The following is a 922,746-nucleotide window of genomic DNA, read 5'->3' on the forward strand; positions in this document are numbered from 1 at the left end:
TCACAGTATTGTGGTGCGGTGGTCAACAACTCGTGTTCGGGTTGTGCTGCCATATATAAGGCTTGTTCAAAACTAGAGAGGGTCAAACCTAGAGAGCGACTTTTCCCTAACTCTGCTAAAACATCATCAAGCGCCCAGTGCTCCCGTTTCTCCCAAATTATATTGATATGTGAATACTTTAGGAATGTATCTAGAGTCCACTCCTCATCCAATGCAGGGTGATCATTACGTAAGAATACTCTTGGATGGTCATAGAATAGCACTTCAAAATCAATTGAATATGGGAGTAAGTCTAACGACTCTTTTGACCTAGGATGAGTTTCACGGCCAGTAAAGGCAATATCAGCTTCACCGTTAACCAGTGCCTCTATGGAGTCATAATCCCAATTGCTTGTTTTTACGGTGGCGTTTGGGTAATGCTGATGCATCTTTGTCAGTAGCTGGTTAAGAAAAGTTAGTAATAGCGGTGATTCAACCTGCAGATTAAAGTGGACTTTGTTAGGAACAGCTTTACTTCTTTTCTCTAATAATTGGCTACTCATTTGTAGCCATTCAGAAAGATCTTGCTCCATGCCTTCAACGAGAGGCGTAGGAAGTAAACCTGAGGGTGTTTTCACAAATAACGCATCGTCGAACCAATCTCTAAGCTTATTTAGTGATTTACTTACTGTAGAGGGGGTTACGTTGAGCTTTTTAGCCGTCTTTGAGACACTGCGTTCTTGTACTAATAGCTGCAACGTAAACAGTAAATTGAGATCAAGGCGAGAAAGGGATTTTTTCATGGTTAGGATCTGTTGTTTTTGCCCTCTCTAATAGTAATAGAACAACACTAATGATACTACCTACCATTAAAATTAAGGTAAGAATGTTCAATGCACTCACATTGAGAACTCCCATTAACCAAATGTAGATTGCAGAAAAAGTAACGTGACTTATGCAAAGTATTGAGCTTGCTACCCCTGCTCGTTGCCTATATGGTGCAAGAGCCTGACTCATAATGACACCAAAACCCATAGAGAATGCAACACATAAACATGCAAAAGAAGCGGTGAAGTAATCGATCTCAAGGTTTAATTGGTGAGAACACAATAACCCTATTGCAGAAACCAAAAACAGAATTTGCCCACCAAATATCAAGGTACTTTGATTTAAATAGTTCAAAGCAAGTGGCGTAGAAAATGAGGTAATCATACTTGCAAGTGCTGTATAAGCCATAATTGATGCATATGATCCACGGTCGAGTTCAAGCGTTCCCATGATCACCATTGGCGATACGTTCACATAGCTAAGAATGATGGTTACACCTAATGATGAGATTAATAGACGTTTTACAAAATAACTATTGGCAAAGCTTTCTGTAGTATTTGAACTTTCAGTTTTGGTACACGACTTATCTAGTGTTTCTCGTAGTATGAAAGTGGCTATAACAAAAACCAAAATACCAACCCCCGCCATAACAGTAAATAATGTACGCCAAGGAGAATAGATCATGATCATATGCCCAATAACAGGTGCGATAACTGGGATGACGCAGATTATACCATTGAGCATCGACAGCACTTTTGCTCTAATTTCGTCGTTGAGTACATCTCGCAAAATAGCAAACGCAACTACGTAGCAACCGCCTGCTCCAACCCCTTGAAAGAGCCTCGAAATTAAGAAAGTTATTATTTGATCAGTAGTGCCTGCAATCAATGAGGCGACGATAAATATGATACTACTAACGATGACAACAGGCTTTCGGCCCACTTGGTCGGCAATTTTTCCAGCAATAAACATAGTGGTTGCCATACCTGCTAAGTAAATAGAAAAAGCCATGTGAAATTGTGATTCAGTTGCATTGAAATCAGCAGCAATTTGGGGCAACCCAACAAGGTAAAGGTCGATAGCAGTTGGATAGAGCAGTACAAAACTGAAGCTGCATAGTAAAAATCGATTCATTAGAACCTCTAAACTTAAGAATATGGTACAAGTTTAAAGAAAATTGGTTAATTACGGTGAGTGAACAAGACGACAACGGGTATGTCGTGTATGGAAAACTGTAGTGGCGCTTTACTATTTGGGATACGTGAAGTTATTCGAACGGTCGAATGAATCCGAATCGGCTGACAAGGTTCTGCGCAAAAATGTGTCAGCAAGATAGTTGCTACATAAACTTCTCTTTAGACTTTTCGCTAAACGAAGAAACTATTTTACCTTAGTACTACAAACTGTTGGGATAAGGCACGATTTTTTATCAGCCGATATAATTGCAGAACACACACGCCTTGTTTCTATTTAAAGAGTAATTCAGGTCACCAATTGCCCACTCTACTTTGACTTTTTCTGTAAATAGATTAACTTTACTTCACGCACTTAAGAAACTATCTTATTGATAATAATCATTTTATTGATGATATATATGTTACTTATTGGATATGACAAATTGAAATAGTAAAATAGGATGAAGACTATATGAAATGGATTTTCATAAATGCATGCATCATTTTCGGTAATGTCGGTATGGGCTTTCATTATATCGTTACGCATGAATACGTCGATTTCCCACGTTTCAGACATATTGAAGCCAGCATTTATAGTCTGATTGTCTTTGTTCTCTTATTCATTGTGCTCGCCATCCAACATTGGCTTAGTCACCCAGATAAGAAGTGGATCCGTGCTGGGTGGAGAAGTCCATTTTCACTGAGAGCAGGTCTTCTGCAACCTCTATTCTTGTTTGGTTGGTCTTCTGTTTTATTGGGTGCTGCCACATCTACTGCAATCTGGTATTTTTACAGCGATTATCAGGCTCTTAACAGCTTAATAATTATGTTCACTGGGTGCATTACGTCGGCAGTAGCCGATCTTAGTAACAGAATATTCAAGTCTCGATTAGCATAATTATACCGACTGTCAAAAAACAGCACAAAAGCTTCAACTTATTAATACTCCACACAAATGGGTAACCACTAATGAATAGAATCTTAAGTCTGACCATTATTTTACTTGCTCTATTTTCTATAAACTCTCACGCTTCTGACAATTTTGGACACTATCGGGCGCTATTTAAAAACCATCAGTTTGCCCAACTGGAAGAGGAGCAAAAAAAGGTCAACGAACAGTTTATTAATAGTGATAAAACGTGGACAGAATTTTATTCTGCATTCTTTTGTCTTTACTACGATCGTGATTTTCAGGATAAATGGTTAGAAAAAGCGATCGACGATCTAGAAGCATCTAGCTCCGACTCTGCTTATCGTCTGCTTAACCTTGGCATCTATTATACTGAATTAGGTTACGAAATTCGTGGTTCTGGGTGGCGAAATACTGTGAGTGATTATGACATCAAGAAGATGTACGACAGCTTCGCTATCGCGGCACAATATCTGAATCAAGCTCTTGAGAAAGACGCCAGTTTACTTGCGGCCTACCAAAACCTGATATCGATTGCAAAAAATGAGTCAGGAAAAGAATCAGATGACTATATTGCGGCAACATTTCAGCAAGCCTTACAAGTTAAAGGGGACAATTTCGCCTTGGCTAAGACCGTACTCTACGCCAAACTCCCTAGATGGGGCGGTAGTTATGTTGAAATGGAAAACATGGTGGACATGTTAAAGCCTCATTTTTCTTCCAACATGACAGATTACAACAAACTCAATAGTTTTCTGATACATGACAAATTGGAAAAACATATAAAAAAGCAGAGATTTAAGCACGTACTGAGAGAACTGGAACCTTACCAGAATATCCATTCATTTGTCATTCAACAAGATCTTGCAAAAATCTATCGCGATACTGAAAAGTGGGAGAAGTGCTATCAACACGCAAAAATAGCAGCAGATGAAGCCCCATATTCGGATATTCAAGGCGTACTTGGCATATGCGCCAATAAACTAGAAAAATGGGAAGAATCTATACAAGCTTATATCAAGCATTTTGAATTAAATGGGCCAAACGCATGGACTCTGTTCTATCTAGCCGACGCCTATGAACACCTAGGATATTATGAGATTGCATACCCTTTGTATAAAGAGTCCATAATAATAAGAGCCGACTATAAACAGTATTCTTTAAGGCATATAAATAAGATTAAGGATGAGCATCCAGACAAAACCAATCTGAAGATAGCCGAAGCTTATAAAAAAATTGGTGTTGGTGGCTGATGACGACTCTGATAAATGCAACATCTGGCACTTCATTTATTGAGGTGTCTGTTGCTAACTTAGCAAACTCAATAACAGGTTTGTCTACAAGTAAGCTTGGATAGACTTATATTCATGTGCGAACAGATCAAGTGCTTTGTCAAATGAATCGGATCGTAAGCGAGGCAGCACACTTAAGGTTACGCACCCGCAACAAGCATAAATGTGATAATTCCAATAACAAGAGCCTTTGGTAGAAAGCTTTCAAATGACATAATAAGCACCTCAATTTAGGAATGTAAACGTCTGTTTTTTTTCTAAAACTTATCACTAATTTAGTGGGTTAATTCAAAGCACGATATCCCCTACCCAACATACAATTTCTCATTAGATCGTCGCGTTCATTCTGATTTGAATTTTCAGCAGATTTTTTAGAGCCTCTGCCCGATAACACCCCAACAGTCGTCCCAATAGCGGCACCTTTTTTCGCTGCACTGCTTCCTGAATTCCCGGAAATACTTCCCGCTAGCGCTCCTGCAGTTGCCCCTCGTAGACCTCGCTTAACCCCCTGCTCGGCGGCCCCAGCCGATTTATGCTGACCGACATTAACGAGTAAATCGGAGCATTGCTGCTGATCCAGATTGAATTGAACAGAATCGTACTGTAATTCATCAAACATCAAAGTATGCCCATTGGCATAGGTGGGTGCAATCGAGAATAGAACAACACCCGCTACTGCGAGAGCGTTGTTAAATAGATTTCGTTTTTTCATGTGTATCTCCAGTAATGGGGGGCTTGATTAGCTACTGGAAATTATGAAGTTAGATTTGATTTATGTTTAGAGAGCACTTCTCTTAATTCTTCTCGTATTTGCAGGTGTTGTTTATCCTTGAAATAGCGCCGATGGTACAGCATCCGAAATTTAATAGTATTAAGCTCAAGTGGAATGGGATGAATTCTCAACCCAAGTACAGGTGCGAGCTTTTCAGCAAAAGAACGTGTAGAGGCAGCAATCAAATCCGTCGTACTGGCAAGCATTAACATACTCGATATGGAACTCGTTTCTATCTTAACACTACGAGGTTGAATATCTTTGTCAGACAGAAACTCCACCGTATTCATGTCACCACGCTTAAATCTAAGCGCTATATGTTGCTCTTGGAAATATTCGTCGTGGCTAAGGGTTTCTCCAATTCGTGGATGTCCAATCCGAGTGAGACAGACCGCCTCATCTTCGAACAACGCCTCCTCTATTAATGAATGCTTTTTACTGGATATTACGTCTATCACTATATCCACTTTTTGAGAAATGAGAGCGTCAAACAACGCACTCTCTTCAAGTGGTGCTTCACTGAATCGCACCCCCTTAACATCGCTTACGAAGTGAATTAGGCTCTCAGTACAGTAAACATTGAGATCATCCGTTTGTTTCTCGATGTTCCCCATAATATTGAGCGGGTCCTCAATTTTATTCGCAAGCGATACCGCCGCACCAGTCGGAGCGATTCCTCGACCTTCACGAACAAAAAGTTTCTTACCTACAACCGTTTCTAAACGTTTGATTGCAGCACTAACGGCTGGTTGGGTTAAGTCTAATTGTTCAGACGCTGCAGTGATTGAACGCTGTCTATATACCGCAAAAAAGGTGGTGAGTAGATTAAGATCCAAAGCTTTAGCCTCTTATTTATAATAGTGGCGACGAAAGGTCTTATATTCAATTCGGATAAGACTGAGACATTATGCCACCTTAGTCGTTCAATTGTCGTCTTCCCTAGATTTTAATCTGCAACGAAAAGAACATTCATAAGCGAATAGTTAAGCGATTCAGAAAGAAAACAATCGCTAGGATTGGGCAATCCTAGCGATTGTGAAATTATGGGTATTTTCAACCGCAGATCAGCGTGTTAAAGAAAAAAGTAATTGTTCGATTTCTTCCCCCAATAGTGACTCTTTTTCATACAACTTATTTGCTACTGAGTCTAAAGAAGATCGATGTTCAGTTAGCCTCTTTTCTACTGAGTTTTCTGCTTTTATTATCCATTGCTGTACCGCGGTTTGGGCGTTTAACAGCAATTCACTCTCTTCGTATTTGGTGAGCATTCCAACGTTTACCGGGCCAATTGAAGGCTCGAGTCCGCCTTCGTATATAGCGTGCATCGCTAAATTCGTTGCCTTACTTATATCATTGGATGCGCCTGAACTGATTTCATCTGCTTTTGCAGAAAAAAGCTTTTCAGCGACTCTTCCCGCCAATAACACCTCTAACCGATTCATGATACGAGCGACCGAATAACCTTCATACTCCTCTTCTGCTCGAGTCGCGACAAAACCCAACGCCTGATCCCGCGGTTCAATCGTGACAAAGTCAATCTCTTGTTTAGGGAACAACAGCGATGAAACAAGAAGGTGCCCAGCTTCATGATAGGCTGTACGCTGTTTCTCACGCTCGCTTAATACAATATTCTCACTTGGCGATCCGTAGGACACTCGCACCATGGTTTTTTTGAGCGCTTCAACCGTCAATGGATTATTTTCACCCACCACTTGATAAATTGCTTCTCTAAATACTTGGTCGATTTGAGCGGAAGACATCCCTCTTGATGATGCAACCAAGTCATTTAAGTCTGCGGTGACAAACTCAACGTTATGCCTTGCCGAAAACTTAGTAAAGAACTGTTCTCGTGCATTGCGATTAGGTAAATCACAAAAAATAGTTTCGTCAAATCGTCCTGGGCGGACAATAGCACTGTCTAACAACTGTGGGTGGTTTGTTGCCGCCATCACAAATACCGCATCATCAACTGACACAAACCCATCCATTTCTGAAAGTAAAGCATTGACGGTTAGGTTGCGATCGCGGTCGGCGCCTTGTTCACTGTCAGAACGACGGGATGCAATGGCGTCAATCTCATCAATAAACACCATCGACGGAGCGTATTTTCTTGCCGTAGCAAACAACTTTTTAATATTTTGTGTCGTCCCACCAGAACTAGAAGATGACAACTCAGAAGCTGAAACCGCAAAAAATGGCAGTCCACTCTCCCCTGCCACGGCTTTCGCTAAAAGCGTCTTGCCCGTTCCGGGAGGCCCTGCAAACAGGAAACCACTTGGGATAGGCACACCAAAATGGCTCAGTTTTTCCGGTGTTTTAAGCCAACTAATGACGTCTATCAACCGTTTTTTTGCTCTCTCCAATCCAATGACGTCATCTAATTTGATCGTCGGTAGGCTCATCTTAAACAAGTCGTTTGCTCGCAAGTCATCCGTTTGTACTACCTGGTTCACTGATTGACGGTGAAATAAAACATTAAAGCCCTGCTCTGACGGGGTGACGGAACAGTGATAGCCCAATGCCTCCCTGCGTCTTGTCATATTGGATAAATCGTGTTCTATCGCCAAATAGTATTGTATTCGTTCTATCATTGAGGGAAATGAATGTTCAAATTTTGACAACTCAAGACTAAAATGTTCTCTCACATCATGAGACAGACTAACCGAGTCATCTTGTTCGTCTTCATTCACTATACGATAGGTAAAGATAGGAAGCTTACTGTGTTTATCTAACTCATCCGAAAGAAAATACAATAACGAACTGTGGCTATTTTCTATCGTATCAATATCAATAAGTAGCGCGTCTGGAAGGTGTTTTTCTATGGCGCTTTTTATCTTATCTTTATCACTGCAAAGAGAAACATCATTCTTCATACTGGTACAATTAAGCAGTTCAAAAACTCTCGAGTCATTATCTAACAGCAGTAGTTTGCTATGAGAATGTGGCTGTCCGTGTTCTTCATTGTCGACCTGAACTTCAAACACCATCTTGTCGTGAGGAAACTGTTCAAAAAATGGCGTCGCCTTATTCAGGATTTGCGACTGAACTTTTGCTGAAACGCCCTTTAACCCTCGAACCGAAATGTCCGGCGCCATTGTTTTTAGCAAGAATCCGGCAAAGTTATCAGGCCAGCCAAAGGTAAGTTGCGGGTCAGGCATTTCTTTTTGTTCTAGTTCACGGTCGGCCAAACGCAAAAGATGGTTAATCTTGAGTGATGAGAAAACAATGGGGTAACCCTTCGCTAATCGGTTAACAAATTCTGGTGACAATTGCGTTTTACTCGACGGATTTTTAGAGCTGCGCAAAATGTCAAAGATACTAATAGAACGATTCTGTGGGTTATTCGCTATAATATCTTGGCCAAGGTTGGTCGTAAATATAATGATACATTGGCTAAAATCCACCACTTCTTGACTGGTTTGATCTTTAGCGAGTCCACTGTCTAATATCGACAACAGCGACTGAATGACTGTGCTGTGCGCTTTCTCTATTTCATCAAACAACAGTATTTGTCTCGGTTGCGCCCTAACAACATGGGTCAACATACCTAAGCTAGCGTCTACATATTGAATCCCAGTTCCAAATAGCTTTAAGCCATCACGACTGTCTGCATAGTGCTCCATATTAAATACGTTGAATTCATAGCCGGTTTTTTCGTATTCGTTTAACTCGCTCAATAACTGAGAAGCCAGAAATGTTTTTCCGACGCCTGATGGGCCAACAAACGTATAAATAGTGCGCGGTCCCTGTTGGGAATCAATACTCGACGTCAAATATCCTTGGCATAAACTGTTTATCGCACTTTCCTGACCAATCACTTTCTTACTCAGCTTTCGTTTTATACCTTGGCTAGATAAGGATCTAAAAACCAGATTATTTTTTCTTCTGTTATTGAACTCTATATAGCTGACATCGTCATTGTTACTGAGCATTAATTGGTCAACAAATGCCCCTGTACCCATTTTGTTATCGGTAAAAGCGTTCGCGAAGCAGTGTTGGACATAAGAAGAGAGCTTCAGTTTTGAAACACATTTCTTCGCGACTTGATACCAAGTAGAAGAAGGATCGCCAAAACTGCGACTCTCTGAAAAACGAAACAGGTTTGAACGCAGTGCGTACACCTTCTCACTAAACATCAATTGATAGCTTTGGCATTGAAAGTTCGAAGCAAGTTTATCTAATATGGCAGTTTCATGAATAAGCGCAGCCAGTATCGTCGCTTCCGTCACCTTAAGTTCTAATGCCGCCTCTTTCTCCAAATCTTCAATTGTTTTATCCGAATGCTGAGATAGGTATTCGGCCGTGGCGATAACGGCAATTTCTTCAATGAAATTCTTTCCTATGTTATCCATCATTGGATAACTTTCTGCTAGTGCAAAAGGGAGAAGAGGTTTCGATTTATTCGACCTATGGTCATTCGTGTCATAGGTAATTGATTCGTAAGAAGTTGGCTGATTCGACATAGATTGCTCCAATGGTGATTCATCTAACGCAGTTTGATTATGAAGATCATTCAAATCGACATCAGACACATTGCTCACCTGTTTTTCAATGGTTAGAAAGTCAAAATCCGATTCAATATGTAACCTATGTTCTTGTTCATAGTTGACAAACTTCTCTCTAACTTGAGTACAAAACGTTGAGACATCATAGTTCAAGTTATTGTCATCAGATGATGCAATAAGGTTAAAATGATCAGATATCAGCGTTGTACCACCCGCCTCTTTAATCGCAGTAATAATTTTTTCTTCATCCAAAATATCGATATTTATCGCCTCAACGAAACACAATCCTTCCTTATTAACCACAAGGTCATAGTTCAACATTGTCGACAAAAGACGTGGATCGTTAATTAATTTGTCTATGGCAACGAGTACAATGGGTAAGAGAGATTTACTGCTCGCTAAAAAGGTCGTCTCGAGTGGATTACCATTCCAAAAAATATGATTTTGGTTAAAGAAAGCCTTCACGAGATTATATTTATTCATTAATGAGTCCTAGCGCTGGATGATTAAGGTTTTAACACGATGAAAGAGTGTAATCTGAATTGAATTTCAAGCGTAATGCGGTGTAGATAATTAGTTTATCCAGTAGCTCATTAGGCATCACCCCGTCACTGGACTTGATGGCTTTAACGTTCATCTTACTTGTTCTCACTTTATACAACTATACGGTATAAATCCCAACAATAACATGATGAAAAAATTACAAAAATTTATTTTAACCGTATATGGTTTTGATTGGGAAACTACCCTATAATTCGCGAATATAATAAAATACACAGAAAAGTGCATAGATGAAATTTCTTACAATTAGTTTATTGGTTGGCTTATTTTTCGCTCTCCTTGGTTTTAAGAAGAACAAACCTCGCTTACAAAATATCGGTGTAAATGTTGCGGCCTTGATTGTTATTTATGTTGTCGCCTCAATGGCAGGCCCAGCACGTTACACCATTGATCTAGAACAATCACCGGTAGTTATTGACAATAAATCCTATCTTGTCGCGTGGAAAATTAATCGTGTACTTCCATTTGAATGGCTGGCAGTGGCCAAGTATGTCGACCATGATACAAAAACGGGTGGTATTGATCAGTACAAGAGAATACCGGAAAAGCAACGAAGAGAATTAAAACAAAGCTACCAAGGTGAGGGACTATTCACTCAATATTTAATATTTATTTTGTTCACTGCTTGGATCATTGTTTATAGAAAAAAAATAAAACGACGCCCTGTAAGTATCCATCTATCAACCCCGACAACAACGCAAGGGAAAATGAATAAACAGGCCATCAATGATTGCACCAGTTTGGTCGTACTAAATGAATGGATTGATACAATACAGAAAAAACCATTTTATCGGTTTTATTATAAGAAAAGTCGATTAGCGCTGTGCCACACGAGAAAAATATCCCTTCAAAAAGAACTCTCACAGGCATTCTATGCCATTGCCAAAAGCATCCACATTCGAGCTAATACGTCTTCCGGTGGAACTTTCGATAACAACAGCGAAAAAGGTTACCTACCACTTTGGGTCGCAAAAATGTTACTTAAAGGTGAATATGAATTCGGTATCGATATCGAATTGAAGGCTGAAGGACCTCACCCTAAGTTAGAACACCTGACAACATACGGCCGAAATGTTAAAAAATCAAACTCCGAAGAAAAAACCCATACCCTTGTTTGGCAAGACGATAGACCAACGGAAAGTATCAAGAAGACGATTGAAAAGCCACTCATCGACAGTATTGAAAGTTCGCTAAACGCTATTTTACCTAGAGGTTTGGTCACATTTTCTAAGGACAGTACCACTCGAATAAAACTGTCTATTTCATCTGTCGATTATACGGATAATGCTGATAATATCGTGCAATTTGCCTTAGGGGAGAAATACTACCTTTTCGCAACCCCGTCTTATCAACTTTCTACCAACATTCTTGGTTCTGGATTTTTGTTAAGCTCGAAGTCAGTACCATTGCAGAATCCTCAAATTACTGATATTTCAAACAAGGCATTAACGTCAGAACCAAAAATAAAGATGCCAAAGCCAAAAGAAAACAAAATACCAAGCTTCTGCACCAACATAGTAAAAGTAAAAATAATCTCTTCTGTAATCGAAACCTTATTTATTCCTTTACCTAGTAGTGGAGTAAAAACCTCGATGGCCGCGGCACGCAAGATTGATGAGTTATATACAGAACTGGCAAACGACGTGCAGTCTGCGGTATTAGATGAACTCACAAGTGAAGCGATGGACATCGCTATACAGAACATGATAGAGAACGACCCGGTGATGTTTGTTTCATTACTAGACAGCGTAAGTAGCGAACTATTATCTCTGGGCATTGAGCAAGAGCTACTCAGTGAAATGGCAAGCTCCATTATGGCGGAAGTCGCCGCAATGGCAATTACAGGTTTAATAGAGGATTAACAGATGATCAGACTATTTACGTTATTATTAAGCTTGGTCATTTCAAGTAACGCGATGGCAAGTTCAGGAATCACTGGCACCGTTTATCGGTATCTTAAAGAAGAGCTTTTCGGAACGGTCACTCACGAATCTGTTGGTTTTTTCGGATCATTAGATAAATTTGTAAAGAAAAATGACGTCCGTTTTGCTGATGCAGATAACAGCGTTCCAATTAAATTTACCGACTTAGGACAATACGACTTAGGTTTATATTTCCCAAATAAAGGTCATGTTTATCTCAGCAATTATGACAATATCAAACTGCCAGCTAAGTACGTCGCGGTCACTTTCAAAGATAAAAAGGGTAAAAAAGCGCTCTATCGTTATGTGAACATCCCAAAGACTGATGAACCCGTTATCATTTCGGCTTTACCTACCGTCACGAATCAGCAAAAACTCAAAAAACAGTTCCCTTTAAAGGTCTTTACTTACCCTAGCAATGCCATCGTTAAAATAATGAATATCACGCCAAAATACAAAGAAGGAATGATACTCAGGGATGGCAAATATATCATTCAAGTAAGCAAAAAAGGGTATGCCACCTATCGTAAAAAACTAAACCTATCATGGAATGAACCTAATGTTCATGTTGCCTTAGCAAAAAAATCTTAAGTATTCACTTTAGGTACTAGAGCTATTTAGACAGGCGAGAAAAGGATTGGCATCAACCGATAACATAATGCTAATCCTTTTTATTCTTACTCAACTGAGGCTTCGAAGCGTTTTAAATTACCCATATTACTGGCTCGGTGCAATACACTTTAACTCCAATAGATATAGTCGGACATTAACCAATATTTAATACCTCTAGCTAAGCGATATAAGTTTACTTATAAACTAACTACATGACTTAATTCGTTTTGGCATTGGTGAAAAATAGCCCACTAAAACCATGACAACACCAACAAAAATAACAGCGAAAACCATTACGATGGTGTCTCTATTACTCAAATCTATAATAAGCATCTTAACCACAGTGAGCCCAAACATTAACGTACCAAGCCACCACAAACTCACTATCTTAAGTCGCGAACCGGCAGAGGTTGCCACCATGGCTAACATACTCCAAAGTATGGCTATTCCTGCTTGAAAAATACCAGATTGCCACAAAGAAGGAAGCGTATAACTGGTTGGCGTGTAGTCGCTTACTGCTCGAGCTAATGCACAATGCGCAAATATAACTCCCGTTACTGCGCACCATGTTGCGATCTGTACATTCACGCTGTACCGGTTCGGAATATATCTGTTTATCGCTATCTGCGTGTTTTTATTACGTAACCAGACGGCAACGATAATGACAGTTGCAATGGCAGTGAGTTCTATAGCATTCAAAATAGGCAGCCACATAACGTTGGCTATCCTTACATTAAATATAGGCAAACTGTACAGGATGAACGAGGCAATTATAGCAACCATGGGCAGCACAATAGCTTGTTGATATAACGGTAAATATTGTTTCAAAGGCCACTTGTTTTTAAGTTTAGGCACGTAACAAACCGAAATAAAGGCTGTAGAGAACCATGGTAATAATAGAACGCCTTCTTCAATGTTAAGATCGAATACTTGATATATGTAGATAAAACAGCATAGTGCCAATCCACAAAAGTGAATCGCGTGACTGCCATAAACAACGCGTTTTGCTGCGATTTTATGATGAATAAGATCAGTGATGGCAGCATATATGTCATATTTTATAAAGGCATAAAGTAGGGCAAAAACACCCACGACTACCCCACCTCGTTCCGCCCATTCCAGGTGAGTTTCAGGCGCAACGACAAAAGCCGCCAATAACGTAATCCAAAGGGGTGAAAGCCAAAACAACTGACTGATTGGTAACCAACGTGTCGCTCGGTACAAAAAGAAACAGATTGAAAGTGCAGCAAGAAGGTAGATAGCCAGAACCAGATCAGTGCTGACATGCCAAGTCGCGCGATTTGACGCGGTTATAACCAGTACACCTAACAACACGTTAAAGCACGCCATAGTGCAGAGTGAAAGCGTTTTCGAGTACATTGGAAAGGTCGTTTTATACAGTAATATCACTGAAACTATTATAGCTATTCCGCTAACAACAAGATGGTTTAATTGGGAGCTGTAAAAATAAAGGGCCATTATTAATGGTAATAGCAACGTACTCCAACAGAGCATTGGTCTAGAGAACCTGTGACTGCAAAATAAAAGTATGCCGACAAATAGAAGTTGAATAGACAATAGATAACTCGATTCTGTCGATATTACCCACCACCAACAGATACCAGTTACCAACACGACCGTCACCATTGAAATAATGGAAACCACCGTATTAGTCACTGTTAACCAACGTGTCTTATAGCTAAACTTCCAATCAGAGGCATAAAAAACCAGCACAAACGCAACTAACACAACTTGAATGACCCATGACCATATCGTCAAAGGTTGAAAAAGAATGCTTTCTTGCCACTGATACAATTGATACAAACTCGCCACCAAAAAGCCAAGCCCAACCAGCGCAAATTTGTCCCTATTCTGTTGGTTGCTTAACCAGAGAATAGTTGCCGCTTTTAACGCATATATAATAGCCGTCGAAGAAGCACTAACGAACACTGGAATTGCCATTGCCAAGAATAGCAACGCGAAACTTTTGTATACGCTAACGAGCTGATCATTTCTTTGATACTTAAATGTTATTACCGCCGCTGACGCATAACATAAGAATAGAAACAGTGATGAATAAGCCGTATACATCGCAATGGATTCTGTTGCTGTATAAAAGAGTGCGTATGAAGTAAGAGGAAGTGTGAACACTAAACTATTGGAGATAATCTGCTTATTACTTGAAAATTCTTCACCCGCATGAGAATGCGCCAGTAAAAAATACAATACAAAATAACTTGCTAAAAACGGCAGCGTTTCCAACATTAATATTGGCTGATATGAAAAAACCAACCATGCTTCAATTAGGACAAAAGTACATACAACGCCAGACTTCTCCAAAAAATACCATCTTTTCTTGTAGGCCAGAAATACAAGGCCAACATTCAATAGCAGATAATATCCAAGTAAAATAAGATGATTTCCAGCGGTACTCGTAGACAACAATACCGGAACAGCAAAACCTGCTACTGCTGCCACAACGGCCATAATTTGTGTATTTTGAAGCAAGGCAAGTAATGTAGTGATGACGACCAATACGGTAACTAATACAAACGTTAACTCAATAGACAAGAGAGAGAAATAGCGTCCCGCAGCTATCGATACAAGATACAGCAAAGCCATACCACCACCTTGCAAAATAACACCGAAATGGTTCGGTTTGTTCCGTAACCTCCAACCCAGACCAACACAACAGATACCCGCTATCGCTACAGCTAACAGTTTAAGTTCAAGCGGTACGCTAAACGCCTCATAAGTTAGTTTGATTAGAAATGACAGCCCAACAAATACAATCGATAGACCAACCAAAGCAATAGGGCTGATTTTATCAATAAATTGAGTAATTGGATCAGGCAGCGCTTGTTTTACCCGATAAAGCAGACGAGTAAATTTGGCTGTATAATTGCTGTTTCTTCGTGGAATTGACTCCGAGGCTAAGCTTATCGTTCCTTCCATCTCAGGTGCAGTAATTGCCTGAGCATCCGATATAACATAATTTTCTGCATTATTTTCTAGGTCACAAGAGGCTTCGTCTTCAACCTTGTAAGGTGTTGGTATTGGGATGTTATTATCGCCAGTTTGTTGCTTTTCGAATTCCATACGCAACAAGGTATGATCCGTTTTGAGCCTTTCCAATTGCTCACGTAGTTGTGTTGTCAATGTATTGGATGATTTTGCTTTGTTAAACGCCACGATAGATATGATAATGGGTAACAGAAAAATTAGAGCAGCACCAAAGAAAAAAGTCAATTCATCCATAAATCTACATTCTTAAAAATAATTATTTATTTCAGTAGGCTATCATAATGAATACACTAAAAGTAACCCTTGTCCTATTAAAGTTATCGGATTAATTGACGTTGTGAACCCATATCAAACCGGAGACTAATTATGCTTATGTAATCTTAGAAAACCATAAGCATTTAATCGTGCAAAGTGAGCATTTGCGCAGAGGTATAGTCGCTTTAAACTCGGTTTGCATCCCCACACAGGAGCGTGGGAATGAGGACAATAAAACGGGAGATTAGTTAACTTGGTTAGTCATTGCTTGAGGCTTATCCACTTCCGTCAATAACCCTTTAAGCAAGCTCACACTGCCCAACAACAGAATAATCGTAAACGGCAATGCGGCAATAATGGTGATTGATTGCAAAGCTTGAATAGATTGAGTACCACCAATCCACAACATAACCATTGCGATAGAACCAGAGATAACAGCCCAAACCACTTTCTGTTTGACTGGTACTTCTAATTTACCACCCGCCGTCATACCATCAATAACGATAGAGCCCGAGTCTAATGTTGTCACAAAGAAAACGATAATCAGTACTACCGCGATAACGGATAGAACATTTCCGAACGGGTAAGCATCTAACATATAGAATAAGCTTAGAGAGACATCCGTAATACCTTGATCAAGGCCTAACTGCCCCACCTTGTCGATCACCTGTTCAATAGCAACGCCGCCGAAGATAGACATCCAAGCCGTTGTTACCAATGTCGGGATAAGCATGACACAGAGAAGAAACTCGCGAACGGTGCGTCCTTTAGAGATACGTGCTACGAACATACCAAAGAAAGGGGCATACGCTACCCACCATGCCCAATAGAACACAGTCCAACCGTGCAGCCAAGTTGTGTCGTCGCGGCCAGAGGTTTGACTCAACGGAAGAATGTTTTTCACATAACCCGTCACAGCGGTAACCAACGAATCCAATACTGTGGTGAAATTCAATACAGCAATAAGACCAAGAAATACAAACGCAATAACCATATTCAGATTACTTAGAAACTTAACGCCTCCATCCATGCCTCGCATAACAGATACAATCGCTAAGCCCATAATCAATACAATAATGAACTGCTGAAGGTAGATGTTATTTTCTATCCCAAAAACATGACTGATACCGCTAGCCGCTTGCGTGCCCCCTAAACCAAGAGACGTCGCTAGGCCAAACAAGGTAACCAATACGGTTAATACGTCAATCACGTCACCCGTTTTCCCCCAAACTCGATCACCCAACAAGGGGTAAAAAACAGAGCGCATTGAGAGTGGTAACCCTTTATTGTAAACAAAGTAGGCAAGGCAAAGCGCGGTCATGCCATAGATAGCCCATGCATGTAAGCCCCAGTGGAAGACGGTTGCACCTAATGCCAATTCACGACCCGCTTCCGTGTAAGGTTCTGCATTAAGTGGAGTCCCAAACCAATTGGTGAAGAACGCCGTTGGCTCTGCAACACCCCAAAAAATGAGTCCGATACCCATACCTGCGGCGAATAGCATCGAAATCCAGGATGCTTTTGAATAATCCGGTGTAGCGTGTTCACCACCTAAGCGAATTTTACCTAGAGGTGAAAACGCTAAAATAATGGCAAAAATTAACAAGATGTTGGCCCCCCACATAAAGAGGAAGTCAAAATTTGAGAGCGCCGCACCCTTAATGGAATCGATAGCTGCTTTTGCATCTGCTGGAGGTAATGCGAGAAGGGTGACAATGAAAAGAATAGACAAGCCGACTGAGGCTACGAAAACTGTGTTATGGAAGTCCATTCCCCATTTACTGATGTTATCTTGACCAACTTGATAATCTGTAGAATCAATACTGTATTTTTTTGATTTAAAAATCATAAATTTTGATGTTCACATATCCGAATCAACGAATACAAGGAGCAACTCCATATCCATTTCTATTTGATTGACTAGCCGCATCATAAATACAAACATGATAAAAATCTCCTTTATAGGTGATTAATGGCTTTTGCTCAATCCCAAGCGGCGTATTGTAACACAAGATGGCGTAAATCTATCTGCGCGGCTGTTATCTAGTCACTGCTTGCAACTCACTTACTGGGACATTTTTGAACTATGAATGCCAACTGTCTCGGCACTAAAACGGGGTTGGACATTTGCAATTAACCAGGACAATTAACCAGAACACACACCTTCAGTGGGAAACACGACGAAACACCTCGTGAGTTTAGAGTGGGTTCTCGCCTATTTGGTATGTCGGTCGTTTCAGTGCTGATCACTATCTTTATAGTCAGCATGGCAGCCGCTGCGTTCCCAGCAGGAACTGACTTAGTAAAAGCCTTCTTTATTAATGTCTTTATGACCGCTGTTTTCTCTGGACTTGCTTACTGGTGGATCTCTCGATTTGAAAAGAAGCAGTTAAAAAAAGAGGATTTAACCGAACAGAAATCACCAATAACACAGCCTTAATACTGGTATTGGAAACCAACCTAGTCTAAAGAACCCTAGCTTTTGTTAGGGTTCTTGTTTATTCATGTCCCAACTTGCTGTCGGCAGACAATAAGTTTGATCTAAAAACATAGACATTCAACCACCACAAAGTGCTCGACAGTCACAATATTGGACCAATTCAAAAGCCAAAAAAGAAATTTATACTTACATGAAGAACACTATAGATTGGTCGATTTTTAGCTCGTTTTTGGACAAAAGCTTGCTAGAACAGATGAATATTCTTTAGCACTTAACTCTGTGTGTGAAGTAGCTTTACCCTAGGGTGTACGATTTTCTTTGAGAGCACTGTCCCATTTTTTTGTGATAATTGTGATTTAAAAAATAAGTCTGCCTTTTGCCAACTTTCACCATATTTCCCTGCATCGATAATGTTAAGCCATTCTTTAGAGGCACTTGAACCTGGCGAGGGGCTAGCCCAAACAACAGACGATATGATTAACGATAAGATTAATAATAGGTTTTTCATGATAATTCCTTTTATATTTGAATTGATTGTATTAACTAAACTTTAAAGTAAAAATAACGTCCATATTAAGGTTTTTTATAGTTTGCTGAAGTGCTTAACGAAGCAGAGCCGAAAAAACTGTTAGCAGTCTGCCTTAAATTCTTATTTGAGTATGAAAACTACTCTTCATTTAATCCGAGATCTATATACGCAATAATGTAGCCATACTCCTTGTCACTTAAGGCATTTATCTTATGTAACCCTTTTGCGTAATCAAAAGTCCAAGGTTTACCATTAGGTGTTAAAGGAATAGTTAAGTCTAAGTTGACGAGAGACTCATCGACAACTTTGTTACTTCTTTGCACCGCTTTTTTGGCACAATAACTCAAAATATACTCAACCGCATATTTATCCACCGATGGCTCCCAAGTATATTCTGTTTCGCATGCTGTTTTATGCTCACCTTCCGCAGTGATGTACTCAAGTTTTCCTTGAGTACTGCAAGAAGTTAAAACTAACATTAGTGATAATAAGATTAATAGTCTCAATTTAACTCCTTCCTTTTGATAAACATAACACCACAATAAGCGACTAAGTAATAGTTGGGTAACGCAGTGAACAAACTGTTTTTGGTCCCGCATAATTGGCTTAATAAACGGATTTTATTGATTTTCACGATGTCCGTAACTTAATGCTCGGGTAATTTCCCATTTATTATTTTTATTACGCCAAACCATTACAAAATCAGCTTTTCCTTCGCATGTTTTAGTTTTAGTTTTACAAAAAATGTGAGCGCCTTCAGTGATGGCACCAAACCCTTTAATTGGATAGGTTTTGAAGGAGCCAGCAACGAGTTCACGCGTGTAGTTACCGCATGCATATTTTTCAGTATTTGAGATCATACTTTCTCGATCCCAAGTAACACCACCATTGTCGTGATAAAACTCTACATCAGGAGAAAAATAACTCGCATGTTTTTCTAACTCTTCAGGTATCTGGCAGTTGTTGAAAGATTCAAAAAGTTCAGCATCAAGAACTTTCATTCTGTCTTCCAAAGAGACCTCTTTAGCCAATGATGACATCGATAAAAATATAAATAGAAACATACTTAATTTTTTCATATATCCTCGACTCCTACTATGTACGAATAAAGCCCATTAACAGGCGGATTTAGTTATCTAAAATTGTTAAAAAACAGAACAAAGGCAACTGATTTTTGTCCTAATAAAACAGATTGTTAGCTGATGCGCGCATCTAAATATCTAACAAAACTTTTTAAGTCCTTTAGCGGTATATTTTCACTTTTATTATCCGACGACTTATAACTAGCAACCGCTTTAGATAATGCTATATCTGCTTTTTGATTTAAACCTGATTTTTCATATAAAAAGCCCAAGCGAATATATGAAAGTGAAAGACTCGAGGGATTTATTTTCAGTAACAGGCCATTGGATTGAACTGTTTGTAATAACCTGACCAAAGACTCCATTGCAAAGACAGGTTACGACAAAAAGCATCGAAAAGTTTCAATCTTTGTTGTTCACCGACAATAATCCCAGAAAGACCACCAATGGCTCCCTTGCGTTGCGGAGCAACTTTTGTACATGGAAAGGCAGGGAGAAACCCTCAAGGAATTCGAAACAGAGATAGCAGCACGCGTCAAAGCGATACGACTCCTGATGTCTAACCTCCCCTTTCCTAACTCTGGTTCAGTGAAAAAGCTACTTAGGTTTGATGCTTATCTCGCATTTACCGTAAGGGCAAATGAAACCATGAGACGATTTTGTTGTAGTCGACTTTGGCTCAGTCGATATAAAAACGTCAGGATCATCACGCTCTCTCTTAACTATACCATCAGATTGTGCGTCACCTATTACATCGTTAGGATTGATGGGAGAGTGCGCCTTGCAGTAGTCTACAACACGCGACTCAAGCATCTTTAGATCGCGAATCAGGTGTCGAGAACTTGCAGAAGGTTGGTCACACAAAATAGATAATGCTAATTTCGAGTCTGCAATTATGCTCTCTAGTATGGTTACTAAATCTTGATCGTGCATGGTTACTCCTTCAAGGTTTTAAGCCTTCTGTACTCGGGAATTAAATAGCACCACCCCGTCTTAAGCTCCTCTTCAGAGGTAAAAGGGATCACGGTACTGGAAGCGATAGAATTATTCAATTGCGAGATATGACTCGCATAAAACAAGACAGCGTCCACATACTTTAGAGTCAGATCATTGATCCCCGTGCGGCTCACCAAATCCCAATCGAATTCATCACGGTCTTTTTGTGCATAAACACAATCTAACCAGTTGCCAAACATAATCACGTCAAATTCAAACGCCATGTCCACGTCTGTCACATTACTTTTCAAGCGACGGTGAAGAACTCGAAACTCCGCATAACGCTCAAAGATCACTGAAGATAGAGAACTAGCCCTATCTCGCTTTCTATGCGTCGTTGTTTGCCAAAACGTCAGTCCAACACCGACAAGCCCACCTATCAGTGCAGTGGAGATTCCAAACCAGATATCACTGGTGGAGGATGGCTCTTGCTGAGTTACTACTGGTTCCTGTACGGCAACATAACAGTGAGTGTTGCTGGCTTGAGTGGACTCTTGACCATCGCTAGTGAGTATCGTGTTCTCGTCTTCAACCATACAGTGTGCAATCCATTGTAAATCTAAAAGTATAGATTACGTTAGCGCACAAATGGTCCACCATAGAGAAGATAAGGAAATAAAAGCAGAACGAGACTGTCGAAATCGAGAAGTGGCAGTGATGGCCTGTTGTAAATGAAAAGGAAAAAACGCTCACGCCAACGATCTACGAGCGAAGCTAGGCGCATAAAAAAGGCCATGATAGCCCGATTGTCCGATTGTCCGATTGTCCGAGGACAACTAAGTTTCCAACTCTGACAATAAACTTTTCTCTGGCTGTATGTCACGGCCTATTTTTTTCTAGCACATTTTTGGACAAAACCTTGTTATAACTTTCTCAATGACTCCCCAAACTTTTCACGAATACCTGCATCTTCAATTGAGTATTGATAGGTAACATAAAATGCCGCAACAAACATAGCAAGAGCTGCCATAAATGAAAAACTTGCAACTAAAGTTAAGGCTGAAACGATAAAAGATAGAAGACTCCATATATGAAATCGTTGAACTCCAACATATTCAGAATCCAATGCAGAACCTTTACCCGCTAGTTTGTTATTGAACGCGATAAAGGCCATGACACTATTCAACCCCAGACTGACGGCAAAGGAAAACGTCGATAATTCAAGGAAAAACGATTTGGAGATATCGACATTTCCGCTCAAGATTGCCATAAAATATGCGAACGATGCCGCTGATAAAGCAGAGCTTAACCAAACATATCCTTCATATTTCTTCACAGTTGCTAATTCCTCCGAGAGTAAGAGCACCACGCTAAGGAGGCGGCAAACCACCCAACCAAAACCATTGTGCCGTAAACACTAAATTCAAAGCAAACCGAAACTGTCGAGCGTTGCGAATCTGCTTGAATTGATGGTTAACTGGCTGTCTCAAAGTGGATAAAGAACATTACAAGATCCACGTCATTCGCTTTTGACAATTTATAATCTTCGCCTACGATATTGGAAACAGCAGACTTCCAGAAACTGAGTGCCCCTGAGTTTTCCAAAAGAATTCGAATTTGCCACTTACCCGGAAAAGCTTTAACGACTTGCGCCAAAACAAGCTTACCTACGCCCTGACCTTTAAACTTGCGAAGCACAAAAAATTGGGCAATGTCGTACAGTGTTAAGTCACATGGGTAACGACGAATCAGAACAAACCCTGCGAGTTCGTTATTCACCATTATGAAATATGGAACATGGTCGTCTCGATCCCAATAAAGGTCGAATTTTGAAACATCGTAACCCCCGAACGTACCATCTTTAGCTGGATTCCATTTCATATACTCTGACATGTCGTATACGTAGTAACAGAACAAATTCTCAAGTACATGCCGCTCTTCTCGTTCTATTTTTACTAGCTGAACTTCCATTTTTCTCCTTGCCAGTTAACATTCTTAATAACAGGCAGGTTCGTTTTTCTGTTTGCCCGACTTTTCATCAACTTACCATAAATCACTAAAAAATAAAGCATATGTCGGAAGGCAATATAGTTTGATCGAAAATGTGGTTTTTTCATGCTAATTTAACCAATGTAAATGCTAAAGTTTGGTCATTTTTAGGTGCATCACGATTAGCCAATACTGGGGAAATGACAATAAAAATTGATCAATCTCTAGTACATTTTTGGACATAAACGAGCTTGGAACGACTGGAGAAATCTACCCTTCGGATAACTTATGGTATTTTAAAACACAAAACGGCACCGCTTGAGGAGGTACCGTCCGTGAACGAAAATGGACATTATTGTTCATCCACAACCTGTGGCATCAGATTTACTCTATGCAATATATTCGGGATAACATGCAACATTGGATTAACCCCCTGAAACGTTCCTTCCTGAAGTCGAGTACCTTGTTTAAGTATTGGTCAATTTTAGGCGGTTTGGTTTTCTGTACGAATTACGTAACGAGGCCCTTAGCGAACCTACATGATCTATACTTAAGGTTAGAATCACATTAACTCATTAGGCCTTTATCACTTATGCCCATATTGCTTCATAACCGTTATCCATTTTATACACTTTTATTGCTCTTTTGCTCATTGGCAACCAATGCACACGACCACATCACAATCTCTTCTATAAACTATCCGCCATTTGTTTCCGACAACCATACCCATGGGCTTGGTTATGGCCTTGGACGCGATATAGTGACAGAGTCTTTTACCTCAGTAGGGCATGAGGTTAAGTTCGACATTATTCCTATGTCCCGTAACACTTGGTCCATAAAAACGAATAGAAATCGTGCAACGCTTGGTGTGTCGCGTTGGTTTGACAATGAGAAGAACCGCCACTTGGTAGATTCTGTTGATATATTTGATATGCGTTTTGTCTTCTTTTATAAAAAACAGCGCTTCCCAAATGGTTTGACCTACGAGCAACTTAGTGAGCTGGAGTCCTATTATGTAGGCAACGTAAGAGGCAGTGTAACTACTGCCTTGGTTTCTGAGGCACAACTGAATGTGACCTATGTCAAAGAAGTCTTTCAGAATTTTCAGATGTTAGATGCTGGGCGGATTGATCTGGCTATCGCTGTAGACCTTGCTGGCTGGCAAATTTTACATGACTACTATCCTGAACGTATTCAAGAATTTGCTACTGTCGACAAAGAAATCTTAACCGAGCCTTTGTCCCTAATTTTTCGAAAAGAGGATTTGGAGATAAAAACTATTTTCATCAATGGGTTAAAAGAAGCAAAGAAGAGTGGAGCATTTCTTGCCTGTATTAAACGTTATAGCGAAACCTTTGGGGTAGATATTACTGAAAACATGTTATTGAGATATTACGCACTATTTGAGCAGCATGTTAACGAGGATGTTCCATAGCGATTTATCCTCTCAAGTAAGCTTACATGATTATGCAAACGTGAGTTTTGGCGATAAATGTTACAAAATGACAGTCTCTGGGAGTTCTCTTTCATTAATCCTTAACATCTATTCGTTCACGTAGTGCCGATAAATTCGGGAAGAAATTTATCGATCAAGAATCTCGCTGGCAAACTATGGGGCAGAAACGTGCTAGCGATAACCGCGCTGGCACATCTCTGGACATAAATCGTTTAGGTGTCTCTCAGCGCACTCAATACCTTAAGCGAAAACTCATCCCAACCCGGCGCAGTAAATGCAACACTCCTCACCTTTTTAACGGCTTCGATAGCCTCTATTGGAAGAAGTTTTTTGGTGCATATTAGATATGCAGCTAGAGCTAGACCAGTTCGATCTTTACCTGATTTACAGTGAACAACAACCACACCATTGCGTTTGTGCTGCTCTATGAAACTGAGTATTTGTGGGAGAGAATTCAAGCAAAGTTCTAGGTCACCATCACGAGCTGGCGCATTACTTGAAAGCGGAATGTTTTTGTAAGCAATGCCCAATGTTTCCAGAAGCGAAACATGCACCATTTCACCGTCATTCACAGATAGAATTGCAGCTACGTTATTATTGCGTAGCTCAGCAAGCTCCCACATGCTATTGTCAGGACCACACCTACCTGCTACTGATTTTTCAATAAAAAATATCTGCTGCAAAATTGTTCTCCATTAGACATCTTACGTTAATTAAACGAAAAATTGTCGTCTTTTATCCGTTATAATGCGGTCCATTTCACATTAGATCAACTAGTTACACCACATGCAAGGTAACTACACTGAAAAATGTCGACTAATAACGGGAATGCTAATTTGTCAACTCAATCGGATAAGTTTAAGTCGGGCAGACTCAGGTTAACAAGATATGAATGAGTAAAAGGTCTAGCTCACAATTAAGCATTTTCTTGCTAAACCCACTCACTGTAACTTAAGGTAAAGTCCCCTAATAGTTCTACTTATTGCGGTCTGCTGGATGATTTACACCATCGTAGGTTGGGATTCCTTCAATTTTCAAAGGGTTGATACCCTCAAGGCATGCGACATTAAATCCATATTGACTCGGATTTGAACGCCTTTGGTGGTGAGTATAAATGCCACATTCACTACAAAAGTAGTGCTTAGCTTCTTTAGTATTGAATTGATATAGCTTTAGTTTATCTTCACCCTTCAGAATCCTAATACCCGATAATGGTACCGAAGCTGCTATTGCTCCTCTTCTTCGGCATAAGGAACAATCACACCGCCGAATATCTTCTACACCATTTGGTAAATAGAGTTCAATCTCTACACTTCCACAATGACACTTGGCTTTATGTCTCTCTTGAACTGGGACACCATCGACTTCCTTCAATGTGATATTCACTAGAACTCCATTCTATTCCGCTTAATTTAAAACACTCTACAGACATGAGAAAAAGTCGGTCAAATATGATAGTAGCAAACTGTGAGGTAGACGGGTGTAAACAAACAATGGGGCAACAGCTTGTCGGTGGTTAATGGGAACCCTACTTAATAGGGTTCATTTCGACTAACAATCAGTGCCTTCTGAAAGTAACAATGCATCTTCTAATTCGACACCAAGGTAGCGTATCGTGTTATCTACCTTCGTATGTCCCAATAAAAGCTGTACCGCTCGAATATTCTTAGTTTTTGCATAGACCAGTGTCGCTTTGGTTCGTCTCATAGAATGAGTGCCATACAGGTTAGGATCCAACCCAAGATTTGACGCCCATTTTCTAACTAGATAGCGATAGTAGGAATAGCTTATAGCTTTGTGCTTACGTCTTTGGCTTGGAAAAAGAAAATCGCCGTTGCTTAGCGAAGCAATCAAAATCCATTTCATTAGGCTTTGTTGAGTTCTTGTCGTTATCTCAAATTGAACTTCAATATCTGTTTTGCGCTGGATATGCTTAACGCGGTTAAATATCCTATCTTGCGAAGATACATCACAAACTCTGAGAACGAGCAAATCACTTGCTCTAAGTTTGCTATCAATTGCTAAGTTGAGCAACGCAAGCTGCATCAAATTATTTTCAATCTCTAATCTGGTTCTGATCCGCCAAATCTCCTCAAGCCGAAAAGGCTTTTTGACGCCACTTCGTTTCGTTTTGTTGAAAACCACCATGATGACCTCCTTTTTGATTGGTCATCACGATTGTAGTTGGAAGGAAATGGACAATTATTTTCCAGTAACTTTCCTAAATTAGCAATTTGTGAATAACTTCAAGTATGGAATGTCATTTAGCGTGGTGTCCAGTATTGATGGTGCAGATCAAAATTGATCTGTTACAGGATCTGGGCGCTTAGGCTGAGGGGGCTGGGCTTTTTAGGCTTTGGATCTTCAGTTGTAAGTTCTTCGCCATCCGAATCCACTAAATGCAATTCCATTTGTTTCGGAATTACTGGAACTAGTTCTAATGATTTCTTTAGATCAGACATGAACTCAGGGGCTTCCTCAACCTCGGCACCGAATATGGCTTCGGTTTCCTGCATTGCTATATCAACGGTCATTTCACCTCGTTGAACTTTGACAAAGAGGCTTTCTAGCCGTGCTAGAGATTCCCCACGGTTTCGTATTTTAGGTTTAGCTAATTTAGGTCGAAGGGTGAGCTAACTCTTTCTCCGAAATACGCACCAACAGCCCGAACTTGAATATGTATCGTCTGAAGACCAGAAATAAATGAACCGTATTGACCAATACCAATATAGAGAACCCCAATCGCAACAAATATTAGTACCTATAAATTATAAAAAAGCCTGCTCTCGTAAACGAGAACAGGCTTTCAACGTAAACATCATGTTAGATACGCGCTAATATCTACGTCATCAATTTGCTCTGGCTGTAAGTACTCATCAGCAAAACGTTTATAAACCCCTGAACTTACAAACAATGCGAACAGATCAGAATCAATATGTTCATCTTTCGCCATAAAACTCATTATTTTGATCGACTCAGACAGTGTTTTTGCTTTTTTGTATGGGCGGTCTGAACTGGTGAGTGCTTCAAAAATATCGGCAATAGCCATCACTTTTGCCGTCATCAGCATCTCAGAGCCCATCAGCCCCATAGGATAGCCTTCACCATTCATCTTCTCATGGTGGCCTCCTGCAATTTTTGCCACATTTCGCATATGTTGTGGAAAAGGTAATGATTCCAAAATATGGATGGTTTGAACAATGTGATCGTTGATGATAAACCGTTCTTCTTCCGTTAATGTGCCGCGTTGAATGCCTAAGTTATATATTTCTCCCCTATTCGCTTGATACTGAGTCGGCTTCATTGTGAACCTATCATCAGGTATATGCTCTCCATCCCAATCAATAAGATGCTCGGATCGATCACTCAGTAATTTCTCTTCAGTTGGATATTCATCACTTACAGTGTGCTGTTTCATTTCTACTGATGAGATACCAAGTTGTTTACTCAAGGTTCTAGTCCAGGTTCGAGATGCAATTTCATTTAACCTATCCAGATCTGATTGTGTGACAAACTCTGTACCAATATTAAGTCGAGCTACAAATTCAAAATCTTGATTTAACTGGTCACATTTTTCTATTAGTTGCTCTCGCCATCCGGCTGGGTACGATTGCACCAAAGACGTCAACATCGTGATTTCTTCATCGCGTTTGATAACCTCGAAGCGCATTCTTACTTCGTGGATTCGGTTATAGATCGCTTCCAGTTTGGTAGCTTTGTCGACCACGTGTTCAGGAGTCGTGATTTTTCCGCAATCATGTAACCAACTCGCCATTTTCAATTCTTGCCACTCTTTCAAATTGAGCGAAAAGTGGTCAAATGGCGGTAATGTAGACTCCTGAGCCGCGCGAGTTAACAACTCTGTTAGTATTGGAACCCGTTGACAATGATTACCTGTATAAGGGGACTTTTTATCTAATGACCCAGCAATCACTTTAATAAATGAATCCAAAAGCGCTTGCTGGGCAGCCATCATAGAGTGCGTTTCAATTGTAACCGATGAAAAACCGAGTAACGAGTCTAAATAGTCAGCAAATCGTTCGTACTGAGCCTGCGCTTTGCCATCGTCATACAACACACCAAATGATCCAATCACAACTCCTTCACGGTCTTTTAACGGTATAGCGACAACCTGACTTGTTTGATTATCCTTCCAATCAATATCCAAATTTGGAAGTTCGTTAGCTTGAAATATATGGTGTTTCTTTTCAATGAATATCTGACGAATAAATTGGCCTGACTCAGCAACAGGCACCTTCGCGTCTAATGTTCGACTTATATCGCCTTCTGTTGCCCCTTCCCACCAAACGTATTTAGGTACTAAGCATTTGTTCTCTGTGTCCAATAAATAAAGAAAAACCCCATTGGCTTCTGCTGCGTTAATCGTATCGCGACAAACTAGCTCTAGCAGCGCCTCTAAGTTTTCTTCGTGTGCGATGTTATGTGTTAAAGAAATAAATCGGCTAATGGTGTTTTGAGTGGCGGCTTGAGCGTTATTGAGATCTTGAATCTCTTTTATGTAGCTTTGTGAGTCAATCGGAGTTGAAAAATTAAAACTCTCAATCTCTTTCGCTTTTTTCGTCGCCATTTTAATTGGTTTAGAAATAGAGCGAGAAGCTAAGTAAATAACAGGTAACATCAGAGCAAAAACCAATAGTGAGCCAAATAGTGTCTGCCGTTTAATTAGTCCTCCTTGATCAAACAACTCTGAGGCTTTTGCCGCCATTAGCAAATGAACATGATCACTGTTAAGCGGTTTTAGCGTAATAATTTCACCGAACCAACGCTCATTATCAAACTCGAATAGCCCTAACTTTCCATCGCGGCGATATTGATCAATAGCGAATGGAACTAAAGGGTTCTCAAATTTTTCTAAGTTCGATAACGACGCATGAGACGAAAGTTCAGAGCGAGAAGCATCGCTATAAGCAAAAACCGTCTTGGAATCGTCGTAAAGCACTCGTATCGACGATTTGTTGGTTAGCGTATCGGTTAACGAATCGCGTAAACCTGCAAGCAACACTTCCGCAGCAACAACCGCTCCGTTATTACTCGCTCGATAAATAGCGATACCCGCTTCATTGACGCCTCTAAGCAATTTTGGTTCTGAAATTAGGTTTTTATCTTGCACCGCATTTTGAAATGGGTGTTGTTTGTTAAATAACTCAGTTTTTGAAGCGCCAACGTGTTCGGTGAAAACTAACGACGAATTGAAGCCTTTAATACGAACAAAATTAGATCTTCGATGAGTGACGACAAAAATGGTCTCTTCTCGCAACCCCATACGTTTTCTCATCTCACTATCTTTCACCCGCATCACGAAAAAAACATCACCATCTGGATAATAAATAGAATACGAGGTGATATGCGTATATTCAGTAAGCAAATGAGCAATTTCTGGTAGCGAGTTTTCGCGGCTTTCGGCTGTTTGAGCTTCAACGATACTACCCTTTGAAAACGTTCCAACTGCGGTAAAAGCCGCACCATAATGCGCGCTCATTTGACTTCGTGTTTGAGCCGCGATCCTATGAAATACATTTCCATTGGCTTCAAAGATGACGTCCGTTAATCCTTTATTGGTTAACCAAATTTGAACGCCGGAGACCATAACAACGATCATAATAATCACAGTGGTAATATGAACATGAATAGGGAATGTCCTACGTGTATTCTTCATCTAATATCAAGGCCTATTTATTCTTAGAGATAAATTTAGAATAGTTGCAATTGATTGAGTCGGCAGCATTTCATCTTACTTTCGCTGTTTTTTCCTTAAAAGTTATTCAATTAGCTAGCGGAACCCCTAGTGTTGTACTTAAATTAAACCCATGCTGTTACATTATTTATGGGTTAAATGAATATGAAGAATAAAGGTAAAAATACAATTGATTCAGGTGTGCGTACCAAGAAACAACTTAACGTATCAACAGTGCAGCGACGAGGAAAAAACAAGAAAAAAAAAGTAAGATTATTCTCCACGCTCAATGTTAATGTGCCGATCCTACAACAATTGATATTAATTTTGCCATCACTCGCGCGAGCTTCTGAAAATGAAGTGCTCACTAGCACTAGTGAGCATTCAGTCGTTCCATCAATATCTGACGATACTGATGTCACAACACCCGCTAACACGTTAGATAATACAGCCAATGATACCGCTTCAGCTCAGCACGAGACTTCTCATCACGTCACCGAGCAAGTTAAGAGTGAAGCAACAGCGAAACCAGCCTCATCCACGGCTCACTCTTCGCATCACTTGGCAGAGCATTCTCACCCTCAAGTACACCATATTCCTGCAACGACTATTGCTTCACTAAACTCGGTCTCGGCACCTCACGACACGCAGTCACCACTAACTAATGCACCTCAGCCGCCAATTCACGCAGTAGACCCAATTGTATTCAAAACAGAAACGATACAAGGTATTTATGGCAGCCTCAAAGTGGATGCGAATGGCGGGTATACATTTACCCTTACCCCAAATTCGCCGGAATACATTCTGCTGCAAAACCATCAAACAGGAACCGATAGCTTTACGCTTCACCTTTCAAATGGTGCTAAGGTAATTGTTCAAGTACCCGTTGCAGGTAAGGAAGATACGCCGGCGATTTTTGGTGATTTGTCAGGCGCGGTCACCGAAGACAAACAGGTTAACTCTCAAGGCTTCCTGACCACCAACGGAAAAATAGATGTTCTCGATCCTGACCAAAATGAAAGTGGGCTTCAAGCTGAAACCCTTGTTGGAAAATTCGGTGTTTTTACCATTGATAAACAAGGTCACTGGCAGTACAACGTTAATAACTCACAATCTACAATTCAAGCACTTACTAACCCAGATCACGCGATAGAAAGCTTTACCGTCCATACCATCGATGGCACTCCACAAACACTGCAGATGGTAATATGTGGAACCGATGACAATGCAGTGATCACAGGGAAGGATTCTGGTTTAATCATTGAAGATGGTCACATTCAGGCAATGGGACAACTTAATGTAACCGATGCTGATTCAGGACAAAGCCATTTTCAAGCGGGTGATTTGGTTGGCTTGTTTGGCAATCTCCACCTTACCGAAGGAGGCTCTTGGAGCTACGATTTAGACAATAACAACCCGCAAGTGCAAGCCTTATCTAAAGGGAAAACCGCTACTGATACCATTACTGTGCACTCTGTAGATGGCACTCCTCATCAAATTGTCATTAACATCAATGGAGCAAATGACAAAGCAATGATCGGAGGTTCGTCATCTGGCATTGTTAAAGAAACCCTCCAGCAAAGCACCAGCGGCACACTGACTATTTCTGATATCGACACTAACGAAGCGCACTTCTCTAACACCGATATTCCTGGCGCGCTAGGAACTCTGCACCTAAACGACAATGGCACATGGACTTATTATTTAGATAACACTAACCCAACCGTTCAGGCGTTAGGCAACGGCTCAACAACAACCGATACAATAACGATTCACTCTGCTGATGGTACACCGCATCAAGTATCCATTACGATCAATGGAACAAACAATACTGCAACTATCACGGATACAGAAACTAGTAGTGTTGTAAGAGGTGTCACCGAAGACCGAGGCTACATAGACCCCCATTATCAACTGCATTATGACGGTCAGCTAAATATTCAAGACCCCGATGTGGGTGAAGCACAATTTGACTCAAATATTGGTCCACAAACCATTCAAGGTATTGGCTATGACACCAAATTAGGTGGGCACATATTGCTTATGCGAGATGGCCATTACACCTACACACTAGACAATCGTAATATCCAAAACCTTGCCGAGGGTGAAGTAAAACAAGACTCAGTTGTCATTCGATCTGTTGATGGAACAACACACACTATAGAACTATCAGTCCATGGCACAAACGATAAACCAACTATTGCTGCGCAATCGCACTCGGTTACCGAAGATGGGCAATTACTCCAAGGTCAAATGGTCGGCACAGATATCGATCATGGTGCCCAGTTAACTTATTCAGTAGCAAATTCTGTAGATGGATTGACCTTAAATAAAGACGGTAGCTACAGCTTTGATCCTTCGAATAGTACCTACCAACATCTGGCAGATAAACAAACTCAAACCCTTACGATTCCAGTCACAGTCACTGATGAGCACAACAGCAGCTCAACAGAAAACCTGACGATTACTATTACTGGTACTAGTGATGCCGCCATTATTGGTGGTGTGGATACGGGTTCTGTCATTGAAAAAACAGCGGGTGATAATATGTCACCCGATTTTGCTCACCCGGGGATAGCAACACTGGGAAATAGTGTTTTATATGCCGATGGTCAATTAACAGTGATTGACCCTGACACGGGGGAGCAAGGTTTTGCTGCTCATACTAATGCTTATAACTATCACGGTACTTACGGTGATTTAATTCTAAACACGGATGGCAGTTGGCATTACGTTGCTGACGCAGGCAGTGTCAGTCATATTGGTGGAAGACCAACAACCAGAGGGACGGCTATCGACCAACTTGGTGAAGGTGAAATATTAACTGACGCCATCACTGTCCACTCTATAGATGGCACTACGCACGATATTGTAATTACCATAAACGGTAGCAATGACCGTCCCTATTGCTCTTCAGAAGTACAACTAAATTCAGGGAAAGAAGACTTAACTCAGACCATCACAACCAGTGAACTGCTTTCGAATAGCGTAGATGTTGATGCAAACGATGCCGGTAAACTTTCTGTCGCTAACCTTCATGCCGATCATGGTTCAATACGGGATAATCACGACGGTACTTTCACTTTTACTCCCCACCATAATTACAACGGTAACATCCATTTTACCTATGATGTCGTCGATGCACATAGTGGCACCACTCATACTGGTGCAAATACAACGATTACTGGTACTCCAGATCAAGCAATTATTACTGAGGTGACAACAGGAAGCGTGACTGAAGATGGCACGCATGCCACTCACAACAACGGCATCACTACAGAGCTGGCAAATGGACAACTTCAAGTCATTGACCCCGACAGCGGTGAAAATAAATTCCAATACAGTCAGTTTGGTGAAACCTCTATTCACGATCCATTTGGTGGCATGTTGCGAATCGACAGCGCCGGAAATTGGGGTTATAGCGTTGACAACGCGGCTCTACAACACCTTGATCAAGGACAGACTGAAACGGTGGTGTATCGTGTTCATAGTTATGATGGGACTGCTTACGATCTGCATATTGATGTCATCGGAACCAACGACGTTCCAACGGTGAATAAAGTCGTTCTCAGCAACGGAACAGAAGATACACATTATCAAATGCAGGCAAGTCAATTTGGGTTCACCGATGTCGACACCGGAGACACGTTGCACTCGATTTCAATTACAGAGCTACCACCAGCGGCACAAGGTAAGTTTGTTCTTGACGGGCATGACATCTCATCAGGTCAGAGCATTGCCACCGCAGACATCAGTAAACTTCAATTCGTCCCCGCGCAAGATTTCAATGGTGATGTTCAGTTTAAGTACACCGTCAATGATGGTCATGTAGACTCACAGAAAGCGACGAATACTCTTCACATAGATGCCGTTAGCGACGCCGCAAAAATTACAGGGACAGATACTGGTGATGTGCATGAAGGACACACTTTTACGGCGCCAGACGGCAGTATGTCTGGTTCGAGGGTGAACGATCGATCGCCCGATCATCAGCATCACAATACTGGCAAATTATGGAATGATCAGATCCATACCAAGGGCCACCTTAATATCCACGATGCCGATAGTGGTGAAGCCCACGCCCAAAATGGTATTTACCACGGAAATTATGGTCAGGTGATATTGCAAGAAAACGGTGATTGGAGCTATTACGCTTCAATAGGCCAAGATTCAACGGGTAGAGCAATTGATAAACTCGGTCAGGGACAAAACCTAACCGATACAGTCACAATCAAGTCAGCGGACGGTACAACTCATAACATTGTTATCACAATTCATGGCAGTAATGACCGCCCGTATTGTTCATCAGAAGTACAACTTAACACCGGCACAGAAGATACCCGCCAAACCATCACTATCGCACAATTGCTGCAAAATACTGTCGATGTCGATAACAACGATGCTGGGCTACTTACTATAGAAAATTTGCATGCTGATCATGGTTCAATTGCAATTAATTCAGATGGTAGCTTTTCATTTACACCGGAGAAAAATTACAACGGTAATGTCCACTTTTCATATGATGTTAGGGATGCACATGGTGGAGTGACCCATACAGGAGCAATCACCTCACTAGGCGCGATCAACGATAACCCTGATAATGTTCCTATTGTTGATTCTGTAACAGAAGACACAGATACGCACCATACTATAAATTTACTTGCAGGTGCCACTGATGTTGATGGTGATGTCTTATCTATTAGTCAGATACAGGCTTCATTTGAAGGCAGTACTGGCAAGTTACCTCAAGGTGTCATAATAGCGAGCGATGGTCATTCGTTGATCATTGATAGCCATGCTCAAGTATTTCAGCACCTAGGAGATGGTGAGAAATCCGATGTCGTTGTCCATTACATGATTGATGATAATCATGGTGGGCAAACCCCTGCCATTGCCACCATAACCATGGTCGGCACAGACGATAAAGCCACGCTTGCTTCCAACGTTATTCAGATGACAGAAACACAAGCACTTAATAGCGCACAACACGGCTATGGTGGCAGATTACAATTAGTCGATCCAGATACTGGTGATAATACCCAGTTTGTATTTAGTGGACAATACATAGGGCAAGGGTATGCCCCTGGTGATCTAACTGTTTGGCCTGATGGTTCATACCAATTTAGATTACAAGGCGCATTAAACCGCCACGCTGATGACCTTGTTGCAAGTTTACATGCTGGCGAATCGAAAGAATTCCCTTATGAGATAAAAACGTCAGATGGGCAAACTCTGACGGTGATGGTTAAAGTAACCGGTGAAGATAGCAACGCGAGTATTCATGTATCGATGCCAAATTTATTGCCTGCTAATCAATCTGTTATTGAAGAACATTTTGTTCCAGCGAGCACCACGAACCTCTATGCTGGCGGGCGTTTACAAGTGATGGACCCTGACCATGATCAATCTTATCTACAAGCGGAAACCGTCAATACTGCACACCATGGACAGTTCAAAATCAGCGCTAATGGCAGATGGAACTACACCATTGATAACTCCATAGATGAAGTACAAAAACTCGGTGCCGGTGAATCATTTACCGAAACTCACACTGTTCATTCCTTAGATGGTACTGCCAGCCAACTGCTCACCGTAACCGTTCAGGGAACCAACGATGCACCAGTAGTTTCAGCGCAAGTTAAATTAGCACCAGGAATAGAAGATACCGATATTCAGCTAAACAAGTCCGATCTTCTTTCAAATGCTACAGACATCGATCACAACGACATAGGGCACTTAAACATAACCAACTTAGTCGCTGATCACGGCGTCATTGTTGATAACAAAGATGGGACATTTAACTTCCACCCCGATACTAACTATAACGGGCAGGTGCATTTTTCTTATGACGTCATCGATGGACATAGCGGTGTAGCACACACAGGCGCAAGTACCACATTAACAGCAGTCAATGATACCGCTGTATTTTCAGTAAACGATACCGGATCGGTAAAAGAGGATGTCCACGTTCAAGGTGACTCTCAACATACTGTGGCAGTATCGGGAGTACTAATTGTTTCCGACCCTGACTCAGGGGAAAGTGAATTCGTCGCCAACCGAAATGTACATGCGGTGAGTGACCAATTTGGCGGTGATTTGAGTATTGGCCGAGCCGGCGACTGGACTTACTCGGTTCCGAACAACAATTTAAATAGACTTGCTGAAGGCGAAAAACATCAAGTTACATATGAAGTGGTTTCTCGCGGAGGAGATAAACACCAAATAGTCATAACCGTCGTTGGTACTAATGATGACCCTATACTATCCGTTACCCAAACCACCCCGACAACGGGAACCCTCACTGACACCGATGTTGACGTTAAAGATACACATACTTTCTCTGTCGTCAGTTCAACAGGGCAATTTGGTTCGCTCTCTGTCGATCCGGATTCCGGTACCTATGTGTACACGGCAAACTCTTCGGTAGCAGGGATGACTTATAACTCAGCTACACACACGTATCACGGAACCGATGTATTTGAAGTAAAGGTGGCTGACAATCATGGTGGCGAATCATCGAAGTTCATTACTTTTGATACCAATGGTCATGTTTCCGTTGTCCCCGGACAACAACCAACGATTTCAACAACGGTGCCTGTTAATCCGCTGATTACTACAACTCAACCAAGCTTACCTACTGGAACAAACACGCCACCAAACAATGGAGTTACAGTAGATTTAGCAACACCGAATGATACAGGTAAATCAGATACGGATAACGTCACCAAAGAGACAACGCCAACAATAACGGGACACACTGACATTCCCTATTCACTGGTCACTATTTACGATGGTTCCACGCCAGTTGGACACGCAGTATCTGACACATCGGGTCAATACAGTGCAGTGGTCAGCAACTTAACGGATGGCGCTCATAATCTATCTGCCAAAGCATTGGCTCCTTCATCAGTGCAACCTGCAACATCGTCACTACTTTCTGTACATGTTGATACTGTGGTTGCGCCGCTTACCATTGGATTAACCCATGATACGGGAAGTGATAACTCCGATTTAATCACCAGTGATGGTGCACTAACTATTGGCGGACAAGAAGCAGGCGCAACGGTTGAGTATTCCACTGACAACGGGCATACATGGACATCGAGCTTTACGCCACAACAAGGTTCAAATACCGTTAGTATGAGACAAACTGACACAGCAGGAAATGTGTCGACCAATACTTCACTGACTTTCACCCTCGACAATACAATTACCGCGCCGACTGTCTCATTGCGCAACGACACTGGGCCACACTCCGTCAACACCCCAGACTTAATCACTAAAGACTCTCAGCTTTCAATTCAAACGGAGGCGGGCGCAAAAGTAGAGTATTCAAATGATGGCGGACACACTTGGACTGCCGTATTTAACCCAGTAGAAGGTGTAAACAACCTGCAGGTAAGACAAACGGATATCGCAGGCAATTTATCTCCAGCGACTTACTTTAGTTTTACCTTAGATACGAGCCCTGGCACGGTGACTGTGAATCCGATATCGCAAGATAATGCGCTAAATGCTGCTGAGAATAATCAACCGCTAGTGATAACAGGAACAACCTCCAACATCGCCCCTGGTGATGTCGTGTATGTTGTCGTTGGTAATAATCATTTTTATGACGCGACCGTAAAATCGGATGGTTCATGGTCACTGACCCTTAGTGCATCTGTCCACCAAAACATCATGGCGTCCGATCTCGACTACCCAATACAAGTAGGAACCGTAGATACTGCTGGCAATTCAACGCCTCGTATTTCAACTCATTTATTGGTCGATACACAGAACCCTCTTCCACATATAACCGTCGATTCAGTTACACAAGATAACGTGCTTAATGCCCTTGAATCGGGTCAAGGCATTCCGATAACAGGGACGGTGACTGGCGATTATCAGGTAGGAGATACAGTAAGCCTGAAAATAAACGGGGCGAATATTCTGTCTCTCACGGGCACTATTGACGTTAGCGGACACTTCTCAATTCCAGTTGATGGCAGAGTGTTGGAGCATGCTAATATTCATACTAGTTATGCAAGTGGTCAGGCTGCACCAATACACTCTATTGAAGCAACAATACAAACTACCGATGCGGTCGGAAATGTGGGGAGTGCAACCACAGGTTCACAAGTTTTCACCGTTGATACGCAAATACATGTCGCTATTCAGACCGATCCAATTACCGCTGATAATGTAATTAACGCTCAAGAATCCAATTCATCTGTTGATATCACAGGGGTTGTTTCTGGTGATTTTAATGTCGGTGACATTGTTACTTTGAACGTCAATGGGGCACAACATACTGGCGCTGTAGACTCACAAGGACACTATTCCATTGCCGTTCCTGGTAGCGAGTTAACTGCAGATGCTGACCAAAAAATTGAAGCGTCAATCGCGGTAACAGATAGCGCAGGTAACAGCGCTCACGCCACCACAGATGTTGTTTATCAAGTCGACACTCAGGTTAAACTCCCTACTATTACTTTTGAAAACGCAGGAGCTGACAACTTATACAGCAAAACTGAAATTGCTCACGGACACCCAAATACTATCACAGCAACAATTACGCCTCCTGGTGACGCAAAAATTGGCGAGCACCTTGTCGTTAATGGACAAGACCATGTATTAGATGCTCACAGCCTACAGCATGGGTTACAAATTGAAGTTCGTCCGGGTTCTCAAGTACAGGCGACCATGACTGACGAACACGGAAATACCGCAGGTAACCAAGGTTTTGCTGCAAGTGCCATACCTGAGCCAATCGTGGTCAAGCCGCCATCAGGAAGTCATCAAGTGTTTGCCACGCTTGGCATACCACCACAATTGCCGTCTTTAACACCAGTACCCACCACACAACACGGTTGGAGAATCCATCTACCGAATGGACAGTATGTGACCAGTCATCATGGGCAATATGGAACACTAACCATTGACCCTCAAACCGGTGATTTACATTATCAAGAACAAGCAAATGTTCACACAGGGCCACATGGCAGTGCTTCTGGCATTGGTCAACATGAAGACAAGTTCGAAGTTGCCTTACAAGGTTCGAATCAAGATGAAGTTGTCGCGCATGTCAACATTCAGATACTGAGTCACGGCCCGGGGAATAGCGGCAAACTAAATATTGGTACCGAGGTGGTTGATATGACAATCACTCCTATCGCACATGCTTCACACCCAGCTCCACCGCCACCACCTCCGGTACTACATGACGAGCCAGACATGGCTTCCCAAGCGGACTTGACTACCACCCAAAGTGATGACAGTTATCTGGATTTAACCCAGCATGCTCACCAAGAACCCGATCAAAAAACCAGCCACCATGGCGCTGCAGCTTATCTGGATGCTCTAGGTATTAAGCCCGATCCGACATCGACAACTGTTCACGATCAACCTGCGGACATGGACATCGTACTTGCACAAGTCGACCAACAAGATGCAACGACACATGACCAAGCGCACTTGGATATGTCAGATGCGCTTGAACACCATGATGCGAACGTCAACCATAACCAAGATGATGAGCATCACCACCACGATATCGATGGGTTACCGGAGATAGATCCTAACTCATAACTAAAAATATCAAGTACTTATTACCTAACGCTTAGTGCTTGCAACTTACCGCTTAAACTCTAATCAAAAACAACATACAAAACAGAGAATATAAAAACCAAAAAGGGAACACATGATGTGCTCCCTTTTATACTTTTCTACTTTCTTATTCGTTGACTATCCAGCTACTCTTTATAGGGATTACCTCTCACCAAACGCGACACTCACGTTCGTGTAAATCGGTTTCCATAGATACTGGAATACAGATTTCTCACCAGTGGTGATATCTACCTCGCCCGTCATACCTGGCAAGATAGAAAAGCTCTCCGGATTATCACGGAAATATGGGACATCCACCGAGACGACTACTTCATAATAGATTTCACCGCGTTCACTTTGACTTGTGGTTGGCGAAATACTCTCTACCGCTCCTTTTAATGCCCCAAAGCGGCTGTAATCAAACGCATCAATCTTGATTCGAGTCGGCTGCCCTACACTCACAAAACCAATATCTCTTGGCGACAAACGGGCTTTAAAGTCAGCTTTACCACCAACAGGGACGATCTCTACCACGGTCCCACCCGGCTGAATAACACCACCGTTTCGTGTGCTTGGCAGGCTTTGCACCAAACCTTGTAGCGGCGACACCAACATGGTGTTGGTCAATTTTGCTTGGCTTGAGCGTACTCTCGCGTTCAGGGCTGATAAGTCAGATACGGCTTTAGAACGATCATCGCTCACTTTAGCTTTCGCCTCCGCAAGAAGCTGTATGATTTTTTGATCATTACTGTCAGCTTGTCTAATCAATACCGACTTCTTACCACGAGCTTCTTCAATTTTTTGCTCGATACTTGCCAACTTCTGGCGCATTTCAAGCACCCGTAACCGTGAAATATTACCCGTTTTGTAGCCCTTTTCTAATATATTCAACTCTTGCTTAGTCGCATTCAACTCTTTCTCATAACTCGGCAAGGTCTTTTCTACGCTACGAAGCTGCTCTGCAATTTCCTCGCTCTCTTTCTCAAGCACCACTCGCTTTTGGAAATAGAGTGCTTTTTGCGCATTCAACTGCGCCTTTTGTTGGCTAACAATCTCTGGGTAATCTACTTCAAACTCCGCAAGGTTGGGCTCTCGTTGCTCAAGCAAAGCATTCATGCGTTCAACACTGGCTAGAAGCGTCACTTGTTGAGATTTGAGTTCTTCAAGAGCGGTACGTTGAAAGGTCGCATCAAACTCAACAAGAGGCTGACCTTTCTCAACCAATTGACCTTCTTTCACTAAGATTTGTTTTAACTTGCCACCGATTGCACTTTGTAATACTTGCTTCTCGCCTTCAGGAATCACAGCTCCTTTGGCTTTGGCAATTTCATCAACTTGAGTGACCATAGACCAAGTAGCAAAAGCAATAACACATAAGGCAACCGACCACGTCGCCAAAGTCAAAGTACGAGCCGTATTTTGCGATTCAACAAGTTCACCGTAGCGCTTGCCCTGTTCAATAGGTTGTTTAGCCATTAGCGACTCCTTGCTTAGACTGTGATTGTTCCTGAGAAGCAGCATGCTGTTGAGCTAACGGGTCTTGAATAGATGACTGCTGAACTTGAGTTTTTTCTTGGGGCTCCTGTGATTCTTGAGGCTTTTGTGGTTCTTGCGGCGGCTCTGGTTCTAAAGGCCCAGCATAAACGACTGCACCTTCATTTAGAACCACCACTTTATCGGCAAGTTTGATTAAATCCGGATCGTGTGAGGTGTAGACCACCGTTGCCTTTCCTTTTTTCGATAGCACAAACTCACCAAAGATACGCTTGGCGTTTGGATGTGAGTCTGGCACTGGATTATCCATTAAGAACATTGGGTAATCATAAACCAGAGCTTTTGCATCAATGAGGATCTGCGCAACGCTACCTGACAACATATCAAAAATGCTATCCGGTTGGATGCTACTAATGGAAGTATCTAACCCATTTGGTAGTGTGTTGAACCAGCGTTTCCCTCCAACCATATCAATTGCAGAAATCATTCTCTGTTCTTCGACTTTATGCCCGTCGTTTAGCCACTCTCGTATACTCAACGTCAATAAATCCGGATAAGCAGCTCGAATCAAACACCAGTGGCGGTAAAGTTGCGGGTCGTATTGAACAAGGTTAACGCCATCAAGCTCAACCATACCATTTTGAATAGGCTGTAAGCCTGACAACACTTCAATCAACGTAGACTTACCACTACCAGAAGGCCCGGTAATAGCAACAACCTCTCCCGCTTCGATCTCAAAGCTCACTCCGTTCAATGCCGGGCGACTTTGCTTGGGATAACGCAAAGTTACTTGCTCTAACTTCAAACTAGGCGCTACCGATGACAACGGGTGATGCTGATAGCTAAATTCTCGCTCAGAAGGTTGAGAAAGGATACGGTTCACCTGTAGTTTGGATTGATTAAAGCTATTAAAGCGCATCGCACTGTTCGCCAACATTTGAGCCGGACCTGTCACTTTGGATATCAACATCATGGACGCGATAAGACCACCGGGAGTCATAACTTGTTCGAAAATCAGCCCTATCCCTAATCCCATCACCGCTAAGGTTGAACCCACACCAATAAAATAATAAATGGAGGTGTATCGGCTCTGTAAAACCGACTGGTTAAACGTCACCGTTGACGCGAGGAGGTTAGCTTTTTTGAAACGTTGAATCCAATGTTGAGAAAAACCAGCACTGCGGATAAAGGCGAGTTTGGATGACAGCTCATTAGTCATGTTTTGACGATTAGTACCCGCGACTGTCGATTGCATTGAACGCTTGCTGCTTGAACGTATCGACCGTTTTGCCAATAAGTAATAAAGAATCAAAGATATGATGGGTACTAAAACTAACCAACCTCCTAAAATGCCAATCGCTAACACAAAAATAAGAATGAATGGCAGGTCAAAAAGAGCATTGCCTAGTGGACCAGATAACACACCCGAAATACGCTCTGACAACATCACCTGATTCTGTTGACTAGAAGATGCCGTTTGCTGATTTTGAGCGTAGCTATTTCGAAGCAAACGTTGCACTAAGGATTGGGATATCTCACGACTCACTCGGTTCGAAACTGAAGCAAACACTCGGCTGCGCAATGTTCTTAGCCAACCCATCATCACAAACAACAAAGACGCGCCAATGGCGATACCTTGCAACTCATGCGCCGCGTCACCGCCAATCACGTGGTCATAAATCGACATAGTGATAAATGGAACAGTTAATGCAAACAAGTTGGTGACAAAACTGACCAGCAGTAACTTAGGAATGATTGGGCGAAACGCATGTAACCTTTCGCCAACCCAATCAGGAGACCCCTTTTCTAATGGCGGACCTTCTACAACGATACAAAACTGGGGGGAATTCGTAATATCGTCAGTGGAGTCCGAAGCAATAAACTGTTTTGATTCAAAATGACCTAAGACCAACTCATTCTCACTCAGTACCAATAACAATAATTTGTGGTCACCGACTTCGTCTAAGTCGGCAACTAGGCGGTATGGCAGTGCTAACCTATCGAACAAGGCAAACATATCGTCAATCGATTCTATGCCATTTTCATCGACCCATTGATGTGCAAACAATTGGATATTTGCGTTCACTTCCAATTGCTTAAGAACAGAAAGGCTCTCGGTTTCTAAATGGTTCATCATCTCTTGTCGCCCGCTCGTATCTGGGCGGTTGCTCGTATTTGAACGGTTGTTAGCATCTAAACTATTCATACTACGGCCTCCTGATTACTTTCACTTTTGACCGTAATGGCTCGACTTTCCACTGTAATGATTCGGTTAGCTAACTCGCGAAGTTTCGAATAGTAACTGACCATCAGTATGGTTCGTCCTGCCGAGACTTCTTGCTCCAACACCTTAACTAGGTTCCCGAGGGCATCTAAATCTAACGAAGAGTCAGGCCTTTCTAGCATAATGACGGGCTTGTCACTTGCTAGCTGAGTCGCGATATTGAGCATTTTCACATTCCCCATACTCAATAAAGAAGCACTCGTATGGCCAATTTGAGTTTCTAACCCATCCGGTAAACGGGTAATTTCTTTGGTTAAACCAAGACGCTTTGCATAGTCATTGGCGCTTTGTGTCCTCTCGGGATCAAAGCCACACAAGTTGTCGAGTATAGTGCCCGACACCAATTGTCCTTTAACGCCACAATAGGCTGCAATGTTGGTTACGGATGCAATTGAAACGGATTCCCCGTTAATGAAGCACTCACCCGCAGTCAGATCATCAATACCTGCAATCGATGATAGTAGATGGCTGTTAATATGACGGTCTTCACTTTCCAGAAGAACCAGCTCGCCTTTATTCAACATCAAGTCCACTTGTCCTAGTGCACTGTACCTTTCAACCGTTGCTTGTTTAATCTCCAAAGTTTCAAAATCGGTAAGCGTTGCTTGAAGTTGATCAGGAGTGGTATGGGTAAAAGTCGATGGCTTGGAGACAGGATGTACAGTAACCGACTTGTCACTCAACTTTTCTATTGCTTGATTAGCACTGTGTATTGAATTGAGCTTAATTCGGACGCCAACCAGAGCACTTAACGGTGCAACGGCCCTACCCGATAAAATGGAACATGCCGCCAGTCCACCTGTGGTCAACTGGCCATCCAACACCCATAAACTGCCGGTAATCACGAGCAACACTGAAGTCGCTAAGGCAGCAAGCTGAATACATTCTTGTGCGAACGCATTCTGTTCTTCTTCTCTTGCTTTGGATTGAGAACGAACATTGTTGAGGAACTTAAACTGATTAAAGATTCGAGACTCGACGGCCTGTCGCTTGATTCCTTGAACTGTTTGGCTCAGCAAAATCAAAAACGCTTTTCGCTCCTGCTCATCTTGAGACGCTTCTTCACTTAGGCTTTTAACGCGAATAGAAGATAGCCAAACAATACCGAGTGTAATTAGCCAAACTACCAAAGGTATCGCTACCAGCTCACCGCCGATGTAAGCCACCAAACCTAAAAAGATCAATGCAAAAGGTAGATCAATAAAACCAGCGATAATACCACCTGAATACCAATCTTTGACTTTTGATACGGAGCCGAGCCCCTCTTCTACACCACCAATACCCAGATGGCGAATATGGTTTGATGAAGCGGTGGTTACCCTTTCAACCAAGGTTTGATACGTCGCTTTTTCTGTATTACTGGCAGCAGCAGAAAGAAGCCAAGTTCGTACAAACCTAATGAGTGCTTCCATTGCAACAGCCAGAGTCGCACCCGCTAAAAGTAGAGTCGCGGTTCCATAACTTTGGTTAGGTAAAATACGGTCATAGATTTGAAGTACCGTTAGAGGAACGGCGAGAGAGAGTAAATTGATGAGCAAAGAAGGCAGTAGAACTTGTCCTACTACCCCTTTGTTTTTTACTGAACTGACGGGCATACACAATCCTTATCCATACTTATAAAATAAGATTGGTACATAAACCTAAGTATTGCAAGGTAACGAACTGATTTCACGTATTTTTTAATCCTCCAGTAAATCAATATTCGGATTGTTGTCTGGATTTAATATTTAGCTAGAAAAAGGTACTGTCAACTTAACTAAATTGAGTCGTAGTATCCCAGTAGATGATCTCTTAACTACCTGTAATATCACTCCATGTGGCAAAGGCACCAATACTGCTACTTTTGTAAAACTCGACACTACACAAGTGCCTTTGTAAATTGAAGACGTTATACATTAAAGAGATAATACTGAGGAAGCGCTGTACGTGTGACCTACTTTAAAATCTGAATAGCCACCACATCACTAGACGCTAGTTAGCCTTCTTAATAGCTGGACAGTGTCCACGTGACAATGTCCATATTTTAAGAACTCGTAATACAAAAAATCTGACTTTACGATCACTTAGTTACACTCGGTTCTAAAAATAACGACAATGTCGTCCTAAGTAGAAATACTATGCGATTTCGCGAAACGGTACATCAAATTAGCAAACTTAATTTATATATTGGAAGGTTGGTTGACTTAAATCAGATATGAGTGTGTAACAAACTATGGGGCACAAATGAGTTAGCTTACAATTTCACATAACCACACTTCTGGACAAAATCCACCTCTTAAATGGTTTTCGAATATCAATGCATAAACAGCTACCCTTTCTCACTACAACCGTATTTCTACGTGCTGGAAAAACGGAATAAAGCGTAACGAAGCCCCAAGGGAGGCAGTTTTCTTATCTTTACAATTCTGTCAGCTCGTGACGTATTGGAGTTAATCAATTCAAGGTAATCCACAAAACATTGCCGTAAATGACCAATAATCGTTTACACAATTAGAATGTCAGTACTGTCATTAGCTTTGTTTAACCTAGGTATAAAGTAAGGAACAACTCTATTTAATAATAGACACCTTTAATTACTAAACCTCAGGTTAGAAAACCTATTGTTTGTAACACCACTTAATTTTGAACCACACAGCCATTAACTGGTGAGCCCAAAAAAAACAGACAAATCATGGGTCAAGTTTTGTGGTTCAGTCCCCTTGCTTGGCGTTACTAAAATTGTGTCATCTCCCGACACAGTGCCTAAGATTCCCATCTGAAATCGCAAAGAATCCACTAAACGAGCGACAAGCTCAGCCGCTGATGGTGTAGTTTTGATAATAATGAAAAAATGGTTGTAATCAATATCGTTAATCATTTCCTCGATATTGGTTTTCGTTGTTGGCATCTCTAATTCATGAGGAAGCTGATAAACCAGTTGGTTGTTGTCATTGACTATTCTGACTGCACCTAACTTAGTCAGAGTTCGTGATACCATCGACTGGTGAATTTTACCAAGCCCTGCTTTTTCCAAAATATCAACAAGCTGAGCCTGAGAACTAACCGCTTCTTGAAGAATCGCCTGCTTAATTGTTCTAGCAATAGCATCATGTTGAGTGTTTTTAGTCATGAAAATTCATCATTGGTATTGAAGTTGTATTATCATAACTATTAAATGCAAAACGATTCCGTGTTTCAGCACTCAGAAACAGCATATTACTAATAGAAATATGCTGTAACTAATTCCAATATCACATTCTGATATGAGTACCGGACGAACCGTTCATTATTTCGAGAGCTTTGTACAGATCACCAATGTGGCCAATACCTTTTGATCTTTCTGCAAACAGGCAACATGCATCAACCTTTGGCCCCATAGAGCCAGCTGCAAATTGATAACTGCGCATCGTCGCCACAGTTTCATCATATAACTTTTCTTGAGTTGGTTTACCCCAATCAATGCAAACATTTTCTCCCGCAGTCAAAATAAGAAGATCATCTGCATTCAACTCCTGTGCGATCAACGCTGCTGTCATGTCCTTATCAATAACGGCTTCAAAACCAGTGTAGTAACCTTTTTTATCTTTAATTACTGGTACACCACCGCCACCGCCACAGATAACCAAATGATCTTTTTCAAGTAAACTGCGTATAGCATCAATTTCAATAATATCTTTTGGCATAGGGGACGGAACAACACGACGCCATTTGTCACCGTCAGGCTTAATAACCCAATTGTTTGCTTCTGCTAATTGTGTCGCCTCTTCTTTTTCATAAACCGGACCAATAAACTTACTTGGCTCTTTAATGGCAGGATCATTCTTATCAACCTCAACCTGAGTAAGAATAGTTTCAATATTCATATCTGGAAGTTGTTGTTTTAGTTTCTGTTGTAACAAATAGCCTATCATTCCCTGTGTTTCAGCGCCCAAAACATCGAACGGGTATGGTGGGCAGCAGTCCTGATATGCAAGATTTTGTAGAGCCAACAACCCAACTTGTGGCCCATTTCCATGAACCAGCACCAGTCGGTATTTTTCGTGCAGTTTAGCAAGTGCAGTGGCTGTAACTTCTATACTATTCTTTTGATTTTCACAGCTCATAATTTCGCCTCTTTGAAGCAAGGCATTCCCACCAATAGCGACAACTAACGTTGGTTTAATCATTTTTATCTCCGGTTTATTGTATTTCCTGTATTGAATCTTATATTTAAATATAGAAACTAAAACGTGACGAACATCCTAAATTTATATTATTTTAAAAATATTAATATAAATTTAATATTTAACGCCTCTATATCTAGATTCAATAGATAACTATTCACTCTGCATTTAAATACAATATTAATAAAAATTTAAATTACACAATAAATACAAAATATCTTTATTATACAATTAGTTATAATGACAGTAATGTTTTTACTAATTATATTTTTATTTTTGTGAACGCATTCAAATATAAATTAAGTTATCGGGGTAACATACTCAACAAATGATAGAAAACAAAAATCACATGTACATTAATTAATAACCACCATTTTAAATAAAGTTTTTAATTAATTAATTTATAAGGGATACAAATGGCTTTTAATCTTCGCAATCGTAACTTTCTTAAGTTACTTGATCTATCTACTCGTGAAATCCAGCATCTTATTGACCTTTCTGCAGACCTTAAAAAGGCTAAGTATTCAGGTACAGAAAAGCCCCGTCTGCGAGGCAAAAATGTTGCACTAATTTTTGAAAAAAGCTCTACCCGTACTCGCTGCGCATTTGAAGTTGCCGCTTTCGATCAAGGTGCTCAGGTAAGCTATATCGGTCCATCAGGTTCTCAAATCGGTCACAAAGAATCAATGAAGGATACTGCACGAGTATTGGGTCGCATGTATGACGGTATTGAGTACCGTGGGTTTGGGCAGAACATTGTTGAAGAACTGGGAGCCTATGCAGGTGTACCCGTGTGGAACGGACTAACTACAGAGTTCCACCCTACTCAAATTCTGGCTGATTTCTTAACAATGTTAGAGCATGGTAGAGGTAAGAATTTACAGGAAATGACATTTGCCTACTTAGGTGACGCGAGAAACAACATGGGCAACTCACTTTTGGTCGGGGCGGCCAAGATGGGGATGGAAATTCGCATGGTTGCACCAAAAGAGTTCTGGCCAGATGAAAAGCTTGTAGAAGAGTGCCGTGCCATTGCCAAAAGCACCAATGCAAAAATTGTGATGACCGAAAATGTTCAGGAAGGTGTTCAAGGATGTGACTATCTGTATACCGATGTATGGGTCTCTATGGGGGAATCAAAAGAAGCATGGGATGAGCGTGTAAATATGATGACACCATATCAGGTCAATATGAATGTAATCGAAATGACTGGTAATCCACACGTAAAATTCATGCACTGTCTTCCCGCTTTCCATAACGATGAAACTATCGTTGGTGCAGAAGTGGCTGAAAAATATGGCATGAAAGGCCTAGAAGTCGATGAAGAAGTATTTGAGTCCGAATACTCGATTGTCTTCGACGAAGCGGAAAACCGTATGCACACAATTAAAGCAGTTATGGTAGCCACGTTAGGTGACTAATATTGTAATAGCCCGACAGCAAAAACTGTCGGGTGTTTTTTGGAGATCAAATTATGTCAAGCGTAGCCGTTCCTCGACCAAAATTTAGAGCTTTTCCTAGCGCTTTCACCATTTTATTTGTTATTACTCTGCTGGCTGTAGCGTGTACATGGCTCATCCCAGCGGGGGCTTATTCAAAACTTACCTATAGTTCAGAAACCGGTATGTTGTCGATAGCGACGCCTTCCGGTGAAGTCTCAGCTATTGCAGCTACTCAGGGTGAGCTAGATAAGCTAGGAGTAAACATAAAGGTAGAACAATTTACCGGCGGTATTATCCGCAAGCCTATTGCTGTTCCGGACACCTATGAGCGTGTAGCTCCTGTGCATAAGGGAATTGGAGATGTAACCAAAAGCATGGTTGAAGGTACCATAGAAGGTGCTGATGTGATTGTATTCATTCTGGTTCTTGGTGGCATGATCGGTGTTGTGAATGCAACGGGTGCATTTAATTCCGGTCTGATAGCACTTTCTAAGAAAACCAAAGGGCGTGAGTTCACATTGGTATTCTCAGTGTGTTTGGTAATGGCACTGGGTGGTACTACATGCGGTTTGGAAGAAGAAGCCGTTGCATTTTACCCCATTCTAGTCCCGATCTTCTTATCACTTGGGTATGACTCTATCGTCTGCGTAGGTGCAATATTTCTTGCTGGTTCAATGGGCACCACATTCTCTACTATCAATCCGTTCTCAGTAGTTATTGCGTCTAATGCTGCTGGTATTCCATTTACTGAAGGAATCGAGTTCAGAGTATTTGGTTTGATCGTAGGTTTTGCAGTCGTAGTTAGCTACATGTACTGGTATTGCAAAAAAGTAAAGGCTGATCCAAGTTTTTCATACACCTACGATGACCATGAAGAGTTCGAAGCTCGCTACATGAATGATGTTGATATGGACCATGAAATTCCATTTACATTGCGCCGTAAAGTCATTCTTACCATGTTTGCTTTAGCCTTCCCTCTAATGATTTGGGGTGTATCGGTGGGAGGATGGTGGTTTCCGACGATGGCAGCGTCCTTTCTAGCGATTACCATCGTTATTATGTTTATCTCTGGGCTATCAGAGAAAAAATTGATGGACTCGTTTACAAAAGGCGCATCAGAGCTAGTTGGCGTATCGCTAATCATTGGTCTTGCCCGAGGTGTAAACCTGGTTCTAGAGAACGGTATGATCTCCGATACTATCCTGTTCGCAGCCTCAGACTTAGTGTCTGGAATGGAAGGTGGCGTATTTATCGTGGTTCAAATGCTGGTTTTTGCCTTGCTTGGTTTTATCGTTCCATCATCCTCGGGTCTGGCTGTACTTTCTATGCCTATTATGGCACCGCTAGCTGATACCGTTGGTATCCCCCGCGAAATCGTTGTGTCCGCTTATAACTGGGGGCAGTATGCAATGCTATTCCTAACCCCAACAGGCTTGGTACTTGCGACATTGCAAATGCTAGGTATGTCTTACAACAAGTGGCTGAAATTTGTATGGCCGATGGTCTTATTCGTACTTGGCTTTGGCGCACTAATGTTGGTTATTCAAGTTGCAATGATCTAGGGAATGTCTCAAGTAAAGAGAAGCGGTAGCTTTTTATCAACGCCTTGTTTGATTTTAAATCACCCGCTCTCTTTTCCTTTACCAATTAGTATTCACTTCACATAACGTTCCAACTAAAACTTACACAAAAATTTATTCATATAGGAGATATACTGAAATGAGTGGCGATATCATAAAACTTTCAAGAAATACCGAAAATGCACCAATAGACTCATTTTCTACCCAGACTGTCGCATTTTCTCACTACAATAATATTTCGGCTCAACTGCCTGTCGATCTTAAGACCGGTGAAATTGTCGTAGGTGGTGTAGAAGAGCAGTCAAGGCAGTGTTTGACAAACATTAAAAATATTGTAGAAAGTGTCGGTCATGGCATGTATGACGTTATAAGAATCAATGTATACCTCAAGAATATCTCAGATATTGACGCGGTAGACGCCGTTTATACAACCTTCTTCCAAAACTACTTTCCTACTCGTACTACACTCGCTGTTGCAGCACTGCCAATGAAGGGGGCTTTAGTACAAATGGATGCCGTAATTTCAAACGGAGAAGGAACACACCCACAAGATCCTTGTGAACTTATCAAGTTGGTCAGAAATACAAAGAATGCACCAAGCAACTCTCTATCAACCCAGACGATCGCTTTTTCCCACTACAACCATATTTCGGGTCAATTACCGGTTGATCCTAAAAGCGGCGTTATCGTAACAGGTGGAGCAAAAGAGCAGACCGGCCAGTGCCTAAAGAATATTAAGTCAATTTTAGAAGCTATCGACGTTCCTTTTGATGATATTGTTAAAATCAATATTCATGTCAGAAATCTCACCGATATTGAGCTAGTGGACAAGGTGTATACCACATTCTTCCCGGACTCGGCTATCGCAAGAACGGTAGGTTATGTCCCTGCACGCTCAATCGTTATTGCGTCTGGTTTACCTATGAACGCTTTGGTACAAATTGATGCTACGGTATCTCATGGAGATGGCACCCCACCCCAAGAAGTAGAAGACAGACATGGACTCGCTATCAGACTCAATAACTCAGAAAATGCACCAATAAGCGCTCTATCCACGCAAACCGTCGCTTTTTCTCACTACAACAATATTTCGGCTCAACTCCCAGTAGATCCTGAAAGAGATGACATTGTATCTGTTGGTGTAAAAGAGCAGACAATGCAATGTCTGAACAATATCAAGTCGATTGTAGAAAGCGTTAACCACGTTATGGATGATATCGTTAAAATCAATATCCAACTTACCAATATTGAAGATCTAGATACGGTAAACGAAGCTTACATAACCTTCTTTAAAGGTGAGCTGCCTGCCAGAACTGTCATTGGTGTTTCAGCGAACCCTATGGATGCTCTGGTACAAATTGACGCCATTGTTTCAAACGCTGAGAGTACGCCTCCGCCAGCATGATAAAAACTAAACTCAACACTGACACGATGTAAGATTTGTGCAACTCATGCATGGACATTGTGGGTAAATCTAGGGTACTTCGTAACATTGCACTATTAGGTAATGTTACGAAGCGAAGTAGAATTAGTGATTTTTATGACGGCTAAAAGCTATCTGAGGTTCTGTGAACGCACCAGTGTCGCTTCTCGTTTATGTCATATTCTATCTAGTCTGTCATGCTGCCATCCCTACCAGTTATTTCTGTTTAGGACGGAAAGGCTTTATCACCTCTTCGTTGCATTTCAGGTAAGGACCTTCCATCAGGTCGATACAATAAGGTATCGCAGGGAATACCGCATCCAGACATTCACGAATAGATTTCGGTTTTCCAGGTAGGTTTACAATTAAAGTATCATTGCGAAGACCGGCGGTCTGGCGTGACAAAATAGCAGTTGGAACGAATTTCAGCGATTCAGCACGCATGAGTTCGCCAAAACCAGGCATCATACGATCGCATATGGCTTCTGTTGCTTCAGGAGTGACATCACGCTTTGCCGGCCCTGTGCCTCCCGTTGTAACAATCAGACTACAATTCTGTTTATCAGCCATGTTGATCAATGTGGCTTCAATAACACCCTGTTCATCTGGGATCACTTCGTAGATAGGTTCCCACTCAGAAATTAAATATTCATTCAGAGTTTCAATAATTGCCTTACCAGAAATGTCTTCATATACACCAGCGCTTGCTCGGTCACTGACCGTAACAATACCGATTTTAGCTTTTGTCATTTGTTATCCCTTTGGCCAAATTCTTGTTGAAGGCCAAGTGTAATGAATTAAGTAGAGAGGATAAACCTTGGAGAATAAAAATCCCTGCTCATTTCGTCATGATCAGGGACTCAACGTTCTTTACCTAACCTAACTATACCAATGGCGGGTTAAACGATCTTCTCAGTGCTAACAATAACACCGTCGGTATCTGCATACAGATAGTCGCCTGTTTTCACTTCAATGCCACCAAACGACAACGGGACATCTCTCTTGCCAGAGGTAACAGGAATAGATTTTCTTGAACAGGTGCCCAAAGCATAAAGAACAACCGGGATGTCTTTGATTTGAAACGTATCGCGAATATAACCATTTACGATGATGCCAGCGTAGTGATTGTTATGTGCAAACTTCATTAGGTTTTCACCAACAACAGCAAAATATTCTTGGTCTACATCAACAACGACAACCTTACCTGTGCCATCTTCATCTCTTAGAAGCGTGATCAGATCTGAATTGTTTTTGTTTAACTTAATGGTGATCACCTCACCCTGACATTTATCAGCACCACCAAAGTTTTGGTATCCAGCGCCCAAAACACGTGTCCTTTCTGGGTACTCATCACAGATATCTGCGGTAAAAAATTTCATAAATCATCCTTGTTTTTTATCAATTTTAGACTTGTAAGCTCGTTTCGCATTCTAGCATTCATATATAGCCAAGTAACCCCAATATACTGGCTCAGTAAAAAATTATTGGTACTTGGACACCCACTCTTTTTACATCTTTTTTTAGTGTGGTATGCTGCAAGCAACTGGATCAAAAAAGATGTCCAGACGCCTAATGAACATTGGTATAAATACGAGCGGAATTTCAATTCAGCCATCCAAACAGAAAGACAGACAATCCTAATACGGAAATCAGGAAAGGTTTTTTATGAAAGTAGTGACTGGAGTAGTTGGCAACGATATCCACGTTGTGGCCAACCGACTCATTGAACTATCCCTCGAAGCTAGAGGGTATCAAGTTTTTAATTTGGGTGTGAATACGCACCTAGAAGAATTCTTCGATGCGGTTGTGGAGACCGGCGCCGAAGTACTGCTCATCTCTTCACTTAATGGTGAAGCAGAAGGATGGAGTCGAGAAGTCAGAGCGCTGAAATCTCAATATAAAGGATTGGATGACGTCATCATGATGATTGGTGGCAACCTAACAGTGGGTGCTGGTGACGCAGATGAAATCGTTAAAAAATACAAAAAATATGGCTTTGACTTGGTTTGTCACCAAATCGACCTTAATACTGGCCTTGACCTTTTAGAACAGTTTATAGAAAAGAGAGGTCAAGCATGAGCCTGCTTCAAGAAGAACGTGAGATAATTCTCAGCAATGAGTACGTCGATACCTTTGATTTTGATGAAGTAAATGAATTCGTCACAAACGCTAGCAAAGAACTGTTTATCTCTCACCATTTTAAGAAGAAAGAGAAGATGCTCGTTCAGCCACGCGGTGGTTTCCCAACTTATAAAAAGCAGTTCGCTCTGAATGAGTTTTTCGTTAACGCTAACGTCGATGTGCTCCCTCTTACGATAGACTCAAATACTCGTCTTAACGATTATGGCACGGCGAAAAAAATGCTTCGCCTTAGTGAAGAAAATGACGTAGATATGCTTAACGGCTATCCGTTGGTGAACCACGGCTATCGCACCACGCGTAAAATGATCACGCATTTCAACAAACCGGTCAGTCTACGACACGGTACACCCGATGCGAGGCTACTTATCGAAACGGCCATTGCTTCAGGTATTTTTGAAATTGAAGGCGGTCCAATCACCTATCTGTTGCCCTATTCAAAGAACTTCCCATTAGACAAAGCGTTCATGTATTGGAAATATGTAGAACGTGTTTGCGCGAATTATTCTAAGCTTAATGAACCGATTAATCGCGAATCGTTTGGCCCATTAACGGCCACTTTGGTCCCACCTTCTATAACTATCGTTATCCAACTGTTGGAGATGCTGCTTTCATTGGAGGAAGGGGTTAAGTCTTTTTCTGTGTCGTTCGCGCAGCAAGGTTCAATGAATCAAGATATTGTTACTGGCGCGGTAATTAAGAAATTAGCCAAACATTACGCAGAAGCGATTGGCTGTGGCGATGCCAGTATTCATTTGGTTTATCACCAATGGATGGGGGCTTTCCCAACCAACAAAAGCTATGCAGAACAGTTAATTAACATGTCGACGGTTATTGCATCCATGGTCGGCGCGGACAAAATTATCACCAAAACACGTGAAGAAGCCGTTGGTATTCCAACGAAAGAAGCGAATGCAAAGACCGTTGCCGATACACAATATACACTCCGAATACTCAACGGGTTGCCTAATATCGTTGATGAGCAAGAAGAAGAGATATTAACAGCCGAAGTGATGGCAATTATGGATGCAGTGTTTAACGACCCTGCCGACACGCTGTGGCGGAAAGCCTTTAACTGCATCAAGTGCGGGATAATCGATGTGCCATTTTCTCCGCATATTATTAACCACAACAAGATGATAACTATTCGTGATGCCAACAAAAATATCCGAATCATCGACCGAGGTGGCGTACCAATCCCAGATCGCTGTTTTGAATATGAGCGCTCACAATGCGACCTCAATAAAGACACCACCAGCATCGTTAACGACATAATTCATGATATAGGCATTATGCAATGAGCCAGAACGTAGACAAACTATTTATCGATATCGGTAGTACCTACTTTAAGGTGTCCGATTCAAAACAGATTGAGCAGCATTTCCGAGACTTCAACAAAGATATTCTTGATGATTTGATGCACAAGTGCGGCTCACGAGTCAGCCAGTATGAGAAAGAAAATGTCCATATTTGCTCGTCCGCGAATGGCGGTTTAAGCACGTTAATTATCGGCGTCACAAACTCCTTCTCACTCAAATATGCTACGAATATTGCGTTTAACTCCGGCATCAACATCATTGATACCATTCTCTACCAAAACATCGCTGATTATTCGATTCCTAGTGACTTGGTAGACGTTGTGATTGTTGTGGGAGGTATTAACGCGAATGGCGGTATCTTTGGCGAGCCACTCTATCGCTATTTGGAGCAGCTAAACTATTCCAACATAGTCTTCGTAGGTAACGAACCGGACGCCCTAACGCTCTCGGAAAAAGTGGACAGTTTGGTCACCTTACCGAACATTGTCGACGATCGATTGCATATTGTTGAAGATAACCTTAAAGAGTATCTCACCAATCTTTATCAACTCGATATTGAAGGTAAAGAAGATATCAAGGGTCTATACCAGGTCACCTCTAATCAGATCTACTCGACACCCTATATCGTTAACCAAGCGTTACCTTATGTCGATGCGAGTTTTTCTGTTGTCGACCCATTTATCTTGCTTGATATCGGTGGCGCAACGACAGATATTCATTACTCCAAAGACCTCGTTATTGACGGCAACATCGTGACAGAAAACGAGTACGACCGTCTGGTCTTTAAAAAACTCGGGGTCTATAAATCTAAACAGTCTTTGATCTTCGCTGCACAAAACAATGAATTCGTTTATGAGTTGTTGATGCACCTAAAAGTCACTGAGAATATCTTTGAAGAGCAAAGTGAAAAAGCAACGAAGATTCTGATGCAGCTTTCCATCTTTTTGGTCTTGTGCAAAATTTCACACTATCGAAAAGCGTATATTAATCTCAAGTTATTGGCGATTAACTCTATTGTGATCACTGGGGGAATTACCAAAGTGCTCTCATCCGAAGAGATAGAAGACATCATCGCCTTTTTCTATAAAAAAATTATGACGTCCGACCATAAGCCCGTCACCATTCTAGACAGCAATTATGATATTTGGACTCTTGGTGCAAAAGGAAAATTAGAATGTCAATAAACTGTATTCGAAGCCTACTAGAAAGCGCCGTTGAGACGCATGCCGATAAAACCGCCATCGTCTTGGACGACAGTCAACTCACCTACGCTGAATTGTTCAAAAAGGTGAATCAAGTTGCGCTGTATTTAAAGGAACTTGGCCTCCCTAAAAATACCCGAATTGGTATCTATTCCAATAAACGCATCGAGCAGATGATTGCGGATCTCGCTGTACTTTCAACCGACTATATCTTGGTACCGATGAGTAAAATGCTTAAGCCTGAACAGGTTAAGTACATCATCAAAGATTGTGATATCAAGTGTATTATTACCGATAATATGAAGTTAGAAAGCATTGAAGAGATCGATTTTGACGGCCATGTTATCTCTTATGATACCGCCAATAAAGAGATCGCCTCTTTTGAAGAGATATACAAATACTACAACAAGCCCTATGAGTGCGATATAAGTGGCCACGATTCAGCGGTCATCACTTACTCCTTCGGTCTTTCCGGAACACCTAAAGGTATTGTTATCTCGCATCGTAATCTAATCGATTCCGCGAGAGTCGTTTCTCAGTATCTAAAACTTGAAACCGATGACGTTATCTCCGGAGTGTTGTTCTTCAATCTAGATTACGGCCTAAACCAACTATTTTGTACCCTAATTAAGAAAGCGACACTCGCTATGCACCGCTTTATTCTGCCGGAAGAGTTCTTCAACCATCTGATAGACGACAAAGTGACGGTGCTCCCCGTCATGCCCGTCTATATTTCCCAAATGTTTGATGAAGAATCAACTCGTATTCCAAGTGCAGAACTGTTTGATCGAGTGAAAACCATTACCTCTTCAGGCGGTAACGTCACCGCTAGAATGATAGACGACTGCAAGCGCACTTTCCGTAATGCCGACTTCTATTCGATGCACGGTCTCACCGAGGCGTTCCGATCCACTTATCTTGACCCCTCACAGGTACAGATTCGCCCTAATTCTATAGGTAAGCCGATACCCGACGTAGAGTTATATGTGATAAACGAAGATGGGAAAGAGTGCGCACCACGCGAAGTCGGTGAACTTATCCACCGTGGCGGTTATATCTATAAAGGTTACTGGAATGCACCAGAAGAGACGGCCGAACGCTTTAAGTCTGTCTCAATACTGAAGGATGTTATCAACCTAGAGGGCCAACTTGTCGATGAGACCGTTGTTGCCACAGGTGATTACGTCTATAAAGACGAAGAGGGTTATTTCTACTTCGTTTCTCGTAACGACGACATGATAAAAACTCGAGGTTACCGCGTCTCTCCTTTTGAAGTGGAGTCTGTCGTTGAGAAAAACATCCCCGCCATCGATCGTTGTGCCGTATTTGGATTAGAGAATGAGCTTATCGAAGAAGAGATTGTTTTGGTCTACTCTGCGCCAAGTCAGATAAGTGAAACAGAGATCCTGTTTGAACTAAACAAACACCTTGCCTCTTATATGATTCCTAACAAAGTGGTTTATAAGAAATTTATGCCGCTAATGCAAAACGATAAGAATCAAGTAAACAAAGAAGCATTGAAGCGGGATCTTTCTGCTGTTTAATAATACCAAACGAAGTAAGATTGTGACCAACATGATTGTCACTCCGCCGACCATCAAAAAAGTCATAAATAAAAAAGCCACCTGCAAACAGGTGGCTTTGAATAACCCGATAAGACCCCCTCTATACTCTAACCGGCATCAATCGTCATCAAAGCCTGTCTCTGCTCAGTTTTAAGTTTGCTCTTACTATCAAGAATAAAGACACGACCGGGGTCTATCTCATTTTCAATTAAGAATGTTTTAACCGCTCTTGCTCTCTCTTCCGCAAGGCTACCCAAATCGGTATTGCTGATCGTCTGAGCATTGAGCAATTGGTTATACATACCAATATGCAGTGTTGTCGTAATCTGTTCTGGAATAACCTCAACGCCTTCATTTGAATCGATTAAGACTTGTTCAACTTTCATTCGTTCTTCATTTACGTCTAGTTTCAGTTCTTGCACAAATAGTGCTTGCAGAGCATCGGGTAAAACACCCGTATTTGGTATTCGGCTTGCACTAAAATCTTCTGGTAATTCAGGTAAGCCGCTCGTCTTCAAAAGCTTGTTCTGTAGCCTCGTTTCTGCCAAAGCTCTGCTATCTTCTGCAAGCAATACTGCCCCTTCAACACTGATGCGTAGGTTAGGTCTCGCATTAAGGGCCTCAACAAGCTTTAATAATCGCTCTTGTCCCGGGGAATCTAACACTGAAATCCCTGCTTTATATTGAATCAGGTTGAGTTCTTCATCGCTGCCAACTAAATTGGCAAGCAAAGAAAATGGTGCAGTAATCGCCTTGGTCACTATGTTTACCAGCGCCTTTAGAATAACACCACCAAAGCTAAACTCAGGGCTCTCTACGTCACCATTGACGTCAAATCCAAGATCAATAACACCATCGCCATCCTGAAGTAATCCAATGGCTAGAGTAACTGGCAGGCTTGTCGCCAACGATGACTCACTCGGTTTACCTAGTATCAACTGGTCAACAACGACGTGATTAGTTCCCTTTAATCGATTATTTTCAAGGCGGTAGTTGATGTCGAGTGACAACTGCCCTTTATCGATATAATAGCCAGCGTATGTCCCAGAGTAAGGGTTAACCGAGGTTAACTCGACGCTATTCAAACTGAAATCCAGATCAAGATAGGGGGATTCAATAAGAGGGTTTATTTCTCCAACAAGCGAAACCGGCGCATATTTATCTATATTCCCTTTTATGTCGACTAACGCTTTGGTATCTGGTGTTGTAGAGATATTCTTTATAAAGCCTTCTAAGGATTCAATACCCGATGCGAAGTTAGGCGTAAGTGAATAATCTGCATAAAACGCGGATCCATTAACTATCTGTATCTTTCCAATATCCACCGATAGGTCAGAACCATTTGTTTTATTCGACGTGGCGGTTTTCTGTTTGTCTTCCTGCGTTGTGTTTAATGTCGGTTGTGGCGTCGCCGACTCAGTCTCTGTTGTTTCTGCGCCAGACTTAGAGACTGCACCAATATTTGTGCGTAAATCCTTGGCAACAATCACCTTGGCATAAGGCGTATTCAACAGAATAGTTTTTATCTTAAGGCTGTTATCCGCCTGATCAACTATCAACGAATCGATAGACATTTGCGTCCATTTTAATAACGGCTCTTTTTGCAAGACATCTTTAATCAACAGTTGGTCTATCGCTACTTGCCCCTTATATACCGCTTTTCCTCGGCTGTTAGCAGAAAACCCCCCTTTCGTACTGAAGGAACCTTGACTCAATATAATATTCAGATGTGGATCCAAATACGGTTGAAACTGAGCCAACTCCAGACCAGTTAATTGCACCTGACTGTCTAACTCCTGAGCTTTTATATCCAATTTCCCCTGACTACTAAAGGTTCCCCGTGTACGACTAGGTTGCTTATTAATCTCTGAGGCAATCCCAAAATCAAATGTATAATCGACTGGAGCGCTAAGATCACTACTTACCGGACCGACGCTAATGTTGAGTGGATGCACTCGCCAACGTACGCCACCACTTACCATTCCTTCTTTTAGGTTGATATCCGTCTGCTGCATATCAAATAAATTGAGTTGCACCAACCACTCTTTATCTTCCGCAACTGAACGCCGAGTCTCATCTGCACTCGATATCGACGTTTCTTTTTCCGTTGACGCTTCTTTGCCCGCTGAATCGTCCTTCACAATAGGCGGAGTATTTTTTACCTTAGCCGTGAAACGACGTTGTAAATCAAGTCCTTTATTACTCAGGTCACCGTCTATCCAAAGCCCCATTAACGAGAGCTTTTCTAGGTCAATACGTTGGGAAGTGGTATCAACTGATATGCCAGTAAGCTCTAGAGTGGGCAGTTTCAGTTTTGGTTGTTGCTTATAGTCGAAAATCACATCCGCTAAAGAAAATTGCCCCTGACTGGCAATAAATCCTAACTGTTCATTGTCTTGCTTAAGATGATAATTAGAAGCAAAACTCGTTTCACCGGAACTCAATTCGGCCTCAATAACATGGTCAGTAAACGGCCAAAGTGGTGCAAGTTGCAACTTGACTAAGCTGATATCACCGCTGAATTCCAAAGGTTGGAGTTGAAACTGGCCGTCTATTTGCAACTTGCTTTGATCTATCCCGGTCATCCCCAAACGATAGATATTGGCGATTGAATTGATCGACGGTGTTTGTGTGTTGGATTCTGTCACTGTAGGCGCGGTCAATGTAAATGCGGTCGTATCCAGCTCACTGAGGTGAAAATTGATGTTCTGATAGCCAAGTTCTACTCCTGTCTGTTCGTCTTCAAAATCAACCTGACCATTGCTCAAACTTATAGAGTGTGTTTTTGCGGCAAACAGTTTATCGGACGTCGGTTTGTGTTCTTGTTCGTCTACGGCCGTGTCCATATCAGAGCTTGAATCAATTGCTTGCTTAGTCGTCAGCTTTTGGACTATGTCACTAAAATTGAAGGTCATCTTTTCCTTCTCACCATTTAATCGAGCAAGAAAAATATAAGGGTTTTGAACCGTCAGGTATTCTAGGGTCGGCGTAAGACTAACGATACTTTGCCAAAAATTAAATTCAACCTTTAGCTGCTTAACACTTACAAAGGCACCCATTTCATCTCGTTTTGCAATGACCACGTCATTAATTTCTGCTCGTAGCAAAAATGGGTTAATTTTAACTTCTGAAATTTCGACCTCTCGTCCAAGAATTTCTGTCAACTGTTTAGGCGCTTGAGATTGTAAAACGGCAGGCACGACAAGACCTAGCAATCCAGCGTAAATGGCATAACTCACTAATACATAAGTACAAATTCTTATCAACTTCGGGGCAGATTTAAAACGATTGAAGGCACTAGCAAAGGTATTTTTCATACAGTAATCCATACTCTGAAATACAACGCATCTATAGAAAATGCATTAAAGGTAAGTCTAATATAACTCTATCCTATAGCGTACGGTTAAACCAGTGCGACCAACGTGATTTTGGTGTTGCAATCCAATTATTTTACCATTAATATCCGCATCGTCTTTGGGGAGTAACTTGCCAAAACGCCTTGCCGCGTTAATGGTTTGTCCGTCAACATAATTGATGCAAAATCATCATGGCGTTCAAGATTCGGTTGACATCGAATTTAGTGAGACCATAGACAATGAACACTATCCGAGGTGGGAGGTGTGCGTTGTCTTAGGTTTTATAATTCCCACCCTATCAGAGATTATTTTGAGTGTACTAGCCATATCTATCACCACCGTCGCACTTGCCGAGATCGGCGACAAAACCCAACTTCTGTCCTTGTTACTTGCAAGTCGATATCGAAAACCCATTCCTATTATTACGGCTATTTTCTTAGCGACTATTGCAAATCATGCTTTAGCTGCCTATTTAGGCGTTGTAGTAGCGGATTATATTAACCCTGAAATGCTCACATGGGTTCTCGCCGTTAGTTTCTTAGCGATGGCAGGATGGGTACTTATCCCTGATAAATTAGACGAAGACGAAAGCATATCGAACAAAGGGCCTTTCGTTGCCAGTTTTGTTGCCTTCTTTATAGCAGAAATAGGAGACAAAACTCAGATTGCAACATCTATCCTTGGTGCGCAGTATTCCGATGCCCTTACGTTAGTGGTGCTAGGGACGACTATCGGTATGTTGCTTGCAAATGTCCCCGTGGTTCTGATTGGTAAACTCTCTGCAGACAAACTGCCACTGGCACTGATTCGAAAAATCACAGCTGGGTTATTTATAATATTAGCTATTGGTGCTATCAGCCTTTAGCTCTTCATGTCGGATGCAGATATGAATGGGATCGAGTTATTTTTGCATAATTACATTCCACTCTTCTCGAATATAAAGGTGATCTATGTCACATTTGAATATAAATATGTGACCTATATTTAATTAGGGACTGATTCTCAGGAGGAGATATGCGATATCAAGTTAAAGAAGCATTCGATAAATTTATCGATATCACTAGCGTTAAACCTAATCATTTGCTTGTAACAAGTGCGATACCAAATGACATTAGGCTCGCTTACATTGATAGTGAACAAAGGGCATTCGAACTTAAGTATTCTGACGGGCATTTATATCTACTAGACGACATTGAACAACAATGGTTTCCTTTAGACAACGGTAGATATTAGTCAATTTCACCTTATAAAAGGCGTAAAGGTTTTTTCCTCTACGCCTTTTATTATTAAACGTTTAGGACTCGTTCCTCTCTTTTCTTATCCAGTAGAGCCCACTTTTCCCTGCTGCTTAAACCCGTTTAATCTTTTTAACAAACCAAGAATATAACTCATCAATTTATGCTAACTAAATTTAAATGAACAAATGTTCAAGTATTAATTGAACGACTGTTCATTTTATATTATAGTCTTTCACATCAACGTGGTAAGCATTACATACCTCACCACCATCACATCACTTTTGAATGGCTAATGACAAGGAATATAAACATGACCGAGTTTACTCTTCACACTGTAGAAACAGCACCTGAAGCAAGCAAAACATTACTAGAAGGTTCAATCAAAGCATTCGGTATGCTTCCTGGTTTGCATGCGGTAATGGCAGAATCACCGGAATTGTTGGAGGGTTATCAAACACTGCACAAATTGTTCTCTGACTCTTCATTCAATGCTGAAGAGCTCACGGTTGTCTGGCAAACGATTAACGTTGAACATGAATGCCACTATTGCGTACCAGCACACACTGGAATAGCAAATATGATGAAGGTCGACCCAGCGTTAACCGAAGCACTACGTAATAAAGGAAAAATGACAACGGCAAAACTGCAGGTTCTTCATGATACGACGCTATTAATGGTGCGCGATCGTGGCGTGATTTCAAATGCGGATATTGAAACCTTTTTTGCTGCTGGTTATGGTCAGCGCCAATTGCTTGAAATTGTGTTGGGGTTATCTCAGAAAATCATGAGTAACTACACCAACCATCTGGCAAATACGCCTGTAGATAAAGCGTTTGAAAAATTACTTTGGAAATAAATACGTAGATTTTATCTTCTATATATAAAAGTCCACTGCCTTCGACTTAATTACCAAGCCAGTACCCTTTCGCTGGCTATTTTTTTGTCAAAAATTACATTTATCATAAGACATGACACGAGAATTACGATGAAACAAATTAATCCCAGGATCCTTGTTCAACCGCTTTATTATGTAGCTCAACCGCTTTTAGCGATAGTACCTCTTCAATAAAGCGCTCTAAAATTGGCACAAATTCTTCTATATACTGCAAACACAATCTAAAAGTCGTCAGTAATGACCCGCTACTTTCAACTTGGCTATACCCTTGCGGGATCGGTAACATCATTTCTTTGTACAATGTGCCATAAATACTCACCGCAATCGTTGCTTCAAATGACTCTATCGCTTCGTCTAACATCAGTTCAGTTTGAGAATTAACACCCACGCGAATAGTCGATGGATTCCCCAAAATTTCTGTTGTGATAGAAAGTACATCGAATCGCTCACTAACAAAAATCGAAAAATTCACACCGGGTATCTCAGGTGAGCTAAATGTGGTTTGGTTGCCGGGACGTAAAGCCTGCAGAATTTTTCCGTATATTTTATCCATAGTATAAGTCATAAGAGGCGTGGATGCAGACGCCCATACCGACTATCGTTCCTCAAAAAGTGGTATATAAAACTAATTATTGATTATATTTTCAATATTCGCCAAGTTTAATCGTTAATAGAGTCACGTAATTCTCGGACATATCTCAATTTAGCGTATAACATACCAGAAATAGGTAACCAGTTGTTACACATATACATTATTCATATGGAAGTGGGTTACACACGCAATTTATAAATGATTAACAAGACGGATTTTCTCTCTTATCTGGTACCAATTGATAAGGAGGTGACATGAAAAACCGATTTCAGTTCTACTGATAGGAATAACCAGCGATGTCTTAATGCCAATTGTCTCTGCTGAACAAATGATTCGAAATGGTGCATTTAACGATGGTATTGACGGTTGGTGGACAACCGGAGGTAGCGTTTCAACGCAAGATAATCAAGCGTGTATGGACATTGAATTAAAAACATAACCGCACATCTCACGTTGTGCGGCTTTTTAAAGGTATTTACCCTAATAAGGCTTGTACTTCTCGCCTTGGTGATAACGGCGTGGCCTTCGCTTTTCCTAGACGAAATAACATCTGTACGGTTTCATGGTTTTGTACGTGATAGTGTTTTTTAAACTCCGCCTGCAGAGGCAGCATATCTTCATACTCCTGCAATATTTGGCTCATGGGATGCTGGGCAATACCTAATGCCGATGTTGTTAGATTAAGGCGGTTATATAGCCGTCCAATTTCTACTTGTGTCTTTCGGCTATTGTCTTGACTTGAAAGTAACGCAAAATGTTGGGTGCTATTCGCGACATTTTGCGTCAACTTCACCCCTTCTTTACCAAAACTAGAGGGGTCTTTTTCTGATTGAGCTCGGCTTAAAAAGAACGCTTCCGCGACCATACGCTTAACGCCAACGACACCATTTTGGGGCAAACCAAACCCATCTCGATGCTGAGCAAACTCTTCATCATCAAAACGAAACATAGCAATAGTTTCCATGTTCCTCGCTCGTTCTTTCTCTTCTATTTTCATCGCCTTAATGACAAAGTCAGCCATGTTTTTTGTCTCCGACGACTCGTCAACAATGCGTAGTAAAAACGGACTATCTTCAACTAATTTTTCAAGCCTCTCCCTATCCGGCTTTGGTACCTTATTGTCAGTGTAAGGCGTCTTATTCGACTGTCGACTAAGTAACTGGGTAAATAGTGGGTCTGTCTGAATATCCGGCTGTTTTATTAACTTGATTGAGGCCACAGGCAGCGCAACAAGGCTTTTATCGTCATACTCCCCTTCAGGAAAATACACCACATCCGCTTTAAAACCAAAATAGGTCGCTGCGATAACTAGGCTTTCGATAAAGGTACCCTGGCTTATATGAATTTGACGATGAACAGGGTCGGTTTCAGGCAGTAGGCGCTCTGAGTCAACAAAGAGCATGATTTCGTTTTGACCATGCAGCGTTACTTTCCATGGCTGCTTATTGTGCGCATTCGGACACAACATCGCATAACTTAAAAGTGTTTTTCTTATGTCATCATAGGTATGTACTGGCCTAAATGATTCAGATTTCGCACCATTTATTTGATCGAGCAAAAGAGGACTTGCTGCTAAAACAACAGCCCCTGTTCCCATCACTTTTATAAAATTTCTTCTGTTCATCACTTTCACTCCGTCCAATACACTGATAATATACATTCCACGGAATAATTATATGCATTCCATGGAATGTATATCAAGGTATTTTTACGTTATGACCAAAACTAAACAAGAGTTATATGCTAACCTATTTATATCATTAGGTATTATTCATCAACTTAATGATAACTGGATAGCTAAGGTATTAGCTCCACTAGGATTAAATCAATCTCAATTCAATTTGCTCAATCATTTCTCTCACCAACCGGAAAGATCACAAACGGTCAGTCAACTCGCTCAGGTGATGCAAATGAATCAACCAGGCATAACCAAAGTGATTAATAAGCTCGCCGAGTTTGGCTTAATTGACATCACAAAAGACGACCATGACGGCCGAAAAAAATGGGTGAGTATCAATAGCACGGGCTTGGAGAAAGTAAACAATGCTCGCGAGAGTTTTATTCCTAAATTGGACGCCTGTTTTCAAGATTGGGATGAAAAAGAGATGCAACAAATGTTAAGTAAAATTGACAAGTTGAAAACGTGGTTAGATGAACATAGAGAATGAAACCATCAATGGCAAAAAAACCGAAACCTAGCACATAGAGTATCACCTGATCTTGTCCCGCAATCTGTGTAATTGCCTATTATTCGCCTCATAATGAATACTCACTAAAAAAACAGCACCAAATATTAGCGCTGTTTTTTTTACTATACTATTAGAGTAGAGTAGAGTTAGATTATTTAATCATATTCTTATATTTTTCATAAAACTTTAATGATTCAACAATTTCTTTGTTGTTTTGTACTTTTGGATAAGTATGGTTTTTTTTAACCCATGAAGTTTCCCAGTCAGCCATACTATTATAAAAGGCATTGGCTCTAAACCCTTCTCTTCCATAAACCATATCTAACCCCTCGTCAGAATATTGTTCATTATTTTCAAGTTTATCACTTAAAAAATTAAAGAACATTTCCCAGCGAGGTGCATAATATAAACTGATTAAACCAGACCATTCTCGCCAAGCATAATCAAATATTTTCATTTCCTCATCTCCTCCCCAAAGCGTAAGCAATTGCAAAGCATTATATTCATATAAATCAGCCTCGGTTGAATTTTTTGCCCAAGATCGTGCCTTTGTAACCCATTGTTCTAAACTGTACTCCTTTCGAGTAGCAACTAGTTGATCGACATCTTCAAGCAATACTAAAAATGCTAAGCTGTTTCTCTCGAATGCAGACTTGTCTTTCGCTCTAAACGACTCAATAGTTCGTTTTTGATAATGCTGTGATAAATTCGACAATACTTGGCGGCCTATATCAACTACATCGAACCTATAACCATCCGACTCGCCAAGTAATTCGTTATCAGCAAGTAATAATTGCCATGCCAATAATAAATCGGCTTCCTCATAAGGAATTTCTAAGCCTTCATTAGGACCTGATTTCTTCACATCCAAAGCCGGTCTAGCTGCAATCATAGAACTTTTTTCGACACCGTCCGTACCTGCTTTGTATACCGTATTAAGCAATATTTTCCACGCTTTAGTAGCATTTACAGTCGATTTTCCATATCGACGTTTAGTATAGTCTTTCAACCAGTATTCGATCTCAATTGAATTGCCTTCAGTCAACATTTGCAGAGCCAAATCATAATAAACAGGATTTTGTCCAATACCTTCCATAAATAAACCAGAACCTACCGCATTTGGAGCGTCTTCTCGGATAGTCGTAAATTTATCTTGTGCAAGCAGTCTCAAATCACCATGTAAATTGATACGCCCACCAAAGTTATGCAATGAACCTACAATAAAAGGAAAACCCCAAAAGTTATCATTTTTGACACGATTTCGGCCATCTAAATCAAGAACAACCAAATCTTTTTTAGGAACCGCTGTTGCGATAGGCTCACGAATATCCCAAGCTTGCATTAACCAGACACTTTCCGGGTCATGTTGCTTGAATAATTGATGAATAGCAGCCCCGACATTACTTAGGTATTCGTCACCTTCTTTAGGAGGCTTTCCTTCATGGAAAGGATCAGCAGCAAATAAGTGATTGTCACCAAAAATATTTTTCTGTTGCGTTAAAAATATTTTGCCCATTTTTTGAAAAAGAGGATCAAGAGGGTCGAGCTGAGCGACTCCTTCAAAGCCAACCCAAGATTTTTGTTTAACAATTGCCGCCTCAGGAAATTTTTTTATCATTGCTCGTGGAACAAATCCTGAGAAACCTTGTTGAATAGGCATCATTCCTATGGCGCGTTGACGTTCAAGAATTTTCTGCCCCAGTAATTCATGACTGTCGATCCAACTTTTTGGTAAAGGTCCTGCATGTTTCTCTATATTCTGCATCCATTGCCATGCAAAAAAAGCCGGCCCAACTAAAAATTCTCTTGCTTCAGCATCATTAAAATTCATCTCTAACAACGTGTTGTACCAAACAGCTTCAATGCCTACTACAGATAACGGCATATTAATGCCATTCATCGCAAGAAAATCGATACAGCTTTGCCAATCCTGCCAATCCCACCACGGTGTAGAATAACTTAACGTTACATAATTGAAGAACACTCTATAATTCGCTTCTACAATTTTTGTAATTGGTCTCGAAACTTCCGGTAATTTTTGAGGTAAAGTAGTATTACTGCCATTCCAACTATAATGATAATTCACCTCGTTTTTGAGATAATGATGTAAAGCCATAGCAATGCTTACACCGCTATTACCTTGTAAAATAATTTTATTGTTTTTACCTTGTTTTACACTATAAATGTCCTTTGAGTTCTCTGTCTCAATAATTTTAGCTTCAAAAGTTTTTGCATGTATTTTACCAACAATACGTTCAATCAGATCGTTAGCCGCAACTAATTGCTCAGTTATTGGTACTTGTGAACGAATATTATACGAATTAAACTGCTGTTGCGGTTTCCCTTGCGCGTTAATAGGTGTGAGAATAACAGCAATTAAAACCGATATAACGTAAATAATCTGTTTCATCAGACTCTCCTGATTTGTTGTATATGGTTACGGATTAAATATTAATATTTAGAAATTATGCACTGAGCTTTAACCTTCCTGAATGGTCCAAAATTAATTAGTTTTATGCGGGGAACATTTTTATAGATACTCAACTTAAACACTCTATTTGTCTTTTCTATATACTTTGGTCCTTTGACAATTTATTCTTATTCCGTTTACTTTTACAAACCACCCATTAAGCATGGGTGAGGCCATGAATTTTTAACCAAACAGAACGATTGGATTGACGGTCTAAATTAGTTGTTATCATGCACTCTCTTTTTAGGACAATTAAGATGACAAACGCCTTTTCTAAACACCTCTGCTCTTTAGACGCTCCTAGACAATCAACTAAAATCAACTGTCCATTACCGTTTTTTTTAACGGTATTCGCTGTCATCACTGATGCTCAGGGTTGGGAAGGCATAGAGACTTTTGGTCGGGCTCATCTAGATTGGTAACAGAAAAAAGATCTATTTCAACAAAATCTAACTGTCCACAACACCATAGCGCGAGTGATCTCATCCTGCACCAAATACTGTCTCTTTTTATTAGGTTTAGTGATTTAATAAGTATTTTACTTAACAATCAAAAATGTAAGATTTTAGTGTATATATAACACCAATGTATAATGCATTTTATTTTTGTTAAATTAAATCAACATGCTCTTAATTTATTGTTTCTTTGCAATGTTTATTCAAATTAAAAATGCAAACAGTATGTAATACTAATTATGGTTTTCGTGTGCGTCTCATTCTTTGTTTGATATTAATTATTAATGTTAGTTATTGGTGTTAGTTATGTGTATATTTATCTTGTTGTATTATTCTATATTAAATTAATGTTTACGAGGTTTATTTTTACAACAAAAGTAATATAATCCAAAAAACACAGGCTCAAATCAAACATTGAGTTGATGCTCTGCAATGATGCCGTCGAGTAATGTTTACCTCGTTTCTAGCGTCACCGATATGCGCAAATCTATTGATGGCTTATCGCTGACTATAGCCGAAACATTGAATATGTATTCGCTCATTGAGCACTTACGTTGGAAGTGAGATTTAGCCCACTTTTCGATATCAAATAGATAGGCAATAGTTTCCGTCGTGGCAAGGGCAAGCTTGTTAGATTCTATATAAGCTAAATTTTGTGAGTCGATCTCGTGGGTATTGCCTAATTCAATAATGTCGAACTGATAATTAGGAATATTGAGATCGTATACTGGATAACGATAAACCACCATCGGCACCTTAGCCACCAGACCTTTAAGGAACTGATTACCCCACCCCTCATGCAAGCTTGGACAAGTAATAAGTGACCGACCCAATCGCTAATAAAGAGAAGTTAGGCACCTTTACTTTGCGCTTTATCTTTCAAAAGACGGCGATAACGCTCTTCTTCACACATACCCGAAAAGACGAATATTAGCCGACCCCGCTGGCAAAAAATTCTCCGTTATAACGTGTTTTTCCTTCCAAATGTGTCCGTTGATGTGATATTTGGTTTATCAAGTCAATCCCGAGTTCAATCCCTTTTCGAGCAACCACACGCGTCGCTTGCAACAACATCACGTCATTCGGGTGTATACCAAACCGGTTTCTCAAGTCTTGATTGTATTCATCAATTTTCCAATCACTGTGATGGCAATCAAACACATTGAGCACAGCCGTTGCGTCAATGCTTCTTCTTTGTTTAATCTGATCCTAAGCAATCCTATTGATTACGAAATGTTCAACCAAGCATAACCAAAGTGATTAATAAGCTCGCCGAGTTTACCTTAATTGACACCACAAAAGACGACCATGACGGCCGAAAAAAATGGGTGAATATCAATGGCAAAAAACCTAGCACATAAAGAATCACTTCACGATGCTAGGTTTTATATTGTCATTCTATTTGCCTTTAATAGGCTTGTAGTATTTTTACTATTTCAGACTCATCATTCGCAGCAATGATACGATCAATATCATCATCGTTTTGAAACAGGTTAGACAATGCCATAATCGTATGGATATGACTGTCAGAATCCATTGCCGCTAAAGTAATCGCAAGATAAACGTCGCCGTTATCACTCGACTCCAAATCTACGCCATTTTTAAACACAGTAACTTGTAAGGCCGCTTTATTTACCCCGTCCTCTGGGCGAGCATGAGGCATGGCTATCTTTGGTGCTAAAACATAATACGCACCAATCTCTTTGTGTTTAACTTTAATAGCGTCTAAGTAGCTCGCTTCAATATCCCCTCTTGCGAGTAATACTGAGCACGTCAACGTTAACGCAGAATCCACCGACAGGTTCTTTTCTGAAGTGACGACAATGCCGTCACGTCCAATTAAGTCGTATAGACTCATGAAACAATCCAACCAAGAATCAAACCAACTACACCAAAATCAAAATCAGCAAACGTTGTAGCTTCTAGCCCTAATCCACCAAGCACTGGTAGCAATAGCATTGGTAGGAATGAGATACATAGCCCTTGAGCAAAAGAACCCAAGATAGCGCCACGTAAACCACCGGTCGCATTACCATAAACACCTGAAGCACCACCAACGAAGAAGTGAGGAACGACACCTGCAACAATGATTGTCCAACCGAATAGACCTTGAATACCCATTGCAACAAGTCCTGCAGAAAACGAGCACAAAAAGCCAATTAATACAGCATTTGGTGCAACAGGGAATACCATAGGACAATCTAGTGCTGGTTTAGCACCCGGTACTAGGTTATCTGAAATACCTTTGAACGCCGGAACGATCTCGGCAATCAGCATTTTCACACCTTGAAGAACAATATATACACCACCAGCAAAAATCAGCGATTGCATCACAGTGAACACAACCCAGTTTTGTCCGCCAGATACCGTCGTGACAAAATCACCACCAGCAAAAATAGACGCCAACATGAAAAATACTGACATGGTTGTCGCTACAGCAACAGGCGTATCACGCAAGAACATAAGGCTCTTAGGCATTTGGATATCTTCTGTTGTTTTAGAAGTGTCACCAAATTTGCTGCCTACATACCCTGCCACAATGTATGAGAGAGTCGAGAAGTGCCCAATTGCAAGCTGGTCTGTACCCATCACTTTTTCAGTATATTTCTGACCAAGTGCAGGCATAATAACCATCAAAGAACCAACCAGAATAGAACCAACGGCGATTAAAGCCGCGCCTGTCATCCCAGAAGTTGATAAGATTACCGCTACCAACATTGACATAAACATAGTGTGGTGGCCGGTTAAGAAAATGTATTTTAATGGAGTAACACGGGCCAATATAATATTAACAACGAAAGCAAAAAACATTATTAAAGCCATCTCGTAGCCAAACGCTTCTTGCGCCAAGGCCACAATCGCTTCGTTATTTGGAATAACGCCACTTACACCAAAAGCTTCTGTAAATACAACTGAAAAGTTATTTAGTGCACCTACCAATGCACCGGCACCAAAACCGAGGATTAAGAATCCCATTACGGTTTTAATTGTTCCTTTCAATACGGTTGATACGTCGGACTTTTGAGCAACAAGACCAACAAATGCAATTAAACCAACCATAATTGCCGGCTCTTTTAATAAGCCAAGCATAAATTCAAAAAAGTTTGCCATGATATTTTCCTACAAAAATGTTTTTAATTGTTGTTCGATAGATTCTTTATCAAATATATTTTTTAAACTAATTATATTTTTCTTTCCTGCTTCTTCTAATTGGTTTGCAATATCAGATGCTGCAACCCAAATATCTGCTTTACTAGAGGCCGCTGAAGACAAGTCTTCATGATCTACTTCAGCTTCAACACCAAGTTTTTTTACCACCTCTTTTACAGCCATCTCCATCATCAGAGATGTTCCTAAACCGTTTCCACATACAACCAAGATTTTTTTCATATTATTTTTGTCTCTCATTGGATTAAATAGAATATATATATTTTTTGTAAGGCCTTGAACGAAGCATACAAGAATGGCCACAAATCAAACAGGATCCTCATCACAAAGTCACAATGACCTTGTGAAATGGATCACATAAATGAAGTGTGCACAACCAAAATAGCGGAGTTTATCGATTACATCAAAAAGCTCCTAGTTAAAAAATAGAAGGGAAATATAAGAAAAAATCAGGAAGAAGAGTTAATAAAGACAACGTTAGTATAACATTTTACCTATTTACACGTAGATATACCCATATGTTTAATTATTTACCATAATCAGACAGTATTTTCTTAAATAAGCGGTTTACGTCTTTGGCTTTCTTATTTCGCTTGGTTAACTGTTTTAATGAAGTGGGCTTGTCTAAATCAACATTTTCTAGGTCGGCCTCACCTGCTTTATCTATCATACTTTGCACGGCAGGTAGCAACATGCGAATTTCTTCACTATTTTCATTCGCAAGAACAACAATATTTTCAGATTCAACTTTAGTGATGACAAGCAACCCATGCTTAACTGATTCGACCTTAATTCCAACCATTATTGATTCCGGTGGTACTGATCTATCGGGTACATTACCTCGTCTTAATTTAGTTGCGCTGATTGCTCGAATGTTACCTGTATTTTCAAACGTCACAATGACAGTGTGGCAATTATAATATTCCACTACTGTCACATATCCATGTTTATTTGTTTTAAATCTGGCTCCATTTTGCATATCTAGCGGAGCGTCCATCTTCTTCACTATTTTTCTCTCTTGCATCTTTATGCTTATCTACATGAATAATGTTTGAACCAATTAATTTACACCCTTTCGCAATTTTGGTAAAACGATTATTCAATAAGTATAGGCTTATACACTTCGAATGATAGTGAAACTAGGGACAAATCGTCCAATTTTCAAACAAACACTTCCTCCAAAAGTGCCTTTAACGCGGGGTATGAAAAATTCTGCTCACCAATGTCATAGTTATTTTTCATCCGCTGGCTACGCATTTCACTATCAAATAGATAGGCAACAGTTTCCGTCGTGGCGAGGGCAAGCTTGTTAGATTCTATATAAGCTAAACCTTGTGAGTCGATCTCGTGGGTATTGCCTAAATCAATAATGTCGAACTGATAATTAGCAATATCGAGATCGTATACTGGATAGCGATAAACCACCATCGGCACCTTAGCCACCAGACCTTCAAGAAACTGATTACCCCACCCCTCAAGCAAGCTTGGATAAGTAATAATATCGGCATGGCAATATACATCCCACAACGAATACACTTTTTGCCCTTCTCTTTCATCGCGTGAATGACCGACCCAATCGCTAATAAAAAGAAGTTCTACGCCTTTACTCTGCGCTTTATCTTTCAAAAGACGGCGATAACGCTCTTCTTCACACATACCCGCAAAGACTAAGATTAGCCGGCTCTGCTGGCAAAAAGTCTCTCCGTTATAAAGCGTTTTACCTTCCAAATGTGCCCGTTGATGTGATATTTGACTTATCACGTCAATCGCGAGTTCAATCCCCTTTCGAGCAACCACACGCGTCGCTTGCAAGAACATCACGTCATTCGGGCGTATACCAAATCGGCTTCTCAGGTCTTGATTGTATTCGTCAATTTTCCAATCACTGTTATGGAAATCAAACACATTAGGCACAACCGTGGCGTCAATGTCTCTTCTTTGTTTAATCTCGTCTTGAGCGATCCTATTGATTACGCAATGCTCAACTAGTGGGTGCTTCGGAGGAAAGTGTGACGCCAGTAATTTACCGATCCCATCGGACGTCGGATTGGAGTATTTTACCCTTTCCCAATGAAAATCATGGTGATGACAAATAACCCTCGTCTGCGTCTGCTCAATCGCCTTCATCAAACCTATCGCCGCAGGGAGATGATAACCCAGCGACCAGATATTATTTGGAACGACAACATCGATATTTCGTGTTCGAATGACCTCAATGATATTTTCTGCAATAACCGTCGCCCGAGTTTCAATGGCTTCAAGCAAATCATTTTCTGACTTAAAATCGGTTCTTTCTACATAAGCGTTATGAATAATTTTGTCGTTAAATGGTTCAAGATAATGGAGTTCAGGAATCAAGTTCGCTTCACAACTGCCCGAACTGCCGGCCAAATAAGAGACATTATGCCCCATTACCTCAAGCGCCCATTTCCATTTATCCATTTCTAAAGAAACCCCATCGGTTTCTCCCACTCGAAAGTGTGCTAACAGTATGTTCATCGAATATCCAATCTATGCGTCGGTAAGTAGGTGGTGAACCAATAGTGATTTTAGTAAGGCAAGGTTAGAGTCTGCATACTCATCTGCCAATCGTTAACCTCAAGATTAGTGATACACTTCACAATCACCAAAACCGGTTCCGGTGAATTCTCGAAATGTGATTTGGCGCAATAAACCATCAAACGAACTTGTACTAGACTATTAATAGGCAAGCATGACTAGCTTTATAAAACCAATGAGATTCGTTCTCATTATTTTTTCTAAAAATACAAAACCGGTTTTGTAAGGGCAAATGTCTTATACGTCCATGACTTAAAACCCAAAAATATTGTGGTATATCAAAAATGACAGTAGAAAACATCGCACTAAAAAATACGACCAAAGATTTGCAACAGATTCTTGCGGGTGTCTATTCTCCAGAACAACTTTCGCATCTTATTCCACAGCTAATCAGCATCGCATCTGGAGTCAAAAATTCAGAAGATAAGAAACGTTGGGTAGACCAGAACGACATCATGCTCATTACCTACGGTGACTCAATGGTTAAAGCGGGAGAAGCCCCACTTAAAACGCTACACCGTTTTCTCAATAACCATGCTAAAGACCTACTTTCTTCCGTGCACCTTTTACCTTGTTTTCCCTACACCTCGGATGACGGATTTTCCGTCATTGACTATTGGAAAATTAATCCAGACCTTGGCGATTGGACCGACGTTAAAGCACTATCCAACGACTATGAGTTGATGTTTGATGGCGTTATTAATCATATTTCGCAATCAAGCGATTGGTTTCAGGGCTACCTAAAAGGCGAAGAGCAGTATCGTGAGTTTTTTGTCGAAGCAAACCCTGACAGAGATTATAGTTCGGTTACTCGACCAAGAGCATTACCTTTGTTAACGGCTTTCGAGACAACTCATGGCACAAAACATGTCTGGACGACCTTCAGTGAAGATCAAATAGACCTCAATTTCCGATGCCCACAGGTTTTCCAAAAAATCGTTGAGTTAATGCTATTTTATGTCGAGCAAGGTGCGTCCTTTATTCGCCTAGACGCCATTGGTTTTATGTGGAAAGAACTTGATACACCTTGTCTACATCAACCACAGGTTCATGCTCTCATTCAGGCAATGCGTGCCATACTTGGCGCTGTCGCTCCACATTTAAAGCTCATTACCGAAACAAACGTACCGCATAAGGACAATATCAGTTATTTTGGCAATGGTCAGAATGAGGCGCACCTAGTCTATCAATTTCCTCTACCACCGCTCACGCTGCATACTATCCAAACCGGTAAAAGTGACCAAATTGTTGATTGGATGGCAAGCTTAGAGCCATGCTCTGACACCACCACATTCTTTAACTTCCTTGCATCACATGATGGTATTGGCGTTCGTCCAGTAGAAGGCATTCTCAATAAAGAGCAAGTCCAAAGATTGCTTAGAGGCGTTGAAAGCAACGGTGGACGCGTCTCTTACAAAGATAACGGCGATGGGACACAGAGCCCTTATGAGTTAAACATCAATTACTTCGATGCCGTTCGTGATAGTAATGCAGACGATCAAACCAACCTGAATCGCTTTATGGCCGCACAATCGATACTGCTTTCCATGGCGGGGGTTCCAGGTATCTATATTCACAGCCTATTGGGGTCGCAAAATGACATCGACGGTCTAGAATCTCTAGGATATAACCGAGCAATTAATCGCGAGAAACTGGACGCGGATACGGTCGTAAGTGAAATAAATGATCCTAAGACTAGGCGTCATCAAGTATTGAAGCGCTTTGAAAGCTTATTAGCTTTGCGCAAGAATGAACCCTCATTTATGCCGAATGCATCGCAGCGAGTAGTCAAAACTGACTCCCGTTTAATGACATTCGTACGTAATGAACAAATCGCGGTTGTTATCAACATTAGTGATGAAACCGTTGAACTAGAAACCTCTATTTTACTCACTCATTTAAATAGGGATTTGATTTCCGACCAACGAGTAGAAACAACCATAACGCTTGCCCCCTACCAAGTGATGTGGCTAAGCAACAACAAATAGAATGTCGACGTTATAAATACGACTTTAATAACTTAAGAACATCAAAAAGGACAGACCGATGAAACTCAAAACTCTAACCCTCGGACTCGCAGCAGCTGGATTGGCTCTTCCGAGTTTAGCGAATGCAACTACTGTTGAGTATTGGACAACGCAAACTCAATCAGACCGGATTCAGACCATCGAAATTATGGCGGATGTATTTGAAGCATTAAACCCAGGTATCGATGTAAAAATTGTTGCGGTTGATGAAAACGACATGCCAAAGCAGATTGCCGCTGCGGCCGCGTCTAACACGCTACCTGACATGATTGAAGTCGGATCTAACTTGTCTTTAGCTTTTGCCGAAGAAGGCATTGTTGACACCACTGCAAATACAGATGTTATCAACAGCATTGGTAAATCACGCTTCTATGATGGCGCACTTACTCTTGTCGAAAATCCTGACATCAATGAGTATGTCGCCGTTCCTTACCGAGGCTGGGTTCAAGGTATTTGGTACCGTGCCGACTGGTTTAAAGACGCTGGCCTTGCACCACCAACCACGTGGGAAGCGATTGAAAAAGCAGCCAAGCATTTCTACAAGCCAACAGAAAATCAATACGGTATTCTTATTGGTACCAAAGCAGATAGCTATGCCGAACAGTGTTACACCCAGTTTGCCCTTTCAAATGACGCTGGGCAGTTTAATAAAGATGGCGAACTCGTCTTTAACTCCAAAGCCCAAGCTGAGGTGCTCGATTTCTACAAAACACTTTCTCAGTATAATCCTCCAGGGCCACAGACATGGCGTGCACGTGACTACTATTTACAAGGAAAGTTAGCGATGTTTTTCTATTCGTCCTACATCCTTGACGATATTGCCCTTGCAGAAGCAGCTGCTGGCTCACTAAGCTCTGAGAACTTTAGTGACCTTAAAGGCGCGGCTTTTGACCCTAAACTCGCAAAAAACACGCGTTTAGCTACAACCATTACCAAGTCATCGCCTTCGTCATTCGGTACTTTAGTTGGATTCACCGTGATGAAAAATGACAACAAAGCAGAGGTAGACGCGACAAAATTGTTCATTGAATACATGAACGAGAAAGATCAGGTTGTCGCCTATTCACACATGGCGGTTGGTGGTCATCTACCCATGCTTCGTGATATTGCGGAAACAGACGAGTTCTTGAACGATCCAAAAGGTATTTTTGCTCAATACGGAAAAGAGTCGATTAAAGAGATAGTCGCGGGTTTTGACAACATCAAAAACTTCTCTGTTGTTGACGGTAAAACGTTCCCTAAGTCTGGTGAAATCTTTGCAAAACAGATCATCCCTCGTATGATTTATAGCGCAACAATCGAAAATAAAGACACACAAGCGTCTTTAGATTGGGCTGAAAAGCAGATGCAAGAAGTGGTTGCGAAGTAATCACCGTCAAATAGAGTGTGGGGTACATTGTCGCCCCACATTTATTGCAAGAAAAACGTCTCAAGGGAAACTCATGACTCCATTAGAAAGAGCTGAAGCAAGGTTTGGTTGGAAGCTAGTTGCGCCAACTATTGTTATTCTTAGCTTACTCATTCTTTACCCTCTAGTGTATAACATCTACCTGAGCTTTTTTGATGTTCAGCTAAATGGTGACAAAGCATTTGTCGGGTTAGAAAACTACACAAAACTTCTCTCAAATCCGGATTATTATTCGGCTATCGGTACCACCGGTTTGTATCTATTTGGTACCGTCGTTGGTACTACACTTCTCGGTTTAGCGATGGCCTTATTGCTACGTGAACCATTTAAAGGCCGGGGACTTGTGAATGCTGCAATTATGCTTCCTTACGTCGCACCAGTCATCTCTGTCGTCTTTGGTTGGCAGTTTTTGTTCGACCCTATTTCCGGGGTTATTAACTACTTAATGGTTGATGTGTTTAGTCTTTGGAGTGAGCGTACTAACCTTATTGGTGACCCTGATTCAGCCTTGTGGGTTGTGGTGATCTTTGACATCTGGAAACACGCTCCCATCGCGTGCATGTTAATTTTGTCCAAACTAATTTCAATTTCACGTGATCAATATGAAGCCGCTTCTATTGATGGATACGGGCCTATTGGCCGCTTCTTCCACGTCACGTTACCAGAGCTGCATTTTGTTCTTGCTACCGTGGTATTACTGCGCCTCATTTGGAACCTTAATCGTTTCGAGGATGTATACCTGTTAGCACCCAATGTGCAGACATTACCAATATTTACGTACTACCAAGCATTCACAGGCGTTATTGACCAAGGATTAGCGGCGGCAACCTCCGTCATTCAACTTGGTGTCCTGTGCGTATTCATCTGGTTCTATATCAAAAAAATCATGAAGTGGTAAATAATCATGCTAGGAAAACGGTCATTAAAAGGACGTCTTGGATTCGTCTTAGCAGTGGGACTATTAGTAAGCTTTAGTTTACTTCCCTTTGCCCAAATCCTTTCTACTTCTCTCAAGCACCAGTTTGATTGGGGTAATCCATCGCTTATCCCTCAAGTTATCAACCTTGAGGCCTATAAAGAGTTGCTCGGGTTAACCGAAACGAAAGAGGTCAAAATACCTGCTGCGATTCAAAAAATACTCGATAATCCAAAGCTTCCTCAAGCAAAAAAAGAGGCGATTGCAGCCAAATACACCGCTAACGACAATCTGTTTCCATTTGGAAAGTACATGTTGAATAGCGTGATGTTCTCAGTAGGTGCGGCAACGATTTCTCTTATCTTTGCTGTCATGGGGGCATATTCCATCAGCCGGCTCCGATTCAAAGGCAAGGTGGTCATACAACGCTCTGTCCTATTCGTGTATATGGTCGGTGGCGTGTTATTGATGGTGCCACTGTATCAAATGGCCATGAATATAGGGTTAGCGTCGTCTATGTGGGGAAGTGTATTTAGTCTTTTCCTCATCTATATTGTTCAGACACTACCCGTCGGCATGTATATGCTTGGTAACTATTTCCGTGGTATTCCGGTTGCGCTCGAAGAAGCCGCAATGATGGATGGTTGTTCCAGAACGGAAGCCATTATCAAAGTAGTATTACCGCTCTCTTTACCTATGTTAGCAACGGTCTTTATTTACTGTTTCATCATCGGTTGGAACGAGTACTTATTTGCATCAGTATTCCTAAAGCAATACCCAGAGTTCCATACTCTACCACTTGCTCTGCAAGAACTATTTGTATCGAAAAATGCAATTTGGGATCGGATCATGGCAGCATCAATGCTGACTCTTGCACCAATTGTAGTTTGTTTCTTATTTGCATCTCGCTTTATGAAAGGCGGAAATACTGAAGGCGGCGTTAAGGGTTAATCATGGCTTCTATAAAACTTAAAAATATCGTTAAGAACTACGACGAAACGAAAGTAGTGAAAGGCATAGACTTAGAGATCGAAGATGGCGAATTTGTTGTCCTCGTCGGCCCTTCTGGCTGTGGCAAATCAACAACATTGCGAATGATTGCAGGTTTAGAGCAAGCCACTTCAGGCGAAATTATTATTGGCGACAAAATCGTCAACGATGTCGAACCGCAACACCGAAATATTGCGATGGTCTTTCAAAACTATGCTCTATACCCGCATAAGTCAGTGAAAGAGAATATCGTTTTTGCCCTTCGACGACTAAAGGTTGACGAAGCAGAGATTCAACGTCGCCTTGTCGAGGTCTCTGAAATGCTGCAACTTGACGAGTTATTAGATCGCAAGCCCGCCGATTTATCTGGCGGACAACGTCAACGTGTCGCGATGGGTAGAGCCATTATTCGTGAGGCTGATGTATTTCTGTTTGACGAACCGCTTTCAAACCTAGATGCAAAGCTTCGTGGACATATGCGTACAGAGATTGGCAAGATCCATAACAAATTTGGGCGTACGAGCGTTTATGTTACTCACGACCAAGTAGAAGCCATGACGCTGGCAGACAAAGTGGTGGTCCTTCATGACGGTCATATCGCTCAAGCTGGCACGCCGATGGAGATCTACCTCAATCCTGTGAATATATTTGTGGCCCAATTTATTGGCTCACCTTCCATGAATATTATGCAAGGTAAACTGTATAACGACGCCTTACATATTGGTGGCTATGACCTCCCACGTGAGAAACTATCGAGCGTTGCATACAAAGAAGATATTCCAGAACAAGGATTAGATGTAAAAGTAGGTATACGCCCAGACTTCTTTAATGACAAAAGCTTCTTTGGCGAAAGCGAAGAGAACTTCACGTTCAATCAAGTAACCATCGATCTCATTGAACCAATGGGTTTCGATAAAGAGGTTCTATTCACACTGGGTGACGGGCCGATAAAAGCGCGACTCGATCTGCGGTCAGAATTAGTGCGGGGCGAAAAAATGGACCTCATTGTCGACCTTTCCCGTGTGTTAGTTTTTGACAAAGATACCGAGCAACGTCTCTGATCTCTTTACTTACTTATAAGCTGGTTACTCACCTATAACCTATGCTCCCTCCCCCCTTTGCTAACAAAGGGGGTTTACAGGATTAACCCATGTCATTATTAACCGACATCTGTGAACGACTAAACACCACGAATACGTTTTCGATACATCACGCTAAAGACCTGTCAAGTCAGCTATGTCACGCTTGGTTTATCGCGCAATCTCCCCAGCATAAAGCGTTCATTCATGCTGCATCATTGATAGAGCAAAACAGCGGTCACCCGGTTATTCAGTTTGCTCAGCGATGTTTACCGATAGTCGAACAAGAATTAATCGGTATTTCTATATCCGATAGAACCCACCCTTTTTGGGCGATGTTCAGTCCAGAAGCGATCGATTGTGAAACAAAGCCCGCCGCCGTACGAAATAGAATTCAAACAGCACGCACTCTCAATGAGATTCAAAAACCGCACAACCTTTTCACCAATGTCGCCGAACAACTATTGGTCACAAGCAACATCTTGCTGACGATTCCTCTAGAAAATGATGATATTCAACATATCGATTTGGGTAAAGCATTCCATCAAACCGTTCAGCTAGCCCAACAAGAACAGCAGCAATATTGGTACGACCATCCAATACCTATCGGCATTCACGCCGACGAGAATGAGATCCTTTACGGCCTAAAACACTTGGATAGCGCATTATCGGTCGAAATCGAGCGCGGCAATATGACAGAAGAACAAAAACTAACGGTTGTGTTGTCTTGCTCCGTGACTCACCCTTCTTTAGCAAACATCGCCAAAGAATACGTAGAATACGAGATTCGAACGCACCTTAAATTGAAGCACATTCAGGTGGCATTATTTAGCGAGTGTGAATGCCAAAATGTATTGGCTACTGCCTTCCCATGCGCATCGACTGAACTAAAAGATGTCTTTGGCGTAAACGGAGCATACGGCCGACATTATACATTTCTGAAAGCCATTGCTCCCCTCTGGCAACGGACCATCAACCCACAACTTCACGCCACCTTTAAGATAGATTTGGACCAAGTATTTGACCAAGCAATGCTCATCGAGGAAACAGGCCTATCCGCATTTGAGCTTATGATTCAATCAAACTGGGGAGCCGATGGCGTAGACGCTGAAGGCAATTCAGTACACCTTGGCATGCTAGCGGGTGGATTAGTCAATGAGTCCGATGCTCACAAAGGCTTATTTACTGCGGATGTTAAGGCACCGGATGGCAGTGACTACGCTATTTTTGAACAGTTATTCTGTTCCCGCTGGCCACAAGCCATCTCAACAGAAGAAGAGATCCTGAGTAAGCGACATGATATTCAGCGTGTACATGTCACAGGGGGAACAAACGGTATTTCCATTAAAGCGCTTTACAAATACCGTCCTTTTACCCCAACATTTATTCATCGTGCTGAAGACCAAGCCTTCATCCTGTCGGTCTTAGCGAATCCGATTGACGGCCAATATTTGGCTTATAGCCATCGACCGGGTCTCATCATGCGACACGACAAGGATGCCTTTGCTGGAAGAGCAATGCAGGTCGCAGAAGCGGGAAAGGCGTTAGGCGATATTGAACGAATCTTGCTATTTAGCACCTACGCAAACTGTCATTCGATTGATTTGACGGCCATCAAAGAGAAGCTTTACCCGTTTACGGGTACGTTTGTTTCGCAAACACCAGTAACACTTGCCTTGATACGATTTATGCTTGAAGGCAGTGTTAAATGTTCAGATTATCTTGATAGTGGCGCATTACGGCTTACTCAGTGTTTAGATTATTGTGAAAATTCATTATCATCACAGGTTGAGGCTAACCTCAAGGGTTGGAACGAATACTACGACAGCTTATTGGAAACGCAGGTTTCCATTGAAGCACACAATGTATTGTCTAACTGTTTATTAAATCTAGGGTAACTTATGTCCATTAAGAAACTTGCTGAGCATCTAGGCATATCCAAATCAACGGTCTCTAGAGCGTTGAATGGATACTCAGATGTAAATTCAGACACTCGAGAAAAGGTATTACGAGCGGCTCAAGAGATTGGGTATAAAGCAAACCCTACAGCTAAACGGTTAGCCTCAGGTAAATCACGAAATGTCGGCATTATACTACCGGCAAGTTCTAGAATGTTTGTCTCTCCTGCTTTCTCTAAGGTATTAGCAGGCGCGGCTGCATTCTTAGCCAAGCATGAATACCAGTTAATCGTGACAACCATTTCGGAATGGCAAGACGAGCAACAGGTTTATCTGGATTTTATAACCAGTGGTCTGGTTGATGGATTATTCATTGTTCGTACTCGCAGCAATGACGACCGCATCGCGATGCTGCAAAAACGTCAGTTCCCTTACGTTTGCCACGGCTTTGATACCGGTTTTCCTACCGACAGTTTTGTGGACGTCGATAACCGACACGCCTTTTATGAGTTAACCAAGCGTCAAATAGCATTAGGCCACACACGTATAGCTTTCCTTGATGCGCCGATAGAATTGACGCTATCTAAAGCCCGTCAGCAGGGCTACTTACAAGCTATGCAGGAAGCCAAATTGCCAACCGATAATCGCTGGCTATTAAATGGCGACCTCAACGAAGGGGCGGCCATGAAAATGACCAAAGAGGTGATGTCATTAGCCAAACGTCCTACCTCAATTTTATGTGCAGACGACACAATGGCACTCGGCACAATCGCCGCCTGCGAAGAATTAGGTTATCGACCTGGCGAAGACGTCGCCATTGCTGGCTACGGCGATTACGAACACAGCCGTTATGCTAAACCATCAATTACGTCTCTAAAATACGAGACTCACGGTGTCGGTGAAGCAATGGCGAAACTCATGCTTAACAAACTAGAAAAACGAACATTCGAGGTTCAAAACTGGTATCAAGCTGAGATTGTCGCACGACAATCCGATGCCCAAGTAAATACAGAATACGTGGACATTAAGTAGCGCGAAATTAGTTATCGCCTCTGCACTTAAATATCCGCCAACGAATAATGGTTTCTTGCGAATGAAGAGTATTGAAAATGGAGAGTCTTCAAGATAAAGCACGCTAATGCTGTTCACTTAAAAGATCAAACGCCGTCGTCCTCACGAAAGTGAGGGTCTAAAACCACACAGATTCCGTTTACACGGGAATGACGATGGCTACTTTCTCTTAAATGATTGGCATTATCGCATCGCGCTCTCTCTTTTTTAACACACTAAAAGCATAGCGCTATGATGAGGCCCGACGTGATACAGGCAACACCAACGCCTCGGGTTAAGTACCATTTTTCCTTCAAAAAATAGATCCCCATCCCTAAACCAAAAACGATACTTATCTGGCGAAGCGCCACAACATAGCTAACGTTATCAGTCATCGTCATAGCAAAAAGTACCAAACCATAGGTTGAAGACATCATTATCCCAGCAACAGCACTGCGTTTTCTGATCGACCAAGCGGTCAGAAATTCCTGCTTATTGTTGGATAAAAGTAACCAGAGACATAACGACGCGCAGATCGCCCAATACTGGATCCCTAAATAGAACACCGCTGAATAATACGAAGGGGCCTGAATTGACACCAAAATATCGAGATGTAAGAGCGCCTCTTTGTCGATGATCGAGTAACCTGTCGTCCCTATCGCGGCAAATAACGCCCAAAATACGCCAAAGTTGAGATACGCCTTTAGTTTCAGCTCACCAAACTGAGACAGTGGCACAAACAGACAACCAGCGGTAATTAGAATGAAACCAAACCATTCATTGTAAGACAATGAATACCCCATCAGTACCGTTCCAAATCCCACCATCAAAACAGGCAACGCCCGCGCAATAGGATAAATAACACAGATATCCGCTTGTCTGTAAGCATTGGCGAGCCCGAGCAGATAAATCATTTGAAAAACACCGCTACTGATAAGCAATAACCAGAAATTATTCTCCAATGCGTCGATGCCAACGGTAACAACAAACCAGATTAAATAAGGCGTCAAAATAAGCGCAGCCGTCACACTTGAGGCTAAGAAAAATGCCATTCTGGAATGGCTATTAGACTTACCTAAAACGTTCCAACCCGCATGCATAATTGCAGACACAATAACGATGATACTTGGCCAGAAAGCCATAAAAAAATTCCATTTATTATTTACTACCAGACAACCTATCGTTCTATATGTGCAATAGACTCGATACAGATGGCATCATTGCGCCAATATTCAATATCACAATCGATGAGTTCATCTTGTTGATTATAGTTCTTCCGTTCCACTAACATAGCCGGAGAGCCCGCCCTGACTCTTAAAGCCTGTGCTATTTCATCCTGCACGGTTGTGGTGACGATACGGTACTGAACTTTATGATATTCAACACCAAAATGGTCGCGATAGATATCGGTCAGTGATTGCGATAAATCAAAATTGAGTAAGTTAGGGAATCGCTCTGGTCGAACGAAGTTTGTTACAAACACAACGGGTCGGTCTTCCAAATAGCGTACTCGGTCAATCCGGTATACATCTGAAAATGGATCCAACTTAAGCAACCTCGTCGCTTGCTTTGTCGCAAGAAGCGCTTCGGCCGAAACCAACTCTGTTTTCGGTAAACGATGTTGCGCTAAAGCCATATTATAAAAATTAAGCGTCTGCGTTGGGTCATAATAAAGGGGCTCTGGTGAGATGAACCAACCGCGTCGGTCTTCTCGATAGATTCGCCCTTCCGCTTCCAGCAGTGAAAGTGCCCCTCTCAGGGTAACTCGCGTTGTATTAAAAGACTCGGCAAGCTTCCGCTCAGAAGGCAATTTCTGGCGTGACGGTAGCAGCCCAGACTCAATTTGCTCAACGATAACGTTTTTAATTTTTATATATTGCACGTTCTACCCTTTGATTAACTCAATTCTAATCTAATGTCGGTGAATTTAATCTGGTATTAACCAGATAGATATTCTTATTAAGAATTTAGAACATATTGATTCCTAGAGCAAAATAAAACAATCGTTTTAGTAAAGAATTAGCCATTTAAATACACCTCATTTTTTCATATACGTTTATTTCATTGAGGTTAATGTTTTATGAATTTCCTTGTTAGCTATTTACGACGCCAAATTTAACTTGATAAAGTAATACTCAATTCTGGTGTAGTCCAATAAGAGAATAATATGAAAAATGAATATCTACTTCTAACCCCGGGGCCTTTATCTACTTCAGCAACCGTTCGTGAAGCCATGCTAAAAGATTGGTGTACTTGGGACGATGACTACAATAAAGGGATTGTAGAGGTGATTCGTCATAAGGTAGTGGCACTCGCCACCAAACATGAGGGATACACCAGTGTGTTAATGCAGGGCAGCGGCACCGCATCGGTAGAAGCGACAATTGGCAGCGCCATCGATACCCAAGGCAAACTGTTGATTGTCGACAATGGAGCATATGGTGCTCGTATCGTGCAAATCGCACAAACTCTCAACATTCCCTGCCACGTAATCTCCCCCGGAGAAACGTCTCAGCCGAGCTTGCAAGAGATGGAAGCAATACTAGAGACGGACGCCGCCATTACCCATGTAGTGGTTGTTCACTGTGAAACCACCACTGGCATGCTCAACCCCATTGCCGATATTGCGAATCTTGCAAAGCGCTTTGATAAACAAGTGATTGTTGACGCAATGTCGAGCTTTGGCGGGATCCCAATGGATATCGCGGAACTCGACATAGATTTTATGATCAGCTCGGCCAATAAATGCATACAAGGGGTTCCGGGGTTTGGTTTTGTTATTGCGAAGAGATCCTGTCTTGAACGGTGCAAAGGCCTTGCTCGTTCACTCACGTTAGACCTCTACGATCAGTGGCAGTGCATGGAGGAGAATAATGGAAAGTGGCGTTTTACCTCCCCCACACACACCGTTCGCGCTTTCTATCAGGCGCTGCTTGAACTAGAAAACGAAGGGGGCATTGACGTACGCTATCAACGTTACCGTACTAATCAGACAACATTGGTAGAGGGCATGCGTTCACTCGGTTTTAAAACCTTACTAGGTGATGAGCTACACTCCCCAATTATCACGTCCTTTTACTCCCCTATCGACCCCAACTACCAATTCCAGCATTTTTACGATCATCTCAAGAGCAAAGGCTTTGTCATCTATCCCGGAAAAGTCTCTAACGCCGACTGCTTTCGAATCGGCAATATAGGCGATGTTCATCCAGCAGATATTGAACGCCTACTTCAAGCAATCCGTTCGGTTATGGTCTGGAATGTCAGTTGATCACATGTATTCGATGTCTATTGACTATTAATAAACTCACTTTAAGGATCCACCATGAATAATCCATCTCCAATTCAGGCCGTTATATTTGATTGGGCAGGCACGATAGTCGACTTCGGTTCATTTGCACCAACCACGGTTTTTGTTGAAGCCTTCAAGCAAGGTTTCGATTTTGAAGTACACCTAAAAGAAGCACGTGAGCCTATGGGATTAGGCAAATGGGATCACATCCGCGCGGTTGGAAAGCTGCCTTCGGTCAATACTCGTTGGAATGAGAAATTTGGCCGTTCGATGACAGATGATGATATCGACATTATCTACGCTGCATTCATGCCGTTGCAAAAAGCCAAAGTAGCGGACCACGCCACCCCGATCCTTAATGCCATTGACGTGGTTGAGGGCTTAAAAGCAGCGGGTATAAAGATAGGTTCGTGTTCAGGTTATCCTAGACAGATTATGGATGTGTTGGTCCCTGCCGCCGCGGATTACGGCTATAAACCCGATTGTGTCGTCGCCACAGACGACCTGCCACATGGTGGTCGGCCGTCACCCTTCATGGCACTGCAAAACGTTATCGAGCTAGGCGCAACGAGCGTGGCGGCGTGCATTAAAGTTGATGACGCTATTCCTGGAATAGAAGAAGGCCATAATGCCGGCATGTGGACGGTGGGCTTACTGCTTTCCGGCAATGAAGCCGGGTTAACCTACGAGGAATATTTGGCGGCTGATGACAATACGTTAGACATCGTTCGTGAAAAAGCACGCGCTCGACTGCAAAAATCATCCCCTCATTACCTTATTGACACTATCTCTGATTTTCCTAAAGTGGTGGAAGCGATCACTATTCGCATACTCGCAGGAGAGCGCCCTTAATCACGTCTATTAAGCCCCCCCATTAACCCTAGGTCAATATATTACCATTCCAAACCACCTGTTCGCAGGTGGTTATGTCAGTTTTATGACCAACTATAAAGCCTAGTTATAGCGATAGCTTAAATAATATTATCGTCAATAAAATATCTTATAGCTGTAGCGAAAGCTTCACATTGTTTGCTTAGTATTTATTCATCAAATTAATAATGTGTACACCAAGTACATGTTCGGATGGTAATGATGTCGTTTATGCAAAGACCAATCGATTCAACAATGGATCAATCCACGCCTAAGGTTATCCTCGTGATTTTGGATGGATTAGCGTTCGATACCAGCCAAAGTTGTATGGGGTATCTTCAAGCTTTGGTTGAGTCAAATAAGGCAACCTTGTATCGCTTGCAGGCAGAGTTGCCTTCTAGCTCCAGACCTTTGTATGAGACGATTTTGACGGGTGCTACCCCCGTTGAAAGTGGTGTGATTAGCAATAACGTTGTTCGTCGTTCCAATCAAGAAAGCGTTTTTGGCCTCGCTCAATCGCAAGGACGGACAACGGCCGCCGCCGCCTATCATTGGATGAGCGAATTGTATAACCATGCACCTTATAACCCTGTACAAGACCGTCATACCCATGACGAAAAGCTACAGATCCAACACGGCTGTTTTTATCATGAAGACCATTATCCAGATAGCCATCTATTTCTTGATGCTGAATCTCTTCGCCGGGTTTATAACCCAGACTTTCTCTTAATCCACTCAATGAATATAGATGATGCTGGACACAAAGCTGGGTTTGACAGTACTCATTACCGAAACACAGCAAGAAAAGCCGACGTCACTCTCTCCAGTCATATCGCCCGCTGGATAAGCGAAGGTTATCAAATCCTTATCACTTCAGACCATGGCATGAATAACGACAAAAGCCATGGCGGCACCCTTAGTTGTGAACGCATGGTTCCTCTTTATGTTATTGGCGAGTCTTTTTCTCACAGTGAAAAATGTGAACCAAAGCAGACTGAAATCTGCGGCACGATATGCCAGTTGCTCGGTATTGAGCATCAGAAAAGCATGACCGCTTCGTTTATTAAATCAGAGGTAAAAGATGACATTGTCCGTTTTTGATTTAGATGAAACCTTGATAGCCGCCGATAGCGCTTCCCTGTTTTGTCAGTATCTTGTTGAACATCAATTAATCGATGCCAATTTTGTAGAAAAAGATGCGGCCTTTATGCGCCTCTACAACTCCGGACAGCTAGATATTAGTGACTATATTGCCTTCTTTGTTGATGCCTTAAGGCAATATTCAGTCGAAGACATTGAGGTGCTTTTGCCTACTTTTTTAACCGAACATATAAACCAAGTCATCTATCCAGAAGCCGTTGAATTGCTAAAGCAGCTAAAGGAACAAGGGCATACAGTAGTGATCGTCTCTGCAACCGCAGAATTCATCGTCTCTGCGATAGCCAAGTTGCTTGGTGTAGACCATGTATTGGCTATTCAGCTTGAGACCGACGTGGATAACAACGGGGACGATTTCTATAACGGAAAGATCAAAGGCACGCCATCCTTTCGCGATGGAAAAATCAGCCGCCTACAAGCGTGGGTGGCCAAACATAATGAAACAATGGATGGGGCGTATTTTTACTCCGATTCCATTAACGATGTTCCCCTGTTGCAGCTTATCGACAATCCGGTCGCCACTAACCCGGACACGCAGTTACAACAGATGGCAAATCAGCAAAACTGGAAAATAGTACGCTGGGAAAAACCGCAGTTACATAACGTAAATCACTCAAATCATACTCATTTTACACAACTGGAGACACACAATGTCTAGACTGATGTTCGCTGGTGCGTTGGCACTATTATCAAGCCAAGCCATGGCAGCATGTCCTAACGTTGCAGGCAAAGATGCAGGCGGTCAATACCCGCACCTATTTGAAAAAGCTGAGTTTGAAGCGCAGTACAATTGCAGCCTTTCTTTTAGAGAAAATCCCGATATCAACGCACTTAATCAACGTATTGCTGGTAACCCGACACTCGCGCCATTAAGTGAACGTTTACCGTCGGAGCCATTGGTTATCGCGCCTTATCTCAGCATCGGCAATTACGGTGGTGTGTTAGATGGTATCTCTAAGGCGACCGAATCTGGCACCTCAGATTTGCTTTCCATTCGCCACGTAAACTTGGTCCGTTTTAATGATGATCTTGAAACGATAGTGCCTAATGTCGCGAAGTCTTGGTTGTGGAATGATGACTTCACTCAATTAACCATCACCCTACGAAAAGGGCATAAATGGTCTGATGGCAAACCATTTACGGCAAACGATATTGCATTTTGGTACAACGATATCCTAATGAACAGTGAGATCATCGAGAAACCAAAAGAGCGTTTTCTTTCTGAAGGCAAAAAGATGAAAGTTGAAGCGCTTAACGATACCACTATCCGCTTCACGACAAACGCACCAAAGCCAGGATTACTAACGAACTTTGCGCTTGATTATGCTCAACCTTTTCAGCCACAGCATCTCCTGAGTAAATTCCATCCAGATTTTAATAAAGACGCCGACAAGCTAGCAAAATCACTTGGGTTCGACAGTGGTTACGACGTCATTAACTTCTATTACGGCCAATCAGATTGGAAAGATATTCCTACACCATTGTTGAAAGATGAAGCCGCATCCAAGCGACTCGCGGCCGCTGGGTACACCGGTATTGCGCCGACACTTGAGTCCCATTTAGTCGTGGAGGACACTCTCGAAGGCCGTCGTCTAGTGGCGAACCCTTACTTCTTCCAAGTTGATACTGCGGGTAATCAGTTGCCGTATATCAATGAGATAAAAGAGGTCTACATTGGTGATGAAAATATACAAACAACCAAGCTAATTGCAGGCGAAGTTGATTATAAATCTCAGTCGGTCAATCTTCCTGCTGCCCCTGTACTGCTTGAGAATCGCGATATGGGTAATTACAACGTCAGTCTGCGCCCAACAATGGGTGAAACGACTTTTGCCTTTAACCTGACCGATAAAGACTTAGAGAAACGAGCCGTTTTCAACGACGTTAAATTCCGTCAAGCGATGTCCGTTGCCATCAACCGTAACTACATCAATGAAATTGCTTACTTCAAACTCGGCAAACCGACGCAATACACGGCATTTGATGCCGATACTGCTAACTTCGTCACTGAAGAACTTAAAACCAAATGGACTGAGTTTGACCAGAAGCAAGCTCAAAAGCTGCTAGACAAAGCCGGCGTTAAAGACAAAGACGGTGACGGATTCCGTGATCTACCGTCCGGCAAGAAATTTGAATTAACCATTCAATACGCGACGCAAGGCGCGGCAACAGAAGTGGTAGAGATCGTCGCCGCTAACTGGGCGGATGTTGGTGTAAAAACCACCATCAAAGAGGTCACATCTGATGAATATCGTAACTCACAAACCGCGAACGACTTATCGGTTTTGGTATGGGTAATGGGACGACCTCTTGCCACTATTGCGAGCAACAACGAGAACTTATTGCCTCCTTACGACAACTTTTTCGGCCTGCGCACGGGCATGCTTTGGTCTCAATATAGAGAGACCAACGGCGCTGAAGGTGTGAAGCCACCGAAAACAGTAGACGAAATGCAGGTCATGGCGGATCGCTTTGTCACTCTGCCTTCTGGCTCTGAAGAGTCAAATAAGCTTGGCAAAAAGATAGCCGAAAAAGTGGTTTCCGACCTATTTATTATCGGCACGGTAAAGGCGGTAGCACCCATCTATCACAATCGAAAACTGGTTAATTTCTCGGTTCCTAAAACCTCTTCATATGATTACTACCGCGTATACCCATATCTACCAACGCAATGGTACTTGGATGAAGCAAGCAATTAAATCACGTCGTTAACAGTAAAACATAACGAGAAAATAAGCGCGTAGACATGGGCAAGGAAGCCCATGTCATTTTTGGTTTGTATTGTATTTAAAGGTGAGCAAAGTGATGAGTTTTCTTTCGCAAACGTGGCTGTTCTGGATACTGCTTGTGATAGGTGGTTTCCTATTTATTCGCGGACGCGGTAGTCAATATTTCAACTATGTATTCAACCGCTATGTCTTGGCTTTGATTACTTTGCTGATAGTAAGCGCAATTGTATTTTCGCTAATGGAAGCCCTGCCTGGTGACTGTGCAGAGAAGTATATTGCCTACAAAAACACTCAGGGTGAAACCATTACACAGGCAGATATCGACGCGGAACGATCGCGGATGGGATTGGACAAACCATTGCCTTTACGCTGGGGTAAATGGGTTACCGATTTAACATTGCGCGGGGACTTGGGTTTTAGCTGTGCTAAACGTCAGTCCGTTAACCTTGCTCTGGGCGACCGATTTTGGATGAGCCTTGGCTTTTGTCTTGCCGCACTTTTCCTCTCTTATTTAGTGGCGGTTCCCTTTGGTATTTTTTCAGCTTTCACCATCAATAAGTCGTGGACAGACAAAAATCCGCAACACCCAGTTCGACAACGAGTCATCAATACACTTGGGCTGTCATTGAAAAAACTGGTCGACTTGCAGCTTCGTATCATCAGCTATCTAGGGTTGGCGCTACCAAATTTTCTTTTAGCACTCACCATTATTCTTATCTATGTCTTCGCTGGTGAGCCGGCTCCAACTGGGCTCTATTCTGATGAATGGCAAGGGGTCGCATGGTTTACCGAAACGGGTTTTTCCTATGGAAAGCTGAGCGATTTCCTAAACCATATATGGTTGCCAATATTCGTTATTGGCTGGTCTGCCACTGCATTACAACTTCAAACCGTACGAGCGCTGGTAGTTGACGAATCAAACAAACTTTATGTCGATGCCGCACGCGCCAGAGGGGTTGATGGTATGGCGTTATGGGCAGGTTATCCGGTACGTCATTCAATCAGTCCCTTATTTAACAGCGTAGGATTTGACTTTCAACGGGTGTTTAATGACCTGCCAATTGTCGCCATTGTGATCGGCCTTACCGATGCTGCCGCTCTGTTAATTGAAGCTCTTTCAATGACCAATGATCAAGAACTCGCCGCCGCAATCCTATTTCTCGTAGCGCTAGTAGTGATCGCGATGAATTTTATTACCGATGTGGTTCTAGCCGCTGTCGACCCTAGGGTTAGACAAAGCGTACTGGGGAAATAACCGATGACTCGTATATTAACAAATCCATTTACAGCAATACTCCGTCGTAAGAAGAAAAAGACGCAAGCCGATGACGCCTATTACACCGCAGGACAAATGGCGTTGATAAAGGCCCGCTTTAAAAGTAAAACCAGTGGCGTTGTGGCAGCTTGGATCTTATTCTCACTCGTGATGCTTGGCTTTTTTGCCCCATTTTTTGCACCCAATGACCCGACGATTCGTGGCGCGAACATAGAGTATCGCCGAGGCGCCCCACAGGTTGTCTATTTCTGGGATGAAAATGGCTTCTCACTCAGGCCGTTTACCTACAGCTACCACAAAGAGAAAGCCACGCTTGATCTTTCTTCTTTGGGTGGTGATTTGGCCGCATTAGACGCACTCACCTCTGGCGACGCCCTTACCTCTTCAAGTCAAAATAAGTTTATTACCAACCCCAATCAGCGGCGTTATCTTCAGTTTTTTTTCAAAGGCTGGGAATATCAACTGATAGATTTCACCCTTCTAGGTCATGAGTTTAACCTTAAATGGGACAGGCACCTTTTCGGTGTGGAGGAAGGACAGGTTCACCTATTGGGGACAGATGAAGATGGAAAAGACGTGCTTAGCCGAACCCTTCACGCTATCTGGGTCACCATCAGTATTGCCATTGTCGCCCTTATCGTGAAACTGTTGGTGTCGCTGCTTGTTGGGGGTGTTAGTGGGTACTTTGGCGGCAAGGTGGATGCGGTGATGATGAGCATCACAGAGGCGGTTCGGGTCATCCCATCTATCCCTATTTACCTCGCCTGCGCCGTTGCCCTCTCCGAGCTAGAACTCGATGCCACTCAGCGTTATTTTGCTATCGCTGTCGTGATAGGCGCATTGGATTTTGCCACCTTAGGACGTCGCCTTAGAACCCATATTTTGACCGAACGCAATCAAGACTATGTGCTCGCCGCACAGCTTTGCGGTTCCAGCACCTGGCGTATTATATGGCGTCATTTGGTGCCAAGTTTTTCTAGCTACATTATCGTCGATACCCTGATCAATTTCCCGTATGTGATTTTGGCAGAAACCAGTTTAAGTTTTCTCGGTTTAGGTCTCACCGAACCCGTGAACAGCTTAGGGGTGTTACTACAGAAAGCGCAAGATCCAGACATACAACAAAACATGATGTGGCAGTTCTATCCTGTGGTGCTCTTTGTTGCATTAATCATGGCCTTTGTATTTGTTGGCGACGCACTTCGAGACTCTGCCGACCCATATTCTGAAAAATAATAGACAGTACAGATAACGGAGAAAATAACATGACTAATTTAATCAGTAGCAAAAAACGCCTACTTGAGATTCGCGACCTGACTGTCGATTTTCGAACCGATGAGGGTTTAGTAAGAGCCGTAGATCGAATCAACCTGAAAGTAGATCAAGGCGAAATAATGGGGCTGGTAGGCGAAAGTGGCTCTGGTAAATCAGTCAGTGCAAAAAGTATTATGCGCCTGATGCCAAGCAACGCCATTATCCAACAGCCAAGCCGTATTCAGCTAAACCATGAAGGCAAAGATACCAATGTATTGGCGCTTCAAGGGCGAGATTTGAGACTGGTGCGAGGCAACGCTGTCTCGATGATTTTCCAAGAACCTATGGCCAGCTTCGCCCCCGCCATTCGTATCAGCGACCAAATAATACAAACTATGCAAATCCATTTAGGCTACGACAAAGCACTCGCACGTAAAAAAGGAATAGAGCTTTTTGAACGCGTCGGCATTACCGACCCCGAGACACGTTTTGACCAATACGTATTTGAACTATCTGGCGGTATGCGTCAGCGCGCCATGATCGCGATGGCACTCTCAACGAAGCCAAAACTGCTCATCGCTGACGAACCCACGACCGCATTGGATGTCACTATTCAGGCACAGGTACTGGACCTGATGCTGGAACTTCGCGAACAATATGGCATGGCGATGTTGTTTATCACCCATGACCTCGGTGTTGTGTCCAAAATTGCCGATAATGTCACCGTGATGCGCAAAGGCGAGGTGGTCGAAGAAGGGGGGGCAGACGATGTTTTATTCTCCCCCAAACATGCCTATACAAAACGACTGCTTGATGCGCTGCCACACCTAAATGACCTGCCTCTGCCTCCAAAAACCAAACCAGATCCTTTGGTCAGCATTAAGGACCTATCCATCTCTTATACGATGTCAGGAAGTACCCGAAAAACCGAGCAGTTTGTTGCGGTCAAAAACATCTATCTCGATCTACCGCAAGGGCAGATAATTGGGTTGGTAGGCGAAAGTGGCTCAGGAAAAACATCCTTGGGCAAGGCGTTACTCGGTGCGTCCCCCATCAGCAGTGGCACGGTAAAATACCACAACACAGAGAAACCAATAGAGTTTGGTTCTACAAAAAAATATAAGCGCAGTCGGTTGGCAAAAGTGGCGCAGATAGTATTTCAGGACCCATACAGTTCTCTTAATCCCAGAATGACGGTACGAGACATCATTGCAGAACCACTCGAAGCCATGAAATTGACACGAAATAGAGAAGAAACGGACCAACGAGTGATAGAGATAGCCAAACTTTGTCATATCGATGTATCTCATCTACGCCGTTTTCCACACGCTTTTTCTGGTGGTCAAAGGCAACGCATCAGTATTGCACGGGCATTGGTATGCAAACCCAAGTTCATCGTTGCAGATGAGTCTGTCGCCGCTTTAGACGTCTCTATCCAAGCTGAAATTCTTAATTTGCTGAAAGAACTGCGAGAACAATTGGGAATTACTATCCTGTTTATTTCACATGATCTAAGTGTTATTGCCAACCTGTGTGACTGGGTTTGCGTAATGAAAAGTGGCGAGTTGGTAGAGCAAGGTACGGTGCGAGAAATATTCCTCGCCCCTCAGCGTGACTACACTCAGAAGCTGATCGCGTCGATACCACTCTTGGAACAGAGAAAAGACAAAAACCAATTGGAAGTGGTTAGATTGGGTAAAACTTCTGAGAAGACACCCTTAATGAGCCAATCCATTGCTATGAAGTGCGCAATCTAAGAGGTTTTGATGGGTTACTCTCTTTCCGAGATCCGGGCGTATAACGCCATCGTAAAATGCGGTAACTTTAGCCGTGCGGCTGAAAAACTTAACGTCAGCCAACCTGCCGTTACCGCCCAAATCCGAAAGCTAGAAAGTCGTTTTGAGTATCCTTTACTCGAACGATTTAGCAAAGGGGTGAGCCCCACAGAGTTGGGTAAGCGGCTTTATCACCTTTCTTGTCAATACGAAGACCTCGACAAGGCAATCGATGTATTAGCCAACCCGAACAAAGACTTCGGAAACGTGACGTTGAAGGTCGCCACAGCTTCTACGCTTGTTTTTATGCCGCTGATAGCGCAATTTCGCCAGCGTTTTCCTGATGTTACATTGAAGCTCATTTCTTCGCCGACCGCAGAGTGTTGTGATCTACTGCTCAAGCGAGAAGTTGACATCGCATTGTGTCCCATGCGTGACGATTTAAAAGGGGTATCCAAACTTCCTTTTCATACCCATTCACTTGTCGCTATTATTCCCCTCACCCATCCTCTTGCTCAGTGTTCAGAAGTCTCATTTGAACAACTCTCACGTGAGTCACTCATCTACTCACGTCCGTATACCTGTACTCAAAGTGTGGTTGACGACTATTTCAATCTCCTCAATTTACAACCCAATACGTCGATAGTGATGGATAATCGTCAGGAAATTTGTGAGGCAGTCGCTTACAACTTAGGGATAGGTTTTGTCTTGGAAAATGATATACACCCTGATCCGCGCTTTTGTATTAGGCCGATTAAAGAAGTAGACAATGTGGTAGAAGAACACGTCTCTTGGTTAAAAAACCGAAGCGTATTGCCCGGTATTAAAGACTTTGTTCAACAGGCATTGGAATTGCGATGTCACTCTGATGGTTCCTTGTCATTTTCACCCTAAAGGCAGTGCGATTACTAAGCGCCAAAGCAACCTTTATCGTTGACTAGGTTTTAAGGAATTCCTCTCTATCAGCTCAACAGGAATCATTAACTTTACGAGAGTATCGTCCTGCTCTTGTATCTGGTTAACGACGATTTTTACCGTTTCTCGGGCAAGGCGCTTATAATCTTGCTTAAATGAAGTGAGTTGGTAACTCATCCAATCGGCCTGTGGGATATTGTCAAAGCCGATGACTTGAAGTTCATTCGGAATCGATAGGTTCAACTCATATCTGGCTAAGTCCATCAATGAGATCGCAATAATATCGGTTGCACAAAATACAGCATCTGGCGCGTCTTGTTGAGTTAACATATGCCTGATTTTATTTTGCGCCAGATTGTAATCATAATTCGCCTCAACATAGACAGGTTCTATATCAAGTAGTTCTCGCGTCGCATCCGCAAAACCAGCTAAACGTTCAGCGTTGGTGGCTGTAGGAATTTCACCCGTTATATAGGCTGGCCTTTTTGCTCCGCGCTCAATAAACTCATTTGCTGCTTTATATCCGGCGGCATAGTTATCACTAATAGCATAACTACACTTCGTTCCTTCTTCCACTCGGGCAAATTGAACAATCGGTATATTGAAGTTCTGACATTCTTCATATATCGCGGTATTAAATTGAGCTGATGCGGCAATAACACCATCTACTTTGTACTGAAAAATATTTGGTATTGTACGGTGTTTCCTATCATCACGTTCCCATGGGATTAGCACGGCAGAATAACCGTTCCTTTGGAGTTCGGCACTGATCAGTTGCAATGTCTCCATATGGATTGGGTAATCTGTGTCTGGAAAAACTAAACCGATTAATTTGGATTCTCTCGTCGTCAAGCTTCGAGCAAAGGCGTTGGGGCGGTAATTCAACGATTTGGCTGCATCCAATACTTTTATCCGTGTTTTTTCAGACGTTGAACTGCCATCAATGAATACGCGAGACACGGTAGACTGAGAAACCCCTGCCAACTTTGCCACATCTTTGGACGTCACACTTATGTTCTTATCTGCCATTTAACAATTACCATCATAATTCCAGTACATGCTGATTGTAACAGAATTATCTACTACGTAGTCATTCGATTCGATTCTAAGTATCTTATATTTTTCACTGAGTTAGAGTTTCAATAGGTTATCTTTTGAAGTCAATTCACAGCACTGTAACTCATTAAAATTAAAAACGCCCTCAGCTATAAGGGCGTTTTTATACGTTATCAGAGCAAAATAGCTTAGATTTAAAGTTCGGGATTCATAATTTGTTGCGTACGCTCAAATACATCCACACCCTGTTGTTTTAGCCAATATGGTATATCGATTAATACCCAGTTTTCAGATAGTTTATCGTCTTTACGGTAATATACATCAACGACTTGCATGTCTGCACGGATCTCACCGCCAGGTAGACCAAGAAAACCGCCAACTGGAGTATTAGACAAATTAGGCCAGCCAAAGAAACAGGCGAAATTACCTTCAGCGAAACGACATACATGACCATTAAACTTCTTATCAGTCAGATTATTCCGAAATGGGAGTTGATGTTGTTGCTGGTAACGGGGAATAGTATAAGACGCGCCGATGCCACAAGGGCCATACCAGATCATATCTTTAGACCAGCTTTTCTCCAGTACTTCAGGAGGGCAACCCATTGCACCGCTATCATTTAAAGAACTGAGGTCGTCGACCATTTTATTGACTAGCGCTAAAGTTGTTACACCCTCTTCTTCAGCAGCATCATCAAACAATAATCCGTTATGGTCTCGAGGCCCAGGGTAAACAAAATGACGGCCAGTGGACGGAGGAAGTGGATAACAGCCAGCTTGATCCATCACACCAAGAAGGTCCATAAACATGCCTGTTTTCGTGATTTTACCATTCTCTACACAAGTAAATTCAGCGTAACGGATGTTCATCATTTTACCTGTTGGTCGAATTCCAAGCCATTCAGCATCGAAAAGCCCCATGAAATGACCCATGCTCATCACCCATTGCTCACCACTAATTTCATTGGTGCCACCAATGAAAATATCTTGTCGCCTTTGCATGCGATTCATCGATTTTAAGAATGGCCCCCAAAAAGTATCCGCGACTGCATCGGCTCCTTTTTGCTCGCGGAATGGATATACACCACGCCATAAGTAGTCGTCACTAACGTAGTTTTTTAGCACTGATGCAATAGACTCTGACGTGGCATTTTCTATCGCATCAAAATAGTTGCGGACGATGCGCTTGGTTTCTTGATATTTACTCATTGGGCAATCCTGTTATTGTCATTCTTTATATCGTTTACTGAGCGAACTCTTCTTCGCTCAGTAAACGAATAGCATTAAATAGGTTTAGTGATTAGTCGCTGGCTGGTTTAAATCTTTCTTTTTATAAAAGATGCCGCCTTTCAGTGTTTCTGGAAGTGAGAACCAAACTAATCCAGCAATAACCCATACGATTGGTGATCCCCACATAGCCGTCGTTAAATCGGTGCGATCTTTGATGAATACCAATACCATTGGCGCCCACATTCCGATAATACGACCACCATGGAATAGTGCTGCACCGAAACTTCGAAGATGAGCAGGGAATAATTCAGAGAAGTACCCGCCCCATACCGCACTTGAAGAAAGACCAAAGTTATAGATAAGACCCAGCAGTGCGAGAAGGTTCACGCTACCAACGAATACGTCACTCGGTGCAACGAAGAAGATTGCCGCCATGGCACCCGCTATAACAAAACCAAAAGCATTAACCTTTCGGCCATATTTGTCGGCAATAACACCCCAAACCCAAGCTCCGAACAGACTACCAAATGCAGATATAGAGAATATAATACCTATCGTTGCGCCATCAAACATGCGCACTTCTTTTAGGTAAGTCGTCACGAAACCACCGAAGAACTGATAGCCATAAAAGTTAAGGCCAGCAAGTAATAAACAAGATAAGGTTATCTTACGATGGGTGCTGTTAAACATCTCAGCCCAAGAACCTTTCTTCGCGGGTGCGTCTTCAGTGCCTTGTTGGTCTTCTTCACCATAGGCTATGACCTTCTTGTCTGATGGAAGTACAAATACCATCACCCCCACAGCCACAAGCGGCGGTATACCACCAATCCACATAATGCTTTCCCATGGCGCATCAATACTGGTAATAAATGCTGCATACGCACCCATTACCATCAATGCCAACGAAAACATACTTGATGCAAAAGCAGTCAGTTTTCCACGAACACTTGGCTCAAACAAGCCAATCATTGTCGATACCGCTACCGTGAAGTAACCCCCAAGTGAAATACCGATGATGAAACGCATTAACGCCCAAGTAGTGTAGTCAGTGAACATCATATTAATAATGGTTGCACCACCGTTTAGCGCTGTGATTGCGATAAGAGTGGGTTTTTTACCAATATTTGATGCTACCCAAGCACAGCTGAATGCACCAATTAGTGCGCCGACCGATTGCCACGTATAGAATTGCGCGGTATCAGCTAAAGTAATGCCATCATACGCTTCTACAATATAGGGCCGTACATAATCTACAATAACAAAATTGTAGCAGTAGAAAAAATAACCAACTAAAATAGCTAAGTAAGCGAGTATTCTTTGTAGCAATGGCACTTCGTTCATGTGTATTTTGGCGGTCATGAGCGACTTATCCTCTGTCTGAAGTTTAATAAATGTGTATCTCTTGAGTTCGATGAGCTGTCACCTCTCATCCAGTGGGTGAATATTACACACTTCTTGATGTCATAAACCGTGACATGTATCGACTTTAAAATGACTACGCACCCAAACTATTGATTTATGTGACCATGATCTACCTTTTTTAACAATCTCTTTAATTACCATCAAAATCGCAGAGTTTTATATGAAAAACGCTAGATGATGACTGGTAATTCATCGTAATTTCTATAATGATAGGAATAACAAGGAACATGATACTTAATATATTCGTAATGGTGATAGGTTAAATACAAAAATGGTTACGTACTCAAGCTTTGCGATTATGGCTCTTTATGCCATTTCAACACTAATGATCAGTTACTTAGTTAACCGACGTAGTGCAACCAAAGGCGATTTTTCCACAGGGAATCGTCAGTTTGGATGGTTTACAGCTGGCGTGTCCATATTGGCGACCTATATCAGTACGATGACTTTTCTTGGCCAACCAGGTTGGGTTTATACTAGCGGCATGCAAGCGTTCGCTATACATTTGAATTATCCCATCGTTATCTTTTTTGCCGTTGTGTTTTTTATTCCAGTTTTCTATAAATTGGGACTAACCTCGATCTACGAATACCTAGAGCATAGGTTCGGTATCATTGCGCGAACGATAAATTCACTTGTGTTTATCTTGGTGCAATGTATTTCTGCTGGTGTCATCTTATATGCTGTTTCATTAATTCTGGTTCAAATCCTCCCCATATCCGTACAAGAAGCCATCATCTATATCACGCTGTTTACTGCCGTTTATACGTATTCTGGCGGGATTTCTACTGTTATTTGGACCGACATGCTGCAATCTGCGGTCCTTTTAATTGGCTGCATATCCATTTTTGTTATTCTTCTGCTCAACTTACAAGACGGAACGACGGTACAACAAGTTTCCGCTATCACTGAGAAAGCCAATATTATTAACTTAGACTTTGATCTAGGTGTTGATACCAGCCTCTGGTCGGGTGTCGTTGCGGTCGCTTTTTTACACCTTAGTGTCTACGGCACCAACCAACTGATTATTCAAAGAACATTGGCAACCAAAGACGTAAAAAATGCACAGAAATCCATGCTTCTTTGTGGCTATGGCGCGTTTTTCATCTACCTATTTTTTAGCATAATCGGTGTGCTTCTATATCTTTACTATCAAGGAAAACCATTTGAGAACAGCAACAATATCATTTTGGATTTCGTGTTTAATCATACCAACCCAATTGTTATTGGATTAATCATGTCAGCGCTTGCCGCCGCCGCCATGTCGACGCTCGATTCAACCTATAATTCCATCGCGACTGTCGCAACCTTCGACATATATAAGCGTTTTGTACGAAAGAATGCGCACGTTGATCATTATGAAAAAACAGCAAGAATACTAGGCCTCGTCACTGCCGCCGTCGTCGTTATTCCTGCTCTCTTCGCTATATCGAATGAATCGGTACTCAAAACGATAGCTAGCCTTACTTCTGTGTTTGTTGGCATTCGTTTGGGATCATTTGTGTTGGGACTTGGTTTTGCTAAAGCAAACGAAAAAGGCGTTATCGTCGGTAGCGTTCTCAGTATTATTGCCATTGCGATTTGCCGAACAGGCGACATATCGTGGCCTTGGTATGCTCCAATTGGAACCGCAATCTTTCTGATTTCTGGGTTACTCACCAGTCGCTACTGGGGAACCAATACTCCAGAGCAAATGGCGTTTATTGAAACACAAAAAAGCCTATACCAGAAGCCAACGAAGAGTCAGTTTATGCTGCTAATCTTCGCGGCTATCACTATCAGTACTTGCTTTTACATCCCTGATTGGCTGTTAGCCGCGTTATCTTAAATAAGTGATTCTATGTTATCTATCTTCGACATCTATAAAATTGGCGTTGGCCCTTCTAGCTCTCATACTAATGGTCCAATGATCGCGGGCTATTCGTTTGGTTGTAAAATGAAGCCAAAACTCAACCGTATCCATCGAATTCAAGTAGACCTATACGGCTCACTATCATTGACAGGGAAAGGACACCATACCGACAGAGCCGTAATCCTTGGCCTTATGGGCAATAAACCAGATAGTATTGATATTGCAACGGCAAACGCGTTACTCAAGCAACACACACAGTCTAAAACGCTCTGTCTTTCGGGTACTCATCTTATATTATTTGATGTGGACACTGATATTGTCTTTCGTAGTGATAACCTCCCGCTACATGAAAATGCGTTAGCTATATCGGCCTTTGACACAAACGGAAAGCAGATAGACAACGAAGTATATTATTCGATTGGCGGCGGGTTTATTGCGACAGAAGATGAGCTTAATAATGACTCCTTGAGCCAAGGTAATTCCGTTGAGTTCCCTTTTCAATCAGCCGAACAGCTTCTTAAAAAAGCGGACGACGCAGGCTTGTGTTTAGGCGGTTTGGTTATGCGCAATGAACGCACCTTTCGTACCGAGAATGAAATCGATCAACTTACAGACAACATTTGGCGAGTGATGCTTCAGTGCGTAACAAAAGGACTCAATACCGAAGGCATTTTAGACGGCGGATTAAACGTTACACGCAGAGCACCTGCGCTGCTAAAAACATTGGAGTCCAATCATGCACTGACTAGTGACCCAATGGAAATGCTCGATTGGATAAACGTTTATGCTTTTGCCGCTAGCGAAGAGAATGCATCGGGTGGTCAGGTGGTAACCTCGCCAACCAATGGTGCTTCTGGTGTTATTCCATCGGTACTAATGTATTACGACCGATTTATTAACCCATTAAATACAAAACAGCTGCGAGACTTTTTTGCCGTGTCTGGTGCGATAGGCATACTCTATAAAATGAATGCATCAATATCAGGCGCAGAGGTAGGATGCCAAGGAGAGATCGGCGTTTCATCATCGATGGCCGCTGCAGGTTTAACCGCTTTGCGTGGCGGGAGCAATGAACAAATCTGTATCGCAGCAGAGATTGCCATGGAACACTCACTTGGTATGACATGTGACCCGATCGGTGGATTGGTTCAGGTGCCCTGTATTGAACGCAACGCTATGGGAGCGATAAAGGCAATCAACGCCTCAAGAATGGCACTCAAACGAACAAGTAAATGCTTAATATCATTAGATAAAGTGATTGATACCATGTATCGAACGGGCAAGGACATGAACAAGAAATATCGCGAGACGTCCCTCGGTGGATTGGCTGTCATTCATTTTGGCCCACCCTGTGAATAAGTAATACCATGTTTATTTTATGCGTATAACCAATATCTACTGTCGCGTTAAGCACCCGTTCTTTTTCTCTTTCCTGCTCAAAATGGGGCCGTCCTATTACGGATAGAAAGAGGAATCAAGTAATAGACACGGTTGTAATTACACCATTAATTCCAACCGATTACCTTCTGGATCCAATACGACGCTTACGTAGTAGCCGTTGGCCGTTCTGCAGGGGTCATCTAATAACTCATATCCGTCTGACACCAGTTTCTCTGTTAGGTCGTCGACCTGTTTTTCGGAGCCTAATGAAAAAGCCAAATGGGCCAACCCGATAAACTGCGTATACACATCTGATATTGGAAGTTCTACCGAGTCCATTGCCATTAGTTCAATGCGGATACCATCTGGAAGCGTCAGAAAATAAGAGGCAAACCCAACATTGTTGTCCTCGTATTTCTCATCGCACTTGGTGTCAAAAAAGTACTCATAAAAATACCGCATTTTTTCCAAATCAAGGCACCAAATGGCTACGTGATCAATCTTCATTTTCATTATCCTTCTCATCTTCCCATTGAAAAAGCGTCAACAGCGACGACATATATAAATGGGCTTCAAGTTCGATCCTATTTTTTACCCTGCTTTGTAAAGTGTTATGCTTATTTTCAGGCTGCGCATAATCAGAGGGCTTGGTATGATTTATTTTTACTACGTTCGTCATAACGGTGGTCTCTTAGGCGAACACAAATGATTAGACGCTTGTTTACTTAACGAGTTTTGACACATATGGAAGGTTCCTTTGTCTGTCTTTCCAAGGTAAGCCGTACCCAACCAATAGGTCATCATTCTGCATCTCATCGGCATAATATTGTTCTACCGGAATATTCACTCGACCGGGTTTGACAAACAGAGTCGCGATCAACAGTGACTTCAACTCAAACTGGTCATTGAGGTACTGCGCTAATCGCTTCATTGTTCCTCCGGACTCGATCGCGTCGTCGACAAGAATGACGTTTCTTCCTTTCAGTTCAATGTTTTGGTGGAACACGATCTCAGAATCGTTATTTCTATCCCCGGAGGTATGGGGACAAGAGATGTAGTCCATACGGATATCAAAGGTTAATTCTCTCACCAGATCTGCCGTAAAAAGTATTCCACCCGGAACAACGGTGATAACAACCGCGCATTGCCCCTCGAACTTTTTATTAAGCCTTTGTGCTACCTGAGTAACGCCGTTTTTAATCTGAATGGTATCTAGAACCATCTCGCCTACGTGTGCATTATTCATTGTTTATCCCTACCCTATTCTTATTTCATGTTTTGATTCGTGTACATCATTACTCTTCAATAAATGAGACATTAACAGCGTATAAATAGGAAGAGACACCAACAGATAAAGGGCGCCTTTTAATGACGTTTGATGAGCGATTAAACCAATAATTACGGGCCCGCATTACATACCTCCGTAAGCGAATGTCGCAACAAATGCGACCGCTGTACCCAATTTTTCGGGCTAGATTGACTTTCGATAGATTATATATTGCCTTATTCGGGTCATATAAATAAAATAGATTAATTCTATTTATATATCGAATTTTCCAATGCTTAGACATCTCGCTAACCATCTGCCCTATTTTTCTGCCGTCGCGAAGCACCTTAGTTTTTCCAATGCTGCGATTGAATTAGCCGTGTCTCAATCGTCTATAAGCTATCAGATCAAATGCTTAGAGGAAAAACTCGGATTTAAGCTCTTCATTCGAGGTCAGGGAAGCAAGGTGGAACTGACCTCTAAGGGTAATAAACTCTTTCAAGAATACGTTGTTCTAGAGCGCAATTTTAATCAAGTGGTCTCAGACACTAAGCTGAACAAAAATCGAACCAAGTTAGAGATGACGGCACCTGTAGATTTAGGTGTGAAGCTGCTTACGCCCACGCTTTCTCAACTTGAAATGGATAGACTGATCATCAACCTAGACCTTACCGACAACGTGGTAGACTTTAAGAAGAGTAGATTCGACTTCGCCATCAGAATTAATACTGACGAAAGCGGTTTGGAGTATTTACCTCTGATGGAATCGAAAAATCTATTGTTGTGTAGTAAGCGGTACGCATCAGAAAACCAACTTTCACAATTTGACCAAATCAACGAACACCACCGTTTGATAGTGAGAAATTCGGAAAAAAGTAACACCTGGGAAAAGCTCTTTCTTCAACACGATAGACGTTTTCATAAACATAAGAATATGCAGGTAATCAACAACAGTTTTGCCATCTATCAAGCGATCATTGCCGATACGGGTGTTGGCATTCTGCCAGAATATTTCGTTGACCAAACCAACTACCAAGACCTATACATATTCAAAGAGAACCTGAACGAAACGCCTTTCTATTTGGTCTACCAACCTTCGTATGTCGCCAAGAAGTGGGCTTTATTAATTAAGGAAAACATTATCAAGGCATTAGAGCGACAACAACACGTAGCTTAGATTGGATATGAAAAATCAGCGATTTAAAGTGACAAACTCATGCAGAAAGACGACCGTTAGCCTTTAAACCACACAAGCAAAAATGGCCACTATTGGATGATAGTGGCCATTTTTATTACTTCGGACTAGACCCGTATTGATTCGAGCCTTGAGTTCCTTCGGTGGCCGCGAAATATATCAGTACTAGCACACCAACAACCGGAATGAGCACCAACAATAACCACCAACCTGATTTATCCACATCATGTAGTCTTCTTACCCCTACAGCCAAGGAAGGGACAAATACGGCTAAACTATAAATTAGCCCTAGGAATACCGTACCTAGCACGCCATCTACCATTTGAAATGCGATGCTAATGAGTATATTGACTAAAAAAAACATCCAATATTCTTTGCGTCTCGCTCTTCCCTCAAAAACAGCATAATTTTTTAAGACCGACAGATACCAGTTCATTCTATTCTCCTAACCAACTTATAATTATTGAAGCGACGACTACCGTTGCAATCCTGTTCTATTTAATCTCTATAATCAATAGCACATCTCAAAAATTATACCAGCTAGTATTTCAATCAATTACAGCCAGTTGATAGGGTTACAAGGCTCAATTAATCACATTCCATAACGAAATGGTTTGCCAGCATCAAGCATCGATTTATGAACCGGCTGTAGAGCTTTAGCATACGCCGCAAGCAAACCGATGGTGTATTGGCTTCGTTCGGCTATGTGCTCATTTTTACAGTTAAGTTCCTTATCCAATAATGTTTCGATGTCACGAAAAATCAAATGGTCCGGAAGTAAGCAAACGTGATTGTTTTTGCTCGCGGTCATTCTCAGTTCACTGATCGGGTAGACCCCATTGACGCTTGCGGAAACACTGACTGCAAGTGCAGGTTTATGGGCCAGTTCATTGTCTGTGGTTAATAAGAGAAAGTTTTTCAATGCCGGTGTCGCCATGCCATGCCACTCTGGTGTGATGAAAACAAATGCGTCTGACGATTCAAGTTCCTTCGCCATTTCGCGCCACGGTGCCCATTCATCAGTGCCGCCCCACACACCTTCATTCCAAAATGGCAGGTTCTGTTCATGCAGATCAAACACCTTGATCTGGTCGAAATGAGATTGAGCAACGTTACTTAAATAGTTTGCCACGTTAAGACTTTGTGATTGAGCGCGTTGGCTCCCCGCAATGATGGTCAGTTTCATGATGATTCCTTTTGAGCGTTATTTATTGTCGTGGTTTGGTTGATCGTAATTGGTCTATTGATAGTAATAGGGTGATTGTTAGTAATAGGATGATTGTTAGTAATAGGATGATTGTTAGTAATAGGATGATTGATAGCGGCCCTTGGAGCCGCTAACCAAATTGAGATTAAAATGCCGACAGCACCGAGCAACTGTAACAATGTTAATGACTGGTCCAGAACAATGTAACCAAGAATGACCGCTGAAACGCTGCTTAAAAAGCCGAGAAAAGAGACCGTAATAGTGGGCAGCTTGTCTATTCCGTAAAACCATAACGAATAGGCCAGCATCGCCCCTATCACACTTAAATAGCCATAACCGAGTAGATTATTCAAACTAAGTTCGTTCGGTAACCCTTCCAACCAGATAGCCATAGGTAGCAACATCAGCCCACCGAACAGCAACTGCCATCCAGTGAAATTTAGTAGCGACATTCCGTAAGGCCTGCCCCAGCGTTTCGTCATCACCACGCCAGAGGCCATACTAACTGTGCCTAAAAGTCCCATCACTATTCCACTCGTGCTTAGCTCCGCTTGATTATTAAGAACCAATAGAGCGACACTAACGATGGCGACTAGGCTCGCTAAAGCTTGCTTAAGGCTTAATGTGTTATTAAGCAAAACATAACTCAATGCCATGACTAAGATTGGTTGGACAGACATCACTAAAGCCGCCATTCCGCCCGGCAGGTAAGTAGCCGCAAAGAATAAACAGTAAAAGAAAAAGCCGATATTAAGAAAACCAAGAACGATGAGTCGCCCCCACCATTGTCCTGTAGGTAACATTCGGGTTAGCAGCACTAACATCAAACCCGCGGGTAAGGCTCTTAATGTTGACGCGACAAGCGGACTGTTCTCAGGCAGCAACTCGGTAGTCACAATATAGGTACTTCCCCAAATGATGGGCGCAATAGCCGTAAGCGCCATCGTCCCTAACAATTGAATCCCTTTCATACTCTTTCCTCGTTAGATAATCTTTATAAAAAGTGTCTTTTGTAAAAGATACTTTTTATAAAGTAATGGATATTTTTCTTTTGATCAAGTATCTTTTTTAAAAGTTATTTTCTTAGGAGTTATTTATGCAGGATCAAGTTGACCATATTTTGCAACAATGGCGCGACGCTAAACCGGATTTAGATTGCTCTTCAATGGGGATTGTTGGCCGTTTACGTCGAGTAAATAGGCGTTGGAAGAAACAGTTGGACGACGTTTTCGAGCAGAAAAAAATGACGAGTATCGAATTTGATATTCTTGCGACGCTGCGTCGCAACCAGATACCACTGACCCCGACCGAGCTTTATCAAACATTGATGATATCGTCCGGAGCCATGAGCACCCGTATTGAAATACTGGTTCAACGTGGCTTGATAGAAAGAATAGCCAGTGAAAAAGATCGTCGAAGTTGCAAAGTAAAACTGACGGCTCAGGGCGTGACCGAACTTGATATCGCTTTGGAAGCGCATGTCGCTAATATGGAAGGGATGATTGATGTTCTTGATAGCGAGGAGCAAAAACAGCTCGCTGGATTATTAAAAAAAATATTACTGCCTAGTCAAGAAGACCAAGGATGACTTCAACTTTTATTGACCTAACTCTGTTACCAAACCTGTCCTTTTTAGGAGCATCACTATCATATTAGAATTAGTAACGGTTGTGACTACGGGCCTTTTAGCGGGTGGATTATTAACCGAAGCTCGCATACTGGTACCTTATTGGCGACAAATGCTGACAGAAGAATTTTTGAAACTTCACCATACAATGGCACCGAGCCTCTACCGCTACTTTGCGCCATTAACCGTGATGGGAACCGTTTTTCCTATCCTTGCATGTGTTTTTGTATCGACCCCAAACAGGTTCGTTGGATCTGCGTGGCTCATTAGTGCGGTAAGTGCATTATTATTATTAGGCTTTTATCTGTTCTTTTTCCGCAGTGCCAATAAAACATTCTCACAGACAACCGATGTAGCGGTTGCAAAACCTATACTAGAAAAATGGGCGTCTATGCATACCATTAGAACGTGGATTGCATTCGTCAGTTTTGTCTCTGCAACGGTTGCCATCATTATGGTTTAGGATTTTTAAGCTAATCAAAAAAACCTTCCTGTCGCGCTTAGCCACAGGAAGGTTTATTAGTACGCTATCTTGCTCAGTATCGATATCGCCAAAGACTTATTAAGAGTCAATGCCTAATGCTTCTTTAATTCCGGAGGCAATGGTAATGACATTGGCACCGTATATTATTTGGACACTTTTCGTCATCCGCACAACACCAATTGTAGTTTTTGGGTCGGCTTTTTGAAAACCGAACAGCTGATCATTAACCATTGTTCGTTGAGAACTGAACGTTGGGATGCGCGTTAGGTATTAAACAACGCATCCCCTTCAAGGCGTCAGTACTCACTCGTATTATCGATAGTCAGATTAAAGGCGAAATCGCCCTTCCTCCCTTTTAGGGTTAGTGCTTCTATTTACTGGTATTCACCTAACATTTAAACAAAGTGATTTTTAATAAAGCTTCTTGATGCAAAGACGAGCATACCCGTAGAAATGACAAATCCAATGGTTATCATGAACCCGATAGGCAGCCCTTGCGTGGCATTCTCTACACTTTGAAAAATCCAATGCGTAGGAAAGATACCGAAAAGATGCTTAAGTTTTTCAGGCACAAAAAAAGCACAAACAGGCAATAGAACCAACATATTGAAGGCTTTGATGTAAATCATTCCCTGCATTCGATTTTGAGCAATTGAATTAATCGACAACGCGTACACGGGTACTACTAACGCGGCAAGCAGAGATATTAATACGTTGTCAGTGAAATCAATGTCAAAGAAAGGCTGCACCATAAATAAGATCACATTCAAGAGCAGCGTAAATAGATAAGGAATAAGAAACCGAGACACAATATATTCAAACTTAGAGAGTGGTACGACACCATAAACCTTAGCCACATCATTCTCTTTTTCGTCTATCAAAACCATCGTGCTGATAAAGGAAAACGCCTGTGTATTCTCGATGACGGCAATAATTAAAAACAGGCTCAAATAGGTCACTAAGAAATCGTATTTTTCGACTAAAGCAGGTACCCCCCACACGATCAAAATAAATAGGAATACCGGTAACAACAACATCCCTCTCAAAGATTTATCCCGAAAAATAATTTTGAAGTCGGTGATTGAGAGTTTTAGTATTTTATTCATTGATACACCACCTTTTTACTGAACTGTTTAAATGCCAACCAATAAAACAACGGCACCATCACAAGAACCGAAATATAAGCGCCCCAATCGTTAATATCTGTCCCACTGATGGCGGTGTCTATTAAGTCCAAACTCCCTTGAATAGGAAATAGATATTTAATAAAACCCATATCGACAACACCCAAATATTGTAAGAGTGGGACATTAATGAAGGTTAGAAAAACAGGGATTGATAGCATTCCAAACTTGATAAATTCATTTGCGAATGTAAGCATAAAAATGCCTAACAAAGTAGAGAGTACGCATATCCCCATCGTGCCGATAATAAAGGGCAGCATATCAAAATCTACACCTTTTACGGTTATCGCTAAGCCCAAAGAACAGACAAGTCCGATCGTTGATATTGCGATAGTTTTGGACAAAAGGTAGGTATGCATATTTAAAGGTGTGATAAATATTGCCGGCAATATTTGATGCTTAATCTCTGTGTAGATCGCCAATGCCACAAAAAAATACCCAATGACAGCAGGATCATTTAACACCAAAAACACAAGCAACATGTCTACACTGCCCATCTCTTTTAAAAGGTACAAAAGCACACCATAGATAAGCGTCACCGCGACACTGATGCCAATAATACTGTTTTTTTGGAGCAGCAAAAATTGCCATTTTAATTGCACTATACATTTTTTCATATCAAAGCGACTTACCTGTTATACGAATGAAAACCTCTTCTAGCGTGGCTTCTTGCGTGTGAATTCGTTTGATTTCATCTTCCTTGATAAAGGCCGAAAATTCTTGATTTTCGCCCAAGTTCTTCAATGGAAACTCGACGGAATGACCATTGTATAATTCAACGATTACCGCTTCGCGTCCGTACTGCTTTTTAAGGTTTTTAGGCGTATCCGTTACCTGTAGTTTGCCATCAACAATAAAGGAAACACGGTCACAGATTTGGTCTGCGGTTTCCATACTGTGGGTCGTTACAAAGATGGTTTTCCCTTCCGCCTTTAACGCTAAAATATGCTGTTTTATCCTGTGTGCATTAACAGGATCAAGCCCAGAAGTTGGCTCATCAAAAAACAGTATGTCTGGGTTATGCTGTATGGCCCTTATAAAATTCAGGCGCATTTTCATCCCTTTAGAATAGGCTTCAACGGGCTGGTTAATTGCGTCTGCCATGTCCACCATTTCAAAAAGATCTTCTATACTTTTGGTTGGTTTCTTTTCATAAAAAGAAGAAAACAGGTTCAGGTTTTCTTTTCCTGTCAGTTTTAGATAATGGTTGGGTAATTCAAAACCAACACCTATTTTCTCAAAGTAGGTATTATCCCAATCGGACAGGTTTTTTCCGTCTACCTTTGCCATGCCTTTGTATTTTCGATAGGTTTTATACAACAGTTTTTGCGCGGTACTTTTGCCTGCGCCTGATGGGCCTAAAAACCCAAACACTTCGCCTTTCGCAATAGTAAAGCTCAACCCTTTCAACGTTGGGGTATCATTTTTTGGGTATTGAAATACCAAATCTTCTATCTGTATCATTCGTTTATTCTCAGTGTAGACTTATCAAATGATGGCTTTGTTAATCGGATATAATCATCCACCATTATCATCAACTCGTCTTTTTTACCTTTATACACAGGGGTATTTTCTTGGATGCTTTTCTTCGGGTTAATGACCTCTGCAAATATCATATTCTCTTGAATGCTGGTACCCATTTTATACAACATGAACGCCATGGTTTTAACCGGTATATCATCACGGAAAAGTCCCCGCTCTATTTCATGTTCAACCATCCCTTCAAAGGCGGATATGGTTTGTTTAACCATGTCTTCGTACAGGTCTTTAATTGACGGCGAATTAAGGTTGCTGATGAGATTAAACAGAAAATGACTTTGCAGAGGATTTTCATTATCGAATTGAACCCCATGCTCATATAGCGCGCGGAAATAATGCCAAAAGTCGGGGTAATCGGTTCGCGATATGGACCCTACATATTTTATTTTGGTGGCACCGCATTCTCCAATAAGATAAAGAAACAGATCCAGTTTTGTTTCAAAATATTGGTAAATACTGCCCTTCGCGATACCTAGCTGTTTTACCACAACGGTTAGAGAAGCTTCATCAAAAGGTTTGGTCGCAAACTCTCTTAAAAAGGCATCGGTTATTTGCTTTTTCTTGGCTTCATTTAGGTTCAAAAACGTCTTCTTTGGCACTAGATTATCCATTTGTGACTGCATAGTCATAAACTATCACGCAACAATATGACTGGCAAGTCATATTTTGTTGGTGAATGAATGTGGAACGGTAGAGACGGGTAGAAAATGAATGATACTTAAGAATTGGGTGTTGTCGTAAGGTTTGAGTATTTTCCGTTGTTCAAACTAATTCGTTGAGTAATCGTGTCGCTTTTTCCTGCTATAATCGAATTCTTAATATGTATCGTTAGGTATATGTACGTGAATTCTATTCTACAAAGTATCTTAAACTGGCATCAGCAACGACATCCAGAATACAGAGATACAAATGAAGCTAATAGTGAATCTATAATACATATCAAGACTCTCTGCTCTGATATTTTAGAGCCTATTGAAACCAAATTTGGAACTGTAAAGATTACATATGGTTATACCAGTCAACCATTACTAAAGTACATTAAGAAAAATAGCCCAGGGGATATGTCCCCCAACATTGATCAACATGCGGCAATGGCACTCAATAACAAAGGAAATAGAATCTGTAAGAGAGATGGCGCTTCATGCGATTTTTATGTTGTCGGCTACGAAAATAAAATGGATCAGATTGCTAAATACCTCGTAAAGCATTTGCCATATGACAGGCTCTATTTTTATGGAAAAGATCGGCCAGTACACATAAGCATTGGTCCCGAAAACGCTCAATACGCGTTAATCAGAACCGCACGTAGTGACGGGCTTCGCGTAAATCGAAAAAGCGCGATTGAAATGGCAGCGCATACACTATTCGATAATTTATAATCCGGTAATAACTTTATTTGTAGGCACGCAATGGACGCGAAAACTTTCTCTCAATTGGTTTCAAAAATCGCAACCGGTAAGCATCTACCAGACGCCATTTATCTACATAGAGATGCATTTTCTAGTTTGCCTATCGTCCTAGCAAAGTTTGTCCCTGCTGTAGCCAACGCTGTTAACCTAAAAAATGAGGATTGGAATCTGGTTAAGCTTTTCAAAAAAGATTTTCGCATCTCTCTTTTACACTACCCAGATTTCTATACAGACTCTTACCCTGCTTTAAAACAAAGCTTGAACGTTAACCTTACTAAACTTACACACAAAATCACAAGCTATGAGAGCACTGATAACCCCCCTATACTACACCGCAAAGAAACGATGATTTTATCCGATAATGACCACTACGAACATTTTATATCACTAACACAAGAGGGTGAAAACGCAGGTCTTTATCAAAATAGTCGATTGATTGGTTTTAAGCGTTCTTGGGAAAACCTTATTGCTCGTCACGGGTATGAACTTGTAGATGGCCGATTATTTCGAAGCTCTGCTGTTCAAACTAATGACGAGGAGACTGGTATTGATAGGCATAAAACCGCAATTGTTCGTCATGAACTTTCTGCTCCGATGAAAAGCCTAATTAAATATGGTTACTTAGAGGGTTCATATTCGATATTCGATTACGGGTGTGGTCGCGGTGACGACCTGAGAGAATTAGAAGCACATGGGCTCGATGCCATTGGATGGGATCCTAATTTTCAACCTGATAATGATAGAGTCAGATCTGATATTGTTAATCTCGGTTTTGTGCTTAACGTTATTGAAGACCAAGATGAAAGGCTCGAAGCGTTGTTGGGGGCTTTTGAATTAGCAGGAAAGCTTCTTGTTGTATCAGTTATGTTGGCAAACGAAAATCACATAGCGCAGTTTAGGGCTTATAAAGATGGCGTGATTACTTCTCGAAATACCTTCCAAAAATACTACGCTCAATCAGAGATTAAAACCTATATAGAAAGAACAATCCAAGAAGATGTCATTGCTGTAGCACCCGGTATTTTTTACATTTTTAAAGATAAAATTGAAGAGCAATTGTACCTACAGAATAAATATAAACGCCATCATAAATGGGAGCACCTCACCTCTCCCACTCCAATTGAATCAAAAGATAAAGCTAAGCTTATCATTACGCAAAACCAAACCCTATTTGACGATTTTTGGAGAACTTGCCTCAAGCTAGGTAGAATCCCAGCGAACGATGAGTTTGACCAGTCAGAAAAGGTTCGAGAGCTCATAGGCTCTCATAAAAAAACGTTCGGACTCTTACAAGAACTATTTGATAACAGTGAGTTTGAACAAGCAAAAAAATCACGCCAAGAAGATCTATTACTCTACTTAGCAATGGGATTATTCGAGAGGCGCAAGCCATACACTAGCCAATCAGATGCATTTAAAAGAGATATTAAAGCACTGTTTTCTGATTACAAAACAGCGATGAATTTAGCTGCCGAACTACTGTTTGCAATCTCAGATAACGCATTGGTTCAAGCTCAATGCGAAAAAGCACACAAAAGTTTACCTGCAAGTTTATTAAATACTGGTCATTCATTGTTATTACAAAAAAACTATATTGATGACCTTCCACTGCTGCTTCGCACGTATGTTGCCGCAGGTTTACAGATGTATGGCGATCTTGATGACAACATAGATTTAATAAAAATCCATACGACGTCAGGCAAACTGACACTTACTGTCTACGACGACTTTGAAAAATCTGTACCTTTCTTAGTTGAAAGGATAAAAATTAAAATGGCCGATCAAGACATTGATTTTTTTGATTACGTGGATGAAAAATACAGACCTCCTTTACTAAACAAGCACTTATATATGCCTGAGACTGGCATTAATTATAAGAAGCAATTGAGTTTTGATATGCGATTGTCGAAACTTTTAACATACAGTTTTAGTGAGGAAATACAGCAACCACATCAACTATTTTTTGACCAACTAGATATAAAGAAAAAGAAAATTCACAATTACCAGATTATTGGTAAATAACGCAACTATATCTCCTGCATTTATCATATTTCATATAGATTAATACCCACTATATAGGTAAAATGCCTGCTCAAATTTGGCATACCTGAACTAAGGTTTGTTAATAACGTAATTTTCTCATACAAAAATGAGAGCTTAGTTTGTCATTATTTGACGTACCAACCTTAATTAAGTCTCGTAAATAACAAACCATAAGGTGAAATATGACAAATCAAGACTCAGGATATTGTTACTCCTTTCCAGCAGTGAGAGGCATGCAAGCAGGTAGACCTTTCTATATTGCTACTTGTCCACTAAGAATTATCCCAAAAATATTTAGTTATAATGAGGATGATGTGCCACCAGAACTTCGCGCTCAGCGGACGCTGAACAAGACTCGAATTCCTGAAATGGTGAAGTACCTTTTAGATAACCCAAATGAGTACGTTTTTTCAGCTTTGACTGCTTCTGTTGGTATTGAGATCTCTTTTGACGGCCATAACGATGCCCCAAACTTAGGCACCTTGAAAATTCCGATGGATGCTCAAATCCTCATTAATGACGGACAACATCGCAGAAAAGCCATAGAAGAAGCATTAAGAGAAAACCCAGATCTAGGCCAAGATAATATTCCCGTTCTATTTTTTATTGATGAAGGTCTAACACGTAGTCAACAAATGTTTGCTGATCTAAATAAATACGCAGTAAAACCCAGTCCTTCGCTTAGTACTCGCTATGACCACCGAGACGAAAGCTCCGCGCTGGCTCGATATTTAGCGGATGAAATCAAACCATTTATTGGCCATACAGAAATGGAAAAATCGAGTATAAGTCCTAAATCGGCCAAACTTTTCACTCTCAGCAGCATTAAGCAGGCAACTCGTGCCTTATTGAGTAAAGGCCCAAAAGATGGGTTTAGTGAAGACGAAAGAAATCTTGCGGCCGAATATTGGCAAGAAGTGACCAAACACATAAAAGATTGGCAGATGGTCATAGACAAAGAAGTCTATCCTGCTCAATTAAGACAAGAATATATCCATGCTCATGGCGTTGGGCTCCATGCTCTAGGGCTACTGGGTAAACACCTATTATGCGAAGAGCCATCTGAATGGAAAAATAAGTTGGCTCTACTATCCAACATCGACTGGAGAAAAACCAATCCAGAATGGATAAAACGTAGTATGAATCACGGGAAGCTGAGTAAATCGACAATAAATATTCAGTTGACTACTAACGTATTAAAAATTGAACTTGGGTTACCTTTGACCCCGGATGAGATTGCGCTAGAGAAACAGTTATCATGATAAACAAATTAAAATTAGCGGTAGATCTTGACGAAGAATATCAAGATTTCATTAATCTAGAGACTTTTGCTAACAATAAATTAAGCCATTATATTGCCGATGTTCAACGAGTTTATCGTGCAGATAAAAGGCCTTGGGTTATAGGCTACAGCGGCGGTAAAGACTCCTCAGCAGTGATGTCTCTTATATATATGGCACTACTAGGTCTGGAATCCAAAGACCGTCACAAGCCTATCTTTGTTGTATCTTCTGACACGTTAGTCGAAACACCTGTCGTTGTGAATCACATCAACAATTCACTCGCGGCTATCGAAAAAGGCGCTAAACGAAATCAACTTCCTATCAGTTGCCATAAAGTTGTACCTGAAGCAGATCAAACATTTTGGTCTAGCTTATTAGGAAAGGGCTACCCTGCACCAACTCGCTCTTTTCGTTGGTGCACGGAACGGATGAAAATCAATCCGGTTAGTGACTTTATTAAAACTAAAGTATCTCAGTTTGATGAGGTTATTGTTGTATTGGGATCTCGAAGTGAAGAGAGTGCATCTCGTGCACAAGTCATCGCCAAACATAAAATAGATGGTTCTCGTTTAGCTCGGCACACTACACTTTCTAATGCGTTTATTTACACACCTATTGATACATGGGCAGTAAACGATGTATGGAAAATATTACGACTTTGTCATTTAGAAACAAAAGAAACACCCCGCGGCACAACAAATATTTGGAGTAACCGTTACGATCTTGAATGGGAAAACCCATGGGGTGGCAAAAACCTTATATTGTGGAATTTGTACAAAGATTCATCTGGCCAAGGCGAATGTCCCATGGTTATCGATGAAACTACGCCCTCCTGTGGTAATTCTCGTTTTGGATGCTGGACTTGTACCGTAGTAACAAAAGACCGTGCAATGGAAAGCTTAATCCAAAATGGTGAAGAATGGATGGCACCACTCCTGAAGTTTCGTAATGACTTAGCCATAACAACAGATCCTACGAATAAAGATGAGTACCGAAACTTCAAGCGCCGCACCGGAAAAGTAACCAATCAGGCTTCCTATAAAGGTGATAAGTTAAAAACTCTTAATGATATTAAAAATCATATCACCTTAGAGGAAGGGCAATCTTTAGAGATATCAAAAGATGAAACTCAGGTTAAGCTACTTAGCAATGGTGAATTAGTCGAGCACTACTCATTTCAACTAGTAAAAAGCACATCAGCTCACCCTAACCCCACAGAGTTAGCATGGCATTTAATTCGATTTATCCCTGGTCCATATTGGTTGAAGTATCGGAGACAATGGCTTCGTGAATTATTAGAACTCAATAAAAAATATAAGTCAGAAGGTCGTGAGATCGAACTGATTACTACTCCTGAATTACATGCCATTAGGCAAGAGTGGATTCACGATCCAAACGAGCCGGATTGGGACGATTCTCTTCCGACCATCTTTCGTGATGTATATGGATATGATTTAGATTGGGTATACGATGATAATGCTAGTTTTGGTAAAAACGATGCTCAATTAATTAATGAATTGAGTGAAAATTTTGATGTCGCTCCAGAGCTAATTATGAAGCTAATTGAACTTGAAATGTCAATGGAAGGCTTAAGCAGGCGTAACGGTATCAGTAACAAAATTGCATCGCTACTCAAGCAAGATTGGGGAAGCCTTGAGGAGATCAAGCAAAAGAATGCTGCACTTCAAAGCAAAGCAGAGTTTGATATTCACCAACATGAAATCGAACGATACAACCAACAATTGGCTGATATTGATAAACAGCTACTAAAAGAGTTTTAACTAAGCCATGCTGATTACTAAATTAACCTTAAACAATTTCAGAGTTTTTCGTGGTTTTCATGAAATTGATTTACGACCTGCACCAGCAAGACTGGCCAAGACGGGCCCGATTGAAGGCACTGAACGACCAATCATTCTATTTGGTGGGTTAAACGGTGCAGGAAAAACTTCGATTCTAACGGCGGTTCGCCTCGCACTATTTGGCCGCCAATCATTTGGGCAACCACTCTCTAACGCTGACTATATTAACGCCTTGGGTGAACTTATTCATAAGGGTGTTGGCCATGGTGGCGTACAAGATAATGCCTCAATTGCACTTGAATTCAAATACAGCCAAAACGGTGAAGAGAACACCTACAAAGTTGTACGAGTTTGGAAAAAAGATAAAAAAGATAGCCTAACTCTTGAAAAAGATGGCATTCAGATTCCAGAGCTTAGTTACGATCAATGCCAAGGTTTTTTAAACGAATTAATCCCAACAGGTATTGCCGACCTTTTCTTCTTCGATGGTGAGAAAATAGCTGACCTTGCTGAAGATGAATCCGGCAGTGTATTAAAAACTGCCGTACGTCGCCTACTTGGGTTAGATGTAATAGGTAAGCTGAAAAGCGATCTAAGTATATACCTCAAAAAACAAGGCTCTGTCACACTCACTCAATCTATTAGAGAAGAGATGGACTCCTTCGATGTTAAGCGCATTGAACACGAACGAAATGCAGAAGGATTGCGTGGAGAAGTTGATCGGGTAGTCGAAAATATACGTATCATCACAAGCGATATCCTAACTTTAGAGAATAAGCTGTCTCAAAATGGCGGAGCTTGGGCAAAAAGCAGAAAAACCGAAACACTGAAAGTTGATGAGCTTCTTAAAGAAAAGATAGAGCTTGAGAAGCAGATCCGAATGGAAATGGAAGCAAGTTTACCATTTGCACTTGCTCCTAAAACAATGTCTTTGTTACTGAGTAACATAGAACAAGAACAGAAGATTAAACAAAAGCAAAACTTTGGACAGGAATTAGACTCATTCCTGGAAATTCTAAAAGATAAGCTTGCATTTAACCTGAGTAGCTCCGCTCCTGCTGCAATGGATGCCATTACTGATAGCTTAACAGAACATTTAGGTGATTTTTCTGAACAAACGCGTCTATTTGATATTTCTGATCGTGAAGCCGCTACTGTGGAATACCAAATAAATCAGCAATCATCACACGCTTTTCATCGCTTTGACAAAACTAGAACACGCTTGGAACAGGTTGAAGAAGAAATTGACAACGCCTCTAATAACATTGCACGAGCGCCTGAAGAAGAACAAGTTCAAGAGCTATTTACTAATATACGTGACCTTGATAAAAAGAAAGAAAAACTGATTATCAAATATCACGACTTATTAGAAGAAGCCAAAAGAGAGTTGAGATTAGCTCTTGAGAAAACAAGACAAATTCAAAAATTACATGATAAAAATAAAGATCAGTCAAACAAAGATAGTGGCACGGCCAACGCTCAAAACTCCATGTTACTTCTTGAAAAATTTGGTGAGCAACTTACAAAAGCACGCGTTAAGCAACTTGAACGCGAATTTGTTGCGTCATATAAGAAACTAGCTCGTAAAAAAGACATTCAGCTTTCAGCATCGATAAACCCAACAACATTTGATGTTGAATTAATCGACGAGCATGGCATTAAGATCAACCGTAAATCTATGTCCGCAGGTGAAAAACAAATTTATGCTATTTCTATTCTTGAAGCATTAGGTAAAACATCTGGTCGAAAATTACCTATTATCATCGATACTCCATTGGGTAGATTGGATTCACACCATAGAGATAAGCTTGTAGAAAACTACTTCCCTACAGCAAGTCACCAAGTCGTTATTTTATCTACAGATACTGAAATCGATAAAAATTATACTAATTTGATTCAAGATGACATTGCACGTAAATATGAAATTCGTTTCGACGGCACAACCAAGTCATCGAAACTAGTAGAAGGTTACTTTTGGAAAGAGCTAACTAAGGAGTCTGTGTAATGTTACCGAACCGAATGAGTTTGTCGCGTACAACAGAGGAACAGCTGAAGAAACTAAAAGGCTACACGGGTATCACGCCAAATGTCTCTGCACGTATCGCCTTCTTCCGCTCTATTGAAAGTGATTTTAGGTATAGCGACCAGGATGCAAAACTTGATGGTTCATTAGTACTGGATAAGTTTACTTGGCTTGGTGAGACTAGCGATATAACTGAGCTAGTATTGAAAATGTACTATCCAGAATTTGATACTAAGCAATACCAACAAGCTTGGGCTGCCCATGTTGAGGATGGAATTGCCTCACTAAGGAATCATAAGTCCATAGAAGCGCTTGCTAAAAAGTTATAACCGAACAATGGCTTATCTTCCATTGTTTCAATTTCATTTGATGAAGCAATTTTTATCTAGATCTCAAAACCAAGGCTCAAGAAGCAGAAAAAAGTTAGAAGGTAGTTTAGTAATACCCAGTTGGTAGCCGAGTTCACCTTAAAGCTAACCGATCCAGTGCTATATAAAAAAGAGAAATAGCTCAGATATAAACTGACAGCCGCCGTATCAAAAATGGGCAGCTGTCAGATCAGGTCTGAGCAACTAAAGCTTACTATTTTATGAACTGACTTTTTCATCGCATTAACTTTGTATGAAAATTAGCTGATACAAATCCTTCAACTTAGGTTTTGTTATACGGCTCTTAGTTTGCATTTTCCCATTAACCCAAACTATCTCATTACATATAGCTCCATCAAGCATCAAGTCTTTACTACTCACTTCCTTTATTGAGCCTTCTAATTCTTTACGATTTTCATCCAAGCGCATTAATATCAAATCAGTATATATCTCCCAACCAAGTGGTCTATATAACAAGTGACCAGCAGTATCTTTTGATTTTCTATACTTAAGAACTGCGCTAACAGCGCTTATATCATCAAGAGTTTTTGTTAGCTCCGGTATAAATTTAAATGTTAATTCATAAAATGAATGAACGAAATTAGTAATATTTTTTTCTTGGGATACTTCAATTTTCTGTTGATCAATTTCTGAAATATTACAATTTAACTTGTACGCAATTATTTTTTGTACACAATCAAAAATATTAACCAGAGTCGTTATGCTGCTTGAGTCGTTCAAATTACCAGACTTAAATGAAACTTTCTCTTCATTAAAATAGTTACTTTTTTCAACTATTTCACGAGTAATACAGGCGGCAAGATCATCTTCGTCTAAAGCAATAATATCTTCTTTCTTAACAATTCTGGCCCTTTTATTCAATGTCGTGAATAACCTCCGAGTCCGTTTAATACCCTCATCACTTTTATGATGCGCGACAATAATTACAGGTAATTGCTCCTTGTTCAGGTCATCTGTTTTATCTAAAGCCTTTTTTATGCCGGATAAACGGTGTTGACCATCAATTGCAAACATAGTCAGGCCATCTTTAATGGACATAAAACCCAAACTTTCCTTGGTATAATTTGGGATATAAAAGTTTTCAGCCTCAACAGTATTTGGGGTTATATTTCCAATATCATGCCATTGAGGTTCACCACCATAAACCCCCAACACTAGAGAATTAAAGAATCGGTCCTTATTATTACAAAGGTATTCTGAGATTTCCGTGCCTCTTTCTTCTTCAAGTTTTCGCTGAATTAATTGTGTTAGTTTCTTACTATTATGTAGTTCATCAGCAAATTTAACTCTCTTCTTTATTTCAATCAATGGCATAAGACACGTATAAGTATCCCAACTACCAAAACATCCTCTGAGGCAAGGCATTAATAGCTTTTTGGATGTCATAAAATACCAACTCCTTTTAGTAGACCTTTAAGGTCAGTGTCAAAATCTGCAACATTAAATGGTGGGATAAATACTTTAGTTAATTGTTTTTCAACAATTCCTGTTGATATACCATCCGGAGTAATTGAATAGTGATATTTAAGGTGCCCACCAAATAGTTTCACCATAGCTCTTATTTTGTGACGATCCTTCAAGCCTGAATCGGTTACATAGTTCCGATATCTTTTTCTAATCGTATTATCGCTATCTAAATCCCCAGCCTTACCAATATAAAGAATATAAGAGTTATTAGGTAAGTTCATGCTGTTTTTAGCTGTTATTGAAAAAGCATATACCCCTTGCTCATCCGGCAATTCAAATAAACCAGAATCGTAGTCCACAGTGTTCCATTCCAAATCAGGTAGATCATCCACCTTCCCTAAAAATAAAGGACAAAGTACAAATGTTCGTTGAAATTTAGAGATATAGCCCAATACTCTTAACTTTTCATCTTCTCGTTCTATCTCTTCTAATATTTCACCACTTAATATATCTTCAGCCATATATTAAAACCGTTCTAATCTAAAATTTAGCATCTTCAATTCCATGAGATTTCTAGCTACAAATTTCATACTATTTAACCCCTACATTTAACAAAGATATTATTGAAACAATAACTTAACAAAGATATTTTTTATCTAGTAATGATATGAGTTCATCCTTAAAGCTAGTAGTGCCAAGAGCCTTCACTTCCCCAATCTCTTTAACTAAGTCTGAATCATCAATGTAACTTTCTAACTCAACAACAAGCTCTTCAAAACCATCAATATATTTTTTACTATTTAAATAAACCACATAAAAATATTTCAATTGATTTCCTTTAAAGTCTGAATCTTTGTAATAGTTTATGATGCTATAATAAGTTTCAATTAATATTGGAGCTTGTTTTATATCAAAGTTAGAAATAAATAATCTCTGATACTCTTTTTCAAAAATATTTTTGACACTATTCGTGGCTTTGTCTGGAGAACCATCCATTGCCTTTAATATTTTTCCGAATGTTTCCATATTAATTGTATGCGTATAGTCTTTTTCATCGCTTTTACCTGTATCACCGTTTTTTCTAGCATAAGCAATATTGTGCTCATCAAGATAACGTTCAATATCAATTTGTTCGGATGCTAATGATTTTAAGTCAACCGCTTTAATTGGGTTTTGGCTGTTTGTGAACTCTGCAATTTTGTGAGCTTCATTTAGCTCAGCATCCGGCATAAACATCCGTACTAAAACTTCACTATCATATAAATATTTCTCTAAATTTTCTTTATCTAATTTATTAAAATCATGAATAGTCCTCACGGTTTGACCACCGTTAACAATCTGAAAACCATTTATTTCTAGCTTTAAGCTTTTATTACCTGGTAAAGGTTTAGATTTAATATCTTCTGCAATTAATGTAATTCCATTGTTATACATGAAAAACTTCTTGGGGTCGTTTTTTAATGTATTAGCAATATTAGAGTTATATTTTGAATTTTTAACTAAACCCCTTACATTATCAAACAAAACACTAAAGTCCAAATAACTATCATTCAAAAACTCAGATTCTATCGGTGATAAGCTTTCTCGGTTTTCAGCGACATTACTAGTCATTCTCAATATATCACTGCACTTTAACCGTGCTATAAATGATTTTGCAGAAGCCCTTGCATCCTCGCTATAACACATAACAGCTTCGTTATCTAAAATAACCTTAGCATTGATTTTTTCAGGTCTAATTGACATAAATGTAGCAATGGAAGGCAGCCCAATTGGCTCAATTTTAATAGCATATAAATCTGTTAGGTTTTTTAATTCCTCGTTTAATTCTAAAACCTCTTTAGCTTCATTACTTACTTGATACAAAGTAACATTCCATTCTTCTTGAGGTCTTACAAACACATCACTAAGTTTATAAAGCTTTTCTCTCATTTTAATTGGATAATTATCAAATTCAGATTTATTGTCACTCAAAACTAAATTTAAAAACTTGGTCGAGGTGAAATTGTCATTTAAGCTTTGAGATCTATCGGCATTAAATTCTTTCCTAAACTTAAAATTAAATAGTTTTATTTCTTTTGTCTCTTCATTAATATAAACGGCATCCATACCATTATCATTTATATATTCATCAAAAACAAACCGATTAAACTCGGTATCAATAATGAAATCAGTAATTGTTTCAACGTCACTTTCACTGCATAAACTTTCTAATATGTAGATATAAAACCCTAATCTGCGCTTTTCTATTGCGGTTTCAGGTAGCTCAACACCAATATTATCTGCTAGCCTTTTGGCATATTTATCAACTTTTTTATTTAAAATAATAAAATCATGAACGTTTGCCATGTCATCCCTTAATTAATTTTTATTAATATACTAACTCTAAGAGTTATATTGTTTGTTTTTTATGCATGCTAAAGCACATAACTGAGCAGTTACATCTAAATGACCACGTTGATAAGCTGCTTCAGCATCACGTTTGGCTTTTTCGACCATTTGAATATACGCATGGTTTACGACTTAACATTTTTCTCTGCAACTACAGCATCATTCATCTTTAAGTAACTCCCAAAATGCTTTGTCTTTGATTTTAGTTATCTTCTTATCGCCATCCACATATAAGCTGTAATGCTTATCTAACTCACGAATCGACTTCATTAAATTTTCTTGTTCATGCTTATCATCTTTATTAAAAATCGATTTAATATCCTGATTTTTGATCTGCGATACACGATGTACAATCCAGCTAAGTACGTAAGAAGAGTAATCATTTTCACTGGTTTTAAAGTGGGTGATATCTTGTGTGGACAAAATCACCCCAACACCATATTCACGCCCTTCTTTTAAGATTTTGCGTAAACTTGGGAAATTCTGGGACATAAAGTTATCGGCTTCATCCACCAGCACTAATTTAGTCACCTGGCGGAAGTCCCCTTGTACTTCAGGCTTACCATTCTTCTGCATTTGTGAATAAAACAGATCTAAAGTTAGAGCGACTACCAAATTTTGAATACTTGAGTCATATCCAGCAAGCTCAATTACAGTCACACCTTCAATCAAGCCATACAAGCTTTTCACTTTACTAGCATCGGGCTCAAAAATTTCGAAAGACACTAAGCTATCAAGTGCTGCATATAAAGAGTCTTGTTCAACTTTGTCTTGACCCATATATACATCCCACACATCACTCAATGTAGGTGCAGGAATCGACCATGTATTTTTATCAGTACGATCTATCCCTTTAAGCTCATAAGCATCAAGAACTAGATTTTTTAAACGCATTTGTTGCTTTGGTCCTAACCCAAATGCTTGTGTCATAGTATTCGCAAATGCACTCGCGGTATGCACAGGAAGCTTTGCCTTATCTCCAAATAAACTTAACGGGTTGTAAGGCAAACAATCTAAATCAAATTTATCCGCATTGGTGGCATTAATAAACTTGTCATCCACATAATCTGACTTGTAATCAAAAATCAGAATACCGATTGGGCTGCCATCTACATTTTTATGTTGGTCACGATATAGCTGCGTAACAACTGCTTTCGTACACTGCGTTTTACCCGTGCCCATGGTGCCAATAATACCAGAGTTGGTATTCATGAATTTCGCTGTATTGGTTGGCTCCCAAAAAACCGCCTCATCATCACGTACGTTATGACCAACTAATACCTTTAAGTTATCATTAGGATTATATTTATCCAGTGAGTCTACAGCCTTTACTTTTGATTTAATTTCGTTCGTGTTATCGATTTTAACTGAAGCCTCTTCAGTGTTTATTTTAGTGCTGCCACTTACATTGCCGTTTTCTACTGGGCTACTTGTTACCGCTTTTTTACTAATGGTTTTAGCTAACAGGTACTGTTCAGGGATTTTGCTTAATGTATCAGAGCAAGCATCTGCCATTAATTCTGCTAATGGCGTGCTTACTAAATGATTTAAGTTAGCACTTGGCAACTGAATTTTAAGAATGTTTTGTACTTCTTCAAAACTTGCCTCAAAGAAGGTGTCATTATCTACCATTGCTACTAAAAACCCTTCTGGGTAGTCTTGCAGTTCAGCTATTTGATAATCGCCTTGTAACCACCACTCACGCTGTTTTAGTAGTGGGTTAAAGTAGTCTGGTTGATAAAGGTTATACAGCTTATATTTATCTACCTGCATAAGTATCTGGCGTATAAATAGACCTCGATACAAGTGCCCCGCTAAATCATCGCGCCCTAGAATATCCTGTGTTAAATAACGCTTTAACTCTTTAGCTTGCTCCACCCCTTTTTTATGGGTTTGTTTAAGGCCTGCTTTTACTTCGAGGGGTAATAGGTAAAGTTGATTGCCTTTAAAACCGACAAACAGCACATCATCTGAGATCGCACCCGATTTGTAACCGTGCACATTACGCGAGAAATCGCTATCGTTCATTTTCAAACCAATGTTACCCGCAACGCGCACCATCTCAGCGACTGACAAAGGCACCCAGGTAATATCGGATTTTGCTAATAAGCAGTTAATATATTTATAGGCCCCAATAATGCCTTTTTTCTCTTTTCGCTCGTTGCTGTTGGCGGTGATCATTTTCAGTAACCACTCACCATTAAAGGCATTAAACTCTTCAATAATGCCCCCTTCATCCTGTTCTAATACTTTTTTATACAAATCCGTTTCTTTGGTTACGGTAATCGCATCGTAGTTAGTTGAGTTAGTGTAGTTGTCTGAGTAATGGATCAGCACCATATCTTTAGCACTTTCAAAAAAGTCTAACGTAACCTTAGGGTCAATAATAGTGGTCCAAATAGAATTATCATAAGAGCGCTCAAGTAGTGTTTTAAAATCATCACTCACCGCTAATGCTAATGAGTTGGCGCGGCCATGTTGTACATTAGCTTTACGAGCAGGTTTAATCAGACCATTTAGGCGCCGAGCCATGCTTAGGTGCGCATTGTTATCAGTCGTAACATTCTTTAAACCAAAAGCAGTGAAATAACTTTCCTCTTTACTATCGGCAGCTTCACCCGCTAATAATCCATGGCAAACCACACCACTTATCTCTTCTAATACGTTTACATCTGTTGGTTCAACTTTATGGTGATTTCTAAAAAAACTCAGGTGTGCATACGCTTGTGGCTTTGTTTTACATTCATCGTTTCGGAACTTACTGTAAGTCAAACGCGTGCGTAGTAAATCGATAATAGCATCGGCTTGTTCACGGATTGCACCTTTATCTAAACTGTATAATGACTTCAACTCATCATAACTCGCCGTTTCTGCAAAACGGTCGAATTCACAGCGCGTTTCTTTATCATCATAAAGATTCACATGAATATGGCAGACTTTATCTTTTTGCGTTTTAACGTAGTCCACTAGCCCCATAAACAGTTCAACATTTTTATGATTATTAACAGAGTTAATAATCAGTGTAGCTTTGCTACCCGCGGTAAATAATGAGCTGAAGGCATCTTTAAACTCAGTCACTTTATCTTTCACTAATTTACGCACGTAGTTGTAGCTTGTTTCCTGATGAGGGACTAATTCTAACCACATGCAGTTATCTTTTTCTAATTTGGTAAAAGCAAACTCATGTTTAGGGTGATAAACAAAAGGTAATAATCCGCGTGCATTTAGGCGATCTAACGTCACATTAGGTAGTGTTTTAAAACTGCTGTTATCGTTACTGTTATCCATGACTATCGCCGTTGCAAGGCTGAGGTGATAAGCCAATACTAATGGGTGAAGTGGCGTTATATATTCACGGTATTCTTCATTTTCTTGGTATAGCGCATACCCGATATTAACTAATAACCTTTCAGATTTTGTTAGCATCACATCATAGCCAATAGCAGCAATCGCTTCGTTATAGGCTTCTACTAATTCCGAGACTATCTCTCTAAATTCGCCGCCCCAGCTCGATAAGCTTGGGAGCGTTTTATTGACTGTGCAGTATTCAAATAATTGCTGATATGCAAGGTAGATCTCTGGGAAATCAACTTCGATCGCTTTTAGCTCCACACTATTTTGTGGATCAACGTGATGGTTTAATAGCTGTTTATCTAAAAAATCCGCTTCACGTTGTAGTAGTGTCAAACGCCGACCTTTCGGGGCAACTTCTTTATAGTCTAACAACACCTTGTTTTTTTTGCGGTTAAAGCATGCATAATTGTTATCTTTAAACAGATGTACAAAATGCTCTGTATCTAACATAAGTGGTAAAGAGAGTGAATCGGATGCTACAGCCCCTTCTACGTTAAAAGTTAAGCAACCTCTTGGGCTTGCCACCTCAAAAATTATATCGTTTGACTCGTTGGCCAATGCTTCAAAATCGATCTCTTTGATATCTTGGTTATCAAACCGTTGCCCGGTTTGCTCTAGCTTAGCCTTATTACCCTGCTCGGCTATCACAAAACTGTTGTCTTCAGTTTGTAGGGTAATTCGTTTTTTACTTGGCTCAATTAAGAAGATATTTTCAAACGCTGGTAGGTAAAAGCTTTCAGCGGTTAATACCAACACACGAAACTTATAGCACTCTGCGGTTTTATCTCTTTTTAAAATCAAACTAAAATACGTAGGTTCACCCGTAAATGCACCAGTTACAGTTACTTTACTACGTTTGCCACCACTGTTATTGGGTTGTTGAATTTCGATACTTGGATCTTTCGTATGTTGTAGCTTGAGTTGATTTTTCTCAATCTTGCCGCCTAAGAAGGTTAAGGAGAGGTCAAAACTCTGTTGGGTTGGCTGTAAAGGCAAAATTATATGCAGCTCACGTTTGCCTGCTTTATTGTCTGATTTACTTTTTTTAGCAGGTTTTCCGATTTGTTGTAAATCAATCGACTCAAGCTCTAATACATTGCTGACATTACGCTTTTTTTCATCTAAACAATCGGCAAATGTTAGATTTGTTTTCCAGTTTTCTAATTTCTCATCAGAAAAATGCTTCGCAACAAACTTGTCACTAAAGTCATTCTCTGCAAACTTCTCTTCAAGCTCTGTTGAAAAGCGTTCAGTTACCGTATTGATACGATCAAATAACTTTTTGTTCTCTTCTAATCGATTGTTAATCTGCTCTGGTTTTCCGCTCCAATTCAGTATTTCAGGATCGTCTAATAAACCCAACTCATGGAACTGTAGATCACCATCTAAAATTGCTTTGTAAAGTTCTTCAAAGCCAAACATGGTAGCACCATCTTCCACGATTTGTGCAAAGCGGTGGTCTAACAAACACTCAGATACTTTACGGTCTTTTGCATGCGGGTCAATTAAGCTTTTTAAGGCATCTTTAATTTTTTCAGGATGCCAAACACTGCTAACTTGTGCGATATCTTCCGCTGAGTTAATTAATGTATCCAGCATACTGTTGTGAATAACCAACAATGCACAACCTTTAAAGTCCCCTTGTTGTCCGGCTACTTCATCACGAAGATGAGAAATAAAATTCTCTGAATAACCGCTGCCATTTTCATTGTGTAGTACAGGCAATAGCTTTGTATTACCACACTTTAATGCTCTAATCGTAGTGTTTTTAATAGTTATTTGGTCATCACTTTTTTCGATGAACGCATTGTATAAACGCAGACTATTTTTGTTATTCGGCGATTGGAACTGATAACGGTAGCCATGTTGTAGTTTTGTCTCATTTAACTTTAAAAACTGCTCAGTTAGAAAGATCTCAAATTGTTTTTCTGACATAGACTGCATCTCCACTATCACTCATACGTTCAACATTACCAATACGTTCAAAGAAGTTGATTAAGGCTTGTTGGCTCTGTTTATCGAAAAATACGCCTCTTGATTGAAAGGCTTTAATTAACTCGTGGAAACGAAGTTTGTCTTGCTCTCCAATGGCTAAGTTAGTTAACAACAATAGATAATCTTGGTTAAAGACTAATACTCGCCCTGCACGGCCACGTGATTGGGCGAAATGGCTACAGAATTCCGATTCTGTAGCTTTAACATAAAGCTTGTTTATCTCATGGCGGGTCTCTTTTATACCAAACTGCATTCTGCTCAAATTAAGTAGGTCTGCTAACACATCTTGTGGGTTTTCACTTTCAGTCAAATCTAAATTTAAATCTCGGCTCTCTTTAAATGCCAGAGTATAATTTTTAAGCAGAGTGGTTGAGCGAGGGGTTTGTTGCAAGTTTTCAGCTAATACCCATAATGGTTGAACGGTATTCACTGCATTATCAATTTTTTTGGATTGCAGACTTTCATTCATTGATAGGTAAGGGAAAATGTTCCATAACGCATTAGACAACTGCCTAAAGCCATAATCTTTTACTAAATAACGTTCATCACTGGCTTTTTCACTGTCTAATATGTAGTAACTTAATTGTGCTTCCGGTTCCCCTTTGTTCCACCCTTTCAGATTGAGCGCTAACTGCGCCGTATACAGGTGTGCGTAAAGGTGCAAAAACTCTTTGAAGATTGAAAGCAGATATTTAGGTCTTTTACCTAAAAAGCGGAGATCTTGTTGTATATGCTTAGCCATAAATGGCAGGTATGGTGCTTCGCTCGGTTTAGAAAAAATTAGCTCGTCACCTTTAATCTTCTTACTTGGCTGCATTAACTTCAATAATTCAGAGTACAACTGACCTTCTAAGAAGTTAAATTTGTTATTTGGCTTCTCATTAAAAAAGAAGTTCTGCAACAAATTGGAAAACATATTACCCAAGCTTGCATCCCTTGCACTGCCTTTTTGTTTTATGGTTTTAAACAGTAAAAACTCAGGTGATATTTTAAAAATCTGATCATTTTCAAAGTACATCTTTTCTAAAATTGGCCAGAAATCACTTTCATCTAATTTGTTTTTAAAACTGTGTTCACAACTTAACTTGAACTTTACTAGCGCAATGTCTGATTCAGTCGTTTCACCCTCTTTTATCGCTAGTTTTTCATCATCGGTCAGTTTTTCAAGATGTAGCTCTTTTCTAAATGATGTCTTAACGACGTAACCTAATACATTGTCCCAATTAAAAATATCTTTTCTGTCTTTTGTGTTAATTGGGAAATAGGTTGTTAAGGTATTATTTTTCACCTTATCTTTAGTTTGAGGCAAATCAGCTCTTAACATTAAACTCATAATCCACTCACCTCAAAGTCTTCATTATCTACATTGGTAACTTTATATTGCTGTTGCCCTTTGCCGACGATGTATAGAGTATCGGCGCTGTTTGCAATGTCAGCAATTTCATCGACTAATTCATCAAGTAATACAACGGTATTTTTATCATGTTTGTTGGGGCGATAACCAGAAACAATGCGCTGCATTAGGTTCAGCAAATTTATATTTACCATCAATGATAAGGTTTTATCACCAACACGGAAATTTGCCGTGAAGAAAGAGGTGTTGTTCTCTGTGCTATTTTTAATCGCTTTTACATCGGCTTTTAGCTCAAGTGATGAAGCTAAGAAATAACCATTATGTTCAGAGATAAAGAACTCCCCTTTTGCTAATTTAGGCGCATTACGATTGTTATATTTATGAATGGCTGTGATTGCTGTTTGACGATAAAAATGGCGTAATTTTTCTTTTTGCTCTGGTGAGTTATCGAAACTAGTATGCAAATGCCAAACTTCTGAATAATTGTCTATTAGGTGCTCATCAAAATCGCCAACAAACCATTTATGGTATTCATTGCCATATTCAGACTTTCTTAACAGATAGAATAACCGTATATATGATTCTGCACTTTGTCCCCGTCGTATACCAAAATCAGATAATGCCGTTTTGTAATCTTCAAAATCAGTATCAGGGAGCTGCAACGAATGAGATAAAATGAATTTGTCTATTTTTTGTGTGCGTTTAATCGATGGATCAAAATCTGAGATGATATTGGTTAACTCGTTATCACCTTTTTTGAATAAGTTATCAAACAAGTAACCAGGACCAGCAAGAAGGTGAAAAATGAAATCTAATAATGCTCGAGCCGTTAAGAATTGGTCTTTCATTAAACGCGCTTTAAACAATAAATCGATAATGACGTCTTGAACTTCTTCACGCTCTAATAATTGATAGTTAGCACATAGCTTTTTATCCTGACTTTGTTTTTGCATTTCTACATCGAAGTGTTGACGAATTAGATTTTCATCTTTTGCTGTAATTTTTTGTAGCAGATCTTTTACAAACTTAGAGGTGTGGCCATCAATCTCTAACGCGAATTTAGGGTAATCTTCAAAGTCTAAATAGATATGGTTGTCTGGTGTCGGCTGCTTCTCTAAAAAGGCTTTGATAGATGCTGTCACTTCTGTCACAGCGCCTTCTTGTGCATAATTGCCTAGCATACCAATATTGATACCCACAACTAACGGTTTCGCTGTACTTTCAAAGTCAGTAAACAACTCATCAAGTGTTTCAATAGCCGAATCACTCGGACGAAAACTATGCGTTGCATCAAGGTGAAAATCAGCTCTATTTCCATAGTCTTTATTATACTTTGTCAGTATCTCAGACTTCCCATCACCACTACTACCACACAAAAAAATAACCTTTTTATCGGTTGATGATAAGCCAGTTAATAGCTTTTTAAAATCCGATTCAATATCTGTTTCTACATAAAGGTATTTTTTTATCGCATCCAAATCAGCTGACAGTACAGTATCTCGCTCGGTAGATACTGCATACGGTGAAGATTTGGACATAACACTGAGCACAGTTCGAAAGTTTATCAAGTAGCTCGACTCCATAAAAAAGTACATACAATTGCAATTGCATGCATAATAATTAAAATATTAGCATTTGTTTAGGTAACATTGATTTGTTTGACAAAGAATTGATCGACTATGTATGTTTCGACTCACTGTTTTATCCGAACATTTCTTGACTCCACTGGCAAACCTTATCAAATCGTGAGTTAGGTTTATCACAGCTTAATCTCACTTTAAACCACTAGAATACTTACTGACTTGCGGATATTTTGATTTCATTGACCACTATTACGCATGCATAGTGGTGTCGTATCCTAACAAAGAAATAGTATCAGTATCACTTTCAGTGGTGACTGCATGCGCCTTGTGCTGTTACTAAACTGCTATCATATAGACATGAGCTCAAAAAAAAACAATCTAACCCGCAAAAAATTAATTAAATATAAAATAAAAATGACATTATGGGAAAATTAATTCATGTTAATCAGTTAGATGATCGGAAATTGTATTTTTATTTACTCATCGACAACAGAATTATAACAATCTGCCTGACAACATAATAGAGCTCTAACATAATAGAAAGCATTACGACTCTACCAAAGAGGTATGTTGTTTATTGATAGTAGCCTGTACCACTATCCAAAACTTCAAGCATAATTAGAAACCACTAAATGGATGCAAACTACTACAAGAACATGCACTTTATAAGAAGTAATTGAGCGATTCCATTAAGTTTATGTTTGCAATTAATCTTCCGTTCTTAGACCAACCTAACAAAACAACCATTGCACCTAACCCTATGTTTTTATACTCTGTTGCGGCACTGGCAAAATCCGGTGTCGGGTTTAGGACCCCGCCCTACACACTTACGACACATTGATTTTTAAAAATCATCATGTGTAGCCCAGCACACCTAGAATTATGGTGGGCTGAGCGGGGCAGCTTCGGCTGGCCGTTTCGTAAGTGGCGGTAGTCCTAACCCTGTTCAGTTCACCACCCATAAGCTTAGGACCTTTCGGTGGTGATTCGCTCTATCGCTTACGGAGGCTACTATGCCAAACGCAAATTCAACGCCAAACCTGAACAATACCAAACTCCCTCTACTCGCCCGCGACTATCTGTCGACGCTTTACGCCACCTGTACGGATAAAAATGAACTAGAGATGAAAACAGTGATTAACTATTTGAATGAGCTGATTACAGAAGATGAACTGCGGAGTGCCTCGCACCTCTAAATCACGTATTCGTTCCCACGCTAAAGCGTGGGAATAAGAGAGATATGAGTTTGATTGATACCGCCATGTGATCACACGTGTGATTACCGAACGACTAACAAGGTTTTGCCCCATTATGTTTTACGCTGGCTTTTCTGAGTCGTATCTAAATTGGCGTCTGGTATACTTTTCTTTATGAAAAAAACTCTAGCTATGTAGCCAAATCTATTAATCCACTACAATCCTCGCACTCCCATATGTCGTCGAATTTATTCTAAAAATTGGCTTGCCTTGTCGAGGGTTCAGTCTCGTTTTGTCGATAGAAGATTAAATAAGTTATTGTTAATCATAGGATTAGCGCTCGTCTTTCCAAGATAACGAGCATTGTTAAAAGTGATAACGCGCTCGCTCGTTTTTACGTAAAGACAGAATGCGAAATGTGATATATATACATTATATTTCAGTGATTTATGGTAGCTTGAATGAAAGTTAGGCAAGCAGAAAAACGAGCAGGCCTGTTGTTAAGAATGTTAGTTTTTTGGGGAGTTTAAAGTGAAACTTTTTATATTAGGTGCTGGTGCTTCCAAAGCATATGGGGACTCTAAAACAGGAATAAGAATGCCAATTGCTTGTGATTTTTTTGAAACATATGACAAGCTAGATATACCAAATAATTTATGGGTATTACAGGGGCAAATTCATTTATATATTATGAATAAGTACGGTATTGATCCATATACTTATCTTCGTAAAGGTATAGATATAGAAGACTTTCATTCATCTATTGAAGAAGATATACAAATTGAACTTGCTGCAGGAAACAAAAATGAATCCATGTTTCACCAAATGTCTTATAACGAGTTAATTTATTTATTTTCATTTGTGATTAATGAGATTCAAAATGGACCTATTTCAAAGCCTCATTTAAGACTAGCAGAATCAGTTTCTCAAAGTGATGTTATAGCAACATTTAACTGGGATACATTAATTGAACGAGCTCTAGAACACACATCAAGTTGGAACGTGAATCAAGGGTATAGCTTCAGCCCTAAATCTGTTTATAGGAACGGTTGGGACGACTCAGATACTAATCCAAACAATGAAATGGTTCAATTGTTAAAACTTCATGGTTCAACAAATTGGTTAACAATTCATCCAAATATGCTTGATGGTTTTACAACTCTAAATCGATTTGTGAAACCCGAAGACGTATATGTATATGAGTCAACAAAGGAGCCTTATCCATGCCACCGAGGGCGTTTTATGGAAGGTTATGGGCGTTTTTCTTATGGGTATTATCCTGTGAATTTAGACATGGTCGCATATGATCCAGATGGGCAAAAAATTGAATTTGTCAGCCAACCTAAACCACATTTCGAAAAAGGAAAAGCACCTCGAGATGGTGTGCCGACAATTCCATTGATTATTCCTCCAGTTAAACAAAAGAAATATGATCAATATGGAGAGTTGTTTGGTTCACTTTGGTCTAAAACATCAGAGGCAATTCAAAAGGCTGACGAGATAATTCTTATTGGCTATTCATTTCCTAAAACAGATATAAAGAGTACTCAGCTTTTTATACAGTCATTTATGAAAAGAGTTAACAAACCAAAAATTAAAATATTAGACCCTAATCCTGAAAAAATAGCAGAAAAGTTCATTTATGAATTTGGTTTTACCGAAGCTGAAGTTCAAGTCTATAAAGATTACTTTTCTGAAGACTTTGATATTGAAGCGTTAATCAAAAACTAACAAGTTGCTTAAATGGAATAAAAACAGTTGGTTATCGCTTCGCGATTTTAACCAATCATTTTTATCCGCTTAGCAAGGCGTTACTTTTCCATACTTCAGTTAATCAGTTATATCCTAATTTAGTAATATAACTGACTCACATTTGTCTAAAAATGAGCTTGAAGAGGTGAGCTGCAAACTCGTTTCTGTCCAGAGATGTGCCAGCGCGGTTATCGCTAGCACGTTTCTGCCCCATTTCTGCTTAGAGTAAATATACGACTGTACTTTTCGGACGTGCTTTTACCCTACAAAAAGTTTTCCGAATTCAGCTCACCCAGAGTTTATGCTTCATATCGCTGTCTAACTTCTTAGTTTAACTACTAAGCTTTTGATTAAAATTGAAATTACAAACAATAGATTGCATCATATGACTGTGAAGTACGGTCAAGAGCCGTATAAAAAGCTATGTGTAACCAGAGGGAACAGTATGGAAATACAGCTTGTAAGAAGTAGTGACCCCTTATTCGCAGAGTCTTTAACCAAGACTAATATGGCTGCTTACTATCAGGCTCGCGATATTATCTGGGATCACAACCAGTTCCTATGTAGTTGGGAAAAGCTGGATAACTATGAAGTTCACTTAGACAACACGCGTGTTGGTGTTCTTCGTTTTAGCTATAGTGGCGAGACTACCTTCCTGAGGGACTTTCAGCTTTTACCTGAGTTTCAAGGTAGAGGTGTTGGGTCTGAATCTCTTGAGTTAATTGTTAAACATGCGCTCAATTGTCAGTCTAATCAGCTAGTTCTACGCGTGTTTAGTGAAAACCCAGCAATCAAACTATATGAGTCCAAAGGCTTTGTTAGAATTTCTGAAGTAAAAGGGTTAGTTGAAATGGCGCTCCCTTTAAGTTCAAACACATAAGGATTAATATGATTGAGACCTTTCGGTGATGATTCGCTCAATCGCTTACGGAGGCACCTATGCCAAACGCAAATTCAACGCCAAACCTAAATAACACTACACTCCCCCTACTCGCCCGCGACTACCTTTCGACGCTTTACGCTACCTGCACGGATAAAAACGAATTAGAGATGAAAACGGTGATTAACTATTTGAATGAGCTGGTTACAGAAGATGAGCTTCGTGGTGCTTCGCGCCTTTAAGTCACGTGTGTATTCCCACGCGGGGGCGTGGGAAGGCAATCTAATTCCCTGTTAAGTTTAAAGGCTCATATCAAACTTATTGTTTGGTTTATCACCTTTAAGTATTTGGGGTGACATACTCTTGATTTCTGACGGCACGTAAGCCCAATAATCTGGGTAATCGAGCGTTCTTTCTTTAATATGCTTCGGAACAAAGCGGCTCATCTCCATGTTAATGTTTTTACGAACCTCGTTCTCTTGCAGTAACTTAACGACCTGAAGAGGTCTACACTTTCTTACCTATAGGGTAATTTATTGTAGACCACTCTCTACTGGTTTTCCTACGATAAACAACCACCCGTGACTAGACCTTGCAATGAAATGAAGGGGTACTGATCTTGAGTGAGAATGAGAGATTACCGTTAGCTTTTTATAGTGTCTGTTCGCGACGAATTTTCGTATCAAGTCGAAAGAGCATTTTTTGACATAAATAGTACATAGTTCATTCACTCACTCGCGGTATGATATTATTTACGCACAAGGAATGCTCAATAGATGGAGTTCTATATGTTTAAAAATCAATTAACGGTGTTACTTACCGCTTGCTTATGTGTTTTATCTTTTATTGCTCAATCCGCCAGTTTTGATACGGTTGTTTTAGGCAATAAAGGGGGAATACAAGATGGTAACTTAACGGCTTTTTTAATTAAAAGTGAACAAGATTCTAATTTTGTCATGCTTGATTCAGGAACGGTTGTTAATGGATTGATTGTTGCAGAGAAACAAGGCGCATTTGATCACGTTGCTTTGTCAGATAATTCACCTTATACCAAAGTGGGTTATATTTTAAATGAAAAGATTAAAGGTTATTTAATTAGTCATGCGCATTTAGATCATGTAGCAGGTTTGATTATCTCCTCACCAGATGACAGTAAAAAACCTATTTACGCATTAGAAAAAACCAATCAAGATCTGATGGATAATTATTTTAACTGGTCAGCATGGCCTAACTTTGCCAACAAAGGACGTGGTTTTAAGCTTAATAAATACAATTATGTTGACCTAAATCCTACTCAATGGAGCACAATTTCAAACACAACAATGCGTGTTATGGCATTGCCTCTTTCTCATTCTGGTGGTCAGTCTACCGTATTTATTTTAAAAAATAATAAAGATGATGTGTTTGCTTACTTCGGTGATACGGGTCCAGATGAAATCGAAAAAAGCTCGGCATTGCATAGTGCTTGGTCAACATTGGCACCTTTTATTGAGCAAGGTAAATTAAAAGGCATTGTCATTGAGGTTTCTTTCACTAATGAAACACCTGATAAACTTTTATTTGGCCATTTAACACCAAACTGGCTGATAAAAGAATTAACAGTATTAGAAGAGATGAATGGTACTGGTTCATTAGAAGGGTTAGATGTGGTTATAAGCCACATTAAATACAGCTTAAAAAATGTCGAAGACCCTAAAGTTATCATTCAAAAACAGTTAGCCGATAAAAACAAATTAGGTGTTAATTTTATCTTCCCTGAGCAAGGTGACTCATTGCAGTTTTAACATAAGCGGTTGCTTATATCTGTTAATGCCCTTCTTGCATTTACAGTCAGGCTAATTTTAGCGTTATACCTTGCACCTCTCAATCACGTATTTGTTCCCACACTAGAGCGTGGGAACGAGAAATAAGGTCGACATTTATCTTGTTTGTATAAACGCAGATTAGCTGGCTAAACCATAAATTGCATAGTCACTTCGGCCGTTTCAGTTACCGCCTTTGAATACTGCTCGTACTCATCCACCAGCTGGTTAATTAGAATATCTATCAGAAGTAACGCGCTCACTTTTGAGGCAAATGATCCGCCAGTTAACGGTCCTTCTGGACGAGCCGCAACTAATACCTCGTCTGAATTTGCTGAAAGTGGGCTGTGGCGAATGTTCGTTAAACTAACCACGGGAACCTGTTGGCTTTGCGCTTTCTTGGCGGTATAAACAACATCTTTAGTAGAACCTGAACTTGATATTACAAACCACATATCGCCTTGCTTAGACGTAACTGAGCGCATGGCAGCAATGTGTGTATCTTCAAATATTATTGAACATTTACCAATACGTGTTAAACGGTAAGAAAGGTAGTGACCTACCACACTAGAGGCTCCTACACCCACACAATAAATATTATTAGACTCATGGATTAATTTACAGATGCGCTGAACCTGCGTTCTATCAATTAAATCACTGGTATCCTGCAAGCTAGTCATCGCATTTTTAGTGGCAACATGAATCAAATCACTATTCTCACTACGTTTTGTCTTCTTTTGATGAGCTTGTGGCTGATTAATCTCAATCGCTAATGCCATTCGAAAATCAGAATACCCTTTAAACCCTAGATCTCTGCATAGGCGAATGACCGTCGCTTCACTCGTTGCCGTTTCTCTCGCAAGTACAGTAATCGTAAAATACTGAACACTATCAGAGTTTGACAAAATAAAGTTGGCAACATTCTTGAGCTTGGGACTGTAGTCGTCAATGTTATAACGCAGTCGAGTGAGCATGTTAGTTTGAATAGGCGTGTTCATGATGGATTTCATTCTATTTTCTTTCGCTACGAGTATAACTCAAGTCGCGACGAAAAAAACAAGAACCCAACTGACGTTGGGTTCAATTATTTATAAGTTGCTATAGATTATACTTTTCTATGATTTGATTCTTATAGGTTTCAGCTTGGGTGCCGTATATTATTTGAATGCCGTCACCAGAACGAATCACTCCTTTTGCATTCAATGATTTCCAAACATCATCATCCGTTACTAATGTGCTGTCTATTACTCTGACACGCAAGCGTGTAATACACGCATCTAACGTTGAGATATTCTCTACACCGCCTAGGTTTGTCACTATATCGTCGATTAAACCGGAGTCTTTACCATTATAATCTTTGCGAGTGTAAAGCTTGTTGTCCGAGTCATTACGACCTGGTGTTGAATAATTAAATTTACGGATCATAAAGCTAAACACATAATAATAAACCACAGCGTAAACTGGCCCTAAGATCAGTATCCATTGATACGATGTTTTCGCTGTACCTTGTAATAGGCCGAAGAACGTAAAGTCGATAATACCGCGAGAGAACGTTATACCAACCGCCACATCAAGCATATGCATTAGCATATATGCCACACCTTCAAGTACCGCATGAATGGCATAAAGTGCTGGTGCAACAAACAGAAAAGTAAACTCTAAAGGCTCTGTGATCCCCGTTAAGAATGAAGTAAGCGCGGCTGAAATCAAAATGCCTTTTACTTTCGCTTTGTTCTTATCATCCGCACAGCGGTACATAGCTAAAGCGGCGGCGGGCAGACCAAACATCATTGGCAAGAAGCCGCCGGTCATTGTGCGTGTCGCTTCTGAACTAAAATGAACAGTGGTTGGATCAGCGAGTTGAGCGAAGAAAATTTTCTGTCCCCCAGAGACGAATTCACCCGCGACTTCTTGAACACCGCCAAGCTCGGTATACCAAAATAATGGGTATATAGCATGGTGGAGTCCAAATACATTCAGCAATCTCATTAACGAACCATAGAAGAAAGTACCTATATATCCCATAGCAGAGAATGCTTCACCTGCGAATATAATAGATTTAAAAATGGGTGGCCAAATAAAAGGAAAAAAGAAGGCGAGAGGAATAAAGAGCAACATGGTCATCACTGGTACAAAACGGTTACCACTGAAGAAAGCTAAATAATCAGGCAGAGCGACATTCGAGAAACGATTGGTAATAAACGCAGACAATAAACCACATACGATACCACCAAATACACCCGTTTGAAGTGTGAAAATACCCAGTTCTTTAGTGTACAGTGATGTTAAACCAACCGCTCCGTCGGGGCTTGCGCCTGATGCAATAAGCGCATCAACGGTTGTTGTTTCAGGTGTAAGGCCTTGAAAGCCCAACAACGTACCGATGACGGTATGAAATAGAAGAAAACCTAATACCGCCGATAACGCGGCGGTTTCTTTATTTTTATTCGCCATACCTATTGCCACGCCAACAGCAAATAAAAGCGGTAAGTTTGCAAATACAAATAAACCCGATTTAAAACACAACACTAAGAACTGGTTGGTCACGGTTCCTGGGGCTAAGAAGGTTAGATTATACGTTTCGATGAGTGGTCCACTGGTAAAAGCACCACCAACACCGAGCAAAATCCCCGCGATGGGGAGAACGGCAATAGGCAGCATGAATGCCCTACCGATTTGTTGAAGTACTGAAAAAATGTTGTTCATACATCCTCCGTTAAATTATTGTTATAAAAGATATTTTATTTCTTTTGATGAGTAAAAATATTCATTGGCTCGTCTTGATACTAGACGCATGAAGATTTTCTTCAAATGAAATGGAGAAAATATGTGATCTATATTGAAAATTATTTTCATAGTGAATGAAACATATCTTCATAAATGTGACCAGTTCATCACCATTGGCGTACATAGCAATAACCATATTGAGATGCGAGCAATTTTGTTCTCTCTATTCAACAAGTACAAGGGACGGTATTAAACAACACAGAAATTACCGCTATGTTGACTAAGGCAGTTTAAAGCAAGGGTGTATTTAGCTTAAGAACAGACAAACTCTCAAGCTATTGATTTACTGGCTTATACGCACCTAATCTCTTACTATAACTCTGGTAGCATTATTGATTGCATATAAGGGATAAGATGACCATTAACTTCAACAGTAAAGTACGTTCTAAGCGCCTCTATCGCTCTAATGGCGACATCAATAAAGCTTCGTCTTTTCATCCTAACCAAGAAGAAATTGCCAGTTTATCCAGTTTTGAAAGCGACAGAGGAAGAATCATCAATTCGGCTGCCATTCGTCGCTTACAACAAAAAACGCAGGTATTCCCTTTAGAAAGAAATTCTGCCGTTCGAAGTCGCTTAACTCACTCAATGGAAGTTCAACAAGTGGGTCGATATATTGTCCAAGAGGTATTTAAGCAACTAGATAAACAGGAAAAAGAGCACTATCACTTAGATCAGTTGGAGCGACAATTTGAATCTATTGTTGAGATGGCTTGCCTCATGCACGATGTTGGTAACCCACCCTTTGGTCACTTTGGTGAACAGGCGATTAATTGTTGGTTTGAAAAACAGTTACATACCCTTATAGCCACCAATGCCGCTGAAGCTAAAATCGAACTACCTGAACCCCTTTATCGAGACCTATCAAACTTTGAAGGCAATGCCCAAGCAATTCGATTGGTCCACACCCTACTAGAGTTAAACCTGACCTTCTCACAGGTATCCGGCATTCTAAAATACACCCGTCGGGCAGACCAACTCAGCCCAAAAGAACTAAAAAAGAAAAATCCAGACTATAACGATGAATTGAGTTATTTGAAGAAAAAAGTCGGTTATTACGTGAGTGAAGACGACTACGTCTCTTGTTTACGCACCTGCTTGAGCATGGAAGAAGGCTGCCGCTCACCCTTTTCTTATATTATGGAAGCCGCCGATGATATCTCTTATGGTATTGCGGATATAGAAGATACCGTAGAGAAAAACATTATTGACCCATCCCACTTAGAAAGAATCTTAATTGAAGAGTATTCCAACCTATTGGCCAAGTATAAAAACGCAGCCACTAACGAAATGGAAGACATTGTAAAATTGGCTTCAGAAAGTGCACAGAAAGCAAATAACTGCGCAACAAGTCATTTCTTCATTACGCTCCGAGTGGAGATAAATAAACGAGTTCCGAATTACGCCGCGAACCAGTTTATTGAAAACATTGACGCTATCTATCACGGGCGCTTTAATCGAGCATTAATTGAAGATGAAAGCACCGAACACGCGTTAGTACAAACCCTCAAAAACATCGCAGTAAAATACGCCATCTGCGCACCAGAAGTAGACGCCCGCAAGTTACAAGGCTATCGAATTATTACCGGGCTTCTGGATATCTACAAACCGCTTATCGAGCTTGATAGCGATACTTTCACCCAGATTGTTGAAGGTGAAGAAGACACACCACTTTATGAAACGCGCTTATTCAATAAACTCCCTAGTAAACATTTGCGTGCTTACACGAATGCCTTGAAAGAAGAGGCCATTGCCAAATTACCCTATGAATATGCGCCCGATGTTTGGGAGTTTTATTTTCGGGTACGGTTGATTCAAGACTACATCAGTGGCATGACCGACCAATTTGCCTTTGACGAGTATCGAGCACTAATGGTGATAGATCCGAGTTAGTTTTTACTGCATGGTTTAAGATGTATTTGGTTGACTACGCGCTTGACGAGATCCTCGTTTCCACGAGGATGACGGCCTAATAGAGTTATATACGAAAGACACTGTTGAATGATTTATCCCCACCATTGAACCAGTAAGGTCTTTGCTTAGTCAGCAACGCCCATTTTTTCTGCGGTTATAACAATAGTGCCATCTGAACTACTATTTTGAGCGTGAATACGGTTTCTAACTTCATTTTCAAGCGCTGCTTGGGTATTCTCACCATTAGATAGCAGGGTTGTTTGTGCTGTCTTTTTCTTGTTAGCGTTCTGTCTCACTTCTTCTTCCAGTTGGCTTCTAGCGGCTGCCAATTCAGATCTATAATCGTTCCACTTCTGAGCCTTTATGCGTTCATCTTCATCGGCTTCTTTCTTAAGATCTGATACTGATGGCGTGTTATTTACCACTTCTTGTGCGTGTGCGAAGATTTTTTGCTTGTCATCCAAACTCAATCGGTCTGTTTTCGTGTAGTATTTTGTTAAGAATTTATACGATTTCTCGTTATTTTCGCATGCCGAATAAGCCAACGCTGAACTTCTTGAGTATTTATAACAACGTGTATCTCTATGGTTAGAGACCGTTTCAATATCGGATCCGTTATCCAAAATAGTCGTAAACATTTGGCTTTTTTCTGGGCTGCCGTCGTAATACATCATCGCCATCTCAAGCAGTCCGGGTGCGCTATCCCAACTAGGCACATATTGCACCTTTAAGGCGTCTATTGGAAACTTGCATTCGGTCGTGGAAGTTAAGTCTGCTTTACCATTAGACGTTACTTTATGGTCGGCGAGCAGCAAGGCCAAGGTTTTAGGATAATTATTAATATAGGCATTGGTAATTGGTGAAAGGTTTCCATACCCACAAACATCCGACGCTATTCGGTGCTGCTTCATAAGCCGAATAAACTTCACAGCGTCTTCATCATTAAGTCCAAACTTTATAGGCGCGTTGATTGTATATCTGACTTTATAATACTCATCGTCATAATAGACTTTATCCCTCACTATCATGTGCATACGATATTGGTCTTCCCACCTAGCCAATAACCATTCAGCCAATTCAATATCATTCGTATAAATACTGCACTCTAACAAGGTATTGCATGGGCCGTTCGAACTGAATCCATCGGATGGGTTCTGTTGTTCCAAATAGGCAATTTTTTGGTCTGTCGGCAAATGTTGGTTTGTGACAAGGTAATCCTGCATTCCACCTTGAGTTGCAACGCACCCAGATAACATCACCATCGACAGTAGGGCCAGTAATTTATACATATAGGGAGACCAAACTAAATTATTCTATGAATAAGTTTGCCCATTCGGATAAGCAAGGGCAATGACACCTATCAAATAATGGTCACTCTCTGATAATACACTCTGTTGTAGTGGTGCGGTGAATTACGTCACTTACATAAAGGTTAACTATCAATCTGCTTGCATTACGTAACATTAGAGATCGCAGTATTACTATGCAAAAATAATTCAAAGATTAATAGTTGCGTAAAGCCGTTAATTAGGGATACCCAGATTCGAGCTACATCAATGGAATGGATTGGATAACAGGCTTTTCCCCAACATGATTTTGCGAGGACCTTAGGCGGACAAATCTCGTTACCTGCTTTCGATGAGCTCACTAATACTTAGATGTTACCGAACCATGCACAATCACTTCAAAAGTAAGCAAGTTTTAACAACGGGTTATGAGCCTTAAGTATGCATGTTTATTCGCAGCCTAATTTCAGACACTCTACAAATTTCTTTACAAACACACTTTTCTCGTCGGTTAGGAATATGGCGCCTACAACACTTTTTGTTTTGAGATCGTCAACTGGGACAAATACTACATCATTACTTTGGTGACTGGATATCGACTCTCCAACTAATGTACAACCTAATCCAGCAGACACTAGGGCAATTGCGGTATTTATTTCTACGGCTTCATAAGCTATCTGGGGTTCCAGTCCATTTTCCCTGAACAATGACAGCAGCTGTCCACTGAATACGCTCAAAGGATCTTTTGGGTAAACGATGAATTCTTCTTTACACAATTCATTCAACCTCAGCGATTCTCTACTAGCAAATGGGTGGTTTACTGGAACCGCAGCAACGAATGGGTCCTGCATTATCTCTTGATAAATAAACCCATCAGGCACAACAGGGCTTCCTATAAATCTGGATATACCTACATGGAATTTGCCACTTCTAATACTGTCAGGTTGGTAGTCAGAAAGCTCTTCAACAAGGTCGAGCTGGACTTCAGGGTATTCTTTCCTGAATGCTCTTATCGCTGAAGGCATAAAGGAAAATAAGGCAGAGCGGACAAATCCCAGCCCCAACCAGCCATGCTGACCCGCTACGATTTTTTTTGTTTCTCGTTTTAGTTGATTTGTGTTGGCAAGAATATCCGTCGCACGAGGGTAGAAAAACTCGCCTAAATCAGTCAGTTCCATCGGGCGCGTGGTGCGGTCAAATAGCTGCCCGCCCAGTTCGGTTTCCAGTTGAGAGATTTGCATACTTATTGCTGTGGGTGCAACGTATAAGTTTTTTGCGGCTTGTGCAGCACTGCCTACTTTTACAATCTCACAAAAGTACTTTATCTGTTTTAGGTTCATTTAATCTTATCTTAAGTTCAAAAAACGATGTTTGTATTCATTTAAATATAACTTAATAATTAGTTCAGTTATATAGATAGGAGATAAATGATGAGTGACGGTGATATTTCGATATGTCATGACCCCCTTAAGAATAGCTTTAATGAGAAGATGGAGTGCTTAAAACAATTAGGCACTGCAACTATCTATGAAGCTCAGGGGGCTACAGGGGCATTAGATAGTAGTATCAAACCATTGCACGGAGATATGCGTTTTGCTGGTCCAGCATATACCGTTGATATGAGGCCTGCTGACAACTTGATGGTACATTACGCAATGTTACGGGCACATCAAGGAGACATTCTGGTACTTGATGCTAAAGGTTTTATAGAAGCTGGACCGTGGGGGGATGTACTGACATCTCAGGCGATGCGTATGGGGTTAAGTGGACTTTTAATCAATGGTGCCGTGAGGGACTCGACTGCAATTATTGATATGGGATTTCCTGTATTCTCCAAGGGCTTAAGCATTAAAAGCACTGGAAAGAACCAAGTAGGGAAGGTTGAAGTTCCAGTACATATTTCTGGTGTAGAAATAAACTCTGGAGACATTGTTGTAGGAGACCGTGACGGAGTGGTTGTAGTCAAAAGGCACCGATTGGACGAAGTCATTGAACTGAGTCTGAAACGCGAAGAAAAAGAAACCGAATTTATAAAACAAATAATAAACGGTGGAACCACGGCTAACCTATTGAACTTAGAAGATAAATTATCTTCTATTCAAACGGACAACGAATAAATACAACCCTTTAATCCAGATAACAAAAGAGTTTATTATGAACATCACATTAGATTTAGTACAAACAATCGGCCTTGCTGCCGTCATCCTGTTTGTTGGACAGCAGACAAAAGAACGAGTAAGTTTCCTGCAAAAGTACTTTATTCCAACCCCTGTTATTGGTGGTTTACTTTACGCGCTTCTAACGCTTTTAGGACACCAAACAAACACATTTTCTATACAGCTTGATCATGGTCTAACAAAATTTTTAATGGTTCTTTTCTTCACTTGTACAGGCTTCTTGGCGAGTGTAAAAGTGATTAAAAGCAGTGGTAAACAAGGTGCAGTTCTAGCCGTGTTATCTGTTGTACTATTAATTTTACAAGACACCGTGGGCGCGGGCCTCGCTCAAGCATTAGGTCTGCATCCTCTATTGGGTGTGGCAATAGGATCAGTATCAATGTCTGGTGGACTGGGTTCAGCAGCTGCATTTGGCCCGTCTTTTGAAGCGCTGGGTGTAGATTCAGCGACTGTTATTGGTATTGCGGCGGCAACATTTGGTCTTATCATGGGTAGCCTTATTGGTGGCCCAATCGCAAAAGCACTTGTAGAAAAACACGGTTTAACTGGCGGTTCTAGTGCTACGGTGACAACGGCTATTCAAGTAGACAGTAAGAAAACAAACGTTACCCCAATGACAAGCGTTATCATTATACTGGCTACGATGGCGTTTGGTGCGTATTTAGTTGCTGGCCTGAATAAAACTGGTATTACGTTCCCTTACTATGTTGGTGGTGTTTTCGCAGCAGCCATAGTGCGTAACGTTGCAGATGCAAGAGGATACGAAATTGCGATGCCTCACATTAATCTTATCGGCAACTCAGCACTTAATCTGTTCTTGGCTCTTTCTTTAATGGGCCTTCAGATATGGAAGTTGTTCGACTTGGCGGTTCCGATGATGATCATCTTGCTTGGTCAGCTTATTCTCATGGCGTGTTTTGCGTACTTTGTTATCTTCAAATTGATGGGGAAAGACTACGAAGCCGCAGTAATGTCAGCAGGACACTGTGGTGTTGGTCTAGGTCAAACACCAAACGCAATAGCAAACATGTCGGTAGTGATTGAGAAGTATGGTGCAGCACCTAATGCATGGGTCATGTTACCAGTGATAACTGTCATAGTGATTAATTTGGTTAACCCGCTGCTCATCACTTTCTGTATGAACTTGCTCTCATAAGGGTTTCATTTAACAATCCGCTTTCTTTTAGAAGGCGGATTGTTTATATGCAAACCAGAATTAGTCAACCTTATCTTATCAATAAACCTTCGTTCATATAGACAATCAGAAGCACTGGAAGGCCGCCTATTGCTGGCCCCCACCTCCTCATTTGAAATCTGTTATCCCGAAAGGAGAAACGAAGGTTTGATGCATAGAATAGCATTTTCACTACATTAGAAGACGTGACATCAACTAAGTACAGTGCTTACCTCTATTCCCCTTTCTTCTCCACAATCGGGTGCACCAAAATGTCCACCAAACTGGTGTTAATTAATTGGCGAGAGGTCGAAATAAAGTGACTCCAAAAATCGTGGTGATGACCGCAGATCAGCAAGTCAATGTCATGTTTTTCTATCACGTCAGGGAGTTTGTTACTTATATTGCCGGTTCCAACTAACGCCACCTTAATCGGCACTTCCGAACGGCTAATGAAACGTTCAAAGTAACGGTTGGTTTTTTCCGAAACGTTTGATTTACTCTCTGACAAATTCATGTCGAAAAATTCGGTGTAAATTTCCCCGTGGGTGCTATCAATATAAATCAATGAGACATCGGCGTTAAACTTTTTGGCGTAAACCGCCGCCTTGTCAATGAGTGAGTCACTTTCATCTGAAAGTTCTACTGCAACTAGAATGTGTTTATACATACGGCTACTTCCTCAACCTGTTGATACGAGATATCGTTATTACATCAAGTAGAGTACCACTACAGAACGTTTGATTTTGTTCGTGAATTCGCATTTTTCTGATGTTCGGTAAAACAAGATTTGACACCCAAAAACAATGTGAAGACTACGCCAGCAAATCCAACAACTCAGCGGTAATAAAGTCAAACACCACTCTCACTCGGCGGCTGGTATTGAGCTCACGGTGTGTCGTCAACCATATCGGAAAAACAAACGGCTCCAACTCGGTTGGTACTCGTTCTACCAACGGTTCCGAGTCACCGACATTCTCGGGCATGATGCCAATACCTAAGCCTTGTTTTACCAGCTCCCAGTGCGTAATGTAGTTTTCACTGATGATAGGGAAATTACCATGCGTAAGATGTAGGCCCCGGCTGTTAAGCTCTTTGATCAACATTCCGCTGCGGTCGAAACTGATGTAACTGGCCTTATTGAGATCATCTATACAGCGTGGGTTACCTATCTCATTAAGGTAAGCGGGTGTAGCGTAAAAACGAGCCGCCACTTCCTTTATCTTTCTTGCAATCAACTCAGGTTGTGTAGGACGAAAATTTCGAATGGCAATGTCTGCCTCTCGGCGCATTAGATCACTTGTTTTGTTGGTAGAGACAATCTCTATGCGAATCTGCGGATGTTGTTTGCGCAGCTTAGCAATGATCTTGGGCAGCCAAAATGCGGCGTGAACCTCACTGGCACTAATACAGATGGTCCCTTCAATGTTTTGTGAAATGCCACAGGCGGTCAACGATGCAAGGTTAGCCGCGTTTCCCATCGCTCGAATATGATCAAGAAGCTCTAGGCCCCCTGGGGTAAGAATAAGCCCCTGCCCGACACGTTCAAACAACACAATGCCCAGCTCCTGCTCTAGTGCGGTAACTTGGCGACCAAGTGTCGGTTGCGTCATCTTTAAAGCCCGTGCAGCAGCAGAAAAAGACCCCTCTTCTGCGGTAACTAAAAAGGCGCGAGCCCGATTCCAGTCAAAGTTAACTGATTGCCAATCCATACGTAAATGCATACCTGTTGTGCTTATATCGACATACCTATCCTACATGGCGAATGTTACGATCGCCATCTGAAATAACAAAGAACCTAGAGCAATCAGGAAGACGTAATGAAAACAGTATTAGTGTTAGGAGCCAGTGGCGCGACGGGTCGGTTAGTGGTTCAACAATTTCTTGAGAAGGGTATCAACGTGACGGCCATTGTTCGCGCCGAAAGCTCGCTGCCTGAATCGTTTAGCGAACAATCCCCTTTACAAGGGCATTTACAGGTCATAAAAGCCAACATCTCTGAGCTGCCAACCGAAGAGCTTGCGATCTATCTTAAGCCGTGCGACGCCGTTATCTCTTGTTTAGGCCATAACCTCACCGCCAAGGGGCTGTTTGGCCAACCAAGAAAACTCGTCACCGATGCCGTCGAAAAAATAACCCACACACTAGAATCGATGAGCCTTGAACAGGAAGTAAAGTTCATCCTTATGAATACAACAGGCAACAGCAATGACGATATCCCCGAGACCCCCCCGATTTCACAAAGAATGATTATTTCAGCACTGCGTTGGGCGCTGCCACCACACCTCGATAATGAAAAGGCGGCCGATTTTCTTCGCCTTCAAATAGGCCAACAGCATAAACATATTGAATGGGTTGTGGTTCGTCCAGACAGCCTGACAGACGACCCCTTTGTGAGCCAATACGAACTGCATCATTCACCGCTTAGGAATGTCATCTTTGACGCGGGTAAAACCAGTCGTATTAACGTCGCCAATTTCATGTTTAATCTGATCAGTGATGAGGTTCTATGGCACCAATGGAAGGGTAAAATGCCCGTTATTTATAATTGCGTATGACTCAGCATGCCCAAAGCCAACTCAACTCAACCATCACCGGACAAGAAAATGAGCTAAATGATACCCACGTAATCAATTATTGACGTTTCATTGCCTTGACACATACTTGACTAATCAACTACCATTCAATTATTAATCAACGACTACACAAGGTAATTATTATGTCTTTAATGCCACAATCCAATCTTTTAATCGAGCATTCGTTTATCAGTTCAGCGCTAAACAAAAAGGTGGACTCTTGCCTAAGCCCACATGGTATCAGCTTCACCGAGTACACCATTATGTACCACCTACACAGTGCTGAAGGGATGGCCATGAGCAGAATTCACTTGGCAAACAACATTGGTTTGACCGCGTCTGGCATCACTCGTTTATTGGCGCCAATGGAAAAGATTCACATTGTGGTAAAAGAGAGCAACCCAAGGGATGCACGACAAAGTTTGGTCCGCCTATCTGCGACTGGCGAACAGCTATTCCAAGACGCCTCCGTCGCGGTTGAACACACTGCTCAGTCTGCATTCTCTCTGTTTTCTAAGAAAGAGCTGCAACTGCTCAGCGAACTGAACAATAAAATAAAGTGAATATCGCTAAAACTCGTTCACTTTAAAACGGCGTTGGTAAGGTAAATCTATTATGAATAAAAGTAGCATGCATATTATATTTGGCCCTATTGGAGCCGGTAAAAGCACCTTCGCTCAACAGTTAGCGAAGCAACATAACGCCATGATTTTTTCCATAGACGAATGGTTTAAAACGCTTTATTTCGATGACATGAACGGCATGCCAGACCTTAGTTGGACATTTGAGCGCGTTGCAAGGTGTGAACATCAAATATGGTCGGTCGCTAAGCAGTCGATAGGTTTAGGACATAATGTAATTTTTGACCTAGGACTACTAAAAATAGCCGACCGAGAAAGAATCAACACCCTGTGCGAAGAGATGAATGTTGAAAAACATTTTTATTTCTTAACGACCGATCTCGCCACACGCCAATCTCGAGTGACAAAGCGAAATACAGAAACCGGTGGTACCTTCAGTTTCTCGGTATCTCCAAAAATGTTTGAGGTAGCAAACGGCATGTTTGAAGAACCAAATGATGCGGAGTTGATCTATACAAGGGTCGTTGATACCAACGTTCCAAGAACGTCACCATAATAAAGTCCGTATTATCTCATGCCGCACGCTGCTATAAAACGCAAGTAAAGTGATCGATTGCTTGAAATCACTCGTAGTGATATCTAGTGAATACGCGTCTTTGGGAAGTACTATGGTCAACAACATTGCAGTTATCGGTAGTTCAGGAGCCATTGGAAGTGCGCTCGTGCAGCAGTTATCTGGTTTGCACCCGAATGCAGTTATCCACGCTTTCTCTCGGCATCACTCAGCAGAACAGACGGATAATCTACGGTGTCATTCTATCGATTACGAAAGTGAAGGTTCCATTCAACAGGCCGCTCTGTTGGCATCAAAAGACGGTCCCCTTGATATGGTCATTGTTGCGACGGGCATTTTGCATGACGGCGAACTAAAACCGGAGAAGTGCCTTACGGACCTATCGGAACACAACTTCCAGCGCCTATTTCAAGTGAACACCATTCAGCCCGCACTTGCCGCCAAGTATTTCTTACCCAAACTGAATCGTAAACATCGCACGATTTTTGCGGTCCTTTCGGCGCGTGTTGGTAGCATCTCTGATAATCGCCTTGGTGGGTGGTATGCCTATCGGGCGTCTAAGGCCGCACTTAATATGCTTATCAAAAGCGCCTCAATAGAGATAGGTAGAAGCAACAAACAAGCGATCGTTGTTACCCTGCATCCCGGAACGGTAAATAGCCATTTGTCCGAACCATTTAGGCATAACATACCAGAGGACAAACTATTCACGCCTGCTTTCTCGGCCTCGTCATTGCTCAACGTCGTCGCAAACCTAGCCCCAACCGACAGCGGGAAATGCTTCGCGTGGGATGGCGAGGAAATTGAACCCTAGTCATCGTAGCAATCCACTTTTACCAGACTCAAGCATCATCGCCCACACCAATTACTTAAATAAGCGTTTCAGCAAGGTCGTAAAATCATGGTTGGCTTGATCTTCTTGAGCGTGCCTGAAATCACTAATCACCGGTTTGCCCGCCACATAAACATGGCGAATAAGGTTCTCGTTACACGCAAATATCCAGCGATTAATGATGTCTTCACTTTTACTGGCGGCGATAAAAGGATGTTGATGGTCAAGCACCATAAAGTCGGCCCGATGACCCACAGCCAATCCCAGTTTTACATTCGACGCCTGATTACCACCTTGTTGTGCTTGCTGAAAGAGAAAATCGCCAACATGATTTTGCTGCGGGTTATACAGCCTATTACGTTGCTGGTCTCGTAAACGTTGGCCATATTCTAATGTGCGTAATTCATCGGCTACCGATAAACTCACATGGCTATCTGAACCTATCCCCCAACGCCCTTTCTCGCGCATAAATTCAACCGCAGGAAATAATCCATCTCCTAGATTCGCTTCCGTCGTAGGGCATAGCCCCACAACCGCGCGATGCTGGGCAATCGACAACATCTCACCATTGCTTAGGTGTGTGGCGTGCACCAAACACCATCTTTCATCTAGGCCAATTTCGTTCGCTAACCACTGCACGGGGCGTTGACCGCTCCAGCCTAAACAGTCTTGTACTTCTTTTTGTTGCTCTGCAATGTGGATATGTATCGGCATGTTATCCGGTGTTTCTGCCAATACATCGTGGATTTGATCCTGTGTTATCGCTCGTAAAGAGTGAAAGCAAACACCAATTTGGTGTAGGTCATGGTCTGCCACTATCTTTTGGCAACCTTGATGAATAGACAGATATTGATCGGTCGTGTTGATAAATCGCGCCTGCCCTACACTGACCGATTGCCCACCAAAGCCTGAATGGCTGTAGAGTACTGGTAATAAGGTTAATCCTAACCCAGCGGTATTGGCCGATTGAATAAGCTGCTGCGCCATTTCTTCTTTTTGGCTATAAGGTTGGCCTGTGTGCTGATGATGCAGATAGTTAAACTCTGCCACCTGACTGTAGCCCGCCTTTAATAGGTCGATATACAGCTGGGTCGCGATAATACCAACATCATCCGGTGTCAGTTTTTGCACCATCTTATACATCAGGTCACGCCAGCTCCAAAAGCTGTCGTTTGGATTTAGACTCACCTCTGCCATTCCGGCCATCGCACGTTGAAAGGCGTGGGAATGAAGGTTCGCCATGGTGGGCAACGTGGGTCCGGTTAACCGAATCGCCTCATCGGCTTTCGTATCTTGGGTGATAGCCTGTATCACGCCATCAAGCACCTCAATACGAACGTTGTTTGCCCACCCTTCCGCTAGGAAAGCTTGCTCTGCAAAATATACTTGGCTTGTCATGAGGACCCTTTTGATTATCGTCTTGATGAAATTCAGTGTATCAGAATCAATCTTGTCTATACAAGTTGTGTAATTTGCTATACAAAACCTGTTATGCATCCAAAATAGTGGTTATAATTCCATTTAATCAAACGATAACCACCGCTATTCTTCAATACGCACAGGTCAAACAAGGCACAACTATGGTCGAAACCACCAGCAGCATGATGTACAGCCTATCGGAATCGATCGAGGATTCTCCAGCGCCTATCTATGCCAGAGTAAAGCAAGCCATCTGTGCGAAAATTGATAGCGGAGAGTGGAAAACCGATCAACGAGTACCATCAGAATCTGAGATGGTAAAGGCCTTGGGTGTTAGCCGCATGACGGTAAATCGAGCCTTGCGAGAACTGACTGGCGAAGGGATATTGGCACGTCAACAAGGCGTCGGAACCTTCGTTGCGAAGAATATTCCAAAGAAAAAAGCGCATTCTGGTCTGTTTGAAGTCCACAACATTGCCGAAGAAATCGCGGCACGAGGCCACCAACACAAAGCTGAATTAATAGAGCTGACGCAGTCTAAAGCTAGCATGGAAGAGGCGATGAACCTTGGAGTTCGGACCAACCACCCTATTTTTCGTGCTCGAATCTTGCACCTAGAAGACGAGTCACCGATTCAGATCGAAGAGCGTGTCGTCAACGCCATCCTCGCACCCGACTACGATAAGCAAGAATTTCAACATAACGCCACGTATGACTACCTAATGAAGGTGGCCCCCATGACTGAAGGCGAACACCTTGTAGAAGCGGTAATAGCGACACCCGAAGAGTGTCAGCTATTGCAGATAGACATAAGCGAACCCTGTTTGCAGATCAAACGTCGAACCTGGTCTAACGATCAACTGGTCACAACAGCCCGGCTTTTATCCCCCGGTTCTCGCTTTCAATTATTCGGTCATTTTGGGCAGTAAACTCGTTTAATAAACAGTCCTCTTCGTCAGTTCTGTCAGTTTTCGTCATCACTGCCAGTACCCGTCATTTCTATAACTCTTCGTCATTCCTGCCACCCTTCGTCATCCCTACCACCCTTCGTCATCCCTACCACCCTTCGTCATCCCTGCCACCCTTCGTCATTCCTGCCACCCTTCGTCATCCCTGCCACCCTTCGTCATCCCTACCACCCTTCGTCATCACTGCCACCCTTCGTCATCCCTGCCACCCTTCGTCATCCCTGCCACCCTTCGTCATTCCTGCCACCCTTCGTCATCCCTACCACCCTTCGTCATCCCTACCACCCTTCGTCATCACTGCCACCCTTCGTCATCCCTGCCACCCTTCGTCATCCCTACCACCCTTCGTCATCCCTACCACCCTTCGTCATCCCTGCCACCCTTCGTCATCCCTGCCACCCTTCGTCATTCCTGCCACCCTTCGTCATCCCTACCACCCTTCGTCATCCCTACCACCCTTCGTCATCCCTGCCACCCTTCGTCATCCCCATGAAAATGGGGATCTAGTATCACCAAGATTCCCATTTTCACGGGAATGACGAAGTATTTAGCATTAACCGAACAACATTAGGTTTTCACGGGTGTGACGAAAAGGCATTATTGGTGGACGATAGTGGCAATAAACAATGGTTTGTTTACGCCTAACGTTCACCCGCCTTGCTTTTTTTGATCAAAACTCGCTACCTTTGCCTAAAAAACTTGCACTCCTTGGGATTTACTTTTATTGTTTATAGTAACTTGTATATACATGTAGCATCATCTTGTCATTCCTAAATTGGACTTACTCATGATTGCAGCAAAAAAACGAAACAATAGATGTAATGGAGACGTGCTTGATGTTTGAATTGACAATAAATCCTGGAAAAATCACCTTGCCAGAGTTACGCGAGATTAGCCGTAATTCAATAAAATTATCGCTGGATCAAAACGCGATTGAAGGGATTCACGCCAGCACGCAGATCGTAAACGACGTGATTAAAGAGAACCGCACGGTTTACGGCATCAATACCGGTTTTGGCTTACTCGCGAATACTCGAATAGCGGAAGAAGATCTCGACACCTTGCAACGCAGCATTGTTTTATCTCATGCGGCGGGCATTGGTAAGTTAATGAACGATGCAACGGTCAAAATGGTGATGGTGCTTAAGGTAAATAGCTTGGCGCGCGGTTTTTCTGGTCTCCGTTTGTCAGTTATCGAGGCACTTATCACGCTGATTAACAAAGAAGTGTATCCTTGTATCCCACAAAAAGGATCGGTCGGTGCTTCTGGCGATTTAGCACCTTTAGCGCACATGAGCGCCGTATTACTGGGCGAAGGTCAGGCGCGCTATAAAGGTGAAATCATTTCAGGGCAAGCCGCCTTGGCTATTGCGGGTTTAGAACCCATAACATTAGCACCGAAAGAGGGTTTAGCACTGCTGAATGGCACCCAAGCCTCTACCGCGTTTGCTCTTGAAGGTCTGTTCCATGCTGAAGACCTTTTTGCATCCGCCGTCGTGTGTGGTTCATTGTCGGTTGAAGCGGCACTCGGTAGCCGCCGTCCTTTTGATGACCGTATCCATCAAGTCCGTGGGCACCAAACCCAGATTGATGTCGCCGAGGCCTATCGTCACCTACTCACAGAAAGCAGCGACTTAAGCGAATCACATGTCGATTGCGAAAAGGTTCAAGACCCCTACTCGCTGCGCTGTCAGCCACAGGTAATGGGCGCCTGCTTAGATCAGATACGTAATTCTGCAAAGACTCTCTTAGTTGAAGCCAACGCGGTATCAGATAATCCGTTGGTCTTTGCCGCAGAAGGTGACATCCTTTCCGGTGGTAACTTCCATGCCGAGCCTGTCGCGTTTGCGGCAGATAACCTCGCGCTTGCGATTGCTGAAATTGGCAGCTTATCCGAACGTCGCATGGCCTTACTCATCGATAGCAACCTTAGTAAATTACCGCCGTTCCTTGTCAATAATGGCGGTGTTAACTCTGGCTTTATGATTGCACAGGTTACTGCCGCCGCCTTGGCGAGTGAAAATAAAACCTTCGCGCATCCAGCCTCTGTGGATAGCCTACCAACCTCGGCAAACCAAGAAGATCATGTCTCTATGGCAACCTTCGCCGCACGCCGTTTGAAGGACATGTCCGAAAACACACGGGGTATTCTGGCGGTAGAGATACTCTCTGCGGTTCAAGGTTTGGATTTTCGTGCCCCGCTCAAATCAACAGAACGGCTTGAACAAGTGAGAGCGGAGCTTCGCGCTCGTGTGCCGTTTTATGACAAAGACCGTTATTTTGCTGCTGATATTGAAAAAGCCAATGACCTGCTGATACAAGCGGTCCACAACGACCTTATGCCTGCTGGTTTATTACCAAGTAGCTAATGCCCGAGGTGACTATGAACAACACGCTTACATTTGATTCAATCTGGCATGGGTTTCATGTCGCCACCATGGTTGATGGCCAATATCAGGTCATCGAAAACGCCGCCATGGGGGTAACAAACCAATGTATTAGCTGGATCGGAAAACAGGCAGAGCTGCCCGCCTATCAAGCCCAGTCCAAGCATGATCTTGGTGGCGGTTGGGTGACGCCGGGGCTCATCGATTGCCACACCCACTTGGTTTTTGGTGGCAACCGTGCCAATGAGTTTGAACAAAGGTTAAATGGCGTCAGCTACAAAACCCTGTCTGAAAACGGAGGCGGTATTGCTTCTTCAGTCCGATCAACCCGCGAAGAGAGCCATCAACAGTTGTTCGATTCTGCAAAACGCCGACTGCTCGCGCTGATGAAAGACGGCGTGACCACATTAGAGATTAAATCCGGCTATGGTTTGTCCCTAGAGCATGAAAGTAAGATGCTACAGGTTGCTCGGTCATTGGGCGCTGAACACGCCGTAGATATCAGAACCACCTGCTTAGCCGCCCATGCTCTGCCACCAGAATATATCGATCGCCCAGATGACTATATTGACTACCTGTGCGATGAACTATTACCAGAGATACACAAACTGGGGCTTGCCGACGCTATCGATGCGTTTTGTGAAGGGATAGGGTTTAGCCCGGCTCAGGTCGAGCGTTACTTTTCTACCGCGCAGGCGCTTGGCATGCCCGTTAAGCTTCACGCAGAGCAACTCTCTTCTCTCGGAGGCGCATCGTTAGCGGCTCGCTATCAAGCGCTTTCCGCCGACCATTTAGAATACATCACCGAGCAAGACGTGATCGCGATGGCAGAACATGGCACCGTCGCCGTGTTGCTACCCGGTGCTTTTTTCACGCTAAAAGAGACGCAAAGACCCCCTATCGACTTGCTGCGTCGATACCAAGTTCCCATTGCCATTGCTACGGATGCCAACCCCGGCACGTCACCCGTCCTATCACTGCGACTGATGATGAATATGGCCTGCACCCTTTTTGACCTAACCCCTGAAGAAGCATTGGCCGGAACCACCGTTCACGCGGCTAAAGCGCTTGGTTTATCCAGCACCCATGGCGAACTCGGGATAGGGAAAGTGGCCGATTTTATCTGTTGGGACGTTGAGAGCCCCGGCGAACTCAGTTATTGGCTTGGTGGCAATCTGGTTAAAACCCGCGTCAAATCCGGAGAGGCATGTCATGTCTAGAATCGAAAATCCTTATCACTTTGTTCAAGGCGACAGCCCTATTTTGGTGAGTATCCCTCATGCCGGCCTATTCCTGTTACCAGAGATGAGCAAGGTACTGAGTGAAGAAGCGAAACCGCTACCGGATACCGACTGGTACGTGACCGAACTGTATGATTTTTTGTCCGACCTCAATGTCAGTGTTATCAGCGCTAACTATTCGCGTTATGTGATCGATTTGAATCGTCCGGTCGATGACAAGCCTTTATACAGCAGTAAAACAACGGGACTTTTTCCAGAAATTTCATTCTCTGCTCAGCCCGTATTTATAGACGATAGTCAGCATAGCGAGTCGAGAAAAGAACAGATAAAAACCGAGGTATGGCAGCCCTATCATCAAAAAATCGCTTCTGAATTGGCCCGTATTAAGGCCAAGTTTGGTTATGCCATCTTATTTGATGCCCACAGTATCGCAGCAGAAGTGCCGATGTTGTTTGATGGCCGATTGCCCGACTTTAACTTTGGTACCAATGCTGGCGATGCCTGCTCAGACCATTTGTTAGCAAGCGTCAATAACGTCGTTGCGGCTAGCAGCTATAGCCATGTCTGCAATGGTCGCTTTAAGGGCGGGCATATCACCCGCTTTTTCGGCCAACCAGACAAGGATATTCACGCTATACAACTGGAGCTATCTCAAGCGACCTATCTACAAGATAGTATCGAAGGCTACCTGATGGATAGTGCAAAGAAGCAACAAATCAGCCCACTTTTAAAGCAGATGATTGCGACGTTATTAAAGGCAGGGGCACAATTGTATTCCCGAAAGAAAGAGAACAGAAACGAGGCTAATGATGAGTGAAATGAGTTTTCAGGCAATGGTTTTAGAGGGTATCCCTAAGATTCTTCCACCAAAAAAAGAGAGGGATGAAAGCCTAAGCCATCCCCCGAAAAGAAAAGACATTCTGACGAAAAGTGAGAAAAAACTGGCCGTCAAAAATGCGCTCAGATATTTTGAAGCTCAACATCATGCCGTACTCGCTGAAGAGTTTTACCAAGAGCTAGAAACCTTTGGCCGAATCTATATGTATCGATTTATGCCTTCTTACGTGATCTCCGCCAGATCGATTGATGAGTTTCCGCACCGATGTAAACAAGCGGCCGCGATTATGCTCATGCTGAGCAACAACCTTGATAACGCGATAGCACAACACCCGGAAGAGCTGATTACTTATGGTGGAAATGGGTCCGTGTTCTCAAACTGGATCCAGTATCGACTGACGATGAAATATCTCGCCGAGATGACCGACGAGCAAACATTGGTTTTATATTCTGGTCATCCTATGGGGCTGTTTCCTTCCCATAAAGACGCACCAAGAGTCGTGGTCACAAACGGCATGATGGTGCCGAACTATTCCAAACCCGATGACTGGGAAAAATTTAATGCTTTAGGGGTAACCCAATATGGGCAGATGACAGCCGGCTCGTTTATGTACATCGGTCCACAAGGTATCGTGCATGGCACGACGATTACCGTTTTGAACGCGGCCCGAATGATAAAAGACCGTGACCAATCCAAGCTTCCTATCTTTGTGACCTCTGGCTTAGGTGGAATGAGCGGCGCGCAACCAAAAGCGGCGGTTATCGCCAAAACCATAGGTATCGTGGCGGAAGTGAACCCGAAAGCAGCGTATAAAAGGTTGGAACAAGGTTGGGTTGACGAAGTGCATGAAGAGATGGACAAGATGATCGCTAGAGTGAAGCACGCGGTGGAAGAAAAAACACCGGTCTCTTTGGCCTATCTTGGTAATATCGTCGACCTTTGGGAGCGGTTCGTTATCGAAGATATTACCATCGATCTTGGCTCTGATCAGACATCGCTACATAACCCTTGGGCCGGTGGCTATTATCCAGTTGGGTATAGCTTTGAACAGTCCAATGAAATGATGGCGAGCAGGCCCGAGGAATTCAAGAAGGCCGTACAGGTTTCACTGAAAAGGCACGTCGATGCGATCAATAAGCTGACAGACAAAGGGATGTATTTCTTTGATTACGGTAACGCATTCCTACTTGAATCCGGCCGAGCAGGTGCCGATATCATGAACGAGAACGGAACCTTTAGGTATCCTTCATATGTTCAGGACATCATGGGCCCTCTCTGTTTTGACTATGGTTTTGGGCCTTTTAGATGGGTCTGTTCTTCTTCCGATCCAAAAGACCTCGATATAACGGACAAGATTGCCGGTGATGTGCTTGAAGCGATGTACAACGAAGCGCCCTCAGAGATCAAACAACAGATAGCCGATAACCTACTTTGGATCAGGGAGGCGAAACAGAACAAGCTCGTTGTTGGCTCACAGGCACGTATCTTATACGCAGATGCCGAAGGCCGAATGAAGATTGCAGAGGCGTTTAATGATGCCGTCAAGCAAGGGATAATCTCGGCTCCCGTCATTATTGGGCGCGATCATCACGATGTATCCGGTACTGATTCGCCTTATAGAGAAACGTCGAACATCTATGACGGCTCACAATTTACCGCGGACATGGCGATTCACAACGTGATTGGTGATTCATTCCGTGGCGCAACCTGGGTAAGTATCCACAACGGCGGCGGTGTTGGCTGGGGCGAAGTAACCAATGGTGGCTTTGGTATGATGCTTGACGGGTCAGCAGATTGCGACCGAAGAGTAAAGTCGATGCTCCACTGGGATGTAAATAACGGTATATCACGAAGAAGCTGGGCGAGAAACGATGGCGCTATTTTTGCGATTAAAAGAGCAATGGCCGCCGAGCCTAGGTTAACCGTAACGATCCCAACGGTTGCCGATGATTCCTTACTCGATAGCGTCATAAAATAAGGTTTCTTGGCCACTTGTGAAAACCCTTATCATTCCCGTCCTTCCGCTATTCCAGTGGGAACGGGAACTTGAGGGTTTTACCTTTTTAGGTAATCCCAAATCCCTCGTTATTTCCATGAAAATGGGAGTCTTGATGATATCAGCTACCCTCTTTTTGTTGGGGGGCATAGGTGTTGGTATTATTAAACGAAGGGTATGGAAAACTCGGTTTGGTCGCAAAGAGAATTGATTGAGCCTTAATTAAAGGCTATCAGCATTTTTTCAATAAACAGATATCCTATCCCTTGTAACAACTGAGTCTCACTAAGTTCACCAAATCGAATACTGGATTTCTGCTCTTTAACTGAAATGACGTTCCCTTCAAATGGATTATAGTGCGCCTGATCTTTAATAACACTTAACCAGTGATCTCCTAGCCTGCAGGCTTCACCATAAATAACGATATCATTGACACTCATCGTCACTAAGAAATTGTAAATACTGATACCCAATGTACTCGCGGCCTTGTTACAGAATCGACATACCAATGGGTCATTTTGCAAATATAGTTGGGCACATTGCTCAAATTCAAATTCATCGAGATAATACTGCTCATAGAAAAGTCGATTTTTAGTCTGCTTTCGAATGTCCGCTAACATCGCTTTTGTCGATGCCACCGTTTCGAGGCAACCGTATCGACCGCAGCCACACTTTTTTCCATCTTGGTCGATGATTGAGTGGCCTATCTGCCCGCTTCCGTATAGCACACCTCTAAATATCTGATCATCAATTAGAAATGAAGAACCGATACCGTAGTCGACATTAATAACGCAAAAGTCACGAGCATGATCAGGGTTTATCCATTTTTCAGCAAGTGCGAGCATCACACAGTCGTTATCCACGGTAACGTCTGTATCCAGTTGCTCTTCTAGGATGTATTTAAAATCAATGGGTGTATTCCATGGCGCTTGGGGCATAAACATAGAAGTGCCAGCATGGATATCAACTTGTCCATGCAAAGAGAGGGCAATCTTGAGTTTTCCTACATTCGCTTCTTTTACACAACGTCGATAAACGTCAATAACGGACTGGACTAATTCTTCTGGAACCGCTGGCGAAACATCCCTTTCACAACGGTCTAGGATAAGCTCCATTTTGCCATTCACAACCAACGCCGAAATGGTTGTGGGCGTTACATGTAGGCAAATAATTGGGCTCGATTTATGCGATATTTGATACACCCCACTCGAGTTGCCTCTTCCGGTATGTTTGGTTTGAACGTGTTCTACCCAACCCTTCTCCTCAAGAAAAAGAAGGATCTTGCTGATCGCAGGAATACTGAGCTCTAATAAATGAGATAGGCGAGACTTACTTAACTGTTTATATTGAAAAAGGAGTCTAATAATCAGCTTCGAATTGAAAATCCTGACCGACTGATTGTTCATGCCTTTGAGCATTATAGACTCCCTCTTAATATTGAATAAAGCTACCCTTTTTCCGCTAACCGCTGACGATACTGGTCTGCACCAACCGCAAGAAGTAGGATACCACCCCGGACTAGATACTGGTAAAAGGAATCGATATTAAGTAGGTTCAGAGCATTCTCTACCGTACCCATAATCAACACCCCGACAGCAACGCCAATAATACTCGCCTTACCACCATTTAATGATACGCCACCGAGCACACAGGCTGAAATGACACTGAGTTCGAAGCCTAACGATGCATTCGGTTGTCCACTGGTGATACGGGAAGCCAGTATGACCCCTGCAATAGCGCATATTGCACCCTGCAGAGCGAAATTGGTGATTCTCACTTTATCGACATCGACACCCGCCAGTTTTGCAGCGTCGGCATTACCACCAACCGCCAAAGCATTTCGTCCATAAGCTGTATTCTTAAGCAAGAAGCCAAACACGACAAAACAGAGAATGGTAATCACAATTGGGGTCGGCATCCCTAAGATAGTCGACTGTCCTAACATGAAGAAGTCCATGTTTACTACACCGACAGCATTACCTCCCGAAATAATATAGGCACCGCCTCGTACAATTTCCATCATAGCCAAGGTGGCAATAAGCGCATTTACGCGTACTTTAGTAACAAAAATTCCGTTCATAAGACCAATAAAAATACCGGCTATCAATGCCCCAATAATACCCAATACAAAGCTGTCTGTTGCATTGACAATTAATGCCGCAAGCACGCCGTAGAAAGCCACTTGAGATCCCACCGACAAATCAAAGTCTTTCGATGCGAGGCAGAACATCATCGTACAAGCTACCATTCCTATCTGTGATATTGAAAGGCCAAGCCCCACCATATTTCTTAGCGAAAAGAAATAAGGGACAAATATCGCTAACGAAATAAATAACAATATATAGACAACAATGATGTTGAAATTTTCACTGCTACGAATCAACGACCATGTTGTGGCACTTCTACTCATGGGTAGTTCTATTTCAGTGGTCTTATTAACATCTGTGGTGCTATTAACAGTCGTCATATTGTCATCTCCTGTTCTGGGAAAGCTTTAGAAAGAATGCTCTCTTCTTGATATTCTTCACGCGTAAATTGAGCCGATATTTGATTTTCCCGCATGACATACAAACGGTCGGTGATGCCCATTACTTCAGGTAGTTCACTCGAAATTACGATAATTGAGATCCCCTTATTCGCTAGCTCATACAAGACGTTATAGATTTGATTTTTGGCAGAAACGTCAATGCCCCGAGTGGGCTCATCCACAATAAGTACATTCATACGAGGTTCAGATAACCAACGAGCTAGAATTACTTTTTGTTGATTTCCCCCAGAAAGGAATTGGATCTCTTTTTCAAGGGAAGGGGTTTTAATATCTAGCCGATCGACGAAGTGTTTGGCTTGCTCCATCTCCTTGCCTAGATTTAATATCCCACCAAGCTTCCAGAAGTTACGACGGCTACTGATGGTAATATTTTCCCAAACCGATCGAAAAGTAATATTTCCTTCTTTTTTTCGGTCCTCCGAGCAATACAAAATACCATTTTCAATAGCCCGTTTAGGTGTCAACGTCGGAAGTGTTTTGTTATCTAAAGAGGCATCGATATGCTGACTGGATAACGCACCAATAATGGATTTCATCAACTCGGTTCGACCAGAACCAACCAGCCCGAAAAAACCAAGAATTTCACTGTTTCGTACTGAAAATTGAACGTTGTTAGGGAACAACTTACTTTGAATACTATTGAGAGAAAAGCAGGTCTCACCAAGGTCACGGGGAGAATAGGCATACATATCGCCAAGGTTTCGACCTATCATTTTTTCTATAATTGTCTGGCGGTCAATCTGGGTTAAATCATCATATGAAATAACATGTTGTCCATCTTTCATCACAGTACATGAGCTACAAAGGTCAAATATTTCCGCCATTCGGTGAGAAATATAAATCAGTATTTTTCCCTGTTCTTGTAGCTGACGAACCACTCTAAAAAGCACCTCTGTTTCTGCGGCTGAGAGGCTACTTGTTGGTTCATCTAAAGCAATGATATTGGCATTCAATATCATTGCTTTAGCAATCTCAACCATCTGTTGTTGACCCATTGAAAGCTTGCTGACTTTATCGGTCGGTAAGAAGCTCAGGCCAAGTTTCTTCAACTGAACGTCGGCAAGTTGGTTCATTTTTTTCCAGTCGATTTTTCCTTTATTTGTCGGGAGTCGACCTAAAAATATATTTTCTGCTACTGTCTGTTCAGGAACCAATTGGAGCTCTTGGTGAATAATCGCGATGCCATTTTTTATCGCTTCACTAGGTGATCGGAAATGAACCGGTTTACCGTTAACGACAACCTGACCGGAACTTGCTGGATGAATGCCGCCAAGCACTTTCATTAAGGTGCTTTTGCCTGCACCGTTAGCACCTATAAGACCGTGAATCTCTCCATGGCCAATAGAAAAGCTGATAGAGTCGAGTGCTTTAACGCCGGGGAAGTTTTTAGATACATCGCGAAATTCGAGTTGATTCTTCATTCGTATAATCCTTGGTGTGTTCGGGGTTACTCACCCCGAATTATCACAATTATAGACCTAACTCTTTACGCACTTCTTCGAAGTTATCTCGTGTAGCCAGATAACCAGAGGTATACACAAGCTTTTCAGGTTCAACACCATTGGCTACCCAGTTATACATATTGAGAGACGTTTGATATCCGTGAGCTTTAGCACTCAAAATAATTGTGCCGTGAAAACCCGTGGCAACCGGCTTACGAAATTCGTTGATCGCTTCTTCCGTACCATTGATACCCAGTCCAATAATATTGTCCGACGAAATACCATTACCCTCTAATGCCCGCACGCCACCAATAACCACTTGATCGTTCATTCCATACACTATCCATTTTTTAAACTCACCTTTTTGCGTAATAAGGCTGTTAGCTGAATTAAACGCTTGCTCGGTGTTATCCAATCGATGAGGGGCTTCAAAAATATTTGCAGCTGGATAGTTGTTTTCGTTCAATACGTCCGTTGCACCTTTCGTGCGCTCATAGGCCGTTGGTAGCTGTTTGTAAGTTAAGGCCATAACAGCAACCTCGTTTTTGTCCCAGCCACGTGAATCAATTTCAGCTAGTAGTGCATCACCCACTTCTCGTCCAATGCTATAAGCAGAAATCCCCATATGAACGACGTCTTCAATCGGATTGCCATTACCATCAATCAGGCGATCATCGACAGACATAAGTTTGAGACCGTTTCGTTTCGCGGCAGCCACAACAGCTGGACCTAGTTTTACGTTTGGTACGCAAACAATGACACCATCTGCTTGTTGTGTGCCAAGGTTATCCAACGCTGACATCAGTTTTTGCCCATCTTGCGCACCAATTTTAATCAGTTCAAAACCTTTTTCTTTTGCCGCTATTTCAGCAAACTTCCATTCATCTTGGAACCAGCCTGCTTCTGGTTGTTTTACAATAAAACCGATCTTCTTCTTCGCTTCTGCGGCGACACCCAAAGAAATAGAACAAAGGGATGTTGTAAGCAATACCGTTCCGATGTTTTTGTAGAGGTTTTTCATAATGTTCCCTATTTTGTTAGACCAATGCGTTGGAATATAAACGCGCCTTATCACGTTAAGGACTCAGCGTTTCGCATTTTGCTTTATGTTTGTAAAGTACCGTTATTATTTAAATTAATGGTAATGCACTACTCTGTATATATTCTGATGTTTAATCACGCTATTAAGTAATCTATGTTTAGTATTAATGGGGTGAATGTTTAAAAAACTTTGTTAACAGTGGTAAAAGTGAATCAATCAAGCTGGTCTTGCTATGCCCCGGCTCCAATTCAAGCAAGGCCGCTTTATCCGGTGTTGATTGCGTGATCCCAGTGTCCAATAACAAACTTTCTCCAAGTGAAGAGAGATATCGAATAAACCGACAATGAACTTGATGATTTTGAATGATATCCCTGTCAAATACATTCAGCTCGGGAAGTGAGACAGCGAAGAAATCCTCGTAAACATCTTGAGATAGATGATCGTTTGCCCAGTTTCTCATCACGGTTAAACGCTTCAGTGCGCGGTCTCGTTCTCCTAACTTAGCAAGAGCCAGTGCTTGGAAGAACAGGTAATCAGCGGGTTGGTCATTGTAATAGCGACTTTCCGTTAACTCACTAGAACCAAGCGTCGCCTTTTGCCAATACTGTTGTGCCTCTTCAGCATTACCACGTACTTCAGCTATGCAACCGAGCATGAAATAGATGTCGTTGTCGCTTTGCCCAACAAGACGTCCTTCGCTTAAATTGTCTGGATAGGTTAGAGATTTAACCAACTGCTGCTTTGCGTTGGCGTACTTTCCGTCCATAACGAATTGTTCCGTTAGGCGTAATAATGCATTGATATATTGTCCTGTGATTCGACCTTCACCACCTTCCCAGGGATGGAATACTTTGCTTTCTAGCACGTCTAGTGCTCTGGCTTGATTTCCAGAAATATTAAGCAGTGCTATCCACTCGGCACTTAAGTCATCCCGCTTTAGCACGATGTTCTGGTGCTTATTCAGCATGTCGAGTCTGTCTTCAGGTGAGCGCCCTATCAGCTTGCGTAAATGGTCTAGTTCAAAGAGCACTCTGGCATCTTGAGAATCAAGCTCCCACGCATAAGACATATGGCAGAGCGCACGTTCTAAGTCCTGTTTTTTGTTTGCATAGTAAACAGATAAATTACGGTGACATTCTTTAAAATCAGGCCTAATAGTTAACGCATTCTTCCAAAGTAGCACCGCTTTTTCGTAAGACTTTTTGGCATAATAGAAACACCCTAATTGATAATCAACAAAAGGATTTCCAGCTAATTTTGTCAGCGCATGCCACTCTATTTGTGTGTTAGGGAAGAGTACGTTTTGGCTAAACTCTTGTTCGGCTTTGGTCAATAAACTCTCGTCCATTTCGTCGTCTAATGCTGTTTTAATGAGCAATGAATTGGCGCCGTTGGCGTCTATTAGATCAATCGCTCTGATAGCACACTCCATTAAGCCAAGTGATTGATATAAGCCACTAACGTGGATGGCATTAGCTTGTCTTTTTTGGCACAGATTCGAGAATATTTGCTTCGATTCATCCGACTTTGTGATTCGATATCTCTCAAAAAACAAAGCATAGCCAAGTGGAAACTGTTGAATTGCCGTATCATTGAAGCGCCTAGCCTCATCGGTTTTATCCAATTTATCTAGAATCACTACCTTGATAAAAGCCGCATGATAACTGGTGCGATTAAGCTCTAGTGAGCGATTTATTTCTTCAAGTGCATCGGTGTATCTGTGCTGAATAAATGATAGGCGACTCGCCCCCATAAAACCGATATCACCACAGTTACCACTCCAAGTGGATTTATAGTAATCCTGATAGGCTAATTCGAGTTGCCCCAGTTTTTCGTGAACACAACCTCGAAGAAAACTGGCGCGACCACAAGCCGGATTTTTATTATATCGATGGGCTCGATCTAGCGCGTTATTTAATAGTACTAACGCATTATTGTAGTCACACCGCTCGTACTCCCTATTTGCCAACGCAAGGTTGCAGCGATAATCCAGTGGATCTCGGCGCAGAGCTTCTTGGTAATAATCGTCTGATTGACCACTAGCGTGATGATACTGTTCTAAATGTTGACCTATCAAATAAAGCTCTTCAATCGATGATACGTTTTGCGGTGCCAAAGGGGGTTGCGCGGGTTCAGGGATAGCTTCTTCAGCCGCATCAAGCTCTGTGTACGAAAGTACTTTTTGACCGTTTTGGGTGGTGACAACGATCGTTAACTTTTCATTGCTTGAGTATTCGATGGTTTCCAGATGTACCTGACAAGGTTCAAAAGAGAATGTCTCGTCAACGAGAATGGTATTGTTGGACTTAATGACGACTGAACAATTCTCTATTTTGGATATTGCATAGATACCCCATTCTATTTCTCTTTCTTCTCTATGTAGTTTCAACGCGAGATCTGTATTGGCTTGATGTACCGACCCTAATTGGCTGTATGGCAGGAAGTTCTGCACGAAGACTTTCTCTTCATTTGAGTCGATCCATGTAAAATCTGGTTGGTTATCGGTAAAGACACCTGTCATTAGTTCGATATACGGACCACAGGTATCTGTGAGGTTTTTGTCCCACGCTAACCCAAAATCACAGTTTCCCCATGTCCACTGTTTTTTTCCTGGAGAAATATGATGATTGGCGATGTGGAGTAGTCCTCCAGCCTCATTGTGGCTATAGGCTCCAACAAAATCGTAATCAGAACCCGCCGCCATATAAGACGTAGGGACAGGTAGGTTGTTATACCGAGAGATATCCGTCCCAGGGGAATAATCAACTTTGTAATACGTGCCTTTTGCTATCGGGAACTCGCTCACGTCTCTTTTTCCGTGGTCGTAAACCGCGGTTACGTCTGGTGGGAATATACTCTGATGATCCTCTCCACCTTTAACGGCAGGATTAGACCACCAAAGAAACTGGCGTGGTGTTGGATTTCCGTTATAGACCTTACCGGTTATCTCTATGAGCGCTTTGTTTGGGTAAAGTTTAAAGCCTGCACTGATTTGCAGACCATACATATGCTCGACTTCCCCTAGCCAAACCTCTGCACTACCATCATCGTGAGTTCGAATATTTACATCCACTGGCATATAGGTGGTTGGCCTGTGATGCTGAGGCCAATTAAACTCTATTCCTCCTGAAACCCAAGGCCCTATCAAGCCGACTAATGCAGGCTTAATAACATCGTTACAGTAAACAAAATCTCTGCCGCGAACCTTGTCGTAAGCCTTATGAATTCGACCCCCTAGTTCTGGCAGCAACATGACCTTGATATAGTCATTTTCTAGAAAAATTGCGTTGTATTCTTTGTTTATCAATTCATCATTGATTGAGTCAATCACCCCATATGGGTACACCGCACCTGAAGAGCCTTGATACACTCTTTTTTCCAAAAACAAGGGGTTGGTATCAACTGCACCAGTAGGATATGTCGGCAACATTACTGTTTCTGACCATACCCTCGCTTTATTTTCCATACATACACCTCAAAGCAGAATCTTTTTATTTTTAATCTGATGTAGGGAATTCTATTCTGTCGTTGGAGCAAGTAATTGCTAATACCTCACGCTGTTTATTAATCTTAGTTAAGTATAAATGCGCTAGAACTGAAAAAATCGATGTCACTAAAACTAAAGGGGCGCTTTGAATCAATTATGAAATTACACCATATTGATAAAAAAATGATTTAAAAAGATATTTATCAAGACAATGGAAGTAGGAAAGGAATTGAAGGTAAGACGAATTAGGTTGAGAAACGAATAGTAGTTAATCTAGGTGTTACTTTTTACTCTACATAGATCACGAGAACAGTGAACAAAAGCGTCGTCATCAACATACGCTTTTGAGAAATACGCTCCGAAAAAAGAACAAAACTAAGCCAGCGATGCGCGCTTCGTTCATTTAATACCAACAAACTACATTTGTTATTTCTCTCATCTTTGACCTTCTTTTACAGGCGAACCTATAATGCATCACCACCAGCGGCGTTCCATGTTTTGGTAAAACCATTTGCCCAAAACTTAACCGGGTAACGGCGATTGTCATATTCAACCTTCACAGGAATCTCAACCCATCTTCTTTTTTTGAATTCTGAAACGACAAAATCTAGCCCATTTTGAGTCATTGGTGTGATAGCGATAGTGTTTATGCTCCCCCCCTCTATACACATTTTACGGAACTTAACATTCTGATTATTAACGGAATAAACGGCACTGATTGGATCTGCATCAACATTACAACTCTCAGCCCATAAGAAAACCATGCTGAGCCCTGTTTTATCATTTCTAATTATCTTTGCCATAAAATTGGTCATTTGATTTGAGAGCTCTTCATAATAAAAATTGCTCTTAACCTTGATCTCTTTCGCGTGACGAGCAGACAGTACTATCCCTTGTTCCATTTGCTCATAACTAAATTTCGGAAATTCGCTAATACCCATCTGATACACCGAGTCTGCCATTTCACGCGTAAATTTGATCGTACTATCACCATTATCAATGTAGTTGTTTACGTTTTCTAACACCGCGGCCAACATATCCAATGTATATTCGTAACTCGCGATGTCTGAAGACGGGTAGTTATAAAATGTCGTCTCCGCTAGCGCGACAGATTTTAACGAGTGAGAGCGTTCAGAATGATGAATTGGTCGCAGAAAATTCTCATAAGTGACCGAATTTTTGGCAGAGATTGATTCGACTTTTTTCGTTTTGTCGGCAGCTTCAGAACAGGTGAGATCTTGTGGTTTTGAATTCACTGAGGTACAGGCTAACATTCCGATCAAACATATTGCTCGTTTCATCTTTTTCTCTCCATGAGAAGCTATGCCTAAGCTTCTATTTCGCTCATTAAGTGAATTAATTGTATGTTTGATCATCACTCCAAACTATGATTTAAAGTAATTCTGCGCATAGTAGCGAAAAGAAAACCGAAAGAGGTTCATGATGCAAGTTTCTGACATCCTATATGGGTTCTACTTCGACAATAGTGGCTTGACGAAGAGAATTAAAAATACTGCTGAACTAGATGCTTATAGGTCGCACTGGCTTCATTTTGATTACACGCTTCCTTCCACGACTCTATGGTTGAGAAATCACAGTAAACTTAACCCTACCGTCATTGATGCTCTATTAAATGAGGAGACTCGCCCTAGAGCAACGAGCCTCGATGGCGGGTTATTGATTTCATTAAGAGGGGTCAACTTAGCGGCTGGTAGTGATCCCGAAGATATGGTTTCTATCCGTTTGTGGGTCACAAATGACAAAGTAATCAGTACAAGATGTCGAAAACTACTTTCGACGCTAGATATTGCAAATGATTTCAACCAGGGAAATGGGCCAAGTTCACCATCTCGTTTTGTCATAGAGTTAACTGAAAAATTGATTTCAAGAATGAGTGACACAATCAACGACATTGAGGAAAAGATAGCCAATATTGAAGAAGCTATTCTCACGTCAACTAATTATAGTCTGCGTAATGAACTTTCGATTTTACGCCGACAGATCATCTCGTTAAGACGTTACTTGTCGCCACAAAAAGAAGCTATGATTCAGTTATTAAGTGACAAAATTACTCTATTTTCTAATGAAGATAAAATTCAACTACGTGAAACGTTAGATCACTTAGTTCGCTACATAGAAGATTTGGACTCGATTAAAGACCGCGCTACTGTTAGCCAAGAAGAGCTCAGTAATCGTCTCGCCGAACAGATGAACAATCGCATGTATGTTCTTTCGATTGTTGCCGCTATTTTCTTGCCTCTCGGTTTTCTTACTGGATTATTTGGGGTCAATGTAGGCGGAATTCCCGGCGCCGAAAGCAGCGATTCTTTTGCCATATTTAATTTGTTGCTTATTGGTGTCGTCATTATTCAGGTTTGGATATTCAAGAAAAAGAACTGGTTCTAGTCATCGTTACTGACAAGTCATTTATACGTATCATCACGTCCCCCACTTCATCAATTAACGCTTCATATAACAAAGTGGGGGTGACGAACAAGGTAATAGATTTCTTGTTCTATATCTTATTCACCCCTGAATATTTCACACCCGACAATTGCGCCATCTCTTTCTTCCAAGTCGCCAGATCGTTTTTGTTAAACTTGTTTAGCGCATCATGCCCACAAGCTCTAGACATCACCTGCATCAACTCGACCGAAGCTTCAAAGAAGTTCTTCAACTGCACCGACGCTTTGCTAACATTCAACCTTTGGCGTAGATCGGCCTTTTGAGTCGCAATGCCAGCAGGACAATTGTTGGTATTACACATCCGAGCCGCAACACAACCAATGGATTGCATAGCGCTATTGGATATCGCCACCCCGTCTGCCCCTAATGCCATTGCCTTCACAAAATCCATTGGAACACGGAGTCCGCCTGTGACTATCAAGGTCACTTCTCCACTCACACCTTGTTTATCTAGATAAGCTCTCGCACGTGCTAAAGCCGGAATGGTTGGCACGCTGATATGATCCCTAAACATCTCTGGTGCCGCGCCCGTACCTCCACCACGCCCATCAAGGATGAGATAATCTGCACTGGCATCTAGCGCAAATTGAATATCGCTTTCAATATGATTAGCGCTGAGTTTAAAGCCAATTGGAATACCACCAGTCACCTCACGAACTCTGTCCGCAAACCTTTTAAAATCTTCTGTGGTATGAAGATTCTTAAAGGTCGGCGGCGATATGGCAGCAGTCCCCGCTTCTATTCCCCTAACTTCGGCGATTTTCCCGATATTTTTATTGCCCGGTAAGTGACCACCTGTCCCTGTCTTCGCACCTTGACCGCCTTTAAAATGGAACGCCTGTACATTGACTAACTTAGATTCATCATAACCAAACCCAGCGCTTGCGAACTCATAAAAATAACGTGAGTTTGCGGCTTGTTCTTCCGGCAACATTCCTCCCTCTCCCGAGCATATTCCCGTTCCGGCCAACTCGGCTCCGGTCGCTAGTGAAACCTTTGCTTCTTCCGACAGAGCACCAAAGCTCATATCTGACACAAACAGCGGAATATTCAGTGTCAGTGGCTTTTTGGCGTTTGGACCGATAACCAATTGAGTGCTCACTGGAACGTCTTCTAGCAACGGTTTGGTCGCCATCTGTGCAACCATAATCTGTAGGTCATCCCAATGAGGGAGTTCATTCCTTGGTACACCCATCGACGTCATGGGACCGTGATGTCCCATTTTGGAGAGGCCTTCTCGTGCTAACTGATGGATAAATTCGACCGTCGGTTCTTCTTTGGTGGCCGCAGCAACCGGCATACTTCCCGCCGCCTGTATCTGAACACCGGGTCCTTCCTGCCCAACCTGTTCATTAGAGAACTGTTTATGAGACCCATCACAATAAGGCGGATTAGCGGTGTGTTTACAGCGACAAAGATAGGCTCCGCCACTCTCTTTCGCAATGAAGCTTTTAGGCTTAAAACCTGACCCTGCATGGGAACCATCACAATAAGGCTGATTCCCTGAGCGACCACAGGTGCAAAAATAGTACTCTTGATCTTTCGTCAATTCGACGTTGATAGGTTTGTTGTTTTCGACAATTGGGTTGCTCATATTCTATCCTTATAATTGTTATATCCGCCTTTCGTGGCTTATCTATAAGGTTAGTAGAATAAGAAACTCAATGTATGTTAATTAGCTGTATACAGTCACAAAGATCAGAGAATGATGAGCATATTTAGCGTGTATTCCTGACAACCTCAAATTATCCCCCTTCCCAACCCTTAACGAGATCTCAGTTCACTATACGATACTCGTATCACCCACGCGACGCTGGCCTCTTTCGCTGCCCATCAACCACACGGTTCACTAGAAAACACTATTGCGGCAGAGATGTTAGAGTCAGGTGTCGATGTAATGCTTTCAGGCGGCATACGCCATTGGCTGCCAAAAGAAGTGAATGACAAAGGAAAAGTCTATGACGATTTTGTCGAGATGGCTGACGGCGCTGTGAAAATAAAACCTAAACGTAAAGACAATAAAAACCTAATAACTGATGCACAGGAAGCCGGCTACCAAATCGCGTTGACCAAAGACCAGTTAGCCGCAACCACTAGCGATAGTAATTTACTTGGGCTGTTCGCCTACTCAGGTATGTATAACGGCATTCGCTATCCCGCGACGAAAGATAACCCTAAACGTACCCAACTAACGTTGACGATGGAATAACGGGGACACTCACCTTAAAGTTCAGGAGTCATAAAGTGTATGTCCCTTCAAAATATAAAGTGTATGTCCCTTCAAAATAATCTTATCATCTCAACTATCGACGTTCGTCACTTGATTATTTACTCATCGGACTGCCGTGCCTCCAATAAATAAGTACAACTAAATTGTCTTATAAACAAAACAGATTTTAGCGTATTGCTATTTGATCACCTACGCTTTACTGATTCACTTCGAGTGGGCAAGCTAATTATAGATAGATGGCAGGATGCCATTTCGAGAGTATATAGAGGTCACCTGATGAATATTCAACGCTGCCATTTCACAATAAAAAAACATCTTTTTTCAGGCTACGCGAAGTTAATGAAACCCATTACCCACCGTCTTTCTTTTCCAACACCAATCATTATCGCAAACCACTCTGCGGTGACGAATATGGTTGAGAAATTGCAATTAAAAGGCATTCAACGTCCAGTCGTGATTACCGATAAAGTGTTTCGTACGCTGCCTGCTTTTCAGATCATATTGGATGCTTTAAATGCGGCTTCAATTAATTACGCGATATTTGATGGTGTCGTTCCTGACCCTGATTTTGTTATCATTAGTAAAGGCATTAAAGCATGCAAGAGACACAACTTTGACGCCATAATTGCGATTGGCGGAGGGTCGTCTATCGATGCAGCTAAAGTCATTAATACCTGCGCATTGAATAACACTCTGCCAAGAAAAACGGTTGGCCTATTTAAAATTAGGCGTAAAGGCGCGTATTTTGTCGCCATACCTACAACCGCAGGAACGGGATCAGAAACCACGATTGTTTCTGTTATCACAGATGAAATTGATCATCAGAAGAAACAAATCATCAGTATGAAGATTGTTCCCGACCTTGCAGTGCTAGACCCCAGGTTGATGGTTGGCTTACCGCCTGCAATTACCGCGACAACGGGAATCGATGCGCTCACTCATGCAATGGAATCCTATTTAAGTCTGTTTTCAACACCGGAATTAGACAACATAAATCTAGACACGATTCGGGATATCTTTGCCTACCTACCTCAATGTTATGGAGAAGGAGCCACATCATTAGAGAGTCGTTTAAAGATGGCTCAAGCCTCTCATAATGCAGGCATAACGTTTACTCAAACTAGTGTTGGTTGGGTCCATGGTATTGCACATCAACTCGGTGCATTCTATAAGATGCCTCACGGGCTTGCCAACGCGTTAGTGCTTCCACATGTGTTGAAGTTTTATGTCCCCACTGCGACGAAAAGAATGGCCGAGATGGCCGAGGCAATTGCTATCACCGAGGGCTGTGACTTGGATAAGGCAAATAAGTTAGTGGACCGCGTTACGGCGCTTTGTGAAACGCTTAATATTAGAGTTGAACCCAATATGATTCAACAATCAGACATAAAAACAATGAGTGCGAATATTATAAAAGAGGTGTACATCAGTCCATATCCAGTGCCACGTTACTTTAGTTCACAATATGAGCTTGAAACCTTCATCTATACTATCTTTAAATAAAATAATACCTGAAACTTTCTCCTTTCAAAAAAGCGTGTAATGCGACACCTATATGGTCGTATTCAAAATGAATTTGGCGCCACCATATTGGCTATGTTGTACGGTTAATGTCCCATCTAGTTTTCTTGCTGCATTTTTGGCTATCGCCAACCCTAACCCCAAGCCGTCAGTTTTACAATTTCGGCTTTTATCCAAACGGGCAAAGGAAATAAATGCAGGGCTCTCCTGTAAACATGAGCCCTACATTGATATAAAATGAACAAAAGATCGAATACGAACCAAGTTTCGGCTATTCGATTAGCTACACCTTAAAGCTATTTAGTAAGACGTCTTGGTCGTTTACATTTTTTATTTGGGTTTTCATTGCCAAATTGGCATTACCCGCAGCCTCGGCAACTTGCTCAGACAAAGATTTTATATTTAAAGTATTCGCATTCACCTCTTCTGATACCAAACTTTGTTCTTCAGCTGCTGATGCAATCTGAGTATTCATATCACTGATAGTTAGAATGAGTGCCTGAATATCACCTAGGGCCGAATTTGCACCTGTCGCTTGTTTAACCGCTTGATCCGCTTCAAGTTGACTTTCATTCATTGCTTTAGAAACGGACTGAGCACCGCTTTGCAACTGTTCTATCATGCTCTTTATTTCAGTTGTCGATTTCTGTGTTTTTTGAGCCAAATTTCTAACTTCATCAGCTACCACAGCAAAACCTCGACCCGAATCTCCAGCACGCGCAGCTTCAATAGCGGCATTCAAAGCCAATAAGTTTGTTTGGTCTGCAATATCATTGATAACTTTTAGAATAGACTCAATGTTATTAGACGCAATGGTGAGTGCTTTTACTTCTTCAACGGCATACTCAATTTTACTCGACAGATTTTCAATGGTGTTTGCAGTATCACTCACCATATCTGACCCGTTACTGGTTGCTTGCTCTGCCTCTTTAACCGATGTCGCCGCTTGATTAGCATTGTTGGCGACTTCTGTAGAAGTGACCGACATTTCATGCATAGCGGTGGCGAGTTGCTCTAACTCTTTTAACTGCGTCCCCATTGCTTGTGCCGATTGTTTGGCACCTTCGGCTGTCATCTCTGTACCTTCTTTAATACTGGTACCGAGAGTCTTTGATTGTTTTAGTTGATCCTGAAGTTTACTAACAAAGGTATTAAAACTTTTCGCTAATAGAGAAAACTCTTCGTCGGTGTTGGTATCTAGACGTTGAGTTAGATCTCCGTGCCCTGTAGCAATACCGTGAATAGCATCATTAAAATTTGCCAGAGGGCGCAGTAAATAACGAATCCAGTAAGTCAAAGCAAAAATACTGAGTACCAGCGCGATGAAGCTAAATAAGATAGATTTATTTCGCAGACTATTGAGTGCAAAATAAGCCAGTTCTTCATCTACAACCGCGCCAACATACCAGTTTTCTCCGGGTATTGGCATAAACGTAACCTGAAGGTTTTTACCTGCCAGTTCTATTTCTTGTGCACCATCTCGAATATTAATATTCGGCAAGTATTCGGAAATATTGACGCCATTAAATTTGTTATTTGGATGAGCAATAGTGCTGCCCGACTCAGTCACAATAAAAATATAACCCGCATCAAATGTATTAAATTGATTCACCGCTTCCGATAGATTAGTCAACGAGACATCAAAAAACATGCTCCCTATATAGCGTCCTTTTTGATGCAGAGGGCTACCTATAGATACGTTTATTTCATTGGTTGAGTCATTCAAATAAGGTTGGGTTAAGATAATCTTCTGCGCCTGCTTGGACTGCTGGTACCATGGGCGAGTTCTAGGATCGAAATCGTCTCCGGCTTCCCAAGTGTCGACATTTTCGAGCATCTTTCCATTTGATTCGTACCCAACACCTGCGGCAAGAAAAGATGTCTTAACCTGTGCGCTTTCAACCACTTTCTGTGCATGCTGGTAATCTTCTGCAGAAAACTCAACAAATTCGCTCACCGCTTTTGCGACATTCTTCTGAGCCTGTAACTCAGAGAAGGTGTAATTTTTTACACTACTCAACATCTCTTTAATATTTCTATCGATCTGAGACCCAATATGGCTCTTAACTGTATATAACTGCTGTATCGTTAAAAACGAAACAGACACAAACAGCATTAAAGATGATGCCGCCACAATTTTGTAGTTAAACTTCATGATTCTAAATCCAATTTTAATTGATATGCAATAATGCGCAGTGAGTAGTATGTAATAAGCATATTAATTTGAATAGTGGCATATTTCTGCTACATATCTCACCGAATTATATAAATAATGGATATATCGATTTGTTTGGTTAACAAACGTACATATAACTGTGATGAATTGCATATCGCCGCGAGATGATTTTATTGATTAGGTTAAGTAATGGTGTTGAGGGTTGTTAATTTCGTTATAAAGCAAAATGGCCCGGTCAATGTTTTGAAGCTCTATTTCTTTAGCCCAATTTCATTCTAAAGCTATCTTTATAGTGTCGAGATAGATTCAAGCGCTTACCGTTTTTAAGTTTGATCTCTGCATCACCACTTGGTTGAGGCGTGATCGACTCTACTTCGTCTAGGTTGATTCCGTATGAACGATGTATTCTACAAAAACCTCTATCTGATATTTGTTCTATTAGGCCACCTAGCGTGGCACGAATAGGGTAGACCCGCTCTTTTATGTGCAAATTGACGTAGTTTCCGGATGACTCTAACCACTCAATATCATCAATCTTAACTATAAATTCCTTTCCAAGCTTTCGAATTAACAGTCTATCTATAGATTGCTGAACTGGTTCATCTTCACCTTCATCAACCAATTTGGCCTCGCCAATCATTCGACTGATCACGAAATTGAAACTGTAGCTATACAATACAAAAAACACGTAGAGCCACGCATCTTTCCGATATTCATAAAATAACTCCAAGGAGATATCACCAAATTGATAGTGTATTCCTTGAGTATAAAAGATGATTTTTCGTATCAGCACCATCAACGACACGTGGATCAACGAAAATAGAATTGACCCTATAAAGTGCCAAATTAGATTTTTTTTGTAAAACAGCCAAGTTAACGGAAATTTATTTAACAAGATGGCGATCAGTGGCAATGCCAACATGAAACCAACAGCACTGGAATACTCCGAAAGAAAAGGAGACCAAAACGGAAAAGATAGCTCACCACCACTCCGGAGCGCTTCCATGATAATCGACGTGGCATTGATGGTGTTATTGATGATTATGTAGAACGAAAAAAACAGAAATATGAATAATTGGGGACGCTTCTCTATTGTTTTTAAAAGCATCATTTCACACCTTTCTTTTTTGAAGTCGGCTCTTGATGATTTTTCATCCCATTATACCGCGTCTCGACCCTAACCATTGTCGTTTCAGCCTTCTTGGATGTTTCGTTGACCCAATTGAAGCTACTATTTGTCACAAGATATTAACACAAAGTTTGCAAGAATTTACGCGGTTAAGGAAATTATAATGTCGGATGGAATACATACCAGTACAACGAGTCAACGACTCTACTTTCTCGATTGGGTTCGGGTGTTAGCCTTTGCTTTTCTCATTTTTTATCATACAGCCATGATGTTTGTGGACTGGAGTTTTCATATTGAGAGTGGTTATAACAGCGTCTCGCTAAAATCTATTATGCTACTCACTTCAACCTGGCGTCTCGATATACTGTTTATCGTGTCCGGCGTCGCAATGAGTTATATGATCGCCAAGATGCCACTGAAATCGTTTACTTGGCAACGCGTCATTAAACTCTACCTTCCGTTGCTGTTCGCCGTCGCGGTGGTCGTTGCGCCACAATCTTATTATGAAGCAATCCAAAAAGGAGTGTTTGAAGGTTCATTCTGGCAGTTCTGGTCTACATTTTACTTTACGTTTACTTGGGATGAGCGAATGGAGGCCCCCTTTCCAACCTACAACCATATGTGGTACGTACTCTATCTATTTCACTACACCCTTGTCCTTCTCCCTCTGATGAAATTTATTAACAGTACTACGGGAAAGGCTTTTCTTGTGACAATTGAACGCTGGTTGTCGCAAAAGAGGCGTATTATTTATATTCCTCTAGTCATTTACTTATCCAACTATCTCTTATTTAACGATCACAAGATAACCCATGCATTTCATAACGACTGGTACGCTCATAGCCTCTTTCTTTTTGCAGTGATAATGGGACTCGTCTTTGTTCGAATGCCACTTATATGGCTATCTTTTGAAGAGAATAGATATCGGACCCTAGCCTTAGGATTAGCAAGCTATGGTGTACTACTGCTGATCTATAATCTCCCCGCCGAAGATTTCATCGTTGAAAAAGGTCTCGCTTGGGATCTGATACGATTAACTGTTAAGTGGTCATGGATCGCACTCATTATCGGTTTCGCAAGAAGGCACCTTAATTTCACTAACAGGGCTTTACGATATTGCAGTCAAGCTGTGTATCCATTTTTCATTCTGCATCAGACGATAATAATCGTGTTTGGCTATTATGTTATTGGCTGGAAGTTATCTGGAGTGACGACATTTCTGGTCATATCCTGTGGCACATTCATCATTTGTGGTTTGCTTTATGAACTTGTTATCAAGCAAACTGATCTTCTAAGGTTTCTTTTCGGAATGAAATCAAAGCAGATAACAGAAACATACACTGCAAAGCTATCATCTAAACCTTTCAATCCCTTTTAATCTACCGCTTGTCCCAGTGTCTAGCATTTTAAGGGGCAAATGAGTGCATGGCGGCAATCTCAGTCGATTTATCTTATTGCTGCTCAAATCTAGTTTTTTCTATGAATTCTGCTGGGTGAGATAAGGTATACTTTCGCTAGACTAAACGATGTTTAAGATACCATGAACACGGATTAATTTTTTGCCACTCTGCTTTAATAAGGAAAGTTATGCCTCACTTCGTTATAGATTGTTCTGAGCACATTCTGAATATTCAGCAAGAAGAACAGATCCTCAAAGAAATTCACACCGCTGCTGTTTCGACCGGTTTATTCAATGAAAACGAAATCAAAGTTCGTGTAAATCCGTTTAAAACTTACCTAGTCGGAAATAAAAAGGATGACTTCATCCACGTCTTTTCGAACATTATGGAAGGTCGTACAACAGAACAAAAAGCGTCACTTTCAAGAGTCATCGTTAAACAACTCGTCTTATTATTTCCTGACGTTTCGAATATTGCGGTTAACATTCGGGAGTTTGAAAAATCGACATACTGTAATAGGGATATGCTTGTTGACGCATCGTTTTGATGTAGTTTTGTCGCGTTACCTTGTATCTGAAACCGATCAACATTGCATAACAAATGGTCAATCAGTAGTATACGAACACAATATTTTACGATTACGCGCTCAATAGCATTGAACGCTATATTTCGGTTAAGCATAGAGTTGGCATTACAGTAATATGGAAGCATTACGTAAAGTATATCAGTACGCTGAACCTAACCTTACTTTAGTCGGGTTGCTCGGTGTCATTGGGTATCCTCTCTATTATCTAGTGTGGGGAACCCTTTTTCCTCAGCAGTACGAAACACTCCCTCTTCGTTTGTTCTGTTCACTCTTGTTTGTGGGCATTGTTTGCCGGAATCATCTTCAATCAAGCTTCCGTCAATATATGCACTTGTACTATCAAGTCGTCATTATTACTTCGCTGCCATTTTTCTTTTTCTATATGTTGTTAATGAATGATTGGTCCCTCGTTTGGGTGATGTCATTTATGTCTGCCATCTTTCTGCATATCTTGTTGGTCCACATTACTTGGCTGCTGTTTCTTCAAACCTTTGTGGGGTTGATATTCGCCACTCTATTTGCGTGGATAAATAAAGGCTACTCTCTGGAAGTAACCATCGATTGGATGCAGTTGTTACCCGTTTTCTTTTTTACCTATCTGTTCGGAAGCCTATGCTTCTATCGTTATCAGGCAGATTATGACTCAAAAGTCTCTATAGCTAAGTCTTTTGGGGCCGGAATTGCACATGAGATGCGAAATCCTCTTAGCAGCCTTTGCTTGTCTATAGATGTTATTCAATCCATATTGCCAAATGCCACTAAGGATAACAAAGAGACGTATCAGCTCAGTAGAAAAGAGATCCTCCGCTTACTTGAAGTCAGCAGTGACGCCATGACGATCATTCATTCAGGGAACGAAACTATCGATTTGCTACTAACATCTATCGACGAGAATCGAGTGTCTCGTTCGACATTTAAGAAGCACCCTGCTCAAGAGGTTGTTGAAAGCGCAATAGAAAGCTTTAGCTATAAGCGCGAGGTAGATAGAGCCGCAGTATCATTGAAGGTTCACAGTGAATTCGAGTTTTTTGGTAGTGACACGTTACTAAAATATGTTGTATATAATCTGCTAAAAAATGCTTTCCATCACCGCAACGACAGCGATTTTACCGTTCACCTTGCACTAAAATCAGAGCAAAAATTGAATACGATTATTGTCACGGACACAGGCTCAGGTATTACACAAAAAGTACTTGAAAACATGTTTAAGGATTTCTATACCACGGGTAAAGCAGGGAATTATGGCCTCGGTTTGCCTTTCTGTAAAAAAGTAATGCGCTCATTTGGTGGGGATATTCAATGCCAATCTGAGCTTGGTAAGTGGACTCAGTTTAGCATGACACTGCCACGAATAGAGTCAAATATCGTAAGAGATATTAAGAGTGAACTGACCAAACTTAAGTCGGTATTATTTATTAGCGAACAAGACCATTTGACATCGACAATGACCAGCGTTGGCCGCGTTATGGGTGTTGAACTCACAACCTTAAATATTGATACTACCTTAGAAAAGATGGAATACGAATTCGAATATGACCTCATCGTCGTTGATGTCGAGAGTGTCACGCTAGGTAATAACCAGCTAGATAAACTCGAGTCTCTCTATTCATTTTCTGAAGCTCAACTTGTTTATTTGTTCCAACAGCGTCCCATCCAACACCTTAGCAAAGCCAGTTTTACCTCTATCTGGATTGATACAGACTCTTGGTTATCGCACCCTAAAGAGACGATTGAGCGTTTACTATTTGACGCTACCTACGTCAATACGGTGACACAAAAATTGCCATCCAGAAACGAAGATAAACGTACAATCATGATTGTGGATGATAATGAGTCCTTACGAAAATTCACTTCAATACTGCTAGAAAAACAGGGGCTTAATGTCATTCAAAAAAACAATGGTTTGCAAGCCATTGAAGCGCTAGAAAAAGAGAATATCGATCTAATTCTTATGGATATTGAGATGCCAGTAATGGATGGGTTAGAGGCATCGCTTCGCATTCGTCAATCCAAAAAAGAGTTTGCCAATATCCCTATTATTGCTCATACAGGGGATAACTCTCCCAGTATGCTCAATAAGATCGATTCATCTTCGATGTCCGGATATATCGTAAAGCCTGCGGATAAAAATCAACTGCTTGATAAAATATCCGATTGGATTTAGTAAAGAGCTTAGCCAGTAACCAAGCTCTTTTCTTAATGTAGCGGCACTGATTTACTCATCGTGTCTTAGCGGTAACGTTACACAAACTCTAGGTTTGGATTTTTGTACGCTTCATGGCAAACCGTTAAAACATGGTCGACGTCTTTGACGGTCAAATCTGCATTGACCGAAAAGCGCATTATGCTTTTGTTCTTTCCCGTCGCGGGGCGACAAAAAATAGCCCCAAACACATCATTCTCTTCTAGGAAATCTCGTACGCGCTCCATGTTGCGTTCTCCGCCACACTCCAAAGATATAATCTGTGACTCGCTACGAATATTAAAACCTATCGCCTTTAATCCCGCTCTTAGCTCATTCGCACGACGGAACAATGTTTGTCTTTTCCCCTCTGCATGTCTAATTATCTCTAGTGTTTTTCTTAACCTCGCCACCTCTTGAGGCAACACCGTAGAGCTAAAAATAGCCGGGTATGAGATAAAAGGTAATGTCTGACTAAGTTTCTTGGGGCCCAAAATAGCGCCTGCGCGGTAAGCAAACGTCTTGGCCAAACTTACCGTAACAAAATCCACTTGGTCTTGAACTCCCAATGCATTTATCAGCCCTGAACCGTTCGGACCATGGGTACCCAACGAATGAGATTCGTCGACGACCAACGCGCAACCGAACTCGTTCGCTATTTCGTAGATAGCTTCAAGTGGTGCAATAGTTCCTATTGTGCTGTAGATCGAATCAACAACAATGACGCCGGCGCCATGTCTCTTAATCTGTTTACGCAGATGCCGGATATTATTGTGCATAAATGGATAAATTGCCCCGCCTGATATTCTCGCGCCTTCCCATAAGGACATGTGGGCAAAAAAATCGATGTAGATCGGCGTTCCCGGAGCACAAATAGTTTGTAACAGACCAAGGTTCGCAGCCCAACCAGATTGGGACAACAAACAGGTTTCCATGCCCACGTACTCTGCAAGCTCATTCTCGAACTCTGGCTTTGATTCTTCATCCTGCAGAAAAACGGCCGACATAACAACATTGTCATCTTGCTCAGATATCGCTCGTTTGTGGGCCGCTTGAATCTCCTTATTGTGAGACAGTGCCAAGTAATCATTACTTTGCATTATCACCGCGTCTGCGGTTGGACGTTTACCCAAAACCAAATGTTTTTGATTCTGATTTGATTCAATTATATCTTCAATATAAAAATCTAGGCGTTCCTCAATAAAGGCAGGAAGTGGTTTCGTTTTATTACTCATAATCAAGTCTCATTGTAATTTAGAAAAACGCCAGCGCTGACATCTATCTATATTCCAGACTTTGAAAAGATAGTCATTACTCAATTTGCATATTTATCGTTGGAGTAGCAAACTCCATATTTAAGGGTTGGGAAGGCAATTGATTTCAGTAGGATGAGCGAGCTCTACAAACGTGTAATTAAGGCATTATTTAGGGTCGTTCGGCTAGTTTGAAGCATTAAACGATGGACACTGAACTTACTATACGACGTTCTTAGATAAGGGTAAGAACACCTACAAAATATCTCTCAGTATCGGTTAACTATTGTCACTATTTTGTTTTCGAAAATCTGAAGGAGTAAGGCCTGTATATTTTTTAAACGTTAAGTTAAAGGTGCTCTTAGCGTTAAAACCGGACTGCATTGCAACGTCTAAAATGTTCTTCTTCGGGTGCTGAAGGAGTTCATTTTTAGCGTATTCAATCCGGAAACTGGCTAAATATTCATAGAAACTCATCCCACAGTATTGGTTAATTGACTGCGAAAGATATTGCGGTTGTATGCTTATTTTTTGGGCAGTTTTTTCTAGTGAAAGAGCGCTATCTAGAAAGTAGTTTTCTTTTTTCATGATCGCATTCAAATCACGAATTATTAGCTCTGCTTTGTTTTCAGTTAACGCAGAAGTACGATATTTTTTTTACGTTTTCGCATACTTCTCTTTCTTCTTTACCCCTAGGTTTTTGACAATATGCGGTTGTAAAGCCTAATAATATAAGCCAGATAACCAAATCGAGTATGGAAAAAATAACGCTGTGCAGAGGTGGCACGCTATATAGTATGGAGAAGACCGCATTATTATCAGAAGGTTCATAATAGAAAATGCTCATGGTTAAATCAGCTAGAATAATTAGCCATGTCATTGACATCGACAACCAGACGCCTTTGAACCAATGGTAAGTGTCTTCACTATAACCAACACCATACAAGGAACCTCGCATTAAGTTCCAAAGCATAGGAACGAAATACCGAGAACTGCTGATCAAGTAAGTCAGAAAGAAAAGCCCCAAAGATACGTCAATTGAGCTTGCTAACCATTTGTTACCCGCTAATACGTCTAGAGATAGACTGTTAAGTAACAACGGTATCATTAAGAACAAGCCAAAAACCAGTAGAGCACTCTTTTTCTTAGTGACTACATTTGCTGTTCTCAAATGCAGTGTAGAATCTGTGAATCCAGCCGTTAGTGGACCAAGTAATAAAACTATCGGAAGCGCGAGTATATTCAAAATCTCAGAAACAGGTGGGTCAATAACAATGCCCAAAAACATCGCCATTTTTACCACGGCAAAACCAGCAAAAAGTGCGATTAATTCATTCTTTGCTGTCAACCATTTGAGCGGATGCGCAACCACTAGCATGAAACAAATACTTAACAAAATCACTGAGAATCCAGTAATGAGTTCAATCATTGAGATCCAGTGCACGCCTTCATCCTTTAAAGTTTCTAATGTCACAATGACGAAAGAAAACATAATTAAAGTTAATACACTCTCTGTCAATTATATATTTTATTATTGCTTAGGTAGCACGACGTCTCCTTATACACGATATAGCCTTTTGTCACTGCCCAGTACTTTATCGAGCACTAGGCGGTGTGCTATTTCTCATCGACTAGCCGTCAAAAATGGTAGGTTGCAGAATGAATCAGGTTAAATTGACTGGATAAAGAAATAAACAGAAACCATTCCACTGCCAATGTTTATATCTCCATTAATTCCCATATCAATGCTCGTATCACGATCCTCTATACCACTTAAAATCGTCGCGTCTACCGAGTCAAACCCTACGCCACCAATAATACGATAGTTCAGTCCATTCAAATCTACATTGAAGTCATCGCCTCGATACCCCGCATCAAATAACAGAGCGATTGTCGATTTTTGGCCTTTATATATTGGTTAGACAATAGACACATTCATTACATTACGTTTAACCAATTTCATTCATCCTTCTCCTTTTTATTTTCGGCATAATATTGTCTCAATATCTTTATTGTGGAAATAACCTGATTAGCCGTCGCTATTAACATCATCAAAGCCAATATAATAAATAACACGACTGATAATAAATTTTCAAAATCTATACAGATGTCGCCATACAGTATTTTATTCAGGTTAATCTCGACAAACGTCTGCATGGTATACCCCTCAGCAATCAAGCACCTTCTAAACTGACGACAACATGGCAAGTCCAGTTGGATACGATGTGACCAGATCAGCTCAGCTCAGCTGTATGGGTAACCCGACAGCTATTCCTTTACCCTTTATTAATAAACCATGAATGCACATAAGGATGGGTTCTCTATGTGTTTCCATAGTTCGTTGAACAGTAACTTAAGCGAAGATAACGAACAGATCGTCCACTTTGGCGAATTCGGACAAATAAATCTAAAGAAATGAATGAATTTGGTATTATTATTAATAAATTAATTGATAAACACCGACTTACTTGAACACGTACAGAATGGTTATTTAGGACTCGTGGCGGTGTAACCCGCGCCATAGAATAGCAGTACAATCTTAATCACTGGGCGGGCAGCCACCGTATAAATACAACAAAGCCCTTATGAAGGGATAAAATATCTCCTCATAGGGCCGGCCACGTTTAGACGTTATTTAAGGTATATCTCGGCATCGACTTCTTACCCTTTACTCATATTAATCGATTACTCTTCACCTTCAGGATAATTCGTCAAAGTGCTTGCAACCAAGTCAGGGTACTCATCCATAAACATGATGAACTCTTCCTCTAAGTCCGTCGTTGCTGGTACTTTTCCAAGTGCTGCCAAAATAAAATGTTCTTGTTGTGGAAGTTTAGAGGGAATACGACCATGGACAAGTAATACCAAATACTTACCCGCATAGCGGATCAAATGTTCAGTGGTCGGTCTGTAATTATCACTCAGTTGTACGTCGAAACCACCGCGAGCTAATACTGCCATCCCTTCCTCGGAAACGATGCCGTCTACATTGATCATCAGTTCATTGAGCCGCGCTATCATTTGTTCGTTAACCAGAATATCGACATGACCGCTTTCAAACCCAAACGTCTGATTTGATTGCTTTTGTGCTTCTGGGCGCAGTTGGCTGGATAGCGGGACGACACCATCGCTGTTCTCACCTAGTTTGAGTCTGTCGGAATTTCTATAGGCATAAAAAAGCTGATGATCGACGAATTCAGGAAATGGCTTTCGATATAATGATTGAATAAAACGGCTATCGGGATTCAAATCACGCCATGCTGGTAGTACTAATTGTCCGTATTTTTCACCGTCAGCGGCGGCTGGATGCCCTCCCATAGGGCTGGCAATAGTAACGAATAGTTCTACTCTGTTTTCCTCATCCATCCCTGAATACTGGTTGATTGCCTCTCTAACAACCAAGCCACCCATGCTATGCGCGACGACAATCAGTGGCATATCTCCTAAAGGTACAACATCGCCAGAAAGGAAAAGGCGATAAAAGAGATGGGAAAGCTGATCCAGATCACCACCGGAAGGGTAGTAGAAAAACCACGGTTTGTAGCGCTCGCGATCGAGGTGGCGAATGATGGGGTCAAATGATCTCGCACTACCACCAATACCGTGTACGAATACTACTGGGATCTTGTGTGCTTCATCTTCTTCCAGTGCATAGAACATTGTAGGGGCATGTTCCAAAAAAGAAGCAGGGTCGTACATGCCTAAAGTCGACATATTGTCATCAAACAAAGGGTCATCTAGGGATCGAATAGAGCCCGAAGGATAGAAAAGAGATTGTTTCGTTTCAATGACGACTGGAACGGCGATTCTCACTGGCCGAATAGACACCCGCTCTGTTGTGAGTTGAATATCGATATGGTTGACGACAAGTGTTGAGTGGCTCATTCTGTCGAGAAGGAGTTTTCTACTTCCTATACTCTCCGCTTGCTCAAAAACATCATCACCATTGATGTCGGCATACACCTCTAGGTCATAACTTCCTTCTGGGAGGTTCAGTCCAAAATGTGTGCCCGCAGAACCTTGAGAGAACATCGTGTCCACGCGCTCATTGGGTTTATACTTGTCGGAATAAGCAGCAATCGCTAAAGGCACATCGTCATATCTACCATGATCATCGATTGTTTTTCCGATAACAAAAAAGGATTCCCGGTCCAACATGTGCTTAAGATTTGATTGACTTGGATCGGCGTTTTGAATCCGCTCATAATTCGCTTGAACTGACGTGTATTTTAGGTAGGAACATGAGGACAACAAAAAAGATATCACCAACAGTCCACAGGCATTGAAAGCAGCTCTGTTCACACTAAAATTTCCCCTACTCAGATAATAAAACTTAACTATTTGTCGCGTTGAAAAGCCAATCCGTAGAAACCGACCCAACTCTATATATTGCGATCAAGTCTACCTTCCAATTCACAAAAGGTGTAGTTATATAGTTATTTTGGCTATTTAGTTAGAGGACATACCGTGACCAATAATATATTGGAAATGACATCAATAATGCAGGATGAGCAAAACGACAGATTTAATAACAGAATTGAACTCACCAAGGGAGCCGTGTGTGATATGACAAATGGTTTGAGGCGTATGAGATATTGAAAAACAGTGACCCCAACACGACAACGTATTCTACAATGAGTGGCAATTACAACAACTCATAAATCGCCTCTGGCTTTAGCGGTTTACTAAATAAATAGCCTTGCGCTAAATCGCAGCCAAGTTTCTTCAGTAAATTTAGCTGTTCAACATACTCTACCCCCTCGGCAACAACGTTGTACTCCAGAGAGTGTGCCATTTCTATCATGGATCCGATCAAAAGTTCAGTTTTGCGGTCTTCATAATCGTCTAAAAAATATTTATCTATTTTTAGGCTGTCAACATTGAGATGTTTCAAGGATGCAAATGATGAATAACCAGTACCAAAGTCATCGATTGCCATTAATACGCCTAATTGCCTCAATTGTTTAAAGACAGATAGATACTTATCTTTTGTCTGAACCACACTCTCTGTTACTTCCAATTCCAAAGAAGAAGGAGGGATATGCGTATCATTTAATACCTTTCGCACCATTGGAACAAATTCAGCATCAAGGAAGTGAGTTGGGGATATGTTTACCGCAACGCGAATATTTGTAAACCCAGCATTTCTCCAATCGGAAACCTGGCTACAAGCCCGATTCAATATGAACTCGGTTAATGGCTTCATCATCCCAATTCGTTCTGCTATTTCGATAAATTCATAAGGCGGTACTTGCCCTAAAGTAGGATGATGCCAACGTGCTAACGCTTCCACACCAATAATGTGGCCTGTTTTAATATCTATTTGAGTCTGGTATTCAACATAAAGCTGATTTTTTTCAATCGCTTCTCTTAGATACTGTTCTATCTTAAATTTATACTCTGCTTTTGTACTAAATGATTTATTGTAAAATGAAAATTGATTTTTCCCGTTCTCTTTTGCTCTGTAGAGAGCCGTATCTGCGGCCTTTAACAACCCTTTTAGGTCTTGGCCATCCTCTGGGAAACATGCAATACCAATACTACAGGTTTGTATTACCTTCCTTCCTGAAAGAAGCGAAGGTTGCGATACGGAGTCAAGGCACTCTTGGGCTATGCTTTCGGTTGTTTTAATGTCGATATAGTCGACCAGGATACAGAATTCATCGCCACCTAAGCGCGAAATAAGATAGATATTTCTATTTAACTGGAGCAGTCGCTCTGCAATTTCTTGAAGGTGAATATCACCGATATCATGACCCAAACTGTCATTGATACCTTTAAAATTGTCTAAATCTATATAATAAAGTGCAAAGTGTTTGTTATTGGTTGCGGATGTCTCAATGAGTTCTTCAAGATAGAGATGTAAGTGAGATCGGCTAGAAAACCCGGTTAGTTCATCGGTATAAGCGAGCTCTCTCATTCGCTTCTGATTTTGATCTCTTTCCATCACGATACTGGTTAACATGGCAGCAGAAGTCAGATCGGCTGATTCTTCTTCATTCGGTAATGCAGGGTGATTGTAGTACATCCCAAACGCACCAAGCACACCATTTGTCGAACTCATGACCGGTTCTGACCAACAACAGCGCATACCATGTGGCAGTGTCACGTCTTTGAGAAATTTCCAATTGGGGTCGGTTACTATGTTCTCGACCAACACACGCTTACCTGTAAACGTCGAGGCACCACAGGATCCAACGTCTACACCAATTTTCAATCCATTGACGGCATCACAGTATGCCTTCGGCATACTAGGCGCCCCACCGTGTAAAAGGGTATTGCCATCTAATTCCAGCATAGAGCAACGCATGCCGGGATGTTTATTTTCATACAACAAAGCAATCTCATCATAGACCCTCGGTGCCGGGACACCTTTCGCTATCATCTCGAGAATTTTGGTATGTTTTATTTTGAAAAAATCAGACTCTTTTTGTTTTGATATATCAGTATGATACCCAATGAGTCGCACTACCTGCGTCCCTGTTGACTCTATGACCTTAAAAGCTGATGAACGAATATAAACAAAATGTCCATTCTTATGCCGCATTCGCATTTCAACTTCAAACTTATCAACCCTTCCAGATAAATAATCCGCAGCTTTCTCTAATACAAATTTCTTTTCATCAGGGTGAACCAAAGATTTCCACGTAGATAAGTTGCCTTCCAGTTCATCTTCTTCATATCCAAGCATGGATTTCCAACGAGGTGAGAAGTAAACCGTATCTGTCTCAATATTCCAATCCCAGACTCCCTCATTTGCTCCACGCATAGCCAAAATAAAACGTTGGTTACTTTTTCCTAATTCATCAGCTAACTGCTCATTGGTGTCCTGAACCGAAATCAGTTCAAGCCGTAACTTATTAACCTGCGCGAGTAAATGCTGATCATTTTCCATAGAGACAACCAAACTATTCATAGAATTTATTAATTATACTAACGATTTCACTTATTGAATATGTTTGGGGTGACAAATTCTGAACAGAAAAGACGTTATTGAGGTGTGTACATAATTCATCTACGGAGATATATCCATGTTAATCAATAATATACTTAGCGTGGTATAAGCAAAAAAACCAGCGGAAATACCCCACTGGTTTTTGTATTAAAACATTAACGTATTTTGAAGAAAGACATATTTATAACGAAAAAACGTCCCAATTAACGAGTTAGATACGCCGTTAAGAAACGCGTGATATCAACCATATCAGCCACCTTTATGTACTCTTCTGTCGTATGCACTTTAGACATACCCGTAGAAAGGTTGACGGTGGTTAAGCCTTTTTCATTGAATATGTTTGCATCAGAACCACCACCGGTAGATTTGGTAAATGAGCGGATATTAATGCTTTCAAATGCTTCTTTAATCCCGGCTACGTGTGGGTTTTCGTCCGCAATCTTATAGGCATTGTAAGCACGAGTTGAGATGATATCGATTTGAGCTTCATGTTTTTCTGCCGCACCCTTAAATGTTGATTCCATGTGCTCAACTTGTTTCGCTAGTTTTACATCATTAAGAGAACGCGCCTCCCCTTCGATATAAAGGTCAGGCATCACTATGTTAGTCGCTTGACCACCACGTACAACACCGATGTTTGCTGTCGTTTCTTCATCAATACGCGCCAGCGCCATATTTGTAATTGCATCAGCTGCAACCGTTAAGGCATTGATACCTTCTTCTGGTGCTAAACCTGCATGTGCAGGACGACCCGTAATCGACACTTTTAGGTTTTGTTGGCCTGGGGCCGAAGTAACGATACTGCCTATTGGGCCACCTGAATCTAATACAATCGCGTGACTTGATTGAATGTAACTCATATCGTAGTTTTTAGACCCGTTTAAGCCACCTTCTTCATACACAGTAAAGGCGAGCTCAATGGATTTGTGTGCTAGGTTATTTTCTTTGATAACACGTACTGCTTCCATCACCGCGGCAATGCCTGACTTATCATCGCCACCAAGAACTGTGTTGCCTTTAGATCGGATAACTCCATCTTCAATAATAGGTTCAATGCCATTACCCGGGATCACGGTGTCCATGTGCGAACTGAATACAATACTGCCCTCTAACTCTCCGTTTAAACGAGCATAAATGTTGAAGCCGTTGGATACGTGCTCTGGAACAGGTAACTTGGTGACAGAGAAACCTAGCCCATCTAACTGTTCTGCCAATGTTTCTGCAATCGCTTTTTCATTTTTTGATTCACTGTCGATTTGAATGATATCTAGAAAGTGATTAACTAAACGATCTTGGTTCACTTGAGTCATGTTTCTTCTTCTATATTGAAAGGAAATATAGGGCTACTCTAACCAAAGCAAGTATGACAAAAGATGCACTGAATCAATAAATTGTTCGACAGCAAACGCCTATTTTTCAGTTCTACCAAGCGACTCGCAAATCAGTATCCCGTCAATTCCATATAACCTTCACCGGAGTGACTACCGTTAAAAAAGACCGGCCCTTCCCAATAAGGAATACTAAGAGGCATCTTAGCATTCATGTTAAGCGCTCTAACGTTCAGATCTATCTGTTGATTTGGAATAATGATATTCCAGGCGACGGGATAGCGCCCTTCTTCGATCTGATGAAACTCTGAAGGTTTCATGGTGATATCAGAAGAGGCGATGTTTTCACCACGACCATCCGTGTACATTCTCCTCGCACTGTAGAAACCCGGTTGATCTCCCTTGCTTGCCCTAAGCTGAAATAGCATCAGTGTTGAACCATCATTCATGCGCAGTGCAAACCAATCCCAGCCTTGCTGCGAGTCCGTCAAAAACTGCGAGCTCCACTCTCTATCAAGCCATCCGGTTCCGGTTACTGGTATTAATTCTCCATCAAGTTCGATCTCACCTTCCACTTCAATAAATGGTTGGCTGTAATAATGTGAAGCCACCTTTCCATCGGCACTTTTTCGGCTAAAACCATTCTCCCCTTGTCGCTGCAACGGTCGATGACTTGTCAATGATAATTGATAATTGAAGCGGTCACTTTCAACCGTTAACCGCGCAGGAAACAGGCCATCCCCTTTCGCCTGCCATTTCCAGTTATCCAATTTAATCGTGAGAGGGTTTGCGGTTACCGCTGCAAATTTGGGGTGCGCCCGCGACCATTTTTCATTGGCCAAGTGCACCTCTTCTGTGGTCACGGCTGTATGCGCCAGAAAAAGCTGATTGGTTGCCCACCCTTCGGTTTGTTTTAGCTCCCCAATATCGGCTGACATCGCCATCCGGAACTGAGTCCACTGTATCCCTATACGTTTTCCTGTTTCCGTTTTCAGATTTGCAGTTAGATACCACCATTCCTGACGGAACGAGGGATGAGAAAGATGATCTGAAGGGAACACTATTTGGGTCTCAGGACGCACTTCGGAATAGCTGTCGGTGGTATTACCAAGTATATTGCCCATCGATTTCTCTGCCTCAGAATCAGAGCAACCGGTCAATATCAAGGCCAAAACCGAGGCCAATGAGGCAAACGAGATAGAAGAAAATAAAGCGTTTGGACGCATCATATCACCTCACTCTGAAGGCTAGAGATAAGTGGCCGTTTTGTTTGCAGGTAAATCGGCAAGGCGACTGCCAGTAAACTGGCGATCAGAGCAATAGCCACCACTTTAAAGTAGGCCTGCCAATCCCACAGCATAGCGATACTCCAGCCAAAAGCTTGCAGAGTGACTTTGTTTATCAGCAGATACCCCAGCATCGCCCCAGTAAGCAAGGCAACCAGACACGTCAGTAAAACAATACTCAGCATCTGGCTGATCACCATAAAGGTCAAGCGTCGCTGACTGATCCCCAAACTGTATAAGCGTGCGATTGGTGCGACTCTGGCCTGAGTGAGCATGAAACAAGCGCTAAACAAACCGACGGACGCGACTAGCAAAGTCAGACTATTTAACACCCTTGTAATGGAGAACGTCTTATTGAATATCGAAATCGCCCGTTGTTTGATCTGTTGTTGGTCATACATCAGCGCATCTGAAATACCAAGATGTCGCTTCAGCCGTTGTCGAAGTGTATCCGGCTCCCCATCGAAACCAACCCCTATCCCAGCAGGTACGGTTGAAAAACCAAGCTGATTCCAAAGCGTCTGTGGTATTAGTACCTCACCGTAGGGGTTTCCGTAATCGTAGAATATTCCGCCGATGGTAAATAATCGTTCTGGAATTGCATCTAATTCGATGCGGTCCCCCAACGACAGCTTCAGTCTAATCGCCATTGGTTCGCTGATAATGACCGTCTTTCCATTAGCAAATTGTGCCCATACGTCGTTTGCTGACCCTTTAAAAATGGCCGTCTTTTTCATGGTTTCCGGATCCTTGCTTCCCAATATAATGGGTAGACCACCGTACTGACTCTTTTGGTAATACTGTTTATACACCGCACGAACGTCAGGTTGTTTATGCAGGAACTGTTCTACCTCACTTATCCGAGATTCAGCAGGGCGCACATAAAGGTCAGCATGTAACCGAACATTCAACCAGTTCGTCAGCGTCGATTCAAAACTGCCCACCAGTGTATTCATGGCGATGTTTGCAGTAAGGGCCAGAAGCATTGCCATCATGGCCAATGATAGAGGTGAAATCAGCTCTTTCGTTTCTGCAACTTGGTATCCTATTAGCCCCTTTCGAGTAAACTTGCCAATAAGATTCACCAGTACCGACAATGACAAAGGCAGAGAAAGCGGGATCGCGATAATAACCAGACCAAGAAGCGCCATGGTCTGTTGATAATCATCACTGAAAGGCATCAAAACAGTGGAAATCGCAGCCAAAATGATCGCAACGGTGAACTGGATTCGGTGTATTCGGTTAGCATTTGTCTGTTGACTGTATTGCCCTACACTTCTTGCCAACGGTTGGCGTAGAAGCTGAGAGAAGAGTGAGCTGCAGGCAAGGATTGTAGATACCATCGTAAGCAACATCGCCTGCCACAACCAATTCCAGCTCCAAACGCCCGGTAATACCCTTGCGTTGTACAATTGCTCAAGCGTCACCGAAACCATAGGGTGAAGCCAGTGACTAAGCTGAAGCCCCAAGGTGAAGCCAATGACAGAGCCGATTAAGATCAAACCAAATAGCTCTAAAAAAAGTGCCAAAAGTAACGGCACCTTAGGCATGCCGATTTGTTGTAATTGAATAAAGAGTCGCTGTCTTTTTAACAGGCTGTAACGTACACCATTATAGGCAATAAACAGACCCACGATAAACGCGAGCATACTCATTGCGGTTAGGTTGAGGTGAAAACTCTCTGTAAGCGCCGTAAGATTTTCACCTTTATCGCTCTGACTTAGCACCGCTCTGTCACCCACCAGTTGAATCAACGGCTCATGATCTTGCTCATCGTAGTCAAAAAGTGCGATATAGCTCAGTTTATCCGGGCTAGTGAGTAACCGTTGAGCCAGAGAGATATCCATCAAAATACGGTTACCCAAGCTAAAGCTATCATTCAAGCTTACTACCTTGAGCTTTTGTCCTGCCAGCGTGATCTCTGAGCCCTCGGCTAACGTTTCTGCCTGCGCTCGACTCATTAACACAATCGGTTTGCCCGCCAACATGTCGGTGACGGGAAGACGATCATCAAACAGCGAAAGGCGACTATTGTTGTCAGCGTCGCTGTTGTCTTTTTTCAGTGCGGTTAAAGCCGCAACCAGATCACTGCCTTGAACCTGCCAACGGTTCCCGAAGCCATCGAGCAATGTTCCCTCTATGACTGCTAAGCTCTGGCTAAATCCAGCATTTCTGAGATCAAAATAGATGGCATCATCAAGCAACGATTGTCCTATGTTGGGTGTAATAAACCAACTGGCTTGCTGACTTAGTTGCTCGGACACGGCGCTGTAACTGCGCTTGGCGTTTTCATTGATCGCCCTGACCCCTGTAAGCAGGGTAACCGCAAGAACAATACCTATGACAATTGCGCCCGCCTGAAGCGGTGATTTTTGGTAGTGTGCAAAGAAGATCTGCAAACAAAGCTTGGTCTTTGTAAACAGGGCACTCTTAGGCATTGTTTTTTTAAAGAATGAATGACCACCAGAATGACTACTCATGGATATTACCCTGCTCCAGATGCCAGTGACGGTTCATGAAACCCGCGCACGTCTGGCTATGAGTCACCAATAATATGCTCGTGTTGTTTTCTGCCGCTAATTCACACAAAAGCTCCATCACCTCTACGCTAGCCGTTTGATCCAAATTGCCGGTTGGTTCATCTGCAAGCAACAACTCGGGTTTATGTGCGAGTGCTCTGGCGATCGCGACACGCTGCTGTTGGCCCCCCGACAGATTCTCAACATGACGACCCAGTAAGGCTTTTAGACCCAATCGGTTAGTCAGATGATCACACCAGTCATTCCATTCAAGGTTATTGAGTTGCAGAGGAAACGCGATGTTATCGGCGACGTTCAAAGGCGTAAGAAGATTTAACTGTTGAAATACAACACCCAAGTTCTGATGGCGAAACTGACTCCAGCGTTTATCTAGCCAATGTTGAGTATTGTTTCCTAGAAGTGCCAGTTGCCCGGAACTGGGTGGCTCGAATCCGGCTATAACGTTGAGCAAGGTACTTTTCCCACTCCCACTGGCACCAGTAAGTGCAACGGTATCGCCACGAAAGAGGGTTAGCCCAAGTTTATCTAAAACTCTATGGCGTTGGTCGCCGTCAATAAACTCTTTAGTTATCTCATCTAACTGAACTATCTGCTCTTTTTTCATAGGATTCCATACCTCAAGCCAATAGGACTAGCATAACCTATTATTCTTATAGCAAGAACGAGAAAAGCGTGGCATCGAATAATTTATGAGTTTAGGTTCTTAAACTCGTCATATGATTGGTGTAATCAAGCTCATTAATTTCAGGCTTATACCTAACTCAATAACTACGTATCAACATAGGTGTCATTTCGTAGACCGATCAAGAAGGCCATTGCTTATCACTTGTATGCTTAGCAATGGTTTTTACTGAAAACTGGGTACTTAACGCCTCAATAAAGTGCCGGTATAAATGCCCACAATGATAGAAAGCACCGCCACGGCGCCTGCTGGTGACAGGGCTGGTAGCGCGACTAGTAATTGAGTGTCATTCCCACCGTTGGCTAAAACCGCACCAAACCCCATCAAACTGCCAGCACCAAAATGTTCTAGGTAGCGCTTAAGTGTTCCAGGTTCAAATTTAAATGATCTCGTGAGCAGCGCCGCCGTTAGCATCCCCAAAATCAAAGAGGTAATCAGCATAAAACGTTCACTGCTTGGCCATGTGTTTTCAGTGCCATTCCAGACAGAAAGACCGATATCTTTCAGCAAGCCACTTGGGGTCCAACGAGGCTCAAACAAAAAAAGGCACCCCGCCATTAAACCGATACCCAACATAGACAACCACAATTTTCTACTACCTGTGTTCAATCTTAAAATAATGAATGCAAGCAGTATTGAACCCCCAATTAATACACCATAATGAACCTTCATTGGTGTCTCGTAACTACTGGGTTTAACATCAATCATTAATTTCACAAAGACTATCCATGCCACCAACCAACCGAGAACCGTTGCCAACATCACTAACTGCCCACGGGCCAGACGGCTAATTGTGGACACACCACAACCGAGATTCAACGCCGCCCCTAAGCCAAACAAAAAGCCGCCTACGACAAAATGCCACGTGGGAAGGTAAGTCATTAAATGGCTTGGCTGAACAACAAAGTAGGTAAGACCAATAGAAAGCCATGACAACGTTCCGCTGAACACAATAGCCAACAATAGCGTGGGTTTTCCATCACGTGCTTCTTGGACGCCTCTAACCATACAAAGCCCGGTGGTCTGTGCGAGATACCCCAATAAACCAATCAAAATCAGAGAAAAATACAGCACGTAACCCCCTAGATAAGTTAAGATCTATGCACGGCATTAAAGATAAACACACCCGTTTTATCCTGAGGTGATGTCTTACTTTCTTTCGGTTCTATGTGCTTATTCACATTCATGCTTTCAAGGATTATAGACTGGTACAAACAAAACCAGCCACCCTCAATCGAAAATTCAAAAATGAATTGGGGATAAGCCCGACAGTATGGTTGAACAATGCTCGAGTAAAATACGCGCAACGTCTATTGGAAACCACAACATTAAGCTTCGAGCAAATTGCCGTAAGATCTGGGTTGGGCTCTACTACCAACTTTCGTCAACGATTCCGTCATCGTGTTGGTACTAGCCCAAGAGAATATAAAAAAACGTTTTGTCACTCCCCAAAGATATCAATATATGGTAATTAAACTCGTTTACTTAAAAATACAGAACTTATCTATAAATAAAGCGCTTTGATATTACCTTTAGCATATATAAACTATGTGATACATCAATAACATGAATGAAATCGTTTTCTTTACGTTCAACAGATAGTTAGAATCTAGTCTCATCAATGCACATTCAACACACTAGAAATTATCACCTTTACGTGTCAGATGAATACAGACACCCAATAACCAGAGATAGACAACGGCATATTATTAGCAATGAGTAACGTAACTGTATGAACAAAATGACACGCCTAAAGAATATCTGGACGATATTCTTTATCATTTTCATCACATCATTCGTGATGTTTTCTGGCGTGACCTATTATAATTGGACTTCCAGTAAGCAGGTTGTGTTAAACAAACAGCGAACACATGTTGAACTTTTTGGTAATTCAGTTAAGGCATTTTTCGAGTCACAAGAATCATTGCTCGATATTCTCGGTGTTCATCTTATCACTCAACATCAATTACCAATGCGCCCCATTCACGACTCTGTTCTTGATAACACAATGAAATCATATCCCGCCTTTTTGGGTTTAGGTTTAGCCGCCTACGACGGACGGCCTTTGGTGACAAGCTCTAACTTTGACTTGAGTAAGGTGCCAAACCTGATGCAACTCGAGCAAACTAGAGATTCATTTATCGACGCCAGAGAAAGCCGTAAGATCAATACTGGGCCGACTTATACGATAAAAGCACTGGGAAGCCACACGTTTGCCATGCCTATCCGCAAGGCCATTTTCTTACCGCGTGAAGCATCACCCGCTATCGCGGTTATGACGGCTGGCATCAAATTAGACAACACCCCTATCTTTGGTGGTCATACCGATTTAAAACCTTATCATCAGGTGGAAATCGTACGACGTGATAAGTATCTTCAATTTAGCACGGACAGTGAGCACGTGGATTATACAATACCTGTCACTGACCGGTATTATTCTTCTCTAAAGCAACATACCGACAATGAACAATATTTCAGTATTTTTGATTATGACCTTCTTGAATCTGGGAAAACGTTTCAAGTGGTCGCCCATTATGACCCATACCTTGAATTCTGGTTTGTTTCCAAAATGGACAAGCAATATATCGTCAGTATTTTTACTAACCGATTTCTCGCCAGTCTCGCGATATTTTCCCTCTACAACATCGTATTATTTTTGCTCATTCGTTCAATCTCCAGATCAGAAAAACAGAATAAAAGAGAATTGCTTCAACAAGCGCATCATGACGCTTTAACCGGCTTGCCAAACCGTATTTTATTGTTCAATAGACTTCGCCAAACGATTGCGACCTGCAACCGCAGCAATCACAATCATGCCTTACTGTTTTTAGACATTGATGATTTTAAAACAATAAATGACACCCATGGACATGAATATGGCGACAGACTTCTCAAGGAAGCGGCATCCCGTATCCGTCAATGCCTGCGTGTCGACGATACTCTGGCACGTTTTGGTGGGGATGAATTTGTGATTTTATTGCCTCAATTAGATGCATCTACTATCGCTGCCAAAGCGCAAGCTGAACATATAGTGAACGACCTACTCGAAACGCTTGCTCGTTCCTACTCACTTCAACAACACCAATACAGCAGCAGTGTAAGTATCGGCATCGTGTTGTTTAATGATGATTCGCACTCGGAGTCAGAGTTAATAAAACAAGCGGATATAGCCATGTACCAAGCGAAGCACTCAGGTAAAAATACGGCCTGTTTTTTTGACCCAGAGATGCAAAAAGAAGTCGCGGCTCAGTTTAATCTTGAAAATGATTTACGCATTGCAATGACTGAGCAACAGTTTGAACTTTTCTATCAACCTCAGGTTAATCAGACGAATCAAACCATAGGCGCAGAAGCGCTTATTCGCTGGATGCACCCCGAAAAAGGCGTCGTAGGACCCAACCAATTTATCCCCCTTGCAGAGAAGACTGGATTGATCATTCCAATTGGGGAGTGGGTATTAAAAACCGCTTGTGAGCAGTTGAATTATTGGCAACAACGCAAAGAAACACAGCATCTCACGCTCTCGGTCAACGTCAGTTATAAACAATTTCGTCAATCTGACTTTGTCGCAATGGTCCGCAATTTATTGAGCGAGCATAATATAATAAATGGAAAGCTGAGGTTAGAGTTAACTGAAAGTATGCTCGTCGATGACATGAAACGGACGATTTCCCATATGAACGAGCTTAGAGAGCTTGGTGTTGACTTCTCTCTCGATGATTTCGGTACAGGATACTCTTCTCTTAAATACCTCAAAAAGCTTCCTCTGAGTCAATTAAAAATAGACCAGTCTTTTGTTAAAGACGTCGAGTCTGACGCAAGCGACCAATCCATAGTGAAAACCATTATTTCTATGTCTGAAGCTTTGGGGCTTAACGCCATCGCCGAGGGCGTGGAAACACTCGAGCAAAGAGCCACTCTAGAAAGGGAAGGCTGCCTGGTTTATCAGGGGTATTTATATAGCAAACCCATACCTATAGATGAGTTTGAAAGGTACCTCAGGGACAGGCACCTTATGAAATAAATCTACAGCTTGCACTAGAACTATTAATCCCTCGAAAAACCATGCATTACACAAGTGTTACAACGATTATCTCGCTATAGTAGGCTTTAAACCGTAATGGAGGCCGCTATGACCACTGCCAGAAGCCAGCAAGTCTGTATAGAAGCTACACCTTATTATCACTGCGTATCTCGATGTGTTCGTCGCTCCTTTTTGTGTGGCTATGATGAACACTCAAAAATAAGCTATGAACACAGAAGAGAGTGGATAGAAGCTCGTATCAAAACACTTAGTACTATCTATTGTATTGATATTTGCGCCTATGCGGTAATGAGCAACCATTATCATTTGGTTGTCCATATTAACAAAGGCAAGCTCGACTCGCTGACCGATTTGGAAGTCATTCAACGTTGGTCCCTATTGCACGCAAAACCTGTCATCATCCAGCGATTTCTAGCCAATCAGTTAAGAAGTAAGGCTGAGATTAGGGTTGCGCTCAATATTATCGAGCAGTGGCGTGAGCGCTTGTATAGCCTGAGTTGGTTTATGCGTGAACTCAATTTTGAGATAGCGATGAAGGCCAATAAAGAGGATAAGTGTAAAGGGCATTTTTGGGAGAGTAGATACAAAAGTCAGGCTTTACTGGACGAAAATGCATTACTTGCAGCGATGGCGTATACCGACCTTAATCCCGTTCGTGCGGGTATCGCTAAAACGCCAGAATCCTCGGAGCACACTTCCATCAAAGACCGTATAAATGCACTCGATAACCAACAAACAACCGCACCTAGTTTGTTCCCTTTTATTGGAAACCCAACCAATGAAATACGCGATGGCATACCGTTTAGATTGATGGACTACATAGAATTGGTGGACTGGTCAGGAAAAGCCCTGAGGGACGGTAAGGCAAACATAAATAGCCAATCACCACCTATCCTAGAAAGGCTTAATCTGACCCAAAAAGAATGGCTGACAGTCTGTACTCAGTTGGAAAGAAAGCGCGCTCTGTTAGTTGGCTGTAAAAAGAGTATTCACTCGGCTTTGCCTCAATTGCAACGAAGTCGGCTAAGAGGGTATCAACTAGACTAACCCAAACTCCCAAATTTTCATTTCTATTAAAACAAACAAGATGACTTGTCGCATTTCAGACCCTGTCATATTCAATTAATCGCTAAAACTAGATTAATACCGTAAATGGGCAGACTCGCTTCTAAGATCTCACATTAAAACTAACCTGCTTCGCAATAATTTTAGGGCTAAGACATCTGTTTGTTTTGCTTTTCTTAAGGTGTATGTCCCCTTATTTTATTCATCAAAACGCCGAAAACGATGCTCTTTTTCACCAAACCTAACTAAACATAATAATAACTCCGCTAGGTGGCCTAATTTAATAATGATTTTAATATCATAAATTACAGTCGGTTAAATTACTGGGTGTATGAGTTGCATGAGAAACCTGATTCCGTAATGGGATCAGGTTTTTACTTTTAAGCTTTGGATTTAGAACTGCGGAATCTCTTACCGAACAATCACCATAGAACTCCAACCCACGCCATTATGTGCAGGTTCTTCCTTGGTACTAAAAACGGGCAGGATTCAACTGGGTTTAACTTTATATTCCCATCGTGGATAACGTCGGTGTGAGCTATTTCAGCGTGCGAGAGAGGTATCTGTGGGAGGAATTGGTGGGTGGTTCTAGGATTGGGAAGCCACTCGGGTGAGTGGCGCTACAGATGTACTATTAACTTAACGGTTTATCTGGAATACTCACCGAAATAATACTAATTCTTCCAGTATTTTTGTCATAAGTAACATGCAATCGATATGGTACATCAGGCAGCTCATCCCAACGGTCAGATATCACCCTCAGCTTATCTCTAGCTAACCTTTCCCATGATTGCTGTCCGAGTTTATTAATGACATCCTGACGAGTATCGGTGAACAATAATCCGAAAGGCAATTTGTCTTTGTATTCTGTGTACCCATCCTTTCCTTCTGAATAGAAAAAGATATTAGAAAAAAACAGATTCCCTATCCCAATAGGTTCATTACGAAGCCCCAGAAACTTAGCTTCATCAGTGAACAATAACGCAAGCCCTTTATCTTGTACTTCTAAATAAGCATCATAATCATCTTCTTCTAAAGTTAATGTGGAATCCAACTGGATACCATTTAGCTTTAAGAAATTAATTAGTTTAATATCTAAAGATGTCTTTCCTAGAAAGCTTAGTAAGTCCATAGTATTAATCACTTTATTCATCCAATTGGTCTCTTAAAAAATCGTCATATTGTTCATTTGTCTTGCACTTAATTTCATCACATGCACTTTGAAGAACGGACACATTCTCAGGTGAAAGCTCTCCCGCGTTTTTAACCATTGTTTCTGCATCACGAGTAGCTGCACCTTGGAGGTTACTTGCATCTGATTTTTGTAACTCACTTGTATTCTTGCCGCCGTAGGTAGGACCAGCTTTATGTACTTCATTTGGCACTGTTACTGTATAGGCGTTTTCACTTATACGACGTTTTTCAGCTGCCGTTAACCGAGTTCCTTTAATCTCATCAGCTCGTGTAAATAATGCTTGCACAGCTGGCTGGTGATCTCTATGTACACTACCATCTCCTGTAACTTTTTTAGATTCCTTGTATGTTTCTAACTTTCCAACTTCTAGCTTGTCCGTTTTTCTAGCATCAACAACCAACAACGGATCGACACCAGTATCAGCAGGTGATTCCGTCTTACCTATTCCTTGTTCATCGGTAACAGTCGTGGTTGTTGTTGAATCGATTCTATCAGCTTCAGGAGTGGTTATAATAACAACTTTTGACTCTTCAATCTCACTGCCACCCGGCATAGGAAGTGGATCTGGTATCTCACTTCCTCCGGGCATACTTACAGTATCTTTGCCTGCACTCATTGCATTAGCTCTGGCAATAACATCAGGGCTAATATTCTTCATCTGATTGTCCATTGCTAAGAAATCATCTGAATTGGTGCTAGTGTCTCGATACTCCTTCATTTGATTATACGCTTTCGCAGCTATATCCAACGTTCTACAAGGACAGCCACCTTATGTTTCTCCTAAGATCTCACATTAAAACTAACCTGCTTCGCAATAATTTGAGGGCTAAGAAATCTGTTAGTTTTACTTTTCTTGAAGTGCCTGTCCCCGTATTTTCGTTTCTATTTAACAAGCTACACCCCTATTTTTACCGGGCTTGACTATCAATAAGTGATCGAATTGCCTCCTTCTGCATTTCTCTGCAAATTCATTTGCCAAACTAGATTCTAATTGATATTCCTCATATTTATCGCTATTTATTTCATAATATTCTTCATAGTCAACTATCCCATTGCTTACAGGGATTGATAGGTAATACTTACCCGACTCTTTTTCAATACCAATTGAAAAATAATGTTCTTTGCTAAAAAATGTATCTTCAAATTTCATATTTTTATTTCTCAAATTTTAATTCTTCAACCAAAATATTCTCAGGCTTAATATTACTCGCATCAATAACTGCTTCTTTATTACCATTCGGCATCACAAGGACAGCCACCTTATGTTTCTCCTAAGATTTCACATTAAAACTAACCTGCCTCGCAATAATTTGAGGGCTAAGAAATCTGTTTGTTTTGCTTTTCTTGAAGTGCCTGTCCCCGTATTTTGTATTTTAACTGCTGATACCGTTGGAATTTGCTGTTTCTGGTGGCGAGAGAGGGCTCTGTGGGTGGATGAGCTGGTTCAGGGAAGAGGGACGCCACTCGGATGAGTGGCGCCTAATATCCTACGCATTAAGTTCTGATATTTCTAATAAACACCTCTTAATCTGCATCGTAGTCTAAAAAATAATCGAATTTAACAAAGTCAAAGTTTACGTCTACATATCTCTTTAGAAAAATAGAGTTTTGTTCACCTATTGGAAAAACCTCATACATTGGATCATCTGATGAAGTCCCAAAAGATTCTTGCAACTCTTTTAATGCTATATCTGGTAACGTTATCTCATCAACAAAATCTTCTGTCACTTTATCGAAATATCTTATTACTCTGGACATATTTTTTAAGGCTCCACTTTTCTAGTTTTATCAGCTGGTTTGGTTTGCTCTCCCGTTTCCGGATTGAACTGCCCCAAGTGCTTACCGCGTTTATTGTATTTCTCTACCTCTCCATGCTGGTAATCCCACTCATAGATATTTCCTTTGCTATCTTTCCATCGTCTTCTTAGCTTACCTCCTCCTTGAACGGAAGTTTTAGATTTTGCGATAGTTAAACCTGACATGCCGTTTATATTTTTTGGTGCGGGGATATAACTTTCAGAAGTCACAACCAACAAGGGATCCACACCCGAATCAGCAGGAGTTTCTAAGATAGTAGATCCCTGCTCCTCAGGTATAGGTGTCGTGCTAGTCGGGTCTATCTTATCAGCTTCTGGAGTAACGAGAACAACAGCTTCTGGGTCTTTAATATCACTACCACTAGGCATCGGAAGTGGATCTGGTATCGGTTGACCGCCAGTATTCGGTGAAATAGCCTCCGAACGTTCTTTAGCTAGTTTAACGGCTTTAGGGTCATAGTTGTCGAGTAATTGCAGTGTTTGTATTTTAAATTCAGCACTGCGACTATCGTCTTCAAGATCCTTTAAAAGACCAGTTATAACTTTTATCTGAGGTTCTAGCTCTTTATCATCGAACTTAGGCTTAAAACTCAATCCCACCAATTACTGTATCTGTTACGGTATCAACTGTTGCTTTCACACCGTTGGCAGCATCATTAAGCTGATTTTCAGTAACAGTTGTAGTGCCACCTGAAGCACCAGCTACCCCCGATAGTGCTGGACTAGGCAAAGGTATAGCCATATGGTCCACTTTCTGATCGCCAACCTTGTCCGCTACCTTCGTACCCGCAGCAACTTCGCTACTATTACTAAACATGGTCGAGAAATTAGTGCCACTAGTTGATAGCTCCCCATCTAAAGCTTGATCCAGACGTTTAGTGAAGTGACGACCCTGTCATATTCAATTAATCGCTAAAACTAGATTAATACCGTAAATGGGCAGACTCGCTTCTAAGATCTCACATTAAAACTAACCTGCTTCGCAATAATTTTAGGGCTAAGAAATCTGTTTGTTTTGCTTTTCTTAAGGTGTATGTCCTCGTATTCTTCTCTATCACACCAAACTTAGTCCTACACATCATATTCCAAATTCATGTCAAATGTCCCTGCTTCAATATCAACAGTAAAAGTACATGTCGTCCAAGTAGCCTCTCCTCTTTCTACGTAAGATTTCCTCAGACTTACCAGTATTTGCAATAACTTGGTATTTACCTCTCCACCACCAGTAATCCAGTGAGTTTCACCTTGCGCATTTTCATAATCATATTCAAACGTCCCTACATCACTATCCTTCGATAATTTTGCCCTCATAATTATTTTCTTTGAACTATCTGGAGATATGTTAAAAAGAATTTGTCCAATTTGTTGATAGTAATCTTTGTTAATCACTTTACTTACCTCCTTGAGTATTTAGAAAGACCTGTTCTATCGGGCGTCCACCATCAACGGTGTACGTAATGTTGAAGCTATCCGGTCGAACTGATGATGAAGAATAAACAGGTTCAACAGTCACATCAACAGATTTACCCTCTCGTAGTTTCTCTGCCCATGAGTTTTCTAGCTTTTTCCATTCCCCTTTATTTAGGTTACCGTTCATCGGCACCAAGTTTATCTTTTCTCCCGGACCATTAAAAATACTCGCTATCAGATGGCCGCCTTCATCAGCACTTTCTCCTGACTTTCCAGCTTTACCTTGTTGATACTTATTTCTATCTTTAGTTGTTAAATCCAGTTTTCCACTTACTGATTTAGTCCTCCCTAACTCATCCGTCGAAAAACTGTAATTGTCATCCACCTTAAATGTCTTGTTTGGTTCTGGTTTATTCAACGTTCTACAAGGACAACCACCTTATGTTTCTCCTAAGATCTCACATTAAAACTAACCTGCTTCGCAATAATTTGAGGGCTAAGAAATCTGTTAGTTTTACTTTTCTTGAAGTGCCTGTCCCCGTATTTTCGAAACAGACGCCGGATATATGTCGCAAGACCGTGAACCACTGCTAACCCCTGTTGTTATGGAAAAACTCTATGGAAAGATAGAAAACGAACGCTCTACAAACATAAAGACCTTGCATCAAGCGAGGTGACCATATATGTCCCCATATTTATTCGTCGCCTAAAAAGGTAGTTTGTTTTGCTTTTCTTAAGGTGCCTGTCCTCGTATAGCTTGATCAACAAAGGCACCTTTCTGACCGATATCAGCCAATTTTACATCCGCAGGATCAATACCGAATTTAGCTGCAATGTGATTGGTTAACGCTTGATAAGCCGCTTGCTTTTGCTCTGGTGTAGCATTCGGGTCATTTATAGCGGTTGTAAATTCTCCGTTACCTTTAGCGGTTAAGAAATCTTTGGTCGCATCGAAATACTTATTCTTAGTGTTTAGTAAATCTAAGAAGCTTGAAACGCCTTCTTCTTTGTCTCCCATTAAACCAACACTATCTTTAGATGCTGTTTCAACAACAGCTTCACCAATCATCTTCGTCCGTTCAACATCCTCCTTAATATCCTTCCGTCCCTCTTCGGTCAACAAACGGTGATCTACAGTAACATCTATATCCCCCTGCTTACGGTCAACAGTGAACAAGTCCTTTTCGGTATGTTCGGTGTCGCGATTTAGGGCGGTGGTGTCGTGGGAGTTTTCTGAGTCCGTGATGGTGACGGTGCCTTGACCAACCGTCGCGAGGGTTTTCGATTTGCTATATTAAGGTGCCTGTCCCCGTATTTGTAACCAAGCTTTGGATTTGGAACAGCGAAAACTCTTACCAAATAACTGCCATAGACCCCATTCCCACGTCATTATGTGCAGGTTCTCCTCTCGTACTGACAACTGGCAGTATTCAACTGGGTTAACTTTATATTCTCATCGTGGATAACGTCGGTGTGAGCTGTTTCTGCGTGCGAGAAAGGTGTCTGTGGGAGGAATTGGTGGGTGGTTCTAGGATTGGGACGCCACTCGGGTGAGTGGCGCTATTCATCAAATTCTTGCAGCTAAGTTTTTGGGATAAATACTATTATTTTGTCCTGAGAACAACCGCATGGCCAACCACCCTTTACATAAGAACTAAAAATATCTTCGAAGAAAGCATTCTCTTTTCCAAAAACAGCTCTACTGTACAAACAACCTTTAAAGTCTGAAACCATATCGTCTAACAGTTCAGCGTATAGCTCTGGTAACTGCGTTTGTATAGAGATATCCAAATCATCCATTAGTCGAGAGAGCTTTAAATCAACTTCTTCATAGTCTTTGTGACTATAGATTTCTTCCCATATTTCACTCATTTTATCAGAACGAATATCTGACCATGTTAACTCATCATCACCGTACACATCTTCCCACGCTGCTTGTTGAGCTAGATCTAGATCATCAAGCGAATGGCTAATTACCAAGCCTTCTGAAGGCTTCAGAAGACGCTTATCATCTAAGAAGTCTAATATTTCAACCACTAAACGGGAATGTTTCCCAATATCTATTTGTTTATCCATTTCAACCATACTTCTGTTTTTGCACCATCAACATTTCTTACTGGCATACCTGATTCTGTTACTTGCTTCAATTTTAACTGCAAATCGCGAGCTTGTTTTTGCAATAGACTCTGGAGTAGTACCTGTCAAACTATCGATCCAACCGTTTACAGTATCCATCGGTGAAAGGGCTGCATCAACAATATTAACAATACCTTCAGCAGTATTAGTTGCACCATCTTTGACGTTATTTCCGATCTGTCCTAACTTGGCTTTATCTTTTTCATATTCCTGCCGACCGTCAATAGCATCATATTTACGTACCACACCACCATGAACATCTCGGACATCATTATCTTGCATGGCAACTGATGTTGTTTTATCAGCATCATAGAAGTTCACCTGCTCAGGTGTGAGACCATATTTCTCTTGAGCTTTTTTACTGATTTCAGCCTGAGCTGCCAGTACCTTATCGGCTTCTGTGCTTTTCAGGTCTTTTAGTAAGTCCAGCCCTTCTTGGCTACTAAGCAGATCATTTTTCAGCTCTGTTAATTTTCGGTTATCACTCACTGATTTACCGAAATCAAACAGGTCCATATCATCACTTGAAACGTAAGAATCAGCAGCACGATGGATGTCCTGACCCGCTTCATGAGTCGTTTCAATGTCTTTCGCAATCGCCTTGTGCCCATCTTCACTCAGCAAACGGTGATCAACAGTAACATCAAAATCGCCCTACTTACGGTCAACAGTAAACAAGTCCTTTTCGGTATGCTCGGTGTCGCGATTTAGGGCAGTGGTGTCGTGGGAGTTTTCTGAGTCCGTGATGGTGACGGTGCCTTGACCAACCGTCGCGAGAGTTTTCGATTTGCTATATTAAGGTGCCTGTCCCCGTATTTCTATTATTAAAGCTGAAACATTTTTACCACTATTCTCCGTACTTGCTACTTTACTGGTATTACTTGGTTTATCCCCTCGAACAATATCATTTACAAAATCACCAGCTTTCTCCAGCGCATTTAAGCTAGTACCACCACGTATATTAAGGTGCCTGTCCTCGTATAGCTCTTGAACTAGTATGTCTGTCTTGTACAGAGGCGAGTAATTCGACATTTCTGATGGTGTCTAATTGGTTCTTCTGCTCGTCCACAAGACGCGGATTGCGGGTTGGTTTTACACTCATGTTTTGCGTTTAATAGCTCTGAACTCTTTCAAAAACAAAAAAACATCCAAAAAAGCTATTTTTTAGATGCCTTTATTTCTGATTAGCCCAATTTAAAATCACGTTTTTTTAATTCAGGTAGCGCCGCTATTATTCTCTCTAAATCGGTTTTGTGTTTTGGCCTAAAGGTTTTAATTTCATCACGGTAATAACGTTCAATATAGTCAAAATCACCCAACATAATGCGAGCTAAACAGTATTTAGCGCCTTCATCTTCTTCATAAAGACGACAGTAGCTGGTTCCTTGGATAGTTTCATACTCTTCTGGTAAGTTTTCCAGCAACTCTCGCTCTGAATTAAGGTTATAGTTTTGCTCTATAATTTCAATGCCGTCTTGTAACACACCTTGAATAAAATCAGCCGCTTCATCTAATGTCAGGTAGTTGTCCCTCCATTTAAACCCCTCCATAGAATTTCTACTCCTAAAGATTTGAAAATTTTCAGCATGGTACTTTTCAGGGCGCTGGAGGTGATGATTTAATTTAAATGTCCAATCATCTTTTTCTTTCTCAGTTAACTCACTAAATAATCGTTCAACTCGCTTATTATTTATCACTACTCTTGGTCTTATAGTCCCCCTCAAACCATTGAAGCTCCACAATGGATGCACAACTATATCGGAGTGTTTTAATAACTTATATTTGAATGCACCTGCTGTATAAACCCAGCCATCATATTTCTGAGCTATCTCTTTGCATAAAGAAAATAAATCTTGTTTGGGTGATATAGGGGTTTTAATACTATTCATTATAGTTTCCTTAAAATGACAACTGAATCTGGTGCTGTCACATTCTTAATACCTGTGTCTTTAGCATTTTGTCCTTTGCCGACCGCATTACCCACTGCCGCTTCATTATATACACAAGTCTGATTTCCTGAACATTTTGCTTTGCCCGTTTTCACTTCCACTATCGCTCGACCTTTATCATTTAACTGTATACTATCTAATTGATTACCTTTAAGGTCATACGCCTGATAGCCATCAGGAACAGTGATACTATCATTAGGGTTGCCCGATAATATTCCATCCGCTCTAGCACGTGTACTGTTAATATCACCTGCTTGCAATGTCACTTCTGACTGAAATTTAAGCCCAGAGTTTGCGAATGTATCGCCTATATCATCGACTGCATCTTGATGAATTTTTCTGTACTCTTGCAACGACCCTAACTGTTTTAATTCATCCGGCGTAGTTATTGCGGTTTGCTTACCAGCCAGCGTAGGGACAAACCGAAACCTTAGGGTCAATAGTGACAAAAATCACTTCACTTGCTCCACTTCCATAAAAATCTAAACTAAGAATCTTACCTGTTGGTTGGCTTGCAAATGCAGCTGTAGAAATAATCATTATCATTGTTATTAAAACTATTCTCATTTAAAACCCTTTACTCGTCGTTATTTTTTATTCATGAATTGGAAGGCAAATAATCGGTTGAAGTTATCTAAAATGTTATTAAATTCAAATTGATAACAATGTACCGTCATTCTTTCTCGAAGTTGTGTTGATTAAGAATTCCTTTAATTAACTTAATCAAATTAGAATCGGCCTGAAAGCAGGTTATTTAAACATTTAGTGATTTTCTTAGAGCCAATTCGCACCAAACAGCTGCCCAAACTATTGACAGCAAACCAACGATAATCATATGCTTACAGCGCACTGGCAACATCCAGTGCCGGGATTGAGACCCTGTATGGTTTTGTATAGGCGTATAGACGCCAGCGATTTGATTTGCTGGCCTTTTTCTATGCGGTGCTCTAACACACCCTGAAATTATGGTGGGTTGGGCAGGGGCGCTTCGGCGCGCCGTATCCTATACGCGGTAGTCTCAACCCTGTTCGACTCACCACCCATTGATTGAGGCCTCTGTGTGGTGATTTACATAACTACTTGTATAGGAGGTCACCATGATCAAGCCAAAAAGCCCCGATTTTTATCACCAAGTTGAAGCCTTTATTATTAATTCTGTGGCGGCAGACATTTCAGAAGAACGTGAGTTAAATAATGAAATAGGTCTGTTTTTGCTTACTTTGCTTCATTGTCATAAGGAGAAGGAAGCGGGATGTTGATTGTTGGCTGCTTTAAATAGAGTGATGTTAAGGGCACATTTTTGATAATGTGCCTTTTTTGATGTTCATTGGTTAGGCATTAAGCTTAAGGAGATTTCGTAACGCACTGATTAACATAAAGTAAGTATTTTTATGGTGTGTGTCCTGCTAAATCATACCTTAGCACCAAGTATTGTACTCTTTGTCACATTAGCTTTTACTGGGAATATACGTATAAGCTATTTTTTCAAACCTTCTATAACTGCTGTAGCGAGCGGTTTATATGCTTGCGCAAAAGGCTTGCCACAATACTCAAGATACTCTGCTGATACCTTGTCAAATTGATCCCATTTGGATTCCAATGCATAAGAGCTCAAAAGTATTATGTATCTAGTATTTCGGTCTGAAGTTATCCACGACTTGGGGTCAGCCTGTTCAAAGGATGAGACTAAGTTTTCCACGGAATAGTATTCTTCGAAAAATGGAATCACATCATCTCTTATTGGTTTGACATAGTTTGCCGCGATCTCATTCAAATTGTTCTCATTTACTTGAAAGCTCTGAGCCAGCGCTTTGTCAGAGAATAACGAATCACAATTTACAACTAATGTAGGATTCGTTTTTTTATCCTTTGCGCTCAAAAACGGATGGAAAGGTGCGTATTGTTCTTCTAAAACGTTAAGGCGGACATGTGCATGCATGGCCAGTTTAAAGCTCTTAGGCTCTGAAGATGACAGCAAATCTATTGCTATCACTTGAGTGCCATCACTTAGCTTTCTAATAAGAGCAGATCTAGATTGCACATATTTAAAGTCATCACCGAGCAATGACGCTAGCAACTGCCCCAGTTTATGAACTACGCTTTCCATCTGATCACCTGTTTAAACTTGAAGCATTAACTTCGTATGTTTTTATGCCGCCTGTTGGCATCCCATTTGGAAAACCAGCAGCTCTCGCTCTACGACCCGAGAATGTGGTCGCAGAAGCCGGGTCAGCTATTAAGGAGTCTTTAGCAAGCTGCTTGGGGCTTCGAGTGGCCCCACCAGTCTTAACCTCAATTATTCTCATCTTGCCTGTCTTTTTCCCGCGAACTAAAAAGTCTGTTACACGATGAGACCCAACTCCAGGGGTATTGATTCGCACTTGTTCTCCAATAAGATCTACAGAATTGCTATTTAATAGACGAGATCTAACAACGTTCTACAAGGACAGCCACCTTATGTTTCTCCTAAGATCTCACATTAAAACTAACCTGCTTCGCAATAATATTAGATCTAAGAATTCTGTTTGTTTTGCTTTTCTTAAGGTGCCTGTCCTCGTATAGCTCCTTGAGGAGCAGGATTGGCAAGTGCTATGTTTTATATTAAGGTGCCTGTCCGCGTATTTTTCCCGTCACATTAAAACTAACCTGCTTCGCAATAATTTGAGGGCTAGGAAATCTGTTTGTTTTGCTTTTCTTAAGGTGTATGTCCCCGTATTTGATGTTTCGCGAGTGGCGCTAATGTTACATATCAAGGCACGTTAGACTATTATTAATTTTATCTTCTTTTTCTTTAAGAGATAAACTCGACCATCTAGTCGCAGTTATAATTGGCACTCTTAAATTAACAAATTCAATAGGTTCTACTTCTTGACAACTATGCACGTCTCTCTGATCACAATGGGGGCACTTAGGAGCAATCCCAATCCCAAAATACCCTCCGTCTAGATCAGGATCATAAAGGCAACCAACTATTTTATGGAAAATATCTGATTGAGTTCTTTGTTTCAAATGGGTGACTTTAGGATTATTCCTTAACAGCATTCCCATTTCTTTATAAGCAGGATCTGATATGGCATCCAACCATGCTAATCCATTGCTGTTATAACTTCTCAATAAAAACTGTCCATATCCATTTTTATATATAGGGCTTCTATATTTTTGACCACAACACTTACATTCATATTCATAAATAACACACTTAATGTTAGCTTTTGTATTCATAATTATCGATAACTCCTCATGGATTTGTTGGGACAACTAATTCTGGTTTAAGCACATTATTAAAATTATCCAACACAGCATGATTAACTCCACCACTTCTTTCTGAATTAAACTTAATTACATCAAAGCCTTTCTCAATAGCTAAGTCACCCAAAGATTTAGTTTTATCATTGATTGGACCACCTGAATACCCCCACTTAGATGCAACGTTTGGATTTGTTAAATCCAAAACTTTAGCTTTATTCAGATTGATAGTATATCTAATGGCGTGGGTAGTGTCTGCTCCATAATGAGCTAACTCACTCATAACAGTTTGTGCAGTATCACCAATGTAGAACGCTTTACCAAATCGACTATCTGGGTTTAGAAAATCAGGATTAATTCCATCTATAATATTTTGTGCTATATGAGAACCATTTGTAGCGTGATAGGCATTCTCGATCTTCTTGCTTGAACCACCAATCTTAGCAATCCCATACGCTGAACCCGTTGCAGCAGCTGCAACAGATATATAGAACTTAGATATCTGCTTCTTAGCCTCATGCGGTGAAATCTCTCCGTTCGCTTCCTTAGCTTGAATATCAGCAATATATTTGTCAGCAGCACCATTAGGATCTGACATAGTTTCAACAGCTGATTCATACATCGCTTTAAGTTGCTGCTGCGCACCTTCATCACCTTGAATTGCAGCTGACGCTGTTGTTGCAAGGTCTACCATTTCAGGAACGGCACTAATAGCACCTATTAATATATCAGTTGGCATTTCCGCCAGAGCACTACCTGCTGCCAGCTCCCATGGTTGGGATTTTGCGTTAGCATTTTGAGACTCGAGAGTAGTGAACTCTGAACTAATGGCGCTGTCTTTTACTGCTGTGTCTTTATCCCAAGTATCATGAGCAGCTACAACTTTTGCAGATTCACTATTACATTCATCTCCCCCACCAGAGTAGCAAGCTTTCTTAAAATCTAAATCTCGCTGATCATCTTTTTTGATGATGGAACCAAGTTCTTCTTGCTTCGATTTAAACTCACTCGTATTTCGACAACTGGCATCTTTGCAACTCTCAATAAAGCTCCTTAACTCTTCTCTTCGTTGAGCTTCAGTCTGAGTGAGATAATAATCAACATTCGCATCACCCACTTTATTGACTCGCTCTGTACCAAGTTGAGCTGTACTGCTATTCACTAACGAGCTATTCCAGTTCTTGTCTACCGTTTTATCTAAGTCTCCTCCGGCTGCTTGATTAACCCTATCTTCAAGCTGATTTCCGAAAGACTTCGCCAAATCTTCCTGTGCGGCAGTTTGCTCACCAGTAGTATTTTCAGTAATGGACTCATATGTCTCATGGCCTAGTGTGTTCAGCAGTTCAGTCTTGGTGGTAGCGTCACTGACATCTACGTTAACTTCACCATGCAATTCATGGTCATCGTCTGTTACCACACCACCATGAACATCTCGGACATCATTATCTTGCATGGCAACTGATGTTGTTTTATCAGCATCATAGAAGTTCACCTGCTCAGGTGTGAGACCATATTTCTCTTGAGCTTTTTTACTGATTTCAGCCTGAGCTGCCAGTACCTTATCGGCTTCTGTGCTTTTCAGGTCTTTTAGTAAGTCCAGCCCTTCTTGGCTACTAAGCAGATCATTTTTCAGCTCTGTTAATTTTCGGTTATCACTCACTGATTTACCGAAATCAAACAGGTCCATATCATCACTTGAAACGTAAGAATCAGCAGCACGATAGATGTCCTCACCCGCTTCATGAGTCGTTTCAATGTCTTTCGCAATCGCCTTGTGCCCATCTTCACTCAGCAAACGGTGATCAACAGTAACATCAAAATCCCCCTGCTTACGGTCAACAGTAAACAAGTCCTTTTCGGTATGCTCGGTGTCGCGATTTAGGGCGGTGGTGTCGTGGGAGTTTTCTGAGTCCGTGATGGTGACGGTGCCTTGACCCACCGTCGCGAGGGTTTTAGATTTGTTGTAGCCCGATGCGTTTACATATTGCAAACTAGTGCTGTTGTACGTGGCATCAACCATTGGTTTAGACTGTTCTAATTCACCTATCGGAACGGGCCCTTTTCCATCTGCGCCTTTGTCGCTATCACCGTTAACAGCGACGCCCGTATTCAACCCCGCGCTGCGGTTTTGACTGTAATCGGTATTGGTTAAGTCGGCATAACTGAAGGTATTGGTGCTCAAATTCAGGTTACCTAAGTCTTTACCTTCTTTATCTACCGTTGCAACTAATGCCCCTTTTATATCGGTATTATTGGCAACAGTAATGCTGGCATTATTGCCGGACGTCAGCGTTGTCAGCACAGTTTGTTTGCTGCTTGTTCGGTTCGAGGAGGTATGCATTCCCGCATTCACTCCGGTGAGTTTTCCTGCCTCTTCTCCACTGTAACCCTTCAAAACACCGTTTTTACCTGAGTCCACGGCCGATAGGCTAAAGCCACCATTAACCCCCATGCTCTTACTGTCGGATTTAAAACGGTCTTGCACCGATGCAACGTTCAAGTCTTGACCAACAGTTAGGGTAAGGTTTTCTGTGGCTTCTACATTCGCCCCCACTATATTGGTGTTTTCTGTTGAGCTGATGATGATGTTTTTGCCAGCCAACTGACTGTTGGTATGGGTGGTAGCATCGCTACCATCTCGATTTTTGCTGTAACCAAGGTTAACGTTCGCACCGCCCGTAGCCCCAAAGAAGGTCACCGACACCGTTCCACTCACGGTATCGTTGCTGCTTTTATTGCTTTGTGTTTCCGTAGAGGCGAGCAAATTAACTTCGTTGGCGTCTATCGTCAGTGTCTCTTTTGCGTCAAGTTGCGCCCCTTGAACCAGCACTTGATTGCCCTGTGCATTTCCGGCATCAAGGGTGATATTTTGTCCTGATAATTTGGAAGCCAATGACCCTGTTGCTTGAGTTTGACTTTCTGATTTAGACGCGACTAGATCTAACTCTAATCCCGCGTTAAAACCCCACCCAAATGCACTTGCACTCGCAACACCAGCCGCCACTTGTTGATACACCAGTAACGTCTTTGATGCCACATCTTCTACAGCAAGTACAATACCGGCTTGATACCAACTATCATCGCTTTTTACATCCGAAACCAAGTCCCTAAACTCTTCCACATCTGCAAACTGTACCCCGGGTTCTTTATCCACATATTCTTGTTCTAACAGGGCAAGACTTTTCTGTAGTGAATCGAGTTGTTTTTTATAGGTACTGTAGTCTTTTTTTGCTTGTTTAAGGTTCTCCGTTGATTCTTTCAGGCCTTTGATGGCTTTCGCGACTTCTACTGCTTGGTGCTGAACCACTATGCTCGCTTCTGCTTTTGCGTGTACTTCCTCTGTCTTACTGCTGCTGCTCTCCTTCGCTTCCTTTATGATGATATTATCTTTCGCCGTCAATCGAATATCACCCTCACCCTCACTGTTTTGACCCGCCAATAACTGGCTTCCTTCTATAAAAATATCCGCTTGAGAATCCGCTGTGATACCTCTCTTAGCCATTAGCTCGCTACCTTTTTTCTTAGTAGCACGACGGTCAGTATCGACCTTGTCATACTGCGCTTTTTCCATGCTAATCTTTATTTTACCATCTTCAATTTTAACTATATCTGACGGATTACTCGTTAACATTTTTGTTATGCCGTCAAAACTTATACTTAGTTTTTCGTTTTTTTCATACGATTTTTGTGTTTCTGTTGCGGCCAAAAATTCGATGTCTCCAGTGTCGGCTAAGAGCGTGGCATTATTCCCAGAAGCAATATCCGACCCCACCACTTTAATATTGCCCGCATCGATAGTCAGATCACCGCCTGATTGAACCACACTGCTTTGGGCGGTTTTGGTTTCTAAGCCCTCTCGTTGGGACTCCATTTCAAACAGGTTGCCACCGGACAGAAAACTGGTTTTCTCGTTCCATTCTTGACTCTGTTTGAGGACCTCTCCGGCACTGATCAATACCTCGTCGATGGCCGTCAAATTGACGTTGCCATCGGCCACAACTTCACTGGCTAACGCCGCGATGTCACGGCCTGCATTGATGTTGATGTCTCGCCCAGATAAAGCGTAACTGCTATTAAGCAAGGTGGCGTCGTCTATGCTGCCTTTGTCTTGGCTGCTTAGCCCTCCGAACCCTTTTTTGATGGTTTGGTTGCGCTCGTACTCTTTGTATTGTTGCGCGGCGAGAACAATATCCCCGTCTGCATTCAATGCGACATTGCCATCGGCATTGAGCGATGAGCCAACGACTTGAATATCGCTGTCGCCTCCGGCGGTTTGTATCGCACCAAGGGCTTGTGCGGTAATGCTGATGTCTTCGCCTGCGGTAATGGCACTGCCTTTCACCGTCTCATTTAAGCTTTCATGAATAATGGTTTTTGAGCGACCAAAGGATTTTTTCTTTTTGGTTTTGGTGTAATGATAATTGCTATCATTGACAGCGACGATAGAGACATCACCTTTGGCGCTCACGCCAACACTCTGCTTCGCTTCTATACTACTACCAGACAAGGTGATGTTTTTGTTTGAAGTAAGAGCGACATTGTTGCCCGATAAAGTGCTGCCCTGATGCGTCAGTAACCGATTGATATCCGTGTACCCGCGTTTATCCGTGCGTTGATAGTTTTCGTTCAGCGCCGTGTCTATAGTGATGTCGCCACCCGCCGACACATCAAGATCTGACTTCGCACTTACCGTCGCCGATGTTAGCGCGATATCTTTGCCCGCCTTAAGTGAAATTTTACCTTGGGATATCAGCTGTGAACCCTGATGCTTCACCTCTAGCGTATCGACTGTGCTCCAATTAACATATTGTTGTTTATGGGTTTTATTTTCTATCGTGCTGAAGCGAATATCTTCTCCAGCAGTTAAACTTGTGTCGCCTTTAGCAGACAGCCTCGCCCCTTCGTTTAAGATATTTTTCCCTGCGTTTATGGATAGATTTCCCGTTGCCGCTATTTCACTTGTTTGGCCCATGTCGGTCGTGGCATCATTTTGGTTATACTCATTGATTTGAACCAATGTTCGGTTGATCACCGAGCCATTGGTTGAGTCCAAACTGACGTTATCACCAGTTATAACCCCACTCACATTCTCAATGTCCCCCTTCGCCACCAAGGCCACATCGCCTCCGCCAGACAACGTACCCGTGTCGTTGTGAATGGAGCTGTCGCTTTTAAGGCTTAGCGTGTTATCTGCCAGCATTGCGCCGCTGTTGTTTATCTCACCGGCTTTAATGTCAATATCTCGTCCAGCGATGACTGCACCATATGAGATGTTGTCTCGGGTGAGCTGGGCTAAATAGAGTTTTGGGGCCAGTACCGTTTGACCGTTCACTTCAATCTGTTCATACCAGAGAATGTCTTGTGACAGGTTGGCCACTTGCTCTGGGCTTAAGGCAATACCCAGCTCTAGATTTAACCCGCTTTTTTGACTGGCGGCCGCGTCCATTAATTGCTGCATCTGGCCAAAATCATTACCGACCGATTCATTTAAATAGCGTTTACCGGTCTGTTCGAAAATCGCTTGAGTGACAACGCGCGTGTCGTAAAAGGCGTCGCCTAAAAAGGTGATTTCTTTTTCAGGATCAAAGCCGACATTGCCTAAGAAATAATCTGAACCAAGATAATTGCCTAGGTTAGTGAGCAATGGATTGGTTTCGATTAAGTAGCCACTCGCGGGGCCTTTAGAGTAAATAAACAAGCCATTAGGGCTGCTCGGCAGTCTAAATTCAGGAAAAGGCACATCATTGAAGCGTGACAAGGTAATGTTTAGCTGGTCAATAGAAGACACATCGACTAAACGAACAGAGTTAGGACCAGTAACATCGGCAGACTGGGTAGTTTTGGTTGATTTACTGCTGCCCAACGGGGTAACCCGAGAGGCATATCGTTTGATAGTTCTGTTGTCCACTTCATTGACGACATTTAGTAAAATATTGCCAGTTGCAGTAATAGAAGAATCAAGTGTACCGGAAACACCCGTTTTTACTCTACGACTACCGACCCGATTAAAAATAGTCCCCCTATAGCTACCTCGTCTATAATTATTTTCTTTAGCTGGTAATTCATAATCATAATAAGTAGTGTAGGCGTCAAGTGCATAGCTTATGTTATTCAATGACAAAGCGTTTATTAATATGCTGCTACCCGACATTAGGCTCGCATCATTGATCACATTTACCGCATTAATGAACAGCCTCTTCCCCGCATTTAGTCTTGTATTAGCGCTTCCCCGTTTTATTGTTGCTCCTTCTTCTTTCACCTTAACGGTGAAATGATCGCTACTTTCAAGTGTCGAATAATAGACATGATGCCTAGAATCTCCTCCTCGAGTTTCAACTACTTCACTTCTTTGTTTATATTCAGGTTCATAGGAAGTGTTGTTGGATTCAAAGCTACCACTGAAAGAGGAAGTTATGTCAAGATTGCTGGTTGGATTGGTAATTAACGTCGTCACCTTATTGGTCACCGTATCCGCATAAATTGAGATATCTCCAGCCAACGACTCTATCGACGCCGAGCTGTTCAGCAGGCTATTGCTTTTCTGGTTGGCGGCGTTTCTTGCGATGGTCAGGTTGTTTTGGGTCAGAATTTCGCCGTAATTGTTGAGTGCATTGGCGTAAATCGCGCCGTTATTACCCGCATAAATTAACCCTGTATCTGTATTGGTGGCGGTGCCGCTCACGGTGGCAATCAAATCGCCCAGCGCTATCAGTGCGCCGGGGTTGGTTAACGACGCTGTGGCGATAGACAGGAGATTGAGCGCTTGTAACGTTCCGCTGTTGCTGATGCTGTTGGCGATTATTTGGGTCGTGTCACCGGATATCACCCCGCGGCTTTGGTTGGTTAACCCACCCGTCAGTGTCACCTTAGTGTGTTTGGCGCTGTTTATTTCTGCGCGGTTATTGAGACTATGGGCCGTGATGCTAAGGTCGCCACCTGAGCTGAGGTTTTTTGACATCACCAACGCGCCATTCACGGTTAAAGCCATATCACCATTGGCGCTGAGCTTGCCTTGATGGTTGAGCGTATCGGTCGCGAGGCTCAGGTTTTGATTGGAGGTTAGTTCACCCTGATTGGTCAAGCTTTGCGTGGTAAGTTGTGTGTTGCCTTGGCTGGTCAAGTGCCCTTGATGCGTGAAGGTGCCCGCATTAATGGTTATTGCGTCACCGCTGGTCAGTTTTGTTCCAGACGCCGTGGTGAGACGGTTGTTGGCGGTTATGGCCAGCGTTTTCTTCGACTCTACCGAGCCCGTTAAGTTGCTGTTGTCCGTGATTAAGGTCATGTCACTTTGCGCCAGAGTTTCTCCAGACTGATTCAAAGTGGCTGACGTAATGGTGAGGTCGCCGCCACTGCTGGTCACGCCCTCTATTGTGGTGTCATTGGCGGTCACGGTTATGTCGCCACCGGAGACCAAGGTCAGGCTTGAGCTAAAATCTTGTGTTGTCGCAGTGATATCCGTGGCCGCTTCCACTGTCCCATCCAAAGTAATCGACTCAGTTTGCGTTAACGTCAGCGAATCCCCAGAGACTAACACGCCCGACTGAGTTAATGTTTTACCCGATATCGTTACCGCTTTTTTAGCACTAATTGCACCATCGAGTACACTGCTTTGCGCGTCAATGATGAGCGAACCTGCCGACTGTGTGGTGCCCGCCAGTTCGACGATTGACCCATCAAGTTTCATATCGCCACCTGACAAAAGTGCACTGCCAGCCATTGTGTTCAGTGATGTATCGCCAGATAGAGTGACGGTGTCGCCCGATTGTACTTTGCCGCGGATGGTCAAGGTATCGGCGTTCACCACGAGGCGTTGACCAGCAGTAGTGTCGCCGTCAAGCACCACCGCATCACTGTTTATGACCACACTTTGGTTACCGGTTAGCTGCCCGGTTTGATTGAGCGTTTGGGCCGTAATCGAGACGTCTTTACCCTGTGTCGTTCCATTGTGGGTGAGGGTTTTACTGGCATTAAGTGCAATGGTTTGGTTGGCGGTCAACGTGCCGCTTTGGTTGATATTCTCACCCGATAAGGAAATGTTATTACTGGCGCTAAGCTGTGCGCCTGCGGTAAGCGCCAAGGCGTGACGGGCGGTTAATGTAGCGTCTTGTACCTCGGCATTCGTCTCAAAAGAGAGCGCTTGCACGTCCACCGTAAGGGTGGCCGCTTTAATGTTGCCTGCGCCTGTGAGTGACAACGTGTCACCCGCGATAGCCATGTCACCCGAGACGGCAACGGCCCCTTGATTGTCCAGTGTACCAAGCTGCGTCAGGCTGGCCGATTGGCTTGTCACCCGGCTCGTCTCATCAATGGATACCTTGTCCGCTTGAGCAGTAAACTGAGCCGCCTCAGCGGCTGAGTGAATCAACTCAACCGAGCCCGCCGTAAGCGCCATCTCACTACCAGCAACCAGCGTACCGTTGCTCGCCGAGATGGCCTCACCCGTTAAGCTCATCTGCTTGCCTGCACTGTGATTGCCGTTCATTTCAATGTTGTCGGAAGTCGATACGGTTAAGCTTTGCGCGCTGCTCGTGTTGCCCATGACAATCTTGCCATCGGCCGTAATATGTATGCCCTCTTGTGACGCGGCAAGGTTGCCCACGTTCACCCCAACCCCCTCTTCCGTGGCAATGAGCGCAATGCGCCCGGCGTACATGCCGCCAAGGGAAGAAGAATCAATCGCGAGTGCCGGGAGGGGACTTGTGCTTGTCGCTTTTTTAGTCGCCACGTTAGTTTCATAATCCACGTGGTTTTGACCCGTCACAATCGTGAGGTTTTGCGCGTGAATTTCTGCATTGATTTGCGCCGTTCGGCTGATGATATCGAAATACGTCTGCTGACTGGCGTCTAACCCAAGCCCTTCAATGGTCACAGACCCTTCACTCACATCAAACCCCGATACGTCGCCATTAGCCAATTCTGGTGTGCCCGTGGATAACGTCACTCGCGGTGTATTAATGAAGCCGCACCCATCGCACGTAATCCCATAAGGGTTGGCGAGAATAACATTGGCGCTGGCACCAAACACTTCGGTGTACCCTTGCAATTGGCTACGGTTCGCGCCCGTCACTTCGTTGAGTATCACACTGGCCGCTTGCCCTGTCAGGTTGGGGTTGTTTTGCAATAAACCACCCAACTGAGACTGACTCAACTGCGCGGTCGAGTTATTTAAAATCAGGCCGCTTTTATCCACGTTGAACTGCTGATATTGATTGTGAGACAGTCCTTTGCTGTTCGGCGCGGCAATGTTCACCACTTCAACGCCGTTGCCAGCGGTAATTGTGGTGGTATTGGTGCCACCGACCACCACATTAGCCAATACGGGCTGGATATTAATCAACCCACACAGCAGGTAGGTGAGGGTTTTTCTCCAACTTGAGATAGGTTTGTCCATGGGTGTTGCCCTCATTTACAGGTTTAGGTCTAAGCGGTAATAAATAACGACGTCATCCGCGCGCAAGCGACTCGGACTTTGAATGGGGAATCCCACAGAAAACGAACTGGCATAATGGGCAGCGCGGGCCATCAAAGAGACACTGGCCCCCATAAGCGCGCCTTTTTCTAACGCATCCAATTTGTCTTTTTTTATGCTGCCAGTATCCAGCGCCAACTGACTGCTCACCCTACCAATCACTGGCCATTGCCCCAGTTGATAGGTCAGGTCGTTACGCCAGTAGTACCCTTCGTCACCCGAAATTGAGCGCCCTTTGAAGCCACGTACCGAATATTCACCGCCAATGCTCAGGCGTTCACTTCCGTACAAGGTGTCATTGCTCCATTGACCAAAGAGCGTACTGCTGGCATTTAAATCCGGCACAATGGGGTAGCTGTAGCTGGTCGTGAGCGTGCCTTTATAAAACTGTGCTTCGGACGCCGCACTCGACTTACCCGAATCCTCTTCCCCGCCAAACCAATCGGTTCCGAGCACTAACCTTGGTGAAACCGTAAAAAAACCACCGCCTAACCTTGTACTGTGACTCAGCGATAGCGACGCTGAACTGACATTACGAGAACCAGCGCTGAGTAGATTACCCAATATGTAGTTTTTTTCTCGGCGATGATGCACCCCCCATTTCGTTGAGGACTTGCTGACGCTGTCTCGATGAAACAGCCAATTCACATCGATGTCAAAGCTGTTGGTTCGGCCACTGGAATTAAAGCTAAAATTGTTGTTGGTAAACGTCGTAAAGTAATTGCTGTAGGACGTCCGTACACCCACATTCCAGTAACCGCGAGGAACATCTAAGGCAAGATAGGCACTCTCGGAATCTTTGTCCGAGACAAACTGACTGCTTTTGTTTAACGACACCGTCCATTTGTCTAACGCATCAAAGACGTTTTCTATCCCGCCGTTGATGCCCGCTTGCTCTTCACCTGTCGATTCTTGGCCGCCGTTATTTATCCCTATTCCGACGTAGCCGAATGCACCGGTATCGGTTTGAATATCCACAATCGACATCCCTTTAACACTGCCGGGCAATAATTTTATTTGCGCGTTGTAACGTGAAAGGCGGTTTATTTGGTCAAGCCCCTGCTCAATGTCTCGTAGGTTAAGTATGGGGTGATTGAGCTGAGGAAAGGCATTGTTTAAAAACCCTTTAGGCTCACCGTTAAAGAGCACCTTTTCTAATCGCCCTTCTATTATCTCAATGGTGAGCACGCCAGAAGAAAGGTCTTGAGGGACGAGAAAGGCTCGAGAGGTCACATAACCGGCCTCAACGTAGGCATTGGTAATGAGCCGCAGATATTCGTTGATTTCGTTAATGCCTAGACAAGCCGGAACGAAGCCCGTAATAGCAAGCAGTGTGGACGTCTCCATTTGGCTGTTACCGACAAAGGATACCTGCTCGATATCAAAGCATTGCGCTGAAGTTTGTATAGGCGGCGCAGGAATAGGTTGTATAGGGACCAATGAATCAAGCGCTTTCTTGCTTTGTTCAATTTGTTCTAGACGCTCAGCTTGCTCGCGCTCAATATCTTGATTTACTAATGGTGCACTAAAGCACCACGTCGAATATTGAGCTATAAACACAATTATCAATAATAACTTAACCTTATGGGGCAAAATTAGTATCTTATTATGGGATTGAATATGAAAAGGCAGTAATTTGTTCACATCTGTTGATTAAAATGATATCAGGTTATTTTGATATCTTATATTTATGGAATCAACATCACAATAGAATGATGATTAATTCACCACTTCATTACTGAAAAGTAGATTCAGATCTAATTTATGAGCTTTTAAATATATTATTAATAATTATATAAATAACAAAACTTGAGGAATAAAATCAATTATTGTGTCATCAACATTGACGTAATCTCCTTTACTTTTTTTATATTAATTCCTTACGAACACAATGGATGTCTAAGTGACTGGTCAAGATAAGTTAACAGCCTTTATTATTGTTTAAGCTGTTCGTCCAACTTTAGGAGGCCATGCTCGACAACATGGCTCAGCAATGTGAATCAATCGCCGTTAATACCTTAACCTACTGACCTAAAACGAGAAAACCCCAGCATTTCTGCTAGGGTTTTTGATGTGGCGGTGAGTGAGAGATTCGAACTCTCGATACGTTGCCGTATACACGCTTTCCAGGCGAGCTCCTTCAGCCACTCGGACAACTCACCGAATTTGTGTCGCTGCGTTAACAACGAGGCGCTAATTTAATGATTCTTAGAGGTTTGGTCAAGCGGAAAAACACTAAACACTGCGCCTATCGCGCCAATTGCCTATAAAACAACCTTTACCTCCCCCTATTTAAGCCAAACACGGGATATTCAACAGAGATACCGATTCATTTACTTAAATGATTCCAAGCCAACACCTCAATGACGAAATTTATGATCCTATCGCGACAAGTTCTATAATTAATCATCGACTCCATCACACCTCACGCCATCAATTTTGATCATGTTGATTGCTTTTGCGAGTATCCGCAATAATAAAAGGATGATAATTATGATATCTGTTGCCCTAGTTGATGATCATGTCATGGTGCGATCAGGCTTTACCCAGTTGTTGAGTGTCGAATCGGACATCACTGTTGTTGGCGAATATAGCTCAGCCAAAGAGGCATTTAATGCCCTACCTTTAATCGCACATTTAGATGTTGCGGTAATTGATATCTCTATGCCCGATGAAAGTGGCTTGTCTCTGCTTGCCCGTTTGAAACACATTAACCCTGAGCTAAAGGCGATTGTGCTGAGCATCTATGATTCTGCCTCTTTTGTGAGCAAAGCAATTGATGCCGGTGCATTGGGTTACCTATCTAAGCGTTGCGGACCTGGGGAACTGGTTACCGCTATTCGTACCGTCTCAAATGGCGATCGCTATCTGTGTGCTGATGCTCTGTTCAACCTAAGCAACGCTGGAGCTCCATCCTCTGCACTGAATGAGTTGACCAAGCGAGAAAAAGAGATCTTTGAACACCTTATACAAGGAAGAGATGTCAAAGAAGTTGCCTTCGATCTTTCCCTAAGCCATAAAACGGTGCATGTACATCGTGCGAATATTCTAAGCAAGCTCTCTCTCTCTAATAACGTTGACCTAATTCGCTTTGCGATTAGAAATAAACTCTTACCTGAATGAGGAGTTCGATAGAACACATTGGTAACCACACATTTACCAGCATATTTACCTTCGTAATCTATAGCGTTACTTGGTTCTGCTTGTGGAGTGTTAGTGGTTATCTGGTAACGGATATTCACACTGCGGGGCTTTTTCTGCCCGTTGGCTTAAGGTTGGCAGTACTATTAATAATGCCTATCAAGTATTGGTGGGTCATCCTATTCAGTGAGTTATGCATTACCGTTGGAATTGTTCAAGTATTAGAGCTTAATCAATCCGACTTTTTATTGCTCCTTGCGCCCTTTATAAGTGGTGCATTAATACGCCCTATTCAGGCTTGGTGGAAGCGATTAGAAACCTATTGGCAACAACTGCTTGGTTTGTTGGTTGTTATCATCATCAATGCATTTTTACAGGCTTGCGCAATTCTACTGTTGAGCAAACCTCTGGGTCTATCCCTCAATCTCATGTACAGCACCACCATTGCTTCCCTGACTGGGGGTATTATCCTTGCACCATTCTTTTACCTGTTGCATGACTATTTAAACCGAAAGGTTTGGGTTCCGCTCTCCCCTACTCTTATCCATAAAGAAGTCACATTAAGGCCATCGGCCTTTTTGTGGATGTCTCTGTTTTTCTGCATCGGCCTAATTGCTGAACTCAGCTTTAAACAGCAGATGGCGTCACTGCTTTTGATCATTGTTCTGCTGCCAAATATTTTTATGGCTTACCGATACGGTTGGCAAGGTGGCGTCCTTTCGGCAGTGATGAACAGTATCTTGCTCACCATGGCGAAGAAGGTGATGGGTTCATTTGCCACATACGAAGAGATGCAGCTTTTTTTGACCACTCAGGCGCTCGTTGGCTTAGGATTGGGTATTGCCATTAGCCGCCAATATCTTCTATCCGAGAAGCTCAAAAGGGTCATCCACGAACTCGCGCATGAATTGTCAGTAAAACAAGAGCTCGCTCGCCAATTGGTGCATGTCGAAGAGGATATTCGCAAGTCGGTTGCGCGTGAGTTGCATGACGAAATAGGCCAGAACATTACCGCGATTCAAATACAAGCCACCCTTGCAAATAGAACCGCGAAGGAAGACAACACAAGACAGATTGCCACGGCAATCAACGATCTGGCTTTTAAGGTCCACAGCGCGACCCGTCATTTGCTGTCTCAATTGAGACCACACATACTCGATGAACTCGGATTAGAAAGTGCGCTGCAACAACTCGCCAATGAAATGAAGTTCTCGGAGCGCAGCGTCGATTTCAGACTAAATATTGGGTTTGATACTGAACAACTGGATGAGGTCACCTCCGTAACTATCTATCGCATTGTGCAAGAGCTCATCAACAACGCAACCAAGCACTCTCAAGCGACAGAAGTGAACCTTACCTTTTTACCTGGCTCTCTATTTAGCATGGAATATAGAGATAACGGCATTGGCTTACCCGCGAACTGGCGAACGAAAGGGACGGGCTTAAAAGGGCTACAAGAACGTGTCACTGCGCTTGGCGGAAGCTTAACTATCGACGGAGAACTCGGTACTCGGGTATTGGTTAATCTGCCCACAAAGAAACAGAATGAACCAGCATCATAAACTCATCACCCATTTCAACATTCAAGGATTCACTTCATGTTTGGCATGTTGTCTCAAAAACAACCCGCAACGCTGATAACAGATAAACAGACTATCGATTCTACTTACAAGTATTGGCGATTGCATTTGATGCTGTCCATGTATGTTGGGTACGGTGTTTTTTATTTCACGCGTAAGAGTTTAAATTTCAGCATGCCCGTGATGCTCACTGATCTAGGTTGGGAACCTTCAGATATCGGTATGATTGCCACTGTCTATTACATCACCTACGGCACATCCAAATTTCTGTCAGGGATGATCAGTGACCAATCAAACCCTCGTTATTTTATGGGCTTCGGTTTGATAGCGTCTGGTGTGATCAATATTTTATTTGGCTTGAGTTCATCACTCACGGTTATGGTTATCTTATGGATGCTCAACGCGTTTTTTCAAAGCTGGGGCTGGCCTGCGTGCGCTAAACTGCTTACCACATGGTACTCCCGCTCCGAAAGGGGGTTCTGGTGGTCTCTGTGGAATACCTGTATCAACGTAAGTGGCGCATTGCTGCCTATTTTAATTGGTTTCATTGCCATCACTTGGGGCTGGCGCTATGGGTTTATTGTGCCCGGAATCATCGCCATTGTAGTGGGGTTAATCCTATCTTTTCGAATGCAAGACAAACCCACCACGCTTGGTTTACCTACGGTCGGAGACTGGCGCGATGACCCGCTAGAAAAGCAGCAGGAAGAGGAAGGGAAAAACCTACCGTTTAAAACAATCATTAAAACCTACGTGTTAGGCAATAAGTACATCTGGTTGCTGTGCAGCTCTTATCTATTGGTTTACATCGTCAGAATTGCGGTAAATGACTGGGGCAGTTTATATTTGGTCGAACGGCATCACGTTGATTTACTGACCGCCAATACGGCCGTTTCCATGTTTGAAGTGGGTGGGTTTTTAGGATCATTGCTCGGCGGTTGGGGATCCGATAAATTTTTCCACGGCAACCGTGCGCCGATGAATCTCATTTTCGCCTTAGGCATTTTTATCTCGGTTGCCGCGTTATGGCTAACCCCTATCAATAATATCTATGTACTCTCTGGATGCTTGTTCTCTATCGGGTTCTTTATCTTTGGCCCACAAATGATGATTGGCATGGCGGCGGCCGAGTGCTCTCACAAAAACCTAGCCGGGACAGCAACGGGTTTTGTTGGCCTGTTCGGTTACCTAGGTGCCGCGCTGGCAGGATATCCACTTTCCATTGTTATTGAACAATTTCAGTGGGAAGGATTCTTTACGGTGGTCACATTTGCGGCCGCCGCTGTTGGTATGTTGTTGATTCCATTCTTACGGGCACAACAGAGAACCGTTGAAACCAATAGCGTTTAACTGTGAACCCCGTCTCAATACTCACATAAGCAGCCTAAAACTAGGAAAAATTCCTAGTTGGCTAAAAACCTGTCTCACTCTATTTGTTTGTTCTTTTTTTAGTATTGCAGTGTACCCAAAAAGAGTTGTGTATATGGCAACGTTTCATCGCCTAGGCACAAGTCGTACACCTACACAATATGTAACCCCATTCATTATTCCGGGTCTCTACATAATAAAAGTTGTCACAAAGAAGTGACTGACGCTCGGTTAACAAAGCAAACGCTTCCGTTGCTGAGTGAATACAATAAAAGAGGAAACAAAGATGAAAGGTAATATTAAACGCCATCTCTTAGCCGCTTGTATCTTAGGTTCTACTGCGCTTGCTGCTCCGCAAGTTATGGCTGAAGGTCGTTTGGTTATTTACTGCAGTGCGACAAACGCAATGTGTGAAGCCGAAACCAAAGCATTCTCTGAGAAATATGATGTGAAAACATCTTTCGTTCGAAATGGTTCGGGTAGTACCCTTGCCAAAATTCAAGCAGAACGTAAAAACCCAAGAGCAGATGTATGGTATGGCGGTACGTTGGATCCTCAATCTCAAGCAGGTGAAATGGATCTACTTACTCCGTATAAATCCGCTGAACTTGAGAACATCATTCCAGAATTTAAAGACCCTGCAAAACGCAAAGGTAACTACTCTTCTGCCGTTTATATGGGTATTTTAGGTTTCGGTGTAAACACCAAGCGTTTAGCTGAAAAAGGTTTAGAGATTCCACGCTGTTGGGAAGATTTGACTAAGCCAGAATACAAAGATGAAATTCAGATTGCTGATCCACAAAGTTCTGGTACTGCTTATACTGCACTCGCCACTTTTATCCAGCTTTGGGGTGAAGATAAAGCATTTGAATACTTCAAAAGCTTAGACAAAAATATCTCTCAATATACCAAATCTGGTGTGACTCCTTCTCGTAACTCAGCTCGTGGCGAAATCGCTATTGGTATCGGTTTCCTTCACGATTACTCTCTAGAGCAATCGCAAGGCGCGCCTTTAGAGCTTATCTCTCCTTGTGAGGGTACTGGTTATGAAATTGGTGGTGTAAGTATGATTAAAGGTGCTCGTAACGAAGAGAACGCCAAATTATTCATCGACTGGGTACTGTCTAAAGAAGGCCAGCAACTTGCATGGCAGAAAGGTAAGTCTTTCCAAATCTTAACGAATGTTGACGCAGAACAATCTCCTTATGCGCTTGACCCTAAGAAACTGGATCTTATCAACTACGACATGAACACTTACGGGGCGTCTGATACACGTAAGCGCCTAATCAAGAAGTGGGTAAACGTCGTTAAAATGGGCGAATAAGCTGTCCTAATATGAGCAGCGCATCCGCGTTGCTCAATTCTCTAAAATTTTATTTATAAGGGCTGAAAACGTCAGCCCTTAGGTCTCTTATTCACTAATTTTCGGTTGGAAATATCATGTCTCAATTAGCAGCAGAGTCAGACTTGAAAAATCACTTTGAAGAGAAGCCGCACCGTGACTACATCTTCTATTGGATATTGTCTATCGTCGCCGCTTTCGTGCTTTTACCTACATTTTCGCTTGATTATGGGGTACTCGACTCTACTTCAGATGAATTTTTTGAAGCGATGGGATGGAGCAGCAGAAACATTGCATGGCTTTGGTTTAGCCTGCCCTTAGTGCTTCTAATTCGCCCTAAACACGCTTTAAATAAATACCACCTAACCCGCCATAAGTTCGATATTGGTTACTCGTTATTCTGTATCCTATTTATCATCACTTCTTCAGCGGTAACCGGACACGGTTTGGGTTACTCCACCATTTTCCTTTTTGCTGCACTTGGCAGCGTAATGACACTCGCCATGGCTCGCTTAGAGTTTATGGGTGGCGATTCGTTTGTTATCGGCTCTTTGGTCTCCATCATTGGCTTGATCTCTGCGTTTATTCTCTTCCCGAGTATCGCTATCTTTGTGCCGATGTTTCAAGACGACATGGGCAACTTTGTCGCGTGGCAGTTTCTTGAAATTCTGTCGCAAAAGCAGATCGTTCAAATCATTCTTAACTCTTTATTCTTAGGGTCTTCCGTTGGTATTACGGCTACCTTCTTTGGTTTGATTTTCGCTATCTACTCTACTCGTATAGCAGAAAAATCCGCCTTTATTACCCGTATATTTTCTATTCTACCGATTGTTACACCACCATTTGTTGTCGGCTTAGGGGTAACCTTAATGCTTGGTCGCTCAGGCTATGTCACCGAGTTGATGGTAGATTGGTTTGGCTTCCAAAATACCAATTGGTTGTATGGTTTTACTGGCATTTGGATGGCTCAGGTTCTTGCGTTTGCGCCTATGTCCTTTATGATTTTAGATGGTGCAATGAAATCGCTGCATCCTTCTTTAGAAGAGGCTTCATACACACTTCGTGCTAATCGCTATCAGACATTCTTCGGCATCGTTTTACCTTTGCTTAAGCCAGCTTTAGCCAACTCATTTTTGATTATCTTTGTACAGTCACTCGCTGACTTCAGTAACCCGCTTGTACTTGGCGGTAGCTTCGACGTACTCGCGACGCAGATCTATTTCTACATTGCGGGCGCTCAGTTGGATTATGCCTCGGCTAGTACTTTAGGTGCTGTCCTGCTTATCTTCTCACTGGCTATTTTCGTTATTCAGTACATGTGGATAGGCAAGCGTTCTTACGTAACGATATCGGGTAAATCTTATCGCGGTGACGTTCAGCCACTACCAAACAGCTTACGTACCTTTGTTTCGGTTACGCTGTATGGTTGGATGATATTTAACGTACTGCTTTATGGAAGTATCGTATTTGGTAGCTTTACCGTTAACTGGGGAATCGATTACTCCTTAACGCTAGACAACTATATCAATCTATTTGGTATGGGCTTTGGTGAAGGCGCATGGCCTTCGTTAATCAGTACCATGACATACGCTGGTATTGCAGCACCGATTACGGCGACCTTTGGTTTGCTTATCGCTTATATCGTTGTACGTCAGGATTTCCGTGGCAAGAAGGTCATTGAGTTTGCAACAATGCTCTGTTTCGCGGTACCAGGAACGGTTGCAGGTGTTTCTTATATCCTCGCGTTCAACGACGCACCAATCTACCTAACGGGAACCGCCGCTATTGTGGTCATCTCCATGGTAATGCGAAATGTGCCTGTCGGTATTCGCGCTGGTGTGGCTGGATTGGGTCAGTTAGATAAATCGCTGGATGAGGCGTCGCTGAGCTTACGCGCCAACTCGTTCAAAACGATTATCTATATATTGATTCCATTGCTCCGCCCTGCAATCTTGTCATCATTGATTTACAGTTTTGTAAGAGCCATGACAACCGTTAGTGCCATCATCTTCCTTGTTACGCCTGAAACACGCGTTGCGACATCTTACATCCTAAACCGTGTAGAAGATGGTGAATACGGTATCGCGATTGCCTATGGTTCGCTGCTTATCTTTGTCATGTTGTCTATCATACTGACCTTTGATTATTTCGTGGGCGAAGCCCGAATTTCCCGTTCAAAAGCCAAGAACCAAGAATAAGTTTTGGAGAATTTAAAAATGAAAGAAAATAGCTTTGTAGTGCTAAAAAATGTATGTAAGCGCTTTGGAGACAATACGGTAATTGGCAACCTTGATCTAGAAATCGAAAAAGGCACTCTGGTTACGCTACTCGGCCCATCTGGCTGTGGTAAAACAACCGTATTGCGTTTGGTTGCTGGTTTAGAGAAACCAACCAGCGGTCAGATCTTTATCGATGGTGAGGACGTGACGAATACGTCTATCCAGCATCGTGATATCTGTATGGTGTTTCAATCCTATGCGTTATTCCCACATATGTCTCTTCACGAGAACGTTGCTTATGGATTGAAAATGATTAGGTTACCAGCCAAGGAAATCAAACAACGAGTTGATGAAGCCTTAAAATTGGTTGGTCTAGATGACATGGGAAGCCGCTTTGTCGACCAGATCTCTGGTGGTCAGCAGCAACGTGTTGCTCTAGCTCGTGCTTTGGTATTAAAACCAAAGGTCCTTCTTTTTGATGAGCCTTTGAGTAACCTAGATGCCAATTTACGTCGTAGCATGCGCGAAACCATTCGTGAACTTCAACAGCGTTTTAACATTACGTCTTTGTATGTGACCCATGATCAGGCGGAAGCATTTGCGGTATCCGACACCGTTATCGTCATGAACGATGGTGAAATCATGCAAGAAGGTTCACCGGATCAGCTATATCGCTCACCAGCCTCTATGTTTATGGCGAACTTTATGGGCGACGCCAATATCTTTGATGGTTCTTATAACGGCGAGCTTCTTAGTATCAATGGCTATGAAATTGGTGCAGACAAAGACGTAATTGATGGGTTCCCTGAAGGAGACTATCAAATCGGCGTAAGACCAGAGGCCATATTACTGGCTGGAGAAGGTGACGTTTGCCAACAGTGTCAGGTTAAAGGCATCGTTTATATGGGGTCCATGTACGAAGTCGCCGTTAACTGGCATGGTCAGGAGTTACTATTGCAACTAAACTCCTCGCAATTTGACCCTGAGATTTCAGATCATGCCTATTTGACCATAAATCCAACGGGCATTTTCTTGTTACCTGCTGACGCAAAGTAACCTGAGATCAAGATAAGTTAACTTCTGTTCACCTATCCAATATAAAAAACGGCAGTTTACTCACTGCCGTTTTTTACGTCAAATTATGAGTAAAAAACAACATCCAATACCCCTTCTTTTCAGTATCCCAATAAGTATCCACAAATAAAAACCTCAAAATACTTGCAATTATTTTTCGGAAGTATAGTGTTATACACATATATAGCACCAACCAAAATCACGCATAGAGGTAATGATGACCGATTGGCAAGATAATCAGCCTATTTTTCGTCAGTTAAGTGAACAGATTACCGAGCAGATTTTGCAAGGGGTCTGGTTAGAGGAGCAACCGCTTCCGTCAGTGAGGACCGTCGCTGCAGAGCTAAAGATAAACCACTTAACTGTTATGAAAGGCTATCAGCTTTTAGTTGATGACGGCTTAGTTGAGAAGAGACGAGGTCAAGGTATGTTTGTAGCAAAAGGCGCTTTAAAGGTGCTACAGAATAAACAGAAATCCGATTTTATGACACGTCAAATGCCCCTAATAGCACAAACATTACAGCAGATAGACATGCCACTCGACGAGTTTGTTCAACAGTTACAGCGTATTCAAAAATTACAACAAGATACAACAGGTGAACAATGAAACCTTTAATCAGTGTTAAACACGTTTCTAAAAACTACCATCAGTCAAAAAGTGAGGGTCAACAAGACGCATTGCACGATATCAGTTTCGAGCTTTGCGCGGGGCAAGTATTGGGTCTGCTTGGTCATAATGGCGCAGGAAAATCAACGCTAATCAATGCCCTGTTGGGCGCACACCGCTACAAAGGTGAGATCACCATAAATGACTGCCAACCAATCAATCAACACGCAAAGTTGATGGAACACCTGTCTTATATCTCTGATGTAAATGTGTTGCCGGGCTGGATGAGTGTCGCTCAACTGCTTAAGTACACATCCGGTGTGCACCCAAGTTTTGACATTGAAAAAGCCAAACTGACGCTATCAAATACCAATATTGAGCTATCCAGCAAAATAGAAAGCCTCTCTAAAGGGATGAAGGTGCAATTGCACCTAGCGGTGGTTATTGCCACTAACACCAGCGTCCTTATCTTGGATGAACCAACATTGGGCTTGGACCTTCTCTACCGAGATACCTTCTATCGTCATCTCTTAGAATGGTTTCACGATGGTGAACGCACACTGATTATTGCCAGCCACGAGGTATCAGAAATAGAACATCTACTGACTGATGTGCTTATCCTGAAAAAAGGTAAAAACGTACTCCAAGACAGTATGGAAAACATCAGCGAGGCCTATTTTATTCTTGATGCGGCCAACATTCATAGCGATAAAATTTCTACTCTTGATCCTTTAAGTAACCAGATCGGATTAGGGTCAGTGAAGTGGTTGTTAAAAAGCGACCGATTACCGGAAGTCAACGGGTTAGGTGACGTTCATCGTGCGAGCCTCGCCGACATCTTTATTGCTCTACAAAGGGAGACAGCGTAATGCATCCAAGTATCTATATGCTGGAAAAAGAATTAATTGAGCATAAATTGGTGACTCGTGTACCTGTATTTATTCTCATTTTCACTGTATTGATTTTTGTTGGGCTACTGACCAATTCTGATTTACAAGGCAATCTCTCATATCAGGTCCAATTTGGCGGCCAATCCAGTAATATGCTGGTAGATTTTTCGTCTAACCTGAACCTAGGTATTGCTTCTTCGGTTTGGGTTATTTCGGTTCTTCTTTCAACGCTTTACCTACCAAAAACTCTGCGAAAAGAACGTCAAGAAGGCAGCGCTATGTTTTGGCGTAGTATGCCTGTCTCTCACCTAATGACTCACGTCGTTAAACTGGGTTTTGGGTTGTTAGTTATCCCGCTTATCTGCTCTGTATTAGTGCTCAATGCAAACCTGCTATTGTGGTTACTCAATATCGCCACAGATAACCAACTGGCCGTATTGGTCAGCCAAGAGTCCATTTTCAATGTACTGGTTAACTGGTTAAGCTTCCTCGCTAGGATGACATTAGTCGCATTGGCACTCTTGCCACTCGCCACAATGGCGTTAATGGCATCTCAACTTGTTAGTTCACCGTTATTAGTGATGGGTTTGGCTGGTTTCGCGGTCAATTTCTTGTCTGTGTACGTTCTCGGTTTTTATGGTGTCAGCTCGTTTTTCAACGCCATTCTAGCGATACCTGGCATGATATTTACGCCGGAGCCTTTGTCTGGCTTTTTGAATGCTGGCGTCGTACATCTCACTATCTATTACATACTTGGCGCAGTGGCATTAGCCGCCAGTTTGTCTTTGAGTAAAACCAATGAAGTGTCTTTTAGAGGCCTTTTACCCCAACGATAAACGCGAGCAGTTCGCCCTATTTGTGTCACTACATTTACAACTTGACCAAAGTTGAACTACACTTTTAGTGACTCTCTTTGTGGAAAAGTCAAATGTGTCGTTGGGTGATTAGAGTAGCCTTGAGTTGTTTCTTGGGGTTTACGTACTTGTCTTTTGCTGACACCGTTGAATCAAATGATGTGTTGGCAAAGACAATTCCTGTAATAACAATCAGTGGAGCTATCGGTCCCGCTGTAAGCGAATATGTCACAAGTGAAATTCATCGCGCCAATCATCAAACCCAGTCTCCTGCCGTCATTATTGTCATCGATACCCCCGGTGGGCTGGTATCGAGTTTAAGAGAGATAAACCAACAAATCCTTACCTCTAACATTCCTGTTTTATGTCTTGTTTATCCGTCTGGTGCTCGCGCAGCAAGTGCAGGAACCTATATCCTTTATGCCTGCCATATAGCAGCCATGTCTTCTGCAACGACACTCGGCGCCGCCACTCCGGTAATGATGGGCGGCGTGCCAACCGGAGAGAAAGAAACGGATGATAAACCGAGTGAACCATCGGCGATGGAAAAAAAAGTGCTCAACGATTCAATCGCTTACATTCGCTCATTAGCGCAGCTAAGAGGCCGAAACGTTGAATGGGCTGAGAAAGCCGTCAGAGAAGCCGCCACGCTTTCCTCGACAGAGGCGCTTGAACTTAATGTCATAAATCTGATAGCCGATAGCCCAGCGTCATTGATCACACGGTTAGATGGCCGAACAATAGAAGTCAATAAGCAACAACAAACTATGGACTTGACCGGCGCGATTTTAGAAGAAAGAAAACCGGACTGGCGAAATCAGTTTCTTTCCACTATCACTAATCCCAATGTCGCGTATATATTAATGCTCATTGGTATCTATGGGATATTACTTGAGTTTTATAGCCCCGGCTTTGGCATTGCGGGTATTACGGGCGCTATCTCATTGTTGATAGCGCTGTATGCATTTCAGATGTTGCCGGTTAACTATGTTGGTATGGGCCTCATGTTGGTTGGTATCGCTCTGATGATCGCAGAATCGTTAATACCCAGCTTTGGTCTGTTGGGTTTTGGCGGGATTATTGCTTTTACTCTTGGCTCGATATTCCTTATCGATAGCGACGTTCCGCACCTTAAAATTTCATTAAACTTAATCTTCAGCATTGCATTTACTACTGCCATTCTTATCTTATTTGTGCTGCAACGGCTGTGGAAACTTAGAACCAAAAAAGTAGTCAGTGGCCTAGAGTCTATGATTGGAAGTCAGGTGGAGATAGAAGACAATTTTGATGGTAACGGCTTTGTCCAATTCGGAGGCGAGCGATGGGCCGCCCAATCTGATAACCCGCTACATAAAGGTGACACAGTCACGATAAATGCCGTAGAAGGTCTGACTTTGTTGGTAACAAAAGATCAAAGGAGGGAGAAAAAATGATGGAATCTCTACTCAATAGTGGATTGATAATCCCCGCAATTATTGTTGTCTTAATTGCATTCATTGCTTTTAACTTATTTCATGTGCTTCGGGAGTACGAGAGAGGCGTTATTTTCTTTCTGGGTCGATTTGAAAGGGTAAAAGGACCAGGATTGATTATCGTTATCCCGATCATTCAGCAAATTGTTCGAGTTGATCTAAGAACCGTTGTGATGGATGTCCCTAGTCAAGATGTCATCAGTAGGGACAACGTGTCTGTTCGGGTCAACGCCGTGCTCTATTTCCGTGTCGTCGACCCACAAAAAGCCATTATCAACGTGGAAGATTTCTTGCAAGCGACCTCTCAACTCGCTCAAACCACCTTGAGATCGGTATTAGGTCAGCATGAACTGGATGAAATGTTAGCGAATCGAGAGATGCTCAACACGGACATCCAAACCATACTTGATGCAAGAACAGATGGCTGGGGAATAAAAGTATCGAATGTCGAAATTAAACATGTCGATATAAATGAAACCATGGTACGAGCCATCGCAAGACAAGCCGAAGCCGAAAGAACCCGGCGGGCGAAAGTGATTCATGCGTCTGGGGAAATGGAAGCGTCTGAAAAATTGGTTGAAGCAGCAACGAAGCTCGCCGCCGAGCCCAATGCTATTTTGTTACGTTATTTACAAACGTTAACCGAGATTGCGAGTGAGAAAAACTCCACTATATTGTTCCCAATGCCAATGGACCTTATGGACAGCCTGTTTAAAAAAGGTAACTCGTCGGATCAAGATAAGAAATAACACGCATTAGGGTTGTGTCACGTTGACGATATGCTTCAGGTCGTGCTCGCGATAGCGAGCAAATATCTCGTGCAAATTCTCGTTATTTAACTCGATTTTCTTCTCACTTAGGAAATCCTCGTTGAATAGCTTTGAATATGACCGTTCGGCAAGATCACAACAAAAAGTAACGATTGTCTTACCCGTGCCCATTTTAGCGGCCGCGTAGAGCGCTCCGGCGACATTGAGTGCGGAGCTACTGCCTAATAGAATACCGTCATGTTGGCTCACTAAACGAGAAATGGTGACAAGATCTTGATCGGGCAAGGTGATTGCGTGGTTAATTTTCGCTTGTTTAAAGTTTTCTACCATTCTCATGATCCCTATTCCTTCCGTGAATGAGCTGCCCTTTGATGTATATTGACCGTGTTTCAGAAATGAATAGATACCGGACCCGTCGGGATCAACTAACCATGTCTTCAAATTTGGATTGTGTTCAGATAGGTAATGGGAATTTCCAGCTAACGTTCCACCCGTTCCAACCACAGACACTAACGCATCTATTTTTCCTGCAGTTTGATGCCATATCTCAGGCCCTGTATTTAGGTAGTGCGCTCGGTAATTGCTTAGGTTTTCAAACTGATCGGCCCACCAATAGTCCTCATGCTTTTCGCCTATTCGCTTTGCTGTGTGATAAAAATGGTTTGGATCCGCAAATGGACAAGGGTCAACCAGCAACAGGTCGGCACCATACAGCTTAATCATCCGTTCTTTTTCTTGTGCTTGTCCTTTTGGCATGACCACCAACATCGTGTAACCAAGAGATTTAGCCACTAGTGCTAAACCAATCCCCGTATTGCCCGCCGTCCCTTCAACAATAGTCATTCCCGGTTTTAACTTCCCCGATTCAACCGCATCCTTAACCAATTGCAGTGCGGCTCTGTCTTTAATTGAACCACCCGGGTTCTGTTGTTCGCATTTTAATAGGATCTCACAACCTGATATATCTGAAAGGCTATTAATTCTGATAAGATCAGTATTACCAATCAGTTCGCTAACACTATTCGCTATAGAGGCAATTGACATAATGATTCCATTTTCATTTTACTCGTTATAAGCGTAGATCTACGGCTTATTTAGTCAAGGTAAATAATAATAGAACACATTCTCATTTTGAGTAATATACTTAGAGGTGATAGCTTTCAAAGGAGGGCATCAACATGTTTTTGACGGAAAGAGTCAGCGGCGACTTAATAGATATCGTCGAAACAAAAGATCTAACGAGTTTATTTCACGAAAATGTCGTCGGTCAATATCAAGCGGGTCAAGAAGAGCAAGACCCGGAACTTTTTAAAAGTCTGATTTGGTATTTATGTCTGGTGAGGAACTGCCTCGCTGCTGGACTGATCCCAATTACCGAGTAACAAAATAAGTATCATACCAAGCCACTGATTCAGAGGCTTGGTATTTACTCACCATCTCAATAGAACGCAAATTTGTCTAGCGTAGCTTGTTCAAGATAGGGGCACACCTTCTATCGCTTGGGCGATTAACGACACAGGATGAATACACTCTAGGTCCGTATTTTCTTCTATCTGCCATTTGCAGGTTTCACAATCAGTGATAGCGAGATCCGCATCCGCAATGGCTATCTGATTAAACAGCCCGCTGCCTATCTCCATCGATGCCTCGTAGTTTTCTTCTTTGAACCCATAGGTACCGGCAGAACCACAACATTCGCTGTTCAAGACGATCAGTTCTAAACCCGGAATTGCCCTAAGCAGTTCAATGGTGAATATTGTATTTCCACTGCGTTCGAGATGACACGGAGTGTGATAAACCACCTTCTTATTTACAGGATTCATTTTTGGGGTATTCCCATTCATAAATTCCTTCAATAAATAGCGCGTAATAAACTGTATACGGTCTACGACTCGTTCATTGTTTACACCCAATACATGGGGATACTCATTTTGAAGTGTAAATGCACAAGTAGATGAGGTGGAAACAATATCTCGTTGATACGTTTCAACCGAGTTTTCTAGCTGCTTAACGTTAAATTGGGCATTTTTCTGCGCCTTTTTATGGAAGCCATTGGCAATCAAAGGCACGCCGCAACATTTTTCATCGTCGAGCAGATGAAGTCCGATATCCATCGCATTCAAAACGGTGATCAGATCTTTACCCAGTTGTGGGTGATTGTAGTTGACATAACAACCATGAAAAAAGCTGACACCACGTTTAAACGACGATTGGTCAGGACACTGTTTTTTGTACCAACGGCGAAAGGTGCCATGAGAGTATTTAGGAAGTGATTTATGGTCATGTACGCCAACCGTTTTGTGCATCACTTTTTTAACGATCGGCATACTAGTTGCGGCGTTAACAAGAGGAGCAAAAGGTGTGGCTATTGAACCAAATAGGTCGGTATGGCTTAAAACAAAGTCTCTGACTGTTTTAGGGCTCGCTGACAGTTTTCCATACTTCCCTCTGGCAACGGCAATGATGTCGCCTATTCGCACATTAGAAGGACAAGCGGTTTCGCAACGTTTACAGTTGGTACAATACTTGAGTACGTCATCAAAATATTGAGGATCTTTAAGTCGCAACCTTTCCCCATCGGGCCCGGCTTGCTTGGGACCTGGAAATAAAGGGTTGGCCTTCGCTACCGGGCAGTAAACCGTACAAACGGTGCATTTAATACACTGATCAAAACTGGTGTCATTGGCTACTTCTAACATACCGCTTCCTCCAGTTTAGCCTGGTTATTATTGTAGATAATTTGACTAGAGACAGCATGTGCTGTGGCAATCGCCACCCCACCGCCAGACCCCTCTAATATCGGATTGTAATGCGCCAAAATTGAGCCACAACAATACAAGTTCTCAACGGTACCGTTCGTCATTCGTGGTCGAAAGTGTCGGTTTGTTTCTACACCAAATGAGATGAATTCATGAGAGCTCGGTGAGAAAAAGGCGTCGCTGTGCCAGTCGGCTCTTGGACCGGTGTTACAAACCTCTAATCCAAACACGGGTTCAATGATTCGATTTCGCTGAGCCTGTAACCCATTACTGAAAAAGCTTCCACTAGCCAAAACAAATGCATCGGCGGTTAGAGCGTAATCGCGTAGATTTCTTGTCCACACTTTTTCTAACTGAAAACCGTGCTCTGATTGTGAGAACTCGCCCCGAACAACGCTGTCCCCTTTTAATTGCACGCCACCTAGTTTGACAAAATGTCTTTCCAGTGTTTCTTCGAGCCGAATACCCATTAATGACGGCGGCATCGTCGCCACCTCATGAAAATTAAGACCCGTACGTGCTTTCAATTTCTGTAACAATTCCACACCTTGCAACGCACCAAATATGGACGGTAGGATAACGAGATCTCGTTCCGTTGCGCCTGCCGTTATCTGATTAGCGAAATCATTGAAGCATGTTTCGTTGTTAAACAGTTTGGCAAAATCTGTCGACCTATAATTGTTTATCGACCCGGCCCCATTAAGGTGGTTTGTTACATCTACTGGTAATTGAACAATAGGCGTGCGATTAAACATTGGGGTAGAAAGCAGGTTGTCGGCAACAACCTGAGTCTGGAAATCACGAAACGACTCAATCGCCACCAATACAATTCGATCGAAGCTATTCTGAGATTGATTAAAACCAATCTGTTCGACGAATTGCTGAGAAAGGAATGTACTTTTTAAGGTTCCCAATGTGGTAATACGTTGATGATTTTCGTTGTTTTCTGTTTGGTTGAGCAATACGCCTGCACGGTTCATCATTTCGGTAAACCAATCAACGGCACCAGAGACTCTTTCTTGTCCTATCTTTGCGTAAGGATGTTCTGGATATTCTAATGGAAAACTGGCTATTGCGGGATAAGGGAAACGTACCGGGATACCCGATGGCGTAGAAGAAAGTAAATCCACCGAACCAGATGAAAAATGCAATGCACTTCGGCCGTTATTCACCAGCGCGGTTTTCAACCCTTGTTCTAAACAATGAATAGCCGAGGTGTACCCTGCCATTCCTCCACCAATAACGATGACATCATAATTCATTATGACTCTCCCGATTTAACTGGGTTATGGGTAGCGGTTAACTCTGACGCACCGAGTAAACCTTCATAGATCCAGTAGCTGAATTCGGCTTCTCGCAATGCGTCTCCCCACAATATGGGTTTTGTTCCTTTCCAGCGCTCTTCCATAAAATCGACCAATAATTGACTGCTATCGACACCATTAAGACCGCCAAACTCATTAAATAATCCGGCCGCTCGGTAGGTACATAACTCCCCCTGACACGGTCCCATTCCCAAACGGGTGCGACGGCGTAGATCTTCTATATTCTTACAATCAAGCTGTTTAATTGCATATTCCACTTCACTAACGGTTACCATTTCGCATTCACAAATTACGGCTTGGCTTTTACTGTCTGGCTTTAAAAACCCATGAGCTCTTTCACCATGACGATAAACAGCCGACTCGTAAACTGGTTTGGCAATACTGGCACTACGTTTGATTGGTTTTGGCGCGGTATTGGAACCGGGTAACGGGCGACTCGCCGTAATACAGGCATTGGTATTGCCTAATTTTTTTGCCACGACATCGGTGACTTGCTCGGCCATCAAACGATAGGTCATTAATTTACCACCAGTGATGGTAGTAAAACCGTTTAAACCATCTTTTTCCGCGTGATCTAATAACACGATACCACGACTGATATTCCGTCCAGACTCGTCCCCGTCTAGTGAAACCAATGGGCGAACGCCAGCGTAAGCTCTTAAGACACGGGTATTTTGCATGATAGGCGCAAGCTTTGTTCCTTCGACTAAAAGCCTGTCTATTTCATCTGGCCTAATCGAAAGGTTATCAATTTGGTCATAATCAATACGTTCCGACGTTGTTCCAATTAAGGAAATGGTATCTCCGGGCACCAAAATATCGGCGTCTGACGGCTTTCGACAACGGTTAATGACGAGATTATTAATCCTGTAATCTAGGATAAGCAACGAACCTTTTGCCGGAAACATCTTTATCCCAAGATCGGCGTATTCACATATGTTCTGCCCCCATATGCCAGCCGCGTTGACAACTTCGTTTGCATACACTTCATACGCAACATGTTTTTGCGAATTAAAGCAGCGTACACCGACAACTCTATCGCCCTTAATAATCAGAGATGTCACCGTGGTATGGGTGAACAATTGAGCGCCATGCTCTTTAGCATCCAACACATTGGAGGCGCATAATCGGAAGGGATCAAGTGTGCCGTCTGGCACTTTTACCGCGCCCAGCATTTTAGGGTTGGCGTGCGGTTCCAACTGAAGCGCTTTTTGGGTGGTTAACTGCTCTGTTTCTATTCCTGCTTCACTACAAGCACGTATGAATGTTTGCTGAAAATCAATGTCATCTTCTGGGAGAGTGATAAAAAGACCACTCGTATCCTCTACACAGTGTCGGGCGATAGATTTTAGGATTCGATTTTCTTGGATGCACTCTTTTGCAGAATGAGGGTCTGTTACCGCATATCGTGCTCCAGAATGAAGTAATCCATGGTTTCTACCTGTGGTACCGGATGCTATATCGTCTTTCTCTAATAATATGCAATTTATTCCGCGTAAAGCACAGTCCCGCATGATACCCGTGCCTGTTGCTCCTCCGCCGATGATAACGACTTCTGTTTCAAATCGAACATATGAATTCATAACGCGCTCAAAATTAAGTTAACAATAGTTAAAACGAACATTTATATTTTCGTTTACATTCTAATGAAAGAAGAGTGAACATTGCAACTATTATCCTTGTAATATTTCCGTAACGATTTTAATAACTTTAATCATAGCCAAACTAGTCGTTAACACTAAAAATTGAACCAGTATCTAGAGTTTAATTATTTTGATCCACGAATTAAATAAAGTGAATCTACCTCTCATCTTTTATTTTGTATTTGTTCATACTTTGCTCGTTCGAACATTTCACGTTCGTTTAAATCTAATAACTCAAAATATAGGTAAATAATAATGTTTGGTGTATTTAAACCTAAAACACATATAGAGCGTCTACCTGACGACCAGATAGGTGCCAGCTATAACCGACATAGATGGCAACTGTTTATGGGTATCTTCTTTGGTTACGCTGGGTACTACCTTGTACGAAAAAACTTTAGCCTTGCAATGCCATTTTTGATCGAACAAGGGTTTACTCGTGGACAATTGGGTGTGGCACTATCTGCTGTTTCAATTGCATACGGGTTGTCCAAATTTCTCATGGGTAGCGTTTCAGACCGATCCAACCCAAGGTACTTCTTGAGTTTCGGCCTGCTCATGTCCGCCGCTGTTATGTTCTGCTTTGGCTTTATGCCATGGGCAACAAGCAGCGTAACTGCAATGTTTGTTCTTCTATTCTTGAACGGTTGGTTTCAAGGTATGGGCTGGCCAGCTTGTGGCCGAACAATGGTGCATTGGTGGTCTCGCAAAGAACGTGGAAGCTTGGTCTCTGTATGGAATGTAGCCCACAATGTCGGTGGTGGTTTAATTGGTCCTTTGTTCATACTGGGTTTATGGCTATTTAATGACGATTGGCATACCGCTTTTTATGTTCCGGCCTTCTTCGCTTCTCTTGTCGCTGTCTTTGTCTGGTTTACCATGCGCGATACTCCTCAGTCTTGTGGCTTACCCCCGATTGAAGAGTTTAAGGATGACTATCCAGATAGCTACGATGAATCAAACGAAAAAGAAATGACGGCAAAAGAAATTTTCTTTAAGTATGTATTGAACAACAAGCTTCTTTGGTCGATTGCTATCGCGAACGCCTTTGTTTATATGATCCGTTATGGTGTTCTTGACTGGGCTCCTACTTATCTTTCAGAAGCAAAAGGATTTAGTGTCGATAAATCATCTTGGGCGTACTTCTTGTACGAGTGGGCTGGTATTCCAGGAACGCTTTTGTGTGGTTGGATTTCGGACAAAATGTTTAAGGGACGTCGTGCTCCGGCAGGTATCTTATTCATGCTTCTTGTGACCATTGCAGTGTTTGTCTACTGGTTCAACCCTCCAGGTAACCCAGGCATCGACATGGCAGCTCTTGTTGCTATCGGCTTCCTAATTTATGGCCCGGTAATGTTGATTGGTTTATATGCCCTTGAACTTGCGCCTAAAAAGGCAGCAGGTACTGCAGCAGGTCTCACCGGTCTATTCGGTTACCTTGGTGGTGCTGTCGCGGCAAATGCAGTTCTAGGTTATACCGTTGACCACTTTGGTTGGGACGGTGGCTTCACCTTGCTTACTGTATCTTGTGGCTTATCTATCCTTTGTTTAGCATACGCGTACTTTGGTGAGAAGAAATTCCACAAAGAAAAAGATGAAAAAGAAAGATTGGAAGCCGCTGAGGCATCTGCATAAGGTTTGTCCGATAGAATCTTAGATGTGTAATTAGGTTCCAATACGAAACATTACTTACGATCAAAAAGGGCCACAATAGTTCGCTATTGTGGCCCTTTTATTTGTTTGATGGGTTGAACCCAGTCGAGGCACCGTTATAAGGTAACAACCTCTATTTGTGTTTCACTCTCAGCAAGGATGGAGGCCAAAGGTTCTGGTGGTAATTGATCAGTGACCACTAAATCTATCTCACTCAAATTACCAAGCTTTACCATGGCATTGCGTCCAAATTTGGAATGGTCAACACCCAATAAAGTTTGACGACTATTCTCTATTATGGCTTTCTTAACTCGTACCTCGTGATAGTCAAAATCGAGCAACGAACCATCGTTATCGATCCCACTTATACCAAGCACACCGAAATCAAGTCTGAACTGTGAAATAAAGTCTAACGTCGCTTCACCTGTTACGCCACCATCAATATTCCGCACCTCACCACCGGCAAGAATCACCTTAAAATCAGGACGTTCCATTAGTATCATTGCCACATTAATATTGTTGGTCACAATACGAAGATCGCTATGCCCTACGGTCAAAGCCCTTGCAAAGGCCTCTGGAGTCGTACCGATATCAATAAATAACGTTGAACCATTAGGGATGTGCTTTGCCATTGTTGCCGCTATCAGCTCTTTTTGTCGTGGATGCATGACTTTACGATTGCTGTAGCTGGAGTTTTCAGAGCTAGAAAGGTTGGTCGCGCCACCGTGGGTCCGGCGAAGATTATTGAGTTCCGCAAGCTCATTCAGATCTCTGCGAATCGTTTGAGGGCTGACACTAAACAGTTCAACAAGCTCGTCTGTGTTGACTTCTCCATTCGATTCAACCAATCGAATAATCTCTTGGTGCCGCTGTTCTGCTTTCACGTCCGTTCCTTTTCTTATTTGAATATAACGTCAGCTAGTATAAGTAAAAATGACCCATAACCCTAGGGCCCGTTGATTTTTAGAGGCTATTTTACAGCGAATTGTCGGGAATTTATGTGAAACACGGGCTTTAAAGGTAGTGGATCTACCTTTAAAACTGATAACGCAGTAGAAATATCCAACAAATGGTAGGAATGAAAAACCTAAACCTGTGGCACATACCCTGGCACACGAAACCACTTACGGCATATATCAAGAAAATAGCCGTAAAGAACCCCCATACCACACGATATTACGGCATTGGTTGATACTGCGGTGATAATCTGGTCAGTGGAAGCCCCAACGAAAAGTAAAATGCCAACATAGACGGGAGATTGAAATGCAACAAACGCGATGAGATCAGAACTATTTTTCATAAAAGAAGACAACGATAGCCTCGCCCCCTGCTTCAGTACCCAATCACGAAAAATTCCATACGGAAGCGCTATCGCGATATTCACGGGTATTGACACCAGACGCGAAGCGAGTGATGTTTCAAAAGACATTCCAGACACAAAAATTTCAATCATCATTCCTGAGATGAAACAAAACACCACCATAGCAAAGGTGTCTGCGGCTACGTTCCTAAGGCAAAAAGGACCACGTGATTTCATTTTCTTCCCCTACAAAACAATAAACTGCCAAAATAATAAATAACATTAACTTAACACTGGCTAAATGATTACTAGCCAGTTTATCGTGCTATTAGAACAGATCTTAACTGAATTTATATACTGTTTTTAAAATTATGTTTTGAATATTGTACTATTTTTTTAAAAAAAATTAGCATGATCCGCTAGCGTGATATAGATCGCGCTTTTTTTAGTCCGTTAGGAAAATAAGGTACAAAGAATAACCACACGCGGATAGGGATGATGAAGAGGGATTCGGAGCTGTGTTAGTATAGTTCATCAAATTTTTCTGAGAAGATACCGTGACACTAAAAGAATTACTTCAACAACCAGAACTTGAAGGCAAACTACTCGGTGAAGCACAAACCTATGGCTTCATAACGGCTATGGCCGCCACGCCCAATGTACTTGACCCAACAGAGTGGATCCCATTCCTTTGGGGCGGAGAAGAAGTTGCGCCTTTTACCGATGGGGTCCAATTTGAGCAATACGCTGATTTGCTGATCGCGCTTTGGAATACAACTCGCCCTGCTCTGCTCGACGGCACATGGCAATGGCCAACGGGTTATACGCTTGACGAAAAAGAGATTATTTCTGAGGAGGCGCGCGCGTTTACTGAGGGGGCACTTCAAGGCTGGCAACTCGCCAGAGATGACTGGGAAACCTTAATGCCTGAGCATAGCGAAGACAATGCACTGCTTGGGGGTGTACTGCTTTCTTTAAGCCTGCTTTATGATCCAGAAACCGCTATTGAGACGTTAAAAGAACATGGCGTTGAAGGGCTAGAACAATTCGAAGAGATCTACAATGCCATTCCGGTCATGTTGTGTGGCTTGACTCAGCGCGGTGTGGAACTCGCAGAGTCGCAATAACCGAGACTAAGCATTATTACCATTGTTCCTGACATTCCCGTGCAAACGGGAATCTTGGTGATATTGGATCCCCATTTTCATGGGGATGACATTAGTTTTCATCGGGATGACGATAGTTTTTGCGAAAGCAATACCTAATGACCAGTGTTCGTACCTAAACTAGCTTTGTAACTGCTCGGCAAAATCCAACATACGATTTAATGGTATAAGTGACTTAACACGAATCTCCTCATCTACAAAGATTTCATGCTTGTCTGACGACCCTGTTAAGGCACTTTCTATCGAGGCTAAGCCATTCATGGCCATCCAAGGACAATGAGCACAGCTTCGACATGTCGCGCCTGCACCGGCGGTTGGTGCTTCCATAAGCTCTTTCTCAGGAACCAACTGCTGCATTTTAAAGAAGATACCTTTATCTGTTGCAACAATGAGCTGCTTATTCGGTAGTTCTTTTGCTGACTTAATAAGTTGACTGGTAGAACCGACTGCATCAGCCAACTCAACAACCGATGCTGGAGATTCAGGATGCACTAAAATAGCGGCTTCTGGATAAACGGCTTTCATCTCCTTTAGCGCTTTAGCGGAAAACTCGTCATGTACAACGCATTCGCCTTGCCACAGAAGCATCTCTGCACCTGTTTTATTGGCAATATAAGAACCTAAATGACGATCAGGTCCCCAGATGATTTTCGCGTCTTCATCATCGAGATGTTCAACAATTTCTAATGCAATACTTGAGGTAACAACCCAATCTGCGCGCGCTTTAACTGCTGCTGATGTATTGGCGTAAACCACAACCGTATGATCTGGGTGTGCATCGCAAAATTCTGTGAATTTATCTGCCGGACAACCTAAATCTAGGGAGCATTCTGCTTCTAAGGTTGGCATTAAGATAGTTTTTTCTGGGGTGAGTATTTTCGCAGACTCACCCATAAAACGAACGCCAGCAATAATTAGCGTGCTCGCCGAGTGACGATTACCAAATTTTGCCATCTCTAATGAATCGCCAACAAACCCTCCGGTTTCTTCCGCAAGAGCCTGAATCTCTGGATCAGTATAATAATGGGCAATCAATACCGCGTCTTTTTGTTTTAACAGGCGTTTTATACTTTCAAGATGCGTTTTCTTTTGCTCATCGGTCAATAGCGTTGGTTTGGGTGGAAATGGATAAACGGTGGTTTCAATTAGATCTAATATGTGGCTCATTGCTTTTGCTCTATGCAACGTCAGTGAATCCGATCATTGTACACCTGATGGGGTCCCATTTTCTACCACTGTTGAACAATTGCTATTACCACTACGACTAAATGATTAGTCGTATAGAGATACTCGATAGAGTAAACAGAAATACCAATGAAGAAATACAGGTCTAAATGAAATTAAAAAAATAGACCATCAAATGGTCTATTTTTTTATTTAAGTTTCGATTTGGCCATCTTAGCGGAGGCTGAACCTGGATACCCATCAATCGCTTGTTGATAATATTTATTGGCTACCGCGGGTTTACCGTTGCGGGCTGCAATATCACCAAGCTTAACCAGTGAATCAGCGCGCTTGTTTGATTTTTCGTAAGAGACGACAGAAGCAAAACTTTTTGCTGCATCAACATCTTTCTTTAGAGCGTAATTCAATTGCCCAACCCAGTAATGCGAGTTGGCTGCGTAAGACGAATTAGGGAAATCTTTTTGAAACTTAGCAAATGCCGCGAGTGCACCTGTGTAATTTTTATCTACTTGGACGAGGTAAACGGCTTTTTTATAGGCGGCTTCTTCGTTCACATTGGCAGCATACACACCACCGTTGGCTTCTGTACCGCCACTAGTTGCAGGGGTTACATTATCAACAGGTTGCTGTTTGTCATTTCTCAAACGGTCCAACTCGATAAATAATTCTCGCTGACGTTCTAACATCTGCTTCATATCGTAGCTATTTCGTTCGACCATCCCTCTCATTTCGCTAAGTTCCCCTGCCATATCATCGATTTGCTGCTGCATTTGCAGTTGCACTCGAGATCGATTATTCAACAAACGTTCAAGTCGTTGAACATCGGTTTCAGGCATGGAGCTAACGGAAGAAGATGCGTTGCTTACATCAGATACTGGAGCTGGTGCAGCGAACACAAGGCTCGCTGCACTGGCCAGCAACGCAAGCGAAACAACTCGCTTAAAGTTACTGAACATGAGGTCTATCCTCGATTAGTATACGATAACCGCACGACGGTTTTTCGCATAGGCATCTTCAGATTGACCTAGAACTAGAGGTTTTTCCTCACCGTAGCTCATGATAGAGATTTGGTCAGATTGAACACCTAGAGCTTGAAGATATTTTGAAACGGCTTCTGCACGGTATTCACCAAGAGCGATGTTGTACTCCGGAGTACCACGTTCGTCAGCGTGACCTTCTACAGTTACTTTAATTGCAGGGTCTTTGCTTAAGAATGCCGCGTGTGCTGCTAGCATTTCTTCGTAATTACCAGAAACGGTTGCGTTATCAAACGCAAAATAAACTGTGCTGTTTTCGCGAAGAGCTTGCTCTTTCATTTCTTGCTCTGAAAGTTGAGCATTTTGATCAACCGGAGTAGCAACAGTCGTTGTCTGCTCTTGGTTGTTCGTTTGTTGAGAAGCGGCATCAGCAGCTTCGTCGCTTGAGCTACAAGCTGTTACTGCTAGAATAGGTAGCGCAATTAAGAGCCCTTTAAAAACCTTATTAAGTTGCATCTTTTATATTCCTTTGTTTGTCAAAACTTCGTTGCTACAAAAACGGTGACCAAGCGGGAGCTCTAACACGCCCATTTGTTGCCGGTAACCTAGCTTTAAATCGACCATCTATAGAAACCATAGAGAGTACATTTTTCTTTCTATAAATAGAGCTATAAATGACCATACTACCATTTGGGGCAATGCTCGGAGATTCGTCCAAGAGTGTATTAGTTAACACTTGAACGGCTCCTGTCTCCAGATCTTGTTTTGCAAGATTAAAACCTGAATTAGATCGATTCACCATAATTAAGAATCTTCCATCAGGGGTAATCTGCCCACCCAAGTTCTGGCTACCTTGCCAAGTTAAACGGTTAGTCGTGCCGTTTACCAAATTTACTCGATAAATCTGAGGTTTACCACCCCGATCCGATGTAAATATTAACGATTGTCCGTCAGGATACCAGAACGGTTCCGTATTATTTGATCTACCCCGCGTTATTTGGCGTAACTTGCGCGTTGCAAGATCAAGCGTATAGACCTGAAGACTGCCGGTTTTTGACAGTACAATCGATAACGTTTTTCCATCAGGGGAGAATTTTGGAGCTCCATTGTGGCGAGGGAATGACGTTAGTTTCTCCCTTTTGCCTGTATAGATATCCATTAAAAATATTTCTGCTTGGTTATTTTGGAAACTAACATAAACAAGTTGGCGTCCATCTGGTGACCAAGATGGTGACATAAGCGGTTGCTTAGAGCGCAATACGAGACGTTCGTTAAAGCCGTCGTAATCGGCAATTCTTAGTTGATACTGATACTGGTCTTTTTCGTTGATAACCACATAAGCAATACGCGTGACAAACGCCCCTTTTTCACCCGTTAACTGCTCGTAAACAAGGTCTGAAATACGGTGTGCATATTCTCTTAAGCGTTCACCAGGTACCGTTGCTCGCTTATTAAATAATATATGATCTTTAGAAAGCACCAGTTCGCCATCGGCACTGAGTGTTTTACTTTGCCCTTTCGTCAATTGTCCTCGAATAACATCGACTAATTGATACCTCACTACATAATCACCAGCCGCATTCTGAGTAATAGAGCCAGTTAATAGTGAATCGACACCCAAATTAGTCCACTCTTCAAACTTGATTTCGCTGTCTTCATAAGGTGTTTGTGGCATTTTATTGACAGGGACGGGGCTAAATTTACCACTGCGTTGTAGATCCGACGCGATCACTTTTGATACATCATGTGGCAGCTTAGTTGTGCCTTCCCACTTAAAAGGTACGATACCAATAGGTCTAGCCGAATCGATACCTTCTGTTATTACTAATTCCAGTGCGGCATTGGCCATAGGGCTCAAACTTGCACTTAATATTAATAATCCGGTGATAAGTTTTTTAATCAAAACACTTCCCTTTTTCTGACTACTCTGGAGCAACGGTTAAGTTAATATCACGAAGTTTACTTGCCACATCTTTATCTGCTGGCAACGGAAACGAGCCTACTTGTGCCACTGCGCTTTTCGATGCCGCACATAAACGCGCATCACCGCTGAGCACCTTTACACTACTCAAAATAGCACTATTACCTGCAGGTATTAGTTTTAAGTTAACTTTACAAGACTTTCCCCTGTAGGAGTCCTCCACAAGCAGCTTACTTTGAATAAGTTGCGTATATTTTGCCGCGTACTTGTCTATTTCTGACGCTACAAACTGTTGTTTTGCCGAGCTATTTTGAGCGGCCTCTTCTTCTAGGCCAGCAAATATGTCACCCAAAGCCGCTTCCTGCTCTTTACGCTCTCTTTCCAATTGCTTTAGTCGTTCCTGTTCTTTCTTGGCTTTCTCTTTTGCTTCTGTTGCCGCTTTCTCGCTTGCCACTCGCTGTTTTTCCGCTTTTTCAGCAAGTTCTATTTGTTTCCGAGCGTTTTCTTGGGCTTCCTTCGCGGCTTTTTCTTGGCTTAACCGCTCAACTTCCGCAGCAGCTATAGCCGTCTCTTTCGCTGCGCGTTCTTTTTCTGCTTTTTTGACCTGCTCTTGTTTCTTAACGCGCTCTGCTTCGGCCTTTGCCGTTAAGCGTTTTTGTTCCCGAATTTTTTCTTCTTCTACTCGAACCTTTTCTTGGGCGACTTTTCTATTTTTCTCTGCTGTGCGGGTCGCTTTATCGGCTTTCGCTTTATCTTCTTTGAGTTTACGAATTCTCGCTTCTTCAACTTTACGGTTTTTCTCTAACTGTTCACTCTGCTTGCGAAGCTTATTCAGGCGTTCTTGCTCTGTGTTCGCTGCAGATTTGCGTTTCTCTCTTATCTCTTTGGCCTGCTTTTGTACCATCGCAGGATCGATAACGACAGCATGAATCAGATTCCCTGTCGGCTTTGGTTTAGACATATTAAAATCTGTCCCCCAAAGCAAAGCTGCCACCAATAATAGGTGCAGGGTAATAGAGATAATGATTGCTGATGTTAGGTTCTTGTTATTTTTCATCTACAGCTAACGCTATTCCTTGATATCGGTCAAGAGCCCAACTTTGGGAACCCCTACCTGACTTAACTCATCCAGTACTAAAACAATTTCAGCATAGGGTGTTGCTGCATCACCACCTACTGCCACTGGTGACGTGGGTGATATCGATAATTCTGCCTTTACTCGCACAATGACATCTTGTAAAGAAAGGCCCCGCTGTACGTCTTCATTATTCACGCTCAGTCCTAGGTTGCCCTCAGCATCTATCTCTACAATGATAAAGCTTGCGTCAGAATCGCCAGCAATATCAGAAGCCGGTTTTGCCGTAGAGGCTTGTGGCAGTTCTACATCCACTCCTTGAGTAATAAAAGGAGAAGTCACCATAAAAATAATCAAAAGCACCAACATTACGTCAATGTATGGCACGACATTGATTTCAGCGGTTAGCTTCCTTTTTTTAGGTTGATAACCTGCCATGATTAATCCTTATCACTCATCGCTTGGCGATGGAGAATACTATGGAACTCTTCAGAAAACGTAGCGTAAGAGTGCTCTAATTTACTCACGCGATGGCTTAAACTATTGTAAGCCATTACGGCAGGGATAGCCGCGAATAAACCCATCGCTGTCGCGACTAAAGCTTCAGCAATACCAGGGGCAACCATGGCCAGCGTCGCTTGCTTAACCTGCCCTAACGCGATAAATGCATGCATAATGCCCCACACCGTACCAAATAGGCCAATATACGGGCTGATAGAACCAACTGTCGCCAAAAACGGCAGGCTTGTTTCAAGCGATTCTACCTCTCGTGAAACGGTAACGCGCATTGCGCGGCCTGTCCCGTCCATCACAGATTCACTTGATGAACCGTAGGTTCTTCTTAAACGAGCAAATTCGGTAAAACCAGAATAAAAAATCTCTCGGCTACCAGACAGGTCGTCTTTGTTTTCTTTTACTTCCTGATATAACTTCGATAAGTCTTGGGTAGACCAAAATTTGTCTTCAAATTCAGTGGCGTCTTTTGATGCGGTTCTCAACACTTTACTGCGTTGAATAATCATCGCCCACGAAACAACCGACATACCAAGTAATATCAACATGACAAACTTAACGAGTAAACTTGCCTGTAAAAATAGATCTAAGATTGAAATTTCAGCGTTCACTCTGATTCAACTCCGCAATTAATGAGCTTGGGATAGCTTGAGGTTTCATTTTTTGAATGTTCACGCATGCTACCTTAACTAGGGCTTTACACAATGTGCGGCCTTCAAGATTGACGATTTCCTGACAAAACACTATTGACGCTTTCTTCAATTCAGACACCGTGGTGACAACCGTCAGTTGGTCATCTAACCTTGCACCCTGCAAAAAGTCGATATCAATATGTCGAACAACGAAGCCTATATTTTCTACTAATAGCACCTGTTGAGAGACCCCAATATGTCGAAGTAGTTCCGTTCTTGCTCTTTCGAAATACTTCAGGTAGTTAGAATGGTATACAACACCACCTGCGTCAGTATCTTCGTAATAGATAGTAACGGGCCATTTGAATGGAGAAGTTGTCACGTTTTGCACAACCTATTGCTAATAATAATTAAATTAATTACTAACTATACCCTATCGTTATGGCAATAGTATTGAGGAGTTGTCTTTTTTTCAAAAAATTGACGAAAAAGTGACGCTGTCCAGAAAGAACAGCATCATTTTGGATAAAAATCAAACGAATAGATAGGCGATTGTTAGATAAATGAGGATAGTGAAAGAAATATAGGGCGAAAAAAATACTTTCCACACAATATGAATAGGGGTAAAACCTACACCAAATATTACGCCTGAGCAGATAGCCCAAAGAAACAGCGGCCCGATTACTGCGTTAAAGCCCCCAATAGCACTGCTGTATTGATTGGGGTCCCACATTAACAGCCCAGCGTGACCGATTGCCAATAGGAAAGACAATGCCCTAAAAGGGGTTTTATTTATAGGCTCATGCATTTGATTTAAAAAAACATTAATTTTATTCATGCCACAAATTGACCACGCCTAAATATCTTCCCATTATTCTACCATTTATTTTTCTTTAATTTCATGTTTTTAAAGTACTTATTGAATTTCACGCTCATATATTGACCATGAGTTATTAGAGGGTAATTTGTCACTTCTGAAGATTCCTTTTCTAAACATTCCGAGGGTATTGGCTTCAATAACTGTATTTTTGTCCTAGTAACCTATTGAGAAAGAAGACTTTAATTCAAAGTTCAAGTGATTAATCCCTCATAACTCACGAGTAATTTCATCGAGCTAGTGGTACTAATCATAAGGAAAGGTCATACTGACCAAATAATTAATTGATGCTCGTGATACTAGGAACGTGTGTTGGTTCCTTTGTATAATGTTACACAAGCTAAAAATAGGTTTAGTAGATATGTCAAACTCCAATATTTTAATGGAATCCGGAACAAATGAACTTGAAATAGCTGAATTTCGATTAATCAGAGAATTACCTGATGGCGGAACGAAAGTAAATAGTTATGGAATTAATGTCGCTAAAGTTCGGGAAATTATTCGATATCCAGAAATGACCGACTATCCCAAGGGCGACAAGCACATCGTTGGTGTTTTTAAGTCGAGAGAAAAGGTGACCCCCTTAATACATTTAGCTAAATGGTTAGGAATATCCGAAAAACAACCCTCTTCTGACCAGTATGTCATCGTTACCGATTTTAATGGGGTAACAAACGGTTTTTTAATTGATTCAATTAATCGTATTCATCGAGTTTCATGGTCTGATTTAGAGGCTGCAGGTGAGATCTCTTTGGCAGGAGAAGATAATTGTATTGTTGCATCCGTTAACATAGAAGACAGATTAGTCTTCATTCTAGATTTCGAACTGATCATTGCTGAAATGAACTCAGATATTAATATGAGCCAATACAATATAAACACAGATAATAATGTTGACTTATCACCTGAGAAGAAAAGACGAAGAGCACAACATACAATCCTAATTGCAGACGACTCTAAGTTCATACTGGAACAATTAAAAACGGTTGTTTCTGAGTCAGGGTATATGGTTGAAACCGCTACAGATGGCGAACAAGCACTCAATTATTATGAAGCTAATAAACAGAGCATCAGTGCTATTGTTTCAGATGTAGAAATGCCTAAAGTAGATGGTTTATTCTTATGCAGAACGATAACTAGCCAGCCCAATCACCCACCAGTGTTGATTTTTTCGTCTACTATGACGAAAGAAAACAAATTAAAGGCACTCGAAGTCGGCGCTACTGAAACACTCACTAAGCCTGAAATTCACAAATTGATTCCCTTGCTTGATGAACTAATATTCCCTAATGGATAGTTATTATCCCATTCTGGATAAAGCGAAAAAGAGGCATGTTTGACTGCCCTTCATGATATTTACTCCAATAAAAAAGCCTTGTAAACAAGGCTTTTTTATTGGATGGCATTTCTATTTTTAGCCCTTTAAAAGGGCCTTATCTATAGGACAGTGCAAATTGGCTATTTGAATAGCCAATTTATTCACTATCTTTGTCCATCATTTCTGAATGCTCTAACCAAAGCGCATTAATTATGCCAAAAGCACAGGCAAGTAGAACACCTAAAATCCATGCAAAATACCACATATCAACGGCTCCTTAGTAAAGTGAATTCTTGTTTTCTTCGATGAACTTGTCATCAATACGACCATACATTTTGTAGTAAGACCAAGCGGTATAACTCAAAATAATCGGTATGAAGATAGCCGCGACGACGGTCATTATTTGTAGTGTCAGCTCACTCGATGTCGAATCCCACATTGTAAGGCTTTGGCTTGGGTTTAAGCTCGAAGGCATAACAAACGGGAACATGCTGAACCCAGCCGTTAAGATAATACCTGCAGAGGTCAAACTAGAAGCTAAGAATGCGAGCCCACCACTGTTAATGCGCGTTGCGAGGATAACCACAAGTGGCATCACCGTACCGAGTATAGGTGCAATCCACATTAGCGGATAACTGGCGTAGTTCGCCATCCAAGCTCCTGCTTCACGAACCACTTCTTTGTTCAATGGGTTTGATGCAGCAAACGTATCCACTTCACTCTTCAACGCATAGCCATCTATGGATTGAATCCAAAAACCAGCGGCGACAAAAAGGACGGTAATAGTTAATGCACCAGCTTGAGAAACAGCGCGAGCACGATCTCTCACGGCGGCAGTGGTTTTCATTTGCAACCACGTTGTCCCCATCACTAAGAACATGGTAAGGCTGATTAAACCACAGAGCAGTGCAAATGGATTAAGTAATCCAAAGAATGATCCATGATACGTCGGCATCATAAAATCGCTTAACGTAAATGGTATGCCTTGTAATAGGTTCCCGAATGCCACACCAAAAATAAGAGAAGGAACAAACCCACTAATACTGATAGCAATGTCCCAGTTATTTCGCCATTTAGGTGACTCAATCTTAGAACGATAATCTAGACCAATTGGTCGTAACCATAGCCCTGCTAGCGTCAAGATCATGGCAAAGTAAAAACCAGAAAATGACACAGCATATACGGTTGGCCATGCAGCAAATAGAGCACCACCAGCAGAAACTAACCAGACTTGGTTACCGTCCCAGTGAGGCGCAATCGAGTTAATCATCACTCGGCGTTCGTTGTCCGTTTTACCGATAACAGGCACAAGGGCACAGACACCTAAATCAAACCCGTCGGCAATGGCGAAACCAATTAGTAGAACACCTACTAGTAGCCACCAAATAAATCGCAATGCTTCATAATCAAACATTATTTAATCTCCCTTACGCTTCTACTTGGCGGTTAACTTTGTCTTGTACAGAATCACCGCTTTGTTCAAAGTGGTAGCGGCCTGTCTTCAAGCTGCTAGGCCCTTTACGTGCAAATGTCACCATAAGATAGACTTCAACTATCAGGAATACTGTATAGAGAGCCATTATCGCAAGTAGCGATGCCCATAACTGACCTTCGGTTAAGGCAGATACCGCAACATCGACAGGTAATATTTCACCCACGGCCCACGGTTGACGACCATATTCTGCAACAAACCAACCCATTTCTATTGCAAGCCACGGTAATGGAATGCTGAATAGAGCGGCTTTGAGAACCCATGATTTCTGTTCTATTTTCTGACGACACGTTTGTACAAACGCGGCACCGAATACAAATAGCATAATAAAGCCGACAGCAACCATTACTCGGAATGACCAGAACAGAGGCCAAACCGTAGGAATTGAATCATCTGCTGCGGCTTTAATTTGTTCTTCTGTTGCGTCTACAACATCATCGGTGTATCGCTTAAGCAGCAGACCATAACCAAGGTCATGCTTTAGCTCATCAAAGGCATCCAGATTTTCTTGAGACTTATCACCTGAACGCAGTTTTTGGAGAAGGTCATACGCTAATATGCCGCTGCGAATACGCTCTTCGTGCTCAATTTTGAGGTCAGAAATACCCGTTACTTCGGTGTCAAGAGAACGTGTGGCAATAATACCCATGAGGTAAGGGATCTTAATCGCGTAATCCGTATGCTGTGTCTCTTGATTTGGGAAACCAAATAACGTGAATGCGGCGGGTGCTTCTTCTGTGTGCCATTCCGCTTCAATTGCAGCGAGCTTCACTCTTTGAACATCCCCTAACTCGTAACCAGATTCATCACCCAATATGATAACGGACAGGATAGCTGCCATACCGAATGATGCTGCAATAGCGAATGAACGACGAGCGAAAGCAACGTCTCGCCCTTTCAGCAAGTAGTAAGAGCTAATACCCAGAACAAACATTGCACCGGTCGTATAACCTGATGCTACCGTATGGACAAATTTAACCTGTGCAACGGGGTTTAAGACAAGCTCCGCAAAGCTCACCATTTCCATTCGCATCGATTCAAAGTTGAATTCCGACCCGACTGGGTTTTGCATCCAACCGTTGGCAACTAAAATCCAGAGCGCAGAAAAATTTGAACCGAGAGCCACTAACCAAGTTACTGCCAAATGCTGGCGCTTAGATAACCGTTCCCAACCAAAGAAAAATAGCCCCACAAACGTGGATTCTAAGAAAAATGCGACGAGGGCTTCGATGGCGAGTGGAGCACCAAATATATCGCCTACATAGTGTGAGTAGTAGGACCAGTTAGTACCGAATTGAAATTCCATGGTAAGGCCAGTAGCCACACCAAGAGCGAAGTTTATACCGAATAACTTACCCCAGAACTTTGTCATGTCCTTATAGATTTGTTTATCGGTCATTACATAGAGAGACTCCATTATGGCGAGCAAGAAAGCCATACCTAAAGTCAATGGAACGAAGAGGAAGTGATACATCGCTGTGAAGGCAAATTGCAACCGCGATAGATCAACTATGTCAATCATGTTAGCTCCTTTTGTGTCGGCTGAGTGACACTGGTACTTTTTGCATCATGCATAAGCACTTTTTATATTAATTAACACTGTCCGATTATAAAACGAACTCAGTTGTTAATAGCTTGTGCATTTTAGGTTAGATAATTGTTAAGTAAGCTCTAATATAGCTGGGGCTAATATTAACGGTTTATTGGTTTCGATACAAAATATTTTTGAAAAGCTTTAGCTTTGATTTGAATCAAATAGATCTCGTGAATATTAATATACGTCCTTTTAATTGACTTAGATCAGTTTAAGTGACCATTTAAATACTCTAACGAAATACTACAAAAGGTTTTATATAACGATTGGGAATAAGAGGACAGGATAATAGATTTAAATTTATGTGACCAATACCACTTTATGAGTAGAGAAATGAAAAGAATAGCCGCTTAATATGCTCGAGTTTTAAACGGCCATCTTATTGTGTTAATTGTTAATTACTTGTTTCGAGACCGAAATGCAAATACGCTCTCTCAGTAGCAATCCGACCTCTTGGGGTTCTTTGTAAATACCCTTGTTGAATAAGAAAAGGTTCCAGAACATCTTCGATGGTTTCTTTTTCTTCACCTATCGCGGCGGCTAAGTTGTCTAAACCTACTGGACCACCAGAAAACTTCTCCATAATGGCAAGAAGGAGCTTTCTATCCATGTAATCAAAACCTTTATGGTCAACATCAAGCATATCTAATGCTTTGTCCGCTATATCAGAACAGATATGGCCATTACCTTTAACTTCCGCATAATCTCTTACCCGTCGCAGCAACCTGTTAGCAATACGAGGTGTACCACGTGCTCGTCGAGCAACCTCTAACGCCCCGTCCTCTTCCATTGAAAGGTTAAGGCAGCTTGCACTACGCTGAACGATAAACTGTAAGTCAGGAACGTTGTAGTACTCTAACCTCTGTACGATTCCAAATCGGTCACGTAAAGGGGACGTCAGTGACCCTGCACGAGTCGTCGCACCAATCAGAGTAAAAGGGGGAAGATCTATCTTGATAGAACGAGCCGCTGGCCCTTCACCTATCATGATGTCTAATTGATAATCCTCCATTGCAGGATAAAGTATTTCCTCGACCATTGGACTCAGTCGATGAATTTCATCGATGAAAAGAACATCGTTTTCTTCCAAATTGGTTAATAGCGCAGCTAGGTCGCCCGCCTTTTCCAACACGGGGCCGGAGGTCGTACGAATGTTTACTTCCATTTCGTTAGCAACGATGTTGGCTAATGTCGTTTTGCCTAAACCTGGTGGGCCGAAAATCAACAGATGATCCAGTGGTTCATTTCGCTGCTGAGCCGCTTTAATGAAGATTTCCATCTGGTTGCGCACGTGATCTTGCCCTCTATAATCGGCAAGTTTCTTCGGCCGTATAGCACGGTCAATGACTTCTTCATCTTTAAATACCGGATTATCCGGTGCTATTAAGCGATCTGCTTCGATCATCGATTTTTTCTCTTATTCATTTTACTGTGGTTGCCGAAAAATAGGCGAACACTATATTGAGTATTCAGTTTAGGTATCTCAATCACACCATAGATTTCAAGGCTTCACGAATAATAGATTCGCTTGTCATGTCTGGTTTAGCGACTTGAGAAATCACCTTTGACGCTTGTTGCGGTTTGTAGCCAAGAGCAATCAACGCACTGACCGCTTCATCTTTTGCACTTTGTTTACCATTAGAAGTTAGTTGGTTATCACTCGGCGCCGCATCGGTGGCAGGCGTAAACAAATCGCCGGCTCCCCACCCTTTAAGTCGATCTTTCATCTCAACAACTAATCGTTCGGCGGTTTTTTTACCCACACCCGGTAGCTTAACAAGCGTTGAAATATCTTCGCGTTCGACACAAGAGACAAACTGAGCTGCCGTCATACCCGACAATATTGCCAGCCCTAGTTTCGGTCCCACTCCATTCGCTTTGATAACTTCTCTAAAAAGTGCACGTTCTTTTACTGTGTTGAAGCCATACAGTAATTGGGCATCTTCTCGAACAACGAAATGGGTATACACGGTCGCTTCTGCACCAATTTCAGGGAGCTCATAAAAACAACTCATTGGCATCTGTACTTCATAACCAATACCACTCACTTCGATGAGCAATTCAGGTGGTTGTTTTTCAATCAAAATTCCACGAAGGCGTCCAATCACAGAGAATATCCTTTGAAACAGGTAGTATGTCAGGATGATAATATATTACTGGATGAATAACCAGTGCCACATTTGAGGGCGGCTTTAATCACAACTATCTATAACGCCCTTTCTTTGCGCCAGTTGCTTTACCTGCTAATGCCATCAACGTTTTATTGGTATTAGCGTGACAGATGGCAACACCCAGCGCATCCGCCGCATCAGCTTGAGGTTTCGCCGGTAACTTCAAAATGCTTTTTACCATATGTTGAACCTGTGCTTTATCGGCAGCACCGGTACCAACAACGGCCTGTTTAATTGAACGCGCAGAATACTCAAAAACAGGTAAGTCCGTGTTTGCAGCAGCGACAATGGCGCTACCTCTGGCTTGTCCAAGTTTCAGCGCAGAATCCGCATTTTTTGACATAAAGACTTGTTCAATCGCAAACTCGTCAGGTTGAAACTGAATAATTAGCTCTGTTACCCCTGCGTATATTTGCTTCAATTTGCCTGCTAAATCAGAATCTGACATTCGGATACAACCACTGCCTAAATAAGAGAGGTGTCGACCTTCTTGTCGTATCACACCATAGCCAGTTATCCTCGAACCTGGATCAATGCCAAGAATTATCATTTATTACCCAAATAGTTTATTTTTCAGAGATGCTAACCGATTTTAACTAACAAAGGCCAGCATCTATATTGGTATGAAGGTCATAGATGCAACGCTCTGCACCACCTTATTGATGGTTCGATTGGTGCTATCTGAAACCAATATGGCCATCATATCCTGTACGAGGATCATCTGGCCCAAAACCCGCTCATAGCTGTAATTCGGTACACCATTCGCATCGATACCGTTGGTAAGTAGCAGTAACTCACCACTGTCGTAGCGACGATTATTAAGCTGCCACGTTATTGTTTCGAGGTTTCGAGCGCTGTTATACAGTTTTTGCTGACTTATTTCGTCCAGAATGTAGAACTCTAGTTGGTTATTGTAAGAGGCACTTAACATTCCGGTGATACCTGCCATCAAAGCAAAGACACGATCCCCTTCGAACTCTTTTGAGAAAGCGAGCGGAAGCGCCTCTACACCATCCATATTCCCCAACTCTTGGAAACCGTCTTTAGGTCGATCTACCGTCATTAATTGAGAAAGACGCGCATCTATTGTCATTCCTGAGTTCTTTTTCAACTCCCTCGGGTTTCTTTTATAAAGCTTAATAATGAGTCGTCGAGTGAGTTTTCGTATTTGTTCGATATGAATATCGGTAACAAGGTCAATATCAGATTTAGCGAGGTTTTTTATATCGAAGGGGCGATTGTCTTTTCCGGCGCATGCTGTGAGCGTAAATATAAGAAGCACGGTCATTATAAAACGCATTCACTTACCCTTTATTTAAATGATTGGATTGGTTTGAATTCTGGATAAGTTACATTCTATTCAGGCATTTAATAAAACAAAAGAAGTTAAAGGGTTTTCTGTTGGTTTAGATCAAAAAAGCTAGGGAGATCCCTAGCTTTTCAATAGATTAGCCTAGCCGAAACGTTTAGGCTTCTTTTTCTTTCGCTTTTTTCACTACAATTGCTAGCTCTTCAAGCGATGCAGGGTTAGCCAAACTTGGTGCGTCTGTTAGCAAACACGCTGCTGCCGTTGTCTTAGGGAAGGCAATGACGTCGCGGATATTTTCTGTACCACATAAAAGCATTGCCAATCGATCGAGACCAAATGCCAAACCTGCATGTGGAGGTGTACCGTACTTGAGCGCTTCTAGCAAAAAGCCAAATTTAAGCTGCTGTTCTTTATCTTCAATGCCTAATATTTCAAATACGGTTGCTTGCATTTCAGCACTGTGAATACGAACAGAACCACCACCAACTTCATAGCCATTAATAACCATGTCATAAGCATTCGAATTCGCAGCCGCAGGATTTTCTTTAAGCTCTTGCGCAGTAACTCCTAATGGTGAAGTAAACGGGTGATGCATAGCATGTAAGTTACCTTCACCGTCCTCTTCAAACATTGGGAAATCAATTACCCATAATGGCGTCCAAGCCGCCGTATGGGACAGCTCCAAATCATTACCAACTTTCAAACGAAGCGCACCCAATGCTTCAGAAACAACATTCGCTTTATCTGCACCAAAGAGAATAATGTCGCCAGATTCAGCACCTGTTCGCTCCAGAATACCGTTAATGACCTCTTCAGAAAGGAACTTAGCAACTGGAGACTGAATACCTTCGAGTCCAGCGGCTTTATCATTCACTTTCATCCATGCAAGACCTTTCGCACCATAGATACCAACAAATTTACCGTATTCGTCAATTTGTTTGCGACTCAGTTTTGCACCACCGGGGACACATAATACGGCCACACGACCTTTCTCGTCATTTGCAGGACCAGAGAATACTTTGAACTCTACATCTTTAACGAGATCGGCAACATCAACTAATTCTAACGGGTTACGGAGGTCGGGCTTATCTGAACCAAAGCGACGAATCGCTTCTTCGAAGCTCATGACTGGAAACGCACCAAGATCAACGTCAAGCAGTTCAAGCCACATCTCACGGATCATTTTTTCGGTCACTTCACGCACTTGTTCAGCGGTCATGAAGGACGTTTCAATATCTATTTGAGTAAATTCAGGTTGACGGTCAGCACGTAAATCTTCATCTCGGAAACATTTAACGATTTGATAATAGCGATCAAAGCCAGACATCATCAAAAGCTGTTTAAATAACTGTGGTGATTGAGGAAGCGCGTAAAAGCTGCCTTTATGAACACGGCTTGGAACCAGGTAATCACGTGCACCTTCTGGGGTTGCCTTTGTCAATACCGGGGTTTCGATGTCTAGAAAATCATTGCTGTCTAAAAAGCGACGAACAAAGCTAGATGCTCTCGCACGCAGCTTAATGTTATCACTCATTTCTGTGCGGCGTAGATCAAGGTATCGATACTTCAGACGCTGTTCTTCTGAATTATTCTGCTTAGAATCCAGTGGCAACGCTTCAGAACGGTTAATTATTTCTAACCCTGTAGCAAGGACTTCTACTTCACCCGTAGCCATATCTTTATTGATTTGGCTTTCCGGACGAGCACGAACTTCACCAGTGAATTTGATACAAAATTCATTTCTTAGTAGGTTCGCGACTTCAAATACGTCTTTCATATCTGGGTCGACTACTACCTGAACAATACCTTCACGATCTCGCATATCAACAAAGATAAGACCGCCTAAATCACGGCGACGGTTAACCCATCCGCAAAGTTCTACAGTTTGTCCCACAAGGGACTTGTTCAGTTGACCGCAATACTGGGTACGCATAATGAAATTCCCAAACTCTTAATTAGTTATTAACTTTTTGACAGATTATACTGTCAACTCAAACCCACATTTATACCTGCAAAGCGCTTGAAAATCGACCTTTGAAAGAACTTTTTCTCGTATTTCACCCCTACTTAGAACCAACAGATGATAAAAACAGCAATTTTAGACGTTTTAACTCACCTATAGTCATATAATGAATGGTGACACCATCGGTTTTTTCTCTTAAAATACGCCACCCAATTTTGTATGTTTACTAGCAGGCAGACATGAACAATAAAGATAATATTTTCTCATCTCCTATCGATAACATCGGTAACTTTAGCTTTGATGAAAATGTAGTAGAAGTCTTCCCAGATATGATCCAAAGATCAGTCCCTGGGTACAGTAATATTGTGTCTGCTATTGGCATGCTGGCAGAACGCTTCGTCAAACCAAATACTGTCATCTATGACCTAGGGTGTTCACTTGGTGCTTCTACTTTATCTATCAGAAGGAATATAGATCAAGAAGGCTGCAAAATTATCTCTGTTGACAACTCGAAGGCGATGGTTGAGCGTTGCAAATTACATGTCAACGCCTACCGCTCTGACACGCCTGTAGAAGTACTTGAGGCTGATATTCGAGATATCACGATAGAGAACGCCAGTATGGTGGTGCTAAATTTTACTTTGCAGTTTCTGTCTCCTGATGACCGTCAGAGCTTGCTCGAGAATATATATGCTGGACTACGTCCGGGAGGCATATTAATCCTGTCAGAAAAGTACGTTTTTGAAGACCAAAACTCAAATAGTCTATTGATAGATTTACACCACGATTTTAAACGCGCTAATGGCTACAGCGAATTAGAAGTCAGTCAAAAACGCAGTGCTATTGAAAATGTTCTGATCCCTGACTCAATTCCAAAGCACAAAGAGAGACTACAAAAAATCGGCTTTACGAATGTAGAGGTCTGGTTTCAATGCTTTAATTTCGGATCGATGTTTGCAATAAAATAAAGACTGTCCGTCATAAAGCGGTTCATCATAGAATAAGAGAACCCGATATTTTCGGTCTAATTACACATTTCACTACATAAAAGATCATTCAAACCATGTTCAATTTTGCTAACTTCTACAAACTCATTGCTCAAGATACCGCATTGCAGCCTTGGCTAACGATTCTTCCTCAACAGTTAACGGACTGGCAAAATGCTGAGCATGGCGATTTTGAACGCTGGCTTAAAGCACTTAAAAAGCTCCCGGAAGGTTCACCAGATAATATCGACCTAAAGACATCCGTTTCTCTTTCTAATAACCAACCTATATCCGATGGTGAAAAGAAAAAACTCGACAACCTATTGCGAACCTTTCATCCATGGCGCAAGGGACCTTATACGACTCACGACATACATATTGACACTGAATGGCGTTCAGATTGGAAATGGGATCGGGTTCTTCCGCATATTTCCCCACTTGAGCATCGCTCTGTATTAGATGTGGGATGTGGGAATGGCTATCACATGTGGCGTATGCTTGGAGAGGGGGCGCGTTTATGTGTAGGTGTCGACCCTTCGCACTTGTTTCTCGTTCAATTTGAAGCCATACGTAAACTGATGGGTAATGACCAAAGAGTTCATCTACTTCCCCTAGGTATCGAACAACTGCCTGAACTAAAGGCCTTTGATACTGTATTTAGTATGGGCGTTCTTTATCATCGTCGCTCCCCCCTTGACCATATACTTCAGTTAAAAAACCAACTCGTTGCGGGTGGAGAACTCGTTCTTGAAACCTTGGTTATTGATGGCGATGAGAATGCGGTTCTGGTGCCAACAGACCGATACGCTCAAATGCGTAACGTATATTTCTTCCCCTCGGCAAAAGCATTAAAGAAATGGCTAGAAAAGTGTGGATTCGAAGACGTACGAATTGTGGACGAAAATATCACTACGACAGACGAGCAAAGAGCAACAGACTGGATGAAGCACAATTCTTTGCCTGATTATTTAGACCCACAAGATCCAACCAAAACCGTTGAAGGCTATCCCGCCCCTAGACGAGCGATTTTAGTCGCGAGAAACCCTTCTTAATTACAACGATTACCTATTACTTTTAGCTTATCGTAAATGCTAACCAAATACTGACATAAGGGTGCTTCTCGCGCCCTTTGTTGTGGGCTAAAATCCGCGGCGTATAATTAAATTATCCTACTGAAATTAAGGTAAAAAATGCTAAAAATTGCTTTTTCTCTCATCGCAATGAGCTTGCTCGCAGGATGCGCATCAACAAGCAGCGAAAAGCAGAACCAACTTACTCTAGACGCAATTAAACAATCGGAATCAAACATTGCCAATGAAATTGAAACCTTAAAATTGGGTCTCAGTAACCAGTCTGATTACATTGCCAGTCTAGAAACAGAAGTCATCGGACTACAAAGCAAGGTTAATGCTCTACAGCATACGGAAACGAAGCGTAAAAGCACTCAAAAGGCACCGTCAAACGAACGTGCAAATGACACTCAATTGAAAATTGGCTCAACCTCTCCTTCTAACAATTTGGTTGTTCTTGGTGCGATTGAAAACATTCAGCTAGAAAAAATTGAGCAACGCTACAGTGCGCGAATCGACACTGGATCAACAACCTCTTCTCTCAATGCTATCAACATCAAAGAGTTCGAGCGTGAAGGAAAAAGATGGGTTAGATTCAATCTCAGTGAACGGAATAATGATATTGAAGGAAAAAACCAAATTGAGGCCCCTATTGTTAGGTATGCCAATATTAGGCAACCGAACTCAGAAGCAGTAGAAAAACGTGCCGTGATCGAATTATGGGTAAAAATAGGCACAATTAACGAAAAATCTGAATTTACACTGGCGAATCGCTCACAAATGAGCCACCCTGTTTTACTAGGAAGAGAGTTTATTCAAGATATTGCTTTAGTTGATGTTAGTAAAACATTTCTTCTCTCAAAACCAAGAAAAATACATAAAAATTAGGGACAATTATGACGTCAAGAATTCCTTTTTATTTCCTTATTGGGTTGCTTGTTATCGGTGGCATTTGGCTAAATGTTATGCGCCATGACAACTATGGGGTACCGTGGACACCAGGTGAACAGCGCCAAGTATGGGACATTGAAGCTCGAATTGAGTTCAGCGGTATGGGCGAACCTGCCAAGGTTTCTCTTGCTGCACCAAATACACAATCTGGTTATACGTTAATCGATGAGTCAGCCTCATCTCCGGGCTACGGAATTGCCTACATTCATTCTGATACGGGTAGACGCGCTGAATGGTCGATACGTCAAGCAGATGGGTCGCAAACTATTTACTACAAGACGCAATTTCTTGTCGATGACCAAGCGAAGGTTGAACCGTTTCCACCTTCAGATGAACCTATCTTAAAGCCTACTTTCGATGGTCCGCAAGAAGCCGCGGTTAAATCGATCATAGAGCAGGCATCACAGCGTAGTGCTGATGATGTCACTTTTACACGTGAACTTATCAAAAGACTTAACGACAGTGATAGTCAAAGTGCCGCCCTATTGCTCGACCAGTCAAGCAAAGCTCAAATCATTTCGAAGCTTTTGTCATTTGCAGGGGTTCACAATAAGACCGTGGGCGTCGTCTATTTAGAAGATGGTCGTCGTCGTCAGAACATCAATAAGATGGTACAGGTGTGGGATGGTAAGGACTGGATGCTGTTTGACCCAGAGTCTGGCATGCAGGGCAAAGCAGAAGATGCGCTCATCTGGGACGAATCTAACGTATCTTTACTTGATGTCGTTGGCGGAAAAAACAGTCAAGTACACTTCTCTATGATTGCACAAGACATCTCACCTAAAGCAGCAACTGAGAGCAAAGTAAGTGCTGACAATCTATTAAACTTCTCTATCCATAGTCTTCCATTGGAAGAGCAATCCATGTTCAAAACCATAATGCTGATTCCGATTGGCGCTTTAATCGTGGTTTTTTTAAGAGTCATCATCGGCCTTAAGACATCCGGCACCTTTATGCCTGTTCTGATTGCTGTCGCATTTGTTCAGACACAACTTATAACAGGTATTGTCGGGTTTTTGCTGATCGTAGGAACCGGTTTGATCATCCGCAGTTATTTGTCCAAACTCAATTTACTCTTGGTCGCTCGAATATCCGCGGTAATCATTACCGTCATATTGATCATTTCAGTATTCACGGTGGTTGCTTTCCGCATCGGTTTAACCGAAGGGTTAAGCATTACCTTCTTCCCTATGATCATTCTTTCATGGACGATTGAGCGCATGTCGATTCTATGGGAAGAAGAAGGGGCGAAAGAGGTATTCTTACAAGGTGGAGGCTCCTTGCTTACATCGGTTATCGTTTACTTAGCTATGACCAATGGTTACATCCAACACATGACCTTTAATTTCATTGGTGTACAGCTGCTTATTCTCGCGGCTATCTTGGCGTTAGGTAATTACACTGGTTACCGCCTAACGGAATTGCGTCGCTTTAAGCCATTAGCGGAGGATTAAGCCTATGTTAGGAAGCTTCACTTCCCCTTTTAAGCTAAAAGATAAAGGCATCATGGGAATGAATACAAGGAACCACAGTTATATCGGTAGATATAACGACCGTTCTAAATATCCATTGGTTGATGACAAACTGAAAACAAAAATTATCGCCGAGCAAGCCGGTGCCACTACACCAGCACTGATTGGGGTCATTAGACAACAAGCCGCGGTTAAAAAAGTCCATGCCATGGTTAAAGACTGGCCGGGATTCGTTATCAAGCCAGCCCAAGGCAGTGGTGGTAAAGGCATACTCGTCGTCGTCTCACACAAAGACGGCGTCTATACTAAGCCTTCCGGTGCAACGTGTAACAAACAAGATGTTGAAAGACACATAAGCAATACCTTAGCGGGTCTTTTTTCTTTAGGTGGAAAAAACGACGTGGCAGTAGTCGAGAATTTGATCAAGTTTGATGACTGCTTTGAAGGCTTTAGTTATGAAGGGGTACCCGACGTTCGCATTATCGTATTTAAGGGGTATCCAGTAATGGCAATGATGCGTCTATCGACAAGTGCGTCTGATGGTAAGGCTAACCTCCACCAAGGTGCGGTTGGTGTCGGTGTGGATATTGCCACCGGGAAAGCGGTTCGTGCAGTGCAATACGATCAACCCGTGACACTTCACCCCGACACCGGAAAGGAACTTCTTACGTTACAGGTTCCTCACTGGGAAAAGCTACTCGTTTTAGCATCGAGTGCATGGGAGATGACTGGGCTTGGGTACATGGGTACGGATATGGTATTAGACAAAGAAGAAGGCCCTATGGTACTTGAACTAAACGCTCGACCTGGTTTAGCTATTCAAATTGCCAATGGAGCTGGTTTGATACCTCGGCTTCAACATATTGAAAGCTTAGGAATGCCCGCTGAATATCCCAAGCCATTAGAAAGAGTGCTCTACGCGGCCAAGCAATTTGGAGTGAATTGATTAGTTAGTACAAGATATCGCTTAATAAAAATATATAACGGGTTCATGCTGACGTAATGAATACTCGCTTCAGCATGAACTCATATGCCGTTATTTTCCTAATGCTTCTTTGTAATGAAGTCGACACATAGAGACATATAAGTCATTGCCGCCAATAGCCACTTGATTACCTTCCGCAATTGGTTCTCCGCTTGCATCAGTACGAATAACCATATTCGCTTTACGACCACAGTGACAGATAGTTTTTAATTCAACCAACTTGTCAGCCCATGAAAGTAGATATCTGCTTCCTTCAAATAACTCACCTTGAAAATCTGTACGCAATCCATAACAAAGTGCAGGAATATTTAGCTTATCGACCACCTCTGTTAATTGATAAACCTGTTCTTTTGAAAGGAACTGACATTCATCTACCAAGATACAGTGCAGCTTTTGCTCGTTGTTCAGTTTCTCAATTTCTGCATACAGATCCGTATCTTGACGAAATAGGTGAGCATCTGACTGTAATCCAATCCTAGAACTTACCTTACCTACACCATATCGGTCGTCAAAAGCCGCAGTGAAAATCACCGGATTCATACCGCGTTCTTGATAGTTGAACGAAGATTGAAGAAGTGTTGTCGACTTACCCGCATTCATTGACGAGTAATAAAAATACATCTGAGCCATTATTGATTCTCGGTTCTAATTCTCGGTTCATCAAACTGAATATCGGCTGTTACTCTGTTAACGCATGAACCGAAAAAACACGTTATGAGTAACCGCCTATATTAATGGTTAAACAAGGCCTAACCTTTGCGCCATGTTGTGCCTTCAGGGCCATCTTCTAAAACAATACCCATCTGTGCTAACTTATCGCGTGCTACATCTGCATTTGCCCAATCTTTAGACGCACGTGAGTCATTGCGCAATTTGATAAGAGCTTCTATTTCGGCAACCTCGCTATCATTTCCAGAATCACCTTTCAAAAAAGTATCTGGGTCTTGATGAAGAATACCAATAACGTCGGCCAACTCACGCATTAATGCCCCAAGCTTAGACGCAAGTTGAATGTCTTCACTCTTAATTCGGTTTACTTCTCGAGCCATATCAAAAAGTACTGAGTAGGCTTCAGGCGTATTGAAATCGTCATTCATCGCATCAGAGAAACGGCTTACATAATGATCACCTGCTGCAGGTTCCGCATTAATGTCTAGTCCGCGCAATGACGTATATAGACGCTCCAAAGCTGAACGAGCTTGGCTAAGATTCTCTTCACTGTAATTTAGCTGGCTTCGATAATGACCAGACATTAAAAAGTAACGCACTGTTTCAGCATCATAATGGCTCAGTACATCACGTATCGTAAAGAAATTACCTAATGATTTAGACATTTTTTCTTTGTCGATCATTACCATACCACTGTGCATCCACGTATTTACATACTTTGAATCATGGGCACAGCAAGACTGGGCAATTTCATTTTCATGATGTGGAAATTGCAGATCGGAACCACCACCATGGATATCAAAATGGTTACCCAAAATGGAGGAATTCATTGCTGAACACTCAATATGCCAACCTGGTCGACCGTCGCCCCAAGGCGATGTCCAAGTAGGCTCACCGGGCTTCGACATCTTCCAAAGTACAAAATCTAGTGGGCTGCGTTTCGCATTATCAATATCGACACGCGCACCAGCTTGCAACTGATCTAAGTCTTGTTTTGATAGCTTGCCGTATTCACTAAATTTCTTAACCTCAAACATGACGTCACCGTTACTGGCAACGTAAGCGAATCCACGATCAATCAATCGTTCTACCAGGTCGATTATCTCTTGAATATAATGTGTTGCTCTTGGCTCGACATCAGGACGCTTCATATTTAGCGCGTCAAAATCTTGATGCATGTCTTGAATCAAGCGCTCTGTCAACGAGTCACAACTTTCGCCATTTTCGCCAGCGCGTTTGATGATTTTGTCATCAATGTCGGTAATATTGCGTACGAAATTAAGGTCGTATCCTAAAAATCGCAGATATCGAGAGATCACATCAAATGAAACAAATGTACGACCGTGACCGATGTGACAGAGATCATAAATGGTTACCCCACACACATACATGCCAATTTTCCCGGCAGTGATTGGTTTGAATTCCTCTTTTTTACGTGTGAGTGTGTTATATATTTTTAACATGATCTCTATCTGGTCTTATTGAAATTAAATAGAGCGTGAGTATATCAATTCCAGTTTGATTAGGTAACCGTTTTTGTCTTTGCTTTCAAGTCATGTGGGCCCGATTCTAATAAAATGGCGATAAACAAGATGTCATGACGATAGAAGCCGTCAAGATACGCAATGTGAAGCATATTTGCTTGTTTGCTGTGTTAAGCTAGAATCCATACTTCAAAACAATACAATGAATAAGGTAAAACTCATGATCATCCTTCACACTAATTTTGGTGACATCAAAGTACAGCTTAACGAAGAGAAAGCACCAGAAACTAGCGCGAATTTCCTACAATATTGTCGTGATGGTTTTTACGATAACACTCTTTTTCACCGCGTAATTGATGGTTTCATGGTTCAAGGCGGAGGCATGACATCTGGTTTAAAAGAAAAACCGACTCGTGCGACAATTAAAAATGAAGCGAGCAATGGCCTAACCAATAACATTGGTACATTAGCAATGGCCCGTACGATGGAACCGCATTCTGCAAGTTCTCAGTTTTTTATCAACGTTAACAACAACACGTTTTTGGATTTTAAATCAGAAAGCATGGACGGTTGGGGTTACTGCGTATTTGCTGAAGTGGTCGATGGCATGGATATCGTTAATAAAATAAAAGCGGTAAGCACTGGTACTATGGGTATGCATCAAGACGTACCGCTAGAAGAAGTGCTTATCACTGGAACGACAATCGAAGAGTAAAAATGGGGAGCAACACACCCTAAATAATTGAAGTTACCGCAAAGCAATAAACGAGTGAATACATCCAATCACTTCAGTATATTTAGTGATTGGATGAATAATGATGACTCCAAAGGCAACGGTAACTTTAAGTATGATTGGTATCACTCCCCCCTAAAATTATGACTACTTTATTTATATCTGATCTCCATCTCACCCCTTCTCGACCTGACATTACTGAAAGCTTTATGACTTTCATGACGACACAAGCCGTAAAAGCCGATGCTTTATATGTATTAGGTGACTTGTTTGAGTTTTGGATAGGTGACGATGATGATAGTGACTTTAGCAGCGCTATTAAGACGCTATTTAAAACACTGGTGAACTCTGGTGTTCCTTGCTTTTTCATTCAAGGAAATCGTGATTTCCTAATCGGTAAACGCTTTGAAAAAGAAACTGGAATGACGCTATTGGACGAGGTTTGTGCCATCGACCTATATGGTGAACGAGTAGTCATTCTACACGGTGATACGTTATGCACGGATGATGTTAAGTACCAAGCTTATAGAGAAAAGGTACACCAACCTTGGATCCAGTGGGTGTATAATCACCTCCCACTGTTTGTTAAGAAAAAGATTGTCTCTAAAGTTCAATCCGACATTGGTGAAGAGAAAAAAGAGAAATCTCTAGAGATCATGGATGTAAACCAAGATGCTGTTGAAGCGGTATTAAAACAGTATGGCACCAACCTAATGATTCACGGCCACACCCATAGACCAGACATACATAATTTTTCTGTTGAAGGGGCAAAATACACTCGAATTGTATTGGGTGATTGGTATACACAGAGCTCAATTTTGAGTTTTGACAAAGACGCCTATTCTTTGCAAAATAATTCGCATATGAAAAACGAACGTAGAAACGTATCGAATCTAAACGATAGTAATATGTTATAGCGTAAAAATGAATCAAACCTAAAGACTAATGATGCTTTTTTTAAGAAAAGGACGTAAGATTTAGAGACATAATTAAAAAGGTCAATAAGTCAAAAACCTAGATATGGAATACTCATACGTTGCTCGTCAACCAATATTAGACACTGAAAAAAACACCGTCGCTTATGAGCTTCTTTTTCGGGATGGCCCTAGAAACTCCTTTCCCGAAATTGAACCAGAAAAAGCGACCAACAGACTGCTTTCAGATCAGTTCTTAGGCTCAGAGTATCGTGCAATTGGAGACAAACTAGGCTTTGTTAATTTCCCTTACGAAAGCTTGATTAATCAAGTACCTACTCTTTTTCCAAAAGATAAAATTGTTGTAGAAATATTAGAAAGTTGCAAGCCAACGGATGAACTACTTGCGGCTATTATTGCGCTTAAAAATAAAGGGTACAAACTTGCGTTAGATGACTTTGTCCCTAGCCCCGCTTGGAAGCGTTTTCTTCCTCATATCCAGATTATAAAATTTGATATTCAGATTGTTCCTATCATTAAAGCCAAAAAATTCATTGAACGCTTAAAAGGTTCAAAGATAGAGTTTCTCGCAGAAAAGGTCGAAACATACCAGGAATATCAGGACGCGATAGCGGCCGGTTTTACCTATTTCCAAGGCTACTTCTTTAGTCGGCCAGAGATGATCCAGCAGAAATCGATCAAGCCCTCGATTCTGACGGTGGTTCAGCTTTGCAAGGCCATTGCCACAGAAGAGGTCAACTACACTGAAATAGAACGAATTGTGGCCGCAGATGTGACGTTATCTTACAAACTGCTACGTTATGTTAACTCCTCCGCCCTTCTGTCTTCTCAGATTCAATCGTTTCGCCAAGCACTCGCGTATTTGGGCGAAGGAAAATTAAGAAAATTTGTTTCGCTTGTTGCGATTGCTTCAACAGAAGCATCCAAACCTGAGTCGTTATATAGTTTATCTATACAGCGTGCTAGATATTGCGAACTCATTACTCTATGTGCAGACAGAAAAGATCAATCTAGCCAAGCTTTTTTAACGGGTATATTCTCACTACTCGACTCTTTGCTCGATCAATCTTTAGAAACGATTGTTGATTCCATACCAATTGATGATGCCATTAAAAATGCGCTGCTATCTCACGAAGGTGAACTAGGCAATATACTGAAACTCGCTATTGCTTATGAGCACGCTGATTGGGAAACTGTAAATGACATAAGTGATCTTTTACAGATTGATAAAGAGTGCCTTGCAGAGAGTTATGGGCAAGCAATAGAATGGACTGAAGAGCTATTTAGTAAGCCCAGTTAATTATCACACTATTTTATTTTCCTGAAAGCCTCTTGTCTTAAAGAGGCTTTTTGTTATTTGGGAGTACACATGTCTCACTGCCCTTGTGGAAGCACCAAGCCTTATAGTGATTGCTGTAAACTTATACACGACAACCATGCTTTAGCGGTCATACCTGAGCAGCTTATGCGCGCGCGATATAGCGCCCATACGTTGAAACTTATTGATTTTGTTATTAAAACTTATCATTCAAGCTGCAACGCCGAAGGCGAAAAAAAAGACATTGTAGAATCAGTGGTTATGGACTGGCAAAGGTTAGAAATAATTGAAGCGCCGCTTCCAAAAGACAACACGGGGTTCGTCGAGTTTAAAGCCTATCTGTTAGATCAAGGTGTAGAACATTGCATGCACGAACGCTCTCGTTTCATAAAGGAGCAAGGCTACTGGTATTATATTGATGGGGAGTTTCCAGCAGAACATACTGAGAAGGTAGGTCGCAATGACCCCTGTGTATGTGGAAGTGGTAAAAAATTCAAGAAGTGCTGCGGGTAATGTGCCCGTCCGGCGAATAGTAATCTTAGTCAATAACTGCTCCCGTCCCCTCAGATAACAAACCCGTTATTTGAGGGGACGAGAATAAATCTCTTTTTAAAGGCGAAAACCGTAGACGTAGTGTTATTTATGTCTTTCTTTCAGCTTATTAATCACATCGTTCATAGATAAACCTTGGTCTTGTAAAAGCACCAATAAATGATAGATAAGATCGGCTGATTCACAGACTAATTCTGCCTTGTCACCCGACGTTGCCGCAAGCGCGACTTCAACGCCTTCTTCGCCCACTTTCTGCGATATACGTTTGGTACCACGGGCATATAAACTGGCGGTATATGAGGAATCAGGATCGGCATCTTTACGAGCAGCCAACAGAGATTCAAGTTGATGAAGCCACACCAATTGTGACGCCTCTTGCTGATCCGCATCAAAACATGTCGTCGTGCCAGTATGGCATGTAGGCCCAATAGGGTTCACCAACACAAGCAAGGTATCGTTATCACAGTCTAATGAGATAGTTTTAAGCTGCAGTACGTTGCCTGACGTTTCGCCTTTGGTCCAAAGACGAGATTTCGTTCTGGAGAAAAAAGTAACCTGTTCTGTCTCCAACGTTTTCTCTAGCGCTTCTGGATTCATGTACCCCATCATGAGCACTTGGCTAGATTGAAAATCTTGCACAATAGCGGGCACTAACCCTTCTACCTTTTCCCAATCAATTCGATCAACCAAGCTTTTCGGTTTATTCTCTACTGCACTGCTCATAATCGTATCTCCACGCCTTCTTGTTTTAGATATTTTTTTAGCTCACCAATATTGATGACTTGTTTGTGGAACACAGAGGCCGCTAAAGCTCCATCTACATTGGTTTTCTTATAAGCCTCAGCAAAATGCGCCATCGTGCCCGCACCACCAGACGCGATAAGAGGGACATGGCAAACTTCACGGACCATATTAAGCTGATCGATATCATACCCGTTGCGAACACCATCTTGATTCATCATATTCAATACGATTTCACCCGCGCCACGTTTCTGTACTTCTTGTACCCAATCACGTGTTTCCCAATGCGTTGCTTTTGTGCGCTCTTCATCACCCGTAAACTGATAAACCTGGTACTTACCCGTTTCAGCATCGAAATATGAGTCAATACCAACCACAATACACTGAACACCAAATTTATCTGCTAGGTTGGTGATAAGCTCTGGATTAGCTAATGCTGGCGAGTTAATAGAGACTTTGTCAGCACCGAACTCAAGTATACGCGACGCATCTTCAGCGGACTTAATACCACCGGCCACGCAAAACGGAATATCGATCACTTCTGCAACCCTTGCTACCCAACTTTTGTCAACGACACGGCCGTCAGATGAGGCGGTGATATCATAGAATACCAATTCATCTGCTCCTTCTTCAGCATACCGCTGAGCAAGAGGGACTATATCGCCAATAATTTCATGGTTACGGAATTGAACCCCTTTAACCACTTGACCACCCCGAACATCTAAACAAGGAATTATTCGCTTTGCCAACATTGAAACGCCTCCTCAGCAGTAAACTTACCATCTAGTAGCGCACGACCAACAATAACACCGGCAACACCGGTGCCTTTTAATTCTTCGATATCGGCTAAACTTCCTATACCACCTGACGATTGGAATTGAACCTGCGGATAGAGTTTACATAGGTCAACATACAGTTCAACGTTAGAACCCGCTAAGGTTCCATCACGAGATATATCAGTACAGAGTACATGCTTCAATCCAACCGTCAGATAATCGTCAATCAGAGCTTCAATCGTGACACCCGAATCTTCCTGCCATCCGGATATCGCCACTTTACGTGTGCCTTCTTGGTCGATATTAATATCTAATGCGAGAACTATTTTCTCTGCACTATATTTCTCCATCCAGCCTTTTACCATCTCTGGTTGTTTTACTGCCGTAGAACCCACAACTACACGTTGTGCGCCAGCATCCAATAGACCGACAACATCTTTTTCCGTTCTAACGCCACCACCAATTTGTACGTTGGCGGGTGTACTTGCAATCAAGGTCGCAATGAGATCGAGTTGGCGTGCATTAATATCTTTGGCACCAGTAAGGTCAACAAGGTGCAACCAGTTAGCCCCAGCTTGATGGTAAAGATTGAACTGTTCTGCAGGATCAATCTTATATTCAGTTACCTGACCATAATCCCCTTGAAATAGCCGAACCACTTGGCCTTCAATTAAATCGAGTGCTGGAATAATCACAACAAAATCCTTTTCTTTTTATCTGTTTCTAACATTTAGAATCTACGCTTCTCTAAAAGATAAGTTCTAAGAAATTCTTTATCAATCGAGAACCCGCTTTACTAGAACGTTCCGGATGAAACTGCACACCGTAGTAATTGCCATTTTGTACTGCCGCGGTAAATGGGTTACCGTAATCACAACGAGCAATCGTGTCTTCACCAACAGGCATGGCGTAGCTGTGCACAAAATAGAAATATTCATCTTCTTCAATACCATCGAACAAAGGATTACCCTTTTGGGCCGTCACGGTATTCCAACCCATATGCGGTAGCGGAAGATCACCAGTATCCATTAAGCGGACTTCACCGTCGCAAAGCGATAAGCACTCTACTATCTCGTTACCAACAGACCCTTTTTCGTAGGAGAGTTTGCCAAGTAACTGCATACCTAGGCAGATTCCAAGTAAAGGCTTCTCAACTTGTTTCACAAGCGCAATTAGATCTCGTTCGGCGAGATTTTTCATTGCTTCGCTTGCCGTTCCTACTCCGGGTAGAAACAGCTTATCTGCCGCTAAAACAACACTAGGATCCTTTGAAATCGTCACAGGATAACCTAGGCGTTCAATCGCAAACTTAACCGATGATACGTTGGCACATCCGGTGTCGATAATAACTACTTTCTGGTTCATCAAAGCCTCCTTCTCCATCAGAGTACGCCTTTACTGCTAGGAAGCTCATTACCTTCCACCTTAATAGCCTGGCGTAAAGTCCGTCCAAACGCTTTAAACAAGCTTTCTATAATGTGATGGTCATTGTCACCAGAAGACGATAGATGAAGTGTGCATGCCAGAGTGTCGGTTAATGAACGGAAGAAGTGTTCCACCATTTCTGTTGAAAGGTCCCCGACCAATTCACGACCAAATTCGGCTTCAAATTTTAGATAAGGTCTTCCAGAAAGATCTAACGCACATTGCGCCAAACACTCATCCATAGGCAGGCTAAATCCGAAACGACCAATTCCACGTTTTTCTCCAAGCGCTTCTTTCAATGCTTGGCCCAATGCTAAGGCCGTATCTTCGACGGAATGATGGTCGTCGATATGCAAGTCACCATCCACACTCACTTGCATTTGGAAGGCACCGTGGGTCGCAATTTGGTCTAGCATATGGTCAAAGAACCCAAGCCCCGTCGAGATCTTATTTCCGCCTTGAACATCAAGATTAACCGCGACAGAAATATCGGTTTCTTTTGTCGTTCGAACCACTTTGGCTACACGCTCATTCACGGTTAAATCACGTAGAATGTCGAGCCACCCCATCGTATCGGGATTATATTGTATTCCGCGAATAGCCATATTTTCAGCAAGTTGAAGGTCGGTTTCACGATCACCTATAACGGCCGACGTTTTAAAATTCACTTTTCCCGCTTGCAGGTATTCTTTTACCATGCCCAATTTCGGTTTACGGCAGGTACAGTTATCTTCTTCAAAGTGCGGACAGAGCAATACATCGTCGAATTTCACGCCTTGAGATTCAAAGATCTCCATCATCATGTTATGCGGTGCGTCAAATTCTTCTTGAGGATAGCTCACCGTCCCTAACCCATCTTGGTTGGTTACCATCACCAATCGATACCCTGCATCTTGCAGCGCCAAAAGGCTCGAAATAACATACGGTTCGAACTTTAATTTATCTAACCGATCAACCTGAAAATCAGTTGGTGGCTCAACAATTAAGGTGCCATCTCGATCAATAAATAGAATTTTTTGTTGGTTACTCACTTCGCTATCCTTATACAGTGCGTTCTTCCAGTTGTTTTTTAATGAAGTTGGCGGTTTTTTCGCACTCTTCCCTATTGCCAATACTTACTCTAATGCAGTCTTTGATTGGCGAGTTACGCAAAATAATACCGTTATCCCACGCGCTCTTAAACAACGCGTCGCCATCGGAGCATTGAACGAGTAGATAGTTGCCCAAGCCTTGGTAGACGGTCATTCCTTTTATTGAAGACAAACCTTGTTCTAAATAAGCTCGGTTATCATTGAGTTCACTCACCTGATGTCGAGCTCTAATTAGGCCAGCTTCAGAAAGGGCCTGACACGCGATGTCAGCGACAGGGATGGGAACAGGATACGGAGCAATAACCTTCAGTAACACATCAATGAGCGGCTTATTGGCCAGCGTAAAACCACATCTTAACCCAGCGAGAGCAAATGCTTTTGACAATGTCCGCAGAATGGCGAGATTTTCATACTTATCGAGTAGATCTTTGGTTGATGCTTCTGGGCAGAAATCGATATAGGCTTCGTCCATCACGACAATGGCCTTATCCTTCGTCATTTCAAGCAGCGCGATAATATCTTCACGATCAATCAGGTTGCCTGTCGGATTATTGGGGCTACAAACAAAGACAAGTTTTACACCATCTAGATTTGCTTTTATGCCATCCAGATCTAGCTGCCAGTTAGATTTTGACGGGACAACTCTCCGTTCAACGCCCATCGTTTCTGCACTGATCGCATACATTCCATAAGTCGGTGGACAATACAAGATTGCGTCTTCTCCCGACTCACAAAAAGCCCTAACCAGCAGTTCGATGCCTTCATCAGCACCTCGTGACGTTAATACTTGTTCAGGTTGAACACCTGCATAGTTCGCGTAAGCGTCAATCAATTCTTGTGGCTGACAACTGCTATAGCGGTTGAGCCGATCAAAAGTGATGTGGTATTGGTTATCAAACGGTGACTCGTTGGCATTTAACCAAACATCGCCACTCCCACCAATTTTTCTGGCTGAGAGATAAGGGGTAAGTTCTTGAACTTGCTTCCTCGCGAGCTTTTCCATCTATTACTCTCCTTTCGCCAGCGCTTCTATACGAATCGTCACTGCACGTTTATGTGCATCTAACCCTTCAGCTTCCGCCATTGTAACAACCGTAGATGCGAGTCCCTTCAATCCGTCTGCCGAGAGCTCTTGAACCGTCATCCGCTTAGAGAAATCAGCCAACCCCAAACTGGAATACGTGCGGGTATAACCATAAGTAGGAAGAACATGGTTAGTACCAGAAGCATAATCACCCACAGACTCTGGAGACCAATCTCCTAAGAAGATCGAACCAGCGTTATCTAATAGAGGCAATAGCTCTCTTGGGTATCGGGTTTGAACGATAAGGTGTTCAGGGCCGTAAGCATTCGAGATTGACACGCACTGCGGAATCGAATCTGCAATAACAATGACGCTGGAACCGAGTGCTTTTTCCGCAATATCGGCTCGCGAAAGCTGTTTTAACTGAGCCTGTACAGCATCGGCCACTTTGTCCGCTATAACCGGTGAAGGTGTCAGCAATATAACCTGAGAATCCGGTCCATGTTCTGCTTGGCTCAATAAATCCGCCGCGACAAACTCTGGATTAGCCGTCTCATCGGCGATAACAAGAACTTCAGAGGGTCCCGCTGGCATATCAATGGCGGCTCCGCGAAAGTCATTGCTAACTTGGCGTTTTGCCTCAGTAACATAAGCATTACCTGGGCCAAAAATCTTCTCTACTTTTGAAACCGTTTCGGTTCCGTAAGCCATTGCCGCAATCGCTTGGCCGCCGCCTACATTGTACACTTCATCTATTTTACACAACTTAGCAACGTATAAAATTTCGTCGGCAATAGGTGGTGGCGAGCAGAGTACAACCTGACGACAACCCGCTATTTGTGAAGGAACGCCCAACATAAGTACCGTCGATGGTAATGGCGCACTTCCACCTGGGATATACAAACCAACCTTATTGATTGGCCTTGTTAACAACTCACAAACGACGCCCGGTTGTGTTTCAACCTTAAGTGGGAGTGGCTTTTGTGCTTTATGGAAAACAGAAATATTTTTATACGCTTGTCCAAGCGCTTCTTTCATTTTCTCTGAAAGCCTCTCCGAGGCCGCCTCTATTTCTTCGCTAGAAACACGAATGGACGCCGGCGTCACTCCATCAAATTTTTGCGTAAGTTCTACCAGTGCTTTATCACCCTCAGAACGGACTTTTTTGATTACGCCTTGCACTGTCGCCGTAATATTTGCGCCTTCGGCAATTGCCGGACGCTCTAAAACTGAGTCTTGCTGCGATTCACTTAAAGATTGCCAAACAACAGTCTTCATCACTTACTCCATCATTTTTTCGATTGGAAGAACAAGAATTGAACTCGCGCCGAGTTCTTTAAGCTGTTCCATCGTTTCCCAAAATAGATTTTCTGTACTCACTAAGTGTACGGCTACTCGGTTTGTTTCTGCGGCAAGGGGTAACACCGTTGGGTTTTCCGCTCCGGGTAAAAGTGCTTTTATCGCTTCTAACTGATCGGTAGGCGCATGTAGCATGATGTACTTCGACTCTTTTGCTTGAATCACACCTTGCATACGAGTGAGTAGCTTATTGATAAGTGCTTCTTTATCTTCGTCAAATTCACCTGCACGTTGAATCAATGTTGCTTTAGAGCGGAAAATAACTTCGGCTTCTTTCAGTCCATTCGCTTCTAACGTTGCTCCGGTTGAAACAAGATCAGCAATCGCATCCGCCAGACCCGCGCGAGGCGCCACTTCTACAGACCCTTGTAAATTACAAGTGCTGAAATCAACACCCTGCTCATCCATAAAGGCTTTTAGAAGGTGTGGATAGGTGGTGGCAATACGCTTTCCATTGAGGTCTTGCGGACCGTTGTATTGTTCATCTTGATTAATAGCAATGGACAATCGACAACCACCAAAATCTAAACGGCGAAGAGCAACAAATTCACTAGGTTCACCTAAAGCGACTCTGTCTAAGCGGACTTCTTCTAGCTCATTTTCACCGATAAAACCAAGGTCAACTACACCATCCATGACCAACCCAGGGATATCATCATCACGCACCAGTAGTAAATCGATAGGCATATTTTCTGTATGGACAACTAAACGCTCACCCATCAAATTAAACTTAGCACCACACTTTTTAAGCAGTTCTTGGCATTCTTTACTTAGGCGGCCTTTTTTCTGGATGGCAATTCTGAGTCGTTGTGTTTGCATTATTCTATTCCCTGTCTGAATATTCGTTATTTTTTTAAATTCTGATTTCGCTTTGTATTACAAATTACTGGCGCGATTTTGTGCATAAATACGTTGAAACATCTAAAACCAAAAAACCCTCGGGGCTTTTATTTCCCGAGGGTTCGAATCTTTGATTTGACCTCCGGGATTTATTATCTCCCGGGTATGCGTACACCGCCCGAAAGACTACTCAGGATGATGGTGATGATGAATGTTCATTACAAATATACGCATAATTTCTTAGTTCCTTTCGCTTATAAACACACTAACTAAGCTCGATTCAATTTTCAACCTAAAAATGTGTTTTTTTTTTACGCATTTTGCATCTGTTGGTTTTTTGCTTTAGATATCGTCGACAATACGAAGCAGGCAATCACGAATGCAATAGAGGCAGTTGCGAATGACGTTGCGACAGAATTCGTTAACCCAAGAACAACAAAACCGACACTAGAGACAAGCGCGACAGTAATGGCATAAGGCAATTGAGTCGCAACATGATCGATATGATTACAACGAGCCCCCGTAGATGACAATATAGTCGTATCTGAAATCGGTGAACAGTGATCACCGAAGACTGAACCTGCCAAAACAGCACTCAGCATAGGCAACATCATTGTTAAGTCTGTCGCACCTGCCATATCGCCTGCTATCGGTAACATTATTCCAAACGTTCCCCATGATGTTCCAGTAGAGAACGCCATTAACCCAGACAATAAAAATAAAATGACAGGCAACCAGTGGACGCTAATATTGCCTTGAATTAAAGAAGACAAATAGGCCCCTGTTTTCATGTCGCCGATAACCGAACCTATCGACCATGCAAAAATCAATATTAATATAGCGCTAAACATAGATTTAGCACCAATCCAAACTGTATTGGCAATATCGGCTATCGGTAATTTTTGTTTGAAGACGGTAAATAATGCAACAATTAATCCGGCTAAGCCACCATATACAAGCGAGCGACCAACATCGGTATTTTCAAATGCCCCTAGCAATGAAAACATTTTACCATCAGCTTCTAATGCCGTGCTTCCGGTATATATCATCGACACAACCGTTGCGAAAATCAAAAATAGAATAGGAAGGACTAAATCAGACACTTTTCCATATTCACTTTCTACGATAGCGAGCTCTTCATTTAATTCTAGAGCTTCAGGACTACCGTCATCAGACGTGAATTTATTGTTTAAGGACGCTTCATGTTCATGTTTACTCATTGCACCAATGTCTAATTGAAACCATGCAACAGCAAACACCATCAATAATGCAAATACCGCATAAAAATTCATTGGTACTAAACGTAAATAGGCACCCAAAGCTGAATATTCAGTTAACCCATGGCTTACTAGAATACCGCTGATAATAGTCATTATATACGCGCCCCAACTAGAGACAGGCATTAATACACACATAGGTGCTGCGGTTGAATCTAAAATATAGGCCAACTTTGCCCGTGACACATTGTAACGATCGGTGACAGGGCGTGATATCGCGCCAACAGCAAGGCTATTGAAATAATCATCGACAAATATAAATACGCCTAAAAAGGCCGCGAGCAATTGTGAACCACGTTTACTTTTCACTCGTGTTTGAGCCCAAAGAGCGAACGCTCTAGTGCCTCCTGACAGAGTTAATAACGCGGTCATCATTCCAAGGATGATTAAAAAGGCAACAATACTCATATTCCAAGTATTAATACCGCCATCCTCGACAAATACACCTTTGACCGTAGTGCCTATATAGCTAAAGGAGTTTAATATGGAATAGTCCGCAAGGAGTAAGGCGCCTAATACAATACCAATACCCAAGGAAACTAATACACGGCGGGTAACGACAGCAAGGCCTAAAGCCATTAAAGGTGGTAATAACGATAAGGGTGACGAAGCAAAGTCTACTAAATTCATGATCTACAAAACCGATTGGTTAGAGATCTACTGCAGAATTAACATGTAAAATGTGGATATGTTAATGATAAGTGAAAGAAAACCAACAGTTTCCCAACCCACAGTAGCGCTCCATAGTTAATAAAAAATACACTATGGCAGTGTCGTAATTATTAAATACGACCCCAGCAAGCGGCTTGATAAACGCACTCACTTCGGCAATAACTCCTTTCTAGGCTATTCATTGGCATCACCCCAATAGAATGTACTGATAGTTATTGCTCCTCTACCTCAGTAAACAGCTAGGTTATAAAGAAAAACTCTTATATAAACCTAGAAACTGAATAAGGTGCGCGCAATTGTACGGATTTGACCATCTTTTGCAACATAAAAAGCCGTCACAATTCATTTCATTCGATAGATATGTCCATAGAATCCAATACGGTTGATATACACTGCTTTTTAAACGGTTACGTAATAATGTCAGAGAATTGTCAAAATATCAGTTCATCGAATTGGAAATATGAGGTCAATTTACAAAAATTTATATTATTATGTCGCGAGATTAGTACGATATATATAATTTAATTCTAAATAATTTGGTATTATTTAATTTGACTGTTATTATTGTGGTGTTTAATAATAATCAAATGGAAGTAAACATGTCAGAACTTACAAAAACGCTGCTCAATATTCGTAGTCTGCGTGCCTTTGCTCGCGAATTAACTTTTGAGCAATTAGAAGAAGCCCTAGAAAAACTTACCGTCGTTGTTGAAGAACGTCGTTCAGCAGCAGACGAAGAAAAAGCAGCTTTAGCGGAAAGAGAAGCTAAGCTAGCTGAATATGCTCAGATGATTGCAAAAGATGGCATTGATGTTGAAGATTTAATTTCTGCGTTATCTGGCGAAACCAAAACAAAAACTCGTAAGAAGCGCGAACCTCGCCCAGCTAAATATAAATATGTTGATACAAATGGCGAAGAAAAAACTTGGACAGGGCAAGGTAGAACACCTTCTACTATCCAATCGCAGCTTGATGCTGGTAAACCTTTAGATGATTTCCTAATCTAAAGTAAATGAATTAAATTATTAAGAGCTCCTTATGGAGCTCTTTTTTTATCATTCTATTAATACAACAACTATTATCTCTCCCAATACGCTTCCTCTAAACTATCTTCGCGCTCAGGTAATCCTCTTGATAATCGGGGGGAATGTTGTACTAATACTTCATAGCTCGCTCTGTTTGAATATTTACACACTTGAGAGAACGAGGAATACGTTAAATAAGGGTATTGATGCTTACTTGAATTTGGCACATTTTCTTTATGATATCTATTTGCAGCCATATCATGCAACAACGCAGAAAGCGCAGCGTCCCCTGCTCCATTCGTATTCTTAATTTTTTCAGGTCCTCCCATATAAGGCGCAATATGAGAGTAAACCTTGATTGGTGACTCACACGCATCCATAATGGTTGGTCGACTAAACTCGTATTCGTTGAACTCGGCGATAGCGCCAGGCAGCAACGGCAACGTAGTTGGTCTCTTAGCACTATCTTCCGTATAACCAGCCATAAACAGTCCTACAGGGCCCGCAGTACACAATACTAAGTCAACCCAATCCAATGCCTTGTCTGCGGCTAACAGAGGGTCTCCGTTACCGGTGAGCGCTTCTGCTTCGTCTTCGTTCATCGCCACAACTGATACATGGTCGTTTAAAAACTGTTGCCAAAATAGTGGGTCATCTTGAATAACAAATTTTGTACCAAGAGTAAGCACCACAGGGACATGATATTTTTTGGCGTACTCTATAGCGCGCATTGTTGCGTCCGGCATCGGGTCGCCTTCTTTACAACGAACCAGATATGCCGTTAAGACCAGGGCAGAAGCATTTTCAAAAATCGATTCAGGGATGCTATCAGGACGTAATTGATTCATCTGTCCCTCACTGATGGCGAAGGTCCTTTCGCCATTGTCCGATATCAACGCAAAACAGCGTCCTATCGCACCCGTGACCGATTGGAGGTAGTTAAGGTCCATACGGCTAGAGGTATTACACAAATAGCGATAGCCATAGCTGCCAATTTCAATGTCTTTACTCATCACTCCCAACAGGGTCGACTTGTCATCAGCAAGAACGGAATAGTTATGTAGCGTATTTCCTATGGTTCCGCCCGCAAACTCATTACTTATCAGCTCATCGCGTTTTAGTTGCTGATAAAGTGCTTCCGCTGTTTCGTCATCAATAACCAGAGAATGACCTTTACTGAGACCATATTTTTCGATGAAATGATCGGGCACTCGAGCTTCGATATCCACTAATGTCTGATCAATCCCAATGATATGCGTTCTTGTCATCCTTTTATTAGTTTGTACTTGAGTCACTAAAGGATCGCGCGCATTAACGGGAAAATAGTGTTTAGATTTGCGTTGACCGGGAAATTTCATAGAAAGGTTCTGCTGCTAGTAAGGGCGTATGTCCAATTCTAGCCTTTGTTATTTGTAACAGCAATATGACGGTAAAAAGCAAACGTTTTCGTATTGGGAATAATATTCAGACAACAAAAAACCGCCAATAACAAATTATTGGCGGTTTTTTGTTGTCTGAATAAAGGATTATTCTTGGTCAATCATCCATCTACGGAATTCTTTACGCTCGGCTTTAGAGGCTTTTAGATACCAAGCTTTTAGTTGATCGAGGTTAACACCATCGTTAGGTAAGTTTCCTTTTGAAGCACTGTCATGTCCAGCAGAACTTCCTGCCGCAACGGTTGTTGCTGCAACTGCCGCTAATTCCGCTTTCGCTGTGATTTCAGCTTCGCTACCGAAGAAGATGGCGTTGTTCTGGTTGTGTTCCACAACAAGTTCTTGCACATCTTGATATGGCATAAAGCCATCTTTACCTTCGAGTTTCTGGTAGGTATATTCTACATCCCCATTCGAATCGACCAATTTCATTTTTGGTACGCCTTCAAAATGTCGTGTTGCCCATTCGTAATTATTCATTTGAGGTGCAATAATTTCTAGGTCTTGTCCATTGGATTCAAACATCATTATGAATGGGGCAGAGTCAAACACTTTCTTACTTGAACCTTTTCCGAGCCGCGCAGATACTCTTACTACCACCTGAGTAAACCCGTCCTTTAGTTCAAAGGGGCCACTCCAAGATTCAGGTTCTTGTTCATTTATTACCAAAATCCGTATATTTTTACCTGGGATCAACTCAGCTGACGATACGGCACCTGATAGCACTAAACCAATTAGCACATAGAATATGCGTTTCATATTATTCCTTAATTTATTCAAACACTAAAATTGTCATTCCGCTTCATGATACCGATTCTACGTAGTAGAGCCAAGCCCGTAGACGGTATTTATTCACGCAATAAAAAAACCACCCTATGGGTGGTTTTTTTGGATTCTATTTGAAACTAAAGTTTCAGATTAGAATTCTACTTTAGCGCCTACAGCATAGCCAACTTCGCTATCATCTAGGTCGTTGCCGCCAATTTCAGCGTAAAGCGTTGTAGCTGGAGCAATTGCATAACCTGCGTTAACGAAGTAGTTAGTTGAGTCGAGGATAACAACGCCATCGCTATCAGTAACACCAACTTCAACATCAACCCAATCAACACCTGCAGAAAGTGTTACTTTCTGAATAGTGTAGTCAGCAGTAATAGCTACTGTGTTAGCTGTATCTTCTACATCGTAGTAAGCAAGGCCAACATTAGCAGCAGCAAACGCGTAGCTTGCTTCTAGAGCAAAAGTATCTTGGTCAGCTTTGTTTGAAGTGCCGTAGTAACCCATTAGGTCGAAGCCTGCCATTGTTACACCAGCTTTCATATCGAACAAATCAGCTTTTGTGTCATCAGAACGTTGGTCATCACGGTATGCAGCTGATACGTAGAACATGTCGCTAGAGTAATCCCAACGTACAGTTTCGTCGCCACAAACGTCAGCTTGTTCAACTGTAGTAGTAGTACCAAACTGGAAATCATTACCAAGACCTAGGTCATCACCGATGCTACATAAGTCACCGACTTTGAACGAACCCGCAGATGCAGTATAGAATGCAAAGTAAACGTCACCCATGTTTGAGCTGCCGCTTTGAGTAGTGCCGCCGTCGTCACCTTGGAATTCCCAGTAACCACCAACAGAAAGCTCATCACTTACTGCGTAGCGAACGTCAAATTTAATGTCTGCATCTTGGATTTCTTGCTGTACGTGTGAGTTGTCTGCTGTACCTTTAAGATAAACAACTTCTAGGTCGCCGCCGATGTTAACTGTAGCGCCATCATTGTTGTAAACTTCAACTCCTGCGTTAGCTGCCGTTGACGCAAGAAGTACTGATAATGCTAATAGAGTCTTTTTCATAGTAAACCACTGCCTTTTCTTAAGAAAATTTAGGAAATCCTTTTTTGGTTTCCTTTTTTTATTTTATTGGTGACAACGTTTTACCAAATTGGCTAGCCGTCATCACCACTAAATTTCGAAACCTAGATTGCAAAAGAAATCGCCTCATGTCAAACACCTAAAAAAATAAAAATAAAAATACATAAATTAATATAAAACAACAGGTTAGCATTAATTTCATTCAGTAAAGTAATTATTTACACTACCATTCGCATCAAATTCATACCGACTCCAATAGGATGTATATGGTTGATAATATCGAATAAAATTAAAATAATAGCTTTTTACAATATAAATATCCGGAAAATATAAAATATTAGCATTTTATATTACATCACATTCCTCTAACGTAGCATCTAAGAAGGTTCAGTTTTTTTTTGTGAGCTTGATCTAGTTTTAGTCAGAAAAGAACTAAATTTGTGATTCAAATCTCCTGACAAACACGATAAATAGCCAATAAAAATAAATTCTTATCTAAATAAAATGGGTAATAATAGCGTCACATTAATATGCTTCGTGATAGTTCTCACATATTCTTGAGCAATAGAGCCAAGGACTTGGCTGTGCTAAACTGCGCCATTCTCAAAAGTTGGCCGTGTTATGCATAATCCTAAAGTCCAAAAATCGATTCGCGATAGCTATCAAAACCTACAACACCAATTAGATGATTTCGTTCCTAGACGAGCACAAAACTATTTGGTTGCAGAAATAGCGAAAACGTTGTCAGGGGACTACCATAAAAAAAATCGTATAATAGTGGCGGAAGCAGGAACAGGAATAGGCAAATCCCTCGCCTATTTGATGGCAGCGATCCCATGCGCTGTGTTGAACAATCGAAAGATAGTTATCTCTACTGCAACTGTGGCGCTACAGGAACAACTTTTAGACAAAGACTTGCCTCTTTTTAGACGCATTACCAATTTAGAGTTCTCATTTGTCCTCGCAAAAGGCAGACAACGCTATTGCTGTGCAGAAAAACTGGCCACCGCATGTGGCGCAGATGGTGCAGATGGCGGGCAGCTTGCTATTTTTGAAACCAAGCCAAAGAAAAAAGACATTGAATTGCTAGAAGCTATGCACCGCGCACTGATGGAAGGTAAATGGGACGGTGATAGAGATGCGTGGCCAAAGCCAATTAAAGATGAGATTTGGCTGACCATTGTCAGCGATAAGCATAGCTGCAATAACGGCTTACCTGTCCATAGAGGATGTCCATTTCAAAAAGCGCGCGCTGAACTTGACAAGAATGACGTCATTATCGCTAACCATAGTTTGGTCATGGCGGATATCGAGCTTGGTGGAGGTGTCATTCTTTCAGAACCTGACAATACTATTTATATCTTCGATGAAGCCCACCACCTACCGAAAGTGGCTAGAGACCACTCGTCTGCCGCCGCAAGTTTGAAAGGTGCGGCCATTTGGTTAGAAAAACTGAATCAGTCTTCAAGCAAATTTACCAGCTTGGCCGACGAAAAGCGCGTCAATCGCTTTCGTAATGAATTGCAAGATTCAGTACAAGAGCTAGTACCTGCTTTAACGCAATTAAGTAAACAGTTTGATGCGACTCAATTCGAAGACAAAGCCTATCGATTTGAACACGGTGACTTACCTCAGTGGTTAGAGCTGCAATCCAAGGAATTGAAGCTTTTGTCAGGTAAGGCCAGCCTAGCCCTTGGAAAAATAGCCGACCTTATAGCCGAAAGGCTTAAAGACGGTGAGCTTTCTAATAAAATTGCGGAACCGACATTAGCGGAGATCGGCTTTTATAGTCAACGATTAGAAAACTTGGCTAAGGTGTGGCATTTAATGGCCGAACCTAAAAAAGAAAAAGGCGCTCCATTAGTTAAATGGTTAGAACTAAGCCCAGATAGAGAAGGAGACTTCATTGTAAACGTTTCACCGTTGGAGGTCGGCTGGCAATTAGATCAACAAATATGGAGTCGATGTGTCGGTGCGGTACTGACTTCAGCTACAATCCGCGCGCTGAACTCTTTTGATTTTTTCTGTCGTCAAGCGGGTGTAAGCGCAAAGAAAGAAGATGGTGTACAGTTTTTAGCTTTGGCTTCGCCATTTAATTATCAAGATAATGCTGTGCTACTTATACCCGCGATGAAATATGAACCGCAGGCTCCTGAGTTTACCGAGTACTTAGCGGAGCTTCTGCCAAGCTTAGTAATAGAAGACAAAGCGAACCTAATTCTATTTGCTTCATACTGGCAGATGAAACAAGTCACCGAAATTGTCTCCGCTCACTTTAAAAAGAAGGGTTGGACGCTGCAGGTTCAGGGACAATCGTCAAGAACAGAGATTCTAAATAAACATAAAACACTGATACAGTGCGGCAAAACAAGTGTGTTGTTTGGTACAAGCAGTTTTTCAGAAGGTCTCGATTTACCTGGTAACCTGCTTGAGAACCTTATCATTACCAAAATTCCCTTCGCGGTTCCGACCTCGCCGGTGGAGCAAGCCCATTCAGAATATATTGAAAGTCGGGGTGGTAATCCTTTTATGCAGATATCCGTGCCAGAAGCCAGCAAAAAACTCATTCAATCCGTTGGCCGTTTACTGCGTAAAGAACAAGATTCTGGTAGAGTTATCATTCTTGATCGAAGAGTGGTGAGTAAACGATACGGAAAACTATTGCTCGACGCATTACCCCCATTTAAACGAACTATTGAATAAAAATTGTTTAAAGTAATTTGACTAAAGTCAGGTACCGGAAAATTTATGGAAATGTTGGAACCAACCATGTTGGTTATTTTGGCTTTGGTTGCATTCGCCGCCGGATTTATAGATGCAGTAGCAGGTGGCGGTGGCATGTTAACCGTACCGGCCTTGCTTTCAATTGGGCTACCACCTCACATTGCTTTAGGGACGAATAAACTCGCGGCAACCTTTGCCTCTTCAACCGCTGCGGTCACTTTTTATCGAAAGCGGCTCTTTACGCCAGAACTATGGAAGCACGCCTTTTATTCAACCTTAATCGGCGCGACAATCGGTACGCTTGTTGTCGATGCGTTGAGTACTGAGTGGCTAGAAAAAGCATTACCCGTGATCATTTTGGCAACCGCTATCTATACCATTTGGCATAAAACGCCCGAGGCAAACGAAAACGTATTACCAAAGCCTAGTAAGAGATTGAATAAAGTCCAGTGGATACAAGGATTAACCTTGGGGTTTTATGACGGTGTAGCAGGACCCGGAACGGGTGCATTTTGGATAGTCAGCAGCATGGCGATTTATCGTATGAATATACTGCTCTCTTCTGGCCTTTCAAAAGCAATGAACTTTACAAGTAACTTCACATCGCTCGTCACCTTTGCTTTCTTGGGACACATTAATTGGGTCTTAGGCCTAACCATGGGTGTCTGTCTAATGGCTGGCGCTTTTGTTGGGGCTCACTCCGCCATCCGCTTCGGTGCGACGTTTATTCGGCCCGTGTTTGTTACTGTTGTCAGTATTCTCTCCATTAAACTTGGTTATGATGCGTGGTTTGCCGATTTGTCGGTTAGCTGAATGTCACTTTCAGATATCGGTATAGCATTGCATGAATGAGTTCAGTCGAATTAAAACCGTTTTAGATGATCTTGCAAACACAGCCAAGAAATTGGACGTCCAACGCGGCGTCCAGCCTAGAGCGCTTTTTGACGACAAGTTGTTCCGCTGTCGATCACGACTGCTCTCACCTTGTGTACAAGAGGCTCTAGCCACATTCAAAACGATACTGGGTAAAAATGAATCATATATTAATGGAGAGAAAGCACTTACCCCTAGGCAAGCTGAATACTTGACTGAACAACTGCTCGATCAGATAAGTGCAATATCTCGAGAGATCTCCACCAATCTTCGCCCAGGAAATGCATCAACACAGCGTCTGTCACTCAAGAGACTTCAACAGAACCTGATACAACATCAGGAGTGGGAACATCGTCTGCGAACGTTAGTCGATGAAAAACAAAACATAGTCAACACAGCGGCAACCGAAGATAAACACGCGGCCGACGTCGTATTCAATACGGCGAGAGATCGTCTAATTCGTTGCCAACACTCTAGAGAAGAGATAGAAGAACAGATAGCTAAATTAAAGGACTTTACATGACCATTGCTAACAACAACGATATCGATACCGCTCCTAAAGAGATAAAACTGGCAGTGGATCTTATCTATCTGCTAGAAAGTAATGAGGTTGACCCTGTTGTGGCGCTACAGGCTATCAACATAGTCAAACGAGACCTAGAAAAACGTGTCGAACTCATGGGAGATTCATCGACGTAAAGTTATGCTACGTTATTCAACACTCAAATAGCGACTTAGCTCAACCCCTGTCAGTGCACTAAAGCCCCTAATCGCAGTTTCAACTAGCTCGTTAGTCATGAACTCATCAGGGATAATACCACCTTCTATCCACAGACCATCCAAAACAGCATTGCAGGCAATGCTTAACTGACGCAATTCTTTGTCCGTTGTCTCTCTGGACTCTTCAGAAAACACATCGGCTATCAACTGTTGGATATGGTTCCGCAGCAAGTGGTAGGTTTTTTTGTGGCTTTCGCGCATCGGTTGATTATGAAACAAAAGCTGAAAAAATCCAGCCCATATCGCTATCACCTGCGCATCAATAATGGGCGGTCTAACCGAGGCTTGTACAAACATCGCCAAGCGTTTTTTTGCTGAAGAGTAATGGCCATTCGACCCACGAGCAGCAACGTCAATCAGATTAGTCATATGCTTTTCGTAAGCCGCGATGATCAGCTCATCTTTGCTTTTAAAATGATAACGAATCAACCCTTGTGTCACTTTCGCCTCTTCTGCAATCGAGCGAACTGTCGCCGCCTTCACGCCATCAGATGCTATTACCCTAAGGGTCGCATCAACCAACTCTGTTTTACGATTGATAGACATCTCTTTTCTTGGTACTCGGCGTTTCTCATTCATCGGATCAACTCGTTCAACATTTCTCGGCGTAGTATAAACAATGACACGGCTAGGTACGCTTATTTATTGTTATTTTCTACATCGTTATCAAATAAAAAACACAAGAGCCATTACGAATAGCTCGGATGGCGGCGATCTAAATACCAAAAACCTAAAGTGATTATCCCAGCAATCACCAAATACAGCAGAGCTAATAAAATTAAAGGCTCGTACACAATAAAAGTCTCCTGTCTGATCCTTGAGAAGACCGCATAGACATCAACAAACGATATCGTTGCCACCAGTGGGGTCGCTTTGAGTTGCAAGATAACCTCACCATTTAATGTCGGTAGCACCCTTTGTATCGCTCGCGGCAACCAGATTCGTCGAAAGACCATATAGGGATGCATCCCCATAGCATAAGCCGCTTCCAATTCACCTTTTGGCACTTCCTTAAGCGCCCCTCTCATGACCTCCCCTTCATAGCCAGCAAAAGAGATCGTCAGTACGATAAATGCGTATGGCCATACCTCCGTTAAGTACGGCCACATCCAACTCTGCCGTATTCCCGGGATATAAGGGAAGAGAGATCCCAACCCATAATACAAAAGCCATAGCTGAAGCAGTAAAGGTGTTCCACGAATAATAGTGCAAAAACTTCGGGCAAACCATGCCAGTGGCTTAGGGCCGGAAACCTGAGCCAAACCAAGCAAAACGGCGAAGACAAAACCGAATATGATTGTGCTCACCAACAGCATAATGGTTTTCCATAAGCCGTTGAGTATATCCGCACTATAGTTCGTCAACCAGTGCCAGTTCAGACCAAAAATAGCCGCAAAAACCAGTATTAAACCGAGCAAAATAAGGACAATACGATGAGGGATCATTATGTTAAGCATATTTCACCCCCCGATTAAGTCGCTTTTCAAGGTAGTTAAATAGAACATTAGAGAGCAATGTAACAATGAGATACAACAAGCCAGCCGCGAACAAAAAGAGGAAATAACTTTTAGTGGCCCCGGCCGCTTGACGAGCCGCCAACGTCAACTCAGTAAACCCAACCACCGCCAATAACGCCGTGTCTTTGGTCGCAATCAACCATAGATTAGAAAGGCCTGGCAACGCATTCGGCAACATTTCAGGGATCGTAATCCGATAGAAGGTAACAAAAGGGTGCATACCAAAACTTTCCGCGGCTTCAATATGCCCTGTAGGGATCGCATTCATGGCACCTCTTATTACTTCTGTCGCATAGGCTCCTTGTACAATGGTAATCACCAGTACACCAGCGGAAAATTTATTGATTTCTATCTTTTCTGCGCCAAAAACGGAAAGCAACTGATTGATGAGATCCGGTAGAGCAAAATAAACCAATAAAATTAATACAAGCTCCGGCACGGCGCGTATCACGGTGGTATAGATGGTCACCAGATCAGCCACAAGGACATTACCGCGGCGTTTAGCATTGGCGGCAAACATGCCAATAATCAGTCCGAATAGATAACCAAGACTCGCAACCTGTAAAGAAACCAATAAACCATCCAGCAAATACCCCCCCCAACCGGGAGGAGGTATAGCAAGTAATTCATACCAACTCATGCTCTTATAATTTACCATCTACGTCTCCAAATTAGATCGACTGGCAAACTATTCACCATAGATATTAAATTCGAAGTATTTTTGAGTGATGCTATCGTAGATGCCATTCTTTCTGATCGCTTCAATGGCAGCATTGAGCGAGGCTTTTAGATCATCGTTGCCTTTTCTAAGTCCAAAACCAATTCCTTTGCCAAGCAGTGCTTCATCATGAGCAACGAGCCCGGCCGATGAACAACAAAGCGCACCTTCGCTTGATTTCAAAAAATCTTCTAATACTAAGGCGTCAGCTAAAGTGGCATCTATCCTTCCCGAGAATAGGTCTTGATTCGCTTCATCTTGAGTTTGATACTCTTTAATCGACGCAGATTTAAAGTGCTTCAAAGCATAAGACTGATGAACGGAACCCGATTGCACACCAATTTTATGGCCGGCCAAACTCTCAGGAGTCGATAGGATTTTACTATCTGCGGCAACCGCCAAACTTGCACCCGTTTGATAATATTTATCCGAGAAATCAATAATTTTACTTCTCTCTTCTGTTATCGATAGTGAAGCGGCAACAACATCTATTTTTTCAGCAACCAGCGAAGGGATAATTCCGTCCCAAGACGTAGCAACAATCTCACACTCTAGCTCTGCCTGATCGCACACCGCGTTTGCAATATCGATTTCCCAACCAGTGTAATTCCCTTCTGCGTTCGGCACAGAAAACGGGGGATACGCCTCGGTTGCAATACCGACTTTTATTGGTGCCGCGTTTGCTTGAGAGATCGCTAATCCTATTGAAACACACGATAAGAGAACTGTTTTTTTGATACTCATAATATTTCTTTCCTTGAAATGTTGTGATTGTAGAGTGAGTTATTAATAAATATTCTTTATAAACTGCTGTAAACGGGGTGATTGAGGTGATTTGAAGATCTGGTCCGGTGTACCTTGTTCTTCAATTTTTCCTTGGTCGAGGAAAATAATTCTATTAGCAACATCGGCAGCAAATTGCATTTCATGGGTGACGATGATCATAGTACGACCTTCATCCGCAAGCCCGGCCATAACAGATAAAACTTCGCCTACCAATTCAGGGTCCAAAGCAGATGTCGGTTCATCGAACAGCAATACCTCGGGGTCAACAGCCAATGCCCTAGCAATGGCCCCGCGCTGTTGTTGCCCTCCTGACAGAAATGAAGGGTAGCTATTTCGTTTCTCTAACAACCCCACTCTTTCCAGTAAGTCATGTGCTTTATCCCTTGCCTGAGCCTTCGACTGTCCCAGCACATGTACGGGGGCTTCCATGATATTTTGTTCGAGTGTCATATGAGGCCAAAGGTTGAAACTTTGGAAAACCATTGCAAGTTTGGTTCGTATCCAACGGAGTTGTTTTTTATCCAACACATCTAATGATTCACCCTTGGACGGTTTGAATAGCACCTCCTCTCCAAGTAGCCTCATGGATCCAACCGATTGCGGCGTTTCAAGTAAATTCAAGCAGCGCAATGTGGTCGATTTCCCTGATCCACTTCCTCCTATCAGGGCAATGACTTCGCCTTTATTCGCATGTAAATCAATGCCTTTTAGCACTTCAATACGATTAAACGATTTATGCAAATCCTTTACTTCAATAACAGGACCTTTGCGCCTGTATCCATTTATCGACATCCATATCACCTATAATACTGCGCAAAACTATACGCTTGTATAACTTTATGCATCCGTATAGACTAAATGTCAATCTGTTTTTATTACTCGTTATACTAAGGAAAGATAAATGGCTAATTATGGTTGTCAGTTAATGGCTAAAAAAATGACACGCGTTTTGATGCGTCGTCCCGGTAAAAGCTTGTTGGAGGCGGACCCTGCATTATGGCACTACAATCACTTTTTTAACGCTGAAAAAGCGATCAAGGAATACGACCAGTTTGCCACGTTAATCAAACAAACTGGCGCAGAGATCGTATGGATTGAAGATCAAGGCGATGGCCTGTCTGACGCTATGTTTACTCGTGATGCATCGATCATCACCAAGGCCGGAGCCGTACCATTAAAAATGGGTAAACCACTCCGAGCTGACGAGCCTCAGGTACACAGACAAGCTTACGAGCAAGCAGGCATTCCCATTCTGGGCGAACTGACTGGCGACGCGATGGTTGAAGGCGGTGACACCATTTGGCTTAATGAAAACACGTTGATCGTCGGGCTGGGTTTTCGTTCGAATAAAGAAGGGGTAAGGCAACTCAATGCGTTGCTAAATCCACATGACATCACAGTGCTTAGTTTTGATATGCCCTATTGGACGGGAGAAGAAGCTTGTCTCCATCTTATGTCCGTCATTTCACCACTGACTGAAACCAAGTACCTTGTTCATCCGCCTTTGATTCCAGCATCATTGTGGACACTGCTAAAAGAGTCCAATATCGAGTTCGTTATCGCGCCTGCCGATGAGTTTGAAGCCTCATTTGGTCTTAACTTAAATGTACTTCCTACCTCTCCAGATCACTGCATCATGATCGATGGCTTCCCAAAAACAAAAAAAGTCATGGAAGAGAGCGGAGTGAACGTCACTGTATTTGAAGGTGACGCCCTATGTATGGCATGTGAAGGCGGACCAACCTGTTTAACGAACCCTATTCTTCGAGAATAATTCGACCAGATTAGGCGATATTACAGCGCTTAGAGCATCACCCTAATTAGGGTGTGCTCGTCTTTTGAGGTCATTTTGTAGCGATTTTTTGGCCATTTATGCAAGCAGAGATTATGTTTTCAACCACTATTGTCTAGGTATTTTCTGAGTGTTAACTTAAATAACGATTTAAAGGTGTTCTATTTTAGGAGAGTGCGCACATGATTAAGTACGTAGGAAGTACAAAAATAAGAGAGTATCACAAGGCAACTTGTCACTGTGGTTGTATCGAATTGGAGTTATATCTACCCAATGGAATCGAAAATCCACGGCGTTGTGATTGCTCTATTTGCCGCAGGAAAGGGGCCATCGTCGCGTCTGTTCAATTAGATCGAATTAAAATCATCAAAGGTGAGAAGCACCTAAAACTCTATCAGTTTAATACCAAGACAGCGAAGCATTACTTTTGCTCTAATTGTGGTATATACACGCACCACCAACGACGATCGAATCCAATGGAATACGGCTTTAATACTGGTTGTCTTGAAGGCGTTAACCCTTTTAAACTTGGTGAGATAGTGACGAAAGACGGAGTCCATCATCCAACAGATCGAGCTAACTGATATGGAAAATGTCATTCTCTACAGTGCCATTGGATCAAATAGTTCAGAGAGAGTTGAATGGGTATTAAATTTCAAAGGGATCACTTATTCTCGTGTCGAAGTCGAAAGCTCAGAGCTAAAGACTTCATTTCTAGCCATTAATCCATTCGGTTACGTTCCGGTAATATCTATCGATGGTTACCTTATTTCGGAATCTATCGCTATTATAGAGTGCGTAGAAGAATTGAACCCATCCCCTTCTATTCTAGGTAAGCATTGGGAAGAAAGCGCTTCAATACGAGAGATATGTGAATATGTAAACTCAACGATTCATGCTCCGCAGAATCGAACGGTTTTGAGCACCTTGCGACCAGAACTATCAGAATCGGCCAAGAAAGAATTTAGGGGGAATTGGATGACACATACGTTGGCTATTCTGTCATCAAGGCTTTGGCTCGTTTCAGACTATGCTGTTGGCGGTGATTTTTCATTAGCTGATATTTTTGTCGCAACCGTTTATAAAAAAGCACGCCAACATGGCGCAAAGCCAATACGAAAATTTGAACAACATTTAGACTGGTTACGTGGTCACAAACTGATTGCCGCATCTGAACCAAAATAAATACACAGGGTTTTTAACGTTTGCTCCTTCGTGTTATCCCCTGTCGTGAAATAAGATTTCAAAGATACCCTGTCAATGTGGCAATTATTACATTAGAGTTATCTTAATCGTATCTACATAAGGCTGCTGGCATGAATTTCGGATTCAATGTAAGAAACGGCGCACTTGCTGCCACGTTAGCAATTGCGATTCTGTTGGCTCTTTTTCCAGTATCAGGTCAGCCAGCGGGATTCTCCCATAGCGCTGCAGTTGTGTTAATCACCCTCATTTTCTGGACTACTGGCATTGTGCCGCCATTTCTTGTCGGGCTTATTTTCTTTGCTCTAGCGACCATTTTTAAACTGATAGAACCCACTCTACTCTTTTCTGGTTTTGGTTCCACCGCTGTCTGGCTGATCATCTCAGGATTTGTCATTGGGGCTTCTATCTCCTCCACCGGGCTAGGGAAGAGGCTCGCATCAACAATCGCACCCTATTTAACCGGCAGCTATACTAGGCTGATTGGTGGACTAGTAATGAGTGCGGTACTGCTTGGGTTTATAATGCCTTCATCCGTGGGACGGGCGGTCGTGTTGGTTCCGATCGGCATGGCGCTCGCTGATAAAGTCGGCTTAGATAAGGGAAGCAATGGACGAATTGGTATCGCCGTCGCTTTGGCTCTCGCCTGTAATATGCCAAGCTTTGCTGTTTTGCCTGCCAATATACCAAATATGATACTCGCAGGCGCTAGTGAAACTCTTTATGACATTCAGTTTAGTTATACCGAATATTTACTGCTCCACTTTCCTGTATTAGGGGTTCTAAAGTCTCTGCTCATCGTCACTTTGGTGTTGAAAATTTTTCCTGATAAAATTTCATCCAATCTCACGCCGGCATCTCAAAGTGTAGACGATAATTTTGATATTAAGGCGCAAAAAAAAGTCGGCTTATTACTCGGAATCACGCTTCTATTTTGGGTCACAGACTCAATACATGGCGTGAATCCAGCGTGGGTTGGTCTGGCAACAGCGATTATTCTTCTCCTGCCAAAAGTAGGCGTAATCCCCCCCAAATCTTTCAACAGTTCCGTCGACTTTGGTACCGTAGTTTTTGTCTCTGCTGCCCTTGGATTAGGCATGCTAGTAAACGAATCAGGGATAGGCAACTACATGGGGGAAGCGTTTAGTCAGCTTTTACCTTCCTCATCTTCTGGTTCGTTCCTTGGGTTTATGTCGCTTTCTTTAACATCGGTTGTCACGGGTTTAGTCACCACCATTCCAGGTGTACCAGCCGTCTTATCCCCTCTCGCGGCGGACTTCTCTCAAGCGACCGGATTCTCAACTACAGCGGTACTGATGACACAAGTATTAGGCTTTTCTACCGTGATATTCCCATATCAGGTTGCCCCATTGATCGTTGCGATGCAACTCTCCCAAGAACCCCTAAGTAAGCTAGTTAAAGTAACGTTACCCCTTACTGCGGTAACGATAGTTTTTCTGTTCCCGCTTGATTATGTGTGGTGGTGGCTGCTGGGTTGGGTTTGAATAAGGCTCTCTCTTAACATGCCGTTTGTTTTGCCAAAGATAGTTGATGTAAATGCTCGTGTTTTGTATTGACAGAAACGATGGCTAATCCACCCTTATTTCAATTTATCAATGGTCTTCTCTAACGGCTTTTATTATCCAATCAACGAATATTTGCACATCCGAACGCATCATCGCTTCTTTTGTAACAACAACATCATATCCGATATCAGGGCTAACCATTTCTTTGAATGGACAAATGAGTAATCCTGCCTGAAATAAATTTTTCAGAATTGGTTTACTTACTAAAACAAAACCTTGTCCTCCAATAGCCGCTTGTAACGCCTGGTTATATTCACTGAAATGAAGCCCTTTACTTGTTGCCATATTTTCCGATCCAAAGTGGGCTAACCAATTCTTCCAAACAAACCATTCTCTACTAGATTCTGCTGCTTCGAGTTGAGTGGTATCCCAATGAATTAGAGAAGTAGTTAAGAGATCCGATAGCGCTTTGGTGGGCGGGAGAGCATTTGCTACCGCAGGGCTGCACGCTGGCATAATTTGGTCGTTGATTAATCTATGATGCACTAGATTATCGTGGTTTCGAACACCATAGCGAATAGCTATATCAACATTACTCCGTTCCAAGTCAATCAACTGTGGAGATGAATCTATCAGTACTGCGATATCTGGGTAGGCCATCTTAAATTGCGCTAACCGGGGAATAAGCCATGCGCTGGAAAAGGATGGTTCAACAGAGATGATAAGCTGCTTTGAACTGCGAAACTCCTGCATCTTATCAACAGAAGATTTCATGTGTTTCATCGCTAAAGAGAGATCGTCCACACCTCTCTCTCCTGCGGAAGTTAAAACAAGACCTCTACCCTTACGTTTTAACAAAGGCGTGCCAATCAACTGCTCTAGCCGACTAACGAGTTGTTTCACTGCAGCAGGAGTGACTCGCAATTCTTCTGCTGCTGAATGGTAATTAAGATGCCTAGCAACGGTTTCAAATGCTCTGAGAGCATTCAATGAAGGAAGTGAATAATGCATAATTTTATTTAGAAAATATTAATAGAGAAAGAATAATAAATGAATTCTGCATCCATAGTAAAGTCGATATAATGGATTATTTGAAGTGATGACCATAGTGTCAAAGGACCTTCATAATTAACTATTTATTAATAATACGATTCGAGAGGTGCAATATGATATCACTACGATCACCCAGTTCTGGACTCGCATCTACCGTCGTATTTATTTCCGCGGCATTCTGGGGCGTTTACTGGATCCCATTAAGGCATTTGGAATCTCAGGGAGTAACGGGAACGTCAGCCATTGCATTATTAACGACTCCCGCTATGTTGCCTTTGCTGTTGATCGTAGGACTACAATGGAATCGTCATCGAGATTACTTAGGGCGAATGCTACTTATCGGTCTATTTACAGGATTAGGTATTGCTTTGTATTCATCGGGAGTGATTTACTCCTCTGTCGTGCGAGCCACGCTTCTTTTTTATCTGACACCCGTTTGGGCAACATTAATTGAAATATTCTGGCTAAAAGAAAAAGCCCATTGGTCTCGTTGGTTAGCCGTTTTGGCTGGACTTTCAGGAATGACGTTGCTTCTTTCTGGTCATGGTTCAGTACAATTGAATATCGGTGATTTTTTCGCTTTCTTTTCCGGGATATTTTGGGCAATCGGTGCGGCAATGATTAAGCGCTTTGAACGTGTTCCTTTAGCTGGAATGACGTTATGCCAGTTCGTTGTCACCGCGCTGGGAGCAATATTTATTGGCTATATTTTGGGGGCCAATAATAACGTAAGTATGGATCAGTTTTTGTCAGTGCTTCCAACAATATCATTCGTTTCTATAGTGGTAATGTTGCCAGTTGTACTTGCGATCTTTTGGGCTCAGAAGTTTATTAACCCCGGAAAAGTTGGCCTATTGATGATGTCTGAGGTGCTTGTTGCCGTTCTCTCTGCAAGTATGTTGTTACCGAATGAACGCATGACGATAATCGAATGGACTGGCGCGATACTGATTATCGGTGCGTGTCTGATTGAAGTTCTAATTAGTTTCCAATTAAAGCCTGAGGTAATTTTGATTCAAAACCGCTCTATTGATGATTAATCCTTACGTCGCATCACGATATCGGAATGTTAAATAACACCCTAAATCACTGTATCCCTATAACGTCAATGTATCAGAGAGATAGTCGGTAAAAACTCTAACTTTGACTGGCATATAAGCACGTTCAGGAAAAACCGCCCAGATACTTTTTTCCGGCATGTTGTATCCTGGTAACAATTGGATGAGCTCAGCACTATTTATATAAGATTTTGCGATAAAATCAGGCAATCGTCCAACCCCCAAGCCTTGTAAGCATCCTGCTAATATTGCTTCGCTATTATTTACTCTATAATTTCCACGTACGCTGACTCTTTCGATGTAATCATTGTATTCGAAAATCCATTCGATCATTTGTCCCGACTGGCTATAAATCAACGCATTGTGCTCAGTCAGATCGATGGGCGTTTTGGGCAAAAATCTTCCATCTAAATATGTTTTGGACGCACAAATTAAACTGCGACTAAGCATAAGTTTTCTTGCGATTAAGGATGAATCGGCAAGATTGCCACCACGAATAGCAACATCGAATCCAACAACAACAATATCCGAGTAACGATCGTCCATAACCATATCGATTTCAACCTGCGGGTACTTCTTCAGAAAACCTAGGATTAAAGGAGCAATTTTCAATCGCCCAAAAGACATTGGAACACAAATCTTGAGCTTACCTATTGGTGAATGTTGTGGAAATGAATCGTCAGTTTTTCAGTTCTATTGCAGGTATGTCTCATACCTTTGTTGATATCTGGAATCAAAATGATGTGATTATCTGTAACGGTCAGGTAAGTTACATTAGGAAAGATGGTAGTAAACATTCAGCAAACTTCGCGACATTTTTAACTATGAAAGAGGCTTTAATCAGTGATTACAAAATCTATGCTGATGTATCTCAACTATAACAATTGACGTATCACGTCACTCATCATTGATTTGAGTATTTACGTCTATTCGTCTTCGATTACACAATTAGCTTACGGCTTTGCGCGGTTTTTCGGAGGTTTATTATTGGCATGGTCTAAATACTCAACCGTTGTTTTACCATCCATCGGTTGAGAAAAATAAAAGCCCTGCATACAATGCACATTTTTCTTTCGATAACACGCATTCATATCTGCATTCTCAATGCCTTCCACTAGAAACTCAACGTCATTTCGTCGGCACATATCGATAAGAAAGCAAACATAGTTCATCGCTTCCTCGTTTTGCATGGCTTTATTTACCGTTTCCTTGTCGAGTTTGATTTGGTTGATTGGTAAGGAAAATAAATTATTTAAGGTACTGTAACCAGAGCCGAAATCGTCGAGAGAAAGCTTGAATCCAAGCTGTGATAGTGCAAGCAGCTGCGCGCTAGCCATTGAGCTCGTATCTAAGAATAGCGATTCAGTTATTTCCATAACAATTCGCGATGGTGATATTTGATGTTCCATTGCGATACTTAACGCTTGCGTAGCAAAACTTATACTCTGTAGTTGAAGAACCGAGACATTCACATTCACACTCACGGTTGAATCGCACGGTAATTCGCTCAAAAACTGACATGCTTGATTAAACACTTGCCAGCCAAGCTGCACAATTAAATGCTGGGATTCAGCCACAGGAATAAACTCGTCAGGATATATTTCCCCAAGCGCACTGTTTTCCCATCGGGATAATATTTCTACGCTGCAAGGTTTGTTGGTTTCCACATTGATTATCGGTTGGAACTTAACGGTTAATTCATTATTTCTTATTGCGCCCCGCAGTTCTTTTTCAACAAAGAAATACCTAGCCAGTTTTGAATGCTTGTTTTCATCATGAATGGCCCATTTACACTCATTTCCTTTCAAGGCGTACTCACTCGTTCTTGCGAGGTGCCTTAATATATCTCTAGGTGATTCAGATTGACGCGGCGGTAGCGTCATTATACCGACACGCATATCACACAGATCAAACATTGGATTTAGATTTGCTAGATCTTTAGAGTGAGAGAATATCTTGTCACAGATTTCTTCTAATTCATTGCTGTTGAAAGAATGACCAACAATAGAAACAAAATTGCCTAGAATGGATTGATATCGATATATAGGGTATATCGATAAATCGTTAAGAGCGTTATAAATACAGCTATAGATCCTATCTAAAACGTCGTAACCGTACTGACTTACCAATGTTTTGAGTTTGTTGATATTGAAATAAAATAGAGTACAGGGTGTTTGATTGTCACCAAGTCGATTCATGTCATCTAGCAATTTTTTATAATGAAAAAAGTGATAACGCGAGGCCACCCAATGTTGGTGACAAATGTGCTTATCCTGATCAAATTTTGCGTAGTATGTTTCTTGTACCCCCTCAATATAGTATTTTCCCTGATGTACGGCAATTTTACATTGGCAGGTTAGTTCCAAGTACGCCCCATCGATACCTTGCCGACGAAACGTCATCGCTGCTGAAGGGATTTCAGATGTAAATAATTGAAAGATAACGTTTTCAACGTGCTCTACATCGTCATAGTGAATCTGGGCTAACCACTCTTTATAATGCAGGGTGTGTCTATAGCTAGAGAGATTTTCGCCAAAATAGATATACCCATCGATATCGATGCAAAAAAACACTGAATCTAGCGAATTCCCTGCGATATTCTCCATAGATTTAATCAATCTCTCATTTTAAAAATAAATCCGCTCACGACAAACTTTTCTGAACGAAAAGCTCACATTAAACATATAGAGTTATAATTAATCATGCAATTAATAATAACCAAAGTGTATGTCACATTTTAAAAATATAGATACTTGTCATATGAATCACATCAGTAGACGTATCAAATCAATGTGTCGGCCGTGTTCGTAAAAATTTCTCTTTAAGCTCAAATCATATTGAAATTCAACTTTTCCCGTCCCGACTTATTGACTAATTAAATCGGTAATGTTCGGTTTTACAAATAGTTAGCGCATTTTATATTATCTACGCGTATGATTCTGAACTATTGATTTGGCGCTCGAACTCTCGTTCATGACTTCTCGCTATTTTCTAATCGTCTTCAAAATGCTCGTTGTTAACAACAAGTATTTTATGTTAATTGTTTGCCACTAAATTTGGGTGTGAATTTTAAGACATGAACAAGATAAGAAAAATATTACAATTGGTTGGATTTAAAAGCATTCAATCACAACTTTTATCGCTAATTTCAGTATTGGTTTTCTCTGGTTTTATCGCGATGGCTATCATTTATTATGGTATGCAAGCTGATGCCTCTACGATAAACGTGGCAGGTAGGCAGCGAATGCTCTCTCAGCGAGTGGCTAAAGAAGCACTGCTTATTCAATCTGGCTTAGGTGATATCAAAACTGTAAAAACAACCATCAAGCAGTTCGACACATCGATGCAGTGGTTAATGGACGGGAATAAGGAGCAGGACATTTCTGTTCCTGCAACGAAAAGTATTGAGCATCAACTCAAAAAAGTCGAGCAACTATGGCACGTATACCAACAAGACATCCAAGTGTTGATTGACCGTTCTTCTTCATTATCTGAAGAGAATAAAGCGGAAATAATTAATCATATTTTTCAACGATCTCCAGTTATTCTTAAAGAGATGAATAAAGCCGTACAAATGATGGAGGTCGCCAGCAACGTTAATGTACGAAATAACATGCAGATATCAATGGCACTTATTTTTTCTTTACTTTTATTATCTGGCTGTTTCTATCTGTACGTAAATCGATTCTTAATGAAGCCTTTACTGCCTTTAAGAGAGGCATTAAAAATGCTCTCTAAGGGTAACTTAACGGTTTATTTACCTGCAGATGATAGTCAAGATGAAATTGGCATGCTTTACAGAGACTATAACGATGTTCTCAAAGACTTTTCTGCCATTTTAGGTAGCGTAGTCCATTCTAGCGAACAGCTTAGTGTGTCCAGTTTACAGCTCAATAAAGCTGCTACTGAAAACGCCATCGGTATGGATAAGCAGTATCAAGAAATAGAACTGATTTCCACTGCTATGAATGAAATCACCGCGACCATACAAGAAGTAGCAGTAAGCAGTGCAAACGCCTCAGATTATACAAACAACGCTGAACTGGAAGCCAATAAAGGCAGAGTTACGGTCAAAGAAGCCGCCTCCACTATTGATGAGCTTAATCAACATGTTCAATCTGTAGGAGATGTCGTTAATACCCTTAACATGAACAGTTTACAGATCAGTAAAGTTCTTGATGTCATCAATGAAATTGCAGAACAAACCAATTTACTGGCACTAAATGCAGCGATAGAAGCCGCACGTGCCGGAGAATCAGGGAGAGGATTTGCTGTTGTGGCTGACGAAGTTCGGGGGTTGGCTGCTAGAACCGCGAATTCGACCAGCGAAATAAAAACAATGGTAGAGAACCTACAGAGCCAAGCCAGACAATCTGTTAAAGCCATCAACATTAGCCAAGAGAAAGCAACCGCGGGTGTTGAACATATGAATGAAGCGGACGTTGCGTTAAAACGAATTGTTGAAGCCGTTGTCGCGATCAATGAAATGAACACCCACATTGCAACCGCAACAAAAGAAGAGAGTCACGTCGCTAACGATATGAACGAGCGAATCGTACATGTCGCGGATACGTCGAGTAAAACTCGAAATAATGCACTGAATAATCAGGAGCTTGCAGAACACTTGTCGCAAGTCGGCCAAGTTTTACGCGATGATACAATACGTTTTACGATCTAGTATTGAATAACCAACGCTCTTCGATATTCAAACATACTGCTAATCAGTCCTTCACTAAGGCTAACATTTTTCACTTCAATGTTAGCCTTAGTATCTTTATTTCTCTAAGATTTCAAAACATGGCACGGGCTATTTTTGTCACAGAAAAAATATATATATCAGATTGTTTAACCTTACGTCGCTAACTAGAAAAAGAGCTGGGAGAAGACTTCAGGATATGTAATTATTAGTATCACAATAGCAATAGATATCAGCAAAATTATGGCCAGTGAGAACATCATCGATTTTTGGCATTCTAAAGTAACCAAACATAAGAATGTCTATGTGGTACCCGATGGCTGTCAGGACGTAATTTTTAGCCTACAAAAAAATCGTCCCCCTCAGATTTATCTCTCTCCTCTTTATCTCCAAACTATCAACGTAGAAATGGAACCAGAGACAGAAATGATGGGGTTTCGTCTTAAGCCAGGTTGTGAAATTAAACAATTGGACAAGTCGGGGTTGCTGTCATCTCTTCACTCAACAAGTAAACTAACCGACCAAATAGAAAACGCAACACATACCAATGAGAATATATCTGAGGTATTAAATTGTATTAAACAACATGGCACCAGTATTCAACACTGTGCCAATCAATTAGGCGTTAGTTCCAGAACATTACAACGAGTGATTTCACGCAACACCCCACGCAGTCCGTCATTTTGGCTACGCTTAGCAAGAGCCAGACAGAGCGCAAAAACGCTGGTTGACGGTGGTACTTTTACAGAAGTAGCTTATCAATACCAATATACCGATCAGTCACATATGTGCAGAGAGATCAAACATTGGTTTGGTGTCACTCCCTCAGAGTTACTCAAACGGCACGACCTGATCTCTCAACTGTTCTGGCAAGCGTATTAGTTACGAATTGGGCTGCATATTTCAACTAAAAAACCATTGATATCATTTACATATGCAGTAGTTTGCCCCCATGGCATTTCTTCTACTTTTTGTACCAATCGAGCACCAGCACTGATTGCTATCTCCAACACGTTGGCTACATTTTCTGTTTCAAAAGCTATTTCAAAACTCGGTGTCAAAGCATTGGGAGCAACAGCCTCTTTGCCTAGTTGGTTCATTAGCTTCAGCGAAGAGAATGATAACGTCGTACCTCCTGTATCTAATTCTCCATAGTCACCCTCTTCATGGAGGAATGAGCGCTTAAAATCGAAAGCTTTCTCATAGAACTCCAGCGTTTTCGTAACATCTTCAACATAAAGTATAGCGTACTTAAATCTCATTTTATTTCCCTCTAACCTACGAATGAATAGCGAGAGTAGAATGGATAAGTGTGGTTGTATTGGATATAAGCGACAGACATCAATTCTGTCTTGAACTTTATCGTAACTGTCTCTATGTCGCTTTCACTTATCGTAACCAATCTGATTCCTTATTCTCCTCAGAGAATTCAGAAGGTGTCGTGCCTTTAGAAAGCCAGATGTCATTTACGATGCGGAATGCTGCTGTCAGCGTCTATGGCTTCAATGAGGGTCATACTAGTATCTTTAAAAGCACTATGATGGCAGAGAAATTAAACGACGCGCTTAACGCGTCTACGCACTAAACAAGGTTTTAAGAGGGTGTCCGACTATTACCAATCCAAATCCTCTACCCCCAACTGTCTCATAAACGATAAATTACTGGGTTTGCCGAATTTGCATAGTGACCAGATTATATGTTGGTAATATGTTAATAAATGGTAAAAGTGATTTCAACCACCTATCAACGCCATCTTACTATCACTACCATCAATTAAAAGTATGCGGAAAATTATCAACCTATTTTACATACCATGTGGGTTTGCCCGAAGTAGGACGTTAACAACTAGAAAGCGGGCTTAATGAAAAATGTTTGTTTTACCATCACGATACGTTTTTAGAACAAGGAGAGGGACGTGAATAAAATAGTAATGTCTGGCGTAATAGCCGTACTAGGCAGTTCATCGCTTCAATTATATGCGGCAGATACGACAACCACCACCGACAGACCAAACGTACTAGTTATTATTGCGGATGATATGGGCTTTAGCGATATAGGCGCATATGGCAGTGAAATAGAAACACCCAATATCAACCAACTTGCGAAAGAAGGGGTCAGCTTTACTAACTTCCATGTTGGGGCAACGTGTTCTCCTACTCGTACCATGCTGATCAGCGGTGTCGATAATCACCTAGCAGGCCTAGGTAACATGCATGAAATTATGGCAGATAACCAGTTCGGGAAACCGGGCTATGAAGGTCATCTCAATAATAGTGTTGTTACTATTGCAACCGTATTGAAAGATGCTGGTTACCATACCTACATGGCGGGTAAATGGCACCTAGGCAGCAATAAAGATTCCATCCCTTATTCTCGAGGGTTTGAACAATCATTCGCTCTTGCAGAAAGTGGAGCAGACAACTGGGTCGAAATGCCTTATGCACCAATGTATGACAGGGTCCATTACTTTGAGAACGAAAACGAAGTCAAACTACCGACTGAAGACTACTACTCTTCCGATTTCTATACACAACGAATCATCGATAATATCGAGAGCAATCGCGAAGATGGTAAGCCATTTTTAGCATGGATTGGTTACCAGGCCGTTCACTACCCTCATCAAGCACCTAAAGAGTTTATCGACAAATATGACGGCGTATATGACGCCGGTTGGGAAGCACTCCGTAGCCGTCGCCTCAAGAATCAAAACGAACAAAAGCTGTTCCCTAACGCGGTATCCGTTGATGATAAGTTTGAAAAAACATCATTTGATGATTGGAAATTACCAGAGTGGGACGCACTTTCTGAAGAAGAAAAGAAATTTAATGCTCGCCGCATGCAAACCTACGCCGGCATGGTCGACAATATGGACCACAACATAGGCAAGATATTTGCCTATTTGAAAGACATCAAAGAATTGGATAATACACTGATTATTTTCATGTCTGACAACGGTACCGATCCAAACCTCTTGTCAAACAACGAAGCATATCGTCCATGGTATGAAAAAAACTATGAATTCACCTATATGGACGACTACAAAGGTGACTATTCTGAAATGGGGCAAAAAGGATCCTACACCGATTATGGTCCGGGTTGGGCTGCCGCTGCCAATACACCAAATAGTTACTTTAAAACCTTCTCTACTGAGGGGGGGTTAAGAGTTCCATTTATTGCTCGATTCCCATCCGCTATTCCTAGCGACAGTAAGGTTAATACATTTGCTTTTGTAAAAGACATCTACCCTACTATTCTAGAAGTCACCAATATTGACAGGCATACCGGTACGTATAACGGCAAAAAATATCATGCACCAGATGGCACCAGTGCTTGGAGTGTAATGACAGGCAAACAGAAAGCTGTGCACCCTGATTCAGAAGCCATTGGCTATGAGTTGGCGGGTAGTAGCGCCGTATTTAAAGGCAGGTATAAACTCGCCATCAACCCACCCCCCAAAGGAAACGGTGAGTGGGAACTGTATGACATCACTATTGATCCTTCAGAGCTAAATAACCTAGCCAAAGACAAACCAGAAATGGTCGCTCAGATGAGAAAAGAGTATAAGGCGTATGAGAAAAAGAACTCACTTGTTCCTGTACCTGAAGGTTATAACCCAATAGATCAAGTTATTAAAAACAGCAAACTATAAGGAATGACAGCACCCGTGTTTGTCGTAAAAAGCAGTGTGTTTGTGATAGCTCTCGTGCTCATTGGCGCTATCACGTCATCCGCTTATGGTGAATCAACATTAGAAAATGTATTTGTCGGCAGTCAAAACTGTGAGTCATGCCATGAACAAGAAACGAAGGCATGGCAAGGCTCACATCATGATAAAGCAATGCAACATGCTAATGATGAATCCGTTTTGGGTGACTTTGATAATGCGGAGTTACGCTACCAAAATGAAGTAAACCGATTTTTCAAAAAAGGCAATGCGTACTGGGTCAACATTCAGGATGAGAACGGCATTTTTCATGACTATAAAATCAGCTTCACCTTCGGCTTTGATCCACTTCAGCAGTACATGGTTGAGTTTCCTGACGGAAGGATTCAATTAATCCCTTTTGCCTGGGATTCTCGATCAGAAGCTGAGAATGGTCAAAAATGGTTTTATTTGTACCCAAGCATGAACCCGACTAGCTCATTTTTCTGGACCAATTCCGGACAAAATTGGAATTACACATGTGCCGATTGTCACTCCACAAATCTGAAGAAAAATTACGATGCGGAGTCAGACCAATACGCGACAACATGGAGTGAAATTGATGTCAATTGCGAAGCCTGCCATGGTCCGGCCTCGCAACATGTTCTATGGGCGAATAAAAAGATCGAGCTTGAAGACAAACATTTTGGCTTTCAACGAGACCTATCTAAATCGGTAAAGCAGTGGCAATTTATTGAAGGCCAATCAACACTTCAACCAACGAGTATAGAATCAACTGATTTAGTCTCCACTTGCGCTCAATGTCATAGCAGACGTGTTCAGCTCAATGATTCCGTTGACCACACACAAAGTGAGTTTGGTGACAAATACGAGCTAAATTTGATTTCTCCCGACATTTATTATCCTGATGGACAGATTTTCGATGAAGATTATGTCTATGGATCATTTCTTCAATCTAAAATGGCAACGAAAGGTGTCGTCTGCACGGATTGTCATGACCCCCACACCGCACAGCTCGTTGTTTCAGAAGAAGCGGTATGTTTACAGTGCCATTTGCCCAATAAATATTCATCAATAGAACATAGCCACCATGATCCGGGCTCAGAAGGTGATCGGTGTGTTAACTGCCACATGCCAGAAACAAACTACATGCAGATCGACCCGAGAAGAGATCACGCATGGCATATACCGAACCCGACGAGAAGCAATCAGATGAATACACCGGATGTATGTACAGATTGCCATAGTGACAAAAATCCGCAGTGGGCAGTATCTTATATAAACCAATGGTTTCCAGACTCAACGCGAAATAAAGAAAAACATTTTTCCCTCGCCTATTTTGCAGGAGAAATTGGTCATTCTGCCGCTGAGCAAGCATTGGGCTATATCGCTTTAGATAACAATCAAACAGATATTATCAGAGCGTCAGCATTGAGCCGTCTTAGTAATATTGACGGTAAATTCGCAACAATTGCAGCGATGAGAGGAAGCAAAGATACCAGTTCACTGGTACGATTTGCGGTGGTTTCAGCGACGTCCAGTTATAACAATGAAGATCGGTGGACACTGTTGTCTCCCCTACTCGATGACCCAATACTAATGGTAAGAACCGCGACGGCAGGTGCGCTTATCCAAGACTGGTCGTCCTTAAACCTTGCCCAACAAACACGATTAAGCCCAGCATTAAATGAATATATGGAGATTCAAAGATACAATTCTGACCGTGCATTTGCCCGCACCAATTTAGGCAATGTTTTTCGAGCACAAGGTGCATTTGAATCGGCGGTCACGAACTACCAAGGCGCGATAGAAATAGAGCCGTACTTCGAGACGAGTTATGTCAATTTGGCCGATCTATACAGAGAACAAAACCGAGATGACTTAGCAAAAGTAACCCTCGAGAAAGGCACAAAAAATGCACCAAACTCGGCGGCGATTCAATTCAGCCTCGGTCTTCTTCATCTTAGACAAGATAACTCGACCCTCGCCTTAGAGCACTTAATACGTTCCGTAGAACTCGAACCTAAAAATAGCTATTACCAAAGCGTCACTGAGCTAGCAAAAAGCCAACTTAATACCCCGTCTCCAAAATCATTACCCGAATAATTAATTAGAAGAAAAAACCATCTATTTATTATTAAGAACTATACTAAAAAATTCCATAAGCAAAGGTTTAGCTAAGCGTGATACAAGCAGGAAAAAATAAATCTATTAACAGTTACCGCACCTTGTCAACGTCTGATTTTGGTCAGCTAGAGACCTTTAACAAAGATAAAGGTCGGCAATACACACAGCTTCGCCCCGGAGAACTGAACGCAAAATGCATCGAAGTTAATCTCGGCGACGTGTTACTTCTTCGTGAACAGTTAAATATCGGTACCAGAATAGAGGCATCACCCCCGAGCAATTATGTTCCTTTCGCCTCTCTCGTAATACCGTCGATTCGCGGCACCTTTTATGGCAACATCAATCCCAAAAAGCGTTTACTTCAAGCTTCCGGCGGTGATTGGGATATCAACGTTTCCAACCACATTGATTATGTTGCTACTATTTTTAGTCGCGATTTTCTATACCGAAACTATCTTCGTCTTACCGGTCAAGAGTTCCCGATTGAATGGCTTAAAAATAAAGCAGTACAAACCGAAGAAACCGCATTCAATCAATATACTCATGGATTAAGCCAGTTAATTTACCTTCTTCACCAACAACCTGAACTGCTAAACCATCAATTAGTAAAAAAAGCCTATAGCGAAACCGTATTGGACATAACACTCAATGCACTAAAACCAACAAATGCATATAGAGAAAAAATATTACCGCAGTCCAAGCGAATAAAAGGGGTCCGTATCGCAATAGAGTTCTTAAATCATCACGCACACCTAGTGCCCACTAAATCTGAACTATGTGAAATTTCAGGCTTAAGTGAGCGAAGCTTACAGTATGGATTTCAAGAGTATTTTGGCTTAACACCCAACCAATATTTACGAGCTTTACGCTTAAATGGTGTTCGACAAGAGTTGATCACCAGTTCAAGCAATGAACATAACGTCTCTAATATTGCTCTCAACTGGGGGTTCTTTGAACTCGGTCGTTTCTCTGGTGAGTACAAACGATTTTTCAACGAATTACCTTCCGCAACATTAAAACGTTGTTATTAGTTCATCGGATACTTATCATTTAGCAGCACCTTTTTCTCCTTTAACTCATCGTCTTATATGGCTTTTTGATAGATTCATTCTTTTTGAGTTTATTATCAATTAATTGCTATGCTTGTAGTGTCGTCTTTTTATACCATGGATAGGACTAACATCATGAACAAATGCATGCTCGGGTTCATATTATTCACCACCGCATTATCCTTCAATAGCATTGCCAGCGAAGAAGAAAACAATCAGGAAGTAAGCCACCTACCTCCGTCGTTTACCACTGTCGATACCAATAGTGATGGCGTGATTGACGAAGACGAACTCAATCGTTTCCGAAGCAATCAGCAAGACAGCAATGCCTCCGACTCAAATGATCCGGCTCGGCAGAAAAACAAGATAAGTGCTTTCGCATCCTTTGATAAGAATAAAGATGGCTATATTACAGAAGCTGAACTCGCGGCTCACAGTAAGTACTCCAATCTAGGAAATGGAACTAGAGAAAGGAAGGATAAAGAAAAAACCAACAACAACAGTCGAAATAAAACAGGAAACGATAAAAGTAATAGCAGCGGTGGGAAGAATAACAATAACAGTGGTAGCAGTAAGAAAAAATAGGTTCACATGAATAGACAACGATCACTATTAAAATGGAGTATTACGGGTACCTTGGTGGCAACACTGTGTTGTTTTACCCCTATCCTTGTCATCTTATTCACCACAATTGGGCTTTCTGGATTGATCGGCTATTTGGATTATGTCTTGTTGCCTTCTCTCGTGTTTTTCGTTGGTCTGACAGCTTATGCATTGTTTAAAAACAGAAAAAAAAGCGAATTCGATTAGTTAGACCACTCGTTGACCAGTGTCCTCATAGGTATTATGGCGTTGAATCTAGATAACCTACTCAAACGCTTTAAACTATAGCGTATAATAAACCTGTGAATCATTCTTGATTGATTCACAGGTTGTCTAAAACAGTTTCGACCATACGCTTATTTTTTACTTGCTTGATGAACAATGCCAATACCATGAGGGCCATGGCGGTCAGTTCTAATCGATTTAAATTCTCTCCCAGTAAAATAGCACCCGTGAGTAACGCGACAACCAGCTCTAACGACCCCGTTAAAGCATTCTTATTTGCACATGATCTTGGTGCTCCTACCATAAACAAGAACTGAGGAATTGCCGCTGCCAGTAATGCAATACCTAACACTGACATGAAACCAAAGAATGAAACAGGCAATACCTGCGTAGGTTCAACCCATATGGCTATCGGTAACAGAACCAGTACATGACCGATCGTTATCCAAGCCATTCTATTGGTTGTGGGAATATTTCTTCTGGGATTTGAAAGATATTGTACCTGCATGGCAACGGTCAAAGGTGCCAGAAAACAAGCGACAACCGGTAATAATGCATCTACTGGAAGCGCTTCAGGCCTTACGGTTAATGACGCGGCGATCGCGACCAACGCAGCCGAGACCAACGCATTTTGTGAAGGCACCCGCTTAAATACAATCCAACCAATCAAAACGCTAAAAACGGGGTAGCTGTAATAGATTAAGATAGCAGTGGCGGCTGGAATGGTTCTCAAAGCATGAAAATAACAAAAAATAGAAACGCCGCTGACAACGCCCAATAATAAACTTCTACAAGCTTCAGCCCAATTTCTTCTTGGTGTACGTAGAAAAAAAATAAAAAATAATGCCGGTATAATAAACCGATATAGGCTCACCATCTCTGCACCCAAACCTTCTTTGAACAGCATCTGTGCAAAAAAGGGATTAAGTCCGTAAAAAAAAGAAGCCAATAAAACCAAATATTGGCCATTAATTGTTGATTTATTGTTCACGTTATTTGCTGTTCACATCAATAGAATTACATCGGTTAAGTTTGAACAATAGCGCATCATTGATTAGAAAAATAATGAATAACTTGCCATATTGATTAATAACATGCATGTATGATGAATGAATTTTCATTTACAAAAATGATTGAGGTAAGAGTATGAGGTTAGATATTAAACATTGGGAGATGCTCAAGGCTATCGATGACACAGGGACATTGAGGCAAGCGGCATACGTGTTGGGTATTACGCAGTCAGCGTTAAGTCACCGACTTGCAGAAGCAGAAAGACGTTTAGGTGGATTGTTATTTGAAAGAGAAGGTCGCAGGCTTAGGCAGACATCTTCTGGTCGAGCCATGATACAAACAGCCAATCAAATCATTCCTGCCCTACAACGTGCAGAATTTGACTTTCAGAAAATGGCGGCTAATCAAACAACCGTAGTTCGATTTGGTGTTGCAGCTTATAGTTGTTATCACTGGTTACCTTCATTTTTACAGGTTATGGCAAAAAAAGAACCTGACATTCATTTGGAACTGGTTGCTTCGGCAACACAGAACCCACTTCAAAACCTTCAGGATGGTACTGTTGATGTTGTTTTGGCTCCCGGATACTTGGCGATCCCCGGTATCGACTCGATTCCTGTATTTCAAGATGAACTCGTTTTGATTACACATTCACAACATGCATTGGCGAAAAAGACATTTATTGAAGCAACAGATTTGGAAGGTGAAGATTATCTGACCTATAGCAAATCTGCGCAACCAGGTTTTGAATATGAACGATTTATACGTCCTTCCGGTGTGGTCCCTTATTTGGTCACCGTTGTTGAAGTGACCGATGCGATTATCGAACTGATAGCCGCAGGATTCGGTGTGAGTATCCTTTCAAGGTGGGCCGTTCAGTCTGCCATCAAAAATGGAAGTGTATCGGCGGTTACATTAGGAAAGTCTACACTCACTCTCGGTTGGTCAGCGCTCGTACGTGAATCAGAACCAACTCCTGCCGCAGCAAGAGTTGTGTCGAGTAGACTAGCCGAATGGTTTCAGTGTTAATTTTCAGTCCTCGCGGCTATAAGATGCAACGAATGTCATCGCTAAGGCAGGTCGAAAAGTAATGCTGTCACCTGTTCTTGCTGGCCATTCATAAATCGTACCTTGTTTTGCTGTTCAACCTTTGCACCGGATCCCGCTTCAATAAAGGTATTGTCGATCTGAAGCTTACCCCTTATTTGGTGAAGGTAGACATTGCGTCCATCTTCAATATCAAAATCGATGCTTTGGCCCGCGTCCAGTATCAGTTGGTACAGTGACGCATCTTGCTTAATGCTCAACGCACCGTCTTTCCCGTCAGCGCTGATAATCAAAGTCAGGCCGTTCTCTTTACCGAAATTCTTTTGCTGGTAACCTGGCGTTTTGCCAAACGTGTTCGGTTGAATCCAGATCTGTAGAAATTTTAGGTTTTCATTTTGAGACGCATTGTACTCACTGTGATAAATGCCTCGTCCTGCTGACATTAATTGAAACTCACCAGCAGGTAAAACCTGAACATTTCCTTCACTATCTTTGTGCTCGATACTGCCTTCTAAGACATAGCTGACAATTTCCATATCGCGATGACCGTGAGTGTCGAAACCTGCTCCGGGCTTAACAATGTCATCATTGATAACTCTAAGAGCAGAAAAACCCATATGCTTCGGATCGTGGTAGTGACCAAATGAGAAGGTATGTTTACTCTCCAACCAGCCTAAGTTAGCGTGCCCACGATCTTGAGCGTTGCGTACTGTGATCATATTCATTTCCTCTTATCAATGTTCAATCAATGTTCAATCAATGTTGAAATGTATTTTTTGTTTTACACCTCAAGCGTTGAATGTAAGTTTAGGTGTGTTAGATTGAAGAAAAAATCGGAATGATTTGAATGTTATATTCAAATATTTTGAATAAGAGGATTTCATGCATAATTCAATCACAATAGATGCACTAAGAGCACTGGATGCTATTGATAAAAAAGGAAGTTTCTCCTCTGCAGCAGAATCATTATACAAAGTACCTTCTGCTTTAACTTATACAATCAAGAAACTTGAAGACAGTATGGGAGTGGCTCTGTTCGATAGATCGAAACAAAGGGCACAACTCACCCCTGCGGGTCGTCTTGTTTTGGCACATGGCCGCGAAATACTTCTCGCAACCCATCGACTTTTTGACTCGGTACAACAGCTAGAATCGGGCTGGGAGAGTGATATTCGAATTGCTCGAGATACGGTCATTCCTGAAAGTTCTCTATTCGATTTAATAGGTGAATTCAATCAACTTGAACATAACGTCGATGTTTCTTTGGGTGTTGAAGTGCTAGGTGGAGGCTGGGATGCACTTCATAGTCGACGGGCAGATATCATCATTGGCGCAACAGGTGAGTTACCTAAGGGAATGTTTCAAACACACAGAATGGGTAAGATTTCTTTTGTTTTTGCTATTGCGCCCAATCACCCTCTGGCAGAAATAGACGCAATTCTAGAGGCGGATATTCTGAGTCAATATCCCGCGGTGGTCGTTTCTGATACATCCCAACTACTTCCTGTACGTGACAGTGGTCTATTTAATAGCAAACAAGTCATTAGAGTGAACTCGATGGCGTCCAAACTAACAGCACAAGTAAAAGGCTTAGGCATCGGCTTTCTTCCTGAGCATATGGCGAAACCTTATTTGAAGAGTGGCCAATTAATTGTAAAAGAATGCGCTATCCCAAGGCCTTCTCAAGATGTCTATATAGCTTGGCATAAAAATCAAGAAGGGAAAGCTTTTGGATGGTTTGTCGAAAAGCTTTGCCAGATAGATTGGGAGCTTAGCAGATCACCAAAGGCATAATAAAAACATAACCATAAAAAAAAAGGGGTATTAGGCGCATATCCATTGCAGACATAGTCAATTAAAAACCGCAATATTGTACAAAACCAAACAATTATTATGCGGTAAGCTAAGTTAAAACAGTACTATTCTTAGTAACTAGAAAAGAGATGCTATGGCGAAGAATAAACCCAGCAAAGAACGCGCTGATTATAAGATCACTGAAGAACTAGGTGGCCTTGAGATTCTTGATGCCCAATATGAAAAACAGAATTTTTCTCGTCATAGTCATGAAGGCTATACCATCGGACTTATTGAAACTGGCGCACAACGGTTTTACCGCACTGGTGGGCATCATATCGCACCAAAAAATACTATTATTTTGGTTAATGCTGATGAGGTACACAGCGGTCATTCTGCTTCAGAAGGTGGTTGGGCGTATCGAGCGATGTACCCACTTCCGCAACAACTAGAACAGATAACCACAGAGCTTTATTTACCTAGCTATGGGGCTCCATATTTTCCTAAGGCCGTCGTTTCTGACCCAGATCTGGCTAGCCAACTTCGACTGGTTTTCAACACGTTAGATAGTTCAAATAACCGTTTGCTTAGAGAATCGCTTATCTACAGCACCTTGGTGAAATTGATGGGTAAGCATGCTCAATCTAGGCTCGCCCTTAGTACCGAAGTCAAAACACAAAAACAGTTACTATTGGTAAAGGAGTTCTTGGATGACCTCCCTCAAGCGGATGTTTCATTGAGCGAACTTGCCAAACTTTCGTCTTTAAGCCCTTATCATTTGGTTCGTTCTTTTCAGAAAGCGTTTGGGCTCCCACCTCATGCTTATCAAATCCAATCTCGCCTCCGTTTAGCAAGAAAACTGCTAAAAAAAGGCCACACCATTTCAGATACAGCACAGGAATGTGGCTTTCACGATCAAAGTCATTTTCATCGTCATTTCAAGAACGCTAACGGATACACCCCTGGTCAGTACTTAAAAATGCTCTGAGCAAGTTTGTACAATCTCTACCGCTTTTAGATCGCTAGATTTAAAGTATGCAGGTAGAGGAAGCGAATAAATGAAACAAAGTAAAACCCAAACAGAGAGAAAAAGCACATTATGTTGGCAGGGAATAGTAACGATGCTACCACTAAGTATCGCGGTTCTTCCTTGGGGTTTTTTGGCTGGATCCTATGCGATAGATGCAGGTTTGTCTGGCCTAGAAGCACAAGCTATGTCTGCGGTATTATTTGCAGGCTCAGCTCAGTTAGTCGCCGTCGGTATGTTCAAGGAGGAAGTCGGACTTAGCACTTTGCTGCTCACCACCTTTTTAATTACTTCCCGTCATTTTTTGTACAGTGTATCCATGCGAAGCAAAATCAGTACATTATCTGGTCGATGGCGTTTATTGCTTGGGTTCTGGTTAACTGACGAATTATTCGCAATCTGTAGCAGCCAATCAGATAAAAAGTTTAATCGCTGGTATGCCTTGGGAGCCGGCGGTTCGTTCTATCTTATTTGGAACATTGCTAGCTTTATTGGCATCGTTGCTGGCAGCCAAATCCCATCCTTAAATGACGTCGGATTGGATTTTGCTGTCGCGGCCACCTTTATTGCTCTAGTGATTCCACAAATCAAGTCGATACCAGTCTTCATTTCCGTCGTCGTCTCTTTGATCGTGTCTGTATTCTTGCTACTGAATCAGATTGAAGGTGGGCTAATGATGGCGTCAATGAGTGGAATAGTGAGTGGTTACTCGTGTGAGGTCTTATTAAAAAAAAATCAATACTTAGAGAACCTAACTAAAAGGCATCAATGATGATAATGCTATCCATACTTTCAATGACCGCGGTTGTTTTTTTAAGCCGTTACTTGTTTCTTGAACCACGAATTCCGCTAAAAATGAACAACCATGCTCAGAGATTATTGAGTTATTCTGGGCCTGTGGTTCTAACGGCACTGTGGGCGCCGATAGTGTTTTTTCCAGAGGGTGAATTCTCATTTAGATTGGATAATGCGTATTTGATAGGCGCGGTCGTAACGGGTCTGCTTATCTGGAAAACGAATAACGTTCTATTAACGATAGTGATCAGCATGGGCGCATTTATGATCTGTAAACTTGTTGTTTTTGGTTAGTTAAAAAATTAAGAATGTGAGAGATAAGACATAATAAAGATATAAGGCAAAGATTTAAGGGACAGACACTTCAGGTTTAAAGGTGTATGTCCCGTTAGTTTAGGTTTTTGATATAATTATTTATGCTTTTTTTTCTTACCGCTGCCTTCAGGTTTCGCCACCGGTTTATTTGCCGCTAAGAATTCCTCACTTATAACGTCATCGACCTCAAAACCCACTACTTGTTCACGTTCAAGTCTGATCTTGTTCTTCTTTTCAATGACTTTGAAATGATGATAATCTTCATAATCGATAAGCGATAATGCTAAGCCCACTTCACCAGCACGGCCACTTCGACCAATACGGTGCATGTAATCTGATGGGCTCCTAGGTAAATCAAAATTGATCACCACAGGCAGTTTATCAATATCTAAGCCACGAGCAGCAATATCCGTGGCAATTAATACTTCAATCTCGCCCGCCTTAAATGCCTCAAGCACACGACTGCGAGCTCCCTGACCTTTATCGCCATGAAACACTTCTGCGGTAATACCACGTTTAGAGAGTTTTTCAGCTAAGTGATTACAACTGTGTTTGGCATTGACAAAAATAAGCGCTTGTCGCCATTGATGATGATGGATCAAATGCGCTAATACTGCTGTTTTTTCCCCTTTATTAACGGAAAAAACACGCTGTACTAAGGTGCTGGCATCGGCACTTTGCAAGTGTAATTCAACAGGGTCATCGAGTAACGCTTGAGTTAACGTCTGTACTTGTTCAGGAAAAGTCGCGGAGAACAGTAACGTTTGCTTTTTATTTGGCAACAATGCCAACAGCGCAGTAAGCTCATCAGTAAAGCCTAAACTCAACATTCGATCGGCTTCATCAAGTACTAAGGTTTTCACTCTATCCAGCTTAATAGCATTGCTTGAAATCAAATCAAGTAATCGCCCTGGCGTGGCCACCAAAATGTCTGTGCCACCACGTAACGCCAGCATTTGAGTATTCGCGGACACACCACCAAAAACAGCAACCGTTTTAATTGCACCGTTAAAATGCACCGCATAAGATTTTATGCTATCAGCAACCTGCTTGGCCAGTTCACGAGTCGGCACCAAAATCAAACCAGTAACATGGTTGCCTTTACTGCTTTTACTACTCAATGGTTTTTCATCGTGTATGTGCTGCAATAGCGGAAGTGCAAAGGTGGCCGTTTTACCTGAACCGGTATTCGCACCTGCAATCAAGTCACGCCCTGCCAATACACTTGGGATAGCTTGCGCTTGAATAGGCGTTGGCTGTTGATATTCCAGCTCAGTTAAACGAGCTAACAAGGGTTGAATAAGGCCAAGTTCTGTAAAGTTGGCTGACGTTGTGACAGTGGTCATTAATATAAAAGGCTCAAGGCTAAGATAATAGCCGATTATTTTAACTTATTTATGGCTCGTTAAGTTAGTAAATTTCGCGGGCGTTCAAGGGACAGGTTTTGAAATAAAAACAAAGAATAAAAAAAAACAAAGGGACAAAAAACAAAGGGACATGCACCTCAAGGGGTGAACGGTTGAAGTGGTGTAATGTTCGCCATTAAATGATGATGATTCAAAGCACTAGGTGGGAGAACGCCTTAAAACTATCGAGTTTTTAGAATGATCGAGTTTTAAGGTGTATGTCCCCTGCTAGTCTTGCTTGTCTTAACTTTCTTTCATGGCGGAAATGACTGAAGGCTCATTGATCAAGTCAAATAACATACTCTTTGCTGACGCTCTCTGAGAATCCGATAAGATCTTCTTCGGATTATCTCTGCATTGGGTGATGATATTTTTGACAAACTTACTGTTGGTACCAGATAACTCATACGCGAATCTAAGCGTATCGAGCAACTCAGTTTGAGACAAACTATAAACAGCCATCTCACAACTAAGTTTATCCATGGCAAGTAAATTATCGACTACCAGCTTACATTCAGCATTGAACTTTTCTTTTGCTATATATCCGTCAATCAAAGCCTGTACTCTATCAGCGATAGCGACAGGCACTTCCATTGTTTTCGTTTCATGCGTCATTATTGATTCTCTTGCTCTAACTAGGATTTAACTTCTGGATCAAGTTTACCCCCTAGCTCATGTTTCGGCACCAACTTTAACAATTATTTGAGCTAGTACATCAGCACCCACTATGTAATCAACCCGGCAAGTTTCACAATTCAGAGCGAATTGAGGCGAGTAGTCTTAAGGAATTATACTGCTTTATGTTCCAGTGTCATCATTCAATAGACGACCCATCACTCCCATTATCTCTTCAATTATTGACGGTAATGACTTTGCGACGACGCGGTTTAATACCTTGTGCAATACTTGCCAAAATAATAATTCCGCATCCTAGCATTTGTACCGGTGAGAGCGATTCTTCAAAGACAATCCATCCTAGCATCACTGCCGAAATAGGTTCGATATAAGAGATGGTACTGAAGGTTGCGGCCGGCATGCGTTTAATGGTGTAAATCGCTAAAACAATACCCAGAAAACCCGGAAATATACCCGCCAACAACATCCATCCCCATTGAGTTGTAGATAATGATAATTCCGAATTTAATAACAGAGGTGCAACGCAAAGCGCACCAATCAAGAACTGCCAGCTACATTTAGTGAACTCGTGGTAGTGCGTAGGAATGACCCTATTAATTAAAATAAAACTGGCATAGCAAGCCATTCCTGCCAATGCTAACGCCAAACCTAACCAAGATGTTTGAGGCGCAGCAACATCTGCCGGTTGGTACATGACGAGAATAAAACCTAATAAAACGATGGCTACAGATGACGATGAATACCGATTGAGCCTTTCTTTAAGCACAAAGTGTGCGATAACGGTTGCAACAACGGGGGCCAAATATAGCGCCATAACTGCGATTAGCATCGTTGTGTAATTCAAAGACGCGACGAAAAACGTCATAAAACCGGCAATCATCACACCGTTCACCAACATTAAAGGATGAGGCTTAATGCGCAGTTGACGGCTTTGACCCGTCATCACCATTAGCAATAGCAAAAGAGCGCCACCAATAAATAGCCGAAAGAAAGTGACGGTAGCGGCATCAAGTTCAGATAATCGTGAGATGACACCTATAGTGCCCATACAAACAGCAGCGGTAGTTGCAAGAATTATCATTTGGGGCGATATGGTGTTGGGCATAGTTGGCTCTTAACTGAGTGATTTATTGTTGTGCTTTCACACGCCGAGAATAGGTAGACCTAATATTACACCAACGAGGCAAGATGGATATCAATTGTCGTATTTTAGAACCCAATACTTCGCATTGCACTAATTAAATCATTGGGTTAATTAGTGTCATATCAACATAAAAATGTCATTCAGTAATAAAAAACACTGTTCATACGAGTTTTGTTCCGATACCATTCATCCATTATATGAATATACTATTGGGAATGATGGATGTACAAATGGATATCGGTATTCGCTTTATTTTCTGCGACTTTACATAGTCCTGTTGGCTTTTCCGCCAGCATTTATAATGCTCCAGATGATATCTCACTAGAACCCCTAAACATAGTTTGTGAAAGTATCGTTTGTAAATCAGTCACTGAACCAAAAGCTGTACCTGCAGTTGGCGATGTTCCGAAGAGAAAGCAGAATGAAACGTTAGACGCTATTACTAGTGCTCTTTATATTGTCGGTTCTATGGGATTAGCTGAAAATCATTCTACTTCCGAAAGTGAGATGTTAACTTCTGACTATCTACCACCGAAAGTGAAGTATTAACTTCTGACTAAGCCAAAACGTATAATAAACCAAGAATAAGCTCCACACAGTCGATATCTTTGTTCGACATTAAGTAATCGATAAGTCTATGTAATAAAATCCTAATTATAGGCAACTCTAGCTCTGGTAAAAGTTGGTTAGCCTCTCAACTATCTGAACGACTTGAAGCGAAAAAGTTCATATCTCTGTTAGTTTTTATTAAACATCCCCAACAACAGAATTCTTATTTTCTATATAGCAACGACCAAAATCCCAAATTAATCACAATATCGACAAGATACTTTCGGTAATGTTTATCCACATATAGTCATTATGAAGAGGTCTGTGCATGAAAACACTCGATTGTAATTCTGTGAACCTAGAAACGCTCGAATTACTGAGCGATATCGAAACAGAGCTATACCAATTCGCCAGACATTCTTCGCTGCTACTGCAAATTGATGCAATGAAACATTGGTTAAAATTTGGAGATAGACAAAACGTTTTCAAACACGCTTGCATGATCGATGGCAAAACAGTGTTAGATGCTTGTACTGACGTCCTAGAAAACATTGGTTTCTCAGCAGAAAATTTGTTTGAATACACTTTGTCTAAACAAGGGTGCGTAGGAGAATCAGGATACTACGGCATATTATTCAAGGACGATGAAGCGCCAGATAGAGATGATGATGAATCAGGGGATGGAAGTGGCTCCCGTCCGGTCGTCACTCTCCACCATTGGACAGGCAAAAGGGAAAGATTCGAGGTAACACATTCCGTTTTTTTTCATGCACTTAGAACACACTTAATAACCAAGGGCAAGCTCGATTTAGCCACCGAGGTGTCAAGGAAGTACAGGCTGTCCGATGAGAGCAGCTACCTATGCGAGCCGTTTACCGTATTACCAAGCTTTCTTCACGAGTTGCAAACTGAATTGATAATGGCTCGGACTGACAATCGACAAACGTTTTATGGCCGCATCGCCATCAGTATTGATAACATTCTCTTTTTGCATAAACCTGCCCTGTAAAACCTTACATTTAGGAAGAACTGAGCAAGTTGTGTACCTTTCGGCTATTCTACGACTAGACGATAGCCTAGCGTATCAGCCTCACCACCAATGAACCAGGGGCTCGAACAGACTCGACATTATGGCTAATAACCGTCCCTGCGACAGGCGCCGTATAGGTCTCTACTTCATCACCAAAGCTGTTGTATTGTATAGCCAAAACCTGTCCCTCTATAATTCTATCCATCAGTTCAACATGACAAATAACGAAACCACCCTGCCTTGCACGCACACTAATAATCTCTTTGCCCTCAACACACAACGTTTCGTTGAGCTCGACTTCCCCGGGAATAATCTCATACGATTTAAGGACATTTAATACGCCGTTGGTCGCCCGATCTATCATCTCCAGATCGGTATACCGGCCAATACCGACTTCAATGGTGATGGATGGAATACCAGCCTGATTGTAGACCGTTTCAAGAATACCCGGATCGCCCGGGTCATTAAGAATGACATCCGGATTGATAAGCCTTGCCATGCGAATCGAATCTTCTAGTCGGTAGTCCGCAAAGGCATAAAGTGGATAAGCAGAACCACTTGTTTGAGAATGGAGATCGATAGCTAAATCTGCATTAGGCTTAAGTAGATTCTCCCAAAGACTATTTGCGTAACGACTGGCATCATCACCCATTGGGCTCCCAGGAAACACGCGATTTAGATTGGTAGATGAACTATCTGGAGCGGCAGAATGGAAGTCACGACTATGGCGAACAATACCCGTCAAATTCACCGTCGGCACTATAGTCACTGTACCGATAAGATCTAAATCAACCAGAGCTCTAGCGAGCTGCTGTGCAGTTAGGATACCGTTTTGCTCATCGCCATGAACACCAGCAGTAATCATTATCCGTTTACCCGGTTTTTTGCCTTTGAATACCCTAACGGCTAGAGTTTGTGGGTGACCAATGGCATCGGTAGCCACCGCAAACCAAAATTTATGCTCACCTGCAGTAAGCGCATCCACATTTAACGCTTGAATTGTAGGGTACATAGGAACAATACATTCGTTCAGTGAACCGATCATTAACCTCTCCATAGTCAAATAGTGTAGTACGCCATGTTAACTCAAATGTTACCGCTACGCTTCCTCTACTAACGCCATCCCAACAGTAGACAGTGGTGGTGCAATTAAACGGGCATAACTTAATGATTATTCGTTGATTTGATAGTTAAATCCGCTCATCGCCTTGTAAGAAAACCATTCATAGGCTTAATAAGTGCGCCCCTCTAATTGTTAAACCCTTTCCTCCTTGTTAACCTAAGTATCTACTCGGAGAATAGCCGTTTTTTGGCAGCAGAGGATTTGCAATGGCAATTGTATGTAAAACAGAGAGAATGATTATCAGGCAGTTCAATTTGGACGACGCCGATTTTATCGTTCGATTGTTAAATAATGAGTCGTTCATTAGGTACATCGCTGACAAAAATATTCGAACCCATGCTGACGCTATGAATTACCTTACTACCGGGCCCATATCAAGCTATCAGACTCATGGTTTTGGTCTCAATTTGGTGCAACTAAAAGGCACAAAAACACCAATCGGCATGTGCGGTTTATTGAAAAGAGAATCGCTCGTTTTTCCAGACTTAGGTTATGCTTTTTTACCTGAATTTTGTGGTAAAGGCTACGCAAGTGAAGCAGCTGAATCTGTTTTAACAGAAGAAATGGCCACTCATTCTCTTAATACCGTTCTAGCGGTTACGCTTCCGGACAACGTTAACTCTAACCGTTTATTGAAACGCATCGGTTTTAACTTGACAGGGATGGTGGAATTATATGATTCACAAAACAATCTTTACCAGTACGGTAACTAAAAATGACTAACGGTATGACGAGGTCATACCCCTTCACTTAAATCAGGTAAACTACGTTAGGCAGTTGGTCTAACAATCTAGGGAGGTCATTTCCGGAGAAACCAATCGTTCTGTCTGGATAACCGGGTGTATAGAGAATCTCTGTTTTATTTATCATCTCTTGGTCCACCACTATTTGAACATGCTTAGGAAGTCCAATGGGGCACACAGCACCAGGTAGACAACCAATCTCTTCTGTCATCTCTTCTGGGCTACAGATAGAGACACGTTTTCCCAGAACGGCTTTAACAGCGTGTCTATCCAATCTTTTATCTTTTTCTGTTAGCAATAAAGCAAAACCGCCACCTTTAAGTTTCAGAAATAAACTTTTGCTCATGGTTCCGGTAAGACCTAGTTCTTTAGCTACTTTTTCATCGGTGGCAAAATCATGGATGGGTTCGTGTTGCCACTGTTTAAAGGCGATATTGTTTTCTTCAAATAACTGTTTATTGAATTGATAAATAGATTCCAAACGGTCCATTATAAATATTGACTCCAAATTGGTTTAGTTTGAGTAGCGATAACAGTAAATATAATCATAGTAAAGATTATACCTATCCATTTTATTGCTTTTGAGTTTGAAAATGTCAATGCCATTTCTGCGGCGCCCATTGATACCCTATAGAACCAGACACGTGAATGCTTACAGATTAGATCCATTGACATAATAAATATATCTAATAAAAATAATTAGTCATAAGTTTTACTTATAACAAGGAAATCCCACACGAGAAAATTGAATGCGCGAATCAGATGATCATTGGAAAGCGGTATTGGATTCAACCGCCTCAATTTAGTGAACATAAACGCTTTACTTAAACTTAAGTTGAGGTATTAGCATAGACAATGTTGCTTACAAACAAACTTAAGGAGAGAGAAATGATTCAATTAGAACATGTTAATTTAGTGGTACACGACATCCCAGACATGTTGAAATTTTACCAAGCTGTATTTCCTCATTGGTATGTTCGTGATGAAGGAAAAGGAGACTGGTACGGTAAACCACGTAACTGGTTACACTTTGGTGACGAATATCAATATATCGCGTTAAGTGATCATGGGGAGGGGAAAATTCGTGATTTATCTGGGCATCAAGTCGGTCTAGCTCATTTCGCTTATGTGACCCATAGCATTGACGGAGTAATAGAGAGGCTTGGTCAAGCTGGCTTTTCAATAGCAAAATCTGGTGCAAAGGAACCATATCGTAAAAATATCTATTTCGTTGACCCAGCAGGATTTGAAATCGAGTTCGTGGAATATCTAAGCGATGACCCTAAGCTACGTAACCGCTCCAGTTGATTCAGTTTGAGGTACGTTATTAAACGGCCATATCCCATTCAGTAAGCACGCGAATCCTTACTAAGAATTCGCTATAAAATAGTACTTATATGTATGGCAAGAAAACTGAGAATGACACTTTATTCGATTGTAGAATATATCGAAGCCACCTTTAAATCAGGTGGCTTATTGCACTTTGGTTCCAACTTAATCCTCCATATGACTTTTCCGTGGTAATTTATGAATCAACCAATAACCTACGCTCATTGATAATACGACCGATGCGATTGCAAAAAGATAATTTGCACTCATTGACTCAATATCAATAATGATCACCTTCCTTGCAATTGCCATCAATGCTGTCGCCATAACTATTTTGACATGAATGACATGATCTCTAAGATAAACAGTGATATTTATGAAAATTTCTATCGCGATTAATACCGCCATGAACGCGCCAAAAGTGGCAAGCATGTCTGATATTGTTAGAATTAAAAATGGAGGCGATGTCAGTTTTTTGTATAGAATCCATGAAACGTCAACTACCCCCATAATAATCACAAACACCATAAGAATAGAGAGTGCTCTTACAGACCAGTGAATAACAACTTGGAGACTGGTCGATAACTTGTCATTATTATCAATCTTCATATCACTCACTCCATTTACCGTACTACGGACATGATTGGTGAAATAAACTCATTGGGTTTTAGAGTCACTACGGTTGTGTTTAATTTGTTTAACCAATACTCAGCTTTATTTCCCATTAAGTAACCAGCGATGCCAGTTCGAGACATAGACCCTAAAAAAGTGACATCAATTGACTCTTGTACAATAAGTTGTGGCAGTAGTTCTTTTGCATGCCCTTGTATTAACTCAATATTAATTTTCACAGAATCACTATCTTTTTCTACAAAATTTTCTACGATAGCATTCATTTTTCTTAAACGTTCAGTTCGCATTCGATCTATAAGATGAGCGATATCCGTGTCATTGTAGCCACTCCATTTTCGTAGAAAACCTTCAGACTCTAACTCCCATATGTGACATAAAATTAATTCAGAATTTGTTGCTTTGCATAAATCGTACGCTGCATTGAAAATTTTCTTGCATAACTCTGCGCTGGCTTGTTCTTCAAGATCGACTGCTGCCAGTATTTTTTTAGACGAATGTAACTCATTAGTTGTAGACCAAATCGGAATTTCAGACTTTCGCATTAAGTGAAGCGTTGTACTTCCCCTTTGACAAGCATGAGTCTTGTTACTTCTGTGACTATCTATAACTATATAATCCGAATTTTCCTCTCTTGCACACTGAATTATCTCTATGAATGGGATTCCAATTCTTACTTGGATATTAAAATCGATATTTTGATATCGACTTCTCAATTCACTAACAAGTGCCCTCAATTGTGAATGATATGTTTTGGTAACCTTATCTATAATATCCAATGTTCTCGCAGAGTATTGACTGATTTCTTTCAACTCATTCATGTCCTCGATTACCATTAATAACGTAATTTTTGATTCGGATTTGTCTGCCATATTAAATATATTGTTGAGAGATGAAGTTATCGTTTGTTCCGGAGCTACAGGGACCAATAAATTTTTAAATAACATGTTGCCTCCAATGAGTCGGTGAATAGTTGTGCTTCACAAAAACAATACTTCATTCTATGTATTTATAAAAATTAATAATTACAATGATAAGTATAGATAATTACCTATACTTAAATCTAAACGACGCTTATGAATCTGTTAGAACTTGGGTATAAAGTGAAGGGGAAGTAAATGCAGTTATTAAAAAATCGGTTGTCTAGTTTTCGCTGTTTTCGTGTCTTTCTTACCGTCTATGAGCAGCGCTCAGTTTCAGAAGCTGCCAAGTTATTGAATCTTACTCAACCAACCGTATCAATACAGCTTAAGCAGTTTTCTGAACTTCTTGGTGTCGAACTCTATCACTTGCAAGGAAAAAAATTGGCGTTCACTGAAGCGGGTCATATGACAGCTCGATATTGCATGCAAATAATACAAAATGTAGATGATCTCGAAATAGAAATTGCCAATTTAGCACAGCTAAAATCGGGGACTTTGAAGGTAGCCGCCGTAACATCTTGTGAGTATTTTGTCCCACATTTAATAGGGAGTTTTTTAGATCAGCACCCTATGGTGGACATTGCTTTAAAAGTTGAAAATCGTGACAAAATAAAAGAAAGATACAAGGATGGTCGTGATGATTTGTACTTGTTCAGTCATATAGATGGTGATATGAAAGGGGATATTGTTCCGCTTTTCCCGAATAATCTGTACGCCATTGCTAGTAAAAATCACCCTCTTGCTCTTAAGGGTCGCATCACTTTACAGTCACTCATTGGCTTCTCTTGGATATTACGAGAACAAGGTTCAGGTACTCGCCAAGCGATAGAAAAACACTTTGTTCAGCATGATATAAATATAAAACCGAAATTTGTTATGGAGAGCAATGAAGCAATTAAACACTGCGTTATGGCTGGTATGGGGCTTTCTATTCTTTCTGAATATGCTTTAACTCAAGAAAATCCCGAAAATATAACGATATTGTCTGTCGACACCTTCCCTATAGAAACTCAATGGAATCTTGTATTTCCTAGCTCAAAGAGGCAAAGTCCGCTTAGCCAAGCGTTCATGGCGCATCTTATTGATTACAAAAAAATATTGAAAAATAGCTCCATCAAGCAAGAAATATCTTCATTTCACAACTTACATAATAGGACGACTTAAGCGAATGTAATAAATATGTCTAATAAAACTGAAGGCGTAGATCAGATTATCGTTGGACAAAGGTGTATTTTTGCCTTAATTTTCATCTCAATTACCAAACTATCGGGTACTATGTTTCGCTTTATACATCTCAGCGTCGGTATGATGTAATACGCTCTCTAGCGACATATTTTGTTTTCTACGCCATGATATTCCAACCGCCGCAGTGACAGTTAAACTAAGGTTACTTTGTGTATCAGTAAATAAAAATTCTTCGAAATTGGATATAGACTTGAATAACTTCTCTCTATTTTCACCAAACTTTTCTCCACACACTAAAATAAACTCATCACCACCAATACGATAGGCATTACCTTTCCAATGAGTATTGATTTTTTCCGCTAATAGTTTGAGCACTCGGTCACCTATTTCATGCCCAAAGGTATCATTAATCAACTTGAACCGGTTTACATCTAAATAGATAACGGTATGTTGTGCAGGTATACCTCGTGCAAATTTCCGATACAACGCTCGACGGTTCTTCAATTTCGTTAAGTTGTCTGTTATTGACTGAACATGAAGGAAATAGGCAACAGTAGCAACCAAAAGAAGAAGTAAAAGTAAGAGCCATAATCGGTAGTTATTAAATTTTTTCTCAGCAAACAGGTTTGCACGCCAATCGGGAATAACATTATATTTGTTCACGATTTGATGTAGGTCGAGCATTTGAATTGCTCGAGAAAAGAGCGGCGATAGTTGCCTGCCCATTTCATTTCTAGCAAATGCAACGGCTACTTTAGATGAATAGAAGTTACCAATTAATGTATCTTCTACGAAAGGTAGCACTGTACCTGACTTTATTAAAAGGTGATTGTAATTGGTTCGACTTAATACAATGTAGTCAACGTCGCGATCTAACAGAGCTTGAATTTGACTATCTTGATTCTCATATCTATACAATACTTTATTCGGTAGCATACGAGTGAGCAAACTATCGTAAAAGTCTTTCGTTATAACGCCAACTCGTTCAGTAATCAGCTCTGAAATATTACCATAAACATTATTTTTATAGCCTTCTCGCTTTAACAGAACAACTTCTGGAAAATAGTAAGGATCACTAAAGTACATATGGTTTCTGCGCTGTGGGGAAATAATAACTTGTGCAAGGATATCAATTTTCTTCTTGAGTAAATCAGAGTACATACTTTCCCATGTCTCATCTGCTTGACTTACAATCTCACACTTTATCTCTAAAATTGCACATGCTTGGAAGACCACATCAACGCTGATGCCTTCAATAGCGCCGTTTTTATTATAAACAGTATACTCAGCTAGATTTTCTGACTTAACCTTGTATCTCTTTTGCAGATCTAACGGGCTTTGTCTTACCGCCATACGAAGAGATTGCTGACGAATAGTAAACTGGTACTCTTTAATCGCAGAGCTTAATACTCTTTGTACCGCCTCACTGTAGGCGTGATCCTGAATCTTCTGAAGTAATTGTGTATGCATTCCCATAGGAGCCACAATAGATACCGGCTTGATAGGAATTTGATCATTCAAGATTTCAGCCTGAAAGCCTTTCATAAGCATAGGCTTTAATTGATTAATAGCGTCAACGACACCATCGACCGTGTTGGTAGACAAAAGGTCAACAGCGGCATCGTGACCTAGATAAGGGATCTGCTTAATCTCTGGGTAATATTCGAGAATTAAGTCACCATAAATGGTGCCTTCGGGAACACCGACAACGTTAATTTCATTTAGGTGAGCCCCCGTGTTACTAAAAAGATAGGTATATTCAATATTCGTTGGGGCTGATATATCAAAGTGATCCGCTCTTTCCTTCGTAAAAGTCACATTCGCGGCAAAGTCGGCATCTCCAACCTCAATAGCCTTCAAAATGGCATCAAAACTAGAATACGTGACGTATTCTATATTGAGGTCAAAATAACGTGCCGCCGAATCAAACAATATACGCGTTGTAATGTCATCCGCTTCAATTGCAATGTTATACGTTCTAGCTGAAGAGTCGTCATTTGCGTAGACAACATTGTTTATTGTTGCCAACCACAAAAAAATCATTACAAATAATACAGTTTTTATCATGACGGTATAAATATTTATAGTTTTAGTGTTGATATACAACAGTACACCTAATGACCGTCTAAATATATAAGCTCTTACCAACAAATATTCAAAGGCGTGAAGGCTGTTAGATTATAACACCCTACAGAACCGTTACTCATTATGATGTAACGTTATAAATGAGCCATTCACGCAAAACCATTGAACTGAATTACTTAGCCCATAAAAATAGGCATCACTTTATTTTTGCCTAAACGCTTTGCTTCATACAATTGCTGATCTGCCCTGTCGATTATTGATATCGAGGTTTCACCTTTCGCGAATTGAGCGACACCAAAAGAAGCCGATATATTCCCAATTTGTTTACCTGTTCGTTTATTCTTAACAGAAATTTTTTCTATCGATTTGCGCACAATTTCTGCAAACTGACTTGCAACATTAAGGGGCGTACTTGGCATCAGTAAGGCGAACTCTTCACCACCGTATCGATAAGCCGCAAACCCATCCCGACAGCTGGCTTGTAACCGTTGAGCGATAGCTTTGATTGTTAAGTCACCGAATACATGGCCGTAATCATCATTCAAACGTTTAAAGTTATCTATATCTAAAAGTATCAAACATAATGGATGCGAATGTTCAGAAATACAGTAAGCTGATAAGGCTTTATCAAATGCGCCTCGGTTCAATAACCCTGACAAACTATCGTAGAGTGCATCATTCTGTACCCTTTCTAGCTCTTCTTTGAGGTTGGATATTTCCGTACTCGCCGTACTCATTTGTTCATTGAAATAGCTGGTGGTGTTTTTTACCTTCTCCGAATTCTTTGCAAAATCACGAACTAATGAAAGCAAGTCTTCAAAGGAGTTTGCACCTTTTTCAATTTTGTCTAGATCTGAGAAGTTTTCTTCTATCGATTTTTCAAACGACGTGGTATCAGCAAGCGTATCTCGCATTGAAAGTGATACCTCGTTGACAAGACTTTCAAGGTTTCCTTTCAGTTTACGTATATCTGATTCTGTTTTCCCTGCGCAATAAGTCTGGTAAAGCTCTCTATTATGACTTGGCAAACATAAACCATATTCTGCAATTATTCCGTCCAACTCACTATTTAGCTGAGGTTGAGTTTGCTCGATATACGTATACCACAGCTCATAGTTTTGTGGGGTTGTAGGTGTCTGATTTTTAATCATCAAAGGTACAGCGGCTCTGAGTGTTTCTGCTGCTTTATGAAAGTCCTGTTTCGTCATCTGTTAACCTAGTCACTCTTGATTCTTCTTATTTTTTATTGCCTCTAATGTACAGATTTCATTCACTATTTTCCTGTATGTTCGCTGCTATTTTAGAAAAATAGCGGATATTCCCATTTTTGGGAATGGGGAAATGATGATGCATTCCCCCAGTACTTTTTATCTATTTCATAACACTAACTGTTTCTTAATGCTTCAATACGCTTATCAAGCGGCGGATGACTCATCAGAAGCTGCATCATTGTACGTTTACCATTAATACCAAATGCCATCATCGACCCCTCTAACTGTGGTTCATGACTTACCTTTAACCTTTCCAGAGCCGCAATCATCTTCTGCTTACCCACTAAGTTCGCAGCGCCTGCATCGGCATAAAACTCTCGGCGACGGCTGTACCACATGGTGATAAAGCTGGCGAGAAAGCCTAATACCATCTCTAAGAAAAAAGAAACGGCAAAATACAACATCATATTTGTCCCCTGCCCTTCCTCTCTATTACCAGACGAGACAAGGTTAGCCACGAACCTTGAAAGGAAAATAACAAACGTATTCACCACACCTTGCATCAGTGTCATAGTGACCATATCGCCATTTGAGATATGGCTGATCTCATGAGCCAGTACCGCTTCGGCTTCATCGCGAGTCATGTTTTGCAACAAACCACTCGATACCGCAACTAACGAATCATTACGTTTCGCGCCTGTAGCAAACGCGTTGATGTCTGGTGCATCGTAAATGGCCACTGTTGGCATGCCAATACCCGCTTGCTTTGCTTGCCTTTCTACAGTGGTTAGCAACCAATGTTCTGTCTCATTTCTTGGGCTCTCTATAACTTGTCCGCCAACAGAGCGTAACGCGATACGTTTTGACATCAGCAGTGAAATAAGAGAACCACCAAATCCAAATATAGCAGCCATAACCAATAGGCCACTCAAACTGCCCGGTTGCACACCTGTTGTCGCATACACAATATTTAAGACAATACTTAACACCAAAATTACCGCTAAGTTGGTTGCCAAAAACAACATGACTCGTTTCATTTACTTTCTCCGATAAAACACTTATTGGTCAATTGACCTTTTATTATAGCGGCAAACCCGTAACAAGGAGTGTGACGCGATTAATTAACTCTATAGTCATTGATTTTGGTAACAAGGTTAAGCGAGAAATTGAAACAAATTGTCAACGGTAAGTTATCAACAAGATAACACCCACAAAAAGCTAGGCTAATAAGATCCAATGCCTAAAGTCTGTGGCCCCATCGAGATTCAATGCCGTTGGTTGAATAAATGGGTTAACGAGGATCAATGACGCAAATAGCCGTCATTTTCGTAAAGCGGAACTCTTGTTCACTGGGGAGTGAGTCAAAATACATCAAGCCCCCACTTTCGTGGGGATGACGCGAAAATATGAGGATGATGATAAGCGAATAGATTGAAAAGCGACGGTGAAAGTGACTAGTGGCGTTCTTTCAGATAGATATATTCTCCGTCACAGCTTTCGCGCTTTGTGATCCTTTTTTGTAGTACATCAAGTTCGACAATCTCACCCGGAAAAATAAGATCTGGATTTCGGCTTCCAAAGTATTTTGGGTTCAATTCTTTTAACTTCTTATACTGCATATCATACATTTTGGCGATTTTGGTTAGATAATCATTTTTCCTAACCGTGTATTCTTCAACCACCACGTCGTATTCACAGTCAACCAACACTTGGATCGGGTCGACTAAAGGTGTTGGTTCTGGCAAAGGTTCAACAACGACAACTGGTTCTGGCTCTACCTCTACTACAGGTTCAGCAATATACGTTTCGCTTTGCCCAAAATTGTATTTTAGACCAAGTTCATAAGCATAAAGGCTATTATCCGTTAGTTTATGAAAATAACGGTATCCTAGGACCAAGTCTAATGCCTCTGTAATACCGTACTCAATATTTAGTTTTGCCATCGCAATAGTATCGTTTTTATCATCGGTCCTATAAGCCATCGGACCCACGCCGAGGTTTATGTTTGCATATTTAGATAATGGCAACACGCCAACTATTGATGCACTATAGCCAATAAGATCATCGCTATTGTTCGACAATACTGAACGCAAATTTGCCACACCTAATTCAGTTCGAAGATACGGATTCCATTGATAGCCACCATCGATACCATACGCAAATGTCTCTTTGTCTTCGTCCAAATCACTTAAAAAGAGGGCTTTGGGTGCAACATAAAAGTAGTCATCTGAATATTGTTCAACATTCTCATTTGCCTGTGCAAAATGAAGTGTAGAAATTGAAACCGCGGCTGCTAGGAATAATGTTATTTTTGTTTGTTTCATATTAAGTTTCATATTAAATACCTAACCCAAATTCGATGGTAAAAGAGCCCGAATAACGACCAGTATGAACGTCATCAAATTGCTGAGCCTTGTCATAGCCAACCCGTATTTTGTAGACAATTTCGTTAGCCGTTTGCTGCATGGAAATAGGAACCGGTACGTCGTTCACATTGATTGCTCTACCATCCGTGACGATCTCTTGCTTTGAGCAATATTGATCACATTTGATATCGTATTTTATGGTTGCACTATTGTTAACGTAATCCTCATGCTTAAGATAATACCCTCCTCCTTCTGGTTTAAAGGTCATGTTGATACCCGTCATAAAATTCCCTTTAACGGTCACCTCAAATTCTGTCGGTTTACCCTTCACCGTTTGGGTTGACTTGTCATACAAAGGTTCAATCACGCCATTCAAACTGTTTGATGGTAAAAACGGCCCGATATTCCTAATGTCAACGCTATCGATAAAATCTATCTTAGTAATATTAAACTGAAGCGAAATTGGCATGGTCAGTACGCGGTAGGTAAGAATCTCACCGCGATAATAGTAATAACGAAACGTAACATTTGTTGAACCGGTAAAATTACCAACACTAGTGGCGGCTTTTAAAGCTACTTTTAAGGCCGACTCATCTTTTAAACTAAAAATAGGCTTAACAAAGAAGAAAGGGGTTTGCCCAACCGAGTTATGTTGAAGATGTTGGTTACCTATGCATTCACCAGAGTTAGGTGATGCTGAATACACCGCTATCGTATTACCTGAGACCGTCGTGTTTTTGCATTCCGTCATCGAAATTGAGGAAAGCAAACTGTTGTTTTTTACAGTGAAGTTCGCCCCACTCCAGTTATATTCAAACCCTGATATATGAATAGGCACACTGATGGTAGTGCCAGATGCATCGTTGCCTTTGAGCGTGATGGTGGCATCTTGTGGTGCTGCTCCGGGGATCCAACGTTTTGTTGGTGCTAAATTCGTATATATCTCTGATATGGAAGAAGTAAGAAGCGAACTGCTATAGGCCATTCCAGTATCCCAAATAATCTGATCACGCTTGTACTCTGCAGTAATCGTTACCGCACTAGCATTAACAGAAAAAAATACGAAGCAAAGAAACATCCACTCTCTTATAAAATTCCATGAACTCAAGCATGACTGCATTTTAAATTCACCCTTTATATTTAACGGTCAGTTTTTCTTTTGATTTTTCGTTATGGTTAACAACCGTCACATTTAAATCCTGTCCAATTGCATCTACTGGCAATGGAAAGTTTTTTAAACGACCTTTAATGACGGTATATACACTTCTGCATGTTCTTTTAGATTTATTTTGGCAATTATCTACGACGACACGAACCATCGTATTGCTTTTATTAAAGATGGTGATGTTTTCCCCATCGGTTTCGATGTCATATTCTAAAACGCCTTCTTTAGCGGGGATAATAAATATGGGGGCATAGCCGATGAACACATTCATTTTTTGTTTATAGCTTTCATCATCTGGAACATAAGGTTTGGGTATAATGGCAATCTCAAACGTTTTATCTTCGCTCAAATCACAGGCACTGCCGCAAATGGCCTTCACTCCTAGGCTTTTCGACCTGCCGGGTTCCAAAATAAGCTTATTATTGCTTAGTGCGATTGCCCATCTATCTAAGTTACCTCGTGTGTATTCTATCTTTGAATACTCCCCTTTTTCGTCCGTTATTATTTCTCTAATACTGGTTTCAATATAATAATTTGTCTCTTTATCATTGGTAAGAACATACGAACCATTACCTTTTTTATCTGAAACAATAAACATGGTATCCAGAAATACGGCTTGTGACGCGTTAGAAAAGACGCTTAGTAAACCAACCAATAGTGCTATTTTTTTCATTCTTACCTCAAAATTCTAAATTATTTATTCAAACTGACATCAACGGGGTTTGTATTAACAGCATATTGTAGTAACGAATCAATCGTGCGACTTTGTCGCATCGTTATTAATGTTTCGTCGCTATAAACGATATATACCGATGATAGATACTGCCCCTCAGCTAGATAAACTTTCACATGAGAGTCTTGTAAATCATCAATAACATTTAAAATATCGGTATCTGGATGGAAAACACCTAAGTTTTGTACGATTTTTTTATCACCGTTACTGTCTTTAAGCTCTTTTTTCTGACCAACTTTCAGATCTGGGAAACAATAATTGTTGCCGTAGTTTACTTTATTGTTGTTGAGTACATTTAATTGACAGATAAGCTGTTCATCCGATTTAAGGGTATAAGGCAGTTCGTCTATTACTGTTAAGTTATACACACCGTCAACCACACTATTCATTTCAATACACCCTTCGCCTTGACAACTTAGCGACGAAACAGGTTGATTGAATATATCGATAAACCCAGCAACAATTCTTTTTGCCTTACCGACAGTTGCATTTACTTTTACGACGCTTCCTGGATGCGCATAACCCACCACATATTTATCGCCGGTGTTATGCAGGTCAGCAATATCGGTATTAAGATCCATCTGATAATTGTCGTATGGCGTCAGACGTATTAACTCTTCGGTGTTATGGATGTAGTTCTTTTTGACGCTACCACTATTTGTCCGTCGAACGGTTAAATGCGCTTTTAGGTCATCGCTATTATTCACCGCGCTGGAGTTCGATGCGATATCGACTAACCCGTAAGACTGAGATTTTTCTGATGTAAAATAGACCTTATTATTGGTCACTACTTGAGTGCTACTTAAGTCAGCAGACACGCCGTAGTTGTCATCAGAGTCATAACTTGTATAGGCGCTACCACTCACCCTCTTGTTATCGTATTGCCCGGAAATAGAAGCGTCTGTCGTTGAGCTATTCTCACGACTTGTACGGCTATAGTTATTGCCCACCTGACCATAAGCATTAAAGTTATCGGTTTCTATCAGTCGATTAGCTGTTAGCGTATTTCGGAAGGTATTAACCCCATCGCTGTCGCCTGTAACCATCGAGTTATAAGATAAACCCGACTCTGAATCAAGATCGATATTCACCGAAATTGACGCGCTCAATTTATCTTCAAATGCACGTGATTTGTCCGTTAGATCGTCGGTATAACCAACATTGAAATCCAACCGAATATGGCTATTTAATTGAGTCGACAACCCAGCAGTGACATTCACATTTTCATAATCACTATTATACTTAACATTGTCATTGTTACTGTAAGAGCCACTTAACCGGCCATAAGAGGAATCTGCAATTGGGAAGCTTGTGCCCACATATAAGCGTTCATAATCACCGTACCCAAATAACGTAGACGCAAGATTATCCTTATCACTACCGATTAGTTTCTGATATGAAACAGAAAAACTAGACAACTGCAAGGTCGAATTTAGGTATTGCTCACCTGTCGTTGCGTGGTTGTACGCCAATTCAAGTTGACTATCAAATGGCAACAACAAGGATGTCCCTAACAGGGCAACACCACCTAGCTGACTCCCTGTCACACCCAATCCAACGGTGGCATAATCGTTTACCTTTGACGCAGCCAAACCTCTAGCAAAACCAATTTCGTCTTGCTTTTCATCATTATCATAGATAGATGACCCTTCGAGAGTACCTGCAGCCAAAGAGAAATCAAATTCACCGTTTAATAACGTATCATTCGATTGATTAAAAACCGTGAACCTTTCGCGAGAAACCACAGAATTTCCCGACGTAATTTCTACTACTACATCATATATTCCATAAGGCAGTTCAGCATAACTGAGTTGTTGTTGACCTTGCTTGGTATTACCACTAAATATAATTCTGCCGTTGGTCGTATTACGAACCACTATTCGGCCTGATGTTGGCGCAAAATAAGCGAGGCTTTTCTGTTGGTTTTTCTTACCCAAAAGGAGTTTATTCGATGAAGCCACTTCAATAACACGTTCTCTAACATTGTTTATCGAACTGTTATTTCGTAAAAAATCTGTCGCGTTGAGCGAGTCATAGCTTCTAAACTGCCCCACTCGCATTTGATAGTTTTGATAATCCAAATAATAGGCCATCTTATAAACATCGAGATCACCTTCATTTACATCATATTGCGCATCGCCATGCAGGTAGCCAAAAGGTAATCCAACGACAATCTCGTCATCAATTCTGACATTCACATCTTGGTTATTACTTTTGCTGCTATAGATTGAGAAATGGTTGATTAACGCTGCATTCTTGTCTTCCGAGCGTTGATACGTTAACAGTTGTTTAAATTGGCTGTTATCGTTTAATAGATCTGGATTAACGAAGAGTAAAAGCAGTTTGTTATCATAATCAAAAATAAATTGATAGGTTTCTGGCATAACCAGACAATCTAGAATATCAGGCTTGTCACAAGCAAAATCGGTATTAACGCCTAACGCGAGGTCGGCCATGATGCCATCTAATGCACTCGGCGTAAGTTGAGAGTTGACCAATGCCTGATATACCTGTTGCTTTTGTTGCACTGAATCGGTCAGTTTAATGGTGTTGTAATTAATCCTAAGCGGCAACATGGCAAAGTTTTCATTGATATCACGAAAAGACACCTCTTCATTCGTAAATTCATAAAACGACCCAAAACCTTCAGGAAAGCGCTCCGCCGTGTTGGCAAAAAGAACGGATGAATTCAATAAGGCAATTCCGAAAAATATGACGGCAGCGAATAAATTTTTCATATATTTAACCTAAAGCTAATCGTGAATGCTCCTTGACAAAACCGGATGTCGCCATCCGTTCCCGTCGCGGGGACAGGTGCAAACGTCAGCATTACGTTATGGTTAGAGTTTTTGGTCGCGCCGGTTTTATCATTAAAATCTGTGATAGTTTTTGGTGTACCCAATGTAAATACACCCGTCGCACTGGTTGCGTTTCCAATGAGTCCATCTAAATGAACGGTGGCCAGCTCTTCGTAACCTAGAGCAAGCTTTGCGGGGTCGGCACTGAGCGAATCGGTATAACAAGCCGATATATTTTCTTCCAACGTAAGTTGATAACCAGAAGAAGAGGAGGCGTCAGTATCACTAACTGGAATGTCGGTTTCGATCTCCAGTTCAAACTCTCTATCCGAAAATGTTTGTTTATTAGGGTCGTACATTAAGGTGACGGATTCAGGGATCAACCTGAACGTGACAAGGTCAAAGTTGTACATTTTTGATTTATCAACTTCAGTTTCAATCGTCAGTGTTTCCGTACGCTCTATCGCATGAACACTTAATGGAAATGCAACTAGAATCAATAATTTTGTGACCGCATTATTCATCTATGATCTCTACCGTTCGCCAAGAAATAAGGTGGTCAGCCTTAAACAAGCTGTACCACCTTTACATAGTTAAAACTTATGCTGATGTAGCCAAAATAGTTACCGCAACAGTGGCTTCGTCACCTGCGTATTGGTCAATCTCAGCATGTGATGCTGTATCAGATTTTATTTTTAGCTCGATTGCGCTATCAGCGGTAGTTAGAGCACTCGCTGTACCAGTAGTAAGAACGCCAGCACCATTAATGCTTGCAAGAAGCTCTTGGTTGTCATAGATGTTCCATGCAATACCTTGGATTTCTACGCCCGCCGCGTAAAATTTTGCTTCGTCTACTGCCCATGTTGCAGGTTGTAAAGCACCAACGATCTCATCAATTGCCGCAGGAGTTCCACCTGGACCCGCTGGCACAGGTGCAGTATAAACGTGGCCTTCTAGGTCAATAAGCGTACCAATAGGGATGGCACGCTCGCCATCTTTACCCGTTATGATGAACGTGCCATCTGGAATGGCAACACCAGGAATAACGCCCTGCCACTGAGCTGTTGCTTCAGATGTATCACCTGTTGCTGCGTTCGCTGCAAAAGAAGTCATTAGAGCCAAGCTCAAAACTGAAATTACTTTTTTCATTTTTATATCCTTTAGATTACTTTATTTGGAAACATTGAAGGTTACCCGCACCGAAGTACTTAACCTGCCAAGAGTTTCGCGTTTTATGGATATTTAATGAATAGCACCGCGGTTTGAATATTATTTTTGTTTGCTAACTTGTCAAAATAGGTATGAAAAAGGCACATTTTTCCTTAAAGGACAGACACCCTATAAGACGTTTTTCTTTAAAGGACAGGCGCCTTATAGAATGGAGATTGATGGAGTGCCTGTCCCTGATAAAATGTGTGTCCCTGATAAAATGTGATAACAATGTCGACAATAATGCTGTTTCATCTCTTTATTTGACTCGCATTTCTAATATGGTTAATTTGAACCCATATTCTTTTAACTCATTGGTCGCTCTAACAATGATTGTTTCAGGCCATTGAAGGTAGTAATGAACATTACAAAGAAAAAACTCAACGAAGCGGTAGAACAAAAAATCATCTCACCTGACCAAGCAAGTGAATTGTTTGAGTTCTTACAAGAGCACGCTTCTGATTCTCCTAAATTCATTTTCACTCACGTGCTTTATTACTTGGGCGGGTTCATTGCTATTGGTGCCATGACTTTATTTATGAATCTAGGTTGGGAGTCTTTCGGAGGCATAGGTATCGTTGCGATATCGCTTCTTTATTCTGTTCTAGGCATAAAGATGACGCAGACTTTCTCTAATAAGCATCTTCATATCCCTGCGGGTATATGCGCCACTTTCGTCGTTTGCTTAACCCCGTTAACCATTTACGGACTTCAACAATGGTTAGGAATCTGGCCTGATGACAGTGTTTACAACAATTACTACAGGCACATAAAATGGCATTGGCTATACCTAGAACTGGGGACATTGTGTATTGGGGCTATGATCATTTGGAAATATAAATACCCATTTCTAAATATGCCTATTGCTATCACCCTTTGGTTTATGTCGATGGACATGGCCGGTATGTACTTTGGTTCTGATACATCATGGGAGATGAGAGAATTAGTCTCACTTTATTTCGGATTATTAATGATATTCCTCGCAATATGGGTAGATCTGCGATCACGAGGAAAAGCTGATTATGCCTTTTGGATTTACCTTTGTGGTGCAGTGGCATTTTGGGGAGGGCTCTCATTGCAGAATTCGGATAGTGAGTTATCGAAATTCATCTATTTTGGCATCAATCTTTTGATGATTGGGGTTGGCGTAGTGCTAATTCGTAGAGTTTTTGTTGTTTTTGGTGCGATAGGAAGTTGTATTTATCTTGGGCATCTTGCACAAGACGTTTTTGAAGACAGTTGGCTGTTTCCTATTGCATTAACCGTGATTGGGTTGAGCATTATATATCTTGGGGTTCTTTGGCAAAAACATGAAGATGTTATTACTGAAAAATCACGACGCTTTCTTCCATTACCGTTAAGACAATTATTAGAAGATAAATCATCAAGGCGCACATGATTCTGAAGATTCGTACCGTGTAACCATTGGTATCGATTAACAACGTTTTGCGTCAAAATATTATAATTTTGGTTCTGTCAGCGTAAGCTATCCGAAAGCAATAATTGCTTTCCTACTAGCATATGTTAGCTACTATTTATGTGCACAAAGGAAGATTAATTGAATGGAATTAACCATCGGAAATACGCCAGACATCATCTCAAAAGCGCATTCGATTCGACATCAAGTTTTTGTTGTAGAACAAGATATCCCTCAAGAACTTGATCATGATGGCCTAGATAACATTTCCAGCCATGCGCTAGTAACAGATGATGACTCATTGGTTGCAACTGCCCGTCTGACTGTAAACGACATCGGCCACGCAGTATTGGCAAGAGTTGCCGTCATCGAACAGTACCGTGGTTCAGGCGTTGCTTCTAAAGTCGTCAGCGCTTTATTATCGTATGCTGGGCAATGTGGATGTGTTTCAATTGAGATGCACGCTCATGAATACTTAAGGCGTTATTACGAGAAGTTTGGTTTTACATATGTACGGAATGTTGAAATGGTAGGAGAACATCAGTTGATCGAAATGAAGGTACAACTTACGCCTTTCGATCTCGAGAGAGATGGTTAAAATAAGAGAGGAAGATCACACGTACGAAAACCATAGATTCACTCTGAGAAGCCTTCCATCGATACCTTCACTCGTTGATCTATCCTTACATTGGGTTTCTCTGCCATGCTTTGTGTTTGACTATGCTTAAAGTAGGTTATAAGAAGGCTGGAAGTAATATCGAAAGGTTCATCTGGTTTCAATTCAGTTATTTTTATTCTATCTCCAAGAAAAAATGCATCCATTTGTCTGATCTCGGCCGTATTCGTATTTAGTTTGAACAAGCCTAAGTACCAAAAAACTCCAGACCCTTGATTTGATACCGAAAATGGAGCAGAAAACACCATTTCCTCGTCGAAGCTATTAAAGTTTAGAGCAGTGATTTTATAATAGTCTACACCGACTAAGCCATATTCTTCTCCATCTTGATATTCCCCGACAGCAAGGTGGAGACCATCATATTCCTTTATAACTGTTAACCTCGCTTTGGCGTCCGAATCAGGTAACTGTACCTGCCAGTAATTGTCGGTTTCAAACCTAAATAACGTCAACATTACGTTAGTATCGTTGCTTGTTTCAAAAGGGACAACGTGCCCATCAGCCTCCACGACATAAATATCATCATTAGTAAAATTAAAACGAACTATTCCAATAACTATGACTAACGTAATAACAATAACAATCACAAATATTATTTTTTTAACCATAATATAGCCTTGTATTTTAGTGATTTACTGTCAGTTTTGTTGGCCCAAGTATAACATTACGTCGGCGCCCTTTAGCTCTTATTATTCATCACTGCAATGCGTTCATTTACTGCCATGAATCGTCATCCAGCGATTTTGTATCAATACTTACGAAGCGGATTAACGAGAATAAGAGGATAACAACGAGAATTCATGCATTCTATTTTTCTGTCGTTTCGAGCCGTTATTTTATTTATAGCGCTCAAATACTGCATCGATAAAACCATCTAACTTCATTTGTGTCATCGCTTGATTCACTTGCTCAATATAGCTTTCACTCACGCTATCCTTGTTGAAAAGCATATACGTTGGCCAAACGAGGACGACCAAATTATCTGTACTTATATCAGAACGCTTAACAATATCGATGTTTTCCTCTAGCCCGTTGCTCTTTAGGTAATGCATAACTGGAAGGTAATCTCCAACAAATAAATCAATTCGATCACCTAAGAGCATATCGACACTTTGTTTCGTTGACTTTGAGTCACTTACCCTAGAAAACTTATTCTCTTTAAGGGCATTCTTAAAATTACCACTACCATATAAATAGCCGAGTCGAACCGCTATAGAGTAATTTTTTACATTATTAAATTGGGGATTTACCTGTATTTTTGCATTTCTTTTTTTGAATAATACGTACTTTTGCAATATAAGAACGTTTTCACCATACCTCCCCCACTGTTGTCGTTCTTCATTTTTCCCTGCATTAAAAAGAATATCCCCTTGTCCTGATTTTACCGAGTAAACCGCCCTCTTCCATGGTAAAAAAGTAAAATTGATACTATTGCCATTCGTTCTTCGAATCGCTTCTTCAATAATTTCTACAGCTATCCCCTGTGCCTTTCCATCTACTGAAAATTCATAAGGAGGATATTCAAGCGTGACTGCGGTCAAAACCCTAGACGCTGAAAATGCATTGGATGCGATTAGTAAAGCTATAACCGCTATAAAAACATGTCTGATCTCAAACGTTAATCGGAAACTCCATCGGGAAAACACTGTGTATATCCTTTAACGTTATATTTCATCGTTAAAGTATTATTCCAATTCGCTCAATAGTCAATTAGATACCCGACAATGCAACAGATTGATAACTAGTTGATAAAAAACTAGTTTCATTAATTATTTATGCTGTCTTTATAATAGCCCTATTGAGTACTAACATATTACGGGATGCAAAATTTCACTTAATACAGCATCAGAGTACCAATCAAGGTGGTTTCGATACTCACCATGGACAGATACCTCAAAAGGTGCGCTTTAGCGTATTATTCGATACATTAAAAATTCGAATACAGCACGCAAGTCCAAGTAACCAAAGCTAAAATCAAACTAAATAAGACAGCAGCAGATCCCATATCTTTAGCTCTTCCTGACAAATCATGATGCTCTGAACCTACCCTATCAACTACGGCCTCTATGGCGGAGTTCAGCAACTCCACGATAAGAAGCAATACCAAGGGGACAATAAGTGCAAGTTTCTCGTATAGGGATATAGGGAGAGCCAACGCGAGGGGGCAGGCGATAATAAAAACGATAATTTCTTGTCTGAAGGCCGCTTCATTTTTCCACGCAGCTTTCAGACCTTTCATTGAATAATAAGAAGCTAAAACTAGACGTTTTAGGCCTGTGTTTCCAGGTTTCACAGTTAAGTATCTCGATTGTAATAGCAAAGTCTACATAACAGCGATGATACGTCTTAAAACGTGAATAAAATGTGCAGATACCCTACAAAATCAGATCTTCACCTATAGACATCAAAACTCTTTCGAGGCGCTGGTACCCCTAGATCAACGAACTTAGCAAACTAATCATCCATCCGATGTTCGGCAACTAGAAAAAATGCTCATATCTTTATTAATACTTGATGTGCCGACGGATGCGAAATCAATTAATGAATGAAACAAATTATCTTGTGATACATGTTCATTTCTCGCTTTACTCTTCAAACATTGACGATTGATTTTGTAGGTGCTTTCAAAAGCACTATCCATCCATAAAAACCAAGGTACGTGAGTTTGCTCATTGGGTGCTAATGAATAAGGCGTACCGTGCAGATAAAGGCCATTTTCTCCTAATGACTCACCGTGATCCGAAATATACATCAACGCAACATTATATTGGTCTCGGTATTTTTCTAACTTCTCAATTAACTTTGCGATGATGTAATCTGTGTGCGCGATAGTATTATCGTAGACATTGCTTATCTCTTCGTCTGAACAGTTTTCGATATCACTTTGATTGCACGCTGGCGTGAATAACTCTTGATTTTTAGGGTATCGTTTCCAGTATGTTGGCCCGTGACTTCCAATAATATGGAACGCCATAAGCTTGTTTTTCTTCTGTTCTAGGCTCATATTTTTATCAAACTCTTCCAGCATTACCTCATCAGTACAGACACCCTCTGAACAATAATCTGGGTAATCATTCGGGGTTATCACTCTTTTATTCAAGTGTTTCGCTACTGATTTGTCACCTCCATCGTTTTCTACCCACACCACAGATGTTCCAGAACGTTTGATAATATCTAAGGCGTTGTCTTGTGCATTCGCCCTTTCTTTACGGTAATTGCTTCTGTCCAGATTAGAGAACATGCAAGGTAACGAATGTGCGGTTGCCGTACCGCATGAAGAAGTATCTTTAAACGAAATAATATCTAGATTCTCTGTGTATGGGTTTGTATTTCTTGCATACCCATTGTATCGAATATTTGAAGAGCGGGCCGTTTCGCCAACGACAAGAACAATCAATGATGGTTTCCCATTTTGAGCTGGAACAATTCTGGCATCCTCACCAACTATTTGATATTCGAGTGGCGTTGTAAAAAAAGTGTTTTTTATATATTTCGCTGAATAATATATGTGGCTAGGTGTGATCATTCTATTCAAGTAAGCGTTATTTCGTCCAACCGACGCATAATTTTTATACGACGTGATAAAAACAATCGTAATGATGAACAGTGCAGAAATAATAACAGCCAATTTTTTCACAACATTATTTTTCAGTGACTTACTTCTTTTGAAAGACACTCGAGTGATTAAAATGGATGGTATAATTCCAAGAATTGACACGTATAAACAAGAAACCCAATTTACATATGAAGATAACTCACCACTGTTCGTCTCAAAAACATTTTCTATCATGCTGTAATCAAACATTACGCTATATTTATAGGTCGCATAGCTTGCCATCGCAGATGTTGTTGTTAAAAAAATGAAAAAAGGCTTTCGAAAATAGGGAATATTGAAAATTGAAAAAACAAGCACAAATGCAGCGCTCAGTAACAAAGGGCTAAAATACGCGAAAGTTGAATTTCCATGTTCGGAAGCCAACTGAATCAGTTTTGTTACCACGGGGATATTGAGAACAAATCCAAAGTATAGTGAAATAGTAATAATGAAATAATCACTACTGATAAAAATTGGAGTCTTAATAATAGTTTTGAAACTTGTCATGATAATTACAACAGCACGTCTTTTACAAAAATTAGAACGATAAGATAAAAGAAACAGTGTGAATAAAATGTGTAGGCTTAGTTCATCTAATGGATACATTATTGCTCTATTTCAAGACGCTCAAATTGACACGTTATTATGGGCGTATGGGAGGCATTAAATGGAAGATAGAATTAGAGGACACACGCTATTAGAATTAGAGGACACACGCTATAAATGCTTAGTCAAAGAATGAGTTTGTACTAAGTCAATCTCAAATTAAATTATTTGAGGTGGCTTCATTTCCCTTAAGGGATACCTTATCCGTATCTATTTTTATCACATATGGATTGCCTTATGACCACTGCCCGTAAACAACTGGTTTCTATTGAATCGACACCTTATTACCACTGTGTCTCTCGCTGTGTTCGACGCAGTTTTCTATGTGGCGTCGACCCGTATACTCAACAGAGCTATGAACATCGTCGCGCTTGGATTGAATCTAAAATTGAAGCTCTGTCTCAACTTTACTGCATTGATATCTGCGCTTACGCCATTATGAGTAACCATTATCATTTGGTACTGCATATGAATCGTGATGAGGCTCTTGGGTTGTCGTCTAATCAAGTGATTGAGCGCTGGCAACTCAGTCATAAATTGCCTGCATTGATTCAACGTTGGCTTTCCCATCAAATAACAACTGGAGCAGAAGAAAAGGAGTGCTTAAGAATTATCGAATCATGGCGAAATCGTTTATGGGATTTAAGCTGGTTTATGAAAGAACTCAATTACGATATTGCCTTAAAAGCAAATCAAGAGGACAACTGCAAAGGGCATTTTTGGGAATGTCGTTTTAAAAACCAAGCTCTATTGGATGAGCAAGCACTTTTAGCAGCCATGGCTTATGTCGATCTTAATCCACTAAAAGCAGGTATCGCAGAGAAACCTGAAACCTCAGAATTCACATCAATAAAAGTCAGGCTACAGGCATTAAAAGAGCAAAAAGAGAAAGCCCACTTCCTGTTCCCTTTCGTCGGTAACTCAACCAATAAGATCATTCACGGCATTCCTCTCCGATTGGTGGATTATATTGAGTTAGTTGATTGGACAGCACGACAGTATCGAGAAAACAAAGCGACGTTAAAGGCGTCAATCCCACCTATATTACAAAGGCTTGGTATAGCAAAAACGACCTGGCTTAAAGCCTGCACTCAATTAGAACGATACGGCGTAACCGCTGTTGGATGTCATTGCCACGCAAAGGTCGCAAAGTTACATATGAAAAAGGTAAGAATTCATCTCTTTCGGTTGGATAATTAAATTTCCGACCTAACCTATCATCTTGGTATTCTCGACTTGCTTTCGATACTCATTTCTTGAACATTACAATCCATATTAACGAAGCATTAGACCATAATTCACGTGGAAAACTAACAAACTCACTCAAATTGGTCTCAGTAATCCCATTCATAAATTTTCTTTTAAGTGTGTGTCCTCTAATAACAGTGAGAAAGTTCTGTGAAGTGTGTGTCCGTTTAGAACATCTAGTAAGAACATGGGTGTGTGTCCGCTAGTAAGAACATGGGTGTGTGTCCGCTAGTAAGAACAAAGTAAGAACATTGGTGTGTGTCCGCTAGTAAGAACACGAAGAACAGAACAAATGATGAGAGCTACCCACGATGATTAAGAGTCTAACCTATTTCGTCAAAGTGAGTCTCTCTCTACTTTTAAGTTGAAGTGTCAGATTTAGCCTAAATGAATACACATAATGTAACTGTGTTCAGTTTAAAACAGCGTTAAATGAATTTGACTAGGCGACATCGCGCAGTGCCGTCCTTCAAGCTCTAATCTAAATTTTTATTGGTTACTTCCTAAGATACCCGCGCCGTCTTTCTTCGCGGCTTTTGCCGCCTTTTTTTCTTTGGCAGTTAAAAGCGGTTTTTTCTTAGAATCTTTTTTCGTTTGTTGACCCTTGCTCATGATATTTACCGTATGTTAGTAATCATTAACCTAAAGTCAGTTTTTGCCAACTGAAGGGCTGGTGTGTCACATGATGCTCACTACAGGGCGAGTTCATATAGCACTGATTCAGTATGGCCCTATTGATGTTGAAGTAAAGTGATTAAAACTTTCTGAATCTGGGCTCCTTTATATATTGATTAGAAAGCATGAAAACAGCTTACTGACTGTATATAAGTAATGTCTTATTCTTTTACCAACATGAAAATAGTAACCGTGTTATGGTGTAGAGCTTATATTTTTCACCCTCTCCCTCGATGAGCAGACATTCTCGTCTGTCGATTTTTTTGGTTTCAATGCCTTCCATTTGAGTTTACTTCATATCGTCAACTCTTGGTTTTGTTTGGACCTGTTCCTTTGGCAATTTGAAATACACATCGAAATACTTGCGTCAAAAAACGTGACATTGAAAGAACCTAGCCTGTTAGCAACACTGATCATTTATGTATTAAAGAGACACTCAATAAACTTTTTTATAAAGGTAAACGACATGAATACATCAAAAGTAGGAGTCATTGGGACTTCGAGAAAAGAAGACGAAAGACGATTTCCAATTCATCCTGAACACTTGTTGCGCATTCCTGAAGAGCTTCGTCGCCAGCTAATATTTGAAGAAGGGTACGGTGCACCATTTGGGATCTCGGATTCCGAAATTGCAGACCTGACAGGCGGCATTGCCAGTCGACACGAATTACTGGCAGAGATTGGTAGAGTTATCATCGCAAAACCAGAGTTAGCAGATTTAGAAGAACTTCGCGAAGGTGGGATGCTTTGGGGATACGTACATTGCGTGCAACAAGAAGACATTACTCAGGCAGCAATAGATCGTAAACAGACACTTATTGCCTTTGAGGATATGTATATTTGGTCTCAAAGTGGTCAAATAGGTCGCCATACATTTTATAAGAATAACGAAATGGCGGGCTATTGTGCGGTAATACACTCCTTGCAACTCAAGGGAATTGATGGGCATTATGGTGACCAAAGAAAAGCCATTATCTTTGGCTTTGGCGCGGTTAGCCGCGGTGCTATCTACGCGCTAAAAGCGCACGGCTTTAGAGATATAACCATCTGTATTCAACGCCCAGAAGATGAAGTCCGCGAAGAAGTCCTCGATTGTAATTATGTGAGAATTCGAACGGGTAACAAGGGTGAGGCTCGCATGGTAGTCACGGATCACGATGGCGTTAGTCGGCCACTGTCAGATCTCATCAGTGAGGCAGATATCACCGTAAACGGAACGTTTCAAAACCCAGACCATCCAACAGATTTTGTGACCGAAGCTGAAAGTGCATGCCTTAAACTCAATAGTCTAATTATTGATGTCAGTTGTGATGAAGGTATGGGATTCTTTTTTGCCAAACCCACGTCATTTAAAAACCCAATGTTTAAGCATGGAACTGTAGACTATTACGCGGTAGATCATACCCCTAGTTATCTATGGGAAAGTGCAACGCGATCAATCTCTGCTGCGCTAATTGTTTATTTACCGATTGTATTGGCGGGTTGTAATAGCTGGTTTGAGAACGAAACCATTCGACAAGCAATCAATATTGATGGTGGTGTGATTCAGAAACCCGCTATTTTATCGTTTCAAAAACGCGAACAGGAATACCCTCATTTGGTTGAGAATTCAACCTCGAATCATATAGCTTAAAAGTCAGCCTCAACGGACGCGTTCAAGTTTCCGTTGAGGCCAACACAACTATTACCCTTTTTGACTGATCGCATATAGGCGTTGTGCTTGGTCCATCGACTCTTGGCTTACAGAGTTAAACACTTCCGCATCTTCCGCATTTTTATTAGAGATATGACGAATACGTTCTGCTAATTCATCGACACTCTCAGTCACTTTCGCCTGTTCTTCTGTCGCTGCAGCAATACTCGTGGCTCTATCTCTAATATCATTGAAAGCAGTAACAATACTTTCATACTGAGTACGAGTATTATTAGAACGTTCATTAACCGTTTGAGACAACTCCCTACAACTATCAATTACACCGACACCGTCTTTGGCAGCACCTTGTAGCTTCTTAATCATGGTTTCAATTTCAACCGTAGATTTTTGTGTCCGACTCGCCAACGTCCTGACTTCATCAGCGACGACCGCAAATCCTCTACCATATTCACCAGCACGTGCAGCCTCAATCGCAGCATTCAATGCCAATAGATTCGTCTGTTCAGAGATATTCATAATCACATCAAGAACTGAACCGACTTCTTGGGAGTCCTGTGATAATTGCTCTATCGTTTTCGATGCATCACTTAGATTGGTGAATAATTGATTGATAGACTCACCGCTACTTTCAATTAACTCGAATCCACCATTAACTAACTCGGCTGAATTTTCCGTAATATTGGCAACAGACACGACATTTTGGGATACATCCGTTGCCGTGGCAGACATTTCATTTATCGCGGTAGCCAAAGTATGGTTTTCATCCATTAATAAACTGGCTCTTTTCGTTGCAGACATACTCAATTGATTTATAGATTCTGCATTATTTTTGACTTTTTCTGCCTCATTTTGAACCTTGGATAAGATATCAACCAAATTGTCGCCGTAATCATTAATAGCAGAGCAGAGTTGACCCATTTCATCTTTACTCTTCACATCCAATTTATTGTCCATATTACCTTCGGACAACATTTTAACCTGTGCTGTAGTGGACTTGATTTGGTTAAGCAGTCGATTTCCAGCCAACAGTAAAATGGCCACAAAGACAACAATTAGAGATACAAAAGAAGCATACAGAGCTTTGGTAAGTGTGTAGACTGATTGCATTGCCACACTGGCAGGTAGAATGATACCAGAACGCCAACCTTGTTCAGGTAGGGTATAGGTGACCAGAATTGAGGAGTCATCAGTAATCACTCCTTCGCCAAGCTCAATTGGTTTATCATCATTGCGGTTCAGAGCAGTAACAAACGGTTTTAAAGAGGCGTCACTTTGCGCTACATCTTGCAATGTTTGCATCGATAAGTTTTCAGATCGTAGCATTGGGATTGAAACCAACTGTTCAGACTGATCAACAATAAATCCAAAAGAACCACTCGATTTATTCTCTTCCATAAGAAGACCATCTAACCCAGCAAGTTCAACATCGATCGTCGCCACTCCCCAGAAACTGCCTTCTCTTTCTATTTCTACTGAACAGGTGACCATTTGAGTATTTGAGACGGTATCAGTATATACCGCCGACCAAACACACTCACCAGGTTCAGTTCCTTTCGCATCTTGGTACCAACTTTCTTGTTGATAAGGGCTGCTAGATGGCGCGTTATAATCATCTAATAACTCAAAACGACCCGGACTAGATTTCGCCCAAAAGAGTGAGGATTTGTCTTCACCCTCAATTAATTTGTTAGGTTCAGGCCAGATACCACCGCCTGCGACACCCGTTCCACTTGCAATCAATGGCTCTAATTGACTGATAAACTGAGATGTTTCTAAAGGTAAAATTTCTGCCAATGATGCTAAGTTTTTGGTCAATACCGCAGTTTTAGCGAGTTCTTTAGCAACAATTTCTCCTGTGCTTTGAGCTTTAAGTTCTGCGTTTAAAATAGATTGCTGACGAATAACGGGCGTTACAAAGTATTGAATGATAACAAACAACACCAACAATGCCGCGATTAATAAAGAGATACTTCCTGCTAGTAACTTATGACGAATTAACACTGAGCTATTCCTCTACTTAATAAACAGAATGAATGTTAGTACTTAACGACTTCTCATTTATGCGCTTTGTACGTAAGTTTTCCTCTGCAAAGACTGATACCCAAACTAATAGTACCGCAGAATATTATATGCTGCGGTTATGTTTGTTTATACTAGCGATTTATTTAGGCAAAAAACTTGATGAAGACCTCTTTTGCTTACTTATTCACAATTAACAACATCTATCTTGAATTAATGCGATGAGCCTCTTAAATAGGATGAAGTCTAAGTTAATACTCGGCTTCAAAAACTCTTGTTATCTGCCTGCGGTCATAGTGAATTCTTGATGTCCAGTATGCTCATCAATTTGCTCACTTATTACAATAAACCCTTGAGACCGATAAAAAATGAAACTTGGCTCATTCTCTTTGTAAACAGAAAGCGTCAGACTAGTCCTCTGCCTTTTAGCATGATTCATTAATTGCTTACCAATACCCCGCCCTTGTTCGTCAGGAGCCACAAAAATCGCAGCCAACGTATTTTCATACAATGCATAGAATCCAACAACTTTCGATTCTTTTTCGTATACGTAGGTTTCAGATGCTGGAATATAGACATTTCGCATGCTATCAACCTGAGAAACCCAAAATTCAGCGGCGACAAAATTATGCGCTTGGATAGAAGCACTCAACCAAATATCTAATACGACTTCAACGTCATCTTCTTCATATCTTCTGATCATTTCATTCTCAATTCATAGGATAAGACTGAGGAACTATACCTACACCTGATTCAAGTTTATTGAATATTTACGTCAATTCAACGGCTATTTCAGCTTTTTAGATGCGATCACATTGCTTGACTTAAAAAGAAGCTCATCACAAACAATTAGTTGAATAAAAACTTGTACTCCAGCCGGGACACACACCTTTAGGAGCAGAATAAAAACTTGTATTCCAGCCGGGACACACACCTTTAGGAGCAAACTTAAGATTATGTAATATATAAATTTTCAGCCATATTTTCATCCATATCTAGCGTTAATCATCGAGTGGATTGAGATCGGCTAGCTGCATATATCTAGTAGATACCATATACTGTTGAACATATATTCTAATCATCATTAATATCGAGCGAATCATGGAAGTCGAACTACTGGAAATTCGAAATTTCATCTGCCAATATCCGCCTTTTGATCAACTACCTGAAGAAGCATTAATCGAAGTGGCAAATAGCGTAGAGATCTCATACTACCGAGCGGACAGTATGATCATTGAATTTGGTGATAAAATACACGACCTCTACATGATTCGTAGTGGCGTAGTAGAGATATATCGTCGTACTGGTGAGCTTTATAACCGTCTTGATCAAGGTGGCTTATTTGGGCAAATGGGGCTGCTAACGAATAAGAAAGTTCGGTTCCCAGCCAAGTCGCTGAAAGACACCCTTTTATACTGTATTCCAGAAAAAATATTTGAAGAATTCTGCGAGCGCTTTGACACCTTTGCAGACTTTGTTGAAGTAGAAGGTAGTATTCGATTACGCCAAGCGGTTGAAGATAATAGTGATGATGCCAATTCACTGACCACGTCAAAGGTAAAGACCTTGCTCAGTGGCGAACCCGTAATGTTGCCTACCACGACGACCATTCGAAACGTCGCGAAAATAATGTCAGAAGAAAATGTTTCTGCGGCACTCATCAATGACCCAAACCTTGCAGATGAAGGTGGTGATAGCTTTGTTGGTATTATTACCGAACGCGACCTCTGCGCAAAAGTTATCGCGCAAGGGTTAGATGTCGATACTCAAGTGGTTGAAGTGATGTCTACAGAACTTATCTCTTTAGACCACAACGCCTATATTATTGAAGCCATGTTACTCGTGCTTCGTTACAACGTTCATCACCTGCCCATTCTAAAAAACAAACAACCGATTGGTGTTATTGAAGTTACCGACATCATTCGTTATGAATCTCAAAATAGCCTGTTGATTGTCAGCAGTATTTTTCAGCAAAACAGCATTGAAGACTTGATTGTACTATCGAATCAACTCAAAGATTGTTTTGTCCGTATGGTCAATGAAGACGCTAACTCACACATGGTGGGGCGAGCCATGTCGGAAATTGGTAGAAGTTTTAAGCAACGCTTTCTTGAACTGGCCGAAGAGAAACTTGGGCCACCGCCCGTGCCTTATTGCTTCTTAGCATTAGGCTCTATGGCGCGTGACGAACAGCTTATTGTTACCGATCAAGACAATGCTATTATTCTCGATAATGAATACCAAGAGTCGTTACATGGTGACTACTTTAAAGAGCTTGCTACCTATGTTTGTGATGGTTTAGCCGCATGCGGTTATACCTATTGCACGGGTGACATTATGGCAACGAATCCTGAATATCGAAAAACGCAGTCTCAGTGGGAAGAGTGTTTTTCTAGTTGGATAGAGAATCCGAACCCAAAAACGCTGCTTAATTGCTCCATCTTTTTCGATCTCTACGGTGTGTATGGTAGACCAAAATGGGCGGAACAATTAAATGCGTTTATCCTTAGAAAAGCGAAAAAGAATAACCGTTTCTTGGCCTGCCTTGCGAGAAATGCAATAAACCGGACACCACCGCTAGGTTTCTTTAAAGACTTTGTGATGGAAAAAGATGGACGTCATAACAACTCCATTAATTTAAAAAGACGAGGTACGGCACCTTTAGCCGATCTGATCCGTGTTCATGCTCTTGCTATTGGCTCCCAATCTCAGAATTCATTTGATCGATTAGAAGACATCATCGAAGCAGGGATCTTACCTCCATCAAAAGGTAAAGACCTGCAACATGCGATGGAATTCATCTCCTTGGTCCGTATTCGTCACCAAGCATTAGACATTAAAGCAGAGCAAGAACCCGACAACAATATTGAACCTGAAAACATGTCAGATTTTGAAAGACGTAATCTAAAAGATGCCTTTTTGGTCTTAAGCAGTGCCCAAAACTTTTTAAAGTTCCGCTACAGTGCAAATAGCATGAAGGGGTAACCAATGCAAAATCTCAATTACCAAGAGATCTTAAACTGGAAGGCTTTTTTACATATAAAGTCGTCAGAGAGTAAAGATAGCCGGCTAACCAATTTTTATAATACCAGCACTTACCAAGGTGACACGCAACTTAAGGACATAGAATTCGTTGCCTTAGATTTCGAAACTACGGGTTTAGATGCCAATCAAAATAGCATCATAAGTATTGGTTTAGTTCCTTTTACCTTACAACGAATTGCTTGTAGATCAGCGAAACACTGGTTTGTCACACCAGAAGACAAACTCCAAGAAGATTCGATAATAATTCATGGTATTACCCATTCCGATTTAAAAGGTGCACCTGATTTGTTGCGTATTTTGGAACAGTTATTGGATGAGCTAGCTGGAAAGGTTGTGGTGGTACATTATCGCAGAATAGAACGTGACTTTTTTGACGCAGCGCTTCGCGGTTTGATTAATGAAGGTATTGTTTTTCCAGTTATTGATACCATGCAAATTGAAGCAGACATTCAAAAAACTCAACCAAAAAAGATCATAGATTGGTTTAAAAACACTCGTCCAATTTCGATTCGACTTGCCAATAGCCGAACACGTTATAACCTACCCACCTACCCTCCGCACGATGCCTTAACCGATGCCATTGCGACTGCCGAGTTATTGCAAGCGCAAATTCATTACCATTTTAGCCCCGAAACGCCCATCAATAAACTTTGGTTATGACATTTTAGTGATAAAAAAACCGAGTGCCAATTAATCACTCGGTTTTTTTTATCTATCAATTCAGAGAATTAATAAGGACGTTTCTCGGTCCGTAAGCCCATAAGCAAACTTACACACATCACCAACAAAATAATGGTGAATGGTAAGGCGGTCGAAATAGCGCCGGCTTGCAAGGCTTGAATAGCTTCAGTACCACCCACCCAAACAAGAGCCGCAGCAATAGCACCTTCAACCAATGCCCAGAATACGCGTTGAGGAACGGGTGCATCCACTTTGCCACCTGATGTGATGCTATCAATAACCAATGAACCGGAATCGGATGACGTCACAAAGAAGACCAACACTAACACAACGGCCAAAATAGACAGAGTACTGCCCAACATTGGCAGTGCATCAAACATTTGGAACATGGCAAGCGGTACTTCTGTTAATCCTTTTTCACCTAACGTACCGATGTTATTAACAACCTGATTGATTGCCACACCACCAAATACCGACATCCAAAGCGTCGTAACTACCGTTGGAACAATCAATACTGCCGTCACGAATTCACGAATAGTACGGCCACGTGAGATGCGAGCAATGAACATGCCGACAAAAGGTGACCATGAGATCCACCATGCCCAATAGAAAACAGTCCAACCATGCATCCAAGCTTGATCTTCACGACCAACTGGATTACTTAACGGAATAATGTTTTCAATATACCCCATGACGGTAGTCGGTATGGTCCCCATAGACACTGCAGCAGTCAACATGGCAACAAACACCAATAACGCTAGCGCCAAAAGCATGTTGATATTACTGATGATTTTTACGCCACCATCAATACCACGAACCACTGAAACAACCGCTAATAAAGTCACAACGAAGATAATAATAACTTGCAACGTTAAGTCATTATCAATACCGAATACATGGTGAAATCCACTGGCTGCTTGTTGAGCGCCAAGTCCAAGTGATGTAGCAAGACCAAATAAAGTGGCAAGTACGGCTAAAATGTCAACGATATGTCCCGGCCAACCCCAAGTACGGTCGCCTAGAATCGGATAAAAGACCGAACGCATAGAGAGCGGCAAGCCTTTATTGTACGCAAAGAATGCAAGAGAAAGAGAGACAACACCATAAATTGCCCACGGGTGAAGTCCCCAGTGGAACATGGTTGCACCAAGTGCAAGCTTGGCCGCTTCTGGTGTGTTAGCAGCAACATTGAGTGGCGTTTCGTACCATCCGGTAAAGTACGCAACTGGTTCTGCAACTCCCCAGAACATTAGACCGATACCCATACCTGCCGCAAATAGCATTGCTATCCATGACATCATCGTATAATCGGTTTTGGCTTCATCTCCCCCTATACGGATTTTACCATATGGCGAAACAATCATTGCCAAGCAAAAAACGACAAAAATATTGGCTGACCACATAAATAGGCCATCAAAAGCACCAATTATTTGCCACTTTAACCCGTCCAATATGGACTTTGATGTTTCCGGTTCAACCAGCAAGATCGCAATTAAAAAGAGGCCGATTAAGGAAGCGCTGATCCCAAAAACAGGATTATGTACATCAAAACCCCACTTTTGAATATTATCTTGTCCGACCGTGTAGTCGGTATTATTAATACTGTATTTATCTTTTTTGGTATCCATTGGTCCTCATTTAGAAAAATTTCCATTTGATTGTGAGGGTCTAGTGTACTTCATTCGAGTCGTACTTTCTAAAATTGTTACCCCAACAGACTAATTCTAACGCAAGTTGCTATGTAAATGTTCCTGATTTTTCTTCGATTTGCCGTCTCTCTGTGTAGCTAAACAAGCGATTTTCACCTCGCTCTATGTCTTATCCAACCTAGCATAATAATCATCAAAAACACTGATTACATTACTAATGATTACTTATAAAACAGGCATTTAAATCCAACAAAACAACAACCTATAGCCGCAACAATCAACCGAAGTCACTAATCATGCAAAATACTAATAATCAAGATGAATACTTAGAGATTGTTCATGATTCCGTTTAGAGTAATATTTTGGACGTCCAGACATCCCTAATGGATGTAAACACAATAAAAAAGTAAGAATGGACATTCTAAAACATAAACTCAACACATAAGGAATAGACACATGACAACGACAACTCATATCTTAGGTTACCCACGTATTGGAGAACAAAGAGAATTAAAAGTTGCTCTAGAAAAATATTGGCGAGGTGAAAGTAATCAATCCGATCTAAAAGCGGTAGGCCGTAAATTAAGGCGTCAAAACTGGGCAGTCCAAGCTGACGCGAATTTAAGCTTTGCTGCCGCAGGTGATTTTGCATGGTACGATCATGTACTCACCACCACACTTCTTCTTGGACACGAACCCAAGCGACACAAAGAAGCTAACCCTGACCTTGATACCCTGTTTCGTATTGCCCGCGGCCAATCGAAAACGCAATCTATATGCTGTAGTGGAAATTCTGATACAAAAAAAGATAAAGCAGCATCAGACATGACAAAATGGTTCAATACTAATTACCATTACATTGTCCCTGAATTCAGCAAAGATGACGTTTTTCAGGTAAGTTGGCCACAACTGTTTGATGAAATAGAGGAAGCGATAAAAGCAAATCATAAAGTAAAACCGGTACTCCTCGGACCCATATCCTACCTTTATCTTGGTAAAGAAGTAGACGAAGGTTTTGACCGTTTGTCATTGTTACCTCGTTTATTAACCGCTTATCAAACTATTTTGACAACGCTTTCTAAGCTAGGTATTGAATGGGTGCAAATAGACGAACCAATTCTTTCTCTTGAACTAGACGAACCGTGGTCTAATTCCTTTGAAGTCGCCTATCAAGCACTACAAAGCGACCTTAAAATCCTATTAACAACCTATTTTGATACGGTAACAGACACACTTGACCAGATCGTTAAACTTCCTGTTAATGGCCTCCACATTGATCTGTCAGCCGCACCAGAGCAGCTCGATGAAGTATTAAGAAAATTGCCGCATGATTGGGTTCTTTCTGCGGGTGTCATCAATGGTCGCAATGTATGGCGTACCGATCTCGCTTCTCAGTTAACTAAACTCCAGCCCGTAAAAGAAAAGCTCGGTGATAAATTATGGATAGCAAGCTCCTGCTCACTTTTACATAGCCCAGTGGATCTGGGATTAGAAGACCAGATTAATGAAGAAGTGAAAAGTTGGTTTGCGTTCGCAAAACAGAAAGTAACCGAAGTCAGTGTGTTGGGTGCCGCTCTTGATGGGGACCAAAAGGCCATTTTACATTGTGAAACTTACAGTCAACCTATTGTCTCACGTAAAAGTTCATTGCAAGTAAATAAGCCACAGGTTAAAAACCGTCTCAGTTCTATTACCAAAGAGCTCGCAGAACGAAGTGCACCATATTCCGAACGCTCTGCACGTCAATCTGACGTTTTAGGTTTACCATTACTTCCAACAACGACGATTGGGTCTTTCCCACAAACAAGTGAAATTCGCGTCCAACGTAACGCCTTTCGTACCGGTCAAGTATCAACATCGGATTATGCACTAACCTTGAAAGGGCACATTGCCGATGCGATAGAACGTCAAGAAGCGCTAGGTCTAGATGTATTGGTTCATGGAGAAGCAGAACGTAATGACATGGTAGAGTACTTTGCTGAGAACTTATCAGGTTTCCAAACAACGAAGTTTGGTTGGGTACAAAGTTATGGCTCACGCTGTGTGAAACCGGCGATAGTGATCGCAGATATTGAACGAGAAAAACCAATATCCGTTGAGTGGTCCACTTATGCTCAATCATTAACGACCAAGAAAGTGAAAGGGATGTTAACAGGCCCAGTGACCATTCTATGTTGGACATTTCCACGAGAGGACATCTCACGCAAAGAGGTCGCAAATCAGTTGGCACTCGCGCTACGAGACGAGGTGTCAGATTTACAAGATGCAGGTATTAACATTATACAAATAGATGAACCTGCCATTCGTGAAGGCCTACCGCTTAAAAAGAGTCGCCATGCTGAGTATCTGGAATGGGCGGTAGACGCGTTTAAGATCTCGGCTGCAGGTGCTAATCCAGAGACTCAAATTCACACTCACATGTGTTATAGCGAATTCAATGAAATTATTGATTCCGTCGCCGCATTAGATGCCGATGTCATTACAATCGAAACCTCTCGTTCTAATATGGAACTTCTGAAAGCATTTGAAGCGTTTAATTATCCAAATGCAATTGGTCCCGGCGTCTACGATATACACTCACCAAACATTCCCTCTGAAGAATGGATTGTGAATTTGATGAAGAAAGCCGCAGAAAAAATCCCAGTTGAACGTTTATGGATAAACCCTGATTGTGGCTTGAAAACGCGTAACTGGCCTGAAACTGAAGCCGCGCTTGCAAACCTAGTTTCTGCCGCAAAAACACTGCGTATTGAATTGTCATAAGCAAAAAACTTAATACATCCGTCAGTACTCGCCTCTTCCTTGATAAAAGACACTCATGGGATGGATATAATACGATATATCCATCCCATGCTCCTTTCAAACGAATAAAATAGGAAAATTACCCCTCATGTTTATAGGGTTAAAATGTTGCTTAATAGTTGCAATATTGTGTTTACATTTCATTTTTTTCGTGAAAGAGTTACGTTATTATCTTCCAGTTATTTTAAAAAAAGCAGCTGAAAATGTGGGCGCCATCGCGTAAGGTGAAATTGAGCAGAAAGATGCAAAAATACTTAATATAGATCACGGAATTTAATGCGTAAGTGCTTTAATTTCGCCTCGAAAAGACTTTTTCTTAATTTATTGCAGAGGTAGAAATGCTAGAACTAATCATTGGATTGGTAATAACAATCGGAGTGGGTTACTTCATTGTAAAAGGTTACAGACCAGCAGGGATACTGCTTACAGCGGGTTTGTTGCTCCTTATCTTAACAGGTATACTTGGCCATACGGTTTTACCGGCCAAAATCGCTTCAACAGGTAATTATTTCACAGATTCACTAGAATTCATCAAGTTTATGCTAAAACATCGTGGTGGTGGTTTAGGCATGCAAATCATGTTGCTTTGTGGTTTTGCGGCTTATATGACCCATATTGGTGCAAATAATGTAGTAGTAAAACAATTTTCAAAACCTTTAGCTGTCATTAAGTCACCTTACATTCTTTTAGTTGCTGCTTATATTGTTGCCTGCCTTATGTCTCTTGCTGTAAGTTCAGCAACGGGTCTTGGTGTGCTCTTAATGGCAACATTATTCCCGATGATGACGGCAATGGGTATCTCCCGTCCAGCGGCTGTCGCCGTTTGTGCTTCTCCTGCTGCCATCATTCTATCTCCGACATCTGGTGATGTTGTGGTTGCTGCTGAAAAAGCCGGCATGGCATTGGATGTCTTTGCTGTTCAAACCGTACTGCCAGTTTCACTTTGTGCCATTGTTGTCATGTCTGCTGCTGCCTATTTTTGGAACAAGTATTTAGACAAAAAAGAAAACACACCAATGGAAAAAGTAGACATCTCTACTATGGAAGTTAAAGCACCAGCGTATTACGCGGCGCTTCCGTTCCTTCCTATTTTCGGTGTATTTTTGTTTAACGGCAGAACGATTGAAGGTTTGAGCCTAGACATTTATACCATTGTTGTTTTATCGATATTCATCGGTGCTATGGTCGATTACATAACCAAAGGCTTTAAAGGTAGAGAAACGTTAGAAGATATGGATTCTTGCTATGAAGGTATGGCGGATGCTTTCAAAGGTGTCGTCATGCTATTGGTTGCGGCGGGTGTTTTTGCTCAAGGTCTAATGTCTATCGGTGCTATTGATAACCTTCTTCACCTAGCTGACCAAGCAGGCGCAGGCGGTATTGCTCTGATGCTTCTATTAACTGTTTTGACCGTTGCTGCTGCAGTCGCAACTGGTTCTGGTAATGCGCCGTTTTACGCGTTCGTTGAACTAGCACCAGCATTAGCCGATAAACTGGGTCTAAACCCAGCCTTCCTAATTATTCCAATGCTTCAAGCATCGAATTTAGGTCGTACTATTTCACCTGTTTCTGGCGTTATTGTCGCAACATCAGGTATGGGTAAGATCAGCCCATTCGAAGTCGTAAAAAGAACGTCGGTACCTGTGTTTGCAGGTCTAATCACTGTGATTATAGGAACGGTTGTTCTTGTACCTATGATGGCCAGTTAATCTAGATTAACGGAAAGCGAATTGTTCATATTAAAAATGCTAGTCAGGTAACTGACTAGCATTTTTTATCGGCCTAATTTCAACTACAACGTTCTAAATAATATCAATCGTAATGTCTTTAAACTGATAAAGCTCACCACCAAATTCTGTACTAAACGCTTTAGCATCTTCTTGTTTGCTAAAACTGCCAAGCGTTTTACCCATCGCACCCTTTTGACTCGACCCTATAACAAACCACGCTGTTTTGGCATCAATAAAGTGCTCATCGTTTGGTTGTTGCCATGGTGTCTTGCTCATATCATGCACAAAGACTTGTTGAACCTGTCTTTCATTCTCAGGCTGTAACAAGTACGCAAAGAGATCTCGCGTTGAGCAGAATTTCATTACCTCTTCACGACCCGTTTGATACGCCTCGCCTTTAGGCCCTGGGAAGTTAGAGATGATCATGCCACAAAGATGACACTCATCACTGCTTTCTATCGCAACGGCTTGTTTTAACATTTTTTCTTGAGAGGTCTCACCGCAGCCAATTAGCCCAATACACAGGGCAAGTAATAGAGTCCATTTTGTCGTTTTTTCTTTCATCATTTCATGCCTCTTATAAGTTTTTTTGTCTAAAAATAATTAATGTAATACCCAAAGGAATAACCACCCATGCCACCATTGCGCCGAGTAGCGTGCTGGTAGAGAAACTGCTATTGATAGCCACCGCAAGCACGCCATTGACATCGCTGCTGTTCAGTGAAGACAAATTGATTAATCGAAACAAGTCGGCAGGATTAAACATCATCAACTGAACCAAGCCGTGTTGAGTTATCGCTTCACTAGAACCCACCAACAGTCCCAGCAATACCAGATCGAAAACAAGAACAAAAAACAACCATATGATCAATGCAATACCTGCGGCTTTAGACTTCTCAGAAACCGATACGCTGATGATATAAGCTAGCGCAACAAAACAAAGCCCCAATAAACTGGACGTAATAATAAAGAGACTGAATGAGCGACCGACGTCTTGCATATCGGTCGTGATGCTTAGTAATACAGCGGCACTACCGAAGCCCAAAATGGTGGCGAGAGTGATAATACTGCCCTGCCCTAAAAACTTCCCTAATAACAGCTGTCCATGGCTTATTGGATAGGTCATTAACAACAGCAATGTTCCTGACTCATGTTCACCAACAAAACTGTCGTAACATAGCAATAAAGCGATCAAAGGTATGATAAAAACGGATAGGCTTGAAAGGCTCGCAATTGTCGTAGACAGCGATGGCGAACCGATATGACCAGATGCCACACTTCCATAATAGCTCAAACCGATTGAAAGCAATGAAAAGATGAATGTGATTGATACAAACCATCGATTTCGCAAACTATCCTGAAATTCTTTTAATGCAACAGCAAAAACTGGATTCATATTGCTCCCTTATTATTCTGACTGTCTTCGCCGACCGCCGTCGCCATTCGTAGATAATATTGGTATATCTGTTCTAGGTTCGCATTCTCAACCTGTATATCATCGAGCGAGTCGTAATCTAATAATTGTTTTAGCACATTTACTTTGAGTTCTTGCGGTATATGTAATTGCGTCGCGTGCACAATAAATTGGCGTAGATTTTCATTCTGTCTTAACGCACCATTGATGCCTTGAGTTTTTATAACAACGGGTAAATTTGCTTGTTGCCTTAACTCATCTAACGTCCCTATCGCGATCGACTTGCCGTTGGACAGTATCATGGCGCGATCGATATGCTGCTCAACACCTGGCAATACATGCGAGCACAAAATAATACTTGCGCCCTCATTTCTAAGTTGGTCAACACTCAAATAAAATTCTTGAGTGGCAATAGGGTCAAGCCCAACCGTCGGTTCATCCAATAATAATAGTGTTGGCTTACCCAAAAATGCCTGCGCTAAACCTAGACGTTGTCTCATCCCTTTTGAATAGGTTTTTACCTGCCGATGCATCGCGTTTGATAATCCTACTTTTTCCAGAAGCGGACTAACCTGCCCCTTTGGCACTGATTTCAAACGTGAGAAATAGGTCAGGACCTCATACCCGGTCAACTGTTCATAGAAACTGACATTTTCTGGTAGATAACCTATCTCTTTTCTGCTATTCCAAGCCTGTTTGCTTTTGGGGTCGACGCCACATACTTTTATCAGCCCGTCACTGGCCGCGATAACACCTAAAATCAATTTCATCATGGTGGTTTTACCGGCACCATTATGGCCAAACAGACCCAATATCTCACCGCTATTTAGCGTTAAGTTAATGCCATCCAATGCCCGAAGGTGTTTGTAATGTTTGCTGACGCTCTCTAGCGTTACAACTGGATAGCTCATGAGTTATTTCCTATTCCATCCGTCGGTTTCTTGATTTCGCTATGCTGTTTTGCTTGCTCGCTGATGTTCATCGGGGACATCAACGGATATGAATCTCGGACACCCGCTGGTTTTAATACTGGGAACTGTTTTTGAATCCACCGAAGCATGAGCACAGAAGGGCTATCCAACAATACCTTCGCCTCTGGGTATTTCCAAACCATTTTGTCTATACCATCATTAGGTTCGAACGGTGTATCCCCTATCATATTATTGTCTAGATCCCAGCCAAGATAATTGCTCCAAAAATTTCCCACACCATTTTGGCTCCACTCTTGCTGACGATTGGAGGCGTACTTCACTTGCACCGGGTTATTTATAAAGCTATTACCGAAGATCTTGCCATTCTCAGAGCCCGCGGTTAGATGGATACCAATTTCAGCCGTCTCGATTCGATTGTAGCTAATGGTGTTATAGGCTGAGTTATATATGAATAGTCCTTTGCCTTCTCGCCCCATCACTTTATTTTCCGGTCGAGTCCAGACATTGTTAATCTCGTTGAAACTGATATCGGAATAAGTAATGAAGTTCACTAACATACCGTAATCTTCACTATTACGGCTGCGGTTACCTTGCACAATCAGATGTTTTGAGCTCATTAAGGCGTATCCGGCTCGAGTGTTGTAAGCCGTATTTGAAATGACTCGATTACTATAGGAGTACATATAATGTATGCCGTAGCGTAAATCATGCATGACATTATCTCGAAGCTCACTGTCTTGACTGGCGATGATGTATAGACCATCCCGTGTACCGCTCACCTCGTTACCAATAACTTTGGCAAGTTTTACACCCGAAAGTTGAACACCATTTCCGCGGTCTGCAGAACGCAACTCAGGGTTGCCTTCAATTTTGTTATTTTCTATCAGTATACGGCTGGATTTTTGCAACCAAATCCCAAATCCATCGCCTTTTAATCGGTTGTTACTAATCGTGATGTTTTCTTGCTTGGTATCAAGATAGATGGCGGCATTTTGTTCCGTTAGGTCGCGACCCCAATTGATGATAGTAAGGTTGTCTATTTTGATATTTGATGTATGCAACGTGAGTGCATTACCCAGCCCATTTGCATCTATGATCGCCCCTTCCTGCCCTTTTATTGTAATGCCTTTGGTCACATTGAAGCGGCCAGAATAGATACCAGGCTGAATGAGTACCGTGTCCCCATCTTGTGTTGAATCGAGTTTTTTCTGTAAATTATCGGAATGGTTTACGGTGATGAGGTTCGCCCAAAGACTGCCACTAAATAAACTAAGCCATATCGCAATGAAGCACGTTCTCTTTTTCAATCGACAAATCCTACACAGACTAAAAATAGGTCACTGTTCGGGCTCTCTCAAATACAATGAAAGAGCCCAACATCAGTTCGTTACTCAATAACTGAGAAACGTATTACGCTTCAACGAGCATGCGTCCACGCATCTCCATATGAAGTGCATGACAGAACCAGTTACAGTAATACCAATGAACGCCGGGCTTATCGGCTATAAAAGTTATAGACGCGGTGGCCTGTGGACTGATCTCCATTTGAACACCGTGATTGGTCATACAGAAGCCATGACTAACGTCTTCAACCATGTCTAGGTTGGTTATGATGACCGTCACTTCGTCGCCAAGTTTCACTTTAAACTCGTTCAATCCGAATATCGGAGCAACCGAAATCATGTAAACACGAACCTTATTGCCATCACGAATCACCTTGCTTTCACCAAGTACATTCACGCCATCTTTCTTCGCGATCTCCAATGTCTCTGCGAACATGGGGTCTTCTCTGGTCCACAGTTTGTCGGGTTTCACCTTACTACGGTGTACAATGATGCAGTCATGCGGTTCAGCATAGGTTGGGCCATCATGAACCAGCTTCATTTCATCGCCAGAAATATCGATTAACTGATCATTCTCTGGATGCAAGGGACCGACGGGTAAAAATCTATCTTTCGAGAATTTACAAAGCGATACGAGCCATTTACCATCTGCATCTCTGGTCTCACCCATGGATGTATGGTTATGACCGGGCTGATAATGCACATCGAGTTTCTGACGAACGTAATTTATCTTTTCGCCATTATGCGCTTTGATGGCATCTTCTACGTTCCATTTTGCTATCTGACTATCAAGGAATAACGTTGTATAGGCGTTTCCTCGATTATCAAATGCCGTATGAAGTGGCCCCAAACCAAGTTCTGGTTCCGCAACAATAGTATCTCTCGGTTTTATCTTATCGCTAAATAGGTCGTCCAATTTAGCAATTGCGATAATCGAAACCGTTGGCGATAGTTTACCATTCGCAACAAAATACTTACCGTCTGATGAGGTATTCAACCCATGAGGCGATTTTGGAACCGGTATATAGCGCGTTAATTTTGACCCTTTACGGCCATCAAGAACAGGCACATCGTTACCGTTGTACGTTTTAAACTCGCCCGCTTTCAATGCAGCTTCACAGCGTTCTAAACTAAACACCACAACATGATCGCGCTCTGCTGAAATCATGTCATTTAGGTTCATACCCATTTCGGTGTTGTAGCAGGTAGAAGCAAAATACTTACCGTCAAAGTCGGCGTCAGTATTATCCAAGTTACCATCTACCATAACCTGAAATGCAACAACCATTTCTTCTGCATCAATGACATTAAACAGAGATCGATAAGTGCTAGTGTCTTCCAATGTGGCTTTGCCATCATTATTCATTGGAATCTCAAATTCACTATTACAAATAACATACTTTGTATAAGGCGCTTTCTGTACGCGCAGCCCGTGAATGGCTTGCACGTTAGGTACGGTAAGCATTTTATCGCACTTCATTACATTACAACGAATACGTGCAACACGGGAGTTGGCTTTGTCATTAATAAAGACATATTTTCCGTTGTAACGCCCATCCGTCATGCTCATATGTGGGTGATGAGAATCACCGACCAGAACGTTAGCACTGTCGCCCTTGATACGTCGACTTTCATTCGTTAATCCCCAGCCTGTTGCGCTATCTGTGTTGAACACAGGAATTCGCATCAGTTCTCTCATTGAAGGGATACCGAGTATACGTACTTCCCCTGAGTGGCCACCACTCCAGAAACCGTAATACTCGTCTAAATCACCAGGGTGCACCACCGCACTATTCTTTATATCGGCAGCCTGTGCCTTCGCCATTGAAGCAAACATAGCCGCCGTCATAGGGGCAGCCGCGACGCCTAGTCCAATCGCGGCACTTTTACCAAAAAATTTACGGCGTTCAGTATCAACAGGGGAGCCATCAACGGGGGCATTATCATTAACCTGATCGATTTTATCTTCACTCATGGTAAGTCTCCATTCTTTTCATGTAAGGTATTAACGCTTAAATATCACGAACCACAACGACAGTTTGCTGATGTGATTTCTATTATTGTTATATCTCTTTTACTAATATCTCAGAGGGACTACGTTTCCTTTTTTTGTAAGCCATTTTTTTCAATGGCGGACATTTTTGATCGTTCGAATAAGTAATTTGACAGTCCAAACAGTAGTGACATTCACGCATATTGATCACACCATCAGGCTGAATGGCCTGAATTTCACACTCTTTAGCACAGATATGGCATGGTGTTCCACAATCAGGACGGCGTTTTAGCCAGTCGAATAAACGTACACTGTTTGACACTGACAACGCCGCACCAAGTGGACACAAGTAACGGCAGAAGGTTTTACGATTAAACAAATTAACGAATAGAATAAGCACGGCCCACAACACAAACGGCCACTCTCTATCAAATTTCAGCAAAAAGGTGGTTTTAAAGGGTTCTATCTCTGCGAACTGTTCCGCCAGCGCGATAGAATCCAGAGACAAAGCAAATAAACCAAGCAAAATCAGGTACTTTATCGCCCATAACCGCTCATGCACGGCCCACGGAAGTTCAACTTGAGGAATTTTAACGTACCGAGCAAACTGATTGATCAGCTCTTGCAATGCACCAAAGGGACACAACCAACCGCAATATACAGCTCTTCCCCACAGCAAGATGGTGACCGCAGCGGCCGACCACAAGATGAAAATCACTGGGTCAAGTAAGAAAAGATCCCAAGAAAAATCTTTTAAGAAAGCGTGAAGAAAGGTAAAGACATTCACTACCGATAACTGACCGCCCCACTGCCAACCAATAAACACCACGGTAATGGCGAGAAAACCGTGACGTAAGCGATGCATAAATGTGGGATGGCGAACCAGTATATCTTGAAAAAACAGGATAAGAATAAGCACCACTATCAAGATGGAAAGCAACACAACGGTCACCTGTTTCTCTTGCCACACTTGTTGTGTCAAGGTCAATTCAGGTGGTGGTATGATCGCCGGTGGCGTATCTACGTACTGCTCTAACGTATCGTAACTGCCTTTAAAACTGGTGAATACACTGTCAATGGGCCCCGTCTGTCTACGAACTAACAGCGCCACCTGCCAACTTGCACCAGGATCAAATTCAAAATGGGCTTGAACCCTAAAGACCGACATCTCTCTAAAGCGAGGGGAACCTTCGCTGTACAGATCGGTAATACGGGTATGATCTAAATCGCGAAAGGATATCTCGTCGTCATTTTGCTGAATCTGAATTCGGTCAAAGATCCCGCCTCTAACATAACCAGAACCTTTGTAAGAATATCCATTTCCGAATACGGCGATAAGGTGCTCGCCTTCTTTTAAGTCTTTCGTTAACCACTGGTATTCGGATTCTCCGAACAAGTTTTTGCCAATAGTCGGAATGTCAGCTATTGCATAATAGAGTTCGGCGAACATCTCATCTTTTTTGCTGTCCGGAACCGTATCAACGTCTGCACCTAATGTGCCCTCAAAGGCCTGTTGCACCGACTTATTATCCAAAAATAGCTTTCTTATCGAGCCGTCACCCGTGAGTTCCAACCAATTCTTTTGGCTGTATACATCCTGCTTGATCGTTGATTTAGGCTGGATAATGCCTTTCGATGCTTTAATGATCCCTAACGATTCTGCGGCTTTTGTTGCTGCCTTAGTGATTGCGACGTTCATTACCATTACCGTCACTGTTGCACCAGACAACCCATCAATAGGGATATAATTTTGGTTTGGTTTACCCCCGACCTTAATACGATCCTTTACTGACAACCCCACATATTGGTCGCTAAAATCCCACAATTTTTTCTCGGGTATGCCCGCCAGAATGATCGGTTCATGATGCTCGAGTACTTTAGAGGCAAGATATTGACCTTTAGGGTCGATGATAACCAGCATATTGACAGGCTCACCTGAATAAGCCGGAATCCGAGCGATATCATTGGTTTCGAATGCATAACCGAGCACCTCGTCACCATTCTTGATGGTACGCAGTAGCAACTCGCCTTCTTTTTCCGAGATGGAAGTAAACTGAGGCAAGGCTTCTTGTATAAGTGGAATGGGATCTTTTGCAGGACTCACAAAAAGCGCATGTGCGGAATATGAAAAAAGCACATTGGACAGAACGAATAGTAAAGCAAAGAAAGACATTAACGTAGTGAAGGCGTTTCTCATTCTTTTGCTCCGAGCAAAATCAACGCGGGTTGATCATTGTTCATACATTTTCTCATAGTCATAGTTCACGCATACCATGTTACGTAATTGTAACACTTGTAATAATAGTGTGGACAATATGTAAAGAGCAAGATAGCAACACTCATAATAGGAGCTACCCACGTTAGAAAGATAATTTCTATTCAATTGATGTGAAAGACCTCAATGTTACCGTCATCGAATTCAACAACTCGTACTAATAATGATTTATATCAATAAACATCACCCCATTTTAGGTCTTGAGTAATACGGCAAGCCCATCACCAATGTTTACTCCCATTTATGACATTGAAAATAGTCACTTAAGAAGTCAATCAGTGCCCGTACCGTTGGTGAAAGATGTTTGCGGGACGGATACAGGACAAAAATATCCATCTCTTGCGGCGTCCAATTCGGTAATACTTGTAGTAATGCCTCTCGCTTTATCAACGGATTCACTAAGTAAGTGGGCTGCAATGCGACCCCAGCCCCCTCTTCGGCCGCTTGCATTAAAGCGGTAGCTTCATTAGCGGTTAATCGGCAGTTAACCTCTACAGACTGTAGTTCATCACCTTGATTCAGATGCCATACATGGCGTTCAAAGTTTTTGTAGCCCAAGCATTGGTGGCTTTTTAGATCTTCGGGTGAATGAATGTTGGCACTCCTTGCCAAGTATTCTGGACTAGCGACCAATACCGAACGGCATTTGGCAATGCGCTTCCCTATCAAAGATGGATCTGGAGAAGAGGTAATGCGAATCGCTAAATCGATTCGATTTTTTATCATATCTGTAGCCAAATCTTGCAAGTCAACATCAATGGTCACTTTAGGGTGCAACACCATGAAGTCTGTTAACGCGGGTATCAATCGAGAGTGACCAAATGACATACTCGTCGCAATACGAATTGAACCTTGTAATTCTTCGTTGGACTTAACCAAATTGACCATTTTATCTGCGTCATCGACCCATTGTTCAATGTCATTGAGATACTGCGCGCCAATAGTAGTCAGGGATACTTTACGCGTAGAGCGATGCAACAAACGAGCATCGAACCATGCTTCCATCGCCTCTACATAACGCGTCACCATGGGTCGTGACATATCTAAGCGCTCTGAACTTACCGTAAAACTGCCTGTATAAGCAACATCGATAAATACCTTTGCCGCGGTCACCTTGTCCATACACTTGCTCGATTTAAGAAACAATGTTGCACATTATCATCTATATATCTGAACAACACAATTACCTAGACTCTCTCCTGTCTTCAGATACTAACCACATGGAAATCAATATGAAAAGAATTACATTACTTGCCGCTTCACTTCTGGTTGCGATGTCAGCTCAAGCAGAAAACAACAGCCTTCTCACACTAAAAGTGTACAACGCAGACCCAAACAGCTTTAGTGTAAATTCAACGTTGATATATGGCGATTCAGAAGCGGTAGTGATTGACGCAGGCTTTACCAAAGCCGATGCACTAAGAATCGTCGCGAACGTTTTGGATTCAGGTAAAGAGCTAACCACCATCTTCGTTAGCCAAGCGGATCCTGACTATTACTTTGGTACTGAGTTATTGAAGGCGTTCTTTCCTGAAGTAAAGGTCATCGCAACGCCTGAGGTACGGCAGGTCATTAAAAAAAAGATGGCGAACAAAATGAAAATATGGGCACCGAAAATGGGTGTGAATGCCCCATCAAACCCTATTCTGCCTGATGCCTATTCACTGTCATCTTTCACCATTGACGGGCATAGCATTGAGATAAAAGGTACGGAAGGAGTGCTAGCAACCCGCCCTTATCTTTGGATCCCATCCCAGAAGGCGATAGTCGGAAACGTGGCCGTGTTCGGTAACCTACACGTATGGATGGCAGACACACAAACCCAAGAACAGCTTGCCGCGTGGTCAAAGCAACTTGATGAAATGACAGCTTTAAATCCAGAGGTTGTGGTTCCAGGCCACATGAAAGCAGGCACGCCATTAGACGCCAGCAGCATTCAATACACCCAAGATTACATAGAGGCGTTCAAGAAAGCCAAGAACAATAGTAAGAGCAGCCAAGCATTGATTGATAACATGTTGAAGGTTTACCCTGAAGAACAAGTGCCTGTTTCATTGCTTATTGGCGCAAAGGTTCACATGGGAGAAATGAAATGGTAAAGATTCACTATTTTTTTGACCCGATGTGTGGTTGGTGCTTTGGTGCTACCTCATTAATGGAAGCCATTAAAGCCACCCAAGGAATTGAGCTAGAAATGCACCCCGGCGGAATGATCGAGCGGCGAGATATGGAGGCATCATTTCGACAGATGGTGCTTAGCCACGATGAGAGAATCGAATCTATTACCGGGCAGCACTTCGGTGAGGCTTACAAAAAAAGAGTCAACGGCGACGAATCGATAATCTTAGACTCTTTCCTTACGGCTCAAGCGATTGTCGCTATGGAGCAACTTTCGAACAAAGGTTCTGAAATGCTAAAAGCGATTCAAACTGCCCATTATCAACGCGGTTTGGATGTTAGTGAACTCGCTGTTCTTGGTGAGCTTGCCACCGTGCTCGGTGCAGAAACCTCCGATTGGCAACACGCGATGTCGGCAACCAAGCTAGGCATCAACACTATCATTGCTGAAAGTCGCCAACAAATGAGCCAATGGCAGATTACTGGCTTCCCAACCTTTGTGTTGGAAACGGAGTCAGAAACTAAACGGATCTCTCATACACAGTTCTATGGTCACCTTGCCGACTGGAAGCAATGGTTGACGAGATTGGTCTCGTCATCATGATGCATGTCGTAAAGGCGTAATAAACACCTTAATATCATCCGGCCCAGCATAATAAGGTGCAGAGGTAATGAATAGTGCCACGCCAGTCTTAGCAAACTCGGCAACGTTCGACTTATTTATTCCACCCGCGATTGAAAGTTGAATCATATGACCTGATTCCTCAACTATTTTTTGCGCAGCCAGTACGTCATGGGTAGAGAATTTGTCCAATTGAATGATATCTGGTTTTGCGAGAACTTGTTCTCTCACCATCTCTAGATGGTCCGCTTCAACAGTCACTTTACTCTCGGGATTGTTTCGTCTAATGCTTGAAACCTGAAACATCCAGTCCTCTGGGTTTTCCAACAAATTTCTGTGGTTAGTAAAGACAAGCACTGACTCACTTAACCCGGCTCGATGGATGCGTCCGCCCCCAGCAAGTACGGCCACTGTGGCTAATTTACGCGTACCTGGAATTGATTTTCTGGTACACGCCACTATTGCATTCTGGTTTATAGATTTTACACTCGCCACCATTTCTGCCGTATACTGTGCCACACCACAGCACCATTCAAGAATCACCTGAACGACCTTCCATGCCTGTTGAATACGCTCGCCGCTTCCCTTTGCTTCGATGAGCGTTGTACCCGCTTTTACATCGTTACCATCGTCAACAAAAAGCGTCACATCGAGACCTAACTTAACTAAGAGTGCTTGAGCAACGTACACGCCAGCCACCCTTCCGGAGGTTTTTCGGTTAAATACAATTTTGCTTGGTACATTACCTATACCTAATGAGCGCGTGGTTATATCTCCTCGATACACATCTTCAAGTAGAAATGCATCCAATTCAGCATCAGAAAAATAAATCATTAACCCTACCGCCTATAAATAGTTATAAACTTTCACTGCTAAAAAATTAAATGTTAAAAAATGGCCTTAATTTAAATCACAAAAAGTAACGAACGAAAAATAATAAAAAACCAAAAATAGCTTATTAAACAATCATATACAATTAAATTTATAATAAAAACAATTATTTTTATATTGATATATTAAACATTAAAAATTATTAATAATCGATAATTTGTTATTATCATATGACAGTAACTAATATTTATCAATTACTTATGGCTTGATTTTATTTTAAAATTTCAATCCATTATCATCGAAAACTTTATTTTTCAAGATTTGTTGCTATTTATTTATTCTGTAAATAGGACTACTATCTAATACGTTTCAATTTTATTATCGGGATGAACGATGACGAAGCGGTTGTCAATGATGTCTATACCCGTAAGAGAGAAGAGTTGGAAAAGTCACACTGGAGAAAAAAATGAGAAGTAGCCTAGATTGTATCCCGTGCTTTATGCGTCAAGCTTTAGAAGCCGGCCGTCAAATAAGCCAAGACGAACAGCTCATTGGTCAAGCACTTAAACGTATCGCGCGCAGTTTGGCTGACTTCAACCTTGACCTGTCTCCTCCGGAAATGGGACAACTTATTCATCGAATTTTACGTCAAGAGGTAGGCAGCGATGATCCTTATCTGCAAATTAAAAAGGATTCTACTCGAGTTGCCCTAACACTCGTTCCAGATGTAATAAAACATCTTGAGCAGAGCGACAATCCTTTTGAGGTCGCAGTGCGTTTTGCTATTGCAGGCAATATACTCGATTTTGCTTTGATGTCTGTCTGGGATGAGCACAAGATAAATTCGTCTTTCGACAAGGCATTAAACCACCCTATCGATTCGGATACTGTTGAGCAATTGAGGCTGGATTTGCATAAGGCCAAGCGTGTTCTGATTCTAGCTGATAATGTTGGTGAAACCGTGTTTGACCGTTTTCTGATAGAGCAATTGCCGTCACACCTTGATGTCACCTACGCCGTAAAAGCGTCTCCGGTTATTAACGATGCCATTGCAGATGATGCCGTTGAAGCAGGAATAGATAAGCTCGCTAATGTCATCGATAATGGTACTGACGCACCAGGAACGCTATTGCATCAATGTTCACCATCATTTCTCGCGCACTTTAATGCGTCGGATATCGTTATAGCAAAAGGACAAGCAAACTTTGAATCTCTCAACACGACCGATAGGCAAGTCTACTTCCTTACTCAGATAAAATGTATCGTCATCGCTGAAGCCTATGGCTATAACGTGGGTGATTGGATCGTCACAACCACTTCAAAATTAAGGGATAAAGCAGGTCGCGAATTAAATGGTGTGGCATAGCGCTGTATTTAATATATAAAAACAATAAACAAACCCACTTACGAAACCTAAGCATTTGATCAACATTCTGAAAAGTTGTCCCTTCAGTGCATCCTTTCAGTGCAGAGGTGTATGTTGAAATAGTCACTCCACCGACATCACAATGTGCCAAGATTGAAGTGTTATAGCGACAATCTAACGGAATGACCATTATGAAATGTAGTGTCATTAGTATCGATTTAGCAAAGAACGTCTTTCAAATCTGCGCGCTCAGTAACGAAAGAAAAGTCTTATTCAACAAAAAAGTAAAACGTTCCAATTTACTGCATGAACTGCGACAGTTTGACCCCACTCTTGTCGTAATAAAAGCTTGCTACTCTTCTAATCCATGAGGTCGTCGTATTCAGAAACTCGGCCATACCGTTAAGTGCATTCCCGCATTTACTGTAAAACCTTTTGTTATCGGCAATAAAAATGACAGCAACGTAGCGCCTGGATGAACCAACTCAAAGGATTACTGGCCGAGTATGGTGAAATATTGCCGAAAGGTGTTACACATATTAAGCGTCATTTGCCTCTTATTCTAGAAGATGAGAGCAATGAACTCACTTCGGTTTCTCGTGGCTTCATCACCAGAATTGCTCTCAATATCCGTTTATGCAGCAAACAAATAGACGATATCGATTCCGAGCGACAACCGCTTCTCTCTCATCGAAGCGACGACCAAGCAATGCTGAATGTTCCTGATGTTGGTTCGGTTGTCGCTTCGGTTTTGCTTGCCTACATTAACGATATCCACGGGTTTAAGAATGGCCGCCAGTTTGCCGCGTGGATAGGGTTAACACCTCGGCAATATGCCAGTGGTGATACAAATCGGCTGGATAAAATCAGTAAACGAGGTAACCGAACGCTTAGGAAATGACTTATTCATGGCGTTCGTGCGGTATTGAACTGGGGCTCTGGTAAAGATGACCGCCTTAGCTTCTGGATGAACGCATTAAAAGAGCGCATGCATCCTTGTAAATGTACGGTCGATTTAGCGAACAAGCTTGCCCGTCTTATCTGGGCAGTATTGGCAACGAAGGTGGAATTTCAAGCATCTAAGGCTTGTGCTTGATAACAAGGAAAATATTTTAAAAAAAACAACAGGAAACGGAAGTAACACAGTTAATGAAAAAACGGCATTCGCCCTGTTTGGAGCCTCGTAGAGGACAACTGCTTGATAGTAAAAGCATTGTTGTATGTGACAGGCAAATAGGGCTCTTGAATCTCATTAGGGCGCTTCGCAACAAAGCGAATTAGAGACGCCGGATATATGTCAAAAGACCGTATTTTTTAGCTAGTGCCAATACTGTCAAATTAGGTGAATGTTATGTAGCGGACTAACGATCACGGCTTTGTAATAAACAAATCTTCAATCTTAACTTGATTGGAGTGATCATATATGTCCCTTCAATTTCTCCTATTTTTCATCTTCTATATTCAGTTAGATTTGAACATCATTCAGCCTTAAACAGTTCGGGGGTTTTTCGCTGATCTATTAAAGAGCGTTTGGCTTGAGAGTATTCCGATGCATCCAGTGCTGATAGTTCAAAAGCAGATTGTAAATCCATCAATTCCTTTCCTAACGTGTTATCTGTACTAAATGAGTATTTCGGTGAAAAAGAACATCCAAGTAATAAAAGTGAACTTAATGCGGCTACTGCAATTTTCATATCTAGCTCCAGCTATACAAATTTCATTAAGCGCGCCTCAATCGCGCACCTAATGATTCTATCTCGACGAGAAACGAAACCTCAATGGCCAAGACCGCATGAGACCATGCACATTTGTATACCTAAAAATAGGAATCCGTAAAGAACTTACCAAGTTATATTGGCCTAAAGTTCGAACCTTGATGATTCTATGGTTTTAGTATTTGGATTAATGACTCTGCAATGTAATCATAAACACGCTTTAAACGTAGATTGTTTGCTCGCTCTCGATGTGTGACTAGCCAAGTTGGTACGCAAATTGGGGCCGATAGCTTCGGATATTCAACGACATCACTACATTGTTTAGCTATTGATTCCGCCATAATACCAACCCCCATCCCAGCTCTGACTAAATTCCAATGTTCAACATGATTGCCGGCATAACATTTGAAATTTTCCTCCGTAATCAGGACACCTAAACGATTCAGCTCTGCAATAATTTGGTCGTTACTACCCACAACCCCAACAAAGGGAATAAGTTCTCCTTCTAGTGTGTCGCTTAACGACTTCTCTATGTCCTTTGAGCAATATAATTTAAATAATTGATCGGGTAGTTTTCGGGCAACTAAATCGTCCTCTTCAGGCTCACTATGGCGAATAGCGATATCGCATTCCCTGCGTAAGATATCGGTTATTCCGTAAGACGATATGATTTCTATTACAATTTTCGGTTCTTCTTTATGAAAAAGACGAATTAGATTTGGCAATATATACGCGGCCATCGTATCGGTGCATGAAATACGGACCTTTCCTTCTATCTCACTTTTTTGGCCAGATGCTGACATCGAAAATCTCGAAGCTGCTTCACCCATATCCTTAAGATGAAGTAATAACTCTAGCCCAAGCGGTGTAACATGAATACCTTGATTAACTCGTTCGATGAGAATCACGCCAAGCTCTTCCTCTAAACTAGACACTTGTCTACCTAAAGTCGGTTGGCTCATTCCTAATGCTCTGGCAGCGGCTGAAAAGGACCCTTCTTCCGCGGTCACCAAAAACGCCCTAGCTTTGTTCCAATCAAACTTTAATGAATCCCAATTCATGTGTTGCTCCATGCAATTTTTTATGGCTGCCATTCAATTCTAGTCAATTGTGAAAAGAGTTCATATTTAGGATACTCATACTCTATTCAATATAGGACTAAAGGAGTCAATAATGAGTCAACAAGCCGAATTTTGGAACCACATGGCGGCAAAATATTTTAAGACGCCAGTGAAAAATCAAAACGTCTATAAGTCTAAGTTAGATCAAATCCGTCAGTTATTGCACTCAAACGCCGATGTACTTGAACTAGGATGTGGCACCGGGTCTACTGCGCTTTTACTATCAAGTAAAGTTCGACAATACGATGCATGTGATTTCTCTGAAAGTATGATAAATATCGCGAAGACTCGAGCAACCGAAGATGATATTCACAATATCTCGTTCACTGTAGAAGATATTGAAACTTATTCTATTCCCAGTGAAAAGTATGACCTTGTAATGGCCCATAGTGTATTGCACCTCATCAATAATGCCGATTCAGTCGTTGAGGCGATGATGAATGCTTTGAAACCGAATGGGTATATTGTTTTTAGTCTTGTTTTGCTTAACAATATCCCTCTTCCACTGCGCTGGCTGTTGATGCTTGGCCAGAAAACAGGCTTTGTTCCACATCTGGTTTACCAACGCAAAAGTGAGCTTTTATCCCCACTAATAAGAGGGCATTTTCAGGTTCAGACATCGTGGAAAATCGACACAAATAATGTGTTCGTTATTGCCCGAAAACCGAACGAGCACCATGTATAAGTTACTCATAAAGTTATTGATCAGAAAAGCACGACACGCAAATTGAAGGCGTCATTAGTGGGTCTCGTTTCTTGAAACGTGTCAATACAATAAGCCCTATTTTGTCACTTATTCTACTTTTGAATATACCTGAAAATACAATACTAGGTGGTGGTTGAATCGCTGCCGTGTACGGTTCCTTCAGAATCATCTCACCATTAGAATATCTTTTCAGCATTTCTATTGCCACTTTGTTAATTTTTTTGATTAGCCATCTATCAACGACCTTAACTACATTCTTTTAACTTATAACCCATTCACGTATTAATATTTAGAAATACATCTGCATTCGTATTCTGTTGTATTATGACGGTCCCGCAGTATAAAGATCACCACACATCAATATTTGTAATATTCTGTATATTTATCATAATGCTGGCATAAAATTATTGATCTTTGCAGGTAGTGTTCTTATAGGGGACGGTAGTGGTAACCGGTTGATTTTTGGTGCTATTGATAAGGTTTTACAAACGCTAGATGGGTGGAAGCCCCAGCCACATCCCGGCACACAAGTCACTCGCCCTGGCTGCTTCCTTCCGGATCTGACCAATTAAACAAGGTATTGTTGCGGGAGGACCAGGGCCTCCATAGATTCTGTTTCGTTAGTACGGTGACTAGCGAGTGCGAAGGATTATCGGCTATCTATAATTGCATTGCAAGTCATCTATTTCGTAATTTTAGCCTTTGTTGATTAAGTGGCTATTTATTGCTCGCTCAGACCCCTCACATGGCTATTTTACAGCACACCTTTACTTTTAAGCGCTTGAATCACTTGTTCTTCACCACAAACTTGCACACTGATAATCCCTAAAGATGCGGCCGCCTCTATATTTTGTTGGTTATCGTCTAAAAAAAGAACTTTATCCGGGGCAACTTCTAACACGTCGAGCACATGCTCAAAGGCCGCCCGTTCTGGCTTTGCTTTATGCATGTGGTGAGAGACAAAAATAGTATCGAAATACTCTGCTATACCAAACTCTTCTATCAATCTTGGGAAGTGCAGTTCATTGGTATTACTTAACACAGCAAGATGGTAACGACCCCGTAATTCGGTAAGCGTCTGCGGCATCGTTGGAAAGATGCCCGTTGGCCACGCAGTAAAGGCCTCCATGATCTCTTCAACGCTCTGCTCTAATTCGAATTGCTGTTTAAACTGAGTCGTAAACTCGACAGCGGATATCTGCCCTTTTTCGAATTTTTGACCAAATTCGGAGATAAACCACGTCTCGATTGGCATCGAATTTTCAGCTTTCAACCAACACTTAGGTACCGGCGAATCACCTAAACCAACGACAACTCTTCCTAAATCAAATAGAATGACTTCAAACATAGAACACCTATTCACTGTATAAGATAAAACTGTATCAGTATGGATCAATTTCTAGCACAAATCTTTGTTGTCATTCACCAAATCCCATCAGGGAAGGTCTCGACCTATGGTGAAATTGCAAAAATGGCGGGTTACCCCGGTTACGCTCGACATGTTGGTAAAGCACTTTCGAACCTGCCGAAAGGCTCAACGCTGCCTTGGTTTAGAGTCATCAACAGCGCAGGTAAAATATCATTAAAAGGTGACAGTTTTGCGAGACAAAAAGAACAACTTGAAAAAGATGGTGTGCAAGTGAGTGAAATGGGAAGGGTTAGCCTTAAAACGTATAAGTGGCAACTGTAGCGTCATCTTTTAAAGCCCATAATAGTCGGTAACCTCCTTCTATTATCCCTATAAACCATCCCGTCATTTTCACGAAATTAGAAATGCGGTTATAACCGAATCGCATTACACGAAAATAAGAATGATGGTACCGACTGATATTTTATACATTATGCGGGCTAACGAACCGCAACCAAATTCAAGTCTACCTGTTTTGTTTGAGACTCATCGGTAATGACTTGGTATGCGGTATCCGTAGTGAATCGCAAGGTGTCATTGACATGTATCGTTGCTCGAACGCTATACCTATGTTTTTCTTCAATCTTATTCGCGTCATAACTCAACTCAAAATCAAATGGAACCTGGGTTCCATCGGTGGTAAATATTTGCTGAGCCATTTTTTTTGCTGCGACATCCATTAAGGACACATCTTCCAATGTAACTGTCACCACTGCATTTGGTGGCAATGCTATTCTTTGTCGGTAGTTGATATTACCTTTGATTGATTCCATCATAACTTCTTTTTGTTCCGTCGCTTGTTTAGTCGACTCACAACCCACCAACGTAAAACCCATTACTATTGATAAAACCAAAATTAGTGTCTTTTTCATAAAGCCTCTTTATAGTTAGCTACTTGCTAGCAAGTATAAGAATAACCTAAAATAAAATCCTGTTAATCGCATATAATTAACAAAACAATGACGGAGATGATATGAGTAAGCCTCTCAACGAGCTGTTAGAACTTTTGCAGTTAGAACAATTAGAAAACGAATTATTCAGAGGCCAAAGCGAAAACTTAGGCTTACCGCAGGTATACGGAGGACAAGTCATCGGTCAGGCTCTATCAGCTGCACGGTATACGGTGGCAAATGATCGAAAGGTACACTCCTTTCATAGCTACTTTCTTTTGCCCGGCAATCCCGAAAAACCGATTATCTATGACGTAGAAAATCTACGGGACGGAAAGAGTTTAAGCACAAGACGTGTAAAGGCGATACAGAATGGTCGCCCGATTTTTTATCTAACCGCTTCTTATCATGGCGATGCAGAGGGATTCGATCACCAAAACAGCATGCCTGATATACCCGGTCCAGAAAATTTCGTATCAGAAACAGAGCTTGCCAATCAAATTGCCGATTTTCTACCAGAAAAGATAAAGCAGATTTTCTGTGGGGAAAAACCCATCGAGGTTCGCCCCGTGACGGTAATTAATCCGCTAAAACCCGTTGAAGCCGAACCCAAACAGTATCTATGGATAAAGGCCAACGGCAGTGTGCCAGATGACCAACTCATTCATCAGTATCTTCTTGCGTATGCTTCCGACTGGGGTTTTCTTGTTACTGCCATGCACCCTCACAAAACCACATTGATGACACCAAACTTTCAGGTGGCGACGATTGATCATTCCATGTGGTTCCATCGACCTTTTAAGATGGACGAGTGGCTGCTTTTCTCTATTGAAAGCCCAACTGCAAGCAACGCCCGTGGACTCGTTCGTGGTGAAATATACAATCAACAAGGTCATCTGGTCGCATCCGCGGTTCAAGAAGGTGTCATGAGATTTACTAAATAATCTAAATTAAAGATAAGTACATTGATAAACACAAGCATTCGCGAGGATACTCGCGAATGCTCTTTTCCCCTCAACCACGCACCCATCACTGTTTATTCTCTCCGTTACCTATAAAAGGAGAAAATAATACTCTCCTGTGACTTCTTTTGAAGCAATAAAGCAAAATAATTCCCCGATAAAAAGCTTATTCTTACTCTATAAAAACAACAAGCCAAATAGTGAGTGAGAATCAGATGAAAAGACACCTTTGGAATCAATTTACAGAGACAGTCAAAAAAGAAGTTGTTCCGGCCCTTGGTTGCACAGAGCCTGTTGCTATTGCACTAGCCGCTTCTATCGCAATGGAGAAACTCTCTGGTCAGCCTCAGAACATCTCGGCGTTTGTTTCTCCTAATCTTATGAAAAATGGCATGGGCGTAGGCGTTCCTGGAACCGGAATGGTTGGTTTATCCATTGCCGCCGCTGTCGGCGCTATTGCAGGAGACCCGAATGCGGGACTCGAAGTGCTTAAAAATATCACTCAAGTTGATGTCGAAAAAGCGAAGGCATTGATTGATGACGGTTGTGTACACGTTGGTGTGGCCGATGTAACAAATGTCCTTTATTCAAAAGTCAGTGTGTTTGATGGAGAAAAAACCGTATCGGTGACCATCGCTGATGGACACACTAACGTGGTATCTATTGAAGAGAACGGGATTGCTATCTATGTTCCAGCATTAAACATCGATCATGAGCAGTGCCATCAAGGCCTTATTAATCCCTTCCAAGATGCCAACGCGAAAGACATCTTTGATTACGCGATCCATGCGCCCCTAAGCGACATTGAATTTATAGAAGCAGCAGGACAACTTAATGATAAGCTTTCTGTAGAAGGACTTGCTAACGATTACGGACTGCAAATTGGAGCAACCTTTCAACGTAACGTTGATAGAGGGTTGTTGTCTGGCGGTTTATTAACCGAGGTGTTAACGCGTACTTCTTCCGCTGCAGACGCGAGAATGGATGGCGCGATGTTACCTGCCATGAGTAACTCAGGTTCAGGGAACCAAGGAATAGCGGCAACCATGCCGGTACTGGTTACGGCTCAGTTTCTCAAAGCAGATAGAGAAGCAAGTATTAGAGCTCTGATGCTGGCTAACCTTATGGCTATCTATATCAAAAGCCACCAAGACAAGCTCTCAGCATTGTGTTCAACAACCACCGCCGGAATGGGTTCTGTCTCGGGCATGACATGGTTGTTAGGCGGCGATTTCAAACAGATTAGCTACGCTATCTCCAACATGATTGGCGATATCTCCGGCATGATTTGCGATGGTGCAAAACCCGGTTGCGCGATGAAGGTTTCTTCTTCTGCTGGTGCAGCGGTAAAAGCGGCTCTAATGGCGATTGATGGTGTTCGAGTCAGCCAAAATGAAGGTATTGTCGCAGACGATGTTGATGACACTATTCGCAATCTGTCCGCACTCGTTAATGGCTCTATGAAACAAACCGACGTGCAGATCTTAGATATTATGGTCAACAAATAGTCATTCTCAATTCGTATCGGTAGATGTGCTCGCCTAACAACGGTGAGCACTTATTCGCAATGGTTAATCATTAACGACGTTTGATTAGAGCGGTAACGCTGTTGTGTACTTTAATGGCTCCATTGCAAAGGTGGACGTCACATTGGATATGCCTTCAACGCTGTTGACCATCTTTTTATAAAATAGGTCGAAACACTTCATATCTTCCACCTGCACTTTCATCATGTAGTCATACTCTCCGGCCATACGATAAAACTCCATCACCTCAGGAAAAGGGGTCACCGTCTCGACAAAATGGCTATACCATTCATGTGAATGATTACTGGTTTTGATAAGAACAAAAGCGGTAAATAAAAGCCCTAGCTTTTCAGGGTTTAGCAGGGCAACTCGCTTGCTGATCACCCCATTGTCTTCCAGTTTCTTCAACCTTTTCCAACAAGGCGTTGTTGTTAGGTTAACCGCTTCGGCTAACGCATTAAGTGATAAGGTGCTATCTACTTGCAACATCGACAATAACTTTCTGTCTGTCTTGTCCAGTTCCATGAAATCCTCATTTTTTAGAAAAAAATTTTACATAAACCTAAAAATATAGAACAATTATAGCTTTTATTATCCTCCTCTACAAAAATTGCTGTACTTTTTGACTTACTTTTTTTCTCATTCACAATTAGACTACTTATCTCTGTTTTATTTACAAAAAGGTTACCCATGAAACCGTTATGTCAATTTGTGCTGACACCACTATTAATCACATTCGTTTCACTTCCTGTGCTGGCGCAGCAGACACCGACGAATAAAGACTATGTCTATTTGGGCATAGGTGATGTGGGTTTTTCTCCTTCATGGGCGGAGAGTAATACCGTATATAAAAACCCTTCATTTACGATTGGAGGAGGGAAATACTATAACGACAACCTCATCTTTGATGGATTTCTCCGTTATTCCGAGAACCAAAACAAAGCAAAAACGATAAAGATGGATGTTATCCAACTTGGGGTATCGGCTATCCTAATCAGCGACAAGTTAGGCGACTCGCCTATCAAGCTCTACGCAAAGACCTCGGCTATTTCAGCTTACCAAGATGCCCGAAGCCTACCAAATGGTGATTACTCGACGTCTGAAGCCGGTGGCGTATTTGATATTGGGGCTGGGTTTGAGTGGGATATTGGTTCTGATTTCTGGGTACGTGGTGAGTATTTATATGGCTATGCAACATCAGGACTAATGGTTGATGCAGACTACGATGGATTCTTGTTGACCATCGGCAAGGGATTATAGTTTCTTCGCATTTTTTAGGTTCCTAGTAAAGCCTACTAGGAACCTATCCAACCGATACTCGGGATAGTGGTCCTATCCGTGGTTCTTGCGACTTGTTGTTTCTAATGAAAGTTCTTTGTTTAATACCTCTTCTACGTGTCCCGGAGATTGCGTTGAAATCGAGATCAATCGATACATCGCCGGAATAACGAACAGAGTGACCAGTGTAGCAAACGCCATACCGAAGAAGATAACAGTACCCACCGCTATTCGGCTTTCATAACCCGCGCCAGTAGAACTTATCAACGGTATCGCACCGGCTAAGGTAGTAAACGCAGTCATAAGTATTGGTCGTAAACGGCGTGCCGAAGCATCGATTATTGCTTTTTCAAATTCGATACCTCGGTCTCGAAGCTGATTGGTGAACTCGACAATAAGAATACCGTTTTTGGTTACCATGCCGATCAACATTATCATGCCTATTTGGCTATAGATATTCAGCCCTTGTTGCATAATAAATAGCCCTAGAAAGCCACCAAACACCCCCATAGGGACGGTAAACATAACGACCAGAGGGTTAATGAAACTTTCAAATTGGGCAGCCAACACCAAGTAGGCAACAAGCAACGCCAGTGCAAAAACAACCAACACACTCGCTTGGTTCTCTTTGTATTCTTTTGACTCACCAGAATAGTCGATAGAGATATCACCCGGTAGTATTTCGATCGCTTTCTCATCTAAGAAATCGAGGGCTTCACCAAGCGTATAACCTTCACTAATATTGGCAGTAACCGTAATCGCCTTCTTCTTATTGTAATGAGACAGACGTATCGCCGATGCGACCTCTTCGATTTTAGTCACTGCATCTAAGGTCACTAGTTCACCTGATGTCGTTCGCATGTAGATCTGACTTAGATCGGTGGCATTATTGAAGTTGTTCTCGTCACCACGTAGGTAAACATCATACTCTTCACCCCTATCCACAAATGTGGTCTCACTTTTACCACCAAGCATTATCTCTAAAGTATCGGAAATATCAGAGACCTTTATGCCAAGTTCAGCCGCTCTAGGTTTATCAACTGTGATAACTAACTCAGGGGTTTTTTCTGAATAGTTGATCTCTGATCCTTCCATTATTGGACTATCTTCAGCGGTATTTTTTAGCAACTCTGCCCACTGTTGAAGTTCAACATAATCAGAACCACCCAATACATATTGAACGGGCTCACTAGAACCACCTCGGAAACCCGGTGTAAAGGGAAATACCCTCGCGTCGGGTATGCCAGTAAGCGCTTTTCGAATCACACCAAGAGCTTCACTTGCTGAAAGACTTCTGTCATTCCAATCTTCTAGGATCATAATAACAAAACCAGTTTGGTCACCTGCGTTACCGCCAAATGCTGGGGTTTGGATACTAAATGATTTTAATAACCCCTCGCCCAGCAACGGTATTAACTTTTCTTCAACCAGATCCATATTGGCAGACATACGGTTATAACTGGTTGCGTCCGCCCCTCGAACAAAGGCAAACAACACACCGCGGTCTTCTTGTGGGGCTAGCTGTTGTGGGATGTTGTCCATCAGGTAATAACTACCGCCAATACAACCCAGTATAATCAGTGGCGCGATGAGCCTGACCCGCATAGCTTTACTCAGCAGGAATTTATAACCGCGTTCCAACTTGGAAAACAGATTTTCGATCACACGGTTAAATGCATTTGGCTTTACATTTGCTTTTAGAATTTTGCTACCCAATACTGGCGTAAGCGTCAAGGCAATCAGAGACGACGAGATCACCGACATCGAAAGCAGAACAGAAAATTCGGTAAATAATAAGCCCACCATGCCATCCATAAAGGAGATGGGTAAAAACACCATCACCAAAACCAAAGTAGTTGCTACAACAGCAAAACCTACCTCTCTTGTACCTTTATAAGCGGCAACCAGAGGGCTCTCACCGTTTTCAATATGATGGAAGATATTCTCCACCACCACTATGGCATCATCCACCACCAGACCTATGGACAAAATCAAAGCCATCAAGGTAATGAGATTAATGGAAAAGCCAAAGAAATAGGCCGAAATAAAGGCGGATATTAACGATACTGGGACGGTTATTGCGGGGATCAAGGTTGCACGTGCTTGCCCGATAAAGATATATAAAACAAGAATAACCAAGCCACCAGTGATAAACAACGTGTTGTAAACTTCTGAGATAGATCTGTCGATAAATACCGTCGAGTCGTAATCTATCGCTAAACGGGTACCTTCGGGTAGAAACTTCTGGATATCATCAACTTCAGCATGAACCAATTGAGCCACCTCCAATGGGTTAGCGTCCGACTGAGGGACGATACCCATACTTACGTTTACGACACCATCACTCTTAAACGTGGAGTTTTCATTTTCGGCACCAATAAAGACATCGGCGACATCTTGAAGGTAGACGGGTGTGCCATCGCTCGCCCGCTTAACCACCAAGTACTCAAAATCACTCGCTTGGTTATAGCTTCTCGCGGTTCTCACCGACATGACAACGGCATCATTTCTTACTTCACCACCGGGACTTTCTAAGTTTTCCTCACGCAGTGCCGCCGTAATGTCGGAGGCGGTAACACCTCGTCCTGCCATGAGAGCTGGTTTCAGCTTCACGTACATCACTTTGTACAGTCCACCAGAGATATCAACAGAACTGACTCCGGTAATCAAACTAAACCGATCAATTAATACCCTTTCTATGTAGTCCGTCAACTGAGTTCTATCCATCTCAGATGAGCTCAAATTGATATAGACAGATGCCTCTCCACTGCCATTATTTTTATACACCAGAGGATCGTCTGCTTCATCTGGCAGCCCACGCTGCGCTCTTGCGACTGCATCTCGTACATCACTAACACCGCTGTTTAAATCATAACCGAGCTCAAAAGTAATTTTGATCCGAGAGGAACCATTACGTGTGGTCGAGGTAATTTCATCGATACCACTAATGCCCGTCAGCTGGTCTTCAATTACCGCGGTGATTTGGCTTTCTATTATAGTGGCAGAAGCACCCTCGTAACGCGTGCTGACTGAAACCACAGGGCTTTCTATATCTGGCATTTCGCGCACGGCGAGTCGGTCAAACGAGACCAAACCAAACACCACAAGCAACAAGCTTAAAACAACAGCAGCAACCGGCCGTTTAACCGATACATCCGATAACCACATTATTCACTTTCCTTGTCGGCTTTTTTATTCGCGGTAGTCTCTGGCTTTTCGCCTTGCTCGCGAACGGTAAGACCATCTCTCATATTAACGATACCTTGCACCACTATCTTTTCACCGATCGCTAGCCCTTTCTCAATAACCACTTGGTTTTCTACACGGGCACCTAAAAATACCTCGGTCTTTGTGGCTTTGTTGTCTCCATCGATCACATACACGTACCGTTTAGTACCTGAGTATTGCAGTGCTTGAACAGGAATAATTGGGGCTTCGATAGCCGGAAAGTGTACTTGGGTCGCCATAAGCATACCGGGTTTAAGTTTGTTTTCAGCATTATCAAACCGAATACGAGCTCTTAGGTTTAGCGTTTCGCTATTGATGCGAGTATCGATTCCAATCACTTCCCCTTCAAACGTCGTTGCGGACCATGCATTGCTACTTGCTTGCACTTGCATGCCGGTGGAGAGCATCGATAAGAACCGTTCTGGGATCTGCAAATCGAGTCTCATACTCGAAAGGTTGTCTAAGGTGAGCAGCTCAGCCCCTGTGTTCACCATTTTCCCCCGACTAAAATCAATAAAGCCCACGGTTCCATCGAAAGGTGCCGTGATATTTAGATCTTTTAGTTGGGCATTGGCAGCATCTAGACGGGCGTTCGCGATATCGACACTGGCTTTCTGAGCGTCAATCTCGGTCTGAGTAATCGCGCCTTTTTTGGCTAATCGTTCAAATTCGGCTAATTTTCGTTTCTCATTTCGTAAATAGGCTTTGGCTTCGGATATTGATGCCTTCGCTTTATCATCATTTAGCTGGACTAAAAGATCGCCCTTTTTGACTTTTTGATTTGCGGATACCTTAATGGCATTGACCTTGCCGGAAACCTCTGGAGAGATGATGACCGACTGTTCTGCTTCTAGCTTACCAACCAAGGTCAAACTTTGAGATATATCGTGAGTCGCGACGGTTTCTGTTACCACCAAAACACTTTGTGCCTTTCGAGCACCACCTGATTTTCCTTGACCCGCAGCATAGCTCGGCGAATTCAGTAATAGAATTGAAGACACGAGTAGAATCGCTAAATTATTTTTATCCATTTTTTTGGCTCTAAAAAGTCGTAGGGTTTAAGTTTACCAACTTCTTACCCTAACGAGCGTAAACTTATGTAAAGAAGAGCAAAGAATCCATTAACACGCAGATATCTATACGTTCAAAGCCGAAAAATGTTCACTTTCTAACTTCATTGTTGAAAAAGGCATCAATCGAACAAAAAACCCAATAAAATACTTTACAGCTTTAGCGATTTTGCTATTATTCAGCTCCTCGCTTAGAGGCACTATTTGACATCGGCTTACTTGGTTTAACCAATAATAAGAAGTGTTAAATATTGGGTTAGAATTGGGACTAACCAAGTGACTAGGAAAATCGAATCTAGTTACTGAACACCCCGGAGGGGTTCCCGAGTGGCCAAAGGGAGCAGACTGTAAATCTGCCGGCTCCGCCTTCGATGGTTCGAATCCGTCCCCCTCCACCATATTTTTAGGTGCATATTGATTATTTGTACCTATCTAGATAAGTCATTAGTTCTATAACTTATCTGTTAGTGTTACTGTTTTTAAGGTTACAGTTGGGAGTAACCGTAGATTTGATAGCAATATCTTAATCTAAAATACCCTGGAGGGGTTCCCGAGTGGCCAAAGGGAGCAGACTGTAAATCTGCCGGCTCCGCCTTCGATGGTTCGAATCCGTCCCCCTCCACCATATTTTAAGTTTGTATAGTTGTCTAGACGAGTTATATAAACGTTTTTTTAAGGTTACGTTTGGGAGTAACCGTAGATTTGATAGCAATATCTTAATCTAAAATACCCTTGGAGGGGTTCCCGAGTGGCCAAAGGGAGCAGACTGTAAATCTGCCGGCTCCGCCTTCGATGGTTCGAATCCGTCCCCCTCCACCATATTTTAAAAGACCAGCTCTCGTAGCTGGTCTTTTTCGTTTACACTCAAAATACTCAAGCGGGTTCGGATAAATACAGCTCATTCTGTTTTTGCTTCTGCATTTCTCAACTTCCGTCACATCCCCCCCATTACATCGATGTATTGAAAGCATAAAAAGCTCAGTAATATTGATTTCCCCTTACTTTGTCATAACTTACATCACACTATCGGATTAGATTTACTAATCATTAAGGATAATTAATATCAACTATTCTTAACAATTTATTACTCTACAAAATGATAAAATTACCACGTATATAAACTAGTTTCTTTTATTAAAATAGGATAATAATATGTGGAATAGACTTAATAAGTCGATGATGTTCTGCCAAATGATGTTTGGCTTATCTTTTTACGGTGTGATGGTCATTTTAACTCGATTCTTCTTAGAAGATTTAGGGTATAGCGAAGCGGATACAATGATGGTTGTTGGCGCCTTTTCTGCTATTGGTCCTCTTTTTGCTATCGTTGGTGGCTTTATCGCCGATAAGTTTCTGGGGGCCTATCGTTCACTTACCATCAGTTATTTTGTCTTTGCTTCTGGTTACTTATTGTTGGTTCTCGGCGCTTCTGCTCAGAACGTACCATTAGCACTTGTCGGTATCGCTTTAGCGAGTTATGCGCGTGGATTAATGTCTCCTTCTTACCCAAGCCTATTTAAACGCACATTCGCCTCGCAAGAAAGTTTTGAAAATGGTTATCCAGTCAACTATTCCATCAATAATGTCGGTGCTTTGATCGGTCAGTACACCTTCCCTATGCTAGTGCTTGCTATTGGTTTCCATGGCAGCTTCTTGGCGTCAGGCATACTCGCTACACTCGCATTCTTCATGTTGGTTTTCTTTAGAAAGCCATTGGTTAATGCCGCTGCGGATATCGATCAACAACCCGTTAGCGCTAAAAACTGGGTAGCGTTCGCAAGCACATCAATTGCCATGATAGGGCTGGTATTTTTCATGTTCTCTAACATGGATATTGGCCAGAATATCGTTTATGCCATCGGTGCGGCGGCTATTTTGTACTTCATCTCGTTGATGTTTAAAGCAGGCCGATCTGATGCACTAAAAATGGGAACTATCCTCATCATCACGGCCTTAACGACCGCTTTTTTCGTTTATTATGGTCAGATGATGACATCCATGACGATGGTAACCATCAACACAATGCGCGGTGATCTGTTTGGCATTATCCCTATCGCCCCAGAAGCCTCAATGGCGATGAACCCATTATGGTGTATGGTTGCTGGACCTGTTATCGCATATACTTTTTCTAGTTTAGAAAAACGTGGTATCGCTTTGTCTACGGCAACGAAGATCGCCATTGCCTTCATCTTGACCGCAATAGCGTTTGGTATTTTAGCGGCCGCAGTATTAAGTATTGGCGCCGATGTTATTATTCGTCCTGAAATTTTCTTAGCGATCCACTTCTTCCAAGCATTTGCCGAGGTGATTGTAGGCAGTCTAGTCGTTGCTTTCATCCTATCAGTGGCTCCAAAGCATATTGAAAACTTTTCGGTGAGTTTGTTTTCAGTTGCTATCGCACTCAGTGGCATTGTTGGTGCTGTGTTCTCTACGTCTATTGCGTTAGAAAAGGGCCAAGTGATCACTCAAGAAATTGTTAAAGACGTCTACGGTAGCTACTTTAGTACGTTGACGGTTCTTGCTGTCGTTATGGTGGCTGTGGCTCTTATTGCCTCTTATATCATCCGTAAGATGCTAAACAGCGCGAAGGAACAAGACGCCCAAGATTTAAAGCTTTCTGAAGCGAAATAATCATTATTTCATAGGAACTGATTATTACATTCTGGAATACTTGAAGGTCCAACAGTAGGGAAGTAATGGATCCGGTATCAATGGGCAGGGAGGCCCATTGACAAGTACATCAGGATATATCGACCACCCTTCGAAAAGGCATCCCGCAAACGAATAGATACAAAAAAAACGCAGCTCGTAAAGACACTGCGCTTGAGCCTGTCACAGGCTAAATAAAAATCAACCCGTTAGTCGACATGGAGGCATGACACAGCGTGCTTGTCTGTCCCTTTAAGCTCTGGTTTCTGTTTCGCACATGCCTCTGTTGCAATTGGGCAACGCGTGCGGAATACACAGCCTGACGGAGGGTTAATAGGCGACGGTAGATCCCCTTCTAGCATCTGAATCACTTTTGTACGTTCAATCTGAGGATCAGGGATAGGAACAGCGGACATCAATGCTTTGGTATACGGGTGCTTAGGTGTTGCAAACAATTCTTTCGCTTCAGCCAACTCCACTTCATTACCTAGGTACATCACCAAAACACGATCCGATATGTGTTTCACTACCGATAAATCGTGCGCGATAAAGACCAAACTCAAGCCAAGCTCATCTTGCAGCTCTTTGAGTAGATTCACCACCTGCGCTTGAATTGAAACATCAAGAGCCGATACGGGTTCATCACAGATAATCATCTTAGGGTTAAGGATAAGCGCACGGGCGATACCGATACGCTGACACTGACCGCCTGAGAACTCGTGAGGATAACGGTTTACCAAGTTCGGAAGTAAACCTACCTTGTCCATCATCTGTTTAACACGAAGCTTAACTTCTTTTTTGGTCAACTTAGGATAAAACGTCTGCAGTGGCTCTGCGATAATATCACCGATATTCATTCGAGGATTCAGTGACGCTAATGGATCCTGAAAAATCATCTGAATGTCTTTACGTGTTTCACGACGCTGAACTTCTTGCATCTTGGTTAGGTCTTGCCCTAACCAAATAACTTCACCTTCAGTCGCTTGAACCAAACCGACGATAGCGCGGGCAAATGTCGACTTACCACACCCTGATTCACCGACTACACCGAGTGTCTCACCTTCATATAGACGAACGTTAACGCCATCAACGGCTTTAAGGTTGGCAGGTTTTGACCACGGCCACGCCGACTTTGAAGCGATGCTAAAGTGAACTTTCAGGTTTTTTACATCTAAAAGTAGCTTTTTTTCTGTATTCATTTGATCACTCATTTGGTCCACGTCTCCCATTCAGAAAAACAAGCTCGCTGACGATCGTCGCCAAATGGCATCAATATTGGTGCTTCTTTCATACAACGATCTGTCACTCGGTGACAACGTTCTTGATAAGGGCAACCCGTCGGTAAACGAAGCAAGTTAGGTGGGTTCCCCGGGATCGTTGGTAGAATCTCGCCAACACTATCCAAGCGAGGGATCGCTTTTAATAACCCTTCCGTATATGGATGGCTAGGGTTGTAGAAAATTTCATCTACAGAGCCATACTCCATCGTACGACCTGCATACATAACCAATACTTTTTCACACGAACCCGCGACGACGCCTAAATCATGAGTAATCATAATTATTGCCGTATTGAACTCTTTTTTAAGTTCATTAAGTAGATCCATAATTTGCGCTTGTACGGTGACATCGAGCGCCGTTGTCGGCTCATCGGCAATCAGCAATTTAGGGCGACAAAGTAGTGCCATCGCTATCATCACACGTTGACGCATACCACCAGAAAATTCATGCGGATACATGGTTATACGCTTACGAGCTTCAGGGATTTTCACCGCTTCAAGCATACGTACAGATTCTTCAAATGCTTCTGCTTTACCCATGCCTTTGTGTAGCATCAATACTTCCATTAGCTGGTTGCTAACTTTCATATAAGGATTAAGCGAAGTCATTGGATCTTGGAAGATCATCGCAATCTGCTCGGCACGGACTTTGTTAAGTTCGACTTCAGGTAGATTAAGAATTTCTCTGCCTTCGAACTTAGCGCTACCTTTAATGATACCGTTTTTAGCAAGTAGCCCCATAATGGCGAATACGGTTTGAGATTTACCCGAACCAGACTCTCCCACAATACCCAGTGTCTCACCTTGTTCTAGCGAGAAGTTTAAATCGTTAACTGCGGTTACGTCACCATCTTGAGTGGTAAATTCAACACGCAGGTCTTTGACATCTAATAAACTCATTTTTCTTTCCAGTATATTTAAGCCAAGGGCTTATCTGTCTTTAGGATCCAACGCGTCACGAAGACCGTCACCAACATAGTTAAAGCAGAACAGTGTTACCACCATACATGCTGCAGGAAAAATTAGCTGCCAAATAGCCACTTCCATCGTTTGTGAGCCTTCTTGTAGCAACGCTCCCCAACTCGTCATTGGTTCCTGAACACCAAGTCCTAGGAAAGACAAAAATGATTCTGTTAAGATCATGCTTGGGATAAGCAGCGTTGAATATACCGCGACAATACCAAGTACGTTCGGAATAATATGGCGAGTAATAATCTTCCAGTTACTCACACCACTCACATGCGCCGCTTCAATAAACTCTTTGCTACGCAAGCTAAGGGTTTGACCACGTACAATACGCGCCATGTCTAGCCATGCAATCGCACCAATAGCGACAAATATTAATACAATATTTCGGCCAAAGAAGGTCACAAGAACAATCACAAGGAACATAAATGGAACCGCGTATAATATTTCCAGAATACGCATCATGACACGGTCAGTTCTTCCGCCAATATAGCCTGAAGTGGCGCCATAAAGAGTACCAATTAACACGGCAACCAACGCACCTAACACACCGACCATCAATGAGATACGTCCACCAATAAGTGTACGAACATAAAGGTCGCGTCCTAAACTGTCGGTACCAAAGATATGGTCCGCAGATGGAGCAGCATGCAGCGAATACCAATCCGTATCGTCATAGGTAAACTCGGCAATCATTGGCAAAAAAATGACCGCCAGAATCATAACTGTTAGTATTGCAAGGCTCACCATTGCGGCTTTATTACGCATAAAGCGAATTCGAGCATCTTGCCATAAGCTGCGACCTTCAATCTCTAAATTCTCAGAGAACTTTTCAATCGCATCAAGGTTTTCTTTTTTCGTTAACATAATATCTGTACCCAATTAATAACGAATTTTTGGATCAATAGCCGCTAATAAAATATCAACAACGGTGTTGAATAGAATGAAGAGGAAACCAATCAAAATGGTGACTCCCATTACTAGCGAATAATCTCGATTAAATGCTGCGTTAACGAATAACTTACCAATACCTGGCAGGCCAAATATCGTTTCGATAACAACTGAACCGGTGATAATACCGACGAAAGCAGGCCCCATATAAGAAACAACAGGGAGCATTGCTGGCTTAAGCGCGTGCTTTAAGACGATATAAGGATAACTCAGACCCTTAGCTCGTGCAGTACGGATAAAGTTACTGTTCAATGTCTCTATCATGCTACCACGGGTAATACGGGCAAATGTCGCCACATACAACAAAGACATACCAATCACTGGTAAGAACATATATTGAAAGGAGCCATCTAACCAACCACCGGCGGGGAACCAGCCTAAGTTAATGGAGAACAGATAGATTAATGCGGGTGCCAACACGAAGGATGGCATCACCACCCCGAGCATAGCGGTGGACATAATGATGTAATCGACCCAAGTATTTTGCCGCAGTGCAGCTAAGGTACCCACCCCCACCCCCATAAAGAGAGTAAAGATAAAGGCAGCAAAACCGACTTTGGCTGATACAGGTAATGCACCGGCTACCAGTTCATTAACTGTAAAGTCTTTGTACTTGAATGACGGACCAAAATCACCCTGTAGAACGTTTGTTAGGTACGTGGTGTACTGTTCAAACACAGGTTTATCTAGACCATATTTCGCATTAATGTTAGCCATTACCTCTGGGGGCAATGGACGCTCTGATGAAAACGGGTTTCCGGGAGCAAAGCGCATAAGGAAAAAAGAAATTGTTATCAATACCAGCATCGTTGGTATCGCTTCTAATACTCTTTTCGCGATGAATTTAAACATAAACTCACTCTTTTCAGTCTGTGACAGTGTATATCTTGATAAACAAAAAGACGCTGCATGTGAACTTCACATGCAGTGCCCATAATTATTATTATTATTTAGTAAAACTTACTCTTTAATGTATAGATCTTTTGAGTAAATCTTGTCTTCTGCGTTGTTAACTGGGAAGCCACCAACGTTAGGGTTTACTAGGCGAGCCTTAACATACTGGTAGATAGGAGCAATTGGCATATCTTTCGCCAGTAATACTTCTGCTTCAGCATAAAGTGCATTACGCTCTTCAGCGTTTGTGGAATACAGTGCTTTCTTCATAGTTTCATCATAAGCAGCGCTGTTGTATTTAGGGTCATTCGAGCTGTTGTTACTTTGCATTAACGAAAGGAAAGAAGAAGCTTCGTTATAATCGCCACACCAACCTGCGCGAGTCACGTCAAAGTCACCTTGGCGACGCGTGTCCAAATATGTTTTCCACTCTTGGTTTTCTAGCTGAACATCAACACCTAAAGACTTCTTCCACATAGATTGAATTGCAGCTGCAATTTTCTTGTGATTTTCTGACGTGTTATACAGAAGTGTAAACTTAAGTGGGTTTTCTTTGTTGAAACCCGCTTCTTCTAGAAGACTCATTGCTTCTTTAACACGCTCAGCTTGGGTTAACTTGCCGTAAGCTGGAACCTCAGGATTAAATCCTGCAACGATTTCTGGCGTTAAGAAATAAGCAGGTTGTTGACCTTGCCCTAATAGGAACTTAGTTATTACGTCACGATCGATAGCAAAAGAAAGCGCTTTACGTACACGAACATCATCAAATGGTGCTCTTTTATTATTGAAGCCGTAGTAGTAAGAACACAAGTTACCTTGGATAGATACCGATTCAGCATGATCTTTCTGTAGTCGCTTGAAGTGCTCATTAGGCAATTCGTTCGTGAAGTTAATTTCATCAGAAAGGAATCGATTCATTTCTGCAACTTGGTTTTCGATAGGAAGGAACGTTACTTTTGTTAGAACGGTATTCGCGTTATCCCAGTAGTTCTTATTTGGAACCAATTCGATACGTTCGTTCACTACCCAGTTGTCCATCACAAATGCACCGTTGCCAACAAAGTTCTCAGGCTTGGTCCATTTGTCACCAAATTTTTCTACGGTAGCCTTATGCACTGGCTTAACCGTTGTGTGCCCCATCATCATTACGAAATATGGAACCGCTGTAGTCAATTTAATTTCTAGTGTATTAGCATCAATTGCCTTCACACCTAGTGTATCTTTATCTGCAGTACCAGCGATGATTTCCGCAGCGTTGACCATATTGGTCATCTCTAGATACCAAGAATATGGCGAAGCCGTTGCCGGATCAACAGCACGCTTGAAGCTATATACGAAATCTTCTGCTGTTACTGGGTCGCCATTAGACCACTTCGCATCTTTGCGTAAGTGGAAAACAAATGTTTGGTTATCTGTTGTGTCCCAAGACTCAGCCACACCAGGAATGGTATTACCGTCTGAATCTTGGTTTACAAGACCTTCTAACAAATCACGAATAACGTGAGATTCTGGCACACCTTCAGTTTTATGTGGGTCGATAGACGCCACTTCTGTACCGTTACCACGCACTAATTCTTGCACCTTAGCAAGTTTAGTACCTGCAGGAATATCTGCTGCAAGAGTTGAAAAAGAGGTAGCAGCAACGGTTAAGCTTGCGCCCAGTAAAAGGGTTTGTGTAATTTTATTTTTGAACATGCATTTAACTCCAAATTTTTTTATTAGCATCCATGACGTCTTTTTTATAGGTGTCCGAACGATAGACCATTCAGAACGTTTCTAACAAAAACGCTCTAAAACCCAAAAAGATTGCTGAACACACTACCAATCATTCGTTCAATTTTCCATAAAACGGCCTAACTAGCGCTTTATTATTTCGACTGGGTCAATGTTTTAGATTGTTTGCCTAAAAAGCACTCTATCAAAAAGGATTCACCATAAATGGGTGGAAAATCAGAGTTTAGTTAATATAAATTCACTTTACCCATAACAAACCACAACCTAAATCTTAATTAACATGAGTTTACACTCTATAAGGTTAAGGAACATGACTTATTATTCATTATCTATCTCTAGTATTGAGGGGGGTAGTAACAATATTGGTGAATATCTGAACACAATGTCAATTCAACGCATTGGAACGAAAGTTTTACACCTTTATTCATAAGTGTAAAAACCTAGGGTGTAAAAAAGCCAAGCAATATAGCTTGGCTAGTCATCGTCATTGGGTTGTAGGTTATCTAATCATTTTTCAGTCCAGCGAGAAGCGGCTTTATGATCCGACGCCCGAGAGTCAATCCAACGACATGCTTCTGTTGTCCTTTCTTTTTTCCAAAATGGCGCTTTGGTTTTAAGAAAGTCCATTACAAACTCGCATGCTTCAAAAGATGCACCACGATGAGCGCTTGTTACCCCAACAAAGACAATTTGATCACCAATATCGAGATCACCAATCCGATGAATCACACGCACTTTTTGTAGCGGCCAACGGTCTAGTGCTTGCTGACAAATATCAGAAAGTGCTTTTTCAGTCATGCCAGGGTAATGCTCGAGCGTAAGCCCCGTTACATTACTGCCTAAATTCATGTCTCTCACTTTGCCGGAGAACATGGCGACAGCACCGGCAGATGACCCTTGTGCTAACAAATCGTATTCTTCTGCCACAGAGAAGTCTTCACGCATTACAGAAACCGAATACGTCATATTACCCACCTGTGACTGGTGGAAAGAAGGCCACTTCATCGCCATCTTTTATCATGCTATCAAGCGGAGAGATTGTCTGATTGATAGCAACGAGTAGTTTCCCTGAAGCTAAAGCTAGAGACCACTTATCGCCTTTTTCGCATAAATAATCACGCAGCTCTTCAGCGGTTGCATAGTTAGGCTCAATATCGAGTCCATCAAGGTCTAGCAGCTCTCTAGTTTGAGCAAAAAAAAGTACTTTGATCATTTTTCCGCCTTAAAGTGACCAGATTTTCCACCCCTTTTTTCGAGTAGTCTAACCTGACTAATCACCATATCTTTTTGTATGGCCTTGCACATGTCATAGATAGTCAACGCCGCAACCGATGCTGCTGTTAGCGCTTCCATTTCTACACCAGTTTTACCCGAGAGTTTACAGAGAGATTCAATTCGAACGACACTATCTTCTTCAATAGCTTCTAGCTGAACTTCTACCTTAGTAAGCAGTAAAGGGTGGCAAAGTGGAATCAAATCCCATGTTCTTTTGGCAGCTTGTATTCCAGCAATTCGAGCTGTGGCGAACACATCACCTTTATGGTGACTACCAGAAACAATCAAGTTTAATGTTTCTGGTGCCATATGAACAAAAGCTTCAGCTCTTGCTTCTCTTACTGTTTCTGCTTTAGCAGATACGTCAACCATGTTGGCTTCGCCAGAGGCGTTAATATGAGTAAACTGTTCCATACAAGACTACACCGACAAGTGAGGCATAAAGTTACAAGGGCGATGACTCGCATCTAACTGTTGCTTGATAATCTTTGTCCACGCCGTTCTACATGCGCCAGTTGAACCTGGCGTTGCGAATACAACCGTATGATTTGCAAAACCTGCAATAGCACGTGATTGAATGGTTGAGGTACCAATCTCTTCGTAAGAAACCTGACGAAATAGTTCACCAAACCCTTCAACTTGCTTGTCAAATAGTGGCACAAGAGCTTCTGGTGTACTGTCTCTTGAAGTAAATCCCGTACCGCCAGTAATCATGATGACTTGAATTCCTTCATCTGCTATCCATTGTGAAACTATCGCACGGATTTTATATTTGTCATCGATGACAATTTTTTTATCCGCTAGATGATGTCCAGCTTCTTTAAGTTGATTGACAAAGTACTGCCCAGACGTGTCATTTTCTTCTGTGCGAGTATCAGAAACGGTTAATACTGCAATATTTGCTGGCTTAAATTCACTTACAGCGTGTCCCATAATTTCACCTATATTTAATTTTTTTAGCCGCCAATGGAGGCGAGATGTGGCGTCATTCCAGTATTACCATCTTGTAGAAAGTGGCTGACTGATTTGGTTTGGAGTTGAGCTTGAATGCGGTCGATTAATGCATCCGCTTGCGTATCTTCTTGAAGAAGGTCTCTAAGCTCAACACCTTGCTCACCAAACAAGCAAAGATGTAATTTGCCCATCGCGGAAACTCTTAATCGGTTACAACTCTCACAAAAATGTTTTTCATAAGGCATAATCAAGCCTATTTCACCTTTGTAATCAGGGTGAATATATACTTTTGCAGGCCCATCATTCGCTTCTGCTACCTTTGGAATCCAACCTTCTGCGATGAGTTTATTCTGGATGCTCACACCTGATTTATGGTATTTGTCGAAGAATGAATCCATCTCTCCGGTTTGCATCAGCTCAATAAATCTTAGCTGTATAGGTCGATCTTTAATCCAATTGAGAAAAGCGGGTAATTCACCGCTATTAAGGTCTTTCATTAAGACAACGTTGACTTTGACCTGCTCGTATCCGACCTCGAAAGCTCTGTCTATACCGGACATCACGTTGGAAAATTTATTTTCTCCCGTGATTTGGTAAAACATTCGGGGGTCTAAGCTATCCAGACTCACGTTAATGTGGGTTAGTCCTGCCTCGCGCCAGTCGGCGACCTGAGATTCCATTCGATAACCGTTTGTTGTCATTGCCACCTTACTAATTCCATCGGTGGTGGCAATGGTTTGTACGATATCATTGAAATCTTTACGTAAAGTCGGCTCACCACCGGTTATGCGCACCTTAGAGGTACCACAACTAGCGAACGCACTAACGATACGTTTCACTTCCGGTATGGATAAAAAAGACGAGTTTTTACGCCCCGAAGGCTTATAGCCATCCGGAAGACAGTATGTGCATTTGAAGTTACAGACATCTGTAACAGAGAGACGCAAGTAATAAAACTTGCGTTTAAATTTATCTTCGAATTGTATCGCCACGGAACACCTTTCCAAATACGGGAGGCTTACTCATTTCTAAGCAAACCCTTGTAACATTGTGTCACTGGCCTCTAACGCATATAGAATTTCAACATTTGTCAAAAATCAAACTTAGCGGTAAAGGCTCGGAGTTATGGCTGCTAATCACTGAAATCAGATTAACTGCTATTCGATAAAATACTTAATTACGGGTTATAATTCCATAGGCAATCGTGAAAAATCCATCAATAAGCACACTTTAGTTAGCCTAAGGTGTTTATTATTAAAAATGACGGCAAGTTATTGCATAATATTAAAATAAGTTAAGTAATAAATGAAAATATATAAAAACAAAAAAATCGTAGCGATAGGTGGCGGGCATGGCTTGGGAAGAGTTCTGGCAGCTTTAAATAAATTTGGCAACAATGCTACTGGGATTGTTACGACGACCGACAACGGCGGCTCTACTGGTCGTATCCGTTATTGTCAGGGCGGTATTGCTTGGGGTGACACGAGAAACTGCATCAATCAGCTGATTACTGAACCATCTGTTGAGTCGATGATGTTTGAGTATAGATTCAAAGGTTCTGGCGAATTAAATGGTCATAATTTGGGCAACCTCATGTTGGCTTCATTAGATAATTTATCCGTCAGGCCTCTAGAGGCGATACAGCTGATACGTAACATGCTGAAAGTCGATGTCAACATTATCCCTATGTCCGAACACCCATCTGATCTAAAAGCATTATCTGTTGATGGTAATTGGGTTCATGGTGAAACCAGTGTGGACGAGATGGAAACCGACCTTCTCAGACTGGATTTAGAACCAGAAGTACCTGCCACGAGTGAAGCCATTGCGGCCATTAACCATGCTGATTGCATCATACTTGGACCGGGCAGTTTCCTTACTAGCATTATGCCACCTCTGTTACTTTCCGAATTGGGACATGCCATATTAAAAAACACCGACGCGACATTGATCTATATCGAGAACCTATCACCAGAATATGGCCCTGCCGGACGAATGACTTTACGTCAAAAACTGGAGTGGTGCCAAAGGGCTTGTCGAGGCAGAAAAATAGATATTGTATTAGGTGATGTAGCACATCAAGATCTAGAAGACGAGTGGCATTGCGTCACTGTCGATCTTGCATCTCCGAATAGGGCTTGGCGACACGATAGAAACAAGTTGTCCAAAGCGATTGTCGAGCAACTTAAATAGCGCAACGCTAATTTAAAAACGTGTCCACTGCCACTTCGGCTCATTGACAATACTGGCATCCTCACTCATGAAAGTGCGAGGATGTCTTGAGCGGCCTGTGGCGTTATATTCTATATTAGTCACACCTTTACTTGGGCTGGTATAAGGCCCTATATGCGCGGATAGTCGCTTCAATGCTATCCAGTAGAGAATTACGATTTTCAACAGTGGAAACCTTCTCGCCGGCTTTGGCTTTGGCATCTATATGCAGCGCTTTTTTACACAAATCATCAGCACCGAAACTGGCTGCACTACTTTTCAATGCATGGCTAATATCACTTAACAAGCGCTCTAAGTTATCGCCATTTTCCGTTAGCGAAACGTGATAGCTGTTTAACTCACCCAAAAATATGTCCAACAATACAGGCAAGTTTTCTTGACCAATTTCGTTACACAAGTCTTCAATTTTGTTGGAGTTTAAATAAGTCGTCACCGTTTAAGGATCTCCTAACATTCCCTTCGTTACATGTAAAAAACAGGCGATTAGCTATGTCAATTTCATGCTCATGTTTTTCGTGTTCACATCATCGTTATTTTCTATAACCATGACTGTTTTTTCCTGTAAATAGTCGATGGGCTGACTTCTAATGCATGTGCTGCTTGGGGGATATTCCCACCGCAGGCTTGAATTGCTTGCTCTATCACATTTCTCTCAACCCGCCACAAAGGCGTGATGTCATCAGCAGATAACGATTGGAGACCCTCATGGGTGGAATCAATGTTGTTTGAACCAAATCTATCTTGCAATAATCCTTCCCTATTGTTTATTAAAGCAATTTTTGTGCTCATTTGGTTAATTGGTGGAGGAAGCATGTTTAATGTGATTTCCTTTCCATTATTTAATACAACAGCATTGCGTATTACATTTTGAAGCTGACGCACATTTCCAGGCCATTCATAGGAGATGAATCTGTCTATTACATCTTGCGCAAAACGAGTAAACGATTTTTCCTCTTCCAATGACATATAGCCCAAAAGCGAATAGGCTATCTCGACGACATCCTCCCCTCGGTCTCTTAATGGAGGCAAATGCAACGGAATAACATACAAGCGGTAATAAAGGTCCTCTCTAAAACGTCCTTGTTGTACCTCTTTCCAAGGGTCCCTATTGGTTGCACAAACGAAGCGTACATCAATACTCTTCATCTTAGAGGAGCCGACTTTTTGAAACGTACCCGTCTGTATAAAACGCAATAGTTTGGTCTGCAGATCCAAATCCATTTCACAAAGCTCATCCAAAAACAATGTTCCACCATCGGCAAGTTCTGCGGCGCCGTGTCGTTCAGTCGCCGCCCCCGTGAAAGCGCCTTTAACGTGACCAAACAGTTCACTTTCTATTAAGTCTTTCGGGATCGCGGCACAATTGATTGCTATGAATGGTTTGTCTCTTCGGCGGCTCGCAGCGTGTATCGCTTCAGCACAGACTTCTTTACCTGTACCGCTTTCACCCGTAATAAAGATACTCGCTTTGCTTGTTGCAGCGGAGTCGATCGTCTTATATACCGAAAGCATATTGTGACTACTACCAATAAAGCCTTGATAGTTATTCAAGCTGCTAACGCTTGCTCCTTGCTCGCCTTCACCACCTTTGATTTTGCTGGCTCGGCGTATGGCATTATTTACCGTAACCCTGAGCCTATCCGCTTCACAAGGTTTGATTAAGAAGTCCTGAGCGCCATATCGCATTGCGTCTACGGCGGTATCAATCGAGCCATGAGCCGTCATAAAGATGATAGGGACTTCTGGGTACAATGCTTTTACTGAGTGAAGCACATCCATACCTGTCATATCGGGTAGGCGCAAATCTAAGAGGATGAGGTCTGGAATCCGGATGATCAGTGATTCTAACGCCTCTTTACCCGTACCAACAATTTCCACATCGATGCCGAGAGGTGTTAAAAAAGAACGATATAAAGCTGCAACTGAAGCGGTATCTTCAACCATAAGCAAATACTTAGCTGTCATACCAAGATCTGATTTTTTCATATCCAAGCCTTTAAACGATATTGTTTGATTTGAACGAGTCAAAAGAAAGTTGATTGCAATTTAGGAAAGAATCGCATTTCGCTTTGCAAAATGCAAATACCGACATCTACAGTACGAATAGACTCGAGATAACCCTTTATATCCCAGTGCTAATTAATTGGCACAATAAATGCTCTTATAACTATGACCTTAACGGGTCACCTAGCCAACTGACGTTGTTAGTGGACATGTTTTCCACAAAATGAAGCCAACCGGACATATTCCAGTTGGCTATTTTTTTGCCTAAATTTTCCCTTAACTAACTGTTTACAATAAACTGTTTTCTTAGCTTATCTATCCTGTCTCTCTTTTCAGCCGCTAATTCAAATTCCAAATCTTGAGCATGCTGATACATAGCCGCTTCCAATTTAATAATCTCTTTCTCTAATTGTTGCGGTGTAAATGCTTGATAATTTTGTGACGGCTCAGCAACTTTCGATAAAGGTACTTGTTTCGAGACTCTTTGATTACGGGTTTTAGCGATGTCGCCGATTTCCATAATATCTTTGATACTCTTTTTTAAAGCCTGAGGTACGATGCCATTTTTTTCATTGTGTTCTTGCTGTTTTCCCCTACGACGGTTGGTTTCATCCATTGCCTTTTTCATAGATTTGGTAATGGAGTTACCATATAAAATGGCTCTTCCTTCTAGGTTTCTCGCGGCACGGCCTATCGTCTGTATGAGCGATCTTTCTGACCTTAAGAATCCTTCCTTATCCGCATCAAGAATGGCCACAAGGGATACCTCTGGCATATCCAACCCTTCTCTCAACAGGTTAATTCCCACCAATACATCAAACTCGCCCAACCTCAAATCGCGGATAATCTCTACCCGTTCAACAGTATCAATATCAGAATGCAGGTAACGAACCTTTACACCGTGATCATGGAGATATTCTGTCAGATCTTCCGCCATTCTCTTCGTAAGTGTTGTCACTAAGACTCGCTCATTCTTTACTGACCTTATGCGGATCTCAGACAATAAATCATCAACCTGTGTTGTCACTGGACGCACTTCAATAACCGGGTCTAATAATCCAGTGGGGCGCACGACTTGATCCGCTATATCGGTACCTGATTTTTCAAGCTCATAATTACCCGGTGTTGCGGATACAAATATGGTCTGCGGAGCCAATGCTTCAAATTCATCAAACTTAAGTGGCCTATTATCGAGCGCGGAAGGAAGACGAAAGCCGAACTCAACCAAGGTCTCTTTTCGTGACCGATCCCCTTTAAACATTGCACCAATTTGAGAAACGGTCACGTGAGACTCATCGATGACCAATAGTCCATCACTGGGTAGATAGTCAAAAAGCGTCGGTGGCGGCTCTCCTTCCTCTCGACCACTGAGATATCTAGAGTAGTTTTCAATACCTGAACAGAATCCTAATTCGTTCATCATCTCCAAATCAAACTGCGTTCTTTGGGAGATCCGCTGCTCTTCCAATAGTTTATTATTTTCAAGTAAATAGGCCTTTCGACTCTTTAGTTCTACCTTTATATGTTCAATTGACTCTAATATTTTTTCTCTAGGAGTAACGTAGTGCGTTTTGGGATAAACAGTAAATCTAGGTAAGTCTCTCTGATTAATTGCACCTGTTAGTGGGTCAAACAAGCTTATACATTCTATCTCTTCATCGAACATCTCTATTCGTACCGCTTCCTGATCGGATTCTGCAGGGAAGACATCTATCACTTCACCTCGAACCCTAAACTGCCCACGTTCAAACGATACGTCATTTCGAGTGTATTGAAGCTCGGCTAGTCGTCGTATAACATCGCGTTGATTTAAATGGTCTCCGCGTCTTACATGTAGCATCATCTTTAGATACGAATCGGGATCACCTAATCCATAGATCGCAGATACAGAGGCAATGATAATGGCATCCTTCCGTTCTAGAAGTGCTTTGGTCGCGGATAACCTCATTTGTTCTATATGTGAATTTATTGAAGAATCTTTTTCAATAAAGGTATCTGTCGTTGGTACATAAGCCTCAGGCTGATAGTAGTCATAATAAGAAACAAAGTACTCTACGGCGTTATTAGGAAAAAAAGCTTTCATTTCCCCATAAAGCTGCGCGGCAAGTGTTTTATTAGGCGCAAGGATTATGGTGGGTCGCTTTGATTGTGCGATGACATTCGCCAACGTAAAGGTTTTTCCAGAGCCAGTGACACCTAACAATGTTTGATGTGCCAGCCCATTCTCCAGACCATCCAATAGTTTTACTATTGCGGTAGGTTGATCCCCGGACGGTTCGTAATCGGAAACTAGGTTGTATTCTTTGCTCATAATTATGTTCTTATTCTTTATGATTAATATGCGATGTTCTACATGTGAAGACAGCGTTAAGCATGATAACGAATTCTAAAATAAATTGCTTCGCATGATATCCAATCTACTGACGCAAAGATAACTTTTGTCACAGAGCCATCAATTGACGATCGGTTTAGCCCGAGTTCAGTTTAGTCGTTAGGACATAAATGTAATTAGATAAATAATGTGAAGTAAAACCGCATAAACAGTAGAATCTATTTCCAAAATTTGATAAAGTCCCTGCCCTTCTATAAATACAATCCTCAATTCCAATTATTTTTAATCCACTTGTTTTCCCCAATTTAGTGCTAATACGGTTCATTTTTGGTCAAAATTTAACTTATGCACAAGATGGGCAAATTACACGAATTAACGACAAGTAAAATAAAGTTTTTTATATCAATGAATTACACTGCAATCATATAGTATCTTTACTCTAAATAAATTCAGTGGGTTTTTATTCAAGTTTAACTCACACACTTATCCACAATTTTGGTGGATAAGTAAGTCGACGCTTTTATCGATGGGTAGTCTGAAAAAATCAATAGCAATTGCGAATTTTTTTTATAAAAAGATTCAACTTCTGTGTTGACACTTTTCGTCCATATCGCTAAGATTCGCAACTCAAATCGATTCCCCCTTAGTTCAGTTGGTAGAACGGCGGACTGTTAATCCGTATGTCGCAAGTTCAAGTCTTGCAGGGGGAGCCACATTTTAAAGCCACGTCTTAGACGTGGCTTTTTTCGTTTAAAATGACGATTCAAAACGCGTCCTACATGAGTACTCAACAGCCATTTTCCGGCCTAATTACAAATTCGAGATCAAAAAAACCGTGTATGGTGCTTAAAAACAACACTAATGATGAAAAACCCTAAGGATTCTCGGTTGTTATTAGCGCCTCAAAACGAGATAATATAACATTAAGGATTTCCTAATATGAATTATCATGACTGACTATTTACTGTTACTAGTCGGCACTGTGCTGGTTAACAACTTTGTGCTGGTTAAATTTCTGGGTTTATGCCCCTTTATGGGTGTTTCCAAAAAACTGGAAACCGCTATTGGTATGGGCTTAGCAACCACATTCGTACTGACGCTTGCGTCCGTTTGCGCTTACTTGGTCGAAACCTATATCCTGGCTCCGTTAGGAATAGAATATCTACGGACGATGAGCTTTATCCTGGTGATTGCGTTTGTCGTACAATTTACTGAGATGATTGTTCACAAAACCAGCCCAACACTATATCGATTACTCGGCATATTTTTGCCTCTCATTACTACAAACTGCGCGGTGTTAGGCGTCGCCTTGTTAAATATCAATGAGAATCATAATTTCATTGAATCCATTATTTACGGCTTCGGTGCCGCTGTTGGATTTTCTTTAGTTCTAGTTTTATTCGCCTCGATGCGCGAACGAATTGCAGCAGCTGATGTTCCTTCTCCATTTCAAGGTGCATCTATAGCTATGATAACCGCAGGGTTAATGTCTCTGGCATTTATGGGCTTTACTGGATTGGTGAAGTTGTAATGGTATCAATATTCGTTGCTATTCTCGCTATCGCTGTCCTCGCGGGCATATTTGGTGCTTTTCTAGGCTTCGCCTCTGTTCGTTTTAAGGTCGAAAGCGACCCAATTGTTGAACAAATAGACGCCATTTTACCACAAACTCAATGTGGGCAGTGCGGTTATCCGGGATGTAAGCCTTATGCAGAAGCGGTTGCCAACGGTGACAGTATCAGCAAGTGTACGCCAGGTGGACAAGCGGCTATCGAAAAAATAGCCGAGTTGATGGGTGTTGAACCAGAAACAGAAAACCAAGGCGATATCGAACCCATTAAAACCGTCGCGTACATACACGAAGATATGTGTATTGGATGCACAAAATGCATACAAGCTTGTCCCGTGGATGCCATTGTGGGGGGAACTAAAGCCTTACATACAGTAATAGAAAGTGAATGTACTGGATGCGACCTATGTGTAGCTCCATGCCCAACAGACTGCATAGAAATGATACCGATTGAAACCACCATGGCTAATTGGAAATGGAAATTAAATGCCATTCCAGCCGTAGATATAACAGATAAACCAGAAGCGCGAGTTAAATGAAAGATATGGTGCCTTTAGTTGAAAGAATTCGTCATGGTGATATCTGGGACTTTCCTGGTGGCATTCACCCACCAGAAAACAAAACTCAATCTACTCAGACGCCTGTTGATAAAGCACGTTTAGCACACGAATTTATATTACCCATCAAACAGCATATTGGCCGCCCCGGAGACCTCGCAGTAAAAGTAGGCGATAAAGTGTTAAAGGGTCAACAGCTGACTAAGTTTACCGACAGCTTTATGTTGCCTGTGCATGCACCTACATCGGGTGAAATTATTTCTATTGAGCCAAGACAAACAGCCCACCCTTCTGGTTTGACAGAAAACTGTTTTATATTAAAACCCGATGGCGAAGATAGATGGATACAAAAAAATCCATTAACCAACTTTAAATCAGAAACACCTGAACAACTTATAAACGTTATCCGACAATCTGGCGTTGCGGGGTTGGGTGGTGCAGGTTTTCCTACTGGTCATAAGATCCAATCTGGCGTAGCTAAAACCGAAATTCTTATTATCAATGCGGCAGAGTGTGAACCCTACATCACCGCAGATGATATGTTGATGCGAGAAAATGCGTCTGAGATTATTGAAGGTATTCAGGTGCTTGAGCACATTCTGAAGCCAGGTTTAATTATTATTGCCGTCGAGGACAATAAACCCGAAGCAATAAAAGCGCTAGAACATGCCGCGCTAAACAGAAACTTGGTAATACGCGGTATTCCGACTAAGTATCCTTCTGGCGGTGAAAAACAGCTAATAAAATTGTTGACCAATAAAGAGGTTCCAAAAAAAGGGATCCCCGCTGATATTGGTGTGTTGGTGCAAAATGTCGGGACTATTCATGCGATTAAAAAGGCGGTGATCGATGGAGAACCGCTAATTGAACGAATCGTAACATTAACAGGTAACACGTTCGCCCAACCTCAGAATATATGGGTGCGATTAGGTACACCCGTCCAAGCGTTATTAGACGAATATGGTTATACAGAAGAAACCAAATCACCTCGAATAATAATGGGTGGCCCTATGATGGGCTTTACTGTGCCGTCTGCGGCGGTACCTATTACCAAAACAACCAACTGTATTTTGGCACCAACAAAAAAAGAGATCGCACCCGAAAAAAATGAAATTGCTTGTATTCGGTGTGGACAGTGTGCTGAAGTTTGCCCTGCGTCTCTATTACCACAACAACTTTTTTGGTATTCAAAAGATAAAGATTTTGATAAATGTGAAGAGTTAAATCTATCTGACTGTATAGAGTGCGGCGCGTGCGCCTATGTCTGTCCAAGTGAAATACCATTGGTGCACTATTATCGCCAAGCAAAGGCTGAAATTCGTCTCAATAAAGAAGAAACTGAGTCGGCTGAAAGAGCCAAATTACGATTTGAAGAACGTAAAGCAAGGCTAGAGAGAGACAAGGAGCTAAGGGATAATCGCTTTAAAGAAGCCGCTAAAAATCGCCGCAAAGAAATGGAAAAGTCGAACAATAACGATAGTGATGCCGTTGCCGCCGCTATTGCTCGAGTTAAGGCGCAAAAATCAACCTTGCAAAGTGGCTCTGAAGTCAAACCAGCTGTCGCCGCGGCAATAGCGAGAGCAAAAGCAAAACAAGCCGAAGCGTTGAAATCCAACAGTGAGGCTCCTGATAACTCAGAAATGGCCAATTTACGCGAGGAGCGTAAACGCCTTGCCAGAGAACGAAAAGCAGAGAAAGACGCTATTCTATCGGCTAAGCCACCTACCGAGGACAGCCCATCCGAAGGCACAGTTAATAAAAATCCCGCCGTGGCCGCTGCCATTGCGCGCGCTAAGGCAAAAAAAGTCGCACAAACTGAAGCCGCAGGAGGTAACGAAACAACAACGTCACCGGCAGAGAGTGAGACGCCCCCTGTTGAGGACAAGAAAAAAGCCGCCGTGGTCGCTGCCATCGCGCGCGCTAAAGCAAAAAAAGTCGCACAAACTGAAGCCGCAGAAAGTAACGAAACGACAACGTCACCGGCAGAGAGTGAGACGCCCTCTGTTGAGGACAAGAAAAAAGCCGCCGTGGCCGCTGCCATCGCGCGCGCTAAAGCAAAAAAAGTCGCACAAACTGAAGCGGCAGGAAGTAACGAAACGATAACATCACCGGCAGAGAGTGAGACGCCCCCTGTTGAGGACAAGAAAAAAGCCGCCGTGGCCGCTGCCATTGCACGCGCTAAAGCAAAAAAAGTCGCACAAACTGAAGCGGCAGGAAGTAACGAAACGATAACGTCACCGGCAGAGAGTGAGACGCCCCCTGTTGAGGACAAGAAAAAAGCCGCCGTGGCCGCTGCCATTGCACGCGCTAAAGCAAAAAAAGCCGCGCAGGCTGCCGTTCAAAACGTTAAGGAGAAAGAGTAGTGGCCTTTTTTATTGCCAGCTCGCCCCACACCCATCGCAGTAAGAGCACGCAAGATCTCATGAAGTGGGTTGCTATTGCCGCAATACCCGGCTTATTGGCTCAAACCTATTTCTTCGGCTGGGGAACGTTAATTCAGTTATTGATTGCATTCGTTGTCGCCTTTTTATTAGAAAGCGCCGTCATGCTGTTTCGTAAACGTTCTCCGTTTAGCGCATTACGTGACTACAGTTTCATTGTTACCGCATGGCTATTAGCCGTTGCCATTCCTCCCCTTTCACCATGGTGGATGATGGTCATTGGGCTGTTTTTTGCCATTGTTGTTGCTAAGCAGCTGTACGGTGGTCTTGGGCAAAATCCTTTTAATCCAGCTATGATTGCCTACGTCGTTCTACTTATCTCATTTCCTTTACAAATGACAAGCTGGATAGCGCCTGATTCTCTAAACCCTTCTGATATTAGCTTATACGATTCATGGAAGTTGATCTTTACCGGCTTTAACGACGATGGTTTTTCTCTACAACAGGTCCGTGCAAGTATAGATGGCATAACAATGGCAACACCGCTTGATGCATTTAAAACGGCAGTAAGATCATCGATGCCTGTCAATGAAATTATGTCTCTGTCTCCGTTTTCCATCATTGCAGGAACGGGATGGGAATGGGTAAACATGGCCTATCTATTGGGTGGGATAGCGCTCGTAAAACAACGTATCATTCAGTGGTATATCCCTGCGGGGTTCTTACTAGGCCTTATTTTTATTAGTAGCGTTAGTTATCTCTTTTCTCCAAATACGGTAGCAAGCCCTCTTCTGCATCTATTTTCTGGTGCAACAATGCTTGGCGCATTTTTCATTGCAACGGATCCTGTTACGGCTTCAACTACCATCAAAGGACGATTGTTATTTGGTTTTTTCATTGGAACTTTAGTCTTTGTTATTAGAACTTGGGGCGGGTATCCAGACGGGGTTGCTTTTGCTGTGCTCATCGCGAATATGACGGTTCCTTTTATTGACCGTTATACAAAACCAAGAACCTATGGGCACTAAGGAAAAATATGTTAACCGCGATTAAAAACAACGGCGCGACATTAGCTATCTTTGCTTGCGCTTGCACAGGCCTCGTGGCTATTACTCATTACTTAACTGAAGATACCATCTTGCAGCAAGAGCGAGACCAGCTAAAATCGATACTTAACGAAGTGATACCGCATCAGATGCATGATAATGAACTTTATTCGGCTTGTACTTTAGTGCAGTCGATACAGCTCGGTAGTGATGAACCTTTACCCACTTACATTGCAACAAAAAATGGGCAACCAAGCGCCGTTGCAATGGAAGTTATCGCACCAGATGGCTATAACGGAAAAATTAAACTCATTGTCGGTATCGATTTTCAAGGTGTTGTGACGGGTACACGCGTACTGACTCATCGAGAAACACCCGGGTTAGGTGATAAAATTGACACGAGAATATCCAATTGGATCGACAGTTTCATAGGGAAACAAGTCACACAGGACAACCTTGATAGCTGGAAAGTGAAGAAAGATGGTGGTCAGTTTGATCAATTCACTGGTGCAACTATTACCCCTAGAGCCGTCGTAAAAGCAGTAAAACGAGGCGTTATATTCTACAATGAAAACCGCGACGCTTTACATTCTCAACCGCTAAATTGTGGAGAAGACAATGGGTGAACATAAAATACTGCTGCAAAATGGTTTATGGAAAAACAATCCAGTTTTAGTTCAGCTATTGGGTCTTTGCCCCTTGCTTGCAGTCTCATCTACTGTAACGAACGCATTAGGATTGGGTATCGCCACCACGCTTGTTCTTATCGGCTCCAATTTAATCGTATCGCTAGTACGTGATTATGTGGCGAAAGAGGTGCGTCTTCCTGTTTTTGTTATGATCATTGCAGCACTGGTGACCTGTGTGCAACTGCTCATGAATGCCTATGCCTACGGCTTATTCCTATCACTTGGTATCTTCATTCCTCTCATAGTGACCAACTGTATAATTATCGGTCGCGCTGAAGCTTACGCGGCAAAAAACGAACCACTACCTGCCGCTCTAGATGGGTTATGGATGGGTATTGGCATGACATCCGTGCTTGTTTTACTCGGCACGATACGCGAAGTAATAGGGAATGGTACCTTATTTGATGGTGCGGATTTATTACTTGGCAGTTGGGCAACCTCGCTACGAATTGAACTATTTCACGTTGAAAGTAACTTCTTATTAGCGATGTTGCCACCGGGTGCATTTATCGGTGTAGGATTCATTATCGCATTCAAAAACGTGATTGATTCACACATCACCGCTCGAAAACCAAAAGTAAAAAAACCTGTTATTGAACGGGTTAGAGTCACTAACTAACCTGAATTCGGGGTAAACGATGAACAATGCAAAACGGATTGTAATTCTTGAAAGATTACGAGACAACAACCCTAACCCTCAAACAGAGTTAAACTGGAATTCACCTTTTGAACTACTGATTGCGGTACTGCTCTCTGCTCAAGCGACGGATGTTAGTGTTAATAAAGCGACGAACAAGCTTTATCCAGTCGCTAACACGCCGAAAGCCATCCTTGATTTAGGTGTTGATGGTGTAAAAGAGTACATCAAGACCATTGGGTTATTTAATTCTAAGGCAGAGAATGTCATTAAGACCTGCCGTATTTTACTTGAAGAACACAACAGCGTGGTACCAGAGAGTAGAGAGCTTTTAGAAGCTCTACCTGGTGTGGGTAGAAAGACGGCCAATGTAGTATTAAATACCGCATTTGGTTGGCCGACAATTGCTGTTGATACACATATCTATCGAGTGTCCAATCGAACAAAGCTTGCGATGGGCAAAACCGTGGATAACGTAGAGCAAAAGCTTTTAAAGGTCATTCCAACTGAATTTAAACTCGATGTTCATCACTGGCTAATCTTGCATGGACGTTATACGTGCATCGCCAGAAAACCACGTTGTGGCAGCTGTATCATAGAAGATCTGTGTGAGTACGCCTCAAAAACAGAACTATAATGATAAACGAGTTAGAATATCGACTAATAACCTCAGCATAACTGGCTGCTAAATATAAAAACCGGGAGAAGTACAATGTCAAATGGTCGCGTGTTACACACAATGTTACGAGTCGGTGATTTAGACCGTTCTATCGAATTCTATACCAATGTGATGGGTATGAAGTTACTTAGAAAAAACGAGAACTCAGAATATAAATATACCTTAGCATTTGTCGGTTTCGGCGATGAGTCTCAGGGATCGGTGATTGAACTTACCTACAATTGGGGTACGACAGAATACGAAATGGGCAATGCCTTTGGTCATATCGCTATCGGTGTGGATGACATCTATACGACTTGCGATGCGATTAAAAACGCTGGCGGAAACATTACGCGTGAACCAGGACCCGTTAAAGGTGGTACAACACAAATCGCCTTCGTTAAAGATCCAGACAACTATATGATTGAGTTAATTCAGAATAAAGAAGCAAGCGAAGGTCTTGAAGGATAACCTTCGATTCTAATTGACTCTCGTTCTGGACGAACAACCAAGTTCACATCTAGAATCAGTTACCCGTTTCATTCTTTAACTATTGCCATTGTATTGTTCAATGGCAAAGTACCCTTCAATACTAACCAAATCGATTCAGGCCTCCGATAAAACGACACGTTTCAATGTGTGTGGGTGCAGTTTTATACACACCTCATTCCTTTTAAACGCAACGGTCGGATTGGCTAAACGTTCATCCTCTCCTTTAGGGCTAGAAATCTTGGTCGTTATTCCCAGCAGCCCCATTTTATCCCACATATCGTTCAATTTAGGAATGCGAAACTTTAGTTCTTCTAAGTACTCTTCTGCCGTCTTTGCTTCAGATGGAATAACAAACTCCATATGTTCCCATCCTTGCTCTGGATAGTGCTTACCTTTTGCTGGATAAGGTAATTCTAAGCATTCTACAGTCCAGTCTCGTACTGAAATAGATTGATTGAGTTCCAACACAATAATCGGTCGACCATTGATATACGCAGAAGAAATCACCTTACCAAATTCTAGCCACGCGTCATGAGCTTGCTCTGTTAGCTGGTAATCATTGATACGAAGAGCAATGTGATCGGCTTGATACGTTGTCAAATCAAGCCCAATGTCTTGCATCAATTTGATAATTTTATCTGAAAATTGTGGCACGTTTTTTAGCATCTGCTCAGGTGTTAACTCGCATTCAAACAACCGGTTAGTCATCTTGGGCTACTCTATTTGTCAATTTGTTCCCGATATTATCAATAACAACGAAAAAAAGTATAACAATTTGTTTTTCTTTATCTGTTAGCCAAGGGGTTAACTTGCTATTATTACCCCCATTTTTATAAACAAATATGCTGTATGCGTCCTATGTTGGCTTACGCAAGAACGCCGAAAACGCATAGCAATACAATTCTAAGAATTGAAGGAATCTCGTGTGAATATCCAAGCACTTATTAATGACAAAGTATCTCTGGCTCTTGTAGCCGCTGGCGCACCTGAAGGCAGCCCTGCTGCTGTACGCCAATCTGCAAAAGCACAATTTGGTGACTACCAAGCAAATGGTGTAATGGGCGTTGCAAAAAAATTAGGCATTAACCCAAGAGAATTTGCTCAAAAAGTATTGGACGTACTCGATCTTGATGGCATCGCTAGCAAAACAGAGATTGCCGGTCCTGGTTTCATCAATATTTTTCTAAGTGAAGCGTTCCTTGCAAGCCAAGCTGAGTTAGCACTCGCTGATGAACGCTTAGGTGTGAGAGTAGAAGAACAAAAGACTATCGTCGCGGACTATTCCGCGCCAAACGTAGCAAAAGAGATGCACGTAGGGCACTTACGCTCAACTATCATCGGTGATGCGGTTGTTCGTACCCTTGAATTTCTTGGTCATAACGTCGTGCGTGCTAACCATATTGGTGATTGGGGTACTCAGTTCGGTATGCTTATCGCTAACCTAGAGCGTATTCAAAAAGAATCTGGCGAAGTATCAATGGAGCTATCTGACCTTGAAACTTTCTACCGTGAATCAAAAAAACTGTACGATGAAGACGAAGAATTTGCCAAGCTCGCTCGTAGCTATGTCGTTAAACTTCAAGGCGGGGATCAATACTGCGCTGAGATGTGGAAAAAACTTGTCGATGTCACGATGATTCAGAACCAACATAATTATGACCGTTTGAGTGTTTCTCTTACCCGTGATGATGTGATGGGTGAAAGCATGTACAACGACATGCTGCCGGGTATTGTTGCTGATCTAAAAGAAAAAGGTCTCGCAGTAGAAAACGACGGTGCTCAGGTTGTTATTCTGGACGAATACAAGAATAAAGATGGCGAGCCGATGGGTGTTATCATCCAAAAACGTGATGGTGGTTTCCTTTACACGACCACTGACATCGCCTGTGCAAAATACCGATACGAAACGCTAAAAGCAGACCGCGTATTATACTTCATCGATTCCCGTCAGCATCAACATCTAATGCAGGCTTGGACAATCGTTCGTAAAGCTGGTTACGTACCTGAAGAAGTCACGCTAGAGCATCACGCTTTTGGCATGATGCTTGGTAAAGATGGTCGTCCATTTAAAACGCGTGCTGGCGGTACGGTTCGCCTAGCTGACCTACTAGACGAAGCACAGGTTAGAGCACAGAAGCTTATTGAGAGCAAAAACCCTGAATTAGGTGAAGCCGAAAAAGAAGCGATTGCCGCTACCGTTTCAATGGCTGCCGTAAAATACGCTGACCTATCAAAGCACCGTACAACCGACTATATCTTTGATTGGGATAACATGTTGGCTTTCGAAGGCAATACCGCGCCATACATGCAGTATGCGTATACTCGTGTCGCATCTATCTTTGCGAAAGCGGGCATCTCAATGGATGGCATCACTGGTGACATAGTGATTACTGAAGAGAAAGAAAAGGCGATTATCGCGAAACTACTTCAATTTGAAGAAGCCGTTCAATCTGTTGCACGTGAGGGTCAACCCCACATCATGTGTAGTTATCTGTTTGAATTGGCGGGCCTATTCTCTAGCTTCTATGAAGCCTGTCCTATTCTGGTTGCAGAAAACGAGTCCATTAAACAAAGTCGTCTGAAATTGGCGGCGTTAACCGCAAAAACAATCAAGCAGGGTTTATCACTGCTTGGTATAGATACGCTAGAACGTATGTAATATTTTCAATATGAAAAGCCCCGTTTAATACGGGGCTATTTTATATATCTTACTGCAAATTAACCGCTTATTGTTTATTACCATTCTCATTACATGTTATAAATAGACATCATGACACAACAGAGATCTTCGTGATGGCTTTTGCATTACATCCTCAATTAGAACAAGACACATCTAAGATTGGCGAGTTCCCTTTATGTACCATTCTTCTTAATAAAGACGACAGTGTACCGTGGATAATTCTGGTACCGAAGGTCGATGGTGTAAAAGAATTACATCAGTTATCAATGGATCAGCAGCATCAGTTTTTGATTGAAAGCCAAATTATTTCGAAGATGTTAGAAGCGATTTTCTTACCCGATAAGCTAAATCTGGGTGCATTAGGCAATATGGTTCCTCAACTGCATATTCACCATGTCGCTCGTTTTATATCTGATATCGCATGGCCGGGGCCAATCTGGGGAAATACAGCAGGTAGGTATCGAACGAATGATGAACAGAGCGCATTAATTAAGAAAGTAACAGGTGAGTTACTAAAGAGCCGTGTGTTTCAGAAACAGTAGGCTCTTTGTGTTGATAAGTGAAAATATAAAAATTATGACTACGAGATAACCGTCATTTGAATATCGTTACTATGGACTGCCCTATACCGTATTTGCCTAACGTTATCTCTCTTATCCAGATCCACTATCCGCGATAGTGAACCTTTTGTCACCCATACCTCCAGCATCGCATCGACACCGTCTTCACTCAGGGCGAATTTCTTAGCTAATTCAGTGCGTGTAACACTACCCTGTTCAAAAATGTATGCTTTAAGGTCAGAAAGAATCAAGCCATTGCCTCGGTTAAAGTCATCTGTTTCTGCCCTTCTTTCTTAAGTAAGAAGTAGGTTCCAATCCAAACAACAAGAACACCGACAATCCATGAGGCACTCGTTACTGGTTGTGCGCTGAAGTGCATAACGTTGTAATAAAGTGCGGCTCCAGTATAGGCAAGCAACATGGTCCAGCTTGCAATAAATGCAGCATACTTGCGACCAAACTCTTTCATGTACGCGCCCATTGCGGCAACACAAGGCGTGTAAAGCAGTATGAAAATTAGGTAAGAAAATGCAGCGTGTCCTGTAACAAAATTGGATTTAAGATTACCAAAAATGCTCGTATCGACTTCTTGCTCTTCCGCAACCATCGCTATATCGGTAAGGTCACCAACCTCAATACCCATCGGGTCACTGAAACTCAGTCCCATCAAGTTTTCTGGAATAGTCATTACCGCTTCTTCGATACTTGCCGCCAGATCAAACTCTGCACCCTCGCCGTTATCCGAAGAAGAATACAGACTATTCAAGGTGCCAACGACGGCTTCTTTAGCGAATATCCCGGTAATAATACCTACCGTTGCAGGCCAATTATCGTCGTTTACACCAATAGGACCAAAAACTGGAGTGATGACTTGAGCGGCTTTAGATAATACTGATTTGTCACTGTCTTCATTGCCGAATGAACCGTCTGTGCCCAACGAATTGAAGAAGCTTAATATCGTCACCACGACAACAATCGTCTTGCCTGCACCCAACACAAAACGCTTCAATTTCTGCCACGTTTTAATGAGTACATTTTGCACGGTTGGAATCTCATAATCAGGCATTTCCATGATCAACGCATCACTTGAGCCCGGGTAGAGTGTTTTCTTTAATAGTAACCCAGTCGCAACTGCAGCAAGTATCCCCAAAATATAGAGAGCAAATACGACGTTTTGACCACTGCCTGGAAAGAAAGCCGCAGCAAAAAGTGCGTACACAGGTAAGCGTGCACCACAGGACATAAATGGAGCCATTGATGCGGCCAGTTTACGCTCACGTTCTTGATCCAATGTTCGTGTGGCCATAATCGACGGTACGTTACAGCCAAACCCGAGTACTAGCGGTACAAATGCTTTGCCTGGTAAGCCGATTTTTTGCATTACTTTATCTAAAACAAACGCCGCTCGTGCCATATAACCAGAGCTTTCAAGAACAGCTAAGAACAGGTACAAGGCCGCGATCACAGGGATAAATGTCGCTACAGTTTGAATACCACCACCGACACCGTCAGCAATCAAAGTGACGAGCCAAATAGGAAGGTGGGCATCTAATAGGTAATGTCCACCATCGACCAGAAGGGCGCCGACACTAATATCAAAAAAGTCGATAAATGCGCTACCAATGTTGATAGAGAACATAAACATCAAATACATAACAACAAAGAAAAAAGGTACCCCAACCCACTTGTTTAAAATAAACAGATCCGCTTTTTCTGTAAAGCTACGGCTCAATTTCCCTTCGGACTTGCGAATATGTTTCAGTTCATTGTGTATAAAAGAATATTTGGTATCGGCGACCTGAAGATCGATATCAATCTCGGCACTCAATATCGTTTGACGAACCTTGGCTCTATCTTCTTCAGTGAGACTATTTAGTATCAATGCGTCGTTCTCTAGCGCTCGTATTGCAAGCGCACGGCTGGACACAGTCTCTTCATTCCAAATTGAAGCTAAAGTCGCGATAGCCTGTTCTAACTCATCACCGTAGTTTAGGTTATGGACAGAAAGTGCCACACCTTGAAGCAGAATTTTATGGAGTTTTACTTTAAATTTATTGACTTGCTGTTGGTCATTTGCGGAAAGAGTTAATACTGGACAGCCAAGGGTCTTTTCAAGTGCTTTAACATCAAGAACCTGTCGTTCTCTGGCAAGCGTATCCATCTTATTCAGCACAACTATCATTGGTCGGCCGAGCTCTCTTAACTGCAGCGTTGTATACAAACTTCTTTCTAAGCAACTTGCATCTACAACGTTAATGATAAGATCAGCTGGATGCGTTAATACCGCTCTTGAAGCGATGGACTCATCAATGCTGTTCGCGTCATTTCCACTATCTAGAGCGTAGATACCGGGTAGGTCCGTTAGGCTAAACTTGTTGCCCGAATGATATAGAAAGCCTGTTTTTTTCTCGACGGTGACACCAGGCCAGTTTCCTACCTGTTGCTTCGCACCGGTTAAAGCATTAAATAGCGTTGTTTTGCCGCTGTTTGGATTACCTACAGTGAGAATTTTATATTCAGTTTGCATTAGATGGCCTCGACATCAATTTCTGAAGCAATATTTTTACGTACTGCTAGAGACATTCCTCTAACTCGAACCTGAATAGGGTCACCCATTGGTGCGCGGCGAATCACTTTCACTTCAGTGTTCGGAAGCACGCCCATCACCATCAGTTTTTTTCGTAACTCTAATGTCAGATTTGAAAACGCCCTAATCTTTGCGCTTTGACCATCTTTCAATTCTGATAGTTTCATGGTTGGCCCTTAAATATGCTCAAATGATAATAATTTCTATTAAGGTATAGTATCAAGTAAGCGCATCATTTAAATTGTTCTATATCAACTTCCTTATTAAAAACAATTATCATTTAGATAAACCTCTGAATTCCAACCACTCGCGGACACTTTGTCCCGCTTAAGACAATCGATTATCTTTGAAAAAAGAGCAAATATTAATAGGACAGGCACTCTTTGTAAGCGCTTGCTAACCCTTCAATAAATCTAAAATAGGCACCACTCGTTGGTTCAAAATCGGTGGCTAATGGGTCGAGCACACCAACAAATACATCGCTTCCGCGTATGACAGATTCCACAGTGGCTGGCTTAAACTGAGGTTCGGAGAACACACAAGATGCGGCACCGTTTTTCAATGCACTACGGATCTGGATCAAGGTTTTTGCGCCGGGTTTTCTGTCTGGAGAAAGCGTAAAGTACCCAATTTTGTTCAATTGAAAATAGGATTCGAAGTATCCATAGGCGTCATGAAATACGTAGTAACCTTTGTTTTTATACGGGGCAAGTTCGGCGGTTATCTTGCTGACAGTCTTATCCAAATTGGAAACGAATTGAGTGTAATTAGCCTGATATTGAACGGCGTTTTCCTGATCAATTTTCGATAGTTTCAACGTGATTACACTTGCTATTTGCTTAGCGAGTGTTGGACCAAGCCAGATATGTGGGTCAACACGTCCATGGTCATGTCCTTCGTGTGATGTTTCGTCAGAATCGTCATGCTCATCAATGGCGATATCACTTTCAGATAGCTGAAGCGAGTTCTCTGACCCTAACAACACTTTCTCTAAGAACGGTTCTAACTCTGGCCCAAACCAGATCACGAGATCAGCGCGTTTTACCGTCTTTAGATCAGAGGGCTTCATCGCATAATCGTGAGGAGAGGCTGTCGAACTGATTAACGACTCTGGTTCTGTAATACCTTGAGTGATCTCTAATGCGATTAGCTGAAACGGCTTAATGCTTGTAATAATCGTTGTCGCATAACTCAACGGAGATAACACTGTTAGCAAAAATAGAGAAGACTTAATAATTATATTCATTTATACGCTACGTAATCTAGTTTAAATTTCAGCCCGAATGTTATATTATAACAAGTCGCTTTGTAAATGAGATTTATTCATGACCTCGCTTGTCAGGATGAAAAATATTAGTGTTCAGTTTGATGACCGTGATGTGTTAGACAACATTAGTTTAGAGATAAACACCAACGAGATAACCACCATTATCGGGCCGAATGGCGCCGGAAAATCGACATTAATTAAAGCGCTTCTTGGGTTGGTAAAGCCTTACAAAGGCCAGATAGAAAAGAAGAAAAAACTCACTATTGGTTACGTCCCTCAAAAACTCAAATTGAATGACACTTTACCGCTACACGTTGACCGCTTTCTTAAGCTAGCCGGAAAATATAGCAAGCAAGAAAGGATTACCGCACTCAAACTGGTCGGCGCAGAACATTTGGCTCGAAACGACATGCACCGGTTATCTGGAGGCGAAAACCAACGGGTTCTTCTTGCAAGAGCGCTGTTATTGAGGCCTGAACTTCTGGTTTTAGATGAACCAGCCCAAGGTGTCGACGTCCAAGGACAAATTGAGTTATACAACCTAATAGAAACCATACGACACCGTTTTCAATGCGCCGTACTGATGATCTCTCATGACCTACATTTGGTTATGGCTAAAACAGATAAAGTTATCTGTATCAACCACCATGTTTGCTGCTCTGGTGAACCCGAAACAATCAGTACCCACCCATCTTATGTCGCCCTATTTGGCCGTCCAAACGATGAATCCCTCGCTTTTTATCATCATTCTCATAGCGGACACCACGATTTGTCCGGCTATCCAAAAGAGAAAGGTGATTGTTGTTCTGAAAACCATGAGGTAGTTCACCGTCATGATTGAGTTTTTACTTCCCGCTATTTTCGCTGGATTAGGTATCGCCATTATCGCTGGACCATTAGGGTCTTTTGTTGTGTGGCGTCGTATGGCGTATTTTGGGGACACGTTAGCCCATGCATCGCTGCTTGGCTTGGCGCTAGGTGTACTTTTAGATATCAATATCTACCTTGCACTTCTTGTTTGCTGCTTAGCCATCGCACTCATTTTAGTCACCTTACAAAAGCGCCAACTCGTTGGGACAGATACCTTACTTGGTATCCTTGCACACAGTGCTTTATCATTAGGTTTGGTCTCTATCAGCTTTCTAGATGATGTACGAATAGACCTAATGAGTTACCTGTTTGGCGACCTGCTCTCAGTTTCACCGTCAGACATCTATTTCATCTACCTTGGCGTCATCGTCATTTCAGTTATTCTCTACTATTTTTGGCAACCTTTGTTGTCGACTACAGTGAGTGAAGAGCTTGCCGCTGTTGAGGGCACCAATGTCGATCTTATGCGACTTATATTGATGCTACTCATCGGCACTGTCATCGCCGTAGGGATGAAGTTTGTTGGTGCATTGATTATTACGTCCCTGCTTATCATACCTTCTGCAACAGCAAGGAAGTTCTCTCGTACACCAGAGCAAATGGTTTTCTTGTCATCTTTGATTGGTTGCGTTTCTGTGTTGCTAGGTATTGCGCTATCGTGGCATTACGATACACCTGCCGGCCCTTCTGTGGTGGTTTCCGCTGCAGCGCTGTTTATGTTGTCTCAATTTAAGAAGTCAGCTGACTAATTCCAAAAATATTCCATTAAATCATCAAGATTTAGACTAAAGCTTCTCACTCATATGCCGATACATTGGCATCGAGCGAGGAGCTAGCATGCAGTTAACCACAACGGAAACATCAGAACCGGTCACCCTAGCAGTTATCAATGAACTGCAAGTGGGTGACAATATCTGTGCCGCCGTTAAACAGCATCGCCGAGCCGACTTCGCTCTTTTAGTCGCGATGTTTTCCGAAGATATTCGCGAAACGGTATCTATTTCGCCTGTCGACCTAGCGTCCAATTCAGAATCAGAGTTAAGAGACAAACTGCAGGTCCCTATCAGCGCTGAACTGCGTTCGAATCAAGAAAGCTATCTCAAAGGGGCCCGGATATCGGAACAATTTCATCAAGGTGGATTACAGAGCGCCAGATTACAAAACAGGTTAAATCCTGATTCGTTAGCTTATTTGACTGAGCACACTCACGACTTAGGTGAAGATGTTTATCGAAACCTGTCTTTCCACACGAAGAGAGCACTCAAGAGCACCCCAGCACCGACCCTCACCGACCACCTCTATCAAAAACTCGTTATTAATCAAATGAGAAGCCAGATAAACCACGCTGTGTAATCAAATTTATTAGTAAATGCCACACCACCGACCATAAAATTACGTTTCACAAATAGGGTAGCTCAGTGTGAGATAAGCCTAAGCCTGAACATTTAGTCGCACGAGAATTTGCATTTCATGATGCTATTCACAACTTGTTTGCTAATTATTAACCACTATTAAATCCATAACACCTTGAATTTGCAGTGCAGTATTAGAGGGAAACAATGGATATTAATGGTTCGGTTATTCTTATCACATCTGCAGGTACACCGCTTGGTAGCACACTGGCGGTTCATTTTTCATCATCTGGTGCAAAAGTAATCGCGATAGATACCGACTCCCAGAAACTGGATGAGCTACATTTTCGCTGTAAAGAGAAGTCGACCACCGTCATTACCTACCCTATTAAAGACTATTCTGAAAACAGTATTCAACAGCTCTTCGAGACGATAAAGCAGGAACTTCAACTCTCTATTGATGTATTGATTAACTATTGGCCAAGCTTACCTTTACCCACATTGACTAACGGTATTAGTACAGAAAAATTTTCAGAGCAATTAACGTCACTCGCCTCCCCTATATTCTGTTTTGGTCAAGCTGGTGCAGAACATATGCAACTCAACAACAAAAAGAACTTAATCATCAATATGATTACCTTCCCACTTAGGCAATCTAACATTGGGCAAGATAGTGCGACGTGTATGGTTTCTGGCTTTACAAAAAGTTGGGCGAAGGAGTTAGCCCCTTTTAATATCCGCGTAGGCTGTGTCATACCCGGCGTATCTCATACCTCAGATAACGACAAAATAGAACACTGGGCCGTCATTCAAGACGAGCTCATTCGGAGTGCAGAATATATTGTCTCCAACGAATATTTTAATGGCCGGGTGATGGCAGCCGAGGCGTAATAACAAGGCCTTTGATGTCGGCTCCATCGACTACATTTCATCTCATACGTTATTTAGTAGAATTAGTATCACTTTCAAAACAAAACATCGGATTCCCTAAATTCTGAACATAAAAAAACCCATTGACATAATCAATGGGTTTTTGTCTCTATCTTGAGAGAATTACGTGCTAGCGAAAACTCTCTAACTCAACAAGACTTACTTTTTCTTCGCTATTGTAGCGGCTGGCTTTTGATCGTCTTTCTTCTTGATTACCGTTGTACCTTCGAAAGTTTCACCTTCAACATACGGATGACCATGGAAAGAAGTCAATAGTACTTCTTTAAGCTCAGAGATTAGCGGGTAACGAGGGTTAGCACCAGTACACTGGTCATCAAACGCATCGATAGAAATCGCATCAACTTGTGCTACGAAATCAGCCTCAGAAACGCCCGCTGCTTTGATTGATAGAGGAATATCCAAATCAACCTTAAGTTCTTCTAACCAAGTAAGCAGACGCTCGATTTTTTGAGCGGTACGGTCGCCAGCTTGAGATAGACCCAAGTGGTCAGCCACTTCTGCATAACGACGACGCGCTTGTGGGCGGTCATATTGTGAGAATGCAGTCTGCTTGGTTGGGTTGTCATTTGCGTTATAACGAACGGTGTTCGAGATAAGTAATGCGTTAGCAAGACCGTGTGGTAAATGGAATGCGTTACCAATCTTGTGCGCCATTGAGTGACAAACACCTAGGAATGCGTTAGCAAACGCGATACCTGCGATTGTTGCTGCATTGTGTACTTTCTCACGAGCGATTGGGTCGTTTGCACCGTTCGCATAGCTTGACGGTAAGTATTCTTTAAGCATCTTAAGCGCTTGAAGAGCTTGACCATCTGAGTATTCGTTCGCAAGTACTGAAACGTAAGCTTCTAGTGCGTGAGTTACGGCATCGTAACCACCAAACGCTGTTAGAGACTTAGGCATATTCATTACAAGGTTTGCATCAACGATAGCCATCTGAGGTGTTAGCTCATAATCCGCTAGAGGATACTTAGCACCTGTTTTGTCGTCAGTAACAACGGCAAACGGAGTCACTTCTGAACCAGTACCTGAAGTAGTCGTAATACAAACAAGTTCTGCTTTTTTGCCCATTTTAGGGAACTTATAGATACGTTTACGGATATCCATAAAGCGCATTGCTAGTTCTTCAAACGCTGTTTCTGGATGCTCATACATAACCCACATGATCTTCGCAGCATCCATAGGTGAACCACCACCAAGAGCAAGAATAACGTCAGGCTGGTAGCTTTGCATTTGAGCGGCACCTTTTTCAACAACAGATAGCGTTGGATCTGCTTCTACGTCGAAGAAAGTTTGAACTTCCATGCCTTGTGCTTTAAGTAGGTTTACGATTTCATCAGCATAGCCGTTGTTGAATAGGAAACGGTCAGTTACAAGGAACGCACGTTTCTTACCTTCTAGGTCGCCAAGTGCGATTGGAAGGCTACCACGACGGAAGTAGATTGATCTTGGAAGTTTATGCCACAACATGTTTTCAGCTCTCTTAGCAACAGTTTTCTTGTTGATTAGGTGTTTAGGACCCACGTTTTCAGAGATAGAGTTACCACCCCATGAACCACAACCAAGCGTAAGAGAAGGTGCAACATTAAAGTTATAAAGATCACCGATACCACCATGAGTCGTTGGGATGTTTATAAGAATACGAGCTGTTTTAAGTTTGTCACCGAAGTAACGAATACGATCCGCGTTTACATCTTGGTCAGTGTAAAGACCAGACGTGTGACCGATACCGCCAATCTCTACCATAGTAACCGCTTGAGCTACAGCGTTTTCAAATGAAGACGCGCGGAACATACCAAGCGTTGGAGAAAGTTTTTCATGAGCGAATTCGTCGTCATAAGAAACTTCACCAAGGCCTTCACCAACAAGAATTTTAGTATCCGCAGGAACTTTGATACCCGCCATTTCAGCGATTGCTGTCGCAGGTTGCCCTACGATTTTAGCGTTAAGTCCGCCGTCGATAAGCAGTACTTTACGTACTTTATCTGCGTCAGATTTGCTTAATACGTGACCTTTGTGAGAAGCGAAACGCGCTTTAACTTCGTCATAGACTTCATCCATAACGATGACGGCTTGCTCAGAAGCACAAACAACACCGTTATCGAATGTTTTAGACATAAGGATAGAAGCAACTGCACGTTTAACATCTGCTGTGTCATCGATAACAACTGGAACGTTACCTGCACCAACACCGATAGCTGGCTTACCTGAAGAGTAGGCGGCTTTAACCATGCCTGGACCACCAGTTGCAAGGATAAGCGCGATACCATCATGCTTCATAAGAGCGTTTGAAAGCTCTACAGATGGCTGGTCAATCCAACCAATGATATCTTTTGGTGCGCCCGCTGCTACTGCAGCATCTAGTACAATTTTTGCCGCATCGTTAGTAGAATTTTTAGCGCGTGGGTGTGGCGAGAAGATGATACCGTTACGTGTTTTTAACGAAATTAGAGATTTAAAAATCGCTGTTGACGTTGGGTTAGTTGTTGGAACGATACCACAGATAATACCGACTGGTTCTGCGATAGTCATAGTTCCCATGCTGACGTCTTCGTCTAGCACGCCACACGTTTTCTCATCTTTATACTTGTTATAGATGAACTCAGAAGCAAAGTGGTTTTTGATAACCTTGTCTTCAATGATACCCATGCCAGACTCAGCAACCGCTTGTTGTGCAAGAGGTATACGAGCTTGGTTAGCTGCAAGAGAAGCCGCACGGAAAATCTTGTCTACTTGCTCTTGAGAGAAGGTAGAAAATTCTTCTTGTGCGATTTTAACTCGTGCTACTAAAGCATCTAGTTCAGCCAAATTTGTTACAGGCATAATTAATCTCCATAAATTAAAAAATATTAAAAACTCTTTATTAAGGCTGTTGAGCTCTTGCTTTGAATCGTTCATTCACCATTTAGGGCAAAGTGAAAGAACACTACAAACTTAGTAAATTGCTTTCAGTACTGAGTATAATATTTCACAGCTTGAAATTAATTGACTCAGATCAGTTCTGAAAAATTAATTACCTAATTAGGGGTAATTAACTTCTATGATCGAGTCTATCACTTTGTTTTTAAAAATAAAAATAAAAAATTTTTATGTTCAAAAAAAACATAACCTAAGACATGTAAGTATTTCTTAAATAACAGGTTTCGTAAAAAACTTTCACTTTACTTACAAATAACCAACTTAACCACAATAACGACGTGCTACTAAGCAGTATATAGCTTGTTTTTGACAACACCACTTAACATGACCATATTTCTCAAAAATGTGCGCTTTTTAACAAAATATTCACCAATTACTATAGGTGATTACGTCCCTCGCTTCTTTCTACAGAAGAACCTCCCTATACTAGACGGTGTTATCGCTCAAATTGAACACAACCAAAAACTAATAAGAGTGCAAAATGGACCAAGGGAATAAAACGCTTAAGCATAAAACGTATGTCATTATATTTGGTACCCATACCACTGCAGGAAAGGTTTTCGACATATGCGTCATTGTCGCTATTTTGCTCTCTTTATTGGTGCTGCTACTCGATTCCGTCTCCTCTATCAGCAAAGAGTGGTCAGATACGTTTCATTTCTTAGAGTATGGGTTTACTGGCCTCTTCACTATTGAGTACTTAATTCGGCTCTGGTGTTCACCAAAACCAACCGCTTATGCCAAAAGTTTTTATGGGATCATCGACGTACTCGCTATCCTTCCTACCTATTTAACGATCATCTTCCCTTCCGCGTCTTTTATGACCGTGATTCGATTGATAAGGGTTTTAAGGATATTCAGAATATTAAAACTGGTCAGATACCTACAAGACTCCAACATATTACTTAGGTCTCTACTCATGTCGCGCCGGAAGATATTTATATTCTTTAGCGCCGTCGCCATATTAGTCACCATTTTTGGTGCTTTACTCTATGTGATTGAAGGGCCGGAGCACGGCTTCACCAGCATCCCTCAAAGCATCTATTGGGCCATTGTGACCATTACCACCGTTGGCTACGGTGATTTGGTGCCTCAAACTGGGTTAGGCAAAGCTGTTGCGGCCGTAACCATGTTATTGGGTTACTCTATTCTAGCCGTCCCTACGGGTATTATTACCGCCGAATTGAGTCAAGAAATGAATTCACACAAAAGCTTAGTAAAATGTCCTAACTGTATGAAAAGCGGACACGATCCTGACTCTATGTTCTGTAAACATTGTGGCAGTGAGCTTGCGGATCCAGACAATCGAGTAGTGCCTGCAGATGATGAGTAACAAAAAGGCGCAACTTAAAAAGTAATGCGCCTTTATATGTTCTATATTTGCTTCAATTAAAAAGCTAAATAGGAGACAATTCAATGACGAATTATCTCCTATTTTGATTCAAGAATTATTCTCAATGTTCTACGAAGCGGTTCAGCCGCCCCCCATAACAGTTGGTCACCAACTGTAAATGCATTCAAGAAATCATTACCCATCGTCATTTTACGTAAACGACCCACAGGAACAGAAAGTGTGCCGGTTACTTTCGCAGGACTCAGCTCCTGTGAGGTAATGTCACGGTCATTCGGAATGACTTTAACCCATTCATTATGAGACGCGATAATGTCTTCTATCTCATCCATTGGTACGTCTTGCTTGAGTTTAATAGTCAACGCTTGCGAGTGACAACGCATTGAACCAATTCTGACACAGGTTCCATCTATAGGAACTGGGCTCTGATCAAGTCCAAGGATCTTATTCGTCTCGACTGTCGCTTTCCATTCTTCTTTGCTCTGACCATTATCGCGTTTCACATCAATCCAAGGGATAAGCGAGCCTGCTAGAGGAACACCAAACTGGTCTGTCGGGAAAGATGATGAACGGATTGTTTCTGCCACTTTTCTGTCAATATCTAAGATCGAGCTAGATGGGTCAGCGAGCTCTGTACTAACAGATTCACTAATGGTGCCCATTTGAGATATAAGTTCACGCATGTTTTTCGCACCAGCGCCAGAAGCCGCTTGATACGTCATCGCACTCATCCACTCTATCATGCCTTTTTCATATAGGCCGCCCAGTCCCATCAGCATCAAGCTAACGGTACAGTTGCCACCCACAAAAGTATTGGTTCCACTCGCAATGCCTTGTTGAATCTGCGCTAAGTTTACTGGGTCAAGCGTAATAATTGCATCGTCTTTCATACGAAGCGTCGACGCCGCATCTATCCAATACCCTTTCCAACCCGCTTGGCGTAATGCTGGATACACTTTTTCTGTATAACCACCACCCTGGCAGGTAATAATGGCATCGAGCTGCTTTAAACTCTCAATATCAAAAGCATCTTGTAACATCCCTGTCTCTTTTCCAAGCTGAGGGGCTGGAATACCAATCTGAGATGTACTATAAAAAACGGGTTCGATATGGTCGAAATCTTTCTCTTCTACCATACGCTGCATTAAAACAGAGCCGACCATACCACGCCAGCCAACTAGACCTACTCTCATCATTTTCTACACTCCGTGTGAATTCAATATATCTCCTCCCATAATTAATGATTTATTGATAAAAAAACAAGCTTTTTTATGTGAAACTCAAAAAAATCTAATCAATCGGCTATTTTCAATCGTTTACTAGAAAGGTATTTGATAATTACTCTCGTTGGGCTTGTCGTTGCGAGGCCAAAGTGCCATGTTCTATATGACACGAGCGTGAGGTATTCGCTATGAAATGTGTTTTTCGAGCCAATTTAACCATCAATTGGCCAATTGTACGTATAAAAAAAGGGCTTACGCCCTCTTTTTACTTCCAATAACTGATCAGCTGTTGTTCTTTCGTGTCAGTTGATCTTTTAGGTTTGGAGGCGTGCCTTTAATGGTTAACGTATCCGTTTCAGGATCATAAAAAACCCGTTCACCTAACAGCATACTGTCGAAATTAATACTCAAACCACCGCCAGCACCAACATACTTGGTCAATTTTCTCACGGTGCTTCTATCTACAGGGAATTTATCTTCCAGTTCATAGCCACGCTCCTCGGTGTAATCCAAAAAGCTTGTCCCATCGGTACTTGTCGGTAACTCGCCAGACAGTTCTTTAACTTCTAACTCTTCATTGGCCTTGACCTGTTCGCTACAATAATCAAATACTTGTTTTTTGTAGCTTGTGGTTTCTTCTTTATCAAGCTGCGCATCGGTACAATAATCATCAACCGCTTGCATCAATACTAGGTTCTGATGTTTCGTATCTAAACCCACTTCAGCTTGAAGGAAATCCAAAAAGAAATCGGCGATTTTTCTGCCAACCCTTCCTTTTATATAAGAAAGATATCGGTTTGATTCAGAGTCCGTCTCATAGGTAGATAAGTCGATTCGTGCCACGATATCCATCTTGCTAATATCAAGGTAGTCCGTAGCACTGATATCAAGCCCTTCCGTTACTTTTAAGCTCTGATGCGATGGCAATAACGCAATGAACATATAATCAGTCGCAAGTGACTGATATTCAGCCAAGACCAAAATACCTTCGTCTGCAAATGGATACTTTGACAGTTCATCTTTTAATCTCAGTGCACAATTTTGAGAAAAATCGTAAAAACTCCTCTCTCCATGGCGAAGTTCTTGCAACCAGTTCTTAAAGTTGCTGTCAGATTGAAAGGCGGCAAAACCTTTGCCTGCTTTTGCGTTAAAAACACGGTGAAGCTCTGACACTAGGTCCTCGGAAAAACGATTATTTTCAAGGGATTCCGTCCGGTAGTTGACGGTTAGTTCATCCTGATCATTTTTAGTTAATTGATGTAAGATGACATTAGATATATTTAGGCTCATAGCGAATAAATTATGGTTTCGATTTCAGTTGTGATGAAGAGTAGGTTATCATAAGCCGCTTTCACTATCATTATTAGAGTTACTATGCCGATTACATCAAAATATAGCGATGACCAGATTGAAGTCATTCTCACTGAAATAGCAGCCGTATTAGACAAGCACGGTGCAAGTTCAGAGCTTTCACTTATGATTGCTGGCAATATTGCTACCAACGTTTTGAACACCAATGTGCCTGCAACGCAACGCAAAGCAATAGCAGAAAAATTTGCACAAGCACTTCTTTCCTCTATGGAAGAAAGCAAAACTCACTAATATATAAGAAAGAAATTAAATGGTAGATAGCGGAAATACATACGGTGACCGAGTCTCTCGACTAGTAAGTTGGGGGCATTGGTTTGCTTTTTTCAACATAGTTGCCGCTATGTTGATAGGTACGCGTTACATTAGCCAATCACCTTGGCCCGAAACCATCCTTGGCCAATTATATTTGGTGGGGTCATGGATTGGGCATTTTAGCTTTCTAATTTTCGCCCTCTATCTACTCATACTCTTTCCACTTTCCTTTGTCATTCCTTCTAGGAAACTGTACCGTTTTGTAGCGGTGTGTTTTGCAACAGTGGGGCTAACACTTCTCCTATTAGATACACAGGCATACCAGCAAATTCATTTGCATCTAAATCCTGTTGTTTGGGAATTACTGCTTGAAAAAGATCAAAGTAACATTGCGACTGAACTTCAGCAGTTGTTTATAGTATTACCGGTCATCTTTTTATTGCAGCTGGCCCAATCAGAGTGGATCTGGCGCAAACAGAGAAAATTGACCAATAAACGGGTTGGACGCTCAATTACCGTTCTATTTTTTGTCTGCTTTATCTCTAGCCACTTAATGTATATCTGGGCTGACATTTCGTTCTATAAGCCCATTACCGCCCAAAAAGCCAACTTCCCGCTCTCTTATCCAATGACAGCGAGAACTTTTATGCAGAAACACGGGCTGATAGACACTGCAGAATATAATAAGCGCCTAGAGGAAGATGAAAAACTAACGCCATTGGTTAGATATCCTCTTGAGCCATTGAAATACAATAGTAAGGCAAAAAACTACAACGTTGCCATCGTCATGGTTGAAAGCCTAAGAGCTGATTTCGTTACCGATGAAACCATGCCAAACTTTGAACGTTATGCTAACGAAAACATTCGTTTTACCGATCATTACAGCTCGAATAACGATTCTGGTAGTCTCTTTGGTCTCTTTTATGGGATTCCGGGGAACTATAAGAAGAGCCTTGTTTCGCGAGATCTACCGCCACTTGTTATAGAAGAAATGGCGAAGCGAAATTATCAATTTGGATATTTTGGTAGTGAACATTCAGACAACAATGAGTCTAAGTCCACAATACTGAAAGCGACCAAATCTGCATTTGATCTATCGGAAGATGGAAAAGACAAGACAACCATTTCAAATTGGTCCACTTGGCTTGAAACCAACGCAAAATCTCCATGGTTTAGCTATATTGAACTTTCTACGATAAGCAATTACGAGTCTTATGAGAACAAAACGGCAACGGGTTCTCCAACCGATAAACTCAAAGCCTCCTACTCTCAAGCCAGTACAGACTTAGATTCGCTATTAGAAAAAGTGTTTACTACCCTTACCGAACAGAATTTGGCGGATAACACAATTGTGATTATCACCTCCAACCACGGAATTGAGTTTAATGAAACAGAATCCAATAGTTGGGGAGCCGACACAAATTACAGCCGCTACCAATTGAATGTACCGCTCGTTATACACTGGCCAAACAAACCCGCTCAACTGCACGCTCATAAAACGAGTCATTTTGACATTTCAACCACGCTCTTACAGGACCTGTTTGGTGTCTCTTCAAATCCGCAAGACTATAGCAGTGGTAAAAGCCTGTTAAATAAGTCGTCACGAAAATGGATATTGGCTGGTGATGGTATTGATATCGCACTGATTACAGACGATTACACAACCGTAGTGGACAAATATGGAAACTACAAAGTGTACGATGACAACTATAAACGAGAGAAAGACTCGAAGACTAAGCTATCAATATTGATGCTTGGCTTATCAGAGCTAAAACGTTTTTACGAGTCCGAACAATAATTATAACGATGTAATAAAAGACGCAATCAAGCCATCTATTACTCGTCCATAGACAGATGTCGCACTGATTGCACAAAAAAACATCAAACAGTCATATCAGGGGTTTACAAGTAATTCTAACCCCTATATTATGCGTTCCACACGGAGAGATGGCTGAGTGGTCGAAAGCACCGGTCTTGAAAACCGGCAAGGGTTTGTAGCCCTTCTAGAGTTCAAATCTCTATCTCTCCGCCACATTCGAAAACCCACTGCTTGCAGTGGGTTTTTTCGTTCTGAATAGAACGGACAATTATGATGTATTAACCAATTGTGCCACTATCGTTTCAAGCGACGAATGTTTGAATTCGGCTCCCAGTTGTCTCTGTAGCTTACTTCCATCAAGTATTAGCTCTTTCTCCCATAAATATTTCATTTCTTTGACCTCTCTTATTAGAGGGACGAATAAGGCCAGAATAGACAAACTCCACCATGGGAAATCAGAGAGCTCGAGTTTGTATCCAATATTTTTGAACGCATGCTGCCAGTCTTTACCTGTCAACACCAACCCAGAGTCGTGCCATAACTCAAATTGGAGATTCTGTTGTTCAACTGCGCTCACCGCATTGGTACATAAATCAGGCAAATAACTCCAAAAATGACGGTGGGCTAAAGAGTGAGGTTGACGCATTACAAAGCGTTCATTGCCTCTTTTTTTAAGCATCATTTTTAGCCACTCCCCACCCTCGCCTTCACTAATGAAATCCCCTGCCCTAATAATTGTCACCTTTGCACCGTTATTTGCTGCTGCCAACAACCTCAATTCCATTTCTTTCCTAATTTCACCTTTCGGTGTCACACCGACCATCGGTGCATCTTCAGTTATAGGCGTCAAACTCGGTTCATAGCTATACACATTACCTGGAAATAATACATGCCGCTTTTTATTTTCTGCCAACTGAACAACGGGTTCCAACATGCTAAGCGCTAACCGATGCCAATCTGGATACGGTAAATTAATCGCATAAACAATTAGGTCAACACCGTCAGACGCGCGCTCTAACAGAGCCTTATCTTGATAATTCCCTTCGACAATTTGGTAGTTTGAGTGTTGGTCCGTCAAGTACTTTCTACTTCTTACTATCGCTTTAACATTCCAACCTTTATTTGTCAGCGCCACGGCCATCTCTCGACCAAACTTTCCCGTAATTCCTAAAATCAAAGCGGTTTTCATATTCGTTACTCATTGATTTACACCGTGCTGATACTTTACTATTCATATTAAGACTTAAGAATCGTCAAAAATGACGAATGGATATGCAAAAATGAATAACCAGACAATAATGGTTAACTGGCAAAGCTGGCACTATTTTGTCACCGCTGCTGAATCTGGAACGGTAAGCAAAGCCGCTTCAACGCTTGCTGTTTCTCAACCCACACTGAGCAGGCAATTAGTGGATCTAGAAAAGCAGCTTGGGCAAGCTCTATTTAATCGGAGTACGCAAGGAATTACGTTGACTGAGTTCGGGTTGGTACTGCTAGAAGAAGCAAAATTAATGCAGAGTTCTGCATTTCGGCTTCAACGACTTGTTGGTGGGCACACCAACGAATTGTCAGGCAGAATCAGACTCTCCGCTAACGAACTGCTGGCGAATTATTACCTTCCTAATATTCTCCCGACGTTTCTAAACCAATATCCTGATATAAGCGTTGAGATAGAGGTGACTAACCAAGCTTCAAACATAGATAAAAGAGATGCAGATGTTGCGATACGAATGTTTCGACCAACTCAGATAGATCTTGTCTCTAGACACCTCTTTGATATACCACTTGGGTTTTATGCGAGTCGCGGCTACTTAGAGAATTTTGGAACACCGCATTCCCTAGAGGCACTCTTAGAACATCGAATATTAGGTTACGACAGAGACACTCAAATAGAACAAGGTAGCCAATTGTTGGGGTGGAACTTAAAGAACGAAGACTTTAAACTTCGTTGCGATTTTATGCCTATTCAGATTGAATTGGCGCGAAAAGATGGGGGTATCGTCGTGACACATAGCGAGCTCGCAACCAAGCTTTCGTTACAAAAAATAGAGGTAGGCATTAAACTGCCAGAATTACCCGTTTATTTAGTATGTCATAGAGACGTACAACACAATCAGAAAATAAGAGTCATGATGGACTATTTAGCAAAAACACTGACCGACGCCTTAAAATAGCCTTTACGTCGGTTTTAAGTAGCTCCAATGATCGGATTAGACGTATTTAAGTCTACTTACTTAACGCACATTTTACGTTCAAGTCTTCACATATTTTCAATATGGTAGACAGGGGTGTTATTTCATTTTCCATTGTAGTATCTGAGGTGATTGTGAGCTTTGAAAATGTAGCATTGATGGCTGAAACCTTGATAAGACAATGACGCTTCCTCAACCAATTCATTCTATACCGTTATAAAATATGGCATATTGTGGCGACAAAACACCGCTGGTTACTATCTAAACAGCATCATGTGAATTACCACAAGAAAGTAAGATGTTCGAAGCGCTCGTTACCCCATTAAATAGTACAGGCAAGGCCCATTATTTTTTATCTTGTCTGTACTTATAAATAAAACGAACCTAGATTATCAAGTTATCAAGTTATCAAGAATGACGTAGAAAGAAATAGTACCGCATTTAAAATAATTCCAATCCAATCTATGACTAATCAGACTAACTATCTAATTCAAAGTAAAAAATTATACGGCCACTAAAAGATGATAACTTTAATTATCATCTTTTAGTGGCCGTATAATTACACTTATCATAAATTATCCGTAAGCTCACAAAGCCATTTAATAGTTAATTGATATATATATTAGTTTGATACTAATCAAGTTTAGGTATACCGAACACTCCTACTCTTTAGTGGTAGACATATTTCGAAAGCCACAGGAGCGGAAAATGAAATATTCAATTATCGCAACCAGTACAGCCGTTGCACTATCGTTATTGCCATTTAGCTTAGCCCAAGCTAAAGGTGATATTTTAGAAAGTAGTAAAATCACATCAAACATAACCATTGATGGCGCTGCAGACCAACTTTGGGACGACGCAAAATCCGTTAAAGTTAAGCTCAATAAACTGCCGTACAAACCAGATAACGGTTACAAAGGTATTAAAAAAACCACTGTTGAAATGAAGTCTTTATACGATGACGAGTACGTCTACTTTTTGGTTAGCTACGATGATCCAACCAAAAGTATCGACCGCTTCCCTTGGGTAAAACAGGAAGATGGTTCATGGAAACAGCTTTCAAACAAAGATAGTACAGGCCACGACAATACATACTATGAAGATAAATTTGCTGTCTTCTGGAACATCAACGCCGATGGCTTTGAAGAGAAAGGCTGTAATTCAGCATGTCACCGTTCTAAAGACGGCATGATCAATGGTATTGAAGATAAGAACCCAGCTCGTAAATACACCAAAGAAGGCCAGTACATTGATATGTGGCATTGGAAAGGAGTACGTAGTGCGGTCCATAATCAACTTGATGACCAACACGTCAATAGCAACACCGACCCTAAAGTAAACAAAGGTTGGGGACGTAAAGGCGATGACAAAGATGGTGGCGGTTACGTTAATAACGTGAAAGATGGCCAACCCGCATTTGTTTCAGACAACCTGAAGCAAGACACCTTACTAATATTAGACACCGAGAAAAAACCATTTACAGCCGACTACGACAAGCTTGAAAGAATACCAGGTTTGACTGGTTCGCCGTTCACTGGCTCTCGTGGAGATGTTGAAGTAGGTGCAATGTGGAAAGATGGTATTTGGACTTTAGAAATGAAACGTAAGCTTGTTACGAGCGGCAAAAATGCCGACACACAAGACGTTCAGTTTAAAGAAATGAATAAAGCCTATCCATTTGGTGTCGCTGTATTTGATAATTCACAAATCAACCACGTATTCCATCGCGGTGTATTAAACCTAGAGTTTAAATAATCCTCGTAGAATATAAGTAATAAATTAGGCCAATAATTATTGGCCTAATTTGATTCCTACACTATTTAATGGAGAGGAATTCATGTTTAACGTTAACCTATTTCGTAAAATATTAATCATCGGTTTTTTCTCGGTCTTCGTTAATAGTAATTCTTACTCTCAAGAAATGGTAATAGCAAATTCCAGTATCGATACAGACCGTGAGCAAATCTTTCAAACTCAGTTATCCAAAGAATTTGAAATGGATACGTTGCTTAAAGAGAACAAACGTTGTATTCGCTGCCACCAGAAAAAAAGACTCATCAAAGACATCAGTGCCATTTCCACTGTCGGTTCGCACGCTAGTGACACGTTTTTAAATAACTGCACCGCCTGTCATGGCATTAAAGATAAACACCCTAAGAAAGACAACTCAATAATCCGTTTTTCTGAACACCATTCAATGACGAGTTTTGATCAGAACCAGCAATGCATGAACTGCCACTCTATAGAAAACTTGAGAGACGCTGAGTGGACGCATGATGTGCACGTTAAACCAGTAAGCTGCGCCTCTTGCCACAATATTCACAATGACATCGAACCAATGAAAAATATTGAACACACGGAACGAATACTGATGTGTATAGACTGTCATGGCGTTGGTAATTAAAGGAGCACAGCGATGAAACTCATAAAAGCCCTATTATTAATCTTTTGCACACTATCCTTATCAACAGCATGGGCAGAAGATCTGCCCGGCCCGGATGAAGATAATCTTGCTAACTTTCACTTAAAGGACGAGACATGCGCTGGCCAATGCCACGAAGGCGAAGAGCCGTCTGATAGCCTAGAGTTTGAATATAACAGTTGTATTGAATGCCACGATAAGATGGAAAATTTAGAAGGACGACAGCATAATATCAAACATCAAGATAATGAAGAGATGGAATGTGTTGAATGTCATTTACCTCACGAAGAGTTTGAACCAAAAGATATCTGTACCGACTGTCATGACGAAGAAGATGAAGAGCTAGATGGTTTCTACACTGGCGTGTTTTCTGACGCGATGAAAGCCAGTATTTATCACTCCGTGTACTTCGAGCACCCGAAGATTATTGAATCCAAATTGAAAAAACAAAACAGCGAACTTCCATCACAGTAATTAGCTGAACAGAAAAGAGGTGAACTCATCATCATTGGGTTCACTTCTTTTCTTTGAATGCGACAGCCAAGCAACGATTAGGTCAATATCCGCGACTCAATCTCTAACCCAACTTTAGTCAATGTATACTCTTTGTCATCGTCTTTTTCGACTAACCCACTTTTCGTTAGCTGACGAAGGTGAAAGTTGAACTTTGTATGGTCTTCTATCCCCACCAGTCTACATAGGTCCATGAACTTAAGTTTTTGGTGCGTTTTAAGTTGGTAGATAACATTTCGGCGAATGGGGTTTGCAAGCGCGCTAAACACCAGATCGCTGTCTTTATCGAAACGAGGGGATTTGAGTGTTTTTTCCGCATGCACTTTTTTAAGCGTAACAGACAAGGTTTGAACATCAAAAGGTTTGGTTAAAAACTCGTCGGCCCCCTTCTTCATCGCCTCAACGGCGGTGTCTATCGTGCCAAACGCGGTGATAATTACAATTCCCATATTGGGGTTAAGTTGCTTTAGAATTGAAATAGCGTCAATACCACTCATTCCTCCCATCACAAAATCCAGCAACGCAACATCATACTGGTAGCGAGTGGCGCAACTGATCGCTTGCTCTGCACTTTCATACGCATCCACAACAAAACCGTCTGCGCTTAATGCTTCTGTAATGACTTCTCTTAGATCTAAATCGTCTTCAGCGACAAGTAATTTAAGACTCATTGGCTCTCCATAGGCAGTTCTATACTGACACACAGTCCGGTACCAGTATTTTCAATTAGCAGGCTACCTCCATTCTGATCGACTATTTTTTGGCAAAGAGTTAAGCCTAGTCCCGTACCGTGATGTTTATCTTTCGTTGTAAAGAAAGGTAATGTGACTTTTTCCAATATGGCTTCGTCTATACCTGTTCCGAAATCAATGACAGATAAAATCACTCGTAATCCTTTTTGCTCTGCTTTTATCACTATCTTTTTATTCTCTTCCGATGCATCAATCGCATTATTAATCAAATTGATAAGCACCTCTTCTAACTGTTCTTTATCCGCATAAAAAAAGAGGTTAGGCATAATATTTTTTTGGATATCAAAATAGTGTAGCCTATGCTCCATCAGGTTAAGGGCTTCGTTGACGAGTTCATCCATCGAGACCTTTTGTTTTATTGCATTTCTCTTATGCGAAAATTGCAGTAACTCCTGACTAATATGCGCGGCCTTCAGCACCCCTTTTCGAATATAGGAGAGCTGCCGTTTCATTTTCTCTCTGTCAACGTCATCTTGTTCAATCTGTTTTTCTAACAGATCACAGCGCATCAACGCACTACTAAGTGGCGTTTTGATTTCGTGAGTAATACTCGACGACAGTTCGCCTATATCTCTAAGTTTACTATCATGGTGAAACTGCCGAATTGCCCCCTCTATTTGTAGCTGTCTTTCGTCTTCAAATAGTTTCAATGTTTGCCTTAAATAGAGCCAAATCATAAACGCTATTGCCGTTCTAATAGACGCACCTATAGTGAGATCTTCTATATAAAAAATTCCGGCAGATAGTCCGTAAATAATAATGCATATTCCTAATCGGCCAACAGCACTGGCCGCTTTTCGCTCTTCCAGTTTCAACTTCTGTGAATAATTCATCAAAGAAGCACCGGCTAAAATCCCGGCACAAGACCCAAACAACCAACGAGTCTGCAAGGTTGTATCTCTAACAAAGTCATTCAAGTCTTGGTGAAAATATCGATAAATGACACTAAACAGAAAGACGACACTGACGAGCTCAGCGACAACCAATAATTGCTTTCTCAGGCGCCATTTAGTCATCGATAGCATTTGAATTGCGAAATAACCCAATGCCAAGAAAGAGAGCCACAATTTGAATACTTTGAATAGCTTAACCGTGGTATGCATGCTCAATTCTTGTTTGTAAACAAACAAGTACATCTCAGACCATTCATGCAGTCCATGTATGAATCCGAATACAGCCAAAGTGGGTAACGCAGAAGCAATCGAAAGATTACTAAATCGGAAATCTCTAAAAAAGATAGTGAAACCAATAACGACAAAAATTAGGCCATAAAGAAGATAAAGACTGAACTCAAATAGCTCTTTCATCAAAAAGTAACCGTGACATAAATAGAATACATATTAGTGAATATTAGCAAACTCGCTCATTCATTACGGTTACATAAGGCTCATATCCGCCAGTAAACCAGTAATTCTCGTGAATATTGTCAATTACTACAAACACAACTATGCTCTTTATCAACCCGTCACGTCCTGAAATTTCATTCCTCTTAAAGGAAAAACAGATGGCTTATTACTCAGTACTAGAAGTAACCCCAACAACTGAAGATTGGATTCCTGACTATATTGCCCCAACAAACAAGGTTGTCGCGAAATACGGCGGTATATACCTTGCTCGAACCGCTAGCCATGAACGCTTAGAGGGTGAAGGTGAGCCAGTAGCTCTGCGCGTAATCATTGAATGGCCATCCAAGGAAGCGGCGGTCAATTTCATGAACGATCCCGAGTACACCTCACATTTTAAAGCACGCACTGCCGGTTCTATCAGTCATCACTTTTTAATTGAAGGTAAAGACGACCTAGTGTAACGACACATTGAAGACACCGTATACTCGCAGCGGTAAAGCATGATTACCCTTAGAACTATTTCGTAACGGTTTAGATTTGGAACGCAGAAGGGTCCTGATTAAAACGAGTGACACAAGCAGCACAAATACAGGACTTGTGTTGCCACTCTATTGGAACTAATTTTTGTAACTCGGCAGGGACTTTTACTTCATTACACCAACATGAATTGGGTGTACTCTGGGCCATACAACGGTTTTCTTTTTTACAAAATGGACAATGTTTGTCATCAAGTTCATTAGTCATTATCTGAATTCCCTTTCGCTATGTAGCAATGACTCGACACTATCATCTACACTAAAGGTTGCCAATACGAAACACGCAAAGTAGGTCACTCGGTGAATGATAACTCCCTCCCCATTCTTTACTCTCTACGACAATGCCCATACTGCATACGTGCAAGATTAGGGCTGTTGTTGGCACAGCAACCCGTGATGCTGCGTGAAATTGTTACTAGGAATAAGCCTGCCGAAATGTTAGCTACATCGGCAAAAGGTACCGTGCCCATTCTATTGCTAAGCGACGGAACAGTGGTCGATGAAAGCGTTGATATTATGATTTGGGCTCTTACACAAAATGACCCTGATAACCTATTATTGAGTGATCAGCAAAATGGTTTCAAAGAAATGGTAGAACTGATCAATCTCAATGATAAAGAATTCGTTTGTACACTCAACGCGTATAAAGCGGCATCTCGGTACCATGACGAATCGGTGATTGACCATAGGCAAGGGTGTGAACGGTTTATTATTGAATTAGAGCATCGCCTTACCGCTCGTGACTATTTAATGGGGGATGCCCCCAGTTTAGTGGACTATGCTCTGTTGCCTTTTATCCGTCAGTTTTCTCGTGTAGACCGTAAATGGTACGCAAATGCCCCCTACCCGAACCTTCGATATTGGTTAATAAAGCATTACCAACAGTCTCACTACACAAAAACGATGACCAAGTATCCTGAATGGCTCAACGACCGAGAAACCTTCTTATTTTGCGATCTGCCACCCGGCAGGTAACGCACGTTCCCAATCACCTTTATGACACTCAGAACAACTGAAACGTGAGCGGCGATGCATCTTGTGGCAGCTAGCGCAGTCTCTTTGAGACAAATGTGGCCTGTGCGGGTTTATACCCGTCACTTTCTCTAACTCTAGGGTACGTTCACTCAGCCCATCATAATCTTCATGGCAGCCGAGACAAAACTCATTATTAACCTCACGCGGGTAAAAACGCGTTTCGTAATGGCCCGATTCATAGGCTTCTTTCTCATGGACGATCTGTTCTGCTGTTCTTTCATGGCAGTCAGTACAACTCACTTCCCATTCCACACTGTGTTTAAAAACGAGTAGATTCGATTTTGTTTTTGCATCTTTAACGTATGGTTCGATAATGTGACAGCCTTCCCCGCATATAAGCGCTTCTTCAGCAAAACCAAAAGGCGAGCTCCCTAAGCTTGCCATTATAATGAAAAGCTTAACCAATACCGAGAATCTGAACATACGTGCTCACTCAAAATAACGTTGCGTTTAAAAACGCGACAGAATCGCACGTCACGCATCAGATTTCAATAACGGGTATCATGTATTAATTCGTGAATAGGCTTAGTCTGTTTGCGGTTCTACGGTATGTTTAGCGTTTGCAATAAAGACCACGATCACCACCAAGACAAACGGTAAGACATAAATATTTAAGCTCTTCCATCCTACGGTCGCTTCCAGCCACCCGGATAGCAGCGCCGTAATGGTGACACAGCCAAAAACCATAAACTCATTGAAAGCCTGCGCTTTGGGTTTGTTGTGCGGTTGATATGATTGGCTAAATAACCCAGTTGCAGAGATAAACATAAAATTCCACCCCACGCCTAGTAACACTAAGGCGGCTCTAAAGTGCCATATAGATTGGCCGTGAATATTGACGGCAACACAAGCGACAAAGAGCAAGCTCCCGGTTAATATCATCATTCTCGCACCAAATTTTTCCACTAATCGTCCCGTGAAAAAGGCAGGCAGAAACATACCCAATACGTGCCATTCGATAACACCTGCGGCTTTAGTAAAATTAAAACCACAACCAATCATGGCTAACGGTGTGGCCACCATTAAAATATTCATTACCGCATAGGCTATGACAGCCGCGAACACGGCAATAAGAAAATTAGGTTGAGTGATAATGGTTTTTAGTGGATCAGATTTTAGGTTCTGATGCGTAAGGTTCGTATCAGGAAACTGAATGGTTTGAAGGATACTTAAGGCCAATATATTTAATATGATAAGTGAAGCAAATGCGCCGACATAAAGCCCATTATCAGACCAACTCTGCGACATAATCGCTAAGTTAGGGCCCAGAATTGCAGCCAAAACGCCACCCGCCATAGAGATAGATATTGCTCGGTGTCTAACGCTTTCATCGCAGACTTCAATAGCAGCAAAACGGTATAGAGTGCCAAAACCAATGCCGATACCCAACAAGAATGTGGCGGTACAGAAAAGGTAAAAATTTTGACTATAAAGCGAAAACGTCGCTAATGAAGCGCCAATAATGCCCACCATATTACCAATACTAAACCCCCGTCTTCTGCCCAACTTACCCATAATCAATGACGCTGGTATGGTGGCTGACATTAAGCCCAAAAACTGAAGGGCGACAGGTAAAGTAATCATACTTTGACTCGGTGCAATCTCTTTTCCAATGAGACCAATCACTGAAATAAGTAGTATATTGCCTGTCATTAGTAATGCTTGGCAAAGTGAAAGGAGCCAGACGTTTCTATTCATTCTCACCCTATCGATCAGAACCTAAATAAGAACCATACGCACTTAATGATTGACGGTCAATGCGTCCTCCTATCGGTAGTGCGCCTACATATAGGTGATTCTTATGCAATTCATCACCTAATAACTTGAATGTCACAGCCATTTATAGATTAATAACGCATACTTCTTTCACTTCCTATTCCCTAGCGTTATTTATAGTTCTATAATTTAGTATCGGTGTTATTGGAGCCCTCATGAAGTACGTATTACTCATTCTACTCTCAAGCTTAACTCTATTTCCTTCCATTTCTTATGCAACAAATGTTATTTTTTTAAATCCAGCTAAAAAAGGCGATCGATTCTGGGATATGGTAACGGAGACAATGGTAGCCGCCGCTGATGATTTTGATATGACACTTGAAGTCATTTATGCAGACAGAAGCCGAAGTAAAATGATGCATTTAGGAAAAGAAATAGCAAACCGACCTAACCCGCCTGACTACCTTATTCTCGTGAACGAAGAACAGTCTGCCGAAACCGTGTTCTTAGAAACCCTTGGTTCTGATATAAAAACACTGATGTTGTTGAATGACTTCACCCCCATACAGCACGAACGTATTGAGTTCGCGATGTTAGGCAACCAGAATCTTGTTGGTTCCGTCATTCCTGACAATTACTCAGCCGGTCAGCGACAAATGCAGGCATTACACCTATGTGCCAAGCCATTGGCTGATAATAAGCTAATCCACATGTTAGCTATAGGCGGCGATAAAGTAACGCCTGCCTCTATAGAACGCAATCTAGGTGCACTGTCCGTAATAAGAAAAAATGACGATATTGTATTAGACCGTTTCTTATATGCTAACTGGAGTCAAGAAGAAGCAAGACGACTTACTGATAGCTATATAAAATGGTCCATACAAACCAATATACAGGCAACGGCTATTTGGGCGGCTAATGACCTTATCGCTATTGGTGCTAAGCAAGCTATAGAAGCAAACGGACTGAACGCGGGAACAGACATCTGTGTAGTGGGATTAAATTGGTCTATGCAAGGCCTTAAACTGGTCAAAAGTGGTCACTTGGTGGCTACCGATGGAGGCCATTTCCTTGCTGGAGCTTGGGCTTTAGTGGCTCTCAACGATTACCATACTAGAACGGATAACAATAATAAGACGCCATTAGGCAAGATCCACTTCCAAATGCAAAGCATAGACAGCACCAATGTCGACCAATACCTAACAAAACTTGGCGACGAGAATTGGAGTAAGATAAACTTTAAGGGTTTCGAACTCACTAACGAACAGTCTTATTCTGACTACGATTTCTCATTGCAAAACGTTTTCGCACAGATAGAGCCTAACCACGAATAATTAATTCATATTTCCGGTCACTCTAGATTGATATGCACCTAAGTTTTATCCGACATAGTCAATACCGCTGAAAACCGCTGTCTAAATGCCCTAGGGGTTAGTCCCATTATTTTAACAAACACCTTTCGACAGGCACTAATGTCTTCATAACCAACCATTGTCGCGATGAGTTCGAAAGAGTGATTAGAATTTTCAAGTAATTCGCATGCATTTTGAACCCTTACACGCTGCAGATATTGATTTGGAGACAAGCCTGTCAACTTAAGAAACTGCCGTTGTAACGTTCGAACGGTGATACTAAATTCATCCGCTAACCCGACCACCGTCATTGGCTTATCGTAAGCCTGATGAATTTTATGTTGAACATTCACGATCGTCCGATCGCCATGACTAAAAGAAGGAGAAAATTGTTTATAGAATCGCTGCTCTCTCTCGCCAGTATCGACCACCAACATTTTACCTAATTGACGCATTACGAGCGGTGAAGCCAATTGTGAAATGATTTCTAGGCCAAGGTCTACCCATGACATCATACCGCCTGCAGTAATAATATCGCCTTGGTTAATGATTATCTTATTAATGTCCAATTCAATATGTGGGTATCGCTCTCGAAAGCTCTGCTCTAATCCCCAATGTGTTGTTACTACCTGATTTTCCAACAAACCTGCCGCCGCTAAAATGAATGCCCCCGCACAGGTCGAAGCTATCAAAGTCCTTCTATTGTGTGCTTCATTTATCCAATCAATATCTTCTTGGTCAGGAGACAAGCAGTAAGATTGATCGGTACATGGAGGCAGAACCACCACATCATATTGATCATTAGGCAAGCTGTGTTGGGTGACAATTGTCACCTGAAAGCAAACATTAATACTCTGTCTTTCACACACAGTATTTGCCATTTGAAACACATCTTCTAACCCATACACCGCCGACTTTAAAGCAAATGGGTAGTTAAAAATGGCGATCGTGAATTTTTTTTCTTGCTGCATCTCAATACACAAATTGTCGTTTATTGCACATAATATGTCATATTAGCCTATAAAATACATCGGTTCTTTTGGATATAGTCACTCTACTCATTCAAAAGGACCCTACATAATGAACCAGAAAGCACTTATCGTTATCGACCTACAATACGATTATTTTCCTGAAGGAAAATTCCCTCTTTGGAATACCGAACAAACCTTGATAAATGTAAAGTCGTCGATAAATAAAGCGAACTCTCTTTCCATACCCGTTATTCACGTACAACATATTGCTGACCCTGCTAGGGGGATCTCACCATTTTTTAATAACGGAACCATCGGTGCGGAAATTCACAGAGAGGTTATCGGCGTTGCGCCTACCAGCGATGTTGTCATAAAGCATTTCGCCGACGCATTCTTTAAGACCCACCTTGAAGAGGCACTGAATAAGTATGGGGTAGACGAACTGCTGATCTGTGGAATGATGACCCAGAACTGTGTCACCCACACGGCTATATCTAAGTCTGCAGAAAAATACAGGGTTTCTATATTGAGTGATGCTTGTACGACGACAGATGAAATGATCCACAACATAGCACTTCACGCCATTTCAAACCGAGTGGAATTACTTTCGTTTGAACAGGCCTTCTAACTAGACGATCGACGTAATCATAGGCCAAAAATGGCAGGTAACCCCTTATAAAACCGACTCGATTGAGCCTATTTTTCCACAAAATGTGACTGATAATATTTTGGTGTTACTGCCAGCTTCTTTTTAAATTGTCTCTGGAAGTGGGCTTGATCTGAAAAACCCAATTGCAATGCGATATCTGAAATAGCTTGCCCAGATTTAAGCATGGTTTTTGAGCGCTTAATTTTCTCATCAATCAAATACGCATGAGGCGGTAGACCATATTGTTTCTTAAACGCTCTAAGTAATTGGTACCGACTCATACCCGCTTCATTGGCAAGCGTTTCTAGCTGATGCACGTCACTAATCTCGTCAAACAGTTTCTCCTTTATACGGTTTAGAGTCGGTTCAGGGACAGACATTTCATCATAATGTGGCATCTTATCCAACCAGCAATTTTCTATGAATTCATATAGGCAGACTTGTGCATACAGCACGTCATGCTCATTTCGAACCGCGGTTAACAGCGCTTTAAATGTGGCCTGAACTTGCGTATTTCGCTCTAAGTTATTGTTGAACGGTAGATAACTTCCAATAGCACACCGCAAAACTTCTCGTTGCGCCTGTCCCATCTCGCGGACATTAGCAAAAAGCATGCTGTACGACCATAACCCAGATTCGGGATTGCAAGAATGCACTTCAGCCGGATTTATTGTGACAATGTCACCTTTGCCTATTTGGTAGGTATGTTGTCTATTGTGGTATTTTGCTCGCCCTTCAGTCACCATTCCGAACGAAAATTCGTCATGAGAATGCGACTCGTAGCATGCGCGACTTCCCCTTGCCTCTCGTAACTCTATCCAACCGAGTAAGGTGCTTTGCTTAAAGCTTGCGCTGACGTCTTTTTTCATACGAACTCTCTTTTGCCACCTATAACCATATTATTACCACACAGCCTGTAAGTAGCCCAGCCATTATTCTATTAAACCTTTTTTGTTGAATTGGATTGGCCAAAAATACTGACAATACGCGGCCCAACACAGCCCAGAGACCAACGCCAGCTATACAAATGACAAGAGAAACAAGTGTGAATACCACAAGGTTGAATTGCTCGTTATCTTGTCCAATAACATACAAACTTACTCCAGACATCGCGACCAACCACGCTTTGGGGTTTATCGCTTGAACAACAAAACCCGTCCAAAAACCAGCACTTGATTGGTTCGTCGATTCAAAATTGGTTATTGGTGAAAGATATATTTTAAAGGCCATGTAGAGTAAAAATAGACTGCCTAACACCTGCATTGATGATGCAATCATTGGTAATAATTCGAGCATGATATGCATAATGCTGCCGGATAAAAACACAACAAGCGCGTAAGAAAGAGAAGCTCCGGCTACGTGTTTCATCGCTCGTTCCAAACCGAAACTGGCTGCTGTACTTGTTGCAATCACATTGACCGGACCAGGTGTTACTGCGCCTACAAAAGCAAATGTCGCCATTGCAAAAATCAGGTTATTCAAATTCACTATCCTCTTTTTAATAAGGATAAACAAACAACCTCAATCTTTATTGAACAATATTGCAGATTAACCAAATTCAGCGTTCTAGCCGCTCAATCAAACAGACCGAAACTCAGTTGAAACCGTTAATAAACATATAGTAAGAAGGAACATTACTCTTGATCAGATTAGAGGACATTGTGTGCGTAAAGTGTGTTGTATTTACACTCAGCACAGGCGACTACTCTCGTCGCGTAGGGAAGTGGTTAATAAACGTCATGGATAAGTAACGCTAGCGAATTATCCATTTCTGGGCATCCGTTGAGCTAAAGCGAACAGAATCATAGATCGCATATTCTGTTTCATCTTGATTTGTTTTCGCTGACGTCACTTCTATCTCACCAATAAAGCCAATACTTTTGAGTTTATTACAGAGAGGGACATCTGCTTTTTCAAAAACAACATTTAGAAAAGGCAATATTGAACCAGAGATGATTCCATTTTCATTGAAGCGGTTCAATGCATCGGCGAAGTGATCTGTATCGGTATATTCAATGATTTCAATTAATTGTTCTAACAACATAAATTACTTAATTCCGTTTCTACCAATAGCCGAAACCCTAAGATCGTTACTGGGATGGTATTTTTGTCGAGCAATAAGATATCATAATTTTTAACGAGTAATACTAATCTCTTCACGATAATACCGGGAAATGAGATGGTTTTGATGTTTACTGTTTGTCTTATGCAGTAGTTGCTTTATTTGGCTCCTTACCGTTTCCTTCGATACACGCCTTCTCATCGCAATTTCCGAGCCGTCTAGACCTTGCACCAGATACCCTAACACCTCAAATTCTGAAGCCGTCAGCCGAGTTCCCTTATCTAAATCAAAGCGACAGCTTGAGAACCGCTTCTTTCTTTGTTGCATCCCTATCTTAGCGATCCAATTGTTTGTCCAATGTGTAAGGTATTGCCATAAATTTTCAATCTCTATTTGCTGCTTAACCGTCGGCTTTCTTGAACTGTGGCAACTCAATATCAACGAATAACGATTTAGTAGAGGTTGAATCCCGCACATCGAATGGCGTATTTTCATTGTAGGCAATAAGACATCCCAAAAGACGTCATCTTTGATCTGTTTATCAGGTACGAGATCTTGTAAATACACACATTGACCAAACGCTTCTCTGAGCAAATAGGCAGATAAATACACGTCGTGTTTTTGGTGGGTCGAATACGTATCCAGTTGCGTTTCGGTGAATCCAACGCTGTGTTCATAAGTGTAGTTTTGCTGCGGGTCGAGTATCACCAATACAGCCTGCTCAAAACCAATACTGAACAGTTCCGATTTAAGTGTTTCTTCCAACTCTTCGAGATTAATTGACATTCTATTATGTTGTACTATCGGCGAGCGAATCCTTGTCGATAACGTCATCTCTCTCTCCATTAGCCGCTTAATTATTGTGTTTCCAATCTCGTTAGAAACACATTAATTATAGCCAATATCTATTATTTCGATGTGAATGCCATAGCAGTAAATACTGTGATATCAGTCCAAAAATTGACCTGGTTCATATTAATTAGAACTTTCTTAGTTTCATCACCCAAACGGGTGATGGAGAGAAAATAATCCTATGCAAAGCTGTGAGTTAACGTAACGCAAAAACTCTAATAAAACTATTACTTCACTACAAAGGATGTCGTAATGAAAAGAAATAGGTTGTCTATCGCACTGGGCCTTATCGGTACTAGTGCACTCATGGGGTGTGGCGATAGTGATTCAGCATCAACGTCACCAACCCCACCTTCAACAACGACGCCATCCGTCGTCACCACTTATGACATAACGGCGATTGATGGCTATCTACAAAACGCTAACGTGTGGCTAGATCTAAATTCAAATTACCTATTAGATGATACCGAACCATTCGTTCGATCTGGTGACGGTGGTGTGGCTAAACTCAATGTGTCCGGTATAGAAAATTATGAGAATTACCCAATCGTGGTTCAAGCCATTGCCGGTGAAACGATTGATATCGGTACGGATGTTGACGCGCCAGAAAATAACCCAGTAACCGCTTCTTATATGATGTCTGCTCCCGCTGGCGAAACAGCCGTCACCCCTTTATCTACACTGGTTCATGTCATTCTTGAGCAACAAATGGCAAACGAAAAAAATGATTTAGGTAAAGATGAACTTACTCCAATTGAAATTGAAGCACTAAAAGAAAAAGCAAAAAGCCAAGTTGCTGATCAATTAGGCATCGATAAAGAGGATGTATTGGGTGATTTTATCGGCAAAGGGAGCAACGACGTTGCATTTGCCGCCGAAAATATCGTCAATTCGAACATACTACCTGAAGAACCAGAAGAATTAGCAGACGTAGTGGAAGAAGCGAAACTGGATGATCCTGATGATAACGCTAACGATTCATCATTCTTGGCGAAAAACAGCGCGGCAAGTAGCCTTATAAAATCCACTATCGAGGCTGTACAAGAAAATACTGCGGACGGTGAAGAACAAGATTTTAGCGTTGAAGACGAAGTATTCGACGGCACACAAGACTCCAATACAGACACTGATAGTGACTTGGTGCCTGACTTTATAGATGCCTTCCCCAATGACCCAGACGAATGGGTGGATACCGATGGCGATGGCAGAGATGAGAACGGAGACCTCAAGAACCCAATCGGTATAAACGAAGGTGACGGCTACGGAGATAACTCAGATCTAGATGACGATGGTGACGGCGTCAATGACATCGAAGACGCGTTCCCTCTAAATAAACATGAATCGTTAGACAGTGATAATGATTACATCGGTAATAACGCTGATACAGATGACGATAATGACGGTTATTTGGATGAAAGTGATGGATCGAACAACCTCGTAGACGAACACCCAATAGACAGCACTAAAGCTGGCGATCATGACGGCGACAGCATAGATAGTATTGATGATGCTTTCCCTTCTGACGCTGGCAAAGCAGGTGATTTCGATGGTGATGGTGTTGACTTTGTCATCGATGAATTCCGAAATAATCCAAACGAATGGATTGACGCAGATGGCGATACGTATGGCGACAACTTAGCTGACAAGTTCCCGTCGGATATTAACAACTGGTCTGATGCCGATGGTGATGGCTATGGTGACGAAACTAACGATGCCTTCTTAGATAACAAAAACGAGTGGGTTGACGCCGACGGCGATACGTATGGCGACAACTTAGCTGACAAGTTCCCATCTGATATTAATAACTGGTCTGATGCCGATGGTGATGGCTATGGTGACGAAACTAACGATGCCTTCTTAGATAACAAAGACGAATGGGTTGACGCCGATGGCGATACGTATGGCGACAACTTAGCTGACAAATTCCCATCTGATATTAACAACTGGTCTGATGCCGATGGTGATGGTTACGGCGATGAAACTGATGATGCGTATATCAACGACCCGACAAAATCGGTGGCAGATGTGGATGTTGCTTCTACCTATAACACGCCTTATGTGGATGACCTCACAACCTCAGTACAGATAGTCGATGCAAGTCGCCATGTTCTCACCGAACAGTTCCTTGACGACACAATTAAGACCACCACCAATATCGTCTACCGTGTTGGTACGATAACCTACGGTACTATCGATACCGTTGAAATTGTCGACACCAAACCAGATACCGATACCTTCTCACGGGTGACGCATTATAGTTTCGATTATAACCTAGATGGCGACACTCAATTTGAAGGTAAGCTATTTGAGATTGGTGAAAAACAAGCTAACGGTGAAACATACTGGCGTTATATTGATGAAACCGATGGTTCTGCTGAAGACGTCAACAATGGCGAAGGTCGTAACTATAATTCAACTGACTTCTCAAGTATGTTGCACCCCGTTGACCTGTCTGATATTGATTCTATTCATCACGTCACCGTAGCCTATTCAGTAACAGGATTAGGTTACCAAACGACACTAAGCTACGACCAATTTGATGTCTCTGCTTTTGACTATCAAGATACCAATACGCAAATCGTTAATTTCAAGTATTCCGATGTACGAACAGTTGATAGCGAAAACAAACTGTTGGCTTATTCTAATCAAGAAGACTGGGAAGCCGATGGCACTAACAACGAGTTACTTACCTTTTCACTTGATTCAGATACCGCCTATACGTTCAACTATGAACGTCCAATCTGGGCAAACCCCAACGATGGCATCGTAGAAGAGTATGCCGACTATAACTTCAACTCAGGTAATACAAACAACCTAAGCTCGCATTGGTACAAAGAGACGGCAACGGTCGACTTTAACACTGGTGAAAACAGTTATCACGGTTATCGCTATGTGCTTGACGAACAACCCATCAACGATCCAAACATAAAACTGGTGGATGGTACACATACTAATGGATATCTGATTAGTGAATGGAGTGCAACAAAAACTGACGTCAATGACACTGAAACTAACGAAGCAGCAACATGGACTAATTATCACTTAGATAATTACGACTTCACTGCGTCTTCTGAGAGCGTCGGCCAAAATTATACTGTGCATATCAAGCAGGATAACGGCATTTGGTTATCCTATGTATTTAGTGAGAGGGAAAGCCAAAGCATTGGCAATCTAGCAAGCGAGGTAGAAACGTTACGGTCCGGTGGCACCGACATTAATGACATCACGACTAACGATATTGTTGGCCTATCCAATATCGCAATTAACCCAAATAGATCCTTCCGATATGACGCGCTTGACCAACCGGTACAATGGTATTTGGTAACGAATAATAGTGAACTGACAACGGGTGAATACTCCAAACTGCCTGTCACCCTGACTGACAATGGCCTTAAAGATGGCTGGCTAGTGTACAATACCAACAATCATCTCTTCGTTGCAAAACCCATTGATGCAAACAATGTATGGGACTGGTACGACGCCTATACAAGAGAAGAAGTGACGATCAATAATATTGAACGCAACTCAAATAACTTTAGTTGGACTAGCAATCTTGGCCAGTTCTTCTTGGATGAATCGTTAGCGCAAGCTCAACTCGATAGTATCAATAATGATGTATTTAACGTTTGTACAAACGAAGACCTTGCATCAACTGGCAGCAATGCGGATATCTATGGTGATTTCACTCCAGCAGCAACCAACTGTGGGTATAGTGCATTTAATCAAAGTACCGTTGAAAACCTAACTATCTATACCAGAGAAAGTGCAACGGAGTATAACGGCTACACCTTTAACACCGGTGGCAGCGGTACTTATATGGAGAGCAACGGTTATACGGTCGCTTTCAATTGGGTGATTAATGCGGAAGGGATCATACACATAACCGATACAGATAATGATGAAACCTACCTTGCCTTAATAGATACAGAGGACAATCGTTTTAGTATTTTGGCTTTCTACACATCTGGCAGCGGTGACGACACAGAGTCCGAAATCATTGGTCAGGAGTTTACAACGACAACCCCTACGGTTGCCGCCGCAGATGCTGAAGTAATTCAATTAATCAAGGATGAAGGAACCCTTTACTCATTCTGGGATGATGACTATAACGTACTCCTACTTGAAACCATCGTATTTGATGGAATTGGCAGTGATACGGTTAGTTTAACCTCAGTCCAGAGAGTACTGGAGAACCAAGTACTTACTGATCTTTCGCTTGATTTCGATATGGATAGGCAACTCAGTTCTTCAGGTTGGATTGTTCCACAAGGGTATAGCTTTGATATGAGTGGCGATGTGCTCACCGCACATCCGGGAAGCGATGACACATATAGTTATTCGATCTCTGGAACCATTACTGATCTCGAAGATGAAATCATCTCCAGCAACACGCCAGCTTGGGACAATTTCATTGACGATAATGCTGTATTTGCAAATGGTGCAAAACGCATTGATTTAGAAATGACAGCCAACAGCAACATCTACTACCTATGGGAAGACAGCCCTTGGGTAATGCAACCTTCAGTCGATCACGCAGGTGATAATAATACAACATCAACATTGAACGAAATAATCAGTAGTACATCTGTTGGAGCTCTGAATATCAGTGGTATAAGTTCAGCAAATATCCTGAGAGCAACAAGCATGGACTACAACCTCTTTGTGGAGTTTGTTGACGGTGGCGAAGCCAATTACTATTCATTTGAACAGAGCACTGACCAGATGACAAAGATTGGCGTCGGTTTATGGGCAAGAGAGACGATAGATTCGGAAGATATCCTTACCTACACAATTACGGAAGCGATGATAAACCAATTCAATTCGGTGACTCCAGGGATTTGGACGGCCGATGTTGAAGATCAACACAGACTGTTTTCAGTCTATGATGGTCGTGTGTATGCTGGAGAATTCGAACCTGAAGGCGCCATAGATGATGGTATGGTTATCTACAATTCAACGGCTAAGGCTGATATTTTAGCTCAGGTCTCTATCTCATGCGATTTTGAGTTAAACACTGAGACATGGAATATGCAAACGTTTGTAGATAGAGTAAATAACTATGTACAGTGTACCGATTCAACCGCCACTGCTCTCTCACAAATTGACATCATTGATTTAGTTACACATAAAATGAACGATGACGATGAAGAGCGCAGTTATTATTATCATTCAGACGGCACCCTTACCTATGTTAAAGGTGAAGAATATAAGGATAGAAAATGGCGTTTGGAAGACATCGATGGTTTAAGTGTATTAACACAGACTAGCAGCGATGGCACCGTCGATTTTGATCAAATGGTTCTGTTATCGCGTGACGATAACACGTTGACATACGCCTATTACTGGGGAGAAGATTCTAACGAATCTGAACTAAGAGAACTAACCGATGTTAGTTACCGCTCTGCAGTATCCGAATGTGACAACGGTAATACGAATTGGGATGACACCTTCGATCAACCCTCTCCATTTGCTACCGTCACCGATTTTGATGCCTCAGTTACGGCTTGTGGACTAGCAGCAACGGAACAAACAGGAGCGTTCACAAGCACTATGCTAACAAGTGTAACAACGTGGACAATCAATGAACTAGAAACTGTAAATGGAACAACCGCCGCTTTTCCTGACGAAAAAATACAATTTTCCGATACTGTGAATGGTGCCTTTGTCGATGATGAAGACGGTTCATTCCCATTTAGCTGGCAAATTGATAATGAACTCGTTTCAATTGTACTAAATGATTTAAACGACACTGCTTCTGGAAAGTGGGCATTAATTGAAACTGACAACAACAATTATTCGGTCAAAGTATTCTGGCAAGAGTCAGAGTGGACGAATCCCGATCCAAATGCAGACGAAGGTGAAATTTCGAGTTTCATTTTAATTAGAGAGTAATACCAGTTCTACTAAGTAACTAATCAGATAAAATGTGTTCGCTCCATCGAACACATTTTAATCACTTAACTAAGGTTATTAGTACAGTCTGAATGTAAAAAACGTAAACCGCTGAGTTTGAATCACCCATAATATATGTGTTGCTTCAAAACTTCTCAGCGGTTTTTTCTACGAGTAAATTTAGGCTTACGACGACCTGTTGCTCTTTCTACTTGAGGCAAACCTTGCAGAGAACTGGGTACTGGGTTGGTTTTCACTCCCTCCATCAATAATGCCAGTTTTTGCTCAAGTCCCTGCATAAAGGGTTGATAGGCTTGGTTTCTTTCTGCCATGCCTTGCAGTTGGTGTTCCCAATGTGCCGTCATATCAGGATACGTCGACTCATTCGGCAAAGCATGTATCAGCCCTCTTCCAGCTTGACTACTCAGAATAGATTTTCCCTGACGAATCAGCAATTTTCGTCTAAACAGTGTGTCTAAAATTCCTGCTCGTGTTGCCTCGGTACCCAAACCGTCGGTCTCTTTCAAGATTTTTTTCAACTCTTTGTCTTCAACAAAACGGCCTATTCCAGTCATCGCTTGTAACAGTGTTGCCTCTGAAAAATGCTTCGACGGTTCGGTTTTTTTCTCTTTTATTTCCCCTTCTCGACAGAGCAATTGAGTGTCTTTTTTCAATGGCGGAACCGTATCAAAGCTCGATTCGTCTTGATTGTCTTTTCCAATAAGCACCTTCCAACCTGACTCGATCAGTTTGCGACCTTTGGCAATAAAACAACCGCCAGCGATATCAAAAACCAATTTCGCTTCAGCGTAAATCGCAGAGGGATAAAACTGCATCAAATACTGCCGTGCAATCTGTTGGTATATCTTCATTTCATGGCCAGACAAACCATTAATGGCGGCTTTTTTCGGAGTAGGAATAATCGCATGGTGCGCTTCTACTTTTTTGTCATTCCATGCCTTTGAGCGGATAGAAAGATCCGCACCACTAACGGCACCTGCCAATTCCTTCGCGTTGTTTGCGACTGCCGCTACGACTGTCGAAGCTTGAACATAATGTTCGTTTGGAAGATAACGACTATCGGAACGTGGGTAGGTAATGAGTTTGTGCTTTTCATACAAAGACTGGCAGGTATTTAATACATCCTGTGCACTCATACCGTACCGTTTGGAGGCGTCAATCTGCAAGGCTGACAATGAATAAGGCAACGGTGCCGATTGCTTAGTCTGTTTTTGTTCCGACTCAGAAACGATAGCGGGTTGATTCGCAATTCGATTCGCCACATTTTCGACCAATTTTCGGTTTAATACTCGCCCTTCTTCATCTTGCCAAGGTTGGCATGACTCACTCGGTTTCCAACGCGCTCGTATGTCTATGCTGAACTGCCCATCTTGGTAAGGAATCAGGGCGTGCAAAGTAAAATAGTCTTTAGCCACAAAGTTTTCTATCTCTTCATCGCGGCGCACAACCAACCCTAAAACTGGTGTTTGAACACGCCCTACCGATAATACACCCTGATACCCCGCTTTTTGACCAAGCAAAGTATAAGCGCGAGACATATTCATACCGTACAACCAGTCCGCACGTGAACGTGCCAGAGCGGAAACAGACAACGGGATAAACTCTTTGTTGCTGCGCATTTGGTTTAACGCGCGTTTAACAGCGGGCAGGTTTAGATCATTAATCAATAACCGTTCTATCGAGGCTTTTCGGCTGGCACTGACCTTAAGGTAATCAATAACCTCGTCAACCAGTAACTGCCCTTCTCTGTCGGGGTCACCCGCATGAATAATTTGACCCGTTTCTTTAAGCAATTTCCTAATAACCGTAAGCTGTTTGCTGGCTGTTTTTCTTGGTCTAAGTTGCCACTGTTGTGGAACAATGGGTAAGTCGGCTAGGTTCCATTTTTTGTATCTATCGTCATAAGCGTCGGGTTCAACTTGTTCGAGCAGATGCCCGATACACCACGTTACAATATCGCCATTTCCGCAACGGATATACCCTTGATCTTTTTTTTGTGGATTGGATAAACCAGCCGCTATTGCTCGACCTAAGCTTGGTTTTTCAGCAATAAAAAGACGTGCCATTAACTTTAATCCACCACAAAAATATAAGAAGGGCTAGATTAGCGAATCTAGCCCTTACAATGCAAGAAATACTGTTAATTTATACAGCCTTACTCACTCGGCTTCTACAAGTACTCACCAATTTTGTCCGATCGCGTTCAGGTACTTTCATCGGCGTACTATCTCGTGTCCCTAGATATAGAAAAACCAACATTTTTTAAAACACAATTGGACAGAACCAAAACATGCCTCAATAATGAGATAGTGCCTTGTAAAATAGTTAAAGCTGCTGCTTACTTACCGCGAAAAAGGAAATTCATTATGAAGCATCTCATCATCACTGTTATTGGTAAAGATCGTCCTGGTCTGGTTGAACTACTTTCCGATTCGGTATACCAAAACAATGGTAACTGGTTAAGTAGTCGATTAAGTAAATTGGCAGGTCAGTTCGCTGGTATTCTACAAATCGAAATCGGCGAGCAACACATCAAAGCGCTAAGACAAGCATTAGACCAAATTGAAGAACTCCAGATCCACATTGTTGAAGAAAAAAGCCAGATATTATCATCGCCAGTACTCCATCACCTTACCGTCACTGTTAACGACCGCCCCGGCATAGTCAAAGAAGTAACCGCTCAACTAAACCAGTTGGGAATCAACATCTACAAACTAAAAACCCACACACAAAGTGCACCAAACTGGGGTTACCCTATTTTTTTCGCCCATTTTCAGTTATCACTGCCAGATAATATCGAACTCAGTTTTGTTCAACAAAAACTTGAAATGCTTGCCGATGATCTAGCAGTTGATATTGATGAACCTTCACCAGCATAAGTAGCGAAACGCTACATCGCGTTATATTGAATCTAGGCCAATATAACGCGATGCAAATATCAGAGGGCTACCCATTTGGATATCATTGCAAAATTAAAACTAGTGGTACGTTTGGCTCAACCAACATCGCCCCTCTACAAGTACTCAACAAATTTTGTTAGATCTCGTTCAGGTACTTTCATCGGTGTACAAGCTGGTGTCCCTAGATAGAGAAAACCAACTATTTCATCGTTTGTTTCTAAACCAAAAGCCTCACGAACAACGGGATGAAACATCCAGGTGCCTGAGCGCCAAAAACCCTGAAACCCTTGAGCTACTGCCGCCATCTGCATTGACTGAGCCGCACAACCCGCCGACAGATGTTGTTCGAACGCGGGTACTTTATCGTGATCGGTCACCTTTGCGATGACCGTTATGACCATGGGGGCACGAAATGGCGCTTTCGCCAGTTTGTCTACAACCCCCTGTTCACTCTTCTCCGCATTCGCAGCACTGACCAGAATATCAGCTAGTTTTTTCAGCCCTTCCCCATGAGAAATGACGAAACGCCATGGTGTTAATCCGCCATGATCTGGAGCTCGTAATCCTGCTTTTATTATATTTTCAAGAACTGCACCACCTGGAGCTGGTTCAGATAACTTAGCAATTGAACGACGATTTAATAATAACTCCAATGCATCCATACATGCCTCTTATACTTTCTGTTCTTCTTGGTCAGAACGGTTAATGAGAATAGTTATTAATACTATTACACCTTATTCACCATTGAATCAATACTTTGGTTTAGATTTTTAACGCAACCTCTAAACCTTGACGTATCGCCCGAACCGCATCCAACTCGCCTGCTTTGTCCGCTCCTCCGATAACATGCAACTTTCCTTTCAGTTCAGGCCACTTATCTTCAAATGGTCGAACGGACTCTTGGCCTGCACATATAACGATTTTGTCCGCATCCAAAAGCTCTATCTTGCCGCGGTTATCAATCGTTAGTCCTTTGTCATCGATACTTTCATAACCCACACCACCCATTAGGTTTACCCCTCTTTTTTCGAGTGTGCGTTTATGGATCCAACCCGTTGTTTTACCCGGTCCTTTACCTACGCGACTCTTCCGTCGTTGTAAGACCCAGACTGTCATATCGCTGATCGGCTCTGGGTGCGGATACAACCCACCCGGATGACTCAAGTCGGTATCGATTCCCCAGTCATGCAACCAATCATTGAGGTCATTACCTTTTGGTTCCGTTAACATAGTGGCCACATCAATGCCAATACCACCAGCGCCAACAATCGCTACCTTGTCACCTACTGGCGTTTTATCTCGTATCAGTGTTTGATAATCAATGACTTTTTCTTGGTTATCGATACCTTTGATCTCTGGTATTCTCGGCGCCACACCTGATGCCATAATGATGTCATCATAACCAGACAAATCGTCAAACGTCACTTCAGAGCTGAGCTTTAGGTTCACGCCTGTTTCGTCGATACGGTTGGCGAAATAACGAATCGTTTCTCTAAATTCTTCTTTACCTGGTATCTGCATCGCTAGTCGAAACTGTCCACCAATACGATCGTTTTTTTCATACAGATCAACGTGATGTCCACGTTCCGCAGCAACGGTGGCAGCGGAGAGCCCCGCTGGACCTGCACCAACAACGGCCACTTTTTTAACTATCTTGGCAGGTTGAATCTGGATTTCGGTCTCATAACAAGCAATTGGATTCACCAAGCAACTTGCTCTTTTCCCTTGAAATATGCTGTCCAAGCAAGCTTGATTACAACCGATGCAGGTATTAATTAGATGCGATTTTTCTTGTTCAGCTTTTACCACAAACTCTGGATCGGCTAAGAAAGGACGAGCCATAGAAACCATATCGGCATGCCCAGCTTCTAACACTCTTTCAGCATCTTCAGGCGTATTGATGCGATTGCAAGTGACCACTGGCACTTTAAGGTGAGGTTTAAGTTTTTCTGTTACCCACGTAAATGCCGCTCTTGGGACCTGAGTCGCAATGGTAGGAATTCGGGCTTCATGCCACCCTATTCCACTATTGATAATCGTCACGCCAGCATCTTCTAACGCTTTCGCCAACATAATAACGTCATCAAACGTGCTGCCTTCTTCCACTAAATCCAACATCGATAATCGGAATATAATAATAAAATCTTCACCAACAACTTTGCGAATCGCTTTGACTATCTCTAAAGGAAAGCGCATCCGTTTTCTATAATTGCCACCCCATTCGTCATATCGCATGTTGGTGCGCTTACAAATAAATTGATTGATCAGATAGCCTTCCGACCCCATAACTTCAACACCGTCATAGCCCGCTAGCTGAGCTAACGATGCACTATTTGCAAAGGCTTCTATCGTCTTTTTAATTTGGCGTTCGTTCATCTCGCTCGGTGCGAATTTGGATATCGGCGCTTTCATCCCCGATGCGCTTTGCGCAAGTGGATGCATGGCATATCGCCCAGCATGCAATATTTGCAGGGCAATTTTTCCACCCTGTTTATGTACCGCTTCAGTCACTATTTGGTGTGCTTTGGCATGCTTAGGTTTACTAAATTCCGCGCTTAATGGATGCAGTCGGCCGCGAAAATTGGGTGAAAAACCACCCGTAACTATCAGTCCAACACCACCTTTCGCTCGCGCCTCATAGAACGCAGCTAATCTACCTAACCCTTCTTTATGCTCTTCAAGGCCGGTGTGCATGGACCCCATTAATACTCGGTTTTTTAGTTGAGTAAATCCTAAGTCGAGAGGCTCTAATAATTTTGGATACATAATCGTTTCACTTCTGCTTCATAGATGCGTCAACGGATGATGCGCACGGTTTTAATTATAGTCAGACTAGAATATTCACTCTACGATCAAAAATCAAACAACTGTTTACATTTGTGCAACATTGATCAATGTAAGATGTATTTTTTGTGATTATGACGTAGGATTAACTCACTCAACTTAACTCTTTGTAAGCATCTGCTTATCGCATTTGTGGGGAAGGCATGAAAAAAATATTTAAATTTATCGGTGGCACAATAAAATGGGCTTGGAAAATCATCAACTTCATTCGCCTTGCTATCTTTAATCTGTTTTTCTTTATTATTATTGGATTAGTCTATCTAGGTTATACTCAAACAAGCCAAGTAATCGAACCACCACAAGTCAAAGAAACATCTGCACTTGTTCTTAATCTCGCCGGACCGATCGTAGAACAGAGACGATACATTAATCCGATGGATTCCGTCACTGGTTCTCTGTTTGGTCAAGAGCTACCAAAAGAGAATATACTTTTCGATATCGTCGATACGATTCGATACGCGGCCGATGATGAGAAGGTATCAGGTTTAATCATTAGCCTAAGAGATCTACCAGAAACCAGTTTAACCAAGCTTCGTTATATCGCCAAAGCGATCAATACCTTTAAAGAGTCTGGTAAACCCGTTTACGCTATCAGTAGTTTTTATAATCAAAGTCAATACTATCTAGCCAGTTATGCCGACAAGATATACATGGCACCTGATGGCGCGGTGATGCTTAGCGGTTATGGCACTTATCCTCTTTATTACAAGACTCTGTTAGAAAATTTGGATATCAATACCCATGTATTTAGAGTCGGAACGTACAAATCAGCGATAGAACCTTTTATCCGCGACAATATGTCAGATGATGCAAAAGAGTCGGCTTCCGCTTGGTTAACGCAGTTGTGGGCAGCTTATATTGATGATGTTACCTCAAACCGAAATATAGACGCTAACTCGGTAAATCCTTCCATGGATGAGTTTCTGGTGAACCTTAAGACGGTTAACGGTGATTTAGCAAAGCTTAGCCAACAACTTGGATTGGTCGATGAACTCGCCACTAGGCAAGAAATCCGCCAAGCAATGGCAAAGGTATTTGGAGCCAAAGGCAAAGACAGCTACAACGCTATCGGTTACTACGAATATCGCAACACTGTCACACCAGAATACCAACATAGTTCTAATGATATTGCGATTGTCGTTGCGAGCGGCACGATAATGGATGGAGAGCAACCTCGTGGCACTGTTGGTGGTGATACGGCCTCAGCATTACTACGAGAAGCAAGAAATGATGACAACGTAAAAGCTGTCGTGCTGCGAGTGGACAGCCCAGGCGGCAGTGCATTCGCTTCTGAGGTTATTCGTAACGAAGTGGAAGCGATAAAGGCAGCAGGTAAGCCCGTTGTCGTCTCAATGTCGAGTATGGCCGCTTCTGGCGGGTACTGGATCTCGATGGGCGCGGATAAAATTATTGCGCAGCCGACGACGTTAACCGGTTCTATTGGTATTTTTAGCGTTATCACCACATTCGAAAAAAGCCTCAACAAATTGGGCGTCTATAGTGACGGAGTGGGAACGACCCCGTTCTCTGGCATAGGGATTACTCGTGGTATCCCAGACAAGGCTGGCGAAGCTTTTCAATTAGGCATTGAGAATGGTTACCAACGGTTTATTGGCTTAGTAGGCAAGAGTCGTGACATGTCAGTAGAAAACGTGGATAAGATTGCCCAAGGGCGTGTATGGACCGGTTTTGATGCGATGAACGCTGGCTTAGTTGATCAGATGGGTGATTTTGATGACGCCGTCAAGGTAGCAGCCGAGCTAGCAAATGTTGAAGAGTACAATCTCTATTGGGTAGAAGAACCTCTTTCCACAACAGAGCAACTATTGCAGCAAATATCTGAGAATCTAAATGCCTCTTTAGGGATGGATATATCGACTTTGTTGCCTGATGCATTACAACCAATCTCTAAACAGCTCATAGCAGACACTGAATTACTCAGCGCCTTGAACGATCCAAAGGGTGTCTATTCACTCTGTTTAACGTGCGAAGTAAAATAAATGCGGCCAAATTAATGACATCCATTATTAATTTGTAGAGTAATACACCGGATTAAACTATACGTATTCACTTAGTTTAATCCGGCGTGCAACTATTAAAACACAGTTATTACCGTGTTCTAATTCAACTTACTCACCTTTAATTTTTTATTATACAACAAAACTATTTATTTTTTCATCCTGCTTCTTAATCAAACTCATTACCATATTGCATTGACTATTTACCTTATTCACATTCTCGGTAGTCTCTTTTGTTAATTCATATACTGCATTGATATTCTTATTGGCGTCATTAACTACTGTCGCTTGTTCCTCAGCTGCCGTTGAAATATGATTGCTAGAATTACTCATTTTTTCGATTATATTCACAATCAAATCAATTGACTCGTCCACAATAACCGACTTTGTAACACAGTCATCAATCAGCGTTATTACTTCAGATTCCATTATCGTACTTACATTGTCAGTTCCTGATGTAATGGTTTCAACAATTGCGTTAATTGTCCCTGTCGATTCTTGTGTCTTTCGTGCGAGCACCCGTACTTCGTCAGCGACAACAGCAAAACCTCGCCCGAATTCTCCTGCTCGAGCCGCCTCTATAGCCGCATTTAATGCAAGCAAGTTTGTTTGATCGGCTATTCCACTAATAATATTAATTACATCATTAATTTGTTCACTTTCATTTTTAAGATCTCGAAGAGATTCGTTACACGAAACAATAGCATTATGGGCTGAGCTTACTGATTCGGTGGACGCAGTAACAAGCTCTTTTGTATTTTTAGTTGACGTTAAAGCAACCTGTGCATCAATCGATGAAAGATCTGTACTTTGCGCTACACTGACAATACTTGAGTTCATTTCATCACTTGCTGTCACAATTTGTGTTATTTGTGACTCTTGATTTATCACCATTGTATTTAGATTATCTGTTATCGTTTTAACGCCTTCCATACCATTAACTATCACCTTGTTATTATCGACAAGATCTTTTACAAGGTCATGAACCGTTACTCTAAATGTACGTAAACCCAGTGCGATTTTTCCAAATTCATCATCTTTAAAGCTACCCATATTTAAGCTATTACAAACAGGTCCCTCTCGTAAGTCGAAGTTTTGTAACTGAACAATATGCTCCGCAAGGATGTCAATTTTTGGCATAGTACTTTTATACGTTATAATTATTAATACACCCGAAATACATAATGTCATTAACATAAAGATATTTAGAACCGATGTCATAACCTCATTAAGAATTCCTATCTTTCCACCTACAAAAACAAAAAGTTCAGCACATATAGTTGATATAATAAAACATAATGTCATTAACATTTTAAATTTTACAGATTGCGTTTTTTTCATTTCGTTTCCACCTACTATATTCATTCTGGCCAAGTTATACAGAACAACATTAAAAACAGACATTCATCTCAATCTTCGAATTATTTTAGCTGGAATAAATACATATACAGATTAAACATCAATAGCAGATACCATCAAATATTTTATGAGATATGCGTAATTTCCACATCCAATGGGCGACAATATATATTAATTTTTCGGTGTAGTTATTAGCATATAAAATTAAATATATTTTAAATATGCCATCTGCTGTCAATTTTTATTACGTTCTTTCTCTGCGTATCAAATTGGTACATGCGATATAAAAAATCGCGACGTCGCGAGGATGTGACGCTAGGCGTGAAGCTTGCCGTATTGACTGAATCAACACTTAATCTTAATCAAGAAACGAAACTAAGCATTTAGGTTACTAAAAAACCAACATATAAATACGGATTCTATTGACGCATGCGTTATAATTATTTTTTACTCAGAAAACACGACTCAAGATGACTAAAAAACATATCTATATCGCCTATACAGGCGGCACAATAGGAATGCAAAAATCCGAACACGGTTATATTCCAATCGCAGGGTTTATGGAAAAGCAACTAGCTGGCATGCCTGAGTTTCATCGTGAAGAGATGCCAAATTATACTATCAACGAGTATGAACCTTTAATCGATTCCTCTGATATGTCCCCTAAGGATTGGCAGTTTATTGCGGACGACATTAAGAAAAATTACGACAAGTATGATGGTTTCGTTATTCTGCACGGTACCGATACGATGGCGTTTACGGCCTCTGCACTTTCTTTTATGTTCGAAAACCTGGCGAAACCCGTTATTGTCACGGGTTCACAGATCCCACTATCAGAACTCCGCTCTGATGGTCAGGCTAACCTACTAAATGCTTTGCATATTGCCGCTAATTACCCAATAAATGAAGTCACGCTCTTTTTCAATAATCAGTTGATGCGCGGCAACAGAAGTACTAAAACGCACGCCGATGGCTTTAGTGCATTCACATCACCTAACCTACCTGCCCTTCTAGAAGCGGGAATTAATATCCATGTGCGTAATGGCGTCACTGTCGATCTGAAACCAGATGGGGACTTTAAGGTACATCAAATTACACCACAACCAATAGGTGTCATTACAATGTATCCCGGCATTTCTCATGAAGTGATCCGAAATACGCTAAGACAACCTGTTAATGCGATGATTTTGCTCACCTTCGGTGTTGGGAATGCACCTCAAAACCCAGAGCTTTTGGCCCATTTAAGAGAAGCATCAGATAGAGGTGTCATTGTCGTCAATCTGACACAGTGTTTGGCAGGAAAGGTCAATATGGGTGGCTATGCAACGGGCTGTGCCCTTGCAGAATCAGGCGTGATTAGCGGCTTTGATATGACCCCTGAAGCGGCTTTAGCAAAACTGCATTATCTTCTTAGTCAAAATCTAAGTTATGAAGAGATAAAAAGTGAAATGCAAAAAGTACTAAGAGATGAGATGTCACTTTAAGCATCTATTTCATCATCTCCACATCTGGTTCGTCATCCCATATTTACCCGTCATCCCCACGAAAGTGGGGACCTGAGCTATTCACGTTTACATGAGAATAAATACTAATCAATCGTTCACGTTAACCCGAACAATATCATCTTCTCCGACTGCGAAATCTTTTTTAAATTCGGCCTTTGATTTAAATTTTATTTCACCGTCGGCCCCAACGGACATATGTTCTGGATTGGTATTGTATTTCGCTTGGTACATCATCACGGCCTGCATGCAGGAATCTCTCTGTTCCTGAGTCAACACTCCACCTTCTGGCCATTTACCCGTTTCTACTGCATACTGCAATCTTTCATACGCTTCAGGTGTTATCGCGTTTATCAACTCTTCCGTATTCACAGCATTGGTTTCCTTTTCTTGACTTTATACAACACATCAAGTTAGCTACGCTTTATAGATAGTCAATCATCAATGGCTGAATAGTAGTAATTGATCACAAGCATTAAATATGAATATACAAAAAAACATCGTATTGCTTTCTTCTTGTCTTGTTTTATTCGGCTGCTTCGAAGGCAGAATGAACACCAATAAACTGTGTGAGAACAATCCGGCGCTTCGCTGCGATCAACTCAACATGGATGATGGGCAATGTCGTGTCGCGAGAACGGATCTAATTTGGCATCGTAAAGAGGTCATGGAGTCCCCAACTGACAGCAATTTGATAAAAGAATTTCATTATGTAAAGGCGTATCATAAGTGCCTAGAACTTGCAGCACAAATTGAACCCACCAAAGTAAAAAATAGAAAAGAGAAACGCTTTAATGCTCTCCTACATACTATCGATGAAGAGAAACGGTTAATCACTGAATTATCAACACACGACACACCAGAAACGCTCTATTTCTTATGGACTCAAGGAAAAAATGGCGCCATACGTCAGTTTTTAAAGCTAGAAAAAAGTGGTCAACTTAATACCGCAGAACTACAATACGCGTTGGCGACTTACTATATAACTCGCGATCAAGAGAAAACGGTCAAGCTACTCAATAACGCCTTGAAACTAAGCGATGAAGATAATCTTAACATAGGTATTCTTGAGGCGTTGGCAAGCGTTAATCATGCGTTGAAAAGGCCAGAACGCGCTTATGCGTGGGTTCTGGTCAGCAAAGAGTTCGGTGTGCCGGTAGCGTCGGAAAGAGATCTCAGTGTCCTTTATAGTTTCTCTCCAGAGCAAAAAGAGCAACTCGAAACAATCGCAGATGACATAATCGATGCAATTAAGGACAACAATTACAAAACCTCATTGATAACTAAAGTAAAATAGAAAATCTTTGGCGTTCAAACGGGTTATAATTGATACAAAAATGAAATAAAAATACAAAAAACATCAAATTATCCGACGTTTTTTGTATTTTTAGTGAAAGTTAACGACACCGAATTTACACAGTACCTATCTCCAGTGGTTTCTGGCCCATCAGGAAAAACATGCCCCAAATGGCTATCGCAACTCGCACAACGTATTTCGACTCGCTTCATGCCGTGGCTAATGTCTTCTAAGTAACGGATAGCAGAGCCATCGATAGCAGAATCAAAACTCGGCCAACCGCAACCAGAGTCATATTTATGATCGGAATGAAATAGCGGCTTCTTACAACAAGTGCAAAAATATTCCCCTGATTCGCGATTATGCAACAACTTTCCAGAAAACGGTGCCTCAGTCCCTTGTAGCCTACATACCTGAAACTCTTCCTCTGTCAAAGAGTTACGCCATTCTTGATCTGATTTTATCACTTTATCTTTCATCTCATTCCTCTCAACTTTCTTTTCTTTTTTTATATTATTGATCGATTTTGTGATAAAAACTTGCTTATTTATTGCTTTGTAGCACATATTTTTCTGATTGAACCTGCGTTCATGGGGTTGCAATTCTTCTCTTCGCCCTTCATCATCGATTCTTAAGTAACAATATTTTGTAAATTGGTCGCAAAAAGTAGTCGCTCGTGAAACTAAGTTGAAAAAAGGCATTATTTTTTTGACTTTGAACAAGATAAGAACGATTATCTGTTGCAGATAATTACAGTATTCTGTAATTTTACAACCAGTTTATATTTCATCAGAAAAAAGTTGTGGAGCAACAAATAATGACTATCAAAGTAGGTATTAATGGTTTTGGCCGTATCGGCCGTTTTGTATTTCGTGCATCTGTAGAACGCACTGACATCGAAGTTGTTGGTATCAACGACCTTATCGACGTTGAATACATGGCATACATGTTAAAATACGATTCAACTCACGGCCGTTTCAACGGTACAGTTGAAGTTAAAGATGGCAACCTTGTTGTAAACGGTAAAACAGTACGTGTAACTGCTGAGCGCAACCCAGAAGATCTTAAGTGGGATGCAATCGACGTTGACGTTGTTGCTGAAGCAACTGGTCTTTTCTTAAATGACGAAACTGCTCGTAAACACATCACTGCTGGTGCTAAGAAAGTTGTTCTTACTGGTCCTTCTAAAGACGCAACTCCAATGTTCGTTATGGGCGTAAATGACAGTACTTATGCTGGTCAAGATATCGTTTCTAACGCTTCTTGTACTACTAACTGCCTAGCTCCTATTGCTAAAGTTCTTAACGACAAGTTCGGTATCGAATCTGGTCTTATGACGACAGTTCACGCGACTACAGCAACTCAAAAAACGGTAGATGCTCCTTCAGCTAAAGACTGGCGTGGTGGCCGTGGTGCTTCTCAAAACATCATCCCATCTTCAACTGGTGCAGCTAAAGCAGTAGGCGTTGTTCTTCCAGAACTAAACGGCCTTCTAACTGGTATGGCTTTCCGCGTTCCAACTGCAAACGTTTCTGTTGTTGACCTTACTGTTAACCTTAAGACTGCTACTTCTTACGAAGCTATCTGTGCTGCTATGAAAGAAGCATCTGAAGGCGAGCTTAAAGGTGTTCTAGGTTATACTGAAGACGCTGTAGTTTCTCAAGATTTCATCGGTGAAGTTCAAACTTCAGTATTCGATGCTGCTGCTGGTGTTGCTCTAACAGACAAATTCGTTAAAGTTGTATCTTGGTACGACAACGAAATCGGTTACTCAAACAAAGTTCTTGACCTAGTTGCTCACATCTCTAAGTAAGCATTATTAGTTTGAGGCTTTCTTTGAAAGCATAAGAAAAGGCGGCCATTGTGTCGCCTTTTTTGTTTCTATAATTTAAGGAAAGTAATCTCTATGGAAAAATATCTTCCCGTCATTGGTCCTCTTGCCGACCATGTGACCGTCATCGAAAAAGATGGCATCAAGATCATTCGCGTTGCTCACCCTAAAGCAACGGCAGACATCTCCTTACATGGTGGTCATGTTCTTTCGTTCAAACCAACAGGCCAAGAAGATGTTATCTGGCTTAGTGAAGAAACTGAATTCGAGTCGACTAAAGCAATTCGTGGTGGCATTCCCGTCTGTTGGCCTTGGTTTGGCCGACTTGCTGCCCCTGCACACGGTTTTGCTCGTACAAGTTTGTGGCATCTCGTTGAACACAGAGAATCAGATGATGGGGTTATCATCTGTTTAGGCCTTGAAGAGAGCGAAGAAACAATGGCTGTATGGCCATATACTTTCCAAGTTCGTCTATATGTTGAGGTGGCGGACGACCTTAAAGTCACGCTCGAAATCAATAATACGGATGACAAGGCATGGCAATTTTCCGGCGCACTCCACACCTACTTCAATGTCGCTGATATCCGCGACACAATAACCACTGGTATGGGATTGGAATATTCGGATAGTCTTCAGAGTGGCAAGGTATGCCAAGGTGAAGCGGAACTTCAGCTAACGGATACCGTTGACCGTGTTTATACACAGCCAGAAGAGACGATCGAAATTGCCGATCCAAACAATGACCGTATTATTGTCATTAAAAACAAAGGCGACAATTCTGCTGTTATATGGAACCCTTGGGAAACTGGCGCTAAAGCGATGGGTGATATGGCAGACGACGGATACAACACCATGTTATGTGTTGAATCGACCTATCATGCAACAAGCATGGAAACAGGCAAAACACTTCAACCTGACGAAAGCTACCAGCTCATCACACAAATCAGCGTCAAATAGTATCCATACATTTGCCGCGTTTTGCGTAAGACGTGAATCTATACTGGTATTCGATCCCCACAAAAGTGGGGGTCGAATACCAGGCAACCTTAATCGATGACATCAAAGTCCTTATCGAAAGCACAGCAACGAATAGATTCTCTCTATGCTCGAAATAACTCACACATAACGTTACAATCTCAGAATATTCTCACTACTTAAGTTGCTCATGCTTTATCAATGTCCACTTTGCTCTGAAAAACTAAAACAAGAACCACGCTTTTACCAATGCGCGAATAATCATCAATTCGATATCGCTAAGGAAGGTTACGTCAATCTGATCCCTGCGAATAAAAAACGTTCAAAAAATCCGGGTGACAACACGGAAATGATGCAGGCAAGGAGGCGTTTTCTCGGCAGTGGTCATTATGCTCAGTTACAGCAGCAAGTAGCAAAAATCTGTTTAGAAAAGCTGAACAATATCGATTTTAACCTGTTAGATATCGGCTGTGGGGAAGGCTATTATACCAATGAAATCGATTATCAGCTTAGACAAGCTGGACATGAACCTGACGTGTTTGGGTTGGACATATCAAAGGTTGCGATCAGGTATGCGGCAAAAAAATATCCTCTTTGCCACTTTTCGGTCGCTTCGAGCCAGAATTTGCCATTCTTAGATCACTCTCTTAATCTAATTTTACGCATCTATGCCCCATGTAATACTGAAGAGATGAATCGATGTGTCGCCGAGAATGGCGTCGTCGTAACTGTCACACCTGCTGCACGGCATCTATATCAACTGCGTGCACTCATATATGATGATGTCCGCCTGCATGACGAAGCCCTCGAAACGATTGACGGCTTTACTCTCGAGCACGAAGAGCACCTAAGCTACCAAATGAATTTAGAAGAATCTGAATCACTCGATCTGCTACAGATGACACCATTTGCATGGAAAGCGACCAACTTGGTAAGACAGCAATTGGTAAATAACCCTATATTTAATTGTGAGGCAGATTTCATGATAAGGGTTTATCGAAAAAAATAACTCATTTCTTATTAATTGGTCTAGTTATTGCTTAAATTAACTACAAACAGAAAGCGGCAATAATAGTTAAACTTTTTGCCGCTTATGTCGATATCTAATCTATAAGAAGAAATCATTGAGGCAATCTATGACGCCAGTAGGGAATACTAACGCTTCCACGTTACAAGCGACTCAGGCTAAACAAGCCAATTCTCAACCTCAGCCGTCTGAAACGAAAGAGTCGTTCACGCCACTGAAGGTCGAAAAGAATAAAGTCACACTGTCTGATGAAGGTAAAGCCTTACTAACCGCTTTACAGCAGATCGATAAAGAAGCGAATGAAACTGAGCACGTCAAACCAACTAAAGTCGAATCCTTTACTCACGGAGCCCTGGGCCTAGACCATCCAGAAGAAATAGAAGAAGTCGAGGACACTAGCTATACGGCAGGCCAATACCTCAAGGGCGCTATTTCGGTGGGTGCCATTATATTAGCGTTGGCATAAAGACAACCTATCGCTCAATTTTTATGTTACGCAATGTAGATTTTGCTTTATACATGTCTTTTGCAACCACAAGCGCAAAAGCGAATACGACCAACATACCTATAAATTCGAACATTCCTTACCTCTAACATTAAAAGTGGATCAAGATCACATTTTACAACGTAACACACTTTAATGAAATAGGATATTTCGAAAAGATACCGTAATCGTTCATTGTTTTTTATTTTAATCAAATTGAAAGGACAGCGGTCTTATCCACTAGAATGAAATGGCGACCCTTGATTTAGTTCCAGTGAACTCGACAACAAAGCCATGCGTACATCAATGGCAATAAAAAGCCGCCTATATTTGGCGACTGATTTTGTACCGTATTGGTTACATCATTTTACGGAAATAAACACGCTAACATCAACCGTTTCGTCTTGATCAGAATGGTACAGCTCAAAACATGGCCTGTCGTCCATTTCGTCGCCCGAAGTAATCATCTTTTCAATTAGATTGTCCCAGATCTCGATAATCTGTGGAACACTTGAAGTGTTCTTGCGGGCGGTAATATACTTGCCACCTGGTAGTTGCTGTAATTGAATACTCTCAGACGCTTTAACGTTACAGGGAACCACTACACCGATATCTGCGCGGCATTCTTCAGGTGGGGTAACATCTGGATCATCGTGGAAGATATGAACACGCTTGATATCACGAAGACCTTTGGTCGCCGCCCACTTGTGAATCTTATCTATCGCTTCTGGTATGCCTTGACCATATGGTCCTACTAATCGTACATAGGCCAGTTTGAAAGGCTCTAACACTTGAGTTTCCATTAGTCATTCCTCTATATCCATATTGAAAGTAGGCTTACTAATTATACGAGCAGCGATAATCAAATACATCCATTTTTTACATTTTTATCGATTCTACCTATCTCAAGCCTACGTCAGTGTTTCCAAAACAGACATCTGACTTGGCAGTCTAATCGTTTTGATACGTAATCATCTCTCATTCCCTCAATCTTATGATGGAATGTCCAAACTCAGAGAAGATAGTTCAATCTACGTTCGAGATAGGCCGACAATAAGTGTAGTTATTAATATAATTGGCAAAGCTATCGCACCATTGTTTAATGATATTATTAATAAAGAGCGATAATACTAATTAATTATCTGTTAGCGATTAAGCTAAATTCATGTCCTTTGGTATTGAAATATAACAAACTATGTTCAAAAGGCTTCCCATCGGTAAGATAGCCAGTGGAAATTAACTTTAATATGGCTTGATTAGGCATTAGTTTTAAATATGTTGTCAGTTCTTTATCAGGAATGATGGGCTCAAATTTTTGAATACAGTGCTCTATCTCATAGCCCTTGATATTTTCAACGTAGTGATATTTTGACCCTTCTAAAATAGAAATACTCAGATCCTGAAATATTTTTACTGGCATCCAACTTTCTTCTAATAGAACGGGTTTGTCATCAACGTACCTCAAGCGCTTGCAATAGTATATTTGCTCCCCTTTATCCAGTTTTAATAAAGTTCGGATTTTTTCACTCGCTTCATTCAACTCAAAATTGATTACTTTAGAATGGTGATCATAAGAGATTGTACCTTCAGCAAAACTGCCCAACTTATAGATATTATTATTGGTAATCTTTTCACGGACAAAAGAACCATAACCTTGAATTGATTCAATAAGCCCAGCATTTTCTAGAATTTTTAAAGCTTTGCGAACAGTAATTCGGCTGACACCGTGTTGCTCACAAAGCATGGCTTCTGTTGGCAACAAATCACCTTCACTGTAATCACCACGCTCAATAGCTTCAGCAATGCTTCTTTTAACTGTGTCATAAAGTGTTTTTCTAACCATTACTCTCTCAATTCAAGGTATGTATGCATAACATTATATAACAACTAATGCTCAAGTCGATCTAAACAAAACAAAACATAACATAACAAGCCAATCAGTTGTTATAGTGTGATGCTTGCCCTGAAAACCAAGGTCAATCCTGCTAAATTATTTTTCTCTTACTAAACCTACGTAAAATGATGTGCTTATATTAAAGGCAAGTCGATATTTAATTATAAAATAAATACAACTAGTTCATTGAAGGAATGATTTAATGAAGTTAAAAGTTATTAATAATGCTGATGATTTTGGTTATTCAAATTCGGTCAATTATGGAATTATTGATGCTCATAGAGATGGCGTTTTAACATCAACCACGATCATGGCCAATATGCCAGGATTTGACCATGCGGTAAAAATAGCTAAAGAATACCCCTGCCTGGGAATCGGAGTTCACTGTACTTTAACGTGTGGACGTCCGTTACTAAATAGTCATAAAACATTGGTAAATAGTAGTGGGTATTTTCATACATTATCGAACTACAAAAAGGACTCATTTAGAGTAGACAGTAATGAAGTTTATGCGGAATTTAAATCTCAAATTGAAATGGTAATTCTTTCTGGAATTGAACCTACACATCTAGATTCTCATCATCACATTCATCATTACAAAGACAACATGAAGATTATAATTCAGTTGGCCAAAGAGTATAACTTACCAGTGAGAAATTCAAACACCGAAGAACTAAAGAAACAAGGTACAAAAGTTAAGTACGTGTTAGAAACGGCTAAAATAGGTAGCACAGTGTTCGAGGACAATAAAATTAAATGTAATGACGTATTGATTGGTCCATATATAAGGCGAGAGAATAAAATTAAGAATAGTAAGGATTTAGAACAGGCAATCGTAGATGAAATAATAGAATCTTTGGAAGAAAGTAAAGGTCTAAATGTGGTTGAAGTCATGTGGCATCCGGCATACATGGATAAATCAATCATGGAAAGCTCAAGCCTAAATATATCTCGAATATATGAATTACAAGCTTTACTTAATGAAGACCTTAGAAAGTATCTATCAATTCATTGCAATTTATGTACATTTAGAGAAATTTAAGGAACTAACGCATGGCGTATACACTTAATGATTTTAAAAATCAACTTTCAAAACTTGGTAGGGCAATGCTTATCCCTATAGCAGCGCAACCTATCGCAGGTTTACTTGCCAGATTTGGACATACTGATTTATTGGATATACAGATATTATTAATAGCCGCTAATGTCATATTTGGAAATATAGATATGCTATTTGCAATTGGCGCCGTAGTCGCATTTGCAAAAACAAAAGACAAAACCACATCTATTCTAGCGGCGATCATATCATTAATGATATTTAAGAAATCTCTTGAATATGTGAATCCAGACCTAAATATGGGTGTTTTTGCAGGTATTATTATTGGCGTACTAACTGCGATATTATATAATCATAGCAGAGAATGGAAGACACCTAACATGTTCTCGTTTTTTACGGGTGAGAAATTTGTAGTCACACTAGGACCATTGCTAGCAGTGCCTCTGGGCATACTGTTTGCTCAATTTTGGGCACCGATTGAGCATGGACTTAATAACTTAGCTATCTTGATTACTCTATCAGGGGCGATTGGAATATTTTTATTTGGTGTCTTAAATAGACTTTTAATTCCGGTTGGCTTACATCATGTTTTAAATTCGTACATCTTCTTTGAAGTCGGCAGTTTCACGACATCTACAGGTACTGTAGTAACGGGTGAAATACCTAGGTTTCTATCTGGAGACCCCACGGCTGGCGGTATATTAGCGATGTTTTTTGTTGTAATGATGTTTGGATTGCCTGGCGCTGCTTTAGCTATGTACCACACAGCTAAACCGACTAAAAAGAAAGAAGCAAAAGCAGCATATGGTTCGGGTGCAGTTACGTCCTTTGTCACTGGAATTACAGAACCTTTAGAATTCATGTTTATGTTCCTGGCACCTCAATTATACCTTATCCATGCCCTTTTAACAGGTACTGCTGGCGTTATATTATATTTTTTCAATGTTAAACTTGGCATTTCGTTTGGCTTCTGCATTATTGATTATGGGTTAAACTATAATTTGGGTACTAATAGTTGGATAATTTTACCTGTAGGCCTAGTCTATTTTCTCGTTTATTACTTTACGTTTAAGTTAGTTATAGAAAGGAGAGACTACAAAATATTTGGAAGAGAGGATGATACCGTAAACTTCGATGAGAATGTCAGTAAGGAAGAATATGAAATTAGGTTAAATCATGACAACTACCAATATATGTCCAAAAAAATAATGCAATACATTGGAGGTAAGGACAATATTGTGGATGCAGAATGCTGCGTTACTAGATTGAGATTAGAATTACATGATGGTTCTTTAGTTGACGCAGAGAGCATAAAAAAGACAGGAGCGAAAGCAGTAGTCAAAGTCAGTGACACTTCAATCCAAGTAGTTATTGGCACTGACGTAGGAAAGGTCATGAAAGAATTAAATAAATTATTAGACATGTAACTTCGCCTAAAATTAACTCACCCATACACTCACTTAATAATCTTACTACAATGGTTAAAGTAAAAATATTCACACACCAATAATACAAGAGTAATATTTGGTTAAAGGTTAGATTTAATAATACACTATCCTGTATTTAAGTTTATTTACCACAATTTAGTACTGATAACATTAATTCATCATCAATATACTTTAATTTCTACGGGATATTACTTTTCCATTTTTATATTTTATCCACCAATTGAATTTTTTTGATATTCTTACATTAACTAAAATCTGGTTCGACATTACATTTAATGTATGACTTCAAAAAATCAGACATAACAATCAAAATAACTGTTATGTCTGATTTCTGTCCGATATATTTTCAAACCCTCTTACAATAAGGAGCAAATAATGAACAACTCATTCGCAATTACAATCGCCGGAGGTGGTAGTACCTATACTACTGGTATCGTGATGGGTCTACTATCCCGTAGAGCCGATTTTCCTGTAGATAGCATTATGCTTTTTGACAATGATGGAGAACGTCAATCCAAAGTTTCTATTCTCGTTGAATTAATAGTTAAAGACAGCGGGTGTGATATAAAAGTGAATCAAACGACAGATCCAAAAATTGCATTCACTGGCTGCGATTTTGTTTTGGCTCAGCTTCGATCTGGTGGACTAAGGATGCGTGAAGTTGACGAGAAGGTACCACTTACATTTGGTTGTGTTGGTCAAGAAACTTGTGGCATTGGCGGTTTTTCTTATGGCATGCGCTCAATCAAAGATATGATTGATATTGTTGAACAAGTTAATACGTACGCACCTCAGGCATGGATACTTAATTACAGTAACCCTGCATCTATCGTCGCAGAGGCGATTAATCGAGCTCACCCTGATGCCAAGATATTAAATATTTGTGATATGCCACTTAGTATCGAACGTTCAATTGCAGAGGCGATAAATGTTGATGTAAAAGACCTAGAATGTGACTATTTTGGTCTTAATCATTTTGGTTGGTGGACACATATTTGGAACAAGAATACGGGCGAAGATTTACTTCCTAAGATACTTGAATTAACTCGTACCTCTGGTATTACTCAAGACAGCAGCGAAAATTCAGATGACTCTTGGGCCGCCACATTCAAAATGCTGACAAATATAACAACTGATTTTCCAGATCTGTTGCCCAATACCTACCTTCAGTATTATTTGTACCCTGATGAAATTGTCGCTAAGTCAAACCCTGAATATACACGAGCTAATCAAGTGATGGACGGACGTGAAGCCAATGTTTTCAATGCGGCTAAGGTAGCACTTGCAGAAGGTTCCTTGAAAAATACTGACCTTAGGTTGGGCGTGCATGGTGAGTTCATCGTTGATGTTGCTCGCTCAATAGCAATGAATGAGAAAAATCGTTTTCTTATCATTGTTCAGAATAATGGCGCCATTCCGAACATGCGCTCTGATGCAATGGTTGAGATCCCATGTTATGTTGGCGCTAGAGGACCTGAACCAATTCGCTTCAAAAAAGACATCCCCACTTTCCAAAAAGGGTTAATGGAGAACCAGTGCGCAGCTGAAAAGCTACTTGTAGATGCATTCTTCGAACAATCGTACGAAAAAGCTCTGCAAGCATTTACGCTTAACCGCACTGTGCCTTCAGCAACTGTTGCCAAAAAGTTACTTGATGCTGTAATCAAAGCTAACGGAGATCAGTTCCCTCCATTGAATTAATTGACGCCCTAAAATTAGCTGTAAGTAGCCTCCAAAAGGGGCTAGACCGACGCATTAATAACTATCATGACGTTACTGCTCTTGAATAAAGAGCGTATGGTCGTGATATATATTGATAACGCGGTTTTTTATGACCATTCGTAGATAGCTAACCCTTATCAGGGCTGATTTTTAGGGCGTCTCTATTCGGATGATTCTGAATGTGGTCTTCCCAATTGATCACGTCAATTTCATACACTACCTTGCCGCGTACGCTTTCCCCTGCGGCATGCATTGCTGACTTAGAGCCAGTAATAAGTGGATGCCACTTAGGTAGAGGTTTGCCTTCCGCAAGTATTCGGTAGGAGCACGTTTCTGGTAACCAATTAAACTCAGAAATCTTATCCCTGCTTAATTTAAGGCACTCTTCTCCAGATTCAAAACGGTTTGGATAATCTTTGCAGCTACAGCTCTTACTGTTAAGCCAACTGCATGCGACGTTGGTGTAGTAAACTTGATCGGTGTCTTCATCCATCAATTTGTGTAGACAACATTTTATCCATAAAGCTTTTAAAGAAGTAAATTGTCAATTACTGACAGCTACTAAACTCACTATTATGAATAAAAATGCAACGTATACAGTCAGAACCCTTTTAAGTTCGACTACCTAAGGGATGGACAAAGACGATGTACAGTCACTGATTAAACCATTTTTCTATATATATGCCTTTGGGTTAACTCGGATACATTTAACTAGCTTAAGTAAGCCTTTTGATTCGTATTGTTCAATGCATTCATTACTATCACAAAAAACAACTATTGCTTTTTTTCCATTTAGCTTTGAACTTGGATAAATAATGCCGTCTACTTTTTGCTTATCTAAAGTGGGTACTGTCAAGTTAACTAAATCGAGTCGCCGTTTCCCAGTAGCTCACCTCTTAACTAGTGGTAATATTACGCCATGCAGCAAAGGCTTCTGTTCTACGACTTTTGTAAAATTCGTCTTTGCATAAATACCTTTGTGAATTAAAAACAATATAAACCAACGAAAACATGCAGAGGAAACGCTGCGCATGTGCCCTGCTTTTGAATTTTCGCATTTGCCGCTCTCTCACTCTTGTTGGTTCGTGGGAACTTTCACACCGAGTATTGTGATACTTGCTATTGTCGTGAATTGATTCTGGAACAAGCTCCCTGTGAGCAACATTATAACTGCGAAGTTTATCTGTCACTATTTTCCAAGGGCTAACTCCTTGATTGCGAGTTAATAACCGTTTAAAGAAACGCTTTGCCGCTTTTCCATCTCTTCTTTCTGCACAAGGATATCGATAACATCGCCATCCTGATCTACTGCTCGCCAGAGATAATAACGCTCACCACGAATGTTGATAAACACCTCGTCCATGAACCACGTATCACCAAATCGACCGGCGTTTTTCTTCAAACGCTTGCTATAGATACGCCCGAATTTGTTGCACCAATATCGAATCGTTTCGTAACTTACTGTGATGCCTCGTTCCGTTAGAAGGTCTTCTACATCCCTAAAACTCAAGCTAAAACGATAGTACAACCAGACGGTATGTTGGATGATATCAGGAGGAATTCGATGTCTTTTATCTATGTTCATATTGGAATACTGCCATAGCATCGATTAACTTGACAGTACCCTTGTGTTTTTAGGTGTGCTGAATTAGAGTTGGACAAAACTTTGTCAGAAATATTACTAAATTAGGATGTAACGGATTAATTGAAGTCTGGGAAAGTAACGCCCGCCTTAATTGCGTAGCAAGTTGGCAGGCGCTTGTTAGGCAATTTATAATGTTGTGCTAAATGTCATTTGGTCATCTTTCAAGCAACAGCTTAGATTGGTAACATATTCTTTGAACCAAATTAATTTTTTAGTGACTCGCTCGTCATCTCGGTATGCAATTAGATCGCCTCCAATTTTATTTAGTAATACTTCTTTTACCATATCAATAGAAATTTCTTCACCATCATATGAAAGCGTTCTCTCCATCTCAATATGATAGAAAATATTGAGAAAGTATTTATCGTCTAATTTATTTACTATTCTCGCAACTCTATTGCTTGTTATGTTATTAAGCATAATAAAAGATGAATCACTCAGAATTTTCGATTCAAATTCATATTGAATTCTGCCGAGTTCATCACCCAACATAACTTGAGGGTATATAGCTTCTTTAGATTCTATTTCATATGCCCTATCAACAGCAGGCCCAAAACAACCATCGTCATCAACAAATGCATCACCATATGTAACACCACCTCTCACCAAATATCCTTTACTCATGATTTTAGTCAGTAGTATTGATGTATTGTAAAGCGCTACTTGAATTAATTTCCCTTCATCTTTTCTTTGCTCGTCTATCCCTTCCTTATAGTAATAGACAATATAAGCACAGTCAGAGAAGCTAAAAAGTTTCCTTTCGTACGCTACATGAGATAGATTTTCAGAGTTTTGTCTATTCTGGCTTTCTTTGATGCTGGAGTGAAAAAGCGAATGAATTTCGTATTTTTGATCAAAATCCCTCATCTCTTTTGAACCTAAAACATCAATAAAAATAACCACCATTTTTTCATATTTCAAATCGATACTTCCTATATCCAATACGTTACTGCCTAACGCCCAATTAAGGTGTGAATAACGCGAGCACAACACTTAATTTGACCACCGTAAACACTGAACTTAACCAAAACCCAAAATGCCAAGCGTGCTGAATCACTCTTAAATTGTTTGTTAACTTTCTTTTTTACTAAACGATTTTATAGCTTGAGCTAAATTACCTGAAGGGGTGTCTTTGTAAATATTTTCAACGATAAGCCTTGTTGTTTGAGCTGCAACTAATGAAAGTGCATAGATCACTTCCTTTAGAAACTCTCGTTCAATGACTACTTTTCGCCCTAAAATGGCGTTACTATCAGCCTCTCGGATGTACTTGCGGTCAATTTTCCCATTGTTATGAGCAACAGTATTGCGTATAGCTATAGCTTTTTTAATCGTCTCAATTTCATTTTGATGATTGGACTTAAAGTAGTTACCTAACTCAAGCTTAGCCTTATCATTAACAAATACATCAAGAGGGTTACCATAAAATATCCCGCGAATCTTTTCTTCTACCAGTCGTTCAATAATTTCAGATTTATCTTCAGAATCTAAAATAAGCCTTACTATTTTTTGCGTGTTAGTATTTGATTCATCTTTGCCAGTCGCAACCAGTTTATATGGGATATCCAAGTAAACATCGTTTATTACATCGGTAATATAATCTTCAAATGTTAAAACCGCTTCTAATAAAGTGCGTCTGTAGTTACCTTTTCTCGACAAAGAGTCCAGAGCACCGTATATGTCATCTTTTTTTACGACTTTAGAAGTGTCATTCCAGACTCGATCGAATATAAGTTGGGGGAAGACATCGTCTTTTATCGCATCTTTAATTTTTGGTGAATAGAAATCAATGAGACAGAATGACTCCCAAGTATCACGCTGTTCTTTTTGAAAATGTTTATATCTAACATGCAACCTAGAAACAGATTGTTTTTTATTCATGTTGTTCTCCAAATTTTGATTGAAAGCTAACATTATTAATAACAGGCCTGCTCGTTTTTCTGCTTGCCTAACTTTCATTCAAGCTACCATAAATAACTGAAATATAAAGCATATAGGTCACATTTCGCATTCAGCCATAACCTCAAAAACAAACCGAACCAAAAGTGGCACGTGTTATTGTCCCTTTGAGTTGTTTGTTAGCACTCAAACCCAAGCTCTTGCCGCATAGTCAATATAATCTGATTTCGTGTTTTTACTAAAGAAGAACCTAAATTGGTCATTTTAATTTTGCTCGGTGTTTCAAAATAAAAATGTCCGGAAATAAATGACTCCATCGTCATAGATGTTCTGATCTCTTCCAGCATTTGAGGTTGAAGGTTCATCATCTCTTGGTAAGTACCCCCTGCCCCCTGTGTCAGGCTAGTTGTCACTGTTAAAAATTAACCAATTAGAGGGGCGGTAACAGAGGAAATATGTCTCGTTACTCGCAAGAAAGAAAAGAAGCTGTATTGAAAAAGTTATTACCCCCACACTCACGCTCTGTGGCAGAAGTAGCAAAAGAAGAAGGCATCAGTGATGCAACACTGTATTATTGGCGAAAACAACTTCGAGGATCAGGAGCCGTTGTGCCACTTCATACCCATTCAGAGCATTGGTCTGCGCAAACTAAATTAGCCATTGTCGCAGAAACGTTTTCTCTGACTGAAAGCGAGTTAAGCCAGTATTGCCGTGAAAAAGGGCTGTACCCAGAAGAAGTTCAACAATGGCGCAGCGAATGTATGCAAGGTTTTATGTCTTCAAAAGAGCGTGAAGCCGAAGCAAAGAAACAAGCCAAAGCCGATAAGCATGAAATCAAAGAATTAAAGAAAGAGCTTCGTTTTAAAGAAAAAGCGTTAGCGGAAACGGCCGCGTTGTTGGTGTTAAGAAAAAAGCTGAAAGCCTTTCACGGGGAAGAGCCAGAGGACGATTTGTAGTGGTCAACCGATAAAAGGTACACGCTCGTTGAGCTTATTCATGAAGCGCGTCAGAGTGGTAGTCGCTTAGAGAGTGCTTGCAATGAAGCAGAGATAGATTTACGAACTTACCGTCGCTGGTATCAGTACGGTAAGGTACACGCTGATAAGCGACCAATATCGTTAAGACCTGAGCCTGTTAACAAGCTTTCGGAGAAAGAGAGACAGGCTATCGTTGATATAAGCAATGCGGCTGACTATACCAGCCTTCCACCAAGCCAAATAGTGCCAACGCTACTGGATAAAGGTGAATATATCGCCTCTGAATCCAGCTTTTATCGCGTGCTGAAAGCAGTAGGACAACTGAATCGAAGAGGTCGCCAACGGAGCCGTAAAAAATCATCAAAACCGACAAGCTACACAGCAACAGGCCCGAACCAAGTGTTTACGTGGGACATTACGTACTTGCCGTCAGGCGTTCGTGGACGACACTATTACCTTTATCTTATTGAAGATATCTACAGTCGGAAAATCGTTGGTTATGAAGTCTATGACCGAGAGTGTGGCGAGATGGCATCTCAACTGCTTCAGCGCACGCTGATGCGGGAGCAATGCTTTAATCAAGCGTTGGTGCTGCACTCGGATAATGGTGCGCCTATGAAATCGTTGACGTTCAAAGCTAAAATGGAAGAGTTAGGCATTACTTCTTCTTACAGTCGTCCTCGTGTGAGTGATGACAATCCGTATGTCGAATCGCTGTTCCGTACGCTTAAATATGTACCGAACTGGCCATCAAAAGGCTTCGAAAGTCTCGAGGAAAGTCGTTCTTGGGTAGAGAGTTTTGTTCTCTGGTACAACACCGAGCATAAACATAGTCGCTTAAATTATGTCACACCTTCTGAGCGGCATAGTGGCAAAGATCCGGAGATATTAAAGAAAAGAGCGAAGGTGCTGATGGCACATCGCCAAGCAAAACCAGAGCGTTGGTCAGGAAAAATACGCAACTGCGAACCAATCGGAGAGGTTCACCTGAACCCAGAGAAAGAAGCTGCTTGATAATTAGTCAAGTAGTGACAACTAGCTTGAAAAACGCCGGTACTTTCAAATTCATCAAGTAAAAGTGCCAACTCTTTACTACAAACAATTCTTAAACTTACGAGTTCATTTGTAGCTTTCTGAAACCCTTCATTTATGTCCTTTGTAAAGTCATTCAGTGTTTGTTGATACTCGACCATCGCCTCTGGAGAAGAATTCGATTCATAGAGCTTTTTCGATGCATTGGGAAGTGTTCCTGTCAAATACTTATCGTAATCTTTCCCAGCTAGACGAGCAGCGTCCTCTATTTTCTTAAAATAGCTTTGATACTCTTCTTTTCTCGTATCAAACAATTTCTCTTCACGCTCTCGTTTAACTTTGTACTTATGTAACAAAAACGGAAACAGCCCAGAAGATAAGAGCACCATAAATGCTGGAATAATAAACTTTGGTTCAATTTAATTGGTTGTAATAATCCAGTTGATCGCGAAGCTCGAGAATGAGCTGTGGGGGAACTACTCCATCTTTATCTGCTAGCCACTGAAACAACTTTTTCATGTTCGCATGTCCACGGGGAAAGCTGATACCAAACTCCAGCAAGATGGAACCAATTCTATTCATACACGATGTTCTTTCGCAAATATACCCTGTTCTGATTCTCCTAATTACCGTACTAATTTGGGCTTGTTCGCTTTTTGGAGAAACAAATCTCATATTAGGTCTAATGACAGCTTCGGCGATCGCGTCAGCATCAATGAAGTCATTCTTGTGGCTTTTGACGTATGGTTTTACATACTGTGCTGGTATCAACTTAACTTCAAGGCCATATTCTTGGCATTTTCTCGCTAGCCAATGTGCGCCACAACACGCCTCCATTGCTATGATTGTTGGTTCATACAACGAGATAAATTGAATGGGCTTAACTCGGTTCAACTTGTGGCGGTAAATTTCACGGTCAGCATGGTCATGGCCGATTAAATGAAAAACAGACTTACCGAGATCTATACCAATAACTTTAATAACAGACATGATGGAACCTCTAAATGTTCATCGACATTGCTAATTTTAGCTTAAGTGTGGCGCGTACCATCTAATTAGCTTGTTAACCGATCCATTGTTATAAAAGCCTCTGGACAACAAAACCTTCTTAGTGCAATCACTCAAATTTGTAGAATACGAATAAATTTTGGTATTGGAAAGTCACGAAATTAGTTGTCCAGTCTTACTGGTGCAGATCACTGTCACTGAAAGACATTGGCGCGACAGTCACTGAAACGTATGACACCATTAATAGTGAGAGCATTGTTCGCTTTTTCTGGAAACTAAAGAAAGAGCACTATCCACTAAAGCAGAAGGTACACCTTATCCTAGATGGAGCGGCCTATCATCGAGCTAAATTGGTGAAAGATGCAGCAAAAGTTCTCAATATTGAACTTCATTACTTACCGCCCTACAGTCGGAACCTAAATCCGATAGAACGTCTCTGGAAAGTGATGAATGAGCATGCTCGGAACAATGTTTACTTCTCGTCGAAGAGAGAGTTTGTCTCCGCTATCAAAGAATTTTTCAATGTAACATTACCAGAAATTGCAGGCTCGCTGGTGTCCAGAATTACGGATAATTTTCAGCTACTCAAACCTGCATCTTCAAGTTGAATGGGTATAACTGGATGCCCCCTGAACTCTCATAGATACAGGGTTAACCTAACCCTAGATCTACGATTTCATCCTCGAAGAACTTGCACTTTGCTTGCTGCACCTATATAACGTGTGTTTTAAGTAGACATGCTTCCGAGCAGTTCAAAAAAGGTTTATTTTCATGGTTCATTTTTGGGAAAGAAAAGCACTGGCAGAGATGACTGACACAGAGTGGGAATCACTTTGCGATCAGTGTGGCAAGTGCTGTTTACACAAACTCATGGATGAAGATACTGAAGAAGTTTATTACACCAATGTCGCATGCAGCTGGCTTAATAGTGATACATGCTCTTGCAAAGACTACGCAAACAGATTTGAATCTGGTGAAGAGTGCCTAAAGTTAAGTCGAGAGAAAATTTCAGAGTTCCACTGGCTTCCTGATACCTGCTCTTATCGATTACTTGCTGAAGGTAAGATACTACCTAAATGGCACCCATTGATTACGGGTGACAAATCAACAATGCATGAGGCGGGTGAGAGTGTTCGTAATCAAGTAGTTTACGAGATAGACGTTATAAATTGGGAGGACCATATTTTAAACCACCCTGATAGAGACGGTATACAAATTAGTCATGACGATGAAGAGTAGATCAGCAAACTGAACTTCCAGATAACTCTTAGAAGATTTCTTGATAGAGCCAGACCAGTCGATATTTAGCATATTCATTCCAAAGTCGACTTCATCTTAAAAAGGCTGAAATGACACGCTGTCTAAACGTTCCTAGCAGAAGTTGTTCTGAGTTATTTAAAGGTTGATGCACTTGAGCTTTATCAGCCATAGGATTATTCCATGTCAGATTGGGATGCTGACGGCTCTCTAGCAGTAATCCATTATTTTTACTAAAAGACTCATTGGTAACTATTTTATGTTCTACGTGCTCGGTCATTTTCGAGAACATGCACGACTCTGGAATGTCTTGCTCTATTCGTTCAGAAAATTCAATAAGACTTTTTTCGGCAAAAGTAAATAGCCATGCTTCTTCCTGAGCAGAACCACTAACGCGTAAAATACGCCCAAGTACTTGTCTGAAATAAAGTTCAGTTTTAACCGCGCTCATATGGCAACAGACCTGAAGGCGAGGTATATCAGTGCCTTCACTGATCATCCCAACACTTACAATCCACTGTGTATCCGCTTGGCGAAAGCGATCAATCTCAGCCAAAGGCTCTTCATGACGGTAAGTAACGATTGAGACTGTTTGAGCGTACTTTTGAGAAAGTATTTTCTTGATTTCTAGAGCATGTTGAACCGAGGATGCCACAACTAATCCGCCAGCACTTGCTTTTTCCAACCGTATTTCAGCCAATTTTTTACAGCCTGACCACAATAGATATTCCATTGCCTTCTGGTTGTGAACAACACTTTGATACGATGTCTTTGTTTGTTTAATCATCTCCAGAATTGAAGAAAACGACTCCGTTGTTTCGTCACCGCTTACGGATAGGTTCTCGTTATCGATCAATACAATTTTTGGTGATCTACAAACATTATCTGCTATAGCTTGTTTTAACGTGTATTGATAATCCACCAATAACTGACCTTCTGGATCACTATACTCTCCCATTACTATTGGTAACGAGTCAGAACGCCAAGGAGTTCCAGACATGGCAAGAGTGTATGTTGCTAGCGCTTGTATCTTAGCCAGTATTTGTTGGCCCCAAACGTTCGCATTCGCCGGCTCTTTACCTGAACAGTGGTGTATTTCATCAAAAACAACAAAGACTCTATACTTACTTAATGTCTCCCAAAATTCATCACCTAAAAATTGCATAGATTGGTAAGTTAAAGACTGTCCAATAGAACCCAACCCACCATTAAAAGGGGATTTTAACGTTGTCGAGAATGTTCTTTTTATTCCATTAGAAACCGTTAAAGAAGGCGAAAAGCACAAAATAAGATCGACCATATCTTCGGTCAGCAATCTAGATGCAACCGATGCGGCAAGAACCGTCTTTCCTGCCCCTGGTGTTGCCTGACAAAAGAAGTGCGTTTGATTCGAATTGTACTTGTGCAAAACCTGCTCTGAACATTCCCGTTGCCACTGCCTTAACACGGAAGGTGTTCCTCTGAGAGTGCACTCAAAACATTTGTGAGTACGTTTACCTTGCCTAATAACAGTGCAGATCGCATTCGCGTTTGATCAAGTAATGGGGCTAGTTTTGATTCAAGTTCAGGGAACCTGTAACCCAATGATTTATATTCGTCTATCTCACCAAGTACAATTTCTAGTTCGCCTTTGTACTGGTTACACTCTATTTCCAATACAGAATAGTCTGGAGACCGGGGAGATATTGCTTTAATACAAGCAGTCTTTGGAGTGACCTGAAGACTTTTAAACAGATCCGTTTGAAAGTAACGTTTTTTTTGCCCAGCTCCTTCAACTCGAAGCCAATTGTTCTTAACAAAGCGTAAGGTTTGGCGGTAAACCGTCTTGCGTGCTTCATCTAAATCAGAACTTGCACCTTCAATAGAGATCAATGCATCTCTAAGCTCAATAATTGTAAAGCCATTCATTCTTTTCTCTATCAATAGTTTATGCATTACGGCACTGATTTTTATAGGACGCTTCATTTCTTTCTTACACCACTCAAAACACTAAGGATTGCTTAGTATACAGAAATAGGTAAAACTAAGAAAATCTTAGTTACCGAGAGCAAAATATTATGAAATATCAATGTCAATCGACAACCCTACCCCACAGCGGCTCAAAGCTATTCGCAAAAAGGCAAAGATTTCCCAAAAAACACTTGGGATACGAGTTGGTATTGATGAAAGCTCAGCTAGTGCAAGAATGAATCAATATGAGAAAGGAAAACATACGCCTGATATTAGTACGCTAAAGAGAATAGCTGATGAGCTAGATGTACCATTAAATTATTTCTTTTGCGAAGATGACGTATCAGCTGAGCTCGCCTATCTTATTAAAAAACTTAGACAAAAAGATCAAAAAGAGCTCGTTGAACACATAAAAACACTGCTAAACAATCAAGATCTAGACGCTGAAAATTAGCTTCCTGCACTATTATGTCTCATCTGTCGCCCTGTCCTTCTTAAAAGAAATTGCGCATTGTCGCATCTTTAGCGCCGCTTCAGACTTAGAGATTAAACCATCCTCCATATCAGTAATGATCTGTTCCAAAGTCCTATCGAAGATCTGAAAAGAAGGCTCGATATTTAATTTTCTAACAATCTTTTTGATTCCAGAAATATCGGAAAAAACTAAGTCTATATATGGGTCAAGAGAACTTATGTTTGTGTGCCCTGTCCACTGCTGTAATTGTTGTTTTAGCTTGTTGATATCTAATAAGCTTTTTCTAAGCTGGTCCTTCGTTTCTATTTCAACCTGTAAAAGCATTCGCTTTAATGTTGCAGTAATATAAGCATGTCGAAACAAATGTGCATGTCCCATTTCTTGAATTCCACTTTTTATCCTCCATTCTGCTACTAGATTAGACAGTGAGTCACGACTCATCGCTTTACCGGTGTGGACATTCGCGAATAAGTAGCCATGATCTGACGATAAAGAGCATGTAGTACTTTGTATTTTTTTTCGTATAACACGTCGACGAGTTCTAACGAGAGACATCAAATTATCGATGACTAATCTTGGTACAGGAACATAACGAATTGATTTCCGGTCTTTCCTTTTCAACGTTGTTAACCTTAGTGATGGCGCATTTTCGTTGCTACTATTGGCTTCTCGAATGTCATCTATAGTGATCAAGGAGATTTCACCAATCCTACCGCCTGTTTGCTCAAGTAATTCGTATAAACACATATCTCTTTGCCGCTTGAATGGGTCTTTATTTTCGCGAATCACCTCAAGCATTTTTCTTGATGCTGTAACAGATATTGGCTTTCTCCGTCTAGTTCCTACTGGATTTGGAAGTGAGAAATGATGATAGTAATGGTCAGTTTTAGTTGTCCTCCCACCTTCAATTTTGATTGAATTACTCTTTTTCTCTACTTTAATCTGATAGCTATAGTCACTACCGATCAAATTTTCCTTACGATAAAAACTCTGTGCAAAAAACAAAAATGAAATACATTGTCTACCTATTTCAATTACTCTGTTAGCAGAACGAATATTGTCACCGTTTTCATCACGAGCTTGTAAATTACGAATGAACTGACAAAATCGGTCATTATTCATTGTGGTAAACTTTATTTGATTGTCAAAGACAAAACGAATCAGTAATGAAATACTATAAGCATACTGCTTTAAAGTACCGCCACCAAATTTTAATGAACGGCCGTTTACGATTGACAGCATGTACAAGTTGGCCTCTATACATGGTGTTCTATTTGGATACTGAAGAAAGGGGATATTGCTTACATCTTTCGTTACCAACTTTTCTTCTGTAACACTATAAAAATCCCATATTTGGCAAGCCCCAAGGGTGGATACTAATTTCTTTTTCATGATTAACTTCCTATAGACGTTAAATTTAGCCAATAGAATTTGTTGGTAGTGTATTTCTATTAGTAAAATCCAATTGGGCCATTACTTTTTTTATCATATGCTCTGCATCATATGAAATCTCCTTATCTACTAAGCTGTTACTGTATCTGTGCAGAGCTTCTAGTTGTGTACTTACGATCGCGGTTAACAGCAAGTTATGATTTCTTACTATTTCTAGTTCTGAAGTTAAGTCATTTTTCACTTCCTTAAGCCTCGATATGGTTTCCGCTCTGTTAGCTTTTATCTTAACGTTATCGGTGCCTTGCGTTAGCAACATCAAAGCTTTCAGTCGACTATTATTCAACCTTGTATAACCACCAATAAGTTCATTTGCCAGACGCTTCTGGGTATTAAGGGAATATGATTGAATACCCAGAGAGTCATCTTTCCACATGGAAAATGATGATTGAGTTTTCAGTGAACAAATCAGAGTGTCGTTACTTCTAAATTCATCCGGATTAGATAATATATTTTCCAGAAGGCTTAACTCTGACTGTAAAGAGTCTATTTTAACTTCATTTCCCATCACAAAAGTCCTCAAATACTTTCAAAACAATCCTATAATCTTCATACTTTCCTAATTCGTCTTCTACAGTGAAAAATTCAAAATCTAAACTAATTGCCCCGTCCTTCAATAGATTTGAAATCAGTTCCTCTTCTTGTTTTGAATTATCAAAATCTTTGAACTCTGGACTTGTTGTATAATCCTCATTATCATATCGATTTGTAGCTTCACTCAAAGTTGCTATTTCTAGTGAATCTGTGTTGTATCTTAACTTTAAAACACTTCGTAATTTGTCAATCACTTCTATATCGCCATCTTTATATGACTCTCTAATATAATGAGCTTTAATACCATTCAGAACTCCACCCGTTGTTTTTTCAGTTATATAATTATATACATGTCTAATATCAGTATGACCCAACATATGACGTAGTGTTTCCAAACCACCATTGTTTTTACTCCAGAAAAACACCATTGCAAAAAAACGTCTTAACTGGTGCGTACGAATATAGTATCTATATACCTGACCATCATCTTGAGTAATTATTTCTGTTTGGAAGTAATCACAGAAGTAATCTAGATATGAATTAATACCACATTGGTTTTTAGATGTAAAAAACGCCTTCATTGAAGTTGGGTTTACAGACACTAAAAAATTATTAGTTTTATATTTTACGCCACATAACTCTAACAATCTCATTGCAAACGTTTTGTAGTTGTAAATTAATTTCGCCAAACTTCTCGGTATCGGTCTCGATAGAGAATCCTTTACTCTACCTTTTTTGGTATTAGTGCTAACACCTGATTTCTGATTTTGAAAATTTAAATAGTATTCAACATCTATATTTTCACTTAAATTGGGATTTGAGTCAGGGCTTAGACATGATTTTAAGTCCAAGTCTATGATCTCTGTTACTCTCCTTGCCATAAGAGCTCCAACCAACAAAATCATAGAGCCAATCGAAACCCTGTATAAATCGATAAAACTATGATTATTCCTAATCGCGCTAAAATAGTTATTTCCAAGCGCTCGCTGTGTATCACCTGTAATACTAAATTCTTTTACACCAAGGATCTTTACATCATCAAAAATATAGTCGGTCACAGCCCCCCTTCTATAAGCGAGCGTATTTCGATCATTTACACTTACTTTTGTTGGCAAATTAAATATAACATTGTACATCGAATTAAATATACCATCAGAATTCTTCAAGGAGAAAGAAAATGCATCACCAATAGCTTTAAATACAGTATTTACTGGTAATGTATTAAATCTACCTGCCGGTTTTGAATTGACTAATTCACGAATAATATTTAATTCTATCTTAGATAGTTCCTCAACCCGTACATCATGATTATCAATTTTCAATTCTACACTAAACAAAAACCTCAAAGAATATAATAGATTATTTATCGCTCCAGAACCTCGAAATTCACTTTCAACTCTAACATCTACAGCTTCAAACTCTTTTGTACTACAATCATCCGATTCATATAATAATAACTCTGGTGGGCTTATATACTTTGCATTGTTATATATACAATAGTTTGACTTCATATTCTCCAAGTCTGGATACTGCTTAAAAGTGTAGTTGTAATTATAATGTTTTCTTCCTTGGCCATAATAACCATTATTAAATAGCCAACAACGGGATTTCCTTATGTCTAGTTCCGTCATATGTAGGCATTTATCGGTTGAGCAAATTGGCGGAAATCGTTTTTCAAATACATTCAAATCAGCCTCACTAACACTTAAAGCCGATTCCTTTAGAAGACTGCTAACATCCGAATAGAAATTATAACGACTACCAATATACTTCCCCATTCCATAATCAACTAAAACAGCCTTGCAGAAATCTTCATTTACAGATGACATATGACGCTCACAAAGATTCAAGCTTTTCTGGTGATAGAGTATTGAGTCAATCCAGCTAGCTATAGCGCGGACATATATATATAATGTTCCGCCAGAATATTGCTTTCCACCTGTGTACATTGAATTGAAAGGAACTAATAACCACCACTTAAAAATATCCAATAACTTGCTATGCTTTGGACTCGTTAACATTTGGCCATCATACATTATAACATTAAAATCTAAAGTTAACTTATTTACCCCTTTTTCTTGAAATCGAATATCCCATTTATCACTACTAATATCGCTATCATTAGAAAAGTATTGCGATAAACACACATCATTATAAGATTTAACAACCGGGGTCAAAATTTTTTGCTGTAACTTTACTAGTAACTCGGTACTTAAACTCCCACTTTTGGAAACCCCCCTAAATCTAGATAATTCATCGTCAGTCATACTATAGATTGTCAACTTCTCATCCAAAATTGAACTAATAAGTTCATTTTCATTATTACCATTGATTTGCTCAGTCATTAATATCACCCTTTAACATTACCAATTCTTCTATTAATAGTCGTTTTGGCAACGGGTTGTTTTTAGCCAATTCATAGTAGTCTTTTATATCTCTTGAAATACTCGACGACGCTAAAGAAATAGAGCACAATATAAATTTTGCTAATTCATACCAGTTCATAGCTTTTTCTGTTAAGGCCTTTTCCTTAGGTAATTCATCTCCAACGCTAAGGATCAAGATTAAAACCTGTAAGATAGCGACATTAAGTGTAAATGTTACCAAATCAGATTTATTGCAATCAATATTTTCACTACTTCCATTATCTAGCAAGTTAATCGGAAAATCACCAAATCCATGGTTATTTAAAAACTCTTCAATATTCAACTTATCCACATCAATCGCTTGATATAAAAGATCTGACTCTTTCATACATTCAAAAATAATTGAGTTTTGAAATTGCCTTATCCACCTATTCATAAAGTATTCCTGCAACTCCTTCGGCAAATACGAGTCTATTAGAACTGGCCTATACTCCTTATGACCTAGCGCTTCTGCCATTGCTTTTAGACTTCTGGTTTTTAGATACACTGAAACAGCTACCGTGCTTCTAATCCTTCGTAATGTAACGTTCCTACTAATACTTTTAGCAATATCTTCTGAATATTGGTCAATACCATCAATTTCTTGCGGAGCGTTATAGATACCTCTTAGACTCTCCGCTGTTTTGCACTCATACATACCAGGGTTTGCGTATAGTCTTTTTACTCTTCTAGGTTCAATTACTACTGTTTCTACACTCAATAACATATATCTTGCTTGAAGGTCGCCTTTTTCTTCTAAGTAATTTCGACACAACTTAGTAATACGAAGAAGTACTTCTACAACATATTTACTTCTTTCATTTAATTGTATCGTTTGTTCAGACAAATCCGCTCCACGACGGTTCTTATATGAAGAGATAAACCAATCACCATCACTTTCGAAAAAACCAACATTTCTACCTTTAACATCTCTATACTCCCAATTTTCAAGCCAAGAAGGTGTAATAATTGGGTGTTCAGCCACTAACAGCGCCAGGAAGGGGTATAGAACCTTGGTCGTTGGTAATACCAAAAATTTGGTTAGTTTTTCAGATTGGTTCAAACACCCTAAAAATGCAGGGTAATCTCCATTTCGCTTACCTTTTTGATTAAATGTATAGTGAAAAAAAGTTGCTAATAAGTTTTCTGGTGCTGAAAATCCAATTTCAAATTTAGGCTCAACATGAACATGTTTAACAGCACCATTTTTCCTCATAATTTCAAAGTTTTTGTATCGACGCTGAGTATCATTTATTTTCTCCAATAGTTTGTTGCTTTCATTTCTGTTCAAAATATTACTATCTTTAATTTCAACAATGTATTTGGTAGGAATTTTCTTGGGCTTACCAATGGGGTAACTACAATATAAAACCATATATATCGAATCAGGATTGTTTTTACCTTGCAGCCAACCCCTAGATATTGCTGTAATATTAAATATACCTTCTACAGCCTGCTTAGTGACTTTATTTAGAATAACATCCTTATTGATCGAGCTTATTATATACTTACCATCTTTCTCTAGGAATATCTCTGACTCACTATTTAGATATCTCCACTCACTTAACCAAAGTGGTGTAATTTCTGGGTGCTCGAGCATCAGAATAGTTATAAAAGGAGCTAGAGTTTCTAATAAAGGGGTACAAATTAAGCCAGCAAGATCACCAGCTTTACCTTTCCATCTTAAAAAATTCAAATATTCACTAGGCTTACATGGTGAATCATAAGAATAATATGAAAATGTCGCACATGTATTTTCAGGATACGAAGGTCCTAAATTCACTACAGGTTGAGTACATTCATGTTTAATTATGCCTTGGGATGAAAGTTTCTCACAATTGCTGTACTGACTGTCAACTTCTTGAATAGCTATTTTTGATGATTCAGCTACATGCGCTAAATCTCTTGAGACGCACTTCAGCAACTGAGCCATCGCTTCATCATCAGATATATGTAGTGGTAGGTTTGTTATCAGTGTTTCACTTATGCCAATATCATGCTTAATTGGTAGTCTATGTGCTTTTTTTCTACGTGTTTTAATAATGTTTGAAGAAAACTTTGGGGTGAACCACGGTACAGCTGGCATAGGGAACATACCGGAATCGATAAAGACCAACTTAAAATACGTCTCAGCTAATGACCAGTTTGAGTGAAAACTCTCTATACTTAGGTCATTGTTAATGGCATCAATTAAAATAGAGTTATATACTAGCTGTACTGTATAATATTGATTTCTTGCTGACAACGCATTATATACATCATCTAAACTTGAATATCGCTCTATAATTACATCCCAAAACTTTAATATATAAACTCTAGTTGATCTCCAAGAAGCACTATTTTTGGAACCAGCTACTTTACTCCAAGATTCATATACTTTTGATGTAAATGGGCCTCCATAAGAATAAAATATTGCGCTCAAATCTAGACTAACTCTTCCTCCATCTTGCCCTACAATGATATAACCCTTGTAAACACGTAGTTTATCCTTGTTTAGGGATAATGACCTATATGTTTCTATTGATGAGATTGAGTATTGATCATCTAAGCTCGTGGTAAACTTTACTTGCTCAAAATTGACATTACTTTGCTTGGCCCAACATTCAAATAAAGTTGATGCTTTGTTACACAGTTCCCTAATTCTTGCATTTGAATTTTGGTCTTCACAAATAATCATTCCAGTTAGCGATTTGAATAGTTTAGCTAACCCTTTTTCAGTATTAAGTTCATGTAATAACGACGCACCAACTACAGAGTTGGGAGATAGATCTAAGCAATCAACTAACAACGCAAGATATGTTTGAATTGGACCTATTTCATACTTATTATTGCCAGCAATATGGCATTTTTTTGCACATGATAAGATTTCTGCCTTTAGGCTTTCATCTATCACCGATGTGATAAACTTGTTTTCTTTTAGTTCTCTTGTTTTCATTACTACTGAACCTTCATATCTTCAGGTTATTCATAATGACAAACTAGAGTAATATCAGCCTTATTGTCAAGCCATTATTTGACAATTAATAACTATATAACAACAACTTACAACTTAAATACATAACGTTTTGACAAATTTTCATTAAGGGATAATGTCATTATCAATTCTAATAGCTACCGTTGAGTTCTATTGTTTTGGATAGTTCGTCGTTGATGACTAAGCCAAAAAACGAATCTCTTACGTTGACAACAAAATAAAAGGTAGCGAATGGAGAATGTATATATAAACTGATGATGAGGCCTTTCCAGCTAGCTCTACCTCATAATTTTCGCGACCTAGCAATGTATGTATTCAAATTATCAGTGGATTACTCATCATTATGAAGTGGCTGTAAAGTCTAAGTCGCGAAGTGTGCATGAAGATTTGAAAACCCCGGCGATATACAATAAGCCTTCTTCTTTATCAGCAATATGTATGTGTCGGCGGACAATAGAGTTTGATCGATAATGGTTTAACCTAGCCTAAGAATTGAGCTGTCGCGTAGTAATGTTTGATCTTTATTGCTACTTATGATCAAGGTTACCCATCATTCGAGAACAATATAGATTGATCACATATAGATTGATCAATTTCAAACACGTTTTTGGACAACTCTGTGTTATATGACTTGCTAAATTAGCACTCAAAGGATTAATTAAAGTAATACAAAGTTAAGAATTAGAACGCTAATTACATTCACCCACCGCGCTATCGTGTTTGATCTTGGGTATCCTATAAACATCAAACAACACCTCAGATAAAGTTGCGACGCTGGAGTTTTTGTTTTGATAAATGTTTCGAAAAGAGAGTCAGGATTGAGTCTGTCATCGTGTCGATTAAAAGCTTTTTGGTTTTTCATTTTTGTTATATTATAACATAACAATCGATAATCAATCGCATTAAGAGGCACACCATTATCCTGTTAAGACAGAGCGTCTATTTGTTTAGACGAATAAATAGATCTATTACAGATACCTTAAACTTGATTTTTAACTGTAGTTTTTCTCCACTTCAGCTTTGCCGGTTTAGCTCGCTTTGCGTATTAGCAAGCTTATTTACACCTTCGACCCAGGCTCACCCGCACTCCTGGGTTACTATGAAGACTCACATCGAAGGTACGGATAGTATTATCACGGGCTTTAGAATGGAGTGGTCGTTTGATGCCATGACATCGGCTTATATGCTTGATGGAGAAGATACTTCTTCCAAAAACGAGCAAGAAACCCTACATAATGTTGCGGTTTCAGTATTAAAAAACATGCTCTACGAACACTACTTCACCTATTTTTATGATGGTGATACACCAATCAGATACAAGGTTGCTCAAAACGAAAAACTAACACGTGACAGAGCAAAATTAGTGCTTAGCTTCGAACTGCCTTTATCTAAACCGAAACCAATTACCAAAGATACATTGCGTCTGCTGATTTTCGAGCCGAGCTATTATGTGGATATGACTTGGAATTCGATAAATGATGTTGTCCTATCAGAGGACCTTGCTCGTGATTGTCAGATAGCGCTCATTGAACCAACTCCAACGTTAGAACAGATGACTTACGCCATGTCTTTGCCAGCAAAAGCTGACCCAGATAATGCGTTGGGACAACTCTTTACTCAAACGGTACAGATTCATTGCACGAATATAGCCGCCGACAAATAACGCTTCGTTAACGAAAACGGATGACCATGAAATTGAACTCGATGCAAAATAAAACGAGCAACACCAAGCCTTATAAACGAAACAGGTATGTAGCCATAATTGTCTCACTCGTTTTGATCGTTAGCCTATATCAGCTATGGATAGTTTGGCCGATGTTGGTTATCAAGAGTATATCGTGGCAACGAGAGGTAAATGCTCTACTAGCCGATCTATTATACGACGCAAAAACAAATCCACTTATCGCTGGTGCGTACTTAGCTGGAGTCAGTTTTTTATATGGCATGCTCCATTCATTAGGTCCTGGGCACGGAAAAGTGATAGTGACAACGTATTTAGCGACACATCCGACGAAGGTGAAGTCCAGCTTAATATTGACCGTAGTTTCGGCCATGTGTCAGGCCTTAGTAGCAGTTGTATTGGTAAGCGTTCTACTATGGTGTTTTAGCGCTTCAATGCAAACAGTTAATCTCAAAGCCACGTTCTTTGTATCTCTGAGCTTTGCCTTGGTAGCGGTGCTTGGTGGGTTAATATGTTGGAAGGCTGTAAAACAACTTTATCGTTCAATTTCCCCCACAAGACTAAAGGTTACCACTCTCATGCAGGTAAATGCACAAGAAGACGATAGAGTTTTCTCGTTAAAATCTCCCTTTCATCACTCTTCAAACCTAAATCCCGGAATTAACGCTAACGCGGTCGAAAGTCACCATATACATCATGATGAATGTGGTTGCGGTCATAAGCATGTCGTTGACGCTGAAGCGATTAATCGTGCCTCTACCTGGAAAGAATATATTGGCATTGTAGCCACTATCGGAATAAGGCCCTGCACTGGCGCTATCATGGTACTTTTATTTGCTAATATGGTCGATTTATATTGGATGGGCGTAATTAGCGCAGTAGTGATGGCAGCAGGGACAGCGCTGACAACGTCGATCATTGCAATAATGACTCTCGCTGGAAAACACCTAATAAAACGTTATCTGGTAACAGAGAAAAGTAGCCGCCAAGCAAGTTGGAAACTGGCAGGCTACTCTCTTCAACTTTTTGCTGGTTTATTGCTAATCGTATTCGGTCTGTTATTTATGGGCAGCCAAGATTTTGGTATTTCCCCAATGTTTTCGGTATAAAGTTCAAAATAAGAAAATATAAGTTAAGAACCCGTTTAAAAGGGTTCTTAACTTACTAAACACTCAAGTAATTTGTGCTCTATTACTGAATTGATAGAGTCTGAAATTATTTCGATACGACTCTCTACACAATCATCTAATTTTACTTCTGTTAAGCCATCTTCAGTTAGGTTGAATCCAAACACCCCATCAGGCGTAATAAATACGGCCTTTATGCGCTCTACTTTTAGCTCTATGAGAAAATGATGTAGACGTTGACGATCAAAATGTTTATCTGGCGCGAAGCGCCAACCAATACTTTCAAACCCTTCTTCGTTATTTGTTGCCCTAACGATGCCGCTTTCTGGCATAGGTAATTCGGAAGCAAGTGGTTTTCTTCTATGATGGTGATGATGTGGACGCTGCTTAGCGTTTGTTTCGCCCTCTAGTTCCGCGATATTGATCGTACCATGCTTCGCGAATATCAACTTGGCATTAAGAGCGCCTATTCCATCTACGTATTCTTCTAACCTTGACTTATCAGCATCTACATAGAGATCAAGCTTATTGCCAACAACTGTATCGGCTATTGCAATTTGCATTGGTAACCCTGCTGCACAACACATGCAACCACCCGGAACTTCTCGGATAAACACATGTTTCGGCTCATTGTTGTGACCCTGTAATAAGCTGCCATCAACACCGATTTCACCAAACTCATTAACCAACACGGCCCAACGTTCGTTAGCAGGTTTGCTCTCCAGCAGTTTAAGAATAGCGGTAGTTTTCCCCACTCCAAGAAAACCGGTAATGATATTGGTCGGTACCGCCAATATAGGTACGCTATCAAAGCTCATTCGAAATTCTCCGATAACCTTCTACTAGCGTATGGTTTGCCGAAACCACCGACTCAGAAAAAGCCGAGTATTCCGGTGGTACTTTGGATATGCTTTGCAAATCAAATTTGTCGCTAATGTTCGTCATAGGGGGAACATGAAAATATTCTGGCAAATCGAGTCCATCTACCACGCAGTTGTGCCGAATTACACAGCCTTTGCCGATAAAGGCATTAAACACAACAGAATTGAAGCCAATGAACACATCATCGCTTACTTCACATGGGCCGTGAATAATAGAACGGTGGGCAATGGATGAACGCTCTCCAATTGTCACTGCGGCACCCGCTTTGGAATGGATAACCACACCATCTTGAATGTTGGTATCGCGCTTAATTAAGATGGTTTCCATTTCGCCTTGTTCGTTTACTTCATCGGCTCGAATTACCGCATATGGCCCAATAAAGACGTTGTCTTCAATCGTCACCTTCCCGCAAATAATAGCGGTTGGGTCAATGAAGGCGTTTTCCGACACCTCAGGCATATGCCCGATTGGGTTTTTTCTTAACATTTTTATTTTCTCGTTATTTAGCACAGTCATCACACACGCAACTTATTTCGAGTTGAGGTTTAGTCATGGTGAAGCCTTCTTGTCTCGCGTGCGATTGCAGTTCGGTTACGACAGTTGAACCTGTTGTTAACTCACTAATTCTTCCGCACTCTGAACAGATCAAAAATTGAGCGATACCGTGCTCGTGTTCGCAAAGGATATGTGAACAAGCAATGTACTTATTCGAAACATTGATCTTATGAGCTAGATGCTCTGTCTCAAGAAAATCCAAGATGCGATACACCGACATTGCTTTAATGTTTTGACCAAAATGCTCCTTACAATAGTCAGCAAGTTCATAAGCAGAAAGTTCCTTATTAGATTGGACCAACGCACGCAAAACCAGTTTGCGTTTTTCTGTTAGTAGTTTCCCGTGAGCCTTACAGCTTTTCTCGGCATGTTGTATAACAGCTTCGTTATCTCGCATATAGATTCCCGCTCTTCGCATAAAATGAGTATTGCTACATCATGTCCAAGGTTAATAACAACCTTCTCTCACATGAGGCTAATGCTGGTGAGCGATGAACCAAACCGGCTTTTTCATTGCCTTCCCAACCACTACCTTTGAGCAACGCGACATCACCATTGTTCATCTGCTCTATCATCAACTCGTTCTTATACAGACCGGACAATTTATCCAACTGACCTAAGCTGCCAGATCCCAGTTTGCTCCGGTCAATATAGTCATTCTTCAACCATTGTGTCGCGGAACCAACATAGGTTGTGACCAAACGACATGGTAGCCTATCGACATGAAACTTAGGGCACATTGGCTTATCTAACGTTGTTAACCGTAATCCGGCTTCTTTTAGGTCAAACAGACAACAAAACATATCCACTATCAACGCGATATCTTCAGCTAGCCCTTCTGCACAAGCGTGTCCGACTAACTTCTTTTGTATGTAATCAAAACAACTTTGCGGTGTAACGCCCTGTACCAAAGCTAATTGAATATCCTCGTTTAGCAATTGCTGAATGCTCTTCTCAAGTTCATTCGACAGTGAGCGCTGCCATATGGCAATGTTATGATCTGGTTGATATATGCTTGCTAAAACACCTAGTTGGTCGCCTATCGGCAACAAACTTGTGATATCCGAGCGAACGGGTTCAACAGCGGCCTGAAGATTCATACATCAACCTCGCTAGTCGCAAAGGGATACAGCAATGAATGCGGTAGCGATTTATCATCGATGATGATTTTTCTCGTTTCGCGATACTTTGTATTTGTTCATCATCGACTCCTTATTGATTTCACTCATATATCTTCTTGGGTTCTATTCATCTCAGACCGCCCTTGCCTCGCAGTCCGTGCTTTGCCAATTACTCTCCAGACCAAGCTTGAGAGCACGAAAAAAACAGTAGCAATACACACCATCGTAGGGCCGGTTGGTGTATCGAATACAAATGACGTACGCAGTCCAATCACACTCGAACTGCATCCTATCAAGGCTGCAAATACCGCCATCATTTCAGGTGTATGGCTAAATGGTCGAGCAGTAGCGGCAGGAATAATCAACATCGCCACAATCAACAATACTCCCACGACCTTAATCGCTACAGCCACCACAACAGCAAGCGCAATGGTCAGGATCAGTTGTTCACGTTTTGGCGAGTAACCGCTGGCCATCGCCAAATCTGGATTGAGCGTAGATAATAAAAGACCAGCCCATCGCTGACTTATCAGTCCAATTACCAGCAAGGTGCCGCCCCAAATCATCAGTAAGTCCATTTTACTCACCGCCAAAATATCACCAAATAGATACGCCATTAGATCCAAACGAACACCAGATAGAAATGATACGGCGACAAGCCCAATCGCCAGTGCAGAGTGCGCCAACACTCCAAGCAAGGTGTCCATCGCATACCCTCTCCCGCTAAGCGTAGAAACCGTGATGGCCATTAACAAAGCTATAAACAATACGCTAGGGAATATGGGAAGCGAAAAAGCGAGTGACAGGGCGACACCCAACATAGAGGCATGAGCCGTCGCGTCACCGAAATAGGCCATTCTCCGCCATACGATAAAGCAGCCCAATGGCGCGGCCGCCAATGTCACACCTAAACCAGCTAAGGCTGCTCGCAAAAGAAAATCATCCAACATTTAGAGGTCTCCTTTGGCGATAGCTAGACGAAGGTTGATGCTGATACACCCCCAAAATATTGTCATCGTCCAGGCCAAAGAGCGCTTTGTACTCAGGCGATGCGCTCACTTTAGCTGGAGCACCTTCACAACAAACATAACCATTCAAACAGATCACTCTATCTGTTCGCCGCATCACCACATGCAAATCATGACTTACCATGATGACCGTACATCCAGTCTCTTTTCGAATATCATCAATTTGTCGGTAAAAATCTACCGCGCCACGCTGATCTAAACCTTGAGTAGCCTCATCGAGCAACAATAATGAGGGTTCTTCCAATAACGCTCGGGCTAATAATACTCGTTGAAGTTGGCCTCCAGACATAGACATCACTTGCTGCTTAATCAGACCTGCCACACCAGCCTTTTCCAGAGCATTGTCAATGGAAGCTTTGGGGTGCCTTACTGGAAGCGTTAAGAATCGATGGACTGTCATTGGCAGTGTCTCATCAATATGCAAGCGTTGGGGAACATAGCCAATCTTTAGGTCATGAGCACGTTCAATATTGCCATGGGCTGGGGAAACGGCACCAATCAAGGTTCGCAATAACGTCGATTTTCCCGAACCATTCGGACCAACGATAGTGACTATCTCACCTTTGCTGACAGACATATTAATGTTGTCCAGTACAAGGTGCCCACCAAACTTGACCGATAACGCCTGTGATGAAATTAGCATTTACCTATTCTCTATTGTGTTGACAGATTGGCTAAGTTTTTAAAAAAAACAAATGCCACATTCACTAAATGTTATGTTATAACATAACATAAATAGTTACCACTCATGATATTTTTGATATCGATAAGAACCTCATTAGGAGAAAATCATGCTCAAGAAAGCCTTATTAGGCACTTTTATTAGCTTAGCCACATCCTCATTGGCTCACGCTCAAGTTCCTAAAGTAGCGGTTGATATCGCTCCCCTGCACTCGCTCGTTACACAGGTTATGGGTGAGGTAGGAAAACCTGAGTTACTGATTCGTCCAGAAGCTTCGCCACACGAGTACGCGTTACGTCCTTCTGAAGCCAAAGCGCTGTCTGAAGCAGATATCGTTTTTTGGATTGGAGAAGGCTTAACCCCGTGGCTTGAAAAGCCACTAACTAGTCTAGCGGGTTCTGCAATTCAGATTGAAATGACGGAATCAAAAGACACAACGCTTTATGACTTCCGAGAGGGGGCAACATTTGAGGGCCATGAAGAGCATAAAGAGCATGGTGACAAACATGACCACGACCATGAACAGCATCATGAAGAAGAAAGCGATGAAGCAGAGCATCACCATCACCATGAAGGCCATGACCCGCATGCATGGTTAGATCCTAAGAATGCAGCCGTCTGGGTAAACACCATTTTAGAGGCCTTGGTTGACGCCGACCCTGAGCACGCACAAGCCTATCAAGATAACGCAAAAGCGACGATTGCTCGTTTAAGTCAACTGACTACCGATATAGAGAAACAGGCTAACGACCTGAAAGGTATCAAGTTCATCGTTTTTCATGATGCCTACCAATATTTTGAACAGCGCTTTAATCTAACCGCAACTGGAGCGATTTCGTTATCTGACGCATCGGATCCAAGTCCAGCTAGAGTCAAAGAGATTCGTCAAACGGTGAAAGATCTGGGTGTTAGCTGCGTATTCACAGAACCACAGTACAATCCAAAGTTGGTCAACACGGTTTTCGAAGGTTCAACGGTTACCACTATTGGGACGATGGATCCAATCGGTGCCGATATTGCTATCGGATCAGATCAATACACCTCGCTGTTGATCGCCATGATTAACAGCCTTAAGCAGTGCCAATAATAATACTAAATTAAACAGTCCTTTCTGCGCATTCAATTAGCGCAGAAAGGCTTCTATATTCATTCCCTAATATTTTCACTTGTCTACACTGTAGTAGAACACTGTTTTTGGTCACCTTATTAGAGCGATTGTCCAACTATAGTTCCAGTTTTATGGAATTACTAAAAGTAGGTCAAATTGAGAACGATGAAATGTGTTAAGTAAAAATACTAACGCACAAAGGGGTAAAACTTTCTTAGCCGTACTTCTCACACAACTCGTTTCTGGACAGAACTTTTCATCTACACTCTGTGTTTACCTGATTTACTTTATGCCGAATTTTTAGCAAAGCATACAATGCACTACCAACCTTTGAAGCACTAAGTACCCCAAAACTTTCCAGCTTAATTTTTGGTCTATAAACTCCATCAGAATCTCACAAAATTAAGTGTCTGCTTACAGCTATATTATCCAGCATAATCATGGTGCCTGATTCAAGAATAAACGTTTCTGCGGCATCAGCATCAATGATAACGGCACCACTAAGTTCGGTTAGTCCGAAGTTAAATAGTAGTGGACACAATGGTGTACTCGGTCCGACCAATATGCGACTGGAAACCATGGCGCTTTGCTCTAGAATGGATGGGAGGCTTCCGTTCATTAGAGTTTGAGCAGTGATCGCTAATTGTTTGGCTTCGGCGTAGGCTTGTGGTGCATCTTCAACAGAGGTATCTCCCGGTTTTGGTTCTCTTTCTATAATTCGCGATAGTGGCAGGCGTTTTTGTGCCCCTCTGAAACCACCAACAATCACAACATTTTCTCCCGGAGCCTCTATCGCAGAAAGCCCACCCATTTCAGTTACAAATTTCTCTGCTTCTGGAAAAAGTTCCTTTCTGTTCCACCAAGCATTGACGGCCGCGAGTCCTAAAGATCGCATCAAGGAATCAGGAGAACACAGGTATCCGGCAAGTTCACCTAACGTTTTGCCAGAAAAACCCTCTGAAGGCCGAATAGTTCGAGCACCTTCAGTACCTCTGTCTGGACTTCTTGCCACGCCGCATAGATCACCAGCTCTTACCATCGTCCAGTTCAATCCTATAATAACTTTATCGACAAGAGTGTCGCTGTTGACACTGCCTGCCAGTACCTGTTCCATTGTTATGTTCAGTTCGTTCTCGCTCATGTGCTCTCCTGACATTTTTTAGTAGCTTCTTCTATTAGATATTCATATGCCAAATGACACACTTGATTATTATCAAGGGTGTCAGTAGTGAACCTAGATTAGAATGAGAATTGTTATCATTTGATTTGAGCAGTGGTATGTCACAAACCAGATGATGGATTTCCTCACAAATGAGTAGTTAAAGGGACAAAAATGGGAAACATAAACTGGTATACCCACTCCATTAGAAGAGCGTCAAGGAGTAAAGTATCGTTGGCGATATCCTGTGCGTTACTGCTAACAACAAATGTCGCACAAGCAGAAGATTTTATTCCCCAACTTAAGGCACATGGCAAGCCTTCTCCGTTTGCGGTTATGCCACTGTACGACCTGAATCAGCCGGGAGGAGAGATGCCTTATGTTCAGCCTCAGGCCGAACCAACACAAGGTGCAATTGATACTGTCGTCAACTCAAGCTCAAGAACAGCGCTTGTAGGCACTTCGTATAACAGTGCTACTGGTGGACATGAAACCTTTGCTGATGTACGAAAGAAAGGCACCAAGTTTTATGGTCGCGCTATCATTGTGGATGAATCCGCGAGTGAATATGACGGTGAGTCTGGTGAAGAAATACGTTTTGGCTACGACAGGCAGGCTGGCCAAATTGTATTGGGTACAACCCCTAGAAGCAGTACTGATGTAAAGCTAGTTTATATTAGGGATATTATTGAAGATAACAAGAACCCCATAGCGACAGGCGTTGGATACTACGGTGGCGCACTGAAGGTTGCGGGCGGCTATGGTGTTGATCCCATCGACACGGATCGTCAGGTTGCAAAACTGATGTGGGATGAGAACGTAAATGGTTCTATTGTTCAGGATTTTCACCTTGAGTTCTCTTCTATCTCCTTAGACAGAACAGCCGATAACTATAGCCTTAGAGACACGCCTGTAGCGCAACAGCAAAAAGCAAAAGTAGACCGCACAGTTAATGGTTTTAAAGCTGATTCCGACTTAATGGTCCTTGGCTCAAAAGTTAACCTTGCGCTTGATTATTCCGATATCAGCCACGATGCAAAAAGATATGGTGGTCCAAATACGGCAGGTCTTGATTATGTGAGTGCATACCACTATCCGGGTGTAGAGATGGATGAGTGGCTACTTTCTGCGGTTTCCGAGTTCGATGTAGCGACAGCACAAACAGTAACGTTTGGTGTTAACTACAAATATGTAGACGCAACAGCGACCAACGCGACGCGTGCTACTAACACCCCTGGTGCCGGCAATATGAGTGCGCTTCAGCTTTATCAGACATACTACGGTGATGTCGATTTGGATCAGAGTGAAGGCAACTTTAGCGCCAAGCTTCAGTGGGATTATGATAATGCTTCAGGCCTGACAGGCTATGCCTCAGTAGCAAACTTCTTCCGTTCTCCGGATACTCAGGAGCGGTACTTTGCTGTTACTTCATTTGCTGGTGTACAGGATCAACCTGTGGGTACCAGTGCTCGCGCGGTAGGTAACCCGGATATTGAGTGGGAACAGCACAGAAGAATTGAAGCGGGTATAGGTAAGTCGAGTGAAAACTGGGTGAATTATGGTAGAACCCGTGGTCATGGTATGGCATGGGATATAGATGCTACAGTTTATTACGATGATATCAATGACTTTATTACTCGTGACCGTGCACGAGCGCAAGCAGGGATCTCAGTAAGCGATTATGCGCGAATCTGGCGTAACGTTGATGCAACGATGTCTGCAATTGAAATCGATGCTAAAGCCAATCTGACTAGAAAATTTGCTACTCGCCTAGTGTTGAACTTTACAGACGGTGAAAACACGACGGACGATCGCGATCTTTACTATGTTTCTCCATTCGAAGGTAATCTTTTCTTCGACTACTCCGATTACCTAAGCACAGGTGGTACCTGGAACGTAGGTACTCAAATTCGTTATGTAGCAGAGCAAAACAGCGTTGATGCCGACCCAACAACGGGCAGTGGTTATGACGGTGGTGAAGCAGATTCATTTACTACAGTAGGCTTATATGCATCGGCGCAGTTTAAAGACCGATACGGCATTAAAGTAGGTGTCGATAACCTGACTAACGAATCTTACACCGACAGCATGGCGAAGTTCTCGCTCGAAGGTAATCGAGTTCTTGTAGAAGCACCGGAGCGTAGCTTCTATGTCGCCATTGCTGCAAACTTTTAAGGAGAACAAAAGAATGAGTACTACAAGAAGAGAATTTCTTCGTAATTGCGGATTTGTTGGTGCAACGGTAGCAGGTAGCAGCCTGATTCCGGGGATGGCGTTTGCGAATGGGAATAAAAAACGTAATCAACTAACTATGTATGGCCCACCTGTTGGCCCTTCAGTAACACTGGCGCATGCAGCTGAAACGGGAGCAATCCCAAGTCTGGTTGAAAACCTGAGCTTTGAAACCTACCGCAACCCGGACGTTCTTAGAACGAACTTTGTCGCTGGTCGCTGGGAGTTAGCTGGTACGCCAAGTTATGTAGCAGCAAACCTGCATAATAAGGGCTTGAAAGTTCGTCTGATGAACATGATGACCTGGGGACTTTTGTATGTAATTTCAGCAGATGAAAACGTAAAAACAATAGAAGATCTAAAAGGTCAGGATATTGTTATGCCATTTAAAGCCGATATGCCTGACCTGGTGTTCCAGCATGTTGCCGCTAAAAAGGGTATGGCTGTCGACAAGGATTATCGCCTGAACTATGTAAGTAGTCCGTTTGAAGGTTTGCAGTTATTGCTATCCGGACGCGCGAAACATGCGGTATTGCCTGAGCCAGCTGCTACAGCAGCGTTGCTGAAAGGTCTGAAGTCTGCGAAGAAAATGACGCGAGTCATCGACCTTCAGAGCGTATGGGGAGAAGTGACGGGCGGACCTGCGCGTATTCCACAGGCAGGTATGATGGTTTCTGATTCGCTTCTGGATGAGATGCCAGATCTGCCAGACAGACTAAACGCAGCTCTTACTCGCTCAACTAACTGGGTGGTAAATAACCCAACCAGTGCTGGACGGTTGGGTGAAGCCTATATGGCTCTGAAAGCACCTGTGATTGAACGTTCGATACCGTTTTGTAATTTTGGTCTGTCCAAAGCAAAAGATATTCAGAGCGAAATTGAGAGCTTCTACTCGATACTTGCGGAGACTAACCCGGCAATTATTGGTGGTCAGCTACCACCTGATGAATTCTATCTGGGTTAGCACCTACCATCCTTTATCATTATCCCGGAAATTGCCTGAGCAATTGTCCGGGACCTTCTGATAGGCAATAGATAATAAGGTACATAAAATAGATGGACTGGCTTAAACGTGTTTGCCACTATCTTTGGAGCGGATTTGGTGCTCTGGCCAGCATACTGGTCTTTTTTGCGTTCTGGGACTACGGAAATCACGTGTACGGTGATTTTATTCTCCCGTCACCACAAGATTCTCTGACGAAGCTGTTCCAGTTATTTCAGCATGGCGCTGCCGCAGAGTTTCTTTGGATAACCACCTACCGGGCATTGGTTGGTTTTGGGTTCGCGATTATTGTCGGTAGTCTACTGGGCACGCTTGCCGGGTTATCTGTGACGCTTTCAATGGCGGTGCGGCCTTTGGTGACGATTTTGATCGGAGTCCCGCCTATTGCATGGATTGTGTTAGCGTTACTTTGGTTTGGTGCTGATGATAGCACACCGATTTTTACTATCGCAGTAACTGCTCTCCCAATTACCTTTGCTGCCGGTGTGCAGGGAGCAAGGACGCTTGAAACGAATTTAACTGAAATGGCAAAGAGCTTTGGTGCATCAAGATGGATAACTTTTTACGACGTCCATCTTCCACACATTCTCTCTTATTTGTTTCCTTCCTGGGTCACTGCTCTTGGTACGTCCTGGAAAGTCGTGGTTATGGCTGAGCTATTATCCAGCAACAGTGGAGTTGGCGCAGGACTTGCTGCAGCGCGGGTAAATATCGATACCCCGGCCACAATGGCTTGGATCGTGGCCATTGTCACTGTACTCCTAATTGCAGAGTACGCTGTATTTGAACCGTTTAAGCGTCGGGTGGAGAAGTGGCGTGAATAATAAAAAGAATTTATCAATCTGTAATCTATGCCACTCGTTCGATAACGAATTGGTACTGGATAATATCAATATCAACCTTGAACAGGGTCAAGTGATGGCAATCGTTGGACGTTCAGGCTGTGGTAAATCGACTCTGCTCAATCTTGTTGCCGACCTATTAGAAGCTGACGAGGGATCAATAACTAACGGTTTTTCCACCACAGCAATACTGTTTCAGGATACCAGGCTTTTACCCTGGAAAAATACCAGAGACAATATTAGCTGGGGAATGAAGGCTAAGCGAGTCGATAAAAACATCCGAAATGAGATAGCAGCGGATTTAGCGTTAGAAGTAGGCTTAGTAGAAGAGGACTTAGACAAGTATCCTCACGAGCTCAGTGGAGGAATGAGGCAAAGAGTAGCAATGGCACGTTCTTTTGCGGTTAAACCCGAACTATTGCTGTTAGATGAGCCCTTCAGCGCGCTAGATATCGGCTTAAAAGAGGATCTCTATTCTTTGCTAATTTCTGAGATCGAACAGAGTGGACTGACTGTGCTGTTTATTACTCACGACCTAATGGAAGCGGTAAAGCTGGCAGACCAGATAGTGGTTTTAAGTGATAATCCGGGGCGGCAGGTCTACAACTATCAGTGCGAGGTTCCTCGTCAAAACAGAGGGCAGGACTACCTTTACACGACCGCTATGAACCTGGTGAAAATCGATGTTGTTAAGCAAGCATTCCAGACAGGGGGAAACAATGAGTAAGTACGCCTCCATTTTAGATTTCGATGCACCTTTGTACGCCTGTGGTTTTCGACCTTTCTATTTGCTGACAGCTCTGTATTCCATTGCACTGGTTTTTCATTGGGTTTTATTCTCACAGGTTCAATCTACGGTCCTCTCTGAGGCTGAGATGATCTGGTATTCGCATGAATTGGTGTTCGGTATAGGATCAAGTGCCATTGCTGGGTTTTTATTAACGGCATTTCCTGCATGGACTAATACACCTCGAGTTTCAGGCCAACAACTGATGCTGGTAGTGACATGCTGGGCACTTAGCCGGATATTTGCCTGGGGAAATGGTTATATTGGTCTGACTCCAATGGCACTGGCAAATATCGCCTTTGTTGCTCTGCTTTTATGGCACCTTTTTCGACCTGTTGTTGATAAAAAGCAACGACGACATCGAATCTTTTACTATCAGTTATGGCTTTATTTCACAGCGATGTTGGTCGTTTATTATCTCTGGATCTCAGGAAACTCTGGACTCACGTTGCAATGGCTTCAAACAAGTGGTGGCATATATATTATTATGCTGATGACCGTTTTAAGCCGGATGTCTATGGTTGTTGTCAATCATGCACTTGAACGATTTGCGGTCACCAATAAGAGGCATTTGGCGAAACCTCCAAGGCGGGACTTTTCTATTGGCATCATACTCATTTACCTTGCGATAGATTTGTGGTTGCCAAGTAGCTCCATATCTGGTTGGTTAGCTCTGGCATGCGCAGCATCGGTTCTTAACATCCTCAACGATTGGCACCTACCCAAGGCCTGGCGAGATATTTATTATCAGTCTGCGTACTCGTTCTATCTGTTCATCGCAGCTGGATTTGTTGCTATAGGTTGGGAGAACATATGGGGAACATCCTATGAGCTTCCGGCGCACATGTTGTTTTCTGCTGCTGCAGGGATTGCAGTCATGTTAGCCATGCTGGTTGTGGGGCAGAAGCATACTGGATACCCTCTTGACTATCTTATCGCGATTAGGTTGATGCTTATTCTGATGCCCGCTGTTGCGGTACTTCAATTCGGAATGATGATAGGAGCATTTTCTCAACAGGTTAGCCAACCTCTAACCGCTACCTTTGTTGCAATAAGTTTTTCGCTCTATATGAAGGTGTTTATAGGTAAACACATCAATGTCAGAGTGAATAGTAAAAAGGGTTAGATAGTACGAAAAGAAAAATCGGACGAGAGTTCATCCGATTTTTTATCCCTGAGGAGGTTATTTAGGATCTCTCAGAAGGTAAAGCATAAGCTTCAATGGTGTTTTAGCGACAATACTGTGTGGCAGGTGTGCATCCATATGTACCCATGCCCCAGCTTTCATCTCTTTTGCTTCATCTTCTAAGGTGAAAACACACTCACCTTCAATAATTTGAGCAACCGCTGGTACCGCTGCCGTATGCTTCGTCATTTCTTCACCATCGGCAAAACCAAAAATGACAGCTCTTAGCTTATCGCTTTTATAAATAGGGCGACTAGTAATACCTACCTTTGGAGTCTCTACCGTATCAGCCAAATCTTCGTAATATGAATATTCAAACATGTTTAATGTTCCTTTTTCTTTGCTACCAGCGTAATGGCAGCGAGATTTTCTTTGTGTTTTCTAAATACTTTTCGCATGCCTATTACTCTGCTTCTTGCTTGTGGTTTAGTAAGCAGGTTCTTGGCTATTTTCAGGAAACCAAAGATTCCCTCATCATCGATCATTCGCTTTGGTTCAAGTAGGTGCATAGGCGCGACCGCTTCTGATTCTATTTCAAAACCATTGTCGATCATAAGTTGCTTCCATTCAGATGGTGTCAGTGGCTTAGCTGGATGCTGAATGGTTTCAGACACTTCTTTCTGGATAGAACGTTTCTTATCATTATCGATACTGTCTGGTGAGATGCAGAGTTCGTGAATACCATAGCGGCCACCTTGTTCCAGAATTCGGGCTGCTTCCGCAATTATTTCGCTCTTTCTGGCATCGGACTGCATGGTCAGCATTGCCTCACCATATACAACGGTCGCTACCTTGCTATTAAGACCTGTATCCTGCGCATTTCCTACTTTACATGTCTGCTCATTGCCGTTGAGGTAAGAGCGTACTATTTCAGCTGCTTGCTCATCTTGCTCAATCGCTATATAGCTTCCTGGTGTTTGTTCAAGGCATATCCGGGCCGTATAACCCATACCGGGTGCAAACTCCACCACCTTGTCATAAGGCGTAATTTTTAAACCCTGTAGCATTTTCAGGGTCAGTTCCTTGCCTCCGGGACGTAGTACTTTTTTACCTAACTGGGCCAGAACCCAATGGCCGGGAGTTTTTGAGACTTTTCGGTTTTCATTTGGCATTGCCAACTTTTCTGACATATCGACTCCTAGGCCGTAAGCATTATAGGGACAACTAAACAGACAACAGCTACAAGAGTTATCCATCTAAAAACCGAGCTGATGTTTTCCATAACAGATCCTTACGTTGGTAGTTGTGTTAATATTGATAATGATTATTATTTGCATTCTATATCTATAAACGAAAAGCTCAGCTTGATTATTGTCAAGGTAAGGATTTAACAGTGTCGAATTCCATTCTTTCTCTGCTTAATGAAGAACAGAAAAAACAGCTATGTGAAGCTCGTAAATCTCTTAAGTATGGTGTAGGTCATCAGTTGTTTAATCAGGGAGACAGCGCAGACTATATGTATCTGGTGGGTAAAGGTAAGGTATCATTGTATCGGTTAATGCCAAACGGTGATGAGAAGCTGTTTAAAGTGTTCCTTGCTGGAGAACTTATTGCTGAAATGGCTATGTTTATGAGCCCAAGGAAGTACCCGATGAGTGCGAGAGTTGAGCAAGATACCGAGCTATCCGCCTATGGATATCAGGATGTTTTAAATATGTTTTCCAGTTCACCGGAGCTATCTGTAAAGGTGATGACATTTATGAGCAACAAGATATGTCATCTTATGAACACACTGAATATTCTTACTCAAGTTAATGCTAACCAAAGGTTGGTGATGAGGCTAGCAGAGATTTACCGTGCTCAAATAGTGAAAGAGGATACCGTCGCCCTTCCTGTCACAAAAAGATTGTTGGCAACTCAGCTAGGAATGACACCTGAAACCCTATCCAGAGCCATTAAAAAGCTCAAAACCGATGGGCACATTATAGAGTCCAGCAATCATATTACCCTTGTAGATATTACTGCATTGTGTCACTCAGTTGACTTAACACCTGAGATTTTTGAGCGCTCCTAAAATCGTAGAAAGTCAGCTTAACCCATACGTTTCCTATTGCCTCAGTGCCATTGGACCGAAAATATGAACTCAGAAATATTCGTTTTTCATTCAGACTCTTTATTATTAAATAATGATGTACATGAATTTATCGAATTTTAAAAGCCATTTTTGCACAAAAATGTCCAGAAACGTGCGCGCCTCGGTTTTGGCCTGACATTAGAAAATTAGGTCAAACTACGATTTAGAAAAGCAAGAAACTGAAAGCTCATACATAATGGGGCAGAAGTAAGCTTGCCACATACGGTTCTTAGCTTTAAACTAACTTTGAGAGCCTCGGGTATCCCTGCTTTTTCTTGGAGTTGCTATTTACTGTCTGGCCAGAAGTAATTGTATCGAATTGAACTTGGCTTAATTGCAAAGCAGACCACCGAGGACATACGATAAGTCTAGGTGCTTTCCCTCCCATATACTTTGGTGATAAAACACCCGACGCTGCACACAGAATGTGTTCCCTCTTCGATTTGAATGACAAACCTTCTGTAGCTGTTTACAAAGCCATAGGCATTGCCTGTGGCTTTGTCGTATCTGGGACTAAAAAAACTGGTGCAGCAGGCTTACACACAAATTAATCTATTGATAGTTTCTTATACTCTAAACACGTTTAGGGGCATTTTCAATTTAGAAAGTGCGAACTGTAACGTTTCTGGACAACAACGAGTTTCGATATTTCAAATATCAGCAATGCATCAATCACAGGTATGGCAAAGTCACTTAACTCAATGTCTAGTAATCATGGTGCGGATCAATTTAAGCCTCGCATAGAAACCGCTTCGTTCAATACCAAGTGTTTGGCACATCAAGCGGACGAGATACCGACTGAGTCTATTTTTTATGAACGTGTATTTTCCTTTGACTCGCTTGCGGAAAGTCTCCTATTTTAGGTACAGCCATAGCATTAGTTAACTTGACAGTACCAAATTTTCAGTAAATGACGTGCTCCTTTCCAACTTTCTTATGGGAAAATTTTCTTTCAATAAAGCACTTTACTATTTAAATACAGCTAGTTACAAGCGCCACTGGGTGAATTCCATATAAGATAGGACTTGATTTTCATTTAAGGTTGCAATTTAGCTTATAGGTTGTTAATTATTTGTATTGAAGCGAGCCCAATCACATTATGTCCTCGCCTCTACTCTAGTAATCCTTTCTGACGATTAAGAAAAATATGATGCTAACTGCTTTTCATCCTTATTTTCTATACACATTTGAGAACTACATCACAATCGTTTCTAACTATACTAACTTCACAAAAAACGACTGTAGCATGAAGTACATCATATACCTATTGAGAAACCAACATGACAGAATTACGATTTGCGACAAGGCTTAACTCTTTTGGATCTGCACCACATCGATATTGGCCCGAACAAGCATCCAAGCCTACAGTTGCACAAATGATAGAGCGTGCAGGCACAGTAAAAGGATTAACACACCTTGACCTCAATTACCCACAGCACATTACAAGCGATATAGAAACAACGAAACAACAAATTGAATCAGCTGGACTCCAAGTTAATGGAATACAGATGCGTTGGGATGATCCTAGGTTTAAAATTGGTGCTTTTACTAACCCCGATCCTACGATTCGTAGAGATGCTATTGAGCTGACAAAAAAAGGCATAGATGCGGGCCGAGAGTTTGGTACAGACCTAATGACGCTTTGGATGGGACAAGATGGGTTTGACTACTGTTTCCAAGCTGATTATAAGAAAATTTGGGAAGACGCGGTAAGTGCACTAAAAGAAGTAGCAGAATACGCGCCAGACTTTAAGATCAGTATTGAATACAAGCCAAATGAGCCTCGTTCATTTGCTATTTATCCTAATGTAACCACTTGCCTATTAGCGGTCGAAGAAGCTGGCTGCCCTAATTTGGGAATCACATTAGATTTCGCACATGTATTATACGCAAACGAGATACCTGCATATGCTGCGGCTATGGTTGCACGTCGCTCAAACCTTTATGGTTTGGATCTCAACGATGGCTGGGGCAAACGTGATGATGGGCTAATGGTTGCTTCGGTAAACTCCCGAGCCACACTTGAATTTCTATTACAGATGAAACGTGATGGATACCAAGGCGCGTATTACTTCGATACCTTCCCTGACGCAAGCGGCCTAGACCCTGTTCGTGAGGCAGAGTTAAACATCAAAACCGTAAAACGTCTTTTAAATATCTGTGAAGACCTAGAAAAGTCTAAAGAGCTTCAGGATGCGATTTCTCAACAAGATGCAGTTACTGCTCAGTACATTGTTGACGACATCATGTATTCAAAATAATAAAAAACTATACCCTACAAGGAAATAATAATGACAACACGAATAGCAACTCTCGTCGCTGGATTGTTAGTCTCTACGACGACCTTCGCAAACTTGGCCCCTCTTAACTCAGATACTGAAGCTGATCGTATGGATTGGTCGGAACTTCAATCGACCTTTGGAGAGATTCCCACTTTTGACAAAGATATCAAAATTGGTGGTGTGTCAAAAACCCTGACAAATGAATATTGGCGTTCGCTGGGCAAAGGTTACCAAAATTTCGCTCAGCAACACGATGTAACCGTTGTTTACCAAGCTGCTGCCAATGAAGACGACCAACTAGGTCAACTTTCTATTGCTGAAACGCTAATAACTCAAGGGTTTGACGGGTTATTGGTTTCACCACAAACGGATGCCAATTTAGAGCCTGCCGCGATGGTGGCTAAACGTAAAGGGGTTGTAGTAGTTAACGTCAATGATGCGGTAATGCCAACCGCAACTAATTATGTAGGTAACGTCCAAAAAGACAATGGTGTTCGTGTCGCGCAGTGGTTTATCGATAATCACAAAGACGGTGGCAAAGTGGCCGTTATTGAAGGTCAAGCTGGCGTTTTTGCCGCTGGTCAACGTACACAAGGCTTCTCAGAAACAATTAAAGGCAATGGCAAGTTTGATCTTGTAGCAAGTGTGCCGGCGAACTGGAGTCGTGAGAAAGCTTATAATGCCTGCTCAACCATTTTACAACAACACCCTGATTTAATTGGTTTTTATAATAATAACGACGGAATGGCCTTGGGGTGTGTAGAAGCAGTCCGTGCGCAAGATAAATCAGACCAAGTATCTGTATTTGGTACCGATGGTATTTCTGATGCGTATGACTCGATTCGACGTGGTGAGCTAACTGGTACGGTTGATAGTTTCCCTGTATTGACTGGAGAAGTCGCCATGGAGGTATCTCTTCGCTTATTGGGTCAACAAGATTTACCACGTGTAGTTTCTACTCCTCAAGCACTAATTACCGCAGACAACGTTGAAAAATACTCAATTGATGACACTGCAAAGTTACGCAAGCTATTGCTAGCCCAATAAAAATGAGGTAGTTCCATGGAACGGTTGTGTATGACTGGAGTCACTAAAGTTTATGGGAAAATTGCAGCTATTGAAGATGTTAATTTTTCTGTACTTTCTGGTGAAGTTCACGCTTTAATCGGTGAAAACGGTGCGGGTAAATCAACTTTATTAAATGTTCTGTCAGGTGTGCGAGATGCGACCGCCGGAACAGTAAAAGTGGATGGCAAACTCATTGAAATGGAGTCGCCATTATCTGCTCGTAAAGCTGGTATTGCGATGATTCACCAAGAATTGCAACTCGTTCCTGAACTCACTGTAGTTCAGAATATGTTTCTAGGTCGTGACATCACTAAAAGTAAGGGACTATTTGTAGATAAGGAAGCTCAAGTCAAAAGGGCAACGAAAATTTTGGCTCAATTAGATGATAGCATTGACCCAAATATCCAAATCAAAGAGCTACGAGTTGCTCAGCAGCAAATAGTTGAAATTGCACGAGCTCTTCTGGACGATGCCAAAGTATTAGCAATGGATGAGCCTACCTCTAGTTTAACACCAACAGAGTTTGAACGGTTAGCAGAAATCATTGCGGACTTAAAAGCTACTGGTGTTGGCTTAATCTATGTTTCCCATAAAATGGATGAAGTTTTTCAAGTGTGCGACAGAGCAACAATCCTTCGTGATGGGAAGCAAGTAGGTGTTGTAAACATTAGGGATGAAACACCTAAAACAATTGTGACTAAAATGATTGGGAGAGAAATTGAAATAGAAGCTCACCAAACATTTATGATCGACAAGGAGGTGCTTCGTTTAGAAGAACTAGGACGTTCCGGGGCGGTATCACCAGTTAGCTTACGTGTAAATGCAGGTGAGGTATTAGGTATTGCAGGACTTGTTGGAGCGGGTCGAACCGAACTTCTTAAACTCATTGCTGGAATTGACACAAAGACTTCGGGGAATGTTTTCGTTGATGGGCAGTGTATTGATAATCACTCCATTCAAGGTGCAATCAAAGCGGGCATCGGGTTGGTTCCAGAAGATAGAAAGAAAGAAGGTATCATCAAAGAGCAATCTATCAAGATGAATGTAGCTCTACCCACGATGGAACAATTTTCCAGCAATGGGATTATTAAACAGTCGGCTATGACCGATGATGTTTTCAAGGTTATGTCTGAGCTTAATCTGCGGCCGTTAGATATCGAAAAGCACATTGGTGATTTGTCTGGAGGCAATCAGCAAAAAGCAATTATAGGTCGTTGGGTCACTGCTGATTGCAAAGTGATTCTATTTGATGAGCCAACACGTGGAATCGATGTTGGCGCTAAATCTGAAATCTATAACCTTATCCAAAAACTATCACAACAAGGCAAAGCCATTATCGTTGTTTCATCAGAAATGCCAGAAATAATCAGAGTGTCAGATAGAGTCATTGTGATGCGAGAAAGTCAAGTCGCTCGTGAACTCTTGGGAAAAGATATTACTGAAGAAAACATTGCCCAAGCTGCAATCAATGATAACCACCAACAGCATTAATTAATAGGGAAGTTGAACAATGAGCACTCTTGAAAATAAAATGCCTTCTAAGGGCACTATCAGCATGCCAAAGTTTAAGTTTAATCTTAGAGATGCAGGGACGGTGATCGGACTATTAATAATAGTAATAGTCTTTTCGGTATTGTCTCCGGTATTTTTTACGATGCCTAATATCATGAACATTCTGCAACAATCATCACTCAACGCTTTGATAGCACTGGGTATGACATTAGTGATTATTTCAGGGGGCATCGACCTGTCCGTTGGCCCGACTGCTGCGTTGTCGGCAGTGTTGGGAGCTACGTTGATGATTTCTGGTGTACCGTTACCTATAGCTATTATAGGTACTTTGTGTGTTGGTGCATTTTGTGGGTTTTTTAGCGGTTTTTTAGTGGCATATGCGGGGCTCCAAGCCTTCATCGTGACATTGGGTGGCCTGTCTCTTTTCAGAGCAATCGCGTTATTGTTTACTGGTGGCAATCCGGTATTTGGCATTCCACTTGAGTTTCGTATGTTTATTAATAACGATTTATTAGGGATTCCCGTTCCTGTAGTGATCGTGGCTATCATCGCATTCTTCTTATGGGTAGTTATGAACAAAACGCCTCTAGGTGTCTACATTCTTGCTATTGGTGGTAATGAAGAAGCCGCACGTGTAGCAGGTGTTCCCGTTAAAAAAACTAAAGTTGTCGTGTTTATGATTTCCGGTACTCTCGCCGCGCTCTCTTCTCTTATTTTGGTTGGACGATTAGCTGCTGCTGAGCCAACTATGGGGCAGTTGTGGGAACTTGATGCAATTGCTGCAGCGGCTATTGGTGGCGCTTCGTTAATGGGAGGCAAAGGTTCAATTGTTGGAACCATTATTGGTGCAATTATTTTAGGGTCTCTACGTAACGGGCTCACATTAATGAATGTTCAGGCTTTCTGGCAACTCGGAGCAACAGGTATCATTATCATCTTCGCTATGCTAGTCGATCGAGTTACTCGCGGTAAATAAGGTGGTACCAATGCAAGATGTTAATGCGATAGGGGCGCAAATACGGAGCAGACTATCTAAGTTGACTCCATTAGAAAGAAAAGTCGCCACTGCCATTATGGTTGATGAAACATTCGACCAAACAACACCATTAAAGAAAGTGGCTTTAGTCAATGGTGTTTCTGAAGCCATGATAGTAAAAATAACCAAGAAATTAGAATTTACAGGTTTTAGGAATTTCAGAGAAAACGTAGCTAGGTATAAACAGCTTGAGATTGCAAACCTACATTCTGAAATCCATGCAGATGATTCTACGGTTGAAGTGCTAGAAAAGGTGTTTCGTACAAGTATCCAGGCTATTGAAGAAACAAGCAGTGTCTTAGATGTTAATGCATTAAGTCGAGCGGCAAAAGTTTTGTTCAGTGCAAATTTCATTTGTATCTATGGTGTTGGTGGGTCAAGTTCGGTCGCTAATGACCTTTCGCACAAATTATTAAAAATAGGTATAAAATCGACGGTTTATGACGACTCACATATGATGCTTATGTCCGCAGTTATCATCTCTGAAGATGATGCCGTAGTCGCAATAAGCCATTCGGGTAGCACTAAAACGGTAATTGATCCTAGTACACTTGCCAAAAAGAACGGGGCCAAAGTAATTTCTTTGACTAACTACCCTCAATCCCCGTTAGTGGATACCTCAGACATCGTTTTGCAATCAACCTCACAAGGCTCACATCTACTTGGTGAGAATGCAGCAGCAAGAATCGCGCAACTCAACATTATTGATGCACTCTTTGTGGCAATAGCTCGAGAGGATATTGAAACTGCAGAACAAAATTATAATAAAACACAACAAGCGGTATCACACTTAAGGATGATTTAATTATGGGTATACTTGTACCTGGAAGTTTGCATTACGACATCATGATTGATGTGCCTCATCAACCAGAAAAAGGTGAAACGGTTCTTGGTAGCCGAACGTCATTTAAGTTTGGTGGCAAAGGTGGAAATCAAGCTATTTCTTGTGCTAAACAAGGACAGAAAGTTCGTTTTGTTGGAGCGATAGGCGACGATGCAAACGGATCATACCTAGTATCTGTACTCAAAGATACTGGAGTCGACGTTTCTCATATACAAAAACTACCCGGTTTAACCAGTGGTATGAGTGTTGCTATGACTGACAAAACGGGTGATTATGCAGCGGTCGTTTCTTCTAATACAAATCAACTAATACCACTCGAATTATTCGATGATGAGTCTGTTTGGGCTGATATTAGTATGGTTGTACTTCAAAACGAGATCAACCCTCAAGCGAATGAAAAAGTAGGTAAAAGTGCAAAAAAACGAGGCATAAAAGTGTGTATGAATGCGGCTCCAATTACTGATGCGTATAGCCCTGTTTTCGACCATGTTGACTTAATGGTTGTCAATGCAGTAGAAGCAAGAGACATCTGCGGTATATCTGTCAACGATTTAGATTCCGCAAAAGAGGCGGCTATCGCTCTAACTAAACGGTTTAGCGAAGTAGTAGTAACCGCTGGTGGAGATGGTGTAGCCTATGCCAATGTTAAAGGAACCAATGGTTGTATTCAGGGGAAACGGATCAACCTTGTCAGTACTCACGGTGCTGGCGATTGTTTTATGGGAGCACTGTGTGCTCAACTAAACTCCGGTAAACCTCTAGAACAGGCTTGTTCTTATGCGAATGACATCGCTGCGATACACGTTTCAACACCGTCTAGTTAAGAAAAAGAAGCAGAAATGTTGTCACTCACGATATTTCTTGGTTAACTTGACAGTACCGTTTATACGTTTAGTTCGGTTGTCATGTCGGAGCCTATCTGATTTTTTGGCCATAGGTCGAATTTAAGTCTGCCAGTAATAAGGTGCAAATTATTGCCACTAACGAATTCGACCTAAGTGATAGCTTGGTTAAAACCGCACCTCAACGAATCCGTTCTGACAGATATACAGTAAATGTCGCCCAGTTAATAAAGTTGAGTCACAAAGTTTATTGTTCCAAAACACCGCAGTGCCAACAGTGATCGTGCTGGCACGTCTTTGGACAAAAGCGTGTCAGTATTTTTGATAATTTAGCAATTCATGAATGATTTAGGTATGGAAAAGTTGATTAAGTCACCGTCTAGTTTTGTTGGTGCAGATTAACCCACGACTACGCTTGCCGTGATATTCGTTGCATCTCCGAGAATCTATAGCCGAATCATCACCCCAGAATGTAACTGAACCGTGGTGCGCCAATGCCTTGCTGTGCGGCTTCCAGTTTGTGATTTTGTTCTTCGACTTGCTAATTTCTGACACCTGAAACATCTGTGATAAATGCTCTGATCACTGAATAACAAAAGAGTTCACTGATTTAACTGAATCAAGCTAATTTATTGATGTAAAAGCATTTATAGAGGTAAAGGCGCTATTATGGTAAATTCTGATTAGAAAAGTTACTTGAAGCCCCTAACATGAAAAAAAACTTATTGCTTATAACTTTGTTTTCTTCACTAGCCTTAGCCAATGTTGAAGAAAACAAAGCCGTATTAACACCAAATCAATTATCCGTTGCAATATCACCACTAGAAAGCCAATTGACGGACTTATCAAATGAATTTGATTCACTAGCCAAAAAAAACGACTTACTTGAACAAGAGATTACTTCAGCTTTGTTACATGCTTCATCGGAGATATCCAAAACACACCAAAGTAATAAAGCATTCTCAGATGAATTAAAGGAACAACAAGAAGAACTTTCTTCGCTTGAACATCGTGACGTTGATCTTTCTTTAAGTATGCAAAGAGACGTTTATCCAATATGGGTAAACTTTTTTGCAGTATTTATCAGTATCGTAGGGTCTATTGGAATCTCAGTATGGGTTACAAGAGAGGTTCTAACTAAGACTCTTCAGAATGAAAGTAAAACCCAAGTTGATGCATTGAAAGCCAACTTGGAACAACAAATAGAGTTACACAAGCACACAAATAAGACGAATAGTGACCAGCATAGAGAACAAATCGCATCTCAACTAGCTCAACATTTAGAACAGCTAAAAACTCAATCTAAACTAGCGTTAGGTGAACACAAAGAACACCATAAATTAACTATTGATGGCTTTAGGCAACAGTGGATAAATGACTTTCGAGACAATGTAACTGAGTATGTCAAAGTAATTTTGACGTTATGCCATTTTCATTCTACTGAAAAACCGTTCTTCGATGCTTACAAAGAACTAAAAAAAGCACAAACTTTACTTTCCAATTATAATCAGGAATACAATCGAAAAGTCTATGAGTCAGATTCTTTAGTAGAACGTGCGCGGCTAATTAATATAAAGAAACAAGATGATGAATATGTTTCTCTGATTCATAGACGTATTGACGCTGTGGATAGCTTTGAACTATATAAAAACCATTTCATGCAATACAACACTTTGAAGGGTGAATGTTTAACTATTCAGACAAAACTTTCTCTCATGCTCAAGCCTACTATTTCTTCTTCTGAACCAGATTATAAGGTTAGAAAACTTATAGATGAGATTTATCAGCTTACGTCTAAGCGAGAGGAACGTCGAATTATGGATAGCGATGTAAGGATAATTGAAAATCTAATCGACCATTTAAAATACCACACAAAAGTAATGCTCAAAACTGAGTGGGATCGTATACAGCGCAAAAAGTAACCATCTAAGTAAATACATAACAGTGGCATTTTCAATTAGTGAAAGGGAAGCTTGAAAAAGCAACTTGTCACTGTTTAACATCGTTAACGCATATGTGACTAAATCTTCAAAGTTCACATTATAAAATGTATAACAAACAGCATCAGCAAACGTAAATTGCGTAATATCTCTAAATTGTTTAATGAGATGGTACGTCCCTCCCTTCAGCTAAACTTGAACTGGTTTAGTCTTTAAAGGAAAGTGCCACATGAATAACTCACACATTATCGGAATCGACCTAGGTAAGAACTCTTTTCATTTAGTTGGTCATGACCAAGCTGGACATCAATTATTTAAGAAAAAGCTTACTCGCCAGAAATTACTAGAGTTCTTATCTTTCCATGAGCCTGTAATTATAGCCATGGAGTCGTGTGGCGGGTCTCATTGGCTAGCTAGAAAGTGCGCTGAACTTGGTCATACAGCCAAGCTAATCCCTCCACAATATGTAAAGCCATACGTTAAAACCAATAAAAATGATTTCATCGATGCTGATGCTATCGCAGAGGCAGCTTCACGGCCAACAATGAGGTTTTCTTCAGCAAAAACCGAATCAGCTCAAGTGGTATCTACCATTCGGAAAATTCGCAGCGGATATATTAGAGAGCGCACCGCTTGTATGAACCGAATAGGATCTATCCTTCTTGAGTTCGGGATAAGTTTGCCAAAAGGGCACGCTAGTATGAAAGGTTTATTCCAGTGGTTGGTAGATAAGAATCAACACCTTCCTCCTCTAATCATCTTTGAATTGAGTGAGCTACATGAACACTATCAGAACCTCAATGAACGTATAGACTCACAAGCAGACAAGGTCGAGAGAATTCTCGCTGACAATGAGCAAGTAAAACAATTACAGACTGTTCCTGGTATTGGCCCAGTTATCGCTAGCGCTTGTATATCAACTGTCGGTAATCCAAATGACTTCAAAAACGGGCGAAATTTCGCTGCATGGATCGGGCTTGTTCCTGTTCAATATTCTACGGGTGGCAAGTCAACGCTACTTGGGATATCAAAACGAGGAAATAAAGAACTGAGAACGCTATTTATCCATGCCGCAAGGTCAATTTTATGGAGAGATAAGTCGGTCGAAAAATATTTTGGTTCATGGCTTATTGAGCTTAAGAAACGAAAACCTTTTAACGTGGCCGTGGTAGCACTAGCCAACAAGATAGCCCGTATAGCGTGGGCAATTTTAGTCCATAAAAAATCTTTTGAAATAAGAACATAATCAGAATTTGCAATGAGAATTAAAGATGACACAACGGTTAGACCACCAGACTGAAGACCTGTTGCCCCAAACAGCAACTTAAAATGCTTTTCGTTTTGTGAGGACAGTCTGGCGCACACCTCATCATAGAGCTGAGACTAATGACAGTCTCTAATAGACTCTGAATATATTAGCGCAAATCAGCTCGTTATTTTTAACTCTACTTGCAATAACGGGACGTACCATATATTGGGGCAGAAATGAGTCAGCGACGATCTCAAAGACTCGAAAATGGACAAAATCGAGTCTGTGACTTTGGTAAATCACCACTTAGCGGATAATCTTAGATATTGCAAATCCTCTTATCGATTAGCTAAAGTAACTCATCCATTCCAGTTCGATAACAGGTTGATATTGTCTCTTGATAGCATGAGAGGCATTACCAGAAATACAGATAAAATGTCTTGTAGAAACATCGGTTATACCGGCCGACTGACACACGTTCTAACAGCATTGGTGGTGTATTTTGACCTTTCGAAAAAATTACCACCAAGCCTGCTATTGGACTTAAACCTACTGTTTCAGAACCAAAAATCAACGAATATCAGTCGGAAACATGATAGTCGCGTCCTAGTATTAGCTCCACTAAGTTGTCAACACTCACATCCTGTACTGGCACCTCCAGTTTATCTTGACGATCTAAGATATAGTCAGGAACTGGCTTCGGAGTGGGGATTACCTCCCTAGGAAGCTGCGAAAGCATGTTCTCACTCTTTGCCTTTAGGTTCTCATATCCCAAGTGATCTGCTAACTTGATGAGTTCTTCTAGCATTGCTTCGTGCATCATCCATACGAACGCACGTTTATGTTTCTGGCGAATGAGATTGAAATTCTCCTCTGTTCCTACCTTTTCTGGGTCTATTTCTGCTTTATACGCATCAGGATCTTCCAGCACGATCCGTTGCCGGTATATCACAAGCATTCTGCTATAGTCTCTCACTACTGCGGTTAGGTCTTCTTCACTGGGTGGAGATTTCTCTGTTAGCCTTTCTGGGTTCAAGCGTACCGGCATGAAGAACTGGAAATCGATACCAGATAGAAACAACATAGTGTCAGCTACCATGGCGTGTAGTTCGGCTGTAGGAAAACCTCCGCGTGCAATAGCCAGTCTTTCATCCTTGGATAGAGTAACTAAGTAGTTTTCCCCTAAGTTCAAAGACAAGTACTCGTAGAGGTGTTCCGGTTTCAGTTCGATATCTACTTCAGGAAACCCGATAAGACTACGCCCTAGCTTGTTGTTTTCTTTTACGAACGGAGTAAGATCAAACTCACTATATAGTGCTGCACGACATGATGAACTCGCCAATGCAGTAAAGAAGTCACGACGTGAGTTCTCATCTGGATGCTCTAGAGCTGCCTCTAAAAACTCACCAAGAACCCTCTTGAACTGTAACGTACAGAGTCCGCCAGTGTGCACTACTGCCATGTTAATGAAACGAACCATGGCATCAATAGCTCTCCTAGTGCCATTTTCTATATCACTATGAGTCAACACTTGAATACACTCAGCTATATTCTCAAACAATTGAGCGGCATTAAATAACTCATCATCCTGACATACTTGATCGAAGAGACTGGTGTATACACTACACTGCACCCCATAAGGGTCTTTACTACATATATAGTCTCGTAAATAATTCTCTATGCGCTGCAGCTCTTCATAAGACATCGAAGGAGCTATCTCCATCATTTCTTTCTCACGCATATCACGCCAATTATCAATGGTAACAAAAGAATCACGACGCGGTCTGTGTAGGATAAAGGTTGGAGTGATATCGAGTAACGCATCCACGCTGGGGTATTCTTCTTGAAAGATATGGCCCCAAGGATTTGAGAATTTTTCGTGAAAAACTGTTGAACCAGAAATATTGAAGCTTATTGAGTTTGAATGTGAGTATGGTTTACCATTATTTCCAGTGAAAGGTTGTTCCCAAGCAGGAAAAGCTGATTGAATTTGGTTTCCTCTGAGTTGTATTCGCAACTTTATAGTCTTTAGAGGGGCATTCACCAAAGCGTACCCATAAAGTACTCCAGCTCCTTGTTCTGATGTTGGGTAATTAGAATCATCGTTATCAATATTATCAAAGGCTTCGGTGAGGATCTTGATAATATCATCTTCTGTGTATCCTACAGGGTATAGCGTCTTCCAAAGGTACCCTGATTTATAATAGTTGTCAGGTTGCATAGTTATTCTAGCTGCGCTACCCGTAAATAACTGTCGGGGAATTTTTAAAGTAATAACTCCGTTCTGAAGTTCTCGAGCGAAGAACCAATCGTCATGCCTATCAACATCGTATTCAAGAAGGTGCGCGATGTTTGTATGGTGCGATAGTAAGTTCTCCCAACCGTCCAAGGTGTGAAGTCCACCAGAGAGAACTACTTCGGTCGTTCTAACACCTTGTGAACTTACCGGTCTAATTGCAGTATCACCGGAAAAAATATGTTTGAGAGCAGACTCAGTTAACTCATACTCTCCTTTCTTCCCGAAGCGAATAGGGTACACCTTTGACATTGTCACTCTCTCACCTATCTTAAATAGTTCTTTTTTTGAACGTAAGAGCTCTCGCAGTTGCTTACGTATTTTTTTCATCCTGATCTTAGAACCAACTCGCCCCATTAGCATCACCTTCACGTATATTCCTACGTCAAAGATACACATTTAAAACTCTAATGTAGAGACCTGACAGGGAAAAATCCCAAGGCGATATAGCAGATCTTGCGTGTTACAACGCACTATTTTTTATATTAAAACTTGCTGATTCTCTATAACGTCTTCAGATGCGTAACAAACTTTTGTCGGGTGGACGACACTTGTTACCAAGTGCCGTCTCCCTAAGAACCCAGCGTGCAACTTTCACTGCACTAGGCTCAAGCCTCCACAAAGGCATCAAATGATACCCAGCAACTTATAACGCAGTCGGGACAGGCTCTTTCCAAGAGTTACGCGCTAGCCTTTTAGACTTTCTCTTTGCCAAGTACTCTTGGTATTGAGGGGCAAATGGTGTCGCTGCACTTCGGATTTTCACATGCCTTTCTATCGGCACTTTGGCTATTTGGAAGAGATCGAACTGGCAATCCATATCCATGATCTTCTGCCAACCGTGAAACTGCCATTGGCCTTTACGGTTGATGAAGTAATTTTAGGGCGATCCAACTTTTAGACTTTGTTGGATGACGCCTTTTAGCCCAGTGCCATAACGTATGGAATAGCTTGTGACCGACATATCCGAATACCTGTTTAGCCACGCAATGTCGATAATAGTTCGACCCCCCCTGAGTTTCGGATTTATCAGTTTGATAAGATCATTCACTGGAAGGGTTACGTGCTTTTTGATGAGTTCACGCAGATTACTTAAGAACATCAACGTATTGGATTTACTCGGCTTAATGAGCAGTTTCCCTTTGTATTTTCTGTGGTTGAACCCAAGAAAGTTAAAGCCATCGTTGATGTGGGTGATATGCGTTTTCTCTTCGGATAGTGTCAAGCCTCTTTCTGCTAAGAAGTCAGCAATCAACGGTTTGATATCGTTCTCTAGCACTTCCTTTGAAGCGCAAGTGACGACGAAATCGTCGGCATATCCAATAAAGTTAGCTCTTGCTCCTTTTTTGAGAGCGGTAGACTTAATTTGCTGTTCGAGACCAGAGAGCGTCATTAACATCAAGGTTGGGGATATAATCCCACCTTGAGGCGTGCCTTCATCAGTGTCGTAAAACAGCCCTTTGTCTACAAAACCAGACTTCAACCATTGTTCCAACATACGTTTATCGATAGCAACATTGTCCATGAGCCATTGATGTCCGATTTTGTCGAAACAGGCTTTTATATCCCCTTCAAGAACCCATTGCGCTGAACGCTTTTGACTCAAGCAAATAAAACACTGCCCGATAGCATCAGCGGTACTGCGTTTTGGTCGAAAGCCGTAACTGTTAGGGTCTGCAAGGCATTCCGACACGGGCTCTAACGCTAATAGGTGAAGCGCTTGTTGCGCTCTGTCTATCATACATGGGATACCCAGTGGTCGAAGTTTGCCATTCTTTTTGGGGATGTAGATACGCTTGAGTGGTCTAGCTTGATAAGCCTTTCGACTCAATTGATTCACTGCTTTCATACGGCGTCCATCTGTATTCCAGATGACACCGTCTATTCCAGACGTTTTACTGCCTTTATTTTGTGATACTCGCTTAACAGCAAGAAGCTTTGCTGAACGAGAATGAGTCAATATCCACTGCAACGCTTTCACTTTGCCGTGTTTACCTTCTCGTGTTGCCTTTGCGATACGCATCTGAAGCTTTAACACATGCAACTCAATGGGTTTCCAGTCGATTGACTACCATTGGGCGCTGTCAGGAGAGGCACTAATCTCGGTTGAAATCATCATTTGCATTTCTCCTTGAATAAAGTTCTTCAAATTCTCTCGCAACGGGAGACCAGTCAGAAGTGGGCTCACTTTCGTGATCAGACACAAGTCTGTATCTGCATCGTTACAATGCAGCCTTCGCTTTTTCCAACCTCCTCTACCTGCACCACTATCGGCCACAGAGGCTTTCCCATAGGGAGTGATACAGGCTTACCCTGTTCCGTATGTTAGGTAAATGTCAGCTTAGATGCCCACTCTAGTGCGGAGAGTACTCTGATCACGAAAGGGCAATGCCCAACTCCTTTCCGACTCTCATTGCCATTTTGGCCACAGCGTATAACGCACCTGTCGGGTGGACGACACTTGTTACCAAGTGCCGTCTCCCTAAGAACCGTACGTGCAACTTTCACTGCATACGGCTCAAGCCTCCACAAAGGCATCGTTTGATACCCAGCAACTTATAAAGCAGTTAAAACAGGATCGTTCCAAGAGTTGCGAGCTTTCCTTTTGAATTTTCTCTTCGCCAAGTATTCTTGGTGCTGAGGGTCAAATGGCGTTGCGGCACTTCGGATTTTCACATGTCTTTCTATTGGTACTTTGGCTATTTGAAATAGATTGAACTGACAATCCATATCCATGATCTTCTGCCAACCGTGAAACTGCCACTGGCCTTTTCGGTTGATGAAGTACTTATGGGTGACCCAATTTTTTGATTTAGTTGGGTGACGCCTAACAGCCCAGAGCCATAATGCTTGGAATAGTTGGTGCCCGACATATCCGAAAACTCGTTTGGCAACACAGTGGCGATAGTAATTCGCCCATCCCCGTATTTTGGGATTTATCATTTTGATAAGGTTATTTACTGGGATCGTTGCGTGAGCTTTGATGAGTTTACGTAAGTTACTTAAGAATGACAGTACGTTGGTTTTACTCGGTTTTATGAGTAGCTTCCCTTTGTATTTTCTGTGGTTGAACCCTAGAAAATCAAATCCATCATTAATATGAACTATGCGTGTTTTTTCATCGGAGAGTGTTAGACCTCTTTCTATTAAGAATTCAGCAATCAATGGTTTTATATCGTTCTCTAATACATCCTTTGATGTACAAGTGACAACGAAGTCATCAGCGTATCCAATAAAGTTAGCTCTTGCTTTCTTTTTAAGAGCCAAGGACTTTATTTGTTGTTCAAGCCCTACGAGAGTCATTAGCATCAAGGTTGGAGAAATTATTCCACCTTGTGGCGTACCTTCGTCAGTACGATAAAACAACCCCTTGTCAATAAAACCAGACTTCAGCCATTGTTCCAACATACGCTTATCTACAGCGATGTTATCAAGAAGCCACTGATGCTCGATTTTATCAAAACAAGATTTAATATCTCCTTCAAGAATCCATTTAGCCGCCTTCTTTTGAGCCAAACATAAGAAACACTGCGCTATTGCATCAGTGGTGCTGCGATTTGGTCTAAATCCGTAACTATTTGGGTCTGAGATTGTTTCTGAGATAGGCTCCAATGCAAGGAGGTAGAGCGCTTGTTGCGCTCTATCAGTCATGCAAGGAATACCAAGTGGTCGAAGCTTACCGTTCTTTTTAGGGATGTAGATTCGCTTGAGTGGTTTAGCTTGATAAGCTTTCCGACTCAATTGATTCACTGCTTTCATGCGACGCGCATCTGTATTCCAGATGACGCCATCTATTCCAGGCGTTTTACTACCTTTGTTTTGAGATACTCGCTTAACAGCAAGAAGTTTTGCTGAACGCGAGTGAGTCAGTATCCATTGCAACGTTTTCACTTTACCGTGTTTACCTTCTCTAGTTGCCTTTGCGATACGCATTTGAAGCTTTAAGACACGCGCCTCCACAGCCTTCCAGTTAATGGATTGCCATTGTGCACTGTCAGAAGATGCACTAATCTCGTTCGAAATCATCATTTGCTTTTCTTCCTTAATAAAGTTCTTCAAACTTTCTCGCAACGGGAGACCAGTTGGAAGTAGGCTCACTTTCGTGATCAGGTATATTCCTGTATCTGCGTCATTACAATGCAGCTTTCGCTTTCTCCAACCTCCTTTACCTGCATCACTATCGGCCACAGAGGCTTTCCCAGAGGGAGCGATACAGGCTTACCATGTTCCGTATGTCTCGTAATGTCAGGGGAGATGCCCACTATAATGCGAAGAGTATTTCGATCACGAAAGAATACATTCAAATTTCTTTCCTACTCTCGTTGCTTATTTAGCTACAGCGTCTAAACCACTTCCGCTGCTTGTGAAATTACGCATCTGACGTGGATTCACTTCTGTTCATCATACTGACTCCCTAGCACTTACCCGATTTATGTGGTTATCAGGAGGAGCGTCCTCTCACGATTCAGTTCCCGCCTATTAGATAGACTTTGTTACATTGTCAGGCTCGCTTCTTTATTCAGAGCCATAGGGTCATTTGGTGATACAAATGGTTCGCTCTTTTCGTGGCGAACAACGATTCATACGACTTCATGTCGCACTAAATGGATTCACATTCGTTCATCATACTGACACCCTAGCACTTACCCGAATTGTGGTTTTCAGGAGGAACGTCCTCTCACGATTTCGTTCCCACTCAGCCTAACGACCAAGTTTCGTTACATTGTCGGATTCGCTGCTTTATTCAGAATCCTAGGGTCATCTGGTGATACAGATGGTTCACTCTTTTCGTGGTGAACAACGCTTCATACGACTTCAGGTCGCACGGGCAGAAATGAGTTTGGCAACATCGCCTCTGTTAGATTCCAATCAGCAAAGAAAGCACTACCTCTATAAGTGCGTATTTCGGAGCATTGCGATCACCTATTTCGGCATTATTCGATCACCTGTTTCGGTTTAAACCGATCGCTCATTCCGCAATAATCCGATCACTTTAGCCCAAACTCCGAAATGGGCGATCGGAATAGCGAAATCACTGATCGGATACTCCGAAACCCTCCCTTTTTCTCTTTTAAATCAACCAGTCGCTATCCTTGTTAGTAGTCGTATACAACTAGGAAGTGATGATGCCAAAAAAGAGAACACCAATGACAAAAATTAAAGAGGTTTTACGCCTTAAATTCGAGTGCGGATTGTCATACAGAAATATCGCTTCCTGCCTGAAAATTGGTTGTGCGACCGTATCTGAAATCATCAGCCGTTTTAATCAAAGCCAAATAGGTTGGCCGCTCCCTGATAGCTGTTCAGATACAGAGTTAACCAATGCGCTTTATCACCCTAAAGGAGCGAATAAAACCAAAGCGATGCCAAACTTCGCTAACTGTTGTACGGAACTAAAAAGAAAAGGCATGACGAAACTGCTGTTGTGGGAAGAATATTACGAGCAATATCAGGAGCGAGCCTACGCTTATACTCAGTTCTGTGAACATTACATGCGTTGGTTAAAAAAGCAGAAGCGTAGCATGCGACAGACCCACATCGCAGGTGACAAACTGTTCATTGATTACTGTGGCCCAACGATCCCAGTCGTTAACCCTGACACAGGAGAGAGCCGTCATGCCCAGGTTTTTGTTGCCACTCTTGGTGCATCCAATTATACCTACGTGGAAGCAAGTGAGAGTCAAAAACTAGAGCACTGGCTGGAAGCCCATGCCAATGCCTTCGAGCACTTCGGCGGGGTTCCAAGGTTGTTAGTCCCTGATAACCTGCGTTCGGCTGTCACTAAGCATGACCGCTATGAACCTCAGCTCAACGATAGTTACCAGAAGCTATCTAACCATTACCAGACGGCTGTCATGCCTGCTCGACCATACAAACCTAAAGACAAAGCAAAAGCTGAAAATGCAGTGCTCATTGTTGAGCGTTGGATAATGATGCGGCTACGACACAATACCTTCCACACGTTCAAAGAGTTAAACCTAGCCATCCGTGAACTAATGAATGACTTGAACCAAAGGGAAATGAAACAGTTAGGAGCCAGTCGTCAGGCACTGTTCGAGCAGTTAGATAAACCAGCACTGAGGCCACTTCCAATCCAACGTTACATCTATACCGAAACTAAGCGGGCAAAAGTTGGGCCTGACTACCACATAGAGTACAGAAAACATTACTACTCTGTGCCTCACCAGTTAGTGGGACAACATGTTGAACTGGAAGCCACTTCTCGCTTGATACGCATTTATTATCAAGGAAACCTAGTCTCACAACATCCATGTAGCCTAAAAGAACGAGGGATAAGCACTTACCCCGAACACATGCCCAGCAACCATCGGTATCAGAAATGGTCTCCTGATCGGTTATTGCGCTGGGGAGAACATATTGGTGCTGCTATTCGTGAAATGGTGAATGTTCAACTGATGAAAAAGGCACACCCTGAACAAGCTTATCGCAGCTGCCTTGGCTTATTGAACCTGAGTAAAAAGTATGGTGATGTTCGTCTAGAGCAAGCCTGTAAGGATGCGCTTTTAATCAATAAACCCTATCTTAAGTTCGTCAAAAACTTGTTAGTAAATCATCGGGAAGGCCAACTCTCATCAGAAACTCAAACTACACCCAACATAAAGCACAGTAATGTTCGTGGCCCTGACTTTTACCACTAGGAGTACATAATGAACCAGATAAATGAACAACTAAAAGCACTTCGCCTTGGTCATGCAGCACAAGCTTTAGAGCAGCAACGTGAGCAGCTATCCACTTACGCAGAGCTAGCGTTCGAAGAAAGGCTAAGCTTACTTCTAGAGAGTGAATTACTTAACCGTAACCAAACTAAAATCCAAAGGCTCAAGCGACAAGTAAAGCTAAGAGTAGATGCGCAGGCAAAACCTATATCGCTTGCGCTTTATCGGGTCAGGCTTGCGAGCAGCAACATAGCGTTCGATATTACCGTTTGAGTCGCTTACTGGATGATCTAAGTTCAGGCCGTCTTGACGGCACATATCAAAAACAACTACTGGCACTGTCGAAAAAAGGCTTACTCATCCTCGATGACTGGGGAATGGAAAAGCTCACACAGGATCATGCAGGTCATTTACTGGAGTTACTTGAAGACAGGTATCAGGTCCGCAGCACGATTATGATAAGCCAACTTCCTGTAAAAGAATGGTACAACATGATAGGAAACGCCACGGTTGCTGATGCTGTTTTAGACCGATTAATCCATAACAGCCACCGACTGGAACTAGGGGGGAGAATCAATGAGAAAACTGGCGCAATCCGATCAGTTAGAGTAAAACTAGAGGTAGAGAAAAGCGGTAGGGTCAGATGATCGGATTAAACCGAAACGCCCGATCGGAATCGCCGAAATACGCAATAAGAATAATGCTTTAGTTCAGTTAACCCTTACAACCGTAGATATTAACCACTAAGATAGATGTTACACTTTCAAGGATACATATCAAACTACCAACACAGGCGGTTTCTGCAATAAATCTGGAAAGATACAAAGGGAAAGGTATTAGAGCCTTGTCCAGAAAAACCGACTTTTTAGTGTTTTTTTCCTAAAAATGCTAGGCTAACTATACCACTTTCCGGAACTTTCACTACAGGCAACAGCTCTATTTTTACCTGTCATTAAATCATTTATGCCCCAATAAATGAGCCAGAGAGGGATTGAACATGCTTTATCAATCTTTTGAATTTGACTTATATTTCCTCATGCAAGAATAGGCAAAAATGTCTACTGGAGTCTGGGCATTCCAAGATTGGTTAACTTAGTGTCTAGTCTTGATGGTGCAGATCAAATAGCTTGTAGTTAATTTTGACAATAAAGATTGATCAATTTTAAACACGTTTTTGGACACAAAACCTTCTTAGAGTAATCACTTAAATTAGAAAAATACAGATAACTTTTGATATCGGAAAGTCACTTCGTGAAATATCCAGTTCTGCTGGTACGGATTAGAAACCGCAATGTATCTAGTTAAACAGTTGCTTGGTGGCCGTTTAAGTTTAAGAAATTACAATGCACAGGTGGGGGGAACTTGCGCCATGATCAAAGCGTTGAATAAGCTTAGTGGGTTAGGTATGCCTATAACTTGTCGTATTGGCTAATAAGCACGCGAAATGGGACGACTCTGTCTCTAGACTGAATTACGCAACAAAGCAGTTCTAGGGCTATAAAATGCGTAAACATCCCTTACCCTAGCTATTGCATGGATTTAGTCATTAAATGCTTAGGCCGGTTATGAAGAACGTTGAGCTTTTATCTATTAGGCATCAAAAAATGAAAGGTCACAATGACAAAATTAAAGCACTCAGCAGCACCAAACACACAGGGTTAATATTGGTGAGTATTGTACCAATACAGTATACTATTTAAATAATACTCACATAATTACGAATATCCAAAAAAAATGCCAATCAATAAATTGATTGGCATTTATCTTTATGTTGGTAACCATATAAGAAACAACTATCTTTTATGGCATTAATCCATCAATGCCTTCATACCTTTTAGCATATCTTCAGCGATGGTGTAGTGGTCAGCTTCCCACAGTTGGTCATTTAGGAACTCACCAGAATAGAAGCCTTCGTAGCCTGTGCTGCGGATTGCATCAACCCACTCTTTCAGTGGAATATCGCCTTCGCCGACAATTACACCACGAAGTTCTTTTTCATCGACCCAAGGCTGACCTACATCAGGGCGAGAACCATCCGCAATATGTACGTTGTAGATAAGTTCTTTATCAATGCGAGCCATCTCTTCAGGTGTTGCACCACGACACGCCCAAAAGTGCCAAGTATCTAGGATAAAGCCAAAGTTATCACGACCAACAGCATCGTATAGGCGGCAGTAATCATCCAGAGATGAGATAGGGCACCAAGCTGCGCCTTCATACTGAAAACGAATACCGTGCTCTGCACCAATATCAACCATATGACGGATATTTTGCGCAGTCAGGCGAATGTTGTCTTCTTTAGAAAAACCATTCAATGCTTCAAATGCGTTTAGCTGGATTGTTGGGCAACCAATCTCTTTTGCAAATTTAGACAGCACTTCTACTTCATTGAATATACGCTTTTGCATCTCTTTATCTGGCGCTTCACAGTGGCCAATAATATCGATAGCTGATGGTGCGATACCTGCAGCATCCATATGTGCTTTGAAATCTTGTGCTGTAAAGCCAGCATTGATGTAGCGCCAAAGCTTTTCAGTGTGGATTTCTAGGCCTGTGTACCCAGTTTCTTTTGCTAAACGGATATCACTAACAATATTTCCGTGTAGAGAGCACATACCATGTAATGCAAATTTCATATTCATATCCTTTCTTATAAACCAAGTATCTTCATTTACTGAATAGCATACAATGCGATGGAAAATATTTTTTGCTTAATGTCTCACTTTTCAATAAAATCAAACGAAAGATGAAAATCTTGTTGTTATATTACCCTCAACTCCTGATCTTGAAGGGGTTTAACTCTCGGCGTAATGAAAATTATTTTTCAATTACGTGTTTTGGGTCACCATGTTGTTAGTTTATTGAGGAATTGTTATGTTTAATATCGCGCTATTTGGTACAGGTCGTATTGGTAAAGTTCATGCGGAAATTATCGACAGCCATCCTGAAATTAATCTTTACTCTGTCATTGACCCATACCTACTAGGTGCAGAAAGCATTGCGCTGAAATATCAAGCGGTGATCCAGTCGATTGAAGAAGCAATGACAGATGAGAATGTACATGCTGTATGTATCGCATCAGCAACGGATACACACGCAGACTTAATCGAGCTAGCAGCCAAAAATGGCAAAGCTATCTTCTGTGAAAAACCAATTGACCTATCTTTGTCTCGCATCCAAGAGTGCTTGGCTGTAGTAAACGAATTTAAAGTACCGTTCTTGGTTGGTTTTAACCGTCGTTTTGATCCTAACTTCAGTTACGTAAAAGAACAGTTCAGTCAAGGTAAGATTGGTAAAGCAGAGTCATTGGTAATCACTTCTCGTGACCCACTTCCACCACCAGCAGAATACTGCAAAGTATCTGGCGGAATGTTCCGTGACATGAGTGTTCATGATCTAGATATGGCTCGTTATATGATTGGTGAAGAACCAATTTCAATTACAGTACACGCATCTTGTGTTGTAGATGCCGCAATTGGTGAAGCCGGTGATGTAGATACAGCAACTATCGTGCTTGGTTTTCCATCGGGTGCAAGCGCAACCATTATCAATAGTCGCCGTTCTGGTTATGGCTATGATCAGCGCCTTGAACTACACGGTGAGAAAGGCCTACTGAAGGTCGATAACCAAACTGAAAATCTTGTCCAATACTGGGGTGAACAAGGCTGTACAGGTACTAACCCAGAGTTCTTCTTCCTTGAACGTTACAACAATGCCTATATCGCAGAATGGAAACACTTTGCTGACATCCTAGCGGGACGCACTGAACCATGCTGTAGCGGCATTGATGGTCAGATAGCCTTACAACTAGCGGAAGTAGCAGAAGAAGCTGCACGTACTAAGAAGACCATCACCCTAAATTTGGTAAAAAGCGAGTGCACTGAGAAAGTAGCTGAGCTGACGGACTAATCCCCCTAAGCAACATCGTGAAGCGAGACTATGGGGCATGCACTATTGACGGCCCCATAGGTAATAAAATAATGAAAACAAACATGCTCTTGGCCTACTTAAAGATGCTGAGAATAAAGCTAAATTGTGGAGCAAATTGAATTATGAATACTATCCGCCTAACCACTTCTCAAGCTCTGGTTAAATTCTTGAATCAACAGTACATCGAAGTAGATGGTAAAGAAGAAAAATTCGTTCACGGCGTATTTACTATCTTTGGTCACGGTAACGTGGTTGGTCTTGGCCAAGCACTAGAGCAAGATGCAGGTGAGCTTATCGTTCACCAAGGCTGTAACGAGCAAGGCATGGCTCAAATCGCGGTAGGCTTTGCTAAGCAGCAGAAACGCAAGAAAATTTATGCGGTAACATCTTCTGTAGGCCCTGGTGCTGCAAACATGGTAACAGCAGCGGCAACAGCTACAGCTAACCGCATCCCTGTACTATTACTACCTGGCGACGTATTTGCTACTCGCCAACCTGACCCTGTAATTCAACAGGTAGAGCAGTTCCACGATTACTCAGTAACCACCAATGATTGCTTCCGCCCTGTATCTAAGTTCTTCGATCGTATCTTACGTCCAGAGCAACTAATGACAGCGATGATCCATGCAATGCGTGTACTGACTGATCCAGCTGATACAGGAGCTGTCACTATTTCATTACCGCAAGATGTACAAGGTGAAGGCTATGACTTCCCTGAGTCTTTCTTTGCAAAACGTGTTCACCGTATTGAGCGCCGTCCTGCAACTTCTGCGATGATTCAAGATGCAGTTGAACTAATGAAAGGCAAAAAGAAACCTATGCTTGTATGTGGTGGTGGTGTTCGTTATTCAGAAGCACACGAAGCGTTTGCTGCATTTGCTGAGAAGTTCAATATCCCATTCGGTGAGACTCAAGCGGGTAAATCAGCAGTAGTATATGACCACGAACTGAATTGTGGTGGTATCGGTGCAACTGGCGCAATGGCAGCTAACCTACTCGCTAAGGAAGCAGACGTTATTATCGGTGTAGGTACCCGTATGACTGACTTCACAACGGCTTCTAAATCTCAATACCAAAACAAAGACGTTGATTTTATTAATATTAACGTAGCGTCTTACGATGCATATAAACTTGATGGTACTCGTATTGTTGCCGATGCACGTGAAGGTCTAAATGCACTGTCAACGGCGCTTGAGGAAATTGGTTACCAGTCTGGTTACACCGACGAAATCTCTGATGCGAAGCAACGTTGGACAGCAGAGCTTGCTCGCATTGATAACGTAACTTACGAGAATGTCGAGTTTACTCCAGAAATCTCAGGTCATGTTGATAACAGCTTACTGGATGAGTACTCTGCAATTTTAGACTCTAAGCTATTACAAACTCGCGTTCTTGGTATTCTGAATCAAGAGCTTGAAGATGATGCAATAGTTGTTGGCGCAGCAGGTTCTATTCCTGCAGATCTACAACGTGTATGGCGTCCAAAACAACCAGATACTTACCATATGGAGTTTGGTTACTCTTGCATGGGCTATGAAATTGCAGCGGCAGTCGGCGCTAAAATTGCACGCCCAGATCAGCCTGTATACGCCTTCCTTGGTGATGGCTCATATATGATGCTCCACTCTGAAATCCAGACCGCAATTCAAGAAGGTATCAAGATTAACATCGTATTATTTGATAACATGAGCTTTGGTTGTATCAACAACCTGCAGATGAGCCAAGGCATGGGTAGCTTCGGTACTGAAAACCGTCATCGTGATCCGAAAACAGGCAAACTAACGGGTGATCCTGTACCAGTGGATTTTGCTAAAAATGCGGAAAGCTACGGTTGTGTGACTTACACAGCTCGCACAGAAGAAGAACTGATTGCAGCACTAGCTGATGCTAAGAAGCAAACAGTATCAACTTTGATTGATGTGAAAATCTTACCTAAAACCATGACGCACGGTTATGAGTCATGGTGGCGTGCAGGTACGGCACAAGTAGCAGACAAACCTGAAATAGAAGCTGCTGCTGCTAATATCAAAGAGGTGTTAAGCACTGTTGCTCGTCCGTACTAATCTCGTTTATTGAAGTCCTCTAAGGTATTGGGGGGCAACAAACAAAGAATCCTCATTGCTCGTTTAAGTGCAATGAGGATTCTTATTTTAGGAGGAATGGTGTGGTAGTGTGCAACCTAGAAATAGAAAGTAATGCTTATTCAATTATGGTGTTTTGACACATCAAACTCACTGCCAAACTCTGTGTTAAATAGATAGAAGAGCTCAATGAGCGAAAGCCCATTAGGTTACCTTCTTCAACAACAAAACAAACATCGGTCTTTTTACCAATTTCGTTAATGTGAGAATCACTGATCACAATAGAAGGTACATCTTTCCCTTTAGCCAATTCGATCACCTCAGTGGTCTCGGGAGCATAAGGAGTAAAGGTAACGGAAAATAGTACATCTTTACTATTCATTGCTCGGGTAAGCGGTTTGAGCATCCCCCCAGCATCATCCAACAACACCACACTCTTGTCAGACTTCATCAACGCATACCAAAAGTAAAACGCGACAGGAAAAGCACGACGAGTACCGTGAATATAAATAGTTTCAGCGTTATTGAGCATGTGTAATGCGCGATTGAGTTTATCTGCTGACACTGAATGCTGCAGGTTTTTCATTGCTTCTAGGTTAGCGTCACCAAAACTCTTAAAGATATCGAGTGAGCTTTTACTAGAAAGATCGTTATAGATATATGCTTTTTTAATGCGATTTTCATACTCGACAGGGATATTAAAGAAGTGATCTTTAAATAGGATTTGCATCTCACTAAAGCCAGAAAAACCCATAGTATTAGAAAAGCGACTTAAGGTAGAAAGTGGAACATTGGCTTTTTCAGCAATCACTGTCATCTTCTCAATTGCAATCACCATTGGCTCTGCAAGAATAAAGTCAGCAGTTTGCTGCAACCTAGCGCTCAAGCTGTCATATTTCTTGGCGATCAACTCTTTTAGCAGGTCAAGATCTTGTGGTTGCTTATTTTCTGCCATTTTTGCCTTTCCTGTCTCTTTAATTCGATAAGCTGTATGATAAAATTTTATCGAACCAACTGTGCATTTAACACTTTATCGACAAATATTTAAAATAGAACAAGTTTCATAACTTGTTGAGCTTGTATAACAACAATTTTGCTGAATGATACAGCTAAAAAAGCATACGTGTATAGAAAATAATTTTCACAATCAACTCTGAATGCAGATCATGGGTTTTAGATGTGAACCGTATTACCTTCCTTAGAAAAGAGGGTTTAATCTCTAATCGTTCAAATAACCAACAACAACGGGGTGTGAAATGCTCGATAAAATGGCCTTTTTTGTTTACGTAATCCGCACCGGTTCAATATCGTCAGCAGCTAGGCAATTTAATATTTCGGTCTCAGCGGGTAGTCGCTTGCTACAAGATCTCGAACAGCATTTTAGTACCACTTGATGTCGCCGCTCTAATCGTTTATTGGAAGCAACACAGGCTGGGTAAACACTCTACGAGGAGTTTCCCCATTAGTGGATAATGCCGAGCGGATAAGCCGTAAGCTAGAAGGGTTTCAGGAAACAGAAAAAGGTCACATCAAGATTGCATGTACACCTGTCTACGCCAACCATTTCTTAATGGATCAAATTGCAAAGTACAGAAAAATGAACCCACAAGTGACTTTCAATATTAACGTCACCCCATGGGCGCTCGATCATGCAACCACTAACGATTTAATGATAACCGCAAATGCTAGCTTTCGAGGTTATAGGGAAAAAGACTTACTCTTGGTCAAACGTGAATTAATACAATGTCCCTTTGTGGTCGTGGCTTCACAGGAATATCTGCTCGAAAACTCCGAACTACAGCACCCTGATGAGTTGCAGCACCATGCGTGTCTTGTCGCCACAACACTTACAGGAAGCAATGATTGGATCTTTAGGCAAGGACTGGACAACTTGGTCCTTAAAGTTCCTAAGGCCATAGAAGTGAATGATAGCGACTTACTGCTCACTTCTAAAGTAGAGGCACAACCGGCTTAACAGACTAGAGTTCTAAACCCGTCCAAGCCCACAACATCTGTTGTGGGCTTTTTTGTTCACATAGGGTACAGTTTTACCCTGTTTACCCTGCTTAGACTGGTTTTGTTATTAGGTCATCTTTCTTAGAAGCGTCATCGAGTGGCTCTTCGTCAATCATGCCTTTAGATTTCATTTCAGCCATAATATTTGAGTAATTCTTGTCTAGCTGGTAGCGCCACATGAAAAATACGATTGCAGTCCAAGATAGTGCGATACCCCAAACATACATGTTATTTGTCATTTGAACTGCGCTTGGAATCTCTTTCTCTAGACCTGTAAAGCCAGAGCTTCCCATTAACCAACCGATTACTGCAGACGACACACCACCACCAACTTTCTGACCGATAGTAAATGCAGAGAAAACAACAGCCTGAAGACGAATGCCTGTTTTCCAATGTCCGTAGTTCACTACATCCGCCATCATTGTAAACATCAGGCCAAACAATGGTGCTTGTCCTAGACCACGGATAGCGGCAATAACACAAGCAGTTATTGGATCAGGTTCAGTAACTAGGAATGTAAGCTGCGCAATAACAATGAGAACTGCACCACCCAAAACTAAGTCACGCTTACTAAAATTAAACTTAACAACCAGTGGAATCATCGCAATGATACCAAGGATCTTTGGTACCGTTTCCGCAATGGTTAACCAACCAAAGTATTCATTGTTACCTAAGATGTACTGCGCGTAATATGTTGCACCCGTGCCACTGAAGTTCATATAGAAACCTAGTGCAATAGATGACAACGTGATGTTAATGAAGTATTTGTTTTTGAAAAGTAAAACAAGTTTTTCCTTCACTGGTAGCGTTTCGGCTTCTTTAGCTGCAGCCATATTAACGCGTTCTTTAGTACCGAGGAAACACCAAGCTAGACAGCCAATGGCAATCACTGAATATAAAGTGATTGCTTTAATCCAAGCATCTTGACCGCCACCTAACCAGTTGATTAGAGGGAAAGAACATGCCGATACAATCATAAATGCGATTGGTGACATAGACATTCTGAACACGTTGATCTTAGTTAGATCTTTCTCATTAGTTGTCATGAGAGGTGCTAAGAGGCCGTAAGGTAGGTTCAAGGCTGTGTAAACGACAGTGGTACAAAGATTATAGGTAATGAATATGTATATACCTTGCACTAACGTTGACGCTTCGGCGGGTATTGAGAACAGCATGATTGCTGAAATGGCGTAAGGAAGTGCCATCCATAACACCCAAGCTCTTGCCCGACCATGTGGCGAGTGGATTTTATCTACGAGGAAACCAATAGCAAAATCGGTGAAGCCATCAAAGAATTTCGAACACATGATGATAGTACCTACCATCATTGCTGAAATTCCCATTACATTTGTGTAGAAGTAAACAACTAAGCCTGATGTTAATGCAAAAACCACATTACAGGCTACATCACCCATCCCGTAAGATACTTTTTCAGAAAACGAAGTTTTAATATTCGACGATCCTGAACTATTAGAGGTACTGTCCATAAAAAACCTTTTTTATTTTAATATAAAAAGAACTGCATAAATTTGTATATTGTTTGCAGAACTTTCAAGAATAAATCTAACTAATTCACGGTTTCGAGAGAATAAGTAAGAATATAAATAAAAAAATTTTTCCAAATCCTTTGTGTGAATACTAATGCTTAAAACAAATTATCACCATATGTAATCTATTTTTTATCAATAGAATGATATGCCCGTCACGATAACTTGCCTTGTCAAATAGAAATCATTCTCAATTGTCATTTAACTATTTGATTTTACAAAGAAATAAAATATAGTGAACAAGATCACATTTTATTGCAGTTAAAGAACACGGACTTGACATTAATAAAACAACAAACAAGAAAGCGGAAAATTTTTTTCAATTAGGTTGAGAATAGATATCAAGAGTAGATTGGGGGTTTTTACGGTTGACAACTAACCATAGAGGAAATTGAAGTCATTATTGATCTAGATATTGATCACACTTTCTTTTACATGAGCTTTAATATAGACACGAAACTAACCAATTCTTATAACATGCTTAGTTGTAATCTATTGATGTCACATATTAAAAAACGCGGATAAATTAAAAATAACATGTAGAATCTTTTATAAAAAAGGCATGAGAAACTCTCGTTTTTACCGAAGGGAAGTCATTCTTTAATCAGACAACAAACGCACTTTTCTTTAAAAGTCAGGTTCAACCCAAAAGCTTTGAAAACAACAGAAGAAATGGCCAGTTATTCAAAAAATGATGATTTGACACTTATTCGGACCAGCCCCCCATTTACAGTGGTATTATTTCTTGAAGCGTTTGCTTGTCAACCTATCAAACTGACCGCAGTAACACCAACTAGGTCTGCACTAGCTCGACAAGCATCAGTACTCACTGTCTCCTCTATATTATTCCTCAATAAAGACATTGTTAATTGTATGCTTCCGCAGTGTTATGGAAGTAATAGAAATTATTTTTCATAATTATTTACCATTGATTCCTTAATAAAAGGAGACCCTCGTCACGTTACATTACATTCATGAACTTATAAATCTTCACAATCCAACCACGATTGAATGTAAATATTTGTTTTTTATGAATAAATATTTAATGTCGATTGGGCCACAAAGATTAGCAAAATTTCAACACTGCTTTGTTAGTGAGATCTATGACAAAAAATCATGAAAAATATTTTCCATTTTGTTTTCTGTTATGTATATTGAACTTGTTTCGAGTGAATAAGTAGTTTTGAACAAATATTGGAGTTTCAAAATGAGCAATGTTGAGTTTGGTATTAGCCCTCTGACATGGACTAATGATGACATGCCTGAACTAGGCGGCGATATCCCTTTAGATACGTGCCTAAGTGAGATGGCTTTAGCAGGTTTTACAGGCACAGAACTAGGTACTAAGTACCCACGCGATCCAGAAGTGCTGATCCCACTACTGCAAGGCCACGGATTAAATCTTGCGTCTGGCTGGTTCAGTGGTGGTTTGATGACTAACACACCTGAACAAGAAATTGCGGCAATGCAAGATCACATCAAGTTGCTTAAAGCCGCTAACTGTAAAGCTATGGTTTACGGTGAAGTAAGTAACTCTGTTCACGGTGATATTAATAAGCCACTTTCTCAACGCGTGATTCTTTCAGACGCAGAGTGGAAAGCTTACGGTGCGAAACTAACAGAGGTCGCTGATTACTTGCTAAATGAGCATGACATCAAGCTTTCTTACCACCATCACGTGGGTACTATTGTTGAAACAGAAGCAGACATTAACCGATTAATGGAAGCAACTGGCCCTTCAGTTCATCTAACTCTTGATACTGGCCACATCACATACGGTGGTGGTAATCCAGCAAACATGATTAAGCGCTGGGGTCACCGTATTGGTCACATGCACTTTAAAGACCTACGCCTTGGCATTATGGAAACAGCTCGTTCTGCCGATAAATCATTCCTAAATGCAGTTCTCGACGGTGTCTTCACGGTTCCGGGTACTGGTGATGTGAACTACGACGATGTGTTCCAAGCGCTAAGCGATCGTGACTACAAAGGTTGGTTGCTTGTTGAAGCCGAGCAAGACCCTGCAAAAGCAAACCCACTGGAATACGCAACAATCGCGTACAAAAACATTAAAGAATATGCGGTGAAATACGCACTATAAGCGCAGCGTTAAATAGCGCTACTTCGATTGCAGGAGTAGTGCCATTATTTAATAACATTTGTGCGAATAAAGGATTAAAAATGATAAAGGTTACTCTACAAGAAAATAAAAAATTGGATGCAATCGTTCTTGGTCGCGCAGGTGTGGACCTTTATGCACGAGAAGCAAACACAGATATTGTTGATATTTCTGGCTTTGAAAAATTTGTTGGTGGCTCAGCGGCAAACATCGCCGTAGCGATCAACCGTTTGGGCGCAAATGTTGGTTTTATTGGCTGTGTGGCAGATGACTCTTTTGGTCGTTATGTAAAAGGTTACATGACAGGTCAAGGCATCAACCTAGACGGCATGATGGTCGATGATTCAGGTTCGCGTACATCCGTTGCCTTTACTGAAATGAAGCCATCTAACTGTGATGTTCTGATTTACCGAAATAAAGCATCAGACTTGACGCTTAAGACAGAACAAGTTGATGAAAGCTACATTGCCAATAGCAAGATTCTGGTAGTTACAGGCACAGCACTCTCTGAGAGCCCAAGCCGAGAAGCAACGCTATTAGCGATGCAATATGCTCGCAAAAACAATGTATTAGTAGTAATGGATATCGACTATCGCCCTTATTCATGGCGCACAGATGTAGATGCTTCTATTTACTATGGTATTGCAGCAAGTCTATCTGACATCGTGATCGGTAACCGTGAAGAGTTCGACATGATGGAAACGATCGTTGCTCCAAATAATAAAGATGATGCTCAAACTGCTGAACGTTTCCTCGGTGGTAACACTCAAGTTGTTGTAATTAAAGCCGGTGAACTTGGCTCACGAGTTTACTGTGCAGATGGCACGCAATTTACTCAGGGTATCTTCCGAGTAGAAGCGAAAAAACCATTTGGTTCGGGTGACTCTTTTGCCGGAGCACTGATTTGGACACTGATTAATGGCGGTACACTACAGCAGGGAGCTTCGAATGGTTCTGCAGCTGCGGCGATTAACGTAAGCGGTACTAGCTGTACAGAAGCAATGCCAACAAAAGGCCAGCTAGAAGACTTTATGGCGACATTCACGCAAATGAATCGAGCAGACTAATTTTTATAGGTAAAAAAAATGGGAAAACACATTGCACCTTTCGATAATAAGAACCAACCAATTATCGATGTAAACGACGAGACAACACCACTATGTTACTTCAACTCAGTAAAGCTGACGCAAGGCGAGACTTTTACCCATCAAGTTGATGGCTACGAGACCGTTATCGTACTTGCGGGTGGTACATGCGCAATCACAGTGAACGGTGAAACGTTCGATAATATTGGTAAGCGTACCAACATTTGGGAAGGTGACCCTGAATCTGTTTACGTACCTGTCGGTATGGAAGCAACAATTCAATGTGTTAGTGATACTGCTGACATTATGATTGCAGGAGGTAAATACGATGAAGTACTAGAGCCATTCACAGTTGTTCAGGGCGACGTGGATAAGATCCAGTACGGCTCAGATGACACTAAAACGCACCGCAAGATTAAGCATGTTTTAGGTCAATCCAACGCTGACAAACGTGGTCGTTTATTAGTTAGTGAGCTATTCACTGTAGGCGCCGGTGGTTGGTCTGGTTTCCCTGCCCATAAACACGATTGCGAACGCGCCCCTATAGAAACGAACTATCAAGAAGTTTACCAGTTCCAATTTAACCCAGGCCAAGGCTTTGGTGCACAGTTCCTTTACGAGCACGAAGATGATTGCGGTCCGGTATACCACGTTAAATCTGGCAGTGTTATTGCAATTGATAAAGGCTACCACCCAAGCGTTGCCGCACCTGGATATGAGATGTACTACTTCACAATCATTGTGGGTGAGAAGTCTAAATCACTGATCCAATACTTTGACCCGCATCATGAGTACCAAGTGCATACGATTCCGGGCATCAAAGACATGGTCAGTAAGTTTAAATAACATTGTAATAGGAACTTATATGTTAGTAAGCCTAAATGAGATTTTACCGGATGCCGCGACGTCAAATTCCGCCGTACCCTGTTTTAATGTGTTTGGCTATGAAGACGCTAAAGCGGTAGTGGAAGCTGCTGAAGAAGCGAAAAAGCCAGTCATTCTAGCTTGTAATAAAGATGTAATTGATTTCTACGGTCCTCGGGATGCAGCGAACCTGTTCCGTTGCATGGCAGAAGAAAGCTCACAGAAAATCGTTCTTCATCTCGATCACACCTATGAAGAAGAGATCATCTACCAAGCGATCAAAGCTGGTTTTAGCTCAGTGATGTTTGATGGCTCTCAATTGCCGTTGGAAGAAAACATTCGCAGAACGAAAGCTGTTGCTCAAGTTGCTCACGCGTGTGGTGTTTCAGTAGAGGGTGAAATTGGTTCAGTTCCTTATGAAGAAGGTCGTGACCACATTAAGTCCATCCTAACTAATGCTGAAGAAGCACAGAGATATTCGCAAGAGAGTGACTTGGATTGTATGGCACTTTCAGTGGGGAATATTCACCGCTTAACCGAGAAAACGAGCGTGATTGATTTTGGGCTGCTTGACCGCGTGGAGTCTCTTGTGGATAAACCACTTGTGATTCACGGTACAAGCGGCATTAAAGATGAAGACATTCTCGCTCTCAAACGTACTCGCGTTTCCAAGTTCAATATTGGTACTTGCCTAAGACAAGCACTGGGTAACAACTTAAGACGCTATATGAATGAAGAAGTGAATAAGTTTGACCGTTTGTATTTTATGAAAAAAGCGATGCCTCACGTGCGCGAAGAAGCGCTAAAAAACATCGAATTACTTTCGTAGTTTATAATTGGTAGTGAATGAGTCAGATAAAGAAATGGTGGAGACATCATTTCTTTTTTTATAATGAAGGTTCGAAATGGAAAACAGTTCCAAAAAAGTAATTGCGTTACTCTCTGCTGTTTTTATGACTTGGGGAGTAATAACCTCGGCAAATGCGGTTTTAGTACCGTATTTTAAAGATATTTTTGCGCTGAACTATCAGCAATCCATGCTGGTACAGGTTGCCTTTTATCTTGCGCCTTTTGTCGCTTGTATTCCAACTTCTATATTGATGAACTCAAAAGGATACAAAAAGACGTTATTGTATTCTTTAATGTCGACAGTGATCGGTTCAATCTTGTTTTATATTATGTTTAGCATGCACTCGTATGCTGGCGTTCTAGTGGCTATTTTCATCATTGCTGTTGGAATTGCCGCAATGCAAGTGGTCGCCAATCCATATATTATCAAACTTACACCACAGATCTCATCGGTAAAGATCTTAACCTTCACCTCGTCCATTAATTCTTTGGGTACTGTAATCGCGCCCGTTGGTATAGGAGTGATTCTAGCAACAATGGGCCTCGCTAATATCTATTTGGTAATGGCGCTGCTAATTGCACTACTGGCCTTTCAGATTCATCGTACTAACATTCAAGATTTCACCTATGCGAAAAATAGCTCTGCATTTACTCCGTTAAAAGCTTTGCGCCATCATCGTGAGTTTATCATTGGTGCGATGGCTATCTTTACCTACGTGGGTATTGAGGTAGCGATTGGCACACTGACGATCAGTTACCTTCATGACCCCGAAGTTGGCAATATCTCGATGGCGAAAGCAACGGCTATGCTTAGCATCTACTGGGCATGCGCCATGGCAGGCCGATTTGGCTACAGCATAATCGCAGATAAAGTGAACCCTACAGTATCATTAATGGTGTCGGCAACAGTTGCATGTGGCCTACTTTTATTTGCAATTCATAGCCAAAGCTTCATTGGTGGTGTCGCCTTAATTGCGATTGGTTTGTGCAATTCATTCATTCATCCGGTTATTTTTGCTACCTCCATAAAGAAACTAGGATCATTGACAGGATTAGGGGCTGCCATTTTGATCATGTGTAATATTGGTGGTGGCGTTGTCCCACTAATACAGGCAAGCGTGATTGACATGACGGACATTGCAACCAGTTACTACGTGCCTCTGATTGGTTATATTGTTATTGCTTGTTATACAATAAGTGTACGGTACTTCAGAAATAGCCCCCAATGGTTGGACACACAAGCTAATTCCATAAGTAGTTGATCTATCTTATACAGCGGCCTTCTTCATCCATGCAGAACCGTATGCCATGTTCAAGTAAGGCTTGAGTGAATGATCCGCACCAGAAGTTTTGGACACTGAGTTAAGTACAATCACTAACGAGGTGGACGATTTGGTCGTATATTATCCATTGCACATTCTTATCTTGTAAAACCCGTGGATTCCATATACGAAGTAGGTGGCTGCCTTTTTTACAATATCTAGCTCTTCAGCTTGTTCGGCCAGTTGTCGTTTAAGTTTGGCTACTTCAACGGCAAGATTTTTTTCTCTTTGGCTAGAACTGGTGTCTTTCGTTGCAGCTTTACACCAGCCGTAGATTTGAGATTCATGTAGCGAGAGCTGTTTTGCGGTGGCAGCTACACCTACTTTCTCTGCTAGCCTCAGAGCTTCGGCTTTGAATTCAGGAGAGTGGAGAATACGTTTCTTCTTGTTTGTCATGGTTCACCTCGTTAGTGATTGTACTCACTTAACGCAGTGTCCAAAACTACTGGTTCAGATCATTGGCAGGTGCTATCACTGACTATACATACAGCGTAGTCAGTGATTGATTATTTTCCAGATTCAAATACGTGTGTAAGATGCTTTTCCTACACTAACCTGTCATAGTAACAAACTTTATTGTCTTCCGACAGTATGGCTTCCGCAGGCGTACAACTTAAATCTGTATCTTGCGCGGTAAGCCATTGAAAGACACCATAATCGTTTATGCCTTGCAGTATCTGGAAGAGATCGGGGACTACTTTAACGATGCCTCTGCCTATAGTAGAGAATTGAAAAGCTGGAATTTTTAAATTGTTATCATCACCGAAGGAAAACGCAAACAACTGGTTTTCTAGTTTTTTTTTCTTAATAATCTCAATTGGATCAGTTGTGCGAGAATAGCCAAGACACGCTATTGCTTCATCTGGAGTGACAAGTACGAACTTGGTTATAAGGGATTCAATACCACTTAGTTGTTTTTTTATTAATAACTGAGTTGTATCTTCAGGCTTAGTGATCGAAATTTTTTTTTGAAATCATTAGGCATAAATCCGCTCACATATTTTTATAGACTCTATGGTAACGGCTTACGCCTAAGTTTGCTCGTATATAGTCGCGATGATCTATCAGATGGTTTGATATTAACTGGAGAACTACTAAAGGCTAATCATTTTGTTCAAAGGCATACCAATAGATACAATAGCAATCGCTAATACTTATGGTAATGCTTTTAATAAAACAGTTGGGTTGAATATTTATTCACAGAAACCGAATATCAGAAAGCGTTTATACTTTGAGTTGGTCACATATAATTAATTGACAGTCGTCAAAACATAAGGGGCAGGAAATGAAAAAATAACAAGCTAATTATCAATACGTTAAGGGTGTATACTTCAAGTTTGACAATATCAGTCAATGGATAAAAAACACTTACCGCATCCGTCACAGAGAGATTCCCACTCACTTTCTGTCATTTCTTCTAGAGATTTTTCTTGCCAAAATGCGTTTGTCATTGAAGTCTACTTAATTTCTATTTGGGCGGGTTTTATACCCCTACACCTGTAAAAGTGCAAGAAAATAGTTGCTGAATGGCAAAGGGACTTTTGTTACTATCGCGCTCCGTTTTATCATTATATAAAGGGTTAGGTATGGAGTGTCGATTAGGTTGTGGCGCATGCTGCATCGCCCCAAGTATATCTTCATCGATTCCAGGAATGGAGAATGGTAAACCCGCAGGTGTTCGCTGCATTCAGTTAGACAACAACAACCTTTGCAAGTTATTTGGTCGTTCTGAACGGCCTAAAGTCTGCCATGACTTTAAAGCCTGCCCTTCACTGTGCGGCAAATCAAACCAAGAAGCGTTCGAGAATATCCAAGAACTAGAGCGGCTTACTTAAAGCACTCCCTTTCGGGTTCTGCTTTAGTTCAAAAACTAAATAAATCAGCACAATTTTTCTTATTTATTGGAATCTACACATTAATTAGCATTTACTTTCGCTATCGCTTCCATAATGCCAACGCAAAACTACTCGTTAATGTCTATAGTTCTCATGTTATTTATCTGAATTTAAAGGCTATTAATATGAATAAGTACATTGCTGAACTGTTTGGCACATTTTGGTTGGTCCTTGGCGGTTGCGGCAGTGCTGTATTGGCCGCCGCATTCCCTGATGTAGGCATTGGCTTACTTGGGGTTTCTCTTGCCTTCGGTTTAACCGTACTCACCATGGCCTACGCAATAGGGCATATATCTGGTTGTCACCTTAACCCTGCGGTATCTATTGGGTTGTGGGCGGGTGGACGGTTTGAAGCAAAAGAACTTATGCCATACATTATTTCACAAGTTATTGGTGGTGTGCTTGCAGGAGGGGTTTTATTTATTATCGCTTCTGGTCAACCTGGATTTGATGCTGTCGCGTCTGGATTTGCAGCAAATGGTTACGGAGAACACTCTCCTGGTCAGTATTCCATCATGTCAGCACTCGTTATTGAAGTCGTTATGACCATGATGTTTCTTGTCGTCATATTAGGTGCGACCGATAATCGAGCCCCTGCTGGTTTTGCCCCTATTGCTATCGGTTTATGCCTGACATTGATTCACCTAATTAGTATTCCCGTCACAAACACGTCGGTGAACCCCGCTCGAAGCACTGGTGTCGCGTTGTATACAGGTGATTGGGCAATGTCACAGCTCTGGCTTTTCTGGGTCGCCCCTATTATTGGCGCAGTTCTCGGGGCGATGGTTTATAGGGTAATCAGTAAAGAAGAGAGTTAAGTTGACACTTAAATAGTAAGGGTTGCCAATCGGCAACCCTTTTTTATAGTTTTTGTCTGCCAAGCAATGAGTGGGACAGGGTTGTACCATCCACAAATTCAAGCTCACCACCAACCGGCACGCCATGAGCAATCCGGCTAGCATTTACACTGTGAGCATGGCAAAGCTCTGCGATGTAGTGTGCAGTGGCCTCACCTTCAACCGTGGGGTTAGTCGCAAGAATAACCTCATTGATGTTGCCTCTCTGTAGGCGGTAATCCAATACATCTAATCCAATATCACTAGGGCCTATACCATCCAAAGGCGACAGATGCCCCATCAATACAAAGTAACGTCCAGAAAACTGTCCTGTTGCTTCTACAGCGGCAATATCTGCAGGGCTTTCAACCACGCAAAGCAAACCGTTTTCTTGACGTTTGACATTGGTACATATGTGGCAAGTCTCCTCCTCCGTAAAGGTTCGGCACTCACTACAATGGCCTATCTCTGTCATTGCTTTGGACAAGGCGTCAGCAAGCTGTATGCCACCCTTTCGATTTCTCTGTAACAAATGAAAGGCCATACGTTGTGCCGACTTAGGGCCAACCCCAGGCAGACACCGTAAGGCCTCCATCAATTGTTCCAGCATTTGACTGGTTCGCATAAATATCGTCTATTTATACTTAGAAAGGCATTTTCATACCTGGTGGTAACTGCATACCACCAGTTACTGATGCCATTTTCTCTTTTTGCGTCTCTTCAACACGGCGAGCCGCATCATTGAAAGCCGCTGCAATTAAATCTTCTAGCATTTCTTTGTCGTCTTCCATCAAGCTTTCATCGATATCTACACGACGTACGCTGTGAGAACCTGTAATAGTTATTTTAACAAGGCCAGCGCCAGACTCACCAGTGATTTCCATCTTTGCGATTTCTTCTTGAAGCTTTTGCATACGATCTTGCATCTGCTGGGCTTGCTTCATCATGTTGCCCATACCGCCTTTACCACCAAACATTTTGTTTCTCTCTGGTTAAGTTGATTAATGTCGATTCACGTCTAATTAAATATGGGGTCAATTACAGTATCTTCAACCCTTTAAATTGGCCTTACACTTTCTGGATCTAATTCTGCTGCAAAACGTGTCTGAATAAATTGAACGTTTTTATCTTCTTCAAGCGCTTGATGCGCCGAGTTGAGTTTGTTCTGGTATATAGCCTCTCGCAACTCAAGGGGCGTTTGCCCTTTGTCGCTTACTTCTATCGTAAGATGACAATCTTCACCCAGAACCGTATTCAGTGCGCTAAGTAACTCGCTCTGTGCCTTGCCTTTATTAAGGTGAGCTTGCGATGCTCGCAAACTTAACACAACGGTTGAGTTTTGTTTCTCATAGGAAGAATTGAGTGCAAGTTGTTCCACTAACTTAGGGATATCTAGCTTCTGAATGAGTGCTGACCACTTGTCTTGACTAACGGCTTCATCGATGAGTTTTTCTGTCATTTCAGGTGTCTTAGTGTGCTCTAAGGCCTGCTTAATTTGTGTTGGTGTAAGTTCTGTTTTCTCTTCTTCAACGACTTGTGGTGTGGACGCTTTCCATTGATAAGGCTCACTTTCACTTTCCTCTTCCTTTACTTCAACAGCAGAACGCTCACTAGAGATATTAGGCGACACCAATTTAGTCGCACTATGTTGAGATATGCGTTCTATTGCGGTGGAAGGTGGTGCCGCTTTAGGCTTTTTTCCGGCATTACTCACTGTTGGGCTAGAGGTTGATACTTGTGCCCGCTTTGATCGAAGCTGGTGTCTCAATCCTGCGATGGGTGACTTCTGCACAGGTGTAATCTCTTCCATAGGCGTTGATTGCTGAGCAACTTGGGATGCCTGCGGGTCATGCCCTGAGTGTTGTTCGGTAACCATCGACTGTTGAAAGGTCTCGTGTGCCATATACTCAGCAGTAGACGAGTCATCACTCATCGGCGGATAATCATCTTCTGACGGCATTGGAGGCCTATCTGAATGATAGGTATTTTCTTCCGCAGGCGACAGTATCGGCTTTTGCTCATTGACTGCTATTGATGTATTTTCCACCTTAAAAGCGGGGGCGACTTTCTCTACTGGCGCAACATTAGCCGTTGGCGTCAATTGCAGCTTTTGCTCCGTTTTCACCACAGTTACTGGTTCTTGCCGCTGTTCACTTGGCAATGTTATTGCACTTACTGATTCAACTTTTACCGGACGAAATGCCATCATCCTAAGCACCGTCATCTCCAACCCGATTCGAGCTGAAGGAGCTAAAGGCAAATCTTGTCTGCCTTTTAGGGCAATTTGATAATAGAGCTGTACATCTTGAGGCGCTAAATATTGACTTAAGAGATCTATCTTCTCCGCATCAGGTTTGGATTTGTCTAGCGATGCGGGGAGAGCCTGAAACATAGCGACACGATGCAGCTGGCTGGCTAGTTCTTGAAGCAGACTATCCCAATCTACACCATTTTCCGCTAATCGTTGAACAGCGGACATTGCGTGAGTAACTTGTTTACTCGCCATTGCTTCTAGTAAATGAATGGCTTGATCCGTATCGAGCACGCCAAGCATACTCGAGACAATCTCAGTTGAAACGATACCATTCCCTAACGCAATGGCCTGGTCTGATAGACTTAAGGCATCACGCATACTGCCGTCGGCTGCATGCGCTATCATTCCTAATGCTCTTTGCTCGGTCACGATACCTTCGTGCTGCAGTATCGTATCCAGTTGTTGATGAATAACATCAACACTGATTGGCTTGAGGTGAAACTGCAAGCATCGAGATAGGATGGTGACTGGTAGCTTTTGAGGATCCGTTGTCGCCAATAAAAATTTGACGTATTCAGGTGGTTCTTCAAGTGTTTTTAGAAGGGCATTAAAACTATGCCTGGAAAGCATATGCACTTCATCAATCAGATAAACTTTAAAGCGACCTCTTGCTGGTTTATATTGAACGTTATCGAGTAGTTCTCTGGTATCTTCAACTTTTGTTCTCGACGCTGCATCGACCTCTAAAAGGTCAACAAATCGACCTTCATCAATCTCTTTACATGTGTCGCACTGGCCACAAGGTTTTGCAGTAATACCTGTTTCGCAGTTCAATCCTTTAGCAAATAAGCGCCCAATAGAAGTCTTACCCACACCACGAGTCCCACTGAATAGGTAGGCGTGATGAAGCTTATTCTGGCTTAAAGCATTTTCTAATGCGGTCAGTACATGAGACTGTCCAACAACTTCATTAAAATGGGAAGGGCGCCATTTGCGCGCTAAGGCTAAGTAACTCATTCAATATTTCCAGCTTAGATTGTCTTCGTGAATGTTGATCGAATTAATGACCTTCAAATTCACAGATGCTGTAAACGTTAAGATCTAGAGCTTTAAGACGCGCTTCACCGCCAATTTCAGGGAGGTTAATAACAAACGCGGCATACTCTACAACACCACCTAAACGACGAATTAGTTTAGTAGTGGCTTCAATAGTACCACCCGTTGCAAGTAGATCATCAACAACAAGAACTTTGTCGCCTTCTACTATTGCGTCCATATGAATCTCCAATATATCCGTGCCGTATTCCAATTCATATGATTCAGCGATCGTCGCACGAGGTAATTTACCTGGTTTTCTTACCGGTACAAAACCTACACCAAGTTCAAGAGCGAGAGGTGCACCGAAAAGGAAACCTCGTGCTTCGGTACCCACAATTTTCGTGAAGCCCATATCTTGGTATTTTTCTACAAGCAGTTGAATCGTTGCTTGATACGCCGTCGCGTCTTCCATGAGGCTTGTAACATCACGAAATAAGATACCTGGCTTTGGATAATCAGGAATAGTTTTAATGCTTGCTTTAATTAATGTGATTGTTTCAGTAGTCATATTCATTCAAATTTTGTTGTGATTTGCTTGTGTCATATCGCTGTAATTTATAATTATTATTTTTAGCGTGACAAGCTAAGAAACTATGCTCTGTTTATACTTTTAAACAAACCAAAACATAGAAAAACAAATGCCCACTCCGAAGAGTGGGCACACTTCCTCATTATGTTAGTGATTTTCTTCCTCATGAGCAACAAGGGAAAAGGAAGCAAACGTTCAAACCTGTCATTGTGTGCAATAAATCTACTTATTGCCTTTTTTCCGCTGTTTATTTGGTCATATTCAGCGAGTAGAATCGGGTTTTATATCTAGACTAAAATGGCTTACCCCGATATTGGCAATGTTTAACTTGCCACCAGAGAGGATGCTTAGGTTTTCGGCCAATTCATTTTTCACACAACCCGTGCCAAGGTGGTAACCCCCTTCTATATGCGTTTTTCTTTCCCCTTCCGTCCAAATCGCGTCTAAACCAGCAGGTAAAATACTCACCGTTCCATCGGTCATGTCAGCGATGCCTACCAGCGCTCCGATCGAAGAGACAGAATCAATACAATTGATCCCCCGCTCTAGGTTTTCAGCAAATTCGACTAACATATCTTTGCTTAATTGTTGTCGCCGTAGACTGTCATTGAACAATGCTCGAACCAATAAAGACGTTGCCACACCGCAACCATCGACGGTGGTTGAATCAATGAGATAAAAGGCAAATTGCCCATCGATTAACCAAGCATAATCAAATACTAAAGGCATGTTCTCTGATGATTGAAGCAAACTATAGCTGCATCTCCACTTACCTTGTCTGGTATCTCTATCAGGCAGTAAAGCCGTCAGTAAATCTTTTGCTGCATTCGGATTCTCTTTTAAATGGTCCAAATGCCAGTAGAGTTCTTTGTCTTCCGGAATATCCCCTTCCTCACCGACTCTAAACCATTGACTAGCAAAATCACGAGAGGAGCTAACGTGTTTATTTTCTTCATCTAAAATATTCGAGATTGCAGATAATAAATGTTTTGGTGCGGAGATGGGTTTGGTTAAAAAATCCTTAATACCAAATCGCAACGCACGTGCAACATCAGACATATCTTCCGTCGCGGAAACAACAATCATTGGGACTTCTGGATACTCCCAACTCACCTCTTCTGCAAACTCAATACCGTTAAGTATTGGCATTGATAGATCACAAACAATAAGATCGGGAACCTCTTCGCGCAGTTTTTGCAATCCATCTAAGCCATGTTCCGCCTCAATGATAAAATATCCTTCTTTTTCTAGTACTACTGATGTGAATCTACGAAAAATCGGATCATCATCTACCAACATTATTGTACGACTATCCAAACGACTCTTTTGCTCAAAAAGAACAGAGTCGGCTTGACTATTCATCATATAAACCTCACCCATCTGATTTTGGGTATGTCTTATTATTGTTATTGAATTCCCCTATAAAAGGTAGTTCTGATTCTTGATTTATACAACATATGCGATCTTGTTAAGGAATTACTTAAAAACAGAACCACATATTGACGTAAAGCAAATTTAGAATACAAAGAACAGTATAAATTGACCGGACAAGTAATTAGGAACTTTCGCTGTTGATGAAATTTGATGATCTAAATCTATTTCGACTTGTAGTCGAAAATGGAAGCTACACAGCAACGTCTAAAAAGACACTTATTCCCGTAGCCACAATTACACGGCGAATTCAGGCGCTTGAAGACTCTGTAAACCTGCGACTTTTGAATCGCCATGCGAGAAAGTTATCACTGACAGAAGCCGGTGAACGTTTCTATCAAGAGTGTGCTCCTATCTTAAAGCAACTCTCTAGTACCACTGAAGTCATAACCGACGATTGTCGTGGGGCGGCAGGAAAGCTGCGGGTATCTGCGCCGTCAAATCTTACTAAGCGGGTCATTCTTCCAATGCTCAGTGATTTTATGGCGAGTTACCCCGACATCAACATTGAACTGACGATGAGTAATGATGCCGACCAGATCGACCCCATCGATTGGGACATTATATTTCGAGTTGGGCCTCAAAGAGATTCGACCCTTATTGCACGCAAGATAGATTCGGTCAAAGACATACTCGTTGCCAGTCCCGAATATCTAAAGAGCAGTAAAGCACCGCTGACTCATGCTGACGACTTGTCTGAACACGCATTGTTAAAAGGCAGCCCTTTGCTTAAGTGGTTATTAACAAATAGTAGTGGCGAGACGGTTCTTAATAACGACAAAGCACGATTTGAGGCGAATGCGCTCAACGTCGTTCGTCGAGCGTCAGCAAGAGGCTTAGGTATTACGCTAATGCCGGACATAATGCTTCAAGAATACTTTGAAAATGGTAGCTTGGTTCGCATTCTGGATGACTGGAGCGCCAACCCAAGAGATATCTACATGCTTTATAATCATAAAGATCATCAACCGGAGAAGGTTCGTCTGCTAATTGATTACATCACTCATTATCATGATAAGTAGCCATTCATGTTGGTCAAAAACTTAACTGGCTTGGCATTAAGCGCTCAACATTGATGACATTCAAACAATAAAAAACCAGAGCAACTGCTCTGGTTTTTTTGAATACTATTTAAAAGCTAACAACCTTATACCCCTTCGTTGTATAACTCCAAACTTGCTAAATCTTGCTGAATATCTTTTTGCAATCGAGAGTCATCATTTCTTAAAGAATCCAAGAAGTCTAAATATTTTTGGTCGATATCACCAGTAACATACTCACCATTAAAGACCGACGTTTCAAACTGCTTAATATCGACATTGCCTAAACCAACAGCGGCAACCAAATCTTCCAGTGTTTGGTAAATTAGGGCGTCTGCGCCAATAAGTTTAGCGATTTCTTCCGCATCACGGCCATGAGCAATCAATTCGTTCGCACTAGGCATATCGATGCCATAGACATTTGGGAAGCGAATTTCCGGTGCAGCTGAAACCATGTATACATTGCTGGCACCGGCTTCACGTGCCATCTCTATGATCTGCTCGGAAGTGGTACCACGGACAATAGAATCATCAACCAACAGCACGTTTTTACCTTTAAACTCAGACCGAATAGCATTCAATTTACGACGCACCGATTTTCTACGTTGAGTCTGCCCCGGCATGATAAAGGTGCGGCCAACGTAACGGTTTTTCACAAAACCTTGGCGATAAGGCTTATTCATAATCTGAGCAATCTGAAGCGCAATATCACAGGATGTTTCTGGAATCGGTATGACGACATCAAAATCCAGATCAGACCATTCTCGTTGAATTTTCTCACCGAGTTTCTTGCCCATTTCAACGCGAGCACTATATACGGAGATTTTGTCGATAAATGAATCTGGACGAGCAAAATAAACATACTCAAAGATACAAGGGTTTACTTGCGGGTTATCCGCGCATTGCTGAGTAAACAACTGGCCGTCAAACGTAACGTAAATAGCTTCGCCTGGTGCAACATCTCGCACGAAATCAAAACCCACTGCATCAAGTGCAACAGACTCGGAAGCCACCATATACTCAATGCTACCCTCTAACTCTCTTTTGCCTAAGCAGAGCGGACGAATCCCGTGTGGGTCGCGAAAAGCAATCATACCGTGGCCGATAATCATGGCCGCTACAGCATAAGCGCCTTTTATCGTTCTGTGCACGTTAGTTACGGCTCTAAAAACATCTTCCGACGTAACATTACCTTTAACGGTATCAATCTCATGGGCGAGAACATTCAACAACACTTCAGAGTCAGAAGTGGTATTGACATGGCGGCGATCTTTTTCGAACAGCTTTTCACGAATTTCGGCGGCATTGGTTAAGTTACCATTGTGTGCCAGCGTGATGCCAAATGGCGAATTCACATAAAATGGTTGTGCTTCAGAAGCACTAGAACTTCCCGCAGTTGGGTAGCGGACGTGGCCGATACCCACGTTTCCTTGAAGGCGTTGCATATGTTTAGAGTCAAACACATCTCTAACTAAACCGTTCGCTTTACGCAAACGAAAACGATTGCTTTCTATGGTAACAATACCAGCAGCATCTTGGCCACGATGTTGCAATACAGTCAGTGCGTCATAAATTGACTGATTGACTGGATTTGTACCCACGATTCCAACAATACCACACATGTGTTAACCCTCAGTTTCTATAAAAATGGCACTAAATAGCGCCAGATAAAAAGCTCGATGTTTGTTTCAAATGGTCAAAAAATGGTGCGATAATACGACTAAATTCAGGTATTAACACCGATTCTTTCCACCACTCTGAATTTGACAATGCAGTAAACGCATCCATAAAAAACAGGGTGGCAGCAATGATAAGTACACCTCTTAGTGTGCCAAAAACCACACCAAGTACTCTATCAGTGCCTGATAAACCTGTTTTCTGTACCAGCTGAGCTATAACGTAGTTGACGATGGCACCGACAACTAGCGTAGCCACAAAGAGAGCTGCTATCGCACTTCCTCTGCGAAACATATCATCTTCTATTCCGGAAAAATAAACGGATAGTCTTTCATAATATTGACTTGCTATGAAAAACGCACCAAACCAGATAACTAATGACAATGCTTCTTTAACAAAGCCTCTTACTAAACTGATCAAAGCGGAAAGCCCGATCACACCTAAAATTACAAAATCTATCCAATTCATTTATTTTACATCTTTAAGTTGGCGCGCATTTTAACAGAAAAATTCGCGACGCAAACGTTTTCTTATGGGTTTAGGGGCTTAAATTTCAACAATTGACCTTTTGAGCCGGTAACTTTTTGAAGTTCTTTGATTTGTCTTTCCAATTTACTTTTGGAAGTGTCAGGTCCAATGATAATACGAGTAAATTCTTTTTCTTGCTTAATATGCGCTTGATATCCACGTTTTTGCAGATCTTTTACCAGAGTTTTCGCATTATCGGCGTTTTTTAACGCCATCAATTGAATAATCCAGGCACTCTCTTGGTATTCATTCTTTTCAACCACATCATTAACCACCACCACTACTTCTTCAACATCAGGCATAGAGGTCGTCGCCTTAACGGGGCTTTCTGGCAAAGCCGTTTGAACGGCAATAGGTTGTAATACTTCGAACGATTCCACCTCCGTTCCAACATCAGGCTTAAGAGGGATAGCGGCGAGATCTTCTTTATAGTGCTTTTTTTTACCATCTAAGACATCCGGTAAGACAATGACTCCAACAGCGACTAAAATGATGGTTCCAACCAAACGGCTTTGAAATTTACTTGCCATTTGTACTCCTTTGCAACTGTAAATAGACTAATACTTCGGCGACCGTTCTAAACGAACCCGCGACGAGAATAACATCTTCCTTTCGGGCCTGTGACAATGCAGCTTGATAGGCGAATGTAGGAGACGAATACTTATTACACGATGTCTGAATATGTCCAATCAATTCATCGGCACTCGCCGCTCTAGGGCCATCTAATGAGCTTGGATACCACATTGTTACTACAGGCTCTAATACCTTTATGGTTTGAGCAATATCTTTATCATGAAGCATACCAAGTACACAATGAGTCGTTTTACCAGCATAGCGTTGTTGTACTTGCTGCGCTAAGTATTCCGCAGAGTGAGGGTTATGCGCAACATCCAAGATAACAATAGGTGCATTGTTAACTTTTTGCATCCGTCCTGACAATTTCGCGCGCTTTAATCCGTTGACAATATTGACGTCTGTAATGTCAACGTCTGCCGCACCCAGTGCCATTATTGCCGTGGCGGCATTTGGCAAGGGCAATCCGGGCTTTGGAAGCTGAGTAAGGTCAAAGGCACCGCAACACCAATCCCAATGCTCTGCCTTTTCCACATACCGATACTGTATACCAACTTGATGAAGCTCGGCGCCTATTTCATCCGCATAGGCTGCAACCGTAAACGGCGCATTCGGTTGACCGCATATTGCTGGTTTACCTGTTCTAAATATTCCGGCCTTTTCTTGTGCGATAACATTAATGTCATCACCCAACCAGTCAACATGATCAATCGCTAAGCTAGTAATCACGCTAACATCGTGGTCAACAATATTAGTCGCATCTAGACGCCCCCCAAGACCCACTTCTAATATAACAACATCCACGGCTTCTTGTTGAAACAAGCGTAAAGCCGCAAGCGTACCAAACTCAAAAAAACTTAAGCTGGTTTCGCCACGTTGCGTATCGACAAATGAGAAGGCCTCAGCGTGTTTTGCATCGGGTAATATTGCGCCATTGATTCTTACTCGTTCGTTATAGCGAATAAGATGTGGGGAACTATAGACGCCAACAGAATATCCTGCATCTAAAAGGATAGCTTCAAGGATGGCACAGGTTGACCCCTTGCCATTTGTTCCAGCAACGGTGATCACTTTATTGGCAGGTTTTGTGAGATTTGCACTTTCAGCAACAATTAGAACGCGTTCTAATCCAAGATCGATAGCGCTGGTATGAATATTTTCTAAATAATCAAGCCACATCGATAAGGACGATGTGGCTTGAGGTATCTTGCTTTGACTCATTAACTTACATCACGATTAGACGTTTAGGTTAGTCAATACTTTACTCTTTTTCTTCCGGGACTGGAACTTTATATTCAGCTTCTGCCGGTACTTCTGGAGCGTCATCAACTGAAACAACTAACGGTGAACCGTGATTGGTCATTTTAGCAACCAAACTCGCCACTCGTTGACGCATTTCACGACGATCAACGATCATATCTATTGCACCGTGTTCGAGTAAAAACTCACTACGTTGGAAGCCTTCTGGCAAATCTTCACGTACTGTTTGTTCAATAACCCGACGACCTGCAAAACCAATAAGCGCCTTAGGTTCGCCGATATTTACATCGCCCAACATAGCCAAACTCGCAGAAACACCACCCATTGTAGGGTCAGTCATAACGGAGATAAAAGGCAGCCCTTTATTTGATAAGCGTTCCAATGCTGCACTGGTCTTCGCCATTTGCATTAAAGACATCAATGCCTCTTGCATGCGAGCACCACCACTTGCAGAAAAACAAACCAATCCGCATTCTGCTTCCATTGCGGCTTCAACGGCTTTAACAAAGCGAGCGCCAACAACGGAGCCCATCGACCCCCCCATAAAGGAGAACTCAAAGGCACATGCAACAATAGGTAAGCCTAATACTTCCCCTTGCATAACAACCATCGCGTCTTTTTCACCACTGTTCTTTTGAGCAGCAACGATACGGTCTTTATAGCGCTTCGAATCTTTAAACTTCAATTTATCTTGAGGTTCTAGATCGTTGGCTAGCTCTACACGGTTATTCTCATCTAGAAAGGTTTCTAAACGACGACGTGCTTTCATACGCATATGATGATCACATTTTGGACATACTTCCAAATTGCGTTCTAGTTCTGCGTGATATAGAACTTGTTCACAAGATGTACATTTGGTCCATACACCTTCAGGGATAGAAGCTTTACGAGAGCTTACAATGTTACTTTTCGTTAATATTTTTTCAAGCCAACTCATGGAAGACCTTTTCTTTTATTTCTTCCACCAAATGGCGAAAGAGTTATAATTCAATAATATGCGGACAGATTAAACCACAGATCTTTAACGCTGTAGACAAAAAACTGGTTGTACCTATTTATAGCCTAGCAACAAGTTTTAATAAATCACTATTATTTGAGTGTGTTAGCGGCAAATAGTTCCATCGCGGCTTTATTTTATAGTAACGTATCCGGTAAAAAAAGTGGTCCAATGGCAACTCTAGGAAGTTCAAACTCGGCTGGATAATCCACATCAACCAAATACAGACCACCTGGCTTTGCCGTTGCACCAGCTAACGACCGATTCTTCTCTGCAAGTAACCATTTTATCCATTCAGTGCTCTGCTCGCCGCGACCAACCTCAATTAAACTACCAGTAATATTTCGAACCATATGGTGTACAAATGCATTCGCTTTGATATCGATAACAATGTAATGACCATTACGCGATACGTTCAAATGATGGATGTTTCGCCATGGGCTGTTCGATTGACAATGGGCCGCCCGAAACGAACTAAAGTCATTCTCACCCAGAAGAAATTGTCCCGCTTCATGCATTTTTTCCGCATCTAACTCCCCGTGGTAGTGACTAACTCCGGAAGAGAGAATGGCGGGACGAAACGCATTATTAAAAATGATATAGCGATAACGTCGAGCGGTAGCGGTAAACCGAGCGTGGAATGCATCTGGAACTTCTTTCGCCCAACGAACCGCGATATCTTTGGGCATATTGGTGTTCGTGCCCATTACCCACGCAACCAGTTTTCTAGTCGAACTGGTATCAAAATGAACGATTTGTCCTGTGCCATGAACGCCAGCATCAGTGCGTCCAGCACATTGAACCTCAACGGGGTGTGCAGCAACAATAGACAACGCTTTTTCTAACTCTTGCTGCACACTGTTGACATGTTTTTGCCTCTGCCAACCAGAATATTTCGTACCGTGATATTCAACACATAAAGCTATACGCATGTTAATTCCTAGGGGCTTTCAATATGTCACGTCTAAAGTGCATTACTAATATGGGAGGTGGATTTTAGGGGCCAGATTAACGATTGTCCAGACCTGACTCTACCGTGATGTATTCGAAGCTCAAGTAACCTACATAGTTGGAACAACATATAAGGTTACTTGAGTGACTACCATTCACAGTTTGCTTGCTATTGATTTTCTATTTTATCAAGTAACTCTCTAGCTTGCTGACGAATGGCTTCTTCGCCATATAACAACGCTTCTTCAAGCAATCGTGTGGCGCCTTCCGTGTCATTCATTTCGATGTAGATCTTCGCCAGGTCTAGTTTTCCTGCCGCCTCAGCATTGGCGTCAACATCAAACTGCTCAACATTCCCAATAACATCAGGAAACTCGTTTAAACCCACATCTAATTTTAACTCTTCCTCGTCAGGGTCGATTTCATTCTCATCCACGACATCCGCTTGCGCCATCAGTTCATCGACACTCATAAACGTCTGTTCATTTTCTAAAGACTTAGCATCAATTTCGGATTGTTCACCCCAATCTTCTTCTTGAGCCACCGGTTCCTCTGTCTGAGATCCCCATACATCCTGTTCGTCTTCAGGAATGTCTGTCGGTATATTCGCTTGCTGCTCTTCAGATAGCGCAAAACCATTCCAGTCCTCACCACCAACATCCAACATGGTATCGATATCCATGCCTGCACTCGCGATCGTTTTCTCATCTAAAGTGACATCATTTCTCAACGCTGGGGCTTCATCATCACTGAGTAGTTCGGCCAGCGTGGCTGACTCATCATACTGATCAAGCTTTTTCTTGTCGCCGACTTCACGGACACTGTCATCAACACCTTCAGCAACCGCGTCAGAATCATCCATTTCAGCAAAGAAACTGTCAAACTCATCTAGAGACTCTTCTTTCTCTGATAGAACCGCTTCGTTAAATGCGTGAATTTCTTCTTTATCTTCTTGTTGTTGCTCATTGCCTGAATCACTGAAGATTGCATCAAGCTCTGAAAGTTTTTCCGGTGTCGTCTCTTGTTTTTCAGAAACAAAATTTAATGTTTTCTCTAATTCAGCCCGATCTTCAGATGAAGGTTCAGCAGGCGATGTATCATCTTTGACGTCATTCAGAAGAGCACTTAGCTCGTTATTTTCGTCATCGTCATCAAGTGCGTCACCGCTGAGTCCAAGTGTTTCCTCTGGTTCTTCAAGTCGTTCAGAATCGTTCTCTAGAATGGTTTCCAGATCAGGCTCATGTAATACATCACTAAGCGCGCTGGTTTCGTCATATTCGCCAAGCTCATCGTCGTTGAGTTCCAATGTCTCCGTTGGTTCTCTAAGTGATTCAGGATCGATATCTGGTAGTATTTCAAGATCTGGTTCTTGTAAAACATCGACAAGCGCGCTGGTTTCGTCATATTCACCAAGCTCCTCGTCACTGAGTTCCAGTGTCTCTGTTGGCTCATCAAGTAATTCCGGATCGATCTCTGGAAGCGTTTCAAGATCTGGCTCTTGTAAAACATCGACAAGCGCGCTGGTTTCGTCATATTCACCAAGCTCCTCGTCACTGAGTTCCAGTGTCTCTGTTGGCTCATCAAGTAATTCCGGATCGATCTCTGGAAGCGTTTCAAGATCTGGCTCTTGTAAAACATCGCCAAGCGCGCTGGTTTCGTCATATTCACCAAGCTCGTCGTCACTGAGATCCAGTGTCTCTGTTAGCTCATCAAGGGCTTCCCGCTCGATTTCTGCTAACGTATCAGGCTCTGGCTCTTGTAACGCATCATTAAGCGCGTTAACTTCATCGTCTTCACCGAACTTGTCGTCGCTGAGTTCCCGTGCCTCTGTTGGCTCCTCAAAGGCTTCCGGCTCGATTTCTGCTAACGTATCAGGCTCTGGCTCTTGTACCGCATCATTAAGCGCGTTAACTTCATCGTCTTCACCGAACTTGTCGTCGCTGAGTTCCCGTGCCTCTGTTGGTTCCTCAAGGGCTTCCGGCTCGATTTCTGCTAACGTATCAAGTTCTGGCGCTTCAACCAATGTTGATTCATCACTTGCTTCTGGCTTTTCATCTGTTTCAAGGTCCCAATCTTCATCTTGAGGGGTACCAAATTCATTCGCTATCGCTTCATCTTTAAGATCAGAGAGTTTTTCATCTGGATGAACAATGGCACCGTCAACAGATTCGGTTGGCGGCTCATAATCAACTTCTTGCTTTCCCTCGTCAGGTTCCTCTACATCAAAATCTTCGATTTCAGACATGTAACTGTCTATATCATCTAGTTCTTCAATTTTGTCGGCATGCTCAGAGCCATCAATATGCGGAGTAAAATCAAAGCGGCCTTTTTGTGCCACATCACTATCAGTGAGCGTTGACACCTCTCGTTCAAGAAGCCCATCAAAAGGTTCATCTTCCGATAACAATTCATCCAACAAAGCCGTGCTATTTTCATCTAGTTCAGATTCTTCTCCAATTGAACCTTCTCCCGCTTGTGGCTCTATACCAAACTCGGCTAACAGGTCATCAGGATCCGTACTCGTCTCGCCAGATTCTTTCTCGGCATCCTCAAGCAACTCATCCAGAAGTGCTGTGCTGTCTTCACTGACTTCAATATCATCAGAGGCATCCGCACTAGCACTAGCAACATCATCACCGTCATCAGAGATCAACTCGTCTAACAATGCCGTGTTGTCTTCTAGATCTAATTCCGAGTCGTCGGAACTTTCAGGTGCATCAAAAAGCTCATCCAGCAGCTCAGTGCTGTTTTCTGATAATTCGGGTATATCGTCGTCATTTGAATCTTCGTCATCAAGTAAATCATCTAATAACGCCGTACTATCCTCTGAAAGCTCAGCGGCGGCGTCTTCTTGCTCTAAAACGTCATCGAGCAGTTCGGTACTATTTTCTGCAAGCAGGTCATCAATTGAGTCTGCATCAACTGACTCAGTTTCCATTTGATAATTAGCGAGTATATCGTCTATATCATCGGATTCCGCCGCGTCGTTCTGTGTCGCTGCCGGTTGATAACTGGACAGTATATCGTCTATATCATCAGACTCAGCCGCGTCGTTCTGTGTTGCTGCTGGTTGATAACTGGACAGTATATCGTCTATATCATCAGACTCAGCCGCGTCGCTCTGCGCTGCTGCCGGTTGATAACTGGATAATATATCGTCTATATCATCAGAATCGCTATTATTTTTCTCATCACCACTGTCGAGGTCAAAATCGTCAAGGTCACTCTCATTACTATTTTCTTCTTTGACGCTATTAAATAGGTCATCGAGTGCTGACTGGTCAATTTCGTCTGCAGCTAGTGCTTCTGCGTCATCTTCACCGGCCAATAACTCGTCCAGATCATCTTGTGACATCCCATTTTCGTCAGAGAGATCAAACTCACTCTCAAATTCATTCTCGTCCCTGGAAGATTCGTTATCTAACGCTCTTTCCATATCTTCTAGACTGAGTGCTTCCTCGTCACCGTCTACACTAATCCCGTTTGAGCTCTGTTCGATCTTATCGAGTTCTGTATCGAAATCACCATTATCTGCAATGCTTGCAAATGGGTCATCCTCACCATCATCTAGATTAAAGTCCAAATCACTGTCGTCGAGGTTAGCAAAGACATCGTCCTCCGCTAATTGTTCATCTTCATCATCTATATCAAAGATATTCTCGTCTGAAAGCTCTCCGAACAGATCATCATCAATACCGACATCTTCATCAATATCTTCATCTAAATTAATCTCTGGCACGTCATCTGAATCATCATCCATCAACGAGATGACTTCTGGCCCTTCGGGGATCAACTGCTCTTGAGGTTGTTCTGCTCCGCCTTTACGAGTCAATAAAAGAACGATAATAAGCACAAACAACAACCCAGGGATTAAGGCTAGCAATACGACAAACCAAGTATTGGCCAAAAGCATGTCGAGTTGACTTGGTTCTATTTGAGCCGTCTCAAGCGCTTTTTTACGCTCTTCTCCTAGCAGTTTCTCTACCTCATCACGAATTCGGCTTTCGTCACCAAGTTCATCTTTTAGATTGCCTACTTCATCTTGGACATCCGTCAACATGAGACGAAGCTTATGATTTTTTTCTTCTAAAGCGGCTAACTCGCCTTCTGTAGTCGTGAGATCTTGTTTTAATTTAGTGACATGCTCACGCTGTTTAGAATCAACTTTAACCTCGTTACTCTCAACAACTGCGACTTCAATAGGCTTTGGTTGTTTAGGCGCTTGCGGTGGAGTGAGGTCTGTCTCTGTTATCGGTGCTGGTTTTGCAACAGGACTAGAGACGACCGTTGTCCCTTTTTGCTGCTTATTATGCGCTTGCATAATACGAACCGCTTCATTGGTATTCTCTGCTTGAACTTGTTCTAGAGATGGCACCCTTAATCGACTACCCGACCTCAATTCATGGATATTTTGTTGGTCAAATGCTTGCGGATTCAGTTTATAGATCGCAAGTAAAGTCTGCTGTACAGAGTATCGTCGTGACGGTCGTAGTTTGGTCGCGATTGACCAAAGGGTTTCATTATTCGCTGTTGGCCCATAGAAATCAGCGCTATTTCCGACGACGTTTGAAACGGAGGCGTTGGAAGGCTGAGTGGCCTGTTGCGTAATCTGAACTGAAGATTGAACTTCACCATCAGGCCCAATTAGGCGAATAGATTCAGCAACAGCGAGATCGGCTGAAACTGTTAAAAGTAACGCTAAAGGCGTAATGAGACGCTTTAGGATTGGATGCATATAAGGCTCGTCTTTCTGCGTTAAAACTTAATTAATTAATATAGAGCAAATACCCGTGGGTAAATGAACTTATATCTCTAAAAAGGGGACAGCTTCTAAATATATCGGATATCAGATGGAAAACTATAGGTCTCTACAAAAAAAAGTCGATAAATCATCAAAATATCAATTTTTATTACTAAATTAAGGGGTGGCCTACATTTCAGGGAAGCCTTTGGTCCGCTTTACTGCCAACCAAAACTTGGCATATTCCAAAAAAAAGCCCTAGCAATCGCTAGGGCTTTTTCATCGAACAGCTTAAAAGTCGTGACTAAAAATAGTCTCGAATAAGTAATTCAGCAATCTGTACTGCATTGGTGGCGGCGCCTTTACGCACATTGTCCGCAACCACCCACATATTGATACCACTGTGATGGCTAATATCATTTCTGATACGACCTACCATAACATGGTCTTTACCGCCGCTATCACGCACTTGAGTTGGGAAGTCTTGCCCTTGGAATACTTCGACACCATCTGTGTCTTCAAGCATTTGAATAACTTGCTCAGCATCAATTGGCGAACGAGTTTCAATATGAATCGCTTCTGCATGACCATAAAATACGGGAACTCGAACACAAGTAGGGTTCACCATTATAGAGGTGTCATTGAAGATTTTCTGTGTTTCCCAAACCATTTTCATCTCTTCTTTGGTATAGCCGTTCTCCATAAAAGCATCGATTTGAGGAATACAGTTAAATGCGATTTGTTGGCTAAATGCTTCAGGTTCAGCGGGCACGCCACTCAATAGTTTTGCCGTCTGGCCTGCTAGCTCATCAATGCCTGACTTTCCTGCTCCAGACACGGATTGGTAGGTAGATACATTAATTCTTTCAATCCCTACTTCATCATGAATCGGCTTAAGGGCAACCAACATCTGAATAGTTGAGCAATTTGGATTCGCAATAATGTTGCGATTACGAAAGTCAGCTATTGCTTCTGGGTTAACTTCAGGAACGACGAGAGGGATATCATAATCGTATCTGAATTGAGAGGTATTATCGATAACAACCACACCCTCATCAGCGGCGATAGGCGCCCATTTTTCTGACAGTTCAGCACCGGCAGAAAATAACGCAATATGCACCTGAGACCAATCAAAGTTCTCTACATTTTCAACCAAGATTGACTTACCATTAAAACGATAGCTTTTACCTTCACTGCGTTCACTAGCTAACAGGTACAAGTTCCCTACAGGAAAATTACGTTCTTTTAGAACATCCAGTATGGCTTCGCCAACAGCGCCCGTGGCACCAAATACTGCTAAATTAAATTCTTGGCTCATTTTTCCACCTCTATTTGGAAACCTAATTGTCTCAATGGCTCTAGCTGGCATGTTTTGTCACCAACTAAGCGAATAGCACTATATTCTCTTCTATCCCAATAATTTTTACGCATCGCATCAAATGCGCTTTCATTCTCTGATTCTGTCTGTTCACGGGAGATTTCGCGACGAAATATGGCGTCATCATGTCGTACATCATAAGTTAATTGAATAAGATTATGCAGTACAGCTTCATCCCATTCTCGGTCAACAGAAACCTGAGGAATTGGGGCTATTGGTAATAAATCTGAAGCATTTGATCGTTCTTTTCTTTTTAAAAACGCGCAATAAAAGTTGAAAATCATGGTTGTCCCACGAGCCTTACCTTCTAAACCGTAGCCCGCAACATGAGGGGTGGCAAAATCGAGAAAAGGCAAAAGTTCAAGATCAACAGCGGGTTCGTGTTCGAACACGTCTAAACTCGCGCTAAATCCATCTTGTTTCATCAAACGTCGTTTAAGCGCCAGATTATCGACGACCGGTCCTCTAGCCGCATTTATCAATATTTGATCCGCTCTCATATTGTCGAGTCTATTTTCATCAATTAAATGATACGTAGGATATTTACCGACCTTTGTGATCGGTGTATGCAGCGTAATAACATCAGATTGCTCGAGCAAAAAATCCAAATCTACAAACTTTCTATTATCACCTTCCGCTTGTTTTATCGGATCATTAAGTAAGACTTTGATACCTATACCCTGTAACGCTTCGGATAGATAACTTCCAACCTGACCCGCACCTACAATCCCGACGGTTTTTTCTAAAACAGAAAATCCTTTCTGTTGAGCCAACACCATCAATACACTAAAGACGTATTCTGCAACACCGACTTTGTTGCAGCCTGGCGCTGCGGTAAAGAAAACGCCTCTCTGTTTAAGTAGCGCCTGATCGACATGATCCATTCCCGCCGTTGCTGTCCCTACAAATTTTAGTCGATTTGCATGTTTAAGAAGGGCCGAATTCACTTTGGTGACTGAACGAATCATAAGTGCATCAACATCAACCAGATCTTCTGCTTGAATCTCGCGGCCAGATTTAAATGTCACTTCGCCAAGTTGACGAAACAGAGCGTCCGCATAAGGCATGGCCTCATCGATAAGAATTTTCATAAACACGTTTTTTTCTAGGTTGCTAGGAGGGGGGATTGTGGCGCAATAAAATATTATTCGCCAGTATATTTTTACGTGACGCGACACTATTTGATCAACCAACATCTTCAGATGATTGAAAATAAAAATGCCCGGTCACCAAATAAATTGATAACCGGGCTAAATCCAGAACAAAAGGATCACGTTCCGCTCTCAAAGGAACATGTTTGCGTCTGTCTGATCAGTCAAGCTGACCGATTCTGGAAACCTTTTCCGTCTTCCGTTTCAGATAGGGTTCTAAAACGAATTACGCTTTATATTTTTTAATGACCAAAGTCGCGTTCGTGCCGCCAAAGCCAAAGCTATTTGACATAACCGTATTTATTTCTTGATCACGTCTTTCGGTTACGATATCCAAGCCTGCTGCTGCTGCATCTAACTCATCAATATTGATGCTTGGTGCAATAAAGCTGTTCTCTAGCATCAATGTTGAATAGATAGCTTCATGAACACCTGCCGCACCAAGAGCGTGGCCTGTCATTGCTTTTGTCGCAGAAATCGCAGGGCTGTTACCACCAAATACGTCTTGGATTGCCTCTAGTTCTTTACCATCGCCAATCGGTGTTGATGTACCATGAGTGTTTACATAGTCGATGCTGTCAACATTTTGCATTGCGTCTCTCATGCAACGAGCCGCGCCTTCACCTGAAGGTGCAGTCATGTCGTAGCCATCAGAAGTCGCACCATAACCGACAATCTCACCATAAATCTTCGCACCACGAGCAAGAGCATGTTCTAGCTCTTCAACGACAACAATACCGCCACCGCCTGAAATAACGAAGCCATCTCGGTTAGCATCATAAGTACGTGAAGCTTTTTCTGGTGTTTCATTATATTTAGTTGATAGTGCGCCCATTGCGTCAAACATCATTGTTTGACTCCAGTCTAGCTCTTCACCACCACCCGCAAAAACAACATCTTGTTTGCCAAGTTGGATAAGCTCTACCGCATGACCAATACAGTGTGCAGAGGTTGCACACGCCGAACTCATCGAATAGTTAACACCAAGAATTTTAAATGGTGTAGCCAAACAAGCCGATACCGTCGATGACATGGTACGAGTGACCATATAAGGGCCCACACGACGCACGCCTTTTTCACGAAGCGTATCAACAGCTAAAGTTTGGTTCAGCGCGGATGCACCACCAGACCCAACGACAATTCCGGTACGAATATTAGACACTTGATCTTCAGCTAGAGCTGAATCTTCAACGGCTTGTTCCATAGAAAGGTAAGCATAAGCGGCTGCATCTCCCATAAAGCGCATTTTTTTGCGGTCAATATGATCGGCTGGTTTGATCTTGAGATCACCCCAAACTTGAGAGCGTAAGCCCATTTCTTTGAACTGTTCAGATTCGTTGATACCTGATTTGCCTGCTTTAAGAGACTCTAGTACTTCTTCAACGTTATTACCGATACTAGACACAATACCCATACCAGTGATGACAGCGCGTTTCATTTTACATTCCTATAAATAATAAAATCTTTAAGATTACTGCACGATAATACCCAAGTTAACCATCAAAAGTGGTCAGCTTTCCCATAAAAACGTACAATTTAGTCTAATCTACGACTAACTATAAGCCAAACAGTTCAAAAACCATGACGTCAATTACAAACGCAACCCTCGAATGGAATGAAGCTGGGATACCTGTTTCCGAACAATTTGGTGACGTATACTTCTCTAACGTAAACGGTTTAGAAGAGACACGCTACGTATTTCTTAAGCAAAATGATCTACCTAATAGATGGCATTCATATGACCAACGCCGTTTTGTTGTGGCTGAAACCGGTTTTGGCACTGGCCTGAACTTCCTAGCAGTATGGCAGTCGTTTGAGAAATATCGAGCGGAATTTCCAAATGCACCACTAAAAGAGCTTCATTTCATTAGCTTCGAGAAGTTTCCCTTAGATATTACGGATTTAACAAAAGCACATCAAGCTTGGCCTGAACTGGCACAATACGCGAAACAGTTGCAAGAAGCCTACCCAATTAGCGTGCCCGAATGTCATCGAATTATATTAGCTGGCGGTGCTATAACCCTTGACCTCTGGTTTGGAGACATCAAAGAATGCATGCCTCTCGTGCCAACAAATGAGTCAGGTATTGTTGACGCTTGGTTTCTCGATGGCTTTGCGCCCAGTAAGAATCCTGAAATGTGGAACCAAAATCTATTTGAAGGTATGGCTAAATTGGCTAAGCAAAACTGCACTTGTGCAACCTTTACCGCCGCGGGTTTTGTTCGAAGGGGGCTTATAGAAGCAGGGTTCGCAATGAGAAAAGTCAAAGGCTTTGGAATCAAAAGGGAGATGATCGCTGGCACATTGGCACATAAAAAACCCTTTTCTAATATTCAACCTTGGTTTGCCCGACCTAACCAGTCACCCGTAACCGACGTCGCCATCATAGGCGGTGGTATCGCTAGCGCGGCACTGGCAGCAAGCTTGTGTCAAAGAGGAGTAAACGTAACCCTGTACTGCAAAGACTCGCAACCTGCTCTCAATGCGTCCGGAAATAAGCAAGGCGCACTCTATCCATTACTGAATAGCAACCATAGTGGTGCCTCACGAATTTATGCCCCCGCATTTTTATTCGCCAGACAGTTTTTTGACCAAGCCGCAAAGCGATTTAATTATGACCACGATTGGTGTGGTGTCACTCATCTTGCTTGGAATGACAAAGCGAGTCAAAAGCTCGACAACATACTTTTAGGTGACCATGTAACAGACTTAGTTGTCCCTGTTTCTGCAGAAGAGATGGATCAGTTGGTCGGTTTATCAACGGGGTTGGCAGGTATTACCTACCCTATGGGAGGGTGGCTTTCTCCAAGTGAGCTCACTCAAAAGCTTATCCAAGAACAGATTAATGGTGGTCGACTGACTCTCATCAGTCATACCCAAATTAAAACATTGGAACAAAATCAGGATAACCACTGGACACTGCATAGCGAAAACTCGAACTTTCAACATGATGTTGTCGTGGTGGCAAACGGCCATGATGCTGGTCAGTTTAACCAAACCTCAACGATACCCCAGTCAGCAGTTAAGGGACAGGTAAGCCACGTTCCCACAACACCTACACTGAAACAACTAAAAACAGTACTGTGTTATAACGGTTATATGACACCCCACAATCCCAACAATCAATATCACTGTATCGGAGCCAGTCACGATCGAGACAATATTGACCACAACTTCGATGTTCTAGCGCAGCAAGAAAACGCTTATAAATTGGTTAGAACATTACCCGATAAAACCTGGGTGAAAGAGGTGAATATTGGCGATAACCTAGCAAAACAAGGTATTCGCAGTACGAGTCGAGACCATTTACCTTTTGTAGGTAATGTGTGTGATTTTGAATCAGTAAAAAGTGAATATGCCCACCTACTCCAAGACAAAAATGTCGGCCCGATAGCAGACTACCGTAACCTCTATTGCTTCATGGCGTTAGGGGGCCGTGGGCTCTGCTCTGCTCCTTTAATGGCGGAGGTTTTGGCCTCTCAAATATGTAACGACCCCATACCATTGCCAGTCGATTGTTTAGAAGGTATCCACCCCGCGAGAATGTGGGTTCGTAAGCTATTAAAAGGACGGCCAGTCGGCCAATGAAAAAACGCCTCGAAAGATCAGTAGACCTTAGAGGCGTTCTTTTAATGAATACTCGATACTAGTATCGAGTATTCGCATGTTCATACAACTCTTCATATTCTGTTGCGGTAAGTTGCCAAGAGAAATCTGTCGTCATTCCGTTAACCATCATTCGTTCGAAGGCGGGTTTATCATTGCGATAAATAGACGCCGCCCAACGCATCGTATCTCTCAATGCGGCAGGGTAAAGATCGTAAAACTTAAATCCAGTCGCATGTTCAAGATTGCCTGCCGAATAATTATGTACCGTATCTTCAAGACCGCCGGTTGATCTTACAATCGGCACGGTTCCGTATTTCATACTGTACATTTGATTAAGGCCACATGGCTCATATCGTGATGGCATAACAAAGAAATCTGCGCCCGCTTCAACTAAATGAGCAAGCTTGTTGCTGTATCCAATATATGCGCCGAATTTATGAGGATATCGTTTAGCATAATCGGTTAATGCCGACTCTTGCCAACTCTCACCAGAGCCAACAATGACAAACTGAACATCATCTTGCTCTAGCATCTCATGAATACATTCAATAAATACATCAAGCCCTTTCTGAGTAGCAAGCCTTGAAACCACGCCATAAATAGCGACATCAGGTCTTACTTCTAAACCAAATTCTTTCTGCAGCTCCGCTTTACACAACGCTTTTCCTGACAAGTCATTGTGTGAATAGTTGTGAGGCAACAAGGTATCTGATTCTGGATCCCACTCTTGAATATCTATCCCATTAATGATGCCACGCAGTTTGCCTTTTACAGCTTTGTGCTGAAGCGCATTCTCCAAACTGAAGCCATATTCTGCTGTCAATATTTCTTCGGCATAGGTTGGGCTTACGGTGGTCACCATATCCGCCGACAATACGCCCGCTTTTAGGAAGTTAAGTTGATCATAGAATTCTAAACATTGGAAGTTAAAGTAATCCCAAGGGAGCCCTGTCAAAGGAAGATTAGACTTGTTGAATACACCTTGGTAACCGATATTGTGGATCGTCATAATAGACTTTGTTTCTGAGAAGTTACTGTAGGCGTTATACAGATCACTTTTCACATACACGTTACACAATGCGACGTGCCAATCATTACTGTGCAATACGTCGACTTTGATATCTAACGCTAGAACGGCCTGCATAATGGCTCTAGAAAGAAAAATAAAGCGTTCTGCATTATCTACATACTCACTTCCACCCCAGTCATACAGCTTAGGACGGTCGTAAAACTTGTCGTACTCAATAAAATAAAATGAGAGATTTTCGCTGATTTTGTGTTGTCTTATTGACGCCCACTCTTCATTTTCTTCGCCAAATGGAACGCCCAACATTTCATAAACGCGTTCTGTTTGTTCGCACCTTTCTCCCATGACTTGGGGATAATAGGGCATGATGACCGATACATTGTGTCCATTTTCCGCCATCGCATAAGGAAGCGAATACGACACATCAGCTAACCCACCGGTTTTTGCATAAGGGGCAGCTTCACTTGTAGCCCAGACTATATTCATTATCTATTACCTCAAAGACTAAATATGCGTTGAGTAAAGTGGTTCAATTAGAACAACAAAGAGTTTGTAAACCCAAACACACTAATACACTCACCAAATAGTCTTTTGTAACATAAAGATTTTACCGACTCCACTGCGAGTCCGCCAAAATAGAAAAGAGTTATATTTACTTATGAAAACCTTGAATTTCGTTAGGTTTTTTGCCAACAATTATGCTTTTATAAGCTGAGCCCATAGATCGGCCACTATCGTACGATCGGCTGGTGTTAGCTCTGAACGCGCATCTTCTAGGCTTTGCTCTACCTTCTTTTTAAATGACTCTACATCTTCGATACCTTCTGCTTCGCAGTCCGCTGCAGAAAGAGAGATGTGTCCTCTTAGGTAACCTCCTGCAAACAGTTCATCATCCGATGCACTCACTACCGATGCGTCAATCATTTCTAACCATTTTTCTTCATGTTCAATAATCATTGATATTCTCTATATTCCACTTTAAATACTATTTCACTTAGCACATTATTTTACTTCAAACTGATGTATTTCTAATTCTGGAGTGTGGTAAAAATCACGTAATGCTTCCGAGAGCAATTTTACTCTATATGGGCTCCCCTGCACTAAAATATCTTTTACCTGTTGATGTACGATATTCATAAATGCCAATCTATCCGGTTCCACATCACCTTGCAGGTTGTCACAACTGACATTAAATGGGAACCCAGCACTTACGGCCAATATCCACTCGTAAGCTTGCGGCCTCACCTCTACTTTCTCAAACTCAGCCTGTACATCTGCAGTCCGCCCATCCGGTTCATACCAATAACCGAAATCTTCAAGTAATCGACGCTCTGATCCCGCGACACACCAATGGGCAATTTCGTGTAGTGCAGAGGCATAAAAACCACGCGCAAAAACGATTCGATGGAATAGCACTTCTTTGTCTGCTGGCAGATAGATAGGTTCATCCCCACCAAGCTCAAGCTTGGTGTTGAACTCTTGGTAAAAGGTTTGATTGAATAGAGTGACTAGGTCTTGATAATGATGCGGCATGATAATGACAATTCTGGCTATAAAAGAGGCCACCCTAATGGGTGGCGACGTTAAGGTTAAATCTTTGGCGTTTCTGTTGTCACACCAAAGTTTTGTCCGCGGTGGCGCAACAAATGATCCATTAAAACGATCGCCAACATTGCTTCTGCAATAGGTACGGCTCGAATACCGACACACGGGTCATGACGACCTTTTGTGATAAGTTGTGTTGACTCACCCGTTCTCGTTATGGTTTCCCCCGGAACGGTAATACTAGACGTCGGCTTAAGCGCAATATTAGCAACGATATCTTGGCCAGTAGAAATGCCACCCAATATGCCACCGGCATGATTGGACTTGAACCCATTTGGCGTCAGAGGGTCTCTATGTTGACTTCCTTTTTGATGAACGACATCAAAGCCATCACCAATCTCAACACCTTTTACGGCATTAATACTCATTAGACAATGTGCAATATCTGCGTCTAGTCGATCAAATATAGGTTCACCTAAGCCAACAGGAACATTGGTCGCAACAACCTGAAGCTTTGCTCCAATCGAATCACCTTGCTTTTTAAGGTCACGTATCAGTTGGTCTAAATCGTCTACTTTGTCTACATCAGGGCAGAAAAAAGCATTGTTTTCTATCTCGTCCCAGTCAACTTTATCTATTGACACATCACCCATTTGAGACAAATAAGCACGGACTTCTACACCAAATTCTTTTTGAAGATATTTTTTTGCAATTGCACCCGCCGCCACTCGCATTGCTGTTTCACGAGCAGATGAACGGCCACCACCACGATAATCGCGAACCCCATATTTTTGATGGTAGGTGTAATCCGCATGCCCAGGGCGGAATTTATCTTTTATTTCAGAGTAATCTTTTGAACGCTGATCGGTATTTTCTATCAAAAGTCCAATTGACGTCCCTGTGGTTTGACCTTCAAACACACCAGAAAGTATTTTTACCTCATCTGGTTCACGACGTGCAGTTGTGTACTTAGAGGTCCCAGGTCTACGGCGGTCCAAATCCTTTTGTAAATCAGCTTCGGTTATCTCAAGTCCAGGCGGGCATCCATCAACAATACAGCCTAACGCTATACCGTGACTCTCTCCAAATGTAGTTACTCGAAAGTGCTGACCAATACTATTTCCTGCCATAATATCCTCACAATTCTTAACTCAATGTTTTCGCTAATCTACCCATCTAGTTAGACTGATATTTGCTATTGAGTACTTATTCGTCATACTTTCATGTTCGCTTGATACGCAGTAGATGTAAACCCTTTAGACAGAAAAAACGCCAGTAGAGACTGGCGTTTTTAGAATTGAATGGTGCTTTAGTCTTTATAGAGAGAAAATTCGTCTGCGCACGCTACCAGTTGTTCACGGGTCAACGTAAAGACACCGTGTCCACCATTTGCAAATTCAATCCAAGTGAAAGGAAGCTCAGGGTATTGCTCCATCATGTGAACCATTGAGTTGCCAACTTCACAAATCAAAACTCCATTTTCATTTAAATAATTGGGTGCATTGGCCAAAATTCTGCGTACCAATTTCAAACCATCCGTTCCTGCCGCTAAACCCAGTTCAGGTTCATGAGTGAATTCATCCGGTAGACTATTCATGTCTTCCGCATCTACATAGGGTGGATTAGACACGATCAAATCGTATTTATCTAAGTCAGGTAGGTCACGGAACAGGTCTGAACGAATAGGGAAAACTTGTTGCTCCATTCCGTGCTCTTGAATATTTTTTTCAGCAACCTCTAGCGCATCAGCAGAGATATCAATAGCATCGATTTCAGCATCAGGAAACGCATAGCCGCAAACAATAGCAATACAGCCACTGCCCGTACATAAATCCATAATTCTATGAGGCTGATCTAACAGCCACGGCTGGAATTCAGATTCGATCAATTCACCAATTGGGGAACGAGGAACAAGAACACGCTCATCAACATAAAACTCTAAGCCACAAAAGTACGCTTTGTTGGTTAAGTAAGCCGTTGGGGTGCGATCATTAATACGTTTAACGACGCGATTAACAATACGGCTACGCTCCGTTGAAGTGAGTCTGGAATTTAGAATATGTGGTGGCACATCGATAGGAAGATAAAGCGTTGGTAGGATTAGTTGAATCGCTTCATCCCATGAGTTATCGGTACCGTGACCATAAAAAATCCCGGCAGCATTAAAGCGGCTTACTGTCCAACGAAGCATGTCTTGAAGGGTGTACAGCTCTGATACCACTTCTTCCACAAAAATCTTATCCAAAATTACCTCCAAATTATCCCCATTAAAAATTGTATCTGGCACAAATAACGCTCTATTCGTTCTTAGGGGTTTCAACCACCAATTATATCTGTGCCGTAACGTAAAGCTACCCTAATCTTTCGAAGAAAATTACTGCCTAACTTTTGATACCGTTATGACATCGAAATAATTCAAGTCTATTTGAAATCAATCTTCAGTTTTCCATAATTTCTATGTGGTTAATATTTATATTTTGAAGCCTTGCGTCATTGCTTAAGCAACCCGACTCAACCTTTCTGCAGTACTCTATTTTATAGATAATGTATCCACTGTTATGAAAATATAACGGTAATAACATAAAAATATATTGTGCATATTCACGCAAAATCAAGAAGATGCACTTCACTTTAGTGAGGATGACCAATTTTGGTAAACTTAACCAGACAGCATTGCACTCGAGTGAGCATTTCTAGGATGTGAGTGAGGGGGCTAAGTGCGAGTATTATCTCTGTAAATACTCGGCCATATGACGGTTAAGATTTCAGGATAACTAAGAATTTGAAAAATCGAAGCATAGTAAGAAAATAGATCACTTTCGCTTTTCTATTAAACACTCGCTTTTTATTAAACAAAAGAGTAGAAAACGCAACCATTAGGTTGCGTTTTCTACTCTTTATCGACGTCTTTCACGACGGGGAATTTTAATCTGATTCTTATTCTTTGTTACCAAAATACACAGTGCATGCATAAAAAATCACACCGGATACGATAACACCTATCATCCAAATATCAGTCTGGTCCATATTATTCGTCCTCTGCTTTTGGGCTAATCAATTTTCCAACAACCACTGATACGATAATAATGGTAAATATCATGCCTGCTGAAGTTAAAAACAACTCTGTTGCTAAATTCATAACATATCTCCTATTAAGCAGTCACTGGTTGATTTTTACGACTGAATTTCGCTGGTTTTGTATCTGTAGCGAAGGTCAAAAGTACAATCGTTAAGACGAGACCGACAACCGCAGTAATGTGTGCATTTTCCAATGGAGCCGTAACAGGAATAGCTGAAATAATCATTTCTTTGATAGGACGAATTGTCCAAGCTAGATTACAAGCCCAAGATACAAGTAATGTCGTTGTCGCGACTGTCGCACTACGCTTCCAGAATAAACCCGCAACGGTGACAAAGAACAAAGGCGCCAACCATGCAAACAGCCAGTTAATCGAAGGTACGATTGCAGGTTGGTTGAAGAACGTAAGAACCGCACCCACGATACCGAAAATCATAATCATAAGTTGTATGGTTTTCTTCTCCTCAAGAGGTGCCATCTCTGTCTTGCGGTTCGCTTGAATAATATCTTTTGTGAAGATAGTTGCTGGTGCCAGTACCGTCATCGCATAGGTTGAAAGTAGAGCTCCCATGAAACCAGCTTGTAGAAGAACCACTAACCAAGTAGGAAGAAGTTTAACAACTAAGGTCGCTCCAGCTAATTTTGGCCCAAGCTCTGCAAATTCAGGAATTGTCACAGCAGCTAAACCAACTAAAACTGGGAATACACCGAAGAGACCGTTAATAGGCGCTGCAATCCAGATAGAACGACGAATAACTTTTTCATTCTTGGCTGACATCGCGGCGGCCATACCCTGTTGATTAACAGACTGCGAGAATACAACAGAAAAAATAGTGGCGACACCAAAGCCGAATAGTAATTCAGACGTTCCGAAGATGCTAAGTTTGAATTCTTGACCATTGTCTACATAGAATTGTCTAACACCATCCCAACCTTCAGGAAGCGCAAATGCCAGATAGAAACCAGCGACAATAATAGAACCATACATCACAACTGCGTTAACCAAGTTAACATACATTGTCTGCTTGATACCACCCATGGTCACATAGGCTAATCCGAGTGCTGCACCAACAACAACTGAGATAGGTAGAGACCAACCGCTAGAAGAAGAGATAGCAATACCTAGCGCTTGTGTTTCAAGAGAAACGAGGCCGAAAACTACCATTCCACCAACACAAGCAGTCAGATTTCTCATCTGTTTACCAAATAAATGTCCTTGAAGTTCAGGAATAGTCGCACAACCTAAACGTCGTACCCAACGTCCAGTACCCAAGCAGATAACACACATTAGAATAGTATGGGCAAAACAGAACCAAAGCGCCACAGCACCGATACTATAAGACATTTCCATTAAGCCATATACGTGTGCAGAACCTAAATAAGTTATCGCAAGAGTAACCGAGAACATCGCTATATTGGCATCCGCCCCGCCTCGTGCCATATCCGTTACCTTACCGGACGCTTTGTCTTTCTGATTTAAGTACCACCCAATACTACCAATTACGACAATATTATAGATGAGCACCATTATTAATACGGAGTTCATACTTCATTCCTCTAAAATTATTAAAATTCATTATCTAACTCCTATTAATAATGCACTACATGCAAATAAAAAACGCGGCACCAAATCACCATTCAACAGCTACGACGTCCCACGAATAAGAAGCTTTGTTTCATGAATAGCACGGCTTAAAATATTAGTAAAAACAGCTATGAAAATTAAAAAAAAAGACCGCAATCTCTCACAGTCTTTTTAATAACACTAACATCACATTTAAGATTTAAATTCGTTTACTTTTTCTCGATGATTTGACAAGAAAAAATCTTTAAAAGATTTAACACAATGAGTCATAAATCGTTGTGGCAAATAATAAATATTTAGAAACCAATCATCAGTTTCATATTCATCTAACAATGAGACTAATGACCCATCTCGAATATACTTCTGAACAATAAATTCAGGTAAGTATGTAATTCCGGTAGAATGCAACGCTGCGGATAACATCATTTGCGCATCCGATACTTCGATAGACTTTACAATTCTAATAGGAATAGTTTCACCATTTTGTTTGAATATCCACTGATTTTGATTTTGCAAAGCCTTCGAGTACAAACAACGGTGGTTGACTAAGTCCTGTGGAACCAGTGGCTCCCCATACTTGCGTATATAGTCAGGTGACGCTACGGTAATAAATTTTTGCGTAAGTAGATTTCTACGGACCAAAAGCAATTCAGAGTCTTTATTCGATGCATACCCTGAGACTGCCGATATAATAAAATCGTGGTCTTTGTAGTAATCCATTCCTCGTGGCGTCATCGTCAATTGAATATTAACCAAAGGGTTACTATCCACAAAATCACCGATGATCGGCATCACCACTTTTTCAGCATAAATGGGCGTACAACAAACTTTTATATTACCACGGGTTTCTGTAGTAAATCCTGTTAACTCATTGATCATTAAATGAATATCATCTGTTATTTCAGAAAATTTACTGTATAGAAATGATCCTGCTTCAGTCAGCCTTTCGTTTGGGTTATTTCGTTGATATAAGGCTATACCCAGCTCATCCTCTAGATCGCTTAACCAACGTGAACCCGTACTTGTAGAGATGCTCATCGTTTCAGCTGCTTTAGTGATTGAACCTGCATTTATCAACTCGATAAAAAATAGCATTCTGACCAGTTGATGTGGGTCAATAATACTTGAGCCATTCAGCCCTTGTGTGCCAACCGTTCCCTCTTTTAACATCATTGCATCTCTAGATATTATTTACTTCATATAATTAATACTATTTTAGGATAAACAGAACGTCATAATTACTATCTTTGTCTACTTGTGAGAAGTTACGCAATAAAAAGGGGGAAGTAACCTTAGGTCAAGGTAACTCCCCCCTTTGTCCGTCTTCTTTAGTACTTAGAAAACTTATTCGTAACTTTTCCAGCTAGGAAAGTTAGTTTTGTTGAGGTTTAGAATTTGACGAGTTTCATCTGGTGTAGCAATTTCTAGATCGTTACATTCAAGCATACGTTTAGTACGCTCAACAAACTCAACATTAGATTTCGCAAGCTGCCCACGGCGATAGTAAACATTATCTTCCATACCAACACGAATGTGACCACCTAGAGCAATACACGTGTTAACGATTGGAAGATGTCCACGGCCGATGCCTAAACCTCCCCATGTAAAGTTCGTTCCCCAGTGACGAGCTACTTCATCAAGCATTTGAATAAGGATATGAACTTCTGCAGGAGAACCACCAGGAGCACCGAGTACAAACTGGAAGTGAGGACGAACAAACGGGTTATGAACCTCTTGTTTACCGGCTTCACGCGCCTTCTCATTTGCTTTTTCTATAGACTTTCGATAGAAAATAACGTTATGAATCATACCAATATCGAAAATTTCGATTTCTGGAGTAACACCAACTAAAGGCATTTCTTTCGCTAGTTTACCAAGAAAAATTGGCGTATTTTCAAATACTGTTGTGTGAGCCCAATTCATAGTACCAGCATCAAATGTTGCAATCTCAGGGCGCAATTCCTGGAAAGGAAGCATTCTGATTTCATCCGCAAGGCCTAAACCACCAGACGTCGTCAAGTTAATGACGATATCGCATTCTGCTTCACGAATGTAATTAACGGTTTCACGGAATTTATTGATATCCATCGTTGCATTTTGATTGTCATCACGCACGTGGATGTGAGCAATAGAGGCACCTGCAGCATGACATGCAATGATTTCATCCGCTTCCTCACGAGGAGTGACCGGTACATCAGGGAACATATCTTTTTTAGGCCAAGCACCTGTACATGCAACCGTTAGAATTCGTTTATTTGCCAGAGACATATCTATTACCTCATTATTTATTTTTAGGCACCAAATTTAACTCAATAAGAACTATTTGGTGTGAAGTCATGTTATTTAACTGCCTCTACAACAAGCAGCTAAAATAGTTTTATTTCAACAGCAGCAGCTATTGGTATTTATTATTTACGTTCAATAACAACCGCAACACCTTGGCCTCCACCAATACATAATGTTGCTAGACCATAACGTTGCTCACGTTTTGTTAACTCATGAACCAAGCTAACAAGAATACGTGCACCAGATGCACCGATTGGGTGACCAAGTGCGATTGCGCCACCGTTCACATTGGTGATACTTGGGTCAAGGTCAAGACCTTTACAAACAGACAAAGCTTGCGATGCAAACGCTTCGTTTGCTTCAATCAATTCAATATCTGAAACCGTTAGACCCGCCGCTTTTAGTGCTTTTTCTGTCGCGGGTACAGGTGCGTATCCCATTGTTTCCGGGTCGACACCTGCTGATCCTTGAGAAACAATCGTTGCCAATGGCTTTAAACCAAGCTCTTTCGCTTTATCTGCACTCATAAGGACCAGTGCTGCTCCGCCATCATTCAGACCAGAAGCATTAGCGGCGGTAACGGTACCGCTACCATCACGGATAAAGGCAGGCTTAGGCTTAGAAATACTTGCCATTGTTGCGCCGAACTTTGGAAACTCATCTGTGTCTACTACGACGTCGCCACGACGCCCTGAGATAGTATGAGGTGCTATTTCGTTTACAAAACGACCAGACGTTATAGCTTGCTCAGCACGATTTTGAGACTGAACGGCAAAAGTATCTTGTTCTTCACGAGATATTTCGTATTTCTTCGCAAGGTTCTCTGCTGTGATTCCCATATGGAAACCACCAAATGCGTCGGTTAAACCGTCATTGAGCATTGTATCGGTTAACTGAGAGTGTCCCATTTTTACACCAGTACGATGGGATTGAAGAACGTGAGCGGCATTGGACATCGACTCCATTCCACCCGCGACGACTATTTCAGCTTCGCCCAGACGAATCTGATTGGCTGCATCCATTACCGCTTTCAAACCTGAACCACATACCATAGACACGACATTGGCCGTTTTATCGTTCGGGACACCAGCAAATTTGGCAACCTGTCGAGCAGGGTTTTGGCCCAGACCGCCGTTTAAAACATTACCTAAAACAACATTATCTACTTGGTCTGCTTTAATACCCGCTTCTTCAATTGCAGCCTTAACTGCGGTAACCCCTAAATCAATAGCGGAAACATTGGCATAGGCACCTAAATAAGAACCGATAGCAGTGCGCTTTGCACTTACAATTACGACTTCTTTCATGATCATAAACCTCAGAATTAATTAATTGATTCCATCACTAAATATAATTCGGTGATGGAATCCAACGCGACTCTACTGATTAGTGGTCGCCAAACGGATATACGCGGTCAGCGACATCATTCACTTGGTCTTCATCGATAATGGCCATTAGACGAGTCATTGAACCGTCACCACAATACAAATTAAGTGGTGCACCAATAATTGTGCAGCGTTTGCCCGCGATTTTAGCAACATTACCACCAACGTTTTCCCAGCCAACTTTACCGTTACCTAGAAGCAATTTATGACAAGGTTCCCATGTGCCGTTACACATACCTTTTTCTTCAACAAGGCCATAAAGCTCTTTATACGCTTCTTCACCATGAATCTCTTTGTACATGTCACGATCAAAGTGCGCATACTCTTCTTTACCAAACTTCGCGATATATTCTTCTTTCAACGGTAAACCTGAATAGCCTTCAAGGTTCATTGATAATTTCCCAGCGCACTGCTCGCCAATAGAAGTATGTAGTGGGTGGTCTAGTGCCTGTTGGTCAACACCAAGTGATTTAATATCATGTTTCATACACCAGTGACCAACTGAAGCACCTACGCCTGTCGCGTAATGGTAATACTGTTTTGAATCATCCCATTTACCTGCCATACCGGTATAAATGATAACGATCATGTCTTTTAGTTCTTCATGAGTAACACCTGTTTTAACCAGTGCTGCATCCATATGTTCAGCTTTAATCAGTGTCCACTGCTCAAGGTCTGAAAGGTCTAAACATACTGCATCACCACAATAAGCATTTAAGTCCATTTCGTGAGTATAGCGAGCACGACGTCCATCAAACTCTGTTTCAATGACATGGCGTGGTGAATCCGCGTGTGTACCGCAGTGCATTGGCATTTTGAAAAACTGAGTCAATACACCAGATTTTGCAAGACCATGAGCACGAGTAATCTCAGGCTGTGGGAAGTAAGGCCACTGAGGTGATTGAGAGCCCACTGGATGTGATAGATCGATGATTACTTTGCCTGCAAAAAAATTATGATTGTTGTTAGCCATTTTGACTATTCTCCTGAATTTTTTTAACTGATTGCATCAGTTATCGAATACTTATTTCTTTGTTGAATTACGATATGTAGTTTGGTCGATCAAGTACTTAAATAGGCCTTCTTTCGACGCGACTGCCTGCTCTGGTGTCCAAGTCTGAAAACCTTCGCCTGTTTTAAACCCTGACTTACCTTCGGCGACTAACTTCTTCAAGGTTTCACTTGGTTCCGTACCGGAATAAAGGTGTTGAAACATGTAGTCATGAATATTAAGGCTGAGTTCAGTCGAAACCATGTCAGCATTTTCAAACGGTGCTAGCTGTGGAATACGGAAACCAAATGAGTTTTTAATACAATCGTCGATAGTTTTCGGGTCGGCAATACCTTGGTCAACCATGTAGAAAGCTTCTCTCCACAACGCGTGTTGTAATCTGTTCGCTAAGAAACCCGCGACATCTTTTTTACACTCGGCTGGCGCTTTACCGCATTCAGTTAAGAAGTCCATTGATGCTTGAATTACATCATCAGCACTGTCTTCTGTACGAATAACTTCTACTAATGGTATCAATACCGCTGGATTCCAGAAATGCATTCCAATAACACGGTCTTTTTTCTCAATAACTTCTGCAATCTCAGTGATAGATTTCACTGAAGTTCCTGAGGCAAAGATACACGTCGGTTTTGCGTGAGCTTCCATTTCGCGGAAAGTAGCGTGTTTAACGTCCATCACCTCAGGCACAGATTCGAAAATCAAATCGGCATCTGCATACGCTTCAATCTCGTCTGCAGTGATTGAGATACGATCTAAAATCGCATCTTTCTGATCAGATGCCAGAAGGCCTTCACGGATAAACATATCTAACTGACCGGACATATCTTCAATTGCAGTACAGTTTGTTACGCTACGAGTTTTAATCGTCACGTTCCTGCCACCACCAGCAAAAATCTGAGCGATACCAACACCCATCATTCCTGACCCACCAACGATGGTGATGTTTTTAATGTCTGTAGAATTCATCTTTTTGCTCCATTAACCAGCAGTACAACCGCCATCAACATAAATAATCTGACCATTAATGAAATCAGATCCTGGAGCTGACAGGAACATAACCAAACCAATCATATCTGAAGTTTCAGCAACACGACCCATAGGAAGACGTGCAAGGAATGGAGCAATACGCGCTGGATCTTCACAGATTTCACGAGTGAGAGGAGATTTAATAAGCGTAGGAGCAATCGCATTCACATTGATAGTGAAACCTTGTTGAACACCTTTGATAGACCATTCTGTTGCAAGCTGTTTAGTCAACGAATCCACCGCGGCTTTAGATGCTGCATAAGCGCTGTAACCATCAGGGTGACCACAGAACCCACGAACACTTGACGTGTTCACAATTTTACCATGACCCTGTTTCATGAAATATTTACCAAACACCTGGCAGGGAACCAGTGTACCCGTAACATTCACATTCATTACTTGGTTAAAGTTTTCCGTTGGCATTTCTTCACCAGGAGCGCGGAATGCCATACCAGCGTTGTTCACTAAGATATCGATACGTCCATACATTTCATGAACTTTATCAACGATAGCTTGCTGCGCTTCAACATCTGTAACATCACCAGTAATAGCAGTACATTCACCGCCAACTGCAGCGACAGATTTCACTGTTTCTTCAAGCGTTTCCATGCGACGTGCTGTGACGACAACTTTTGCGCCGTGTAGAGCAAATGCCTGAGCGTATGCCGCGCCTAATGTGCCGTTGCCGCCTGTGATAACTGCAACTTTATCAGTAAGATCAAAGCAATTCTTAGCGAAATCATCGCTCCAACTAGGTGTCATGACCATTCTGTTATTCCTTATAAATTTAAATTAATGCTACGCTGCGGTAATGGTTACTAAAACTTTTGCTTGGTTGTTACTGCTAACCCAAAGCTTCCGCTTTTCGTTTGGTAGCATAGAAATAGAAGCATCTTTGCCAACAATAAATTGCTCACCAGCTTCATTTTCAACAGTAATCTCACCTTCGATAACGAAATATGATTTTTCAGTATGCGAGCCGAATGTACCTTCGCCGTACTGCCACTCCGCTCCGCCATCAGCTTCAAACGTAGACAATCCTTGCCAAAACTTAGTCAAGCCAGTCTCTTCGCCTTGAACCTTTAAGCAAGTAACGCCAAAATGGCCCGGAGGTGTATATTCACTAACGTCCTGGATATTGGTCACTTTCATTATTTTTCTCCAAATGTTTTTAACGAATCTGAAATAATCAATTCTGTACCTGTCTTAGCTAAAACCTCTTCAACGGTTGTGTTGTAAGCGATTTCTGTAAGAACTAAACCTTCTTTTGTCGGATGAATAACCGCCAATTCTGTCACTATTACGTCCACACAATTTGTGGCAGTGATAGGCAGTGTGCAGTTGTCTAAAATTTTAGGCGCACCATTTTTATTGCAATGAGCCATCATAATGATTACTTTTTTAGCGCCATTGACGAGGTCCATAGCACCACCCATGCCCGCAACCATTTTTCCGGGAATCATGTAGTTTGCTAGGTTACCGCTACGATCAACTTCCATTGCACCTAATACAGTGGCGTCTACATGACCACCACGAATAAGAGAAAAAGAAAGCGTAGAATCAAAATATGCAGCGCCAACTGTTGCTGTCACTGGTGTACCACCTGCATTTGTTAGGTCCCAATCTTCTTTACCTTCTGCAGGTGTTGAGTCAAGGCCTACCATTCCATTTTCGGACTGAAATACAATATGTTTGTCTTTTGGTACAAAGTTAGCGACAGAGGTCGGCATACCGATACCAAGATTGACGAGATCACCGAGGTTCAATTCATCGGCAACACGCTTTGCGATAAGATCTTTCATCGACATTTTACTTACCTCACTATGTAATCGATCAGGACAGAAGGAAGAGTGAAGAAGCTAGGATCAATCTCATCAGGCTCTACTAAGGTATCTGGTTCAACAAAAACCATATCGGCCGCTAAACCCATTACCGGGTTAAAGTTAGCTGTAGTTTTATTAAATGCAGTATTGCCAAATACATCAGTAGTAGAAGATTTTAGAAGTGCAACATCCGCTTTTATAGGTTCTTCAAGCAGAAATACTTCGCCTGCTACCGTCACTTTTTGCTTACCTTCTTCGACCAGAGTATTCAAACCAGTCTTCGTTAGTACTCCACCAAGGCCTGCGCCAGCAGCGCGAATTTGCTCCGCGAGCGTACCCTGAGGAACTAAGTCGACGTCCATATCACCGGAGTTCATTTTTTCACCTGCAATACGGTTAAGGCCGATATGAGAAGCAATAAGTTTAGATACCTGTCCATTCTCAATCAGTTTACCCACGCCTTTTTGCGGTAACCCTGCGTCGTTACAAATAATAGTCAGGTTTTTAACGCCAGATTCGGCGATAGCATTCACTAATTTATCTGGTGTGCCAATTGTCATAAATCCTCCAACCATCACTGTCATTCCATCTTTTAATTTGGATGCAGCTTGATCAGGTGATAAAATCTCTTTCTTAAGCATCGTTGAATGTCTCTTCATTTCCATGTTGACGACAACTTTACTCTTAAAAACATTTTCCTGAACAGCATTCGTGAAAGCGACCCTTTCACTGATGAGAACGAATGTATGACACACCTCACAGATTGAACTGTTTTTCGGGTGACCTCACAAAACTCCAAAACCATTTCCCACCAATAGAACGGTAACGTCCGGCGTGCGGGAAGAAATTTTAATTTTATTTACTCGCTAACGGAAAATCTTAAATACCTGCCAGCTAAGAGCTGCTGTTCAAATTTATATATATTTATTTTTCTTATTTAAATGCCGTTCATCTATTCTTAACGTCATTACTTCTCTTTGTATTATCTGGTCAGATGCCAAAGATAAAAATACTACTTATAATAATACTCGTAACTAAGTGAGAACAATTTCATGTTCAACTATTCTTGTTAATAGCAAGTGAACATATAATAACTACAAATACTGACTAATCCGATAAATAATGTTAATACTAATTAATCTCACCTACGGTGTAACACTAACCATTCTCATTCTGATTTTTCTTCATTATTTATTTATTGTTATTAATAGAAATTTTCCTTTCATTAATGAAAGATAACGGACTAATTACGTGATCTACATCTCGATAATGCGCATATTTGACGTCCCAGATTAATTAAAATTATATTTACATATATACCCGTTTCATAACCTATTTTTTTATGCTCTTAACTCTTGTATGGTTAACGTAATAAATAAAGGTGTTCATACTATTGTTAACTTTTTGGAGTAATTAAAGTCGTATTTTGGAAAGTGGCATTTCCTTAAAACGGCTAATTTTCTTATATACCAAGTTCTATATACTTGAGCGCTTTAACCCTCGAAGCGAACAAAAGCGGTACCTCCGTTCCTAAGTAACAAGGGCAACGAGCTAGTCGAGTAACGCAAACGAATAAGTCGTCTACTCGGCGCACACTACTTAGTCCAGATACGTATATTCGCTTCTGGGCATTTTCATGACATTACTCAATACATTTGTGTTATCGCAGAGCTGCCATTAACACTAATTAGGTTATATATGATTACAGATATATGGTTTTATTGTACTGCCATTCCCGCAGTACTCGTTTATGGTATAGGTAAAGGTGGGTTTGGAGGTGCTCTAGGTGTCATCGCGGTACCTCTAATGGCATTAACTACCCCTCCTTTTCAAGCCGCATCTATTCTACTTCCAATCCTGATTGCTATGGACGTTTTCGCGGTTCGTTATCACTATAAAAACTGTGATTATTCGGAAATAAAGTTGATGCTTCCAACCGCTGTATTAGGGATTGTAGTGGCTTCTTTTATCATGGGGGTTGTAACTGGAGAGATTATTCAATTATTTGTCGGTGGCATTTCTCTGTTATTTTGCCTTCAGTACTACATGAAAGGCAACGGTAAACAGACGAATAAGTACGCTGGTCGCATTTGGAGTTTTGTATCCGGAATATCAAGTACTATGATTCATGCTGGAGGCGGCCCAATCAGTATCTACCTTCTACCAAAAAATCTCGATAAAAAAGTAATGGTCGCTACCATGGCGGTTTTCTTTTGTATTATGAACCTAATAAAACTGGTTCCTTACACGTACTTTGGACAGTTTGATCATCAAAATTTACTTACCTCCTTGGTTCTCATTCCACTAGCACCAGTTGGGGTAAAACTCGGTATTTACCTTTTGCAAGTTATAAGCCAAGAACAGGTATACAAGATTTGCTACCTACTCTTAGCCCTTTCCGGTGGAAAACTATTCTACTCAGGTGTGATGGGTCTAATTGCTTAGGTCAACCAAGCGTTCCATGATATAGCAATACGATGTAGTGCTCATTTGATCATCATGATTTTAACTCCACGAACGGTTCAATACCTCCTTTTGTGAAGACCTCTCTTCTGACCCGAATGGTTCGAAAGCTAATTCTCGCTAGAAGTTTTAGGTAGTAATACTAGGGCTTTAAAGGTTGTAATCATCGTGGCGCTTGTACTAAACAGGCAATAATTATGTAGATACAAACCAACACAAAAAATGCCAGCCACATATCATCAAATAAAGACCATCCAAGCTCCGTCATAACGTTTTCCTCACTCTGATTGCTATTCATTAAAGCTATCCACCACAGCCGAGGTACAATGTAAAAACCGGAGTTAAATCCAATCCCATACCCGCACCACCATAAATAGCGGACTATCTAGTAAAACTTGTCCTGAATTAATTTTATCCTTTTTTGAAATTACACTCCCTCTCGGGAAGAAAGTAAGGCAAGAATCGAGAGACACATCATTTAGTTCATTGGAACAACACCTTTTATTATTTAATTTCAATCTCTTATAAAACGAAAAAACCCTTCAATCTTGGGGAGACTGAAGGGAAAGAGAGCAATAAAAAGTGCTGCAAAAGCAGCACTTTTTATTGAGTTACGTAAGCGTAATTAGGCCCAAGTTAATGCTTGTTTTTAAAGAAAACGCATCTGTGTAACTCAGGTTTTTATGAGTGACCGAAATCGTATACTCACCTGACTCTGGCGCTAGAGCATCGAACTTAAAGTCACCAAAGTGGTTTGTCTTCAATACTTGCACCACTTTATCGCCTTGTTTCAACGTGACTTCTGCTAGATCTACACAATCGGTAACATCATCAATGACGGCAACAACCGATCCAGATACGTGCTCTTTATTGAAGCGGTAAAGGTTTTTATACCAAACCCTAGGATTGGTTTCATGTTCAGGATGTAACCCTTCCAACCCTTCTTTGGCAGCCTTTTCTCTCATTTCTTCATCAGAAATTTTCAACGAGTTTAGACAACCAGTAGCACAAGATTGCACGCATCGAGGAGTCTTCCATCCATCATCTAATAAATGAGCGTCAAAGAACCATTTTTGCGGTAGATTATGCTCCTCGTTCCACCAGATGTGTCCATATGGACAGCTTTTTACCAAACGTTTCTCACCTTTGGCCTTAATCGGATCGATAATTACAATGCCATCTTCACGTTGATAGATTTCGCCATTCTTAGATGCTTTAACACATGGTGCATCTTTACATTGATTACACATCGTTGGTAGATAGGCAACATCGATTAAAGAACCACTACCACGCTCGCGTCTTTTGATGTCAATCCATCGATGACCATGCCTTGGTTGTTCTTCTGTATAACCAGGGAAAGCATTTCCACAATATTCATCTTTATCTGCCAAAAAACAGTTGTTACAGTTTTCGCATAGCTCGACATCTACAACTAAATGCCACTTCTTTATAACTGATTGATTTTTCATAATTATTCTCCCTCCCAGACTCTAATATTAACCAGACATGAGTTACACGCTGTGGAGTGTGATTTTTGGATTATTGGTCTGCTTGGTGTCAATACATTAACTGAACCTCCGCGATCTGGAGATTTACCAGGTTCACCGATCGGTTCATAAAGCGCTGAAGATTCGTAAGAATGCACGGTTCCTACAGGAACTCGTTGTGTAACATGCGCGGCACAAAGTACTGAACCACGGTCGTTAAATACCTCAACCACTTGGTGGTGAGAAATACCTCGACTCACTGCATCTTCTTCATTAAGACGGATGATCCAGTAATAATACCCATCAATTTCGACCCGGTGGTCATGAATATCATTGATATGCGAATCTTTACCATCCATCATTGTATGGAAGCTATATCGACTATGCGGAGTAATCATCTGCAAAGGATATTTCTCATACAATTCACCTGAATGACGACCTTCCCAAGACGGGATATATTTCGTCATAATCGGACGTTCTACATCATCAGGCGCAAAACGTTTCAAGCTATTACAAACGAACTCGATCTTACCACTTTGAGTCTGTAGACCTTTTTTAAACTGATCCTTGTACTCAGAAGGTAATGGGTTCATCTCTGGACCATCTTTCTTTCTACCTTCGTAGTACCAGTTCCATGAAACTGGATCACGATCTTCTTCCTTCGGCGGCGGCACAATGAAGTAACCTTTCTTCAGGAATTTTTTCCATGAGATTTTCTCTGGTAGATCCGTACCATTGAATAATCGACGAACCCACTCTAGCTCTGAAGCCCCTTCGGAGAAATAAGCACCCATGCCGATCTTACTAGCGATCATACGGAAAATTTCATAATCCGACTTAGACTCACCAAGCGGTTCGATGCACTTATGCTGAAGCGTTACTACCCTATGGTTGTTTTGAGTGTAACAATGGTGAATATAGCCACCACAGTTGGCAAATTCACCAATATCCCAACGCTCAAAGTTGGTACAAGCTGGCAAAATCACATCTGCAAATTTAGCTTCACCTTCCAACCAGATAGATTGGTTTACAACCGTTTCGAGATTGTCGCTACGATACATATGAGCATAACGATTTGTGTCATTCATTGTGCCGAAGTGAGAGCCACCATATTTGTAATACAGCTTGATTGGCGAGTAGCCAGGAGCAGGGTATTCAAATTTACCAAACTGGCCTTCAATACTCTTGGTATCCGTCCAATAGCCTTCTGTTTTTCCGTCCAATATTGCTTCAGGAATACGTAAACGAGGCACCTTTTGTGCCACTGTATTCATGGTAATGACTTGGGGCATACGTTGATACATATTGACGCCTACGCCAGTACCTTCGTAGTCTCCTGAAAAACCACCTTCAGAATAACCAGGGAAGAAGAAACGAGTATCAACAGGTGTACCCTGTTGTAGGTTACCCATATTTACACCTGGTTTACCAATACCTTGCATGGCCATTAGGCAAACCATTGAGCGAGCCCACTCTGCACCAGTCGCGCTTCGACAAGCAGAACCGAAGCCCTGAATACCACCAGCCGCTAGATAAGTACGCTTGGTTCCCCAACGACGAGCTAATGCTCGAACTTCATGCGCCGGGATGCCTGTTTCTTCAACCTGCCATTCTGGTGTTTTTGGTACGCCGTCTTCGTTGCCTAACACATATTCACGCCACTCTAGAAAGCCTTCCGTTTTTTCTGCAACAAAGTCTTTATCATAAAGACCTTCTTCCATCCAAACATAAGCGATGGCAAGTGCCATTGCGTTACTTGTACCTGGGTTAGAACCAAGCCACTTACCGCCTAACAGTGCCGCAGTATGGTTAAAGAATGGGTCAATATGAACAAACTCTATGCCAAGCTGTTTCGCCCACAAGCGGCGAGTTGTTCCTTCCATTGCACCATACACACCACTGGTTGATTCTGGGTCACTCGACCAGAATACGATCTGTTCACAGTGTTTTAGAGCATCTTCAACCGTGGAGTAGGTGTCTGGAGCACCGAGTCTGATAGAGTTTCCCCAATGGTGCATTGCACCCCAGTAGAATCCTTCCCAACTATCTGGGTTATGCACAACGTAAGATGTGCCGATGATGTTGAAAAATCGTGGTCGAGCTGAAAGCCAGTAACCTAGGTTACCCCATGTATGGTGAGAACCAGAACCATTCATAATAGCGCCAGGACCATGTTCTTCTTTAACGCGAACAATTTCCCCTGCAACTAAGTTAGTTGCTTCTTCCCAACTAATACGTTCGTAACCAGAAATACCACGGTTTTGTGGATTTCTCTCACCATTAGGATCAAAGTCAACGCGCTTCATTGGGTAAAGAATGCGGTCTTTCGAATAGATAGTAGATTTAATACCTTGAGTATGAGGACTAACAGTAACTTTTCGAGGCGGCTGAAACTCTTTACCCCTTGCCTTTATTATCCAAGGGTCTGGATCATTTTCATCAAGTTCGATTGGTGTAATACGGATTATCTTGTCATCTTTAACGTAAACAAAAACCGGCCCACCGTTAGTGTTATTGACAAATCTTGTCGTTCCATCCGACATCGGCATGCCGTATTTGACTTGATTGTCCATGATGCCGCCCAAAATGTCGGTGAAATGAACTATCGTCTCTTCATCACCTTTGGCATCCATCTTAAAAAGCTTTAAGATATCAATCACTTCTTGATAATCACGCCATGGCACCATGACCTTCATTGCATCTTCAGCCGTTTCATAAATCATGACGATATCAGCGTCTAGATTTTTACCTGCTTTAGAACGAATCTTTCCATCGTTGAAAGTAAATGTTCGACCGATATCTGCTGTACGTATGCACAAACAAGCGCTGAAGTTTCTCTGGGCAACCAATGCCTGGAATTTTCTATCTTTCTTGGTTAAAAAATTTATTACATGAGTTAACCCAAACAGAGTTATCTTAAACTGCTTATCTGCAGCTATATTTTTGAGTTTCAAAGTGATTGCTCCTAATGACTTCTTTGATAGTCCTCAATAGCAAAATACGAGCCAAATTAATTAGTTATAAAACTTTGATCTCTGTAGGGTCAGAAAGTTAGGCATTTATGATCCATATCATTTTAAGTGGTAATACCACAAAAATCAGCTGTGATATTTCCTACTGGTGTGAAATATCAAAGCGATATATCACAGCCATTAAGGTAAAATAAATGCAATTTGTACGATTTGAGACTCGCATGGACAAAAACATATTTTACCGCAACGCGATTGAAGCACTAACTGGTAGCTTAAAGATAGAAGAAGGGTTGAGTAAGTGTATCTCTTTCTTATCAACGGTTATTCCGTGTGACGTGTTATCGGTTCACTTATGGGACGAGAACCTCTGTTCGTTACGCATTTATGCCTCTGCTGATATCCATCAAGGGAACCTCTGCAATATTATTATCCCTGTAAAAGAGAGCCGACGTCATATTACTCGCTGGGAGCATGATCTCGACATCAAAATCATCAATGACTCCCACGATGATCCTATAAGCATGCAGGTTCAAGAGCATATGAAGCCGATGTATGGTGATCACGCGTACTCTCATATGATATCGCGAGTTAAAATTGGAGGTGAACGGATATGCGATATCGTACTGCTTGCGGTAGGTGAACATCGGTTTACAGCCGTGCATTCCGAATTATTCGCTTCACTCGACTCACCATTTGGCATCGCCGTATCAAATAGTTTAAAGCATCAAGAAATTATTGAGATGCATTCCAATCTTCTTGATGAAAATCAAGAACTTAAACATAGACTAAAATCAATGGCTCATAATCAAGTTATTGGTATCAATAGCGGTCTAAAAAGCGCGATGCAAAAAGTTGATGAAGTGTCTAGTACTGATGCACCCGTGCTTATCACGGGAGAAACGGGGGTTGGTAAAGATGTCATCGCTAACGCAATTCAAAACAACTCCCAGAGAAAAGACGGACCATATGTCCGAGTCAACTGTGGTGCTATCCCTGAAGATCTTATCGACAGTGAACTATTTGGCCACGAAAAAGGGGCATTTACTGGTGCCAGCGATAGGCAAATTGGTCGCTTTGAAAGAGCAGATAAAGGAACTATCTTTCTTGATGAGATTGGAGAGTTGTCTAAGGCGGCTCAAGTCAGATTATTACGAGTCTTGCAAAATGGAGAATTTGAAAGAGTCGGCGGGAGAGAAACCTTAAAAGTTAATGTGCGCATCATTGCAGCAACTAACCGCTCATTAGAAAAAATGGTATCGCTTGGGGAATTCAGGTCCGATCTCTACTATCGCCTCTGTCTGTTTCCTATAAAGGTCCCTCCACTTAGGGACCGACTCGAAGACATACCACTATTTACTAATTATTTTATCGCTGAATGCAGCAAGAAGTTTCAAATTCCTACCCCGGAGATAGCGATAGGAGAAATGACCAAGCTTCAAGCTTATCAATGGCCAGGAAACATCCGCGAATTGACAAATGTTATCGAACGTTCCGTTATCAGCTCAAGAGGCCAACCGATCTGTTTTTCCATCGGTCAAAAAGAGGAGGATGAAGAAATGTTAAGCCAACTTTTAGACAAGAATACCGCGGTACCAACCCTAGAAGAGCTAAATAAACAGCACATAGAAAAAGTTCTACATCTGACGGAAGGTAAAATACAAGGTGCTAATGGAGCGGCTCAAGTACTCGATATCAATCCTCATACTCTGAGAAGCCGAATTAAAAAACTTGGAATTACAAATAGATTGTAATTCATTCTCGATCATCTGACTAAAATGAAACAAATAAATCCGTTATGTTAATACATCGTTTAACGCTACAATACCACTATTGACCATCAATCCAAATATTATGAGTAACAAAGACGAAAGCGATAACGATGACTTCTCTCTTTTTCAAAATGAAGTAAAGGGCATCAAGAAGTTGACACAAGACACCGTACTTCAAAAACCAATCAGAGAAACAAAACAGAAAGAGTCCAAGCGCTCTTTTAGAGACGCCAAAGACAACGAATTTTTCTTTTCTGATGAATTTGTCCCACACTTGGAAGGCGACGGGCCAACGCGCTATGCGCGCAGTGATGTTTCAAAATATGAAGTAAAACGGTTACGCCGCGGAGTCTATATACCTGATGTCTATTTAGATATGCATGGCATGACGCAACAAGAAGCCAAAGCAGAGCTTGGTGCAATGATAGCGTACTGCATAAAAGAGAGCGTGCACTGCGCTTGCGTGATGCATGGCATCGGCAAGCACATCCTCAAGCAGAAAGCTCCGATTTGGTTGGCACAACATCCTGATGTAATGGCATTTCACCAAGCACCCCTAGAGTTTGGTGGCAATGGTGCCCTATTAATTCTTCTCAGCGTTCCTGAAAGGTAAACAGACCTTACTTTATCTTTTAATCAACGACGCTTTCATCAACCCGTCTTTCTTAAGGATGAATATGCCAGAGCAGTTCACCCTTTTGATTCTGAAGGTCAACATCTACACAAACCAAGCCTGATGTTGGGAACATTGGCGGAGCCAAGTCTGTAACAAATTCTGCGGTTAAATACCCCACCAAAGGAAGATGAGAAACCATTAAAATGGTGTCTAAGTTTTTTACCTGTGCTATCGCAGCAACATATGACGACGCTTCTTCAGAATCTCCATAGGGTGTAATTTCCTCATACGTTTGAATCTCTTTTGCAGAAAATAGTGATGAGATTGTTTCCCAAGTTTGCTGCGCTCTTATATAAGGGCTAACCAACACCAAATCAAAATCCACAAACCCTTGTTTTTTACATGCCATAGCCACAGCGGTAGATTGAGAACGGCCATGCTTTGTTAGTTCTCGTTCTGCATCACTTGCAGCATAGTGTGCAGCTTCACCATGGCGCATTATGAATACTTTCATTTTCTGGTCCTTTATTGCAGTTTCGTCTAGGCTCAAGAGTGTTGTTATTTAAACGTAATGGTTAATTTTCTTGAATAGGATGATTAACGCAAACCCAAATCAGAACAACAGTCTACTGTTTAGCAAAGCAAATTATTATAAATATATCAATTACCTTGCACAAAAAGTCTGGCATTATAGTTGAAGCAAATCAAAATTAAGTGAGAAGTGTGAAAAAAGACCGTTTTTCATACTTCTCTTCTAGAATAGCTTGCAACATTGCAAATAAACAACAAATTGTAAGCGCGACGTTTGCACCTATTCATATCCACACCATAATTAACCTACACGCTCTACTTGGAGACCGCTTGTGCATCTAAGCCCAAATGACAGCAATAAATACCGCTATGTGACATTAGATAATGGGTTACGCGCACTTCTCATTGAAGATCTTTCTGCAACAAAAGCAGCGGCAGCCCTCGCGGTCAATGTGGGCCATTATGATGATCCTAGCGAACGTGAGGGTCTTGCTCATTACCTAGAGCACATGTTGTTTCTCGGCACTGAACCATTTCCTAAAATTGGTGGTTTTCAAAGTTTTATAAGCCAGCATGGTGGAAGCAACAATGCCTGGACTGGAACGGAACACACCTGTTTCTTCTTTGATATCTCTCCGGCGTTAATGGAGAAGGCGTTAAATCGTTTTAGCCAATTTTTTATCGCCCCTTTATTCAACCCCGAAGCTTTGGGCAAAGAACTGCAAGCAGTTGATTCTGAATATCAAATGAAACTTAAAGATGACATGCGTCGTCTATACCAAGTTCACAAAGAAGTCATCAACCCAGCACATCCGTTCGCCAAATTTTCTGTTGGTAATACTGAAACGCTCGGTGATAGAGACGGTCAATCAATTCGTGACGAGATTATCGCGTTTTACGAACAGCAGTATTCGGCGGATCTTATGACGTTGACCATTGTCGCGCCTTCAGAACTCAACGTAATCGAAACGTGGATTAAAGAAAAATTTTCCCCTATCAAAAATAAGAACCTCGCCACAAAATCTTTACCACAAGAGATAGTTAGAGAACAAGATAAGGGTATCTTTGTCAAAGTTAAGCCAATAAAAGAATCCAAAAAACTCATCCTGTCCTTCAACTTTCCAAGTATGTCAGAGCACTACAGCACCAAACCTCTTTCTTACTTTGCACACCTCTTAGGGTTTGAAGGTGAAGGCAGTCTAATGCTCTTTCTAAAAGAGAAGAAATGGATCACCTCGTTAGCCGCAGGTGGTGGGGTTAGCGGAAGTAATTTTAGAGAATTTACTGTCAGTGTTAACCTGACAGGTCGAGGCTTAAGACACTACGATGAAATAATCCAAACCATATTTGAATTTATCGCGCTTATTAAGCAAGATGGCATTGCGAAATGGCGCTTTGATGAAAAACAGGCAGTACTCGAATCCGCATTTCGATACCAAGAGAAAACGCGTCCACTCGATATGGTCAGTCATTTAGTCATGAATCTTCAGCATTACCCAGAGGAAGATGTCATCTATGGCGACTATAAGATGTCACATTATGACAAATCGCTACTCACGACTTTGCTAGACTGTCTAACACCCGATAATTTGCGCGTTACCTTGATAGCCAAAGGAGACGATTTCGACCGAGAAGCAAAATGGTATTTTACGCCTTACTCGGTAACCAAATTATCACAACAACAACTCAATAGTTGGACTCAACCTACCTTAAACTCAGAATTAAGCCTACCAGAAATCAATCCGTTTATTTGCTATGACTTAGATCCCCAAAAGCTTGAAAACAAGACAAAAGAGCCAGCACTCATTGATGCACAACCTGGTTTTAGATTGTGGCACTTACAAGAAACCGAATTTAGGGTGCCTAAAGGTGTTATCTACATTGCTATCGATAGCCCACACGCCGTTTCCACCTCAAGAAAGATCGTCAAAATGCGTTTATGTGTAGAGATGTTTTTAGATTCGTTAGCAAAACGAACCTATCCTGCAGAGATAGCAGGCATGGGCTACAACATTTACGCGCATCAGGGGGGCGTCACACTTTCCATTTCAGGATTCAGTCAAAAACAGCCTGAGTTACTCAAGATGATTCTGGGTCAATTTGCCAAACGTGATTTCAAATCTGACCGTTTCAAATTGATCAAAAAACAGATGTTACGCAACTGGCGTAATGCGGCTAAAGACCGCCCTATCTCTCAGCTATTCAACGCGATGACAGGAATATTACAACCCAATAACCCTCCTTATTTGGCATTAATTGAGGCATTGGAAAGCATTGAAGTTGATGAACTGTCCAATTTCGTAGAGGCACTGCTTGCTGAACTTCATATCGAAATGTTTGTTTATGGGGACTGGAAACGAGATCAAGCGATTACGGTAGCCGAGACCGTAAAATCGGCCATGCACATGCAGAATCAACAGTATGAAGAGTCTCTTCGACCTCTTATTATGCTTGGTGAAAGCTCTGGTACATTCCATCGAAGTGTTTCTTGCGATCAAGAAGACTCCGCTATCGTTGTCTACTATCAGTCTCAGGATATTTCGCCAAAGAACATTGCCATATATACCTTGGCTAACCACTTAATGTCCGCTGCATTTTTTAATGACATTAGAACCAAACAACAGATGGGTTACATGGTTGGTACGGGTAATATGCCCCTTAACCGCCACCCCGGCTTAGTTTTATATGTTCAGTCACCGAAATTCTCGCCGAAAGATCTACTTTCCGCTATTGATGATTTCTTAAATGCTTTTTACATGGTTCTACTTGAGTTAAATGAATACCAATGGCAGAGCAGTAAGAAAGGACTTTGGAATCAAATTTCAACGCCAGATAACAACCTCAGAAGCCGAGCACAACGATTTTGGGTTGCCATAGGCAATAAAGACTTAACCTTTGACCAAAGAGACAAGGTTCTTGATGAACTTAAAGATGTGTCCAGAGTCGACATGATTCGGTTTGTGATTAACATATTAAAACCCAGAACCTCAACACGACTAATATTGCATTCGAAAGGCAATAAGCACCAAGAAGCCAACTCTCTGAGTATTGGTCATGAAATTGACAGTATTGATGAGTTTCAGTTAAGAACGAAAGATCTGGACCTAGGGTAAATACACGCCTATCAAAAACTAAAAAAACGGTGCAAAATCTACATTAATACGATTTTGCACCTCTTTTATCAAGCAAACGCGCTAGTTAGTAAAAACCTTCGCCGCTACCCGCACGGTTAACCAGTCCGTCACAAGGTGCAAATCGATCACCATATTTCTGAGCAAAATCATTCATCTTCTCAACCAGTTCTTTAATCCCAAATTGGTCCATATAGCGAAATGGCCCACCCAAGAATGGAGAGAAACCGATACCAAAAATAGCACCGATATCGCCATCTCTGGCGCTACGAATTATCCCGTCATCCAAACAACGTACAGCCTCATTTAACATAGGCAGTACGCAGCGTAGTGCAATATCTGCTTCTGCCATTTTGGCTTCAGGCGTCACTTTAAGCAGTTTATATACTGACTTATCGACCACTTTCTTTTTGCCTTTGTAGGTATAAAAGCCTTTACCGCTTTTACGACCTTTTCGATTGTCATTCAAAAGAGTATCAAACACATCCGGACCTTGGAATCGTGCCCCTAACTCACCCACCAAGATAGGCATTATCTTCGCTCCTACATCAACACCAACCTCGTCTAATAAGGTAATGGGGCCTACGGGGAAACCAAAATCGAGCAGTGCATTATCTAAAGATTCTATCGGCTCACCACTCATTAATACATGCGCAGCTTCATTCATATATGGAGCCAAAATCCTATTCACATAAAACCCGGCTTTGTCTTTTACCACAATCGGCGTTTTGCCTTGTTTACGAGCAAAGTTAACGACTGTTGCAATGGCTTCATCTGATGTTGTTTCATGAGGAATAACCTCAACCAAAGGCATTTTCTCTGCCGGACTAAAATAGTGAAGTCCAACCACATTTTCTGGTCGTGCCGCTTTCTCTGCTATTTTATGTATCGGTAGAGAAGAAGTATTCGTTGCAAAAATGGTATCAGGTTTCGCGTTCTTTTCTATATCACTGACCATCTGTTGCTTTAAATTTAGATCTTCAAAAACAGCTTCTATTACCACATCGGCCTGATTAAAGGTCAAAAAATCCGTTCCACCTGATAGCTGTAACATCTTAGCTTGCAGTTGTGCATTGGATAAGATGCGGCGTTTACGCTGTTTTGAAAATAGTTTGAAGTTGTAATTCAACGCGTGAAGCACACCATCATTGGACACATCTTTAATGCGAACAGGAACCTTAGCTTTCGCAACGCTAACGTGGCTTATACCCGCACCCATCAGTCCCCCACCCAACACGCCAACCTTGGCAACTTTGCGGGGAGTGGCATCAGAGCCATTGTCTTTCTTCATTTCTGTCGTAGCGAAAAAAATAGAACGAAGCGCTTTAGATTCGCTCGTCATGACAAGCTTAGCAAATTCCTGAGCTTCAAATTCTAAGCCCTTTTTCAATCCCTTTTCTAACCCATACCTAATCACATTTAGAATGGCATCGGCAGCTGGGTAGTTTCCACGTGTCTTTTGCTTTGCTTTCTTACTCGCTTGGTCAAAAATGATCATCCTTCCCAAGCTATTTCTAGAGAGTAGTTTTTCTTTGCCTGCGGTTTTTATTTTTCGCTTGTTTTTTTGCGCGTAGGTTTTCGCGACATCAAATAAAATAGCGTTAGGTACACTTGCATCAACCATCCCAAGCTTCAGTGCTTTTTTCGCCCTAACCTGCTTACCCGTTAAGATAATGTCTAAAGATGGAAGCAAACCAATCAATCGAGGTAAACGTTGTGTGCCACCTGAGCCTGGTAGTAGTCCAAGCTGAACTTCTGGTAGACCGAGGCGCGTTTTGTCGTCATCGGAACACACGCGATAATCACAAGCTAAAGATAGCTCTAAACCACCACCTAGACAGACACCATGAATGGCTGAAACCACCGGAAATTTAAGTGCTGCCAGTCGATTGAATACCGCTTGCCCTTTCTGCGCTAGCGCTTGTGCTTCACTTTCTGACTGGCACGCGTCTAACATTTTAACGTCAGCACCAGCGATAAAGCTATCTGGCTTACCTGAACAAATAACTACGCCTTGGATACCTTCGACGTTGGCTTCAAAATCGGTCAGTAGAAACTCAATGTCTTCTATGAGGTCCGATTTGAGCACATTCATGGTCTCGTCAGCAACATCGATGGTAAGCCACGCGATCTTGTCATCATCGATCGTCAACTGAAAGGATTTATTCTCGCTCATTATTCAACCTCCAAAATCATCGCAGCGCCAAGACCACCCGCGGCACATGCTGTATTAAGGCCGAATCCACCGCCTCTTCTTTTTAGTTCTCGCAATGTTTGCACCATCATTCTTGCACCCGTCGCGGCAAATGGATGACCATAGGCAATTGAGCTGCCGAGGACATTGAACTTGTCCATGTCTATTTCACCGATCGCCTTTGAACGACCCAGCTTATCCTGTGCGAACTTATCACTTGAGAACATTTTCACGTTCGCTAATGTTTGAGCAGCAAACGCTTCATGCATTTCAATGACATCAATATCGCCCAAAGTGAGTCCCGCTTTGTCTAGTGCCATCGGTGTAGCGTAAGAAGGCCCCATGAGCATATCGTACTCAACCTGAATCGCAGAGAAGGCATATGAACGGATGTAGCCCATAATCTCCAAACCAAGCTCTTTTGCGCGCCCTTCTCGCATCAGCATTACTGCTGCCCCACCATCGGTCAACGGTGTACTGTTAGCCGCGGTTACGGTACCAAACTTCCGGTCAAATGCAGGACGTAATTTGGCGTAACCTTCTAAGGTTGAGTCGTGACGAATATTATTATCCTGATCGATCCATTTTTTATATGGTTCAGGAAATACCGTCATCACTTCGTCGCGGATCTTGCCATCTTTCCATGCCTGAGATGCTAATGAATGAGAACGATGGGCTAATGCATCTTGATCTGCACGAGATATTCCATAGGTTTTTGCCATCTGCTCGGCGGTTTGACCCATTGATATTCCAGTCGAATATTCGGCAACGGCTGGAGGAACAGGAGCAAGATCTCTAAGAGAAAGCCGACGAGCAATATTCACTTTTTGGCTAAATGTTCTTGCTTTACTAAGCGCAAGTAAACTCGCCGCAAGCTTTTTGGACACACCAATAGGTAATACGGATGAGGAATCAGCACCACCAGCGATACCAATATCAATGCTGCCAGCCATGATGCTTTCGGCCACGTTCACAGAGGCTTGAAAACTGGTGGCACACGCTCTTGTTACACTGTAAGCATCCGTAGCAACATTCATCCCAGTACCCAAAACAATTTCTCGAGCAATATTAGGAGCGGTAGGCATTTGTACAACCTGTCCGTAAACGACTTGTTCTATCAACTTTGGGTCGATTTCGGTACGCGCAAGCATCTCACTTACTACTATCTTGCCCAAATCGACTGCTGGCACTTTTGCAAATTCTGTACTTTGTCGAGCGAAAGGGGTTCGAAGTCCCGCGACTATCGCGATTCTTTCGCCTGAACGCGTTTTGACATCTTGTCGGCTCATTTTTTCTCCTTCACCATGAGGTCTGACCTGAGTGCATTGTAACGAAAATGTTAAATAATTCAAACAACCGTTTAAATAAACGTGAGGCGTATTAACAAATAGCCGTTGAGCGTGAACAAAGAAATCAACTGAATTGGAGACAAACGAGAGAACCAACCAGTTATTTGCTACTACTAAAGCGTTTCAAAGGCAGATAGAATGATGGGTATAAGAGAATGGTTTTAGATAAAAATTAAACGGATGCTGTTAAGCTTTAATCTACAATAGCAGGTAAAAAAAAACCACACGATATGGTGTGGTTGGAATATTCATATAAAAAACAATTAACTTACGTCAATTGAAATAATCAGTTTCCTGATTAGGAGAAAGTAAAGTCAGCCTTCAAAAGGAAGTGTTATCTTGCTCAACACACTAACCACAAGGGTTAGCTAGATAACAGCCGCTACTATAACTCGTTATGAAGGCGAGGTTTTGAAGTAGATCAATTTATTGTTAATTAAGACAACAGCCCAGTGCTGCAAGATAAAAAACAACAAAGATCGTTAAAACGACGTAAACACAAACCAGTCTATATCTCATTTTTTAGCGATTTGTCATATAGAAATTTACAAACGACAAAGAGCAAACCGGAGGCTCGTGTGTCGATATCTAATATTTTTGGAAAGAAAAAGCCGACTTCCACGGTCAACTTGGATATGGATAAACAAAGAAAATACGAAGCACTTGTGCGCGCTTATCATAAAGACCTATTCCGCTACGCTTATTGGCTATGCAAAGATAGGACGATAGCAGAAGATCTCGTTCAGGAAACGTGCCTACGAGCATGGAAATCCTTGGATAGTCTACTCGATGAAAAAGCAGCAAAATCTTGGCTGATCACCATTCTTCGGCGGGAAAATGCAAGACGCTTCGAGCGTAAAAGATTAGAGCTGGTTGATATAGATGATTACGGCCATGAAGCAAAGGTCAGTGATGATCATCATCATCAGCAAGAATGGATGCAGGCGCAGATAATGAAACTCGATGCGGAGTATCGAGAACCTCTTTTTCTGCAGGTTGTTGGTGGGTTCAGCGGTGAAGAGATAGGTAATATACTTGATCTTAATAAGAACACCGTTATGACTCGGCTCTTTAGAGCCAGAAACCAACTTAAAGACATGATTGACGAATCAGACAATAAAGTCACAAATATAAGGGGGGCTGAATAATGGATGATTTAGAATTTCGTCGAATGCTACTTTCAGAGCCCAAGCTCCGTAATAAAGAAATAAATGAAGCCATACAAAGCTCAGAGGCAAATCAATTATTCGCTGATGATATATTGAGCTTCGACAACAAAATCGAACAAGCCATGAAAGTGGATGTGCCAGATGATCTTGCTGACCGCATCTTGTTCAATCACAGTACACGTTCTGAAAAGAAGAGTTTCACTAAGCAGATGTTAGCGATGGCTGCTTCCGCTGCTTTTGCTGCTGGGTTGATTATCGGCCAAGTAAATTGGACTCCGCTGCTCATCGGCTCAGCCCATGCCAGTTTGGCAGACACGGCCGTAGAACATGTTATTCATGAATCACCATTTGTAAATAACTTAGATGAAAAGGTAAATTCGACGCAGATAAACGCAAAATTGCGACCGTTTGCCTATCAATTTACAGAAACATTCCCCTATCACGTTTATTACCTAAATCACTGTGGTTTTGGAAACTCAAACGCATTACATATGGTTTTTCAAGGTGAGCAAGGGCGAATAACACTGTTTGTCACCAATATTGGTACAGAGCAAACTATTGATTTTAATAAAGATGGCATGTCTGGCATCGTCGTTCCAATTGAGGGTTCAAGTGTCATCCTTGTTGGCGAGGAAGGTGAAGACATCCAGAAAATCGCTGCAAATCTGACCTCTATCATCAAACCTACACTTTAGTCTAATAAAAGCCCTCAACAATGAGGGCTTTTACATTCGACAATTAACAACGCATTAACATAACATTAACTTTCAAACAAGCGTTTAGAGTACAAACTCTAAAACATAGAGTTTTGTTACCATTTCACGTTAGTTACCCGCCATTTTTAGTATTTTCCCGTCAAATTAGCCAATGGTCGGATTTCTACTCTATATAATAACATCTATTATCAGCCAACAAACTGAGCAATTGCTCTCATTAAAAACCAAAACAGAGTCTCCACTCTGGCATAACGCCCAATTTTAAGAGGCGATTTTTTACAAAAGGAATTACTAATGAATAAAACGCGTCTGTTTAAAAAAACGATAATCGCAGCAACGATAGCGCTTGCTTCTCAACAAGCAGTAGCTGCCGGTTTTCAATTAAATGCACAATCCGCTACTGGCCTAGGCCGAGCGTTTGCCGGTGATGCTGTTATAGCAGATAACGCTTCTTCAATGGCTCGTAACCCCGCAACAATGGCGCTTTTTGATGAAACCGCTATGTCGCTAGGTTTTGTTTCTATTACCTCTATGATTGAAGTGAAGGATGCAACTTATAATGGAACTACCAGTGCAAATTATGACGATGCTGGTGATACATCAATAGCTCCTAATCTGCATTTAATCGTCCCAATAAATGATAAATTTTCTTGGGGTGTCAATGCATATACTAATTTTGGGACTAAAACTGAATTCTCCGATGATTATGTTGCTGGCGAATTTGGCGGCAGTACTGATGTTAAAAGCTTTAATATTGGTCTAGCAGGTTCTTATAGAATCAATGAGCAATGGAGTTTAGGTGCGGGCTTAGATCTTATTTACGGCTCTGGTAAATTTGAACGAACTTTTACGGCATCCGGGACTAACGCTGTAAATATTGATGCAGATGGTTGGGGGCTCGGATTTAACCTTGGTACAGTATATGAGTTGGACGAAAACAACCGTTTTGGCTTAGCGTACCATTATAGTCCTGAACTCGAAGTTGACGGCGATGTCAGTTACGCTGGTTATCCACAAGGTAGCGGAAAAGATACTATATTGATGCCTCTTCCCGACATACTGGAGTTTTCAGGTTATCACCGTATTGAAGACTCTAAATGGGCGGTTCACTACAGTGTTCAGTGGATTGGCTGGAGCTCGTTTGACATTCTTGAAGGAAAAGACACTGGCACAATCAATACATATGAATGGCAGAATGGTATGCACTATTCTTTAGGTGGAACATATTTCCTAAATCAAGATTGGACTATTCGCGCTGGTTACATGTATGACACAAGTGCACAAGATGAAGTTACATCAATTTCTGTACCTGATTCAGATAGACAGTGGTTATCGACTGGTTTCACGTACAGCATAGACACGAAGTCAAATATTGATTTTGGTTTTACGTACTTATTGGGTGAAGATGTTAAGGTTAACGAAACTTCACTAGCAGGGACACAAATAACCGCAACTACGCACGCCGATGCAATACTGATGGGCTTACAATACAGCCGTACTTTCTAAACGCTGGATAAAAAGCACCTAGAAATAACCTTACAAAAAGGGTCGGATTTTCCGGCCCTTTTTCTATTTCTACTATTAATCACGCGCGTAATCCAGTGCAACTCTGTGTCAATACAAGCCACTTTCACACCACACTTGTACGCTGAAAACCACAATGGTCAGACCAAAATACCAAGATAATTCTCTCTATTTTTCCAAATAATAGAGTATTAATTCAAATTGTAACAATTCTGCAATTTTTATTATTAAAGTAAATACTCTATTCGTAAAATGCCTCACTGTAGACATATCTGGCTTAACTAATTCAGCGAATAAAATAATGAAATCAAATAAAACTCTTCTCTCCATCGCTATTTTGAGTGGTATAACAACATACAGTAGCAACACACTAGCTGCCGGTTTTCAACTAGCGGAGTATTCTGCTACAGGACTTGGTCGAGCGTATGCTGGTGAGGCAGCGATTGCCGACAATGCAGGTTCTCAGTGGCGCAACCCGGCCTTACTGACTTACCTTGAGGGCACGCAGGTTTCTGGTGGTGCCATTTACGCCAACCCTAACATTGATGTAACGGGTAATGTTTCCTCTTATGGAAGCGACTATGAGGTCAATACTAAAGATTATGCGGATGACGCCATTATTCCCAATTTTTATCTTTCGCATAAACTAAATGACAAAATCGGTTTAGGTTTTGCTCTCGGTACAAACTACGGCATGAGTACCGATCTCGGCAGTGATTATGCAGCCAGCCATTACGGTGACAGCGCCGAAGTAATGACTCAGGAGGCAAACCTAAACATTGGGTATCAGTTAACCGAAGTGTTAAGTATTGGTGGTGGTTTACGATATGTAATGGCAGAAGGCCATTTTGGTGCGACATCTCCTGCACACGGCGCAGTCTATCCAAATCAAACACTTAAATATATGGAAGGTGATACCACTGAGTGGGCTTGGCAGCTCGGTGTTGCATGGCAAATCAATGACCACCATCGTGTCGGATTTGCCTACAAGTCTGAAGTCGAACTCAACCTTGAGGGCACAGTGAAAGGCGTTGGTTTTAATTTGGTTCCCGGCACTACCGCTCCTGGTTCGTTAGCATTAACACTCCCAGCGACGGCTGAGTTAGCCAGTATGTATCAGCTTTCAGAACAGACAACAATAACCGCAAGCATCAACTGGACTGACTGGAGCAGCTTTGAAAAGCTAGAGGCGGATACAGGAGGCTCGGCGCCAATAAACGTTAAAGATGAAAATTGGGAAGACAACTACCGCTTCGCGGTTGGTGCGGAATATCAGATAGATTCTGAATGGCTAGTCAGAACAGGTATTGCTTATGATACGTCTGCTGTAAGTGACAAAAACCGTTCTGCAACTATCCCAGAAACCGATCGTACATGGCTTAGCTTAGGTGCCGGTTATACGTGGTCACCGCAGTTATCCTTTGATGCTGGATTTACCTATATTTTAGCGAAAGATGCCTCCATTAATGAACCACGCGGCTACGATGACGACGACGCGGCTAAAGCCGTTGGGGGAACATTCGAAGGCGAAACATCTGGCAACGTTTGGTTGATCGGTGTTCAGGCAAACTATCGCTTCTAATTGCAGTACTTATTGCTGGCAAAAAAATACCCCGTTATAACGGGGTATTTTTATTTAGAACTCTTCATCTAGATAGTCATCAAGATAGTCTTCCTCTTCCTCATTGACCTCTTCCGGTTCAACTTGCGCTTTAAAGTCACGACGCTGTAGATAGATATCTCGTGTAAATGCATATGGGTCTGGTGACGCTTCCAAAATGGGTTCTTGCGAAACCAACGCCGCTCGACTTTCTAACCCTTCAAGTGCCCATTTGCCCAAAGACCCCCAGATGTTCAAATAGGAGAGCGGTGAGTACATACCATCGACTAGATCGGTTACCTCACGGGTCGTCACTGGGCCGTACGCCGGTACCATAAAATAGGGACCGTTACCAACGCCATAATGGCCGAGGGCATCACTAAATGCTCTATCGTCTTCAACAATACCGGCCGCTCCTGCAATATCGAATAACCCTAAGATACCGAATGTGGAGTTGATCCAAAATCGGTTAAAATGATTCACCGCCTCTTCGCCATTCCCCATAATAAGGTCATTGATCATGCTTGATGGTTCGTCGAGGTTAGACAAAAAGTTAGCGATACCTTTGCGCAAAGGTGTTGGCGTGTAACCGACGTATGCAAGCGCAACAGGCCTAAATAAATACGGGTCAACGAAATCATAGTTAAATGACCACATCGCTCGGTTGAAACCTTCTAATGGGTCATTAGGGTGAGCTTCACCGCCTAACACCTGCTGATTAATTTCTGCGTCTTGTGCGGTTTGTTCGGGAGTAGAAGAACAACCAACAGCCAATAAGGTGATTAAGATAACCAACACACCTTTAAAGCGTGTTACAAACATAATGAAATACTTATCCTTAAGTAAAAAAAAAAAGAGGTTGACCAACGTCAACCCCCAACTAATTAACGAAGGACATATTAATACTGTTTATCAATCATTATTGCAACCTGATCACCCATTTTCATAACTTGGCTCTCACCATACCAGTCACCTTCTTTGGTACTGACATTACCATCAGTATCAATTCGCGCTTTGACAAGTAAACTTTCTAATTGAGTAATACTTTGCCCTTCCATCATTACATTCGCATCATCAAGTACGATCGTTCGTGGGAAGGTACCAATAGGGTAACGTGCTGCGGCAACGGGTACTGGTGAACCATTTCCATCATGAATCGATACAATCAGCAATCCCTGTTCAGGTAACTGAATATCCTGACCCACCGTGATAGTAATCGGAACACTGCTTGTAGTGACGGCTTTACCTAACATTTTTTCCGCATTTTCAATACTTCTATCAAGCATTGAATAGCGGTTGTCATCAGGGCCAATGAGTTTTTGCATGGTACGCCAGAATCGGATAGATTCTTCGTATTCTCCTCTTTGATAAGCGTTAAACGCCAACAATGAATAAACACGTAGATCAACATAATCATCCTGTAGTAAACCAATCAGAATCGAGCGAGCAAGTTGTTGCTGCCTTTCATCTTCTGACATCATTAGTGATTGTGCGTAACCTAATCTCACGTCCGGGTCATCTGCGTCGAGCTTGTGCGCTTTTTTCATCGCCCCTGTCGCCGTATCCGCATCTCTATCTGCCAAAGCTATCCGGCCCAACAGCAGCCAACCTTGAGCATCATCTGGTTGATAATGTAACCTTGTACGCAAGGCAAGTTTGAGATCTTTCAGCTCGTCTTCGGTTAGCGATTCTTGCTCAGGTGACATAAGTTTTTGCGTCAAAACGGGCAATTGGTCGTTAATGTTTTGCCAATGCGACACTTTATCTAAACTACCAAATATTGAGTAGACCGCATAAGAAATAACAACCAAAACCAAGGCTGACGGAATAAACACGGCCATAGGAGAGATAGAGAATGACTTTGCTTTGTTCTCGTCAACTGGAATATCTTCCAGCAACAGTTGCTTCAAATCGACAATCAAGTCCTCTTGATCGGTGACCACACCCGCTTCTGCTTCGACTTCAAGTTCTTCTAATCGATCTTTGTAAAAAGCTTTGTTAAGTTCATCTCGACGCGCTTCATCGTCAAATCGTTGTTTTCTAAAAAGCGGTAGTGCGATAAAAACAATAGCTGCCAAGATCAAAACGACGGTAGATAACCAAAAAATTGCCATTATTGTTTATCTCCATTTTCTTCTAATATTGCTTTTAGGCGGGCTTCTTTTTCTGCATCCCATTCTTTTGATTGAGTCACTTTCTGCGCTTTCTTCTTACTATTAAATACAATGATACTGAATCCAAGTAGAACAACAAATAAAGGCCCAAGCCACAGAATTGATGTTGCTATAGTGAACGGTGGTTTGTAGGTTACAAAATTACCATAACGCGCAATCATGTAATCGACAATTTCGTCCTTAGATTTGCCAGCTTTTGTCATCTCATACACTTTTACTCTAAGATCTTTTGCAAGCTCGGCATTTGAATCACTAATGGTATTATTCTGACATTTAGGGCAGCGTAACGTGTGGCTTAGTTCTTTAAACTGCTCTTCTTGCTGCTCATTATCAAACTCGAAAACATCAATCGCTGCATGTGCGGTGAATGACATTAATAAAGCGCTAAATAAAATCACAAATAATTTTTTCATTATTTAGCTTCCTCAATCATCTGCAAGTACATAGGCTCTAGTACTTCTGCCCAGTTCCCTAAAGTAACATTACCTACATGACGATAACGAATAATGCCTTTTGCGTCGATTAGGTAGGTTTCTGGTGCGCCGTAAACGCCAAGATCCAGCCCTAGCATTCCGTCACCATCAAACAGGCTGATAAGATAAGGGTTACCTAAATCATTTAGCCAACCCGTTGCTTTAGCACGGTCATCTTTATAGTTTAAACCAATGATTTTTACACCCTTGGCCGCGAGCTCATTTAACGTTTGATGCTCGGCGTAACAGGTAGGACACCATGTGGCCCAAACATTTAGCAGTAAAGGTTCACCTCTAAAGATCGCTTGATCGTGCAACTTACCGGGCTCGGCCAAGTCTTCCAAACGAAACTCAGGTACGGGTTTACCAACTAGTACCGATTCTAGCTTTGTCGGGTCTTCACCTTCTGCATTACGAGACAGTTGCACCACGAAAACAGCCACAAGTACAAGAAACATAGCGAATGGTATAAACAGAATTTTCTTATTCATATTTTAGGCCTTCACTTCCTTAGACTTACTTCTGAAACGATAGCGTTTATCACTCATTGCAAGAAGTCCACCTAACGCCATAAAGATGCTCCCCGCCCAGATCCAACGTATAAACGGTTTGTAATACAATCTAACCGCCCACGAACCATCGTCACCTAGTTGCTCGCCCATTGCGATATAGAGGTCGCGCGTAACACCAACATCCAACGCGGCTTCCGTCATCATCGATCCAGACGTAGTATAGAAACGTTTTTCCGCATGCAGCGTGTTAACGTACTTACCATCTTCTGTAATCTCAAAATCGGCTACATAGCCATCATAGTTAGGACCGTTTTTGTCTCTTAGGCCTTTGAAGTAAAAGTTATAGCCTTCAATTTCAAAGTTTTCACCTGGTGCTAAACGCACATCACGCTCAACACTATAGTTCTGTGTCATCGCGATACCAATAACCGTAACGGCAAGACCTATATGTCCAAGGACCATAGACCAATGGGTTCTTTGAAGCTTACGGATACCTACCCAAAAGCGGTGTCTATGGGTTGCACGTTGATGAATTTCATAACAGTGCATCGTGATTATCCAAAGTGCCATTACCCAGCCTAAGTAGGCCATACCAGTAAACTTGTCGCCAAGAATTGATACAAACAGACCAGCAAATACGAATGAAATAACGCCGCCGAACAACATCGGTTTTATCAGCGAAGAGATATCATCTCGTTTCCAGCGAATCAATGGACCAACACCAATTAGGAAAGAAAATGGAATCATCAACCAAGTAAATAACATATTGAAGAAAGGTGCGCCTATGGAAACCGAACCTAAGCCAATCTGCTTATGAACAAGTGGTAGCAATGTACCCACTAATACGACAACCAGAGCCGCGATTAACAAAATATTATTGGCAAGTAACCCATTCTCACGCGAAAACAGCGCAACATTGCTGCGAACACGGATGGCAGAACCTTTCAGTGCAAATAACAACAATGAACCACCGATAACGACGATCAGGAATCCAAGAATAAACATACCGCGAGCAGGATCTGAAGCGAATGCGTGCACCGAAACCAAGATACCAGAACGAACGAGGAAGGTTCCGAGCAGACTGAGTGAGAAAGCAGAGATAGCTAATAGAACGGTCCATGCTTTAAACGTACCACGCTTCTCTGTTACCGCCAGTGAGTGCATTAATGCTGTACCTGCTAACCAAGGCATAAACGATGCGTTTTCTACCGGATCCCAGAACCACCAACCACCCCAACCAAGTTCGTAATAGGCCCACCAAGAACCCAGTGCAATACCTAAAGTCAAAAATACCCATGCAGCCGTTGTCCAAGGACGAGACCATCTTGCCCAAGCCGTATCTAAACGACCCGTCATTAGCGATGCTATCGCAAAGGAAAACGCAACAGAGAAGCCAACATAACCCATATACAACATAGGTGGGTGGATAATCAGGCCGGGATCTTGCAGCAGCGGGTTAAGGTCACGGCCATCGATAGGAAAGAAAGGTAACGTTCTTAAAAAAGGATTCGAGGTGACGATAATAAACAGAAGAAATCCAATTGTAATAATCCCCATCACCGCAAGCACACGACTGATCGACTCTGGAGGCATACCTCGACTAAACGAAGCAACGGCAACTGTCCAACCCGCTTGAATCAACACCCAGAGCAGTAGTGAACCTTCGTGAGCTCCCCATACCGCAGTAAGACGATAATACCAAGGAAGCGCGGAGTTAGAGTTACTCGCTACATAGCTGATAGTAAAATCGTTGGTATAAAATGCCCAAAGAAGAATACAAAATGAAAGTAATAAGAATGAAAACATGCCCCACGAGAGTGGTCGAGCGGTTGCCATTAACATGTGAGACTGCTTAGCAGCACCAACCAGAGGCAGAATACTTAAAAGTACCGCAAACCCGAGAGAGACAATAAGCGCAAAATGACCAATTTCAGCTACCATTTACTTGTCGCCCCCTTTTAACTGCTCTTCCGTGTAGCCCATTGGCTCATGCACTTTTTCCATCGCTTCAGCTATTTCTGGTGGCATATAATCTTCATCATGCTTTGCTAGCACTTCAAAAGCTTCAATAGATGTCGCTGTTTTTAAGACACCTTGCGCGACGATACCTTGTCCTTCACGAAAAAGATCTGGCAGTATTCCTTCAAATTCAATGGTCACCTGAGGACCAACATCGGCGAGCTTAAACGACACTTTTAAAGATTCAGGATCTCGGCTAACCGACCCTTTTACAACCATGCCACCTATACGCAGTCGTTGACCCACTTCTGGTTTAGAACCATCTGGTTTGCCATACACCAATTCTGTTGGTGTATAAAAAAGATCCATGTTTTGATTTAATGCGTACAGCACAAGTCCAATCGTGGCACTAAGACCTAAAAACAGTGCCAGCAACAGACCCATTCTTTTTTTGCGTCTTGGGGTCATAATGTATTCTCCAAATTCTTCGCCGCTTCTATTCGGGCTTGGCGTTCCTGTTTACTTTTAACTTCACGAATGATTTTTTTGCCCGTCATTAAACTACTCACTGTAAGGATGAAAAGTGATAGAAACGTAACCCCAAATGCACCCCATACATAGGCCCCGTAGCCACCCATGGCTATTAGGTCACTAAAGCTTTCAAAATACATATCTGTTATCTCCCTGAAATGAGCGTTTGCACCCAAGGACGATGACTCTCCTTAGACAAAATCTCATTTTTAAATCGTACTAAAGTCAACGTAACAAAAAAGAACAAGAAACCAAATATGTTCAAAAGCAGTGCCCATAACATGTCGCCCGAAATAGACGGTTTAGCGAATTTAGTAATGCTGGCTCCTTGGTGTAGTGTATTCCACCACTCTACAGAGAAATGAATAATAGGAAGGTTAATAACACCGACAATTGCCAAAATACCTGCTGCCTTAGCCGCAGTTTTTTGGTCGTCAAAAGCATGATAAAGTGCTATCACACCTAAGTACAAAAAGAGTAGTACCAATTCAGATGTTAGCCTTGCATCCCATACCCACCAAGCACCCCACATAGGTTTGCCCCAAACCGCACCAGTAAACAATGCAATGAATGTAAATACAGCGCCTATTGGTGCCATTGCTGCCGCCGCCATATTCGATAATCTATGCTGCCATACGATACCAACAAACGCAGCGATTGCCATCGACATATAGGCACCCATAGACCAGATAGCGGAAGGAACATGGATATAGATAATTCGAAAACTATCCCCTTGTTGATAATCAGAAGGCGCAAAAGCTAACCCCCACACCGTACCCGCGCCTAAAAACAGTACTGTTAATACCGCGAAGTATGGTAACAATTTATTACATAAATTATAGGTCACTTCGGGCTTAGAATAGGGATGAAGCCATTTCCACATGGTGATATCTCGCTCTTGATTCGTGTTTTTATAATATGTTTTTATACTGGGCTAAACTAAAGACAGCGCAAGGGGTGATCGTATTCTCTGCCACCTGCAAAACAATACCCATAAAGAGGTAGTTTATCGTGCTAATTCACACTAACTCTAAGTGCAGCACTTATCGCAAATGGGGTTAAGGTCATTGAGCCCGCAAGCATCGCTGCCATTATAGCCAGTTGACCGTTATATGGCATACCTAAACTTGCTGCATCGATCGCTGACGTCGCAAATATCAATATAGGAATATAGAGCGGTAAAACAAGAAGGCTCAGTAATACTCCGCCTTTTTGTAATCCAACGGTTAATGCCACTCCGATAGCGCCAATGAAACTTAATGTCGGTGTCCCTATTAACAATGTCAGAACAACGGTTTGCCACGTGTAAAAGTCTAATGACAACAATACCGCCAAGAGAGGACTTATCAATATCAATGGCAACCCCGTTAACAACCAGTGAGCAATCACTTTTGAGATTACCACGAGTTGTAAAGGAATTGGCATAAGCATCATCTGTTCTAAAGAGCCGTCTTGGAAGTCGTCTCGAAACAATCTTTCCAAGGAAAGTAAAGCAGAAAGTAATGCGGCTACCCAGATAATACCTGCGGCTATTCTCGCCAATAAATTTGGTTCGGGGCCAATACTTAAAGGGAAAAGAGTAATGACAATAATAAAAAACCACAATGGGTTAAAAATATCGGCTTGGCGACGGAAGGCAATAAGTAACTCACGGCGGATAATCATTAACATAGGTTGGATCATATTAATCACCCAACTTAATTTTGCGAAGTTTCGGTGAATCAATAAACATGTCTTGGTGAGTCGTAAGCACCACTATTCCCCCTTCTTCGGCGTGCTTGAGAAACAAGTTTTCCAATACTTTCACACCCTGTTTATCAATGGCTGTAAGTGGTTCATCTAGCACCCACAAAACCTGTGTACTTAACCATAACCTTGCTAGTGCCACTCTGCGTTGTTGACCTGCGGACAGTTGTGCGACAGGCACATCTTCTCTCCCTGCGAGACCAACTTGAGCAAGTACAGACCAAATTTTGTCTCTATCAATTTCCGACTGATGGATCGATTGATAAAAGGAGAGATTTTCAAACCCGGTGAGTTCTCTTTTTACACCCGTCTGATGACCTAAAAAAAGTAAGTCCTGATGGAAAAAATCACGATTGCTTACTGTGATGCTGTCGTTCCAACGAATTTCACCACCTTCACAGTCGCCGAGCCCTGCAATAATTCTCAGTAATGTCGTTTTTCCTGTGCCATTTCGGCCTTCAATTTGAACGATTTCGCCTTTGCCGATCTTGAACGACAGCCCTTCAAAAAGAACTCTTTCGTCACGAATAGCGGTAAGATTTGAGACTTCTAACATGATTACTACTATTTATAAATTTAACGGCCATATTAGCATAGGCTTTATCACCCTACGTAGGGCATAAATAACAAGAAACTGATTTTTTTGAATTTGGCGACTCAGTACCGTCACATAATGACAAAATTCTTTATACAACCCGCTATTTTTTCGATCTATTAATCAATAAGACACAAAAAAAGAGAAGCAGAAACGCTTCTCTTTTTTACTTTACAAAACACAAAATTCGTTCCATCTATCTATGGCTTTGCTATTTCTTATTGCTCGGCCTCATAGGAGGAACTTTTTCCTTTCCAGAAATCTTGTTTTGTAATGCCATCATCAACTCAGCTTCTGCTTTGGGTAACTCGCACTCTTCAATCAATTCATCTACACCCGCACCGAGCTGTACCATTTTACTTGCTCTAGAATATAAGCGGCTATCAGAATCAACATGCTCTAATTCTGTAATTCTTTCCGACAAATGTTGAATTAGCTCTTGTTGTTCCGATACTTTTTGACCCAGACCTATGACAACAGAGCGAACCTCAAGCAATTGATTATTCGCTTTTGTGATCTCTTTTTCTAGATTTCTAGCTGCCTGTCTATGGTGCTCAAGGCTTCCTCGCGTCTGCTTGCCATTACGCAACAAAATAACGCCAAGAACGAGAGCCAAAAACAGACTCCCGCCTATCAGTACATAAAGCGTCATTGAATCTAACTGTTCAATCATTACAGATGTGCCATCTCGTTCCATTCATCATCTGAAAGAAGCTTGTTAAGGTCGACTAAGATTAATAGCTTACCTTCTCGATTACTCACACCTTGGATAAACTTAGCACTTTCGTCAGTACCAACACTTGGTGTTGTATCGATCTCAGATGAGCGCAAGTAAACCACTTCAGCAACACTGTCGACCAAGATACCGATAACTTGACGTTCAGATTCGATCACGATAATACGAGTATTATCAGAGATCTCGCCCTGCATTAAACCAAATCTTGAACGCGTATCGATAACCGTAACGACGTTACCACGCAGATTAATGATACCCAATACATAGTCAGGCGCACCCGGTACTGGAGCAATTTCAGAATAGCGAAGTACTTCTCTAACCTGCATTACATTAATGCCATAAGTTTCTTCTTCGAGCTGGAAAGTTACCCATTGAAGCACTTCGTCATTTGCTTGATCTTTTTTTAAATCTACTTCATTCACTTGAGACATGTCTTATCCTCTTTGTGTCGCTATCGACAAACCTTTTATCAAATATTTAAAGACTTTACGTCTAGTCCAGCAGTTATCATTGTTATCATGGCCTCGACGTGAATCAAAGCACACATTTTTTCTTTCACCATACCTGCAAGCCAAGGCCTTTTGCCCGCTTGCTCTCGCCAACGTACACTCCGTACATTAAGCGATTCGGTTCCCTTCAGCTCGCTTGCTGCTAAGCCCCAACTACTGTCACCTAGCATTACGATATACTGATAAGCCTCTTTATGAGACTCATCTTTTAACTTGTCAGCCATTACCCATTTTGCTGTATCGACGACGTCATATTGATTGTCTTTATTGGTTTGAAGACCCAGATACCAATTCGGTCGACCTATCAGGTGGCTCATCTCAGTCGTTTTGTGAATACCGCCCAACTCATCTAACGGAACCGCAAAAAGCACGCCATTCACATCAAAATAGAGTACCTGAAAATCAACACTTCTTTCCGTACTTTTCCAATCATCAAACACTGAGGGGGAATAAGTTGTTTCGATTTCCGATTCCACTTCAACAGCTTGGTCTATTTCCTGCTCTATATAAACTTCGGGTTCTTCAACGACGGCCTCAAAAGCAGGATTCACCTGAGTTTCTACTGCCCATTCCTGAACCTCTTCAACCTCTTGCATTGGAGCAACAAGCACGTCATCTTCTACTTGATTGATACTGATCGTATTCTGTTCAATTAAGCTGACAATCTCTGGTTCGGCGGCAAGATCCGTCCTCTCCATCTTATCAAGAAGCTTTTGTACGTCTTCTAAATCTGGAACCTCAAACTCATTGTATCCCAATGTCGTATAGGATGACTCATAATCTGTTTGCGGTTGAAGCGCGAGTAACGGTTCTTGACTCTGCTCATTTAATTCGGAAATGGGGGCTGAGTCAACCGCTACTAAAGGTGTTGATTCAATACTGGGGGTATCTGAAAATTCCCACTCTTCATCAAGAAGTGCCGTGAAATATTCATCTAGTGCCTCAGCACCCGTCAGTTTATGTGCTTGTTTACTGCTCATCTAACGCTAACCTCTCTAGATAGATCAACAGTTGCTTATATGCAAATACACCACGGCTGCCTTCCGCAAAATGAGAAGCTGGCAAACGTTTTAAACTTGCGTCTCTAAACTTCGTATCGATAGGTACTGCGGAACTCCACACGTGGTCTGGATAGTCTTTTTTAAGCTGGTTCAACGTCGTTAGTGACGCTCTAGTCCGCTTGTCATACATAGTCGGCACAATCGTTGTTTTAAACGCTCTGTTACGTGACTTCTGCATAATTGTTAACGTACGAACCATGCGTTCCAGCCCTTTCATCGCTAGAAATTCGGTTTGCACAGGGATAAGGATACGATCACTTGCGGCTAACGCATTGACCATCATCACACCCAGTATTGGCGGGCAATCTATAAGTACGTAATCATAATCACCATGTAAGGCGAGCAAAGCACGCTTAAGGATCAATCCCATACCACTTCGATTACCCATCACTCGATCAAGGGTCGCGAGTGACATGTGAGCGGGAATGATATCAATATTTTCTACATCAGAAGCCAATATTAGCGGCCTAACTGATTCTTTATTTATCTCCGATAACTGAAATAGATCGAATAAGCTTTTCGCTACGGTATCTGAATCGTATCCAAGATAGGTTGTTAAGGAGCCATGTGGATCGGTATCCACTAGCAGCACTCGCTTGTCTTTCTTAGCGAGTAAGCCAGCAAGAGTGATGGTCGTCGTCGTTTTACCTACGCCACCTTTTTGGTTTGCGACACTCCAAACAATCATGCGACCCCCTATGCCAGGCCGACTTCGACAAGCATGCGCTCAGCGATACGATCTAATGGTAAGTCTTCGGTTGAGATAGCCGCTTTAGCAACCGCTTGCGGCATGCCGTACACCACACAACTATCTTCGTCTTGAGCCCATATCGTTGCACCCGCGGTCTTCAACATTCGTGCGCCTTCGCGTCCGTCTGCACCCATACCCGTTAATATCATTGATAGTACTTTATCGCTATAAACCTTAGCGGCTGAACCAAACGTAACATCTACGCAAGGTTTATAGTTCATCCTATCACCACCGTCTACGATACGTAACTTGGCCATACCTGGTCGACCTTCAATCATCATCTGCATACCACCGGGAGCCAAATAAGCAACACCTGGACGCAATATGTCACCATCTGCTGCTTCTTTCACTTCAATATTGCAAAGTGTGTTTAAGCGACTCGCAAAGGCGGCCGTAAAAGTGGCGGGCATATGTTGAATGAGGACAATTGGATGCGGATAATTTTTTGGTAATTTAGTCAATATTTTCTGCAATGCAACCGGACCACCCGTTGACGTACCAATAGCCGTCAATTGATATTTCTTACCACTTGCGCGAAATTTCCCCGCAAGCTTTCTGTCCGCTACTGGCGCGCGATTTGCTCCCGCAGCTAATGTGGCGCTCGTCGCTCCACCCATTGCTGGCCTACGTAACCCAGAACTAGAGGGTGTTGTGGTAGGAGCAGGAGTTGTTGCTCTCCGGCGAACCTGCATTTTCTTACGAGCAATCTCAACCACTCTTTGTTGTAACAGTTGAGTTGCTTCATCTCGATTACGCGCAATATCTTCAAATTTTTTCGGTAAGAAATCCAATGCACCGGCATCAAGGGCATCAAGCGTCGCACGCGCACCGTCATGTGTTAATGAAGAGAACATTAAGATAGGCGTCGGGTTTACCTTCATGATTTCACGTACCGCTGTAATGCCATCCATGATAGGCATTTCGATATCCATCGTAATCACATCGGGTTTAACTTGAGCGACTTTTTCTATCGCTTCCTTTCCGTTCGTTGCGACATCAACCACCTCTAGACGTGGATCAGCATTAATGATTTCACTCACTCTCCGGCGGAAAAAACTTGAATCGTCAACAACTAATACTTTTACAGCCATATCATCCTTCTTACATACGCGAACGCATCGCGTACTGCTTCAATAGGTTAGGTACATCCAGTATCAGTGCGATATGTCCATCACTGGTAATCGTAGCACCTGCCATGCCAGGTGTGCCTTGCAATAGCTTATCTAATGGTTTGATGACCACTTCTTCTTGACCAATCAAATTGTCCACAACGAAACCGACTCGTTGGCTGCCCAATTGAACGATAACGACATGTCCGTGACCTTCACGTTGATCAACAGAGCCCGCTTTTGGAACCAGCCAGTTTTGCAAGTAGAACAGTGGAATCGACTTCTCTCGAACGATAATCGTTAACTGACCATCGACAACGTTAGTCTTACTTAAATCTAAGTTAAATATCTCATTAACGCTAGCGAGTGGTAACGCAAATGGCTGATCACAAACACCAACCATAAGCGTTGGCAAAATAGCGAGTGTTAGTGGTACCTTGATGGTTATCTTGGTCCCCTTCCCTAATTCAGAGTCAACATCAACAGAACCATTCAAAGTATTGATAGCGGTTTTAACTACATCCATACCAACACCACGACCTGAGATATCTGAAATTTTTTCTTTTGAAGAAAAACCTGGGGCAAAAATGAGATTGAAGCACTCTTTATCGGTTAAACGAGAAGCCGCTTCGGTATCCATCAATCCACGATTAACCGCAATGTCTCGAAGCTTATTAGGGTCCATACCACCGCCATCATCAACGATAGCAAGCTCAATATGATCACCTTCTTGAGAGGCAGATAGAATAACTTTACCTGTTCTGGACTTGCCCGATTTTTCACGATCATCTGGCATTTCAATTCCGTGGTCTACGGAATTTCGAACCAAGTGAATCAGTGGATCGGCCAACGCTTCTACTAGATTCTTATCCAGATCCGTGTCTTCACCACGCATTTCAAGCACAATATCTTTGTTTAATGTTCGAGCCAAATCACGTACAACACGGGGGAATCGGCCAAATACCTTTTTAATAGGTTGCATGCGCGTTTTCATTACCGCGCCTTGAAGATCAGCAGTAACAATATCTAAATTCGCAACCGCTTTAGACATCTCTTCATCATTGCGGCTTAGCCCTAGGCTCACCAATCGGTTACGAACCAATACCAGTTCACCCACCATATTCATAATGATATCTAGCGTCGAGGTATCAACACGAACCGTTGCTTCCGCTTGCGGTTTTTGAGCTGCTGGTTTATTTACTTTCGGGGCTGATTTTTCCGCAACAACTGGTTTTACGGTCCCACTTGGCTTAGCCTGAGTTTTGGGTGCGACTGCTTTTGGTGCAACCGTAGGTTGAGCAGTAGGAGCAGGTTTCGGTTTCGCTACGGGTGCCGGTACATTTGCAGATTTCGTCGCGGCGTCTAACTCTTCAGGAGAAGGGCCTTTACCTGCACCGTGTAACTGGTCGAGGAGCTTTTCAAACTCGACGTCAGACATAACATCTTCTTCAATGGAAGAGCTGCTTATTGCTGGCGCTGTCGGTGTCGGTGCTACGCTGCTTGTTGGAGCCGTTCCCTTGCCGTGTAGCTCATCAAGGAGTTTTTCGAATTCATCATCAGTAATATCGCCAGTCTCAGGAATAGAGGTAGGCGTTATTGGTGCTTCTACCGCGGCTGGTTTGCTCGTGCTCGCACTGGGAGCGGTGCCTTTACCATGTAACTCATCAAGGAGTTTCTCAAATTCATCTTGAGATATATCATCTAGGGAGCCGTTGGAGCTACTTTCAACGAAGTTACTTTCGATAACGGGTTCTGGTACAACTTCAACGACAGGCTCTTCAACCACCTCTATTGCAACTTCGTCCGCACTAGCAGGTTTACTCAAACGATGAAGCTGAGCAATTATTGCAGGATCTGCGGGAATTAGGGCTTCGCCGTTCTGCACAGAAACAAACATTACGTTTACGGCGTCAAGCGACTGTAAAATCGTATCCATCAACTCTGCGGTGACAGAACGCTGACCGTTTCTTAATATATCAAAAACGTTCTCTGCACCGTGACACGCGTCGACAAGTTCTGTTAATGAGAGGAAACCAGCCCCACCTTTTACGGTGTGGAAGCCGCGAAAAATGGCATTTAACAGTTCTTTATCGTTAGGGTTATTTTCAAGTTCAATCAACTGCTCTGAAAGCAGTTCAAGTATCTCACCCGCTTCTACTAAAAAATCCTGTAGAATTTCTTCGTCTAATTCATAGCTCATAGTTTACCCTTAGAATCCAAGACTCGACAATAGGTCGTCGACATCGTCCTGAGATGAAACCGCATCTTCCCTTTCATGAGGATTTAATATTGGTCCTTCTGCCTTGGTAGATGCTTTCTTAGTAACGCCAGGCTCTTCGTCGATTTCTTCTACCCCAAATACGGTTAAAATATCGACTAATCCTTCTTCAACCTCACGAACAAGCGTTATAACGCGCTTTATTATTTGTCCCGTAAGATCTTGAAAATCTTGTGCCATCAAAATTTCAGTTAATTGACTGCGAAGCTCTGTGCTATCGCCCTCTATTTGACTGAGCAAATCATCAATGTGTAAGCAAAGTGATTTAAATTCCGATAGTTCAATCCGGCCTTTCATCAGTTCATTCCATGTTGGCCTGACTTCAAGCAAGCTTTCATGAAGTTTATCTGCAATCGGTAGAGAACGTTCAACGGCATCCATTGTTTTATTGGCTGCGAGTTCAGTCTTCGCAATGACATATTCGAGCCTGTCACGTGCGTCCGGTATCTCTTCAGTTACTATGACACTCATTCTTGGATCAAACTTAAACTGATCAAGTGCATCGTGAAGGCCACGGGCAAGAGAACCGACCTCATTTACAATGGGGTTTTCTCTACTTTTTAATATCGACAATACGATATCGTTAGCATCTTCTTGCTTACCAACTTCAAGTAGAGCAACGAGTTGTTGTGCTTGTTCTAATGAAATCATAGTGAAAGTCCTTTCTACGCGATTTATTATTGGTTATTTGCGTATAACGACTTATAAACGCTCAAAGATTTTATCTAGCTTCTCTTTTAGAGTAGCGGCGGTAAATGGCTTAACAATATAACCATTTACACCTGCTTGAGCAGCTTCGATAATCTGTTCTCGTTTCGCTTCTGCAGTGATCATTAGAACGGGCAAATGTTTGAGTCCCGCATCAGCTCGAATATTCTTAAGCAGATCGATACCTTGCATGCCTGGCATATTCCAATCAGTCACCACAAAGTCAAACTCACCTTTTTTCAGCATTGGTAGCGCGGTCAAACCATCATCGGCTTCTTGGGTATTATTGAAACCCAAATCACGTAAAAGGTTCTTAACTATACGGCGCATTGTTGAAAAATCATCAACAATCAGGATCTTCATGTTTTTATTCAAAATTACCTCCACTGAGGTTCAATTCAGTGTATTAGTCTTCTCGTGTCCACTCGCTTAATTTGGCGCGTAAACGTTGCATCGATTGGCTATGTATTTGACTGACGCGAGATTCGCTGACACCCAGTACTTCTCCAATTTCTTTTAGGTTTAGTTCTTCATCATAATAAAGAGAAAGAACCAATGCTTCTCTTTCGGGTAATGTTTTGATCGATTCGATCAAAGCATTACGAAAATGCTCGTCGGCAACACCTTGAAACGGCGTATTCGAGTAAGAATCTTCATGAGTAGAGATAACGTCTTCTGAAACACCTAAATCCTCTATACCTACTAAGCGCGAACAACTTATGTCTGATAGAGCGGAATGATACTGCTCTATCGTCATATTTAAGTGCTTAGCAATTTCTATATCGGCAGGGTCTCGAGAAAGTTGAGCCTCTAATTCATTTATTGCTTGGCTAATCGTTCGATTATTTCGATGGACCGAACGAGGGACCCAGTCTCCTTTGCGTACTTCATCTAGCATAGAGCCACGAATTCGTATTCCGGCGTAGGTTTCGAAACTTGCACCTTTTGAATTATCGTAGTTTTGCTGGGCTTCTAGAAGGCCAATCATTCCTGCTTGAATTAAGTCGTCAACCTGAACACTAGGTGGTAGACGTCCCATAAGGTGGTGCGCGATACGTTTGACCAAATTCGAGTACTTCTCCAAAAATGATTTTTGGCTATCTACATTTGCATATTGGTCATAGGTTAGCGCCTTATTCACTAAGTGATTCCTCTAACGGTTCTGATTTATTCAATAATCTTTCCACAAAAAACTCCAAATGCCCACTAGGTGTTTTTGGTATCGGCCATGTTAATGCTTTATTCGCTAATGAGCTTAGCGCTAAAGCAGCTGGCGAGCGCGGATACGCATCAACAACAATTCTTTGTCTCTTTACGGATTGTCGTACTTTATCATCTAAAGGAACACATGCGACGAGCTCAATGCTAACATTCAAGAAGCGTTCTGTGACCATGGTCAACTTTGCAAACAATTCTCGCCCTTCTCGATAGCTCCTGACCATATTCGCAACAATTTTAAATCTCTGTACGCCATGTTCACGGCTGAGCAATTTGATAAGAGCATAGGCATCGGTAATGGAAGTCGGTTCATCACAAACAACAACGAGGACATCTTGAGCCGCACGCGAAAAACTAACCACCATGTCGGAAATACCGGCGGCAGTATCCACTAATAATACATCGACTTCTTCTTCTAAAGAACCAAAAGCACGTATTAAACCAGCATGTTGTGCGTGGCTTAGTTCGGTCATACTTTGTGTGCCAGAGGTTGCAGGAATTATCTTAATGCCGTGTGGTCCTTCAACCATGGCATCTTTTAGCTCACATTCACCCGCCAAAACATGGCCTAAGTTACGCTTCACTCTTAGTCCAAGCATGATATCAACATTTGCCAACCCGAGGTCAGCATCTAAAACCATAACTTTCTTTCCTTGACGAGCCATACATATTGCCAAACTTAACGTGACATTTGACTTGCCGACCCCACCTTTACCGCCCGTGACCGAAATTACTTTAGTTAAACTTGGCTGAGTGAGTCTGCGCAAGCCGCTTGCTTGGTCGTGCATATTATTATCTGTCATAATCTATCGTCACTTAGAATCCATCAGTTTCACTGGTCCAGTAGTGGGGTTCATCTTCAGTTGATTTCTCAAGTAACTCGTTGGCTTTTGCAACCAGATACTTCGGTTGAGCAATCACTATGTCTTCCGGTACCCTTTGACCATTAGCCACATAAGCTACTGGTAGTGAGTTCTGGACTATAACGCTTATAAATTCGCCTAAACTTAAAGATTCATCGATCTTAGTCAGGATACATCCGGATAGAGGTATACGTTTGAAGTGATCAATGGTCTCTTGTAATACTCTTCGTTGTGCTGTCGCAGGCAGCACCAAATAGCTATTTATCACTGAACCGCTATCCTGCATTAACGTATCTAATTGTTCTGTCAATCGTACATCTCGTTGACCCATTCCGGCCGTATCAACCAATACCAATCTACGGTTACGTAATTGATAAATTGCTTCGGCCAACTCCTCGGAATCTTTAGCTATTTTTACTGGGCATCCCATAATCCTACCATAAATAGCAAGCTGTTCATGAGCACCAATTCTAAATGTGTCGGTTGTCACTAAAGCGACATTGTCTGCTCCGTATTCCATTGCGGCTCTTGCTGCCAATTTTGCTATAGTGGTCGTCTTCCCTACGCCAGTAGGACCGAGTAGCGCGACAACACCACCACGTTTGAGTATGTCTGTTTTTGTCACTACAACTTGATCAGAAACCAGAGACAGCAGCTCCTTCCATGCTTGAGCTGGTGGTGTATCTTCCGAAATATAGCAAGCCAGTTGATCCGCTAAATCAGAGGATAATCCCATTCTTTCTAGGCGTTTAATGAGCATAGCTCTCAGTGGTTCTCTTCGCTCAACTTCTTGCCACATAAGCCCAGAAACCTGATGCTCTAAAAGACGACGAATAGACATCATCTCGTCACGCATTAAATTCAGCTCTTGATTCGTTTCAACTTCTGTTCCCGACGGACCTCGACTGCGGTCATATCGAGTGGGGTCAAGCTTTGGTATCGGTCTAGGGTTTCTAGTATCATCTGAAATAAGCTTCGCCAAACCCGAATCTTGTGCCAATGAAGAGGAAATTGCGCCACGGTGAGACTGAGATGATTGCTGTGGGTTGGATTGACGCTTCAACAAAGCGGAGAGCGAATCAGCCTCTGTCGTTCTGGTACCACTCTCTTCTTCGTTATTGCTATATTGTTTAAGCATATTGGCGAAACGTTTCGTCGTCGAACCTGAATGCGTATTGGCCTGCAAGCTCACACGATCATCTTGTAGGTCTCGGCTATACTGACGCTCATCTACCTTAGCTGAACCCCCTTCATAACGTGACTGAACACGGGAAGGACTTTGAGAAGTGGTTCTTTCAACGGGCTCTCCATCGATAGCAGCAACTATCTCTACTCCACCTGCCACCTTTTTGTTAGACATGATGACAGCTTCAGACCCAAGTTCTTCTTTCACTTGAAGAAGAGCTAGTCTCATATCTTTGGCAAAAAATCGTTTTATCTTCAATGTATTCGTCCAAGGTTTATTGGCGTAGCTCGTATGTCGTTTGGTCAGGCTGTGCAGTTTTAGTTACCCACTGCTTGTACTATTCTAATCTGCTTCTCATCTGGAATTTCTTGATACGATAGCACTCTAAGATTAGGAATAGTGTTCTTAACAAACTTCGCCAATGTCGTTCTTAACACACCTGATGTAAGCAATACCGCAGGCTCACCTTTCAATTCTTGTTCTTGTGTTGCTTGACTTAGCGAGGACTGAAGCCTTTCAGCTAACCCTGGCTCAATTCCGGTGGATTCACCACCCGACGCCTGCATAGTTTGATGCAATATTTGTTCCAATTCAGGTATAAGAGTGATTACTGGCAATTCTGGCTCTATACCATTGATTTCTTGCACTATAAGTCGTTTTAGTGCGATCCGAACCGCTGCCGTTAATATGTCAGGTTCTTGACTCTTACTCGCATACTCAGACATGGTTTGAACGATAGTTCGAACATCTCTGATAGGAATGGCTTCGTTAAGTAGATTCTGAAGCACCTTCACAACAATACCTAATGGTAGCTGATCAGGTACGAACCCTTCGACCAGTTTCGGTGTGGATCGCCCAAGCATCTCAAGCAAGTTCTGAACTTCCTCATGACCTATTAATTGTGAGGCATTATTGGTTAATAATTGACTCAAATGCGTCGCCAGTACGGTTGCGGAGTCAACCACTGTGTAACCGAGCGCTTGAGCATGCTCTCGTCGATCATCTTTAATCCAAACTGCCTCCAACCCAAAGGCTGGGTCTACTGTTGGCTCACCCTCAACCATGCCATAGACTTGACCTGGATTTATCGCCAGCTCTTGATCAGGACGAATCTCGGCTTCACCGACCGCAACGCCCATCAACGTGATCCGGTAACTATTTGGGGTTAATTCAAGGTTATCGCGTATATGTACCGCGGGAACAAGGAATCCAAAGTCTTGTGAAAGCTTCTTACGGACCCCTTTAACCCTATCAAGTAATTCCCCACCTTGCTCTTTATCCACCATAGGAATGAGCCGATATCCTACCTCTAACCCAATGATATCTACAGGTTGCACATCATCCCAAGAGAGCTCTTTTAGTGCTGTACTCTCTAGATCTTTAGTCACTGGTAAATTAGGCTTCTCTGCTGCTTTTTTCTGTTTACGCTTTTGGTAATATACCGCACCACCCGCTATTGAGCTTAACAACAAAAATGAGAAATGAGGCATGCCTGGAACCACGCCCATCACACCCATAATGATAGCGGTGATGGTTAAGGCTTTTGGGTTATCAAATAGCTGGAACACCATCACTTCACCCATATCCTCATCGGTATTTTGACGAGTCACCATGATGGCAGCACCAATAGACAGCAATAATGATGGTATTTGAGCAACCAAACCATCACCAATAGTTAACAGTGTGTAGATTTTAATTGCGTCTTGGAAAGACAAATCAAATTGCAACATACCGATGAATAGACCACCGATGATGTTAATAAATAGGATTAAAATACCGGCTATTGCGTCCCCTTTAACGAATTTTGATGCTCCATCCATCGAACCGTAAAAATCGGCTTCTTTGGTCACTTCAAAACGACGAGTCCTCGCGGCCTCTTGATCAATCAAGCCCGCATTTAGATCTGCATCGATGGCCATTTGCTTACCGGGCAAAGCGTCCAAAGTAAAGCGAGCACTTACTTCTGATATACGCCCTGCACCTTTTGTCACAACCATAAAGTTAATGATCATTAAGATAAGGAATACGATGAGACCAACCGCATAGTTGCCTCCAATAACGACACTACCAAATGCTTCGATAACACTACCTGCGGCATCTCCCCCTTCATGCCCATAGAGTAAGACCACTCGGGTAGAGGCCACGTTCAATGCTAAGCGAAGTAAGGTCGCGACTAACAAAACCGTTGGGAAGGCAGCAAAATCAAGGGGTCTTCGAGTGTAAATGGTAACCAGTAAAACCACCAAAGACAGCGCGATATTGAAGGTAAAAAACAGATCGAGTAAAAATGGCGGTACTGGAAGTACGACCATTCCCAACGTAGAAAGAACGATGATCGGCGCACCAATGGCCGGAATAGCTCTCATCGGGATAGAAGGCATTCTTTCAGAAAATGGCAGGTTAAATTTCATAGATAGCAAGGCTTCAATTTTGATTGAAAGGGAAATAAATCAACATGTTGCTGTTACTATGCAATTATTAGTCCATGAGAATAAGTCAAAAAACTGACTCCATGGATAAAACCTAAGTCACGAGTGAAAATCTAATGTCGATAATCCGGTGGGATTGGCATGTTTTCACCCTTGAGTGAAGGTTTTTGTCCACCACGTTTCCTAAACTGTTTCAGTTGAAATACATAAGCTAAGACTTGGGCTACTGCAGTAAACAACCCATCGGGGATCTGCTGTTCCAATTCAGTTGAATGATAGAGCGCTCGAGCTAAAGGTGGGGCAGGAATGATGTAGATATCATGCTCACGTGCTACCTCTCTGATTTTGAGAGCCATATGATCAATCCCTTTCGCCACAACGATAGGGGCTTTATCTGTTGTCGTGTTGTACCGAAGCGCGACTGAAAAGTGCTCTGGATTGGTAACAATAACATCGGCGGTAGGTACATCAGACATCATTCGGCGCTGTGCCGCTTCTCTTTGCAGCATTCTAATACGACCTTTGACCTCCGGTTTCCCCTCCGTTTCTTTATACTCGTCTTTAATCTCCTGTTTCGTCATTTTCAATTGATTCGCGTGTTGCCAGATCTGAAAAGGAATATCAATCGCAACGACAATGAGCAACGTGCAACTTATTAACAAAACGAAGTTAAGAAGAGTCTCTAACGAATGGTAGATGTTTTGTGGATAAACATCGGTACTTAATTGAAAAAGATCGACCTTAGAAGCATTGATGAGATAGAAAGCCATGCCTGCTACTAGCGTCACTTTCAAGATGGATTTAAGCAGCTCAACCCAACTTTGTAAGCCGAACATACGCTTTATGCCACTTAATGGATTCATCTTAGACATTTTGGGCATCGCGGCTTCTACCGAGAAGTTTATCCCACCAATACCAGTTGTACCCACTACAGCGGCAACAAAAAGAGTAATCAGAATCATCAAAAGAGGAAGAATTAATTGGCCAATGGCACCAGAAGCGATATCTAATAGCTTACTAACATCGAAAATTTCATCGCGGCTTAGCGTAAAAAAACGCGACATCGCGGCCCACAAGCTCTTCGCCAATGTTTTACCAAATATCATCAAAGATATTGATCCGACAACAAGTACAGAGACAGAAGCCAGCTCTTTTGAGCGTGCAATCTGTCCCTTTTCACGCGCCTGTTGTAACCGCTTGGGCGTGGCGTCTTCGGTCCTTTCTTGTCCGTCTGAATCGGCCATTGAATTCCTTTAACAATCTAGTCGAATTATTCGACACACTTGTTGCTCACCTTCTATCCAGTAAAGCTCATAATGTCCATATAATCCAAGCATGATGTACCAACACAATAACAGCCCGACCATAAGAGCGAAGGCGAATCCCAATGAGAATATATTAAGCTGCGGTGCTGCTCTCGTCATCACCCCGAAAGAAAGATTCACAGTAAGCAATGCGATAATGCCAGATAACGACATACTCAGCGCCGTCTTGAACATCGTTCCTAACCAAAGTGAAAGCTCTCTAAAGTCGGTCGTAGTCAGCGACCCACTGCCAATTGGCAATGTTTTAAAGCTGATTACAACTAGGTTGATCATCTTAAGATGACCGTCTGTTGCTAAAAAAAACATAATGGCGAGAAACATAAAGATCTGACCAAGCACGGGGGTATTCTGCCCGTTAGCAGGGTCGACCATTGACGCGAAGCCCAAACTTGACTGCATACCTAAGATTTGTCCCAGCATGACAAATGTTTGCACGACAAATTGTGTCACCATCCCCATGGCAACACCAATGATGATCTGTTCCAACGTGGTAAGAAAACCTTCAAACGAAAAAAGCGCTATTGTATCCGTCACGGCAGGGATGGCTGGCGACACGGCTAGGGTTACCGCTAATGCGAGGTACAATCGAATTCGAGTCGACACAAAACGAGCACCGGTAACCGTCATGACCATAAACATCGCGGATATACGGCTAAAGGGCCAAAAATAGTTGGCTATCCACTCTAATATTATACCCGTAGGAAATTCCATCACGTTACCTAATACAGCACTTGTGGTAATCGTTCGACCATTTCATAAAAAAATTCAATCATGGTCTGTGTCATCCAGTGCGCACCAAACATCAGTGCGAGCAATGTAACAATCAAGCGCGGAAGGAAGCTTAAGGTCTGTTCGTTGATAGAGGTTGCCGCTTGAAAAACGGCCACAATGAGACCAATCATCAAGCTCGGAACAATTATCGCGCACACAAGCATTATGACTATCCATAATGCGCTACGAAATATCTCAACAAAAATTTCAGGCGTCATCGGTTACCCTCGCTATAACGCAAAACTGCCCGCTAGGGTAGAAAGTATCAGGTTCCATCCATCGACTAAGACAAAGAGCATCAATTTGAATGGCAATGAAACAATCATGGGTGACAACATCATCATACCCATCGCCATTAGTATCGACGCAACCACTAAGTCAATAATCAAAAATGGCAGAAATAGCATAAAGCCAATCTGGAAAGCGGTTTTGAGCTCAGAAGTGATAAACGCTGGGATAAGAACCGCCAACGAAACATCTTCCGGGTTTTCTGCTTGAGAACCTGAGATATTAACGAACGTTTCAAGGTCCTTGAGTCGAGTCTGTTTGAGCATGAAAGATCGCATTGGTTCCTGTGCAGAATCAAATGCCTGTCGTGCTGAAATTTGTTCGTTCAAATAAGGTTGAACCGCCGTTTTATTTACCTCGTCAATAACAGGGGACATAATAAAAAAGGTCAAAAAGATAGCGATGCCGACGATAACTTGATTAGAGGGTGTTTGCTGTAATCCCATCGCTTGCCGAAGGATTGACATGACCACGACAATTCGGGTAAATGAGGTCATTAAAATGACCATAGCCGGCAAGAAACCGAGCATAGTCATCAGCGCCAGTATCTGAAGATTAACTGAATAGTCTTCACTGCCGTCAGGATTCGTTGTCATAGTAAACGCTGGAATACCCGTCCCGCCAGATACACTACCAGAAGCGCTCGTACTGGACGCGCCATTACTTTGCTCAAGCGCAGTCACAAGGATGTTCTCAGCGCCCAAAGCATTCGCTGATATGGGCGTTTCAAGTTCTTCTTGAGCGATGGATATCGGCGCGTATAGAAGAAACACAAACGCTGCTATAAGAGCAGCGACAACGTTATTTTTTATCATTTTTTTTTAATAACTGGCTAAATTGATTGGCAAACTGACTTGTTTCTATTTGCTCATCATCAATGGGTTTATCCAATCGAGAAATCAAATTGATGGCTTGTGAGGTAATACCAACAAGAAACTGTTCTTCCCCAACTTTTATAACCGCAATACGTTCCCGCGTCCCTACTGAAATTTGCCTGACAACGGAAAGTCCTTTTTGATTTCCCATTGTAGGTAAACGCATTTTTTTAAGTAACCACGCCAACGCGAAAATAATCGCGATAACGACAGCAAGAGAGCCAAATGTTGTAAGCAAGTCCAGCTGTGGTGCACCAGCCGCCAGTACAGAAAAAGGTAGAAAAAATAACGTACCGACCAGCGTTCTATTTATTGTCATAATATTCGTTTCATCACAATACTATCGAAGTTTCTTGATTCGTTCAGTTTGACTGATGACATCGGTTAACCGAATACCAAATTTATCATTGACAACGACGACTTCCCCGTGGGCAATCAACGTACCGTTGACCATTACGTCTAACGACTCCCCTGCAATTCTGTCTAGCTCTACTACTGAGCCCTGGTTCAATTGAAGAAGGTTACGGATACTAATTTGTGAGCGACCTACTTCCATAGAAATCGTCACCGGAATATCCATTATCGTATCAAGTTTACGACGCTCATCTTCGGAAATTGGCGTTGATTGGTCAGACAGCTCTTCTAACGGAGCGAGTTCCGCTTCATTTGAGCCACCCATCGCTGCGGGGTCTTCACCCAGTGCAGCTGCCCATTCGTCTGCTAGTTTTTGATCGTCACTCGGTTCCATTGTCATCTACCTATTATTTTATTTACTTATTTTCTAATCATCGTCTGAATCAGACGAAGCACTACCAATTTCTGACATGATATCTTTTCCTAAGAAAGCAATATCCGTCTTAACAACATCCGGTCGTTTGATCTTTTCAGATACCTGTACAGCCAGTTTCTCGCTTGAGCGCCCCATCTTCACTCGATAGGTAGGCAGTTCTTCCACAAACATAGTCGCATTTTCAGGCATATCAATGGGTATAACATCGCCAGGCCTTAATTCCATGAGGTCTCTTAATGAAATATTTTTTTCAAGCAGATTAACCCTAAAATTAACCGGCACATCCATAATTTCATCTCGCAGCGCAGAGCTCCAACGAATATCCGTTTCCATCTTATCGGACTGAACACCTGCATCGAGTAATTCACGTATAGGCTCAACCATTGAGTATGGCATCACGACGTGAAAATCACCGCCACCGCCATCAACTTCGATATGGAACGAACTGACGACAATCACTTCTGTCGGACTAACAATATTCGCCATACTTGGGTTAACTTCGGAATCTAGGTATTCAAATTCAACCCCCATGACTGGAGACCATGCCTCTTTGTAATCCTCAAAAACAACCTTTAACAGCAGTTGAATAATTCTTCGTTCCGTCGGTGTGAATTCCCGCCCTTCAATCTTAGCGTGAAACCGACCATCGCCACCAAAAAAATTCTCTACCAAGATGAAAACCAAGCGCGCTTCCATGGTAACCAGTGCCGTCCCTTTTAATGGTCTAAATCGAACCATATTAAGACTTGTTGGTACATATAATGTGTTTTGGTATTCACCAAACTTCATCATTTGAACGCCGTTGATCGAAACCTCTGCCGTTTTTCGTAACATATTGAACAAGCTGACTCGCATATGGCGAGCAAAACGTTCATTGATTAGCTCCAGGGTCGGCATGCGACCACGAACGATTCGGTCTTGTGAAGAAAAGTCGAAACTGACTGTTCCTTCAACATCCGTATCCAGTTCGTCTTCTGCGTCATCTACATCGTCAACGCCGTGCAGTAGCGCATCAATTTCGTCTTGGGATAATAAGTCTGTCACTTGAAACCTATTGAATTACAAAATCAGTGAATAGCACCTTTTCGATAACAGGTTGCCCAACTAATTCCGTCATGGTTGCTCGAATATTTTCCGTCGCTTGGTTACGTAGCTCAGTTCGACCTGTCGGCGTTCTAAGCTGCTCAACTGTCGTTGAGGCCAAGGTGTTTAAAATTGTACTTTCAATTAATGGTGAATGATGCCTTGCGAGATCTTCATTTTTTATACCACGTACCATCACCTGAACTTTAATTTGTACTAACCTGTCTCGCTGTTTTCCAGGCGCACTAAAGAGGAAAGGTTGTGGAATATTCACATACGATGCAGGTTCTGGTAGTCCCATTTGGCTTGCGGTGAGCTGATCATTCGACGAATCAGAACTATCCGAGCCTAGAAAAAAGAACGCGGCACCTCCACCAACGGCAATCAATACCACTACAGCAATGATGATAATCATCATTTTACTCTTACCTTTCGGTGCATCTCCACCGTTTACTTGTTGCGCATCTGCCATAGCAATCTCAAATTATTCCATTTTCAAAGACTTATACACTGATAAATCCATAGGGGATACCAAAATATTAAGCGTAAAAACTGATTCCATCATCTTTTGATTTAATATTCACGTCAAGATTGATGCTTTCGTCAACATTTCCGCCGCCCTCTCCCAATAATCCATTCGTACCGTTCGGATTATTCGACTCATTTGACGCATATTGCCCTTGCTGCTGACCAGAATTTTGTTGGTGAACGGATGAATCAGACAATTGTAAACCTTGTTGAGCAAGCATCTCTCTTAACCGTGGCATCGCTTGTTCCACAATATCTCTGGCTTGCTGGTTTGCAACAGTAAATTGAACCGAAGCCGCATCTCCGTTCATCGTCATTCTAATCTGCATTCTACCTAACTCCGGTGGGTCGAGACGAATATCAATATTTTTAAGATTTTTTGACAGCATCATTTGTACTTGATCTGACAGTTTCTCTCCGGCGACTTCACGAGAAAGTTGTAATGGCGATTGTTGAACTGCTTGTTGAATACCGGTCTTAAGCTGTGCCTGTTGTAATCCTTGTTGTGCCGCCAGTCCAGAGAGTTGTTGAGACAATCCACTCTCTTTATCGTCACTCTTATTCCCAGACTTCATCGCACCTGCAACGCCGGCTGTAGCCAATGCGGTCTTCATCATGTGTTGCTGAGAGTTTGCGTTAGTTGCAACCATAACCTGAGTCGGATTAAAGGGTTGTGTTTGGTGTAACTGAGCATTATTAAGTTCCGCGGCGGTCACTGACGTTTGAGCGAGCAAAGGCGCTTTGTCTAGGCTTTGTGTTTGAGCAGCATGTTGTTGTAAATACTGTGGTGTATGTAACTGCTGCGCTGCGGCCGTTGCAACGGCCGTTGGCTTAGCTAACTCTGCGGACGCTTTTAGCTGCTCCGGCTGCACGTTGGAATTGGTTACCTGAATTAAATACTCTAACTCTTCTGGCGATAACGCTTCTATATCCGCATCGCTCAGATTCAACTGAGCCATTGTAGCTTCGATTTGTGCTTTATCCGCTTTCGCTAACACGGTTCCTACTGAAGCGATGCCTATAGTGGCAAGTGTCTCTTCTGTTTCGACATCTGTTTGAGTATTACCCCAGATCAGTTCTTCTGTGGATTGTGGTATTGGTTTTCCTTGAGATGCGACTGCTCCTTCAGCAGGGACCACTTGTTCCTTTAGTGATTGCTGAGTTGCACCATGTTCAAGTTGTTGAGTCGCATCCTTTCCATTTTGTAGAACAAACTCTTTTTGTAATTCATTTGATACGCCTCTATTCCCACTCGCACCAACTGCCTCATTCGCTGAGGTATTTTCATCTTTCTGTTGAGACTGTTTACCCATCAACCCCACTTGGTCTAGTTCAATATTCTCTTCTTGACCGTTACGTTCTAGTGAGGGTATAGATTGAGACGACGATTCAAGTGATTCACTCTGGGCCAATTTTTCATCAGGTAATTGACCTGTCATTTTTGAATCTTGCCGTTGGACCGTGTCTTGATTTTGGGATGTCGATTTCTCTATAAATTGGCTTAAGGCAGGATCTTCTTCTCGTTTATTGGAGGCTTCTTCCGCACTTTTAGATTCCTGAGGAAAAAGTTTGCCGTCTTCATTTTTAAGTGCATGACTAGAATCGTCAAGTCTTTCTAGAAGCTCATTACCTTCGCTCATCGTCTTTGCTGCTTTTTCCTGATCAGGCGAGGTGTCGCTAAGCGGCAACCTATTTACAGCTTCATCACTCTCGGCAGAGGAGGATTGAGAACTCTCTGAATCAGGCTTTGCTTTAGCGTTTTCGTCACCCTCACCTTCGCCTTCAACGGCGACGTCATCATCAATAAGCGTGTCAACACCCGGCACACTCACTTCCGCTTCTGACACGTCGGTTTTAATCACCTGAGTGTCTTCGGTCGATTCCGTTTCAGATTGAAAAATAGCACCTAAAGCACTCAAAAAACTTCCTGATTCAGTAGAATCAGTAGATGCAATTGCGTCGCTTGCGCCCGTTTGTAGGCGTGTACTGGTTTTTCCGACGTCACTTACAGATAAGGAGGTTTGATTCATATAAACAGTCTCTTACGCGTTTTCTACAAAGGAACGATTACTAGGTTCCAACTTATGGCCAAAACGTCTTATTGCCGCTTGTCATTCTTAACAGGGTAGAAATGCAAAAATCAGACCACACAATAAAGAATGACTGAGATGGCTGGTTTATAATTTATAAATGTGTCTTTCCACGGGCATACTGCAGTGTCGTAAACTCGTCCATCTGTTTCTGTTCGAGATAGTTTTCTATTTTCTGTTTTTCTTTGCGCTTTTTCTCTATCATCCAGTCATAGGAGCGTTTCTGTTTTCTTGTCTCCAGCCAATGCTCTTGGCAGTTGTCGACTTGGGATTTGAAGTGTCCCTCTGCCTCACGTTGTTTCTTAAGTGTGTTATCCAACTGAGTCAAAAAGCGGTTGAGATGTCCGTACTCGCTCGCCGATAGGCCATTTTTTCCACGGTCAATCAACTGGTGACAATAATCCAATCGGTAGCGTTCGATCTGAGCAACTTGCTTGTAATAGTCTTCTAATTCTGAGCGCGCTTTATTGAGTGCAAGTACCGCGTTATTCTCGCGTTCGCTAGCCTGCTCTAACAAAAAATCTAATGCATTTTCCATCAGTTATTGTCCGATGATTGCAGGATGTTCCGCAACATATGCACACACATATCGTAAGGAACAGACTCTTTCATACTCTGTTGTAGATATTGATCTAGCGTCGGCTTAATAGTAAACGCACTATCTATCGCGGGATTGGTTCCTGGTTTATAAGCACCGATAGAAACCAAATCTTGGTTTTTACGACAAATAGAGAGTATTTGGCGAACGGTTTTCGACATCAACATATGTTCATCATCAGTAATCTGAGGCATAACACGACTTACTGATTTCTCGACATCAATGGCGGGATAATGACCGGCATCAGCCATCTCTCTAGAGAGCACAATATGCCCATCTAGAATCGCCCGTGAGGCATCAGCAATAGGATCTTGAAGGTCATCACCTTCGGTTAAAACAGTAAAAAATGCGGTAATAGAACCCTGTTCAGGGCTACCGTTTCCTGCTCTTTCAACCAAGGCGGGTAACTTAGCAAATACAGAAGGTGGGTAGCCCTTTGTGGCTGGCGGTTCGCCAACAGATAAGGCGATCTCCCTTTGAGCTTGAGCAAAACGAGTTAGTGAATCCATCAGGAGAAGAACATCGAGGCCTTGATCACGAAAGTATTCCGCGATCGTGAGTGCGGTTTGGCAGCCTTTTAGTCGCATCAATGGTGAGGAATCGGCTGGAGCGGCAACAACAACTGAACGCCTTCGACCATCTTCACCAAGTATTTCTTCTATAAACTCTTTAACTTCTCGGCCACGTTCACCAATCAAGCCAACCACCACCACCTGTGCAGTGGTTCCTCTGGTCATCATTCCTAACGTGACAGATTTACCCACACCAGAACCGGCAAATAGCCCAATGCGTTGCCCTTTACCTACCGTCAACAAGCCGTTTATTGCTTTTAGTCCCACATCCAGAGGTTCAGTGATCGGTTTTCGCAGCAATGGATTAATAGGTTCAGAGGTAAATGAGGCGCGCTGCTCTGTGTAGATTTCTCCTAACCCATCAATCGGGTTACCAACGCCATCAAGTACACGCCCCAGCAACTCCATTCCTACTGCTAACCCGCCTTCACTTGTAATTGGGGTCACTTTTGCTCCGGGTAATATACCGGCGATCTGTTCACTGGGCATTAAATATAGATTTTCGCCTGAAAAACCAACCACTTCGGCTTCCATTACGCCATTTAATGTCTCTACCTGACACAAACTGCCTATCGGTGCCCGACAACCCGTAGCCTCTAGGGTTAGACCGACAACCCTAACCAATTTTCCTGAAGCAATGGCTCGCGTGGTTAAGCCTTGAGTTTTATAGTTAGATAGTCGTTCAGCAAGCGCTAACATTACTCATTTCCCTGAAAGCGATTTGCACTGCAGAAAGAGTGAATAACAGAACGAATACGCTCTTCCATTTTAAAACTTACACTGGATTCACCCGCTTCTATTTGGACATCACCTCGATTGAGCGAAGGTTCGCTCGCTAAAGTCCAATTGCGACAATTAAGCTCTTCGTCACCGTAGGCCGATTGAACGATAGATACATCCTCTGGATTAAGCTTAAACGTTATGGCGTGGCCCGAAATCGGTAATGCTTCAACTGATTCTTTAATGGTATCTAAGATAACTTGAGGGTTGGTTTGCACTTCAATACGCACCACTTCTTTGGTTAATGTGAGCACCATTTCAACCAACTGTTTTTCTACTTGGGCATTCATCAACTCTAGTGGTTGAGCAAACTGATTGGCCAGGTTCATGAAGTGGTCAACTTGTTGCTTTATAAATTCTTGTCCTTCTTGAATTCCTTCGGCTTTACCAAGTTCTAGACCTTCTATTTGGCCTTCTTGTACACCTTGTTCTTTGCCTTTCTCATACCCGGCGTTAAATCCCGCTTCTTGCCCCTTATGATAACCTTCTTGGTGCGCGCTTTTCTTTATCTCTTCAATGGCAGATTCGGTCAATTCAACGGGTATTGCTGTTGCTGGTTCATCGAAATCGGGTATCCAACCTGGATCGTAATTAAACGCTGTCTCTTTAGCGTTTTTATGCGTCTCTGAGGTGTAATCTGGTAGGCCCCATTTTTCAGGCTTCACCGTCGCGCCGTCTTCATCCGGACGCAAAAATCCTCTTTTCCGTTCAAGAGACATACATTACCTGCTTTGTTTAATGACCATTATAAGAACTCGTCGGCACCGCCAGACAGCATAATCTCGCCGCTGTCGGCCAGTTTTCTTGCCACGCTCAAGATCTCTTTCTGAGCGGATTCTACATCGGCAACACGTACTGGAGGCATCGCTTCTATATCGTCGCGCATCATCTCTGCTGCACGTTTGGACATGTTCTTGAATATCTTCTCGCGTAGTCCTTCGTCGGCACCTTTTAGTGCTTTTTGTAGAACATCTTGCGGTACATCGCGCAACAGTTTTTGTACGCCTTGATCGTCCACTTCGATTAAGTTTTCGAATACGAACATCAGATCTTGAATTTGCGTTGCCATATCTTCATCTTGGTCTCTAATCTGGTCGATTAAGACACCTTCAACGCTATTGTCCATATAGTTCATGATTTCTGCCGCGGCTTTCAGGCCACCAATTTTCGCCGCTTGAGCACCAGCTTGACCAGCAAACTGTTTCTCCATAATCTCATTCAATTCGGCTAACGCAGATGGTTGAACTTCTTCTAAATTAGCAATACGCATCATAAGATCTAACCTGACTCGCTCAGGGAACTGAGATAAAATTTCAGCGGATTGATCAGCATCCAAGTAAGACAGTACAATCGTTTGAATCTGTGGGTGCTCATTAATAATAATGGTTGCAACCTGTCGTGGGTCCATCCATTTCAATGAATCCAAACCTTTAGAGCCGGTTCCCAATAGGATTTGATCGACTAGGTTACCCGCTTTGTCTTCACCAAGAGCAGCAACCAGCGCTTTCCGCATAAAGTCTTCACTACCCATACCGATATTGGTGTACTTCTGGATATCTTCTAAAAAGGCTCTGTGTACGGCCGTAACTTTATCGTTATTTAGGTCACTTGCTCGTGCCATCGCACTACCTACGCGCTGAACCTGTTTTGGTTCTAAGTGACGAATGATACCAGCAGCATCTTCTTCACTTAAGCTTAGTAGTAGTATTGCTGCTCGTTCATCACCAAGAATATTCGCTATATCAACGGGTTCTGTTGTCGCTGGAGGTCCACCCTCTTCACGTTTTACAATTTCATCAGGCATCTGCTATTAACCAATTTTTAACTACCTGAGCCGCTAGCTCAGGTTCATTCGCGACCAGTGCTCGAACAGCTTTGAGCACATCTTCATCTTTATGTAGGTTTGGCAAATCAATACCAGACCCAAATTCAAACGCTTCACCACTTTCAATATCACTGCCGATTAAACTGGTTTCACCATCGGCATTGATTGGTAACCCATCAGGGCCATATTGCACAGCTTCGTCATCATCATGTGGATTAAGTAATTTCTTCATCGCCGGGCGAATTAACACAATAACAACAATAATGATAACCAAAGCACTTGCTGCCCAACGGACCCACTCATTAAAGTTAGGGTGATCCCATATGGCGGATTCTGTTACTTCAGCAAATTCAGGTTCAGCAAACTTAACACTCAGTACATTCAGTAGATCACCACGTTGCTCACTAAACCCTACCGCGCCAATAATCACTTGCTTAATCGCGTTGATTTCACCTTCTGATAATGGCTGATAAGTCACTTCACCAGTATCTGGATTTGTCATCGCACGATTTTTAATCGCAACCGAAACCGTTTGGCGGTCAATAACGCCCGTTTGACGTCGCTCATGGCTGATGGTGGTATCTAATTCAAAATTACGCGTCGCTTCTTTGTGGACAGAACCCTGACCAAGCATAGATCCGTCTTTCATCTGAGCAACATCTTGTGGAATGGAAGCATCCGCTGGCGGTTGATTGCTCAACGCCCCCGGTACACCAGCAACAACACTGCCGTTGTTGTAATCTTCTAATGTGTACTCACTTCGCGTAGCTGGAGTTTGTGGGTCATATTGTCTACGCGTCTGTTCAATAGCACTAAAATTGAGTTGAACATCCACTTGAGCGGTATAATTTCCAATGCCCAAAATGGGCATTAAAACAGAATCAATTTTGTCTCTTAATGCCTGTTCTTGTTTTCTTTCTATATCTTGTTCTTTACGTCGCGCTGTCGCTAGAGGGTCTTGAGAACCTGAACTTAAGAGCCGTCCATGTTGGTCGGTTACCGTAACACGTGTCGGCTTCATGCCAGGAACAGCACTCCCTACCATATCAACGATAGAGTCGACCTCTTCTTGCTTTAGGCTAGAGCCTGTCGCTAAAGTAACAAACACCGTTGCAGACGCATCTTGATTGTGGCGGACAAAAACACTTTGTTGAGGCAATGCAAGTAGAACAGAAGCCTTTCGGATCTGACGCATCTGTTCAATCGCTTCGGCTAATTGTCTCTCTCGGCTGAGTTTTAACCTTTCTTTTTCAAGGCGTTGAGAAACACCAAACCCCATATCATTGAGAAGAATGTCGTCACCGGCATCACTGCTCTGATTTAGACCAGCTCGTGCCAAGTTCAATTTTAACTGACTATATTCAGCTGCTGGGATGGAAATGGTGTTGCCATCCAGTTTGTAATCTTGTTTTTGCTGATCGAGATAATCAAGAATTGGAATCAATTCTTCGGTTTCGTATGATCCGAGAGGACGCAATTCTGGCTCTTTGACCCAGAAGAAAAGCATGACAATAAGAGCAACACAGATTGAAATAGATAGAACCAATACCACTTGACGAAGCAGATCTAAATCACCCATTGCCAAATCGGCCTTTGAGGAACTTTTTTCATGCAAATCTGGGTCTTGTATTGAGCTATCCATGCCACCTGCGCCAGCCAATAATGCGCTACCACTTGAATCACTTACCGCCAAATCTGTTGATTGTTTTTCGTCAGCCACTATTTTTCACCCAACCTAAACTGGCATGTTCATTAATTGTTTATAAGATTCGACAAGCTTATTTCTAACTTGGATGGTTGCGTCAAAAGCGACGCTTGACTTATTTTTTGCGATCATGACATCGGATAGAGACACATTTTCGTCTCCTCTATCGAAACGCATTTGAACGTCACTAGATGCTTTTTGCAGAGAGTTTACGTTGTTAATGGCAGAGTTAAGTAGTTTTCCAAAATCAGCACTGACTGTCTGACTCGTTGCTAATGGATTACTATTCGATGCTTCTAGCATCATCGCCTGCATTTCGCCTTGAATTCCACTAATATTCATTTCATCTCCACCAGCCAATTTTTTGACTTTTCATTCTGATCTGAGATCAAATTTGCAATTAGCATGCCAGCAACTAGGTGCAAGCCATAATGCTAACAAACCCTTTTGCATTCTTTGTGTAAATTCATGGCTATAGCACGCTGTATAATTAAGGAACCAGCAATACAGAAATATGGATCAGACATCAAAGGGCAATGATTGATCAGCTAGGAAGTTCTATACCTGCATCACGCATTTTAGCCAATTTATAACGCAAGGTCCTAGGACTGACACCCAGCTTTTCGGCTATCTCTTTTCGTCGACCATTACACTCAACTAATGTCTCAAGTATGATGGCAAATTCTTGATCCCTTAGCTCATTACCTAACCCTTCTCCTGATAAAGTGCTCTTAGTAAGAGGTACCGACACTGGAACATCGGGGTTTACTTCGGCGATAGGACGAACCGTCGGAGCCATACTATTTGCATGAACACCACTTGCTTCCACAACGCTTTGTAGGCTGCTAGCGTCGTGCCAATCAACCCCTTCCAGTAATATGTGGTCACCTTGAATATCACCATATTCACTTAGAATAAGTGCACGCTGAATAATGTTGTCTAGTTCACGCACATTACCTGGCCACGGATAGCTTAGCAGTTTAGCCATGGCACTATTTGAAATAGAAGGGACAGGCGATCCTAATTTTTGACAGTGTCGTTCCGCCAAATGTTTGGCAAGCGGTTCTATGTCGTCTTTTCGTTGTGTCAGCGGAGGCCAAGAGATCGGAAACACGTTCAGGCGATAATATAAATCTTCCCTAAAATTACCTTCCGATACGTACTGCTTCAAGTCTCGGTTACTGGTTGCAAGCACACGAACATCAAGCTTGATGCTTTTTCTACTGCCAAGGCGTTCCACTTCTCGCTCTTGCAATACTCGTAAGAGTTTCGCTTGTAGGCTCAGATCCATCTCGCTGATTTCGTCGAGTAGTATCGTACCACCTTGAGCTTGTTCAAATTTACCCGGACAGGCTTGAATCGCGCCAGTAAACGCCCCTTTTTCATAACCAAACAAGGTGGCTTCTAGCATGTTATCTGGAATAGCGGCGCAGTTAATGGCGACAAATGGACCATTTTTTCGATTTGAAGCATTATGAATGTAACGTGACATCACTTCTTTACCTGAACCACTTGGTCCCAATATCATCACGTTTGCGTCTGTTTTTGCGACCTTATCTGCCAACAGCAGCAGCTTCAAACTTTTTTCATCGGCGACAATCGCGTCACCATTATCATCATTTTTAACTGGTGCGTAACGGGAAACCATATTTAAGAGCACTTCTGGTGCGAATGGTTTAGCCATATAATCAATGGCTCCCTCTTTCATCGCGGCTACCGCATCTTCAATATTTGCGTACGCTGTCATAAGCAGAACGGGGAGATTTGGTCGATGTTGCTTGATATTTCTTAACAGAGCTAAACCACCCATACCAGCCATTTGCACATCTGAAACGACAATATCAACCTCTTGAGATTTTAACTTCACAAGTGCATCTTCAGCGCAATCGGCTTCTATCCACTCGTAACCAGCTAAGGCTAAAGTATCCACCAACGCCTCGCGTAGACCCTCATCGTCTTCAACGATTAACACTTTGCTTTGAGCCATTATTCTTCTCCAGAGTGAGTTTCGATGGGAAGGCACATAGTGAAGCATGCACCATCCCCTTCTTCTGATATTAATTCTAAACGGCCTTTGTGAGCGCGACAAACCATCTGAACCACCGCTAAACCTAAGCCTGTGCCTTGAGACCGAGTGGTAAAGAAGGGTTCCATAATTTTAGCTTGTAGCTCTTGAGGTACACCTGGGCCACTATCTTGAACCGATATTTTCAATTCATTATTTACCGGTCTAAAAAACACATCTACTTGCGATTCTTTGCCAGCAATTTGTATCGCATTTATGACCAAATTACTCAGTGCAGAAGCAATCGCATTCGCATTACCCAGTAACTGTAAGTCTTCTTTCTCTACTTCCAGAAAGTAATCTATTTGGTTATTTTTTACCGCGGTTTCTATCATTGGCTGAAACTCAGAGACGAGTTCACTCACCGTAAAAGCATTGACGACTTTATTATCACCACCTTTGGCGAATAACAGCATGTCGTTGACTTGTTTTTCTAGGTCATGTAAACGGTCCATCAATTTTGTCTGAAACCTTTCCCTTGTTGGAATGGGAAGGTTGGCAGCACCAAGATTTGACGCGTATAACATTGCACTGGAAAGAGGGGTACGAACTTGATGAGCCAATGAAGCAACCATTCGACCAAGTGATGACAATCTTTGTAAATCACCAACTCGAGATTGCAATAGACGGGTTTCCGTCAGGTCAGTGATGAGGATAAGCTGTCCTGTCGATGAGGCTGAAATGGCCAACCTCACTTTTCGACCGTTTCTCAATGAGATCTCGTGACCATCATCATCTTTGGGGGAGAAAGCGCTTTGAATGACCGCATACCATTTCTGCCCTACTAACGGGACTTCCAGTAATTTTTGCGCTTCTGGATTGGCCTCTTTCACTTCGCCTTGAGTATCTAACAAAATCACTCCAGCAGGCATAACATCTAATACTTGCTTATACCTTGCCACCTGTTCTTCAAGCGAACCTAAGTGAGTTTGATTTTCCCCAACGGAAAGTGATGCCATGTCGATATCTCTGATAAATAGAACAATGGCTTAGCATGCAATTAACAGGCCAAGCCATTGTTTAATATATATCAATGAGTTACACATAAATCTTGAGCGTCATTTTATTGACAAAAGAGTGTGCATTTTTGACAGATTATCTTTGAAGGTTGTACTTTTTCATTTTTTCAACCAAGGTAGTTCGTCTTATTTCCAACATATCAGCCGCTCTTGCTACTACACCATCTTGCATATTCAGTGCTTGGTTGATTAAGTCTACTTCAAGATCAGCAAGGTACTCTTTAAGATTTAGCCCTTCTGTAGGCAAACTGTATACATCGGAGCAGTTGTCATCACTAAGTTCTTGTGATGAAAAATTGGGTGAGAAAATGCTGCTCAACACATCACGCTCTTGTTCTTCAATACTCTCTGAATTTGAATTATACTCTGGTTGAAATTCCGGAATATCACTATAGCGATATTTGGTTGGTAAGTTCGTCACATCAACCAATTTATTCGGATACAAGATAACCATACGTTCAACCAAATTTGCCAACTCACGAACATTTCCCGGCCAAGTATGATCCATAAGTGAGTCAACGGCTCTTGGGGCAAACCTGATTGCTTGACTCCCTTCCGCTTCCATTCTCGACATGAGCTCAGACAGCAACAATGGTATATCTTCGCTTCGTTCTCGCAATGCGGGCATTTCGATTGGAAAAACGTTCAAACGGTAATAAAGATCCTCTCTAAAGCCACCGTCGTTGATCATCTCGTCCAAATTTCGATGGGTCGCTGCAATAATTCTAACATTTACCTTAATGGTGCTATTACCGCCAACACGCTCAAAACATCTCTCTTGCAAAACACGTAGCAACTTTACCTGCATTGACATTGGCATATCACCAATTTCGTCAAGAAAAATAGTACCGCCTTCTGCCAGTTCGAATCGTCCTTTTCTAGCGGTGATCGCACCAGTAAATGCGCCTTTTTCATGGCCAAAAAGTTCACTTTCTAAAAGATCGGCCGGGATTGCACCACAGTTAATCGGCACAAATGGTCCCTTTCGCCTTGATGAATGGTAATGAACATTTCTTGCGACAACCTCTTTACCGGTTCCAGACTCCCCAAGAATAAGAACGTTTGCATCTGTGATGGCGACTTGCTCAATCAAATGGCGGACTTCTTTTATTCCTGCGCTTTCACCCACTAAGCTTCTAAACAGCGTACTTTTACGTCCACTAGCAAACTCACTGCTCTGTTTGCCTAAAAATATGGCACAGTGGTGAAGAGCATCGGTAAGTTGCGTGTAATTGAGAGGAGAAAAAAGTTCACCGATAAAATGTGGAAACTCACACATTGAATCTATTTTTTTCCCTAGAGTAAGGGTTGGGATATGGATTGATTTTTGAATCTTTCCAGCAACGATCATTTCCGCTTTTTTGTCGTTTATAGAACCCAAGATACAAGCAGACCATTCAGTTGACCATTTGACAGAATCGAGTTGATTCGATTTGACAATATGAGCTTGCTCTCCGATGAATTCCAGAATTGTGGCTAGCTGAAGCTGCAACTTTTCATCATCTTCAATTACCAAAAGTTTAGCTAATCTATCCATAGCGTTAATAAAGTGCCTTTATCTATTTTCCAATGTGATGTCTTATCGGCTGAGTAATCTAGACAAAGTTTCTTCTAACGATAGCCAATTGAGTGAGAACAGTAACAAAAAAAGCCCACTAGATGAGTGAACTCTGCTCTAATGGGCGTTATTTTATGGTATCTGTGAAATAAGGCAACAAACTAAATGTCAGTATTGGCTGTATTTTAACCTAATATTCATTAAATCATCACTGTCCTAGTTCCGCAGCTGTCAGATTATGATACTCATTTGGTATCTGATCCCACGCGGATTTTATCTCTCTAAGGATATCAACCACGTCATCAATAGCTTGAGGATTGCTCTCCACATTGGCTAATGCGATCTGAGTAATCATGAATTCATATAGCTGATCTAGGTTTTGGGCAACGTCACCACCCTCATCCATAGAAAGACAGGTGCGTAGGCTAATAACAATATCAAGTGCCTTACCCAAGCGCTCACCTTTAACGGCGATATTGCCTTGAGCCATCGCGGCTTTGCCTTGCACCAAGCGTTCAATTGCACCTGCCATCAGCATCTGAATCACTTTGTGTGGAGAAGCCGCACTCAATTGACTATCTACAGATACCTTTTTATATGCTTGTAATGAACCGCGCATGGTATTCCTCTTCTTATAAAAACTGTTGGTAACGCTGAACCGATTTGTTACCGTGACGATACTTCTTAAGCTGCTCACCTAACTGGCTGGTTTCTTTTTGAACCAACCCGACAAGTTGTTTCGTCCGCAATATCGCGTCTTGCCAATCTTGTGAATTCTCACCATCTGGAACAGACTTAAACGTTAAAATAATCTCTTGCAAAATATGTTCCCTTTCATTTATCAGTGAAAGGATTTCATCGCTATCTATCTCATTTTCTTGGAGTAAAGCGATCAAGCTGAAATCTAAGGCCTTTAAGTTGTCTAATAATTGAGTCAATTTATTATCCCAACGCGTTCATCATGCCCGAAAGTTGCCCTTGCATTTTTGTCGTAGCATCTTGCATGGCCATAAATTTATTTTTGGTTCTGTCTTCTAAGCTAACCATCCTGCGATCGAGTTGTGTTTGTTGATCGCTTAATCTGAAATTTTGTTCTCGCAATGAGTTTTCTCGGGTTCTAATGGTTCCCGTTACACCCGTCATTGACTGGATGGCATCTTCTACTTTTTTTGCAAACCCTTGATTGCCACCAAAGAATGCCTCTAGCTTAGTAAAATTCTTGTTAAGTTGCCTATCGAGCATCTTATCATTAATCTCTAGTGTACCCTGTCTCGTGCTCGTGATCCCGAACTCCGTCAATGTTTTCAGATCTTCCGGTGCATTTTCTACCGCGGTAGAAAATGCAGTTTTCAGGCGTGATTGTGCTGAGCGAACGATACTGTCGCCCGCCAATGGTCCAGCGGCACCAGTTTGTGGATCAACCGCTGCCAAATCACTAGAAATTTGATGAAATTGATTATAGGCATTAACAAACTGTTCGATATCTTCTCGCACACTTTGTCGGTCATATTCAACACCAATCTCGGTTCTCTTTTCCGTCGGGTCAGTTACCCCCTTCACGGTAATATCGATACCGTCAATGGCATTCTCTATCACATTGTTTTCGCTACTCAACTGAGCAATACCATCCAGCATGACGACGGAGTCTTGCGCCGATTGGACCTCAGTCATACCAACATAACCTGCCATCGAATCTAAAGCACTTTGTAGCGCCGATTGCGTATCATCGATCTTGACTTGTCGTGCACGTTCTTCTGGTGGCAACAAGTCAAGCTTTGCTTGATAAGCTTGCTCTTCAGTCATCGTTCCCATTATTACAGAATCATCAATTTTCGTTCTTTGTTCAGCAAGTTTTGCATCTTGTTCCGCTTTCTCGGCAACAGTGTCTGCATCCATTTGGCTGACTCTCAGATTCTCTGCAATCAGTGCTTCTTCGGGTGTGAGGTAAGAGTCGGTCAATGTGCCCGATGCTGTGTTATTCCAACCTGGCACATCACCCATTTTGTTCAGTGCTTTCTCATCCAGTTCAGGCTCGGGAGGTTCATAGGAGTCGAGCAACGTTCCCGAGGCGGTTTCTGACCATCCGGGAATAGAGTCTTCTGGTTTAACAAAAGATGGAACGATATTTCCGTCGGCATCCCGAGTTGTGACTAAAGTTTCTGCTGCAGCCTTACCCCTCGCCTCGTCGGGTGAAACCTCGTTAGATGTTGCTTGCTCGAGTTGGCCATTTTCGTTTTGCTGTAAAGCCGTGCCAATTTGATTGGCAATCTCTTGCCCGAGTGTAGGTGCGGCAAGCGCATTTGCCGCCGCATTTTTTGCCACTTCAAGCGCGCTGATTCGCTCTTCAAGTGTTTTAAATTCAAATTTTTTGAGTGGATTACCCGATTTTGATTCAACCGACAATTTGATGTCGTTATCTACACCCGATCGATCTGACGCAACAATTAAACGTTTGCCATTCGCATCATTTATAATTGAAGCTCTGACTCCGGGGTTGTTCCCTGCCCCATTTATGCCACGTACAACATCTATCATGCTTGAACGGTCTTTTACATCAACCGTAAAATTATCATCACCTAGAGCAATTTGCAGCTTACCCGGACCAAATTCTGTATCCTCAGAAATAGCCTCTGAGGCAACTTTATGGCTCTGAGCAAGCTGCAGCACATCGATAGCATATCGGCCAGCAATTGCTTCTGTTGTCGCTGAGGCAGACACAACATCATCATCGGTAGACTCTACGGTTCGTACCGCAAAGGCTTTTTCCTGACGAAAGTTTGCCATCAGACTTTTCATCGTATCCAGTGACTCTCTGAGCCGACCGTATGCACTAATATCGGTACCAATTTGCGCACGATCATTATCGATCCGAGCTTGCTTAGGCACACGCTCGGAATCAACAATTTTGCTGACCATGGAATTGATATCCATACCAGATGACATACCCAAAGGGCCTAAACTCATTCAACTCACCTATAAGACAGTTAAACTGATTCTTCTATAATAAATCCAGAAGAAGAAGCAGCAGCTAAGCGCCTAAGTATAATTAACATCTCTTCGTCAGGGATCTGTCGTATTATGTCGCCAGTACTGGCTTCATAAATCGTCACAACATCTCTTCCTAACTCCTCATCGACTCGAAACGAAAGCCCTTTATTGATAGAGTTAACAAATTCATCCATTTTCTCTACCATCATTTCAAGTTGTACTTTGTTGATATCAATTCTTTTTTGAACCAATTCTTCAACTGCTTTCGTTTTTTCTGCCATGTCAGTTTCGCTCACTGCTTTACCGACATCCTTTTGAGTAGACACTGATTTATTAGTCGCGCTATCACTATCCAAAGCAAGATTTATGCCACCATTATTACCGCTGGCGTTACCAAATTTCCCGTTTGGTTCGCCATACGATTGGATGTTCGATGTGTATGTGGATATATCCATACCGATCTCCCTTCCACCTAGTTGGTAAGCGATTAATCACTATTGACGGTAAGCACAGGCTCGAAGCCTACACTTACTTATCCCAACAAACTTAGTGCGGCTGATGGCGCTTGCTTCGCCTGAGCTAGCACCGATGTACTCGCATTCTGAAGAATTTGAGATTTAGTCATCTGGGTCGTCTCTTTAGCAAAATCGGTATCCATAATCCGACTTCTGGAAGCATTAACATTCTCGTTAATGTTATCCAAATTGCTGATCGCATGATTAAAACGATTCTGGAATGCACCAAGACCAGCACGATGACTGTCTACATTTTTCAATGCACCGTCTAGTATAGCAACGGCTTGCTGAGATCCAGCAACAGTGGTTACATCGATATCATCGACGCTCTGCTCAGTACCCGCTCCTATGTTAAGTTCACCTGCTAATGCGCCACTAAAGCTCACATCACCATTCTGGACACTTTGATTAGAAGCAAACACTTGAAGCTTTCCTTCTTCACCAACCGAGGCTTTAACATCGCTATTTTGACCATTAATGTACGTCGCGAGCTCTTCCAAATCATTTCCAGCTTTCGCATTAACAGTGATCTCTTTCGCTTCGCCTGATTCATCATTATAGGAGATAATAAGGTCGTTGGAACCGGCTTGCACAGACCAATTTTCATCTTTCCCTTCTGCTGCGGTATAGCTCTTTCCAGCCATAGCTGAATCATCCGAGCGCATATTACCCATAGATAAAATGACAGCTTCACCGGAATCCGCACCAATTTGGAATGATTTGGTACCGTAAGAGCCATTCAGCAGTTTGTTACCACCAAATGACGTCGTTTCTGCAATACGATTAAGTTCGTCATTAAGCGCAGAGATCTCTTCTTGAATCGCAACACGTTCAGAACGAGAATTCGAACCATTAGACGATTGTAAGGAAAGGTCACGCATACGTTGCATAATATTGGTCGTTTCTTTCATCGCACCTTCAGCGGTTTGAGCAATAGAAATACCATCATTTGCATTACGGACAGCCATGTCTAAACCACGGCTTTGAGCGGTAAGTCGGTTGGAAATCTGTAGACCAGCGGCGTCATCTTTCGCGCCATTAATCTTATAGCCTGAAGACAGGCGTTCCATCGATTTGTTGAGTCCGTCAGCAGCACCCGACAGGTGTCGTTGAGCGGTCATTGCAGACACGTTAGTGTTTACATTCATAGCCATAATTGATCTCCTTAGGCATAATAGGGTGATGGGCCGTCGCGTCTCTCACCTCGCTTAGGCACATCTAGTTTTATTTCTCTCGTCCCTTGTAACGGCGGGATAAGAAATACCTTTAGGAAATTATTTAAAATTCTTCTGAAATAAACAATGGTGTGAATTTGATCACAGTATGTATGAAAAGCAACCACCCTTATAGCTCGACTTTTCTTTTTAGACACGAGAGCAGGCAATCTCTGCTGAACCTGCACGTTGTCCCTACCTCGATTCAAAGCTCAGGTAACTTTCTTATCCTTCTAAAACAACAAAACCCAGCCATATAGGCTGGGTTTAAGGAGATGACAACAGATGTTGCTGTCAGAATTAACCGAGTAGGCTAAGTGCTGTCTGTGGTGCTTGCTTCGCTTGAGCAAGTATTGACGTTGATGCCTGTTGCAGGATTTGAGACTTAGTCATCGCGGTGGTTTCTTTCGCGAAGTCAGTATCCTTGATTCGGCTGTTAGACGCGTTAACATTCTCGTTAATGTTGTCTAGGTTATTGATTGCGTGGTCGAAACGGTTTTGGAATGCACCAAGCTCACTTCGATGGCTGTCCACATACTTCATCGCTGCATCTACAACAGCAACCGCTTCTTGCGCTCCACCGACAGAAGTCACGTCAAGAGTATCGACCGTTACCGCCGTTGCTGGGCCCATACCAAGCTCACCCGCTAGGGTTCCACTGAATGATACTTCGCCTTGAACCGTGTTGTTACCAGCAAAAACTTGTAGACGACCATCTTCATCAACAGAAGCACTCACTGCATCTTGCTGACCATTGATGTACGTTGCTAGCTCTTCAATATCGTCGCCAGCTTTCGCATTAACGGTAAATTCTTGTACATCGCCAGATTTGTTCGTCAAGCCGATAACCATTGTTGCATCTTTAGATACAGCCCAATCTTTACCTTGACCATTCTCCGCTTTGTAAGCGCTACCGCCCATCATCGCATTATCTGAACGCATGTCTTTTAGGCTAAGCATGACCGCTTCACCATTATCCGAACCGATTTGGAAAGATTTCGTTCCGTGTGTGCCGTTAAGCAGTTTGTTACCACCGAATGATGTGGTTTCCGCTATTCGGTTTAATTCGTCGTTCAGTGCTGTTACTTCTTCTTGAATCGCTACACGCTCTTGTTTTGAGTTAGAGCCGTTGGCAGATTGAAGTGACAAATCACGAACACGTTGAAGGATGTTCGATGTTTCTTTCATCGCGCCTTCAGCGGTTTGGGCAATCGAAATACCGTCGTTTGCATTTCGTACTGCTACGTCTAAGCCACGGCTTTGTGCATTCAAACGATTCGAGATTTGTAGACCCGCTGCATCGTCTTTTGCGTTGTTGATTTTAAAGCCAGAAGATAGGCGTTCCATTGAGCTGTTTAGGTCGCTCGCGGCGCCAGACAAGTGACGTTGTGCTGTCATTGCGGCTACGTTTGTATTTACATTTACTGCCATGGTGATTCTCCAATTGATTTTCCGTTAAAGCGGTTTCCGACGTCTCAGAAAACCAAGTAGTTCTCTCAAAGTTACTTTCATTAACGGCTCATATGTAGAATCCTTTAGAAAAAAATTCGTTTTTTTTTACTAATTATTTCTAACCACCTACAAATGTGACCTTTCTCATAAAAATCAAACAAAGCCTACCGATAGAGCTAAAGATTTTATTTAAATTGCCGAGAGCAAGGGGTTTTAAAAAAAATATCAGGATAAGATAGCGCCACAAATCAGCAGCCCTACTGCATTAAATTTGTGTCTTTGTTTCTTCAATAGATAGGTAGATAACAAGCACTGAGTAGCATTCGTGACGGTTCATCAAAAGGTAGACTCTGTAACTTTTGAATATGCTTAATTTGAGGAAGGAACAAATAGACTTAATATAACGAAGAGAATTAGCAACACCGAACGAATTTTTTGGCCTATATTGAAAATCACTTTAAATTCAATATCATCAAGAATCAACCTGACACTACTTCAGTTTAACGATATTTTTGACTTATTCCGAGATCAGAACCACTTATTGAAAAGAATAAGAAAAAGTAATGATTTTCTTGTATAAACATCTGATTTATATACGACATTTCTACCAAAGTACCGATATTTGCTTTTAATCAACTCACTTTGATTTATTTTTTTTAATTGTTTTATTTGAAACGTTAATTTGATATTTATGGCCTCCTAATTTAGACCGCAAAGACTTGCAACACATCAATTCTTATTTAAAAGATGTTGATTATTCAATTTACTATTCATTTAACACACAGTCGAACTGACATTCACGTAAACATTTTATATCAAATAGGAGAAATATAGATATGAGTGGAAATATCATAAAGGTTTCAAGAAACACAGACAATGCACCGAAGCGTACCGCCTCTACACAAACCGTCGCTTTCTCTCATTACAATAATATTTCAGCGCAATTACCTGTCGACCCTGAGACAGGCAAACTTGTCACAGGGAGCGTAAAAGAACAGGCATCGCAGTGCCTAGCCAATATTAAAGCCATTGTAGAAAGCATCGATCACGTGATGGACGACGTTGTTAAAATCAATGTATTCCTTAAAAACATCTCAGATACTGACGCTATAAACGATGTCTACGCCACTTTCTTCCAAGGCGATTTTCCTACCCGTACCACGGTCGCGGTTGCGGCTTTGCCTATGAGTGATGCTTTAGTGCAAATGGACGCCCTTATTTCAAACGGCGAAGGCACTGCACCACAAGAGCCTTGCGACCTGATTAAACTGTCAAACAATACTGAGAATGCACCGATAAGCTCTGTCTCGACACAAACCGTCGCTTTTTCACATTACAACAATATATCAGCGCAGCTACCTGTCGACCCTAAAACGGGTGAAATTGTTGAAGGTGGTATAAAAGCGCAGACTAAGCAATGTCTACAAAATATCAAGGCAATCTTAACCAGTATCGATGTTCCTTTTGACGACATTGTCAAAATCAATCTCTTTCTTAAAGACCTTTCGGATATGGATGCAGTAAACGACGTTTATTCCACATTTTTCCCCGACTCGTCAATCGCTCGGAGCGTAGCCTATGTGCCTGCGCGAACCACTGTTGCCGCTTTCGCTTTACCTATGGATGCATTGATACAAATTGATGTCGTTGTGTCTCACGGAGATGGTACTCCACCACAAGCGGTCGAAGACAGACATGGGCTAATTATCAGAGCACACAACACGGAAAATGCACCAAAAAGCACTCTACATACGCAAACAGTCGCTTTTTCCCATTACAATCATATTTCAGGCCAGTTACCTTTAGATCCGAAAACCAGTGAGATGATTTCGGGTGATGTTAATGACCAGGCGAGACAATGCCTAGACAATATCAAGGCCATTGTAGAAAGTGTCGATCACGTGATGGATGACATTGTGAAAATTAATATTCAGCTTAGAGATGTCGCCGATATTGATACCGTCGACGAGGTGTACACCACATTCTTCAGTGGTGACCTTCCAGCAAGAACAACCGTTGGTGTTTCCGCTATCTCTATGGATGCCTTGATTCAGATTGATGCCGTGGTTTCTAACTGTGAAGGAACGCCTCCACAAGCATAACGGACAATTTATTGCTGTCGAGCTGATCACCAATTGATACAAGATGTATTAAATATACGTCAGAAGAACGTGAGAATGATAGGTCTTTTTGACCAACTGTAATCGACTATGGAATAAACAGAAAGGTGGCATGTCTATTATCCGTAAAAAGCTTGTCGATATCTTTGAATTTCTCCTTCAGGAACACATAGATTACTAGTCTGAATCAGAGTTTTACGAGGACTATCGTTAGGGCTTTATTCGCGGAAACAAATGTCGAACTGATCAAAGTTTTAAGCAATAAAAATAATGATCTCACTCTATTCAGACACTTTTTTATTTACCAGAAAGAAAGGCGAACATCGTTCGCCTTTCTTGTTTACAGTATAGAAAAAACTATAATTTAAAAATACTTATCGTTTTATCGAGCTGATTTGATAGATTTTGCAGTTTGGTGCTTGCTTCTTTCAACTGTTCCGCAGTATTCACGGTCTCTTCAGTCAACATACTAATATTCTCAATATTTACGTTAATATTTTCCACCACGGTAGACTGTTCTTCAGTTGCGGTCGCCACTTGAATATTCTGTCCATTTATATGATCGATATGATTGTCTATCTCCATCAACGACTCATTTACTTTATTAGCAGAGTCAACTACAAGTGATGCTTGAGTATTTCCCTGCCCCATAGCCCTTACTGTATTTTGTGATTCGATCTGTAATTTATCAATGACTTCTTGAATTTCTTCTGTTGATTTAGCAGAACGACTCGCTAAGGTTCTCACTTCGTCAGCAACTACAGCGAAACCACGACCATGTTCACCAGCCCTCGCGGCTTCAATCGCGGCATTAAGTGCTAATAAATTGGTTTGTTCGGAAATACTTCGTATTGTTGCTAAAGTAGAACTGATATCATCTATTTCACTAGATAACGTTCCAACCATTTGATTAGCTTGCTCTAATTCAACAGTAAGTGAGCTAATCTGAGATTGTGTTTGTGATATCAACTCCCTTCCATTACGAGAACTTGTTGAAGCCTCATTGGCTGCCTCAGCTGCGCTTGCAGCAGTAGCAGCGATTTCATTTACTGTCATACCAAGTTCACTAGATGCGGTAGCTACCTGTATAGTTCTGTCTTTTTGTGAGCTACAATTGTCTTGAGTCGCGTGCGCTTTTTCTGTCACATTGATAGCCATTTCAGCTAAATCACGCGAATTTGACGCTATATGTGTAATAGAATCATGAACATTGGACAAGAAATGGTTAAAGCTACTCGCTATTTCTGAAAACTCATCTTTACCGTCGATCTGAATTCTTGTGTCCAATGCCATATTAGATGTCGCATAAACAACTGTGTCTCGTAAAGAAGTAACGCTACGACGAATTCCCGAAATTATATACCAAGACACCAATACGGAAATGATAATGCCAGCGATTAAAACGGCCATAAGCTGAGTAGAGCCTGTATTATGTGTTTCCTTACTCATCTTATTTTTTTGCTCTGCCTGTACAAGTAACGCATCTAGAATACTATTTGTTGCCTTTCGCATTACACCATATGACTTGGCATATTTTTCTTTATATATTTTCTGTGCTTCCGACAAATCGCCTTTATCTAATGCGTTGAGCATAGGAATTAGCTCATCTTTAACCATGCTTTCAAAAGCAGAAAGGAGCTTTTGAGCTTCATTTCTCAGATCAGGATTCACTTGACTATCCAGAGCTACTTGCATTGCCTCGCGCATCTCCGGGATATCTTCAGAATGAGCTTCTTGAACCCGTATTTTAATACCTTTTTTATCACGTAATTCGGTCTGTTGTAGAAGCATCATATCAACACCCACACGCAACCTTGGAATTCTTGAGGCAACTTCGGCTAACGCTCGCATTGGTGCAGCAGTGTTATTAAAAAGCATCTCTGATTGCTGTTCCATTTGAGACATTTTAGTGAAGCTGGTCGTACTCAAAACAACCATTGCAATACAAGGAATTACAATGGCAATAATTAGTCGAGATTTTAATGTGAGATTGTTATTTATCATAGAATAATTGTTTTCTTAAGATTCAGGTTTACTTCAATTCATCAATATCATGCTAAACATAAACGAATACTCGGCGGTAGATTCTGTTTATCGGCATAACCATATAAATCTTTAACTGATGTTTATGTTGCCCGTTTAGTACTTTGAAGCATTCTCAAGGTAACTCATTTACTTCAAGCAATTTATGGCAGCATACTTAACTAAATATTCCATCATCGTTTGTTTAAAAAAGAAATAACACACGAGAAACTCACACAACTCCTGGGCTTGTCGTTACTTATTTGTCGATGAAATCATAAATAACTAGATAAACAAGAAACTTACGATTTTCAGGTAGAGAAAAGCCCCATTTCCTTTGAGAGAACTGGGGCCGGTCAGGTCGCAAGCCAGATTGCCTATGTGGAGATCGAGAGAAATAACACATAACTGGCTTAACGATAACATTTTAACGTTCCGTCCTTTGGCAGTGAGAGTGAGAGAGCCGCCGGACTTCTTATTAAAATGCCATTGCCAATATAACTTTACTCAACGTCGGTTCACGTCTGCGCCAACTAATGCAGAGTAATGCTAAATCTGTAATATCAACTACTGAAGCAGCGACAATGCAGAGTTTGGCAATTGTTTCGCTTGAGCAAGTATGGAAGTACCTGCCTGTTGCAAAATTTGGTTTTTCGTAAGTTCCGTCGTTTCTTTGGCAAAATCAGTATCTTTGATCCGGCTCTTCGACGATTCCACGTTTTCTTGAATATTGGACAAGTTATTAATGCTGTGACTAAGCCTGTTTTGTTGTGCACCTAAATCGGCACGCTGGCTGTCAACATAGGTGAGGGCCGCATCAATAACACCAACTGCATTTTGTGAGCCCTTAACGCTTGTCACATCAATATCTTGTGCAGTGGTAACGCGCGCTTCTGAACCTGCGATACCAATCTCTGAAGCAAGTGAGCCTGAAATATCAAGACCACCCGCAATTTTCGGATTCGCCACAAAGAGTTGTAAGTTACCCCCCTCTCCAACGGATGCCGACAATTTGTCTGTCTGCCCATTGATGTAGGTCGCGAGCTCTTCGATGTCATCACCCGCTTTCGCTTGGATGTCTATTACCAGTTCTTCATTATTGGCGTCAGCCGCGAAGGTAAACTTGATATCGAGTTTATCAGCCGGTACACCCCAATCGCTGCCGATGATCTTCCCTTCAGGAAGCTCAGCATTGAATGTCTCACCACCCATGCGGAAATCATCAGCGCGAATGCTGGTCAATCCCATGATCATGGCTTCACCCGAGTTAGCGCCTATCTGGAACGCCGCTTCACCGAAGGAGCCATTCAGAAGTCGACGACCACCAAACGATGTGGTTTCTGCAATACGGTTAAGCTCATCTTGCAGAGCGGTCACTTCTTCGTTTATCGCAACGCGTTCAGACAAAGAGTTAGAACCATTAGCCGATTGAAGTGACAAATCACGCATACGGGTTAGAATTGCCGATGACTCATTCATCGCGCCTTCTGCCGTTTGAGCAATGGAAATACCATCGTTAGCATTACGCATAGCAACATCAAGACCGCGAGATTGCGAGTTCAATCGATTTGAAATTTGTAGGCCCGCAGCGTCATCTTTAGCACTATTTATTTTGTGCCCAGATGACAAACGTTCCATTGACGTGTTTAGATTTTCAGTCGCCTTATTTAAATAGCGCTGAGTCGTCATCGCCGCGACGTTAGTACTTACTGTTACAGCCATTTTATGCTCTCCTATTGAGTTCGCAAGATTTCTGCGAAGCGGTCAGCTTTAGTCTCATTTGGATAAGCACTGACCGTATATTTACTTGCTGAACTAAGTGTCACAGTTCTCACTTAATTCATTACCAATTACTTTGTCTACTTGTATACATTCAAGTAGTGTGCCACTTTTTTATTTTATTTGAAAAAATAAATTTATTGCTTATTTTCAAATACTTACATGGAACACAATTTGAGATATATCTTTATTTGTTCATAGCGGCACTTTGAAAAACGGCAATGATTTGCTGTCTTTTCATGCTATGACAACTATTGCCTCTTTAACTGAATGTCATATAACTGGTCATTGTTCCGCACATATGGCTCTAGCACATATGGCAAAGGAAAATTAGATATAGTTAAATAACGTCAGGTCTTTCGTTTTACCAAAGGCTTTTTGTGACGCCTCCAGTGCAAGCGAGTTCTCATTAAATTCGATCACCGCTTGTGAATAATCAAGATCTTCAAAGGCACTTTTTGACTTTGCTAGTGTTAGCTTAAAATCTTCATGCAAATCCGTTTGAATATCGAGCGTATTCAGACGCGCACCAACATCCGTCCTAGCTTTGCCAAGATGAATAAATGCGGCGTCAAATTCTTTGGTCAATCTATGCAATTCAGCCGTTGCCGACGCATCGGACACCGAGGCATCCGAAAGTTCGATAACTTGTTTGAAGCTGTCAAAAATATTCACGGTTTCTTTGGGTTCTAACGTAAAAGAATCACCCGCCGTTATCTGCCCACGAATCAGAATCGATAAGTCTTCATATTTAATCCCTCTCCTTGGGTCAAATTCTTCTGTTTGTACCGCGCTACCATCTTTGTCTAGTTGGTATCCGTATTTCCCTGTTCCCATATCAACAAAGGTAATCGTATATTGGGAATCATCCGTACTGTCTAAATTGGTTGCGCGCTCGAGCAATAATTCTGATGCAGGTTGTAATTGGTAACTCGGTTTGTAATCACCAAATGGATTATCAACTTCCATATACAACTTACTACCAGGGTCATTCAATGCCATTTCCAATTGATTAGAAATTCTCATCTTGCGCTGATAATCATCACCGGAATAAGTTACATTGTTTTCATTATCTCGAAAGAAAGGTTGATTTTTAGGTTTTGTACCAGCAAAAATATAGTTACCTGACTCATCTTGGCTATTCGCTAGGTTAAGCAGGTTGCTAAAGGTTTCTTGTATCTCTCGGGTTTTCGCTAATCGATCTTCCTCTGAGTGCGAACCATTGATCATCTCCATAACCGTTCTTTTTGCCTGATCCGCGTATTCTTCAGAGTTCGCTACCAACACTTCATGGTGTTCAAGGCGGTTTCGAGTAAGTACGATCGCGTCCATATATTGGCGAAGTTGTTCTGATTGCTGCCCAAGATTTTGAATATAGTGCGTGGCTAGTGGATCATCACTTGCATTGAGTAATTTCTTACCGGAAGCCAATTGCGCTTGGTTGTGGACAATCTTTGCCTCTTGTCTACGAAGATCGTTTTGAACCGCTTGGTAATTATGAAAACTTGATATTCTTCCTACCATCTAATTACCCTCCTACCGCAATGCCAAAATGGTGTTAAACGTATCGTTTGCGGCTTGCATGATACGAGATGAAGCCATATACGATTGCTGGAACTTCATCATATTGGCCGCTTCTTCATCTAAATTTACACCGGAGATTTCGGCAACACGTTCTTGTGCCGATTCGTTTTCAAGACGTGCCACATCTGACAGTCTAGAGGCGGTAGACATCTTCAATCCCATATTGGTATTGAGGTCATGGTAAAGCTGTAAAATAGTAGAGTTATTGTCGTTCAAGTTTTTTGCTGTCTGAAGATCCTGCATTTTGCGTAGATTGCCGTTATCACCTTCTGAAGCAGTAAGGTTTGCCGCAAATCTATCATTTGCAATAGCACCTTTTGTTAGTTCAAAGGTTGTGCCTTGAACAGTAACAGGCCCAGAAGATGGGTAATCTTGTGGTTTTAGCAGTACTTTTCCATCCATATCCAATACGGCAAACTGATCACCTTTTGGAGATATCACCACTTGAAATTCTTTTAGTTCGCCAGCAACTAACACATGAAAATCGGCATCACCTTGCTCAAAAGTAGCTGAACTCTCGTAACTTTGAGCGGCAATAGTTGCCGGATCATTCATGACAACTTTCATCTGTTCCGCACCAAATCTTACCGGACGCAAAATTATTTTTTCACCTGCACGAGGAGAGTTATTCATTTCAACTCTCATACCATCGATATACAGTGCGGAATCTTTAGGTTCTACCTGCACAACCTCTCCGGTTGGCTTAATCACGGTGTAGTCACTACCGTCATATCTAAGATGGTAATCACCTGCATTTATCTTCGAAATATCATCAATATAAACAGCCAAATCGGCTTGAGAGTTTTTCTCCAACGTAACTCGAGATTTCGCGACACGTTCGGAGTTCACATCGGTAAACACAAGAGAACCGATATCGCCTTTTAAATCTAAACCTTGAGCTTGTAGCTCATTAACCGCATAAGAGATAGAAGTAGCAACGCGTCCCAATTCATCCTGCACATAAGGAATAAATTCATCTCTCACTCTAAACAGAGACTCTAGTTTGCCGTCTATGCCTTTGTGATTAATCGCTTTTATTCCTTTGCCTTCGATTAACGCGAGTTCGCGCTGCTGTGGGTCGGGTGAACCATCAATCATGGTCAATCGACTCGATTCCACCCCAGAAACGAGATTATGTCCGCTACCAATATGTATATTGAAACCTTCGTTATTGTTGCGAGGCGTAACCGTTACTTTTGTGTATTCCGATAGCTCTTTTACTAACTTTTCATGCTTATCCATCAAGTCATTGTGCGGACCAGGAGTACGCATCATCAATCTATGTAAATCTTTGATATCACTACCAATTTGATTTATTCTCTCGACAGATAGGTCAAGTTTTTTATTAATATTTGAAGACTGCTGACGCACCGTTTCGTAAAACGTATTAAGATTTTGGCTGACCAGTCCTGCCTTCTCTAACACCACTTTACGTGCGCCCATGTCATTAGGGGAATCGGCTAACGTTTTGACTGAATCGAACCACTCATTAATATTTTCTGGTATTTTTTTCGAAGCAAGCGAAGAGAGCATGCTCGTCAACATACCCAAGTTTTCTTCATCATCTTCACGTAACGCTTTGCTTGTTGTTGAAACATTAAGTTCGTTGACGGCAAATTGATCCCAAGAGCGGCGAACATTTTCCACATGCACACCCATGCCATAAGTTTCACCACCATATTGGCGAGGCGAATTTGTCCCCTGGATTACCGATTGGCGACTATAGCCTTCGGTATTCGCATTCGATATGTTATGACCAGTGGTGTTGAGTTGTCTCTGAGCGGTTAATACGCTCTGAGTACCAACATTCAACAAGTCCGACGCCATAATGCCCCCAGTGAAACTGCTTAAAAATGAATGTTTTTGATTAACTTAATGAGTATGTAGCAAGGTGTGTGCCAAGTTCGTGATTTGCGGAGGTCGCATCAATTTGAGGGGGAAATAAACATAAGAATCTGTAACGTCAGAAGAAGGGCAATACAATAAAAAAGAAGCGTTGCCGCTTCTTTTCGTTACATCTTGTCGATTCGTTCTTTAACTTGCAAAACTTTGTCCGCATACGCTGGATCCGTTGCATAACCTGCTTGATGCAAGCCTCTAATAAACGATTCAGAGTTATTGTTCTGTGAAAGCGTTGTTTCGTATCGTGGATTCTGGTTAAGAAAACGAACGAAATCGTTAAAGCTCTCTTCGTAGGTATCGTAAGAGCGGAATGCCGCTTTCTCTTTCACTGGTACATTGTCATGAAACTCTAAGGTTTGAGTCGCAATTTTGTCGCCTTTCCAGCTTCTATCTGCTTTGATATTAAAAAGATTGTTGCTGCTACCAAGCGAGTTTTGAATCACTTTATTACCCCAACCAGTTTCCAACGCGGCTTGAGCGATAAGGATAGAAGGATCGATACCAAGCGCTTTGGCGGCTCTATCAGCGTAAGGTTGCAGAGACTGCACAAAATGCTCTGGGCTATCAAATCTGCCATTGGATTGAACTTTATTAGCCGCCATAACGGAAAGTGCTTCATCCGCTACTTCACCCGCTTTTGATTGTTCTACCGGCAAGCGTAACGACGTATCAAGAGCCGCATTACGCATGACCAGTTCACTATCATCTGTTTTTGCACCAGAACTTAATTGAGCAACAATCATATCCGCAAGCCCCAAAGAACCTGTGGCACTGAGTTCACTGGCCATCTGTTCATCTTGCATTTGACGATAGAAATCTTGATTTTGGCTTTTCATCAAATCAGATTCAAAAGCAGAATTAGCATCGCGCATTGACTTGAAAAGCATAGCGGTAAAAATGGATTCAAACTGTTTTGCCGCCGCTTTTAACGCCTCTTTCTTATCCCCATCATCACTGCTCACTGCGTCTTGACGAAGCTTGTCTAAGCTTGCAATATCGTGAATAAAGCCGATGTCATTTGCATTATTTATCATCATGTTATCCTTAAATAATAATGAGTTGACCTTCGATCGCGCCCGCTTGCTTTAACGCCTGTAAAATGGCCATTAAATCAGACGGTGCCGCACCCACTTCATTCACCGCTCTCACCAAGTCATCCAGAGTAAGCCCCGGCTGGAAATTGAACATCTTGCCTTGCTTCTCTGTCACTTCAATCGTTGAGTCCGGTGTAACCACCGTTTGACCGCCAGCGAATGCGTTCGGTTGACTCACATTTAGATTCTCTTTAATCGCAACCGTCATTCCACCATGGGTAACTGCAGCGGCTTTTAGCCTTACGTGCTGCCCGACAACAATCGTCCCTGTTCTTGAATTAACAATGATCTTTGCTGCACCGTCTGCTGGGTTAAATTCAAGATTCTCGATAGCAGAAAGAAATGCGACACGCTGACTTACATCACGAGGTGCTCTAACACGAACAGACGTAGAATCAATAGCCGACGCCATTTGCGGGCCAAGGAAACTATTCACGGCATCCGCCAAACGTTGAGCCGTTGTAAAATCTGACTCGACCAAATTAAACGTTATAAAGTCACCACGACCAAATGGGCTTGGAATTTCACGTTCCACACTTGCGCCACTGGAAATGAGACCAACCGTTGGATTATTACCCACTAATTTTGAACCATCAGCGCCTTCCGCACTGAATCCACTCACTACAAGGTTACCTTGGGCAATCGCATAAACTTCACCATCCAAACCTTTTAGGAAGGTTTGGATTAATGTTCCACCGCGTAGACTTTTTGCTGAGCCGATAGACGAAACCGTGACATCCACTTTTTGACCCTGTTTTGAAAATGCAGGTAATTCAGCCGTCACGATAACGGCGGCCACATTCTTCGTTTTAGGCTTAGTGCCGGGTGGCAATTGTATGCCAAAATTTTGCAACATCGCGTTGAAGCTCTGGTCGGTAAACGGTGTAGACTCACCCGTACCTGGTAAACCAGTGACCAAACCATAACCGACTAATTGGTTACTACGAACCCCCGCTACCTCTGCGACGTCTTTAATTCGTGCGGCATAAGCAGACGTTGCCATCATTGCTATACCTACTACCATTACCGCTAACTTGTTCATCGCATAAGCCTTATGTTAACCGTCAAATCTTCGACTATCCCGCTCTATTATAGAGAGACATTAAAGAATCGTGCCAAGAAACCAGGTTCTTGCATATCTTGTTGTGTTCCGGTACCAGAATAACGAATTCGAGCGTTAGAAATTCGATTTGATGCAATGGTATTGTCAAAGCTAATATCATCCGGTCGAATTGTGCCACTTAAACGAATGTATTCATCTCCAGCGTTCAATGTTAACCATTTTTCCCCTCGAATCACCAAGTTGCCATTGGCCAATACCTCAATAACCTCGACGGTAATAGAACCACTTAAGCTGTTACTCTGATTGGCTGTCGCTTCACCACTGAATTTATTGTCATTACTTAACTCATAAGAAAAATCATAGTCGCCAATCGTCAGTGGCTTGCCACCAACAGCAAGTGGGTCCATTGACGAATCATTGCTCTTAGTAAGATCAGCATCGGCACTTTTCGCCGCCTTGGTCTGTTCTTCCATCATCACAGTGACAATATCGCCAATACCACGAGGTTTGGAATCATCGTATAGATTGGTAGCAAAACCAGTATTAAAAAGCGATCCTGTCGCCGCTGCATAATGTTCAGGTTTGTCTTTTGGATGAATAGGAGCCCAAGCTGGGTCACCCGCAATAGGGTCATCTCGAGTTCTCAATGCATCAATAAGACCAGAGTCTTCTGCTTCTGACTGATCACCTTCAACGGCGTCAACTAAGGTTGTACTCTGTTCTACGTCGGTGCCTTCGTCAGTTGGCGATAACATAGTGCAACCCGACATTGTCATGATCAAAACTAACCCAAATATACGTTTCATAGCGACTTACTCATCTCAATTTATGACTTACGTTATAACTGTTGATTCACAAAGCTCTGCATCTTATCTACCGCAGAGATGACTTTTGAATTCATTTCGTAAACGCGTTGGGCCTCAATCATGTTCACCAACTCTTCCGTCACATTCACGTTGGAAGTCTCTAGCATCGATTGACGAACTGAACCTAAACCATCTAAGCCAGGTACACCCTCGGTCGGCTCACCACTTGCTCCGGTCGGTAAATAAAGGTTCTGACCAATCGGTTCTAAACCACCTGGGTTAATAAAATCGACCGTCGTTATTTGACCAACGACTTGGTTATCTTGCTGTCCTCTAAGTCGAACAGACACTTCACCATCATTGCCAATAGTGATAGAGATAGAATCATCGGGAATGATAATTTCAGGATCCAACGAATAGCCAGACCCTGAAGTGACAATTGCCCCCTCGTCATTGAGTGTGAACTGACCATTTCGGCTATAACCCATGTTGCCGTCTGGCAAGACGATTTGGAAGAAACCATCCCCTTCTATCATCATATCTAGTGAGTTAGTCGTGGTCTGCGCATTACCATTGGTATGTATCTTTTGCGTTGCGACGACTTTAGAACCCGCACCTAACATAAGGCCACTCGGCAACTCAGTATTTTGTGATGATTGGCCGCCAGGCTGATTAATATTCTGATAAAAGAGATCCTCAAAAACAGGTCGGCTCTTTTTGTAGCCAATGGTTGAGGCGTTAGCCAAGTTGTTTGATATGGTCGAAATGTTCGTTTGTTGAGCATCTAAACCTGTTTTACTTACCCATAATGCCGGATGCATAACTAATCCCCTTCACTCAATCCGTTAGCTCATACGTAACAGAGAGTCAGATGCTTTATCCATCTCTTCTGCGCTGCTCATCAGTTTTACTTGCATCTCAAACTGACGCTGTATATCGATCAAACTTGTCATTTCGCCAATGGCGCTTACGTTACTGCCTTCGACAGCACCAGTCATAATGCTCACACCTGCATCTGCTTCGAAAAACTGGTTTGGATCTTTTGCTTTGAATAAACCATTAGAATCTTTGAATAGGTCGCGGTTGTTTGGACGTGACAACTTAATACGGTCCACTTCTTCCATTGCATTGGGTGGCGCACCTTTAGGCAATACCGAAATCGTACCATCTCGACCAATCTCAATTTTCGCAATTGGAACGGGTAAGGTTATTGGCGCGCCAGATTCTCCGAGCACTAGATGACCAGTGCCATTCGTCAACAATCCTGACTCGTCAATATGTAGATTGCCGTTACGAGTTAAGCCTTCTTTACCTGTTTTATCTAATACCGATATCCAACCATCACCCTCAATCGTGACATCGAGATCACGACCTGTGGTAATAACACTACCTTGTGCAAAATTTTGGCCTGGGCGTTCTGTCATGCTAAATACACGAGACGGCAAACCCTCACCGTAGGCTTGCATAGAACGAGCTTGTGCGAGATCGGCACGAAAACCTGTTGTACTCACGTTTGCTAGGTTGTTCGCTCTTAATTGCATCTCTTGCATGTTTTGCTTAGCGCCACTCATGGCAAGAAACAGTGCACGATCCATAATTTTGCTCCAAAAATTCAGTTACTGAACCTAATAAAGCAATAGACGTGCCAATTATTTTTATTTATAAAAAACAACAAGATAAGTAAAGAATTAGAAAAGAGTCGCTACATGGCAGATGAAGAAGGGAAGTTTGCTGCCTGTGCGGCAACGACACCCAAACGCTATAAAACGATTGGGTGTCTCAGAAGATTGCGTTAACGGATTTGCAAAATAGTCTGTTGAGTCTGGTTATGTACTTCTAGCGAACGGGAGTTTGCTTGGAAGTTACGTTGCGCAGAAATCAAATCCACTAACTCTTGTGTCATATCAATGTTTGACTGCTCTAATGTACCATTAGAAATGGTGCCATATGACCCTTTGTTAGACTCACCCCAAATTTTCTCACCAGAGAACTGAGTGGAATCCCACTGAGTGCCTCCTTTTTTGTCCAGACCTTGTTCGTTAGCAACGCGTACTAATGCGACTCGACCTAACGTGACGTTCTCACCGTTAGAATAAGTCCCTAAAATACTGCCGTTTTCATCAAAGTCTAGCTTAGTAAGGAAACCTGTTGTAGCGCCATCTTCATCAAATTTGGTCAATTCAAATGGAGCAGCAAACTGTGTCGCGCCATCCAGTTTAAATGACATTAATTGCGTTGTATCGGCACCATTCAAGTCTATTGCATTTGGCCCTACACCTAGCTGTTCAGTAACGATATTATTACCGCCGTTGATACTAGCAAGTGTACCGTCTGTATTGAACTTGACTGTATGTCCAATATGACCGGCCGCATTTTGCGCATCACCACCGGTAATATTCAGCGGTTTTTCACCAACTTTGTCCGTGACCGTATAATACGTTTGCCATGTGTTGGGCTGGGTCATATCTTTCAAATAATACGATGACAATTTGTAAGACTGGCCCATCGAATCATAGATGGTTGAGGAAGTTGAGCGGTTATATGTCTCTTTATCTGAAAAATCAAACAAAGCTGGATCTTTTAAGTCACCATTCGCCGGTAAATTTACACCCACTTCTACGTTTGCCGTCTGTTTCGGTTTACCAAACTCAGGCGGAACTTGAAGAGGCGATGGCTCATATGACAGTACATCACCGGTATTCTTATTCACCTGATAACCTAATAGAAACTCTTCATCAGAAGTGACCATATAGTTATCTTTGTTCAGGTGAAAAGCTCCATTTCGAGTTATTTCATTTTGCTGCGGAACCATACGATCTTTTGATACAGCAAAGAAACCTGTACCACCAATGCGTAAGTCCATAGGGTTGTTAGTATAAACACTAGAACCTTCATGGAATTGCTGAGCAACCTTACTTGGTTGAACACCGCCACCAGGCGTGGTTTTTGCGTTAGTAAATACTGAACTCGAATACACATCACCAAATTCTGCACGCGACTCTTTAAAGCCAAAAGTGTTTGCGTTAGCAATGTTGTTACTGGTTGTATTTAGATCCAATTGAGCAGCGGATAAACCGCTTAAAGCTACATATGACATTTCAATTTCCTCTTATCTAGCTAGCGTTTACGCTTTGCCAACTTCTAGTACTTCAGCAAGTTTAACTGGCGATTCAAAGCCAGCCAGATTGAGCAGTACATTCCCATCGCCTTTACCTAAAAGAACACTATTCACATTCGCATAAGTCGAAACTTCAAACTCTGTGCTTTGTCCTTCCATTAGGCCACCGGCTTTAACATTATATTTACCGGCTGGCGTCGGAACACCGTTTTCGTCTTTACCGTCCCATTCAACACGGCTATCACCCGCTGGGGTAGCACCAACATCAAGTGTTCGCACTAACTGGCCAAGTTCATTCTCGATTCTGACAAAAAGATTATCGACAGACTGAGGTAACTTAACCATGGCCGCCATGCCAGCGTTTTCCGCTTTAAGGCCTGCGACACCAGGAACCAATACATCACGCCCTACCAGCGTTGAAGCTTGTAATGCTTGATTAGAGGTCATCGATGAATTTAAGTTTTCAAACTGTCCATTCATCTGATTGATGCCATCAACGGTCGCAAATGAAGCCATTTGCGCAATCATCTGGTCATTGCCGACCGGCTTAAAGGGGTCTTGTTGAGCAAGTTGCTTAGTGAGCAATGATAAGAAGTCCTCTTGTTTGAGTTCTTGCTTACCTGTTGTCTCAGTGGGCTTTTTTTGATCTTGAAGCGCTTTAAGCTGGTCTACATAGGACAAGCCGCTCTGACCAACGTCGTTGATTGCCATTACGCTATCTCCTTATCCTTATTGACCCATCTGCAGCGTACGCAGCAGCATTTGTTTACTTGCATCTGCAACCTGGACATTCGTTTGATATGAACGGGAAGCAGAAATCATATTTGCCATTTCTTCCATTACATTAACGTTTGGCTTGTAAATATAGCCTTCATCGTTAGCGAGTGGATGCTCGGGGTTATACTCCGCTTGAAGAGGCTTATCGCTCTCGACAATTCCTAACACCTTAACCGGAACATTATGATCACGGTTAAAACCGGCCTTATTTAACTCTGCACCAAATACAGCATGACGAGCTCTATATGTCTCTTTTGCTGAGCCACTAATGCTGTCTGCATTGGCAAGGTTACTTGAGGTTGTATTTAGACGAACAGACTCAGCACTCATCGCAGAACCCGTCACATTGAATACGTTAAATAAACTCATCTAATTATTCCCCTCTTATTGCCTTGGTTAAATTCTTAAATTTACCACCTAAGAAATCTAGTGATGCTTGGTGTCTGATCTGGTTCTGCATAAACAAGTTACGCTCCAGATCCACATCTACAGTATTGCCATCACCAGTGTCAGGCTGTGTAGGAACTCGGTACTTCACATCCCCAGTCACATTGGAAGAGGCAGCGATATGCCGCTCGTTGGTACGATTAAGACCAAAGTTTGCCTCTGACGTTGCCGCCTGAAGTGCTCTTTGAAAATCCATTCCTTTTGACTTATAGCCCGGCGTATTCGCTTGCGCAATGTTTGTAGAGATTATCTCTGCATTGCGTTCACGTGTACCAACAGTATGTTGGTGAATACCTAAAGCGTTGTTAAAAGAAATGGCCATGCCGTACCTCTACCATAAAAATGACTTACTACTGAAATTAAAAGCAATCTTCATGCCAAAAAACAAAAACACGTCAATTTCTTCTTTTCTCAGTGATGCAACGAATTGTTGCAAGTAAACATTTGCAACAATTAAGCCAAGAAGTTGAACTCTATTTGAAATGTCGATCTAAGAATAGCGGAATGTAGCGAGAAGGGCGAATCTTAACAAAATCGTATTTAGACTTTAGTAGTCAATGAAATCAATTCCAATAACTATTCGGTTAAAATAAGTTCGATTCTACGAGCCAAGCAAAAATGAAAAAGGAGCGGCATAATGGCCACTCCTATCTTTTTAATCTTCAGTGTTATTACATTTCAATCTATTTAAGTTTATAGATAATACCCGGATTACACCTCACCATTTCAAAACGGTCAGTGAGCCCAGTTAACGATTCTGAAGCACCCAATAACAAATACCCTCCAGGGTTCAGCGAGTTGGCTATTGAGTTAAGAACTTGAGACTTCATATCAGGCGAAAAATAGATAAGAACATTTCGACAAAAAACAATGTCAAACTTTCCTAATAGCACATAGCTTTCCATTAAATTCTGAGGGCGAAAATTAACGAATCGCTTAACGTTATCTTTGACTTTCATTCTGCCGTCGCCTGCATCTTCAAAATAGGTACGTCGACGTTCAGGGGAAAGTCCTCTTCCCAGCGCTAAACTATCATAGACACCAGCGCGGCACATATCGAGCATACTGGCAGAAATATCCGTCGCAGTTATAGAAACATTTGGAATTAAACCCGGTCTCTTTTGCTGGGTCTCCAATATTGTCATTGCCATTGAATACGCTTCTTGACCAGAAGAGCTCGCTGCTGACCAGATCTTAATTGGTCTTTTACGCTCAGCGGCTTCTGGTAAAAGCTTCTCTGCCAACACAGTAAAGGGGTAACCATCACGAAACCATAGCGTTTCATTCGTTGTCATTGCATCTACTGCTGCAATCCGCAATTCGCGGTTTCTACCTGTGACCACATTTTTCAATAAATCAGATAACGAATCGAGCTTAAACTTATTAACTAGCGGGCTCAAACGGCTACGCACAAGGTATTGCTTGCTGTCACCTAATACGATGCCGCATTGTGATTCCAGAAAGCGGCTAAAGTCACGGTACTCTTGATCACTTATCGTAATAGCTGTCATTAATTTCTCTTTATTATTTTACTACTGCTGCTTTTACTGCTGCACCCAACTCATCAGGGTTAAACTTAGCGATAAATTCATTGGCACCTACACGTTCTACCATAGCTTGGTTAAATACACCACTCAGAGAGGTATGCAAAATGATATGTAGATCTTTTAGGTCTGGGTGTCTTCGAACTTCCGCCGTTAACGTATAACCATCCATTTCAGGCATTTCGATATCCGAGATGACCAGAGAAATCTGTTCGTAAATACTACCTTCTGAGGCCATTTCCACGAGTTTATCATACGCTTCCTTGCCATCTTTAACTAAAACGGCTTCAAATCCAATAGATTCAACCGCTCTTTGCACCTGTTTTCGTGCAACGGTCGAGTCATCTGCTATCAGTATACGGCGAACAATTTGTTTTTCTGCTTTTTGTTCTGCGTCAGCAATTTCTTGCGCTATATCCGTGCTCATTTCTTCTTCAACTGGCGATATCTCAGCCAAGATTTTTTCGACATCTAATATCTCTACCAGCTCGTTGTCTATATTGGTTACGGCTGTTAGGTAATGAGCACTACCTGCCCCGTCCGGTGGAGGAAGTATGGCTTCCCAATGCATATTTATAATGCGTTCAACAGACGTGACCAAGAAACCCTGTACCGTTCTGTTAAACTCAGAAATAACGACAAAACAATTTGCTAGATCGGTTGTAGGTCGTCCACCAATTGCCAAGCTCAAGTCTATAACTGAAATCGTATTCCCACGTATATGCGCAACCCCAACAACGAGTGGATTCAAGTTAGGCATTGATGTAAGTCTAGGGCATTGGAGCACTTCTTTCACTTTAAATACGTTTATACCGTATCTTTGACGTCCCATAAGTCGAAATGTCAGTAGCTCTAATCTATTCTGACCTACTAATTGTGTACGTTGATTCACTGAATCCATAATACCGGTCATAAACTCAACTCCATTTAAAAACTTCTGAATAAAAAAATGTTAACCTAATTGAGCCATTTTACAAGAAAGCACAATATGGATGCTGTAATAAGGGAATTCTAATATGTATTTTATCTATGTATGCAAGGCATTATATAACTCTCTTGATAAATCTATCGGTCTTTTTATCTTTTTCTTTAGCATTTTTTCATATGCTGCCACTACTGAACAGATAGAGTTAATTCAAAAAGCAGCGGAAGATCACGTTATTCAAATTACTCAAGTGCCTGCTGACGGAGCCCTAGTGGTTGCCGCGGCGAATATCGATTCTAGAATAAAAGCGACCACCTGCCCAACCCTCTTAGCCACTTCATCCACTTCTAAAGGTCACTCCACCAGCAATATAACCGTTTTAGTTGAGTGTAAAGAAGACAACTGGCGCGTTTATGTGCCCGTTCGCACCAAACTATCATTACCACTAGTGACGGCAAATCGTTCGTTGGTTCGCGGCGAAATTATCGATAAATTTGATCTCACCATATCAATGATAGAACTGAATTCTTATCGCCGACAAGGTTTTGATGCAATAAAAAACGTAGCGGGCGCAAAAATGAAGAAAAACGTTCGTGTCGGTGAAGTAATTGAACGAAATGATATTTGTGTCGTATGCAGAAATGAAAAAGTCATCATTAAAGCCTTCAAAGGCGAACTAACGATTACAACGAAAGGCACGGCGCTCTCTGACGGTTCCACCGGTGACCAAATAAGGGTGAAAAACGACAAATCTAAACGTATAATAGAAGGTGTTGTAACAGGAATCTCAGAAATAACGGTGTATTTTTAGTTCACTTTCTAACAAACTGGCCGATACAAAGAATAATGAGAGAAAAGTCAGAAAAAACGCAACAAATAATTAAAGTTCGTGCTAAGTTGGCCGATATCTCATACATGACATTTACTAAATACGCGAAAAGGCTTCAATTATGGCAGGTATAGACAATATTCGATCGAGCCACACAATGACAACTGGTCGTAGTGCGACTCGCTCTGAATCTGGATCTTCTAACTCTAGTTCTGTTACAGAACCTAAGAGTAGTAAAGATTCCGTTTCCCTAAGCCAACAAGGAAAAGCCATCGGACAACTTCATCAAGATATGGCTTCTCAGCCAAGCTTCGATAGTGCTAAAGTAGCCGCGATCAAAGATGCAATCGCTAATGGCTCTTACCGTGTCGACCCAGAAAAATTGGCGGAGAATATGATGAAATTTGAAAACGAATTAGGTGGGCTGTAATTCAGCCTAACTTATAATCCCATGGCAAAACTTGTTGATTTAGTTAATTACCAATTAGAAAACGCGCAACAGCTTTCTATCCTTTTAGAAAAGGAGAAAGTGGCGATCACCTCACGCACATCTTCCGATATAGAAGTACTGGCTAAAGAAAAACTCCAGCTGATTACTCAACTTCAACAAAGCGATCAACGTATTGCTAATCACACCGATATAGAGCAGTTACAAACGGATGAATCATTAAAGTCTAAGGTTGAACTGATCCGCTCTGTGATTCATGACTGCCAACAAGCAAACGAAGTTAATGGCGAAGCGCTTCAACGAGCCCAACTAAGCTACAATAAACTGAATAACTTGATGCAGCAAAGCAGAGGAAAAATAGGAATGACCTATACCTCTGATGGTCACACATCGACAGTTTCTACTCTCGGAACAAATATCAAAGCGTAGTTTTTTAATATTTCAAATACAAAAAAACGGCATATATTGCCGTTTTTTTTATCTGGAGAGAAAGTTGATAATTAAAAGAGCGTTTGCTGCCGCTTAGACGGCACTTGTTGTACTTCTCCGTAATCTTTTAATCTGTCCATTTTGGTCACGTCCAACTCAAGCTCTGTGACATAACTGTCGCCAACGGGATAACTACGCACAACTTCAGCACCACGGATTACGCCATCTACTGAACCTGTTGTCAGTTCCGTGCCTAACCTTTGATCCTGTAAGCTTGCTCGGCCACTTACTCGCATACCATAGATTTGCTCTGCTAGTTCACGATAGGCATCTATTTTGGAGGCCCGCATAGCTCGAATGCGTTGCTCTTCTACACTTTCGCCCTTCTGTTCACTAACACTCGCGTAACCCACTGCCGTTAATACATTATCCGCATTCATCTTCTGGAGCGGTTGGCATCCTGTCGCAATTAACACAGACGCTATCAACAATAACGTTTTCAAATACATAATAAGCTCCTATGGGCGCAAAATGATGGTATTTTTAGATGAACGAGTAGGGTCTGAACGAATAATTAACCCATCTTCGGTTCGAATAGTGTTCAAGGTATCTAAGTCACGGCCAATTCGATCCGCAGGTAGGAAACCTTGTGCCGTTGCGACCACAATACGGCTACGCATTGCCACAACCCTTGCATTCACTAATACGCCACCTTCTTGACGCAGCATCGTTCCTGTCAAAACATAGGTCACCTGTTGTTCTTGCGCTAGATCTTGCCAATCACGACTTAACGCAAAATCACCTTGCTGTGTGACTCTTATTGACCCGGTTGTTTTGAAATCCACCACCTGAAAACCTCGTTGTTGAAGCTGGTATATAAATGCTTCAGACACTGAGTTCCCCAGCCAACTAGAGGTATCTAACTCTTGCAAATCAACAAACGATGTCACCGCGATAGGCGTTCGTGCAGAAATGCTGGTATTGGTTACGATTAATTCATCGGTCAGGCTTTCCACAAAAAAATCCATCGTATGTCGAGGATTCTCCATCAGCATAAAACGACTTCCAGCGTAGGGTTCTTTACCGTTATAAATGGGTGCATATGAGCACGATGCTATAAGCACACTCACTACTGCAATAAACCATTTTTTCATTGTCTTCATCTCCAGATATACTTGATGCCGTATGTTCTTTAACAAAGTTTAACTCTCATAAACCATTGTGGAACAATCTTTGCTTTTCAATATTTGCTTATAATGAAAATTGACATCTTAAATCAACTAACCAAACAAGTTGCAAGAACTATACCCACTTGGGAAACACAAATGAAAAAACTAAAAATCAGTACTTTCTTGTTTTTAATATCGCTATTGTTTAGCAAGGTAGTCTTCGCAGAGTGGTACGAAGTCAATGGTTCTTCAACCTATGTCTCTTCTGAAGAAACGGCAAGAATCTATGCGTTAGAGGATGCCATCTACCAGGCGATGAAATTCTCTGGAGCAGACATAGGCTCACTGAGTACGTTGCGTCCATTTCTGGAAGAGAAAAGAAACGAATATCAATTTACAAACCATGAAGTGAGATACATTCGAGTATTAAATTCGAAATCTAGTGACGGCAACATGGTGTTACGTGTTCAATTAGACATTTATCCTTCGGCAACGGGTTGCCATGTTGACCAATACAAAAAGACGTTCCTAGTGGGTAATATTGATCTTACTTCACCTCAGCAGGCTGTCATGGGGCAGATCTACGATATAGGTGACGACTTTAGCCATGTAGTCAACCGGCAATTAGACCAAGAGTCCATCAGCTTTGTCTCCGTTGGAACCACCGATTATGAAATAGATAAACGCAACCCTTCAATGCTCCAAATGATTGCTCAAGACGCCAATGCGCAATATATCATTGGTGGAAAAATCACTGACTTAACGGCAACCGTTGATCAGAAGTTGTTAAGAGATGACATCACCAATCGCCAGTTTGCTTTGGAGATGCAGATCTATGACGGTAAGACCGGACAAGAGGTGTATCGCCGTGCTTATAGAGAAGTGGCGGTATGGGGTTTTCCCAAAACCAGTCAGGTCGATACGCGAAGCGCTCGATTCTGGGCATCAACATATGGTCAAATGCTCTTAAGGGTGAGCCGCAATATCATGCTTGATCTAGAATCAGAACTCTCGTGTAAAATCACGCTACCTGAAGTGGTCGACATCCGTGGTGACAAAGTCATGATAAATTTGGGTAGAATACATGGTGTTAAGGTAGGTGATAAGTTGCAACTATGGCACACTGGGTCATTTATCGACCAAGCCGGACTCCCTAGAAACCGAGTATCCCAAAGCGAAATCACACTTACCGTTGCAAGAATATTTGATCAAGAAGCGGAGCTAAATATAGATCAACCGCAGTTAGCGCAGAGCATTCAGATTGGGGATGTCATGCACAAAGAGATTCGTTGAGTTATCTGTGATGATTTTGCGTAAAAGTGCGTCAACTTGTAAATAGGATGAGTTAGACGGTCAAGTAGATCTCTCTACTTGACCTTGTTGATTTTACGATGTTTTGAATTGATTAGAGAGACTCTGTAATTTATCTGCAAGTACCGTCTGTTCTTTAGCGGCCAAAGCGATTTGCTCACCACTTTCCACACTAATTTGAACGCTATTACTTATGCTTTGTGCATTAGACGAAATATCCGTACTTACTATAACTTGTTGTTCCGCAGCGGTTGCTATTCCAGCGGCCATTTGTCGTATTCTGTCAATAGAAGCCACCACGGTGTTTAGTGTTTTTTGTACCTCTGACGACTTTGTTACGCTAGACAGTGCAAGCTCTTTTGTATCACTCACTTGTTCAAACGCGCTATCACTGTCTGATTGAAGCTTCTTCACCATCGCTTCTATCTCTTGAGTTGAGTCTTGAGTACGCTGAGCCAAAGAACGTACTTCATCGGCAACAACTGCAAATCCCCGGCCATATTCGCCCGCTCGTGCCGCTTCAATTGCCGCATTTAGGGCCAGCAAGTTCGTTTGCTCGGCAATGCCATGAATGACATCGACGACACTAGATATATTACTGCTACTTTCATGCAGTTGGCTAATGGTAGAGGAAACACGATCAATTTTTAACGATACTTGATTGATCGACCCTGATGACTCTTCGACAATCCGACGACTTTCAGAGATTAAATTATTGGCGAGATTCGCTTCGTCCGATGCTGAGTGAATATTTAGCGCTACCTCTTTTACCGATTCACTCATCTCTTCTATCGCATTGACCACCTGCAAAACTTGTTTTTGTTCATCTTTAAGAATAGATGCACTCTCATTTACAATCACTTCCGATTCTTCTGCTGCCGTCGCTAATTGGTCACTAGAGTTCGCGATTACATGTACCGCATCCGTTAAAGAGTCCAGCATCACATTTAGATTCTTAGCGATGGTACTTAACTCATCGTTCCCCGTGATCTCACAACGCAACACCAAGTTTTTTTCAGCGGCATAGGCCATAGTGCGATTCAAATCTAACACCTGCTTTGAGAGGCATCTCATTAATAACAGGCTAAAGTAACTTGTCACTAACACTAATATCGTAGCTAAAATAAGGTAAAACCAAAATGCTTTCGTTTCATTACTCACTATATTTGCAGAAAAATGAAGTAATTCAGAGGTTAACTTCTCTTCTTGCTCTTTCAGTAAGTTTATTCTGTTGGTTGAAGCGGTAAACCATGCCTCTGCATTTTGGTTCAGTTCATTCGCATAGGCTTTGGCCCGATATTCGTCAACCTCACCAAATGGTTGTTGCTTTTCTAACTGCTTGAAAGAGGTGATATGATCGTCAGTCGCGTAGATTTGAAAAGTACCTAAATAGCTATTTTGTTCGCTAACTAACTGAACAAATTTTTTAAACATTCCCGGAGAAAACTGTCCTTGACCAAAGGTATTACTTAATACCGCTCTCTCGATGCCAGCCCGCTCCTTTCCTTGCAGAAACTCGTAGTAGGCAGCAAGTGACCGACTAATATCTGCGACATGTGATATCCGTACTGCCAAACCAGGTACGGATAGCAACCTCGCATTTAATGTAGTGTAATACTTAAGTGCGTCTCCGAGTGGTGTTGATAACGCAGTAATGCCGTTTCTCATCGACGGGATATCAGCAATCATTCTATTAGCTTCTTCAACAACGGACCAAAGCTCTGGATGGCGCTTTAGGTTCACATCATTTTCGTTAAGATATCCTTGTAGTTCCGAGAGTCGTTTGTCGGTTTCCTCTCTCTGAACGGGTAGTTTTGAAACAAACTTATTACCTTTCGAACCTAGGTATCCTGCAGACATTCCCCTTTCTTTTTGCAGCTCATGAACAAGCCGACTATTGAAAGCTGAAAGCTCTACGAAGTTATAAACTTCTGAAGCGGAGTTTTTAGAATTATTGGTGACGATTATTTTTGTACCTGAAAAATAGCATAAAGCTACCAGCAAAGGCAGAATGACTAGCATGAGCTTTTGTTTGACGTTGAAGTGCATGTCGTTTTCCATTGTTGTTCATTCAATCTATTAGCGATCGAATTTTTTATTCCATTAAATAGTTATATAAGATGCAATCTACCTATGATTTTTCACTAAAGCCTAGTGTTGCGCAGATCCGCTAATACACTTTAGTTTAGATTTGAAAAGTTTGCGCAAGTCGCTGGTCATTAACTCACCTGAGCAATCAAAAAAGATTGCATCATGACTTAAGTGGTTTGTTTTAATGGAAGTAAATCCAGACGGACACGCCTGAACTAGGATATCCAAGAACTGGATATCCTGCGGTATAGAAGTGAATGAACACTCAGTCGAAGAATGGCTTTATTATTTCTGTATTCAAACACTATTTCGAGTTGATTATCTCGTCCATCAAACCATCGAGTTGATAAACGACTTGAGTACTGGCATCTTCCATCGCGTGTACTGAACTTATTATCTTACCAATATTAGTATTGTTACCCGATTGCATCGCTTCCCTACCATGTTCGTGTACCAAACGATGCGGCTCCTCGAGCAAAGAATAACTGCGAAGATTCTTATATTGGACACCACCACCGTTGTAATACCATTTTCCTAACCTGCATTCAGTGTGAGTATTTACAGTCTCGTTAAACGCCTTCTTTTCAAGATGACTGTATATATTGCTTTTCCACACAGCATGGTCAAGTTTAACCGTGTCTAAAAACGCCCTTGTTGAGGCAATATGAATCACATATTGCATATGTTCAGATTTTAAAATGACCTCATTAACTATCGAGCCAATTTGGGCTGATGATGCGGAAACCTCCTCGGCACAAATATGGTTTTCGTCAATAGTGCTTTTGATTGAACCTACCTGAGTGAGTACTTGGTTAACGAGTTTATCAATCTGCTTGCTCGCGTCATGGGCTTTTCCTGCTAACGTTCTAACTTCATCCGCTACTACTGCAAATCCTCTGCCCGCTTCTCCTGCCCTTGCCGCTTCTATGGCGGCATTAAGTGCAAGCAGATTCGTTTGATCTGATATTTCTTGTATTGTCGATACAAGGTGCCCAATCGAGTTCGCCGTGTCGTCTAAGACTGTCACAGCTTCCATACTACTGCTGGCTTGACTACCTATTTTTTCCGACCGATTCTCTAGTCGGGCTAGCGCTTGATGAGTTTGGCTAAACATGTCATCAAGTAATGTAAGCTCATGGTTTTCCTGTTCAAGCGATTCGGCACTTGTCGCCATTCCTGTTCGGATAGCTTCAAGCATGGTGCCGCCTTTCAAGCTGCTTAGCATCAACTCCGTTCCCAAGTCACATTTCCCCTTAGCAACGGTCACTTCTAATGACGACGTTTTCAGTTGTTTTCGTAAAGATTCGACCTCATTTTGATATTGAGTTTTTAACGCTGCTAATTCTTGCCTCAAAAGGTCATTTTCAATTTTAAGTTTTCTTGATGTAAACATAATTTGCCTACCCTAGCCATTCGGTATAGTTATTATTTACATATAATTTAACACGCCAGTTATATAAACTTAGTGACCTATACGGGCGAGCGTATTTTTGTTAATGACCTACTTCATATTTACCAAAAATTCACGTATTTTAGTAGTGGCATACTCACCTCTTTCTAATAAGAGAACTTTAAGCTCTGCGGCTTTAAACTCTGCATCTATAGACAATTCAGAATAATCTGGGTGGGTTGGGAGTGTACAACATTAGACTTTGCCAGCGATCATGCGTCAGTAAAGGACACCACAACCGGCACATACCGAGTTCTCTCGGTTCGATTACATAACTCTATCTATTATTGAATTGAAAAAGCAGCGTTAAAAATACATTTAATCGCGGCCTTATGTCTATTTCACTCTTTATCGGTTAAGAGCTAGATTCAATAATAATTCTTATTTCTCATCCACATCTGCAATCAAAATTGACTCCAAAGCAATTTCAATCATGGCATTAAAGATATATTTATCATCATCAGAAACCACCTCATTTTCCCGCACCATATGAGCGCTTACCGTACAAATAACAAGTGCTTTAGCGCCGAATTCGGTAGCAACACCGTAAAGACCAGCGGCTTCCATCTCAACACCCAACATGCCATATCTCGCAATAGTCTCGCTAAATTTTTCATCCGGACTATAGTACAAATCCGACGAGAATATATTTCCAACCTTAGTTGGAATTCCCTTTATTTTTGCTGCCTCTACTGCACAACGAGCCATGTCAAAATCAGCTATTGCGGCCAAATCGAAACCACCGAAACGCGTACGGTTTACATTAGAATCAGTAGACGCACCTAGTCCAATGATTACATCCTGTAATTTTATGTCGTCAAGAACAGCACCACATGTACCCACACGAATCAATTTTTTTACACCAAAATCTTTGATTAACTCTGTCGCGTAAATAGAACATGACGGGATCCCCATACCATGCCCCATAACTGAAACTTTGCGATCTTTATAAGTTCCTGAAAAACCCAACATGCTTCTAACATTACATACTTCTATTGCGTTATCAAAAAAATTCTCGGCGATATATTTTGCACGAAGAGGGTCTCCTGCGAGCACAACTACGTCTGAAAAATCACCTACTTCGGCGTTTATATGTGGTGTTGCCATTGTAATACGTCTCCATTTAATAATTGGTTATCAACTCATCACTTAGATAAAAAATTTATATATAAATCAGTTGCGTAAACTTAAATTAAAATTATTAGTTTGAACTTACTTATACATATTAATTAATAACGTGATGTACTTACAGGTCAAAAGTCCGCAGCCTCTGACTCACCTCTCACTTAGCATACTTTAATAACCTCAAAATAACTGACTTACAATTTGGCTATAAAAATGGACTTCATGGTAAAGGAATGGGAAGGAATAACATGATTTTTTAATATATTGGTATATCAATGATAACACGCACAAAAAACGCCCAAGCCAAGGTGATATCACGAATAACAATCATTCTATAATAAATAAAATAGAAGCTTCTATTTAACCATGATTCGGTTCTGAATTATCTATGTAGTCTTTAAGTTTGTCATAGTCGGCTATTTTAATACCATCTTTCGCTCTTTCTATTAACCCTAACTCTTCAAGTTTTTGTAATGCTCTTCGATATACTCGGTCTGTTGTACCAAATCGTTCTGCTTCTAAATATTGCTTGGAAAAACCTGAAAATGAGGCCACACCTTCGTGACTTTGATAAAGTTCAAACGCTATATTATAAGAGATTGAATACACCAACCTAGATAAATAAACATCGACTGAATTTTGATAATCAAGAGCGATATAATACGCAAAAAACAGGGCTAAACTCGTTTCTTTCAATAGGCAAGCACGTAATTTCTCTATATCAATAATATAAGCTTCTAAGGTTTCTACCGCTAATATATCTATTTGGCATTCCAAGTTAGTAAAGAACTCCAATTCACCAAAAATATGACCATCACAATCTATCACTCCGATTTGGAAGCTTTTACCATTGGACGCATTATAGCCCATTGATATCGAGCCCTGTTCCACCAAGAGCAGGCTTTTTAGTTGAGAGCCTTGATTTAGTAAGTAATCCCCAGCTTGATACAACTCTTTCCGAACGACACAGCTTTCAATAATAGTACGAACCTGGTTAATATCTACGCGCCAGTGCTTCTCAAAGTTGCTGCCTGCTAACAGATTAAGTTGCATATCTGATTCCCGTCGATTGGAGCCTAAAGACTTATCATTAATTATTGTCCAATTTCTATAAAGGCACAACATGATTGTTCATCTTTAGAATCCGTAATGACACTAGGAATACCAGCGTCATTATTCGTACTTTATATGGATTGATTGGGGATTTATTTCTATATATTATTCGCCTCTTCATGGACTTCTTTCTCTTTACTCACACCTTCTTCTGACGCATTCTCTGCTTTTATTAGGAACACTGCTGCCACAATAGCGAACGTTATACCGGCAGCAACGGTAGAAGATGGCATCGACTGGTAAATAATCAAAGAAAGAATAACCGTAAATGCTGGGGTTAGTGCATTTACAATAGAGGCAACGATGATTGCTTTACCATATTTAAATGCAGATATTAAGCCTATCATTGCTATTGCGCTAAATGACTGAACTAATATAGAGTAACCTACTCCATCAAGAGAGTAGTTAATTTCCTTACTAAAATCGGTAATACTAATGGCCCATGGAATACATATTAGTCCTGAAAATGTCATATAGAAAAATGTTGAGGATGTATTCATGGTCTCACCAGCTTTTTTTAACATGAATGATTGCCCACCCCACATCAAGCAAATTGCGATTGCATAGAATAACCATTCGTTGCCATACTTAGTTTCATCACCGTCACCACCACCAAAATATGAAAAGAGTGCGATCGATAAAAAGGCGAAGAAAATACCAATCCAACCACTTACATTCGTTCTTTCTTTAAGAAATACAAGAGACAAAATCACAGCGACAGCAGGAGACAATGATATAATTGGAAATATAAGATACGCAGGCCCGGAACTAAGTGCTTTAAAGAAGAAGATCATTCCAACTGATGCACATAATCCAATAATCATTCCATAAAAAATATCTCTACCACTTCGATTAACATTCCACCCTTCTTTCTTTAATATGATAACCGCGGGAATAACCATTACGATTGCCCAGACAACATAGCTGAGTGTCCCAGGAAAACCATTTATTTCAGGGAATTCAGATAGCGCTCCAGCTGCACCACCAAAAAACATATATAACAGACTGTAACTTAACCATTTAGTCATTTTAATAACCTCTACATAAATTATGTGTATATTATTTGAATCGCCTCAAACACGCATAATCCATATATTAATCACTGTCACGTCATTTAACAGGACTTAGGTCCGCTTGAGCTGCACTTGCTCTCAATCTGCTAATATTTACCTCAGCAGTAGTTCAACCAAATAAAATACAATCACCACATTTTAGTGACGTTGGATGACGGCCTATTACATGTATGGTCCCAGGATACTCAGCGACCGACTGAGCATCAAACTTAATGGTAATATGCCCTAACATCTCAAGGTTTTGATTTGCTACAGAACCAACAGCCGTCACAATGTAGTCCTTACCCGCAAGTAGCAATGTGCTGTCTGTCGTAATCAATCCAACATCCTTACCTTGGTTGTGAATAATACAGTACTCTGCCACATCTTCAGGCGCACTTTGATTGAATAATATCAACATATTATCCTCCAAAGCACTTTCTGCATATTTACCTATGTGAGTGATTGTCGCTTTAAACTGCAATGCCATATTAATTCTTATTGGTAAATAAACATCGACACAAACCACGCAACTAATACGGTTGGTGCTCCCGTGAGAAAACGAGAATAGAGAACCGATGGCACACCGATCTCGATCGTCTCTTGTTTTGCTTCCGCAAGTCCCAATCCGACGGGAATGAAATCGCACGCCGCTTGGGCGTTGATCGCAAATAAAGCAGGCAGCGCCAAATGTGGGGGAATATTTCCAACACCAATTTGAACTCCGATTAAAACACCAATGACTTGTGCAATAACGGCACCAGGGCCAAGAAAAGGAGAGAGAAGAGGGAACGAACAAATTAATGCTAAGGTCATTAAGCCAAGGGGGTTTTGTGCCAACGGTGTAAGTGCATGCGCAATCCAATCTCCGATACCAGAAGCCATAATGATGCCAATTAACATAGCCACAAAAGCCATGAATGGCAGAATAGTTTTTAATACTGTGTCGATGGTGTCTCGTCCTGCTTGATAAAAGGTAGCCATGACACTGCCCATACCGACACCGACTGTTGCAACCAACCCCGTACTTTGCTGACTTATTTTTTTTGTTTCATCATATTTTGGTATTGTTGGATTTGTAGCCCTATTTGAGGAAATAGAGCGCACGTCGTCACTAATAATTTGGATACCGCTTATTTTTACTGATGAAACATATATATCTTCATGGATAAACTCAGCCAACGGACCACTTTTTCCAGTCGCGTGTATGTTCAATGTGAAAATATTTTTCTTCGGATATAGACCACAACGTAGTGTACCACCACAGTCGATGATGACTAATGCTACGTCTTCATCTGGCACGACTGTCTTAAAGCCATCGACGGCTTCCAATCCCGTTAATGTACAGATGTGACCAACCAAACTTGGTCTGATTCCTGCTGTGATATAAAGTATTTTCTTTCCAGATTCGACTGGAATAGACAACGGCCCTCCCCAGCCACCATCACCGGAGGTTACGTGTAGCAACTGACTCATCAACTACTCCTTCTCCGAAAAATCGACGACTTTGGACAGTGCTTTACCCTGCTGCTTACTAACCATTGCAGTGGTAAAATCTGTCACCCATCCTCTGAAAAAATTCGTCACCAAACCGACCAATAGATAACTAACTGCTAAAGGACCTAATGGTAAACCTAGCTGAGTTATCCCACTGGCTATACCTAAGTAAATAAACAGTTCGCCGGGGTTTACATGGGGGAACAAGCCATTCATTGAATGGCAGCTATAGGAAGCCGAAGCGTAGTAGGATGGTTTATAACGCTCAGGCAAAAACTTCCCTAAACTTAATGTCATAGGGTTACAAAATATGAACGTACCAATGAAGGGTAAAATAAGATATCGAGATACAGGGTTGCTACCGCATTTTTGTGCAATAGCTTCTATTCTCTTTTGTCCAATAAAGCGGATAGTCGCATTCATCGCGACCAGTAAGCAGATTAGTAAAGGCAGAATACCGGTCACCATTCCGACAAAAATTTCACCACCTTTTTCAAACAACCCTATAAACCACTCAGCCCCAAAAATAACAAAATCCATAACATCCACAACAAATAAAGAGTAGTGCATATGATTATTAAATATAATGTTCGTTTTGGATAGCTATCACTTTCATTTTGTGAACAATGACGCTTATTAACTTTCAAAGTGAATGCAAATCAGCCACTCATTGACAAGTTTAAATGTCAATTCACCAAAAGAATAGTGACATCAACTACACTCGGTAGACATTTATACCTTTATCTTCGAGACCTAAAGCCTCTTCTTCACTAAAATCCGTGTCAGTAATGACAGCATCAATACGGTCCAAGGGAACCACAACATTAGGACTTCGACGGCCAAATTTTGATGAATCTATCACTACAATAATATTTTTGGCTGACTGGCACATGGCTTGACTAACCTGATAAGCCTCATTGTATGTAGTACATCCCTGAGACAGATCAAAGCCATCAGCACCAATAAATAGTTTATCAAATGAAAACTGACTAAAGGCGCGCTCTGCTAACCCCCCATGGAATGAAGCTGATTTTTTCCGATATGACCCTCCGGGCATGATAATCGTGTGATCAGAATCTAGTTCTGCCATCGTATTAACAATATCCATACTATTTGTCATTAATGTCAATGACATAAAGCTATCTAATTCAGGCACCATCTGAAGTGTCGTACTACCACAATCGAGTATTATAGAATCTCCATCGTTCACTAGTTGAACCGCTTTTTTTGCAATTCGTATTTTTTTATCAAGATTGATGGTCTTTTTCTCATCCATGGCGAACTCTTCAGCAGCAACAACTTGTGGTAAACATGCTTCTGCACTGCCATAACGGCGAACCACAACACCATCTTCTTCAAGCTTTCGTAAATCCGTTCTGATTGTGGCACCAGAGGTATCAAAAATGTCGGCTAATTCATTTACAGCCGTTTTGCCATTCTCTTTTAAATAAGCAACCAACTCATTTCTTCTATCAATAATATTCATTGCTGTCTCATTTTTATGCGATAGCTTTTATAATACACGAAAAAGCTTTCATATTAAAAAAATAAAAATTTAAGGCAATCACTTTGAAAATGCAACTTCTAACGCTTCTTGAATTCCGTTATCAAAACCTAGAGTGACGTGCTGTGCAAAAGGATAACGCTCACCAATAACATTAGGTAAAACTTTAGGCCGAGCAAAAACAGTCCATCCTTTAAATACTTTGGCATCGACAATACGCTTATCTTCGGATTCAACCAAAACGACTATTGTACGGGCCTTCCAGCGACTTGTCGTTTTCCCCATTTTAACCGTGCCTTTGACCGCCATGGCTTGCAGCATATGATTAAATGCTCTGATTTGGAAAAATGTAAACCCGATTTGTAATGCCCATGCAATAATTGCAATCACTATCAGAGTTGAAATCGAATCCATACATCACCTTTTTATTTTTGTTTAAAAGCTCTTGCTTTCATGTACTCAAGGAATTTTTTCGTTACCCAACTCATTCCGAAAATGAAGATAAGCACATAAATCGCGTCCATATTATCACCAAATAAAAAAGGAGCTATGACTAGCTCCCCTACCAACATTAAAACATTACTTGACCACCAGTAATATTAATCGACTGCCCCGTGCAATATTTAGCACCATCACTCGCATAAAACTTAAGTACGTTCAACACATCATCATAGCCGCAGCCCGCTTTAAGTGGCACTTTATCTATATAGTGTTTCATCACTTGATCTTCCGGAAGGCCAAGCTTTTGAGCGTATTGTGGAATAAGACTTTGAAACATCGGCGATTCGAGTAAATTACCTAACATTAAGCTGTTAACAGTAATATTATCATCGGCTAAATCTAGTGCTATAGATTGTGTAAGACCAATGCCTGCAAACTTGGCTGAACTATAACCTGCGTTATGTTTGCTACCCACTTTTCCAGACTTGCTGTTGATCTGTAGTATGCGACCACCGATTCCTTGAGCAACCATATATCGTGCGGCTTCTCTAGCGCACAAAAAATAGCCATTTAAATTCACACCAACGTTAAAGTTAAAATCATCTAGTGTAAAATCCGTCACTTTTGCGGCCTTCGCGACGCCCGCGCTATAAACCATTACATCGATGCTACCTAAATTATCATTGATTGCCTCAAAACATGCTTTAACACTCATCTCATCCGTGGCATCTACTGACGTACCAAAAGCCTGTGTCCGACCGTACGTAGTATTAATTTTATCTGCCACTCTTGCCGCATTTTGACCATTTAAGTCCGCTATGCCAACGTTATAACCGTCAGCAGCCAACCCTTCACAAATATACTCACCGAGTGTTTGACCACCACCAATTACTACTGCTGTTCTCATAACGATATCTCCTACAAAATAAAACGGGACTTAAACAAGGTGTTAAGCCCCTTAAAAGCTAACTAAACGTAAAGGTGGAGCCTGTAACCAGCGTTCTTGGTTGAGCACCAGACAAATGGAGGCTCCCAATAAAATCTGCCGTATTCGCACCATCAAATCGCAATGTAATGTGGCCAAGGTTGCCTAAGTTTTGATTAACCGCATCACCAACCGCGGTGATGGGATAGTTAACTCCATCAATGTCCACTTTCCCCCCAACAGCAATGTCACCTTTCAATGTGTCATGGTTATGGATAAAGCAATACTCAGCAGCATCTTCAGGAACCGACTCATTAAATAGAATCAACATGTCGTCACTAAGCGCTTCCAATGCACATTCGCCAACTTTGATAATCGAAATATTGTACAAACTCATTTTTCAGTCCTTAGTTGTAGATGAACATCGACACAAACCACGCTAACAATACGGTTGGCGCACCTGTTAGGAAGCGTCCATATAATACGGAAGGAACCCCTACGCGAACCGTTTCAGGCTTAGCTTCTGCTAGACCTAAACCGACAGGAATAAAGTCACATGCGGCCTGAGCATTAATTGCAAATAAAGCCGGTAACGCTAACTGCGGAGGGATATTACCCAAACCGATTTGAGTACCAATAAGCACACCAATAACCTGCGCGATAACCGCACCAGGGCCTAAAAATGGTGACAAGAATGGGAATGAACAAATAAGTGCTAGTACAACAAGACCAATCGGATTCGTTGCTAAAGGGACAAGTACATGAGCAATACTGTCGCCGATCCCACTTGCCAAAATGACCCCGATAAGCATGGAAACGAACGCCATAAACGGGATAATGGTAGACATGACTGTATCGATCGTGTCACGTCCTGCTTGGAAAAAAGTGGCCATGACATTACCCATGCCCATACCAATTCGTGCAAGCATGCCATCTGATTGTTCAGTTAGCTTTTTGCTTGTATCAATATATCCACCAGACATCGTTCCTGCGCCTCCAGCATCAATTGAAATATTCTCGGCATAAACCGTTGCTGTTTCTGCTTCTCCCGCGATACTGACGCAGTGTTCATCAACATTGGAAATGTAGTTGTTTTCGTTTATATGTTTCGCCATTACTCCAGACTTCCCTGTCGGCATGACATTCAATGTTGGGATATTATTTTTTGGATACAAACCACATCGCATCGAACCACCACAGTCAATAACTGCACAGGCCATTTCGCTGTAATCACAACTTTCTTTAAATCCATCAACGGCTTCTAGACCCGTTAACTCCACTAAGCGATCAACCAATGCTGGGCGAGTTCCGCCAACCATGTACATGATTTTTTTGTGTTTAGGGAAGTCGATTACTAACTCGTTACCCCAACCGCCTTTTCCAGCGCGTACTTTAAGTGTCTTTGTCATAAATCCCCCGATTAACCAAATTTAACTTCGCGTTCTAGAGTGATACCTTGCTGCTTTTCAACCATCATCGTAGTGAAGTCAGTCACCCAACCACGGAAGAAATTAGAAACAGCACCGACGAGAAGGTAAGACACAGCAAGTGGAGCGAGCGGCAAACCAAGTGTTGTCAATCCACTCGCTATCCCGAGATAAACAAACAGTTCACCAGGATTCACGTGTGGGAATAGACCGTTCAACGAATGGCAAGAATATGAGCCTGCAGCGTAATAGCTAGGTTTGTAGCATTCTGGTAGAAACTTCCCAAGTGACAAGGTCATAGGGTTGCAAAAAATGAATGTGCCCACCACAGGGAGAATTAGGTAACGAGACACAGGATTACTTGCACACTTACTCGCCAAGTTTTCAACGCGATGCTCACCAACGAAGGCGATCAACGCATTCATCGCACAGAGCAGCGCAATGAGCAATGGTAAAATACCAGACATCATACCAAGCATGACCTCTCCCCCTTTTTGGAATAGTCCAATAAACCATTCAGCCCCGAAAATTACAGTTTCCATTTGTTTTACCTCTTTGTTGTTTGGTGGCTGAATTATGCGCTTCAACTTTCAGTTTGAAAGTGATCTCTTTCACAATAATTATCATTGGTGGTTAATTTACTTTCATTATAATGAAAAACGCACACGATCGCCTTAGTTTAACATCATTTAACTTGCACATGACTTTCAAATGGCTTTTACTTGCTTTCAAATAGAAATTATTAGAAAATACGTATCACTTGATTAATACGACACTACATCTAGCTTTCACAGTGAAAGTGTTGAAGGGGCAATAATGAACATTGAAAGTGAGCATATAAAAAAACTAGGAATTACCTTCCTTAGAGATGAACTTATTGAAGCAAACCATATGCTTGAAAGAATTGATGATGAATTTGTGAATGCTTGTCGCATACTTTCAACGACCAAAGGTAAGGTCGTGGTTATGGGTGTAGGAAAAAGTGGTCACATAGGGAAGAAAATCGCGGCGACATTCGCAAGTACGGGCACCCAAGCATTCTTTATTCATCCCACCGAGGCTTTGCATGGGGATATGGGCATGATTGGAAAAGCTGACAGCACGTTACTTATCAGTTACAGCGGAGAGGCCAACGAGTTCAGGATACTATTGCCACTATTGGCTGCACAGGGAAATAAAGTCATCAGCATTACTGGTAACAAAAATTCAACCCTTTCGATAAGTTCAGACGCGGCATTAAATGTCGCGATAAACCAAGAAGCCTGTCCGCTAGGACTTGCTCCAACATCCAGTGCGTTATGCACATTAATGATGGGTGACGCATTGGCTTTAACCGTCATGAGCCAAATAGGATTCAGTCAAAATGATTTTGCTCGCAGCCACCCCGCAGGTAGCTTAGGGGCCAAACTGCTCACCACAGTAATAGATGTATTAGATAATCAAATTGAAGGGACGCACTGTTTTACATACAGTTCGTTATTGGATGCGGTGGATTGTTTATGCCTCAGTGGAAAAGGGTTAATTGCAATCATTGATGACAATCAAGTTGTTGGCGTATTTTCTGATGGTGATTTTAGGCGAGCTATCGCTAACAAGGCAGATCTCAACGGAAATGTTGATCAATATATGTCAAAGAACTTCCATTACATCGGTGCTAAGGCAATGTGCACACATGCCTTAGCCTCTATGAATACAAACCATATTACTGCCTTACCTGTGCTGCATCCAAATCATCATCTAATCGGAATCGTGAGTGTTGCTCAAATTCATGCTGCTGGTATTCGATAAAACAGAAAATGAAGTATTAAAGTATTATTGGCTCTTATTGCCGTTTATATTTTAAGCGAACGGCGGTGTGAGTATTTAATGCGTAACGTGATTAGTATACAATGACGCCTCAGACAAAAAGTCCCCTTAGTTCAGCTGGATAGAACAAGGACCTCCTAAGTCTTAGACACAGGTTCGAATCCTGTAGGGGACACCATTTCTTCTGTTTATTCCATTAAAATCAACAAAATCTCTCTTATTGCGTTTTCTCTTCCTCTTTAGCCCTATCCACCCCGGATGAACTGCATCTGATAGATGTCACTATTGTCGTACCAATTGTTCTAAGTGGGGAGTTCCACAAGGTCAATGACTCTCAGATTTATCGCCGAGAGCCAACTCCCAGTTTAGAACTCGACATTCGTTTTCAAGTAATCAATAAACTTTGACGCTCTGGAACTCAATAGCTGTCTTCGATACCAAACGGCATACACATCTCTATCTATACCTTGCCAACTTGGTAGAACTCGCACCAATTGTTGATTTTTGAGTTCCTCTTTTATTTCCGTCGATGGTAACAATGTGATACCTAATCCATTGACTGAAAACTGCTTTGCAATCTGTAAATCATTAACCAATATCCTTCTTTTACTAGGATTGAAGGTGACTCGATGGTCTGTATTTGAACATTCAAATAACGCCAATGACGAAGTCAGCGGGTTGCTAATAATTAAGTTTGCTCTCTCAAGATCTTGAAGGTCTTCTAGTTTACTTTGAGATTCAATATATAAAGGGCTCGCAACCAGTATTGTTTCAATTCGGCCTAACTTGAGTTGGGTAAGGTCTGAATCTTTTTGTTTACCGACTCTAATCGCAAAATCAGCGTTGGATGAATAGAACTCAGTAAGCGTATTACTCAACTCCAGTTCCAGATCTATTTCTGGATTCTGATGCAAATAACAAGACATATTTGTTTGTAAACAACTGGCAACCAAATTTGTTGGTGCAATAACCTTGATGAGACCTTTATCTCCTGATATATCATCTTGAATTTCATTAATAATCGAGCCAACCGAGTTCACATGGAAGTATGCGTTGTCAAACAGCTTATGACCTTCTCTTGTCATTTCAAAGTGATGGCTACTTCGATTCAATAACTTACAACCAAATTCGACTTCCAATGCTTTTATACGTCGGCTCACGGTAGAGGACGGAATTTTTAAAATTTCACTTGCCGACTTTAAACTGCCAGCTTCCACTACTGCAATAAATAACGAAATATCATCAAACATACTCAATTCCATATTTGGGTTTCATAAACCCAAACTAACGCCTAGATTTCATCTATGACTATAAAATATAGTACTTGCCATCCATCATCAACACCATCAAGGTATCTAGTATGAAACAGCGTGTATTGTTTACTGTAATAATGTCATTTTTTCTTTCTTCATTGATGACATTGTGGGTGACGTATATCAACCTAGGGTATACGCCAGAATTTTTAGACATGTGGAGAAATGCATTTCTGTTAGCGTGGCCCGCTGCTGGCATTATTTCATTTATTATTTCGCCTTTAGCCTTACGCATTACACATAAAGTTTTGGGATAGCGTTCAATGCTTTGACGGCAAAAAGTTGTCGTCAAGGCATTGACACGATTTGTCACTATAATCTCAAGCTGAATTAACTTTCGATAAGCTTACTTTTTTTATGGTTTTATTGATTGGTTTTTATATAAAAACCTCATAATGATGTCGTATTCACAAATAATTGCAGTGTTACATCCTGATCTGACTGAATTTTCTGGTTGTTAGTTTCAATTTCTTATTGAACAGGTTTTAATCCTAGAATATACCAACGTACTTGGGTTTATGTATTGATAAAATATTAATACGCGAGATAATAAGCTCGTTGTTAAATTTTTGTTAACCGAATAAAGCATAGGCTACACAAGGACAAATCATGGAAATGGAAAATAAATTTCTTATAGAAGTTTTTCAAACTCCGGAAAATGTTGCCCCCCAACTTTCGTCTTACTTTGACGATTTACCGGCGGATAAGTACGTAGACAGTGATCACCGTTATCGCTCCTATGCGCAGTTTCAAGCAGGAAACACCGGACTAGTGAGGTTACCTCACAGCACATTTACCCAGTCATCAGAATTTAACCGAGTTGTTGGTGATGTAGAGCGAGACTTCGCCGAAATGGATAACGAGATGGTGCAAACACCGTGTTTCCAGCACATACTTAAGTCGTTCATGCAGCGAACAGGTACGGATAAAGATAATTCGGTAGTCCATGTTCACCAAATTCGAGTCACGTGCAAATCTGACGCAACGAGCGCTCCTGCGCCTGAAGGAATCCACCAAGATGGTTATCGCTTTGTTGGTATTTTCTGTGTACAACGGAAGAATATCGCTGGCGGCTTTACACAGATCTTTGTTTCTCCAGTCGAGCAGCACCCACATTTAAATACCGTGTTGGAAGAGAACCAGTTTGTTATCCTGAATGACTCTAGGTTTTTCCACCATATTTCTGAGACCCTCTCAAGTGAAGCAGGCGAAAAAGGAGTGCGTGATGTCTTCGTATTTACCGCTTAATCAAAAAAGTGTAATGAGTTTGCGTGACCAATTCCCTGCGTTAGGGGCACTAAATAATGGTCGGTCACCCGTGTTCTTCGATGGACCCGGTGGAACACAGTTACCTCAGTCGGTGATAGAAGGCTTTGGTGATTATTTGAGTCGTGGCAATTCTAATCTCGGCGGCCGATTTTTTGTCAGCGAAAGCACCGTAAGTTTGGTGGATAATTGCAGAAAAAAAGCAGCGGCTCTGTTTGGCGCTGCATCAGAAGATGAAATTGTGTTTGGCGCGAATATGACGAGTATGACTTTCCATTTTAGTCGAGCGATGAGTCAAGAATGGCAACCCGATGATGAGATTATTCTCAGTGATGCTGACCATGGTGCAAATCGATCTTCATGGGCCAGGGCCGCTAAAGACAAAGGCGTAAAAGTACACTATGTGCCCATCAACGATACCAGCTGTAACCTAGATTTAGACATATTTCAGTCTCTGCTTAATGACAAAACCCGCCTTGTCGCGATTACCGCCGCGAGTAATCTATCGGGCACTATTGTCGATATTAAAAAGGTCATTGAACTGACTAAAGCGAATGGTAGTGTCGCATTTATCGACGCTGTCCATCTTCTACCTCATCAAATTCTTAACGTACGCCAGTTAGATGCTGATTTTGTTGTCGGTTCAGCGTATAAATTTTATGGCCCGCATTTGGGGGTTTTATATGGTCGTAAAGCACTGCTCGAAAAATACCAACCATACAAGGTTGAGCCTGCACCTACCTACGCTCCGAATTGCTGGGAGACTGGAACGCTAAATTTTGAGGCACTTTCAGCATTCTCTAAAACTGTCGATTATCTAGCCTCTTTGGGCGAAGGCAATACGCTTAGATCGAAGCTAGAGTCAGCCTACAGTAATATTCACCAATATGAATTGTCACTCACCACTTACTTTTTGGCCCGTTTAAAAGAATTTCCGATTATCGAGCTTTTTGGTCACCCAACAGCAAGTAACCGAACCGCGACATTCGCTCTTCGTTTTGGTGATACCGATCCAAGCGAGGTTGCCGCGTATTTGGGCGAACATGAGATATACACCTGGAGTGGTCACCTCTACGCAGATAAACTAACTGATGCGCTCGGAGTAACCCAAAAGGGTGGAATACTCCGAGTCGGGTTGATGCATTACAATACGAAAGAAGAGATAGACCGGTTTTTCAGCGCACTGAGTGGCATGTTGTAAGAGCATTAAAAAGCCACCTGAGGTGGCTTTTTAAACTTTCCGCTATCGGCAAAAGAGAAAACAATAAGAAGGACAGCTAGTAACCGCCTTCAACACCTTTCTCACCTTCATCTAACGTATGAAGTAGATTAACAAGTAAGCTAGAGGCACCAAAACGGTAGTGCATATTATTGTCAGTCCAATCGGCCCCAAAAATACCATCAACCATATCTAGGTATATTTTTGCTTCTTCTGTGGTCTGCACTCCACCAGAAGCCTTAAAACCAACCGTTTTTTCAACTCCCATCTCTTTGATAACCGATAGCATAGTTTTTGCCGCTTCCGGGGTGGCATTAACAGGCACTTTACCGGTTGATGTTTTAATGATGTCAGCCCCTGCCTTGATTGAGATCTCAGACGCTTTCCTGATCAATGCATTGGTTTTCAGCTCACCAGATTCAATGATAACTTTCAGAAGAACGTCACCGCAAATGGCTTTACATTGCCTAACAAGCTCAAAGCCTACATTCTCGTTTCCGTCTATCAGCGCACGGTATGGAAACACGACATCGACATCATCAGCACCGTACATTATTGCCGCTTTAGTTTCCGCAACCGCAATGTCGATATCCTCGTTCCCATGAGGAAAGTTCGTCACGGTGACAACGCGAATGTCTGGCGTACCTTGTAAAAGTAATTGTTTCTTAGCTACAGGAATAAAACGTGGGTAGATACAGATCGCAGCCGTATTCCCTGCCGCTGTTTTAGCTTTCTTACACAATTCGATTATATTTTCATCCGTGTCATCGTCGTTCAAAGTAGTCAAATCCATTAATTTAAGTGCGCGCAGTGCTACGGTTTTTAAGTCGCTCATCGTCATTTCCTATTAAGTTTTGTTTTATAAAATATCTGGCAGTTAATATAAAATCGATACAATACCCAAGAGGTCACATCATCTTCGGTTCATCATTCAAGTGAAGCGATTATAAAAACATTTAGAAAACTATAATAGATACAAAAATTAGAACATTTTGTATAACAGATGGGGTGTGAGTATTATTATACGGCGTGTAGCGGACGGAACGTGTTGTTTCGTGGACAAAAATATAGTCTGCTTCAAACTGCCTTTGAAAGGTACGTGATTCATCGCTCGTTATTCTCAATTTGTTGATTAAGTATAGGCTGAATGGACAGGCGCAATTCTACCTCCCGCCCTTCAACGAATAAGCCTGTCAGTTCAAATCCGCACTTCTGATAAAATTCAATGGGGCCATTTTTAGCAGGAACAACACTTGTATAAAGGTTAGCGATACCAAATTCAGTTTGCAACTCAGACGCCAACTCGCGTAATGCACGAGTACCGTAGCCTTTAGATTGATGGCACTTATCAAGCATCAACCTCCAGAGTGAACACTTACCAAACTGGATATTGGCGTCAACGAGAATAAAACCCACTGGTAGCCCATCCACGTAAATACCTCGATACCAGGGAAATTCCATGAAGTTGGCTTCCGCTAAAGAAATGGCATTATTATCAACATGATTCACCTGATCAGGAGCGACTTCTAACTGACAGATCTGATAGAAGGTTTCGTGAGTGATTTTTCGTAATTCTAAGTCCACTTTTCTCCCCACCTTTTTTACAACGGCATCAAATTTAGCACAATAATTTTATATTATTTTATTCATTTTAAGCCAAAACTGCTCTTGGCATCGATTGCTAAATGTCTTTTTTTTAGGCTTAATCGATGTGTGTATTGTCTCTTCAATTACTTCATACGATATCCAACATTCAGGGCAAACTAGATCATTTACTTCAGAGCTTTCAGACTCTACACAATATTTAAGAATCACACCATTTGAGAAACAGTATCGCGATTCACCACATTGTACGACTGTTCCCTGATCTTCATATGATTTGTCCAAATTATCGTAGCTAACCAATGTGACATCGTTGGCTTCGCCATGTATGACAGATATGTAACTAGCTAAATTGTTCATTTTATAAGCCGTTGTAGAACGAGATTTATTCTCTATATACGTTATTAATCAGAAGTTTACATTACAAAAAGATCAGATGGTATAAGGTAAACTGTTGCAACATTGTTGACACTGGCTATCTGAACTGACCCCCAACCGTTGGATAACTTTTTTATTTCCATATGAAGGGGGTCGTAAAGTGCCTTTAAATTTGGCGGCTAATTTTATCAATTTCCTCGCGCCATTGTTGTTGCAAGCTCGGTTTTTGATGTTTGGGTCTTCGTTGCAAATCCTCATCAAGTAGTGACTCTAGCTTTATCAAATACTCCAATAGTTGGTCTTCTCCAGACAAAACCTCATTTGAAGAAAAGGATTCCTCTGTTGCTATTGAAACGTTGTTGTCCATTAGCTGCTCTGGGTGCTCTGTCATTCTCAGGTATACCTCTTCCACAGACAGGTATTCAGTGAGGGTTCCATTTTGAATAAGCCAGAATCGATTACAACTTTGTTCAATTAAGCTGCGATCGTGGCTTACCAACACCGTTGCCCCTTTAAACTGGTTGAGTGTTTCAATAAGCTCCTCTTTTCCATCCATGTCTAAATGATTGGTAGGTTCATCAAGAAATAACAAGTGATACCTTGCTAGAGTGAGTCCGATAAACAGTAATCTAGCTCTTTCTCCCCCACTAAGCGATGCAACGTTCTGGCCGTGTCTAGCATATTCGAAGCCCGCACTGATTAAGGCTCGTTTGCTCTGCTCATTACTGATTAAAGCAAACCTGCATAGTGCGTCACTCAGCGTGTCTAGATCATCAAGTTGCTCTAACGACTGGTCGTAGTAGCCTAAGCGACAGCGGTCATGGAAGGTCACAGGCCACTCCGTGCTTTCTGGGGTTAATTCTGCCTGGCCTTCTTTTAACAGGTAGAGCCGATGCAAAAGGTTTAGTAACGTTGATTTACCACAGCCGTTGCTACCCAAAACGGCTATCCTGTCCCCACTTTTAATGCGTATTTCTGCCAAATCAAAGAGAGCTAGATTGCTTTGCGGTGGCTTGATTGTACAAGGGGCGATCTCCATTAAGCGGTTCGCTGGTAAAGCGTCACCTTGAAGCTGCAAGCGCCAAGGCGAGCCTTCACTAAGTTCGGTTTGTTCCTCTTCTAAGCGCTCTTTTTTGGCATACATGGTTTTGGCTTTGCGAGCCAAATCCTCGTTGTCGTAAACCTTTCCCCAGACGGCTAGTCGCTTAGCACTTTTTTCTATGCGGTTGATTTCCTTTTGTTCATTAAGGTGACGAGCTTTGTCTTGATCATCTTTTTCTTTCAGCGCTTTTCTTGCTTGCGAACAAGGCAGATCAAAATGATGAAGCGATTGATCGCGCAGAACCCACGTTATATTGGTCGCGGCGTCTAGCAGGGTTTGATCGTGAGAAACCAACACGAAAGATCCCTTCCATTGTGACAGGAACTGTTCTAACCATAGGAGTGAAGGGAGGTCTAAATGGTTGCTTGGTTCGTCGAGCAATAACAAATCAGGCTCAGTAATGATAGCTCTGGCAAGTAGAAGTCGCATTTGCTGACCACCACTGCAATTCGATACTGGCATTTGCCAATCGGATTCAGAAAAAGCGAGTTCAGTTAAAAGGAGCTCTGCACGCCAATAGTCATCTTCGACAAGTGTTTCAGCCAGTGCTCCAAGAACTGTCTTGGTTTGCAATTCGTACGGAATTTGCTGTTCAACATAACTAATTAGACATTGTTTTGCCTTAGCGATATGCCCTTCACTTGGTTCATATTGCTCACTAAGCAGTTTGAGCAGTGAACTTTTTCCACAACCGTTATGACCAATAAGACCAATTTTATTACCGCGATTTATGGAGAAAGTTAGCTCTTTGAACAGAGCGGTAGACGTGTAGGAAAGGGTTAGGGATTGTGCTGTTATAAAAGTACTCATATTTTTTCTCAAGAATTTTGGGCATAAAGCCTCACTGTCAAAGTTGACAATAATTCTTCGAGCTTGAGGGAAAGTACTCGGATGGCGTTATTCGCCGAAGGTAATTATTCGCTCAAGTCGAGATTATCGCAACGCGATATCAATAACTCTTGAGCGAGCCTTCATGCCAAATAAGCGTGGGTTGATCGAACACCACAATGACATAATTTCCTCCTTAGTTTAGTTGTGAAAATGTAACCACTTTCAATTATTCAATAACGCGCATTTTATCGCCGGTTTAAACATTGTAAAGAGATTTAGATCAGAAAATACATACTTGCGTTGTCACGTGATTATTAAGTTGTATTCAACTGTACTTTCACCGCTAGAACCTATCATTTTAAAACCAAGTTTCTTCAGAATGGACGCACTACTAACGTTCCAGTTATGAACTCCTGCGCACACAACCTCGGCAACCTTCACTTTGATTATGAAAGCGCAAAGATTCGCACATTTGAGTTGCTATTCCTTGCCTCCACGGTTCAGGACCTACCCAATAGGCCAAAGCGAGGCGATTTTCCTGTGGAAGCAGAGTAACCTGTCCGACGGCTACTGAATCCAATAAACATAAGACCTAAGAACTTATCTCATGATATTAACTTGTTAGCAATACAAGCATCTCGCAATATACGTCACATCGTCGAAATCACTTCACTGCATCAACTGTTAAATTATGAATAATAAAATTTGATACAAATCACAAAACAAGACCCTCATCACATATATAAACACATTTATTAAAGACGTAGATCCCAAAATGGCATGTCAACCATACATTTAGTGATCTTCATCACTTTTTACGAATTATAATGCGTGCACAATAGATACATAGATATTATTAAGGACGTTAAATATGCGAATAGCGCTTACAGTGAGTGGTGGAGATTCCACTGGAATAAATAACTTCATATTCCAAATAGCAAAGTTAACGAATGCTGAAATAACCATATTTAATGGTGGAATTAATGGATTACTTGAAAATAATCATACGGTTGTTTCATATCGTGATTTACTCGACTTTTCCACATCATCAATGCCAATTATTTCTGCCGGGAGGACCGAGCGAAATCTAAAAGAAAGTGAATATTTACAAATCGTCAAAAATTTAAAATCCAACAAAATTGATTTATTAATTCTTGCTGGTGGCGATGGTTCAATGTTGTTTCTTAAAGCACTAACCGATTACGGAGTTAATTGCTTTGGGGTTGGTATGACCATTGATAATGACATTGAAGGAAGTCAATACACCATCGGTTTCTCAACTGCTTGCGAACAAGTATTGAAAGAAGTCGCCAAACTGAGAAATACAGGTCGAGCACTACCTAACCGAGTATTTATGGTGGAAGTTTTAGGCGCGTACTGCGGGGAATTAACCTTGCAATCCGCCATAAAATCTAACGCTGATTTTGCGTTAATACCTGAGCACCAGATTCCAATTCGGGAATTAGCACGCAAAGTTAACGACAAATTAACGACTCAAAACTCGGTAGTGATTTTATGCTCTGAGAGTTACACCGATGAGTATGTATCTGGATTCCAGGGTGCCATTGATACTGTAATAAAGAAACTAGAACCTTTAATTAGTGTAAGAATTCGAAAAAGCATTATGGGTTTTAGTTTAAGAAATGGAGATCCAACAACTGAAGAAATATATCAAAGTACAAGCCTAGCTAATGAATTAGTGCACTGTATTAATTCTGGAATGGTTAATAAAGCAATAGTAATAAATTATGCCAATAAGCCTATACCTATTGACTTAGATAGTGTCAAAAGTCGTCGAGTGGATATTGATGGGCATTATTTTAACCTAGCTCGAGAATTAAAAATAATATAAGGATAAAAGATGAGTATTAAAGTTTTATGTGTATGCGGTGCTGGCCTTGGTTCTAGTTTTGCAATTGAAATGGCAGCAAATGCTGTACTAGAAGAAATGGGCATTGATGCTGATTTAGATCACACCACAGTTTCAGAAGCCGTAGCTTTAGATTTTGACATCATGCTAACTCAAAAGACGTTTGCAGATTCGATGCGTGAAGGTATGTCACAAGAACGAGTTGATAAAATCATCGTCTTACATAGATTGACAGATAAAGTGGAAATTAGAGAAAAAATCACAGCCTTACTGGAAAATAATAAGTAATAAGTAATAAGTAATAAGTAATAAGTAATAAGTAATAAGTAATAAGCAATAAGCAATAAGCAATAAGCAATAAGCAATAAGTAAAAAAATAAACAACCAATTAATCTACCAATTAAATAGCTAGCTATATAGTTAGCTATTCAATCAGCTATATAAAATAAATAGATAACCAAATAGATAACTAACAATTACTTACACTCCAATAACTCAAGAGGTATTTACTATGGGTGCAATATTTGATTTTATTGTAAAAGATCTGCTCGGTCAGGCATCTATTCTCATCGCTTTGATGGCAATGATAGGCCTGATTGTACAAAGAAAACCTACTGGAAAAATCATCGAAGGAACATTCAAAACTTTATTAGGCTTTATGGTAATGATGGCGGGTATTAACATCGTCGTTGCTACATTAACCTTTTTGAATGACATTTTTACCAACGGTTTCGGCATGACCGGTTATGTGACTGATGTTGGTGCTATTGCTGGCATCGCAGCGAAAGAGCTCGGTACTGAAGTAGCATTAACTCTGATTGTCATTTTTGCTGTTAACATCCTAGTTGCTCGCTTTAGTCCTTGGAAGTACATATTCCTAACAGGCCAAGCATTGTTATGGATGGCTACTATTGGTGCCGTTATGGGATATAAAGCAGGGCTTACTGGTCTTCCTTTAATCTTAGTCGGTGGTATTTTCGGCGGTATCATGGCTGTGATAATGCCAGCTATTGCCCAACCTGTTGTTCGGAAAATTACAGGCTCTGATGACATCGCATTAGGTCATTTCTGTACGATTGGTTACATGTTCCAAGCTGCTGTTGCAAAAGTAGTCGGTAAAGGTTCTAGATCTACTGAAGATTTGGTGCTTCCGGAATCAATGAAATATTTGTCTGACACATACGTATCAATGGCTGTAGTCATGGTTCCAATGTACATTATTCCGACTATCGCTGCTGGTCCAGAAATGATAGCAACTTATGCTGGTCAGATGAATTACATCATGTATGCATTCATTCAAGCAATTCAGTTTGTTACCGGTGTTTTTGTTTTATTAACAGGTGTTCGCCTTCTAATTAGCTCCCTTGTACCTGCATTTCAGGGGATTGCCGCTCGCCTTGTGCCAAATGCCAAACCCGCTCTAGATTGCCCGGTCTTATTCCCATATGCACCAAATGCAGTAATAGTGGGTTTCCTCGCGACAACAGTTGGCTCCATTATTGGCATGTTGGTATTCCCTATGTTCGGTCTAGCCATGATTCTACCTGGGCTACTAACGAACTTTTTTGCAGGGGGTACAGCAGGTATCTTCGGTAACGCAATGGGAGGGCGTCGTGGTGCCATCATTGGCGGTGTCGCTCATGGTTTATTTATTACGTTCCTACCAGCAATCCTCATTCCACTACTAGAAAGTTATGGTTTCATAGGCGTAACGTTCTCTGATTCTGACGTTATCTCGACGGGTCTATTACTGGGCCATGCATTTAACGGTAATTGGATGTTTGTTATCGGCTTTGTAGCTTTCTGTGCTGCTATTGCTACTTTCGTAAACCTAGGTATCAAGAAAGAAAATAAAGCTTCAAGCCAAACAGCTAAGGCTTAACTAACTATCATTGGTAGCCAGCCTCTGGCTACCATTTTTTATTTAAAGGATTATCGAATGAAACTTAAGAATTTTACAGAACTCAATGCAATTTCAAAAGAACGTGGTTTTAATGCTATCGGCTCATTTAACTTACATAATTTAGAAGCGCTCCCTGCTTATTTTTCAGCAGCTGTTGAAACAAATACACCGTTGATGATTCAAATTTCTACAGGTACAGCAAAGTTTCTTGGTTACGAGTTATTAGTTGATTCAGTAAAATCGTTATCACGCACGCATAATGTGCCTGCTTGCTTACACCTTGACCACTGCTCAATTATTGATGACATTCAAGTAGCTATTGATGCTGGCTTTAGTTCCGTTATGTATGATGGTTCTCACCTTCCTATAAGAGAAAATATTGCCAATACAAAGAAGGTAATTGATATCGCAAAACCGCTTAACATCACGGTAGAAGCAGAACTTGGCGCAATTGGCGGAGCAGAAGACGGTCAAGCTATTGCTGACGAGGATATCGCGTTTACCAAAGTCGAGGACGCAGTTAAGCTCCTCAGTGAAGCCCCTGTGGATATGCTCGCTGTTAGTATCGGTACAGTCCATGGTTCCTACACTGCCAAAACAGATATCCAACACGATTTACTTTGTGAGATAGCTAAAGCAACATCAACTCCGTTGGTACTACATGGTGGTACCGGTGTAAGCAATGATGACATGCATTTTGTGGTTAAAAATGGAATCGACAAAGTGAATGTTGGCACTGAAATGAATGTTCAGTGGGTAAGAAAATGCAAAGAAACTTTTGAATCAGGTAAGGTCAACGATTCGGTAAGAAAATTTCTAATTCCGGCTAATGAGGCAGTTAAGAACACCTTAGTGGATAAAATTAGCTTATTTAAATAAGGGTTGTTATGGGATGGTTTAAAAACTTTTTTGGCAGTAGCAAACCAACTGAGCCTGTAGATGAAACTCAAGCTTCGACCTTGTATTCTGAGATAAGAGCTTTAGAAGTTGTTCTTGAAGAAGACGATTCGGATTCCGAAGTCCACAAAGAGTTGATGAAAAAATATAATAGAGCCGTGTCTGTGTATGCTTCATGTCCGTCATTCAACCAACACATTGACGAAACATTTGAGAAGATTGAATCACTGCGCGGTGTCATAAGAAAAAATATGTGAGGTCTTATGTCAATAAAAGAAGCACTAATCAACGCAAATGCAATTCAAGTCGGTGTTGATTGTAAAGATTGGAAAGAAGTCATTGCTATTGCAGCAAAGCCATTATTGGTTTCGGGTAAGATTACGGACGCCTATATTGAAGGTATCATTTCAAGCACAATAGAGCACGGTGCTTATTACGTCCTCGGTGAAGGTGTAGCGATACCCCATGCACGACCTGAATGTGGAGCATTGGATACAGGGTTTTCTATGGTGATATTAAAAACCCCTATTTCAATTGAGGGTTCTGAAGATGTTGATATTCTAGTTATGTTTAGTGCCAAAGACAGCAATAGTCATATTCAAGATGGCATCAAACAGATCGTTGAAATGTTGGATGATGATACCAAATTGCTAAGTTTGCGTAATGCAACGACAGTAAAGGAGGTAGTAGATTTACTATGAGCACAAAGATCATTTTAGTTAATGGTGTCCCAGCGAGTGGTAAAAGTACAGTTGCTAAATTGATTGCATCACATATAGGTGCTGCTTATCTATCTGTTGATACATTCAAAGAACCTTTCATGAATATTTACACTGCATTAGATCGTGATTTTAATCGTGAATTGGGAAAGGCAGCTTATCAAGCCTTGTGGAATACTGTAAAAGACAATTCCGGCATTTTTGTTATTGATGCTTGGTTTGGCTTCCAACCAAAGGAAATATTAGAGGAATACCTTTCAGAGGTTAGTCCATGTACTGTGCTTGAAATCTGGAATAATATTGACTCTGACAATGTTGTAAAACGGTATAAAGTCCGTATTCCATTGCGGGATCACCGGCATCCTAAAGAAGAGTATCTTCCACAACTTAGAAAGCTAAATGACTCCGCCGAACCGATGGGGATTGGTCTTACCTATATTGTGGATCAAAATAAACCATTGGATAATAATTCAATTACGTCATGGATTGACGAAAATATTTAGTAATAAAAAGTTACCCGCAATGAATGGCCCCCGATGAGGGGGCTCTTTTTATGTATCTAACCCTAAAACCGTCGCAGAGCTTGCTTATATCTATGGTCAAATAACAAAATAGTCGCCGACTGAGGCCGCCACTCTTTTTTCTGACTTTTCATAATAGATTATTGAGGGTGACGCCGTTTGCAAGCCTTAACTAACACGTTTACAGATTGTCAGTTAAGGCTTGAAGGCATGGTTAGATCATGAAGATGAGTACAATAGACAGCACGGTAATAGAGCTAGCAATTGAATAGCAAACAACTTTACCAACCACACCAGTGTGCAGTTTTAGGTCGTGCATACCGTGGTGAACACGGTGCATGGCATGCCACATTGGAAGGGCGAGTGTTCCGATGATAAAGAGGGCGCCAATAAAGCTGGTTGCAAAATCGGCAACGCGCTCATAACTCATCGCTTCCGCATCAATAATTCCGAGGGGGGCAAGGATACCTATCACCAATACGGTAATTGGGGTGATCATGGCAAACCAGGTACCACCGGCACCAAATAGACCCCACCATACGGGCTCGTCTGAACGTTTTGGATGTTTATTAACCACAATGAGCTCCTTATACGATGATGAGTACGATTAATGAGATAGCAGCAACGGCTGCCCACTGACCAAGCACAATAATCTTCGTGTCCACGAGTTTGCCTTTCAATCGAATCGGCATCACTTGTGGGAACATCGTAAAGAATGTGTGTGCGTGGTACAGGCTCCCGGCTAACGAGACGATATTGATCGCCACGACAACAGGGTTCGCCATAAAGGTTAGCCAAGCGTCCCATGATTCGGGGCCTTTAACTAAGCTGCCTAGCCCGAAAGTTAGGCACAGTGTGAAAAATATAATGGGTAATACAGTCGCTTCACGGATCATGTACATGCGGTAGAAATTGCTCTTCTGCCACCATGTTGCTTTCATTTCGCGAACGTAAGGTTTACGGTTACTCATCCTTAGTTCTCCTGAGGTTTAAGCATAGCAATCACAAAGTCTTTAGAAGACTCAACTTTACCTTGGTTTACCGCCGCGGCAGGATCAACACTCTTCGGACAGACATCAGAGCAGAAGCCGACAAATGTACAGCCCCACACGCCATTGTCACCGTTAAGTAGCTCCATGCGCTCTTCTTTACCATTGTCACGGCTATCTAAGTTGTAGCGGTGAGCAAGCGCGATGGCCGCAGGGCCAAGGAACTCTGGGTTCAGACCAAACTGAGGACAAGCGGCGTAACAAAGGCCACAGTTGATACAAGCAGCAAACTGCTTATATTTTGCCATTTGTTGTGGTGTTTGGTTGTTTGGACCATCTTCCGGTGTGCGGTCATTACCGATAATATAAGGCTTAAGTGCTTCAAGACGTTCGATGAACGGCGTCATGTCGACGATTAAGTCTTTCTCGATAGGGAAGTTGGCTAACGGCTCAATCAAAAGACCGTCAGGGTAATCACGTAAAAACGTTTTACAGGCCAACTTAGGATAGTTGTTTACCATCATGCCGCATGAGCCACAGATAGCCATACGACAAGACCAGCGATAGGACAGGTCTTTATCTAGGTTATCTTTGATGTAGCCCAGTGCGTCAAGCACGGACATCGTGTCATCGAAAGGAACTTCGAAGGTTTGCTTATAAGGCTCGGCGTCTTTTTCTGGATCGTAACGCAGAATATCGACTTTTTGAATTCTAGTGCCCGTCATTACTTCTGCTCCTCTGCGGCTTGTGCGTCTACGGCTTCTTTCGCCGCCGCTTCTTCTGCTGCTGCCCCATACAGGCGAGCTTTAGGTTGAGATTTCGTGATAGTAACATCACTGTATTCAATCGTTGGTGCGCGTCCTTCGTTGAAGAGCGCAAGTGAGTGCTTCAAGTAGTTCACATCGTCACGTTCGGTACAGCCTTCATCTAAACGTTGGTGCGCCCCGCGAGATTCACGACGAAGAATAGCCGAGTGGGCCATTGCTTCTGCCACTTCAAGGCCATAACCGATCTCAATGGCATAAAGAAGGTCGGTGTTGAACACCTTTCCTCGGTCTTTAATGCTGATTTTCTTATAACGCTCTTTCAGCTCGGTCAGCTTATCCATGGTCTCTTGAATGAGATCTTCGCGGCGGTAAATACCACAGCCCGCTTCCATAGAGTGGCCCATTTCTGTTCGAATGGTTGACCAGCTTTCATCGCCTTCTTGGTCCATCAATCCTTGGATACGTGCTTCTACCGCTTTCACTTGTTTTTCAATCGCGTCGTCGTTCCAGCCGGTAAACGTTTCAGCACGTTTCACCGCACTTTCGCCTGCCACGCGGCCAAATACCACGAACTCCGCCAACGAGTTTGAGCCTAAGCGGTTTGCACCATGTAGACCTGAAGAGGCACATTCACCCACGGCAAAGAGACCTTTGATTTTCGTTTCACAACTCGGATCGGTTTCAATCCCACCCATGGTGTAGTGAACCGTTGGACGAATTGGGATCGGCTCTTTTGCCGGATCGACGTTAACATACGCCTTCGACAGCTCACAAATAAACGGCAGACGCTCTTGAAGGTATTCTTCACCTAAGTGTCTCAGGTCTAGGTGCACCACATCGCCAAGGGGATGGTCGATGGTGTTGCCTTTTTGTTGCTCGTGCCAAAACGCTTGAGAAACTTTGTCTCGAGGACCCAGTTCCATATATTTGTTTTTCGGCTCTCCAACCGGGGTTTCCGGTCCCATTCCATAATCTTGTAGATAACGGTAACCATTTTTATTGACGATGATGCCGCCTTCGCCACGACAACCTTCGGTCATCAAGATACCCGTACCAGGAAGGCCAGTTGGGTGATATTGAACAAACTCCATATCACGCAAAGGCACACCGTGGCGATACGCCAATGCCATACCGTCGCCGGTAACAATGCCACCGTTGGTGTTGGTGTTATAAACCCGTCCCGCGCCACCCGTGGCCAGTACGACAGACTTCGCTTTAATCGTAACAAGCTCGCCTTCGGACATGTGAATCGCAACCAAACCTTGAATCTCATCGTTTTCAACCAGTAGGTCAACCACGAAGTACTCATCAAATCGTTTGATTTGATTGTACTTGATAGAGGTTTGAAAAAGCGTATGCAGCATATGGAAGCCTGTTTTATCTGCGGCAAACCATGTGCGTTCTACTTTCATTCCTCCAAAGCGACGGACGTTCACTTCACCGTTTTCTTTCCGGCTCCATGGACACCCCCATTGCTCCATTTGGATCATTTCTCTTGTTGCGTTTTCAACAAAATATTCAACGACATTCTGTTCACATAACCAGTCACCACCGCCAACAGTATCGTTGAAGTGGTTATCGAGTGAATCTTCATCTTTGATGACGGCGGCAGAGCCACCTTCAGCGGCGACAGTATGTGAACGCATTGGGTAGACTTTTGAAATCAGGGCTACTTCTAGCTCAGGATTTGCTTCAGCCGCTGCGATTGCAGTTCGAAGACCAGCGCCACCGGCGCCGATCACTGCGATATCTGTGGTAATTATTTGCACAGTTATCCTCCAAGGGTAATTTAAAATATTAGAAATGAAAATAGATATTGAACCGCAGATTTACTGTGGTAATAGTTCAATATCTATTTTCATTGTTAATAATCAAGCAATATTAATTTATATTCACAAAGAATATAAATTAATATAATCACATGGCAATCTTATCTTGACCATTAGCTTTATAAATATTATGTAAAAATTCAAAGTTGAAAAGTATTCATATTTATTCGACCACAATAAACATGTGTGTTTGTCTTGTAAAATGCCAATATCGATAAGCTTTATGTTTAAAATGCATGAAATAAATTGCAATACTGTGATCTAACTTATAGACGAGACGAGAAAAAGTGATATCGTGCGCCTATCATGGCATTGACCAAGCATAAAATACTACTATATTTGTACATAACGACATTAAAACTTGATTCTCATGCCGTATACGTATAGCTAATCCTTGCTACGACCCACAATTAATGTTTTTATATATGTCGTTCATTCGCACACTGAATCTTTTGTTAGCAAGGATATGCTTAGGCAAGGTTCTTCTATACCAGTTTTAGGAGCTACAATTGAATAATATTGAAACCAAATGGCTGCGTGACTTTATTATGCTTGCCGAATTGGGCAGTTTTTCTCACGCCGCATCCGCACGAAACATTACCCAACCTGCATTTAGTCGCCGTATCAAATCTCTGGAATCTGAGCTAAACCTGCTTCTCATCGATAGAACCAAAACACCTATCGAGCTGACTACATCAGGTAAGCAATTCAAAACAACCGCAGAGTCTATTCTCTATCAATTAGATGAAGAGATAGACCGCTTAACTGGTAGCTCAGTACAAGGGCGACACACCGTGAGATTGAGCGCAGCCCATTCTATTGCCATCGGTATACTGCCTCAGATACACGAAGGCATATTTAATCCAAAGCTGAATACTAATCTGTCTATCGTTGCCAATGAGGTTGATACTTCAATCGAACAGCTCATTGATGGTAAAAGCGATTTTCTATTTTCCTTCTACGACGATAGATTGCAAGTGGCCCCCTACCGCTCTATCTATTTAGGACGTAGCTTTTTGTATTGTGTATCCGGTGTTGATGATCAGGGCAAGCCTTTGTTCGACCTTAACCGAGATTCAAATATACCAAGTCTAGATTACACCCCCGAAAGCTATATGGGCCGAGCACTGAAAAGAGCACACAGTTCGCTTACAAATAACACCATTTCCACCTCATCGATGAGCGATTTGAACAAGGAGTTTGTCATACAGGGCAAGGGAATCAGCTGGCTTCCAGATTACACTATTCGAGACGAATTAGCGTCGGGAAAGCTTGTCATTCTAAACGAAAAGCAGCCCGTCCCTCTCGACCTCTATGTTTATAGGTACGTTTCAAAGCTTCATCCATCATGTGAAGCGATATGGAACCAACTTATAAAAATAAGCCCCATAAAAGAGTTGCACGGTTTCGATACAGAATCGGCATAGTGGTGCCGCTTTATTGCTCTGGATCAATTCTAACAGTAGAGTACTTACACTATGCATCTATCGGATAAAGAGAAACGCATCACATTTATAAAGGTTTAGGTGATGCTATTTTATTATACGACAGTCAAATGAAACATTTCTCAAAACGACTTTATATTAGTACTCTATTCATCAATTGATAGATTGTTAATACTTTTTCATTTAGATACGAATAAAGTATTCAAAAAATAAAACATCATTATTGAGTAATTTAAATTATTGCTACGGCACGGCTATGCCCAAATAAAATAGAGACATTTATTGTTACAAAAAAACAACATGCTTCTCTATTTGTGACAAATAACAGTGAACCGTGCTTAGGTATACCCCCTTTTTTATACATTTTAAATTTAACTTTTACATCAAGGAAAAAAATATGATAGTTGTCGAATTACTAGTCGTACTGCTCTTTATATTCTTAGGAGCAAGAATAGGCGGAATAGGCATCGGTTTAGCGGGTGGTGCAGGTGTTATCGCATTGACCATGTTTATGGGTGTAGATGCGGGTAACATTCCTGTTGACGTTATTCTTATCATTATGTCCGTTATTACTGCCATTGCTGCGATGCAAGTGGCTGGTGGTATGGATTGGTTGGTTGATCTTGCAGAGCAGTTTCTTCGTAAGAATCCGAAACGCATTACTTTTTACGCACCTATCGTAACCTACTTCATGACGTTACTTGCGGGTACAGGTCATACGGCATTTTCTACTCTTCCAGTTATTGCAGAAGTGGCGAAAGAGCAAGGTATCCGCCCTTCTAGACCACTGTCTATTGCAGTTGTTGCTTCTCAGATAGCAATCACGGCCTCGCCAATTTCAGCCGCTGTTGTGTTCTTCTCTGGCATCCTAGAGCCTTTAGGTGTGGATTACTTAACTCTACTTGCCGTTTGTATCCCTACAACTTTCACCGCTTGTATGGTTGGTGCTTTTGTTGCAAACCTAATGGGTGGCGAACTAAAGGACGATCCAGTTTATCAAGACCGCTTAGCTAAAGGACTTATTAAAATACAAGGCGCAACACAGCGTACTATTTTGCCGACGGCAAAAACGTCTGTGTACATCTTTCTTATCGCCATTGTTGCTGTGGTTTCTTACGCAACAATGATTAGTGGTACTGTTGGTCTAATCGAAAATCCAACCATCGGACGTAACGACGCTATCATGGCGATTATGTTAACGGCGGCAACCGGCATCGTCATGCTAACTAAGATCGACGCGTCAAAAATCGCAAACGCCGCAACGTTTAAATCTGGTATGAGTGCCTGTGTTTGTGTTCTAGGTGTTGCTTGGCTGGGTGATACTTTCGTATCTAGTCACATCAGCGAAATCAAAGAATTTTCTGCACAAATTCTTGAGCAATACCCGTGGATGCTTGCAATTACTTTGTTCTTTGCTTCTATGCTTCTTTATTCTCAGGGCGCAACAACAACCGCACTAATGCCTGCTGCATTAGCAATCGGTGTTGCACCATTAACAGCTGTCGCCTCTTTCGCCGCGGTAAGTGCTTTATTTGTACTACCAACCTACCCAACATTGTTGGCGGCGGTAGAAATGGATGACACAGGTTCAACGCGTATCGGTAACTATGTATTCAATCACCCGTTCTTCATTCCTGGTGTTGTAACTATTACTACCGCCGTTGCGCTGGGCTTCGCATTTGGTGGCATTTTAATCTAGTGTTTCATAGCAATAAAAAGGGAGCCTAGCTCCCTTCTTTTTCTTTTTTATTTTTGCTTTCTTTTTTTTTAAGTGACGACTTCTGAGAAACATGTCCAAATAAAATCTGTTACTCAAGTCCCATAATTATAGCTATGCCAAAACTGCATTTAAAATTACTTTTTGGCATTGTACTTGAAACAAAATAACATTCATTATTCTTGCATTACTTAACTATTATTAAAGGTAGCCGTCATGGTTAACGATTCAAATAAATTTCGCATTGAAGAAGACTTATTGGGAACATTGGAAGTTCCTGCAGAAGCGTATTATGGAATACACTCACTTCGAGCAAAAAACAATTTCTCTATTTCGTCGATGACGATATCTGATGCACCAGAACTTGTCAGAGGTATGATTTATACTAAAAAGGCAGCGGCTCAGGCAAATATTGAGCTTGGCACTATTCCTTCTGATGTGGGTGAATATATTGTTAAGGCGTGTAATTTAATTCTGGATACCGGAAAATGCATGGACCAGTTTGTCTCTGATGTATATCAAGGTGGTGCAGGTACCTCTGTAAATATGAATGCAAATGAAGTTGTTGCTAACGTTGCACTAGAGCTCAAAGGTCATAAAAAGGGTGATTATAACGTTATCAACCCGAATGATCATGTGAACAAAAGTCAGTCAACGAATTGCGCCTATCCTACCGGATTCCGAGTTGCGGTTTACAACAGCATCATGAAACTAATCACCTCTGTTGAACATCTTAAAGTGTCTTTTGATGCTAAAAGTGAAGAGCACAGAGATACGTTAAAAATGGGCCGAACTCAGCTTCAAGATGCGGTACCAATGACGGTAGGACAAGAGTTTGGCGCGTACAGCATCCTTCTCAAAGAAGAGATCAAAAACCTAAAATATGCAGCAAATCTGCTTCTCGAAGTGAACTTAGGTGCAACCGCTATCGGTACTGGTCTAAATGCTGCAGAAGGATATCAAGAGCTCGCCGTTAAATATCTTGCACAAGCGACGGGACTTGCCTGTGTACCATCTGAAGATCTAATCGAAGCAACATCTGACTGTGGGGCCTATGTAACTGTTCACGGTGCATTTAAACGTTTAGCCGTGAAGTTATCAAAGGTTTGTAACGATCTCCGTCTATTATCTTCAGGCCCACGTTCAGGCCTTAATGAAATAAACCTACCTGAAATGCAGGCAGGTTCTTCTATTATGCCAGCGAAAGTAAACCCGGTTATTCCAGAAGTCGTCAATCAAGTTTGTTTTAAAGTAATTGGCAACGATACAACGGTTACATTTGCAGCAGAAGCTGGGCAATTACAATTAAATGTAATGGAGCCAGTTATTGGTCAAGCTATTTTTGAATCTATCAACTTATTAAGTAATGCATGCCTTAACTTAGCAGACAAGTGTATTGATGGAATCACTGTAAATAAGACGGTTTGCGAAGATTATGTATTTAACTCAATCGGAATTGTAACTTATTTAAACCCTCTCATCGGTCATCATGAAGGTGATATTGTGGGTAAAATATGTGCAGAAACAGGGAAAAGTGTCAAACAAGTTGTTCTGGAAAGAGGCCTGTTAACTGAAGAAAATATAAATGCTATTTTCTCTGCTAAAAACTTAATGAACCCTAAATATAACGCGGAATTATTTAACTAATACCAAATCGAGTAAATTTGAGATATGAGTTGAACGCAAAAAAGCAGCTAACGCTGCTTTTTTTTGTATTCATAATAAGGTCAGCCACCACAGATTTCCGCTAAAGTGGCCAACTTTTTTTCTGACTCTTTGACATAGGGGTTGCTTTCGTCCCATGCATATCCAGCTAAAATGGCACAGATCATCTGCTTAATTCTGGGGTTTGCGTTTTCATAAAAAATAACCTTTTGTAACTTGCCAGAATACCAACCATCTACATAGGTTTTAAATGCATCAACACCAATTTTTAGCCTTTCGGAGTAGTCCGTGTCCCAATCGACAACATCACCAAGAAGCTGTTTTTCAACACAATCAGCCGCCAGTTTTGCTGAATACATCGCTATAGTGACACCCGAAGAGAAAACTGGGTCTAAAAACTCTCCTGCGTTACCCAACAATGCAAATCGATCGGTTGCTAACCGACTGACATTCGCCGAGTAACCTGTGATGGAATTAGCATCATTAATAAACTCGGCTTTCGACAATAGTTCATCCAACTCAGGCGCTTGGCGAACCATTTTTTTCAGGACCGAAAGATCATCACCCTCACCGAATATTTCTGGCTCTCCCACTATGCCAAGAGAGCAGTGCCCGTTTGAAAAAGGAATGAGCCAAAACCAGACATCTCGATTAAGTGGATGAACCGTTATAAGGATCTTGTTTCTATCATAATAAGGCTTGCCCGATGCGCTCTCTATATTATCAACAACATGGGTGAAAATTGCTTTTCTAGGAGGTAAAACAGAAGGCTTTTCTAGTGCTAATAATTTAGGTAAAACACGTCCAAACCCACTCGCATCCAGCACAAACTCTGCTTGTAGTTGGTGAAAATTGCCAACGTTATCCTTCACTGACAAGATAGAGTCATTCTTTCGCACTTCTATGGCTTGCACCTCATGCTGAAATCGAATTTCTACACCTTGTTTCTGCGCTTCATCGGCTAAAACTTTGTCAAAGCTTGCTCTTTGAACTTGAAAGGTCGTACCGGGACCTGAAGTAAACTTATCCTCAAAATTAAACTCTTGATATTGTTCACCACATCGAAATGCTGCGCCATTCTTAAACTGGAACCCTGCGGCCGCGACGGCATCACTCATCCCTGCAAGTTCTATCATCTCCATACAAGCAGGTAGCAGGCTTTCTCCTATAGAAAACCGAGGGAAAGTATCCCTTTCGATAACAACAACATCGAGGCCTTTTTGCCTAAGCAATGAGGCGGCTATCGTACCAGAAGGCCCCGCACCGATGACGACAATCTGTTTCTGTTCAATTTTCATTTCAGGAATAACTCTTCTACTGTCTGTCGTTGCTGTTAAGATATGTCGTTGGTGTAATTCATTCTGGCTAGGCTGCGGAAAGTGTTAACAACGTATGCCCAAGACCAATATTATCTGCGCGCTGTTCAACGACAAAACCCGCTTCATGAACGATCTCTAAGAAATCTTCACTGCGATAAAAACGGCTATTACCATTCGCTAAACAGGTAAAATAAAGTGACGTTGCATTCAGGCTATATTCAGCGGCATCATATTTCTGAGCATCCCAGAACAATTCCAACACATAAACAGTAGCGTCTTGTTCCATTGTGCTACGAACTTTTCTTAGAATATTTAGAATTTCTATCGGTGAAAAACAGTCTAAAAACTGACTCATCCACCAAACATCGGCTCCCGTTGGCAGCGTTTGATTTTTATCTAACATGTTCGCAGGGTAAGAGGAAACTCGTTCCTGAAAACCATTTTCCGTCACATTTCTCATCGCCAATTCTAGCTGTTGAGGTAGGTCAACAATAGTCACCTTTACATCGGAGTCATGCTTACAGCACTGCATGGCCCATTTGCCTGTGTTACCACCAATATCAACCAATTGCTTCGGTTTATTAGCAAAAACAGTTTCTAACAATATTGGAAACGACCGATCAGAATAAAAGTGATCAAAAGCAAACCAACTCTGTTTCGCTTTATCAGGTAATGAAGATAACCCTTGGTAGATAGTTTCCCAATCGCCGAGCTCTTTCAAACCAGCCGGTGTTCCCTCTTCAATCGCTTCAGTCAAATGCATCATTGCTGCGTAGCAAACATCAGCGGTGAAATCTAGATTCGCGTTGGTCATGCCATCATGAAGAATAAAATGACCAAGATTGGCTAAGACATAATTAGGTTTATTCCAAAGAACGATATTGGCGCTGATTGCCATATCTAATAATACTTTAACACCATATTCAGAGACATTTGAACGCACTGCTAAAGCCACTGCATCTAACCCCTCCTCACCCGCATCATCAAGCACCTTGAGTATACCTAAGTCCCTCAATGTTCTCGCAGTATGGAATACAATTGGAGCAAAAGAGAGTTTTTGAGCTTCCGTTTTCGCTTCTAGAGCGTTAAATGGATCTTTAATGAAATTTGACACAAATAAACCTAATTAATTATTTTTTCTGTTACAGACAATACCGTTACTTGGAAACAGTATTGTTACTTAGAAATAGAAAGAAACGATAAATTCTTCCGAATATCAATATTTAAATTGTTTATCCAACGATTGTAATTGCGATGAATATTCCCTTTAGCATCTGCTTTTAAGTTCTCTGAACTAACATACAGTATTGAGTAAAATTTTTCAGAATATGGGACACGCACACTGGCTTTATGACCACGAGAGTTTAATTCAAGCTCAACCTCATTATTTCCTGCATTCTTCACTACCCAACCACGATTCGTCGCCGACTCTATAATCGCCATCTTCACTTGTTTCTTTTGAAGATCATAAGCAACTGGGGTATTCTCGACATCCAATATAGGCTGAACACGGCCGCAACCGGCAAGAACCAAAACAAATAATAAAGAAACGAGTACCTTAAAGAATTTCATTGCTACTACTCCTGTAAAATTAAGTTCATTCTATTATTTCAGGCATAGTATTAATATAGTACCCACACAAATCAACAGTATATGACTAATAATAAAAATATCATTAGCTTCAAAGTAGACGACTACCACATCCTTTCAGAGAACATCGCCTCTGCCGATGACTGGAACGCATGGTTAAGCGACCCTGAATTTGAATCATCCGCTAAAACACCTACCCATCATATTCCTGCGATGATGCGAAGACGGATGAGCCCTTTGAGTAAAATGTCTGTTCAGGTAGCATTGGAATTAATAGAGCGGCACAATATTGGATATATCGTATTTTCTAGTCGTCATGGTGAATTACCAAGAACCGTTGAACTCATAAAATCCATATTGGCCGGAGACGATGCATCACCGATGGCATTTTCTCAGTCCGTCCATAACACCGCGGCCGGATTGACCACAATTGCCGCCAAACAGGCTATCCCTGTCACGTCACTTTCCGCAGGTCAGGATACATTCCATCAAGCATTGATTGAATCGTTTATCTATCTGTCTGAAAAAACAGAAACCTACGAACTAGCGGAGAAAAAAGTACTACTGGTTGATTTTGATGCACCTCTGCCGACCGAATACCAAGAATTTGAGCATGAACATTTCGCAACCTACGCGTTTGGGATAGTCCTTTCCGCAGGCGAAGATTACCGCATTACTTGGCAAAGCAACGCTCATCGCGACAGTGACAGCATGACTAAAGTCGAGAGCCCATCCATACCAGAAAAGAACAAAAAGACCGTCACCTCTCTCCCACAATCAATCCAATGTTTACGACGTATATTAAGTAATGACAACGCTTGGCGTATATCTTCGTCCCGAATTCTATGGAGTTGGAATAGAAGTGCTTAGTTTATTGCGCCATCTGTGGATAAAATTCGATCAATGCTGGCGAGTTTTCAGCACTGGATTTTGCTTTACGCTTTTTGGTGTTGGCGGGTTGATCCTCAGTTTTGTTTTGGTCCCTTTTATTCAGCTTTTGTCCAACAACAAGACCCAGAATGAATATCGGGTTCAGCATCTGATACAGATAACCTTTGATCTGTTTTGTAAGATCATGAAGTTTACTGGTGCAATTGATTACAGTATTACCGGTGCTGAAAAACTCGAACAAGACAAAGGCTGTTTAATTATAGCCAACCACCCAAGCCTTATTGACTATGTATTGATTGCATCTCAACTTAAGCAGTGTGACTGTTTAGTAAAGGCCGCAATATGGGAAAATCCTTTTATTAAACGAATAGTTCAAGCCGCAGGATACATACCAAATAAAGAACCAGAAGCACTATTTACACAGTGCGATGAACGATTCTCCGGTGGTAATGTTCTGTTGATATTTCCCGAAGGGACTAGAACAAAACCAGGTTTATCCACTAAATTGCAAAGAGGCGCTGCACAAATTGCGGTACGGTCAAAAGTGGACGTTAGGCTAATAAATATCACAGTAAATCCCAGTTTTTTGACAAAAGAAGCGAAATGGTATCAAGTTCCTACAACTAAACCCTTTTTTCATGTTGAAGTGAAAGGTAAAATAGCCATAGAATCATTTCTTCGACAGGCTAATTCAAACGCATCAGCCGCACGAAATTTAAACCAACATTTTGAAGAAGTGTTGTTTGAAAATAAAAAGGATTAAATCCTTTCATTAACAATAAGCAGGTTACAGTGGAAAACGTACATATAGAAATTAAGCAACTGATTATCGACGCATTAAATCTAGAAGACATTAGTGTTGATGATATCGAAACAGATGCACCACTATTTGGTGATGGATTAGGTTTGGACTCTATTGATGCACTAGAGCTTGGTTTAGCTATTAAGAAAAAGTTTAACATTGTCATCGATGCCGACGACAATAATACTCGTCAACACTTTTCCTCTGTTGCTAACCTTGCTTCTTACATCTCTTCTCAGACAAGCTAAATTAACGAAACTATTATGACAAACATAACCAAAGAAGATGTTCTCAATCAGGTAACAGATGCTCTAGTCGAACTGTTTGAAATCGATAAAGCGGACATCAATCCCGAAGCTAAGTTATACCAAGAGCTTGATTTAGATAGTATCGACGCCGTTGACCTCGTTGTGCATCTTCAAAATATCACAGGGAAAAAAATTAAGCCTGATGAATTCAAAGCCGTTCGTACAGTGCAAGATGTTGTCGACTCTGTCTACGACTTGCTTAAGGCTGAATAATGAAATTGCTGGCAATACTGTCAGCAATTTTGCTTCTAACCTATCCATTTGCTGTCTATTTTGGGATCGACAAACTTGGGATTGAAGCGATTGCTGTCGTTTTGATTCTCTTGTTTTTGATTCGAATTCTAGCGGGCTCTAAGTCAAAACTTAAAGAACTGAAGTATCTAGCATGGATAACGGGAGGAATCGGAATTGTCCTCCTCTCGTTGGGAGCATTGTTGAATCAGCAAGGTTGGCTTACTTATTATCCTGTTGTCGTCAGTACCTGCCTGCTTGTCGTCTTTTGGCTAAGCTTGTCACAAGAACAGAGCTTAATAGAACGGTTTGCTCGACTACAAGAGCCTCAACTTGACCCCAAGGCCGTGTTGTACACCAGAAACGTAACCAAAGTATGGTGTGTGTTTTTTCTCATCAATGGTTCTATTGCTTTATCTACTTGCTTTATGCCGCTCTCCTATTGGACTTTGTATAATGGTTTTATCAGCTATATAGCCATGGGACTTCTGTTTGCTATAGAATTTATTATACGCAAGCAGGTACAACAAAAGATAAAGGCCACTCAAACAGGCACTCATGAACAATAACATCACACCATTACCACTGCACTCACTGGCATCCGTACTAACAAAAGCAAATAGGGCTGACTCCCTATTTGCTTTTGGTTCTGCTGGCAACAAAACGTGGTCCCATTTCGTCAACGATGTACACCTTTACTCTCTGTGGCTTTCTAGCAAACCTCAAACTCGATGGGCAATATGCATTCACGACAGCTATTGGTTTTCGGTCGCTTTTTTCGCACTGAGTTACGCAAACAAAGAGTTGGTATTACCGGGTAACCATCAACCAGAAGCGGTTCGCGAACTCTCATCTGAGTTTGATGCTCTAATTCATGACAAGGTCATTTTTACGCCTAATTTAATGGCACGTGACGAGGTTGAGGTTTTCAACATTGGTTCTGAATTAACCGCATCCGCCCCACAATCTGAATTAGCTTCAGCATTAAACCTCGATAACGTCAAAGTCACTCTTTTTACCTCCGGTTCTAGCGGAAAACCAAAAGCAATTGCAAAGACCTTGTCCCATTTCAATCATGAAATTGCTCAATTAGAACAGATATGGGGGGGAGAAATAGAATACTGTCGAGTACAAAGCACCGTATCCCATCAGCATATCTATGGACTTTTGTTCAGACTCCTTTGGCCAATCTGTACTCAACGACCGTTTGCTAGAGAAAACCTAGACTATCCAGAACAGGTCATTAGCCACGCGGACAAACAATCCATTTTAGTGAGTAGCCCTGCTCTATTGAAACGCCTAAATATAGCGTCTTCCGGTTCAGATTACCGAACGATATTTTCTTCCGGAGGTCCGCTTTCACATAAAGCGGCGATTCAGAGCAGAGAACAATTGGGGTCACTACCTTACGAAGTCTTCGGCAGCACAGAAACGGGTGGTATCGGTTACCGACAACAACATACCGAAATGACACCTTGGCAACTATTTCCCGATGTAAAAGCAAGGCTCAATGTAGAAGGTTGCATTGCTCTGCAATCTGGTCATATTGATCCGAATAACTGGTATCAAACCAGTGATCAGTGCGAATTACTTGCAGAGGGTTATTTTTTATTGAAAGGCAGAACCGATCGCATCATCAAAATAGAAGAGAAACGTGTTTCTTTGGTCGAAGTGGAAGCCCGACTTCAAGGGTTAGAATGGATAGAGGAAGCCGCCGTCATTGCCATTGAAACCTCTGTGAGGCTAGAGTTAGTCGCGGTTATCACCTTAAGCGAACATGGAAACGCGCAGCTTGATTCCATTAGCAAAGGGCAATTTTGGATAAACATCAGGCAATCACTTAGGCAATGGCTTGAACCTATTGCTATCCCACGTCGTTATCGTATTCTTGATGACATCCCTTTAAACAGTCAGGGAAAACGCTTGGTGAAAGAGATAGAGTCTCTATTTCACCATAACTCGAACATGGGTTAGGTCCTCACTCTAAAATCGTAGACATAATGACAAAAAGAAAACCACACATTCTATCGCAGAAAATTGAACCCTGTAATGCGACATTGTTAATCAAAGTGGATAGTGATATTCAGGATTTTGAAGGTCACTTCCCTGACTTCGCGCTGTTGCCCGGTGTGACGCAAATAGATTGGGCGCTCTTTTATGCAAAGCAATTCCTCAATGTCTCTCGACCATTCATTGGTATGGAAGTGATTAAGTTTCAATATCCTATCCTGCCAGATGCGATTGTTACCTTGCAGCTAGACTGGGATGAGGATAAAAACAAACTTCAGTTTGCTTATACATCTAACCAAGCAACCACGCATTCAACGGGCAAAATAAAGCTTGGTAATAAGGAATAACATGTATAGAGCTTGCTTTTTAATTCCTTGCTACAACCACGGTTCGACCGTCGCTGACATCGTGGAGTCACTTCGCCTATACAATATACCGATTATACTAGTCGACGACGGCAGTGAACTAACCACGAGAACCGCCTTACAAGAACAAGCTCTTGCAAAAGACGTTACCCTTATAACCCTGTCAGAAAATCAAGGTAAGGGCGGAGCCGTAATGGCGGGATTACATGCGGCTAATACGCTGGGTTACTCACATGCAGTTCAAATTGATGCCGATGGTCAACATGACCTTCAGACGCTACCTTCCCTTATCGCTCTATCGCAGAAAAACCCAAAAAATGTCATTTCGGGACATCCGATATATGATGATTCGGTTCCTAAATCGAGGCTTTATGGTCGATACATTACTCACATGTGGGTATGGATAGAAACCCTCTCTTTTGAGATAAAGGACAGCATGTGTGGATTTCGTGCTTATCCAGTAAAAGAAACCGTACAGGTACTTAATAAAAATTCGATTGGCAAGCGCATGGATTTCGATACAGAGATCATGGTACGTATGTATTGGGACGGGATCGAATTCAACTTTGTCGATACTCGTGTTATCTACCCAATTGATGGTATCTCTCATTTTGATGCGCTGTGGGATAACATCAAGATAAGTACAATGCATACCAAACTTTTTTTCGGTATGTTGCCTCGAATCCCCACGCTGTTATCTCGTAAGCGCAAAGGTCAATCTCACTGGTCGACTAAATCTGAACGTGGAACGTTAATCGGTATCAAATTACTGCTCGCCATTTATTCATTCTTAGGTCGACCAATATTTACCCTTATTTTGCGCGCCGTAATGGGCTATTACTATTTGACTGGCAGTCATGCTAGAAAAGCATCCGAACAATACATTACTCAAATTAAGGCATACCATCAGAAGAATGGGATTACCACGCCAAAAAACCTCACGTCATATCAACACCTGCTTTCTTTTGGACAAACAATATTAGACAAATTTGCGGCTTGGAAAGGCGACATCCGTTATCAAGATTTGACGGTTTCGGGTGCGGAGGTGTTGGACGATGTGGTTAAACAAAATCAAGGTATCATTCTGTTAGGTTCGCATCTGGGTAATATAGAGCTTTGTCGTGCAATGAGCAGAAAGCACAAACATCTAAAAATTAATGCTTTAGTGTTTACAGAACACGCCGAAAAATTTAATACCGTTATGAACGCGGTGAATCCAAATTCAAATTTGAACCTAATTGAAGTAACAGAAATGGGAGCTGATACGGCAATTAAACTACAACAGAAAATAGAACAGGGTGAATGGATAGTCATCGTGGGGGATAGAACTTCGGTTTCTAAAGAGAAACGCGTTATTTGGGCAGACTTTTTAGGCAAGTCCGCCCCATTTCCACAAGGACCTTTCATGTTAGCATCCGTATTAAAAGCACCGGTATTTTTACTGTTCGGCTTGCGAGATGAAGGAAAAGGAAAACCGCATTTCAATGTCTATTTTGAAGCCTTTAGAGACAAAATAGTTTTGCCCAGAGGCAAGCGAGAAGAAGCGTTACAAGAGGTTGTTCAAGACTATGCCCATCGGTTAGAACACCACACGATTAGTGCACCATTACAGTGGTACAATTTTTTTAATTTCTGGAATTTAAGCGACAACAATAATGACTAATATAGCTCAAAACAGTGTTCAGTTTGGTTCGGACCGTCTCACCATAGAAGACGTTGTTGCCATTTCTAAAGGCGCAAAAGCTCAGCTCAATGATTCTGATGCATTTACAGGAAAAATAGACAGAGGCGTTGCTTTTCTTGAGCGATTATTAAAAGAAGAAGGGGTCATTTATGGTGTTACCACAGGATACGGCGATTCTTGTACCGTTGCAATTCCACCCGACCTAGTCGATGAACTGCCTCTACATCTGACCCGTTTTCACGGCTGCGGGATGGGGGATATCTTCACTCCACAACAGACTCGTGCCGTATTAGCCACTCGTCTTTGTTCGTTATCTCAAGGGTATTCTGGGGTATCTCTCGATCTATTAAACCAGATAGTCATCCTGATAAATGAAGATATTTCACCTCGGATCCCTCAAGAAGGGTCTGTTGGCGCGAGTGGCGATCTTACGCCACTTTCCTATTTGGCCGCCGCCCTTATTGGCGAACGCGAGGTGATTTACAAGGGTAACATTCGCCCTACGTCTGAAGTGTTTGATGAGCTGCATATTGACCCGATCAAACTCAGACCTAAAGAAGGGTTAGCCTTGATGAATGGCACCTCAGTTATGACGGCCCTTGCATGCATTGCCTATAAAAGAGCTGAATATTTAGTACAGCTCACAACGAGAATAACCGCCATGGTTTCGGTTGGTATGCAAGGCAACGAATTTCACTTTGACGAAACATTATTCGCCGTTAAACCACACCCAGGTCAGCAACAGATTGCAAGCTGGTTACGAAGTGATTTACGAGCAGAACGCCCGCCACGTAACAGTGACCGCCTGCAAGACCGGTATTCATTGCGCTGTGCACCTCATGTTGTCGGTGCACTACAAGATAGCTTACCGTGGCTACGCCAAATGATTGAAAACGAACTCAACAGTGCGAATGACAACCCCATTATCGACGGTGATAATGAACGAGTTTTACATGGCGGCCATTTTTATGGTGGCCATATTGCCATGGCAATGGATACACTCAAGACGGCGATCGCCAATCTAGCCGATTTACTCGATCGTCAAATGGCGCAGCTTATGGACTACAAATTCAACAACGGTTTACCTTTTAATCTTACTGGTGCTCAAGGTGAAAGAAAACCAATCAATCACGGCTTCAAAGCAGTACAAATCGCCATATCCGCGTGGACAGCTGAAGCTTTAAAACAGACCATGCCTGCCAGTGTTTTCTCTCGATCTACTGAATGCCACAACCAAGATAAAGTCAGCATGGGCACTATCGCCGCTCGTGATTGTTTAAGGGTATTAGAGTTAACCGAACAAGTTGCTTCTGCATCACTGCTTGCGGCGACTCAAGCGATAGAACTGCGTAAAAGACAAAACGAACTAGACGAGCAACATATGAGTGATACTCTAAAACAGATGCAATCCGATGTACTTGATGAATTTGAATTTGTCGATGAGGATAGACCATTAGAAGGCGATTTGCGTAAATTTATGATGTTTATTCAACAACAGCACTGGCCACTGTATTAAGGGTATCTATGACAGCTCATCATCAAGACAATATCGATATGCTAGGCAATGATAAAACCCACGACGCTACCTATGCACTAGAGTCTGAAGTCATTATCAAGCCTCTTTTTCAAGATGCCGACCCAATGGGTGTTGTCTATCACGGTAACTATTTTCGGTTTTTCGAACAGGCTCGACATGCATTAATGGCAAAAATTAGCTACAGCTACCTGGAAATGAACGCGTCAGGTTATATGTGGCCAATCATCGATACACGGGTTAAGTACGTAAAATCCATTCCTTTTGACCATGAGGTTCGAGTAGTCGCAAAACTAACCGAATGGGAAAATCGGTTGAGGGTTGATTACATCATCTTTGACAACAACACCGGAGAGCGGATGACAAAAGCACATACAACGCAAGTTGCCGTGGAGATGGCAACAAAGGAAATGTGCTTCGTTTCCCCTAAAATATTCACTGATAGAGTGGAACATTGGCATATGAACGGAGAATTCAATGATTAAGCGACTCACTATTGCGTTCTATTTATTGTTCATTTTCTCGCCATCATTACAGGCAAAGAGCTTACAAGAGGTGCAAACATTATTGACAGCTCAAAGCCTTGTACGTGGCAATTTCGAACAACACAAAGCAATGGCAATGTTTAGTCAACCACTCACCTCTACTGGCAATTTCGTCATCCATAAAAAGAGTGGATTGTTGTGGCAACAAACGTCTCCTTTCCCAGTAAATATTATCCTTACTGACGATAAACTAAGCCAACAATTTGCCAGTCAGCCCGCGCAGGTAATGACAGAGAAAGAAAACCCAATGGCATTTTATTTCAGCCATATATTCCTTTCACTGTTTGATGGTAATGCACAACAACTTAATCAACAATTCACGACATCATTTAGTGACAACGTAGAGGTTTGGACCTTAACGTTAACGCCTAATCAAGCGCCACTTAACGCTGTGTTCAGTGATATAACGATTTCCGGAACCCTTTACATCAACCAGATAGAACTGACCGAGGTTCGCGGCGACAAGACCACCATTCTATTTAGCAACCAAACCGAACAACCCAACACCCTGACGTCCGATGAAAGTGCCTTTTTCCATTTTTAAAGCGGGTATGACCCCCTTCTTCGCTGCGCATTCGGTTTCCATTCGAAGCCTTGCGCTCATCTGGCTGATAGTCATGATGGGTTGCATCGGAGTGCTGGTGCAGAAAACATTGGGAGGTAAACCATTACCAATAGAGACGAATATTCTTGCTTTATTACCAAAAAACCAGCAAGACCCAATTGCGCAACAAGCTTTTGATAAAATAGCCAGCGCGATGAGTAATAAAGTCGTTTTCTTGTTAGAAGGCTCAGATAAAAAACAACTGACTGACGCCGCACAACAGTTTGAACAATCGATAACCACACTCGGCCTATTTTCAGACATTACCGGTGAGATATCTGAATCAGAGCAACAAGCTTGGGCTAATTTCTATTACCCAAAACGATTCCAATTGCTTACGGATACGCAAAGCGCAAGACTCTCATCCTCTACAGGCCTTCAAACGCAATATGTAATTCAGTCTATCTACAATCCTTTTTCTGGTGTCACTGGACAAGAGTTAGCTAACGACCCCTTCTTGCTTTTTCGTGATTATTTAGCCTCGCTTTCAACCTTGTCTGGGGACTTTCAACTTGATCAGGGATACTTAAGCAAGAGTACTGAAGATAAGCACTACATATTGATTGCCGCAGAACTAAATGGCTCACCTTATAATCTGGCGATTCAAGATAAGCTTTCTGAACTTGTTATTCTGGAGCAGACACTGACCCAACAATACGCGGTTAATGTGATGCATACAGGCGTGATTTTCTATGCGACATATGGCACTCAAAGCGCAAAATCTGAAATAAGCACCATTGGGCTCGGTTCATTAGTTGGCGTAATTGCATTATTGCTGTTGGTCTATCGAAGCCCATTGCCATTGGCCTTATCCTTACTCTCTATCAGTTGTGGATTTATTGCCGCATTTACAGGATGCCTGATTATTTTTGGTAAAATCCATCTGTTTAGTTTGGTTTTCGGCACAAGCTTAATTGGGGTTTCCATTGACTACTCGTTTCACTACTTAACTGAGCGATTAGTCGCAGGAAAAGCATGGGACTCATATCTCGCGCTTAAACAGATATTTGGTGCGATCACACTCGGGCTAATTACCAGCTTGGTCGGTTACTTAGGTCTACTTATCGCACCATTTCCAGGCTTACAACAACTGGCACTATTTTCAGCTATTGGTCTGACCGCCGCTTATATTTCAGTCGTCGTTTGGTACCCTATATTGGCTAGACAACCATCGAAACCACGAACGTTTCCCATAGAAACTCTATCGTTCAAATGGTTATCGCTTTGGAGTTCAACACCATTTAGGGTTATTTTCCCGAGTTTGTTGTTGATAATCGGTTGTTTTTTCCTTTCTCAAACGCATTATAACGACGATGTTCGCCAGTTGCAGGCAACACCAGTAGAACTCAAACTCATAGAACAGAAAATTGAACAACTTTCTGGTGTTGATTCTAGCCAACAAATGTTACTGGTGTCGGCAGCCGATGAACAAGCTTTGTTAGATAATCTACATGCTTTGAGCCTAGAACTAGACAACTGGATTGCCCTCGGTCTCATATCTGGATATCAAAACATAACGCAGTATCTGCCTAGTATCGAGCAACAAAGATTGAATTTTAGTTTAGTGGAAAAACTCTACAAATCTCAGGCGAGCGAATTACAAAATGCCGTGCAACTCACGCAAACTCCGGTATTAAAAGACGCATTTGTGCCAATTACTGTCAGCGATTATCTACAGTCCGATAGTTCGCAACCCACGCGCTTCCTCTGGCTAGGCGATATCGCAGGTAAAAGCTATTCTATTGTGCTACTTAAGAACATTACCAAAATAACCACGGTAAGGAATTGGACCGAAGGCAATAGCGATATAAGATACCTAGATAAAACAGATGAAATATCCACTTTATTTGGCGAATATAGGGAAAAAATAACCGAGTTACTGATTGCGGCTGTAGTGGTAATTTGGTTTATTCTCGGTTGGCAATATAGCTTCAAACAAGCAAGTAAAATGGTTGCGCCTCCTATTATTGCCTCCATTTGTGCACTGGCAATCACCAGCCTAAATGGAACAGAGTTAAACCTATTTAATCTTCTAGCGTTGGCTCTCATTTTGGGTATAGGTATTGATTATACGCTCTTTTTTGCACAACCTAGGCAACATAAAGGCACCCTATTAGCGATTACGTTATCGGCAATGACAACCATTCTGTCATTTGGTCTTCTCGCAATGAGTAATACTCATGCCATCCACAGCTTTGGTATAACGGTACTAACAGGGATCTTCGTTGCATGGCTACTTGCTCCTATCGCCATGAATTTAAATATTGAAGGTAAACAATGACACGTTTAGGTATGACAGCTTTAAAAATTAGTAAACTGACGCTAATAACTTATTTATTATTGAGTCTATTTGGTTGCACATCACTGCAGACTCAACCAAATACGCTCGTCGATATTGCACCAAATACATCCGTTCAATTGCCTCTACCTAAAGACCTCCAACTGGACATCACAGTAAACCAAATTATTACGGCAGAATGGAATAATGCAACGCACCAGTTACCTGTATTATTAGAGGTGGATGAACACTCAGTAAAATTAGCTGGATTTTCATCCTGGGGGACACGTATTCTTAGCCTTGAATATACCGAAGACAAAATCGAATCTGAAGTGCTAGCGGGCTTAGGAACATCCCTTCCCGACCCTAAGCAAGTATTGTTTTATCTAATGATTACTCTTTGGCCACAAGAGGTATGGCAAACGAAACTCGATGATATAGGTTGGAAGCTAACCGAATCCGCTCACTTGCGCACATTATTGAATGAACAAGGGAAAGAAGTCGTTATTATTCAGTATACTAACATCAATAAGTTGGCTGGAGACATACATATGAGTAACACCATCTCCAATTATCGAATCACTATTCAAACATTATCCTTGTCACAGACATCGATATAGCCTGGCTTTAATAACAAAAAATGAATACACGTAATCAATACCCCATTTTTATCCATGCTTGTGGATTCAATTCTGCATTGGGCGAGAGCCATCACGATATCCATAAAAGGTTGCGCGAACAGTTGTCTCCCGACATGGTCATTGTTGACAATTCACTCAACGATGGTCGTTCAACGGTAGTGGGACAAGTAAGTAATGCGCTGCCAGTATTACCAGACCATCTCAGCCATTTCGATAGCCGTAATAATCGCTTAGCACTTTCTTCCATACAACAGATCGAAGATGAAATAAGGCAGGCTATTAGAAAATATGGCCGCAATCGAGTGGCCGTAATCATTGGTACCAGCACCTCTGGTATCTCAGACGGAGAAAAAGCGTTAGACACCTTATTCGACTCTGGATCGTTTCCGACCAATTATCACTACAACAAACAAGAATTAGGTAATCCTGCCGAATTTGTGGCTGAATACTTTGACCTCGAGGGGCCCTGTTATTCAATATCAACAGCATGCTCTTCTAGCGGTCGCGTCTTCTTGTCGGCAAAAAGAATGCTCAAAGCGAATCTGGTCGATGCGGTGATTGTCGGTGGTGTCGACTCTTTGTGTAGACTCACCCTCAACGGTTTTCGTTGTCTAGAGGCCTTGTCAACGACACTTTGCAAACCCTTTGATAAAAACAGAGATGGTATTAATATTGGTGAGGCGGCTGCATTCATGTTGCTTTCAACTGAACCTACTGAATCAAACATTGCATTGTTAGGTGCGGGAGATAGCTCTGATGCTCATCATATTTCTGCTCCACATCCGGACGGTAAAGGCGCTATCGAAGCGATGACCAAAGCACTCTTCGATGCTCAAATGGACGCGAGTGAGATTGGGTATGTCAATGCACATGGCACCGCAACACAGCTAAATGACGCCATGGAAAGCAAAGCGATTGCTAGCGTATTTGACCGTGTTCCAGTAAGTTCTACCAAGCCATTAACAGGACACACCCTTGGTGCTGCAAGTGCCGTAGAGGCAGCAATAAGCTGGCACATATTGACCTATACATTACCTCTTCCAAGTCAAATAAATAATCACGGCCTCGATAATCTGCCTATTCAACTGGTCAAAAAAGATCAATACTTACCACCAGCTAAAGCCATTTTAAGCAATTCATTTGCCTTTGGTGGAAACAACATAAGCCTTATTTTTGGATATGCTAATGAGTAACTATCCTTCGATAGAAACACTAATACCACACGCCTCACCGATGATATTTATCGATGAGGCTATCGCTATAGAAAAAGAGAGCATTCACTGCAGAGTCACAGTGAAAGAGACAAATCTTTTTTTTAATCAAGAATCCAATGCGATTCCGGCCTACGTTGGCATTGAGTTTATGGCGCAATCAATTTCTGCGTGGTCGGGCTACCATGCAAGTTTAAAGGGTCAAGCCTCCCCCATCGGTTTTCTGCTCGGTAGTCGACGATACCATGTATCCGTTGAACAGTTTATCGAAGGTTCAGTTCTGGACATCTATGCGCATCAGATAATGGAAAATAATGGCATGGCGGTATTCAGCGGTAGAATAGAGCATAAAGGCGATGAAATTGCGCAGTGCCAACTTAATGTTTATGTACCAAGCAAAGAAAAATTACAAGAAATGAAAATGAAGGATCGCAAATGAGCAGACAAGTACTTGTTACGGGAGCCAGCAAAGGGTTAGGCAGAGCTATTGCGGTTCAGCTAGCAAAAGACGGCTTTATGGTAATCGTCCATTACATGGGGGATAAAGAAGGTGGTCAGGCAACGCTCTCTATGATTGAGAATGAGGGAGGTCAAGGCAGATTGATACAATTTGACATCAGTCATCGCCAAGAGTGCAAATCAAGATTGGAAGCAGATATCAATCAATTTGGCGCTTATTATGGCATCGTAAATAATGCTGGCATTACCCGTGACACTGCTTTCCCTGCCATGACAGAAGAGGAATGGGACGGCGTAATCCATACCAATTTGGACAGCTTTTATAATGTTTTGCACCCCTGTGTTATGCCTATGGTTCAAATGCGAAAAGGTGGCCGGATTGTCACGATGGCCTCCGTATCCGGCATTATGGGCAATCGTGGTCAAACCAACTACAGCGCAGCTAAAGCGGGAGTCATCGGGGCAACGAAGTCTCTTGCATTAGAATTAGCAAAAAGAAAAATTACCGTGAATTGCGTCGCACCAGGCTTGATTGATACGGGTATGGTCGACGAAAACGTAAAGGAGCACGCCCTACCTCAAGTGCCTTTGCGTAGAATGGGGGAACCTGAAGAAGTTGCCGGCTTAGTCAGTTACCTAATGTCTGATGTTGCCGCCTATGTCACTAGACAAGTAATTTCTATAAATGGAGGCTTAATATGAGTCGTCGTGTTGTTGTCACCGGAATGGCCGGTGTGACCGCTTTGGGAAATGATTGGAAGACAGTAGAGTCAAAACTTAAAGCATGTGAAAACGCCACCAAATACATGCCAGACTTCGAACAATATGATGGCCTCAATACTAAACTTGCGGCACCCATTGAGAATTTTGAATTACCAAAGCATTACACCCGAAAGAAAATTCGCTCTATGGGGCGTGTGTCCAAGCTTGCAACACTCGCGAGCGAGAATGCACTTATTCAAAGTGGACTAATTGGCAATGACGTACTAACCAATGGGCAAACGGGCGTGGCATACGGCTCGTCAACTGGTAGTACGGACGCGGTAGGTGCTTTCGGTGTGATGCTAAATGAGAAAACAACCCGAGCCATTACCGCGACAACCTATGTCCAGATGATGCCACACACCACAGCGGTGAACGTTGGACTTTTCTTTGGTCTTAAAGGGCGAGTTATCCCAACCAGTAGTGCTTGCACTTCAGGTAGCCAGGCGATTGGTTATGCCTTCGAAGCCATTAAGCACGGCTATCAAACCGTGATGGTAGCGGGAGGTGGTGAGGAGCTATGCCCAACAGAATCTGCCGTGTTTGATACGCTATTCGCGACGAGCTTGAAAAACGATGCACCGAAAACAACACCAAGACCCTACGATACAGATCGAGACGGCTTAGTCATCGGAGAAGGTGCGGGGACTCTCGTCTTAGAAGAATACGAACACGCTAAGGCCCGTGGTGCAAAGATCTATGCTGAGTTAATAGGATTCGCAAGCAACTGCGATGCAACGCATGTCACTCAACCCCAAATGGAAACGATGCAGTTTTGCATGGAAATGGCCTTAACCGACGCCAATCTAGACGCGGATAAAATTGATTATATCTCCGCACATGGTACTGCCACAGATCGTGGCGACATTGCGGAGAGCAATGCGACGGCAAATATCTTTAATGACGGTGTACCGATCAGTTCGCTAAAGAGTTATTTCGGTCATACACTCGGTGCATGCGGAGCGATCGAAGCTTGGTTGAGCATTGAAATGATGAATTCTGGTTGGTTTAGCCCAACACTCAATTTGGACAAATTGGACGAACGGTGTGGAAAGCTTGACTATATAACAGGAAATGGTCGAGAAATAGAGTGTCATTACCTAATGAGCAACAACTTTGCCTTTGGTGGCATTAACACTTCGCTCATTTTTAAAAAACACAACTGATTGATTTTTATAAACATCATAAAATGCCTTGTTATCTGTAAGGCATTTTTGCTTTATGCTTCTTCATATTTTGCTATTTATGACATACTATTTGTAAATAACAGATGTATCATTAAATACCTAATAGATGATGAGTAAAAGTAATCTAACATCCAATACAGGTCACCGTTTTATTTCTAAAGGTAAGACCGCTTACAAAATACATATCCATACACCAGACGATACTATCTTACATCGTTCAGTGGGGTTCATTCGGATTGGCGAAAAGAAAGCACTAGAAAAAGCCCTTCAGAAAAGAAACGAACTCGGAAAAGAAATGTGGGGGAAGTTTTGGCACCGACTGCTAAAAGACGCTTATCTGATGACTCGCCTGCCCCATGATTTAGAACCCAAGATTATCTATAAATCCAAAGACCCGGAAACCAGCCAAGGATATTACATTGCTAAGTGGCGAGAATACTTAGGTGACGGTAAATTTAATTACCGCAGCACGGTTTGCTCTATTGATAAGCACGGAAAACTCGCGGCCTACTCAAAAGCCAAGCGCGCGCTATTAGAAGCACATAAAGAGAATATCGATCTACTCTTGTTTATGGGTAGACTGAACAGCATTGATTTAAAGTAGTTCTTGAATTTCATACAAAAAACCTCACATTATTGTGAGGTTTTTACTTTTAACGACAATAAAACTTATTGTGCATTCGCTTCACGTTGGGCAATGAACTCTAACGCCATATTGATACGAGTCGTCACACGATCTTTGCCAACAAGTTGCATGACAATATCAACAGAAGGTGACTGACCACCACCGGTCACCGCAACGCGAAGTGGCATACCAATTTTACCCATACCAATTTCTAACTCAGCGCAAACCTGCTCAATGACACCATGAAGGTTCTCTGTTGACCACTCATCAAGCGCCTCTATTTTGCTTAGTGCCAACTCTAAAGGCCCTTTAGCAACACCACGCAGATGCTTTTTCGCCGCGGCGGCATCAAACGCTTGGAAGTCTTCATAGAAATAGCGAGATTGGCTTGCAAGTTCAACCAAGGTATTACAACGTTCGCCGACTAAAGTGATCACGTCTTCGATAGCAGGGCCATTCTCTTTATTGATGCCTTGAGTATCTAAATGCCATTGTAAATGCTTTGCCACATAGGCAGGTTCTGAAGACTTGATATAGTGATTATTTAGCCAGTTCAATTTGTCAGTATTGAAGGCTGAGGCCGACTTGCTAATGGCATCTAGGCTAAACATTTCAATCATCTCTTCTTGTGAGAAAATCTCTTGGTCTCCATGAGACCACCCTAAACGAACAAGATAATTATTCAACGCATTGGGTAGATAACCTTCATCACGATACTGCATAACGCTCACGGCACCGTGACGCTTCGATAGTTTAGCGCCATCGTCACCTAGAATCATTGCACAGTGCGCAAACGTTGGAATAGGCGCACCTAACGCTTGGTAGATATTGATTTGACGAGGCGTGTTATTAATGTGGTCTTCACCACGTACAACATGAGTAATGCCCATGTCCCAGTCATCAACGACGACACAAAAATTATACGTTGGAGAACCATCAGTACGACGAATAATCAAATCATCTAACTGCTCGTTGCTGATCTCAATTCGGCCACGAATTTGATCATCAAATACTACGCTGCCTGCTTTCGGATTACGGAATCGAATCACACAAGGGTCACCCTCATTCGCAGCAGCATTAACCGCAACAATCTTTGGATGGTTTGCATCGTAACGCGCCATCTCTTTGTTTGCTTCTTGCTCTTCACGAATCTCGTCAAGTAACGCCTTAGAGGCATAACACTTATAGGCTTTATCTTCACCGAGAAGCTGATCAACCATTTCATTGTAACGGTCAAAACGTTTGGTTTGATAGTAAGGGCCTTCATTCCATTCCAAACCCATCCACTGCATACCTTCAAGAATCGCATCAACAGCTTCTTGAGTTGAACGTTCTATATCGGTATCTTCAATACGTAAAACGAATTCACCACCTTGGCTTTTAGCGTAAAGCCAAGAGTATAGTGCTGTTCGTGCACCACCAACGTGAAGATAGCCTGTAGGGCTAGGAGCAAAACGAGTTTTAACCGTCATTAGTAAATACCTTAGAAAATTAAAGGTGCAGCTGAAATGCTGCATAGATAAATACCCAAAATAGTTGGTGGTGCAGCTAGGCGACAAGTAAGCGAAGCCCCATGAACATAGATTACTATGCGTAGGGGTAAGCGAGCGCCGTCAACAACGATGCAACTTCAAGTATGACGGGTAAAGATAAAAGTAGCGGTATTTTAACACCGTGTTGCTCTTTTTCTCAATAATTCCTTTTATCTACATGACAGTTTGGCAACTAAAGTGTTGACCTTACCTTAGGGTTAAGGTTTATCGTTACAATAACAGCATAGAATTGGAATGAATTATGACTCAGTTTGATATCTCACTTAGTGGCTTAAATTGTGGCAAATGCGTAAACAAGTTAACCCAAAGCCTCGCCCTCCTTTCCGACACCGAATTAATATCTATCGATAAGACATCCGTGTCGGTTAATACCTCGCGCCCATTGCTGGAGATCATCGCTGATATCGAACGTAACAAGTATCAAGCTGGAAACCATATAACACTTAGTCTCTCGGGTTTGCGTTGTGGTAAGTGCGTAGGAAAAGTGCGTGATCGCTTATCGACAAATACACAGATTGCCCGATTTGAGGTATCGAAAACTTCGTTGTCACTTGTCACCACGCTAGACCGGAATTCCGTGATCGGGATTGTGGAAAGCCTTGGGTTTAATGCAACACCTGAAACCGGTGAACATTTAAACCCACAACAAGAATCAGAACCAGAGACCATAAATATCCCCGATACGACAGCTTTAACAATACCAAAAACCGAAACCAAAACCTTCATTCAAAAAACACTGATCTCTCCGCAATCAAATACGTTTAACCTTGTTTTACAAGGCATGACCTGCGCAAGTTGTGTGGCGTCTGTAGAGAAAGCATGCCTCTCCGTTGGCGGGGTGCAAAAAGCACAAATTAACCTCGCTGAGCAAAGTGCGGTTATATCCACAGATATCAACGATAACATCCGTGATTTGTTATTGAAGTCAATCAAAGATGCAGGATACAGCGCATCCATTATTGAAGACGAGGCAAGTCAGCAAGCAGAGCTTCAAGCCGCACATATTCAAGCTCAAACAAGACACAAAAAAAGCGCCACTACCGCTCTGGCTGTGGGGGCTCCGTTAATGCTATGGGGGCTTTTGGGTGGCAACATGATGATACGGAATACCTCAGATCAATTGGTCTGGGGGGTTATCGGAGTTGTCTGTCTCGTGCTATTAGCAACCGCTGGTCGGAGTTTTTACACCAATGCGTGGCAATCATTGATCCACAAGCGAGCAACCATGGACACGCTCGTCGCGCTTGGGACTGGAGCGGCATGGTTCTATTCAATACTGGTTGTTGTCTCTCCTAGTTGGTTCCCAGCGGCTTCAAGACACGTCTATTTTGAAGCCAGTGCAATGATTATCGGATTAATCTCGCTGGGGCACTATATAGAAGCGAAAGCCAAACTACGTACGACCGAATCGTTACAGTCTTTAATTGGTCTTCAAGTGAAAACCGCCACGGTTCGTCAAGGAGACGAAGATATTGTAATGCCGATCGGTTCCATCACGCAGGGGATGTTACTACTGATAAAACCCGGAGAAAAAATCCCTGTCGATGGCAACGTGGTAGAAGGTGAATCTTACGTTGACGAAGCAATGTTGACGGGAGAACCTATTCCAAAGCTAAAGGTTATCGGTGATAACGTGTCAGCGGGTACGATAAACAGCGATGGCAGTCTGTTTATTCTTGCCACAGGGGTTGGCAATCAAACCATGCTGGCAAGAATCATTCAGTTGGTTCGTCAAGCCCAAAGCAGTAAACCAGCTATCGCAAAGCTTGCAGATTCAATATCGGCGATATTTGTCCCTGTCGTGGTTGGCATTGCGATTTTTTCTGCGCTCATTTGGTGGTGGGTTGGCCCAGACCCTAAAGCCAGTTACATGATGATTGTATCGACAACGGTCCTGATTATAGCTTGTCCTTGCGCACTCGGACTCGCCACCCCGCTCTCTATTACCGTAGGAATAGGCAAAGCGGCAGAACTTGGCATATTGATCAAAGATGCCGATGTCTTGCAAAATGCCAGTAAAATCGACACTGTCGTTTTTGATAAAACCGGGACATTAACGCTTGGTAAACCATCTATTCAAGAATTTGAGGTTCTAAATGGCATGGATGAAGAAGCATTTTTACAATCCATTTATGCACTCGAGAGTCATTCTGAACATCCATTAGCAGGGGCTATATGTCAATTTTCAAAGGAGAAAAACATCCCCTTGAACGCGGCAACAGAGGTACAAAACCAAAGGGGAAAAGGTTTATCCGGTAAAGTCTCGGGGACGACGGTTTCTGTAGGCTCAGTTAATTTTATCCGCTCTCAAGGTATTGAGATTGAAGACAACCATATCTCGAGCTATTTGGCTAAGGCCTGGACCGTAGTAGCGGTAAGTATTGACCATCAATTCGCGGGAATAATCGCCATTTCAGATCCCATTAAAAAGGATGCTCTTGAAGCAATCGCATTGCTACAAGCAAATAAAATAAATGTTGTATTATTAAGTGGCGACAATCAAATCGTTGCAGACAAAATTGCGAAAGAGATCGGTATAAAACAGGTCATTGCCGGCGTTCTCCCAGACGAAAAAGCGCAACATATACAAAACCTACAATCGTCAGGAAGGATAGTGGCGATGGTCGGTGACGGCATAAATGACGCACCTGCATTAGCGCAAGCCGATATTGGCATCGCGATGGGCAGTGGCTCTGATGTCGCGATAGAAAGCGCTCAGATGACCTTGCTTAACTCTTCTCCTATTGCCGTAAATAGTGCCATTGAGTTATCAAAAGCAACGGTAAGAAATATGAAGCAAAATTTATTTGGAGCCTTTATCTATAACTCCATTGGCATTCCAGTTGCAGCCGGAGTTCTGTATCCTATGTTTGGATTCCTACTTAGCCCCGTATTTGCAGGAGCGGCAATGGCGCTATCTTCAATAACGGTGGTCAGCAACGCCAACCGATTAAGATTTTTTAAAGTAAAATAGACCTTAAATAATTCGAGAGATTTAATGAACACTGTAATCAAGACATCGCTGACGCTTCTTTCCTTGCTATTGAGTTATTCTGTCGCAGCAGAACCGCTGTATTTTAAAGCAACCAAAGGTGACAAGGAGCTAATGATACTCGGGTCAATCCATATGGGAAACTCGCAGATGTACCCATTGCCAGCCGCGATCACCGCGTTTTTACAAACGAGCGACGCCGTCATTACAGAGATTAAGCTAACGGATGATACACCGACATTGAGTACTGACACTCAGTCGACAGATGAAGTGCTCAATGAGAAGCAGAAAGCTCTACTAGAAGAGATTAATCGTCAGTTGGGGTTAACCCCCAAAGCTTTTTTAACAATCCCAGCGTGGCAGACTGCCGTAACACTACAAATATCTCAATTTTCAAAAATGGGCTTTAGCCAACAACTCGGAATAGATACCTACATTACGGAGCAAGCCACAAATCTTGACAAGACAATATTGGCATTGGAATCCATAGAGTTTCAATTAGGGTTATTTACTAACGACCCAAAAGTAAGCCAATTATTATTAACAGACACCATCGAGAACTGGCAAGAAAATGTAAAGGTAAGCGAATGTTTAGTCGAAAGCTGGCATGCAGGCAATAAACAACAGCTTGCTGAACTCGCTATCCAAAGTGCCATTGGAGATGAGCTCGGTGATCAGTTTATCTATCAACGAAACCACGATTGGGCCAGTAAACTCGACTCAAATTCATTTATTGCTGAAGGGAAATTTTTAGTCGTTGTCGGTGCTTTGCACCTTGTAGGAAAAGAGAATCTTCTCTCACTTTTATCAGAGAAAGGATTTAGCATTGATCAGCTTTCCAAAGAAAACCCTATCGATTGCCTGTAGAGCAAACAATACATTCCTCTCTCGTTAACGCTCCACATCGTGGAGCAGTAACAAGAGAGTAAGTGATGTGGTCGGATGCAGCGGATTCGAACCGCTGACCCCTACTCCCCCAGAGTAGTGCGCTACCAAACTGCGCTAGCATCCGATTAGGGCATTGATTATATGTCAAAAATTTATTCCCGTCACCTCCACTTGTTCTTATTTTTTTATCATGAAACGACAGGAGACAATCGTTGATGTCAGGCGAAAGAGGCCGGTGAATGCAGGTAATCTTTGTGATATTAGATCCCCACTTTCGTGGGGATGACGAAGTTTGAAATAGATGAATTAAGGAGTAAACGCTCCCCCGCCCGACCCTATACTCCCATTCTCTATCTACATTTGCTCTCTTCTAGAATGCAAACAGCCCCGTCATCAGACGAGGCCTTTTAATATGGTCGGTGAAGAGCTGAATTTGAGAACAGGCGAACCCCCGACCCTATACCCCCATTCTCTATCTACATTTGCTCTCTTCTAGAATGCAAAAAGCCCCGTCATCAGACGAGGCCTTTTAATATGGTCGGTGAAGAGGGATTCGAACCCCCGACCCTCTGGTCCCAAACCAGATGCGCTACCAAGCTGCGCTATTCACCGAATATCGTTCCGAATTCTTTTAACCGGGAACGGAAGCGTATATTACTCATTATTTACTTAGACGCAAGCCATTTCTAATTCTTTTTCTCAGCTTCTGTTCAACTGCTTACTTTAGCATCAGGCCCAGCCAAAATGTGACTAAAAACACAACAACAAGATCATTTTCTTAACTAAATGGCCACAATTGATCCAGATCAGTGATTAATAGCTAAACAACCTCTAATTTAGTTTCGTCATTACTATTTTGTTAGGAGAAAACATGGATTTCTGGCTCGATCTCCTTTTTGGGAATGCGATAGGCTTATCTTCAATGATAGTCATATTCGTCACATTTGGCATCATGCTATTTTTCGGTGGTTATTTCATTTACAAGATAGTAAGCGACAAATCTCCTCACTAGATCACTTGGCAAGTCAAACTATTGCTCCGGAGTAAATATTGTATTTTCTCCGGTTTTCTTTGCCTATCATTTACCGACATCAGCCATCGCACTGGCTATCTACTTTTCTTGATAACCAATAGTTGATGACCTTGCATTTCCAACTGGTATACTCATTCGATGATTACTGACCAATGTGAGATGCAGTTATGTCTCAGGAAGACGACCTAGATCTATTTCAAAAAATGATGGGCGATATAAAACCGTTGACACAAGACATCGCCGAACTCAAAAAAGACCATCATGTTTCTGATGCTCAATTAGCTCGACGTGAAGCCGCGATGAACCTAACAGAGGATGAACCTGAATATCTTTCTCTTGATCACGCCCCAATGCTAAAACCAAATGATATTATCGAGTTTAAACGCAGTGGCGTACAAGACGGGGTCTATCGAAAGTTAAGGCTCGGCAAGTATCCTATTCAGGCTCGTTTAGACCTTCACAAGAGAACCCTCACACAAGCCCGAGAAGAAATCGTTAAGTTCCTCCGCCAATGCTTGCGCATGGATATCCGGAGTGTGATTATTGTTCATGGGAAAGGGGAGCGCTCAAATCCTCCCGCTATGATGAAAAGCTATACCGCTAGTTGGTTAGTGCAGATATCGGATGTATTAGCGATACATAGCACACAAAGAACACACGGCGGTACAGGTGCGGTATATGTTATGTTGAAGAAAAGCGTCGATAAAAAACTCGAAAATCGCGAAAGACATCAAAAACGTCTAGGTTAAATACAGATTGATGCTAAAATAAACCAATACTCAGCAACGATCTAATCGTTGCTTTTTTCATCGTTGTGAAACAGAGAAAACCATGTCGCAAAATATATCTCAAGATCCGCAAGGCAAACGCTTAAATAAGTTTATCAGTGAGACAGGGTTTTGCTCTCGCAGAGAAGCGGATAGGCTCATTGATAGTGGTCGAGTCACCATTAACGGTATCGTCCCAGAAATGGGGACCAAAGTACTCGCAGATGACGTCGTACTCGTCGATGATAAGCCACTCAATCGAAAACAAAAAGCCATCTATATCGCGTTGAATAAACCAACAGGTATCACCTGTACGACGGAAAGGGATATCCCTGGTAATATCGTCGATTTCATTGGTTTAAAGCAGCGAATATTCCCAATTGGTCGTTTAGATAAACCTTCCGATGGACTGATCTTTTTGACAAACGATGGCGACATCGTCAACAAAATATTGCGAGCTGGCAATAACCACGAGAAAGAATATGTGGTTCGCGTAGACAAACCCATTAACAAAGCCTTTCTCGAGAAAATGTCTTCAGGAGTGGCCATTCTTGACACTGTTACTCTCCCTTGTGAGGTTACCGAAGAGACCAAGTACTCATTTCGCATTGTACTGACCCAAGGATTGAACCGTCAAATCCGTCGTATGTGTGAAGCATTAGGTTATGAAGTATTTAAGCTTCGTCGAGTGCGAATTATGAATATCACTATCGACGGTATTCCAAACGGAAAATGGCGTTATTTAACAGACGCTGAAGTCGCTGAAATACTAAGAATGAGTGGCGATTCAAGTAATACTGAAGAAGCATCGAAAGTGAATGCGAATGGAGGGCGAATCAGACGAGCGACGGACGCAAAACTGTTTGATAGTCGAGAAGAGAATCAACCTTCACGCGCAAGAAGGAATCAAAAACCAAGAACCTTTTCAGGCAATAATGCCGATGAATTTCGTCATTCCCCAAGAAAAAGAAATTCCGATTCGTACTCTAACGCCGACAACAGACATGATAGTAAGCCGAAAAAACGAGTTGCAGGTACGCTTTCTCTAAAAAAATAGACCCACAGATAAGTAATATTAACGGCCATCATCTGCTCAATCAATTAGGTGATGGTCACTATATTTTTATGCCGTTAACTCAGCAAACAGTCCGTTCGTTAGTTGCAACAGATGATCTGGCGACACCTCCAGATCGAGTCCCCGCTTCCCAGCAGACACATAAATAGCCTCCTGCCCTTTAGCCGTTATATCTAAACAAGTCGGCAATCTTTTCTTCTGGCCTAACGGGCTGATACCACCGACAACGTATCCAGATATTTTCTGAGCGATAGTGGGGTCAGCCATCTCCGCCTTTTTGGCTTTCATCGCTTTAGCCGCCTGTTTAAGATTGAGCTTGCTCTCCACCGGAATAATGGCTACCGCAAGGTTTCTCTGCTCGCCGTTGATACAGAACATCAAGGTCTTAAATACCTTATTAGGATCCACACCAAGCACCTCGGCTGCCTCTAAGCCGTAGCTTACATGCTTGGGGTCATGCTTATACTGATGAACCGTATGCGGTATTTTTTTCTTCTTCAGAAGGTCGATAGCTGGTGTCATACTTTACTCAACGATTTTGTTTCAAGTAATACCAATCTGGAAAATCGACTGATCAGCATTATGTTTGTCATAGAACCAACATCAATAGGCACTGAGGCCCATTGATAAGCGTACAAGGATGTCTTGAACGATTGGCTGAATAACATTCATGTTGATCACAAACTAACTTAGTTTGGTATAATTCACTCGTAATAAATAAAAAGGCGATGCATTAGCATCGCCTTTATCTTCAACGTTCCTTAAAGGATCGTCAAGTTAATCTCTATTTGTAAACCATCTCGCCTTTTGGCTCGAATTTGCTTACATCTATAGGTGTGTTTGACTCTAGGTATGCTTTCAATACTTCTGCATCAACAAAGCCAGTGTTAACGTGACCAGCATGACCTGTCAACTTAGGATAACCATCACCACCAGCAGCGTTAAAGCTTGGCACAGTGAAACGATATGTCTTGTTCATATCAAGTGGCATACCACCAACCTTAACATCACTCACTTTACCGTTTTCTACTGTCATTGAAATACCAGCGAACTGAGCATAAGCACCAGAATCAACCGGTTTCGTCGCGACAACGTTTAAGTAGTCTAGTACTTCACTACCCTTCATATCGTTGTATGTAATTACGTTTGCAAATGGTTGAACGGTCAACACATCTTTATACGTAATGTCGCCAGCTTCAATTGAAGCACGTACACCACCAGAATTCATCACACCGAAATCTGCTTTAGCGCGTTCCATATGTGCAGTAGCAATCAAGCGACCAAGGTTAGTTTGTTGGAAACGAACGATATTTCGCTCACCAATTAGGTTCGCATTAGATTCAGCAACCTTAATGTTCAACTGTTCTTGACCTTGCTCTTGGTATGGTTTCAAGAATGCGACCATTTCCGCGTCTTGAGCGATTTCATCTTGAATGAATACGCGCGTTTTCTTACCATCAACCTTGATTTTTTTCTTAAGGTTTACAGGAATAAGGTCATAGCTCACCATTTCCAGTTCACCGTTACGGAATTCGTAGTCAGCACGACCTACATATTTACCCCATTCATGAGCCTGTACTATCCAGGTACCATTTTGATTATCTGGTTGGCACTCAGCACCCGGCTTGAAGGAGCCATTCATCACGTTAGGACCTTCCATACAGACAGGTTCTTGTGAGTGACCACCAACGATCATGTCTAACGAGCCTTCGTCTAAATAACGAGCAAGCGCAACATCACCTGGTGCATTGACACCACGGTTACCATTTTCATAGTGACCCATATGCGTCACAGCAAAAATCAAATCTGGTTTTTCGCTTTCATTAATTTCAGCGATCAGCTTCTTCGCTTCTTCTTTCGGGTCACGAAATTCTAATCCAGCAATAAATTCTGGGTTACCAATCTTCATCGTGTCTTCAGTGGTTAAACCGATGACAGCAATTTTGATGCCTTGCTTTTCAAACATTTGATAGGCTTGATACTTGCGTTCGCCTGTTGCTTTGTCATAGATGTTTGCAGACAACATTGGGAAACCACCCCATGCGATTTGTTGATCTAGCACTGAAAGCGCGTTATCAAATTCATGGTTACCTAACGCCATTGCGTCATAACCAAGCTTGTTCATCCCTTTAAAATCAGGTTCAGCGTCTTGCAGATCTGATTCAGGAACGCCGGTATTAATATCACCGCCAGAAAGCAGTAGCACGCTGCCACCTTCAGCAGCCACTTCAGCACGTAATTCATCGATTAGCGTTTTACGCGCTGCCATACCGTACTCACCATATTTATTTGACCAGAAACGGCCATGGTGATCATTGGTATGCAAAACCGTTAGCTTATATGTTTGGTCTTCTTCCCATGCAGGTCCCGTCGCGCAACCAGCCAATGTTGCTAATATTGCTGCACCTAGCACAGTTTTAAGTATCAAGCGTTCCTTCATCTTTAGTACCTTTCTTTTATTTTGGATTTTTCACTGCCGTGAAGTTCTCAAATCATGGTTTTTCAAGTGACAACTTGAAGAAGTTTAGATTATTCGAAGAGATCATCTATTATGATTTCATATATATGAAATATAGGTCACCTTTATATTACAGTTTTATTTTAATGAAAGTGATTTAATACACATAAAACCAAAAGCCATCACAGGCAATCGGTTACCTATGATATTGATCTAGGTTCAGGCTTAGCAAAGTTGAATTCTTTCAGGTTTGTACTTCAATTAATTTTTCCACAAAAAAACCGCCCTAGAAGGCGGTTTAATTTTATAGTGCGTCGATGAGTTACTTAATATCGATATGTTCAAAGCTCTTAATCATGTCATCAAGTGACTTCATCTGAGCTAAGAATGGCTCCAATTTATCCAATGGAAGAGCCGACGGGCCGTCACATCTTGCCTTATCAGGATCAGGGTGAGCCTCAATAAACAGACCAGCAATACCCGTTGCTAATCCTGCCTTAGCTAATTCTACTGTTTGGTTGCGACGTCCACCAGATGCTGCACCAGACGGATCTCGCATCTGCAATGAGTGAGTCACGTCAAAAATAATAGGACTGCCGTTGGACACTTTTTTCATAACACCAAAACCAAGCATATCAACAACTAGATTGTCGTAGCCCATGCAAGAACCTCGCTCACATAGAATGATTTTTTCATTCCCACATTCTGCAAACTTATCCACAATATTGCCCACTTGATCAGGGCTCATAAATTGAGGTTTCTTTACATTGATAACCGCGCCCGTCTTCGCCATGGCTTCAACAAGATCGGTCTGACGAGCTAAGAATGCAGGTAGCTGGATTACATCAACGACATCGGCAACAATTTGAGCTTGTGCTTCCGTATGGATATCAGTAATGATTTTCACACCAAAGGTATCTTTGATTTCTTGGAATATCTTCATTCCTTCTTCTAGGCCGGGACCACGATAAGAATGGACAGAACTACGATTCGCTTTATCAAATGACGCCTTAAATACGTATGGAATACCAAGTTTTTCAGTAACGGTTACATAATGTTCGCAGATTTTCATAGCGAGATCGCGAGACTCAAGAACATTCATTCCCGCAAACAAGGTAAACGGTTTGTCGTTTGCAACTGGAATATCACCAACATGAACGATTTTTTGTTCCATTTTTTTTCTCTCTATTTTTAATCAATGACTTTAGCTAATCCAACAAATCAACTAATGAATAGTAACGATATTTGTGTCCAATGCCCTTAACTGGCTTTTGAGTAACTCAGCCGCTGGATCCTCTGGGCACTGATCAATAAAAAATTGATAATCAGTTTTTGCAATTTGGTGGCAATCAAGCTGCTGATAAATAAAGCCTCTATCGCGAATCTCATACGGGTCATCGGGAACAAAGCTTAATGCTAAATCGGTACACCTAAGTGCCAAAGTATAACGCTCTTCTCTTAAAAGTGCGCTTTTGGTTACGGCTAACCAACGACCAATAATCGTGGGATGATCCGCTGTCTTTAGGTGTTCTGCTTTCAATTTAGCTAACGGCCCTTCTTGTCCAATAAGCCAAGCGGTGAGTATCTTCTTGTCTACATACTCACCATTGTATGGATTGATGTACATTGGCTTTTCATCAGACCATAGCAGCTTAACCAAAAATTGGGTTGGAAACGTCACGCCTTCAACAGGAAAGCCTAACTTGCCTGCAAAATAAAGAAACAGAGCGCCAAGACTCACAGGGATACCCATTCTGCGCCTCAGTACTGTATCCATAAATACATTCTCTGAGCTGAAGTAGGCTTCACTGTCGCCTTTAAAACCTAGGTCGCAGTAGAAGTAGCGTATAAAAGAGTCAAACTTCTGCTTTTCGTCTGTCTCGTTAACTAACGCCAACTCTATCTCACTCAATAGATTCGCAAGTTCCGCCTCAACCCAAGCAACGTCTGTATCGGAGTTAATCGCATGATTGAGCGCTAATGCTCCTTCTACGATCGCCATCCCATCTAAATCTTCATCGAACAATTTAAACATGGTTTACCCTATTAATGCTGGTACTTTCGTTATTGCGATCTTACCCGCCATTACTAACCAGCCTAACGCGCCAAAGAATGCGAAGGTTCTAAGTAGTCGATTTTTAGCGACTTTAAGAGTAAAAAAACCTAATGCGAAATAAGCCAATATACAGGTCACTTTTTCCGTAAACCATTCATTGCCTGGTGTAAAAGGTATAAATCCTAGGCTGAAAATTAACCCTATACCGGAAAGGATCAATATCGTGTCGATAACATGAGGTGATATTTTTAGGAATTTCTTTTCTACCATCGGGGAATTCGCCATCATCAACGCATAGCGAATAGATAATAAGATCGCACTAAGTACGATAGACAGCATGTGGATGTTTTTTAAAGCAAAATACACTGTAATTTCTCTTTATTTAAATGAAATTGACTCATATCGGCCATAGGTAACTCTGTCGTTCCCAGCGTAGTCTTGCGCGGTTGACACGTCGCTATAACCCAAAGTTAACAATAATTCTCGCACGGCTTCACCTTGTTCAAAACCGTGTTCAAACAGCAACCAACCTTTCGGCTTTAGGTGACGAACAGCCTGTGTTGCAATCATACGTATATCTGACAGGCCTTTCTCTTCGGCAACAAGAGCACTTATTGGTTCGAACCTAACGTCACCAGAGGTAAGGTGAGGATCATCTTTATCAATATATGGTGGATTGGAAACAATCAGGCCAAATTTAGTTCCAATGTCGTTACGATTTGTTTCAAGCGGTTCAAACCAACTGCCTTGCAAAAACGTAACATTATTTATACCAAGATTTCTTGCATTTTTCTCAGCCAAATCTTTAGCTTCAATACGAATGTCTATGCCAGTAACTGCGTGCTGTGGACACTCAGATGCCATCGCAAGAGCGATAGCACCGGTCCCCGAACCCAAATCCAATAGTTGACAAGGTTCAGTGGACACTTTTTCCAGTGCCACTTCAACAAGACGTTCCGTGTCTGGTCTAGGGATCAATGTTAAAGGAGAAACCATCAGCGACAATGACCAAAACTCACGTTCACCGGTTATGTAAGCAATAGGTTCGCCTTCAATTCGTCTTTTTAGCAACGCTCTGAACTGACTTTGTTGTTCGTTTGTCAGTATTTTTTCAGGCCACGTTAAAAGGTAACTACGTGGTTTTCCTAGTACATGGCAAAGCAATACCGCAACATCCAAAGATGGTGACGCGCTTCCGCTTTCATCGAGCAAAGCGGTTGTTGCCCTCAACGTCGCCTCAATAGTCGGTGTCATATCCATATATAATTGAGATTCTAGATTAATTCAGGTCTGCTAGCGCAGCAAGTTGATCGGCTTGATATTCTAATATCACTGGATCAATAAGGCTTTGAAGATCGCCTTCCATCACTTCTGACAAACGGTACAATGTAAGGTTGATTCGATGGTCTGATACTCGGCCTTGCGGATAGTTGTAAGTTCGAATACGGTCACTTCTATCGCCAGAACCTAATAGGTTACGTCGAGTATCCGAAACAACTTCAGCTCGTCTAGCTTCTTCAGCCTTAATAATTCTTGCAGCAAGAACCGACATCGCTTTCGCCTTGTTTTTATGCTGAGAACGTTCATCCTGACATTCCACTACAGTACCAGTTGGTAAGTGGGTAATTCGTATAGCAGAATCGGTGGTGTTCACGTGCTGGCCACCAGCACCAGACGATCTGAATGTGTCTATTTTCAGGTCAGACGATTTAATTTCTGGTAGATCCGCTTCTGGTATCTCTGCCATGACAGCCAAAGTACAAGCAGAGGTATGCACACGTCCTTGCGATTCCGTCGCAGGAACACGTTGCACTCGGTGGCCACCTGATTCAAATTTGAGTACGCCGTAAGCACCGTCGCCACTCACTCTAGCGATCATCTCTTTGTAACCACCTTGTTCAGATTCATTCGAGCTCATTACCTCTATTCGCCAACCTTTCTTTTCAGCAAAACGGCTGTACATACGGAAAAGGTGACCGGCGAATATACCCGCTTCATCTCCACCCGCACCCGCACGAATCTCTAAGAAACAGTTACGTTCATCGTTTGGATCTTTTGGTATCAGTAGAATCTGTAGATCATCAGCCAGTTTTTCAATAGTGGCTTTAGATTCCTTTATCTCTTCTTGCGCCATTTCGCGCATTTCTGCATCGTCTTCCGTCGCCATTTCCTCAGCTGCGTCGAGATCACCTTGAGCTTGCTGGTACGCTTGGAAGCACATCGTCACTTCTTCTAATTGAGAATACTCTCTAGACAGTGCACGGAATCTGTTTTGGTCACCAATAACGTCAGGATCACCAAGTAAATGCTGAACCTCTTCGTAGCGCTCTACTAGAGTTTCAAGCTTAGTCAAAATGGATTGTTTCATAATCTTCTTTAATTTTGTTGTAGGTCGTCTAGACCTATACTCTGTCTAATTACAGAGAGTTTATCTGGGTCACCTTGCTCCGCTGCACTTTGCAGGGCGCGAGTAGGAGCGTGGATCAATCTGTTGGTCAATTTATTGCTTAGTTCTAGCAACACCTTTTCAGGGTCACCACCAGACTCGAGTGCCTGTAAGCTTTTCGCGATAAGTTCTTCTCTAATCGCATTCGCTGATGTTCGAAATTCTCGGATACTATCAACAGCGTGCAATGATCGTAACCAAGTCATAAATGCAGCGCTCTCTTCGGAAACAATCGCCTCAGCTTGAATCGCTTCAACTTTGCGTTGTTCCATATTCTGCTGAACAATAGACTGTAAATCGTCGACAGTATAAAGATAAATATCGTCTAAGTCGCCAACTTGCTGTTCTACATCTCTCGGTACGGCTATATCTACGATAAGAATGGGTTGACGCTTGCGTTTTTTCAACGCCGTTTCCACCATACCTTTACCGATAATAGGCAGCGGACTGGCTGTAGAGCTTATAACGATATCTGCTCTATATAGGTGTTCCGGTATTTCTTCGAGGCTTATCACCTGAGCATCAAACTGTTTTGCTAAACCTAGTGCGCGTTCACGGGTACGATTAGCAACAATGATATGTTTGCATCCATTATCAGAAAGGTGTTTGGCAACAAGTTCTATTGTCTCGCCAGCACCCACTAATAATACTGTCGATTCTGAAAGTGATTCAAATATGTGCTTCGCAAGTGTGCAGGCTGCATATGCAACCGAAACAGCACTCCCACCAATTTCAGTTTCTGTTCGAACTTTTTTTGCTACTGAAAATGTTTTTTGGAACAACTTCTCCATTGTACCGTCGACAGACTTAAGCTCTCTAGCGCTTGAGTAGGCTTGCTTAACTTGCCCCAAGATTTGAGGTTCACCCAATACAAGCGAGTCGAGGCCACACGAAACACGCATCAAATGCTTAATTGCCGCTTGTTCTTCATGTATATATAAGCTTGACTTAAGTTCTTCAGGTTGAATCTGATGGAACTCTGTCATCCAGTCAATCACTTGATTTTTGCTTGCTTGTTTTACATCAAAATAGATCTCTGTTCGATTACAAGTGGAGACAATAACACCACTTTTTATATTTGAATCAGCTCCAAGTTGCTTATGCGCCTCTGTCAACTTCTCAGGGGAAAAAGCAACCTTTTCTCGCAATTCAACCGACGCTGTATTGTGATTGATACCAATAACAAGCAAGGACATGGAATAAAGGATCTCGATTTTAATATACGAATTAAGGGAGGAATTTTACTTGATGGGCTTACTTAATGAAAGGGTGATAGAGAGATGTTTTTATGAGTTCGTGATTTAGATGATATAGTTACCCCTAAAGACTTACTTGATTTGCGTGATTATTGACCAATATGAAAATAATTCAAAAATACTGTATCTATTTGTCCCTAATTTTTTTCGTTTCTGCTTGTAGTACTCTCCCTGAAGAATCGGCCATTAATGTAGAATGGGAAAAACACAGTACACAACTCTCAAACATTCGTTCATTTCAGGCTACGGGCAAATTGGGTTATCGAGGTCCAAAAGATACCGTCACCTTAAATTTCTATTGGAAACACACTGAAAAAGAAAGCGAATTACGTTTGATCAACTTTCTCGGCTCTACCGTACTAACGCTCATTATGACACCGGACGGTTCCAAGGTAATCACCAGTGATGACCAAATCTACGAAAATAAAGACGCCAACTTGTTATTTGCAGAATTAACTGGTTTAGAGTTTCCGGTATCTCAATTGAAACATTGGATAAAAGGCCTACCAATTCAGGCCGACGACTATCAATTTAATGAGACTAATACATTAAAATCTTTACAAAAAAGAAGTAGAAATCGTAACTGGACTTTAGATTACACCCGCTATCAAGATCACGATGGTCTACCGCTACCAAATCAAATGACACTAAAATCCACAGACACCAAAATTAAAATCGCTGTTTCTAAATGGGTAATAAATTCATGATAACTCAGTCGACTTCTTGGCCCTCGCCTGCAAAGCTTAATCTCTTTCTTTATATCAACAATAGAAGAGAAGATGGATACCACGAGCTTCAGACACTATTCCAGTTTTTAGATTATTGCGACACCCTAACTATCCAAGCCAATTCCTCTGACAAGATTACGCTTACCCCTGAACTTGAAGGCGTACCTGTCGAGAGTAACTTAATATGGAAAGCCGCTATAGCGCTTAAGAAAAAGACTCAGGTTTCCTACGGTGTTGATATCCATTTGGAAAAAAGGTTGCCCATGGGCGGAGGTATTGGCGGCGGTTCTTCTAATGCTGCGACCGTACTTGTTGCACTAAATTTTCTCTGGCAGCTTAATTTAACCTTTGATGAGTTGGCTGATATTGGTTTACAACTTGGTGCTGATGTCCCAATTTTTGTGAAAGGCTTTTCGGCATTTGCAGAAGGAGTGGGAGAACGATTGGAAAAAGTAACCCCAGAAGAGAAGTGGTATTTGGTGGTTAAGCCCGATGTGAGCATATCAACAGCAGAAATTTTTTCTCATCCTGACTTGACCAGAAATACGCCAAAGCGAGCTATAGCTGAGTTGTTAACTGGATCACAAGTAAACGATTGCGAAAAAATTGTTCGATTACTTTATCCAGAGGTTGATAAGCAACTTTCATGGCTGTTACAATATGCGCCGTCAAGATTGACGGGTACAGGGTCATGTCTGTTTTCTGAGTTTAACAACAAACTCGATGCAGAGAGAATTCGTGCTAAACTTCCTGACGCTGTTTTAAGTTTTATCGCACAAGGGAAAAACCGTTCCCTATTGCATACAACACTCACCAGTTACAAAAAATCTTTGACTGAATAGTTAAAGGAATGAGTAACTCGTGAACACCCAACCTAATTTAAAAACTGGACGCAACCCCGAGGTTTCCACTGTGCCTGATATGAAGCTATTTGCTGGTAACGCTACACCTGAACTAGCCCAACGTATTGCTGATCGTCTCTATATTTCTCTTGGTGACGCTACTGTTGACCGTTTCTCTGATGGAGAAATAGCGGTTCAAATAAACGAGAATGTTCGTGGTAGTGACGTATTCATCATCCAATCAACCTGTGCTCCTACTAATGATAACCTAATGGAATTAGTAGTAATGATTGATGCAATGCGCCGTGCTTCCGCAGGCCGTATTACTGCTGTTATCCCTTACTTCGGATATGCTCGACAAGACAGACGCGTTCGTTCTGCTCGTGTGCCTATCACTGCAAAAGTCGTTGCTGACTTTCTGTCTAACGTGGGCGTAGATCGAGTATTAACTATCGACCTTCATGCTGAGCAGATTCAAGGTTTCTTCGATGTTCCTGTAGATAACATCTTCGGTACGCCAGTTCTTCTTGAAGATATGGCAGCCCGTGGTCTAGAAGATCCTGTGGTCGTTTCACCAGATCTTGGTGGCGTTGTTCGTGCACGTGCAACTGCGAAGGCGTTAGGAAATATTGATATCGCTATCGTAGACAAACGTCGTCCACGCGCCAATGTATCGGAAGTAATGAACCTGATTGGTGAAGTTGAAGGTCGTGACTGTGTTATTGTCGATGACATGATCGATACTGGTGGCACACTTTGTAAGGCAGCAGAAGCACTTAAACAGCGTGGAGCTAAGCGTGTATTCGCATACGCAACCCACGCCGTGTTCTCGGGCAATGCAGCCAAGAACATCAAAAACTCAGTGATTGACCAAGTTATCATTACCGATTCCATTACCCTTTCTAAGGAAATGGCAGCAACAGGTAAAGTAACGCAGCTGACTCTATCTAGCATGCTTGCTGAAGCGATTCGTCGTATCAGCAACGAAGAATCTATTTCGGCTATGTTTAGTTAAGAAGATTTAGCTAAAAACGGTTTGTTTGTACGGTTTTAATTCGTCGCTATAAATAACCGTTAATCTTATTAAAAACACCTCTTTAGAAGGGGTGTTTTTTTGTGTTGTAGAAACCCATATTTAGTGCCTCGCACCTCGAAGTACTTTTATGCTATTATACGGCGCTTTTTGAAAATCCAAGAGAGATCCTAACCGTGAGTCAAGAGATTAAACTGCTCGTAGGTCTGGCAAACCCAGGTCCTGAATATGCGAAGACCCGACATAACGCCGGAGCATGGGTTGTTGAAGAATTGGCACGAGTCCATAATATAACATTAAAGAATGAATCAAAGTTCTTTGGTTATACTGGACGTATCATGGTGAGTGGTGAAGATTTACGTCTTCTCATTCCGACCACATTTATGAATTTGTCTGGAAAGGCTGTTGCTTCTGTTGCCAAGTTCTACCAAATCAAACCTGAAGAAATCATGATCGCTCATGATGAGCTTGATCTCCCTCCAGGCGTTGGTAAATTTAAAAAAGGTGGTGGCCACGGTGGTCATAACGGTTTAAAAGACTCAATTAGCAGACTTGGTAATAACAAAGAATTTTACCGCTTACGGATTGGCATTGGCCATCCGGGGCATAAAGATAGAGTATCTGGCTATGTATTGGGTAGAGCCCCAGCAAAAGAGCAAGAATGTATTGATGCTGTCGTAGATGAATCTGTCCGCAGCTTAGATATCTTACTCACAGACGGCATAGCCAAAGCACAAAATCGCTTACACACGTTCAAAGCAGAATAAGGTTTATATCATGGGTTTCAAATGTGGCATCGTTGGTCTACCAAACGTAGGTAAATCGACTCTGTTTAACGCACTAACTAAAGCTGGTATCGAAGCAGCAAACTTTCCATTTTGTACTATCGAGCCTAACACCGGCATAGTACCTGTGCCTGATTTACGTCTAGATGCACTAGCAAAGATTGTTAACCCTCAAAAAATCCTACCGACGACTATGGAGTTTGTGGACATAGCAGGCCTCGTTGCCGGAGCATCTAAAGGTGAAGGCCTAGGGAATAAATTCCTTGCTAATATCCGTGAAACAGACGCTATTGGTCACGTAGTTCGTTGCTTTGAAGATGAAAACATCGTTCACGTTGCAGGTAAGATATCGCCTTTAGACGATATCGAAATCATCAATTTAGAGCTCGCTCTTGCAGACTTAGATACTTGTGAGCGAGCAATTCATCGCCAAGCAAAAAGAGCCAAGGGCGGCGACAAAGACGCTAAATTCGAAGTGATTGTACTAGAAAAACTTCTGCCTGTTTTAACAGAAGGTGGCATGGCGAGAACGGTTCAACTAGCGAAAGAAGAGTTGAAAGCGGTAGATTACTTAAATTTCTTAACGTTAAAGCCGACGATGTACATCGCTAACGTGAGTGAAGATGGCTTTGAAAATAACCCATTCCTCGACCAAGTACGCAAATTCGCCGAGAACGAAAACAATGTGGTCGTTCCTGTATGCGCCGCTATCGAGTCTGAGCTTTCTGAACTAGACGACGAAGATCGCGCTGAGTTTCTTGAAGACATGGGCATCGAAGAGCCGGGGCTGAACCGTGTAATTCGTTCAGGCTATGATCTACTTACGCTACAGACATACTTTACCGCTGGTGTAAAAGAAGTTCGTGCATGGACAATCCCAATTGGTGCTACTGCACCACAGTCAGCAGGTAAGATCCATACTGATTTTGAGAAAGGCTTCATCCGTGCAGAAGTCGTTGGCTACGATGATTTCATCCAATTCAGCGGCGAGAGTGGTGCCAAAGAAGCAGGAAAATGGCGCTTAGAAGGTAAAGATTACATCGTTAAAGATGGGGATGTCGTTCACTTCCGTTTTAACGTGTAACCAAAACACTCAATCAGTTCTAAATAAAGCCACTTTTATTAGGTGGCTTTTTCGTATCTGTTAAAATCGTCGCGTTATTTTTTATTGTTAATAATCCAATTTGGTCGAGAAATGTAATTAGTTTTTAAGCAAAAAAAGCCATCTTTGTTTAAAAAAGACGCGAACAGTCTTTTTAGTAGGATTTATGCAAAAAAATAGGTTGACGGTTTTCCTACAGATCCGCATAATGCGCTCCGTTCTTGTCGCTGGCCGTACGGTTGGAGAATGAGAATTTGGCTACGTAGCTCAGCTGGTTAGAGCACATCACTCATAATGATGGGGTCACAGGTTCAAATCCCGTCGTAGCCACCATATTTGCTTTTCTAGATAGACTAATTCTACTATCTAGAAATTATAAAAAGATTTGCGGAAGTGGCGGAATTGGTAGACGCACCAGATTTAGGTTCTGGCGCCGCAAGGTGTGAGAGTTCAAGTCTCTCCTTCCGCACCATATTTGTTGGGTTATCGCCAAGCGGTAAGGCACTGGCTTTTGATGCCAGCATTCCCTGGTTCGAATCCAGGTAACCCAGCCATATTGAAGATGGTTCGAGTAACTTTAGTTTTAAAACTTTTGATGCCAGCATTCACTGGTTCTCTCTTGTTCTAAATCTAGCAGGTAACCCGACCATAATTGGCAAGTGGTTCGAGTAATGCAGTTACAACGTTTGATACCAGCATCCCTGGTTTCCTCTCGTTCTAATCTGGCAGATAACCCGACCATATTGGCAAGTGGTTCGAGTAATGCAGTTACAACGTTTGATACCAGCGTCCCTGGTTCCCTCTCGTTCTAATCTGGCAGATAACCCGACCATAAATAAAAAAGTACTTTTTGTACTGTTAAAAGGGCGAACTTTATATTATATTGTTTCGCTTGATTTAGATGGCTACGTAGCTCAGCTGGTTAGAGCACATCACTCATAATGATGGGGTCACAGGTTCAAATCCCGTCGTAGCCACCATAATTAAAACTTGTTTGCTTTTACCAGTTAGCAAAGAAGTCTGTAGACAATTTGAGACGCGGAAGTGGCGGAATTGGTAGACGCACCAGATTTAGGTTCTGGCGCCGTAAGGTGTGAGAGTTCAAGTCTCTCCTTCCGCACCATCTCAATATTTTCTACAACAGATTTACGCGGAAGTGGCGGAATTGGTAGACGCACCAGATTTAGGTTCTGGCGCCGCAAGGTGTGAGAGTTCAAGTCTCTCCTTCCGCACCATATTTGTTGGGCTATCGCCAAGCGGTAAGGCACTGGCTTTTGATGCCAGCATTCCCTGGTTCGAATCCAGGTAGCCCAGCCATATTTGTAAGTGGTTTGAGTAATCGTAGTTTTTAAACTTTTGATGCCAGCATTCCCTGGTTCCGTTTAGTTTTAAATCTAGCAGGTAGCCCAGCCATATTTGTAAATGGTTTGAGTAATCGCAGTTTATGAACTTTTGATACCAGCACTCGCTGGTTCCCTCTTGTTTCTAAATCTAGCAGGTAGCTCAGCCATACAATTTCTTATTAGATCCAATTCATCTGATGAGAGCACGGAACATGCGGAAGTGGCGGAATTGGTAGACGCACCAGATTTAGGTTCTGGCGCCGTAAGGTGTGAGAGTTCAAGTCTCTCCTTCCGCACCATATTTGTTGGGCTATCGCCAAGCGGTAAGGCACTGGCTTTTGATGCCAGCATTCCCTGGTTCGAATCCAGGTAGCCCAGCCATATTTGTAAATGGTTGTATTAACCACTAGAAAACTTTTGATATCAGCATTCACTGATTCCCTTAAGTTTTAAATCTAGTAGGTAGCTCAGCCATACAATTTCTTATTAGATCCAATTCATCTGATGAGAGTACGAAACATGCGGAAGTGGCGGAATTGGTAGACGCACCAGATTTAGGTTCTGGCGCCGCAAGGTGTGAGAGTTCAAGTCTCTCCTTCCGCACCATATTTGTTGGGTTATCGCCAAGCGGTAAGGCACTGGCTTTTGATGCCAGCATTCCCTGGTTCGAATCCAGGTAACCCAGCCATATTTGAAGATGGTTCGAGTAACTATAGTTTTAAACTTTTGATATCAGCATTCACTGGTTCTCTTTGGTTCTAAATCTAGCAGGTAATCCAACCATATTTGTAAATGGTTTGAGTAATGCAAGTATAACCTAACTAGCAACTCGACTATGTTACTGGAAATTAGACGTTCTTAGTTTCCTTAGGTATTAGGCTGAAAGCCTAATGTGATGGCTACGTAGCTCAGTTGGTTAGAGCACATCACTCATAATGATGGGGTCACAGGTTCGAATCCCGTCGTAGCCACCATTTATTCAAGCTTATTTGCTTTTACCAATTAGCCGATAGGTCTGTAGACAGTTTGAGATGCGGAAGTGGCGGAATTGGTAGACGCACCAGATTTAGGTTCTGGCGCCGCAAGGTGTGAGAGTTCAAGTCTCTCCTTCCGCACCATCTCAAATTTATCTACAACAATGTTTTGCGGAAGTGGCGGAATTGGTAGACGCACCAGATTTAGGTTCTGGCGCCGTAAGGTGTGAGAGTTCAAGTCTCTCCTTCCGCACCATTATAAAAAAAGCACTCATTGAGTGCTTTTTTTATATCTAAAGTCCCAATGCATACTTAAGCACCCTTTCTTTTATTGGCCCTAAATTATTCGCTACTTTCAGTACCGTATTTCGAGCGAACTTTAGCGGTACAACATCGTTGCTAAACACTTTATAGAAAAAATCCATGCTTGATTGCATCAACAAGTTATCTGGTCGTCTTCTTAGTTCATATTGTTTCAATATGTCTTTTGAATTCCAATCTTGCTTATTTAGAATGCCCAGCAGCACGGCTACATCTTTAAAACCAAGATTCACGCCCTGCCCGGCTAGAGGGTTAATTGTATGAGCAGAATCTCCCACAAGAACACAACGATTTTTAAAGTAACTTTGCGCATGTCGGCGAACTAATGGAAATGCGCCCGCCTGCAACACCTTAATATTGCCAAGCTCAGTCGGAAAGTGCATCTCAACTTCTTTACGCAAGGCGTCATGTTTCATTGAGATGAGTTGTTTAATTCTTTTCGGCGAATCGTACCAAACTAATGAACCTTGGTTGCCTTTGAGAGGTAAAAATGAGCGTGGTCCACGAGGAGTAAACCATTGCCAAGTAATATCTTGTTGGTGCTTATCCGTCTCGACATTAACAAGCATACAGTCCTGACGATAATCCCATGCAGTAATACCGATACCAGCAAGACTTCGAACCTTCGAATTTGCGCCATCCGCACCGATCACCAGACTCGCTTTTAATTGTTGACCGGAAGAAAGCGTAACGATATTGCTGTCCTCACCAAATTCAATGGAGTGTAAGCTATCAGGACAGAAAGATTCCAAGTTGGAATATTCCTTAGCTTGTGTCCATAAAGCCAACTGAATCAATCTATTTTCAACAATATAACCTAATACGTCTAACCCTAACGAATCAGCAGTAAACTTGGTCCGACACTCAGGATGTTCCCAGGTTTCCAAACGACGATAGGGGCAAACTCGCATAGCGGTTACTTGGTCCCAAGTATCAAGCGATTCAAGCAGCGCCACTGATGCTTTGGAAATCGCCGACACACGAATATCCATAGCTTGAGAGGCTTCAAATGGTTGCGGTTCAACACCTTCAACTAGCGCGATTTTTTTACCTTGCTTCACCGCACCTAAAGCAACAGCAGCACCTACCATTCCACCGCCAATAATGACTAAATCGTATTGTTCCATTTCAGCTACTTCTTCTCTTCTATATATTTTCAACTCGGTGACTTTTCTATCTTATCCACTGAAACCAGTAAACGACAATGTAGCCAAGTAACCATAGCACTTACAAGGTCTTTCAATCGATTTTAAAATCATTTATTCAACCTCTGGTCAGGCGGTTTTTAAAGCAGTACAATACTCGGCTTGCCACCTTTTGGCACGAAAAATATGAGCACTATGCTCACTAAATTGAACATTGAAAACGAGCGAATGTAAAATGAGTAAGAAACTGCTAATTAAAACTTGGGGTTGCCAGATGAACGAATATGATTCGTCTAAAATGGCCGATCTGCTTAATGCCGCCAACGGTTATGAGCTAACCGACATTCCAGAAGAGGCAGATGTCTTACTTCTAAATACCTGCTCTATTCGCGAAAAAGCGCAAGAGAAAGTATTTCATCAGCTTGGCCGTTGGAAAACCCTCAAAGATAAAAAAGAGGGTGTTGTGATAGGGGTTGGGGGTTGTGTTGCCACTCAAGAAGGTAAGCATATTCGCGAACGTGCGCCGTTTGTAGACGTAATTTTTGGCCCGCAAACTCTACATCGTCTTCCTGCGATGATCAAAGCATCACAAAATGACCATGTCCCAGTCATGGATATTTCATTCCCTGAAATCGAGAAATTCGATAACCTGCCAGAACCGCGCGCTGATGGCGCAACAGCATTTGTCTCTATTATGGAAGGTTGCTCTAAGTACTGCACATACTGTGTTGTGCCTTATACGCGAGGAGAGGAAGTAAGCCGTCCAATGGACGATGTTCTCTATGAAGTCGCTCAACTAGCAGAACAAGGTGTAAGAGAAGTCAACTTACTCGGTCAAAACGTCAATGCATTCCGAGGTCCAACTCATGACGGTGATATCTGTTCTTTTGCAGATTTACTGCGCCTTGTTGCTTCAATCGACGGTATCGACCGTCTGCGTTTTACTACCAGCCACCCGCTAGAGTTTACCGACGATATCATTGCTGTTTACGAAGATACGCCTGAACTGGTCAGTTTTTTACATCTCCCCGTGCAAAGTGGATCCGATCGTGTTCTTACCATGATGAAGCGTCCTCACACGGCTATCGAATATAAATCCATCATTCGAAAACTACGTAAAGCACGTCCGGACATCCAAATTAGCTCTGATTTTATCGTTGGTTTTCCGGGAGAAAGCGATATCGACTTCCAAGACACAATGAAACTTATCAAAGATGTCGATTTTGATATGAGCTTCAGCTTTGTGTTCTCCCCTCGTCCGGGCACACCTGCAGCTGATTACCCTTGTGATTTACCAGAACAAGTAAAAAAAGACCGTCTGTTCGAATTGCAACAACAGGTAAATAGCCAAGCAATGCGTTATTCTCGCCAAATGCTGAACACGGAACAACGTGTTCTCGTTGAAGGACCATCGAAGAAAAACTTGATGGAATTACGTGCACGTACTGAAAATAATCGCGTAGTAAACTTTGAAGGCTCCGCTGATCTTATCGGCCAGTTTGTTGATGTGAATATTACTGATGTATTCTCTAACTCGCTTCGTGGCGATCTAATACGTACAGAACAAGATATGAATTTACGCATAGCAACCACGCCGACTGATATGATGTTAAAATCACGTAAAGAAGACGAGTTAGGTGTTGCAACATTTACACCTTAAGCTATCTTAAAAGTAAGCCAGAGCCCGATCGAAATCGGGCTCCTAGCTAGCTTTCCTGCTGGCGATGTAAAAGGCAACAATGAGAGGCAAAATTGAGCAATAAAATATTGACGCTAGAGATAGATCTAGAACCTTCCGACAATCACCGTCTGTCCAGCCTTTGTGGCCCATTCGATGACAATATCAAACACCTAGAACGTCGACTTGGCGTCGAAATAAACCATCGCGGTAACGCATTCTCAATTGTTGGTAAATCACATGTCGCCGCCGCAACGCTCGACATCATTAGGACAGTTTATGTTAATACAGCGCCTATAAGAGGCAACATCCCAGATATAGAACCAGAGCAGATCCATCTAGCAATTAAAGAGTCTGGTGTCCTTGAACAAACGGCTGAAGCCACTATTGAACATGGCAAAGAAGTCTTTATTAAAACAAAAAAAGGCGTCATTAAGCCCCGAACACCCAACCAAGCTCAATACCTAGTGAATATCGTCACGCACGATATAACCTACGGCATTGGCCCTGCTGGTACTGGCAAGACCTACTTAGCCGTTGCAGCAGCAGTTGATGCATTAGAAAGACAAGAAGTTCGTCGCATTCTATTAACTCGCCCAGCGGTAGAAGCGGGAGAAAAACTTGGGTTTCTACCTGGTGACTTAAGCCAAAAAGTCGACCCTTACCTGCGCCCACTTTATGATGCACTATTTGAAATGCTTGGCTTTGAACGTGTTGAAAAACTTATCGAGCGAAATGTGATAGAGGTTGCTCCACTAGCTTATATGCGTGGAAGAACCCTTAACGATGCATTTATCATTCTTGATGAAAGCCAGAATACCACCGTAGAACAAATGAAGATGTTCTTGACTCGTATCGGTTTTAACTCCCGTGCGGTGATTACCGGAGACGTGACGCAGATTGATTTACCCCGTGGAGCAAAATCAGGTTTGCGTCATGCTGTCGAAGTTCTCTCTGAGGTAGATGAAATAAGCTTCAATTTCTTCATTGCAGATGATGTCGTTAGACATCCAGTGGTCGCTCGGATAGTTAACGCGTATGAAAAATGGGAAGCCAAAGATCAAAAAGAACGAAATGAGATCGAAAAACGCAGAAATGAAGAGCGTGATGCACGTCTTTTAGAAGCACAAAAGACAAACTAATAAGCCAAGGGCACACAATGACAATTGAATTGGATCTACAGATCGCGGTAACTCACCGTATTGATCTGCCAAGTGAGAATGACTTTCATACATGGCTATCCGACACCGTTCGTCTTTTTCAGCCACAAGCAGAAGTGACTATCCGCCTAGTTGACGAAAAAGAAAGTCAGCAATTGAATAGTGAGTACAGAGGAATGGATAAACCCACCAATGTACTCTCATTTCCTTTCGAGGCACCGCCAGAAATTGAAATTGACCTATTGGGTGATCTCATTATCTGTAAACAGGTCGTAGAAAAAGAAGCACAAGAACAGAATAAACCACTTTCTGCACATTGGGCGCATATGGTTGTACATGGTGCACTTCATCTGCTAGGTTATGATCATATCGATGATGAAGAAGCGGAAGAGATGGAATCTCTCGAAACGGAAATCATGCAAAATATGGGATTCGATGACCCTTATATCGATGAAAAGTGAGCTATCACACATCTGATAGCGTTAACATATGAGAAACCATGAACGACGAAAACTCTCCCAATTCCGAAGGGAATAATGGGAAATCAGAAGGTCCGAGTAGAAAGTCCTTCTTTGAACGCCTAGGCCAGATATTTCAGGGTGAACCAAAAGATCGCCAAGAACTTGTAGATGTAATACGAGATTCAGAAATTAATGACCTTATCGATCATGACACCCGAGATATGTTAGAAGGTGTGATGGAAATTGCGGAGATGCGTGTACGAGATATTATGATACCGCGCTCTCAAATGGTTACTGCTGAAAAAGAACATAATCTTGATGAGCTAATCACCCTAATTACAGAAGCAACACATTCTCGTTATCCTGTAATCAGCGAAGACAAAGACCATGTCGAAGGCATTCTATTAGCGAAGGACTTACTTAAATATTTAGGATCTGGAAGTGAAGAGTTTGACATTAATAAAGTGATACGTCAGGCCGTCGTTGTGCCGGAAAGTAAGCGTGTTGATCGATTATTAAAAGAGTTCCGTGAGGAACGTTATCACATGGCAATAGTTGTAGATGAATTTGGTGGAGTATCAGGGTTAGTCACAATCGAAGATATTCTGGAAGAGATCGTAGGTGAGATAGAAGACGAGTTTGACGACGAAGAAGAAGAAGATATCCGTCAACTCAGTAAACATACGTTTTCTGTTAAAGCATTGACTACAATTGACGATTTTAATGACCGATTCGGTACCAACTTCAGTGATGATGAAATAGATACCATCGGCGGTATGGTGATGACGAGTTTCGGCCATTTACCATCCCGTGGTGAAACGGTAGAAATTGGTCATTATTACTTTAAAGTCGCCGCGGCGGATAATCGAAGAGTAATACAATTACAAGTCACCATTCCGGAAGAGGACGCCTCTTCCAATACTGAAGAGTAAAATTACTCACTTATAAGATTAGATGATGACAAAAAAATATCATCGCCTATTGCGGCCTATCTTGGCCGCTTTTGTTGGCGCTTCCACAACTCTTGCATTTGCCCCCTATCAACTATGGCCGATGGCATTTATCAGCCCTATTATTTTTATTCTACTCATTAATAACAAGACGTGGAAAGCAGGCGCATTTACTGGCTTTATGTTTGGTATAGGCCAGTTTTCGGTCGGTATTAGTTGGGTACATATCAGTATTGATACCTTTGGTGGCATGCCTAAAGTCGCCAGTCTTTTTTTAATGATTCTATTGGTTTCGTACCTATCAATTTATCCGGCATTATTCGCAGGGCTTACAAATAGATTCTTCCCTGAAAGCAATAAAACACGTTACCTACTGGCAATTCCATCTTTGTGGCTATTGACTGATTTGGCCCGAGGTTGGGTAATGACTGGATTCCCATGGCTTTTACTAGGCTACAGTCAGCTCGAATCGCCTCTTTCCGGCTTAGCGCCAATCGGTGGTGTCCAATTCATAACATTAGCGATAATGTTGAGCTCTAGCGGTGTAGTTTGGGTGCTAGTAAAGCGTAAACCGATCGGTCTCGTCCTTCCTTTGATGATATTTTTAAGCGCCTACGGCCTTAAACTAGTTGATTGGGTCGTTCCAGATGAGTCTACTCGTACTTCATTTGCTCTAATTCAAGGTAATGTTTCTCAAGAAAAAAAATGGCTACCGAGTGAACGTTGGCCAACCTTAATGAAATTTTTGGACCTAAGCCGAGTCAATTGGGACGCTGATATTGTCATTTGGCCTGAAGCGGCTATACCCGCTTTAGAAAAGGAACTACCCAGTTTTCTACTTAATGTTGATAAGGCGGCTCGCATGAATGACACTGCCCTCATTACTGGTGTCGTAACACAAAATTCGTCCGGAAATTATCATAACAGCGTCATAACTTTAGGTGACACACCGTCAGGTGAATACCATTACGATACTCAACCTAGATACAATAAACACCACTTACTTCCATTTGGAGAGTTTGTCCCATTCGCAGACATACTCCGTCCTATAGCGCCATTATTCAACCTACCCATGTCTTCATTCAACCGTGGTGATTTAGTGCAAAACAACATCGTGGGTAAAGGACGATATTTTGCTACTGCACTCTGTTACGAGATCATTTTTGGAGAGCAGGTCAGAAAAAATATCAATCAAAACACAAACTTCATTCTCACCTTGTCTAACGATGCGTGGTTTGGGGATTCAATAGGGCCTCTTCAACACATGGAGATCGCTCAGATGAGGGCATTAGAAACCGGCAAGCCTGTTATTCGTGCAACCAACAATGGCATAACGGCCATTACTGATTACAAGGGAAAAATTATCGCACAGATCCCACAATTTGAAACGGCGGTTTTAAGAGCGGAAGTTACATCAAGTAAAGGAAGCACACCCTTCCTTACTTTGGGTTCATGGCCTATGATCATGTTTTTAATCATGTCCTTGGCAATCTCGTTATTTAAATTCACATTAACGCGAAAATAAAACTAATGATGAGGCTTCTTTTAGAGCCAAGATTGATTACAAAGAAGAGAGCCCCAGCATTGAGGAACTCTTCTTTACGCTTTATTTTAACACAATGAGACTCAATAGAATCAGTATTACGGTTTCAAAGAGACCCGAGTAAACGCTTGCCCACCGCACTTACTGCATGAGTGAACTGTTGTGGGGTGAATGTATCGCGTTTTTTGGCCACACTTCTCACAAATCAAATGACCCAGGCCAATCACATCACCAACTTGGTAGACGCCTTGATGCTCCAGATCTTCAAACAGTTCCACCCACTCTACTTTAGTACGATCAGTAATATCGAGTAGGGCCTGCCATATTGAATCGGCCACCATGATGGAAAACGGACTTTCTTTGCTTTCTTGGTAATTATCTGCAAACTCTTTCAAATCTGATTTAACATAAGCCGAAACAAGAGCGATTTCGTCCTTAGTCATATCACTGGCAGCGTGAGCTACCTCTCCAGAGGTTTCTAGTGCCTTTTTAAGTTCCTCTGGACTCTGCTTCAGTGCTTCAACTACCTCTTCAAACTTCTCTTCATATCCTAGTTTGCGCTTTGGCATAGAGTACCTCCGTTATATTCCGTCGAGTTCGTGCAATCTTATCTTTATTGTAGCTTGTTGTACGTGCTTGCTTTAGGTATTCTATGCCGATCAATACAAATCTGATCGAACCGATCTCACATATTCCAAGATAACCGGATTTCATAGATGCAAGAGCAATATAACCCGCAAGAGATTGAACAAAAAGTTCAAAAGCACTGGGACGACAATAAAACATTCGTCGTAACCGAAGACCCAAGTAAAGAAAAATTTTACTGTCTCTCCATGTTCCCTTATCCAAGTGGCCGACTCCACATGGGTCACGTGCGTAACTACACTATCGGTGATGTAGTCTCTCGTTTCCAGCGTCTACAAGGTAAAAACGTTATGCAGCCTATTGGCTGGGATGCGTTTGGTTTACCTGCAGAAAATGCCGCAGTAAAAAATAAAACGGCACCCGCTCCTTGGACATATGAAAACATCGAATACATGAAAAACCAGCTTAAATTGCTCGGTTTTGGCTACGATTGGAAGCGCGAATTCGCGACTTGTACGCCAGAGTACTACCGCTGGGAACAAGAATTTTTCACTCAGCTATACAACAAAGATTTAGTTTATAAAAAAACCTCTTCCGTTAACTGGTGCCCTAACGACCAAACAGTTCTTGCTAATGAGCAGGTAGAAGACGGATGTTGCTGGCGCTGTGATACCCCAGTAGAACAAAAAGAGATCCCGCAATGGTTCATTAAAATCACGTCATACGCTCAGGAGCTTCTTGACGAATTAGACAACTTAGACGGTTGGCCTGAAAAAGTTAAGACCATGCAACGTAACTGGATTGGTCGTTCTGAAGGTGTAGAACTCGCATTTGAAGTTAGCAGTCAAGCCGACTTAGAAGTCTATACAACTCGCCCAGACACTTTAATGGGTGTAACTTATGTCGCCGTCGCCGCTGGTCACTCTCTGGCGACACTTGCAGCGCAGAACAATGCTCAACTTGCCCTGTTCATCGATGAATGCAAAAACAACAAAGTAGCCGAAGCTGAACTCGCAACGATGGAGAAAAAGGGAATGGACACAGGCCTTAAGGCTATCCATCCCCTTAATGGCCGTGAAGTCCCTATCTATGTCGCCAACTTTGTACTGATGGATTATGGTACTGGCGCAGTGATGGCCGTACCAGCACACGACCAACGTGACTACGAATTTGCAACCAAATATGGCTTAGACATTACGCCAGTGATCAAACCAGAAGATGGCAGCGAGCTCGATATTTCGGAAATGGCCTACACCGAAAAAGGCGTGCTATTCAACTCTGGCGAATTCGATGGCCTCGCATTCAAAGACGCTTTTGATACGATTGCAGAAAAACTAGAGTCAGAGAATAAAGGTAAGAAAACCATTAATTTCCGCCTTCGTGATTGGGGTGTTTCCCGTCAACGTTATTGGGGTACACCTATCCCAATGGTCACCACACAAGATGGTGTAGTTCATCCTGTGCCAGCGGATCAACTGCCAGTTATCCTTCCAGAAGATGTGGTAATGGATGGCGTAACTAGCCCGATTAAAGCAGACAAAGCGTGGGCAGAAACGACCTTTAATGGTGAACCGGCCCTACGTGAAACGGACACATTCGACACCTTTATGGAGTCATCATGGTATTACGCGCGCTACTGTTCGCCACACGCGGATGAAATGCTTGATTCCGATGCAGCTAATTACTGGTTACCTGTTGACCAATATGTCGGCGGTATCGAACATGCGTGTATGCACCTGCTCTATTCTCGTTTCTTCCATAAACTGCTCCGTGATGCGGGAATGGTTAAGAGCGACGAACCGTTTAAGAAACTACTTTGCCAAGGTATGGTGCTTGCAGATGCTTATCACTACACCACGGAGAAAGGAACAAAAGTCTGGGTTTCACCAACAGACGTTACTATTGAACGTGATGAGAAAGGCCGTATTGTTCAGGCAGTAGATATGGATGGCAACGAGGTTGTTCATACTGGCATGACGAAAATGTCTAAGTCCAAGAACAACGGCATCGATCCCCAAGAGATGGTGGATAAATATGGCGCAGATACAGTGCGTTTATTTATGATGTTCGCCTCTCCTGCCGATATGACCTTAGAATGGCAAGAGTCTGGTGTTGAAGGCGCGAACCGTTTCCTTAAACGTGTTTGGAAACTGGTTAACGAGCACACATCAAAAGGGGCTAGCGATGCGTTAGATAGCTCTGCATTGAATAGCAACCAGAAAGCGTTACGTCGTGATGTACATAAAACCATTGCCAAAGTAACGGATGATATTGAACGTCGTCAAACATACAATACCGCGATTGCCGCTATCATGGAATTGATGAACAAATTAGCAAAAGCACCACAGGAGATGCCGCAAGACAGGGCCATTCTTGATGAAGCTTTAAAAGCGGTTGTTTGTATGTTGTACCCTATTACACCTCATATCTCTTATGAACTATGGGAAGTATTGGGAGAATCAGCAATAGACACGGCCATCTGGCCAACAGCTGATGATGACGCGATGATAGAAGACGAAAAGCTTATTGTTGTGCAGGTCAATGGTAAACTTAGAGCAAAACTTACCGTTGCTGCTGACGCAACGAAAGAACACGTTGAAAACCTTGGATTAAATGACGTGAATGTAACTAAATTCACTGATGGCAAAACCATTCGTAAGGTTATCTATGTACCGGGTAAATTACTTAATATCGTTGCGAACTAATTCGTTCCAGAACTTAATTAAGGTTTAGCGGTCAATAAACAGGATGTGCACACATCCTGTTTATATTTATCTAATCGGAATTAGAGCACTAGATTCTTATTAGATAAATATAAAAAAGCAGAGAGTATTTTTGTGAAACCAATTTCCTTCAAAATTTCAATCAAAGTTATGGTTGTTGTACTATTTTCAGTGGTGTTATCTGCCTGTGGTTTTCACCTACGTGGAGACTATTTAATACCTGAAGAAATATCAAAGCTTTCCTTCACCAGCTTCGATAAATATAGTCAATTAACTAGAAATGTAGATGCCCAACTTAGGTTAAATAACATTCAAGTGGTTCCCCCTTCCGAGAGCATTCCAAATTTACATCTGGTCAGTGAGAGCGTCAGTGAAAGCACTTTATCTCTGTACCAAAACAGCCGGGCAGCTGAAAAAGCACTCACTTATAACACCTCTTATCGGATCACAATTCCGGAACTTGGCACAAAAACTTACTCCACCACTGTCACTCGAAATTACCTCGATAATCCAAGTACAGCGTTAGCAAAATCTGTCGAAAAAGACATGATTGAAGATGAAATGCGTCTACAAGCTGCCTCTCTAATTATGCGACAAATGGCGCGAGTAAAACAGCAAATCATTGAAGGTAATATGGTATTCGACACTGAAGAAAACATCGATACCAACCTTTCTACTAGCCCAACTGAAACTATTGTAAACGACAAAGAAGTCACCTCGTCACAGATTGAAATTAAAAGCGAGTAATTGACAGAATGCGCATCTTTGCGGACAAGCTACTTGATCAACTAAGCAGACAATTACATAACAGCTATCTCGTTTTTGGAAACGAGCCGCTGCTCGTACAAGAAAGTCGCGACGCCATTATTGCCACAGCAAAAATGGCGGGGTTTAATGAAAAGCATAACTTTACCGTGGATACTCAGATTAATTGGAATGATGTTGTTGACTGTTGCCATGCCCTAAGTCTATTTTCAAGCCGACAAATTATCGAATTAGAGATCCCGGAAGCAGGCATCAATGCCGCCGCCTCTAAAGAGCTTATTCAATTAGCCGAAAGCCTTCATCCTGATATATTGCTACTTATTGTCGGCAGTAAGTTGACAAAAGCGCAAGAAAACGCAAAGTGGTTTAAGACATTAAACCAACAAGGTGTCTGGGTAAGTTGTCTTTCTCCTGATATTCAAAGATTACCTCAGTTCATCCAAAACCGATGTCGAAAACTCAAACTTAAACCCGATGCACAAGCACTTCAAATGCTTGCACAATGGCATGAAGGCAATCTACTTGCACTCGTTCAGAGCCTTGAGAAACTGACTCTGCTGTATCCTGATGGTGAACTTAACCTAGTTAGAATTGAAGAGTCACTGAGCAGACACAATCACTTTACGCCATTTCACTGGATGGATGCGTTGCTCGCCGGAAAACCCAACCGAGCACAACGTATTCTTCGTCAGTTGCAATTAGAGGGTATCGAACCCGTCATTTTATTGAGAACGTTCCAGCGTGAAGTAAGTCTGATAACAGAGCTGAAAAATGAATCACTACATACTTCTATCAGCTCTGTTTTTGATAAACGCCGCATTTGGCAAAGCAAACGCCCCTTGTATAACGCAACACTACAACGATTGGAATTGATCCAAATACGCAGGATGCTAAAAGGGTTGAATCAAGCAGAAATAACGACGAAAACACAATATGACGATTCAGTTTGGCCAATCATTGCACAACTTTCGTTGGAGTTCTGTTCTTCAGTTCCAGCCGTATTTCCAGGCCTGCCAATTCAAAGATAAAGAATGTTATAATCTTTTGTAAGCACTATTAATTTTAACGAGGTATTAATTTGTTAAGCGACGACCTAAAAGCATTTCTCGCAAGTAAAGCAGACGACATGAAAGCCGAAGATATTGTTACCATAGATGTAGTTGGTAAATCTAGCGTCACTGATTATATGATAGTCTGTACAGGTAGTTCTAAACTCCATGTATCCTCAATTGCGAACAACATGGAATCAGAAGCAAATAGTATTGGTTTATCATCGTTGGGTATCGACGGTGAAAAAGAGGGTGAGTGGGTAGTATTAGATATGGGCGATGTCATGGTACATGTGATGCAGAAAGAACATCGTGAACTATATCAACTAGAAAAACTCTGGAGCTAACGTTGAAGATTCAGCTGATTGCTGTTGGAACTAAAATGCCTAAATGGGTAGAAGAAGGATTCAACGAGTATAAACGCCGTTTTCCCCATGATATGCCTTTAGAGTTGACAGAAATCACCGCAGGTAAAAGAGGCAAGAATGCGGACATCGCAAGAATTCTGCAAAAGGAAGGCGAAGCCATGCTTGCGGCTGTACCAAAAGGTAACCGGGTTGTCACCTTAGACATTCCAGGGAAACGGTGGGATACAGAACAATTAGCGCAACAACTAGAAAGTTGGAAACTAGACGCAAGAGATGTCTCAATATTGATTGGGGGCCCCGAAGGGTTAGCTCCTGCCTGCAAGGCAGCAGCCGAACAGAGCTGGTCTCTTTCCCCTCTAACACTGCCGCACCCCTTAGTTAGAGTTATCATGGCTGAAAGCTTATACCGAGCTTGGAGCATCACTACAAACCATCCGTATCATCGAGAATAGAGTGACATGAGACGTAGACGCACTCAAATTCGCGACCATCAAATAGAATCTCGACTATTCAAAAGTAGAGCTATCATTTCGTTTTTTGGTATTGTAGCGATGATAGCGGTACTGATTGGAAATTTGTACCATATCCAAGTCAATCAATATCAAGACTATAAAACTCGTTCAAACGATAACCGCATTAAAATAGTTCCTATCGCACCAAATAGAGGGTTAGTTTATGACCGGAACGGCAAAATTTTAGCCGAGAATAGACCTGTTTTTAATCTGGAACTCATCCCTGAGAAGATTGAGAACATCGAAGAAACGCTGATTGAACTACAAAAAATACTCGATATCCCACCAGAGAGAATCCAAGCGTTTCACAAAGAACGAAGACGTGTACGTCGCTTCAAATCTGTTCCGTTACTTACCCAGTTAAACGAACAACAAGTGGCTATTTTCTCTGTCAATCAGTATCGATTCCCAGGCATTAAAGTTACTGCTACGTTAAAGCGATTCTACCCATACGGGTCTGCACTCACCCATGTTTTAGGCTATGTATCTAGAATAAATGATCGTGATGTACTTAAACTCGCGAGGGAAGGAAAAGAGAGTAATTACCAAGCGACTCGAGACATCGGCAAGCTCGGTATAGAGCGCTACTATGAAGAAGTATTGCATGGCACTGCCGGCTATCAAGAAGTTGAGGTCAATAGTCGCGGGCGAGTGATTCGAACCTTGAAATATATCCCACCTATCCCGGGGAAAGATTTGGTTCTTAACCTGAATATAGATGTTCAACTATACGTCTATAAACTATTAGATAACCGACGTGGTTCAGCAGTAGTACTCGATCCAAAAGACAACGGAATCCTAGCGATGGTCTCGACACCAAGCTATGACCCTAATGCGTTCGTCCACGGCATTTCAAGTAAAGCTTACAATAAGTTACTTAATAATAAAAACCGCCCCTTGGTTAACCGAGCGACATTGGGCATATATCCTCCAGCTTCAACTGTGAAACCTTTCATCGCTGTTGCTGCACTGCAAGAAGGTATCGTGACGCCCTATACCACTCGAAATGATCCGGGCTTTTGGAAAATACCAAATTCAAAAACTAAACCATTTAGAGATTGGTTACGTTGGGGACACGGCCGAATTAATATTACTCAATCTATTGAAGAATCTGTCGACACCTTTTTTTATCAAATAGCATATGACTTAGGCATAGATAGACTCTCATCTTGGATGATGAAATTCGGTTTTGGCGACTATACCGGTATCGATATCCATGAAGAAAGTAAAGCCAATATGCCAAGCCGTGAATGGAAGATGGCTCGCCACAGAACACCTTGGTATCAAGGTGATACTATTCCAGTTGGTATCGGACAAGGTTACTGGACCGCCACGCCAATGCAGATTGCAAAGGCAACCTCAGTGTTGATTCATAGAGGCGTAGTCATACCACCTCATTTACTGAAGGCGACAATAGATAATACGACCGATACAGAAACCATCACGCCCGAACCCATCGACGCGTACCCTCCAATATTGGGCGTCCCTGACAAGTATTGGGATATTGCAATAAAAGGGATGAATCTGGTCAACCATGGCAAAAAAGGCACCGCACGCCGAGCATTTCAAAAACTAGGCTATCAAAGTGGTGGTAAATCGGGTACTGCCCAAGTCTTTGGATTAAAAGAAGACGAGGAATACAACGCGGAAGAACTTGACGAGTACCTAAGAGACCATGCTCTCTTTACTGGTTTTGCCCCTCTAGAAAACCCGCAAGTTGTCGCAACTATTGTGCTAGAAAATGCTGGAGGGGGCTCTACTAACGGAGCACCTATCGTGCGCAAGATATTTGATAAAGTCATATTAAACAAAGAAGATGGAGAAGAAAAGTAATGAAACTAGATCCATCTACTGGGAAAAGCCGTGTTTTCTTTGAAAGGTTTCATGTTGATCTTCCCTTGTTATTAGGTTTAGTCGCCGTAATGATATTTGGCCTCATGGTCATGTACAGCGCAAGCGGTCAAAACTTAGCAATGATGGAGCGCCAAGCAATGCGAATGGTTTTGGCGCTAGGCGTGATGATATTACTGGCTCAAATATCCCCACGAACTTACGAAGCTTTTGCGCCTTTTTTGTTCATTGTTGGGGTAATATTACTGTTGGGCGTACTCTTTTTTGGTGAATCATCAAAAGGGGCTCAGCGGTGGCTAAACATAGGGTTTATACGATTCCAACCCTCCGAACTGCTCAAGCTTGCCGTCCCATTAATGATAGCCAGATTTATTGGTAAACAGTCTCTCCCACCCTCATTCAAGACGCTAATAATTTCGTTAGTTATGGTCTGTGTACCGACCATATTGATCGCTAAACAGCCAGATCTCGGCACCTCTATTCTTATCGCCGCATCAGGTATATTCGTTATTTTTCTAGCTGGGATCAGTTGGCGTTATATTTTTTCAGCTACGCTTGCAGTCGGTGCATTTGCCCCCATTCTTTGGTTCTTCTTGATGCGCGAATACCAAAAAGTGAGAGTACGTACTCTTTTTAATCCAGAGTCTGACCCATTGGGTGCTGGCTATCATATTATTCAGAGCAAAATCGCAATTGGATCCGGTGGTATAGCCGGAAAAGGCTGGTTGCAAGGAACCCAATCTCAACTAGAATTTTTACCTGAGCGACATACTGACTTTATCTTTGCAGTAATCGCTGAAGAGTGGGGTATGCTAGGCATTCTTAGCTTATTTGCTCTTTACCTATTCATTATTGGGCGAGGTTTATATCTTGCCAGCCAATCTCAATCCGCTTTTGGCAGAATGATGGCAGGAAGTGTCATGTTAAGCTTCTTCGTATACATATTTGTAAATGTAGGAATGGTCAGTGGCATACTACCTGTTGTAGGTGTCCCATTACCGCTTATCAGTTATGGTGGCACATCCATGGTTACGCTTATGGCCGGCTTTGGTATTTTGATGTCTATCCATACCCATAGAAGCATGTTATCAAAAGCGACATAATGACAATAAAACAGACAATACTCAGTACACTTTTAATTCTTTTATTGGCTGCCTGCTCTAGCTCCGGCGGCCGTTATTCGATATCCAATGATGTGGGCCCAGAAAAACCAATACAGCTCGACCATATTGAAGACGCCCATCCTGTCTATGAACCTTTTAGTCGAGGCGGGAATCGAGATTACAAACTGCGCGGTGGTTCATACAAAATCATCAAGAATCCCGATGGTTTTAAGCAGAGTGGACAAGCGTCTTGGTACGGTAAAAAGTTCCATGGACACCTCACATCAAATGGTGAAGTCTATGACATGTACTCCATGTCTGCAGCACATAAGACCTTACCCATACCAAGCTACGTTAAGGTAACCAATAAAGACAATGGTAAAAGCACCATTGTTCGTGTCAACGATCGCGGACCATTCCACGATGGACGGATTATCGACCTTAGCTATGCCGCCGCTTACAAGCTAAATGTTGTGAATACAGGAACCGCCAATGTTGATATAGAGTACATATCAACAAAACCTCAGACACCTTCTTCAAAGATACCAAAAGCCACAGCTAGTTATAGTATTCAAACAGCCTCATCAAATCATGAAGAGAGAAGTCGAACTTTAGCTAAAAATATTAGACAAACTCTTTCTATGAAGACCTATGTTGAACCAAATAAAGAGATCTATCGAGTTCTCGTTGGCCCATTTACAGACTATTCAGAATCCGTAGATGCGTTAGAGATATTGAAAACAAATGGATACCCGCAAGCGTTTATTAGAAAAAACAAAAATTAACGTATATCATGCAGTACTAGCGAATTGGCGGAATTTTTGTCATAGTGCATCCAGAATTGCTGTCGAAGCTGTAATATTAAGGCTTTCGGCTTAAATAGTGTTATAACCAATAAAACTGATATTACAGATGAATAAATCGAAACTTACTTTTAAATCATTGCTTCTCGCGACAGCTGCACTATCTGCTCCATTTTCATATTCAGCGCCAATTGTCGTTCCCGATGCGCCTCAGATAGCTGCTAAAGGCTATGTGCTTATTGATTTCAACTCTGGAAAGGTTATTGCCGAAAAGGAAAAAGACACCCAGCTTTCTCCTGCGAGTTTAACTAAGATGATGACCAGTTATGTTATTGGTCAAGAATTAGCTCGCGGCAACATATCGTTGCAAGACGAAGTTGTCATCAGTAAAAATGCGTGGGCTAAAAATTATCCTGACTCATCGAAAATGTTTATCGAAGTAGGCACCACCGTTAAGGTTGAGGATCTAAATCGAGGTATCATTGTTCAGTCTGGTAACGATGCTTGTGTTGCAATGGCTGAACACGTGGCAGGTTCTGAAGACGCGTTTGTTGACCTCATGAATGCGTGGGCCAATTCGATCGGCATGTCTCGTACTCACTTTGCCAATGTTCACGGTTTGGATCATAACGAGCTCTATTCAACACCTTACGACATGGCACTTCTTGGTCGCGCGCTGATTCGTGATGTACCAGAAGAGTATGCGATTTATAGCGAAAAACAATTTACCTTTAATGGCATAACACAGTACAACCGTAACGGCTTATTGTGGGATAAAAGCATGAATGTGGATGGCATTAAAACAGGCCACACAAGCAAAGCCGGATACAGCTTAGTCAGCTCAGCAACTGAAGGCAAAATGCGCCTCGTTGCCGTAGTAATGGGAACGAAGAGTGAAAATGCGCGTAAAGCAGAAAGTAAAAAACTGCTCAATTACGGATTCCGTTTCTTTGAAACCGTTGCCCCACATAAAGCTGGCGAAACCTTCGTTAGTGAGCGTATTTGGATGGGTTCACAAGAAAACGTTGCCTTAGGTGTTGCGAGAGATACTTTTGTGACTCTACCTCGAGGCCAAGCTAAAAGTCTAAAAGCGAGTTTCGTGCTAGAAAAAGAACTTACCGCACCAATCAGCCAAGGTGATGAAGTTGGGAAGCTTTACTATCAAGTCGATGGTGAAGATATCGCTGAATATCCACTACTTGCACTAGAAGATGTCGATAAAGGCGGTGTATTTAGTCGTCTAGTTGACTACTTTATCCTTCTTTTTAAGAGCTGGTTCTAAAGACTAGCGATGAACAAATTGTATTAAAAGGTCACTTAAATGTGGCCTTTGTTTTTCTTGAGATTGATCTTTTTTGAGCGTAATATGCGCTGCTAAATAAAACCTCTGGAGTAATTCATGCAAGAACAACCAACGCTTAAAGACCTGTTAGAGTTTCCTTGCCAGTTCACCTACAAGGTTATGGGTTATGCTAAACCTGAGCTACCAGAACTGGTTTTACAAGTGATTCAAAAATACGCTCCTGGTGATTACAGCCCTACGATAAAACCAAGCGGAAAAGGTACATACAATTCTGTTTCTGTAACGATTACAGCAACATCTATCGAGCAAGTGGATTCACTTTATAAAGAACTCGGTGAAATTGATATCGTTCGAATGGTTTTATAAACAAATCAGCTCATCATGAAAACAGCGGCCTTTGTCGCTGTTTTTGATTCCAATTCATACAGAGAATCTAATAGTCGAAGTACAAAAAGAAGTTTATAATGTGTTTACTTTATTAACTGTCATTACAAGGCTATCCGCTTGTCTAACATTAAAGATAATCTAATTGTTCGAAATCTTGGTCTTAACGACTACGAACCAATTTGGAAAGCAATGCATGAATTCACTGATAATCGCAATGACGAAACTGTCGATGAAGTCTGGTTAGTTGAGCACAACCCGGTATTCACACAAGGCCAAGCAGGTAAAGAAGAACACCTACTTAATACAGGTGATATCCCTGTTATTCAAAGTGACCGTGGTGGTCAAGTTACCTATCACGGGCCCGGTCAGTTAGTTGCCTATTTTCTTATTAACCTACGTAGAAAAAATATTGGTGTTCGAGAGCTGGTTACCAATATAGAAAACCTCGTTATTAATACCTTGGCTAGATTTGATATAGAATCATCAGCACGTCCTGACGCGCCCGGTGTCTATTCCGATGGTAAAAAAGTATGCTCTCTCGGATTAAGAATCCGAAAAGGCTGCTCCTTTCATGGCCTAGCATTAAATATCGATATGGATCTTTCACCTTTTTTGCGTATAAACCCTTGTGGATATCAAGGCATGGAAATGGTACAAATAAGTGAACTTGGCGGCCCTAGCAATGTTGAACTCGTTGGTGCAACGTTAGTTGAAGAGCTACTTTCCTTGCTTAACTACGAGCATGTCGACCTAATAAAAGAAAACAATAAATCATGAGCAAACCAATTCAAATGGAAAAAGGCGTCAAATATAGAGACGCTGATAAAATGGCATTGATACCAACTAAAACAGTGCCCGTTGAAAAACATGAAGTATTACGCAAGCCAAAATGGATGAAAATAAAGCTGCCTTCTGACAGCCAACGCATTCAAGAGATCAAATCTGCGATGCGTAAAAACAAACTTCATTCTGTTTGTGAAGAAGCGTCTTGTCCTAACCTAGCAGAGTGTTTTAACCACGGTACTGCTACCTTTATGATCTTGGGTGCCATCTGTACTCGACGCTGCCCCTTTTGCGATGTTGCTCATGGCAGACCAATTGCGCCAGACAATAATGAACCTCAACATCTTGCACAAACAATTAGCGACATGAAGCTAAAGTATGTTGTGGTGACTTCCGTGGATCGTGATGATTTACGAGACGGCGGCGCTCAGCACTTTGCGGATTGTACTCGTGAAATTCGAGCGAAAAGTCCTGGTATTAAAATAGAAACGCTTGTGCCTGATTTTCGTGGTCGCATGGATGCCGCTCTTGAAGTACTAAAAGACAACCCACCGGATGTTTTCAACCATAACCTTGAGACAGCCCCCCGCCTATATAGAAAAGCACGCCCGGGTGCCAATTATAAGTGGTCATTAACGTTACTACAGAAATTTAAAGAGCTGCATCCAGAAGTACCAACTAAGTCAGGACTGATGATGGGCTTAGGCGAAACAAAAGAAGAAATCGTTGACGTTCTGAAGGATCTTCGCGCCTATGGTGTAACCATGCTAACCATTGGTCAATACCTATCTCCAAGCCGCCATCACTTACCAGTAGAACGCTATGTGCCGCCTGCTGAGTTCGATGAGCTCAAAGAGATAGCATTAGAGCTTGGATTTACTCATGCGGCTTGTGGTCCCTTTGTTCGCTCCTCGTACCATGCAGATATGCAAGCCAAAGGCGAAGAAGTAAAATAACTGAGACAAACATTCAGAAAGGTGACTTAAATTGGTGATCTTTTTGTATTCGCAACGTAAATTGTATATAAGTTCGGTAACAATAAGTAATTAGTAGTGTTTTAAAAGGAATTTAGGTATGCAGAAGTTAGGTTTATTAAGTTTTTTATCACTTATCCTTGTGGGTTGTTCTACGCAAAACACTCAACAAGATAACTATTTAGATGCGTCGTTTGAGTTGTGTAATACCGAAGTAAGAACCTACTCTGTTAGCGATGATGGTCGAGTAAGGATCATCTGTGAAGATGACTCTAAGTTCACTATGAACAGTGAAGCTACTTTAGAAATAATGCGTGACATCAATATCGATTATTGTACTGGTGAGGGGCTTTCTAAGTTTAACGAAAGTCGCCGTTACTACTCGTTCCAATGTAAATCTGGCTCGACGATAAGTATCAACAAAGAATAACCATAAATTCAACACAAATAAAAACGCGAGCCTCATTTAAGCTCGCGTTTTTTATTTGCGCTTAAGATAGGGTTACTTAAACCCTATCTTATCTTACTTAAGCGTACACAGGTAATCGCTTACAGATATCTAGCACTTTTCGTTTCGTTGCTTCAATAACCGTTTCGTCGTTAATGTTATCTAAAACGTCACACATCCAGCCAGCTAAAACCTTAGCATCTTCTTGCGTAAACCCGCGGCGTGTAATTGCAGGAGAACCGATACGAATACCAGAGGTAACAAATGGACTACGAGGGTCATTAGGCACTGAGTTTTTGTTTACAGTAATGTTGGCCGCGCCTAATGCTGCATCCGCTTCTTTACCTGTAATATTTTTATCAATTAAATCGACAAGGAATAAGTGATTTTCTGTTGAACCAGATACAATATTGTAACCACGTGCAATAAATTCAGCCACCATCGCTTTTGCATTCGCAATAACACGCGCTTGATATTCTTTGAATTCTGGCTCCATTGCTTCTTTGAACGCAACCGCTTTCCCTGCAATGACATGCATTAGAGGACCACCTTGGCCACCTGGGAATACCGCTGAATTCAGTTTCTTATACATGTCTTCGCCAGCGTTTGATAAAATCAAACCACCACGAGGACCTGCAAGTGTTTTATGCGTTGTTGTTGAAACAACATGAGCATGCGGTAACGGTGTTGGGTATACACCAGCGGCAATCAAACCCGCAACGTGCGCCATATCAACAAAAAGATACGCGTCTACTTTATCAGCAATTTCACGCATACGTGCCCAATCAACAACCTGAGAATAAGCAGAGAAACCACCGATAATCATTTTAGGTTTATGTTGAACAGCTAGCTGCTCCATCTCGTCATAATTGATTTGACCAGCTTCATTGATACCATAAGGGATAATGTTGTAATGCTTACCTGAGAAGTTTACTGGTGACCCGTGAGTCAAGTGACCACCATGTGCCAAGCTCATACCTAGCACGGTATCGCCAGGCTTTAATAAAGCCATATAAACGGCACTGTTTGCTTGTGAGCCTGAGTGAGGTTGCACGTTAGCGTACTCACATTCAAATAACTGGCATGCACGATCAATTGCAAGCGATTCAGCCTTATCTACATACTCACAACCACCATAATAACGCTTACCCGGGTAACCTTCGGCGTATTTATTGGTTAACTGAGATCCTTGAGCTTCCATTACTCGTGGACTGGTGTAGTTTTCTGAAGCAATTAGCTCGATATGCTCTTCCTGACGAAGAGTCTCTTCCTGTATTGCAGCATATAGTTCTGCATCATAATCAGCAATGTTCATGTCACGCTTTAGCATCTGTATCTCCTGACTCAGATAATCTGAAATTCTAAAAAACCACACATCCAACCAACGCAAACGTTTACGCTAGTGTACTAAGTGGCGATATTCTACATAATTTGATCTATATCAGAAAGCAACTTAAGCAAAATAATCATGTAATTTTTTCATCTTCCATTTGAATTAAGTTCATATCAATAAATGAAAGAAATCTGTCAACACTAAACTGTCAACTTCTTCCTTTACAGTATGTAAAGTGTAACTTACACACTGTACCTTCAAATTTAGCCTCCAAGCTACCGAAAATACAAATTTTTATCTACTATTCTCACCATTAAATACCACAAAAAAAGAAAAATGATGCAAAAACACTCAATAAGGGAAGACTGGATAGCGATACTTACCGGTACGTTTTTAACGGCTCAGGGCATATTTTTTCTTCAATCTGCAAATCTCATTACTGGAGGAACGGCTGGCCTTTCGTTGCTATTAAGTCAGTTAATACCATTTAGCTTTGGTACCTTCTATTTTTTGACAAATATTCCTTTCTTTGTCTTAGGTTGGCAGCGGTTTGGCGCTCAATTCGCTCTTAATAGTATTGTCTCATGTGGGCTTGTTTCACTGTTTGTCGATCACTTAGATAGGGTGATCAACATCGAGTCATTAAACGACATATATTGTGCCATTGCCGGCGGGTTATTGATGGGGCTAGGTATGTTGATTTTATTTAGGCACCGTTCAAGCTTGGGTGGTTTCAATATTTTTTGTCTGCTTGTGCAAGATAAAACGGGCATTTCTGTTGGTAAGACACAGCTCGCCATTGACACCACTATTTTATTCTCGTCTTTCTTTTTTATAACTCCAACGATATTAGCCATATCAGTACTCGGTGTTGTTGTACTAAATATTGTATTAGGGATGAACCATAAACCATCTCGCTATACGGTAACCTATAGCTGAGGGTAAGGTTACGAATAAAGATAAACATTGTGCTGTTAGTTTTTCTAAGTAAAGTAACGTAATACTAACGACTTATTTGGATTAACAGCATGGATGCCACGTTAAATACTCATCATTTCGACCCAGTTGAATTTAGAAAAAAACTGCACCGTCAACCAGAACTATCAGAGAAAGAAAAACAGACATCCACCATTATTTTTGCACAATTGGAAGACTTCGGATTATCACCCATCGGTCAGATAGGTGGATACGGCATAGTCTGTACTGTTGATAGTGGCAATGAAGGTGACACAACCTTGCTGCGAGCAGATTTCGATGCCTTACCTATCTGTGAAATAGCACAACATGACCATGTATCCGAATACTTGGGCGTGATGCATGCCTGTGGGCATGATGGCCATACGAGTTCGCTTTTGTCAGTTGCCGAACATATTTCAAAGCACCCGCCTAAAACAGGTAGAGTGATTCTGTTATTTCAACCGGCAGAAGAAACCGGAACAGGGGCTCTCTCTATGCTTAATGATGAACAGTTATTATCATTAAAGGTTGATAATGTTTTCGCTTATCACAACCTGCCCGGTTACCCACTCAATCAGATCCTGATAAAAGAAGGAACATTCGCCTGTGCTTCTACTGGCGTATTAATCGAATTTGAAGGAAAAACCTCTCACGCAGCAAGGCCTGAAAATGGCCTCAGTCCATGCCACGCAATGGTCGAAACCGTTCAGTATCTGCAAAGCATTTCACAACAATATCCAGATGCATTCAGTTTGGTCACAATAGTGCACGCTAAGCTTGGAGAAGAGGCGTTCGGTATATCTCCTGGACATGCAAAAGTAATGGCAACCATGCGCAGTGAGTGCAACCAGACCTTCTCAAGCATGAAAGCTGATCTGCTATCGATGCTAGACAAACTACAAAAAGAGACAGGGATTAATGTAAAAGTAGAGTGGGATGAACCATTCAATGCGGCCATCAACTCCACCAAACATAGCCAGCTAATTTTCCAACAAGCTAAGCTCCTAGGTATGTCAGTAGTAAAGCTTGATGAACCCATGCGTTGGTCCGAAGACTTTGCCGAATTTCTACTCAGGTGGAATGGTGCGTTGTTCTGCATTGGCAGTGGTGAATCTCATCCTGAATTACACAACCCAGATTATGATTTTCCAGATGATATATTGAAAACAGCCAGCCAAATGTTCGTTTCAATTATTGACCGACTGCATTCTAATTAAGAACCGAAGTACTCTAGGGTCTGTTATTCTTTCGAGGTTATTTTGCAGCGAATTGTTAAGAGGTCTTTGCTTAGAATGACTAAACTACAAACCTCTCACCGCGATTAAAACGCTTTTATCTCGAACAAAATGTGACCACGAAAGATCAACAGACCCTAATGGTTGATTAAAACAACTCGTGTTTCGTAGGGTCGTAATGACAACTCTCTTTCAACAACGAGGCAGAGAACATCACTATAATTACCTATCAAATACTGCGCATTAACCAAGTCAATATGTCCTGGTAATGCACATTCTGTTGGTTCTGTGTAGTAATTATTTACGCAGATAAGCGTCTGTTCTTTGTTGCGACGTGCATAGCAGAAAATCTGTTTGTCATCAGGCATCAAATCTACATAATCACCGTCAGTAATTACCTGAATGTTTTTACGCAGCGAGAGTAGCTTCTTATAAAAATGAAACACTGAATCAGGTGAGCTGACCGCCAAATCAGCATTGACTTCAACGTAATTTGGAGCAATGCCTAACCACGGATTTGCTTTAGAGAATCCCGCAAACGCCTTGTTATTCCATTGCATCGGTGCCCTAGAATTATCTCTCGACTTGTGAGACAGAATATCCAACATAGCGTCCATATCAACACCTCGTTCGTTAACCATGATGTCATAGATATTGGTACTTTCTACATCACGATATTGCTCTATCGAAGTGTACTTCGGGTTCGTCATCCCGATTTCTTCACCTTGATAGATATACGGTGTTCCTTGCATCATATGTATAGAGGTAGCCAGCATTTTGGCGGATTCAATTCGGTACTCTGTATCATTACCTAAACGGCTGACGATACGAGGCTGATCATGGTTACACCAAAACAACGCCCCCCAACCTTTCCCGTTCAACCCTCTTTGCCAATGATTAAATATCCGTTTTAATTCTATAAAATCAAATGATGTTTTAGTCCATTTATCACCGTTGTTATAGTCAACTTTCAAATGATGGAAGTTAAACACCATAGACAACTCTTTCTGATCTAAGGATGAGTACTGCTGGCAGTGTTCCAGATTGGTCGATGACATTTCTCCCACGGTTACACTACCGTATTTCTGAAAAACATCCCGGCTGATCTCTTGAAGGTATGCGTGTACCTTAGGTCCATCGGTATAAAAACGACGCCCATCACCAGCATAATCATCAGGGAAATCTTGTTGTTTAGATATCAGGTTAATGACATCTAAACGGAATCCATCTATACCCTTTTCTGCCCAAAAACTGATCACATCTTTAACTTCTTGACGAACTTTAGGGTTTTCCCAATTCAAATCCGCTTGTTCTTTAGCAAATAGGTGCAAGTAATATTGATCTGTTTTCTGGTCTAGCTCCCACGCATTGCCGCCAAACTTGGATTCCCAATTGGTTGGGGCTTGCCCTTCTATTGGGTCCTTCCAGATATAGTAATCTCGATACTCACTCTCTTTGTTACCAAGTGCAGCTTGAAACCACTTATGTTCTGTTGACGTATGATTTACGACAATATCCATGATTATACGAATACCTTTTTGATGCGCTATAGCAAGCAATTCGTCAAAATCGGCCATGGTTCCAAATTCTGGGTTGATAGCGTAATAGTCTGAAATATCATAGCCATTATCTATCATTGGAGACTGATAAACCGGCGTCAGCCAAATAGCATCAACGCCCAAAAGTTTAAGGTAATCAAGTTTACTCGTTATGCCTTTTATATCCCCAGTACCTTTTGATCCACTATCACAAAAGCTTTTAGGATAGATTTGATAAATTGCTGCGGTACGCCACCACTCTGCCGTATTCATAATCATCTCTCTACATTATCTTTACAAAAACGGAGTGGCCAATCTGACCACGCCAAAAGAGCTTATGCACTAGCGACTTCTAATTCGCCTTTTAACTGTGCTCGTTTGTAGAAAAATAGAGTCAATGTTATAGGTAGTAAGATGGCAACCAACATGGCAATGGCGTATATCGTCCAGTATTGAGGTTGAATAGAAAGGATTCCGGGTAAGCCACCAACACCTATCCCGTTAGCCATTACGCCAGCACTACCACAAATTGCCGCTGCAACCGCTGACCCAACCATCGCACTTAGCATTGGGAATTTATACTTTAGATTGATGCCGTACATTGCAGGTTCTGTTACACCTAAATAGGCAGAGATTGCCGCTGGCACAGATATATCACGTTCACCATTTTTACGGCTGATGATGATGATACCGACGACCGCAGAAGCTTGTGCAATATTAGAAAGTGCGATAAGTGGCCAAATCGGTGTTCCGCCAAGCTCTTGCATCAATTGCAGGTCAACTGCATTAGTCGTATGGTGAACACCCGTAATAACAAGTGGCGCGTACAAGAAGCCGAATACCATAGCACCAAGTATGGCGAAATCGCCCGTCATCGCCACTTTCGCTGCAAACGCGACACCATTACCTATAACGCGTCCAAAAGGACCAATTAGGGCATGCGCAAGTACGACCGAAAGAATAATAGACACAAACGGTACGACAACAAGGTACAAATACGATGGGACAATTCGCTTAAGATTTGTTTCAATGAAAGCCAGTGCTACACCTGCAAGCATCGCTGGGATAACCTGAGCTTGATAACCTACTTTTTCGATAACAAACAACCCAAAATCCCATACCTCTGGAGCCGCTTTACCTATCATGTAAGCATTCATCAGTTGCGGTGACACTAAGGTAACACCAAGTGTAATACCAAGTATCGGTGTTCCACCTAGCTTCTTAACCGTGGACCAACAAACCCCAACAGGGAGGAAGAAAAATATCGCTTCACCGATCAACCATAAAAACGAATGTACCGTCGCCCAAAACTGACTGATCTGCGTTAGGGTTTGGCCATCGAACATCTTGATGTCGCCAATGACATTCCTAAAACCTAAGATCAAACCACCAGTGATAATAGCGGGTAGTAGAGGCACAAAAATTTCGGCTAAATGGGAGATGCCTCTCTCTAAGATATTCATATTTTGACGAGCCGCCACTTTTGCTTCATCTTTCGACGAGGATGACTGGCCCGTCATTTCGATTAGTACTTTATATACCTCATCGACTTCCGTTCCAATCACAACTTGAAATTGACCCGCATTAGTAAAGCAACCTTTTACTATTTTTAAGGCTTCTAGACCTTTAACATCTGCGATTTCAGTGTCTTGCAATACAAAGCGTAAACGCGTTAGACAGTGACTTACACTGGCTATATTATCTCCACCACCTACTAACTTTATAAGACGTGCAATATCTTCTCTTGCAATATTACTCATTATTCTCACCCTTTTATAACTTATTAAAGTCTATACCAAACCCCAAAAAATTAACGCTTACCATCACCGGTATTGGGGTTGAAAAATAAACCAAATTATTAATGGGAACATTCCCACTTACGGCAAGTATAATGCCTCACTATATGTAAATATAAATGGGAACAGTCCCATTAATTGAGCAAAGTCACACCTGTTCTTATTTATATCAATATAAACAATAGGTTAAATATTCTGGTTAATTAATTGGGATTTGAGTGATATGTTTTTCAGTTTTATCCCCTAAAAGCTGAGATATCAGCATGTTAGCGGCATAACGGCCCGCTTCCTCATAGCCAGGGTCAACGCTAAACGTGTTAGGAAAAAGAAAGGAAAGTAGTTGGTTGCCACCCACACCAGTCACCATCACTTCATCGCGTGATAGTTCTTGTAATCTTTTAATTACACCTAAGGCTAAGGTGTCACTGGCACAAGCAATCGCTTGAGTTTGCTCGTTTAAAATTGAATCGACCTGTTGGTAAGCACTTTCGTGACTCAATTGTCCGGTGCTATAACAAGGCGTAATGCCGTTCTTTTTACACCAATCTATATAGGCATTTAGACGGGTCTCACCGGTTGATTTATCACTTATATCAACACCGATATAAGTAACTTCCGATAATGAATGGTTCTTTATATGCTCCAGTGCTTTAATAATCACACCCGCGCTATCGTAATCGACCGACGAGATACCTTCCACATCCATAGCAATGACGACGATTTTGCTTTTCCATTCAACTAGACGGGAAATATCACAGCCAGTAAAACCAAAAAGGATAACACCATCAACATTTCGCTTTTTAAGTACGTCTAGATGATCGTTGGTTTTATCTTTATCAAACTGACTCTCCATAATAACTACATCGTAACCGGCACTATAAAGTGTATCGAGAATACTACTGACGGCTCGATTTTCGGAAGGAGAATCGAGCCGAGAAATAATGACACCTACAACCTTTTGGCTGCCTCCGCGCATAGACTGTGCTGATTTTGACGGCACATAACCAGAATCTGCAATTATCTTCTCTACCCGTTCACGGGTATCAGGCTTCACTTTAGGATCATTGGTTAACACACGAGAAACCGTTGACTTACCAACACCAGAAAGTTTCGCAATATCATGAATAGTCAGTTTTTTTGTTGGCATCAATTCATTACCTGATCGCAGTTCACAACCGTATCAAAACTAAGTGTCAACATAGCTCGTGTCCCCTTTAGCCAAAGCAACAATTCACGTTCTGTGTTTTGATATTTGCTTCCAGAAGCCGCTGGAACTTGTTTTAGTGCGATACGTTTATGCGCCATGACTATTTCTGCTGTATTTTCGTCTATAGTTGACACCGTAAACTGCGTTCCGTTATTGCAAACATAGAAGGGTTCTACGGTAGAACTACATCCAACCAACACCATAATTATTGAAATAAAAAACCACTTTATATTCACACTAAAACCTTTATATCTGTTCAAGGTATGCTGGTACGTCTTTAATACTGTTAAGTACAGTCGAGGCAATAGACGTTCCCTTGTCTGTCACTGGTTTTCCAGTTCTGACTAATATTTTAGTACCAACACCAGCTGCTTCCGCAGCCATCATGTCTTCCGCTTTATCACCGACCATAACCGAGTTCTTCATGTCGATCTTTAAGAAATCGCGCGCAGAAAGAAACATACCAGGTTTGGGTTTACGGCAATCACAATCTTGCTTATATTCACCAATTCCATGCTCTGGATGGTGCATGCAGTAATAGATCCCATCGAAATCAACGCCATTGTCGACGAAGTTCCAATCCATCCACTCAGTTAATGAGAGAAACCGGTCTTCGCTAAACAACCCACGGGCAACACCGGATTGGTTCGTGACCAAAACCAAAAGATACCCCATCTGTTGTAGTTTTTGGGTCGCTTCAAAGACACCGTCGATGAATTCAAAATCATGCTCATCATGTACGTAACCATGATCGACATTAATCACACCGTCTCGGTCTAAAAACACAGCAGGTTTAACCAAAGCGTTATCCTCATTAGATATTTAGATCGAAATTATTGCACGCTTTGCAGCGCTAATCACCATTTATCCTCAAATAACAAGGTTCGTTTCGTGTCGTTTTATTGCGTTTAGAACGTCGTAACACCCAAATAACACGCTGCAAATAGAGCTACAGACGTCTAGACGTAAAAATATCTATTGACATAAAAACGTGATGGCCCTAGCATAATCTACAGTTTAGAAAGTTAACCATTACTTTATTCTAATTATCCTGATTAGGTTTTATTACATGATTAAAATCAGCAACGTTAACAAGGTGTTCTATCAAGGCGAAAAAGAAATACACGCCTTAAAAGAGATAAACCTAACCGTTCCACAAGGCAACATATTTGGTGTTATAGGTTCCTCCGGTGCAGGAAAAAGTACACTTATCCGTTGTGTAAACATGTTAGAAGCCCCTACACAGGGTAACGTTGTCGTTGACGGAGTCGATTTGACTCAGTTATCTAAATCAGAGTTAAGCGAAGCTCGTCGCAATATTGGTATGATATTTCAACACTTTAACTTGCTCTCTTCTCGCACTGTTTTTAATAATATTGCCCTTCCTCTAGAGCTTGCAGGCATAAGCAAAGAGAAAATAAACGCCAAAGTTTCCGAGTTACTATCTTTGGTGGGACTAGAGGATAAGCGAGACACCTATCCAGCCAATCTAAGTGGTGGTCAAAAACAACGTGTCGCCATAGCAAGAGCGTTAGCATCTGACCCTAAAGTCTTGCTATGTGACGAAGCCACCAGCGCGTTAGACCCAGCAACTACACAATCAATTCTTGAATTACTGAAAGAGATCAACCGTAAACTGAACATAACGATTCTACTCATTACTCACGAAATGGACGTTGTTAAAGGCATATGTCATCAAGTCGCTATCATAGGAGACGGTGAACTTGTCGAAAAAGGCACGGTTGGTGAAATTTTTGCTCACCCGAAAACAGAACTTGCGCACAGTTTTATTCGCTCTACGTTAGACCTCTCTATTCCAGAGGATTACCAATCTAGGCTACAGCCAGATCGTATTGACGGAACGCATCCGCTCGTCAGGCTTGAATTTACTGGAGAGACAGTAGATGCCCCGGTTATGAGCCAGATTTCTCGTCAGTTTAATATCGATGTCAGTATCTTAAGTTCCGACCTAGATTACGCAGGTGGTGTTAAGTTCGGAATGATGGTCGCTGAGTTATTTGGCTCAGAAGAAGATGACAATGCAGCGATTAAATTTTTAGAAGAACACAAAGTTAAAGTAGAGGTGCTTGGTTATGTCCTTTGATTCTATTACTCAATGGTTAAGCTTCAATAGTGGTCTATTATTGGGCGCCACAGGTGAAACGCTCTATATGGTTGCCGTTTCTGGATTAGTCGGATTTGCAGTAGGTATTCCGTTAGGTGTTATCTTACACATCACCAAAAAAGGCGGGCTTGCGGAAAACACCAAATTAAATGGTGGCTTAGGCGCTGTTGTGAATATTGGCCGCTCAGTACCATTTCTAGTCCTAATGGTCGCTATCATCCCAGTAACAAAGCTTTTAGTTGGTACGTTTATCGGCACAACAGCCGCCATCGTTCCTCTGACCATAGGTGCGATCCCCTTTGTTGCCCGTCTAATTGAAGGCGCATTACTTGAAGTCCCGGGTGGCCTTGTAGAGGCCGCACAATCTATGGGAGCAACACCCATGCAAATCATTACTAAGGTACTGCTTCCTGAAGCTCTGCCTACCATAATCAATGCAGTCACTATCACTTTAGTCACACTAGTAAGCTACTCAGCCATGGCGGGTACTGTTGGTGGTGGAGGTCTAGGTGACGTCGCCATCCGCTACGGCTTTCATCGATATGATGTTGTCATCATGGCGGTCACCGTGGTGATGTTGATAGTACTGGTTCAAATAATTCAATCGATAGGTGATACATTCGTCCGTCGTGTAGACCACAGATAATAATAATCACAACAAACTAAGGAGAGGTAACATGAAATTTAATCTTAAGAATTTACTCATAACAGCAACAGCGGCATCAGCTCTGGTATTGGCAGGCTGCGGTGACAAAGAAGTGGATAGCAACAAAATAAAAATCGGTGTAATGGCAGGTGCAGAAGCTCAAGTAGCTGAAGTAGCGGCAAAAGTAGCAAAAGAGAAATACAATTTAGATGTTGAACTCGTCACGTTCACTGATTATGTTACGCCAAATGCTGCACTTGATGATGGTTCTGTAGATATCAATGCGTTCCAGCACAAACCTTATCTTGATCAACAGATTGCTGACCGTGGCTACAAACTTGCTATCGCTGGTAACTCGTTTGTTTATCCTATTGCTGGTTACTCTAAGCAGGTGACATCCGTTGACCAGATCGCTGATGGCTCACGTATCGCGGTCCCTAACGACCCAACTAACCTAGGTCGTTCATTGCTACTTCTTGAGCAACAAGGGTTGCTTAAACTACGTGCCGATACTGGCCTTTCTGGCACCATTCGCGATATCGTAGAGAATCCTAAAAACATCACTATCGTAGAGCTAGATGCAGCGCAACTTCCTCGCTCACTTGACGATGTTGCACTATCAATAATCAACACGACCTATGCGAGCAGCATCGATCTAACACCAGAGAAAGACGGCATATTCGTAGAGGACAAAAAGTCTCCATACGTTAACCTGATTGTGGCTCGTACTGACAATGTCGATTCAGAAAAAGTACAAAACTTCGTAAAAGCGTACCAAACAGATGAAGTCTATAAAGCTGCATCTGAGATCTTTAAAGGTGGTGTAGTTAAGGGTTGGTAATAACCACTTTTCATTACCGTTTTAGACTCGATTAATAAAAAGCCGAATGATGCATCACATCAGTTCGGCTTTTTATTTGCTCGTCATTTAGCCCGCATTCTATCGCCATACTCCTTTGCCACAGATTTTAAAATATCACTCCAGCGATGATAGACGAGTAAATGACCAAGATTTTCAAATTCATGGAATTTTGAATTACTTAGGCTACGGTGAAACTTTCGTGCCAATTGAACGGGAACATGTTGGTCCAAACTGCCATGCCATATCGTTACTGGTGAAACGATATTTTCAAAATCAATGTTCCATAGACGACTCAAAATGACCAAATCTTCACAAAAGGCATTTGGTCCTTGCCGCATCGCTTCTCTGAACGCCAATAAAAAATTATCGGTGACTTCTGTTTCCGACAATGCCGCCGCGTCGCTCTCACACAAATGTTGATAAACCTGATCAAAATACAACTCGTGATCCTTCATCAAATTATTGGTGATAATCTTTAAAAGGGGATGCAGTACCGATGGGGCTCTCATCGCAATTTGCGCCAAGAACTTATTACTGGATTTTACACCATGGAAAAGATTGATTGGTTGGTAAGGGGTGACAGTACTAACAATCGTCGTATGCACTATCCGTTCTTTTAATATGGACGCAGCCGCCAAGGCATAAGGCCCTCCACCACAAAATCCCATAAGAGAAAATCGGTCCAAATTAAGAAAGTCCGCCAATGTATCTACGTCACGTGCAATACTCGCCAAAGTACGGTTTGGATCGGAAGTTGATAAGCCAAACCCTGGACGGTCGATGGTAATTAAGCGAATGTTATGGTCAAAAAGAGTCCGATTGTTTGGGTGTTGCTGCAGTCTTGACCCCGTACTCGGTGGAAACAAGATAACCGGAATACCACTTTTTCTGCCTATATCACTGAATCCTAACTGCCTCTCATCACTGACTTTATAGACTTGATGATAGCGCGCGGTTTCAAAAATAAGCTTGGATTTTAACGAACTGACAGTGTCCCGAGTTTCCGCTGTAGGATTCATCAAAATCAGCTTCATTAACTCACTTTGTCGGTGGCAATCTGTTTTTTGGAAGACCGATTTTAACTGAGTCCGAATGGTATTGATCGAAACACCGTGACTGTCGCTAATCTCATTCAACGTTTTATTATGCGCCAGTTTTTCGACCAGTCTCTGCTCCGCTTTCGTTAAGTCGTAGCGCTGACAGAACGCGGTTAGATTGGGTTTTACATCCACGTTTTGATTTGCGAAAAGAACCAATATATTGCTGCCAAGTTGATATTGGTCATCTATCCGAGACAAACTGATACTCACTGGATTGGTTTGAAAACTGTCACGCAGGCGCATTGTGGTTTCGCGTTCCTCCCCTTTTAGGTCAGTCAGTTCAAACAATAATTTATTGAACCATTGTTGTTGGGAGTTGAGCGAAAATAAAACATTACCATCCTCTATTTTTACTAAATCTGTGGTCTTCAGAAAGTCGAGTGCAAGTTGGTTCTGTTGCACCAACGCCCCACTACCAGTAATGACAAATGCAGGCAAAGGTAAGAAGTCGAACAGGCTCAATTGCAAATGTTGGTGCTCATCATTATCTTTCATTCGATTACTAATGGCCGCACTTCGCTCTAGGTGTTCAACGATAGTAGAAACCTGAGAAAGACTTCTATACCTTTCCACCTCCCGCATTGATAACCGTTGATTTACTTGCGCGGTTGCACTCACCACAAGTTCCGCTTCCAGTGGTGGAAGGGTTGATGCTATCTGTTCCAACAAAACAGGCCATTGGGTCGGATCCAATGCAGTATCATAGATCTGCGCAACCAATTCTGGCGAAATTTGACCGTTGGCATCCATTCTAGAGTTCTCTATGCAATAGTGAGCTTATCGTTCCAGCAACCATAGTATCGACCTGTTCAGTTGCAAACATTGACGAGAGTCATTGCGTAGCGCTTTTCGTTACCCAATGAATTTGCTACACTCTTTCGGCAAACATATTTTAGATATTAGTCGGGGAGCGATGGGCCATAACCCAAAGCTGAGACCATTTCGATGGGACCCGTTGAACCTGATGCAGTTAACACTGACGTAGGGAACTGATAGCCATGCCAAAATAAGGTTGTCTACACCCCGTAGCATACCTCTTCCATCTGGCTGCTGTTATTCCTTTACGATTACGTTTAGGAACCAAACATGACAGTAAAGAACACAACACCGATTGTACTTACCATTGCCGGTTCAGATAGTGGTGGCGGTGCAGGTATTCAAGCGGATATCAAAGCCATCTCAGCGACAGGCAGTTATGCTTGCTCCGTTATTACAGCCCTTACCGCACAAAATACCCAAGGTGTCACTGGCATCTTCCCCATCTCGTCTGAATTTGTAGAACAACAGATGGACGCTGTATTTTCCGACCTCACTATCCAAGCCGTAAAAATCGGTATGTTGAGCGACGTTAACATTATAAAAACCGTCGCCAGAAAACTCCGCCAATATAAGCCTAAACACCTTGTCATCGATCCTGTAATGGTCGCGACTAGTGGCGACTTACTGCTCGAAAGCTCAGCCATCAGCACCTTAAAAGCCGTTCTATTACCCTTAGCCACGATGATTACACCTAATCTTCCGGAAGCCGCCGCCTTAACCGGCGAATCGGCACCTAAAACTGAAGCCGAAATGAATGCTCTCATTGTAAAACTTAGGCAATTAGATACGCGAACTATCTTACTTAAAGGTGGGCATCTGGACTCTTCCGATAACAGTACCGATCTATTTATCACTAAAGAACATGTCGAACGCCTATCGACAACCAGAATTAAAACACAAAACACCCACGGAACAGGCTGTACGCTTTCGTCAGCGATAGCCAGCTATCTTGCGCAGGGCTATTCGCTAAAAGAAGCCGTTCAACTTGGCAAATACTATATTACTCAAGCAATCTCTCACGCTGATAAGTTAGATATTGGTCACGGTCACGGCCCTGTTCATCACTTTTTTCCGGGACATCAATTAGTGCAAGACTATTATTCGTTTCCAACTCAAACCGAAAATGAACAATCGAATGGTGACATTGAGTATGACTAATTCTGTACTCATTGAACTGAAAAATGCCTCGTTAGGCTACAAAGATAGCCAACAACCCATCCTTTCTGACTTAAACATGCAGATCTCAAAACAGCGATGGACCGCTATTTTGGGTAGAAGTGGTTGTGGAAAAACCACCTTGCTTCGCTTTCTGGCTGGTCTCTTAAATGAGGATCTTGACTGGCAAGGTGACATGAGAAGCAGCCTTAACGGTGAGTCACACCAACATGTCGCCTATATGGCACAACAAGATTTACTCATGCCATGGCTCAATGTCATGGATAACGTCTGTTTAAGCTTTAAATTTGGCAGCCTCATCTTGTCAGAAAAAGATAAACAAAAGGCCATCCAACTTATCGGTCAGGTTGGACTATTGAACCAGCGCCATCAGTTCCCTAATCAGCTTTCTGGAGGAATGCGTCAACGAGTCGCTCTTGCTAGAACGTTAATGCAGGATAAACCTTTGGTATTAATGGATGAGCCTTTTTCAGCATTGGATGCGGTGACTCGTTACCAACTTCAAAATCTCTCAGCCACACTTTTACAGAACAAAACTGTGGTGCTAATTACGCACGACCCTCAAGAAGCGCTGCGATTAGCTGACCACATCTATCTCATGTTGGGCAGTCCATCTCAAACGCACTCTTTTCCTGTTCCCAATGGCGATACACCTCGGTCCTTGAATGGGGAAATAGCAGAATTACAACAGAAATTAATAGAGCAATTGGAGCGAGATCATGTTGGACATTAACGTATTGAACGCCACTTCTGAACCTCATATAGCGAAAAAGAAGAAAACAATACACCCTTTGCTTCAGGGTATTCTGACCGCTTGTCTATTGTTTGGATTATGGCAGTTGATTGTTGTGGTGTTTGCATTCCCTCCTTTTATCTTGCCGTCGCCTCACGCCGTCATGATGAAACTTATACTAAGAATCGACGTGTTGCTCTTCCATACATGGATAACCACTCAAGAAATAATACTTGGGTTAGTTTTAGGCCTCACTATGGGGTTGTTTTTTGCTTTACAGATGCTTCTATTCGAACCGCTGAAACGCTGGCTATTGCCTATCCTAATTGCTAGTCAAGCCATACCGGTATTTGCTATTGCTCCAATATTAATGCTGTGGCTCGGTTATGGAATCGCATCTAAAGTGGTCATGGCAGCACTCATTATTTTCTTCCCTGTGACGACATGTTGTTACGACGGACTGCGCTCCACCCCTAACGGTTATCTTGACCTTGCTAAAACCATGTCAGCATCTAAATGGCAGACATTAAGGCACGTCCGCCTCCCAGCCGCATTACCAGCCCTTGCTTCAGGCATTCGGGTTGCCGTCGTCGTTGCCCCAATCGGCGCGGTAGTTGGTGAATGGGTAGGTTCCAGTGCTGGACTGGGGTATTTAATGCTGCAAGCTAACGCACGAATGATGATCGATGAGATGTTTGCCGCATTGTTTATTTTAGCCCTATTTTCTATCGCCCTATATTTCATCACAGACAGATTACTCAAACGAGCTATCCATTGGCAGCTCTAACCTAAACCCATCAATACTTAAGGAAAAATAATGCATTCCCAAACCCGAACAGGTTCTATCGCAATAAAAGGATGGTTGGCTCTTTTACTTTCTGGCCTTTCTCTCAATGCAAGCGCAGAGCAAAAGAGTGTTACGTTAATGCTGGACTGGTTCGTGAATCCTAACCATGGTCCTATCGTCATAGCGCAAGAAAAAGGTTACTTCAATGACCAAGGGCTTAACGTTGTGATTCAAGAGCCCGCCGACCCAAGTATGCCGGCTAAGCTTGTCGCTGCAAATAAAATCGATTTGGCTATCTCCTATCAAACCAGCTTAACCATTGATGTCGCTGAGAACCTTCCTCTCATTCGCGCTTCTACTCTCATCGCGACACCACTCAATACCTTGATGGTTTTAGACAATGGCAAGATACATTCCCTTGCTGATTTAAAAGGTAAAAAAATAGGCATCGCTATTGCCGGCAATGAAGAAGCAACCGTAGGAACCATGCTCGAATCAGCGGGTATTACCTTCGATGATGTGGAGATAATCAACGTTGGTTGGGCACTTTCGTCTTCTTTAGCATCTGGGAAAGTTGATGCAATCTGGGGAGGTTTACGCAATTTTGAGTCAAATCAACTCGCAATTGAAGGTTATAAAGCTAAGGCTTTTTATCCTGAAGAACATGGCGTCCCTGCCTACGATGAACTTGTTGTTGTAGCCAACGCAAATCATTATGACGCCGATGCTATCCGTCGATTTAATAAAGCGATAGAGAAAGCCACTATATACATTATTAACCACCCGCAAGACGCATGGATAGAGTTTGCCGCTTACTCACCAGACACATTAAACAACGAACTAAACAAACGAGCTTGGCGTGATACGCTGACACGATTTGACCTTAGGCCCGCAGCCGTTGATCTGGAACGTTACGACCAGTTCACTCAGTTTCTATATAACAACAAAATCATTCGCTCAAAACCTAAAGCATCTGATTTTGTACCAACGTTGTAATACGAAGGAAATAGGATGAAGCATCAAGATCTTATCAACGCATGCATAGATGAATGGCAAGCCTACACCGGCCATTCATTCGTTAAACAACTCGCGACTGGCAAGCTTAATGAACACGCTTACTTACATTATCTTAAACAAGATTTTCTATTCCTAAAGCATTATGCGCGAGCCTATGCGATGGCAATCTACAAAGCTCGAACATTAGCGGAAATGCGCATGGCACTGCCAAGTGTGCAAGCTCTACTGGACAGCGAGATCTCGCATCATGTTACCTACTGCCAAAAGTGGGGGCTTAGTGAAGCGGATATGGAAGCAGAACCAGAAGCGTTCAGTACGGTCGCGTACACACGTTACGTTTTGGACACTGGAATGTCAGGGAACCTAATCGACCTTTATGTAGCCTTAGCACCTTGCTCTTTAGGTTATGCCGACATCGGGAAGAACCTTTTGTACAGTGCCGATACTGAAACGAACAACAACCCGTATCTGAACTGGATAGCTCTTTATGGCGGTGATGAGTTTCAGTCCGGTGCGAACACCAGTGCAAATCAATTGGATGAATTACTCGCTGAAATAACGCTTGAGAGTGAACGGGGGCAGCAGTTGTGTGATGTATTTAAAACAGCAACGCGAATGGAAATTGCATTTTGGCAGCAAGGATTAGACGCTGCGATTTAAACAAAGGATATAGAGATGACAACGATGAACAAGAAAAAACAACAGATAATCAAACAATTAAAGGCTGTTCGGGAACAGAAACCGTTGGTCGTTAATATTACCAACTACGTGGTAATGAACAATACCGCCAATGCTCTTCTCGCCATAGGCGCATCCCCTATTATGGCGCACAGCCAGCAAGAAATGGCGGAAATGATGAGCTTTTCAGGTGCATTGGTTATTAACATCGGCACACTTGATAGTGTGTGGGCTCCGCGTATGGAATTTGCCGTTGAGCAAGCCAATATTAATAATAAAATAGTGGTCCTTGACCCCGTAGGGTGTGGAGCAAGTCAACTAAGAACAGAGACCGCGCGGCGCATTGTTCAAGCGGCTGACAAACTTATTGTGCGAGGTAATGCATCGGAGATCATTGCGTTAGCAGGCGAACAAGCTCAAAGCAAAGGCGTTGATGCCCTAGATTCTAGTGATGCAGCACTAGATAGTGCCCAGTTTTTGGCTAAAGAGTATAAATGCAGTGTTGTTATATCGGGTGCAACCGATTATGTGGTCTCTGAAACGGAGGTTGTGCAACTGAATAATGGTGACACGATGATGCCTTATGTCACCGGAATGGGTTGTACCCATACGGCACTTATTGGTGCATTTGCAGCCGTAGGCGACACGAGCGGTTTAGCCGCGACGGCAATATTGGGTGTGGCGGGAGAGATTTCGGCAGAGAAATCATCAGGTCCGGGGTCATTGCAATTAAACCTTCTGGATACGCTTTATCAACTGGATGATGAATTGCTGCTTAGTCGCTTGAAGGTAAGCTAGTTCAGTCCACTGGCAAAACTGGACTCGCGAAGGTCGTTAATCTAGAACATTAATGGATCAGTCGTATGGAGATAGTCGAGCAACTGCGGAACGATCTCCATATTGTTCACAATCTTACTTAGCTTGGTAATTAGTATAAAAGGGAAAAGACAAGTGGAATTAACAACGAATAACAAATCTACTCTGTATCGACTTTATCTGGTTACGGATGATCAGCAAGATATTGGCACCCTAAAAAAAGTAGTACAAAAAGCGATCCTAGGAGGTGTAACGGCGGTTCAGGTACGTGAAAAACATGGCGATGTTCAAGCGTTTATTGAAAGAGCTATGGCAGTAAAAGCGATCCTAAAAGGTACTAGTGTCCCTTTGATCATCAACGATAGAGTTGATGTTGCGCTAGCGGTTGAGGCTGACGGAGTCCATTTGGGTCAAAGCGATATGCCCGTGGTCACCGCTCGTCGATTGGTGGGTGATAAAATGGTTATTGGCTTATCGGTAGAAAATGAAGAACAGCTCGAAGCATCTACACATCTGCCTATTGACTATATTGGTCTTAGTGCCATTTTTTCGACACCAACAAAAACCAATATCGTGAAGCAGTGGGGATTAGAAGGACTAGAGCGCACTGTAAAAATGAGCCCGCTACCTGTTGTCGCTATTGGTGGGATTAATCCATCAAATATCCATCAGGTATCAAAAACCGGCGTGGATGGCATTGCGATAGTTTCCGCGATCTGTCACGCAGACGACCCACAATTAGCCAGTCAACACCTGTTGGAATTAATGAAGCAATAATCGAAGCTGCTGACGTGAATGTCATCATCGTTGATCTATGACTCAGCGAACCCGGTTCTCTAAAACTAAATTCTGCCCGATTTTTATGCTATTTTATCTGTACTAACCACTTACCTAGTAGACAGATGGATTACACTTTAGAGCCAATTGGTATCATTCATACGCCCTATAAAGAAAAATTTGCCGTCCCTAGGCAGCCTAGATTGGCACCTAGCGCTACCGCAAAAATTCAATTACGCGGCCAATCTAATTCACCTGAAGCTGTTCGAGGAATCGAACAGTTTAGTCATCTGTGGCTGCTATTTATGTTTGACCAGAACCTTCACGCCGGCTGGACACCAACCGTCAGACCACCTCGTTTAGGGGGAAACGAACGTGTCGGTGTTTTCTCCTCCCGATCTCCATTTCGACCCAACGGCATAGGTATGTCTGCTGTCGAACTAAAAGGCGTTAAACAAGAAGAAGGTCAAATCTGGATTGAATTAGGTAGCGTCGATCTGGTTGATGGAACCCCAATTATTGACATCAAGCCCTATATACCTTATTCAGATTCGGTATTTGATGCCAATGGTGGGTTTGCCCAAACGGAACCAAAGTTACTCAAGGTTGTATTTTCTGCGCTAGCCGATCAACAAATAGGCTTTCATGCAAATAAAGAACAGGTTAGAGCGGTAATTAATGAGGTGTTAAGGCAAGACCCTCGACCCGCCTATAAAAAGAACCAGATTGACAGTAAAGAATATGCAGCAAACCTGTTCGATCTAAACGTTAAATTTAAGGTAAACGACGAATTAGTTATCGTCACTGCCATTGAACGCTTTTGACTAAAGCAAATGGCTGATATCATATTCAGCTAATTTTTATTAACCATGATGAACGGATACCATAAATGCGTACCAGTAAATATCTTCTTTCAACCCTGAAAGAGACGCCAAACGACGCAGAGATCATTAGCCACCAACTAATGCTACGTGCAGGTATGATCCGCAGACTTGCTTCAGGTCTTTATACTTGGCTACCTACCGGTTTACGTGTACTGCGTAAAGTCGAAAATATTGTTCGAGAAGAGATGAATAATGCCGGTTCTGTAGAAATGATAATGCCCGTGGTTCAACCTTCTGAACTATGGCAAGAGACAGGCCGTTGGGACAAGTTTGGTCCTGAGCTGCTAAGAATTGCAGACCGACATGACCGATCGTTTGTGCTGGGTCCAACGCACGAAGAAGTGATCACGGACATGGTTCGTAATGAAGTGAAGTCATACAAACAACTTCCTTTGAACCTTTTCCAAATTCAAACAAAATTTCGAGATGAAGTGCGCCCTCGCTTTGGTGTAATGCGCTCGCGTGAATTTATCATGAAGGATGCATACTCGTTCCACTTAGACAAAGAAAGTCTAGAAGAAACGTACCAGGAAATGTATCAAGCATACTGCAATGTATTCAACCGTATGGGTTTGGATTTCCGCCCAGTATTAGCCGATACCGGCTCTATTGGTGGTAGTGCTTCTCACGAGTTCCATGTACTTGCAGAAAGCGGTGAAGATCTGATTGCCTTCTCTGACGGTTCCGATTACGCAGCAAACATCGAGAAAGCTGAGGCGTTAGCACCAACAGAAACTCTAGCTCAAGCAACGAAAGAACTTGAGTTAGTTAATACGCCAAACGCAAAAACGATTGCAGAGCTAGTTGAACAGTTTGATCTTCCGATTGAGAAAACCGTGAAGACTCTGTTTGTTAAAGCATCTGAAGAAATCGATGCCGACTTGGTTGCTTTACTTATTCGTGGTGATCATGACCTAAACGAAGTCAAAGCAGAGAACCTAATTGAAGTTGCCTCACCTTTCGAGTTCGCTGAAGAAGCAGAGATACGTACATTGATTGGTGCTGGCCCCGGTTCACTTGGCCCGGTAGGCCTTACACTACCCGTCATTGTTGACCGTGCAGTTGCGGTAATGAGCGACTTTGGTGCTGGTGCAAATGTTGATGACAAGCACTACTTTGGTATTAACTGGGGACGTGATGTTGAACTAGGAAAGATTGAAGACCTACGCAACGTTGTTTTAGGTGATCCTAGCCCTTGCGGTAAAGGTTCCCTCCAGTTCAAACGCGGTATCGAAGTTGGCCATATTTTCCAACTTGGTAACAACTACTCAAAATCTATGAATGCTGGTGTTCTTGGTCCTGATGGAAGAAACCAGATAATGGAAATGGGTTGTTACGGCATCGGCTGTACTCGTGTCGTCGCGGCGGCCATTGAGCAAAACCACGACAAGTTCGGCATCATCTGGCCAGAAGCTATTGCCCCTTTCCACGTCGTTATTGTTCCTATGAATATGCACAAGTCTGGTCGTGTTAAAGAAGCGGCAGAGCAACTCTATGCAGATCTTACCTCTCAAGGTATCGAAGTACTGTTCGATGATCGTAAAGAGCGTCCAGGTGTCATGTTTAAAGATATGGAACTGATTGGTATTCCGCACACTATCGTTATTGGCGATCGTAGTATGGACGAAGGTAACTTCGAATATAAGAATCGTCGCAACGGAGAAAAAGTCGCTATTGCTATGGATTCTGTTGTTGAGCATATTAAAGCTCAACTGAGTTAATTTACGCTCAAACCATTCGGAACAAGGGGTGCATATTTGCAGCCCCTTTTTTGTTTCGTTACTTTCTATTTATTGCAAAAAGAGGAGATGGCATTCGTATCAAAACATTGATTCGTCATCTCACTGCTCACGCAGGGGATAACAAATCAAACTTTGTCATCCCCTGCGTCGCTGTGTATATTATTGCGAATAAATATTGATATGAAAATTTGGATAACGAAATGAAAATATATGATTGCTGCAACCTCGTTCGCGAACTTTATGCTCAAATTGGAAGTGGCGACCAAGGCTATATACCACAAGCAATTACTTGTGCAGTTAAAACCCTTAATGATATTGCAGCAGATGAAACACTGATTAAAGATGTAAGAGATAGAGCCGCATTTGCTGCCGCTAACTTACTTATTTCTGATTTTGAGGATTAAAGATGGATCTATCTAAATTCGAAAGCATGGACACCATTATGCTGATGAGCATCATTAACCTAAAACTTAGGGACGACTTCAACGGCGACTTAAATGAGTTAGTAAAGTTCTTTGACATTGACCGTAAAGCTCTGGAAACGAAACTAGCCACAGCAGGTTTCGAGTTTTTGACCGAAGCGAAACAATTTAGATAATAACCACCTGCAATGCAGGTGGTTCCAGTGGCCTCTGCATAAGAGGCTTATTCTCGCAGAACCCATCCGTTCACTGTCATTCCAGTGTGAATGGCGACAATATTGTGGGTTCTGGGCTACATCACTTTCATGCGCATTAAATCAAAAACACCTGATAATCTTTAAGTTCTGGGATCTTCTCGTGCAGCATTTTCTCTTCTTCCGCTACTTTTTCCAAGTCACCGCAGTACTGTTTCGCGTCTTTTTCTAATCCTTTTGAATCCGCTTTTAATTTGGTATTTAGGCTCGCTTGTAGCTCAGTCAGTTTGTCCTTCAGTTCAGTCAAGTTTAACCCACCTTCTGCCTTCATTTGATCTGAAATTGCAGTAAATGCACTGGAAAAAAATTCGGCATTAAATGTCTCTCTTGCCGCGGCGAGGTCTTCTTTCCACGTCGAGACAGCATCGCTAAACGCCGCCTCTTGAAGCACAAATTGCTCATCATTCTTGTAGCGCTGCTCCACCCCGTTAAAAAATTCTTCCAGTGCTTCTTTAACGCTATTGAATGCTTCTGAATTATTAAAGCTAATGGCTATCTCGTCTAAGGCGCTTTGCGCCAATACCAAACCATCTCGAGCGATATCTAACATCTTCGGAACGTATTTATTCATATGTTCACGATAGCTTCTCACCGCGTCTTCTTGCGCCTGACTCAAATCGAGCTTTTCGCCATTAATGAAGACGTTGTTATTTTCATCAATGAGTACTCTAGAAGTATCCTTCTGAATTATCTCTACTTGTTGCCCATCGAGATGAACCTCATTTTTGATATCAACGTTACACTGATTCGCCGCATGGGCGTTGACACTAAAGCAGAGCATCAATCCAATTGTTAATTTATTCATCACGTCCTCGAATTCTCGTCATATCAACCAAATCATAGCAAGTCATAATCTTAGTTCGTCAATATTGGGTTAGATTATATGAATAATCTCATACCAAATCTGTTTTCCAGCAATATCCAAGTTAATCTCATCACCTATCTGTTTGCCTAACATGGCGTTGCCTAAAGGGGCTTTAGCGGTAATGAGCGCCACATTTTGGCTCTGACAATGAACCGTCACACCACCCGCACACGGTCCCATGAAAAAAAGGGAATGGCTATCCTCTGCATCCACTAACTCAATCAGTGCACCAATATTCACCTTTTCATCCTGATTAAACGCTCTGATGGGCAAACGTTTGTACTGCTGAATATCCGATTCACACTCTTGCACCCTACGAGCCTGTCCATGCGCAAGATAAGCGGCCTCCAAAGCCAATGTGTCGTACTTGTTCTCAGGTACTGTCTCTTCATCCGTTGCTGCGTCTATCGCCGTCTGAGTCGCACTCAAAGCGATTTGGTGTATTTTTTCTAACTGTTCAACAATGGTATTAATTAGTAAGTTTTTGTCCACTATAGTTCCAAACTCAGTTGTTTCGTTTGCTCTTCTGGCTTTAACATCACATTCAATCCAAGAAGCCGGATCTCTCTACCATTTTGGCGTTGCAGAATATCATGCAGTAGTTCTTTAAAATATGCCAATTCTAGCTGATTATGGACATGCTCTATGGTGGTTTGTTGGAAGTCGGCAAATTTCATTTTTATCCCTTGCTTTAAAATCTCGCCATTTGGTGTGGCTTTTAGCAAGCGCGCCTCTAACTCAGGATAGAGTTTTTCTTCAATGATCTGCCAACACTGATCGTAACTTGAGATATTCTTAGAGAAGGTTCGTTCCACTCCTACCGATTTTCTTTCACGTTCAGTTTCAACTTGTCGTGTATCAATACCGTGGCTTTTTTTCCATAGTGAAGCCCCTAATCGACCAAATTTAAGCAACAAATCTCGGTAATCACTATTTTTTATGTCTTCACATATATAAAAACCAGCTTGTTGTAGTTTTTCTAAACTCACCTTTCCGACACCGGGAATCCTCTCTAATGGCAGTTTATCGATCACATTTTGTACCTCCTCAGGAGGTATAACAAATTGACCGTTAGGTTTATTCATATCGGATGCTACTTTGGCTAAAAATTTGATAGGTGCAATGCCTGCGGATGCAGTGAGTTGCAACTCATCCCGAATGTCTTTACGTATTGCCTCCGCAATTAATGTCGCTGAACCATGAAGCATCTTACAATCGGTCACATCCAAAAAGGCTTCATCCAACGAAAGGGGTTCGATTTTTAATGTATATCTTTCAAGAATACGTCTTATCTGCTTAGATACGTCGCTGTAGACCTTCATTCTACCAGGCACCAATTGCAAATGAGGGCACAGCTTTAATGCCTGCCCGGTCGGCATAGCCGAACGCACCCCAAACTTCCTTGCCTCATAATTACACGTACTAATAACACCCCGTTGCTTTTCGTTTCCGCCAACCGCTAATGCAATATCTTTATATTCGGGAAAATCTCTCATTTCTACAGCTGCATAAAAGCAATCCATATCAACATGAATGATCTTTCTAAGTTTGTCGGGCGTTTCTAGCATCGTCGTTAGGATATAATTGGCTGTATAAAAAAACAGTATAACTTATAATTTCACCGAAATTTGAGATAATCCATATTAATATTTGGGATTGTTACTTCCTCGGAGTGGTGGTTTATCTAGCTCATCAACATATTTTGTCTAAACATATACATAGCACGGACTATTTATTCTATATTTAGGTTAAGCCGTTAAGCAGATCAAAATACAAAGGTTGGTACACTCATTGAATAACCGAATTCTCGTGGTTGAAGATAGTCGAAGTTTTAGAAACTATCTAAATAATCAGATAAGCCAAATCAACATGGAAGTGGTGTCGACCGAATCGCTAAAAGAAGCAAAAGCCATATTAGAAAATGACACTGATTTTTTGTGTGCTGTACTAGATTTCTGTTTACCCGATGGACCCGATGGTGAGGTAATCGATCTAGCCCTCTCCTATGATATGAAGGTAATTGTTGTCACAGGGCAATTTGATGAGCAGTTGCGAGACGCGATGTTAGCAAAAGGGGTTATCGACTATATACTAAAGGATAGTTTCGCGTCTATTTCCTATCTACTCCCTTTATTGACTCGGTTAAATAGAAATAAATGTCACAAAGCATTGGTTGTTGACGATTCATTGACTGTACGAAGACATCTGGTTCAGTTACTTGACCACCATTATATCCGTTCTGTACAGGCAGAGGACGGTGTAGAAGCACTAGAAATACTCAAAGCTGATCCAGAGATAACGTTGATCATCACCGACAATACCATGCCGGAAAAAGATGGTATCTCTATGACGAGAGAGATACGTCTGACTTATGACCGCAGCCAGCTCGCGATACTCGGTCTCTCTACGGCCGAGTCCAAAACTGTCACGGCACAATTTCTAAAAGCGGGTGCAAACGATTATCTAAAAAAGCCGTTTAATCAGGAAGAGTTTTATTGTCGAATACAAAACCTGCTAAATATGAAAGATATCAGTGACGATATGTTCAAAATGGCGAATCAAGATGCATTAACGGGTCTTTGGAACCGACGCTACCTATTCTCAAATGCTGATAACAACAAAGAACAGCGTAATGTCGCGATGCTAGATATCGATTTCTTCAAAAGGATTAACGACAACTACGGGCATGAAGCGGGAGATCAAGCACTGGTTACTATCAGTCATATTATTGCGATTTATTTTAAAGAGGATCTAGCCGCACGAATCGGCGGAGAAGAGTTCTGTATCGTTAATTACGGCGATTACGATGCGTTCGTTCAACGCTTAGACAACATGCGACAGCGTATAGAAAAAACAGCGATCCCTTACAATGGAGAAGACATTAAGCTCACCATGAGTATTGGAGTGACAAGAGCGAAAAGAGATATTGATACCATGATTCGTATCGCAGATGAGAGATTATACGCTGCAAAAGAAACCGGTAGAAACCGAGTCATCTCTGAAGATGTTGATTAGGAACAAAACCTCAAGAAGTGACTCTTGAGGTTTTAAACTATTAAAGCAGTCTGTTTTGCTCCCATTCCGCCATTTTGACTGCACGTGCAGCCTCTTTAGCTTCACGCCGCTTACGTGCATCGCAAGGCTCCGGGCAGTTACACACTTTGTCTATTCCTACAGAATCTAAACCACCACAACTTCCTGCTACCGCTTTCTTTTGGAATATGTAACCGACAGCCATAGAAGCTATAACGGCTAAGAAAACACCAAACGTTACTAGAAAAGTTCCCATAGAATCACCCTATTGTTCGTTCTTTATTTCTTTAAATATTGAGCAAAAGCATCAGAGTAAACTTCTTTAAAGCCATCATCTGTCTTTACTACCATAAATACCGCGAGACCATTCTTATTCGCGACGTCAATTCCTACGTCTTCACCCAGCACCATCAGACCAGTGGCTAGGCCATCAGCCGTCATGCTTGAAGCATGCAGAGCGGTGACAGAAACGACTTTGTGATCAATTGGTCTACCCGTTTCTGGGTTGATAATATGAGAGTAGCGTATACCATCACGTTCAAAATAATTCCGATAGTCACCCGACGTTGCAACCGCCATGTCTCCTGGTGAGATAATCTCTTGTACGGCTCTTTCATCGACATCCGGTTTTTCTATCGCAATTCTCCAAGCCACATTCTCACGATTTTTACCTTTAAGCCGCATCTCTCCACCGATTTCCACCATGTAGTTTTGAACGCCTTGCTGCTCGATGTAGTTGGCAACAACATCTACCCCCCAACCTTTTGCAATCGTTGATAAATCGACATAAAGGTCAGGGATATCTTTCGTAAGGCTGTTTCCTTCTAATGTTAAATGATCAATACCAACATTTGCCCTACGCGCGGCTAGCTCTTCATTTGTTGGTACCACTTCAGGCCTCGCTTCTGGGCCAAAACCCCAAAGATTAACTAGAGGACCGACCGTAACATCTAATGCACCTAATGTAAGGCGATTCAGCCTGATTGCTTCTTTTGTTACTTGCGCTGTATCCGGTGAAACAGCAAAAGGCTCAGACCCTTTATACTGATTAAATTGACTCAACTCCGAAGTTTTACGATAGGTCGACATCTGGTCGTTTACCTGCTCGAGCAGCCTATCTACTTCAGACTGTAATTTTTCTGACGACGGAATACCATCACCATTGATAAACTTGACATTGTAAGTCGTGCCCATAGTTGGACCAGTAAGATGAATTTGCTCTCGCGTCTCACTACAACCAACTAATAGAGATATAGAACAGATGAACAATAGAATAACTTTCATCTGACTAACCATTTTTGAAGAATTAAGCGTCATTCCGCTTTCCTATTCTACTGTTTAATTAAGATATCTACTTCACCGCATTGTTGTTCAGATGAAATAGGATCGATTTCGATAGAGCGAATACAAGAATAAAAATTAGCATATTTCTAAGTAAAAATAGATGCCACGTGCAGATTGTGGAATCATACGTTTTTTTATTTACTCTGTACTGTGTATCTAATCACCACAGAAAAACAAATGGCCGACTCATTAGAGTCAGCCATCAATTTATCGCTAAGTGACTAAAACTTAACCACCGAAGTCATCGAGTAAGATATTCTCATCTTCTACACCGAGGTCTTTCAGCATACCGATAACGGCTGCGTTCATCATTGGTGGACCACACATATAGTATTCACAATCTTCTGGTGCGTCATGATCTTTCAAGTAGTTTTCATAAATCACGTTGTGAATAAAGCCAGTGTAACCATCCCAATTATCTTCTGCCAATGGATCAGAAAGGGCTACGTGCCACTCAAAGTTCTCATTATCAGCGGCCAGCTTATCGAAATCTTCAATATAGAACATTTCACGCTTAGAACGCGCACCATACCAGTAAGTCATTTTACGCTTAGATTGCAGGCGTAATAGCTGATCAAAGATATGAGAGCGCATTGGAGCCATACCAGCACCACCACCGATGAAGACCATTTCATTATCCGTTTCTTTAGCGAAGAACTCACCAAATGGACCAGAAATAGTACATGTATCCCCTGCTTTCAAAGACCAAATATACGAAGACATAATGCCCGGTGGCACATTCGGATTATTCGGCGGTGGAGTAGCGATACGTACGTTAAGCTTAATCAAGCCTTCCTCTTCTGGGTATGACGCCATAGAGTATGCACGGATCGAATGCTCTTTTACGATAGACTCGTAGCGGAACAAATTAAACTTGTCCCAGTCTCCTCGATATTCATCAGGAACATCGAAATCAGAGTATTTGATGTGATGAGCTTCAGCTTCAATCTGAATGTACCCACCAGCACGGAACGGTACTTCTTCACCCTCAGGGATCCTAAGTACAAGTTCTTTAATAAAGGTCGCTTCATTGTCATTAGAAAGAACTTCACATTCCCACTTCTTAACACCAAAGATCTCTTCAGGTAGTTCGATATCCATGTCAGCTTTAATCGCAACCTGACAAGCCAAACGCTCACCTTCACGCGCTTCGCCTTTGGTGATGTGGTCAAGCTCTGTAGGCAGAATATCGCCGCCACCAGATTTTACCTTCACACGACACTGGCCGCATGAACCACCACCGCCACAAGCGGAAGATACAAATATACCACTACCAGCCATAGCGCTGAGAAGTTTATCACCTGGAGAAGTAATGAAACTTTTTTCAGGATCGCCATTGACAGTAATTGTAACGTCACCTGATGGTACGAGCTTCGATTTAGCCATTAAAATGATTAAAACGAGTGCCAGTACGATCACGGTAAACATCACTACACCAAGAATAATGCTTTGCATTTACTATTCCTTATTTATTGTGTCGTTTACCCGACTTACAGTTGAACACCAGAGAAAGACATAAAGCCTAACGCCATCAATCCAGTAGTGATAAAAGTGATACCCAGTCCACGAAGGCCTGGAGGCACGTCTGAATATTTCATTTTCTCACGAATACCTGCTAATGCCACAATAGCCAACATCCAACCAACACCAGCACCGAAGCCGTACACGACCGATTCTGCAAAGTTGTAATCACGTTGAACCATGAATGACACACCACCAAATATTGCACAGTTCACTGTGATAAGTGGAAGGAAGATACCCAGAGCGTTGTACAAAGGAGGGAAGAAACGGTCTAACACCATCTCTAGAATCTGTACTAACGCTGCAATAACACCGATAAAGGTAATGAAGTTAAGGAAGCTTAAATCCACACCCGAAACCAGCGCGCTATCTTTTAGAACTAGGTTGTACAACAAGTTGTTCGCCGGTACCGCAATGGTAAGAACAACGATAACTGCTACACCTAAACCAAAAGATGTTTTAACTTTCTTAGATACCGCCAAGAAGGTACACATACCTAAGAAGAACGAAAGTGCTAAGTTCTCGATAAAGATCGAACGAACAAGCAAACTAATATAATGTTCCATTACGACCTTACTCCTTCGCTTCTATTTGTTCTGGTTTAATAATTCGGATAATCCAAATCATAAAACCAATCAAGAAGAATGCCGATGGTGCTAGTAGCATCATGCCGTTTGGTTGATACCAACCACCTTCAGAAACCAGAGGAAGAACCTCCATTCCGAACAGTTTTCCTGAACCAAATAGTTCACGGAAGAAACCGACAGTGATAAGTACAAAACCATAACCCAAACCGTTACCAATACCATCTAAAAAAGAAGGAATCGGTTCTGATTTCATTGCATAAGCTTCAGCGCGTCCCATTACAATACAGTTCGTAATGATCAGACCAACGAATACCGAAAGCTGTTTAGATATATCATATAAATACGCTTTCAAAAATTGGTCTACCACGATTACCAATGATGCGATAATCGCCATCTGTACGATGATCCGTACACTGTTTGGAATGTGGTGACGGATAAGAGAAACGAAAAAGTTCGAGAATGCCGTAACAAAAATTACCGCTATTGTCATAACAAATGCTGTTTCAAGTTTGGTGGTTACTGCTAGTGCAGAACACACACCCAAAACCTGAAGGGCAATCGGGTTATTATCTATGACCGGAGCGAAAAGATTTGATTTCATCTCTTTAACATCAATAGACATTAGTTCAGACCTCCATCACGTACTTTAGTTAGGAAAGGACCAAAGCCCATATCACCCAACCAGAAATCAAACGTATTTTGTACGCCATTCGCCGTCAATGTTGCACCTGAAAGACCATCAACACCGTGCTCACTACCAGCTGGAGCGCCACCTTTAACAATCTTTATGGCTGGCTTATGGTTCTCATCAAACAGTTTCTTACCAACAAACTGGCTACGCCAGCGTGGATTTTCAATTTCACCACCAAGCCCAGGCGTTTCACCTTGCTCATAGTAAGTGAGACCAGAAACCGTGTTACCGTCTGTCTCGACAGCAATGAATGCATACATCATTGACCAAAGGCCGTTGCCATGAATCGGTAAAATGACTTTAGACACGTCGTTTCCATCTTTAACAAGATAAACAAGGCCAGTGTTGGCACGACGAATGATCTTCGCCTCATCTTGCTCACCCGTTAATTTCACCGACTGCTTCGAGTTTTTAGCCGCTTGACGTTGGTCGTATGCATACGCATCACCTTCGACAAAGTTACCAGAATCAAAATCAACTAAGCGTGGCTCAATATACTGAGTAAATAGCTCTGTAATTGAACCTTCTTTATTTTCAAGTCCAGCCACCGCTACGATGTTTTTCTGTTTATCAAGAACAGCATTTGCTTGTTGTTTGTCGCGTAAGAATACCGCAGCAGAAGAAACTACTACTGAGCACACCAAACTTATTGCGATGACAACAAACAGCGTTTTCTTAATGCTATCGTTTTTACTTGCCATAGCGTGCTTGCCTCCGCTTAACGTTTTTCTCGATGACAAAATAATCGAAAAGTGGTGCAAACAAGTTAGCAAATAGAATCGCCAGCATCATACCTTCTGGGTACGCTGGGTTGACTACTCGAACAAGCACACACATCAGACCGATAAGAATGCCGTAAGCCCATTTACCTTTGTCGGTAAACGAAGCTGAAACTGGATCTGTCGCCATGAAGAACATACCAAATGCAAAACCACCAAGTACTAGGTGCCAGTGCCAAGGCATTGCAAACATTGCGTTTGTATCAGAGCCAATTACGTTAAATAGGAATGAAGTCGCTATCATGCCGATCATTACACCTGCAATGATACGCCATGAGGCAATACCCATATACACAATCAATGCAGCGCCTAACATTAATGCTAGCGTTGAAACCTCACCGATAGAACCTGGAATATTCCCTAAGAATGCGTTCATCCAAGAGATAGGTTCGCCAGTTACATTGTGTATAAGTGCACCAGAACCACCATGTGCCCATTGGCTTAGCGCCGTCGCACCAGAAAAGCCATCCGCAGCAGTCCAAACCGCATCACCTGAAATTTGAGCAGGATAAGCGAAGAATAGGAAAGCACGACCAGCCAGTGCAGGGTTAAGGAAGTTACGACCCGTACCACCAAATATTTCTTTAGCAACAACAACACCAAAAGTAATACCTAGTGCCGCTTGCCAAAGTGGAAGCGTCGGCGGAACAATCAGAGCAAACAAAATAGAAGTGACAAAGAACCCTTCATTTACTTCATGTTTGCGAACGATACAGAAAAGTACTTCCCAAAAACCACCTACGGCGAAGACTATGCCATAAATAGGTAAGAAGTATGACGCACCAAGAAGCATCTTAGTACCCCACCCCGCATCAGCCCCAAGGCTGCCGGCGATGGCTTCTGTCAACCAGTAGTGCCAGTTTCCAGATATTACTTCTGCAAGTTGAGCACCTTCGTACATATGGTTTAGGGCAACAATAGCTTGATGTCCAGAGTTGTACATTCCCCAGAACATAGCGGGGAATACAGCAAACCACACCATGATCATGATACGTTTCAAATCAACGCTATCACGAACGTGAGAACTACGTTGGGTTACCGTACCTGGAGTATAGAAAAGTGTTGCTGTCGCTTCGTAAAGCGGATACCACTTTTCGTATTTACCGCCCGCTTCAAAATACGGTTCGATATCCTCAATTATCTTTTTAAGCATGGATTACCCTTCCTTCACTATTGTATCTAGGCAATCGCGAAGCATTTCGCCAAACTCATATTTGCCAGGACATACATAGGTGCACAATGCCAAATCTTCTTCATCTAACTCTAGGCAACCTAGACGTTGTGCACTGTCTGTGTCTCCAGCACATAGATCACGAAGCAGCAAAGTTGGTTCCATATCAAGAGGCATCACTTTTTCGTAATTACCAATAGGGACCATTGCACGTTCACCACCATTCAAAGACGTGGTCATATTAAATAACTGTCCAGTGAATAGATGACTTAAGAAAGATCGGGTTACCGAGAATTTATTTTTGCCAGGCATTGCCCAACCAAAAAATTCTTTATCACGGCCTTCACGTAATACTGAGATCTGTGTGTGATAGCGACCAAGGTAGGCATGAGGGCCAGCAGCTTGAACACCAGTCAAAACAGAACCAGAAATAACACGTACTTCTCCAGGCATTAACTCGTTGTCAACAATATCGTCTATACATGCACCCATATGTGTGCGTACAAGACGAGGGTTAGTAACAACAGGGCCACCTAAAGAAACCACACGGTCAGTGTAGATTTCACCGGTTAGGAACAGTTTACCGAAAGCGATAACATCTTGATAATTGATACTCCAAGCCACATTTTCTGCATTTACAGGATACAGATAATGCATATGTGTACCGACTAAGCCAGCTGGGTGAGGCCCATCAAACACATGCTCTTCAACGTTAGACTGCTCACTGCGAGGAAGGCTAGTGCCTTTCTTACAAACAAACACCTTACCATCAGATAAATTTGCTAACAGATCAAGACCTGCAACAAATGCTTCGGACTGCTCTTTGATAATCACTTCAGGATCGGCAGCCAGTGGATTGGAATCCATTGCTGTAACGAAAATTGCCTTGGTGTTTGAATCAACAGCAGGGACCTTGCTGAACGGACGAGTACGCAATGCAGTCCACATTCCAGAGTCAATTAGCTGCTTCTTAACTATTTCACGGTCAAGGGTTGCTAATGATTTGGAATCAAAGCTATCAAATGTAATTTGCTCATCACCTGCAACTTCAATCACAACAGATTGAAGCACACGTTTTGCGCCACGGTTCACTTCGATAACTTTACCACTTGCAGGAGAGGTAAATAGAACACCTAGATTCTTTTTATCTTCAAAAAGAACTTGGCCTTTCTTTACTTCATCTCCAACGCGAGTATACATCGTAGGACGCATACCAACGTACTCTTCGCCTAGCAAGGCGACTTTTTTGATGGATTTACCATCATTAATCACCTGGGCAGGAGCTCCCGAGATCGGAAGGTCTAGACCCTTTTTTATTGTAATCATACGCACTTGCACTATTTTATCGGGAAAAAGATTCTGTTTTGCGTGACATCTACACACGACATGCTTGTGTCATTTCCCGACCGCTCACATGGGTCGAGATTGCAACATTCTATTAATTAACCCTTCACAATACTTACAGAGAGGGTTATTAGGCTCGACAGTTTAGCATTTTTTCGAGACATGACGCCATGGTCTAGGGCACCAATGACTGTGATTTTTTTTCACCTTACGGCCCAGACATCGATCAAATATCAATAAGTTTGAACTTAAGCACGGTTGTTAAAATTTTCAGCAACAGATCATGGAGTCAATGTTTGATTCTGATCCATTTCCTTAACATTTGCCATGAGTAAGCACTCTGCGCTTGATTAAAGCTCTAATTTGTCTGTCTAAATTCTAGGTCGTTTATCTCAATAACGTGCACTGTCTTAGCATTAAATTATTTTTTGTTTCCGCCTAAACAATCTGGCGTTTTTGGAACCAATCCACTTTCTATCAGCCATTCAGATTCTGTATAGGTGTGAATAGATAACGCATGTAAACCATCTTGCAGCTCTTCGGCAAGGAGTTGGTTTATCTTACGATGCCTTGCTATCAGACGCAGCCCATCAAACTCATCACTAACCACAATGACTTTAAAATGACTCTCGGATCCAGCGGGAACATTATGCATATAGCTTTCATTGACGACTTGCAGATGTTTCGGGGAAAAGGCGTTATGCAATTTTTTTTCGATAATTTCTTGACGCATAATCTGGTCTCTCATTTTTATTGGATTAACCGCCCTGCAAGGGCGAATATGATACTTGTCTCCAGGATAGACATTAATACCTAATAGGGGTTATATCATGGCGTTAACATCACAAAAAACGAATAACCTTAAAGGTGAACGCTAACAATAGCAACTTACTCAACCATCTGCGATAATCTTCATCCTTTTCATTCAGTCAGACAGCCTGCAACACTATGAGCGAAGCGAATACTCACCTTTCTATATTGCAAAGAGATCTGTCTCTTTTCCGTTTTCCTAAGCGACCAAACGAGCCATTACAAGCTTGGGATGCGGGGGACGAATACTTAATCAATCATGTTGAAGGGTTAAATTTAACAGATGGTCTCAACGTCCTCATTTTGAATGATAATTTTGGTGCTCTTTCGTGCTGGTTTTCAGAAAAACACAATGTCACCATGATGAGCGACTCTTATATTGCTCATCAAGGTGCTTTACGAAATACTGATGTCAATAAAAACCAACCTATTCAATGCCTTGAAGCTCTAAATGACATCCCAAAAAACATTGACTTAGTTTTATTACAGATACCTAAGAACAACCGCTTGCTCACGTGGCAGTTATACCAACTTAGGACTCAGTTAACGAAAAACTGCCCCGTTATTGCCGTGAATAAAGCGAAAGATATTCATTCCTCAACGCTTAAGTTGTTTGAGAAATATCTTGGTACAACGACAACATCACTTGCAAAGAAAAAACATAGGTTGGTATTCAGTCAACCAAACAGTCAACAAATTCAACTCGTCGAGCCAATTACCGAGTGGCCCGTTGACGATGAATCATTTTCACTTAAGAACTACCCAAACACCTATTCTAGTGAAAGTCTAGATCTCGGTGCTCGACTGATGCTTAAACATCTGCCAAGTGATCCAAAGTTGACGCATATTATTGACCTTGGTTGCGGTAATGGCGTGCTGTCGGTTAAAGCCGCTCAGCTAAACTCACAAGCCAAAATAACCTGCGTGGATGAAAGCTATATGGCTTTAGCATCGGCAAAACTCAATTTAGAGAGCGCAATTAAGCAATCGGACCGGTTTCAATTTATTGCTAATAATTGTCTGGATGGATTTCGTCCAGAAAGTGCCGATTTAGTTGTCTGTAATCCTCCATTCCATCAAAACAACGCAATAACTGATCACATTGCTTGGCAGATGTTCTGCGATGCAAAGCAAGTTCTAGGTAGCAATGGAAAACTAATAGTTATTGGTAACCGCCACCTAGGCTACGATGATAAACTAGTGAGACTGTTTACTCGGTCACAAGTCAAACAAATAGCAAGCAATAATAAATTTGTTATTTTACAAGCGACTAAGTAATTACTTATGATTGTAAAATTCAAATTTTTGCAAAATTTATTGCATAGACATTAAAAGGACATTATTCATGAAAAAACTGTTAATTGCAGCATCCATATTATTATTGGCGGCTTGTTCTTCTTCCCCAAAGGAGCCTCAGGTTAATTTTATTCCGCAAACAACAACAAGCCAAAATAAAACCGTTGATAATCTGATGTTTTCGCTAGATAGCAAAGATGTGCGTTCAGCTCAATATGTTGCGCTTATCGATAGTGGCCGCAATAACATCCAACCTGTTCACGCAAAACAGAACATCAGAATCACATTGGAGTCTGCCCTTCAAGATCAACTTCAATCTCAGGGCTTCAGAACGTCAGTTAACAGTGAAAACAGCGTTACACTTGAAATTCAGCAGCTGTTAGTAAATGTACAACACAGTATTATGTCCAATGAAATGGATGCCAAAATCACGCTGCAAATAACTGCAGAAACACCGGCTGGAAAGTTAGTGAAAATATTTAATGGTTCTGCAAGCAAAACGGGAACTTTTAGCGCCTCTGATTCTCAAATTGAACAGATTGTAAATGATGTCACGAGCTTGGTGTTGGCCGAAATAGCAAATGATGCTGAACTTAATAACTATATGAAGGAGCGCTTTTAATGCGTAATCTGTTTATCTCTCTATTCTGTCTTTTTAGTGCCTCTGTAATGGCGGCTCCAAATGTTAACGTGGAAACGTCTATCGGTAACTTTACCATCGAACTCGACTCGAAAAACGCACCTATTACAACTGAAAACTTCCTCAAGTATGTCGAAGATGGCAGTTACGAAGGCACAGTATTCCACCGTATTATTCGTGGATTTATGGCTCAAGGTGGGGGTTTTGATACCGATATGAACAAAATCACAGCCTATGCCCCAATTAAGAATGAAGCGAATAACGGCCTAAAAAACAAGAAAACAACGATTGCTATGGCTAGAACATCAGCTCCTGATTCTGCTACTCGCCAATTCTTTATCAACTATGCCGACAACGATTTTCTAGATGCTTCAGAGAAAGGTGCTGGTTATGCCGTATTTGGCAAGGTCACGAAAGGTTTTGATACCATTGAGAAAATGGCAACGCAACAAACCGCGTCTATCGGTAGTTATCATGACGTCCCTGTTAAAGCCATCGTCATAACGAAAGTAACGATACAAAAGTAACCTTATCAAAAAAGAGTCGACCATTGTCGACTCTTTTTATGTCCCCTTTTCCATTCTATCCATTAACAAGGAATGTTGGATGACAAATCAAATGACTTGGACTGAAACACTTAAAAGCTACCTCGATAAACGGCTCTTATGGGTGATGATGTTAGGTTGCTCTAGTGGTTTTCCGTGGGTGTTGATTGGTTCCAACATGTCTGGCTGGCTCAAAGATGCTGGCTTGACTCGCGCCGCTATCGGCTATTTTGGCTCTGTGTTTGCTGTCTATGCTATTAACTTCTTGTGGGCACCGATTGTAGACAGGGTCAAACTCCCCGTATTACATTCACTCTTAGGACAGCGAAAAAGCTGGGTCTTTTTCTGTCAGTGCATCATTTTAATCTGCACACTATTTATCGCGGGAGTAAACCCTGCCGATGATTTAATGCTGACCTCTATGCTCGCTCTAGGTATCGCTACGGCTTCCGCTACTCAAGATATTGCAATCGATGCATTTCGTATCGACACGTTCCCTAAATCTGAAGAGAGTAAGCTACCACAGGCCTCAGCAATGGCAGTCATCGGTTGGTGGACGGGATACTCATTACCTGGTTATCTCGCCTTCATCAACGCTGATAGCATTGGATGGAACGGCGTGTATTACGGCATGGCTTTCGTTATCGTCATCCTAATGGTCTTCACTTTGCTCGTTGGAGAACCTAAAACGAAACGTGAAGAGCTTCAGAATATTGCTCTTGAACGACATAACAAAATCGTCAAATCCCGTGTCGCAGCGTGGATCAGTGTAACCGTCGTAGAACCATTCCTAGATTTCTTCAAACGAAACGGAGTGCAAGTAGCATTGACTCTACTCTTGTTTGTTTTTCTCTTTAAAATTGGTGAGGCATTCTTGGGAAGAATGTCGATAACCTTTTATAAAGAGGTTGGCTTTAGTAATGAACAGATTGGACAATACTCCAAACTCATCGGCTGGTGGGTCACCATATTCTTTACACTGGTCGGCAGTATGTTCAATGTTAAATTTGGCATTGTTCGCGGATTAATGATTGGTGGTATCGCCATGGCTTCAAGCAACTTAATGTTTGCTTGGATGGCCAGCGTAGGTGCAAATGAACACCTTTTCTTGGCTACAATTATTGTAGATAACTTTACAACGGCTTTCTCTACTGTTGCGTTTGTCTCCTTCTTAACCATGTTAACCGGACAGGCCTTCTCAGCAACTCAATACGCACTTTTAGCGTCACTGGGTAACTTAGGTAGGACAACACTAGCCTCATTCAGCGGGGAGCTTGCGGACTATCTTAATGATTGGTCACTCTTCTTTATTATTACGGCTCTTATGGTCATTCCTAGCCTGATAATGCTTTACTCATTACGACATTATTTTAATGAATTACTGGAGAAAGCAAGATATCGTAAAGAGTAATCTATTCACTTAGTATTTGAAGGGCAACTGATAATCAGTTGCCCTTTTTTATTGGAATCTGCTTTCTCATACCAATCTGAAAAATCGATAGCTCTGTAATATGAGTGTACTCACAATTGGCATAAATAAAATTCATATAAATTATAAACTCGTTTTTTATTAACAACTTAGAACCTTTTTATTCACAACAAATACGTCTAACATCAAAATTTAGAACTAATTTATTGCCATGGCGATAAAGATATCACGCTCAAATAACATTGATGTTTATATCGAAAATGGATATCAATGACTCATAAAACCAATAAATACAAGGCTTGCGGGAACTAACTAACTTTTACTGTTGATAGAGTGAAGGCAATCGAATAACTGCCAACACCAGAAAAAACGTGAAACAAATCACTAAATTACTGCAACAATACTGCAATAAAAACAACGCGGATAAAAGTTCCTTTATTTAGATCATTTGTTCGATATTGATCACAAATAAAATTGTAGTTTCTACATTACCTCACTTTTAATTGTGAAATATATCGCTATGATTCGCATCACTACGGAAATGAGCGGCCACGGATGCGGCTTATACAACATTAACTAAAGAGAGTTCCCCTATGCGCAAATCACTTATTACTCTTGGTCTATTAGCCGCGACCTCAGCTCCAGTTTTGGCTGCTGATTATTCACAAGGCGACATCCACAAAAATGATTACAAGTGGATGCAATTTAACCTTATGGGTGCAATTGACGAGAAAGGCCCTGGCCCAGAATCAACACATGATTATCTAGAAATGGAATTTGGTGGTCGCTCGGGTATCTTCGATCTGTATGGTTACATCGATATCTTCAACCTAACATCTGACTCTAGCAGCGATAAAGCTGGCAAAGACAAGATGTTTATGAAATTCGTTCCTCGCGCATCTTTAGATGCAATGACGGGCAAAGATTTTTCTTTCGGTCCAGTTCAAGAGCTATACCTAGCTGCTGAGTTAACTTGGGATGGCGGTGCTAACGGCGTAAATAATCACAAAGTTGGTCTTGGTTCAGACATTATGGTTCCTTGGTTCGGAAAAATGGGCCTAAACTTATTCGCTACATATGCAGGTAGCCAAAAAGATTGGAATGGTTTCCAACTATCAACTAACTGGTTCAAACCATTCTATTTCTTTGAAAATGGCTCATTTATTTCGTACCAAGGTTATATCGACTACCAATTTGCGATGGACGATGACGCTGGTAACAAATTTAACACAACTTCAAAGACTGGCGGTGCCATGTTTAATGGTATTTACTGGCACTCAGAAAGATATGCTGTTGGTTATGGCTTGAAGTTATTTTCAGACGTCTACGGATTTGAAGATGGCAAAGCACTACCATGGACTAGCACCGTTGATACTTCAGGTGTAGGCCACTATGTTGCAGTAACTTACAAGTTCTAAGTTAACTTGTAGTAACAATTTGGAAAAAGGCGCACTCAGCGCCTTTTTTATTTGGAATAATTTCATACAATCGCTATCCTTAGATAACACTTCTTTGGGATTAAAACGCTTTGAATATCACTATACTAGGCGCAGGAGCGATAGGTTCACTTTGGGCATGTCATCTAGCCGACGCTGGTCACAACGTTTCAATATGGTCTCATCAGCCAGAAAAATCTGGTGTCTCTATTGCACTGGATGATAAAAATCCAAATCAATTCATTACCAATAGTGTATTACAACTCAAAAGCGCAGACGTCATTCTTGTTACCGTGAAAGCGTGGCAGGTAAAGAGTGCGATCTCTCCCTTACTTAGCCATTTGACACAAGAAACGATTATTGTATTTATGCATAATGGCATGGGCGTGATAGAAGAGTTATCAACAACCATTGATAGACACCCTGTTGTACTTGCAACAACGACGCACGGTGCTTTCAAACCAGACAGACATAACGTTCATCACACGGGGTTAGGAAATACAACCCTTGGTGGTTACAATCATTTAGGACACCAGTGTCAGTTCTTATCCGATGTTTTTGACCACGCCCTACCTCGTTCTTATTGGAGCGATTCAATCAATACCGCTTTATGGAATAAGCTTGCGATTAGCTGCGTAATCAATCCATTGACCGCTACACATCAGTGTCTTAATGGCGATCTATTGCAAGAAAAATTCTCTACCAAGGTGGTGCAATTGATCGGTGAAGTAAGCACGGTGATGAAAGCTGAAAATATAGAAGTATGCTCAGAATCGCTGCTCAATACAGTGCATCAAGTTATCTCAGCTACCGCCAAAAATCACTCCTCGATGCAACAAGATATTCAATACAAAAGAGCAACAGAGATTGGATACATTACTGGTTATCTATGTAAGATTGCACAACGTCATGGGATTAATGTCCCCACCAACCAAGATTTGTATAGTAGAATTAAAACCATCGAACAGTCATGGAGTTAATATGACTTACAAAATTTTAGTTCCTATCGCTCCTGGCACAGAAGAGATGGAAGCCATCACTATTATTGACATAATGAATCGTGCTGGATACCAAGTTACTGTCGCCAGTGCAGATTTTGAAGGTTCACTTTCAATGGAAGCTTCTCGTGGCGTGACGTTAACGGCCGACTGTAAACTCGTCGATATCGCTGATGAGGAATTTGACTTAATTGCGCTTCCCGGAGGCGTAGATGGTAGTGAGATATTTAGAGACAGCACTTTGCTCGTAGAAATGGTCAAGCAGCAAAAGTACGACGGACGATGGATGGCGGCAATCTGTGCTGCACCTGCACTTGTCTTGCAAAACCACCAGATATACCCAGAGGCGATCATGACTTGCCATCCTTCATTTCAAGATCATATTCCGAAGAAAAAATGGCGGGATAAACGCGTAACAATCGACGTTACAGACAAGCTTATAACCAGCCAAGGGCCTGGTTCTGCGTTGGAATTTGCAATGGAAATCATTATTCAGTTATCAGGTAAAGCGCACGCTTGGTCCATCGCTGAGCCTATGGTGACCTTGCCAAATCTTCATTACAATATATTAGGTAAACAATAATGTTTGATGCTTGTCAGGTTCGTGAACAATTTCCCGCATTAGCAAACCAAGATTCACTTATTTACTTAGATAGTGCGGCAACAACACAAAAACCTGCGATTGTCATTGATGCCATTAGGCACTATTACCAAAAGCAAAATGCGAACGTACATAGAGGTAGTCACCGTTTAACGGCAAACGCGACGTCGGAATTTGAAGCGGCGAGAAAAACGGTTCAGACATTCATTCAGGCCAACTCGGAGAAAGAGATAATTTGGACTCGGGGGGCAACGGAAGCAATAAACCTCATTGCTCAAACCTATGCAAGAACCACTCTTAGATCAGGCGATGAGATACTGGTCAGCGAAATGGAACATCACGCCAATATTGTTCCGTGGCAGATCGTCGCACAACAGACCGGAGCAACCGTTGTAAAGGTTCCGATTCAAAAAGATTGTACACTCGACATGGAAGCCTTTAGTCGGCTGCTTTCTTCAAGAACAAAAATAGTCACTGTTGCACATATAAGTAACGTCACCGCTACTCGAAATCCAATCGAAGAAATCATCTCATTGACCCATGACGTCGGCGCTATTGCTGTTATTGATGGTGCTCAGGGCATTGTTCATGAAGATGTGGATGTGGCTCAGTTAGACGCTGATTTTTATCTGTTCTCCGGCCATAAACTTTACGCACCAACCGGCATCGGCGTGCTATACGGAAAACTAGATTTGCTCACCATGATGCCGCCTTGGCATGGTGGTGGAAAGATGGTCGATAGGGTTTCATTCTCGGGCACGACTTACTCAGCATTACCGGGGAAATTTGAGGCTGGAACACCAAACATTGCAGGCGCTATTGCGCTAGCCGCCGCGATACGTTGGTTAGAAGGTTTTTCACGATTCGAGGTAGAACATCATATTCATAAACTTCAAGAAAAGACATACAACGCGTTATGTGACATAGAAGATATTCGCGTGATCGGTTTTCAACCACAAAGCTCGCTCATTAGCTTCATTATGGAAGGCGTTCACCACCAAGACATCGCAATGTTACTCGACCAACAAGGCATAGCCGTTCGTGCAGGTCATCATTGCGCTCATCCACTGATGGACGCGCTCGATATAAAAGGAACGGTGCGTATTTCATTTGGTATCTACAACACGTTAGAGGATGTAGATAAACTAATTAAAGCGGTGAGAAAAGCCGTCGATATGCTTTAAAGAGACAGTGACTGATTAACCTGTTCTTGTATGCTGTCCACGATCGCTTTTAGGCCATTGCCTCTTGAGGGGCTCAAGTGTTGAATTAGCCCCAGATCTTGGAAATACCCTTCAACATCAAATGCCAAAACCTCTTCAGTCGTGCTGCCATCAAATGCAGCCATCACTAAGGTAATTAAACCACGAACGATACGTGCATCAGAATCAGCACAAAAAAACCATTTCTCATCTCGTTGTTCTCCGAGTAACCAAACAAGACTTTCGCATCCCGCAACCGTAATTTTGTCAGATTTCAGCTCATCTGGCATTTTGGGCAAAATCTTACCCCATTGGATAACCTGACGATATTTTTCTTCCCAACCTCTACAACCTTGCATGGTGGCAATAATTTCACATGGTGTTATGTCATTTGTAAATGGAGACAAAGGGAAATTCATACAGTTCTCTATTCAGATTCTTTATAAAAAGAACGCTACTTCATGTGTTTTGCTAACAACTTTTCTACAATCTTTGACACCGCAACAAATCCAAACGTTGCCGTAACCACGGTAGCGGCACCGAACCCGGTCGCGCAGTCCATTCGTTTTGGCCCTTCAGCCGTCGATTTAGTAGAACAAACAGAGCCATCAACTTGAGGGTATTTTAGCTGCTCAGTTGAAAATACGCAGTCAATACCAAATTTTCGCTGTGGATTTTTGCTGTAATTGTAAAATCTACGTAGGTTTTCTTTTATTTTTTTGGCCAATGGATCTTGAATCGTTCTGGCAAGATCCGCTACTTGGATTTGAGTTGGATCGGTTTGTCCACCAGCACCACCGGTCGTAATAACCTTGATCTTATTACTTTTACAATATGCAAGCAGAGCTGTTTTAGGTTTTACACTATCGATAGCATCAAGAACATAATCATAGTCTTTCAATATATGCTGTGACACATTATCAACGGTAATAAAGTCATCGATAAGGTTCACTTTACAGTCAGGGTTAATCAACTCAACACGTTGCCCCATAACTTCTATCTTACTTTGACCAACAGTAGAAGATACCGCATGGATTTGTCGATTAATGTTTGTTACACAAACATCGTCCATATCGATCAGAGTCAATTCACCGACCCCTGTTCTTGCGAGGGCTTCTACCGCCCAAGAACCCACGCCACCAATTCCAACAACACAGACATGTGCTGCCCTCAAAATATCCACTTCTTGGTTTCCGTATAAACGGCGAGTGCCACCAAATCGTTGATCATAACGGTCAGAAGCAGGCGTATTGAGATCGCGCATAATTTGTATTCCAAAGCGAGATTGAAAAAGAAAGAGTGCGTTTTATACGCACTCTTATTAGAAATGTCTAGATCGAAGTTTACTGAAAAAACCTGACTGTTTCACTATTCTTTCGGGAAGCTCAACTCCAAATCACTTGATGATATCCAAGGTGACGATGTAGAGGTTTCTGCCAGCCCTAATTTCCATACCCGACCAAAGTGTTTATATTGACCGGCATCGGTTCCTGCTCTCGATCCCATACCATGGTAAAGGTCGAGGTGATTTTGCTTAACAGCTCCACCCGTATCGAGAACAATAAGTAACCGCAATGCATGCACCCCACTCCAAGTCCCATCGGCATTCAATAAAGGAACCTCAGCTAAAATAGGCGTCCCCATAGGGAATAGCGTTCTATCACCCGCAACCGATGCCATCGGTAATAATGGAATGCCTGCTGACCCTCTTACCGCAGAATCATTACGTGGTGAAAAGAAGACAAATGATGGATTCTGTTCAAGTAATTGTTGAACGGCTTGCTCATCATTACTCAATACCCAATCTTTTATCGCTTTCAAAGACATATCTTCTCGAGCAACATCACCAGATTCAATCAAAAGACGACCAATACTCACATACTCTTTATTATTTTTCCCAGCATAACCGAAGTACTGCAGGCTCCCATCGTCTTCATAATGAACAAAACCACTACCTTGCACCTCCATTATGAATGGATCAATCATATTGGCGGCATACCCCAACTCTAATCCGAGGCCTTCTAGCGCACCGTTATAAATCTGAGTTCGTGTCGGACAATCTTCACTGCAATCAGGTAGGCCATAAACAGGGTATTTATAGGTCTCATCGATTTGATGTCGGAGCTCCATTACGGGAGAAAAATACCCCGTAAACAACACATTTCCTTTTTTATCACCACCACCTAACTGCGCAGTTTGAATCCCAAAATTGGCGAGTTCAGTCGGTTCACCGCTTTGTACTACCCATGTATTCAATTGCTCATAAAGTGCTTGATAGCGTTTCGCCATAGATGGTGAGTTATCGATAACTTGTTCAGCTTGCATCGAAAACTTGGAAAAATCTCTCGGCTTGTTCGAATCAATAGTGGCTACCTGGTTCAGGTCCGCATCAAAAGTATCACCGTTATATTGCTGTGCCAAACTCGTGGACTGACTGCAGCCAACCAACACTGAAAGACAAGTAAGAGGGACAAATATCCTCTTATTTTTTAATAATTTATAGCTTGATAACACTGATAATATCCATATTATAAGAAGACTTAGTCATAGCTAGATTCTTCTTCGTTTGGTTTGTATTTCCCACGCACGTGAAAAACGGACTCGTAATGTAGAGGAGCGATTCTTTGAAGTTCAGTGACATTGTCGTCTAGCACAATATATTCAAATTTCTTGCCTTCAAACTCATAAATAAGCGTTGAACCATCAAAGGTAAAATGCGTATCTACAATACGCTCTTCAATATAAATCGCTTCCTCACGAACTTCGAACCTATCTTGAGCAAAAGAAGGCACATTCTGTTCTTCCCATACTCCATAAATTAGTGTTTTTGAACGCGAATCATCAAGATAACGCGCAACTAAAACACTTGATAACCCAATGATAAAAATCAATAAAAGCGAAACAACGATAATAACGGCTCGTTTCACTCTGATCTGTTTTTTGATCAATTTACTGCTTGCTGAATTTGCCATACTTTTCGTTTCATACTCTATCCGATACCAAATACTAAACTATAAGAGCAGTTAAAGGGAGAACAGATAAATCCAATTTCACTTTAGTCAGAAAAAACATTTGCTCAGTCATGAATTTTAATTCATTATAATCATATAATAATTCAACAGTGTCCCACTATGAAGATTCGCAACACCGCGTTAGTTAAAGGATTTAGACAATCGACTCCTTATGTGAATGCTCACAGAGGCAAAACAATGGTCATTATGCTCGGTGGAGAGGCCGTTGACGCACCCAATTTCACTAATATTATCAGCGATATTGCTCTACTTCATAGCCTTGGAGTGAAGATTGTTCTCGTCCATGGAGCAAGGCCTCAAATAAATAGAATACTTGAGTCGCAAAAAGGGACCACGCCTTACCATAAAGGAGTTCGGGTTACTGATTCTTCCACGCTAAATCTTGTTATGCAGGCCTCGGGACAATTACAACTTACGATCACCGCTAGATTATCAATGAGCCTAAATAATACACCAATGGCCGGCACACAACTCAATGTCGTGAGCGGAAATTTTGTCATCGCCCAACCACTCGGTATCGATAACGGGGTTGATTATAGTCATAGTGGTAAGGTACGTCGTGTCGATACTGAAGCGATCAATCAAGTACTAGACCAAGGGTCGATTGTATTGGTTGGCCCTGTCGCGAGTTCCGTCACAGGGGAGTGTTTTAATTTACTTTCCGAAGAGGTCGCAACTCAGGTCGCGATACGACTCAGAGCGGATAAACTTATCGGTTTTTGTTCTGAGCAAGGTATTGTAGATAATAATGGCGACGTCATTGCAGAGCTCTTTCCAAACCACGCTGAAAATATTCTGCATACATTAGAATCAGATAGCGATCTTACGACCGACAATAGCTCGGGAACACTTCGTTTTCTTAGGGGCTCAATTTCCGCGTGCCGAGCTGGCGTTAGAAGAAGTCACTTAATTAGCTACAACGTGGATGGAGCACTTATTCAGGAGCTTTTCTCGCTCGATGGTATCGGTACACAGGTTGTTATGGCCAGTGCAGAACAGGTGAGAAGAGCGAATATCGACGATATCGGTGGTATTCTTGGGCTAATCAGACCATTAGAAGAACAGGGTATCCTTGTCCGTCGTTCTAGAGAGCAATTGGAGCAGGAGATACATCAGTTTACATTGATTGAAAAAGATGGCTTGGTCATTGGTTGTGCCGCTCTTTACCCATATATAGAGGAGAAAATGGCCGAAATGGCTTGTGTTGCAATACATCCAGACTATAGAGATGGCAATCGCGGTCTCGATCTATTGAACCAGATGAAGCAATACTCGCGTAACGTGGGTATAGAAAAAATATTCGTACTTACTACGCACAGCCTTCATTGGTTTAGAGAGCAAGGCTTTCAAGAAGTAGAAGTATCGGAACTTCCGATGGGTAAGCAGAATCTTTATAACTTCCAAAGAAAATCAAAAATATTAATCTTGGACGTTTATTGAATCTATTTACAAATCAATAGTTTATTAATTAGCTCAAAGTAGAGCATCGATAACCGCTTGCATTTGATTATTTGACTGTTAATATGCGCGGGTCCAGTTGGCTCAAGGATTCAGTTTTCTAGACTAATACAAATATTTGAAAATTGAAGGATCATTCTGATGAGCACTTTTTATGAAAACTATCATTTGTAATTCGGTTCAGAGTTTTTTAGACATGGCCGAAAATAATTTTCTTAACGGATTAAATGTACACTGCGTTTTCCCTGCAAACGATAGTGTTAAGACAATGATTATGCATTGTCAGAGACGACACAGCATCCAACATGTCTCCTTTTCAGAAACTGTTTCTGAGAGAATGTAGACAAGAAACTTTGAACCTCTCTAAAAATAAAGGCTAAGTTCACACTTAGCCTTTATTTTAATTAACCTCAGAGATTTTCAGTCTTTGTTGCAACCCGCTTAACCTCTGTGTTTTTCTCCTTATCCCTTTTAATAACACCGCATTATCCGCAACAATAAATAACCTATTTTTTGCCCGTGTTACACCAGTATAGATAAGCTCTTTCGTTAATATTGGTGAATAGGTTCTGGGTAAGACCATCACGGTCGTAGGGAACTCACTGCCTTGTGATTTATGAATGGTCATCGCATAAGCGGTATCGTGTTCTGGGATCCTGCTCGGTAACACCGCTTTTACACTCCCATCAGGCAGCTCAAAGAAAACCTTTAAGTATCGATGCAGTTCTCCAGATTCATCTTTTTCTGAAACCAACATCGTGATACCTATGTCACCGTTGAACAACCCCAAGGCATGATCATTTCGAGTAATCATCACAGGGCGTCCCACATACCAAAGATCATTACGACTTTGGATAATTCGAGCGTTATTCAGTGCTTTCTCTATGTGTTGATTTAATCCCGACAGGCCAAAATCTCCTTCTCGAATAGCGCAGAGCAGTCGACAATTGGAGAACAGAGAAAGCGCTTCGAGGGCGTGTGATTCTATTAAATCAGACTCAATTCCCGCCGCGTTTTGAACACAATTAAGATAGTCTGTATATTCCGCAACGAGAAAGGCTATCATTTCCTGATAGCTTTCTGTCGTTAACGGGTCATATTTTATGTCTTGATATCCGTGCTGTAATACTGCCCTCACCTTAGGAACATCCGCCGCATTTATCGCTTTGGCCAAAACACCAATCCCCGAACTTTCATCAAACCGATAGCTTTTTCTGAGCATACATAAGCTATCTGATAGACCGACTGATTCTGTTCTTTGTTTATGTGGTGACAGCGCACGCTCCTCGATACCCGTTAATCGCGAAAGTAACTTAGTTTGCACTTCGCTATAACCATCATCGAGAAATGAACAGATATCCCCAAGTACGGCACCAGCCTCTACAGAGGCAAGTTGGTCTTTATCACCCAACAATACGAGCCGTGCATGCTCTGGCAACGCTTCGAGAAGCTTCGCCATCAATGGAAGGTCGACCATCGATGCTTCATCCACGACCAGAAGGTCGAGATGCAATGGATTACTCTTATTGTGTCTGAACTCAGCTCGATTTGGTATCGCGCCTAATAACCGATGAATGGTACTTGCGTTGCTCGGTATCAATAATTTGATTTCACTATTAATTGCTAACGTTTTAACAGCACCACTTATCGATTCAGTTAAACGTGCCGCCGCTTTACCTGTTGGAGCCACCAGTTTTATCTTCGGGATATTGTCTTTTTGAATACCGTGTTCAATCAGAGCCGAAAGCAATTTCACTACTGTGGTCGTTTTTCCTGTTCCCGGGCCCCCAGAAATAACGGAAAGTCGACGGCTTAAAGCAACCGCTACCGCCACTTTTTGCCAGTTAATTTCATCGAACTGCCGTTTGGCTTCCGGGAACAATTCAATGAGTTTTTTAGAGAGGGTATCGCTCTCCTGATCTGAAAATGATATTGGTTCTGCCAACGTATTTAGCTTGGTCGCGATAAACTGTTCATAGTACCAATATCGCTGTAAGTAGAGTCTCTGCCCATCAAATATAAGAGGTTGATTTTGATTATTAATATCATCACCGACACAAGACGCCTCGGTTAAAACCACTTGCCAATCGACCCCGTCGAGATTTGACAATAATGACTCAGAAGCGTGACCATAGAGCCCTAACATCTCTATAAAATTAAGTTCATTAATCATGATACATATATGGCCTTTAGACAGTTCATAGCTAACAATACCGGATATAAAAGCCACTTCATCAGCGTATTGCGTCTCTATCGAATAAATAAACCGTGCAAACTGAACATCCAACTGCCTAATACTATTTTTTGCGCTTAAGGCTTCCAGATTACTTAGCATTTAAAACCTCTACTTGCTTACCATCGATCAAGCTATCAAACCGATCTAGAAATTCAGCGTCTGGTTTGCTATAGAATATACCATTTCCGCAGTCATCAACGCCTCTCAGAAATAGGTAATAAACCCCACCAAAATGTTTGTCATACTGGTAATCAGCAATTCGATTACGTAAAAATCGGTGAAGAGCGAGTGCATAGATTTGATATTGGAAATCATATCGATGATCGATCATCGCTTGTTGTAGTGCTTCCTCTTGATAAGCATCGCTTTCATCCCCAAGATGATTCGACTTCCAATCTAAAATATAGTATTTGCCTTCGTGAACAAACACGAGATCGATAAACCCTTTCAGCATCCCCTGCACATCACTAAACCCTAATTCATCCGCTTTCTGAGATAGTTGATCGTATTGTTTACTTAAGTCATTAAATAACACTGACGAGAGATGTTGAATTGGCAATAAAAATTCCATTTCAACGAGCTTTGTTGAGCAATCTTTATTGCAAAGTTGTAACGCCATGCCGTCTAACCGGGCCGACAATACCGTATCTATCATGCCTTGTAATATAGGTAACCATTTCTCTTCATACTGCGCTACTTGCAACAGTTCAGATACTATCTTACTGGTCTCACCACTCGTTGCTGGTAGTGTAAAATCAATTTCTTCAAAAATGGTGTGTAAGAAAGTCCCAGGTCTGGCGCCTCGCGGAAAGCTAAAAATAGTGGCTTCGGGTTCATCTAACTGCAACTCATCTTTATCTTCAGCTGAATCAATATCAAGACCCGTCGATTGAGTTTCGATCTCAAATTGGGCACTGGTATCAATTTTGCTATGCCCTTGTTTAACAAGCCCAGAGTAACTAGTGACTCGCCAACTTTTGTCAATATCTCCATACATAATACGAGCATTTAGATCATCGTGTTCTTTTAGATCACTATGATCAAAAAGCTCTATCTGGTCTACCAAGCTTGCCTGTGTTTTGTTGTCAGTTATTTCTGGTATGTGGCTTATAGCCATGAGCTCGTGATGCTTTGCTACTTGGCTGTGAGCGGTACTTTCAAACTCAGCTGTGGAACTTTCCTCTCCATTCTGAAGAAGGTAACCAACAGCACTTAAGTGTGCACCGGTTGGATCTTTTCTAGAACGACCTTTCCTCAACGGAGCAATACCAACAAAACAGCCATAAACGGCGCGAGTAATCGCCACATATAAAAGACGTAAATCTTCCGCTAAACGTTCTTTATCTGATAAGGCAACTGACGTGGGCTGCAGGGTAATATCTAGAAAAGTGGTTTCAAGGTCTTGATCGTAATATTGACCGTTTTTCGATTCTCTATAGGCTGACGCAAACGGCAAAAAGACCAGATCATATTCCAACCCCTTCGATTTATGGATAGTCACAATTTGTACTAGATTTCTTTCCGACTCTAACCTTTGAATCTGTTCATCACCCGCTGAACCGCCCTGTTGAATGTCTTGAATTGACTCGGCAAACCAACGAACCAACGCATGATCACTATCTAACGTTAAACTTGCTTGCTGCAATAATTCCGCTAAGTGTAGAAAATCGGTAATCAATCGCTCTCCAAACTCCTGCGCTAATAGATTTTCACCAATCCCTTCTACCGACATTATCGCTCGAAGCATAGGCATGACACCTCGTTGCTGCCAAACGACTCGAAACGCTTTGAACGCGTTAATCTTCGCTTCTAACTCGATCTCATTTTCATTTAAATTATCAAGTGCTCGGCTGCTTTTCATGAGTACATCAGAAGCCAATGCCGCTCGTAAAATCCGCTCATCTTCTGGGTAAAGCACCGCTTGTAGTAAACGTAGTATGGCACTCGCCATCGCACTCTTAAATACGCTATCTCTATTAGAGAGATAGACACTCGCCACCCCTTTTTTCGCTAGCTCTTGTCGAACGAGTTGACCTTCACCTCCCGTTCTTACCAAAACCGCAATATTACCGGCTTGTATCGACTCTCTCTGCCCTTTTGAGTCCACAAAATAGGCCTCATCACTGCTTTGTAATATCTGGCTAATTTTTTCTGCGGTCCCCGCAGCCATGCCGTTTGTGTAGTTGGTCTTTGCAATTGGTTCGTCTGTTTCTTGTAGCCAGTAGGTCAGTGCTTTCTGTTTAACCCCATCCAGCCACCAGCTGCGATTTTCTGAATCCGGGCTAGGGTTAACAGGGTAGAAAGGAATGTCCTTATCATACACAAAGGGAGAACCAGCTTGGGTAAAGACCCCATTCGTCGCATTTATCATATCCGCACTAGATCGCCAATTGATATCCAACGTATAGTGATCCGCCACCTCATTCCTTGCTCGAATATAGGTAAAAATATCTGCGCCCCGAAAGCCATAAATCGCTTGTTTGGGGTCCCCTATCATTAATAGGCCAGATTCTGGATTAGAAAGGTAGATACGGCTGAAAATACTGTACTGCATTGGGTCGGTATCTTGGAATTCATCGATCATCGCGACGGGAAAAAGATGACGTATCCTTGCTACAAGATTTCCTTGTTCATCCGTGTCAATGGCAGCAGAGAGGTTGGTTAAGAGATCATCAAATGAGAGCCAGTGTCTCTCTTGCTTTATCTGTTGCAAGTTGCCTCTACACACCTGAATTGCATGCGCCAAAAGCGGCTCTTTAATACTGGGTTTATTCGCAATAAATCTACTCACGTGAGCAAAAAGAAGGTGCTCTGGAATGACTTTATTTTCCGGTGTTTTTTCTATCAAAAATTCCTGCGTGAATTTCTCTAGCTTATCTGGGCACTGGTACCCTTCTGTTGGGTTTTCTGCCCATTGAGAAATTTCATTAATCCAGGCTGGCAAATTCTTTTTCGTGAATGAGCGCTTACTTACATCGGAGTTACTTATTATTTGAGGAATATCCTCAACACTTTCTTTCCAGAACGTTTTGAGCGAATCTATCATTGCAAGATTTTTAAGGTGAAGCGCTTCCAACGTATCTTCCATTGCGTCCACAGTAAGAGTGACCGGAACGCCGGTTAATTGGGTAGAAATATCTTTAAGAAGTAACTCTGGTTCACGCCAAATGGTTCGCACTTCATTAGCGAGATTCAACGAAAGAGAATAAAAATTTCGACGCCAATAATCGGCGACCACTTGAGCTTTTAGTTTACTTTCATCCGTGATGAATTCATTGTTGAAACGACTGCCAGATTCAAATGCATTTTGCGTTAACATTCGTTGACAAAATCCATGAATAGTGAAGATTGCTGCCTCGTCCATTTGACGCTCGGCATTTAGTAATACCGATATCACCCGTTTAGTATCAGGGAGCTGCTTAAGCAATAACTTTATGACCGGATCGCTGCTCTCACCTCTTAGGAATGCGATTCTTGCGTCATGAATCTTACTTCGTATGCGTTCTCTCAACTCTGCCGTCGCCGCTTCCGTAAAAGTAACAACTAATATTTGGTCCACGGTTAATGGCGAGGCATGACGGCTCTCCTGATCACCATGCCCTAAAAGCAATCGCAGGTACAAACCGGAGATGGTAAAGGTTTTCCCTGTACCTGCAGAGGCTTCAATTAACCTTGCTCCATGTAGTGGAAAGCTCATCGTGTTTAAGGTTTGCGGCATAGTTCGATTTCTCGGTTATCAGTTACAATTAGCGCGATCACAATCACGGTTAAGCGTATGGTTTACGGTTAATATCTGTTCAAAGAATTTATGGTCCCTCTGGCCATTGTGGCCGTACTGTAAACGCCCTACAAATAATAATGATTTGCGGACGGCCACCCTACATTCTTTTCCTTTTCATTGACTTCTATACCTCTACATTTTCACTATCTTGTGTCTGTTTCAGTACACTTAATAACACCTCACTGGCGAGTACAGAAACCTGTTGGTACAGTGACTCATTCCATTCTGGCCATACTCGATTAATATATCGGTTGCTCCCTTCACCACTAAACTGATAACCATCGTTAAACGTGTTAGCCATTTTGACATCACCGTCTTCTTTCCCTAAAACCAACCTCTCCATACCAATTAGCGCTGTTTTAGGAAAATACGCTAACGGTTGATTTAGGCCTTTAAAATAGTACTGCACCAGTTCAACCAACCATAATTTAGCTTGCTGTTTATCGACAGGAAGAATGACTTTATGTTCTAGCCCTGATTTGTCATTAAAACCGATTAGGTGTGTTTTTTTATGCTCTCCTACCACTGCCAAACAGAGGTGATCTATCCAAGCTAGAAGTAGGTCCTGACTACGAATTCTGCCGCTGCGATAACGAACTAACCCGGATTGATAGTTACCCGATATCCAACCGTTAAGGTTGATCGCTTCCTTCCAGTCATCCAATTCTATCTGCAGGTCGACTTCTATATCGCCTAGTGGCGCTTGGCAAAGGAACAATAATTCATCCACCAACTTATCGGTCTTTTCTCGATTAACACTCAGTTCTAATTCACCAAATGCACCAACTGGCAAGCCACCTTTCGCCCGTTGCTGTTGAACAAAGTTCTGGTAAACCGTATTTTCATCTTGATTCTCTAGTTTGGCTTTAAGCAATGAATGTAAGAGTTCATCTCTCAGGTTGAAGCTCTGCAAGTTATTAAGCAAAAAAGGTTCATCATCTTCTGTCGCTCGGCCAAACTCTTCAAAGAACACCTTGAGACGACGATTAAAAAAGTACTGAACAGGTAACCGCCAAAAACGTTGCAACTCAGCCAATGGAAGGTGCTCTGGTTGCTCGGCAATATCACGGTAATCGAGTAAAGGCTGTATGAATGGTTCCGCCCTATGCCCGTCTCTTTTGGCCGAAGGAAGCCATTCGCTAGCATAGCTTTGATATTCAATACCAAATGCTTTCTCACTAAAAGGAACCATGGGGTAATGTACCGTTAAGTTACTTATTAACGAGCGGGCAGAGTCATCATTGTTTGTATTTTCTTCTCCGACTAAACAGAAGTTTTGTCCGCAATAATCTAGAAGTTCAGAAACAAGAATTGAAGGAGAACGTTCACTATTATCCTGAATTGAACGTCCAACATAGCTTATATAGAGCTTACGTTGTGCCGACAGCAATGCTTCCAGAAACAGATATCTATCGTCATCACGCCGAGATCGGTCACCCGCCTTCGCCCGTTTATTCATTAAATCTAATCCGTCCTGTGGCATTGCACGAGGATAGACGCCATCATTCATGCCTAGAAGGCAAACGACTTCAAATGGAATGGAGCGCATAGGCATCAATGTGCAAAAATTAACCGAGCCAGCAAGGAAGCGCTGACTGACACGTGAGGCCGAGAGTTTAGACTGTAAATAATCCACCAAAATAGTGGGTGAAAGGGATTGCAAATAGTTGGCGTCGGAGAGTTGCGTCGCCAGTTGTTGCAACGCATCACGAATAGATTTTAGTGCTACCTCACCTTCTAATTCTACAAGGAAAAAATCATCGATTAGACGGTAAAGCAATGCTTGCCAGTCCCCTATTGATTGAGTCTGAGCGAGTTCACGGCGATAGGAAGTAATACGATCAATAAAATGGGCGAATTTTCCGGCTATTTCCGCGTCCATTCCTTGTACTTCATTATATGGCGCAATAGATTGATTTGAGGCTTCATAAACATTGATGCTTTCATGCATCGCATACCCCAATAGCATACGTTGAATGCCAAACAACCAGGTATTTTGCTTGGTATCTGGAAGGTCAAACTCAGCTCCAGTTGTACTATCAAGCCCCCACCGAATACCGGTTTCCTCGACCCAACGTTTGCCTTTCTCAAATTCATTATCACTTAAAGAGAATCGACAAAGAATTTCTGGTGTCTCGAGTAATTCAAGAACCTCAGACGCACCGCACCGACTATCTGGCAGTGTTAACAAACGAATAAAAGCATTCAGGATTGGGCTCTCTTGAGAGGCACTCCGATCAGAAATTGAAAATGGGATATAGCGTTTGCCCGGTGCATTACCAAAAACAGCCTGAATTGCCGCGCTATAAGTATTAATATCCGCCACCATCACGATAACATCGCGTGGCTTGAGTTTCGGATTGTCTTCAAACATTTCGAGCAACCGGTCATGCAGCACTTCCACTTCGCGCATTGAGCTATGACAAGCATTCAATGTTACAGAGCTATCCGTGTTGTTTATCTGGTTTTTATGGTGACTAGAGTAGAGGTTTTGATCATCTTGTCTCTCTTCAAGGTTTAATATATCCGCCTGAATTTGATGCAGTAGGTTATCTCTTTTCACCTCAACAAAGGCTTCTATTTCATTGGACGAAAGCTGGGACAGCAGAAACATATTATCTCGCCCCAGTTTACCCAATGATGCCAATAAACCGTTTCCGATAACCTCGGTGTGAAGCGTATCGAGCTCATCGTCATCAATCGGTTGCTTCAGTTGTGCTGACTCACCTAAAAGTTCATAAGAATTTAGCGATTCGGGACTTTCGTTCCACTCGATATGCTGGCGATTTTTCATCGCTAACCTTGCTAGATATTTACGGTCCCTTACCTCTCCCCAATAATAGCGACTGGGGTTAGTAAACATCAGGTGTACATCCATATGTTGACCCAATGCGGCCAATGCATCCATATAACGCGGTGGAATAGAAGAGATACCAAATACAAATAAGCGCTTAGGCATAGACTCCAAGCGCCCCGTATACTGATCTAATGTCTCTATGAAATGCTCATAAAGGTTGGCTCTGTGGTAGGGAGATTGGTCCAAAACGACGGTATGATCATACAGCGCTTGCCACAAGATTTTCTGCCATGGCTGTTCACCGTTCAGTTCCAATACCTCTTTGTCTTGTTCCCACATTGCTATCCATTCGGGTCGGTAAACCAAATAGCCGTCAAAGATATCGGCGATTTTTTCCGATAACTGGTAGAGTTTGGACTGATCATCATCGTTAACCAAATAACTTCTCAATTGAATGAAGTCAGGACTGTCCAACAACTTGGGTAATATATGCATCAACTTCCAAGTCATCGACTCTTTATTAAACGCACTCTTGACCGGAACCTCATCTAGCACCTGAACAAACATATTCCAGATAAATGTTGCAGGCAGTGGGAACTCAATATTTGCTGCGACTCCAAGCTCTTTTGCCAATTCGATCTTGAGCCACTGAGACATCCCTGGGCTCTGCACCAAGATCTGCTCCGTATCGAACGGATGGTCCAACGGGTTCGCTCGTATTAGCTCCGCAAGGAGAGACTTAAGCACATCGATTTGATTAGAGTGATAAACGGTAAACAAGGAAGGTCCTCTATCCATTAAGGCAATTAGATAACGCTTGAATCAGATTAGCATAACTACTATTGGCAAGTAACCTCAAGATAACACTTCAAGTCAAAACCTTGTCATTGGCAATCAATAAGATAGATTAATAGATAGCGAATTATCCACACCCATATTATAGTTAAAAATGCCTAACCTTTTATCCTTTCTATTTAAGAAATTATGAACATATCTCTAAAGCAACTCAATGTGTTTATTGCTATAACCCAGCATAGGACCCTCTCTGCTGCTTCGGAGTCGCTTTGTTTATCGAAAGCAGCAGTAAGTCTCTCTTTAGGCGAATTAGAAAAACAGCTAGGCCATACTCTGTTTGATAGAGTTAATAACCGTTTGGTCCTCAATCAACAAGGTCAGTTATTGCTACCTTTAGCTGACGAGCTTATCAGTCGTGCCCACAATATAGAGCAGCTTTTTGTCTCGAGTAATACGTTAATCGGTCACTTACACATTGGCGCAAGCAACACCGTCGGGAACCAAGTGGTTCCTTTGTTACTCAGTCGTTTTAGAGAAAAGTACAATCACTTTAATCAGACACTTGTCATTGCCAATACCGAACAGGTCGGTCAGAAACTTATCGATTTCGAATTGGACGTCGGATTAATTGAAGGCGAGTTGAAGCAGAGTAACATCAAGGCTACCCCGTGGTTTTTTGACAATATGGTGATTGTTGCATCCCCCACACACCCTTTGGCAAAGCATCGAGGAATTACACTGCAAGAACTGGAGAAACAGGCGTGGCTACTTCGAGAGCCGGGGTCTGGCACCCGAGAGTATTTCATCAAACATTTAGCCGCGAATTTAACGCATTGGAAGGAATCTTTTGAACTCAACACGACCGAAGCAATAATCAATGCCGCATCTGCAAATTTAGGTTTAGCATGTCTTTCTCAGCTTTCCATTCAGTCAGCTGTTAAAGATGAACGAGTCGTCTGTTTAGACTTTCCTTTAACCACAAAGCGAGACTATTGGCTTATCGTTCACAACGATAAATACCAAAGCCCTTTAGTTCAGAAGTTTATAGAGTTTTGCCTAGACTATCAGGGAATAAAAATAGACTAGCTAGACCCATCCTTCGTTGATATTTCTATTCGATTTCGTCCTTTCGCCTTTGCCGTATACATTGCAATGTCGGCACTTTGTACTAATTTCCCTAACGTAGTGCCATGATGGGGATAGCTGGCGATACCGACACTGACCGTTAGCTCGTTGTCTACGTTAAGTGGCAGAACACCTGTAGATTTCGCTATTTCATCTCGCAAGAATTCAAGCTTAATTAGTGCTTCATTGCTATCTAGCGATGGGAAAAATAGTAAAAACTCCTCTCCTCCCCAACGGTATAGAATACCTTTTTTACCTAAAAATCGATCTATCCGTTCCACCAATGCTCTCAGCACCATATCGCCCGCTGAGTGGCCAAACTCATCATTAATCAATTTAAAGTGATCAATATCTAATAGAGCAATAGAGAACTCGCTGCTCTCTTTTTTTGACTCAATAATTCTATTTTCAATATTCTCTCTGCAAACTCGACGATTAAAAGCGCCTGTTAATTCATCTGTAGAGGCTTGATTTTCCAAACGTTGTTGCAGTTTTACCTGTTCTGTTATGTTCTGCACCATACCTACAGCTACTAATGGTTCACCGTTCTGTCCATACTCACTCACTTTCCCTTTATCTTGTACCCAAATATAGTGTCCAGCTCGGGTTTTCAGACGGTACCTAGCCTCAAACTTATTCAAGTTTCCTTTAAGATGTTCGTTCAATAAGGCAAACACCTGTTCAAGATCATCAGGGTGTATCCCCTCTTTCCAGAAGTTCACATCGGAAATAGGCTCTTGAGGACCATACCCTCTCATCTGTTTTAATTTGGGACTAACATATATCTCATCGGTTTGAATATTCCATTCCCAAATCCCATCAGTCGCGTCATTCAATGCATACCATAAACTGTGTTGATGGCCTTTTAACTCTTCATCTATCATTACTCGAGTAGTGATATCGCGTGCGATAGAAAGAAAAAGATGTTTTACATCACGGTGAATATTGCTCGTCCTTACTTCAACAGGAAAGGCACTGCCATCCTTGCGTTTATGACGACCAAGAAACAAATAGGGTTCTTCAGACTGAGATATGACTTCCGCAATTTCTGTCCATTGTGGTTGATTAATGACATCTTCTTGCAAGCTCATTACGGATTGATAAAGCACCTCGTCACGAGTCATGCCATGTGAATCACAGCCCCTTTGATTCACATACAATACATTGGAGGTTTCAGGTTCGATAAGGTAGATAGCATCCGCAAGGTCATCTAGTAGACAATGACTTACAACGTTTTGATTTTTGTTCCCATGACACTTTTTTAGCTTCATGCGCTCTCCTTCCATCGACTTCTTATCAAAGGTTATATGCTTACCCCTATTTTAATCAAGATTCGCTGCCATTTTTAAGCCTAAAAGCGTGGTAAGGTCTAACTAATGCTGCCTATCCAAAAACTGAATGGGGGTAAGGCCTCTGTTATTTTTAAACATACGGCTAAAACTCGCGACATGGGTATAGCCGAGGCTTGCTGAGACCTGCTCGATCGAATACCCACGAATAAATAAGTTCACCGCTAGATTACTCAACACATAACTGGATATTGTGGTGAAATTAATACCTAAAGAATGCAAGCGCCGACTGAATTGCTGCTTCGACAACCCCAATAATCTAGACACATTATCGACGCTAGGTACCCCTAAATGACGAGAATAATTAATCGTCTCGTAGATAACCTTTATTTCATCGGCTGGGTCAGGCATGTTCAGAAGGTCGTCCAAATCTGTAAAGCTCATAGCTAACGATCCCTTAGTCGATACATTAACGTGAGAAAGCGTAAACCTTTCATGAGCATTAAACCAAACTTCCGCTTTGTTGTGATTCCAACCAATATCGCATTGAAAGTAATCTTGATATATACCGAGGTTTCGACCGGCTCCTGGAAGCATAACTCGAATAGGATTAAACCTCGGGCCTAAATAACGACGCAAAACCTTTGTCATAAACACGGTAATCCGCACACTGTCATGGGTTTTTGCCTTTGCGTCTACCGAGGGATTTTCATAAACCCACTTTAGTAACGGGCCAACCTTTTCTCCTGCCAAAAAGGCACCCGATTGCAAACAGTTTATTCCTGTATTTATTCTACGAATAGTCGTAGCCAAATCGCTGCCAGAAAAGATCCAATGGCTGATCGGCCCCATTCTGTCGAGCGTTTCATCCTTAATCATTTTAATAACGAAATCAGGGTCATTGGTTAATTTTTCTAACGCTAAATACCATGTACTCACCTCGGCCACTGGAATCAAATTCATTGGTTCAGCAAATACTTTTTCTGGTAAATTCAGTTCATTGACAGCCTGCCCATAGGTTTCTATTGCTTTGCGGTACAAACCTAATTGCATCATAACCCGCGAAAAATAACGATTTTGCACTTATATCACCCTAAAACAAAAAAGCAGATCTAATCAATAATAGTTCAATATTAAACAAACCTGTCATTTTCCAAACTAATGACTCTGATGTCATTCATTATGATGCCATCAGTTTTTAATCAGGAATCGAGATGAGTTTATTAAGTGTCCCCTTTGTGGCTACAGGAGCCGATACCGCACTACATGTTGTTGCGGGGGTAGTGCTAATCGCTAGCGTAGCTGCGGCTATATATGGTTTTTGGCGCTTTCACGAAATGCCGATAAATAAAGCTCATAGCCGAAACCACCAACAAATTGGATTGATTACCGCGCTCACCTGGATTGGATTTATCTGGCATTGGGTATGGGTTATTGCCGTAATCATCGCCTTTGTCGATATCGAAAAAGCGATCATAAATTTAAGAGATACATGGAAACACTCTCCCGCCACCACAAATAAAGAGGAAATTGAATCATGATTGAAGGTTTAGCCATTTGGGCACTCTTTATTTACCTACTCAGATTGGTGGGTATGCCGTGGAATAGTTATTCAAAAGTATTCTCTTATCTTGGTGGCGTGATTTGGTTAATGTTTGTTTGGGTTGGGCTTATTAATTATGCACCGATGGACCTATCCGGGGGGTCTGTGGTGCAGGCACCCCATATTCAACTGCGTCCTGATTCGCTTAATGTGAAGGGCAAGACCACCAAGATACACATTAGTCCTAATCAGAAGATTGAAAAAGATCAGCTGATTTATGAGATCGAAGACACGTCTTTTATCATTGCACTGAACCAAGCAAAGGTTCAACAGATAACGACAGAATCGGCATTGAATACCGCGTTACAAGAGGTCGTCATTGCCAAAGCAAATCACACAGCGAGTTTGCAAGAAATTGAAACGGCGCAGTCTCAAATTGCAGCAGCACAGGCTGATCAGAAACTTCAAGAGAAAACGCTTAAGCGATATGTAGAACAAAACAAAGCGGTGAATCACACTATTACAGAAAGTGACATCGATAAACAGGCGACAGCTTTAGAGCTATCAAAACAAAAGGTGTCGACTCAGAAGTCACAACTCGTGTCGATAAGACTTGATGTCGAGAAAGCAAAACTCAACATTGACAAAGCTGAGCTCAACGTGACAAGTCGCCAGAATGATATCTCTTCGGCAAAACAAGCGGTGGCTCAGTCTCAATGGGATCTAGATAGTACGATTGTGAAAGCACCGACAAACGGCTTTGTGACCAACTTTATACTGCGTGAAGGGCAACGCGTCTCAACCATGCCTCGTCTACAAATGTATACCGATGAAAAATATGTGCTTATGCGAGTAAACCACCAAGCTATTCGCAACGTAAAAGCAGGACAGACTGCGGAGTTCGCATCAGCCGTCTACCCGGGGAAAGTATTTTCAGCTGAGGTAGAGGGCATTGTAGAAGCGACCGGAGAATCACAAGGGTCACTAACCGGCTTTGACGACTCGGTTCGTGCAACAACGGGGAAGAACCTACAAAATAAGCATCACTTTGTAAGGTTAAAGATTGAAGAACCAGAGGGCTACGATATTCCCGTTGGTTCGGTAGGATTGGCATGGGTAAGTGCAGAAAAGCCAATTACATTTCTCTCTTTCCTCGATATTATTCGTGGAATAATCATTAGAATGAAATCACAGGTTTACTACTTTTATAGTATCTAATAAAACCCCCGGTTTAAGCCGGGGATTTTTCATTTACAAAACTACAAACTTTTCAGTCCCCACTTTTTGGCTGTCTCATCGAAGAAGCCTTGGGTTTTCTTAAGCTCTACCCAGTGATTAATATAGTTAATCCACACTTGGTCATCTTGAGGCAAAAGCATCGAAATGGGGGTCGGCTTTCGCGCTTCTTTAACAGGAACAATGGCCAATTGCTTAAAGCGTTTTACCAATGTAGCCGCTTCAACGTTTGACGTTACTGATACGTCCGCACGGCGAGCAAGTAATTCCTGAAAGTCCCGAGCAGGCGCTTCAATGACAATATGTTCTGCATTCGGGAAAAAATCTTTAACCATTTTTTCCTGAACGGTACCTAAGGTCGCCGCCACTTTAACATCCGCTTTATTTATATCACTCCAGTCATTAAATTTGTCTAACGATTTCTTCTGAACGACGGGAACAAAAGCCAAATAAAAATAGGGTTGACTATACCCCGCGACTTTCGCCCGAGACATGTTTAGCGATGCACTGCCCGTAATATCATATTTGTTTGCAGTGATACCATTAACCAGCGTTTTCCAATCTGCCGCGACATATTCCACTTTTACACCCAGATCCTTCGCCAGTTCTGTCGTGATATCAATATCAAATCCTTTGTAACTATTCGTTGCTGGATCTTTCACTGTCATAGGGTTCCAGTCGCCTGTCGTTCCTACTTTAAGCACCCCAGAATTCAAAATTTCTTTCAATCGGCTTGTCTCTGCCGATGCGTTGCCAATACTTAGCATTGTTGTGAGAATTAGTAAGATCCATTTATTCATTGTTATTCCTATTTAATTTGTCCATAACCGTGCAGTACTTGTTAACATAGCACTTACGAGAAGAATTTCTAGAAAAGTGACCATGCCGTTTTTTCATAAGCCATATCTAATTCTTATTTTGTCCCTATTTTTACTCACTGGATGCAGTGACTATGAATGGGGTTGGTATGTACTCAACCCAAACACCGAACAAGGGGCGGCTAACCTTGGGTTTTTAGTGTCAGGATTTTACGAGACAATTAATATATCCCTGATCAGCATGGGCTTAGCAATGATTATAGGGCTATTCATCGCTTTTCTTTCTCTGTCTGATTCTCGTTTACTCCGTATTATTAACAGAGTTTACGTCGAGGTTATTCGTTCCATACCCGTATTAGTGCTACTACTTTGGGTCTATTACGGAATGCCGACACTATTAGATGTTAGCCTCAATCACTTTTGGGCTGGTGTTATCGCACTCTCTATTGCAGAAAGTGCATTCCTTGCGGAGGTATTTCGTGGCGGTATTCAATCCGTATCGTTAGGTCAGCATGAATCAGCAGAATCTTTAGGGCTTACTTATTGGCAAAAAATGCGATTAGTTATCCTTCCTCAGGCCATCCGACAAATGCTGCCGCCATTGGGTAATCAGTTTGTGTATATTTTAAAGATGTCATCATTAGTGAGCGTCATCGGTTTAAATGACCTGACAAGAAAAGCAAACGAACTTGTCGTCAACGAATATTTACCCCTAGAAATATACAGCGTATTGGTTATCGAATATCTTGTCTTAATATTAATTGTATCTCAAGGCGTCAGAATGCTTGAGAAAAAACTCGAAATCCCACATCATTAGGTTTAGTGTCATCCAGTTATTTTGTTATTTTCACTTCTCATAAACAGAGATCACAGTGGACTTACCTGACAATAAACTGTATAAACACACAGTAGATATTTTAACGATGTTTGAGGAATAACCATGGCTGTAATCGTCAAGTACGTGGTGGAGCGCAACGGAGAAGAAAAGATGACTTTTACCTCTAAGGCTGAAGCTGACGCTTACGACAAAATGTTAGATACGGCTGATGAGCTCTTTGAGCTTATTGGTAAGAGTAAGCTTCTTGAAGATGAATCAAAGCAAGAAGAGTTATCGCTATTTTTGGCTCAAAACAAAGAAGAACTGCTTTACGCCTTAGGTGCGAAACGCAAACCCGTCCCTAAAAAGCCAAAAAAAGTAGAAGCTGCTGAAGACCCGCAAGAAGACGCGGCGTAAAAACATCTAAGCGTAGTAATAAACTGCGCTTTTTTTTGCTTTCTAGTTTTCTTTTTAAAGAAATATATCGCCAAAAAGACAAGGCGTATCAGTTTACAGACTTTCTCTTATTTTCCTCTTTCATCTATTGTTCGCTCTCATTATGATGACCCTATAGTGAACGATAATTCTATTCTGCTTAACGCATCACGAGAAAAATTGGTTTCTATTTAAGTGAACTCTTTCTCATTCAATACAATCAGACAATACATTTTTGGAGATACGTACAAATGGCTAACTTTTCTCTCGCATTTGGTACCGCAACAAAAAACCGTGACGGTAAAATAATTGAAGCATACTTCCCTAGCCCTATCTTAAATCCAAGCGACGCTCTGGTTTCTGCTTTGGGTCAGGTGAGTGGTTATCAGGGCGGCAACCAATCCATTGAGATTTCTAATCAACTAAGCGGTGAGATTGCAACAGCATTTGCAGCAAACGCTGACGTAGAAAATGCCTCATTTGCAGAGAAAGCCGTGGACTCAGAACAGCCACTTGTTCTCGTTATCTTAGCGTCAGATGAGAAACCGCAATCGGTCGCGGAAGGTTACTTAAAGCTTCAACTTATCTCTAACCGTCTTGTAAAACCCCATGGCACTGTGCTGGACGGTATCTTTGGTCTTCTGCATAACATTGCGTGGACAAACAAAGGCCCTATCGATCTGCCTGAGTTAACTGAACGTCAAATAGATGCTCGCCTAGCAGGCGAGATTATCAGTGTCGATTGCGTAGACAAATTCCCTAAAATGGTGGATTACGTTGTTCCTGCGGGCATTCGAATCGCGGATACTTCTCGCGTACGTCTAGGTGCTCACGTTGGTGAAGGTACAACGGTAATGCATGAAGGTTTCATTAACTTTAATGCGGGTACCAGTGGCGTGAGCATGGTCGAAGGTCGTATCTCGGCGGGTGTTTTGGTCGGTAATGGTTCTGACATCGGTGGTGGTGCGTCTATTATGGGGACTCTTTCTGGCGGTGGTTCAGTGGTCGTTTCTATTGGCGAAAGCAGCTTACTAGGTGCTAACTCTGGCCTTGGCTTCCCTCTAGGCGACCGCTGCACTGTTGAATCGGGCCTTTACGTTACGGCTGGTTCTAAGGTTCGTATGCTTGACTCACAAGGTCAAGAAGTCGAAGTAGTGAAAGCCAGAGAACTAGCAAGTAAGTCTGATCTATTGTTCCGCCGCAACTCTGTAACAGGTCAGATTGAGTGCCTCACAAACAAATCAGCCGTTGAGCTAAACAGCGAGCTACATAGCAATAACTAATCATCCATAATTATTTGAAATACTAAATGACTTAAAGGGCTGGACTACCAGCCCTTTTTCTTTTCTGTATTACGCGCTACTATCATTGCCATCGTCATTACATTTTTAAGTGTCTCATCGTCATGTTTCTCGACCACCAGCTAGCACAACAGATTGTAAATCGAACCATGGACATTATTGGTAATAATATCAATGTGATGAACCATGCAGGGACGATTATCGCAAGCGGTGATACAAAACGTTTAGGCAAACTACATGATGGTGCGTTGCTCGCAATTAAACATGGCGATACCGTTGAAGTTAGCCTCTCAGATGCCTCCAGTTTAAAAGGTGTGAAACCCGGTATTAACCTACTGTTGAAAGCGGAAGGAGAAGTCATCGGCGTGGTTGGCATAACCGGTAATCCTGACACCATCCGTAACTACGCTGCATTGGTCAAAATGACGGCAGAAATGATTGTCGAGCAAGCAAGGCTAATTGAACAACTGCAGTGGGACAGAAGACATAAAGAAGAGTTTATAACCGCGTGGATAAACAATAAACTGTCGGTCATCGAACTCCAAAACTGGGCGTCTCGACTTGATATTGATTTGTCTAAGCCTAGAATTGCTGCTGTCATTCGCTTTAATCGTTCTAACACCTCAGTCAGTCAAAGCACTATTCGCCAAGTTGTTGAATTACTTGAATACCCAGAGCGAGACAACCTCGTGGCGATATTATCACTCAATGAAGTTGTGGTTCTTAAACCTTATGTTGATAGTAGTGGGCAGGTATTCAGTAAAAAGGAAAGCCAAAGAATTGATCAACTTATTGAACGATTAGAACAAAATGGTATCTTCAACATAAACATCGCCTTAGGTAAATATTTTTCTGGCCCTGAAAACTTGTTCACTTCATTCAAAAGCGCCTTACAAGTAATGGCGTATGGACAATTGCACCTACCTAACAATAATAAATATCTATTTGAAGATGTACGGTTGCCCGTACTGCTCTCGCCATTAAGTGATTCTTGGCAAGGTAAACAATTATGCGAACCCTATTACCGATTACTAAAAAAAGATAAGTCTGGTCAATTGACCAAAACGTTACATTCTCTCTTTGAACATCAAGGCAACTTAAAAGAGTGCGCTGAATCTCTGTTCATCCACAGAAATACTCTACGCTACCGCTTAGACAAAATAGAAAAAATCACGACGATTTCCCCGCATCAGTTTTCTGGCCTCGTCGAGTTATACATTGCGAACCAGATCTCTAAAAACCAGACATAATTGTTCGGATGCACAATAAGCTACCTAAAACTCTCTCTTATTTTGGTTTATCGCCTAAAGTATTTCCTACCCTAACTGTTGATAATACTCCCTAGCCAGAATTAATTTCTGACATCAATAAATAATAATTACTAAATAAACGGAGTTAAACATGGGTCTAATTCTTATCCTACTCGGTGTTATCACATTTATTGTTTTAGCCACCACCAAATTTAAACTACACCCCTTTTTGGCCTTAATCGTTGCCGCTTTCCTTGCTGCATTTGCTTATGGCCTTCCCGCTAATAGCATTGCTAAAACGATCGCAGGTGGTTTTGGAGGAATACTGGGATATATCGGTTTAGTCATTGTATTAGGTACTATCATCGGTATTATTTTAGAAAAAAGTGGCGCTGCGATTACCATGGCAGACTCAGTAATAAAGGTACTTGGCGAACGTTATCCAACGCTTACGATGAGCATCATCGGGTACATTGTCTCCGTGCCTGTATTTTGTGATTCAGGTTTTGTTATATTGAACTCACTAAAAGAGTCGTTATCAAAACGCCTTAAAACCTCAAGCGTAGCGATGAGTGTTGCTCTTGCCACTGGTTTATATGCTACGCATACTTTCGTCCCGCCAACACCCGGACCTATCGCAGCAGCAGGTAATCTCGGTTTAGAATCGAACCTTGGCCTCGTCATCGGTATTGGTATTTTTGTCGCTGCTACAGCGGCAATCGCAGGAATGCTTTGGGCAAACCGTTTTAAAGATGTAGAACCCGATCTTGTTGATGAACAGTATGAAGAACAGCAGGACTGGAAAGCACTAAAAGCTTCATATGGTGAACTACCAACCGCTAATCAAGCCTTCGCTCCAATTTTTGTTCCGATTTTACTTATCTGTTTTGGTTCAATTGCAAAATTTCCGAGCAACCCTTTAGGCAACGGATTTGTATTTGAAACATTCGCATTTTTCGGGCAACCACTTACTGCATTAGTGATTGGTCTGTTCTTATCTGTACGCTTGCTAAAAACGGAAAACAAAATTGCTGAATTTAGTGAACGTATTAGCCAAGGTATTACCGCAGCAGCACCGATATTATTAATTACAGGTGCAGGTGGCGCTTTTGGCGCAGTTCTTAAAGCAACGCCGTTAGGTGAGTACTTAGGTGCAACGCTTTCTGCATTAGGTGTCGGTATATTCATGCCATTTATAGTCGCAGCAGCGCTCAAATCGGCTCAAGGTTCCTCTACCGTAGCGCTTGTAACAACGTCAGCACTAGTCGCACCAATGTTGTCTCAACTTGGCTTAGACTCTGAAATGGGACGAGTATTGACGGTAATGGCAATTGGCGCAGGAGCAATGACCGTTTCTCATGCTAATGATAGCTTTTTCTGGGTCGTATCTCAGTTTAGCCGCATGAGTGTTGGGTTAGCTTATAGAGCACAAACAATGGCAACATTAGTACAAGGTATAACCGCTATGACGCTCGTTTATATCCTTAGCTTAGTGCTGCTTTAAACCATCATTTAGGAAGTAAGATGAAAATCGTTATCGCACCAGATTCATTCAAAGAGAGTCTAACTGCCAAAGAAGTTTGTCAAGCTATTGAGAATGGCCTACGTCGCGTCTGGAGGGAGGCTGACATCGTACATGTGCCTGTTGCCGACGGCGGCGAAGGAACCGTACAGTCTTTGGTAGATGCGACTCAGGGAACAATAGTTGAGCTTATCGCGACGGGACCATTACAAAAAAAAGTCAACGCTTTCTATGGCATTTTGGGCGACGGTAAGACCGCTGCTATTGAAATGGCAGCCGCTAGCGGTCTACACCATGTCGAAAACGCCTTGCGTGATCCGAAGCTTACCTCTAGCTACGGTACAGGTGAAGTCATTCTTCATGCATTAGATAATGGCGCTACGAAACTTATTATTGGTTTAGGCGGCAGTGCAACGAATGACGGTGGTATCGGTATGTTGGATGCGCTTGGTGTTAAGTTCTTTGACAACGAAGGACAGCGTATTGAACCTAACGGTGCAGGATTAGGTTCAATTGCCACTATCGATAACTCGGATATAGATCCTCGCTTTATACATTGCGAGGTGTTGGTTGCGTGTGATGTAGACAACCCTCTTTGTGGAGAACACGGTGCTACGGCAACATTTGGTCCACAAAAAGGGGCAACGGAGCAAGATATGACGCTTCTCGACGCGGGAATGCGCAACTTTGGTGAAAAAGTTCAACAACAACTAGGCAAAAACATCATCGATGTCGCTGGCGCAGGTGCTGCAGGTGGGATGGGGGGCGCCTTGCTAGGTTTTACCTCTGCAGAACTAAAACCAGGAATTGATATTGTGATGGAAACCGTTGAACTAGGAAAGCAGGTACTGGGGGCAGATTTAGTCATTACTGGCGAAGGTCGCATTGACTGGCAAACCATACATGGAAAAACCCCGATGGGTGTTGCACAAGAAGCGAAAAAGACCAATATTCCCGTGATTGCAATAGCGGGTTGTGTGGGCAAAGACTATCAAGCGGTGTACGACCACGGTATTGATGCTGTATTTGTCGCCATCCCAAGGCCTTTTGACTTAGCCACTGCCTTCATAGAAGCAGAAACCAATCTCGCAAATCTAGCCGAAAACGTGGCTAGAACGTGGAATATAACGAAGTAATATCAAGCTAAGTCAGTTTGTGAGCAATTACTTTTTTAATTTGATATAGCTATTGCTGAATCCATTCACTAAAAAATACCGCTTATTCTGGCGGTATTTCACTATTTTATCTTCTATATCAAGCATATACAATCATATAGGTGTAACGTTTACATAAAGATATTAATTTAAAAAACAACATCTTACCTACTACTTTTTGATTATGAGACACTCCGCATTGCGTTAGTTCCACTATCATTGTTTAATTATAAACGGATGCAACCGAGGTGACGTATGTCAACAATCAAAGATGTAGCAAGAGAATCAGGTGTTTCTGTTGCGACAGTATCAAGGGTAATAAACAAATCGCCTAAAGCGAGCGCAGCCTCCGTAGAGTGCGTAAAAGCAGCAATGAGCAAGTTAGGTTATCGACCAAATGCGAATGCAAGAGCGCTTGTCAATCAGACCACAAACACCGTTGGTGTCCTCGTTTCTGACGTATCAGATCCTTTTTTCGGTACGGCAGTAAAAGCTATTGATAACGTTGCTCAGGATCATGGTAAACATATCCTAATTTGTAACGGTTACCACGACCCAAAACTTGAAAGAGAATCCATCGAGCTTTTGATAAATAGCCGCTGCGAATCTTTAATCATCCATGCTAAAAGTTTAACCGATAACGAACTGATCGACTTTGCTAATGAAGTTCCTGGAATGGTCATTATCAATCGACATATTCCCGAATTGGCCGATAGATGTATTTCTTTAGATAACCGTAAAGGGTCTTACTTAGCGACTGAGTTTTTAATTCGTCATGGTCATACTAAAATTGCTTGTATCACCTCATCACATGCAATCGAAGATGTCGAAGAACGAGTCGAAGGTTATCTGGCTGCTATGAAGGATAATGGTTTAGTGGCAACCAAAAGTCACATTGAATACGGTGAGCCTAATAGTGAAGGTGGCGAGTATGCAGCAACAAACTTGTTGACTAAATCCGTCCCTTTTACGGCTGTTGTCGCTTACAACGACTACATGGCAGCAGGTGCTATCTCAATATTTGAAGAAAACGGAATGAAAGTGCCGCAAGAGATGTCTATAGTAGGCTTCGATGATGGGTTAATCGCTCGCTATATTCACCCAAAACTTACAACGATACGCTATCCTATTAAATTAATGGCGGAAAAAGCGGCTCGACTTTCTCTTTCTCTTGCGAAAAAAGAGAGTATCGAACCGGAAGCGAATCGTTTCTCCCCTACGATAGTCCGCAGAGAATCAGTAGTAAAAATTTAGTTCCGGTTATTTGGCCTAGCGGAGGGATAACGATGAAAAGCAATCGGGCATCAAACTATTTTCACGGAAAAGAAGGTTACAATTGCGCACAAGCCGTCTTAAAAGCCTTTCAACCAGAATCAGGCATGTCTGAACAGGTTATTCGTTCAGCTGTCGTGGCTGGCGGTGGGCGAGCTAAAGAAGGGACATGTGGCGCACTTTACTCCGCCACAATTTTACTTGGCGAAGGTGAACATTCTAACCAGCTATCACAAGAATTCTTAAATGCTGTTGGTTCTACACTATGTAGCGACATTAAGAAATCCGAATGTGGTTGTCGTAGTTTTGTGAGTAAAGCTGCTGAGTTAACCGAAAAACACATACACAAAATAGACAAACAGAATTCAGAATATGTCACAGCAAGAGAATTTCGCGAAATAGAAATGCTCCCTCAACCAAAAGAGTAATGTCGATTTACGCAGTCGAAATCGTAAACACTTAACCGCACAAGCTCTGCTTTACGACGAATGCAAAAAAGAATCCCACTTTCGTGGGATTCTAAATTAATTACTCCGTTTTGATTGTGCCCCAAACTCAAATCCATATCGAGTTTGATAACTGTATTCATCTCCGGGACGTAAGATCGAACTCTCTTGTTCCCACTCAGGGTGATTTGGAGAGTCAGGTAAAAACTGAGTTTCTAATGCGACACCAGCGTAGGCAGAATATGCTTTACCTGTACGCCCTTTCTCTCCAGCAAGCCAGTTCCCTGTGTATAACTGAATAGCGGGCTTATTCGTATATACTCTCATCTCTACTTTCTTATCGACTGTAGTGACCGTTGCTGCACACGCACCGGTACGACACTCTGGATTTAAAAAGAAAGAGTGATCGTATCCGTTAGCAGATTGCTGTTGCTCGTCGACTAACAAATCTTGTTCTATCGTTTTCGCGGCTCTGAAATCAAACCCCGTACCGATGACTGGCGCTAATGCACCAAGCGGAATACCAACATCATTGGTTGGCAAATAGCGATCTGCATTTATTTGTAAAACGTATGGCTTACAATCTTTACCTGAAGACTCACCTTCCAGATTAAAATAAGCATGGTTAGTGAGATTGATAGGTGTCGCTTTGTCTGTTGACGCTTTAAAGCTGATAACAACCTGATTATCATCGGTCAATTGATAGGTCACAAAGACATCCAGATTACCCGGAAAACCTTGGTCACCGTCCGGTGATACTAAGTTAAACTGAACATAATTGGATCCCTGAGAAGCCACGTTCCAGCGCCTTACATTAAATCCATTTGGACCACCATGAAGGGCGTTTCCGGCCTGATTAGTCAGAATTTGATATTTTTTATTATCGATCTCAAACTGGCCTAACGCGATACGATTGGCGAATCGGCCCGCGGTAACGCCCATGTAGGAAGACATTTTTTTAAAGTCTTCCATATTTGAGGTACCTAAAAGCACCTCTCTACTTTTATTGCCAATAGGCAAAACGCAACTAAGCCATGTTGCGCCGATGTCCATCAAGGTAATGGTCATTCCAGATTTGTTTTCAAGTTTGATTAACGAAGCCGGCTGCCCATCAAAGGCCGCCTCTTCCGTCATCGTTTCAATTAGTGTGTCAGCCATGACCATTGATTACCTTTGTTCGTAGTATTGCTGCTAAGCTAACCCTGCACCATCTTTTGCTTGGCACACATAGATAGACGCATTGAGACCAGTTGCTACTTCATATTTCTCTTGTATTGTTTCTTTTACGCTATCAACAAGTGCCGGTGGTACAAGTGCTACGATACAACCACCGAAACCTCCGCCAGTCATACGAACACCACCTTTATCGCCAATAACCTCTTTAACCATATCTACCAGAGTATCAATCTCTTTAACAGTAATTTCGAAGTCGTCTCTCATAGAAGCGTGAGATTGGGCCATTAGCTCTCCCATACGCTTCATATCACCCGATTTAAGAGCCTTAGCGGCTTCTACGGTGCGATCATTTTCAGTGATAACATGTCTAGCCCGATCAGCCACTATTGGGTCTAACTCTGTCTCACGAGCTTTGAATTGCTCGATAGTGACATCTCGCAATGCTTTCACATTGAATATGCGAGCCGCCTCTTCACACTGTTCACGACGAGTATTATATTCACTATCGACTAAACCACGTTTCTTGTTTGAATTAATAATAACCACAGACATGTCCGTTGGCATTGAAACGGCTTGCGTTTCAAGTGAACGACAATCGATGAGCAATGCATGGTGTTCTTTACCTTCTGCTGAAATAAGCTGGTCCATAATGCCGCAATTACAGCCTACAAACTCATTCTCTGCTTGCTGGCCGTTTAGTGCGACCTCTGCTTGGCTAATATCTAATTTGTATAATTCTTTAAATGTTTGACCAATAACGACTTCTAGTGCAGCAGAAGAGCTCAATCCAGCACCTTGAGGGACATTACCGCTTACAGAAATATCGGCACCTTTAAACTCATATCCGCGCCCTCTTAAACACTTTACTACACCACGAATGTAGTTTGCCCACATACGGTTTTCTTGAAATAGGATCTCTTCAGTGATATCAAACTCATCGATTTCATTATCATAATCAACAGAAACGACACGAACAATGTTGTCATCTCGCGTTGCTGCGGCGACAACCGTTTGATAGTTAATTGCGCAAGGAAGCACAAAACCATCATTGTAATCCGTGTGCTCACCAATAAGGTTTACGCGACCTGGTGCCTGAATGAGGTGTGTGGCTTCATAACCTAGCACTCGGCTAAATGAAGCTTTCACGCTGTTAGATAATGTCGTCATAGTATTTTCTCTTTTCATTTTAGGTTGATTCTCAACACACCAACTTTCGAAGAAAGTTGAGAACCATAATTCTTTACTGCTCGTTTCTGATATTTCGTTTTAATTGAACAGATCGATTACTTCTGCTCTTTAAAATGAATGTCACTTAAATCTCGCAGTCTTTGAGCCGCTTGCTCTGCGGTAAGGTCACGTTGAGACTCCGCCAGCATTTCATAGCCAACCATAAATTTACGCACTGATGCGCTTCGCAACAAAGGAGGATAAAACAGTGCATGAAGTTGCCAATGTTCTATATCCGTTCCTTCCTCAAAGAAAGGTGCGTAATGCCATCCCATTGAGTAGGGGAATGAACACTCAAATAGGTTGTCATATCGGCTAGTGAGCTTTTTAATCGCCAATGCTAGGTCATCACGTTGTTCGTCATTCAATTCACTCATACGACGAATGTGTGTTTTGGGAAGCAGCATTGTCTCAAATGGCCATGCAGCCCAATAGGGTACAACGGCAATCCAGTGTTCTGTTTCAACAACGGTTCGTTCACCATCTTTCATTTCTGCTTGAACGTAATCAACCAGAAGATTGGTTCCTTGATCGTCGTAATACGCTTTAAGGTTCTTCTCTTTACGTTCAATTTCATTGGGTAAAAAGCTGTTTGCCCATATTTGTCCATGTGGATGCGGTTGAGAGCACCCCATTGCTTCGCCCTTGTTTTCAAAAGCTTGAACCCAAAGATAATCTTTACCTAACGCTTCAATTTGTTCGTTCCATGTATCAATTACGCCACGAATTTCGTTCACTGGAAGTTCTGGTAATGTTTTACTGTGATCAGGTGAAAAGCAGATCACTCGGCTAAGACCACGTACACCTTGTGTTTTAAACAGCGGATTCTCAGATTCAGGTGCATCGGGTGAATCGGTCATTAATGCAGCGAAATCATTACTGAATACGTACGTACCTTCATAATTTGGATTCTTATCACCAGAGATACGAGTATTGCCTGCACAAAGAAAACAACCTTCATCGTAATGAGCTAGTTCCGCTGTATCGGGCTTTTCATCTTGACCGCTCCAAGGACGTTTTGCACGATGTGGTGAAACCAAAATCCACTGGCCCGTGAGAGGGTTGTAGCGACGATGAGGGTGATCAATTGGATTGAATTTTATTTCAGACATACAAGTTCTCGATAATTTGTGACAACTAAGCACTCATTCGAGCACCTGGTTTTAGATTTGATTAGTAACCTTGTGGGTTCTTCGATTGCCAATTCCACGAATCGACAGTCATCTCCGTTACGGTACGAGTCGCCTTCCAACCAAGATCTTTCTCTGCCTTGGCGGTACTCGCCCAGCATTCAGCAATATCACCAGGACGGCGAGGACACAGTTCGTAAGGTACTGGTTTTTCACTCGCTTGAGCGAACGCAGCTATCATTTCCAGCACACTAGATCCTTTGCCTGTACCTAGATTGTATATGTGCAAGCCTGATTTTTTACCCACGGTATTAAGGGCTGCGATGTGGCCATCGGCTAAATCCATCACATGGATATAATCGCGGACACCCGTACCATCCGGTGTTGCATAATCAGCACCAAAGACCGACAATTTCTCACGACGACCAACGGCAACTTGAGCGATGAATGGCATCAAATTGTTAGGTATTCCTTGAGGATCTTCCCCCATGGTTCCCGACGGATGTGCTCCAACGGGGTTAAAATATCGAAGTAACGTGATGCTCCAATCAGGTTGTGAGTTGAAGAAGTCAGTTAGCACTCCCTCTACCATATATTTGCTACTACCATATGGATTTGTTGTCGCCCCAACAGGAGAGTCTTCTGTGATTGGCACCACTTCAGGGTCACCATATACGGTCGCAGAAGAACTAAATACAATGCTTTTCACACCAGCAGTACGCATGGCTCTAGCCAATACAAGTGAACCGTTTACATTGTTGTCATAATATTCAAGCGGTTTTGCGACCGACTCACCAACGGCTTTCAATCCGGCAAAATGGATGACAGAATCAATCTTGTGTTCAGAAAATACTTTATCTAAAAATGCTTCATCGCGAATGTCACCTTCATAAAACGTAGGGCGTACATTGGTAAGAGCTTCAATTCGGTTAAGGACTGCTGTTTTACTATTACAAAGATTATCAAGAATAATGGGCTCAATACCTGCTTCTAACATTTGAACACACGTATGACTTCCTATGTAACCCATGCCACCAGTAACTAAAACTTTCACATTAGCCTCTCTATCTTCACTATTTCGCGTATAAAATTGAACTCTATAAGTGCTCTTTTTAAAAGAGAGCCTATATATAGAATATGTATGCAGTGTAGAGACAATCTGTCTCTTTTGCTGTGATCAAAATCAAAGTGTGTAAACGTTTCCACAAAAGATTTCATGTTGTTTATTCTGATATTTTATCAAACATTTTCGACGGTAAATCATTGTTTAGTGAAAACGCAGTCATTGGAATTTTTGCCCGTCAAACCTTTTAGTTATTAATGTTTTTGAAAACAAAACAAACCATATTATTCAAGACTTGCTCTAGTTATTACTTTACCACAAGAGTGTTAACGGATTGATTGATTGGAATGCTAGTATTCTGTCAGATGCAAACATAAAGGATTAATGGACCATGAGTGTCACTTTTAAAGATGTCGCAGAATTAGCAGGCGTCTCAACTCAAACCGTATCTCGTGTTACAAACGATTCAAGCAATGTCGCAGAAGAAACTCGGAAAAAGGTCACGGCCGCGATAGAACAATTAGGTTATGTACCTAACAAGGGTGCGCAATTACTTAGTCGAGCTAAGTCTAACGTTATTGGATTAGTGACACTAGATATTGGGTTACATGGCGTATCTTTAATCGCCAACGGCATTCGAAAACAGGCAGATGAAAAAGGGTTTGGTACCTCATTTTCTGTCCTCATCGAACCAACATTCGAAAGTGTTCTTAACTGTGTTCGAGATCTAAAATCACAAAAAACCGAAACCATCATTTTAAATGTTCCAATGAGTCAAGATGACGCGGAAAGACTGGTTCAGCAGCATCTTGATATTCATTTTGTTTTTATCGATGTGCCGACGTCGACAAGGGTAAATACGGTATGCAGTTCTCACTACAACGGTGGATGCCTTGCCGCTCAGTTAATGATAGATGATAAACGAGAACAATTGCTTCTTATCACTGGCCCTAGCGACTCTAGTGCTTCACTTCAACGTCTACAAGGTTGGAAAGACATACTCACCAGTAGTACCGCAACAATACAGGAAGTCTTTGAAGGTGATTGGCATGCGAGCAGTGCTTACCTTCATACGCGCCACGCGATCGCAAAAGGGGTAAAGTTTGACGCCATTCTTGTTGCAAGTGACCAAATGTCATTAGGTGTATTGCGAGCGTTAGACGAATTCTCTATTTCGGTACCTAAACAAGTCGCCGTTATTGGCTTCGATGACATAACCGATTGCGCTTACTTCTCTCCACCATTGACGACCATAAAACAAGATTTTCAGGCTATTGGTCAGATAGCCGTAGATCTCGCACTTGATGATTCAGTTGAGAATAGAAATAATAAAAAAGAGGAAGTGGAAACCAAACTCATTAAGAGAAAGAGTACCGCTATCAAAGACAACACGTCGTATGACAAAATAACCATTCAAAAGCTATTAGCTGATATAGACAATTTACTCCCATAACTTACCCATATACGTCGCTAAGGGGTTTTCTTGGTGACGCAATACAAGTTACATAGCGGCTTTCACTGCCCGTGCTAACCTTTGTGGTGCCTTTTTCGGGTCGGCTGATTCATCGTTAAAAAACTCACTGATCACATCTATCATGGCATCTCGAATGTAGCTGGTTGTGGACATATCTGCTGAAAGGCTTGGCAATAAATTTTTGCTCCCTTCAGCCATAGTAAAGGCCGTCTTGGATTTAAATGAGCAATCATCAAATCTTTGCATAGACACATCCGTTCTTGCCGGTAAAGACCCCTTACTGAAGTTAAACGCTTCTTGAAAGGATTTGGACATGATCGTTTTTGCTAACTCTTTTTGCCCTTGCCCTCGAGATGGATCATGCGATTTAAAGAACACAAAGCTATCTATATTGTAGCTAAAGATCCCTTCAGTTCCCGGCGCAGGAATGCAAAGATAATCTTTACCTGGGACTTTTCCTGCTACCGTCAATTCTCCTTTTACCCAATCCCCCATAAGCTGCATTGCGGCCTCACCATTCATCAGCATTTGTGTGGCGGCATTCCAATCTCTACCTAACGCTTTATCATCGATATAGGTGCGCATCTTCTTAAATGCAGTAAACACTTGCTCCATTTTTTTACTCGACAATACATCTAAGTCCAACTCTACAAAGGCCTTGTAGTAATCGTTAGGTCCTAAGATAGCAATAGCAATTGACTCGAATACTGTTGCATCCTGCCAAGGCTGTCGACCGTGGGCTAAAGGAATATATCCTGCGGCTTTTATAGCATCAGCCACAACAAAAAACTCATCAAGAGTACGTGGGATAGGAACTCCAACGTTTTCCATCACTTTGGGATTTATCCATAGCCAATTTACTCTATGAATATTCACCGGCGCGGCCACATACCGCCCTTTGTATTTCATGGTGTCAGAAACTAATTTAGGTAATAGAGAGTCCCAATCATCTTCTTTGGCCACTTCATCTAAGCTGGTAAGAAAGCCTAATTTTGTCCACTCTTGGATATCAAACCCCTTTATCTGCGCCGATGTAGGTGGGTTTCCAGATACCGCGCGTGCTTTTAATACCATCATCGCACTCTGCCCACCACCTCCGGCAACGGAAAAATCTTTCCAAATGTGACCTCTCTCTTCAACACCTTGTTTTAGCAATTCAGCCGAACGTGCTTCCCCCCCTGACGTCCACCAATGCAAAACCTCGATCTCACTCGCATTGGTTAGTGAGGCGGATAACATCGCGAAAATAAGCGACATAAATGAGAACACCATTTTTTTGACGATCTGTTGTACGTTGAATAAATCTAGAATTTTTGTCATCTTAATGTTGCTCTTTGTAAGTCTACCTGTACTTGTAAACCGCCTTCCTCTCGGTTACACATGACCAATTGGCCACCAAGTGAATTAATAATACTTCTGGATATCCCAAGGCCTAATCCATGTCCTTCACTATCTTTAGCTAAACGAAAGTAGGGTTTAAATACGTCTTCCATTCTTGATTCAGGAATCCCCGGACCTTCATCAATAATAATGATTCGTAGTAAGTTCGTTTCATCGCTCACAGAAACAGTCACCTTATTTCCGTACTTCACACCATTACCAATAAGGTTGGAAAGACATCTTTTTAAAGCCAGTGGTTTGCATACTAATGGTTCTATCTTTAATGAGGTAAAGACAACACGCTGATCGTGAGTATTATACTGCTCAGCGATACTTTCTAGCATGTCGACGACGTCAACTTGCACTAAGTTCTCATGTATATCTGTATCTTTTACCGTTTGCAGAGCTCCTTTCACCATGAGTTCTAATTCATCCAAGTCTCTGTTAAATTTTAATCCTCTTTGATCGTCTTCAATAAGTTCGGAACGAATTCTCAGTCGAGTAATCGGTGTCTTTAGATCATGGGAAATAGCGGTAAATAGTCGCTCTCTATCATCAATGTGCTTTTTAAGACTTTCCTGCATACGGTTAAATGCGCGTGTCGCCGTCACCAACTCACTTGCTCCTTCTTCAATTAAAGGGGGTTGGTTTATATCGGTACTTAAAGCGTTCGCCGCTTTGGCGAGGTTCTTCAAAGGCTTAACCTGTCTACGAACCATAGTGTAGGTAAACGTCATCAACAACGCAGTAATAAAGAAGATAAAAAACATCTGTTGATTGGATATGACCTCATCTTCAAGTAAAGCATATGGAGCAGGAAGCAAGGCGGCGATATAAAGCCATTCATTTTCCGCCAATCTTATCTGTACCACCAAAATAGGCGGGTTAAGCGGTTCCAGTATTAGTGTGTAATGAGCCCAAGATTTGGGTAGATCACCAAGAAGCGTATCATTGGTTAATACATGCAGATTTTCTGGTCTAGAGAACTCCACTTTTACATCATTCACATCGCTGAGCTTTTCTAGCTTCTTTGCCAATACGTCTTTGACAACGTTGACGGTGACATTTTTCATCTCACCCCGACGTGCAGGATCAATGATTATTTCTTCTTCATTGAACGAAACGAAAAATCGAGTCCCACCTATATTTCTTAGCTGGTTCAATACCATATGTCGATATTCTAAAGGCAACGACTGGAAAAAGTTTGCAGTTGAAGCAAAGTTATTTGCCATGCTTGTCGCGGTCGATGTTAGCCCTTCTATTTCTCTGTCTTTTGATTGGGTATACCAGATAGTCGTTGCAATAAGCTGGGCAAGTATTACCGACAATAAGGTTAACCATAAGGTTCGAGAAACCAGTGAACGAGGCACAATGGGTGCACACCTTTCGAGTATACTTTCGTACACGCCAACTAGTTTATTTATATTCCGGCTACTCTTAAACAGGTCAATCTTCATATATCACATCGGCAGAGAGTATATACCCGTCGCCACGCATGGTTTTAATTAACTTCGGTTTTTTGCCACTATCCCCAAGTTGTTGGCGCAAGCGAGATAATTGTACATCAAGTCCTCTCTCCGTTGGTAAGGCGTTTCGACCTTTAATGACTTGAGAGATACTGTCTCTATCTAATATCTGATTGGGATTCTCCAGAAATAACATCAACAGAGTAAAATCCTTACCTGATAACTCAAACTCATCATTGGTTTCAAGGTTCGTTAAAGTGTGAGACTGAACATGGAGTTTCCAATGAGCGAATTGGATAGATTTTGGTTTATGCTTTTCATTTGCCACTTCCATCGTTTGAGTCCGACGTAACATCGCCTTGATTCTCGCCGTGAGTTGGCGCGGGCTGAACGGTTTTGCGACATAATCATCCGCACCAATTTCTAACCCGACAATTTGATCCGTTTCATCAGAGACCGCTGTTAGCATAATAATAGGGACATTAGAAGATTTACGAACGTATTGACACAATGTAAAGCCATCGTCACCTGGCATCATGACATCTAACAAGATTAGGTCTGGCTCAATTTCAAGCAATCGGCGCTTCATCTCTTCCCCTTCGGATGCCAAAATAACGCTGTATCCAGCTCTTGTTAAATATTCTTCAAGAAGGTCGCGAATTTCCTCATCATCATCAACAACAAGTATTCGTTTGTTTGCATACATAAATCTCATCCTTCTATTATTGTGTGCTGCAGGGTTTTCACAACGTATCTCTATTTAATCGTATTAAATTTTTAAAGCAATAACTAAACACTATCTATAGGAAAGTGCCAATTTCATGTTTGTAACTTGAATTTAGCACATTTTTACCTCAGCATTACTAACCCTTGCACTCTGTTACGTTTTGTTACGTTGAGCGTGACAGTAACCTCTTTAATAATAGTCGCGACCAATTAATATACTCCCCGTAGACAGAACACATATTTCTTATTCAAATGTAATTAATTAATTTAAATTTATGCGATATATATTCGCTCCCTTTTATTAATACATTTGAATAAATAACTATATTAATTTCACTCATATTTAGTCATGAAATTAATATTCTAATATAAAATTGAACGGGGGTTCTAATGGACTTTTTTAGTACAATGCAAAAGATGGGGCGCAGCCTAATGCTTCCTGTTGCCTGTATGCCAGCAGCTGGTATTTTACTCGGTATTGGTGGTAACTCAGAAGTAGCAAAATTCTTACCTGATATCGTAGCACAAGTCATGACCGAGGCTGGTCTGGGGGTGTTTGCAAACATGGCGCTTCTATTCGCTATTGGTGTTGCTTTAGGCTTTACAAAAAATGATGGTGTTGCAGCACTTGCAGCAACATTAGGTTACCTAACCATGACTCGCGTACTTGGTGTTGTTGCAGAGGGTACCGATACTGGTGTATTTGGTGGTGTTATTATGGGTCTGGTGGCAGCTGAGCTGTTTAACCGTTACCACACTATCAAACTCCCTACTTACCTTGGTTTCTTCGGTGGTAAACGTTTTGTACCAATCGTAACCTCTCTAGCCGCTTGTATTGTTGCCGCCATCCTTGCGGTTGTTTGGCAACCAATCGGTGCTGGCATTGCGACATTCTCAGAATGGGCTGCATACCAGTCTCCTGAAGTTGCATTCGGTATTTACGGTATCGTTGAGCGTTCTCTTATTCCTTTCGGTCTGCACCACATCTGGAATGCACCTTTCTTCTATGAAGTTGGTGAGTTCACAACAGCTGCTGGCGAAGTCGTTCGTGGTGAGATTCCTCGTTACCTAGCAGGTGACCCAACAGCTGGTAATCTAGCTGGTGGCTACATGTTTAAAATGTTTGGTCTACCTGCAGCATGTCTAGCCATGTATGTAACGGCTAAAAGTGATAAGCAAAAGGTTGTTGCTTCAATCCTTGGCTCTGCTGCATTGACTTCATTCCTAACGGGTATTACTGAACCAATCGAATTTGCTTTCTTATTCGTTGCACCATTACTGTATGTTGTTCACGCACTGTTAGCTGGTTCTGCATTTGTTGTGATGATTTTACTTGGCATCAAACACGGCACAACGTTTAGCCATGGCTTGTTTGACTTCACGTTACTATTTGGTCACTCAACAAACGGTTGGATGTTACCACTTGTAGGGCTTGTATATGCGGTCATCTACTTTACTGTCTTCGTATTCCTAATCAAAGCGTTTAACCTGCAAACACCAGGTCGTGAAGATGAAAGTGAAGCAAAAGTTAAAGCGAATACAAGCAACGATGACTTAGCAAAAGACATCACAGTAGCATTCGGTGGAAAAGAAAACATTAAAGACTTAGAAGCCTGTATCACTCGTCTACGCGTTACTGTTAACAATGCTGAACTTGTTGATACTGATAAGCTGAAAGCACTAGGTGCTGCTGGTGTATTCACTCGAGGTGATAACTTCCAAGCGGTATTTGGTACGCATTCTGAAATCATTAAAGGTCAAATGGAAGCACTAATTTAGTCCTTTCTCCTTTAAATTAGAATCCCGGGCAATTGCTCGGGATTTTTTTATAAAAAACCCATTCAACTCCGCAGCCCTTACCATTCCGTTATTCCCATTCACATCATCCTCATAAATGTAGGGGGTCTAATACTATAATGACGCCTATTTTTATTGAAGTGTCAGTACGTTAGACAATAAAAAACGCGCCACTAGGGAGCGTTTTAATAGACAATATTCAACGATTAAGAGAAGGTGACCTGGTATCGAAAATGCGTATTTTCAATCAAGAATTCTTTATGGACGCTAGGACTCCATGAATCATCCCCCCCCACCCCCATATGCTTATGATCGATACGAAGATATACCGCGTCTTCCTTTTCTAATTCATTCGGATGTTTTGCAGCGGCGATCTTAAATTGGTCATACTGATTCACAGTAAAATCAAATTTGCCTGCGACCGTAAGTTCACCCAATTCAATATAACTTGTATTGCATCGTAAACCACTTTCAGAAGGAAAAATATACGGAGTGAACATCTTATCAATTGGCTCTTTAAAATAACCTACACGAGCGGCAGAAAGGCGATCTGGGTAGTTCTCAAACGGACCATAGCCATACCAAGTCACATCAGGGTCGACAATTGCTGGATTCAAGGCGATTTCAATACCAATTCGTGGTAAGGGTGGCAAATGCTCGCTAACATCGACTTCAATATCCAGCGTCAACTCATCTGATGGGTTTAGCGTGAATACCCACTTCGTTATCGCCATTAACTGATCTTGGAATCGATAAGCAAATCGACTCGTCACCTGAATGGTAGAACCTATTTGTTCTAGATGAGCAGATAAGCAGGTTTTGTCCCAACATCCTACGCCCACTTCTCCCCAACGTGTAACGGGCGCATTAGGGTCGACAAAATCGGCTTCACTGGTACCAATATCATTATCTAACGGCGCACGGTAGAAGTTGTCTCTAACCGCACCGGCTAAAAATGAAATGCCATTTTTTGACCAGCCATCAAGTTCGCCTGTTTGCTTATTCCAAACGTACTCACTTGTTGCCACTTGAACTTTCCATGAGGTAGGTTCATCAGTTAACAACAATTCAGTTGAACAATTAGGTGCTTCCGCAATAGTTAAACTAGTCTTGTTTACGACTTTAAACTGCTCTGTTGCAACAACATGACCCGAGTCGGCCCAAGGCTTATCAGCGCTTAGTTTTGCATCGATATTAAGGTAGTATTCGCACCCTGATTTTAATGTGTAGTCACATTTAATTTGCCACTCTTGGCTTGAATCTGCTGGGATATCTAGCGTAGACGCATCTAAAGAGACGGGCATTCCGTCTTCTAAAAGCGTCCACATAAAGGCATCATCGCCACTTGACTGAAAAAGCTGCTCATTGGTCACGTTAAGTTTCCATATAATAGACAGTCCCTTATTTTCACTCCCAAGCCATTCTATTTGATAAGGTTGCTGGCAATACTTCACTTCAAAAAGCGTCGGATGTGGTGTCCTATCTGGGAAGATTAGCCCATTGATACAGAATTGACGATCATTGCTTTTATCTTCAAAATCCCCACCATAGCCCCAGTATTCGTTACCGTTCTCATCTATTTTCGTGATTCCTTGATCAACCCAATCCCAAATAAAGCCGCCTTGAAGGCGTGGGTATTGACGAAATGCTTCCCAATATTTATTGAAGCTACCAATACTGTTGCCCATTGCGTGTGCATACTCGCACAGAATCAAAGGCCTATCCTCACCCGGTAAACCAATCCATTTCTTAATAGCCCATTTTGGTACTACGGGGAATGGCTGATCTTGGTCAACGCGTGCATACATTGGACAGATAATATCAGTCGCAGTGGTATCGGCACCACCACCTTCATATTGTACTGGACGAGATGGGTCTCTATCTTTGGCCCAAGCATACATAGCATTATGACTGCCACCATGACCTGACTCGTTCCCTAATGACCAAATAATAATGCTCGGATGGTTTTTGTCACGCTCAATAAGCTTAGTAAAGCGCATCATATAAGCTGCGTTCCAAAGTGGATTGGCCGACAAGCGTTCCATCGGAAACATACCGTGGGTTTCAATGTTGGCTTCGTCCACTAAATATAATCCGTACTCATCACACAACTCATACCACCGAGGATGATTTGGGTAGTGCGCTGTACGAACGGCATTAAAGTTAGATTGCTTAAGCAATTTGATATCGGCAATCATACTTTCTTCGCCGATAGCATGACCGTTGTCTTGCTCGTGTTCGTGTCGATTCACTCCTTTTATAAGCAGTGCTTTACCATTAACCAACAACTGGCCATCTTTAATTTCGATGTTTCTAAAACCAATGTCATAGGCTTCTACATCAACAATATTGCCGTTTACGTCTAGTAATGTGACAACAAATCGATACAGGTTTGGTGTCTCGGCTGTCCAATGTCTTGGTTCTTTTACGTCAACAGATAAGAATACTTTGTCATTCCATCCACCTTTCTCGTCGACGATACGGTTTTGTATCGTACCAACGACTTGTTCTGATACTGCTTTCGATCCATCAAACAGTTGTATTCGTACCTGATTTTCACTTGGATTTGCTAAGCTAATCTCTGTCTCTATCAAACCATTTCTAAAACAAGCATCAAGTTTCGGCGTGACAAATACATCGGTTATATGGGTTTTAGGTTTAGACAAAAGTGTCACATCACGGAAAATGCCGCTTAACCACCACATGTCCTGATCTTCCAAATAACTACCGTCACTCCATCGAATGACCATGGCTGATAACGTATTCACACCGCCTTTAAGAGAGTCAGAAAGATCAAACTCTGCTGGCAAGCGGCTGTCCTGAGAGTAGCCAATCCAAATGCCGTTACACCACAAATGAAATGCTGAATTCACACCATCAAAGATGATTCTGGTTTGCATCTCTAGATCCGCCGCACTCACTTCGAATTGAGTACGATAACAACCTGTCGGATTGTCCTGAGGAACAAATGGGGGATTTACTTCAAATGGATATTTAATATTTAGGTAGATGGGATTGTCTCGCCTCTCATCTTTCGAACCTTCCATTGTGTTTAACTCATCACCTTGCATTTGCCAATTACTCGGTACCTTTATTCGATTCCACGATGCATCTTCATAGTTCTCGTCAATAAAATTGGCAGGTACTAATTCTGGTTTAGCAAATAACTTAAACCTCCAATCACCATTCAAACTCACTTTGGATTGGTTTCGTTTCACGAGTGCGTCTTCCACACTAATAAAATGGTTAAGTGGGCTATGTGCCTCTAACTGATTAGCCTGAAAAGATTGAGGGTTCTCCCAATCACGACGAGTAATTAACGCTTCAAATGTAACCATAATTCTGCCCCTCTATACAGCCTTGATACTAATAAGCATTGCTGTTTCTGGATCTTGAATTGGCATCGTTAAACCAATCTTATTGAGTAATTCACCGCTCAATACTAAAGGTTTATCCATCCATGAAGGCATCACCTTATTAAGCTTTTTACTCGCTTGTGGAAAATCAACAACCTCGACTGAATACTGTTTTTCTGTCTCAAGATAACCAAAGCGAATTGGTTCTGCGATTGCGTAATCTGGCATAGCAAGCTGGCAAATCGTTAATAGCATTTCATTGGTATTTTTCACACCATATACATTGCGAGTCGTATCAACCGAATCTAGATAGAAGACGTCACCTGAGTGCAACAATGAGCGAAAACGTTTATGTAACTCAATATAATGCGCAAAGAGCGACTTTTCTTCTTCACTCTCTTTAACAGGGTCTAATTCAACGCCCATATGGCCGCCAAGTGCTGTTATGCCTCGCAGGTTAATATCGTGTCGACGTCGTGTAGTATGGCTTTCATAAGGACCAATATGTGCGCCCATCACTTCGGGTGGGAAAAAGTAACTCATCCCTTTTTGAATAGTCTGCCTTTCCAGCGCGTCATTACAGTCTGAAGTCCAGAATCGATGCGTCCTTTTCAATACCTCAAAATCGATTCGCCCTCCCCCAGACGAACACGATTCAATCTCGACTGTCGGGTGCCTTTTACTTAGTTCATCGATTAGACGATAAAAGGCTTTCGTTTGTCCGCTGGCCGCGGGAACACCTTCATGTGCAGGTTGGACCAATTCACGATTCATATCCCACTTAAAATAACCAATGTTATAATCCGTCAACAGTGCATCTAAACAGTTAAATAGATAGGTAAAACAATCGTTATTTTGCAGGTCTAACAGATATTGATATCGACCACTCGGTTGATCGTACCCTTCAATACCTAGCATCCATTCAGGGTGTTTACGAAACAAATTAGAATCTGGATTTACCATTTCTGGTTCAACCCAAAGGCCAAACTCCATACCAAGTTGATTCACGTGCTCGATAACAGGTTCCAATCCATTTGGGTATTTTTTCTTGTCTAAAAACCAGTCCCCAAGCGCTGCTCTTTCACCATCACGACCAATGAACCAACCATCATCAATAATAAAACGTTCCACACCGATTTTTGCTGCTTCTGTTGCCATCTGCTTAATATAGTCAGGATCGTGATCGAAATAGATCCCTTCCCAGGTATTAAGGTGAACCGGTCTTAGCGCCTTATTAGGGAACGTCAGTATTTTACTACGCACTACATCATGAAATTGACTGCGAATGCCGTTTAGCCCCATATCGCTATAGCAGGCGTACAATTCTGGAGTGCTATAACTTTCGTCTTTGCCAAGAGATACCTCGCCAGCGATAAGCAATTCACCCATTTGTGCAAAACGCCGACCATCGCTCTTCGTCTCACATCGCAGGTGATTGTTACCACTCCAAGCCAAGTGAAAACCCCACACCTCTCCCGTTTGCTCTGAGAAACCTTTATTTCCGACCATCATCCCTGGAAAGTATTCATGGGAAGTTCGACCACGCCTATTATCTTGACTAAAAGCACCATGATCTACTGATACTCGTTGCGTTTGAAACTCTCGACTCCATCGACCATGAAAACTCATGACTTCATTCGCTCTATGCGGTAGAGGCAAGGTATTGACCAAGCGGTTCAAATGATAAGGATCTGAAGCTAAGTTTTTAATTGATAAGGATTTACGTAACACACCGGATTTATCCAACTGTAGAACAACGGACAGTTCTAGCTTTGCAATATCATCAACACAAACAAAACGTGCGCTGCTATTGTTGTTCGACTCAACCTTTGTAGTTTCGAATACGGGAGCCCAATCTAGGTTTCTACCATCCTTACCAGTTCTAAACCCTTCTAATCCTGCTGAACTAAACAGTCCGCGACCGCTTTCTGGGCATATTGTAATAGGGATATCGATATCAAGACGCGCCTGAGAGACGGCGCGCTCGGTTAACAAGGAAAGGGTTTCGTCGAGATGGTTGAGTTTCTGCCCCCAATATAGGATTTGAGGAGCCGGTGTCGAGAGGATTACAACGCTAGTGTTCGCGCTAAATAGATGAATAGTGTCCATATTCAATCGCCTAATAGTTATATCAATTGGAATAAGCAACTTAAGCTAGTTACCCGCTTTAATTGATTAGTCCAATGAATATAGAGCGAAGAGAAAAACCGCAGCTATGCTAGCTGCGGCTTGTTCTTCATTTACATTATTCTAGCAAGAGACTATTTAAATTCTCTTTGACGTACTTTTTCAAGACGCTTCAGAATTGCATCTAGACGCTCAGGTTTAACCATGAACTCTTGGAAGCCTTTCATGCCTTCTTTAGCCATCGCTGGGCTAGTATCGCGGTCATAAAATTGTGCAGTACCTTCAGCTTCAGCAAGCATCTTCACACCAATATTCAAGAACTCGTTATCAACCGTCGTTGCTTTGCTGTTGGTAGGGATCTGAAGCATTGTATCGTTAACAAGCTTTTGGATTTCAGGTTGAGAAACAAACTTAAGGAATTTACGTGCATCTACTTTGTTCTTCGCTTTCGATGGAATATGAATAGTATCCATCGGTGCGTCTTCTGCCATTGGAACAGCAGGGTCGATCACTGGGAATTGGAAGAAGCCCATTTTGTCTTTTACGTCGGCTGGGAAGTTAGGAGCAATAAAGTTACCGATGAGGTACATTGCCGCTTGACCATTATAAAGGAATGGTTGTGCTTCCTGCCAAGAGTAAGATGCATGGTTTTTTAGATAATAACCCGGCTCTACAAGCTCTTTCCAATTTTCAAATGTTTTCTTAACTCGCTCATCCGTATAGGCTACTTTTCCGTCCATCAATTGAATGTGGAAGTCTAGGCCGTTAGTACGCAAGTTGAGATAATCAAACCAACCCGCTGCAGTCCATAGATACTTTGTACCGATAGCAAAAGGGGCGATGTCGTTTTTCTTCAGTGTTGCTGCCGCCGCCTTTAACTCGTCATAGGTTTTTGGCTCAGAGATACCGAACTTTTCAAAAAGATCTTTACGATAGTAAACACCCCATTGATAGTATGTGTAAGGTACACCGTATTGCTTACCATTTACTGTCATTGCTGGTGCAGCCGATTTGAAATCCTGCATCATGCCTTGCTCTTGCCAAATATCACTGACATCTTCGATCAAGCCACGGTCAACAAAAGTTTTCATACGATTACCAGCATACCAATAAACAACATCTGGTGGTGACGTTACTAACCAGTTACGAATGGTCGTTTTATACGCTTCTTTATCGTAGAGATTGTATTTGACGGTGACATCAGGGTTTTCAGCTTCAAAAAGCTTAATGATTTCTGCCCAAGCCGCTTTTGGTGCAGGGTCTGCCTGATCAGAGTTAATGACGAGTTCGCCTGCAAATGCTGTTGCTGATAAGGAGGCCGTCAGCATTGCAGAGGTAGCAATATGTTTCACGTATTTCATTATTGAGGTCCTTTTTAATTAAGCCGTAGCTTAGGTTGGTCCGATGACTAATTATAGTTTTAGTTTATTTCTCAATTTTGTTAAGGGGTTAATGTCGATTATGTTTTCTAGAACAGTGGTTCATTAAACTCAATCTCTATCAAGTGCTTTAACCAAAACAGCGGCTTAGTCATTTTACTTACTAAGTCGCTGTTATTCGTTACCCTTTAGTAGCACCTAAAGTTAATCCGGCGATAAAATGGCGTTGCATAGTAAAGAACAATATAACAGGAGGTACTGCTGCGACAACCGCACCAGCAGACACAAATTGCCATGATGCTGTCCACTGTCCTTTCAGAGCACTAAGACCCGCGGTTACAGGACGAACTTCATCACTTTGTACGAGTACCAATGCCCAGAAAAAGTCATTCCAAATAAAGGTAAATACAAGTACAGCAAGCGCAGCCAGAGCCGGTCGAACGAGTGGCAATACAATGTGCCAGAAGATCTTCCACTCACTCACACCTTCAACGCGCGCCGCTTCAATCAAGGCATCTGGGATACCAACGATGAAATTACGCATAAACAAAGTACAGAAACCTGACTGGAAAGCGATATGGAAAAATATCAACGCCCAGTGAGTATCATAGATCCCGAACGCAATAGTGATATCACGCACAGGAATCATAAGAATCTGAAATGGTACAAAGTTACCCGCGATAAATAGAGCAAAAATCCAAATGCTCGCTTTAAATTTATATTTGGCCAATGCGAATCCAGCGAGCGTCGATAACGCTACCGCCCCTGCAACAGCAGGCAATGTAATTAATAAGCTATTAATTAGATATTGCCCCATAGGGGTTTGAGTAAATACCTGAGAATAGTTTGCGATAAACTGAATATCTGTTGGCATTCCCCAATAGTTACCTGTGTTTATATCTTCAAGAGAACGAATCGATGTCATCATTACCGCTGCTAGCGGTAGAAGCCACAACATTAGAGAGATAGGCAGCGCTATTCGATAGCTTATATTGACAAAGCGTCCAGACTTTTCAATCGGTTTTGGAAACATTATTTTTCACTCCTCAACATACGCCACAAGAAGTAAGCGATATAAATATCCATGATCAAGAACAGCATTACAGCAACGGATGCACCATAACCCATGCGGTAGTTAAAGATAGATTCCTCATACATTAAGTAAGCCAGAACCGTAGAGCTGCCCCATGGACCACCTGTCGTCATTACTGCAACAAGGTCAAACGAGCGAAGTGCACCAATAACCGTTACAACAATAGCGATAAAAGTCGCCGGTCTCAGTTGTGGAATAACAACGTACCAAAGCATTTTAAACCTTTTCGCGCCATCAAGACGTGCAGCTTCTAATTGCTCTGGATCTAAATTATTTAAACCAGTGAGGTAAAGAATCATGCAATAAGATATTTGAGGCCATAACCCAGCAGCTATAATACCGTAGGTGACTAAGTCTTCATCCGCTAGAATGGAGATTGGCTCCATACCAAACCAACCAAAAGCAATATTCAACAAACCGAAGTTTGGATCATAAAACCAAGAGAAAACCAGACCCACAACAACCTGTGAGATTACAAATGGGAAGAAGAAAAGTGACTTAACAACACGGATACCTCTCACTTGCTGATTCAAAAACAGTGCTATAGCCATACCGATTGGTGGGGCCAACATAAAGAAGACTAACCACAATACGTTATTCTTTAGCGCGGTATAAAATGCTTCAGAATTAAAAAGCTCTTGGTAGTTAGCTAAACCAACCCAAACCTTTTCACCAAGTCCATCCCATTCATAGAAACTTAACCAAATACTGCTAAGGATCGGGTAAACCACATATATCAAGAAAACTATCAAGCCTGGTGCGAGAAACAGCCATGGTGACAATTTTGAACTGATGCGCCTTTTCTTACTTACCGAAGGCATTCGGTTCTCTGGGTAGATCGTTTTCACTGAAGGCTCCATTTGTCCGACACTCCCACTAATTATGCCGCGTAATGACTATGTTCGAAGGCCTAATTAAAAATCTTCAAATGGGGTTAATAGCTATTATTCACGACCGCTTACCAGTTAATCATAGAACTTAGGCCAATAATTTGCACAACCAAGATGTCTTTTTGTAAACGTTTCCACAAAATTAACTTAAATTCATGTAATAAATATGACTGAGATCAACAATTCAAATTTCATTACTAACAAATCCTGTCAGAACGGGTATGTTTTATACTAATTAAAGTACGAATTGCAGAATTCATGCAAATAGACACTCAGCCAAGCAGTAACAAAGGAGTCAGTAATGGCAAACATTACGCTAAAAAAAGTCATTAAACGTTTTGGTGACGTACAAACTATCCACGGCATTGATTTAGAAATTGAAAGTGGCGAGTTTGTTGTATTTGTTGGGCCATCAGGTTGTGGCAAGTCAACGCTGCTGCGCCTTATCGCTGGTTTGGAAGAAATAACTGAGGGTGAAATTAGCATCGATAATGTTCTCGTTAACGATGTGGATCCTGCAGATCGTGGCGTAGCAATGGTGTTCCAATCATACGCTCTTTATCCTCATATGACCGTTGAAGATAACATGGGTTTCGGTTTAAAGATGAATGGTGTACCGAAGGAACAGATCGAGAAGCAAGTTAATATTGCAGCGAAAACGCTTCAACTCGATCACCTACGTAAGCGTAAACCTAAAGAACTGTCTGGAGGCCAACGTCAACGTGTTGCGATTGGTCGAGCAATAGTACGAGACCCTAAAGTCTTCCTATTCGATGAGCCCTTATCTAACCTTGATGCTGAATTGCGTGTAGAGATGCGTCTACAGATAGCAAAACTTCACCAAGAACTTGAAAATACCATGGTCTATGTGACACATGACCAAATAGAAGCAATGACCTTAGCAGACAAGATCGTTGTGTTAAGGGATGGCCGTATCGAGCAAGTAGGCTCACCACTGGATTTATATCACCGCCCTGGTAACCTCTTTGTTGCGGGTTTCATCGGCTCTCCTAGAATGAACTTCGTACCAACAACAGTAACCGAAGTAACAGCGGAGAGCATAACGCTAAAAGCGAATGATGATACGAAGTTTGTTGTACCTTTCACCAAGAAGCCGCTGACCGTTGGTGATGCCATCATCTTTGGTATCCGCCCAGAGCACCTACTCATTAACGAAGAGGCGGATATTAAACTGACCTTCCAAAGTGAAGTGGTAGAACGTTTAGGTAACAGTACTTATATGTTTGGTCAATCTTCTGGTATGGACGGATTCAAGGTTCACCTGCCTGGTGATCAAGAAGTGAAGAGTTTCCAGCAGATAGCATTAAGCTGCGCAGCATCTGATGTACATTTATTTGACGCTGACGAAATTTGTATCACGAGTAATTAATAAGTCACCTTATCGTTTATTAAAAGTGCATTAGACGAGCCTTTGGGTTCGTCTTTTTTACCAAAGTACACATTAGAACCAGCGATAAAAAAACGCAGCACTTAGGCTGCGTTTTTTTCGTTTTCATAAATTCTTAGTTTACAGGCGACTCGTCAACAATATCGACACGTCTATTCTTCTTACGACCAACTGACGTTTTATTATCAGCGATTGGTTCGCCCTCTCCTTTCGAAGCAATAGCAAAGTTATCACCTTCGGCTCCGCGACTAAGCAGGTAATTATGCGTCGCCTCAGAACGTTTTAAACCTAAAGCAAAATTATAGTCTTTCGAACCCGTATTATCTGTATGTCCTTCTAAAACAAGCTCAGATGGATTTTGCTTAACCACATTCGCGACGGCGCCAAGTATGTACTTCGATTCGTCAGTAAGGTTAAACTTATCAAAGTCAAAATAGACACGTGCCATCACGTTGCCCTGTTCATAACCCTGCAGGCGACTGTGTGTCATTAGGTATTCGGCGCATTCTGGATCGACACCCATGTTGACTAATTCACCAGAAATCATATCCAACGTCACTTGAAAATCGCTTTGGGATTCAACTAGATAAAAGGAACCACTATTTAGATCAACTTGACGACTCTTTCCAATAGAGACCGTTTGTTCTGTATTTATATCTGACTTAGAACAAAAATATTTTATTTCATTATTCACTTGCTCATTCGCATATACAGTACTTGTAATTAATGCGCTTGATGCCATAACAAGAAAAGCTAGGGTGGTGTTTTTATTATTTTTGCTCATATGCATTTCCATTTATTTATCCAATTAACCCTAATTATTTTAGATGTCCGATTTCTTCACTAATTAATTCTAATATCTTGTTTAAAATATCATTCGTATTTTCAGCTTTAAATACATTGTCCGTCCCAGCACACGTCTGAAGCGCCGTATTACCACTTACATTATAATCAAAACCAATTACGGCAATTTTGGATGTTACATCATCTCCGTTGGACGTTACTTTCGCATCGAGCGTATCCCGGATAGTGCTGCACATTCCTGCGTTAACTAAGCTTGAGGTTGTCGATGAACTATTATCATCACCATCTGACAACACTATGATCAATCTTCGAGGATTATCGCCTTTTGCCACGATCTGAGCTCCTCGTATCAAGCCTTGATATGATGAGGTGCCAGAATCTGGAGAAAACGAAGAAATCGTGTTATTAAAGGCTGTAAAATCAGAGGTCAAATCAACATCATAAAAATAGGCATCATCACCATCACTGTTATATTCTTTCCCCAAAACCAAACGTTTCCTTGTAGAACGACATGATTTTTCAACAAATATGTTATTGACAGCCTTAGTCCAATTACTTCCATAAAGTTGGTTGTATACACACAACTCAATCACAGTGGTTCCACGACTTATCCAGCGATCTCTATTACCAAACCGTATATATTGACTTCTTGATAGTTTTGTAGAAGACACAAATTTTCGAGTATATCGATTGAAGCCAACATAGCCGACGGTATTATCGTCCATATTGACCAGCCCATTGAATTTTGCCAGCTCAACGGTTACTTCATCGATAACATCGACGAGATCCAAGTACTTTTTCCTTGAACCGCCATTCCAAGAATCTTCCATAGACCCTGAGAAATCGGATACAAAAACGATATCGACAGCATGGTTTTGATATTTACGTGATCTCCCATTAGAGGTAACGTTATAACTATCTATATTGGTAAATTCGGTTCCAAAAACCACATCGTGATTAGTCGTTGCCGTAACCTGGAATTCAAAAAATCTAGGTTCGCCTTTTTCTATCCCAGCAACACATTCTGGAATATCCTCACAGGTTAATTTTGCTACTTTCACCGATCCGATGCTTTTCAGATCCTTATTCATGTATTCTGAAATATAGGCTTTGGCTAACGTTTGGTTAAAATTACTGCCTATTCCGAACTTTCCATCATCGACACCGTCATCATCATCATCGTTTGGGTCATTGGCGGCTGAGACAGCTAGACTTGCCGCCTCCAACGCATCGTTGAGGCGCGCATCATTTTGCATCATTAAAGCGCCATCCGTTCCTATCGTAAAGAATCCCAGCATGGGGACCAATACTAATATGAACATTAGAGCAGCGGCACCTTTCTGTTTTTGTATAGGGCGCATAATTTTACCTACCTAATATCACTGAGCTAGAGCTTACTCGAGTAAACCCACTTCCCAGTGCGAAACCAATAAGCCAATTTTCTGTTTCATAACATAAAGTTACCCGATACATTGTGCTCTTGCGCCCCCAGGATGTCGTGACGGCAAGTTTGTTTTCAATTTGAGCCAGACTCTCTGAAATATTACACGTAATTCCACCTGGTGTGTTCCAGGTTACAAGCGCATTCTTAGCTCCCGACTCAGAATAAGTCTGCTCTTCATACAACATACCAAAATCTGCTTCTTTATAATTGGTATAGGTCCGCTTAAGAGATTTGGCCATAATCTTATAAATGTCATTAATCTGCTGATTAGACATAGTGTAATCGTCGCTGTACAGTTGAGTACGCTCTTTGGCCACACTTGCCGCTGAAAACGAAAGCCTATCTAGTTTCCCTTTCATTGATATTTTTGTTATCACGTCGCCAGCAAACATCAACATCATGACGAAGGCCATAGAAACCATAGCAAGCTCGATAGCAAACGTACCCTTCTGCTTGGCTCTAAATTTGGAATTGAGTTCTTTCATATTCTTGTATCACAATAATTTCACGGCTAAATATCGTTTTTTGATCAAAAAACACAGTAAAAATACCGTCGAATTCATAATCAACGTAATAGATGGCAACGGCGCTATCAGTTTCTGAGCCACACGTTGTAATACCCCCGCTAGATGCTGGCAGACATGTGTTTTCTATGTCGTATAGGTCATCTAAACTCTTTGCGTATTGGACGCTCGCTCGAATTTTAGATGTATCAACAAACTTGCTCCAAACACTATCACTTTTTGTCAAGGTAGCTTTAAAGGTGTCTATGTAGTTTTCCGTTTCTTTTTTAGATGCTCTAGCCGCTTCAGATACCGCTAGATCACCCATAGCGGATACATAACCCATATAGCTAATTTCCATCCATGCGGCCATCATCAACAAGAAAGCACCGAATCCTATAGCAAACTCTATCGCAACGACACCATCTTGCTTTCTTCTAATTTTCCGAATCATATGCCTCCCCTTTCACTACCTTAATCCGTTTTTTCGCTGCAGGATCAAGATCAGTCGCAAGACTTTCTGAGGTTGGTACGCGAACCAGTTGACTATTCGCTTCTCTCAACGCAATGAAAATAGTCTGTATCTGTTGTTCTTTATAGCCTTGCTCTCTAAGTATAGTTTCTACTTGCTTATACTGCCCTTTTTTTGTAAGTGCAAAAACGAGATTCGATTTGATTTTTCTGTCCGCATTTCCTGCTGCATAAATGGGCTGCAAACGCTTTATCGCTGCATCATAATCTTCTTGAATGAGATCAAGTACCGCCAAATTATTACTGATAATGAGGTCGTCGTGATAATGGCCTCTGGCTAAAAGAAAATAGTTTCGCGCTTTCTCAAACTCACCTTTTTCTGCCAAGATCAAACCCATCAGGTTTTCTGCTTCTGGGTACTTATCTCTCTGTGATAAAGCGGTTTGACAGTTAATGTAAGCTTTATCAATCAACCCTTCCTCCAGATACACCTTCGCTCTTAAAAAGACCACTTCAGCGACATTGGAATCATCAACCTTTATTGTCCCCAAATGGAACGCGGCCAGTTCCGTATTGCCACTTTGAATATAGGCGTTTATCAATTTGATCTTATTTTCGCTGCTCTCTTCTTTCGCTAGTGCTTCTTTGTAAAAGTCGACTAATCGTTCCTGATTTCGAGCGCTAATGAGCATCTGTTCTCTGGATTCAAACGTTGCCTGTTCCGCAATCTCTTCCTTGGACAGATTGCCATTAGTGGCACATCCATTGAGAACAAAAACAAAGAACAATGACTTAAGGATTAGATTCTTCAATTACATCATCCTCATCACACCGGGTGCGGCCGTTAAAATCACGATAGGAAACATGATAAAAAGTATCAATGGTATGGACATTTTTGCAGATAATTTACCTATCTTTTCTTCCAGACCCAACATCTGTATCTCCCGTATATCCATAGCCAAACGAGTCAATACTTCATAGATAGATGAACCGTATCGAAGACTTTGACTCAAAGTCATCACAAAACTACGAAATTCAGGTGTAGGTACTCGTATGTAAAGCTCTTCTATTGCCTTATCTAGACCGACCATTTGAGCTCGCTCATTGGTTCGTTTCAGCATATGAGCCATATCGATATCAAAGCCCACCATTTCCTGAGCTAGATACGTCATAGAAGACTCTATTGTCATGCCCGTTTGAACACAAACACCCATCATATCAAGAAGATAAGGGAGCTGACTGGATAGCTTTCTTTTTATATTACTCGTCCTAAACGCTAAATACCCATCTGGAACTATAATGATAATGATCGCCCAAATGAGTGACCATACGAGGTATTGAGATGGGTCACGTTGAAAATGTAATCCAAGAGTAATTGCCAGCGCCACGCCAATCACTAACAAGAGATACTTAAGCGGGACAAATAGATAGGCAAATTTCGTGTTATAGATCCCTGCTGCTACAAATTTATTCGCAATTTCAGAATCAGACGCCGCAACGAGATTTGATATTTTTTTACCTAATGACTCCAATCCTTTTTTTCTTTTTTCTGTTTTATGTTCTTTTTCAGATAAGCCAATTTTACTGAGTTTATTGCTTCTTTTTACTTGCTCGTACAACACATAGGCGATAGTGGCTATACCGACAGCCAAGAACCAGATCGACAGTACCAGATAGAATTGCTTATTCGCTAGTAACTCCATATCACCTAACTCCTTTGAGCAAAGCGGTAATAATTGTTATACCTATCGCTTCACTTATTAGGACGTAGTATAAAATCGGCCTACCTTCCTCACTAAACATGACAAATTCGTAATTTAATGGGCTGATATACTGCATCAGCAATAAGAAGATAAATGGTATTGCTGCAACAATTTTAGCGGAAGCTCGAGCTTCTGCAGTAAGCGCAAATTTTTTCTTATCTATCGCTCTGGCATCAAACATCAGTCGATTTAGTCTCGTGATAACGTCTTTTAATTGCCCGCCACGATGCATATTTGCCCTAAGTGTTATTACAAAAAAATAGAAAGATGGATATGGGAAGCGTTTACACGATTTTCTAAAAACTTCATCCGGAGCTTCACCCATTTGTAAGCGGTCGCCCATGACCTTAAACTCTGCCCCAACATCCCCGTCTAGGTTCTTACCAACATACATGATGGCATGCATAATACTCTCACCGGATGACACGGCACTTGCCAATATATTCAATGCATCAGGAAAAGCTTCTTCAAATTGCGTTCTCTCTCGTTTCTGTAACCATGAATACGCAAATAGCAGTCCAATAAAGACGGTAACAACCTCAATAAGAATAAGGTTACCGCGTAAAAAACGTTGATTAATCTCATTACCTGCAAAGAGTAATGCAACGACAAATAGGATTATCTTAATGGATGCGAGTGCACCTATTTGTTTCTTAAGATTACTTATTCTATCCTGAATTCTCTGCCAAAGAGTTCTGTCTGATAGGGTATTAAAATCGACCGCATCGTCATCTCCACTTAGAGAATAAACGTGAACCGTTTTATTGTATTCTTCTAAATAGTTGTTTTTTTTTCTATCTGTCGCAAGAGAAAAAACGATGAGGACAACACCCAAAATAACCAAAAATAGATATATCATGAACGCCCTCTTTTATTCTGGAACAGAGCGTCTAGCTGTTCATCTAAGCCAAAGAAGCGTGCTTTTTCCACTAAAATCGAGCGTTTCATTAATCCCGCGGTTACAAAATTTCCCTGCACTTTCTCAGCATTAGCATCTCCGTGCTCTGGTCTAAACTGAAATATTTCTTCCAGTACCACACTAGAACCTTCAAGCCCGACTACTTCGGTAATGCTCATCACTTTACGGCTACCGTCATGCAATCTGCTTATCTGGATAATAAGATCAACCGCGCTGACGATGGTTCTTCGAATCGCTTCCAGTGGAAGGTTAGCCGTTGCCATCATTACCATGGATTCAACACGCGCGATGGCATCTCTTGGTGTATTGGCGTGCAAGGTCGACATTGAACCATCATGTCCGGTATTCATCGCCTGTAACATTTCGAATGCTTCACTACCACGACACTCTCCGACAATGATTCTGTCGGGCCGCATACGCAATGCGTTTATCACCAGATCTCTTTGGTGAATCACACCGGTATTTTCAATACCAGCTGTGCGTGTTTCCAACCGAACAACGTGTGGTTGCTGTAGCCTCAATTCTGCAGCATCTTCTATCGTGACAATACGTTCTTTCTCGGAAATAAATTGAGACAAGGCATTAAGCATGGTGGTTTTACCTGAGCCGGTACCACCTGAAATTAAAATATTAAGCCGGCACCTTGCTGCAATCATCAAGATTTGAGCCATTTCTGGGCTCATCGCGCCAAAACCAACAAGTTGAGAAAAATCGATCGCTTGCTTTTTAAACTTACGAATAGAGATAGAGGTTCCATCTAGAGCAATCGGAGGGATAACAATATTTACGCGACTACCATCTGCAAGTCTAGCATCACATAAAGGAGACGAGTCATCGACACGTCGACCAACCCTTCCCGCGATACGCTTTGCAATCTCCAACACTTGAGCTTCATCAACAAAGTTAACAGGTACTTTCTCAACGAGTCCACCGCGCTCTATAAACACGTGTTCATGCCCATTGATCATAATATCTGTAATGGAATCGTCTTCCATTAAAGGTTGCAAAGGTCCAAGACCATGGAGCTCATCGACTAAACTTTGAACAAATTCATTGCGTAGTACGACAGGAACTTGAAGTGCATCTTTCTCAACAAGCATGTCAACCGCTTTAGAGAGTTGTTGCGCTAATTGACTGTCTGATAAACGGTTTATCGCCTCTGGATCTAGGGCATCATAAATCTGTCTTCTTATATTAACGTAAATTTCTTTTGTTTCACTCATCCGTTATTTCCTACGAGAAAATAGTGAAAAACCTTTTTTTTCATCTTCACCCACTATGAGTGATACCAACCTACGCAGTCCTTTTTCTGCCTTACCACCTATCTTAGAAATTCTTTTACGTTCTAAAACGAGAGCATCTAGCTGTTTTACAAAAGGGATAATTACATCGACTTCTCTTCGTAGGTATTTTTCAACCTCTTTTAGAGTGATCGTGCCTGAAGAGGTAGGTAAGCAATAGTTTAGTACGACAAATACTCGCATATTGCTCTCTTGATTTTGGTCTTCTAGTTGCTGTTTGATTCTTGCCGCATCTCGCAACGAAGAAACTGTCGGTTCTAATACAAGGATGACACTATCCGACAACTCAACCACTTCCTCTTTATTGAAGTTTTGTCTGGCAATGGAAGAGAGGTCATCGATAATAAAGTTACAGTCCGCAGCAATATGTTCCACAACCGTTTTTGTATATTCTTTTATTTCTGCATTGGCAAGTGACTCTGACGTCAGAGATAGTACCGATAGTAATTTATTATGTTTGATTAACATGCCTTGAGCGGAGGTATTATCTAATGTGGTCGCAAATGCACCAGGCCTGATTTGGCGTTTCTCAAACTTCTCCATACCAAGCATTATATCGATGTTGCCACCCTGGTAATCGTTATCCACCAGAACACATGACGACTTCTTGTCTTCAGACAAGAGATACGCAATCTCCGAGCATATCAATGTAGTCCCGACCCCCCCTTTTGAACCGATAACACTTATCTGTTTTGCTTTCCGCTTCTTACCAAGTCCCTTGTTCTTATTTCGGTTCTCGTGGACACTGACCACGAACTCTATAAGTTCATGCTTGGTAATCGGCCAAAATAGATAGTAGAAGCCCATTCCTTTCAGGTTTCTTATCGTCGAAATCGCATCTTCACTACCAATCACTATTACTGATGCATCATTTGGTAATAAGTGACTGATTCTTTCTGCATCTTGGCTTACATTATTACTTTCGTTAAGCTCAACGATTACAATCTCGATACTCTCATTTCGGACATGTTCTTTAATATTCTCATCGTTATTTTGAACGATAGCCGGAGTTACTAACCCTTCGAAACGATACGCCTCTTTAACCAGAGCCTGACATTTATCTGTCTGATAAAATAGTACCGATGTGATTTCATCTTTTGGCCCATCATCTCCATGTGCACTATCTTTTTTAAGAATATCAACTAAATCAAACATCCTTGCACATCCTATTTATTATTGGTTTCAGCTAGCATTTTTTCAGGATTGACCATCGACTGCCATCTTGCACTTTCTGCATAGCAACCACTTTCCGTTTTGCCAAATGTGCCCACTTTTTCATAGCTACAAATATTCGAAAATACCTTATTAACGACCGTTTCAAATGTCAGATCTTTCGTTATTCCTCCCTCTTGGAGGCCCCCCTTAGTTATCGTTATTTGATTCCTATTTAGGCCTTTTGAAAGCAGGTGTTTCTGGTACTCTTCAGCTAACTTATTCCCTGTAGAGGTATACCATGTAAAATTAAGTTGTTGAGTCGCAATCCTATTCCAATTATTTTCTACATATTGGTCGAGCTCTCGCCAAGCGGCTTTTTCATTATTTTTCTTAACGCTCAGATTCAACGTGTAAGTAATTGGTACGACCTGTAGTTCCGCCCCCTTCCTCTCGCCAATAACATCCACACATGCATTTAGGCCTAAAGCGCAGAATATTATAACCAGAGCCTTCGATAATTTTATTTTTTTCATTGTTTGAACCCTCCAGAAGCTAACACCTCATTGGCCCATTTCTCATCTGCTTTTTTGTAAGTACCTTCAATACCAAAAAAGCGGTGTAAATTGGATGTTTTTTCCATCGTCGGAATCTGGATCTGGTTGGCCTGAATCGGCTGTACTAGATTAACGGTTGCGATAATGAGCAGTTCGGTCTTAGTTCGAGTAGTCTCAGTGTGCCTAAACAGCGCACCTAGAATAGGAATATCGCCAATATAAGGGATTCGTCTCAGTGATTCAGTATCTTCAGAACTCAGTAATCCAGCAAGCACGAAGCTCTGGCCATCACCTAACTCAACGGTCGTTCTTGCACGGCGGGTTCTTAGTGCTGGTACGTTGTAGGTATCGTCACTATAAAACACATCATCTAACGCACTCACTTCCGGCATTAATGAGAGCTTAATTTTGTCATCTCTAAGTACCTTCGCCATCAATTCAAGACGGACACCATACTCTTTGTATTCCACGTTTGTCGCACCGTCGACATAGGTAACAACAGGTAGCTCACCACCAGCAAGAAAACTTGCAGTCTCACCAGAAATAACCGACAAGTTCGGCTCTGCAAGTATCTGACCGACGCTATCATCACCGATTGCAGTAATGACTGATATGATATCATCGGCACTAAAGTTGGTTAGATAATCGACGAAAACACCAGCGGTCTGTCCACTGCTGCCTAATTGAATACCAAACTGTTCCATAAATGAGTGAGAGACTTCAGCAATGGACAGTTTAACGTTCACCTGTTTCGTTGTTGCAACCTCAATATTGTTAACCAAGCCAGGGAAACGATACTTGCGCATAAAATCCATTTCGTATTGGGTATCACCTAAATCCCATTCGACAATCGTGATCTCAGCGTCTTTAGCCAACAGTTCGCCTACCAAATGATAGATGTCTTCTTTCTCTTGATCACTTGACACTAATCCACTGAGAACTGCTTGATCACCTAGGTTGTATATATTGACGTCTACATCGGGATATCTGAGTTGAATCTGTTGTTGTATGTGAACCATGCTCTTATTGACAACCAGCTTTCTCGATGCCAGTGTTTGCCCCTCTTCATCAAAAATAATCAACGAAGCATTGCCAATTTTTTTACCAAAAAACACAACTTTATTCTTGTCTATAACCTGATAGTCAGCAATTTCTGGATTAGAGATGAATACAGAGCCAATTTCTTCCGTCACTGTTATTGTTTCCGCATCACCTTCGGATAAATTCACTATACGCGCGCCAAGTGCAGAGAAGCTAAACAGACACGCTACAAATACTAACCACTGAGATAACCTACGAGTATCCATACCACTTAACCTTTATTATTTTATATTTACATCACCCGCGCGAAACTCTTTGATCGCTCGATAGGTGGGTAAGATATCACCTGAATTGGCTTGGAGTAATTCTGCCTGTTCGGCACCAACTGACTTATGAAATTCTAATTGTGCTATTTTTTTTGCTATCACCAACTTCGCTAATTGCTTTCGCGTCAGTTCCAATACCAAGCTGACTTCTGTGTCGTCTTCAAGCACATTTTGCTCAACCTTCAAGACTTTGACCGCGATAAGAATAGGGGAGAAGAAAACGGTCTGAATTGGTTGGACTTTATCACTGGACGCTAAATTCTGACTCAGCGACGAAAGTGCGACAACATCGATTAAGCTGCCATGAGTAATAACACCACCAATGATAGTATCAGAATCAACTTTTACTCCGTAGGGCACCATATTGTCAGCGATGATCAAATCTATATATCCATCTTGGTCGGGTTTTATAAGATCTAATTGAGTCACCCACCCATCAGAACTTATATCTTTAGAAGAGACCTCACCACGAACAAACTCTATCTCAACATCCTCCGTGATGCCGTTGTCATTCGCTTCAGGCTCGGTAACTTTCGTCACATAAAACTGCGTGCGCGTTACCATTTGACCCCGCTTTATATCTTCCTTTGCTTTCCAGACGGTGATCATATTGACGTCTTCAACAACATCAACCACATTCTGCTCTGCATCTTGCTTTATCAGATTGCCTGATAAACCATAAAGCCCAGCACCAATAGCGATAAGTGCAACAGGTATTAATATTCTAAAATTCATTTATATACCCCTAAGGGATTGAAGCCATTATCCCTAACCAACATCCGATAGAAATTGGAACTCCGTATGGGATATGAGCAATTACTCTATTTTTTCTAAGCCGCGAGCTAACAAAAATAACAATTGACAGTGCTCCACCAAGAAATGCAACCAACAGCAAAGTAGAGATAAAATAATCTGGGGATATCATTGGTGATATTGCAGCAAGCAACTTTGCGTCCCCTGCTCCCCAAACGTTCAATCGCCATAAAAGAAGACCAAAAAGAAAAACTGGTACAACAATCAGCCACTGCATCCAATAACCATTAAAAACACAATACAGCGTCGAATTTATCAACAATAAAACTGACGCTGTATTAGGGATTTTTCTATGACGAAAGTCACTTTGTATTACAAAAATAAGTAATAAAGCTGTAATGACCGCGCATATATCAGTAGCTGCCACAGTTAAACTATTACTGGTTTGCTTTGGTAATTACACAGCAACGTTTGCTACTTTATTAAGTAAATCTGTGATTAATTTCCCGAGCGTACCACCAGCTGTCGTACCAATTGCTAGAGCAACAACAGTTGCAACCGCAACCGCAACAATTGCATATTCAATCGCTGTTACACCGCGTTCATCATTTTTGAATTCTTCTAGAAAAAGTTTTGTTTTAACATAAGTTGAAAGAAACATAATAGACTCCACATCGTATCTAATTGATTATTACTCAGCTTTAATCACCAACAACCAAAGTAAGTATCTGAATTATTAATATTCATTGTTTATAAAGCACCTACCCAAACAAGGTAGAGAACACTTTAAGAACGAGATTTAGAATATCATACCGTTTAAAAATGACATCCTAAAAAATTTAAACATATACCCGTCACCTTATTAAATAATAAGACAATCAGCCCATTCTTCATACTTGGGTTGAGCCTGTAGAAAAACCACATCTCAACTTCAAAATATGCCAAAGCTAATTTTAACTATAGCCCAAATGATGACATTGTCATTTAAACCCTATGAAATTCTGAAGTTTTTATTTAGAGCAATACTTCATCGGCACCAAAAGGTCCTTTACTCTAAAAATTAAACATCTTAACTCTGAAATAGTCATGACAAAAATTAAATAACTTTAATTACAATTAGTTACAATGATAGTTGTGCTTTTAAACAATTCAAATCAACATCTTTTTATTAATTTTAACTGCTATTAAACTTATATAACGCCCGTCTCATATACGGGACACCTAACCACACTATTTGAGAACTGCATCACAATTAAAGAAAATGTTCTATTTCTCAAAAACAAGACAATTATTCCATTATATTATTGAACTAAGATCACTAATAATTCCTTGTATTTAAAATGTAGCTCATAGAATTGGTCTGTCAATTTTCTACTTATAGAAAAAATCGATTATTTTTTTATTTGATATAATTATCAGAAATGGAATTAACCTCATAAAATTGGACGTAGTCATTATTAATAAGAAGCATTCAAATAAAGCTTATATTTTTCTTCTCCGCTATGGTCGTATATACGACCATAGTGGCATTCAAACGCTCGTTTAAAAACTACCAATATGTTGCTAGTATGTTACAATAAAGTAACGAAATACTAACGATGGAACGGGTAATCATGAGTCGACCAATACATGCAGACGTAGAACTTAACCAAGAAGTGGCCTCGCAATCTTGCTCATTGCCACCACCCAATGAGCTTTTGCTTAAATGGGCGGACTCTCGACCCCAAGAGGTTTATCTTAAACAGATTATTGACCGTCAATTCGTTACCTATACCTATTCTCAGGTTGCACAGATGGCCCTAAAATTTGTTACCGCCTTGAGAGAAAAAGGATTACAGCCTGGCGATAAGATAGCGTTGATATCTAAAAACTGCGCGGAATGGTTTATCACTGACCTAGCATTAATGATGGGTGACTTTGTTAGTGTCCCTATTTTCCCTACCGCAGGTGCAGACACAATTGATTACTGTATTAATCACAGCGAAAGTAAAGCAGCTATCATTGGCAAGCTAGATAACGCTGCTGCTGTCGAATCCGTAATAAATGCTCATCCTGAGCTTTTAACGATATCTTTGCCTTATGATACGGCACCAAAATGTGACTTCGAATTTAACACCATGATAGAAACTTCACGACCAACGGACGAGCGTCCTCAACACTTCGACGACAAACTAATGTCATTGGTTTATACCTCGGGTACATCTGGAACACCAAAGGGAGCAATGCTTACTTATGGCGCCTTCAGTTGGTCAGCCGAGCGCTTAGTTGAGATCCTTGGTGTTCAAAAAGAAGATCGCGCATTCTCTTATTTGCCGTTGGCACATATTACAGAACGTGTATATATCTTTGGTTCGTCTATCGTTGGCGGTGTTCAGGTTGCCTTTCCTGAGTCGTTGGACACATTTATTGACGATGTCAAAATGCAAAGGCCGACACTGTTTATATCTGTACCTCGTCTATGGGCTCTCTTCCAACAACGTATCCAAGACAAAATGCCTCAAAAGAAACTCAACTTTCTGCTGAAAATACCATTTGTGAATTCAATCGTTAAAAAGAAAATCATAGAAGGATTAGGACTGGATCAAAGCCGGGTCTTAGGCTGTGGCTCTGCACCCGTATCACCGGCACTTCTCAATTGGTATCACAGTGTAGGCATAAATATAACCGAAGCTTGGGGGATGACAGAGTCGTTTGCTTACAGCACACTCAACTACCCTTTCAGATCTGAAAAAATCGGGACAGTTGGTAATGGCGGACCGGGTATAGAACTTAAGATAGCTACCGACGAAGAAATCATGGTGCGTAGTAAAGGTATGTTCGCTGGATATTACAAGAATGAAAAAGCAACCAAAGCTTCCTTTGATGATGATGGTTGGCTGCATACTGGTGATATTGGATCGTTAGATGACGAAGGTTATCTCTCCATACAAGGACGTAAAAAAGATACATTTAAAACAGCAAAAGGCAAATTTGTCGCGCCTGTACCTATTGAGAAAAAACTCTATGAGTACAGCCGAGTGGAAATGATGTGTTTAATAGGTCTAGGTATGCCTGCGCCCATTCTTTTAGCCGTCCCTCATCAGTTCCCTAACTTTGACAAAGAACGTTATCAGAGGCGAGCAGAACGCGTCATTAAACGTATGAATCAAGATTTAGAATCTCATGAAAAAATTAAAGGTGTCTTGATGGTGAAAGAACCGTGGAGTATCGAGAATGATATTTTAACACCAACCTTAAAGATTAAGCGCCATATTCTAGAGAAGAAGTATCACGACGTTGGCGCTAACTGGCCAAAAGATAAAGTGGTTATTTGGGAAGAGTAACCTCTTTTCTGTCTAGACCTAATGACCCTATATCACTCGGTATGGGGTCTCTCTCATTTATCTTATGAACTTATCTTTCACCGCGGTAAACAACATTAAACCTTTCGCAAACTAACTCCATATTTCTGACCATTTAATACCTAACTCGTCACACACCGAACGAAAAAAATTGGTGTGAGCGAGATGCCATCCCCGATAACTTTTATCCCCCCCCTTCTCCCTCGGCAAATGCAAAATATTCTGAAACTTGATTGAATGGTATCTGCTTTATAGACCTTGTTTCTATGATACAGACAGGCACCTCATCCCAATTCAGTAAGACCATCAGCCAGCCAACTTAAGGAAGCACTTCACCTTCGAGATTGTAAGCAGCCTTCAAGCTGCAGGTTGCGGTTTTAATTCCTTTCAATACAAGACGAGCGCATTCATTCGCATTCCATTCATCGCCACAAAAATACTCTGCAACGACTGAAAGACTGTCCGTATACTGCCCCTTTAGCAGTGTCTGAAAATATTTATTTAAGTAAGGTTGATGTTCAGTTTTTATATCGACAACCCCTATTTTTTTACAGATTATCTATCATCGGTAGATATAACGTATAATAACGGCAAAACTATTTGTAGGTACATTATGACTCAACTCAATAACCCACTTCATGGGGTTAAACTTGAAAAACTACTCACGGATCTCGTCGAACATTATGGCTGGGAGGAATTAAGCAGTATGGTCAACATAAATTGCTTTAAGAAAGATCCAAGCATCAAATCTAGCTTAAAATTTTTACGCAAAACAGATTGGGCGAGAACGAAAGTTGAAAGCCTTTGGCTTAATATGCAATAAAATAACCCACCACTAATCGTAGTATTAGCAAATTTCACCCAATAAAAAACCCGAAAGCTTACACTTTCGGGTTTTTTTAACTCAGAACAAAGAAGTTATTTCTTCTCTTTTCTTTCTCTTTCTTTGTCTTCTTTAACTTTAGCAATGACTGCTTCAGCAACGCTGTTCGGACACGGAGAGTAGTTAGCAAATTCCATTGAGAACTGACCACGACCAGAAGTCATTGTGCGTAGGTGACCGATATAACCAAACATTTCTGAAAGAGGAACGTCTGCTTTAATACGAGCACCAGTAACTCCCGCTTGTTGATCTTTAATCATGCCGCGGCGACGGTTAAGGTCACCAATAACATCACCAACGTGATCATCTGGCGTAAATACGTCAACGTTCATGATTGGTTCAAGAAGTTGCGCACCAGCTTTAGGCATAGACTGACGGAATGCACCTTTCGCTGCGATTTCAAATGCAATTGCAGATGAATCCACGGCGTGGAAGCCACCATCAAATAATTCAACTTCAACGTCTAGTGTTGGGAAACCAGCAAGAACACCGTTTTCCATCATGCCGCCAAAGCCTTTCTCGATTGCAGGCCAGAATTCTTTAGGTACGTTACCACCAACAACAACTGATTTGAACGAGAAACCTGAACCAGGTTCACCTGGTTTGATACGATAGTCGATCTTACCAAACTGACCAGAACCACCAGACTGCTTCTTATGCGTGTAGCTATCTTCAATTGCTTGAGTAATAGTTTCACGGTAAGCAACTTGAGGTGCACCAACCGTTAGGTCTACACCGTAAGTACGTCTAAGGATATCTACCTTAATGTCTAGGTGAAGCTCACCCATACCTTTAAGGATAGTTTCGCCAGTCTCTTCGTCTGTTTCAACTTGGAATGAAGGATCTTCAGCAACCATCTTACCAATTGCGATACCCATCTTCTCAGAACCACCTTTATCTTTCGGTGATACAGCAATCGAGATTACTGGCGTTGGGAAAACCATTGGTTCAAGCGTCACTGGGTGCTTAGGATCACATAAAGTGTGACCAGTTTTCACGTTCTTCATACCTACAATCGCAATGATATCACCAGCTTGAGCGCTAGTAAGTTCGTTACGGTCATCAGCTTGCATCTCAACCATACGGCCAACACGCTCAGTCTTACCAGTAAATGAGTTAAGGATGGTGTCACCCTTGTTCAAGGTACCTGAGTAAATGCGGACAAAAGTTAGTGCACCAAAGCGGTCATCCATTATTTTAAATGCAAGTGCTTTAAATGTTTCATTTGGCGAAACAATCGCGTGCTCGCCATTTTCTTCACCTTCGTCGTCCATTAGAGGTTGAGGATCAACTTCAGTTGGAGAAGGTAGATAGTCAACAACAGCATCAAGAACGATTTGAACGCCCTTGTTCTTAAATGCAGAACCACAGTATGTTGGGAAGAACGCTAGATCACGAGTACCTTTACGGATACAACGCTTAAGGTCTTCAATAGAAGGTTCTTCACCTTCCATGTACGCTTCCATTATATCGTCGTCTTGCTCAACCGCTGTTTCGATTAGCTCTTCACGGTACGTTTCAACATCATCAACCATGTCTGCTGGGATGTCTTGAATCGCATAGTTTTCAGGAAGACCAGTGTCATCCCAAACGAATGCTTTACGAGTGATTAGGTCTACAACACCAACGAAGTCGTCTTCGCGGCCAATAGGTAGAACCATAACAAGTGGCGTCGCGCCTAAAACTTTCTTAACTTGACCAACAACATTAAAGAAATCTGCACCTATACGGTCCAATTTGTTTATGAAGATCAAACGCGATACTTCTGAATCGTTAGCATAACGCCAGTTAGTTTCTGACTGAGGTTCAACACCACCAGAACCACAGAATACGCCGATGCCGCCATCAAGTACTTTAAGTGAACGGTAAACTTCTACTGTAAAGTCAACGTGTCCAGGAGTATCGATAACGTTTAGGCGGTGGTCTTTCCAGAAACAGCTTACTGCCGCTGACTGGATGGTAATACCGCGCTCAGCTTCCTGATCCATGAAATCAGTTGTAGATTCGCCATCATGAACTTCACCAGTCTTATGAATTTGACCAGTCAGTTTAAGGATACGTTCAGTTGTAGTAGTTTTACCCGCATCAACGTGCGCGAAAATACCAATATTTCTGTATTTTGATAAATCAGTCATTGTCTTACTCTGTTAATAAGGTATAAAAATGCGCGCAGAGTATACCACAATCTCTCGAGACTGATACCCTAACGTGCGTTGATTCTATAAAAAAGTGGCTTATCTTACCACGTAGATTTAATTGTAGTTAGACATTATTTGTCATCGAGTAGAGAATTTATTATTAAGACATTTATAGACTACTTTTAAAGAGATCTCATTTATCAATTAGACCTCATCAAAAGCATCAATTGCCTCCGATAACTTTCTAACACCATGTATTTCCATTCCGGCTATTCCGCCTTTAGGCATATTTGCCGATGGGATAATAGCCTTTTTAAACCCGTGCTTAAAAGCTTCCATCAATCTTTCTTGCCCACTAGGCACTGGGCGTATCTCACCCGCAAGACCCACTTCACCGAAGACGACGACATCCTTAGGTAATGGCCTGTCTCGAAAACTGGACAGTAATGACATTATTAGCGCTAGATCTGCACCTGTTTCTGTCACCTTTACGCCACCGACAACATTAACGAACACATCTTGATCTGCCATTTGCAAGCCACCATGTTTATGGAGCACCGCAAGCAACAACGACAACCGATTTTGATCTAAACCAACGGCCACTCTGCGTGGATTGGCTTGCTGTGAATAATCAACTAGCGCTTGTATCTCAACGAGAAGCGGGCGCGTCCCCTCCCAGACCACCATCACAGAACTACCGGATGTTTCTTCTTCTCCACGAGAAAGAAAAATAGCCGAAGGATTGCTGACCTCTCTGAGTCCCTGTTCGGTCATTGCGAAGACACCGAGTTCATTGATAGCACCAAATCGGTTTTTGTTGCTCCTCAGTGTTCGGAAGCGGCTATCTGAACCACCATCAAATAGTACTGAGCAATCTATTATATGCTCCAGCACTTTCGGTCCTGCAAGTGAGCCATCTTTGGTAACATGACCAACCATAAACACGGCGACATTATTTTGTTTTGCATATCGAGTAAGCGTGGTTGCGGACTCTCGTACCTGAGCGACACTGCCAGGTGAAGATTGGACATCTGAAACATGCATAACTTGAATCGAGTCTATCACCATGATGCGAGGCTGCTCTTTCTCCGCAATCTGGACGATTTTGTCTACATTTGTCTCTGAGAGCATTTTTAGATGCTCTTTCGGTAACCCTAGCCTAGACGCTCGCATTGCAACTTGTTGTAGCGATTCTTCTCCTGTCACATAGAGCGCAGGCATCTGAGAGGATAGCATACACATAGTTTGCAGAAGCAAAGTAGATTTACCGGCCCCCGGATTACCACCGATTAAAATAGCCGCTCCAGGCACCACTCCACCGCCTAAAACTCGATCTAACTCTTTGAAACCACTAGTAAAACGAGGAACCTCTTGCAGGTCAATCTCGGACAAGACTTGAACGGTAGACTCTACAGCACCCGCATAGCCGACCAGCCTTTCATTTCTTGCCACTTGCGGAGAGGCCGCGAGACGTATCTCTGTAATAGTGTTCCAAGCCCCACATGCATTACATTGCCCTTGCCATCTAGGATAATCAGCCCCACAATCGTTACAAACGTAGGCTCGTTTAACTTTTGCCATGGATCCTCAATAAATGTTATCTAAATCAATTAATCGAAATTTTACGTACATTTGAATCGAAACGATATATTAAAGTAAATCGTTAGTAAGCCGATATATACTCAATAAACCTAACTGAGCACACTCTACCAGAAAAAATGCAACAATCTGAAATACTCTCTTTAGTAGAAAGATTAATTCCTGTTTATGGCTCTCCTGACTTCAATATAGTGTTAGAGCAGCTAACGTACGGTGAACCTGCGTCAGCAAAAGTGATTGCAAAAATGGAATTAAATCGACTGATGAACCCATGCACTAGGTCTATAGACTTGAGAGGGAGAGTTCAGGGTGAGTGTAGAGAATACAAATTGGACGGCCGAACACATTGGTTAGATGACGTTGCGATCAACTCATATCATAAAAAAATAAAACGATTTGGTAGTTATACCGAAGGGGTATACGAAGCAATGGTCAACACGAGAAATAATTTTCGTGTTATGCACCAGAATACAAAATCTAATTCTAGTTCTGGTTTAACCAACCCAGAAAGCCCGTTTGAAGTCGAACCTATCACACTAGGGTTGGTTCTGAACAGACAAGAAAAACGACTAAAAATGTCTACACAAGTAGATATTACATTGAGAAATGGTCAAAAGATTCATGCCTCCAGCGTTGATTTGTCCAATTCGGGCGTAAAACTCAAAGTGCCAAGTGCGTTCGACTATAACCTTGGCGAAATGGTTGAAATGCATTTTTTTCAGCTAGAGAAACAGAGCAAACTTAATGAGTTGAGCGCATCGCTTGATTATCGAATCATCGGTATAGAAGAGTGCTATGAAAACGATAGTATCCGATGGTTACGTGCCATCAAACTCACCGACACCCATATCATTGGTCGAGCCATCGACATCATGTTGAATAGCAACATTAAAAAAGCCAATCATGATAATCAAGATAAAATATTACAGTCAAGAGCCCATGGTTATGAACACGCTTACATCAAATACACCCGAAACCTACCTCTCTTTTTCTCAGGCACAGAATTAAAATACGCTCTTCTTAATGATTTCAATAAAGAGGTCTGGGATTACTGGCATGACGAACGATATCAACAAACACTAGGTTCTCTGTTTGATGCTTCACGAATGAATGAACTGACTAAATTCGGTGCTAAACATTCAAGTAATGTTATCTATACGTTTGTCCATGAACACCAAGATAAAGAGTTGCACTATTCACTGATGCTTCCAGAAGCCACCAGAGCCGAACGACAACTTTTTTGGCATACAGGCGCACGTAGAAATAGCTGGAAAGTTTATCGTATTCATATGCACGAACTTAGCCCTGAAGAGAAAAATAGCATCGCCGGTGTATATGCTAAGGCAGAAGAAGACAACATAACCCATTTTGGCCTATTACAGGAGATATCTAACGTGGAATCAGTAAGGGACTATCAACTAACTGAAAAGCCACCTTTAAACTCAAGCATATTGAATAAATTTAGACATTCTCGAAAAATCGTTGGTAGCCCGAAAGGTGTCTATTACGACGACGTATCACGTCGAAAGGAGCAACGTTTTAAATTTCGCTCCCCTATTGAAATTACTATAGACGGAAACGTGCCGATTGCGGGAGAAACAATTAACTTTTCGTCTCGCGGACTGTTTGTTTCTTTATCCCAACCTTTGCAGTGTAGGATTGGAAACACGATAAAGGTTAGTCTAAATGAGTTGCAGCAGTATGATCAATCTGCACCATTAACGCACATCCCCTATACCGTTGTGCGCATTAGCCCAAATGGGTTGAATATTCATTTGTCTCTGGAGGAGAACAGCCTCACAAACCGAGCAATGAATTTCCTAAAAAAACTCATTACCCATAATAAGAATAAGCTACCACTCACTGACGAAGAACTGCCTGAAATCGAGCTACTGCATACTATGTATGACATAGTACTACCCAGATTAGCCAGTACACCATTTTATATATCTAAAAAAGATAGTGTATTGCAACCAATCGCGATTGGCGTTAATTATCCGCTAGAGCCACACTTAAAAGTATTGGAAAAACTAGGGCATCAAAAAAACTTCTCTTTAGAGCCCATCTTTAAAAACAGAAGTGCAAGACTACTAAAAGACCCCATTCGTCCAGTCCCTGGGGCAAAACCGGTATACCATGACGTTTATATTGCCGTAATCAAGAATGACGACGAGATAGAAGCTATCTACACGAAGCTTTATGATGAGTTCCCGACACTTCAAGAAAGGTTGCGATTTATTAAGAAATCAAAACAACTGGGCGAGTTTTACGTATTGCGTATTAATGGTGTACCCGTCGAAAACACATCAACTAAGATTTTGATAAAAAAACTAAATGAACTTGCATCTTCAAGCATGCATCATGCAAGAGCGCTCGACAAAGAATTCAGCTCAATAGTTGGCTTTGGTGAAATCATAGACATAACGGAAGAAATATTAATTCGATTAGAACTAACTTAAGCGTCACCAAATCACCCTAAATACGACGATCTAGGGTAATTTAATTAAAGTGCTAGCACATTAAAAACTGATCTTCCGATGCTTAGCTAATAGACCCGATAGTATGCACATTATCCCACCGAGCCCCGCGTATCTTACCGACGTTTGAGCTTGTTGTTCAACTTTCGGTTTGGCATGATAGGCAATACCTAAACCGGCTACCTCCATCATCACTAAATCATTCGCGCCATCACCTACCGCAACAGTATTTTGTTGAGTAACACCATATTCTTCAGCAAGCTGTTGAAGAATATCAGCCTTCGCCTGAGCGGATACCACCCCTCCAATAACGGCACCGGTGAGCTTCCCATCAATAATTTCAAGCGTATTCGACTGTGCATGATCAAGCTTTAACTCTTGCTTTAAGTAATCAGAAAAATAAGTAAAACCACCAGAAGCAATGGCCGTTTTCCATCCAAACCCTTGTAGACTACTTATGAGTTCTCTCAAATCTGGCATCAATGGCAGCGTCGTTCTCACTTGATCTAAGATATCTTCGTCAGCGCCTTTTAAAGCCAATACTCGTTGCCTCAGGCTTTGCTCAAAATCTAACTCACCTTGCATGGCTCTTTCTGTTACTTCTGATACCTGTTCACCAACACCAGCCAATTTTGCGATCTCATCGATACACTCTATTTGTATAGCGGTAGAATCCATATCAAAAACGATAAGACCTGGTTGAGTTAGGTCTGGCACTTCGGAGAGAGAGGCGTAGTCAACCTTCAAGGCTTTGAGTACTTTTTCATGTTCATTTGTTAGTTCACCGGACATCAAAGCCACTTCATAATGTCCAACGCTCCACACTTCCAACACAGAATTATAGGTCTGCGTATGAAAATCAATATCCTCAAAGAGTTGAGGTGAAAGATAAGTCGAAAATACTACCCAACTTGCATTTTTTCTATCCAATTGGTTTGAAAGTCGGGTTTCAGGTAACCGTTGAATAAGTTTTGTCTGTTTTTTTATCGGTAAAGTTTTCACTGCGTCCATGCCCACTAAATTCACTTAAGCTAAACGTTAACCTATTGCAATTTCAAAAGGCAAGCGCCAATATGTAATTACATTGAAAAACAAAGAATAATGGTCAAAAATGAAACGTTCACTTTTCTCTATAGGTCTATTTCTAAAAAGTATCGCCATTATTTTTCTACTTTTAATATTTGGCTACATTGCACAAAACAGCGTTGTGATAAGTAAAGGTAACGAACAGATTCAGTCTCGCCAACTAGAAACGCTGACGAAAGTACTCGTATCTCAAGCATCTCTGTCTGCCAGTGATATGATCACAAACAGTGACCAAGAGCGGCTGCTGAAGCTAACGAATCAATTAGCCAGAGAACGACTCGTTTTTGATGCCACTATCTACGATTCGGAAGGTATTAAACTTGCGGCAAGTGAAGAAGCTAAATCAACCAGAGAGATATTAGGGTTAGACACGCCTTTAGAGACAGCAAGCATCGGTCGACTACAACTTGTAGAACCTATTTTTCACGATAAAAACCTGATTGGATATGTTCGCATAACGTTTGAAAAGGGGATGGTTACGGCTATTTCAGACCATCATTACCGTAATAGTGATCGCTATATGTATGTCATGATAATAATTAGTTTTTTGAGTGGTATGTTAATCACATTAATCTTGATTAGAAAACCAAAAAATAAACAGGAAAACCTATTAGTAAAGGAACGAGAATAATAGGTTGGAGTCGCGCCAGTTATTACATACAACGGATTCGCTCCTCCAAACCCGTTAGGCCATTTTTGTCACTACGATTGCATAAAAAAGCTCTGATTTAAAATCAGAGCTTTTTAGTTTGAAGCATATCGATACTTTAGTCTTTATCACCCAGCAATACTGAATCTAGTGCTATTAGCATCATCTCATTAAACGTGGTAGCACGCTCTTCAGAAGTGGTTTGCTCACCGCTCTTAATATGGTCCGATACGGTACAAATCGCTAATGCTTTGGCACCATACTCCGCCGCAACACCATAGATACCTGCTGCTTCCATTTCAACGCCAACGATGCCGTACTTGTCCATTACGTCGAACATGCTTGGATCCGGTGTGTAGAAAAGTTCAGCTGAGAATAAGTTGCCCACTTTCACGTCGATACCACGAGCTTTTGCCGCTTCTTCAGCTGCCTTGACCATTTTATAGTCTGCAATAGCAGCAAAGTCATGACCTTTGAAACGAATACGGTTAACTTTAGAGTCCGTACTTGCCCCCATACCAATAACAACATCGCGAACCTTGATGTCTTCGCTTACTGCGCCACAACTGCCTACACGAATAATTTTCTTAACACCAAAATCTTTGATTAGCTCAGTAACATAGATAGAACATGATGGGATCCCCATTCCATGACCCATAACTGAGATCTTACGTCCTTTATATGTACCAGTGTAACCAAACATATTACGAACATCACACACTTGAACAACGTCGTCTAAGAATGTTTCCGCAATGTATTTGGCACGTAGTGGATCACCTGGCATTAAAACGACATCAGCAAAAGCACCCATTTCAGCGTTAATATGTGGAGTTGCCATTAATTTATTCCTTTGTAGGTTTTAAATAGCTCCTATCTCTAAGGTTCTTTGCCCTAAGAGAAGCACACATTGTGCAGGAACTAACAATCATAAACTGTTGTTGAGTAACCTGAGGCAACCCAACAACGCTCTATTACAAAAAGCTTTTTCCGTAATCCATATCAGAGGTACCGAAATACTCTGCTAGGCTCTGGCCAATGTCCGCAAACGTCTCGCGGCGACCTAAAGAACCTGCTGGAATCTTTTTACCATATACAAGAACAGGGATATGTTCACGAGTATGGTCACTTCCTGGCCAGGTTGGGTCACAACCATGGTCAGCCGTCAGTATCAAGACATCATCTTCTTCAAGAATCTCTATCATCTCTGGAAGTCTTTTATCAAAATATTCTAACGCTGCAGCGTAACCTGCTACATCACGACGATGGCCGTAAGACGAGTCGAAATCGACAAAGTTAGTGAATATAATAGTATTATCACCTGCTTCTTTTACTTGTTCTAAAGACGCATCAAATAGCTCTTCTAGACCCGTTTTCTTCACTTTCTTGGTGATCCCGCAGCCCGCATAAATATCGGCTATCTTACCTATCGATACTACTTCTCCACCTTTTTCTTCTACAAGCTTTTGCAGAACAGTCGTGGCTGGTGGCTCTAAAGATAAGTCACGGCGGTTTCCCGTACGTGCAAATTCGCCCGCTTTCGCACCAATAAATGGACGAGCAATTACGCGACCAATATTGTAATCTTCAAGCTCTTCGCGAACAATGTGACAAAGATCTAATAAGTTATCTAGGCCATATGTCTCTTCATGACACGCGATCTGGAATACTGAATCTGCAGAGGTATAAAAAATCGGCTTTCCTGAAGCCATATGTTCTTCACCCAACTCGTCAAGAACAACCGTACCAGATGAATGACAGTTTCCCAGGTAACCGGGTAAGTTCGCACGTTTTACAATTTTATCTAACAGGACTTCTGGAAAGCTGTTGGTATTATCAGAGAAATACCCCCAGTCAAATAACACAGGAACACCAGCGATTTCCCAATGACCAGATGGTGTATCTTTACCTGAAGACATCTCAGCCGCATGACCATACGCACCGATAATCTCAGCGTGCTCATCTAAGCCTTCAGGAAAGCGTCCTGTTGACTCTTGAGATGCTAGGCCAAGCCCCATCTTAGAAAGGTTTGGTAACGTAAGTGGCCCTTTACGGTTTTCGTTGTCAGCCAATCCTTTTGCACAGTGTTCTGCAATGTGTCCAAGAGTATCTGAGCCAACATCGCCAAATTTGTCCGCATCGGCTGTCGCGCCAATACCAAATGAATCTAAAACTAAAATAATTGATCTTTTCATTTTTGCTCTCCGTCAGAAGAAATAGTCAATGTGGTCACCTGAATAATGGGCAAAATCACACATCTTCCGCGCGTATTTGGCGGTACACATTTGGGGTTGAAATATATGGGGCATTACCTACAACAATGGCTTTCTGTAACGCCGTTGCTGCTTCTTGCCACTGCTCTTCATTGCGTGCGTGAATGATGGCTAAAGGTTTGTCTTCATTAGCCGTTTCACCTAAACGAATAAAGCGATTAAAACCTACAGCATAGTCGATCGTGTCGGTTGCAACACGACGGCCTCCACCCATACCAACAACTGCCATACCGATTGCTCGAGTATCCATAGCGGATACAACACCACTCTCTTTTGCATAAACAGGCTTGATAATTTCAGCTTTATCGAGATAGTTATCGTAGTTTTCAACAAAATCGATTGGACCACCTAGGCCCGCCACCATTTTACCAAAGCAATGTGCTGCGCTACCGTTATCTAATACGGCTTGTAGCTTCTTGCGCGCATCATCTTCATCTGTTGCCAATTTAGCTAATACTAACATTTCAACACATGATGCCATTGTCACTTCAAATAGGCGCGGATTTCGATATTCACCCGTTAAGAACTGAACGGCTTCACGAACTTCAACGGCATTCCCCGCGGAAGACGCCAGTACTTGGTTCATATCGGTTAAGATTGCTGTTGTCTTGGTTCCAGCACCATTAGCAACGGCAACAATTGACTTTGCTAACTCTTCAGATGCTTCATAGGTCGGCATAAATGCACCTGAACCGACTTTCACATCCATTACTAGAGATTCTAATCCTGCGGCTAGCTTCTTAGAAAGAATAGAAGCCGTAATTAGAGAAATATTATCAACGGTCGCTGTGATATCACGAGTTGCATACACACGTTTGTCCGCTGGTGCTAAGTCACCCGTTTGACCAATAATGGCAACGCCAGCTTCTTTTGTCACTTGGCCGAATACTTCATTGGTTGGCGTTATATTATAACCAGGTATAGATTCAAGCTTATCTAGAGTACCACCAGTGTGACCAAGGCCTCGACCCGATATCATAGGGACAAAACCGCCACATGCTGCCACCATAGGGCCAAGCATTAAAGAGGTTACGTCACCGACACCACCGGTAGAATGTTTGTCTACTATCGGGCCACCAAAATTCATGTGGTCCCAATCGATGACCATGCCAGAATCTCGCATTGCACAAGTTAAGGCAATACGTTCAGGCATCGTCATTTCATTAAAAAATATAGCCATTGCAAAAGCGGCTATTTGACCTTCAGATACTGTGTTTTTTGCGACACCTTGAATGAAAAAATCTATTTCTTCATTCGTCAACACTTCGCCATCGCGCTTTTTACGGATAATTTCTTGTGGTAAGTACATTAGAATTGTCCTGCTTTAAAATTAAAAAAAGGAATCATTCCCCTAAAGATACGATAGTTTACGAGAACCTATCCCTAGGGGCGTTTTCTTCTATTTAGTAAGCGCTTGGATCCGCAACTTCTTTCGTTACTTCTAATGTATTGAGTAAGCTAGTTAATAAGCTTGATGCACCAAAGCGGTAATGCATATTATCCGCCCATTCAGCACCAAGAATATCGTCTGCCATCGCAAGAAAGGCAGCAGCATCTTCAGCTGTTCGTACTCCACCCGCTGGTTTGAAGCCAACCTTTTCAGCTACACCCATATCGCGAATAACTTTCAACATTATTTCTGCTGCTTCTGGTGTCGCATTAACAGGCACTTTACCCGTCGACGTTTTAATGAAATTTGCACCAGCGTCAATAGAAAGCTCTGACGCGCGCTTAATGAGTGCTTCTGTTCTAAGTTCACCCGTTTCTATGATCACTTTTAGTAAAGTATCACCACACGCTTCTTTACATTGTTTTACCAACTCAAAACCTGTCTTCTCATCCCCAGCAATAAGCGTACGGTAAGGGAATACAACATCAACTTCATCAGCGCCATAAGCGATAGCCGCTTTTGTCTCTGCTACTGCGATAGCAATGTCGTCATTACCATGAGGAAAGTTTGTAACCGTTGCAATGCGAACGTCAGGCGTACCTTGTTCACGAAGTGTTTTCTTAGCAATTGGTATAAAACGAGGGTATATACATATCGCAGCCGTATTACCTACCGCTGTTTTCGCATCATGACAAAGCGCAATCACTTTTTCATCAGTGTCGTCATCATTTAGCGTCGTTAAATCCATAAGTTTTAGTGCACGTAGAGCTGCAGCTTTTAATTCGCTCATTTCTATCTCCGATCAAAATATTCAATTTGTTTACCGAAAAGCGTACTCAGTCCAATCTAGTATAGATGGTAGTGTATGAATCGCTTTTAGGTTACGAAATGAACGGACTTGGTTCCTTGAAGACTTAGTAACGATTCCGTCGAATCAACCTACTAATTGCTATCCCTGTCACCGCACAGTACCAATTTGTCTAATGGCACAACAATCTGTGATTGCGGTGTTTATCTAAGGTAATACGTCGTGTATTACCTACTGGAAAAATATGACGTATTCACTTGCTTGTGTTCTCGTTTTTCTATCTATCCAGATCACAAGCTAATACGTTTTCCAGATGTATATATTATAGCCATTACAACAGAATGTGATAGGGGTATCATTTAACGCAAACGTTTTGTATCTCAAAAAAGTTCAAATAAACGCTGTGGCGTAACTGTTTTTCAATTTTGTTTGGCTTAAGACAACAAAAAACCGTAGCAATTTCTTGCTACGGTTTTGATTCAGCATTATCTGTACTGTTCTCTATATTGCGACAAACTTAGAATGCAGCAAGAGAGATACAGAAACCAGCAATAGTTGCAGCCATTAGGTTAGACAATGTACCAGCAACAACCGCTTTAATACCCATACGTGCGATATCATGGCGACGACCTGGTGCAATACCACCCAAACCACCTAATAGAATGGCGATAGATGATAAGTTTGCAAAACCACATAGTGCGAACGAGATGATTGCCGTCGTTTTCTCAGTCATTACTAGACCTGTTGCCGCGACTACCTGAGCATTTTCACCCACGTACGGTACAAAGTTCAAGTAAGCAACGAATTCGTTAACGATAGTTTTCTGACCGATGAAAGAACCCGCCAGTGTCGCTTCTTCCCAAGGCACACCGATAAGGAATGCAAGAGGAGCGAAGATCCAACCAAGAAGAAGTTCTAGGCTTAATGATTCCATACCGAACCAACCACCGATGCCACCAAGGATACCGTTGACTAGCGCAATTAGGCCGATGAATGCGATAAGCATTGCACCTACGTTAAGCGCAAGTTGCAAACCAGCAGACGCGCCGCCAGCAGCTGCATCAATAACGTTAGCAGGTTTATCATCGCCACCGTCAAGAGCATCTGCAACATCACTAGCAAATTCTTCAGTTTCAGGTTTGATTATCTTAGCAAACAGTAATCCACCAGGTGCGGCCATGAAAGAGGCTGCGACTAGGTATTCTAGAGGAACACCCATTGAAGCATACCCAGCAAGTACACCACCTGCTACTGACGCTAAACCACCACACATTACTGCAAACAGCTCAGATTGAGTCATTTTAGGAACAAACGGACGAACCACTAAAGGTGCTTCAGTTTGACCTACGAAAATGTTAGCTGCTGCGGACATAGATTCAGCTTGAGACGTACCCAAAGCTTTTTCTAATGCGCCACCAAGAATTTTGATTACCCACTGCATTGCGCCGATGTAGTAAAGCACAGATATTAGTGAAGAGAAGAAGATTAGTGTAGGTAGCACTTGGAATGCGAAAATAAAACCAAGACCATCTACTGAAAAGCTCACTAGGTTACCGAAAAGGAAACTAGTACCGCTTTTGCCGAAATCGATCACGCTAGCGACACCGCTAGAGAAACCACCGAGTAAATCTTTACCCCAAGGCACGTATAGTACGAATGCACCTAGAATAAATTGGATAGCGAATGCACCACCCACAGTTCTTACATTTATTGCTTTGCGGTTGTCGGATAGAAGTACTGCGATTGCAATGAGTACTACCATGCCGATTAGGCTCATAAACAGGCTCATGGTTTATGGCTTCCTTATTTAGTTAAATGGCGTGTGATAAAATTGGTGCTAAAAAGCGAGGCGATTATAAACAGACCCCAAGATATAAAGTAATGGCAAAGTCACACTTTTGTACTGCACTCACCATTGATTCATACAGAAGTGTGAACGCAATCGCATTTACATCAGAAAACGTTCAACAATGAAACATTTAACTACATTCTCGTTCACAAATTGCATACATCGACTTGCTATTTTCAAAAACCTGCTCTGCAATCGTTTGCTCAGATTCACTTCGGAGCACGTTCAGTTCATTTAGTATGAGTTTTAAATTCTTGGGGTGATTTATTTCACCTTGGCGACCCAAAATCGGCATGTCAGGTGAATCCGTTTCTAACACCAACGAACGAAGAGGTAATTGAGAAATGGCGTCACGTGTCTTTTTGGCTCTAGGGTATGTAATCGACCCACCAACACCAATATGAAAACCGAGGTTAATATATTCCATTGCCTGCTGATAACTCCCGGTAAAAGCATGAATCACTCCACCATAGCGAGCTTTATTTTTTTTCAGTAACTTGATTATATCTTGGTGTGCCTTTCTGGAATGGAGAATCAATGGAAGATGGTATTTATTGGCTAATCTAATCTGTTCTATAAATAACTGTTTTTGAACCCCCTCGGACTTGCGAGATTGATAAAAATCTAGCCCACATTCTCCTACAGCAACACAACGACTACTTCTGCCTGATAATAATGTATCCAATAATTCAATATGTTCATCCAAATGCTGGTCAATGAAATAGGGATGCAACCCCAGAGAGAAAAACACTCCTCTACTAGTATTGCTGAGCATCTCTACTCTTTTCCAATTAAAAGCGCCACAACCAGGAACAAGAAACTTAACAACCCCAAATCGCCTTGCTATAGCGATCTCTTCTTCTACATCTTCTAAGAATTCATCTCTATCTAAATGGCAGTGTGTATCGAAAAGTTTTATATGATCCTCATTCATTTTTTTTCTCTTTTGGCTCAAAAATATCTTCTTTTTTTATTGGTACACAGCAACGTTTTTGTTCTGGTGTTAAACCAAGCGATTTACACCATTCATCATAACGCTTAATGGCCTTTTTAAAATTCTTGATCATAATCATATCTCCTAAAAACCAACACACTCTTTCAGTAACCCTATATCCCTTTAGCCTTTATTCTTACCTTTTCTTCTAGAAAACGCCTAATTTGTGAGAGCTAGAATCCAGAGCTGGAATGCAACCAAGACACCCTACCCCACGAAAACGTGATCCAGACCAAGAATTATCGTACTACGATGTTCTATTACCTAGTTTACCTGTGAGCGAAACGCTTTTTTTTTTGCCAAGCAAACGATAAACTTACGGGCGATAACTGTTTATGTGTACATAATTGCACAAGACCATCAACGCAGTTGCATATAAATATAAATGGCACTCATTTGTTCGTTTGAGTTTGGGATAAAAACATAGGGATTCTTACAGTGAAAAAAACTACTCTTAAGCTATCTGCATTAGCACTAGCAGTATCTTCTTTTAGCGTGTTCGCAGCACCAAAACCAGCCGTTATTTACGATACAGCAGGCAAATTTGACAAGTCTTTTAACGAAGCTGTTTATCAAAATGGTGTGAAAGTATTAGAAACTGAAAAAGGCATTAAAGTTCGCGAATTTGAGCCACAAAATGAAGCTCAGCGTGAACAAGGTCTTCGACGTTTAGCAAGCCGCGGTTTTAGCCCAATCGTAGCAGTTGGATTCAACATGGCGTCAGCAGTAGAGAAAGTGGCTACTGAGTTCCCTGAAATCAAATTCACCATCATTGATATGGTCGTTGATAAGCCAAACGTTCAGTCTATTGTGTTTAAAGAGCATGAAGGTTCATTCCTTGTTGGTGCTTTAGCCGCAAAACAATCTAAAACGGCAACCGTTGGTTTTATTGGTGGTATGGATATTCCACTAATTCGTAAGTTTGCTTGTGGTTATGAGCAAGGTGCAAAATACGCTAACGCTGATGCTACAGTGCTTCAAAACATGACAGGTTCAACTCCTGCTGCTTTTGCTGACCCAGCAAAGGGTTCTGAACTTGCTAAATCACAGTTCTCTAAAGGCGCTGACGTAATTTACGCGGCCGCTGGTGGTACTGGCCTTGGTGTTTATCAAGCAGCAAAAGATGCGGGTAAATTCGCTATCGGTGTTGATGCTAACCAAAACCATCTTCAGCCAGGCACCATGCTAACGTCTATGGTTAAACGTGTTGGTATTGCAGCCAAAGATGCTTGGATTGCAGACATGGATGGAAAATGGAAACCAGGGATTAAAGTTCTTGGTCTTAAAGAGGGTGGTGTTGCTTGGGCTCTAGACTCAAACAACGAAGGCCTAATTACTCCAGAAATGAAAGCGTATGTGGAAGGTATTGAAGCAGACATCATCTCAGGAAAGATCGCTGTACATGACTACATGTCAGACAATACTTGTAACTACTAATCATAAAGTTATCAGTTATTAGATGATCTTTACGCCGTTGCTCTTAGTTCAAAAACTTTAAGCAACGGCGTACTCATTTTTATTTTGCAGTTCAGGAATTTCACGTGACTCAAGTTCAAAATTTTGCCATTGAACTAAATCAGATAAATAAGCGTTTTGGCGCAGTACACGCCAACCGTGATATTGATCTTAAAGTTCCCGCGGGCACCATTCACGGCATTATCGGTGAAAATGGTGCGGGTAAATCCACGTTAATGAGCATCATTTACGGTTTTTACCATGCCGATACCGGCTCTATGCTCGTTAATAATAAAAACTACAAACCATCCAATTCTCAAGAAGCAATTAGTTCCGGTATTGGTATGGTTCATCAGCATTTCATGTTGGTGGAAACTTTCACCGTTTTGGAAAACATTATTTTAGGCGCAGAGAATGGCTGGAAATTAGAAGAGAGCTTGAAATCTGCTCGTAAAAAGCTCGTTCAAATTGAAAAAGATTATGGCTTAGAGGTTCCTCTTGACGCGATTGTGGGAGATTTACCTGTAGGTTTACAACAACGCGTGGAAATTCTAAAAGCATTATATCGTGATGCCAAAATACTTATACTTGATGAGCCTACAGGTGTACTAACACCACAAGAAGCCGACCACCTTTTCACTATCCTTGACAAGCTTCGTGCACAAGGCACCACCGTTATGATTATTACGCATAAATTGCGTGAGGTCCTCGCCATCACAGATAACATATCTGTGATGCGCCAAGGTACGATGGTTGACCATGTTGTGACTGCAGATACTAATCAAGATCAACTTGCTGAACTCATGGTTGGACGTAAAGTTCGACTTAAAGTAGAAAAACAACCAGCACAACCAAAACAAGCTCGAATCAAGGTCAATAAACTGAGTTACTTTGATCATAGCAAAGTGCAAAGAATAAAAGAGATCAGCTTTTCCGTTCGTGAGGGTGAGATTGTCGGTATTGCTGGTGTCTCTGGTAACGGTCAATCTGAAATCCTCGGCCTGCTTTCTGGCATCCTAAAACCAGCGTCAGGGAGCATTGAACTTAATGGCAATATCCTTACGGCTGAAAAACCTAGCGACCCACAACAAGTTCGTGCTATGGGTGTTGGGCATATTCCGGAAGATAGGCATAAACAAGGCTTAATTAACAAGTTTGAAGCACAAGAAGCTTATATTCTTGGTTATCATAATCTACCAAAATACAATAAAGGTTTACTCCAAGATAAAGAATCGATTAAAACGCTTTGTCAGTCTAGCATGGACAAATGGGATGTTCGCCCAAATGATGTCACGCTCAAGACAGCCAATTTCTCTGGCGGCAATCAGCAGAAACTCGTTATTGCAAGAGAAATGGAAGAGAATCCTAACGTTCTACTCGTTGGTCAACCCACTCGCGGTGTTGATATCGGTGCCATCGAATATATCCACCAACAGATAATAATGAGCCGCGACGCAGGCAAAGCTGTATTACTCGTTTCTGTCGAACTAGATGAAATATTAAGTCTTGCAGACCGTATTATCGTGGTGTTTGACGGCAACATTGTTGGTGAAGTACAAGCAGACCAAGCCGATGAAAAAACACTAGGATTAATGATGGCGAACATCATGCCTGAACATCTTAAAAACAACAGTGAATCCCAAGGAGAAGCATCATGAGTCAGGCTAAAATTCCTGCTTGGGTAACCGTTGCGTTACTGCCTGCCATAAATGTAATGGTGGCATTTTTAGTTTCAGCGTTATTGTTTATTTATATAGACATTAGCCCTATCGACGCCGCCAAAGTGATGTGGACCGGTGCATTTGGTTACGCTGAAGGTTTTGGTTATACGCTATATTACGCCACTGGTTTTATTTTTACTGGACTTGCAGTATCGGTGGCATTTAATGCCAGCCTTTTCAATATCGGTGGAGAAGGACAAGCCTATATTGGTGGCCTAGGTGTTGGCTTAGTCTGCCTTACCTTAGGTGAATATGCGCCTTGGTATATCACTTTCCCTGTCGCGATTATCGTCGGTGGGCTCTTTGGTGCCGCATGGGCCTTCATCCCTGCTTACCTACAGGCGAAAAGAGGTTCACATATCGTGATTACCACGATTATGTTTAACTTTATTGCCGCCTCATTGATGGCTTATCTTTTAGTCGATGTTTTAAAACCTGAAAACACGATGGCCACAGAAAGTAGGGTTTTTGCCGTCAGCAGTTGGCTACCAAAAATGCACGAAATGGTTGCAGTGTTTGGATTCGACATTGCCCCTAGCCCACTAAACTTGAGTTTTGTATTTGCTCTACTCTGCTGTGTTTTTGTTTGGTTGTTTATATGGCATACACGTTGGGGCTATGAATTAAGAGCGGTTGGTGCAAACCCATCTGCATCTGGATACGCTGGTATTAATTACGTACGAGTCGTGGTTATCACCATGCTGATATCTGGCATGCTAGCTGGCTTTTTTGGTCTCAATGTTCTTCAGGGAGAGCTGCATCAGATAAAACTGAATTTTGTAGAAGGATTCGGTTTTACAGGTATTGCGGTTGCCTTAATGGGACGTAATCATCCTGTAGGGGTATTACTAGCCAGTTTGCTATTTGGCTTTCTCTATCAAGGTGGAGCAGAACTGAGTTTTGAATACGGTGTAGACCGAAATATCGTTGTGGTATTGCAAGGATTGGTTATTCTTTTCTCTGGTGCATTAGAACATATGTTCCAACCATCCCTCGAGCGTACTTATCTTAGAGTGTTCGGTAAAACTAAAACTGGAGCAGCTTAATCATGTTTGAAACGATTATATTGATGCTTGATGCAACCATACGTGTTGCGACTCCTCTCATATTGGCAGCACTTGCGGGTATGGTAAGTGAACGCTCCGGTATTGTTAACATCGCTTTAGAAGGTAAATTGCTAGCTTCAGCGTTTGCAGGTGCAGCAGCAGCCCATGTGACTGGATCTGCATGGCTTGGGTTGTTTGCTGGTATTTCTGTCTCTATATTACTTGCCCTCTTACACGGCTTTGCTTCGATAACCCATAGAGGTGATCAAGTTGTGAGTGGTATGGCGATAAATATTTTAGCGGCTGGCCTTACTGTTACTTTGGGGCGTCATTGGTTCCATCAGGGTGGTCAAACTCCAGCGCTATCTGGAGATGCACGCTTTGCACCAATCCACTTACCTGGCGCTGATTCATTAGCGGACACCCCTATAATTGGCCTCCTTTATTCAGAGCTATTAAGTGGTCACTCCGCACTAGAGTACCTTGTTATTCTTATTGTGCCTCTAACGTGGTTTATCATGTATAAAACTCGTTTTGGTCTAAGACTACGTGCTGTAGGCGAATCACCCAGTGCTGTTGATACGGCTGGTATTTCTGTGGTTAAAATGCGCTATCTTGCGATGATCCTTTGCGGAACTTTAGTCGGGATTGGCGGTGTGTACCTTTCTGTTGGGCAGACAGCACAGTTTATTCCAAACATGAGTGCAGGCAAGGGTTATATGGCGCTAGCCGCATTGATCTTTGGTAAGTGGAAACCTATTACTGCAATGGCGGCTTGTCTGTTATTTGGCTTCCTTGATGCCCTGGCGATTCGTTTGCAAGGGGTAACTATTGGTGACTTCCCGATTCCGGTTCAAGCAATAGAAGCCATTCCTTATGTTCTCACCGTATTCCTACTTGCTGGTTTCATTGGTAAAGCCATTGGACCAAAAGCGGTTGGTGTTCCATACACCAAAGAGCGTGAATAACAGCTTTAGAGCGATAAAAAAACGGAGCCATTTGGCTCCGTTTTTTATACATTATTTAAACAATGCTACTAGTGTTCGCGTGTCGCTCTGAATTGGATATCAGGGAAACGCTCTTGAGCTAGGTTTAGATTTACCATAGTTGGCGCAATATAAGAGAGATTATTACCACCATCAAGAGCCAAGTTCGCCTGTCCTTTACGTCTAAACTCATCCAGTGTCTTCTCGTCATCACATTCAATCCAACGAGCCGTTGCCACATTAACACTCTCGTAAATCGCTTCTACGTTGTACTCTGATTTCAAACGTGCGACGACGACATCGAACTGAAGCACACCTACCGCACCGACGATAAGATCGTTATTTTGTAGAGGACGGAACACCTGTACTGCCCCCTCTTCAGAGAGCTGGACCAACCCTTTGAGTAATTGCTTCTGTTTTAACGGATCCCTTAAGCGAATACGGCGAAATAATTCTGGTGCAAAGTTAGGAATACCGGAGAACTTAAGCGTTTCTCCTTGAGTAAAGGTATCGCCAATTTGGATAGTTCCATGATTATGTAGGCCAATAATATCACCCGCATAAGCTTGCTCTGCACGAGAACGATCACCCGCCATAAACGTAACAGCATCAGAGATATTTATCTGTTTGCCTAAACGTACGTGATTCATCTTCATACCCTGAGAGTATGTTCCGGAAACTATACGCATAAACGCAATACGGTCTCGATGCTTTGGATCCATATTAGCTTGAATTTTAAATATGAAGCCGGAGAACTTCTCTTCTGTTGCTTTTACTTCACGTTCATTGGCTTGGCGAGATAATGGCTGAGGGGCCCAACGTGTTAACCCCTCTAGCATATGGTCCACGCCAAAATTACCAAGAGCCGTACCAAAGAACACCGGCGTCAATTCTCCAGCAAGAAACAACTCTTGATCAAATTCATGTGATGCACCAATAACCAATTCCAGTTCATCTCTAAGCTGTTCTGCAAGTTCATCGCCAATAGCCGCTTCAAGTTCAGGATTACCTAACCCTTTAATAATCTTTTCTTCTTGAATAGTATGACCTTGTCCCGTTGAATAGAGATACGTCTCGTCCCTATGAATGTGGTAAACACCTTTAAACTCTTTACCACAGCCTATCGGCCAAGAGATTGGAGCACACGCTATCTTTAATTCACTTTCGACTTCATCTAGAAGCTCCATAGGGTCACGAATTTCTCGGTCTAGCTTATTCATAAAGGTAACTATAGGAGTGTCACGCAAACGCGTAACTTCCATCAGTTTACGTGTGCGGGCCTCAACGCCCTTTGCTGAATCTATAACCATTAAACAAGAATCGACAGCCGTGAGCGTCCGATAAGTATCTTCAGAGAAATCTTCGTGCCCTGGGGTATCAAGTAGGTTAACTAAACTACCGTTAAATGGAAATTGCATTACAGAAGTTGTCACTGAAATACCACGTTCTTTTTCCATCTCCATCCAGTCTGACTTAGCGTGCTGGTTTGAGCCTCGACCTTTCACAGTACCAGCAGATTGAATAGCGCGCCCGAAAAGTAACACTTTTTCGGTGATGGTTGTTTTACCTGCATCTGGGTGAGAGATGATCGCGAAGGTTCTACGTTTAGACACTTCACCTATAAAAGGGCTATTTGACATGGATACGGGTCTTCTAAATTGCAATACAAAACCGCTTAAAACAAAATGTAAAAAGCTAACTTTGAGTAGTTAATCGAAATTGGCGCCTATTTTGTCCGATCTTGCCCCTTTAGACAATAACAGTGTGCATATAGCAGACGAAATTTTGTCATATGCTAGAAGGATGGACAAAATCAATGACATATATTCAGGCTTACTGTGGAGGTCTGATTGAATCAGTGATTTACTTAGCTCTAAAAAAACAGATAACTCATGATAACAGCATCCTCTTTCCCTTTTTTACTAGGATAATAATTATAGCGTCTATCAACTTCATTAAACCCTAAAGCCTCATATAAAGAACGAGCCTTTTGATTACTCTCTCGAACCTCTAGCCAAACACTTTCAGCCTTCGCATCTTCACACATCATTAAAAAGTATTCGAGAAGCACTTTACCCAGTCCTTGCCCTTGCCTTTGCGGATCGATAGCAATATTGAGCAATGTTACCTCGCCGACGATATTCTGGGCATAAAAGTAACCCACGACTTCTTCGTCACACAGAAGTACATGATGACAGGCTCCTCGGCTAGTCACATCGCTTATCATAGACTGTGCCCAAGGGTGGCTATGCGCATCTTGTTCAATCCGCCACACATCTTGCAGAAAATTTTCTGCTAAAGGCTCTATTTTATTTGTCATAAGAACAGATGTTCTGCCACAAGTTTCGTCGCTCTTGATTGTTGCCATCTATCTTCGTTAACACGGGAGAGACAAGCGTATTTAAATGGAGTATCCCTGTTTTATCACAGCCAGCAAACCAGACCCATTTTAATTGATGGGAACCTAGATAATTAAACTGTTCAGGGGAAATATGCATCGCTTGCGATAGTTCTAAGTGCATGCTTTTCAGCACCTTTTCAAGCATGAAAACAATGTCACCTTCAGGTTTCTCGGGTGAAACCAACAATAATTGGCAAGACTCAGGTATATCAACGTTTTCAATTGAACAACCAGAAAGTCTTGAAGGGTGAAGTAATGCCCAATTCTGAATATCCATTTCTTCAAGATATTGCATGCTAGTATTGTTATTCATCATTAGAGTAATGAAAATTCAGGGCTGTATTCTATCAAGCCCTGTTTACCGAAGAACTCATTCTCTGCTAACTCTTTAACACGAAAGACGCCTTCAGGCACTTCCCATATCGAGCGCATATCAAATAAGGTCGCGTCGACAAAACCAAACCCACTATAAAATGCTGGATTACCCAGCACGACACAACCTAAATAGCCAAATTCATAAAGAGAATCTAGTCCTTCTTTAATCATGTTACCCGCGATACCTTGATGACGAAACTCACGTTTCACGGCTACAGGCGCTAAACCTTGCCACCCAAGTTGCTCGCCATTCAATGATACTGGAGTAAAAAGAGCATATCCAACCAATTCTCCATCATCGGTACACGCCACCAGTGAGAGCGTAAATCGGCTATTTTCCCTTAAACTCATAACAAGTTCAGCTTCTGCATTTGTTTCAAACGCAGATTTAAGCAAGGCGTTAATAGGTAATATGTCTGCTGGAGCTTCGGTTCTAATAAGCATTGGCCATTCCATCTTGATTTTTTTCGCTATGCAACCCTTTATAAACAAAGCCTGCTAACTCATTAATAAATAACTGAAGGGGTTTTGGTAGCGCATCAAGATCAACACTATCCATTAAATTCTTGACCTCTAATCCGAGCTCTGTGTCGCCTTCAATTCTTAAACGCCTTTGAAAAAACAGAGTGTCAGGATCTTCTTTACGACCAACAATTAACACCAAATCATTAAGTTGACCAGCAAAGCTCACATCTTCAGTGACTGCGTCTTTTGCAATAACTAATTCATCATTTCGATAACTAATAAACCATTGCAGGTTCAAATCCAAAATAGTCACTTTCAACCATTTATCTTCGAGGAATTCAAAATCACCATCTTCCAAGGCTTCATGGAAAACTTGTTTTAACCCTTCGATTAAGATTTTGTTTTGTAAATGTTTAGGGAAAACTTGGACTGGAGATCTCAAAATCTGCGCTGCATTTTGCACTAATTGAGTTCGAAGCTTGTTTAACACTACAGAATTCCGATACTTTAAATAATCATTCTTGCCATAATAGTGGATATCGAATGAGAATTCCTGTTATGTATCATAAAAATCACACCTGATGCCCAGTTCCCTTTTATATCAGGTGTTTCACGGTTATAGTAAATAATAATCTTAAACATAATGAATCATATTCATTCAATTGCTTAATATAGAGCGGTAGAAAATTAATGCCAACAAAGCAGTTACAGCACTGGTTTTCAAAACTCACTGATGCCAGTCCATTCCTCTTTGCTATTTTGGATAAGGAGCATCACTACGTTAGCGTCAATGAACGCTATTGTGAGATTGCAGGCCTATCAAAAACAGAACTTGAGGGGTTGGATGACACTAAGGTGTTAGGTGATCGATTTTACCAAACACTTAAACCTTTTTATGAACGTGCGTTTGACGGCGAAAGCATAGAAACCGAAATCACCTTAAATGACGAAGACCACGACACTAGCTTGCACTTTAGTGTCTCGCCGGTCGTTATCGAAGGTAACGTTGATTTTATTTCGTTCCACGCGAGTGATACCTCAGAAAAGCAAATCCTTGCTCGCTCTTTAGCTGAGTCAGAGCTTAAGTTTTCTACGTTATCTGACTTATTACCAGACGGCTTAATTCTGGTTGAAGGTAACACAATTATCTCGACTAACTCTATCGCCTTACGTTTGTTAGGATTTTCGGAAGTCGATGATTTATTGGGCGAACAAATAAGCCGCTTATTCTTAGATGAAAACGCTAAAACTGTATTTAGTGACACGTTCACTACTCAATTACTAAACGAACCCATTGTGTGTTTAACTAGTGCACGATGTGGTGTTGAACGAAAAGTTCGCTTGAGTGCAGCAGAAACCACAATCTTAGGTAGTGAATCTATAATAATTGTAGTTGAAGATGCGGAAGCTAATCATTCAGGTTCAACAGACGACCGACACGACTCTCATTATGATTCGCTGACTAAACTCTACAATCGCTACGGTTTTACAAGACGTCTCGAACATTTTATTGATAACGATATTCCACTGGTTATGCTCTACCTTGATATCGATAATTTCAAAAACATCAATGACTCTTTGGGCCACCACATTGGCGATAAAGTCATCAAAGAGGTCTCTTCGAGACTACAAAGGTTGCTCCCTTCACAAGCTATATTAGGGCATTTAGGTGGCGATGAGTTCGGCATTGTTTTGCCCGAACCGGAACATAACCGAGTTACTGAATCTCTCGCTGAAAAAATTATTTCTCTTATAAATCAGCCCTTTGACCTTCATCACTTTAGTAAGCGATTAGCTTGTTCAATTGGTAGTGTAATGTTCCCAGGTGATGCGAATGATGCTCGTGTATTATTGCAAAATGCAGATACGGCAATGTATGAAGCCAAGAATAGGGGCCGCAACCGTCTAGTCAAGTACCATGACCAAATGAATAAAGAGGCGCGCATGCGCTTATGGCTAGAAATCGAACTTCAGAAAGCATTGCAGCAAAATGGTTTAGAAGTCTGGTATCAACCTCAAGTTAATGCGAGAGACTTTAGCATTAACGGTGCTGAAGCACTTATTCGCTGGAAACATCCAATTGAAGGTTATATAAGCCCCGCCGCCTTTATTCCTGTCGCTGAAAAAGCGGGATTAATCGAACATTTAGGCCGGGTTGTTATGCGCGAAGTATTTGCTACGGTTAAACGTTGGAAAATACAAGGGATACTACCTGGCCGTGTCGCTATAAACCTTTCTCCTGAGCAATTTGGTAACCCCAAGTTAATTGATTATATGGAGAAACAACTGCGTACAACGGAATTGGACCCAAGCTGTATCACATTTGAATTAACAGAAAGTGCAGTAATGAGCGACAGTGAGCACACACTTCAAATGCTTAAAGCTATTAAAAATTTAGGCTTTGCGCTTTCCATTGATGACTTTGGAACCGGTTATTCTTCATTGTCATATTTGGCTCGATTTCCTATTGACGAACTCAAGATAGACCGCGCGTTTATAAATGACATCGATAAGTTACCGAAACAGGTAACCGTTATTGAAAATATCATCAATTTAGGACGGTCCTTAAACCTAACTGTCGTAGCTGAAGGTGTCGAAACAAGGCAACAAGCCACACTACTTTCAAACTTGAACTGTCATACTATTCAAGGTTTCCATTTTTATAGACCGCAACCAAAACATGATATTGAAGAACTATTGGCGCAAAACCGAAGACACAAAAACTAGCAATATCAGACCAATTTTTATACATTCGTGCACATTTCTAAAGGCAGAGTTATACAAACCTGCCTTATATCAAAATTGTCTTAAGATATAGTCCATAAAATACAACCCTAAAGAACAACTGGTTGGCTCTGATGGAACTACTATGCCCCGCAGGTAATTTACCTGCACTTAAAACCGCAGTCGACTGTGGTGCGGACGCTGTATATATTGGGTTTAAAGATGATACAAACGCAAGACACTTCGCTGGTCTAAATTTTACCGGTAAAAAACTGGAAAGAGCCGTACAGTATATTCGCGACCACGAAAGAAAGCTTCATGTAGCCCTGAACACATTTGCTCATCCAGATGGATTTGAACGTTGGACTAAAGCGGTAGATAACGCAGCAGCAATGGGTGTTGATGCCCTTATCGTTGCAGACGTAGCGATTTTAGAATATGCAGCTACCACTTACCCAGAATTAGAATTACACCTCTCTGTCCAAGCCTCTGCTACCAATGTAGCGGCCGTCAAATTCTATAAACAAAATTTCAATATTAAACGCGTTGTATTACCTCGAGTATTATCTATCCATCAAGTAAAACAACTTTCACTCAATATCCCTCAAGGTGTAGAGCTCGAAGTTTTTGCTTTTGGTAGCCTATGCATAATGGCAGAGGGTCGTTGTTATCTATCTTCTTACATGACAGGGGAATCACCTAATACTGTTGGTGCCTGTTCTCCAGCCAAGTATGTTCGCTGGCAAGAAACAGATGGTGGTCTAGAATCTCGTCTTAATGAGATATTAATTGATCGCTATGCCGAAGGTGAAAATGCCGGTTATCCAACGCTATGTAAAGGTCGATTTGATGTCAACTTAAATGGAAAAGATAAGCGGTACCATGCGTTAGAAGAACCGACCAGTTTAAACACCTTATCTCTGTTACCTGAACTATTCGCTGCAAACGTTTCTTCGGTCAAGATAGAAGGTCGCCAACGAAGTCCCGCCTATGTCGAACAGGTCACTCGAACATGGCGAAGTGCGATCGATCGATACAAAGCAGACCCAGATTCATATCATGTGGAAGATGCATGGAATGCCGCACTGGACAATGTTTCTGAAGGTACTCAAACAACGCTCGGTGCTTACCACCGTAAATGGCAATAGCCGGAGATAAGTATGTCCAACGAATTGAAATACGCTCTTGGCCCCCTACTCTACTTCTGGCCAAAACAAGATGTCGAAAGCTTTTATGAAAAAGCGAAGAATTCGAGTGCTGATATCATCTATCTTGGCGAAGCCGTATGTTCAAAACGGCGATTAATGAAAACCAAAGATTGGTTAAGTAATGCTAAGGATCTCTCTTCCAGTGGTAAACAAGTCGTTTTGTCCACTATGGCGTTATTAGAAGCACCTAGTGAAGTTAACGTTATGAAAAAGTATATCGATAATGGTGAGTTTGCCATTGAAGCGAATGACGTTTCCGCTATCCAATTAGCGCACGAGCATAATGTCCCATTTATTGTTGGTCCTGCTGTAAATGCCTACAATGCACAAACGCTCAATCTTTTTCTTAAAAAAGGGATGACACGCTGGTGCATGCCAGTCGAACTGTCTAAAGAATGGTTGCAGCAAGTTCTCCTGCAATGCGAAGCTCTTGGTATCAAACATCAGTTTGAAACAGAAGTTTTTAGTCATGGTTATCTGCCATTGGCTTATTCTGCTCGCTGCTTTACCGCTCGAGCGGAGAACAAACCCAAAGATGAATGCGAAACTTGCTGTATCAAGTACCCCACAGGCTTGCAAGTAAATAGCCAAGAGGGCCAATCTTTATTTAATCTTAATGGTGTACAGACACAGTCTGGCTACTGTTACAATTTGATCAACGATTTAAAAGGCATGAAAGGCTTAGTTGACGTTGTCCGACTAAGCCCATTGAATGTAGAAACCTTCGATAAGGTGGACCAATTTCGTCAAAATGAAGACGGCTCTAATCCAGAACAGCTAGGGGATTTTCAGTGTAATGGCTACTGGCATCAATTAGCTGGTTTAGAAAAAACCTAGTACTAAGGGGCGATTTTTCGTCCCTTATTTTTCTTCAGCATCAAAACCAATACAACACTTAAGACAATATTCGATATCGGGTAGGCCAACCATACTCCTGTGAGACCGAACAAGGTCGGCAACACATATAAAAATGGTAATTGAACCAACATATTTCCAACCGTTGTAAACATTGCCTTCTTACTATCCCCAATCGCTTGGTAATAAGCGGCCACCACGACAATAAAACCATCTAAGAAAATAGCAAACATATGCAGCCGTATCCCCATAACAGCCTGTTTCATCAGTTCAGGGTCATCATCGTTAAATATCCCTACAACGTGTTCAGGGTAGAGGTTCATGGCAACGACAAAACCGATACCTATCAATACTGATGCCCAACAAGCGATAGAAAACAGCTTGCGTACCGCCTCCAAATTGTTTGCGCCATAATTGAAACTCACTAATGGCTGCATACCATTGGCAATACCTTCAACGGTCAAATAATACATAGTGAAGATAGAACCTAGCACCGCGTAGGC

The 922,746-nt window shown here is 41.8% G+C and carries 798 protein-coding genes, 23 tRNA genes, 1 other RNA gene, 16 pseudogenes, 3 riboswitches and 1 other annotated feature (2 of these 842 running past the window's edge); of the genes and pseudogenes, 363 read left to right on the forward strand and 475 right to left on the reverse strand.

Annotated features, from left to right (window positions below; all coding sequences use genetic code 11):
* A protein-coding gene (yidZ, locus tag L3V77_RS09765) for an HTH-type transcriptional regulator YidZ (RefSeq protein WP_275133974.1) crosses the window boundary here: on the reverse strand, positions 1-782 show its 5' portion. 178 nt of this gene lie to the left of the window's left edge; 782 of the gene's 960 nt are visible here — the first part of the coding sequence; its start codon is at positions 780-782; the stop codon falls past the left edge of the window.
* Positions 757-1,941 (reverse strand): MFS transporter, encoded by a 1,185-nt coding sequence (locus L3V77_RS09770; RefSeq protein ID WP_275133975.1) that lies wholly within the window; start codon positions 1,939-1,941, stop codon positions 757-759. The genes yidZ and L3V77_RS09770 overlap by 26 nt, the downstream gene beginning before the upstream one ends.
* Positions 1,942-2,454: 513 nt before the next feature.
* Between L3V77_RS09770 and L3V77_RS09775 the strand changes: the two genes are divergently transcribed.
* Together L3V77_RS09775 and L3V77_RS09780 are read left to right on the forward strand one after the other, a co-directional pair.
* Positions 2,455-2,880, forward strand: a complete 426-nt coding sequence (locus L3V77_RS09775; RefSeq protein ID WP_275133976.1) for a hypothetical protein — start codon at positions 2,455-2,457, stop codon at positions 2,878-2,880.
* 71 nt (positions 2,881-2,951) lie between these two features.
* Positions 2,952-4,145, forward strand: a complete 1,194-nt coding sequence (locus L3V77_RS09780) for a hypothetical protein (RefSeq protein WP_275133977.1) — start codon at positions 2,952-2,954, stop codon at positions 4,143-4,145.
* A gap of 322 nt (positions 4,146-4,467) precedes the next feature.
* On the opposite strand, the gene L3V77_RS09785 is transcribed toward L3V77_RS09780, so the two are convergent.
* From L3V77_RS09785 to L3V77_RS09795, 3 genes are all read right to left on the reverse strand, one after another.
* Entirely contained in the window at positions 4,468-4,896 is a 429-nt protein-coding gene (locus tag L3V77_RS09785; protein WP_275133978.1) for a glycine zipper family protein, read from the reverse strand.
* Between the two features lie 41 nt (positions 4,897-4,937).
* Entirely contained in the window at positions 4,938-5,792 is an 855-nt protein-coding gene (locus L3V77_RS09790) for a LysR family transcriptional regulator (protein ID WP_275133979.1), read from the reverse strand.
* A gap of 228 nt (positions 5,793-6,020) precedes the next feature.
* On the reverse strand, positions 6,021-9,944 hold the full coding sequence (locus tag L3V77_RS09795) for an AAA family ATPase (RefSeq protein ID WP_275133980.1): 3,924 nt from the start codon (positions 9,942-9,944) through the stop codon (positions 6,021-6,023).
* Positions 9,945-10,252: 308 nt separating this feature from the next.
* Between L3V77_RS09795 and L3V77_RS09800 the strand changes: the two genes are divergently transcribed.
* Together L3V77_RS09800 and L3V77_RS09805 are read left to right on the forward strand one after the other, a co-directional pair.
* A complete protein-coding gene (locus L3V77_RS09800; protein ID WP_275133981.1) occupies positions 10,253-11,884 on the forward strand; it encodes a hypothetical protein in 1,632 nt (543 codons plus the stop codon).
* Positions 11,885-11,887: 3 nt separating this feature from the next.
* Positions 11,888-12,535 carry a hypothetical protein gene (locus tag L3V77_RS09805; protein WP_275133982.1) on the forward strand — a complete coding sequence of 216 codons (648 nt, stop codon included), beginning with the start codon at positions 11,888-11,890 and terminating at the stop codon, positions 12,533-12,535.
* Positions 12,536-12,760: 225 nt separating this feature from the next.
* Here L3V77_RS09805 and L3V77_RS09810 read toward each other — a convergent pair whose 3' ends face one another.
* Together L3V77_RS09810 and L3V77_RS09815 are read right to left on the reverse strand one after the other, a co-directional pair.
* Complete coding sequence (locus L3V77_RS09810; RefSeq protein WP_275133983.1) at positions 12,761-15,814, reverse strand: DUF2339 domain-containing protein; 3,054 nt, start codon at positions 15,812-15,814, stop codon at positions 12,761-12,763.
* A 265-nt stretch (positions 15,815-16,079) separates the two neighbouring features.
* Entirely contained in the window at positions 16,080-17,684 is a 1,605-nt protein-coding gene (locus L3V77_RS09815) for a BCCT family transporter (RefSeq protein WP_275133984.1), read from the reverse strand.
* A gap of 324 nt (positions 17,685-18,008) precedes the next feature.
* On the opposite strand from L3V77_RS09815, the pseudogene L3V77_RS09820 reads away from it, so the two are divergent.
* Positions 18,009-18,275, forward strand: a pseudogene (locus L3V77_RS09820) (amino acid permease); the annotation flags it as partial.
* 271 nt (positions 18,276-18,546) lie between these two features.
* Here the strand turns inward: L3V77_RS09820 and L3V77_RS09825 are convergent.
* The 7 genes from L3V77_RS09825 to L3V77_RS09855 form a co-directional block, all read right to left on the reverse strand.
* On the reverse strand, positions 18,547-18,783 hold the full coding sequence (locus L3V77_RS09825; protein WP_275133985.1) for a DUF4019 domain-containing protein: 237 nt from the start codon (positions 18,781-18,783) through the stop codon (positions 18,547-18,549).
* Positions 18,784-18,941: 158 nt separating this feature from the next.
* Positions 18,942-19,310, reverse strand: a complete 369-nt coding sequence (locus tag L3V77_RS09830; protein ID WP_275133986.1) for a hypothetical protein — start codon at positions 19,308-19,310, stop codon at positions 18,942-18,944.
* Positions 19,311-19,424: 114 nt separating this feature from the next.
* Complete coding sequence (locus L3V77_RS09835; protein WP_275133987.1) at positions 19,425-19,883, reverse strand: nuclear transport factor 2 family protein; 459 nt, start codon at positions 19,881-19,883, stop codon at positions 19,425-19,427.
* A gap of 600 nt (positions 19,884-20,483) precedes the next feature.
* Positions 20,484-20,819 (reverse strand): hypothetical protein, encoded by a 336-nt coding sequence (locus tag L3V77_RS09840; protein WP_275133988.1) that lies wholly within the window; start codon positions 20,817-20,819, stop codon positions 20,484-20,486.
* 2 nt (positions 20,820-20,821) lie between these two features.
* Complete coding sequence (locus L3V77_RS09845; protein ID WP_275133989.1) at positions 20,822-21,418, reverse strand: hypothetical protein; 597 nt, start codon at positions 21,416-21,418, stop codon at positions 20,822-20,824.
* Between the two features lie 326 nt (positions 21,419-21,744).
* The gene (locus L3V77_RS09850) at positions 21,745-22,158 is read right to left on the reverse strand and encodes a hypothetical protein (protein ID WP_275133990.1); all 414 of its coding nucleotides are present in this window, start codon (positions 22,156-22,158) and stop codon (positions 21,745-21,747) included.
* A 137-nt stretch (positions 22,159-22,295) separates the two neighbouring features.
* Complete coding sequence (locus tag L3V77_RS09855) at positions 22,296-22,793, reverse strand: GNAT family N-acetyltransferase (protein WP_275133991.1); 498 nt, start codon at positions 22,791-22,793, stop codon at positions 22,296-22,298.
* Positions 22,794-23,403: 610 nt separating this feature from the next.
* Here L3V77_RS09855 and L3V77_RS09860 point away from each other — a divergent pair.
* On the forward strand, positions 23,404-24,246 hold the full coding sequence (locus L3V77_RS09860) for a transporter substrate-binding domain-containing protein (protein ID WP_275133992.1): 843 nt from the start codon (positions 23,404-23,406) through the stop codon (positions 24,244-24,246).
* A gap of 233 nt (positions 24,247-24,479) precedes the next feature.
* Here L3V77_RS09860 and L3V77_RS09865 read toward each other — a convergent pair whose 3' ends face one another.
* The 5 genes from L3V77_RS09865 to L3V77_RS09885 form a co-directional block, all read right to left on the reverse strand.
* Positions 24,480-24,950, reverse strand: a complete 471-nt coding sequence (locus tag L3V77_RS09865) for a dual specificity protein phosphatase family protein (RefSeq protein WP_275133993.1) — start codon at positions 24,948-24,950, stop codon at positions 24,480-24,482.
* A 292-nt stretch (positions 24,951-25,242) separates the two neighbouring features.
* A complete protein-coding gene (locus L3V77_RS09870) occupies positions 25,243-25,647 on the reverse strand; it encodes a GFA family protein (RefSeq protein ID WP_275136742.1) in 405 nt (134 codons plus the stop codon).
* Positions 25,648-25,818: 171 nt separating this feature from the next.
* Positions 25,819-26,415, reverse strand: a complete 597-nt coding sequence (locus tag L3V77_RS09875; RefSeq protein WP_275133994.1) for a tyrosine-type recombinase/integrase — start codon at positions 26,413-26,415, stop codon at positions 25,819-25,821.
* 161 nt (positions 26,416-26,576) lie between these two features.
* Positions 26,577-26,801, reverse strand: coding sequence for a hypothetical protein (locus tag L3V77_RS09880; protein ID WP_275133995.1), 225 nt, complete (start codon positions 26,799-26,801; stop codon positions 26,577-26,579).
* Positions 26,802-27,085: 284 nt separating this feature from the next.
* Complete coding sequence (locus L3V77_RS09885) at positions 27,086-29,944, reverse strand: HD domain-containing phosphohydrolase (RefSeq protein ID WP_275133996.1); 2,859 nt, start codon at positions 29,942-29,944, stop codon at positions 27,086-27,088.
* A gap of 177 nt (positions 29,945-30,121) precedes the next feature.
* Between L3V77_RS09885 and L3V77_RS09890 the strand changes: the two genes are divergently transcribed.
* Entirely contained in the window at positions 30,122-39,532 is a 9,411-nt protein-coding gene (locus tag L3V77_RS09890) for a VCBS domain-containing protein (protein ID WP_275133997.1), read from the forward strand.
* Between the two features lie 180 nt (positions 39,533-39,712).
* Here the strand turns inward: L3V77_RS09890 and L3V77_RS09895 are convergent, their stop codons facing one another.
* From L3V77_RS09895 to arcC, 5 genes are all read right to left on the reverse strand, one after another.
* Entirely contained in the window at positions 39,713-41,026 is a 1,314-nt protein-coding gene (locus L3V77_RS09895) for an HlyD family type I secretion periplasmic adaptor subunit (RefSeq protein ID WP_195706358.1), read from the reverse strand.
* The gene (locus tag L3V77_RS09900; RefSeq protein ID WP_195706357.1) at positions 41,019-43,250 is read right to left on the reverse strand and encodes an ABC transporter transmembrane domain-containing protein; all 2,232 of its coding nucleotides are present in this window, start codon (positions 43,248-43,250) and stop codon (positions 41,019-41,021) included. The genes L3V77_RS09895 and L3V77_RS09900 overlap by 8 nt, the downstream gene beginning before the upstream one ends.
* Positions 43,247-44,923 (reverse strand): ABC transporter transmembrane domain-containing protein, encoded by a 1,677-nt coding sequence (locus tag L3V77_RS09905; RefSeq protein ID WP_275133998.1) that lies wholly within the window; start codon positions 44,921-44,923, stop codon positions 43,247-43,249. Before L3V77_RS09905 ends, L3V77_RS09900 begins: the two co-directional genes overlap by 4 nt.
* 1,043 nt (positions 44,924-45,966) lie before the next feature.
* Positions 45,967-46,437, reverse strand: coding sequence for an arginine repressor (locus tag L3V77_RS09910; RefSeq protein WP_275133999.1), 471 nt, complete (start codon positions 46,435-46,437; stop codon positions 45,967-45,969).
* A gap of 121 nt (positions 46,438-46,558) precedes the next feature.
* Positions 46,559-47,473 carry a carbamate kinase gene (gene arcC, locus L3V77_RS09915; RefSeq protein WP_275134000.1) on the reverse strand — a complete coding sequence of 305 codons (915 nt, stop codon included), beginning with the start codon at positions 47,471-47,473 and terminating at the stop codon, positions 46,559-46,561.
* Between the two features lie 413 nt (positions 47,474-47,886).
* Here arcC and argF point away from each other — a divergent pair, with 413 nt between their 5' ends.
* The 3 genes from argF (at position 47,887) to L3V77_RS09930 (ending at position 51,897) form a co-directional block, all read left to right on the forward strand.
* Entirely contained in the window at positions 47,887-48,891 is a 1,005-nt protein-coding gene (gene argF, locus L3V77_RS09920) for an ornithine carbamoyltransferase (RefSeq protein WP_275134001.1), read from the forward strand.
* A 53-nt stretch (positions 48,892-48,944) separates the two neighbouring features.
* Positions 48,945-50,474 (forward strand): YfcC family protein, encoded by a 1,530-nt coding sequence (locus L3V77_RS09925; RefSeq protein ID WP_275134002.1) that lies wholly within the window; start codon positions 48,945-48,947, stop codon positions 50,472-50,474.
* Positions 50,475-50,631: 157 nt separating this feature from the next.
* Positions 50,632-51,897 (forward strand): RidA family protein, encoded by a 1,266-nt coding sequence (locus tag L3V77_RS09930; RefSeq protein ID WP_275134003.1) that lies wholly within the window; start codon positions 50,632-50,634, stop codon positions 51,895-51,897.
* A 234-nt stretch (positions 51,898-52,131) separates the two neighbouring features.
* On the opposite strand, the gene mog is transcribed toward L3V77_RS09930, so the two are convergent.
* Both mog and rraA read right to left on the reverse strand, forming a co-directional pair.
* Positions 52,132-52,665, reverse strand: coding sequence for a molybdopterin adenylyltransferase (mog, locus tag L3V77_RS09935; RefSeq protein WP_275134004.1), 534 nt, complete (start codon positions 52,663-52,665; stop codon positions 52,132-52,134).
* Positions 52,666-52,814: 149 nt separating this feature from the next.
* Positions 52,815-53,294: a ribonuclease E activity regulator RraA gene (rraA, locus tag L3V77_RS09940; RefSeq protein WP_275134005.1), complete on the reverse strand. Its 480-nt coding sequence runs from the start codon at positions 53,292-53,294 to the stop codon at positions 52,815-52,817.
* 286 nt (positions 53,295-53,580) lie between these two features.
* On the opposite strand from rraA, the gene glmS reads away from it, so the two are divergent.
* From glmS to L3V77_RS09960, 4 genes are read left to right on the forward strand one after another with little or no spacing between them, the layout of a single operon-like run.
* Entirely contained in the window at positions 53,581-53,994 is a 414-nt protein-coding gene (glmS, locus tag L3V77_RS09945) for a methylaspartate mutase subunit S (RefSeq protein ID WP_275134006.1), read from the forward strand.
* Positions 53,991-55,355 carry a methylaspartate mutase gene (locus L3V77_RS09950; RefSeq protein WP_195703460.1) on the forward strand — a complete coding sequence of 455 codons (1,365 nt, stop codon included), beginning with the start codon at positions 53,991-53,993 and terminating at the stop codon, positions 55,353-55,355. Before glmS ends, L3V77_RS09950 begins: the two co-directional genes overlap by 4 nt.
* A complete protein-coding gene (locus tag L3V77_RS09955) occupies positions 55,352-56,557 on the forward strand; it encodes a glutamate mutase L (RefSeq protein WP_275134007.1) in 1,206 nt (401 codons plus the stop codon). Before L3V77_RS09950 ends, L3V77_RS09955 begins: the two co-directional genes overlap by 4 nt.
* Positions 56,548-58,119: an AMP-binding protein gene (locus L3V77_RS09960; RefSeq protein ID WP_275134008.1), complete on the forward strand. Its 1,572-nt coding sequence runs from the start codon at positions 56,548-56,550 to the stop codon at positions 58,117-58,119. The genes L3V77_RS09955 and L3V77_RS09960 overlap by 10 nt, the downstream gene beginning before the upstream one ends.
* Before the next feature lie 128 nt (positions 58,120-58,247).
* Here L3V77_RS09960 and L3V77_RS09965 read toward each other — a convergent pair whose 3' ends face one another.
* On the reverse strand, positions 58,248-61,457 hold the full coding sequence (locus tag L3V77_RS09965; protein ID WP_275134009.1) for a DUF748 domain-containing protein: 3,210 nt from the start codon (positions 61,455-61,457) through the stop codon (positions 58,248-58,250).
* Positions 61,458-61,806: 349 nt separating this feature from the next.
* Here L3V77_RS09965 and L3V77_RS09970 point away from each other — a divergent pair, with 349 nt between their 5' ends.
* The 3 genes from L3V77_RS09970 to L3V77_RS09980 all read left to right on the forward strand — a co-directional run bounded on the left by L3V77_RS09970 (position 61,807) and on the right by L3V77_RS09980 (position 63,590).
* Positions 61,807-62,361 carry a TMEM165/GDT1 family protein gene (locus tag L3V77_RS09970; RefSeq protein ID WP_275134010.1) on the forward strand — a complete coding sequence of 185 codons (555 nt, stop codon included), beginning with the start codon at positions 61,807-61,809 and terminating at the stop codon, positions 62,359-62,361.
* A 149-nt stretch (positions 62,362-62,510) separates the two neighbouring features.
* The gene (locus L3V77_RS09975; protein ID WP_275134011.1) at positions 62,511-62,729 is read left to right on the forward strand and encodes a hypothetical protein; all 219 of its coding nucleotides are present in this window, start codon (positions 62,511-62,513) and stop codon (positions 62,727-62,729) included.
* Positions 62,730-63,044: 315 nt separating this feature from the next.
* A complete protein-coding gene (locus L3V77_RS09980) occupies positions 63,045-63,590 on the forward strand; it encodes a carboxymuconolactone decarboxylase family protein (RefSeq protein WP_275134012.1) in 546 nt (181 codons plus the stop codon).
* 139 nt (positions 63,591-63,729) lie between these two features.
* On the opposite strand, the gene L3V77_RS09985 is transcribed toward L3V77_RS09980, so the two are convergent.
* Positions 63,730-64,182: a hypothetical protein gene (locus L3V77_RS09985; protein ID WP_275134013.1), complete on the reverse strand. Its 453-nt coding sequence runs from the start codon at positions 64,180-64,182 to the stop codon at positions 63,730-63,732.
* A gap of 343 nt (positions 64,183-64,525) precedes the next feature.
* On the opposite strand from L3V77_RS09985, the gene L3V77_RS09990 reads away from it, so the two are divergent.
* Positions 64,526-64,660, forward strand: coding sequence for a hypothetical protein (locus L3V77_RS09990; protein ID WP_275134014.1), 135 nt, complete (start codon positions 64,526-64,528; stop codon positions 64,658-64,660).
* 36 nt (positions 64,661-64,696) lie between these two features.
* Here the strand turns inward: L3V77_RS09990 and L3V77_RS09995 are convergent, their stop codons facing one another.
* A complete protein-coding gene (locus tag L3V77_RS09995; protein WP_275134015.1) occupies positions 64,697-65,845 on the reverse strand; it encodes a twin-arginine translocation pathway signal protein in 1,149 nt (382 codons plus the stop codon).
* Positions 65,846-65,936: 91 nt separating this feature from the next.
* On the opposite strand from L3V77_RS09995, the gene L3V77_RS10000 reads away from it, so the two are divergent.
* On the forward strand, positions 65,937-66,389 hold the full coding sequence (locus L3V77_RS10000) for a MarR family winged helix-turn-helix transcriptional regulator (RefSeq protein WP_275134016.1): 453 nt from the start codon (positions 65,937-65,939) through the stop codon (positions 66,387-66,389).
* A gap of 172 nt (positions 66,390-66,561) precedes the next feature.
* Here L3V77_RS10000 and L3V77_RS10005 read toward each other — a convergent pair whose 3' ends face one another.
* Positions 66,562-68,820: an alpha-N-acetylglucosaminidase gene (locus L3V77_RS10005; protein ID WP_275134017.1), complete on the reverse strand. Its 2,259-nt coding sequence runs from the start codon at positions 68,818-68,820 to the stop codon at positions 66,562-66,564.
* A 317-nt stretch (positions 68,821-69,137) separates the two neighbouring features.
* Here L3V77_RS10005 and L3V77_RS10010 point away from each other — a divergent pair.
* Positions 69,138-69,365, forward strand: a pseudogene (locus tag L3V77_RS10010) (transposase family protein); the annotation flags it as partial.
* 422 nt (positions 69,366-69,787) lie between these two features.
* Here the strand turns inward: L3V77_RS10010 and L3V77_RS10015 are convergent.
* From L3V77_RS10015 to L3V77_RS10040, 6 genes are all read right to left on the reverse strand, one after another.
* Complete coding sequence (locus L3V77_RS10015; protein WP_275134018.1) at positions 69,788-70,084, reverse strand: hypothetical protein; 297 nt, start codon at positions 70,082-70,084, stop codon at positions 69,788-69,790.
* A 659-nt stretch (positions 70,085-70,743) separates the two neighbouring features.
* Positions 70,744-71,193, reverse strand: a complete 450-nt coding sequence (locus L3V77_RS10020; protein WP_275134019.1) for a PTS sugar transporter subunit IIA — start codon at positions 71,191-71,193, stop codon at positions 70,744-70,746.
* Complete coding sequence (locus L3V77_RS10025) at positions 71,190-72,446, reverse strand: PTS ascorbate transporter subunit IIC (protein ID WP_275134020.1); 1,257 nt, start codon at positions 72,444-72,446, stop codon at positions 71,190-71,192. The genes L3V77_RS10020 and L3V77_RS10025 overlap by 4 nt, the downstream gene beginning before the upstream one ends.
* A 9-nt stretch (positions 72,447-72,455) precedes the next feature.
* Positions 72,456-72,725, reverse strand: a complete 270-nt coding sequence (locus tag L3V77_RS10030; protein WP_275136743.1) for a PTS sugar transporter subunit IIB — start codon at positions 72,723-72,725, stop codon at positions 72,456-72,458.
* A gap of 304 nt (positions 72,726-73,029) precedes the next feature.
* The gene (locus L3V77_RS10035) at positions 73,030-73,500 is read right to left on the reverse strand and encodes a hypothetical protein (protein ID WP_275136744.1); all 471 of its coding nucleotides are present in this window, start codon (positions 73,498-73,500) and stop codon (positions 73,030-73,032) included.
* Positions 73,501-73,664: 164 nt separating this feature from the next.
* The gene (locus L3V77_RS10040) at positions 73,665-75,002 is read right to left on the reverse strand and encodes a glycosyltransferase family 4 protein (protein ID WP_275134021.1); all 1,338 of its coding nucleotides are present in this window, start codon (positions 75,000-75,002) and stop codon (positions 73,665-73,667) included.
* Positions 75,003-75,346: 344 nt separating this feature from the next.
* Between L3V77_RS10040 and L3V77_RS10045 the strand changes: the two genes are divergently transcribed.
* The 7 genes from L3V77_RS10045 to L3V77_RS10075 all read left to right on the forward strand — a co-directional run bounded on the left by L3V77_RS10045 (position 75,347) and on the right by L3V77_RS10075 (position 84,412).
* The gene (locus L3V77_RS10045; RefSeq protein ID WP_275134022.1) at positions 75,347-77,050 is read left to right on the forward strand and encodes an alpha-amylase family glycosyl hydrolase; all 1,704 of its coding nucleotides are present in this window, start codon (positions 75,347-75,349) and stop codon (positions 77,048-77,050) included.
* Between the two features lie 58 nt (positions 77,051-77,108).
* Complete coding sequence (locus tag L3V77_RS10050; protein ID WP_275134023.1) at positions 77,109-78,458, forward strand: extracellular solute-binding protein; 1,350 nt, start codon at positions 77,109-77,111, stop codon at positions 78,456-78,458.
* A 73-nt stretch (positions 78,459-78,531) separates the two neighbouring features.
* On the forward strand, positions 78,532-79,395 hold the full coding sequence (locus tag L3V77_RS10055; protein ID WP_275134024.1) for a sugar ABC transporter permease: 864 nt from the start codon (positions 78,532-78,534) through the stop codon (positions 79,393-79,395).
* A gap of 6 nt (positions 79,396-79,401) precedes the next feature.
* Positions 79,402-80,364, forward strand: a complete 963-nt coding sequence (locus L3V77_RS10060; protein ID WP_275134025.1) for a carbohydrate ABC transporter permease — start codon at positions 79,402-79,404, stop codon at positions 80,362-80,364.
* A 2-nt stretch (positions 80,365-80,366) separates the two neighbouring features.
* Positions 80,367-81,464, forward strand: coding sequence for a sn-glycerol-3-phosphate ABC transporter ATP-binding protein UgpC (gene ugpC, locus L3V77_RS10065; protein WP_275134026.1), 1,098 nt, complete (start codon positions 80,367-80,369; stop codon positions 81,462-81,464).
* A gap of 89 nt (positions 81,465-81,553) precedes the next feature.
* The gene (locus tag L3V77_RS10070) at positions 81,554-83,380 is read left to right on the forward strand and encodes a hypothetical protein (RefSeq protein ID WP_275134027.1); all 1,827 of its coding nucleotides are present in this window, start codon (positions 81,554-81,556) and stop codon (positions 83,378-83,380) included.
* Positions 83,381-83,383: 3 nt separating this feature from the next.
* Positions 83,384-84,412, forward strand: a complete 1,029-nt coding sequence (locus L3V77_RS10075; RefSeq protein WP_275134028.1) for a LacI family DNA-binding transcriptional regulator — start codon at positions 83,384-83,386, stop codon at positions 84,410-84,412.
* A gap of 254 nt (positions 84,413-84,666) precedes the next feature.
* Here the strand turns inward: L3V77_RS10075 and L3V77_RS10080 are convergent, their stop codons facing one another.
* A complete protein-coding gene (locus L3V77_RS10080; RefSeq protein ID WP_275134029.1) occupies positions 84,667-85,572 on the reverse strand; it encodes a multidrug transporter in 906 nt (301 codons plus the stop codon).
* Between the two features lie 35 nt (positions 85,573-85,607).
* On the reverse strand, positions 85,608-86,312 hold the full coding sequence (phnR, locus tag L3V77_RS10085) for a phosphonate utilization transcriptional regulator PhnR (protein ID WP_275134030.1): 705 nt from the start codon (positions 86,310-86,312) through the stop codon (positions 85,608-85,610).
* Positions 86,313-86,597: 285 nt separating this feature from the next.
* Between phnR and phnW the strand changes: the two genes are divergently transcribed.
* From phnW to L3V77_RS10130, 9 genes are all read left to right on the forward strand, one after another.
* On the forward strand, positions 86,598-87,701 hold the full coding sequence (gene phnW, locus L3V77_RS10090; protein WP_275134031.1) for a 2-aminoethylphosphonate--pyruvate transaminase: 1,104 nt from the start codon (positions 86,598-86,600) through the stop codon (positions 87,699-87,701).
* A gap of 54 nt (positions 87,702-87,755) precedes the next feature.
* Positions 87,756-88,574 carry a phosphonoacetaldehyde hydrolase gene (gene phnX / locus L3V77_RS10095; protein ID WP_275134032.1) on the forward strand — a complete coding sequence of 273 codons (819 nt, stop codon included), beginning with the start codon at positions 87,756-87,758 and terminating at the stop codon, positions 88,572-88,574.
* A 249-nt stretch (positions 88,575-88,823) separates the two neighbouring features.
* On the forward strand, positions 88,824-89,693 hold the full coding sequence (locus L3V77_RS10100; protein ID WP_275134033.1) for an alkaline phosphatase family protein: 870 nt from the start codon (positions 88,824-88,826) through the stop codon (positions 89,691-89,693).
* Positions 89,674-90,408 carry an HAD family hydrolase gene (locus tag L3V77_RS10105; protein WP_275134034.1) on the forward strand — a complete coding sequence of 245 codons (735 nt, stop codon included), beginning with the start codon at positions 89,674-89,676 and terminating at the stop codon, positions 90,406-90,408. Before L3V77_RS10100 ends, L3V77_RS10105 begins: the two co-directional genes overlap by 20 nt.
* Entirely contained in the window at positions 90,401-92,449 is a 2,049-nt protein-coding gene (locus tag L3V77_RS10110; RefSeq protein ID WP_275134035.1) for an ABC transporter substrate-binding protein, read from the forward strand. Before L3V77_RS10105 ends, L3V77_RS10110 begins: the two co-directional genes overlap by 8 nt.
* Before the next feature lie 106 nt (positions 92,450-92,555).
* A complete protein-coding gene (locus L3V77_RS10115; RefSeq protein WP_275136745.1) occupies positions 92,556-93,734 on the forward strand; it encodes an ABC transporter permease in 1,179 nt (392 codons plus the stop codon).
* Positions 93,735-93,737: 3 nt separating this feature from the next.
* The gene (locus tag L3V77_RS10120) at positions 93,738-94,991 is read left to right on the forward strand and encodes an ABC transporter permease (RefSeq protein WP_275134036.1); all 1,254 of its coding nucleotides are present in this window, start codon (positions 93,738-93,740) and stop codon (positions 94,989-94,991) included.
* A gap of 29 nt (positions 94,992-95,020) precedes the next feature.
* A complete protein-coding gene (locus L3V77_RS10125; protein ID WP_275134037.1) occupies positions 95,021-96,766 on the forward strand; it encodes an ABC transporter ATP-binding protein in 1,746 nt (581 codons plus the stop codon).
* A gap of 9 nt (positions 96,767-96,775) precedes the next feature.
* Positions 96,776-97,678, forward strand: coding sequence for a LysR family transcriptional regulator (locus L3V77_RS10130; RefSeq protein ID WP_275134038.1), 903 nt, complete (start codon positions 96,776-96,778; stop codon positions 97,676-97,678).
* 33 nt (positions 97,679-97,711) lie between these two features.
* Here the strand turns inward: L3V77_RS10130 and L3V77_RS10135 are convergent, their stop codons facing one another.
* The 3 genes from L3V77_RS10135 to L3V77_RS10145 form a co-directional block, all read right to left on the reverse strand.
* Positions 97,712-98,728 (reverse strand): LacI family DNA-binding transcriptional regulator, encoded by a 1,017-nt coding sequence (locus L3V77_RS10135; protein WP_275134039.1) that lies wholly within the window; start codon positions 98,726-98,728, stop codon positions 97,712-97,714.
* Between the two features lie 221 nt (positions 98,729-98,949).
* A complete protein-coding gene (locus L3V77_RS10140; protein ID WP_275134040.1) occupies positions 98,950-99,963 on the reverse strand; it encodes a nuclear transport factor 2 family protein in 1,014 nt (337 codons plus the stop codon).
* Positions 99,964-100,047: 84 nt separating this feature from the next.
* Positions 100,048-101,343: an MFS transporter gene (locus tag L3V77_RS10145; protein WP_275134041.1), complete on the reverse strand. Its 1,296-nt coding sequence runs from the start codon at positions 101,341-101,343 to the stop codon at positions 100,048-100,050.
* Between the two features lie 334 nt (positions 101,344-101,677).
* On the opposite strand from L3V77_RS10145, the gene L3V77_RS10150 reads away from it, so the two are divergent.
* Positions 101,678-103,234: a sodium/solute symporter gene (locus tag L3V77_RS10150; RefSeq protein ID WP_275134042.1), complete on the forward strand. Its 1,557-nt coding sequence runs from the start codon at positions 101,678-101,680 to the stop codon at positions 103,232-103,234.
* Positions 103,235-103,246: 12 nt separating this feature from the next.
* A complete protein-coding gene (locus L3V77_RS10155) occupies positions 103,247-104,617 on the forward strand; it encodes an L-serine ammonia-lyase (protein ID WP_275134043.1) in 1,371 nt (456 codons plus the stop codon).
* A gap of 138 nt (positions 104,618-104,755) precedes the next feature.
* On the opposite strand, the gene L3V77_RS10160 is transcribed toward L3V77_RS10155, so the two are convergent.
* Both L3V77_RS10160 and L3V77_RS10165 read right to left on the reverse strand, forming a co-directional pair.
* A complete protein-coding gene (locus L3V77_RS10160) occupies positions 104,756-105,145 on the reverse strand; it encodes a VOC family protein (RefSeq protein ID WP_275134044.1) in 390 nt (129 codons plus the stop codon).
* A gap of 214 nt (positions 105,146-105,359) precedes the next feature.
* On the reverse strand, positions 105,360-105,884 hold the full coding sequence (locus L3V77_RS10165; RefSeq protein ID WP_275134045.1) for a phosphoribosyltransferase family protein: 525 nt from the start codon (positions 105,882-105,884) through the stop codon (positions 105,360-105,362).
* A gap of 313 nt (positions 105,885-106,197) precedes the next feature.
* Between L3V77_RS10165 and L3V77_RS10170 the strand changes: the two genes are divergently transcribed.
* Positions 106,198-107,082 carry a LysR family transcriptional regulator gene (locus L3V77_RS10170; protein WP_275134046.1) on the forward strand — a complete coding sequence of 295 codons (885 nt, stop codon included), beginning with the start codon at positions 106,198-106,200 and terminating at the stop codon, positions 107,080-107,082.
* Between the two features lie 115 nt (positions 107,083-107,197).
* Here L3V77_RS10170 and L3V77_RS10175 read toward each other — a convergent pair whose 3' ends face one another.
* The 3 genes from L3V77_RS10175 to L3V77_RS10185 all read right to left on the reverse strand — a co-directional run bounded on the left by L3V77_RS10175 (position 107,198) and on the right by L3V77_RS10185 (position 109,278).
* Positions 107,198-107,536, reverse strand: a complete 339-nt coding sequence (locus L3V77_RS10175) for a DUF805 domain-containing protein (RefSeq protein WP_275134047.1) — start codon at positions 107,534-107,536, stop codon at positions 107,198-107,200.
* A gap of 156 nt (positions 107,537-107,692) precedes the next feature.
* Positions 107,693-108,286, reverse strand: coding sequence for an NAD(P)H-dependent oxidoreductase (locus L3V77_RS10180; protein WP_275134048.1), 594 nt, complete (start codon positions 108,284-108,286; stop codon positions 107,693-107,695).
* A complete protein-coding gene (locus L3V77_RS10185; protein ID WP_275134049.1) occupies positions 108,283-109,278 on the reverse strand; it encodes a DMT family transporter in 996 nt (331 codons plus the stop codon). The genes L3V77_RS10180 and L3V77_RS10185 overlap by 4 nt, the downstream gene beginning before the upstream one ends.
* Positions 109,279-109,403: 125 nt before the next feature.
* On the opposite strand from L3V77_RS10185, the gene L3V77_RS10190 reads away from it, so the two are divergent.
* Together L3V77_RS10190 and L3V77_RS10195 are read left to right on the forward strand one after the other, a co-directional pair.
* The gene (locus L3V77_RS10190) at positions 109,404-109,895 is read left to right on the forward strand and encodes a MarR family transcriptional regulator (protein ID WP_275134050.1); all 492 of its coding nucleotides are present in this window, start codon (positions 109,404-109,406) and stop codon (positions 109,893-109,895) included.
* Between the two features lie 82 nt (positions 109,896-109,977).
* Complete coding sequence (locus L3V77_RS10195) at positions 109,978-110,397, forward strand: DUF1772 domain-containing protein (protein ID WP_275134051.1); 420 nt, start codon at positions 109,978-109,980, stop codon at positions 110,395-110,397.
* Positions 110,398-110,813: 416 nt separating this feature from the next.
* Here the strand turns inward: L3V77_RS10195 and L3V77_RS10200 are convergent, their stop codons facing one another.
* Genes L3V77_RS10200 through L3V77_RS10215 form a run of 4 tightly spaced genes read right to left on the reverse strand, consistent with a single transcriptional unit; the run spans position 110,814 to position 113,740 of the window.
* Positions 110,814-111,524 (reverse strand): hypothetical protein, encoded by a 711-nt coding sequence (locus L3V77_RS10200; protein ID WP_275134052.1) that lies wholly within the window; start codon positions 111,522-111,524, stop codon positions 110,814-110,816.
* Positions 111,521-112,219: a hypothetical protein gene (locus tag L3V77_RS10205; RefSeq protein ID WP_275134053.1), complete on the reverse strand. Its 699-nt coding sequence runs from the start codon at positions 112,217-112,219 to the stop codon at positions 111,521-111,523. The genes L3V77_RS10200 and L3V77_RS10205 overlap by 4 nt, the downstream gene beginning before the upstream one ends.
* A 1-nt stretch (position 112,220) precedes the next feature.
* Positions 112,221-113,066 carry an ABC transporter ATP-binding protein gene (locus tag L3V77_RS10210; protein ID WP_275134054.1) on the reverse strand — a complete coding sequence of 282 codons (846 nt, stop codon included), beginning with the start codon at positions 113,064-113,066 and terminating at the stop codon, positions 112,221-112,223.
* On the reverse strand, positions 113,063-113,740 hold the full coding sequence (locus tag L3V77_RS10215) for a TetR/AcrR family transcriptional regulator (protein WP_275134055.1): 678 nt from the start codon (positions 113,738-113,740) through the stop codon (positions 113,063-113,065). The genes L3V77_RS10210 and L3V77_RS10215 overlap by 4 nt, the downstream gene beginning before the upstream one ends.
* Before the next feature lie 243 nt (positions 113,741-113,983).
* Here L3V77_RS10215 and L3V77_RS10220 point away from each other — a divergent pair, with 243 nt between their 5' ends.
* The 6 genes from L3V77_RS10220 to dndE all read left to right on the forward strand — a co-directional run bounded on the left by L3V77_RS10220 (position 113,984) and on the right by dndE (position 122,030).
* Positions 113,984-114,520 (forward strand): hypothetical protein, encoded by a 537-nt coding sequence (locus tag L3V77_RS10220; RefSeq protein WP_275134056.1) that lies wholly within the window; start codon positions 113,984-113,986, stop codon positions 114,518-114,520.
* A gap of 30 nt (positions 114,521-114,550) precedes the next feature.
* Complete coding sequence (locus L3V77_RS10225) at positions 114,551-116,572, forward strand: DNA phosphorothioation-associated putative methyltransferase (protein WP_275134057.1); 2,022 nt, start codon at positions 114,551-114,553, stop codon at positions 116,570-116,572.
* Positions 116,573-116,775: 203 nt separating this feature from the next.
* The gene (dndB, locus tag L3V77_RS10230; protein WP_275134058.1) at positions 116,776-117,855 is read left to right on the forward strand and encodes a DNA sulfur modification protein DndB; all 1,080 of its coding nucleotides are present in this window, start codon (positions 116,776-116,778) and stop codon (positions 117,853-117,855) included.
* Positions 117,852-119,657 (forward strand): DNA phosphorothioation system sulfurtransferase DndC, encoded by a 1,806-nt coding sequence (locus L3V77_RS10235; protein WP_275134059.1) that lies wholly within the window; start codon positions 117,852-117,854, stop codon positions 119,655-119,657. The genes dndB and L3V77_RS10235 overlap by 4 nt, the downstream gene beginning before the upstream one ends.
* Before the next feature lie 7 nt (positions 119,658-119,664).
* The gene (gene dndD, locus L3V77_RS10240; RefSeq protein ID WP_275134060.1) at positions 119,665-121,683 is read left to right on the forward strand and encodes a DNA sulfur modification protein DndD; all 2,019 of its coding nucleotides are present in this window, start codon (positions 119,665-119,667) and stop codon (positions 121,681-121,683) included.
* Positions 121,683-122,030, forward strand: a complete 348-nt coding sequence (dndE, locus tag L3V77_RS10245) for a DNA sulfur modification protein DndE (RefSeq protein WP_275134061.1) — start codon at positions 121,683-121,685, stop codon at positions 122,028-122,030. Before dndD ends, dndE begins: the two co-directional genes overlap by 1 nt.
* A 282-nt stretch (positions 122,031-122,312) precedes the next feature.
* On the opposite strand, the gene L3V77_RS10250 is transcribed toward dndE, so the two are convergent.
* From L3V77_RS10250 to dptF, 6 genes are all read right to left on the reverse strand, one after another.
* Positions 122,313-123,476 (reverse strand): DNA sulfur modification protein DndB, encoded by a 1,164-nt coding sequence (locus tag L3V77_RS10250; protein WP_275134062.1) that lies wholly within the window; start codon positions 123,474-123,476, stop codon positions 122,313-122,315.
* Entirely contained in the window at positions 123,473-124,018 is a 546-nt protein-coding gene (locus tag L3V77_RS10255; RefSeq protein ID WP_275134063.1) for a hypothetical protein, read from the reverse strand. The genes L3V77_RS10250 and L3V77_RS10255 overlap by 4 nt, the downstream gene beginning before the upstream one ends.
* 115 nt (positions 124,019-124,133) lie before the next feature.
* On the reverse strand, positions 124,134-125,843 hold the full coding sequence (locus L3V77_RS10260) for an AIPR family protein (RefSeq protein WP_275134064.1): 1,710 nt from the start codon (positions 125,841-125,843) through the stop codon (positions 124,134-124,136).
* Between the two features lie 201 nt (positions 125,844-126,044).
* On the reverse strand, positions 126,045-131,174 hold the full coding sequence (gene dptH, locus L3V77_RS10265; protein WP_275134065.1) for a DNA phosphorothioation-dependent restriction protein DptH: 5,130 nt from the start codon (positions 131,172-131,174) through the stop codon (positions 126,045-126,047).
* Positions 131,155-132,567 carry a DNA phosphorothioation-dependent restriction protein DptG gene (dptG, locus tag L3V77_RS10270; RefSeq protein ID WP_275134066.1) on the reverse strand — a complete coding sequence of 471 codons (1,413 nt, stop codon included), beginning with the start codon at positions 132,565-132,567 and terminating at the stop codon, positions 131,155-131,157. Before dptG ends, dptH begins: the two co-directional genes overlap by 20 nt.
* Complete coding sequence (gene dptF, locus L3V77_RS10275) at positions 132,564-134,126, reverse strand: DNA phosphorothioation-dependent restriction protein DptF (protein ID WP_275134067.1); 1,563 nt, start codon at positions 134,124-134,126, stop codon at positions 132,564-132,566. The genes dptG and dptF overlap by 4 nt, the downstream gene beginning before the upstream one ends.
* Positions 134,127-135,184: 1,058 nt before the next feature.
* Here dptF and L3V77_RS10280 point away from each other — a divergent pair.
* From L3V77_RS10280 to L3V77_RS10300, 5 genes are all read left to right on the forward strand, one after another.
* On the forward strand, positions 135,185-135,367 hold the full coding sequence (locus tag L3V77_RS10280) for a hypothetical protein (protein ID WP_275134068.1): 183 nt from the start codon (positions 135,185-135,187) through the stop codon (positions 135,365-135,367).
* 531 nt (positions 135,368-135,898) lie between these two features.
* The gene (locus L3V77_RS10285) at positions 135,899-137,098 is read left to right on the forward strand and encodes an SIR2 family protein (protein ID WP_275134069.1); all 1,200 of its coding nucleotides are present in this window, start codon (positions 135,899-135,901) and stop codon (positions 137,096-137,098) included.
* Between the two features lie 466 nt (positions 137,099-137,564).
* Complete coding sequence (locus tag L3V77_RS10290) at positions 137,565-137,999, forward strand: GNAT family N-acetyltransferase (protein WP_275134070.1); 435 nt, start codon at positions 137,565-137,567, stop codon at positions 137,997-137,999.
* Between the two features lie 59 nt (positions 138,000-138,058).
* Positions 138,059-138,241: a hypothetical protein gene (locus tag L3V77_RS10295; protein WP_275134071.1), complete on the forward strand. Its 183-nt coding sequence runs from the start codon at positions 138,059-138,061 to the stop codon at positions 138,239-138,241.
* 546 nt (positions 138,242-138,787) lie between these two features.
* Positions 138,788-139,783, forward strand: coding sequence for a 3',5'-cyclic-nucleotide phosphodiesterase (locus tag L3V77_RS10300; RefSeq protein ID WP_275134072.1), 996 nt, complete (start codon positions 138,788-138,790; stop codon positions 139,781-139,783).
* A 167-nt stretch (positions 139,784-139,950) separates the two neighbouring features.
* Here the strand turns inward: L3V77_RS10300 and L3V77_RS10305 are convergent, their stop codons facing one another.
* Positions 139,951-140,799, reverse strand: a complete 849-nt coding sequence (locus L3V77_RS10305; RefSeq protein WP_275136746.1) for a MurR/RpiR family transcriptional regulator — start codon at positions 140,797-140,799, stop codon at positions 139,951-139,953.
* 100 nt (positions 140,800-140,899) lie between these two features.
* On the reverse strand, positions 140,900-142,507 hold the full coding sequence (locus L3V77_RS10310) for a PTS transporter subunit EIIC (protein WP_275134073.1): 1,608 nt from the start codon (positions 142,505-142,507) through the stop codon (positions 140,900-140,902).
* A gap of 435 nt (positions 142,508-142,942) precedes the next feature.
* Between L3V77_RS10310 and dgt the strand changes: the two genes are divergently transcribed.
* Positions 142,943-144,481 (forward strand): dGTPase, encoded by a 1,539-nt coding sequence (dgt, locus tag L3V77_RS10315; protein WP_275134074.1) that lies wholly within the window; start codon positions 142,943-142,945, stop codon positions 144,479-144,481.
* A gap of 146 nt (positions 144,482-144,627) precedes the next feature.
* On the opposite strand, the gene L3V77_RS10320 is transcribed toward dgt, so the two are convergent.
* Positions 144,628-145,791 carry a hypothetical protein gene (locus L3V77_RS10320; protein WP_275134075.1) on the reverse strand — a complete coding sequence of 388 codons (1,164 nt, stop codon included), beginning with the start codon at positions 145,789-145,791 and terminating at the stop codon, positions 144,628-144,630.
* A gap of 446 nt (positions 145,792-146,237) precedes the next feature.
* Positions 146,238-147,128 (reverse strand): LysR family transcriptional regulator, encoded by an 891-nt coding sequence (locus tag L3V77_RS10325; RefSeq protein WP_275134076.1) that lies wholly within the window; start codon positions 147,126-147,128, stop codon positions 146,238-146,240.
* An 87-nt stretch (positions 147,129-147,215) separates the two neighbouring features.
* Between L3V77_RS10325 and L3V77_RS10330 the strand changes: the two genes are divergently transcribed.
* Together L3V77_RS10330 and gltS are read left to right on the forward strand one after the other, a co-directional pair.
* Positions 147,216-147,905: an RraA family protein gene (locus L3V77_RS10330; RefSeq protein ID WP_275134077.1), complete on the forward strand. Its 690-nt coding sequence runs from the start codon at positions 147,216-147,218 to the stop codon at positions 147,903-147,905.
* A gap of 37 nt (positions 147,906-147,942) precedes the next feature.
* Positions 147,943-149,121 (forward strand): sodium/glutamate symporter, encoded by a 1,179-nt coding sequence (gltS, locus tag L3V77_RS10335; RefSeq protein WP_275134078.1) that lies wholly within the window; start codon positions 147,943-147,945, stop codon positions 149,119-149,121.
* Between the two features lie 253 nt (positions 149,122-149,374).
* Here the strand turns inward: gltS and L3V77_RS10340 are convergent, their stop codons facing one another.
* Together L3V77_RS10340 and L3V77_RS10345 are read right to left on the reverse strand one after the other, a co-directional pair.
* The gene (locus L3V77_RS10340) at positions 149,375-149,809 is read right to left on the reverse strand and encodes a universal stress protein (protein ID WP_275134079.1); all 435 of its coding nucleotides are present in this window, start codon (positions 149,807-149,809) and stop codon (positions 149,375-149,377) included.
* 145 nt (positions 149,810-149,954) lie between these two features.
* Complete coding sequence (locus L3V77_RS10345; RefSeq protein ID WP_275134080.1) at positions 149,955-150,851, reverse strand: LysR family transcriptional regulator; 897 nt, start codon at positions 150,849-150,851, stop codon at positions 149,955-149,957.
* A gap of 108 nt (positions 150,852-150,959) precedes the next feature.
* Here L3V77_RS10345 and L3V77_RS10350 point away from each other — a divergent pair, with 108 nt between their 5' ends.
* From L3V77_RS10350 to L3V77_RS10365, 4 genes are all read left to right on the forward strand, one after another.
* Positions 150,960-151,697 carry an NAD(P)-binding oxidoreductase gene (locus L3V77_RS10350; protein ID WP_275134081.1) on the forward strand — a complete coding sequence of 246 codons (738 nt, stop codon included), beginning with the start codon at positions 150,960-150,962 and terminating at the stop codon, positions 151,695-151,697.
* 161 nt (positions 151,698-151,858) lie between these two features.
* Positions 151,859-152,278, forward strand: coding sequence for a MarR family transcriptional regulator (locus tag L3V77_RS10355; protein WP_275134082.1), 420 nt, complete (start codon positions 151,859-151,861; stop codon positions 152,276-152,278).
* Positions 152,279-152,330: 52 nt separating this feature from the next.
* On the forward strand, positions 152,331-152,852 hold the full coding sequence (locus tag L3V77_RS10360) for an ATP-binding protein (RefSeq protein WP_275134083.1): 522 nt from the start codon (positions 152,331-152,333) through the stop codon (positions 152,850-152,852).
* A gap of 112 nt (positions 152,853-152,964) precedes the next feature.
* The gene (locus tag L3V77_RS10365) at positions 152,965-153,684 is read left to right on the forward strand and encodes an SDR family NAD(P)-dependent oxidoreductase (RefSeq protein WP_275134084.1); all 720 of its coding nucleotides are present in this window, start codon (positions 152,965-152,967) and stop codon (positions 153,682-153,684) included.
* 51 nt (positions 153,685-153,735) lie between these two features.
* Here the strand turns inward: L3V77_RS10365 and L3V77_RS10370 are convergent, their stop codons facing one another.
* Positions 153,736-155,100 carry a formimidoylglutamate deiminase gene (locus L3V77_RS10370; RefSeq protein WP_275134085.1) on the reverse strand — a complete coding sequence of 455 codons (1,365 nt, stop codon included), beginning with the start codon at positions 155,098-155,100 and terminating at the stop codon, positions 153,736-153,738.
* A 182-nt stretch (positions 155,101-155,282) separates the two neighbouring features.
* Between L3V77_RS10370 and hutC the strand changes: the two genes are divergently transcribed.
* From hutC to L3V77_RS10395, 5 genes are all read left to right on the forward strand, one after another.
* Positions 155,283-156,050: a histidine utilization repressor gene (gene hutC / locus L3V77_RS10375; protein ID WP_275134086.1), complete on the forward strand. Its 768-nt coding sequence runs from the start codon at positions 155,283-155,285 to the stop codon at positions 156,048-156,050.
* An 875-nt stretch (positions 156,051-156,925) separates the two neighbouring features.
* The gene (hutH, locus tag L3V77_RS10380; RefSeq protein WP_275134087.1) at positions 156,926-158,458 is read left to right on the forward strand and encodes a histidine ammonia-lyase; all 1,533 of its coding nucleotides are present in this window, start codon (positions 156,926-156,928) and stop codon (positions 158,456-158,458) included.
* A 14-nt stretch (positions 158,459-158,472) separates the two neighbouring features.
* Positions 158,473-159,696, forward strand: coding sequence for an imidazolonepropionase (gene hutI, locus L3V77_RS10385; protein ID WP_275134088.1), 1,224 nt, complete (start codon positions 158,473-158,475; stop codon positions 159,694-159,696).
* On the forward strand, positions 159,689-160,534 hold the full coding sequence (hutG, locus tag L3V77_RS10390; RefSeq protein WP_275134089.1) for an N-formylglutamate deformylase: 846 nt from the start codon (positions 159,689-159,691) through the stop codon (positions 160,532-160,534). The genes hutI and hutG overlap by 8 nt, the downstream gene beginning before the upstream one ends.
* Positions 160,524-162,533: a urocanate hydratase gene (locus L3V77_RS10395; RefSeq protein WP_275134090.1), complete on the forward strand. Its 2,010-nt coding sequence runs from the start codon at positions 160,524-160,526 to the stop codon at positions 162,531-162,533. The genes hutG and L3V77_RS10395 overlap by 11 nt, the downstream gene beginning before the upstream one ends.
* Before the next feature lie 236 nt (positions 162,534-162,769).
* Here the strand turns inward: L3V77_RS10395 and L3V77_RS10400 are convergent, their stop codons facing one another.
* From L3V77_RS10400 to L3V77_RS10425, 6 genes are all read right to left on the reverse strand, one after another.
* The gene (locus L3V77_RS10400) at positions 162,770-163,969 is read right to left on the reverse strand and encodes an ROK family transcriptional regulator (protein WP_275134091.1); all 1,200 of its coding nucleotides are present in this window, start codon (positions 163,967-163,969) and stop codon (positions 162,770-162,772) included.
* 29 nt (positions 163,970-163,998) lie between these two features.
* Positions 163,999-165,018, reverse strand: a complete 1,020-nt coding sequence (gene araH, locus L3V77_RS10405) for an L-arabinose ABC transporter permease AraH (RefSeq protein ID WP_275134092.1) — start codon at positions 165,016-165,018, stop codon at positions 163,999-164,001.
* Positions 165,015-166,520, reverse strand: a complete 1,506-nt coding sequence (locus L3V77_RS10410; RefSeq protein ID WP_275134093.1) for an ATP-binding cassette domain-containing protein — start codon at positions 166,518-166,520, stop codon at positions 165,015-165,017. The genes araH and L3V77_RS10410 overlap by 4 nt, the downstream gene beginning before the upstream one ends.
* Before the next feature lie 49 nt (positions 166,521-166,569).
* Entirely contained in the window at positions 166,570-167,562 is a 993-nt protein-coding gene (locus L3V77_RS10415; protein WP_275134094.1) for an arabinose ABC transporter substrate-binding protein, read from the reverse strand.
* 184 nt (positions 167,563-167,746) lie between these two features.
* Positions 167,747-171,049 (reverse strand): DUF5107 domain-containing protein, encoded by a 3,303-nt coding sequence (locus L3V77_RS10420; protein WP_275134095.1) that lies wholly within the window; start codon positions 171,047-171,049, stop codon positions 167,747-167,749.
* Between the two features lie 485 nt (positions 171,050-171,534).
* Positions 171,535-172,371 carry a hypothetical protein gene (locus L3V77_RS10425; RefSeq protein WP_275134096.1) on the reverse strand — a complete coding sequence of 279 codons (837 nt, stop codon included), beginning with the start codon at positions 172,369-172,371 and terminating at the stop codon, positions 171,535-171,537.
* A 139-nt stretch (positions 172,372-172,510) separates the two neighbouring features.
* Between L3V77_RS10425 and L3V77_RS10430 the strand changes: the two genes are divergently transcribed.
* Positions 172,511-173,476, forward strand: a complete 966-nt coding sequence (locus L3V77_RS10430) for a zinc transporter ZntB (protein ID WP_275134097.1) — start codon at positions 172,511-172,513, stop codon at positions 173,474-173,476.
* Positions 173,477-173,585: 109 nt separating this feature from the next.
* On the opposite strand, the gene L3V77_RS10435 is transcribed toward L3V77_RS10430, so the two are convergent.
* Entirely contained in the window at positions 173,586-175,130 is a 1,545-nt protein-coding gene (locus tag L3V77_RS10435) for a glutamate synthase-related protein (protein WP_275134098.1), read from the reverse strand.
* A 219-nt stretch (positions 175,131-175,349) separates the two neighbouring features.
* On the opposite strand from L3V77_RS10435, the gene L3V77_RS10440 reads away from it, so the two are divergent.
* Positions 175,350-175,745, forward strand: coding sequence for an alkaline phosphatase (locus tag L3V77_RS10440; protein WP_275136747.1), 396 nt, complete (start codon positions 175,350-175,352; stop codon positions 175,743-175,745).
* Between the two features lie 297 nt (positions 175,746-176,042).
* Entirely contained in the window at positions 176,043-177,269 is a 1,227-nt protein-coding gene (locus L3V77_RS10445) for an iron-containing alcohol dehydrogenase (RefSeq protein WP_275134099.1), read from the forward strand.
* 48 nt (positions 177,270-177,317) lie between these two features.
* Here L3V77_RS10445 and L3V77_RS10450 read toward each other — a convergent pair.
* The 3 genes and pseudogenes from L3V77_RS10450 to L3V77_RS10460 form a co-directional block, all read right to left on the reverse strand.
* A pseudogene (locus tag L3V77_RS10450) lies at positions 177,318-177,482 on the reverse strand (ATP-binding protein); the annotation flags it as partial.
* Positions 177,483-177,570: 88 nt separating this feature from the next.
* On the reverse strand, positions 177,571-179,442 hold the full coding sequence (locus tag L3V77_RS10455) for a methyl-accepting chemotaxis protein (protein WP_275134100.1): 1,872 nt from the start codon (positions 179,440-179,442) through the stop codon (positions 177,571-177,573).
* 280 nt (positions 179,443-179,722) lie between these two features.
* A complete protein-coding gene (locus L3V77_RS10460) occupies positions 179,723-180,574 on the reverse strand; it encodes a LytTR family DNA-binding domain-containing protein (protein ID WP_275134101.1) in 852 nt (283 codons plus the stop codon).
* A 181-nt stretch (positions 180,575-180,755) separates the two neighbouring features.
* On the opposite strand from L3V77_RS10460, the gene L3V77_RS10465 reads away from it, so the two are divergent.
* The 3 genes from L3V77_RS10465 to L3V77_RS10475 all read left to right on the forward strand — a co-directional run bounded on the left by L3V77_RS10465 (position 180,756) and on the right by L3V77_RS10475 (position 184,742).
* Complete coding sequence (locus L3V77_RS10465; RefSeq protein WP_275134102.1) at positions 180,756-181,970, forward strand: acyltransferase family protein; 1,215 nt, start codon at positions 180,756-180,758, stop codon at positions 181,968-181,970.
* 209 nt (positions 181,971-182,179) lie between these two features.
* Positions 182,180-182,539 (forward strand): 5-carboxymethyl-2-hydroxymuconate Delta-isomerase, encoded by a 360-nt coding sequence (locus tag L3V77_RS10470; RefSeq protein ID WP_275134103.1) that lies wholly within the window; start codon positions 182,180-182,182, stop codon positions 182,537-182,539.
* Positions 182,540-182,693: 154 nt separating this feature from the next.
* A complete protein-coding gene (locus L3V77_RS10475) occupies positions 182,694-184,742 on the forward strand; it encodes a hybrid sensor histidine kinase/response regulator (protein ID WP_275134104.1) in 2,049 nt (682 codons plus the stop codon).
* Between the two features lie 77 nt (positions 184,743-184,819).
* On the opposite strand, the gene cqsA is transcribed toward L3V77_RS10475, so the two are convergent.
* The 12 genes from cqsA to L3V77_RS10535 all read right to left on the reverse strand — a co-directional run bounded on the left by cqsA (position 184,820) and on the right by L3V77_RS10535 (position 199,812).
* On the reverse strand, positions 184,820-185,995 hold the full coding sequence (cqsA, locus tag L3V77_RS10480; protein ID WP_275134105.1) for an alpha-hydroxyketone-type quorum-sensing autoinducer synthase: 1,176 nt from the start codon (positions 185,993-185,995) through the stop codon (positions 184,820-184,822).
* A gap of 297 nt (positions 185,996-186,292) precedes the next feature.
* On the reverse strand, positions 186,293-186,601 hold the full coding sequence (locus tag L3V77_RS10485; RefSeq protein ID WP_275134106.1) for a helix-turn-helix domain-containing protein: 309 nt from the start codon (positions 186,599-186,601) through the stop codon (positions 186,293-186,295).
* Positions 186,602-186,641: 40 nt separating this feature from the next.
* Complete coding sequence (locus L3V77_RS10490; RefSeq protein ID WP_275134107.1) at positions 186,642-187,457, reverse strand: hypothetical protein; 816 nt, start codon at positions 187,455-187,457, stop codon at positions 186,642-186,644.
* 225 nt (positions 187,458-187,682) lie between these two features.
* Positions 187,683-187,853 (reverse strand): hypothetical protein, encoded by a 171-nt coding sequence (locus tag L3V77_RS10495; RefSeq protein ID WP_275134108.1) that lies wholly within the window; start codon positions 187,851-187,853, stop codon positions 187,683-187,685.
* Positions 187,854-187,972: 119 nt separating this feature from the next.
* Positions 187,973-188,170, reverse strand: coding sequence for a hypothetical protein (locus tag L3V77_RS10500; RefSeq protein WP_275134109.1), 198 nt, complete (start codon positions 188,168-188,170; stop codon positions 187,973-187,975).
* Between the two features lie 528 nt (positions 188,171-188,698).
* Entirely contained in the window at positions 188,699-190,315 is a 1,617-nt protein-coding gene (locus L3V77_RS10505; RefSeq protein WP_275134110.1) for an alpha/beta hydrolase, read from the reverse strand.
* 343 nt (positions 190,316-190,658) lie between these two features.
* The gene (locus tag L3V77_RS10510; RefSeq protein ID WP_275134111.1) at positions 190,659-192,908 is read right to left on the reverse strand and encodes an EAL domain-containing protein; all 2,250 of its coding nucleotides are present in this window, start codon (positions 192,906-192,908) and stop codon (positions 190,659-190,661) included.
* 263 nt (positions 192,909-193,171) lie between these two features.
* On the reverse strand, positions 193,172-194,278 hold the full coding sequence (locus tag L3V77_RS10515) for a M20/M25/M40 family metallo-hydrolase (protein WP_275134112.1): 1,107 nt from the start codon (positions 194,276-194,278) through the stop codon (positions 193,172-193,174).
* 131 nt (positions 194,279-194,409) lie between these two features.
* Complete coding sequence (locus tag L3V77_RS10520) at positions 194,410-195,525, reverse strand: lipocalin-like domain-containing protein (RefSeq protein ID WP_275134113.1); 1,116 nt, start codon at positions 195,523-195,525, stop codon at positions 194,410-194,412.
* Positions 195,522-198,062 (reverse strand): ABC transporter permease, encoded by a 2,541-nt coding sequence (locus L3V77_RS10525; RefSeq protein ID WP_275134114.1) that lies wholly within the window; start codon positions 198,060-198,062, stop codon positions 195,522-195,524. Before L3V77_RS10525 ends, L3V77_RS10520 begins: the two co-directional genes overlap by 4 nt.
* Complete coding sequence (locus tag L3V77_RS10530) at positions 198,055-198,726, reverse strand: ABC transporter ATP-binding protein (protein ID WP_275134115.1); 672 nt, start codon at positions 198,724-198,726, stop codon at positions 198,055-198,057. Before L3V77_RS10530 ends, L3V77_RS10525 begins: the two co-directional genes overlap by 8 nt.
* Positions 198,727-198,987: 261 nt before the next feature.
* A complete protein-coding gene (locus tag L3V77_RS10535) occupies positions 198,988-199,812 on the reverse strand; it encodes a YeeE/YedE thiosulfate transporter family protein (RefSeq protein ID WP_275136748.1) in 825 nt (274 codons plus the stop codon).
* Between the two features lie 724 nt (positions 199,813-200,536).
* On the opposite strand from L3V77_RS10535, the gene L3V77_RS10540 reads away from it, so the two are divergent.
* Positions 200,537-202,828 carry an EAL domain-containing protein gene (locus tag L3V77_RS10540; RefSeq protein WP_275134116.1) on the forward strand — a complete coding sequence of 764 codons (2,292 nt, stop codon included), beginning with the start codon at positions 200,537-200,539 and terminating at the stop codon, positions 202,826-202,828.
* Positions 202,829-202,936: 108 nt separating this feature from the next.
* Positions 202,937-203,896 carry a transposase gene (locus L3V77_RS10545; RefSeq protein ID WP_275134117.1) on the forward strand — a complete coding sequence of 320 codons (960 nt, stop codon included), beginning with the start codon at positions 202,937-202,939 and terminating at the stop codon, positions 203,894-203,896.
* Positions 203,897-204,548: 652 nt separating this feature from the next.
* Here the strand turns inward: L3V77_RS10545 and L3V77_RS10550 are convergent.
* The 15 genes from L3V77_RS10550 to L3V77_RS10620 all read right to left on the reverse strand — a co-directional run bounded on the left by L3V77_RS10550 (position 204,549) and on the right by L3V77_RS10620 (position 212,988).
* On the reverse strand, positions 204,549-205,046 hold the full coding sequence (locus L3V77_RS10550) for a hypothetical protein (RefSeq protein WP_275134118.1): 498 nt from the start codon (positions 205,044-205,046) through the stop codon (positions 204,549-204,551).
* Positions 205,047-205,059: 13 nt separating this feature from the next.
* Complete coding sequence (locus L3V77_RS10555; protein ID WP_275134119.1) at positions 205,060-205,767, reverse strand: hypothetical protein; 708 nt, start codon at positions 205,765-205,767, stop codon at positions 205,060-205,062.
* 228 nt (positions 205,768-205,995) lie between these two features.
* Positions 205,996-206,259 carry a hypothetical protein gene (locus L3V77_RS10560; protein ID WP_275134120.1) on the reverse strand — a complete coding sequence of 88 codons (264 nt, stop codon included), beginning with the start codon at positions 206,257-206,259 and terminating at the stop codon, positions 205,996-205,998.
* A gap of 374 nt (positions 206,260-206,633) precedes the next feature.
* The gene (locus tag L3V77_RS10565; protein WP_275134121.1) at positions 206,634-206,867 is read right to left on the reverse strand and encodes a hypothetical protein; all 234 of its coding nucleotides are present in this window, start codon (positions 206,865-206,867) and stop codon (positions 206,634-206,636) included.
* A gap of 5 nt (positions 206,868-206,872) precedes the next feature.
* Positions 206,873-207,520, reverse strand: coding sequence for a colicin E3/pyocin S6 family cytotoxin (locus L3V77_RS10570; protein ID WP_275134122.1), 648 nt, complete (start codon positions 207,518-207,520; stop codon positions 206,873-206,875).
* Positions 207,510-207,743, reverse strand: a complete 234-nt coding sequence (locus tag L3V77_RS10575) for a hypothetical protein (RefSeq protein WP_275134123.1) — start codon at positions 207,741-207,743, stop codon at positions 207,510-207,512. Before L3V77_RS10575 ends, L3V77_RS10570 begins: the two co-directional genes overlap by 11 nt.
* Before the next feature lie 254 nt (positions 207,744-207,997).
* Positions 207,998-208,315: a hypothetical protein gene (locus tag L3V77_RS10580; RefSeq protein ID WP_275134124.1), complete on the reverse strand. Its 318-nt coding sequence runs from the start codon at positions 208,313-208,315 to the stop codon at positions 207,998-208,000.
* A gap of 1 nt (position 208,316) precedes the next feature.
* Positions 208,317-208,754: a DNA/RNA non-specific endonuclease gene (locus L3V77_RS10585; RefSeq protein WP_275134125.1), complete on the reverse strand. Its 438-nt coding sequence runs from the start codon at positions 208,752-208,754 to the stop codon at positions 208,317-208,319.
* Positions 208,755-209,069: 315 nt separating this feature from the next.
* Positions 209,070-209,513, reverse strand: coding sequence for a hypothetical protein (locus L3V77_RS10590; RefSeq protein ID WP_275134126.1), 444 nt, complete (start codon positions 209,511-209,513; stop codon positions 209,070-209,072).
* Positions 209,514-209,917: 404 nt separating this feature from the next.
* Positions 209,918-210,412, reverse strand: coding sequence for a hypothetical protein (locus L3V77_RS10595; protein WP_275134127.1), 495 nt, complete (start codon positions 210,410-210,412; stop codon positions 209,918-209,920).
* A 27-nt stretch (positions 210,413-210,439) separates the two neighbouring features.
* Complete coding sequence (locus tag L3V77_RS10600) at positions 210,440-211,096, reverse strand: hypothetical protein (protein WP_275134128.1); 657 nt, start codon at positions 211,094-211,096, stop codon at positions 210,440-210,442.
* Between the two features lie 171 nt (positions 211,097-211,267).
* Positions 211,268-211,504 (reverse strand): hypothetical protein, encoded by a 237-nt coding sequence (locus L3V77_RS10605; RefSeq protein ID WP_275134129.1) that lies wholly within the window; start codon positions 211,502-211,504, stop codon positions 211,268-211,270.
* Between the two features lie 152 nt (positions 211,505-211,656).
* The gene (locus L3V77_RS10610) at positions 211,657-212,361 is read right to left on the reverse strand and encodes a hypothetical protein (RefSeq protein ID WP_275134130.1); all 705 of its coding nucleotides are present in this window, start codon (positions 212,359-212,361) and stop codon (positions 211,657-211,659) included.
* The gene (locus L3V77_RS10615; RefSeq protein WP_275134131.1) at positions 212,361-212,870 is read right to left on the reverse strand and encodes a hypothetical protein; all 510 of its coding nucleotides are present in this window, start codon (positions 212,868-212,870) and stop codon (positions 212,361-212,363) included. The genes L3V77_RS10610 and L3V77_RS10615 overlap by 1 nt, the downstream gene beginning before the upstream one ends.
* The gene (locus L3V77_RS10620; protein ID WP_275134132.1) at positions 212,821-212,988 is read right to left on the reverse strand and encodes a hypothetical protein; all 168 of its coding nucleotides are present in this window, start codon (positions 212,986-212,988) and stop codon (positions 212,821-212,823) included. The genes L3V77_RS10615 and L3V77_RS10620 overlap by 50 nt, the downstream gene beginning before the upstream one ends.
* 530 nt (positions 212,989-213,518) lie before the next feature.
* On the opposite strand from L3V77_RS10620, the gene L3V77_RS10625 reads away from it, so the two are divergent.
* Positions 213,519-213,680, forward strand: a complete 162-nt coding sequence (locus L3V77_RS10625) for a hypothetical protein (protein ID WP_275134133.1) — start codon at positions 213,519-213,521, stop codon at positions 213,678-213,680.
* 218 nt (positions 213,681-213,898) lie between these two features.
* Here L3V77_RS10625 and L3V77_RS10630 read toward each other — a convergent pair whose 3' ends face one another.
* The 6 genes from L3V77_RS10630 to L3V77_RS10655 all read right to left on the reverse strand — a co-directional run bounded on the left by L3V77_RS10630 (position 213,899) and on the right by L3V77_RS10655 (position 227,298).
* Positions 213,899-214,528 carry a hypothetical protein gene (locus tag L3V77_RS10630; protein WP_275134134.1) on the reverse strand — a complete coding sequence of 210 codons (630 nt, stop codon included), beginning with the start codon at positions 214,526-214,528 and terminating at the stop codon, positions 213,899-213,901.
* A gap of 4 nt (positions 214,529-214,532) precedes the next feature.
* Positions 214,533-214,802 (reverse strand): hypothetical protein, encoded by a 270-nt coding sequence (locus L3V77_RS10635; RefSeq protein WP_275134135.1) that lies wholly within the window; start codon positions 214,800-214,802, stop codon positions 214,533-214,535.
* 361 nt (positions 214,803-215,163) lie between these two features.
* Entirely contained in the window at positions 215,164-215,643 is a 480-nt protein-coding gene (locus tag L3V77_RS10640; protein ID WP_275134136.1) for a hypothetical protein, read from the reverse strand.
* 16 nt (positions 215,644-215,659) lie between these two features.
* Positions 215,660-225,058, reverse strand: a complete 9,399-nt coding sequence (locus L3V77_RS10645; protein WP_275134137.1) for a hemagglutinin repeat-containing protein — start codon at positions 225,056-225,058, stop codon at positions 215,660-215,662.
* Between the two features lie 15 nt (positions 225,059-225,073).
* Positions 225,074-226,696, reverse strand: coding sequence for a ShlB/FhaC/HecB family hemolysin secretion/activation protein (locus tag L3V77_RS10650; protein ID WP_275136749.1), 1,623 nt, complete (start codon positions 226,694-226,696; stop codon positions 225,074-225,076).
* A 514-nt stretch (positions 226,697-227,210) separates the two neighbouring features.
* Positions 227,211-227,298: transfer RNA gene (locus tag L3V77_RS10655), tRNA-Ser, on the reverse strand.
* Positions 227,299-227,629: 331 nt separating this feature from the next.
* On the opposite strand from L3V77_RS10655, the gene L3V77_RS10660 reads away from it, so the two are divergent.
* The 11 genes from L3V77_RS10660 to L3V77_RS10710 all read left to right on the forward strand — a co-directional run bounded on the left by L3V77_RS10660 (position 227,630) and on the right by L3V77_RS10710 (position 240,432).
* A complete protein-coding gene (locus L3V77_RS10660; RefSeq protein WP_275134138.1) occupies positions 227,630-228,259 on the forward strand; it encodes a response regulator in 630 nt (209 codons plus the stop codon).
* Positions 228,256-229,839 carry a signal transduction histidine-protein kinase/phosphatase UhpB gene (uhpB, locus tag L3V77_RS10665; protein ID WP_275134139.1) on the forward strand — a complete coding sequence of 528 codons (1,584 nt, stop codon included), beginning with the start codon at positions 228,256-228,258 and terminating at the stop codon, positions 229,837-229,839. The genes L3V77_RS10660 and uhpB overlap by 4 nt, the downstream gene beginning before the upstream one ends.
* A 36-nt stretch (positions 229,840-229,875) precedes the next feature.
* Positions 229,876-231,207, forward strand: coding sequence for an MFS transporter family glucose-6-phosphate receptor UhpC (gene uhpC / locus L3V77_RS10670; protein WP_275134140.1), 1,332 nt, complete (start codon positions 229,876-229,878; stop codon positions 231,205-231,207).
* A gap of 304 nt (positions 231,208-231,511) precedes the next feature.
* Positions 231,512-232,549, forward strand: coding sequence for an ABC transporter substrate-binding protein (locus L3V77_RS10675; RefSeq protein WP_275134141.1), 1,038 nt, complete (start codon positions 231,512-231,514; stop codon positions 232,547-232,549).
* Positions 232,550-232,665: 116 nt separating this feature from the next.
* Positions 232,666-234,765 (forward strand): iron ABC transporter permease, encoded by a 2,100-nt coding sequence (locus L3V77_RS10680; protein ID WP_275134142.1) that lies wholly within the window; start codon positions 232,666-232,668, stop codon positions 234,763-234,765.
* Between the two features lie 18 nt (positions 234,766-234,783).
* The gene (gene fbpC, locus L3V77_RS10685) at positions 234,784-235,842 is read left to right on the forward strand and encodes a ferric ABC transporter ATP-binding protein (RefSeq protein WP_275134143.1); all 1,059 of its coding nucleotides are present in this window, start codon (positions 234,784-234,786) and stop codon (positions 235,840-235,842) included.
* 235 nt (positions 235,843-236,077) lie between these two features.
* Positions 236,078-236,467 carry a GntR family transcriptional regulator gene (locus L3V77_RS10690; protein WP_275136750.1) on the forward strand — a complete coding sequence of 130 codons (390 nt, stop codon included), beginning with the start codon at positions 236,078-236,080 and terminating at the stop codon, positions 236,465-236,467.
* On the forward strand, positions 236,464-237,336 hold the full coding sequence (locus tag L3V77_RS10695; RefSeq protein ID WP_275134144.1) for an ABC transporter ATP-binding protein: 873 nt from the start codon (positions 236,464-236,466) through the stop codon (positions 237,334-237,336). The genes L3V77_RS10690 and L3V77_RS10695 overlap by 4 nt, the downstream gene beginning before the upstream one ends.
* A complete protein-coding gene (locus tag L3V77_RS10700) occupies positions 237,336-238,193 on the forward strand; it encodes a hypothetical protein (protein ID WP_275134145.1) in 858 nt (285 codons plus the stop codon). Before L3V77_RS10695 ends, L3V77_RS10700 begins: the two co-directional genes overlap by 1 nt.
* A 92-nt stretch (positions 238,194-238,285) precedes the next feature.
* The gene (locus tag L3V77_RS10705) at positions 238,286-239,644 is read left to right on the forward strand and encodes a nodulation protein NfeD (RefSeq protein WP_275134146.1); all 1,359 of its coding nucleotides are present in this window, start codon (positions 238,286-238,288) and stop codon (positions 239,642-239,644) included.
* Positions 239,641-240,432, forward strand: a complete 792-nt coding sequence (locus L3V77_RS10710; RefSeq protein WP_275134147.1) for a slipin family protein — start codon at positions 239,641-239,643, stop codon at positions 240,430-240,432. Before L3V77_RS10705 ends, L3V77_RS10710 begins: the two co-directional genes overlap by 4 nt.
* A 6-nt stretch (positions 240,433-240,438) precedes the next feature.
* On the opposite strand, the gene L3V77_RS10715 is transcribed toward L3V77_RS10710, so the two are convergent.
* On the reverse strand, positions 240,439-241,497 hold the full coding sequence (locus L3V77_RS10715) for a cysteine synthase A (RefSeq protein ID WP_275134148.1): 1,059 nt from the start codon (positions 241,495-241,497) through the stop codon (positions 240,439-240,441).
* A gap of 134 nt (positions 241,498-241,631) precedes the next feature.
* On the opposite strand from L3V77_RS10715, the gene L3V77_RS10720 reads away from it, so the two are divergent.
* Positions 241,632-241,835 carry a hypothetical protein gene (locus L3V77_RS10720; RefSeq protein WP_275134149.1) on the forward strand — a complete coding sequence of 68 codons (204 nt, stop codon included), beginning with the start codon at positions 241,632-241,634 and terminating at the stop codon, positions 241,833-241,835.
* Between the two features lie 90 nt (positions 241,836-241,925).
* Here the strand turns inward: L3V77_RS10720 and glpC are convergent, their stop codons facing one another.
* Genes glpC through glpA form a run of 3 tightly spaced genes read right to left on the reverse strand, consistent with a single transcriptional unit; the run spans position 241,926 to position 246,120 of the window.
* A complete protein-coding gene (glpC, locus tag L3V77_RS10725) occupies positions 241,926-243,152 on the reverse strand; it encodes an anaerobic glycerol-3-phosphate dehydrogenase subunit GlpC (protein WP_275134150.1) in 1,227 nt (408 codons plus the stop codon).
* Positions 243,146-244,474 (reverse strand): glycerol-3-phosphate dehydrogenase subunit GlpB, encoded by a 1,329-nt coding sequence (glpB, locus tag L3V77_RS10730; RefSeq protein WP_275134151.1) that lies wholly within the window; start codon positions 244,472-244,474, stop codon positions 243,146-243,148. Before glpB ends, glpC begins: the two co-directional genes overlap by 7 nt.
* Complete coding sequence (gene glpA / locus L3V77_RS10735) at positions 244,474-246,120, reverse strand: anaerobic glycerol-3-phosphate dehydrogenase subunit A (protein WP_275134152.1); 1,647 nt, start codon at positions 246,118-246,120, stop codon at positions 244,474-244,476. The genes glpB and glpA overlap by 1 nt, the downstream gene beginning before the upstream one ends.
* Positions 246,121-246,435: 315 nt before the next feature.
* Between glpA and glpT the strand changes: the two genes are divergently transcribed.
* Positions 246,436-247,815, forward strand: coding sequence for a glycerol-3-phosphate transporter (gene glpT / locus L3V77_RS10740; protein WP_275134153.1), 1,380 nt, complete (start codon positions 246,436-246,438; stop codon positions 247,813-247,815).
* Between the two features lie 134 nt (positions 247,816-247,949).
* On the opposite strand, the gene L3V77_RS10745 is transcribed toward glpT, so the two are convergent.
* A complete protein-coding gene (locus L3V77_RS10745) occupies positions 247,950-248,717 on the reverse strand; it encodes a DeoR/GlpR family transcriptional regulator (protein WP_275134154.1) in 768 nt (255 codons plus the stop codon).
* 203 nt (positions 248,718-248,920) lie between these two features.
* Positions 248,921-249,370 carry an L-alanine exporter AlaE gene (locus tag L3V77_RS10750; protein ID WP_275134155.1) on the reverse strand — a complete coding sequence of 150 codons (450 nt, stop codon included), beginning with the start codon at positions 249,368-249,370 and terminating at the stop codon, positions 248,921-248,923.
* 320 nt (positions 249,371-249,690) lie between these two features.
* Between L3V77_RS10750 and L3V77_RS10755 the strand changes: the two genes are divergently transcribed.
* Positions 249,691-250,260 (forward strand): UPF0149 family protein, encoded by a 570-nt coding sequence (locus tag L3V77_RS10755; protein ID WP_275134156.1) that lies wholly within the window; start codon positions 249,691-249,693, stop codon positions 250,258-250,260.
* Between the two features lie 159 nt (positions 250,261-250,419).
* Here the strand turns inward: L3V77_RS10755 and nadA are convergent, their stop codons facing one another.
* The 9 genes from nadA to ybgE form a co-directional block, all read right to left on the reverse strand.
* Complete coding sequence (gene nadA, locus L3V77_RS10760) at positions 250,420-251,466, reverse strand: quinolinate synthase NadA (protein ID WP_275134157.1); 1,047 nt, start codon at positions 251,464-251,466, stop codon at positions 250,420-250,422.
* Positions 251,467-251,672: 206 nt separating this feature from the next.
* Positions 251,673-252,440, reverse strand: coding sequence for a tol-pal system protein YbgF (ybgF, locus tag L3V77_RS10765; RefSeq protein WP_275134158.1), 768 nt, complete (start codon positions 252,438-252,440; stop codon positions 251,673-251,675).
* Positions 252,441-252,455: 15 nt separating this feature from the next.
* Positions 252,456-252,977 (reverse strand): peptidoglycan-associated lipoprotein Pal, encoded by a 522-nt coding sequence (pal, locus tag L3V77_RS10770; protein WP_195703698.1) that lies wholly within the window; start codon positions 252,975-252,977, stop codon positions 252,456-252,458.
* Between the two features lie 34 nt (positions 252,978-253,011).
* On the reverse strand, positions 253,012-254,364 hold the full coding sequence (gene tolB, locus L3V77_RS10775; protein ID WP_275134159.1) for a Tol-Pal system beta propeller repeat protein TolB: 1,353 nt from the start codon (positions 254,362-254,364) through the stop codon (positions 253,012-253,014).
* A gap of 19 nt (positions 254,365-254,383) precedes the next feature.
* Entirely contained in the window at positions 254,384-255,439 is a 1,056-nt protein-coding gene (gene tolA / locus L3V77_RS10780) for a cell envelope integrity protein TolA (RefSeq protein ID WP_275134160.1), read from the reverse strand.
* A 12-nt stretch (positions 255,440-255,451) separates the two neighbouring features.
* A complete protein-coding gene (locus tag L3V77_RS10785) occupies positions 255,452-255,895 on the reverse strand; it encodes an ExbD/TolR family protein (protein ID WP_275134161.1) in 444 nt (147 codons plus the stop codon).
* Between the two features lie 2 nt (positions 255,896-255,897).
* Complete coding sequence (tolQ, locus tag L3V77_RS10790; protein WP_275134162.1) at positions 255,898-256,581, reverse strand: protein TolQ; 684 nt, start codon at positions 256,579-256,581, stop codon at positions 255,898-255,900.
* Complete coding sequence (gene ybgC / locus L3V77_RS10795) at positions 256,571-256,993, reverse strand: tol-pal system-associated acyl-CoA thioesterase (protein WP_195703703.1); 423 nt, start codon at positions 256,991-256,993, stop codon at positions 256,571-256,573. Before ybgC ends, tolQ begins: the two co-directional genes overlap by 11 nt.
* Before the next feature lie 141 nt (positions 256,994-257,134).
* Positions 257,135-257,440: a cyd operon protein YbgE gene (ybgE, locus tag L3V77_RS10800; protein ID WP_275134163.1), complete on the reverse strand. Its 306-nt coding sequence runs from the start codon at positions 257,438-257,440 to the stop codon at positions 257,135-257,137.
* Between the two features lie 400 nt (positions 257,441-257,840).
* Here ybgE and L3V77_RS10805 point away from each other — a divergent pair, with 400 nt between their 5' ends.
* A complete protein-coding gene (locus tag L3V77_RS10805; protein ID WP_275134164.1) occupies positions 257,841-258,776 on the forward strand; it encodes a chemotaxis protein CheV in 936 nt (311 codons plus the stop codon).
* Between the two features lie 178 nt (positions 258,777-258,954).
* Here the strand turns inward: L3V77_RS10805 and cydX are convergent, their stop codons facing one another.
* The 8 genes from cydX to aspS all read right to left on the reverse strand — a co-directional run bounded on the left by cydX (position 258,955) and on the right by aspS (position 267,296).
* A complete protein-coding gene (cydX, locus tag L3V77_RS10810) occupies positions 258,955-259,062 on the reverse strand; it encodes a cytochrome bd-I oxidase subunit CydX (RefSeq protein ID WP_000270284.1) in 108 nt (35 codons plus the stop codon).
* A gap of 12 nt (positions 259,063-259,074) precedes the next feature.
* Positions 259,075-260,211, reverse strand: a complete 1,137-nt coding sequence (gene cydB / locus L3V77_RS10815) for a cytochrome d ubiquinol oxidase subunit II (protein ID WP_275134165.1) — start codon at positions 260,209-260,211, stop codon at positions 259,075-259,077.
* Between the two features lie 13 nt (positions 260,212-260,224).
* Positions 260,225-261,811: a cytochrome ubiquinol oxidase subunit I gene (locus L3V77_RS10820; protein WP_275134166.1), complete on the reverse strand. Its 1,587-nt coding sequence runs from the start codon at positions 261,809-261,811 to the stop codon at positions 260,225-260,227.
* A gap of 466 nt (positions 261,812-262,277) precedes the next feature.
* Positions 262,278-263,288 (reverse strand): Holliday junction branch migration DNA helicase RuvB, encoded by a 1,011-nt coding sequence (ruvB, locus tag L3V77_RS10825; RefSeq protein WP_195703708.1) that lies wholly within the window; start codon positions 263,286-263,288, stop codon positions 262,278-262,280.
* A gap of 82 nt (positions 263,289-263,370) precedes the next feature.
* Complete coding sequence (ruvA, locus tag L3V77_RS10830; RefSeq protein WP_275134167.1) at positions 263,371-263,991, reverse strand: Holliday junction branch migration protein RuvA; 621 nt, start codon at positions 263,989-263,991, stop codon at positions 263,371-263,373.
* 94 nt (positions 263,992-264,085) lie between these two features.
* Complete coding sequence (ruvC, locus tag L3V77_RS10835) at positions 264,086-264,604, reverse strand: crossover junction endodeoxyribonuclease RuvC (RefSeq protein ID WP_275134168.1); 519 nt, start codon at positions 264,602-264,604, stop codon at positions 264,086-264,088.
* Positions 264,605-264,667: 63 nt separating this feature from the next.
* Positions 264,668-265,354 (reverse strand): hypothetical protein, encoded by a 687-nt coding sequence (locus L3V77_RS10840; protein WP_275134169.1) that lies wholly within the window; start codon positions 265,352-265,354, stop codon positions 264,668-264,670.
* Positions 265,355-265,520: 166 nt separating this feature from the next.
* Positions 265,521-267,296 carry an aspartate--tRNA ligase gene (aspS, locus tag L3V77_RS10845; RefSeq protein WP_275134170.1) on the reverse strand — a complete coding sequence of 592 codons (1,776 nt, stop codon included), beginning with the start codon at positions 267,294-267,296 and terminating at the stop codon, positions 265,521-265,523.
* A gap of 269 nt (positions 267,297-267,565) precedes the next feature.
* Here aspS and cmoA point away from each other — a divergent pair, with 269 nt between their 5' ends.
* The 5 genes from cmoA to L3V77_RS10870 all read left to right on the forward strand — a co-directional run bounded on the left by cmoA (position 267,566) and on the right by L3V77_RS10870 (position 272,751).
* Positions 267,566-268,294 (forward strand): carboxy-S-adenosyl-L-methionine synthase CmoA, encoded by a 729-nt coding sequence (gene cmoA / locus L3V77_RS10850; RefSeq protein WP_275134171.1) that lies wholly within the window; start codon positions 267,566-267,568, stop codon positions 268,292-268,294.
* A gap of 95 nt (positions 268,295-268,389) precedes the next feature.
* Positions 268,390-269,364 (forward strand): tRNA 5-methoxyuridine(34)/uridine 5-oxyacetic acid(34) synthase CmoB, encoded by a 975-nt coding sequence (cmoB, locus tag L3V77_RS10855; protein WP_275134172.1) that lies wholly within the window; start codon positions 268,390-268,392, stop codon positions 269,362-269,364.
* Between the two features lie 138 nt (positions 269,365-269,502).
* Positions 269,503-270,270, forward strand: coding sequence for an ATP-dependent zinc protease (locus L3V77_RS10860; RefSeq protein WP_275134173.1), 768 nt, complete (start codon positions 269,503-269,505; stop codon positions 270,268-270,270).
* Positions 270,271-270,278: 8 nt separating this feature from the next.
* Positions 270,279-271,787: an inactive transglutaminase family protein gene (locus tag L3V77_RS10865; RefSeq protein ID WP_275134174.1), complete on the forward strand. Its 1,509-nt coding sequence runs from the start codon at positions 270,279-270,281 to the stop codon at positions 271,785-271,787.
* 4 nt (positions 271,788-271,791) lie between these two features.
* Positions 271,792-272,751, forward strand: a complete 960-nt coding sequence (locus tag L3V77_RS10870; protein WP_275134175.1) for an alpha-L-glutamate ligase-like protein — start codon at positions 271,792-271,794, stop codon at positions 272,749-272,751.
* Positions 272,752-272,841: 90 nt separating this feature from the next.
* Here the strand turns inward: L3V77_RS10870 and L3V77_RS10875 are convergent, their stop codons facing one another.
* Both L3V77_RS10875 and cysS read right to left on the reverse strand, forming a co-directional pair.
* Positions 272,842-273,420, reverse strand: coding sequence for a thymidine kinase (locus L3V77_RS10875; protein ID WP_275134176.1), 579 nt, complete (start codon positions 273,418-273,420; stop codon positions 272,842-272,844).
* Positions 273,421-273,539: 119 nt separating this feature from the next.
* Positions 273,540-274,922, reverse strand: a complete 1,383-nt coding sequence (cysS, locus tag L3V77_RS10880) for a cysteine--tRNA ligase (protein WP_275134177.1) — start codon at positions 274,920-274,922, stop codon at positions 273,540-273,542.
* A 241-nt stretch (positions 274,923-275,163) separates the two neighbouring features.
* On the opposite strand from cysS, the gene L3V77_RS10885 reads away from it, so the two are divergent.
* The 4 genes from L3V77_RS10885 (at position 275,164) to L3V77_RS10900 (ending at position 278,442) form a co-directional block, all read left to right on the forward strand.
* The gene (locus L3V77_RS10885) at positions 275,164-275,658 is read left to right on the forward strand and encodes a peptidylprolyl isomerase (RefSeq protein ID WP_195703719.1); all 495 of its coding nucleotides are present in this window, start codon (positions 275,164-275,166) and stop codon (positions 275,656-275,658) included.
* 161 nt (positions 275,659-275,819) lie between these two features.
* Positions 275,820-276,593 carry a UDP-2,3-diacylglucosamine diphosphatase gene (lpxH, locus tag L3V77_RS10890; RefSeq protein ID WP_275134178.1) on the forward strand — a complete coding sequence of 258 codons (774 nt, stop codon included), beginning with the start codon at positions 275,820-275,822 and terminating at the stop codon, positions 276,591-276,593.
* 103 nt (positions 276,594-276,696) lie between these two features.
* Positions 276,697-277,911: an HDOD domain-containing protein gene (locus L3V77_RS10895; protein WP_275134179.1), complete on the forward strand. Its 1,215-nt coding sequence runs from the start codon at positions 276,697-276,699 to the stop codon at positions 277,909-277,911.
* Between the two features lie 69 nt (positions 277,912-277,980).
* Positions 277,981-278,442 carry a YchJ family protein gene (locus tag L3V77_RS10900; RefSeq protein ID WP_275134180.1) on the forward strand — a complete coding sequence of 154 codons (462 nt, stop codon included), beginning with the start codon at positions 277,981-277,983 and terminating at the stop codon, positions 278,440-278,442.
* A 123-nt stretch (positions 278,443-278,565) separates the two neighbouring features.
* Here the strand turns inward: L3V77_RS10900 and hisIE are convergent, their stop codons facing one another.
* The 9 genes from hisIE to L3V77_RS10945 all read right to left on the reverse strand — a co-directional run bounded on the left by hisIE (position 278,566) and on the right by L3V77_RS10945 (position 287,644).
* On the reverse strand, positions 278,566-279,204 hold the full coding sequence (gene hisIE / locus L3V77_RS10905) for a bifunctional phosphoribosyl-AMP cyclohydrolase/phosphoribosyl-ATP diphosphatase HisIE (protein WP_275134181.1): 639 nt from the start codon (positions 279,202-279,204) through the stop codon (positions 278,566-278,568).
* Positions 279,201-279,974, reverse strand: coding sequence for an imidazole glycerol phosphate synthase subunit HisF (hisF, locus tag L3V77_RS10910; RefSeq protein WP_275134182.1), 774 nt, complete (start codon positions 279,972-279,974; stop codon positions 279,201-279,203). Before hisF ends, hisIE begins: the two co-directional genes overlap by 4 nt.
* Positions 279,956-280,693: a 1-(5-phosphoribosyl)-5-[(5-phosphoribosylamino)methylideneamino]imidazole-4-carboxamide isomerase gene (gene hisA, locus L3V77_RS10915; RefSeq protein WP_275134183.1), complete on the reverse strand. Its 738-nt coding sequence runs from the start codon at positions 280,691-280,693 to the stop codon at positions 279,956-279,958. The genes hisF and hisA overlap by 19 nt, the downstream gene beginning before the upstream one ends.
* Positions 280,694-280,745: 52 nt before the next feature.
* Positions 280,746-281,366 (reverse strand): imidazole glycerol phosphate synthase subunit HisH, encoded by a 621-nt coding sequence (gene hisH, locus L3V77_RS10920; RefSeq protein ID WP_275136751.1) that lies wholly within the window; start codon positions 281,364-281,366, stop codon positions 280,746-280,748.
* A gap of 14 nt (positions 281,367-281,380) precedes the next feature.
* Positions 281,381-282,454 (reverse strand): bifunctional histidinol-phosphatase/imidazoleglycerol-phosphate dehydratase HisB, encoded by a 1,074-nt coding sequence (gene hisB, locus L3V77_RS10925; protein WP_275134184.1) that lies wholly within the window; start codon positions 282,452-282,454, stop codon positions 281,381-281,383.
* Positions 282,455-282,464: 10 nt separating this feature from the next.
* Positions 282,465-283,517 carry a histidinol-phosphate transaminase gene (gene hisC, locus L3V77_RS10930; RefSeq protein WP_275134185.1) on the reverse strand — a complete coding sequence of 351 codons (1,053 nt, stop codon included), beginning with the start codon at positions 283,515-283,517 and terminating at the stop codon, positions 282,465-282,467.
* Between the two features lie 3 nt (positions 283,518-283,520).
* A complete protein-coding gene (gene hisD / locus L3V77_RS10935; RefSeq protein WP_275134186.1) occupies positions 283,521-284,816 on the reverse strand; it encodes a histidinol dehydrogenase in 1,296 nt (431 codons plus the stop codon).
* A gap of 3 nt (positions 284,817-284,819) precedes the next feature.
* Positions 284,820-285,716 (reverse strand): ATP phosphoribosyltransferase, encoded by an 897-nt coding sequence (gene hisG / locus L3V77_RS10940; RefSeq protein ID WP_275134187.1) that lies wholly within the window; start codon positions 285,714-285,716, stop codon positions 284,820-284,822.
* Between the two features lie 110 nt (positions 285,717-285,826).
* Positions 285,827-285,948, reverse strand: a sequence feature (His leader region).
* Between the two features lie 100 nt (positions 285,949-286,048).
* The gene (locus L3V77_RS10945) at positions 286,049-287,644 is read right to left on the reverse strand and encodes a Na+/H+ antiporter NhaC family protein (protein ID WP_275134188.1); all 1,596 of its coding nucleotides are present in this window, start codon (positions 287,642-287,644) and stop codon (positions 286,049-286,051) included.
* Positions 287,645-287,740: 96 nt separating this feature from the next.
* Positions 287,741-287,920, reverse strand: a riboswitch (Lysine riboswitch).
* A 365-nt stretch (positions 287,921-288,285) separates the two neighbouring features.
* Between L3V77_RS10945 and L3V77_RS10950 the strand changes: the two genes are divergently transcribed.
* Positions 288,286-288,693, forward strand: a complete 408-nt coding sequence (locus L3V77_RS10950; protein WP_195703731.1) for an H-NS family nucleoid-associated regulatory protein — start codon at positions 288,286-288,288, stop codon at positions 288,691-288,693.
* A gap of 71 nt (positions 288,694-288,764) precedes the next feature.
* Here L3V77_RS10950 and L3V77_RS10955 read toward each other — a convergent pair whose 3' ends face one another.
* The 3 genes from L3V77_RS10955 to L3V77_RS10965 form a co-directional block, all read right to left on the reverse strand.
* Positions 288,765-290,069: an inosine/guanosine kinase gene (locus L3V77_RS10955; RefSeq protein WP_275134189.1), complete on the reverse strand. Its 1,305-nt coding sequence runs from the start codon at positions 290,067-290,069 to the stop codon at positions 288,765-288,767.
* 168 nt (positions 290,070-290,237) lie between these two features.
* Entirely contained in the window at positions 290,238-290,906 is a 669-nt protein-coding gene (locus L3V77_RS10960) for a DUF2057 family protein (protein WP_275134190.1), read from the reverse strand.
* Positions 290,907-291,065: 159 nt separating this feature from the next.
* Complete coding sequence (locus L3V77_RS10965) at positions 291,066-291,995, reverse strand: porin (RefSeq protein WP_275134191.1); 930 nt, start codon at positions 291,993-291,995, stop codon at positions 291,066-291,068.
* A gap of 639 nt (positions 291,996-292,634) precedes the next feature.
* On the opposite strand from L3V77_RS10965, the gene dinG reads away from it, so the two are divergent.
* The 4 genes from dinG to rsmS are packed head-to-tail and all read left to right on the forward strand — an operon-like array spanning position 292,635 to position 296,309.
* Positions 292,635-294,716: an ATP-dependent DNA helicase DinG gene (gene dinG, locus L3V77_RS10970; protein ID WP_275134192.1), complete on the forward strand. Its 2,082-nt coding sequence runs from the start codon at positions 292,635-292,637 to the stop codon at positions 294,714-294,716.
* A gap of 45 nt (positions 294,717-294,761) precedes the next feature.
* On the forward strand, positions 294,762-295,550 hold the full coding sequence (locus tag L3V77_RS10975; RefSeq protein WP_275134193.1) for a TSUP family transporter: 789 nt from the start codon (positions 294,762-294,764) through the stop codon (positions 295,548-295,550).
* A gap of 31 nt (positions 295,551-295,581) precedes the next feature.
* Positions 295,582-296,133, forward strand: a complete 552-nt coding sequence (locus L3V77_RS10980) for a primosomal replication protein (protein ID WP_275134194.1) — start codon at positions 295,582-295,584, stop codon at positions 296,131-296,133.
* On the forward strand, positions 296,130-296,309 hold the full coding sequence (gene rsmS, locus L3V77_RS10985; RefSeq protein ID WP_275134195.1) for a pleiotropic regulatory protein RsmS: 180 nt from the start codon (positions 296,130-296,132) through the stop codon (positions 296,307-296,309). The genes L3V77_RS10980 and rsmS overlap by 4 nt, the downstream gene beginning before the upstream one ends.
* Before the next feature lie 12 nt (positions 296,310-296,321).
* Here the strand turns inward: rsmS and L3V77_RS10990 are convergent, their stop codons facing one another.
* From L3V77_RS10990 to L3V77_RS11010, 5 genes are all read right to left on the reverse strand, one after another.
* A complete protein-coding gene (locus tag L3V77_RS10990; protein ID WP_275134196.1) occupies positions 296,322-296,969 on the reverse strand; it encodes a TetR family transcriptional regulator in 648 nt (215 codons plus the stop codon).
* Positions 296,970-297,079: 110 nt separating this feature from the next.
* Positions 297,080-297,847 (reverse strand): ABC transporter permease subunit, encoded by a 768-nt coding sequence (locus tag L3V77_RS10995; RefSeq protein ID WP_275134197.1) that lies wholly within the window; start codon positions 297,845-297,847, stop codon positions 297,080-297,082.
* On the reverse strand, positions 297,840-298,565 hold the full coding sequence (locus L3V77_RS11000; protein ID WP_275134198.1) for an ABC transporter permease: 726 nt from the start codon (positions 298,563-298,565) through the stop codon (positions 297,840-297,842). The genes L3V77_RS10995 and L3V77_RS11000 overlap by 8 nt, the downstream gene beginning before the upstream one ends.
* Before the next feature lie 30 nt (positions 298,566-298,595).
* A complete protein-coding gene (locus tag L3V77_RS11005; RefSeq protein ID WP_275134199.1) occupies positions 298,596-299,369 on the reverse strand; it encodes a transporter substrate-binding domain-containing protein in 774 nt (257 codons plus the stop codon).
* A 42-nt stretch (positions 299,370-299,411) separates the two neighbouring features.
* Entirely contained in the window at positions 299,412-300,203 is a 792-nt protein-coding gene (locus tag L3V77_RS11010; RefSeq protein ID WP_275134200.1) for an ATP-binding cassette domain-containing protein, read from the reverse strand.
* A gap of 109 nt (positions 300,204-300,312) precedes the next feature.
* Here L3V77_RS11010 and L3V77_RS11015 point away from each other — a divergent pair, with 109 nt between their 5' ends.
* The 4 genes from L3V77_RS11015 (at position 300,313) to L3V77_RS11030 (ending at position 303,911) form a co-directional block, all read left to right on the forward strand.
* Positions 300,313-301,185 (forward strand): arginine deiminase family protein, encoded by an 873-nt coding sequence (locus L3V77_RS11015; protein ID WP_275134201.1) that lies wholly within the window; start codon positions 300,313-300,315, stop codon positions 301,183-301,185.
* 203 nt (positions 301,186-301,388) lie between these two features.
* A complete protein-coding gene (locus tag L3V77_RS11020) occupies positions 301,389-301,787 on the forward strand; it encodes a GFA family protein (RefSeq protein ID WP_275136752.1) in 399 nt (132 codons plus the stop codon).
* A gap of 1 nt (position 301,788) precedes the next feature.
* Positions 301,789-302,388: a glutathione S-transferase N-terminal domain-containing protein gene (locus tag L3V77_RS11025; protein WP_275134202.1), complete on the forward strand. Its 600-nt coding sequence runs from the start codon at positions 301,789-301,791 to the stop codon at positions 302,386-302,388.
* 131 nt (positions 302,389-302,519) lie between these two features.
* Positions 302,520-303,911, forward strand: a complete 1,392-nt coding sequence (locus tag L3V77_RS11030; protein ID WP_275134203.1) for an SLC13 family permease — start codon at positions 302,520-302,522, stop codon at positions 303,909-303,911.
* 108 nt (positions 303,912-304,019) lie between these two features.
* On the opposite strand, the gene L3V77_RS11035 is transcribed toward L3V77_RS11030, so the two are convergent.
* On the reverse strand, positions 304,020-304,943 hold the full coding sequence (locus L3V77_RS11035) for a LysR substrate-binding domain-containing protein (RefSeq protein ID WP_275134204.1): 924 nt from the start codon (positions 304,941-304,943) through the stop codon (positions 304,020-304,022).
* 155 nt (positions 304,944-305,098) lie between these two features.
* Here L3V77_RS11035 and L3V77_RS11040 point away from each other — a divergent pair, with 155 nt between their 5' ends.
* Complete coding sequence (locus L3V77_RS11040; protein ID WP_275134205.1) at positions 305,099-306,025, forward strand: DMT family transporter; 927 nt, start codon at positions 305,099-305,101, stop codon at positions 306,023-306,025.
* Between the two features lie 57 nt (positions 306,026-306,082).
* Here the strand turns inward: L3V77_RS11040 and L3V77_RS11045 are convergent, their stop codons facing one another.
* Positions 306,083-306,670, reverse strand: coding sequence for a substrate binding domain-containing protein (locus L3V77_RS11045; protein WP_275134206.1), 588 nt, complete (start codon positions 306,668-306,670; stop codon positions 306,083-306,085).
* A gap of 38 nt (positions 306,671-306,708) precedes the next feature.
* Between L3V77_RS11045 and L3V77_RS11050 the strand changes: the two genes are divergently transcribed.
* Positions 306,709-306,924 carry a hypothetical protein gene (locus L3V77_RS11050; RefSeq protein WP_275134207.1) on the forward strand — a complete coding sequence of 72 codons (216 nt, stop codon included), beginning with the start codon at positions 306,709-306,711 and terminating at the stop codon, positions 306,922-306,924.
* Positions 306,925-306,996: 72 nt separating this feature from the next.
* Here the strand turns inward: L3V77_RS11050 and L3V77_RS11055 are convergent, their stop codons facing one another.
* Complete coding sequence (locus L3V77_RS11055) at positions 306,997-308,649, reverse strand: EAL domain-containing protein (protein ID WP_275134208.1); 1,653 nt, start codon at positions 308,647-308,649, stop codon at positions 306,997-306,999.
* Between the two features lie 470 nt (positions 308,650-309,119).
* Here L3V77_RS11055 and L3V77_RS11060 point away from each other — a divergent pair, with 470 nt between their 5' ends.
* A complete protein-coding gene (locus tag L3V77_RS11060; protein ID WP_275134209.1) occupies positions 309,120-310,721 on the forward strand; it encodes a methyl-accepting chemotaxis protein in 1,602 nt (533 codons plus the stop codon).
* Between the two features lie 261 nt (positions 310,722-310,982).
* On the forward strand, positions 310,983-311,621 hold the full coding sequence (locus L3V77_RS11065; protein WP_275134210.1) for a response regulator transcription factor: 639 nt from the start codon (positions 310,983-310,985) through the stop codon (positions 311,619-311,621).
* Here L3V77_RS11065 and L3V77_RS11070 read toward each other — a convergent pair.
* Positions 311,618-312,001 carry a VOC family protein gene (locus L3V77_RS11070; protein ID WP_275134211.1) on the reverse strand — a complete coding sequence of 128 codons (384 nt, stop codon included), beginning with the start codon at positions 311,999-312,001 and terminating at the stop codon, positions 311,618-311,620. The two genes, L3V77_RS11065 and L3V77_RS11070, sit on opposite strands and share 4 nt — an antisense overlap.
* A gap of 653 nt (positions 312,002-312,654) precedes the next feature.
* Here L3V77_RS11070 and L3V77_RS11075 point away from each other — a divergent pair.
* The 5 genes from L3V77_RS11075 (at position 312,655) to merF (ending at position 318,389) form a co-directional block, all read left to right on the forward strand.
* The gene (locus L3V77_RS11075) at positions 312,655-314,388 is read left to right on the forward strand and encodes a sulfatase-like hydrolase/transferase (protein ID WP_275134212.1); all 1,734 of its coding nucleotides are present in this window, start codon (positions 312,655-312,657) and stop codon (positions 314,386-314,388) included.
* 15 nt (positions 314,389-314,403) lie between these two features.
* Positions 314,404-316,509, forward strand: a complete 2,106-nt coding sequence (locus tag L3V77_RS11080; protein ID WP_275134213.1) for a multiheme c-type cytochrome — start codon at positions 314,404-314,406, stop codon at positions 316,507-316,509.
* Positions 316,510-316,586: 77 nt separating this feature from the next.
* A complete protein-coding gene (locus L3V77_RS11085) occupies positions 316,587-317,561 on the forward strand; it encodes a helix-turn-helix domain-containing protein (RefSeq protein ID WP_275134214.1) in 975 nt (324 codons plus the stop codon).
* 153 nt (positions 317,562-317,714) lie between these two features.
* A complete protein-coding gene (locus L3V77_RS11090) occupies positions 317,715-318,164 on the forward strand; it encodes a hypothetical protein (protein WP_275134215.1) in 450 nt (149 codons plus the stop codon).
* A gap of 6 nt (positions 318,165-318,170) precedes the next feature.
* On the forward strand, positions 318,171-318,389 hold the full coding sequence (merF, locus tag L3V77_RS11095; protein ID WP_275134216.1) for a mercury resistance system transport protein MerF: 219 nt from the start codon (positions 318,171-318,173) through the stop codon (positions 318,387-318,389).
* Between the two features lie 115 nt (positions 318,390-318,504).
* Here the strand turns inward: merF and L3V77_RS11100 are convergent, their stop codons facing one another.
* Positions 318,505-319,398, reverse strand: a complete 894-nt coding sequence (locus L3V77_RS11100; protein WP_275134217.1) for a DMT family transporter — start codon at positions 319,396-319,398, stop codon at positions 318,505-318,507.
* 155 nt (positions 319,399-319,553) lie between these two features.
* Here L3V77_RS11100 and L3V77_RS11105 point away from each other — a divergent pair, with 155 nt between their 5' ends.
* Entirely contained in the window at positions 319,554-320,447 is an 894-nt protein-coding gene (locus tag L3V77_RS11105; protein WP_275134218.1) for a LysR substrate-binding domain-containing protein, read from the forward strand.
* 41 nt (positions 320,448-320,488) lie between these two features.
* Here L3V77_RS11105 and L3V77_RS11110 read toward each other — a convergent pair whose 3' ends face one another.
* A complete protein-coding gene (locus L3V77_RS11110; protein ID WP_275134219.1) occupies positions 320,489-321,184 on the reverse strand; it encodes a pirin family protein in 696 nt (231 codons plus the stop codon).
* 163 nt (positions 321,185-321,347) lie between these two features.
* Between L3V77_RS11110 and L3V77_RS11115 the strand changes: the two genes are divergently transcribed.
* From L3V77_RS11115 to L3V77_RS11130, 4 genes are all read left to right on the forward strand, one after another.
* Positions 321,348-322,259 carry a LysR substrate-binding domain-containing protein gene (locus L3V77_RS11115; protein WP_275134220.1) on the forward strand — a complete coding sequence of 304 codons (912 nt, stop codon included), beginning with the start codon at positions 321,348-321,350 and terminating at the stop codon, positions 322,257-322,259.
* 154 nt (positions 322,260-322,413) lie between these two features.
* Positions 322,414-323,247, forward strand: coding sequence for an AraC family transcriptional regulator (locus tag L3V77_RS11120; protein WP_275134221.1), 834 nt, complete (start codon positions 322,414-322,416; stop codon positions 323,245-323,247).
* Positions 323,248-323,317: 70 nt separating this feature from the next.
* Positions 323,318-324,058, forward strand: coding sequence for an AzlC family ABC transporter permease (locus L3V77_RS11125; RefSeq protein WP_275134222.1), 741 nt, complete (start codon positions 323,318-323,320; stop codon positions 324,056-324,058).
* Positions 324,058-324,375 (forward strand): AzlD domain-containing protein, encoded by a 318-nt coding sequence (locus tag L3V77_RS11130; protein WP_275136753.1) that lies wholly within the window; start codon positions 324,058-324,060, stop codon positions 324,373-324,375. Before L3V77_RS11125 ends, L3V77_RS11130 begins: the two co-directional genes overlap by 1 nt.
* A 116-nt stretch (positions 324,376-324,491) precedes the next feature.
* Here L3V77_RS11130 and L3V77_RS11135 read toward each other — a convergent pair whose 3' ends face one another.
* The 3 genes from L3V77_RS11135 to L3V77_RS11145 all read right to left on the reverse strand — a co-directional run bounded on the left by L3V77_RS11135 (position 324,492) and on the right by L3V77_RS11145 (position 327,543).
* The gene (locus L3V77_RS11135) at positions 324,492-325,742 is read right to left on the reverse strand and encodes a DEAD/DEAH box helicase (RefSeq protein WP_275134223.1); all 1,251 of its coding nucleotides are present in this window, start codon (positions 325,740-325,742) and stop codon (positions 324,492-324,494) included.
* Between the two features lie 303 nt (positions 325,743-326,045).
* On the reverse strand, positions 326,046-326,417 hold the full coding sequence (locus L3V77_RS11140; protein ID WP_275134224.1) for a hypothetical protein: 372 nt from the start codon (positions 326,415-326,417) through the stop codon (positions 326,046-326,048).
* Positions 326,418-326,652: 235 nt separating this feature from the next.
* Positions 326,653-327,543: an EamA family transporter gene (locus tag L3V77_RS11145; RefSeq protein ID WP_275134225.1), complete on the reverse strand. Its 891-nt coding sequence runs from the start codon at positions 327,541-327,543 to the stop codon at positions 326,653-326,655.
* Positions 327,544-327,804: 261 nt separating this feature from the next.
* Here L3V77_RS11145 and L3V77_RS11150 point away from each other — a divergent pair, with 261 nt between their 5' ends.
* Positions 327,805-328,131, forward strand: a complete 327-nt coding sequence (locus tag L3V77_RS11150; RefSeq protein WP_275134226.1) for a hypothetical protein — start codon at positions 327,805-327,807, stop codon at positions 328,129-328,131.
* Between the two features lie 328 nt (positions 328,132-328,459).
* Entirely contained in the window at positions 328,460-329,140 is a 681-nt protein-coding gene (locus L3V77_RS11155) for a hypothetical protein (protein WP_275134227.1), read from the forward strand.
* 67 nt (positions 329,141-329,207) lie between these two features.
* On the opposite strand, the gene L3V77_RS11160 is transcribed toward L3V77_RS11155, so the two are convergent.
* Positions 329,208-330,206 (reverse strand): succinylglutamate desuccinylase/aspartoacylase family protein, encoded by a 999-nt coding sequence (locus L3V77_RS11160; protein WP_275134228.1) that lies wholly within the window; start codon positions 330,204-330,206, stop codon positions 329,208-329,210.
* A gap of 284 nt (positions 330,207-330,490) precedes the next feature.
* Here L3V77_RS11160 and L3V77_RS11165 point away from each other — a divergent pair, with 284 nt between their 5' ends.
* A complete protein-coding gene (locus L3V77_RS11165) occupies positions 330,491-330,997 on the forward strand; it encodes a GNAT family N-acetyltransferase (protein WP_275134229.1) in 507 nt (168 codons plus the stop codon).
* A gap of 37 nt (positions 330,998-331,034) precedes the next feature.
* Here L3V77_RS11165 and L3V77_RS11170 read toward each other — a convergent pair whose 3' ends face one another.
* On the reverse strand, positions 331,035-331,517 hold the full coding sequence (locus L3V77_RS11170) for a YbaK/EbsC family protein (protein ID WP_275134230.1): 483 nt from the start codon (positions 331,515-331,517) through the stop codon (positions 331,035-331,037).
* 398 nt (positions 331,518-331,915) lie between these two features.
* On the opposite strand from L3V77_RS11170, the gene L3V77_RS11175 reads away from it, so the two are divergent.
* Complete coding sequence (locus L3V77_RS11175) at positions 331,916-332,335, forward strand: VOC family protein (protein ID WP_275134231.1); 420 nt, start codon at positions 331,916-331,918, stop codon at positions 332,333-332,335.
* Between the two features lie 186 nt (positions 332,336-332,521).
* On the opposite strand, the gene L3V77_RS11180 is transcribed toward L3V77_RS11175, so the two are convergent.
* Positions 332,522-332,965, reverse strand: coding sequence for a phosphate-starvation-inducible PsiE family protein (locus tag L3V77_RS11180; RefSeq protein ID WP_275134232.1), 444 nt, complete (start codon positions 332,963-332,965; stop codon positions 332,522-332,524).
* Positions 332,966-332,979: 14 nt separating this feature from the next.
* Positions 332,980-333,933: a universal stress protein gene (locus L3V77_RS11185; RefSeq protein ID WP_275134233.1), complete on the reverse strand. Its 954-nt coding sequence runs from the start codon at positions 333,931-333,933 to the stop codon at positions 332,980-332,982.
* 171 nt (positions 333,934-334,104) lie between these two features.
* On the opposite strand from L3V77_RS11185, the gene L3V77_RS11190 reads away from it, so the two are divergent.
* Positions 334,105-335,073 carry a LysR family transcriptional regulator gene (locus L3V77_RS11190; protein WP_275134234.1) on the forward strand — a complete coding sequence of 323 codons (969 nt, stop codon included), beginning with the start codon at positions 334,105-334,107 and terminating at the stop codon, positions 335,071-335,073.
* Between the two features lie 99 nt (positions 335,074-335,172).
* Here the strand turns inward: L3V77_RS11190 and L3V77_RS11195 are convergent, their stop codons facing one another.
* The 9 genes from L3V77_RS11195 to L3V77_RS11235 all read right to left on the reverse strand — a co-directional run bounded on the left by L3V77_RS11195 (position 335,173) and on the right by L3V77_RS11235 (position 346,601).
* On the reverse strand, positions 335,173-337,122 hold the full coding sequence (locus L3V77_RS11195) for a GGDEF domain-containing protein (protein WP_275134235.1): 1,950 nt from the start codon (positions 337,120-337,122) through the stop codon (positions 335,173-335,175).
* Positions 337,123-337,355: 233 nt separating this feature from the next.
* Complete coding sequence (locus L3V77_RS11200) at positions 337,356-338,387, reverse strand: GGDEF domain-containing protein (RefSeq protein WP_275134236.1); 1,032 nt, start codon at positions 338,385-338,387, stop codon at positions 337,356-337,358.
* 176 nt (positions 338,388-338,563) lie between these two features.
* Positions 338,564-339,427: a protease HtpX gene (gene htpX / locus L3V77_RS11205; protein WP_275134237.1), complete on the reverse strand. Its 864-nt coding sequence runs from the start codon at positions 339,425-339,427 to the stop codon at positions 338,564-338,566.
* 417 nt (positions 339,428-339,844) lie between these two features.
* Positions 339,845-340,726 carry an outer membrane beta-barrel protein gene (locus L3V77_RS11210; RefSeq protein ID WP_275134238.1) on the reverse strand — a complete coding sequence of 294 codons (882 nt, stop codon included), beginning with the start codon at positions 340,724-340,726 and terminating at the stop codon, positions 339,845-339,847.
* Position 340,727: 1 nt separating this feature from the next.
* Entirely contained in the window at positions 340,728-341,834 is a 1,107-nt protein-coding gene (locus tag L3V77_RS11215; protein ID WP_275134239.1) for a hypothetical protein, read from the reverse strand.
* 49 nt (positions 341,835-341,883) lie between these two features.
* Positions 341,884-342,594 (reverse strand): hypothetical protein, encoded by a 711-nt coding sequence (locus tag L3V77_RS11220; protein ID WP_275134240.1) that lies wholly within the window; start codon positions 342,592-342,594, stop codon positions 341,884-341,886.
* Positions 342,595-342,614: 20 nt separating this feature from the next.
* Positions 342,615-345,392, reverse strand: a complete 2,778-nt coding sequence (locus L3V77_RS11225) for a TcfC E-set like domain-containing protein (protein WP_275134241.1) — start codon at positions 345,390-345,392, stop codon at positions 342,615-342,617.
* Entirely contained in the window at positions 345,389-345,976 is a 588-nt protein-coding gene (locus L3V77_RS11230; RefSeq protein WP_275134242.1) for a hypothetical protein, read from the reverse strand. The genes L3V77_RS11225 and L3V77_RS11230 overlap by 4 nt, the downstream gene beginning before the upstream one ends.
* Positions 345,977-346,052: 76 nt before the next feature.
* Positions 346,053-346,601 carry a hypothetical protein gene (locus L3V77_RS11235; protein WP_275134243.1) on the reverse strand — a complete coding sequence of 183 codons (549 nt, stop codon included), beginning with the start codon at positions 346,599-346,601 and terminating at the stop codon, positions 346,053-346,055.
* Positions 346,602-347,019: 418 nt separating this feature from the next.
* On the opposite strand from L3V77_RS11235, the gene L3V77_RS11240 reads away from it, so the two are divergent.
* Together L3V77_RS11240 and L3V77_RS11245 are read left to right on the forward strand one after the other, a co-directional pair.
* A complete protein-coding gene (locus L3V77_RS11240) occupies positions 347,020-348,060 on the forward strand; it encodes a hypothetical protein (protein ID WP_275134244.1) in 1,041 nt (346 codons plus the stop codon).
* A 163-nt stretch (positions 348,061-348,223) separates the two neighbouring features.
* Positions 348,224-348,676: a GNAT family N-acetyltransferase gene (locus L3V77_RS11245; RefSeq protein ID WP_275134245.1), complete on the forward strand. Its 453-nt coding sequence runs from the start codon at positions 348,224-348,226 to the stop codon at positions 348,674-348,676.
* 38 nt (positions 348,677-348,714) lie between these two features.
* Here the strand turns inward: L3V77_RS11245 and L3V77_RS11250 are convergent, their stop codons facing one another.
* From L3V77_RS11250 to L3V77_RS11265, 4 genes are all read right to left on the reverse strand, one after another.
* Entirely contained in the window at positions 348,715-349,362 is a 648-nt protein-coding gene (locus L3V77_RS11250) for a hypothetical protein (RefSeq protein WP_275134246.1), read from the reverse strand.
* Positions 349,363-349,590: 228 nt separating this feature from the next.
* On the reverse strand, positions 349,591-350,400 hold the full coding sequence (locus L3V77_RS11255; RefSeq protein WP_275134247.1) for a transporter substrate-binding domain-containing protein: 810 nt from the start codon (positions 350,398-350,400) through the stop codon (positions 349,591-349,593).
* Positions 350,401-350,681: 281 nt separating this feature from the next.
* Complete coding sequence (locus L3V77_RS11260; RefSeq protein WP_275134248.1) at positions 350,682-351,047, reverse strand: diacylglycerol kinase; 366 nt, start codon at positions 351,045-351,047, stop codon at positions 350,682-350,684.
* Between the two features lie 165 nt (positions 351,048-351,212).
* The gene (locus L3V77_RS11265; RefSeq protein ID WP_342752019.1) at positions 351,213-352,955 is read right to left on the reverse strand and encodes a phosphoethanolamine--lipid A transferase; all 1,743 of its coding nucleotides are present in this window, start codon (positions 352,953-352,955) and stop codon (positions 351,213-351,215) included.
* A 237-nt stretch (positions 352,956-353,192) separates the two neighbouring features.
* Here L3V77_RS11265 and L3V77_RS11270 point away from each other — a divergent pair, with 237 nt between their 5' ends.
* Positions 353,193-354,155, forward strand: coding sequence for a transposase (locus tag L3V77_RS11270; RefSeq protein WP_275134250.1), 963 nt, complete (start codon positions 353,193-353,195; stop codon positions 354,153-354,155).
* 537 nt (positions 354,156-354,692) lie between these two features.
* On the opposite strand, the gene L3V77_RS11275 is transcribed toward L3V77_RS11270, so the two are convergent.
* Positions 354,693-354,815 carry a hypothetical protein gene (locus L3V77_RS11275; RefSeq protein ID WP_275134251.1) on the reverse strand — a complete coding sequence of 41 codons (123 nt, stop codon included), beginning with the start codon at positions 354,813-354,815 and terminating at the stop codon, positions 354,693-354,695.
* A 529-nt stretch (positions 354,816-355,344) separates the two neighbouring features.
* On the opposite strand from L3V77_RS11275, the gene L3V77_RS11280 reads away from it, so the two are divergent.
* The gene (locus L3V77_RS11280; RefSeq protein ID WP_275134252.1) at positions 355,345-356,511 is read left to right on the forward strand and encodes a N(5)-(carboxyethyl)ornithine synthase; all 1,167 of its coding nucleotides are present in this window, start codon (positions 355,345-355,347) and stop codon (positions 356,509-356,511) included.
* A 51-nt stretch (positions 356,512-356,562) separates the two neighbouring features.
* On the opposite strand, the gene L3V77_RS11285 is transcribed toward L3V77_RS11280, so the two are convergent.
* Complete coding sequence (locus L3V77_RS11285; protein WP_275134253.1) at positions 356,563-358,533, reverse strand: methyl-accepting chemotaxis protein; 1,971 nt, start codon at positions 358,531-358,533, stop codon at positions 356,563-356,565.
* 295 nt (positions 358,534-358,828) lie between these two features.
* A complete protein-coding gene (locus L3V77_RS11290; RefSeq protein ID WP_275134254.1) occupies positions 358,829-359,254 on the reverse strand; it encodes an N-acetyltransferase in 426 nt (141 codons plus the stop codon).
* Positions 359,255-359,652: 398 nt separating this feature from the next.
* On the opposite strand from L3V77_RS11290, the gene L3V77_RS11295 reads away from it, so the two are divergent.
* Complete coding sequence (locus tag L3V77_RS11295) at positions 359,653-361,536, forward strand: DUF294 nucleotidyltransferase-like domain-containing protein (RefSeq protein WP_275134255.1); 1,884 nt, start codon at positions 359,653-359,655, stop codon at positions 361,534-361,536.
* Between the two features lie 3 nt (positions 361,537-361,539).
* Positions 361,540-362,256, forward strand: coding sequence for a 3'-5' exonuclease (locus L3V77_RS11300; RefSeq protein ID WP_275134256.1), 717 nt, complete (start codon positions 361,540-361,542; stop codon positions 362,254-362,256).
* A gap of 68 nt (positions 362,257-362,324) precedes the next feature.
* On the opposite strand, the gene L3V77_RS11305 is transcribed toward L3V77_RS11300, so the two are convergent.
* Positions 362,325-363,905 carry a BCCT family transporter gene (locus L3V77_RS11305; RefSeq protein WP_275134257.1) on the reverse strand — a complete coding sequence of 527 codons (1,581 nt, stop codon included), beginning with the start codon at positions 363,903-363,905 and terminating at the stop codon, positions 362,325-362,327.
* A 477-nt stretch (positions 363,906-364,382) separates the two neighbouring features.
* Between L3V77_RS11305 and metE the strand changes: the two genes are divergently transcribed.
* Together metE and dcuC are read left to right on the forward strand one after the other, a co-directional pair.
* Positions 364,383-366,689 (forward strand): 5-methyltetrahydropteroyltriglutamate--homocysteine S-methyltransferase, encoded by a 2,307-nt coding sequence (metE, locus tag L3V77_RS11310; protein WP_275134258.1) that lies wholly within the window; start codon positions 364,383-364,385, stop codon positions 366,687-366,689.
* Between the two features lie 377 nt (positions 366,690-367,066).
* The gene (gene dcuC / locus L3V77_RS11315; protein ID WP_275134259.1) at positions 367,067-368,437 is read left to right on the forward strand and encodes an anaerobic C4-dicarboxylate transporter DcuC; all 1,371 of its coding nucleotides are present in this window, start codon (positions 367,067-367,069) and stop codon (positions 368,435-368,437) included.
* A 93-nt stretch (positions 368,438-368,530) separates the two neighbouring features.
* Here the strand turns inward: dcuC and L3V77_RS11320 are convergent, their stop codons facing one another.
* From L3V77_RS11320 to L3V77_RS11350, 7 genes are all read right to left on the reverse strand, one after another.
* Positions 368,531-369,025, reverse strand: a complete 495-nt coding sequence (locus L3V77_RS11320) for a nitrous oxide reductase accessory protein NosL (protein WP_275134260.1) — start codon at positions 369,023-369,025, stop codon at positions 368,531-368,533.
* A 10-nt stretch (positions 369,026-369,035) separates the two neighbouring features.
* Positions 369,036-369,854: an ABC transporter permease subunit gene (locus L3V77_RS11325; RefSeq protein ID WP_275134261.1), complete on the reverse strand. Its 819-nt coding sequence runs from the start codon at positions 369,852-369,854 to the stop codon at positions 369,036-369,038.
* Positions 369,851-370,783 (reverse strand): ABC transporter ATP-binding protein, encoded by a 933-nt coding sequence (locus L3V77_RS11330; protein ID WP_275134262.1) that lies wholly within the window; start codon positions 370,781-370,783, stop codon positions 369,851-369,853. The genes L3V77_RS11325 and L3V77_RS11330 overlap by 4 nt, the downstream gene beginning before the upstream one ends.
* Positions 370,780-372,111 carry a nitrous oxide reductase family maturation protein NosD gene (locus L3V77_RS11335; RefSeq protein ID WP_275134263.1) on the reverse strand — a complete coding sequence of 444 codons (1,332 nt, stop codon included), beginning with the start codon at positions 372,109-372,111 and terminating at the stop codon, positions 370,780-370,782. The genes L3V77_RS11330 and L3V77_RS11335 overlap by 4 nt, the downstream gene beginning before the upstream one ends.
* A gap of 103 nt (positions 372,112-372,214) precedes the next feature.
* Positions 372,215-374,122 carry a TAT-dependent nitrous-oxide reductase gene (nosZ, locus tag L3V77_RS11340; RefSeq protein WP_275134264.1) on the reverse strand — a complete coding sequence of 636 codons (1,908 nt, stop codon included), beginning with the start codon at positions 374,120-374,122 and terminating at the stop codon, positions 372,215-372,217.
* Between the two features lie 88 nt (positions 374,123-374,210).
* Positions 374,211-376,337, reverse strand: a complete 2,127-nt coding sequence (locus L3V77_RS11345) for a NosR/NirI family protein (protein WP_275134265.1) — start codon at positions 376,335-376,337, stop codon at positions 374,211-374,213.
* A gap of 309 nt (positions 376,338-376,646) precedes the next feature.
* Positions 376,647-377,537: a LysR family transcriptional regulator gene (locus L3V77_RS11350; protein WP_275134266.1), complete on the reverse strand. Its 891-nt coding sequence runs from the start codon at positions 377,535-377,537 to the stop codon at positions 376,647-376,649.
* A gap of 110 nt (positions 377,538-377,647) precedes the next feature.
* Here L3V77_RS11350 and L3V77_RS11355 point away from each other — a divergent pair, with 110 nt between their 5' ends.
* Both L3V77_RS11355 and L3V77_RS11360 read left to right on the forward strand, forming a co-directional pair.
* Complete coding sequence (locus tag L3V77_RS11355) at positions 377,648-378,514, forward strand: MBL fold metallo-hydrolase (protein ID WP_275134267.1); 867 nt, start codon at positions 377,648-377,650, stop codon at positions 378,512-378,514.
* On the forward strand, positions 378,508-379,137 hold the full coding sequence (locus L3V77_RS11360; protein ID WP_275134268.1) for a DsbA family protein: 630 nt from the start codon (positions 378,508-378,510) through the stop codon (positions 379,135-379,137). The genes L3V77_RS11355 and L3V77_RS11360 overlap by 7 nt, the downstream gene beginning before the upstream one ends.
* Here the strand turns inward: L3V77_RS11360 and modD are convergent.
* Positions 379,132-379,989, reverse strand: a complete 858-nt coding sequence (modD, locus tag L3V77_RS11365) for a ModD protein (RefSeq protein WP_275134269.1) — start codon at positions 379,987-379,989, stop codon at positions 379,132-379,134. The genes L3V77_RS11360 and modD overlap by 6 nt on opposite strands.
* 463 nt (positions 379,990-380,452) lie before the next feature.
* On the opposite strand from modD, the gene L3V77_RS11370 reads away from it, so the two are divergent.
* Together L3V77_RS11370 and L3V77_RS11375 are read left to right on the forward strand one after the other, a co-directional pair.
* Positions 380,453-381,352 (forward strand): ARMT1-like domain-containing protein, encoded by a 900-nt coding sequence (locus L3V77_RS11370; RefSeq protein WP_275134270.1) that lies wholly within the window; start codon positions 380,453-380,455, stop codon positions 381,350-381,352.
* A 191-nt stretch (positions 381,353-381,543) separates the two neighbouring features.
* Positions 381,544-382,448, forward strand: a pseudogene (locus L3V77_RS11375) (IS110 family transposase).
* Positions 382,449-382,830: 382 nt separating this feature from the next.
* Here L3V77_RS11375 and L3V77_RS11380 read toward each other — a convergent pair.
* Both L3V77_RS11380 and L3V77_RS11385 read right to left on the reverse strand, forming a co-directional pair.
* Positions 382,831-383,046, reverse strand: coding sequence for a hypothetical protein (locus tag L3V77_RS11380; RefSeq protein ID WP_275134271.1), 216 nt, complete (start codon positions 383,044-383,046; stop codon positions 382,831-382,833).
* 188 nt (positions 383,047-383,234) lie between these two features.
* Entirely contained in the window at positions 383,235-384,128 is an 894-nt protein-coding gene (locus L3V77_RS11385; protein WP_275134272.1) for a LysR family transcriptional regulator, read from the reverse strand.
* A gap of 112 nt (positions 384,129-384,240) precedes the next feature.
* On the opposite strand from L3V77_RS11385, the gene L3V77_RS11390 reads away from it, so the two are divergent.
* Positions 384,241-384,873: a class I SAM-dependent methyltransferase gene (locus L3V77_RS11390; protein ID WP_275134273.1), complete on the forward strand. Its 633-nt coding sequence runs from the start codon at positions 384,241-384,243 to the stop codon at positions 384,871-384,873.
* Positions 384,874-385,397: 524 nt separating this feature from the next.
* Here L3V77_RS11390 and ffs read toward each other — a convergent pair.
* Both ffs and L3V77_RS11400 read right to left on the reverse strand, forming a co-directional pair.
* An RNA gene (gene ffs, locus L3V77_RS11395) (signal recognition particle sRNA small type) lies at positions 385,398-385,494 on the reverse strand.
* 154 nt (positions 385,495-385,648) lie between these two features.
* Positions 385,649-386,242, reverse strand: coding sequence for an HAD family phosphatase (locus L3V77_RS11400; protein ID WP_275134274.1), 594 nt, complete (start codon positions 386,240-386,242; stop codon positions 385,649-385,651).
* A gap of 39 nt (positions 386,243-386,281) precedes the next feature.
* On the opposite strand from L3V77_RS11400, the gene L3V77_RS11405 reads away from it, so the two are divergent.
* Positions 386,282-386,584: an MGMT family protein gene (locus L3V77_RS11405; protein ID WP_275134275.1), complete on the forward strand. Its 303-nt coding sequence runs from the start codon at positions 386,282-386,284 to the stop codon at positions 386,582-386,584.
* A 158-nt stretch (positions 386,585-386,742) separates the two neighbouring features.
* Here the strand turns inward: L3V77_RS11405 and L3V77_RS11410 are convergent, their stop codons facing one another.
* Positions 386,743-387,174, reverse strand: coding sequence for a YbaY family lipoprotein (locus tag L3V77_RS11410; RefSeq protein ID WP_275134276.1), 432 nt, complete (start codon positions 387,172-387,174; stop codon positions 386,743-386,745).
* Between the two features lie 101 nt (positions 387,175-387,275).
* Here L3V77_RS11410 and tesB point away from each other — a divergent pair, with 101 nt between their 5' ends.
* Entirely contained in the window at positions 387,276-388,136 is an 861-nt protein-coding gene (tesB, locus tag L3V77_RS11415) for an acyl-CoA thioesterase II (RefSeq protein WP_275134277.1), read from the forward strand.
* Between the two features lie 233 nt (positions 388,137-388,369).
* Complete coding sequence (locus L3V77_RS11420) at positions 388,370-389,662, forward strand: L-serine ammonia-lyase, iron-sulfur-dependent, subunit alpha (protein WP_275134278.1); 1,293 nt, start codon at positions 388,370-388,372, stop codon at positions 389,660-389,662.
* Positions 389,663-389,746: 84 nt separating this feature from the next.
* On the opposite strand, the gene L3V77_RS11425 is transcribed toward L3V77_RS11420, so the two are convergent.
* On the reverse strand, positions 389,747-390,205 hold the full coding sequence (locus tag L3V77_RS11425) for an Lrp/AsnC family transcriptional regulator (protein WP_195703804.1): 459 nt from the start codon (positions 390,203-390,205) through the stop codon (positions 389,747-389,749).
* Positions 390,206-390,370: 165 nt separating this feature from the next.
* On the opposite strand from L3V77_RS11425, the gene L3V77_RS11430 reads away from it, so the two are divergent.
* On the forward strand, positions 390,371-390,940 hold the full coding sequence (locus L3V77_RS11430; protein ID WP_275134279.1) for an outer membrane beta-barrel protein: 570 nt from the start codon (positions 390,371-390,373) through the stop codon (positions 390,938-390,940).
* A gap of 72 nt (positions 390,941-391,012) precedes the next feature.
* On the opposite strand, the gene vexH is transcribed toward L3V77_RS11430, so the two are convergent.
* Together vexH and L3V77_RS11440 are read right to left on the reverse strand one after the other, a co-directional pair.
* The gene (gene vexH / locus L3V77_RS11435) at positions 391,013-394,126 is read right to left on the reverse strand and encodes a vibriobactin export RND transporter permease subunit VexH (RefSeq protein ID WP_275134280.1); all 3,114 of its coding nucleotides are present in this window, start codon (positions 394,124-394,126) and stop codon (positions 391,013-391,015) included.
* Positions 394,126-395,217 carry an efflux RND transporter periplasmic adaptor subunit gene (locus L3V77_RS11440; RefSeq protein ID WP_275134281.1) on the reverse strand — a complete coding sequence of 364 codons (1,092 nt, stop codon included), beginning with the start codon at positions 395,215-395,217 and terminating at the stop codon, positions 394,126-394,128. Before L3V77_RS11440 ends, vexH begins: the two co-directional genes overlap by 1 nt.
* A gap of 352 nt (positions 395,218-395,569) precedes the next feature.
* Here L3V77_RS11440 and L3V77_RS11445 point away from each other — a divergent pair.
* From L3V77_RS11445 to L3V77_RS11460, 4 genes are all read left to right on the forward strand, one after another.
* Positions 395,570-395,654 (forward strand) — tRNA-Tyr (locus L3V77_RS11445).
* Positions 395,655-395,796: 142 nt separating this feature from the next.
* Positions 395,797-395,881: transfer RNA gene (locus tag L3V77_RS11450), tRNA-Tyr, on the forward strand.
* Positions 395,882-395,990: 109 nt separating this feature from the next.
* A tRNA-Tyr gene (locus tag L3V77_RS11455) sits at positions 395,991-396,075 on the forward strand.
* Between the two features lie 333 nt (positions 396,076-396,408).
* Positions 396,409-397,887 (forward strand): oligopeptide:H+ symporter, encoded by a 1,479-nt coding sequence (locus L3V77_RS11460; RefSeq protein WP_275134282.1) that lies wholly within the window; start codon positions 396,409-396,411, stop codon positions 397,885-397,887.
* 227 nt (positions 397,888-398,114) lie between these two features.
* Here L3V77_RS11460 and oppF read toward each other — a convergent pair whose 3' ends face one another.
* The 10 genes from oppF to moaA all read right to left on the reverse strand — a co-directional run bounded on the left by oppF (position 398,115) and on the right by moaA (position 406,950).
* Positions 398,115-399,104 (reverse strand): murein tripeptide/oligopeptide ABC transporter ATP binding protein OppF, encoded by a 990-nt coding sequence (oppF, locus tag L3V77_RS11465; protein ID WP_275134283.1) that lies wholly within the window; start codon positions 399,102-399,104, stop codon positions 398,115-398,117.
* Between the two features lie 8 nt (positions 399,105-399,112).
* Complete coding sequence (locus tag L3V77_RS11470; RefSeq protein WP_275134284.1) at positions 399,113-400,084, reverse strand: ABC transporter ATP-binding protein; 972 nt, start codon at positions 400,082-400,084, stop codon at positions 399,113-399,115.
* 30 nt (positions 400,085-400,114) lie between these two features.
* Positions 400,115-401,017, reverse strand: coding sequence for an oligopeptide ABC transporter permease OppC (oppC, locus tag L3V77_RS11475; protein ID WP_275134285.1), 903 nt, complete (start codon positions 401,015-401,017; stop codon positions 400,115-400,117).
* Positions 401,018-401,032: 15 nt separating this feature from the next.
* A complete protein-coding gene (oppB, locus tag L3V77_RS11480; RefSeq protein WP_275134286.1) occupies positions 401,033-401,953 on the reverse strand; it encodes an oligopeptide ABC transporter permease OppB in 921 nt (306 codons plus the stop codon).
* A gap of 108 nt (positions 401,954-402,061) precedes the next feature.
* Entirely contained in the window at positions 402,062-403,690 is a 1,629-nt protein-coding gene (locus L3V77_RS11485) for an ABC transporter substrate-binding protein (protein ID WP_275134287.1), read from the reverse strand.
* A 546-nt stretch (positions 403,691-404,236) separates the two neighbouring features.
* Complete coding sequence (moaE, locus tag L3V77_RS11490; protein WP_275134288.1) at positions 404,237-404,695, reverse strand: molybdopterin synthase catalytic subunit MoaE; 459 nt, start codon at positions 404,693-404,695, stop codon at positions 404,237-404,239.
* Between the two features lies 1 nt (position 404,696).
* Positions 404,697-404,942 carry a molybdopterin synthase sulfur carrier subunit gene (moaD, locus tag L3V77_RS11495; protein WP_275134289.1) on the reverse strand — a complete coding sequence of 82 codons (246 nt, stop codon included), beginning with the start codon at positions 404,940-404,942 and terminating at the stop codon, positions 404,697-404,699.
* The gene (moaC, locus tag L3V77_RS11500; RefSeq protein WP_275134290.1) at positions 404,939-405,418 is read right to left on the reverse strand and encodes a cyclic pyranopterin monophosphate synthase MoaC; all 480 of its coding nucleotides are present in this window, start codon (positions 405,416-405,418) and stop codon (positions 404,939-404,941) included. Before moaC ends, moaD begins: the two co-directional genes overlap by 4 nt.
* A 6-nt stretch (positions 405,419-405,424) precedes the next feature.
* On the reverse strand, positions 405,425-405,937 hold the full coding sequence (gene moaB / locus L3V77_RS11505; protein WP_275134291.1) for a molybdenum cofactor biosynthesis protein B: 513 nt from the start codon (positions 405,935-405,937) through the stop codon (positions 405,425-405,427).
* Between the two features lie 23 nt (positions 405,938-405,960).
* Positions 405,961-406,950 (reverse strand): GTP 3',8-cyclase MoaA, encoded by a 990-nt coding sequence (gene moaA / locus L3V77_RS11510; RefSeq protein WP_275134292.1) that lies wholly within the window; start codon positions 406,948-406,950, stop codon positions 405,961-405,963.
* Positions 406,939-407,093, reverse strand: a riboswitch (molybdenum cofactor riboswitch). It overlaps the preceding gene by 12 nt.
* A gap of 170 nt (positions 407,094-407,263) precedes the next feature.
* Between moaA and yvcK the strand changes: the two genes are divergently transcribed.
* Positions 407,264-408,151: a uridine diphosphate-N-acetylglucosamine-binding protein YvcK gene (yvcK, locus tag L3V77_RS11515; RefSeq protein WP_275134293.1), complete on the forward strand. Its 888-nt coding sequence runs from the start codon at positions 407,264-407,266 to the stop codon at positions 408,149-408,151.
* Positions 408,152-408,278: 127 nt separating this feature from the next.
* On the opposite strand, the gene L3V77_RS11520 is transcribed toward yvcK, so the two are convergent.
* From L3V77_RS11520 to uvrB, 3 genes are all read right to left on the reverse strand, one after another.
* Entirely contained in the window at positions 408,279-408,623 is a 345-nt protein-coding gene (locus tag L3V77_RS11520) for an Hpt domain-containing protein (RefSeq protein WP_275134294.1), read from the reverse strand.
* A gap of 104 nt (positions 408,624-408,727) precedes the next feature.
* Entirely contained in the window at positions 408,728-410,176 is a 1,449-nt protein-coding gene (luxO, locus tag L3V77_RS11525) for a quorum-sensing sigma-54 dependent transcriptional regulator LuxO (RefSeq protein WP_275134295.1), read from the reverse strand.
* Positions 410,177-410,474: 298 nt separating this feature from the next.
* Positions 410,475-412,505, reverse strand: a complete 2,031-nt coding sequence (gene uvrB / locus L3V77_RS11530; RefSeq protein ID WP_275134296.1) for an excinuclease ABC subunit UvrB — start codon at positions 412,503-412,505, stop codon at positions 410,475-410,477.
* A 658-nt stretch (positions 412,506-413,163) separates the two neighbouring features.
* On the opposite strand from uvrB, the gene L3V77_RS11535 reads away from it, so the two are divergent.
* The 9 genes from L3V77_RS11535 (at position 413,164) to gloA (ending at position 420,535) form a co-directional block, all read left to right on the forward strand.
* Positions 413,164-413,239 (forward strand) — tRNA-Asn (locus L3V77_RS11535).
* 236 nt (positions 413,240-413,475) lie between these two features.
* A complete protein-coding gene (gene rsxA / locus L3V77_RS11540) occupies positions 413,476-414,057 on the forward strand; it encodes an electron transport complex subunit RsxA (protein ID WP_195703822.1) in 582 nt (193 codons plus the stop codon).
* Positions 414,057-414,635: an electron transport complex subunit RsxB gene (gene rsxB / locus L3V77_RS11545; RefSeq protein ID WP_275134297.1), complete on the forward strand. Its 579-nt coding sequence runs from the start codon at positions 414,057-414,059 to the stop codon at positions 414,633-414,635. The genes rsxA and rsxB overlap by 1 nt, the downstream gene beginning before the upstream one ends.
* A 5-nt stretch (positions 414,636-414,640) precedes the next feature.
* Positions 414,641-417,016 carry an electron transport complex subunit RsxC gene (rsxC, locus tag L3V77_RS11550; protein WP_275136754.1) on the forward strand — a complete coding sequence of 792 codons (2,376 nt, stop codon included), beginning with the start codon at positions 414,641-414,643 and terminating at the stop codon, positions 417,014-417,016.
* Positions 417,016-418,062 carry an electron transport complex subunit RsxD gene (rsxD, locus tag L3V77_RS11555; protein ID WP_275134298.1) on the forward strand — a complete coding sequence of 349 codons (1,047 nt, stop codon included), beginning with the start codon at positions 417,016-417,018 and terminating at the stop codon, positions 418,060-418,062. Before rsxC ends, rsxD begins: the two co-directional genes overlap by 1 nt.
* Before the next feature lie 8 nt (positions 418,063-418,070).
* Positions 418,071-418,706, forward strand: coding sequence for an electron transport complex subunit RsxG (gene rsxG / locus L3V77_RS11560; protein ID WP_275134299.1), 636 nt, complete (start codon positions 418,071-418,073; stop codon positions 418,704-418,706).
* Positions 418,699-419,388 carry an electron transport complex subunit E gene (locus L3V77_RS11565; protein WP_275134300.1) on the forward strand — a complete coding sequence of 230 codons (690 nt, stop codon included), beginning with the start codon at positions 418,699-418,701 and terminating at the stop codon, positions 419,386-419,388. The genes rsxG and L3V77_RS11565 overlap by 8 nt, the downstream gene beginning before the upstream one ends.
* Positions 419,389-419,407: 19 nt before the next feature.
* Positions 419,408-420,043 (forward strand): endonuclease III, encoded by a 636-nt coding sequence (gene nth / locus L3V77_RS11570; RefSeq protein WP_275134301.1) that lies wholly within the window; start codon positions 419,408-419,410, stop codon positions 420,041-420,043.
* A gap of 75 nt (positions 420,044-420,118) precedes the next feature.
* Complete coding sequence (gloA, locus tag L3V77_RS11575; RefSeq protein ID WP_275134302.1) at positions 420,119-420,535, forward strand: lactoylglutathione lyase; 417 nt, start codon at positions 420,119-420,121, stop codon at positions 420,533-420,535.
* 135 nt (positions 420,536-420,670) lie between these two features.
* Here the strand turns inward: gloA and L3V77_RS11580 are convergent, their stop codons facing one another.
* A complete protein-coding gene (locus L3V77_RS11580) occupies positions 420,671-421,264 on the reverse strand; it encodes a VOC family protein (protein ID WP_275134303.1) in 594 nt (197 codons plus the stop codon).
* 217 nt (positions 421,265-421,481) lie between these two features.
* Between L3V77_RS11580 and argS the strand changes: the two genes are divergently transcribed.
* Entirely contained in the window at positions 421,482-423,215 is a 1,734-nt protein-coding gene (gene argS / locus L3V77_RS11585; RefSeq protein ID WP_275134304.1) for an arginine--tRNA ligase, read from the forward strand.
* Between the two features lie 134 nt (positions 423,216-423,349).
* Positions 423,350-423,778 carry an HIT domain-containing protein gene (locus L3V77_RS11590; protein ID WP_275134305.1) on the forward strand — a complete coding sequence of 143 codons (429 nt, stop codon included), beginning with the start codon at positions 423,350-423,352 and terminating at the stop codon, positions 423,776-423,778.
* Positions 423,779-423,816: 38 nt separating this feature from the next.
* On the opposite strand, the gene L3V77_RS11595 is transcribed toward L3V77_RS11590, so the two are convergent.
* The 4 genes from L3V77_RS11595 to znuA form a co-directional block, all read right to left on the reverse strand.
* Positions 423,817-424,047 (reverse strand): FeoC-like transcriptional regulator, encoded by a 231-nt coding sequence (locus L3V77_RS11595; protein ID WP_195703832.1) that lies wholly within the window; start codon positions 424,045-424,047, stop codon positions 423,817-423,819.
* Positions 424,044-426,323, reverse strand: a complete 2,280-nt coding sequence (feoB, locus tag L3V77_RS11600; protein ID WP_275134306.1) for a Fe(2+) transporter permease subunit FeoB — start codon at positions 426,321-426,323, stop codon at positions 424,044-424,046. Before feoB ends, L3V77_RS11595 begins: the two co-directional genes overlap by 4 nt.
* Complete coding sequence (locus L3V77_RS11605) at positions 426,323-426,550, reverse strand: FeoA family protein (RefSeq protein ID WP_275134307.1); 228 nt, start codon at positions 426,548-426,550, stop codon at positions 426,323-426,325. Before L3V77_RS11605 ends, feoB begins: the two co-directional genes overlap by 1 nt.
* Before the next feature lie 197 nt (positions 426,551-426,747).
* Complete coding sequence (gene znuA / locus L3V77_RS11610; RefSeq protein WP_275134308.1) at positions 426,748-427,629, reverse strand: zinc ABC transporter substrate-binding protein ZnuA; 882 nt, start codon at positions 427,627-427,629, stop codon at positions 426,748-426,750.
* 79 nt (positions 427,630-427,708) lie between these two features.
* Between znuA and znuC the strand changes: the two genes are divergently transcribed.
* From znuC to L3V77_RS11630, 4 genes are all read left to right on the forward strand, one after another.
* Entirely contained in the window at positions 427,709-428,491 is a 783-nt protein-coding gene (gene znuC / locus L3V77_RS11615; protein WP_275134309.1) for a zinc ABC transporter ATP-binding protein ZnuC, read from the forward strand.
* A complete protein-coding gene (gene znuB / locus L3V77_RS11620; protein ID WP_275134310.1) occupies positions 428,484-429,269 on the forward strand; it encodes a zinc ABC transporter permease subunit ZnuB in 786 nt (261 codons plus the stop codon). The genes znuC and znuB overlap by 8 nt, the downstream gene beginning before the upstream one ends.
* Before the next feature lie 88 nt (positions 429,270-429,357).
* On the forward strand, positions 429,358-429,873 hold the full coding sequence (locus L3V77_RS11625) for a VC2046/SO_2500 family protein (protein ID WP_275134311.1): 516 nt from the start codon (positions 429,358-429,360) through the stop codon (positions 429,871-429,873).
* Positions 429,874-430,079: 206 nt separating this feature from the next.
* Positions 430,080-430,763: an SDR family oxidoreductase gene (locus tag L3V77_RS11630; protein ID WP_275134312.1), complete on the forward strand. Its 684-nt coding sequence runs from the start codon at positions 430,080-430,082 to the stop codon at positions 430,761-430,763.
* Between the two features lie 198 nt (positions 430,764-430,961).
* On the opposite strand, the gene adhE is transcribed toward L3V77_RS11630, so the two are convergent.
* Entirely contained in the window at positions 430,962-433,646 is a 2,685-nt protein-coding gene (gene adhE, locus L3V77_RS11635; protein WP_275134313.1) for a bifunctional acetaldehyde-CoA/alcohol dehydrogenase, read from the reverse strand.
* 577 nt (positions 433,647-434,223) lie between these two features.
* Here adhE and L3V77_RS11640 point away from each other — a divergent pair.
* Positions 434,224-435,075, forward strand: coding sequence for an ion transporter (locus tag L3V77_RS11640; protein WP_275134314.1), 852 nt, complete (start codon positions 434,224-434,226; stop codon positions 435,073-435,075).
* A 98-nt stretch (positions 435,076-435,173) separates the two neighbouring features.
* On the opposite strand, the gene asd is transcribed toward L3V77_RS11640, so the two are convergent.
* Entirely contained in the window at positions 435,174-436,286 is a 1,113-nt protein-coding gene (gene asd, locus L3V77_RS11645; RefSeq protein ID WP_275136755.1) for an aspartate-semialdehyde dehydrogenase, read from the reverse strand.
* Positions 436,287-436,598: 312 nt separating this feature from the next.
* Positions 436,599-437,606: a nucleoid-associated protein YejK gene (gene yejK, locus L3V77_RS11650; protein WP_275134315.1), complete on the reverse strand. Its 1,008-nt coding sequence runs from the start codon at positions 437,604-437,606 to the stop codon at positions 436,599-436,601.
* A gap of 84 nt (positions 437,607-437,690) precedes the next feature.
* Between yejK and L3V77_RS11655 the strand changes: the two genes are divergently transcribed.
* The 3 genes from L3V77_RS11655 to L3V77_RS11665 all read left to right on the forward strand — a co-directional run bounded on the left by L3V77_RS11655 (position 437,691) and on the right by L3V77_RS11665 (position 439,971).
* Positions 437,691-437,918: a YejL family protein gene (locus L3V77_RS11655; protein WP_195703843.1), complete on the forward strand. Its 228-nt coding sequence runs from the start codon at positions 437,691-437,693 to the stop codon at positions 437,916-437,918.
* 19 nt (positions 437,919-437,937) lie between these two features.
* A complete protein-coding gene (locus L3V77_RS11660) occupies positions 437,938-439,737 on the forward strand; it encodes a DUF3413 domain-containing protein (RefSeq protein WP_275134316.1) in 1,800 nt (599 codons plus the stop codon).
* A 143-nt stretch (positions 439,738-439,880) separates the two neighbouring features.
* A tRNA-Ser gene (locus L3V77_RS11665) sits at positions 439,881-439,971 on the forward strand.
* Positions 439,972-440,026: 55 nt separating this feature from the next.
* Here L3V77_RS11665 and L3V77_RS11670 read toward each other — a convergent pair.
* Positions 440,027-440,947: an NAD(P)H-binding protein gene (locus L3V77_RS11670; protein ID WP_275134317.1), complete on the reverse strand. Its 921-nt coding sequence runs from the start codon at positions 440,945-440,947 to the stop codon at positions 440,027-440,029.
* A gap of 91 nt (positions 440,948-441,038) precedes the next feature.
* Between L3V77_RS11670 and L3V77_RS11675 the strand changes: the two genes are divergently transcribed.
* The 4 genes from L3V77_RS11675 (at position 441,039) to L3V77_RS11690 (ending at position 444,846) form a co-directional block, all read left to right on the forward strand.
* Positions 441,039-441,932 (forward strand): LysR family transcriptional regulator, encoded by an 894-nt coding sequence (locus L3V77_RS11675; RefSeq protein WP_275134318.1) that lies wholly within the window; start codon positions 441,039-441,041, stop codon positions 441,930-441,932.
* Positions 441,933-442,658: 726 nt separating this feature from the next.
* Positions 442,659-443,705 carry an ethylbenzene dehydrogenase-related protein gene (locus L3V77_RS11680; protein ID WP_275134319.1) on the forward strand — a complete coding sequence of 349 codons (1,047 nt, stop codon included), beginning with the start codon at positions 442,659-442,661 and terminating at the stop codon, positions 443,703-443,705.
* Positions 443,706-443,787: 82 nt separating this feature from the next.
* A complete protein-coding gene (locus L3V77_RS11685; protein ID WP_275134320.1) occupies positions 443,788-444,354 on the forward strand; it encodes a multiheme c-type cytochrome in 567 nt (188 codons plus the stop codon).
* 12 nt (positions 444,355-444,366) lie between these two features.
* Positions 444,367-444,846 carry a cytochrome c3 family protein gene (locus L3V77_RS11690; RefSeq protein WP_275134321.1) on the forward strand — a complete coding sequence of 160 codons (480 nt, stop codon included), beginning with the start codon at positions 444,367-444,369 and terminating at the stop codon, positions 444,844-444,846.
* 77 nt (positions 444,847-444,923) lie between these two features.
* Here the strand turns inward: L3V77_RS11690 and L3V77_RS11695 are convergent, their stop codons facing one another.
* Both L3V77_RS11695 and L3V77_RS11700 read right to left on the reverse strand, forming a co-directional pair.
* Positions 444,924-445,556: a response regulator gene (locus tag L3V77_RS11695; protein WP_275134322.1), complete on the reverse strand. Its 633-nt coding sequence runs from the start codon at positions 445,554-445,556 to the stop codon at positions 444,924-444,926.
* Positions 445,553-446,944, reverse strand: coding sequence for an ATP-binding protein (locus L3V77_RS11700; RefSeq protein WP_275134323.1), 1,392 nt, complete (start codon positions 446,942-446,944; stop codon positions 445,553-445,555). The genes L3V77_RS11695 and L3V77_RS11700 overlap by 4 nt, the downstream gene beginning before the upstream one ends.
* 197 nt (positions 446,945-447,141) lie before the next feature.
* Here L3V77_RS11700 and L3V77_RS11705 point away from each other — a divergent pair, with 197 nt between their 5' ends.
* On the forward strand, positions 447,142-447,444 hold the full coding sequence (locus tag L3V77_RS11705; RefSeq protein ID WP_275134324.1) for a DUF1330 domain-containing protein: 303 nt from the start codon (positions 447,142-447,144) through the stop codon (positions 447,442-447,444).
* 70 nt (positions 447,445-447,514) lie between these two features.
* Here L3V77_RS11705 and L3V77_RS11710 read toward each other — a convergent pair whose 3' ends face one another.
* Positions 447,515-447,727 (reverse strand): cysteine-rich CWC family protein, encoded by a 213-nt coding sequence (locus L3V77_RS11710; RefSeq protein ID WP_275134325.1) that lies wholly within the window; start codon positions 447,725-447,727, stop codon positions 447,515-447,517.
* A 92-nt stretch (positions 447,728-447,819) separates the two neighbouring features.
* Between L3V77_RS11710 and L3V77_RS11715 the strand changes: the two genes are divergently transcribed.
* Positions 447,820-448,494 carry a glutathione S-transferase gene (locus L3V77_RS11715; protein WP_275134326.1) on the forward strand — a complete coding sequence of 225 codons (675 nt, stop codon included), beginning with the start codon at positions 447,820-447,822 and terminating at the stop codon, positions 448,492-448,494.
* On the opposite strand, the gene L3V77_RS11720 is transcribed toward L3V77_RS11715, so the two are convergent.
* Both L3V77_RS11720 and L3V77_RS11725 read right to left on the reverse strand, forming a co-directional pair.
* Positions 448,465-448,977, reverse strand: coding sequence for a cytochrome c3 family protein (locus L3V77_RS11720; RefSeq protein WP_275134327.1), 513 nt, complete (start codon positions 448,975-448,977; stop codon positions 448,465-448,467). The two genes, L3V77_RS11715 and L3V77_RS11720, sit on opposite strands and share 30 nt — an antisense overlap.
* A gap of 102 nt (positions 448,978-449,079) precedes the next feature.
* Positions 449,080-450,252 (reverse strand): MFS transporter, encoded by a 1,173-nt coding sequence (locus L3V77_RS11725; RefSeq protein ID WP_275134328.1) that lies wholly within the window; start codon positions 450,250-450,252, stop codon positions 449,080-449,082.
* 233 nt (positions 450,253-450,485) lie between these two features.
* Here L3V77_RS11725 and L3V77_RS11730 point away from each other — a divergent pair, with 233 nt between their 5' ends.
* Complete coding sequence (locus L3V77_RS11730; RefSeq protein ID WP_275134329.1) at positions 450,486-451,604, forward strand: ABC transporter substrate-binding protein; 1,119 nt, start codon at positions 450,486-450,488, stop codon at positions 451,602-451,604.
* Positions 451,605-451,642: 38 nt separating this feature from the next.
* Here L3V77_RS11730 and L3V77_RS11735 read toward each other — a convergent pair whose 3' ends face one another.
* Positions 451,643-452,593, reverse strand: coding sequence for a helix-turn-helix domain-containing protein (locus tag L3V77_RS11735; protein WP_275134330.1), 951 nt, complete (start codon positions 452,591-452,593; stop codon positions 451,643-451,645).
* 109 nt (positions 452,594-452,702) lie between these two features.
* Between L3V77_RS11735 and L3V77_RS11740 the strand changes: the two genes are divergently transcribed.
* Positions 452,703-453,221 carry a cysteine hydrolase family protein gene (locus L3V77_RS11740; protein WP_275134331.1) on the forward strand — a complete coding sequence of 173 codons (519 nt, stop codon included), beginning with the start codon at positions 452,703-452,705 and terminating at the stop codon, positions 453,219-453,221.
* 68 nt (positions 453,222-453,289) lie between these two features.
* Here the strand turns inward: L3V77_RS11740 and L3V77_RS11745 are convergent, their stop codons facing one another.
* From L3V77_RS11745 to L3V77_RS11760, 4 genes are all read right to left on the reverse strand, one after another.
* The gene (locus L3V77_RS11745; RefSeq protein WP_275134332.1) at positions 453,290-454,111 is read right to left on the reverse strand and encodes an AraC family transcriptional regulator; all 822 of its coding nucleotides are present in this window, start codon (positions 454,109-454,111) and stop codon (positions 453,290-453,292) included.
* Positions 454,112-454,130: 19 nt separating this feature from the next.
* Positions 454,131-454,724, reverse strand: coding sequence for a LysE family translocator (locus L3V77_RS11750; RefSeq protein WP_275134333.1), 594 nt, complete (start codon positions 454,722-454,724; stop codon positions 454,131-454,133).
* A gap of 271 nt (positions 454,725-454,995) precedes the next feature.
* On the reverse strand, positions 454,996-455,286 hold the full coding sequence (locus tag L3V77_RS11755) for a hypothetical protein (RefSeq protein WP_275134334.1): 291 nt from the start codon (positions 455,284-455,286) through the stop codon (positions 454,996-454,998).
* A 90-nt stretch (positions 455,287-455,376) separates the two neighbouring features.
* Positions 455,377-456,138 carry a LuxR C-terminal-related transcriptional regulator gene (locus L3V77_RS11760; protein WP_275134335.1) on the reverse strand — a complete coding sequence of 254 codons (762 nt, stop codon included), beginning with the start codon at positions 456,136-456,138 and terminating at the stop codon, positions 455,377-455,379.
* Positions 456,139-456,408: 270 nt separating this feature from the next.
* On the opposite strand from L3V77_RS11760, the gene L3V77_RS11765 reads away from it, so the two are divergent.
* Entirely contained in the window at positions 456,409-462,048 is a 5,640-nt protein-coding gene (locus L3V77_RS11765) for a hypothetical protein (protein ID WP_275134336.1), read from the forward strand.
* A 155-nt stretch (positions 462,049-462,203) separates the two neighbouring features.
* Here the strand turns inward: L3V77_RS11765 and L3V77_RS11770 are convergent, their stop codons facing one another.
* The gene (locus L3V77_RS11770) at positions 462,204-464,135 is read right to left on the reverse strand and encodes a DNA topoisomerase III (protein ID WP_275134337.1); all 1,932 of its coding nucleotides are present in this window, start codon (positions 464,133-464,135) and stop codon (positions 462,204-462,206) included.
* Positions 464,136-464,435: 300 nt separating this feature from the next.
* Here L3V77_RS11770 and L3V77_RS11775 point away from each other — a divergent pair, with 300 nt between their 5' ends.
* A complete protein-coding gene (locus L3V77_RS11775; protein ID WP_275134338.1) occupies positions 464,436-464,948 on the forward strand; it encodes an ACT domain-containing protein in 513 nt (170 codons plus the stop codon).
* 134 nt (positions 464,949-465,082) lie between these two features.
* Here the strand turns inward: L3V77_RS11775 and L3V77_RS11780 are convergent, their stop codons facing one another.
* Both L3V77_RS11780 and L3V77_RS11785 read right to left on the reverse strand, forming a co-directional pair.
* A complete protein-coding gene (locus L3V77_RS11780; protein WP_275134339.1) occupies positions 465,083-465,631 on the reverse strand; it encodes an NAD(P)H nitroreductase in 549 nt (182 codons plus the stop codon).
* A 100-nt stretch (positions 465,632-465,731) separates the two neighbouring features.
* Positions 465,732-467,735 carry an NADPH-dependent 2,4-dienoyl-CoA reductase gene (locus L3V77_RS11785; protein ID WP_275134340.1) on the reverse strand — a complete coding sequence of 668 codons (2,004 nt, stop codon included), beginning with the start codon at positions 467,733-467,735 and terminating at the stop codon, positions 465,732-465,734.
* A 221-nt stretch (positions 467,736-467,956) separates the two neighbouring features.
* Between L3V77_RS11785 and sppA the strand changes: the two genes are divergently transcribed.
* The gene (gene sppA / locus L3V77_RS11790) at positions 467,957-469,813 is read left to right on the forward strand and encodes a signal peptide peptidase SppA (protein WP_275134341.1); all 1,857 of its coding nucleotides are present in this window, start codon (positions 467,957-467,959) and stop codon (positions 469,811-469,813) included.
* 150 nt (positions 469,814-469,963) lie between these two features.
* On the opposite strand, the gene L3V77_RS11795 is transcribed toward sppA, so the two are convergent.
* The gene (locus L3V77_RS11795; RefSeq protein ID WP_275134342.1) at positions 469,964-471,172 is read right to left on the reverse strand and encodes a methyl-accepting chemotaxis protein; all 1,209 of its coding nucleotides are present in this window, start codon (positions 471,170-471,172) and stop codon (positions 469,964-469,966) included.
* A 488-nt stretch (positions 471,173-471,660) separates the two neighbouring features.
* Here L3V77_RS11795 and ansA point away from each other — a divergent pair, with 488 nt between their 5' ends.
* Positions 471,661-472,674, forward strand: coding sequence for an asparaginase (ansA, locus tag L3V77_RS11800; RefSeq protein ID WP_275134343.1), 1,014 nt, complete (start codon positions 471,661-471,663; stop codon positions 472,672-472,674).
* A gap of 108 nt (positions 472,675-472,782) precedes the next feature.
* On the opposite strand, the gene L3V77_RS11805 is transcribed toward ansA, so the two are convergent.
* A complete protein-coding gene (locus L3V77_RS11805; protein ID WP_275134344.1) occupies positions 472,783-473,064 on the reverse strand; it encodes a DUF1315 family protein in 282 nt (93 codons plus the stop codon).
* A gap of 109 nt (positions 473,065-473,173) precedes the next feature.
* Here L3V77_RS11805 and L3V77_RS11810 point away from each other — a divergent pair, with 109 nt between their 5' ends.
* The gene (locus tag L3V77_RS11810) at positions 473,174-473,989 is read left to right on the forward strand and encodes a DUF2989 domain-containing protein (protein WP_275134345.1); all 816 of its coding nucleotides are present in this window, start codon (positions 473,174-473,176) and stop codon (positions 473,987-473,989) included.
* Between the two features lie 68 nt (positions 473,990-474,057).
* Here L3V77_RS11810 and msrB read toward each other — a convergent pair whose 3' ends face one another.
* Positions 474,058-474,468: a peptide-methionine (R)-S-oxide reductase MsrB gene (gene msrB / locus L3V77_RS11815; protein WP_275134346.1), complete on the reverse strand. Its 411-nt coding sequence runs from the start codon at positions 474,466-474,468 to the stop codon at positions 474,058-474,060.
* A 338-nt stretch (positions 474,469-474,806) separates the two neighbouring features.
* Between msrB and gap the strand changes: the two genes are divergently transcribed.
* The 4 genes from gap (at position 474,807) to L3V77_RS11835 (ending at position 478,288) form a co-directional block, all read left to right on the forward strand.
* Entirely contained in the window at positions 474,807-475,802 is a 996-nt protein-coding gene (gene gap / locus L3V77_RS11820) for a type I glyceraldehyde-3-phosphate dehydrogenase (protein WP_195703887.1), read from the forward strand.
* Positions 475,803-475,895: 93 nt separating this feature from the next.
* On the forward strand, positions 475,896-476,777 hold the full coding sequence (locus L3V77_RS11825; RefSeq protein WP_275134347.1) for a D-hexose-6-phosphate mutarotase: 882 nt from the start codon (positions 475,896-475,898) through the stop codon (positions 476,775-476,777).
* A 208-nt stretch (positions 476,778-476,985) separates the two neighbouring features.
* Positions 476,986-477,804, forward strand: coding sequence for a 23S rRNA (guanine(745)-N(1))-methyltransferase (gene rlmA, locus L3V77_RS11830; RefSeq protein ID WP_275134348.1), 819 nt, complete (start codon positions 476,986-476,988; stop codon positions 477,802-477,804).
* 127 nt (positions 477,805-477,931) lie between these two features.
* Positions 477,932-478,288, forward strand: a complete 357-nt coding sequence (locus L3V77_RS11835) for a hypothetical protein (protein ID WP_275134349.1) — start codon at positions 477,932-477,934, stop codon at positions 478,286-478,288.
* A 380-nt stretch (positions 478,289-478,668) separates the two neighbouring features.
* On the opposite strand, the gene L3V77_RS11840 is transcribed toward L3V77_RS11835, so the two are convergent.
* Both L3V77_RS11840 and L3V77_RS11845 read right to left on the reverse strand, forming a co-directional pair.
* Positions 478,669-479,109 carry a GyrI-like domain-containing protein gene (locus L3V77_RS11840; protein ID WP_275134350.1) on the reverse strand — a complete coding sequence of 147 codons (441 nt, stop codon included), beginning with the start codon at positions 479,107-479,109 and terminating at the stop codon, positions 478,669-478,671.
* A 335-nt stretch (positions 479,110-479,444) separates the two neighbouring features.
* The gene (locus L3V77_RS11845; protein WP_275134351.1) at positions 479,445-480,149 is read right to left on the reverse strand and encodes a UTRA domain-containing protein; all 705 of its coding nucleotides are present in this window, start codon (positions 480,147-480,149) and stop codon (positions 479,445-479,447) included.
* A 253-nt stretch (positions 480,150-480,402) separates the two neighbouring features.
* Between L3V77_RS11845 and L3V77_RS11850 the strand changes: the two genes are divergently transcribed.
* From L3V77_RS11850 to L3V77_RS11860, 3 genes are all read left to right on the forward strand, one after another.
* Positions 480,403-481,242, forward strand: coding sequence for a carbohydrate deacetylase (locus tag L3V77_RS11850; RefSeq protein WP_275134352.1), 840 nt, complete (start codon positions 480,403-480,405; stop codon positions 481,240-481,242).
* A gap of 11 nt (positions 481,243-481,253) precedes the next feature.
* A complete protein-coding gene (locus L3V77_RS11855; protein WP_275134353.1) occupies positions 481,254-482,684 on the forward strand; it encodes a PTS transporter subunit EIIC in 1,431 nt (476 codons plus the stop codon).
* Between the two features lie 396 nt (positions 482,685-483,080).
* Positions 483,081-484,406, forward strand: coding sequence for a maltose-6'-phosphate glucosidase (locus tag L3V77_RS11860; RefSeq protein WP_275134354.1), 1,326 nt, complete (start codon positions 483,081-483,083; stop codon positions 484,404-484,406).
* Positions 484,407-484,554: 148 nt separating this feature from the next.
* Here the strand turns inward: L3V77_RS11860 and L3V77_RS11865 are convergent.
* From L3V77_RS11865 to L3V77_RS11890, 5 genes and pseudogenes are all read right to left on the reverse strand, one after another.
* Positions 484,555-484,941 (reverse strand): annotated as a pseudogene (locus L3V77_RS11865) (YcgN family cysteine cluster protein); the annotation flags it as partial.
* Positions 484,942-485,323: 382 nt separating this feature from the next.
* Positions 485,324-486,012 (reverse strand): annotated as a pseudogene (locus L3V77_RS11870) (IS6 family transposase).
* Positions 486,013-486,198: 186 nt separating this feature from the next.
* Complete coding sequence (locus L3V77_RS11875; protein ID WP_275134355.1) at positions 486,199-486,993, reverse strand: hypothetical protein; 795 nt, start codon at positions 486,991-486,993, stop codon at positions 486,199-486,201.
* A gap of 150 nt (positions 486,994-487,143) precedes the next feature.
* Positions 487,144-487,953, reverse strand: coding sequence for a hypothetical protein (locus tag L3V77_RS11885; protein WP_275134357.1), 810 nt, complete (start codon positions 487,951-487,953; stop codon positions 487,144-487,146).
* A gap of 197 nt (positions 487,954-488,150) precedes the next feature.
* Entirely contained in the window at positions 488,151-488,384 is a 234-nt protein-coding gene (locus tag L3V77_RS11890) for a hypothetical protein (RefSeq protein WP_275134358.1), read from the reverse strand.
* A gap of 42 nt (positions 488,385-488,426) precedes the next feature.
* Here L3V77_RS11890 and L3V77_RS11895 point away from each other — a divergent pair.
* Positions 488,427-489,962 (forward strand): annotated as a pseudogene (locus tag L3V77_RS11895) (IS3 family transposase).
* Here L3V77_RS11895 and L3V77_RS11900 read toward each other — a convergent pair.
* Positions 489,932-490,369 (reverse strand): hypothetical protein, encoded by a 438-nt coding sequence (locus L3V77_RS11900; RefSeq protein ID WP_275134359.1) that lies wholly within the window; start codon positions 490,367-490,369, stop codon positions 489,932-489,934. The pseudogene L3V77_RS11895 and the gene L3V77_RS11900 sit on opposite strands and share 31 nt — an antisense overlap.
* Positions 490,370-490,397: 28 nt before the next feature.
* Positions 490,398-490,970, reverse strand: a pseudogene (locus tag L3V77_RS11905) (IS110 family transposase); the annotation flags it as partial.
* Between the two features lie 206 nt (positions 490,971-491,176).
* Here L3V77_RS11905 and L3V77_RS11910 point away from each other — a divergent pair.
* Positions 491,177-491,596, forward strand: a pseudogene (locus L3V77_RS11910) (IS630 family transposase); the annotation flags it as partial.
* A 163-nt stretch (positions 491,597-491,759) separates the two neighbouring features.
* Positions 491,760-492,227, forward strand: coding sequence for a YcgN family cysteine cluster protein (locus L3V77_RS11915; protein WP_275134360.1), 468 nt, complete (start codon positions 491,760-491,762; stop codon positions 492,225-492,227).
* Between the two features lie 91 nt (positions 492,228-492,318).
* Here L3V77_RS11915 and L3V77_RS11920 read toward each other — a convergent pair whose 3' ends face one another.
* Together L3V77_RS11920 and L3V77_RS11925 are read right to left on the reverse strand one after the other, a co-directional pair.
* Positions 492,319-493,692 (reverse strand): DEAD/DEAH box helicase family protein, encoded by a 1,374-nt coding sequence (locus tag L3V77_RS11920; protein WP_275134361.1) that lies wholly within the window; start codon positions 493,690-493,692, stop codon positions 492,319-492,321.
* Positions 493,686-494,198: a hypothetical protein gene (locus L3V77_RS11925; RefSeq protein WP_275136756.1), complete on the reverse strand. Its 513-nt coding sequence runs from the start codon at positions 494,196-494,198 to the stop codon at positions 493,686-493,688. The genes L3V77_RS11920 and L3V77_RS11925 overlap by 7 nt, the downstream gene beginning before the upstream one ends.
* Positions 494,199-494,313: 115 nt before the next feature.
* On the opposite strand from L3V77_RS11925, the gene L3V77_RS11930 reads away from it, so the two are divergent.
* Complete coding sequence (locus tag L3V77_RS11930; protein WP_275134362.1) at positions 494,314-494,649, forward strand: helix-turn-helix transcriptional regulator; 336 nt, start codon at positions 494,314-494,316, stop codon at positions 494,647-494,649.
* Between the two features lie 12 nt (positions 494,650-494,661).
* On the opposite strand, the gene L3V77_RS11935 is transcribed toward L3V77_RS11930, so the two are convergent.
* From L3V77_RS11935 to L3V77_RS11950, 4 genes are read right to left on the reverse strand one after another with little or no spacing between them, the layout of a single operon-like run.
* Positions 494,662-496,062 carry a site-specific integrase gene (locus L3V77_RS11935; protein ID WP_275134363.1) on the reverse strand — a complete coding sequence of 467 codons (1,401 nt, stop codon included), beginning with the start codon at positions 496,060-496,062 and terminating at the stop codon, positions 494,662-494,664.
* Positions 496,063-496,087: 25 nt separating this feature from the next.
* Positions 496,088-496,627 carry a hypothetical protein gene (locus L3V77_RS11940; protein WP_275134364.1) on the reverse strand — a complete coding sequence of 180 codons (540 nt, stop codon included), beginning with the start codon at positions 496,625-496,627 and terminating at the stop codon, positions 496,088-496,090.
* Positions 496,617-498,998, reverse strand: coding sequence for a hypothetical protein (locus L3V77_RS11945; RefSeq protein WP_275134365.1), 2,382 nt, complete (start codon positions 498,996-498,998; stop codon positions 496,617-496,619). Before L3V77_RS11945 ends, L3V77_RS11940 begins: the two co-directional genes overlap by 11 nt.
* Complete coding sequence (locus L3V77_RS11950; protein ID WP_275134366.1) at positions 498,991-501,993, reverse strand: hypothetical protein; 3,003 nt, start codon at positions 501,991-501,993, stop codon at positions 498,991-498,993. The genes L3V77_RS11945 and L3V77_RS11950 overlap by 8 nt, the downstream gene beginning before the upstream one ends.
* Before the next feature lie 1,138 nt (positions 501,994-503,131).
* Between L3V77_RS11950 and L3V77_RS11955 the strand changes: the two genes are divergently transcribed.
* Both L3V77_RS11955 and L3V77_RS11960 read left to right on the forward strand, forming a co-directional pair.
* Positions 503,132-503,695 (forward strand): DUF1007 family protein, encoded by a 564-nt coding sequence (locus L3V77_RS11955; RefSeq protein ID WP_275134367.1) that lies wholly within the window; start codon positions 503,132-503,134, stop codon positions 503,693-503,695.
* A 26-nt stretch (positions 503,696-503,721) separates the two neighbouring features.
* The gene (locus L3V77_RS11960) at positions 503,722-504,822 is read left to right on the forward strand and encodes a nickel/cobalt transporter (protein ID WP_275134368.1); all 1,101 of its coding nucleotides are present in this window, start codon (positions 503,722-503,724) and stop codon (positions 504,820-504,822) included.
* A gap of 47 nt (positions 504,823-504,869) precedes the next feature.
* On the opposite strand, the gene L3V77_RS11965 is transcribed toward L3V77_RS11960, so the two are convergent.
* From L3V77_RS11965 to L3V77_RS11990, 6 genes are all read right to left on the reverse strand, one after another.
* On the reverse strand, positions 504,870-505,658 hold the full coding sequence (locus L3V77_RS11965; RefSeq protein WP_275134369.1) for a GTP-binding protein: 789 nt from the start codon (positions 505,656-505,658) through the stop codon (positions 504,870-504,872).
* A complete protein-coding gene (locus L3V77_RS11970) occupies positions 505,648-506,208 on the reverse strand; it encodes a carbonate dehydratase (RefSeq protein ID WP_275134370.1) in 561 nt (186 codons plus the stop codon). Before L3V77_RS11970 ends, L3V77_RS11965 begins: the two co-directional genes overlap by 11 nt.
* Positions 506,209-506,221: 13 nt before the next feature.
* Positions 506,222-506,674 carry a transcriptional repressor gene (locus L3V77_RS11975; protein ID WP_275134371.1) on the reverse strand — a complete coding sequence of 151 codons (453 nt, stop codon included), beginning with the start codon at positions 506,672-506,674 and terminating at the stop codon, positions 506,222-506,224.
* Between the two features lie 34 nt (positions 506,675-506,708).
* The gene (locus L3V77_RS11980; protein WP_275134372.1) at positions 506,709-507,377 is read right to left on the reverse strand and encodes a DUF1826 domain-containing protein; all 669 of its coding nucleotides are present in this window, start codon (positions 507,375-507,377) and stop codon (positions 506,709-506,711) included.
* 125 nt (positions 507,378-507,502) lie between these two features.
* Positions 507,503-508,348, reverse strand: a complete 846-nt coding sequence (locus L3V77_RS11985) for a metal ABC transporter permease (RefSeq protein WP_275134373.1) — start codon at positions 508,346-508,348, stop codon at positions 507,503-507,505.
* Positions 508,338-509,069 carry an ATP-binding cassette domain-containing protein gene (locus L3V77_RS11990; RefSeq protein ID WP_275134374.1) on the reverse strand — a complete coding sequence of 244 codons (732 nt, stop codon included), beginning with the start codon at positions 509,067-509,069 and terminating at the stop codon, positions 508,338-508,340. The genes L3V77_RS11985 and L3V77_RS11990 overlap by 11 nt, the downstream gene beginning before the upstream one ends.
* Before the next feature lie 148 nt (positions 509,070-509,217).
* Here L3V77_RS11990 and L3V77_RS11995 point away from each other — a divergent pair, with 148 nt between their 5' ends.
* Positions 509,218-510,195, forward strand: coding sequence for a zinc ABC transporter substrate-binding protein (locus L3V77_RS11995; protein ID WP_275134375.1), 978 nt, complete (start codon positions 509,218-509,220; stop codon positions 510,193-510,195).
* A gap of 415 nt (positions 510,196-510,610) precedes the next feature.
* Here the strand turns inward: L3V77_RS11995 and L3V77_RS12000 are convergent, their stop codons facing one another.
* Positions 510,611-511,357, reverse strand: a complete 747-nt coding sequence (locus tag L3V77_RS12000; protein ID WP_275134376.1) for a DUF364 domain-containing protein — start codon at positions 511,355-511,357, stop codon at positions 510,611-510,613.
* Between the two features lie 192 nt (positions 511,358-511,549).
* On the opposite strand from L3V77_RS12000, the gene L3V77_RS12005 reads away from it, so the two are divergent.
* From L3V77_RS12005 to L3V77_RS12025, 5 genes are all read left to right on the forward strand, one after another.
* Complete coding sequence (locus L3V77_RS12005) at positions 511,550-513,550, forward strand: TonB-dependent receptor (RefSeq protein ID WP_275134377.1); 2,001 nt, start codon at positions 511,550-511,552, stop codon at positions 513,548-513,550.
* Between the two features lie 13 nt (positions 513,551-513,563).
* A complete protein-coding gene (locus L3V77_RS12010) occupies positions 513,564-514,571 on the forward strand; it encodes a PhnD/SsuA/transferrin family substrate-binding protein (RefSeq protein WP_275134378.1) in 1,008 nt (335 codons plus the stop codon).
* Between the two features lie 92 nt (positions 514,572-514,663).
* Positions 514,664-515,434 carry an ABC transporter permease gene (locus tag L3V77_RS12015; protein ID WP_275134379.1) on the forward strand — a complete coding sequence of 257 codons (771 nt, stop codon included), beginning with the start codon at positions 514,664-514,666 and terminating at the stop codon, positions 515,432-515,434.
* Positions 515,427-516,179, forward strand: coding sequence for an ATP-binding cassette domain-containing protein (locus L3V77_RS12020; RefSeq protein ID WP_275134380.1), 753 nt, complete (start codon positions 515,427-515,429; stop codon positions 516,177-516,179). Before L3V77_RS12015 ends, L3V77_RS12020 begins: the two co-directional genes overlap by 8 nt.
* Entirely contained in the window at positions 516,172-517,365 is a 1,194-nt protein-coding gene (locus L3V77_RS12025) for an NnrS family protein (protein WP_275134381.1), read from the forward strand. Before L3V77_RS12020 ends, L3V77_RS12025 begins: the two co-directional genes overlap by 8 nt.
* A gap of 57 nt (positions 517,366-517,422) precedes the next feature.
* Here L3V77_RS12025 and L3V77_RS12030 read toward each other — a convergent pair whose 3' ends face one another.
* Positions 517,423-517,746, reverse strand: a complete 324-nt coding sequence (locus tag L3V77_RS12030; RefSeq protein ID WP_275134382.1) for a cupin domain-containing protein — start codon at positions 517,744-517,746, stop codon at positions 517,423-517,425.
* Between the two features lie 2 nt (positions 517,747-517,748).
* The gene (locus L3V77_RS12035) at positions 517,749-518,555 is read right to left on the reverse strand and encodes a methyltransferase domain-containing protein (RefSeq protein WP_275134383.1); all 807 of its coding nucleotides are present in this window, start codon (positions 518,553-518,555) and stop codon (positions 517,749-517,751) included.
* A 203-nt stretch (positions 518,556-518,758) separates the two neighbouring features.
* Here L3V77_RS12035 and L3V77_RS12040 point away from each other — a divergent pair, with 203 nt between their 5' ends.
* Positions 518,759-519,439 carry a Crp/Fnr family transcriptional regulator gene (locus L3V77_RS12040; protein ID WP_275134384.1) on the forward strand — a complete coding sequence of 227 codons (681 nt, stop codon included), beginning with the start codon at positions 518,759-518,761 and terminating at the stop codon, positions 519,437-519,439.
* A 788-nt stretch (positions 519,440-520,227) separates the two neighbouring features.
* On the opposite strand, the pseudogene L3V77_RS12045 reads toward L3V77_RS12040, so the two are convergent.
* Positions 520,228-520,341 (reverse strand): annotated as a pseudogene (locus L3V77_RS12045) (IS3 family transposase); the annotation flags it as partial.
* Between the two features lie 438 nt (positions 520,342-520,779).
* Between L3V77_RS12045 and L3V77_RS12050 the strand changes: the two are divergent.
* The 6 genes from L3V77_RS12050 to L3V77_RS12075 are packed head-to-tail and all read left to right on the forward strand — an operon-like array spanning position 520,780 to position 527,065.
* Positions 520,780-521,760 carry a TIM barrel protein gene (locus L3V77_RS12050; RefSeq protein ID WP_275134385.1) on the forward strand — a complete coding sequence of 327 codons (981 nt, stop codon included), beginning with the start codon at positions 520,780-520,782 and terminating at the stop codon, positions 521,758-521,760.
* A 30-nt stretch (positions 521,761-521,790) separates the two neighbouring features.
* The gene (locus L3V77_RS12055; RefSeq protein ID WP_275134386.1) at positions 521,791-522,828 is read left to right on the forward strand and encodes a substrate-binding domain-containing protein; all 1,038 of its coding nucleotides are present in this window, start codon (positions 521,791-521,793) and stop codon (positions 522,826-522,828) included.
* Between the two features lie 30 nt (positions 522,829-522,858).
* Positions 522,859-524,340 (forward strand): sugar ABC transporter ATP-binding protein, encoded by a 1,482-nt coding sequence (locus tag L3V77_RS12060; protein WP_275134387.1) that lies wholly within the window; start codon positions 522,859-522,861, stop codon positions 524,338-524,340.
* 19 nt (positions 524,341-524,359) lie between these two features.
* Positions 524,360-525,337, forward strand: coding sequence for an ABC transporter permease (locus tag L3V77_RS12065; RefSeq protein ID WP_275134388.1), 978 nt, complete (start codon positions 524,360-524,362; stop codon positions 525,335-525,337).
* Positions 525,338-525,347: 10 nt separating this feature from the next.
* Positions 525,348-526,202, forward strand: a complete 855-nt coding sequence (locus tag L3V77_RS12070) for a MurR/RpiR family transcriptional regulator (protein WP_275134389.1) — start codon at positions 525,348-525,350, stop codon at positions 526,200-526,202.
* A gap of 2 nt (positions 526,203-526,204) precedes the next feature.
* Positions 526,205-527,065, forward strand: a complete 861-nt coding sequence (locus L3V77_RS12075) for a ribokinase (protein ID WP_275134390.1) — start codon at positions 526,205-526,207, stop codon at positions 527,063-527,065.
* A 420-nt stretch (positions 527,066-527,485) separates the two neighbouring features.
* Here L3V77_RS12075 and L3V77_RS12080 read toward each other — a convergent pair.
* Positions 527,486-527,629: pseudogene (locus L3V77_RS12080) on the reverse strand (IS5/IS1182 family transposase); the annotation flags it as partial.
* A 164-nt stretch (positions 527,630-527,793) separates the two neighbouring features.
* On the opposite strand from L3V77_RS12080, the gene L3V77_RS12085 reads away from it, so the two are divergent.
* On the forward strand, positions 527,794-529,005 hold the full coding sequence (locus L3V77_RS12085; protein WP_275134391.1) for a hypothetical protein: 1,212 nt from the start codon (positions 527,794-527,796) through the stop codon (positions 529,003-529,005).
* Between the two features lie 247 nt (positions 529,006-529,252).
* Entirely contained in the window at positions 529,253-530,269 is a 1,017-nt protein-coding gene (locus tag L3V77_RS12090) for an IS110 family transposase (protein ID WP_275133889.1), read from the forward strand.
* Between the two features lie 583 nt (positions 530,270-530,852).
* Here L3V77_RS12090 and L3V77_RS12095 read toward each other — a convergent pair.
* From L3V77_RS12095 to ltrA (L3V77_RS12110), 4 genes and pseudogenes are all read right to left on the reverse strand, one after another.
* Complete coding sequence (locus L3V77_RS12095) at positions 530,853-532,931, reverse strand: hypothetical protein (protein ID WP_275136757.1); 2,079 nt, start codon at positions 532,929-532,931, stop codon at positions 530,853-530,855.
* Positions 532,932-533,214: 283 nt separating this feature from the next.
* Positions 533,215-534,633 (reverse strand): annotated as a pseudogene (gene ltrA, locus L3V77_RS12100) (group II intron reverse transcriptase/maturase).
* A 3-nt stretch (positions 534,634-534,636) separates the two neighbouring features.
* On the reverse strand, positions 534,637-534,846 hold the full coding sequence (locus L3V77_RS12105) for a hypothetical protein (protein WP_275134392.1): 210 nt from the start codon (positions 534,844-534,846) through the stop codon (positions 534,637-534,639).
* A 278-nt stretch (positions 534,847-535,124) separates the two neighbouring features.
* The gene (gene ltrA, locus L3V77_RS12110; protein ID WP_275136734.1) at positions 535,125-536,597 is read right to left on the reverse strand and encodes a group II intron reverse transcriptase/maturase; all 1,473 of its coding nucleotides are present in this window, start codon (positions 536,595-536,597) and stop codon (positions 535,125-535,127) included.
* A gap of 745 nt (positions 536,598-537,342) precedes the next feature.
* Here ltrA (L3V77_RS12110) and L3V77_RS12115 point away from each other — a divergent pair.
* From L3V77_RS12115 to L3V77_RS12130, 4 genes and pseudogenes are all read left to right on the forward strand, one after another.
* Positions 537,343-537,528 (forward strand): hypothetical protein, encoded by a 186-nt coding sequence (locus tag L3V77_RS12115; RefSeq protein WP_275134393.1) that lies wholly within the window; start codon positions 537,343-537,345, stop codon positions 537,526-537,528.
* Between the two features lie 166 nt (positions 537,529-537,694).
* Positions 537,695-539,227 carry an IS21 family transposase gene (gene istA, locus L3V77_RS12120; protein WP_275136758.1) on the forward strand — a complete coding sequence of 511 codons (1,533 nt, stop codon included), beginning with the start codon at positions 537,695-537,697 and terminating at the stop codon, positions 539,225-539,227.
* A 9-nt stretch (positions 539,228-539,236) separates the two neighbouring features.
* A pseudogene (locus L3V77_RS12125) lies at positions 539,237-539,857 on the forward strand (ATP-binding protein).
* A gap of 670 nt (positions 539,858-540,527) precedes the next feature.
* Positions 540,528-540,677 (forward strand): annotated as a pseudogene (locus tag L3V77_RS12130) (IS5/IS1182 family transposase); the annotation flags it as partial.
* A gap of 376 nt (positions 540,678-541,053) precedes the next feature.
* On the opposite strand, the gene L3V77_RS12135 reads toward L3V77_RS12130, so the two are convergent.
* The gene (locus L3V77_RS12135; RefSeq protein ID WP_275134394.1) at positions 541,054-541,881 is read right to left on the reverse strand and encodes a sugar phosphate isomerase/epimerase family protein; all 828 of its coding nucleotides are present in this window, start codon (positions 541,879-541,881) and stop codon (positions 541,054-541,056) included.
* A gap of 238 nt (positions 541,882-542,119) precedes the next feature.
* On the opposite strand from L3V77_RS12135, the gene iolG reads away from it, so the two are divergent.
* On the forward strand, positions 542,120-543,154 hold the full coding sequence (gene iolG, locus L3V77_RS12140; protein ID WP_275134395.1) for an inositol 2-dehydrogenase: 1,035 nt from the start codon (positions 542,120-542,122) through the stop codon (positions 543,152-543,154).
* Positions 543,155-543,297: 143 nt separating this feature from the next.
* Complete coding sequence (gene iolD, locus L3V77_RS12145) at positions 543,298-545,238, forward strand: 3D-(3,5/4)-trihydroxycyclohexane-1,2-dione acylhydrolase (decyclizing) (protein WP_275134396.1); 1,941 nt, start codon at positions 543,298-543,300, stop codon at positions 545,236-545,238.
* 136 nt (positions 545,239-545,374) lie between these two features.
* On the opposite strand, the gene L3V77_RS12150 is transcribed toward iolD, so the two are convergent.
* Positions 545,375-546,211, reverse strand: a complete 837-nt coding sequence (locus L3V77_RS12150; RefSeq protein WP_275134397.1) for a MurR/RpiR family transcriptional regulator — start codon at positions 546,209-546,211, stop codon at positions 545,375-545,377.
* A 301-nt stretch (positions 546,212-546,512) separates the two neighbouring features.
* Between L3V77_RS12150 and L3V77_RS12155 the strand changes: the two are divergent.
* Positions 546,513-547,201 (forward strand): annotated as a pseudogene (locus tag L3V77_RS12155) (LysR family transcriptional regulator); the annotation flags it as partial.
* Between the two features lie 121 nt (positions 547,202-547,322).
* Here L3V77_RS12155 and L3V77_RS12160 read toward each other — a convergent pair.
* Positions 547,323-548,759: a glycoside-pentoside-hexuronide (GPH):cation symporter gene (locus tag L3V77_RS12160; RefSeq protein ID WP_275134398.1), complete on the reverse strand. Its 1,437-nt coding sequence runs from the start codon at positions 548,757-548,759 to the stop codon at positions 547,323-547,325.
* A gap of 1,267 nt (positions 548,760-550,026) precedes the next feature.
* Between L3V77_RS12160 and iolE the strand changes: the two genes are divergently transcribed.
* The 5 genes from iolE to L3V77_RS12185 all read left to right on the forward strand — a co-directional run bounded on the left by iolE (position 550,027) and on the right by L3V77_RS12185 (position 554,998).
* Entirely contained in the window at positions 550,027-550,920 is an 894-nt protein-coding gene (iolE, locus tag L3V77_RS12165) for a myo-inosose-2 dehydratase (protein WP_275134399.1), read from the forward strand.
* An 80-nt stretch (positions 550,921-551,000) separates the two neighbouring features.
* Complete coding sequence (gene iolC, locus L3V77_RS12170) at positions 551,001-552,005, forward strand: 5-dehydro-2-deoxygluconokinase (RefSeq protein WP_275134400.1); 1,005 nt, start codon at positions 551,001-551,003, stop codon at positions 552,003-552,005.
* Positions 552,006-552,023: 18 nt separating this feature from the next.
* Complete coding sequence (locus L3V77_RS12175) at positions 552,024-552,869, forward strand: 5-deoxy-glucuronate isomerase (protein WP_275134401.1); 846 nt, start codon at positions 552,024-552,026, stop codon at positions 552,867-552,869.
* A gap of 19 nt (positions 552,870-552,888) precedes the next feature.
* Positions 552,889-553,716, forward strand: coding sequence for a class II fructose-bisphosphate aldolase (locus tag L3V77_RS12180; protein WP_275134402.1), 828 nt, complete (start codon positions 552,889-552,891; stop codon positions 553,714-553,716).
* A gap of 76 nt (positions 553,717-553,792) precedes the next feature.
* Positions 553,793-554,998 carry an MFS transporter gene (locus L3V77_RS12185; RefSeq protein WP_275134403.1) on the forward strand — a complete coding sequence of 402 codons (1,206 nt, stop codon included), beginning with the start codon at positions 553,793-553,795 and terminating at the stop codon, positions 554,996-554,998.
* 187 nt (positions 554,999-555,185) lie between these two features.
* Here the strand turns inward: L3V77_RS12185 and L3V77_RS12190 are convergent.
* Together L3V77_RS12190 and L3V77_RS12195 are read right to left on the reverse strand one after the other, a co-directional pair.
* Positions 555,186-555,454, reverse strand: a pseudogene (locus L3V77_RS12190) (transposase); the annotation flags it as partial.
* Positions 555,455-555,603: 149 nt separating this feature from the next.
* A complete protein-coding gene (locus tag L3V77_RS12195) occupies positions 555,604-555,840 on the reverse strand; it encodes a hypothetical protein (RefSeq protein WP_275134404.1) in 237 nt (78 codons plus the stop codon).
* Positions 555,841-556,644: 804 nt separating this feature from the next.
* On the opposite strand from L3V77_RS12195, the gene L3V77_RS12200 reads away from it, so the two are divergent.
* Together L3V77_RS12200 and aqpZ are read left to right on the forward strand one after the other, a co-directional pair.
* The gene (locus L3V77_RS12200) at positions 556,645-556,893 is read left to right on the forward strand and encodes a YkgJ family cysteine cluster protein (RefSeq protein ID WP_275134405.1); all 249 of its coding nucleotides are present in this window, start codon (positions 556,645-556,647) and stop codon (positions 556,891-556,893) included.
* A 185-nt stretch (positions 556,894-557,078) separates the two neighbouring features.
* Positions 557,079-557,771: an aquaporin Z gene (aqpZ, locus tag L3V77_RS12205; RefSeq protein ID WP_275134406.1), complete on the forward strand. Its 693-nt coding sequence runs from the start codon at positions 557,079-557,081 to the stop codon at positions 557,769-557,771.
* 43 nt (positions 557,772-557,814) lie between these two features.
* Here the strand turns inward: aqpZ and recR are convergent, their stop codons facing one another.
* The 5 genes from recR to L3V77_RS12230 form a co-directional block, all read right to left on the reverse strand.
* Positions 557,815-558,414 (reverse strand): recombination mediator RecR, encoded by a 600-nt coding sequence (gene recR / locus L3V77_RS12210; RefSeq protein ID WP_275134407.1) that lies wholly within the window; start codon positions 558,412-558,414, stop codon positions 557,815-557,817.
* Between the two features lie 19 nt (positions 558,415-558,433).
* Entirely contained in the window at positions 558,434-558,766 is a 333-nt protein-coding gene (locus L3V77_RS12215; RefSeq protein ID WP_195703896.1) for a YbaB/EbfC family nucleoid-associated protein, read from the reverse strand.
* 80 nt (positions 558,767-558,846) lie between these two features.
* Positions 558,847-561,060: a DNA polymerase III subunit gamma/tau gene (dnaX, locus tag L3V77_RS12220; protein WP_275134408.1), complete on the reverse strand. Its 2,214-nt coding sequence runs from the start codon at positions 561,058-561,060 to the stop codon at positions 558,847-558,849.
* Between the two features lie 43 nt (positions 561,061-561,103).
* Positions 561,104-561,649 carry an adenine phosphoribosyltransferase gene (gene apt / locus L3V77_RS12225; protein ID WP_275134409.1) on the reverse strand — a complete coding sequence of 182 codons (546 nt, stop codon included), beginning with the start codon at positions 561,647-561,649 and terminating at the stop codon, positions 561,104-561,106.
* A 282-nt stretch (positions 561,650-561,931) separates the two neighbouring features.
* On the reverse strand, positions 561,932-563,032 hold the full coding sequence (locus L3V77_RS12230; RefSeq protein WP_275136759.1) for a response regulator: 1,101 nt from the start codon (positions 563,030-563,032) through the stop codon (positions 561,932-561,934).
* A gap of 212 nt (positions 563,033-563,244) precedes the next feature.
* On the opposite strand from L3V77_RS12230, the gene L3V77_RS12235 reads away from it, so the two are divergent.
* Positions 563,245-564,123, forward strand: a complete 879-nt coding sequence (locus L3V77_RS12235; RefSeq protein WP_275134410.1) for a LysR family transcriptional regulator — start codon at positions 563,245-563,247, stop codon at positions 564,121-564,123.
* A 125-nt stretch (positions 564,124-564,248) separates the two neighbouring features.
* Here the strand turns inward: L3V77_RS12235 and purF are convergent, their stop codons facing one another.
* From purF to fabB, 10 genes are all read right to left on the reverse strand, one after another.
* Positions 564,249-565,763 (reverse strand): amidophosphoribosyltransferase, encoded by a 1,515-nt coding sequence (gene purF / locus L3V77_RS12240; protein ID WP_275134411.1) that lies wholly within the window; start codon positions 565,761-565,763, stop codon positions 564,249-564,251.
* A gap of 31 nt (positions 565,764-565,794) precedes the next feature.
* Complete coding sequence (locus L3V77_RS12245; protein ID WP_275134412.1) at positions 565,795-566,286, reverse strand: CvpA family protein; 492 nt, start codon at positions 566,284-566,286, stop codon at positions 565,795-565,797.
* A 62-nt stretch (positions 566,287-566,348) separates the two neighbouring features.
* Positions 566,349-566,876, reverse strand: a complete 528-nt coding sequence (locus tag L3V77_RS12250) for an SPOR domain-containing protein (RefSeq protein WP_275134413.1) — start codon at positions 566,874-566,876, stop codon at positions 566,349-566,351.
* Positions 566,866-568,140 carry a bifunctional tetrahydrofolate synthase/dihydrofolate synthase gene (gene folC / locus L3V77_RS12255; protein WP_275134414.1) on the reverse strand — a complete coding sequence of 425 codons (1,275 nt, stop codon included), beginning with the start codon at positions 568,138-568,140 and terminating at the stop codon, positions 566,866-566,868. Before folC ends, L3V77_RS12250 begins: the two co-directional genes overlap by 11 nt.
* Before the next feature lie 40 nt (positions 568,141-568,180).
* Positions 568,181-569,116, reverse strand: a complete 936-nt coding sequence (accD, locus tag L3V77_RS12260; RefSeq protein WP_275134415.1) for an acetyl-CoA carboxylase, carboxyltransferase subunit beta — start codon at positions 569,114-569,116, stop codon at positions 568,181-568,183.
* A 197-nt stretch (positions 569,117-569,313) separates the two neighbouring features.
* Positions 569,314-570,108, reverse strand: a complete 795-nt coding sequence (truA, locus tag L3V77_RS12265; RefSeq protein WP_275134416.1) for a tRNA pseudouridine(38-40) synthase TruA — start codon at positions 570,106-570,108, stop codon at positions 569,314-569,316.
* Between the two features lie 188 nt (positions 570,109-570,296).
* The gene (locus L3V77_RS12270) at positions 570,297-574,862 is read right to left on the reverse strand and encodes a FimV/HubP family polar landmark protein (RefSeq protein WP_275134417.1); all 4,566 of its coding nucleotides are present in this window, start codon (positions 574,860-574,862) and stop codon (positions 570,297-570,299) included.
* Positions 574,863-575,172: 310 nt separating this feature from the next.
* The gene (locus L3V77_RS12275) at positions 575,173-576,186 is read right to left on the reverse strand and encodes an aspartate-semialdehyde dehydrogenase (protein WP_275134418.1); all 1,014 of its coding nucleotides are present in this window, start codon (positions 576,184-576,186) and stop codon (positions 575,173-575,175) included.
* Positions 576,183-577,337 (reverse strand): 4-phosphoerythronate dehydrogenase, encoded by a 1,155-nt coding sequence (locus L3V77_RS12280; RefSeq protein WP_275134419.1) that lies wholly within the window; start codon positions 577,335-577,337, stop codon positions 576,183-576,185. The genes L3V77_RS12275 and L3V77_RS12280 overlap by 4 nt, the downstream gene beginning before the upstream one ends.
* Before the next feature lie 286 nt (positions 577,338-577,623).
* Positions 577,624-578,835: a beta-ketoacyl-ACP synthase I gene (gene fabB / locus L3V77_RS12285; protein WP_275134420.1), complete on the reverse strand. Its 1,212-nt coding sequence runs from the start codon at positions 578,833-578,835 to the stop codon at positions 577,624-577,626.
* Positions 578,836-578,978: 143 nt separating this feature from the next.
* Between fabB and mnmC the strand changes: the two genes are divergently transcribed.
* Positions 578,979-580,985: a bifunctional tRNA (5-methylaminomethyl-2-thiouridine)(34)-methyltransferase MnmD/FAD-dependent 5-carboxymethylaminomethyl-2-thiouridine(34) oxidoreductase MnmC gene (gene mnmC, locus L3V77_RS12290; protein ID WP_275134421.1), complete on the forward strand. Its 2,007-nt coding sequence runs from the start codon at positions 578,979-578,981 to the stop codon at positions 580,983-580,985.
* Positions 580,986-581,043: 58 nt separating this feature from the next.
* Here the strand turns inward: mnmC and glgA are convergent, their stop codons facing one another.
* The 15 genes from glgA to L3V77_RS12365 all read right to left on the reverse strand — a co-directional run bounded on the left by glgA (position 581,044) and on the right by L3V77_RS12365 (position 596,439).
* Positions 581,044-582,519 (reverse strand): glycogen synthase GlgA, encoded by a 1,476-nt coding sequence (gene glgA, locus L3V77_RS12295; protein ID WP_275134422.1) that lies wholly within the window; start codon positions 582,517-582,519, stop codon positions 581,044-581,046.
* A gap of 210 nt (positions 582,520-582,729) precedes the next feature.
* Positions 582,730-582,990 (reverse strand): YfcL family protein, encoded by a 261-nt coding sequence (locus L3V77_RS12300; RefSeq protein WP_275134423.1) that lies wholly within the window; start codon positions 582,988-582,990, stop codon positions 582,730-582,732.
* Between the two features lie 45 nt (positions 582,991-583,035).
* Positions 583,036-583,566 (reverse strand): elongation factor P hydroxylase, encoded by a 531-nt coding sequence (locus L3V77_RS12305; protein WP_275134424.1) that lies wholly within the window; start codon positions 583,564-583,566, stop codon positions 583,036-583,038.
* Positions 583,567-583,622: 56 nt separating this feature from the next.
* Positions 583,623-584,708 (reverse strand): chorismate synthase, encoded by a 1,086-nt coding sequence (gene aroC / locus L3V77_RS12310; protein ID WP_275134425.1) that lies wholly within the window; start codon positions 584,706-584,708, stop codon positions 583,623-583,625.
* 179 nt (positions 584,709-584,887) lie between these two features.
* Entirely contained in the window at positions 584,888-585,823 is a 936-nt protein-coding gene (prmB, locus tag L3V77_RS12315) for a 50S ribosomal protein L3 N(5)-glutamine methyltransferase (protein ID WP_275134426.1), read from the reverse strand.
* A gap of 907 nt (positions 585,824-586,730) precedes the next feature.
* The gene (locus L3V77_RS12320) at positions 586,731-588,203 is read right to left on the reverse strand and encodes a sodium:solute symporter family protein (protein WP_275134427.1); all 1,473 of its coding nucleotides are present in this window, start codon (positions 588,201-588,203) and stop codon (positions 586,731-586,733) included.
* 231 nt (positions 588,204-588,434) lie between these two features.
* On the reverse strand, positions 588,435-589,415 hold the full coding sequence (locus tag L3V77_RS12325) for a LysR family transcriptional regulator (protein WP_275134428.1): 981 nt from the start codon (positions 589,413-589,415) through the stop codon (positions 588,435-588,437).
* A 171-nt stretch (positions 589,416-589,586) separates the two neighbouring features.
* Complete coding sequence (locus L3V77_RS12330; protein WP_275134429.1) at positions 589,587-590,510, reverse strand: 3-keto-5-aminohexanoate cleavage protein; 924 nt, start codon at positions 590,508-590,510, stop codon at positions 589,587-589,589.
* A 140-nt stretch (positions 590,511-590,650) separates the two neighbouring features.
* The gene (locus L3V77_RS12335) at positions 590,651-591,835 is read right to left on the reverse strand and encodes an acetyl-CoA C-acetyltransferase (protein ID WP_275134430.1); all 1,185 of its coding nucleotides are present in this window, start codon (positions 591,833-591,835) and stop codon (positions 590,651-590,653) included.
* 79 nt (positions 591,836-591,914) lie between these two features.
* Positions 591,915-592,886 (reverse strand): cyclase family protein, encoded by a 972-nt coding sequence (locus L3V77_RS12340; RefSeq protein WP_275134431.1) that lies wholly within the window; start codon positions 592,884-592,886, stop codon positions 591,915-591,917.
* 51 nt (positions 592,887-592,937) lie between these two features.
* Positions 592,938-593,891, reverse strand: a complete 954-nt coding sequence (locus L3V77_RS12345) for a 3-hydroxyacyl-CoA dehydrogenase family protein (protein WP_275134432.1) — start codon at positions 593,889-593,891, stop codon at positions 592,938-592,940.
* A gap of 12 nt (positions 593,892-593,903) precedes the next feature.
* Positions 593,904-594,719 carry an SDR family oxidoreductase gene (locus L3V77_RS12350; protein WP_275134433.1) on the reverse strand — a complete coding sequence of 272 codons (816 nt, stop codon included), beginning with the start codon at positions 594,717-594,719 and terminating at the stop codon, positions 593,904-593,906.
* Positions 594,720-594,749: 30 nt separating this feature from the next.
* The gene (locus L3V77_RS12355; RefSeq protein ID WP_275134434.1) at positions 594,750-595,103 is read right to left on the reverse strand and encodes a hypothetical protein; all 354 of its coding nucleotides are present in this window, start codon (positions 595,101-595,103) and stop codon (positions 594,750-594,752) included.
* Entirely contained in the window at positions 595,103-595,759 is a 657-nt protein-coding gene (locus tag L3V77_RS12360) for a 3-oxoacid CoA-transferase subunit B (RefSeq protein ID WP_275134435.1), read from the reverse strand. Before L3V77_RS12360 ends, L3V77_RS12355 begins: the two co-directional genes overlap by 1 nt.
* A 5-nt stretch (positions 595,760-595,764) precedes the next feature.
* Positions 595,765-596,439: a CoA transferase subunit A gene (locus tag L3V77_RS12365; RefSeq protein WP_342752030.1), complete on the reverse strand. Its 675-nt coding sequence runs from the start codon at positions 596,437-596,439 to the stop codon at positions 595,765-595,767.
* 1,033 nt (positions 596,440-597,472) lie between these two features.
* Between L3V77_RS12365 and L3V77_RS12370 the strand changes: the two genes are divergently transcribed.
* Positions 597,473-598,219 (forward strand): sulfite exporter TauE/SafE family protein, encoded by a 747-nt coding sequence (locus L3V77_RS12370; RefSeq protein WP_275134436.1) that lies wholly within the window; start codon positions 597,473-597,475, stop codon positions 598,217-598,219.
* A gap of 629 nt (positions 598,220-598,848) precedes the next feature.
* Here L3V77_RS12370 and L3V77_RS12375 read toward each other — a convergent pair.
* On the reverse strand, positions 598,849-599,706 hold the full coding sequence (locus L3V77_RS12375) for a 4Fe-4S dicluster domain-containing protein (RefSeq protein WP_275134437.1): 858 nt from the start codon (positions 599,704-599,706) through the stop codon (positions 598,849-598,851).
* Positions 599,707-599,708: 2 nt separating this feature from the next.
* Positions 599,709-602,678 (reverse strand): molybdopterin-dependent oxidoreductase, encoded by a 2,970-nt coding sequence (locus L3V77_RS12380; RefSeq protein ID WP_275134438.1) that lies wholly within the window; start codon positions 602,676-602,678, stop codon positions 599,709-599,711.
* Positions 602,679-602,890: 212 nt separating this feature from the next.
* Between L3V77_RS12380 and L3V77_RS12385 the strand changes: the two genes are divergently transcribed.
* Both L3V77_RS12385 and smrB read left to right on the forward strand, forming a co-directional pair.
* The gene (locus L3V77_RS12385) at positions 602,891-604,447 is read left to right on the forward strand and encodes a sigma-54 dependent transcriptional regulator (RefSeq protein ID WP_275134439.1); all 1,557 of its coding nucleotides are present in this window, start codon (positions 602,891-602,893) and stop codon (positions 604,445-604,447) included.
* A 100-nt stretch (positions 604,448-604,547) separates the two neighbouring features.
* Positions 604,548-605,078 carry an endonuclease SmrB gene (smrB, locus tag L3V77_RS12390; RefSeq protein WP_275134440.1) on the forward strand — a complete coding sequence of 177 codons (531 nt, stop codon included), beginning with the start codon at positions 604,548-604,550 and terminating at the stop codon, positions 605,076-605,078.
* Positions 605,079-605,130: 52 nt separating this feature from the next.
* On the opposite strand, the gene sixA is transcribed toward smrB, so the two are convergent.
* Positions 605,131-605,595, reverse strand: a complete 465-nt coding sequence (gene sixA, locus L3V77_RS12395) for a phosphohistidine phosphatase SixA (RefSeq protein ID WP_275134441.1) — start codon at positions 605,593-605,595, stop codon at positions 605,131-605,133.
* Between the two features lie 349 nt (positions 605,596-605,944).
* Here sixA and L3V77_RS12400 point away from each other — a divergent pair, with 349 nt between their 5' ends.
* Positions 605,945-608,725, forward strand: a complete 2,781-nt coding sequence (locus L3V77_RS12400; RefSeq protein ID WP_275134442.1) for an insulinase family protein — start codon at positions 605,945-605,947, stop codon at positions 608,723-608,725.
* A gap of 85 nt (positions 608,726-608,810) precedes the next feature.
* Here the strand turns inward: L3V77_RS12400 and fadJ are convergent, their stop codons facing one another.
* Both fadJ and fadI read right to left on the reverse strand, forming a co-directional pair.
* Complete coding sequence (gene fadJ, locus L3V77_RS12405; RefSeq protein WP_275134443.1) at positions 608,811-610,919, reverse strand: fatty acid oxidation complex subunit alpha FadJ; 2,109 nt, start codon at positions 610,917-610,919, stop codon at positions 608,811-608,813.
* Entirely contained in the window at positions 610,919-612,226 is a 1,308-nt protein-coding gene (gene fadI / locus L3V77_RS12410) for an acetyl-CoA C-acyltransferase FadI (RefSeq protein ID WP_275134444.1), read from the reverse strand. The genes fadJ and fadI overlap by 1 nt, the downstream gene beginning before the upstream one ends.
* A gap of 638 nt (positions 612,227-612,864) precedes the next feature.
* Here fadI and L3V77_RS12415 point away from each other — a divergent pair.
* The 4 genes from L3V77_RS12415 to L3V77_RS12430 all read left to right on the forward strand — a co-directional run bounded on the left by L3V77_RS12415 (position 612,865) and on the right by L3V77_RS12430 (position 617,277).
* Positions 612,865-613,434 (forward strand): sigma-70 family RNA polymerase sigma factor, encoded by a 570-nt coding sequence (locus tag L3V77_RS12415; RefSeq protein ID WP_275134445.1) that lies wholly within the window; start codon positions 612,865-612,867, stop codon positions 613,432-613,434.
* Positions 613,434-614,150 (forward strand): DUF3379 family protein, encoded by a 717-nt coding sequence (locus tag L3V77_RS12420; protein WP_275134446.1) that lies wholly within the window; start codon positions 613,434-613,436, stop codon positions 614,148-614,150. Before L3V77_RS12415 ends, L3V77_RS12420 begins: the two co-directional genes overlap by 1 nt.
* Positions 614,151-614,465: 315 nt before the next feature.
* Positions 614,466-615,677: an outer membrane protein transport protein gene (locus L3V77_RS12425; protein WP_275134447.1), complete on the forward strand. Its 1,212-nt coding sequence runs from the start codon at positions 614,466-614,468 to the stop codon at positions 615,675-615,677.
* 319 nt (positions 615,678-615,996) lie between these two features.
* The gene (locus tag L3V77_RS12430; RefSeq protein ID WP_275134448.1) at positions 615,997-617,277 is read left to right on the forward strand and encodes an outer membrane protein transport protein; all 1,281 of its coding nucleotides are present in this window, start codon (positions 615,997-615,999) and stop codon (positions 617,275-617,277) included.
* 54 nt (positions 617,278-617,331) lie between these two features.
* Here L3V77_RS12430 and L3V77_RS12435 read toward each other — a convergent pair whose 3' ends face one another.
* The 46 genes from L3V77_RS12435 to L3V77_RS12660 all read right to left on the reverse strand — a co-directional run bounded on the left by L3V77_RS12435 (position 617,332) and on the right by L3V77_RS12660 (position 662,153).
* Positions 617,332-618,117, reverse strand: a complete 786-nt coding sequence (locus L3V77_RS12435; protein ID WP_275134449.1) for an MlaA family lipoprotein — start codon at positions 618,115-618,117, stop codon at positions 617,332-617,334.
* Positions 618,118-618,194: 77 nt separating this feature from the next.
* Complete coding sequence (gene ccmI / locus L3V77_RS12440) at positions 618,195-619,409, reverse strand: c-type cytochrome biogenesis protein CcmI (RefSeq protein ID WP_275134450.1); 1,215 nt, start codon at positions 619,407-619,409, stop codon at positions 618,195-618,197.
* Complete coding sequence (locus L3V77_RS12445) at positions 619,409-619,882, reverse strand: cytochrome c-type biogenesis protein (RefSeq protein ID WP_275134451.1); 474 nt, start codon at positions 619,880-619,882, stop codon at positions 619,409-619,411. The genes ccmI and L3V77_RS12445 overlap by 1 nt, the downstream gene beginning before the upstream one ends.
* Positions 619,882-620,433 carry a DsbE family thiol:disulfide interchange protein gene (locus L3V77_RS12450; protein WP_195703927.1) on the reverse strand — a complete coding sequence of 184 codons (552 nt, stop codon included), beginning with the start codon at positions 620,431-620,433 and terminating at the stop codon, positions 619,882-619,884. The genes L3V77_RS12445 and L3V77_RS12450 overlap by 1 nt, the downstream gene beginning before the upstream one ends.
* Positions 620,434-620,436: 3 nt before the next feature.
* Complete coding sequence (locus tag L3V77_RS12455; RefSeq protein WP_275134452.1) at positions 620,437-622,395, reverse strand: heme lyase CcmF/NrfE family subunit; 1,959 nt, start codon at positions 622,393-622,395, stop codon at positions 620,437-620,439.
* A complete protein-coding gene (ccmE, locus tag L3V77_RS12460) occupies positions 622,396-622,881 on the reverse strand; it encodes a cytochrome c maturation protein CcmE (RefSeq protein ID WP_275134453.1) in 486 nt (161 codons plus the stop codon).
* Complete coding sequence (ccmD, locus tag L3V77_RS12465) at positions 622,878-623,084, reverse strand: heme exporter protein CcmD (RefSeq protein WP_275134454.1); 207 nt, start codon at positions 623,082-623,084, stop codon at positions 622,878-622,880. Before ccmD ends, ccmE begins: the two co-directional genes overlap by 4 nt.
* 5 nt (positions 623,085-623,089) lie before the next feature.
* Positions 623,090-623,827, reverse strand: a complete 738-nt coding sequence (locus L3V77_RS12470) for a heme ABC transporter permease (protein WP_275134455.1) — start codon at positions 623,825-623,827, stop codon at positions 623,090-623,092.
* Positions 623,828-623,958: 131 nt separating this feature from the next.
* Positions 623,959-624,627, reverse strand: a complete 669-nt coding sequence (gene ccmB / locus L3V77_RS12475) for a heme exporter protein CcmB (RefSeq protein ID WP_275134456.1) — start codon at positions 624,625-624,627, stop codon at positions 623,959-623,961.
* Position 624,628: 1 nt separating this feature from the next.
* Positions 624,629-625,246, reverse strand: a complete 618-nt coding sequence (ccmA, locus tag L3V77_RS12480) for a cytochrome c biogenesis heme-transporting ATPase CcmA (RefSeq protein WP_275134457.1) — start codon at positions 625,244-625,246, stop codon at positions 624,629-624,631.
* Positions 625,247-625,496: 250 nt separating this feature from the next.
* Entirely contained in the window at positions 625,497-625,958 is a 462-nt protein-coding gene (locus L3V77_RS12485) for a DUF2802 domain-containing protein (protein WP_275134458.1), read from the reverse strand.
* Positions 625,958-626,452: a chemotaxis protein CheW gene (locus tag L3V77_RS12490; RefSeq protein ID WP_275134459.1), complete on the reverse strand. Its 495-nt coding sequence runs from the start codon at positions 626,450-626,452 to the stop codon at positions 625,958-625,960. The genes L3V77_RS12485 and L3V77_RS12490 overlap by 1 nt, the downstream gene beginning before the upstream one ends.
* A gap of 38 nt (positions 626,453-626,490) precedes the next feature.
* Positions 626,491-627,510 carry a chemotaxis protein CheW gene (locus tag L3V77_RS12495; RefSeq protein WP_275134460.1) on the reverse strand — a complete coding sequence of 340 codons (1,020 nt, stop codon included), beginning with the start codon at positions 627,508-627,510 and terminating at the stop codon, positions 626,491-626,493.
* The gene (locus tag L3V77_RS12500; protein ID WP_275134461.1) at positions 627,500-628,279 is read right to left on the reverse strand and encodes a ParA family protein; all 780 of its coding nucleotides are present in this window, start codon (positions 628,277-628,279) and stop codon (positions 627,500-627,502) included. Before L3V77_RS12500 ends, L3V77_RS12495 begins: the two co-directional genes overlap by 11 nt.
* Positions 628,280-628,287: 8 nt before the next feature.
* Complete coding sequence (locus L3V77_RS12505) at positions 628,288-629,433, reverse strand: chemotaxis response regulator protein-glutamate methylesterase (RefSeq protein WP_275134462.1); 1,146 nt, start codon at positions 629,431-629,433, stop codon at positions 628,288-628,290.
* A gap of 10 nt (positions 629,434-629,443) precedes the next feature.
* Positions 629,444-631,651 (reverse strand): chemotaxis protein CheA, encoded by a 2,208-nt coding sequence (locus L3V77_RS12510; RefSeq protein ID WP_275134463.1) that lies wholly within the window; start codon positions 631,649-631,651, stop codon positions 629,444-629,446.
* A gap of 9 nt (positions 631,652-631,660) precedes the next feature.
* Positions 631,661-632,380 carry a protein phosphatase CheZ gene (locus L3V77_RS12515; RefSeq protein ID WP_275134464.1) on the reverse strand — a complete coding sequence of 240 codons (720 nt, stop codon included), beginning with the start codon at positions 632,378-632,380 and terminating at the stop codon, positions 631,661-631,663.
* 51 nt (positions 632,381-632,431) lie between these two features.
* Positions 632,432-632,800 carry a chemotaxis response regulator CheY gene (gene cheY, locus L3V77_RS12520; RefSeq protein WP_195705097.1) on the reverse strand — a complete coding sequence of 123 codons (369 nt, stop codon included), beginning with the start codon at positions 632,798-632,800 and terminating at the stop codon, positions 632,432-632,434.
* A 43-nt stretch (positions 632,801-632,843) separates the two neighbouring features.
* Entirely contained in the window at positions 632,844-633,578 is a 735-nt protein-coding gene (locus L3V77_RS12525; protein WP_195703941.1) for an RNA polymerase sigma factor FliA, read from the reverse strand.
* A complete protein-coding gene (locus L3V77_RS12530) occupies positions 633,571-634,458 on the reverse strand; it encodes a MinD/ParA family protein (RefSeq protein WP_275134465.1) in 888 nt (295 codons plus the stop codon). Before L3V77_RS12530 ends, L3V77_RS12525 begins: the two co-directional genes overlap by 8 nt.
* A 13-nt stretch (positions 634,459-634,471) precedes the next feature.
* Positions 634,472-635,962 carry a flagellar biosynthesis protein FlhF gene (gene flhF, locus L3V77_RS12535; RefSeq protein WP_275134466.1) on the reverse strand — a complete coding sequence of 497 codons (1,491 nt, stop codon included), beginning with the start codon at positions 635,960-635,962 and terminating at the stop codon, positions 634,472-634,474.
* A gap of 59 nt (positions 635,963-636,021) precedes the next feature.
* Entirely contained in the window at positions 636,022-638,115 is a 2,094-nt protein-coding gene (gene flhA, locus L3V77_RS12540; RefSeq protein WP_275134467.1) for a flagellar biosynthesis protein FlhA, read from the reverse strand.
* Between the two features lie 131 nt (positions 638,116-638,246).
* Positions 638,247-639,377 carry a flagellar biosynthesis protein FlhB gene (flhB, locus tag L3V77_RS12545; protein WP_275134468.1) on the reverse strand — a complete coding sequence of 377 codons (1,131 nt, stop codon included), beginning with the start codon at positions 639,375-639,377 and terminating at the stop codon, positions 638,247-638,249.
* Between the two features lie 9 nt (positions 639,378-639,386).
* Positions 639,387-640,169, reverse strand: a complete 783-nt coding sequence (gene fliR, locus L3V77_RS12550) for a flagellar biosynthetic protein FliR (protein ID WP_275134469.1) — start codon at positions 640,167-640,169, stop codon at positions 639,387-639,389.
* Between the two features lie 8 nt (positions 640,170-640,177).
* On the reverse strand, positions 640,178-640,447 hold the full coding sequence (fliQ, locus tag L3V77_RS12555) for a flagellar biosynthesis protein FliQ (RefSeq protein WP_275134470.1): 270 nt from the start codon (positions 640,445-640,447) through the stop codon (positions 640,178-640,180).
* A 12-nt stretch (positions 640,448-640,459) separates the two neighbouring features.
* Positions 640,460-641,332 (reverse strand): flagellar type III secretion system pore protein FliP, encoded by an 873-nt coding sequence (fliP, locus tag L3V77_RS12560; protein ID WP_275134471.1) that lies wholly within the window; start codon positions 641,330-641,332, stop codon positions 640,460-640,462.
* Positions 641,319-641,711: a flagellar biosynthetic protein FliO gene (gene fliO / locus L3V77_RS12565; protein WP_275134472.1), complete on the reverse strand. Its 393-nt coding sequence runs from the start codon at positions 641,709-641,711 to the stop codon at positions 641,319-641,321. Before fliO ends, fliP begins: the two co-directional genes overlap by 14 nt.
* Before the next feature lie 21 nt (positions 641,712-641,732).
* Positions 641,733-642,140: a flagellar motor switch protein FliN gene (gene fliN / locus L3V77_RS12570; protein ID WP_195703950.1), complete on the reverse strand. Its 408-nt coding sequence runs from the start codon at positions 642,138-642,140 to the stop codon at positions 641,733-641,735.
* 33 nt (positions 642,141-642,173) lie between these two features.
* On the reverse strand, positions 642,174-643,226 hold the full coding sequence (gene fliM / locus L3V77_RS12575) for a flagellar motor switch protein FliM (RefSeq protein ID WP_275134473.1): 1,053 nt from the start codon (positions 643,224-643,226) through the stop codon (positions 642,174-642,176).
* Between the two features lie 7 nt (positions 643,227-643,233).
* Positions 643,234-643,737, reverse strand: coding sequence for a flagellar basal body-associated protein FliL (fliL, locus tag L3V77_RS12580; RefSeq protein WP_275134474.1), 504 nt, complete (start codon positions 643,735-643,737; stop codon positions 643,234-643,236).
* Between the two features lie 67 nt (positions 643,738-643,804).
* Complete coding sequence (locus tag L3V77_RS12585) at positions 643,805-645,823, reverse strand: flagellar hook-length control protein FliK (protein ID WP_275134475.1); 2,019 nt, start codon at positions 645,821-645,823, stop codon at positions 643,805-643,807.
* Positions 645,824-645,977: 154 nt separating this feature from the next.
* Positions 645,978-646,421, reverse strand: coding sequence for a flagellar export protein FliJ (gene fliJ, locus L3V77_RS12590; protein WP_195703954.1), 444 nt, complete (start codon positions 646,419-646,421; stop codon positions 645,978-645,980).
* Positions 646,421-647,752, reverse strand: coding sequence for a flagellar protein export ATPase FliI (gene fliI / locus L3V77_RS12595; RefSeq protein ID WP_275134476.1), 1,332 nt, complete (start codon positions 647,750-647,752; stop codon positions 646,421-646,423). Before fliI ends, fliJ begins: the two co-directional genes overlap by 1 nt.
* A complete protein-coding gene (gene fliH / locus L3V77_RS12600; RefSeq protein WP_275134477.1) occupies positions 647,752-648,552 on the reverse strand; it encodes a flagellar assembly protein FliH in 801 nt (266 codons plus the stop codon). The genes fliI and fliH overlap by 1 nt, the downstream gene beginning before the upstream one ends.
* A gap of 26 nt (positions 648,553-648,578) precedes the next feature.
* Complete coding sequence (fliG, locus tag L3V77_RS12605; RefSeq protein ID WP_275134478.1) at positions 648,579-649,637, reverse strand: flagellar motor switch protein FliG; 1,059 nt, start codon at positions 649,635-649,637, stop codon at positions 648,579-648,581.
* Complete coding sequence (fliF, locus tag L3V77_RS12610; protein ID WP_275134479.1) at positions 649,630-651,378, reverse strand: flagellar basal-body MS-ring/collar protein FliF; 1,749 nt, start codon at positions 651,376-651,378, stop codon at positions 649,630-649,632. Before fliF ends, fliG begins: the two co-directional genes overlap by 8 nt.
* A 15-nt stretch (positions 651,379-651,393) precedes the next feature.
* Positions 651,394-651,705 carry a flagellar hook-basal body complex protein FliE gene (gene fliE / locus L3V77_RS12615; protein WP_195703959.1) on the reverse strand — a complete coding sequence of 104 codons (312 nt, stop codon included), beginning with the start codon at positions 651,703-651,705 and terminating at the stop codon, positions 651,394-651,396.
* 202 nt (positions 651,706-651,907) lie between these two features.
* Positions 651,908-653,350: a sigma-54 dependent transcriptional regulator gene (locus L3V77_RS12620; RefSeq protein WP_275134480.1), complete on the reverse strand. Its 1,443-nt coding sequence runs from the start codon at positions 653,348-653,350 to the stop codon at positions 651,908-651,910.
* Positions 653,350-654,387: an ATP-binding protein gene (locus L3V77_RS12625; RefSeq protein ID WP_275134481.1), complete on the reverse strand. Its 1,038-nt coding sequence runs from the start codon at positions 654,385-654,387 to the stop codon at positions 653,350-653,352. Before L3V77_RS12625 ends, L3V77_RS12620 begins: the two co-directional genes overlap by 1 nt.
* Before the next feature lie 136 nt (positions 654,388-654,523).
* Positions 654,524-655,984 (reverse strand): sigma-54 dependent transcriptional regulator, encoded by a 1,461-nt coding sequence (locus tag L3V77_RS12630; RefSeq protein ID WP_275134482.1) that lies wholly within the window; start codon positions 655,982-655,984, stop codon positions 654,524-654,526.
* Positions 655,985-656,213: 229 nt separating this feature from the next.
* Positions 656,214-656,624 (reverse strand): flagellar export chaperone FliS, encoded by a 411-nt coding sequence (gene fliS / locus L3V77_RS12635; RefSeq protein ID WP_195703963.1) that lies wholly within the window; start codon positions 656,622-656,624, stop codon positions 656,214-656,216.
* Between the two features lie 13 nt (positions 656,625-656,637).
* Positions 656,638-656,943 (reverse strand): flagellar protein FliT, encoded by a 306-nt coding sequence (locus L3V77_RS12640; RefSeq protein ID WP_275134483.1) that lies wholly within the window; start codon positions 656,941-656,943, stop codon positions 656,638-656,640.
* A gap of 4 nt (positions 656,944-656,947) precedes the next feature.
* Positions 656,948-658,969 (reverse strand): flagellar filament capping protein FliD, encoded by a 2,022-nt coding sequence (gene fliD, locus L3V77_RS12645; RefSeq protein WP_275134484.1) that lies wholly within the window; start codon positions 658,967-658,969, stop codon positions 656,948-656,950.
* A gap of 20 nt (positions 658,970-658,989) precedes the next feature.
* Complete coding sequence (locus tag L3V77_RS12650; RefSeq protein ID WP_275134485.1) at positions 658,990-659,448, reverse strand: flagellar protein FlaG; 459 nt, start codon at positions 659,446-659,448, stop codon at positions 658,990-658,992.
* Positions 659,449-659,525: 77 nt separating this feature from the next.
* Entirely contained in the window at positions 659,526-660,662 is a 1,137-nt protein-coding gene (locus tag L3V77_RS12655; protein WP_275134486.1) for a flagellin, read from the reverse strand.
* Between the two features lie 360 nt (positions 660,663-661,022).
* A complete protein-coding gene (locus L3V77_RS12660; RefSeq protein WP_275134487.1) occupies positions 661,023-662,153 on the reverse strand; it encodes a flagellin in 1,131 nt (376 codons plus the stop codon).
* 857 nt (positions 662,154-663,010) lie between these two features.
* Here L3V77_RS12660 and L3V77_RS12665 point away from each other — a divergent pair.
* The gene (locus tag L3V77_RS12665) at positions 663,011-664,276 is read left to right on the forward strand and encodes a Rid family hydrolase (protein ID WP_275134488.1); all 1,266 of its coding nucleotides are present in this window, start codon (positions 663,011-663,013) and stop codon (positions 664,274-664,276) included.
* 375 nt (positions 664,277-664,651) lie between these two features.
* Here L3V77_RS12665 and L3V77_RS12670 read toward each other — a convergent pair whose 3' ends face one another.
* The 15 genes from L3V77_RS12670 to L3V77_RS12740 form a co-directional block, all read right to left on the reverse strand.
* On the reverse strand, positions 664,652-666,298 hold the full coding sequence (locus tag L3V77_RS12670; RefSeq protein WP_275134489.1) for a methyl-accepting chemotaxis protein: 1,647 nt from the start codon (positions 666,296-666,298) through the stop codon (positions 664,652-664,654).
* Between the two features lie 585 nt (positions 666,299-666,883).
* Complete coding sequence (locus tag L3V77_RS12675; protein ID WP_195703970.1) at positions 666,884-668,038, reverse strand: flagellin; 1,155 nt, start codon at positions 668,036-668,038, stop codon at positions 666,884-666,886.
* Positions 668,039-668,425: 387 nt separating this feature from the next.
* Complete coding sequence (flgL, locus tag L3V77_RS12680) at positions 668,426-669,619, reverse strand: flagellar hook-associated protein FlgL (RefSeq protein WP_275134490.1); 1,194 nt, start codon at positions 669,617-669,619, stop codon at positions 668,426-668,428.
* A 12-nt stretch (positions 669,620-669,631) separates the two neighbouring features.
* Positions 669,632-671,506: a flagellar hook-associated protein FlgK gene (gene flgK, locus L3V77_RS12685; RefSeq protein WP_275134491.1), complete on the reverse strand. Its 1,875-nt coding sequence runs from the start codon at positions 671,504-671,506 to the stop codon at positions 669,632-669,634.
* Between the two features lie 185 nt (positions 671,507-671,691).
* Positions 671,692-672,615: a flagellar assembly peptidoglycan hydrolase FlgJ gene (gene flgJ / locus L3V77_RS12690; RefSeq protein WP_275136761.1), complete on the reverse strand. Its 924-nt coding sequence runs from the start codon at positions 672,613-672,615 to the stop codon at positions 671,692-671,694.
* A 10-nt stretch (positions 672,616-672,625) separates the two neighbouring features.
* Positions 672,626-673,717, reverse strand: coding sequence for a flagellar basal body P-ring protein FlgI (locus tag L3V77_RS12695; protein WP_275134492.1), 1,092 nt, complete (start codon positions 673,715-673,717; stop codon positions 672,626-672,628).
* Between the two features lie 47 nt (positions 673,718-673,764).
* A complete protein-coding gene (flgH, locus tag L3V77_RS12700; protein WP_275134493.1) occupies positions 673,765-674,544 on the reverse strand; it encodes a flagellar basal body L-ring protein FlgH in 780 nt (259 codons plus the stop codon).
* 32 nt (positions 674,545-674,576) lie between these two features.
* Positions 674,577-675,365, reverse strand: a complete 789-nt coding sequence (gene flgG / locus L3V77_RS12705; protein ID WP_195703975.1) for a flagellar basal-body rod protein FlgG — start codon at positions 675,363-675,365, stop codon at positions 674,577-674,579.
* A 24-nt stretch (positions 675,366-675,389) separates the two neighbouring features.
* Positions 675,390-676,139: a flagellar basal body rod protein FlgF gene (locus tag L3V77_RS12710; RefSeq protein WP_275134494.1), complete on the reverse strand. Its 750-nt coding sequence runs from the start codon at positions 676,137-676,139 to the stop codon at positions 675,390-675,392.
* A gap of 197 nt (positions 676,140-676,336) precedes the next feature.
* Positions 676,337-677,641, reverse strand: a complete 1,305-nt coding sequence (flgE, locus tag L3V77_RS12715) for a flagellar hook protein FlgE (RefSeq protein ID WP_275134495.1) — start codon at positions 677,639-677,641, stop codon at positions 676,337-676,339.
* Positions 677,642-677,668: 27 nt separating this feature from the next.
* Positions 677,669-678,373 (reverse strand): flagellar hook assembly protein FlgD, encoded by a 705-nt coding sequence (locus tag L3V77_RS12720; protein ID WP_275134496.1) that lies wholly within the window; start codon positions 678,371-678,373, stop codon positions 677,669-677,671.
* Between the two features lie 18 nt (positions 678,374-678,391).
* A complete protein-coding gene (gene flgC, locus L3V77_RS12725) occupies positions 678,392-678,808 on the reverse strand; it encodes a flagellar basal body rod protein FlgC (protein ID WP_195703979.1) in 417 nt (138 codons plus the stop codon).
* A gap of 4 nt (positions 678,809-678,812) precedes the next feature.
* Entirely contained in the window at positions 678,813-679,208 is a 396-nt protein-coding gene (flgB, locus tag L3V77_RS12730) for a flagellar basal body rod protein FlgB (RefSeq protein ID WP_195703980.1), read from the reverse strand.
* A gap of 361 nt (positions 679,209-679,569) precedes the next feature.
* The gene (locus L3V77_RS12735; protein WP_275134497.1) at positions 679,570-680,397 is read right to left on the reverse strand and encodes a protein-glutamate O-methyltransferase; all 828 of its coding nucleotides are present in this window, start codon (positions 680,395-680,397) and stop codon (positions 679,570-679,572) included.
* Between the two features lie 13 nt (positions 680,398-680,410).
* Positions 680,411-681,343 (reverse strand): chemotaxis protein CheV, encoded by a 933-nt coding sequence (locus L3V77_RS12740; protein ID WP_195703982.1) that lies wholly within the window; start codon positions 681,341-681,343, stop codon positions 680,411-680,413.
* A gap of 103 nt (positions 681,344-681,446) precedes the next feature.
* Between L3V77_RS12740 and flgA the strand changes: the two genes are divergently transcribed.
* From flgA to flgN, 3 genes are all read left to right on the forward strand, one after another.
* Complete coding sequence (gene flgA / locus L3V77_RS12745; protein ID WP_275134498.1) at positions 681,447-682,166, forward strand: flagellar basal body P-ring formation chaperone FlgA; 720 nt, start codon at positions 681,447-681,449, stop codon at positions 682,164-682,166.
* Positions 682,167-682,305: 139 nt separating this feature from the next.
* Positions 682,306-682,614 (forward strand): flagellar biosynthesis anti-sigma factor FlgM, encoded by a 309-nt coding sequence (gene flgM / locus L3V77_RS12750; RefSeq protein ID WP_275134499.1) that lies wholly within the window; start codon positions 682,306-682,308, stop codon positions 682,612-682,614.
* Between the two features lie 21 nt (positions 682,615-682,635).
* Complete coding sequence (gene flgN / locus L3V77_RS12755) at positions 682,636-683,061, forward strand: flagellar export chaperone FlgN (protein WP_195703985.1); 426 nt, start codon at positions 682,636-682,638, stop codon at positions 683,059-683,061.
* Between the two features lie 71 nt (positions 683,062-683,132).
* Here flgN and L3V77_RS12760 read toward each other — a convergent pair whose 3' ends face one another.
* Together L3V77_RS12760 and L3V77_RS12765 are read right to left on the reverse strand one after the other, a co-directional pair.
* Positions 683,133-683,564 carry an LPP20 family lipoprotein gene (locus L3V77_RS12760; protein ID WP_275136762.1) on the reverse strand — a complete coding sequence of 144 codons (432 nt, stop codon included), beginning with the start codon at positions 683,562-683,564 and terminating at the stop codon, positions 683,133-683,135.
* A gap of 15 nt (positions 683,565-683,579) precedes the next feature.
* A complete protein-coding gene (locus L3V77_RS12765; RefSeq protein WP_195703986.1) occupies positions 683,580-684,215 on the reverse strand; it encodes a FlgO family outer membrane protein in 636 nt (211 codons plus the stop codon).
* Between the two features lie 171 nt (positions 684,216-684,386).
* On the opposite strand from L3V77_RS12765, the gene L3V77_RS12770 reads away from it, so the two are divergent.
* Positions 684,387-685,523 (forward strand): flagellar assembly protein FlgT, encoded by a 1,137-nt coding sequence (locus L3V77_RS12770; RefSeq protein ID WP_275134500.1) that lies wholly within the window; start codon positions 684,387-684,389, stop codon positions 685,521-685,523.
* 93 nt (positions 685,524-685,616) lie between these two features.
* Here the strand turns inward: L3V77_RS12770 and L3V77_RS12775 are convergent, their stop codons facing one another.
* The 14 genes from L3V77_RS12775 to srlA (L3V77_RS12840) form a co-directional block, all read right to left on the reverse strand.
* Entirely contained in the window at positions 685,617-687,602 is a 1,986-nt protein-coding gene (locus tag L3V77_RS12775; RefSeq protein WP_275134501.1) for a methyl-accepting chemotaxis protein, read from the reverse strand.
* A 334-nt stretch (positions 687,603-687,936) separates the two neighbouring features.
* Positions 687,937-689,025 carry a methyl-accepting chemotaxis protein gene (locus tag L3V77_RS12780; RefSeq protein ID WP_275134502.1) on the reverse strand — a complete coding sequence of 363 codons (1,089 nt, stop codon included), beginning with the start codon at positions 689,023-689,025 and terminating at the stop codon, positions 687,937-687,939.
* Between the two features lie 438 nt (positions 689,026-689,463).
* Positions 689,464-690,189 carry a purine-nucleoside phosphorylase gene (deoD, locus tag L3V77_RS12785; RefSeq protein WP_275134503.1) on the reverse strand — a complete coding sequence of 242 codons (726 nt, stop codon included), beginning with the start codon at positions 690,187-690,189 and terminating at the stop codon, positions 689,464-689,466.
* A gap of 378 nt (positions 690,190-690,567) precedes the next feature.
* Positions 690,568-691,260, reverse strand: a complete 693-nt coding sequence (locus tag L3V77_RS12790; RefSeq protein WP_275134504.1) for a Crp/Fnr family transcriptional regulator — start codon at positions 691,258-691,260, stop codon at positions 690,568-690,570.
* 158 nt (positions 691,261-691,418) lie between these two features.
* On the reverse strand, positions 691,419-692,348 hold the full coding sequence (locus tag L3V77_RS12795; RefSeq protein WP_275134505.1) for a DMT family transporter: 930 nt from the start codon (positions 692,346-692,348) through the stop codon (positions 691,419-691,421).
* Positions 692,349-692,502: 154 nt separating this feature from the next.
* Complete coding sequence (locus L3V77_RS12800) at positions 692,503-692,862, reverse strand: PTS glucitol/sorbitol transporter subunit IIA (protein ID WP_275134506.1); 360 nt, start codon at positions 692,860-692,862, stop codon at positions 692,503-692,505.
* Positions 692,863-692,870: 8 nt separating this feature from the next.
* On the reverse strand, positions 692,871-693,848 hold the full coding sequence (locus L3V77_RS12805) for a PTS glucitol/sorbitol transporter subunit IIB (RefSeq protein ID WP_275134507.1): 978 nt from the start codon (positions 693,846-693,848) through the stop codon (positions 692,871-692,873).
* A 3-nt stretch (positions 693,849-693,851) separates the two neighbouring features.
* Positions 693,852-694,409 (reverse strand): glucitol/sorbitol-specific PTS transporter subunit IIC, encoded by a 558-nt coding sequence (gene srlA / locus L3V77_RS12810; RefSeq protein ID WP_275134508.1) that lies wholly within the window; start codon positions 694,407-694,409, stop codon positions 693,852-693,854.
* 175 nt (positions 694,410-694,584) lie between these two features.
* Entirely contained in the window at positions 694,585-695,355 is a 771-nt protein-coding gene (locus tag L3V77_RS12815) for a DNA-binding transcriptional repressor (protein WP_275134509.1), read from the reverse strand.
* A gap of 78 nt (positions 695,356-695,433) precedes the next feature.
* Positions 695,434-695,787: a transcriptional regulator GutM gene (locus tag L3V77_RS12820; protein WP_275134510.1), complete on the reverse strand. Its 354-nt coding sequence runs from the start codon at positions 695,785-695,787 to the stop codon at positions 695,434-695,436.
* Positions 695,788-695,944: 157 nt separating this feature from the next.
* A complete protein-coding gene (srlD, locus tag L3V77_RS12825) occupies positions 695,945-696,721 on the reverse strand; it encodes a sorbitol-6-phosphate dehydrogenase (RefSeq protein WP_275134511.1) in 777 nt (258 codons plus the stop codon).
* A 58-nt stretch (positions 696,722-696,779) separates the two neighbouring features.
* Positions 696,780-697,136, reverse strand: a complete 357-nt coding sequence (locus L3V77_RS12830; RefSeq protein ID WP_275134512.1) for a PTS glucitol/sorbitol transporter subunit IIA — start codon at positions 697,134-697,136, stop codon at positions 696,780-696,782.
* A 10-nt stretch (positions 697,137-697,146) separates the two neighbouring features.
* The gene (locus tag L3V77_RS12835; protein WP_275134513.1) at positions 697,147-698,148 is read right to left on the reverse strand and encodes a PTS glucitol/sorbitol transporter subunit IIB; all 1,002 of its coding nucleotides are present in this window, start codon (positions 698,146-698,148) and stop codon (positions 697,147-697,149) included.
* A gap of 11 nt (positions 698,149-698,159) precedes the next feature.
* Positions 698,160-698,708 carry a glucitol/sorbitol-specific PTS transporter subunit IIC gene (srlA, locus tag L3V77_RS12840; RefSeq protein ID WP_195703998.1) on the reverse strand — a complete coding sequence of 183 codons (549 nt, stop codon included), beginning with the start codon at positions 698,706-698,708 and terminating at the stop codon, positions 698,160-698,162.
* A 274-nt stretch (positions 698,709-698,982) separates the two neighbouring features.
* Here srlA (L3V77_RS12840) and L3V77_RS12845 point away from each other — a divergent pair, with 274 nt between their 5' ends.
* Positions 698,983-699,954 (forward strand): KpsF/GutQ family sugar-phosphate isomerase, encoded by a 972-nt coding sequence (locus tag L3V77_RS12845; RefSeq protein ID WP_275134514.1) that lies wholly within the window; start codon positions 698,983-698,985, stop codon positions 699,952-699,954.
* Positions 699,955-700,074: 120 nt separating this feature from the next.
* Positions 700,075-700,150 (forward strand) — tRNA-Arg (locus L3V77_RS12850).
* 187 nt (positions 700,151-700,337) lie between these two features.
* Here the strand turns inward: L3V77_RS12850 and L3V77_RS12855 are convergent.
* Complete coding sequence (locus tag L3V77_RS12855) at positions 700,338-701,222, reverse strand: LysR family transcriptional regulator (RefSeq protein WP_275134515.1); 885 nt, start codon at positions 701,220-701,222, stop codon at positions 700,338-700,340.
* 110 nt (positions 701,223-701,332) lie between these two features.
* Here L3V77_RS12855 and L3V77_RS12860 point away from each other — a divergent pair, with 110 nt between their 5' ends.
* From L3V77_RS12860 to L3V77_RS12870, 3 genes are all read left to right on the forward strand, one after another.
* A complete protein-coding gene (locus L3V77_RS12860; protein ID WP_275134516.1) occupies positions 701,333-701,542 on the forward strand; it encodes a DUF2798 domain-containing protein in 210 nt (69 codons plus the stop codon).
* A gap of 352 nt (positions 701,543-701,894) precedes the next feature.
* Entirely contained in the window at positions 701,895-702,533 is a 639-nt protein-coding gene (locus tag L3V77_RS12865; protein WP_275134517.1) for a 2OG-Fe dioxygenase family protein, read from the forward strand.
* Positions 702,511-703,752 carry a cysteine desulfurase-like protein gene (locus L3V77_RS12870; RefSeq protein ID WP_275134518.1) on the forward strand — a complete coding sequence of 414 codons (1,242 nt, stop codon included), beginning with the start codon at positions 702,511-702,513 and terminating at the stop codon, positions 703,750-703,752. Before L3V77_RS12865 ends, L3V77_RS12870 begins: the two co-directional genes overlap by 23 nt.
* Positions 703,753-703,828: 76 nt before the next feature.
* Here L3V77_RS12870 and deoC (L3V77_RS12875) read toward each other — a convergent pair whose 3' ends face one another.
* The 4 genes from deoC (L3V77_RS12875) to L3V77_RS12890 all read right to left on the reverse strand — a co-directional run bounded on the left by deoC (L3V77_RS12875) (position 703,829) and on the right by L3V77_RS12890 (position 707,662).
* Complete coding sequence (deoC, locus tag L3V77_RS12875) at positions 703,829-704,605, reverse strand: deoxyribose-phosphate aldolase (RefSeq protein WP_275134519.1); 777 nt, start codon at positions 704,603-704,605, stop codon at positions 703,829-703,831.
* Positions 704,606-704,874: 269 nt separating this feature from the next.
* The gene (locus tag L3V77_RS12880; protein WP_275134520.1) at positions 704,875-705,354 is read right to left on the reverse strand and encodes a GNAT family N-acetyltransferase; all 480 of its coding nucleotides are present in this window, start codon (positions 705,352-705,354) and stop codon (positions 704,875-704,877) included.
* A 48-nt stretch (positions 705,355-705,402) separates the two neighbouring features.
* Positions 705,403-705,732: a hypothetical protein gene (locus L3V77_RS12885; protein WP_275134521.1), complete on the reverse strand. Its 330-nt coding sequence runs from the start codon at positions 705,730-705,732 to the stop codon at positions 705,403-705,405.
* 184 nt (positions 705,733-705,916) lie between these two features.
* Positions 705,917-707,662 (reverse strand): ABC-F family ATP-binding cassette domain-containing protein, encoded by a 1,746-nt coding sequence (locus L3V77_RS12890; RefSeq protein WP_275134522.1) that lies wholly within the window; start codon positions 707,660-707,662, stop codon positions 705,917-705,919.
* 892 nt (positions 707,663-708,554) lie between these two features.
* Here L3V77_RS12890 and L3V77_RS12895 point away from each other — a divergent pair.
* The 7 genes from L3V77_RS12895 (at position 708,555) to L3V77_RS12925 (ending at position 713,575) form a co-directional block, all read left to right on the forward strand.
* Entirely contained in the window at positions 708,555-709,535 is a 981-nt protein-coding gene (locus L3V77_RS12895) for a 6-phosphofructokinase (protein WP_275134523.1), read from the forward strand.
* A gap of 9 nt (positions 709,536-709,544) precedes the next feature.
* A complete protein-coding gene (locus tag L3V77_RS12900) occupies positions 709,545-709,841 on the forward strand; it encodes a PTS sugar transporter subunit IIB (protein ID WP_275134524.1) in 297 nt (98 codons plus the stop codon).
* Positions 709,842-710,064: 223 nt separating this feature from the next.
* Positions 710,065-711,435, forward strand: coding sequence for a PTS sugar transporter subunit IIC (locus L3V77_RS12905; RefSeq protein WP_275134525.1), 1,371 nt, complete (start codon positions 710,065-710,067; stop codon positions 711,433-711,435).
* A gap of 57 nt (positions 711,436-711,492) precedes the next feature.
* On the forward strand, positions 711,493-712,335 hold the full coding sequence (locus L3V77_RS12910; RefSeq protein WP_275134526.1) for a class II fructose-bisphosphate aldolase: 843 nt from the start codon (positions 711,493-711,495) through the stop codon (positions 712,333-712,335).
* Between the two features lie 8 nt (positions 712,336-712,343).
* Complete coding sequence (locus L3V77_RS12915) at positions 712,344-712,610, forward strand: hypothetical protein (RefSeq protein WP_275134527.1); 267 nt, start codon at positions 712,344-712,346, stop codon at positions 712,608-712,610.
* A gap of 6 nt (positions 712,611-712,616) precedes the next feature.
* A complete protein-coding gene (locus L3V77_RS12920) occupies positions 712,617-713,054 on the forward strand; it encodes a PTS sugar transporter subunit IIA (RefSeq protein WP_275134528.1) in 438 nt (145 codons plus the stop codon).
* A complete protein-coding gene (locus L3V77_RS12925; protein WP_275134529.1) occupies positions 713,051-713,575 on the forward strand; it encodes an AAA family ATPase in 525 nt (174 codons plus the stop codon). The genes L3V77_RS12920 and L3V77_RS12925 overlap by 4 nt, the downstream gene beginning before the upstream one ends.
* A gap of 232 nt (positions 713,576-713,807) precedes the next feature.
* Here L3V77_RS12925 and frdD read toward each other — a convergent pair whose 3' ends face one another.
* From frdD to frdA, 4 genes are read right to left on the reverse strand one after another with little or no spacing between them, the layout of a single operon-like run.
* On the reverse strand, positions 713,808-714,170 hold the full coding sequence (gene frdD, locus L3V77_RS12930; RefSeq protein WP_275134530.1) for a fumarate reductase subunit FrdD: 363 nt from the start codon (positions 714,168-714,170) through the stop codon (positions 713,808-713,810).
* Between the two features lie 10 nt (positions 714,171-714,180).
* Positions 714,181-714,564, reverse strand: coding sequence for a fumarate reductase subunit FrdC (gene frdC / locus L3V77_RS12935; RefSeq protein WP_195704022.1), 384 nt, complete (start codon positions 714,562-714,564; stop codon positions 714,181-714,183).
* Between the two features lie 2 nt (positions 714,565-714,566).
* Complete coding sequence (locus L3V77_RS12940; RefSeq protein ID WP_195704023.1) at positions 714,567-715,307, reverse strand: succinate dehydrogenase/fumarate reductase iron-sulfur subunit; 741 nt, start codon at positions 715,305-715,307, stop codon at positions 714,567-714,569.
* Positions 715,307-717,118, reverse strand: a complete 1,812-nt coding sequence (frdA, locus tag L3V77_RS12945) for a fumarate reductase (quinol) flavoprotein subunit (RefSeq protein ID WP_275134531.1) — start codon at positions 717,116-717,118, stop codon at positions 715,307-715,309. The genes L3V77_RS12940 and frdA overlap by 1 nt, the downstream gene beginning before the upstream one ends.
* Before the next feature lie 569 nt (positions 717,119-717,687).
* On the opposite strand from frdA, the gene L3V77_RS12950 reads away from it, so the two are divergent.
* From L3V77_RS12950 to aspA, 3 genes are all read left to right on the forward strand, one after another.
* On the forward strand, positions 717,688-718,605 hold the full coding sequence (locus L3V77_RS12950) for a LysR family transcriptional regulator (protein ID WP_275134532.1): 918 nt from the start codon (positions 717,688-717,690) through the stop codon (positions 718,603-718,605).
* 415 nt (positions 718,606-719,020) lie between these two features.
* Positions 719,021-720,322, forward strand: coding sequence for an anaerobic C4-dicarboxylate transporter (locus L3V77_RS12955; protein WP_195704026.1), 1,302 nt, complete (start codon positions 719,021-719,023; stop codon positions 720,320-720,322).
* A 234-nt stretch (positions 720,323-720,556) separates the two neighbouring features.
* Positions 720,557-721,987, forward strand: coding sequence for an aspartate ammonia-lyase (gene aspA / locus L3V77_RS12960; RefSeq protein WP_275134533.1), 1,431 nt, complete (start codon positions 720,557-720,559; stop codon positions 721,985-721,987).
* An 80-nt stretch (positions 721,988-722,067) separates the two neighbouring features.
* Here aspA and L3V77_RS12965 read toward each other — a convergent pair whose 3' ends face one another.
* From L3V77_RS12965 to L3V77_RS12975, 3 genes are all read right to left on the reverse strand, one after another.
* The gene (locus tag L3V77_RS12965; RefSeq protein WP_275134534.1) at positions 722,068-723,303 is read right to left on the reverse strand and encodes an NAD(P)/FAD-dependent oxidoreductase; all 1,236 of its coding nucleotides are present in this window, start codon (positions 723,301-723,303) and stop codon (positions 722,068-722,070) included.
* A gap of 67 nt (positions 723,304-723,370) precedes the next feature.
* The gene (locus L3V77_RS12970) at positions 723,371-724,438 is read right to left on the reverse strand and encodes a methyltransferase (protein ID WP_275134535.1); all 1,068 of its coding nucleotides are present in this window, start codon (positions 724,436-724,438) and stop codon (positions 723,371-723,373) included.
* A gap of 62 nt (positions 724,439-724,500) precedes the next feature.
* Positions 724,501-724,896 carry a hypothetical protein gene (locus L3V77_RS12975; RefSeq protein WP_275134536.1) on the reverse strand — a complete coding sequence of 132 codons (396 nt, stop codon included), beginning with the start codon at positions 724,894-724,896 and terminating at the stop codon, positions 724,501-724,503.
* Positions 724,897-724,977: 81 nt separating this feature from the next.
* On the opposite strand from L3V77_RS12975, the gene L3V77_RS12980 reads away from it, so the two are divergent.
* From L3V77_RS12980 to L3V77_RS13065, 18 genes are all read left to right on the forward strand, one after another.
* Positions 724,978-725,784 (forward strand): beta-ketoacyl synthase chain length factor, encoded by an 807-nt coding sequence (locus L3V77_RS12980; RefSeq protein ID WP_275134537.1) that lies wholly within the window; start codon positions 724,978-724,980, stop codon positions 725,782-725,784.
* A 19-nt stretch (positions 725,785-725,803) separates the two neighbouring features.
* Positions 725,804-726,568 (forward strand): lysophospholipid acyltransferase family protein, encoded by a 765-nt coding sequence (locus L3V77_RS12985; protein ID WP_275136763.1) that lies wholly within the window; start codon positions 725,804-725,806, stop codon positions 726,566-726,568.
* Positions 726,569-726,597: 29 nt separating this feature from the next.
* Positions 726,598-726,855, forward strand: coding sequence for a phosphopantetheine-binding protein (locus tag L3V77_RS12990; RefSeq protein WP_275134538.1), 258 nt, complete (start codon positions 726,598-726,600; stop codon positions 726,853-726,855).
* 15 nt (positions 726,856-726,870) lie between these two features.
* A complete protein-coding gene (locus L3V77_RS12995) occupies positions 726,871-727,128 on the forward strand; it encodes an acyl carrier protein (RefSeq protein ID WP_275134539.1) in 258 nt (85 codons plus the stop codon).
* The gene (locus tag L3V77_RS13000) at positions 727,125-727,715 is read left to right on the forward strand and encodes a hypothetical protein (protein ID WP_275136764.1); all 591 of its coding nucleotides are present in this window, start codon (positions 727,125-727,127) and stop codon (positions 727,713-727,715) included. Before L3V77_RS12995 ends, L3V77_RS13000 begins: the two co-directional genes overlap by 4 nt.
* The gene (locus L3V77_RS13005) at positions 727,705-729,120 is read left to right on the forward strand and encodes an AMP-binding protein (RefSeq protein ID WP_275134540.1); all 1,416 of its coding nucleotides are present in this window, start codon (positions 727,705-727,707) and stop codon (positions 729,118-729,120) included. The genes L3V77_RS13000 and L3V77_RS13005 overlap by 11 nt, the downstream gene beginning before the upstream one ends.
* A gap of 26 nt (positions 729,121-729,146) precedes the next feature.
* Positions 729,147-729,503, forward strand: a complete 357-nt coding sequence (locus tag L3V77_RS13010) for a 3-hydroxyacyl-ACP dehydratase (protein WP_275134541.1) — start codon at positions 729,147-729,149, stop codon at positions 729,501-729,503.
* A 1-nt stretch (position 729,504) separates the two neighbouring features.
* On the forward strand, positions 729,505-731,184 hold the full coding sequence (locus L3V77_RS13015) for a glycosyltransferase family 2 protein (protein ID WP_275134542.1): 1,680 nt from the start codon (positions 729,505-729,507) through the stop codon (positions 731,182-731,184).
* Positions 731,177-732,721: an aromatic amino acid ammonia-lyase gene (locus L3V77_RS13020; RefSeq protein ID WP_275134543.1), complete on the forward strand. Its 1,545-nt coding sequence runs from the start codon at positions 731,177-731,179 to the stop codon at positions 732,719-732,721. The genes L3V77_RS13015 and L3V77_RS13020 overlap by 8 nt, the downstream gene beginning before the upstream one ends.
* A 38-nt stretch (positions 732,722-732,759) precedes the next feature.
* Complete coding sequence (locus tag L3V77_RS13025; RefSeq protein WP_275136765.1) at positions 732,760-733,224, forward strand: acyl-CoA thioesterase; 465 nt, start codon at positions 732,760-732,762, stop codon at positions 733,222-733,224.
* Positions 733,217-733,828 carry an outer membrane lipoprotein carrier protein LolA gene (locus L3V77_RS13030; protein ID WP_275134544.1) on the forward strand — a complete coding sequence of 204 codons (612 nt, stop codon included), beginning with the start codon at positions 733,217-733,219 and terminating at the stop codon, positions 733,826-733,828. Before L3V77_RS13025 ends, L3V77_RS13030 begins: the two co-directional genes overlap by 8 nt.
* 7 nt (positions 733,829-733,835) lie before the next feature.
* Positions 733,836-736,169: an MMPL family transporter gene (locus L3V77_RS13035; RefSeq protein ID WP_275136766.1), complete on the forward strand. Its 2,334-nt coding sequence runs from the start codon at positions 733,836-733,838 to the stop codon at positions 736,167-736,169.
* On the forward strand, positions 736,166-736,786 hold the full coding sequence (locus L3V77_RS13040) for a DUF3261 domain-containing protein (protein WP_275134545.1): 621 nt from the start codon (positions 736,166-736,168) through the stop codon (positions 736,784-736,786). The genes L3V77_RS13035 and L3V77_RS13040 overlap by 4 nt, the downstream gene beginning before the upstream one ends.
* A gap of 20 nt (positions 736,787-736,806) precedes the next feature.
* On the forward strand, positions 736,807-738,000 hold the full coding sequence (locus L3V77_RS13045; RefSeq protein ID WP_275134546.1) for a beta-ketoacyl-[acyl-carrier-protein] synthase family protein: 1,194 nt from the start codon (positions 736,807-736,809) through the stop codon (positions 737,998-738,000).
* Positions 737,993-738,457 (forward strand): hotdog family protein, encoded by a 465-nt coding sequence (locus tag L3V77_RS13050; RefSeq protein WP_275134547.1) that lies wholly within the window; start codon positions 737,993-737,995, stop codon positions 738,455-738,457. Before L3V77_RS13045 ends, L3V77_RS13050 begins: the two co-directional genes overlap by 8 nt.
* A complete protein-coding gene (fabG, locus tag L3V77_RS13055) occupies positions 738,454-739,179 on the forward strand; it encodes a 3-oxoacyl-ACP reductase FabG (protein WP_275134548.1) in 726 nt (241 codons plus the stop codon). Before L3V77_RS13050 ends, fabG begins: the two co-directional genes overlap by 4 nt.
* On the forward strand, positions 739,176-740,405 hold the full coding sequence (locus tag L3V77_RS13060) for a beta-ketoacyl-ACP synthase (RefSeq protein ID WP_275134549.1): 1,230 nt from the start codon (positions 739,176-739,178) through the stop codon (positions 740,403-740,405). Before fabG ends, L3V77_RS13060 begins: the two co-directional genes overlap by 4 nt.
* A gap of 130 nt (positions 740,406-740,535) precedes the next feature.
* On the forward strand, positions 740,536-741,030 hold the full coding sequence (locus L3V77_RS13065; RefSeq protein WP_195705103.1) for a Fe3+-citrate ABC transporter substrate-binding protein: 495 nt from the start codon (positions 740,536-740,538) through the stop codon (positions 741,028-741,030).
* A 65-nt stretch (positions 741,031-741,095) separates the two neighbouring features.
* On the opposite strand, the gene gltX is transcribed toward L3V77_RS13065, so the two are convergent.
* Positions 741,096-742,523, reverse strand: a complete 1,428-nt coding sequence (gltX, locus tag L3V77_RS13070) for a glutamate--tRNA ligase (RefSeq protein WP_275134550.1) — start codon at positions 742,521-742,523, stop codon at positions 741,096-741,098.
* Between the two features lie 322 nt (positions 742,524-742,845).
* Here gltX and L3V77_RS13075 point away from each other — a divergent pair, with 322 nt between their 5' ends.
* Positions 742,846-745,578 (forward strand): heavy metal translocating P-type ATPase, encoded by a 2,733-nt coding sequence (locus L3V77_RS13075; RefSeq protein WP_275134551.1) that lies wholly within the window; start codon positions 742,846-742,848, stop codon positions 745,576-745,578.
* A gap of 24 nt (positions 745,579-745,602) precedes the next feature.
* Positions 745,603-746,463: a TraB/GumN family protein gene (locus L3V77_RS13080; protein WP_275134552.1), complete on the forward strand. Its 861-nt coding sequence runs from the start codon at positions 745,603-745,605 to the stop codon at positions 746,461-746,463.
* 68 nt (positions 746,464-746,531) lie between these two features.
* On the opposite strand, the gene L3V77_RS13085 is transcribed toward L3V77_RS13080, so the two are convergent.
* Both L3V77_RS13085 and L3V77_RS13090 read right to left on the reverse strand, forming a co-directional pair.
* A tRNA-Pro gene (locus L3V77_RS13085) sits at positions 746,532-746,608 on the reverse strand.
* Positions 746,609-747,019: 411 nt separating this feature from the next.
* Positions 747,020-747,096 (reverse strand) — tRNA-Pro (locus L3V77_RS13090).
* 259 nt (positions 747,097-747,355) lie between these two features.
* On the opposite strand from L3V77_RS13090, the gene L3V77_RS13095 reads away from it, so the two are divergent.
* The 3 genes from L3V77_RS13095 (at position 747,356) to rluF (ending at position 749,341) form a co-directional block, all read left to right on the forward strand.
* Positions 747,356-747,496, forward strand: coding sequence for a DUF3149 domain-containing protein (locus L3V77_RS13095; RefSeq protein ID WP_195704048.1), 141 nt, complete (start codon positions 747,356-747,358; stop codon positions 747,494-747,496).
* A gap of 188 nt (positions 747,497-747,684) precedes the next feature.
* Positions 747,685-748,266 (forward strand): DNA endonuclease SmrA, encoded by a 582-nt coding sequence (gene smrA, locus L3V77_RS13100; RefSeq protein WP_275134553.1) that lies wholly within the window; start codon positions 747,685-747,687, stop codon positions 748,264-748,266.
* A gap of 94 nt (positions 748,267-748,360) precedes the next feature.
* On the forward strand, positions 748,361-749,341 hold the full coding sequence (gene rluF / locus L3V77_RS13105) for a 23S rRNA pseudouridine(2604) synthase RluF (protein WP_275136767.1): 981 nt from the start codon (positions 748,361-748,363) through the stop codon (positions 749,339-749,341).
* A 66-nt stretch (positions 749,342-749,407) separates the two neighbouring features.
* On the opposite strand, the gene ybaK is transcribed toward rluF, so the two are convergent.
* The 8 genes from ybaK to hemA form a co-directional block, all read right to left on the reverse strand.
* Positions 749,408-749,881 carry a Cys-tRNA(Pro) deacylase gene (ybaK, locus tag L3V77_RS13110; RefSeq protein ID WP_275134554.1) on the reverse strand — a complete coding sequence of 158 codons (474 nt, stop codon included), beginning with the start codon at positions 749,879-749,881 and terminating at the stop codon, positions 749,408-749,410.
* A 262-nt stretch (positions 749,882-750,143) separates the two neighbouring features.
* A complete protein-coding gene (ushA, locus tag L3V77_RS13115) occupies positions 750,144-751,799 on the reverse strand; it encodes a bifunctional UDP-sugar hydrolase/5'-nucleotidase UshA (RefSeq protein WP_275134555.1) in 1,656 nt (551 codons plus the stop codon).
* 340 nt (positions 751,800-752,139) lie between these two features.
* The gene (kdsA, locus tag L3V77_RS13120) at positions 752,140-752,991 is read right to left on the reverse strand and encodes a 3-deoxy-8-phosphooctulonate synthase (RefSeq protein ID WP_275134556.1); all 852 of its coding nucleotides are present in this window, start codon (positions 752,989-752,991) and stop codon (positions 752,140-752,142) included.
* A gap of 51 nt (positions 752,992-753,042) precedes the next feature.
* The gene (locus L3V77_RS13125; protein WP_275134557.1) at positions 753,043-753,852 is read right to left on the reverse strand and encodes a SirB1 family protein; all 810 of its coding nucleotides are present in this window, start codon (positions 753,850-753,852) and stop codon (positions 753,043-753,045) included.
* Between the two features lie 3 nt (positions 753,853-753,855).
* Entirely contained in the window at positions 753,856-754,239 is a 384-nt protein-coding gene (locus L3V77_RS13130; RefSeq protein ID WP_275134558.1) for a SirB2 family protein, read from the reverse strand.
* Between the two features lie 12 nt (positions 754,240-754,251).
* Positions 754,252-755,127, reverse strand: a complete 876-nt coding sequence (gene prmC, locus L3V77_RS13135) for a peptide chain release factor N(5)-glutamine methyltransferase (RefSeq protein ID WP_275136768.1) — start codon at positions 755,125-755,127, stop codon at positions 754,252-754,254.
* A gap of 25 nt (positions 755,128-755,152) precedes the next feature.
* Positions 755,153-756,241, reverse strand: a complete 1,089-nt coding sequence (prfA, locus tag L3V77_RS13140) for a peptide chain release factor 1 (protein WP_275134559.1) — start codon at positions 756,239-756,241, stop codon at positions 755,153-755,155.
* Positions 756,242-756,249: 8 nt separating this feature from the next.
* Complete coding sequence (hemA, locus tag L3V77_RS13145; protein ID WP_275134560.1) at positions 756,250-757,515, reverse strand: glutamyl-tRNA reductase; 1,266 nt, start codon at positions 757,513-757,515, stop codon at positions 756,250-756,252.
* A 161-nt stretch (positions 757,516-757,676) separates the two neighbouring features.
* Between hemA and lolB the strand changes: the two genes are divergently transcribed.
* From lolB to L3V77_RS13240, 19 genes are all read left to right on the forward strand, one after another.
* Positions 757,677-758,282: a lipoprotein insertase outer membrane protein LolB gene (gene lolB / locus L3V77_RS13150; protein ID WP_275134561.1), complete on the forward strand. Its 606-nt coding sequence runs from the start codon at positions 757,677-757,679 to the stop codon at positions 758,280-758,282.
* Complete coding sequence (gene ispE / locus L3V77_RS13155) at positions 758,264-759,145, forward strand: 4-(cytidine 5'-diphospho)-2-C-methyl-D-erythritol kinase (RefSeq protein ID WP_275134562.1); 882 nt, start codon at positions 758,264-758,266, stop codon at positions 759,143-759,145. The genes lolB and ispE overlap by 19 nt, the downstream gene beginning before the upstream one ends.
* A 70-nt stretch (positions 759,146-759,215) precedes the next feature.
* Complete coding sequence (locus L3V77_RS13160; protein ID WP_195705107.1) at positions 759,216-760,160, forward strand: ribose-phosphate pyrophosphokinase; 945 nt, start codon at positions 759,216-759,218, stop codon at positions 760,158-760,160.
* Between the two features lie 194 nt (positions 760,161-760,354).
* On the forward strand, positions 760,355-760,945 hold the full coding sequence (gene pth / locus L3V77_RS13165; protein ID WP_275134563.1) for an aminoacyl-tRNA hydrolase: 591 nt from the start codon (positions 760,355-760,357) through the stop codon (positions 760,943-760,945).
* Between the two features lie 10 nt (positions 760,946-760,955).
* The gene (gene ychF, locus L3V77_RS13170; protein WP_275134564.1) at positions 760,956-762,047 is read left to right on the forward strand and encodes a redox-regulated ATPase YchF; all 1,092 of its coding nucleotides are present in this window, start codon (positions 760,956-760,958) and stop codon (positions 762,045-762,047) included.
* A 274-nt stretch (positions 762,048-762,321) separates the two neighbouring features.
* Positions 762,322-762,398 (forward strand) — tRNA-Met (locus tag L3V77_RS13175).
* Between the two features lie 54 nt (positions 762,399-762,452).
* Positions 762,453-762,537, forward strand: a tRNA-Leu gene (locus L3V77_RS13180).
* 7 nt (positions 762,538-762,544) lie between these two features.
* A tRNA-Gln gene (locus L3V77_RS13185) sits at positions 762,545-762,619 on the forward strand.
* A gap of 349 nt (positions 762,620-762,968) precedes the next feature.
* Positions 762,969-763,045, forward strand: a tRNA-Met gene (locus tag L3V77_RS13190).
* Positions 763,046-763,103: 58 nt separating this feature from the next.
* Positions 763,104-763,188: transfer RNA gene (locus L3V77_RS13195), tRNA-Leu, on the forward strand.
* Between the two features lie 27 nt (positions 763,189-763,215).
* Positions 763,216-763,300 (forward strand) — tRNA-Leu (locus tag L3V77_RS13200).
* A gap of 7 nt (positions 763,301-763,307) precedes the next feature.
* Positions 763,308-763,382: transfer RNA gene (locus L3V77_RS13205), tRNA-Gln, on the forward strand.
* A gap of 240 nt (positions 763,383-763,622) precedes the next feature.
* Positions 763,623-763,707: transfer RNA gene (locus L3V77_RS13210), tRNA-Leu, on the forward strand.
* A gap of 7 nt (positions 763,708-763,714) precedes the next feature.
* Positions 763,715-763,789, forward strand: a tRNA-Gln gene (locus L3V77_RS13215).
* Positions 763,790-763,929: 140 nt separating this feature from the next.
* A tRNA-Leu gene (locus L3V77_RS13220) sits at positions 763,930-764,014 on the forward strand.
* A gap of 7 nt (positions 764,015-764,021) precedes the next feature.
* A tRNA-Gln gene (locus L3V77_RS13225) sits at positions 764,022-764,096 on the forward strand.
* A gap of 209 nt (positions 764,097-764,305) precedes the next feature.
* Positions 764,306-764,382, forward strand: a tRNA-Met gene (locus L3V77_RS13230).
* 59 nt (positions 764,383-764,441) lie between these two features.
* Positions 764,442-764,526 (forward strand) — tRNA-Leu (locus L3V77_RS13235).
* A 27-nt stretch (positions 764,527-764,553) separates the two neighbouring features.
* Positions 764,554-764,638: transfer RNA gene (locus L3V77_RS13240), tRNA-Leu, on the forward strand.
* Between the two features lie 37 nt (positions 764,639-764,675).
* Here the strand turns inward: L3V77_RS13240 and L3V77_RS13245 are convergent.
* Positions 764,676-765,830, reverse strand: a complete 1,155-nt coding sequence (locus L3V77_RS13245) for a 2-octaprenyl-3-methyl-6-methoxy-1,4-benzoquinol hydroxylase (RefSeq protein ID WP_275134565.1) — start codon at positions 765,828-765,830, stop codon at positions 764,676-764,678.
* A gap of 253 nt (positions 765,831-766,083) precedes the next feature.
* Here L3V77_RS13245 and miaB point away from each other — a divergent pair, with 253 nt between their 5' ends.
* The 5 genes from miaB to lnt all read left to right on the forward strand — a co-directional run bounded on the left by miaB (position 766,084) and on the right by lnt (position 771,622).
* A complete protein-coding gene (gene miaB, locus L3V77_RS13250; protein ID WP_275134566.1) occupies positions 766,084-767,508 on the forward strand; it encodes a tRNA (N6-isopentenyl adenosine(37)-C2)-methylthiotransferase MiaB in 1,425 nt (474 codons plus the stop codon).
* 92 nt (positions 767,509-767,600) lie between these two features.
* Positions 767,601-768,668: a PhoH family protein gene (locus L3V77_RS13255; protein WP_275134567.1), complete on the forward strand. Its 1,068-nt coding sequence runs from the start codon at positions 767,601-767,603 to the stop codon at positions 768,666-768,668.
* A gap of 17 nt (positions 768,669-768,685) precedes the next feature.
* Positions 768,686-769,147, forward strand: coding sequence for an rRNA maturation RNase YbeY (gene ybeY, locus L3V77_RS13260; RefSeq protein ID WP_275134568.1), 462 nt, complete (start codon positions 768,686-768,688; stop codon positions 769,145-769,147).
* 38 nt (positions 769,148-769,185) lie between these two features.
* Positions 769,186-770,079 (forward strand): CNNM family magnesium/cobalt transport protein CorC, encoded by an 894-nt coding sequence (gene corC / locus L3V77_RS13265; RefSeq protein ID WP_275134569.1) that lies wholly within the window; start codon positions 769,186-769,188, stop codon positions 770,077-770,079.
* Positions 770,080-770,101: 22 nt separating this feature from the next.
* The gene (lnt, locus tag L3V77_RS13270; RefSeq protein WP_275134570.1) at positions 770,102-771,622 is read left to right on the forward strand and encodes an apolipoprotein N-acyltransferase; all 1,521 of its coding nucleotides are present in this window, start codon (positions 770,102-770,104) and stop codon (positions 771,620-771,622) included.
* Between the two features lie 116 nt (positions 771,623-771,738).
* Here lnt and L3V77_RS13275 read toward each other — a convergent pair whose 3' ends face one another.
* On the reverse strand, positions 771,739-772,209 hold the full coding sequence (locus tag L3V77_RS13275; RefSeq protein ID WP_195704064.1) for a zinc ribbon-containing protein: 471 nt from the start codon (positions 772,207-772,209) through the stop codon (positions 771,739-771,741).
* 147 nt (positions 772,210-772,356) lie between these two features.
* Here L3V77_RS13275 and leuS point away from each other — a divergent pair, with 147 nt between their 5' ends.
* The 13 genes from leuS to L3V77_RS13340 all read left to right on the forward strand — a co-directional run bounded on the left by leuS (position 772,357) and on the right by L3V77_RS13340 (position 785,276).
* A complete protein-coding gene (leuS, locus tag L3V77_RS13280; RefSeq protein WP_275134571.1) occupies positions 772,357-774,930 on the forward strand; it encodes a leucine--tRNA ligase in 2,574 nt (857 codons plus the stop codon).
* Between the two features lie 132 nt (positions 774,931-775,062).
* Positions 775,063-775,695: an LPS assembly lipoprotein LptE gene (gene lptE, locus L3V77_RS13285; protein ID WP_275134572.1), complete on the forward strand. Its 633-nt coding sequence runs from the start codon at positions 775,063-775,065 to the stop codon at positions 775,693-775,695.
* Positions 775,696-775,703: 8 nt separating this feature from the next.
* Complete coding sequence (gene holA, locus L3V77_RS13290; protein ID WP_275134573.1) at positions 775,704-776,741, forward strand: DNA polymerase III subunit delta; 1,038 nt, start codon at positions 775,704-775,706, stop codon at positions 776,739-776,741.
* A 50-nt stretch (positions 776,742-776,791) separates the two neighbouring features.
* Positions 776,792-777,109: a ribosome silencing factor gene (gene rsfS / locus L3V77_RS13295; protein ID WP_275134574.1), complete on the forward strand. Its 318-nt coding sequence runs from the start codon at positions 776,792-776,794 to the stop codon at positions 777,107-777,109.
* Positions 777,110-777,111: 2 nt separating this feature from the next.
* On the forward strand, positions 777,112-777,582 hold the full coding sequence (gene rlmH, locus L3V77_RS13300) for a 23S rRNA (pseudouridine(1915)-N(3))-methyltransferase RlmH (RefSeq protein WP_275134575.1): 471 nt from the start codon (positions 777,112-777,114) through the stop codon (positions 777,580-777,582).
* A gap of 6 nt (positions 777,583-777,588) precedes the next feature.
* Positions 777,589-779,475 (forward strand): penicillin-binding protein 2, encoded by a 1,887-nt coding sequence (mrdA, locus tag L3V77_RS13305; protein ID WP_275134576.1) that lies wholly within the window; start codon positions 777,589-777,591, stop codon positions 779,473-779,475.
* The gene (gene rodA / locus L3V77_RS13310; RefSeq protein ID WP_275134577.1) at positions 779,475-780,596 is read left to right on the forward strand and encodes a rod shape-determining protein RodA; all 1,122 of its coding nucleotides are present in this window, start codon (positions 779,475-779,477) and stop codon (positions 780,594-780,596) included. The genes mrdA and rodA overlap by 1 nt, the downstream gene beginning before the upstream one ends.
* Positions 780,596-781,381 (forward strand): septal ring lytic transglycosylase RlpA family protein, encoded by a 786-nt coding sequence (locus L3V77_RS13315; protein ID WP_275134578.1) that lies wholly within the window; start codon positions 780,596-780,598, stop codon positions 781,379-781,381. The genes rodA and L3V77_RS13315 overlap by 1 nt, the downstream gene beginning before the upstream one ends.
* 127 nt (positions 781,382-781,508) lie before the next feature.
* Positions 781,509-782,681, forward strand: a complete 1,173-nt coding sequence (locus L3V77_RS13320; protein WP_275134579.1) for a serine hydrolase — start codon at positions 781,509-781,511, stop codon at positions 782,679-782,681.
* A gap of 117 nt (positions 782,682-782,798) precedes the next feature.
* Positions 782,799-783,068, forward strand: a complete 270-nt coding sequence (gene ybeD / locus L3V77_RS13325; protein WP_195704074.1) for a DUF493 family protein YbeD — start codon at positions 782,799-782,801, stop codon at positions 783,066-783,068.
* Between the two features lie 147 nt (positions 783,069-783,215).
* Positions 783,216-783,866 (forward strand): lipoyl(octanoyl) transferase LipB, encoded by a 651-nt coding sequence (lipB, locus tag L3V77_RS13330; RefSeq protein ID WP_275136769.1) that lies wholly within the window; start codon positions 783,216-783,218, stop codon positions 783,864-783,866.
* Positions 783,863-784,828, forward strand: coding sequence for a lipoyl synthase (lipA, locus tag L3V77_RS13335; RefSeq protein ID WP_275134580.1), 966 nt, complete (start codon positions 783,863-783,865; stop codon positions 784,826-784,828). The genes lipB and lipA overlap by 4 nt, the downstream gene beginning before the upstream one ends.
* 118 nt (positions 784,829-784,946) lie before the next feature.
* Complete coding sequence (locus tag L3V77_RS13340; protein ID WP_195704076.1) at positions 784,947-785,276, forward strand: hypothetical protein; 330 nt, start codon at positions 784,947-784,949, stop codon at positions 785,274-785,276.
* Positions 785,277-785,373: 97 nt separating this feature from the next.
* On the opposite strand, the gene glyA is transcribed toward L3V77_RS13340, so the two are convergent.
* A complete protein-coding gene (gene glyA / locus L3V77_RS13345) occupies positions 785,374-786,624 on the reverse strand; it encodes a serine hydroxymethyltransferase (RefSeq protein ID WP_275134581.1) in 1,251 nt (416 codons plus the stop codon).
* Positions 786,625-786,966: 342 nt separating this feature from the next.
* Here glyA and L3V77_RS13350 point away from each other — a divergent pair, with 342 nt between their 5' ends.
* Both L3V77_RS13350 and L3V77_RS13355 read left to right on the forward strand, forming a co-directional pair.
* Positions 786,967-787,566 carry a YitT family protein gene (locus L3V77_RS13350; RefSeq protein WP_275136770.1) on the forward strand — a complete coding sequence of 200 codons (600 nt, stop codon included), beginning with the start codon at positions 786,967-786,969 and terminating at the stop codon, positions 787,564-787,566.
* An 89-nt stretch (positions 787,567-787,655) separates the two neighbouring features.
* The gene (locus L3V77_RS13355) at positions 787,656-788,801 is read left to right on the forward strand and encodes an amidohydrolase (RefSeq protein ID WP_275134582.1); all 1,146 of its coding nucleotides are present in this window, start codon (positions 787,656-787,658) and stop codon (positions 788,799-788,801) included.
* Positions 788,802-788,956: 155 nt separating this feature from the next.
* Here L3V77_RS13355 and treC read toward each other — a convergent pair whose 3' ends face one another.
* The 5 genes from treC to gmhB form a co-directional block, all read right to left on the reverse strand.
* Positions 788,957-790,636, reverse strand: coding sequence for an alpha,alpha-phosphotrehalase (treC, locus tag L3V77_RS13360; RefSeq protein ID WP_275134583.1), 1,680 nt, complete (start codon positions 790,634-790,636; stop codon positions 788,957-788,959).
* Between the two features lie 56 nt (positions 790,637-790,692).
* The gene (treB, locus tag L3V77_RS13365) at positions 790,693-792,117 is read right to left on the reverse strand and encodes a PTS trehalose transporter subunit IIBC (RefSeq protein ID WP_275134584.1); all 1,425 of its coding nucleotides are present in this window, start codon (positions 792,115-792,117) and stop codon (positions 790,693-790,695) included.
* A gap of 235 nt (positions 792,118-792,352) precedes the next feature.
* On the reverse strand, positions 792,353-793,300 hold the full coding sequence (treR, locus tag L3V77_RS13370) for a trehalose operon repressor TreR (RefSeq protein ID WP_275134585.1): 948 nt from the start codon (positions 793,298-793,300) through the stop codon (positions 792,353-792,355).
* The gene (locus tag L3V77_RS13375; protein ID WP_275134586.1) at positions 793,300-793,494 is read right to left on the reverse strand and encodes an MliC family protein; all 195 of its coding nucleotides are present in this window, start codon (positions 793,492-793,494) and stop codon (positions 793,300-793,302) included. Before L3V77_RS13375 ends, treR begins: the two co-directional genes overlap by 1 nt.
* Before the next feature lie 112 nt (positions 793,495-793,606).
* Positions 793,607-794,161, reverse strand: coding sequence for a D-glycero-beta-D-manno-heptose 1,7-bisphosphate 7-phosphatase (gene gmhB / locus L3V77_RS13380; protein ID WP_275134587.1), 555 nt, complete (start codon positions 794,159-794,161; stop codon positions 793,607-793,609).
* Between the two features lie 268 nt (positions 794,162-794,429).
* On the opposite strand from gmhB, the gene metN reads away from it, so the two are divergent.
* The 3 genes from metN to L3V77_RS13395 are packed head-to-tail and all read left to right on the forward strand — an operon-like array spanning position 794,430 to position 796,972.
* Entirely contained in the window at positions 794,430-795,464 is a 1,035-nt protein-coding gene (metN, locus tag L3V77_RS13385) for a methionine ABC transporter ATP-binding protein MetN (protein ID WP_275134588.1), read from the forward strand.
* Positions 795,454-796,131, forward strand: a complete 678-nt coding sequence (locus tag L3V77_RS13390) for a methionine ABC transporter permease (protein ID WP_275134589.1) — start codon at positions 795,454-795,456, stop codon at positions 796,129-796,131. The genes metN and L3V77_RS13390 overlap by 11 nt, the downstream gene beginning before the upstream one ends.
* A 31-nt stretch (positions 796,132-796,162) precedes the next feature.
* Complete coding sequence (locus tag L3V77_RS13395) at positions 796,163-796,972, forward strand: MetQ/NlpA family lipoprotein (protein WP_275134590.1); 810 nt, start codon at positions 796,163-796,165, stop codon at positions 796,970-796,972.
* A gap of 83 nt (positions 796,973-797,055) precedes the next feature.
* Here L3V77_RS13395 and L3V77_RS13400 read toward each other — a convergent pair whose 3' ends face one another.
* Entirely contained in the window at positions 797,056-798,843 is a 1,788-nt protein-coding gene (locus L3V77_RS13400; RefSeq protein ID WP_275134591.1) for an alpha/beta fold hydrolase, read from the reverse strand.
* A gap of 144 nt (positions 798,844-798,987) precedes the next feature.
* A riboswitch (TPP riboswitch) is annotated at positions 798,988-799,098 on the forward strand.
* An 81-nt stretch (positions 799,099-799,179) separates the two neighbouring features.
* Between L3V77_RS13400 and thiD the strand changes: the two genes are divergently transcribed.
* The 11 genes from thiD to L3V77_RS13455 all read left to right on the forward strand — a co-directional run bounded on the left by thiD (position 799,180) and on the right by L3V77_RS13455 (position 808,120).
* Positions 799,180-800,070 carry a bifunctional hydroxymethylpyrimidine kinase/phosphomethylpyrimidine kinase gene (gene thiD / locus L3V77_RS13405; protein WP_275134592.1) on the forward strand — a complete coding sequence of 297 codons (891 nt, stop codon included), beginning with the start codon at positions 799,180-799,182 and terminating at the stop codon, positions 800,068-800,070.
* Positions 800,063-800,821 (forward strand): ABC transporter ATP-binding protein, encoded by a 759-nt coding sequence (locus tag L3V77_RS13410; protein WP_275134593.1) that lies wholly within the window; start codon positions 800,063-800,065, stop codon positions 800,819-800,821. The genes thiD and L3V77_RS13410 overlap by 8 nt, the downstream gene beginning before the upstream one ends.
* Positions 800,808-801,608, forward strand: coding sequence for an ABC transporter permease (locus L3V77_RS13415; RefSeq protein ID WP_275134594.1), 801 nt, complete (start codon positions 800,808-800,810; stop codon positions 801,606-801,608). Before L3V77_RS13410 ends, L3V77_RS13415 begins: the two co-directional genes overlap by 14 nt.
* 30 nt (positions 801,609-801,638) lie before the next feature.
* Positions 801,639-802,604 carry an ABC transporter substrate-binding protein gene (locus L3V77_RS13420; protein WP_275134595.1) on the forward strand — a complete coding sequence of 322 codons (966 nt, stop codon included), beginning with the start codon at positions 801,639-801,641 and terminating at the stop codon, positions 802,602-802,604.
* A 15-nt stretch (positions 802,605-802,619) separates the two neighbouring features.
* Positions 802,620-803,285: a thiaminase II gene (tenA, locus tag L3V77_RS13425; RefSeq protein WP_275134596.1), complete on the forward strand. Its 666-nt coding sequence runs from the start codon at positions 802,620-802,622 to the stop codon at positions 803,283-803,285.
* A 15-nt stretch (positions 803,286-803,300) separates the two neighbouring features.
* Entirely contained in the window at positions 803,301-804,101 is an 801-nt protein-coding gene (thiM, locus tag L3V77_RS13430; RefSeq protein WP_275134597.1) for a hydroxyethylthiazole kinase, read from the forward strand.
* A gap of 153 nt (positions 804,102-804,254) precedes the next feature.
* Positions 804,255-804,896, forward strand: coding sequence for a thiamine phosphate synthase (gene thiE, locus L3V77_RS13435; protein WP_275134598.1), 642 nt, complete (start codon positions 804,255-804,257; stop codon positions 804,894-804,896).
* Positions 804,897-805,021: 125 nt separating this feature from the next.
* A complete protein-coding gene (gene tsaA, locus L3V77_RS13440; RefSeq protein WP_275134599.1) occupies positions 805,022-805,720 on the forward strand; it encodes a tRNA (N6-threonylcarbamoyladenosine(37)-N6)-methyltransferase TrmO in 699 nt (232 codons plus the stop codon).
* A 65-nt stretch (positions 805,721-805,785) separates the two neighbouring features.
* Entirely contained in the window at positions 805,786-807,501 is a 1,716-nt protein-coding gene (proS, locus tag L3V77_RS13445) for a proline--tRNA ligase (protein ID WP_275134600.1), read from the forward strand.
* 221 nt (positions 807,502-807,722) lie between these two features.
* Positions 807,723-807,926 (forward strand): YaeP family protein, encoded by a 204-nt coding sequence (locus L3V77_RS13450; protein WP_195704103.1) that lies wholly within the window; start codon positions 807,723-807,725, stop codon positions 807,924-807,926.
* Between the two features lie 2 nt (positions 807,927-807,928).
* On the forward strand, positions 807,929-808,120 hold the full coding sequence (locus L3V77_RS13455) for a DUF4250 domain-containing protein (protein WP_275134601.1): 192 nt from the start codon (positions 807,929-807,931) through the stop codon (positions 808,118-808,120).
* A gap of 136 nt (positions 808,121-808,256) precedes the next feature.
* On the opposite strand, the gene L3V77_RS13460 is transcribed toward L3V77_RS13455, so the two are convergent.
* From L3V77_RS13460 to dinB, 3 genes are all read right to left on the reverse strand, one after another.
* Entirely contained in the window at positions 808,257-809,003 is a 747-nt protein-coding gene (locus L3V77_RS13460; protein WP_275134602.1) for a DUF2884 family protein, read from the reverse strand.
* A 69-nt stretch (positions 809,004-809,072) separates the two neighbouring features.
* Positions 809,073-809,555 (reverse strand): GreA/GreB family elongation factor, encoded by a 483-nt coding sequence (locus L3V77_RS13465; protein ID WP_275134603.1) that lies wholly within the window; start codon positions 809,553-809,555, stop codon positions 809,073-809,075.
* A complete protein-coding gene (gene dinB / locus L3V77_RS13470; protein ID WP_275134604.1) occupies positions 809,555-810,631 on the reverse strand; it encodes a DNA polymerase IV in 1,077 nt (358 codons plus the stop codon). Before dinB ends, L3V77_RS13465 begins: the two co-directional genes overlap by 1 nt.
* A gap of 223 nt (positions 810,632-810,854) precedes the next feature.
* Between dinB and L3V77_RS13475 the strand changes: the two genes are divergently transcribed.
* The gene (locus tag L3V77_RS13475) at positions 810,855-812,078 is read left to right on the forward strand and encodes a diguanylate cyclase (RefSeq protein ID WP_275134605.1); all 1,224 of its coding nucleotides are present in this window, start codon (positions 810,855-810,857) and stop codon (positions 812,076-812,078) included.
* Between the two features lie 40 nt (positions 812,079-812,118).
* Here the strand turns inward: L3V77_RS13475 and nqrM are convergent, their stop codons facing one another.
* The 9 genes from nqrM to L3V77_RS13520 all read right to left on the reverse strand — a co-directional run bounded on the left by nqrM (position 812,119) and on the right by L3V77_RS13520 (position 820,266).
* Positions 812,119-812,352 carry a (Na+)-NQR maturation NqrM gene (gene nqrM / locus L3V77_RS13480; protein ID WP_275134606.1) on the reverse strand — a complete coding sequence of 78 codons (234 nt, stop codon included), beginning with the start codon at positions 812,350-812,352 and terminating at the stop codon, positions 812,119-812,121.
* A 23-nt stretch (positions 812,353-812,375) separates the two neighbouring features.
* Entirely contained in the window at positions 812,376-813,380 is a 1,005-nt protein-coding gene (locus L3V77_RS13485; RefSeq protein WP_275136771.1) for an FAD:protein FMN transferase, read from the reverse strand.
* Positions 813,381-813,668: 288 nt separating this feature from the next.
* Positions 813,669-814,895: an NADH:ubiquinone reductase (Na(+)-transporting) subunit F gene (gene nqrF, locus L3V77_RS13490; protein ID WP_275134607.1), complete on the reverse strand. Its 1,227-nt coding sequence runs from the start codon at positions 814,893-814,895 to the stop codon at positions 813,669-813,671.
* Positions 814,896-814,930: 35 nt separating this feature from the next.
* On the reverse strand, positions 814,931-815,527 hold the full coding sequence (gene nqrE / locus L3V77_RS13495; RefSeq protein WP_195704112.1) for an NADH:ubiquinone reductase (Na(+)-transporting) subunit E: 597 nt from the start codon (positions 815,525-815,527) through the stop codon (positions 814,931-814,933).
* 7 nt (positions 815,528-815,534) lie between these two features.
* Positions 815,535-816,170, reverse strand: coding sequence for an NADH:ubiquinone reductase (Na(+)-transporting) subunit D (locus L3V77_RS13500; RefSeq protein ID WP_195704113.1), 636 nt, complete (start codon positions 816,168-816,170; stop codon positions 815,535-815,537).
* Positions 816,170-816,940, reverse strand: a complete 771-nt coding sequence (locus tag L3V77_RS13505) for a Na(+)-translocating NADH-quinone reductase subunit C (protein WP_275134608.1) — start codon at positions 816,938-816,940, stop codon at positions 816,170-816,172. The genes L3V77_RS13500 and L3V77_RS13505 overlap by 1 nt, the downstream gene beginning before the upstream one ends.
* A complete protein-coding gene (locus L3V77_RS13510; RefSeq protein ID WP_275134609.1) occupies positions 816,930-818,171 on the reverse strand; it encodes an NADH:ubiquinone reductase (Na(+)-transporting) subunit B in 1,242 nt (413 codons plus the stop codon). Before L3V77_RS13510 ends, L3V77_RS13505 begins: the two co-directional genes overlap by 11 nt.
* A 3-nt stretch (positions 818,172-818,174) precedes the next feature.
* A complete protein-coding gene (locus L3V77_RS13515; RefSeq protein ID WP_275134610.1) occupies positions 818,175-819,515 on the reverse strand; it encodes a Na(+)-translocating NADH-quinone reductase subunit A in 1,341 nt (446 codons plus the stop codon).
* 439 nt (positions 819,516-819,954) lie between these two features.
* On the reverse strand, positions 819,955-820,266 hold the full coding sequence (locus tag L3V77_RS13520) for a BolA/IbaG family iron-sulfur metabolism protein (protein WP_275134611.1): 312 nt from the start codon (positions 820,264-820,266) through the stop codon (positions 819,955-819,957).
* A gap of 215 nt (positions 820,267-820,481) precedes the next feature.
* On the opposite strand from L3V77_RS13520, the gene L3V77_RS13525 reads away from it, so the two are divergent.
* The 8 genes from L3V77_RS13525 to csdA all read left to right on the forward strand — a co-directional run bounded on the left by L3V77_RS13525 (position 820,482) and on the right by csdA (position 828,472).
* Positions 820,482-821,621 (forward strand): methyltransferase, encoded by a 1,140-nt coding sequence (locus L3V77_RS13525; protein ID WP_275134612.1) that lies wholly within the window; start codon positions 820,482-820,484, stop codon positions 821,619-821,621.
* Positions 821,622-821,688: 67 nt separating this feature from the next.
* Positions 821,689-822,261: a YajG family lipoprotein gene (locus tag L3V77_RS13530; protein ID WP_275134613.1), complete on the forward strand. Its 573-nt coding sequence runs from the start codon at positions 821,689-821,691 to the stop codon at positions 822,259-822,261.
* Entirely contained in the window at positions 822,261-822,806 is a 546-nt protein-coding gene (locus tag L3V77_RS13535; RefSeq protein WP_275134614.1) for a peptidylprolyl isomerase, read from the forward strand. Before L3V77_RS13530 ends, L3V77_RS13535 begins: the two co-directional genes overlap by 1 nt.
* 79 nt (positions 822,807-822,885) lie before the next feature.
* On the forward strand, positions 822,886-824,235 hold the full coding sequence (locus tag L3V77_RS13540; protein ID WP_275134615.1) for an MFS transporter: 1,350 nt from the start codon (positions 822,886-822,888) through the stop codon (positions 824,233-824,235).
* Positions 824,236-824,846: 611 nt separating this feature from the next.
* Positions 824,847-825,671, forward strand: a complete 825-nt coding sequence (locus tag L3V77_RS13545; protein WP_275134616.1) for an outer membrane protein OmpK — start codon at positions 824,847-824,849, stop codon at positions 825,669-825,671.
* A 110-nt stretch (positions 825,672-825,781) separates the two neighbouring features.
* Entirely contained in the window at positions 825,782-826,669 is an 888-nt protein-coding gene (gene panE, locus L3V77_RS13550) for a 2-dehydropantoate 2-reductase (protein ID WP_275134617.1), read from the forward strand.
* A gap of 1 nt (position 826,670) precedes the next feature.
* Positions 826,671-827,270, forward strand: coding sequence for a DJ-1 family glyoxalase III (locus L3V77_RS13555; RefSeq protein ID WP_275134618.1), 600 nt, complete (start codon positions 826,671-826,673; stop codon positions 827,268-827,270).
* Entirely contained in the window at positions 827,270-828,472 is a 1,203-nt protein-coding gene (csdA, locus tag L3V77_RS13560) for a cysteine desulfurase CsdA (RefSeq protein WP_275134619.1), read from the forward strand. Before L3V77_RS13555 ends, csdA begins: the two co-directional genes overlap by 1 nt.
* On the opposite strand, the gene L3V77_RS13565 is transcribed toward csdA, so the two are convergent.
* The 4 genes from L3V77_RS13565 to L3V77_RS13580 form a co-directional block, all read right to left on the reverse strand.
* Positions 828,469-828,909 carry a SufE family protein gene (locus tag L3V77_RS13565; RefSeq protein ID WP_275134620.1) on the reverse strand — a complete coding sequence of 147 codons (441 nt, stop codon included), beginning with the start codon at positions 828,907-828,909 and terminating at the stop codon, positions 828,469-828,471. The two genes, csdA and L3V77_RS13565, sit on opposite strands and share 4 nt — an antisense overlap.
* A 35-nt stretch (positions 828,910-828,944) precedes the next feature.
* Positions 828,945-829,754, reverse strand: coding sequence for a tRNA cyclic N6-threonylcarbamoyladenosine(37) synthase TcdA (tcdA, locus tag L3V77_RS13570; protein WP_275134621.1), 810 nt, complete (start codon positions 829,752-829,754; stop codon positions 828,945-828,947).
* A gap of 104 nt (positions 829,755-829,858) precedes the next feature.
* Entirely contained in the window at positions 829,859-831,004 is a 1,146-nt protein-coding gene (mltA, locus tag L3V77_RS13575; RefSeq protein WP_275134622.1) for a murein transglycosylase A, read from the reverse strand.
* Between the two features lie 26 nt (positions 831,005-831,030).
* Entirely contained in the window at positions 831,031-831,462 is a 432-nt protein-coding gene (locus L3V77_RS13580) for a DUF2850 domain-containing protein (RefSeq protein ID WP_275134623.1), read from the reverse strand.
* Between the two features lie 159 nt (positions 831,463-831,621).
* Here L3V77_RS13580 and argA point away from each other — a divergent pair, with 159 nt between their 5' ends.
* Together argA and L3V77_RS13590 are read left to right on the forward strand one after the other, a co-directional pair.
* On the forward strand, positions 831,622-832,962 hold the full coding sequence (argA, locus tag L3V77_RS13585; protein ID WP_275134624.1) for an amino-acid N-acetyltransferase: 1,341 nt from the start codon (positions 831,622-831,624) through the stop codon (positions 832,960-832,962).
* Positions 832,963-833,134: 172 nt separating this feature from the next.
* Positions 833,135-833,323: a hypothetical protein gene (locus L3V77_RS13590; protein WP_275134625.1), complete on the forward strand. Its 189-nt coding sequence runs from the start codon at positions 833,135-833,137 to the stop codon at positions 833,321-833,323.
* Between the two features lie 57 nt (positions 833,324-833,380).
* On the opposite strand, the gene recD is transcribed toward L3V77_RS13590, so the two are convergent.
* The 3 genes from recD to recC form a co-directional block, all read right to left on the reverse strand.
* Positions 833,381-835,315 carry an exodeoxyribonuclease V subunit alpha gene (gene recD / locus L3V77_RS13595; protein WP_275134626.1) on the reverse strand — a complete coding sequence of 645 codons (1,935 nt, stop codon included), beginning with the start codon at positions 835,313-835,315 and terminating at the stop codon, positions 833,381-833,383.
* Positions 835,305-838,934, reverse strand: a complete 3,630-nt coding sequence (gene recB, locus L3V77_RS13600) for an exodeoxyribonuclease V subunit beta (protein ID WP_275134627.1) — start codon at positions 838,932-838,934, stop codon at positions 835,305-835,307. The genes recD and recB overlap by 11 nt, the downstream gene beginning before the upstream one ends.
* 187 nt (positions 838,935-839,121) lie before the next feature.
* A complete protein-coding gene (gene recC, locus L3V77_RS13605; RefSeq protein WP_275134628.1) occupies positions 839,122-842,574 on the reverse strand; it encodes an exodeoxyribonuclease V subunit gamma in 3,453 nt (1,150 codons plus the stop codon).
* A gap of 204 nt (positions 842,575-842,778) precedes the next feature.
* On the opposite strand from recC, the gene L3V77_RS13610 reads away from it, so the two are divergent.
* Positions 842,779-843,675, forward strand: a complete 897-nt coding sequence (locus L3V77_RS13610; RefSeq protein WP_275134629.1) for a LysR substrate-binding domain-containing protein — start codon at positions 842,779-842,781, stop codon at positions 843,673-843,675.
* On the opposite strand, the gene L3V77_RS13615 is transcribed toward L3V77_RS13610, so the two are convergent.
* Both L3V77_RS13615 and L3V77_RS13620 read right to left on the reverse strand, forming a co-directional pair.
* Positions 843,672-844,985 carry a diguanylate cyclase gene (locus tag L3V77_RS13615; protein ID WP_275134630.1) on the reverse strand — a complete coding sequence of 438 codons (1,314 nt, stop codon included), beginning with the start codon at positions 844,983-844,985 and terminating at the stop codon, positions 843,672-843,674. The two genes, L3V77_RS13610 and L3V77_RS13615, sit on opposite strands and share 4 nt — an antisense overlap.
* A gap of 102 nt (positions 844,986-845,087) precedes the next feature.
* On the reverse strand, positions 845,088-846,086 hold the full coding sequence (locus L3V77_RS13620; protein ID WP_275134631.1) for an AraC family transcriptional regulator: 999 nt from the start codon (positions 846,084-846,086) through the stop codon (positions 845,088-845,090).
* Between the two features lie 131 nt (positions 846,087-846,217).
* On the opposite strand from L3V77_RS13620, the gene L3V77_RS13625 reads away from it, so the two are divergent.
* A complete protein-coding gene (locus L3V77_RS13625; RefSeq protein WP_275134632.1) occupies positions 846,218-846,544 on the forward strand; it encodes an MFS transporter in 327 nt (108 codons plus the stop codon).
* Positions 846,541-847,764 (forward strand): efflux RND transporter periplasmic adaptor subunit, encoded by a 1,224-nt coding sequence (locus L3V77_RS13630; RefSeq protein ID WP_275134633.1) that lies wholly within the window; start codon positions 846,541-846,543, stop codon positions 847,762-847,764. The genes L3V77_RS13625 and L3V77_RS13630 overlap by 4 nt, the downstream gene beginning before the upstream one ends.
* Before the next feature lie 41 nt (positions 847,765-847,805).
* Here the strand turns inward: L3V77_RS13630 and L3V77_RS13635 are convergent, their stop codons facing one another.
* Positions 847,806-848,549, reverse strand: a complete 744-nt coding sequence (locus L3V77_RS13635) for a transporter substrate-binding domain-containing protein (RefSeq protein ID WP_275136772.1) — start codon at positions 848,547-848,549, stop codon at positions 847,806-847,808.
* Between the two features lie 115 nt (positions 848,550-848,664).
* Here L3V77_RS13635 and L3V77_RS13640 point away from each other — a divergent pair, with 115 nt between their 5' ends.
* From L3V77_RS13640 to L3V77_RS13675, 8 genes are all read left to right on the forward strand, one after another.
* Positions 848,665-849,417 carry an amino acid ABC transporter permease gene (locus L3V77_RS13640; protein ID WP_275134634.1) on the forward strand — a complete coding sequence of 251 codons (753 nt, stop codon included), beginning with the start codon at positions 848,665-848,667 and terminating at the stop codon, positions 849,415-849,417.
* Between the two features lie 123 nt (positions 849,418-849,540).
* A complete protein-coding gene (locus L3V77_RS13645; protein ID WP_275134635.1) occupies positions 849,541-849,834 on the forward strand; it encodes a YebG family protein in 294 nt (97 codons plus the stop codon).
* Positions 849,835-850,103: 269 nt separating this feature from the next.
* A complete protein-coding gene (gene dapD, locus L3V77_RS13650; RefSeq protein WP_275134636.1) occupies positions 850,104-851,135 on the forward strand; it encodes a 2,3,4,5-tetrahydropyridine-2,6-dicarboxylate N-succinyltransferase in 1,032 nt (343 codons plus the stop codon).
* A gap of 122 nt (positions 851,136-851,257) precedes the next feature.
* On the forward strand, positions 851,258-852,403 hold the full coding sequence (locus L3V77_RS13655; protein ID WP_275134637.1) for a sugar diacid recognition domain-containing protein: 1,146 nt from the start codon (positions 851,258-851,260) through the stop codon (positions 852,401-852,403).
* Positions 852,404-852,554: 151 nt separating this feature from the next.
* Positions 852,555-853,907: a GntP family permease gene (locus L3V77_RS13660; protein ID WP_275134638.1), complete on the forward strand. Its 1,353-nt coding sequence runs from the start codon at positions 852,555-852,557 to the stop codon at positions 853,905-853,907.
* A 20-nt stretch (positions 853,908-853,927) separates the two neighbouring features.
* A complete protein-coding gene (locus L3V77_RS13665) occupies positions 853,928-855,061 on the forward strand; it encodes a glycerate kinase (protein ID WP_275134639.1) in 1,134 nt (377 codons plus the stop codon).
* A 273-nt stretch (positions 855,062-855,334) separates the two neighbouring features.
* Entirely contained in the window at positions 855,335-856,333 is a 999-nt protein-coding gene (locus L3V77_RS13670) for a substrate-binding domain-containing protein (RefSeq protein WP_275134640.1), read from the forward strand.
* Between the two features lie 32 nt (positions 856,334-856,365).
* Positions 856,366-856,779 (forward strand): C-GCAxxG-C-C family protein, encoded by a 414-nt coding sequence (locus tag L3V77_RS13675; RefSeq protein ID WP_275134641.1) that lies wholly within the window; start codon positions 856,366-856,368, stop codon positions 856,777-856,779.
* A 96-nt stretch (positions 856,780-856,875) separates the two neighbouring features.
* Here the strand turns inward: L3V77_RS13675 and galM are convergent, their stop codons facing one another.
* From galM to galE, 4 genes are all read right to left on the reverse strand, one after another.
* On the reverse strand, positions 856,876-857,955 hold the full coding sequence (gene galM / locus L3V77_RS13680; protein WP_275134642.1) for a galactose-1-epimerase: 1,080 nt from the start codon (positions 857,953-857,955) through the stop codon (positions 856,876-856,878).
* Between the two features lie 33 nt (positions 857,956-857,988).
* On the reverse strand, positions 857,989-859,140 hold the full coding sequence (gene galK / locus L3V77_RS13685) for a galactokinase (RefSeq protein ID WP_275134643.1): 1,152 nt from the start codon (positions 859,138-859,140) through the stop codon (positions 857,989-857,991).
* A 116-nt stretch (positions 859,141-859,256) separates the two neighbouring features.
* A complete protein-coding gene (locus L3V77_RS13690; protein WP_275134644.1) occupies positions 859,257-860,312 on the reverse strand; it encodes a UDP-glucose--hexose-1-phosphate uridylyltransferase in 1,056 nt (351 codons plus the stop codon).
* Between the two features lie 61 nt (positions 860,313-860,373).
* Positions 860,374-861,384 (reverse strand): UDP-glucose 4-epimerase GalE, encoded by a 1,011-nt coding sequence (galE, locus tag L3V77_RS13695; protein ID WP_275134645.1) that lies wholly within the window; start codon positions 861,382-861,384, stop codon positions 860,374-860,376.
* A 400-nt stretch (positions 861,385-861,784) separates the two neighbouring features.
* Between galE and L3V77_RS13700 the strand changes: the two genes are divergently transcribed.
* Positions 861,785-862,846: a LacI family DNA-binding transcriptional regulator gene (locus tag L3V77_RS13700; protein WP_275134646.1), complete on the forward strand. Its 1,062-nt coding sequence runs from the start codon at positions 861,785-861,787 to the stop codon at positions 862,844-862,846.
* A gap of 48 nt (positions 862,847-862,894) precedes the next feature.
* On the opposite strand, the gene L3V77_RS13705 is transcribed toward L3V77_RS13700, so the two are convergent.
* The 3 genes from L3V77_RS13705 to L3V77_RS13715 form a co-directional block, all read right to left on the reverse strand.
* Positions 862,895-864,139 (reverse strand): ABC transporter substrate-binding protein, encoded by a 1,245-nt coding sequence (locus tag L3V77_RS13705; protein WP_275136773.1) that lies wholly within the window; start codon positions 864,137-864,139, stop codon positions 862,895-862,897.
* A gap of 44 nt (positions 864,140-864,183) precedes the next feature.
* Positions 864,184-865,620: an ATP-binding protein gene (locus tag L3V77_RS13710; RefSeq protein WP_275136774.1), complete on the reverse strand. Its 1,437-nt coding sequence runs from the start codon at positions 865,618-865,620 to the stop codon at positions 864,184-864,186.
* Between the two features lie 73 nt (positions 865,621-865,693).
* On the reverse strand, positions 865,694-866,419 hold the full coding sequence (locus L3V77_RS13715) for a response regulator transcription factor (RefSeq protein ID WP_275134647.1): 726 nt from the start codon (positions 866,417-866,419) through the stop codon (positions 865,694-865,696).
* Between the two features lie 410 nt (positions 866,420-866,829).
* On the opposite strand from L3V77_RS13715, the gene ptsG reads away from it, so the two are divergent.
* The gene (gene ptsG, locus L3V77_RS13720; protein WP_275134648.1) at positions 866,830-868,218 is read left to right on the forward strand and encodes a PTS glucose transporter subunit IIBC; all 1,389 of its coding nucleotides are present in this window, start codon (positions 866,830-866,832) and stop codon (positions 868,216-868,218) included.
* A gap of 224 nt (positions 868,219-868,442) precedes the next feature.
* On the opposite strand, the gene L3V77_RS13725 is transcribed toward ptsG, so the two are convergent.
* The 5 genes from L3V77_RS13725 to L3V77_RS13745 form a co-directional block, all read right to left on the reverse strand.
* Positions 868,443-871,574, reverse strand: coding sequence for a beta-galactosidase (locus L3V77_RS13725; protein ID WP_275134649.1), 3,132 nt, complete (start codon positions 871,572-871,574; stop codon positions 868,443-868,445).
* 12 nt (positions 871,575-871,586) lie between these two features.
* Complete coding sequence (locus L3V77_RS13730; protein ID WP_275136775.1) at positions 871,587-873,707, reverse strand: alpha-galactosidase; 2,121 nt, start codon at positions 873,705-873,707, stop codon at positions 871,587-871,589.
* 146 nt (positions 873,708-873,853) lie between these two features.
* Positions 873,854-875,080, reverse strand: a complete 1,227-nt coding sequence (locus tag L3V77_RS13735) for an ABC transporter substrate-binding protein (protein WP_275134650.1) — start codon at positions 875,078-875,080, stop codon at positions 873,854-873,856.
* Positions 875,081-875,279: 199 nt separating this feature from the next.
* Complete coding sequence (locus L3V77_RS13740) at positions 875,280-876,131, reverse strand: carbohydrate ABC transporter permease (RefSeq protein WP_275134651.1); 852 nt, start codon at positions 876,129-876,131, stop codon at positions 875,280-875,282.
* A complete protein-coding gene (locus L3V77_RS13745; RefSeq protein WP_275134652.1) occupies positions 876,131-877,051 on the reverse strand; it encodes a sugar ABC transporter permease in 921 nt (306 codons plus the stop codon). Before L3V77_RS13745 ends, L3V77_RS13740 begins: the two co-directional genes overlap by 1 nt.
* Before the next feature lie 331 nt (positions 877,052-877,382).
* Between L3V77_RS13745 and ugpC (L3V77_RS13750) the strand changes: the two genes are divergently transcribed.
* Entirely contained in the window at positions 877,383-878,471 is a 1,089-nt protein-coding gene (gene ugpC, locus L3V77_RS13750) for a sn-glycerol-3-phosphate ABC transporter ATP-binding protein UgpC (protein WP_275134653.1), read from the forward strand.
* Positions 878,472-878,604: 133 nt separating this feature from the next.
* Here ugpC (L3V77_RS13750) and L3V77_RS13755 read toward each other — a convergent pair whose 3' ends face one another.
* From L3V77_RS13755 to L3V77_RS13820, 14 genes are read right to left on the reverse strand one after another with little or no spacing between them, the layout of a single operon-like run.
* Positions 878,605-879,273, reverse strand: coding sequence for an OmpA family protein (locus L3V77_RS13755; protein ID WP_275134654.1), 669 nt, complete (start codon positions 879,271-879,273; stop codon positions 878,605-878,607).
* A 34-nt stretch (positions 879,274-879,307) separates the two neighbouring features.
* Positions 879,308-880,654 carry a pilus assembly protein TadG-related protein gene (locus L3V77_RS13760; protein ID WP_275134655.1) on the reverse strand — a complete coding sequence of 449 codons (1,347 nt, stop codon included), beginning with the start codon at positions 880,652-880,654 and terminating at the stop codon, positions 879,308-879,310.
* 4 nt (positions 880,655-880,658) lie between these two features.
* Complete coding sequence (gene tadF / locus L3V77_RS13765) at positions 880,659-881,222, reverse strand: tight adherence pilus pseudopilin TadF (protein ID WP_275134656.1); 564 nt, start codon at positions 881,220-881,222, stop codon at positions 880,659-880,661.
* Entirely contained in the window at positions 881,197-881,694 is a 498-nt protein-coding gene (locus L3V77_RS13770; RefSeq protein WP_275134657.1) for a TadE/TadG family type IV pilus assembly protein, read from the reverse strand. The genes tadF and L3V77_RS13770 overlap by 26 nt, the downstream gene beginning before the upstream one ends.
* Positions 881,678-882,523, reverse strand: coding sequence for a hypothetical protein (locus L3V77_RS13775; protein WP_275134658.1), 846 nt, complete (start codon positions 882,521-882,523; stop codon positions 881,678-881,680). Before L3V77_RS13775 ends, L3V77_RS13770 begins: the two co-directional genes overlap by 17 nt.
* The gene (locus L3V77_RS13780) at positions 882,524-883,414 is read right to left on the reverse strand and encodes a type II secretion system F family protein (RefSeq protein WP_275134659.1); all 891 of its coding nucleotides are present in this window, start codon (positions 883,412-883,414) and stop codon (positions 882,524-882,526) included.
* A 1-nt stretch (position 883,415) separates the two neighbouring features.
* Entirely contained in the window at positions 883,416-884,333 is a 918-nt protein-coding gene (locus tag L3V77_RS13785; protein ID WP_275134660.1) for a type II secretion system F family protein, read from the reverse strand.
* Entirely contained in the window at positions 884,330-885,616 is a 1,287-nt protein-coding gene (locus tag L3V77_RS13790; protein WP_275134661.1) for a CpaF family protein, read from the reverse strand. The genes L3V77_RS13785 and L3V77_RS13790 overlap by 4 nt, the downstream gene beginning before the upstream one ends.
* A gap of 3 nt (positions 885,617-885,619) precedes the next feature.
* Positions 885,620-886,849, reverse strand: a complete 1,230-nt coding sequence (locus tag L3V77_RS13795; RefSeq protein ID WP_275134662.1) for an AAA family ATPase — start codon at positions 886,847-886,849, stop codon at positions 885,620-885,622.
* A gap of 11 nt (positions 886,850-886,860) precedes the next feature.
* On the reverse strand, positions 886,861-887,382 hold the full coding sequence (locus tag L3V77_RS13800) for a hypothetical protein (protein WP_275134663.1): 522 nt from the start codon (positions 887,380-887,382) through the stop codon (positions 886,861-886,863).
* A complete protein-coding gene (locus tag L3V77_RS13805; RefSeq protein ID WP_275134664.1) occupies positions 887,379-888,710 on the reverse strand; it encodes a pilus assembly protein N-terminal domain-containing protein in 1,332 nt (443 codons plus the stop codon). The genes L3V77_RS13800 and L3V77_RS13805 overlap by 4 nt, the downstream gene beginning before the upstream one ends.
* Positions 888,711-888,725: 15 nt before the next feature.
* Positions 888,726-889,505, reverse strand: coding sequence for a Flp pilus assembly protein CpaB (cpaB, locus tag L3V77_RS13810; protein WP_275134665.1), 780 nt, complete (start codon positions 889,503-889,505; stop codon positions 888,726-888,728).
* A 10-nt stretch (positions 889,506-889,515) separates the two neighbouring features.
* Positions 889,516-889,950: a prepilin peptidase gene (locus L3V77_RS13815; RefSeq protein WP_275134666.1), complete on the reverse strand. Its 435-nt coding sequence runs from the start codon at positions 889,948-889,950 to the stop codon at positions 889,516-889,518.
* Between the two features lie 30 nt (positions 889,951-889,980).
* On the reverse strand, positions 889,981-890,184 hold the full coding sequence (locus tag L3V77_RS13820) for a Flp family type IVb pilin (protein ID WP_275134667.1): 204 nt from the start codon (positions 890,182-890,184) through the stop codon (positions 889,981-889,983).
* Between the two features lie 937 nt (positions 890,185-891,121).
* Here L3V77_RS13820 and L3V77_RS13825 point away from each other — a divergent pair.
* Together L3V77_RS13825 and L3V77_RS13835 are read left to right on the forward strand one after the other, a co-directional pair.
* A complete protein-coding gene (locus L3V77_RS13825) occupies positions 891,122-892,846 on the forward strand; it encodes an AMP-binding protein (RefSeq protein WP_275134668.1) in 1,725 nt (574 codons plus the stop codon).
* A 631-nt stretch (positions 892,847-893,477) separates the two neighbouring features.
* The gene (locus L3V77_RS13835) at positions 893,478-893,687 is read left to right on the forward strand and encodes a VF530 family protein (protein WP_275134670.1); all 210 of its coding nucleotides are present in this window, start codon (positions 893,478-893,480) and stop codon (positions 893,685-893,687) included.
* 95 nt (positions 893,688-893,782) lie between these two features.
* Here L3V77_RS13835 and fusA read toward each other — a convergent pair whose 3' ends face one another.
* Both fusA and radA read right to left on the reverse strand, forming a co-directional pair.
* Positions 893,783-895,882, reverse strand: coding sequence for an elongation factor G (fusA, locus tag L3V77_RS13840; protein WP_275134671.1), 2,100 nt, complete (start codon positions 895,880-895,882; stop codon positions 893,783-893,785).
* 207 nt (positions 895,883-896,089) lie between these two features.
* The gene (gene radA, locus L3V77_RS13845) at positions 896,090-897,466 is read right to left on the reverse strand and encodes a DNA repair protein RadA (protein ID WP_275134672.1); all 1,377 of its coding nucleotides are present in this window, start codon (positions 897,464-897,466) and stop codon (positions 896,090-896,092) included.
* Positions 897,467-897,603: 137 nt separating this feature from the next.
* Between radA and L3V77_RS13850 the strand changes: the two genes are divergently transcribed.
* Positions 897,604-899,943 carry a PilZ domain-containing protein gene (locus tag L3V77_RS13850; protein WP_275134673.1) on the forward strand — a complete coding sequence of 780 codons (2,340 nt, stop codon included), beginning with the start codon at positions 897,604-897,606 and terminating at the stop codon, positions 899,941-899,943.
* Positions 899,944-900,003: 60 nt separating this feature from the next.
* Here L3V77_RS13850 and serB read toward each other — a convergent pair whose 3' ends face one another.
* Positions 900,004-900,972: a phosphoserine phosphatase gene (gene serB, locus L3V77_RS13855; protein ID WP_275134674.1), complete on the reverse strand. Its 969-nt coding sequence runs from the start codon at positions 900,970-900,972 to the stop codon at positions 900,004-900,006.
* A 100-nt stretch (positions 900,973-901,072) separates the two neighbouring features.
* Here serB and L3V77_RS13860 point away from each other — a divergent pair, with 100 nt between their 5' ends.
* A complete protein-coding gene (locus tag L3V77_RS13860) occupies positions 901,073-901,678 on the forward strand; it encodes a YtjB family periplasmic protein (protein WP_275134675.1) in 606 nt (201 codons plus the stop codon).
* Between the two features lie 136 nt (positions 901,679-901,814).
* Here the strand turns inward: L3V77_RS13860 and deoD (L3V77_RS13865) are convergent, their stop codons facing one another.
* The 7 genes from deoD (L3V77_RS13865) to L3V77_RS13895 all read right to left on the reverse strand — a co-directional run bounded on the left by deoD (L3V77_RS13865) (position 901,815) and on the right by L3V77_RS13895 (position 909,077).
* Positions 901,815-902,534 (reverse strand): purine-nucleoside phosphorylase, encoded by a 720-nt coding sequence (gene deoD / locus L3V77_RS13865; RefSeq protein ID WP_275134676.1) that lies wholly within the window; start codon positions 902,532-902,534, stop codon positions 901,815-901,817.
* 133 nt (positions 902,535-902,667) lie between these two features.
* Entirely contained in the window at positions 902,668-903,888 is a 1,221-nt protein-coding gene (gene deoB / locus L3V77_RS13870; RefSeq protein ID WP_275134677.1) for a phosphopentomutase, read from the reverse strand.
* A 55-nt stretch (positions 903,889-903,943) separates the two neighbouring features.
* Entirely contained in the window at positions 903,944-905,275 is a 1,332-nt protein-coding gene (gene deoA, locus L3V77_RS13875) for a thymidine phosphorylase (protein ID WP_275134678.1), read from the reverse strand.
* A gap of 94 nt (positions 905,276-905,369) precedes the next feature.
* Positions 905,370-906,146, reverse strand: a complete 777-nt coding sequence (deoC, locus tag L3V77_RS13880) for a deoxyribose-phosphate aldolase (RefSeq protein WP_275134679.1) — start codon at positions 906,144-906,146, stop codon at positions 905,370-905,372.
* Positions 906,147-906,681: 535 nt separating this feature from the next.
* Positions 906,682-907,953 (reverse strand): NupC/NupG family nucleoside CNT transporter, encoded by a 1,272-nt coding sequence (locus tag L3V77_RS13885; protein WP_195704183.1) that lies wholly within the window; start codon positions 907,951-907,953, stop codon positions 906,682-906,684.
* A 190-nt stretch (positions 907,954-908,143) separates the two neighbouring features.
* Positions 908,144-908,932, reverse strand: coding sequence for a TatD family hydrolase (locus L3V77_RS13890; protein WP_275136776.1), 789 nt, complete (start codon positions 908,930-908,932; stop codon positions 908,144-908,146).
* Between the two features lie 7 nt (positions 908,933-908,939).
* The gene (locus L3V77_RS13895) at positions 908,940-909,077 is read right to left on the reverse strand and encodes a DUF5363 family protein (protein WP_275136777.1); all 138 of its coding nucleotides are present in this window, start codon (positions 909,075-909,077) and stop codon (positions 908,940-908,942) included.
* 368 nt (positions 909,078-909,445) lie between these two features.
* On the opposite strand from L3V77_RS13895, the gene L3V77_RS13900 reads away from it, so the two are divergent.
* The 4 genes from L3V77_RS13900 (at position 909,446) to L3V77_RS13915 (ending at position 914,197) form a co-directional block, all read left to right on the forward strand.
* Positions 909,446-910,444 (forward strand): BMP family ABC transporter substrate-binding protein, encoded by a 999-nt coding sequence (locus L3V77_RS13900; protein ID WP_275134680.1) that lies wholly within the window; start codon positions 909,446-909,448, stop codon positions 910,442-910,444.
* Between the two features lie 104 nt (positions 910,445-910,548).
* Entirely contained in the window at positions 910,549-912,120 is a 1,572-nt protein-coding gene (locus L3V77_RS13905; RefSeq protein ID WP_275134681.1) for an ABC transporter ATP-binding protein, read from the forward strand.
* Positions 912,117-913,229, forward strand: a complete 1,113-nt coding sequence (locus tag L3V77_RS13910) for an ABC transporter permease (RefSeq protein ID WP_275134682.1) — start codon at positions 912,117-912,119, stop codon at positions 913,227-913,229. Before L3V77_RS13905 ends, L3V77_RS13910 begins: the two co-directional genes overlap by 4 nt.
* A 2-nt stretch (positions 913,230-913,231) precedes the next feature.
* Positions 913,232-914,197 carry an ABC transporter permease gene (locus L3V77_RS13915; protein ID WP_275134683.1) on the forward strand — a complete coding sequence of 322 codons (966 nt, stop codon included), beginning with the start codon at positions 913,232-913,234 and terminating at the stop codon, positions 914,195-914,197.
* A 68-nt stretch (positions 914,198-914,265) separates the two neighbouring features.
* Here the strand turns inward: L3V77_RS13915 and prfC are convergent, their stop codons facing one another.
* The 5 genes from prfC to L3V77_RS13940 all read right to left on the reverse strand — a co-directional run bounded on the left by prfC (position 914,266) and on the right by L3V77_RS13940 (position 917,946).
* Positions 914,266-915,855, reverse strand: a complete 1,590-nt coding sequence (gene prfC, locus L3V77_RS13920) for a peptide chain release factor 3 (protein WP_275134684.1) — start codon at positions 915,853-915,855, stop codon at positions 914,266-914,268.
* A gap of 233 nt (positions 915,856-916,088) precedes the next feature.
* The gene (gene rimI / locus L3V77_RS13925; RefSeq protein WP_275134685.1) at positions 916,089-916,535 is read right to left on the reverse strand and encodes a ribosomal protein S18-alanine N-acetyltransferase; all 447 of its coding nucleotides are present in this window, start codon (positions 916,533-916,535) and stop codon (positions 916,089-916,091) included.
* On the reverse strand, positions 916,525-916,929 hold the full coding sequence (locus L3V77_RS13930) for a DNA polymerase III subunit psi (RefSeq protein WP_275136778.1): 405 nt from the start codon (positions 916,927-916,929) through the stop codon (positions 916,525-916,527). The genes rimI and L3V77_RS13930 overlap by 11 nt, the downstream gene beginning before the upstream one ends.
* 2 nt (positions 916,930-916,931) lie before the next feature.
* The gene (locus L3V77_RS13935; RefSeq protein WP_275134686.1) at positions 916,932-917,435 is read right to left on the reverse strand and encodes an N-acetyltransferase; all 504 of its coding nucleotides are present in this window, start codon (positions 917,433-917,435) and stop codon (positions 916,932-916,934) included.
* Positions 917,425-917,946: an SCP2 domain-containing protein gene (locus L3V77_RS13940; protein ID WP_275134687.1), complete on the reverse strand. Its 522-nt coding sequence runs from the start codon at positions 917,944-917,946 to the stop codon at positions 917,425-917,427. The genes L3V77_RS13935 and L3V77_RS13940 overlap by 11 nt, the downstream gene beginning before the upstream one ends.
* Positions 917,947-918,146: 200 nt before the next feature.
* Between L3V77_RS13940 and L3V77_RS13945 the strand changes: the two genes are divergently transcribed.
* The 3 genes from L3V77_RS13945 to L3V77_RS13955 all read left to right on the forward strand — a co-directional run bounded on the left by L3V77_RS13945 (position 918,147) and on the right by L3V77_RS13955 (position 922,225).
* On the forward strand, positions 918,147-920,183 hold the full coding sequence (locus tag L3V77_RS13945; RefSeq protein WP_275134688.1) for an EAL domain-containing protein: 2,037 nt from the start codon (positions 918,147-918,149) through the stop codon (positions 920,181-920,183).
* 131 nt (positions 920,184-920,314) lie between these two features.
* Entirely contained in the window at positions 920,315-921,328 is a 1,014-nt protein-coding gene (locus L3V77_RS13950; protein WP_275134689.1) for a peptidase U32 family protein, read from the forward strand.
* A gap of 24 nt (positions 921,329-921,352) precedes the next feature.
* Complete coding sequence (locus L3V77_RS13955) at positions 921,353-922,225, forward strand: U32 family peptidase (protein ID WP_275136779.1); 873 nt, start codon at positions 921,353-921,355, stop codon at positions 922,223-922,225.
* Between the two features lie 2 nt (positions 922,226-922,227).
* Here the strand turns inward: L3V77_RS13955 and L3V77_RS13960 are convergent, their stop codons facing one another.
* A protein-coding gene (locus L3V77_RS13960) for an MATE family efflux transporter (protein WP_275134690.1) crosses the window boundary here: on the reverse strand, positions 922,228-922,746 show its 3' end. 798 nt of this gene lie beyond the right edge of the window; the window shows 519 of its 1,317 coding nt (coding positions 799-1,317); the start codon falls outside the window, past its right edge; the stop codon is at positions 922,228-922,230.

This window comes from Vibrio sp. DW001 (assembly GCF_029016285.1).
Classification (GTDB): Bacteria; Pseudomonadota; Gammaproteobacteria; order Enterobacterales; family Vibrionaceae; genus Vibrio.

Coding starts and splice junctions, on each gene's coding strand:
- L3V77_RS09770 (WP_275133975.1), bottom strand. CDS start 1,941: ATGAATCGATTTTTACTATGCAGCTTCAGTTTTGTACTGCTCTATCCA.
- L3V77_RS09775 (WP_275133976.1), top strand. CDS start 2,455: ATGAAATGGATTTTCATAAATGCATGCATCATTTTCGGTAATGTCGGT.
- L3V77_RS09780 (WP_275133977.1), top strand. CDS start 2,952: ATGAATAGAATCTTAAGTCTGACCATTATTTTACTTGCTCTATTTTCT.
- L3V77_RS09785 (WP_275133978.1), bottom strand. CDS start 4,896: ATGAAAAAACGAAATCTATTTAACAACGCTCTCGCAGTAGCGGGTGTT.
- L3V77_RS09795 (WP_275133980.1), bottom strand. CDS start 9,944: ATGAATAAATATAATCTCGTGAAGGCTTTCTTTAACCAAAATCATATT.
- L3V77_RS09800 (WP_275133981.1), top strand. CDS start 10,253: ATGAAATTTCTTACAATTAGTTTATTGGTTGGCTTATTTTTCGCTCTC.
- L3V77_RS09805 (WP_275133982.1), top strand. CDS start 11,888: ATGATCAGACTATTTACGTTATTATTAAGCTTGGTCATTTCAAGTAAC.
- L3V77_RS09810 (WP_275133983.1), bottom strand. CDS start 15,814: ATGGATGAATTGACTTTTTTCTTTGGTGCTGCTCTAATTTTTCTGTTA.
- L3V77_RS09815 (WP_275133984.1), bottom strand. CDS start 17,684: ATGATTTTTAAATCAAAAAAATACAGTATTGATTCTACAGATTATCAA.
- L3V77_RS09825 (WP_275133985.1), bottom strand. CDS start 18,783: ATGAAAAACCTATTATTAATCTTATCGTTAATCATATCGTCTGTTGTT.
- L3V77_RS09835 (WP_275133987.1), bottom strand. CDS start 19,883: ATGAAAAAATTAAGTATGTTTCTATTTATATTTTTATCGATGTCATCA.
- L3V77_RS09840 (WP_275133988.1), bottom strand. CDS start 20,819: ATGCACGATCAAGATTTAGTAACCATACTAGAGAGCATAATTGCAGAC.
- L3V77_RS09845 (WP_275133989.1), bottom strand. CDS start 21,418: ATGGTTGAAGACGAGAACACGATACTCACTAGCGATGGTCAAGAGTCC.
- L3V77_RS09855 (WP_275133991.1), bottom strand. CDS start 22,793: ATGGAAGTTCAGCTAGTAAAAATAGAACGAGAAGAGCGGCATGTACTT.
- L3V77_RS09860 (WP_275133992.1), top strand. CDS start 23,404: ATGCCCATATTGCTTCATAACCGTTATCCATTTTATACACTTTTATTG.
- L3V77_RS09875 (WP_275133994.1), bottom strand. CDS start 26,415: ATGGTGGTTTTCAACAAAACGAAACGAAGTGGCGTCAAAAAGCCTTTT.
- L3V77_RS09880 (WP_275133995.1), bottom strand. CDS start 26,801: ATGACCGTTGATATAGCAATGCAGGAAACCGAAGCCATATTCGGTGCC.
- L3V77_RS09885 (WP_275133996.1), bottom strand. CDS start 29,944: ATGAAGAATACACGTAGGACATTCCCTATTCATGTTCATATTACCACT.
- L3V77_RS09890 (WP_275133997.1), top strand. CDS start 30,122: ATGAATATGAAGAATAAAGGTAAAAATACAATTGATTCAGGTGTGCGT.
- L3V77_RS09895 (WP_195706358.1), bottom strand. CDS start 41,026: ATGGCTAAACAACCTATTGAACAGGGCAAGCGCTACGGTGAACTTGTT.
- L3V77_RS09900 (WP_195706357.1), bottom strand. CDS start 43,250: ATGAATAGTTTAGATGCTAACAACCGTTCAAATACGAGCAACCGCCCA.
- L3V77_RS09905 (WP_275133998.1), bottom strand. CDS start 44,923: ATGCCCGTCAGTTCAGTAAAAAACAAAGGGGTAGTAGGACAAGTTCTA.
- L3V77_RS09910 (WP_275133999.1), bottom strand. CDS start 46,437: ATGACTAAAAACACTCAACATGATGCTATTGCTAGAACAATTAAGCAG.
- arcC (WP_275134000.1), bottom strand. CDS start 47,473: ATGATTAAACCAACGTTAGTTGTCGCTATTGGTGGGAATGCCTTGCTT.
- argF (WP_275134001.1), top strand. CDS start 47,887: ATGGCTTTTAATCTTCGCAATCGTAACTTTCTTAAGTTACTTGATCTA.
- L3V77_RS09925 (WP_275134002.1), top strand. CDS start 48,945: ATGTCAAGCGTAGCCGTTCCTCGACCAAAATTTAGAGCTTTTCCTAGC.
- L3V77_RS09930 (WP_275134003.1), top strand. CDS start 50,632: ATGAGTGGCGATATCATAAAACTTTCAAGAAATACCGAAAATGCACCA.
- mog (WP_275134004.1), bottom strand. CDS start 52,665: ATGACAAAAGCTAAAATCGGTATTGTTACGGTCAGTGACCGAGCAAGC.
- rraA (WP_275134005.1), bottom strand. CDS start 53,294: ATGAAATTTTTTACCGCAGATATCTGTGATGAGTACCCAGAAAGGACA.
- glmS (WP_275134006.1), top strand. CDS start 53,581: ATGAAAGTAGTGACTGGAGTAGTTGGCAACGATATCCACGTTGTGGCC.
- L3V77_RS09950 (WP_195703460.1), top strand. CDS start 53,991: ATGAGCCTGCTTCAAGAAGAACGTGAGATAATTCTCAGCAATGAGTAC.
- L3V77_RS09955 (WP_275134007.1), top strand. CDS start 55,352: ATGAGCCAGAACGTAGACAAACTATTTATCGATATCGGTAGTACCTAC.
- L3V77_RS09960 (WP_275134008.1), top strand. CDS start 56,548: ATGTCAATAAACTGTATTCGAAGCCTACTAGAAAGCGCCGTTGAGACG.
- L3V77_RS09965 (WP_275134009.1), bottom strand. CDS start 61,457: ATGAAAAATACCTTTGCTAGTGCCTTCAATCGTTTTAAATCTGCCCCG.
- L3V77_RS09975 (WP_275134011.1), top strand. CDS start 62,511: ATGCGATATCAAGTTAAAGAAGCATTCGATAAATTTATCGATATCACT.
- L3V77_RS09980 (WP_275134012.1), top strand. CDS start 63,045: ATGACCGAGTTTACTCTTCACACTGTAGAAACAGCACCTGAAGCAAGC.
- L3V77_RS09985 (WP_275134013.1), bottom strand. CDS start 64,182: ATGGATAAAATATACGGAAAAATTCTGCAGGCTTTACGTCCCGGCAAC.
- L3V77_RS09990 (WP_275134014.1), top strand. CDS start 64,526: ATGCCAATTGTCTCTGCTGAACAAATGATTCGAAATGGTGCATTTAAC.
- L3V77_RS09995 (WP_275134015.1), bottom strand. CDS start 65,845: ATGAACAGAAGAAATTTTATAAAAGTGATGGGAACAGGGGCTGTTGTT.
- L3V77_RS10000 (WP_275134016.1), top strand. CDS start 65,937: ATGACCAAAACTAAACAAGAGTTATATGCTAACCTATTTATATCATTA.
- L3V77_RS10005 (WP_275134017.1), bottom strand. CDS start 68,820: ATGAAACAGATTATTTACGTTATATCGGTTTTAATTGCTGTTATTCTC.
- L3V77_RS10015 (WP_275134018.1), bottom strand. CDS start 70,084: ATGGTGGTTTATCGTTATCCAGTATACGATCTCAATATTCCTAATTAT.
- L3V77_RS10020 (WP_275134019.1), bottom strand. CDS start 71,193: ATGAGTCTATACGACTTAATTGGACGTGACGGCATTGTCGTCACTTCA.
- L3V77_RS10025 (WP_275134020.1), bottom strand. CDS start 72,446: ATGGCAAACTTTTTTGAATTTATGCTTGGCTTATTAAAAGAGCCGGCA.
- L3V77_RS10030 (WP_275136743.1), bottom strand. CDS start 72,725: ATGAAAAAAATCTTGGTTGTATGTGGAAACGGTTTAGGAACATCTCTG.
- L3V77_RS10035 (WP_275136744.1), bottom strand. CDS start 73,500: ATGGACGCTCCGCTAGATATGCAAAATGGAGCCAGATTTAAAACAAAT.
- L3V77_RS10040 (WP_275134021.1), bottom strand. CDS start 75,002: ATGAACATACTGTTAGCACACTTTCGAGTGGGAGAAACCGATGGGGTT.
- L3V77_RS10045 (WP_275134022.1), top strand. CDS start 75,347: ATGACAGTAGAAAACATCGCACTAAAAAATACGACCAAAGATTTGCAA.
- L3V77_RS10050 (WP_275134023.1), top strand. CDS start 77,109: ATGAAACTCAAAACTCTAACCCTCGGACTCGCAGCAGCTGGATTGGCT.
- L3V77_RS10055 (WP_275134024.1), top strand. CDS start 78,532: ATGACTCCATTAGAAAGAGCTGAAGCAAGGTTTGGTTGGAAGCTAGTT.
- L3V77_RS10060 (WP_275134025.1), top strand. CDS start 79,402: ATGCTAGGAAAACGGTCATTAAAAGGACGTCTTGGATTCGTCTTAGCA.
- ugpC (WP_275134026.1), top strand. CDS start 80,367: ATGGCTTCTATAAAACTTAAAAATATCGTTAAGAACTACGACGAAACG.
- L3V77_RS10070 (WP_275134027.1), top strand. CDS start 81,554: ATGTCATTATTAACCGACATCTGTGAACGACTAAACACCACGAATACG.
- L3V77_RS10075 (WP_275134028.1), top strand. CDS start 83,384: ATGTCCATTAAGAAACTTGCTGAGCATCTAGGCATATCCAAATCAACG.
- L3V77_RS10080 (WP_275134029.1), bottom strand. CDS start 85,572: ATGGCTTTCTGGCCAAGTATCATCGTTATTGTGTCTGCAATTATGCAT.
- phnW (WP_275134031.1), top strand. CDS start 86,598: ATGAAAAATGAATATCTACTTCTAACCCCGGGGCCTTTATCTACTTCA.
- phnX (WP_275134032.1), top strand. CDS start 87,756: ATGAATAATCCATCTCCAATTCAGGCCGTTATATTTGATTGGGCAGGC.
- L3V77_RS10100 (WP_275134033.1), top strand. CDS start 88,824: ATGCAAAGACCAATCGATTCAACAATGGATCAATCCACGCCTAAGGTT.
- L3V77_RS10105 (WP_275134034.1), top strand. CDS start 89,674: ATGACATTGTCCGTTTTTGATTTAGATGAAACCTTGATAGCCGCCGAT.
- L3V77_RS10110 (WP_275134035.1), top strand. CDS start 90,401: ATGTCTAGACTGATGTTCGCTGGTGCGTTGGCACTATTATCAAGCCAA.
- L3V77_RS10115 (WP_275136745.1), top strand. CDS start 92,556: ATGAGTTTTCTTTCGCAAACGTGGCTGTTCTGGATACTGCTTGTGATA.
- L3V77_RS10120 (WP_275134036.1), top strand. CDS start 93,738: ATGACTCGTATATTAACAAATCCATTTACAGCAATACTCCGTCGTAAG.
- L3V77_RS10125 (WP_275134037.1), top strand. CDS start 95,021: ATGACTAATTTAATCAGTAGCAAAAAACGCCTACTTGAGATTCGCGAC.
- L3V77_RS10130 (WP_275134038.1), top strand. CDS start 96,776: ATGGGTTACTCTCTTTCCGAGATCCGGGCGTATAACGCCATCGTAAAA.
- L3V77_RS10135 (WP_275134039.1), bottom strand. CDS start 98,728: ATGGCAGATAAGAACATAAGTGTGACGTCCAAAGATGTGGCAAAGTTG.
- L3V77_RS10140 (WP_275134040.1), bottom strand. CDS start 99,963: ATGAGTAAATATCAAGAAACCAAGCGCATCGTCCGCAACTATTTTGAT.
- L3V77_RS10145 (WP_275134041.1), bottom strand. CDS start 101,343: ATGACCGCCAAAATACACATGAACGAAGTGCCATTGCTACAAAGAATA.
- L3V77_RS10150 (WP_275134042.1), top strand. CDS start 101,678: ATGGTTACGTACTCAAGCTTTGCGATTATGGCTCTTTATGCCATTTCA.
- L3V77_RS10155 (WP_275134043.1), top strand. CDS start 103,247: ATGTTATCTATCTTCGACATCTATAAAATTGGCGTTGGCCCTTCTAGC.
- L3V77_RS10160 (WP_275134044.1), bottom strand. CDS start 105,145: ATGAAGATTGATCACGTAGCCATTTGGTGCCTTGATTTGGAAAAAATG.
- L3V77_RS10165 (WP_275134045.1), bottom strand. CDS start 105,884: ATGAATAATGCACACGTAGGCGAGATGGTTCTAGATACCATTCAGATT.
- L3V77_RS10170 (WP_275134046.1), top strand. CDS start 106,198: ATGCTTAGACATCTCGCTAACCATCTGCCCTATTTTTCTGCCGTCGCG.
- L3V77_RS10175 (WP_275134047.1), bottom strand. CDS start 107,536: ATGAACTGGTATCTGTCGGTCTTAAAAAATTATGCTGTTTTTGAGGGA.
- L3V77_RS10180 (WP_275134048.1), bottom strand. CDS start 108,286: ATGAAACTGACCATCATTGCGGGGAGCCAACGCGCTCAATCACAAAGT.
- L3V77_RS10185 (WP_275134049.1), bottom strand. CDS start 109,278: ATGAAAGGGATTCAATTGTTAGGGACGATGGCGCTTACGGCTATTGCG.
- L3V77_RS10190 (WP_275134050.1), top strand. CDS start 109,404: ATGCAGGATCAAGTTGACCATATTTTGCAACAATGGCGCGACGCTAAA.
- L3V77_RS10200 (WP_275134052.1), bottom strand. CDS start 111,524: ATGAATAAAATACTAAAACTCTCAATCACCGACTTCAAAATTATTTTT.
- L3V77_RS10205 (WP_275134053.1), bottom strand. CDS start 112,219: ATGAAAAAATGTATAGTGCAATTAAAATGGCAATTTTTGCTGCTCCAA.
- L3V77_RS10210 (WP_275134054.1), bottom strand. CDS start 113,066: ATGATACAGATAGAAGATTTGGTATTTCAATACCCAAAAAATGATACC.
- L3V77_RS10225 (WP_275134057.1), top strand. CDS start 114,551: ATGGACGCGAAAACTTTCTCTCAATTGGTTTCAAAAATCGCAACCGGT.
- dndB (WP_275134058.1), top strand. CDS start 116,776: ATGACAAATCAAGACTCAGGATATTGTTACTCCTTTCCAGCAGTGAGA.
- L3V77_RS10235 (WP_275134059.1), top strand. CDS start 117,852: ATGATAAACAAATTAAAATTAGCGGTAGATCTTGACGAAGAATATCAA.
- dndD (WP_275134060.1), top strand. CDS start 119,665: ATGCTGATTACTAAATTAACCTTAAACAATTTCAGAGTTTTTCGTGGT.
- dndE (WP_275134061.1), top strand. CDS start 121,683: ATGTTACCGAACCGAATGAGTTTGTCGCGTACAACAGAGGAACAGCTG.
- L3V77_RS10250 (WP_275134062.1), bottom strand. CDS start 123,476: ATGACATCCAAAAAGCTATTAATGCCTTGCCTCAGAGGATGTTTTGGT.
- L3V77_RS10255 (WP_275134063.1), bottom strand. CDS start 124,018: ATGGCTGAAGATATATTAAGTGGTGAAATATTAGAAGAGATAGAACGA.
- L3V77_RS10260 (WP_275134064.1), bottom strand. CDS start 125,843: ATGGCAAACGTTCATGATTTTATTATTTTAAATAAAAAAGTTGATAAA.
- dptH (WP_275134065.1), bottom strand. CDS start 131,174: ATGTCAGAAAAACAATTTGAGATCTTTCTAACTGAGCAGTTTTTAAAG.
- dptG (WP_275134066.1), bottom strand. CDS start 132,567: ATGAGTTTAATGTTAAGAGCTGATTTGCCTCAAACTAAAGATAAGGTG.
- dptF (WP_275134067.1), bottom strand. CDS start 134,126: ATGTCCAAATCTTCACCGTATGCAGTATCTACCGAGCGAGATACTGTA.
- L3V77_RS10280 (WP_275134068.1), top strand. CDS start 135,185: ATGCCAAACGCAAATTCAACGCCAAACCTGAACAATACCAAACTCCCT.
- L3V77_RS10290 (WP_275134070.1), top strand. CDS start 137,565: ATGGAAATACAGCTTGTAAGAAGTAGTGACCCCTTATTCGCAGAGTCT.
- L3V77_RS10295 (WP_275134071.1), top strand. CDS start 138,059: ATGCCAAACGCAAATTCAACGCCAAACCTAAATAACACTACACTCCCC.
- L3V77_RS10300 (WP_275134072.1), top strand. CDS start 138,788: ATGTTTAAAAATCAATTAACGGTGTTACTTACCGCTTGCTTATGTGTT.
- L3V77_RS10305 (WP_275136746.1), bottom strand. CDS start 140,799: ATGAACACGCCTATTCAAACTAACATGCTCACTCGACTGCGTTATAAC.
- L3V77_RS10310 (WP_275134073.1), bottom strand. CDS start 142,507: ATGAACAACATTTTTTCAGTACTTCAACAAATCGGTAGGGCATTCATG.
- dgt (WP_275134074.1), top strand. CDS start 142,943: ATGACCATTAACTTCAACAGTAAAGTACGTTCTAAGCGCCTCTATCGC.
- L3V77_RS10320 (WP_275134075.1), bottom strand. CDS start 145,791: ATGTATAAATTACTGGCCCTACTGTCGATGGTGATGTTATCTGGGTGC.
- L3V77_RS10325 (WP_275134076.1), bottom strand. CDS start 147,128: ATGAACCTAAAACAGATAAAGTACTTTTGTGAGATTGTAAAAGTAGGC.
- L3V77_RS10330 (WP_275134077.1), top strand. CDS start 147,216: ATGATGAGTGACGGTGATATTTCGATATGTCATGACCCCCTTAAGAAT.
- gltS (WP_275134078.1), top strand. CDS start 147,943: ATGAACATCACATTAGATTTAGTACAAACAATCGGCCTTGCTGCCGTC.
- L3V77_RS10340 (WP_275134079.1), bottom strand. CDS start 149,809: ATGTATAAACACATTCTAGTTGCAGTAGAACTTTCAGATGAAAGTGAC.
- L3V77_RS10345 (WP_275134080.1), bottom strand. CDS start 150,851: ATGGATTGGCAATCAGTTAACTTTGACTGGAATCGGGCTCGCGCCTTT.
- L3V77_RS10350 (WP_275134081.1), top strand. CDS start 150,960: ATGAAAACAGTATTAGTGTTAGGAGCCAGTGGCGCGACGGGTCGGTTA.
- L3V77_RS10355 (WP_275134082.1), top strand. CDS start 151,859: ATGTCTTTAATGCCACAATCCAATCTTTTAATCGAGCATTCGTTTATC.
- L3V77_RS10360 (WP_275134083.1), top strand. CDS start 152,331: ATGAATAAAAGTAGCATGCATATTATATTTGGCCCTATTGGAGCCGGT.
- L3V77_RS10365 (WP_275134084.1), top strand. CDS start 152,965: ATGGTCAACAACATTGCAGTTATCGGTAGTTCAGGAGCCATTGGAAGT.
- L3V77_RS10370 (WP_275134085.1), bottom strand. CDS start 155,100: ATGACAAGCCAAGTATATTTTGCAGAGCAAGCTTTCCTAGCGGAAGGG.
- hutC (WP_275134086.1), top strand. CDS start 155,283: ATGGTCGAAACCACCAGCAGCATGATGTACAGCCTATCGGAATCGATC.
- hutH (WP_275134087.1), top strand. CDS start 156,926: ATGTTTGAATTGACAATAAATCCTGGAAAAATCACCTTGCCAGAGTTA.
- hutI (WP_275134088.1), top strand. CDS start 158,473: ATGAACAACACGCTTACATTTGATTCAATCTGGCATGGGTTTCATGTC.
- hutG (WP_275134089.1), top strand. CDS start 159,689: ATGTCTAGAATCGAAAATCCTTATCACTTTGTTCAAGGCGACAGCCCT.
- L3V77_RS10395 (WP_275134090.1), top strand. CDS start 160,524: ATGATGAGTGAAATGAGTTTTCAGGCAATGGTTTTAGAGGGTATCCCT.
- L3V77_RS10400 (WP_275134091.1), bottom strand. CDS start 163,969: ATGCTCAAAGGCATGAACAATCAGTCGGTCAGGATTTTCAATTCGAAG.
- araH (WP_275134092.1), bottom strand. CDS start 165,018: ATGACGACTGTTAATAGCACCACAGATGTTAATAAGACCACTGAAATA.
- L3V77_RS10410 (WP_275134093.1), bottom strand. CDS start 166,520: ATGAAGAATCAACTCGAATTTCGCGATGTATCTAAAAACTTCCCCGGC.
- L3V77_RS10415 (WP_275134094.1), bottom strand. CDS start 167,562: ATGAAAAACCTCTACAAAAACATCGGAACGGTATTGCTTACAACATCC.
- L3V77_RS10420 (WP_275134095.1), bottom strand. CDS start 171,049: ATGGAAAATAAAGCGAGGGTATGGTCAGAAACAGTAATGTTGCCGACA.
- L3V77_RS10425 (WP_275134096.1), bottom strand. CDS start 172,371: ATGAAACGAGCAATATGTTTGATCGGAATGTTAGCCTGTACCTCAGTG.
- L3V77_RS10430 (WP_275134097.1), top strand. CDS start 172,511: ATGATGCAAGTTTCTGACATCCTATATGGGTTCTACTTCGACAATAGT.
- L3V77_RS10435 (WP_275134098.1), bottom strand. CDS start 175,130: ATGAGCAACCCAATTGTCGAAAACAACAAACCTATCAACGTCGAATTG.
- L3V77_RS10445 (WP_275134099.1), top strand. CDS start 176,043: ATGAATATTCAACGCTGCCATTTCACAATAAAAAAACATCTTTTTTCA.
- L3V77_RS10455 (WP_275134100.1), bottom strand. CDS start 179,442: ATGAAGTTTAACTACAAAATTGTGGCGGCATCATCTTTAATGCTGTTT.
- L3V77_RS10460 (WP_275134101.1), bottom strand. CDS start 180,574: ATGATGCTTTTAAAAACAATAGAGAAGCGTCCCCAATTATTCATATTT.
- L3V77_RS10465 (WP_275134102.1), top strand. CDS start 180,756: ATGTCGGATGGAATACATACCAGTACAACGAGTCAACGACTCTACTTT.
- L3V77_RS10470 (WP_275134103.1), top strand. CDS start 182,180: ATGCCTCACTTCGTTATAGATTGTTCTGAGCACATTCTGAATATTCAG.
- L3V77_RS10475 (WP_275134104.1), top strand. CDS start 182,694: ATGGAAGCATTACGTAAAGTATATCAGTACGCTGAACCTAACCTTACT.
- cqsA (WP_275134105.1), bottom strand. CDS start 185,995: ATGAGTAATAAAACGAAACCACTTCCTGCCTTTATTGAGGAACGCCTA.
- L3V77_RS10485 (WP_275134106.1), bottom strand. CDS start 186,601: ATGAAAAAAGAAAACTACTTTCTAGATAGCGCTCTTTCACTAGAAAAA.
- L3V77_RS10500 (WP_275134109.1), bottom strand. CDS start 188,170: ATGCAGACGTTTGTCGAGATTAACCTGAATAAAATACTGTATGGCGAC.
- L3V77_RS10510 (WP_275134111.1), bottom strand. CDS start 192,908: ATGGAAAATGATCAGCATTTACTCGCGCAGGTTAATAAGTTACGGCTT.
- L3V77_RS10515 (WP_275134112.1), bottom strand. CDS start 194,278: ATGACTCAAGTGAACCAAGATCGTTTAGTTAATCACTTTCTAGATATC.
- L3V77_RS10520 (WP_275134113.1), bottom strand. CDS start 195,525: ATGATGCGTCCAAACGCTTTATTTTCTTCTATCTCGTTTGCCTCATTG.
- L3V77_RS10525 (WP_275134114.1), bottom strand. CDS start 198,062: ATGAGTAGTCATTCTGGTGGTCATTCATTCTTTAAAAAAACAATGCCT.
- L3V77_RS10530 (WP_275134115.1), bottom strand. CDS start 198,726: ATGAAAAAAGAGCAGATAGTTCAGTTAGATGAGATAACTAAAGAGTTT.
- L3V77_RS10535 (WP_275136748.1), bottom strand. CDS start 199,812: ATGGTTAGAGGCGTCCAAGAAGCACGTGATGGAAAACCCACGCTATTG.
- L3V77_RS10540 (WP_275134116.1), top strand. CDS start 200,537: ATGAACAAAATGACACGCCTAAAGAATATCTGGACGATATTCTTTATC.
- L3V77_RS10545 (WP_275134117.1), top strand. CDS start 202,937: ATGACCACTGCCAGAAGCCAGCAAGTCTGTATAGAAGCTACACCTTAT.
- L3V77_RS10550 (WP_275134118.1), bottom strand. CDS start 205,046: ATGGACTTACTAAGCTTTCTAGGAAAGACATCTTTAGATATTAAACTA.
- L3V77_RS10555 (WP_275134119.1), bottom strand. CDS start 205,767: ATGAAGAATATTAGCCCTGATGTTATTGCCAGAGCTAATGCAATGAGT.
- L3V77_RS10560 (WP_275134120.1), bottom strand. CDS start 206,259: ATGAAATTTGAAGATACATTTTTTAGCAAAGAACATTATTTTTCAATT.
- L3V77_RS10565 (WP_275134121.1), bottom strand. CDS start 206,867: ATGTCCAGAGTAATAAGATATTTCGATAAAGTGACAGAAGATTTTGTT.
- L3V77_RS10575 (WP_275134123.1), bottom strand. CDS start 207,743: ATGTTTAGTAATAGTAGCGAAGTTGCTGCGGGTACGAAGGTAGCGGAC.
- L3V77_RS10595 (WP_275134127.1), bottom strand. CDS start 210,412: ATGGATAAACAAATAGATATTGGGAAACATTCCCGTTTAGTGGTTGAA.
- L3V77_RS10605 (WP_275134129.1), bottom strand. CDS start 211,504: ATGTCGAATTACTCGCCTCTGTACAAGACAGACATACTAGTTCAAGAG.
- L3V77_RS10610 (WP_275134130.1), bottom strand. CDS start 212,361: ATGAATAGTATTAAAACCCCTATATCACCCAAACAAGATTTATTTTCT.
- L3V77_RS10620 (WP_275134132.1), bottom strand. CDS start 212,988: ATGAGAATAGTTTTAATAACAATGATAATGATTATTTCTACAGCTGCA.
- L3V77_RS10625 (WP_275134133.1), top strand. CDS start 213,519: ATGATCAAGCCAAAAAGCCCCGATTTTTATCACCAAGTTGAAGCCTTT.
- L3V77_RS10630 (WP_275134134.1), bottom strand. CDS start 214,528: ATGGAAAGCGTAGTTCATAAACTGGGGCAGTTGCTAGCGTCATTGCTC.
- L3V77_RS10640 (WP_275134136.1), bottom strand. CDS start 215,643: ATGAATACAAAAGCTAACATTAAGTGTGTTATTTATGAATATGAATGT.
- L3V77_RS10645 (WP_275134137.1), bottom strand. CDS start 225,058: ATGGACAAACCTATCTCAAGTTGGAGAAAAACCCTCACCTACCTGCTG.
- L3V77_RS10660 (WP_275134138.1), top strand. CDS start 227,630: ATGATATCTGTTGCCCTAGTTGATGATCATGTCATGGTGCGATCAGGC.
- uhpB (WP_275134139.1), top strand. CDS start 228,256: ATGAGGAGTTCGATAGAACACATTGGTAACCACACATTTACCAGCATA.
- uhpC (WP_275134140.1), top strand. CDS start 229,876: ATGTTTGGCATGTTGTCTCAAAAACAACCCGCAACGCTGATAACAGAT.
- L3V77_RS10675 (WP_275134141.1), top strand. CDS start 231,512: ATGAAAGGTAATATTAAACGCCATCTCTTAGCCGCTTGTATCTTAGGT.
- L3V77_RS10680 (WP_275134142.1), top strand. CDS start 232,666: ATGTCTCAATTAGCAGCAGAGTCAGACTTGAAAAATCACTTTGAAGAG.
- fbpC (WP_275134143.1), top strand. CDS start 234,784: ATGAAAGAAAATAGCTTTGTAGTGCTAAAAAATGTATGTAAGCGCTTT.
- L3V77_RS10690 (WP_275136750.1), top strand. CDS start 236,078: ATGACCGATTGGCAAGATAATCAGCCTATTTTTCGTCAGTTAAGTGAA.
- L3V77_RS10695 (WP_275134144.1), top strand. CDS start 236,464: ATGAAACCTTTAATCAGTGTTAAACACGTTTCTAAAAACTACCATCAG.
- L3V77_RS10700 (WP_275134145.1), top strand. CDS start 237,336: ATGCATCCAAGTATCTATATGCTGGAAAAAGAATTAATTGAGCATAAA.
- L3V77_RS10705 (WP_275134146.1), top strand. CDS start 238,286: ATGTGTCGTTGGGTGATTAGAGTAGCCTTGAGTTGTTTCTTGGGGTTT.
- L3V77_RS10710 (WP_275134147.1), top strand. CDS start 239,641: ATGATGGAATCTCTACTCAATAGTGGATTGATAATCCCCGCAATTATT.
- L3V77_RS10715 (WP_275134148.1), bottom strand. CDS start 241,497: ATGTCAATTGCCTCTATAGCGAATAGTGTTAGCGAACTGATTGGTAAT.
- L3V77_RS10720 (WP_275134149.1), top strand. CDS start 241,632: ATGTTTTTGACGGAAAGAGTCAGCGGCGACTTAATAGATATCGTCGAA.
- glpC (WP_275134150.1), bottom strand. CDS start 243,152: ATGTTAGAAGTAGCCAATGACACCAGTTTTGATCAGTGTATTAAATGC.
- glpB (WP_275134151.1), bottom strand. CDS start 244,474: ATGAATTATGATGTCATCGTTATTGGTGGAGGAATGGCAGGGTACACC.
- glpA (WP_275134152.1), bottom strand. CDS start 246,120: ATGAATTCATATGTTCGATTTGAAACAGAAGTCGTTATCATCGGCGGA.
- glpT (WP_275134153.1), top strand. CDS start 246,436: ATGTTTGGTGTATTTAAACCTAAAACACATATAGAGCGTCTACCTGAC.
- L3V77_RS10750 (WP_275134155.1), bottom strand. CDS start 249,370: ATGAAATCACGTGGTCCTTTTTGCCTTAGGAACGTAGCCGCAGACACC.
- nadA (WP_275134157.1), bottom strand. CDS start 251,466: ATGAGCCACATATTAGATCTAATTGAAACCACCGTTTATCCATTTCCA.
- ybgF (WP_275134158.1), bottom strand. CDS start 252,440: ATGTTCAGTAACTTTAAGCGAGTTGTTTCGCTTGCGTTGCTGGCCAGT.
- pal (WP_195703698.1), bottom strand. CDS start 252,977: ATGCAACTTAATAAGGTTTTTAAAGGGCTCTTAATTGCGCTACCTATT.
- tolA (WP_275134160.1), bottom strand. CDS start 255,439: ATGAAAAATAACAAGAACCTAACATCAGCAATCATTATCTCTATTACC.
- L3V77_RS10785 (WP_275134161.1), bottom strand. CDS start 255,895: ATGGCAGGTTATCAACCTAAAAAAAGGAAGCTAACCGCTGAAATCAAT.
- ybgE (WP_275134163.1), bottom strand. CDS start 257,440: ATGAATAAAATTAATGTTTTTTTAAATCAAATGCATGAGCCTATAAAT.
- L3V77_RS10805 (WP_275134164.1), top strand. CDS start 257,841: ATGTCAAACTCCAATATTTTAATGGAATCCGGAACAAATGAACTTGAA.
- cydX (WP_000270284.1), bottom strand. CDS start 259,062: ATGTGGTATTTTGCATGGATTTTAGGTGTTCTACTTGCCTGTGCTTTT.
- cydB (WP_275134165.1), bottom strand. CDS start 260,211: ATGTTTGATTATGAAGCATTGCGATTTATTTGGTGGCTACTAGTAGGT.
- L3V77_RS10820 (WP_275134166.1), bottom strand. CDS start 261,811: ATGATTGACATAGTTGATCTATCGCGGTTGCAATTTGCCTTCACAGCG.
- ruvB (WP_195703708.1), bottom strand. CDS start 263,288: ATGATCGAAGCAGATCGCTTAATAGCACCGGATAATCCGGTATTTAAA.
- ruvC (WP_275134168.1), bottom strand. CDS start 264,604: ATGATAATTCTTGGCATTGATCCAGGTTCGAGGATAACTGGCTATGGT.
- L3V77_RS10840 (WP_275134169.1), bottom strand. CDS start 265,354: ATGCGTTTTATAATGACCGTGCTTCTTATATTTACGCTCACAGCATGC.
- aspS (WP_275134170.1), bottom strand. CDS start 267,296: ATGCGTACCCAGTATTGCGGTCAACTGAACAAGTCCCTTGTGGGACAA.
- cmoA (WP_275134171.1), top strand. CDS start 267,566: ATGAACAATAAAGATAATATTTTCTCATCTCCTATCGATAACATCGGT.
- cmoB (WP_275134172.1), top strand. CDS start 268,390: ATGTTCAATTTTGCTAACTTCTACAAACTCATTGCTCAAGATACCGCA.
- L3V77_RS10860 (WP_275134173.1), top strand. CDS start 269,503: ATGCTAAAAATTGCTTTTTCTCTCATCGCAATGAGCTTGCTCGCAGGA.
- L3V77_RS10865 (WP_275134174.1), top strand. CDS start 270,279: ATGACGTCAAGAATTCCTTTTTATTTCCTTATTGGGTTGCTTGTTATC.
- L3V77_RS10870 (WP_275134175.1), top strand. CDS start 271,792: ATGTTAGGAAGCTTCACTTCCCCTTTTAAGCTAAAAGATAAAGGCATC.
- L3V77_RS10875 (WP_275134176.1), bottom strand. CDS start 273,420: ATGGCTCAGATGTATTTTTATTACTCGTCAATGAATGCGGGTAAGTCG.
- cysS (WP_275134177.1), bottom strand. CDS start 274,922: ATGTTAAAAATATATAACACACTCACACGTAAAAAAGAGGAATTCAAA.
- L3V77_RS10885 (WP_195703719.1), top strand. CDS start 275,164: ATGATCATCCTTCACACTAATTTTGGTGACATCAAAGTACAGCTTAAC.
- lpxH (WP_275134178.1), top strand. CDS start 275,820: ATGACTACTTTATTTATATCTGATCTCCATCTCACCCCTTCTCGACCT.
- L3V77_RS10895 (WP_275134179.1), top strand. CDS start 276,697: ATGGAATACTCATACGTTGCTCGTCAACCAATATTAGACACTGAAAAA.
- L3V77_RS10900 (WP_275134180.1), top strand. CDS start 277,981: ATGTCTCACTGCCCTTGTGGAAGCACCAAGCCTTATAGTGATTGCTGT.
- hisIE (WP_275134181.1), bottom strand. CDS start 279,204: ATGAGCAGTGCAGTAGAGAATAAACCGAAAAGCTTGGTTGATCGAATT.
- hisF (WP_275134182.1), bottom strand. CDS start 279,974: ATGTTGGCAAAGCGAATAATTCCTTGTTTAGATGTTCGGGGTGGTCAA.
- hisC (WP_275134185.1), bottom strand. CDS start 283,517: ATGGAAAAGCTCGCGAGGAAGCAAGTTCAAGAACTTACCCCTTATCTC.
- hisD (WP_275134186.1), bottom strand. CDS start 284,816: ATGAAGACTGTTGTTTGGCAATCTTTAAGTGAATCGCAGCAAGACTCA.
- hisG (WP_275134187.1), bottom strand. CDS start 285,716: ATGCAAACACAACGACTCAGAATTGCCATCCAGAAAAAAGGCCGCCTA.
- L3V77_RS10945 (WP_275134188.1), bottom strand. CDS start 287,644: ATGAATTTAGTAGACTTTGCTTCGTCACCCTTATCGTTATTACCACCT.
- L3V77_RS10950 (WP_195703731.1), top strand. CDS start 288,286: ATGTCAGAACTTACAAAAACGCTGCTCAATATTCGTAGTCTGCGTGCC.
- L3V77_RS10955 (WP_275134189.1), bottom strand. CDS start 290,069: ATGAAATTTCCCGGTCAACGCAAATCTAAACACTATTTTCCCGTTAAT.
- L3V77_RS10960 (WP_275134190.1), bottom strand. CDS start 290,906: ATGAAACGCATATTCTATGTGCTAATTGGTTTAGTGCTATCAGGTGCC.
- L3V77_RS10965 (WP_275134191.1), bottom strand. CDS start 291,995: ATGAAAAAGACTCTATTAGCATTATCAGTACTTCTTGCGTCAACGGCA.
- dinG (WP_275134192.1), top strand. CDS start 292,635: ATGCATAATCCTAAAGTCCAAAAATCGATTCGCGATAGCTATCAAAAC.
- L3V77_RS10975 (WP_275134193.1), top strand. CDS start 294,762: ATGGAAATGTTGGAACCAACCATGTTGGTTATTTTGGCTTTGGTTGCA.
- L3V77_RS10980 (WP_275134194.1), top strand. CDS start 295,582: ATGAATGAGTTCAGTCGAATTAAAACCGTTTTAGATGATCTTGCAAAC.
- rsmS (WP_275134195.1), top strand. CDS start 296,130: ATGACCATTGCTAACAACAACGATATCGATACCGCTCCTAAAGAGATA.
- L3V77_RS10990 (WP_275134196.1), bottom strand. CDS start 296,969: ATGAATGAGAAACGCCGAGTACCAAGAAAAGAGATGTCTATCAATCGT.
- L3V77_RS10995 (WP_275134197.1), bottom strand. CDS start 297,847: ATGCTTAACATAATGATCCCTCATCGTATTGTCCTTATTTTGCTCGGT.
- L3V77_RS11000 (WP_275134198.1), bottom strand. CDS start 298,565: ATGGTAAATTATAAGAGCATGAGTTGGTATGAATTACTTGCTATACCT.
- L3V77_RS11005 (WP_275134199.1), bottom strand. CDS start 299,369: ATGAGTATCAAAAAAACAGTTCTCTTATCGTGTGTTTCAATAGGATTA.
- L3V77_RS11010 (WP_275134200.1), bottom strand. CDS start 300,203: ATGTCGATAAATGGATACAGGCGCAAAGGTCCTGTTATTGAAGTAAAG.
- L3V77_RS11015 (WP_275134201.1), top strand. CDS start 300,313: ATGGCTAATTATGGTTGTCAGTTAATGGCTAAAAAAATGACACGCGTT.
- L3V77_RS11025 (WP_275134202.1), top strand. CDS start 301,789: ATGGAAAATGTCATTCTCTACAGTGCCATTGGATCAAATAGTTCAGAG.
- L3V77_RS11030 (WP_275134203.1), top strand. CDS start 302,520: ATGAATTTCGGATTCAATGTAAGAAACGGCGCACTTGCTGCCACGTTA.
- L3V77_RS11035 (WP_275134204.1), bottom strand. CDS start 304,943: ATGCATTATTCACTTCCTTCATTGAATGCTCTCAGAGCATTTGAAACC.
- L3V77_RS11040 (WP_275134205.1), top strand. CDS start 305,099: ATGATATCACTACGATCACCCAGTTCTGGACTCGCATCTACCGTCGTA.
- L3V77_RS11045 (WP_275134206.1), bottom strand. CDS start 306,670: ATGTCTTTTGGGCGATTGAAAATTGCTCCTTTAATCCTAGGTTTTCTG.
- L3V77_RS11055 (WP_275134208.1), bottom strand. CDS start 308,649: ATGGAGAATATCGCAGGGAATTCGCTAGATTCAGTGTTTTTTTGCATC.
- L3V77_RS11060 (WP_275134209.1), top strand. CDS start 309,120: ATGAACAAGATAAGAAAAATATTACAATTGGTTGGATTTAAAAGCATT.
- L3V77_RS11065 (WP_275134210.1), top strand. CDS start 310,983: ATGGCCAGTGAGAACATCATCGATTTTTGGCATTCTAAAGTAACCAAA.
- L3V77_RS11070 (WP_275134211.1), bottom strand. CDS start 312,001: ATGAGATTTAAGTACGCTATACTTTATGTTGAAGATGTTACGAAAACG.
- L3V77_RS11090 (WP_275134215.1), top strand. CDS start 317,715: ATGAACAAATGCATGCTCGGGTTCATATTATTCACCACCGCATTATCC.
- merF (WP_275134216.1), top strand. CDS start 318,171: ATGAATAGACAACGATCACTATTAAAATGGAGTATTACGGGTACCTTG.
- L3V77_RS11105 (WP_275134218.1), top strand. CDS start 319,554: ATGAGGTTAGATATTAAACATTGGGAGATGCTCAAGGCTATCGATGAC.
- L3V77_RS11110 (WP_275134219.1), bottom strand. CDS start 321,184: ATGATCACAGTACGCAACGCTCAAGATCGTGGGCACGCTAACTTAGGC.
- L3V77_RS11115 (WP_275134220.1), top strand. CDS start 321,348: ATGCATAATTCAATCACAATAGATGCACTAAGAGCACTGGATGCTATT.
- L3V77_RS11120 (WP_275134221.1), top strand. CDS start 322,414: ATGGCGAAGAATAAACCCAGCAAAGAACGCGCTGATTATAAGATCACT.
- L3V77_RS11125 (WP_275134222.1), top strand. CDS start 323,318: ATGAAACAAAGTAAAACCCAAACAGAGAGAAAAAGCACATTATGTTGG.
- L3V77_RS11130 (WP_275136753.1), top strand. CDS start 324,058: ATGATAATGCTATCCATACTTTCAATGACCGCGGTTGTTTTTTTAAGC.
- L3V77_RS11135 (WP_275134223.1), bottom strand. CDS start 325,742: ATGACCACTGTCACAACGTCAGCCAACTTTACAGAACTTGGCCTTATT.
- L3V77_RS11140 (WP_275134224.1), bottom strand. CDS start 326,417: ATGACGCATGAAACGAAAACAATGGAAGTGCCTGTCGCTATCGCTGAT.
- L3V77_RS11145 (WP_275134225.1), bottom strand. CDS start 327,543: ATGCCCAACACCATATCGCCCCAAATGATAATTCTTGCAACTACCGCT.
- L3V77_RS11150 (WP_275134226.1), top strand. CDS start 327,805: ATGTACAAATGGATATCGGTATTCGCTTTATTTTCTGCGACTTTACAT.
- L3V77_RS11155 (WP_275134227.1), top strand. CDS start 328,460: ATGAAAACACTCGATTGTAATTCTGTGAACCTAGAAACGCTCGAATTA.
- L3V77_RS11160 (WP_275134228.1), bottom strand. CDS start 330,206: ATGATCGGTTCACTGAACGAATGTATTGTTCCTATGTACCCTACAATT.
- L3V77_RS11165 (WP_275134229.1), top strand. CDS start 330,491: ATGGCAATTGTATGTAAAACAGAGAGAATGATTATCAGGCAGTTCAAT.
- L3V77_RS11170 (WP_275134230.1), bottom strand. CDS start 331,517: ATGGACCGTTTGGAATCTATTTATCAATTCAATAAACAGTTATTTGAA.
- L3V77_RS11175 (WP_275134231.1), top strand. CDS start 331,916: ATGATTCAATTAGAACATGTTAATTTAGTGGTACACGACATCCCAGAC.
- L3V77_RS11180 (WP_275134232.1), bottom strand. CDS start 332,965: ATGAAGATTGATAATAATGACAAGTTATCGACCAGTCTCCAAGTTGTT.
- L3V77_RS11185 (WP_275134233.1), bottom strand. CDS start 333,933: ATGTTATTTAAAAATTTATTGGTCCCTGTAGCTCCGGAACAAACGATA.
- L3V77_RS11190 (WP_275134234.1), top strand. CDS start 334,105: ATGCAGTTATTAAAAAATCGGTTGTCTAGTTTTCGCTGTTTTCGTGTC.
- L3V77_RS11200 (WP_275134236.1), bottom strand. CDS start 338,387: ATGACGAAACAGGACTTTCATAAAGCAGCAGAAACACTCAGAGCCGCT.
- htpX (WP_275134237.1), bottom strand. CDS start 339,427: ATGAAACGAGTCATGTTGTTTTTGGCAACCAACTTAGCGGTAATTTTG.
- L3V77_RS11210 (WP_275134238.1), bottom strand. CDS start 340,726: ATGAAACTTAATATGAAACAAACAAAAATAACATTATTCCTAGCAGCC.
- L3V77_RS11215 (WP_275134239.1), bottom strand. CDS start 341,834: ATGTTTCTTTGCTTCGTATTTTTTTCTGTTAATGCTAGTGCGGTAACG.
- L3V77_RS11220 (WP_275134240.1), bottom strand. CDS start 342,594: ATGAAAAAAATAGCACTATTGGTTGGTTTACTAAGCGTCTTTTCTAAC.
- L3V77_RS11225 (WP_275134241.1), bottom strand. CDS start 345,392: ATGAAAAATTTATTCGCTGCCGTCATATTTTTCGGAATTGCCTTATTG.
- L3V77_RS11230 (WP_275134242.1), bottom strand. CDS start 345,976: ATGAATAATGCGGTCACAAAATTATTGATTCTAGTTGCATTTCCATTA.
- L3V77_RS11235 (WP_275134243.1), bottom strand. CDS start 346,601: ATGAAAAAAGTAATTTCAGTTTTGAGCTTGGCTCTAATGACTTCTTTT.
- L3V77_RS11240 (WP_275134244.1), top strand. CDS start 347,020: ATGAACATTACAAAGAAAAAACTCAACGAAGCGGTAGAACAAAAAATC.
- L3V77_RS11245 (WP_275134245.1), top strand. CDS start 348,224: ATGGAATTAACCATCGGAAATACGCCAGACATCATCTCAAAAGCGCAT.
- L3V77_RS11250 (WP_275134246.1), bottom strand. CDS start 349,362: ATGGTTAAAAAAATAATATTTGTGATTGTTATTGTTATTACGTTAGTC.
- L3V77_RS11265 (WP_342752019.1), bottom strand. CDS start 352,955: ATGTATCCATTAGATGAACTAAGCCTACACATTTTATTCACACTGTTT.
- L3V77_RS11270 (WP_275134250.1), top strand. CDS start 353,193: ATGACCACTGCCCGTAAACAACTGGTTTCTATTGAATCGACACCTTAT.
- L3V77_RS11275 (WP_275134251.1), bottom strand. CDS start 354,815: ATGAGCAAGGGTCAACAAACGAAAAAAGATTCTAAGAAAAAACCGCTT.
- L3V77_RS11280 (WP_275134252.1), top strand. CDS start 355,345: ATGAATACATCAAAAGTAGGAGTCATTGGGACTTCGAGAAAAGAAGAC.
- L3V77_RS11290 (WP_275134254.1), bottom strand. CDS start 359,254: ATGATCAGAAGATATGAAGAAGATGACGTTGAAGTCGTATTAGATATT.
- L3V77_RS11295 (WP_275134255.1), top strand. CDS start 359,653: ATGGAAGTCGAACTACTGGAAATTCGAAATTTCATCTGCCAATATCCG.
- L3V77_RS11300 (WP_275134256.1), top strand. CDS start 361,540: ATGCAAAATCTCAATTACCAAGAGATCTTAAACTGGAAGGCTTTTTTA.
- L3V77_RS11305 (WP_275134257.1), bottom strand. CDS start 363,905: ATGGATACCAAAAAAGATAAATACAGTATTAATAATACCGACTACACG.
- metE (WP_275134258.1), top strand. CDS start 364,383: ATGACAACGACAACTCATATCTTAGGTTACCCACGTATTGGAGAACAA.
- dcuC (WP_275134259.1), top strand. CDS start 367,067: ATGCTAGAACTAATCATTGGATTGGTAATAACAATCGGAGTGGGTTAC.
- L3V77_RS11320 (WP_275134260.1), bottom strand. CDS start 369,025: ATGATGAAAGAAAAAACGACAAAATGGACTCTATTACTTGCCCTGTGT.
- L3V77_RS11325 (WP_275134261.1), bottom strand. CDS start 369,854: ATGAATCCAGTTTTTGCTGTTGCATTAAAAGAATTTCAGGATAGTTTG.
- L3V77_RS11330 (WP_275134262.1), bottom strand. CDS start 370,783: ATGAGCTATCCAGTTGTAACGCTAGAGAGCGTCAGCAAACATTACAAA.
- nosZ (WP_275134264.1), bottom strand. CDS start 374,122: ATGAGTGAAGATAAAATCGATCAGGTTAATGATAATGCCCCCGTTGAT.
- L3V77_RS11345 (WP_275134265.1), bottom strand. CDS start 376,337: ATGAGAAACGCCTTCACTACGTTAATGTCTTTCTTTGCTTTACTATTC.
- L3V77_RS11350 (WP_275134266.1), bottom strand. CDS start 377,537: ATGGACAAGGTGACCGCGGCAAAGGTATTTATCGATGTTGCTTATACA.
- L3V77_RS11355 (WP_275134267.1), top strand. CDS start 377,648: ATGAAAAGAATTACATTACTTGCCGCTTCACTTCTGGTTGCGATGTCA.
- L3V77_RS11360 (WP_275134268.1), top strand. CDS start 378,508: ATGGTAAAGATTCACTATTTTTTTGACCCGATGTGTGGTTGGTGCTTT.
- modD (WP_275134269.1), bottom strand. CDS start 379,989: ATGATTTATTTTTCTGATGCTGAATTGGATGCATTTCTACTTGAAGAT.
- L3V77_RS11370 (WP_275134270.1), top strand. CDS start 380,453: ATGAGAAGTAGCCTAGATTGTATCCCGTGCTTTATGCGTCAAGCTTTA.
- L3V77_RS11380 (WP_275134271.1), bottom strand. CDS start 383,046: ATGAAAATTGCAGTAGCCGCATTAAGTTCACTTTTATTACTTGGATGT.
- L3V77_RS11385 (WP_275134272.1), bottom strand. CDS start 384,128: ATGAATTGGGATTCATTAAAGTTTGATTGGAACAAAGCTAGGGCGTTT.
- L3V77_RS11390 (WP_275134273.1), top strand. CDS start 384,241: ATGAGTCAACAAGCCGAATTTTGGAACCACATGGCGGCAAAATATTTT.
- L3V77_RS11400 (WP_275134274.1), bottom strand. CDS start 386,242: ATGTTTGAAGTCATTCTATTTGATTTAGGAAGAGTTGTCGTTGGTTTA.
- L3V77_RS11405 (WP_275134275.1), top strand. CDS start 386,282: ATGGATCAATTTCTAGCACAAATCTTTGTTGTCATTCACCAAATCCCA.
- L3V77_RS11410 (WP_275134276.1), bottom strand. CDS start 387,174: ATGAAAAAGACACTAATTTTGGTTTTATCAATAGTAATGGGTTTTACG.
- tesB (WP_275134277.1), top strand. CDS start 387,276: ATGAGTAAGCCTCTCAACGAGCTGTTAGAACTTTTGCAGTTAGAACAA.
- L3V77_RS11420 (WP_275134278.1), top strand. CDS start 388,370: ATGAAAAGACACCTTTGGAATCAATTTACAGAGACAGTCAAAAAAGAA.
- L3V77_RS11425 (WP_195703804.1), bottom strand. CDS start 390,205: ATGGAACTGGACAAGACAGACAGAAAGTTATTGTCGATGTTGCAAGTA.
- L3V77_RS11430 (WP_275134279.1), top strand. CDS start 390,371: ATGAAACCGTTATGTCAATTTGTGCTGACACCACTATTAATCACATTC.
- vexH (WP_275134280.1), bottom strand. CDS start 394,126: ATGTGGTTATCGGATGTATCGGTTAAACGGCCGGTTGCTGCTGTTGTT.
- L3V77_RS11440 (WP_275134281.1), bottom strand. CDS start 395,217: ATGGATAAAAATAATTTAGCGATTCTACTCGTGTCTTCAATTCTATTA.
- L3V77_RS11460 (WP_275134282.1), top strand. CDS start 396,409: ATGTGGAATAGACTTAATAAGTCGATGATGTTCTGCCAAATGATGTTT.
- oppF (WP_275134283.1), bottom strand. CDS start 399,104: ATGAATACAGAAAAAAAGCTACTTTTAGATGTAAAAAACCTGAAAGTT.
- L3V77_RS11470 (WP_275134284.1), bottom strand. CDS start 400,084: ATGAGTTTATTAGATGTCAAAGACCTGCGTGTTGAATTTACCACTCAA.
- oppC (WP_275134285.1), bottom strand. CDS start 401,017: ATGTTAACGAAAAAAGAAAACCTTGATGCGATTGAAAAGTTCTCTGAG.
- oppB (WP_275134286.1), bottom strand. CDS start 401,953: ATGTTTAAATTCATCGCGAAAAGAGTATTAGAAGCGATACCAACGATG.
- L3V77_RS11485 (WP_275134287.1), bottom strand. CDS start 403,690: ATGTTCAAAAATAAAATTACACAAACCCTTTTACTGGGCGCAAGCTTA.
- moaE (WP_275134288.1), bottom strand. CDS start 404,695: ATGACGTATTCGGTTTCTGTAATGCGTGAAGACTTCTCTGTGGCAGAA.
- moaD (WP_275134289.1), bottom strand. CDS start 404,942: ATGATCAAAGTACTTTTTTTTGCTCAAACTAGAGAGCTGCTAGACCTT.
- moaC (WP_275134290.1), bottom strand. CDS start 405,418: ATGGAACAGTTTACTCATATTAACGCCTCTGGCGAAGCCAACATGGTT.
- moaB (WP_275134291.1), bottom strand. CDS start 405,937: ATGGGACACGCTGTAAGTGAATTTAAGCCAGCAAATATTGCAGTATTA.
- yvcK (WP_275134293.1), top strand. CDS start 407,264: ATGAAAATATATAAAAACAAAAAAATCGTAGCGATAGGTGGCGGGCAT.
- luxO (WP_275134295.1), bottom strand. CDS start 410,176: ATGAAAAAATCAGATCTTGGTATGACAGCTAAGTATTTGCTTATGGTT.
- uvrB (WP_275134296.1), bottom strand. CDS start 412,505: ATGAGCAAAGAATACAACCTAGTTTCCGATTACGAACCGTCCGGGGAT.
- rsxA (WP_195703822.1), top strand. CDS start 413,476: ATGACTGACTATTTACTGTTACTAGTCGGCACTGTGCTGGTTAACAAC.
- rsxB (WP_275134297.1), top strand. CDS start 414,057: ATGGTATCAATATTCGTTGCTATTCTCGCTATCGCTGTCCTCGCGGGC.
- rsxC (WP_275136754.1), top strand. CDS start 414,641: ATGGTGCCTTTAGTTGAAAGAATTCGTCATGGTGATATCTGGGACTTT.
- rsxG (WP_275134299.1), top strand. CDS start 418,071: ATGTTAACCGCGATTAAAAACAACGGCGCGACATTAGCTATCTTTGCT.
- L3V77_RS11565 (WP_275134300.1), top strand. CDS start 418,699: ATGGGTGAACATAAAATACTGCTGCAAAATGGTTTATGGAAAAACAAT.
- nth (WP_275134301.1), top strand. CDS start 419,408: ATGAACAATGCAAAACGGATTGTAATTCTTGAAAGATTACGAGACAAC.
- gloA (WP_275134302.1), top strand. CDS start 420,119: ATGTCAAATGGTCGCGTGTTACACACAATGTTACGAGTCGGTGATTTA.
- L3V77_RS11580 (WP_275134303.1), bottom strand. CDS start 421,264: ATGACTAACCGGTTGTTTGAATGCGAGTTAACACCTGAGCAGATGCTA.
- L3V77_RS11590 (WP_275134305.1), top strand. CDS start 423,350: ATGGCTTTTGCATTACATCCTCAATTAGAACAAGACACATCTAAGATT.
- feoB (WP_275134306.1), bottom strand. CDS start 426,323: ATGCAAACTGAATATAAAATTCTCACTGTAGGTAATCCAAACAGCGGC.
- L3V77_RS11605 (WP_275134307.1), bottom strand. CDS start 426,550: ATGAAACTATCAGAATTGAAAGATGGTCAAAGCGCAAAGATTAGGGCG.
- znuA (WP_275134308.1), bottom strand. CDS start 427,629: ATGAATATAATTATTAAGTCTTCTCTATTTTTGCTAACAGTGTTATCT.
- znuC (WP_275134309.1), top strand. CDS start 427,709: ATGACCTCGCTTGTCAGGATGAAAAATATTAGTGTTCAGTTTGATGAC.
- znuB (WP_275134310.1), top strand. CDS start 428,484: ATGATTGAGTTTTTACTTCCCGCTATTTTCGCTGGATTAGGTATCGCC.
- L3V77_RS11625 (WP_275134311.1), top strand. CDS start 429,358: ATGCAGTTAACCACAACGGAAACATCAGAACCGGTCACCCTAGCAGTT.
- L3V77_RS11630 (WP_275134312.1), top strand. CDS start 430,080: ATGGATATTAATGGTTCGGTTATTCTTATCACATCTGCAGGTACACCG.
- adhE (WP_275134313.1), bottom strand. CDS start 433,646: ATGCCTGTAACAAATTTGGCTGAACTAGATGCTTTAGTAGCACGAGTT.
- L3V77_RS11640 (WP_275134314.1), top strand. CDS start 434,224: ATGGACCAAGGGAATAAAACGCTTAAGCATAAAACGTATGTCATTATA.
- asd (WP_275136755.1), bottom strand. CDS start 436,286: ATGAGAGTAGGTCTAGTTGGCTGGCGTGGTATGGTCGGCTCTGTTTTA.
- yejK (WP_275134315.1), bottom strand. CDS start 437,606: ATGAGCCTAAATATATCTAATGTCATCTTACATCAATTAACTAAAAAT.
- L3V77_RS11655 (WP_195703843.1), top strand. CDS start 437,691: ATGCCGATTACATCAAAATATAGCGATGACCAGATTGAAGTCATTCTC.
- L3V77_RS11660 (WP_275134316.1), top strand. CDS start 437,938: ATGGTAGATAGCGGAAATACATACGGTGACCGAGTCTCTCGACTAGTA.
- L3V77_RS11670 (WP_275134317.1), bottom strand. CDS start 440,947: ATGAAAACCGCTTTGATTTTAGGAATTACGGGAAAGTTTGGTCGAGAG.
- L3V77_RS11675 (WP_275134318.1), top strand. CDS start 441,039: ATGAATAACCAGACAATAATGGTTAACTGGCAAAGCTGGCACTATTTT.
- L3V77_RS11680 (WP_275134319.1), top strand. CDS start 442,659: ATGAAATATTCAATTATCGCAACCAGTACAGCCGTTGCACTATCGTTA.
- L3V77_RS11685 (WP_275134320.1), top strand. CDS start 443,788: ATGTTTAACGTTAACCTATTTCGTAAAATATTAATCATCGGTTTTTTC.
- L3V77_RS11690 (WP_275134321.1), top strand. CDS start 444,367: ATGAAACTCATAAAAGCCCTATTATTAATCTTTTGCACACTATCCTTA.
- L3V77_RS11695 (WP_275134322.1), bottom strand. CDS start 445,556: ATGAGTCTTAAATTACTTGTCGCTGAAGACGATTTAGATCTAAGAGAA.
- L3V77_RS11700 (WP_275134323.1), bottom strand. CDS start 446,944: ATGAAAGAGCTATTTGAGTTCAGTCTTTATCTTCTTTATGGCCTAATT.
- L3V77_RS11705 (WP_275134324.1), top strand. CDS start 447,142: ATGGCTTATTACTCAGTACTAGAAGTAACCCCAACAACTGAAGATTGG.
- L3V77_RS11710 (WP_275134325.1), bottom strand. CDS start 447,727: ATGACTAATGAACTTGATGACAAACATTGTCCATTTTGTAAAAAAGAA.
- L3V77_RS11720 (WP_275134327.1), bottom strand. CDS start 448,977: ATGTTCAGATTCTCGGTATTGGTTAAGCTTTTCATTATAATGGCAAGC.
- L3V77_RS11725 (WP_275134328.1), bottom strand. CDS start 450,252: ATGAATAGAAACGTCTGGCTCCTTTCACTTTGCCAAGCATTACTAATG.
- L3V77_RS11730 (WP_275134329.1), top strand. CDS start 450,486: ATGAAGTACGTATTACTCATTCTACTCTCAAGCTTAACTCTATTTCCT.
- L3V77_RS11735 (WP_275134330.1), bottom strand. CDS start 452,593: ATGCAGCAAGAAAAAAAATTCACGATCGCCATTTTTAACTACCCATTT.
- L3V77_RS11740 (WP_275134331.1), top strand. CDS start 452,703: ATGAACCAGAAAGCACTTATCGTTATCGACCTACAATACGATTATTTT.
- L3V77_RS11745 (WP_275134332.1), bottom strand. CDS start 454,111: ATGAAAAAAGACGTCAGCGCAAGCTTTAAGCAAAGCACCTTACTCGGT.
- L3V77_RS11755 (WP_275134334.1), bottom strand. CDS start 455,286: ATGTTGTTAGAACAATTAATTGAAATCATTGAATATACCGATACAGAT.
- L3V77_RS11760 (WP_275134335.1), bottom strand. CDS start 456,138: ATGACGTTATCGACAAGGATTCGCTCGCCGATAGTACAACATAATAGA.
- L3V77_RS11765 (WP_275134336.1), top strand. CDS start 456,409: ATGAAAAGAAATAGGTTGTCTATCGCACTGGGCCTTATCGGTACTAGT.
- L3V77_RS11770 (WP_275134337.1), bottom strand. CDS start 464,135: ATGGCACGTCTTTTTATTGCTGAAAAACCAAGCTTAGGTCGAGCAATA.
- L3V77_RS11775 (WP_275134338.1), top strand. CDS start 464,436: ATGAAGCATCTCATCATCACTGTTATTGGTAAAGATCGTCCTGGTCTG.
- L3V77_RS11780 (WP_275134339.1), bottom strand. CDS start 465,631: ATGGATGCATTGGAGTTATTATTAAATCGTCGTTCAATTGCTAAGTTA.
- L3V77_RS11785 (WP_275134340.1), bottom strand. CDS start 467,735: ATGTATCCAAAATTATTAGAGCCTCTCGACTTAGGATTTACTCAACTA.
- sppA (WP_275134341.1), top strand. CDS start 467,957: ATGAAAAAAATATTTAAATTTATCGGTGGCACAATAAAATGGGCTTGG.
- L3V77_RS11795 (WP_275134342.1), bottom strand. CDS start 471,172: ATGAAAAAAACGCAATCTGTAAAATTTAAAATGTTAATGACATTATGT.
- ansA (WP_275134343.1), top strand. CDS start 471,661: ATGACTAAAAAACATATCTATATCGCCTATACAGGCGGCACAATAGGA.
- L3V77_RS11810 (WP_275134345.1), top strand. CDS start 473,174: ATGAATATACAAAAAAACATCGTATTGCTTTCTTCTTGTCTTGTTTTA.
- msrB (WP_275134346.1), bottom strand. CDS start 474,468: ATGAAAGATAAAGTGATAAAATCAGATCAAGAATGGCGTAACTCTTTG.
- gap (WP_195703887.1), top strand. CDS start 474,807: ATGACTATCAAAGTAGGTATTAATGGTTTTGGCCGTATCGGCCGTTTT.
- L3V77_RS11825 (WP_275134347.1), top strand. CDS start 475,896: ATGGAAAAATATCTTCCCGTCATTGGTCCTCTTGCCGACCATGTGACC.
- rlmA (WP_275134348.1), top strand. CDS start 476,986: ATGCTTTATCAATGTCCACTTTGCTCTGAAAAACTAAAACAAGAACCA.
- L3V77_RS11835 (WP_275134349.1), top strand. CDS start 477,932: ATGACGCCAGTAGGGAATACTAACGCTTCCACGTTACAAGCGACTCAG.
- L3V77_RS11840 (WP_275134350.1), bottom strand. CDS start 479,109: ATGGAAACTCAAGTGTTAGAGCCTTTCAAACTGGCCTATGTACGATTA.
- L3V77_RS11845 (WP_275134351.1), bottom strand. CDS start 480,149: ATGGTTAGAAAAACACTTTATGACACAGTTAAAAGAAGCATTGCTGAA.
- L3V77_RS11850 (WP_275134352.1), top strand. CDS start 480,403: ATGAAGTTAAAAGTTATTAATAATGCTGATGATTTTGGTTATTCAAAT.
- L3V77_RS11855 (WP_275134353.1), top strand. CDS start 481,254: ATGGCGTATACACTTAATGATTTTAAAAATCAACTTTCAAAACTTGGT.
- L3V77_RS11860 (WP_275134354.1), top strand. CDS start 483,081: ATGAACAACTCATTCGCAATTACAATCGCCGGAGGTGGTAGTACCTAT.
- L3V77_RS11885 (WP_275134357.1), bottom strand. CDS start 487,953: ATGAATAAAAAACAATCTGTTTCTAGGTTGCATGTTAGATATAAACAT.
- L3V77_RS11900 (WP_275134359.1), bottom strand. CDS start 490,369: ATGGTGCTCTTATCTTCTGGGCTGTTTCCGTTTTTGTTACATAAGTAC.
- L3V77_RS11915 (WP_275134360.1), top strand. CDS start 491,760: ATGGTTCATTTTTGGGAAAGAAAAGCACTGGCAGAGATGACTGACACA.
- L3V77_RS11930 (WP_275134362.1), top strand. CDS start 494,314: ATGTCAATCGACAACCCTACCCCACAGCGGCTCAAAGCTATTCGCAAA.
- L3V77_RS11935 (WP_275134363.1), bottom strand. CDS start 496,062: ATGAAAAAGAAATTAGTATCCACCCTTGGGGCTTGCCAAATATGGGAT.
- L3V77_RS11940 (WP_275134364.1), bottom strand. CDS start 496,627: ATGGGAAATGAAGTTAAAATAGACTCTTTACAGTCAGAGTTAAGCCTT.
- L3V77_RS11945 (WP_275134365.1), bottom strand. CDS start 498,998: ATGACTGAGCAAATCAATGGTAATAATGAAAATGAACTTATTAGTTCA.
- L3V77_RS11950 (WP_275134366.1), bottom strand. CDS start 501,993: ATGAAAACAAGAGAACTAAAAGAAAACAAGTTTATCACATCGGTGATA.
- L3V77_RS11955 (WP_275134367.1), top strand. CDS start 503,132: ATGAAGACTCACATCGAAGGTACGGATAGTATTATCACGGGCTTTAGA.
- L3V77_RS11960 (WP_275134368.1), top strand. CDS start 503,722: ATGAAATTGAACTCGATGCAAAATAAAACGAGCAACACCAAGCCTTAT.
- L3V77_RS11965 (WP_275134369.1), bottom strand. CDS start 505,658: ATGAGCTTTGATAGCGTACCTATATTGGCGGTACCGACCAATATCATT.
- L3V77_RS11970 (WP_275134370.1), bottom strand. CDS start 506,208: ATGTTAAGAAAAAACCCAATCGGGCATATGCCTGAGGTGTCGGAAAAC.
- L3V77_RS11975 (WP_275134371.1), bottom strand. CDS start 506,674: ATGCGAGATAACGAAGCTGTTATACAACATGCCGAGAAAAGCTGTAAG.
- L3V77_RS11980 (WP_275134372.1), bottom strand. CDS start 507,377: ATGAATCTTCAGGCCGCTGTTGAACCCGTTCGCTCGGATATCACAAGT.
- L3V77_RS11985 (WP_275134373.1), bottom strand. CDS start 508,348: ATGTTGGATGATTTTCTTTTGCGAGCAGCCTTAGCTGGTTTAGGTGTG.
- L3V77_RS11990 (WP_275134374.1), bottom strand. CDS start 509,069: ATGCTAATTTCATCACAGGCGTTATCGGTCAAGTTTGGTGGGCACCTT.
- L3V77_RS11995 (WP_275134375.1), top strand. CDS start 509,218: ATGCTCAAGAAAGCCTTATTAGGCACTTTTATTAGCTTAGCCACATCC.
- L3V77_RS12000 (WP_275134376.1), bottom strand. CDS start 511,357: ATGAGCGAGAACGAACTGAACATAACAATGGAACAGGTACTGGCAGGC.
- L3V77_RS12005 (WP_275134377.1), top strand. CDS start 511,550: ATGGGAAACATAAACTGGTATACCCACTCCATTAGAAGAGCGTCAAGG.
- L3V77_RS12010 (WP_275134378.1), top strand. CDS start 513,564: ATGAGTACTACAAGAAGAGAATTTCTTCGTAATTGCGGATTTGTTGGT.
- L3V77_RS12015 (WP_275134379.1), top strand. CDS start 514,664: ATGGACTGGCTTAAACGTGTTTGCCACTATCTTTGGAGCGGATTTGGT.
- L3V77_RS12025 (WP_275134381.1), top strand. CDS start 516,172: ATGAGTAAGTACGCCTCCATTTTAGATTTCGATGCACCTTTGTACGCC.
- L3V77_RS12030 (WP_275134382.1), bottom strand. CDS start 517,746: ATGTTTGAATATTCATATTACGAAGATTTGGCTGATACGGTAGAGACT.
- L3V77_RS12035 (WP_275134383.1), bottom strand. CDS start 518,555: ATGTCAGAAAAGTTGGCAATGCCAAATGAAAACCGAAAAGTCTCAAAA.
- L3V77_RS12050 (WP_275134385.1), top strand. CDS start 520,780: ATGACAGAATTACGATTTGCGACAAGGCTTAACTCTTTTGGATCTGCA.
- L3V77_RS12055 (WP_275134386.1), top strand. CDS start 521,791: ATGACAACACGAATAGCAACTCTCGTCGCTGGATTGTTAGTCTCTACG.
- L3V77_RS12060 (WP_275134387.1), top strand. CDS start 522,859: ATGACTGGAGTCACTAAAGTTTATGGGAAAATTGCAGCTATTGAAGAT.
- L3V77_RS12065 (WP_275134388.1), top strand. CDS start 524,360: ATGAGCACTCTTGAAAATAAAATGCCTTCTAAGGGCACTATCAGCATG.
- L3V77_RS12070 (WP_275134389.1), top strand. CDS start 525,348: ATGCAAGATGTTAATGCGATAGGGGCGCAAATACGGAGCAGACTATCT.
- L3V77_RS12075 (WP_275134390.1), top strand. CDS start 526,205: ATGGGTATACTTGTACCTGGAAGTTTGCATTACGACATCATGATTGAT.
- L3V77_RS12085 (WP_275134391.1), top strand. CDS start 527,794: ATGAAAAAAAACTTATTGCTTATAACTTTGTTTTCTTCACTAGCCTTA.
- L3V77_RS12090 (WP_275133889.1), top strand. CDS start 529,253: ATGAATAACTCACACATTATCGGAATCGACCTAGGTAAGAACTCTTTT.
- L3V77_RS12095 (WP_275136757.1), bottom strand. CDS start 532,931: ATGCTAATGGGGCGAGTTGGTTCTAAGATCAGGATGAAAAAAATACGT.
- ltrA (WP_275136734.1), bottom strand. CDS start 536,597: ATGATGATTTCGAACGAGATTAGTGCATCTTCTGACAGTGCACAATGG.
- L3V77_RS12115 (WP_275134393.1), top strand. CDS start 537,343: ATGGTTCACTCTTTTCGTGGTGAACAACGCTTCATACGACTTCAGGTC.
- istA (WP_275136758.1), top strand. CDS start 537,695: ATGCCAAAAAAGAGAACACCAATGACAAAAATTAAAGAGGTTTTACGC.
- L3V77_RS12135 (WP_275134394.1), bottom strand. CDS start 541,881: ATGAAATTTGCATTACATGGTATGTGCTCTCTACACGGAAATATTGTT.
- iolG (WP_275134395.1), top strand. CDS start 542,120: ATGTTTAATATCGCGCTATTTGGTACAGGTCGTATTGGTAAAGTTCAT.
- iolD (WP_275134396.1), top strand. CDS start 543,298: ATGAATACTATCCGCCTAACCACTTCTCAAGCTCTGGTTAAATTCTTG.
- L3V77_RS12150 (WP_275134397.1), bottom strand. CDS start 546,211: ATGGCAGAAAATAAGCAACCACAAGATCTTGACCTGCTAAAAGAGTTG.
- L3V77_RS12160 (WP_275134398.1), bottom strand. CDS start 548,759: ATGGACAGTACCTCTAATAGTTCAGGATCGTCGAATATTAAAACTTCG.
- iolE (WP_275134399.1), top strand. CDS start 550,027: ATGAGCAATGTTGAGTTTGGTATTAGCCCTCTGACATGGACTAATGAT.
- iolC (WP_275134400.1), top strand. CDS start 551,001: ATGATAAAGGTTACTCTACAAGAAAATAAAAAATTGGATGCAATCGTT.
- L3V77_RS12175 (WP_275134401.1), top strand. CDS start 552,024: ATGGGAAAACACATTGCACCTTTCGATAATAAGAACCAACCAATTATC.
- L3V77_RS12180 (WP_275134402.1), top strand. CDS start 552,889: ATGTTAGTAAGCCTAAATGAGATTTTACCGGATGCCGCGACGTCAAAT.
- L3V77_RS12185 (WP_275134403.1), top strand. CDS start 553,793: ATGGAAAACAGTTCCAAAAAAGTAATTGCGTTACTCTCTGCTGTTTTT.
- L3V77_RS12200 (WP_275134405.1), top strand. CDS start 556,645: ATGGAGTGTCGATTAGGTTGTGGCGCATGCTGCATCGCCCCAAGTATA.
- aqpZ (WP_275134406.1), top strand. CDS start 557,079: ATGAATAAGTACATTGCTGAACTGTTTGGCACATTTTGGTTGGTCCTT.
- recR (WP_275134407.1), bottom strand. CDS start 558,414: ATGCGAACCAGTCAAATGCTGGAACAATTGATGGAGGCCTTACGGTGT.
- L3V77_RS12215 (WP_195703896.1), bottom strand. CDS start 558,766: ATGTTTGGTGGTAAAGGCGGTATGGGCAACATGATGAAGCAAGCCCAG.
- dnaX (WP_275134408.1), bottom strand. CDS start 561,060: ATGAGTTACTTAGCCTTAGCGCGCAAATGGCGCCCTTCCCATTTTAAT.
- apt (WP_275134409.1), bottom strand. CDS start 561,649: ATGACTACTGAAACAATCACATTAATTAAAGCAAGCATTAAAACTATT.
- L3V77_RS12230 (WP_275136759.1), bottom strand. CDS start 563,032: ATGAATAGTCAAGCCGACTCTGTTCTTTTTGAGCAAAAGAGTCGTTTG.
- L3V77_RS12235 (WP_275134410.1), top strand. CDS start 563,245: ATGAAATTTGATGATCTAAATCTATTTCGACTTGTAGTCGAAAATGGA.
- purF (WP_275134411.1), bottom strand. CDS start 565,763: ATGTGTGGTATTGTTGGAATCGTGGGTACAAATCCAGTCAATCAGTCA.
- L3V77_RS12245 (WP_275134412.1), bottom strand. CDS start 566,286: ATGAATTGGATAGATTTTGTAATTTTAGGTGTGATCGGGCTTTCCGCT.
- L3V77_RS12250 (WP_275134413.1), bottom strand. CDS start 566,876: ATGGCAAGTAAATTTCAAAGCCGTTTGGTTGGAACCATCATTTTAGTC.
- folC (WP_275134414.1), bottom strand. CDS start 568,140: ATGAGTCAAAGCAAGATACCTCAAGCCACATCGTCCTTATCGATGTGG.
- accD (WP_275134415.1), bottom strand. CDS start 569,116: ATGAGTTGGCTTGAAAAAATATTAACGAAAAGTAACATTGTAAGCTCT.
- truA (WP_275134416.1), bottom strand. CDS start 570,108: ATGCGTATAGCTTTATGTGTTGAATATCACGGTACGAAATATTCTGGT.
- L3V77_RS12270 (WP_275134417.1), bottom strand. CDS start 574,862: ATGCATCCAATCCTAAAGCGTCTCATTACGCCTTTAGCGTTACTTTTA.
- L3V77_RS12275 (WP_275134418.1), bottom strand. CDS start 576,186: ATGAGCCAAGAATTTAATTTAGCAGTATTTGGTGCCACGGGCGCTGTT.
- L3V77_RS12280 (WP_275134419.1), bottom strand. CDS start 577,337: ATGAAAATTCTTATCGATGAGGCCATGCCTTATGCGGACGCTCTGTTT.
- fabB (WP_275134420.1), bottom strand. CDS start 578,835: ATGAAACGCGCTGTCATCACTGGTATGGGTATTGTGTCTAGTATCGGT.
- mnmC (WP_275134421.1), top strand. CDS start 578,979: ATGACGTCAATTACAAACGCAACCCTCGAATGGAATGAAGCTGGGATA.
- glgA (WP_275134422.1), bottom strand. CDS start 582,519: ATGAATATAGTCTGGGCTACAAGTGAAGCTGCCCCTTATGCAAAAACC.
- L3V77_RS12300 (WP_275134423.1), bottom strand. CDS start 582,990: ATGATTATTGAACATGAAGAAAAATGGTTAGAAATGATTGACGCATCG.
- L3V77_RS12305 (WP_275134424.1), bottom strand. CDS start 583,566: ATGCCGCATCATTATCAAGACCTAGTCACTCTATTCAATCAAACCTTT.
- aroC (WP_275134425.1), bottom strand. CDS start 584,708: ATGGCAGGAAATAGTATTGGTCAGCACTTTCGAGTAACTACATTTGGA.
- L3V77_RS12320 (WP_275134427.1), bottom strand. CDS start 588,203: ATGAACTCCGTATTAATAATGGTGCTCATCTATAATATTGTCGTAATT.
- L3V77_RS12325 (WP_275134428.1), bottom strand. CDS start 589,415: ATGATGTTAAAAGAGGGAACGGTTGGCACACAAGGGCTGAATGGCTCA.
- L3V77_RS12330 (WP_275134429.1), bottom strand. CDS start 590,510: ATGTCTCTGGCAAATAAACGAATTCTAACGGTTGCATGTACAGGTGCT.
- L3V77_RS12335 (WP_275134430.1), bottom strand. CDS start 591,835: ATGAAAGAAGTCGTAATTGTAAGTGCAAAGCGCACTGCTATCGGTTCT.
- L3V77_RS12340 (WP_275134431.1), bottom strand. CDS start 592,886: ATGGCTAACAACAATCATAATTTTTTTGCAGGCAAAGTAATCATCGAT.
- L3V77_RS12345 (WP_275134432.1), bottom strand. CDS start 593,891: ATGAATTCTACAGACATTAAAAACATCACCATCGTTGGTGGGTCAGGA.
- L3V77_RS12350 (WP_275134433.1), bottom strand. CDS start 594,719: ATGGTCATGACACCTAGTTGGAGCGATGATTTCGCTAAGAATTGCTTT.
- L3V77_RS12355 (WP_275134434.1), bottom strand. CDS start 595,103: ATGAAAGTGACCAATATCCAGGACGTTAGTGAATATACACCTCCGGGC.
- L3V77_RS12360 (WP_275134435.1), bottom strand. CDS start 595,759: ATGTCGATGAAAGATCTTATCGCAAAGCGTGTTGCCGATGAATTGAAC.
- L3V77_RS12365 (WP_342752030.1), bottom strand. CDS start 596,439: ATGGAAATGAAGAGACATTCAACGATGCTTAAGAAAGAGATTTTATCA.
- L3V77_RS12370 (WP_275134436.1), top strand. CDS start 597,473: ATGATTACAGATATATGGTTTTATTGTACTGCCATTCCCGCAGTACTC.
- L3V77_RS12375 (WP_275134437.1), bottom strand. CDS start 599,706: ATGAAAAATCAATCAGTTATAAAGAAGTGGCATTTAGTTGTAGATGTC.
- L3V77_RS12385 (WP_275134439.1), top strand. CDS start 602,891: ATGCAATTTGTACGATTTGAGACTCGCATGGACAAAAACATATTTTAC.
- smrB (WP_275134440.1), top strand. CDS start 604,548: ATGAGTAACAAAGACGAAAGCGATAACGATGACTTCTCTCTTTTTCAA.
- sixA (WP_275134441.1), bottom strand. CDS start 605,595: ATGAAAGTATTCATAATGCGCCATGGTGAAGCTGCACACTATGCTGCA.
- fadJ (WP_275134443.1), bottom strand. CDS start 610,919: ATGAGCGAGAATAAATCCTTTCAGTTGACGATCGATGATGACAAGATC.
- fadI (WP_275134444.1), bottom strand. CDS start 612,226: ATGAGCCGACAAGATGTCAAAACGCGTTCAGGCGAAAGAATCGCGATA.
- L3V77_RS12420 (WP_275134446.1), top strand. CDS start 613,434: ATGGATGATTTAGAATTTCGTCGAATGCTACTTTCAGAGCCCAAGCTC.
- L3V77_RS12425 (WP_275134447.1), top strand. CDS start 614,466: ATGAATAAAACGCGTCTGTTTAAAAAAACGATAATCGCAGCAACGATA.
- L3V77_RS12430 (WP_275134448.1), top strand. CDS start 615,997: ATGAAATCAAATAAAACTCTTCTCTCCATCGCTATTTTGAGTGGTATA.
- L3V77_RS12435 (WP_275134449.1), bottom strand. CDS start 618,117: ATGTTTGTAACACGCTTTAAAGGTGTGTTGGTTATCTTAATCACCTTA.
- ccmI (WP_275134450.1), bottom strand. CDS start 619,409: ATGGCAATTTTTTGGTTATCTACCGTCGTTTTGATCTTGGCAGCTATT.
- L3V77_RS12445 (WP_275134451.1), bottom strand. CDS start 619,882: ATGAAAAAATTATTTGTGATTTTATTTAGCGCTTTATTAATGTCATTC.
- L3V77_RS12450 (WP_195703927.1), bottom strand. CDS start 620,433: ATGAATAAGAAAATTCTGTTTATACCATTCGCTATGTTTCTTGTACTT.
- L3V77_RS12455 (WP_275134452.1), bottom strand. CDS start 622,395: ATGGTAGCTGAAATTGGTCATTTTGCGCTTATTGTCTCTCTCGGGTTT.
- ccmE (WP_275134453.1), bottom strand. CDS start 622,881: ATGACCCCAAGACGCAAAAAAAGAATGGGTCTGTTGCTGGCACTGTTT.
- ccmD (WP_275134454.1), bottom strand. CDS start 623,084: ATGTATTTTGAAAGCTTTAGTGACCTAATAGCCATGGGTGGCTACGGG.
- L3V77_RS12470 (WP_275134455.1), bottom strand. CDS start 623,827: ATGTGGAAATGGCTTCATCCCTATTCTAAGCCCGAAGTGACCTATAAT.
- ccmB (WP_275134456.1), bottom strand. CDS start 624,627: ATGATCCAACCTATGTTAATGATTATCCGCCGTGAGTTACTTATTGCC.
- ccmA (WP_275134457.1), bottom strand. CDS start 625,246: ATGTTAGAAGTCTCAAATCTTACCGCTATTCGTGACGAAAGAGTTCTT.
- L3V77_RS12485 (WP_275134458.1), bottom strand. CDS start 625,958: ATGATTGAACAGTTAGATTCAATGACGCTTTATGTACTGATAGGCGGG.
- L3V77_RS12490 (WP_275134459.1), bottom strand. CDS start 626,452: ATGTCTCAAGTGAATGAAGTAGATTTAAAAAAAGATCAAGCAAATGAC.
- L3V77_RS12495 (WP_275134460.1), bottom strand. CDS start 627,510: ATGAGCAGTAAACAAGCACATAAACTGACGGGTGCTGAGGCACTAGAT.
- L3V77_RS12500 (WP_275134461.1), bottom strand. CDS start 628,279: ATGATTGTTTGGAGTGTCGCAAACCAAAAAGGTGGCGTAGGTAAAACG.
- L3V77_RS12505 (WP_275134462.1), bottom strand. CDS start 629,433: ATGGCTGTAAAAGTATTAGTTGTTGACGATTCAAGTTTTTTCCGCCGG.
- L3V77_RS12510 (WP_275134463.1), bottom strand. CDS start 631,651: ATGAGCTATGAATTAGACGAAGAAATTCTACAGGATTTTTTAGTAGAA.
- L3V77_RS12515 (WP_275134464.1), bottom strand. CDS start 632,380: ATGATTTCATTAGAACAAGCACAACAACTCGTTGCTCTACTTGAAGTT.
- cheY (WP_195705097.1), bottom strand. CDS start 632,800: ATGAAGATCCTGATTGTTGATGATTTTTCAACAATGCGCCGTATAGTT.
- L3V77_RS12530 (WP_275134465.1), bottom strand. CDS start 634,458: ATGACAGATAATAATATGCACGACCAAGCAAGCGGCTTGCGCAGACTC.
- flhA (WP_275134467.1), bottom strand. CDS start 638,115: ATGAAATTTAACCTGCCATTTTCTGAAAGAATGCCTTCTATCCCGATG.
- flhB (WP_275134468.1), bottom strand. CDS start 639,377: ATGGCCGATTCAGACGGACAAGAAAGGACCGAAGACGCCACGCCCAAG.
- fliR (WP_275134469.1), bottom strand. CDS start 640,169: ATGGAATTTCCTACGGGTATAATATTAGAGTGGATAGCCAACTATTTT.
- fliQ (WP_275134470.1), bottom strand. CDS start 640,447: ATGACGCCTGAAATTTTTGTTGAGATATTTCGTAGCGCATTATGGATA.
- fliP (WP_275134471.1), bottom strand. CDS start 641,332: ATGATAAAAAATAACGTTGTCGCTGCTCTTATAGCAGCGTTTGTGTTT.
- fliO (WP_275134472.1), bottom strand. CDS start 641,711: ATGACAATAAATAGAACGCTGGTCGGTACGTTATTTTTTCTACCTTTT.
- fliN (WP_195703950.1), bottom strand. CDS start 642,140: ATGGAACCGAGTGACGATCAAAAACTAGCAGACGAATGGGCAGCTGCA.
- fliL (WP_275134474.1), bottom strand. CDS start 643,737: ATGGCAGATGCGCAACAAGTAAACGGTGGAGATGCACCGAAAGGTAAG.
- L3V77_RS12585 (WP_275134475.1), bottom strand. CDS start 645,823: ATGAATCAAACCTCCTTATCTGTAAGTGACGTCGGAAAAACCAGTACA.
- fliJ (WP_195703954.1), bottom strand. CDS start 646,421: ATGGAAAATGCATTAGATTTTTTGTTAGAGCAGGCTAGCGAACGCGAG.
- fliI (WP_275134476.1), bottom strand. CDS start 647,752: ATGTTAGCGCTTGCTGAACGACTATCTAACTATAAAACTCAAGGCTTA.
- fliH (WP_275134477.1), bottom strand. CDS start 648,552: ATGTCTCTTGAACGGAAAAGAGGATTTTTGCGTCCGGATGAAGACGGC.
- fliG (WP_275134478.1), bottom strand. CDS start 649,637: ATGCCTGATGAAATTGTAAAACGTGAAGAGGGTGGACCTCCAGCGACA.
- fliE (WP_195703959.1), bottom strand. CDS start 651,705: ATGAATATTAGTGGAATTCAAGGCGAAATGCAGGCGATGATGCTAGAA.
- L3V77_RS12620 (WP_275134480.1), bottom strand. CDS start 653,350: ATGGCTCAAAGCAAAGTGTTAATCGTTGAAGACGATGAGGGTCTACGC.
- L3V77_RS12625 (WP_275134481.1), bottom strand. CDS start 654,387: ATGGCATCACTTTCCGTTGGGGAAAATCAAACTCACTTAGGTTCGCTT.
- L3V77_RS12630 (WP_275134482.1), bottom strand. CDS start 655,984: ATGGATAGATTAGCTAAACTTTTGGTAATTGAAGATGATGAAAAGTTG.
- fliS (WP_195703963.1), bottom strand. CDS start 656,624: ATGCGCGGTTCATTACAAGCATATAAAAAGGTATCTGTAGATAGTCAA.
- fliD (WP_275134484.1), bottom strand. CDS start 658,969: ATGAGTTTAGGCCCTTTGGGTATGTCATCTGGTATGGATATCAATTCC.
- L3V77_RS12650 (WP_275134485.1), bottom strand. CDS start 659,448: ATGGATATATCCACATACACATCGAACATCCAATCGTATGGCGAACCA.
- L3V77_RS12655 (WP_275134486.1), bottom strand. CDS start 660,662: ATGGCTATGAATGTAAACACTAACGTGTCTGCAATGACCGCTCAACGA.
- L3V77_RS12660 (WP_275134487.1), bottom strand. CDS start 662,153: ATGGCAGTAAATGTAAATACAAACGTAGCCGCAATGACAGCACAACGT.
- L3V77_RS12665 (WP_275134488.1), top strand. CDS start 663,011: ATGAGTGGAAATATCATAAAGGTTTCAAGAAACACAGACAATGCACCG.
- L3V77_RS12670 (WP_275134489.1), bottom strand. CDS start 666,298: ATGATAAATAACAATCTCACATTAAAATCTCGACTAATTATTGCCATT.
- L3V77_RS12675 (WP_195703970.1), bottom strand. CDS start 668,038: ATGGCTGTAACAGTAAGTACTAACGTCGCGGCGATGACGACTCAGCGC.
- flgL (WP_275134490.1), bottom strand. CDS start 669,619: ATGGTAGGAAGAATATCAAGTTTTCATAATTACCAAGCGGTTCAAAAC.
- flgK (WP_275134491.1), bottom strand. CDS start 671,506: ATGGCGTCGGACTTGTTGAATGTTGGTACTCAGAGCGTATTAACCGCT.
- flgJ (WP_275136761.1), bottom strand. CDS start 672,615: ATGATAAATAATGCAAATGACATCGGCTTTATTCACGATATTGCAAGC.
- L3V77_RS12695 (WP_275134492.1), bottom strand. CDS start 673,717: ATGAACAAGTTAGCGGTAATGGTAGTAGGTATAGCAATGATGGCAACG.
- flgH (WP_275134493.1), bottom strand. CDS start 674,544: ATGAAACGTATATTTGGGTTAGTTTTGATCATGACAATGTCGGGTTGC.
- flgG (WP_195703975.1), bottom strand. CDS start 675,365: ATGCATCCGGCATTATGGGTAAGTAAAACAGGTTTAGATGCTCAACAA.
- L3V77_RS12710 (WP_275134494.1), bottom strand. CDS start 676,139: ATGGATCGTGCACTGTTTCTTGCCATGAGTGGCGCTAAGCAAAACATG.
- flgE (WP_275134495.1), bottom strand. CDS start 677,641: ATGTCATATGTAGCTTTAAGCGGTTTATCCGCTGCTCAATTGGATCTA.
- L3V77_RS12720 (WP_275134496.1), bottom strand. CDS start 678,373: ATGGCAATCAACGACGTTGGTCAGAGCGGCTTGTCCTATGTAGACCAG.
- flgC (WP_195703979.1), bottom strand. CDS start 678,808: ATGAGTTTATTTAACGTATTCAATGTGACGGGTTCTGCGATGAGTGCT.
- flgB (WP_195703980.1), bottom strand. CDS start 679,208: ATGGCCATTTCTTTTAACAACGCTTTAGGTATTCACCAACATACTGTT.
- L3V77_RS12735 (WP_275134497.1), bottom strand. CDS start 680,397: ATGACAGCTATTACGATAAGTGATCAAGAGTACCGTGACTTTAGCCGC.
- L3V77_RS12740 (WP_195703982.1), bottom strand. CDS start 681,343: ATGACCGGTATTATGGATTCAGTGAATCAACGTACACAATTAGTAGGT.
- flgA (WP_275134498.1), top strand. CDS start 681,447: ATGTATTTTATCTATGTATGCAAGGCATTATATAACTCTCTTGATAAA.
- flgM (WP_275134499.1), top strand. CDS start 682,306: ATGGCAGGTATAGACAATATTCGATCGAGCCACACAATGACAACTGGT.
- flgN (WP_195703985.1), top strand. CDS start 682,636: ATGGCAAAACTTGTTGATTTAGTTAATTACCAATTAGAAAACGCGCAA.
- L3V77_RS12765 (WP_195703986.1), bottom strand. CDS start 684,215: ATGAAAAAATGGTTTATTGCAGTAGTGAGTGTGCTTATAGCATCGTGC.
- L3V77_RS12770 (WP_275134500.1), top strand. CDS start 684,387: ATGAAAAAACTAAAAATCAGTACTTTCTTGTTTTTAATATCGCTATTG.
- L3V77_RS12775 (WP_275134501.1), bottom strand. CDS start 687,602: ATGGAAAACGACATGCACTTCAACGTCAAACAAAAGCTCATGCTAGTC.
- L3V77_RS12780 (WP_275134502.1), bottom strand. CDS start 689,025: ATGTTTACATCAAGAAAACTTAAAATTGAAAATGACCTTTTGAGGCAA.
- deoD (WP_275134503.1), bottom strand. CDS start 690,189: ATGGCAACACCACATATAAACGCCGAAGTAGGTGATTTTTCAGACGTA.
- L3V77_RS12790 (WP_275134504.1), bottom strand. CDS start 691,260: ATGCAACTTAATCTGTTAGCAGGCAGCAACTTTGAGAAGCACTGGCGC.
- L3V77_RS12795 (WP_275134505.1), bottom strand. CDS start 692,348: ATGACTAAATGGTTAAGTTACAGTCTGTTATATATGTTTTTTGGTGGT.
- L3V77_RS12800 (WP_275134506.1), bottom strand. CDS start 692,862: ATGGCATTGCAGTTTAAAGCGACAATCACTCACATAGGTAAATATGCA.
- L3V77_RS12805 (WP_275134507.1), bottom strand. CDS start 693,848: ATGAGTCAGTTGCTACACGTAACCTCCGGTGATGGTGGCTGGGGAGGG.
- srlA (WP_275134508.1), bottom strand. CDS start 694,409: ATGGATTTTGTTATTTTTGGGGCTGAGTGGTTTATAGGGTTGTTTGAA.
- L3V77_RS12815 (WP_275134509.1), bottom strand. CDS start 695,355: ATGAATATTATTGATAGAAGAAATGAGTTGGTTGCTTATTTAAAAGAG.
- L3V77_RS12820 (WP_275134510.1), bottom strand. CDS start 695,787: ATGGATTCGATTTCAACTCTGATAGTGATTGCAATTATTGCATGGGCA.
- srlD (WP_275134511.1), bottom strand. CDS start 696,721: ATGAGAACAGCAGTAGTAATTGGTGGTGGTCAAACACTCGGTGAGTAT.
- L3V77_RS12830 (WP_275134512.1), bottom strand. CDS start 697,136: ATGAGTTTGTACAATATTTCGATTATCAAAGTTGGCGAATGTGCATTG.
- L3V77_RS12835 (WP_275134513.1), bottom strand. CDS start 698,148: ATGACAAAGACACTTAAAGTACGCGCTGGAAAAGGCGGTTGGGGTAAC.
- srlA (WP_195703998.1), bottom strand. CDS start 698,708: ATGGAAACTGTAATTTTCGGGGCTGAATGGTTTATTGGACTATTCCAA.
- L3V77_RS12845 (WP_275134514.1), top strand. CDS start 698,983: ATGAACATTGAAAGTGAGCATATAAAAAAACTAGGAATTACCTTCCTT.
- L3V77_RS12855 (WP_275134515.1), bottom strand. CDS start 701,222: ATGTTTGATGATATTTCGTTATTTATTGCAGTAGTGGAAGCTGGCAGT.
- L3V77_RS12860 (WP_275134516.1), top strand. CDS start 701,333: ATGAAACAGCGTGTATTGTTTACTGTAATAATGTCATTTTTTCTTTCT.
- L3V77_RS12865 (WP_275134517.1), top strand. CDS start 701,895: ATGGAAATGGAAAATAAATTTCTTATAGAAGTTTTTCAAACTCCGGAA.
- L3V77_RS12870 (WP_275134518.1), top strand. CDS start 702,511: ATGTCTTCGTATTTACCGCTTAATCAAAAAAGTGTAATGAGTTTGCGT.
- deoC (WP_275134519.1), bottom strand. CDS start 704,605: ATGAGCGACTTAAAAACCGTAGCACTGCGCGCACTTAAATTAATGGAT.
- L3V77_RS12885 (WP_275134521.1), bottom strand. CDS start 705,732: ATGAACAATTTAGCTAGTTACATATCTGTCATACATGGCGAAGCCAAC.
- L3V77_RS12890 (WP_275134522.1), bottom strand. CDS start 707,662: ATGAGTACTTTTATAACAGCACAATCCCTAACCCTTTCCTACACGTCT.
- L3V77_RS12895 (WP_275134523.1), top strand. CDS start 708,555: ATGCGAATAGCGCTTACAGTGAGTGGTGGAGATTCCACTGGAATAAAT.
- L3V77_RS12900 (WP_275134524.1), top strand. CDS start 709,545: ATGAGTATTAAAGTTTTATGTGTATGCGGTGCTGGCCTTGGTTCTAGT.
- L3V77_RS12905 (WP_275134525.1), top strand. CDS start 710,065: ATGGGTGCAATATTTGATTTTATTGTAAAAGATCTGCTCGGTCAGGCA.
- L3V77_RS12910 (WP_275134526.1), top strand. CDS start 711,493: ATGAAACTTAAGAATTTTACAGAACTCAATGCAATTTCAAAAGAACGT.
- L3V77_RS12915 (WP_275134527.1), top strand. CDS start 712,344: ATGGGATGGTTTAAAAACTTTTTTGGCAGTAGCAAACCAACTGAGCCT.
- L3V77_RS12920 (WP_275134528.1), top strand. CDS start 712,617: ATGTCAATAAAAGAAGCACTAATCAACGCAAATGCAATTCAAGTCGGT.
- L3V77_RS12925 (WP_275134529.1), top strand. CDS start 713,051: ATGAGCACAAAGATCATTTTAGTTAATGGTGTCCCAGCGAGTGGTAAA.
- frdC (WP_195704022.1), bottom strand. CDS start 714,564: ATGAGTAACCGTAAACCTTACGTTCGCGAAATGAAAGCAACATGGTGG.
- L3V77_RS12940 (WP_195704023.1), bottom strand. CDS start 715,307: ATGACGGGCACTAGAATTCAAAAAGTCGATATTCTGCGTTACGATCCA.
- L3V77_RS12955 (WP_195704026.1), top strand. CDS start 719,021: ATGATAGTTGTCGAATTACTAGTCGTACTGCTCTTTATATTCTTAGGA.
- aspA (WP_275134533.1), top strand. CDS start 720,557: ATGGTTAACGATTCAAATAAATTTCGCATTGAAGAAGACTTATTGGGA.
- L3V77_RS12965 (WP_275134534.1), bottom strand. CDS start 723,303: ATGAAAATTGAACAGAAACAGATTGTCGTCATCGGTGCGGGGCCTTCT.
- L3V77_RS12975 (WP_275134536.1), bottom strand. CDS start 724,896: ATGAAATTCTTTAAGGTACTCGTTTCTTTATTATTTGTTTTGGTTCTT.
- L3V77_RS12980 (WP_275134537.1), top strand. CDS start 724,978: ATGACTAATAATAAAAATATCATTAGCTTCAAAGTAGACGACTACCAC.
- L3V77_RS12995 (WP_275134539.1), top strand. CDS start 726,871: ATGACAAACATAACCAAAGAAGATGTTCTCAATCAGGTAACAGATGCT.
- L3V77_RS13005 (WP_275134540.1), top strand. CDS start 727,705: ATGAACAATAACATCACACCATTACCACTGCACTCACTGGCATCCGTA.
- L3V77_RS13010 (WP_275134541.1), top strand. CDS start 729,147: ATGACAAAAAGAAAACCACACATTCTATCGCAGAAAATTGAACCCTGT.
- L3V77_RS13015 (WP_275134542.1), top strand. CDS start 729,505: ATGTATAGAGCTTGCTTTTTAATTCCTTGCTACAACCACGGTTCGACC.
- L3V77_RS13020 (WP_275134543.1), top strand. CDS start 731,177: ATGACTAATATAGCTCAAAACAGTGTTCAGTTTGGTTCGGACCGTCTC.
- L3V77_RS13025 (WP_275136765.1), top strand. CDS start 732,760: ATGCTAGGCAATGATAAAACCCACGACGCTACCTATGCACTAGAGTCT.
- L3V77_RS13030 (WP_275134544.1), top strand. CDS start 733,217: ATGATTAAGCGACTCACTATTGCGTTCTATTTATTGTTCATTTTCTCG.
- L3V77_RS13035 (WP_275136766.1), top strand. CDS start 733,836: ATGACCCCCTTCTTCGCTGCGCATTCGGTTTCCATTCGAAGCCTTGCG.
- L3V77_RS13040 (WP_275134545.1), top strand. CDS start 736,166: ATGACACGTTTAGGTATGACAGCTTTAAAAATTAGTAAACTGACGCTA.
- L3V77_RS13045 (WP_275134546.1), top strand. CDS start 736,807: ATGAATACACGTAATCAATACCCCATTTTTATCCATGCTTGTGGATTC.
- L3V77_RS13050 (WP_275134547.1), top strand. CDS start 737,993: ATGAGTAACTATCCTTCGATAGAAACACTAATACCACACGCCTCACCG.
- fabG (WP_275134548.1), top strand. CDS start 738,454: ATGAGCAGACAAGTACTTGTTACGGGAGCCAGCAAAGGGTTAGGCAGA.
- L3V77_RS13060 (WP_275134549.1), top strand. CDS start 739,176: ATGAGTCGTCGTGTTGTTGTCACCGGAATGGCCGGTGTGACCGCTTTG.
- L3V77_RS13065 (WP_195705103.1), top strand. CDS start 740,536: ATGAGTAAAAGTAATCTAACATCCAATACAGGTCACCGTTTTATTTCT.
- gltX (WP_275134550.1), bottom strand. CDS start 742,523: ATGACGGTTAAAACTCGTTTTGCTCCTAGCCCTACAGGCTATCTTCAC.
- L3V77_RS13075 (WP_275134551.1), top strand. CDS start 742,846: ATGACTCAGTTTGATATCTCACTTAGTGGCTTAAATTGTGGCAAATGC.
- L3V77_RS13080 (WP_275134552.1), top strand. CDS start 745,603: ATGAACACTGTAATCAAGACATCGCTGACGCTTCTTTCCTTGCTATTG.
- L3V77_RS13095 (WP_195704048.1), top strand. CDS start 747,356: ATGGATTTCTGGCTCGATCTCCTTTTTGGGAATGCGATAGGCTTATCT.
- smrA (WP_275134553.1), top strand. CDS start 747,685: ATGTCTCAGGAAGACGACCTAGATCTATTTCAAAAAATGATGGGCGAT.
- ybaK (WP_275134554.1), bottom strand. CDS start 749,881: ATGACACCAGCTATCGACCTTCTGAAGAAGAAAAAAATACCGCATACG.
- ushA (WP_275134555.1), bottom strand. CDS start 751,799: ATGAAGGAACGCTTGATACTTAAAACTGTGCTAGGTGCAGCAATATTA.
- kdsA (WP_275134556.1), bottom strand. CDS start 752,991: ATGGAACAAAAAATCGTTCATGTTGGTGATATTCCAGTTGCAAACGAC.
- L3V77_RS13125 (WP_275134557.1), bottom strand. CDS start 753,852: ATGTTTAAATTGTTCGATGAAGATTTAGATGGGATGGCGATCGTAGAA.
- prmC (WP_275136768.1), bottom strand. CDS start 755,127: ATGACACCGACTATTGAGGCGACGTTGAGGGCAACAACCGCTTTGCTC.
- prfA (WP_275134559.1), bottom strand. CDS start 756,241: ATGAAACAATCCATTTTGACTAAGCTTGAAACTCTAGTAGAGCGCTAC.
- hemA (WP_275134560.1), bottom strand. CDS start 757,515: ATGTCCTTGCTTGTTATTGGTATCAATCACAATACAGCGTCGGTTGAA.
- lolB (WP_275134561.1), top strand. CDS start 757,677: ATGAAAATAATTCAAAAATACTGTATCTATTTGTCCCTAATTTTTTTC.
- ispE (WP_275134562.1), top strand. CDS start 758,264: ATGGGTAATAAATTCATGATAACTCAGTCGACTTCTTGGCCCTCGCCT.
- ychF (WP_275134564.1), top strand. CDS start 760,956: ATGGGTTTCAAATGTGGCATCGTTGGTCTACCAAACGTAGGTAAATCG.
- L3V77_RS13245 (WP_275134565.1), bottom strand. CDS start 765,830: ATGGAACAATACGATTTAGTCATTATTGGCGGTGGAATGGTAGGTGCT.
- miaB (WP_275134566.1), top strand. CDS start 766,084: ATGAGTAAGAAACTGCTAATTAAAACTTGGGGTTGCCAGATGAACGAA.
- ybeY (WP_275134568.1), top strand. CDS start 768,686: ATGACAATTGAATTGGATCTACAGATCGCGGTAACTCACCGTATTGAT.
- corC (WP_275134569.1), top strand. CDS start 769,186: ATGAACGACGAAAACTCTCCCAATTCCGAAGGGAATAATGGGAAATCA.
- lnt (WP_275134570.1), top strand. CDS start 770,102: ATGATGACAAAAAAATATCATCGCCTATTGCGGCCTATCTTGGCCGCT.
- L3V77_RS13275 (WP_195704064.1), bottom strand. CDS start 772,209: ATGCCAAAGCGCAAACTAGGATATGAAGAGAAGTTTGAAGAGGTAGTT.
- leuS (WP_275134571.1), top strand. CDS start 772,357: ATGCAAGAGCAATATAACCCGCAAGAGATTGAACAAAAAGTTCAAAAG.
- holA (WP_275134573.1), top strand. CDS start 775,704: ATGCGCATCTTTGCGGACAAGCTACTTGATCAACTAAGCAGACAATTA.
- mrdA (WP_275134576.1), top strand. CDS start 777,589: ATGAGACGTAGACGCACTCAAATTCGCGACCATCAAATAGAATCTCGA.
- rodA (WP_275134577.1), top strand. CDS start 779,475: ATGAAACTAGATCCATCTACTGGGAAAAGCCGTGTTTTCTTTGAAAGG.
- L3V77_RS13315 (WP_275134578.1), top strand. CDS start 780,596: ATGACAATAAAACAGACAATACTCAGTACACTTTTAATTCTTTTATTG.
- L3V77_RS13320 (WP_275134579.1), top strand. CDS start 781,509: ATGAATAAATCGAAACTTACTTTTAAATCATTGCTTCTCGCGACAGCT.
- ybeD (WP_195704074.1), top strand. CDS start 782,799: ATGCAAGAACAACCAACGCTTAAAGACCTGTTAGAGTTTCCTTGCCAG.
- lipA (WP_275134580.1), top strand. CDS start 783,863: ATGAGCAAACCAATTCAAATGGAAAAAGGCGTCAAATATAGAGACGCT.
- L3V77_RS13340 (WP_195704076.1), top strand. CDS start 784,947: ATGCAGAAGTTAGGTTTATTAAGTTTTTTATCACTTATCCTTGTGGGT.
- glyA (WP_275134581.1), bottom strand. CDS start 786,624: ATGCTAAAGCGTGACATGAACATTGCTGATTATGATGCAGAACTATAT.
- L3V77_RS13350 (WP_275136770.1), top strand. CDS start 786,967: ATGCAAAAACACTCAATAAGGGAAGACTGGATAGCGATACTTACCGGT.
- L3V77_RS13355 (WP_275134582.1), top strand. CDS start 787,656: ATGGATGCCACGTTAAATACTCATCATTTCGACCCAGTTGAATTTAGA.
- treC (WP_275134583.1), bottom strand. CDS start 790,636: ATGATTATGAATACGGCAGAGTGGTGGCGTACCGCAGCAATTTATCAA.
- treB (WP_275134584.1), bottom strand. CDS start 792,117: ATGAGTAATATTGCAAGAGAAGATATTGCACGTCTTATAAAGTTAGTA.
- treR (WP_275134585.1), bottom strand. CDS start 793,300: ATGCCAACAAAAAAACTGACTATTCATGATATTGCGAAACTTTCTGGT.
- metN (WP_275134588.1), top strand. CDS start 794,430: ATGATTAAAATCAGCAACGTTAACAAGGTGTTCTATCAAGGCGAAAAA.
- L3V77_RS13390 (WP_275134589.1), top strand. CDS start 795,454: ATGTCCTTTGATTCTATTACTCAATGGTTAAGCTTCAATAGTGGTCTA.
- L3V77_RS13395 (WP_275134590.1), top strand. CDS start 796,163: ATGAAATTTAATCTTAAGAATTTACTCATAACAGCAACAGCGGCATCA.
- L3V77_RS13400 (WP_275134591.1), bottom strand. CDS start 798,843: ATGGATGCCAACGGTCAAATTTCGCCAGAATTGGTTGCGCAGATCTAT.
- thiD (WP_275134592.1), top strand. CDS start 799,180: ATGACAGTAAAGAACACAACACCGATTGTACTTACCATTGCCGGTTCA.
- L3V77_RS13410 (WP_275134593.1), top strand. CDS start 800,063: ATGACTAATTCTGTACTCATTGAACTGAAAAATGCCTCGTTAGGCTAC.
- L3V77_RS13415 (WP_275134594.1), top strand. CDS start 800,808: ATGTTGGACATTAACGTATTGAACGCCACTTCTGAACCTCATATAGCG.
- L3V77_RS13420 (WP_275134595.1), top strand. CDS start 801,639: ATGCATTCCCAAACCCGAACAGGTTCTATCGCAATAAAAGGATGGTTG.
- tenA (WP_275134596.1), top strand. CDS start 802,620: ATGAAGCATCAAGATCTTATCAACGCATGCATAGATGAATGGCAAGCC.
- thiM (WP_275134597.1), top strand. CDS start 803,301: ATGACAACGATGAACAAGAAAAAACAACAGATAATCAAACAATTAAAG.
- tsaA (WP_275134599.1), top strand. CDS start 805,022: ATGGATTACACTTTAGAGCCAATTGGTATCATTCATACGCCCTATAAA.
- proS (WP_275134600.1), top strand. CDS start 805,786: ATGCGTACCAGTAAATATCTTCTTTCAACCCTGAAAGAGACGCCAAAC.
- L3V77_RS13450 (WP_195704103.1), top strand. CDS start 807,723: ATGAAAATATATGATTGCTGCAACCTCGTTCGCGAACTTTATGCTCAA.
- L3V77_RS13455 (WP_275134601.1), top strand. CDS start 807,929: ATGGATCTATCTAAATTCGAAAGCATGGACACCATTATGCTGATGAGC.
- L3V77_RS13460 (WP_275134602.1), bottom strand. CDS start 809,003: ATGAATAAATTAACAATTGGATTGATGCTCTGCTTTAGTGTCAACGCC.
- dinB (WP_275134604.1), bottom strand. CDS start 810,631: ATGCTAGAAACGCCCGACAAACTTAGAAAGATCATTCATGTTGATATG.
- nqrM (WP_275134606.1), bottom strand. CDS start 812,352: ATGGGAACTTTTCTAGTAACGTTTGGTGTTTTCTTAGCCGTTATAGCT.
- L3V77_RS13485 (WP_275136771.1), bottom strand. CDS start 813,380: ATGAAAGTTATTCTATTGTTCATCTGTTCTATATCTCTATTAGTTGGT.
- nqrF (WP_275134607.1), bottom strand. CDS start 814,895: ATGCAAAGCATTATTCTTGGTGTAGTGATGTTTACCGTGATCGTACTG.
- nqrE (WP_195704112.1), bottom strand. CDS start 815,527: ATGGAACATTATATTAGTTTGCTTGTTCGTTCGATCTTTATCGAGAAC.
- L3V77_RS13500 (WP_195704113.1), bottom strand. CDS start 816,170: ATGTCTATTGATGTTAAAGAGATGAAATCAAATCTTTTCGCTCCGGTC.
- L3V77_RS13505 (WP_275134608.1), bottom strand. CDS start 816,940: ATGGCAAGTAAAAACGATAGCATTAAGAAAACGCTGTTTGTTGTCATC.
- L3V77_RS13510 (WP_275134609.1), bottom strand. CDS start 818,171: ATGCTTAAAAAGATAATTGAGGATATCGAACCGTATTTTGAAGCGGGC.
- L3V77_RS13515 (WP_275134610.1), bottom strand. CDS start 819,515: ATGATTACAATAAAAAAGGGTCTAGACCTTCCGATCTCGGGAGCTCCT.
- L3V77_RS13520 (WP_275134611.1), bottom strand. CDS start 820,266: ATGCGTCAAGAAATTATCGAAAAAAAATTGCATAACGCCTTTTCCCCG.
- L3V77_RS13525 (WP_275134612.1), top strand. CDS start 820,482: ATGAGCGAAGCGAATACTCACCTTTCTATATTGCAAAGAGATCTGTCT.
- L3V77_RS13530 (WP_275134613.1), top strand. CDS start 821,689: ATGAAAAAACTGTTAATTGCAGCATCCATATTATTATTGGCGGCTTGT.
- L3V77_RS13535 (WP_275134614.1), top strand. CDS start 822,261: ATGCGTAATCTGTTTATCTCTCTATTCTGTCTTTTTAGTGCCTCTGTA.
- L3V77_RS13540 (WP_275134615.1), top strand. CDS start 822,886: ATGACAAATCAAATGACTTGGACTGAAACACTTAAAAGCTACCTCGAT.
- L3V77_RS13545 (WP_275134616.1), top strand. CDS start 824,847: ATGCGCAAATCACTTATTACTCTTGGTCTATTAGCCGCGACCTCAGCT.
- L3V77_RS13555 (WP_275134618.1), top strand. CDS start 826,671: ATGACTTACAAAATTTTAGTTCCTATCGCTCCTGGCACAGAAGAGATG.
- csdA (WP_275134619.1), top strand. CDS start 827,270: ATGTTTGATGCTTGTCAGGTTCGTGAACAATTTCCCGCATTAGCAAAC.
- L3V77_RS13565 (WP_275134620.1), bottom strand. CDS start 828,909: ATGAATTTCCCTTTGTCTCCATTTACAAATGACATAACACCATGTGAA.
- tcdA (WP_275134621.1), bottom strand. CDS start 829,754: ATGCGCGATCTCAATACGCCTGCTTCTGACCGTTATGATCAACGATTT.
- L3V77_RS13580 (WP_275134623.1), bottom strand. CDS start 831,462: ATGGCAAATTCAGCAAGCAGTAAATTGATCAAAAAACAGATCAGAGTG.
- argA (WP_275134624.1), top strand. CDS start 831,622: ATGAAGATTCGCAACACCGCGTTAGTTAAAGGATTTAGACAATCGACT.
- L3V77_RS13590 (WP_275134625.1), top strand. CDS start 833,135: ATGAAAACTATCATTTGTAATTCGGTTCAGAGTTTTTTAGACATGGCC.
- recD (WP_275134626.1), bottom strand. CDS start 835,315: ATGCTAAGTAATCTGGAAGCCTTAAGCGCAAAAAATAGTATTAGGCAG.
- recB (WP_275134627.1), bottom strand. CDS start 838,934: ATGCCGCAAACCTTAAACACGATGAGCTTTCCACTACATGGAGCAAGG.
- L3V77_RS13610 (WP_275134629.1), top strand. CDS start 842,779: ATGAACATATCTCTAAAGCAACTCAATGTGTTTATTGCTATAACCCAG.
- L3V77_RS13615 (WP_275134630.1), bottom strand. CDS start 844,985: ATGAAGCTAAAAAAGTGTCATGGGAACAAAAATCAAAACGTTGTAAGT.
- L3V77_RS13625 (WP_275134632.1), top strand. CDS start 846,218: ATGAGTTTATTAAGTGTCCCCTTTGTGGCTACAGGAGCCGATACCGCA.
- L3V77_RS13630 (WP_275134633.1), top strand. CDS start 846,541: ATGATTGAAGGTTTAGCCATTTGGGCACTCTTTATTTACCTACTCAGA.
- L3V77_RS13635 (WP_275136772.1), bottom strand. CDS start 848,549: ATGCTAAGTATTGGCAACGCATCGGCAGAGACAAGCCGATTGAAAGAA.
- L3V77_RS13640 (WP_275134634.1), top strand. CDS start 848,665: ATGCCGTTTTTTCATAAGCCATATCTAATTCTTATTTTGTCCCTATTT.
- L3V77_RS13645 (WP_275134635.1), top strand. CDS start 849,541: ATGGCTGTAATCGTCAAGTACGTGGTGGAGCGCAACGGAGAAGAAAAG.
- dapD (WP_275134636.1), top strand. CDS start 850,104: ATGGCTAACTTTTCTCTCGCATTTGGTACCGCAACAAAAAACCGTGAC.
- L3V77_RS13655 (WP_275134637.1), top strand. CDS start 851,258: ATGTTTCTCGACCACCAGCTAGCACAACAGATTGTAAATCGAACCATG.
- L3V77_RS13660 (WP_275134638.1), top strand. CDS start 852,555: ATGGGTCTAATTCTTATCCTACTCGGTGTTATCACATTTATTGTTTTA.
- L3V77_RS13665 (WP_275134639.1), top strand. CDS start 853,928: ATGAAAATCGTTATCGCACCAGATTCATTCAAAGAGAGTCTAACTGCC.
- L3V77_RS13670 (WP_275134640.1), top strand. CDS start 855,335: ATGTCAACAATCAAAGATGTAGCAAGAGAATCAGGTGTTTCTGTTGCG.
- L3V77_RS13675 (WP_275134641.1), top strand. CDS start 856,366: ATGAAAAGCAATCGGGCATCAAACTATTTTCACGGAAAAGAAGGTTAC.
- galM (WP_275134642.1), bottom strand. CDS start 857,955: ATGGCTGACACACTAATTGAAACGATGACGGAAGAGGCGGCCTTTGAT.
- galK (WP_275134643.1), bottom strand. CDS start 859,140: ATGACGACATTATCTAACAGCGTGAAAGCTTCATTTAGCCGAGTGCTA.
- L3V77_RS13690 (WP_275134644.1), bottom strand. CDS start 860,312: ATGTCTGAAATAAAATTCAATCCAATTGATCACCCTCATCGTCGCTAC.
- L3V77_RS13700 (WP_275134646.1), top strand. CDS start 861,785: ATGAGTGTCACTTTTAAAGATGTCGCAGAATTAGCAGGCGTCTCAACT.
- L3V77_RS13705 (WP_275136773.1), bottom strand. CDS start 864,139: ATGGTGTTCTCATTTATGTCGCTTATTTTCGCGATGTTATCCGCCTCA.
- L3V77_RS13715 (WP_275134647.1), bottom strand. CDS start 866,419: ATGTATGCAAACAAACGAATACTTGTTGTTGATGATGATGAGGAAATT.
- ptsG (WP_275134648.1), top strand. CDS start 866,830: ATGGACTTTTTTAGTACAATGCAAAAGATGGGGCGCAGCCTAATGCTT.
- L3V77_RS13725 (WP_275134649.1), bottom strand. CDS start 871,574: ATGGTTACATTTGAAGCGTTAATTACTCGTCGTGATTGGGAGAACCCT.
- L3V77_RS13735 (WP_275134650.1), bottom strand. CDS start 875,080: ATGAAATACGTGAAACATATTGCTACCTCTGCAATGCTGACGGCCTCC.
- L3V77_RS13740 (WP_275134651.1), bottom strand. CDS start 876,131: ATGTTTCCAAAACCGATTGAAAAGTCTGGACGCTTTGTCAATATAAGC.
- L3V77_RS13745 (WP_275134652.1), bottom strand. CDS start 877,051: ATGGAGCCTTCAGTGAAAACGATCTACCCAGAGAACCGAATGCCTTCG.
- ugpC (WP_275134653.1), top strand. CDS start 877,383: ATGGCAAACATTACGCTAAAAAAAGTCATTAAACGTTTTGGTGACGTA.
- L3V77_RS13755 (WP_275134654.1), bottom strand. CDS start 879,273: ATGAGCAAAAATAATAAAAACACCACCCTAGCTTTTCTTGTTATGGCA.
- L3V77_RS13760 (WP_275134655.1), bottom strand. CDS start 880,654: ATGCGCCCTATACAAAAACAGAAAGGTGCCGCTGCTCTAATGTTCATA.
- tadF (WP_275134656.1), bottom strand. CDS start 881,222: ATGAAAGAACTCAATTCCAAATTTAGAGCCAAGCAGAAGGGTACGTTT.
- L3V77_RS13770 (WP_275134657.1), bottom strand. CDS start 881,694: ATGATTCGGAAAATTAGAAGAAAGCAAGATGGTGTCGTTGCGATAGAG.
- L3V77_RS13780 (WP_275134659.1), bottom strand. CDS start 883,414: ATGGAGTTACTAGCGAATAAGCAATTCTATCTGGTACTGTCGATCTGG.
- L3V77_RS13785 (WP_275134660.1), bottom strand. CDS start 884,333: ATGATATATCTATTTTTGGTTATTTTGGGTGTTGTCCTCATCGTTTTT.
- L3V77_RS13790 (WP_275134661.1), bottom strand. CDS start 885,616: ATGAGTGAAACAAAAGAAATTTACGTTAATATAAGAAGACAGATTTAT.
- L3V77_RS13795 (WP_275134662.1), bottom strand. CDS start 886,849: ATGTTTGATTTAGTTGATATTCTTAAAAAAGATAGTGCACATGGAGAT.
- L3V77_RS13800 (WP_275134663.1), bottom strand. CDS start 887,382: ATGAAAAAAATAAAATTATCGAAGGCTCTGGTTATAATATTCTGCGCT.
- L3V77_RS13805 (WP_275134664.1), bottom strand. CDS start 888,710: ATGGATACTCGTAGGTTATCTCAGTGGTTAGTATTTGTAGCGTGTCTG.
- cpaB (WP_275134665.1), bottom strand. CDS start 889,505: ATGAATTTTAGAATATTAATACCTGTTGCACTTATCGCTATTGGTGCT.
- L3V77_RS13820 (WP_275134667.1), bottom strand. CDS start 890,184: ATGTTTCTTTCAACTTATGTTAAAACAAAACTTTTTCTAGAAGAATTC.
- L3V77_RS13825 (WP_275134668.1), top strand. CDS start 891,122: ATGGAACGGGTAATCATGAGTCGACCAATACATGCAGACGTAGAACTT.
- L3V77_RS13835 (WP_275134670.1), top strand. CDS start 893,478: ATGACTCAACTCAATAACCCACTTCATGGGGTTAAACTTGAAAAACTA.
- fusA (WP_275134671.1), bottom strand. CDS start 895,882: ATGACTGATTTATCAAAATACAGAAATATTGGTATTTTCGCGCACGTT.
- radA (WP_275134672.1), bottom strand. CDS start 897,466: ATGGCAAAAGTTAAACGAGCCTACGTTTGTAACGATTGTGGGGCTGAT.
- L3V77_RS13850 (WP_275134673.1), top strand. CDS start 897,604: ATGCAACAATCTGAAATACTCTCTTTAGTAGAAAGATTAATTCCTGTT.
- serB (WP_275134674.1), bottom strand. CDS start 900,972: ATGGACGCAGTGAAAACTTTACCGATAAAAAAACAGACAAAACTTATT.
- L3V77_RS13860 (WP_275134675.1), top strand. CDS start 901,073: ATGAAACGTTCACTTTTCTCTATAGGTCTATTTCTAAAAAGTATCGCC.
- deoD (WP_275134676.1), bottom strand. CDS start 902,534: ATGGCAACTCCACATATTAACGCTGAAATGGGTGCTTTTGCTGATGTC.
- deoB (WP_275134677.1), bottom strand. CDS start 903,888: ATGAAAAGATCAATTATTTTAGTTTTAGATTCATTTGGTATTGGCGCG.
- deoA (WP_275134678.1), bottom strand. CDS start 905,275: ATGTACTTACCACAAGAAATTATCCGTAAAAAGCGCGATGGCGAAGTG.
- deoC (WP_275134679.1), bottom strand. CDS start 906,146: ATGAGCGAATTAAAAGCTGCAGCTCTACGTGCACTAAAACTTATGGAT.
- L3V77_RS13885 (WP_195704183.1), bottom strand. CDS start 907,953: ATGAGCCTGTTTATGAGCCTAATCGGCATGGTAGTACTCATTGCAATC.
- L3V77_RS13910 (WP_275134682.1), top strand. CDS start 912,117: ATGAGTCAGGCTAAAATTCCTGCTTGGGTAACCGTTGCGTTACTGCCT.
- L3V77_RS13915 (WP_275134683.1), top strand. CDS start 913,232: ATGTTTGAAACGATTATATTGATGCTTGATGCAACCATACGTGTTGCG.
- prfC (WP_275134684.1), bottom strand. CDS start 915,855: ATGTCAAATAGCCCTTTTATAGGTGAAGTGTCTAAACGTAGAACCTTC.
- rimI (WP_275134685.1), bottom strand. CDS start 916,535: ATGACAAATAAAATAGAGCCTTTAGCAGAAAATTTTCTGCAAGATGTG.
- L3V77_RS13930 (WP_275136778.1), bottom strand. CDS start 916,929: ATGAATAACAATACTAGCATGCAATATCTTGAAGAAATGGATATTCAG.
- L3V77_RS13935 (WP_275134686.1), bottom strand. CDS start 917,435: ATGCTTATTAGAACCGAAGCTCCAGCAGACATATTACCTATTAACGCC.
- L3V77_RS13945 (WP_275134688.1), top strand. CDS start 918,147: ATGCCAACAAAGCAGTTACAGCACTGGTTTTCAAAACTCACTGATGCC.
- L3V77_RS13950 (WP_275134689.1), top strand. CDS start 920,315: ATGGAACTACTATGCCCCGCAGGTAATTTACCTGCACTTAAAACCGCA.